The sequence below is a fragment of the Sorangiineae bacterium MSr11367 genome (genome assembly GCA_037157805.1).
GTDB classification, from domain to species: domain Bacteria; phylum Myxococcota_A; class Polyangia; order Polyangiales; family Polyangiaceae; genus Pendulispora; species Pendulispora rubella.
Genome location: CP089983.1, coordinates 7465515 through 8388260, shown reverse-complemented (window position 1 = coordinate 8388260; position 922746 = coordinate 7465515). Strand labels below are relative to the sequence as shown.

Here is a 922746-nt window from a genome sequence, read left to right as displayed (position 1 = left end):
CCCGGCGCGAGCGCGGATCACGTGGCCTACGTGATTTACACCTCGGGGTCGACGGGGCGCCCGAAGGGCGTGATGATCCATCATCGCAGCGCCGTTGCGTTTGCAACGTGGTCGAAACAGGTTTTCGGCCCCGAGGAGCTTTGCGGCGTCTTGGCGGCGACGTCCATCTGCTTCGACCTGTCGGTGTTCGAGCTGGTGGTTCCCTTGTGTTGGGGCGGGCGCGCGATTCTCGCGAACGATGCGCTGCATCTCCCGCAGCTTCCCCATGCGACGCAGGTGACCCTGATCAACACCGTGCCATCCGCCATGGCCGCGTTGCTCGAGATGGGGGGCGTCCCCGAGTCGGTGACCACGGTGAACCTCGCGGGCGAGCCGCTCTCGGAAGATCTGGCCGCCCGTGTTCTGGCGCGGCCGCACGTCGACCGGCTCTTGAACCTGTACGGCCCGAGCGAGAGCACGACCTACTCCACGTACGCCGCCGTGGCACCGCAGGGCAAGCCGAGCATCGGCGGGCCGGTGGGCAATACGCAGGTCTACGTGCTCGACGCCGAAGGCTCGACGGCCCCCATGGGCGTTCCCGGTGAGTTGTACATCGGCGGTGTGGGCCTTTCGCGTGGCTACCTGGCGCGACCGTCGCTCACCGCGGAGCGCTTCGTGCCCTTCGAGGGCGGTGCCCGCATGTACCGCACCGGTGACGTCGCGCGATGGCTCTCGGACGGGCAGTTGGACTTTCTCGGGCGCATCGACCATCAGGTGAAGATCCGAGGCTTCCGCATCGAGTTGGGCGAGATCGAGGCGGCGCTCCGCGAGCACGCGGACGTGCGGGCGTGCGTCGTCGTGGCGCGAGGTACCCAGGGCGAGCAGCGCATCGTGGCCTACGTGGTTCTGGACGAAGGTGCGACCCTTTCGTCGGGCACGCTCCGGGAGCATCTGGGCGCGACCTTGCCGGCGTACATGGTTCCGTCGACGTTCGTCCCGCTGGATGCGCTGCCGCTCACCGCGAACGGAAAGGTCGATCGCAAGGCCTTGCCGGCCCCGGATGCCGCGCACGGCGAGACGGATGCCGTCTACGAGGCGCCGCGAACGATGCTCGAGGAGCGCCTCGCGGAGATCTGGAGCACGGTGCTCCGGTTGCCTCGGGTGGGCATTCACGAGAACTTTTTCGAGATCGGCGGCGACTCCATTCTGACGATTCAAGTCGTCTCGCGGGCCCAGCAAATGGGCATTTCGCTGTCGCCGCGCCTGTTGTTCCAGCATCCGAGCATCGCCCAGCTCGCGGGGGTGGCGTCGACCCTTCGTGATGCGCGGACCTTGGCCGAGCAGGGAATGGTCACGGGCGAGGCGCCGTTGACGGCGATCCAGCGATGGTTCCTCGAGCAACGCCTCGCCGCGCCCCAGCATTGGAACCAATCGGTGCTTCTCGAGGTACCCGCAGGGTTCGATGCCGCGGGCTTCGAGAGCACCTTGAAGCGCGTGGCCCAGCATCACGACGCCCTCCGTCTGCGCTTCGTGCGCGAGGGCGAAGTCTGGACGCAGCGGCACGCCGAGTCGGGTGAACTCGTCGCGTGGGGGCGCGTCGATCTCGCCGGCCTCTCGGAAGCGGACCGCTGGCGTGCGATCGAAACCCGTGCGGCCGAGGAGCAAGCGGCGATGGACCTCGCCCATGGGCCGCTCCTGCGTGCGGTGTGGTTCGATGCGGACCGCGATGCGGGACGCCTGCTTCTCGTGGCGCACCACCTGGTCATCGACGGCGTCTCGTGGCGCATCTTGCTCGAGGACCTGACCCGCGAGTCCCCGCTGCCGCCGAAGACGACGTCGTTCAAGCAATGGTCCGAGCGGCTCGCCGCGTACGCCGGGACCTCCGAGCTTGCGGGCGAGATCGCCTACTGGACCGCGCGCCCGTGGCACGACGTCCGTCCCATTCCACGGGATCATGCGCGCGGAGAGAACCTCGCCGTCTCCGTGGAGACGGTGAGCGTGGGCTTGACCGACGACGAGACGAACGCGCTCCTCAAGCGTGTGCCGTCGGTCTACCGAACGCAGATCAACGATGCGCTCCTGACGGCACTGTCGCAGACCTTGGCCGAATGGACCGGCGCCGAGGCCGCGCTGGTCGATCTCGAAGGGCACGGACGTGAGGAGCTGCTCGAGGACGTCGACCTGTCGCGCACCCTGGGCTGGTTCACGGCGCTCTATCCGGTGGTGCTCGAGGTCGGGCGCGTGAAGGCTCCCGGCGCCGTGCTCAAATCCGTGAAGGAGCAGCTTCGCGCGATTCCACATCGCGGCGTGGGCTACGGCCTGCTGCGTTACGTGCGCGGGGGCGAAACGGCCGAGGCGCTGGCGCGTCTGCCGGCGGCCGAGGTGATCTTCAATTACCTGGGGCAGGTGGGGGCACCCTCCGCATTCCGTCCGGCGCCCGAGTCGCGTGGCCACGATCGCGATCCACGGGACGTGCGTGCGCACCTCCTCGAGATCAACGGCATCGTGACCGACGGGCGGCTGCACCTCGATTGGTCCTTCAGCGCCAACGTGCACCTGCGCGAGACCATCGCGCAGCTGGCGGGCCGCTTCCTGGCGCACGTGCGCGCGCTGATTGCCCATTGCGCGCTGCCGGCCGTCGGTGGTTTCACCCCGTCGGACTTCCCGCTGGCGAAGCTCACCCAGCCGGAACTCGACGCGCTCCTGGGCAACGGCCACCACGTCGAAGACGTCTATCGCCTCTCGCCGGTGCAGCACGGAATGCTGTTCCACACGCTGCGCGAGCCGCACTCGGGGGTGTACGTCGAGCAGCACCGCTTCGTGCTCGACGGTCATCTGGACGCGGCGGCCTTCGAAAAGGCGTGGCAGTGCGTCGTGGCACGGCACGCCATTCTGCGCTCTTCGTTCCATTCGGGGCTGGGGGAGCCGGTGCAGGTGGTGCATCGCCAGGTGACGGTGGTCGTGGTGAACGAGGACCTTCGCGCTCTGCCCGAGACCGAGCGGCGCGAACGGTGCGAGCACTACCTCGCCGAGGATCGTGCCCGAGGCTTCGAGTTGACGCGTCCCCCGCTGCTTCGCGTCCGGGTCGCACACCTGACGTCGGACCCGTCGTACGAGGTGGTCGTGAGCTTCCATCACCTCCTGGCCGATGGGTGGAGCTTGCCGCTGCTCGTGGGCGACGTGTTCGCGACGTACGAGGCGCTGCGTCTGGGGCATGAGCCAAACCGCGAGACGAGTCGTCCGTACCGCGACTACATCGCGTGGCTCGAGCGCCAGGACCTGGGCAAGGCGCGGGCCTTCTGGCGCGAGCACTTGCGCGGCTTCTCCGAGCCGACGTCGCTGCGTCTGGAAAGCCCGTCCGCCGAACGCGCTCCGGAGCCGGGACGCGAGATCGCAGTGCGTCTCTCCAAGGAGACGACGCGGGCCCTCAACGCCCTCGCGCGTGCGCGGCGCACCACCTTGAACACCTTGGTGCAAGGCGCATGGGCCATCCTCGTGAGCCGCTACAGCGGCGAGCGCGAGGTGGTGTTCGGCACCACGGTGTCCGGCCGCCCGGCGGAGATCGAGGGCATCGCATCGATGGTGGGCTTGTTCATCAACACGCTCCCCCTGCGCGTGAGCGTCCCCGCCGACGCGCGGCTGCCCGTGTGGCTGGAGCAGCTCCAGCAGCGGCTGGTCGAGATGCGTCAGTTCGAATACAGCCCGCTGGTCGAGGTGCACGGTTGGAGCGACGTGCCTCGCGGGCAATCGATGTTCGACACCATCGTCGTGTTCGAGAACTACCCCATCGACGGTGCTGCGGTTCCTGCAAGCGAGTTGCGTGTTCGCGATGTCCGCGGACTGGAGCAGACGAACTTCGGCCTCACGGCGGTGGCCGTGCCCGAACAGGAGCTCGGTCTGCGCATCGCCTACGATACGGCGCGCTACCAAAAGAGCTCCGTGGAAGGCCTCGCCCGCCACTGGTCCACGTTGCTGGAGCAGATGGCCGCGACCCCAGAGGCGCGCATCGGTGAGCTGTCGCTCCTGTCGGCCTCCGAGGAGCAAACGCTGGTGCAGGCATGGAACGAGACCGCCGCGCCGGAGCGTTCGCACGCGAGCTTCGCCGCGTCGTTCGACGAGCAGGCGGCAAGGACACCGAATGCCGTGGCGGTGCTCTTCGGGGCCGAGCACGTCAGCTACGCCGAGCTGAATCAGCGCGCCGGCGCGTTCGCGGGGCGGTTGCGCGCCGCGGGGCTCGGACCCGAGTCGGTGGTGGCCATTTCGATGGATCGCGGGGTGGAATTCCTCACGGCCATGCTGGGCGTGTGGAAGATCGGAGCGGCCTACCTGCCGCTGGATCCCGAGCATCCTTCCGAGCGGCGTTCGGACGTCGTCGCGCGAAGTCGTGCGCGCTGCGTGGTGACGGCGGGGCTGAACATCGAGCCCGCGGCCGGTGACGAAGGGCTCTCGTCGGGTGTCGCCGGGAATCGTCAGATGGCCTACGTCATCTACACGTCGGGTTCGACCGGTGTGCCGAAGGGCGCCATGGTCGAACAGAGAGGCATGCTGAACCACCTCGATGCCAAGGTGGGGGATCTCGCGCTCACCGCGTCCGACGTGGTGGCGCAAACCGCCTCGCAGTGCTTCGACATCTCGGTGTGGCAGTACCTGTCGGCGCTGCTCGTGGGTGGGAGCGTGCGTGTGCTTCCCAACGAGGTGGCGCACGATCCGCGAGCGCTGTTCGACGAGGTGGCGGTGTCCGGGGTGACCATCCTGGAGGTGGTTCCGTCGCTGCTCCGCGCCGTGTTGGACGGCATCGAAGCACGCGGGGAGGCGCCAAACCTTTCCGCGTTGCGGTGGCTCTTGGTGACGGGGGAGGCGCTGTCGCCCGAGTTGTGCCGCAAGTGGTTGCGCGTCTATCCGGAGATCCCGCTGATGAACGCGTACGGTCCGACGGAGTGCTCGGACGACGTGACGCATCGGGTGATCGCGGCGCCGCTGGAGGCGGACGTCGTGAACACGCCCATCGGGCGCCCGATTCGAAATACGCAGCTGTACGTGCTCGATGCGCACCATCAGCTGGCACCGGCGGGGGTGATGGGCGAGCTGTACGTTGGAGGCTCGGGCGTGGGGCGCGGGTACTTGAACGACGCCACGCGCACGGCGGAGAGCTTCGTCCCCGATCCCTTCGGCGGGGATCGTCTCTACAAGACGGGCGACCTCGCCCGTTGGCTCCCGAGCGGCGAGCTGGAGTTCCTCGGGCGCATCGACCACCAAGTGAAGGTGCGCGGCTACCGCATCGAGCTCGGCGAGATCGAGACGGCGCTGGAGCAGCACGAGGCCGTTCGCGACGTCGTCGTCGTGGCGCGCCAGCAGCGGCTCGTGGCGTACATCGTGCGTCACGAGTCCTCGCGCGAGTCGGCCGATCTCCGGGCGTACCTGGAGTCGAAGCTCCCGCCCTACATGGTTCCGTCGGCCTTCGTGGAGCTTCCGGCGCTGCCGCTCACCGCGAACGGCAAAGTCGATCGCAAGGCGCTCCCCGAGCCGGACGCGGCGACCGCCTCGGAGTCGGGCGATGCTCCGCGCAACGACGTCGAAGCGCTCGTGGCGGGCATCGTCTCGGACGTGCTGGGCATTCCGCAGATCGGCGTGCACGACGACTTCTTCGCGCTGGGCGGCCATTCGCTTCTCGCGACGCAGGTCGTTGCGCGGTTGGCCGCGACCTTCTCTGTGGAGGTCTCCCTCCGCGCCCTCTTCGAGGAGCCCACCGTCGCGGGCATGGCCTCGCGGATCCAGACCGCGCAACGCGCCGGCATGGCCATGAGCGTGCCCCCGATCGACGCCGTCGCGCGGGATGAGGAGCTCGCGCTGTCATTTGCCGAGCAGAGGCTCTGGTTCTTGGACCAACTCGAGCCGGGTGGAAGCGCCTACAACATCGCCGCGGCGTTGCGGCTCGAGGGCGCGCTCGACGAGAAGGCGCTGGCGCGCGCGTTCGGCGACGTCGTGCGCCGCCATGAAACGCTGCGCACGACGTTCGCCTCGGAGGATGGCCGCCCCCGACGGCAGATCGCGCCGGCGGCACCGTGGTGGATTCCGATGATCGAGCTCACCGGATCCGCGCCCGACGACGTCCACGAGCGCGCACGCGAAGAGGCCAACGCCCCCTTCGACCTCGAGAACGACCCGCTGTTGCGCACCACCTTGCTGCGCCTTGGTGCGCAGGAGCACGTGCTGCTCGTCACGATGCACCACATCGTGTCGGACGGGTGGTCGATGGGCGTGCTGGTCAAGGAAGTCGCCGCGCTCTATGCCGCGTTCACCGAGGGCAAGCCCTCTCCGTTGCCCGAGCTCGACGTCCAATACGCCGACTTCGCATCGTGGCAACGCCGGTGGCTTTCCGGCGACGTTCTCGAAGCCCAGCTCGCGTATTGGCGCGAGCGCCTCGCCGGCATGGCCGTGCTCGATTTGCCGACGGATCGCCCGCGCCCGCCCATTCAGTCCTACCGCGGGGCGACGGAGCAGGTGCTGCTGCCGAGGGAGCTCACGACCGCACTTCACCGTGTGAGCCGCGCCCACGGTGCGACTTTGTTCATGACCTTGGTGGCCGCCTTCCAGGTGCTCCTCGGGCGCTACAGCGGCGCGACCGACGTCGGCGTCGGAACGCCGGTGGCCAATCGCGGCCGCGCCGAGCTCGAGCCGCTCATCGGCTTCTTCGTGAACACGTTGGTCATGCGCAGCGATCTGTCGCAGAACCCGCGCTTCGTCGACCTCTTGAAGCAGGTTCGCGAGAACGCACTCGGCGCCTACGCGCACCAAGACGTGCCGTTCGAAAAGCTGGTCGAGGTCCTGGGCGTGGAGCGCGACGCGAGCCGCTCTCCGCTCTTCCAAGTGATGATCGCCCTGCAGAATGCACCGGTGTCGTCGCTCTCCCTGCCAGGGGTGCAGCTCTCGCCGCAGGCCACGCCCTCGGAGGTTGCCAAGTTCGACCTGACGCTCTGGCTCGGCGAATCCGATGGCGAGGTCCACGGCACCTTGGAATACAACCGCGATCTCTTCGACGCGGAGACCGCGGCGCGGATGGCCGCCAACTTCCGCGCGTTGCTCGAGGGCATCGCAGCCTCTCCGGATCGGCGCATCGCCGAGCTGCCGCTTCTCACCGAGGCGGAGCGCACGCGCGTGCTGGCCGAGTGGAACGATACCGCCGCCATTCAGCCCGATGCGCGCGTCCACGAGCTGTTCGAGGCCCAGGCCGCGCGAACACCGGATCGCATCGCGCTCGTCTTCGAGGATGCGCAGGTCACCTATGCCGAATTGGACCGTCGGTCCAACCAAATGGCGCACCGCCTCCGCGGGCTCGGGGTGGGGCCGGGATCCATCGTCGGGCTGCTCGTGGAGCGCTCAGTCGCGATGGTCGTGGGCCTCTTGGGCATCGCCAAGTCGGGCGCGGCCTATCTGCCCTTGGATCCGAGCCACCCGGCGGCGCGCACCGAATTCATGCTTCGCGACGCGCAGCTGTCCGTGCTCGTGGCGGAGCAAAGGCTGCTGGCGAATCTGCCGCACGCGCCGGAGACGGTCCTCTGCCTGGACGTGGACGCGGAGCTCGCGAGCATGCCCGGATCGTCGCCCCGGGTCCGAACCTCGGGCGAGGACCTCGCCTACGTCCTCTACACGTCCGGCTCGACGGGCCGGCCGAAGGGCGTCGAAGTTCCGCACCGCGCGCTGACCAATTTCCTGGGCGCCATGGCCAAGCGTCCCGGGCTCGAGGCTCGGGATCGCCTGCTCGCCGTGACCACGCTCTCGTTCGACATCGCCGGGCTCGAGCTTTGGTTGCCCTTGGTCACCGGGGCGTGCGTCGAGGTTCTCGCACGCGAGGTCGTCATGGACGGCGAGCTTCTCGCGAAGCGCATGCAGGAGACCGCGCCCACCGTGATGCAAGCGACGCCCGCGACCTGGCGGATGCTGCGCGATGCGGGGTGGAGTGGATCGCCGGGCCTCAAGGTTCTCTGCGGCGGCGAGGCCCTGCCCGCGGCGCTTGCGGGCGATCTGCTCGATCGCAGTGCATCGCTCTGGAACATGTACGGCCCCACGGAGACCACGATTTGGTCGGCGGTGGAGCACATCGAAACGCCGTCCGCGCTCGTTCCCATCGGGCGCGGCATCGACAACACGACGCTGTACGTTCTGGACTCGGAAAACGAGCCCGCGCCCATCGGCGTTGCCGGGGAGCTCTCGATCGGCGGCGCGGGCGTGGTGCGAGGCTACGGGGGTCGCCCGGAGCTGGCAGCGGAGAAGTTCGTCCCCGATCCGTTCGGCAGCCCCGGAGCGCGCTTGTATCGAACGGGCGACGTCGTGCGATGGCTCGGGCAGGGGAAGCTCGAGTTTCTCGACCGCGCGGATCACCAAGTCAAAATCCGTGGCTTCCGGATCGAGCTCGGCGAAATCGAAGCCGCCCTCGCGGTACACGATGCGGTGCGCGCATGCGTGGTGGTGGCATGGGAGGACGCGCCCGGGCAGAAGCGCCTCGTGGCCTACGTGGTGCTCCGTCCCTCGGCGACATCCTCGGCGGTGCTTCGACCGCACCTGGAGTCCAAGTTGCCGGCGTACATGGTGCCATCGGCCTTCGTCGAACTGGACGCGCTGCCGCTGAACACAAATGGCAAAGTCGATCGCAAGGCCTTGCCGGCACCCGACGCGAGCTCATGGCCCGCGAGCACCGATGGCGCGTACGAGGCGCCTCGGAATGCCGTCGAGGAGATCACCGCAGGCATCGTCGCCGGTGTGCTCGGGCGGAGCTCCGTGGGGATCCGCGACGACTTCTTCGCGCTGGGCGGGCATTCGTTGCTCGCGACGCAGGTGGTTTCACGCCTCCGTGCGGCATTCCAGATCGAGCTGCCTCTCGGGGCCCTCTTCGAGGAGCCGACGGTCGCCGCGCTGGCCCTGCGCATCGCGGGATCTCGCGTGGGCACGGCTGCACCGCCGATCGTGCTCGTGGCGCGGGAGCCCGGGATGCCGCTGTCGTTCGCCGAGCAGCGACTCTGGTTCTTGGACCAACTGGCGCCGGGCGAGAGCTCGTACAACGTGCCCGCGGGGCTTCGGCTGCGCGGTGCGCTCGATACGGGCGCGCTCGAGCGCGCCTTCGCGGAGCTCGTGCGACGGCATGAAACGCTGCGTACGACCTTCCCGTCGAAACATGGCGCGCCCTCGCGAACGATTCACCCTGCGCCTGCGCATTGGATCATTCCACGGGTGGATCTCTCCTCGCATGGGGACCGCGAGGCGGAGTGCCAGCATCGCGCGCGCCTCGAGGCGGGCATCCCCTTCGACTTGGCCAAGGGGCCGCTGCTGCGCACGACCCTGTTGCGGCTCGGGCCCGATGACCATGCGTTGCTCGTGACGATGCACCACATCGTGTCGGATGGCTGGTCGATGGGCGTGCTGGTTCGCGAGGTGGCTGCGCTCTACGAGGCCTTCGCGTCGGGCAACGCCTCGCCGCTTCCGGAGCTCGCGGTGCAATACGCCGACGTTGTCGCGTGGCAGCGCCAATGGCTCGTGGACGACGTGCTCGCGACGCAGCTCGACTATTGGCGTACGCGACTCGCCGGTGCGCAGCCGCTGCAGTTGCCCACGGATCGTCCCCGCCCGGCGGTTCAAACGTACCGCGGCGCGCGGCACGACGTGGTGCTCTCCGCGGAGCTCACGGAGTCGCTGCACCGGCTCGGGCGCGAGCATGGCGCGACCTTGTTCATGACCTTGCTCCTCGCCTTCGAGGTGCTCTTGGCGCGCTACAGCGGTGCGAGCGATATCAGCGTGGGAACCGCCGTGGCCAATCGGGGTCACGTGGAAATGGAGCCGCTCATCGGTTTCTTCGTGAACACGCTGGTGATGCGCAGTGATCTGTCGGGCAATCCGCGTTTCGTGGATGCACTGAAGCAGGTGCGGGAAAGCGTGCTGGGTGCGCATGCCCACCAGGACGTGCCCTTCGAGAAGCTCGTGGAGGCGCTCGTTTCGGAGCGCGATCCAAGCCGAACGCCGCTCTTTCAGGCGATGTTCGTGCTTCAAAATGCGCCCATCGCGGCCCTGGCGCTGCCCGGCCTGGAGCTCTCGCCGATGGACCCGGAGGCGGACGTCGCGAAGTTCGACCTGACCTTGTCGCTCGAAGAAGCGAACGGCGAGGTGCGCGGTGCCCTGGAGTACAACGCGGATCTCTTCGACGCGGCGACCATCGCGCGGATGACGGCGAACTTCGGCGTGCTGCTCCAGGGGATTGCCGCGGCGCCGCAGCAGCGTATCGAAGACCTGCCCGCGATGGGGGAGGCGGAGCGCCGGAACGTGCTCGGGGCGTGGAACGCGACCTCGACGGATTACGCGCGGCACGCGACCGTGCACGGACTCTTCGAAGCGCAGGCTGCGAGGACCCCGGACGCCGTCGCGGTCGTCTTTGGTGATGCGCAACTGACGTACGCGCAGCTGAATCGGAAAGCGAATCGACTGGCACACCACCTCCGGTCGAAGGGGGTGGGGCCGGAGACGCGGGTCGGCCTCTCGGTGGAGCGCTCGCCGGAGATGATCGCCGGGCTGCTGGGCATCTTGAAGGCGGGCGGCACCTACGTGCCTCTGGATCCGGAGTACCCGGCCGAGCGCATCCGCCTGATGCTGGACGAAGCACCGCTCGGTGCGATGGTGGACCCGAAGGCGGACCTCGCGGGGCAGCCAGAAACGAATCCGGCGATCGCGGTGGGGGCGGAGAACGCCGCGTACGTCATGTTCACCTCGGGCTCGACGGGCCGGCCGAAGGGCGTGACCATTCCGCATCGCGCGGTGGTTCGTCTGGCGCTCGCGCGCAACTACGTTCGCATCGAGCCCGGCGACGTCGTCCTGCAGTATGCCCCGGTGTCGTTCGATGCCTCGACCTTCGAGGTGTGGAGCGCCTTGCTGCAAGGGGCTCGGATCGCCGTGGCACCGCCGGGGGCACTGTCGCTCGAGGAGCTCGGTGCGACCTTGGCGGAGCACGGTGTGACGGTCGCCTGGATGACCGCGCCGCTGTTTCACCAAATGGTCGACGATGGCGTGCAGAGGCTGCGCGGCCTACGTGCCCTGCTCGCCGGCGGGGATGCCTTGTCGCCGGACCACGTGCGGCGGGCACGCGCGGCGCTGCCGGGCTGCCAGATCATCAATGGGTACGGCCCGACGGAGAACACGACGTTCACGTGCTGCGGGCCGGTGGACGAAGATCGCGCCGGCGCGTCCGTTCCCATCGGGCGACCGATCGACAACACGCGCGTGTACCTGTTGGACGCCAACCTCGAACCGGTGCCGGTGGGGGCCGTGGGCGAGGTTTACACGGGTGGCGACGGCCTGGCGCGCGGTTACCTTGGGCGCGCCTCCCTCACGGCGGAGCGCTTCATCGCGGACCCACACGGCGAGCCGGGGTCGCGCCTCTATCGCGTCGGCGATCTCGGACGGTACCTTGCCGACGGGCGCATCGAGTTCCTCGGACGCGTCGACCGGCAGGTGAAGCTGCGCGGCTTCCGCATCGAGCTCGCGGAGATTGAAGCGGTGCTCGGTGAGCACGCCTCGGTGTCGCAGGCCGTCGCGGTGGTCCGCGAAGACGGCGGCGTCAAGCGCCTCGTGGCCTACGTCGTCTCGACCGCGGAGGTGAGCGAACTCCGTGAGCACCTCGCGGGCAAGCTACCCGGCTACATGGTGCCCGCCGCGTTCGTGCATCTCGATGCGTTGCCGTTGAGCCCGAACGGCAAGGTGAATCGCGCCGCGTTGCCCGCACCGGAGGCGCGCGCGGCCAACGGCGGCGCGTACGAGCCACCGCGAACCGAAACCGAGCGACTCGTTGCCGCGATGATGGCGGAGGTGCTGAAGGTGCCACGCGTCGGGTTGCACGACGACTTCTTCGCCCTGGGCGGGCATTCGCTCCTGGCGACGCAGGTGATCTCACGGGTGCGCGAGACCTTCGGGGTCGACGTGCCGTTGCGGAGTCTCTTCGAGCGGCCGACCGTTGCCGGGTGCGCCGAAGCCATCGAAGGGCTCCTCGCCGCACGGACCCGCATCCGATACGCAGAGCTGGCCGACATCGACGATGTCGAGGAGGGCGATCTCTAATGGATCTCGATTTGATGCGCCGCCTCGAGGCGGCCGGTGTGGCCTTGTGGCTCGATGGGGATACCTTGCGCTACCGCGCCGCACGCGGGGCACTCGGGCCCGAGCTTCGCGACGAGCTGCGGGCACGCAAGGATGAGATCCTTCGGTTCCTCCGGGCGAACGCCGGAAGCGAGGGTGCCGCGGATGAAGCCAACACGCCCATCGTGCCGGTGCCGCGCGACGGTGAGCTGCCGCTCTCGTTTGCCGAGCAGCGACTTTGGTTCTTGGACCAGCTCGAGGGGCGCAGTGCGGTGTACAACGTTCCCATCGCCCTTCGCGTGCGCGGACGCCTGGACGTGCCCGCACTGGCGCAGGTCTTTGGCGAGGTGGTGCGCCGGCACGAGGTGCTGCGAACCGTGTTCACCCTGCGCGATGGCCAGGCGGTGCGAACGATTCGTCCCGCGCCCGAGGGCTACGCGATCCCGGTGATCGATCTCTCGCGGCTGCCCGAGCATCAGCGTGCCATCGAGGTGGAGCGCGTGGTGGCGGACGAGGGAAGCCTCCCATTCGATCTGGCCCAAGGCCCACTGCTCCGAACCTCGCTGCTGCGCCTCGGGGCCGAGGAGCATGTGCTGCTCGTGACCATGCACCACATCGTCTCGGACGGCTGGTCGATGGGCGTGCTCGTTCAGGAGGTGGGCGCACTCTACCCGGCCTTCGTCGAAGGAAAGCCGTCTCCGTTGCCGGCGCTGGGGATTCAATACGCGGACTTCGCGGCGTGGCAGCGGCAGAGGCTCTCGGGCGACGTGCTCGCCGCCGAGCTCGGGTACTGGAAGAAGCGGCTCACGGGCGTGCGCCCGCTCGAGCTCCCGACGGATCGGCCGCGCCCGGCCCTGCCGGGTCATCGCGGTGCGAGCTTGGAAATCGTGGTGCCCGAGTCGCTCACGGTGTCGCTGCGCAGCCTTGGTCGCCAGCACGGCGCCACGCTGTTCATGACGCTTCTCGCCGCCTTCCACGTGCTTCTCGCGCGCTACAGCGGCGCGTCCGACATTGCGGTGGGTACGCCACTGGCCAACCGGAATCGCGCGGAGGTCGAGCCGCTCATCGGGTTCTTCGTGAACACCCTGGTGATGCGCAGCGACCTCTCCGGGAATCCGCGGTTCGTGGACCTTCTCGCGCAGGTGCGGGAGGCGGCGCTGGGGGCGTACGCGCACCAAGACGTTCCCTTCGAGAAGCTGATCGACGCGCTGGACGTGGAGCGCGATGCGAGCCGCACGCCCCTGTTTCAGACGATGTTCGCCCTGCAAAACGCCCCCGTCGGCACCCTCTCGTTGCCCGGCGTGGAGCTCTCGCCCGTGGCCGCGGACGCGCCCGTCGCCAAGTTCGATCTGACACTGCTTTTGACCGAATCGAAGGACGGCGATCTGCGAGGGACCCTGGAGTACGACCGCGATCTCTTCGAGGCCGAGAGCATCGCCGGCATGATCGAGCACTTCGGCGTGCTACTGCGCGGGATCGCGGCCGCACCCGCGACCAGGGTCGGCGAGCTACCGCTGCTCGCGGAGGGGGAGCGGCAGCAGGTCGTGCGCGCGTGGAATGCGACCGACGCCGACTACCCGAACGATGCGTGCGCCCACCACCTCTTCGAGGCTCGCGTCGCGCAGGCTCCGGACGCGGTGGCCTTGGTCCTTGGTGACGAGCAGATCACCTACCGCGCGCTGAACGAGCGCGCCGGCCGCCTTGCTCGGCGTCTTGCCGCACGCGGTGTGGGGCCCGACGATTTCGTTGGCCTCTGCATGGACCGATCGCCCGAGATGGTGGTGGGGCTTTTGGGCATCCTCAAAGCTGGGGCGGCGTACGTGCCCCTCGACCCGACGTACCCCGAGGAGCGCCTCGCGTACATGTTGGAGGACGCAAGGCTGCGCGTTCTGTTGACGCGCGAGCACCTCGCCATGCGCCTTCCCCAGCACCGCGTGCCGACGTTGCGGATGGACGACGACGATGGCGCCCAGGCCGACGTGAGGCCCGCGCACCCGGACAACATCGCGTACGTGATTTACACCTCGGGCTCCACCGGCCGTCCCAAGGGTACGGCGTTGCCGCACCGCGGGTTGAGCAACTTGTACCGCGCCCAAGCCGCGCAATTCGCCGTCACCCCGCGGGACCGCGTTCTGCAGTTCGCGTCGATGAGTTTCGACGCCTCCGTCTTCGAAATGTGCATGGCGCTTCTCCAGGGCGCAACCTTGGTGCTCGCCGACGCGGCGACCGTGGGATCGCCCGTGGATCTCGCGGCGTCGATCCGCGAGCAGGCCATCACCTTGGTGACCTTGCCGCCCTCGATGCTGGCCGTGCTCGATGCGCACCTGCCCTCGCTCCGGCTGATCGTGACCGCGGGCGATCGATGCACCGAGTCCATCGTTCGCACGTGGTCCGAGGGACGATCGCTGGTCAATGCGTATGGCCCGACGGAGACGACCATCTGGGCATCGGCGCACCTGTGCCGCACGGACGACGCGGGCGCGCCCTCCATCGGGCGACCGATCCTCAACACGCGCACGTACGTGCTCGGTCCCGAGCTGGATCCGCTGCCGGTGGGTGTTCCCGGGGAGCTGTACATCGGCGGCATCACGGTGGGGCGCGGCTACGTCGGTCGCCCCGAGTTGACCGCGGAGCGTTTCCTCGCCGATCCTTTCGCGGCGGGTTCCGGTGCGCGCCTCTATCGCACGGGCGACGTAGCGCGCTGGCGTGGCGACGGCACCCTCGAGTTCTTGGGCCGCGCAGACCACCAGGTGAAGATCCGCGGTTTCCGCATCGAGCTCGGCGAAATCGAAGCCGCCTTGTCGGCGCACGCGAAGGTGACCGCGTGCGCGGTTCTCGCCTGCCAGGACGGGCCGGGCGAGCGAAGTCTGGTGGCGTACCTCGTGGGGGAAGAGCCGCTTTCGGTGCCCGAACTTCGCGAGTACCTGCAGGCGACGTTGCCCGCGTACATGGTGCCGGCCATCTTCGTGCAGCTTCCCGCGCTGCCGCTGAACCCTGCGGGCAAGGTCGACCGCAAGGCGTTGCCTGCGCCCGACGAGACGTCGCGCCTTTCCTCGGGCGCCGTGTACGAAGCTCCGCGAAACACCACGGAGGCTACGCTCGCCGATATTTGGGCCAAGGTTCTCCGTCAAGCGCGCGTGGGCATCCACGAGAATTTCTTCGAGGCGGGGGGCGATTCGATCCTGACGATCCAAGTCGTAGCCCGTGCCAACCGCGCGGGTTTGCCCATGACCCCGCGGCTGCTGTTCCAGCACCCCACCGTGGCCGAATTGGCCGGCGCCATCGCCTCTGGAGCCCGGTCCGCGCCGGAAGAGGAGGGCCCGATCGAAGGTGAGGCACCCCTTACACCCATCCAGCGGTGGTTTTTCGAACTTGGGTTGCAATCGCAGCACCATTTCAATCAATCCGTCATGTTCGAGGTGAACGCGCCCTTGGGCGGTTCACCGAAGGCTCTCCTCGCGCGCGCGCTTCGTGCCTTGTCCGTGCACCACGATGCACTGCGCTTTCGCTACGATTTCGCTTCGGGGGCGGTTCGCCAGCATCACGGCGAGGCCGAGGTTGCGCTCGCGGTCGTGGACCTCGGCGGCGTGCCGGAGCACGAGCAAGCGTCGGTCCTCGCCTCGCGGGCCGCCGAGGAGCAAGCGCGCATCGACCTTTCGCGTGGACCGTTGCTTCGCGCGGTGTGGTTCGAGCTTGGCGCGGGGCGTCCGGGACGCCTCCTTCTCGTGGCCCATCACCTGGTGATCGACGGCGTTTCGTGGCGCATTCTCCTTCACGATCTGCAGCTTGCGGTGGATGCCATGGCCGCGGGGGAGGAGCCGCGTTTGGGGCCCAAGGGCACCTCCTTCAAGCGATGGGCGGAGCGGCTCGCGGAGCACGCCCGGAGCCCCGAGCTCGCTCGAGAGTCCAGCTACTGGACCGAGGCCGCCGCCGGCGTGCCCTCCCTGCCGCGTGACCTCGCGGGCGGCGAGAACACGCGTGCGCACGCGGACAGCGTGCACGCATCGTTGACCGCCGAAGAGACCGAGTCACTGTTGAAACGCGTTCCCTCGGCGTACCACACGCAGATCAACGACGTGCTGCTCACGGCCCTGTCGCGCACCTTGCTCGAGTGGGCGGGTGGCGAGGTGGTTCGGCTCGACCTCGAAGGCCATGGACGCGAGGAGCTGTGGAACGGCATCGACCTATCGCGCACGGTGGGCTGGTTTACCACGCTCTTTCCCGTGAGCTTCGCCCTGCCCACGGACACGGGGCCCGGTGAGGCGCTCAAGTCCATCAAGGAGCAACTGCGCCGGATCCCGAATCACGGCATCGAATATGGGCTGCTTCGCTACCTCGGCGACGACCAGACGCAGGCGAAACTTCGCGCCATGCCCGCGGCGGAGGTGAGCTTCAACTATTTCGGGCAGGTCGACGAAGCCGTCGAAGCGCTATCGTCCTTTCGCCCCGCGCGCGAAGGACGAGGTCCCGAGCAGGCCCCGGAGGGAGCCCGCGCGCACGCGCTGGAGGTGAGCGTCATCGTCGACGGCGGACGCCTTCACACGGAGTGGACGTTTTGCACCGGCCTCCATGCGCGCAACACCGTCGCGGGTTTGGCGGAGCGCTTCGTGGGCCACCTGCGCGCGCTGATCGCCCACTGCCTGTCGCCCGAGGCGGGTGGCTACACGCCGTCGGACTTCCCCCTCGCTCGGATCGAGCAGGCCGCGCTCGATGGTTTGATCGGCCGCGGGCAAGGCATCGAGGACGTGTACCGGCTTTCGCCGATGCAGCAGGGTATGATCTTTCATACCCTGCGCGAGCCGGCGTCCGGGGCGTACTTCGAGCAGCTGCGATGCACGCTCGAGGGAACCCTCGACGCCGTCGCATTCGAACGGGCGTGGCAGCGCGCGGTCGAGCGCAACCCCGTATTGCGTACCTCGTTCCATTGGGGAAATCTCGAGGATCCCGTGCAGGTCGTGCACGCGCACGCCGCGCTGCCGTTCACGCACGAGGACCTTCGCGCGCTCCCCGAATCCGAGCGCCGCGGCTGGGTGCGCGCGTACCTCGAGCGCGATCGCGCGCGGGGCTTCGAGCTGACCGAGGCGCCGCTGATGCGCGTGCTCTTGGCGCGGACGGCCGACGACGCGTACGAGCTCGTCGTGAGCTCGCACCACGCGCTCCTGGATGGATGGAGTCTGCCGCTGCTCTTCGGGGACGTCTTCGAGGGCTACCAGGGCTCGTCGCGCCCGGCGGGGCGGCCGTACCGCGACTACATCGCGTGGCTCGAGCAGCAGGATCCGCGTGAAGCTCGCGCATTCTGGGCCGAACGGCTGCGCGGTTTTTCCGAGCCGACGTCATTGCGCCTTCCGAGTCCGCCCGCGGGGGAAGGGAGCCCGTACGAGGTCGAGGTGCGGCTGCCGGCGGAGACGGCGCGGGCGCTCCACACGGTGGCGCGTCAACGCCGGGTGACCTTGAACACGCTCGTGCAGGGCGCGTGGGCCATTCTTCTAAGCCGCTACGGTGGCACCAACGACGTCCTGTTCGGCGCGACGGTGGCAGGACGGCCCGCGGATCTCGACGGTGTCGAATCCATGGTGGGGTTGTTCATCAACACGCTGCCGGTGCGCGTTCGCGTCGAAGCCGATGACGCGCTCCTGCCGTGGCTGGAGGAGCTGCAGGCTCTGCAAGCGGAGATGCGGCAGTACGAGCATACGCCGCTCATCGAGGTGCAGGCCGCGAGCGAGGTGCGCGGGCAGGCTTTGTTCGACACTCTGGTGGTGTTCGAGAACTACCCCATCGATGCGGCAACCGGCGCGGAGGGCGCGTTGCGTGTCCGTGAGGTGGAGGGGCTCGAGCGCACGAATTATGGCGTGACGGCCGTCGTCGCGCCGGGGTCGAACGAGCTCGGGTTGAAGCTTTCGTACGATGGGCAGCGCTTCGACCGCCGCGCCATCGAGCGCGTTCTGCAACATTGGAGCACCTTGCTCGAGGGCATCGCCGCCGCGCCGGATCGGCGCATCGGAGATCTGCCCGCGATGCGGGACGCCGAGCGGCGGCGGGTGCTCGAGACGTGGAACGCGACGACGACGGAGTACGCGCGACATGCGACGGTGCATGGGCTGTTCGAGGCGCAAGCCGCGCGGACGCCGGACGCTGTGGCCGTGGTGTTCGAGGAGGAGCAGATCACGTTTGGGGAGTTGAATCGGCGGGCGAATCGCCTGGCGCACCACCTTCGCGCGCAGGGGGTTGGTCCGGAGACGTTGGTGGGGCTGTCGCTGGAGCGCTCGCCGGCGATGCTGGTGGGGCTGCTGGGGATTCTGAAGGCGGGAGGCGCGTACGTGCCGCTGGATCCGGAGTACCCGGCGGAGCGGATTCGGTTGATGCGGGAGGAAGCGCCGCTGGGTGCGATGGTGGACGCCCATATCGACCTGACGGGGCAGCCGGAGACGAACCTGCCGATGGCGGTGGGGGCGGAGAATGCGGCGTACGTGATGTTCACGTCCGGTTCGACGGGGCGTCCGAAGGGGGTGACGATTCCGCACCGCGCGGTGGTTCGCTTGGCGACGGCGCGCAATTACGTTCGGATCGCGCCCGGGGACGTGCTTCTGCAGTACGCGCCGGTGTCGTTCGATGCCTCGACGTTCGAGGTGTGGAGCGGGCTGCTGCAAGGCGCGCGTGTGGCGATGGCACCGCCGGGAGCGCTGTCGCTGGAGGAGCTGGGGGCGGTGGTGAACCGTCACGGCGTGACGGTGATGTGGCTGACGGCGCCGCTGTTTCATCAAATGGTGGACGACGGTGTTGAGCGGCTGCGGGGTGTGCGCGCGTTGTTGGCGGGTGGCGACGCCCTTTCGGTCACGCACGTGCGACGTGCCCGAGAGGCCTTGCCGGATTGCCAGATCATCAACGGGTACGGGCCGACCGAGAACACGACGTTCACGTGCTGCTGGCCCGTCGATGAGGAGGTTCTGGGTGCGACGGTTCCAATCGGGCGACCGATCGACAACACGAAGGTGTACTTGCTGGACGCGAACCTGGAGCCCGTGCCCGCGGGGGCCGTGGGGGAGGTGTACGCCGCGGGCGACGGCCTCGCGCGCGGTTATGTGGGGCGGCCGGAGCTGACGGCGGATCGATTCATCGCGAACCCGTACGGAGAAGGACGGCTGTACCGGGTAGGGGACCTGGCGCGGCACCTGGAGGACGGCCGGCTGGACTTCATCGGACGCGTGGACCACCAGGTGAAGATCCGAGGATTCCGCATCGAGCTGAGGGAGATCGAGTCCGCGTTGGAAAGTCACGGCGCAGTGCAATCGAGCGTGGTGCTGGCGCGCGAGGACGGAGGAGAGAAACGCCTGGTGGCCTATGTGATAGGCGAGCTGTCATCGGCGGCGCTGCAAGAATACCTGCGTGCGAAATTGCCCGGCTACATGGTCCCTGCTGCATTCGTGCAGCTCGATGCGTGGCCGCTCAACGCGAACGGCAAGGTCGATCGTAAAGCCCTCCCTGCCCCGGACCGCACGGCGGGGGCTGCCTACGAGGCGCCGCGCACCGACGTGGAGGCCCTGGTGGCGGGGATCGTCGCCGAGGTGCTCGGGCTCGAGCGGGCCGGCGTGCACGACGACTTTTTCGAGCTGGGCGGCCACTCGCTGACCGCCACCCGCGTCATGGCGCGGCTTCGCGCACTGTGTGGCGTGGACCTTCCGCTCCGCGACATTTTCGAGGCCCCCACTGTCGCGGCCCTCGCCGAGCGCGTCGAGTTCGCACGGCGCGCCGGGGATAGCCCGGCCGAGCTCCCGCTGCTTCCCATGCCGCGGAAGGCGGAGCTCCCGCTGTCCTTCGCGCAACAGCGACTCTGGTTCCTGGACCAATTGGAGCCCGGCGGCTCCTCGTACAACGTGCCCGCGGCCTTCCGCCTGCGCGGAGGACTCGACGCGGCGATCCTCGGCCGCGTCTTCGGCGAGGTGGTCCGAAGGCACGAAGCACTTCGCACGACCTTCGCCTCCAACGGTGGAACGGCCACGCAGGTCGTCCACCCCCCGCCGCCCGCGTGGGATCTGCCCATCGCGGACCTCACTGGCCTGCCCGATGCCGAGGCGGAGGTGCGACGTCGCGTGCACGACGAAGCGATGCGCCCGTTCGATCTGGCCAAGGGCCCGCTGCTTCGCACGACCCTGCTACGCCTCGCCCCCGAGGAGCATGTCTTGCTCCTCACGATGCACCACATCGTGTCCGATGGTTGGTCGACCGGGGTGCTCGTCCAGGAAATTGCCGCCCTTTACGGCGCCTTTCTCCAGGGGGCTCCATCGCCTTTGCCGGACCTCGCGCTTCAATATGCCGACTTTGCCGCGTGGCAGCGCCAGTGGCTATCGGGCTCCGTGATGCAAAAGCATCTCGACTACTGGAGCGCGCAGCTTGCGAATGCATCCACGTTGGAATTGCCAACGGATCGCCCCCGGCCCTCGGTCCAGACCTTCCGCGGCCGCACCCAACCCGTCCTTCTGCCGGCGCCGTTGACCGAGGCGCTCCTTCGTCTGAGCCGCGAGCGGGGCGTGACCCTCTTCATGACGCTCCTGGCGGCATTCCAAGTGCTCCTTTCACGCTACAGCGGCCAGACCGACATCAGCGTGGGCACGCCGGTGGCGAATCGGAATCGGCGAGAGGTCGAGCCCCTCATCGGCTTTTTCGTCAACACCCTGGTTCTTCGCGGTGACCTTTCCGGCCAGCCGCGCTTCGCGGACCTGCTCCGCGCCGTTCGGGAGCGTGCGTTGGAAGCGTACGCGCACCAGGACACGCCGTTCGAAAAAGTCGTGGAGGCCTTGGACGTCCCGCGCGATCTCGGCCGAACGCCGCTCTTTCAAGCCATGTTCGTCCTGCAGAACGCGCACTCGAGCGTCGGTGGGCGAGGGTTCTCGCTGCCGGGCGTCCAGCTCGAATCCCTCGACGTCGAGGCGGACATCGCCAAGTTCGATCTCACCCTCTCGCTCACCGAGGAAGACGGCGAGCTGCGCGGTGGCCTGGAGTACAACCGCGACCTCTTCGACGACGCGACCATCGCGCGCATGATGGCGAACTTCGGTGTGCTGCTGCGTGGCATCGTGGCCGCTCCCGAGGCGCGCATCGATGCACTCCCGCTCTTGACCGACGCGGAACGGCAGAAGGTCGCGGTGGCCTGGAACACTACGGAGGTGGCCTTTCCTCGCGATGTCTGCGTGCACCAGCTCGTCGAGGGGCACGCGGAGCGCACCCCCGACGCGGTGGCCGCCCATTTCGGCGATCAGCAAATCACGTTCGGCGCATTGAACCGGCGTGCCAACCGGCTGGCCCATCACCTGCGCGCGCGGGGCGTGGGGCCCGGCGTTGCGGTGTGCATCTGCGTCGAGCGGTCGCTCGAGATGCTCGTCGGCCTCCTGGGCATCTCCAAAGCGGGTGGCGCCTACGTGCCGCTCGACCCGAGGCACCCGGTGGGGCGGATGGCGCCCATCCTCGAAGAGGTGGGGGCGCCGGTGGTGCTCACGCAATCGCGCCTCGTCGACCGTTTGCCCGCATCCCGCGCGGGCATCGTCCTGCTCGATGCACCCCTCGACGCGGGCGCCGATGCGCGCGAGGACGATCCGGTCAGCGGCGTCGGGCCGGGGCACTTGGCGTACGTGATCTACACCTCCGGCTCCACCGGGGCCCCCAAGGGCGTCATGATCTCGCACGACGCGTTGGCGAACTACCTCGATTGGGCCGTACGCACATACCGGCCCGCCGAGGGGCGCGGTGCGCCCGTGCAATCGCCGCTCGGCTTCGACTTGACCATCAGCAGCCTCTTCGTCCCGCTCGTGGCAGGGCGTGCGGTCCACCTCCTGCCCGATGAGCAAGACGTCGAGGAGCTCGGGCGGTCGCTGCGCGGCGGTGCGGACTTCAGCTTGGTGAAGCTCACGCCGGCGCACCTCGAGATCCTCGCCGGGCAGCTCGCGCCGAACGAAATCGCCAGTCGAACCCGCTTGTTCGTCATCGGTGGCGAGGCCCTTTCGAGCGAGCAGATCGCCTTCTTCCGCGAGCACGCCCCCGACACACGTCTCGTGAACGAATACGGACCCACTGAGACTACGGTGGGGTGTTGCGTGTACGAGGTACCACCCGGCCCGATGCCGTCCGGGGCGGTGCCGATCGGCAAGCCTATCGCCAACACGCGCCTGTACGTCGTGGATGCCGGTGGGGAGCTCGTGCCACGGGGCGCCATCGGTGAGCTGTGCATCGGTGGTGCCGGCCTCGCGCGGGGCTACGCAAACCAGCCGGCGCGTACGGCGGAGAAGTTCATCCCCGATCCCTTCGGCACGACGCCCGGCCAACGCTTGTACCGCACGGGCGACCGCGTCCGCTGGCTGCCCTCGGAGGAGCTCGAGTACCTCGGCCGCGCGGACCATCAGGTGAAGATCCACGGGTATCGCATCGAGCTCGGCGAAATCGAATCGGCACTCGCCGAGCACCCCGAGGTGCGCGCATCGGTGGTGATCGCGCGCGATGCGCGGCTCGTGGCCTACGTGGTCGCCGCGCCGTCGCTCTCCGCCGCATCGTTGCGGGAACGCCTCCGGGCAAAATTGCCCGAATACATGATCCCGGCGGCATTCGTGCAGCTCGAGGCGCTGCCCCTCAGCACCAACGGAAAGGTGGACCGAAAGGCGCTGCCCGCCCCCGACGCCGCGCACATGGAGAGCGGCACGACCTACGAGGCACCTCGAACGGCCATCGAGGCCAACCTCGCGGCCATCTGGAGCGACGTGCTGCGTTTGCCGCGCGTGGGGGTGCACGAGAACTTCTTCGAAATCGGCGGCGACTCGATCCTGTCGATTCAGGTCGTCGCGCGCGCCAACCCGTTGGGATTGCGGCTATCGCCGAAGCTTTTGTTCCAGCATCCGACCATCGCGGAGCTCGCGATGGTCGCTCAGCCGGGACCCACGGCCTCCGCCGAGCAAGGCGAGATCACTGGTGATGTGCCGCTCACCGCCATTCAGCGGTGGTTCTTCGAGCGGTATGTGCCGGGGTTGCCGTCGCCGCATCACTACAATCAGTCGCTGATGTTCGAGGTCGCGCTCGACGCGGGTGTTGCCCAGCGCGCGCTCGATGCCATCGTGCGGCACCACGACGCTCTGCGCCTTCGTTACGTGCAGGATGCACATGGTGTGTCCCAGGGCCACGAAGCCGCGGGCTCCGCCGCGTTCGAGCGGATCGATCTCTCGGAGGTCCCCGATGCGGCGATGAGCCGCACCCTCGAAGCGCACGCCGCCCGACTGCAGGCGAGCCTCGACTTGGGCCGAGGTCCGGTCTTTCGCGCCGCATGGTTCGAGCTTGGGGCGGAGCGTCCCGGGCGGCTCCTGCTGGTGGCGCATCACCTGGTGATCGACGGTGTCTCGTGGCGGATCGTGCTGGAAGACCTCCATCGCGCCGTCACCCAAATCGCCGCCGGGGAGGACGTTTGTCTCCCGCCGAAGACCACCTCGTTCAAGCGTTGGTCCGAGCACCTTCGTGCGCATGCCGAATCGTCTGCGCTCGACACGGAGCTTCCCTATTGGACCGGCCGGCCATGGAGTCGGGTGCGCCCGCTTCCGCGGGATCTCGGCGGGGACAATACCCACGCGGCCGCGGGCACGGTGCACGTGGCGTTGCGCGCCGATGAGACCGAGGCGCTCTTGAAGCGCGTCCCTCAGGTTTACCGCACGCAGATCAACGACGTGCTGCTTACGGCCTTGTCCGAGGCACTCGGCGCGTGGACCGGTGGCGACGTCGTGCTCGTGGACCTCGAAGGCCACGGCCGTGAGGAGCTGTTCGACGATGCGAACGAGCGCATCGACCCATCGCGCACCGTCGGCTGGTTCACCTCGCTCTTTCCCGTCGTGCTGGAGACGTCCCGGCACGGCGCGCCGGGCGAGGCCCTCAAGTCGATGAAGGAGCAGCTGCGGCGGATCCCGAACCGCGGCATCGGATACGGCATGCTGCGCTACTTGCGCGGCGTGGGCGCCTCGCTCGAGGCATTGCCGGCCGCGGAGGTGAGCTTCAACTACCTCGGCCAGATGGATGGCTCGCTCGAGGACTCGTCGGCCTTCCGCGTCGCATCCGAGGGTCGCGGCCCGGAAATGGACCCGAAAGGTCGCCGCGCCTACCTCGTCGACGTCGTCGGCATGGTCACGGATGGGCGCTTGCGCCTCGATTGGGTCTACGGCACGGGCGTCCACGATCGCAGCACGATCGAGGCGGTGGCGGCGGCCTTCCTGGCACGCCTCCGCGCGCTCATCGCGCATTGCCTCTTGCCGGATGCCGGTGGCTACACGCCGTCGGACTTCCCCCTGGCCGCGCTCGATCAGGCGGCGCTCGACCGTCTCGTGGGCGATGGCCGCGACGTGGAGGACGTCTACCGCCTGTCGCCGATGCAGCAGGGCATGCTCTTTCATACGCTGCGCGATCCGCACTCCGGCGTCTACCTCGAGCAAGTTCGGTGCGTGCTGGACGGCGACCTGGACGTCGCGATGTTCGAGCGGGCGTGGCGCCGAGCCGTCGAGTGGCATCCGGCCTTGCGCGTGTCGCTTCATTGGGAGGGGCTCGAGGAGCCGGTGCAGATCGTTCGCCGCCGCGTCGACGTTCCTTTCGTGCACGAGGATCTCCGTGCCCTTTCGGAGTCGCAGCAACGCACATGGATTCTGTCGTACCTCGCGAACGAGCGCGCGCGCGGCTTCGACCTGACCCGCGCGCCGCTCATGAGCCTTCTCCTGGTGAGGCAGACCGATACCGCGCACGAGTTCGTGATCAGCTCCCACCACGTGCTCATGGACGGTTGGAGCCTGCCGCTGCTTTTCGGTGACGTGTTCACCCTCTACCAAGGGTTTCGCGCCGGCCAAGAGATCGCACGACGGGCGAGCCACCCGTATCGTGACTACATTGCGTGGCTGGGCCGTCAGGACCAGGGCAAGGCGCGGGCGTTTTGGTCCGAGCGGCTTCGGGGCTTCTCCGAGCCGACGTCCCTGCGCCTTCCCGAGCCTCGCCGTGTCGAGTCCCGCGACGACGTGCACGAAGTCCACGCGCAACTGCCCGCGCCCGCGATGCGCGCGCTGGAGGCCTTGGCCAAAAAGCATCGACTGACCTTGAACACGCTGGTGCAGGGGGCGTGGGCCATCCTTCTGAGCCGCTACAGCGGGGAGCGCGACGTGGTGTTCGGCGTGCTCACCTCGGGAAGGCCCGCCGAGCTCGCGGGGGTCGAATCGATGGTCGGCCTGTTCATCAATACGCTGCCCCTGCGGCTCTTCGTCGACGCCGAAAGCCAGCTTTTACCCTGGCTGGAGGACGTGCAGGCGCAGCTCCTCGAGATGCGGCAATACGAATACACGCGCCTGGTCGACGTGCAGGCCGTGAGCGAGGCACGCGGGCAGTCGTTGTTCGATACCGTGATCGTCTTCGAAAATTACCCCATCGACGCAGCCGTGGCCCCGGCGAGCGCGCTGAGCATCCGCGACGTGCAGGGCGTGGAGCAAACGAACTACGGAATCACCGCGTTCGTGTCGCCCGGCCACGAGCTCGGACTCCGGCTCGTCTACGATGCGACCCGCTTCGAACGCAGTGCGGCCGAAGGCTTGGCCCGTCATTGGGCGACCTTGCTCGAAGGGATCGCGGGTGGACCCGGACGGCGTGTCGGCGAGCTTTCGCTGCTGTCGGAAGCGGAGCGCCGGCGGGTCGTGGAAGAATGGAACGCGACGCACGCGGACGAGCGCCCGGAGGCGAGTTTCCCCGGGTTGTTCGACGCGCAGGTCGCCCGGGCACCCGACGCGACGGCGGTGGTCTGCGGAGAGCAGCAGCTCACGTACCGGCAACTCGGTGAACGGGCCGACGAGCTCGCGCATGCACTCGCCGCGCGCGCGTCGCTGGCGGAGGGCGTCGTGGCGCTGTCGATGGATCGCGGCGTGGAGTTCCTCATTGGCATGCTCGCGGCGTGGAAAGCGGGCGGTGCATACCTTCCGCTCGATCCCGAGCACCCTTGGGAGCGTCAGGCGGAAATCCTGGAACGCAGCGGCGCACGCTGGGTGGTCGCACCCCGCGCGAGGGCACCGCGGATCGCCGAAGCCCTGTCGCGTGGCCCGCTGTCGACGCGCGTGCAGGTCGTGGCCATCGAGGACGCCCTGGAGATGACCTTGCCCATTCCCGCGGTGCGCCCGACCAGCGCCCAGCACATGGCCTACGTCATCTACACATCGGGGTCGACCGGGGTGCCCAAGGGCGCCATGGTCGAGCATCGCGGGATGCTGAATCACTTGGACGCCAAGGTGGCCGACCTGCGGCTCACCCCCGGCGACGTCATTGCCCAGACCGCATCGCAGTGCTTCGACATCTCCGTGTGGCAATACTTGGCGGCGCTGGTGGTGGGCGGCCGCGTGCACGTCTTCTCCAACGAGATCGCGCAGGATCCGCGCCGTCTGTTCGAGGAGGTCGCAGCCCACGGGATCACCATCCTGGAGATCGTCCCCTCGCTCTTGCGTGCGACCTTGGACGATATGGAGGCGCGCGGCGACGCGCCGAAGCTTCGGAGCTTGCGCTGGCTCTTGGTGACGGGCGAAGCGCTGTCGCCCGAACTATGCCGCAAATGGCTGGCACTCTATCCGGACATCCCTCTGATGAACGCCTATGGCCCCACGGAGTGCTCGGACGACGTGACGCACCATCCGATCGACGAGCCCTTCGGCGTGGAGGTCGTTCATACGCCGATTGGGCGCCCCATCCAGAATACGCGGTTGTACGTGCTCGATGCCAACCACCAGCCCGCGCCGGTGGGCGTGAGCGGCGAATTGTACGTGGGCGGTGTCGGCGTCGGGCGCGGCTATCTGAACGACGCCACGCGGACGGCGGAGACCTTCCTCCCCGATCCTTTCACGGAGAACGGCCCCACGCGTCTGTACCGAACCGGCGACGTGGCGCGCTGGCGGCCGACCGGGGAGCTCGAGTTCCTCGGGCGGGTGGACCATCAGGTGAAAGTGCGCGGCTACCGCATCGAGCTCGGCGAGATCGAGACGGTGCTGGAGCAGCACGAGGCGGTTCGCGACGTGGTCGTCACCGCATCGCACGACAAGCGGCTCGTGGCCTACATCGTCGGCGAAGACGGCGCCGAGCTTTCCGTCGCCCACCTTCGCGAGCACCTGCACACCAAGTTGCCCGCGTACATGGTCCCGTCGGTTTTCGTCGAGCTTCCCGCGTTGCCCCTGACCTCCAACGGCAAGGTGGACCGAAAGGCGTTGCCCGCACCGGACACCGCACACGCCTACCAGCAGGCACCCTACGAAGCTCCGCGCACGGCCACCGAGCATCTTCTCGCCGAGACATGGCAACGGGTTCTGCGCGCACAGCGCGTGGGCATCCACGACGATTTTTTCGAGCGGGGTGGTGACTCCATCCTGGCCATTCAGGCGGTGTCGCGCGCCCATCAGGCGGGCGTCCCGCTCACATTGAAGCTCCTCTTCGAGTATCCGACCATCGCGAAGCTCACAGCCGCCGCGGATTCGGGGGCTCGTGCGACGGGGGCATCACCTCTACTTCCGTTCCGCACCCATGGCTCGAAGCCCCCGCTCTTCTGCGTGCATCCGCTGGGGGGCTCGGCGCTGGTCTACCGTGCCCTGGCCGAGCACCTCGGCGACGATCAGCCGGTCTACGGCCTCCACGCGCCCGCGGTCGACTCCGACGAAGCGCCGGCGGAGAGCCTCGAAGCGCTCGCGCGCCGTTACGTCGAGGCCATTCGCACGGTGGCGCCCAAAGGGCCGTACCATCTCGCGGGCTGGTCCTTCGGTGGGCTGGTGGCCTTCGAGATGGCGCAGCAGCTTCGCCGCGCGGGCGACGAGGTCGGCGCCGTATGCCTTCTCGATGCGACGACCCCGTCGTTCGCCGCGGCGCACGGGAGCGGTCCGCCGCAGAACGATCCCACGGACGTCCTCTTCGTCTTCGAGCACGATTTGCCGTTCCCGGTCGAGGAACTGGTGGGGCTCTCGCCCGACGAACGCATCGCCCTCGTCGTCGAGCGCGTCGTCTCGTCGGGGGCCATGCCCGCCGCCGTGGCGGAGTCGTACGTGCGGAGGCTCGTCCGCGTCGCATCGGCCCACCTGGCCATCCAGGACGGCTACGTGATGCAGCCGTATGAAGGGCCTCTCTCCCTCGTCCGTGTGCCGCACGCGGAGGTGGATGACGGCGACTCCTCCCTCGGGTGGCGCGAGGTCGCAGGCGGCGGAATCGACATCGAGATCATGCCCGGCGACCACCTGGGCATGGTCCAGGAGCCCCAGGTGGCCGCGCTGGCCGGGCGACTGCGGAAGATCGTGTCGCGAGGTCGCCCGTGAAGTGGTGGCTAAAGGCGATCGCCGGGATCGCCGCCGTCGGTGTTCTCTCCGCCTCGGGCGGCACCTGGTACGCGGCGCGATCGCTTCCGCAGGTGGACGGAGAGGTGACCCTCGCGGGCATGTCGGCGCCCATCGAGATCGTGCGCGATGCGAGCGCCGTTCCGCACATCTACGCGGCCACGGAGCGCGACGCCTATTTCGGACTCGGCTACGTGCATGCGCAGGACCGACTCTGGCAAATGGAGCTCGGTCGCCGCCTCGGTTCGGGAACATTGTCCGAGATCCTCGGGGCGGCGGCGCTCGAGCAAGATCGCGCCGTTCGGACCATGGGGCTGCGGCACGTGGCCGAGGAAAACCTGCGCGTGCTCGACCCCGACGCGCGTGCGATGTTGGACGCCTACGTCGCGGGGGTAAATGCTCTCCTCGATGAAAAGAGGCCGCTGCCCCCGGAGTTCGCGGTCCTGCGCACCGAGCCAAGCCCGTGGACGGCCATCGATTCGCTGGTCTGGCTCCGCGTGATGGCCACCACCCTCGCGGGCAATCTCGATCAAGAGATGCAACGCCTCGCGTTGCGCGCGAAGCTGTCGCCGAAACAGATCTCCGAGCTGTTTGCTCCGTACCCCGACGAGACGCTGCCGCCCTTGCCCGATTCGCGCGCGCTGTACGGCCAGATCGACACGGAGGCGCGCGAGGTTCTGGCCAAAATGCCTCGTAGAGCGGCCGGCTCCGTGGGATCGAACAATTGGGTCGTCGACGGTCGACGAACCGAGACAGGCAAACCGCTGCTGGCCAACGACCCGCACCTGCAGCTCACCGCACCCGCCGTTTGGTATTTCGCCCATCTGAGCGCGCCCGGTCTGAATGTGATCGGCGGCACGTTTCCCGGCGTTCCCGGGGTCGTCCTCGGGCGAAATGATCACGTGGCGTGGGCCTTCACCAACACCATCTCGGACACCCAGGACTTCTTCGTGGAGAAGCCGGCGCCCGACGATCCCGCATCGTACCTGACCCCCTCCGGGCGCGCGCCCTTCCAGGTCCGCGACGAGGTGATTCGCATCAAAGATGCACCGGACGAAACCCTGCGCGTCCGCTCCACCCGCCACGGGCCCATCGTCTCGGAACTCAAGGGAATGACCCGGACCGTACCCGACATGCCGCCGGGCTACCTCATGGCGCTTCGCTCCGTCGTCCTGGAGCACGACGACCGCAGCCTCGAATTTCCCCTTCGGGCGGCCCACGCCAAGAACGCCGACGAATTTCTCGCGGCCACGAAGAGCTTCCATTCGCCCCAACAGAACATCGTCTACGCCGATGGCGACGGTGCCATCGGGTTCATCGCCGCCGGCCGCGTTCCACTTCGCGGCGTGGAGGACGACGTCCAGGGGCGCATTCCCGTGCCTGGCTGGGTGGACCGCTACGATTGGACCGGCTTCATTCCTTGGGAAGACTTGCCCCAAGTTCGAAATCCCGAATCGGGAAAAATCGTCACGGCCAATCAAAAGATCACGCCACTGGGATATCCTCATTCGATTTCGTCGGATTGGGTGCGCCCGTATCGATCGGAACGCATTTCCACCTTGCTGGACGCGACGGCGAAGCACGCGACGGGGAGCTTCGAGAAGATTCAGCTCGATCTTCACAGCGGTTCGGCGGCGGTCTTGCTTCCACACCTGATCGCTCTCGGGGGCGCGGCCGCGCGCGACGGGGACGAGAAGGCCATTTTCCAGCGTTTGCGCGGCTGGAACGGCGACATGGTCGGCACGTCGCTGGAGCCCTTGGTCTTTGCCGCCTGGGTTCGAGAGCTCGACCGCGTGATGTACGAGGACGAGGTGGGCGATCTGTTCCCGATGGTCTGGGCCGAGCGCATCGATTTTCTCGACCACGTGCTTTCCAACGTCGATGGTCAGAATCGATGGTGCGACGACGTTCGCACCCCTTCGCCGGAGTCGTGCCAGGAGGCCGTCGAAACGGCGTATCGCAATACTATGGCTTATCTGAAGAAAGAATTCGGCACGCACTACGAGGATTGGACGTGGGGAGCCGCGCATCCTTCGCACTCCGCCCACATGGTGCTCGGGCAGGTGCCGCTGCTCGGCCGCTGGTTCAACGTCGACGTGCCCGGGGTGGGGGACAATGAAACGGTGAACGTCGGCGGCTACGCCGTGGATGCTCCCGAGCAGCCGTTCTGCAGCGGGGTGGGGCCCGGATTCCGTGCCGTCTACGATCTGGCCGACCTCGAGAAATCGGTGTTCGTGCTCAGCACCGGGCAGTCGGGCCATCCGCTGTCATCGCATTATCGAGATCTCAATGCCCTCTGGTCGCGCGGCGAGTACGTGCCCCTGCGCACCGGGCGCCCTTCGGCCGACGCGGGGCGCATCGGCCTTTTGCGTCTTCGTCCCCGCTGACCCACCAGGAGACCTTCCGTGAACCTGCTTCGTTCGATGTTTCGCCAAAGCCGCCGTACCATCGTGTTGGTTCTGGCGTTCAGCATCGCGAGCTCCGGGCTCAGCGTTCTGACCATCGCCTTCATCAACGGGCGGCTTCTGACCGCGCCGCCCGCCCTCGGGCCCGCGCTGGTGCACTATGCCGGCCTGCTGCTCGCGCTGTTCGCCTTCACCGTGGCCGCACACGCCACCATGGTCCGCCTCGCCCAGCGATCCATGTACGAGTTGCGCCGCACACTGGTGAAGCGCGTGCTCGACACCGACATCGAGCGCCTCGAGGCCCTGGGCTCGGCGCGCATTCTGGCCAGCTTGAGCAGCGACACCGGGCATATCACCACTGCGCTGATTGCATTTCCTGCGGCCGCGTACGGCGCCACGCTCAGCATTTGTGGTTTCGGCTATTTGGCATGGCTGTCCCCGCGGCTGTTTCTCGCCACCGCGGGGTGGATCGCCCTGGTGGCCGTGGTGAGCGTCGCCGTGCTGACCCGCACCTACCGCCACGCCCGCGCCATGCGCGAATCGGAGGACGGGCTCTATGCCGATTACCAAGCGGTCATCGAAGGCCGCAAGGAGCTCGCCTTGAACCGGGAGCGCGCCCGCTTCGTCTACGAGCGCGAGTTCGAGCCGAATGCCCTCCGCAATCGCGATCAGACCACGCGTGCGAGCATCCTCAATGGCTTCAACGATGCCTGGATCAATGCCATGGTGCTCGGCGCCATCGGCTTGTCCTTCTTCCTGGCGCACGGTTTCGGCTGGGCGAGCACGGGGGTTGCGGCCACGTATGCGCTCACCATCCTGTTCCTGCGCGGCCCCCTCACGGACGTCGCCCATACGATTCCCGTCCTGGTGAATGCAGGCGTCTCGCTGAACAAGGTGCACGCGCTGGAGCTCGCGGAGTACCAGCCGGCGTTCGAGCCTGCCGGCGCGTCGCTTCCGTCGGATTGGAGCACGTTGTCCCTGGAGGCGCTCACCTTCCGCTACCCGGGCGCCGGCGAAGGCTTTCACGTGGGCCCCATCGATTTGACCCTGCGGCGGGGCGAAGTCGTATTTCTCGTGGGTGGGAACGGGAGCGGCAAATCGACCATCGCGCGCCTGCTCACCGGGCTTTACCGGCCGCGCAGCGGGCGAATTCGCATGGATGCCGCGGTCATTGGCGATACGCAGATGCCTTCGTTTCGCCGGCTGTTCGCCAGCGTCTTTTCCGACTTTCATCTGTTTCGCCACGTGCTCGGACCGGGCGGCGCGAACGCGAACGAAGCCGAGATCCTCGAATGGCTCGAGACGTTGGACATGACCCACAAAGTGAGCCTCGAAGGCGGCGCCCTGTCGGATACACGATTTTCCTTCGGGCAGCGCAAACGCCTCGCGCTCTTGCTTGCCGTCATGGAAGATCGCCCCATCCTCGTCTTGGACGAGTGGGCCGCCGACCAAGACCCCGTTTTTCGGCGCATCTTCTACATGGAGCTGCTGCCGCTCTTCAAAGCCGTCGGTAAGACCGTATTTGCCATTACGCACGATGAGCACTATTTCCATTTGGCCGATAGGGTCCTCAAGGCCGACGGCGGGCAATTGTTCGAATACCGGCCCCGGCACGAATCGGCTTTGCGACCGAGAGAGGTGACCGTACGATGAATGCAGGTTCTTCCGCGTTGCCCGAGTGGCAAGGCGTGACGACACGCGCCGTGGACGCTAGGGAGAGGCCGTACGCCAGCGGCGAGACCCTCTTGCCGGTGGTCATCGAGGCCCATCGATTTCGCGACGTCCGAACCTTGCGCGAATTCCTGGTCACCCATTCGGCTGCGCTCAAGGACACGATGTACGAGCACGGCGCGATTCTGCTGCGCGGATTCGACGTCCAGCGCGATGAGGACTTCGAGGGCATCGTGACGAGCCTCGATGCCACACGGCCGATGTCGGGCTACTTCATGAGCGAGCCCGGCCGAGACAAGATCGCGGGTACCCGCGCGGTCTTCAATACGAATTCATTCTACAAGACGGGCGGCGGCCTCCATCTCGGTGGATTTCATAGTGAGAATTTCTATTCGACCGACGTCCCTGCGGTTCAGAGCTTTTGGTGCAAAGAGCCGCCCTCCCTCGGCGGAGAGACCGCGCTCGTGCAGAGTACACATATGTATGCCGATCTGCCGGATGCGCTGAAGCAAAAGTTCGAAGGGGAGAGGGTGCTCGCGGGAATCCTTCCGCTGTCGACCGTGGCCGCGCGCTATCGGCTGTCGGTGGACGCCGTGAAGGCGTTTTGCCTCGAGGCCGGGCTCGAGGTGAAGGGCGATTCGGTGCTCGTCCACAAGCCTGCGGTATACAAGCATTGGTGCACGGGGCGGCTCGCTCTCCAGATCAATTTTTCGTCCGAGATCAAAGGCCTCGACGCGGCACTTCGACGGTTGATCGCGCCGAGCTATCGCGGCCTTCGATGGGCCCTGCCGCGCCTCGGCTGGCGTTACCCCGCGGTGGCTGCGCTGCTGCCGGCGCTCGAGTCGTGGCGCCTCGCGCTCCAGGTCCTGGTCGGTGGCATGGCCGCGCTGGCGGGACGCGTGTTCGGCAAACATGCGGCAGCGAACGGCCCTGCGGCCTCCACGGGACGGATCGCCGAGCGGCTCACGCCGGAAGACGTCGAGACGCTCGCCGCGGCGATTTGGCGGCACACGTCGGTCTTTACCTGGAAGAGGGGCGACGTCCTCATCTTCGACAATTTGCAATTGTTGCACGCGGGCATGCCCGGGCGCGGCCGCCGTGAGATCCGCGTGATGATGTGCGACCCGATCCGGATGGACTTACCGCTTGCATCGGGGCTCTTCGAGGCGCCGAGGGCGAATCCTGCGTACGAATCGATGGGCACCCGCTTGGAGCGCCTCGCGGAGGCATCGCCCGCGCCATGACCTCGCGCTACAGCGGCACGCAACGGTAATACGCGATGCCGTCCGACATGAACGCATCCGAATGCGTCCACTCGGCGCCCGTCGCGGTGAAATCGACGCGCGCGGCGTGGTTCGACGCGAGGAAGCCAGCGGCCGTGGCATCCGTGGGAACGTCTTTGTAGTCGTCATAACGCAATAGCGCGTAACGGCGGCCCGGTGTGAGCCCGGATGCGGTCACCGTCGCATGGAGTTGGACCGGCGACTCCCCCGTGGAAACATTGGGCTCGTCCTTGCGATCCACGGACAATCGAACGGGCAACGTCGCCGCACGTTCGTCCACGATTCCGGTCACCGCCGTGCCGTAATCGACGTTCTTCGGGATGCAGCCGCCCGCGGACGAGTCGTAGGTACACTTCTTCCGCGTCGCGGAGAGCGTGCCCATGGTGCGGTGCAATCGATCTCCGAAGTTGGAATTGAACCAGAGCGTGTCCGCCGGATCGTACGTCGACGCGCGCGCGTACTCGATGCCCACCGCCGGCACGATGTGGTCGTAGTCGGGGTCGTCGGTGCCGTCCGTTAGGTACACCGCGAAGATGGCGGGGTGACCTTGACTCACATGCGACTTGAGCCAAACGGAGAATGCCTCGAACTGCGGCTTCGGTTTCTCGTAATCCCAGTTCGTGTACTCGAAATGGAGGCGGTCGAGCGTTTTCGATTCGTTGACCCCGAGCAGGACCTCGCCGCCCGCCACCTTGCGCACCACCTTTTGCGAGATCCACGAGCCATAATGCAGTGCGATGGACTGAATCGATGTCTCACCGCAATACCCGTGGCCGTTGGGCCATTGGGTGCGCGGCGGAATGTCGATTTGGTGGGCGGGTGACGCCAGGAGGTAGACCGCGAGGCACGAGGCAAAACGCATCGATAGGGCCATGGTCGAAACGGAAACGCACGCCGAGGTGTTCTGTCAAGCTACTTGCCTGCTCGCGCCGTGCGGCGTCGGTCGAGGCGGGCTTCGGCGATTCCCGTCGGCGGATCGCCCTCGGGCAGTGCGCGGTGCACGTGGAGGGCAGGGGCGACCGTCGCGTCGCGTCCGCGGGCAAAGCTCTGCTCGTGCACGATGACGCGATACGCCTTGTCCAGGCGCAGGGCGCGCGCGGAGCTCGGCAGGAGGAGCACGCTCACATCGGAGCTGGCGCGCGCGGCCATGGCGGGTTCGAGCTGGCCGTTGCCGTCGAAGAAGCGCGTGAGCACCTCGTCGTTGGCGCGAAGCTCGTCGCCGGCGCCGTTCCACTCCAGGTACGAGGTGTACTCGCCGCGGCCATCGGCACGGGTGGGCTCGTGGAGTCCTTCGAGACCGCGCTGCGTCGGATGGAACCAACCGCGCTGAAAGCTCGCGGCGGGAAGCTTGCGCCCGAACGAGATGACGCTGTCGTCGGTCACACCGATCCCCGAGTGGCAACCGATGCAGAAGGCGTGCTCCTCGACGGTCTGCGTGCGAAGCGCGCCGCCGGCATCCTCGATGAAGCCTTGCAGGCGCCACCCTGCGCCGCTGCCGATTCCGCCCTCGCCGTCGGCCACCATCGCGCGCGTCTTGTGCGGCGATTGCGTCTTTTCCGACGCCTCGGCGGCGGCTTGCTGCTCGAATTCGCCGTAGGTCATCCAGCGGCGCTTCACCATATAGCGGAGCTCTTTCATGCGCGGCGCCATGCGCACCCGGCCATTCTCGACATCGAGGTAGCGCAGCGAGTGCGCGAACTCCGTGCCCTCGGGAAACAGCCCCGCGGCGAGGTGCACGCTGCCCTCACCCTGCAACACCGCCGCACGCCCGACCCAGGCCATGCCTCCGCCGCCGGGCTTCCAGCGATACCGCACCACCCGCGCCTCCCCGAGGGTGCCGTCGCCGTCCAAGTCCTGCCCGAGCGCACCCTCGTCGCTCGGGGCAATGGGCACGTCGTGCCGCGCGATCAACGCTTCGAGAATCGCGAGATTCACGGTGTAGACACCTCGATCGAAGCGTCCGTCGCGATGTTCACGAAACGCCGCGGGCAACCGAATCAAGGCATCGCCAAAGGACCCATTGGTCGGCCAAAAACTACCCGGCAATGGGTAATAGGCATAGGCGCGCCACCCCGTGGGCTGACCATCGGCCGCGCGATCGAACCCATCGTCATCGAATTGAAAGGCGATATCGGGTCGCCAGCCCACCGCGGTCCCGCGCGCCACGGTGCGGTAGTTGTCCTGGCGCACGTAGTTCGTGATCCACTCGTCGGAAATCTCCGCCACGGCGGCCGTGCGATCGACGAAAAGATTGGTCCACGGATTCACACGCGACGGAGGCGCGAACTCGTAGGCGAGTTGCAACGAGCCATCGGCCACGTAATTCGGTGGTGCCGAATCCGCATGGCACGTGAAGCACGGATTGTGCACGCGCCCGGTTTCATCCTGCGTCTTCGTGTAGCACTGCGGCGGTATGTACGGCGTACCACTCGGCGCCGCCTCCACATGCTCCACGAGGTGCACGCGCCGAGACTCCCGGCACCCCCCAAGGGCGACGAGAGCCACGAGCCCCAGCGCGTAAACCTTGAGCGACATGCGATTACGGTTGCAGCGAGGGGAAGGGGCCGACGACGCCGATCCAGCTTGCCGTTCCCGTGGCCTCGGTGTCCTTGGCGCGGGCCGAGTCGCTTTCACCATAGGGGTGCTGGACGGAGGTAATGAGATATCCGTGATTGCCGAAGTTCGGCACCCAGTACGGCGACGTCACCTCCGAGCCGTACGGCGTGGTGAGCACGCGGGTCAGTTTGCCCGAGGGCACGTGGTACGCCCAGAGTGCGTCATTTTGATGGCGCCCGGTGTCCTCGCCGATGATGAGCACCTTGTAGCCCGGAAGGTACGTCACGTTGTCCGGACTGGCGAGCCCGCTCACCGCGCACGTATTGCCCGTGTACGCGCTGCTCACCGGATACGCCGTTTCCGAGCCGGCGATGAGCGGATACCAATTGAGTGCCGCATACTCGGTCACCTTGGAGCCATTGGCATCGACCCAGGGTCCCACGTCGAGCGCAAACACCCCGCCGCAACGGTTCGGCGCCACGTTGATATGGTCGTTGCCGCCTGACTGCGCGCCCATCGACGACGTGATGTCGCTCAATCCGATGTAGATGCGATTCGTATCGGGATCGTAGGTGAGCCCCTCTTCCTTGGTGAGCTCCGCGGTCGCACCCTTGATCACGGCGTATCGCCGCGTTTCGAGCCGCGAAGCGGCCAGCTCTTTGCCGGCTTTGAGCTTCAAGCACTCCAGGTTCTCGTTGTCCCCGTTGGCCCGCACGAGCGTGTAGCCGTCGGCGCAGGTATTGCCACTTTGCACGTCGGCCGTGTCGAAGATGTCTTGAAACTTGATGCGCGGCCCGCTCGCCGGGTGAATCAGCGCGCTGATCTCCGCGTCCGTCGCATGCCCCAGCGGAATCCATTCGATGTCCGCGTGGAAGGTGCCGCCCGCCGGCGACGTCTGGTACACGCGCATCGCATACAGGTTGCCCGCACCCAGATCGCCCGCGTTGTCGGCGACGAACATCAGCAAGGTGCCATTGGTGACGTCGTCGGTGAGAAACACCGTCTTCTTGTCGGGCATCACGTACGCCAGCTCCATTCCGAGCCGGCCCATCGCATAATGCTTCTTCACCGCCGGTGCGCCGTTCGCATCGAGGGCCACCTCGACGGCATACCCGTGGAAGTACGACGAATACGCCGATTGAAATGCGCTCACGTTCGCATCGGGCGCGCCGTCGCCATTGGCATCGGTGAAATCGAGGCCCAGGTAGCGCCCCATCAACTTGATTTCGCCCCAGCGCCCGGTCTTCCCCAGCGCCTCCCACGTCGTTGCCGCATCCACGGGCCGCGCATCGACCTGCGCCTCCTCGCCCGAAAGATGCGTTCCCCACGGGGTCATCGACCCGGCGCACGAGCGATAGAGCCCATCGATCGACGACAGATCGATCGCTTTGGTCGCCGTCGCGGTGAGCGCACCGGTATCCGCCTGCGTCAACTTGGTGACATACAGCGCGGCGGGGTACGACTCGAACGAGTGCACCAGGAACTTGTTTCCACCGACGTCCAGAAGCGACGAAAAGTCATTCTGGTTGCTGACCATCGGCTCCCCGCCATCGTCCTTCAGCAGGGTGCCATCTTTGGCGAGTTGCGCACCGGCGCACGTCGAGGGGCTCGCCACGAGGTCACACTTCTTGTCGGGCCGCGACGGATCCTGACCCGAACGCAGAATGGGCTGATACCCAATGGCGATTTCCTTCCCATCGACATTGGCCTTCCCCGATGCGCGCACACTGTGCTTTTCGAGGTTCGTACGTGGAAACTCCACATCGCCGAAGGAAAGCCAACGCGCGGCATTTGCAGGCGGAGGCTGGGGCGCATCACCCCCATTGGCTCCATTTTTCCCATCGTTGCCGGGTCCACCCGGCCCACCCGGCGCCCCGGTGGCACCGTCATCGCCCGAGCATCCAAATGAAAGTACGAGAAACGAACCGGTCAGCAGACCGGCCGTCGTTCGAAAGATTGGCATCATCAAAGAGCCTCCGGGCCGCGGACGGTGCAGAACTTCGGTGACAATCCTGCGACGAAAGCGAAAAGAGTGAACGAATCCTTGCGACCGTGTGCGTGAGGCTCGGGTAGAGTAAGTGCCGCGCCGCAGCGGCTTCCATAGTTCAGTAATTGATAATACCAGTCACTCCATTCGTTTCTGTCGAGCGCTTATTTTTCGTGAGCGCGACAGTACGGCATGCTAGTGCCAATCGAAGCGAATCCGGATGAGTGATCGTTGCGGCCGCCGCGGAGCGAGCTGCGAGTGTCCTTGCGGAGCGCACCCACACCGAATCACCCGCTCGAAAGCGAGGTACTCATGATCGAATATCGCGTCGTCGTTCGCGCCATGTCCCTCATTGGCACAGGGCTCTTTCTATTCGGCTGCAGTGGGGCGGATTTCACGGCCCCCGAAGAAGGCGCTGCGGAAAGCGTCCAATCGCCGATTATCCACGGATCGCCGGATACGCACGATGGCGTCGTGGGAACGTATACCGGCAGCAGCTTGTGCACGGGGACGATTGTCTCCACCAAAGGCAACACCGGTTACGTCCTGACTGCGGCGCACTGTTGTGAGTCGGACTCACCGCCCAAGCAGGTACGCATTGGCGCCGATTTCCGCGCGGCCAAGGTCTACACCGTCAAGAAATACCTCGCCCACGCGTCGTACACGGGAAGTGCCGGCAGCTCTTACGACTTTTGCATGGTCTCGTTCGACGACGGCGACGGGAACATGAAGGTGATTCCCGCGCTGCCGCCGGAGCTGGACAACGTCAAAGTCGGCGACACCCTCGATGCCGTCGGCTACGGCCGCACCGAGAGCGAGCCGCACGGCTCCAGCAATTTGGCACTCAAGCGTCTCCATGTGACGTACGATGTCAAAGCCTTCCGGTCGAGCGGACTCAAAGCCGATTTCGACGCGCGGGAGGGTGGCACGTGCGAAGGTGATAGTGGCGGACCGGACCTCGTGACCATCGACGGCAAAACGTACGTTCATGGCGTGCATTCCACGGTGGACACCTACGATTGCAACAACACGTCGACGAGCGGCGTCGTCTCCAAGGTGAACCCCTGGATTCAGGACTTCATCAGTCGTAACTGACGAAAGTACGCCCGCCAGTTCGATTGGGGCACGAAGGTGCCCCGCGGTGGACATGAGCAGGTCGACGGTCACCTTTCCCGATTAACCAACCGAGGAATCGAACCATGATTCAACGTCGACTTGCTCCTTTCGCCGCCGTGGCATCCCTCATCGCCCTCATCGCACCTGCCTGTGGCGGCAGCAACGATTCGGCTTTCCGTGGCGGTGGCGAAGAAGATGGCGGCAGCCATGGAGATCACGGAGATCACGGAGATCACGGAAACAGCGGTGGCGGTTTCGGGGACGCTGGCACCGGCTCGGGGGGTGGGTCTGGTGGTGGTGGCGGGGGTAATCCCGATCCCAGCTGCGCGGCCGCCGGCGCCGAGGGCAAGCTCACCGGCGTTAATCTCGTTTTCATGTTCGATCGGTCCGCAAGCATGGGCTGGTCGCAGGATGGGCAAGGCCAAGACCTCCATGCCGTGAAATGGAATCCGGTGGTCGCCGCCACCAAATCGTTTTTCGAGGATGCCGCGTCGAGCGGCATGAACGCATCGCTCACCTTCTTCTCCGACAAGGGCGCTAGCGACGGCACGTGCGGTACCCGGACGACGGAGTCTGGCGAGGTCATTTCCGCCGAGGATTGCTGCCGAGACGAGACGTACTCGAGCCCCCACGTTCCGTTGCGAAGACTTCCCAACGGCGCCGATTTTGCGCGCGTACTCGACCAGACTTCCCCCGGTGGCTCTACCCCCACACGCGCGGCCATGTCGGGTGCGCTGGCGCAAGCGCGCGCCATCGCGGCCGATACGCGTCACACGAAGGAAGCCACGGTCATCGTGCTCGTGAGCGACGGAAACCCCGCGGACGTCTGCAGCCCCGCGAGCACCGTCGAGAACACGGCGGCGGTTGCGCAAGAGGCCAAGGGCGGCGGTATCAAGACGTACGTCATCGGCGTGCAGAGCTCTGATGTTCCCACCCTCGACAGCCTCAACGAAATTGCCAAAAGCGGCGGCACCGGACAGGCCATCATGGTCGACGTCGACAATCCGGAAAATACGAAACGCTCGTTCGGCGAGGCCCTCGCGAGGATCCGCGGACAGGCCATTTCCTGCAGCGTCCCCATTCCACCGACTCCCGCAGGAAAGACGTTCGACCGCAAGGCCGTCAATGTCGTCATCACGTCGCGGGCAGGCAAGCAGCCGCTCACGTACGACAAAGACTGCTCGAGAGGCGAAGGGTGGCACTACGACGATGTGTCGAACCCCAAGACCATCGAACTATGCTCCTCCACCTGCGGTGCGCTCAAGCGCACCGGGGACGCGAAGATCGAGGTTCAATTCGGGTGCGCCACCAAGGGCGACGTCCATTGAACTTCAGCGCGGCGGAGCGGCCGACGGGGCAGGGGTCTCGTCTTCTGGCATGACCACGCCAATGTGCTGCGGCACCTTCGGAATGGGCTTGGGCGCCGCCTTGGGCACCGGGGCGGGCGGCGGAGCGGCGGCGGCCGTGGCTGCCAGGTATTGCTGGAGCACTTCGGGCCGGATGCCCGTGAGGTCCGGCTGGGTCATTTCGCTGTACAGCACCGCAATCGAAATGCCCGCGAGCACGCCGAGGGCTGCACACGCGCCGCGCGAACGCAGCACCGGATGCGAGAGCGCGTCGGTCAGGGCTCGCCCGATGCGCCCGAGCGTCGGTGCACCGGCGCGTGCCCCGAGGGGCTCACGGCGCACGGTCGCCATCGGCTGTCGGTAACGCGCCGGCGCGGTCATCGACTCGAGGTCGATCGGATGCACCACCGGCGGTGGCATCGGCATCGGCATGGACGACGGCGGCGGTGGCGGGGGCAGGTACGGATGCGGGACCGGTGTCGCGAAGCCGGCTTGCGCGGGCGGCGGCCGTCGCGCAGGCCTCGGCGGCCCCACCATGGTGATGCTCCCCCCGAACGAGGGCGGCCTCGGGCTCCCCGGTGCCGGCGGCGGGATGGGGGTGGCATCCCGGGCCATGTTCGGCGACGTCACGGGGAGTGCGGGCAGCGGCGGGAGCGGAGGCCACGAGGGGCGCGAGCCGAGTTGCTGCCGCACCGCCTCCATCGGCAGCGGGATGGTCGCATTCTCGTCGTCGCCGGGATCGATCAGGTCGTCGCTGGAGTCGTCGATGACCACCGAGGGCGCGAGCGCCGGCGGAGGAGAGGGCGGGGCTGGCGGCGCCGAAACCCGCGGAAGGGGCATGAGGCCTTTGCGCGGTGGCAGCGGCGGAGCGCTTTTGCCCTGCACGCGTATCTTGCCCGATGCACCGGGATCCTCGCGGGAGTCCGGCAACTCGCGCGAATCCGGCGCCGTCGGGGCGGCCGCGGGGATCGTGTTCGGTGCTTGCCTTGGCCGCGGTGGTCGCGCGATGGGAAGCGACTTTCCGCCCAACTCGAGAAAGGCCGGTGCGGTTGTCTGGGTGACCTCGAGAGGGTCTTCAGGGATCGCTGTCGGACTCACGCAAGCGTTTCAATGCAGCGATCGCGCCAGACCCTGGACGTCGATTCACCGGCTCACGTGTGGCGCCGTGTATGTGCCTGGCGCCGATCCCGCGCTTACCGAAATGCCCTTTCCGCCGCGTCCATTGCCTTGATCCATGGATCATCGAACCGGGTGTCCACAGCAGCGGCTATCCGACGAGCCGCTGCAGAACGCCCGAACAGCTCTACGGGCGTTGCCCGAGTGTCGTGACGAAATGAATGCGCACGGGGTACTTGGGCGGGCCGTCCAAATCCGGATCCTGGATCCCCGCAGCGACGATCCGGTCGAGCGTATCCATGCCGACGATGACGTGACCGAGCACGGTGTAATTTGGCGCGATGTTGGCGTGGGAGTGCACGATGAAGAATTCACTCCCGTTGGTGCCGGGCCCTTGGTTGCCCATGGCGACGGTACCGCGCGGGTACGTCTCCTTGCCGGTCACCTCGTCGGGAAATTTGTACCCGGGCCCGCCCTCTTCTTGTCGATAAATATCCCCACACTGCAGCACGCCGAGCCGCGGTGAATTGGTCAGCCGGAAGCACTGGGTGTCGTTGTAAAACCAGCTCCGCGTCAGGTGCACGAAGTTGTGCACGCCACACGGTGCATTCGCGCGATCCATACGAACGACGAACCATCCGTAGTTCGTCCAAAATCCGATATCGACCGTGCCTTTCGCCCGGGCCGACGAAGAGGGCACGGAAACGGGCTTGGCCGCCGGATTTTCCGGTGTTGGTGTGAATTCGCACTGCGCTGCGGCATCGGCGAGTGCGACCTCGTCGTCGGCATCCCCTTGTGCGGATTCGGCCGCCGCATTGCTGGCAAATGTGGCGGGGACGAGGAGTGCGGCGGCGGCGAGCAGCTTAAGGGATCGGAGCATGGGAAACACCCTACCAAATCCATTCCGTTTGACACGGAATGGTAACCGGTGTCATGCAATGATGATCGCCGTACTGCTTTCCGGAGGATTGTCCCATGCGCAACGTCACCCGCAGCATCTTCGTGGCCGCGGCCACGCTGGCATCGCTCGTAGCCTGTGATTCGGAATCGCCCTCACAGTCGGATTCGTCCGACCTTGGCGCGACCGAGGACGCGCTCCTCGCCGAGGATTCGGGAGAAGACGGCGCCTTGGAAGATCAGGCCGCCACTGCCCCGAGCGACAACCTCACGATCGGCGTTCATGTCGGTGGTGTGGACGCACGCGTGCGCGACCTGTTGGCGCGTATGACGCTAAAGGAAAAAATCGGCCAGATGACCCAAGCCGAGCGATTGGCCTTCGAGCCTTCGCGCGGTGGGGCGGTGACCGACATTCGCGACTATGGATTGGGCAGCATCTTCGCCGGCGGTTCGAGCACTCCTGCCAGCAACACGCCGCTCGGCTGGCGCACGATGATCGACGATTTCCAGAAGCTCGCCACGGGCACCCGCTTGGGCATCCCCATGGTCTTCGGCATCGACGCCGTGCACGGGCACAACAAGTTGTATGGTGCAACCGTTTTCCCGCACAACATCGGCCTCGGCGCCACGCGCAATCCGCTGCTGGCGCGTCTCATTGGGCGGGCCACCGCGGAAGAAGTGGCCGCCACCGGCGTGCACTGGACCTTCAGTCCCTGCGTCTGCGTGGTGCGCGACGAGCGCTGGGGGCGCACGTACGAAAGCTTCGGCGAGGAGCCGGAGATCGCCACGTCGCTTTCGTCCATCATCGACGGATATCAAACGATTCCAGGATGGCCCGGCAGCATTCTCGCCACGGCCAAGCATTACGTGGGCGACGGCGGCACCGCATTCGGCAGCAGCACGCACGGGAATTACCTCTTGGATCAAGGCGACGCGCGCATGACCGAGGCCGAATTGCGCGCCGTCCATTTGGAGCCGTTCAAGGCGGCCATTGCCCGCGGCGTCTCCACGGTGATGACCTCGTTCTCCAGCTGGAAGGGGGTCAAGCTGCACGGCCACCAATACTTGGTCACCGATGTCTTGAAGAAGGAACTCGGCTTCAAGGGATTCGTCATTTCCGACTATGCCGGCATCGACCAAATCTCGCCGGACTACCCCACGTCGGTCCGCACCGCGATCAACGCCGGCGTGGACATGGTCATGGTTCCCTTCGATTACAAACGATTCATCACGACATTGGAGGCCGAAGTCGCCGCGGGCAACGTGCCCGCGTCGCGCATCGACGATGCCGTCGCGCGCATCCTGCGTGAGAAATTCCGCTTCGGGCTTTTCGAGCACCCCTACTCCGACACACGCTTCGAGGGCAGCTTCGGCGGCAAAGCGCACCGCGCGCTGGCCCGCAGGGCCGTGCGCGAATCCCTGGTTCTCTTGAAGAATGCGCAGCACGTCTTGCCGCTCCACCACCGGGGGACGAAAATCCTCGTCGCCGGCAGCAACGCCGACGATCTGGGCAATCAAACCGGCGGATGGACGCTCACCTGGCAAGGAAGCAGCGGGCGCAAAACCGTCGGGACGACCATCCTGGAGGGCGTACGCGCCGCCGTGGACGCGGACAGCACCGTCGACTTCGCCGTGGCCCCCACGACCGAACAGGCCAGCGCAGGCTACGACGTCGGCATCGTCGTCGTCGGCGAAACCCCTTACGCCGAGGGCATCGGCGACCGCCGCGACCTTCCCCTGAGCGCCGCCGATCAAAGCGCCGTCGATACCGTCTGCGGCGCCACGAAGTGCGTCGTCGTCGTCGTTTCCGGCCGCCCCATGATCGTGACCGATCGCCTCCCGAAGATGACCGCGTTGGTCGCCGCCTGGCTCCCCGGCACCGAGGGCCAAGGCGTCACCGACGTCCTCTTCGGCCGCCGCAACTTCACCGGCAAGTTGCCCATCTCCTGGCCCAAATCCGCCGCCCAGCTGCCGAGCCATCGCGGCGACGCCAGCTACGATCCGTTGTTCCCGTATGGCTTCGGTCTGAAATACTGACGGAGTAAGCAAGAGTATACATCCCGGGACCTTCCGCATCGTCGCGAAAGTTCATTTCGGCCCGCCGCGGCCTAGGGGCTCGGCTTGAGGTACTGAGCCCTCGGCGCCAGACGCACGCGCAGGTAGTCGATGAAAAGCCGCACCTTGGCCGGCGCCCGCTGGCTCGGGTACACGGCGTAGACGCCGCCTGCGCGCAAGCGATGGTCGGGGGCGAACAGCACGACCAATCGCCCCGCGCGCACGTCGTCGGCGACGAGATACTCGGGGAGGGCGGAGATACCGGCGCGGTTCAAGACCAACTCACGAATGGCGCTGGCGCTGTTGGCCTGCGCCACCGGGCGCACGCGTACGATGGCGTGACTTCCGTCTTTGCCCAGGAACGTCAAACGTGATGGGGTCGGAAGCAGCGGCGCCGCAATCCAGTCGTGGGCCGTGAGATCGATCGGTGTCCGCGGCGTGCCACGCTCCGCGAGGTACTGCGGAGATGCGACGATCCATCGGCGACACTTGGCCAGGCGCATCGCATGCGCGCTCGAGTCACGCAACCATCCGACCCGAATGGACAGATCGAAACGCTCGGCCACCAAGTCACGGATCTCGTCGCCGAGCACCAAGTCGACGTGCAACTTTGGATATCGGCGTATGAACTCCGCCAAGGCCGGCGCAAGAACGGTTACGCCGTAATCCGTCGTACTCGTGAGCCGGAGCGTGCCCGCCGGAGTTTGACGATCGCGCGCGACCCGCTCGATGGCGGCTTCTGTCTCCGCGAGGATGCGCACGCAATCGGCGTGAAAGGTCGATCCAGCTTCGGTCAGAGCCATCCTGCGGCTGGTGCGGACCATCAAGGAGACCCCGAGCTCCTCTTCCAGGCGCGCCAGGTGTTGGCTGACCATCGCTTTGGTCAGCCCCACGTCGCGTCCTGCCGCCGTGAACGAACCGGCGCGCACGATGGCCGCAAATACCGCCAGGCGATTCATGTTCATCTCGCGACCGTTCGGTGCTTTCATCGTCAACTCTTACTTTACTCTGAGTTCTCGATGGGCGCGTTTCGCCTTGCCGGACGGCGCCCCATGATGCGCCTCGTCCTTCTCTCCATGCGAGGTTCAGCCATGCATAAGCCCGATTCGTCTTCGCTTTCCATCGTTCCCTACAACCCCGGTGACAAGGCCATGTTTCCCGTGAGTTCCGTCATCGTGCACGGCCGCCACGACGCGGTGCTCGTGGACGCGCAGTTTGCTCGAAAGGACGCGCTCGCGCTCGTCGGGGTCATCCAATCGTCGCAAAAAAGGCTCACGACCATTTACATCAGCCAACCCGATCCCGATTACTATTTTGGCCTCGACGTTCTGCAGGACGCCTTTCCAGCCGCCAAGATCGTCGCCACCCGGCCTACGGTCGAGCGCATTAGGGCCACGGAAAAGCACAAGTTCTCTCACTGGGGGCCAATCCTGAAAGAGGACGCCCCTACGCGCATCGTGGTCCCGGAGGTGCTCGAAGGAAATAGCATCTCATTGGAAGACCACGAGCTCCAGGTGCTCGGTCTCGATGGGCCTGCGCCGGACCGCACGTGCGTGTGGATTCCCTCGTTGAAGGCCGTGGTGGGCGGGGTGGTCGTCTTCAGCGGTGTCCACGTGTGGATGACGGACACGGAGGCTCCGGGGGCAAGGGCGAACTGGCTCGCTCTCCTGGACCGAATCGAGCAACTCGCCCCGAGCACCGTCGTCCCCGGACATTATCTGGAAGGCAGCAAATTCGATTTGAGCTCGGTGCGCTTCACGCGCGATTATGTCAAGGCATTCGACGAAGAAACCTCGAACGCGCGGAATTCCGAGGCGCTGATCGCCGCCATGGAAAAGCGCTACCCGCAGCTCGGACTCAAGATTTCGCTCGAGTTCAGCAGCAAGGTCGCGAAGCGCGAGATGACCTGGGATTGACCTCGCGAAGGCAAATTTTACCGGCCGGATCGCTCGGCCGTTCGACCGGTATACGCCGGGCGACGGCCTTGCTTTTTTGCGGCCCGGGCTTGCGCCGATCCCAGTTCAACCGCCACGACGTAAGACCCATCATCAAGTCATCGCAACGACATGACCCTGCCTCGTCGCCGAACGAGTGCCCGGTTCATGAATACGCTTTTTGATGACCGTAGAAAGGATGATGGATGCCGCCCTCCAAATTCGTACGGAGTCGCGCAGTGTTTCGCCTTGGCGCCGTGGCCTTGTTCACGGCATTGACTTCGCTTGCCCCGGCGGTCCACGCGCAGACCTTGAAGATGGCCAGCATTTCGTACGAGGCCTATCAGCCGTCGACCGTGGAGAACGCGACCCCCGGCGGCCCTGCGTCGGATCGAAGCATCCGCGTGGCGCGTGCCGAGCTTGCCTACCCGTTGTTCTTCAACGATGGGGCGACCATGCTCCTTCCGAGTCTGCGCTACCACTACATCGATATGGGCAGCCGCAACGCGACACCGGAAAACGCAACCAAGTTGCCATTCGACGGCTTGCACGCGGCGATGCTGAACGTCGCCGTGATGCAGCGGGTGACGAAGTGGTGGAGCCTCATCGGCTCCCCCGGAATCGGTTTCGCATCGGACACCTCGGGCGGACCAACCGGCGACGACCTGGTCCTCAGTGCATCGCTGATATCCCTCTTCGAGGTCACGCCCACGCTGACATTGGGCGCCGGTGCCGCCGTCAATTACCGCCCCGGCAACACGATGGTCTTCCCATTGCTGCCTTTCGATTGGCAGCCCACCACCAAGGTGGCCATCCAAGGCATGCTGCCCATGGCCATCTCGGCAAGGTACCGCCTCCTCGAACCGCTCACCGTCGCCCTGGAGGGCTCTCTCGAATACGAGCGCTACAACGTCGACCCCGAGAAATTCGGCGCGCATCGCGCACACATCCAGAGCACGGCACTCAAAGGTGGGCCCGCGCTGATCATCCACCTTTCGCGAATGATTCACCTGCACCCGTACGGTGGCCTGGCCACGGGAAGGAAGCTCGAGTACTTCCTCGACGGCGAGTCCGCCGAACACGTGACATTGCGCGGCGGATGGTACGGGGGACTCGAACTGTGGTTCGGAACGAGCGGCTATCGCGCGGACATGCAGTGACCGACACGCGAAGCGCGTCACGGCGTCGGCGATGAGGGCGGCGCCCGAGGGCAGCTCGACGTGTTACGTGTGGCCGTGCCCCGGGCAGGTGGTTCGTTTCATACCGATCACCTCCCGTCGATGACGCAGAAGCGGTTGCCCTCGGGATCCTCCATGATGATGTAGTCGGCGTCCGGTGGCCGCTTGCTCCACTCGACGCGCATCGCGCCGAGCCCCTCGAGGCGGGCGACCTCGGCTGCTTGGTCATCGGCGTAGAGGTCGAGATGGAGACGAGGTGGCAGCACGCGCTTGGAACGCATCTTGTCGAGGGAGATATTGGACCCGATGCCCGATGGTGGCTTGAGCAGCACGAAGTCGGGGTCGTGGGGCTCGCGAGCGACATAGCCGAGAGCCGCAGTCCAAAAGACTTTCTGGCGTTCCAGATCATCTACACGGATTACGATCGAGCCAACGGTAAGCATTTCCACCGTATAGTCGGCGTGGATGATCGGATGCCACCTTCAATGCCCCGAACTCCACCGGCGGTCAGCGGCTGACAGCCGTCTCCTGCGCCAGTCGCGAGAGCTTCTCGGGATTGCATACATAGTAGAGCCCGCTGACGAGGCCGTCTTCGATCCGGAAGGCCATGATGCCGTCGAGTTCTCCGTCTAGGCGGATGAGCAGAGCCGGCCTGCCATTGACCTCGACCAGTTCGGCCGACAAGGCCGGGCCAGCGTGCTTCAGGCCAGCGCCATACAGACGCGACACCTTGTCGGCACCCACGATCGGCCTGGGCAACGCCTGCTTAACGCCGCCGCCGTCGCTGAGCGCGACGACGTCCGGCGCGAGGACGTCGAGAAGGCTGTTCACGTCCCCGGTTACCACGGCGCGCTGGAAAGCCTCGACCACGGTCTGCGCCTCGACGGGGCCGACGTGGCGCGGACGACGGGCGGCGACATGCGACCGCGCCCGATGGCCGATCTGCCTCACTGCATCGTGACTCTTGCCGATAACATCGGCGATCTCGTCGTACCCGACATCGAACACCTCGCGGAGTACGAAGACGGCGCGCTCCGTCGGGCTGAGGGTCTCGAGGACTACCAACATGGCCATCGAGATGCTTTCAGCCAGCTCGATGTCGTCGGCCAACGTTGCTGAGGTCAGGAGTGGCTCGGGCAACCAAGGTCCGATGTACAACTCCCTACGGCGTGCGAGCGCCCGCAGGCGGGAGAGCGCCTGGCGGGTGGTGATCCGAATCAGGTATGCCCGCGGGTCACGCACCTCGTCGAGGTCGGCCTCCGCCCAGCGCAGCCACGTCTCCTGCAGGACGTCCTCGGCGTCGGCCGCCGAGCCGAGCATCTCGTAGGCGACCGTGAAGAGCAGATTGCGGTATCTGACGAACATCTCCGTAGCGAGGTCGGGGTGGCCTTCCTCCGTGACCATGCGTGCTCCTGTCTCGTCCACTCGACTGTGGCACCCATCAGACGCGCCGCGACGCCGATTTGTGACAGGTTCGACCGATTTGTCACAAAATCGGTCTGGCCGGCGTCTTTGGAGGGCGTCGGATGCCGCGCAGGCACTTCCGTCACGAGGAGTACCATGAATCTTGCACTGTGGATCGTCGCCGGCCTACTCGCGGCCGCCTACTTCATCGGTGGTGGGGTGAAAATGTTCATGTCGAAGGACAAATTCGCCAGCATGACTTCAAACAGCCAATGGGCCGAGGAATTCACATCCGGCGCTTTCAAGGCCCTTGGGGTCGTCGAGGCGCTGGGGGCGGTGGGGCTCGTCCTGCCCGCTGTCCTCGGCATCGCGCCGATCCTCGTGCCGATAGCTGCTTCGGCCCTGGCGCTGTACATGTCGGGCGCGATGGCGACGCGGCTACGTCGTGGCGAATACGCTGTGATGATGGGCGACTTCGTCTTCCTCGCCCTGTGCGCCTTCGTGGCGTGGGGTCGTTTTGGCCCCGAGCCGTTCACCCGATGAGGGATGCGGAAGCCCCGTCGGCCAGTGTCGTCGTACCTATGCGAGACGTCGAACCAGAGCTCTCCAGCGGATAAGAATCGCGCCTCGTGCAACGCGCGTCCACCTGCCACTCATAGGGACCTCGAAGCAACGGCAGCCGGGCGATCTCTCGAAGAATGGTCATTGATTCGGTGTCTATCGAGACGCCCTCGACTTGAAAAGTTAAACGCGCGATTGGCATGTGAGCCCGTCTACGTCGCGCCGTGGCGGAAGCGCGCGGCGAACCGGAAGCAGAGCTCGAGCGCGCCACAGTGGCCACGACGAAGCGTTCTTCGACCTACCTGCGGACGGAGGCTAGTGCGTCGGCAGATCTTGCGTGACGCCGGCGTCGCCTGCATCGGCGTCGTAGTCGCTCGCGGTCGTCTCGTCGATGCCTTCCGCCATCTTGAAGGAGCGAAAGAGCGGCGTCAGGATGACGGAGACCAGCACGTTGAGAACGAACGCCGTGAGTGCGATGTAGCCTGCCTCGCCGAGCAGCGGAATCTCGGCGATCTGACCACCGAAGTGGGTTCCTGGCTTGCCGGGCGCCGGAACGAAGTAGCTCGTGGCCGTGCCGTACACCATGCCCACGAGCCAACCGACGAAGAGTGCTCGGCGGTGGAACCACCGCGTATAGAGACCGAACACCAGCGCGGGGAATGTTTGCATGATCCAGATTCCGCCCAACAATTGGAATTGGATGGCAAACGACTTGTCGAGCGCCAGAACGAAGACGAGGGCGCCGAACTTCAACAGGAGGGAGGCAATTTTGCTGACCTGCGTCTCGGCCGCCGGTGTGGCGTTGGGGCTGATGAACTCACGGTAGACGTTGCGGGTAAAGAGGTTTGCGGCTGCGATCGACATGATGGCCGCCGGGACCAGCGCCCCGATCCCAATCGCCGCAAATGCGACACCGGTGAACCAGCTGGGGAAGTTCTGTTTGAAGAGCAGCGGTACCGCGAGGGAGTTGTTGCCGCCCGTCTTCACACCCGAAGACAAAGCCATCAGGCCGAGCAGGGCGATCATGCCGAGCAGGAACGTGTACATCGGCAGGAGCGCCGTGTTTCGCCGGATCACGTTCCGATTCTTCGTCGAGAGCACCGCCGTGACCGAGTGCGGGTAAATGAAGATCGCGAGCGCGGAGCCGAATGCGAGGGTGCAGTACGGCCATATCTGTTTATCGGAGAGCAACAACCCGCCGAGGGGCTTTCCCGTGTTGGGGTTCGTCTTGGCGAGGTTCTCCCCGGCCGCGGAGAAGATGTGCTCCCAGCCGCCGAGCTTGGCGGGCAGATAGACGATCGATACGCCGACCACCAAATAGATGAGGGTGTCCTTCACGAACGCGATCATCGCGGGCGCACGCAACCCCGCCGAGTACGTGTAGGCAGCAAGCAACGCGAAGGCCACGAACAGCGGCATTTCGCGCACGATCCACGACGTATCCGGGCCGCCACCCACGCCCATCACGTCGAGACAGACCTGGATGCCGACGAGCTGGAGTGCGATGTAGGGCATCGTTGCGAGGATGCCCGTGATGGCCACGGCCAACGTGAGGGCACGCGATCCGTGGCGCCCTCGTACGAAGTCTGCGGTCGTCACATATCCATGACGATGGGACACGGACCAGAGCCGGGGCAAAAAGAGAAAGATGATGGGCCAGACCATGATGGTGTAGGGCACGGCAAAGAAGCCGAGCGCCCCCACACCGAAGACCAGGCCGGGCACCGCGATGCAGGTGTACGCCGTGAACACGTCGCCGCCGAGGAGGAACCAAGCGATGAACGTGCCGAACGAGCGGCCGCCCAATCCCCATTCGTCGAGGTGCATAATGTCCGTGGGCCGGCGCCATCGGGAGGCGAGAAAGCCCATGACCGCAACCAGAAGAAACAGCGCCGTGAAAACGGCAAGCGCCACGCCCTCGAACTGCAGGTCCGATTGGGGCGCGTTCACACGTCACCGCTATTCTTACGTGCCTTCTGCGCGGGCACCACGAGAAAATACGCGCCGCTCATCGTGCACATGGTGAGTGCGACCCAGAGCAGTTGATACCAATAGAAGAACGGAAAACCGGCGATCGCAGGCTCCGCCCGATTGTACAACCCCGGCATGAGCAGCCCGATGATGGGAGCGGCCAGCAGCGGCGCTGCGAGCACGTAGCGGGTTCGGGCCGTCATCCCATCCTCACCCAAGCGGCAGCGTGGTGCATGATGGATGAACCTCTAGCACGAGGGGAAAACGCACTTGTGCGTCAAAAAAAGCAACTTGGGCACATTCTCATCATGCGTCCGCTTCGATCGAAGGTTGCGTTGCGAGCTGCGCTCCACATTTGGAGAAGCCCCCATCCTGACGTACGGTTTCACCTGGAGAAGGGGTAAGTCGATAAGCGAGAACAGCGGGTTGCGTGTTGCCGTCAATCGAGGCCTTATGGCGGCATGGGGCACGTTGGCTGGTCTCGTTGGACTTCGGTTATGCTCGCGGTTCAGCTCTTTTTCTGCTCGCTCACCACGGAGGCAGGCGCGGAGCCGAGCGTGCGCGGACCCGCCCACAAATTGCGGCTCGAGCTCGATTTGCCCATCGTTCTCGTGGCCGGGTCGATTGCGTCGAGCTTCTTTTTCTTGCCCGAAGCTCGGGGCGTCGCATGCGCGCCGAACTGTGACCGTTCGCGCATCAACCGTTTCGATCGGGCCGCGGCGGGGCTCTACGATCCGACGTGGTCCACCGTGGGGGACATCGCCACGGTCGCCACGCTCGCAGTTCCCCTTGTGGCCATCGTCGTCGACGAAGGCCTCGAGAACGGCCTCCGCGACGATCTCGTCGTGGCTGAAGCAATGTTGGTCACGAGTGCCCTGCAGGTCTCCGTGAGTTATGCCGTCGGGAGGCCTCGGCCGCGCGTTTATGGCGATGATGCGCCGCTCGATGAGCGTACGGATGCGAACGCGGCGCGGTCCTTCTTCAGCGGGCACGTCGCGGACACCGTGGCAACGTCGGTCGCCGGCTTGCGTACGTTTCAACGGCTCGGCAAGCCAACGCTGGGCTGGGTCCTGTTCGGCGTGGGCATCGCGGGCTCGAGCCTCGTGGGCCTTTCCCGGGTGGCTTCGGGGGCGCACTTCCCATCGGACGTCATTGCGGGCGCGGCGATTGGTACGGGAATGGGCCTCGTTCTCCCTGCCATCCACGAATCGGGGGTGCAAATGCTTCCTTTCGTCGGAGCGGACGGCGGTGGGCTCATGGTGGGCGGCCGCTTGCCGTGAGGCCTGTGCATCGCGTCGGCACGAGCATTGCGCTTGCAGCACGCCGATGGATTCGAAGACACCTCGCCCGCGATGCCGTTTTCGCCACGTCCTCGCAACGTTCGCCACCGCGACGGCGTCGATTCTGAGCCTCGCACCGCCGGCGCGCGCGTACTCGATCTCGAGCGCGGCCACGGACGGATGTCACGAGTCGATCACCAGCGATGCCCTGCGCAATGTGCGAAAGGCCCGTCCCCAAGCTGCACCCATCGCGCCCAACCGCAATGAGAGAGCGCTCATCGACGATGTGCAGTTTTCGCCCGATGACGACATGAAAGATCTGGGCGCCGTGGCACTTTTGCTCGGAGTCCGCGACAACGATCTCAAGGGGGAGGGGGCGCACGATTTGAGCTCGCTCGCACCCGTTCACGGGACACCCGAAAACCAAAAGGAGCATTGCCTCCGCGGACCCGACCGCAAGGAGCCCAACGGTACCTCGCAGGCGGTCGACGATTGCCATGGATTCATCATGCAGCGCGTGGGGGAGGCGCTCGACGGATTGGACGCGGCGGGGGCACCGGCGTCCGATCGGCGAACTTCGCTGACCATTCATCTTGCCATTCGTGGCCAGATCGATGCCGACCTCCCGACCTACTACGTGCGTATGGGCCAGGCCATTCACGCGGTCCAGGATAGCTTCACGCATACGTACCGCCGCGCCGACCAAATGCAGATTACGGTTACCCTCGATTGGCTGGATCCTGTCTCGCGCACCCACGATGAAGCTCAGGATGGGCCCCCGCATTCATCCGAGCTGGATGAATGCAACAATCTCGACGACCTTCGACAGAGGCGACGCGCGCTCGCCATCGAGGCTTCGAGCGCCATCCTCGATGCCACACTCGATCCGACCAAGAGCCGCGATCAAAAGCTGCAAGCCGTTCGCGGGCTCCTGGATCGGTATCTTGGGTATTCGGCGGGATGCACCTTCGAAAACGGTTGGTGCGACGCGCCGGAAAAACGGTACAAAACGGACGTGGGGTGCGGGTGTCGGAGTTCGTCCGATGGTGAGGGCGGCGGCACGCTCGCGGTCCTCGCGGCGACGGTAGCACTCGCGATGCTCTTGCGCCGTCGCCGCCGCAGAAGAGCGATGATCGGAGCCGGCTTCGCCTTCGCATCGCTGCTCGCCACGTCGACCGCGCGTGCCGAGTCCGAGCCGCTTCCGGTTGCCGAGCCGTTGCCACGGGAAGTGTCCAAAGTGGCCCTGGGCGTGAACGTGGGTGTCGCCGGCTCGTTCGACAAGACGGCCGTGGCCGGCAACGTCGGGGCGCGCCTCAGCGTCAGCAAGCGGTGGGTTTTCGGCCTCGACGTGGAATGGAATCCGTTCCTCTCGGCCTATGGATCTACTTTTCGCCCGGGCACGCTCAACGCCTACGCCTCGGCGATGCTGCGCTTTCCTCTCGCCTACGAGAGCATCAACCTGCGTACGACGTTGAGCGCGGGCAGCTCGACGCTGCTGTTCGACTTGTACGGCGCGCCGCGGGCAACCACGGGCATCTTCGCGCAGATCTATCCACTGGGAATCGAGTGGAAGGCGTCGCGGAAGTTTTACGTGATTTTCAATCCGCTCGGCCTGGCTTTGCCTGTCCCCCAGCTCGCGGGAGTTCCTTTCATGTATCCGCAATATCGCATTGCTTGCGGACTCGAGTTCTACCCATGACGAGCGACCTTTCAGCGCCAACGCAAGGCGGCATATGCTAGAGCTTTTCGTTCGTCATGATCGACATCGGCTCGAATCTCGCTAGCAAGGCATTTCGCGAAGATCTAGATACCGTTTTGCGTCATGCACGTCGGACGAATGTCACGGCGATCGTGGCCACCGGAACGAGCGAATCCGTCAGTCGTGCCGTGTTGGAGATCGCTCGAGAAAAGTCTTACGGCGACGGCCCCCGGATCTTCTCGACCGCGGGGATACATCCCCATCATGCGAAGGATTTCTCTCGAAGCTCGGCCGATGCGTTGCGCGCCATGGCATGCAATCCCGAGGTACGCGCCATCGGCGAATGCGGGCTCGATTTCGATCGGAATTTCTCCCCGCGCGACGCTCAGCTGCGTTGTTTCGATGCCCAACTCGAGTTGGCTGCCGATCTTGCCATGCCGGTTTTTCTGCACGAGCGAGCCGCGGAGGACGACTTCAGCGCCGTGCTCTCACGCTTTCGACCCCGTTTGACACGGGCCGTCGTTCATTGCTTCACGGGAACCGGCGAGACGCTCGCGCGATACCTCGACCTCGATCTCCACATTGGAATCACGGGTTGGATCTGCGATGAGCGGCGCGGCACCCATCTGGTCGAACTCGTTCGTCGCATTCCGTCGGATCGCATGATGATCGAGACCGATGCACCCTACATCCTTCCGCGCTCGATGCCTCGGGCGGAACGACCGAGGACTGGAAGAAACGAGCCGAGGTTCCTTCGCTGGGTTCTGAAGGCCGTGGCCGAAGCGCGGGGCGAAGCGGAAGCAGACCTCGAGCGCGCCACGGTGGCCACGACGAACGCGTTCTTCGACTTACCTGCGGACGCTTGATTTGAGATTACGTTCCCAGCTTGGAGAAGCCTCCCACGGTGAAATCCGGTTTCGTCTGGAGGAAAACACGGATGGCCGATGGAGCGGCGGCGGGGCGGGGGAGGCGGTTGGGGAAGGCGCGGAGTGAGGTGGTGGTGGCGAGGGTGTACGAGGCCCAATCGCCGCGGGAAAAGGCGTAGGGGGCGAAGGTGGCGAAGCGACCGGTGAAGGACAGCGTGCCGCGGGCGTCGTACTGCGGTAGGAGCTCGACGAGTTCGGCGTCGTCTTCGGCTTCGCCGTTCCACTCCTTGCGAAGTTCGTCGAACTGCTTCTCGGCCCGCGACCGAGCCTTGCGGAGCGCCGCGTCGGGGATGCTGCCCAGATCGGCCGGCTTGGCGTCGCTGGCCATGTCGAGAACCCCAGCGGCGCTGAACGCATTTCCGTGCGCACCGCAGCTGTCGACCCACGTGCTCTCGCGGACGAAGAGATACGAATCCACCGATCCCGTGAGGCTCACGTCGAAGCGGAAGTCCGTCGCGCCGACCAGCAGATCGCCCTCGGCCGCGTCGTCCAGATGGAGCTGCGACACCACCTTGCGCGCGCCGGAGGTCAAATCCACGAGCTCCGCCTGATCGACGGTGCGCGTCGGATGCCGCGCGATGTCCTCTTGCTCCGCCAGCCACGCTTCCTGCGACGCTTTCACCTGCTCGGTCGGCAGCCCGTCGCGGTCATCGAAGCGCACCCGGCACGCGTGGCGCCCAACCTCGACCCGACGAACTGCCCAGCGATGCAGTCGCCCATTCACCGCAAACACCGCGGCCGGAGCCTCGCCCACCACCGAGCCGTCCGCGCCGATCGCGTAGGTTCGCTCGGCACCGCGTGTGCGGCCCCAAACGAAGTAGATTCCGCGGGCAAGCCCCGCACGCGCCGGCGCGTCGATCGGATCGACGTCGTCGTTGTCCGAAACGGTGTCGGCCGGCGCCGGCTGCGCGGGCTTGGTCGCGTTCGCGTCCTCCGTGGTGCGGGGAAAGGACGACGGTTCGGGAACACCCTCCGTGGTGGAGCAACCCAGGAGACCCATCACGGAGAGCGAGGCGAGGGTGGCGAATGTCAGGCGCATGCAACGTGGTAGAGCAGCCCACATGCCGCACGCGATTCTGTGGAAAATCCGCCGTTTTGCCCGTGAGGGCGCGTCTCCGCATCCACGCCTGCGCGGCTCCTTGGACCCACTGCGTCATGACCCATCCGTATGCGCGTTATTGCCTGTTTCGGAACAAACGGGCTTGCGCTTTTCGCATCATGTTGCATGATGATGCGCGTCATGAACCAGATCGCTCTCAAACCAGGCTTAACCGAAGCTTCTCACGCTCAATCGCGCGCCCTTTCTCAACTCATGCGCTCGCTTCGCGCGATGCTCTCCCGTCTCGGCACCCGGAACTACCCGCCGGACCTGTACCAGTCGCTCGGGCCCATCGGCCGCCGCCGCCTCACGCACCTGCACTGATGCCGCTCGCGCGAAACACATCGCGGTGGCGGGCGAGCCACATGTCGAGGCTCTGAAGGGCGGGATTCAGTCCGCGTGTGGTCTCCACGTCGCGCGAGCGACGGAACTCGTCGTTGAACATCGCGCTGAACGCGAACGAATTCGCCAGATCCTCGCCGCCCGGAAAACCGGTTTTCGCCTCGAGCTCTGCCCAGAAGGGCCGCGCCTCCCGACGGTACACTTCGTCCGGAACGGCGTCGTAACGAACGGGTTCCCCAAGGCTTCGCGCGAGCGCCGCGGCCATCGCATGCCCCGACGCATGCTCGCCGGCCACGCCCACCGTCTTCCCGACGAGGGCCTCGCCCCGCGCGAAAACACCGAGCGCCGAGCGGCCGATGTCCTCGGTGGCAATCCCAGGCAGCACCTGCTCGCCCAGCGGAAGACGCAAGGACAGCCCGGCGGCATCGCGGCGCAGCGCCAGGCCCGGGCGCAAGAAGTTTTCCCAGTAGAACGACGTCAGCAGGAACGTCGTCGGCACACCGGCCTCGCGGAATGCCGCATCGGCTTCTCCCTTCGCGTCGGTGTGCGGGACCTTGTACTTCTTCATCAGCGTGGGCAGGCGCTCGTCGCCCGCTGGGATCCACCGTCGCACGTCCTCCAACGTCGACCAGATCACGTGCGCGAGCCCGGCGGTGCGCGCCGCGGAGGCCATGTTCGCACCCTGAGCTGCTTCGCGTTCCGGCGAGAAGTGCTCCCAGAAGTTCGTCACGCAGAACGCCCCGTGCGCGCCGGAAAATGCGCGCTCCAAGCTGGCGCGATCGTCGGTGTTGGCGGCTACCACCTCCGCGCCGCGCCGGGCCAGCTCCCGCGCCGGGGCCGACTCGGCATTGCGCGTGATCGCGCGCACCCGGAAGCGCCGCTCGGGATCGTCGAGAATTGCACGCGCGAGCCCTCCGCCTTGGCCGCCGGTAGCTCCAATGACAGCAATGAGTTTCGTGTTGGACATGCGCCGAAGGGTGGGGCGTATTCTTCGATTGCACTAGTCACCGTTGCGGCTAATTACTTTTGCTCCCCATGCAAAAGTCGACGTTTGCCGATTTGGACCTGAACGACGCGCACTTCTTCACGGAGGTGGTCCGGCGCGGAAGCTTCTCTGCCGTTGCTCGTGCGGCCAATCTCCCGGTGTCGACGGTCAGCCGGCACGTCGCCCGGCTCGAAGCGCGCCTTGGCGTCGTGCTCTTGGCCCGCACCACGCGCCGCGTTTCGCTCACCGACGCGGGGCGCATGTACCACGAGCACGCGGCCCGCGCGATCGACGAGCTCGAAACCGCGCAACGCCTGGTGCACGATCTCGGCAGCAGCCCGAAGGGCCGTGTGCGCATCACCGCACCGCTGGGCATCTTGCGCCGCGTGTGGCCGGCCGTGACGGAATTTCTCACGACCTACCCGGACATGACCGTCGATTTCGAGGCCAACGATCGCATGCTCGACTTGGTCGAGGCGGGCTTCGACTTGGCGATTCGCACCGGTCCTCTGGTCGACTCGTCCTTGGTCGCGCGCAAGCTGTTCGAGGGCACCAATGGCCTATTCGCCAGCCGCGCCTACCTCACACGCCGGGGCACCCCGCGCCGCGCGCAAGACCTCGTCGATCACGCGTGCATCGTCGTGCCCAAGCGGGGCAGCGAGCGTGTGACGTGGTCTTTGACCGAGGGCAAAAAGACCGTGCGCATCTCCGTGCGCGGACGGGTCAGTGCGAGCGAATTGAGCTTGGCCCACCTCGCCGCCCTCGACGGACACGGAATCGTGCAATTGCCCACGCACTTCGCCGCCACCGAGTCCTCCACCCGCCGCCAACTCGTTCGCGTGCTCCCGGCCGTCGACGCAGGCCGCGTACCCGTCTGGCTCGTTCATCCGGCAAGCCGCGCCCTCCCCGCGGGCGTTCGCGCCATGGTCGAGCACCTGGTGAAGAGCGCCCCCACGTTGTTCGCGGTCAAGCCGGATTAGGCCCCCGGTCGTTCGGGCACCCCGCCGACGATGCCACGAGGTGCTCGCAGAGAAGCCGTACACGTTGGGGCGTGTGCCGTGACGCCGGATACACGAGTTGCAACGCCTCGCCTGCCACCACGTAATCGGGAAGAACGCGCGTCAGATTTTGCATCGATGGATCCGTCCCGGCAAGGTGCACGGGCAAGAGCCCGAGACCCGCGTCATCGAGCATCGTGGCGAGGAGCAACGCCAGCGAGTCCACCCGAAGAGGGCCCGAAACCGTCACGCTCTGCGCCTCCTTGCCGCGCGAAAGCGCCCATTTGCCCTTTCGTGCCGTCGTTCGATACAGCACGCAATCGTGCTTTGCCAGGTCGGCCGGGGAGTGTGGCATGCCGCGCTTCTTCAAATAGCCCGCACTCGCGAAAATGCCCGAATCGCCCCGCCCTAGCGGCCGCACGATGAGCGAAGAATCGGCCAGCTTTCCCATGGTGAGCGCCAGATCGAACCCGTCGCGAATGGGATCGGCCTGGTGCGTCGTGGTGGTCACCTCGATCTCCACGGCGGGGTACTTGCGAACGAATCGCGCAATCATGGCGCCGAAGTGGTGCGTGCCGAAATTGGGCAGTGCCAGGCGAACCACCCCGCTGGGCGTGCGGTGTTGATCCAGAATGCCGTCTTTTGCTTCCTCCACCGCCGCGAGGCCCTTGGAGGCGGCCTCGAAGAACGAGCGCCCCGCGTCCGACAGGTTCAATTGCCGATGCCCGCGCACGAGCAGCGCCATGCCGAGTTCCTGCTCCAATTGCGTGAGGCTGCGGCTCACCGACGACTTCGGCAATTTCAGCTTGGCCGCGGCCGCCGTCACCCCACCGGCCTCGACGATTCGTACGAATATCGCCACGCGATTCAGATCCATGCGTTCCAGATTTGCGAACGTTTGGTTCGCTGGCAACCACCTTGTTCCAAAATGGGCACCGGCCCCACCCTCGCCCGCATGGCAATCGAGAAATGGAACATCGACGTCGCGCATTCGACGGTTGGCTTTTCGGTACGGCATTTGATGGTCAGCAAGGTCCACGGGTTTTTCACCCAATGGACCGGCTCGCTCGAATTCGACGAGCAGAATCCCGCTCAATCCAAGGTCGAAGTGAGCATCGATGCGGCAAGCGTCGACACGCGCGAGCCCCAGCGCGATGCCCACCTGCGCACGGGCGACTTCTTCGAGGTGGAGAAGCACCCGCGCATCGTCTTTACGAGCACGCACGTCGAGCCGTCGTCGAACGGCACCTACAAAGTCGCGGGTGACCTCACGCTTCGCGGCGTCACGCGCCCGGTGATCCTGGACGTGGAATTCGGGGGCCGCATCAACCATCCGCAGATGGGCGAGCGCATCGGATTTTCTGGCAAGACGATCATCAATCGAAAAGACTTCGGTGTGAGCTTCAACCAAGTGCTCGACACCGGAGGTTTGGGGCTGGGCGAGAAGGTCGAGATTGGCCTCGAAATCGAGGCCACCCGAGCGGCCTGACCTACTGCTGGACGACGGCGGTCTTCGCGTTGGAGTTCACCGTGATTTTTCCGCGGGCGAACGTGCGCGTCCACACCCCCGTGGACTGCTCCACCGCAGGGCCCGACGGTGCCCCGAGATCGAAGGTCCATGCCGCATGGTAGGGATCTTTGCCGGCCTCGGGGCCGCCGCCGGTCGAATAGGCGAAGCTGCCGCCCAGCGCGGGGTCGTGCCAGAGAAGAAACGATGCGCGCGTGTAGCGCATCTTGTCGGCGGCCTGCGATCCCCCGCCGTGCGGATATGCGAAAAAGGGGATTCCCGCGGCTTCGACGTCGCGATGGAGCGTGGACATCCATGCCCAATCGGCGCCGCCGAGGAGCTGGTCATCGCCTTGCCACGATTGGTAATGCTCGCGCCCGTAGCCTCCCGCGAGTTTGGCCCAGCGCACCTGCGTCGCCCGATCGGAGTTCCACGCCGAAGCCACGTTGGGAACGAAGCGTATCCCCTCGGCCTTCAACTTGGGCGAGACGTTCTGGAGGAACGACTCCACGGCCTGGGTCCACGCCGCGTCGGTCCCGTACTTCGACGGCACCGCCGACCACGAGGAGCGAAAGCTCTCGCCCACGTTGACGTCATCGCCGAAAATGCCGTGAAACCCGCCGCTTTTCGCGTAGTCGATGGCCCGCCGCGCCCACTCGTCCTGGTATTCGCGATTGCCCACGTCGTACAAATGAAGGTCGCCACCCCAAAAGGTGATATCGCGCCCGGAGCCGTCCTTGACGATCCAGTCGGGGTGATTGGCACGCACCCACTGGTACGGCATCCCCGAGGGCCATTTCGCATCCGTCGCCTCGGCGTAGGCGCCCGCCGTCTCCCAATACATGAACAGGCGCAAGTCGGGATTGTTCGTCTTGAGTTGCGCGATGTCTACGTGGTCGCGCATGTAACTTTGAACGACCTCCCACCCATACGCACCGGTGTGTTGCGTGATGAGCGAAACCTCGTTCCAATCGAGATAAAGTTGTCCAAGCGAATTGGCGCTCGCCTGCGCGCCCTCGCTCCCTTTGCCGGCATCGCCTCCCGAAGGAGGATTCGGCGACGCATCGTTTTTCGCATTCGCGTCGGTTCGTTCGGCCCCTTGTTCGGGCGTCGCCGATGTGCCGCACGCACCGAGAGTGCCCACCAGCGCGACGAACGCAACGCAGCGTGGAAATGTGAAACCATATAAAAAGGATTTCATTTCAACTAAGTAGCATTTAAGCCGGCACGCCTCAAACCTCGATAGCCGTATTATCGGTTTGGCGCGAATCGTACGATTTGGTATTCGCCGCTGTATGCCGCCGGCACGGCGATCCATGCCGAGCCGGCGGTTCTTCTTGCGATGTACCGCGTCAGCCGCCCGTGGGGGACAGTGTGCCGAGGACGTCGTCGGGGACCTTGCCGAGGCGTTCGCGTTGTGGGTAGAGGCCCACGGGGATGCGGGCCACCTCTTTTGCGGTGCGGTAGTCGACGACGGAGACGCTGTTCGCGTGGCTCAGTGGGATGAAGCAGAAATTGCCGTCCACGCTGGTGGTCGCCCAATAGGGAAGGGCGTCGGTGGCGTAGTGCACGAAGCCATCGGTGGTCAGCCCGGGAAGGCTGACGATGGCCGTGTAATCGTCGATGGTGCCGGCCATGCAAAGCTTGGTGCCGTCGCCGTTCATGGCCATTCCGTGGTGCGCCGAATTGCGCGGGTAATCGTCTTTTGCCAGGCCTGCGCCCTTGGTGCTGAACGGCATTTCGACGGTGCGGAGGATGGCGCCGTTCACCAAGTCGTATTCGACGAATCCATTGAGATACGACAATTGGGCATACATCTTCGTCTCGTCGGCCGTGATCACCGACGGACGAATGCCTTTGGAAAGGGTGTACGTCCGAATGACCTGCCACGTCGTGGCATCGAACACGGTGAGCTGCTTTTTGCCTTTCAGCCCATCGAGCCCATACGGCAAACTGATGTTTCCGATGCTCGAATTGTAGACGCGCTGGCCATTCGCCGAATAATCGTTCGAATGGGGATACGTCCCCGTCGGGACATTGGTCACCAGCTTACCGGTCTGCGTGTCGATCACGTGGGCGACGTCGGCGGTGGTGGCCGAGAGGATGAAGTGCTTTCCATCGGGAGAAAGCGCCGCATGGTCGGCTTTGAACCCGTCCGCCTTGAAGCGCCATAGCTGCTGCTTGGTGGCAATGTCGTAGGCCACCGCATCGCAGAGATTTCCACGCGAGATGTAAAGTTTCCGTCCATCGGGCGATACGAAAATATCGTCGACGAAGCGATCTCCGCCGGTTTGTCCTCGCACGACCTCATAGGCGATTTTCTCCACCGGCGTCATCGCGTCGAGGCGTTGCTGCAGATCGGGAATCACACTGAAGGAGCCGAGGTTCTGAAAGGTGTGGCCATCGAGAAAACTCACCGTGCCGGCCACGCTGTTTCCGATGAGCAACACGTCCCGAACCGCGTTGGTTTGGGACGCGCCCAGCGCTCCGGCCTTCGTCTCGCCAACATCCGGGGCATCCGAGCCCGTCGAACACCCTGCCGCAGACACGATAGCGCACACACAGGTCCATCGAATCAGTCGTTTTCCGCTGAGCATAAGCATTCCCCTTTGTTTTGTGGCTCGCGTCCGAGAGCGCGCGCGCTGCCCAGTCCACGTATAAAGTCGCGGGCATCGAGAGGGGAACCGATTAATGATGTCGTTCGTCATTTTATGTAACGTCAGCCATTCGCGAAGACGTTATCGACTGGGCTCGTCATAATTTTTTTCCAAGCGGTGGCATGGCCGAGCTGTCACGATGTCGCACACGATGACCACACAACGCACCAAGCTGCTCGAAGATCCGGAGTTGCGTCCCTTCTTGCCCTTGCTCTGGGTTGCCTGGTCCGATGGCGATCTCGAACAGGACGATCTGGTGGCCCTTCGATCGCGGGTCGAGGCGATGCCCTGGCTCCGCCCCGCGGCGCGGCACGCATTGGAGACGTGGCTCGCACCCGATGCTCCGCCGTCGCAGCGCGAGATGCGCACCTTGCTCGATACGATTCACAAGGTATCGGCGACGCTGTCGCCCGAACGCCGGCGCGACTTGGCGGGCCTGGGCGCCGAGCTGGCCGACGAAGGCACGCGCCGCGCCCTCGCGGAGTTGGAAGACGCGCTCGGGGGCGGCGCGGCCTCGGAGCTATTCGCGCATCTAGCGACCGCCGAAGCGTCCCGCACGCGCGAGGCGCCGCCAAAGCCCACCGCGCCCTTCGACGTGAGCGCCCTCGGTGCATGGCTCGATGGCGACGTGAAGATGGTTCGCGATCAGGCGAGAACCTTTTTGGCGGATCCGGAGCATCGGGCGTACGGCCTTCCGGTGCCCGAATACCGCGCAAAAGTCGCCCATTGGCTCGCCGATCTCGCCGCGCGTGGCTTTGGCCAGCGTGCGTACCCGGGCATCACCAGCGACGAGAAGGACCTGAATGCGTTCATCGCGACGTTCGAGACGCTGGCCATGGGAGATCTCTCGCTGGTCATTCGCTTCGGCGTGCAGTTCGGACTTTTCGGCGGGAGTATCTTCTTTCTCGGCACCGAGGCGCAGCGGCACAAGTGGCTGTCGCAGGTGGCCAGCTTGGACCTCCCCGGCTGTTTTGCCATGAGCGAGGTGGGCCACGGCTCGGACGTGCAGAGCCTCGAGACGCGGGCCACGTGGGACGTGGTGTCGCGCACCTTCGTGCTGCACACGCCGGCGGAATCGGCGCGCAAAGACTGGGTGGGCGGTGCCGCGCAACATGCTCGGATGGCCACCGTCTTTGCCCAATTGGAGGCGGATGGCGAGGGGCACGGGATTCACGCTTTTCTGGTCCCCATCCGCGATGCCCAGGGAAAGCTGCTCGAGGGCGTGCGCGCCGGCGATTCGGGACACAAAATGGGCCTCAACGGCGTCGACAACGGGCGACTCTGGTTCGACCACGTGCGCGTCCCGGAGCACGCCCTGCTCGGGCGATTTGCCTGGATGAACGCGGAGGGCCATTACGAAAGTGCCATTGCCAATCCGAAGAAGCGATTCTTCACCATGCTCGGTACCTTGGTGGGCGGGCGCATTTCCGTGGCCACCGCCTCGGTGGCCGCGGCCAAAGTGGGATTGGCCATTGCCGTTCGCTATGCTTCGGCGCGGCGTCAATTCGGGCCGGAGGACGGTGTCGAAATGCCGCTTCTCGATTACCCCGCGCACCAGCGGCGATTGCTTCCCCGCCTGGCGACGACCTACGTGCTCTCCTTGGCCGTCGCGCGCCTGCGCAGCAACTTTGGCCAGCGCATTCGCGACGACGAGGCCGGCGACACGCGGGAGCTGGAGGCGTCGGCAGCAGCCCTGAAGGCACTGGCCAGTTGGCACGCGGTGGAGACGCTGCGCGAGTGCCGCCAGGCTTGCGGCGGCCAGGGCTACCTTCTGGTGAACCGGCTTCCCGATTTGTGCGCCGACGTCGAGGTGTTCACCACGTTCGAAGGGGACAATACCGTGCTCTTGCAGCTGGTGGCCAAGAGCCTTTTGACGGGATTCAAGAAGCGCTTCGAAAGCACCGGCGTCGCGGGCATTGCACGGCATCTGCTGAGCAAAGCGCGCGTGGCGGTGACTGAGAAGAATCTCCTTGCCGTGCGCCGGACCGATCCGGAACATCTGCGCGATCGCGCCTTTCATTTGGCGGCCTTCAAGTACCGCGAGGAGCGGCTGCTCGAAACCGCGGCGGCTCGGCTGCGCAAGCGCCTCGAGGCCAATCGCGATGCGCACGCGGCCATGCTCGCGGTTCAAGAGCACTTGGTCGCGTTGGCGCGTGCCCACGCCGATCGCCTCGCCCTGCAATGGTTCGACGAGAGCATCGCCGATTGCTCCGACGCGCAACTGGTCCCCTGGCTCGACCGAATCGGGGCGTTGCACGCCCTCACGCGCTTGCGCGAGGAGGCTGCGTTTTTCCTGGCCGAAGGCTATTTCGATGCCCAAAAGGAGCACGCCCTGCGCAAGGAAACGACCGCGCTGCTGGGCGAACTTCGACAAGGCGCCGTCGCACTGGTCGACGCCTTCGGCATCCCCGACGCATGCCTGGCGGCGCCCATCGCGTTCATGGATCCCGCGCATCCGCGGTGGTGAGGACCATGTTGCTATCGAGAGCTCGAGATCGCGTGTCGGTGCCGTGGAAGAATGGGCGAGGGAGCACCGTCGATGTGGCCATTGGTCCGCCGGGGGCGTCGCTGACGGATTTCGATTGGCGCGTCAGCCTCGCCGGGATTCGTGGCGATGTGCCGTTTTCGCTCTTTCCCGGAATGGATCGCATTCTGACCGTCGTCGAAGGCCCGGGAATGACGTTGACGGCCACGTCGGGCGAGATGCTGCAGGCACATGCCGATAGGCCCATTTCCTTTCCAGGGGAGACCGCATTCGTTTGCCAGCTTCACCAAGGCCCGGTGACGGCGTTCAATGTCATGACGCGCCGGGGCTCTCCCGCGGGTTCCGTGGAGATCGTCTCCCTGCCCACCACCGTCGTTCATCGCGGCGCCGTCACCCTGGTCGTGGCCTTGCGCGATTCCATGACCGCGGCGGAGTATTCCCTGGCGGCGTGGGACGCGGTCCAGCTCGCCCCTGAGGATGGCGACGTGGAGCTCACGGGCGTAGGCGTTGCCGCCATCGTGCGGATAGGATGAGCCATCCATGCCCACGAACGTCATCGTCCCCACCATCGACACGGAACGCTTGCACCTGCGCGGTTATCGACTCGATGACTTCGAGGAATACGCCACCATGCTGTCCGATCCTCGATTCTTGCAGCATGTGGCCAGCCAGCCCATCTCACGCGAGGACGTGTGGGCCCGCATTCTGCGCTACATCGGACACTGGGCGGTATTCGGATATGGCGTTTGGGCCATCGAGGAAAAGGCCACTGGCCAATACGCGGGCGAGGTCGGCTTTTCCAATCTGGAGCGTGACATCTCACCGCCCTTCGGCGATGCCCCCGAAGCCGGCTGGGGGCTCGCGCCGCGGTTGCATGGCCAAGGCTTCGCCAAAGAGGCTACCGCGGGCATCCATCGATGGTTCGACGCGGAATTCGGCCCGAAGCGCACCGTCTGCATGATCCGCCCGGACAACACCGCCTCGATGCGCATCGCCGAAAAATGCGGCTACCACGAATTGCACCGCGTCCCATACCGGGGCGCCCCCATGGTCGTCCTCGCGCGGAACTAGCTTCGGCGCTTGCGTGGCTTTTCGAAGATGCCCGACGGCTCGCGCAGATCTTCGGCGGCGAGAAGGGACGCATCCGCGAGCAGCAGGGCCTGTCGGCACGGAAGCTCCAACCGTTGCGCCACGGTGGTGAGCTCGCCCGTGAGCGCCTGCGCCTCTTCGTCGGAGAGGGCGGGGGACGCAAAAACGGTGCGCCACACCCCGAAGGCGCGGTGAAGGTCGGCCAGCGCCGGCCCTGCGGGCAGGTACGTTTCGTCCGCGAACATGCGGGTCAAATAGCTCGACCCCAGCCGCCGTTCGAACTCGAGCACGAACGCCTCGAAGGCATCGCGCGATGCTTTCCGCAGCGGCAGCAGCTTCAGGTTCATGTAAAGTACATCCAATACCGGAGAACGCGCCCCTGCGGCCTTGCGGATGGCCGCGTCCAGGCGATCGACGGCATCGAGTGCGTCGTCTTGCAGCGCGCGCCCGCGTTCGCCCCGGAGCACCTCGAGCTCGGGCAGGCGCAGCACGCGCGTGAGCAGATCGCCCAGGTCGCCCCGCGCGGTTGCGATACGCCGCCGCGCATTCTCGAGCCACGCCGTCTCGTCTTTCAGATCGGCGCGCTTCGAGAGCTTGGCCGCGGCGGCGGCCAAGCGCTGCTCGAGTTGTTCCGAGTGAACGATGAGGTCGAAAGCTTCGAGGGCGGCCATCGTCATTTGGTGGGCTTTTTCCCGTCGTCGTCCATGTACGCGGAGATCGTATCCAAAAGATCGCGCTGCATGCCCTCGAACATCTGGCCGATCTCGAACGACGTGGGCATGGCCGGCGAGACGACCGGGACCCAGATGCCTTGGCTCTCCACCTCGGCGACGACGGCGTCGTACGTGCGCCCCTCGGGTTCGACGCTATCGGGAAAGAAGAGCAGCCCGCGCGGATCGGCGTGCACCTCGGGCAGCGCGATGCCGAATTGCCCGAGCCATTCGAGCGCGGCGTCTTCGTCCGAGGCGAAGGCTTCGTACGGTTGGAAGGTGAAGACCAAAAAGGAGCCGTCGTCGAGGGCCTCGGCGTACAGCCCCTCGCTCTCCTCGTCCTCGTCCTCGCTGTCGTCCTCGTCGAGGTCGAGGAACGGCCTCAGCTTCTCGATGGACTTCGGGCGGAAGATCGCAACGGCGTCGATTTCGGCTTCGGGCATGCTTGGACAGTACTTGCTCGCGTCCGCGAGGAAAAGGGCTACGCTGCCAGGCGATGCGTCCGTTCGCCGCCGTGGTCGTCGCCGCCGTTGCCCTGCAGTCCCTCGCGTGCAGCAAGCCTCAGCCTCCCGAGATCACGGTGAAGGACGCCAAGGTGACCGAGGTCAACGCGGGCGGGCTCACCGTGGCCGTCAATGCGGAGCTGTACAACCCGAACAAGTTTCCCATGACGCTCCAGAGCGTCACCGGGAACGTGAAGCTCGAGGGCAAGTACGATCTCGGCCAGGTCACGGTGTCGACACCCGTGAGCCTGCCCGCGGGTGCGCGCACGCCGGCCACCGTGCCGCTGGTCATGAAATGGCAGAACGCGGGCTCCATGGCTGCCCTCGTCACGGGCGGCGAGACGATTCCCTTCACGGTCGCCGGCACGGCCGCCGTCGGTGGTGAGAAGCTCTCCGTCGATGTGCCGTTCCAAGTCCAAGGCTCGGTGACCCGCGCGCAGATCGGCCAAGCTGTGATGCGTTCGTTCCCAGGCTTCCCGCCCGTCGTTCCAAGCAAGTAGTAAGCAAGCCGCGGCCCAACGAAGTAGCGGTCCCATCGGCCGACGAATCCTCTTTGCGCGAATCATCCCCGAAGAGGGAAGGAGCGACATCGATTCTTCGTACGACGTTTTCTTCGAAATGACGTAAATCGCGTCATGTGTATCAAATCGTATTTTCGTCTTCGAACGAGTTGAAATTAAAAGTCGAAGATGGCAATTGGTGGCCATTCACGAATACGTGGAATGCCAAGTATCTTCGCTTGGATTTTTACAACGAATAGGACAGACGGACATCATGAAAATCAAATACGCAATTCCCGCCCTCGCCATGCTCTCGTTCGCCACCATGATCGGTGCGAGCGCGTCGGCACAAGAGGCCGAGGAAATCGACGCCGCCGCCGCCGGCAAAGCGCACGTCACCGTGGGCACCAAGCAGTATGACTTCACGGCGAGCGTGTGCGACTTCACCGGCCGTGGCCCGCAGCTCAAGGCCACGCTGCGCGATGGCACCAAGCTCACCGTGAGCGGCCCGAGCAACTTCCTCTCCATCGAGGGTCGCTCGGTGAACCTCGACGGCTGGATCGAAGACTCGTCCGGCGACGCCCGCGCGTTCGAACTGAGTGGTACCGAAGAGGGCGGGAGCCACCGCCACTTCACGATCTCCGCGACCTGCGCGCGCTGATCCGACGAACGGGCCCCCGCGCACTTGCCGTGTCCCCTCGACCGGCCCTACCCCCTTCGAACCTTGCAAACGAGGATTCGAGAATTCCGTATTGCCGTTTCGCAGGCCGAGCTCGACGACCTTCGCGAGCGCCTCGCGCGCTCGCGTTGGCCCGCCGAGATCTCCGGAGCACTCGGCTGGAGTCGCGGGGTGCCCGTCCCCTATTTGAAGCGCATCGCCGAATATTGGCTTCGCACCTACGATTGGCGCACGTGGGAAGCGAAGCTCAACGCATTTCCTCAATTCGTCACCACCATCGACGGGCAGGACATTCACTTTCTGCACGTGCGCTCGCCCGAACCGGGGGCCATTCCGTTGGTGCTCACGCACGGCTGGCCTGGCTCGGTCGTCGAGTTCATGAACGTCCTGGGCCCGCTCACCGATCCGCGTGCGCACGGCGCCGATCCGGGCGACGCCTTTCACGTGATCGCGCCATCCGTCCCGGGTTTCGGCTTTTCCATGCCGCTTCAGGGCCCCGGGTGGAACCATCGCCGCATCGCCCGCGCGTGGGCAGAGTTGATGGCGCGGCTCGGGTACGCGCGGTATGGCGCGCAAGGCGGCGACACCGGCTCGGTGGTCTCCCCGGAATTGGGCCGGATCGACCCTGAGCACGTCCTCGGCGTGCACATCAACGGCGGATTGAGCTTTCCTTCGGGCGAGCCCTCGGACTTCGAAGATCTCACCCCCAGCGAGCGGGCGCGCTTGCTCGATGCGGAAAAGCTGCGAAACGACGGAACGGGTTACGCGGATATCCAATCGACACGACCGCAAACCCTTGCCTACGCGCTCACCGATTCGCCCCTCGGGCAGCTCGCCTGGATCCTCGAGAAATTCCAGGCATGGACCGATCCCGCCCAGGATTTGCCCGAGGACGCCGTCGATTTGGATCAGCTTCTCACCAACGTCACGCTGTATTGGCTCACCGGCACGGGCGCATCCTCCGCGCACCTCTATTACGAAAACCGGGTCGCGAAAGATCCCCCGCTCCGCTCCGAGGTGCCCACGGGCATCGCGGTCTTTCCGAGCGATCCCGCCATACGGCGCATCGCCGAACGAGAGCACCGCATCGTGCATTGGTCCGAGTTCTCGCGCGGTGGCCACTTTGCTGCCATGGAAGCGCCGGATCTCCTGATTGGCGACATTCGCGCGTTCTTCCGCGCGCTACGGTAAGGACAGCGCGCCGACCCACCAGGCGTCGCCTCCGGCCTGCGGGTACGTGCGCACGTAGGTCAGCTTTCCGTCGGACCCGATGCGAAAGACGGAAAGATTCGGCTCCGCGCCGTTCGGCCCTTTGGTCTGATTGGCCACGATGAGAACATGCCCGCTCGGGTCGAGGGTCATCGTGCGCGGCGAGATGCCGTGCGCGTCCATGCTCTGAACGAGCTTGGGCTCTCCCGTCGCCGCGTCGATGGCGAAAACCGCGACGCTGTTCTCACCGCCGTCGCCCGGCGAGGTATCCCGATTCGACACGTAAACCCATTGGCCGCTGGGGTGCACATGGATGGCGCCCGCGCCTTGCCCTGGGGAACCGCCGCCCGGGCTCGCGAGGGTCGTCGTATCGAATCGCTGTGTGAGCACCCCGTCGCGGTGCTCGTACGTGATCAACCGATTGCCATTCTCCATGGCGACGTAAACCCACGGCTTGGTCGGATGAAAATCCAAATGCCGCGGGCCCAGCCCGCTTGGATAATCGAGCACGCTGCGCTTTTGCAGCACACCGTCGTGAAAATCGAAAATGGCCATATGCCCGAGGCTCGTCTCGTTTCCGCGCACGGGAACGAAGGCCCATCGGTTCGACGGGTCGACCCGAACCTGGTGGGCCAAGAAGCCCAGGTGTTGCCGCTCCTCCGGCTGCTGCACCGGCGCGCCCAGACTGCCGTCGGCGTTCAGCCGCAGCACCGAGGCGCTCTCGGCGAAATTGTGCGCCATCAGCAAATAGTGCCCCGTTCGATCGACGGAAACGTGGACCGCCCGCGCGAGCGGCGAGGCATACGTCGGACCCAGCGAGGCCAGCGTCCCCGTCTTCCCGTCGATCGTGAACGCATGGATCGCATTGACGACAGGCCGATCCTTCGGCGGCGGGATCTCGCTGCACGACACATAAAGGTACTTTCTGCTCGGATGCACGGCGACGTAGTGAACGTCGTTCTCCAACTCCGGCAAGGTTTGCTTCAGGGTGAGCTCCGCGCGTGCGGCATCCAGCGCGTACACGCGCAAAAGCTTCCCCGAGCTGGCGTAGACCACCGTCGGCTTGGTGGCGGAGGCGCCGGAGCACGCGACAACGCCCATCGAGGCCAATAGCAGGCCGAACTGCAACGCAGGGTGGAGCATCCCATGCTGTTTAGAACGACTTCTTCTCCGTCGCTATGGTTTGGCGATCATGAGCATGCCCAGGCACATCTCGTTTTCGGTTCCCCAACCGGGTGATACGGGCTCGCGTTTTCCCGACGTGTCGAAGACACACGTGAGCTTGGCGATGGTGTCGGCCGTGAGCTTGGGCCGTGTTTTGTACCAGTAGAATCGCTGCCAGTGGAAGTTCCACTGGTCGATGTGCGCAATGCACTCGTCCTTGCCGGTGCCACCTGCCTGGTGCAGCGTCAGCTCGAACTTGCGCCCCAATTCGTGCATGTGCGGCATGATGCCGAGAATTTCCACCGCCGGCTGATCGTCGGTGAAATCCAAGTCCGAGCGCGCGAGTTCTCTCGAGTACGGGTGCTCGCGTTTGCCCGGCGGCAGGGTGTCGGGGCCTTGCGGTCGGAAGAGGCTGTCCAACAAGGGATCGGGCGACCGAAAGAGCACCTCACGATCGACGTGGTCCTGGTAGCGCAAACGGAGGTTCGTCGAATCGGGCGGGGGTGACTGTCCGCTCGCCGGCAGGTTGTAATGGATTTGAAGCACGAGAAGATCGTCCGGCCGAACCGGCGCTCCGAATCCATCGGGGTAGTCGACGACATTCTGGCCGGGCACCCAGACCGCGGGGCTGGATTCGAACCGCACGCCGTCGCCCGCCGCACCGAAACAGGGCCATCCATCGCGATCGGTGCCCGCATCGTCCAGTGCTTGCACGACTTGGCCATTCGTCTTGCCTGCCACGTACGACGCGCCGTTCGGGTCGACGACGTAGAGCGCTGCATGGTGGACGATGGCCGGGTTGCCCGGGATCGCGTGGTAGCCGGTGATGTAGCGCGTGCCCGTGCCGCCGGGGCGGAAGCCGAAGCAGCGGTACTCGTCGCGGCTGGCCAGGGGATTGGCCGGATCGGCCCGGGGCACGAAGTTCGGTGTGCGGTATTCGGTGGCATGGTCGAGGACGGGCGCGGGGGTGCGCGGGATCTCGACGGGCGTGCCCTCGTTCTTGTCGCTGCTTGCCCAGCGGTGAAGGGTCGCCAACTCGGCAGGCGTCAAAGCCTCGTCGCGCTCGATGTCGCCGCAACTTCCGTCGTGGGTCATCAAAAAGGGCGGCATGTGCCCGGCCTGCGTGGCCCCATCGATGCCGGCCGCCCGCGCTTTCACGGCGTCGTACGTGTCCAATGCAAAGGGGGCAATGCCGCCCTGCTGATGGCACCCGACGCATTTGGCATTCACGATGGGCGCGACATTCTGCCAATACGTGAGCGGCTCTTCGTTGGAATCGGAGTTCGAGGACGACGAGCAAGCCGCGGTGGCCATCATCGCGGACAAAATCGTCCCCATGACGTATCGATGGGTCATCATGACGCGTCCCTTCCCTAAGTTAGGCGGTCGTTTCAATCCTAAGATTTAAACGATCGTTTGACTCGGGTCAAGGCGCGGCGTAAGAATAGGATTAACCGCCAAGACGCCAAGGCCGCCAAGAGAAACGGGATTCTAGGATCCTCGAAACCTTGGCGTACTCGGCGTCTTGGCGGTTCAAATACGTCGTGGCGTCGCGATTACTGCTGAACGTCCACCACGAGGCGCGGCGGATTCTTCAATTCGAGAACGCGGAAGTTCTTCTTCGCGGAAACGCCGATGACGTACGACGTCTCGGCCTCGAAGCCGGGGCAGGACATCTTGAGGTGTTTCACCGAAGCGAGGTTCGGCTTGAAGTCCACGATGGTGGCCGGGGAGTACGTCGGCTTCTGCGTCTCGTCGTCGTAGGATTGGGCCGGCATCATCTGCACTTCGATGAAGGCATTGCCCTGGACCTCGAGTTCGCCCTCGCCCGCGCAGATCTGCGGAGTGGCCACGTAACGAACGCGGTAACCGGGAACGCCGTCGTTGGAGAAGTGGAATACGCTGCGATCGAAGCCGGTGTTCTTGGCAACCTTCAACGTCTTGAAATCCGTCGAGCCGATGTCGTCATGACGAATATTCACTTCCGCCGTGCTCCACTCGGGGCGCAGCTCGCTGGAGGTCTCCGCGACTTCCTCCGAACCGTTCACGCCTTCGGCCGCGCAACCTGCTGCGAACACGCCGACGACCGAGAGGATGACTGCGCCGCAGAACTGGTGCTTCAAGGACAGTTTCATAGAAATGAGATCCATGTCGTTTTGCCTCTCTCCCCGAGGGAGAGGGGTGGTTTTGATTTGAAAGGAGAAGGGATGATTGGATTTACTGCTGAACGTCCACCACGATGCGCGGCGGATTCTTCAATTCGGTAACGCGGAAGTTCTTCTTCGCGGAAACGCCGATGATGTACGACGTCTCGGCCTCGATGCCCGGGCAGGACATCTTGAGCTGCTTCACCGAGGCGAGATTCGGCTTCACGTCCACGATCGACGCCGGCGAGTAGGTCGGCTTCTGCGTCTCGTAGTCGTAGGCGTTCGCCTGCTGCATCTGTACTTGAATGTAGGCCGTGCCGGAGACGGTGATGGGATCGCCCGAAGCGCACTGCGACGGGTTGGTCACGTAACGGACGTCGTAACCCGGAATGCCGGTGTCGAATTGGAATACGCTGCGATCGAAACCGTTGTTCTTCGCGACCTTGAGGGTCTTGTAATCGGGCGCGGGGATGTCATGAGTGACCGTTACCGGTGTCGTGCTCCACTCGGCGCGCAGTTCGCTGGACGTTTCCGTCACGTTCTCTTCGCCGCCGTTCACGCCCTCGGCTGCGCAACCCGCAGCCAACACGCCAACGATCGAGAGGATGATTGCGCCGCACGTCTGGTGCTTCAACGACAGTTTCATAGAGTCAAGCTCCGTATTTCTTATTTGTGATGACCGAGGGTCTCGCTGCAGTGGGCAGCATCCCCTGGTACGAATCTCTTCGATTTTCCTTCCGCGAAATCTCGAAATCATTTTCGAGTTCGAATCGCGAATTGGATAGCCCGTGAGATAGTCCAAATATCGCCTCGGGCAATGAGAAAAATCGAGATTTCGTAATGCGAATTACGTCACGCAGTTACGCATGATCGAGTGATTCCCACGGTGAGATCCGACGCATCACAGTCGCACGAGCGATCGCATTTCCCCGGCGTGTAGACCGCTCGGTCGATCCGAAGGGTCCGATTTTCGGTCACAGCTTCTCGTTCGCGGCAGTCCAATACGGCGATGACCACGAGCGATACGTTTTCCGGGATTACGAGCGAGCTCATCGCCCTGGCCGTCGACGGCGATCGGCACGCCATCGAGAAGATCGTTCGCACGCTGCAGAAGCCGATTCACGGCGTGGCGCTGCGGATGCTCCTGCATCGGGTGGACGCGGAAGATGCCACCCAGGAGGCCCTCATCCGTATCATCACCCGCCTCGCGCAGTACCGTGGCGAGGCGAAATTTTCGACGTGGGCGTGGCGCATCGCCGTGCGGCGCATTCTCGACTTTCGCGAGGAGCGTGCCGCGGCCGCGCAGCGTTCCTTCGATGCGTTCGCCAACGATCTGGCCGAGGGCCGCGACGATCAGGCGGTCCCGCGCCCCGAGGACGAGCTGCTGCACCGGCAGCTCAAGGTCGCCTGCAGCCGCGCGATGCTCCAATGCCTCGACGGCGATCACCGCATCGCCTTCATCCTGGGCGAAATCCTCGGCTTTTCCTCGGACGAGGCCGCCGAGGTCCTGGAAATCGAGGCCGCGGCGTTCCGCAAGCGCCTCAGTCGGGCCCGCACCGCGCTCGTCGAATTCCTCTCGCGCACCTGCGGCGTGTTCGAGCCGAAGGCCCCGTGCGCGTGCCACCGCCGCATCGACCGGGCCATCAACCTCGGCCGGGTGAAGCGCAACGATCTGGAGGTCCGCGAGGAGGACGGGAATGTACCCGCCCTGCAGGCGCACCTTTCGACGCTGTCCGAAATGCACAGACTTACGGCCTATTACCGGAGCGATCCCGATCCGAAGAGCAAACGCGATTTCGTCGTGACGCTTCGAACGATGATTCACCAATACAAGGAGCCTCCCTCATGACCCATGAATCGATTTCGTCCGACTTTCCCTTTCAACATCGTTCTATCGACGTGCACGGCTCGCGCATGGCCTACGTCGACGAAGGGCAGGGGGATCCCATTCTGTTTCTCCACGGGAATCCCACGTCGTCGTATCTCTGGCGCAACATCATTCCGCACGTACGTGGCTTGGGCCGCGCCATCGCGCCCGATCTCATCGGCATGGGCCGCTCGGACAAGCCGGACATCGGCTACCGCTTCGCCGACCACGCACGCTACCTCGACGGGTTCATCTCGGCCTTGGGGCTCGAGCGCATCACCCTGGTGATCCACGATTGGGGCTCGGCGCTCGGTTTCGACTGGGCCATGCGCCACGAATCGCGCGTCCGCGGTATCGCCTTCATGGAGCCCATTTTGGCGCCGATCCCGAGCTGGGAACGATTCCCCGACGCCGTGCGCGATGTCTTTCAAAAGCTGCGCACGCCGGGCGTGGGCGAGGCCATGGTGCTCGACGAGAACTTCTTCATCGAGCACCTTCTTCCCGGCGCCATCGTTCGCAAACTCACCGACACGGAAATGGACCATTACCGTGCACCGTTTCCCGATCGCGCCTCGCGCAAACCCACTCTGGTTTGGCCGCGGCAGATCCCCGTCGCCGGCGAGCCCGCCGACGTCGTGGACATCGTGAGCCGCTCGCGCGACGCACTTTGCCGCTCTAAGTTGCCCAAGCTGCTTTTCACCGGGGAGCCCGGGGGGCTCATGCAGGCGCCGCTCGTGGCCTGGTGCAAGGACAACCTACCCAACTTGGAGGTGGTGCCCGTCGGCCAGGGGATCCATTACCTGCAAGAGGACAATCCACACCTGATTGGCAAGACCCTGGCCGAGTGGCTACGTCGCATTCCTTGATTGGCACTCGGACAAAGGCCGGGCCGAGCGCTGGGACATCACGGATTGAATCTCGGCGATCATGGCCAGCGCAATGTCTGCCGGCCCATGCGCTCCAAGATCGAGTCCGACGGGGGCACGCACGCGCTGGAGCTGGGCGGGGGACACGCTCACCCCAGCCCGGAGCACGTCCGAGAGCAGGCGATCGGTGCGCGTGCGCGGGCCGAGGATGCCGACGTAGGGTGCGGGCGACGGCAGAATCGATTTCAGGATCTCCAGGTCGGACTCGTAGTTGTGCGTCATGACCAACACCGCCGTGCGGCGTCCAATTCGGATGTCCGCGGGGGCTGCGACCACGAAGGCGTCTGCCCGTGCACAACGTTCGCGGGCTCCTTCGGACGCACGTCGGGCGACGACGGAGACATCCCAGCCGACGCATTTGGCCTGCTCGATGACCGGGACGACGTCGTAGTTGCTTCCGAAAACGACGAGTGGTCGCGGCGGTAGAACGACCTCCACGAAGACGTCGGCGGCATCCAGTGTAAGATACATGGAACGCTCCGATTCCAGCGCGGTGGCCGCCGCCCGCTCGATCTCGGCCTTCCACCGTTCATCGGCCATGTTGCAGGCCGTCCAGCCATGCGCATCGCGCAGCCACCGGTGACCCAAGCCCTCGTCACCACGAACGACCGTGGCCATCACCCCGGGCTCACCCGCCGCGAAGCAATGCTCGATGAAGCGCAGCGGATGCACGGGGTCGGTGGATAAAAGGTGCTCGAGCAACAACTCGAGCCGGCCGTCGCAACCCAGGCCGAAGCCCGCGCCCGCATCCTCCGCGTCGCCCATGGTGTCGTACTCGATGCGGCGGGCGCGCCCGCTCGATGTGTACCACCACGCTTTGCGAAGGAGGTCGTCTTCGAGGCATCCGCCGCTGATGCCGCCTGCCAGCCAGCGGCGTTGGCTCATGAGCATGCGCGCCCCCGGGCGCCGATAGCTCGAGCCTGCCGTGCGGATCAGTGTGGCGAGCAGCATCGGTTCGCCGCCGTCCTCGAGCGAGCGCCAGGTTCGAACGAGGTCCCGCGTTTCGTTCACAAGGCCACCTGCAGCCGCACGATGAGCACATTTTCGTCGGGGCGAACGGGGGCGTCGCCGGCACTTTCGAAGAACATGTGCCCAAATGAACTAAGTACCGCGATGCCGCTCACGGGATACCAATTGAAGCCGCCGCCATAGACCGTGGCCGTTCGCGATGCCGCGGCGGGATTGGCCGCGCCGGGTCGAAAGGCGTTCGCGCCGATCGCCAGCCGGCCCACGCCACCGACCAGCAAGAATGTTCCGAAGTGCCCGTTGGACGGATCGAACGGATGCTTCGGGACGATGTACGAAAGGGGCTCCGCGTCCTCGCCCGTCAGAACGGCGGATGCGACGACTCCATAGGCATCGTAGGAGATGGGGGCACCGCCGACATGATCGGCTGCATGCACCCAATCCGCATAGGCCGCAACCGGTCCCCAGGCCCATGTCAGATGCGGCACCACCCTCCACGAGCCACCGTCCGCGGCCGCACCGTCGTCGTACGCGAAAAAGGTCCTGCCACCGTACGTGCGCAAGACCGGCAGGTCCGGACTGGCCAATAGGCCGCTTCGATGCGCGTAGCTCGCACCCACGCCCATGCCCAGCTTGGCCAGTGGAGCAACGACGGATTCGGAAAAGGGGCGTGCGAAGATTCGGGCGGTCACGCCGTCGGTGAGCGCAACGTTGTACTTCAGAACGCCGGGGATGGCCTCTCCGTAGAGCTGAATACCCGTATTCCGGCTGGGCAGGAGCACGCTTGCGAGCGTGGTGCTCACGAACGGCAACCAAATGCCCGGGGTGAGGCGCTCTTCGCTGATGGGATAAAGGAATTTGCCAACCCGGAGCGTCATACGCTTCGCGAGATCCACCTCCGCCCACGCATCCAGCAGGGTCACGCGGCCTTGCGCAAAGTCCACGAACAGCTGCGCGCGAACGCCCCCCGCCATGACCGCGCTCATTTGCACCGCGGCAAAGTGCACGACGAACGAGCTCGATGCGTTCACCCCGGGCGGTCTGTCGATCAGAAAAGCCTGGAAGTCGGTTTGAAGCAGCCAACGCAGGTTCAGGCGATAGGCACCGTCGGCGGATTGGAGGCCGAACCCGGACGGCCCCGCCACGGCCACCGCTGTTCGATCATCGGCGGCCCCTGCGACGCCAGGCCTGAGGATCGCGACGAGCGCCGCGACGGAGCAGGCCCTCAGCGATCCCCGCACGGAGCGCCAGCTTCCTTCCACGCGCGCATCTTTGCCACGAAATCGCCGTACGCGAGCGGTGGCCGCTCGCGCCCCGAACCGGGTTCCCACGCCCACTTGACCAGCCCCGTATCCAGATGATCGATGACGTCCGGGAGCTGCCGATGCCCATTTCGCGCCGGATCTTTCAGCGATTCGCAAAGCTGCGACACCGTCAGCCCATGCCAGGACATTCGCATGTCGTCGGCGGGCATGTGCCAATCGTCGGCCCCGGGCGGGCTGTGGGGAAGTGGCGAATTGGTACTTTGATGACAGTTGGTGCAACGCATCGCCGGGGAGCCCCTTCCGTCCGCCGACCTTTTCACGTTCATGTCGTGGACGTGGTGGTCGTCGCCTTGCAGCGGCGCGTCGCCTTCCGCGTGGCAATGCAGGCAACGCGGATGCAACAAGACCGTGGATGCCGCGCGAAACGCCTCGAACCCGGTCGATGGGGACGCGTCAGCCGGCACGCTGTTCCCATGGGGCTTGCACGCGGAAAATGCGCAGAGGGCGAATATCCACATCGATCTCATCCATCGATCCTTTCGAGATCTGCTGCTAGCGGCGTTCTCATCCAAGATGGAGACCGTGACGGGCGAGCGGCAAGGAGCGAATGCGCCGGCCCGTTGCGGCGAAGATGGCATTCGTCACCGCGGGAATGACGGTAACCGGTCCTACTTCTCCGGTGCCGCCGAGAGGCCGTGCTCCGCTGTCGATGAAATGGGTCTCGCACGGGGGCATCTCGGGGAGACGCAAAATCTGGAAGCCGTCGAAGTTGCCTTCCACGGCCTTGCCCCGTGAAAAGGTCATTTCCGATTTGAAGGCGTTGGAGAGTCCCCAGGCGACACCGCCTTCGATGTTGTTCTCGGCAATGTTCGGGTTCAACACCGTGCCGCAATCGACCGCCGAAACGACGCGATGGATCGTCACACGTCCGTCCTGGACGCTCAGCTCGACGACCTGGCAAATCATGGTGTTGAACGCCTCGGCGAATGCGATGCCGCGATGAACGCCCGCGGGCGGCGCCTCACGCCAGCGAGCCTTGTCGGCGGCGAGGTCGAGGACGGCCAGCGCGCGCGGGTTTCCGCCGAGGAGATGGCGGCGATACGCGTACGGGTCCTTTTTCGCGCGATGGGCCGCTTCGTCGAGAAAGCTTTCCATCGCGAAGAGATTGGGGCCATACCCCGTCGTACGGGCGACGGAGGTCGGAACGGGGATGGAGAGCAGATGGAAATCGATGCGCACGTTCGGGATGCGGTAGTGCGTCTCCATCAGGCCTTCCAGGCAGCTCGGGTCGAGCTTGTCGGTCACCGCCGGTGGGAAAACGGACTTGAGGATGGTGGGCGACACCAGCCGGTGGGCGATGCCAATGGGGTATCCGTCTTTGTCGAATCCCGCCGCCATGCGATGGAGGACGGCGGGGCGATAGTGATCGTGCCGCATATCCTCTTCCCGCGACCAAATGGCTTTGACCGGCCGGCCCACGGCCTTGGCCAGGACGACGGCCTGCACCACGTAGTCGACGAGCAGCCGGCGGCCGAATCCACCGCCCAGAAAGGTGCGGTGGACCTGCACTTTCTCCTTGGGCAGCCCGAGAATCGTCGAGGCCACGACTTGAGCGAGCTCCTGCCCCTGCGTCGGGGCCCAGATTTCGCAACCCTCGCTGGTAACATGCGCGGTTGCATTCATGGGCTCCATGGTCGCGTGGGCGAGGAATTGACTCTCGTATTCGGCCGAGTGCGCCGTGGGGAATGTGCCGCCGACGGCCTTGACCGGTACCCAATCGTCGCCGGCCATGGCCTGGTGGTATTGGCCCATGAGGCTTTTGCTATCGACCCGTGCATGGGGCCCTTCGTCCCAAACGACGCGCAGGGCATCCAGCGCCTTGCGCGCTTGCCAATACGTCTTTGCGACCGTGGCGACGCCACCCGGTACTTCGATGACGTCGAGGAGGCCGTCCTCTCCCGCGACCGACGAGCGATCGATGGAGACCAGTTTTCCACCGAACACGGGGCAGTTGAGGATGGCCGCGTGAACCATTCCCGGCAGCATGAAATCGAGCCCGAAGATGGCGCTGCCGTCGACCTTGGCCGGATTGTCCACGCGCGGAAGCGGCTTTCCGAGCAGCTTCCACTCGCGTTCGGGCTTGAGCCGGGGCTCTTTGGGCGGCGCGATCTTGCTCGCAGCCGGCGCGAGCGCGCCGAAGCTTTCCCTGCGCTGCGAGGCCGAGTCGATGACGTATCCGTCCTCGACCTTGCAGCTGGCGGCAGGAATACCCCATTTGCGGGCGGCCGCCTCGACGAGCATGGCCCGTGCGCTGGCGCCCATCTTGCGCATCAAATCGAAGAACGACGAGATGCTTTCGCTGTTTCCGGTGAATTGCCACTGCAGCCGGGGATTGCGGTAGGCGACGGCCGCCGGCGACGTTTCGAACTGCACGCGCTCCCAGCGGGCCCCCAGCTCCTCGACGAGGACGGCCGGGAGCGTCGTCATGATGCCTTGCCCCATCTCCGCTTGCGAGACGACGACGGTGACCGTGTCATCCGCGGCAATCTTGATCCACGCATTGAGATCGATGGCGGGCGCGGGCGCGGCGAGCGCCTCGGCGCCGCTGAACATCGAATCGAGAAAGCAGCCCACGAGAACGATGCCGTTCGCGCCGAGGAAGCTCCGGCGGGACAAGGTGCTCATCGCGGTTTCCCGTCTTCGGTCGCCAGCTCGGCGGCGCGATGCACGGCCTTGCGGATGCGAGGATAGGTTCCGCAACGACAGAGATTTCCCGCGAGCGCATCATGAATCTGCTCGTCCGATGGCCGCGCGATTTTCGACAGCAACACGGAGGTCGCCATGATCTGTCCCGATTGACAATATCCGCATTGCGGGACCTGCTCCTCGAGCCAAGCCCGCTGGACGGGATGGCTTCGATCGGGCGAGAGGCCTTCGATGGTGGTGACATGACGATTGGCCGCCCGGGAAACGGGGGTGACGCAAGCCCGCACCGCGTCTCCGTCGAGGTTGACGGTGCACGCTCCGCATTGGGCGATGCCGCAACCATATTTCGTTCCAGTCAGCTGCAGGTGATCACGAAGAACCCATAGGAGCGGGGTCGAGGGATCGACGTCCACGCGAACGGCCTTGCCGTTGACGGTCATGGCGATGCTCGGCATCATTTCACCTCGGCGGGGCCGAACTGCACGACGAGGCTTTCCAGCATGGCCCAGCAGTTGTCCTTGAGGTAGCTCTCGCTTCCCGCCAAGCGCGGGCTCCACTTCGGGAACATCTCGGCGTAGCAGTCGTCGACGAGGGCGAGCTCGTAATCGTTGTGTCGTTCCCAGGAGGTTTTTATGCTGGGCGCTGATTTTAGATAATCGGGAAACGTGCGCCTGGCCATCGAAGCCCCCACGACCGACCGAAGCTCACCGACGAAGGCCAGCGAATTCTCCACGTCCTGTCGTGTGCCGAGGCGGTCGACGTGCCCTGCCACGAGGGTGTTGAAGTCGTACCCCAAGGCGATGCGATGGGCCTCCACGTACCCCGGAATATCGACGCCAATCCCGAGATTCTTGTACGGCATCCATCCGGGATAGACGACGTCGACGAGCATCAACACCTTCTGCTTGGGCGCATGGATGAAGAGGTTCCCCGCCTCGTGGTTCACGCCGTGGTAGTCGAGGACGAGCATCTGGTCGCCGAGTTCGAGTCGGTACGTCCCGTCGAAGATGATCGTGGGGACGGGACGCCTCGGGTCGCGCCGGCGCTCGAGCATGGCGGCGGTTTCACGCTGGGCCACGAACTTCGCCGTCGTGGGAAACAGGTTGGCCGCACCGATATGGTCGGCGTGCTCGTGGCTGTAAACGACATACACGATCGGTTTGTCGGTGACCTCCCGGATCGCGTTCAAATAATTCTTTCCCAACGTTGGCAACGGGTCGACGGCGATCACGCCCTCCGTCGACACGGCAAACATGGTGTTGTAAGCCCCATCCGTGACCCAATAGAGCCCATCTCCGAGCTCCTTCACGGCGTAGCCTTTGGCCGGCGCCTCCTGACCAGCGTGTATTCGTGGTGGAGTCGCACACGCGACCTGCACGAGCGCCGACGCTGCGATGGCCGCCGGCGCCGAGATATCCCAATGCCTCATGAACGATGACCTCGGCCTAGAAGCTAAGCCGTGGTCATGTATGGGTCGAATGGATAGTTTTCACACCATGCATCGATACGATTCATACATAGATCGCCTGGCGCTCCATCCTTGACGCCCTAGCGGCAGGTGCTCGGTGCGGCGAAGCCGGCGACTGCGGCCTGCAGATAGACGAAGGCACCGGGCACGCCGAGGGCGGCGTAGGCAAAATGGTCCGTCACGTGATTCAGTTGGTCGATGTTGAAGGTGACGGACACACCTTGCTTGCAATACCCATCGACGAGTCCCTCCACGTCCCGGTATGGAATCGCCTGGTCCCAGTAGCCGTGGTAAACGTAGAGCGGGCCCGCGGGCTTTCGGCCGCCCAAGCGGCTGTGGGCGGCGATGGCTTGCACGTCGGGCTCGCTGGCCATATCGGGCACGGTGGAGTAGTCCGATAGATCCTTGAAGGCATAGTTCATAATCAGATCGCCAATGCATTGGCGGCGCACGTCCGCGCGCAGCTTCCTGCCCGCGTCGTTGAGGAAGCGGTGCGCATTGTACTCGGGGTAGGCATCCGCCTGGCCCATGACGCCGCCGGCGGCGATGCCCGACATGTACGTGCCCCCGACGTAGCGGAGAATGCTCACCAGATCGACGGGCACACCACCGGCCGCGATGCCTTTGAAGCGCAGCTCGGGCGCGTACGAAGGGGCCAGCTCCGCGGCCCACATCGTCGCTTGCGCGCCACCCGAGTAGCCCCACATCGTCAGCGGCGCGTCACGGAGACGGGCCTCGGTGTAGCTTCGGGCGGCGCGAATGCCATCGAGCACCGCATGGCCGCTCATGGGGCCGACGGTGAAGTTCATGGCCAAGCCCTCGTGATCCGGTACCACGACGGCCCAGCCGGTTTTGAGCGCCAACACCACATTGGCCATCTCCAACGCGGTACCGAAATTGGCGGAGGTGGATGGCGTGACGACGCCGCCCTGCATCACATAGGAGGGATTGCAATCGATGGACAGCGAATCGATGGCCACGTTGTACGACAGGAGCGGGCGCGTGCCGAGGTAGGGCAAAATGGGAACGACCAATGTCGCGATGGCGACGACTGGACGGTCATGTTCATCGGTGGTGGCATATTTCAACTGCCACGCTTTGACGGCCAGCGGCAGCGCCAGGGTGACCGGCCGCGATGCGAGGATGGTCCCCGACGGTACCGACGGCATGGCGGCGGGGGCGGTGTAGAATGCGTCTTGGCTTGGGGGCGTGGCGGCAGCGGCAACGCCCTCCATCGAGAGAGAGGCGAGCAGCATGGTCATGACCGCAGTACAGTGTTGGAGCGTCTTCACGGTATTTCCCTCCATCGTGCGTGGCCGCGACGGCCACGATTCGATCTAAGGTTTTTCCGCCCCGAAGCGATTGTACGAGACCGCTCTTCTTTCATGAAAGCGTACGACCCGAATCCGCCGCTGCGTTTCATCGTGTACGTGGGCCCACAACGCTTCGTGCTGCTGGCCGAAAGCCTCGTTCTGGATCGCAGCCACGCGCCGTACCGGCGACCGGCGGCCACGTTGCTTCTGGCCTACAAGGCGCCCATGCTCCTCGAAGTGGGGGAGGGGGCCGCCCTTTCCACGCAGGCCGCATTGGTGGCGCCGAAGGTGGCGCGCAAACGGCTGGCGGCGGAGGGGCTGGTGGCCATCGATTTTCCCGTGCATTCGGGCGAGTACGCCGCCGTGCAGCCCGTGCTGGGGGGTGAGGACGTGGTGGCGCTCGACTTCGCGCGCTTCGAGCCGCTGGTTCCCTGCCTGACCCGCGCGTTTGCCGGAAACTTGAGCGGCGCCGAGGTGCACGCGCTCACCCGCGATCTGGTGGTGGCCATCGCCGGCAAGCCCCCCGACGACCGGGCGCTCGATCCGCGGGTCGAAAAGGCCATGCAGCTCATCAACGACTTACCGCGTGAGGAAGCAACCCCGGCCAGCCTCGCACGGAGGCTGCACTTGTCGACGTCGCGCCTGGGGCACCTCTTCAAAGAGCAAACAGGCAGCACGTTGAGCTATTTCATGCGGTGGGTGGCCTTATGGCGCGGGGTGGCGTTGTGGACACAAGGCCGCTCCCTCACCGAGGTGGCCCATGAAGTCGGCTATTACGACTTGGCCCATCTCGATCATGCCTTCACGGACTTCTTCGGTGTCAATCCGTCCACGGCGATCGATCCACGGCACGTGCGATTGATTCGGTTCTAAGCTTCCAGGTTGGTTTTATCGACCGCCGACGGACCGAGATTGCGTGGAAATTTGCGCTTTCCGGTGTTGCGATTTGGCACTATGCATCACGCATGCTTCGCTTCCCGCGTGCACTTTGGGTGGCCGCGTTCTTGGCGGTCGTATTGTCGCTTCCCGCGCTCTTTGCGGACTTCTATTGCGATGACCAAGTCATGGTGTTGCGTCTGGACGGTACCGCGCCCGCACCCGCGCCGGGGCCGTTTCACCTGTACACGTTTGCAACGGGGAATGCGGGGCAGCGGCAGCTGCTCGTCGACGATGGACCGCTGCCTTGGTGGACGCTCGATGAATTGCGGCTTTCGTTCTTTCGGCCGCTCAGCAGTGCGCTGTTTGCGCTCGATCATGCGATGGGGGGGCGGCATCCGCTTCCGTACCACCTTCATTCGATGGCCTGGTACGTGGCCGCGGTCTTTGCCGCCGGGATGCTGCTGCGCCGGCTTTTGCCGGAGCGGGAAGCGGCGTTGGCCGTGATCCTTTTTGCGATGGCCCCGGCGCACTGGATGCTGGCGGCGTGGCCGGCGGCGCGCCACGTGGCGATTTCCGGCGTGTTGGCCATCGCGGCCCTGGCGTTGCACCTTCGCGGGCGAAACGTGGTCCGCCATGGCGTGTGCGGCGCTCGGGCTGGCGGCGGGCGAAACGGCGTTGGGCGTGTTTGCGTACGTGGCGGCGTACGTGTTCATCGGCCGGCGCGCCTCCACCGGCGAGCGGCTTCGTGCGTTCGCCCCGTGGGGCGCGCTCTTCGTGGGTTATGCGGCGCTGTACAAGGGATTGGGCTTCGGCGCGTATGCGTCGGGTGCGTATGTCGATCCGATCGGCCACCCCGGGCAATACCTGGCGCACCTGCCGGCCAGGGTGGCCGTCTTCGCGGAGGCCGCGTTGGTGGGCGCCCCCTCGGAGATCACGGGCCTGGCGCCGCAGGCCATCCCCGTGTTGGCGGCCCTCGGCGTGGTGGCGGCGACGGCCCTCGGGCTGTTGCTTCGTCGTGCGGTGCGCGGGTTGGATCCCGAGGTGCGCCGCACGCTTGCATGGCTCCTTGCCGGCGCCGTTCTCGCGGTGCTGCCTGGGGCAGCGGGAATTCCTGGCGATCGCATTCTGTTTTTGCCAAACCTGGGAATCGTCTCTGCGCTCGCCATCGCGTTGCTTCATGCGGGAGCCGGGGTACCGGCGCGTGCGGGCGTGGCCGTGTTCGGGTTCTTGCACCTCATCGTCGCGCCGGCGCTCTTCGCCTTTGGCGCGCAGCAACTTACCAGTTCCTCCCACGCCGCGCGGGCTTTGGCCGCGCGCGCCGAGATCCCCGCACGGGAGGGGGTGAACATCGTGGGCATTGGCCTATCCGACCCTCTGGTGGGCATGTACCTCGCGTCGGACCTTGCCCTTGCGCGCCCAGAGCGGCTGCCGCGGGCCGTTCACCTGTTGAGCATGTCGCCGCACGAGCATCGGCTAAAGCGCGTCGACGCGCGGACGCTCGAAATTGCCCTCGTGCGCGGCACCTTGCTCGACAACGCCCTCGAGTTCGTGGTGCGCGCGCCGGACCATCCGCTGCACGCGGGCGATCTCGTGCCCCTCGGCCCATGGTCCGTGCGCGTCCTCGAGGCCACCGACGGTCGCCCCACGCGCTTTGCCGTGACCTTCGATCGGCCCCTCGACGACCCGTCCCTCGCCTTCATCGTATGGCGCGAAGGCGCACTGCGCGCATTGGCACTGCCGGCCGTGGGGCAGGATATCACGCTAAAGCACGAGCCCGGACCGATGGGGCTGTAATATCGCACGCAACACTCGGGGGCTGAATTCTCACGCACCCTTGGACGAGGCGCCCTTTCGTTTGGCCGGCTTTGCGCGATTGGCAAATGCCACCAGCGCGGTGGCCGTTGGCTCGTCGGTGATCAATCCCTTCAAATGCCCGGTTGCCAGAATCGATGCGATGGCGGCGATTTTCTGGGCGCCGCTCGCCATGGCTACGAGACCGCGGCTCAGCGTTTTCGGAGGCACGGCAATGACGCGCTTGGCGATGGGGCCGTCGATGGGGTGGCCTTCGGCATCGTAATAGTGGCCCAATATTTCGCCGACGGCGCCGGCCGCGCGCAGGGCGCGGGCGTCGTCTTCTTCGATGGCGTGTGCGGAGAGGAGTGAGGCCGTGCCGGTGACCTCGCCAATGCCCACGAGCGATAGGCTGCTCTCTGCGCCCAAACGCAATGTCTCGGCGATGCTGCGTTGCGCTGCGATGGTATGTGCCGCAGAGGACGTATCGGCAAAGAGCGGCACGGGCATGACCCAGGCTTCCGCGCCCGTCTTCCCCGCGAGGCGATAGATGACGTCGAACGTCGAAGCACGGCGTTGATGCGGTACACCGCCCAGCAGCGACACGATGGAGAGGCGGCTCCCCGGCGCGAGTTGTGGAAGCTGATCGATGGCACTCGCGATGGAGCGACCGTGCCCCAAGCCGATGATGGCATGCACCCCGCTCTCGATGGCTGTGGAGAGCATCTCCGCCGCCTCGGCACCGATCGCGCGGAACGGATCCCCGGGATCGGCGAGCTCCGGTACGACGCGGCAATCGGGCACGCCAGAGAGGCGCTTGATCTCCTCCTCCAGGGCCACACATTCCGTGATCGAGCCCTGCACGGTGATCTTCACGATCCCCGCCGTGGCGGCCCGTGCAATGAGACGGTGCACCCGCACGGAGCTTACCCCCAGCTTCTCCGCGACCTCTCCCTGCGTCAGGCCACCCTTGTAGTAGAGCCACGCCGCACGCGCTTCCAAGGCGAAATCGTCTTTGCTCAAAGCGGATCCCTCTCCGCGGGTAAGGTACTGTAAATATTTTCCTTCGATGAAAGAAATTATTTACGGCCTCTGAATGAAATTTCTTTCACTCGACAAAAAAAATTGCAAACTGCAGTCACGCCGTCGCCTTTTCGGGCGAACACTTCGGGCACCCAGGCCTGCGGGCCGTACTTGAAGGGACGCAGAAGCATGACGCAGTTCCAGACCGACAATGGTCCGATTTCGATTCGGGATGCGCAGGATTCGCCGTCCTGGCTCGATCGCATTGGCATCCCGCGGGTGCTCTTCGTCGGGTACATCGGGCTCCTCCTCTTCATGATCGGCGACGGTGTCGAGTCGGGGTACCTCTCCGCCTACCTCGTCGGCCGCGGGCGAAGCATGGAGTCCGTGGCCTACCTCTTCACCGTCTATGGCCTCACCGCCTCGGTGGCCGCATGGTTTTCCGGCGCGCTTTCCGATCTGATTGGGCCGCGCCGCGTCATCGCGTACGGGCTGGCCATTTGGGTCCTCGCGCAAATTGGATTTCTCGGGCTCGGCGTTCACCCCGACAACTACTCGTTCATGATGCTGTTCTACGGCATTCGCGGATTCGGTTATCCGCTCTTTGCCTATGGGTTTCTCGTTTGGGTCACCCGCGTGGCCCCGCGCGAGCGATTGAGCAGCGCCGCAGGCTGGTTCTGGTTCGCCTTTACCGGCGGCCTGCCGACCCTGGGCGCCATGGTCGCGAGCTTCGCCATCCCTGCGATGGGCCAATTGCCCACGCTCTGGCTCGCCCTAGCGATCGTCATCCTGGGCGGCATCATCGCCCTCGTGGGGTTGGCCCGCACGCCCGAGGGAGGTCCCGGCCCGCACGTGCACGAAGAAAGCCCCGTCACGACGTTGCTCACCAGCCTGACGCTCGCCCATTCGCACCCCAAAGTCGTCAATGCTGCCATCGTGCGGGCGATCAATACGGCATCGCAATGGGGCTTTCTCGTCTTCATGCCGGTCTTCTTCACCGAGACGCTTCACTTCGAATTGTCGGTCTGGCTGCGCATCGTCACGGTGATGTTCACCAGCAACATCTTTTGCAACCTCGCCTTCGGCCTCATCGGCGACCGATTCGGCTGGCGCAACACCGTGGCGTGGTTCGGCGGCGTGGGCACCGCCATCACCACCTTGCTGATGTACTACGCGCCGGTTCATGCCGGGCCCGCGCAAACTGGGCCGGTGATGCTCGTGGCCGGGCTCTACGGCGCCACCCTCGCGGGGTACGTTCCGCTCACGGCGCTCACGCCGTGGCTTGCGCCCGATCGACGCGGGGCTGCGATGTCCCTGCTCAACTTGGGAGCCGGCGTCAGCGTTTGGCTCGGCCCCGCCGTGGTGGCGCTGTTCATGGGGCCCTTTGGGGCCAAAGTGGTTATATGGGTTTTCGCGGCGTTGCATCTCCTCAGTGCCGCATTGACGATGACGTTGCGCACGGCCGAACCATGACGATACTCGGCATCGACATAGGCACCAGCGTCATCAAGGCCGTCGTGTTCGACGACGGCGGCACGGAACGGGCGATGTCGCGGGAATCCAGCGCGGTCCTGCGTCCGCGCCCGGGTCACTCGGAGCAGGACATGCGCGCACTCTGGAACGCCATCGCCCGGGCCGTCCGCAAGGCCTGTTCGGGAATGGCCGACTCCATCGAGGCCATCACCCTTACCGGGCAGGGCGATGGCGTGTGGCTCGTCGATGCGCAGGCCGCGCCCGTGGGCCATGCCATCCTCTGGAACGATGCGCGCGCCGCAAGCATCGTCGAGCGCTGGACGGCGGAGGGCCGCATCGCACGAGGGTTCGATCTCAACGGCAGCCGCACCTTCGCCGGGGCGCCGAATGCCATCCTTGCGTGGCTCGGCGCCCACGAGCCGGAGCGCCTCGAGCGGGCCCACGCCGCACTTTCCTGCACGGGATTCGCCTTTCTGCGCATGACCGGCCGCTTCGGCATGGACCGCTCCGACGCCTCGCTGCCCTTTCTCGACATTCGAACCGGTGCCGTGGCCGAGGACATGTTCGCGCTGTTCGGAATCGAATCGGCGCGCCGCCTGCGGCCGCCCATTTTGGCCGACACAGACCGTGTGGGAACGCTGCGCCAAGAGGCTGCGGAGCACCTCGAGCTTCGAGCCGGCATCCCCGTGGTGCTCGCGCCCTACGACATCGCCTGCATGGCGCTCGGCACCGGTGCTGTGGCGCACGGGCAGGCTTCGGCGATCCTCGGCACCACGGTGTGCTCGCAGATCATGCTCGATGGACCGGACGTGGCGCGGCAGGGCATCGGCATCAACATCGACGTCTTCGGCAAGACGCTGCGCGCGTTTCCGTCGCTCGTGGGATGCGAGGTCATGGACTGGATGAGCGGCATCATGGGCCTTGGTTCGGCCGCGGAGCTCGATAAGCTCGCGCTCGAAGCTCCGCCCGGTGCGAACGGGCTCGTGCTTCTTCCCTATATGTCGCCCGCGGGGGAGCGCGCACCGTTCTTCGACCCGCGGGCCCGCGGCGCCCTGTTCGGGCTGGGCTTTCGCCACGACCGCCGTGACCTGGCGCGCGCGACGCTCGAAGCGCTCGCGTTCGTCGTGCGCGATTGCTTCGAGGCGGCGCCATCCATGCCCACCGAGATACGGGTGTGCGGCGGCGGCGCACGCAGCGACGTTTGGTGCCAGATTGTCGCCGACGTGACCGGCGTCGGCGTGCTGCGTTCCCAGGCTCGCGAAATCGGCGCGCGCGGAGCCCTCGTCGCCGCGAACGTCGTTTTGCGCGGAAGGGCCCTTCGAGAAGAAGCTGCGCGATTGGGAACGATCGAAATGCGATTTTCACCCGACACGAGAAATACGACCTTGTACACGGACATCCTGCGGCACTTTCGTGAACTCCGCCGCGCGGCAGGTATCGAAGCATGAGCACCCTGGGGATCGATCTCGGCACGCAGAGCGTGCGGGCCATCATTTTGACCGACGAGGGCGTCCTCGCGGGCGAGGGCACGGCGCCGCTCGAAAGCGTGCGACGCAACGGGGAGCACGAGCAGGACCCCACGTCATGGTGGACCGCCGTGGTGGCCGCCGTCCACACCGCGAGGCAGGGCCTCGACGCTTCGCAGATCGAAGCGGTGGCCGTCGACGGCACATCGGGCACCATCCTCCTCGCGAACTCGGAGGGTGCGCCGATCACACCCGCGCTGATGTACGACGACGTTCGCGCGACCGCCGAGGCGGAAGTCGTCAATCGTGTGGGCGCCGAGGCCTGGCTCGCGAATGGCTATGCCCGGATGCAGCCGGCGTGGGCCCTGCCCAAATGGCTTTGGCTGCGCCGTCATTGGCTTGCGGAGGAATTCTCGAAGGCGCGATTGCTCCATCAGACCGACTTCATCAACGAGAGCCTCGTGGGAGGACGCGTGGCCACCGATTGCAGCACGGCGTTGAAGACCGGTTGCGATTTGCAGCAGGTTCGATGGCCGCTCCCGCTGCTCGATGCCTTGGAGCTACCGAGTCGCATGCTCCCACCGCTGGTGGAACCGGGAAAGCCTTTGGGGCGATTGGGCGCGCGCGTGGCCACGCTTCTTGGGCTGCGCGCCGGTGTGCGCGTGGTGGCCGGGATGACGGACAGCTGCGCGGCGCAGATGGGCGCCGGCGCGCTCACCCCGGGAAGTTGGAATTGTGTTCTCGGAACGACCCTCGCGCTCAAGGGCGTATCGGAGACGCTCCTGCGCGATCCGGACGGCGCCATGTACTCGCACCGCGGGCCCGGCGGATTGTGGTTGCCCGGCGGCGCCTCGAGCAGTGGGGCAGGGATCCTCTCGGCGCGGCTTCGCCATGCCGATTTGGCCGCCCTGGGCGTCGCGGCGGCGGCGCGTCCGGATCCGTCATTTTTCACGTATCCGCTGGCCGGAAGGGGCGAGCGCTTTCCGTTCGTCGCGCCCGACGCGGAATCGTTCTCGACGGGCGAACCGGCCGACGATGTGGAGGCCTATGCGGCGATGGCGCTGGGCCTCGCCTTCGTGGAGCGACTTTGCTTCGACCATCTCGATGGGCTCGGCGCCCGCATCGATGGGCGTATCAGCTTTACCGGCGGGGGCGCCCGCAGCGACCATTGGACGCAACTGCGCGCCGACGTGCTTGGCCGCCAAGTCCATCGGCCCCGTCACGCGGAGCCCGCGGTGGGCATGGCGCTGCTGGCGGCAGGGTCCACGTCCCGCACGGTGCGCGACGACGTCGTCACCGAGCCCGCGCCCGAGCGGCACCGCGCGTTGCTGCGCACCTATCGGACCTTTCTCGACGCCATCGAGCAACGCGGCTGGGCCAGCGCCGTACTGATCGCGCACGCACGCCGGAGGGCGGCATGAGTCGCCTCTATTTGGTGCGCCACGGGCAGACGATCTGGCACGCCGAAAACCGGTATGCCGGGAGCAGCGACATTCCGCTCGATGAAACGGGCCGCGCCCAGGCGGAGCGGCTGGCGGCCTGGGCGCGCACGGCCGGCCTTTCGGCCCTTCGTTGCTCGCCATTGAGCCGGGCCGTGGCCACGATGCAGCCCGTTGCTCGGGCAACAGGGCTGCCGGTCCTCACCGATTCGCGGCTCGTCGAATGCCAATTCGGCATCGCCGAGGGCCGCACCTTCGCCGAAATGGAAATCGAGCAACCGGAGGCCGCCGAAGCCTTCCGGCGCGACCCTTCCGCGCATCCGTGGCCGGATGGCGAGGAGCCGCAGGCGGTCGCGCACCGCATGGCCGCCGCACTGCGCGACATGGCTGCGGCGACGGAAGGGCCCACCTTGGTCGTGTCGCACAACACCGCGCTTCGCCTGGCGTTGTGCGAGCTGCTCGGATTGCCCCTACGCCACTACCGCCGGACATTCCCGGTGCTGCGCAACGCCGCCGTCAGCGAAGTCGACATTCGTGGCAATCCCCCCCCGGAGGGGGGGGAATCGGGAAAAATGAGCGAATGTGGCGGGGGGGAGCCTTACACCGCGCTGCTGAGTCTCAATCAAGCCATCTGAGGTACCATGACGACGATCCTCGCCGCAGGCGACCATTTCATCCTTCCGGAGATCTTCGAACAGGGCATTCGCGCGGCGGTGCCGAATACCGGTTCCGATGTTCTGCGTTTTCATCACTATCGGACGCCGTGGCCGGCGGTTCCGTTCGGGCCCGTCGCCGAGGTGTCCGAGGGATCGGGAAGCGAGGAAGCGCTGATTGCCGCGCTCGAAGGGGCGGACATCATGGTGGCCAATCATGCGCCGCTCACGGAGCGCGTCATCCGCGCCTCGTCGCTCAAATTCGCCGTCATTGCCCGCGGCGGCGTCACCAACGCGAACCTTGCGGCCGCCCGCAAGGCCGGTGTCGTCGTCAGCCATGCGCCCGGCCGCAACGCCGCCGCCACCGCGGAGCACGCCGTCGCGTTGATGATGGCGGTGATGCGCCGAATCCCCGAGGCCAATGCCGAATTGCACGGCGGCACCTGGCGGGGCGACCTCTACGAATTCGGAAAATGCGGGCGCGAGCTTGGTGCCGCCCACGTCGGCCTCATAGGCTATGGGCAGATTGGAAGCCGCGTCGCCGCCATCGTCGCGGGCTTCGGCGCTCGGGTCAGCGTGTTCGATCCTTACGTCGACCCGCGGACCCTTCCCGCGCACGTGGCGCCCGTCGGATTGGACGAACTGCTCTCGACCGCGAACGTCATCTCGCTGCATGCGCGCGCCAGCGCCGAAACGCACCACATCATCGATGCGCGCGCCATCGCGCGCATGCCGCGAGGGGCCATCGTCATCAACTGCGCGCGCGGCAGCCTCTTGAACCAGGCCGCGCTCTGCGACGCCTTGGAAAGCGGTCACCTCTTCGGCGCTGGGCTGGACGTGTTCGACCCGGAGCCGATCCCGCCGGGCGATCGACTGCTCTCGGCGCCCAACCTGGTGGTGACCCCGCACATCGCCGGTGCCAGTCGCGAGACGGCGCACACGGCGGCACGCATTGCCGGCGAGGAGGTCGCGCGATTCCTCGCCGGCGCGCCACTGCATCACGTCATGACGACGTGACGGAGTAGCTGTTCGAGCGAAAGTCCATGCCGCCGCTGGACGAGGTGATTTCGAAGCCAAATTGGACCTCGCCGACGGTGACGTCGCCGAACCAGCCCCGGCCTCGAATCCAATTCAGCACGGCGTCGATGTCCACCGTTCCCGAGTGGGTGTCGCCCTGCCGCAGGAACGAAAAAACCTCGTTGGAACCGTTCGATCCTCGGTAGACGTCCCATGTGTGACCGCCAACGCTCACCGTGGCTTGCTTGGAGCCAATGGGGCCGACGGCGCCGGTCCAATTCATCCAGAGCATGATCTCGTACGCGTTGTTGTTGGCCCAAATGTCATACGTGGACGCGTACGCCCCGCCGCCGGGCACCGTCACGTTGAAACTGCTATTCAACGAGGCGATCGCGCTGAGTCGTTTGTTAATGTTCTTGGCCGAATGCGGGTAGGCCTTCACGCCGCCGGTGTTGGGATGGTCCGCCCAAACGCCCCAATTGCTATACGAATTGGCCCAAATGGTCTGTGGCCCTGCACCGCTGCCCCAAACATCGTTGCGCACGGTGTAGCCGCCGTCGGACCAGGACCCCCATTTGTCCGACGAGGACCAATTGGCGGCGTGTGCCATGGTGACAATGGGTACTACCGCCGCCAGAATCGTACATTGAATGAACTTCATCATGGTTCCCTCCGTTGCCGATGGTTCAACTCGATGGGATGGCGCTGCAGGATCAATTCAATTGAAACGAATGCAGAAGGACCGGGCCGTCGAAGACCAGGTACACATCATGGGTGCCGCTGATTCCGTCGGCGAACGCGGCAGACACGTCCGTGTAGCGGTATTTGTCGCCCGTGCTGGGGACCGTGACGGTCGTCACGGTCCGGCCGTTTACCGGATCGTCGAGCCGCACCGTGATGTGCGCATCCCCGGCTGCGGGTTTGGCCACGGAGGCGGTAAATCCGTGCGCGAGCGGCGACAATCCGCTGCGTTGGTACGCGAGCCAACTTCCCGCGGAGGCGGAAACCGAGGTGCCGCTCGCCTTGCTCCAATCGACCAAGGTGACGGCCCGGTAGTCGTCGAAATGTTCGGCCAGGGTCGGTATGGCCAAATTGCGGGGTGGGATGGACTCGCCTTGGACGGCGATCGAGACCGTGGACTTGATGTCCGTCGCCGACGCACCCACGAGCAGATCGTAGTCCCCCGTCTCGACGACGGCCTTGCTCCGGCTCACGTCCCAGAAGGCAAGGTCGCGCACGGAAAGCGAGAACGTCACCGTCTTCGTCTCGCCGGGGGCGAGCTGCACGCGCTGGAAGGCGCGCAAACGCTGCAGCGGCTGCGCCACACCGGATGCGCGCGGACGTGAGTACAACTGAACGATGTCGACCCCGGGTCGTGCGCCCGTGTTGGTCACATCGATGGTCACGTGCACCTCGCCGTTCGCGGGGGCCGACGGGCGATCGACCCGCGCCCGGCCATAGCCGAAGCTCGTGTAACTACGCCCGTAGCCAAAGGCGTAGAGCGGTGCGCCCTTGTAATACTGGTACGTCATCCCCGTTTTCGAAATGTCGTAATCGAAAATGCTCGGTAGCTCCGCATCGGACGCGTACCACGTTTGCGTGAGGCGCCCGCTCGGATCCGTGTCGCCGAACAGCACGTCGGCGAGGGCGTGCCCGGTTTCCTGCCCCGCGTGCGTGGTCCAGAGAATGGCGGGGGCGCGCTGCGCATTCCACCCTGTCGTCGGGTAGCTGTTTTCCACCACCACGATGGTGTGCGGGTTGGCCGCATGCACCGCCTCGATCAACGCAGCCTGCGCCGGCGCCAGGGCCGTGCTCGTGCGATCGTTGTCCTCGCGCCCATTGATGAAGGGCATGCTGCCCACCACCACCACGGCCGTGTCGGCACCCGTGGCCGCGGCCACGGCCTCCTCCACGCCATGGCGAACGACTTCGCGCGCGAACTTGGTGGCGCCCTCCGGCGTCGGTGACGCGATGCTCAGCGTCCCATCGGCGCCGACCACGGCGTATTTGTTCGGCCCGAACCACGACTGCCGCGCATCGTTGCCGGCGTACTCGAGGATGTAATTGCCATCGGGTTGCGCCTGCAACTTGAATTGCTGTTGAACGAACCAGCCGCTCGGCTGCCGCGCATCGTTGATCAGCGTCTTGCCGTCGCCCAGCGACAGGTACTGACCATTGGCCACCGTGCGCAGGGTGCAGATGCCCGCACCCCAATCGAAGACGTCGAGCTCCTCGTTCGCACCCGCCACGGTGCCGCCCTCGCGCAGCTTGGCGCCCGCCGCATCCGTCGACGCCGTGAGGTACTTGCCGGTGACCGCGTTCTTCAGCGCAATCCGATCGACGCCCTCGCTGGAGACCACCGCGCCGTTCGCGCCCGCGGCGCCGAGCCGCTCGGTGATGCCCTGGAGTGGCGTGATTCCGTACGGCATCGTGCCGCCGTACCAATCTTGGTACAGAACGTTGGCCAGCGGTCCAACCACGGCGATCTTCCGGTTTTGCGCGGCGTTCAGGGGCAACGCGTTTCCTTCGTTGCGCAGCAGCACCACCTGTTCGTCGGCGGCCTTGCGCGCCAGCGCCCGATGCTCGGGCGAATCGATGACCGCCGGTGTGATGTTCCCGTACGGGCCACCCGAATCGAACTCACCCAGACGAAAGCGCAGCGAAAGCAAATGGCGCACAGCTTTGTCGACATCCGCCTCGCTCAGCAGCTTTTGCTCGAGCGCGGACTTGATCGCGCCCGTGACGATGGAACCGTCCGTGTCGTTGTCCGTGAAGCTATCGAGTCCGGCCTTGATGGCCGCCGCATACGCCTCTGGCCGCGTCGCGTAATACGCCTCGGAGGCCACCAGATTCGTCGGGGCACCGGCGTCACTGACGATGGCAATTTCCTCTTTCGACCACGTTCGAACGAGCTTTTCCAGTTCGGGGCTGACCGTGTTCGGCCTGCCGTTGATCAGGTTGTACGCGGGCATGACCGCGTTCGCGGCGCCCGCCCGAAGGGGAATTTCGAAGGCCTGCTGATCGTACTCATGCAGGATCTTCGGCCGCACCGAGGCATTGCTCGTCGTGCGGTCGACCTCGTTGTTGTAGGCAAGGTAGTGCTTCAACGTGGGGGCAGCTTGCAAATACGTGGGATCGTCACCCTGAATGCCGCGCCCGTACGCAATGGCCATCTGCCCGGTGAGGTAAGGATCCTCCGAATACCCCTCCTCGTTGCGGCCCCAACGCGGATCGCGCAGCAGGTTGACGACGGGTGCCCACAGGTTCAGGCCCCAAATGGACGGGTTCATCGCGTGGAACCCTCGCGCTTCGCGGCCAACGACCCGGCCGACTTGCTTCATCAAATCGAGGTCCCACGTGCTCGCGAGGCCGATGGCCTGGGGAAACACTGTGCCCTTTGCATAGACCACGGCACCCTTATTGGCATAATCGTTCGACCACGCGACGCCGTGCAGCGCCTCGGTGCCCGTCTTGAAGAGGGCGATGCCCAACCGTGGAATGGCCGGTTGGTATTGGTGCAGCAGCGAAATCTTCTCGTCCAACGTCAACCGTTCCATCAGGTCTTGAACCCGCGCATCCATGGGGACGCGCGGATCGCGGAACGGTTCGTCGGAACAGCCTTGTGCGATCGGCAGGAAGACTGCCGCGAGCAGGATCACACCGGAACACCGCGTGCCCAACTTTCGAAACATCGATTTCCTCCTGTCGAATCGTTTCGATTAATGAATTTGGGCATAGTGATGCGGGACTCGTTGGAGACGGTCAAGTAGAAGTTGGTTAACGACGCTGTGCGCCATAAAATAAGGTCGTACACGCTCTCTGAATGTTCTCTTCTTGTCTTCTCGCGAAGCGTCCCGTATCGTCATTTCAGTCGATGCGATTCGATAATCGAGATACACCGCCAGTAACGATCGTGGACGTGGCCAGGGCAGCCGGCGTTGCCCCCAGCACCGTCTCGTACGTGCTCAGTGGCAAGCGATCCATCTCGGAGGAGACGCGCCGGCAGGTCGAGCAGAGCGTTCGCAAGCTCGGCTACCATCCGCACGCGGGCGCCCGCGCCCTGGCCAGCAGCCGCACCAAGGTGCTCGCCTTGGTCGTGCCGCTCCGGGCAGACCTCAACATGGCCGTGATGATGCAGTTCGTGTCGTCCGTGGTAACCGCCGCGCGTGAACACGATCACGACCTGCTCTTACTCACGAAGGACGAGGGCCCTCAGGGGCTTCGACGGGTAACGTCGTCGGCCATCGCCGATGCGCTCATCGTCATGGACGTGGAGGCGGCCGATCCGAGGGTGCCCGTGTTGCGTTCCCTGGATCGCCCGGTGGTGCTCATCGGTGCGCCCGACCAAATCACGCCCATGGGGCTCACCTGCGTCGATTTGGACTTCACGGCGGCAGGCGCCTCCTGCGTCGGCCACCTGGCCGATCTCGGTCATCGATCCATCGCGTTGATCGGCCCATCGCCCGCGGTCTACAAGCGCGGCACCAGCTTCGCGGGGCGTTTCCTTCGCGGCTTCACCGACGCCGCGAAGGTCCGCGGCGTGCGGGCCACGTCACATCCGTGCGCGCCGGGGTACGAGGCCACGCGCGCCTGTTTGGACGAGCTTTTGGCCGAGGAGCCCAAGGTCACCGGGTTGATCGTGCACAACGAGGCCGTGCTTCCCGCCGTGCTCACGGAGCTGCAACGGCGCGGGCGCCGCATGCCGGAGGACCTATCGCTCATTGCGGTGTGCCCGGATGCCATGGCCGACAATCAACCCGTGTCCCTGACGACGGTGGCCATTCCCGCGACGGAGCTCGGTGAAATGGCCGTCGAGATGATCATCCGGCAGCTCGAACAGAAGGCCCCTTCCGCCCCGGAAACGCGCCTTCTGTCGCCGCGGCTGACCCAGCGCGCCAGCACGGCACCACGCAAGTCCTGAGAGAGGAGGCAATGGCCATGGTCGAATCGTATTGCGCCCGCGTGTCCCTCGTGGCCGCCACCCTTGCGTCGCTCGCATCCGGTGCGGGTTGTTCGCGCAGCAGCCCCGATGGAGGCTCGACCGCGATCGTCGAGCTCGATTATTACACCGACGCGCAGGGTAGCGCGGCCTGGCAGAAAATCCTGGATACCTGCGCGCAGCAAACCGGCGTGCGCATCCAGCGGCAAACGGTGCCGCCGCCCCAAATGCTGCCCAAAATTCTGCAAGGGGCGAGCTCGAAGAGCTTGCCGAATCTGCTTTTTACGGACAATCCAACGCTTCAGCAAATCGCCAGTACGGGCGCACTCGCTCCGCTCACCGATTACGGAATTTCCACCGACGGTTATTACCCGAGCATCGTCAGCGCGGGTACGTACCAGAACGTGGTCTACGGGCTTGCGCCCGGCGTCAACGGGCTCGCCTTGATTTACAACAAGGACATGCTTTCCGCTGCCGGCATTTCCGTTCCCTCGACGTGGGACGAGTTGAAGTCGGCGGCCATGAAATTGAGCAAGGACGGGAAATACGGCTTGGCCTTTTCGGCCATTCCCTCGGAGGAGGGAACATGGCAATTCCTACCGTTCTTTTGGAGCAACGGGGCCGATCTCGCCAAGGTGGACTCGCCCCAGGCCGTCGAGGCTTTGAAATACGTCACCGAGCTGGTGAACGGCGGCGGCGCATCGAAATCCGTGTTGAATTGGAGCCAAAATGACGTGGCCGATCAATTCGTAGCCGGAAACGCAGCCATGATGATCAACGGCTCGTGGAACCTGGCGCGGCTCGATGGTGAGAAATCGCTGCACTATGGTGTTGCGCCCATCCCATCGCCGCGGGCGGGGAGCAAGTCGGTCGTGGCTCTGGGCGGCGAGGTGGGCGCCATCCCGCTGAGCAACAAGGAAACGCAGCAGGCCGCCGCCAAAGTGCTGTCCTGCATCTTGTCCGAGCCCATCATGCTCGAGTGGAGCAAAGCGCACGCCTACGTTCCGGCCAAGGCCAACGTCGCCGCCAAGCTCGGGGAAGAGGTCCCCACCATGAAGGCCTTCATCGAGGAGGCGGCCAGTGCGAAATCGCGTTCCGCCGAGCTGGGAGCCAAGTACCCGAAGCTCGCCAAGGAAGTGGCGACGGCCGTGCAATCGGCCCTCACGGGGCAGCAGTCGGCCGAGCAGGCGCTCCAGCGTGCGCAGCAGGCCGGCGGCTCATGACGTCGCAGCGCGCGGCGGGATTGGCCTTCCTGTTTCCGGCGCTGCTCTACATCGTCGTCTTCTTCGGGTACCCTCTGTTCAACAACCTGGTCACGAGTGCCCAGGATTACACCGTGAAATCGTTTTACACGGGCGAGGCGCCCTTCGTCGGGGCGGCGAATTATGCTGCGGTCGTCCACAATCCGATGTTCGTCAAAGCCGTGGTGAATACCGTTTTGTTCACCGTGGGCTCCATCGCCTTTCAGTTCACCATCGGCCTGGCACTGGCCCTATTTTTCAATGACCGCTTCCCCGGGAGTGACACGTTGCGCTCGCTCTTGCTCCTGCCATGGCTTTTGCCGCTGGTGGTGAGCGGCGCCGTGTGGCGGTGGATGCTCGATCAAGATCACGGCATCGTGAACGCTGCCCTCCGTGCGCTGCATCTTGCGGGGGCTCCCGTACCCTGGCTGACCAGCACCACCTGGGCCATGCCCGCGGTCATCCTTACCAACATTTGGGTCGGTGTTCCGTTCAACCTCGTCATTTTGCACGGTGGTTTGCGCGCCATTCCGGAATCGCTGTACGAGGCCGCCGCGCTGGACGGCGCCAACGCGTGGCAGCGATTTTGGCACGTCACATGGCCGCTTTTGCGGCCGGTCACGGGCATCGTGCTGATGCTCGGCCTGGTGTACACCATCAAGGTATTCGACGTGATCATGGTGGTCACCGGCGGTGGCCCGGCCAATGCGACGCAGACGCTGACCACGTGGTCCTATGGTCTCTCGTTTCGCGACTTCGCCTTTGGCCAGGGGGCCGCGGTCGGCAATATCTTGATCCTCGCGGCCACGGGCTTCGGCGTGCTCTATGCGCGGCTTTCGCGGCAGGCCATGGATGCGGCATGAGAGCCTATGGACGCACTGCGCTCGGCATCCTCATCGTCGTCGTGCTGCTCTTTCCACTGTATTGGATGTTCAATGCCTCGTTGCAGCCCAGCGGCGCGCTGCTCAAACCGTCTCCCGATCTTTTCCCGGTGGCGGGCACGTTCGACGGCTACCGCACGGCGCTCGCCACCCAGCAGGGTCACCTTCTTGCGAGCGTGATCGTCTCCTTGGGCACGGTGGCGGTTTCGCTCGCCGTGGCCATGCCCGCGAGTTACGCGTTGGCGCAGCTCGAGGTGCGCGGGGGGCCGGTCGTTCTCTTCGCGATGCTCATCGTCCAGATGATTCCGGGCATCGTGATGGCCAACTCCCTCTACACGGTGTTCGGCCACCTCGGGCTCATCGACAGCTACCTCGCCCTCATTTTGGCCGATTCGACCGCCACGATCCCATTTGCCATTCTCCTTCTTCACTCTTTCATGATGGCCATTCCCAAGGAGCTGTCCGAAGCGGCCCTCGTCGATGGCGCCAGCCACTGGCGCACGTTCATCTCCATCATCGTGCCGGTCAGCCGCAACGCGATGGTGACGGCGGGGCTGTTCTCGTTCTTGTTTGCCTGGGCAGATTTCCTTTTTGCCATCACGCTCACCACCGGCCAGACGTTCGAACCCATCACCGTCGGCATCTACCGCTTTCTCGGCAATCAATCCGCCGACTGGAACGGCATCATGGCCACGGCCGTCATGGCCTCGATTCCCGCGGCGATCTTGCTGGTGATCGCCCAACGCTACGTCGTCGCTGGGATGACCAGCGGCGCCATCAAAGATTGACCCGACCTCTCCGGAGTTAACGACATGATTGCCATTAGTTCTGACGGCCTTGCCCTCGAGGCGATCGTCCGCCACGAGATCCTTCGAATCGAGCCCTGGGGGCCTGACAGCTTTCGCGTGCGCGTGGGCCGTCAAACCATCGTAGACGGCATTCCCGGTGCGCTGCTGCCCGCGAAGGTGAGCTCGGCCAAGTTTGCCATGGGCGATCAGGGAGGAAGCATCGTCAATGGCGCGCTGACGGCCATCGTCGAGCGGATCGCCACGGACACGGGCGGCGACGTGCGTGTGCGCTTCGTGCGCACGCGCGACGGCGAGGAGCTGCTGGCCGAGCAGCGCGCCCATTTTTGGTGGCCGGGAGCTCGGCTCTTCATGCCCGAGGGAAATGGCTATTACCGGTTGGAGCAGCGCTTCGCCGCCTACGCGGGGGAACGGATCTACGGCCTGGGGCAGCACACGCACGGCCGGCTCGATCAAAAGGGCCTCGTGCTCGACCTGGTGCAACGCAATGGCGAGGTGTCGATTCCATTTTTGCTCTCCAGCCGTGGCTACGGTTTTCTCTGGAACATGCCGGCCGTCGGCCGGATCGAGCTGGCCGAAAATGGTACGCGCTGGGTGGCCGACAGCGCGCGGCAGATCGACTACTGGATCACCGCCGCGGATACACCGGCCGAAATTCTCGCGCACTATGCCGATGCCACCGGCCACGCGCCGATGCTGCCGGAGTGGGCCAGTGGCTTCTGGCAGTCGAAGCTGCGCTACCGCTCGCAGGAAGAGCTGCTCACCGTGGCCCGCGAATACCAACGACGCGGCCTACCACTCTCGGTGATCGTCACCGATTTCTTCCATTGGACACACCTGGGCGATTGGCGATTCGATCCGAAGGAGTGGCCCGATCCGGCGGGGATGGTCGCCGAGCTGGCCCGCATGGGGGTCAAACTCATGGTTTCCATTTGGCCGTCAGTCAATCCATTGTCGGAGAATTACCGAACCATGCTCGATGCGGGGTTGCTCGTGGGCACCGAGCACGGTGTGCCGCACCACGCTCCCTGGCGAGACAAGGGACTTCGCGCGGAGATACCCGTGGCCTTCTACGATTCCACGAACCCACGGGCGCGCCAATTCATTTGGTCGAAGATCAAACGAAATTACTTCGACCAGGGCGCCCGCGTCTATTGGCTCGATGGGTGCGAGCCGGAGATCCAACCAGGTCACCCGCACAACCTGCGCTTTTTCGCAGGGCCCGGTGCGGAAGTCTTCAACATGTACCCGCTCACGCATGCGCGTGCGTTTCACGAGGGCATGAATGCCGCTGGCGACGGCGAGGTCGTGCTGCTGTGCCGCTCGGCGTGGGCCGGGAGCCAGCGCTACGGCGCCGCGCTCTGGTCCGGCGACATCGCCTCCACATGGGCGTCGCTGCAGGCGCAAGTTCGGGCGGGGCTGAACATCGCCATCTCGGGCATACCGTGGTGGACCACGGACATCGGCGGGTTCCATGGCGGTGATCCCGAATCCGCCGAGTACCGCGAGCTCATGGTCCGATGGTTCCAGTACGGCGTCTTTTGCCCCTTGTTCCGTTTGCACGGCTTCCGCAATCCGCGCGCGCCCTTCGGTCCAGAAATGACGGGCGGCCCCAACGAAGTGTGGTCGTTCGGCGAAGATGCGCTCGCCCACATCGAGGCATCGCTGCGCCTGCGCGAGCGCCTGCGCCCGTACATCATGAGGCAAATGCGCATGGCACACGAGCGTGGCATCCCGCCGATGCGGCCCGTGTTCATCGACTTTCCCGACGACGAGCGGGCCTGGAGCATCGACGACGCATTCTTGTTCGGCCCCGACGTGCTCGTCGCGCCCATCCTCCACGCCGGTGCGCGCAGCCGCTCCGTGTACCTTCCGGCGGGGGTCACCTGGGTGGATCCCTGGACGGGCACGAGGCATCCGGGCGGCACCGAGGTTCATCCGGATGCTCCGTTGGAGCGCATTCCCGTGTTCGTGCGCGAAGGGGCTGAAGTCCCTATCGTCCGTCAATGACCGATGCCCTTTCGGAGGGCTCTACGGCAGGCGCATGCGAGCTTGCTCGAGTGCCCGTCGGTTGACAGCGTTGCTCGTGAGAAACCGCGCTCGCGCGTCGGGATCGGCGATGGCGGCGGCACGGACCAAGATTTGCTCGATGGTGCGTTCGAGGAAGCGTATCGCCGAAGGATCGCCCGCCGCGTCGTGTGCCTCGAACGCCGCGAATCGAAGGCCCACCTCGGGGAAGCCTCCACCGCCGCGCTCGTCGAAGCGCGCTAGCGCTGCGTCGGCGAATGCGCAGGCCTCGGCGGCCTTGCCGGCGGCGAGCAAGATCTTCACCCGCACCGCCTCGGCGTAAGGGCAGAGCACGATGCGGTACGTGATCAGGCGAAGCGCGTGCAGGATGTGCTCCTCCGCTGCATCGAGCTCACCGCGATCGAGGAGAATTTGCGCAAGCGTCGCGTGCGCGAACCCGCGCAAATCTTGGTCGCCCGGATGCTCGTCGTCCACGATTCTCCGAACCATTTGCTCGGCTTCTTCCGTCGCTTCGGCGGTTTCTTTGTCGACCAGGGACATGGCCAACACCGTCGACGCGATGGCGCTCGTCCAGCGATCGTCTTCGAGCTGGGCATTCTTGAGGGCCGCCCGGAACTCTTCTTCTCGGGGATCCAGGCTCGCCAAATGGGCAAGCAAGGTACCTCGGTAGATCCGCGTCAGCATGAGCGTGCTCCGCGAGTTCGCGATGGCGAGAAACTCCTCGGCGCGCGCGCCTGCGACCGCTCCCGCCCAAGGATCGCGGGAAAGGTACAAGTGAAAGAGAAGGCACGAATACTCGCGCATCCCCCGGGCCACGACGCTGTCGGTGCTGCCGATGACCTCGTCCATTCGGGCCAAGTAGGCCTGGGCCCTCTCCCGTTGCCCGACCAACGTTACGATGGACGCCACGAGCCGCAACGACTCCATGTAGGGGCCGACGGCGTCGGGCTCGGGATCCATCGCGCGCAACGCGTCGCCCCAGTGGAGGATCTCGTCGTATCGGTTGATCGGCGCCCCCGCCGCCGCGATCATCGTCCCCACGGCGTAGCACCATTGGGCGCTGCCGCTGCGCAACAAGGTGAGTGCTTCGGAGACGCATGCATAGGCGTTGATGCGATCGCACTCCCACATGAGTGCCCGCGCCTTCGTTCCGAGGAGCACCCCCAAGAGCTCGCCTTGCGGATTGCACGCGATTCCGCGCTCCGCGAGCTGGACGCCCTCCCGGAGATTTACGTAGTCGACGGCCTTCCTGGCCGCGAGCGCATAGAGTTCCGCGGCTTTGGCCAGGTCATTGGCGAGCGCGTAGTGTTCGGCCAACACGTGCGGTTCGCGCTCTCCCATCGATTCGAGAAACGAAGCCGCGCCGCGATGCCCCACCTCACGGTCCTCGTTGGTCAGCATGCTGTGCGCCGCCTCGCGAACCAGGGCGTGGCGAAAGGCATACTCCGTATCGCCCAACAGGCGGCTCGCGGTGCTCTGCGTGATGAGCTCGCGCTGGAGCAGCTCCTCCAGCCATGCGTCGATCTTGCCCTCGGATCCCCGATCGCCCAGCAGAGCAAGAACACCGCCGCGCCAAAACGTCGTGCCGTAAACACTCGCGGCCCGGAGCACCCTTCGCAATTCGGGTGTCAGTCGTTGGAGTCGCGCCTGGAGCATCGCCAGCACGGTGTCCGGCATGACGTCGGATGGCTTTTCGGCGATGAATCGAATCAGCTCCTCGAGAAAGAGCGCATTGCCCGCCGCCTGTTCGACGATGCGCGCGAGCAGGTTCGGTGAAACGTCTGCCCCGAGGACTCGGGTGATGAGCTCCACGCTTGCTCGCTTGCTCAATCCGTCGAGGTAGATATCTTGCCGTTTGCGCTGACTCCAAAGTTTCGGATAGCGGTCCTGGACCTCCGGCCTCGCCAGCGCGAGAACCATGACCCGCTTGTCGCGGCAGTCGCGCAAGGCCGAATCGATGACCCGCACGGTGAGACCGTCCCCCCAGTGCAAGTCTTCGAGGACGATGATCACGGGATGGGCGCTGCTCTCCGCCCTTAGAAAGGTGATGAACGCGGCCGTCACCTGCGCGACCATGGTGCGCGGATCGCTTCGCGCGAGCTTGAGCGCCGCGCTCTGCTCCGACGGGAAGGGGATGCGACAGAGCTCGCCCAAAAATTCGGTCACGAAGGGCACGTCGTCGTCGTCCACGTGGCGCCGAACGCGCTCGCGCAGCTTGGTTTGCTGCACCGCCAGCTCTTCGCCCTCGTGCACGTCGATCAGGCGCCGCAGGGCATCGGCCAGCAGGCCATACGGTGTTCCCGCGCGCGTTGGATCGGTCCGTCCGAGCCAGATGCCATTGGCATAGACGGGGTGCCGTCGTGCGTGCCGGATGAACTCGTGACGAACGCGCGACTTGCCGACTCCGGGCGCGGCGATCACGATGGCGACGCCGGCCGTGGACTCTTCGCAACACTCCTCCAGAAGCAGCTGGAGCTGGGTGAGCTCGCGCGCGCGACCGACGCACGGCGTCGGCTTGCCGAGCAGAGGCCGCGCCTCGTCGGTGGTGACTTCCGAGTTCAACAGGAAGAACCCAGAGTCCGTGTGCTTCATCTCGAATCGCGCGTCGAGGAGGCGCGCCGTCATGTCGTCGAGGCGGATGTCGGGAAACCGTTCGCCCGACGTGCTTTGCTGAGGCGAGCGTTTGAGCATCGTGCTCGCGCAGTCGAGCAGCTCACCGCTCGGTACGTGTTCGCCCTCGAGCAGGCTTCGGCCCGTGGTGATGACGATGCTCAATCGGGTCGAGGACGCGCCGAGACGCTCGCGGAGAAAGAGCGCGCAGCGGGCCGCTTGGACGGCTTGATCGGTGGCGGTCATGTGCTCGGTTTGGGCGAGGGTCACGACCATGGACCCGTCGCCCAATACCTCGACGCGGGCGCCGAAAAGTCCTCGGACGGTGTCGCCGAGGCCCTGCCGGGGCGCATAAGGGACGGCCCCTTCGATCCACGGCAAAGGCTCCTCGCCGCTCCCGAGGTCGGCCTCCAGCTCTTCGACCACCAAGATGACGCTGACGAGCTGCAACTCATCGGAAAGAGGGATTCGATCCGGCTCTTGCCGCACCTCCCCCAACGGCGGCTCGTCCGCGAGGGAGCCCAGCGCGAGCAATTCCTGGAGCAGGGCCTGCGCATCCCTGGGCCGATGCGATGGCTCCTTGGAGAGCATGCGGTCGACCAAGAGCGCCAGCCTTGCCGGCACCGCCGGCCGGATCGCCCGCAGCCGTGGAAAATCGTTGAGAAGGATGCTTGCGAGGACGACCGTGGGATGGCCGTTGGCCACCGGGGTCCGTCCCGTCAAGCATTTGTACATGACGCATCCGAGCGCGAACACATCAACGCTGGGACCGACGTCCAGCTCTCCGCGAACTTGCTCGGGCGCCATGTAGAGCGGCGTGCCGACGGTGATGCCGGCGCCCGTCAGCTCGGAGGTCGCGAGCCGCGCCACACCGAAGTCGAGCAACATGGGCACGTCCGGGCGTCCATCGCGCAGGAAGATATTCTCGGGCTTCAGATCGCGATGGACGAATCCGCGGCGATGCGCCGCCGAAAGGGCGTCGGCCACCCGGCCGAAGAGCGTGACCGTTTCGCTCAAGGTGAGGGTGTGCTGCCGGAGGTACTGGGCAAGGTCCGTCCCCTCGAGCCACTCCATGACGAGGAAGGGCTGTCCCTCAGCTGTAATGCCGTGATCGATGTACGCGACGATGCCCGGATGGCGAAGCTCCCGGAGCATGTACGCTTCGCGGGCGAATCGCTCCTCGAAGTAGCGGCGCCCTTCGAAGGTGTGGAGCAGCTTGAGCGCGACCGTTGCATCGTTCCGCTGCCGATCGCGGGCGCGGTAAACCACGCCCATTCCCCCTTTGCCGGCAACCCCATCCAGCAGAAAGCGGCCGGAGAAGACCGTACTGGGAGCGAGCGCCTCACATCCTATGACCCGAGCCCTAGCCATCCCCCTGATTCAGCGTACGAACGCGCTCCGGCCGAAGCAACCGGGCTGATCGACTCACTCGTCGTGCGAGAGGATCTTTTGCCACTCGGCTTGGGTGGCGTTGAGCGCTTGACGTGGCGTCTCCTGATGCTCCAGCGCATGGACCAGATGGTCCGTCAGCGCAATCATGAGCGCGGGCGTTTGCGGAACCTTGGGCCAGGCGATCATCGGATTGGAGAAGGCGGTGCGCTCGATGGCGCTCACCTGCGGGGCGAAGCGCTCGAACTCCGGGGACCCGAGGATCGACGGGCGCGCCGGATCGAAACCGCCATTGACCCGGTTCAAGGTCAACATGGTGTCCCGCCGCGAGACGAAGCGGACGTAGGCCTTGGCAATCTCGGGCTCCTTGGTCGTCGACGAGATGGCCACCGCATAGCCGCCGTTCAGCGACGACGCGTGCCGGGCCTTGGGCCCTTTTCCTTTGGGCATGGGCACCACGCCCCAGTCTCCGCGGATGGTCGATTGCGTGGGATCCTCGGCCATCACACCGATGTCGGTCCATTGTTCGACCATGGCCACGCGCCCGGAGAGAAAGGCCAGACGCGACACATCGAAATCGGTCTCCAGCGGCGTGGGCAACGCGTACTTCGCGTGCTCGACCATCGCCTCCAACGCCGTCACCGCCTCGGGGCTGTTCACCTCGGGGTGGCGTTGCTCATCCATGAGCTCTCCGCCGTAAGCCGCCAGGCGGTTCATGAAACTCGAGACGATCATCATTGGAACGTCCCGGGCCATGATGGCGCTCCCGTAAATGCCATTGGCGCGTTCCCGCTCGGTGATGACCCGGGCGATGGTCGCGTAGTCGTCCCACGTATCCGGCGGACGCAATCCGTATTTCGCCAAAAGCGATTTGCGATAGAAGAGTACGTGAGTATCGGCATCGTTGGGCAGCGCCCATCGCTTGCCTTGGTACGACGTGTAATGATCGTACAGGCCGGGTATGAAGTCGTCGGGGCGGATGACGTCCGCGTTCTCTTCGATGTAGCGGGTGAGATCCATCACCGCGCCCTTGGCGACGAGCATTGCGAGATCGGCATAGTGCATCTCGAAGACGTCGATCTGCGGTGAGTTCGACGCGTGGTCCTTCAAGATGGTCTCGCCGACGGCCTCGTAATTGACCACCTTTACCTGGAATACCGCACCCGTCTCCTTTTCGAACAACTTGGCGGCCGTTTCCGCCGCACGCACGTGGGGCGTCAGGGTGAGCAGAACGAGCCGCTGGCCCGAGCCGGTCCGGGCGCCCATCGCGGAGGAGTCGGGTGCCACGACGCCGTCGGGGGCGCGCGATCCGAGAAGTGTCCCTCCGATTAGGGCGAGCAGCGCCACCACCGCAATGGCCAGGATGGTTCGTATGGAAACCCGCTTGCCCGTGTCGTTGGTCACGTCCCCCGCCTCGCGCTCTGTGACGAACGATACCGCGTTTCTTGGTCGTGCACGCACGAAGCTTCGTCATCGGAGTGCGAAGCTCTGCGATTGTATTTTTCCTACGATACGCGGCCGAGGCCGGATAGGAACTGCCGGGCTCCCGCATGTGCGCGGTGCGCGGTGACCACGTTTTCGAGCAGGGCCGCTCCACCCTCTTGGTTCCCCAATCCAAGCTGCGCCAGCGCCGAGAGGTAATCCGCCTCCCACGTATTGCGCATTTGCAAATCGTCGTCGAATACCAAGAGAAGCGGCAGCGACGTGGCAAAATAATCGATTTGCGCGCGCGTCGTTTTCTGACGCCGGGCAAATTCGTCCAATTCGAGAAAGACGGCGCGCGCCTCGTCGGTCCGTCCCAATGCGAGCAGCGACGCTCCTCGGTAGTAGGACAGCTCCGAATGCTCCGTCACGGCCATCTGCTGGAAGTCGCCGCGCTCGGAGGCGCTTCGCTCGAAGCAGGTGCGCGCCAGCTCGGCATCACCCTGCGCGCGGTGGGCGCGGCCGAGCCAATGATGAATATCCCCTTTGGACTGGAGGGGGTGGTACGTCTCGCCGAGGTTGGGCGGCGGGGTGAGTGCCTTTTCGAAGTGCGCCGAAGCATCGGCATAGCGACCCTCTTTCAGCGCTCCAATCCCCAGGGCGAGCCGGGCGGCTTTGTACTGCAGTACGACTTGGCCTTCGCCGCCCTCCCACGGATGGAATCGCCGTTGCTCGAGCAACGATAGCGCTTTGGCAGACTGCCCGGTGACGTTGTACAGCGCGGCGAGCTCGATGTTCAAGTCGTCGCGCTGGGCGCAAAGATCGGGATGCGACAGAAGCATCTCGAGGCGGTGCTCCGGGATGTCGTTCAGCTTTTTGCGCAGTTGGTCCCATTCGAAGAGGATGCGTGCGTCGGTGGAGTCGGCGGCGAAGGCCTTCTCGTACATCTCGCGGGCGCGGCGGCCGTCGCGCCATGTATTCCAATACGCGATTCCTAGGTTGCGGTACGCCGTGGCAAACGATCCGTCGGCCGCGCTCGCGCGCTCCCAGCAGCGAATGGCCTCTTCGTGCCGCTCCCAATGATAAAGAAGGTTGCCCAGGCCAAAGGCCGCGTTTCGCACCGAGCCAACCTGTTCCAGTGCCCAGGCGAGCACGATGGCCTCGTGGGGACGCGACGGGAAAAGGTACGACGGCGCCGCATCGCGCGCCTCGGCCAATGCCGCGCGTGCGCGCGTGGACTGGTTGGCCCGCTCGGCGATCCACGCCTCGACGAAGTGGGTCATGGCGGTGCGCGACAGCGGATTCGGCGTCGCACAGGCGGCGGTGGGCGCGCGGTGGTGCGCATCGAGCAGGACCAGCGCGTCCTCGTAGGCGCCTGCATCGGCGTAGTCGAAGGCCAGATCCAGGATGGTCTGCGCGTCGTTTCGGCACAGTTCGAGGAATGGCTCGTAGTGATCCGTGCTGCGTGCGAGCTCGAAGCGCGCCCAATGATCCAGCGGATCGCGTTCGAGCCACGACTGCAAACCGGCGCGCGCGGCTTCCGCCCGTCCAACCTTGCGCAGGACCATGGCCCGCAGTACCACGGCTTGCCCGTTGTCGCCGTTCGTCGCGAGGGCGCGATCGAGGTGCTCGAGCGCCACTTGCCACCGCCCCGCGCGGCAGTCGAGGCGCGCCAGCTCGTAAAAGGCGGGCGCGCGCCACGCATAGTCCCACGTCGCGCGGTAAAAGGCGTCGTACGCTTGCTCGAATTGGTCGAGAAAGCGCAGGGAAATGCCCAGGTAATAGTGCGCCTCCCCCGTGTGCGGATTGGGATGCCACTGGGTCAGACGGCGCGTGGCAATCTCGGCGTGCTCGCGGGCTTCCGCGAACCGGGCGCGGGCCAGGAGCCTCTGCGCGAGTGCCACGTGCGGCCGCGCGTCGAACGCATCGCGCGCAATGGCTTCGCGCCAATACGCCTCGGGGTTGCGCGTGGGGTGCCGGTACTGCTCGAGGTGTTCGCCCACCAGGAAAAGCTCGTCCGCGGAGGCCGCGGCACCCGGCGCCGGAGGCTCGACGGCGGACGCGGGAGCCTCCGCGTCCAGGGCGGCCGGCGGGCGGTACGAAAGAACCGGCTTTCCTCCGGCGTCGAGCAAACGCAGCTCGAGCTCCGCAGGGTCACCTTTGTGCACGAGTGCGCTCTGCTCGCGCCAGGAGCGCCCCGGCGCCACGCTCACCGTGCGCTGCAGGAGCAACGTCTCCCCGCGGCGCAGCTCGAGGCGCGCATCCAGGGCTTCGGGTGCGGCCACGCCCAGCTCCACGCGGCCATCGTCGGCGATGACCATCCGCAGCGCCGCGCGCTCGTTGGCATTTTGCACCGGGCCGATGTCCTGAATGGGCCACCAATAATGCGAGAACGTGCGCGTCTCGTACGGCGCCAAATACGAAAAATCGGGCTGATTGTCCGTATACACGCCGGTCATCAATTCGATGTACGGTGCCGCATCGTCGGCGAGCTCGCGGTCCCACGCGCGTCCGAACTCGTGATTGCCCCAGGTCCATTGCTTCTTTCCAGGAGCAATGCGACGGTCGGCCACGTGCACGAAGCCGGCTTGGCGGTCGTGGTCGTAGCCTCCGTAAAAGTCGTATTCGCTCCCGATGATCATGTAGCTCGTGGGCACGGGAATGTTCCGGTACCACGTGAGATCGTTCGCCCCCGGGCGTGCGCCGTAGTCGACTCCGTAGTAGACGTCCGTCGCGAGCGGGAAGGTGGAGATGGCCCGCCGCGCATGGTCGGCCACGTAGCGCACGTCCGGCGGGAAGAAGCTCTGGTAGCGATCGTGCACTTTGACCGCGGCGTTGGCCCACCAGAGAAACGTCTGCCGGAGCGGCGTGCGGTTGAACACCCGCGCGCGCAGCTCGATCAACGCCGAGCCGGGGCGCAGGCGAACGCCGTGCATGCCTTTGAGCCGGTTCAGCGGATCGTGCTCCGAGAACCAAATGGTACAGGCCCCCGAGTCCTCGCGCTCCACCCACGTATCCGTTGGCATGAAGGTGCCGGGTCGGTGGTGCTGCGGCCAGTTGAACTCGACGCCGCCCGAACACCATGGCCCTGCGAGCCCGACCAGCGCCGGCCGGATGCTGTCCTGCCGGTAGAAAATATCGTAATCGTTCTTCGTCTTGTCCTGGGCCGTGTGGATGCGTCCGCCGATTTCCGGCAAAAACTCCATGCGAACGAACTCGTTCTCCATGCGCGCGAACTTGAAGGCGTGCAGGCGCGACCGATCGGAGATTTTGTCGATGAAGGGCACGGGATACACCTTCCCCGACGACCCCTGGTAGACGCGCCGCTCGAAGAACATCGGGTTTCGCTCCGGTGCCCCCACCGGATACGTGGGCAGAAAGGCTTCGGTGATATCGGCTTGGACCACGGGACTCTCCTCCTATTCCAAGTGGTAGCGGAGCCACGGTGCCTTCGGAATGGAAGATCGACAGAACGATCTGGACTATCTTATGATTCGAGCATGCTTGCCGAAGGGCCGCGGATTCGCGAAGGATTTCCAGGCCAGCGTCTGGTGGTTTTGCCCCCGAGCATCGTCCAGAAGGCCGCGGAACTTCCCGTGTGCCGCTCGCTCTACGCGACGCGCATCGGTCGCTTCGACGCCGCGAAGCATCATTTCATCGTGCGAAGCCACGGCACACGCGATTACATCTTCATTGCGTGCCTCGGCGGCGCGGGCCGGTGTTGGATCCAAAAGCGCCCGTGGACCTTGGAAGAGGGGCACGCCATCGTGCTGCCGCCGGGCGTGCACCACCGCTACCAGGCCGACGAGGCCGATCCCTGGACCATCCTCTGGATCCACTTCAGCGGGCGCAGTGCGTCCGAGCATTGCCGCGCGCTGAACGTGACGCGGGAGCAGCCGCGCTTCTGGCTCGGGGACATGCCCCGCATCACCGCGGCCTTCGAGGAAGTGTACAGCTACGTGCTCGGTGGCTTCACCGACGCGGATCTGCTCGGGCTCTCGACGTCGCTGGCGCGGCTGTTCGGCTTGTGCCGCTACCACCAGCGCGTCCTCGGCGCCCGCGCGCGGGACACCGAAGATCGCGTGCTCAGCGCGATTCGCTACATGCACGAGAACGTGGGCCGTCCGCTTCTCCTGGAGGACTGCGCCCGGCGCACGGGCTGGTCGCCCTCGCACTTCAGCATGGCCTTCAAGCGGCAGGTGAACATCGCACCCATGGAGTTCTTCGCGCGCCTGAAGACGACGCGCGCGTGCGAGCTGTTGAAGACCACCAATTTGAGCATCGAGGAGGTGGCGGCCGCCTGCGGCTTCGAGGACTCGTTCTATTTTTCGCGCTTCTTCAAGAAGCACCACCATCTCTCGCCGAGTCGGTACCGGCAGAAATTCTCACTTCCGTAGCGCTTCGCGCACGTCGAAGGCCAGGGCGCACGAATCGAGAACGGATGCGTATTGCGCGCGGTTCGCCGCCGAGATCCACGCCGGATCCACGTGGCGCTTGGTGCGAAGGAGCACCTGCGAGGTGCGCAAATCCACCGCGGCGATGCGCACGTCGTGGGCGCGTGCGCCGTCGATCTCCGTCGGCCCCGAGCCGGTCTCCGCTTCGTCCAGGACCGCGATGAGCAACTCGGCGCGCATGGCCCGTTTCGCTTGGGCGATGGGCGCCTTCTCGAAGCGCGTGCGCAGCGCTGCGACCTGCGGAATGTCGACGGCCGCCTCGACGCTCCGGGCAAACGCCGGTTCGAAGAAGGGAAGGGCGGCCCGCGCGTCGTCCACGCGGCATGCGTTGGGCGTGGCTTCCTCCATCCGCGCACCGCCGCCGAGCCCGATGCGGCCTTTGGCGAGGAGCGCCTTCTCGGTGCGCGAGGCCGGAGGATCGAGCAAGCACGCGAGGAACGAATCTTTCACCGACTCGTGCGCCGCCGCGGCGACCCGCTCGCCCGGACCGATGGCCTCGCGCACGGTCCGCACGTACACCGCGGGCCGCTCGAACAGGGCACGCGTCGCGTCCGGAGAGACGAAATCCCCCTCGTACGGGCCGGCGAGGCGCACCAGCCACGCGTCGATGCGCACGGCGGCCTGCCGATCGTCGTCGGTGACCGAGGCAGCTTCGGCGCGCACGGTCTCGAGCAGTGCTCCGCGCGCGCGCTCGAAATCGTGCTGCTCGCGGCGTTTGGTCGCCACCACCGAGGTCACGCCCCACGCGAGCGCCAGCACCACCGCCGCGCGCACCACCGAGGTGACCAGCCGCCGTCGTGCGGGGCTGCTCTTGCGGCCGGTCACGCTGGCCTCGACCCGCGCGGCCAGCTCGGGCGACATCTTCGAGGTTACCAGGAACGTGGGCATCTCATCCTCCCGTGCGTCGAATGTTCTGTTCGATGAGTGCCGCCAGCTGCTCGCCGGTCACGCCCAGCCTCTTCGCCGCATGCGCCGCGAGCGACGTTTCGGCCACGCCGGCGGCGAACTGGTACGTCGGCTCGTGCGCGGCGCCGAGAACGACGCGCAGAAAGCGCAAATCGGGAATCGTCTTTTGCCGCTCCAGCCGTGCGGCGAAGGCCAAAAAGTGCGTGGTGATGAACGCGTACGGTTCGAGCCGCGTCAGCATGCGCACCACCAGCTCGAAAATCTCTTCACCTTCGGACGGATTCGTTCCCGAGCACAGCTCGTCCAAGAGCACCATGGCACCCGGCGGCAACCGCTCGAACAGCGCGCGAATGCGCACCAGCTCCATGCCGAGCCGGCCCTCCGCTTGATCCGCACGCGTCTCCTGAAGCAGCGATACGACGAGGCCGCGCGCCAGCGCCACGCTGCCCGAGCGCGCGGGGACGAAGACGCCCGACTGTGCCAAGAGCTGCACCAGCCCGATGGACTGCAAGAGCCGCGTTTTCCCGCCCGAGTTGGGGCCGGTCACCAGCACCGTGGTGGTGTGCCGATCCGTCGTCACATCGCATGGAACCGGCGTGGCCCCGTGCGCGAGCAGCAACGGATTGAAGAGCCCGTGCAACGTGCGCGGCTGGTCCGGCCGCACGAAGGTGGGCAGGCACACGGGAAGGTTCGAGGCGCGTGCGGCATCGTGAAAGCCGAGTGCGCCCAGGTAGAACTCGACGTCGCCGAGCAACTGCACGAAGTGAACGAGTTCGTCCTGCACGCCGTCGAACACCGCATCGATCAGCCGCGCCATCACCTCGCCCTCGCCGAAGTGGTAGCCGCGCAGGAACAGCTCGAACTTCGCCAGCCAACGCCGCCAGGCGGGGCTGCGGAATGGATTGGTGCGGTTTTCCTGGACGGACCGTATTTCGAAATCGCGAATTTTGCCGTCGGCCCCGACCCGCACCTCGAGGTTCACCGAGGCGAGCTTCTCATCGTATTCGAGCAAATCGGAGAGTGCCTTGTACGGCTCCCCCGCGCGCACGCGCTGGCCGAAGCTGCGGAGCCGGGAGAGCCCGGAGCCGGCGGAAAGAAAGCCATCGGCCATGGCATCGAAGATCGCTTTGATGGCCGTCAGCACATCGAGCTGGCGCCGGTTCGAATCCCACTTTCGCCCCGCCGTGGCCCCCTCGAGCAAGGTGCGAAATTGGCACAATGCCAAATACAATTGCTCCAAGGATCGGCGCAGCACTGGCGAGCCCGCGAGCTCGGCCACGATGGCGCGGCGATAATGGATCGTGTTCACGTCGTCCGGCGGCCGCGCGAGCACGTTGGCGAGGTGGCGCGTGGCCATGGTGGGCTCTTGCGCACCGATGCGAATCTTGAAGCAGAGCGAAACGAATTGCTCCAAAAAGAGGTCCCCCGCATACACCTCGGGTTCCCAACTCGACGGCGCAATCGTAGCCCGATCGAGCGCATCGCTGAAGAGCCCTCCCGAGACCCCGCTGGCAAACGCCAGCGCAATCGAGAGCTTCGTATGCTCGGTGTCAATCCGCACGAGCGGCGAAGCATGCAACAAATCCGGCACGAGCACCGGATACACCAGGGCTCCCTCCCCCTGCGGGGGAGGGCCGGGGTGGGGGAGCGCAGCGGCGTAGGGGCGGTCGTACGAGAGCATTGAGCCCATACCGACAGCGCCCCCGCGCCAAAGTTCCCGCGCGAACTACGGAATCGTCGCCACCCCGATTTCGGACGCCGACGCAAAGCCGTACGCCCCAGCTTTCGCCGTCAGGCGAATGTACCGCGCGGAAATCGGTACAATCTGTACCGATTTGAGAAGCGCATCCTGGGGCCACGCCCCGGCCGGTGCCGCCGCGGCGAAGGTCGTCCCATCGGAGCTCACCTCGACCTCGTACGACGTGACGGTCCCGTTGATGGTCCCGTCCACCCGCGGAAGGTACGTCAGGCCGCTGACCGTTCGAGGCGACTTCAGATCCAGGGTGAACGAAATAGGCAGCGGATCCTGCGCGGGGCTCCACCGCGAATGCCATATCGTATTGACGTTGCCGTCGATGGCATCGCTGGCGGGATTGCCATCGTTGGCGCTGGTGGCCGTCGCCGATGCACCGCCGAGCGACTCGTAGTGCGGCCAGGGCCCTGCGGGCACCGTCGGCTGCGGAGCGGCGCACGCGATCTGCAGGTTCGCCCAGTTCGCGCGGTCGTTGTAGCTATGGTCGCCGCCGTCGGTCACCACCAAGGAGAGAACCTTGGCCGAGCCCAAATCCACGGACAGGGGCTTGGTCGCCGTGCGCGTAACCAAACCGCTGTCGTACAGCTTGACGCCGTCGCCGAACACTTGGAAGACCGACGTTCCTCCCTGCGGATCGAATCGGACGGAGTCGTCGATGCCCACCACACCGGTGAGCTTCGTGCAGGCGCCGCCCACGTAGAAGTCGATCACCGACGGGCCATTGGTGCCGATGCCCTCGGCGTACCGCGTTCCGAGCATGACCAGCGGCCCGCCGCTCGCGACCTCGCGATCCACACGCGGGACCAGGTAGGCGCTCGTGCCGTCGAGCCACGGATGATGGCTCAACGCCGTCGTATTCGCCGGCGGCGTGGGAGGAACCTGCACGACGCTCGTGTCCGTGACGGTGCCACTCTCGCCATCGCAGTCGTCGCTGTCCCATTGGTACGCCGCCGCCGTCTTCACGTCGTTGGGCCCGGGCACCGTGCCGGCGGGAACGGTGATGTTCCACTTGCCATTCACCGTCTCACCGGTGCGCAGCCGGCTCGCACGCGGATTGCCCACCGGTGAAGCCTTCCAGCCCGTGGGAACGCTCAAGGTGAGCGTCGCCTCACGCACGGTCTGCCGCGCGTGGTTCGTGAACGACGTCGACACGGTGAACGTGCTGCCCGGCACCACCAACGGTAGCACCGCCTGCGACGGCGTCGTGATGGTCAGCGGCGACATCACCACCGACGGAGGATTCTCCCCCTTGGCCTTGGACACACGGAACAAGACCGCGCTATGCGCCCCGACGTTCGCCGCGATCTTCCCTGCCGTCTCCGTGGACGCGTGCTTCCACACATCGCGCAGCGCATAACCTCGCGCATTCGCCAAACCAACTTGCCGCGCCGTGGTGGAGATCACCTGCGCCTTCGGCCCGCGGTTGAACAAGGCCACCGCGTAGTCGCCGTTGGACAGCGGCTTGGTGTAAACCTGCGCATCGCCCACCGTGGAAATGGCCGTGCCCTGCACGCCCAGTGGATCCTGATCGATGGCAATGACCTCGCGGTTCTTCAGCATCTCCACCGAGGCGTCGGAGATGTTCCGCACGTCGCTGCCGATGATGAGCGGCGCCGCGACCACGGCCCACATGGAGAATTGGGCCTGGAACTCCGCCGGGGTCATCCCGATTTCGGGACAGAGGTAATCGGGATCGTTCCAATGCCCCGGACCGGCCGCCTCCGGGTGGGCGGCATTGTGATCGAAATTGCGGAGCAGATCGACGAACACCACATTTCGCGGAAAGCCGATATCCGTGTCCGTTCGCCACGAATTCCCCGTGGTGGGGCCGAACTTGTACGAGTCGTACGCGGCCCGTCCCGGCGACGCACCGGTCTCCGGCACGAAGGGGTTGCAAATGTTGAAGAGCATCGGCCGGTGGCTGCTGTTGTTCAAGATCGCATCACGGACCTGACCGAACGCCACCGGCGGATCCAGATCCATCAGCTTGCCACCGCAGAAGTCGACCTTGACCGCGTCGTATCCCCACGCGGCAAATTGATCGAAGTCCTGTTGGTAGTGCCCGTAGCTGCCCTGATTCTTGCCCCCACAGCCGTTGATGCCGACGTCCGTATAAATACCGGCCTTGAGCCCGAGCGAATGGATGTAATCCGCCACCGCCTTCATCCCATTGGGCCACTGGGTCGGACTGATGGCGATGTTGCCCGCCGTGTCGCGATCGCCATTCCACCAGCCACCATCGATCCATACGTACTCGTAGCCGACGTCCTTCAACCCACGCCGCACGATGGCATCCGCCGCTTCTTTGATGGTTTGCTCGGTGAAGGACGAGCTCAAACCAAAATACGTATTCCATCCTTGATAAGGCGTTTTGGCCAAATCATTGATGGCCTGCACCGTATTGGCCTGGGGCGGCTTCTTGGCTTCGCCCTGCAAAGGCAGGGAGCCGTCCTCCGGCCGTTCTCCACCGTCGACACTACAGGCCACCGCCAAGACGGCGGCCGACGCAGCCAGCAGGGCACCCGTTGCTCTCCGCTTCGATGAACTCCATTGCCTCGACATGACGATGTGGCCTCCTAACAGGTGCCCAGGGAATCTGGACTACGCGGATGATCATCATCATTGTCGTTTTAACGCCAGAAAGTCAATGGATGATCCGATGACTGGCCTGGACGATCCTACGATGCTCCGTCGCGAACACCCGTATGGTCGTTCGCCTACTTCGCCCGATGGCCGATGACCACGGGCGTCGGAACGCTCTGACGTGCGCGCTCGGCCTCCACCTTGCGCACGACCGTCGTCCATTCGTCATCGTTCTCCACCGCGACGAAGTCGTGGGGATTCCACACCGGGATGTCGTCGTACGGTTTCCGCTTGGAATCGGCCGGCGCGATCTCCACGGGCAGTGTCGACGTGCCGCTCCCCATGAGCGGTGCGATCTCGCCCAGATCCTTGCGATCCGGTTGCCATGCCGCAGGCAGGGACAGCACCACGTCGAAGCTCGCATTTTCCTCGGGCGTGAAGGTGGGGGCCAAGGCGCGCATCACCGTCCCGTAGCGTGCGCCGCCGTCGACGACGAGCGCGGTTCGCTCGCCAGTGGTGCGCTTGGAGCCCTCCATCCGAAGCTGGCCGTCGCGCGAGACGAAGTAGAATGCATGCGATTCGAGCGGATTCCAATTTTCGGACGTGGTCACGAGCGCGATGCCCGAGCCCGCGATGATCGGCGGGCGCCCGAACTTCGCGGCGCTTCGCGTGAAAGCCCGCGCGTAAATCATTCCAGGGGTCACCGCCAGAACGAGCAGTGGAATCCATGCGAGCTGCGAAATGCGGGGTGACAATCCGACGCGCGCAGCGCCGGAACATGCCACCGGCACGACGAGCAGCGCGATGAAGAGAATGCCCGCGTCGACGGCGGCCAAGATCGGATGATGGTGCAAACCTGCGGCGGCGGTGGTGAGGAGGCTAACCCGCTTGTCGAGCGGGACGTACAGCCTGCCCAGATCGTCCAATGCAAAATGTCGCGCGTAGGCCTCGCCCGCCACGCCGGTCAGCACCGCCGCGGTGGCCATGGCCACCCCCAAGACGACCATGGTGCGAACCATCTCGGCGGCCGCTTCCGGAGCGAGCGTCTTTGCGACGGGCGCACGCCACGCGGCGAGCAACGCGGCCGGCACGGCGAAGACCATCAGCCAAAGGCCATACGGCATCTGGAACCACGCCAGCTGGTGGCGCACCGCGATGGCCACCAGCCACCCCGCGACCGCCACCACACCGCCAAGGATCATGGCGTTTCGGCGCGCCGTCGGGCGCAATGCTCCGATGATGGGCCCACGGATCGAAAAAAGCCGAAGGAGCGCGGCCACCGCGACCAAACAGAGGGTCACGCACGAGAGGAGAACCCCGAAGGCCAGAACGCCCTCGACGAACACCAGGGCGATGCCAAAAGCTTTCAGGTCCGTCTCGCCCGCGGTGGCACGATGTCGCCAAAGCGCCACCGCCGCCCCTGCCCAAAACGGTAACGATGCGAGCCCGAAAAGCAGCGAACCTGGAACGCGCTTGCCTACGACGAACATCGTGCAGAGCACGCTCAGCGCCACGACCGCCATGTAATAGGCGGCAAGGCAGTACCCCACGTCCGTGGATCCGAGCAGGAGCCAGGTCTTCGTCGGCCCCAAAATGCCGCCAGCGCTGACGAAGTACAGTGGGGCGGAGAAGAGAAAGGGAAGCAGCGGAAGAAAAATGGAAAGCGGCAGTGCCCAAGGAATGAACGGACGCCAAGGGGACGGCGGCGGAGGGGGCGCAAAAGGGACGGAAGGGTCCAGCATGAGGTCTAACGAATAGACGCGGCCAGGTGCTCGATGTCGCGCGCACCCGTTCGGGGTGACAGATAAGGTTCAATTTTACGCGTTTACGGGATCGATTTCCCGTGTATTTTCGATGGTAAACGCCCTCATCTCTGGCCTAACCAGGATGCTGCAGAGCCTTCCAGGAGAGGGAAAGCCTCGTGAGCGATTCGCAGAAGAAGTCGTTTTGGATCCGAGCCCTCGTGGCGGTCGCGTTTGCGGCACTCTGTGTCGGTGTCGTCATGGCGTTCCGCGAGCCTCGGGACAAGGCCGGTCGCGATCCCGGAGGATCGACGGGCGCCGGTGCGGGCGCATCGCGCGAGGGCAGTGGGAAGCGTCTCGTGTTCCTCACCATCACGCCCCACGCCCGCTCCGCCGAGGCGGCGGTCAAAGCCTTCGAAAAGGAGACGGGGAACGTCTTCCAGGTCAAAGTCGTCAACTACGAGGAGGTTGGGGCGACCATTCAAAAGGACCACGCCTCGAACGCCCCGCAGATCGACGTATTCGCCCTCTTCTACAACGATCTCGTGCCGTTGGTGTCGCAGGGCGCCGCCATGGATCTGACCGACTTCATCGAGCAGAACAAGGCGATCATCAAGCCCGACGACTTCATCCCGGGCTTGTTCGATGTTTACAGCTCGTACAAAGGCCGGCGCTGGGCGTTGCCCATCGATGCCGACACGCACGTGCTCTTCTATCGGAAGTCGCTTCTGGCCAAGCATCGCCTCACGCCGCCGGACACGTGGGACGACTACCTGAATGTCGCCCGCACCATCACCGAGCGCGAAAGCTCGAAAGGCATTTACGGCGCGGCCATCATGGCCAGCCCTGCGCCCATCCTGATCGTCTCGAGCTTCATGAACCGCCTCGCGGCATTCGGTGGTGAGCTGCTCGATCGCGAGGGCCATCCTACGGTGAACAGCCCCGAGGCGGTCGCCGCCCTGGAGGCGATGATGGAGCACGCGCGCTATGCGCTGCCCACGCCGCTGGAAACGGATTTCGACGTCTCCCGCTCCGCCTTCCTCTCGGGCCGCGTGGCGATGGTCGAGCAATGGACCGACATCGGCGTCATGGCCGAGGACGGGAGCCAGTCCACGATTCAGGGGGACTGGGGCGTGGTGCCCATGCCCAAGGGCCGCGGTCCGAAGGCGCGCCGCGCCTCCGCGCTCAACGGTGGCTTCAGCGTCGCCGTCTCCAGTAAGAGCAAGGAGCCGGAGCTCGCGCGGGCGTTCGTGCGGTTCATCACGCGGCCGGACACGCTCCTGACCTTGAACCTGATGCAGGGCGGGCTCGACCCGGCGCGCTTGTCGGTGTTGCGTTCGCCCGAGTTCAAGAAGTTCGCCCCCGAGGTGAGCGCCATCGAGCAAATCTCGCTCACGCAGCCGATGGTCGCGTGGCCAAGCCTGCCGCAGACGCGCACTTTGATGGATGCCCTCAGCGAAAAGCTGGTCAAGGCCATGGAGCACCACATGACGGCGCGGCAAGCGCTCGATGCCGTGCAGGCGCAATGGACGCAGGCCCTCGCGGCCGCGGACGCCGCACCATGAGAGTACGCCTGTTGCTGCGGCACAAAATCCTCATCCTGGTGGCCGGTTCGATCATCGCGCTGACCGTCGGCACCATGCTGGCCACGTGGCGCACACTCGATCGCACCGCCTCGCAGGTCGAGGACGAGGGCAAAGTCATCCTCTCTCGGCTTACCGAGCAGTTTCTCGAATCGGTCGTCCGGCAAAACGTGCAGACCCTGGACGAACACCTCTCGCAGGTGAAGTCGACCGCCGGCTACGCGGGCTCTTTTTTGAGCGACCACATCGATCGCAGTTCGATGGACGCGCCCTTCGTCGAGGGCTTCCTTTTGACCCTGCAACGCGGCGTGGGGCGCGGAATCTCGATTTACGTCATCTCCAATAGCGGCGATATCTGGTTTCGGCTCGATCGCGACGACCGCATCGACAAAATGCGCGCCGTCGCCGTGGTGAGCGAGCAGCTCGGCGCGGTGTCGCTCTTCGACCAGCGCGCGGGTGAGACGGTATGGGGGCCCGTTCATGCGAGCCCGCTGTCGAGCAACTACGACCTCGCGGTGGATGCCATGTCGCCCATTTACAAGGGCGGCAAGCCGTGGGGTTTCGTCGGTGTGTCGGTGTCATTGACCTACTTGATTGCGCAGTTCAATCAGCATCCGCCGGTGCCGAGCAGTTACTCCTTCTTGATGGACGGCGAGCAGCATCTGCTGGCCGCACCGCCACACGGACGGGTCGATCTGGCTTCGCCCGCGGAATACAAGCCGCGCGGCATCATCGCCTTGAACCAAACGGGCGATCCCGAGCTGAACGCCGCGCTCCAGCACATGGCGCTGGGGGGCTCGTCGGTTCGTTCCGTGACGGTGAAAGGCGATCGGAAATACCTCGCTTACTATCCGCTCGACAGCATCGACTGGCGCATGGGCAGTGTGGTCAGTGTCTCCATGGTGACCGGCGCATCGGGGCAGCTCGCCTCGGCGGTCGAAGGGGCCTCGGCGCGCGCGCTGTTTCGCACCTTGATGACCACGGCGCTTCTCTTGGCGGTGGCCCTCGCCGTGGGGGCGTTGCTCACGGGCCGCCTGGTGAAGCCTCTGCGCGAGATGACTCTGGCCACGGAGCGCATCGTCGGCGGGCATTTCGATCAGCGGGTGAGTGTCACCTCCACCGACGAAATTGGTGCGTTGGGTACGGTGTTCAATTCGATGGCCACGCACATCAAGGAGCTGGTCGAGACCCTCGAGGAGCGCGTGGAAGAACGCACGTCCGAGCTTCGCGAGGCCCAGCGCCGGTTGATCGACGCGGCCCACAAGGCGGGCATGGCCGAGGTCGCGACCAGTGTGCTGCACAACGTGGGCAACGTGCTCACCAGCGTGACCGTGGCGGCGGCCACGGTGAGCGAGCAGGTGAAAACGTCGCGCCTCGCGGCGCTGAGCAAGCTGTCGGAGCTTTTGCGGTCGCACTCCGGGGACCTGGCCACGTTTTTCACGCAGGACGAGCGGGGCAAGCTGGTGCCTGCGTACATCGAGAAGCTCGCCGCGCAATTCGCCGTGGAGCAAGGCTCGATCCAGAGTGGGCTCGGGACCTTGGACAAGAACATCGACCATATTCGGCACATCATCGCGATGCAGCAGAATTACGCGCGCGGGACCAAGCTCGCCGAAGCGGTTTCGCTCGTCGAATTGATCGACGATGCGGTGCGCATCAATTCCGCGGGCCTCGAGCGCCACGAAGTGCGCCTGGTGCGCGAATTCGCCGACGTGCGCAAGGTGACCGTGGAGCGCCACAAGGTGCTGCAAATTCTGGTCAATTTGGTGAGCAATGCCAAATATGCACTATCGGAATCGACGGTCTTCCCCAAATTGGTGACCATTCGCCTCGACCAGCCCGATGGCGCGAGCGTGCGCATCGTGGTCGCCGACAATGGCGTCGGCATCTCCGAAGAGAACATGAGCCGCATCTTTCAATACGGGTTTACCACCCGCACCAGCGGCCACGGCTTCGGTCTCCACAGCAGCGCCATCGCTGCCCAAGAAATGGGCGGCAGCCTCGCCGTCCACAGCGACGGCCCCGACAAAGGCGCCACCTTCACGTTGGAAGTACCCGCTGCGCCCCCTGACTCTCAGAGAGATTGAACAGGAAGGGGGGAAGGCGGGAAGGGAAACGACGCGAATCCCACCGTGTGCCTAGGCTTTTTTGGGTTTTCATTTGGCCCATTGGGTCAAATGAAAACCAAAAAAACTTCCCGCCTTCCCGCCTTCCTGTTCAATTCTCTGGGAGGGCGCAGTGCCGGCTATGGGGTCATGGAGCGGCGGCGGATCCATTTGCCCGTGAGGGTCCAGGCGAGGTCGAGCACGTCTTTGCTCTCGAAGGGCTTCATCAGGAGGCGCAGCTCGGGGCGGCGGAGGCGGCGGATGGCGTCGTGCCACGAATAGTCGGAGTAGGCGCTGCAGATCACGATCTCGAGATCGGGATCTTCTTTCCACATGTGCGCCGCCGTTTCGACTCCGTCCCAGCCGGGGGGCATCCTCATATCGATGAACGCGAGCGCGTAGGGCTTGCCGAGGCGCCGTGCGCGAACGACCGCCTCGTACCCGTCGCGACCCTGGGAGACCGCATCGACCTGGAAGCGCGCCGCGGTTCTCAGGGACGGAGACGACGACGGAGACGAGGAGGGCGACGAGGATGGAGTCGGCGTCGAGCTAGCCGCGGCATCGCTGCGCTTGAAAAGCGTGGCCTCGAGTTCGTCGAGCTCGGGATTGGTCGGTTTTGGGCAAAGCAAGGTGCGGAAGACATCGTGAATGGCGACGTTGTCGTCCACGACCAGAATTCGCCGCTCACCCCCTCCGCTGGACCGCGGTTCGTCTTTCGGCTGCATCGTACATGCATAAGATAGTCGATAAGCCCGCGAATGACCGAGGAGAAACTCGCGATCCCTGTACGGAGTTGCGGTGGGCTAGAGTTGGCCGTTGCACATCGAGCAGGCTCATTTGGGAGTGCATATCAAAAAAAGGTGCTATGCTTGGAAACGCGTTGATGCACCTGCACGCGGACGGGCGGAAGGTGTAGTTCTTATCGCGACAGATGCCACCGCTTACCTCCGGTCTAGTTTGCCTCGTTTGCCTAGTCTGAGTGGTTTGCCCCTGACCGTGTTGTCAGGTGCGGCAGGCTAGCTGGGTTGGGGCGGGTCAAGGCCTCGTCGCCCAAAGGGGAAGTCGTGAACGTTCGACGAAATACCTCATACGCGCTTACATTGGTTTGGCTCGCGGTCGGCGGATGGAACTGCGATAGCTCGTCATATGACGACGAAGAGCAGGACTTCGCCGAAAGCAAAATAGATAGCGCAGCCGATGGAGAATGGCCGGCATACGGTCGCGATCCCGGTGGCGCGCGTCATTCGCCGCTGGCGCAGATTACGCGCCGCAATGTTTCACGACTCAAGCAAGCGTGGACGTTGCGGACCGGTGATTTGTCCGACGGAACGCAGCACGCGAGCAAAAGCACGTTTCAATCCACGCCGCTCCACGTCTTCAATACGATATACACGAGCACCGGATACAATCGCGTTTTCGCATTGGATCCAGAGAACGGCGAGGTCCGATGGACCTTCGATCCGAAGTTGAATCTCGATACCAAGTATTTCATCGGTCTGACATCCCGCGGCGTGGCGGCATGGGCGGATCCCGAGGCCGCGGAGGACAGGCCCTGCCAGCAACGCATTTTCCTGGCCACACTCGATGCCCGGCTCATTTCGATCGACGCGAAAAACGGGACACCGTGCACCGATTTCGGCCAGGGCGGTATGGTGAACCTCGCGGAGGGAATTTCCAACATTACGCCGGGCCACTACGGCGTAACCTCGCTTCCCTCGATTGTGAACGGGGTCGTCGTGGTGGGCTCGCTCGTGGCCGACGATTCGCGGGTCGACGTGCCGAGCGGCATTGTCCGCGCCTACGACGTGCGCACCGGTGAACGCCGGTGGGGATGGGATCCCATTCCGCGAAATGCATCCGATCCAGGTTATGACGCATGGTCTCCGGAGGACGCCGCGCGCACCCAGGCGGCCAACGTATGGAGCGTCATTGCGGTCGATACCGACCGCGATTTGGTGTTCTTGCCCACCAGCGCACCGGCACCCGATTATTACGGAGGCCTGCGCAAAGGTGCGAATCCCCACGCGAACTCGATGGTCGCGTTGCGAGCCTCGACCGGTAAGTTCGTCTGGGCATTTCAGACCAGCCACCACGATATTTTCGATTACGACATCGCCGCACCCCCCGCACTCACCGCGATTCGCCGTCATGGCCGGTCGATCGATGCGGTGGCCGTGGCCACGAAGCAGGCACACGTCTTCTTTTTGGACCGCGAGACGGGGGAGCCTCTTTTCCCGGTGGAGGAGCGGCCGGTGCCGCCCAGCGACATTCCTGGGGAGCAGGCGTATCCCACGCAGCCGTTCCCGGTGGCCACCCCGAACCTGGTGGGCGACACGCAGATCACGGTGGCGGATGCCTGGGGCCTCACCCCGCGGGATTATGCCTTTTGCGTCAAAGCCATCGCGGGCCTGCGCTCGGACGGCATCTTTACCCCGCCCAGCAAGCGGGGATCGATTCACTTCCCCAGCGCATTTGGCGGCACCAATTGGGGTGGCGTGGCCGTCGACGAGAACCGTGGAATCTTGGTTACGGCGGTCAATCGGTTCCCGCAGGTCGTTCGCCTGCTGCCGCACGATGAGCCGTACCAACCGTTCCCGGGGGAGGAGATCGGCGAGCAGCCGGGTACCCCCTACCGCATGGGGCGGCGCTTGCTCACCGGACCCGATATGGGCCTGCCTTGCACCAAGCCGCCGTGGGGCAAGTTGGTGGCGGTGGATCTGAAGACCGGCGGCATCCGCTGGGACGTGCCGCTGGGGCGGATGCCCGGTTTGGAGTCCATTCCTGGTTCGGCACGGTGGGGCTCACGCACCATGGGCGGTCCCATCGTGACCGACGGCGGCTTGGTGTTCGTGGGGGCGTCGTCGGACGATGCCGTTCGCGCATTCGACAGCAGCACGGGGCGTGAGCTGTGGCGCGCACCGCTTCCCGCGGGCGGACAGGCCACGCCCATGACGTACCGCTCACGGAGCGGAAAGCAGTTCGTGCTCATCGCGGCGGGGGGAAGCATCTTCCTCGACCGGCCGCCGGGCGACTACCTCGTCGCGTTTGCGCTGCCTTAATTGTGCGGCCACCAGCGAGGCGAGGACGATCACGCCGCCCAGCACTTGCGCCGCCGTGAGGCTCTGGCCCAGGGCCAGCCAGCCCACGGCGGTGGCGACCGTCGGGCTCAGCAACCCGAGAAAGGTGACTTGCGTCGGCGAGAGCGCACGGATGCCGCGGAACCAAAGGGCGTACGCGAGTGCGGCGCCGACGGTGGAGAGGTACACGTAACCCGCGACGTTGGCCGTACTCAACGCCGTTGACGGAAGCCCTTCGACGAGAAGCGCCACGGGGAGAAGCAGCAAGCCGCCCGCGATGAGTTGCCAGCCCGTGGTCGCGAGCAGCGGCGCCGGCGAGGTCCATCGCTTGCTGAGAACGACGCCGGTGCCCATGACGATGGTTCCGCCAAGGGCCGCGGCAAGGCCGATGGCATCGAGCCGTGCATTCGCCCGAAGGACGAGCAACGCCACGCCGACGACACCCGCGGCGGCGGCCCCCACTTTGCGGAGCGACATGCGCTCACCGAGCCACGCGGCCGAAAGCCCCATGACCACGAGCGGCTGCAGCGAGCCGAGGGTGGCGGCGACCCCGCCGGGCAGGCGATACGCCGCAACGAAAAGGAGCGCGAAGAACACGCCGATGTTGAGCGCGCCAAGCACGAGGGCCCGCCACCACCACGACCCCTGGGGCAGGCGGCGCGTGAGGGCCACGAGAAGGATGCCCGCGGGAAGGGCACGAAGCACGCCGGCCAAAAGCGGCCGACCCGGCGGCAAGAGCTGCGTGGTGACGAAATACGTGGTGCCCCAGATCATCGGGGCGAGCGCGGTGACCAGCACCGTTCCAAGGCGATTACTTAGCACTAAGATAATCTATCTCACCGCTAAGACATTTGCTAGGGGTGGTCCATGGCCGACCACGTCGATTTCATCGTGAAGCAATGGAAAAAGGAGCGCCCGGACCTGGACGTGTCCCCCATGGCCATCGTCGGCCGCCTCTCGAGGCTGGCGCTGCGGGTCGATACCGAACTGCGCCGCAACTTCGAAGCCCACGGGCTCGACCGTTCCTCCTTCGACGTGCTGGCGACCCTGCGCCGCAGCGGTCCGCCCTTTCGTCTGACGCCGGCCGAGTTGATGCGCGCCTCGATGGTGACCTCGGGGGCCGTGACCCAGCGACTCGACCGGCTCGAGGAACGCCGCCTGGTGAAGCGCACGCCCAACGAATCCGATGGCCGTGGCGTCTACGTGACCCTGACCGAGAAAGGCCGCATCCTCATCGACCAAACCTTGCCCCACCACATCGAGACCGAGAACCGTTTGCTCGTCGGCCTCACGAAGCCCCAGCGCACCGCGCTCGCCGATCTCCTCCGCAGCATGCTCGAATCCTTGGGCGACAAGACGGAGTAGTCACCGCGTGCACTCCGATTCGCGTGTGGCCTCTTGCACGGTGTAGGGCGGGCGCTCCGGGTGGAACATGGGCGCGTAGAGAAAGGTCCACGGTTCGCGCGCGACGCAGAGGGGCTGCCCGGGCGCGGCCCGATCCAGAAGGGCGCGGTCTACCTTGTCGTGCACGAGCGTGGCGAACGAGTCGCCCGATGGGTACACGTACCGCGCCGACGTGCCCCAGAGAACGACCGCGCACGCGCACGCCGCCACCAGCCCGGTCGCCCGCGGAAATTCCGGCGCCCACAATGCGAGGTTCATGCTGACGAGGAGCAGCATCCAGTAAAGGTAATAACGAAGTTCGTGCGACTGCGGCAGCATGCACGTCACAGCGGTGGCGCCGCCGACGAAGGCCACCGCCAGGAGTGCCGCACGCGAACGCTTCCACGCCGCATAGGCGAGCAACGCCGCGAGGTTCACCGCGACGTAGGCGCCAAAGAAGCCCCCCATGCGGTACCCCGGTTCGCTGGGCGGCGTGTATTGATCCACCGACCATCGCCGCTGGCTCTCGATGGGGGCGAGCCCCACCTCGAGCACCGACCATGCGAAGCGCTGCGGCCGCGATACCTTTTCGAGGTACACGGGACTCGAGGCATATGCCGTCTCGGCATATGGAAAATCGATGCCCAATGCATGCACCTCCACCGGCCAAACCGGATTGTGGTGCATCACCACATTCTTGATCGGCGTTGCCAACACGATGGGGACCGCCAGGACGAGCATCCATCGCCGTTGCGAGAAAAGGAACAGCACCCCCAGCGCCACCACCACGATGGGTAGCAATTGAAACTTCATATTCGCCGCCAGCGCCGCCAACACCAGCGCCTGCAGCGTGACCTGCTCCCGCCGGACCACACCCCGGTATACGGTCAATAGCAGCAACACCGCGCAAACATTGGACGGCAGGTCGATGTAACACCCGGTCGCGTGCGTCTGCACGAGCGGAATTCCCAAGAACGCCAACAGCGCCACCGCCGCCGGAACGCGGTGCACGCGGGTGAGGTAGCCCACCAGCGCGAACAGCGACGACAGCGCCACGAAGTTCGCTGACTCCGGCCTGCCCGTCAGCCGCCAAAACAGCCCTTGAAGTGCCTCCGCCACCAGCGGAAACCCCGCGAAACGCGCCGCGTTTTCCGCGCTGAAGGCGTAGGAGCCGGCATCGGCGATCCCGACCAGCCGAGCGGCAAAGGGCAGGTGATACGCCCAGACGTCCCATGCTTGCGACACATCGAGCGCCGCCCCCAGGCCGAGCCCGATGGCCAATGCAATGGCCAGCACCGTGAAGACGATTTTGAATGCCATGCCGTGCTATCTTCGCCCCGCCGTGAAGCGATTGGCCATCTTGATGCCCGCATTCAACGAAGGCGATCGGCTTGCGCGCACGCTTGCCGAAATTGCGGGAATGTCCAAATCGGGCAGCGTCTCCGTCAGCATCACCGTCATTTTGGTCGATGATGCGAGTGATACCCCGGTCGACTTCGAGCTCGCAGCGAAAACGTTGCACGAAGTCCATCTCGTGTTCGCACGCCACGTGCTCAACTTGGGGCAGGGGGCCGCCCTGGAAACGGCGCGGCGTCTTGCGCTTTCCATCGCCCCGCCGTTCGACGCCTTCGTCACCATGGATGCCGACGGCCAGCACGCCGCCACCGACGTGCTCGCGCTCGCCGATGCCATCTTTCAAGGGGCCGACATTGCCCTGGGCGACCGGTTCGGCGGCGCTTCGAACATGCCGGCCTCACGCCGGCTGCTGCTCCATCTTGCGCGCCACTTCGAGCGATGGACCACCGGTTTGCGCCTCTCCGATGCGCACAACGGCCTTCGAGGGTTCAGCCGGCGCGCCATGGAGCAGATGCGCCTGCGGCAAAATCGCATGGCCCACGCCACGGAAATCACCCATTGGATCGCGCGGCATCTGTCCAGCCGCGGCACGGCGCCGAAGCTCGGCGTCGTCGAGGTTCCCGTTTCGATCCGCTACACGGACGCGTCGCTCGCCAAAGGCCAGCGCGCGACGGGGGCCTTCGCCATCCTTGCCGATCTCGTTCGTGCATTCTTCTTTGGAGACCAGAGGGAGGCCCGATGAATGCCGAGATGACCCCTGCCGCCGTTGCGCTGCTTCTCTTTCTCGGCGCATTGCTCGTGCACGATGTCACGGCGCGGGGCAAAAACCGCCGCCTCCTCGCCGTGGAAGTCGCCGTCTTCGCCCTCGGTGGTGTCCTCATCGTGTTCCCCGAGATTGCGCGGCGCCTGGCGCACCTCGTGGGCATAGGACGCGGGGTCGACTTCGTCTTGTACCCGCTGGTCATCTGGCTCGTGCGCGAATCGCTCCTCTCCCGCCAGCGCCGCTACGAGGAGGACCGCCGCGTGACCGAGTTGGTTCGCGCCCTCGCGATTCAGAATGCGATGCAAGACCCGACCCGAGCGACCTTGCATTCCGTCGTCGAAGGCTCGCCAGCATCTCCGCGGTGATGGCCAACGCGATCTCCTCCGGTGTCTCCGCACCGAGGTCGAGCCCCACCGGCGCGTGAATGCGCGGATCCTCGAGCGTCCCGAGCCTCTCGGTGCGATGCCGCGGTCCCAAAATGCCAATGTATTCTGCACGCGAAGCCAGAGCCATGCGCAATGCGGCGCGGTCGTTCTCCACGTGATGGCCCATGATGACGACCATGGCGCGATCGCTCGCATCGATGTGCGCGCGCACCTTTTCCAAGTCCGTCTCCACATCGTCGAACCTCGCGCGGCTCGCGAACGACGGCGATGGGTCCCACACGGTGACGCCCCAGCCGAGCTGCCGCGCCGACGCAGCCACCGGCTCCGCGTCGAAGCCCGCGCCCAGGATGAAGAGTCGCGGCGGCGGCAGGATCGGCTCCACGAGCACTTCGATGGCCGCACCGTGCGCGGTCTGCAACCTGCGCGAGGATGCGTGCTCCGGAATGATTTCCGCCGTCCCCATGCTCCAGCGCGTCCCGACCGGAACACCGGGATCGTTGCTGCGAAATACGGTGGCGACGAGCGCACGCTGAGCGGATGCGACCGCACTCGTGACGAGGCCCAGCGGATCCTCCTCGTCCTTGCCGGTCCACGCCTCGAGCAAAATATCGACGACGCCGCCGCACCCGAGTGCTCCTTGCGTTCCCTCGGGGTCGGTCGAATCGTAGCGAATCACCACGGGACCCGAGCGCGTGCGCCAAAACCCGGTGCGGATCAAATCGCGCTCGAGGCAGCCGCCGCTGACGTTGCCGGCCACGCGACCTTCCTCCGTGACGAGCAACCGCGCACCGGGCCGCCGGTACGACGAGCCTTGCACGCTCACCACCGTCGCGACCAGGTACGGGATGCGACGCTCGCGCAAGCGCGCAGCCGCCGCCACGATGGCGTACGTTTCCCGCATCGCGCCTAACCGTCGCTGGGGCAGGGGGCCCCGGCCCGTGCCCACGTTTCCCAGGCCGCCAGAAATTGCTCGCGCGGTACCGGCACCGGCGCGCGTCCGAAGCCGGGCGACCAGCCCCACACCACCAGCGGATCGTCCAGGTGCGTGCGCAATGCCGCATGTCCTTGCCGCCGTTGCGCGCCGGGTCCTTGATCTGCTCGCACAAGGCCCGCGGCGGCACCCCGACGAACACCAGCTTCATGTCGGGCGCCGGCATGTGCCAACCTTTGGCGTTGCCCGGTGGAATGTGCGCGCCGTACGCGCTCGGCGGATTGGCCGGCCCATGGCACGTCGTGCACTCCGCGCCGACCGCGCCGCGTCCTTCCGGTCCGCGCTGCACGTTCTGCAGATGCACGTGGCTATCGTCGCCCTGAAGGGGCGCATCGCCCGACGGGTGACAATTCTGGCAGCGCGGATGCTGCAACACCGAGCGCACCGTTTCGAAGGCCACCAGGCCGGTGTCACGCTCCCCGCCCGACACGGGAGCTTTGCTCGAACCATTGCTGCAGGCACCGAGCGCGAACGTGGTCGCCACGAGGAAAAGTCGCTTCATCATGATTCGTCCTTAGGCAATGCGAAGCGGCAAGGTGCGCAGCCGCTGTTTGGTCAAGACGAAGACCGCGTTGGCCACGGCCGGCGCGAGGGGCGCGCACGCGGGCTCGCCGATACCGCCCATGGGGGCGCCGCTCGAAATGACGTGCACGGCGACCTGGGGCATCTCGAACATGCGGAGCGTCTTGTAATCGTGGAAGTTGCTCTCCTGGACCTGGCCGTCGACGAACGTCAGCTTTCCGTAAAGGATCGAGCTGAGCGCGTAGGCGACGCTTCCCTGAATCTGCGCCTCGAGCGCGAGCGGATTGACCGCCGTCCCGCAGTCCACCGCGCACGTCACGCGGTGCACGTGGATCGTGCGCCGCTCCACGGAGACCTCGACCAGCTGGGCCACGATGCTGCCGAAGGCCTCGTGCACGGCCATCCCGTGCGCGCGGCCCGGAGGCAACGGCGTTCCCCAGCCGCCCTTTTCCGCAGCCAGCTTGAGGGCCGTGGCGTGCCGCGGCTTCTTTTCGAGCAGGGCGAGCCGGTACGCCAGAGGATCCTTTCCCGCGGCATGGGCGAGCTCGTCCAGCATGCTCTCCATCGCAAACGCCGTATGCGTATGCCCTACCGCGCGAAACCAAGAGATGGGCACCGCGAGTTTGGGCGAGTGCAACGACACGCGCTTGGCCGGCACTGCCTCGAGGTACGGCGAATCCTGGACTCCCTCGACCGAGGATTCGTCGACGCCATTCTTCACCAGCTTCTCGAAGAGCGGCGTCTGGCTCAAAATCGATTGGCCCACGAGGACGTGATCCCACGCAATGGGCATCCCGCTTTTGTCGACGCCCACCTGCACGCGGTGCAAGAAGGCTGGCCGGTAATACCCGCCGCGGATATCGTCCTCGCGCGTCCAAACGACTTTGACCGGCACACCCGCCGCCTTGGCCACGAGGGCCGCCTCGGTGACGAAGTCCGACGTCTGCGTCCCGCGCCGGCCAAAGGCACCGCCCAGGAACGGCACGTGGATCTCCACGTTTTCCGGCGGGATTCCCAGAACGCGCGCCACGCTCATGCGATCGAGCGTCAAGCCTTGGGTGCCCGACCACACGTCGCACCGATTGCCCTCGATCTTGATGGTGCAATTGAGCGGCTCCATCGGCGCATGGGCGAGGTAGGGCACGTCGTACTGCACGTCGTAGCGCGCGGCCGCGGCGCCCATGGCCGCTTCCACCTTTCCCGTGTCGAGCGCGACGGCGCCCGGCTTTCGTGCCCGGGCCGCGAAGTCGGCGAGCAAGGTCGCGTCGGTGATGCCTCCGCCTTCCGGCTTGCTCCACGTGAGCGACAAGGCATCGCGCCCCAGCTTGGCCGCCCAAAAATGCTTCGCCACCACTGCCACACCATGGTCGGTGGGCACCACCTTCTCCACGCCGGGAATCGCCAATGCCGCAGCGGCGTCGTAGCGCACCAGTTTCGCCCCGAAGGCCGGCGGGCGGGCCACCACGGCGGTGCGCAATCCGGGAAAGGAAATATCCATTCCGAATACGGCTTTTCCGGTGATCTTTTCCGGCGTATCGAGCCGTTTCACGATGGTGCCGAGCAGCTTCCAGTCCTCGGGCGCCTTGAGCCTCACCGACGCGGGCGGTTTCAGCTTCATCGCGTCCTCGGCCACCTGGCCGAAGGTGAGCGTCTTCGCGCCGTGCGAGATGACGCCCTTCGAGACCGTGCAGCGTGCCGGCGACACCTTCCAGCGCGCGGCGGCGGCGCGCACGAGCATGTCCTTCGCGGTGGCGCCGACTGTGCGGTAACGCTCGAATTCGCTGTTGGTGCTCGACGAGCCGCCGGTGATCTGGAAGCCAAAGCGCGTGTGGTTGTACACGGGCGCCACCCCGGAATGCTCCGGCCGCACCTTCGACCAATCGCAATCGAGCTCCTCGGCGACGAGCATCGACATACCCGTCCAGATGCTTTGCCCCATCTCGACGTGCGATAGCACGATGCTCACCGTATCGTCGGTGGCGATGCGCAAGAACGCGTTCACCGGCGGCGGCCCCGATGCCGCGGCCGCGCGCGCAATCCGCGCGGGTGCGGCGTAGAAGGGAATGACGAGTCCCGCCGCGACGGAACCCGCAGCCTGCAGCAAACCTCGCCGCGAGACGTTCACCTTGCACCTCGCTTCAACCGAGAGGCCAAATGAATGGCCTCGCGCACACGGACGTAGGTTCCGCAGCGGCAGACGTTGCCGGACATGGCCGCGTCGATGTCCGCATCCGTCGGCTCGGGCTTTTTCTCGAGCAGCGCCACCGCGGTCATGATCTGGCCCGATTGGCAGTAGCCGCACTGGACCACGTCCGCCTCGGCCCACGCGCGTTGCACCGGGTGCAAACCGTCGCCCGATAGGCCCTCGATGGTCTTGATCTTCCGCGCACCCACCGCCGAGACGGGCGTCACGCACGCTCGCACGGGATGCCCATCCAGGTGCACGGTGCAAGCTCCGCACTGCGCCATGCCACAGCCGAACTTGGTGCCGGTAAGGCCTGCCAGGTCACGTAGCACCCAGAGCAACGGCATGTCCGGCGGTGCGTCGATCTCGCGAACGGCACCGTTGATGTCGAGCTTCATGCCGGAGCATCTAGAGGCTCCAGCCCTTGCCGGGAAATAACCGATCCTCCGGCTTCCTTGCCTAATCCTCCAAGTGGCCCAAATTAGAGTCCCCGGTGCCCATGCCCTTCGAGTTACTCCGAGATGCCATCCAGCGCTACACGGATACCCATACTGAAAATCTCGAGGGTGGATACGCGACGGACATCCCCTCGGTGATCTTTGCCCGTTATGCGGACGTGGCCCGGTCGCACCGTACCCTCTACGCGTCGGCGGGCGTGTGCTTCGTCGTGCAAGGCGGCAAGGAGGTCGTGCTCGGGTCCGACGTCATCAAGTACCGCGCGGGGAAGTTCGCGGTCATCGGGGTCGATTTGCCGGTGGCCGTCCACGTGACCGAAGCGTCGCACGAGGCGCCGTATCTTGCCGTGATCTTCGGCATCGATCTGGGAATCATGCGCGAGGTCGTCGAAGCCATCGAGGACGAGGGGGCGCCGTCCGAGCCCGAGGCCCTTGGCTACTTCGTGGGTGACATCCCGCCTGCGGCCGCGGAAGCAGCCGCACGCATCGTGCGGCTGCTCGACACCCCGAAGGCCATTCCGGTGCTCTACCCGGCGATGGCGCGCGAGCTGTATTACTGGTTGGTCACCAGCGCGCACGGTGCACCGTTTCGCCAGCTGGTGAGGCGCAATGGCTATGCAGCACGTATCTCGAGGGCGATTCGGATTATCCGCGAGGAGGTTCGGCAGCCCATTCGCATCGAGCGGCTCGCCGCGGTGGCCGGCATGAGCGAATCATCGTTTCATGTGCACTTCAAAGCGCTGACGTCGATGTCCCCGTTGCAGTATCAAAAGCACTTGAGGCTTTTGCTCGCGCGCCATCTGCTCGTGACGAGCGAGGCCAACGCATCCGAGGCGGCCTACCAGGTCGGATATGCGAGCGCCTCGCAATTCAGCCGAGAGTATTCACGGATGTTCGGCTATCCACCTAGCCGGGAGTCGGTCGCGTCACATTCGCCCGCAGAGCAAGCCGCTGCACGTCGCGCACCATGAGGCGCAGGGGGACGAGATGTGTTCCCCGCATCTTCTCCAGCCATGCCAGCGCCGGCTCCACGTCGCGGAAGATCTCTTTCTCGTAATTCGGATGCACACCCGCCCAGCGCAGGGCCACTTGCGCGCTGCGGAGTTCCTCCGTTTTGGCCACGCAGGCAATGTACGGGTTGTAGTGCGGATGATCCGACAATTCGGCGAGTTGCTTGCGGCGCAGCGCATTCGCCCGATCGTTATCCAGGTAAAGCAATACGGCGGGGCGGAAGGGCAGGGAAGGACTATGCACGCACAAATCCCGTCGGTGGACGAAGGTCTCTTCCCACTCCGCGTCGGTCTGGATCCCCTCGAACCACCAGACCGCAATACCGATCTGCCAGTCCCACCGTGCGATGTACATGAAGCCAATTCCTCGTCGAAGCCTACGCCCATATCTGCGGAAGGACAACTCCGAGCCGATTACCGTCCGACCACCCGCTCCCAAACTGCGAGTTGCAAAACCTCCGCCCAACCGCTGGGAGGGTTTTTCGCTTTGAGCGCCTCGCGTGTCGCGACTGGCGCATTCGACCGGCGCCACGCTGCGCCTGCACGGGCCGACGCAGCCACCGTGCGGCCCCTTCGTTCGACCTCGTAATCGACGGCTTGAACGGCTTCTTCCATGCGGGAAAACCGCTCCACGACCTTGCCGTCGACGCTCACTTCCCAACGTTTGCCGCGCTCGCCGCGTTTGAGGACTACGGCCTCGCTGGGCGTCCCCGGCTTCCTTTCGAAGTGCAACCCCACCCCATGCCGTCCCAAGGAGAACCACGCATTGGCGGAAATAGCCCGCACATCGTCATGAATGCGCATGGACAGTGGGTCGAACATCTTTGCGCGCTCTTGAATTTCCGGGAGGGTCACCGCACCGGCCTCCAATTCGAAACCCGGCCGGTCGAATTGAATCGCCGCCCAGATGCGGCGTGCCTCATTCACATCTTCGCCACGCAGATCCAAGTCCCGCGGAACGCCGAACAGCGAGGGTAGGGTGGTGAGGCTCAAATCCGAAAGATCGACGAAATCCAGAATGAGGCAGTCCTTTTTATCGGGATGCAGCCGCGTACCGCGCCCCACGCATTGCGCGTAGAGCCCATCGGACCGGGTGGGTCGGGCCATGGCAATGCACGATACGCCGGGATCGTCGAAACCTTCCGTGAGGACGCCAACATTGGTGAGCACCTGAGTCCGCCCCTCGCGAAATTCCGCCAATGCTTTGGCGCGTTCGTCTTTTCGCATGGCTCCATGGACGATTCCCGCCCGCACGCCGAGCACATTGAGCGATCGTGCCAAATTGATGGCGTGACCGACGGTGACACAGAAGGCAATCGTGCGACGGTCGCGGGCCAGTTCCTGGATGGATCGTGCCACGATGGCATTTCGCTCTTCGATGTCGACGGCCTCCGCGAGTTCCTCCTCGCGAAAATCGAGAGCGGTTCGCGACAGCTGGCGAAGGTCGGCACTGGTCGCGATGCGAAATCCGCGAAGAGGGCACAAGTACCCCTCTTCGATCATCTGCGGCAGCGTGCGCGAGTAGACGATTTGCTCGAACACCTCCTCGAGGCCTTTGCCATCGCCGCGTGCCGTGGTGGCCGTGAACCCGAGCAGCGTTCCCGTCCACATCGCATCGAAGACGCCGAGCTGGCGAAGCACGCGCAGGTTGTCCTCCGCCGCCGCATGGTGGCACTCGTCGTAGATGACGAGGCCCACGTCGCGCCCCCGGATGACGCGTGCAAGCCGCTCCTCGTGCAGCGACCGCACCGAGCACACGAGCACCTTCGCGTCCTCCGAGGCTCGTTCCGCCCCGCGTTCGATGGAGACGACGCCTTGCCCTTCCATGGCCCGCTCGATTTTCTCGCGCGCCTGGCCGAGTAGCTCTTCCCGATGCGCGAGCACGAGCACCTGGCGCTTCGCCAGGCGCGCCAGGTGCGAGAAAATCACCGTCTTTCCCGCCCCGGTGGGAAGGCTCACCAGCATGCGCCGCACGCCGCTCCGCCGCGCCGCGAGCACGGCGTCGATGGTCTCGCGTTGGTAGGGGCGAAGGACGGGGGTGGTCACGTGTACGCCCGAAGGTTCATGCGCGGCAACGTATCGAACACCCCGAGCATGCTACAAGCTCTCCCTCAGTTGCAGGTCCCTGTCCCGTTGTTGTCCCGAAGGATGACTTCGCCGGCGTAACCGAGATCGCGCAGCTTCCTGGCGAGCTTCTCCCCATGGCAGGCGGGTAGGGCATCGTTGTCGGTGATCTCCAGCTTCTCGTGCAGCTTCTTCAGTACGGTGAAGCCGGGGAGGCTCGTCAATTTGGGATTTCGGGAGATGCGGATCTCGCGCGCCTCCTCGATGACGTCCAAGAAGTCCCCCAAGTCTGCCAGCTCGGGGTTACCCGAGATGCTGATGCCCTTGTCGGACGAGACCCGCGTGAACCACCCGAGCCCGCGCAGGCTCTTGAGCTTCTTGTTGCCGCTGATGTCGACGGACCCCGCCGAGATGAGATGGTCCAGTCCCGTGAGCTCGACGGCACTCGACGTGCCTATGGACAGCATTTCGTCAACGTGCCTCAATTCCTCGAGCCCGCGGAAGTCGGTGAAACCGAAGTCGCCCCACAGGACCAAGTTCTTGACCTGGGCGAGTCTGCGAAATCCCTGCAGGGATGCAAGCGCGGGCAAATTCTGGAGGAAGACTTCGCCTGTCACATGGCCAAGGTACGGCAGTTCGACTTCCGCCAACTTCGGATTGTCCTGCAACTGCAGCGGACCTTCGATCCCGGTGGTGGACTTCCCCACGACGCGGGTGAGTTCTGGATTGGAATAGATGAACAAGCCATGGAGCTGTTGGGGAACTCCCAATACCGCTGTCAGCTTGTTGTTGAACCGCACCGACACCTCGCCGCCCATGGTTGTTACATTCGTCATCGCTTCGAATGTCGTCAGCTCGGGGCTCGTCTGCACCAGAACATTCTTCGCGATGGTCGCGAGTGCCGGGAAGGCGCCGACACGGCGCAAGTGCGCCTCGCCGAGGATTCTGAGGCTCCCCACCTGGGCCAATCGCGGGGGGCCGGACCATTCCGTCACTCCAGTGCCGAGGATCGTGAACTCGCCGCCCACGGTTCGCAGTGCGTCGAGCCCATCGAGTTGAAGCGAGGCGCCGGAGGTGCCGGTCATCTTCACGTCACCTCCAACGGAGGTTAGCGCTTCCAGTCCGTGCAACGACTTCAAGCCAGGGCCCGCGTTCACGATGAGGTTTTGGCCCACCCGCTGAAGGTGGCGAATCGCCGTCAGATCGGTGATGCCGCTCCCGATGGACAGATGCTCGGTGATCTCCTTGCAGTGGGCGATCTTTTGCAGGTCGCTTTGGTCTGCGATCCCGAAGGTTCCCTCGCAAGTCGAGTGTCCATAATGGGCATCCCAAACGCCGCTCGATTCGTAGTGATCCTTGCAAGTGACCGCCTGGACGTGGGTATCTCGCTCGAAGGGGGGAAGCGTGCCGCTCGTGATGACGACGTTCGGACTGCTGCACGAGGGCATGCTGCCGTCGATCGTGTAATGGATCTCGGCGCCTTCCGTACCTGTGGAGAGCTTGACCTGGACGGGATTCAATGGGTCGTACTTCTCGGGCGGTGGATCGAACGCCGGGGCGGTAGCTGAGAAGACGTATTGGGCAAGTGTGGGGTCGGCCGGCAGCATTCCGGACTTGCAAGCTTTTGCCCGTACCACGTCGGTTGTCTTCGGGATGGAAAGGGGAGACGTGTACGTGAGGCTACCCGGTGCACATTGCGCATCCACGGCGCACGCGGGGGCGGTGCCGTCGAGCGTATAGCAAATGGTAGCGCCGTCCGTTCCACTCGACAGGGCGACGTCGACATCGTTCGAGTATTTTCCCGCGCCGGGGCTGAATTGGACCTGCGCAACGTCTCCTTTCGGGGTCTCGATGACGTAGGCCTTCGATTGAACGGGTGAATCGTTCCAGCCATCTTTCCGTGCGACCGCCTTCAACGTGGTCGTTCTGGCAACGGTAATGGGAGACGCGTAAATGGGTGACGCCGCATCGGGCATGCTGCCATCCAATGTGTAGCGGATGGTGGCGCCGGCCGTATCCGTCCGAAGGGTAACGCTCTGTGCTGTGAAATATGTTCCCTCGGGTGGATCGAATTGAGGAGGGGCGGCGGTCTGCGAGGGATTCCCGTCCTGCCCCGCGTCGGCACCGATGTTCACTCCGCTTTCGCCGCCACATCCTACCGTGGCCGTCGCCGCCACCATCGCGAGGATTCCGAGGCCGCCTGCGAGGGATGTGATGGTTCGCTTCTTTTCACTAAGTGGGTACGAGGCCATTTTTTTAAAGGTTCCGATCGAAGTCGAATTTCATGAAGTCGAAGGTGCGGCGTACCTGCACCCTCATCTTGTTATTCGGACGGACTCGGAACTTCGGCCTTCGAATTCGACACGGTGGCATCGCAAAAAGACGGTCGCCTCAGTTGCACATCCCCGTCCCGGTATTGTCCCGGGCCTTTGGCGCACGCGGGCTTCGTGCCATCGATCGTGTAGCAAATCGTAGCGCCCGCGGTGCTGCTCGAAAGTGTGACGTGCACGTCGTTCGAATAGCGTCCCGTATTGGGTTCGAATTGGACAGGGGCCGCGTTGCCCTGGGGAACGTCGATGTCGTACGTGGCCGAGCGAACCTCGGAATCGCGAGAGCCGGGCCGGCGTGCGATGGCCTTGATGGTCGTCGTTCGGGCAATGGCGAGGGGCAGCGTGTAGATCGGCGACGTGGAGTCGGGCGTGCTGCCGTTCATCGTATAGTGAATCGTGGCACCGGGTGTGTCCGTCCGGATGGTCACGCGGGGGACGTTCGTGAAGGTGCCCTCCGGTGGATCGAACTCCGGTGTGGCCGCGATCTCGGGCGCCGGGCCCCAATCGGGTCCACCATCGGGTTGGCCGCGGCCCACGTTGCCGGCATTGTCGCCGCACCCCGTGAGCGATGCGACGGCCGTAAGCCCAATGATGAATGTGCGCCAGGTCATGTTGCCTCTCTGTCGGCCAATGGGTGGCATCCGTTGCCTAGAAAGATATTTCCAGTTGGGACGAATGGCCGGAGAACACTCGCCTTCATGGCAGCTGACCCGTATGCTCGGCATCTTTCGCCAACGCAGGAGACAACATCGATGACGCGTCGACGCTGGTTGTGGCCCTCACTTTTCGCCCAGATTTTGTTCGTTGTGAGCTGCAGCTCCGGCCAGGAGCCCGGTGATGAAAAGGCCGCGCCCGAGCAGGTACGACAAGGTGAGGCGTCGCTCTCGTTGGGCGATGCAAATGACGACGCGCCCATTCGCCTCGATATCGATGTACACGTGACAACACCGCGTGCGGCGCCGCGACCCCTGAAGATCCTTTTGTCGAACGACGATGGGTACAGCGATCCCGGACTCCAAGCGATGAAGCGTGGCCTGCGCGCCGCCGGGCACTCCGTGACGGTGGCGGCCCCCGCGCAAGATCGCAGCGGCAGCAGCGTTTCCGTGACCGGCCCCGCGCCGGTGAACGTGACCACGCAAGCGGACGGAGATCTCGCCGTCGAAGGCTCCCCGGCGACGTCCGTCCTCATTGGGCTCGCAGTGTTCGAAGCGCGCGGCGAAAAGCCGGATCTCGTCGTGTCCGGTCCGAACTTCGGATTCGATGGCGGCCCGTCCGCGCCCTACTCGGGCACCCTGGGCGCGGCCACGGCGGGGCTCATTCGCGGTGTGCCCTCCATTGCGGTGATGGCCGATCCCATCGTGCGCGACAAAACCGATCCGGCGTTCATCGCCCACGTCGAACGCGTGGCCGCCTTCACGGCGCGCCTCATCGAGCGGCTCGAGACGAAGAGCAAGGAAGGCGCGCTTTTGCCGCAAGGGGTGGGCCTCAAACTCGGATACCCTGCGTTGCCCACCGACAAGATCGCCGGCGTCACCCTGGCCACCCAAGGCAAGACGGGCCTCTTCCACCTCGCGTACAAAGAGACGTCACCCGGCGTCTTCTCCTCCGCCAAGTTGCCGTTCGAGCCCGTTACCGGCGACGAAAACGGCGAAGTCGTCAACTACCGCGCAGGCTACATCACCGTCGTCCCCTTCGAGAGCGACCTCACCGCCAACCCGCGCGCCCGCCACGAAGTCCGCCACCGCCTCGGCAACCTCAAGCCGTAATCACCGAATCAGCTCCTCGATGTTTTTCGCCCGTTGATTGGGCAGAAACTCGATGATGCGAAACTCGGCGAGTCCGTGCGCGCAAAACGGATCTTGCTGCATGATCGCTTCGAGCTCTGCCCGATCGTCGGCCACGGCGAGGATGATGCCCCCCGTGCGCGGCACTTGCCGCCCCGATACGAGAAAATGCCCTGAGGCGTAGTGCTTCCGGATGAAGACCATATGCTCCTTCATCACGGCATCGACCTTTTCCAGCGGCGCCTTGTAGATAAGCTCGATGACGAACATCCTCTCACGGTACACGGATCACGGAACCGGAGAGAAATACTGCTCGCGCACCAGCATGCCCAGGTCGCCGATGCGCGTCTCGGTCAAGGTGGCGGCGTAGTCGCCAAATTCGTACTCTTCCTGGAACGCCTGGAGCGGCCCTTTGCCGAAATGGACCGCGGTATTCTCACCCGCGCTCTTGGACGGCGTACCCAGCGCCTCGCGCAGCCGTCTCGAAACGTCGGCCACCATCGCGTTCGCCTCCGCCACCGGCAGCTTTCGGCGCAACACCGTCACCACCGCCAGCGTACCGCTCGCGCGAAATTCGAACGTCACTTCCTCGGCCGGTGCAAACGCCGCCGGCTCCCCGAGGGCCATCGCATCCACGTCTTTGCATGCGCGCAGCGTCTCGTTCCCGTGGAGCGCGTCGCACGAAATCCGGTGCCGCTTCGCCCACGCGGCCAGATCGGCCAACGTCGTCTTCTCGAGCTCGAAGCCCGCCGCAGGCCGTGCGGGCGCTCCCGGCTTTCCGAGGTACATCGCCGCCGGAATCGCCCGCGCCGCGTCGATCGCCCGCGGCGTCGCCTTCGTCACCGGACAGCCAACCCCGAGCTTCGCCAACAGCGGCCTCGCGAAGGGCATGTGCAATGCGCCAATCCCGAGCACCGCGAAGGCCACGAATGCCGCCACCGCCGCGACCCATTTCCACATGGCGGCTATCCCGGAAACGGCGCCGGACCCGGTGCCGCGTTGGGGTCCACGATGTCCGACTTCGTACCGGTCAACGCCGCGGCCAGCGCGTTGAACTCGGCTTGCGTGATCTGCCCGCTCTTCGGCGTCGTCCCATCCGCGACCACCAAGGGCATCAAATCGGTCGCCAGAATGGTGACGAACGCATCGAACGTCTTGTCACCGATTTTCAGCCCCACGTGCGACGAGGCCATATCGCGGCACGTGAAATTCGGCGTCTTCGTATTCGCCGCATCGCTCACCGCCGTGCCCGGATACGTCTCCGCCTGAAGCACGGAGGCCACCAGCCTCGTGAAGCATTCCTCGATTTGCCCGGCGCTGGGGTGTCCCGCGGGAATCGGATTGGCAACTTGATTGAAGAAATACGTCTTGAGGTTCGTATCCTTGAGGATCTTCTGCTCCACTTCGGTTTTCACCAAAGTGAAAAGCCCTTGGTGACGACCCAGGCGCTCGTACGCCGATGGCGTGGCGGGAACGAACGGTCCCGGCCCCGCTGGCGCGCCCGGTGTGGTCACCGCCGATTTGGTATCCGTCAGGGCCTTGGCCAGCACATTGTATTCGCTCTGGCTGATGTGTCCCGCCGTGAGCATCGTCCCATCGGCCACCACGAGGCCCATCAGATCGCCGGCCAGAACCCCCACGAACTTGTCGAACGTCTTGTCGCCGATGTTCAGCCCCACGTGCGACGACTTCATATCGCGGCAGGTGAAATCCGGCGTATTCGTATTGGCGGCATCGCGGACCGCCGCGCCGGGGTATTGTTCGGCTTGAACGACCGAGGCCACCAAGCGCGTGAAACACTCTTCGATCTGAGCCGCGCTCGGGTGGCCTGCTGGAATTGGATTTGCGACCTGATTGAAAAAGTAGGTCTTCAGATCCGAATCTTTGAGAACCTTGTTTTCGACTTCATTTTTGACGAACGCGAGGAGTCCCGCGTGCCCACCGAGCCGTTCGTAGGCCGAAGGAGCAGCTCCGCCAGACTTCGTATCGTCATCGCTGCATCCGCTCGCCAATGCTGCCATGGCGGCAACTGCGCCAAGCGCGAAGGTCTTCGTTTTCATCGGGACTTCTCGCCTCCCGAATCCAGTACGACCTCCCGGCGCGATCGGATCGTTCGAAAATTCTTTTTACGATTTCAGTGCTTCAGCGTGAGGCAAGACGCCTCGCCCGACTGCAGCTCGAGGCAGGTCGTGCCGACGGCGCACAGCATCGCCGCACAGGCCGACGTGGTGGGCTTGACGCAGGCCGCCTCGCCGGACGCGAGCTCGACGCACTTGGTCTGCGGCTGGCAGAAGACCGCCGCGCAAGCCGAGCGCTGGACCTGCGGTTGCTGTTGTTGTTGCTGCAGCGCTGCGGCGGTGAACAGGCTCGTCGTTTGGCCGGCGCGGGTGAGCGTGAGGACGCCGTTCTCGAAGTCAGCCTTGGTGTCGCGGACGTCGCCCTTCTTGGGCGTGAACTTGATGCCCATGCCGCCGGGGACCTTGCGTGCGAGCCACTTGCCCGACTCCGGCAAGGTGCAGGGGAAGGTGATGCAGCGGACGCCCGGGGCGACCAACGTGGCCTCGACTTGGGCCGTGTACGTGCCGTCCTTCTTGAGGGTCAGGGAGTAGAAGTCCGTGGCGTCCCCCGAGAACTCGGCGTTCCACTCGTACGTTCCGACCATCTCCGCGGCGATGCCGGAAAGCGAAAGGGCGTCCTGCGAGGTCGCGACGGTGTCGTCGGCGGACGTCTCGGCGGCGCAGCCAGTCAGCATCAGCGAGGCGGGAACGGCAAGAAGAGCAGCGGAAAGCGATAGCGCAATGAGTTTCATATCTCTCGAAATCTCCAATTTGCCTCCGGCTCCCACATGTGTGGTCCGGGGCGACGACGCGCTGTGTAAGCCCGAAAATTGGCGCAATCAAGAGATAAAAGTATGCGCATGTAGGAAATATACTACGCAGCTGTGCTCCATCTATGCGCGACCCTTGGCTATTCCGTGTTTTGGAGCCGGGACGCCTTCAGTAATAGGTAATTCCGCTCGGGGATGCTCGATGTCTTATTGGCAGCAGCGTGGTAGTGCGCACGCGCCATCGCAGCATCGCCCGCCATCTCGAAAAAGTGCCCGCGAACGGCATCGATCCGGTAGTGGCCCGCGATGCGCGCGTCCGCATCGAGCGGCTTCAAAAGGGCGAGTCCCGCGGCCGGACCCTGCACCATGGCCGACGCGATGGCGTGGTTCAACGCCACCATCGGGTTGTCGGTCATGCGCATCAAAAGCCCGTACAGCGCGAGGATCTGCGGCCAATCGGTGTCTTCGGCGCGCGCGGCCTCGTCGTGCACCGCCGCGATGGCGGCTTGGAGCTGGTAGGCGCCGATGGATCCCTGCGAGAGCGTCGCGCTGATCAGCGCCACGCCCTCGGCGATGGCGTCGCGATCCCAAAGGGCGCGATTCTGCTCGTCAAGTGGAATCAATTCGCCATTCGCGCCCGTGCGCGCGAGGCGCCGCGCATCGGTGAGCAGCATCAGCGCGAGAAGCCCGGCGACCTCTCCATCGCGCGGCAAGAGTCGATGCACCGCGCGCGTGAGGCGGATGGCCTCCGTCGCCAGATCGGCCCGCTGCAACGTGGTGCCCGTGCTCGTGGCGTAGCCTTCGTTGAACACGAGGTAGAGCACGTGCAGCACGGCGCCGAGTCGCTCGGCGCGCTCTTCGTCGTTGGGCATGCGAAACGGCACGCCCGATTTCTTGATGCTCTGTTTGGCCCGGCTGATTCGCTGCGCCATCGTGGCCTCGGGCACGAGGAACGCATTGGCGATCTGCTCGGTGGTGAGGCCACCCACGGCCCGCAACGTGAGCGCAATGGTCGAGGGGCGTGTCAGCGCGGGATGGCAGCACATGAAAAGCAGGAGGAGCGTATCGTCCTGTTCGGGCTCCTCGTGCTCGCGCGGCTCCTCGTATTCGACGGCTTCCTCGGCGACGAGCACGGTCTCCCGCCGCCGTCGCGCCAGCTCGGAGCGCAGATGGTCGGTCATGCGGCGGACGGCGACCTGCACCAGCCACGCGCGCGGATTGTCCGGCACCCCGTGCTCGGGCCATCGCATGGCCGCGGCGGCAAGCGCCTCTTGCACAGCGTCTTCCGCCGCCGCGAAGTCGCCAAAGCGCCGCGCCACCACGCCGAGCACTTGCGGCGCGAGATCGCGTAGCAGGTGCGTGTCGATCGAATCCACCGGTGCCTCCCTCACGTCTCAGGGGGGCGGCCCGCCCATCACCTCGCGCACTTCGATGGCCAGATTCAACGGCTTACCGCCGGGGCCCGGCGCAGCCGATGCGCGGCCCGCAATCGCATAAGCCTGCTCGGGGCTCGCCACGTCGACGATCCACCATCCGGCGAGAAACTCCTTCGACTCGGCAAAGGGACCATCCGTCACGTCCGGTGCTCCGCCTTTTCCTGCGCGAACGACGCGGGCTTGTCCCGGCGGCGCGAGCCCCTCCGCACTTACGAGCTCGCCGGATTTGCGAAGCTCCGCGTTGAAGTCTTTCATGAACTGAATGTGCGCCTTGAAGTCGTCCTGGCTCCATTGCACGACGCCGTAATCGCCCGTGCCCCGCGGTGCATGCATCATCAAAATGAATTTCATCGTCTGGATCCTTTCATGAGAGAAGTGAGCGCCCGGTGGTTCAGCCTTCGGGCGGGCCCGCCATCACCTGGCGCACTTCGATGGGCGTGTTGAGCACCTTGCCGCCGGGGCCGGGCGCAGCGGATGCGCGGCCCGCGATGGCGTAAGCCTGCTCGGCGTTCTCCACGTCGATGATCCACCATCCGGCGAGAAACTCCTTCGTCTCCGCGAAGGGGCCATCCGTCACCTCGGGGGTCCCGTCTTTTCCCGCGCGAACGATGCGGGCATGCTTGGGCGGCGCCAGTCCCTCCACGTTCACGTACTGGCCGTTCTTGCGGAGGTCCGCGTTGATCTCGTTCAGGAACTTCATGTGGGCCTGGATGTCTTCCTGGCTCCACTTGAAGATCTCGTAGTCGCCGGTGCCCCGCGGCACGTGCATCATCAGGATGAATTTCATGGTGTGTGACTCCTTTCATGGGTGAGTCGGAGCCCGAACGGAGTTCTCGACATGCCATGCGCTCTTTTTTTCAGAAAGAGCCTAACACCATGAAATCCCTGGGGTAACCTTCCTCAGGCCGGTCGCGGGCCCAGCAGATCCCAGCGGTTGCCGGCGATATCCAGGAACACGACGACGCTGCCGTAGGGCTCGTGGCGCGGTTCGCGGACGAACGTCACCCCGGCCGCGCGCAGGCGTGCGTACGCCCCCTCGAAGTCGTCCACCCGGAGGAACATGCCCACGCGCCCGGCGAACTGGTTGCCCACGCCCGCGCGCTGGTGCTCGCCATCGGCGCGTGCCAGCAAGATGCCGGTCCGTGCGCCGGGCGGCCGCACGACCACCCAGCGCTTCGCGTGTCCGTCGTGGGAGCTGACCGCGGGAGAGTCTTCGACCAATTCGAAGCCCAACACATGGACGAAGAAAGCAATGGCCGGATCGTACTCGTCGACGATGATGGCCGTCAGTTCGATATGCGACATGACGGCCAGCTTCTCACGCCTTCTTCACTTTTTTCCGAAGTCCGGCGGCAAAAGATCGCACGGTAGCGCGCTCGACGGCGGTTTCGCGGGATCCGTCGGGCGCTCGAGGCACGGCTTCATCGCGCCGGCATCGGGCGTGGGGGTCGAGGGCTCGTCATCCTTGCAGGCCACGAGGCCCGCGGCGACGAGCAGGATCGCGCCGCCGCGCAAGAAGAGCGGGAGCGTTGCCCGGTGCATCAGTACTTCACCCAGACGACATCGCCGGCGGCGAGGGAGGTGAGCTCGGTCACGTCCGCCGTGGACTTGATCTGGCCCAACGTGTTCGCCCCCGGGCTGTAGGCGGAATTGCCCTTCCACACGATGAGCGCATCGCCGAAGAACGGCTTGAGATCCGCGACGGCGGCGGGCACCGTGTACTTGTTCCAGCCCTTCTCACGCGGCGGGAGGATCACCAGCGCCGGTGCGGCTTTCGGGCCGTTCTCGTCGGGCGAATCGGTTTCCGCTACCCATTCGGCGGACTTTTCCGTCTTACCGTCCGCCGAGCGGCATACTTGGTGTGTCGGAAAGAGCAGCCGCGTGAAGGGCTGATTGGGCACTTTGATGCGCAATCCTAGTTTGTAATAGTTCGGGTCCCCGTCTTGGAGCTCCGCGTTGCTGAGCTTTTCCCATTTGATGCTCTTGACCACGTTCGCGGAGTCCCGGGTCGTGGTCACCTTGCCGAAGTCGCTGGGGATGGCCCGCACCGTCGTGACGGACGGAGGGATGTCCACCTGCACGGAGAAGGTATCCCACTTGTTGTCGCACCCGTGACCGACCCCGAAGGTGATCTCCTGCGTCGTGTCCGCGAAGGCCGGTGCGGCCCCCAACGAGATGTGCGCGGCGGCCAGCGCCGGCATGACAAGGGTGAACACTCCGACAACGACCGCGCTCGACGTTTTGGACATGGCTCCTCGTTTTTCTCCCGAGCATGCTCTGTATCGCTGGGAGCGGTCTCGAGCGATGCGACATTTCGTCGCAGTGCACGGCTCGACGACGATTCCCATGGTAGCGTTGCGGCTCGATGGCCTTTCGTACGATCGCGGGTTCCTTGGGGGGTGCCTTGCTGGTGGCGTCGTTGGTCGTGGCGGCGGCCTGCAGCAGCAACGATGCTTCACCGGGGGGGAAATCCGACGCCATCTCGGACGGTGCGCTTCCCGAGTCGTGCAAGGACCTCACGGCCCCCACCGCGTGTCCGAGCCCGGCACCCACGTTCGCCAGCGTGGAGCCCATCTTCGAACAGCGATGTACTTCTTGCCATGGCGGCGTGGCCGGGCTTTGGCCGCTGCGTGGCTACGAGCACATCGTCGATTGGGCTGACACCATCCGCGGCGAAGTCCTCGGGTGCTCGATGCCGCCGCTGGACGCGGGCTCGGGCATCACCAAGGAAGAGCGCCTCGCGATCCTGCAGTGGATCCGCTGCGGCACGCCGCAATAGACACAGGCTGTGTCCGCCTAAACGCGTCCCTCGGGAAAACGAGGCCGAAATGGCCCTGTCCTACACTGGCATACGCGCTGCAGTGATGGGTTGCACGAACGGTCGCCGCGGAGGCGATCGCCTTACAACCCGAGGTTCTTTCCATGAAGCTTTCGCAAGTCGTACTCGCCGCTGCCGTTGCTCTCGTTCCCTCCTTGGTGCCCGCCGTCGCCCACGCCGACGGCACCGTCTCCGTCGTGAGTGCGCAGTTTACCGATCGCGTGGAGGGCGGAAAGCCCGTGGGCGATGCCAAGGCCGTCGCCGGTGCGCGCAAGGTCGTCTATTGGATCGATGCCGCCAACACCGGAGACCCCGCCCAACTCACCCTCGTGTGGACGGTGGATGGCAAAGAGGTGCAGCGTCAATCGCTCGACGTGGGGCATTCCGCGCATTGGCATACCTGGGGCTCGCGTCCCGTGGCCGGCGCCAAATCGATTTCCGTTCGTGTGCTCGACGCCGCGGGCACGTCCTTGAAAGAGGATTCCGTCTCACTCGACGCGCCCAACGCGAGCTAATGGCTTATCCCGCGTAGGGGTGTAAACTCTTCGTTTACTTCGACCGGACGGGAAAAAGCGGTGAATGTTTCATGACGCCGCGGCGTCCTATGCTACGAGATTCAATATCGTCGCTAGGACGCAATTCCTTAGGAGGTAACGAAGTAATGAATTGGACGCGTGGAGTTTTCGCTTTGGGAGGGGTGGCCGCGGTGTTCGTCGTGGTCGCTTGTTCGTCGTCATCATCGTCCGAGGAGGAAACGGGGGCAGAGCAAGGCCCGGTCACCTCGGTGGACAAAGACAAACAGCTCAATCAACTTTCCGACCAGGAAGCGGAGACGTACTGCCTCGATACGAACAAGTGGGCACGCAAGTACTTCACGGCCGAAGTGAACAAAGGCTCGAATTGCAACGAGCAGGGCATTTACCAAGGCCAGCAAGAGTCCACCGTCGAGGCTGGGCGAACGAAGTGTTCCGAGGTGCGAAAAGCGTGCATCGCCAAGGCCCCGCCGGATGCCGGTGCCATCGATGCGGGCATCGATCCGGACGAGGCTGCACGCAAGGTGTGCAAGGTCTTCAAGACCCGCATTTCGAAGTGCAACAGCCTCACGATTAGCAATTCGAATGGCTGCTGGGGCGAGTTTCTCAAGTATTCGAGACAATTCTCGGCCAAGGACGCGTGCACGGACATGACCCTCGATACGCCGGGGGACGATCCGGTTGGGGACATGGTCTCCTCGGTGTGCGATCCGTGGAAAGCCTGCGTGCTCAGCGACAAGTAGCCGTCTAAACCGCTTTGCAGAGCGGGCAAGCCGCCGGGGCGTGGGGAGCGTCCCGGCGATGCAGATCCAGGACGGCGCGGGAGACGGTGGCGAGTTCGCGCCGCACCTCGCGCCGTTTGCCTTTCACGCGTGCGATCACCATGGAGTCGTAGGCCGTCGTCTGGTGACGCATCCACGCGATGACCGCGGATTCGGCGCGCTCGTCGATGGAGATGCGCTTGGTGCGCGCGACGGTGCCGCTTCCCACCGGGGTCGCGTGCGCGGTGACCTTGCGTGCGACGGAGCGCGCGAGCTCCTCCCAGCGCGGGGAGAACCGCAGAAAGCCGAGGACCTCTTCCTCGAAGGAGACGACGTACACGGCTTGCTCGTGCTCGCGGCGGGCGGTGGCGGCAGCGCGTTTTTTCGCGTAGCCCTCCGTAGCCCGCTCGGCATCCAGCGCGGAGCGCGCGGCCTCGATGTTTTCGCGCGGGGCCCACAGTCCCTTGGAGAAGGCTTTGCGACCGCGCTTCTCGATGACCGCCCACGACGGGCCCGCTTGCTTCACCCTTCGCGTGAGTCCTGCGTCGCCGGGCGGAAGGCACGCCCAGCCCGCGGGCGGCGTGCAGCGCGTGCCATCGGGCGAGACAAAAACGCGGGGATCGGCGGTCGGTGCGAGCGTGAGCGATTCGGGCATCGCGCGGACCTTACCATGCTACATCCGTCGCCCATGACCACGATGCGCGCCAAGCGCACCATCTCGGCCCCTGCGAAATCTCGCCACCCGACGGTACGGCACCCTCCCCCGAAGGGGGAGGGCAGGGGTGGGGGATCCGTCGAGCGGTCCCACGTCCTCGACGTCCCCTTCGCCATGCGCGGTGTGGCCACCGCCGGCGGCGCGCGATGGGACGCCGAGCGCAACGTCTTCCTCTTTCGCGGCGAATCCCTCCCGCCCTCGCTGGTGCCCTTCGCGCCCGCGCCCTACTCCTGGGAGGCCCGCGTCCAGCGTGAGCTCGACGCCGACGACGGCGTCGCACGCCGCCCCTCCAAGCCTGCCGCCGACATCCAACTGCGCCCGCATCAAACCGACGCCGTGCGCGCGATCCTCGCCTCGCACACCGCGCGCCGCCCCGGCTTTCTCCTCGCCGACGACGTCGGCCTCGGCAAGACCATCACCGCGTGGGAAGCCATCCGGCGCATGGAGTCCTCCCGCTCGGTCCTCGTCGTGTGCCCGCTCGCGGTCATCGCGCACTGGCGGCGCACCATCGAGGCCATGGGCGACGCCGGCAAGGACATCGTCCTCATGAATTACGAGCGCCTCGGCAAACTGTTCGAGCTCTCCACCGAGGCACGCAAAAAGGTGCGCTCCAAAAAGGGCCTCGCACGCTCGGGCAGCGCCCTCGATTTCGACGTCATCGTCTGGGACGAAAGCCATCGCTGCAAGAACCCGGCGGCCGCCCGCTCCAAGCTCGCCGCGAAGCTCGTGGCCAGCGCGGGATTTTGCCTCTGGCTCTCGGCCACCGCCGGCCAGAACCCCCTCGAGCTCTCGTACCTCGCGCCGCTTCTCGCGAGCGTCACCGGAAGCCGCGCGGCCGATCTGAAAGACTTCGAAGGCTGGTGCCAGGAGCAAGGCCTGGGCCTCTCGCGCGGTGCCTATGGCCGCTGGGAATGGCGCGGCGATGCTTCGGACTGCGCCAAAGTGCGCACGCTCCTCTTCGACGCCCGCAAAGGCGCGCCCTCCGCCGGCATCCGCCGCCGCCCCGAGGACATCGCCGGCTGGCCCGAGATCAACCGGATCCTCACGCCCATCGAGCTCGATGGCCAAGCGCGCGAGCTGTACACGCAGGCCTGGAGCGCCTTCCGGCGCGAGATGGAGCTTGCCCCGCGCGGACGCGATCCCAAGTCGGCCCTCGCCGCCACCTTGCGCCTGCGTCAAAAGAGCTCGCTCATTCGCGCACCCGGCACCGTCGAACTGGTGCGCGAGCTGCTTGATAACGGCCACCAAGTGGCCATCTCGGTCGCCTTCATGGAGAGCCTCACGGCCATCCGCGAGGCGCTCGAGTCGGAGAAAATCGTATGCGCCGCCATCCACGGCCGCATGCCCGCCGCCGAGCGCGAGGAAGACCGTCTACGCTTTCAGCGCGGCAAGGCCACCGTGGCGCTCTTCACGGTGGAAGAAGGTATTTCGCTCCACCAAGGCGAATACAATGACGTGGTTCGGTCCGAGGTCATCCACGATCTGCGATGGTCGGGCATCCAGATGGCGCAAATCGAAGGCCGCTGCCACCGCGACGGACGCTTCGCCCAGGTCTATTGGGCCTACGCCGACGGCACGATCGAAGATCGCATCGCCCGCATCGTGGCGCGCCGTCTTCAATCGATGAAGGAGATGGTCGGCGACGACGTGGAGACCCTGCGCGAGATCGAGCGACTGCTCGACACCGAAGCTTGAGCGACGGATTTACGCCCGGCTGCTCTGAAGCAGAGGAATGAGCTCGCTCGATGCGTGAAATGCCCAATTGTAGGCTCGGGGCGGGCCGTTCAAATCGAGCTGCACGCCCCGCGCGAAGAGCGCATCGAAGCGTTTGCGAAAGCGTGCACGCTGGGCGCGATCGCGCGTAAAGAAAATGCCCATAGCCATGCTGTGCGCAAGTTCCATATCGTGCATGGCCGTGCTGTCCGGAGGATCGCCCGGCAACGCCGGAATCGATTCGGAGCCAAAACAATCGACGATGTAATAAGGCACCGCGTCCGATACGAAACCTTTGCGATCCAAGAAATCGCACCAGCGGACAATCATCTCGGGAATGCGCGGATCGAACGTCACCCGGAACGCTTGTCCGAGCGCCGCCAGGAGGAGCGCCGTCATCCACGGTGACGTGGCGCCGGGCAGCAGCGTCTCGCTCGGATCGTAAAGCGCCCAGTTTTGGCGCCACGATCCATCGGCGGGGCGTCCGTCGGGCGGCGCCGCTTGGTGCGCGGCGAGTGCGTCGATGTGTCGGTCGATCGCGCGGAGATAGGTAACGTCTCCGGTCATCTCCCAACCGTGCACGATGCCGAGAAGGGAATAGGCCTCGTTGCGCGTCGTCCAGAAAAGGCGATCTTTCTCCGGGTCGGCATCCGGCGGCGGCTGCGTGTACAGCTCCGGCCGATACCGTGGATCCCACGTCGTAAGGCAGAAATGGGCCATTTTGTCGGCCGCCGCCCGCGCCCGCGTATCTCCGGAGAGCAGGAAATGTAGGTGCATCGCTTGCGGGTACACGTATTTGAGATCGCGCCCTTTGAGCTTGAAGGTGCCGGCGTCCGGCCCCTCGAGCTCCGTGTTCACCCGCACGAAATTGCCAGCTCGGTAGGCCGCGTCGAGAAACTTCGCCGCGCCGGTTCGCGTGTACTGCTTGTACCAAGTGCTCGTCCGGTCGAAGAGCCAATGGCTGAAGGTCGGACTGTTCACATAGCGGAGCGATCCCGGAAAATTGCGCTCCACCGCCGCATCGTAGGCGGCATAGTCGCCCGAGCGGTGTGCCGGCACCTGCGGCCCCGCCACCAGCGAATCGCAGAGCCAATCCGCGGGGAGGACCGCCAGCACCCGCGGACCTTGCAGGCCATCGGGGTCGAGCAACGTCTCCTCGATGGGCACCATGGGGCGCGTGAGGCCTTGGCGTTTCCCGACTTCGACGAAAAGGGTCGTGCTCGTCGCGGCCGAGAAATCCACCTCGGTCTGCACTTGAACGGCCCGTATCGATCCTCCCAGGGCGAAGGTCTCGATGACCCCCAGCGCCGAAGGGAGCTCGGCGCCCGAGCGATCGACCACGCGGATGTCCGCCGCGTCGTAAAGCCACTCCGGAGGAAGCGGCAAACCGAAGTTCACCACCTCCACGCCGCGCCCGTCGGCGCGGAGGCTCAGGTCGACCGGAATCGACGTGGGCTCCCGCCGACGGCATCCGCCGAATGCGCCGACGGCCACTGCGCCGCCGGCTGCCAGCAGGGCTCGTCGCGAAAGCCGCATGGATGGTTCATGGTGCGTCGCGCCGGCGGGCGCAAGACCCGCGCGCGCCTTACGGCTGCGCATTCGCTTGCGGCGCCGTGGGCTCGACGATCCATCGGCCATTGAGCATCACGCGGCGAACGTTGCGGGTGACACGAATGTCGGCCAGCGGATCGCCTTCGATGAAGACGAGGTCGGCCAGTTTGTCTCGTTCGATGGTGCCCAGTCGACCCGAGGTGCGAAAGAATTCGGCATTGCGCTTCGTGCCCGCGACGATGGCATCCATCGGGCGCAGGCCGCTCTCGACCAAGAGCTCGAGCTCGTGCTGGTATCCCCAACCGCGCTCGCTATGCGGGCCCTTGGCGTGCGAGCCCACGGCGATGCGGACCCCGCGCTCGTGCGCAAGGCCCACGAATTTGAGCATGTTCTGAAAGCCGCGGAGGTGCATCTCCGTCGTGTTCGGGTCCCCTTGCCGTCGTTCGAACGGCTCGAGGGCGGCAACGATGGTCGTCCCATGCGCGATGGCCAGATCGAGCACCTCGTTCACACGTGGCGACTGCAGGTCCACCGAGCTCCATACTTGATAGCGCCCCTCGGCGCGTGCACCGTTGTCGGCGATGACCGCTTGGCGGTATTTCTCGGCCTCGCGGGTCGGAACGAGCGAAGTCCCGAACGAGGTCGCAAAGTCGATGCCGTCGACACCCGCACGAATCGCATCGCGCGCGTCGACGATCTCGAGGTGCGCCGTGACCGGCACCCCGCGCGCGTGTGCCGCTTGCGTGACCGTGCGAACCAAGCCAAGGGGCAGCCGATAGTAGGCCTTGATCGCGGAGGCTCCTTGGTCGACGAACCGATTCACGCCCAGCTTCGCCTCGTCGTCGTCGCGCACCAGGTACGAATCCGTGGGGTAGGCGGGCGGTGGCGAGTCCAGCACGGGGCCGGTGAGAAAGAGCCTTGGAATGGGCACGCCCGAGTTGCGCGGCACGTCGTACGCCTCGATCCATTGCCCCGGATCTTTCACCGTGGTGATGCCGTGTCGAAGGAAGAGCGCGGGAAGATCGTTGTCTCCGTCGATGGTGAAGAATGCATCGACCCATCCGGGCAGCACGGTCAGTCCGTGTGCATCCACCGTCTCGGCACCGGCGGGCGCTTGCACGGCTTGCTTGGCCCCTGCGGCCACGATGCGGTTCCCGCGCACGACCACGACGGCGTCCGCCACGGGCTGGCCGCCGCGCCCGTCAATCAACGTGGCACCGGTGATGACGAGCGTCTTCGACGGATCGCCGGCGGGAACATCATTGATTTCGTGCAGGCCGGCCGACGTTTGCCCCGGGCCGTCGGTGGACTCCGTATCGGTGCACGCCGCGCTCATCGTGCCAAACGCGAGAATTGCCCACGCGGCGAAGTACCAAGTCTGCATCGAATGTCTTTACGATAACGGTGCGACGTCTACTTGGCGTGCGGCGGAGCGTGCAGACGATCTCTGCCGGTAAGGCGTAACGGCCCTATCGCTCGTACGTTCCCTCGATGCGACCGCGTGCAATGACCGCCCCCTCCATCTGACGAAGCACCTCCGCCCGCGAGGGGACGCCTTCGAAGGTGAGACGCTTGTCGATGGCGAAAAGCTGAAAGACGTACGTGTGCGGACCGTGCCCGGGCACCGGCCGCGGCCCGCCGTACGTCGTCTTGCCGAAGGTGTTCTTCCCCATCGCGAGCCCATCGGTGGGCGTTGCCGTGTCGGAGAGACGCCCCTCCGCAATGGTCGTCGCGGTGGGCTGGATGCCGGTGGCGATGGCGTGGACGAACGGGCGGGGGAGGGGCGCGTCGGGATCTTCGACGATGAGCACGAGCTCCGCGGTCTCGGGGGGCACACCCAACCAGGACAGCTCGGGGGATATATTTTCACCCTCACCGGGCCCGGCGTGCTTACGGGGAATCGACTTCCCGAATTCGAAGGAGGTGCTCGAGACCACCAGCGAGAGCGGCGCCTGCGCCGCCGCCGGATCGTTGTAGGCGAGATGTTTCTCGCCAGCTCGAACTCCACGAAGAAGGGTACCCACGAATCGCCGCATATCTGCCTCCGAACATCCTCTCTTGTGTTTGCACGCCGGGTCTAGCGGGCATTCGCGCCATGAAAAAATCGCCTCGGGCGGTTCAGCGTGGCATCCATTGCGACTGCGCTTGTGGCGCGAGGATGCAAGAAAAACTCGAGTACGACTGGATCGGGCAACTCTAGCAGCTCTGGCGGCTTGGGACGCGAATCCCGCGAGGGCGGCGGCCATGGTTCTGGTGGCGCGGCGGCGTAACTGCACTATCGAGAGCGACTCGAATGGAGCACGCGTCGGGCGCTCCATCCGCAACGTTCATTGAGCTCGTGGAGGCGCGCGTGACTCAATCCTTGACGATGACACCGCAGCCGGGGCGCGCGCCGGCGTTGCCGACGGGTTGGGAGACGCCGTCGTCCGTTTGCTGGTGAAAGACAATGGCGTGCCCCACCACGGACATGCCGCCTTCCTGCACGCGGAACTCTTTGCTCTTGTACGTGAGGGTTCCCGTGCCGTCGGCCTTGATCTCGATGTTGCCGAGGTCACCCACGTGATGCCCCGTGTTCGTGGGGTAGCCATGGGCCGAATCGGTCGGATTCCAATGCCCACCGGCCCCGCCACCCGGAACGGCGCCTGCGTCGCCCGTGGTCGACGCGCAGTTGTTGTTTTGGTGAATATGCAAACCGCGCATGCCCGCGGTGCCGGGCGGAAGGGCGCTCTGGATGTTCACCACCACCGTGGTTTCCCCGCTTTCTTCGGTGAACGTCGCCGTTCCTTGCAGCTGCGTCGCATCGCTCGTGGGGCGGATATCGGCGTGCGCTTTGTAACGCACGGGCGAATCGTCATCGGACGAACAGGCATTCAACACCAACGATGACACGCCCACGCATGCGAGTATGGAAGCCACCGCCGCCTTAATCCAATATCCGTACATGATGGACCTCGCCGTTAATGCGGTTTCGCGCAAATCAGGATTTCTCGATCTTACCGAAAACGCGAGGCCCGCCTAGTCCGGTGATCGCGCGATCGTCGATGCTTGTGCTTCGCCGGCGGGGCGGTGCTGCTTAGATGGCCTCCGCGAGGCCGCCCGCCTCTCGGGGCTGGATCGCACGTACCCGCGCAAGCTCCTGGCCAAGTTCGGCTTCATCGAATGAGGGTGCGCGACGCGCTACCTTTGGGCGTAGCTTTGCTTTAGACATGGTCAGGCATGAGCCTGCCCGTTCCCCGCCCCGACGATTTCGAAAAGCTCGGCATCTTCTACCTTGGCCGCGGCTACGATCTCGAGGCGCGCACCCCCACCGAGCCGCTGTTTCTGTACGAGTCGAAGCATCTGCTCACGCACGCCTTGTGCGTGGGGATGACCGGCAGCGGCAAGACGGGCCTGCTGATCGGCCTGCTCGAGGAGGCGGCCATCGATGGCATCCCGGCCATCGTGCTCGATCCCAAGGGCGATCTGGCCAACCTGCTCCTGACCTTCCCGTCGCTCGCACCCGAGTCATTTCGCCCGTTCATCGATGCCGACGAGGCCGCACAAAAGGGGAAAACTCCGGATGCCCTGGCCGCGGACGTCGCGACGTTCTGGCGCGACGGCCTTGCCGCGTCGGGGCAGGACGGGGCAAGGGTCCAGCGTCTGCGTGACGCGTGCGAGGTGACGGTCTACACGCCGGGCAGCAGCGCCGGGGTGGGGCTTTCCCTGCTGGGGTCGTTCGAGGCACCGGGAAGCGCCGTCATCGAGGACGCCGAGACCTTCGGCGGCATGATCGAGGGCGCCGTTTCGGGCTTGCTGGCGCTGGCCGGTGTCGATGCGGAGCCGCGTTCGCGCGAGCACGTGCTCTTGTCGCAGATCTTCGCCGCAGCGTGGAGCGAGGGGCGTGCGCTGGATTTGGCGGCCTTGGTGCAGGGTATTCAAAAGCCGGGCTTCGATCGCGTGGGGGCGCTCGATCTGGAGACATTCTTCCCGGCGAAAGATCGCGGGGGGCTGGCCCTGGCCGTCAATGCGCTGCTGGCGTCGCCGTCGGCCGCGGCGTGGGCACGGGGCGAAGCCCTCGACGTGGCGAAGCTGCTGCGCGCGCCAAATGGCAAGCCGCGGGTGGCCATTCTGTCGATTGCGCATTTGTCCGATGCGCAGCGCATGTTCTTCACGACGCGGCTCCTGGATGCGATGATCGCGTGGATGCGGCGTCAATCGGGCACGTCGAGCCTGCGGGCGCTGCTCATGATGGACGAGATCTTCGGGTATTTCCCGCCGACCGCCGCACCGCCGTCGAAGCGGCCGATGCTCACCTTGTTGAAGCAGGCGCGCGCGTTTGGATTGGGCATCGTGCTGGCGACGCAGAACCCGGTCGATCTCGATTACAAAGGATTGGCCAATTGCGGTACGTGGTTTCTCGGGCGGCTGCAGGCCGAGCGCGACAAAATGCGTGTGCTCGACGGGCTCGAAGGGGCCAATGTGGCGGCGGGGCACGGATTCGATCGGGCGACCATGGATAAATGGCTATCGGGCCTGGGGAATCGCGTTTTTCTTTGCAACGACGTGCACGCGGGCGGGCCGGTGTTGTTCCAATCGCGGCATACGCTATCATATTTGCGCGGGCCGATGACCCGGGAGCAGATTGCGGCGCTGGGGGCGCCTGCCGCTTCCGAGGCATCGGCCTCACGAGCCCCGAAAGCGGCATCGGCGTCGTCGTCGGACTCGAATGCGCGCCCCGCGGTGCACGGGGACATCGAGGAGGTGTTTTTCCCTGCGCGCGTGGAGGGGCCGGGCATCGTGTATCGGCCGGGCGTATTTGCGGTCGTGAAGTTGCATTACGTGCAGGTGAAAAAGCAGCTCGATCATTGGGAATCTCTGGCGCTGATGGCGCCGTTTTTGGCCGCGAGTGCGGACGTCGATTGGCCGAATGCCACGACGATGACCGCGGCGTTCGCAACGACGTGCCGGCGGGAGCCCGTCGCCGATGCGCGCTTCGAACTGCCGCCCGCGATCACGGTGGCCAAGGCGAAGACGTGGCAAAAGTCGCTGGTTGCGCACGCCTACCAGGCGCGCCCGCTGGTCCTTCTCGAGAGCGCCGAAGCGGCCGTCCTTTCGCGGCCCGGCGAGGCGCCGGCCGACTTCCACGCGCGGGTGGCCCACGGCATGCGCGAGCTACGGGACGAGCGCGTGGCCGCGCTGGAGAAGAAATACGGGCCCAAGCTGGTCGCCCTGGAGGACAAGATCCGCACCGCCGAGGGCAAAGTGCAAAAGGAGCAGGCCGACGTCGCCGCGCAAAAGACCGGCACCGCCGTCACCCTGGGCTCGAGCCTTTTCGGCGCCATCTTCGGCCATGGCATCTTGACCACCGCCAACGTGAACCGCGCCGGTGCCGTCGCCCGCCAGGCGCAGCGCACCTCCCGCGAGAAGAACGACGTCGCCCGCGCCGAAGAGTCGTTGCGCGTCCTCTACGAGAAGCGCACCGCCCTGCAAACGGAGGCCAACGGCGAACTGCAACGCGTCCAGCGCGAAGTCGAAGCCGCGGCGCGTGGCACCGCAGAACTCCGTATTACCCCGCGCAAAGCCGATATCAGCGTCGAGCGCATCGCTCTGGGCTGGGTACCCTTCCGCCCCGGCGCGAACGGCGCACTCGAAGCCGTGTGGTAGCCGGCAGCTTTTCTCGCAACTGCTCCACGTCGACGGTCGATCTAGAGACAAGTCATGGATCATCGCGCCCTTCTCTTCGTCGTTGCCGTGTCCACACTCGCCGGATGCCGCCGGTCGCCGTCTTCTTCTTCGGGGGGTGAGATGGACGCGGCGGCCGCACCGGTTGCGCACGAGACAGCCGTCGATGCAGGGCCCGTGTTGGTGCCGAGGGAGCCGACGACCGTCGCAGAGCGCATCGCTGCCAACGAAGCTTACGAAAAGAAGCATCGTGCGTGGGTCAACGAGACGCCCGCGGGCTTCGATTGGAAGAACATCGCCTTCGCGCCCTACGTGAGCAAACGCTGCGGCAGCGGCCCCGCCGGCTACGATCCCGCCGACGACACCTGCGGATTCGGCCTCGACGTTCCCACCTTCCTACGCAAGGAGGAGCCCCAGGCCGAAGGCGGCTACCGCACCTTTGGCGGCGCCGGTGTCGAGGTTTTCGTCTCGGTGCATTCTTATTTCGAACCGATTGAAAAGGGCTGGTGCAACAAGGCCCGCAACGTCACCGTCTACAAGCGATACGACACATGGTGCTGGCAATCGGGCCGAGACGGCGACCGCATCTTCTGGCGCAAGGAAAAGATGGGCGAAGACGGTAATCTCTACATCGTCGAAATCGAATATCCGGCCGCCCACAAGAAGGACATGGACGGCGTCGTCACGCGCATCAACGCTACCTGGCACCAGCCGCTGACCGACGCCGACAAGAGCACCCCGGTGGACGATTATGGCGGGAAGTAGATACCGCATTCATCCTTGGTATTTTGCGCCATAGGCGTACTTCTCCGCGAGCACGCCCACGGCGTCCTTCACGGCATCGATGGGGCGTTTTGCGGCTGAAAGCGCCTCTTGATCCTGGGCATCGCGGAACGCCGCCGTGTTTTCGCGCTCGACCCAATAGCTGCCTAGGCCGTCGTCTCGTGTCCTGGTCCAGAGCCGCAACGTTCCGGTGCGGGTGCGATCGCTGCACGTGAGTTCATACATATCGGGAATACGCCCGCCAAAACCGTGATACGTGATCACGCGTGAACCTACGGGCATCCGCTCGAGCACCGATTCCATTTGCCGAATATCGTCTTGAAAGCGTTCCGGTGTGAGCGCCACACTCGTATCGAGGTGTTCCTCCTCGGCAAAGACATTCTCGCCGAACGGATTGTAGAAATAGAGCGCATCGAACTCCTCGAACGGCACATCGGCCAGCGTTCCATGCCGAAACGTGGCCCGTTCCTCGACGCCGAAGCGATGCGCCAACTTGCGTGCAATGCGCACCAAGTTCAGTCGTTGCTCGAGCCCCACGAACGAGAGCTCGCTCACGATGGCCCCGACGACACAGACCTTTCCGCAGCCGGACCCCACATCGAGCACGCGCCTCGCCCCGGTTCGAACGAGCCATTGCGTTGCCAACGTGGCCACCGCCACCGGCGTCCAATATTGCCGCGACGCCAGGCGCGGTCCGGGGGGCAAGTACGCGTCGAAATCCTCGTCCTCGACGTCGCCGCCGCAACGCAGCGTTTGCAGGATTTGCTCGGTACTTCGGTCGGCGCGGATCATGCCCAGATGGTGGATTCATAGCATGGCCAGCTGGCGGTGAAAAACGGGTCATGTGTCGATTGGGCTTGACGCGATTGCGCAGACGACTGCGTGCGAATGCCCATCTGGCGTCCAACGTCGCCCGTGCCGGCGCGCTCACGATGCTGCAGTGGCCCATTGCGGCTCCGACCCGCGCCAACGCGTCCACGCATCCGATCGCGCGAGGGCGCGTCAATGGGAGGGGCGAAAATCGTCGTGGTAAAAACAGCCAATGAACCTCACAGATCTCTCCAATGAGGATGTCCTGTCGGGTCTCCATGCCTTGGTCGGCCGAGGGCGAGTCCTTCTCGCGCGGATACTCGCCTATCTTGCTGAAGTCGAGGAGCGGCGATTGGATTTGCATTCCGCCTGCTCCTCGCTCTTCGATTTTTGCATACGCAAACTGGGGATGAGCGAGGACGAAGCATGGCGTCGCGTCACAGCGTCGCGCCTCGTGCGGCGATTTCCTCGGATACTCGGCATGATCGAACACGGTCAGATCCATCTGACGGCCCTTCTTCTTTTGCGCGAGCATCTGACCGACGAGAAATCACGAAGAGCTATTGCGTGCGATATCGGGAAAGACCAAGGGGCAAGTGCAGCAGCTCCTTGCGACACACTTTCCAAGGGCAGACGCACCGTCTCGGATCCACCCGCTGTCCGAAGACCGGTACGAAGTGCAATTTACGGCGACCGCGGAACTACGAGAGAAAATCGAGCACGCCATCCGTCTGATGCGCCACACCAACCCCAGCGGCGATCTGGCGGTCGTCCTGGAACGTGGGCTCGATCTTCTCATTGCCCGCCTCGAGACGTCGCGCCTTGGTAAGACGAAACGCCCAGCCGCGAGTGCGCCCCACAAACCCACGCGACCGGGCTATGTCAGGCGCGCCGTGCGCCGCGAGGTCTTCGCGCGGGATGGTATGCAATGCACCTTCGTGGACGAAACGGGCCAGCGTTGCCCATCGCGGGCGTTCCTCGAGCTCGATCATCGGCACGCGCGCGCATTCGGAGGCGGCGACGAAGCGAGCAATCTTCAGACCCGATGCAGGGGCCACAACGCCCTCGCCGCCGAGCGCGACTTCGGCCGCGACTACATCGAGGGAAAGATCTCCGAGCGGAAGCGCCGAAGCGCGTCCCCACCGCGCCAGCGCGGGCACGAATCCGAGACCGCGCTCCGGGCGCTGAGCAGCATGGGATTCAAAGAGCCGCAAATCCGCCGTGCATTGGGGATCATCGAGCAGCGCCAACACGGTCTACCGCCGCCGCTCGTGACGGTCGTGCGCGAAGCGCTTTCGCTTTTGACATAGGAGGCGTCGTCTCAGGGAACGATACCGGGAAAGACATACGCTTGGGCAAACACCAAGCACCCGACGAGCACCGCCAAGGCGATGGAGTGGAAGAAAACGTAACGCAGGATGGCGCCTTCGCCGCCTTCCTGTCCGGTGGCCACGCCCGCAACGACGATGCTCTGCGCGTCAATCATCTTGCCCATGACGCCGCCGGAGCTGTTCGATGCCGCCGCCAGCAGTGGCGAGATGTTCAGCTGCTGGGCGGTGATCTGCTGCAGGTTCCCGAATAGCACGTTGGACGAGGTGTCGCTGCCGGTGAGTGCCACGCCCAGCCATCCAAGGATGGGGGAGAAGAACGGAAACAGGAAGCCGGTGCTCGCGAAGGCCAAGCCCATCGTGGCATCGAGCCCGCCGTAACGCGTGTTGAACCCGAGTGCCATCATCGCCGAAATGGTCAACAGCGACCAGCGCACGCGCCAGAGCGTGCCCAGGAAAATGCGTGCGAGTCGCTTCGGGCGAATGCCGAGCAAGAGCCCCGACGCAATGCCCGAAAGCAGCAACCCGGTGCCGGTCGCCGAGAGCCAGTTGAAGGCAAACATCGCCTCCTCGGCCTTGGGTTGCGGCACGACGGGCGGCGCGCGGAAGATCGATTTGTGAAGATAGGGCACGGCCACCTGAGGGTTCGAGACGTTGTTGAGCAACGTCTTGACCTGCGGCAGCCCCCAAAGGAAAACGAGCACCGAGAGAATGATCCACGGCATCCACGCGATCGCAGCCTCCCGCCGCGAAGGAGGGGTGCGCGTTGGCGCATCGCCCACCTCGGCGTCGTCGGCAAAGCGCCAAACCGTCGGGGGCTGCCAAAAACGAAGCAGCACCAGCACGGACAGAATCGAGGCAAGGGCCCCGGCAATGTCGACCACCCAGGGCCCGTGGTAGTTGCTCACAAGAAACTGCACGACGGCGAAGCTCACGCCCGAGACGAGGCAGGCTGGCCATACTTCGCGCATCCGTTTCCACCCGGCCATCGCCCACACGAGCCAGAACGGCACGATGACGGAAAAGAAGGGGAGCTGGCGCCCAATCATGGCGCTCAGTTTTTCCAGAGGCAGCCCCGTCACGCGCGCCAAGGCCAACACGGGCGTGCCCAGCGCGCCATAAGCGACCGGCGCCGTGTTCCCAATCAACGCGATGCCCGCGGCTTGGAGCGGCTTGAACCCCAATCCGATCAACATGGCCGCCGAGATGGCGACCGGTGTGCCGAATCCCGCAGCGCCTTCGATGAACGCGCCGAAACTGAAGGCAATGAGGAGCGCCTGAATGCGTCGATCGTCGGCCAGCCCGGCGATGGTCTCCTTGATGATCTCGAACTTACCCGTCTCGACCGTGATGTCGTAGACGAAGATGGCACACAGCACGATCCAACCGATGGGAAAGAGCCCATAGGCCGCGCCATTGGCCGCCGAGGCCAGTGCAAGGGAAGCCGGCATCCCGTAGACGAGAACGGCCACGGCCAGCGAGGTAAAGAGCCCCGCCAGCGCAGCGATGTGCGCTTTCACATGGAAAAACGCCAGCAAACCAAGCAGCACGACGACCGGCAGCGAGGCCACCAACGCCGAGAGCAGGAGGTTGTGGAGAGGTGTGTATACTTGCGTCCAGGTCACGGCACTTCTCCAATGAAGGGGGCCACACGGCCATTTTCGCCGCCTTGTCTTCCGGCCGGCAACCCTTTCACGGGTAACCTAGTTCGCGGGATGGCTCAAGATCCGTGTTCGGACCACGCCGTCCTGGCCGGCGCTGACCCCAAGTTGGACGGAGTGCGTTATCGGCGATTAGGGCTTTCGCGGTAGCTTGTATTCGACGCGCGCTCGCGCAGCTGTCGGGCTTCGTGTCGTCGTCTTTGATGCGCCCGCCCGCACGAGGAGACGGCAACCGTCGGCGACCTAGTCGCTTACGACTTCCTCGGCGTTGGAGGCGGTGACTGCGCGCTGTAGCCAGCGCTCGAGGACGGCCAAGTCGGTGCAGGCGAGGATCTTGGCGCGGACGTCGTCGCTCACGGGGAGCTTGCGCGTGGAAAGGACCGTCAGGACGGCACGGGCCTCGGCTTTGGCTTCGGCCTCCGCGATGTCTTCCGCGACCAATCGCTTGTAGGTCTCGCTCTTGAACTTGTAGCCCGACAGATTCATCTCGTTCTCCAATGTAGCACGTGGCTCGAGCCCGAGCGCCGAGAGGACCAGATCCAGGTAAAGCGTGCGCCGCTCATCGGGCAGGGCGCTCGAAACGATCGCGCGCGCAGCGGGACGCCCGACGGCGAGCCCGCGGCGATCTGACCATCGAGTTGCCTCGCTGGACTTCGACGATGATCCCCATGATGGGCTTGCCGCTGCTTGGCATCGTCATCACGAGATCGGCGCGAAACTCGACGGGAAACACCTGGGGGAAGTCCGCGACCTCGTGGAGGGGGGGCTGGAAAAGCTGGGTACGGAGGAGGGGGAGGTGCGGGGGAAAGGGCGGACGGCACGCCACCCAGCCGATTCTCTTGGCAACCGAATTTCGAGCTAGGTCGACAGCTAGGTCATGAGCAAGACGAACCCAAACGCTCGTCCTCGGGTCGCCGAGACAGGACGCACTCGTAGCACTCGACCGGCAATCGCGATTGCTCTTCTCGGTGTTGGTCCGAGTCTCGCGCTCTTTGCCTTCGCTTGCGGTGAGTCCAAAGCGATTTCAGATCCCTCGGATTCCGGAACGGGGCCGGATGCATGCATTATTTGCCCCCCTCCCGAACGTCAGGAGCCCGCGATTCGCATTTCCGCCGGCGGACTTAATACCTGCGCAACTCGAGGCGATCGTGTCGTCCGGTGTTGGGGCTCGAACGATGTGTCGGCTCTGGGAGGAGGCAAGGATGACTATGTGAGCCATCCGCCTCCCGGATCGGAGCTACCGGGACGCTGGGCGAGCCTGCCAAGCAGGTTCACCTCGTCCAACAGCACGGCGTGTAGCATCACTGCAGAAAACGAAGTTGCTTGTTGGGGGGACAACAGCTGGGGGCAAACGGGAACGGATCCCGACGCTAGTTCACAATGCGCGACGAATGGGCGATGCACGAAGACTCCGGCTACCGTCCCGGGGACTGAGGGATCGTCGTATGCTTCGGTTGGAGGCGAATTTAGCTGTGCGGCGTCCCCAAAGGGCGTCGCGTGTTGGGGAATAAACCGAAGCGGCAAGATCGGGCCAACGGATGCGGGCACGTTGACGTGGTCTCCCAACGGTGTTCCTGGGCTCGACGGCATTTCCGCGCTGGGGTCGGGGCGCGACTATTCATGCGCGCGCAAGGCGGCAGATGGAACGATATGGTGCTGGGGAGGAGCCCGATTTGGTGAGATCGGTCGTCCGGAACCGGCAGCCGACGCAGCGACGGTCATGTGGGACGATCAGGACCACCCGATTCCTTGGCAGGTCGCCGGACTGCGGGACACCCGGGCTCTCGCGGTAGGCGGCATACACGCTTGCGCCATCCTTGCCACCGGTGAGGTCGCGTGTTGGGGAGCCAATGGGGTTGGAGAATTAGGACACGACCCAGGCCTCGACGGGGCATGTTCTGGCAATGCGAAATGCAACGGGCAGCCGACCATTATCCCCGGGATGAAAGATGTGCGAGAGATAGCCGTGGGTCTCGCGTATTCCTGCGCGCTTCAAGAGGGCGGGGCGGTTCAGTGTTGGGGTAGCAACTCCGAGGGTCAACTTGGCCATGACCCCGCGCTGGACGGCGACGCCTACGCGAATCAGTGGTCATTCAGACCACAAACGGTCGCCGGACTATCGAATGTCGCTCACATCGTAGCGGGCGCCGCCCACACCTGCGTGGTGACCTGGGGCAGCGAAGTTTGGTGCTGGGGAGCCGATAGTTACGGGCAAATCGGCCTTCCGGATGGGGGCAGTTCGTTTAGGCCCGTGAAGACAGAGCGTTTATGAAATTGATCAGAATATATCGATTGCGAATACGTTGACGGAGACCGTGGAGAGGGCGGGCCATCGTTGCCCGGAGCCGTTCGCGCCGTGTATCCGCAGCGCCAACGGACGCCTCTCTGAAAACCGCAGCTCGCTTGAGCCCGCCCTTGGCCACAACGGGGTACATCGGCTGCGTCGTGGCCTTCGCACGCGGGGGGCGCCGCGACCCGATGTCCGGACGCCACTCCTGCGCAGGTTTTGCACGGGGTTTCAGCTTTTCGTGGGGGGCGGCCGGGGTGCCTCTTCCCATCGCCCGGGGCGGCGGAAATGCGCTAGTCTGCGGCGCACACGATAGGCTTTCCGGCCCGCACTCCTACCAACGTCTCACCCCCTGCTTAGCCCATGCAACGAATCAGGTACTCGCTCACCGCTGCCTCCCTGGCTTGTGCACTCCTTGGTTACGCTCCCAGCTCCCACGCTGCCGATCCGCGCGCCGATGCGCAGGTCCGGCAGGAAGAGGGCATCAAGCGCTACAACGCCGGCGATATGAACGGCGCCCTGAGCGCTTTTACGCAGGCGTATGCCATCTATCCGAGTCCGAAGATCCTCTGGAATCTCATTCTGACGGAGTTGGAATTGGGACGGAACCTCGAGGCGGCACGCAATATCCACGTGTACCTCGTATCCACCGACTCTGCGGCCACCCCGCAGAAGAAGGATGCAGCGCGGCAGAAGCTCGAGGACGCGCGAAAGAAGCTTGGCTCCGTGAAAATCGAGGCGCCCCAAGGCGCGCGCCTGTTCATCGACGGCAAGTCGTTCCCGACCGCCTATGCGGCGGACGACGTGGTCGAATTGGACGGAGGTGGCCACACCATCGCCATGGAAACCGCCGCCCAGCGCAAAGAGCGCGCGGTGAACGTCAAAGTCGGCGAGGTCACCCACGTCACCTTCGCGGAAAGCACCCCGGAGCCGGTCGGGCCACCGGTGCCGGTCGCTCCCCCCGTTGCACCGCCCCCGCCGGAGCCTCCCCCGGAAAGGTCGAGCGGCCTAGCCTGCCCGAAATCGGGCGCCTGCCTCGCGACCACCATCACGCTGGCCGCCATCGGCATTGCGGGTGGCGTGGGCGCCGTCGTCTTCAACTCGAGCGCCGACAGCGCGAAGAAGGACGCGGACGACCTTCACGGACCGAACGGCGCCTGCACGACGGGCGCGGGCGACTGCAATAGCCGATTGAGCACGTTGAAGGACGATCACTCGAGCCGGCTCACGCTATCGCGCATCTCACTCGGCGTTGGCGCGGCATCCCTGATTGGCGCGGGCATTGTCTTCTTCGCCTGGCCGTCCAAGTCCACCAAGGAGCCATCGGCTCGCGTCACCCCGCTTCTTTCGCCCAACACCGCGGGAATGGGCATCACCGGGCGCTTCTAGCAAGAACGGCCCGCAACCGGGCCTGGGCCGCCAATCGCGGGAATTCAAATTGCTTTTCGCTGCAAGAGGGTAGTCATGAGAGCTTGGTACGTTGCTTCATCGTTGATCGCACTCGCAGGCATCGCCGCCGCTTCCTTCATCGCGTGCGACTCCTCGGAAGATTGCACCTTCAGCGCCGATGGCTGCGGCCGCGTCACGAAGGACGCAGGGCCTGATGGCAACGGCCAGGTATGGCCCGTCGGCTGCGATCCCAACGCCGATCCCGGCGACAGCTTGCCCTGCGTCGACGGAAGCGTCGCCATCTTCGTCGCACCGAAGGACAAAGGCGGTAGCGATGGCGGCGCCGGCACCAAGGATAGCCCCGTCTCCTCGCTCAGGGTTGCGCTGGAGAAGGTGGGCGTTCGTCCTCGCATCTACGTGTGCGGTGGCAACTACGAAGAAGCCGTCACCATCAACCGCCGCGTGAGCATCTTCGGCGGATTCGATTGCAGCGGAAACAACTGGACCGTGCCCAAGGGCGCCCCCGTTGCGACGAACATCGTGCCGAAGGATCCGGGGGTCGCGCTCACCGTGCAAGCGGTGTCCGAGGCGATTGCGCTGATGGATCTGTCGTTCACGGCGAAGGATGCGGCGGCCGCGGGTGGGAATAGCGTGGCGGGGTGGGTGACGCAGTCGAAGGATGTGACGTTCAAACGGGTCGCGTTTACTGCCGGGGCGGGAAGCGATGGGACGCCGAAGGACGAGCCGAAGATTGATCCCTACAGCCCCGCAAGTGCGCCGAGCGGGATTGACTCGGATGGCGGTGCGCCCGGAGATGAGCAACGGAATACGTGCAACAACCTTGTAGCTCCGAACAACGTAAGTATTGGCGGCGCGGGGGGGGACAAGGGCGACACCCGTGGTGTCGATGGAGGCGCCGGCCGAGAGCCGATTGCGCGCGACGCATCGCCAGAGGACTATTTCAACGGTGCCGGAGGCCAAGGAATTATTACATCCGGTGTTTGCGGCGTGGCCAACGACACTGGGGCGCATCCGGGCGCATATGGCGCGGGCGGAGTTGCAAGTCCCGCGGCTGGCGTGCTTGGGGCCGTTTCGTCGACGGGCTATCAATCGCCCAACGGCCCGAAGGGAGGCGACGGGCAGACCGCTCAGGGGGGCGGAGGGGGCGGCGGCAAAGCCGGCACCGGAGGCCCGGGAGGAGGTGGTGGCGCCGGTGGTTGCGGCGGGCAAGGTGGTGTCGGCGGGCAAGCCGGCGGCTCCGCTATCTCGTTGCTCGTGTACCGGACCAAGGTCCACCTGCTTGACTCGACGTTGAAGGCAGGCGCTGCCGGCAAGGGCGGCCATGGTGGCAAAGGCCAGAAGGCCCAAGGTGCGCCGGTCCGGGCAGGAAGCGGCGCTAGCGGTGGCTGCTCTGGAGAAAGAGGCGGGCCGGGTGGCTCTGGAGCGGGAGGAAACGGTGGTGCGGGCGGGTCGTCCATTGGACTTGCCTATGCTGGTGATGCTCCAAACGCGCCCGACATTGGCGGAAAGGCCGTTACCCAGGACATCGACACCCAGGATAAATGGATCACGACCCCGCCCGGACAAAACCACGGACTCAAAGGTTCCGGGGGCGATGCCGTTGCTTCGGACAGCAAGGCCGGAGCGAGCGGTTTCGACGGCCCTGACGGCGTCGCAAAGGCCGCGGTGCTCCTGCAGGCGCAATAAAGCGCAATAGTGGCCCGCGCAGCCATCACCGCTGCGCGGGCGCGATACCCTTTCACGGACCGCGGCAGGCGAGGGGCAAACCATGGGCTGCGCGAATCGTTTTCGACGTGAAGACGCAGCACGTTTCGTCGGCGACCCGGTGGACGTCATCACCGGCGCCATCACCGATTCGACCTTCGACTTCCGCCTCGAAGCCCCATTCCCATTCGAATTCGTCCGCCACTACAGCAGCGCAAACCACGCTGAAAACCGCGGTCTCGGCTGGGGCCACCGCCACGATTTCGACCACGAACTCCGATTCACGTACAACAACACGGTTGGCTACGTCGCCGCCGACGGCCGCCGCATCTCCTTCCCGATGTTGGGCGCCGACGGCACCCGCGTCGCTCGCTACGGCTACCAACTCGAGCGCGTCCAATCGAACTGGTACCGCGTCCATCTTCCCGACGAAGAACAGGGCATTCTCGAATTCGAACTATGGCGCCCCGACTGGCCCGCCCGCCTCGCCGCCATTTCCCACGAAAAGGGCACGACCCGCCTCTTTTACGACGGCACCACCGGCCTCCTCACCTCCGTCGTCGACGCCCTAGGCCGCACCACCCGAATCGACTGGGTCACCATCCCCGACCCACGAACGGGCCGCCCCCGCCCCCACATCGCCCAATTCACATTACTGCCATCCCCCGCGTCCCCAACCGAGGAATTCCTCCTCTCCTACCACTACGACGCCCACGGCCATCTCCTCGGCGGAACCGACCGATACCGAAACACCTTCTCATTCGCCTACGACCAACACTCGCGGATGACCAAATTGGTCGACCGCCGCGGCTACTCCTTCTACTACTCCTACGACAGCAACGGCCGCTGCGTCCACTCCACCGCCGAAGACGGCGTCGAAGAAGTCAAACTCGAATACCTCCAAGGCGCCACCATCGTCACCCTCGCCGACGGCGGCCACTGGGTCTACGAGCACCACGACGGATACCTCTCCCGAATCATCGACCCCTACGGCGGCGAACACCGCCGCGAACTCGACGACGACGGCCAACTCTGCGCCGAAATCGACGAGGCAGGTCGCCAGTTCGAGATTGTTCGAGATGATACCGGGAAGGCCGTCGGCCGGCGCGATTCTACAGGCCATGTGTGGCCGATGGGCCAATCCCCGCGGGAACCGGAGCACTATGTAGCCTCCAACGCCCGCGAATGGGAATATGGAACCCTTCTTCCTGAGGACCACGGATTACCGATCCGCCGTTACCTCGAAGTCGACCGGCTGCCAGCGTTCGTTATCGACGCACTTACACCTCCGGCGACCGGCACGATGAGTGTCGATTTTGCCGACCGCTGGAATGAGACCGAGGTAAAAGACCTCCAAGGGGTCTCGCTTCGGACAGAACGGCACGATAATACACGTCGATCATGGTCTTACGACGTCTCGGCGAATCGGACTCGCTTTACTGATTTTGACGGTTCCACTTGGCGGTGGAGCATAACGTCTTGGAACCGGCCGCACCAAATCATCAATCCCGTCGGTGCCACCACAGAAGTCGTACACTCGCGGCGCCTCCTGCCTCTTCGTATCGTTGACGCGGGTGGGCTTACGACGGACTACGGTTACGACCTGAAGAATCGCCTCGCCGGTGTCATGCGCGACGGCGTTGTCCACGAGACGTACAGGTATGACGAACGCGACGAACTCGCAGAAAAGTTCGACGGACGCGGGAAGAACCTGCTCCGCTACGAGAGGGCCAACGACGGACGACAAGTAACCCTGCGACTCGCTAGCGGCGAGCGCCACCAGCTCGTTTATACTCATGCGCGTCGCCTCGCTGGAGCAGTCGTCGAGGCCGCCGATGGCACCAGGGATACTTACGGTTTCGAGTACGATATCTCGGGACGGACGACTCGCGAGGATCGCAACGGCGAGGGCGTACGACGTCGATTTGTCGAAGGCGAGCTCGATGAGATACGAGTGCTCAATAAGTTCGGCACCAAGTATGTGCGTGGGCACCGCAATACGGTTTATGTCATCGACCCAACAGGCGCGAAGCACGCCGTGCAAACGTGCCACGGCGGCGTCGTTCGCCGACGAATGTCGAATGGGATAACAGAGGTTGCCCAGTATCACCCAAAGGGCTACTGCCTAGCCAAGATTGCCTTTACCTCGAACGGGCACCGCTGGTCTCGTCTCTATGAGCGCTCGGGTGAGGGCGATGTCCGCGCCATACACGATAGCGCACGCGGCACGCACCACTTCGCCTACGATGCAGCCCATCGTCTCGTTGGCGAAACAGCGCCAAACGGTCAAACAAATACCTTCAAGTACACTCAGAGCAGCACGCTCGTCGAAGCGCCAGGGCTAAGCAGGGCCACGCTTGCCCGTCAGCGGCTACTCGAAGCGAACGGCAGTCGGTTCGAATACGACCATCGTGACAGCCTCAGTGCGCGCCATACCCCATCGGGCACATTCCGCCTGACACACGATTCGCTTGACCAACTCACACACGTAGATGGCCCATCTTTCGCTTGGTCTGCGCGATACGACGTGCTCGGGCGCCGAACCGAGACGACCTTTAACGGCGCCAAGACGACCTTCTATTGGGACGGAGATCGTCTCGCAGCCGAAGTTCTTCCGGACAAGCGACTTCGTGTCTACGTTTATGTCGACGAACTTGCGCTCATCCCCTTGATGTTCGTTGACTATGCGAGTACGGCCGCGGATCCAAGCAGCGGCGTTCGCTATTTCGTCTTCTCGAATCATCTCGGTGCCCCCGAGGTCGTCCAAAATGATGCCGGCGAAGTGGTCTGGCGCGGCCGCTATGCGGCTTACGGCACCGTTCACGTCGAAGTGGGACACGACTTCCACCAGCCGCTGCGATGGCCCGGACACTACTTCGATGTCGCAACAGGACTACATTACGTCCGGTTTCGCTATTACAGCCCGGAGCTTGGCCAATTCCTCGAATCTGATCCGCAAGGCATCCGCGGCGGGTTCAATCTGTACGGGTATGGCTCCGGCAATCCACTCCGGAACGTCGATGTCCGCGGACTGGCCGACCAACCCTGCCCGGCCACCCCACCGGCGGAACCTGAGAAAAAGGGCAAACCCGTCACACAGGACTCGCATCTACCAGATTCGCCGGATGCACCGGCGAAGAAGCGTCCTGCCTTTCCCAACCTCAAACGAGGTGGAGGCAAAACGGATGCACATGCCGACCGAGTTGCCCGGGCAATGGCGGAGGTTCAGCCCGCGATAAAGCGAAAACGTAGCGTAACCGTCATTGAGCATGCCGACGGTAGCGTATCGTTTGGCATGTCCGGTAAGGATCCCGAGCGAGCAAGTCAAGCTAAACAGGTTGAGCGTCATCTCAACGAGCAGGAAAAGGGCAAACCACCCGAGCAAAGGACCAAATTCCGTGCAGCATCAAATGACGTAGACGCTTCGCGCCTCAAAGACGGCCCGGATGACGCTCCCAAGAAGGGGCAGTGCTCCGAACCCGCGGCCGCCCAAGCGGCCGGTGAAAGCAATTCGCCGCCAGAGTCTTATCAGACGATCTGGGCCGGCCCCGAGAAGTCATTCCCGGAAGCGCACAAAAGGGATGAACCGTCGACTCCCGGAGGTTACAAGAAGATGGAACCGTGCGGAACGTGCCAGTGCAACGGCGGTGAGTACACAACGATTTCGAGCGCTGGTGGGGCCAAGTGACAGCCGTGTGCAGACCGAAATACCTTGGAGGATCATCAAGTGATTGCCACCGAACGAAGCGATGATATAAAAGATTTTATCGATTTCCTCGAGCGCATTGTTGGGCAGGAAGTCGCTCGTGATCGAGCCGGTGCGGACCCCAGAGAGATCGAGCGCCTCACTGCGTTGGCGCGGCTGCCTCTTCCTCCGCTATATTTAGAATATTTGCGCGAATTTGGTGCGAACGATGGCATCGTGAAGCTTTCTGATGATGCTAGTTCGAAACCCGAGGCCCTCATAGATTACTATTTGGAGCAGGCCGACAGTGAGGAGTCGGAGATACCACCAAATATGGTAATAGTTGGAGTCAACGGAAGTTCCGGTGAGCGCGCGCTGCTCTATTCCGACGAGGCACGGAAAGGCACCGAGGAGCCGAGCGTTGTGGTGAGTTGGTGGGGGGAGGTGGACTATACGCTGGCTCTCAGTTTTCGAAATTTTCTCTATCGGAAAGTGTTTGCCAATGCGCGGCTAAAGCGGGGAACTACCCTCCAGTTGCAAAAGAATGACGGAAATCTGGTGCCAAGCATACGACGCGCCACCTTGGAGCTAGGCTTTCAGCCATATTGGTTTAGTGACGATTGCCAAACCTGCTTAGAGCGCGAGGACGATTCAGCTCTGTTGGCCCGGACATGGGGCGAGTCCGTCTCGGTTTACGGAAGTTTTGCGGACTCCAAGATTCGTGATGAGGTCAAGTTGGCCTTAATGCAACGACTTGATCTAACGGAGTGAAGTGTTGTCGACGGTCTATCCGATGGTCGGAGTTGCTGAGCGGAACATGTTCGACGCGCTTGGGGGCAAACCTCGGAAGTGGCTCGAGGATTTGGAAGGTACGCACGGCGCACCCTTCGGCGAGGTGTTCTAGTAACGGTAGCGTCAAATGTCATATATATGGCTATAACGCGGATGCGGACTAAGTCCGATGTCTGGTGGCCCCGACGGACCAAACATGATTCCTACCCGGCCTAGTGACGACATTGATTGCTTCTGCCAACCCACCAGGCTCATGAGGAAGTTCCGTCGCACGGGCGGGGCGCTGCTTTGTTGGAGCGTGCGGAAAAGAGCCGTAGAAGATCGTTCGGCTAGTGCCTCGGGGGTGTGCTCCAGCGGAGCTGGCACCGCTCCTTGCATTCGCGCTCGGTGCGCTCCTCCTCCTCTGTATCCCAGTTGCATGTAATGCCGCCGGGATCGACGGTGCACTCATCATCGCAGCTTTCGGCAAAAGCGCGCCGATTGCCGAGAGAGAGGACGACTTGCGAAACCAGAAGCACTAGCGCCAGACGTCGAAGGAATTTCATGACGATAACGCTATGGCTGGCGATGGTCACCGGCAAATGACAGCACATGACACCGCGACGGCCGCCAGGTAGGATGCGCGAAGCCCATGAGCGCCGCCGCGTTCCGCAAGCGATTGAATAGTCCAAAGTGGCCAGTGCGATAATGAATTGCGGCGAATTTTCGAGCTCAAAGGAGAGTTGATGCCATCAAAGTCGCTGGACCCTGCCTTCGTTACCGTTCTCACGAGCTGGTTCAATCTTGACTCGGTTGATATGGGCGATAAGGAAGAGCTGATCGCCACGGCAAATGTTGCCGCGATCGATCTTGCGCGCCGATACCTTCGAAAGAATTCGTCTTTAGCGCCGCTGGTCTCCGAGATTGAGGAGTCTATATCGTCATGGCGTCCGGATTTTGTTGCTCAAATCATCAACGCTACAAGTGTGGACTGGCTGGCGGATGATGAATATGAGAATACGCTTAGGGAGATCGTGCAACGATGTTGCAGGGATTGAAGAGTATCTTGGCCGGGGGAGCCAAACCCTAGATTATGTGGCACGCGAGGGCGGCGACGGCCAAAGCGGGCAGCCCGAGCAAGATGGTGCCGTAAGCGAGGAGCGTTCGGAATATGCCCGAGGGGAAGGCCGCTTTGTCTCCCGGAATCGTCACTTTCGAGAATTGGTCGCCGATCCCGCATCGCTCACCCGCGTCTCGCCCACCGACCAACGACGGCGGCCACGAGCCAGCAAACCAGGCACACCCCCAACCCGTACAACGGAACCCTGCCGCCGTAGCGATCCGCGTCGGGTCCGGACATCGGGATCAACGCCGCGTACCCCATATACGCCGTCGCGATGCACGCGATGGGGCCTCCCGAGTAGCGAGCGAGCGTGGGCAGGCGTGGTGGCAGCGTTGCGAGTGGTGCCGTGATGAGCACGAGTAAGGCATAAAGCTTCGTCGCTTGGAGATCGTCGCCAAGGATGGACGGCAGACTCGTGAACGCGGCGCTGGCGAGCAGGAACATGCCGACGATGCGCGGCCACGTCGAGCGAGGGGAGTGCAATACGATGAGTGCGACGGGCAACGTGCACACCATGGCGCGTGCGCCGTGAACGAAGAGGTCGTCGTCGTTGATGTTCACGATGGGCAAAGCCCCTGCGGCAATGCAAAGGAGGCCGATCGTCATGGGCTGGCGCGGGGGGACGCTTCGGCGCAGGATGTGGCACGCGCAGGCGACGATGGCCAAAGCGAGCAGTCCGAGCAAGATGGTGCCGTGAGCGAGGAGCGTTCGGAACATGCCAGAGGGGAAGGCCACGCTTGTCTCCGTGAATCGTCACGACCTAGAAAGGATCAGGCGAATTCTGTCGAGCGCCCACTGATTGAAGGCTTCGTCCTTGTAGCATCCCGCATGCTCGAGCTTTGCAAATTGCTTTCGAGACTTCGCGTATGCGATGGGAATCCCCGGGCAACGCCCGCTGTCGGCAGGGACGGTGCCGTCGCCCGATGGTGTCTGGTGGAACGGCTCTAGCGAATCGCGCTCACGTTGCGTTGCCGTCCAGTCGACGCGTGCGTCCGTCTTGAGTTCGTCGCTATACAAGATGTGGGTATTGGGGTGCCATGCGTTCTCCAAAGCCTTGTGAAAATCCTCGACGAGACCGAGGCGGACGGAGAACGTCGATTGAAGGGCAAAGCGCTCCGTCGGTGTCGCGTCGTCATTGGCTACCATGGCTGCGACGAACTGGCCGACGAGTCCAGGGGCGGTGGAGCGCCGATAGAGGGCATGAATATTACCCAAGTCGAATTCGTCGCGTGTGGTTAGCCAGCGATCCTTGGCGTGAAGGTGGAACGTATGGTTCGGCAGGAGTTCGAGTGGCCCAGGGAGCCCTACTTGCAATATGGTGTAGTCGACGGGGTCGCTGCCAATAATCGTTTCGAGAGTGCGCTCGGGGATGGCACCGCCGTCCATCGACGAGATAGCGCCCGTGAAGAAGCGTCGGTAGGCTACGACCGCGCCGTTCGATGGCTGCGCGCCGTGCACGATGCCCAGAACCTTCGGCACGATCGCCGGATTTCGAGTCAGTGCGGCGCGTGCCACCAGCCCGCCCATGCTGTGCGTTACGAGAATGACCTGTTTGGCTCCAGGGTTCTCCTTGAGTACCTTTTCGATGAACTCGGCTAGCTTGTCTCCGGAAAGGAAGTTCGAGCGCCGGAAATCGTATCCAAACGCGTACACGGGATTCAAGATCGAGAGCGTCGATTGCCCGGACGCCATATTGAGGCTCGTTTCCAGCTGGGTAAGAACCGCACCATAGAACGACCATGCAACGGCGCCCCAGCCGCGAGCTTCATATAGTTTTACGGGGTCAGTGTGGAGAGCGGCCGCGATGTTCTTCAGCGATTTGTTCTTGCGAATGGGCTTTTCGCTCTGGAAGGAGCGAATGGGCTCGAGTTGTGGAGTCTTGTCGACCGACAGCACTCCTTGTTTTTGTCCAAGGGTGCTCAAGGCCCAACCAACCATTGCGAAATTGTCGTCCGGATCCCAATCCGCCTTTAGGAAGCCCGAGACTTTTAGACGCGAACCCATGACCCCTGGGATGAAGACGATGGGCACAGTGTCGATGTTGCACGTATCCCACCCCGCCGCGTTGCCCTCTGGGCGGCGTTGCGCGCAATAATGGTCGTCGCTCACGGTGCCTCTTTCCGAGTTCGGCGTGTGGACCGGGTGAGGAGGGGCCATCGTGCGGCCAGGCGAGGCCAATCGGTGCTCTTGCTTTGGGCGCGCGCCCGAAACTCGGAGACGCCCAGATCCATCGTGAACTGTGTGACGTAGTGCCGTTCGACGAGCGTGCCCTGGGCATCATGCTGGGCGAATACCCACCACCCTTCTCTGGCCTCGGCGTCGTCGACGTCAAGGAGGGAGGGGCCATGGCTCTCCTCGAGCGAGAGGTATCCGACGTCGAGGTAGAGGATGTCCTCACTGCTCGGGGCCAGCCAGGGCATGGCAGGTCCGACGGAACAAGTGATGACGATGCCTTCATCGGAGAATCGAAATTCCCGCGGGAAGGGGGGCGCGTAGATTTCGGGAACTTCGAGCGTCAGGCGGCCGGCGGCCATTCTCACATGACCTGCGGCCGCGTGCGTAGCCGCGGCTCCGGACAACGAGAGCGTTTCGAGCGCATGAAGAAAGAGGGCGCGAGATGGCTCGTGCCCGGTCCAATGAAAGAACGCATCGTTTGGGCCTTGCAACGCCGCGAGGTAAAGATACAACGGCTTTTCCAGGCGCAGTACTGCCGATGCCATATGGGTCACGCCGATGGGGGTAGGGACTTCTTCGATGGAGTCCACCTGAACATCGTTCGCGAATATGCGAGACAAGTTCGACACCTTCTTTGCAATCACGGAAGCTGGTGTCGCACCCGGAGGCATGCGTTCGAATGTGACGTTCATCGCGTCATTCGTCTCGGAATCCACGAAGCAGTGCGCGGTTTCGTCGCGAAATTCGTCGGGGACGTCGGCAACTACCGGCCCAAAATCGTAAAGCATACGGTCCTCTCTCCTTGGGGCATCAATGTGCATCACCGTAAGCGGCTCCCAGCTTGTCGAGCGTCGCCGCATCCGCCTCACCGCTGGGTGGAAGCTTGTGCGATGTCTGAAACCCTCGCAGCGCTGCGGCTGTCAGAGGGCCCATCTTTCCATCGACAGGGCCGCGGAGATAGCCGAGCTGGCGCAACCTCGCTTGAAGCCCCATCGTGGTATCGACGGGATCCAGTTGCCCGAGCATGAATGTTCGTGCAAAATTTCTTTTCGAGAAGGCGATGGTGACGGATTTTGCCATGGCGGGGACGCTGGTTTCGATATCTCCTGATTTCGTCGTGCTCCCGTCGATGACCGTTGCGGAGTCTTCGTCGATGTAAAGTCGGTACGGTTCGTTGGATAGGACGGTGTCGTTGAGATTGAAGCGTATTTTGATGCTCGTTCGAGTCTGTTTCGCCACGAGTCGATGACTCTTGCCCGTTTGAAGCGTGAACTCCTTTTGGTAGTGCTCCGGAATCGCCACCACGTCATCGGGGCAAAGTACGTTTGGTGACTTGCGTTGTTTCCGAAGCCCCTCGTTCTCGGAAAAGTCCCATACGGTCTTCCAGTAAAGACCGTGTTGCTCGGCGATGCTCGAGAGGCAATCGCCCTGTTTGACCCGGTGCGCGGAGCTACTGGCAGGCTCCTTGATTTGTCGTCCACCGTCGATGGCCTGATCGACCATCTTCAAACGGGCAGTGCCGGGTGCGATATCGTCGAATCGGAAGGTGCCATCGGATGCGAAACGCCCTTCACGCGTCGAACCATCGGGGAGGTCGAGACGATAGCGGCGGTTCGGCACCGGCTGGTCCGTCGCGTCCACGAGATGCATGGCGATGAACGTGTCCTCTGGGGCGGTGTGGGCCTGCGCCGGGGGCGCGTCTTCCTCACCAAGCTCGAAGAATGCCGTGAGCGGCTCGAGTTTCTCGAGGCGTAGCAAGCCTTGGCTTAGAGCGTCGGTAAGGTCGTCCCCAAGGGCCTCCAGGTATTCACCACGTCGTCGTTGCAGAACGAGTTCGCGCGCGGGCGGGTGATGTGCGATGGGATAGACGATCGCGTGGATGTCGAGCAGTGCTTGCACCACATCGACATCGAGTGCGAACACGGTATGGGGCGTAGCGAAGTGGACGATTTCGGAGAGGCATGAGGCCATCCAACGCGGATTCTCGATGGGGGCCTTGGGCGAAGGGCCGTCCAGCCCGCGCGCCGTGATGCGGTAGTCGCCCGACGGTGCGCCGTGCACGTCCCATGATGCACTGGGGCCGAATTCGCGGCGCCAGAAGGAGATCATCGACATGGTGTCTCCTTGTCGGCCGGCGCCGCGTGCTCGTTGCGGCAATTCGACGTCGCGGGCCGCACACCACGTCGGCGAAAGGAGAAAGCCGGAGGACTACGGCTTTCCGTAGAGCGCGACGGCGCCTTGGACGTCGAGCGCGGTAATACGGAGATCTCCCTTGTTGGTGCCGTTGCACCATGGGTAGTGCATGACCGAGTTCGAGTCGTAGATCGTCACGGCTTTCCACGCGCCCCTCTCCTCGCAATGGCTCTGTGCCGGGTGGGCCTCGGGGTGGATGTGCTCATGGCGGAATCCGAGAATGTGACCTAGCTCGTGGCGAAAGAGTCCGACGAGGGTCTCGGGGCCGTTGGGGTTGCGACCGTACGTTGCGGCGACGGCGCTGATGTTGAGGAAGCGGTGGGAGCGCGGGTAATGCGGAAAGAAGGCAAGGCCGGAGAAGCCTTGGCCACTCTGGCGCACGTTGAATAGAACTTGCTCGTTGTTCAAGGTGCAGTTGTCGTCCTGGGCGACGTGATGGAGGAAGCGAACAGAGGCCACCTGGGCCCACTCTGCCGCCGCGGCCCTGATGGCCTGGACGACTCGACCGTAGTTGGCTCCGAACGACACGCGGTCGACGCAGTACACGAGGTTGTGCGCGGTTTGCGGATGCCAGCGGTTGATCACGCCATTGTACATGTCGACGATGAGTGCCCCCTGCTGCACGTACGTCTCGAAGAAAGAGCGTAGCTCGGTAGCGCTCGCGATGGGGGTGTCGCCGTCGACGACCCATGTCCCGGTGTCCGGATCTTGGTACACCGTCTTCTGCCATTCTTCGAAGGACACGGCGGTGGTGCCGGTGACCTCCGTGTCGCTCTGGCCCGGTCCGCTCTTGGACGTGCAGCCCGCTAGGGCGACGGCCGTGGCAAACACCAGGACACTGGACAGGCGCGCGCCTGCACGAAACGGCAGAACAGGAAACAACTCGGTATTCATGTGGACCTCCCCCATCACGGGCAGGCACGCCCGCCCGTTTATCGACTGAATACGGCAAGAGCTCTCATGCGCTAATGCCACTACGTAAGATGCGTAACGCGTACTCGTGAATCGGAAATATCGACATTGCTAAATCGTAAATAACGGACGCGGCCACGTCGCCAACGCCCCGTATCCACATCCATTCTTGCGTTCTTGGCGCATCGCCCTTCCGGTTCACGCTCGCCGGCACGCCGAGACACACGTGGCGAAAGAGCACGCTTCGTGTGGCAAGTCGACGTTGCGCGGGCCGTTGACTTCCTCCGGCGAGCTGGCACGCTGCCCGAGCCCACGTTTCCCGGAGATATCGACCATGGCGACACGAATTCTCGATCTAGACCGCGACGCGCTGGCGCGTTTGCGGGGTAAGGCGTTGACGGCGGCGGTGGCGGCGGGGGAGGGCCGCACGATGGTGGCGGAGGTGTTCGCCGAGCGCTCGGTGCTGTCGTTTTCGCCCGAGGGGGCCGGCGTTCACAATATGGAGCTGATGGCGGCGTTCGGGGCCGACATTGTCATCCTCAATATGATTGATCGGGTTTGGGATGGTCTGCAATTTCGTTTTCCCGGGCTCGGGGCCTTTACCAGCTTGAGTGACGTTGCGTCGTGCATCGGGCGGCCCGTGGCGGTGAACTTGGAGCCGGGGGACGTGCCCGAGCGCCGCAGCGCGAAGCCCGAACACGCGAAGCGACTCCTCGACGCGGGGGCCGCGATGATTTGCCTGACCGCGAACCCCAGCACCGATGGCAGCTACGACGGGCTCGCGCGCGTTACCGCCGAGTTGCGCCGAAGCCTCGGGGACGATGCGGCGCTATGGGCGGGAAAGATGCATCATGCGGGGCGGCCCGAGCGGGTCACCACCGAGCGGCTCACGCGGCTGGTCGAGGCCGGGGCCGACGGTGTGATCCTTCCGCTGCCCGGGACATTGCCCGGCGTGACGAAGGAGCTGGCCGCGGAGGCGGTGGCGGCGGTGCAGGAAGCCGGCGCCATCGTGATGGGGGCCATTGGAACGAGCCAAGAGGGGGCGCATACCACGGTGGTTCCGCAGCTGGCGCTCAACGCGAAGGAGATTGGCGTCGATGCGCATCATATCGGCGACTGCTTCCTTCCGGGGATGGGCGATCCGGAGTTGCTCTATGCGTATTCCGTGGCCATCCGCGGCCGGCGGCACACGTGGAATCGAATGGCCCTGGGCAATCGCCGGGCGCGCTGACGAGCACCTGGTTAGGCGACGATCTCTGCCACACGCGCCAGATCGATGATCCTCTCCTCGCATAGGCTGCTTACCGACGGAATGAGTCGGTCCGGGTCGATGCGGTGGACGGTCACAGGTCCCGCGATATCACCGATCTCCGGAATGTCGCAAAGCCTGGGCATCATGCTGCGATTGAGCCGCATGATGTGGTCTGCATTCCACTCGTGAGGCGCGAGCCCGTGCATCACGATGCCCTGAAGGTGCATGGCGACGCTACTCAGGATAAGCGTCTCCTTTGTCGTCGTGTTGACCGAATCTCGACAATGCACGGGACACTCGACGTAGCGGATGTTGCGCCACCCACACTCGGGGGCGCCTGTAGCCCAGACCGCCTGCACCGTAGCATCGAGATAGCCTGATGCGAATGGTCTCGACAGGATGATTTCACCAGTGACGAGGTACAAGCCACAAGTCAGCCACTTATCTGGCGCGAGTGCCATGAACACGTCGTGGCCAAGCTGCTTCACGGCGGGTGGGACCCAGGGGAGGTCCAGGCAAGAAAAGAGTTGCTGCATGGCAAGAGCGACCATGGTCATCTCATTGTTCCGCCCGGGTTGCGCGAGCTTGGCGTGGCGAGTGCTTTTTTCCAGCGACCATGCCGAGAGGAGTCGTTCGATCGGCGCGAGCTCTTCGTAGTTCTGAACATCTGCATCGCCCTGGAAAACGAGGTCGTCGTCGCGCACCCCGAGCGCGTGGAGTGCAATGTGAGCTGCGAAAATGTTGAGTCCCTGGCCCGATCGACCCACCGGGCGACCGTGAAGGTTCAGAATCGGAAGGAGTCTTTCCCAATCTATCGCGTCGAAAATCTTATCCTGCTCGAGAACGATCGCACCCCCAGCGCGCGCTGCCGCGACATTCTCTGGACAAGAGCCGCCGTCAAGAAAAAACACACGCCCGCGTGGCAGCCGGCTGCTCAAATAGTGAGCAGCCCTCGTGACGGTATTCGCAAGTTCCGGCTGCTGCTCGGCCATGGGGACAATTGCCCAAAGTCGGTCCTGTCCGACCTGGGGCTCGGAGGTGGCCGCTGACCGCATTTGAGGTGAAAGAGTGACATAGCGAGCACGGAAGTGCTCATCGAAGGGTGATGGCCGAAGATCATAGGCGTCTCGCAGGTCGCCGGTGCGACTGAACGAACGACGATTAGAGCCAGAGTCCCCCATCTGGCCTCATCTTGCGTTGCTGTTTCACAATCAGGGCGGCTTCAACCAATCTTTCATAGCAAAGGGTCGTTTTACGAAAGGGCCAGCGCTCGTAGTTCATTGCAGCGAGATCCAGCAACTCGGGAAGTGTGTGCCCGCGAGTTCCCGGCTGGCCGTCGACGAGCTCACCTCGATCGACATAACTTTGGGCCACGGCCTGGCGATCACGCGTGATCATCAATAGCGTTGGCTTCTCTTTCAATTCATTGACCGTGGATATCCAATGAGGAAGCGTCTCGACGAAACGGGGATCCTTGAGTGCGAACGGCCGCTCCAGTGACCGGAAATAGGCTCGTTGTGCAGCTTCGATTTCCGAAGTGAAACCCGTTGCAATGATCTGGCTGTTGAGCTCTCTCATTTGGACGCTCTCGGCAAAAGGCTCATCGGCGTCGTTTCTCTTCCATCCGAGTGTGTGGAGCATCTTCGAGAGCAGCGAGGTTCCGCTGTGTCCAACACCAAATACAATGACGTCACCAAACAAGGGGAGACTCCTCAAGGTGTGCGCCACCCATTGGTATGCGCGAAGGCGAGTGAGAAGAGCACCGGTAACCCGCAAGGCGTCCGGCTGGCGAACGGCAAGAAATCTCTAACGTATGTGGTGTCGCTGCGCAACTCTGGTCACACGTGACCGCCGGGCGCGCTGACTCATTGCCTTGCCGCAACGTACGCCTCGATCGCCCGAATGTCGTTCTCGTCTTTGGCTCGTCCGGCGGCGTCGGCGCGGAGGTGCAACTGGGCTCGTTTCCACCCGAGCAAATCACGCAGTGCTGCGACGCGCACACCGCGAGAAAGAGGCGTCGCGCGTGCGTCCGCCTCGACCGCGGCGAACGTGACGCCGGGAAAGGTCGCGAAGATCTCCAAGAGATCGCTCCCGGCGATCGAAATCCTCGCAATACTGTGTTTCTCGCTGCGGTGAAAACCTTGCGACGGCCAGGTCTCGAGCGCCGATGCGGACACGAACAAATCGATATCCCCTGGGGCGCGGCCCAAGTCGACGCCATGAAGGGCGATGGCCGCACTGCCCATGACGATGACCTGTGGGAGGAGTTCCGCAGGAATGCGCTCGCAGACGAGAAGGACCAGATCGCTCAGGTTCGGCATGCTTCGTTCCGGTGGAGCCGATTCGTATCACGCGAGGAGCGGTCCGCGCAGCTGGATCCACGATATCGAAGCGCGGTAACCAAGGGACTCGTTGAGTCGCCGGATCGACTGATTGGCGACTTCGTTCGTCGTGCGCAGTTCCCTCAGGCCGGCCGCTTTGGCCGCCCGGATTTGGGCACACTTGACCGCGCGCGCAATGCCTTGCTGCCGCCATTCACGGCGAACGCCGGTGAGGCCATGGATACCACCACCGCCAGGCCGCGCGCTCAGATACCCAACGCCAACCACGTTTCCACGGGCAACCGCGGCAAAGGAGCATGCGCGCAGCAGATCGCCGCCGAACGTGCGGGCGCGCCACACCTCGAACGAGGGGGATACGATGGCCTCGACCGCGGGCAGATCGGCCTCGATCGCGACACTCGCTTCGTGGAGAGGCCGCTCGAGGCTTTCGTCGGTCAGCGGAACGAGGTCGACGCCCTGCGGCGATGCCACGACGACGTCGGCCATCGCGAGGTCGAGCACGAGCTCCGTCGCTTCGAAAATCGCCTCGTATCCGCGTTTGCCGAAATACTCGATCGCCTCATGCCGATCGCCCCGGAGTTCGACGATCAACCCCTGCCACCCTTGGTTGCACGCATGCGCCGAAAGCGCGCGCAAAATCCGAGTCCCCGTGCCCTGGCGTCGTTCCTCCTCCAAGACACCCACTTTGCCGAAGGCGTGCACGCTCGCCGGATCCTCCAAGTTCGGGCCAATGAATCCCATGCCCACGGCGACGCCACCGCGATATGCCACGACATCGAGGCGCTGCGGCCGCGTGCGCGACACCCGAAAATCAGCCTCGCCGACCGGATCCGCAGGCTCGACCCGATTGCGCACGCTCAGGTAGGCCGCAATGTCGGCATCCGTGAGGACCGTGCGAAGCTCCGGCTCCGTAACTATCGCCGGCCTCGTGTCCGAGCGTTGGTTTGCCGCGTGGCCCCGCCGGTTCGCGTGGAGGCATTCGAGCGATACTCGGTATCCGCCACGCGCGCCGGTAGACCGCGAACCGTGGTCCAATATTCGACCCTGGCATCGTCGTCGACGGAGACGACGCCACCATAGAGCCGGTCCGCCCCGTCTTTGCTCGGCCCCGAGACCCAGTACGCATCGCCGGTCGCCTCGTCGATGCAATTGTACTTGTACCCGCTGCCGGTCTTCGCCAATCGATGACCTTCGTAATAGAGCGTTCGCCCTGAGCGCGAAAACTCGACCCATCCAATGCGCCCTCGTCCCTCGAGGCCTTCCCCCTTGTTTTCGACGTACATGATGCGACGCATCGAGCAAGTATATCCGTTACGGGCCGAAATTTCAGACCGTCGTGGCGATCGGCGGCTCGGTGGGCGAGGGAAGGCGTGGCGGCAATCCAAGCCAGGCGGCATTGTCGACGGGAGGGGCGTCTTCGTCCCAGCGAAACTCGACGCCTTCCTCGGGGTACGGAATGTTCCCCAGGCGTCGCGCGAAGTCGACATGGGCCCACTCGTCGTGCGGCGCGTACTCATCGCCGGGAAACGGCGTCGGCTCGTCCTCCCCTTGATCGGCTTCCACGAGTGCGGCGTGGAGTGCGTCCTCGTAGCGACGGAATAGAGAGGTGTCGACGCCAAACAAAGACGCTGCGCGCTCGACATCCCCGTGGAGCACGGGTTCCGGGAGCGCGTAGACCTCCATCGCGGCCACTTCGTTCCCCGAATCGAAGATAGCGTAATTCCAAGTATCTTCGAATACGAAGAAGGATATCGCCACGCACCCAAGCTCCTGGGACACGGCCTGTGCCCACAGGGGCGCCGCGTGGAACTGCCAGCCGAGGAGCATGGTGCTGGTGAACACCGGCTCGGGCGATGTCTTCGTGAAGAGCGCCTTGAACGCCTCGAGCCCCGTCGGCTTCGCGGGCGCCTTGGGCGCGGCAATGCGAAATCCTTCGGGCATGTCGTCCTTTGCCGCGCGCTGGCGCAGCCGTTTCAGCACGGGAACGAGATCTTCATCGCTACGTACGGAGAACCAGCCAAGGTTTGTCGCCACGATCGCATTCGATATCACGCGCCAAGGCCAAGAGGCCACAGGACACGCGGTTTTCGCGATCTGGCGCAAGCGTTGGCGTAGGAGGCACTTGCCTGGTGAGCTGCGCCGTCGTGAGGTGGCGATGTCGAATGGCCACCCGCAACGCCACTCCCGGGAGTTGCCATTACGAACTTATTTGGTCGTTGAGCTCCAAATTAACACCGTTAAGTTTGATAACGGTGTACACCACGACGGTGGATCGACGCGAACGGGAGAAGGAGCGGCTCCGTCAGCAGATTTTGACGGCCGCGCGTGATTTGCTCATCGAGAATGGGCCCGAGAACGTCTCGATGCGCAAAATCGCCGAGAAGATCGAATACTCGCCCACCACCATTTATCTCTATTTCAAGGACAAGACCGAGCTGCTCTTCGCGTTGACGGAGGAGACGTTCGCCAAGTTGCTCTCCCAGCTGGAGCGCATCTCCGAGCGCGAGCGCGATCCGATGATCGCCGTGCGGGAAATGTGTGTGGCCTACATCCGTTTCGGTCTGGCGCACCCGAATGATTACTTGGTGGCCTTCATGGTGCCGCAGGCTGGGCCGGCGTGGGGCGAATACCGCTACGAAGGCACCAAGGCGCAGGCGGCGTTCGATCTTTTGCGCGGTGCCGTGGGCGAATGCATGGCGAAGAAGAAGTTTCGCCGGCGCGATATCGACGTCGTAAGCCAAAACGTATGGGCGTCCATCCACGGGCTCACGTCCTTGTTCATTGCACACGCCGGCTTCCCATGGAGAAAAAAGGAAGAGCTCATCGAGCATTTGCTCGAGACATTGATGACCGGATTGAAATCACGAAAGGACGGCAAATGACCACGACGGTACGTAGTTCCAGAAGGGTGTCTTTTGCGCGCGGTAGCGACTATTTCGCGGGGCGGCGCGTCGTCATCACCGGTGGTTCGAGTGGGATAGGCCTCTCCTTGGCGCATCATCTCGCCGCCGCCGGCGCGGACCTTTGCCTCGTTGCGCGGCGCCCGGGCCCATTGGAGATGGCGCGCGCGGCCATCGTGCAGGCTTTCCCATCGTGCCGCGTGTGCACGAGCGCTGTCGATGTCGCCGATGAAGCGGCGGTCACGCGGGGGCTCGCGCCCATTCTCGAAGACGGTGTCGACGTGCTGCTGAACGTGGCCGGCGTCACCCGGCCCGGCCGCTTCATCGAACTGCCACCCGACGAGTTTCGCAGCCAGATGGACGCGAATTACTTCGGTGTCGTTCACATGTGCCGCGCCGTCGTCCCTCATTTCATCGGGCGCCGCGCGGGGCACATCGTCAACGTCGGCTCGCTGGCGGGCATCATTGGCATTTACGGGTACTCGGCGTACTGCGCGTCGAAGTTCGCTCTCACCGGTTTTTCGCAATCCTTGCGCGCCGAACTCTGGCCATACGGCATCCGCGTGAGCATCGCCCAACCCCCCGACACCGACACCCCGATGCTCGTCAACGAGACGCCCCTCCGTCCACCGGAAACCGCGGCCATCGCCGGCACTGCCCCCGTTCGCAGCGCCGACGAGGTTGCACGCGCCATTTTGCGCGGCGCCGCACGCGGTGACTTCGAAATATGGGGCGACCGCACATCGCAGCTGCTCGCCTTCCTCCAAGGCGCCACCCCCTGGCTCGCGCGTTGGGTCTGCGACGCCGCGCAGCGCAAAGTCATGACCCGTAACCCATCGAGCAGCGTGCTCGAGGAAGGAACTTTGGAATAACAAGAAAGGAGTGCTAAGCTCTGCGCCGTCCTTCTCGGATTACGTGGCTTGCAGAGGCAGGTAACCTTTCGGGGCACCGATGAAATCGTCATGGCGGACGACGCCGTCGTCTCTCCGGCAAATCCTCGTTTCGATCTCGGCGGTCGCCGTATGGGCTTACGCCGGTGCAGCGGGCTGTTCGAGTGACAGCGAGGGCGAGAACGACGGCGATTGTGACACGCGGGACGGACCTCCGGCCTCGGGCGAGACGCTCTTTGCCCATGTTCATTACAAGGACGAGGCCGATTTGCAGCGCGTGGTCCAATCCTACGACGTGCTCGAGGACGCCGACGGCGAGGCGCGGTGGGTCTCGATGCTCATCGACGATCCTCTGAAATACGAGGCTCTCGTGGCAAGCGGCCACCGCGTGGACATCGTTCGGCGCGAAGCGCGACATGCCCGCTTGCACCTTCGGTCCAACACCGAGTCGGCGGGTATTGCCGGGTATCCATGCTACCGCACCGTGGAGGAGACGCACTCGGCACTATGGCAAATGGCCTCCGACTATCCGCACCTCGCCGAGGTCACGAGCATCGGTCCGAGTTGGAAGAAGAAGGTAGGTCGCGGGGGCTACGAGCTCCTGGTTCTCACGCTGACGAACCGTGCGATCTCGGCGGCGAAGCCCATACTCTTCGTGATGGGCGGTCTTCACCCCCGCGAGTACACGACCTCCGAAACCGCCGTGCGTTTTGCCGAGCAGATGGCACGGGGGTATGGCGTGGATCCCGACATCACGTGGCTGTTGGACCATCACGAGTTGCAGGTGCTGCCGCAGGCAAACCCGGATGGGCGGAAGATCGCGGAACAGGGATATTACCAGCGAAAGAATGCGAACGATGCCAATGGCGGTCGGTGTGCCGATCCGCCGGCCGACGACAACCATTACGGCGTCGACTTGAATCGCAATAGCTCCTTCAGGTTCAACGCCGGCGGCTCCAGTGCGGACCCGTGTGACGAATTCTACCGCGGTTCGGGTGCGGCTTCGGAGCCCGAGACGGACAGCCTCCAGAAATACCTCGCATCGATTTTCGCCGATCAACGGGGCCCGAAGATTGGCGATGCGGCCCCGAGCACGGCGAGTGGTGTGCTCATCACGCTCCATAGCTTTGGACGAAAGGTCCTTTATCCATGGGCATGGAGCGCGGCGGCGGCGCCTAACGCCGTTCAGCTCGCGACATTGGGGCGCAAGTTGGGATACCTGAATGGCTACACCGCCTGCCAGACGGGGGCGCGTGGCTGCCTGTACGTCGACAGTGGCAGCACGGACGATTGGTCGTACGGAGAGCTGGGGATCGCTTCTTATACCATCGAATTGGGAACCGACTTCTTCGAGAAATGCGCGGCGTACGAGCAGAATGTCGGCCCCGGTAACTTGAAAGCCCTCCTCTATGCGTTCAAGGCTGCGCGAAGGCCCTATCAGTCTCCCTCGGGGCCGGACGCCCTTCAGGTCATCGCTTCGCCCGGCTCGGTGGTTGCGGGGGCATCGGTGACGTTGACCGCCACGCTGGACGACACACGTTTCAATGGCCGCGAGCCAACGCAGAAGATTGCGGCCGCGCGTTACGCGGTGGACGGGCCATCGTGGTCCGGAGGGACGACGTTCGCGATGAGGGCCAGCGACGGCGCCTTCGATGCGACGCGCGAAAAGGTGACCGCGTCCATCGACACCACCGGATGGTCCAGCGGCCGGCACATCGTGCTCGTCGAAGGGCGCGATGTCCAAGGCAACTGGGGTGTCCCGAGCGCGGTGTTCGTCGACGTGCGCTGACCGCTGCGGCTACTGCATCCGCGAAGCACGGTATTGCCCGGGGGCGAGGCCCGTCCACCGGCGAAACGCGCGGGCGAACGGTCTCACTTCGGAGTAGCCCGTGAGGTAAGCGACTTCGCTGATGCTCAATTCGGGGTTCTGCAAATACTGGACGGCCAGGGCGTGGCGCACCCCGTCGACGAGCTCGTTGAAGGTCGTTCCCGCGTCGTCGAGGCGCCGCTGAAGCGTCCGCACGCTCGTGTGCATGATGGCGGCCGCGCGCTCCACCGACGGGGCACCATCGCGCAGCGCTTCATGCACGTAGCGACGGATGGGCGCGATGAGGTCTTCCTTGTTGCTCGTGGCGGGCGCATCCCGCTGAACGAAGGCGTCGAGAAGCGCCAAAAGGTCGTCGTCGACGGCATGAATGGGCATCTCCGAGACGTCAACCGGAAAGAAGAGGGTATTGGCGCTCTGGCCGAATTCGATTTCCTCCGTGCCGAAGAAACGTACCAGCTCCGACACATCGGAAGGCCTTGGATGCATGAAGAGTACGCGTTGGGCATGGATCGACGGGGAGCTGAATTCGCGCATCATGTTCAAAACGAGTGCAAGGGTAAACTCGTGCAGCTGGCGGCCAATGCCATGTCGATGGGCAACGATGAAATCCGTGGCCCCCAATTCGATGACGAACGGCCTCAAGTTGTTGACCAGGTGCTGGTACCGCGCAAATCGCAAAATGGCCGCCCCCACCGTGGGCGCACTGCGGGCCGCGAACTCGACGACCCACGCACAACGCGTTGGCGCCGAAGGCGGGCCATAGCTGCCTCGCTTGTGGGCCAGGGCCAGATGAAGGCCGAGAAAAGGGTCTCCGAGTGACTGCGCAGCCTCTTCGCTCACGTCCCGGATCAAACTGAATGGCGCGAGCATGCCTTCGTGCATCGGAAGGCTCGCGGGGATGCCGTACTTGCGTTCGAGAGATTCGGCGTCGCCACCCGACGCGCGCACATAAGCAATGACGGTGGGGATGAAAAACGACTGTATCTTTTCGTTGGAGCTGGCCTGTGTCTGCGCCATGGCACCCGACTATATCCAATTTGGAATAGACCTTCGTTCGGTGGCGGGGGCTTTGCGCAAAGAAACTCGAGCACGGGCGCGACGCTGGGAGCGACGGATAGTTGCCGAAATCCGCGGTGCATTATTCAGCTGCGATGTTCGTGAGACACTCTCCATCCAATGTAGTGGAGGGTAGTACAGTGGCCTCGAAGTCTGTGAATGCACCTGCGCTGCAAACAAGTGACACGTCCGATGTATCGTCGGGGAGGAAGCTGTCCGAGCCAACGGCACCATTATTCGGTATCCACATCTTGGTCGTAGATGACGATGCAGAGAACCGCGAAGCTCTGCAAATGCTGCTCGAGCACTGCGGTTCGCGGATCACCACGGCCGTTGACGTACCCGATGCGCTGGCCAAGTTCGAGGTGGAAGTACCGGATGTTCTGCTTTCGGACATCGGCATGCCAGGTGAAGACGGCTACGACCTGATCCGACGCGTGCGAGCTCGGTCGAAGGCTCACGGCGGAGAGGTTCCCGCCGCGGCGCTCACGGCCTATGCGGAAGCGGAAGCGCGGCAAAACGCCTTGCGCTCGGGCTTCATGATGCACATTCCGAAGCCCGTCAATGCCGACCAATTGGTGTTGCTCGTAAGTCAGCTCGCACGCATGACGTCGTGAGCCTCAATGGTGGGTGATCCCGGCGCCGAGACGGGAGCGTAAATCCTTCACGATAGGATCCAAACTCGAGGCCTTCCCAACGCCGTATAGAAACTTGTCCGGCCGAATCAGCAGGGTGGCGCCAGCTGGAATGTCACCCTTGTGGCACCAGCGAACCATGTTCCCCTCGAGATCTTCCACCTCGGACAACCCGGCCGGGGTCGAGTGTGCCACGCCACGGTGGCCTTGGGGCCGTTCGCCATATCCAAACAACGTAACGTACGACGCGCCCCATCCATCGAGGAAGTTGCGCGAGGACGCCGACAGCTCCGCGCGTGGATCGAGCCCGAGGCCGACGAGCGCGAAACCCTCGCCGAGCACCTCGTCGAGCAGCACGCGGCGGCCGTCCCGGCGACGCACTTCGGGTTGGGGTACGAGGCGCCCCTCCGGTCCGCCGCGGCGCGATCGCGCGATACCGAAGTAGCCCGGTTCATACGTGGGCGTGGGTTTGAACCCGCCCTGACGAACCCATTCGCGCAGGGGTGGCGTCTTCCGGATGATGGCGGCCACGGCATCGCGAACGGCGGCGCCCCACGGCGTGGAGGCCGACACCATTTGCTTCATGCGCACGGAAATATCGATCATCGCCTTGGCGTGGTGTCGCCGTTCGGCCTCGTACGTGTCCAAGAGCGCATTTCCCGCCTTGCCCCGCAGGGCGGCATCCAATTTCCACGCGAGGTTGTACGCATCGCGCAATCCAGAGCTCATTCCCTGGCCCATGAACTGCGGCGTCATGTGCGCAGCGTCTCCGGCCAGGAACACACGGCGCTCGCGCCAGCGGTTCGCCACCAGTGCGTTGAAGGTGTAGACCAGGCGCCGTTTGACCTCGAAGCGATCCGGATCGACGAATCGTGACAGATACCGCCGCACCGTTTCGGGCTTCTCCATGTCCTCCTTCGTCTGGCCCGGCCTGAGCATGAACTCGAAGCGATGGTGGCCGTCGGGCTGGGGACAGCTCACCGCGGGGCACTCTGGATCGCAATGAAAATTGAAATAGGGCAAATGCCGGAGTCCGTCCCCGGTGCCGGGGCCCTTCGATACGAGGTCGACCACCAGCCATGGCTCGGGAAAGTTCTTTCCCGTCATGGAAATACCGAGCAGCGTTCGCACGGTGCTGCGGCCGCCGTCGGCGCCAATCAAATAGCGCGCGCGGACCGTACTGGTGTCGCCGTTCGTCCCCTGGTGCGTGACGGTGACGCCGTCTTCGTCTTGCTCGAATCCGGTGAGCTCGCGTCCGCGATGCACGTGCACGTCCGGGTAGCGCGCCAAATGCTCGGCCAGCGACGTCTCGAGGTACGGCTGGTAAAAGAAGTTCACCACCGGCCACCCGAAGGGCCGTTTCGTCGGGAAATACTGCCCCATCACCTCGCCGTGCGGGCCCACCCACTGGCACGGCGTTTCGAGCAGCATCTTCGCTTGGAGCTCGGTGGCGAGGTTGGCCGATTGAAAGATGCGCATGCACTCGTCGTCCGTATAGACGGCGCGTGCATGGCCGTAGAACTCGGGTTCGCGCTCCAGCACGACCACACGATGCCCGCGCCGTCCGAGGAGGTGCGCGAGCGCGAGACCCGTCGGGCCGAGCCCGGAGATGACGACATCGACGCTCATGGCTTGCGCAATGGTGCGTACTCGGGATTCAGGAGCGAATGCAGCCCCCGGGCGAAATTGCCGGCGTTCTCCGCGAGCCGGTGGACGAGGCCCGCGCGCTCCGGCTTGTGCCCCCAGGAGCTGATCGCGTCGTACGAGGCCGTCCGCCACGAGGCCTCGTCGACCTTTCGCGCATTCCACCCGAGCTCGAACTCGAACCCGGAGGGGGTGATTACGTAAAACGATATCTGGTGATCGTTGGGGTGCTGCCCGATTTCATGCGCCATTTCGAAGCCGAGGTGCCGGCAGCGCTCGAACGCACGCTCGATATCGTCGATGGACGCGGCCTCGACGTTGACGTGCTGCACCTTGGTGCGGAGTGGATCGAGGCGCAGGCCGCGCGTGGCGGCGATGGCCATCGAGTGGTGCCGCTCGTTGAGGCGCAGGAAGGCAATGTCCAGCATGACGCCGGCGATGCGCTGGGCGACGCGATCGCTCAGTCGCGCGTCGAAGAGCTCCCCCCAGAATCGCTCCACGTCGTCGGGAAGCCGCGTGGTGAGGGCGATGTGGCCCATTCCGCCGTCGCCGGTGACGAAGCCGCTGGCCAGCATTTCGAGCGGTGTCTCCGCGCGGGTGGCCTCCGTGAAGAGCTCGATGGGCAGGCCTTTTGGGCCCTGGACGGTCACGAAGGACGCGACGCCGCGCTCCTTGGCCGCCTCCGCCGAGCCGGATGCGACGTCGATGCCCCGCGCCCGACAGCGCGCGACGACGGTGTCGAGCGCCGCGTCGTTCTCGAGCTGCCATCCGGTGGCGATGACGTCTTCCGCGGGGCCGCGGCGGACGATGATGCGGCGGGCATGCCCGTCCATGCGAAAGGCAAGTTGCTCTTCGTCCGCATGGGCGACCTGCAGCCCGATGCCTTCTTCGAGGAGTGTGCGCCACGGCGCGAGGTGCATCGATTCGACCAGCGCATACCCCATTTTGGTTTTTCCAAAGAGACTCATGCGGACCCCGCGGGCGTGTGCTCGAGAAAAAAGGCCGTGGTCATGGCGTTGAATTCGGCGGCGCGCTCCCATTGCACCCAATGGCCCGCGCGCGCGAAAAGATGGAGATCGCATCGCCGCATGCGCGATTGCAGGGCTTTGCCGCCGCTGGGGCGATTCACTTTGTCCTCCATTCCCCAAAGGACCAAGGTCGGTATGTCGCAGTCGCGAAGGCGCGGGTCGCGGGTGAAGTCGAGATGGCGGAAGCGAGGAATGCCATTGGGGCGCCGGAGGGGCGGCGACGCGAGGATCTCCGGATCGAGGCTCGCTCGAAATCGCTCCTCGATGAGCGAATCTGGCACTTGCGTGGCATCGAATACGAGGTACTCGTGGATGAAGTGGCGCACTTTTTCCAGGGTGGGCGGCCCACCGGCGTAAAAGTCGAGAAGGGCATTGAGTCCGCGCGTGGGGAGCGAGCGCGTGGTGTTGACGCCGCCGGGCCCCATGAGCACGAGCGAGGCGGCGCGGGAAGGATGCTCCAGCGCGATGCGCAACGCACAGGCGCCGCCCAGCGAATTGCCGACGAAGTGCGCCTTTCGAATCTCGAGTGCGTCCATCAATCCGAGCATGGCGTCGGCCTCGTCGCCAAAGGGATCCATGCGATCGACGCCTTTGCTGGAGCGCCCGTAGCCCTGCAGATCGGGCACGACGATGCGGAAGTGTCGCGCCAATGTTTCGATGTTGCGCACGTAGGTGGGCATGCCGGACGCACCGGGGCCGCCGCCGTGCAACAGCAGCACGGGAAAGCCGGCGCCAAGTTCGCTGACGTGGATTTTGCGCCGGCCGAAAGCAAGGGTGCGTGACGTCGGCGTGGGGAAAGTGCTCATCGCTTCTCCTGCGGGACGAGGTTGGGGAATTGCGCGAGGGCGTTGAGCCGCTCGACCCTGCGAAGCTCCTGCGCGTCGAAGGTTTCGGCCAGTTGCGGCGCCGGATTTCCGGAGGAGGGGAATAGCGCCGAGCTGAAAGGCCAATCGGTGGCGAACAAGATGTGCGAAACGTCGGTGACTTCACGCACGGATTTCATCGCCGATGGGGCGGGGGAGAGGGCGGTGTCGTAAAACAACTTGGAATAGTGGGTGTTGCCGGGCGACAGCAAACTGGTGCGGTACGCGAGAAATGGAATCGTTCCGCCGGCGTGGGCCACGAGCCAGCGAATATTCGGATAATCGTTGAAGACGTTCGCGTAAAGCATGCTCACCACGGAGCGGGTCGTATCGAAGGGGAACTCGTACAAAAACGTGAGCTTCGAGGTGGGGATGTCCGGTGCGGCCGGGGGCGTGACCGGGTGGATGAACACCATGGCCCCGAGATCGTTCAAGGCCTTCAGGAGCGGCCCAAAGCGAGGATCGCCCAAATAGACCCCATGGTAATTGCTATAGAGTCCCACGCCGTCCATCCCGAGTCGGGTGAGGGAGCGCTCCGCCTCGGCCGCGGCATGCTTCGTGTCCGAGGGGTTGCCGAGGTCTCCCAGCGGCAAGACGGCGAAGCCACCAAAGCGGCCCGCCAGTGTGGGGTTGGAACTTCGAACGAGTGTCTCGGTCGTGTAGTCGTTGATGCGGCGTGCGAGTGCGCATCGCTCGTCGGCCGTGCGCAAATAGTAGACACCGGGCTCCGAGATGGAGACGACCTGCACTTGGATGCTATAGTTGTCCATGAAGTGGACGGCGAGCTCCGGTGACCAGGCGGGGAACGGGATGCCGCCCGCGGTGAAGAGGCCGTGTTCCTCCAGGGATAGGCGATAGAAGTCGGGGATGTGATGGCAGTGCACGTCCACGCGGTACGGCGATCCGTCCTCGCCCTCGACCTTGTCGTTCATGGCCTCTCCTTCGTGTGACGCATTACTTATAGATCAATAAATAATTAACGCAAGGTGACCACCCGATGGTGCGGTGGTAGCCTTCTGCCCGTGTCGAAAGCGTCCTCTGCGCCGCCCGCCCGCCCTCGCGGGCGCCCGGGAAAAGCGCGGCCTGCCTTGCTGGAGGCGGCCGTTCGCGAATTCTCCGAGAAGGGGTACGAAGGTGCGACGACCGCGGGCATTGCGCGCCGCGCAAAGTCGACGCAGCCGTTGGTGCACCATCATTTCGGCAGCAAGGAGCAGCTCTTTCGCGCGGTTCTCGATTCGCTCTTCGGCGAGCTCCGTGTGGCCGTCCTGCCCGACGAGGCGCGCCTCGAGACGCCCAGCGCGCTGGTTCGCCGGTTCACGTTGTTCACGGCCAGGCGGCCCGAGCTGGCGCGCATCTGGCTCATCGAGAACGCCAAACGCGGGCGCCACGCGAGCTACATCATGGAGAAGCACATCGTCCCGCTCACGGAACGCCTGCGCCCGCTGCTGGAGACGGCGATGGCCGCCGGCGTGTTTCCCAAGGTCGACGTGCCGTTGCTCTTCTATGCCGTGCAAGGTCTCGCGAGCTATCCATTCCTGGTGCCCGAGCAGGTGCGACGGCTCTCGGGCTGCCCTGCGAGTAGCCCTGAGTTCGCAGAACAGTACACCCAGACGGTGCTCGCCATTCTCCGCTTCCCAGCGGACTAACTCCGCGGGCCTGCTATCCTCATGGCATGGCGGAAGAGACGAAAAAGGCAGCCTCCTTGGTGCGGTTGGTCCAACGCCTGGGCCTCGCGTCGGGCCCCGCCGGCAAAAGCGACGCGCTCACCAAGCCAGAGAGCCAGGCGCTGGACGCCCCCGCGGCCGGCAAGCGCCTTCGCCTTGGCTCCCTGATGTTCACGGTCGATGTCCAAGGTCGCTTCGAAAGCGACGAGGAAGTCGCCACGTACTCTGCGCGCGCGGAATGCCGCCGCGACGGCCCCGATGGCGTGCCGCACGTCGTGGTGAACGAGAATCGCCGTCAGTGGAAAAAGAAGGGCGAATAGCCTCGACTACGGCAGCACGACGAAATCCTCCGACGTGGCGTCTGCGCCGGTGGCATTGGTGACGCGGATGGTTCCGGTCACCGCGCCGCTTGGTACGATGGTGACAATCTCGGTTTTGCGATTGACGACTTGAAACATCGCGTCGACGCGGTTGGGGATGCCTGGGCCCTTGAAGGCAACGCGCGTGATCTGTTGGAACGTTGTGCCGTCCTTGGCGTAGAGATGAACCTCGGTGCCGAGGGGGCCGGACTTGGGCGAGAAGCCGTCGCGGTTCTTGATGGCCGGAGGCGGCGGTAACACGGTGAAACTGTCGCGCGTCTTGATGGACCCTCCCCGGGTCGTGATGGTAAGCGGGCCGGAGGCGGCATTGTCGGGCACCGTTACGCCAATCGTCACCTCGTCGCCGCCGGTGACGACGCCCTCCACGCCGTTGGCGAAGAGAACGCGAATGGGGCTGTCGGCGAAACCGGTGCCCTTGATGACGACTGTGGTGGTGAGCGGCGTGCCGCTCGCCGGGGTAAAGCCGCTCTCGGTGGGCAGGACGCGGAAGGGGGCGCCGATGCTCGTGGTGAGCTCCACGCCGATCGCTCCGGTCCTGGCCTTGCGCGGGACCGCCGCGGAGATGCGGGCGGGCACACCGCTGTAATCGATGTTGCCCGCCTGAACGCCGCCGAAGAAGACGCGGTCACCGACTTGGAAGTTGCGGCCGTTGATGGCAATCCATTGGCCGACGATGCCGGTGCTCGGGTTGAATCCGTCGACGTTTGGCGGCGGATCATTGGGTGTGCGCAACGGCTGGATGCGCAGTTCCTCGTCGTCGCTGCCCTCGGTAGTTGCCCTATTCTCCTCATCGGTGGGGGCACTCGCGCAAGCGCTGGCCAAAAGCAGACAAGCCGCGAGCACGCGGCCATGGAGTCGTCTCGTCGTCATCGTATGCACTCCTCGCAAAAAAAATGAATGATCGACGTGCGCCACGCGTTCGACCGTGGCGACGTCACCGCTCCAATACGTTCGACGCCGTGAAGCGGATCGAAACGCGAGGCGAACGCGAGCGCGTCCACGGAGCAAATAGGATCGTGCGACAAAAAGCCCAATGGACCTTTTGGATCCCGACGGCTATCAACGCCAACGAACTCTCGGCTATCGATGACTCTTCGTGGGCGAACGTATGCCGGCTTCGTGGTCGGCGGGCTTGTGACGGCCGGGGCTATTTCCCAGGCCTTTGCGCAATCTTCCACCCCGTCTTCCGGCCAGTCGCCCGCCGAGACTCCCGCGGACGTGCAAGTGGCGGGGAGGCGCAATCCATCCGTCGGTTCGCGCATGCGGGAGCCTCTTCGCGATGTCCCTGCCACAGTCAATGTGGTGACGAATCGTGAAATCGAGGAGCGCGGCACCACCGACGTCGTGGGGGCACTCTCGTGGGTCCCCGGGGTCCAGCCGCAGCTCGAATATGGCGGTTTCACATCCATGACCATCCGCGGATTCGGCGACTATACGACCCTCGTCGACGGCTTTCGTGATGCGCGCTTTCAACTCGTGGGTTCCGCTCCGACCGGTAATACGGCGGGCATCGATCGCATCGAAGTTCTGAAGGGGCCCGCGTCGGCGCTTTATGGCTATGGGGGTGTCGGTGGGGTGGTCAATTTCCTCCACAAACAGCCCTCGCGGCGTTTCGGTTACGAAGGATCGCTTTCGCTCGGCGGCCCCACGCTACTGCGCCGCGCGACCATGGGCGTGACCGGCCCGTTGGGCGACAGCCTCGCGTTTCGCGCCGATGCGGGCATCGTCGACGACGACAACTTTCGCCGAGCTCGTTCGTCCAATGCCAACGTCACCGCGGCCCTGGAATGGCGCCCCGCGGAACGGCACCGCGTCCTGCTCCGCGTCAGCTACCAGAAGATTCATTTCTCGACCGACACGGGCCTCCCGACCGAGCAGGGATCGGTGCCCGATGGTATCCCGCTCGATCGGCGTTTCAATACGCCCTGGGACTACCTCGACGGATCGTTCTACGACACGCAGCTCGAATATTCGTACGCGCCGGTCGACCACGCCAAATGGGTCGTGCGCCTCGGTTTTAGCCACAATCCGTACGAATACAAATCCGCCGAAACCCTATCGGTTGGCGTCGATCGAACGGTAAATCGGCAATGGTTCGCGCTCGGTCACGAGTGGAACCAGCTATCCCTCCAGCTCGAAGGCCATTGGCGTGGAAAGGTCATTGTGCCGCATCGGGCACTGGTCGGGTACGACTTCGGATATACCCTTTCGCACCATCCCCGCTTTGCGCTCGACCAAACCGATCTCGCGCCGCTCCCCTTTCGAGATGCCCTCGATCCGCAAGGCGATTATGCCACGAACAAAGTCGGGCGCCGCACGCAACATCAAATCACGCACGGCCTGTTCGCCTACGATACGATGCAGCTCGTCAACGGGGTGAAGCTCGCCGTGAGCGGCCGCCTCGATCGATGGGGCTACGATACGGAAACGAAGACGTACGCCACCCCCGAGCGCGCTGCCTCCGAAACCTCCGCGGACCGCGATGCCTTCGCGGCGACATTTCGGACCGGCCTCGTCCTCCAGCCGAGCACGTGGCTCACCTTTTACGGTGTTGCAGGCACCGCGTTCACCCCCGTGCGCACCGTTCCAACCGATGGCCGCACCCTGGATCCCGAGCGCGGTCGTCAATACGAATTGGGCGCCCGCGTGGATGCCTTCGACCGACGCGTGCACTTCGATTTTGCCGCGTACAATCTGAAAAAGACCCACGTGGTCGTCTCACGGCACGCGGGCGAGTACGATCAGGCCGGATCGCAGACCTCCCGCGGCATCGAAGCCAGCCTCACCGCGGAACCCATCGAGCCGCTCTCGCTGCGAATCGGGTACGCGTACACGCTCGCCCGTTACGATCGGTATGTTACGCCCGATGCCGATTTTGCCGGAAAGACGCCGGCGTATGTGCCCGACCATTCGCTGACCGCGTGGGGGACGTACCGCTTTCCGTGGGGGCTCGGGGCCGGGGCGGGCGTGCGCGTGGTCGGGGATCAATGGGCCAACGTCGAGAACACGGTGCCCATGCCGGCCTATGCGCTCGTGAGCGCCGCAGGGTATTACAAAGTTGGCCAATTCGAATTTGCCGTCAATGTCGACAATATCTTCGGTGCCGAGCGCTATTTCGTATCGGCCATCAATGGAACCCAGGTCACGCCGGGGGCTCCGCGCACGGTGCTTTTCACGCTGAGGATCAAATCGTGAGATGATCCGGCTGCTCGCCAGGGTGCATCGATGGCTCGGCGTTCCCATGGCGCTTTTGGTCTTCGTATGGTTCGTCTCGGGAATCGTCATGGCCCTGGGCGGAGGCTTCCCGGAGGTGACCGAGCGTGATCGCCTCGAGCGCGGCGGACCGCTGCCGTCGCTTCCCGAGGCCACCGCCGCGGAGGCGTTTCCTGCGGGCGTCGAAGCCACGGGCTCCGTTCGCATCGTGCCGCGCTTGGGAAAACCCATTTGGGAAATCGAATCCGCCCGCGGGATCGTGCAGTACGATGTCGCCTCCGGGGTGCGCCTGCTGCCAGGAACGCTCTCCGACACCGAGGCCCGCGCCCTGGCACGCCAGTGGCTCGGCACCGAGCCCGAAACGGCGGTCACCGTGCATGCGCCCGACACGTGGACCCCGCGTGCCGAAGCCCAGGGCTGGCTTCCCATGCTTCGTGCCACGGCCCACGATGGCGCGGAGGTCTACGTCTCGCTCGCGAAAGGTCGGATCGTTCAGCACAGCACGTCGCGTGCCCGCGTCATGGCCTGGTTCGGGGCCATTCCGCATTGGATTTACTTCGTGCAGGTGCGGCGTCACGCGGTATTCTGGAAATGGCTCGTCATCGCATTATCGACTTTGGGGGCGTGCGCGGCCTTCTCCGGAATCGCCGTGGGGATCGCACGCGCGTTTCGCCATTGGGCGCGCCATGGCCAATTCGGGCCTTTTCGCAAAACCGCATTTGCATGGCATCACGGTGCGGGCCTCACCGTGGGCGCCCTGGTTTTCACCTGGCTCGTCAGCGGCGCGTTGTCGCTCGATCCTTTTGCACTCGACGCCCATGGCACCGTGCGCGCGGAAGAGCGCGAGCGCGCACGCGGTGGCCGTTTCGAGCCCCGCGCGTTCACCCGCTCCGTGCGACAAGCCGCGGACGCCTGCGCTCCGCACCTCGTCGTTCGTAGCCTCGAGCTCGTGCAAATCGTCGGCGAGCCCTTTTACGTGTGCCGTGAGAGCCCGGTCCGAGCCATGGTCCTCTCGGCGTCGCACGAAGACGCACCGCTGGCGCGCCTCCCCGCCCCATGGCTCGATCGCGAGGTCTCGGCGCTCACGGGGGGTGAGCCCTCACGCGTGACGGAACTGGAAGCGCCGGACGCCTATTACTATCCGACGCATTTTTATCCGGATATGACATTTCCGGTGCTCAAAATCGAATCGGGCGCGGTCGTCCATTACGTCGACGAAACCACCGGCCGCATTCTGCGCCGGCACGATGGGACGAGCCGCACCTACCGGTGGCTCTATCACGGCTTTCACAGCTTCGACCTTCCGTCTCTGCTCGCGCACCCGCGCATTTGGTACGCGCTCATCCTCGTCCTGTCCCTCGTTGGCGCACTCGTCGCCGCGACGGCCACGTGGCTCGCCATGGCGCGGGTCCGCCGTTTTACCTCGCGACGGTAAGATCGTGGATGCGTTCGGGCGCCAACGAACGTAGCCACTGGTCGACGACGCCCGCCGTTTCCGGCTGTTGGATCATCGTAAAGTGGTTTCCCGGTACATCCACGGCATCGTGCGGATGTTCCCAATTCGAGCGCCAATCCGCCGCGTTCTTGCCGTCCTCCATCGTTTCGAAGGGGTCGGATGCACGGACGAGAAGGACCGGCGAGGCGAGTCGCCTCGGCCTCCAATCGGACAGCATTTCATGATACCAGCACATGGCGGTGATCTCCGTATCGGAAGCGCCATAGGTCGACATATGGTCGAGCCATCCTGCATTGAGGTGGAAATGCAGACGTTCGTTGCCGATGCTCTCTCGACCGTAGGCATCGAGAAGTACGACGCCGGCCGGTTTGCGGCCGAGTCGCTCCAGATAAGCCGCTACCATATGAGCGACATATCCGCCGGCGGAGACTCCTGCCAAGGCAAACGGAGTATTCCCCGCGCGCTTCAATACCGCTTTGGCATGTGCGGCGACGAAATCATCGAGGCTTGCGGGGAGTGCCTGTCCCGGTCGATATCCGGTATGGGGGAGCACGCAGACGTCGCGCCGGTTTTTGAAGTTCGAGGCAAATTTCAGAAACTGCAGAGGACCCGACGGTATCCCGAATGCGGGAAAGCAAAACAATCGGGGCTCGGTTTTTCCTTGTGCGAGTAGAACGGGGGGCTCGTTTGCGGTGGCCGACGAGCCTTCCACGAGCAAACGAAGTTGCGCGGCGGCGGAGATGACGTTCCAGCCTTTGTCGATGTTGCCGGCGGCAAAGGCTTGCTGGAGCATGCGCTCGAGAGGACCATGCTCCTTTGGCCCGCCAAGCGTCGACGCGAGGGATTCGCGCAAGAAGAGCGCAAGCGCGTGAGGGGTAGGATGGTCGAAAAAGAGGGTGGGTTGGAGGCGGAGCCCGCAGGCGGCGGCAAGTCGATTTCGGAGCTCGAGCGCCATGAGGGAGTCGAGTCCGAGCTCCTGGAGCGGTTGGTGGCGTTCGATCGCCTGGGGGGAGGCGAGGGCGAGAACGGAGGCGATTTCGGAGCGGACCAGGTCGAGCAGCGCGCTCTCGCGCTCTTGCAGGGACAAGGAGAGGAGGCGCTGCTGGAGCGAGGACGCCGTGGGGGCGGTGGCGGCGCGTGGTCGTGAGGCTTTGGGCCGGGTGAGGCCTTGGAGCATGGGCGGCAGTGCATCGACCCGGGCGGCGAGGGCGGCCCCGTCGAAGCGGGCCGGAACGAGCACGGGGTCGGCTCGCCGAAGCGCGGCGTCGAAGAGGGCGAGGGCTTCGTCGGTGGCGAGTGAGCGCATGCCCGCGCGGGCCATCCGGCGAAGATCGGCGTCGGCGAGGTGCGCGGTCATGGCGGAGGTGTCGGTCCAGGCTCCCCAGTCGAGGGCGAGGGCGGGCAGGCCGAGTGCTCGGCGATGGTGGGCGAGGGCATCGAGAAAGACGTTGGCGGCAGCGTAATTCGCTTGGCCTGGTCCACCGAGGACCCCGGAGAGCGAGGAGAAAAGGACGAAGGCGGCGAGGTCTTTGGTGAGCTCGTGGAGGTTCCAGGCGGCATCGACCTTGGCGCGCAAGACGGAGTGGAGACGCTCGTGGGTGAGCGAGCCGAGGATGCCATCGTCGAGGGTGCCGGCGGCATGCACGACGGCGGTGAGGGGATGCTCGACGGGGACGCACGCCAACAGCGCTTCGAGCGCACGACGGTCGGCGGCATCGCAAGCGGAAATCGTCACACGGGCGCCCGCGGCTTCGAGGTCGCGTTGCAGCGACTCGGCGCCGTCGGCCGTGGGGCCCTGACGGGACGCGAGGAGAAGATGCTTGATGCCATGGGTATGCACCAGATGCCGTGCGACCCGGGCCCCGAGCACGCCGGTCCCACCCGTGATGAGCACCGTACCTTCCAGGTCGAGCGATCGCACGGGCTGCGCGTCCTCCGCGCGAGCTCGGACGAGCCTTGGCGCGAGCGGCGTTCCATTGCGGAGTGCGAGCTGGTTGCAGGACGAAGCGAGGGCCGAGGGGAGTGCGAGGCGTGAAGGTTCGGAGTCGTCGAGGTCGAGGAGGAAAATGGGCCGGTCGGGGTTTTCGGATTGAGCGGAACGGGCGAGGCCCCAGAGCGGTGAGAGAGGAAGATGCGGGACGTCTTCGTCGGCGCGCGTGGCGATGGCGCGGTGGGTGAGCAGGACGAGTCGCGAGGACGCGAATCGGTCGTCGGCAAGCCAGGTTTGGAGGAGGGAAAGCGCGCGGGCGGTGGCATCGTGCGCGGCGGCGATGACGTGTGCGGTGTCGGGGGGCGCGGAGAAGTCCAGGATGACGAGCTCGGGGACCGGAGCGCCGTGTTGAACCGCCGCATGGAAGGCGTGGAAGTCGTCCGTGCCGACGAGCGCCCAATGGGCTGCGGAGGTGGCCTCGGGCGAGGGCAACGGGGTCCAATCGACGCGCAAGAGCGCATCGTGGTGAACGGCGAGGCCGCGTTGGAGCTGCTCGGCGGTGATGGGGCGGGAGGCGAGGGTCTCCACCGAGGCGACGGGCTCGCCGGTCGCATCGGCGATGGCGAGTGAAACGGAGCTTTCCCCTTCGATGCGTGTGAGACGTACGCGCACGGTGGAGGCACCGACGGTCCGCAAGGAGATCCCCATCCAGGAGAAAGGCAGCGGGACGTCGCCGCCACCGTCGGGCGCATGCGCCAGAATGTGCAAGGCGGCGTCGAGCAGCGCCGGGTGGAGGCCGAAGCGTGAGGCATCCTTGGCGCACGACGAGGGCAAGTGCACTTCGGCGAAAAGCTCGTTGCCGCGCGTCCAGGCCGCGTGCAGGCCCTGAAAGTCGGGACCGTAGGCGAGTCCGGCGTCGGCAAGTCGCTCATAGAGCCCCTCGGTCTCGAGGGCGATGGCACCTTCGGGCGGCCACACGCGCAGGTCGAAGGGCGCGGACTCCACCCGCGGGCCAAGCAGGCCGGTGGCGTGGAGCGTCCAGGCCGCGTCGGGAGGAGCATCCTCGAGGCGGGAGTGCAGGGCGAGCGATCTGCGCCCGGTTTCGTCGGGTGCCCCGACGGAGAGCTGCAGCACGACGGCGCCTGTCTTCGGGAGCACGAGCGGGGCCTGCAAGGTGAGCTCCTCGACGCGGTCGAGGCCTACGCGATGGGCGGCGACGAGTGCAAGGTCGACATAGGCGGTGCCGGGAAGAATGACGGTACCGAAGACGGCATGACCTGCGAGCCAGGGATGGTGGGGGAGGGACAATCGGCCGGTGAAGAGAAAGCCGTCGGAGTCGGCCAAGGGGACGGCGGCGACGAGCAAGGGGTGTTCGGCGGAGGCTTGCCCCGCGGAGGCGACGTCGGCGCGCGGCGACGAGGGCGCCTCGAGCCAGAATCGATGGCGCTGGAAGGCGTAGGTGGGGAGACTGACGCATTGGGGACGGAATGGGGCGAAGAAGGCGCGCCAATCGAGGTGGAGCCCCCGGGTGTGGAGTGCGCCGAGGGAGGAGCAGAGAGCCTCGACGTCGTCGCGGTCCTTGCGGAGTGCGGGAAGGAAGGCGGAGCGAGCTTGGGCCTCGTCGGAGAGTGCATCGTGTCCGAGTGCGGAGAGGACCCCGTGAGGGCCGAGCTCGAGGAAGGTGGTGGCGCCCTCGGCTTCGAGGGTGCGGACGCCGTCGAGAAAGCGGACGGCGTGGCGGACGTGACGTACCCAATACTCGGGGGAGCGAAGCTCGGTGTCGGAGGCGAGCCTGCCCGAAAGATTGGAGACGATGGGAATGCGTGCAGGGTGGAACGTGACGCTCCGGGCAACGCGCTCGAAGGCTTCGAGCATGCCGTCCATGTGATGCGAGTGAAACGCGTGGCTAACGCGCAAGCGCGAGGACTTGCGCCCCAGCGCCACGAAGTGCGCGGCGAGCGCGAGGACGGCGTCTTCATCGCCACTGACGACCGTCGAGGCTGGCCCATTGAGCGCCGCGATGGCCGCTCCGGCCGAGAGCCGGGGGAGGAGTTCGTCCTCGGAGGCTTGGAGGGCGACCATGGCGCCAACTTGAGGGAGGTCTTGCATGAGGCGAGCGCGCGCGGAGACGAGGGCGCAGGCGTCGTCGAGGGAGAGGACGCCCGCGACATGTGCGGCGGAGAGCTCACCGATGGAGTGACCGAGCAAGAGATCGGGAACGAGTCCCCAGGACTCGAAGAGGCGAAAGAGTGCGACCTCGAGAGCGAAGAGGGAGGTCTGTGCGAAGAGGGTCAGATGGAGTCGCTCGTCGTGGGAGAAGACGACGTGGCGTACCTGAGGGTCGAAGCGGCTGCAGATGGCGTCGAAGGCGTCGCGGAAGACGGGGAAGGCGTGATGGAGGGCGCGGCCCATGCCAAGGCGCTGGCTGCCTTGGCCGGTGAAGAGGACGGCGAGCTTTCCGCTCCCCCACCCCAACCCTCCCCCGGGGGGGGAGGGAGCCGTAACGGCTTTCGCCAGCGCGTCGAGCAAGGCGTCGCGATCCGTTACGACGAAGGCAGCGCGATGCTCGAAGTGAGAGCGCGTGGTGGCGAGCGAAAAGGCCACATTGACGGCAGTGAGCTCCGGATTCCGCACGAGATGCTCGCGCAGCCGCTCGATCTGGGCACGCAATGCCACGTCGCTCTTCGCGGACAGCAGCACCGGGACAGGAACCGCCGTAACGGCACCGGCCGTAACGGCACCCGCCGTAACGGCACCGGCCACGACGGGAACCGCCGTAACGGCACCCTCCCCCTCCGGGGGAGGGCTGGGGAGGGGGGGAGCCTCTTCCAACACGACATGCGCATTGGTCCCGGAAATCCCAAACGAGGACACCGCCGCCCGCCGCAAATGCCCGTTGGCATCCCAAACCACCGGCTCGCTCAACAGCCGCACGGTCCCTGGCGACCAATCGATGTGCGGCGACGGCCGCTCGGCATGCAGCGTCTTTGGCAAGAGCCCATGCTGGAGCGCGAGGACCATCTTGATGATCCCCCCGACGCCGGCCGCCGCTTGGGCATGCCCAAGGTTGGACTTGAGGCTCCCGAGCCAGAGCGGGTTATCCTTGGAATGCGCCTCCCCGTAGGTGGCCAAAAGAGCCTGGACCTCGATGGGATCGCCGAGCGTGGTCCCGGTGCCATGCGCTTCGACGGCGTCGATGTCGAGCGGCGAGAGGCTCGCGTCGGCGAGAGCCTGCCGAATGACGCGCTCCTGTGCGGGCCCATTGGGCGCAGTAAGCCCCTGGCTTTTGCCATCTTGGTTGACGGCGGAGCCGCGCAGAAGCGCCAAGATGGGATGGCCATTCCTCTGGGCATCGGAGAGCCGCTCCAAGAGGAGCATGCCCGCGCCTTCGGCCCATCCCGCGCCGTTGGCCTCGGCGGAAAACGACTTGCAGCGGCCGTCGGGCGATCCCGCGTGTTGCGGACCCAACTCGGCAAAGATGCCCGGCGTGGCCATGACGGTGACGCCGCCCGCGAGCGCGAGGGAGCACTCGCCCCGGCGCAGCGCCTGCGCGGCCAGGTGCACCGCCACCAGCGACGAACTGCACGCCGTGTCGACGCTCATGGCGGGCCCTTGCAAGCCCAAGGTGTAGGCGATGCGCCCGGAGGCGACGCTCGCCGAGCTCCCGAGGCCCAGATAGCTTTTCAGCTCGCCGAGGGATGCTATCGATGGTTCGAGTCGGGTGGCGTAGTCGTTGTAGATGACCCCGACGAAGACACCCGTCTGGGAGCCAAGGAGGGACGTGGGGTCGATCCCCGCCCGCTCGAAGGTCTCCCAGGTGGTCTCGAGCAGGAGGCGTTGTTGCGGATCGACGGCAAGCGCCTCGCGCGGGCTGATGCCGAAGAACGCCGGGTCGAAGAGGTCGGCGTCGTAGAGAAAACCGCCTTCGCGCGCCTGCATCGTCCCGACGGCACCGGGATCGTCGGTGGCCCACCCTCGGTTCTCGGGAAAGCCCGAAATGGCATCCCGACCCTCGCGCACGAGTTGCCAGAGGTCCTCGGGCGTTCGCACACCGCCCGGATAACGGCAACCCATGGCCACGATCGCGATCGCGTCGTCACCGAGCGACGTCGTGCCGGGCAACGCCTCCACGCGCCGCGCACCGTCGTGTCCCAAGATCTGGGCGGCGAGAAACGAGGCGAGCGCCTTTGGCGTGGGGTAATTGAAGAGAAGCGTGGGCTGGAGCCGCAAGCCCGTGGCGGCGACGAGTCGATTGCGAAGCTCGACGGCCATGAGGGAGTCGAGCCCTAGCTCTTGAAGCGGGCGAAGTGGCTCGAGGGTACCGGGAGAGGCGACGCCGAGGACGACGGCAATTTCACCGCGGACCACGTCGAGCAAGGTGCGCTCTTGCTCGGCGGCGGAAAGGGCGAGGAGTCGCTGCTGGAGCGAGGAGGCATTGACGGTGTTGGAGGCCGTGGGACGCGCCGAGCGGACACGAACGAGACCCCGGAGCATGCCCGGCAGTGCATTGGCATTCGCGCGCAGCGCATTGGCATCGAAGGCCGCCGTGACGAGCGCGGGCTCGCAGCGTGCGAGCGCGGCGTCGAAGAGCGCGAGCCCATCTTCGGAGGAGAGCGGACGGAGACCCGCACGCGCCATGCGGCGAAGATCGGAATCGGAGACGTGGGAGGTGAGCGCGGACCTTTCGAGCCAATAGCCCCAATCGAGGGAGAGGGCGTGAAGGCCGAGCGCGCGGCGGTGGTGTGCGAGCGCGTCGAGGAAGGTGTTGGCGGCGCAGTAGTTGGCTTGGCCCGGGCTGCCCAGGACTCCGGAGAGGGAGGAGAAGAGGACGAAGGCGTCGAGGTCGAGGTGTCGCGTGAGGGAATGGAGATGGAGTGCGGAGTCGACCTTGGAGCGCAGGACGGAGTGAAGGCGCTCCGGGGAGAGATCGGCGAGGATGCCGTCATCGATGGATCCCGCGGCGTGAACGACGGCCGTGAGAGGATGGTCCGAGGGAACGGAATCCAAGAGGCTTCGGAGGGCCGATTCGTCGGCCGCATCGCAGGCGACGATGGAAACGCGGGCGCCCTCGGCTTGGAGATCGCGCAGGAGGGACGCCGCGCCTGGGGCGGCGGGGCCTTGGCGTGAGGTGAGGAGGAGGTGTTTGACGTGGTGCGTGCGAACGAGATGGCGCGCGAGCAGAGCGCCGAGGGTTCCCGTGCCGCCGGTGACGAGGACCGTGCCTTCGGGATTCAGAGGCCGCGGCAGTGTGAAGACGTGCTTGCCGACATGGCGCGCCTGCGCGAGCGCGCGGAACGCATCGGGTGCGCGACGAATGTCCCAGGCGGTGATGGGCACGGGCTGCAGGGTGCCGCGCTCGAAGAGGGCGAGGAGCTCGCGGAGCATCTCCTGGATGCGATCGGGACCGGCCTCGCCCAGGTCGAAGGCTTGGTAGACGACACTGGGGTGGAGGGTGGCGACGACCCCCGGGTCGCGGATGTCGGTCTTGCCCATCTCGACGAAGTGACCGCCCCGCGGCAAAAGACGAAGCGAGGCGTCGACGAACTCGCGCGCGAGGGAATCGAGGACCACGTCCATTCCGAGGCCGCCCGACGCGCGGAGGAAGTGGCCCTCGAAGTCGAGCGTGCGCGAGGAGGCGAGGTGCTCGTCGTCGAACCCGAGCGCGCGAAGCGTTTCCCATTTGCCCGGGCTCGCGGTCGCGAAGACCTCCGCGCCGAAGTGCCGCGCGAGTTGCACGGCGGCCATGCCGACGCCACCTGCGGCCGCGTGAACGAGCAGGCGCTGCCCCGGCCGCAGGCGACCGAGGTCCAGCAGGCCGTAGAATGCCGTGAGAAACACGATGGGGATGCTAGCGGCTTGGACGAAGGACAAGCCGTCGGGAATGGGCACGAGGTAGCGATGGTCCGTGACGGCGACGGGCGCGAACGCGGCCCGGAGCAGCCCCATGACGCGATCGCCCGGAGCGAAGGCCGAGACGCCGGGACCGACTTCGAGCACGACCCCCGCGCCCTCGCCGCCGAGAGGCCCCGCATCGCCGGGATACATCCCCAAGGAGTCGAGGACATCGCGAAAATTGAGCCCCGCCGCGCGCACGGCCACGCGGACCTGCCCGTGAACGAGCGGCGCGGACGCCTCGGGAAACGGGAGCAACGCAAGGCCATCGAAGGAGCCCTTGGTGGGGATCCCGAGGTGCCAGCTGGAGCCGTCGGGCACCGCGAGCGAATCAAGCGGACGAACGCGCGCGAGACGAGGCGTGAGGACGTGACCTTGGCGGAGAGCGACTTGCGGATGGTCGCCGGCGGCGCGGACGGCGGAGCGGAGCACTTGCTGCGAAGAAAGAGAATCGTCGGTATCGAGGAGCGTGATGGCGCGGTGGGGGTGTTCGGCCTGGGCCGAGCGGAGCAAGCCCCAAAGAGGCGCGTGGGCAAGGTTCGGGACGTCTTCGTCGCGGTGGGTGGCGACGGCGCGCTGCGTGAGGACGACGAGGCGCGAGTCGGCGAAGCGCTCCTGGGCGAGCCAATCCTGGACGAGCGCGAGCGCGGAGGCGGTGGCCTCGTGCGCAGCGGCGACGCTGACGGGGAGGGTCGGGCAGGGGACGAGAAGGACGTCGGGGCAAGGCGCGCCTTGCTCGAGGGCGACGAGGAGTGCGTCGAGGTTGGCATGGTCGCGTCCGAGGACCACCCAGCGCTCGTCCGATTCCGACGATTCAGCCGCGAGCTCGGTCCACTCGACGTGCAAAAGCGCATCGGGGAGCGAGGCGATCGCCCCGCGGAGCTGCTCGGACGAGACGGGCCTCGTGGAGAGCGCTTCGATGGAGGCGACCGGATCGCCATTGGCATCGGCGAGGGCGATGGCTAGCGCATCACCCGCGCGTGACACGCGCACGCGCAGCGTGGAGGCTCCTACGGCATGCAGGGTGACGCCCGCCCACGAGAAGGGCAACGCGACGTCCTGGCCGTCCGCATCGAGAAGGAGCGCATGCAGCGCCGCATCGAGGAGCGCCGGATGCAGCGCAAATCGGGAAGCCTCCTTGGCGAGGGACTCCGGGAGCTGGACCTCCGCGAAGACCTCGTGGTCGAGCGCCCAGGCGGAGCGCAGCCCTTGAAAACCGGGGCCGTAGCCGTACCCCATCTCGGTCAGACGCGCGTAGAGGCCCTCGGTGGAGAGCGCGACGGCATGGGGAGGCGGCCAATCGCGCAGGTGAAACGAGTCCTGCGCCGCGACCGGAGCGAGCAGCCCGGAGACATGACGAATCCAAGGAGCGTCGTGCGAAGCGTCCTGGGAGCGCGAATGAATGCTAACGGGGCGCCTTCCGCCATCGTCGGGAGAACCGACGAGAATCTGCAAGACAACGCCGTCCCGAAGCGCGAGAGGCGTCTCGATCGTGAGCTCGTCGACACGTTCCAGGCCGAGTCGATGCGCGGCGAGCAGCGCCAACTCGACGAAGGCCGCACCGGGAAAAATGACGGAGCCAAAGACGGCATGGTCGGCGAGCCAAGGATGCTCCGAGAGCGTGAGGCGGCTCGTGAAGAGGTGGCCCTCGGAATCGGCCAGCGCGACGCTCGCGCCGAGCAAGGGATGCTCGGCGGACGACAAGCCCGCGGAGACGACATCGGCCTGGGCGGACTTGGGAGCCTCGAGCCAGAAACGCTCCCTCTGGAACGCGTACGTGGGCAGCGGGACGGAGCGGCCTTTGGGGAGGATGGCGCTCCAGTCCAAGCGCAGTCCCCGGGTGTGCAGCTCGCCCAGCGAGAGAAACACGCGCGGAAGCCCGCCGTCGTCGCGGCGAAGCGAGCCCACGACGACCGCCTCCTGCGCGCGGGGCGAACTCGCGAAGGTCGCGTGCAGCGCGAGGTTGAGCACCGGGTGGGGGCTGATCTCGACGAAGAAGCGATACCCATCGTCGAGGAGCTTGCCGGTGGTCTGCGAGAAGAGGACCGTTTGGCGGAGGTTTCGGTACCAATAGCCGGCATCGAGCCCGCATCCGTCGAGGGTCGCCCCGGTGACGGTCGAATAGATCGGCCGCTGGGAAGCCCGTGGCGTCAAGGCGCCCAGTTGGCGGAGCAGCTCGTCCCGAACGGGTTCGACTTGCGCGCAGTGCGAGGCGTAATCGACACGCACCTTTCGCGCGAACACCTGCTTGGCCGAGAGCTGGCCGAGCAGCGCATCGATGGCCTCGGGATCTCCGGAGACCAACGTGGACTGCGGGCTATTGACGGCCGCGATGGACAGTCGCTCCGCCCAGGGATCGAGGTATTCACGCAGAGCCTCGACCCCGAGCTCGACGGAGGCCATGGCCCCCGTTCCCGTCACGGTCGTGAGGGCACGACTTCTCAAGGCGACGATCTTGGCCGCATCCTCGAGGGAGAGGGCGCCCGCGACGAAGGCAGCCGCGACCTCGCCTTGGCTATGCCCGATGACGGCATCGGGCTCGAGCCCCATCGAGCGCCAGAGCGCGGCCAACGAGACCATGACCGAGAAGAGCGCGGGCTGCACGACATCGACGCGGTCGAGCCAATCGATGCCCGCATCGCCTCGAAGCACGGAGAGGAGCGACCAATCGACGTGCGGAGCAAGCGCGCGCTCGCACGCTTCGAGCTGCTCGCGGAAGACGGGCGAGGTATCGAGCAGGGCGAGCGCCATGCCCCCCCACTGCGAACCTTGTCCAGGAAAGACGAAGACGACCTTCCCCTTGCCCGTGGCGCGTCCGAGTACGGCCCCTGCCGTGGCGCGCCCCTGGGCGAGCGACGCGAGTCCCGCGAGCAGCTCGGGGCGGTCATGCGCGACGAGTGCGGCCCGGTGCTCGAAGTGCGAGCGGTTGCGGGCGAGCGAATGCGCGAGATCGGGCACGGCGAGCGTTTCGTCGGACAGCACGTGCTGGTGGAGCTTTTCCGCCTGCCCACGGAGTGCCGCCTCGCTCTTGGCGGACAGCAGCACGGGCCACGCGGGCAGCTGCGGCGTCTCGATCTCCGGCACGCTTTCCGGCGGAGCCTCCTCGAGGATGACGTGAGCGTTGGTGCCGGAAATGCCAAACGACGAAACGCCGGCGCGCCGCAGATGCCCATTGAGTTTCCAGGGGACCGCCTCGTTCAACAGGCGGACCGTGCCGGGAGACCAGTCGATGTGGGGCGAGGGATGTTTGGCATGCAGGGTCCTGGGCAAGACACCGTGCTGCATGGCGAGGACCATCTTGATGACGCCACCGACGCCGGCCGCCGCTTGGGTATGTCCAAGGTTGGACTTGAGGCTCCCGAGCCAGAGAGGGTTCTCGAGCGAGTGGGCCGTCCCGTAGGTCGCGAAAAGGGCATGGGCCTCGATGGGATCGCCGAGCGTGGTCCCGGTGCCATGCGCCTCGACGGCATCGACGTCTTGGGGCGCAAGGCGCGCATTGGCGAGCGCCTGCCGAATGACGCGCTCCTGGGCGGGCCCGTTGGGGGCGGTGAGTCCCTGACTCTTGCCGTCCTGATTGATGGCGGAGCCACGAAGGAGCGCCAAGGTAGGGTGGCCATGGCGCTGGGCGTCGGAGAGCCGCTCCAAGAGGAGCATGCCCGCGCCTTCGGACCATCCGGCGCCGTTGGCGTCGGCGGAAAACGACTTGCATCGCCCATCGGGCGCGCCAGCACTGTCGGCGTTCATCTCGGCGAAGATGCCTGGGGTGCACATGATGGAGACACCGCCGGCCAGCGCGAGGGAGCACTCCCCTTGGCGCAAGGACTGCATCGCGAGGTGGATGGCGACGAGCGACGAACTGCAGGCGGTGTCCACGCTGATCGCGGGACCTTGCAAGCCCAGGGTGTACGCGATTCGTCCGGAGGCGACGCTGGTCGTGTTGCCGGTGCCGACGTAGCCCCTCAGCTCCTCGAGCTCCGCCACGTCCTCGAGGCCCGCTGCCTGGCGTTGCGTAATGTAGCCGCTATCGAAGACACCGACGAAGACGCCGCAGGGGGCGCCTTGAAGGGACGCGGGGTCGATGCCCGCGTTCTCCAGGGTCTCCCACGAGGTCTCGAGCAGGAGGCGCTGCTGGGGGTCGATGGCCAGCGTCTCGCGCGGGCTGATGCCGAAGAACGCGGGATCGAATTGGTCGGCATCCTCGAGAAAGCCCCCCTCGTGGCGCTCGTCGAGCTTCCAACCGCGGTCCTCGGGGAACGCCGAGATGGCATCGCCCCCGTCGCGCACGAGTGTCCAGAGTTCCTCGGGCGTGCGGACCCCACCCGGGTAGCGGCAACTCATGGCCACGATCGCAATGGGCTCGTGCCCTTTGTCCTCCAGTTCCTTGACGCGCTGCTGGCTCCGCTGAAGATTGACGGTCAGCTTCTTGAGGTACTGACGCACATTCGAGTCAATCGCAGTCATCAGGCAACCTCATTGGTGACGTCGTCGATCAGTTCGAGGAGCTCCTCGTCCGTGGCGGAATCGATTCGATCCTCCAAGTCCGGCCCCGCCTCCGAAACGGCCCGAGGACGTGTCCATCGCGAGAGCAGTGTCTGGAGACGGGCGATGACGCTTTCACGCGTCGCCTCGTTCTCGTACATCGTGGAAAGAGCCGCCTCGACACCGTCCAGCCCCGAGTCGACGACGAGCGGCGAGTCCGCGTCCTTCTGGAGCTTCTCGAGGAGCAGGTTCGCGAGAGCGTGGGGCGTGGGGTGGTCGAAGAGGACGGTGGCCTGAAGTCGGAGTCCGGTGGCGGTTGCCAGTCGCGTGCGGAGCTCGACGGCCATGAGGGAATCGAGGCCGAGCTCTTGGAGCGGTCGGTGAGGCTCGAGGGAGGTGGACGAAGAGAGGGCGAGGACCGTGGCAATGTGCGAGCCGACGAGATCGAGCAGCATGGGATGACGCTCGGCGGGCGGCAAGGCGTGCAGCCGCTGCGTGAGCGTGGAGGCCGCCGCACCGTTGGCGGCGACGGGTCGAGCGGTGTTGGTTCGGACCAGGCCTTGGAGCAAGGGATGCAGCGAGCGTCCACGCAGTGCGGACAGGTCGAAGGCGGCGGAGACGAGGGAGGCGTCGGGCCGTGCGAGCGCGAGGTCGAAAAGGGCGAGGCCCTGCTCCGCGGAGAAGGGGCGGATACCACTGCGGGCGGCGCGCTGGAGGTCGGCGTCGGCGAGGCGGGCGGTCATGGAGGATGCGTCGGCCCAGAGTCCCCAGTCGAGGGAGAGTGCGGTCAGGCCGCGCGCTCTGCGGTGATGGGCGAGGGCATCGAGGAAGGCGTTGGCGGCGGCGTAGTTGGCCTGGCCCGGATTGCCGAACACGCCGGAGAGGGAGGAAAAGAGGACGAAGGCGGAGAGGTCGAGCGACTGCGTGAGCTCGTGCAGATGGAGGGCGGCATCGAGCTTGGCGCGCAGGACCGAATGGAGTCTCTCGGGCGTGAGGGAGGCGAGGACCCCGTCGTCGAGGATTCCGGCGGCATGGACGACGGCGGTGAGCGGGTGCTGGAGCGGGATGGCGGCCAAGAGCGCTTCGAGGGCACTGCGGTCGGCGGCATCGCATGCGGCGAGGGTCACCTGGGCGCCCGCCGCTTCGAGCTCGCGTTGGAGAGACGCGGCGCCGGTGGCATTGGGACCCTGCCGGGAGGCGAGAAGGAGATGCTTGACGCCGTGGTGCTGGACGAGATGGCGCGCAAGCAGTGCGCCGAGCGTGCCGGTACCGCCCGTGATGAGCACCGTGCCTTGCGGGGCGAGAGGTCGTGGAAGGGTGAGAACGAGCTTGCCGACGTGTCGGGCTTGGGCCAGCGTGCGGAAGGCTTGGGGCGCCCGGCGAATGTCCCAAGGCGTGATGGGAATCGGGTGGAGCGCACCGCGTTCGAAGAGCTCGAGAAGCTCGGAGAGCATCTGCTGGATGCGCTCGGGGCCCGCCTCGAGGAGATCGAAGGCCTGGTAGGCGACGCCGGGGTGGGTCGCGGCGACGGAGCCTGCGTCGCGGATATCGGTCTTTCCCATCTCGAGGAAGCGACCACCGCGGGGTAGCAGACGCAGGGAGGCGTCGACGAACTCGCGGGCGAGCGAGTCGAGCACCACGTCCATGCCGCGCGCCTGGGTGGAGTCGAGGAAGTGCGTTTCGAAGTCGAGGTTTCGCGAGGACGCGAGATGTTGGGCGTCGAAGCCAAGGTCGCGCAGGGTTGCCCACTTGGATGGGCTCGCGGTGGCAAAGACCTCGGCACCGAGATGGCGTGCAATCTGGATCGCGGCCATGCCGACACCGCCTGCGCCGGCGTGGACGAGCACACGCTCCCCGGGCTGCAGGTGACCGAGATCGACGAGCCCATAGTAGGCGGTGAGAAAGACGATGGGCGTGCCGGCGGCCTGCTGGAAGGACCAGCCGGGCGGCATGCGAATGAGCATGCGACGGTCGGAGACGGCGGAGGTGCCGAAGGCGGAGGAAAAGAGGCCCATGACGCGATCGCCCGGGGCCATGTTGGCCACGCCGGGTCCGACCTCGGTGACGATCCCGGCCCCCTCGGCGCCGAGCGGAACGGGCCCCCCCGGGTACATGCCGAGGGCACTGAGCACATCGCGGAAGTTGAGACCGGCGGCGTGAATGGCGACGCGAACGTGCCCATATGGGAGTGGCGCGGCCGTCTCAGGGCCGGGGACCAGCGCGAGGCTCTCGAGGGTTCCTTTGGAGGGAATGTCCATGCACCACGCGGGCGTGGGCGGTGGGACGAGGGCGTCCTGCGCGAGCGGCCGGGCGAGCCGAGGGACGAGAAGATGGCCGTCGCGGAGCGCGAGCTGGGGTTCGGAGGGGACGACTGCGCGATGGAGGGCGAGTCGGGAGGCGTCGGAGTCGTCGATGTCGACGAGAACGATGGATCGATCCGGATTCTCGGATTGCGCCGAGCGCACGAGGCCCCAGAGCGCCGCATGGACGAGATCGGAGGCGTCTTCGTCGGGCCGTGTGGCGATGGCGCGTTGGGTGAGCAGGACGAGGGAGCAGGAGGCGAGCCGCTCGTCGCGGAGCCAGGCTTGGAGCAAGGTGAGAGCGCGTTCGGTGGCTTGGTGCGCGAAGGAAACGAGGCTCGAGGACGGAGCTACGGCGACGAAGGGAGCCAGGACGACATCCGGCAAAGGCGCGCCCATTGCGACGGCATCGGACAGGGCGGCGAGGTCGGGATGGGCGTCGAGTCGAGGCGCGGTGGCTTGGAGGGCCCGCGCAAGCACGGAATCCGAACCGAGCAGCGCCCAGTGACCGGGCAGCGGCTGCGAGGAGCTCGCGAGCTCGGTCCAATCGACGCGGAAGAGCGCATCGTCGTGGGCGCGCAGAAGGCCCTGAAGCTGCCCAGCGGACGCGGTCCGCAGGGCGAGCGATTCGACCGAAGCCACGGGCTCGCCGGTCGCATCGGCGATCTGGAGCGAGATGGTTTGCTCGGCGTGACGCTCGAAGCGGACGCGGAGTGTGGAGGCACGGACGGAGTGCAGCGAGATGCCGGTCCAGGAGAAGGGCAAGGCGACGTCGATGACACCGTCGGTGCTCTGGAGAGCAAGGGCGTGGAGTGCGGCATCGAGCAGGGCCGGGTGGAGTTCGAACGGGTCGGCGTCCTTTGGATCCGGGAGGCAAACTTCGGCGAAGAGCTCGTCGCCACGCGTCCACGCCGCGCGCAATCCCTTGAAGTCCGGACCGTAGGCGAGTCCGGCGTGGGCCAGTTGGTCGTAGAGCCTCTCGGTCCCAAGGGCGACGGCGCCTTCGGGGGGCCAGACGTGCAAGTCGAAGGGCACGTGCGGGGCGCGTGGGCCAAGCAGACCGGCGGCGTGGAGCGTCCAGGCCGCGTCGGGAGGAGCATCCTCGAGGCGCGCGTGCAGGGCGAGCGAGCGGCGGCCGGCTTCGTCGGGTGCCCCGACGGAGAGTTGCAGCACCGCGGCCCCTGTCTTCGGGAGCACGAGCGGGGCCTGCAAGGTGAGCTCCTCGACGCGGTCGAGGCCTACGCGATGGGCGGCGACGAGCGCGAGCTCGACGTACGCGGTGCCGGGAAGAATGACGGTACCGAAGACGGCATGGCCGGCGAGCCAGGGATGGTGGGCGAGGGACAAGCGGCCAGTGAAGAGAAAGCCGTCGGAGTCGGCCAAGGGGAGGGCGGCGACGAGCAAGGGGTGTTCGGCGGCGGCTTGACCCGCAGAGGCAACGTCGGTGCGCCGCGACGTGGGCGCCTCGAGCCAGAATCGATGGCGCTGGAAGGCGTAGGTGGGGAGACTGACACGTTGGGGACGGAATGGGGCGAAGAAGGCACGCCAATCGAGGTGGAGTCCCCGGGCGTGGAGTGCGCCGAGGGAGGAGCAGAGCGCCTCGACGTCGTCGCGGTCCTTTCGGAGTGCGGAAAGGAAGGTCGCGCGGGGTTGAGCCACGTCGGATAGCGCGTCTGCAGCCAGGGCGGAGAGGACCCCGTGAGGGCCGAGCTCGAGAAAGGTGGTGGCGCCCTCGGCTTCGAGGGTGCGTACGCCGTCGAGAAAGCGGACGGCGTGTCGGACGTGGCGTACCCAATACTCGGGGGAGCGAAGCTCGTCGTCCGAAGCGCGCTTTCCGGTGACGTTGGAGACAATGGGAATGCGCGGCGACTGGAAGGTCAGGCCTTGGGCGACGCGGCGGAAGTCGTCGAGCATGCCGTCCATGAGGTGGGAGTGAAAAGCATGGCTTGTGCGCAAGCGGGAGGTCTTGCGTCCCAGCGCTTCGAAGTGCGCGGCGAGGGCGAGGACGGCGTCTTCGTCACCACTGACGACTGTGGAGGCTGGCCCATTGAGCGCCGCGATGGCCGCCCCGGCCGAGAGCCGGGGGAGGAGTTCGTCCTCGGAGGCTTGGAGGGCGACCATGGCGCCAACTTGAGGGAGGTCTTGCATGAGGCGAGCGCGCGCGGAGACGAGGGCGCAGGCGTCGTCGAGGGAAAGGACGCCCGCGACATGTGCGGCGGAGAGCTCACCGATGGAGTGACCGAGCAAGAGATCGGGAACGAGTCCCCAGGACTCGAAGAGGCGAAAGAGTGCGACCTCGAGAGCGAAGAGGGAGGTCTGCGCGAAGAGGGTCAGATGGAGTCGCTCGTCGTGGGAGAAGACGACGTCGCGGACCTGAGGGTCGAAGCGGCTGCAAATGGCGTCGAAGGCGTCGCGGAAGACGGGGAAGGCGTCATGGAGGGCGCGGCCCATGCCGTGGCGCTGGCTGCCTTGGCCGGTGAAGAGGACGGCAAGCTTTCCGCTCCCCCACCCCGACCCCTGCGTTGAAAGTCGGCCGCCGCAAGCGGCGGACCTCCGGCGTCCGGGGGAGGGAGCCGTAACGGCTTTCGCCAGTGCGTCGAGCAAGGCATCGCGATCTGCCGCGACGAACGCGGCGCGATGCTCGAAGTGAGATCGCGTGGTAGCGAGCGAAAAGGCCACATCGACAGCGCGCAACTCCGGATGCTGCACCAAGTGCGCGTGGAGTCGCTCCGCCTGGGCACGCAATGCCACGTCGCTCTTCGCGGACAGCAGCACCGGGACAGGAACCGCCGTAACGGCACCGGCCGTAACGGCACCGTCCCCCTCCGGGGGAGGGCCGGGGAGGGGGGGAGCCTCTTCCAACACGACATGCGCATTGGTCCCGGAAATCCCAAACGAGGACACCGCCGCCCGCCGCAAATGCCCATTGGCTTTCCAAACCACCGGCTCGCTCAACAGCCGCACGGTCCCTGGCGACCAATCGATGTGCGGCGACGGCCGCTCGGCATGCAGCGTCTTTGGCAAGAGCCCATGCTGGAGAGCCAGGACCATCTTGATGACCCCCCCGACGCCGGACGCCGCTTGGGCGTGACCCACGTTGGACTTGAGGCTGCCGAGCCAGAGCGGATTGTCGTTGGAATGGGCCTCCCCGTAGGTGGCGAAAAGAGCCTGCGCTTCGATGGGATCGCCGAGCGTGGTCCCGGTGCCGTGCGCCTCCACGGCATCGACGTCTTGGGGCGAAAGGCGCGCATTGGCGAGCGCCTGCCGAATGACCCGCTCCTGTGCGGGCCCATTGGGCGCGGTGAGCCCCTGGCTCTTGCCATCTTGATTGACGGCGGAACCCCGGAGAAGGGCAAGAATGGGATGGCCGTTCTTCTGGGCGTCGGAGAGCCGCTCCAACAGGAGCATGCCCGCACCCTCGGACCATCCGGCGCCGTTGGCATCGGCGGAAAACGACTTGCATCGCCCATCGGGCGCGCCGGCGCTATCGGCGCTCATCTCGGCAAAGATGCTCGGAGTGGCCATGACGGTCACACCGCCTGCGAGCGCGAGGGAGCACTCACCGAGGCGCAAAGCCTGAGAGGCCAGATGGATCGCGACGAGCGACGAGCTGCAGGCCGTGTCGACGCTCATGGCGGGTCCTTGCAAGCCCAAGGTGTAGGCGATGCGTCCCGACGCGACGCTGGTGGTATTGCCCGTGGCGATATAGCCCCTCAACTCCTCCAGGTCGCTCGAGTGGTCCCGTTGCGTGATGTAGCCATTGTCGAAAACGCCGACGAAGACGCCACAGGAGACCCCTTGGAGGGACGTGGGATCGATGCCCGCGTTTTCGAGGGTCTCCCACGAGGTCTCGAGCAGGAGGCGCTGTTGGGGATCGACGGCGAGCGTCTCGCGCGGGCTGATGCCGAAGAACGCAGGGTCGAACTGGTCGGCGTCGTGGAGAAAGCCTCCCTCCCGCACGCGCTCCGAATCGATTTTCCATCCGCGGTTGTCGGGAAAGACGGAAATGGCATCCTGCCCGTCGAGCAAGAGCTTCCAGAGGCCGTCGGGGGAGCGGACCCCGCCGGGGAAGCGGCAGGCCATGGCAACAATCGCGATGGCGTCCTCGTGGGAGACGGGGGACGGAAGAGGGCGCACGGGAGACGGGGCGCTGTCGCCGAGGAGCTTGGAGGAAAGAAAGGTGGCAAGCGCGTCGGGGGTGGGATGATCGAAAAGAAGGGTGGCCGAAAGACGGAGTCCCGTGGCGGAGGCGAGTCGATTTCGTAGTTCGACGGCCATGAGGGAATCGAGGCCGAGCTCTTTGAGAGGCCGATGGGGCGCAAGGGAGCCGGAAGAAGAGAGTGCGAGGACCGAGGCAATGTGGGAGCCGACGAGGTCGAGCAGCGCGGGATGGCGCTCGGCGGGCGACAGGGCGAGCAAGCGCTGGGTGAGCGAGGTGGCCGCGGCCGCGTTGGTGGCGACGGGTCGGGCGGCCTTGGGGCGGACGAGGCCTTGGAGCAAAGGATGGAGCGAGCGTCCGTGCGCGTGAAGTGCGGGCCAGTCGAAGGCGGCGGAGACGAGGGAGGCGTCGGGTCGTGCGAGTGCGCGGTCGAAGAGGGCGAGGCCCTGCTCGGAGGAGAGCGGACGGATGCCACCGCGTGCCAAGCGCTGGAGATCGGAGTCGGCGAGGCGGGCCGTCAACGAGGACGCGTCGGTCCAGAGTCCCCAGTCGAGGGAGAGTGCGGTCAGGCCGCGCGCTCTGCGGTGATGGGCGAGGGCATCGAGGAAGGCGTTGGCGGCGGCGTAGTTGGCCTGACCCGGAGTCCCGAACACGCCGGAGAGAGAGGAAAAGAGGACGAAGGCGGAGAGGTCGAGCGAGAGGGTGAGCTCGTGCAGATGGAGGGCGGCATCGAGCTTGGCGCGCAAAACGGAGCGAAGTCTCTCGGGGGAGAGCGAGCCCAGAACTCCGTCATCGAGTGTCCCGGCGGTATGAACGACGGCGGTGAGGGGGTGGTCGAGGGAGACAGAAGCGAGAAGACCCTGAAGGGAAGCGCGGTCGCTGGCATCGCACGCCGTGAGGGTCACCTGGGCGCCTGCGGCTTCGAGCTCGCATTGGAGAGACGCGGCGCCGGTGGCGTTGGGCCCCTGCCGAGAAACGAGAAGGAGATGTTTGACGCCGTGGGTACGCACCAAGTGCCGTGCGACGAGTGCGCCGAGCGTCCCGGTCCCTCCCGTGATGAGCACCGTACCGTGCGGGGCGAGAGGTCGCGGAAGGGTAAGAACGAGCTTGCCGACGTGCCGGGCTTGGGCGAGCGTGCGGAAGGCTTGGGGCGCTCGTCGAATGTCCCAAGGCGTGGTGGGAAGAGGGCGGAGCGCGCCGCGTTCGAAGAGCTCGAGAAGCTCGGAGAGCATCTGCTGGATGCGCTCGGGGCCGGCCTCGAGGAGGTCGATGGCTCGATAAGCGACGCCGGGATGGGTCGCCGCGACGGTGCTTGCGTCGCGGATGTCGGTCTTCCCCATTTCGAAGAAGCGACCACCGCGGGGTAGCAGACGCAGGGAGGCATCGACGAACTCGCGGGCGAGCGAGTTGAGCACCACGTCCACGCCGCGCGTTTGGGTGGAGTCGAGGAAGTGCGTTTCGAAGTCGAGGTTTCGCGAGGACGCGAGATGCTGGGCGTCGAAGCCAAGATCGCGCAGGACTGCCCATTTGGAGGGGCTCGCGGTGGCAAAGACCTCGGCACCGAGATAGCGCGCAATCTGGATCGCGGCCATGCCGACACCGCCTGCGCCAGCGTGGACGAGCACGCGCTCCCCGGGCCGCAGGTGACCGAGATCGACGAGCCCATAGTAGGCAGTGAGAAAAACAACGGGCGTGCCGGCAGCCTGCTGAAACGACCATCCCGCGGGCATCCGAACGAGCATCCGCGCATCGGCGACGGCAGTGGGCCCGAATGCGGCAGGAAAAATGCCCATCACGCGATCGCCCGGGGCCACGTTGGCGACCCCGGGGCCGACTTCGAGGACGATGCCCGCCCCCTCTCCGCCGAGGAGCCCGTGGTCGCTCGGGATCATGCCGAGGACTTCGAGGGCATTGCGGAAGTTGAGCCCCGCGGCGTGGACCGCGATGCGGACCTGTCCGTGCGCGAGTGGGGCGTTGGCCTCGGGGTGTTCGACGAAGGCTAGACTTTCGAGCGTGCCCTTGACGGGAATGTGCAGACGCCACGCGGAAGCATTGGGAGGAAGCCGCGTGTCTTCCGCGCGAGGTCGAGCGAGTCGAGGCGCGAGGAGCACGCCATCGCGGAGAGCGAGCTGGTTGTCGGCAGCGGCGAGAGCGGAGGGGAGAGCGCGCCGTGACGCGTCGGCATCATCGAGATCGAGAAGGACGAGGGCGCGGTCGGGATTCTCGGATTGGGCAGAGCGGACGAGTCCCCAAAGGGGAGCGTGGACGAGATCGGGGACGTCATCGTCGAAGCGCGCGGCGATGGCGCGCTGGGTAAGGAGGACGAGGCGTGTGGAGGCGAAGCGCTCATCGGCGAGCCAGGCTTGGAGCGAGGAGAGCGCGTGCGCGGTGGCTCGGTGGGCGGCGTCGACGGTGTCGGTGTCGTTGCGTGTTGCGAGAAAGGGGAGAAGTACGAGCTCGGGGATGGGAGCGCCGCGAGAAAGGGCGGCGAGAAAAGCGGCGACGTCTTCGTAGTGATCGAGGCGTTGCGCAGCCTCCTGCAGAATCGGAGCGAGGGAGGCGGCGCCCATGCCAACGAGCGCCCAGTGTGCGGCGGAAGGGGAGGTGGCATGGGGCAACTCGACCCAATCGACCCGCAAGAGCGCATCGTTGTGGGAGGCGAGTGTTCCGCGGAGCTGTTCCGCCGAGGTGGTGCGGGTGGCAAGGGCCTCGACGAACGCCACGGGGTCACCTGCGGCATCGGCGACGGAGAGCGAGACGGAGTCCTCGCCGTGGGCGCGGGCGAGCCGCACGCGCAAGGAGGAAGCGCCGACGGCGCGCAGGGAGATGCCGGACCACGAGAAGGGCAGCGAGACGTCACCACGTTGGGCTGCACGGAGAGCGAGCGTGTGCAGGGCGGCATCGAGCAGTGCGGGATGGAGGCCGAAGCGAGGCGCATCCTTGGCGCACGGGTCAGGCAGGAGGACCTCGGCGAAAAGGTCATCACCGCGCGTCCAAGCGGCGCGCAACCCTTGAAACTCGGGCCCGTAGCCGTAACCGGCTTCAGCGAGTCGTCCATAGAGATCTTGGGTGTCGAGCGCGACGGCGCCGTTGGGAGGCCAGACGCGCAAGTCGAACGGGTCGGGGTCGACGCGCGGTCCCAACAAGCCCGAGGCGTGGCACGTCCAGGGCGCGTCGGTGCGAGCGTCATCGGTTCGAGCATGCAGCGCGATGGACCTGCGACCGGTTTGGTCGGGAGCCCCCACGGAAAGCTGGAGCAGCACGGCGCCTGTCTCGGGAAGGGCCAGAGGCGCTTGGAGCGTGAGCTCCTCGACCCGCTCGAGCCCTACGCGGTGCGCGGCAAGAAGCGCGAGCTCGACGTACGCGGTGCCGGGCAGAATGACCGTACCGAAGACAGCATGCCCTGCGAGCCAAGGGTGCTCGGCAAGCGACAAACGCCCCGTGAAGAGGAAGCCGTCACTGTCGGCCAAGGCGACCACCGCGCCAAGGAGCGGATGCTCGGGGGACGCAAGCCCCGCGGAAGAAACATCGGCGCGAAGAGACATGGTCGTCTCGAGCCAAAAGCGCTGTCTCTGGAACGCGTAGGTGGGCAGTGCGACGCGTTTTGGTTGGAAGGGCGCGAAGAAAGCGCCCCAATCGAGGTGCAGTCCGCGTGTATGCAGCTCGACGAGGGAGAGGAGAAACCGCGCCCAGTCGCCTTCGTCACGACGAAGGGAGCCAACGACGGCGGCGGGAGTCTCGGAGCCCTCGAGCGTCTCGTGCAACGCCAAGGAGAGCACCGGATGGGGGCTGACCTCGACGAAGAAGCGGTAACCATCTGCGACGAGCCGCTGGGTGGCATCTTGGAACCGGACGGTGTCTCGCAGATTGCGGAACCAATAAGCTGCATCGAGCTCGTCGCCAGCCATCGCGGCGCCGGTGACGGCGGAGTAAATCGGTAGCGATCCTGCCCGGGGCGTGATCCCGGCGAGATCGCGCAGAAGCTCGTCCCGGAGCCCATCGACATGCGCGGAGTGGGAGGCATAGTCGACGCGAACCTTTCGCGCGAAGATGCTCTCGGAGTCGAGCTCGCAAAGCAGCGCATCGATGGCGCCCGGATCCCCGGAGACGAGGGAGGCGCGCGGGCTATTGACGGCGGCGACGCAGAGGCTGTTGCCAAAGCGCGCGAGGCGCTTTTGAAGCTCGAGAGGGTCGAGCTCGACGGCGAGCATGGCGCCGAGGCCCGCGAGCTTGGTCAACGCGCGACTGCGCAGAGCGACAATCTTGGCGGCGTCCTCGAGGGAGAGAGCCCCGGCGACGAAGGCCGCGGCAATCTCGCCCTGACTATGTCCGACGACGGCCGCGGGCACGACGCCGAGAGAGCGCCAAAGGGCGGCGAGGGAGACCAAGACGGCGAAAAGGACAGGCTGGACGACATCGACGCGGTCGATGGAGGGGGCGCCACGGTGTTGACGGAGGACGGCGAGCAAAGACCAATCGACATGAGGAGCGAGCGCGCGCTCGCAGGCCTCGAGCTGCGCACGGAAGGAGTCGGAGGACTCGAGGAGAGAAAGAGCCATCCCGTGCCACTGAGAGCCCTGCCCCGGGAAGACAAAGACGACTTTCCCCTCGAGGAGACTCTGTCCGAGGACGGAATTCGGAGCCGGCTGACCCTGGGCGAGCGCGAGAAGGGCGCGAAGGAGCGCGTCGCGATCGTGTGCGACGAGCGCGGCGCGGTGCTCGAAGTGAGCGCGCGAGGACGCGAGGGAGGAGGCAACGTCGAGGAGTGGGAGGTGTGGCTGCTCCACGAGATGCGCATGCAGTCGCTCGGCCTGAGCACGGAGAGCCTCTTCGCTCTTGGCCGACAAGAGGAACGGCAAGGCGGAGGGCAACGCCCGAGCCGGGGCGGACTCCGTTGTTTCGACCGACGGAGCCTCTTCGAGAATGAGATGAGCATTGGTCCCCGAGATGCCAAAGGAAGAAACGCCGGCGCGGCGCCGACGCCCGTTGGGCAGCCAGGAGACCGGCTCACTCAAAAGACGAACGGAGCCCGGAGCCCAGTCGACATGCGGAGACGGATTCTCGGCATGCAGGGTCTTTGGCAAGAGCCCATGCTGGAGAGCCAGGACCATCTTGATGATCCCCCCGACGCCGGCCGCGGCCTGGGCATGCCCGATGTTGGACTTGAGGCTCCCGAGCCAGAGCGGATTCTCTCTGGAACGCCCCTCCCCATACGTGGCCAAGAGAGCCTGGGCTTCGATGGGATCGCCGAGCGCGGTGCCCGTGCCGTGCGCCTCCACGGCATCGACGTCACCAGGTGACAGCCGTGCGCTCGCGAGCGCCTGCCGAATGACGCGCTCCTGTGCAGGGCCGTTTGGCGCGGTGAGACCCTGACTCTTGCCGTCTTGGTTGACGGCGGAGCCACGAAGGAGCGCCACGATGGGATGCCCGTTGCGCCGAGCATCGGAGAGCCGCTCCAAGAGGAGCATGCCCGCGCCCTCGGACCATCCGGCGCCATTGGCGTCGGCGGAAAACGACTTGCATCGCCCATCGGGCGCGCCGGCGCTATCGGCGCTCATCTCGGCAAAGATGCTTGGAACGGCCATGACGGTCACGCCACCGGCGAGCGCGAGGGAGCACTCGCCGAGGCGCAAAGCCTGAGAGGCCAGATGGATCGCGACGAGCGACGAGCTGCAGGCCGTGTCGACGCTCATCGTGGGCCCTTGCAAGCCCAAGGTGTAGGCGATGCGCCCCGACGCGACGCTGGCGGTATTGCCGGTGGCGATATAGCCCCTCAGCTCCTCGAGGTCGCTCGCGAGGCCCCATTGCGAGATGTAGCCGTTCTCGAAAACGCCCACGAAGACCCCGCAGGGAACGCCTTGGAGGGACGTGGGATCGATGCCCGCGTTTTCGAGGGTCTCCCACGAGGTCTCGAGCAGGAGGCGCTGTTGGGGATCGACGGCGAGCGTCTCGCGCGGGCTGATGCCGAAGAACGTGGGATCGAACTGGTCGGCGTCATGGAGAAAACCTCCCTCCCGCACGCGCTCCGAATCGGAATCGATTTTCCATCCACGGTTGTCAGGAAAGACGGAAATGGCATCCTGCCCGTCGAGCAAAAGCTTCCAGAGGCCGTCGGGGGAGCGGACCCCGCCGGGGAAGCGGCAGGCCATGGCGACAATCGCGATGGGATCATCGTGGGAGATGGGGGACGGAAGAGGGAGCGCGGGCGGCGGAGCGTTGTCGCCGAGGAGCTTGGAGGAAAGAAAGGTGGCAAGCGCGTCGGGGGTGGGATGATCGAAAAGAAGGGTGGCCGAAAGACGGAGTCCCGTGGCGCCCGCGAGTCGCGTGCGGAGCTCGACGGCCATGAGGGAATCGAGGCCGAGCTCTTTGAGGGGCCTGTGGGGCGCGAGGGAGCTGGCGGAAGAGAGTGCGAGGACCGAGGCAATGTGGGAGCCGACGAGGTCGAGCAGCGCGGGATGGCGCTCGGCGGGCGACAGGGCGAGCAAGCGCTGGGTGAGCGAGGTGGCCGCGGCCGCGTTGGTGGCGACGGGTCGGGCGGCCTTGGGGCGGACGAGGCCTTGAAGCAAAGGGAGCGAGCGTCCGTGGGCACGGAGTGCGGGCCAGTCGAAGGCGGCGGAGACGAGGGAGGCGTCGGGTCGTGCGAGTGCGCGGTCGAAGAGGGCGAGGCCCTGCTCGGAGGAGAAGGGACGGATGCCACCGCGTGCCAGGCGCTGGAGATCGGAGTCGGCGAGGCGTGCCGTCAACGAGGAGGTGTCGGCCCAGAGTCCCCAGTCGAGGGAGAGTGCGGTCAGACCGCGGGCTTTGCGGTGATGGGCGAGGGCGTCGAGGAAGGCGTTGGCGGCGGCATAGTTGGCTTGACCTGGAGTCCCGAACACGCCGGAGAGCGAGGAGAAAAGGACGAAGGCGGAGAGGTCGAGCGAGAGGGTGAGCTCGTGCAGATGGAGGGCCGCATCGAGCTTGGCGCGCAAAACGGAGCGAAGTCTCTCGGGGGAGAGTGAGGCCAGAACGCCGTCGTCGAGGGTTCCGGCAGCATGGACGACGGCGGTGAGCGGATGCTGGAGCGGGATGGCGGCCAAGAGCGCTTCGAGGGCGCTGCGGTCGGCGGCATCGCACGCCGTAAGGGTCACCTGGGCGCCTGCGGCTTCGAGCTCGCGTTGGAGAGACTCGGCACCCTTGGCGTTGGGCCCCTGCCGAGAGGCGAGAAGGAGATGTTTGACGCCGTGGGTACGCACCAAGTGCCGTGCGACGAGTGCGCCGAGCGTCCCGGTCCCGCCCGTGATGAGCACCGTGCCTTCCGGGGGCCAGGCGCACTCCGTCGTCGCCGCGATGGCGGTCACACGGGCGAGTCGAGGCGCGAGGAGCACGCCATCGCGGAGAGCGAGCTGGTTGTCGGCAGCGGCGAGAGCGGAGGGAAGAGCGCGCCGTGACGCGTCGGCATCATCGAGATCGAGAAGGACGAGGGCGCGGTCGGGATTCTCGGATTGGGCAGAGCGGACGAGTCCCCAAAGGGGAGCGTGGACGAGATCGGGGACGTCATCGTCGAAGCGCGCGGCGATGGCGCGCTGGGTAAGGAGGACGAGGCGTGTGGAGGCGAAGCGCTCCTCGGCGAGCCAGGCTTGAAGCGAGGAGAGCGCGTGAGCGGTGGCTCGGTGGGCGGCGTCGACGACGTCGGTGCCCTTGCGCGTTGCGAGAAAGGGGAGAAGTACGAGCTCGGGGATGGGAGCGCCGCGAGAAAGGGCGGCGAGAAAAGCGGCGACGTCTTCGTAGTGATCGAGGCGTTGCGCAGCCTCCTGCAGAATCGGAGCGAGGGAGGCTTCGCGTGTGCCGATGAGCGCCCAGTGGGCGGACGGAGATGGGGTATGGGGTAACTCGACCCAATCGACCCGCAAGAGCGCATCGTCATGGGAGGCGAGTGTTCCGCGGAGCTGTTCCGCCGAGGTGGTGCGGGTGGCAAGGGCCTCGACGAACGCCACGGGGTCACCTGCGGCATCGGCGACGGAGAGCGAGAAGGAGTCCTCGCCGTGGGCGCGGGCGAGCCGCACGCGCAAGGAGGAAGCGCCGACGGCGCGCAGGGAGATGCCGGACCACGAGAAGGGCAGCGAGACGTCACCACGTTGGGCTGCACGGAGAGCGAGCGTGTGCAGGGCGGCATCGAGCAGTGCGGGATGGAGGCCGAAGCGAGGCGCATCCTTGGCGCACGGACCGGGCAGGAGGACCTCGGCGAAAAGGTCGTCACCGCGCGTCCAAGCGGCGCGCAACCCTTGAAACTCGGGCCCGTAGCCGTAACCGGCTTCAGCGAGTCGCCCATAGAGATCTTGGGTGTCGAGCGCGACGGCGCCGGTGGGAGGCCAGACGCGCAAGTCGAACGGGTCGGGGTCGACGCGCGGTCCCAACAAGCCCGAGGCGTGGCACGTCCAGGGCGCGTCCGTGCGAGCGTCATCGGTTCGAGCATGCAGCGCGATGGACCTGCGACCGGTTTGGTCGGGAGCCCCCACGGAAAGCTGGAGCAGCACGGCGCCCGTTTCGGGAAGGGCCAGAGGCGCTTGGAGCGTGAGCTCCTCGACGCGGTCGAGCCCTACGCGGTGCGCGGCAAGAAGCGCGAGCTCGACGTACGCGGTGCCGGGCAGAATGACCGTACCGAAGACAGCATGCCCCGCGAGCCAAGGGTGCTCGGCAAGCGACAAACGCCCCGTGAAAAGAAAGCCATCACTGTCGGCCAAGGCGACCACCGCGCCAAGGAGCGGATGCTCGGGGGACGCAAGCCCCGCGGAAGAAACATCGGCGCGAGAAGACATGGTCGTCTCGAGCCAAAAGCGCTGTCTCTGGAACGCATAGGTGGGCAGTGCGACGCGTTTTGGTTGGAAGGGCGCGAAGAAAGCGCCCCAATCGAGGTGCAGTCCGCGTGTATGCAGCTCGACGAGGGAGAGGAGAAACCGCGCCCAGTCGCCTTCGTCACGACGAAGGGAGCCAACGACGGCGGCGGGAGTCTCGGAGCCCTCGAGCGTCTCGTGCAACGCCAAGGAGAGCACCGGATGGGGGCTGACCTCGACGAAGAAGCGGTAACCATCTGCGACGAGCCGCTGGGTGGCATCTTGGAACCGGACGGTGTCTCGCAGATTGCGGAACCAATAAGCTGCATCGAGCTCGTCGCCAGCCATCGCGGCGCCGGTGACGGCGGAGTAAATCGGTAGCGATCCTGCCCGGGGCGTGATCCCGGCGAGATCGCGCAGAAGCTCGTCCCGGAGCCCATCGACATGCGCCGAGTGGGAGGCATAATCGACGCGGACCTTTCGAGCGAAGATGCTCTCGGAGTCGAGCTCGCGAAGCAGCGCATCGATGGCGCCCGGATCCCCGGAGACGAGGGAGGCGCGCGGGCTATTGACGGCGGCGACGCAGAGGCTGTTGCCAAAGCGCGCGAGGCGCTTTTGAAGCTGGAGGGGGTCGAGCTCGACGGCGAGCATGGCGCCGAGGCCCGCGAGCTTGGTCAACGCGCGACTGCGCAGAGCGACAATCTTGGCGGCGTCCTCGAGGGAGAGAGCCCCGGCGACGAAGGCCGCGGCAATCTCGCCCTGACTATGTCCGACGACGGCCGCGGGCACGACGCCGAGAGAGCGCCAAAGGGCGGCGAGGGAGACCAAGACGGCGAAAAGGACAGGCTGGACGACATCGACGCGGTCGATGGAGGGGGCGCCATGGTGTTGACGGAGGACGGCGAGCAAAGACCAATCGACATGGGGAGCGAGCGCGCGCTCGCAGGCCTCGAGCTGCGCACGGAAGGAGTCGGAGGACTCGAGGAGAGAAAGAGCCATCCCCTGCCACTGAGAGCCCTGCCCCGGGAAGACAAAGACGACTTTCCCCTCGAGGAGACTCTGTCCGAGGACGGAATTCGGAGCCGGCTGACCCTGGGCGAGCGCGAGAAGGGCGCGAAGGAGCGCGTCGCGATCGTGTGCGACGAGCGCGGCGCGGTGCTCGAAGTGAGCGCGAGAGGAAGCGAGGGAAGATGCCACATCGAGGAGTGGGAGGTGTGGCTGCTCCACGAGATGCGCATGCAGTCGCTCGGCCTGAGCGCGGAGAGCCTCGTCGCTCTTGGCCGACAAGAGGAACGGCAAGGCGGGGGGCAACGCCCGAGCCGGGGCGGACTCCGTTGTTTCGACCGACGGAGCCTCTTCGAGAATGAGATGAGCATTGGTCCCCGAGATGCCAAAGGAAGAAACGCCTGCGCGGCGCCGATGCCCGTTGGGCAGCCAGGAGACCGGCTCCTTCAAAAGGCGAACGGAGCCCGGAGCCCAGTCGACATGCGGAGACGGATTCTCGGCATGCAGGGTCTTTGGCAAGAGCCCATGCTGGAGGGCGAGGACCATCTTGATGATCCCCCCGACGCCGGCCGCGGCCTGGGCATGCCCGATGTTGGACTTGAGGCTCCCGAGCCAGAGCGGATTCTCTCTGGAATGCCCCTCCCCATAGGTGGCCAAGAGAGCCTGGGCTTCGATGGGATCGCCCAGGGTCGTGCCGGTGCCATGCGCTTCGATCGCGTCGATGTCGAGGGGCGAGAGCTGGGCGTTGGCGAGCGCCTGCCGAATGACGCGCTCCTGGGCAGGCCCGTTGGGAGCAGTGAGCCCTTGGCTCTTACCGTCTTGGTTGACGGCAGAGCCGCGAAGGAGCGCTAAGATGGGATGGCCGTTCCTCTGGGCATCGGAGAGCCGCTCCAAAAGGAGCATGCCCGCGCCCTCGGACCATCCGGCCCCGTTGGCGTCGGCGGAAAAGGACCGGCACCGCCCGTCCGGAGAGCCGGCCTGCTGGGGACTCAACTCGGCAAAGATGCTCGGAGTCGCCATGACGGTGACCCCGCCCGCGAACGCGAGCGAGCACTCGCCCCGGCGCAGCGCCTGCGCGGCGAGGTGCACCGCCACCAGCGAGGAGCTGCAGGCGGTATCGATGCTGATGGCCGGCCCCTCGAGCCCGAGCGTGTACGCAATGCGACCGGAAGCCACACTGAGCGTGTTGCCCGTGAGGCTGTAGCTCTCGAGACTGTCGGCTGGACGTGACGACCGTGCCGCGTAATCGCTGTACATGATGCCGACGAAAACGCCGCCGGTGGTGCCTTGAAGCGACGCAGGGTCGATGCCCGCGCGCTCGATCGTCTCCCAGGTGGTCTCGAGCAGCAGCCGCTGCTGCGGATCCATGTCGAGCGTCTCGCGCGGGCTAATGCCGAAGAACGCCGCATCGAACCGATCGGCGTCGTCGAGAAAGCCTCCCTCCTGCGCGAGGTTCGGAACGTCGACCTCGTCGATTTTCCACCCGCGGTCGTCGGGGAACGAGGAAATAGCGTCTCGGCCATCGCGCAACAGCTGCCAGAGATCCTCCGGGGTGCGGACCCCGCCCGGGAAGCGGCAACTCATGGCCACGATCGCGACGGGCTCGCCCCCACCTTGCTCGACGACACGCAGCCGCTCACGCGTGTGACGCAGCTCGCCCATGGCCTGTTTGAGATACGTACGGAGCTTTTCCTCAGTACTGTTCATTGACCTGCCCTGTGAATTCCTCGTCGAAGGTCGCAAAGAGTTGTTCGTCGGTTGCGGACTCGAAATCGTTGCGGGGTGCCAGCTCGGTCCCGCCATTCGGGGCGCCGCCCCATCTCGACACGAGCGACCGCAGACGCGCCATCGCCAGCGCGCGCGCGCCATCGTTTTCGGCCATGGCGAGGAGCGCGCGTTCGAGCCCATCGAGTTGTGCAGCGATCGGCACCTCGGACCGAGGCTCGTCCTGCACGAGCTTCTCGAGCAAGAGTTTCACCAGCGCGTGCGCAGTGGGGTAATCGAAGAGAAGGGTCGCGGGGAGCCGCAGGTGGGACGCCGTTGCGAGCCGGTTGCGTAGCTCGACGGCCATGAGGGAATCGAGCCCGAGCTCCTTGAGAGGACGGTTGGGATCGATCGGGGTGGACGAAGGGAGACCGAGGATGACGCCAACCTCCGTGCGAAGGAGGTCGAGCAACGCGCGTTTGCGCTCATCGGCAGGCAGCGAGACGAGGCGCTGTTGGAGCGTCATGGCGGCCGCCGCGCGGTTGGCGACAGGCCGTGCGGCGTGGGTGCGGACCAAGCCTCGAAGCATCGGGGCGAGATCTTCGGTGCGGGCGCGAAGGGCGACGGTGTCGAAGGCCGCCGCGACGAGGGCGGCGTCGGAACGAGCAAGCGCGGCATCGAAGAGCGCGAGGCCCTGCTCGGAGGCGAGGGGCCGGATGCCCCCGCGCGCCATGCGCTGGAGATCCGCGTCGGCGAGGTGAGCGGTCATCGCGGACTTGTCGGCCCAGTACCCCCAGTCGAGGGAAAGGGCGGCGAGGCCTCGGGCCCTTCGATGATGGGCGAGGCCATCGAGGAAGGCGTTGGCGGCGGCGTAGTTGGCCTGGCCCGGAGTGCCGAGAAGGCCCGCGACGGACGAGAAGAGGACGAAGGCGGAGAGGTCGAGCGTGCACGTGAGCTCGTGCAAGTGGAGCGCAGCATCGAGCTTGGCGCGCAAGACGGCATGGAGGCGCTCGGGCGTGAGGGACGCGAGCACCCCATCCTCGAGGGTTCCAGCGGCATGGACGACCGCGGTGAGCGGGTGTTCGCTCGGGATGGACGCGAAGACCGCTTCGAGGGCGCTGCGGTCGGCGGCATCGCACGCGGCAAACGTGACGGAGGCGCCGGCCGATTGGAGCTCGCGCTGGAGGGAGTCGGTGCCCGGTGCGCGGGGGCCCTGACGCGACGTGAGCAGAAGATGTTTGACCCCGTGGTGCTGCACGAGATGGCGCGCCAGCAGGGAGCCGAGCATCCCGGTCCCTCCCGTGATGAGCACCGTGCCCTCCGGGTCGAGAGGTCGCGGAAGGGTGAGGACGAATTTCCCGACGTGCCGTGCTTGAGCGAGCGTGCGGAAGGCGTGCGGTGCCTTTCGAATGTCGCACGGTGTGATGGGCGGCGGCCGCAGGACCCCGCGCTCGAACAGCGCCAGGACCTCGGAGAGCATCTCCTGGATACGATCGGGCGCGACCTCGATGAGGTCGAAGGCCTGATAGGCCACGCCGGGGTGGCTGGCCGCGACGGTGCCTGCATCGCGGATATCGGTCTTTCCCATCTCGATGAAGCGGCCACCGCGAGGCAACAGACGCAGGGACGCGTCGACGAACTCCCGTGCGAGCGAGTCGAGGACGACATCGACACCGCGCCCATCGGTGGAACGATGGAAGTGGGCCTCGAAGTCGAGGTTTCGGGAGGACGCGATATGGGCGTCGTCCAAACCGAGGGCGCGCAAGGCGTCCCACTTGCTGGGGCTTGCGGTGGCAAAGACTTCCGCGCCCAGATGGCGAGCAAGCTGCAGCGCGGCGGTGCCGACACCGCCCGTGCCCGCGTGGACGAGCACGCGCTCGCCGGACTGAAGCCCTGCGAGGTCGACCAGCGCGTAGTAGGCGGTCAGGAAGATGATGGGAATGCTGGCGGCTTCCAGAAAGGACCAGCCGAGCGGCATGCGAATGAGCCGGCGATGATCGGCGACGGCGGTGGGGCCAAAGGCCGAGGAAAACAGGCCCATGACCCGATCACCGGGGGCCACATTGGAGACGCCGGGTCCGACCTCGGTGACGATCCCGGCACCCTCGGCGCCGAGCGAAACCGGCTCACCCGGGTACATGCCGAGGGCACTGAGCACATCGCGAAAATTGAGACCGGCGGCGTGGACGGCGACGCGGACGTGTCCATGAGGGAGCGGCGCGGTGGCCTCGGGGTAGGAGATCAGCGCGAGGCTCTCGAGCGTGCCCTTGGAGGGAATATCCAGACGCCACGCCGGCGCGGGCGGTGGGACGAGGGCATCCGGCCCTCGAGGGCGCGCGAGTCGAGGGACGAGAAGTTGACCGTCGCGGAGCGCAAGCTGAGGTTCGGAGGAAACGAGTGCGCCGAGGAGAGCGAGTCGGGAGGCGTCGGAGTCGTCGACGTCGACGAGAACGATGGATCGATCGGGGTTCTCGGATTGCGCCGAGCGCACGAGGCCCCAGAGCGGCGCATGGACGAGATCGGCGACGTCTTCGTCGAGCCTCGCGGCGATGGCGCGTTGGGTGAGCAGGACGAGGGAGCAGGAGGCGAGCCGCTCGTCGCGGAGCCAGGCTTGGAGCAGCGCGAGAGCCCGCTCGGTGGCTTGGTGCGCGGCCAACACGACGTCCGAGGACGGTGCTACGGCAACGAAGGGCGCCAGGACGACATGGGGCAAAGGTGCGCCCTTTGCGACGGCGTCGGACAGGAAAGCGAGGTCGGGATAGACATCGCGTGGCAGCGTGCCAGCTTGGAGGCCGCGTGTGAGCGGGGCGTCCGTACCGAGCACCGCCCAGTGACCGGGCAGCGGCTGCAAAGGCGTTGCGAGCTCGGTCCAATCGACGCGGAGGAGCGCATCGTCGTGCGCGCGGAGAAGGCCCTGCAGCTGTCCGGCGGTCGCGACCCGCAGGGTGAGCGATTCCACCGAAGCCACGGGCTCGCCGGTCGCATCGGCGACCTGGAGGGACACGGTATGCTCGGCGTGACGCTCGAAGCGCACCCGGAGTGTGGAAGCGTGGACGGAGTGAAGCGAGATGCCGGTCCACGCGAAGGGCAACGCGACGTCGATGACGCCGTCGGTGCTCTGGAGAGCAAGGGCGTGGAGCGTGGCATCGAGCAGGGCCGGGTGAAGTCCGAAGTGGTCGGCGTCCTTTGGATCGGGGAGGTGGACTTCGGCGAAGAGCTCCTCGCCGCGCGCCCAGGCCGCGCGCAGCCCCTGAAAATCGGCTCCGTAGGCGAGTCCCGCCTCGGCAAGTCGGTCGTAGAGGCCATCGATGGGGAGCGGCACGGCCCCCTCGGGAGGCCAGATGCTCAAGTCGAAGGGGACCTGGGCCGCGCGCGGAGCAAGGAGCCCGCTGGCGTGCCGCGTCCAAGGGGCATCCTGCGGAGCGTCCTCGGGACGCGCATGCAGGGTCAGCGCCCTTTGACCGCCCTCGTCCGGTGCGGCGAGGGACATCTGCACGACGACGGCGTCTTTGGCAGGAATGGCGAGGGGCGCTTCGAGGGTAAGCTCGACGACCCGGTCGAGCCCCAAGCGATGGGCGGCGAGAAGCGCGAGCTCGACATAGGCGGTGCCTGGCAGAATGACGTTGCCGAAGACCACGTGCCCCGCCAGCCAGGGATGCTCGGCGAGCGACAATCGCCCGGTGAAGAGAAAGCCCTCGGTGTCCGCCAACGGGACGGCGGCCACGAGCAAGGGATGCTCGGCGGAAGATTGGCCCGCCGACGTCACGTCCGTGCGTGGCGTCTTGGGAGACTCGAGCCAAAAGCGTTGGCGCTGAAAAGCGTAGCGGGGCAGATCGACACGTTTGGGACGGAAGGGCCCGAAGAAGGCGTCCCAATCGAGGTGGAGCCCGCGGCCGTGGAGCTCCGCGAGCGACAGAAGAACGCGCGCGAAGTCCCCCTCCTCACGACGAAGCGAGCCAACCACCGTCGCCGCGTCCGCGAGCCCGGACCTTTCGAATGTCTCGGGCAGCGCAAGGGAGAGGACGGGATGAGGGCTGACTTCGACGAAAAAGCGATGGCCGTCCGAGAGGAGGCTCTCGACGGCCTCGGAAAAGCGCACCGTTTGGCGGATATTTCGATACCAATAGGCGCCCTCCAGCTCGGTCCCTTCGAGCGTGGCGCCGGTGACGGCGGAGTAGAGCGGCACCGTGGAAGCCCGCGGCGTGAGACCGGTGAGCTGCTGCACGAGCTCCTCGGCGATGGACTCGATCTGGGCGCAGTGCGAAGCGTAGTCGACGCGCACCTTCCGCGCGAAAATCTGCGCCGAGCCCAGCTCGCCGAGAAGCGCGTCGACGGCTTCGGGGTCACCGGAGATCAGGGTGGTGCGCGGGCTATTGATGGCGGCAACGGAGAGCCGATGGCCGAAGCGCGCGAGGCGCGGTTGCAGCTCGGAGGCTCCCAGTTCGACGGTGGCCATCGCGCCCTGTCCCGAGAGGCGGGTGAGGATACGTGCGCGGAGCGCGACCACCTTCGCCGCGTCGTCGAGGGAGAGGGCACCAGCTACGAACGCGGCCGCGATCTCCCCCTGACTATGGCCGACGACGGCGTCGGGCACGATGCCCAAGGAGCGCCAGAGCGCGGCGAGCGAGACCATCACGGCGAAGAGGGCGGGCTGCACGACATCGACGCGGTCGAGCGAAGGAGCATCCTCTTGCCCGCGAAGCACGGCGAGGAGCGACCAATCCACGTGAGGCGACAGCGCGCGTTCGCACGCTTCGATTCGTTCACGAAAGACGGGGGAGGTATCGAGAAGCGCGCGGGCCATACCCGCCCACTGCGAGCCCTGCCCCGGAAAGACGAAGACGACCTTACCTCCCGCCGCGGCCTGACCGAGAACGGTGCCGGGAGCGGGGCTGCCTTTGGAAAGATTCTCGAGGGCCTCGAGCAACGTGACGCGATCGGAAGCGACGACGGCGGCGCGATGGTCGAAGAGGGAGCGGGTACGGGCGAGCGAGGAGGCGACATCGACGAGCGCGAGCTCGGGATGCTCCGTGAGGTGCGTGTGCAACCGCCCGGCCTGCGCGCGAAGCGCCTCGTTGCTCTTGGCCGACAGAAGGAAGGGAACGTACGGGCCTGGCCGAAGCGCATCGACCGGGGAGTCCTCCCCGAGCACCGCACCCCAGTTCGGCTCGAAGCCCATCTCGAAAAGCGCCCCGAGACTCTCGAGCATGCTCCCGCGCTCGTCTTCGCCCCGCCGGCACGAAGGCAGCACCCGAGCGTTTGCGTTCAGCGCCTGCGTCGTCTGGTCGACCGCCTTGAGCAAAACCGGGTGAGGACTCAGCTCCAAAAAGACACGGAACGAGGCAGATGGCTCCGAGGCAAGTGCGGCCACGGCCTGCCGAAAGCGCACGGGCTCCCGTAGATTGCGCGCCCAATAATCGGGGCCGCATTCGGGACCTCGAAGCCACGCATCGCGCGCCGTCGAACGCAGCCGGACCCGGGCCGGGCGGGGCGAGAGCGCCTGCAAGCTCGCCCTCAAGGGATCCAAGAGCGACTCCATGTGAGGGCTGTGGGACGCATAATCGATTTTGACCCGATCGAACTTCACGCCCCGAGGCCCGAGCTCGATTTCCGCGCGCTCGATGGCCGCCCGCGATCCCGAAAGCACGACGGACGTCGGGCTGTTGAACACCGCAAGGGCCAAACCTTCCAGGGAGGCCAGGAACCCTTCATCTGCGCCCGTGACGGCGAGCATCGAACCGCGGCCCGAGCCCGCGTCGCGCACCAGCCGCGCGCGCTCGGCGACGACGAGAATGGCGTCGTGGAGTGACAACACACCGGCCAGGTACGCCGAAACGGCCTCTCCGAAACTATGACCCACCAGCGCGTCGGGCTCGATCCCCCACGAGCGCCACAAGGCCCCGAGTGCGACCTCCACGCTAAAGAGCACCAATTGAACGACGTCGACGTCATTCAGGTGCGAGCGACTCTCTTCGGCGCAAAGCTCGTCGAGGATGGACCACCCACGGAGTTCATGAATGATGCGTTCGCACGCCTCGATCTCCGCTCGAAACACCGGCTCTTCGACGAGGAGCGAGCGCGCCATGCCCAGCCACTGTGGGCCGTGGCCCGGGCAGACGAACACCAGACGAGGCGGAGGCGCGACCGCCTGCCGAGCCAGGGCAGTGGATGACGCGTGCGCGTCGAGCCCCGACGCGAGCTCTTCGAGGGAGCGCGCCAGCACGGCCACGCGGAAGGCCCCGCCATGGCCCCAGCGACGGGCGACCGTCCGGCAAAAGGTCGCGGCCTCGTTCCAACCGCGCAGTTGCGCGGCGACGGGGACGAGCTCACGTATCCGTTCTTGCAATTCCTCCGGACTCTCCGCGGAGAGCGGAAGTAGCAGCGCGCGACTCTTGGGCGCGGCTTCGAGCACCACATGGCAATTGGTCCCACCGAAGCCGAACGAACTGATCCCCGCTCGACCTGGCCCGTCCGAAAGAGGCCAATTTTCGAGTTCGGTCTGCACCTTGAGGTGCCACCGTTCGAATGGAATATGCGGATTGGGGTGCTCGAAATTCAAACTAGCGGGCAGCATCCCGTGATGCAGCGACAGCGCCACCTTCATGAGCCCCGCGATCCCCGCGGCGGGCTCCAGGTGACCCAGGTTCGTCTTGACCGAGCCAATACGCAAAGGCCGCTCGGCGGAATGGCTCGGCCCCAACACCGCGCCGAGCGCACCCGCTTCGATCGGATCCCCGAGTATCGTTCCCGGACCGTGAGCCTCGACGTAGTCCACCGATCCCGGCTCGATCCCGGCGTTCGCATAGGCTTGCACGAGCATCGCCTCCTGCGCTTTCGGGTTGGGCGCGGTCAGCCCATTCGAGAAGCCGTCGTTGTTCGTCGCACTTCCTCGGATGACACAATAGATACGATCGCCATCCGCGATGGCGCGGCGGAGTGGCTTGAGAACGACGATGCCGCCGCCTTCTCCCCGCACGTACCCATTGGCCGCAGCATCGAAGGCTCGGCACTGTCCCGCCGGATTCATGGCCCCGAACTTGGTCATCCCCACGGTGCCGTGCGGTGACAGCATCAGATGCACGCCACCGGCGAGCGCCATCGCGCTGTCGCCCGATCGCAAGGACTGACACGCCAGGTGAATGGCCATGAGCGACGAAGAGCACGCCGTATTGATCGTCACGCTCGTGCCTATCAGGCCGAGCTGATAGCTCACACGTGCCGAGATGATGGACGTGTCCAGGCCCGGGGCCGTGTGCGAATCGATCAAGCGTGGATCCGCGTCCGTTAGCCGCAGGTAGTCGCTTCCCATGGCGCCGACGAAGACGCCCACGGCGCAGTCGCGCAGCCGAAGGGGATCGGTTCGCGCGTCCTCGATGGCCTCCCAGGCGAGTTCGAGCACGAGACGTTGCTGCGGATCGATCTGCTGCGCCTCGCGCGGTGAGATGCCGAAAAAGGCCGGTTCGAAGCCATCCGCGCCTTCGAGGAATCCTCCCCATCGCGTGGTCATCTTGCCCGGCGCGGCCATGTCATCGTCCAGAAATGCCTCGACGTCCCATCGCTCTGCGGGGACTTCTCGGATTCCGTGCCGACCTTCGCGCAGCAGCGCCCAAAAGGTCTCCGGCGAGTGAACACCGCCCGGCAGCCGGCAGCCCATGCCGACGACCGCGATGGGGTCGTCCGAACGCGCGCCCTTCGGGGCGTGCCGGGCCATCGCCGGCGCATCGCTCGCAGCATCCCCGGAAAGGTATTCCGCGAGGGCGAACGGCGTCGGGTATTCCCAAGGCAACGTGGGCGCGAGCGGGCGATCCACGTACTCGGACAAGCGTGCGACGAGTTCGGTCACCTGCGAGGACGCAAGACCGAGTTCCCGAAAGCGAACACGGAATTCGACGTCCGCCGGCGGGACCTCGAGGAGCTGGCCGAGCGTTTCGCGCAGCCAGCCATGAACCGATTCCTCATTCCCAGGGCCCCTCTTCGCCTCGGAACCATTGGCCTTGTTCGCCATGAAGCCTCAACTCCCGTCTCGATCGCAGAACCGCCAAGACGCCAAGAACGCCAAGGTTGTGAATCAGGGGATTCGCCCGCACTTCCTCACAATCAATCCAGCTTGGCGTCCTTGGCGCCATGGCGGTTTCTCTCTCTCTTCTGTTCGAGGATCGCGCTCGCCGATTAGGCCACACCGAGGCGGTGTAGGAAATCGTCGTCTGCCGATTTCATGAGCGGCGAAAACTTGATATCGCCCCACTTCATGCCCCGGCTCATGAAATGGCCGTAATAGGCGTCGCGGGCATCTTTGGCGACTTGCATGCGCAGAGGGCCGAGCTGGCCGAGCTTTCGCGCTTGCGAATACTGGTGCGCTTCACCGAGCTCGCGTTCGAGTTCGGCGGCCCAATCGCCCGCGCGATGTTCGCTAGTGATGCAATAGTAGAACGATGGCTCTCCCTCGCGCTGCATGGGGACGAGGAAGGAGAAACTGTCTTCGGCGCGTGCGCCGATGACTTTGTCGAGCGCGGCGTGGACGAACTGGGCATTGAGCTTTTCGCCCACCAAGTCCGAGACGTCGTTTGCCCGGCCGCAAAAGCGAAAACAAGGTGTCTGGCGATACTGCCCCACGACGGTCACACGATCGCCGATGCGGTAGCGGAGAAAGCCGCCCTTCTGCGAAAAAATGAGCTCGTACGTCTTGCCCGCGCGAAGCTCGTGGATGCGTCGGACGATGCCGTCTTCCCCTTCGAACTCGAAGAAGATCTCGTTCGTCAACGGCACGGGACCCGGCGCTCCGAACAGCGGTACCGTCATGGGCGCTTCGGTGGCGAGCAAACCTTTGCCCTGAATGGTCACCCCGGGGAATTCGCGATACAGCCTGCGCGCAAAGAACTCCGCCGAGCCATCGGTCCAGCACGAGAGCAGCTTCAATTCAGGCCATATCGCCGGCCAAGATGGTTCGCCCGACTCCAATTGCCGCGCCCGAGCTGCGGACAATGGGGCAAACTCGAACCGCCGCCCCTCGACCGTGACGCTCCCCGAGCGAAGATCGCGCACCAGCGTTTCTCGATTTTGAACGATGTAGTCCAGCAACGTCGTGAGGTAGGTCGGGTTCCAGATGGATATGATTTCGAGCTTCTCCTCCGCAAGCAACGCGCCGGCGAGCACGCGCTTGTACGCGAGGGGGTCCTTGATCTGCGAGATCCCCGGAGGAGCAATGAAACACGACCCTAGAAAGAATCGGGTCAGCGGGGAAAGGTAGTCGGTGTCATTTCCCATTCCGACCGGCGTCCCGTTTTTGGCGATTTCAGGGTCTTGGAATGGCTGTGAGATACTGAAAAATACCTTGCCCGTGGTGAGTTCGGGCCCGTTTGCCAGAAGATCGTGCAGCCAGACGAAGACCAACGTGTGAAACGAGCCGAGTAGTTCACGCGTATAGGGGATGTATTTCTTGCCGCCCGAGCTCCCCGATGTTTTCTCGTACAGAGCTACCTTTCCAGAGCTCAGTACTTTGTAGCCGGTGCTCTTTTGCCGCTCGATCCATGGCTCGAGCTGCTCGTACTTCACGATGGGAACTTTGCGCGAGAACTCGGTGTAACTCTCGTCCCCCTTCAATCCGAGCACACGGCCGTACTCGGTTTTCGCGCTCTGGCGAAGAAGTGTGGCGAGCAGCTCCCTCTGTGCTTCGTAGGGGCGGTCGAGTGCATGTTCGAGCTTTCGCGCCGAACGTCGAAGCAAACGAGCCCCGAGCTCTCGAATGAGTCGAGCCTTTTTCAACGCCGCCCTCGCACGGCCCTTTTTACGAGCTTCCAGGTGAAGGTTCGCAAGAACTTGAAATCCAGGGGGGCGACGATCACCAGCTCGTCGCCGGTCTCGAAGCCGGGGTTGGCCTTCATGAAGAATTGAATCTCCTCCATTGCGCGGACCTCGTCGGTGAACGGCGCCACGTGCCCTTTGAGCACGGCTTGTTTCTCGCCGAACGACACCACGCCGCGCTCGGGCTTCCACGCGTCACCGAATTTGCGGCGCGCAAGGGCATCGCGCAATCCGCGCTGGCGTTCGGGCAGCCCATGACGGAAGTGCGGCCAATGCTCCGGCAGGTTCCTGGCCATGAAGAGATAGGTGCGGCACCCCGAGCAAGGAAAAAGATAATAGAGCTGGCGCGTCGGGTTCTTGAGCTTCCACTCGAGCACCGTCCACATGAGCGACTTGTGCACTGCGGTTTGCCGCCCCCAATAGTCGGGGTGGAAGATCGAATCGCCCGTGAAAAGGACTCCGACTTTCTCGTTTTGGTACTCCTGCGAATAAACCATCGCCGTGGAGAAGCCCCTGACCACGGAAAAGGAGCGGTCTTTGGCGTCGAACCCGAGGTGGACGCACTCTTTTTCCGCGAGGTCGCTGCGGAACAAGTCGTACGTGACGTTGTCGTAGTACTCCTCGTAGAGCCGCCACATCTGCTCGATTTGCTCGGCCGAGAGCTGCGCGGTGGGGACTTTGCGGATGACGAGCTGCGAAGACGTCGTACGAGATTTAGAGCTTGTAGGAGATTTCTCGGACTTCTCCGGTGGCTTGAGGCTTTCCCTCGGTCTCCCGACGGAGGGTTCGCTGGATCCAGTTCGTAGGGAGGTCGGCGGTGACGGTGCGGAATCGACGGTTGCCGAAGCGGCGGATATTGTCGGCCTGTCCTTCGAGAACGACCTTGTCTTGGGCGACGATCTTCTCGACGAGGCGCTTGACGAACCAAGTAGCCGGGAAAAAAAAGAACCTTCCATATTTCACTCCCATGCGCGTGTAGACGCGAGTCGTCTGTTCGTCCTCGGGGGTACAAATGAGGATCGTGATGGCGCCAAACCCGTCCGAGGTAGCATATTCGACATACACCGTGTGCGGGATGATGAATTCGTCGTAGTGGGTGACCTTTTGATTGCGCGTGAAGAAGGAACGAAAGTCCTTCGTCCCGGATTTGGCTTGTTCGTCCGAGGTGTCGATGCGAACGCCGTGGCCCGTGTTCGTCAGCGTGGCGCGCACGAACTGCTGCGGCTTGGACCGAAAGAGCCCGGGGTGGACGAAGCCGGTGTGCCCGCAATCGACGCCGTTGTCGACGATGAGATCCAGCGGGACGTTCATGACGTTGTGAAGCTCGAACCAATCGAATTTGGGATCTCTCGGATACGAAGGAGGGCCCTCGGTCGAGTCGCTCGCCAGCGTGAGGTGCACCCAAATCCAATCGTCCTGCTCGACGACGCGCAGGTTCGAATGCGCGCCGTCCTCTTCACGTCCAAGCACGCGTCCGCGCGCGTCTCTGGAAAATACGTACGATTCACCCAAAATGCGGCGCTTCAAGGTCGTGCCCGCGCCCAATTGGTCCGAGCGCGCTGCGATGAACCAATTGCTCTTCGGTATGTGAAGGTTGTTGAAATCCATGTCGCTCCTTCCCGCCGGAGCCCGATTCATAGACGGTAGGTGATCTCGCGCGACTCGCCTTGCGACTCGAATTTGCCTTCGTTGAATTGGCGAATGGCGCGCTGTGCCCAGTTCATCGGAAGATCGGCGGTCACCGTGCGGAAGTTCCGCTGGCCAAAACGGCGAATGTTTTCCGCCTGCCCTTCGAGGATTTCCTTGTCCTCGGCGATGACCTTTTCCGCCAGGTGTTTGACGTACCAAGTCGCAAAGGTCGTGAGCCGGCCATAGTAGACGCTCATATGGCTGTAGACGCGGATCACGTCGCCGTCTTCGGGCGTGCAGAGATGTACGGTGATGAGCTGGAGGCCGTCGTCGGACGAGAAGGTTTGCCTTACGGTATGCGGCAGAATGACTTCGTCGTACGAAGTGATCTTTTTCTTGCCGAGAGGTGAATGAAATTTCTTGGTGCTGCCGTCGGTCTGCTCGTTGAGCGTATCGATGCGCACACCCGTGGAGGTGCGCCTGACCATGGCGCGTACGAGTTGCCGTGGAAAGTCGAATAGACCTTTGTGTACCGTCGACGTATGAACACAATCTATGCCGTTTTCGATGAAGAGATCGACGGGGGCATTGGTGATGTTCAGGAACTCGAGCCGCCCGAACTTGGGATCCCTCGGATAGCTGGGCGGACGCGCGGACGAACCCCTTGGTTCGGTGGGGTGCACCCATATGAAACCGTCCTGCTCGACGACGTGGAACGAGGGGATTTTGCACACGGGCAGCTTTTCGTTGGGCGCGTGGCAAGGAACGTCGGTGCAGGCGCCTTCGGCATTGAAGCGCCAGCCGTGGTAGCGGCATTGGACCTCGCTACCTACGACCTTTCCCATGGACAGCGGGAGGTTCTTGTGCGGACAACTGTCCTCCAGCCCCTGCACGTCGCCCCGCACATCGCGAAACAGCGCATAGGGCTTTCCGAGGATCAACCTTCGCAAGATCGCGCCGTGTTTCAACTCTTTCGAGCGAGCACCTACGAACCAGTTGTTCGGAGAAATGTTGAAATTGGTGGATTCCATGAACCGTCCTCTTCGTGTCAAGAGTCTGAAGTTTGCGAGTGGCTCCCGGGGAGCTTCAGTCGCTCTTTGGCTTGCGGACGGTGACCATCAACGCGTAGCCGCGATAGAGAGGTGTGAGCTCGACGTTCGACGTTGGTGCGAGCGCGCACAAGGCCTCGACGACCTCGGGGTGATAGTGCGCGCCGAATAGACCGAGCCAACGAGCGAACATCTTGCTCACGCGCGGAGGGAACCCCGACATCGGCCCGAAATCGACGTAATAGAGGACTCCCCCCGGAGCGAGATTGCGCCATGCGGACTCGATGGCTGGCACGATGGACTCTTTCGGGATCATCGCGAGGCAATAGGAAAAGTAGACCGCGTCGAACGGCGCATCGAGTCCGAATTCACGATAGTCGAGCTCTTCGGCCGCCGTGAGTCGCAACGCGATCTTGTCGGCGAGTCGTGTGCGCGCGAGGTTTCGTGCCGCTTCGCCGAGCATTTCGGCGCTCAGGTCGATTCCGTAATATCGGCCTTGCGGATTGCGCCTTGCGAGCAAAATGAGATTGCGCGCAGTTCCCACCCCGAGTTCGCAGACGTTCGAGCCTGGTGCGACATGGATCTTTTCGATCAATTGGTCGCGACCAAAGAGATAGTATTTCCGACTTATGTCGTAGACGCGTTTTTGACCGGCATACAGCCGGTCCATGGCCATCGCTTGCGCAGATGCCGGTGAATTCATCGTCCGTCCCTCGCTCGCTATTGCAGTGTGCTACTTGACTTGGTTTCGGAGATAGCTGGAGTTCGTTTGCTTTTCGAGAGGCGCCTTCACCGATGTGTGGTCGACGTCGGTCGCTGCGAATTGCGGTGAGGTTTATAAGGGCATCTAGAGCAGTGTGAAGCCATGTCGAGTCGCAAATGTTCCCGCACTCCCGCACTATCTTGAAGTCAATGCGCGGCTGCGCATTTCATCGTTCGTCGACACGAATCCTCGTCGACACGATCCTCATCGACACGATCCTCATCGACACGAAGCTATAGCATTCGCCATGCCTGCGCGCCGCAGAAGAGCCATTCTGTATTTGCATTTAGCGTAATCTGGCTATCGATTGGAAGGACGGATAAATCGGTTCGGTCGCAGTTGGTTTGGTGGCGAATTAAATAAGTTTGCTACCAAACTATCGCGTGATTGGCTGGCGCCGCGTGTTGAAAAGACATCGTTTGCGCCCGGCAAAAAATGGCAAAAATGGCCTTCGCGAGCGATGCATTGCCAATAACGGCGTCGGGTGTCGATGTGCGTGGTCATATCGGACTACGAAACGGAGTATTGCGAAAATGTACGTCGTTCTCGTGGGGGGCTTGGCCGCTATCAATTTCGGCGCCACGCGTGTTGCCCGCGCAACAATGCCCGGAGTGGACGGAAACGGCTCGGAGTGGACGGAAGCGTCCGCGGTGCCGGACGCTTTCGTCCCATGGCATGAACTGCACAATTTCTCGTGTTCACCTGGACGAGAGAAAGTTCATGGCGGACGGTCGGTCGTGACGGACGAGCGGCGCTTCATGTAGGCTTACCGTGGGAGGCTTTCATGAACCGATCGCAATCTTTTCCGTTACTGGTTGCCTTGGGGTTGTCGCTTGCCTCGATGGCATGCACGCCCGCGTCGACGTCCTCGTCCACGTCGACCTCCGCGGCGGTTTCACCGGCTCAGACGTCAGGTACATCGGTGCCGCTCGTCTGTCAGGCGAAGATCGCCCGGCAGTGGCGCGGCAAAACGACGAACGCCAAGGCCGATGAATACGCGGCGTACCTGGCCGATGCGATCAAGAAATTTCGCACCATCAAGGGAAACCTCGGATACCAAATGATGCGCGAGACCATCGGTGCCGAGACGCATTTCTCGGTCATCAGCTATTGGGAATCGCGCGAGGCCATCAAAGCCTACGCCGGGGAGGACATCAGCCGCACGCGCGTCGCCCCGCGCGATCCGGAGTTCATCATCGACCCCGAGATGACGGTGAAGAACTACGATCTCGCGGGGGCCGACATCGGCTGCAAATAGGCTTCGAACAAGGCGTCGACCGCCAGCGGAGGGGTGGTGCGGCCGGCGCGCACGTCGGCTTCGAGCTGCGGAAGGCGGCCTTTGACCTCGGGGTGGCCCAGGAAGGTTCGCTCGAGGCGCTCGACGATCAACGACCGCATCCACGCCCGCTGTTGGTCGGCGCGCAAGGCCGCAAGCTCGCCCGAGGCCTCCAAGGTGCGGCGGTGCTCCTCGACGACGCCCCAGAGCGCGTCGAGGCCTTCGCCCGTTTGCCCCGAAATCGCCAGCGCTTCGGGCTTCCACGTCGGGCGGCGGCGCGGCACGTAGCGGAGGGCCGCTTTGAGATCGCCCAATGCGGTGCGCGCGCGGGCCACGTTGTCGCCGTCGGCCTTGTTGACGGCGATGGCGTCGGCCAATTCCAATATGCCCTTTTTGATGCCCTGAAGCTCGTCGCCCGAGCCGGGCAACATGAGCACCAGGAAGAAGTCGACCATGTCCGAAACGGCGACCTCGCCCTGACCGACGCCCACCGTTTCCACGAGGATCACGTCGAAACCGGCCGCCTCGCACAGAAGCATCGTCTCGCGGGTGCGGCGGGCGATGCCGCCCGGGGAGAGCCCGCTCGGCGTGGGCCGAATGTAGGCGTCGCGCTCGAGTGAGAGGCGGCCCATGCGCGTCTTGTCGCCCAGAATGGAGCCGCCGGAGACGCTGCTCGAAGGGTCGACGGCCAGGACCGCGAGCGTCTTGCCCTGGCGGAGCAAGCGCATCCCGAGTTCGTCCACCAGGGTGCTCTTTCCCACGCCGGGCACGCCGGTGATGCCGATCCGGATGGCGCCTCCGACGTGCGGAAGGAGGCGGGTGAGAAGGTCTTGCGCCAGGGCGACGTCGGAGGCCTCGCGGCTCTCCACCAACGTGATGGCCCGAGCCAGCACCGCGCGGTCGCGAGCCCGGACGCCGCGCTCGTAGTCGTCGAGGGGCAGGCGCCGCCGGCGCGTCACGATGCTTCGTCCTCGGGCGGCTGCTCGAGCCGATCGAGCAAGGCGCTCGCCGCCTCCGCGATGACCGTGCCCGGGCCGAAGATCTCGGCGGCACCGGCTGCGCGCAGTGCAGGGTAGTCGTCCGGCGGAACGACGCCGCCCACGACGACGAGGATGTCCGGCCTTCCGAGCTTGGCCAGCGCCGCCCGCAACGCCGGCACCAAGGTCAAGTGCCCCGCGGCCAGCGAGCTCGCCCCGATGACGTGCACGTCGTTTTCGACGGCGGCCAGGGCGGTCTCCTCCGGCGTCTGAAAGAGCGGCCCGATGTCCACGTCGAAGCCGAGATCGGCGAACGCCGTCGCGATGACCTTTTGCCCGCGGTCGTGCCCATCTTGCCCCATCTTGGCGACGAGGATGCGCGGCCGGCGGCCTTCGCGCTCGAGGAAGCCCTGCGTGCGCGCTCGCACCGCGGTGACGGCGTCCGAGCTTTCTCCCACCTCTCCAGCATACACCCCGGCGATGGCTTTGATCTCGGCCTGGTGCCGGCCCCACGCCTTCTCGAGCGCCATGGACATCTCGCCCACGGTGGCGCGTGCCCGCGCGGCATTCACTGCGAGCTCGAGCAGATTGCCCCCGCGCCCCTCGGCGCACGCCAGCAGCGCATCGAGCGCGCGCTGGACCTCGGTGCCGTCGCGCTCGCGTCGCAGCTTCTCGAGCCGCTCGATCTGCGTGCGCCGCACGGCCGCGTTGTCGACCTTGAGCACCGGGACGGCCTCGGCCGTGGTGGGCCGGTACCGATTGACGCCGATGATGGCCTGCCGCCCCGAATCGATGCGCGCCTGCGCGCGGGCCGCCGCTTCCTCGATGCGTAGCTTGGGCACGCCGGCCTCGATGGCCTTGACCATGCCGCCGAGCCCTTCCACCTCGGCGATATGGGCCCGCGCCCTCTCGGCCAGGTCGTGCGTGAGGCGTTCGACGTAGTAGCTGCCGCCCCATGCATCGACGGGCCGGCACGTGCCGGACTCGAGTTGCAATTGCAACTGCGTATTGCGCGCAATGCGCGCGGAGAAGTCGGTGGGCAGGGCGAGCGCCTCGTCCAATGAGTTCGTGTGCAGGCTCTGCGTATGACCCTGCGTGGCCGCCATGGCTTCGATCACGGTGCGGACGACGTTGTTGTAGACGTCTTGCGCGGTGAGCGACCAACCCGAGGTCTGGCAGTGGGTGCGCAGGGCGAGGCTCTTGGGGCTCTTCGGCGAGAATTGCGACATGAGCTCGGCCCAGAGCAAACGCGCGGCGCGCAGCTTGGCGACCTCCATGAAGAAATTCATTCCGACAGCGAAAAAGAAGGACAGGCGCGGCGCGAAGGCGTCGACATTCATGCCGGCGGCGATGCCGGTGCGCACGTACTCGATGCCATCGGCGAGGGTGTACCCGAGCTCGAGATCGGCCGTGGCCCCCGCTTCCTGCATGTGGTAGCCGGAAATGGAAATCGAATTGAACTTGGGCATCTTCTGCGACGTAAACGCGAAGATGTCCGCGATGATCTTCATCGAGGGGGCGGGCGGATAGATGTACGTATTCCGCACCATGAACTCTTTGAGGATGTCGTTCTGGATGGTGCCGGAAAGCTTCGCCGGTGCAACGCCCTGCTCCTCGGCGGCGACGATGTAGAGCGCGAGAATCGGCAGGACGGCGCCGTTCATGGTCATCGACACGCTCATCTTGTCGAGCGGAATGCCGTCGAAGAGCAGGCGCATGTCGAGGATGGAGTCGATGGCCACGCCGGCCATGCCGACGTCGCCGGTGACACGCGGATGGTCGCTGTCGTAGCCGCGGTGCGTGGCCAAGTCGAAGGCGATCGAGAGGCCCATCTGGCCGGCCGCGAGGTTGCGGCGGTAAAAGGCGTTGGACTCCTCGGCGGTGGAGAAGCCGGCGTACTGGCGCACGGTCCAGGGCTTCTGCACGTACATCGTCGGGTAGGGGCCGCGCACGAATGGCGGGAAGCCGGGCAGGGTCCCCAAGTGGGCGACGCCGGCGAGATCCGCCTCGGTGTAGATGCGCCGGTGGGGAATACCCTCGGGGGTATCCCAGCCATCGCCCGCAGCAAGCGGGGAGGCGGGCACCTTCACGGTGTCGAAGTCGATGTCGGCGAAACGGGGAAGGCTCATGAGGATGCTCCGTCCAAGAGAGCGGAGAGAATGGCGACGGCATCGCAGCCGACGAAAATGAACCCATCGACGCCGGCGTCACGAAGGGACGCTTCGAGCGCACCAGGTCTTCCTGCGAGAAGAACGCGCGAGCACCCCGCGGCCTTGAGCTTTTTCGCGTGTGCCGCAGCTTCGGCGGCATACGCGTCGTCCGTGCCGCACAGGCAAACGATGGCCGCGCTCTCGTCCTGCGCGCTCTCCCGCGTCGCGATGCCCCCCGCCGCAAAGAACCCCGCAGCAAACCCGACACGCGGCCTCGACTCGGCAAACGTGCCCAAGGTCACGAGCACCGCCTCCGGCGGCGGAGAGAGCGCCTCCGCGCGCCCTCGCAGCTCCTCGAACACCGCAGCGTCACGAGACGTCCCGGCTCCCTCCCCCCCCGGGGGAGGGCTGGGGTGGGGGAGCCGCTCGCGCAGATTGGCAAACTCCGACACCCCAAGAATCGGCACCTTCCGCGTGGCAATGGCCTTGAGCTGCGCCTTCCACTTCGCCTCGAGCTGCACGGCGAGCCGCCCGCTTCGCTCGACCTCGACGATCCCGCCATCGCGTTCCAGCTCGCGGAATCGGCTCCACGCCTCGCGCGCAAGCGTGTCGGTCACCGTCTCGAAGTAATACGAGCCTCCAGCCGCATCGGCGACCTTTCCGAGAAAGCTCTCCTCACGCAGCACGAGCCCCGTATTGCGTGCGACCCTATGGCCCAGCGCCGTCGAGACCGCGCCGAAGGCCGCGTCGAACACCGCAGGCGTCACGAGATCGGCCCCGCCGAGCACGGCGGCAAAGACCTGGGTCGTCACCCGCAGCATGTTCACCCACGGATCGCGCACGGTGAGCGTGCGTGACGAGCACACGGCATGCACCAGCACCTGAGGCGGCATCTCGCGCCCGCCGGCGGCCGCGAGCAGCTTCTGCCAGCACGTGCGCAGCGCGCGCACTTTGCAAAGCTCCACGAACGTATCCCGCCCGACGGCGATCTGCACCGCCACCGGCTTCGTTCCCGACTCGAGGGCGCGCACCCCGAGCGACAGAGCGATGGCTATCTCGTCGGCCGCATCGGCCCCGGCCTCGTGGTAGCGCAGCGTGGAGATGACGTTTTCATCCAGGATGAAGACCGTATCCTTCAACTCCGCGCGCGCGCGGGCTCCCTCGGGGATCTTCCCTCCCGGGATCCAGAACGCATCGGCGCCTTGAGCGATGTCCGCGACCAACGTTGCGACATCGACATCCACAGCGTGTCGCATGCAAATGCGAAAAGCCCCCCCACCCCGACCCCTGCGTTGAAAGTCGGCCGCCGCAAGCGGCGGACCTCCGGCGTCCGGGGGAGGGAGCCCTTGATCCGATCGGCCGCCCTCCGGCCCTGGAGTCGGTCGCTCCGTATAGAGGGGCGCGATCGGCAGCCCTTCGAGTGCCTGGTGCACGAGCACTTTGTCGAACGGCTTGCCGGCGAGCTCCTTGTCGACGAGGGCTCGCCAGTCGGCGATGGTCACGGACGGAAAGGGCATGTCACGCGTTCCCATTACATGTTCCGGCGGTATTGGCCACCGACGCGGTACAAGGAACCCGAAAGCTGCCCCAAGGTGCAGACCTTGCAAGCCTCCATCAACGCGGCGAATACATTGCCGCCATCCAGTGCCGACCGTTCGATACCGGCCAATGCGGCCTGCGCCCTCTCGTCATTGCGCTTCCAAAAGGCATTGCGCGCATCGATGGCGTAATCCTTCTCGTCTTTGGTTGCGCGAATGACCTCCGGCGGCGTCACCGTGGGCGAGCCCTTTGGATCCAAGAACGTATTCACCCCGACGATGGGCAACGCCCCATTGTGCTTCAAGGTCTCGTAATACAGCGACTCCTCTTGAATCTTGGAGCGCTGGTACATCCTCTCCATCGCCCCGAGCACACCCCCGCGCTCGGAAATCGACCGAAATTCGGTCAGCACCGCGGCCTCGACCAGATCGGTCAATTCCTCGACGATGAACGAGCCTTGCGTCGGATTTTCGTTTTTCGCGAGCCCGAACTCCTTGGTGATGACCAACTGAATCGCCAGCGCCCGCCGCACGCTTTCTTCCGTCGGCGTGGTGATCGCCTCGTCGTACGCATTGGTATGCAGCGAATTGCAGTTGTCCATCAGCGCCAACAGCGCCTGCAAGGTCGTGCGGATATCGTTGAACGCAATCTCTTGCGCGTGGAGCGACCTTCCCGAAGTTTGAATATGGTACTTCAGCTTCTGCGAGCGCTCGTTGCCATCGTACTTGTCGCGGATGGTTCGCGACCAGATGCGCCGCGCCACGCGCCCGATGACCGTGTATTCGGGATCCATCCCGTTCGAGAAGAAGAAGGACAGATTGGGCGCGAAATCGTCGATGTGCATTCCGCGCGACAGGTAATACTCGACGAAGGTAAACCCATTGGCCAAGGTAAAGGCCAATTGCGAAATGGGGTTCGCTCCCGCTTCGGCGATGTGGTAGCCCGAAATCGACACCGAATAGAAATTCTGCACCCGGTTGTCGATGAAGTACTGCTGAATGTCCCCCATCATCCGCAGGGCGAACTCCGTCGAGAAGATGCAGGTATTCTGCGCCTGGTCCTCTTTCAGAATGTCGGCCTGCACCGTGCCGCGCACCTGCGACAGCGTCGCCGCGCGGATCTTCTCGTACACCTCGCGCGGCAGAACCTCGTCGCCGGAGACGCCGAGCAGCATCAGCCCGAGCCCGTCGTTCCCCTCCGGAAGCGACCCTTGGTAGCGCGGCCGCGGCAGCCCGCGCTCCGCGTACAGCGCGTCGATCTTCTTGTCGATCTCGGCCTCTTTGCCCTGGCTCTTGATCCACTTCTCGCAACCCTGGTCGATGGCCGCGTTCAAGAAGAATCCGAGCAGCATCGGCGCCGGCCCGTTGATGGTCATCGACACCGACGTGGCCGGATTGGCCAAATCGAAGCCGGAATACAGCTTCTTCGCATCGTCCACGTTGGCGATGGACACGCCCGAGTTGCCGACCTTGCCGTAGATGTCCGGCCGCGGATCGGGATCTTCGCCGTACAACGTCACCGAGTCGAACGCCGTCGAAAGCCGCTTCGCCGGCAGACCGCGCGAGACGTAATGGAAGCGCCGGTTGGTGCGCTCCGGGCCGCCCTCGCCGGCGAACATGCGCGCCGGATCTTCGCCCTCGCGCTTCAGCGGAAAGACGCCCGCGGTGAAAGGGAATTGCCCGGGCGGCGCTTCGCGCAGGAGCCACGTGAGGATGTCGCCCCAATCTTCGTATTTGGGCAGCGCCACCTTGGGGACGCGCAAATGCGACAGCGTCTCGGAAATGAGGTCGAGCTCGATGACCTTGTCGCGCACCTGGAATTGGTATTTCGCCGCCGCGTAGCGCCGCTTGGTTGCCGGCCACTCGTCGAGGAGCTTTTTGCACTCCGGCGCGAGGCGCGCTGCCAAATCCTGATAAAGCCTCTCGAGCTCCCCGAGGTACGACGGTTCTTCGGCCGTGCGTTCCGTGACCTGCACCACGTCGTCGACCCCCGTGGGCTCCACGATCTCGAGGCTCTTTTTGCCGATGTTGGCGCGCAACGTCTCGATGGCCCCGTGCAGCTGGTACATCCTCCGCGCGATGGCTGCCTGGCTGCGCACGAACGCGTCGTACGCCTCGCACGTCTCCACGATCTCGGCGAGGTAGCGCGTTCGCTCCGGCGGGATGATCCAGCGCTTTTCGCTCATGCCCCCGGTGAGCGAGCCATTCGCGGCGAGCGATGCGCCCGTCTTCTTCGCCAGCACGGAGATGATCGTCCGATACAGGCCGTTCATGCCCGGATCATTGAACTGCGAGGCAATGGTTCCGTAAACGGGAACGTCCTCGTCCGGAAGGGTGAAGGCATTGTGGTTGCGCCGCCACTGCTTCTTCACGTCGCGCAGCGCATCGAGCGAGCCGCGTTTGTCGAATTTGTTGATGGCGATGATGTCGGCGAAGTCGAGCATGTCGATCTTCTCGAGTTGCGTCGCCGCGCCGTATTCCGCGGTCATCAGATAGAGCGACACGTCGGCATGCTCGGTGATTTCCGTGTCCGACTGCCCGATGCCCGACGTCTCCACGATGACCAGGTCGAAGCCCGCCGCGCGGCACACCTCGATGGACTCGCCCACGTGCTTCGACAGCGCCAGATTCGACTGCCGCGTCGCCAGCGAGCGCATGTACACGCGCGGATCGTCGATGGCGTTCATGCGGATGCGGTCGCCCAAGAGCGCGCCGCCCGACTTGCGCTTCGACGGATCCACCGAGAGCACGGCCACCGTCTTGTCCGAGCTGTCCGCGAGGAAGCGCCGCACCAACTCGTCGACGAGGCTCGACTTGCCCGCGCCGCCCGTGCCAGTGATGCCCAGCACGGGGATCTTCCTATCGGGCTTGGGCAAGTTTGCCAGCGCCTCGCGCAGCCGGTCACCCGCCTCGGGAAAATTCTCCGCGATGGTGATGAGCGCCGCAATCGTCGCAGGCTCGCGCTGCGGAAGCCTCGCGAGCAGCGGCTCGAACTCGGGCGACCGTTTGACGAAGTCGCACCGCTGGAGCAGATCGTTGATCATGCCTTGCAGGCCCATGGCCCGCCCATCGTCCGGCGAGTAAATCCGGGATACGCCGTACGCGTGCAGCTCCTCGATCTCCGTCGGCAGGATGGTGCCCCCGCCGCCGCCGAACACCTCAATCTTTGCGCCGGCCTGGCGCAGCAGATCGATCATGTATTTGAAGTACTCGACGTGGCCGCCCTGGTACGACGTGATGGCGATGCCCTGCACATCCTCCTGGATGGCTGTGTGGACGATCTCGGCGACGGAGCGGTTGTGCCCGAGGTGAATGACCTCGGCCCCCGACGACTGCATGAGTCGGCGCATCACGTTGATGGCCGCATCGTGCCCATCGAAGAGCGATGCGGCGCTCACCAGCCGAACGTGATGTTGGGGCCTGTAAGGAGAAGGCGTCGAGGCGGACATAGAATGTCTCTAACCCGATCGGTTGAAGCGAATCCACTGCTCTCTAACCGAAGAGTTCGCCTGCCTTAGTCCCCGACGACCGCAACCGTCTCGGTCGAGGCGACGTTCCCGGAGTGATCCCGCACCAGCGCCTTGATCCGAAGGCGCGTACCCGCCGCCAATGATGACGTGTCGTAGAAGACACGGTACGGCGCGTTATCGTCCGTGCCGATCGGCGTCCATGCTTCCGCATCGCCCTTGCGCACGGCAAACGTGACCTCCGCGAACGCATCCTGGTCCAAGTCCACGCGGAATTCCTTGCGCCCGCGGATCTTCGCCTCTGCCGTCGGCGTAACGAAGGCGACCGCCGGCGCCGCCGCCCGCGCGGGCAACTTGGCCTCGGCGCGCAGCACGACGGCACCGAAGGCGGGCACCTTCACCGTCAACACCTTGTCCTTGCCCGAAACGGCACCCTCTTGCGGCATCGGTGGGACGCTGTAAATGCTGCGGAAACGGCCATTCGCCGTGAACACCGGGAAGCTCACGCTCTTGGCTTCCTTCGCATTGTTGAGCGCGACCACGTATTCGATTTGCTCCGTGCGATCGATGCGCGAAAAGGCATAAATCCCAGCCCCTGCGTTCGAGGCACGGTGAACCTGCGCGCCGCCATGAAGGGCAGGGTGCGCATTCCGAAGCGCCGCGAGCGCGTGGAATCCCTGGTAAAGCGGATGTGCGGGCACGTAATTGTCTTTGGCCGTCGTCGCCGTCGTGCCAATCAGCTTGTTGTCGTTGTACGACGCGACCTTGCTCGCGAACATCGTCTCGCGGGCATCCTTGTCGCCGCCGTCGCCGGTGAAGCCTTGCTCGTCGCCGTAATAGATGATGGGCATTCCCCGGACGAAGAACATGAGCGCATGCGCCAGCTTGTCGCGCTGCACGAGCTCGTCGTCCTTCGCCGCGGGGTTGTCCGTTCGCAGGAAATAGCCGAACCGTCCCATATCGTGGTTGCCCAGGAAGGTGGGCGCGGCATACGCATTCGAGTCCGCATCGATGTAATAGTCATCGCTGGCGAAGAACTCGCGCAAAGCGTCGCTGGTGCCGTTCGGATTCGAGGCAAATTCGCGCGCGACCTTCTGAAAGGCGAAGTCGAGCACGGCCTGGAACTTCGCCGCGCCGGTGAAGTGCGAAAGCGCCTCCGCCGTTTTCGGCTCGCTCACCTCGCCGAACATGAAGAAGTCCTTCTTGCCCTCGGCCCGCGCGTAATTCAGGACTTCCGGCAGGAACTGCTGCCAAAACTCGTCGTTCACGTGCCGCGCCGTATCGATGCGGAAGCCGTCGATGCCCGCTTCGTGAATCCACTTCTTGTGGATGTCGATCATGCCCCGCACCACCTCGGGGCGCTCGGTGAACAGATCGTCCAGGCCGAAGAAGTCGCCGTAGAGCGAATCCTCGCCGGTGAAGGAGGTATCGCCTCGGTTGTGGTACATCGTCGGGTCGTTGAGCCACGCGGGAACTTTGACCGTGGCATCCGCCGGTTTGGCGAAGACCGGCACGTAGGAAAAGCTCTTTTCCGCGGAGAGCTGCGGGAAGGTGCTTCCGCCCGCGTAGTCCCGATCGTCGAAGGCGCGGCCCTGCGCATCGCGGTACGGGTAGGCGGACTTGCTGCGGTACCCGTACGTGTTCTCGCGGTACGAGATGACGTCCGCGGTGTGGTTCACGATGATATCGAAGTAGACCTTGATGCCGCGTTCGCGGGCGCCTTGCACGAGGCGCTTCAAGTCCTCGTTGGTGCCGAAGTGCGGATCGACCTGCGTGTAGTCGATGGTCCAATATCCGTGGTAACCCGACGACGAGCCGGCGATGGTGCCGTTGCCTTGGACCGCCCGGTTCTTGAAGATGGGGCCCATCCAGATCGCGGTGGTGCCGAGCCCCTTGATGTAGTCGAGTTTCGAGATGACCCCGGCGAGATCTCCACCGTGGTAATAGCCCTTATCGGTAGGCAAATATCCATGGTCGAGCGCCTGACCAGGGATGCCGCCCGTATCGTTGGCCGTGCTGCCATTGGCAAATCGGTCCGGCAGGACGAAATAGAAGACATCGTGATTGCCGGTTCGAACGCTCGGCAACGGCGCGACGTTGCCACCCCCGCCGCCGCTGTTCGGGGTCGCGGCGGTCGTTTCACGCTGGTTGTGCACCACCGTGGCATCCGACGAGGGCGACGCGGGCGCACAGTCGAACGCACCAAACGAGGTGGCGAGAAGGCCGAGCGATAGGATTTGTCTCTTGGGCATCGCCGGCCATCCTAGCCGACTTAGCCGTCACGGAACGTCTTTCGATCTAAACGGAAATCTGCCCGGACCCCGCGGAGTTCACCTCGTGCAGCGACAGCTTCATTGCCGCTTTGCACAGGGTGGCCGTCAAAAGGGCGAGCAACAGCGCCATCGCCACCCAGAACATCCACGAAACATGATGGCCTCGTCCTGCGAGCACGTGCAGTGCCGTCGGCGGATCCACATCATCGTCGTCATCGTTCAGAACGAGCGTGGCCGCGGGCAGCCGCACGCGCACGCCATTCATCGGAGTGTCGGCCTTCCAACTCTCGACCACGGGGGCCGCTTTCGGCCAGACCACCGGGGTCGGCGCCGGCGCGGTCGGGAGGGGCGCGCGGGGTGGAGCGGCCGTGGCGGCTTGAGAGGCCGCCCGCTCCATGGCTTCCGCGCGGGCCATCACCTCGCGGACGGCGGATTCGGGGAAAATAGGGGTGATGAGCGAATCGAAGAGAAGCGGCGTGCGACGATCGCCGTCGTTCTCTCCGGGGAACATGTCGAGTGTCGATTCGGACCACTCGTCATGCGGATCATGCGGATCGTGTCGATCAATCGGCAACGGCCCGCTTTCCAAGGGTGGGCGCTGGGGGCGGCCAACCCGCATGGTGTGCGAGTCGTGTGAGGTGGGTGATGAAGGCGAATGGGAACGGCTATCGAGCGGGTATTTCTTGGCGATGCTCATGGAGTTTTCGAGTCGCGGCCGGGTGAAACGCACGCACACGAAGATCTCATTCTCTAATTCGAATTAACGACGCCTCCATGAGCTGTCAAATGCGACTAACTCTTTTTTGCGCCGGAGAATTTCCTAGCGGCACCGTGCGTTTTCGCACACCCACACCGGGCAGGCGCACGGGTCATGTGGCAGGCGCACGACGAAACGGAGGGACGCTTCACCGTGCCCGCGGGGTGGCAAGTCTACTGACCGCGCCAATGGGGTGTGCGTTTGACGAGGAACGAATCGACGCCTTCCTTGAAGTCGTCGCTCGTGTACGCCTCGATGACGTGCGCTTCGCCTTCCGGCGGTGCCGCCGAACGCAGCACGCGCCCAAGCTCGCTTTTGCAGGTGCGCAAGGTGATGGGCGCATGCTCGAGCAGCGTCGCGGCCATGGCCTCCGCACGCGCATGGAGTCCCTCGGCGGGGACGATCTCGCTCAGGAGTCCCGCCGCGCGCATCTCCTCGGCGTTCATCAGGCGCGCGAGAAAGAGCAGCTCCTTCGTTTTGGCCACGCCCAGAAGTGCCGCGAGGCGCGCGAGGTTGCGCGTGGAAAGCGTATTGCCGAGCGTGCGCGCAATGGGAAAACCGAAGCGCGCCGACGGGTCGCCGATGCGTAGATCGCAGGCGGCCGCAATCGCCGCACCCCCGCCGGTGCACGCTCCCTGCAGGACGGCGATGGTGGGGATGGGCAGCTCCTCGAGAACGTCGAGCACGCGGCTCATGCTCGCCTCGTAGGCAATGCCATCTTCCGCGTTCGAGAAGTTGCGAAACTCCGAAATATCGGTTCCCGCGACGAAGGCCTTGTCGCCCGCGCCGCGCAAGAGCAGAACGCGGACCGACGGATGGCGCGCAGCGCCCTTGCAGACCTCCTCGAGGCGAGCGTACATCCCGAGGGTCATCGCATTGCGCGCCGCGGGTCGGTTGAACGTGAGCCATGCGATGCCATCGCCGCGTACGTCGAAAAGGATCTCCTCGCCCATGGGCGCGAGGATAGTCCGACACGGGGGCCATCTCAGGTCGGGTTGGTGCCGGCAAAAATTGTGCCGTCTACTTCGGCCGGCACGGTGACGGAAAACGGCCGGTCCCCCCAATTGAACACAGGAACCGTAGAAAGGACGCCCTCCCATGTTCATGCGCAATCGGCCATCCGCGTTTATTTTGCGAGTTTGTGCCGCTGGTCTTCTTGCTGCCGGTTGCGGTCAGAGCGACGGGGCTTCCTCCGGGGCGGTGGACGAAAAGGACGGTGGCCCGTCGGTCGAGCCGAGACTGAGCGGCATCTGCAAGCAGGTCGTCCCCGATGGCAACGGCGACGTGCTCAATGTTGCCGACTTCGGGGCCAAACCCGACGGCAGCGACGCCTTTCCGGGGATTCAGTCGGCCATCGATGCCGCGTGCGCCAAATCCGTGGGGTCGGGATCGCCACCGGCTGTGTACCTGCCCGCCGGGCGGTACGCGATCAGCCGTCCGCTGACCGCCAAGTGCGATGGTTTCGAGTTGGTCGGCGCATGCCGCGATGGCGTGACACTTCAACCGAAGTTCGAGGGGCCTGCCGTGGTGCTCACCCCGGACTGGAAACCGATTCCCACCGAACCCGCCTTGGTGGGCTCGGGCCGCTCGGTGGTAACCGACGGCACCAATTGGCATTTGGATCTGCGCGAGATCCCCGCGGTCGAATTGAACGGGAAGAGCGCATTGACCGCGGAGGCGGTGATCAAGCTCACCGGCGACCTTCCCGGTTCGACGTACATCACACAAAGTTTTGGCTGCGTGTCGAATGCGGCTTTTCCGTGCAATACGAACGGCGGCGCGTACATCATGGGCGTGGTGTCGGTGGGCGGGGCGAGGCCTTATCTCTCCGCCTCGGTCACTGCGGGCGGTCGTTTGGTCTCCGTCGGCGGGCCGGCGGGCGCGTCGTCCAACAAGTGCCCGCGCGAGGGTGGCGCCGAGGCATGGTCGCTCTCGCCGAACGAAGCGCACCACGTGGCGGTGACGTACGACGGCGCGATGGTGAAGCTCTTTCTCGACGGCAAGAAGGTCGCCTGCCAAGTTGCGAGTGGCCCCATCGTTCAACAGGCCGACGAGACGGTGAGCGTGGGGCCGTTTTGGCATGGCTTCGACCTGCAACCGAGAGCACAGCCCATCAAAGGCAACATCGATTCGGTGCGCCTGTCCGACACGGTTCGCTACACCGAGGATTTCGATCGCCCCACGGCCAAATTCGAGGACGACGCGGCCACCATGGCCCTGGTGAACTTCGAGGAGCTGCCTGCGCCACCGCCTGCGCCCCCCGGCAGGCCCGCGCTGGTCAATTCGAAGAGCCTCACCTTGGCCCATTCGAGGGGCAAGCCGTTCTGGCTGCCGATTCGTAACGAGATCATGACCCCAGGCATCGGCCTGAACGCCATTCGCCTTCATGATTTTACCGTCGAAGGAGGCATGGGGATCTTCGGGTACGGGGTCATTGGCTCGCGCTTCTCGCATTTGAGGTGCCTCGGCTGCGACTACGGCGTCGCGATGATGGGTACCAATCGCCTATCATCGTACGAGGATATCGAAGCCACGGCGGGGGGAGGCCGCGGGCGGTTCGGACTGGTGTCGACCGTCGCGGGAGGGACGGAATTCCGCGATATCAAAGTCGAAGGACAGACGATTCCGTTTTTGAACGGCGGTGGCGCGCAGGTGATGTTGACCAATGTGACGGTGAAGCCGAACCCCACGTCGACGGTTTACGGCATGGTGCTCTACTACGACAGCGCGGTGCTGAACGGCGTGAACATCGACGCGAGCGGTACGAGCTCCGCTTGGCGCGGGGCCATTGCCTCCGTGATTCCTTGGGGCAATCTGCAAATACAGGGCGGCCATATTGGGAATATGACGAATCCCAACCAGCCAACGTCGCCCGTTCTTCTTCACCGATTGCTGAATTCGACCGGGGCGGCCGCGGCGGTGATTCAGGGAACCTCGTTCACCGGGACGGCTTCGGGACCTGCGGTGGTGCACGTGGTCGATTCGTCGGGGAATACCAAGTGGAAGCCCACGGTGGTTCTCGGCGGCACCAAGGATTCGGACGTGCCCTGGTCCGACGATTCCCGGCTGGTATCGCTCGCGGTGGATCCGACGGCGGTTCCCGATCCGGGCGGCATCCCTCGTTTTCCCTCGGCATCCGCCGTGGTCAAAGGCCAGGTGGCTCGGGGCACGGTGTTCGACGTGACGAAGTTCGGCGCCGTGGCCGATGGCGTGTCCGACTCGTACAACGGGATTCAGAGCGCCGTGGACGTGGCGTGCGCGGCGCAGCACCGCGGGAAGACGAGCACGGTGTTCTTCCCCGTGGGGGCAAAGCCGTACGTGGTGGACAAGCCCGTATTGGTATCTTGCAATGGCCTGAATCTGGAGGGCGCTCAACGCGCGGGGAGCGTGCTCGCAACGAGGTCCGGCGGCGGCCCGGCGTTGGTGCTCGAACCGGAGGGCTCGCGCGGGTTCGACGGTGCGGCATGGCTCGATTTGCGCGACGCTTCGCCCGCCGGGGACATCGATGGGCTCACGGCGTTCACGGCGGAGGCCATCGTCAAATTGCGTGAACCGTCGCAGGGGTACGGGGGAATTCTGCAGAGCAATGGCTGCCTCGGAAGCGGGGGCGCATTGCCCGGGTGCACGTCGGCGTTCACCTTGGGGGTCAACGGACGGGGGCTCACGGGATCGCTGACCGCAGGCGGCAAGACCTACGAGCTGCAAGGCCCCGCGCTCGCGATGGGGACTTCGTACCACGTGGCACTCGCATACGACGGCCACGACGTTCGTCTCTTCGCGAGCCGCGTGGGCGGCAATCCCGAGCCGGTGGCGTCGGCGCCCGCGACGGGGACGGTTTCGCAGGGGTTGCACGAAGACGTGACGGTGGGCGCGCGAACGTACGGCTTCGGCGCGAGGGTGCACGCCCCCGCGATCAAGGGCAGCATCGATGCGGTTCGCCTATCGAAGGCGGCCCTGTATGCGCCAGGCGCCTACGTCGCGCCGACGGCGTTGCCGCAGAACGGCGACGACACGTTGGTGGCGCTCGATCTCCACGACGACGTCAGTCGCGGTACGAACCGGGGTTACGCGGTTCGTGGTCACGTGGCTTCGTACCTTCAGCCCGTGTGGTTCCCCGTGCGGCGAAGCACGGAGACCGATGGCTGCACGGAGCCGCGGCTCGAGGGCGTGGCCGTGCGCGAGCTCTCGATCGATCTCGGTGCGGGCCTCTTCGCGTTGAACGCCGTCAAGGGGACGTACGCTTCCGTGGCGCTGCACGGAACGTCGTTCGGTGTGACCTTCGCCGGCGATAGTTCGGGCTCGACCTTCGACGAGGTCTCGCTGAACCGCGGCTCGGGGCGCACGGGCATCCTGGTCACCAACGGCGACGGCAACACCTACCACCATCTGTATTCGGGCCGCGTAAAGCTTCCTTTGGTCATCGCCGGCGGCTCGAACCAGCGCTTCAGCGACATCCTCGTCGATGCCCCCGGCGCCGTGTACGGCAGCATCTTCATCGACGCCGGCGTCACCGTCGAGGCGCTCTACAATCATATCGTCGCCGATCATGCCGAGTGGAAAGGCAGCTTGCTGGTCATCAACCCCACGCAGCCTTTCCAGCTCTTCAAGGGTGAAATCGACAATGGCTATGCCATTCCTGCCCGCAGCGATGGCACGCTGCCGCAGGCCATTCCGATCATCGTCGACGGCGGCGAGGGCATCCGCTTGGCGGGCACCTCATTCGGAGCCGGCGCAACGCACTGCGATCCAGGTCGCGGGAGCGCCTGCGCAAAGTACCCGCCCGAGCTGGTTCATATCAATTCGCGCACCCGCCGCCTCAACGTGGCCATCGGCGTAACCTGGGACGACACGCGCGTGCTCCTGACCAACGAGCGCGACGAGAGTCGCTTCCAGTCGATTGGTAACTGATCGGGACCTAGTGCGCCGACGCAACGCCACTCGCCGCCGAGCAAGCGCGAAACGCTTTCGCTCTTAACGTAGCCGCCCGCATCCTCTATCGTGCGCGCATGCACCGGCGCGGACTTAGGATATTCCTAGCGGTGGCCCTTGCCACGGCGCCACTTTCAGCATGCCGCTCCAAATCGACGGCCCCCGAATCCATCGCCGCCAGCAGCGCCGCCGCGAATGTCGATGCATCTCCCTCCGGCAGCTCGAGTGCCCCGGCTCCGTCGAAATTCCTCGGCATCACCAAGGGGACGTGTCCCAGTGACATGGTGTTCGTTCCCTCGGGGACCTTTACGATGGGCCCCGTCGCGCCGCCGCCCACGAATCCAAAGCACCTCCCGGCTCACTCGGTGACGTTGGGTGCATTTTGCATCGATCGCACGGAGGTCACCCGTGAAGCATTTCGTGAGCGTTGCAACTGTGGAGCTATTCCAAAAGAAGACTCGAATCAACAAGAGTGTGATTTTGGAACCGCAAAGAACCCTCCAGCCATCTGTGTGACCTGGACGCAAGCGGATCAGTTTTGTCGACGAACCGGAAAACGACTACCGACGGAAGAGGAATGGGAATACGCAGCGCGAGGAAGCGACGGACGCGTGTTCCCTTGGGGCGATCAAAATCTATCCTTAGAGAATGATCCGGAACATCCCAACCTGTGCGCCGGCCGGACCGGCCGGAATCGTCCGCGTCCGCCGGGCTTCCCGCCTCCGAGCTCGGATCCGTTGTTTCCGGATGGTCCGTGCAGTGTCGGGACCGCCAAGGACGACCGAAGTCCTTTCGGCGCTCTCGACATGCTTTTCAACGTACGAGAATGGACCGCATCGAATACGTGTAGTAGCGCGTCTCCGAGAACCAGTTGCAATGGCGAACGCATCGCACGCGGGAGCACGTTCGGAGACCCCTGGATGGGAAAAACCGGTTTGCTCAATTTTCGCGCTCAACTCGATATGGATGCTCCGGACGCCACTGTCGGTTTCCGGTGTGTGGGTGACCCTATCGTCGTTCCACAACGATAGCTAGGATTTGCCTTTCAGGGTCCAAATGGCCTCCATCGCGTAGAAATAAGCCTGTTCGCCAGCTCCCGCGTAATGGAAGACGTTGAAATACCATGAGCATGGAAATTCGATGCGGTGGGGTTCGAGCACGGCGTCCGGCGTGTCTTCGTCCAACGTAAGACCCGGAATGGAAAAGTCTCCGTCACTTAGATGTGCACGAAGCATTTCGACGTCCTTGATCTCATAACTCCAGCTTACGCCGTTGTCGTTCCGAATTCGGGCAAATTCCGTGGCGTCATCATCGAATACGATCGATGCACCCTTGCGAACGACCTTGTTCTTCTCGTCGCGAAGTGGTGTGACTTTGAAGTGCTTTGCGCAATCCTTGCAGTTGAACTTGTCTTTGAACGTGCAGTTGCGCTTCGCAAGTGATGCGTCCGACGATTGCACGAACAGCCTGACGCCGGCCCGCAGGTTCTCTTTTGCAGATCGAATGCTACTAGGGCTTGGCCGGTCGGGCTCTTTTTCTGCATTGTATGGAATTCCACCGTGAATGTTGTACGAGCGGTTCGAGCCGTCAGGTTGAGTATCTTCGAGCCTTTTCTCGAAGAGCGTCATTTGCGTCAACCCCCAGCCTCGACTCGTGGATAGTTTCACGGGATCGGTCGTGTGCTCGCTTGGACTAACGGGCCCTCCGCTCCAATCGATGCCCAGGATCACGAACGATGTTCCTTTGTAGTCTTTCGCATGAGCAGCACCGCTCTCATGACCCAAGATGAATCGGTAGACCGCGATCGGGAAATTGTCTCGTGTGAGTGTCAGTTTTCCGCCGGTGGAAACCGGAATCTGATGTCGCCAGTCGTCCACAATCTCCTTCACGGCTTCATCCAGATTCGCCACGCCCGATGTGTCGATTTCGTCGTTCATCGGACGGAGGAATACGGCTTTGCCGCGCAAGGTTCCCGTGAAGACCATTTCGCGAATGCAGCGCGCGGTTTCGCGGTCGACGCGGGCGAAGTCGCGGAGCTCGCGGCGGTAGTTTATCCAAAGGGCATTGCCGTCCAGATCCGGATCCGCGATACGCGCATGATACTCCTGCAAACGGCCATCGATTGCGATGGGTAACCTCGTGAAGTCGTCCCAGCCGGGGGGTTCGATGCTCTCCGGAGAGTGCAAGGAATCTACCTTCCATCGTGCGGCCACCTCCTCGACCGAGGCTTCGAGCCTCACCAACGACGAGCCCCGGGCGAACCATTGCGGCAACGTCTTCGCCATCGTCTTTTGCGCGTCCGCGGCATTGTAATCTTTGTAGTCGGGGAGCGGGCCTTGGTACGTGCTCGATTTTAGAGCACTTGCCTTCGTTCGCTCGATGCGATCGTCCAAATCCGCTTTGAGCGTCTTCAGCCGCTCGTGCATTTGGGCGAACGTCTCCCCGTTCGACTCCAGCGCCTTGCGCGCGGCGCGGGCCGTTTGCCGGAGTTGCGCAATTCGCTGCGTCACCTGGGCCAGCGCCGTTGGCAGCTTTTCCGGGGTCGCCGTGCCATCGATGCTCTTTCCAAGTCGCCACACGCTTCCGGCAAGGGCCTGGACCGCGGCATCGTGCTTGGCGCGCTCGTCGGCGGTCTTTGGCTTCTCACCCGCGAGAGCCTTTGCGCTCTTGCTGAATTCGACCAACGCATTGTCCGCTTCGTCGAAAGCGCCTTTGGAGTCGATCAGCCCTCGGATCCGGCGCACGCCCCAAACCTTCTGCCACGCGTCGAACGTCCGCAGCAGACCGTCGAACCAAGGGCCCCACTTTTCGACGTCTTTGCGCAGAAACAGCGCCGGGTTGCGCAGCGATCGAAAGTAAATCGGCCCGCCGGGCGCGGGAGGACCCGCGAGGGCGGGGCCGAGAAGCGTGGGATCGTCCGACCCCTTCACACCGAGAAAAAGCGTAAGATGCCTCTTCAGATCCAACACCGCGAACATCGTGGGCGTGCCGAATTGGCCCCAGGGATCGGCGCCGCGTTCGGGGGACAGAAAGCCTAGCCGCAAGAGATCGCGCTGCAGCTCGCATACGTAGCGTGCGCTCGTATGTTGCGGGGCGCTCTGGGACGCTTCTTCCCAGGTGCTCTTGTCGTCGTTGTCACCGAAGGTCAGGATCAAACCGCCATACGGTTCGCTCGGCGGAACCACGCCCACGCTGCTCGTGGTCAGCGCCGTCATGCTGTCCGTTTGAATCAGCGCGATCTTGCCCGTCTTGCACGTGGGGCACGTCGCATTTTCGGACAGATTCTTGGGGGCGTCCTTCAGCAGGAACATCGCATGGAACGAACATTTTTGATTCGTACAATAGAAATAGTCGTACGTTTCCTTCTTGGGCTTCGGCTTGGCCGGGGCTGGCTTTTTCTTCGGGGCCTTGGGGTCGTTGGGCGGCATAGGGGCCTCGCTGTTCTCGTTAGGTCTTCCCCGAGGACGAGAAGAGCGCCTCCAGGAGATCCTCCCCGTCGTACCGACTGTCCTCACTCCGAGGAGCCGGCGGGGACGACCCTTCGCGAAGGTTGCTCACCGGATCGTTCTCGTAATACGGATACGCCTCGTCGAATCGGACGAATTGGCCGGATGGCATCATCACCATGGGCGGGCCTTCGGGCATCACGGTGCTCACCAGACCTTCGCCATCGCTCACCGCGTCGCGGTAGCCAGATTCGACGATGACGAAGCAAGGTGCATATTCCAACTTGTATCCCATGTAGTCGACCAGCTTGAACGTCACGCGCTGCGTGCCGCCGAGCCGTTCGCACGGCGAGCGCATGGCCAGCCCGTGGTAGAAACGGCACGCGAAGGTGTTGCGATGCTTGGCGAACGTGCGGCGCTCGGTGCCCGGTTTGCGCCGCGTGTCCGCATCGGACCAAAAGCGCTTTTTGCACGCGGCGGCGTCCTCCTTCGCCGTTGGACACGGCCAGCGGTCGACCGCGATCACCGTGCCGGGGCGGAAAAAGTACACGACGATGCGCCGGCTCGGAGCGTGGGCGTTGTCGCGCTTTTGCTTGTTTTCGCCCTTCTTGAACTCGTTCTCTTCGTCGCTCGAGAAGACCACGGCGGGGTTGAAGTCGCTGCAGGCTTGGTAATCGCCCTTGCCGTCCGCGTTCGTGCCCTGGCCCAAGAACCGCGCAGCCTCCACCCGAAAGGGCGTCGCGCCCTCCACCTCGGTGCACAAAAGGTCCATGTAAGCTTCGAACAATGCCCCGCGCGTCTGCGGCCCCACCTCGCCATCGGCGGTGCAATCGTGCTCGGATTGAAAGCGCTTCACCTCGTCCACCGACGCCGCTTCGTAGCCGAGCGCCGTCAGCATCGCCCCCACCACGCGCTGCTTTCTCCAGTCGTCGCCGCCGTAGGGCGACTCGTGCAGCCTTTCCCAGATATCCGTTCGCCGCGTCAGGACCGCGTAGACGGCCTCCGCGCGACGGCTGCTCAAGTGCTTGTTGTAGTCGTCCGTGTTCGTCGAATCCGCGTGCCCGAAAATGGAAAGCGGGGCGCCTTCCAGCTCCGTGGCCAACGCCGCCAGCGCGACGAACTCCTCGCGGGCCTCGGCATGGATGAACGATGCATCGAAGCCGAAACGCACACTGTCCAGCCGCCAGCACGCCATGGGGCTCAGGGTTGCCCGCACACTGTTGAAGGTTTCGTCCACCTCGAACGACGGCGCGAGCTGAAGATGCACGCGCCGCTCCGGATGGCGCGCCGCGATGCCGCCGTCGGAGAGCCCTTCGATCTTCGACAGCGGTGTACCTTCCGAAGCAGCGTTTTCAGCAGCCATAGACCTTCTCCAAATCGTCCTTCACCGCATCCACCGTGCCCCGGATGGACAAACCGTGATCGCATTGGAACTCTTCGATGGCCCACGCGAGGGTCTCCTCGAAGTCCGATTCGCTGGGATCGCTCACCTCGTAGCCCAGGTTCACCAAGCGCGCGGCGATACCGCTCTTTTCGTCGTGCGGATCGAGCGTGCCAATCGACACGGCGAGCACCAGATCCCCCAGGGCAATCGTCCCCGCGCCCTGGAACGCGTCGATCGGCTCGTCGAGCTTCCCGTCGCCGTCGAGCGCCGACGTCTCCGAAATGCCGCCCACGTCCACCGCACATGCGGCCCCTGCCATCGGCGCGCAGATGCCATCGGTGATGCGCACGCGAAGGCGCAGGGCGTCGCGCTGCAGCACGAAGCGGTGTTCCGTATTGGTCGCACGCTGCGTGGGGCGGCTCTTCTTGTTCGGAATGAAAAGCTCGTCACCCGGCAACAGCGCATTCGGGCTCGCACGAAGCGATGCCAATTTCGCATTCTTAGGATGATTCCATATCGTCTTGTAGGTGCGAAATCCCGATTGCGCGGCGAGACCCGCCACGTGATCCCCTTGCTCGACGACATGCATCCGCCCCGCGGACGAGGGCGAAATCCCCGGCTGCCATTCGCTGGCATCGATCTCGGGAAAATCGATGTACGCCGTTCCGCCGCTGACGCCGCCGAATCGCGCCCGGCCGCCCTCACCGAGCGCGCGCTCCTGCGAGGCTCCGCCATCGGGGGTCACCTCGCAGCGTGCACCGGTGACCGGGCGCTCCTGGGCGTCCACCAAGAGCACGCCGATCCAATCTTCCTTGTCGCTCGGACCGATGGGCGGGCGCTCGGGCTGCTTTGGAAACGGCACCTCGATCAGCAAGGGCGTCGGAAGGCGAAAGACGAGCAGCTCCCGCGCATCGAGCGCGCGCAGCAACGCCGCCAGCACCTCCCCATCGACGTCCTCCCGCCATCCGTGCGCGGAAAGTCCCGTGAGCTCGCGGTAGATTTCCAGCAGCGTGCGTCGCGCCCAGCCATCGGCCAGCCAGCGTTGCAACTCGAACGCCGCGATCCGTTCGCGCGGCCATTTCACCGAGCGCGCATCGTCCGCGAAGGCGAGCAGCAGATCGCCCAGCAGATCGTGCAGAACCCACCCGGGCGCTCCTTCGAAGCGCCCGAATCGGTCGTGTTCCTTCACGGAGTCGTGGCGGCCCACCCGTCGAGCAAATCCTCGATGCGGGCGAAGACGTCCCTCAGCGTATCTTCGTGCGGGAGAATCGTGGTTCGGAAGTGGTCCGTGTAATCGACGTTGAAGCTCGAACCCGGAACGACGAGCACCTTCTTCTCCTCGAGCAGCGCCATGGCGAAGGCGTTGTCGTCGAACGTCGGCAGGCGCTCCCGATTCACACGAATGAACCCGTACATGGCCCCCGCCGGCGGAACCACCTGCAGGTATTTCGAGCGCTTCACGCCCTCCAGCACGGCGGCGCGCTGGCGGCCGAGTCGACCCTCCGGTGCCGTCAGTTCGTAAATGCTCTGATGGCCGCCGAGGGCGGTCTGCACGGCCCACTGGCCGGGCACGTTGCTGCAAAGGCGGAGCGAGGCGAGAAGTTCCATCGTCTGCAGGTAACTCGACGCGTGGGACTTACGCCCGCTGAAGGCCACCCAACCGACGCGGTAGCCGCACGCGCGGTACACCTTGGAAAGACCGCCGAACGTGGCGCACAGGGTGTCCTGGCAGAGTGTGGCCACCGGCGTGTGCTTCGCCCCGTCGTACAGGATGCGGTCGTAGATCTCGTCCGAGAACAAGACGATGCGGTGCTTCTCGGCGAGTCGCACCATCGCCTCCACCACGCGCGGCGGATACACGGCGCCGGTGGGGTTGTTCGGATTGATGAGCACCAGCGCCTTGGTCCGCGGTGTGATGAGGCGGGCTACTTCCTCGGGATCGGGACAAAACTCGTGCTCCGAGCGACACGGGTAGTGAACGGCCCGGGCGCCGGTGAGGGAGACCGCCGCCGTCCACAAAGGATAGTCGGGCGAGGGGAGCAGCACCTCGTCGCCCGGCTCGAGCAGCGCCTCGAGGCACATGAGGATCAACTCGGAGACGCCGTTGCCGAGGAAGACGTCGTCCACGGTGACGCCGTGAACGCCCTTCGACTGCGACTCGGCGACGATGGCCTCGCGCGCCGGGAAAATGCCCTTTTGGTGCACGTACTCTTCGGCGGCGCTCAAGTTGTCCACGATGGCGCGTCGCATGGCTTCCGGTGTGCGAAAGCCGAACGATGCCGGGTTGCCGATGTTCAGCTTGACGATCTCGAGCCCCTGCCGCTCCATCTCCCAAGCGCGTCGGGCGAGAGGGCCCCGAATCTCATAGCGAACCGAGTGAAGGTGACGTGGAACGGGGATGGAAGGGAGTGCGTTTCCGTCGGGCATCGTGGGCGGCGTGCAGCCTAGCAAGGGTTGGCGCACTGCGCTGCACCCTACTTCGGCCTGCCTGTCAAGAGCGGCGTCGACCGTGGGCGAGACGTCGGCAGAGCGACATCGGGAAAAAAATCGAATCGGCCTGGGCGATGCGCGCAACAGATGCTGCGGCCGGCCGAAAGACTAGGTATCCACTTCGCGGTACGGATCGCGTACCATTTGCAAAGTGACGGGAATTTTGCAGCCTGGCGACCTATTTCTCGACAAGTACCGGATCGAGCGCCTCGTCGGAAAAGGCGGCATGGGGGCTGTGTATGCCGCGGTTGACATGGACCTGTCCCGTCGGGTCGCGGTCAAGCTCCTGCTCCCACATGTCGCGGCTGTACCTCAAGCGGTGACCCGCTTCATCAACGAGGGTCGCGCGGCCGCCCGCATCGAGGGCGAGCACGTGGCGCGTGTTTTCGCCGCGGGGCGTACGCCGGATGGTCTCGCGTACATGGTGCTCGAGTTGCTCGAGGGCGTGGATCTCTCCTCGTTCCTCCGGCAGCACCCGCGCATGCCCGTGGGGCAAGCGGCGGACTACGTGCTGCAGGCCTTGGAGGCCGTGGCGGAAGCCCACCACCACGGCATCGTGCACCGGGATCTGAAGCCGGGAAACCTGTTCCTCGCGCGCCGGACCAACGGCACCGAGGTCGTGAAGGTGCTCGACTTCGGCATTTCCAAGGTGAACGATCCGCTCACGGAGCAAGACCACGCGCTCACCTCGACGCGGGCCATGCTCGGCTCTCCGCTGTACATGTCGCCGGAGCAATTGCGCAGCGCCAAGAGCGTCGACCGCCGCTCCGACATTTGGTCGATCGGCGTCATGCTGTACGAGATGCTCACCGGCGCCTTGCCCTTTCGCGGCGAGTCGATGGGCGAGCTCTTTGCGGCGATTCTCGAGCAAGATCCCATTCCCCTCGGGCAGCACCGACCCGACGTGCCGCACGAGTTGCAGGCCACCGTGGCAGCATGCCTCCAGCGCGATCCCCAGCGCCGCATCGCCAATGCGTACCAACTGGCGTGCGCCCTGGCTCCTTTTGCCGTGCGCTCGCGCGATTCGGTGGAGCACATTCGCGGCTTCTTCGACGTCCCCGCCGCGGCCACAGCGCCGCTTGCCGAAGGTCCCTCCATCCCGCCGCCGCCCCACGCTCCCCACGGGCAGACCGCGCAAGCGTGGGCCGACAGCCGCGCGAACGCGTCCGCGTCCACCATGGGGAACACGCAGCCTCGCCAAGGCCGCTCCTTGCTGGCTTACCTACTGATCATCCCCGTGGCCTTCGTGGTCGCGGGCAGCATCGTGGCCATCTTTCTCGCGTCGCGCACCAAGATACCGCCGGCAGCGCCCCCCGTGCTGGCGTCGCCCGTGTCTTCGCCCGCGCCGCCGCCTGAAACCGCGCATCCGGTTCTTACCGCCGAACCGGCGCGGCCGACCGAGGAAGCGGGACTTTCACCGTCCGCGTCGGCGGCCGCCATCGCGGACGCGGGAACGAAGCCGCCCCGCCGGCCTCACTCCGCAGCCAGCGCCTCCCCTAGTTCCACGGCCGCTCCCAGCGTCACGGGAGCCCCCGAGTTCGACCCTACGAAAGCCACCCGCTTCTGACCACGAGGAAATATGCGACTTGCGATAGCAGGCCTCACCACACTGGTGCTTACCGGCACCACGCTGACTTCGCTGCCGGCGAATGCCCAGAGCTCCGCGGCGGCCGCCGAATCCCTCTACCAAGAGGGGCAGCGTCTGATGGCCAGTGGAAATGTGCATGATGCATGCATCAAGTTCGGCCAAAGCCAGAAGCTCGAACCCGCGACGGGCACCTTGCTCAACCTGGCCAGCTGCCACGAGAAGGAAGGCAAAACCGCCAGCGCGTGGGCGGAATTCAACGAGGCCATCGCCGGCACCGTGCGCGCGGGCCAAAAGGATCGCGAAGCCTACGCACGTTCGCACGCGGTGGCGCTCGAAAAGCAACTTCGCCGGATGGTCGTCGAAGTCCCCCAGCCGCCCCCCGGCACCGAGGTGCAACTCGATGGCGAGTCGTTGGGCTCCGTGGCCTTGGGTGCCGCCATTCCCGTCGATCCGGGCGAGCACGAGATCACCGTCTCGGCCCCGAAGAAAAAGACGTGGTCGCAGAAGGTGAAGTTCGAGCCCGGCCCCGGCAACACCCGCGTTCCGGTGCCGCCGCTGGAAGACCCCAACGCCGCGACGCAGCCGGCCAACGTCTTTCCCAAGGGGGAAGAGTCCACTCCTTCGCCCGCGCAGTCGAACACGCGCAGCACGGTGGGCTACGTCGTCGGCGGCGCCGGCATTCTGGCCCTGGGCACGGGCATCTTCTTCGGGCTGCGGGCCAAGAGTTATGGTGACAAGGCCGACCGCGAGCAGAACAAGGCCCTCGACTACAACGCCGAGGGACGGCGCACCAACGCCGAGATTCAACACGATGCCGCGATGGACGATCACGACAAGGCGAAGACGAGCCAGACCATCGCCCTCGTGGCCGGGGCCACGGGCATGGTGGCCATTGGTGTGGGCGTCTACCTCGTGGTCACTGGAAAAGAGCGCAAGGAATCCACCGCGCGCGTGACGCCGCTCCTCTCGCCGAATACGGCCGGCGCGAGCGCGAGCTTCCAATTCTGAGAACGGAGCCAACATGAAGCGTGTTTTTGCACTTATTGCCGTTTCCACCGTCTCGCTCGGAAGTGCGATTCTCGCCGCATGCATCGGCGATGAACCTGGCCCGCTGCCGGCCATCCCGGAGAGGGACTCCGGTGAGCCGGATACGTTCGTGCCGCCCGACACCGGCGTCGATGCTGGTCCTGCGGTGCCGAAGACCGTAGAGGGCCTGGTCGTCTGGCTCGACGGCGCCGATTCGAACAGCGTGCAGCGGAAGAGTCCTGGCTTCGACGAAACCGTCGTCAAATGGCTCGACAAATCCGGATCCAACCCACCCTACGACTACGCCCCGACCGCACCCGTGCGTGCGCCGAAGTTTGCGTCCAACTCGATGAACGGAAACACTCTGGGGTCGGTGAATTTCAGTCAAAACTACAGCCAATATCTCGTGGGCCGCGCGTTGACGCTCTCCGCCTCGGAAGTCTTCGTCGTCGTCCAATCGGTGCGGAAAACGTTTGGTATCGAGCGGGATGCCTCGGCGGCGTACGGCTTTTGGCACTTCGGCAACGTGGCGAGCTTCCACCCGGACGACCACGGCTACGTGGTCGACACCTTCGGAAGCAACCAGAATGGCGTGTTTCTCGGCGCGGTCGCCCCGGGAGATAGCATTTGGGAGCCACACATCTTCGGCGTGGTTGCGACGAAGCCCAGTCCAAGCACTTACTATTACAATGGCGCTACGTTGGCGATGAACGCCCCCTCGGGGGGTTATTCGCAGGGCTTCAACGTAAACGGTTCCCTTCTTGGAGCCACGAGTCCCAATTCGGGTATCAATCCAGCCACCGAGTTCAACTACTTCAACGGCTACATCGCGGAAGTCGTCATTTACAACCGGGCGCTCCCGCCGTCCGATCATCAAAAGATCCAATCGTATCTCTCGGCCAAGTGGGGAATCGCGCTGAAGGACGGTGGCACATGACGAGGAGAACGCTCGTCGGAACCCGGCCATTGGCTTCGGGCGTCGGTGCGATGGTGGCGTTGTTGGCATTTCTACAACCCGCCAAGGCAGATTTGAATCCGGCGGCTTTGGTGTACAAAAAGCCGAACCAAATTGCGTGGAAGGACGAAGGCGGCGGTTTGAAAACCGCGGTGTTGCGCGGCGATCCCACGAAACCGGGGACGTACATCATGCTGGTGAAGTGGGCGCCTCATCATATGAGCCGTCCGCATTTTCATCCGAATGACCGATTCATCACGGTTCTCTCGGGAACGTGGTGGGTTGGCACCGGGAACAAGTACGAGCCGGAGAGCACCGTCGCCATGCCCGCGGGAAGTTTTGTCACGCACTTTGCCAAAGGCGTTCATTACGACGGCGCCAAAGACGAGGAGGCTACGTTGCAAATCGTGGGAGAAGGTCCCGCCACCATGATTCCTGCGGAGGCGAAATGAAACGCGTACTCTTGCTTCTCGCCGCTGCGGGGGCATCGCTGGCTGGCGTCATGTGTACGGGTGAGGAGCCGGCGGAGGTGCCGGAGACCCCGAATAGCGACGGAGGCAATCGGGACGGGCAGACTCCCGATCCCGATGCCGGCGGTGCGCAACCGTTTCCGAAAACGATCCCCGGTTTGACCCTCTGGTTGGACGGCGCCGATGGAAATTCGGTGAAGCGAAAGAACGCGGGATCGGACGAGACGGTGACGAACTGGCTGGATAAGTCGGGTGAGTCGCCGCCGAAAAACTTCGTACCCGTCGAGGGGCAGCCTGCGCCGACCTTCGACTATACCGCGATGAACGAAGGCAAGATGAGCGCGCTCGCGTTCTCGCAGCCGGTTGGGCAATACCTCAAAGGCCCTTCGTTGGCCGGTCTCCCAGCTGGGGAGGGCTTCATCGTCTTTCACTCCAAAGAGATCAATGCGCCCGACGGTGGGCCGCACCTGACCTATGGACTTTGGCAGTTCGGATCGTTTCATGGCGCACATCCGCACTTTGACAACAACGTCGTCGAGAGCTTCGGATCGGGCAATCAGCCGATTTACAGCGCGGGGGTGGATGGGGCCGAGGTCTGGAAGCCGCAGATCTTTTCCGTCATCGCGACGCTCGAGGGGTACTCGGCGTTTTCCAACGCCGTGCCGCTTACCGGGGGCGACCGTTACGGTCATGTACTGCTCTTCAATCCCTACGGATCACTGATCGGGGCCAACGCCGCGTACCAGCTGGATGCTGCAGCGCCGCCCCTCACGCCCACGAGTTATTTCAATGGTTTCATCGCCGAGGTTCTGATTTACGATCACCGCCTCCCGACAGCCCATCACGACGCGGTGCAGCAATACCTCAGCCAAAAATGGAATATCCCACTGAGGGGCGACGCCGGCCCGTGAATCGCTAACCGCGATAGGGCAGCCAGGCGCGCTGTTGGAGATCGTGGAATTGCTGCCTTGCTAGCAATTCCATGAGCTCGCGGGCGCTATTGCGTGAGGCGACGCGCATGTAGCGCGGCGGGGCGGACGCCTCTTCCACGTTCTCGAAGATCACGAGGCCACTTGGGAAGGCGCTCAGGCACCAACCCGAGGGCAAGCAGAGGGACACGCTGGTGAGTTCGTCGGTGGGCTCCTGCGCGTCGAGTTCCGACAGAAGGGCCTCGACGACGCTAGGATCCCTCGTGCGCTCGCTCGCGCCCCATCGGTGCAGGATGAAGAACACCATGGTGGCGCGCGATCAGTAGTCCGGGCAGAGAATCGGTTCGCCCATCAAGAGCCCCACCACCACGAAGCCCACGAGCAGCACGGACGTGGCGACGGGCCGCCTACAGGCCGCGAGGATGAAGCCCCAGGAAATCACGGAAAACGTAGTGAAAACGGTACGCAGCATGGAAAGAGCTCCCTGCGCAGGCCCCGTGGGTGGGGGCGCACATCGCAACGACTTCGTTGCGTTAGCTCTCTAGCACTCCGTGGGCGCATCGCAACGACTTCGTTGCAATGTGCCCCTGGAACCGCATACTGCCTCCATGCCCGCCCGTCGCGACAGACCGAAGCAAATCCGCGGAGAACAGCTCGTTTCGAAGATTTTCGATGCGACGTTGGCCGAGCTGGCGCGGGTCGATTTCGAGTCGCTCTCCATGGAAACGGTCGCGGAGCGAGCCGGGGTCAACAAGAGCACGCTTTACCGCCGGTGGCCGACGAAGCTCGACCTGGTGCGGGCCACCCTGGACGATGTCACCGATGTGCGCATCAGCGTGCCCGATCACGGCAGCCTGCGCGCAGATCTCCTGGGGTTCCTTCGCACCGTGCGCGATTTCTGCCTCTCACCGGAGATGCAAGGCATCATGCGGCTGATGTTCGGCGGGAAGGCCCACCCCGAGTTGGCCGCGGTCATCGAGGCGATTAGCGAGCGAAAGGATGCGGACTCGCGGAAGATCGTTGACCGCGCCATAGCCCGCGGCGAGCTGCCGCGCGGCGTCGATGGTGCGATGCTCCTCGACGCGATGGCCGGCGCCGTGATGAACGTCATCTTCTTCATGAACCAGTGCTTCGACGACGCGAAGCTCGAACGGCTCATCGAGATGCTGCTCGTCGGGGCACAAAACGGCGGCGGAAGCATCGCAAAACCGGTCACCCGCGCGAAGCGCCCTGCCGCCGCCCGCAAGTCCTAGAAGCTACGGAATCGCCTGGCCGCCGGTGGCTGCGTTGTCGTGGGTGAAAACCTTGGTGGCCAAGGTGACCTTCTTGGGTACCGTTTCGCCGGCGAGCACCTTGAGGGCCATGTCCACCGCTTCGGTGCCGCCGGTGGGGTACTGGAAGGTCACGCTGAGGATGCCGTCCTTCACGTATTGAACGCCCTCTTGCGGAAGGGCATCGATGCCCACGAACTTCATCTGCTTCTCGCGCCCCACCTGCTTGGCCGCGAGGTACGCGCCGTGGGCGCCCGGATCATTGTGCGCATAGACGACGTCGACCTTGGGCTGGCGCGCCAACGCCGACTCCATTTCCTTGCGCGCATTCGGCTCGAGCCATTGCATGTCGGCCTCGAAGACCACCTTGATGCCGGGGTGCGCCTTCACATCGAGGCCCTCGAGAAAGCCTCGGTGGCGATCTTGCCCGGGCACGGAAGTCATCAGCCCTTTGAGCTCCACGATGTTCCCTTTTCCGCCCAAGGTCTCCGCGACCCATTTGCCCGCTTCGCGCCCGATCTTCACATTGTCGGCGCCGATGAAGCTCGTGTACTCCTCCTTGAGGAGCGCGCGATCGAGCACGATGACCGGAATGCCGCCATGGAAGGCTTTGGCGACCGGCTCGGTGAGCGGGGCGGCCTCTTTGGGGCTGATGAGGATCACGTCCACACCCTGATTGACGAACTCCTCGAGCTGGGAGCGCTGCACCAGCGAGTCGTTCTGTGCATCCTTGAAGATGACCTTGATGTTCGGGTGCTTCTCGGCCGCCTTGCGGACATCGTCGTTCATCTGCGCGCGCCATGGCTCGCCCAGGTTGCACTGGCTCATGCCGACCACGTACGGATCCTCCGGCGTGCCTTTGTGCTTCTTGGCGCCCGTCGTCGTCGGGGCGGATGCCGAGGCGGCGGCCTTGGTATCGGGTGCGGGTGATTCGTTTTTGCTACAGCCCCCGGCCAAGGCCACCATCGCCAATCCAAACAGGTTGAGTCGGGTGTGCATCTTCATGTGGACCTCTCTTTTGTGGCTATTTGCGGCGCTGGAGGAGCACCGCGCAGACGATGATGGCGCCGGTGAGCATGAGCCGGCTGGCCTCGCCCACGGCGTTGATGCTGAGGATCTTTTGCAAATATCCAATGGTGAGGGCACCCACCAAGGTGAGGCCCATGCCACCACGGCCGCCGGCCAGGTTGGTGCCGCCGATGACCACGATGGCGATGGCCTGGAGCTCGTAGCCCATGCCCGTCTCGGGGTCGCCTTGCTGCTCTTGCGCGGCCTGGCACACGCCCGCGATGGCGGAAAAGAGGCCCGATAGCGCATAGGCGAGGATCAACGTGCGCGTGACCGGAACGCCAGATAGCCGCGCCGCTTCGGCATTGCCGCCGGTCGCGTAGAAGTAGCGGCCGAGACGCGAATGCCGCAGGAGAATGGCCGAAACGAGCACGCAGAAGAGAAAGATCAACGTGACGATGGCGATGTTGTCGCCGAGGACGCGCGCGTCGATCCGTTCGAAGATGGGCGGCAGCGTGACCGTTTTGTCCGCGTCGGCGATGTACGTCGAGATCTTTTGCCCGCCGGACAAATGTTTGGCCAATCCGCGGAGCAGCACCATCGCAGCGAGGGTGACGACGAAGGGCTGAATCTTGAAGCGCCCCACGAACACACCCGAGACCGCGCCCACGGCGGTGCCCCCGAGGAGCACCGCGACGATGGCCACCCACGGATTCATCTGCATGTGGATGGTCATCAGCGAGAAGCCGACGGCACAGGCGGCGAGCACGCTCGACACCGAAAGATCGATGCCGCTGGTGATGATGACCAAGGTCATCCCGCAGGCGAGCATTCCGTAGACGGAGAGCTGCCGCAGCATGTCGCGGTGGGTGGTCCAATGGAAAAAGGCACCGTCGGCGTTGAAGATCGCGCCGAGCACGAGCATCCCCACCAGCGCGAGCACCGCGCGCCCCACGGGCGACGAAAGAAGGGAGGAAACGAAACGAGGTAACTTCATGGCGGTGTACGGATTTCAGGCGCCGAAGGCGGCGTGGAGAACCTTCTCCTGCGTCGCTTCGGTGCGGGAAAACTCTGCGGTGCGTTGGCCGCGGTGCAGCACGACGATGCGGTCCGAGAGGCGCAGCAGCTCGGGCAATTCGGAGGTGACCAGGACGATGGCCATGCCCTGGCGCGCCCACTCCGCGAGCAAGCCGTAGATCTCGGCCTTGGCGCCGACGTCCACACCGCGCGTGGGCTCGTCGAGCAGAAGCACCTCGGGCTCCGTGAGAAGGCACTTCGCGAGGACGACCTTCTGCTGGTTGCCGCCCGAGAGCAGGCGCACCGGCGCGGCCGTCTGCCCGCGCACGCCGAGCTGGCCGAAGACGCGCCGGGTGGCCTCCGTTTCCAAGCGATCGCGCACGATGCCTTGCGGCGAATAACGGGGCAGGCTGGCCAGCGACGCGTTCTCCTTCGAGTCCATGTCGAGGACCAGGCCTTTGCCTTTGCGGTCGTTGGTCAGGAGCATGATGCGCCGGGCGATGGCCTCGGTGGGGGAGGGGAGCGCGCGCGCGATGTCGATGCGCGAGGTCGTTCCGTCGCGGGAGCGCAGATGCACGGTGCCCATGGCGCGGCCCGCGCGATCGCCGAAGAGCGCGTGCAGCACATCGCTCACGCCGGACCCGCGCAAGCCCGCGAGGCCGAGGATTTCGCCGGCGCGCACCTCGAAGGAGACGTCGTCGACCTCGGGCCTACCGGATGAGTTGGTATCGATACCATTTACGGTAAGGTGCTCGACCTTCAGCGCGACGTCGTGTCCTGCGGCGCTGGCGTGCGCGCCGGAGGGAAGATCGCGGCCGATCATCCACTCGACGAGCTTGTGCGCGGGAAGGTCGGCGGCGGGCTTGGTGCCCACCAACGCGCCGTCGCGCAGCACCGTGATGCGGTCGGCGAGGCGGTAGATCTCGTCCATCTTGTGCGAGACGTAGACGATGCCTTTGCCCTGCCGTTTCAGCGCTTCGATGCGCTCGAAGAGGCGCTCGGCCTCGGGCTCGCGCAGGGCGCTGGTGGGTTCGTCCAAAAGGAGCACATGGGCCTTGGCGGCGAGGGCCTTGGCGATTTCCACGAGCTGCTGCGTCGAGATGGGCAAGCGTTCGACGGGGTCGTCCTCGTTCAATTCGCCCAGGTCCAAATCGAGCTCGCGCAAAAGGGCACGCGCCTCGCGCGCTTGTCGCCGCGCATCGATGATGCCGAAGGCGTTGGTGTGCTCGCGGCCGAGGAACAGGTTGTCCGTCAGGCTGAGCGGCCCAATGAGCGAGAGCTCCTGATGCACCGTGGCTACGCCCGCGCGCACGGCATCTTTGGGGGCTTGGAATCTCTGGAGGACGCCGCCGACCCGGAGCTCGCCCTCGTACTGCGTGTGAATGCCGGAAAGGATGTTGAGCAGGGTGCTCTTGCCCGCGCCATTTTCGCCCGCGAGGATGTGCACCTCACCGGGAAGCACGTCGAACGAGACATCGCGCAGCACCGCATTGGGGCCGAACGACTTCGAGACGTGCTTGGCCTCGAGCAGCGGCGCCTGGCTCATGGGAAGATGCCTCCGGAGGCAGAGGCGCATCCACACGAGCGGCGCAGGCGAAGCTCCGTGTCGAGCACGAGCTCGCGCCCGTGGAGCGGCTCGTCTTTGGCGCCGCCTCCTTTGAGCTGGGCGTGGTGGGCGCCATGGCGTTGGATGCGTTCGAGGATGAAGCGCCCCGCTTCCTGCCCCATGGAGGCGGCCGCCTGCGCGGCCACGCTGATGAAGGGCCACACGTCGGCCACGTGCGGGATGTCCTCGAAGGTGACCAAGGCCAGGTCGTCGGGAATGCGCAGTCCGCGATCGCGCGCGGCCAGCATGGCACCGAGGGCGAGCTGGTTGTTCGTGGCGAAAATCGCCGTAGGCGCCGGCTTTTTGGCGAGCAGCTCCAAGGTGGTCTCGCGGCCGCTCTCTACGGAGAATTGCCCTTCGCGCTCGAGGCGCTTGTCCACCTTGAGGCCCGCGACGGTGAGCGCACGTCGGTAGCCGTTCAAGCGATCGACGGCGGTGGCCAGGGTGGGGGGGCCGTTGACGATGGCGATGCGCTTGTGGCCGTGCGAAATGAGGTGCTCGACGAGCTTTTCCGCGGCGAGAAGGCTTTCGCCGCGGACGACATCGATGCCGGCGGCATGGAAATCCAGGCCGGCGACGGGCCGGTCGACGAGGCACACCGGGCCGCTCTGGCGCGCCCAATCGAGCACCGGCTGCGGATCCGTCTGGGAGGGCGTGAGCACGAGGCCGTCGACGCGGCGGCGCGCGAGGATCTCGAGGTAGGCTTTCTCCTTCTTGGGATCGTCGTCGCTGTTGCAGAGGATGACGGAGTAGCCGGCGGCGGTGGCCGCATCCTCGAGGCCGCGCGCCAGCAAGGTGAAGAACGGGTTGGAGACGTCGCCGACGACGAGCCCGAGGGTGCGCGTGGAGCGGCCCTTGAGGCTTTGCGCCAGGGCGTTCGGCACGTAATTGAGTTCACGCATGGCCTCCTGGACCCTGCGCCGCGTCGGCTCGCTCACCGACGCGTGGTCGTTGAGAACGCGCGAGACGGTGATGCTGGCGACCCCCGCCCGCCGCGCAACCTCGTGAACCGTAGAACCTCTGTTCGGTGGTATCGATACCATGAGCCCATGACATCGATACCATCGGCTCCATACAGGGTCAACCGTGACGCATCGCGGTAAAGCTGAACGATAATCGAGACGAACCCAAAATATAGCAGAGCAGACGATTACGCCAGTCAGTGTCGCTGCTTGCCGCAAGTCTCTGACGCAGGGAGCGCCTGGAGAGGGATCACATGAAGGCGGGAAGGCGGGAAGGTTTTGAGATTTTTCAATCAGCCCAAGTGGGCAACTGAAAACCCAAAAAAACGCTCCGCGCCGCGTGTGCAGGTCCCGCCTTCCCGCCTTCCCGCCTTCATGTGAATTCTCTCTCTCTTGGCCGCGAGTGACCAAACGCTGCCCAGGTTTGGGTTGACCGATGGTCCAATTTGGTTGGACCATGAGTCAAATGAAACGAGGGTACAAGCAGACGGCGAGGGCGGAGTCGGCGGAGGAGACGCGGGAGCGCATTTTGCGGGTGGGGGCGGAGCAGTTTCTCACGCGGTCGTACGAGGATGTCACGTTGCAGACGCTGGCCGAGGCGGCGCAGGTCTCGCGGCAAACGCTGCTGAATCACTTTGGCTCCAAGGAGGGGCTGCTCGAGGCGGTGGCCCGGCGGGAGACGTCGGCGCGCGATCGGGTCGAGCCGGGCGATCTCGAGGGCGGCATCGAGGTGCTGCTCGAGAACTACGAACACGTGGGCGACGGCAACGTGCGCCTTTTGGCCCTCGAGAGCAGCCTGCCCGTGGCCAAGTCGTTGCTCGAGGAGGGAAGGGCCAACCACCGCCAATGGCTCGAGCGCCTCTGCGAAGAGTACCTTCCCCGGCGCGACGACGAGCGCTCCCGGGTGCTCGCCGCCTTGCATGCGGCCACGGACGTGTACGCGTGGAAGCTGCTCCGGCGCGATCTCGGCGTGTCGCGCGTCGAAACGGCGCGCATTTTCCGAACCTTCGTGCGCGCAGCCCTGTTCGGCGCCAAAAAGCGATGAAGTAGGCACACCATCGGAGCATATGGATCCCATGTCGAACAATTGGAAATCATGCGGTGAACTCGTGCCAAGCGACTTCGAGAGATATCCTGTTTGGAGCTTCGATCTTCAACGTGGAGAAACGGATCCGAAGGCCGATGAAACTTGGGTGCGGCCGCTAGGTTATCAGGGGTTCGATCGAACCGATGATGAACTGTTCGTGAAGGCAAAGGTCGCCGATTGCGACGGGAACGAGTTGCCGGATTGCATCCTCTGCGTCCGCCTTTATCCAGTGGGATATCGAAATCCTAGGGGGAAAAGCGAACCCGAAATCAGTGCCCTCATCCTGCTGCGCCCCAGGTACATGCCCCTTATGATTCGGAATGACCGGTTCGGTGAAGATCTACCTCCCACTCTGCAAAATCGACTGCCGCTGACCTATGAAATCGATGTGCCGTTGGGAGGCCGAAAGCGCCTGTCTTTGGCCGGCAGCATCGGATCTCGTTCAACTTCGTAGCGATCGCCTCGTCTCGCCTTTATTTGCCCAGCCCGATCTCTTCATGAACTCCTGGTGAACCCCGTCCTCGAAGTTGTCGCTCGAGTGATACAGGAGATCGAGAGAGTTGGGATGATTCGACGCGCGCGACACAAAGGTCGGCCCGAAAAACCTCCCGATCTCCCGATCTCCCTGTTCAAATCCCCAGGTCGGTCATGACGCGACCTTGCGTTGACGCTATCCGCCGGTGAGCGCGAGGGCGATGCGCAGTTTGCCCGGGAGCGAACGCTCCGCGGCGTAGCGCGCCAGATCGTCCACAGAGCACACGGGCTGCGGCAGATTGGCCATGACCAGGTTGGACAGATGCTCGGGATCCTCGATGCCGTCGAGGATGGCCACCGCGCGATCGCCGCCTGTCATCGTGCGCGCGAGGGCGCGTGCCCGCTCGCGCAGATCGCGCGCCAGCGCGGCGACTTCGCCGGCCTTGCCGTCGTCGTGCACGTCGGCGCGGGAAACGCGCGCGGTGGCATACGTGGCGTGCTCCCCTGCCGGTTCCAACGAGGTGAGCGAGACCCATCGCAGGCCGCGCAACACGACGAAGGTGCGCCCATCGGCATTTGCGTCGACGCGCACCACGAGGGCCTGGCAGCCCACCGGGTGAAGCGATTCGGCGCGCACGTCCTCGGTGGCGGCCTCGCGTTGCGCGAAGACCGCGAGGGTCGGCGGTGTGAGGCTCTGGGCCATGGCGATCGCCGCGACCGACGCGGGACGCCCGATGTGCAACGGCACGATGGCGCCGGGGACGACGAGCACGTTGCGTGCGGCGACGAGGGGCAGCTCCTCGGGCATCAACGCCGCGAGCACGTCGGCCACATCGCCCTTCGTCCACGCTTCGCGCATGGCATCGCTCACCGCCGAAGGCAGCGGAACGCCGGCATGCGCTTGAAAAGGGCCGGAAATGAGCGACTTCACGAGCTCCGGGGAGAGCCCGGTGCTTCTACGCCGCTCGACTTCGTCGCTCAGCTCTTTCCAGCTTTTGAACCCGTACTCGCGTGCGATGGCCGACTGCGCATCGTGCAGCGCGAGCGGTGCCTGCGCGGCCTCGCCCTCGCTCGAGGAAGCCAGAGAGGGCAGCGCCGTCTTGAGGCGGGCAATGGCTTCGCGATCGCCTCGTTTGTGGCCGTCGAGGAGATCTTTTGCCTGCTTCTTCAGATGATCGATATGGGGCTCGCTCGGGAGCTCGCGCGGGCTGGACATGGGCAACCTCTTGCCTTTCGGCCCGGCGGTCCGCAATTCGGGCAGCAAGAAGTCGATGGACGACCAGCGACTGAGGTGGGTTCGACCCTTCCCGCGGACCCGGCGGCGCCCTTGTGCGCACGTGGGAGAAGCCTGACAACGTCGCGGCGTCCCGTCAAGCGCTTCCCGCGTGCGACCATCTTCGTTTCGTTCAAGATGCCGCGGGGCTCGCCATCTACAGTGGTGTCGCATCCATGAACACTGCGACATCCATGCAATCACCCATCAAGAAAGGATTCGACCCTGGAGGGGCCGTGGGAGGGCTGGCGACGCTTCTCAGCGGAACGGCGGCGCTGATCGCGACGGCCGCCGGAACGCGGTTCGCCTGGCGCGGACTCGAATTGCCCGAGTGGCTCGTCTATGCCGCCGGTGCTCTTTTGTTGGTGACCGGCGCATTCTTACTCAAGAAAGCCTTCCAGGCGCTTCAATGCTCGGCGTGCGGAAAAGTCCTGGACGACGGCCACGTCATCTTCTCCGGCGACGAAGGCCGCGAGGTGCGCGTCCTCGAGGCCGTGCACAGCGGCGACGTGCAAAGCTGGTATCGGCTGCACCAGAATCGGTCGGACGATTTTAGTCTCAAATTGGAATTCCAATTTTGCGACAAGTGCCATTCCGTCGCGCGCATGACCCTTCTCAAGGACGACAGCCGAAAGCTCATCGACGGCGTCGTTCTCTCCGGGGAAGCCTCGCGCTCCGCGGTCACATTTTTGAAGGAAAAGGGCACCGTCGAGGACGACGACTAGCGAACCATCCAAGAGGAAAGCAGGGCCTGCGCCATACGAAGGTCACGGGTCCCGTGACCTTCCGCGAAGGTCGAGAGAATCGGAGCAAGAAGCCCCTTGGCTTCCGAAGTCTTCCCTTGGCTGGCAAGCAAACGACCATAGCTGCAAGCAAGTCGCAGCCCCCAACTCCTCGAATGCTGGGCGCGAGATCGTTCGAGTCCACGCTCGAAGAGCCGTGCCGCATGATGGGCATTCGAGGCGTCCATGGCGAGCAATATCTCCCCCTTCACTCGAAGGATTTCCGCATCGCAATAGCGTTCGCCCGTCCGTTCGGAGAGATCCATCGCTTTATCGACCGAAAGCATCGCCTCGTCGAGGGCGCCAATCTGCAGCTGCCCCTGGGCAAGCACGGAAACATAGCGCGTAAACGCGAGGGTCCCCCCCATCGATGCGCGACGCTCCAGGGCTGCTTTTAGCTCGTCGACCCCCTGGCGCTCACCGCACTCGACCTGCGTCCATGCTCGGAGGATACCGACCTGGGCACCGACGAAATGGAGGCCGTACTCGTCACATAGGCGGCTGATTTCATCGGCGAGAGTACGCGCCTCGGCGTACTCCCCGCGGTCATTGTGCAGATTGGAGAGGAGGATCAACCGTATCGTGAGGCTGGCCGGATGGTCGTACTTACGCGAGATTCGCACCCCCTCGTAGGAATGGCGAATCGCTTGATCCACGTCGCCCAAAAGCCAGAGCGTATAGCCAAGATACATGTGCAATATCGCGCCGACGTTGCCCCCCATGTGGACACGAATCGCGGCTTCCGCCTGCGCCTCATAGAGCTGTATCCCCGCCTCCGCAGCGTTGCGACTCTCCACGAGGTGGCCGCTCGAGAGCTCCGACGAAACCTTCGCCGTGTACGCGGCGAGCATCATGCCCTGATGCGCAGCTTTTTCAGCACGAACCATCAGTTTGGCGGCCAAGTCGAGACCGGTGCGATGGTCGGCCCGAACGTGGTTCAATTGTTGAAAGCTGAAGAGCGCCCAGAACGATTGTTCGTCGCCGTCGTACCTCGTGGTGAGCTCCCGAATCCGCGAAAGGATCTCCCGAATACGGTTCGACTCCAGACCATCTTCGGCCATGTACACGCCCGCCAGCTGCGACTTGAGCAAAAGCTCGCGTCGGTCGCGTTCCGGACTCGGTGGCAGCAGATCCAGTTGCGCCGTCGCACGCGCATAGTGGTTGAGGGCATCGACGTTCGCCGATCGTTGCATGGCCTGTTTCGCGGCCTTTTCGAAGTATACGCAAGCCTCCTCGGGGCGCTTCGCCTCCGCGAAGTGCCTGGCCGCGATTTCTGGGTTCTGCTCGGCAATTTGAGAAAATTGCGAGACCAGCACTTCGGCGGCTCGCTGGTGCAGCTCTTGGCGCTCTTGCTTGACGAGGGATTGGTACGCGGCTTCTTGCACGAGGGCGTGCTTGAACCTGCAGGTCGCGCGCGATATCGGCCCAATGGGGCGAAAGACCCCTATCTCGACGAGCTGGAGAAGCCCAATCCGGAGAGATTCCTCGGAGAGAGGGCACATGGCCCAGAGTAGATCGTAGTTCATCTCACGCCCCAGCACGGAGGCCACCCGCGCCAACTCCCTGCCGGGTTCGGGCAAGGTATCCAGGCGGGCGCGCAAGAGCGCCTCGAGGGTTGCGGGCACCGCACTGGCCCACGACGATGGGTCGTTGCCCCCCGTTTTGAGCGCGTCCACCACACTGTACGTGAGCTCCTCGATGAAGAGGGGGACTCCGTCGGCGCGCTGGACGACCTGCTCCACGATCGCCGCGGGCAGATGGCGCCCGCGACCGGCAAAGCCGACCATCGCGGCACTCTCGCTCGGCGAAAGCCGGCGTGGAGCGAGGTGATGCACGAGGGGGGAACGCGCCCAGAGCGGCTGAAACTCCGAGCGCGCGGTGACGAGCACCATGGCTCGCATCGACGCGAGACTCGATAGCCAGCGCTCGAGCAAATCGAGCGTAATGGAGTCCGCCCAGTGCGCATCCTCGAGAACGAGCAGCAAGGGCTCCTGGTCGGCCAGCTGCTGGAACAAGCCGACGAGTGCTTCCAACATCTGGAGCTTGAGCAAATTCGCATTTCTCGACATCGGCGGAGCCGCCGCCTCTTGGGTGGGAAGCCCCAGGAGGGCCGCTTTTTCGAGCGGAGAGGCATCGGGATCCAATCCCATCGAGTGCTCCAAGCCTTCGAGGATGGGCTGGAGTGCACTGCTCTGGGAGTGCGGCCAACATTGGCACCGTACCAACCGGTGTCCTTCCGTCGCCAAACCTTCGAGATGCTGCTCGAGCAGGCGCGACTTTCCGATTCCTGCCTCGCCCATGATGAACACGAATTGGCCTTTGCCGCTGCTCGCGTCGCCCCAAAGGTCACGCAGTTCATCGAGCTCGGACACACGTCCCACCAGCGGAGTGACGTTGCCCGCCGCAACGGGGTTGAAGCGGGTCCGATTCTCTTTCCGGCGCAACAATCGATACAAATGTCGCGGTGCGCTTCCATCTTCGGCCGCCGCATCCTCGAGCAGCTCGAGCTCGAAGGCGCCCTGCACGAGCATCTGTGTTGCCCGTTCGGTGAGAATCTCGTTCGCCTGGGCGTGGCGTTCGAGCGATTGAGCTACGTCCAGCACCTCACCTTGCATGTTCGGAAACGCGGCTTCCGGGTCCACTGCAAGAGGAATGCAAGGACCTGTGGCCACCCCCACACGGGCGCCGCGGGAGTGCTCCTTGTCGTCGGGCCGAAATGCATCGACGATCAGCGACGCCGCACGCAATGCGCGCTGGGCGCTGTCTTCGTGGGCTCGAGGATAGCCGAAGCACGCCATGACTTGTCGGCCCAGGGAGAACAGCATCGTGCCCTCCAACTGACGCACGATGGTGGCACACGCCTGGAAGAACTCGCCAACCGAGTCGTCGAGGGCCTCGGTCGATGACGCGTACGAAAGGGAGCAGGCCATGGCGGTAATCTGACGGCGCTCGGTATTCGCCGTGAGCCTGGGTATGCGTCGTCGCGGAAAGCTCAGGGTCGACGTCGCCACCGCCTCCGTGCCGCTGGATTGTCCGCGCAGGGCATGCACGAGCAGCACCTCCAAGGCCACCAATGCGTCCAGCAAGTCGTCTGCGCTGCCGAATCTCGCATCTTTCTCTTTCTCGAGTGCGCGCGTTGCAATTCGTTCCGCGTCCTCGGGCAGTTCGGGACGTAGCCCTCGCAGCGACGGCGATGGGTCCGACGAGAGCACGGCATTGCGCAATTCTGCGAGATGATTGCCGGTAAACGGAGAAGTTCCGGTGAGCAATTCGAAGAATATCACCCCCGCGGCCCAGATGTCCGTTCGGCCATCTTGAACCTGACCACTCCATTGTTCGGGTGACATGTACTGGGGTGTCCCAAGGAAATGTGCGCCGGCGACATCGCTCCCCGCGGTCATTTGCGCCACGCCGAAGTCGAGAATCTTTGCCGTCCCGTCTCTCGTGATGAAGACGTTGCTCGGCTTCAAATCGCGGTGCACGATTCCTGCCCTATGTGCGTGCGATAACCCCTTCGCGACGTCGATCATGAGTCGGACGGCGCGCCGGACGTCGATGACGGCTTCATTGGCCTCGCGTGCACGGCCCATGATGGCGTCGAGGGGATGGCCCTCCAGGTGCTCCATCACGAGAAAGGGGTGCCCGTCGTCTTGCCCGATGTCGAACATGCGCACGATGTTCTCGTGGTTCAAACGCGCGCACGCCTGAGCCTCGTGCTGAACACGATCCACGGCCTCCGTCGTGTTCAGGTCTTTGCGCGTGAGAAACTTGATCGCCACTTTTCGATCGAGAACGGTGTCCTGCGCGAGGAACACGACCCCCATACCTCCGGTGCCCAAGGGCTCGATGAGCTCGAATCGGGTTTGGGTCATTCCGCCAAGCCTTCTTCCGGGCTGCAGGCCCGTGCCCACCGTTTTCGCGGGGTCGACCATGTCGCTGCGGCGACGCTCCGACGCGCGACGAGCACCATCCGTCAGTGTCCCAACTGCGCTCTCCGGAGCGGCGGGTCTACCTAGGTTCTTTTTCGTCCTCATCGATGGCGCGTAGAATGCCACGTCGCATTCACGATGCCTTGCGCGGACGACATCAATTCGTCCCGGCGATGATGCTCGAGCAACATCGAATCCGTCGTGAGCGCGGTGTCAACTTCGGAACGATGTTCGCTTGCGCGAAGCTTTTTTCAATCCCGCGTCGTTTTCGTTACGGGACAGACGCCGGGAACCTTGGGCTCGAGCGAAGTCGTGGCCGGCGCGATTAGCGAACCATCCAAGAGGAAAGCAGGGCGTGCGCCATGCGAAGGTCACGGGTCCCGTGACCTTCCGTGAACGTCGCCAGAACGGGGGCCAGAAGCGCATTCGCTTCGGCCGTCTTCCCTTGGCTGGCAAGCAAGCGACCATAGCTGCAAGCAAGTCGTAGCTCCCAACTCCTGGCATGCTGGCCGCGCGCTCGTTCGAGGCCGCGCTCGAAGATGCGTGCTGCATGATCGGCATTCGATTCGTCCATGGCGAGCAGTATTTCCCCTTTCATTCGAAGAAGCTCCGCGTCGCAATAGTGTTCATCCGTCCGTTTCGAGATCTCCATCGCCTTATCGACCGAAAGCATCGCCTCCTCGAGTGCGCCCATCCCTAGCTGTCCCTGGGCAAGCACGGAAAGATAGCGCGTGAACGCGAGATTCGCGCCCATCGATGCTCGACGGGCCAAGGCTGCTTGGAGCTCGTCGACCCCCTGGAGCTCACCGCACTCGATTTGCGTGCACGCCCGAACGACACGGGCTGCTGTCGCGACGAAATGGAAGCCGTACTCCTCGCCCAGGCGCAATATTTCATCGACGATTGTACGCGCCTCGGAGTACTCCCCGCGTTCATTGTGCTGAATGGAGAGGAGGTGCAACCGTATCGTAAGATTGGCCGGATGATCGTACTTCCGCGCGATTCGTACCCCCTCTTGGCAATGGTGAATCGCTTGGTCAGGCTCGCCCAATAGCCACAATGCAAAACCAAGATGCTGGTGCAATATCGCGCCGACGTCGCCCCCCATCCGGACACGAATCGCTCCTCCCGCCTGCGACTCGTAGATCCGTATCCCCGCCTCCGCGTCGTTGCGAGACGCCGTGAGGTCGCCACCAAAGAGGTGCGTCGAAGTGGCCGCCGTGTAGGCGGCGAGGAGCATGCCCTGATGCGCAGCTTTTTTTGCCCGGACCATCAATTTGGCCGCCAAGTCGCGACCGGGGCGAAGTTCACCTCGAACGACGCTCAACCCCTGAAGGCTGAACAGCGCCGCGAACGATTGTTCCTCATCGTCATACCTCTCGGCAAGCTCACGAATCCGAAAAAGGGTTTCCCGAATACGGTTCGACTCGAGTCCATCCTCGGCGAAATACACACCCGCCAACTGGCCCTTTAGCAAAAGCTCGCGTCGATCGCGTGCCGAACTCGATGGCAGCAGATCCAGTTGTGTCATGGCACGAGCATAGTGGTTGAGAGCGTCGGCGTTCGCAGACCTCTGTCTGGCTTGTTTCGCCGCCTTCTCGAAGTACACGCAGGCCTCCTCGGGGCGCTTCGCTTCGGCGAAATGCCTCGCCGCGATTTCTGGGTTTTGCTCGGCAATGCGAGAGAATTGCGATACCAGCACTTCGGCGGCTCGCCGGTGCAGCTCCTGCCGCTCTTGGTTGACGAGGGATTGGTACGCGGCTTCTTGCACCAGGGCGTGCTTGAACCTGCAGGTCGCGCGCGATATGGGGCGAAAAATCCCTATCTCGACCAGCTGGAGAAGTCCGATGCGGAGTGATTCTTCGGATAGGGGCCACATGGCCCGAACCAGATCGTAGTTCATCTCGCGCCCCAGCACGGAGGCCACCCGCGCCAACTCCCTGCCGGGTTCGGGCAAGGTGTCCAGGCGTGCGCGCAAGAGCGCCTCGAGCGTCGCTGGCACCGCACTGGCCCATGATGAAGGCTCATTTCCGCCCTTTTCGAGCGCGTCCAACACACTGCACGTGAGTTCCTCGATGAAGAGTGGGACTCCGTCGGCGCGCTGTACGACTTGCTCCACGATCGCCGCGGGCAGATGGCGCCCCCGACCGGCAAAGCCGACCATGGCGGCGCTCTCGCTCGGCGAAAGCCGGCGTGGAGAGAGGTGATGCAGGAGCGAGGAACGCGCCCAGAGCGGCTGAAACTCCGGGCGCACGGTGACGAGCACCATGGCTCGCACGACCCCGAGACGTGCTAGCCCGCGCTCCAGCAACTCGAGCGTAATGGAGTCGGCCCAGTGCGCATCCTCGACGACGAGCAGCAAAGGTTCCTGCTCGGCCAGCCGCTCGAACGAGCCAATGAGTGCTTCCAGCATCTGGTGCTTGAGCAAATTGGCACTTCTCGACATTGGCGGAGCGTCCGCATCGTGCGGGGGAAGCCCCAGGAGGGCCGCTTTCTCCAGCGGAGAGGCACTCGGATCCAATCCCATCGAGTGCTCCAGTCCTTCGAGGATCGGTTGTAGTGGGCTGCTCTGGGAGTGCGGCCAACATTGGCAACGCACCAACCGGTGACCCTCCGTCGCCAAACCTTCGAGATGCTGCTCGAGCAGGCGTGACTTGCCGATTCCTGCCTCGCCGACGATGAATGCGAATTGGCCTTTGCCGTTACGGACCGAGTCCCAAAGGCGGCGCAGTTCATCGAGTTCCGACGCACGCCCTACCAGCGGAGTGACGTTGCCCGCTGAAATCGGGTTGAATCGGGTCCGATTCTCTTTCCGCCGCAACAATCGATACAAATGTCGTGGCGCCGTTCCATTCTCCGCGGCCACGTCGTCGAGCTGCGCGAGCTCGAAGGCGCCTTGCACGAGCATTTGCGTCGGCCCTTCCGTGAGAATCTCGTTCGGTTGGGCCTGGCGTTCGAGCGATTGCGCGACGTCCAGCGCCTCACCCTGCATCCTCGGAGGCGCAGCTTCCGGGGCCATTGGAAGCGGAATGCAAGGGCCTGTCGCTACCCCCACGCGGACGCCACGGGAGCGCTCTTCGTCATCGGGGCGAAATGCATCGACGATCAGCGACGCCGCCCGCAATGCGCGCTGGGCGCTGTCTTCGTGGGCTCGAGGATAGCCAAAGCACGCCATGACCTGTCTGCCCATGCAAAACAAGATCGTGCCCTCCAAGTCGTGCACAATCGTGGCACACGCTTCGAAAAATTCGCCCACCGAGTCGTCGACGGCCTCCGTCGAGGTTGCGTGCGAAAGGGAGCACGACATGGCGGTAATCTGACGGCGCTCGGCATTCGCCGAGAGCATGGGCATTCGTCGTCGCGGAAAGCTCGATGTCCCCACCGCCTCCGCGCTGCCGGATTGTCCGCGCAGGGCCTGCACGAGCAGCACCTCCAAGGCCACCAATGCGTCCAGCAAGTCGTCCGCGCTGCCGAATCTTGCCTCTTTCTCCTTCTCGAGCGCACGCGTTACGATGCGTTCGACCTCCTCGGGCAGCTCGGGCCGCGCCCCTCGAAGCGACGGCGAAGGATCCGACGAGAGCACCGTATTGCGCAATTCTGCGAGGTGATGGCCAGTGAACGGAGAAACGCCGGTGAGCAATTCGAAGAACATCACCCCTGCTGCCCAAATGTCCGTTCGGCCATCTTGAACCTGACCACTCCATTGTTCGGGCGACATGTACTGGGGTGTCCCAAGGAACTGCGCACCGGCGACATCGCTGCCCGCGGTCATTTGTGCCACGCCAAAGTCGAGCACCTTTGCCGTTCCGTCTCTCGTGATGAAGACGTTGCTCGGCTTCAAGTCGCGGTGCACGATTCCGGCCCGGTGTGCATGCGATAATCCCTTCGCGACGTCGATCATGATTCGGACCGCTCGCCGGACATCGACGACCGATTCATTCGTCTCGCGCGTACGGCCCATGATGGCATCGAGGGGATCCCCTTCCAGGTGCTCCATCACGAGAAAGGGGTGCCCGTCGTCCTGCCCGATGTCGAACATGCGCACGATGTTTTCGTGGTTCAAACGCGCGCACGCTTGCGCTTCGTGCTGAACACGCTCCACGGCCTCCGCCGTGTTCAGGTCTTTGCGCGTGAGAAACTTGATTGCCACTTTTCGATCGAGAACGGTGTCCTGCGCGAGAAACACGATCCCCATACCTCCCGTGCCCAAGGGCTCGATCAGCTCGAATCGGGTTTGGGTCATTCCGCCAAGCCTTTTTCCGGACTTCAGGCCGGTGCCAAGCGCTTTCGCGGGGTCGAGCGCGTCGCTACGCGGACGGTCCGATGCGCTACGAGCACGGTCCGTCAGCGTTCCCACGGCGCTCTCCGGCGCGGCGGGCCTACCTAGGTTCTTTTTCGTCCTCATCGGTGTGCGTAGAATGCCACGATGCATTCACGATGCCCGCGCGGACGACACCTATTCGTCCCGGCGACGATGCTCGCGGAACATCGTGAGCGAACACGCCTGTATGTCGCCTTCGATTCTCAGTTTGCGAGTGGTTCGAAGTAGTGGCCAGCGTCCAGGTCTTCGAGGAGCCCGGGGTGCGTAGGATTCCAGTCGAGGAGCTCGCGGGTCAACGCATTGGAGGCGGGGCTATCCATGCCGAGAAGCGGCGCGAACCAGCCGAAATGCTCGCCCGCGTTTTCGGGGCCGATGGGCGCAACCGGAAGATTCAAATGCCGGCCGATCACCTCGGCGATGGCGCGGACGCGGACACCCTCGTCCGCGGCGCCATGCAGGAAGGAGCCGGCCGGAGCCTTCTCCAGCCCCAGGCGAAAGAGGCGCCCCGCATCGAGCCGGTGCACACCTGGCCAGCGGGCGGTCCCTTCACCCACGTAGCCGGCGACGCCCTTCGTGCGCGCAATGTCGATCAGCATCGCCAGAAATCCGCGATCGTTTGGCCCGTGCACCGACGGCGCCAGGCGCACGATGGACGATCGCACGCCGCGCGAAGCGAAGGAGAGCGCCGCACGCACGCCGGCCTGCCGCGGGGACACGAAGGAGTCCGGGCCATGTTCGTCGCGCTCCGTGGCCACGCGCCCCGGCGCGATGCCGAGCAAGCCGCCGGCGACGACCAGCGGTTTACCTGATCCCTCGAGTGCACCGCCGAGGGCTTCGATTGCACGATGGTCGGTGCGCGCCGAAGCCTCGAACTGGGAGAAGTCATGGATGAACGCCAGATGGATGACCCCATCCGATGCGGCCGCGCCCGCACGCAGGCTATCGAGGTCCTCCAGATCGCCGCGAAGCACCTCCGCCCCGGCGGCGCGCAGGGCTGCGGCCGATGCCTCGGAGCGGGCGAGCCCCACCACATGATGACCCGCAGAAATGAGCTCGGGGACCACCGCCGAGCCGATGAAACCGGACGCACCGGTAACGAATACGCGCATGGAAATCCTCCTGGTTCACGACTTATGTCAGTGACTGCCATCACAGTTAGCACTGATGTCAGTGACTGCAATCGTGTACGATGGATTTCGTGAGCCGATGGGAACCCAATGCCCGCGAGCGGCTTCAGCAGGCCGCGATGGAGCTCTACTCCGAGCGTGGGTTCGACCAAACGACGGTTGCGGACATTGCCGCACGGGCGGGACTCACCGAGCGAACGTTCTTTCGCTACTTCCCCGACAAGCGCGAGGTCCTCTTCTGGGGCTCCGGCAAACTGGAAGAACTCCTCGTGGACGGCGTCACCCGCGCGCCCGATTCGACGGGGCCGATGGATGCGGTCACCGCGGCCCTCGAAGCCGTTGCGCCGATCTTCGAGGAGCGGCGTGACCTCGTGCGCCAGCGCCACACGCTCATCGTGGGCCACACCGAGCTCCAGGAGCGCGAGCTCATCAAGCTCGCGTCCCTCGGCTCGGCCATCACCAAGGCACTCCACCGTCGCGGTGTCCCGGAGCCGGTCGCAAGGCTAACCGCAGAGACGGGGGTCGCCGTCCTCAGGGTCGCGTTCGAAGGTTGGGTCCAGAACCCGAAGCCATCGGCGTTCGTTCAGCACGTGCGCGAGGCGCGCGAGTCACTCAGGGCCATCGCCGCGGGCCGGAAACCTACCCGCGACTAACGCAAAAGTCGATTGAACGTGGCAGATCGACAATTGCCTCGCAGTCGAGCAGCGGCAGCGGGACAACCCCGGCGGGGCCGGCGCCTTCGTCCGTCTTCAAGGAGAGGATCGCCAGGCGGAGTGGCGATCCTGGCGTTCAGCCCCGACACGTCGCGCCGGTTCCGCCGGTTTCCTCTCGCTGCCGCGGTCCCAGCACCAGGCAGGTTCGAGCCTGACACATTCAATCGACCGTTGCCTTAAAGATCGAAGCGCGACACCACGCGGCCGTTGCGCGGTTGGATCGGTCGGTTCGTATGGCCATGGAGGGCGCCGTAGAGGTTCTCCCATTGCGTGCGGCCAAAGAAGCGCGGGGACGTGAACACGAACCAGGTGATCCCCTCGGTGCACGCGGGCGTGGTGAGCGAGCCGCCGTAGGTCAGGTACGACTGGGCGTGCGGCGTGTGATCGCCGTTCACGATGCGCATCAGATCGATGGGCGCGGTGGGCGACGTCTCCTGGTTTGGATCGGTGGGCGGATGGTCGCAGAAGCTCGCCAGTGCGTCGTTGTTGTGCTCATGGATGGAAAAGAAGAAGGCCACCACGGCGCGTTCGCCCTGCTCATTCTGATGCACGAGGTGCATTTCGGCGTCGTAATGCCGGCCGTCCAGGGTGTGCTCGCTGGGAACGTGAAAATGGAACTGCACGAGTTTGTAATGCCCGTGCGGCGTCGTCAGCCCCTCGGCCAACGAGGTGGACCCGAGGACCGTGTGGCCATCGTTCACCAGATGGATGGGCGACGGCGGATCTTCGAATTGCAGTGCCGTCAGCCCCGGATGGGGGACGTGCTCGCGGTGAAAGAGCGCAATGGGCGACTGATGCGTGCCGCTTTTGCAGGCTCCAAATTCGGGGGCAAGATCGCCCCAATGGGCCGGGCCGGTGGCGCCGTCGTAGGACCAGGGGATCTCCGCCGTCGCAGACGTAAGCGACGCCGTGGAGGTGGTGGGCGCCGGTTCATTCTCGTGCGTGGCGGCTGTCTCGACACAGGCCGCGCTGGTAAGGGCGAGCGCGATGAGGGGAAGCTTCGAGAAGACGGAGGTCATATCCTCCGTAGATAGGTTTGAGCCTGCATCGAGGCCGCCCGTTCGATGTTTCCGAACGAGAGTTAAGGTTCACTTTGCGCTGCGCAAAACGTAGCGCTGCATGAAGAACGAAACCGCGAGTAGGGCAAACGCTAGCCCCACGAACGAAGCCACGCGGTAGAGCGAACCAAGCGCCCAAAGATCGTGCAATGTGACCTTGGCGGCCGTGAGGCTGGAAACGACCAGCGATCCAATGCGCAACGCCCGCGAGTCGCGCGCGATGCCCACGCCGAGCAGGCCGAGCGCAAAGAGTCCCCAACCGAGCGAATAGGTCATGTCTTGGCGGAAGCCGCCTTGCGAGAGGTGAAAGGACAGCTGCGTGCCGGTGGAGTAGAAATCCGCAATTTCCACATTGAGCAGGACGAAGAGAAGCGCGATGCCCGCGCCGGCGTACACCGTGGGGAGCTTCAGCGCGCGCGCCCTATCGGATGCGCGGAGCCATCGCGGCGCGAGCAGAATGGCCAAAGCCGGTAGGCCGAAGGTGTAAAGCTCCCAATTGAGAATTGGGGTCCCGCTGCGCGGGTGGTAATCCCAGACGAGCGGATTGGCGAGGAGCCGCACCACCACGGCGGTGGCCAAGAGCGCCGATGCCGCGAGCAGGCCCACGTGCCGCTGCCTCGTGTGCCACCAGGCGAGCGCGAGTGCTTCGAAGGCCCACGCCGCCGTGAGCCATTCATTGTCGAACCAAATGGGGATGGCTGCCGTCACGAAGAGCAACGCAATACCGCCGAGTCCGGATACGAGCGCGAGGACGGCACACGCGAGGGCCGCCGCGCCGAGCGGACCATCGCCCCATGCGCCGTGGAGAAGGCCGTAGAAAATGGGAAAGTGAAGAATGAGGGCGACGCCGGCGGAGAGCCTGGCCAGCCGGTCGCGCGGGGCCGTGCGGATCGCGAAGGGGAGTGCCCAACACGCCAGCATCGATACGACGATGAGGGGCCAGTGGCCGCGGGCGACCTCGCGCGACTCGACGCCAAAGAGCAGGAGCAACGTGCCGACGGCGAGCGCTTGCGCACCGAGCAAGCCCGCGCCCCAACCGAGGACCACGCCCATGGCCCCGAGCCCCGCGGCGTGCGCAAAGGAAAAAAGCGCGATTTCGGTGATGGGCGCGGGGCCTCCGGCGTGCATCTCGACGGAGAGCACGCGGACGACGATGAGCATGGATCCTGCGAGTGCGATGCAGGCCGAGAGCCGGAGGGAGGGGGCGTCGGCTTTGCTGCGCCGGAGGAACCACGCACCGGTCTTGAGCAGCGGAAGGAGCGCGAAGGCCGCCAGCACGGGCACGCGTTGGGACGGAAAAAGGTCGTCCGATGCGCGCACGGCGAGGATGAACGCCGTCAGGCCCGAGGCGATGGGAAGCAGCGGCGCGAACGAGGTGCGCGCCCCGGTGAACCACGCGCCGGCCTCGAGGATCGCGAGGTAGCCCACGAGCAAGAACGGCGACGCGCGCAGGACGTTCGTGCCGCTGAGGATGAGCACGAGGACGAATGGGATGCCCGAGGCAAGAACCGCGGTGGCGCGCACGAGGTTGCGCGACATGCCCTCTTCGGTATCGCGCCATCGCGGAAGGGCAAAGATGGAGGCCAGGATCGCCGCGGCCAGCAAGGCATACGGAACGCGCGCGGCATCGAGAAACTGGTACGCCCATGCGCCGTAAACGGCCGTGGTCGAGCCCAGTCCGAGCAAGGCGAGGCCAGGCCACTGCCGCCGCACGGCCACGGCCAGAATGCCTGCATCGAGCAGGGCCACGTACACGAACAGCGCGACGGGCCGATCGTCGCCGCTGGACAGGAGAAACGGCGTCATGAAGCCGCCGAGCAGGCCCAAAATGGCCAGCATGGGCGCATCTTTGCGAACGGCGATGAGCCCCGCCACCACGGTGACCAAGGCCATTCCGGCGAAGGTGATGCTCACCGGGAGCAAGTCATAAAGGGTGCGCGCGGCGTAGAGCGAGGCGTACGAGATGGCGACGCCGGAGCCCGAAATGGCCTGCCCGGCGCGGTCGGCCTTCGAGCGTAGGTAGTCGCCGCCGAAGAGGGCGAGGGCGCCCACGATCCCGCCGAGCGCCACGCGAAGCGGTGGCGCGATCAGGTTCTCCTGAATGGAATATCGAAGAAAGAAGGCGAGCCCGACGAAGAGGGCCATGCCACCGAGCCATGCGAAAAGGCGTACGCCGATGAGGCCTTCCCAATCGACGACCTTCTCCTTCTTCTCTTTCGTTTCCAGCGCGACGTCATCGCGCGCGGGCGGGGCGGCCGCGTTCGCCGCTTCCTCCAGCGGAAGCTCCACGCGGGGCGCGGTGAGCCGTTGAACGGTGGCTTCCAATCGATGCACCTGCGCGAGCGCGCGGGATGCGACCGACAGCGCCACGATGGCCACCGCGCCCACGACGAGCAGCCCGAAGCCCAAGAGTCCGACGAAGACGTCCATTTCGCACCCAGCGCGACCACTTCGAGTGTACGCCTGGGCGAAACCCTTTCCAGTGTGAAGCTTTTGCAACGCCGCGCCGTGGTATGACCAACGCGATGGATAGCCTCGATAGTCTTCTCATCGTACGCGTTTGGGCCGCCGCGGCATGGGCCGACGGTCATTTGGACCCTGCCGAAGCGGCCGCGATTCGCCGCCTGATCGAGGCCAGCACCGAGTTGAATGCCGCACGACGGCGCGAGGCCATGGCATGCCTTCGCGCTGCGCCCTCGTTGGATCTCACGGAGGTGAAACGCCTGCGCAGCGATTGGCGCGAGGGCATCTACCGTGCCGCCCGCACCATTTCGCGTCTCGATGGGAAGGTCACCGGCGACGAGGTGTCCTTCCTCGCACGCTTGCGCGCCGTGCTCGATCTGGACGAGGCCATCCTGAAGCGCATCGAATCGGAGTCGGCCTAGCCATTTCGATTGAACAAAGAGTCAACCGCCAAGACGCCAAGGTCGCCAAGATAGGTGGAATTGAGCTGCATGCTCATTTACGAATTCCAACCCTTGGCGTTCTCGGCGTCTTGGCGGTTCAAACTACAGGGAGCTCTTAGAAGCCCGCGGTGATGCGGGTGAAGTCCCAGTCGCCTTGCGCGATGCCGCTGCAGTTGGAGACGACGCCGCCACCGGCGCAACCGCGATCGCGGTTCACGGACCAGAAGGCGAGGCGACCCAGCGCGTGGCTCTTGGCCCAGTCGCGGATTTGGGTCCACGTTTGGACAGTGGTCATCTCCTGCTGATCGGAGAGCCCGTTCATGCCGGAGATGCCCATGTGCGCGTAGGCCGTCGCATCGGAATAGCCGAAGGTGGCCTTCAGCTTGTTCTTGAGGCCTTCCGAGGCGCCCACGGTGTCGTTGTAGATGTTCGAGCTGCCGAAGTCGAACGGCATGAGCGTGAAGATGTCGATGTTCGCTCCGCGCGCCGCGGCCTGCTCGATGAGGCGATTGCCGTAGTAGTTCGGACCCGTGGTGCTCGTGCCGAAGGTGACGATGGTCTGGATGCCCGGGTTGTTCTGTTTGACGATCTTGAGCGCGTCCAGAATGCGATCTTGCACCGTGGTGTTCTCGAACTCGTCGGTGTTCTCGATGTCGATGTCGATCGCCGTGAGGCCATAGGCATTGATCACCTGCTGGTAGGCACCGGCCAGTGCCTGCGCGGTCGAGCAATTCGGGCCAAGCTTGTTGCCGCTCCATCCGCCGAACGACGGAACGACGTTGCCGCCCGCGGCCTTGATCTGCGAGATGACGCTGGCGTCGACGCCGCCCGCGAGCGGACGCGTTCCATCCCATGCCGGGTTGCAGCCGCCCGACGAGAGCACGAACGCCATGGTGAACCACTTGACGCCGGTGGCATTCATCACCGTGCTCACGGCCGGCGGATCGCCCCAGCCGAGGTACAAGTACGGCGCGCCGCGGCCGCCGGTGGGGGTGGTGCAGCCGGTGGTCGTGCCCGTCGCCGAGCTGCTCTTGCTCGACTCGCCCAAGCTGTTGTACGCCGCCACCGTGTACGTGTGCGTTTCACAGGAGCCGAGGCCCGAAATCGTCGCGGACGTGCCGGTGACGGTGGCCTTCACGGTGCTGCCTTCGTACACGCGGTAGCCGGTCACGGTGCCGCTCGAAGCGCCCCATGAAAGGGCGATGGACGAATTCGTCGTGCTGCCCACGCTGGGCGCGCCCGGCGTTCCCGGGGCACCCGGCTGCGAGGGGCCGCCGTCGCACGTATCGCCATTGAGGCGGCAATTCGCCGGTGCCGTGTACCCGCCTGAATAGGCAACATTGAATCCGAAGCTGGCGGATCCGCCCACCCCGACGCTGCCGTTCCAGGTGTTCTTCACCGTAACGTGTTGCCCACTCGCCGTGTAAGAGCCATCCCACAGGGAGCTGATTCGGTGTCCAGCCGGAAGGTCGAACTCCACCGTCCACGCGCTGATGGCGGCGCTGCTGTTGTTGTTGATGGTGTACTTGCCCTCGTAGCCCGTCCCCCAGTCTTGGCCTTTGGTGAAGGTCGCCGTGAGCCCGGCCACCAGCATGCTCGATGTACTGGCAGGCGCACGGCTCCCGACCGCCAGCGTGGCGACGGCCACGATCAATGCGAAAAAGTGCAATCGGATCTTGGTCATGATCTCCCCTCACGGGCAAAGCAACGCCGATGGCGTCGTCGAAACGTCGCGCTTCACGCAAGGAGCATTCCGCGGTTTTTGTGCGCGAATCCGCGCTCCTTATCCCCATGAATGATCACCCCGATCATGGTGGACCTGATCGCGTGAGCATGATCGGCGCGATCACGGATCCACGTCGCCAAACCGCGGATGACGGACTAGGCTCGCGCGCCCATGACCAGCATGAGTCGATGGACGTCGCTCCTCATCGCAGTTCCTGGGCTGTTCTTCGCGTGGAGTCTTCCCGCGCACGCAGGCACGCCGCCCATTGGCTCCGCCGACACGGCGACGGCCGACCCGCCGGTGGCCCGGCCCCGCACCACGCCGTGCGTCGTGCCGCTTTTTGCCAATGTAACCTTTGCCAACTTCGACCCGAAGCCGTTTTCCTACGTGCCGCCCTCGGGCCAGCCGGGAGGGGGCCAGCCGGGAGGGGGCCAGCCGGGGTGCACCGGGCCGTGGGCCAAAATCGTTCTCGAATCGGATTGGCAAGTAACGGCGGGTCGACAATTCGATCGCACGGCCAATATGTGGATTGGCGGGGCCAATGTCTATTTCGGTACGACGTCCGAGCCTTCGCGCAACGTGAGCCGCACCTGGCATGTCGAGCGCGATCTCACGGATTACCGAGCGCTGCTCTCGTCTGCGCAATCCGGGCAAACGGTGCTGGGCAACGTGGTCAATGATACGTACACGGGAATCATCACCGGCAGCGCGCGGATTCTCTTTTATCCGGTGGAACCGCGCGAGCGTGCGCCGGAGACGCCCGATGTGGTCCTGCCGTTGTCGGACAGCGCCGTCGGCGGCGTGGTGAACCTCGCCAATGGAACGAGCCGGCTCGCGCGCACCTTCACCTTGCCGACCAACGTCGAGCGCGCGTACCTCGATGTGATTGCGCAGAGTCAATCGCACGATGAATTTTGGTACACATGCGTCCCCGACGACGTGACCGGTCCGTTGCAATCGTGCGGGGGAGGCGCCTTCCGCGAGACCCTCGTCACCATCGACGGCAAGCCTGCGGGGGTCGCGCCCGTCTATCCATGGCTTTACACGGGCGCCATCGACCCCTACCTATGGCGGCCCATCGTCGGCGTGGAGACCTTGAATTTCACGCCCTATCGCGTCGACCTCACGCCGTTTGCCGGTGTGTTGAGCGATGGCCGGCCCCACGAGGTATCCATCGGCGTCTTCGGGGCGAACGACTACTTTTCGACCACGGGCACCTTGTTCCTCCATTTGGATCACGGCGCGAAGCGCACCAAGGGGCAGGTCCTCGTCAACACGTTGGCCGCCGATCCCTCGCCGGTGACCACGAAGAACGTGCAGACGGCGTCCGACGGAACGGTCACCGGGACGGTCCACGTCGAGGCTTCGCGCCGCTTCACCCTCGCGGGGTGGGTGGACACGTCGCACGGGCGGGTGCACACCGAGATCGTGCAAACCGTGGATTTCTCGAATGCGCAGCGCTTCGAGATCTCCTCGTCGAAGTATGCGCAGAACATCGTGCAGAAGACGAAGATCACGGCGCTCACGAATACGCACGGGCGCGGCGGGGCGACGCAGACCTGGTCGGGCGCGGAGTGGCCGCTCGATCTCGACTATGTCTCGACGACCCACGCCGATGGAACGAGCGATCAGCGCACCACCGTCGATCAGCGATCGAGCCTTGGCGAGATGGTGACGGAAAATGGCGTGCTGCGCCGGCCGCACATGCGCACGAACGCCGTCTTTACGACCAACACGCTGCTGTTCGACGCGGCGGGCAAGGCCATCGGTCCGAAAGGGCAGAAGAGCTCGCAAAGCTACTTCGAGCGCGATTTGCTGGGCGCGTGCTACAGCCGCGCGCTCGAAAGCGCGGACGGGCTTCTCACCAAGGTCACCGATGGGCGAGGATGCCGGTGATGCAACCGACGATCACGGCCTCCGAGCTGGCGCGCGCGTTTCGAGCGGGGACGACGAACCCCGTGGAGGCGCTGGAGCATTACCTGGAGAAAGCGCAGGCCACGGAGCACGTGTTCGTTGCCCTGACGGCGGAGCGGGCGCGGGCGGAGGCGGCGGCGTCCGCGGAGCGATGGCGGAAGGGAACGCCCCGAAGCGCGCTCGATGGCGTGCCGGTGGCGTGGAAGGATCTGTTCGACGTTCGCGGGACGGTGACCACGGCGGGGGCGGCCGTGTTCACCGCGCACGCGCCGGCGGACCGCGATGCAAAGCTCGTGGAGCTGGCCGATCGCGCGGGGCTGGTCTGCCTCGGGAAAACGAACTTGGTCGAGTTTGCGTACTCGGGACTCGGGCTCAATCCGCACTTCGGCACACCGCGCAATCCGCACGATGCGAAGGTCGCGCGTGTGCCCGGCGGCTCGTCCTCGGGCTCGGCGGTGGCCGTCGCCGTGGGCGCGGCGCCCGTGGCCATCGGCACGGATACGGCAGGCTCGATCCGCGTGCCGGCGGCGTTCAACGGCCTGGTGGGGTTCAAGTCTTCGAGCCGGCGTTATGCGCAAGATGGCGTCTTTCCGCTTTCGCGCACGCTCGATTCCCTCGGCCCGCTGGCGCGCAGCGTGGAGGATTGCATCGCGCTGGATGCGATCTTTTCGGGCCGCACCGCTCCGGACCTCGCCTCCGTGGATCTCGCCCAGCAGCGTTTCGTCGTGGACGAAGGTGTGCTGCACGATGCGCGTGTCGAGCCTGCCGTGCGCGCGAACCTCGAGGCGGCGGTCTCCGATCTTCGAGCCCACGGCGTGCGGGTCGAGGCTCGGCGGGTGGAGGCGCTGCACGAGGTGCTCGGCCTCATCGAGCGCATCGGTTGGCTGGCAGCGCCCGAGGCGCTGGTCGTTCACGAGGCCTTGATGGCCTCGCCCGATGCCGAGCGGCTCGATCCGCGGGTTCGCAAAAGGTTGGAACTTGCACGCAATTTCCCCGCGTCGGACTACGTCAAGCTGCTCTGGGCGCGCGAACGGCTCGTCGAACGGGTGCGGCACGACCTCGATGGTGCGGTCGTCGTCTTGCCGACCGTGGCGCACGTCGCGCCGGAATTGGCTCCGTTGGAGCGCGACATGGACCTCTTCTTCAAAGCGAACTTCGCCACGTTGCGACTCACCATGGTGGGAAGTTTTCTCGACATGCCCGGCGTCGCCCTTCCCACGGGACTCGATGCCGCCGGGCTCCCGACGAGCTTTCTTCTCTCGGTTCCGAGCGGCGACGACGAGCGCATCCTCTCGACCGCGCTCGCGGTCGAGGCTTTGCGCAAGGGGTAGTCAGGCCGCGGTTCGAGGCGCAAGATACTCGGCGCGATGTTGGCCGTGGGCTCGCTCTTTCTTGGAAAATACCGTGTCGAAAGACTGATCGGTATGGGGGGCATGGGCGCGGTGTACGCCGCGAAGGACATCGATCTGTCCCGAAAGGTGGCGATCAAGGTGCTCCTCCCGGAAATCGCCAACGTGCCGCAGGCGGCGACGCGCTTCGTGAACGAAGGGCGCGCCGCCGCCCGTGTGGAGGGGGAGCACGTGGCGCGCGTCTATGCGGCGGGCCACACGCCGGAAGGGCTCCCCTACATGATCCTCGAGCTGCTCGAGGGGATGGATCTCGGTGAGCTGCTGCAACGTCGAGGGCGTCTTCCCGTCGGCGAGGCGGTGGACATCCTGCTGCAGGCACTCCAGGGCGTTGCCGAAGCGCACCGCCAAGGAATCGTGCACCGCGATCTCAAGCCGGCGAACCTCTTTTTGCATCGCCGGGCCGATGGCACGGAGATCGTCAAGGTGCTCGATTTCGGCGTGTCGAAGGCGCACGGCGTTCAGGGGCTCACCACCACGGAGATGATGATCGGTTCACCGGATTACATGTCGCCGGAACAAGTGACCCATGCGAAGAGTGTCGACTACCGCACGGACATTTGGTCGCTCGGCGTCATTCTCTACGAGATGCTCACGGGCGTTGCGCCGTTCGTCGACAACTCCCTGAGCGGCACGATCATGGCGGTGTTGCACCGGACACCGCAACCCGTGCGCCAATTGCGACCCGACGTTCCCGTGGGGCTGGAGGCGGTGCTCGCGCGGTGCCTCGAGCGCGATCTCTCACGCCGCGTCGGGGATGCCATCACCTTGGCGCAATGGCTTTCGTCCTTTTCGTCGTTCGCATCGGGCGCCATGCCCCCCACGGTCCGAGAGCCTGCGCCGTACTCGGCGGAGATGAAGACCGAAGTGTGGACTCCGCCGGATTTCGCACCGGCACCGGCTCCGGCACCCGCGCCGGCACCGGTACGGACTCCCGCAAAGCCGAAACTGGCTTTTCGCGCGCAGCTGCCGTTCGTGGTGATGATCCTGCTCTCGCTCATGGTGCTCGCCCTCGCGGGCTTTCGCTTCCTCCGGCACCATTTGAACTGAGGATCACTTCACGCTACGTGCGGCTTCTTCGATGATGTTCGCGACCGCCTCGGGCTGCGACACCGAGACCGCGTGCGACGCATTGACCTCGACGGTGTGCGCCTTGGCCCGCTCCGACATGAAGCGCTCGGAGGCGGCCGGAATGGCATTGTCTCCGCTCGCGACCAGCGACCACGAGGGCACGGTCTTCCACGCCGGAACGCCCGGGAACTTCGTGGTCAACGCTGCGATCTCGACCGGCCGCTGCGTTGCAGCCATCAACGCCGCCGTGCTCTCGGAGACGTCGGCCGCAAACACGTCGCGGAAGTGCTCGGCCCGGATGTACGTGTCGCTGCCTTCCTTGCCGTCCGCCATCGTGTACTTCACGGAGCGAAGCGTCGTCGGGCTGAACTTGGCGCCGGGGTACTTGTTGGCCAGGTCCACCGCGCTCTCGCCCGTGTCGGGCAAGAAGGCGGCGATGTACACCAGCGCCTTCACCGAGGCCTCGTCCCGCGCAGCCAGCGAGTTGACCGCGCCGCCGTAGGAGTGCCCGACCAGCACCACCGGCCCCGTCACATTCTTCAGCACGCTCTTGATCGAGGCCGCGTCCGACTCGAGACCGCGCAGCTGGTTGGCCGGCGCGAGAACCGGGTAACCGTGCTGCTGCAGCCGCGAAACCACGCCATTCCAACTCGACGAATCGGCGAACGCACCGTGCACCAGCACGATGGTCGGCTTCGACGGGTCGACCGTTCGTTGCGAGGTGGTCTCCGCCGGCGCGGCCTGAGGGGGCGTCGTCGTTGCACACGCGATCGCGGCAGCGCCCAACATGAGAACGGTAGCTATGGCGGAGACGGGTTTGAAGCTCATGATTCGATGTTCCTTTCGCAGCCCCGTTTGATGGGGCCTTTGGTTCAGGTCCGTATTGGACGTTCGTGCTGTCGAGAAATAATGTACAGACAGGTCTGTCTCTAGACAAGACCTGTCTGTCTATTTATTTTGACCCACATGTCGTCCGAACGAAGAGCGGTCCTCATCAACACGGCCCTACGCCTGTTCCTACGGGATGGTTTCCACGCCACGGGCATCGACAAGATCCTGGCGGAGTCGGGGGTGGCGAAGATGACGCTGTACAAGCACTTCGGCTCGAAAGACGAGCTCATTGCCGCGGTCATCGAGCACTGCGACGAGCAGCACCGCCCGTGGATCATCTCGGAGACCGAAAAGCGCGCCAAGTCGCCGCGCCGAAGGCTGCTCGCGCTGTTCGACGTCTACACCGAATGGCTCTCGAACGACTTCGCGGGCTGCATCTTCGTCAAAGCCGCCTCCGAGTATGGCTCGCTCGACTCCCCACTTCATCGCGCGGCCAAGCGCCACAAGGATGCGATCCGCGAGTACGCGCAGCGGCTCTGCGAGGAGGCCGGCGCGAAGCACCCGCAGGAGCTTGCGCGTCAGATTGCGATGCTGCTCGAGGGCTCGCTCGTCACCGCCATGATGAACGGCGAGCTCGATGCCGCAAAGGTCGCAAAAAAAGTGGCCGAGACGCTGCTTGCCTCCGAGCTATAGGGAGACAACCGGTCGATTGTTGCGATAACGTGTGTTCGTATCCGCAACTTTGACCGCGACAACGAGAGGGCGAGGAGCGCCATGAAATTCCTGGTGATGATCTACAACGACGACTCTCTGCTCGAGGCCCTGCCCGCGGGGGAGGCCGACACGATGATGCGCGGCTGTTTCAAGCATGCCGACGAGCTGCGCTCGAGCGGCAAGTTGCTCGATTCGCAGCAGCTCGAGGCGCCGACGGTCAGCAAGTCGCTGCGCGTCCGCAACAACAAGATGACCATCGTCGACGGCCCCTTCTCCGAGGCCAAAGAGTACCTGGGTGGCTTCAACCTCATCGAGGCCGAGAACATGGATGAGGCCGTCGAGATCGCCAAGCAGTTCCCTTGGTCGCGCACCGGCCGCGTCGAAGTGCGCCCGCTGAAGGATCTCGACGACGTCCGCCGCGCCGTCGGCGCCTAGAGGGGAACCGGAGGAGAGAATTCACATGAAGGCGGGAAGGCGGGAAGTTTTAGGGTTTCCAATTAGCCCCGTGGGCCAGCTGGAAACCCAAAGAAGCGTTCCGCGCCCTCTGTGACGTAAGTCCTTCCCGCCTTCCCGCCTTCATGTAAAAATTCTCTAGCCGTTCCCTTGTCGGCTCAAAAGCGCGGTCGTCATTTTCAGTGACGTTGTAGCGAAGATGCCTATGACGCGCCGGAGCGGTGCGTCAAAAGGCCGAAAAGTGCCCGATCGACGGGACCCGAAAAAAAGATCGGCGGCCGTGTCGATCCTGGGGCGGGTCGCACGACGAGTTCACAGAGGCAGGGATGGTGATTCGGCCGAGGCGGTCGGAGGTCCCTGTCGAAATGGAGCGCGTCATGAAAGCGACGACGTCGTGGCAACACGAATCGCCGGCCTCTGCCCTGGGGTCGGCCAACAGCAGCCGTAACCCCGGAGCGCGATCGCGCTCTGTCGAGATTCGGCAAGACGACTTGGACGAACTGCCGAACCGCTGGGCCTCCGGCGGAAGCACCGTCTACGAGATGCCCGCCCTTGGCTGGCGTTACGGGTGACCCGCGTCACCGCGAACATCCCTTTTCAACGACTCGAACCACCAACGGAGAATGATCATGAACACCACGCAATCGGTTACCAGCCACCTCAACGTCGTCGACACCACCGCCGCCACCAACGTGACGGCCACCAACGCCAAAGGCGATCGCGTTCGCCGCTACCTCGTTGCAGGAGGTCGCGTGTCGCTCGGCCTCGTGTTCTTCGTCTGCGGGCTGGACTTCTTCCTTCACTTCCTCCCGCAGCCCACGGAGCCGATGCCCGAAGGTGTCGCGGCCTTCGCGGGTGCACTCGCCGGCTCGGGCTACCTGTTCCAGCTCATCAAAGGAACGGAAGTGCTCGTGGGCGCGCTGCTCTTGGCCAATCGCTTCGTCCCGCTCGCGCTGGCGTTGATCGCGCCGGTCGTCGTGAACATCTTCGCCTTCCACGCATTCCTCGCGCCCTCGGGGCTTCCTTTCGCAGCGGTCCTGGTGGCGTTGGAGATCGCGTTGGCGTGGGCCTATCGCGCTGCCTACAAGCCGATGCTCGCCGCGCGCGCACGCTGAAGTGGATAACCGGATAGAATGGGCACATGGGCGGTGTGCTCGAGCGTCGCTACGGATTCCTCCTTGCCTTTGGTTCTCTTTGCTTCGCCCTCTTTTTTGGGGCACTCGTCGTGGCCATGCTCCGCGGTTCGGCGGGAAGCGTCGTGGGCGAAGTGCTCGAGTATGCGATGGCGCTGCTGTTTCTCGGCTTCGCCTTGGGCTTTTTCATCGCGGGGGGTTGCATGTTGTTTGCGCGGCCGGGGGCACGCAAGGTGCCCGCCGAGGCTCTGGAGCATTGCCTCGTGTGTGGAGAGCGCGCGCCCCGCGACGTGACGTGTCCATGTTGTGGAGAGCCGCTCGGCGATCGCGAGGCTCGTTTCTCCGTCGAACGTGACGGCAGCCTGGTGGCAGGGTTTCTTGGGTTCCTCGTGTCGGGCGGCGTCGCAGGATTGGGCGCCGGCATCGCGATGGGGCCGTATTTCGAGGGGGAGAGACGGGGCTGGGCCCTCGTTGCGTATGCTGCGTTGGGACTGCTCGTCTTCGCCGTGGGCGCCGTCGGCGCTGTGGGTGGGATCCAGTCGGTGTTCCATTGGTTTCGCGGCCGCACGCGCCTGTCGTTCGACGTGAAGCGAGCCAGCGTCCGTGCCGGAGGCCAAGGCTTGGCCGTACGGGGCAGGCTGCTCTCGTTGCAGGGCACGGCCCGCGTGATCGGGCTGCCGGCTGCTTCCGACATGGCGCCCAGCGGGTACCGCGAACCCTTTGGCGATTTGCCCTTTGCCGAGATGCTGGCCACCTTCGATGCGGCGGGCATCGTGACCATCGAGCCATCGATCTCGTACGAATGGCGTCTCACACCGTCGTTTCATCGGACGGAGACGCGCGACGCCGTCGTCTCGCTCGTGCAGGAATTCCGCGGTGGGCGCTACATCGAGCCCGAAGAGAATGACGTGGCCTTCGCCGTGCACCGCTTCGTCTCGTGCTGGGTCGATGGGGCGATGCCCCTCGGCGCGCTGCACGAAAAGCTGTCCGCGGATCGCGCGCACCGCACCCAGGCCGAGCTGCACGCCCAATCGCTGCGCGAGCGTGGAATCCCGGTTTCCAGCGCGCTCGTGGAGGCGGTGGTGGCGATGCTAAGAAAATAGCATCATGGTATTGCTAAATTTTTAGCACGTGGCTAAGTAGCGCTCATGTGCAAATTCCAATGGGCGCGGGGGCACGCGCCATTCACGGCTCTCGCGACCTTCGCGTTGGGTGCGCTTTCCACGGTTGCAGCTTGCGGGCGTTCGCCGGCGACGGACACGGCGCCGGCGGTTTCCGTCTCGTCCGCGCAGCGCCCGGCCGAAGACCCGCGCCTTCCCCTAGGCTTGCGCGGCCAGGTCGATGCGTACCTCGAGGCCTCGGGCATCGCCAAGGGGCCGCACGTCACCGAGCTCACGATCGACCCGACGATTTCCGCATGGGCGGACGAGGCGGTGTCGCACATGGCCGAGGATCCGCAGGTGCGCGAGGCCCTCATGGTCGTCGTCGACCCGCGGTCGGGCGAGATCCTGGCGCTCCGCGGACGTCGGCACGGGAAGCAAGACGATGCGTGGGATCTCGCCGTGCGGGGCGAATACTCGCCAGCGTCCGTGACCAAGACGTTCACCTTGGCGGCGGCACTCGACGCGGGCACCGTGCGCGCCGACCAGCGGTTTCAGGGGGACAACGGCAAAGCCCTCATCGACGGCAAAATCCTGACCGACGGATCCCCCCATGGGGAGATGTCCACGACCGACATGATGGTGTTCTCCTCGAACATCGTCGCCGGCAAAATGGCACTCGCCCTCGGCAAAGAGCGGCTTGGGGAGGCCTTCGGGCGGTTCCACTTCACCGAGGCCCCGCGCATCGAGCTCCAGGGCGCGCGCGCCGGCAACCTCAAGCCGTTCTCCTCGCTGACGCCGTACCAAACGGCGGCGTTGGGGGCCGGGCACGGCTTCGCCTTGAGCCCGTTGCAGGTGGTCATGGGGTTCGCGAGCGTGGTCAACGACGGCGTCTACAACCGCCCCACGCTCGTGCGGCGCGTGAAGGACGAAACGGGTCGCGTCGTCTACGAGAGCAAGTCGGAGCCGCAACGCATTCTTCGCCACGAGACGTCCGAGACCGAGATGCGCATCCTCGAAGCCGCCGTCGACCGCGAAGATGCCCACGCGAAGACGGCGCGCATTCCCGGGTGCCATGTGGCCGGAAAAACGGGAACGGGCGAGGACGCGGACGGCTGGAACTACGTGACCTTCGCCGGCACCTTCCCCGCCGAGAAGCCGCGTCTGGTCATCCTGGCCGGCGTAGTGGTGCGCGAAGACTCGGGCCACAGCGGGCCGAATACGGCCGCACCGTTCTTTCGTCGAGTCGCGCAGAAAATCGTGGCCGCGAACGGCTGCTAGCACTCGCACCTGCGCGAGCAACTGCACGTCGGCGTTCGGTCTGGTAGACTCTTTCTCATGGGCCGGGACGGCTTCGACGCGGACATCGACGAGCCGATCGCGCGCTTCGCGAACGAAGGCCGGGCTGCGTGGCCGGGGCTGCACGTCGACGTGGCGGAGTTCGTGCGGTTCGTCGCGAAGCGTCTGCCCCAGGGCGATGTCGAGGTGGCGCTCGCGTCGTTGAATCCTGGTGGTCTCTACCTCGCGTGTGCATGCTCCAGGGGCAATTCGGATGCGATTGCCGCGCTGGAGGCGGCTTACTTCGCCGATTGCGATGGCGCGCTCGCTCGGATGGCCAACGGTTCCGGGTTCGCCGACGAGGTGAAGCAACGGGTGCGCGAGAAGTTGTTCGTCGCCGAATCGGGCGACGAGCCCCGCATCGCGACGTACGGCGGGCGAGGGGATCTGCGAACCTTCGTGCGCGTGGTGATGATGCGCCAGGCGATCAGCTTGCGCCGGAGGAAGGACCGCGAGGTTCCCTTGGAGAGCGGCTCCTGGCCGTGGGCTTCGGCCGATCCGGAGCTGGTGCACTTGCGCGAGCAGTGCGGCGCGGAGTTCGAGCGCGCGTTTCGCGAAGCCGTGAAGGCGCTGAGCAGCGAGGAGCGCAACCTGCTTCGCTATCACTATTTGGACGGCCTTACGATTGACCATCTGGGGGCCATTTACGGTTTGCACCGCGCGAGCGCCGCACGGCGGCTCACCAAGGTGCGGGCCACCCTGGTCGAGGCCACGCGGCGGATGCTCGCGGAGCGCCTGAAGCTCCGCACCGGCGAATTGGAGAGCGTGCTGCGCCTCATCGAGGGCGAGGTGGACGTGAGCCTGCGCCGCGTGCTCGGCGACGCGCATTCTCGCGTCTAGGGCAACAGTCGATTGAATGTGTCAGGCTCGAAACTGCGTGGTGCTGGAACCGCGGCAGCGAGAAGAAACCGGCGGGACCGGCGCGACGTGTCGTGTCGAAACGCCAGGATCGCCACTCCGCCTGGCGATCCTCTCCTTGGATAGGGACCAAGGCGCCGGCCCCGCCGGGCTTGTCCCGCTGCCGCTGCTCGACTGCAAGGCATTCGTCGATCTGCCACGGTCAATCGACTTTTGCGTTAGGAGCAAGATTTCGACAGCGGCCGCCCTTCGCCGGGCCCACCGTAGCGTGCATGAACGTATTTCTGACGGGAGCCACGGGTTACGTGGGCGGGGCCATCGCCAAGGAGCTACGGGCCGCCGGTGTCGAGGTGCTGGCGTTGGTGCGCACGGAGGAGAAAGCGCGCGCGGTGCGCGAACGTGGCATGGTGCCCATCCTCGGCACGTTGGAGGCGCTGGAGCGGCATGCTGAAACGGCGGGGCGGGCGGACGCCATCGTGCACGCGGCCTTCGACGATGCCCACGAGGAGAGGGACGCGCACGCCACGCGCGCGCTTCTCGCCGCTGGCTCCCGCGCATTCGTCTATGCCTCGAGCGCCTACAACCGATCGGCATGGCGGTTCGCCTTGGAAGAGGAGGTGCTGGCCGCCGGCGGCGATCGCATGGCCACGTCCGTGGTGCGCCTTGGGATGGTCTACGGCGGGCTCGGAGGAACGATGCCCGACCTTTTCGCTGCCGCCGAGGCGCACGGTACCTCGTTTTACGTTGGCGAAGGACGCGCCCGCGTTTCGGCCATCCATCGCGCCGACGCCGCGCGCCTCTTCCACGCCATCGTGCGCCAAGGCGGTCGCGGCATCTTCGAGGGCGTCGACGGAGAGCCCGTCACCGCGCGCGCGTTGGCCGAAGCCGTGGCCCGCACCGTCGGATGCCGCCGCATCGAGAGCGTCTGCGCCGAGCAGGCCCCCGCCGAGTTTCGCGAGCACACCTGCGACGTTCTCGAGCGCGACGTCGCGGTCGCGCAAACGCACGGCGCCTCCGTCGGCTGGACCCCGCGATTCCCCAACGTGCCCGCAGGCCTCGCCCGCGCCTACGAGGAGTGGAAAGAGGAAGCCATTCGCGTAGGATGAGTCCGATGGGACTCGTGTGGAATGCGGAGCTCTACGATGCGAAGCACGCCTTCGTGGCGCAGTACGGTGCGGATCTCTTCGAGGTGCTGGCGGCCAAGCCGGGCGAGCGCGTGCTCGACGTGGGATGCGGCACCGGCGACCACGTCGCGCTTCTGAGCGCGCGTGGTGTGGCCGCGCTGGGGGTCGACGCCAGCCCGGAGATGATCGAGCGCGCGCGTGCGAAATACCCCGAGGCCGACCTTCGCGTGGCCGATGTGCGGTCGCTCGGTTTCGAGCGCGAGTTCGACGCCGTGGTGAGCAATGCGGTATTGCATTGGGTGCACGAGGCCGACGCCGCGGCGCATTCCATCGCCGCCGCGTTGAAGGCGGGCGGCCGCTTCGTCGCGGAGCTTGGCGGCGCAGGCAATGTGGCCATCCTGGTGGCCGGGGTTCAGGCTTCCCGCGCGCACTTCGGCCTGCCGCCGGCGCGTTCTCCTTGGTATTTTCCCACCGTGGCGCAGTACGCCGCGGTGCTCGAGCGCGCGGGGCTCGAGGTGCGCGAGGCCTTGCTTTTCGACCGGCCCACGAAGCTCGAGGGGGATGACGGGATCGCCACCTGGGTTCGCATGTTCGGGCACGGCTTGCTGGCGGACGTGGCCGATGCCGACGCCCTCCTCGCCGACGCAAGCCGGAGGCTCGCGCCGCAGCTTCATCGGGATGGCCACTGGTTCGCCGACTACCGCAGGCTGCGCATCGTCGCCGTCAAACCGCCGTCGCCGTAGCCTCCATGCGGCCCCTGCTGGACTTCCGAAAAGGAGACAGCAACACGGCGCTCCGGGCGTTCCTCACGTTGCTGGGCACCACCGCGGCGCACACGTTGCTCGAAACCGCGCGCGATGCGCTTTTTCTCGCGCGCCTTCCGGCCTCGCGCCTCGCGTGGATGATCCTCGCCATTGCCGCGTGCGGCCTCGTGCTCTCGCGCTTCGATCGCGGGCGCTCGCAGCACTTTTCGACGTGGCCGCTGCTTCTCGTGGCCGCAGGGACGGGCGCCTTCGGCCTTGCGCTCCACGCCACCGTGCATCCCGGCGTCGTGATGGCGCTCTACCTCTGGACCGGCGTGGCGGCGGCGTGGATCATGCTGCGATTTTGGCTCGCCCTCGGCGCGCGCTTCACCATCTCGGACGGAAAACGGCTCTTCGGGTTCATCGGCTTGGGGAGTGTCCTCGGTGCCGTCGTGGGCGCGGCGTGCGCGCGCGGCCTGGCCTTCGTCATCGATGCGCGCGGCTTGGTGTTGGCCGCGGGGGCGCTTTTCCTGGTCACGGCGCTGGGGCCTGCGCGTGCGTTGGCGCGCGGCGACGGTGCGATGCGGGCGAAGGCCGCGCCCGCACGGGCTCGCGCCGCGGGCTACGAGCTTCGCGCCGACCCGTATGCGATGCGCATTCTGGCGCTGGTTCTCCTGGGCACCGTGGCGCTGACCTTGGTCGATTACCTCTTCAAGGCCGCCGCCCAAGCTCGGTTTCACCAGGGAGAGCTCGTGGCGTTCTTCGCGACGGCGTCCTTCGTCATGAGCGCGCTCGCCCTGGTCGTGCAGGTCTTTGGCTCGGGGTGGCTGCTTCGCGTGATCGGCGTGCACCGCGCGCTGCTCGTGCTGCCGGTGCTCGTCGTGTTCGGTGCCTCGGCGTTTGCCGTCACCGGCACGGTCTTCGCGGCGCTGCTCATGAAGGGCGCCGACGGCAGCCTTCGGCATTCGCTCCACCGCACCAGCGTCGAGCTGCTCTTCCTGCCCATGGCCGACGAGCACCGCGCGCGGGTGAAACCCGTGGTCGATCTCGTGGGGCAGCGGGGCGGGCAAGCCGTCGCCTCGGCGGCGATCTTGCTCGTCGCGGCCCTCGGTGCGCCGCGCGCGATTCTGGTCGTGGTCGTGGTCGCCCTCGGAGCGGCCTGGGTCTTCGTGACCCTCGACGTGCGTCGGCACTATTTGGATATCTTTCGCGCCACGCTTCGCGAGAGCCACCTCGATCCGGAGGCCACCCGCGGGCTCGAATCGTCCGCGGCGGCGCCGGCCTTGGCCGACCTGATGCTCGATGCCCCGGAGGAAGTGGTCCGCCATCGCAGCTTGCGCGAGCTCGCGTATCGGCACGCCGAAGACCCATCGCAGCGCATTCCGGAGGTGGCGCTTTCGCTGGCCGCCGATCGGGCCTTGCGCGACGCGTTCGCGAGCCTCGAGGCGCGCGTGGTGCTCGCGCGCGAAGAGGCGCATGCGCAGCTCGTGGCGACCTTGCGCGAACGCGAGGCGGAGGCCACCTCGCATCTCTTTCGCGTGCTCGACCTCTGGCACCCGCACGAGAACTTCGACCGCGTGCACCGCGGCCTTCGAAGCGACGACCCGAGGACGCGCGCCAGCTCGCGCGAGCTCTGCGAGCACGTGGTCGCGCCGGCCATTCGCGGGGCCTTGCTCGCCCTCATCGACGATCTCTCCGACGAAGAGCGCCTCGAGCGCGCATCCTCGCATTTCCCACCCGCGCGCCTCGACGCCGCGGGGCAGCTTCGCGTTCTCGGCTTCCCATCGCCCGCCGCCCCCCTTCCCGTGTCGCCCTTCGTCGGCGTCGATCTTCGCGGCCACGATTTGTCCGACGCCGTGCTCGCCGGCGCGGACTTCACCGGTGCCGATCTTCGAGGCTGCCGCCTTCGCGGGGCCATGTTGAACGGGGCCACCTTGTTGGGAACGCGCCTCGCCGGCGCCGACTTGACTGGTGCGCACCTCGAAGATGCCAACTTGATGGGCGCCCAGCTCGAACGCGCCGTGCTCGAGGGCGCGCGCCTTTCACGCGGCAACTGGCTCGGGGCGAGCGCGAAGCGTGCGATCCTCTCGCGGTGCATCGGCGAAGAGGTGCGCCTCACGGCCGCCGTCTTCGAAGGCGCCGACTTCGGCTACGCGACCCTGCGCCGCTGCGACGTGCGCAGTTCGGATCTGCGCGCGACGCGTCTCGTGGGGGCAAACTTCGAGGGCAGCGACTTCACCTCGGCGAACCTCGCCCGCGCAAACTTGCGGGGTACGCTGCTTCCACGTTGACGTATTAGAATCGTTTGTCGAGGTAGTCCTTCGAATCCGAATTGGGATTCCCCTTCGCAGGACGCGCCTTGGCCGGGTGCGGTGCCGGCGCACCGGCATCGACGGCATCGCGCGTCGTGGTGGGGACCTCCACCAGCGGCGTCAGAGGTGGCGGCGGTTCGGCGACCACGCTCGGCTCCGCACGGCCCGAGGCCGACATCGCCGCCGGCGGGCGCGCGGCATCCGTCCTCGACGAGAGCCACGAGCGAACGGCGAGCGATGCGCCCACCAGCAAGAGCAACGTGAGCGCGGCTGCGGCCACGGCGATCGGTTTGGCGGACGACGACGTCTTTCGGTCGGCCACCGAGGTGACCAAGTTCGTATGCTGCACCGTGGGAAGTGGCGATGGCGAGAACGAGCGAGCCACGGCGGTCTCCATCGCCGCCGGGGGAGGTGCGATGCGTATCGACGTTTCCATCGCGCCCATGCGCGAGCCGGTGGCCTGGTGGTGCCGGAAGGCGCTGAGCACTTCGTCGTCCGTGGGGCGCTTCGACGGATCGCGTGCGAGCATGCGCGCGATCAGCGCCACCAACTCGGGCGCGAATCCCGCGAGCAACGCTTCGAGCGGCGCATGCTCACCCAGCGCGATCTTGCGGAAGATCTGGCCGAAGTTCTCGCCGTCGAACAGCATGCGCCCCGAGAGGCACTCCACCCAAACGACGCCGAGCGCCCACACGTCGACGGCGCGATCGAGCTTCTTCTCGCCGAACACCTGCTCGGGCGCCATGTAGTGCGGAGTCCCCGTCACCGCGCCGCTGCTCGTCACGTGCGGGCTCATCTCGGGATCCATCGGCCGCGCGAGGCCGAAGTCGAGGACCTTCACCACGGTGAGGCCGTCGTTTTCCTGCGCGAGGAAGATGTTGTCCGGCTTCAGATCGCGGTGCACGAACCCTTGTGCGTGGGCGCTCTTCAAGGCCGACGCCACCGCGTGGAGAATCTCCGCGGATGCCGCGACGCTGAGCACGCGTTCGCGATGAAGGCGCTCGGCCAGCGATTCACCGCGCAAGAGATCCATGACCATGAACAGCACGCCCGTGTTGGGAAGCTGCCAGAGGTCGAACACTTGAATGATGTTTCGATGTTGCAGCGATGCCGCCACACGCGCCTCGCGCAGAAGGCGTGCGGCGTCCTCGGGCCCATTGCGTTTGAGCACCTTGATGGCCACTGCGCGGCCCGTGATCAAGTGCGTCGCCGCCCACACGATGCCCATTCCGCCTTCACCCACGATGCGCTCGAGCCGATAACGTTCGGCAACGATGTCCCCCGGGGCGAAGCTTTCGACTTGCGCTGCACCCGCAGGGTCCGGTACTCGCGGATCCTGATGCATCTCTGCGCGAGGATGGATCAAAGCTGAACCAGCGTCCACTCCCGTCGGCGAATCCATCCACGCCAGGGGAGGGTTCCGCGCACCATCGCGTATACGGAGAAAATGTCACGGAGGTTGCTTATCTTCGCGCTTGCCGCGTGCACCATCGCATCGGGGGCATCCGTTGCACGTGCCGACGACACCACGGCGGAGGCCTTGTTCCGCGCGGGGAAGCAGGCATCGGAGCGTGGAGACTTCAAAACGGCCTGCGAGAAGTTCGAGCAGAGTCAGCAACTCGAGCCCGCACCGGGCACGCTCTTGAACCTCGCCGATTGCGAGGAGCACCTCGGGCGACTCGGACTGGCCGCGCAACATTTCCGCCTTGCAGTGACGCATTTTCGACCCAGCGATCCTCGGGTGCCCTATGCGAAGGAACGCGCAGCTACTGCCGAGAGCCACATGGCGCGCCTCTCCCTTCGCGTGACCGAGGGTGCGCCGCCGCAGACCCGCGTCTTTCGCGATGGCATCGAATTGGATCCGCAGGCCCTCGGCCAGCCCCTTCGCGTCGACCCCGGCGAGCACACCGTGATGGCGACCGCCCCCGGCAAGGGCGAGCGCACATACACGATTCGATTGTTGCAAGGCGAAACCAAAGAGCTCGCCGTCGTGCCCAGCGACGCTCCGCCCGTCGTTGCGCCGCTCCCCCCCAAGGAGGAGGAGCCCAAGAAAGAAGAGCAACGGGGCATATCCCTGCCGCGCAGTTCCCCCGTCACCCTCCGCGAGGCCGAGGAAGGCCCTAGCCGCACGCTCGGCTGGATCGCCCTCGGCGTGGGTGGTGCGGGGCTCGCCATCGGAAGCATCTTCGGCCTCCAGGCCATCTCGAAGAAGAGCACCATCGACTCGCATTGCAACGCCACGTGCGACCCCGAGGGCTACGACGCCGAGCGCTCCTTCGACCGAGCAAGCCTCTGGAGCACGGTGGGCTTCGGCGCGGCGCTCGTTGGAATCGGCGCCGGCACGTATTTTCTCGTCGCACGCCCCTTCGACCGGCGTGTTCTGGTGTCGACGCAACCCGCCCACGCAGGCCTTACGCTGCACCTGACGACGGAGTTTTGACATCGTGAGAGTCCTGCTCGTGCTGGCCGCGGCGGCCCTCGGTGGATGCAGCATGCTCCTCGGCGTCGACACCGATCGCCCGCTCGGCGAAGACCCGCCGCCCAACGGCGACGACGGCGGCGACGGCGGCCCCACGTTCGATGCCGGCCCCGATGCGCTCGACGGCGGCCCCACCCACGATGGCGACATCACGGACGCGCGCGACGAACGCGATGCCGATGCGCAGACGCCCGAGGACAAAGATCCTCCGCAGATCGTCGCGGGCGGCACCGCGCACAGCTGCCGCGTGAAGAGCGACGGAACCGCGGTGTGCTGGGGCGACAACAGCTACCGGCAATCGACACCAGTACCTGGAAGATACAAGCAAATATCGGCCTTCGGTTACCACACGTGCGCAGTCCAAATCGATGGAACCGCGGCCTGCTGGGGCTCCGATGGCAGCGGCCAATCGACCCCGCCCCAAGGCGTCGTGTTCAAACAAGTTTCCACGGGCGCGTTCCACTCGTGCGGCGTGCGCACGGACGGCTACGTGAAGTGCTGGGGCTCCGACGGCGCCCATCAATCGACGGCGCCGTACGAGCTTTTCAAGCAGGTCGCCGCGGGCGAGTACCACACCTGCGGGATCCGCGACACCGGCATCATCATGTGCTGGGGGCGCGACGACGTGAAGCAGGCGAGCCCGCCCGCGGGCACGTACCGGCAGATCTCCTCCGGGTACAACCACACGTGCGCGCTTCGCACCGACGGGAAAATCCTCTGCTGGGGCGACAAGGGTGGGGGCAAGGCAAGCCCGCCCGACGACACCTTCACGCGCGTCGGCGCCGGCAAGTCGCACACGTGCGGCGCGCTACCGCAAGGCATGCGCTGCTGGGGCGACAACGGCTCCGGCCAAACCAACGCGCGCAACGGCACCTACCGCGACATCGCAGGCGGCGATCTCCATGCCTGCGGCGTCCTCACCGACGGCCGCGCCTCCTGCTGGGGCGACAACAACTCCAGCCAAGCGCCGGAAACGGCGCCGTAGCGCGTTGGCGTAGGGGCTGTCCCGGGACAGGCCCGCCTCGTCCCGGACAGGGAGCCGTTACGCGGCGTGCCCCATTTTCCCTGCGATTGGGTTGGCACTCCGTTGGCAATGCGATCGGAGCAGATCGTTCGTGCGCGGTGCTCCGGATACCGCGCCCGTAAGGTCGCAGATTTGAGTGATGGGTTGCCACAAGGTTCGAGTGGGAGGCAACAGCCCTCCACGTGCCCGTTGACAGTTGGAGCCACCCCTACGGGGGGCCAGCCAGCGGGAACCACACGTAGAGCGGTGACGGGAAGCGCTGCGGTCGCGGACCGGTAGCCGAATTCCACGTTGGGGAAGCAGCGCAAAAACTGCTCGCATCTACCGGAACTTTTCTACCCTCATTCTTATCTGGCAGAGAGAAGGCCAGAAGAAGCACGTCTGAGATTGCGCGGAGCGCGCGATCGCGCACCCGTTTGTCCCCCGTCCGCCGGGGGACGCCTGTGCCCACGTGGTTCCGAGCTCCAGTTCGGTCTCTCTCCCCGAGAACGAGGGAACCAAGTCGTCGCCAACGGCGCGAGGGAAACGGCAACAAACCATATGAGGTTTATCGTTGGTCCCCCTGGCGAACCAGGCGACTCTCTCGGCGTCCTGGCGGTTTATTCTTCTCTTCGTGACGCTATCCGAGGATCGCGTTCCGTGATTAGCCAAGCCATTTCACGATGAGGGAGGCCAAGGTCGAGGAGGCGGTGGCCTCGGTGATGCGGTGGGAAAGCATTTCGCGGGACATGCCCTCGGCCGCCCCGACGATACCGATGCAACGAAGGTGCAGTTCGTCCTTCGGTAGCTGCGAAAAAGGCCCGAACGTCTCGAAATAGACGTTCGCATAGCGGTCGAACATTTCTTGCTGGAAGCCGTCCGTCTCGGCATCGCCCTTCAGCGCGGCCCAGATCGCGTGCCACTCGGGGCCCGAGGTCGTGTAGCAATGCATGTAGGCGGTGGCGGCCACGCGTGCCAGCTCCTTGAGCTTCTTGGGCGAGCGCTGGCACGCCTCCTGGAAGGTCACGAGTGCGCGGTCATCGATTTGTTTGGCCAGTGCCGTCAAGAGGCCCGCGCGTGTCTCGAAGTGGGTGTAGGCGATCGGCTTGCTGATGCCCGCGCGCTCCGCCAGGTAGCCCAAGGTCAAGGCATCGGTGCCTTGTTCGCGGACGATGGTCATCGCGGTCTCGAGGAGTTGCTCGCGGCGTTGCGCCTTCGGCAGTCGCTGTTGCATCGCGCTTGACAATAGCAGGGTGGGGTCACATTACTAAAGGTAACTTACTGATGGTAACAACGGTGACTCCCCCATGAAAAACCCCGTGCTCATCGTCGGAGGGACCGGCATCGTCGGCTCCCAGACCGCCAAGACCCTTCGCCGCCTCCACCCCGAGCTACCGATGGCCTTGGGCGGGCGCGATCTTCGAAAGGCCGATGCCCTCGCCAGAGAAATCGGCGGGCCTGCCTTTGGCGTTGCCGTCGACCTCCGGCGCCGCGATCTCGGCCTGCCCGGCGAGAAGGCGTTTTCGGCCGTGGCGATGTTCCTCAAGGACGAGACGTTCAACTCGCTCCGCTACGCCCAGGATCGAGGTGCGGCCTATCTCGGTATTTCGACGGGCATCTTCGAAATGGCACCGGAGATCGCGCTGTACGCGCAAAAGCCCGCACGCGCCCCCATCCTCATGGCCAGCCAATGGCTCGCGGGCGCTGCGGTGCTGCCGGCGCTCGTCTTTGCGCGCGCATTTCGAAAGCTCGAGACCATCGAGCTCGCCGCGCACCTCGACGAAGAGGACATGGGCGGCCCCGCCGCCTATGCCGATTTCGAGCGCCTCACCAAGGTAGGGCCGAATGCCCTGATTCTCGATCATGGCAAATGGGTATTTGCCCGCGGCGACGACGCCAAGCGGCGCTTTTTGGACGTCGACGGCGTGGAGCTGGAAGGCTCGGCGTATTCACCGTTCGACGTGTCGAGCCTCGCGGCAGCGACCGATGCGCACTCGATTCGGTTCGATCTCGCGGTGGGCAAGACGGCGAGCCGTCGCAGGGGCGAGCCATTCTCCACGGAGATCATCATCGAGATGCGCGGCGAGCTCGCCGATGGTACGCCGGGCCGCGTTCGTCACGAGCTGGTGCACCCGGCGGGGCAAGCGCCGGTCACCGCGCTGGCGGTGGCCGTGGGCGTGGAGCGCCTGCTCGGACTCGACGGTGGCGAGCGCGTTGCACCGGGCCTCTACCTGCCCGAGGTGCTCATCGAACCAGAATACATGGTTCGGCGATTGAAGGAATTTGGCGTGCAGTTCCGTAATTCGAAATAAAAGGAGCCATGGCATCATGAAAGATCCCGTATTGGTCATTGGAGGATCCGGCATCGTCGGTCGCTACTTCGCCAAGGCGTTGCGCAAGCTGCAGCCCGCACTGCCGATCGCCATCGGCGGGCGCGATCTCGCGAAGGCCAAGGCCGTGGCGGAAGAAGCCGGCCTGGCCGAGGCGGTGCGCGTCGACTTGGAACGGAGCGATCTGGGGCTCCCCGAGGGAAAGGCGTACAGCGCCGTCGTGGTTCTCTTGAAGGACGCGACGCTCAATACGATGAAGTATGCGCAGGCCAAGGGGCTTCCGTACGTGTCGTTCTCCGATTGGCTCTTCGACATCGGCCCCGAGGTCGCGCGCTACGTGCACGCCCCGTCGCGCGCGCCCGTGCTCTTTTTGGGGCATGCGCTGGGGGGCACGGTTACCTTGTCGACCTTGCACTTCGCCCGCGATTTTCGCACCATCGAATCGATCGATCTCGGCGTGGTCGTCGGGGAAGGCGACAGCGGCGGGCCCGCTGCGCAGGTCGATATGGATCGCCTTGGTGGCGCGGTCGCGCGGCCGCCCATCCTCAAGAATGGGCAATGGCTTTGGGCCGGCGAAGAAGATGCGCTCCGCCGGTTCACCGGGGCCGATGGACGCGAATGGCAGGGCCGCGCCCTTCCTCTGCTCGACGTGGCGAGCCTCGCCGCCGCGACCGACACGCAAGCGGTCCGCATCGACTTTGCGGTGCGTCCGGGCGATGGCCTCGCGCACGAGGTGCTCATCGAGATCACGGGCACGAAGACCGACGGCAGCTCGGGGCGCTTTCGGTACGCCCTCCTCGATGCGGCGAGCCACTCGGAGACGAGCGCACGCGGCGTTGCGTTGGCGGTGGAGCGCCTGCTCGGTCTTGCCGGCGGCGCGGCGGTGGCGCCGGGGCTGTACCACCCGGAGTCACTGCTCCACCCGGGCTATGTCGTGGAGCGCATGCAGGAGTTCGGTACGCGCATCGAGCGCGGGCACTGAGCTGCGGCTGCGCCAGTCGTGGTAGGCTTCGCCCGATCGATGTCGCACAACACGTTCGGGCACCTTTTCCGCGTTACCACGTTCGGCGAGAGCCACGGCCCCACCATCGGGTGCGTCGTCGATGGATGCCCCCCGCGCATCCCCATCACCGAGCCCGAGATTCAGCTTTATCTCGACAAGCGGCGCCCCGGCCAATCCCGCTTCACGACGCAGCGGCGCGAGCCCGATGCCGTGCGCATCGTCTCCGGCGTCATGGACGGCGTGACCACCGGGGCGCCCATCGGGCTGCTCATCGACAACGTCGACCAGCGCTCCAAAGACTACGGCGAGATCAAAGACCGCTACCGGCCCGGGCATGCGGACTTCACGTACGACGCGAAGTACGGCATCCGCGACTACCGCGGCGGCGGGCGCTCCTCCGCGCGCGAAACGGCCATGCGCGTGGCCGCCGGTGCGGTCGCCCGCAAAGTGATCCCCGGCGTCACCATTCGCGGTGCGCTGGTGCAGCTCGGGCCGAACGGCATCGATCGCGCGAACTGGAGCGACGCGGCCATCGACGAGAACCCGTTCTTCTGCCCCGATCCCAAGGCCGCCGAGGCCTGGGAAACGTACCTCGACGAGGTGCGCAAGCGCGGCTCGTCGTGCGGCGCCATCGTCGAGGTCATCGCCGACGGCGTGCCTGCGGGGTGGGGCGCGCCGCTGTACGGCAAGCTCGATGCGGAGCTGGCGAGCGCGTTCATGAGCATCAACGCCGTCAAAGGCGTGGAGATCGGCGAGGGCATGGCCGCCGCCGCGCTCGAGGGCGAAACCAACTCCGACGAAATGCGCACGGGCCAGGGCACGCCCGCGTTTCTCTCGAACCACGCCGGGGGCATCCTCGGCGGCATCTCCACGGGCCAGCGAATCGTCGCGCGCTTCGCCGTGAAGCCCACGTCATCCATTCTGACCTTGCAGCGCTCCGTCGATCGCCACGGCGACGAGGTCGACGTGCGCACCAAAGGTCGCCACGATCCGTGCGTCGGCATCCGTGCCGTGCCGGTGGGCGAGGCGATGATGGCCATCGTGCTCGCCGACGCATTCCTCCGCCACCGCGGCCAAGTCGGCGATGGTGTCGGGTGGCCGTTTCCGCGCAGCCCTTAGAGATTTTTCGAGATGGAGCCGTACGGCTCGTAGTGCTCGACTTTCTGGGCGCACTCGGTCACGAGCTTCACGAAGATGCTCGGGTGAGGGACCTGGTCGTGCCGGACGGTCCGCCAAGGAAACACCGTCTGACGGCGAAAGAGGTGGACCCGGCCGGGGGCGATTCGAACGAGACGCAGATCGCTCCACCGTGTGGCCCACGAGCGGGTGCGGATTCCCGTTCGATCGACTTCTACCTGACCAAATGTGAGCGTCTCCCCGCTTCGGAGGGCTTGCACGGCGTTGGCCATCAGCGGATCGGAGCACTGGCGTGTGATCCACTGGGCGATGGTCGCGCAATTTTGGACGGTGAGTGGGACCGGGTGCTTTGCACCCTGGTGATCCACCAAGACGATGGCCCGAATCAGAGGGACGGGCGTGCCGAGCGAATCCATGTCGTACCAAACTTCGTCGACGTCCTCGAACGCGATGACCTCTCTGCGCGTCGCGTCCGTGACGACGACGCCATTGGCGTGGAGGTCGACACGAAGCGCCCGCGCGCGAAGCGGCGACCAGCCGAGCACCAGGAATAGGAGTGCCGCGGACGGAAGAACGATGGCGAAGACGATGGCGCCGGCCGACGGCGCAAGAACGATCGCCACCAGAATGAGGATCACGACAACGGCGATCGCCGGAAGCAGGCCTCGCCAGAGCGGCAAGGCCGCGTGCGTCGACCGGAGCGCGCCGAGGACGGAGGCTTCGTCCTTGGGCTCTTGGGGAGGCTCCGGCTTTTCCGCCGGCGAACGATAAGGCGCGGGTTGCATCTTTACGTCTCGGGGCGGTTGCGCAGGAAGTCGGCCACCTCGCCGAAGCGGCGCGTGAGGTAGTCGCGCACCTCCGGGTCGATGCTGGGGTCAGCGAGGGCGGCGGTCATGCAGCGAAGCCACGCGTCGCGCAGTTGAAGGCCAATGGGCACGTGCATGTGCCGCATGCGAAGACGCGGGTGGCCGTGGACGGGGGAGTACATCGGCGGGCCGCCGAGCCATTCCACGAGGAAGGCGGTGAAGTGCTCGCGCACCACCGCGGCGACGCGGCCCGATTCGTCCCGACGATGCACCGCGACGAGCTCGGGCTCGTGCTCGTCCATGTGATCGTAAAAGCGCTTCGCCAGGGCGATGGCCGCCTCTTGCCCTCCGAGCACCTCGAACGGTGTGCGCTTGGCGTCGATCATGCCGGTCCCGCGCAAAGGGGGCAGGGGTTGCGCCGCTCCTCGAGGGCGCGGCAATCGAGGCACTCGACGCGGTACGCGTGGAAGCCCGCGTCCTCGGGCGCGACGTGCGTGCGCGCCTTGTTGGCGCGCTTGCCTTCGTAGACCACGGTGGCGGGGACGAAGGCCATGGCGCTGAGCCGCTCGCTACCGCATTGGCCGCAGCTCGCGGGGAGCGGGAACGCGTTCTCCTGCTCGAGCGCGCGCTCGACGCCCCCGCTGGCTTGGCAGCGCGGGCACGCGGTGGCCGAGAACAGCTCCTTCTTGCAGCCGGCGCAGGCAATGAGAAACGTGCCCCGCACCAAGTCTTCGCCTTTGTAACCCCACGACGGCGCGCCGTAGACCTCCCCGCCGAGCAGCGGAAGCTTCTGCGCCACCAGCGCTTCGATGGTCAGCTTTTTACTCGAGCACGCGTCGCACCCGCCTTCGACCACGGCGGAAAATGCTTCTTCGGAAAGGGCCATCGCCGTGAACATGCCACAGACGGCGAGCCTTGACGGTACGAAGTGTCGACATAATATTATGGTCATAATACGAGTGCACGAAAGGACCGCCATGAGCACGAGCTACGTCATCGATGCCGTTCGAACCCCGCGCGGGCGAGGCAAACTGGGCAAGGGAGCGCTTACGGGAATTCATCCGCAGGAGCTGCTCGCACAGGTCCTGAAGGAGCTCGAACGCCGCGGCGCCTTCGAGGCCCGCGACGTCGACGACGTCATCGCCGGGTGTGTCTCCCAAGTCGGCGAACAGGGCGCCAACATTGCGCGCAACGCCGTATTGGCCGCGGCCTGGCCGAACGAAGTGTCGGCGGTATCGCTCAATCGGTTTTGCGCGTCGGGGCTGCAGGCGATCCATTTCGGTGCCATGGCGGTCGCGTCCGGCGCGATGGATCTGGCCATCGCGGGCGGCGTGGAGAGCATGTCGCGCGTGCCCATGGGGGCCGACGGCGCCGGGCAGGACGGGAACAACACGCAGCTGCGCAAGCGCCTGTTCCAGGTTCCGCAGGGCATCAGCGCCGATTTGATCGCCACGCTCGAGGGCTTTTCGCGGGAGGAGGTCGACGCCGTGGCGCTGCGCTCGCAGAAGAACGCGGCGCAGGCCATCGAGGAAGCGCGCTTTGGCAAGTCGCTGTTCAAGGTGCGCGATCCCGCATCCGGTGCGGTGGTGCTCGAGCGCGACGAGTTCCCGCGGCCCGACACGACGGCCGAGGGGCTTGCGGCGCTGAAGCCGTCGTTCGTCGGCATGGGCGAGGCCGCCGTGGGGCCGAACGGCGAGACGTTGGACCAGATCGCGCTCGCGGCGTACCCGGCGGCGAAGGCGATCCATCATGTGCATACTGCAGGCAACTCGAGCGGCATCGTCGATGGCGCCGCCGCCGTCGCGCTCGCGTCGGAGCGGTACGTGCGCGAGCACGGCATCAAGCCGCGTGCCCGCATTCGGGCGATGGCCACCATCGGAAGCGAGCCCGTGTTGATGCTCACCGCGCCCGCCCCGGCGAGCGAGAAAGCTCTACGCCGCGCGGGCATGACCGCGCGCGACATCGACCTTTGGGAAATCAACGAGGCCTTCGCCGGCGTCGTGCTTCAGGTGACGCGGGCGCTCGGCATCGAGCAGGACCGTGTGAATGTCAACGGCGGAGCCATTGCACTAGGGCATCCTTTGGGCGCGACCGGCGCTATGCTCTTCGGCACGGCGCTCGACGAGCTCGAACGAAGTGGAAAGGCCACCGCGCTCATCACGATGTGCGTCGGCGGCGGTCAGGGCATCGCCACGATCCTCGAGCGCGTCTAAGCGACCGAACACGCGAACCAGAGGAGACCACCATGATTCGAAAGAGCACGGCAGTCTGGAAGGGCAACGGTCTACAAGGCGAGGGCGCACTCACGACGCAAAGCGGAGCATTCCGCGATCAGCCGTACTCGTTCAAAACGCGCTTCCAAAGCGAAGACGGCAAGGCGGGTACCAACCCCGAGGAGCTCATCGCCGCCGCCCACTCCGGCTGCTACGCCATGGCCCTCTCGTTCGCGCTGAGCGACGCCGGGCACGCCCCCAAAGAGCTCCGCGTCGTCGCCAACGTGGACTTGAACAAGGTGGGCGAAGGTTTCGCCATCACGAACATCGCGTTGGAGCTCGAGGCGAACATCCCTGGCATCGACCAGGCGAAGTTCCAACAGCTCGCGGAGGCCGCGAAGAAGAACTGCCCCATCTCCAAGGCACTCTCCGCGACGCCGATCACGTTGACCGCGAAATTGGTCAGCTGATTCGGAGGACGGCACGCGGGCGACGGTGAATCCGTCGCCCGCGTCGTCGTCATTCTGGATCTCGGAACGGCGTCACGGGGCGAGATCCTCAGCAGGTGTTCTTTCCCGTGCGCCGAACGATCAACCGCTTCGAAGCGAGCAATGACCCGTCGGACATTCGACTGATCGCCAGACGATAGCTCGCATCCATGGCGGTGCCGCCTTCTTGGCTGTTTCGTAGACCGCCGCGAGGGCCACGCGAATTGTACGGTGACAACTTCATGATCTCGTCGTTGAGCGCGTCGTCGAAGTAGAATTGGGTCGTCAGCGACTCTGTGGTTCCGATTCGCACGACGCCGTGAATGTGAATCGTCCGCAAACTGTACCACCCGGGGTAGCAGGTTTCGAACACGATGCGTCCCGTGGCGTCGCTGGTCTGCGTGCCGCGGAACCACGAGCTGCGCATCGCCTCGGCCACCCGGTCCGGGTTGCAAATGCTCAGATTCCATTGCCCTTCGTGACCGGGCGCCCCGCGGTTGCCCGAATAGAGCCCGTCGAACGACGTATGCCATATATCGATATCGGCGCCTTGAATGGGCTTGCAACTCTCGTCCATGACGAGAAAGGTGAGATGCACCGGCAGCCCCGGCTTCCCATCGCTCACATCCTTGATTCTGCGCGACGGTGCATAGCATGGCCCCAACTGGTCCCGGCACGAGAGGACGCACGGCGCATCGAGGCTATCTTCGAACGGGTCCGGGTAGGGACCTCGCATCGATGCCGTGCCGCCGGTTGCCCACCCGCCGGTCAGCATCTCGTCGCTCGCTTCCGTCGCGGCAGACAGGTCCGGCGCGTCTGGCGAATCGCATGCAAGCAAGATCTTTGCGAAGGGGGCCACCGCCAGGGTCGAACCGAGTTTGTGCATCATTTGCCGGCGTGAAAGCGCATATGTCGACGTGTTACGAATTGAATTTTTGGACATTGCACGTTGCTCCTGGTTATCAAACCAACACGGGAACGCGGCCGTTGACCTGTAACATTCGCCTCACGAGGCGATGATTCCAGGGGATGGGCCGTCACGAATTGTGGGCGTCGCAGGATTAGCACTCGCAGCCGGACTTGATTAGCCGCCTCGCCTCGACAAGACTGTTCGGCGAGAAGGCACAATCGATGTCCGCATCGCTCGATGACTTGGTGTCGATGGCCGTGTTTGCCTGCGTCGTCGATACGAAAACGTTTACGGCGGCGGCCCAAAAATTGGGCTTGTCCAAGTCGGTGGTGAGCGCACGGGTCTCCGGGCTCGAAGCGCGCATGGGGGTGCGCCTTCTGCACCGCACCACCCGCCGATTGTCGCTCACCTCGGAAGGTTCGCGATTGTACGCGCAGTGCGCGGGGATGATTTCGCACGCCGACGAGGCCATGCACGTGGCAGGGGCCTCCGAGCCGGTCGGCTCGATTCGTGTCACGGCTCCGGTGGGCTTTGGCACGTTCCAGCTCGGGGACATGATTCCCAAGTTCACGCGTCTCTATCCGGGGGTGCGGGTCGAGCTATCGTTGTCGGATCGCAATGTGGATATCCTGTCGGAGGGCTTCGATGTCGCCATTCGATTTGCGCGCAACCTTCGCGACTCGAGCCTGGTGTCCGTGCGCATTGCGACGGACCGGCTCGTCGTATGCGCTGCGCCTGCGTATGCCATGTCACGTGGAATAGCGTCCACGCCGTGGGAGCTCGCCGAGCACGATTGCCTTCTCTCGTTGACGCTGAAAGAGGGAGGCACGTGGCCATTCCTCGAGCCGTCCAACGTGCCCATTCGGGAGCCGGTGCGCCTGGTGACCGACAACGTTTTGGCCCTGCACCGTGTGCTTCTGGCGGGGATGGGGCTGGCCATGATGCCCTATTCCGTCGTCGCCGACGACATTGCCAATGGCCATCTCGTCACCATGCTGGACAATTACCCCACCGAAGACATCGGTGTTTACGTCATCTATGCGCACCGTCAGCAGGTGCCGGCGCGCGTGCGCGTTTTCCTGCAATGCATGAAAGAATGGGTCGGGACCCTCGCCTGGGCGCAGCGCGCCTAATTCGTTATGGGGCGGCGCTCGTCGTAAACTCGACGTCGGCTTCCACCACCACCGCATCGGCGAGCTTCAATGCTCCGAAGAATGCCGTGTAGGGCTTGATGCCGTATTCGGATTGCAGCACTGTGCCGGTGCCGCGGTAGCTCCCGTTCCCGCGCGAGGTGACGTCGAGGCGCAGCCGGCGCGCTCGACCGAGCAAGGTCAACGTCCCATCGATCACGGCGCCCGACGCGTTGAATACGATCTCGGTGGAGACGAAATGGAGCTCGGGGTGATTCCGCACGTCGAGCAATCGCTGCGCCGTGGCCTCGATCTCGCGCTTGTCGCGTTCGGACAGCGGCTTGAGTCCACCGACGCCCTCGAGAACGCGCAGCGACTCCGTTTCCACCGTGACCGACACGGAGCTCGCCGCCCGATCCTCGGCGAGGAGCACTTCGCCGCGCCAGCGGGTCACCTCGATCGTGAGGTCATGCCCCGCGTGTGCGGCAAGGCCTTGCCGCGATGTGCGCACGATCAGCCGGCCATGCTCGGGACCTATCCGGTGGCGCTGCCCAGGTTCGGCCATGGACGTAGGGTAACATTTCAGGCGGATTCCGCGCGAGTCCGCAGGACCGCCGGAGCGCGAGCGCGGATCCAGTCGACGAACGCGCGGAGCTGCGGGGGCATCAACGTGCGCTCCGCGTAGACGAGAAAGATGGCGCCTTCGACGCGGAGTTGCTCGGCGAGCACGATGACCAGATCGCCGCGCCGGATGTGCTCGTCGATGAGTCGGTCCGGCAGCAGCGCGATCCCGAGTCCGCGTACACAGAGTTGTGTGAGCAGGTGCGGATCGTCGGAATGGACCATTCCGCGCACGGTGACCTTGCGCTTTCCTGCAGGCCAGTGAGTCCGAGGCTTCATCCGCTCGTCGAGCCCGAGGAGGCAGTGATGCTCCTTCAGATCGCGCAGCGATGTCGGCGTGCCGTTGCGTGCGAGGTAGCTCGGTGCGGCCGCGGCAACGAGGCGCGCTGGCGTGAGGCGGCGAGCGACGAGTCCGGGGGCGATCTTCGCGCTTCCCCGGATGGCGACGTCGATGTCGTCGCGCTGGAGGTCGACGCTGCGATCGGACACGTGCACGAGGAGGCGCACGGCCGGGTGGGCAACATTGAAGTCTGCCAGCACGTTCGCGAGCGCGGTTGCGCTTGCACGGCTGATGGAGACGCGCACGTCGCCTCGAATGTCGTCTTCGCGGCGCCGGACGCTGGCCTCGGCCGCGATGGCGGCGTCGACGACGGCGTGGGCATGGCGCAGGAGCTCGCGGCCCGCGTCCGTGAGCGCCATGGACCGTGTGGTGCGCCGGAGGAGGCGGACACCGAGCTTCGCCTCCAGCCCGGAGAGGCGGCGGCTGACCGTGGCGCGCGGCAGCCGGAGTTCGAGCGCGGCGCGCGCAAGGGACTGCGTCGCCACGATCCGCGAGAAAACGAGCAGCTCTTCGGTGTCGAGCATTTGGATCAATTATGGATCACTGAGTCTCATTGTACAGCAATTGAGCGAAATGCAGCGCGACGCCATGTTGTGGCGTATGAAAACGATCCTTTGGGCCGCCCTCTCCGCCAACGGAAACTACGCTCGCTCCTCCCAGCGCCACCCTCCGAAGCCCGAAGCCACGGCCGACTTCGCCGCGCATGCACGGGAGCACGGTAACTTCATCGTCGGGAGGCAGACATTTCTCGAGTTCCAGGAAAACGCCTCGCGTCGGCCGCAGAGCGCGTCGATGGACGGTATCGACATCGTTGTCGTGTCGAGCACCTTGGCCTTGCCCCCCGGCGCTCCGGCGCAGACCGCCCCCGACGCACGCGCCGCACTCGCGCTCCTTCGTGGGCGCGGACACCAAACGGCCCTCGTCGTCGGCGGCGAGCGTACCCACAATGCGTTCCTCTCGGCCGGCCTCGTGGACGAGGTCATCGTCGTCGTCACCCCATCGTTCGAAGACGAAGGGCGCAAGATCACACTTTCGCGCGGCGAGCGCCGAGAAGCGACATTGATCGAGCACACGTCACTCGGCGGAGGCCTGATCCGACTTCGCTACGCGCTAGGCTCCGTGGACACCTGGTAGCGCGGGGCTTGCGGCGGAAAGCCGCAAGAGAGAGGAAAGCAAGCCCGGGGTGGGCAGCTTCCCTCTCTCTTTTCCTTCCTTCTTTGGGTGGAAACCGAATTAGCTCGGCTTCTTCTTTTGCGCGGGGGCGGCGGGCTTGGCGAAGCCGCGTTTGCGCATCAGCGGGGCGATGTCGGCGTCGTGGCCGCGGAAGGCGCGGTAGCCGTCGGCGGGGTCGATGGTGTCGCCCACCGAGAAGACGTTCTTGCGCAGGCGCTCGGCGACGGCGGGATCGTAGGGGCCTTTGCCTTCGGTGAAGGCTTCGTAGGCGTCGGCGGTGAGGGTGTCGGACCAGAGGTAGCTGTAGTAGCCGGCGGAGTAACCGTCGCCCGCGAAGACGTGGCTGAATTGCGGCGTGCGGTGGCGCATGACGATTTGCTCGGGCATGCCCATGGACTTGAGCGTCTCGCGCTCGAAGGCGTCGGGGTCGATGTCTTTGCTGCCGGCGAGGTGCAGCTTCATGTCGATGAGCGCGCTCGAGAGGTACTCGACGGTGTTGAAGCCGTTGTTGAACGTCGCCGCCTTCTGGATCTTGACGACCAGGTCGTGCGGAAGTGGCTGCCCCGTTTTGTAGTGCAGCGCGAACTTGTTGAGCACTTCGGGCGTTTCGACCCAGTGCTCGAGCAGCTGCGAGGGGAATTCGACGTAGTCGCGTGCCACGTTGGTGCCGGCGAGGGACGGGTAGGTGACGTTGGAGCTCAGTCCGTGCAGGGCATGGCCGAATTCGTGGAAGAGCGTGCGGGCGTCGGTCCAGCTGATGAGAATGGGCTCGCCGTCTTTGCCCTTCACGAAGTTGGCATTGTTGCTGACGATGGTGGTGACGTCGCCCTTGAAGCGCTCCTGCGGGCGGTATTCATTCATCCATGCGCCGGAGTGTTTGCCCGCGCGCGCGTACGGGTCGAAATACCAGAGGCCCACGCGCTTGCCGCTCTTCTTGTCCTTCACCTCCCAGACGCGGACGTCGGGGTGGTAGACCTCCACGTCGGTCACCTGGGTGAAGGAGAAGCCGAAAAGCTCGCCCGCGACCCAGAACATGCCCTCGCGGAGCTTCTCCAGTTGGAGGTACGGCTTCACCTCGTTCTCGTCGAGGTCGTACTTCGCCTTGCGGACCTTCTCGGCGTAGAAGCGGTAGTCCCAGGGGGCGATTTTGCGCTTCGGGCCCTTGGCCGTCTTGTCGGCGATGGCCTGCATGTCGGCGACTTCCTGCTTCACGCGGGCGACGGCCGGCGTCCACATGGCCTCCATGAGCGCAACGGCGCGCTCGGGGGTTTTGGCCATTTGGTCTTCCACGCGCCAATGGGCGTGGGTGGCATATCCGAGGAGCTTGGCGCGCTCGGCGCGCAGCTTGAGGATCTCGGAGATGATCTTGTTGTTGTCGTGCGCGTCGCCGTTGTCGCCGCGGTTGACGAAGTTCTTCCACACCTTCTCGCGCAAGTCGTCGCGCGTGGAATCCGTGAGGAACGGCTCCACCGAGGAGCGCGTGTTGGTGATGGCCCACTTGCCCTTTTGACCGCGCCCCTCGGCCGCCTTGGCGGCGACGGATTTGAATGAGTCGGGCAGGCCGGCGAGATCGGCTTCGCTCTCGAGGATGACCGCGTAGGTTTCCTCGTCGGAGAGCACGTTCTGGCTGAACGTGGTGTAGAGCGATGCCAGGCGCTGGTTGACCTCCGAGAGGCGCTTCTTCGAGGTGGCATCGAGCTTCGCGCCCTGACGCGCAAAGTTATTGTACGTGCGCCACACGAGGCGCTGCTGCTCGGGGGTGAGCTTGGCCTTGTCGGGCGAGTTGTAGACGGCCTCGATGCGCTTCCAGAGTTTCTCGTTCTGGGTGATCTCGTCGGTGAACGCGGCGAGCTTGGGGGCCATCTCGAGTTCGATCTTTTGGAACTCGGCGCCGTTCATGGTGGAGGACCACACGCCGAAGATCGACTGCACGCGGTTGAGGGCGCGGCCGGCATCTTCCATGGCGGCGATGGTGTTCTCGAAGCTCGCCGGCGCGGGGTCGTTGACGATAGCGGCGATCTCGCGGCGGTCTTCATCCATCGCGGCCTCGAGGGCGGGCTTGAACTGCTCGACCTTCACCTTGGCGAAGGGAGGCACGCCGCCGTAAGGGCCGGTCCACTTGGCCAGGAGCGGGTTGCTCGCATTGGCATCGGGCGGGGGCGCCGGCGGAGGGTTGGAGGGAGGCGGCGGCGCGTTCGACGCAGCGACATGCGTGTCCTGCGGTCCGGAAGCACACCCTGACACGAAGGTCGAAGCCGACATGACGAGAGGAACGGCAACCGCACCCGCACCGAGGAAGATGGCGTTTCGCATCGACGAAATACTCCTGGGGAAAATAATGGGAGCGTACTGTATCGCTAGCTTGCCGGGTCGGGAAGGGCGGACGGCGGGGCAGCGCTGAGGCGGCCGAGGAGCTGCGCGATGGTGCGGACGTGGGGATCGTCGATACCCAGCGCATGCAGCGCGTCGTGGAGGTTTCGCGCGTAGTCCGAATTGGGCCCGCTGGGGCCGCGGCTGCGCGCGATCCAGGCTGCAATGGCCGCTTCGTCGAGGGGGCCCAGAAAATGCGGATTCGCGGTGGACGCGACGTAGGTGAGCCCGTCTGCAAAGGGGCTCGTGGCGTTCGGGGAGTCCCACAGCGCGAGGCGGTGGCGCTCGAAGCCAGCTTGCTCGCGCGCATCGAGCATGGCGAGCACGGCTTCGCCCTGCGCCGGGTCGATGCGGAACGCGGCCCCTCCGCACCATGCGTGCTCGTCGGCGACGAGGGTGACGACGCGGCCCGGTGTTTCGGGTGTGCCGCGATGGTCCGGCGAGCCTTGCCAAAAGCGCCGCGTCCAGCCCGCAACGAAGGCGCGACGCTGTTCGAGGTAATCGAACGAGGGGCGAAAAATCAGCGATCCGTAAGCGAAAATCCACACGGGTTTAGGACACCGGTGCGGCAATATGGATCCCATGGCCAAGGAAGTCGAGCGCATCATCACCGGGCGCGTGCGGGACATCGGTGACTTCGACGTCCGCCGCATCCTGCCCTACGTGCAGCGCCGGCACATCGGGCCCTACGTCTTCGTGGACCATATGGGACCTGCCCAGTTCGAACCGGGGCGAGGGATGGACGTCCGCCCCCACCCGCACATCGGGCTCGCGACGATGACGTATTTGCTGGAGGGTCGCATTCGTCACCGCGACAGCCTCGGCTCGGACCAGGAGATTACCCCGGGGGCCATCAACTGGATGACCGCGGGCCGCGGGATCGTGCACTCCGAGCGCACCCCGGCTGCCATGCGAAACGGAGGGATGCGTCTCCATGGTTTGCAGGTGTGGATTGCCTTGCGAACCGAGGACGAGGAGTGCGCGCCGGACTTTCAGCATTACCCCGCGGAGGTGTTTGCCGACGTGAAGGAGGGAGGCGCGACCGTTCGCGTGCTCGTGGGCTCGTTCTACGGAGCCTCGTCGCCGGTGAAGACACGCTCGCGTCTCTTCTACGGCGACGCGCGTCTCGCCGCGGGGTCGTCGCTTCCGATGGACTTCGCGTACGAGGAAGCGGCCGCGTACATCGTTTCGGGCGCCGTCCGCGTGGGCGATGTTCGCGTGGGCCCCGAGTCGATGGTGGTCTTCTCCCCGGGTGAAAAGTCGGTGCTCCACGCCGAGGAAGAGAGCCGCGTCATGCTTCTCGGAGGCGACTGCGTCGACGGCCCTCGCCACATCGAATGGAACTTCGTATCGAGCTCCCGCGAGCGCATCGAGCAAGCCAAACGCGAATGGCGCGCCCGCTCGTTCCCCGTCGTCCCCGGCGACAGCGAAGAGTTCATCCCCCTGCCCGAGTGACCCCTGCTCACGCCCTTTTGGGGGCGGGGCGGCTTCGATTTAGCTGCTTTGGCCCATCGAGAGGCGGCCTTCGCGGAGGGCGTGGACGATGGCGAGGGCTTCGTCTTTCGTGGCGTAGAGGTTCGTCGGGACGTGGAGCTTCATGCCGCGGAGGCGGGAGCCGGTGCGCGTGAGGGGATCGCCGCCGAAGCGGACGATGGTGATGGCGCATTGGTCGATGACGCGCTTGACCTGGGTGACGTAGAAGTCGTTTTCGGACAGGTTCGACGTGTAGTTCGTATAGTCGACGACGTAGTAGACTTTGCGGTTGCGGCACTTGGCTTGCCAGAATTCGACGACCTGGTCGAACATGTCCATGATCTCGCGGCGGGTCGCCAGGTGGAAGCCGGGCGGGTAGCTCACGAAGACGATGGCGTCGCTGGCACTATAGTGCTGGGAAAAAACTGCGCGGTTCTTCGGCTGCACGTCGACGAATCCCCCCGTCCGGCTTAGCTGGATCGACGTTAGGGTCTCTCGCCGTGTGGCTGGCGTCAATGGGCGGGGAGGCGAATCACTCCATCAAAGGATGTATGAGCTCTGCGATGTCGCAATGTCGATTTCCCGAATGACGGATCCGTTTCCGAGCACGTCGATTTCACTCAACATTGTCCAGCGATTGGCCGAGCCGTGGGCGCGATGGCCTCAGGTACCGCGACGCGATGGAGCGGGCCGGCCCCCCACCGCCCAATGAACCGCAGGCCGCGGCCACGAGCGGGCGAGAGGGGCCGGGAACGCGCGTCTCATGGATAGAGCCGCTTGACCACGTCGATGTCGCCTGCGCCCAGCGTCTCGCGCTGGCCGCCCTCGCGCATGATGGACGTGTCGTCCTGGGATGAATGCCACAACCCGACGGCATGACCGATTTCATGAATCGTATTGGCCGTCGTACAGTGGCTGGACAAACTTACATATTGCACTCCGCCACTTCGACCTACGCTCGAATGGCAACCTTTCCCACTACGAAATACGACGTAATCGGGATATGTCGCCGCGTTGGCCGGTGTGCGGGCCACGAAGACCAGCGACGTTTTGGTCTCCCATTGCTCGATGGCGCGCGTGATCCGGGTGCGATCGCCCAGCCCGGGGTCGATGCTGTAGGGAATGATCTTGTCCGGCCAGCGGTACTTGGTCGCAGGTGCGGGTGGGGTGCGCACGATGTCGGCATCGAGCCAGCCCGCAATGCGCGGAGCAACTTGCGTTGCGGGAGTGCCCAACAGAATATCCCCTTCGTAAAGGGCGAGGCCGTCTTTGACGGAATATTCGATTTTCGTGGGCTCTCCCGTCTCGCCGATAGGGAAGTATCCGGACTCGCTGCTCGAATCGACTCCACAAGCCATCGCGCTGCATGCGCCTAGCGCAAAAAAGACGAACCACGCTGCAGGCCAGCGTGATCGGGCCAAAATAGTCATACTTCTGAACCTCCGTAGTCGGGGTCGTTGGGGTTTCCCCTAAAGAGGTATCAGATCGCTATTCCGCGCGACAATGGTGCGCTGCATGTTCACGCGCAGTTTGTGTGTACTGTGAAACTTTCTCCAACTAGGAGGAGAGTTCGCGTCGAAGTCGCAAGCCATCGCGCAACGCCCACCCGCCGCCGCCGATGAAGATCACGATGGCGATGCCGAACATGGGGGAGAACGCGCGCTCCTGCGTGTAGCCCACGAACGTGATGATCCCGCCACTGATGATGCCGAGCGTGCCAGTGATGATCCGCTTGTAGGCGACCATTTTGGCGAAGGAGCGATCGACGTAGCGCGGCATCATCATGGCTCTCCATGTAGCAGAACACGCGACCCGGTGCGGCGGAGACGGGCCGCATCTTTTTCCGCCGGGCGGGGGGAAGTTGTCGCGACACCGCGTAAAAACGGGGCGTCCATGGCAGCCAACGCGGACGAAGCAGCTCGGGCCGAACCGAGCCTGCCCAGCGGGTGGGCCGGCGAAGCGCGTGCTCGCGCTCGATTGGGGACCACGCTCAACGGCAAGTGGCACCTCGATGCGATGCTGGGGGTCGGTGGCATGGCGGTCGTGTATGCCGCGACGCATCGCAACGGAAAACGCGCGGCCATCAAGATGCTCCACGGCGAGCTTCGCGAGCGGCCCGCGCTGCTCACCCGCTTTCGACGCGAAGGCTATTTGGCCAACCGCGTCGGACATCCGGGCGCCCTCTCCGTTCTTGACGACGACGTGTCCGAGGACGGTGCGGTCTACATGGTGATGGACCTGCTCGATGGCACCTCGCTCGAAGATCTGCGATTGAGCCGCGGTGGGGTGCTGCCGCTCGACGAGGCCCTCGGGATCATCGACGCCATTCTGGACGTGCTCGTGGCGGCGCACGCCCAAGGCATCGTCCACCGCGATTTGAAGCCGGACAACGTCTTCATCCTTCGCGATGGGCAGGTGCGCGTGCTCGATTTTGGCATCGCCGGCCTTCGGGAGGAGGCGCAGACGCCCAAGGTGACGCTCACCGGCGCGTTCATGGGAACCCCGGGCTACATGGCGCCCGAGCAAGCCCGCGGCCTGTGGGATCTGGTCGATGCGCAGACGGATCTGTGGGCCGTGGGGGCGACGCTGTTCACGCTTTTGTCGGGCGAGTGCCTCCACAAGGGCCGAAGCTTGAACGAAGAGCTGCTCCTGGCGATGACGAAGCCCGTGCCCGGCGCGTGCACCCTGCTTCCGGCACTTCCGGGGGCTCTTGGCCGGTGGATGGATCGCGCCCTGGCCTTCGAAAAAGTCGACCGCTGGCCCGATGCGCGGGCCATGCAGCGCGAAGGGCGCGTCGCCCGCGAGTGCGCGTCGACCCCGGCGCCCGCCGCCCCAACGCCGCCGAAACGGCGATGGCTTCCTGCCGCGCTCGCCGGGGTGGCGGCCTTGGCGGCGTTGGTTGCCTTGGCAGCGTTCAGGCGCGCTCCCTCGCACATCGACGCGGCGCCGGCTGCCGCGGTGCACCAAGAACGCACCGAGGACGCCGGTGCCCCGCCCGCGAGTACCGCGTCGTCGTCGCTAGAACCACCGCCTGCCGGTGCGGAGCCAGCGCCTCCGGCGCCAAAAGCAAAACCGCGGGTCGTCACCGCGAAGCTTCCCGCCGCCTCGGGCCCTGCGATCCCGAGCGCGCCCTCGGTTCCCTTCGACCCATTGGGAAGTCGCAAGTAGCATAGGCCGAGGCAGAGGAAAGGAAGGGATCTCACATGCCGGTCACGTCGGGCGAAGTCGATGGACTGATTCTTCAGGCGATCACGGAGCGCCGCCTCATGCAGCTCAAATTGAACGGCCTGGTGCGCATCGTGGAGCCGCACGATTACGGGCTCAAAAAAGGCGAAGCGCAGCTTTTGGCGTACCAGATCGGTGGCCAGTCGTCTTCGGGAGGCTTGCCCGAGTGGCGCTGGCTCAAGGTCGACAAGATGTCCGATGTGTCGCTGCTCGAAGCGACGTTTCCTGGCGGGCGCGAGATCCCGTCCGGGATCCATCAAGGGTGGGACGTGCTCTTTCTGCGCGTGGCCGATTCGTCCAAGAAGGACGACTGAGGCTCTTGGACCTTTGCATCGTGCGCGCGGTACCAGGCCACCTCGTCGCGCAGCGTTTCCTCGAGCGGGCGCGCGCGGAATCCGAGCTCGCGTTCGGCCTTGCTCGAATCGACGGCCAAGCGCGCCTGCATCATGCGGACGCCTGCAAGCGTCACCAAGGTTTGCCCGCCGGTGAGCTTGGCCCACGTTTGCGACACGGCGGCGTAGGTCCACGCGACGGGGTAGGGGATGCGCATGCGCGGGCCGGGCGTTCCCGTGGTGCGCGACAAGGTTTCGAGGATGTCGGCCAAGCTCGCGAAGGCGCCGGCGAGGATGTAGCGCTCCCCTGAGCGTCCGCGTTCCGCCGCGCGGAGCATGCCGACGGCGACGTCGCGGGCGTCGACGACGCTGGTGCCGCCGGGAGGGATGGCCGGGAGCGTGCCGGCGAGAAAGTCGCGCACGAGTTGGCCGGCCCCGGTGGGGGCGGCATCCCATGGCCCGAACATCCACCCCGGGAGGACCTGCACGACGTCGAGGCCGGTGCTCGCGGCGAGCGGCACGAGCTTCTCCATCACGACGACTTTGCTCTTGAGATACAGATTGTCGCGTGCGAGCGGCGCGGGCGGTGTGCTTTCGTCGCCGGGGCTTCCGTCGGGCTTCAGTCCGATGGTGCCCGAGGAGCTCACGTCGATGAAGCGCCGCACGCCGTGCGTGCGCGCTGCCTGCGCGAGGGCCAAGGTGCCGTGCACGTTGATGGCCTCGAGCTTGGGCCAATGATCGCCCGCGCTGTAGTACTCGCGAAAGTACGCGGCCGTGTGAAACACCACGTCGCACCCCTCGAGGGCGTCTGCGAAGGCACCGACGTTTTCCATGTCGCCTTGAACGATCTCTGCGCCGGTGTCGCCCAGGTACGTTCGAGCCTTTTCCGCCGAGCGCACCAACGCCCGCACGTCATGGCCCTCGGCGCGAAGCGCGCGCACGAGGTTGTTTCCCAAGAGCCCCGTCGCTCCGGTCACGAATGCTTTCATCGTCATCTCCAGGGGAGTTTTCGCCCCCTCCCACGCCAGCGAGGCGAGAAAGAGGAATTGATCTGAATGATGTTCATTCGGGCCCTGAGGCCCTCATAGGCCTCATCTGCCATCGACTTCTCAGTCTGCGCTCGGTTCAGATAAGGTCCCTCCTAGGCAGTGTCAAGGAAGAATCCAAACGGTGTTCAGATGGTTATGCTAACCCCCGGAACCCATGGCCAAATCGAGCTACCACCACGGCGATTTGCGGCGCGCGCTGGTGGACGCGGCGCTCGCGCTGATCCAGGAAGGGGAGCTCGGGACGCTCTCGCTTCGCGAGGTGGCGCGGCGCGCAGGGGTGACGCCGGCGGCGCCGTACCATCATTTTCGCGACAAGGTGGAACTCCTGGCCGCGGTCGCCGAGGAAGGCTTCATCGCCCTCGGCGAGCGCATGGATCTCGCCGTCTCCGCGATGCCGCCACGAAAAGCGCGCGCGCGCGTGGCCGCACTCGCCCGCGCGTACCTCGAGTTTGCGCGCGAGCGCCAGGCGCACTACCGCGTGATGTTCCTACCCGAGGTCAAGGTCACCGATCCCGCGCTGGGCGTGCACGTGGCGGCCGATGCCGCCCTGGCCCGCCTCGTCGCCGCCGTTCATGCCGCCGCCCCGAAGGCCGATGCCGATACGGTTCACCGCCGTGCGGTCATCGCGTGGGGCGCGGGCCACGGCATCGTTTCGCTCTGGAATGACGGGGTGCTCGAGAAGAAGCTCTCCGTCGTGGACGACGACTTCGTCGAGATGGTCGTCGACCAAATGGTGTCCATCGCCACCGGCAAATCGTGATCTACACCCGCGCCGTTCCAATCAAGGCGTCGCGCGTGACCAGGGCCGCGAGCTCGGCCTCGCTCAAGGCCTCCGTGCCGGCGGGGCGGCGGGGAATGACGACGTAGCGGAGCTCCGCGGTGCTATCCCAAACGCGGATCTCGATGCCTGGATCCAAGGTCACCCCGAACTCGGCCAGGACGCTGCGCGGATCGCGGACGACGCGCGCACGGTAGGCTGCGCTCTTGTACCAGGCCGGCGAAGGCCCGAGCAGCGCGATGGGGTAGCACGAGCACAAGGTGCACACGATGACGTTGTGCACGCGCTCCGTGTTCTCGGCGGCGCGCAAGGTCACCCGTGCCCAATGCGACATGTCGATTCCCAGCTCGTCGAGCGCTGCGTTCGCGTCCTCGAGCAGCCGCGCCTTGAAGGCAGGGTCGACCCACGCGCGTGCCACCAGGGCCGCCCCGTTCGAGGGGCCCGCGTGCGCCAGAAACGCGTGGATCGTCTGCTCGATCTGCGCGTCGGTCACCAGGCCCTTCTTCTCGAGCCTCTCCACCAACCCGCGCACACGCTCCGCCATCGTGGCGCTCCCTTCGTGCGCGTGCCCATGATCATGGTGTTCGCTCACGATGACACCTCGAGGTATGCGTCCCACAGTTCCGCCGAGACGCAGAAGCCGGAGGCCTCTTCGCCCCAAATCTCCCCCGCTTCGAACACCACCGTGTAGAGCGCCTGCGGCGAGGCCCAGGCCCGACCCTCCGCGCGCTCGTCCGCCAGCGGGTAGATGCCGTGCACCCGTTCGACGATGCCGCGCCGCTCCGCCAAATAGCGTGGGAGGCGTGTGTGCCCGTTCGTGCGCACCGCCCGTGTTCTCACGGGTTGACCGACGGCAAAGCGCTGGACGCTCATGGCAGCACCTTCTTCTCGGCGAGCAGCCGCTCGATGGCCAAAAACCACCGCTCGTAATAGCCCGTCGACCGATATTGCTCGGGATCCATTCGTTCCACCGCGTAGCGGAACTCGTCCAAGTTGTAGACGCCCTGCATCAGGAGCAATCGGTTGAGCGCGAAAACGCGCGCCTCCCATTCATGATGAAACGGCGGTTCGCCCGCCTCGGCGTGCTCGAATGGTATGGCGCCAAGCCCTTCCTGCCCTCCAAGATCGTGCGGACGTTCCACACATCGAGCTTACGCTCCGGCCCCTCATTGCGAAAGGGAATGATATGGTGCTCAGCTGCCATGGCCCTGGACCAAGCTTCGAATCGGGATGCGCACGCTGAGCAAGACAACGTCATCGCACGGCTCGCCCAGCGCTTTACCGTCTGGACCGAACGCTACCTGCCGGATGCCTTTGGCTTCGTGCTGGTGGGCACGTTCGTCATCTTCGCCGCCGGCGTCGTCACGGGGGAGCCCATGACGCAAGTGCCGGAGAATGTTGCCACGGCCACGACCGGCTTCGGTCTGGTCGATGCCTGGGGCAAAGGCTTCTGGGCGCTGGTCACCTTCACCTTGCAGATGACCATGATCATCCTCGGCGGCTACGCCGTCGCGGTGTCGCCGCCGGTGGCGCGCTTGATTGCGAAGCTAGCCCTCGTGCCAAAGACGCCGCGTGGCGCCATTGCCTTCACCGCCGCGGTGGCCATGATCTCCGGCTACCTCAATTGGGCCTTCAGCCTCATCTTCACCGCCATCCTCGCCCGCGAAATCGCGCGCCTGGTGCGCGGAGTGGACTACCGGGCCCTCGGCGCCATGGCCTTTCTCGGGCTGGGAACCGTGTGGGCGCAAGGATTGTCCGGCTCGGCCGCCCTGCAGATGGCCAGTGCCGCCTCCACCCCCGACGCGCTGAAGAAGATCATTGCCTCGGCACGCGGGGGGACGGGGGTGGTTCCGCTCTCGGACACCATCTTCCTTTGGCAAGGTATGGCGTCCACCGCCATCATCTTCCTCGTCGGCGTGGGCATGGCCCTCCTTTTGTCGCCATCGCCGTCCCGCGCGAAAACCGCGGAGGACTTGGGCATCACCATCAAGCCGCTGCTCGAAGAAAGCGCGGATGCCAAGGTGGTGGGCACGCGCCCGGGCGATTGGCTCGAGCATAGCCCGCTGTTTGCCATTCTGCTCTCGCTGCTCGGCCTCTGGTATTTGGTGCGGCACTTCGGGCGTGCGACCGGCAGCGCGCTGAACGCGCTCGACTTCAACACCATCAACCTCATTCTTCTCATGCTCGCCCTCGCGCTCCACTGGCGGCCGCTGTCGCTGGTGGCGGCCATTCGCCAAGGTGCGTCGGCGGCGTCGGGCGTGCTTTTGCAATATCCGTTTTACGGCGGCATCTTCGGCATGATCGCGTACACCGGATTGTCCAAAACGATTGCCCACTGGCTGGTGTCGGCATCGAATCAGACCTTCTTCCCGCCGCTCATTGCCATTTACTCGTGCGTATTGGGCATTTTCGTTCCCAGCGGCGGCAGCAAATGGCTCATCGAGGCGCCTTACGTCATCGACGCGGCGAACCAGCTGCACGTGAACCAGGGCTGGATGGTGGTCGTCTACGACTTGGGCGAGGCCAGCGCCAACCTGCTCCAGCCTTTCTGGATGCTGCCGACCCTGGCCATCCTCGGTCTGCGTGCGCGCGACATCATGGGGTACACCTTTGCGATGTTCCTCGCGTGCTTCCCCGTCGTGCTCGTCCTGGTGACGGTCTTCGCGCGCACGCTCCCGTTCCCCTGAAGGGTCAGCGCGGCTGCACCAGGGCGAACCAGTTGCCCGAGTCGTCCTGGAGCACGGTTTCGATGCCGTAGGGGCGTTCTTGCGGTTCGCCTTTGAACTGGACGCCGCGCGCTTTCAGCTCCTCGTACGTCTTGCGGCAGTCGTCGGTGTGGAAGGCGCCAAAGCCGAAGGTGCCCTTCTTCACCAGCTCGCGCACGGCATCGGCCGTTTCCTTGCTCCACGCCATACCGGGTTCGATGGCCATCAACGTGATCGAGAGATCGGGCTGCCCTTTGGGGCCGACCTCAAGCCAGCGAAAGTTGCCCATTGTCACGTCGGTGCGAGCCTCGAAGCCGAGTTTCTCGGTGTAGAAAGCCTTCGCGCGCTCCTGGTCGAGGACGTACACCGACGCAATGCCCAATCGTTGAATCATGATGAACCCTCCGTGTTGACCAAGGAGGTACCACCGCCGCCGCCCCCGTCGCTTCTTCGAAATTGCTATTCGAGCGGACCGCCGAGCTGCGAAAAGAAGCAATACGGAATGTAGACGCGCGCCAAGCCCGCCGGTACCTGAACCAGCGGCGCGATCTCACGGTGGTACTGAAGGGGAGACCGCCCCGTGCGCTTCGAGAACAGCGCGCTGAACGAGCCCACGCTGGAAAAGCCGATCTCGAAGCAGGTATCGGTGACCGACGCACCCGAACGCGCCAGCATCTCCTTGGCGCGATCGATGCGCACCTGCGTGAGGTACTGCCGCGGGGTCATCCCGAAGGCCAGGTTGAACTCGCGCAAGAAGTGGTACGGGGAAAACCCGGCGCATTTGGCCATCTGCCCGAGGGTGAGCGTCTCGCCGTAGGCGTCCTGAATCAGCTCGCGCGCCCGGCACAAGGCGCGAAACGTATCCGTACGGACCAGGCGTCGCTCGGTGCCCATGCCTTCGTTCTAGCGGTTAGGGGGTGTCCGGGACAGGGCCCGTTTCGTCCCGGACAGGGGCAGCACACCCAAGGGGGCCACTTTTCCGTGCGATCGGGTTGGCACTCCGTTGGCAATGCGTCGGGTCAGATCGTTCGTGCGCGGGGCTCCGGACCCCGCGCCCGCAAGGTCGCGGATTTGAATGATGGGTTGCCACAAGGTTCGAGTGGGAGGCAACAGCCCTCCACGTGCCCGTTGACGCGCGGAGCCACCCCTACGGGGGTCCAGCCAGCGGGAACAACACGTAGAGCGGTGACGGGAGGCGCTGTGGGCGCGGACCGGTAGCCGACATCCACGTTGGGGAAGCAGCACAAAATCTGCTCGCATCTACCGGAACTTTCTTACCCCTCATTTTTATCTGGCAGAGAGAAAGGCCAGAAGAAGACCGTCTGAGATTGCGCGGAGCGCGTGATCACGCACCCGTTTGTACCCCGTCCGCCGGGGGGGACGCTCTGCGCCGTGGCACCGAGATCCATCTCGGTCTCTCTCCGAGAACCAGCAACTAACCGCAAACCTCGCCAAAGATACGCGCGAAGTTGCCCCCGAGCAGCTTCCGCACCCGCGCCTCGCCGTGACCGCGCGCCAAAAGCTTCTCTCCGAGGGTGTGAAAGCGCTCGGGCGTGTTCAAATCCGGGCACAAGTTGTAAACGTCGGCCGACTCGCCGGGGGCAGCAATGCCCTTCTTGATGCGCTCCTCGACGAACTTGCGGTGCTCGCGGATGTACGCCTCCGACGTGAGGTCGATCGGCGACATCGTTCCGTCGCTGCCGATGCCCACGTGGTCTTCGCCGGCCACGTTGATGGCATGCTCGAGGTGCGCGATGACATCGCTCGATGTGGACTGACCCTGCATCCGCAAAAACGGCATGAAATAGATGCCCACGAAGCCGCCTTTGTCGGCGCATCGCTTCATCTCTTCGTCGCGCTTGTTGCGCGGGCGATTGGCCAGGGCCGTGCAGCCGGTGTGCGTGATGGCCACGGGACCCTTCGACGCCTCGATGGCCTCGGCCGTGGTGCGCTGGCCGCAATGGCTCAAATCGACGAGCACCCGCGAGGCGTTCATGCGCTCGACGGCCTGGCGCCCCAAAAGGCTCAATCCGGCGTTGCCGGGCTCGAGGCAGCCATCGCCCAGGAGCGTCCGCACGTTGTACGTAAGTTGCATGATGCGCACGCCGCGCCCGCGGAACGTGTCGAAGTGTTCCAACTTGGCCCCGAGCACCGCGGAGCCCTGAAAGCCGAAGATGATCCCCATCCGTCGCGAGGCCTTGGCGGCGCGCAGCTCGGCGGCGTTGCGCACCACCGCGAGCACGTCGGGATGGGCCGCGATTTCGCGCTGGAACGTAGCGATGGTCTTCGTCGTGCCGTCGAAGACGTTCGCGTCCTCGGTGGGATCGTCCACCGTGACGTTGATGGCCGTGACCCCGGAGCGCGCGGCGTCGTTCAGATCCTGGGCAAGGAGCGGGTCTCCCTTGCTGGGCGACCACTCGTCGCGGCCGATCGTGCCCAGGGCATCGACGATGACGGCGTCGTCGAAGCGACCGCGGGGCTTTCGTGCGGTATTGGCCTGCGCATGGGCATTCGTGCTGGCGCAGCCGGTGAGGGCCAAGGCGGCGGTCAGGCGGGAGAAATCACGGCGTGTGAATCGGTCGGAGGACATGCGAAGGTTTCAGCAATCTAGAACAAAAAGCGACGTGCCCGAATTTCGAATCATTCGTTGGAGGCATCCATGTCCATTCGCTCGGTCATCGGTCTCGTCGCAGGTTTGACCCTCGTTGGATGCGCAGATAGCGCCAACCTGGCGGAGGACGCTCCCTCCGCGGAGGCCGCACTCGAAGGCGGTGTCGGTGGCGTGCGAGGCATCCATCGTTTCGCGGGCATCGATCCTTCGTTGCCCACGACGGATCTGCAGCGCCTGCGGGTCATCGTCGGGGCCACGCCGGTCGTCGGCCTCGGGGAGAGCGTGCACGCGTCCGGCGGGTACCACGCGCTCCAAGAACGCCTCGTGAAGTTCATGGTCCAGGAAATGGGCTTTCGCGTGCTGACCCTGGAGACCGCCCGGTGGCGCGCAGAGCCTCTGAGCGCGTATCTGGCCTCGTGCCAGGGAGATCCCACCGATGTTCTCGTCCGCAGCATCTACCCGGCGTTCACCAGCACGAGCATGCGCAACATCGTGACCTGGATGTGCCAATGGAACACCGAGCATCCGCAGGATCCCGTGCGTTTCACGGGGTTCGACATGAGGGAGCCTTGGGCGGACCACATCGCGGTGGAGGCATTTCTTCACGAGGGCATGCCCGCCGACGCGGAAGCTCTCTACGCCGGGCTCTCGACCTGTGACGCGATCAAGGCGGTATCGCGAAAGGACTACAACGATAACTATGCGAATCTCCCGTATCCGAAAGAATCGTTGGACTCGTGCCATCGCGGGCTCGATGCCATCGAAGCCTACTGGAACGAGAACGAATGCGACATCGTGAAGCGCACGTCGGAGCGCGCGCTGGGGCTTGCGCGCATCGCCCACATGGCGTTCCGTCAGTGGCAGTCTCGGAAATTCTACCGGCCGAGCAGCTTCGAATCGTACCAAGGGCGCGATACGTCCATGGCCTACACCATTGCCAACCAATGGAAGCTGGACGGCCGTCCGAAGACCATCGTGTGGGCGCACAATGGTCATCTGCAACACACCGTATACGGGCCCGAGGGGCATGATCCGCATGGCGCCGTTCCCATGGGGGCGCAGCTCAAAAAGGAGCTCGGTCGCGACTACATGGCCATCGCCATGGTGGGATACGAGGTTGGATTCCTCGGGGCGGGGCCCGATCCGGAATGGGACCCGCCGCCCGTGCCCGGATCCGTCGAGGCCAAACTGCACGCGTTTGGCGAGCCGTACTTGCTGGTGGATTTGAAGCGCGTCTCCCCACGCTTTCTCGAGCCCGGCAAAGAGTACGTGATGAGCACCTCCAAAGACGTTCCCGGCAACGCGTTCGGCGCGGCCTTTTACTTCGATCGCACCGAGGCGATGACGGACATCGGGCAATAAGGCATCTCGCCCCACCGGGGAGGAATGCACCGTAACCGTTGCGCTTCGTACCCCACGATTTCCCCTGACGGACGAGGAACGCCTCTTGCGAAGGCGTGCACGGCGCGTCGCAGCGCGTCGAAACGTCACCCTATGGAGGAATCATCATGAGCGACAACACGCTGAAGGCTGAAATCGAGAAGGGCATCTCACGCATGCAGACGCTTCGCGACGAAGTTCGCGTCCGCCTGCACCTCGCCGGCATGGAGGCGAAAGAGGAATGGGACAAGCTGGAGCCAAGCCTCGTCGACATCGAGCGCAAGGCCGAAGATTTGACCGATGCCACACGCAAGGCCGTGGAGGATGCACTGAAAAGGCTGTCCACGTTGCGCGCGAAGCTGAGTTAGTCGCCGCTCAAAGCGGCCACTGCATGGGTGCGCACAAAGCATGATCGATGAGCGTGCGCACCAGGGCATCTTGGCGCACGAGATCCTTGGTATCGTGCCCCTGATCCGTCGACACGGCGACCACGGCGCTGCGGTGCCCATCGGTGGTGACGGCGGTACGAACCATGTAGCCCAAGGTATCGCCCAGGCCGTTCCAATATCCGCCGCCGCAAGTCAGGGGATACCAAAATACGCCCAGCCCGTAGCGGATGCCGGGCATGAGGGCCGCGAAATCCTCCGCCACGACGGTTTTTTGCATCTCCGCCCACTCGGCGGGCGGCAAAAGGGTGCCATCCGCGAGTGCGCGGAAAAACCTATCGAGATCATCCGTCGTGGCGAGGAGCGAACCCGCGGCCCCCGCGGCGCTGGAGCTGCGGACACTCACGTCCACCCATTCCCCGGCGGCGTCGAACCTCTCGTAGCCCGCGAGATAAGGTGCAGGAAGCCGGGCGTCGTTTCCCGGCAGCTTGGCCCCGGAGAGGTGAAGGCGGTCGAAGATGCGCGTCTCGATTTCGCGTTGCCAATCCCGTCCCGTCACCTTCTCGATGATGCGTGAGAGCAAGAGATAATTGGTATTCGAATATTGCCAGCGCGGATGCTCCGGATCGGGAACGTAGTCCGGCGCATGCGCCATCGCTTTTTTGGTCAGCTCGGACGCCGTGTACGTGTCGAATCGGTGACGGAGGTAGCTCTCCTCCGTCTCGTCCGCGGGCAGGGCGCGGCGGTAGTCGTACAGGCCGCTGGTCTGTTGCAGCAGGTGGCGCAAGGTCACCTTGGAGCCATCGTTTCCGCTCTTGGGGACGAGGATCTCGGGGAGCCATTTTTTCAAGGTGTCGTCGAGGGCGAGCTTCTTTTCGGCCACCAACTGAAGCACGACCGTGGCGACGAAGGTCTTCGTCACGCTGGCCGCACGGAAGGTGGCATTCTCGGCGATGGCGGCATTCGTTTTGACATCCGCAACACCGCTTTGCGTGCGAACGATGTTTCCGTCGAGGTTGATCAACGCCAGCACGCCGGGTGCACCGGCCTCCCGCAGGACGTCCGCATCGCGCTGCGCGTGGGTTGATACGATGGGTTGGTCGGACGTTTCGGTGCTGCATCCCGCGCCAAGAAAGCCAATGACAAAGGCCAGCGCCACGCACCCTGCCATGCGTAATTCCTTCCGATGGATCATTCGAGTCTTGCGTCCCTTCGGTAGGTGAGTGCCCGCCTGGCGCATTTCGTTCACTCGTTCTTCGGGCTCGTGTAGCGTCGCGCGTCCGGAGGTTTCGGACATGAAACGACTCGTCACGATCGTCGTCCCCGCCGTCTTGGCGGCGTGTGCAGGAAATGGCGAAGTACCCCAGCAAGGCGAAACCTCGCGCACCGCGTCGGCGTCCGCCGTCGGACCTGCTGAGTCACACCGGCGCACGCTGAACTTCAATACGCAATGGCTCTTTGCCGGCGACGTGCCCGGCCAAAATGGGCAGGCCGTATCCCCGCAGGAATCGAGCGAAGCGTCGTTCGTGCCGGTGACATTGCCGTATTTTCGACTTCATCCCCACAAGGGATTCGGCAAAATCGATTTCGAAGTACCCGTCTCGTGGTACCGCCGGCACTTCACCTTGCCCAGCGACTATGCGGGTCGCCGCATCTCCGTCGAATTCCAGGGCGTCGCCAAGATTGCCGACGTGTACGTGAACGGGACGTGGGTCGGCCAGCACAAAGGGTCGTACACCTCGTTCACCTTCGACATCACCGATCTCGTGCACCTGGGCGGCGGCCAAGACAACGTCATCGCCGTCAAGGTTGATTCGACGGAGCATGGCGACATTCCGCCCGAGGGCGGGTCCGTCGACTACTACGTCTGGGGCGGCATCGTCCGGGACGTGAACCTCGTCGTCACCGATCCGCTCCACGCCGACACGCCGTTCGTGAGCACGACGTCCATCGCCAATGGTCGTGCAACGGTGCGCGCCCGAACCAATGTCCGCAACGACGGTGACACCGCCAAGACGGCCACGGTGAGCACCGCCCTGGTGGATGCCAGCGGGCAGGTCGTGGGCACCGGCTCGGCGACCTTGGCCGTGCAGCCGCATGCGGCCACGGAATTCAGCTACGATGTGTCCGTCGCGTCGCCCAAGCTTTGGCACACGGACAGTCCCTATTTGTATACTGCACGTACCCAGGTGAGCGACGGAGGGGCCCTGGTGGACGAACGCAACGTGCGCGTGGGCATCCGGTCCATCGAGTTTCGTCGAAGCGACGGCAAGTTCTACCTCAATGGCCAATGGCTCAAGCTGCGCGGTCTCGACCGGCACGAGCAATATCCGTACATCGGGCGTGCTGCGCCGAATCGGTTGCAGGCCAAGGATGCCGATATTCTCAAGTACGAATTGGGCACGAACATCGTTCGTACCTCGCACTACCCGCAAGATCCGGAATTTTTGGACCGCACGGACGAAATTGGCCTCCTCGTTCTGGAGGAGATCCCCGGATGGCAGCACATTGGGGATGCCAATTGGAAGAACATCGCCATTCACAACGTGGAGGAGATGGTCACCCGCGATCGGCACCACCCGTCCATCATCACATGGGGCGTGCGCATCAACGAATCGGGCGATGACCACGACTTTTACGTGGCCACCAATGCCAAGGCTCGCGCCCTCGATCCCTCGCGTCCCACCTGCGGCGTGCGCAACTTCCGGAGCAGCGAGTTCCTGGAGGATCTGTACACGTACAACGACTTCTCCGGCACCGCGCAAGATCCGGCGGTGCTCCCATGGCTCATCACGGAATCGGTCGGGCACACGAAGCCGCACCAGGCGTGGGATCCCGAGAGCACGCTGATCGGTACCATGCAGACGCACCTCAACGTGCAGAACACGGCCGCATCGAAGGCGAACATCTCCGGAGCCATGGGCTGGGCGGCGTTCGACTACAATACGACGTTCAACACGGGGGCTTCGTGCCACGATGCCACTTGCTACCATGGCGTGTCGGACATCTTCCGTTTGCCGAAATTCTCCGCGTCGGCATTCTCCTCGCAGCGCGATCCAGCGAAGTATGGCCCGTACGTGTCGATTGACAATTACTGGACATCGTCGTCCAGCAATTCGGTGTACGTGGCGGGCAATTGCGATCAGGTCGAGCTTTTCGCCAATGGGGTGTCCAAAGGGAGAATCAACCCCAACGCGTACACGTCGCTGCCGCACCCGTTCTTCCAATTCAACGGCGTGACCTTTGCGACAGGCAGTCTGCGTGCCGATTGCTGGATTGGCGGGGGCATCGCCAAGACGGCCACGCAATACACGCCCGGGGCCGCGACGAAGTTGGCGCTGACCCTCGACGATGCGGCGATTCAAGCCGATGGTGCGGACATGACGCGGGTGGTGGTGCGCGCGTTGGATGCGCACGATCAGGCCGTTCCGTATGACGCTTCCAAGGTGAGCTTCGCCGTGGCCGGGCCAGGAGCGCTCATCGGCGAGAGTCCGTTGACGTTGGAGGCGGGGCGCGGGGCGGTGTACCTCAAGTCGGCGCTCGGCCGAACGGGAAGCATCGCCCTGACGGCGAGCGCGCCCGGGCTTGCCACTGCGTCGGTCAGCGTGAGTGCGACGCCGTTCGTCGCCGACACCGTTCCCGCCGGCGCCAGCGCCTACGGATTCGGCTTCGTCAACGATGTGAACGACTCTGCACAGGGCACCGCCGCGAATCGGTTCAATTACGTGGGCTCGGGCTGGCGCCACGGCGGATGCTCGGGCGGCTGTTTCAGCGGCGACAACTCGTGGGACAACGTCGCGGGCGACACCGTGACCTTGGCCTTCCGTGGCCAGCGCGTGGTGCTGTACGGCGTCTACGATACGATCCACGGCACCGCCGCCGTGTCGATCGACGGCGGCGCCGAGACCGACGTCTCGCTGAAGGGACCGCGCCGCGGCAACGTCGCCGTGTGGACGAGCCCCACCTTGGCCGAGGGCAATCACACGCTCAACGTGCGGGTCAAAGGCGATGGCTACGTCGTCGTGGACCGCGCCATGGTCGTCTCGAGCGGTCCCACGCTGTTGGTGCCGTAGTCAGCGGAGAGGGCGATCACTCGAAGCACGCAGGGTAACGTGCACGCGCGGCGGTGATGAGCCGATCGCGCGTGACCGGCCCGCCGAAACGGACGCGGTCGTACGGTGCAAAGGGTCGCTCCAATTGGTCGAGCGCGTCGACGTCGGCGCGAAGGCGCGCTCGCCATGCCGGGTCGTTCGGGGCAGGGGAGGCGAGTTGCTCGGTCAATCGGCGCACGAGCCTCTCCTTGCGAAAGACGTTCTCCGGCGTCACCTCGCGCAGGCACACGGCATACATCCCGCCGAGGTAATTCGTCCATTCCTCCGCCGCGCTCTCCTCGCCCGCGGGCTCGCCCTCCTCGTTCGATGCCGCGATGAAGCGCCGCATGAACTCGGCGCGCGCATGGTCGATGCCGCCCGATTGATCCGCCAGGGCGAGCCAATCCCGCGGGAACATCTCGGTCCCATCGGGCAGCACGTACGCGGGCCCGGGCAGCCGCTTCGCCGCGACATGCGCACGCAGCTCCTCCTCGGTCTCCGAGCGCGTTGCCGCGAGCGCGGCCAGGCTGACGTAATTGGCACGAATGTAGATGAGGTCCTGCTCGATCATGCTCTCACCGTAGCCCAGGCGCGGTCGCATTCATTTCGATGGCCATCGAACGATGGTTACCTCGCAGGTAATCGACGGAGCGTCCTCGCGGTGAAAGGTTTCGAAGCATGACAACGCAAGCCTTCACCGTCGAAAACTTCGCACAATTTTGGGCCAAGCCGGACGCATCGCTCGTTGCGCACGCCGTGACGGAGGATGTCGTGGGGCACTGGCCGGGCACGGAAGAACCTGCGCGCGGCGTGGTGGCGTACGCGGCGCGTATTGCCCAAGTGTTGGCGCTCGTTCCCGATTTGAGCCTCGAGGTCCTCGAGCATGCCATCCACCACGATTTGCTCTTCATCCGATGGATGGCGCGAGGGACGGGGGCCAAAGGTCCGTTCACCTTGAATGGCATCGATCGGATTCGCCTGCGCGACGGGCGCGTGGCGGAAAATGTCATCGTGTTCGACACCCTGCGCTTTCGCGAGGTCGTGGGCGCGCCCGTTCCGTACGCGGGTCAGCTGCGGCCCGAGCCTCCCCAAGCGACGCTCGCGACCAGCTCCGTGTGACGGAGCACGCGGCGCAGCGAGGCGTCGGCCGATGCCGGAAGCGCCGGTGCCGCAGGCAGCGGTGTACGCCGTCCTTCGCGCACGAACGAACCGGTGGCTTCGAGCACCCCGTCCACGTAGGCCCGCAGAGGCCCGAGAATATTTGCCCGATCGGGCGAATCGGCCACTTTGTGCGCGGCCAGCTGCAGATCCAGCGCCGTCAGCGCGGCCGAAAAACGGCGCGCGTACGTCACGAGCTGCACGGCGTCGTCCACGCCCGAGTGGAAACTGCGCGGCTCGGCGAGCATCCGCTCGAGCGATGTCTCCGCCTCCCCGAGCGCCCGGCCTACGCTTCGCCGCGCCGCCGTCGTACGCGTCGCCGTCTCGCCACGGTCGCCCTTTTCGAGAATGTCGAACATCGTATCCGCGTAGCGCGCGAGCGACCCGACCACGCCGCCCAGCGCGTCCGCCAACCGCTTTTGCTCGCGTGAAGGAAAGAGCACCAGCGCGAAGACCAACGCAATCAGACCGCCGATGAGCGCATCGCCCGTGCGTGCGGCCGCCGTCCACCAACTCGACTCGAAATGGGCGGCCACCAGCACGAACACCGGCGTGAGAAAGAACGTGAAAAGCCGGTAGCTCCGCGGCTTCGTCACCACGGACGCCGCCGACAGCGGAAACATGATCAGCGCCAAGGCCAGCGGATCGTGGACGGCCACCATGATGGCCACCGCGACGACGCTTCCCAGTACCGTCCCCACCACGCGCTCGATGGCCCGTTGCACCACCGATCCCGGGTAGGGCTGCAGCACCGCGAGCGCGGTGATGGTCACCCACGGGATGTGCGTCGGCGACACCTCGCGCGCGATGACGTAGGCCACGGCCATCATGATCGTCACCCGCAGCGCGTGCCGAAAAACGGAGGACCCCAAGGAGAACGCATCGACGAAGCTTTCCCACTCGTCGCGCAGATCGCGCAGCATCGCGCGGTGCGCTTGCGGGGCATCCTGCTCGTCGTTGTTCACCGTGACCTGATCCGGCGCCCGCGCCACGGTGAGCGCCAGCCGGCTTCGCTCGAGCAGCCGATCGGCGAGCCGCGCGACGGGGCTGTTCGGCGTGAGCGCCGCGTCGGGCCGCGCATGCAGATCGACGGCGGGCACGTCGCGCATCTGCAGCCGAGCGCGGATCTCTTCGTAGCGCGCCGCGAGTGCATCCAACGTGCGCGCCGCCGCATCCCGGCCCGTCACGTTGGTCAGCGTTTCCAGCTCCTCGCCGAAGGCAATCAACGCGAAAAACTCGATTTCGGCGTTGCCGATGAGAAGCCGCAAATTGCTCCCGAGCAAGCTCTCGCCCGAACGCCGCGTGCGCGAGGCCACCGACACGGCACGTGCCTCCTCGATCGCCGCGCGGATGGCGCGCTGGTTCGTGCGCGCGAGCGTTCCCCAGTGATCCTCGTCGAGGTACGGCTTCGACGTTTCGACTTCGCGCAAGTTCGTAGCAAGCCCCGACGCGTACTGCGCGAGCGCTCCGAAAATCTCGGCGATGGCGCGGCGCACGGGCCGATGCGTCCACACCGGCCACACGATGGACGAGAGCAGCATGGCCCACGTTGCGCCGCAGAAGAAGAACAGACCGTCGCGCACCGGCGTGCCCGTGGTGCGCGCAACGGCGACGCACATGGTGATGAGCAGCATCATGCCGATGCTGCCGCCCCACCCGCCGACGGCACGAAGCATCGACGTCGCAAACCCCGACGCCGCCAGTACGAGGGTCACCGCCCAAGGCCACGGCGATACCGCTTGGGCGAGGCCCACCAGCAAACCGCCCACCGTGGCAAAGACGAAAATGCCGGCCGCCCGCGATCCACGCGCACCACCCGGATCGGCGAGCGAGCCGAGCCAGCCGCCGAGCGCCACCCACGTGAGCTCGGGCCGATCCAGCGCGCCTACGAGGTAAAAGGGCACCACCGTCGCCACGGCCGCACGCAGCCCCTTGGCGATATCCGGAACAATCGCGTCGAGCGTGGCGCGCATCGCTCTTCTTAGCGACGCTCCCAGTCGATGCCCGAAAGTCGCGCCAGCGCCAACTGCAACGCATGCGTACCCTTCTTGCCCCAACCCAGAGCCTGCACCGACAGATAAAGCTGCTCGGCCAGCGCGAGCCCGGGCAAACTCAGTCCGAGGCGCTTGGCTTCATCGAGGGCGATCCCCATATCCTTGATGAAGTGCTCGACGTAAAATCCGGGGTCGAAATTGCCGGCGAGGATGCGCGGTCCGTAATTGGAGAGAGACCAGCTCCCTGCCGCCCCCGGCGCCACGGATTGCAAGACGCGCTCGGCATCCAAGCCCGCGCGGTGCGCATAGAGGAGCGCCTCGCAGACGCCAATCATGCCGGTGGCGATCAAAATCTGATTCACCATTTTCGTGTGCTGCCCGGCGCCCGCATCGCCTTGCCGCACGAAGGTCTTTCCCATCGTTTCCCAGAGTGGCGTGAGCGACTCCACGATGGCGGCGTCGCCCCCGATCATGATCGACAGCCGCGCCTCGCGCGCGCCCACATCGCCGCCCGACACCGGTGCATCGACGGCGTGCGCGCCGCGCGCGCGGCAGGCCGCATCGATGTCGCGCGCCAAGCTGGGTTCGCTCGTGCTCATGTCGACGAAGATCTGCCCCGCGCGGGCCGTCGCGGCCAAGCCGCCCTCGCCCAGGGCGACGGTGCGCACTTCCTTGGGGAAGCCCAGCATGGTGAACACCACGTCGGACGCTTTCGATACGTCGGCCGGGGTGTCGGCCCAGCTTGCTCCTTTGGCAAGAAGCGATTCGGCCTTGCTCCGGGTGCGGCTCGTTACCGTGACGGCGTAGCCGCGCGACAGCAGGTGGCCCGCCATCGATGCGCCCATGACGCCTGTGCCAATCCACCCAATCCGCGTTTTGCCCGGAGCGATTTCGACGTTGGTCATGGGGGCCATGCTAAAGCAGTGCACGACCCACGGACCCACGGAAAAGGGGCTTTCCTTGCTTGTCTCTTCGCTGCACGTCTATCCCATCAAATCGGCGGGCGGGCTCAATCCGCCAGCCATCAAGGTCGAAAAGTGGGGGCCGTTCGGCGATCGCCGCTGGATGCTCGTCGATGGTGACGGCGTTCTCATCAGTGCCCGCCAGGCGCCGCGCCTGTTCGTGGTGACGGCGGAGCCCGAATCCGATTCGCTCGACGCCCCGGTGAACCCGAACGGCATCCTCATCGCCCGAGGTCCCCACGCCGAGCCACTCCGCCTCGTTCCGCCGTCCCCGCCCTACGAGCGCATTCCGGTGCGCCTGCACCGCGATTCCTTCGAAGCCACGCTGGCGGGGCCACACGCCGATGCATGGTTTGGCTCCTTGCTTGGCCGCAGCGACGTTCGCCTCGTCTGGATGGACGATCCGGCCACGCGCCGTCCCGTCGATCCGATGTACGGCGACCCTGGGGATCGGGTCGGTTTCGCCGATGGGTTTCCTCTCCTGATCACGACCCTCGCGTCGCTTCGTCAATTGAACGCGTGGATCGCCGAAGATGCGCGCGAGCGTGGCGAACCCCAGGCGCCGGTGACGATGCAGCGGTTTCGCCCAAATGTGGTCATCGCCGATCTCGAGGAGCCCTTCGCCGAGGACCATTGGAAGCGCATCCAGATTGGCGACGTCATGTTTCGCGTCGTCAAACCTTGCACGCGTTGCATCATGACGACCATCGAGCCCCGTACGCTGGCGAAGGGCAAAGAGCCGCTTCGTACCCTCGCGCGCCACCACAAGTGGAACGGGGGTGCCACCTTCGGCATGAACATCACGCCGGACCAGGAAGGCGTCATTTGGGTCGGCGACGTCATCCGCGTCTTGTAAGTCGCAGGGAGAGCGGTACGCTCCTCTCATGAAGACGCGCATCGGCTTTGCCATCTTTGCAATGGGGGCACTTCTTGGCGCGGGTGCGTGCGGATCGCCGGCGGGAAGCACGGGAAATACGGGCGAACCTGCCGCCTACCCCGCCGCGACGATGGGCTCCCTCGACATGAGCGCCGTGCACGAAGCCGAGGAGCGCGCCGCCGCGGAGCGACCGACGTCGCCCCCGATCAAGCGCGCCTTTTTGCGCGGTCACTTCGAGACGCGCAACACGGAATTCCCCGTCGAGGTGGAGCAGGCCATGGCCGGCGTGCGCACGGACCGCCCCGTCATCGTGTGGGCGGCCTCGGAGCCGAAGGCGCATTCCCGGTTGTCTCACTGAGGCGACGTCGGTACAGCGCCATTTGGGTGAGCATCTCGTTGGGGACCTGAGCTCCGTCGGGCAGCATGTGCACGGCCAGGGAGGCCGCTTGCAAGGCTTCGCGAACGCGACCCTTCGCGTCGAGCAGGATGGAGCCGTAGAAGAAGCACGCGTAGCAACTCGGATCGGCGGTGGTGGCGCGCTTTTCGTAGGTCAAGGCGGCATTCATATCGCCGTGAACGGCGCGGCCATGCGCGAGCAAATCGAACTCCGCCGCCGTGGAAGCGATGGGCGTCAGCTTTGCCACCACGGGATCGAGCGCGGAGGGCGGCAGCTCCTTCTTCGCGATGCGGCGGACCTGGACCCAGCCCAGGGCATTGAGCAATCGCGCATCGTTCGGCCGCGCGGCGAGGGCAGGCTCGAGCGCCTTGGCGGCGTTCTCGAGATCGTCTTGCCGCGTCGACCAATAGGCCCGGAGTGCCGCCAAATCGGGATGAAGCGGCTCACGCGCGGCCGCCTCCTTCATATCCGCCTCGGCCGCCGCGCGTCCTTCCGGCGTTTCCCAATTTCGAAGTCGCGCCCACATCACGTGGACATCGGCGTCCGACAGGGCTCGCACGCGCGGGGCGGGCGTGCGCGGTGGCGCATATTGGGTGCGCTGAATGGTCGTCTCGAAGCGCACCAGTGAAGCTTCGTAAGCTTTCTCCAGCGCCGGAAGGGGAACGTCGTCCATGGTTTCCTCCCACGAGATGTCGCTCGCGTCGCCCTCGAGCAAGCGACGTCGATACTTGTCGAACCTTCGTCGGTAATTGGGATCCACCATGAGAACGTGCACGAGGTTCCATGCGCTCGCGTAGTTCGTGGCCATGGCCTGAGATGCCTTTTGTCCGGCGGCGGTATTGGGGTCGGCATTGCTCATGCCTTCGAAGGCTTGAACATCCATTCCAAGGAGCGTCCCCACGGGGATGGCTTCGCTCATGGGGATGCTGGTGCGGATTTCGCCGTCGACGTTTTCGCTGTGCCACGGCCCTTTCCAGAAGCGCAGCATCTTGGGCGGTCGCCCCAGAACGGCGGACCCGTCGGTGAGTTCCAGCGTGGAGAAATACTCGGCCAACCCCTCGTCGAGCCAAATGGGGGCTTGCGGATAGTGGGCGTGCACGAAAAAATGGGTCAACTCGTGCTGCACGATCTCCCGGGTTCGCTGAACGAAGTCACCGTAGAAGAGTGCAAGGGGCGTCCTTTCGAAGTCGTGAAGCTCTCGACGGAATTCGCCCACGCTCAACTTGGGGGCCACGCGCCGGTATTCATCGCCGTTCCGGAAGTAGACGAGATCGATATGCGTTCGCATCTCCGTTGCAGGACCGAGCGCAGAATCGAAACCGAGCTCCAGGAGGGACGAAAAGATGGTTTCGAGCTGCGACGAAACGTCCTGCGCCGTCTTCGCGTCCAAGTCCGTCCGCAAGGTGAAGTGGGGGCTCGCGACCTCCGTCCAAGCTGACCCTTCTCGTTCCGGACCGGCGGCCGAGGGACCTGCCCCCGATCCGCCACATGCTGCAAGAGCAAAGCCGAGTGCCGCCATCCAAAGCAAAGTCTTTTTCATGAAGCGGAAAAACGATATCAGAATTTTCCGTTTGACGGGGGCAACCCAAGGAAACGAGGCCCATGGATCCAATAGCTTCCCATGACGGCGCGTGCTGGTGGCAGCGCGGCGTCGTCTATCAAATTTATCCGCGAAGTTTTCTCGATTCCAATGGCGACGGCGTGGGCGATCTGCGCGGAATCACCTCGCGTCTGCCGTACCTGGCATGGCTGGGGATCGATGTGGTGTGGATCTCCCCGTTCTATCCGTCGCCCATGGCCGACTTCGGTTACGACGTAAAAGACTATACCGACGTGGACCCCCTCTTTGGCGACTTGGCCGCCTTCGACGAGCTGGTCGCCGTGGCCACGTCGCATGGCATCCGCATCATCATGGACTTCGTGCCGAACCACACGTCGAAGGAACATCCATGGTTCATCGAATCGCGCTCGTCGCGCGATTCCGCCAAGCGCGAATTCTATGTGTGGGCCGATCCACGCCCCGACGGCAGTCCAGGAACGGCCCCGCAAGCGGGTCCTGGGACGCCCAACAATTGGCTGAGCATCTTCGGTGGGCGGGCCTGGGAGTGGGATGCCGCGAGCGGGCAATACTACTTGCACACCTTCTTGCCCGAGCAGCCGGATCTGAATTGGCGCAATCCATCGGTGGTCGCGGCGATGCACGAGGTGCTGCGCTTTTGGCTCGATCGTGGCATTAGCGGCTTCCGCATCGACGCGCCGTTGCCGATGATGAAGGACCCGCAAATGCGGGACAACCCCCCGAACAAGGGCAAGCCGACCTACCACCGCCCCTTCGGCGACTACGATACGTTGGTGCCGCTGTACAGTCAGGGGCATCCGGATATCCACGAGATCTTCCGAGGCTTCCGCCGCGTGCTCGACGCCTACCCGGACAAGGTGGCCATCGGCGAGATCCACGAGTTCCATTGGCCAACATGGGCCACGTACTACGGCGTCGATTTGGACGAGCTGCACATGCCGTTCAACTTCGGCCTGTTGAAGACCCCGTGGACCGCCCGCGCCGCCGCGCAACTGGTGGGCGAGATCGAGGGCAGTCTGCCAAAGGGCGCCTGGCCAAACTACGTGTTCGGCAACCACGACGAGCCGCGCATTGCCAGCCGCCTCGGCACCGAGGCCCGCGCGCGGGTGGCGATGATGATGCTCCTGACCTTGCGGGGCACCCCGACGATTTACTACGGCGAGGAATTGGGGATGCTCAATGGCGTCATCGCGCCGGAGCAGACGCGCGATCCGTGGGAGTTGCGGGTACCGGGCATCGGGGTGGGGCGGGATCCGGGGCGGACGCCGATGCACTGGGATGCGAGCGCCCATGCAGGGTTTTGCGCGGAGGGCGCGGAACCCTGGCTTCCCGTGGGGGCTGACTATCGCGAGCGCAACGTGGCGTCGCAGCGGGCGGATGCGCGAAGCATGTTGCACCTGACGCGTGCGCTGCTCGCGCTACGGGCGAAGACGCCTGCCCTGCAGGGTGGAAGCTATCGCACCGTGCACGATGGAGAGGGCGATTGCTTCGCGTACTTGCGTGAGGCGGACGATGGGCAGCGGTGCTTGATTGCGCTGAATTTCGCCGATACCGAGCGCAGTCTATCGCTGCCCACTGCGGATTTCGGCACAGTGCTCGTCTCGACGTATGCCGATACACAGGGCGAACGGCGTGATCTGAGCAGCCTTCGCTTGCGTGCCGACGAGGGGCTCGTCATCGCGCTGGGCTAAAAAATCACCGAGCCCTCGAACAGCGTCACATGGAGAAGAAGAAACCGCCAGGACCGCCAAAAGAGAGGCGCCTTGGCGGTTTCCTTCTTCTTATTGTTGCGGGGTGACGGACCAGCCGATGTCTTTCATCAGTGACGTCGTGAGATCCAACCCGTGGGTCAAATCGTTGTTGATGACCGGCTCCATCAGCAGATTCGGTGAGAGCGATTTATCCCAATGGGAGACGGACGAACCCGATTCGTAGCTCGCGGGGGTGTACATCAGCGGCGTGGGGGTGGAGGACGTGAGAACGCCGGAGGCGGCATCGTTCACGGCGGCGCCGTCCCAGCTCACGTTGCGGTTGTTCAAGGCCGAGGCTTTGCGCTCGTCGTTCGTGAGACCGGTCCACAGCTTGTTCTGCGTGCGGTCGCGCAAGAACGTCTCGAAGATGTCAGCGCGCCCGCTCATCTCCTCGCCGGTGCTGCCATTGACGAAGGTCAGAAACCCGAGACCGTGCCCGAACTCGTGCAGAATCACGGTGAGCAGGTCGATCCGGTTCCCGTGGTTGCCGTCGAATCCCATGTACCAACCACCGCGGCTGGAAAGGCAACCCGACTTGCCGAGTTCCGAATTGAAGCGCGCCTGGATATCTGCCTTGCTGGTATTGAGATCGCGACCCGCCAATTGATTGGCCAGGGCAATCGGATACCACACCGACGCATTGGGGAACGAGGCATCCCAATAGCTGGATATCGGCCCCGCCGATCCCAACGTGCCATACGTTTCGCTGCATTGCAGCGGCACGAAGGAGGCTTCCACCTTCACCTCGACGTCGCCGCCGAGCGAGGCGCCCCAAATCTCTGCCGCCTTCTTGAAGACGTTCAACGCTTGTTCGCCTGCCGTGGTGGCGGGGTTGCCGCCCACGGGTTGGACCGTGGTCGCGTCGTTGAGTCCGGCGCCGGTGGCGTCTTTGTTGATGATCGTGATGGTCACCGCCTGCGCGGTGCCCGCCATGGAAAGCAGCGCCAGGGCGCCGAGCATGGGAAGTGCGCGCATGGCTTACTCCTTCCTCTTCGACAAGGGGAGTTTGATGCCGATATGTGCGGAGAAGAAGGCCTCGGCCTGCGATGCGGACTCGACGCACTCTTGCGAGACGGTGCCGTCGGGATTGATGCGCGCGAGCATCGCACTCTGGAATCCACCGTTCATGTCGGCGCTCCCACCCGTGCCACCGGGTACGACTTGCACCGTCACCTTGGAGCGATCGAAGATCGGTGCGATCTGCTTGGTCGCATCCTTCACGTCTTCGGCGGTGGGAACTGCGGAACTGCCGGCGGGATTCTCCGATGAATCCGCGCTGCCCATATTACAGCCAGCGAGAAACGCTGCGAGCAACAGCGCACTTCGTGCCATTTTCATACATCCTCCCTTGTGAGTCTCCCGAGGAGACCCACGACGGCCGGTAGGCCGGAGTGTTACTGCGGGGGTGCGTAGTTTGGTTTGGTGACTTCGAGTCAAATCATACAGCCATACCGTGTTGGCATTGGCTTCAATTTCTGATCGCGACAATCGATTTGTCGTACAAATGGCGCAACAATCTACCTGGAAAAAACCACGCTCACGCGTTTCACGCCAGGATGGCGCTCGATGGTGTCGACCAGCTCCCCCATCGTCACGCAGAGCGGCAGCTTCACGTCGAAGGTGAGCGTGGTGTGCTTCTTCGTATCGAGACGCCGCGAATACTTCACGTCGCGCACCGTCGCGCCCAGCTCGGACACGACGTCCATGAAGCCGATGCCCGAGACCACCGACGTGGCAATGCGCGATGCGTCCACCTCGACGCCCTCGCCCTGGGCGAAGTGTTGGTAATATGCAAATTGCGAAGAGACGACCATGAAGGTTGCCGAGCCAACTTGAGGGCGGCTACCAAAAGGTGTGTGCGCAAACCTGCCCCGGACGTCCATGCCGATCGCGCTCGTAGCCAATCACCGCTCCGAGGACCGCACCGGAGACGATTCGCGCTATCATGGCTCCGTGCGACAGCATGGGACCGCAGTTAGGCCATTCTCGGCGACGGTGCACCTTATCTCGATGATGGGGAATTCTCGCTCGATCCTGCGCGCACGCGGGGCGTCGCCCGCCGCATGCGCACCCACCTCTTCCGCAGGGTACGCGCCTTACCGATTCGAAAGATTGTACTCGAGAATGCCTGACAACGTTGTCTTTCGTTGCGACGTCGCCTATTGCAATGGGCATGTCGAAACTCGCGACGAACCGGCCGACGATGAACGACGTGGCTGCGGCCGCCGGGGTCGCACTCAAGACGGTGTCGCGTGTCGTCAATGACGAGCCGGGGGTAAACCCTGCCACCGCGGACAAGGTGAAGGCCGCGATCGATGCACTCGGTTTTCGCCGCAACGACGGCGCGCGTACGCTTCGTCGAGGGCACACGGCCAGCATTGGCGTGGTGGTGCGCGATTTGGCCGACCCGTTTTATTCGACGCTGACGCGCGCCGTCGAAGAGGTGGCACTGACCCACGGCTTCCTCGTCTTCACCGGCTCCTCCGACGAGAGCCCCTCGCGGCAGCGTGAGTTGGCCCTCGCCTTCTGCGCACGCCGTGTGGACGGCGTGGTGATCGTACCCGTGGGCGAGGATCACCTTTATCTCCAGCCGGAGATTGCCGCGGGCGTGGCCGCTGTCTTCGTGGATCGGCCCGCGGCAAACCTCGATGCGGACGCCGTGCTCGTCGACAACGTGGGCGGCGTTCGAAAGGGCATCGAGCATCTGCTGGCGCACGGGCACCGGCGCATCGGGTTCCTGGGCGACGCGCCCGACATTTTCACCGCCGGGGAGCGCGTGCGCGGTTACCGCGAAGCGCTCACCTCCGCAGGCCACATCATCGACCCGTCGCTCATCTCGATGGCCTCGCCCACGCGCGCTGCCGTTCGCGCGGCGCTCGATCGCATGCTCGGTGGCCCGTCGCCGGCGACGGCGCTGTTCACCGGCAACAGCCGCGTCACCGTGGCCGTACTGCGCGAGCTCGCCGAGCCGCCGCCCGAGCACGTCAAACGCCGCCGGCCCGCCCTGGTCGGCTTCGACGATTTCGAGGTGGCCGATCTGCTGTCCCCGGCGGTGACGGTCATCGCGCAAGATCCCGCCCGCATCGGGCGCGCCGCGGCCGAGCTGCTCTTCCGCCGCATGGAGAACAAGAACCGCGAAGTCGTGCGGCGTGAGCTTCCAACCCGGCTCATCGTCCGCGGTTCGGGCGAAATGCCACCCTGAGGCCCGCGCTCGCGTCCCACGGGCGCTAAACTGCGGAGACCGATGGTGGCCCGCGCTCCCAAGCCGCATTTGCGTCCCTTCGTGCAAGTCCTCTGGGCTTCGGACGGCACCGCGGCGGAGGGCCATCCCGCGTCGGAGCGTGAATACATGCTTCCCACGGGGGCCATGCACCTCGTGTTCTGCCTCGGGCGGCCGCTGCGCCTGTACGACGATCTGCACGACCCGACGGGCCACACCGTCGGGCATGCGTTGGTCGGCGGCGCGCGCTCGACATTTTACGTGCGCGACGTGTCGCGTCCGTCGCGTTCCGTCGGGGCGCAGTTTCAGCCGGGCGCCGCCGAGCTCCTCCTCGGGGTGCCGGCCAGCGCGCTCTCCGGCCGCCACACGCGGCTCGAGGACCTATGGGGACGCGTGGCGCTGGACTACCGCGAGCAACTCCTCGAAGCACGTTCCCCGGAGGTGGCGCTCGATCGGTTCGAGTCGCTTCTCACGGCCCGCCTTGCGCAAGGGCGCGCGTTGCATCCGTGCGTGGCGGGCGCGCTCGAGCTCTTTGCCGACACCGCCGACGTGCGCGCCGTGGTCGACGCCAGCGGCTACAGCCATCGCCGGTTCATCGCGCTCTTCCGCGAGGCCGTGGGCCTCACGCCCAAGGTTTTCTGCCGCATCCAGCGCTTTCAGCGTGCCTTGGCTTGGGTCGCCTCGGCCCCCGACGCTTCGTGGGCCGATCTTGCCTTGCGCGCCGGCTACGCCGACCAAGCGCACTTCAATCGCGATTTTCGCGAATTCTCGGGCATCTCGCCCGGCATCTACCGCGAGCTCGCCCCCGTTTCGCGCCAGCACGTCCCGATTCCGCGAACCTCCTCGCGCTGAGGTCAATTTTCTTCAATACGCGAAGCGAGTGGCTCCGCAGACTATGGGCATCGTTACTGTCAAAGGAGAGCCGTCATGAGAGCCCACGAGTTGTTCCCGTACATCCGCGTGAAGAATGCCGCCAAGGCCATCGAGTTCTACAAGCGAGCCTTCGATGTGACGGAGAAGTTCCGGCTGACGGAGCCCAGCGGGCGCATTGGCCACGCCGAACTCGACTTTGGCTGTGCCACCCTGATGCTCTCGGACGAATACCCCGAGTGCGGCATCCAAGGACCGCAGACCATCGGAGGCACCAGCTTTGCGATTCATCTCCACGTCGAGAACGCCGACGCCTGGATCCAACGTGCCGTCGCCGCCGGTGCGACGATGGTGCGCGAGCCGAAGGACGAATTCTATGGAGAGCGCTCGGGCGTGGTCCGCGATCCCTTCGGGCACGAATGGAACATCGGCCACGAGATCGAAAAGGTGACCCCCGAGGAGATGCAAAGGCGTTACGACGAACTGCTGAAGAAGTAGGGGAGACGAATCGCCAAGACGCCAAGAGCGCCAAGATCAAGAGATGGTGAATCACCCAATAAAACTTGGCGTTCTTGGCGTCTTGGCGGTTCAATCTTCAGGCTACCTCGCCACCCACCAGCGCACTTTGTAAAATTGCGCCCCCGTACGCGTAAATACCGTCTTCGCGCCCGACGCCGTATACCGGTACACGAGAGGATCGCCGTACACCTTGTCGGAAAGGTCGTGATCGCGCGAGATGATCAGCTCCTTGGTGCGGGGATGGCGATCGATGCCTTTGATGTAATTCTTGGGATCGATCTTGGCCGTTTTGGAGAGTGAACGGTACGTGTGCGCCACGCGATCGAACGAATAGACGTCGTGGGTCGACGAAAACAAAAGCGTGTCTTTGCCGTCGGGCATGAGATCGTGCCCATTGCCGGGGATTTTCCACGCCTTGTCCAGCTTCAGTGTGCTGCCGTTCAGCGAATAGGAACCGAGCTGCGTTCCGCCGACGACCCATAGCCGCTTGCGTGCGCTGTCCCAAACGACGCCGTGTGCCTTGGCGAAGTTCGTGCGGTGGCACGTGCTCGACGCGCCCTTTTTGGTGCTGTACACGCAGAGAAAGCCCTCGCTCGAGGCGATGACCACGTGGCCTCCCGGCAGGGTCTCGATGGCGTGCGGATTTCCACCGGGGTACGCGACGAACGTCGCGCGGCGATCGCTCTTTCGGACGATGGCGATACCGCCGCCCGACGCGGCCACCAGCACGGTGCCGTTCTTCTTCAATTTGACGTCGCTCGGATTGTCGAAACGCCCCCTCTGGCCCTTTGGGATTTGCGGCGAATTGTTCGCGCCCCACGACCAATTCGGTTTTCGACCCGTCCACGTATGGTCGGACTCGGGAAATACCATGATGCGATTCGTCTTTTGCTCGACGACGGCCATGTACGATGCCCCCGTCGGTTTTCCGCCGAGATCCAGGGTCGTCAGTCCCGTCGTCTCCAGGTCGGCCTCTCCGTCGACGTCGTCCGTCTCGCTGCCATCGGCGGCGACCTCCGGATCGTCGATGCTTGCTTCGTCCGCGCCTTCGTTGTCGTCGACGTCGGCCCGCGGCTCGCTTTCGATTCCGTCTTCGCCTTCATCGGGCTCGGCATCGGTCTCCTCGATGGCCGTGAGCTCTTGGGCCTCCATGGCATCGTCGTCGGCCACGTCGTCCGAATCGCTCGCACAACCCAAGAAAAAGCTGCTGCAAAGCATTGCCGCGAACGCAAAGCGGTATCTCATGTTCGAGATACCGTAATTCATCATTGCGTTACGACAAGGATCGGCTGCGATCCAATCGGTGGACTACGTCAGGACCACCGCGCCGGTGCGGCCCGATGCCATCGCATGACGGACTGCGTTGCGGAAATCGGCAAAGGCAAATGTCGAATCGATGGCGGGGCGAATCCTTTCTCGAGCAATCTGCTCCAGAATATCGGCGGCGATTTGCCGATGCAGCGCAGGGCCGGCGGCCTCGATCCACGGCCGCAACCAGAAGCCGCGCACGACGAGTTGTTTGAACAGCACCGTCGCGATATCCAGCGGAATTTGCGCACCGCCGAGCGCCCCGAAGACGACCAACTGTCCGCCGGGCGCCAAGCACCCGAGGACCTTCGCCGCGGTCGTGCCGCCCACGGCATCGACCGCAAAGTGCAATCCGGCGGTGCCGACGATCCCGCGTACGCGCGCGACGAAGTCGTCGTCGGCCGTGCACACCACCGGGCCCGCATCGAGCGCCTCGAGCTCCTTCACCTGCTCCCGCCGGCGCACCACGTTCAGCAGGCGGAAGCCCCGCAGCCGCGAAAGTTCCATCATCGCGCGACCGAGTTGCGATCCCGCTGCCGTCTGCAACACCCACGCGCCGCGCGGTACCGCCAGAACATGGTCGGCGAGTGCCCATGCACTCAAGTAATTGACCCATACCGAACCCGCCTGGGCATCGGGCAGCGTCTCGGGGGTCTTCACGACCGCGGCGCCCGGAATGCAGACTTCCTCGCGCCATGTGCCTGCACCGCGCGTGGCGCCCAGCAGCAGAATGACGCGATCTCCAGGTTTCACATCGCGCACGTTCGCGCCCGCTTCGACGATCGTGCCCGCCGCATCGCTGCCCGGCACGCGTGGAAGCGTCGGCGGTTCGAGCCCGTATCGGCCGTGAATCGTCGCCAGATCGGACGGGTGAATCGCCCGCGACGTCAGCCGCACGCGCACGTCATCGGCACCGGGACGCGGTGTGTCCTCGTCCTCGAGGCGCAGAACCTCCGCCGGCGCGCCAAACCGGTCGAAGCGAAGAACCTTCATCTCCTGGTTTCCTTTCTATGGTTGCGCGGCACTCCGAAGATGCCTCGACACCCCATCGTTCACCATGCCGCCGTGCGTGATGGGGCCCATGTGACCTGCACCCTCGACCGGGCGCACCGTGGCGTTGGGAATCGCAGCCCCGAGCCGCTCCACCACGCGCCGCGCGGCGAAGGGCGAAAGCGTCCCATGGAGCAGCAGGGCCGGCGCCGTCACCGCGGAGTAGTCCGAGGCCGGCGTGCGATCGCGCATCAGCGTGGAGACCTCGCCGTAGACCTTTTTGCCGACCCGCAAGAACGCGTTCTGCGTGACGGAGGGGAGGGCATCCCAGCTCCCGGGGCCATTCCAAAATTCGACGAAGGCCTTCATCCACGCGGGGCCACCGCCGTCCGCGGGATCGTTCGACTCCGCGCTCGGCACCCCCGCCAGCGCCTCGGTATCCTCCGGATGGTAAAGAACGCCGAACGCCACCGGATCGTAGACCGTTAGCGAGCGAACCACCGCGGGGTTCCGCCGCGCGATGGTCAGCGCGACGAACCCTCCGTACGAGTGCCCCACGAGGTGCACCGGCCCGGCGAGATCCGCGATGATGCGCTCCACGGCTTCGACGTCCTTCAGAAAGTGAAACGGCTCTCCCTCTGGCCAGAGCGGGTTTTCCCCCGAGCCGAGAAAGTCGGGCGCCAGCACCCGAAACGAAGGCGAGAGTGCATCCGTCAGCCTTCGCCATTGGCGCGACGACATGCCGCCGCTGTGCAAAAGAAGCACGGGCTCCCCGGAGCCTGCCGTTGCCATATGAAGCGATGGACTCATGTTTCGTTGGTCTCCGGCTGAACGAGCGACAGCCCGACAGCGCGGGCCGCGGCGAGCACCTCGTCGGACAATTTGCTTCCACGAAGCACACGCGCCACCGACACGGCGCCCACCATGAGCGCGATGGCGCCGAGCGCACGCTGCCGCGCCGTCGGCGCGCCTTCGGGGCCTTCGCCGAGCCGCTTCTCGAACAGGCCCGCGTACTTCTCGACCTCGTCCTTGATGATCGGCTGCACGACCTCGTGCGCGTGCGGCAGCTCGCTGAGCATCGTCACCATTGGACAACCTTGGTCCGGATGGTCGCGGTGCGAGCGGCTGATGTAGCGGCGAAGCACCGCCTCCATCCACGCGCGCCGATCTTCGTCGGCGCAGTGAAGCCGCGCCTGCCCGTCGACGAAGGCCTTCTTCACCACCTCGCCAATCAGGTGCTGCTTCGACTTGAAGTGCGCATAAAATCCGCCCGCGGTGAGGCCCACCGCGGACATCACCGCATCGATGCCCGTGTTGGTGATGCCCCGCGACCGAAAGAGGCTCGCCGCCGCCTCGATGATCCGCTCCCGCGAATGCTCCCGATGCCCTGCTGGATACCGCACGCCGTCATTATATGACGGTCGTTCGCTATGTCAAACGCGCTCGGCTTAGGAAGAATTCACAGGGAGACGGGGAGGCGGGGAGGGAACCTGCACGAAGCCGCACAGAAGGCTTTTTTGGGTTTTCAGTTAGCCTACTGGGCCAACTGAAAACCTAAAACTCCCCGCCTCCCCGCCTCCCTGTTCAATTTCTTCGAGCCTAAAATCGTGCTTGGAGGCTCAACCCGGCGCCGAGGCGGTTCGGGCTCTGGAAGACGCGCAGCGATGCGGTGCCTTCCTGCGGATCGCGGACGACCAAGGTGCCGTTGTTGTCGCGCACGAACTGACCCCACACCATCGCGCTCAGGATTTTCGACAGGTCCCAGCGCAGGCTCACGCGCGCTTGGAAGATGGGCGTGCGATCCTTGTTGTACGGCAGAATGGACTCGTCGCCGTTTTGGCGGACGACGGTGGTGCGCGACGCGGGCACGCCGCCCTCGGTGAACTCGCTGCGGAACGTGGCGGGCATCTGGACGCCGCCGCCGAGGCCGGGGGTCAGGTGCAGCGATTGGATGAAGTAGTCGGCGGCGAACGCACCGAAAACCTCGGGCTCGGCCTTGGCGTTGCTGGGAAGCGTTTCGAACGGGATGAAGCCGGGCACGTTGCGCACGACGAAGTTCAGATTGCGCATGATGCCCGAGACGCTGAGGCGCAGATAACTCGCCTTCACCACGGCCTGCACCGCGGTGCCGTAGGCCAGCTGGTCCTTCACCGCCCCTGGCTTGTCGAAGTCCTTCAAGTGCTGCCCGAGCACGTCGGCCTCGGCGCTCACGCTCCAGGAGACCTCGCCGTCCTTGTATTTCTCCGGCGCGAACATGATTTGAGGGGACGACGGGTCATTCCGATAAAGCCGGAAGTCGACCGATTGCGGAACCGGCATGTTGTGGTGCACGACGATGCGCCCGGCGCCGCCGTACGTGTAAATCGACCGACCGCGCACGTCGTCCAAGTCGAACTTGCCCTGCTGGAAGTAACCGCCACCCGCATCGAAGCGCACGTTCTTGTGCGGATCCACGCCGAAGCCCATGAGCAGGCCGTAATTCGTCTCGCCGACACGCACCGTCTCGACGTCGTTGTCGCCGCCGGGGCTCAGCACCTGCTGCGGCTGTACGATGGTCGCTGTCTTGAATCCAACGAACGCGTACATCTTCTCGTGGTCGTACTGAAGCTTGAGACCCGGCGACGATCCCTGGATGCGCGGGAAGATCGATTCGCGGATACCCGCATTGGTGCCGCCCCAGCTAATGTCGTAAAGGTACCCGAGGCGGAAGCGGTCGGTGTCCAGCGGAAAGAACACCGCGCTCAGTCCTTCTTTTTCCTTTTTACCCGTCTGATAAAAGACGCGAAGGTACGAGCCGGCATCGGACAGCGCCGAATTCAAATTGCCGGTGTTGGCCGCCAGGGATGCGAGGTCGAAGCGCAGAACCACCGCCGCTTCGGTGGTCAGCCGCTCGATGAACCCCGGCATCTTCTTGTACATCACCAGGTGCGTGAGGTTCTCACGGCCCGAATAACGGGAATTCAGATTGTCGAAGAAGAGACGGTATTGCTGGCGATCTCCAATCGAGAAATTCGGCGAGAGGGGCAGAAGTTCCCCGGTCTTGTGGGTGAAGTCGTCGTCGCCGAACGTCCACGTCAGACGCGTATCCATGAAGTCACCGGGGTTGCTCCCCGGCGGAGCCATGCCCACCGCCCGCGCGCCCGCGGTTCCGAGCAAAAGATCCGTCCGCGAATCATCCTGGCGCGGCGCCTGGTTGTCGATGCCGCCCGGCGTGGGCGCCGACGCCGACGCCGGCGACGGCGGAGTCGGTCCCGGGGTGGGCTGCGTCGAAGGTACGGTAGCCGGCTGGGGCGGAGGCGCAGGTGCCTGCGTTGGAGAACTCGCCCCGCTGAGTGGCGGCAGCGGGGGCGTGCTGTCGGGTGTCCCTGTCGTTTGCGCGTGCAGGCTGGTGGTGACGAGCATGCACAGCGCGGCAGACGCGAAAGGAGCGATGAAGGTAATACGCATCGGACGTGTTCTCAGTTGCCGGGGTTTTCGGAAGTGGTTCGGGCACGGCATGCCTTGTCCGAGCCGAGAGCAGGCTTGTCGAGGTCGACCACGATGTCGTCGGGGCAGCGTGCCTCGATGGTGAATTGCGAGCCACCGGAGAAGTAGCGCAAGGTGCCGGTGAACGATTTGATCGGTTTTCCACGCAGGGCCGCGGCGTGGAATGCCGACACCGTCGAGGCATTCGCCTGCATCTGCGTATCGCGCGGCGTCCCCGTGGAGACGCGCGGGTCGTTGTCGTGCAGCACCAGGCGGAAATCTCCGCGTGCCGCGTACGTCGACCACTCCGAGCACTGCACGTCCTTCGCGCAGGCGTCGGCGCACGCCTTCTCGGGGTTGGTGCTGAAATCGACGCTGCCGTCGCCGTTCAAATCGCAATTGCTCGCATCGTCCTTCGGCGCATACGTCGGTGCTTTGGGGAAGCCCGACCCGAAGTGCGACGCCACGGAAAGCGAGTGCGCGTGCGTATTGGGCGCATCCTTCTCGTCGGGGGCGGGCACGTCGCCCGTCCACGCACGGACCAGCGCCGCGATCTGCTGCAGCTTGACGTTCGGATCCGCGGCCGTTTTCGCACCGAAGACGAAAGGCTCGGGCACCATGCAGGGACGCGAGCCCGGGAGCCCTTGCTTGTACGCTTCCTCGTCCCACGGCTCGACGCCCCACGTGGGAAATCCGAGCTCGGTGAAGCCGAAGAAGTCCGATGCCGTCCCGGCGAGCGCCGTCAGCCGATCGCACACGCCGAGCCGGGCAGGGGCGCTGAAATTGAAGGCAAAGAGGCTATGGAAGCCCCTGCCAAAATCCTTGGGGTCGAGGTCCGTGACGTAAAAGCCATCCTGTGCGATCCGCGTCACCACCAAGCTGAATTCGAAGCTGTTGTCCTCGGGACGATACCCGGTGTCGATCTGCACCTGCTCGTGCGGAAACGACGTGGCCGATCCCCCCTGTGAAATTCCACGTACATCGCGAATGCGCGGATACTTGAAATACAGAATGGGGCTCACCCCGGTGGCCAGCGTTCCGCCGTCTTCGGAATCGTCGTTGGCGAAGGCGCAGCCGGCATCGGCCGGAAAATCGATATCGCCATCGCCATCGTTGTCCTTGCCATCGGAACACTGCGGCGGCGGATTGACGTTCGGATCCACGGGAAAATAGCCCATGTCTTCGGCCCAGATCCGCGTATCGCCGTACGAGCCCACCACACCGAGCGTCACATCGCCGGCCACACCGTTGACCAACCGCACATTGCGGCCTACGACGTTGGGCCCCACGATGTCCCTGACCGTGCCCGGTTTGATGGACAGGCGAACATAGCCCGTAAAGTCCGTATTCAGACTTCCATCGGCGCGGTATGCCTCGACTTTCACGGTCAGGCGCGCGGGGTCCGCCAGCGCGATGTCCACGCGGGATATCTTGGTCCCGCGTTCGCCGCCGACCAGGGAAACGGTGAGCCGCTCGTTGGATTTCAGCTCGCCGAATCCATCGGTGCACCCCATGCCGAATACCAGCGGCACCAATGCCAAATACCACTTCGATTTCATCGGCCGATCATCTCCTGCCGGTCGTCCGAAAAATTGCCCGCCCGTGCGTCGACGCACGATAGAATTTTGCATTCCTCGCCCGCCAGCGAGCATGCATCGAGATCGATCTTGCAGTTGTCACGATCGGGTGAAGACGCGCACCGGCGGTTGTGGAAATCGGCCACCGAATTGCGGCAGCCACCGAGCACGCAGCGACCCACGGAGGGATTGCAGCTGCCGTTGCTCACGCAGGCCAAGTTTCCGCCCGACGTTTGCGCCTCGACTTGGCCGGGGCAGGCGCACACCGCGTCCGGGGCCACGTCGCGGCAATCGGAATCCGTGCCGCACGACTTGAGCCCATCGGGCGTGCCTGCGGCCTCCCCGATGTAGCCACACGGCTTTTGCTGGCGCAGATAGTCGATGAGCGCATCGCGCTGTTGAACTTTGGTATCGAACTGCGTCGTATTGCGCTGGAGGACGCGGAACCCGGAGCCGCCGCCTGCCAGGTAATTGCTCGTGGCGAGTTCGTACAGGTTCGTCGGCCGCACGAGCGAGAGGCACTGCTTGATGCGCGTGTCGCACGAGCCCGGGTGTGGCGTGCCATCGTCCTTGAGCGGGCAGTCGCGATCGGTCTCGCACGACGTGTTCGTGTGCCCGATGTAGACCTCCTCCGCGCAGCTGGTGAGGTGACAGCGCCCGATGTCTTCACCCGGGGCTTTTTCACACTTCTGCGTGGTGCCGACGGTGCATTCGTCGTCGACGACGCAACTCGGCCCCGCATCCGGGCGGGTGCAGACATCGCAATTGAGGCGAACGCGCGCCCCCGCGATCTGCACCTGCGACACGCAGCCGCGCGCGGTCGAACGGCGCGACACGAAGTCGAACAAGTCCTGCACCTCGAGCCCCGAAAGCTGCATTTTCGTGATCGAGTTGTCGAACGGGAAGATGTTGTACATCTGCTCGACGGTCACCGGCCCAGGGTTCAAATCCGTTCGAATTCCGCCGGAGTTGGTGAGCGAAAAATCCGTCTGGATGCCCAGACGCAACCACATGGCCGTTGCAACCAAGTTGCCAAGTGGAGAGTCTCCCCCGTTCGGCGCATTGCGCTTGGAGCCTTGGGGTGAATACCCAATCAAGAGATCGAGATCGGCCACGCGATCCAGCGTCCGCTGATAGGGCTGGAGCATGTCCACCAGCACCGGATCTTCGGGCACCGACGAGTTGATGGGGAACGCGGTGTACTTGCTGGAGATGATTTCGAACTTGTTGATCGGTTCGTAGTGTTCCGGATCTCCATCGGGGCTGGCCTCGATCCGGTCGTTGGACATGACCACGTCGAGCCTTCCGACGTACTTCGCGAAGGCACCCGAGTGCGCGATGATCACGTTTCGCGGCCTGCAGGCGCGCTTCATCATGTACGGGTGATATTTGGGGTCCGGATGCTTCTCGTCGTTCGGCGGGGGCTTGTCGGGGTCGATCTTCAGATCCGGGTCGACCGCCCAAATGAAGCCGGGGGAGCTCAAATCCGAGCTGCAATCCCGGATTTCCTGCGGTGGGTTGATGACCACGTGATTGTGCCCGCCGAGCACGATGTCGATGCCGGTGGTCTCGCGCACCATGCGTTGATCGGTTTCGAGCCCGAGGTGCGTGACCATGATCACGAGGTCGACGTACGGCCGCAGAAGGTCGATGTAGCCCTGTGCCGTCTCCACGGTGTTGAGCGGCGTGACGCCGAGCCGGTTCGGCTGATCGAACACGGAGGTGAGGCTCGACAGGTTGCCCATGCCGATGACCCCGATTTTGAGCCCTTCGCGGTTGATGACCGTGAACGGCTTGGCCACCGTGGAGAGCTTGGGGCTGTCCGGATTGTTCGGGTCGTCGAACTTGTAATTGGCGACGAGGGACGCGAACGTGCCCCAGCGCTGGAATTGCTGGGTGACGTTGAGCGCACCGCGGTCGAATTCGTGGTTGCCGATGACCGCCGCATCGAGGCCCATCGCGCTGAGGGAGCGCACTTCGGGCTCCCCCGCGTAAAAGTTGAAGACCGGCGCGCCCTGGAAGCAGTCGCCCGAGTCGAGGTGCACGACGCGTTCGGAGCGTGCGCGCTCGCGTTTGAGCACGTACGACATGCGGGCGACGCCGCCGACGTTGTGGATATCTCCGATGGTCCCGAGGCCCAAATCCGAATCGACTTGGGTGACGAGTTGGTCGTACGGATAGATCCGAGAGTGGATGTCCGAGGTGTGAAGGATCGTCAGGCGCGCTTGGCACGCCTGCCCCGGTGGACAAGGAGAATCCGAGGCCCCCTCCGTCTCGGAGCTACAGCCGGTGCCCCCGGCAAACACAGACAGCACCACCACCGCCGCAGATACGGAGGCAACGCAACGACGAAACAACGCGAAGCCCATGCGGCGCGGACCGTAGCATACTCGTCCACACCCACGTCAAAGCACTTCGCGCTTTATTCCCGACTTTTCAGTCCAGCTTCAGTCAATTTGAGGTTCACTCAGGCCATGAGGGCCTTCGTAGGCCTCATCTGCCATGGATTTCTCAGTCTAACGCCGGTTCTTCTGCGCTTCCCGCCAGCAAATCGAAGAAGCGCGGTGCGAAGACGCGGGCCACCAGGGACTCGACCGCTTCCGCCGAGTCGCAGGCGAGTGCTTCCTCGGCTGCATTTTTACATTCCGCGAGCTCCACGCGGCGGATCGCCTCTTTGATCTCGGGGATGGCGGCGGCCTCCATGCTCAGATCCCGTAGCCCCAGCCCGAGAAGAAGCGGGGCTGCGAGCACGTCGGAAGCCATCGCACCGCAGAGGGAAACGGGGACGCGGCGATCGGCTGCCACCCGGGCGACGCTGTAGATGAGTCGCAAAATCGAAGGATCGAAGGGCGAGGCGAGGCTCGCCAGGGTGCGGCTCGTTCGATCGATGGCCAGCGCATACTGAATCAAGTCGTTCGTGCCGATGCTGAAAAACTCGGCCTCGCGCGCGAACACGTCGGCCATGACCGCCGCCGAGGGCACCTCGATCATCATGCCCAGTGGAATGCGCGCCGCGTGGGGCAGGCCGCGCGACTTCACCTCGGCGATGGCGCGCATGAGCAGCTTTCGCACGTCGCGCATCTCGTGCACGCTCGCCACCATGGGCACCATGATGCGCACGTCGCCGTGCGCGCTGGCCCGCACCATCGCGCGAAGCTGCGTCATGAACACGTCGGGCCGGCTGAGCGCCAGCCGGACCGCGCGCAATCCCAACGCGGGATTCATCTCCGCGGGCAGCGCGAAGGTGCTCGCGAACTTGTCGCCGCCAATGTCGAACGTGCGCAAGGTCACCGGGTGCGGCGAAACGGCTTCCACCACCGCGCGGTAAAGCTCGTACTGCTCGTCCTCCGTGGGCAGGCTCGATCGATCGATGTACAGAAACTCCGTCCGATACAGGCCAATGCCCTGCGCGCCGTGATCCAGCGCCAAAATCGCCTCGGCGGGCAGTTCCACGTTGGCCTTGAGGGCCACGGCCTCACCCGAGGCGGTGACACACGGCTGGTTGCGCGCGGAGAGCAAACCCCGCGCGAATGCGAGGTGCCGCGCCGAACGCGCATGCGCATCGGCGACGAGCCGCTCGTCCGGGTGCACGGTGACTTCGCCGCGCAATCCGTCGACGATGATCGTGTCGCCCGTGCGGATCAAATTGAGCGCATCGGCCACGCCCACGACGGCGGGGATCTCCAGCGCGCGGGCCATGATGCTCGTATGGCTCGTGCGCGTTCCCACCTCGGTGACGAAGGCCAGCGCCGGCTCGCGCACCATGCCCGCCGTATCGGCCGGCGAAAGGTCGCGGGCGACCACGATCATCGGCGCATCCAGACGCGGGATGACGTGCCCGGGCTCGCCCATCAGCGCGCGCAAAATGCGGTCGCACACGAACTCGACGTCGTGCCGGCGCTCCTGGATGTACGCGTCCTTTTCGCCGGGGCCACCGTCGAACAGGCGCAGAATGTCTTCGCTGGCCGCGGCGACCGCCCACTCCGCGCACTTCTTCTCGCTGCGGACCTTGCGGTTGATCCTCTCGTGCAGCAGCGGATCGTCCAACATGAGCAGGTACGCATCCAAAATGGGCGCCTGCGTCTTCGCTTGGTCCGTGGGCAGCCGTTGGCTCACCTCGCGCAAGCTCGTCTTCGCCGCCTCCACGGCGTTGCGCACGCGCCCCAGCTCGGCGTCCATCGATGCGGTGTGGATGTGCCGACGCGTGTAAGCTGCACGCATCTCCCCGATGACCAGCGCCGTTCCGACGGCGACGCCCGGCGAGCCCGCGATGCCTTTGATCTGGTGCGTCTCGAGGGATGCATCGCCCGACGAGGGCGGCGGCGGATACGAAGGGGAAGGCGATGAACCTCGCGCGACGGGGATGCCTCCCGACGACGGCGTCCGCACGGACCGGATCCCCCCCGGGGGCGTTTGCCCTTTCTGTCGATCCTTCCGCGGCGGTGGTCGATCGCTCATCAGCTCGGCTCTCCGAATTTGTTCGCGATGAGTTCCCCGATGGCCTGCACGCACTCGTCCGCCTTGTCGCCGGCGGCGCGCACTTCCACCACCGTGCCGCGCGAGCCGCACAGGAGCAGAACGCCCATCACGCTTTTTCCGTTGGCCGCCTGATCGTCGCGTGCCACCTCGACCTCGCACGGAAATTTCGACGCGAGCTGCACGAGCTTCGTGGCTGCGCGCGCATGCAGGCCGAGCGTATTGACGATGGTGAATCGTCCTTTGGCGCGGTTACTCATCGTTACCTCGCGGGATGATGGCCGGGGAAACGACGCCTTTGAGCTCCGTGTTCGAGTGGCGCTGCGACTCCATGTCCTCGTCCGCGGCTGCATCGTCCGGGGCCGGTGGTGGATGCTTCGTCTCTCCCCGCGCTACGTCGCGGTGCACCACGGACAGGTGCCCGTCGCGGCGCAACATCTCCGACAGTGCTTCGGCAAGCACGACCGAACGATGCCGTCCCCCGGTACATCCGACCCCGATGGTCAAATAGCTTTTCCCTTCTCGCTCGTACTTCGGGAGCATGAACTTCAAAAGCTCCCCTGTCTTCTTTAGGAATTCCTGTGCTTCCGACAAGCCGAGGACGAAGCTGCGGACCCTTACATCGGTGCCTGGAAGGCGTTTGAGTTCCTTCACGAAGTAGGGGTTCTCGAGGAAGCGAACGTCGAGCACCAAGTCGGCGTCCGCCGGCGTTCCATATTTGAAGCCGAAGGACACGATGCGCGTGAGCATCCGCGGCGCGCCCGCGGCCGCCGGGCCGAAGTGAGCAATCACTGCACGCCGCAGATCATGGACGCTCAGGTGCGTGGTGTCGTACACGTGCGTGGCCTGCGCCCGCATGGGCGAAAGGCGCTCGCGTTCGAGCCTCACGCCATCGAGCACCGCGATGGCACCTTCCCGACCGGCCTCACGCGCGGCCTCGGTGGTGAGGGGGTGGGGCCTGCGCGATTCGCTGAAGCGATGCAGCAGCGACTCGTCCGATGCATCGAGAAAGATCACGTGCACGTCGCGCGCGCCGGCGCGAAGCTCGGAGAGAACCTCGCCCACCTTGGCGATGAAGCTCCGCACGCGCACGTCCATCCCGAGGGCGACGCGGGTCATGCCGCCTTCCTCGCACACGGTCACCGCGCGGGGGGCCAGCGCGGTCGGAAGGTTGTCGACGCAGAAGAATCCGAGATCTTCCAGCGTATGCAATGCCGTGGTTTTTCCCGCGCCGGACAGCCCGGTCACGATGACCACCGTCGTCGGCGAAGCCGCGCTCATTCGTCATCCCCCTTGCGGATCGGGCGGATCGGGATCCACGCCGAGCTTTCGTTCAACCCCGCGGCGCGTTCGGCCATCGCGGCCCAGGATGGGCGCTCGGCCGTATCCTCTTCGGTCTCCGGCGAGCTGGGGCTCGAGGCGTCGGGGACACTTTCCAGCGCCGCATCGGGCTCGTCGATCGCCGCGCGCGTGACGAGCTGTTGCTCCAGGCGATCTTTGAACTCGCGCGACGAGTTCGTCCCCGCGCGGCGCAGAAGCTCGTTGCGCGCGGCAATCTCCAGGATGCTGCCCATGTCGCGCCCTGGGCGGACGGGAACGCTCAGCTCCCGGATCGGGGCATTCAGGATCGTGTAGAACTTCTCTTCCAAGCCGAGCCGGTCGTATTCCGTCGTCTCGTCCCAGTCGGCGAGGCGAACGACCACGTCGATACGCTTGCGCTCGCGCACGGAGGTGACACCGAACAAGGCTTTCACGTTGAGCACGCCCAGGCCACGTACTTCGATGTGATGCCGCAAGAGGTCGGCCGGTGCGCCGAAGACCATGCCCGGAGGACGCCAATCGCAAAGCACCACGTCGTCGGCGACCAGGCGATGGCCCCGCAGGACGAGCTCGAGTGCGCACTCGCTCTTGCCGATGCCGCTCTTTCCCAAGAGCAGTAGGCCCACGCCAAACACGTCGACCAGCACACCGTGAAGCTTGGCCTGCGGCGCCAGTCGATCGTCCAACACGGCGTGCACGGCATTGATGGTGCGGCTCGAGCGGCTCGGCGATACGAACAGCGGCGTGCCCGTGGCCTCGGCGGCCGTGAGCAGGGCACGCGGCGGCGTGTGGTTGCTCGTCACGATGACGCACGACAATCCGAGCGAGAAGAACCCCCGCGCCGCCACCCCGCGCACGCCCGGATCGAGCGCATCGAGGTACGACAACTCGGTTTCCCCGAGGACCTGCACGCGCGTGGGCACCACGCCGTAGAAGTGCCCTGCCAGTGCCAGCCCCGACTTTTGCACCCGTGGATGGCGGATGGGCCTTTGGAGCCCGCTTTCGCCTGCAACCTGCCTCAACCGAATGGCGAGCCCCGGATCGGACACGAATGTCTCCACCGAGATTTCCCCCTGGGCCTGCACGCTGGGGGGCATGCCGGGCGGGAAACTATTGCCACTTTGGTCGGAGCTACCCATTCACGAAGTGCCTCCCTCCTCCGAAGCGATGAGCTCGAACGCCGCGCGTCCGTCGTCGGCCGAAAGGAGCCGTTCCCGGAAGCTGCGGTTGCGAAGCAAACGCGAGATACGGGCGAGCGTCTTCAGATGCTCACCCGTGGCTCGTTTCGGCGTGATGACCGAAAAGAGCAAATTCGCCTTTTCACCATCGATGGCATCGAAGTCGATGCCGTCCGGAACGATGAGCAGTGCGGCGCATTGCTTGTCGAGCTCCGCCACCGCACCGTGCGGAATCGCCACTCCATCGCCGATCCCCGTCGATTGCAATTTTTCGCGCTCCGTGAGGACGCTCTCGATGGTCGCACGCGGTATGGGGGGTTGGGATCCATCGGCGAGCAGATCTGCAAGCAGGGCCAATGCCTCTTTCTTGCTCGAAACCGTTTCGGTGCCCCGGCGGACGCAAACACGCTCCGCCGAGAGAAGATCCGTAAGTCGCATGGCGTCTTTTATCGGTTCGCTCCGGCGCGGACCGCACCACCCATTCTAGCCTGGCTAGTCCAGGTTGGGTTGGTGCGGGGCGCCGCCTTCGGGAGTTGGTAGACGTGCATCCAGATACGTAAACCCCCGCCCGTTGCACACTGTAAACCGGATTCGGCTTGCCCGTACACGTTCCAGTTCCCGTTCCCGTACACGCTCCCGAAGAGCCCCCAAGCGGACGCCCGGGGGGAACGGGAACGTCACGTGTACGGGCAGAGATGGAATGCCTAGTCCTCGCCGCCCGCCTCGGGGATCAAATGATCGGACGCGCGGTCTTGCCCCTTCTTGTGATCCTTACAACTACGAATCTGGGCCTCCAGTTTATCCGACACCTTGTCGATCGAGGCATACATGTCCTCGCTGGTCTCGGTGGCGTGGAAATGTTCGGCCCCGGCATGGAGGTCGACTTCGGCGACGTGAGCACGATGCTGCGTGCTCAAGACGACCTGTACTTTCAGCGGGTGTCTAAGGAACCTTTGCAGCTTGGCGATCTTCTCCTCCGCGTAGGCCTTGACTGCTTTGGTCGACTCCATGTGCCGGAAGGTGATGGCAATGTTCATGAGAGCTACGCACGCTCCTTCCCGAGAGGTTGACTCCTGCAACGAATAGGTAAACAGGATGTGACAATTCCCCAGCCTCTCCGTATACAAACGAGAATAGCTAGACCTTGCGCGAAAGGTTAGCGAAAGGGGCGAAAGTCTTTGGGATGGCGCGCGAGGGCGGACCCGCCGGCGCGATGCCGGCGCTCCCCATGCCGTTGCGCGAAGCTGTCGCTCTAAAACAGCTTTTTTCGTTTGCTCGAGGCGAGAATACCGAGCATCTCCCGGTACTTTGCCACGGTGCGTCGAGCAATTTGGATGCCATTTTGTGACGCGAGGATCTCGACAATGGCCTGATCCGAGAGCGGGTTCGACTTGTCCTCGCCCTCGATGATCTTCTTGATCGCCTGTTTGACGCTTTCCGAGGCGATGTCTTCCTCGGCCATGCGGCGGATGGACGAGTTGAAGAAATACTTGAGCTCGAACAAGCCTTGCGGCGTGTGAACGTACTTGTTCGTCGTCACGCGGCTGATGGTCGACTCGTGCATGCCGACCGCATCGGCCACGTCCCGCAGGATCATCGGCTTGAGGAACTGGACGCCGCGCTCGAAGAACTCGCGCTGCTTTTCCACGATGCACTCGGTCACGCGGATGATGGTCTTGCGGCGCTGCTCGATGGCGCGAATGAGCCACTGGGCGTTGCGCAACTTTTCCCCAATGAATTCCTTGGCGCCGGGGTCTTTCAGCAGCCGCTTCGTCAAGGTCTCATTGATGTAGAGACGTTGTACGCCGCGGTCGTTGTCGGTGACCACGAAGCGGTCGCTGTCCTTGATGACGTACACGTCGGGCGTGATGCCAATGGTGCGCTCGTCGGTCTCGCTGAAGTTGCGCGCGGGGCGGCTCTCCAGCTTTTGAATCTCTTTGACCGCCTCGTAAATCTCCTCGACCGGCACCTTCAGGTCGCGCGCGATGGCCTGGTAATTGTGTTTCTCCAGGTTATGAAGGTGCTTATCGATGATTTGGAGTTCCAGGTCCTCGTAGCCGAACACCTCGGCCTGGACCCGCAGGCACTCGCGTAGGTCGCGCGAGCAGGATCCGACCGGGTCCCACTCCTGCATCATGCGCAGGACCTCGGGGGCGTCCTCCGGGTCGAGCCCGGACTCGTCGGCCAGCTCTTCGATCGTGAGATCCGGCGTCTTTTCGCCGCCTTCGCGCTCGGTTCCCTTGAGATCGAGAAGGCCGTTGTCGTCGAGGTTTCCGAGCACGAGCTCGGCAAATCGCCGTTCGGCCTCGGTGAAGTCGCTCATCTGAAGCTGCCAGCGCAGATGATCGACCAGCGACTGCGGCTTCGTGAGGTTTTGCTCGATGGGCGGCAGGTCGTCGAAGCCACCGCGATTCGCGGGGAGGGCCTGCTGCAGGGTGCGATTCTCCAGGAGTTGCTCCCAGTCGATGTCCTGGGTTTTCTTCTCCGTCTGGAGTTGCTGCGGGTCGGTGTTCTTCAGCCGCTCGAGGCCTTCGAGGCGCTCGACCCGCTCGTCCGTTTGAAGCCCGCCGCTCGCGGGATCACTGCCGATCCCTTCCGCGCCACGTGCCCGAGGGTCGATGTCGTCGTCGGCCAGGACCGGATTGGCATCGAGCTCTTTTCGGATTTCGTCAATCAGCTCGAGGCGCGACAGTTGCAAGAGGCGAATCGCCTGCTGCAACTGCGGGGTCATCACGAGCTGCTGACTCAGTTTGAGCTGTTGCTTTATTTCCATGATGTGTCTGACCTGGTTGGCCCGACGCAGCAACCGGGGGCCAACGTATGGAGCTTATCACGTGGGGAGAGGCGCAAAAGCGACAACCATGCCAGCGGTGGGAAGAATTAGCGCCGAGATCGCCTTACATCGCCCTGCTTACAGAAGCGCTGTTCCCATGAACGCCGATTAATCGGCTAAGAACACGCCGGTGAAGTTCGTTCACGCGGCTGATCTGCACATTGACAGCCCACTCCGTGGTCTAACCCGCTACGAAGGCGCACCCGTCGAGCGAGCTCGGCGTGCAACGCGCGAGGCATTCGAGCGGGTCGTGGCGTTGTGCCTGACCGAGCAAGCCCAGTTCCTCGTGCTCGCGGGCGACGTGTTCGACGGCGATTGGAAGGACATTGGGACCGGCCTCTACTTCGTGAGCCAGCTCGCGCGCCTTCGCGAGACGGGGTGCCGCGTGCTGCTTCTTCGCGGGAACCACGACTTCGAGCTGACCAAGCAGCTCGCGTACGCCGAACACGTGTTCGAGTTCGGCGCCGCCGGCTCGAAGCGGGGAAAGTACACGTACCGCTTCGACGACGAGGGCGTGGCCTTCCACGGTGTGAGCTACGCCCAGAAGAAGGTGGACAAGAGCCTCCTTCCTCTTTACGCGCCACCGGTGGCGGGCCTCGTCAACGTGGGCGTGCTCCACACGAACGCCACCGGCAGCCGCGAACATGCGGCCTACGCCCCGTGCACCGTCGCGGAGCTGGTGGCGCACGGCTACGACTATTGGGCGCTGGGCCACGTGCACTCGCATGCTGTGCTCCACGAGGACCCATGGGTCGTGTACCCCGGCAACACGCAGGGGCGGAGTGTGCGTGAGGTCGGGCCGAAGGGATGTGTGCTGGTGGAGAGCTCGGGCGACCGTACCCTGGATGTGCGCTTCGTGCCGACGGACACGATGCGCTACTTCGTGGAGGAGGTGCTGCTCGCCCCGGAGGACGACACGGCGGACCTCTTCGAGAAGGTGCGCCACCGGCTCGATGATGTGGTGGCGCGGGCGGAGAACTCCCTGGCGGCGGTGCGGCTGGAGATCACGGGTAGCTGCCGGGCGCACGCGGCCATCGTGGCCGAGCGCGAGTCGATCCTCGGGCAGATCCGCGCCGACGCGATCGATCGCGGTGGCGATGTCTGGCTCGAGAAGGTGAAGCTTTCGACCTCGCCGGCAGCCTCGATCGAAGCGCTGCGCGCGGCGAAAGGGTTGGTCGCCGAGCTGCTGACGTGGACGGACCGGTTGCGCGGGGACGACGCCGACACCGAGCGGCTCGGGCTCTTGCGCACGCTCGAGCCGCTGAAGAAGAAACTGGCGCGCGAGCTCGAGGAGCTGGAGATCGTCGTGGAGGACGAGGCATGGTTCGCCGGCGTGCTCGATCGGGCCGAGGCGCTCTTGGCGGAGCGGCTCACGTCGGGTGCGAACGACTGATGCGCCTTCTGCGGCTCGAGCTCGAGCGGTTTCGGCACTTCCGCGAGAAGAAGCTCTCGCTGGCGGGCGAAGGTCCGCGCCATTTGACCGTGGTCTATGGGCCGAACGAGGCGGGCAAGACGACGGTGCTGTCGGCGATCCGCTGCTTTCTCTTCGGCTTTCGCGACAAGAGCCCCGAGCTGGTGCTCGACTTCGAGCAGAGCGAATTGCGGGTGGGCGCGCTGGTGGAGCTCGACAATGGCCGCCGCTACGAGGCGACACGCACCAAGGGGCGCAAGCAGACGCTCTTCGGGCGCAGCCTGGAGGGCGGCGAGGAGTTCGACGAGGAGTGGTTCCACCACCGGTTGGAGCGGCCGAGCCGCGCGGTGTTCGAGAACGTGTTCGGCTTCTCGCTGGACATGCTGGCCCGCGGCGCCGAGTCGCTCAAAGAGCACGAGGTGCGCAGCGCCATTTACGGGGCGGGCTTCGGCGGCCACGTCGACCTGGAGAAGGTGCTGGGCGATCTGCGCAAGGAGCGCGAGTCGCTGTTCAAGGAGAGCGGGCGCAATCCGCGGATCAATCAGCTGGCGCGTGTGCTCGACGATCGACGTCGGGCCATCCGCGCGGCCACGACACCGGGCGAGGAGCACCGGCGGGTGACCGATCAACTGCGCGAGCAGAAGGTGCTGGCGCAGAGCACCTACGCGGAGGAGTCGGCGCGGCGAACGGAGGTGGAGCGCACCCGCGCGGTGATGCTGGCCATCGAGCCTTACCGCGCACTGCGTGAGGCCGAGGCGGAGCTGGAGGCGCTGTCGTGCCCGAGCGGCTTTACGGCGGAGGGCGGGCGCGCGTACGAGAAGCTGGTCGGGGTGCGCGAGCAGGTGCGTGAGGAGCTGCGTTCGCTCGAGGAGCGGACCCGCGAAACGGGCGAGCGCCTGTCCGCGTGGCGGGACGATCCGATGGCGCTGAGGGCGGGTGATGCCATCGACGGGCTGGCCGGCGATCTGGGCGCGTACAAGAAGATGCTCACCGAGCGGCCGAAGAACGCGGAAAACGTGGAGCGTCTCGGGCGGCGCACGCAGGAGCGCCTTCGCGAGATGCACCCGACGTGGGACCTCGCGGCGCTGCGGGCGATGCGTTTCGATGAGATGACCAAGAGCGACTTCTTCGATGCGGCGGCCGATCATGAGCGGCTGCGCACCGAGCGGGAACGCTGGACGGAGCGCGAGCAGGAGCTGGAGGCGCTCGACCGGCAGCGCGAACAGCATCGGCGAAAGCTGGAGGCACCGCTGTCGACGTTCGCGTCCTTGGATCCTGCCGCGATGGCGGTGCCGCCGGTGGACGAGGTGTCGCGCTTCGAGACGCGCTTTGCGGCGTGCGATCGGGAGTTGACCACGCGGCGGGAGCGGCGCGCGGATCTGAAGGGGCAGCTGGCCACGCACGAGCAGGAGCTTTCGGCGATCGAGTCGGCGGGGCATGCACCCGCGGCGCGCGATCTGGAGTCGGCGCGCGCGCGGAGGGAAATCGGCTGGCGCATCGTGGAGCGGGCGCTGGGTGGCGAGCCGACGGATGAAGCCGTGGCGCGCTACGGGGAAGGGGAGCCTCTCGCGCGGGCCTACGAGCGCGCCGTGGTGGCGGCGGACGATGTGGCGGATCGTATGCGGCTGCACGCGGACGCCGTTCAAAAGCGCGCGCTTCACGAGGCCCTGGCCGTGCGCCTCGGCGAGCAGGTGCGCGAGCTGGAACGCGAGCTCACGAAGCTCGAGGAGACGGAGAAGGAGACACGGCGCGAGTGGCTCGCCCTGTGGGCGCGCTCGGGGATCGAGCCCATGAGTCCACCCTCGATGCGGCGGTGGCTCGAGGATCGGCTGGCCTACGTGGATCTGTGCACCTCGATCACCGAGGAGCGTGCAAAGTGGCAGCGCGACGGCGAGCGCCTCGAGCGCGACGAGCGCGCATGGCGCACGCGTTTCACGCAGCTCGCCTCGGGGATGGGGGTGTCGCCCGATCTGGGGGTGACGCGGGCGCGGAAAATCGTGGAGGATCTCGCGGAGCTGCGGCGGACGTTCCTGAGCGAGGAACAGCACCTGGAGGAAGCGGGGCAGCGCATCGGACGCGAGCTCGAGGGCTACGAGGAGCGCGTGCGCGTGCTGGGGAGCGTGCTCGAGGCGAGCATCTCGGACCCCGTCCGCAGCGTGGAACGATGGCAAGGGCGGCTTCTGGCCGCGCGCGAGGCCGTGCGCATGCGCGAAGAACTGGAGCGCGGGCGCAAGGGCGATGAGCACCGCGCCGCGCAGGCGAGGACGCGGCTCGAGGCGACGGAGACCGAGATTCGGCAGTACCGCGCGCTGGCCGGGCAGGGGGACGACGAGGGCGTGCGCCGTGTGGCGGAGGTGGCGTTGCGCATCGACGAGCTTTCGCGTGTGGCCGCGGAGCAGCGGCGGGTTCTTCGCCGTGCCGGTGTGCGCTGGGGGCAGGACGCCTTTCTCGCGGAGGTGGCCGACGCTGCGCCGGAGTTGCTCGAGCATCGCATCGCGGCGCTGGAGCAGGAGGCGGACGCGCTGCGCGAGCGTGCGCGCGCCATCGATCAAGAGGTGGGAAAGCTCACCGAGGGCCTCGCGCGGCTCGATGGCGGTTCGCGCGCCGCGGACGAGCAAGCGGCGGCGGAGGCCGACCGCGCGGCCCTGGCGGAGGACGTGGAACGCTACGCGGTGCTCACGTTCGCCGAGGAAATCCTGCAAGGGAGCATCCGTCGCTTCGAGCGGGAGCACCAGCCCGAGCTTTTGCTCCGCGCCTCGGGGGCCTTCGCGCGCATGACCCGAGGTCGCTACCCGCGCATCGAGCGGCGGCTCGATGGCTCGCTCCTCGTGGAGCGCGACGATGGCCGCACCGTGCACCCCGATGCGCTGTCCACTGGTACCCGCGAGCAGCTCTTCATCGCGCTGCGCCTGGCGTACGTGGAGAGCTACTCCAAGAGCGCCGAATCGCTGCCGATGGTGCTCGACGACGTGCTCGTCAATTTCGACGAGGAGCGCACCCGCGGTGCGCTGGAAGCGCTCTCCGCATTCGCCGAGCGCACGCAGGTGCTGCTATTTACATGTCACTCGCGCCTCGTCGACCTGGTGCGCGACGTCGTTCCCGATGCTCATCACGCCTCCATCCCAACTTAGCTACGACATGCGCCTCGGCGCCGACTTCTTCGCGCGCGACGCGCTGGTGGTCGCACGCGAGCTGCTCGGCACCGTGCTGGTGCACCAGCGCGATGGCGACGTGCGCGCCGTGCGCATCGTCGAAACGGAGGCCTACCGGGGCCCGACGGATCTCGCCTGCCACGCACGCGTCGGCCTCACCAAGCGAACGCGCACCTTGTACGGCCCTCCCGGGCACGCCTACGTCTATTTGATCTACGGCATGTACGACTGCTTCAACGTCGTCTGCTTCGGCGAGGGAAAGGGCCACGCCGTCCTGGTGCGCGCCGGCGAGCCCCTTTCGGGCATCCCCGACGCCTCCCGCACCGACGGTCCCGGGCGCATGACCCGCGCCCTCGGCATCACCCGCGCCCACGACGGTTTCAACCTGCGCGAGAGCTCCCTCTTCCTCGCCCCCCGCGCCACACGCCCCAAAATGACCACCACGCCGCGGGTCGGCGTCGCCTACTCGGGCACCTGGGCCGAGAAGCCCTGGCGCTTCTACGAAACGGGCAGCCGCCACGTCTCCCGCCCAAGCCCCCGGCAAATCGGCCTCGGGAGCTGACCCAAGTCACGCCCTTCTCGAGCCGCATTGACGTCGAGCGGCGCTCCCTGAGGATTGAACAGGAAGACGGGAAGGCGGGAAGTTTTTTTGTTTTCCGTTGGCCAACGGTGCCAGAGGAAAACTCTAGACCTTTCCATCTTCCCGTCTTCCCGCGAACTCTCTCGTCCGGGCCGCCGTGGAGTTTGCACTCGCGCGAGGCTGGGACCCACCCGGGTGGCGGGCTTCCGCGAACTCGCCGGATTCAGCGAGCCACGAGGCGCCTAATCCTTCGTCTCAGAGGAATGGAGACGAAGGACCTTGCCGAACCGCCAAGACGCCAAGAGCGCCAAGGTTCAGTGGGTTCGTGAACGAGAGTATTCCTTGGTGCTCCAGCACATCATCTTGGCGACTTGGCGGTTCGATCCGTCAGGATGAACTGGTCGACGACGATGGGTTTACGGGCAATCGCGAATCCATGGCTCTCCCCCTTCGGATCGGCGTTTTCCGCGTGACGCTGCGGAATGCCATGCGGCGGGGGGGCACGTGCGATGACGTCGAGCGGCTCTCCCTGATTGATTGAACATGAAGGCGGGAAGGCGGGAAGTTTTTTTGGTTTGGTTTTTTTTGCCAACGGTGCTGACAGAAAAACTCTCAGACCTTCCCGTCTCCTGTGAACTCTCTCGCTGAAACATCTATGGGACGACCTTAGGCACCTCTGCTCGGAGAACTGCGCCCGTATTTGCGATAAGATGCGTTTGGGCACATGGCGACGCATCGGCGAAATCTCCGTCAGATTGTCATTGATGGCGTCACGTACCATTGGCGCTCGCGCTACCTCTGGGTGCCCGATGCCACTCCGCTGCGCAATCGTGATGCGTTCGAGAGCGTTCTCGTCGTCTTCCGAGCGCTTCGCGGTGGTCGCGCGGGTTTTGTCGTTCGACTTGGCCCGGAGGACCGGCGCGCGATCTTCGACGGCATCGTTTTCGGCGTACCGTTCACACCGCGACTCGTCCGGGCCGCCGTGGAGTTTGCACTCGCGCGAGGCTGGGACCCGACCCGGGTGGCGGGCTTCCGCGAGCTCTCCGGGTTCAGCGAGCCACGAGGCGCCTAGTCCTTCGTCTCAGAGGAATGAAGACGAGGGATCTTGCCGAACCGCCAAGACGCCAAGAGCGCCAAGGTTCAGTGGGTTCGTGAACGAGAGTATTCCTTGGCGCTCCAGCACATCATCTTGGCGTCTTTCGATCAGTCAGTATGAGCTGGTCGACGATGATACGGGGCACGGGCATTCGCGATTCGCGATTCGCGAATTGCGAATCCATGGCTCACCCCTCCGGCCTCGTTCGCAGCGGCGTTTTCGGTGCGATGCCATATGGCCCGCCCTTGCGGGCGCGGAATGCCACGCGGCGGGGGGACGTGCGATGACGTCGAGCGGCTCTCCCTGATGGATGGAACGGGAAGACGGGAAGTCCTTTGGTTTTCCGTTGGCCAACGACGCCGAGAGGACCCCTAAACCCTTCCCGTCTTCCTGTGAATTCTCCCCCTCTGAGCGTAACTAGGCGAGCTTGCCGGCTGCCTGGAGGTGGTCGAAGATGATGCGATCCACCGGGGAGACGCGCGCGCGGTCGGCGTAGGTGAGCCACGCGACCTCGGCGATTTCGCTGCTCGCGGCGAGGGGGCCGTCGTAGTCGGCCGTGTAGCACGTCATGCGAACGAGCGTGCCCTCGGGGTGGCCGTGGGCTTGCGCCTCGAAGGTGCCCACGTGCTCGGCGCTTTCACGGACGATGTCGGCCGTGAGCTCCTCTTTGATCTCGCGCACCAGCGTGTCCTGGTCGCTTTCGCCCGGCTCGCGCTTGCCGCCCGGCAGGTAATACACGTCCTTGCCGTGCGAGCGCGTGCTCAAAATGCGGCCATTTTCCAAGCGAATCCACGCGACCTTGTCGATGATGCGACCCACGGTGCGAGCCTTCTAGCCGATGAATGAGCATCGGCCAACGGTTGCTAAATTTATAGCATCGGGTACATCTACCGTCGATGGCGAAGACCCCGGAGAAAAGCCTCACGCGCCGCGAGCGGGAGATCATGGACATCATCTACCGGCGCGGGCGGGCGACGGCGCAGGAGGTGCTCGACGAGCTTCCCGATCCGCCGAGTTACTCTGCGGTGCGTGCGCTGTTGCGTCTGCTCGAGGAGCGCGGGCACGTCAAGCATGCGCAGGAAGGGCAGAAATACGTCTACGCGCCCTCGGTGCCGCGGAGCGATGCCCGCAAGAGCGCGCTGGCGCACGTGGTGAAGACGTTCTTCGCCGGGTCGGTCGATCAAGCGGTGGCGACGCTGCTGGAGTCGGCGGAGTCGTCGCCGACGAAGCTTTCGCGCGCCGAGTTGGATCGCTTGTCCGAGATCATCGAGCGCGCCAAAAACGAGGGGCGATAAATGTCGTCCGGATTTTTCGCGGCGAACGTGCTTCGTGCGGCGGTGCTGCTCGGTCTCGCGCTCGGCGCGATGCCGCTTCTGCGCGGTGCGAGTGCGGCCACGCGCCGGCTGGTGCTCGCGCTGGCCCTGGGCGGCGTGTTGCTCGTTCCCGGTGTGTCCGCGATCACGCCGGTATGGCACGTGGAGACACCGGCCTCGGTGCTTCGCGGCGTCGTGATCGTGGACCCGGCGCCCGCCGACGATCCCGCGACGCCGGCGGAGGTCGCCAACGCGCACCCCGCCGCGGTTCGGCATGAGGCCGCATGGCTCGATCCGGCGCGCGCGCTCGGTGGTCTCTGGGCCCTCGGTGCGCTGGCCGTGCTCGCGCGTCTCGGTGTGGGGCTCGTGCGAACGCGGGCGATCGTGCGGCGTGCGGCGGCCTCCCCCGCGTGGTCGCGCACCATGGCGCGCGCGCAAGCCAGCATGGGCGTCCGCGCGGACGTGCGCGTGACGGAGGAACTCGATGCGCCGGCGGTCACCGGCGTGTTCGCGTCCGTGGTGCTCGTTCCGGGCGGCTCGGAGGCCTGGAGCGAGGAGCGCCGCCTTGCCGTGCTTTTGCACGAGCTCGCGCACGTGCGCCAGCGCGATTGCCTCGTACATGCGATGGCGCAGCTCGCGTGCGCGGTGCACTGGTTCGATCCGCTGGTCTGGATGGCCGTGCGACGCCTTCGGGTCGAACGCGAGCTCGCCGCCGACGATGCCGTGCTCGTCGCGGGCACGCGCGCCTCGGCCTACGCGGAGGATCTGCTCGCGATTGCCGGTGCAGGTGCCTCGCGCCATGCCCCATCGTTCGCGCTGGGGATGGCCGAGCGCTCGCAGCTCGTGGCCCGCGTGACGGCCATCGTGGCCGCGGCCCGTGCGCGGCGCCCGCCGTCGCGTTTCCGCGCGGGCATTCTCGCGGGCAGCGTGGCCGCGAGCGTCGTGGCGGTGGCCGCGGCAGCGCCTGCGCCTTCGAGCCTCGATCCCGCGCTGCAGGCCATCGCCGACGAGGAGCTCGAGCGCACCATGGCCGAATGGCACGCGCAAGGGGGCACCGTCCTGGTGCTCGACCCCGCGACCGGGGAAATCCTGGCCAATGCTGCGCGCTCGGAGCGAGGCAGCAACGTCCCCGGCTCCACCTTCAAGGCGATCACCTTGGCCGCCGCCCTCGACGAAGGCGTGCTCTCCGCCGACGAGCGCGTCGACTGCTCGCACCACGATGGCGGCATCTACGATGGAGACTCTCACGGCGTGCTGAGCGTGCCCGAGATGCTCGCCGTCTCCTCGAACATCGGCATGGCCAAGGTGTACGACCGCCTCGGCGCGGAGCACCTCGCCCGATGGATGCACACGTTCCACTTCGACGTGCCCGCGCCCAGTGAACGCGGTGCCGCCATGGCCGTCGGCGGTGCAGGTACCGCGACCCCGCTGCAACTGGCCGCCGCCTACGCGGCCCTCGCCAACGACGGCGTCTACATCCCGCCCACGTCCACGCGGCGCAAGGAACCGGCCCCGCGCGAAGCCATCGTCCGACCCGAGACGGCCCACACCGTGCTCTCCCTCCTCGAGCAGGCGGTGAGCCATCCGCGTGCTACCGGCAAGCTGGCGCGCATCGAAGGCGTTGCCGTAGCCGGAAAAACCGGGACCTCCGAGTGGACACGCCCCGACGGTACGCGGGTCACCTACGCCAGCTTCGTGGGCGTCGTCCCCGCCCATGCGCCCCGCGCCGTCATCCTCGCCGGCATCGAGCAACCGGGCGAGGGAGGGAGCGGCGGCAAAGTCGCGGCGCCCCTCTTCGCCCGCGTCGCCTCCCGCTGGCTGCGCACGGCACGCTAGCGCACCGAGCTCGCCATCTTCTCTTGAACGAGCCACGGTCTCGGCGGCCTGGGAGAGCCTCCGACCCTCGTGTAGGGCGTCAATCGAGCGCCGAACATCGTGCTGAAGAGAGGGATCCGTTCGGCCTCCTTGCTCTTCTGCCAATGCTCGTACATGTCCGGTGGCTCGTTGAACGTCCCGTCCATGTACCCCGACGTGAACGGAAAGAGCATCGTGCTGGGCTCCTCGCTCGAAAGCAAAATGCCATGTTCGTGCGCGTAAGCCGAAAGCCGGCGAACGAGGTCCAAGGCGACCCTCCACTCGTCACCGAAGTCATTGGGGCGGTGCAAATGGTTCGTGGCCCGACATGCTTCGGTCCCCCACTTCGGTGAGGTCGGGAACTCGTCGAACGCGATCACCTTGAAGCCGAGGTCGATCAGCTTCTTCATCTCTTCGAACCGAGAGCGTTGCCATTCTTCGGCCCCGAGACACATCTCCATGGCCTTGAAGACGTACTGCGAAAAATCATGGAGGCCGCCGGAGTACACTTTTGCGGCCGCTCGGACCTCGGGCGGTGGTGGCCGCTCGATTCCGAGGTTTGGAATCGCGTACTTGTACGTTCTCAAATTCAGCCATCGGAACTGGGCCACGGCTGGATTGGCGCGGACGAGGGCTTCGACTTCCGCCAAAGCCCCGTCGCTCCAGAAATAGTGCCCCTCGAGGTCGACTTCGTTCGGGTCCAGGCCAAACGCGAACGAGATGGTGCGCGCCCCCTCGTCGCGCATCCGTCGTTCGAGCGCGGACGCCGTCCAATCGGAGCGAAGCCAAGGCGCGGAATTGTTCGCCACCCATTGCCGAACGAAGTAGTGGAAGCGATCGTAGCGTGAGGCAAGCGTGGGGTTCGGGGCGACCAGGTGCCAGAACTCGGCCACCTTCGTCGCGAGGATGCTCCAAGGCCCACGCTCGGCGACCTCTTGGAACGTGCAGCTGCCGAAGCATTCCAGCCGGACTTCGAGTTCGTCTCCGGTCGTTCGGAGCAGCAGCCCTGCGGGGGTCTCCGTGGGCTTCGTGGGGACGACGGCCGTCCACGCGCCCTCACCGCACCGCCACGCGACCATGGGCATCGACAGCGGTCCCGGGTAGGCGAGCTCGAGGTGCTCGGATTTTGCGGCTCGGAGCGCTGCGGTGGCCGGCTTGAGGCGAAGTCCCTCGTAAAAGGGGAGTACGAGTTCCAGATCGGCAGCGTCGCAGCCGGTCGAAACCGTCCGAACCCACGCGCTGCGGGTTCCTCGAATCGGGGTCTGTACCGGAGCCGTCTGCACGGACGTTCGCGACGTCGAGCGTTCGCAATGCAGCCCGGCGAGCAACGACCCGAGGAGCGCGATCGATCGAACGCACGGGCCGGCCCTCATCCGCGATCCCGCACGTCCGCGTTAGCGCGACGTCCACGCGACGAAGCGGACCACGGCGTCGCCCTTCGAGGCGAATTGGACGCGCATCGCCTCCTGGCGGCGGATGCACACCGGACCGCGTTCGCCCAGCCTTCCATCGGTCGTGGCCGGCGTCTCCGAGAGCACGCGGCCCTTGTGGTCGAGGAGCTGCGCCACCACGGGTTCGCCCGCGCTGAAGGCGAGGCGCACGCACGCGTCGGCGTCGCCCGGTGCCAGCAATTCCTGCCCCACCTCGCGTTGCCCCGAGAGTTGTGCGCTCTTCAACGTGCGCATCCCCGCGGCCGCGGTCTTTCCGTCCTCCGCGAGCGCTTCGAGCGAGCGCTCCGGCGTGGAGGGCTTTTTGGGCTCCGCCGCCGCATCCGGTGCCGTCCACGTCGTCGCTTGAAGCGACGGCGTGACCACCGGCGCGGGCTTCGGGTTCTCCGAGCCCGCACATCCCGCAGCCACGACGGTGGCCAGCAGCAGCGCGCGCGGCATCACGCCCGTCACGCGGTTTGCTGGCTGGATCGCGGAGCCCCGGCGGGTTTCGCGGGGGCGGTGGCCGGCTTGCTGTCGACGGGATCCATGCGGCAGCTGCCCTGGAACTCGACGCCGCGGTCGATGAACACCGACGGGGAGTGAATGTTGCCAATCACCTTGCCCGGCGCATGAATCTCGATGGCGTGCTTCGCGCGGATGTTACCGTGCACCTGCCCGCCGCGGACGATGACCGTGGCGACGTCGACCTCGGCGTGGACTTCGGCCCCTTCTCCGATGACCAACGTATCCTCGCTCTTGATCTCCCCCTTGAAGACGCCGTCGATGCGCACGCGCCCCTCGAAGGCGAGCTTTCCTTCGAACTGGGTGCCGCGCCCAAGGAGTGCCGTAATTTCGGTGGCGGGTAGGGACGAATCCATGGTCGGGCAGTTAGCAGGCAAGCGGCATCCGGGCAACTCGAGATCGTGACTACATCGCCCGTGAAAGTATTACCGCTCGGCCGTGCGGCGTCGGCAGCGCTCGCAGCAGGGCTCGCGATGTTCGTCCTGCTCGCGCCTCGCGACGCCGCCGCCGACATCCCGCCGCTGGAGACGCACGCCGACGACGTGGTGCTCGACGCGCGCCTGCGCGAGCTCGAACTGCGCGGCAACGTCCGCCTCGAGTCGCCCCCCTTCCACCTGCGCAGCGACGCGTTGAAGTTGCGCCGCACCCCCCATGGCATCGAGGTGGAGGGCACGGGCCGTCTCGCGTTTTGCCAATGCCTCGGCACCCCGGTGGCCGTTGGCTTCGATGGGGCCATCGTCGCGCCGCCAGGTGATCTCGTCCTACGTCACCCGCGCCTCGAGGTGCTCGGGCTTCCCATTTTCTGGTTCCCCTATTTCTGGCTTCGTTCGCCGCAGCGCTTCGGTGTGCTCGCGCCAGATCTCGCGTACCGCGGTTCCGATGGCTTCTTCGTCGGCGGTGGCATCCACCTGCCCTGGGGGCCCGACGATCCGAGCGCCGCCCTCGACGTGCGCGCCGGGGCCTACGTGCGGGGCGGCAGCGCGTACGAGGTGTTCCTGCGCACGCCCGCGAGCCAGACGCGCGTGCGCTACGACCACTTCGACGGCGACGGCTTGATCGCCGACGCGCGCGGCAGCATCGCCGACAAGGTCGACGCGTCCCGGAATGGCCAAACCCTCGCCTGGGACATCGACGTGCTTCGCGGCGCACGCGGTCTGCGCGCCACCACGGAGCTGGAAGCCTCCGCACGCCGCTTCGATCGCGCACGCGCCGAGGGTCAGCTTCGCGAGGGCACCTTCACCTTTTCCGCAGGCCTGCGCTCCACCTCCGTGCGCGGCGGCGACGTGGGAAGCTTGGGCGCTTGGGGGCCTCTCTTCACCGCGCGGCGTGGCGATGCGATCGGCGGCATCGGTGCCTACGACATCGCGCTCACCGGCGGCGGTCTCCGCGCCGAGGGCTCGCCCGATCGCGAAATGGTCCCCTACGCCCGCGCCGAGGGCGGCACCCTGTTCGCGACCCGATTCGGCGCCGTGGGCGCCTCGCTGTCGTTGCGCGGCGCGAGCAATGTCGTCGGCGGCGAGCGCCGCGGGATCGATGTTGCGGGCAGTGCACGCGCCGAATTCACGGTGCCCTTCGTGCGCAGCTTCGAGGGAAGCGATCCTGCCGATCCATGGCGCCACCGCCTCGAGCCGCGCGCCAGCGTCGCGGTCCTGGGGCTTCGCGCCGACGACGCCCTGACGACGGACTTTGGCCGCGCGCGCGGGTTTGGCGGCGTATCGGGCGGTACGTGGGTCGCCGAAACGGGGCTCGCCAACGCCCTCGGCCGGTGGGGCCGCGGCGATGGGCTCGAGGCCTCCGCGTCGGCGGGCTTCACCGGCGACGACACGCGTGCCGATCCGGTGATGCGATGGCGCGCCGCCGCCACACAGACCTTCCTCGGGCTCGGCGCCGAGGGGGCGCACGTCCTGCGTGCCTTCCGCCCATCCAACTCGGGCAGCGATGGGGCCGAAGCTGGCCATGCGGTGGTCGCCCGCTCGCGCGTCGGCCGCATCGACGGTCTCCATCTTTCGGCCAACGTCGCCGTTCGCAAGGGCATCGACCCGGTGGTCGCGCGACTCCTCACGGATGCGCCGCTCGAACCCTCGGCCGGGTTCCTCTCCGCACCGGGGACCACCGGCGGACTCGCCGCATCCATTCCGTTTTCGCACGCCATCGTCACACGCAGCGGCGTCGATGCGGACCTCGACGAGCCCCGTTTGCTCGGCGCCCGCGGCTCCATCGAACTGCGCGATCGCTGCGAATGCATCGTTCTTCGCGTCACCGGTTCGCACCGCTTGGGTCGCGACGGCGTCGACGTTTGGATGACCATCGACCTCGCTCCGAAATCGAAGGCAAATTGAGCGTCGTTGGAGCTATCGAAAGTCGAGTTCACAGCGTGATCGGACGTCGAAGTTGCAAATGAAATTCGCGAACAATCTAAGTGAATTTATCGATGCGGTTCTCCTTGCGATGGGCGTCTAGAGATGGTCTTTGTTCGCTATGAGTCCGCGTTCGAGTGAAAACCATTTGCAGCAAGCCGGAGCCCGAAATGCTTCCGGAGTACGGAGGTCAGCATGAAAGGCGATTCGAAAATCATCGACCTCTTGAACGAGATCCTCACCGGCGAGCTGACGACGGTAAACCAGTATTTCTTGCACGCGCGCATGTGCGAGAACTGGGGTTACCAGCGGCTCAACGAGAAGATTTACAAAGAGTCGATCGACGAGATGAAGCACGCCGACAAACTGATCAAACGGATCTTGTTTCTCGAAGGGCTTCCCAACGTACAACGCCTCGGCAAGGTGAACATCGGTCAGACGCCGATCGAGATCTTGAAGAACGATCTCGCCGCGGAGATGCAAGCCATCCCGCTCCTCAATCGCATCATCCAAATCTGCCGCGACACCGGCGACAACGGCACCGAAGATCTGGTGAAGGACATCCTCGTGAGCGAGGAGGAACACGTCGACTGGCTCGAGTCCCAACTCGAGCTGGTGAAGCAACTCGGCGAAGCGCACTACCTCGCGCAGCAGATCAAGGAATAGAGAAAACGAGATTCGAAAGGCCGGGAAGGGGGAGCGCCCTATAGTCGTCGCATGCGCATCGCCGTGCTGGACGACTACCCGGGCGTCTTCCCCAAGACCGCTGCCTTTGCCCGCCTCGCCGGGCACGATGTGACCGTCTTCCGCGACACGGAGCGCGATCCCGACAGGCTTGCCGCGCGTTTGCGCGATGCCGATGCCGTCCTTCTCACGCAGCAGCGCTCCCGCTTTCCGCGCACGGTCATCGAGAAGCTGCCCAAGCTGCGCTTCATCGCGCAAACCGGCGCCCATACCGGCCACATCGACGTGGCCGCCTGCGCCGAGCGAGGGATTGCGGTTCTCGCGGCCGGGAAGGGCACCCCGAGTGCTACGGCCGAGCTCACGTGGGCGCTCATCCTTGCCAGCGTCCGCCATCTCCCCTTCGAGGTGCGCGCGCTGAAAGAGGGCGCCTGGCAGAGCACTGTCGGCACCGGTCTCCGCGGGAAGACGCTTGGCGTCTACGGGCTCGGGCGCATTGGCGCCGCCGTCGCGGACGTGGGGCGGGCATTCGGCATGAACGTCATTGCGTTGGGGCGACAAAACGCGGGTGAGCGTGCGGCTTTCTTCGCGAGCGCGGACGTCCTGACCCTGCACCTGCCCCTCAACGACGCCACCCGCGGTATCGTCACCGCCGCGGATCTCGCGCAGATGAAGCCGACGTCGCTCCTGGTCAACACGAGCCGCGCGCCGCTCATCGCGCCGGGGGCCCTTGCCGGCGCCTTGGAGAAGGGGCGTCCGGGCTTTGCCGCCGTCGACGTGTACGAAGACGAACCCGTGCTCGGGGGCGAGCACCCTCTTTTGCGCCTGCCCAACGCCTTGTGCACACCGCACCTTGGCTACGCGGAAATGGACACCTACGAAGCCTATTACGGCGCCGCCGTCGACGCGTTGCTTCGCGCTACCACGGCCGAGTAGAGTCCACGTCTGCGATATGAAGAACGCCACCACCGTCCGTCACCTCGAAATCCACGACTTGAACATCACCCTGCGCGAGCCCTTCGGCATTTCGGGCGGTACGCAGGACGCCGTGCGCAACCTGCTCGTCGTGGCGGAGCTTGCCGATGGCACGCGAGGCTATGGCGAGGCAGCGCCACTTCCGGCCTTCAACGGTGAGACGCAGGAGATCGCCCGTGCCGCCATCGAGTCGGTGCGCGCGCGCATCGAAGGGTGCGACGTGCGCGAGTGGCGTGCGGTCGCCGCCGTGCTCCGCGGCGCGATCCCCAAAGTGGGTTCCGCACGCTGTGCCATCGAGACGGCGTTGCTCGATGCGCTCACACGGCGCGCGGGCATGCCGCTCTGGGCCTTCTTTGGCGGCCGCGAGGCGGAGCTCGTGACGGATATGACCATCCCCACCGGCACCGTGGCCCGCGCCGGGGAAGCGACGCGCACCTGGGCAGCTCGCGGCTTTCGTACCTTCAAGGTGAAGATCGGCGGCGTGGCCCTCGGCGAAGACATCGACCGCATCGTGGCCGTGCACGAAGCCGCCCCGAATGCGACCTTGGTGGCCGACGCCAACGCCGGCCTGGACGCCGCCGTGGCCTTGGAGCTGCTCGATGCGCTCGAACGCCGCGGGGTGCGCCTGGCGCTGCTCGAGCAACCCGTCGCGGGAACGGATCTCGAGGGTCTCGCGCGCGTCACCGCCGCGGGCAAGGCGCCGGTGGCCGCCGACGAAAGCTGCGCCAGCGTCGAGGGCGCTTGGACCATCGCCTCCCGCGGAGCGGCCAACGTGCTCAACCTGAAGCTGAGCAAGTTTGGCGTGGCCGAGGCGCTCGACATCGCCGCCGTCGCCCGCGCCGCGGGGCTGGGGCTCATGATCGGCGGCATGGTCGAGTCCAAGCTCACCATGTCCATGTCCGCGTGCTTCGCCGCAGGGGTGGGCGGCTTCACCCACATCGACCTGGACACCCCACTCTTCATGGCGGAAGAGCCGCTCGACGGGGGGCTCGAGTACGACGGCGCCACGGTCAAGCTTCGCCACATCGCCGCCGGCCACGGCGTCATCCCGCGAAGGTAGGCCTCTTTTTCACGGGCCATCGGGGCGGGTTCGAAAGAATCCCGCCCTTTTTCTCGTTCGGCGTCGATGCTCGACAAAAATCGGCCCCGAATGAGCCGCTTTTTCTCGGTCGAAAACGACATGTCCAATTTGTTGAGGACGAAATCGGCCGGTTTTTCCCCGCGGACCGAAGGGTCGAAGATATCGGCTTGAAACTGAAAATAGCTTTCATTATCCTAAGAGAAGTCAAGGCGGCCGCTCAACTCGCCGAGACAACTCCCGAGCATGTTCGTCTGTATTTGCAACGCCGTCACCGAGTCCGAAGTCCGCGCTGCCATCCATGAGGGCGCCCGCTCCCGCGAGGAGGTAACCCAGGCCTGTCAGGCCGGCGGTGACTGCGGGTCCTGCCACCACATGATTGAGGACATGGTGGAGGAGCACGAAGAGCTTATCTCCGCCGCCTCTTTGGTGCGCGCCCCCTGCGCCGCCTAACGCGGACAGATCGACGAACGACTTGCCGTCCGTGGACCACGAGCTGCAAGGGCGTGGGCCGATGGTCGGAAGGACATAGTGCGTAGCCATCGTCCTCAAGCGAGGGTTCGTGGGTGTCCGGGACAGGGCGCCGATCGTCCGGGACAGGGACGGCGCGCGGATTCGCCTATCTTCGAGGGACGCGCGTTTGGCACTGCATTGGCAACGCGTCGGGGCAGACCTTGGTGCGTGGTGTTCCGGACTCCGCGCCCACAAGGTTGCAGATTAGGATGATGGGTTGCCATTGGTACGATTGGGAGGCAACAGCCCTCCGCGTGCCCGAGAAGGCAGGGAACCAACGCCCAAGGGCGTCCAGCTATCGGGAACAACACGTGGGGCGGTGACGGGAAGCGCAGCGGGCGCGGACCGGTGGCCGAATTCCTCGTTGGGTGAAGCTGCGCCGACAACTGATCGCTCCACCGGAACTTTTCCTACCCTCATTTTTATCTGGCAGAGAGAACGCCAGAAGAAGAACGTCTGAGATTGCGCGGAACGCGCGATCACGCCGCCGTTTGTCCCCCAAGCCCCTAGCAGTCCACCATCCCGGTGCGAGCCAGGACTCGATTCACCCGGAGGACCAGGGCACCCCCTAACCGCAGATCTTCTCCACCAAGAACGACGCCACGTCGCTCGGTTTGGTGCCCGGCCCGAAGCCCGCGTCGTAGCCCAATTCCAGGGCCAGCTTGTGATCGATGCGCGGCCCGCCGAGGAGCAGGACGATGTTGTCGCGCCAGCCTTGCTTCTTCGCCAAGTCGATGAACGCGCCCGCGTTCTCCTTGTGGCAATTGCGCTGCGTGATGACTTGGCTCACCAGAATGGCGTCCGCGCTCAGCGCGCGGGCGCGTTCGGCAAGCTGCTCGTTCTCCACCTGTGCGCCGAGGTTGTACGCCTCGAAGCCCTTGTAGCTCTCCAGGCCCTTGTCGCCCGCGTAGCCCTTGTAGTTCAACACGGCGTCGATGCCGACCGTGTGCGCGTCCGAGCCCGTGCAGGCGCCGACCACCACGATTTTGCGACCGAGCCGCGCCGTGATGCGATGCTCGATCTCCTCGCGCGAGAGCGCTTCGGTGCGCACCTCGGGCACCTCGATGGAGGCCACATCGACCGTGTGTTGCGAGTGCCCGTAGACCACGAAATACGAATAGCCCTGCGCGCACTCCTCCATCGTCGCCACGATGGGTTCGCGGATGCCGTGTGCCTCCGCCAGCTGCTTCGCCGCTTCGCGCGCACGCGCCGAAGGCGGAAGCTGCAACGTGAAGGAGAGTTGAACCATGCCATCGCCATCGCGATCGCCATACGGAGCGAGAGGCCGGCTGGGGAGCGGTGCATTTTGCAGCTTGTTGGGCATGGCGGGATCTCTTCTCGATTTATAGGGACGACTTGCCCTCGAGCACATCGAGGACGGGGTTGAAATAGTCGGGCGAACGCTCGGCCACGCCGCGGTAGCCTTTGCCGCCCGTCCGCGTGCGCTTCACGTCGGCAAATGCACCGGTGCCGATCGCATCCCAAATGCTATCGCGCTTCACCTCGGTGAGCAGCTCGTGCGCCTCGTTGAGCACCTGCCGCGCGCGCGACGCCACGATGCCATCTTTCTTGAACTCGATCTCGTCGCCCAGGTGCCGCGCCGCACCGAACACGTAACGCGTCGCCTTCAGCGACAGGTACCGATCCATCAGCATCGGGTTGTGGATCGCCTCGCTGAACATGCCGAGCAGCTCGATGGACTGATTCGTCGTGACGCCCACCAGGTTGAACATGGCGTCGTGCACGTGCGCGAAAAAGATGTCGCCCACCTTGTGCTTCGTCGGGGGCATCCACTTGATCGGATGGCGCGGGAAAATCTGCCGAATCAACTGCGCCTGCGCCATCTCCAGGAGGAAGCTGTCTTCCAGCCAGGGGTCGATCTCGTAGGCGTGCCCCAGCCCCATCTGCTCGTCGACGAGCCCCGCGCGCTTGGCGAAGGCCTCGTTGATGAACTGGCTCGCCAGCACCGTGTGCGCCTTCTCCACCGCGTCGGACGTGGTGAGGTAATTGTCCTCGCCCGTGTTGATGATGATGCCCGAGCGCGCGATGAACCTTCGTGACACGTATTGGTCGACGAAGTTTCGACACATGTTGATGTCGCGGAACAGGATGCCGTACATCGCATCGTTGAGCAGCATGTCCAGCCGCTCCACCGCGCCCATCCACGCGATTTCCGACATGCACAATCCCGACGAGTAATTCGTCTGGTGGATGTACCGGCCATATTCGTTGGTGGCCTCGTCGGTCGCGCGGCGGATGATGCGGAAGTTCTCCTGGGTGGCGAAGGTGCCGCCGTAGCCCTCGGTGGTTGCGCCGTGCGGCACGTAGTCGAGCAGCGATTGCGCCGTGGTGCGGATGACCGCCACGATGTCCGCGCCCGCGTACGCGGCTGCCTTGGCCTGCACCGCGTCGTCATAAATGTTCCCCGTTGCCACGATGACGTAACGCAACGGCGTTCCACCGGGGCGGACGCGCTCTTTCAGCCCATCGCGCTCGGTGCGAGCATGATCGATGCGGTCGATGGCCGCCTTCGTGTGCGGCGCCAGCGCCCCGCGCACCTCCTCGATCGACGGCCCGCCTTCGCCCGAGTCGACCTCGTGCCCGTAGGCGAGGCGCTCGGCGGCGTCTTGGATGGTGCTCGCGCCGTCGAGCAGGGCGCGCCCGAGGAAAAGCGGCATTCCGCGGCCCAAGAGCCCGGCCTTGTGGTAGCGGTCCACCGCGAGATTCACCAGCGGGGCGCCCTGATCGTCGACACCGTCGACACCGTAGGCTCGGAGAAACGTGCGTTCCGCACCCACCGTCGTGTGACGGTCGATATAACGCTGTACGTCATCGGCGATGTCGGACGCGAGCCCGCGGCATTCCGCGACTTTGTGCTCGTCCATGGGTACGGTCGGCATGATCGGCATTTGCCACGACCGCACCACCGTGCACAACCCCCGTCCCGATGCGATTCAGAGCATGCAGCCCAAAATGGCGAGCAGGGCTCCGGCTGCCACGAGCGCGGCCATCCATTTTGCCGGCCAGCGCTTCGGCCCGCCGGTCAAGAGGCCTGCGACGCCCACGTAAAACAGGATTCCGCCGGCCCCGAGTGCCACGTACGCCACGGCGCTCGGATGTTCGTCGCGGGCGAGGTCCTCGCGCAGGTGCTCTTCGAGCGCGGCGCCCGTCAGCGTTTCGCCCGTGGCCGCGGAAACATCGGATCTCGTGCGCGCGCCGATGCGTGCAAGCTGCACATTGGCCTCGAGCACTCGCGGGCGGCCATCGCCCGCCGTGACGCGCGTCGATAGTGCAGCACTCCGCACCGCACGCCAGGCGCGCGCACAATCGGCCCAATTGCCGCTTTGTTCGGCGCTATGGGCCAGCTCGGTCAACCGCTCGAAGCCGCGATCCGGGTAGGGGCTGAAGGGGGCGCGGGCCTCGGCGGCGGCGCGCGCTTCGTCGATGGCCGCCGGAGCATCGCCCCGCGACAGGGCGGCGTCGCTGGCCGACATCGAGCGCGCGCCGATGGAGTACTGGCGCGCGATGGCGACCGAGAGCAACACCACCACCGCGAGGGCGACGCGAATGAGCACGCCTTTCACGGAAAATCGCGCCGCTGGAACAAGAGAACCCCCATGGTGACGAGCAACACCGCGTATAAGAGCGCATTTTGCGCGGCGCCCGCAACGAAAGGCCAAAGCGGCGTTCCCGGGACCTCGCCGAGCAAGAGCGCCCGCGGCGGGGCGTAGAGGTTCAAGTTGGGAAAGACGAAGGCGAGGGCTCGTCCGGCCGCGCGCCCCGCCTCGGGGAACTGCCGCGCCGGAAGGTGAGCCAGCGCATCGGCATGCCGCCCCACGAGGAACACGCCGACGCTGAACACCGCCGTGAGCGAGGGCGACGAGAACGAGGCGAACACCGTGGTGAGCCCCACGACGATGGCCGACTCGCAAAGTGTGAGCACCGACGACGCGAGCACCAGCCGCATCTCCCGGCCGGCGTGCGCGATGTTCCCGCCCGCCTCCAGTGCCAACACCGCGAGGACCACCGCGCCCTGAACGGCCACGAACACCGCGATGGTCAGCAAGGTCCCTAGGTACTTGCCCACCAGGTACTCGTGCCGGCGCAGCGCGCGGGTCAGCATGGGGAAGATCGTCTTGTATTCGATTTCACGATGCAGCGTGGTCGACCCGACGATGATGGCCACGACCGCCGCGGAAAGGGAAATCGACGCCGCGCCGATGTCCGCGACCACGCGCAGCTCCTCGTGGATCGAGAGTGCGGCCACGAGCACCGCATAGCCGCACGTGGCCAGCGAGAGCGCGAGCAGCGCATGCAGCACGCGCGCGCGCACGGCCTCTCGGAAGGCGTTCATCGCCACCGCCACCACCCGAGCGATCATCGATGCAAGGTCCGCGAGACGTACCGCCGCAGCCGCTGCGGAAGCGACAGCATGGCGTTGCGAACCTTCTCCTCGTAGAGCGAGCGCAGGACGCCGTCACCGAGGTTCACCAACACGCCGTACGTGAGCAGCATGCGCGGTTCGCCCCTGCCGCCGGAGGGCAGGGGCAGGTAGCGAAAGAAGCCCCACGCATCTTCCACGTCGTGGGGGCGCGAGAGATCGACCCAAAAGCGGATGCGCGACTGCGAGGGCTCCTTCTTCAGGTGCATCGTGTACGCGGCATCGATGAAGGCATTGCCATGGTGCACCTCCATGTACCCGCCCTCGGGGCCGAATTGGAGGCGCTTCACGAACTTGGCGCGGGGCATGACCTCGGCGTACGCGGTCTCGCTGTCCACGAGCGCTAGGAGCTCTTCCGCACTGACCGGCACGATGGTGTACGTCACCCCGCCGACGTACCGCTGCCCATCGAGGTTCGACGTCTGCGGACGCACCACCGTCTCACCGTGCTCCATGCGCGCGAGCTCCGCCTCGGTCAGCGCATTTTCCTGGGCACGCGCCGCGCGCCCCACCGCCAGCGAGGCAAGGGCAAGGAGAAGCATTCGCCGCGTTGCGCCCGCCATGCGCCCCGCACTCTAGCCTGTATCGCTCGTATCGCCTACGAACCGACGACGATCTTCACGCGCGGACCGACCGTCATTTCGAGCTCGCCGCGCGTCTCGTGCAAATCGCCGTCGATCATGTAGCGCATGGTTCCGTCCGCGCTCTCGATGATCGCGCGGTGCGATGTGGCCTCCAGCGTCTTGCCCGCGCGCATCGGCTCCGCGCGCCAGATGCGTGGAAGCTCCCGCACGAAGCCCATGGGCGATGCGGTGATGCCGAGCATGTGGAACGACTGCGGGCGCTCGGCGTAGCGGTAGAAGGGCCGGAAGCCCAGGCCGATCTGATCGATGGTGCCCGCGGCGACCGCGAGGAAGTCTCGCTTCTCCCACTGCGAGCCGTCGGCAAAGAGCACCGAGCCACGGAAGGGCTGGGCCATGCGGCGGATCATCTCGCCGCGCACCAATGTGCTGCCCACGCCGCGCGCCAACGTCTTCGCGGCGACCAGCGGGGTGGGGTCGCCACCGCGGTAGTACTCGGCGAGGAAGCCGTGTACCACGCCGGTGCCGAAGAGGAATCCGTAGTGCTCGCCGATGCGCATGACGTGGCGCTCGACGTTGACCAGCGGGCGGGTGGCGCGCTCGGCGTAGTCGCGAATGAGCCGGCCCAAGAGCCCTTCCGGCTTGCCCCGGCGGATGCCCACCGAGTTCGCCACCGTGTTCATGGTGCCGCCCCGCAGAAAAGCGAGCTGGGGAAGCGCGCTTCCGCCGTACACGTTGATGAATCCGGTGATGGTGACGTGGTTGGTGCCGTCGCCGCCGCTGATGCCCAGAACGTCGATCTTCAGCCGCTGAAAGTCTTCCGCGATGCGGTAAAGTTCGTCGATCGAGCGCGCCTCGCGCAAAATGCCATTGTCGCCCAGAATGCGAGCTATGCGTTTTGCGGCGCGGGGGTCCCGCGAATTCCTCCGACTGCGCGGGTTGAGAACGACACCGATTCCGGACATGACCGCTTGGTATGACGATTGTGGGCTCAGCGGTCAAGCAGGGACTGCCGGGCGACCTTCGAGCCTATATCCGTGCTTATGATGCCGCGGATGCTTAGCCCCCTCTCCTCACAAATCGACCACGCCCGTCGCAGCGTCCTTTTGGTGCGCGCGAGCGAGCTCGAGGTCATCGTGGTTCGCGGAAGCGACCGCATTTCCTGGCTCAACGGTCTTCTAACGTGCAACCTCGCCGCCGCTGCGCCGGGACAGGCCATCTACGGCCTGGCGGTTCAGCAAAAGGGTCGCATCGTCTGCGACGTGACCGTCCTCGTCGAGGAGGACCGCGTTCTGCTGGTGGTGCCGGCGTCGATCCGCGCGGAGCTGGAGACGTCGTTCGATCACTACCTCGTCATGGAGGACGCGGAATTTTCCCACGTTCCGTACGCCGTGTGGCACGCCCACGGGCCCCGGGCTCGGGACCTGGTGGCGGCGGCGCGTGGGGCTTCGGGGGCCTCGGCCGCCGAGATCGACCCCACGGGCCTCGGCGGCGCCATCCTCGCAGCCCCGAGCGAAGACGAGGCCAAGGCGTTCGAGGCGCTTTCCACAGCCGTGCAGCAGGCGGGCGGCCTCGTGGGCGACGATGCCGGCTGGGAGGCCTTGCGCATCGAGCAGGGCGTTCCGCGTTTCAGCAGAGACTTCGACGGGACGACGTACCCGCAAGAGGCCACCTTGGAGCGGCGCGCGGTCTCGTTCGACAAGGGCTGCTACCTCGGTCAGGAGGTGGTGTGCATGCTCGAGATGCGCGGTCGGGTCAAACGCAAGCTGGCGCCACTCGTCCTCGCGAACGACGGTGCCCCCGAGCCCCCCGCCAAGGGCACGGAGGTGTTCGACGCCGCGGGCAACAAGGTGGGCGAGATCACCAGCAGCGCGCCCAGCCCCACACGCGATGCGCATGTGGCGTTTGCCATGCTCAAAGCGTCGGCCGTGGCGCCCGATGCGGCCGTGAAGGTCGCCGGCCGCGACGCGCGCATCTACTCTGGCTCTGCCGAAAAATAGTCGATCGCGCCGATCGCTCGTCCTACAGCTTTCGCTCGAGTCGGAAGCGCCGCTTGTCGCCTTCTTCCGGCAATTGCTGCACGCGCAGCATCTCCAGCGCAATCTCGCGAATGCGTCCATCCTTGCCCACGCGAAGGTGAAGGCGATCGCCGTCGCTCTTCAGGACCTCGCACCGACCGAAGGCAAAGTGGTCGACCAGGTCTCCGGCCTCGGGAAAGATCGTATCGAAGTCATCGTTCTGGCGCCGCACCGGGCGGGGCGGTGCCGGCACGTTGTTGCTCGCGGCGATGGCATCGGACCATGTGGTGGCTGGCGCTGCGGGCGGCGGCGGCTCGACGCGCGGCGGTTCCACACTCACCTCGTCACGAACCGCCGGGGGCTCGGCCGAATCCGTATGCACCGCGGCGGCGCCGTCGAGGGCCGTGGCCACGGCCTCGAAGGAGACGATGCGCGCAGCCACGATTTCACCCGCCAAGGTATCCATGCCGCGATCCGTCTCGCGGGCGAGAACGGCACGCAGCGAAAGCGGAGCATCGGGCAAGATCCCGAGGCTGCCTTCGAGAAGCAGGAGCTGCACGGGGCCTGCGATGCGGCGCAACACATCGGGCGAACCGGCGGTTTCTCCTAAGGTTCGAAGAACGACGTCGGAGATGACTCCGCCGCCGCGCAGCCACATGCGCGCCACGCCTTCCTCGCGAAATGCTGCGACGAGTGCGTCGGGCAATGCCTCGCCGCGGGTGCCTTGGAGAACGAGGTGACGGACTTTTTCGCTCGGTGTCGTTTTCATCTCTCAACGTGATGCGGCTACGGGTGGGCGACAGGTGGACTGGTGACGGGGGCCGAGTGCGTGCGGGGCGCATAGACGACGCCCAAGGTGAATCGGAAGCGCGGTGTGGTCATCGCGACGGGGTCGTTGAACGGAATCGCGCCTCCGCCGCTGACCTGGAAGGCCACGTCGGTCTTTTCGAAGGGCGCGCTGCGGACGCCGGCGGTCCATTCCGCCGGGACGAGGTGCTTGCCATTCGGTTCGCTTCGAAGAAAAGCTCCGTCCTGGACGAGGTCGTGCTGCTCGGGAAAAATAGGCAGCACGCGCGCCTCACCGGTGACGCTCAGAAGGTCGTTCCGGAGAATGTCGAAGCCGAAACCAAGGGCCGCATAGCCCTGCGTGCCCACGCGCCCGCCGACGAACTCCGACGTCTCGCGGATGCGCGCCCCGAGCTCCAGGCCCGCGAAGAACTTGCCACGGCGATAGTCCGCGGCCAGCGACGGTGCGAACACCGCGCTCTTGTCGCGTGCGAACTGATCGCTGTCCCCGGTGGGGGCCGACACCACGAGCCGCGCGGTCAGCGCGAAGGGTTGCTCCGGCTCCAAACGCGGCAGGATGGCGTACGCGAAGCCGAAACGCAGATCGCGCATGGCCGTGCTGTGCAGCCGATCGCCCGCGGTCAGCCCGCTGATGCCGCTGCCGCTCTGGATCAGCGTGAGCGGCAGCGCGAGATCGAGCTCGAGTTGTTTCGTGATGCCGTAGGCGAAGAGGAAGTTCGCGTTGATCTGGTTGTCGAGGGCATTCACGTCCGTGCCCGTGGGGGCGGGCGACGGCAAGTGGAGCACGATGGGACGCGACAGGTACGAGGCGAGCAGCCCGAAGCCAAGATGCGCCGGCGCCACCGTCTCGGTTCCACCGACGCCGACGAAGCGGGACGGACCCGGGTTGGGCCACAGAGTCTCGGCGTTGATGCACGTGTTGGTCTGCGGGTTGTCGCAGCTGCTCGGCGCGGCGGCTGCTTCGTACGAGGCCAACGCGACGGACGATGCGAGAAGCGAGGGAACGACCGAACGGAACACGTGAAAGGAAGGAGGCCGCGATCGGCGCATGCGCGGGCACGTTATCATGGTAGTAGAGCGCCGAAGTGTCGATCTCGCCGAATGACCCCGTGAAACGCATCATCCTGGGCAGTGGCTCGCCGCGACGGCGCGAAATCCTGGAAGCCCTGCGGATTCCGTTCATCGTGCGCATCCCGCAGGTGGACGAAAGCGTGCACGAGGGTGAGGCGCCCGAGGTTTACCTGGATCGCATCGTCCGGGCGAAGCTCGCGGCGATCCACGGGCTGCTCGATGCAGGCGAACGCCAACGCGCCATCGTCCTCGTGGCCGATACCAGCGTCATTCACCGGGATCAAATCCTGGGCAAGCCCTCGAGCGTGGAAGACGCCGAGGACATGGTGCGCGGCCTGGCAGGCGACACGCACGAGGTGAAGACGCGCTTTCTTCTCGCCTTTACGGGCGAGGACGCGGGCATCGTGCCATTTCACGCCGAGACGGTGACCACCCGCGTGACGTTCCGCGCCCTCTCCGAGGACGAGGTGCGCGATTACGCCGCCAGCGGCGAGGGCCTCGACAAGGCGGGCGCGTACGCGGTTCAGGGCTTCGGCGCCTCGTTGGTTTCACGCATCGAGGGCTCGTACTCCAACGTCGTCGGCCTGCCCGCGTGCGAGCTCGTCGTGGCGTTGCGCCGTCACGCACAGCCATGAGACGCCCCTGGCATGCGGCGCTGGCCGCATCCGCCGTGGCCCTCGTCGTGCGCCTCGCCGTCGTTGCCTGGGCGTATCCCTCGTTTCCGCCGAGCGCCGACGGCACCTTTTACCACAAGCTGGCCGTGCGTCTCGCCGAGGGCCACGGCTACACATGGCTATGGCCCGACGGTGCCGTCACGTATGCCGCGCACTACCCCGTGGGGTATCCGGCGTTGATGGCGCTCGGGTATGCGCTCTTCGGTGTGCATCCCGTCGTGGCCATGGTGCAGAACGCGCTGCTCGGCGCGGCGATGGCCTTTGCCACCCATGTTCTCGTCGAGCCTCTCGTTTCCCGTGGTGTGCACCCGCGCGCGCCGTTCTTGGCGGCCCTTGGCGTGGCGTTGCATCCCGCCTTGGTCCCCTACACGGCAGCCCTGATGACCGAGGGCACGACGACAGCACTGCTCGTGATCTCCGCCGCCATCGCCACCTCCCCCCCCGCAGGGGGGGGTTGGGGGGGGAGGGTCATGCTTCGTCTCCTCGGCGCAGGCATCACCATGGGCATCGCCACCTTGGTGCGCCCGCAGTCGCTCGTCCTCGCCCCCGTGTTGGGCGCGCTGGCATTGGCTCCGTCCTTCTCGTGGCGTGCGCGTGCCGCCGCCGGGGGCGCCGTGCTGGCCGTGACGCTCCTCTGCTGCGCACCGTGGACGTTGCGCAATTGCATGCGCATGCATCGATGTGCCCTGGTGAGCGTCAACGCCGGATGGAACCTGTTCATCGGCGAGGAGACGCGGAGCGGCGCATGGGAGGAAGCTCGCTTCCCCGAGGAGTGCAGCACCGTCTGGGACGAGGCCGAAAAGGACGTCTGCCTGGAGCGCGTCGCACACCGCCGCATCCGCGAGGCCCCCGCCGCGTGGCTGGCGAAAATGCCGCGCAAGCTCGCCGTCACCTTCGACTACTTCGGCGCGGCCCCCTGGTACCTCCACACCGCGAACCCGAGCGCTTTCACCGAGCGCGCCAAGCTCGCCCTCGGCACCGTCGAAACCGTCGCCTCGCGCCTTCTTCTCGTCGTGTCCCTCGTCGCGATGGGATGGCGTCCCGGCATCCGTCGCAACCTCCGCCGCCTCGCCGGCCTCGTTGGCGTTCTCGCTGCCTTCTCGCCATTCGGCTGGCTCGCATACCTCGTCCTCGCCCTTCTCGCTGCCGAAGCGGCCCTCGCCGAGCCCGCGGGCATGGTGCTCTTCGGATGGACCGCCGCCATCATCGCCGCCACCGCCGCGACCCACGCCGTCTTCTTCGGCGCCGGCCGCTACGGCCTCGTCGTCGTCCCCTTCGTCACCGCACTCGCCGCACTCGTAGTGCGCCGCCCCACGCCGGCCTAGTGTCTAGGCGCACCGAGAGGCTCGAATGCTGCCTCCGCGGCCGGCTCGCCGGGCTCCAATTTCTCGGGGACCGCCGCAACGGCGCGTGAGTTTGCCCGATGCCGGGGCGGGGCAGGGGCTTCCCGTCGCGCGCTGGCCACTTCGAGCGCCACCACCGGCGGTTCCGGTTTTTCCGACGCGGTCGTGACCGAAGGCGGTGATTCGGTACACGCGGGAGACGCAACGACGACGGGAGGCCCCGTCTTGGGACGCACGAAAAGAAAGAACACCACGATGCATCCGCCCACGATGAAGGCAACGGGGATGGCCAAAAGGAGCATCAGCCCTGAGCGGTTCGCGTGCCGCGCCGCCTTCCGTACGAGCGGCGGCTTCTCGGTCCGCGGCATGGACCGGGACGGAATGTCGGCGAATCGGCGTATCCGATCGAGCGACGTTCGTGAGCGCAGCGCGAAAGGCATCAACTCACGTGCCAAATCCCATGTATCGCCGAACCGATGCCGTGGATTCGGAGCGAGGCATCGATGAATCAGTACTTGAAGTTCGTCCGGCAGCTCGGGCCTCGTCCCCGACGAGAAAGGGCTTTCCCTCGAGGATGGCAGCCAAGAGCTCACCCAACGTCTCTCCCCGAAAGGGATGACGACCCGTGAGGGCTTCGTACAAGATCACGCCGAGCGACCAGATGTCGGCCCTGCCATCCACGTTCTTCGCGTTTCGCAGCTGCTCCGGCGCCATGTACAGCGGCGAGCCAAGAAGTGCCCTCGTCGATGTAAGTGCGTGCTCCGATTCGGAGGTCGTAAATGGATTGTGCGTTTTGGAGATCCCGAAATCGAGAACTTTGACGAACGCCGATCCATCGCTCCGGCGCGCGAGAAAGATGTTCTCGGGCTTGAGGTCGCGATGGACGATGCCATGATGGTGCGCTTCGGAGATCGCCTCCAACGTCTCAAGGAGAATGTCGACGGCCTCCTCGATCGCGAGGCGCCCGCACCGGCTCAACAGTTCCCGCAGGTCCGACCCTTCGAGCAACTCGAGCACCATATAGGCGGGCCCGGCGGGAGCGCGCCCCGCGGCGAACACGCGGGCTACGTGTTCACCTTCGATGCGTGCAGCCGCCCGCGCCTCGTGGATGAAGCGACTCTCCGCTTGAGGCGTATTCGCGGCCGCCGGAAGGAGCACCTTGATCGCCACTCGCCGAGCGAGATCGACATCCATGGCTGCGTAGACCGCCCCCATGGCGCCCTGTCCGACGAGCCGTTCGATACGGTATTTCTCCAGGAAGAAATCCCCTGGCTGGAGAGGTTCCGACACAATGCCGAAAGCGTAAGGCCGTTTGCCGGTCCCTCAAGTGTACCGGCGCTCAACCGCCGTCGGGCTTCGCGATGTTGATCTGCCACTTCGCGGACAGGTAACTCCGGATGTTGGCGAGGTCTGCGCCCAAGATCTCTTTCTCGTAAATGAGCACTTCGCCAAAGACGCCGGTGAAATAATACTGCGGAGTAAGTTTCGCGTCCGTGTTGGCCGAGGCGCCGAGCAGCGATCCCGCCGGTTCGAACGCCACTATGTTCGACGTCGTCGAGTAACCGACCTTCGGATCCCCGTTGAACGTGCCCTGCCAACGTTGGAACGTGGAGACCACCTCGTACAGATGGGGCACATCCGCGTTGGGCTGGGCGAGCCCACTCAGCTTTCGCAACGTCGATCCGAAACCGTCATAGAACGCGCCATCACTGAACGGGAAGAAAGTGTTGTCTCCGGTTCCGAACTTCCAGAGGCCGTTGTTCGTCTGTGCCGCGGCCTTCGTCTTGAAGATCAAGAAGGCGTGTGCTCCCTGGAGCTCCGAGAACGGCGGGCCGACGAGGTACTGCGACGAGGCAGCGTTGAAGGCAATGGCCGACTTGTCGGCAATGGCGCTGGTCGTGAAAAAGGGCCCCCTTTCCGGTGCCGTCGGTTTGAAATGCTTCCCTTTTGGCGACTTGTCGGTCCATTCGGTGACCTGGTTGTCCGCGTTTCGCTTGACGGAATCCGAGTCGGTACCGTCGAGCCAAAGGAACAAGCCGCCGACCTTGCTGGGGTTCCAGGGCGTGTTCTGATCTCCACCGCCGTCGGTCGAGGTCACGTCCTTGTCGTCCTGCCCGGAGTCTCTCTCGACGTAGACCGGCGTGACCGGTGCAGGCTCGTCTCCGACGCATGCGCCAAGGGCCGCGCCTCCCGCGGGGAAGAGTGCGAAAATGAGGGCCAACGAAAAACGTCGCTTCATGATGACGAAGGCTCCTAGAACGAAAAGCTGGCGCTCGCGCCGGCCGTGTTGGGGGACAGAAGCGGCATCACGCGCGCCGACGACGGGCGCGGCTCTTTGGACGTCGCAAGGAAATAGATTCCAATGCCGAGTGCCACGGCACCTGCCGCACCGGAGACGATGGCGATGGTCTGGCTTGTCTTGGCGCTGTTGTGATCGTCCGCCGCCGCCGAGTTCTGCACGTTGGTGTTGGCAATGTCGCCCTGCGCACCGTAGCGAACCGCATTGTCGTGCTCGCGGCCCGATTTGTCGTCGAACGCCTTCGCACGCAATCCGAAGAAGAGGCCCGCTCCGAGCGCCAACACGCCGGCACCGCCCACGACGTAACCGATGGTCTTCTTTTGGCGCGCGGACCGGACGGCCTCGGGGTCCACGTCATTCGACGCCGCGGCCTGCTCCTGCGTCGGCGGCATGGCCGTCGAGCCGTTCTCGCGGGGCATGTCCTCGAGCGTGGGCACGTCGAGCCGCGTGCTCCCAGGTCCCGGCTCCAACGTGACCCGCTGCGTCCACGTCTTCTTCTTCGGGGCCGACACGGTGATCTCGTGTTCCCCCGGGTCGACGGGCAACGGCGTTCCCATGGCACCGCTGCCGAAGGGAAGACCATCGAGCTTCACCTCGGTGCCCGCCGGCGCCGCCACTGCTGCGACCACCAAGGTTCGGAGCTTCTTCTCCAGCGTGTCGGCGTGCTCCTTCGCGTACTTCTCGCGATCCTTCTGCCCGGCGCGCCCCGCGGAGGTTGTGGCCTCGACGTATTCGGCCCACGCGCTGGCCGTCTTGCCTTCTTTCTCGTGGCACGCGGCCAGGTTGATGAGCGTCCCGCTCGCCGGCTCGAGCCGCTGGCTCTCGGCGAACTTGATGCATGCGTTATGCACATCGCCCGCGGCGATCAAGCGCTGTCCTTCGCGGTAGAGCGCTTCGGCGGGCGCGCTCGAACTCTGCGCGCTGGCAGGCATCGCTGCGGTGAGGCCGGCTAGCAGAAAGGCGGCCATGAAGGCCGAGCGCATCGGCGTCATCGAATGTCTCTTCATGAGTTCGTGATTCTCTTTGGCTATTTGCGCGTGGCCTTGGTCGGATCGAATGCTGAGTCGTCCGCCGTGGGGGCAGGCGATGCCGAGGCCGCGCCGCGAGGGCGGTGACGCTTCGAGGAATGCGATGTTTTCTCGCCCGCGTCTAGGGTCTCCGGGTCCTTGACCTTTTCGGCAATTGCTTCCTCGGTTGCCGGCGGCGGTGGAATCGCCGCGGCGGCGGTCTTCTCGACGGAGCTCACGACCGCACTCGGCGTTGGGGTCGGCGTCACGACGACAGCCGGCGGCGGTGCCTTGGTGCGCGTGAGCAGGAAGATCATCAAGATGCTTCCCGCCACCACGAACACCACGGGGATGCCGATGAACACCGCGAGCATCGATCGCTTCGGCGGCAGCCCGGCCGGTGACGTGATCGACGGCCCGGTGGCGCCGCCCGTGGTCGATGCCTTGGCGTTTGGATCCGTCCAGGCTTGCGGATTCGTCGGGTACGACGGGTACACCGCCGGCGCAGGTAGATTCGGCTGGCTGATCGCCGCATCCGAGAAACTGTGCACGCGCTCGACGGAGCCATGTGCGCGCCACGCGAAGGGCGCGAGCGCCTGCGCCAGGTGCGACACTTCGGGAAAACGCTGCTGCGGATCGCGCTGGAGGCACGCGTAAATCACCGATTGCAGCTCCTGCGGCACGTCGGGTCGGTAGTGCGCGATGGGCGTCGGATTTTGCTCCAGGATGGCCGCGAACAATTCACCCAGCGCTTCACCGCGGAAGGGCAGCGTGCCCGTGAGCATCTCGTACAGAATGACGCCGAGGGACCAGATGTCCGACCTGCGGTCCACGTTCTTCGCGCTGCGAAGCTGCTCGGGCGACATGTACAACGGCGAACCGAGGGTCGCCTTCGTCGACGTGAGCGCGTGGTCGCCTGCCTCGGCCAGCGGGTTCGTCGCCTTGGAGATGCCGAAGTCGAGCACCTTCACGATGGTCTGCCCGTTGCTCTTGCGCGCGAGGAACAGATTTCCCGGCTTGAGATCGCGGTGCACGATGCCGTGGCGGTGCGCTTCGGCGACAGCCTCCAGCGTCTCCAGCACGATGTCGACGGCCTCGCCCACGGGCATGCGCGGTCGCTCCCGCAGAACGGCCGCGAGGTCCATCCCATCGAGGTACTCGAGCACCATGTACGCGAGCCCGTTGGGCGTGTGGCCCGCCGCGAAGACGCGTGCCACGTGCTCACCCTCGATGCGCGCGGCCGCGCGCCCCTCGTTGATGAAGCGGGTGACCGCCTGCGGCATGTTGGCAATCCTCGCCAGGAGCACCTTGATGGCGACCCTGCGTGCCAAGTCCGTATCCACCGCGGCGTAAACGGCGCCCATCCCGCCTTTTCCGATGAGGCGCTCGATTCGGTATTTGTCGAGGAAGAGTTCCCCTTCCTGAAGAGTCTCACTCACGCCGTCGAGCGTACGCGACGGCGGCTCGGGCTCAAAGACCGAGATTCCCGCGACGTCGCGAAAATCCGGTGAGGCCCAAACCACCGGTCGTCTCGAGATCGTGGAGGAACTCCTTCAGCAGATCGTTCTCCTCTTTCCCACGTGCGGTCTTCAGCTCGCGCAAGGTGGGCACGGTGGCGTGACGTGCGAGCGCCTTGTACTGGAAAAACCGGATGAACGTATCCTTGTCGATGCCCGTATCGATGCCGCCGATCCACGGTTGATCGGGCGCGCTGGCCATGGCGATGGCGTTCCACGCTGCCGCACGCGCCACGCGATCGTTCACCGAGTCGTGCGCCACGTCGACGAATTTCGCGGCTGCTTCGGGATTCTGCGAGAGAGCCGCCGTGCCGGCCGGCCCATCGTCGATGCCGGCGAGTTGCCCTTCCGCGTCTTGATCGGCGAACACCCGCGCCGACGGTTTGCCCTCCAATTCGAGAACGCGCACGGCGAGATCGCTCGCGAGCTCGCGCGTCACGTCGCTCATCAGGCGATCGGCGAGGATCTGATGCATCACGTTCGCGTCCGAGAAGAACTGGCGCGCCCCGAGGGCGGCGCTGCGGCCCCGCAGCTCGCCGCGCCAGACGGGGGCAGCGTCGGCCTTGCGCTTGATGTCGCAGCTCAAATCGACGTACAGAACCGCGTAGCCGTAGCCCTTGTCCGAGTCGCGGCGCAGCGCAAAGCGATCCAGCCGCGACTTGACCACGTAGCCGCCAGCCTCCCCGCCGTGGAAGGCGCGCGCCTGGAGTTCGCTGCGGATGCCGCTGGCCAGCACGGCGGCAGGCCCCGGGGGCTCGACCCCACCGGGCACCAAGATGACGTCGGGGTTGGGCGATGCGCCGATGGGCTCGAAATCGATGGGCGTGACCGCTTCGCGCGCCGGATTGGGCGTCAGCGTGGGGACGTGCAATTCGAGCGGACCGGCCCCGCAACCGACGGCAAATACGGCGAGAAAGACGAGACCGCGACCAAGGTTGCGCATTGTGCGCGACTTAAATCACGCTTTCGTTGCGAAGCGGCGCGCAAAGTGCCAATTTGCGCGGGTCGACGCCGTACAGGCAATCGCCGGTTCCGGTTTCACGACTGACGAACGGGAGGAAAGTCCGAGCTCCAAAGAGTGCGATGCCGGGTAACGCCCGGTGGCGGAAACGCCCAGGAGAGTGCCACAGAAAACAAACCGCCACGTCACGGGCTAGCTTGCGCAAGCTTGCGAGCTCGGCACGGGGTAAGGGTGAAACGGTGGGGTAAGAGCCCACCGCGTCGGCGGTAACGTCGACGGCATGGCAAACCCCATTGGGAGCAAGGCCGCGTAGGCAGGCGTTCGAGGGCTACTCGCCCGAGCCTGCGGGTTGGCTGCTCGAGGCGTCCGGTAACGGCCGCCCTAGAGGAATGATTGCTGCCGCGCGAAGGGCGACCTTCACGCGGAACAAAACTCGGCTTACGGACGACGTCGACCACGCGCCCGCGGCTCCTTCGGGAACGCGGGCGTTGTGCTTTGCGCTATCGTCTCCGCGATGACCATCGTGCACGACGCACCCGCCCGCGTGCTGCAAATGGGCGAGCCCGGGCTACGCCGCATCTCCGCGCCGGTCGCGGACATCGCCGATCCCGCCTTCGTCGCCGATGGCCGCCGCCTCACGGCGACACTGCAGGCCTTTCGCGAAGCGCATGGCTTCGGTCGCGCGATCGCTGCCCCGCAGATCGGCGTCGCGCAGCGCTTCATCGCGGTGCACCTCGCGGGGGAGCCGTCGTTTCGCGGCCTCCTGATCAACCCCGTCATCCGCTGGCGCAGCGAGCAGACCTTCACGATGTGGGACGACTGCATGAGTTTCCCATCGATCCTCGTGCGACTGCGCCGCCACCATTCCATTTCGCTCTCGTTCCACGACGAGCAGGGCGAAGCGCGAACGTGGACGCAGCTCGATCGCGCCACGTCGGAACTGCTCCAGCACGAGATGGACCACCTCGACGGCATCCTCGCCGTCGACCACGCCATCGATCGCGATGCCATCGTGATGCGCGAAGCGTTCGAGGCCATGCCCGATCACTTCCGCCGCCAAGTCGACTACGTGATCGGCGGCTGACGCGTGAGTTAGGCGGCCTTGGTCGTGGTCCCGGGCTCGGTCTCGCTGACCGGTGGCGCGTCTTTGATCTCGAGCTCTTCGCCCAGGCGCCGGCGCAGCTTCATCTTGGCACGCGACTCGATCTGCCGCGCGCGCTCGCGTGAGACACCGAGGCGCCGCCCGATCTCGGCGAGGCTCAGTTCGTCCGGATCGTCGGCCATCACGCGCACGGTGACGATGTAGCGCTCGCGCGGATCGAGCTCGTCGAGGGCCTCGCGCACGCGGTGCTCGATTTCATGCGTCCGCTCGTAGCGGAGGAAGTTGTCCTCCTGGGAGGGGAGCGGCGAGGGGAGCGCATCGACGATCGACGAGGTCGTGTCGTCGTGCGCCTTCGTATCGAGCGAAAGGTCGCGCGCCTCCACCCGTTGAGCGAGTTGCGAGATCTTCTCCTTGGTCGTGCCGAAGCGCGACGCGAGTTGTTCGGCCACCTCGTCCGAGTCCGAGGTCAGCGCGGAGATCTTCGCCTTCTCCCGTCGTAGTCGGAAGAACACCTTCGAGCGCAACGGACCTGCGCCGACGCCCACGATGCTCCAGGCGCGAATCACGTAGTCGAGGATGTACGCGCGAATCCAGTGCGCAGCGTACGTCACGAAACGCGTTCCACGGTCGGGATCGAATTTCCGAAGTGCGGTCATGAGGCCGACGTTTCCTTCGGAAATCAAATCGGCAAGCCGCAGTCCGTAGCGCCGATACGTCAGCGCAATGGCAACGACATGTCGCAAGTTGGCCTCGACCAATGCGCTCACGGCCCGTGGATCAGCGTGGTCGCGCACGCGTAAGGCGAGGGCCACCTCGTCTTCCCGCGACAGCGTTGGTGCTCGTTGCACGCGCGCGATGTAGTTCGAGATGGAGGGGTTGGGGTCGAGGGAGCTCTTCATGTTGCGAAGCTCCGATCTTCACGACCCAGGCCGAATGAGGGGGCGATGGCGGCTCGGTCCACATCTCCGCACGATGCAGGATCAGTGCGAGGGTCCAGCCACGCTCTCGTCGTCAAGGACTTGACGCGGGTTCCGCAAAAAACGCGCACCTCAGCAAGTCGACGCGCCGCGCAATCGGAGGCCGTGCTCCGAGACGGACGTGGCAATCCTGCCGCCGCGTGGCAGCCCTGCCAGACCCAACCACAACAACCCTGGTTGAGCTTACCCCCTTTCGGAGGCTTCGATTACCCCTACTCTCGGGGGGTTTGGGGGCGGCGGAGCCCCCCCAAAACCTGACCACTCAAGCAGAAAAGCTCGATCCGCAGCCGCAGGTGCCTTTGACGTTCGGGTTGTTGAACTTGAAACCCGAACCGTGGACCCCTTCGACGTAGTCGATCTCCGTCTCCTCCAGGTACTGGTGGCTCAGCGGGTCGACGTAAAGTTTGACGCCATTGGACTCGTACTCCTCGTCCATCTCACCGATCGCGTCCTCGAAATACAGGTCGTAGCTGAACCCGGCGCACCCGCCGCCAACGACCCGCAGGCGCAAGCCTTGGCCCTCGAGGGCTTCGGCGGCAGCGATCTCTTTGACCTTGGAAGCGGCTTTCTCAGTGATGGTGATCATGTCTTCGGCGATTATACGGACGACGCCGGAATTGTGCCAGGGGTGGCCGTGGCACTATGGCGCGGTGCCGACGACCTCGACGAGGTTGCCCGCCTCGGAAACGACGACGAAACCTTCCCGGGTGGGGGCCATCCCGATGACGTTTCCACCGTGCGGTTTTCCCGCGGCTGTGATGCGGGTCGCCCAGGGCGTCTCCCCGAGCATGCGAACGCTGCCCGATGACGACACGCCGATGAACCCCTCCGGGGTGGCAAAGGCCACCGTTCCAGCGGCATCCACGAGCACCCCCGCGTGCGGCGGGGCCACCAGCGCGAGTGCGCCCCCGTCCGCCAAGGCCATGGGCGTGAACGTCGACACCTGCTGCCGCGAGAGCTCTTGGCCCGCCCCATCGACGCCGACGAGCATGGTGCGCCCCGGCGCCATCGAGAGGAGGTAGGCCGCGTCGCCCCGCACGGCGGGTGGGCCCAGGAAGATCGCGCCTTGCACCGACGAGCGCGTCATCACCGCGCCGTGCGCGAGATCCATCGCCGCGAGGCGCGTTCCGTCGACCACGGCCGCCAACGTGCTCGGACCGGCGAGCACCGCACCGCCATCGATGGCCGCGCCGAAGCTGCCAATCTTGTGCACCTCTTTGCCGGGCACCCACCCGTAAACCGTACCCGACGCCGCCACCGCGATGATCTTGCCGAGCGCGGCCAAGAGCGGCGTGGCCAGCATCTCCGGCACCGCCGCCCGCGCGCGCACGCCGCCTTCCGCGTCGAGTGCGGTAAGCTCGTTCGCCGTCGCCACGACCGCGCCGCCGTCGTCGAGCGACACCGGTGAAACATGCCCCCCGAGCGAGCGGTCACCGCCGAGCCGCGTTCGAAAGCGCACCGCGCCTTGCCGCACGCCCACCGCCTCGCCGGCGGAGTTCACCGCCACGATGGTGCCATCGGCCAGCGCCGTCGGCGGCCCCAAGGCGCTGCCACCCAGCGACGCGACGAACTTCGGCGTGGCATGCTCGAGGACCACGAGCTCGTTGTGGTTCACCACCACCACGATGCTCCCATCGTCGAGCACCAACGGCGCATGCTCGATGTTCTGGCCGAACGAGTGACGAAACGTCGCGCGCAGTCCGCCCGTCGGCAGGCTCGTTCGCGAGAAGCCACTGCGGCGCGCATCCACGCGATCCGTCGGTGAGAACGCGGGCGATGCACCGACGATGACCGTGCGAGCTCGCCCCGGTTCCACACGCTGCGCGAAGGCTCCCGTTGCCAGCATCGCCCCGAGGCCGACGGCGCACACGAGCCCGGCCACGCGCACGGGCTGCGTCCGTCTCATTTGATCTTCCCGCGGATCACGAAGTCGGCTTCCACCTCGGGAACCGGCTTGCCGCCCGCGCCGGCCTCCCCGGCCGAGAACGCGCGCGTGATCTTGCCGTACGCGCGCAGCTCCTGCCGCGGTTTGAGATCGAGATCGCTGCCGTACACCACGCGCACGAGGCACGGCTTCTTCGCGCAACCGCGGTGGCTGTCGACGACGGCCACCGTCTGATGGTTCACCGTGCGCGACTGACGCACTTCGCCATCGACCGCGAGCCCTTTGCCGACGTTGCCCTCGACGTTCGCTGCGACCGTGTCGTACCCGAGTGGGTTCGCCGCCTCGAAGGCTTTGGCCTCGGTGTCCAGATTGGCCACGCGCCGCACGGCATAGCGCGCGGTGCGCGGTGCCACGTTCGGCCCCGAAGCGCGGATCTCCACCGCGGTTTCCTTGTCCGCGGGAAGCTCGAAGGTGCCGAAGAAGATCCCCGTGCCCGCCTCGATGGACTTCCCGTTCACCATCACGCTGGCACCTTTTGCCGTGCGCCCGGCCACCACGAAACGATCGGCGTCCGTCACCATGTGCGCCGAGGGAGCGTCGATGTGCAGGGGCACGACACCGACCCGCACGTTGAGCGTTCCGCGCTCGGCGTCGCTGCCCTTGGGGGTCACCTCGTAGGGGATGGTCCGGTCGATGACCTTGCCCTCGTCGGACGCGCCCTCGGTCTCTGCGCGCACGTCGATGGGCTGCGTCCCTTTGCCCTCGCCGTCGAGCGCCACATCATGCCCGTCGACCTTCACCGTCGTTCCCGGCGTCGTCTCGACGCGCACCACGATGGGGTCGTTCGTGGCGGTGTTCGCGAGATCGACCTTTACGCGGTACGGCACCAAGATGGAGGCCTTCACCGTTTCATCGCGGCCCATGCTCGGTCGATCGAGGTGGATTTCCAGCGGATTGTCGCCGAGCTTGAGCGGCGTCGCGAGCTCCAGCGAGGCCTCTTTGTCCTTGAAGGTGGCGGTGTTTCCCGAGGCGGTGGCCTTCGTTCCGTCGGGGCAGGTGGGGCACGACAGGTGAAGCTGCTCATTGCCCTGCGGTCCGAGCCGCGGTTTCACCACCAACGGCGCGCCCGCCCTCCAGAAGAAATAGACGCCCACACCGGCGGCCGCGACCAAGAGCCCCACCACACCTGCAACCACCCCGAGCGGCAGGCCGCCCTTCTTCGCGAGGACCGGCGGGGGTGGGAGAGGCTCGTCCACCAGCGGCGCCGGGGCGGGCACGATGGCGGGCAGCGGCGCGGGAGCCAGCGGCGCGCGCGGCAGCGCGTTCGGCGGATCGCCTCGTGTCGGTGCGATGCCTGGCATGGCCACACCGAGCATGGTGCGCTGCTCCCCGCGAACCGGCGGCAGGGAGCCGCTGGCATCCGCGTTCGGTGCTGGCGGCAGAATGGGCGCGACGCCGGGCATGGCCACGCCAATCATCGTCCGAGCTCCCTCGGGTTGCGGCGGCAGAGAGCCCGGAACCTGCGCCATCGGCACGGTTTTTTGCTGCTGGGTCTGCACTTCCTCGGCGGAGATGCCCAGCATCGTGCGCGCAGGCGCGGTGCGGGCAGGGCCGGAGGTTGACGATGCAGAGGTGGAAGAGCCGGCGGACACCGTCGGCGCTACCCCTGGAGGGGACACAGTTCCGCAAACTCCGCAGAAGCCAGCGTTCTCAGGGATTTCGGATCCGCAGTGTCCGCACGTTCGAGTCGCCATAGCGGCGCCAGATACTAACCCGATCGCTGGGATGCGGGAGGCGCAGGTTCCGGGGCCGTACGCGGGGCCGCTGGAAAAGCTGGCTCCGATTGAAACCGGTGCCATCTTCGCTCGAGCGCTTTGCGGTCCATGCCGAGAACGCGTGCAGCCTCACTTTTGTTGTGGCCACAACTTCTCATGGTTTCGGCGATGGCCGCTCGCTCGATGGCTTCGAGCTTGCTGCCCAAGCTTCCAGGGAGGGAAAGCAGTTTTGCGGCGATGTCCTCGAGCTCAGTGGCATCTCCCGCTTGAGCCACGTCGTGAGGCATCCCCACCAGGGGGTAAGGGTCTTCGTTCGGAGCGCGCATGCGTAACAGGACGGCAAACGACAGCAGGTGGACGAAACGGCGAAAAGCAACAGAGCGTTACAAAACGTAACAGCCACTGAAGCTGGGACGTGGGCAAGGATGCCCTTGATATTCCTAACTCTTTTTCGCTCGAGACATCAAGTACATCCAGATGTCGGCGAAACAACATTTTTGAATTACCGCCCGCAAGCGGGACGGGGGGTCGAAGAATTAGAAAACGGTCAGGGTCGGCCAACGTTTGGCCCACCGTTTGGACGAAATCGGGCAGACAATGGGATTCGGTGCAGCGTTGTTGTCGCCCATTCCCAACACAGTAAACTGGCGCGCGGCCATCGCCAGGTTCCGCTCGCGGCCTTCACGAAAAAAAACCAAGCTACAGCTACCCCCTCTTCAAAAAGAGGCAAACGGCACGCCCCATGTCATCCGTTGAGCTCCATCGGGCACGTACGCTCGTGACCGATCCCCAGCAAGCCGCGGAGCGGCTTCTCGAGCAACTACCGTCTTCCGCCAAGCCCAAGCTCGTGACGGTTTTCGCGTCGCGATCGCTCGATCAGTTGGCCCTCAATCGCGCACTGCGTGAGAGGTTGCCCAAGGGTACGCGCATCGTCGGCACCACCAGCGGTGCGGAGCTGGACAACGAAGGCATCCACGAACGGTCGATCGTCCTCGGCGCCCTCTCGGGCGACTTCGACGTGGGCCTCGGCGTCGGTCGCGATCTTTCGCAAGACGCCATCGTCTCCGGGAATGTCGCCATCAACTCCGCTTGCGACGAGCTGGGGATCTTGCCGAACAACTTGGGCTCGCGGCACGTCGGCATGGTGATCGACGATGCGTTTCGCTACAAAAAGGAGGAGTTCCTCCTGGGCATGCTGGAGCCGAATCCTGCGCTGGTGCTGGTGGGCGGAGGCGCATCGGACACCGAGCTCGATCCTGCGAAGCAGAGCTCTCAGCTGCACATCGATGGCGAGGTGGTGACCGACGCCGTCGTCTGCGCACTCTTCAAGTCCGACGTGCGCTGGGCGGCCATGCGTTCGCACTGGTACGTGCCCACTGGTCGCACGTTGCGCATCACGCGTGTCGACGAGACGTGCACACGCGCGCTGGAGATCGACGGCAAGCCGGCGGCCAAACGCTACGCCGAGCTGCTTGGCGTCACGGTGTCGGATCTGGAGTTCGGCAAGCCGCACGGCTTCGCCACGCAGCCCACCGCGCTGCGCGTCGGACGCGAGTACTTCGTGCGCGCGCCGTGGAAGCCGCTCGACGACGGGTCGATTCTCTATGCCAACTTGATCGAGGAAGGGACCGAGCTCGAAATCATGCAATTGGGGGATATCGTGCGCGCAACGAATCACTTCTTCCGTGAGGAATTGCCACATCGCGTTGGGAATCCAACTGCGCTGATTCTATTTCAGTGCAGCGGTCGCCAATGGTTCGCCGACGCCGTCGGAAAGCGTGCGGAGCTTGCGCAAACGTTCACCACGGCCCCGCCGTCGGTGGGCTTCAATTGCCATTTCGAAATCTATTGTGGATTTCACATCAACACGACCCTCACCGTGCTCGCATTCGGATCGGGAACCTCCACGTGAAGCCGGCCGTCATTTCCCTTCGTAGGACGTCCCCTCCCGGCACGACGCCGCGCATTCTGCTTGCGCTTTCCGAAAGCGAAACGAACCTCGTGCTGGGCGAGTTGGAGCGCGCGGGCTTCTCCGCGGAGACCACCTCCGTCGACAGCCCCGCGCGCCTCGAGGAGCGCATCTCGGGAAGCTGGGACATCATTCTCGCCGGTACGGAGTTCTTCGGGCAATCGCGCGAGGCGATCGCAGGCTTCCTGGACAAGCTGCGCGAGGTCGGCAGCACGCTCGGCTACGACTTGCCGGCCGTGTTCGTGGCCCGGCAGGTCGACGACGCGCTGGAGCGAAGCGCACTTGCCCGCGGTGCCGCCGACGTGATCGAAACCTCGCGCCTCGGGCGCCTGGGCGCGGTGCTCACGCGCGAGGTCGAACGCGTGCGCCGGCAGAATGTCCGGGCCAGCCGCGCGGCCCTCATGGAAGCCATCATCGACGCGCTCCCGTTTCTCGTCTTCGTCAAAGAGGCGCGTGAGCTCCGGCAGATCCTGGCGAACCAGACCTTCGCCGACGCGTTTCACACCACCAAAGAGTGGCTCACGGGCAAGCTCGACGACGAGATCTTCCCGCCCGACCAGGTCGAGGGATTCAACGCCATCGATCGCGAGGTGCTCCGCACCCAGGTGATGAAGGTCTTCGAAGAGGTGGCCCGCACCGACGGCGTGAACCGCACCTACCTGACGCGCAAGCTGGCCATCGTCGACGAGGAGGGGAACTCGGCCTACCTGGTCGGCGTCACCGAAGACATCACCGAGCGCAAACGCACCGAGGAGGCCCTTCGCCGCACGCGCGAGCTTTCCGCGCGCACCTTGGCCGGCTACCAGCGGCGCGTGCTGCAGATGGAGATCATCCGCCAGCAGAACGAAGACCTCGAGCGCCTCTCCGCCGACCTGGTGAAGGCCAAGCGCATCGAAGAGGAGCGCGCCCGCGAGATCGAAGCGGCGGCCCGCCTCAAGAGCGAGTTTTTGGCGAACTTCTCCCACGAGATCCGCACGCCGCTCAACGGCATCCTCGGCTACTGCGACCTGCTCATGCGCGGCGAGGGCTCGCGCCTCACGCCGCATGGCCGGCGCGACCTCAACGTCATCAAGACCAACGCGAAGACGTTGCTCTCGCTCATCAACGACATCCTCGACCTGTCCAAGATCGAGGCGGGGCGCATCGAAATCGTGCGCGAGCGCGTCGACGTCACGGAACTCATCGAGGACTCGGCGGCGACCATCAAGGAGCTGATACGCAGCAAGGACGTCGAGCTGGTCACGCACGTGGCCGACGGCGCCGCGCAGGCGTTCACCGACTCGCTCAAGCTGCGGCAGATCGTCCTCAACCTGCTCTCCAACGCCGCGAAGTTCACCGACACCGGCGAGATCCACGTCTCGGCGAGCGCCGCCGGCGACGACTTGGTCGTCGAGGTGGAGGACACCGGCGTGGGCATCCCCCCCGAGGAACTGCGGAACATCTTCGAGAAATTCCGCCAGGTCGACGGCTCCAGCACCCGGCGCGCCGGCGGCACGGGCCTCGGCCTCGCCATCGTGCGCGAGCTGGCGCGCGTGCTCGGGGGCACCGCCTCCGTCACCAGCGCGGTCGGCCGGGGCTCCAAGTTCACCGTCATTCTCCCTGGCGCGATCGACGCGGGCCGCACCCCGTCGCTGCCGGAAAACAAGCTCGAACCCCGCTCCGTGCCCCTCGACGGGTGCACGGTTCTCGTGGTCGACGACGATCCGCTGGTGCAGACCTTGGTACGCGGTGAGCTCGAGACCGCGGGCTTCCAGGCCATCATCGTGGGCGACGGTGTGCAGGCCTTGCATCAGGCGCGCGCCCGAAGGCCGAACGTCATCCTGCTCGACCTCCACCTGCCCAAGCTCCACGGGTGGGACGTCCTAACGGAACTCAAGAGCGATCCCTCGCTCTCGAGCATCCCCGTGGTCATCGTCTCCGTCGAAGAGCAACGCGCACGCGGCTTCTCCATGGGCGCGTGCGAGTACTTAGTTAAGCCCGTCGAGACGGACCAACTGGTAGAAACGGTGCGTCGGGTCATGGCGCCGGGCGGGGGCGATGTGCTCATCGTCGACGACGACGCGGCCACGCGCGAGCTGGTCACCCGGGTTTTGCAGGGCCACGGCTTCCCCACCGCCGACGCACGCGATGGCTCCGAGGCGCTGGTCCGCATGAAGGTGAGCCCGCCGTCGTTGCTCATCTTGGACCTGGTCATGCCCAAGGTGGACGGCTTCGAGGTCCTTCGCCGCATGCGCAGCGAGGGAACCATCGTTCCGGTCGTGGTCCTCACGGGCAAAGACTTGAGCAAAGTCGAGGAGCAGGAACTTTCGGAGGCGTTTGCGCGAATTGTACGCAAAGGCGGTCTGGCCATGGCCGATTTGGTTGCCGAGGCACGGCGACTGGTCGTCGAGCAACGCGTGCAACAGAAAGAGCGCCTACCGCGCATTCTTTACGTGGAGGACTCTCCGCAAAACCGAGATATCGTGCGCCGTTACCTGGAGCCGGAGTTCAATGTGTTCGAAGCAGAGGATGGAGAGCACGGACTGGAACGCGCACAGCGCGATGCGCCGGATCTCGTTCTCATGGATCTATCCCTACCTCGCATCGACGGGTGGGAGGCGACCCGACGTATCAAGTCGGATCCTAGGCTTCGGCACCTTCCCGTTATTGCACTTACAGCCCGCGCGGGCACCGAGGATCGTGAACGTGCGGACAGCGCGGGGTGCGTGGATTACCTGACCAAACCAGTGGAGCGCGAAGCTTTGATTGCCGCGATTCGAAAACACCTTCGGGGGCAAGCCGGGAATGGATAGGCCGGGAGGATTGCCGAACCCCGACGTCCGCCGGCGGCCGCGCATTCTTGCGGTCGATGACGATCCTTTGCAACTGGACCTTTTGTTTAGGGGCCTTACTTTGGAGGGATTCGAAGTCGCCACGCACGAGGGGCCCATTGGGGTCACCAACATGGTTCGCGCGTTCCAACCGGATATCGTTCTTCTCGACTTGAACATTCCGAGCCTGCGGGGGGACCGGCTCATCGAGTTGATCCGCCGTACGGCTGGGCCGAACACGAAGTATTTCTTACTTTCGGCGAGCGACGAGTCCGAGCTTCGCCTACGCGCTGCAGAAACGAGCGCGCATGGTTGGCTTTCCAAGAGCCTCCCCATGAACGAGATTGCGCATCGCCTACGGTCGATGCTCTCCCCCTCGTCCACGGGGTCGTTTCTAGGCTTGAACGACGGGCCGCCGTCCCGTCGCATACGATAAGACAATCGTTCCCGTTGCCCGTCCGCGTCCACTCCAGAATGGTGGCGCGGCGGGTGCGGAAAGGGGGATGAGATGGAAGGTATTTCCTCCAGGGATTCAATGCGAAGTGTGCGTGCCAGAAACCTCCACCTCGCGCTCCAAGCACCGCTCGAGAACAAGTACATGGGGAAGCCCGTGGGCGCGGGCTTGCTCGACTACGAGGTGTATCTCCGGACCTCGGAGCTGCGATCGCTCCAATCGTCGCCGCATGCCCTCGTCATCCCCGACGAAATGTTGTTCCAAATCGCCCATCAAAGTCAGGAACTCTGGCTCAAGCTGGCTGCGTTCGAGACGATTGGGTTGGTCGAGGCCATCGACGGGGACGATTTGTGGGCTGCCGCCGAGACGCTGAAGCGCCAAGTCCTGGTGATGAAGACGCTGGAAAGCGAGTTGGCGGTCATCTCCACCCTGTCGCCCGAGGCATTTCTCGTCGTTCGTCGTTTCCTAGGCAACGGAAGTGGCCTTCAATCGCCGGGCTACTTCGAGCTGCTCCTCGCCGCCGAGACGGCCAATGACGCATTGGGCGAGCTTCTGAAGCGGCGCGATGTACGCATTCGTGACGTGTACGAGGAACGCGCCCGATATCGCGATTTGCACCACATTTGTGAGCTCTTCGTCGACGTGGATTCCGGCTTTCAAATGTGGCTGGCCGCCCACTTCACCCTGGTGCGGCGCACGTTGGGCATCGATCGATCGGTGAAGGCGCTCGACGGATTTCCGACCGTCGCCCTCGGGCCGCGCACCACGAAGCCGCTCTTTCCCGCCTTATGGGAGGTGCGCGTGGAAATGTCGCGCGGCTGGACCCGCGATGGCGGTGCGAGTCCGACCACGTTGCGCTCGCGCGATGCCTCGCCGAGCCATCCGAGCCTTTCCTCGCGGCCGTTGGTGGCGTGCGACGAAAGTGAGTCGGGGATCCGCACCGGTCTCGGAAACCGCAAATGACGTCCGGGCCGGATGGCGGGGCGCCTCTCGACGCGCCGCTCGACGTGTCCCGGCTTCGTGCGCAATTCCCCATTCTGGAGCGATGCCTTTATCTGAATAGCAATTCGACCGGGCTCACCCCGCGCGGTGTGCAGGAGGTCCTAAGCAACTATTGGGACTCCTTGGACGATTGGCGCGACGATACATGGGAAACGTGGTGGCGCGAGATCCACCATTATGCCGACGACGTGGCCGCCTTTCTCGGCGCGCCGGCGGGATCCGTCCTGTGTGACGTGAACGTGGCCACCTTGCTCGGCCGATTTGCGGCGGCGCTCGAATACGATTCGGGGCGAAATCGCATCGTGACGAGCGATTTGGAGTTCCCCACCGCCGAACTTCTCTTTCGAGGTTTGCACCGGCTCGGTGCGGATACCGTCGTGGTCGCGTCACGCGATGGGTATTCGATCGACGAGGAGGCGGTCGTTCGCGCCATCGACGAGCGGACGCGCCTGGTCTTTCTCTCGCTGGCCACGTCGAACACGGGGGCGCGGCTCGCGCTCGCGCCCATCGTCGAGCGGGCGCGAAGCGTCGGTGCGCTGGTGGCGCTGGATGCTTATGCCGCGCTCGGTGTCGTGCCGCTCGACGTGACGGAGCTGGGGGTCGATGCGCTCTTCGGTGGTGCGAGCAAGTGGCTTTGCGGGCCGTACCACGCGGCCTTCATGTACCTGCGCCCCGCGCTGGCCGCGAGCCTCGAGCCTCTCACGCCCGGATGGATGGCTTCACGCAATCCGCTGACGTTTCGCACGCAAACGGAGCTGGCCGAGGGCACGCGCCGCTTTGCCGGCGGCACCCCCTTGGTGCTGCCGTTGCTGATGGCGCGCGTCGGTTTCGAATTGATGCGCTCGTTCGGTATTTCACGGGTCCGCGAGATCTCGCTGGCGCATACACAGCGCATCATCGACCACGCGGACGCGGCGGGCCTCACCGTGACCACACCGCGTCCGCCCGAGCGGCGGGCCGGCATCGTTTCCTTGCGCTTCGAGGGCGACGAGGAGGTGGTGCGGGAGCTCGGGCATCTGCAAGGGGAGCGGCAAATGGTCTGCAGCTATCGATGTGGGGTGCGCATTGGCCCTCATGCGTTCAACACGGAAGGCGAAATCGATACCTTCATGAAGGCGCTCACCGAACGGGCGAAAAGGTAAGCCGAATGGGGGGCGAAGCGTTTTCCGCGCGGGCGCTATTGAGTCTTCTTTTCAACGCAAGCAAAGGGCTCGATGTCGTGAAAACGGCACTCGAGTTGGGGATCCTCGCCCGCCTCGATCGAGGCCCCGCAACCCTGGGCGAGCTGGCGCACGACACGGGTTCCGTTCCGCTGCGTCTGTACAAGCTGCTCGACGCGCTGGAAACATTGGGCTTCGTGGCGCGCGAGGACGCGCACGATGCGGACGCGGGGATCGAGTCGACGCGCTACACCGCACGCGAGCCTCTGGAAGCGGCAGCGCGCGCCGTGCTCGGAGAGACCTCCATCGAGCGCGATCGCGACACGTATCCATGGCGCGTCCTGGAAAACAAGCTGCCGGCGACTTTGCGCGGTGAGCACCACGTTCCGCGGGACGCCTTCGATTGGCCGCCTTCGACCCCCACGCAGCATGCGCAGTTCGAAGCAAGCATGGCGGCGGGCGTTCCCCCGATTGCCGAGGCCTTTCGCACCGCGCATGACGACATTTTCGTGACGGGATCGGAGCGCTGGCTCGACGTTGGGGGAGGGGATGGCGCGCTGGCAGCATCCGTCCTCACGCGGCATGCAACGCTGACGGCCGACGTGCTCAACTTGGCCATCACCGAGCCCTTGGTGCGCGGCCGCGCCGAAGGGTCGGGTGTCGGTGCGCGTCTCGGATTCGTGGCCGGCGACTTCCTGAACGAGGAATTTCCCCGGGGCTACGACGTCATCTCCTTCGTGCGCGTGCTGCACGACTGGCCCGCAGCGACCGCGCGGATGCTTCTCGACAAGGCCACGCGCGCCCTCGCACCGGGCGGGCGGCTCGTCGTGTGCGAGGAATTCCGCACGCCGGATCGCCTGGCGATTCAGTTCTTCTGGACCTATTTCCTGATTGGCGTCGACTCCTGCGTGAGCCGGTTGCGCGAAATCGACTTTTACGTTCGTGAACTCGAAGCGCGCGGCTATCGCGACATTCGCACACGCCGTGGACCCTTCGACGTTCTGGTCGCGATGTCCGCCAAGTGAGGGCCTGGGCCTAGCCTTGGTTTTACTTGGATGGCGCGCCCAGAATCGACCACCCACGCCACCTACAAATGGGGCGGAGTGGAAGAAAGTACCTTCAAATTTTTATATGGATAAACAATTCAAGTAGAAATCGCGGAGTCCGCACCGTATCTTCCGATTATCGGCTTGCTCCGCTCAGGCCAGGGTTCGCAGTCCCGACGCGAGGCCGAAAGGAGAGTCCGATAAAAGGGAGGCTCTATGGAGCGTTGCGGGAGGGTGAGTGGCTCTTTCTATTTTGCGTTTGCGGCAGTGGTCATGGGGTCAGCGCTTACTGGCGCGTGTGTCTCGGGCGACGGGGACGATGTTGCGGCTTCGCCGCAAGAAGCGGATGGCGCGCCCGTAACCGTCGAGACGATCCACACGCAGCAACCGACGACGCGGCAGACGCCCATCGGGCTCGCGCTCGATGTCGACAACGCCAAGGGCACGGCCATCAAGGTTCGTTCGGGACAAACGTTCTTCCTCAACCAGATCGATCTGCGCGCCTGGTTCGACACGGGCGTCGATGAGGACATCGACGGCCTGCGTCGTCGGGGCGACTTTGCGGATCTCTCCTGGCGCGGCCTCGAGCTTGCCGACGAATCGGCCTTGGACACGCCGGATGCGGTCAGCGGGCTCTATACGAACCGCCGCTTTTTCCGCAATGCGCGCTGGATGAACGAGCGCTCGTTCCTCATTTTGGAGCAGCTCGACGGTCGCGGACGGCCCACCTCGGCCCCGCTGATCTACGACGCGGGCATCGATCGCGATCGGCGCGACACGGACGACTTCTTCGTGCGCCGCACGCGCGGCATCCAGTGGACCTTCGACTGCAAGACCCGCACGGACTGCACCGGCGCGAAGAAATTTCGCGAGGAGGCCCTCGTCGAGCTGCGCAATGCGATGCATCCGGATCGCACGTTTTACATCTCGGCCGCGACGACGCAGTTTCGTCTGACCTGGTCCCTCCACCCGGGGAAGCGCTACACCATTCCTGTCACGCAGGATCCTTCGCCGGCGTTCGACTACGGATTCAACATCGACGTGAAGGCGCTCACGGCTCCACGGGAAGACGGGACGTATCCCCCTGGTGGGAAAATCAAATACCAAATTAGCCTTTTGGACGGCGCCGGACACCGCTTGCATCCGGAAGGGTCGCTGCCGACCTACAACGATGTAAGGTTCAAGCGCGACGATACGGGTATTAGCTATTATCAAGCGTTCTTCGACGCCACGACCACGTATTACCGGCGCAAGCATCGCGAGCGCATGCTCATGAGCACCCTGGAGGGGCCGGCGCAGGACATTCAGCCGAGCCGCACCATCGCGCCCGGGTCGATCTTCTTCGATCGGACACTCGACGTGCAGCCCACCGCCCTGCCCGAACGCGACGGCTTTTCGGCGCAGTTCCGCACCTTCCCAACGTCGCACGATCTCTTCGGCGGGGAGCCCTATTGGGACAACCCCGTGCCCGATACGTGGGAATACACGGTTCCCGCGAATGCCAAACCGGGTACGTATTACATCACCACCAAGGGACGGCGCGTCTACCGCGGCGAGGACATCCCCGCGTCGCACACCGTGAAGATTCAGGTTGGCTCGCCGGAGCCCACCACCACGCCGCTCGGCACCGGTCCGTGCAACACCTGCCATTCAGGCAATTCGTCGCTGGGGGTGCTCCTCCACGCGAACAACGACCGCGCCACGTGCACGGGGTGCCACGTTCCGCTGGAGTTCGAGCTCGAGGGCAACATCTACGCGCGCACGCACTTCATTCACTCGCGCTCGAACCGCATCGATGCGCGCGTCGATCAATGCGAAAAGTGCCACATCACGGCGGAGAGCATCCAGCGCACGAGCAAGTCGGCCTGCCTCTCCTGCCACAAGAGCTACCCCGAGTGGCACGTTCGCGACTTCGGACCGATCGACAACATGTACGTCGGCGCGACGTCGCAGCGTAGCTTCGACCAGTGCACCTCGGCCTGCCACGTGACGCACCCTGGGAGCAAATTGGGGCACTGAGTCTCTCTCCCCGTAAACGTGCCCGTGCCCCTGCCCGTCCCCCCAAGACGGGAGGAACAGACGGGCACGGGCAGGGGCACGTTTACGGGAACTGGTGTACAGTCCCCCAGGTGCGTGTTTGGATACTCGGGAGCGGCTCCAGCGGTAACGCGGCCATCGTCGAAGCGGACGGCTCCCGGGTGCTCCTCGACTGCGGCATGGGGCCGCGTGCCGTTGCGAATCGGCTGCGGGCGCGGGACGCCGGGCACGTGTACCCCGATGGCATCGATGCCATCGTCGTGACGCACGAGCACCACGACCACATTGCCCATCTGGAGGCGCACGCGCGGACGCTCGGCGTGCCCGTGTACCTGCACCCGGGCATCGCCGCGCGGCGGGTGCGCGAGCGCTACGAGGTGCGCACGTACGAAGCGCGCACGCAGTTTCACGTGGGCTCGCTCTGCATCGAGGCGCTGCCCGTGCCGCACGATGCGCCGCAGGCCGCGCTGCGCGTCTCCACGGCGCAGGCGGCCTTCGGGCTGGTGAGCGACATCGGGCACGTCCCGCCCGACTTGGCGCCCTTCCTCGGGGCGTGCGACGTCGCCGTCATCGAGGCCAACTACTGCCCGGAGCTGCTCTGGATAGGTCCCTACCCGCCGAGCCTCAAACGGCGCGTCTCGGGCGGGACAGGGCACTTGGCCAACCACGAGGCCGCGGAGCTGGCGTCGCAGCTCGTGGGCAGTCGCCTCTCGCGTCTCGTCCTGGGCCATATTTCCCGTACGAACAACATGCCCGAGCGTGCCCTTGAGGCAGTGCGTCAGAAGTCGGGGGCGCTCGACGTGCAGGCCATTTCACCGGGCGCGGTTGCCGTGCTGGACGTCACGTCCAGCCATCGGGGCGCAGTAAAATCGGGCGCTCGGCGCCGGCCAACGCAGCTGGCCTTCGCGTTCTAGGTGTCCCGAAGGGTCGGCGACGCGAGCCGCCGGGGCCAACGGCTCGGCTCGTGGCACATGGAACGGGGCTAGATCGCATGGTAGAAGCACAACGCCATGTCCGAACGTATTGTCCATTGCCGCCTGTTGAAGCAAGACCTCCCGGGGCTCGCCCGCCCGCCGTACAAGAACGAGCTCGGGCAAAAGATCTACAACGAAGTGTCCAAAGATGCCTGGGACAGATGGCTCAAGGACTCGGTCAAGTACATCAACACGTACCGCCTCGACCTGGCCTCTCCCGAGGGGCAGAAGTTCATGCTGAAGCAGGCTGCGGTCTACTTCGGCTTCGAGGAAGGTGAGCTCGCGCAGACGGCGTTCGTCCCGCGCGACGACGAATCCAAATAGGAGAACGGCATCGACGATGACTTCCCCCGACAAAGAAATCGCCGCAGCCGCTCCGCCCGAGCTCACGCTCGGAATTCCGGGATTCGCCTACGAGGATCTGTTCGATCCTGCGCGCCTGGCCGATCTCCACACCGCCTTCGAGGCGGACTTCGCCGCGCGCGCGCCCGAGGCGCACGCGCAGTTCGATGCGTATCGCCGCGTTCGTGGCGAGGGAATGACGCCGGAGCAGCGCAGCGAAGCGCTGCTGGCAGCTGCGCCGCATTTCAGCTCCTTCGTGGGGCGTTTGTTCGGGGTCGAGGCGGAGCTCGCGCGTCTGCGCGACGAGGTCGCGTCGCACGGCCCGCTGTGGAAGTTCAAGCACGAATTTGCCAAGAAGCGCGTGCTCGGCAACGCCGCGGGGAAGAATTGGAAAGCCCTGGGCCACGACGACGCGCGCGCGGCCCAGGTTTCCCGCGCGGCCATCGCCGCCGTGAAAACGGAGGAGGCCGACGAGGAGCTCGTGACCGCCCGTGCCGTCCTTGCCCTGCTCGAGGTGGACGACACCGCGCGCAAGGTGAAAAAGGGCGGCGGTGCCACGTGGACCGACGAGCTTCACGCCCGCGCGCACACGGTGGCGGAGGCTTTGCGCGCGGAGGGGGTCGCGGCGGATCTCGACGACGAGTCCGCGGTGGCCTTGGCGCTCGACGCCATCGAGGCCTCCCTCGCCGCGCGGCGTGCGAGCCATCACGACTCCGTGGCCAAATGGCCGTCGCTGCGGCAGCCGAAGACCCTCGATTACTCCAAGCTGGTGCAGCTCCGGCGGCCCGATCCGGCGGTGCCCGAGCTCTTCGTCGGCGAGGAGCACGAGCGCCGCGAGCGCAGCTTCACCCTGACGGATCGACGCTACAACGCGCGGCAGACCGAGCAGGAAATCGACTACTGCATCCTTTGCCACAACCGCGACAAGGACTCCTGCTCCAAGGGCCTGCTCGATCCGAAGCAGCACGTCATCAAGAAGAATCCACTCGGCGTCGGCTTGGACGGCTGCCCGCTCGAGGAGAAAATCAGCGAGATGCACACCCTGCGCGGGCAGGGCGATCCGCTCGGCGCGCTGGCGCTGGTGACCGTGGACAACCCGATGTGCCCCGGCACCGGTCATCGCATTTGCAATGATTGCATGAAGGCGTGCATCTTCCAGAAGCAGGAACCGGTCAACATTCCGCAGGTCGAGACGCGGGTCTTGACCGAGGTGCTCGAGCTGCCGTGGGGCCTCGAGATTTACGGGTTCCTCACGCGCTTCAATCCGCTGAACATCGCGCGCCCGCACATCAAGCCGTACAACGGCAAGAACGTGCTCGTCGTTGGGCTGGGCCCGGCGGGGTATACGCTCGCGCACCATCTCGCGTGCGAGGGATTCGGCGTGGTCGCGGTCGACGGCCTGAAGATCGAGCCGCTGCCGGCGACATTGACCGGACGCGATCGCGAGGCGCCCGATCCCGTGCACGACTTCAACAAGCTTTATGGGGAGTTGGACGAGCGCATCCTGCTCGGTTTCGGTGGCGTGAGCGAATATGGCATCACGGTTCGCTGGGACAAGAACTTCCTCACCGTGGTGTACCTGACCTTGTCGCGCCACAAGAATCTGCGCATCTACGGCGGCGTGCGTTTCGGTGGCACCTTGACGTTGGACGACGTCTGGGCGCTGGGCATCGATCACGTGGCCATTGCGGCGGGTGCGGGCAAGCCGACCATCATCGACATGAAGAACAACCTTGCGCGCGGCATCCGCAAGGCGTCGGACTTCTTGATGGCGTTGCAGCTCACCGGTGCCTACAAAAAGAGCTCGATTGCCAATTTGCAAATTGCGCTCCCCGCCGTGGTCATCGGTGGCGGGTTGACGGCCATCGACACGGCCACGGAGCTACTGGCCTATTACGTCATTCAAATCGAAAAAACGCGCGAACGCTTTCAGCAGCTGTTGAGCGACCGCACGGTGGATGACGTGAAGGGGATGTTCGACGCCGAGGAGTGGGAGTTGCTGCAGCAACATTTGGCCCACGCCGAGGAGCTCGCCGCCGAAAAGGCGCTGGCCCAGAAGGAAAACCGCGAGCCGAGGGTTCAGCAACTCTGCGACAAGTGGGGCGGCGTTTCGCTGGTGTACCGCAAGACGCTGCAAGACTCGCCAGCGTACCGTCTGAACCACGAAGAGGTCGAGAAGAGCCTCGAAGAGGGGGTGCGCTACATCGAGAACATGTCGCCGGTCGAGGCCGTGCTCGACGAGAAGGCGCACGTCCGGGCGATCAAGTTCAAGCGCAAGGACGGCAGCCTGATCGAGCTTCCGGCCCGCACGGTGTGCGTGGCCGCGGGCACGAACCCCAACGTGACCTACGAGCGCGAATACGAGGGCACCTTCCAGCTCGACGAGCGGCAATACTTCTTCAAGGCGCACCGTGCCGAGGTGGATGCTTCCGGCATCGTGACGTTGGTGCCGGTGAGCGGCTCGGAGAAGGGGTTCTTCACGAGCTACCAACAGGGCCGGCGCACGGTGACGTTTTACGGCGACAACCATCCGCGCTACGCGGGCAGCGTCGTCCGCGCGATGTCCAGCGCCAAAGATGGTTACCCCCACGTGGTGGCGCTGTTCCCGGAGATTCAGCAATTGGCGGTGTCGGACCAACCCGCGCGCGAGCGTGCGCTGCGGGAGACGTTCGCCAAGCTGGATCAGGAGCTCGTGGCCCAGGTGGTGGCCGTGAACCGTCTGACACAGACCATCGTCGAGGTGGTCGTGCGCGCCCCGCTGGCGGCGCGCAAGTTCAAGCCGGGGCAATTCTACCGGCTGCAGAACTTTGAGACGTTCGCGCCCATCGTGGACAACACGCGCCTCGCGATGGAGGGCCTCGCGTTGACCGGGGCGTGGGTCGACGAGGAAAAAGGCGAAATGGGCACCATCGTGCTCGAGATGGGCGGCAGCTCGCGCTTGTGCGCGGCGCTTCGGCCCGGCGAGCCCGTGATTCTGATGGGGCCGACGGGCACGCCCACCGAGATCGCGCACGGCGAGACGGTGTTGTTGTGTGGCGGCGGGCTCGGGAACGCGGTGTTGTTTTCCATCGCGCGGGCTTTCAAAGCGATGGGATCGCGCGTGCTCTACTTTGCGGGGTACAAGCGCGGAGAGGACCTGTTCAAACAGGACGACATCGAGCGGTACACCGACCAAGTCATTTGGTGCACCGACATGGGCAAGGAGATTGCCCCGCGGCGGCCGCAAGACCGCCAATTCCGCGGCAACATCGTGGAAGGCATGCGCGCCTACGCCGAGGGCGAATTGGGCAGCGTGGATATTCCGCTCAGCACGGTAAACCGCATCATCGCGATTGGCTCGGACCGCATGATGGCCGCCGTGAAGGAGGCGCGTCATGGGGTTTTGGCGCCGAAGTTGAACCCCGTGCACCGCGCCATCGCGAGCATCAACTCGCCGATGCAGTGCATGATGAAAGAGGTCTGCGCCCAGTGCCTGCAAAAGCACGTGGACCCCGTGACGAAGAAGGAGACCGTCGTGTTCTCCTGCTTCAATCAGGACCAAGAGATCGACTCGGTGGACTTCCAGCATTTGCGCGAGCGCCTGCGCATCAATTCGATGCAGGAGAAGCTCGCCGACGCGTGGTTGGTGCGGCTCTTGGCGAAGAAGCCGGACCTGCTGCGCGTGTAACTCCCTAGTGAATGCGACGACCACGTCGGCACTGGGCCGACGTGGTCGTTGGCTTTTGAGGGATTACGGACGAATCAGTGGACGCCGCCGGAGCCGCCGTCGGCGAGTTGGCCCTTGCAGTCGAAGGCAATGTTGATCTTGCCGCGCGGATCCCCTTGCACCGTCGTGCACGAGTTGGCACAAAGCGAGATCTTCTTCGGTGCGGCCTTGTTGTCGTAGTGCCACCCGTTGCCGCCGGTGCACGCTTCGCTATAGGGAATCGTGGAGGCCGCGTTGCTGCTGTTCGTGAAATTGACCCGCACGGCGTCGTAGTTGATCGTGCCGCCGCCCGGGGGATTGGGAATGGCGAAGTCGCAAGACATGTTCTGCGTGCGAATCTTGTTCAGTGCATCGATGAATGCCTGCTTCGTCGAGGCCGTGTCGTTGACTTTGACCAACATGGCTTTCGACGTTCCACCGGACTCCGCAACCGTGTCGAGCCTTTCGAGCTTGTCATGTCCAGGGTCGCTGGTGATTCCGATGACGTAAGTTCGAAAGCCGTCGTCCTTTGCCTCTTTGGCTTGCTTGGCAACGAGATCGACTTTGCATTTCGTCTCATTGGCCCTGCACTGTTGATCGATGACCGGCTGTCCCCCTTGGCCGTTGCAATTGGCGACGCAGCAGTCATGCGGGTCCGTGCAGCCATCCGCGCAGTTGTCTTCGGGGGTCCCGTCCGTTGCGAGCACGATGACCGTCACCTCCCCTTTGTGCAACGCCGCTACGTTCGTGGCTTGTTTGGCCGCGCCCCCCATGGCTGCGACCGAAGGGGTACCGCCGTCGGGCCTTACGCCCCCGAATGCCGCCGTGAAGTCTTTCGAATTGGGCAGATCGCGCAGCGACACTTGGGGAGTCGAAAACGAGTCGGTGTTGCACGACGAACCCGAGAAGAAGGTGAGGGATGCCCTCATGCGGGCAGATTGCGCGTCGGCATAAAACGACTCTGCGGCATCGACGATTGGCCCCCACTTCTTGCTGGTGATGTCCTCGCCCGTGCTCGTGTTCCTGATCATGCTGCGCGACTTGTCGAACATGAAGACCAGGTTGACCGGCTGCAACGTGGCCTGCGCCGTCTGGGACGCGCAATTCGTCACATCTCCGGTACTTCCTGGATTGGTGCCTGGCCCCGCGTCCCCAGCGCCATTGTTGAGCCCTCCGCCAATGCCGGGGTCTCCCGTTCCAGGGGGATCACCCGTTCCAGGTTTCCCATTGCCGTCCTCATTGTTGAAACCCGAGTCGCCGCTGCCTCCACACCCCGCCGCAGTAATTGTCGCGATGAACGCCGACACTACGGCGAGAGTGACGCTTCGATGTCGGATCATGGGAGGCCTCCTCATATCGGAATAATGTAGTAAAAACGGATACCCCTGTATCCATGGACCGATGGCCACCCGGCTTTCGATCCGTTGCGAGCGACACGAAGATTTGCGTATACGCACCTGCGGCAAAGCCCACACGCGCCACACGTGGAAAGGTGCACTCCCATAAGCAAAAGGCCCGCGTCGACTCTCGGTCGACACGGGCCCTGTTGCTGTTTAGTTGGAGGTCGCTGTCTCAGTGAACGCCGCCAGAGCCGCCGTCCGCCTGCGTACCCTTGCAGTCGAAGGCGATGTTGATCTTGCCGCCGGGGTCGTCTTGAATTGTCTTGCAGCTGTTCGTGCAAAGCACGATCTGCTTCGGGCTGGTCTTGTTGTCGTAGTGCCAGCCGTTGTTACCGGTGCACGCCTCGCTGTAGGGCACCGTCGAGGCAACGTTCTTGCTGCTCGTGAAGTTCACGCGAACCGCGTCGTAATTGATAGTCCCACCCTTCGGCGGCGGCGGAATCGCGAAAGAGCACGACAGGTTCGAGCTACGGATGTCCTGAAGCCGTTTAATGAGGTCGGCACTGGTCTGTCCGGCGTTACCCGTTTTGACGTGAATGGCCTGGTTCGTTCCTCCACTCTTCGCCACTTGGTTGAACGTACCGCCCTTTGCCGGATCGGTTTCGTCACCGACGCCGATCACGTAGACCGGAATCGAGGGGATTGAGTTTCTTGGATCTCCCTTATATGCACTCTCTGCTACTTCGCTTACGGACCCAACGTCGCTACTGCAACTGTTAGGTTCTCCGTCGGTCACCAGCAAAATAACGGTCTTCTCTTTCGCGTTCGCGCTTGCGACCTGCCTTGCATACTTGAGAGCCCCTTCCAGAGCGGGTTTCGTCGGGGTTCCACCATCCGGGTCTTTGATGTCAAGTGAGGTTGCAAATAGCTGATTGGGTAACGCCGTTCGAGGGACCGAGGGCGCCGCGTACCCATCAACGGAGCACGTATCGCTCAATGGGAAATATTGCAGAGAAGCGTTGAGACCCGCCGACTTTGGATCGGTGAAGAATGTCGTCATTGCCTTGGTGACGGGGTCCCAGCGCAGTGCTTGATTCGGGTGATAAACGTTATTGTTGTCCGTATAGTTCCCCATGCTGCCGGAACTGTCGAATATGGTGATGAGGTTCGCCTTACCCAGCGCGCTCGTAGCCGTTTGCGACGCGCAGTTCGCGACGTCGCCCACGTTGCCCGGATTGGCACCCGGACCGATGCCCGAGTCGCCGGCTCCATTGGTGACATCGCCACCCGGGCCAGAGGTGCCGTCGTTGTCCGGCTTTCCGTCGCCGTCCTTGTCAGGGAAGCCCGAGTCGCCGTTACTCCCACATCCAGCTGCGGTTACGGTCGCGATGAACGCCGACACCGCGGCGAGAGTGATAGTTCGAAGTCGGATCATGGGAGGCCTCCAGAATAGGAATAGTGGCAAAGAGAGATATACCCCTACTCCATGGACCCATGGCCGGCCGCATTCCGATCCGTCGTGTGGGACACGAAGATTTATGCGCACGTATCCGCATCAGCGCACATGTGCGCGGATCGTCGTTCCAGGTCTTAGGTAAGTACTTGCTTAGTTAACTTTGCCGTTGGTGGCGCACCCAAACGCAATAGCGATCTTTGCACCTTTGTCTTGCTTAACGCTGTCGCACGTCGATTCGCATAGTTCGATGGATCTCGGAGCAGATGGATCGTCGTAGTGCCATCCCGCTCCGCCTTGGCACTCCGAGCTGTAGCTCAATGTGGAGGCCTTCCCACCGGTCGGTGTAAGCACAACGTTCACCGCGTTGGTGTCGAGCTGCTTGCCTTCACCCGGGCTGGGGATGGCGAACGAGCATGACATGACCTCACCCCGGATCTTATTAAGCTGCGCGACCAGATCGCTGCTGGTTTTCCCAGGGTCACTATTTTCCGCCACGTAGGTGGCCTTGCCCGTACCGCCGTTGCGCGCGATCTCGTCGAGGTTGCCTGTGTCGGGACCCACACCGACGACGTAGGTCGAGATCGATGGCTTGCCGTTCAAGCCCGAGCGGGCCGTGTCGTAGACGCCCTGCAGTTGCCCACACGCCGTCGGCTGCCCGTCCGTCACGAGAACGACCACCGCTCGCTCATCGGGATTCGACGCGAGAGTGTTTTGCGCGATCGCGAACGCCCCCAGGAGCGCTCCGCGCGTTGGTGTATCGCCACTGGGGCCGGTGCTCGAAATGGCGTCACCGAATTCATTGCTCGGCAGGGGCGTTCGCTGCACCGCGGGGTTGCGATACGCCGACGCGTCACACTTGTTTCCACGGTCCGGAGGGAAGAACTGAAGGGTCGCATTGAGCCCGGCCGACTGAGGATCGGAGAAGAACGCTGCCATTCCTTGACTGACGGGCACCCACCGCTGCGCGGTGTTGTCGTACTCCACACCGTTGTTGTCTTGGTACTTGCCCATGCTGCCCGACCTGTCGAACATCACGATCAAATTGACGGGCTGCAGCGTCCCGCGCGCACTCGACGTGGCGCACGCTTCGAGATCCCCGAGTCCCCCGACTCCACCGAGGTCGCCGGAAAAGCCGCCTCCAGGGTCGCTCCCGCCATTGCCGCCGCCACTCGAGTCGTCGCTGCTACCGAATATCGAGCCGACGACGCCGCACCCGGAAGACGCCGTGACGACAATCATCGAGCCCACGGCCAAAGCCACTTTTCGAAGTTCCATGATGGGGCGCCTCCTGCGCGAGCGAGAACGTCAATTCCACCCATCGTGCCAAGAGCTACGCGTCGTCGTGCATGAGACGATTTGCGCAAATGGTCGGGGATGCGTGCGCCTGCTGTGGGGCTCTGGCCTCCCAAGTATGGATATCCCTCGTCCCTGGATCATCCGCGCCACTTGATCTCCGACTGCGCGGTAGGTGAGCGCTTACCGTTACGCTGGGGACGGCGCAAGCGTGGGCTGTCGCAAGGTGGACTGTGGTAGAAGCGAGGGGCCGATTTTCACCATGCCCAAACCTTTGGCAGCTCTAGCTCACGACGGTCTATTTTGGAGAAGGATTGCAGCCTGGGGCGCCCAACAGGGCCCCGAGTGGTGGGTAAAACATAGCCCCGCCTTCTTTGGGCTGGCCGGGGCCGTCTTCGTGCCCAGCGCGCGCCGCAAGGTGGTCTCCAACCTGCGGCGCATTCGAGGCGACGCCTCCCCGCTGCGCGAGGTCGTGGAAACGGGCCGCACGTTCACGAACTACGCGGGATGCCTCGCCGAGGTGCTGTCCAACGGCTCCAAGAATGGGCGGCTTCCGGAAGCCGAGCTGATCGGCCGCGAGCGCGTCCTGGAAGCGGCCGCCCATAACAAGGGGCTCGTGGTGGTGACGATCCACACGGGCGGCTGGGAAACGGTGGGGCCGTTCTTCTCCCGCATCGGGTTGAAGGTCATGATGGTCATGGAGCCCGAACGCGACGCCCGTGCCCGCGAGCTCCAGGACGAAGCGCGCCGCAAGTCGGGGCTTCTCGTGGCCCACGTCGGGATGGACCCCCTCGACTCGTTGCCGCTGCTTCGTCACCTACAATCGGGCGGCGTCGTGGCCCTACAGGTCGACCGTGTGCCGCCGGGGATTCGCACCGCGCCGGTTCGTCTCCTTGGCGCACCGGGCGAAATCCCGTTGGGCCCCCTGCGCCTTGCGCAAGTGTCGGGCGCGCCCCTCGTGCCCATCTTCTGCTCGCGCCTAGGATACCGCCGCTACCAACTCGAGGCCTTGCCGCCCATCTTCCTTCCGCGTCGCGCGTCCGGCGATGAGCTCACGGCGGCAGCGCAAAAGGTCGCCGATGCCGTGACGGCCTTTCTGCGCGTGCATCCGACGCAATGGTTTCACTTCGGCGAAGAAAGATAGTTGCTCAAAGCCAAACCCTCACCGGTGTGACGTGCGGAAGGCTATCGAGCGTGCCTTGGCCTAGGGTCCCCGACTGGTTTCTGCCCCAGCACATGACGGTTTGATTCGACAAAAGAGCGCATGTAAATCCCGCGCCGGCGGCGATACCGATCGCGGAACCAGGCAGGTCTTGAACCTGGAGCGGAAGGCTCGATGATCGAGGCTCGACTGAGGTGCCGTTGCTGTGACCGGCGCCCAGAGTTCCATAGAAGTTAGCTCCCCAACACCAGACCGTTCCATCGTTCAGCAACGCACAGGCATGTCCGAATCCCATCGCCAGCTGTTTTGCGGCGACCTTGTTCGTGGGGAGTGCGACGGGCGCCGCGACATTTGCCTGGGGCGCATCAAACGTGTCTCGTCCTAGTAGTCCGCTTACGTTGCTTCCGATGCACATGACGTCCCCCGAGCGCACGCGTGCGCACGCCGTCGCATTACCTGCAACAATCTCCAGTGCCTGCTCGAACATGGCATTCGGCGACGACGCAAGTTGACCGCTGGAGTTATCACCCCAGCCGTGGACGAATCCAGAATTGTCTAGCGCAGCGCCAAATCGCTCACCGAGGGCGATCTGCTTAATCGGATATCTGTAGTCGACTTTCGTCGGAATTGCGCCGCCGCCGCCCTCTGTCCAATTCTGGCTGCGCCCCCAGCACCAGGCCTTGCCGTCGCTTACTGCGCATGAAGTCATACCAGTGGTGACGATCTGTTGGGACGGTCCAAGATTCGATACGGGCAGGGCTTCAGGGTGCGGAATGTAGTCATCGCCAATCGACGAGGGCGGGCGTCCAAGTGCCCTATAGCGATTTTGGCCCCAGCATTGAGCCTGCGCGTCCGCCAAGATAGCGCACGTTGCTTTTGCAGGTTGGCCATCCTCATCGAATGCATCACCCATCGCAAGCTGCGTCGCGTTGGTGACCGATGCCAGAAGTGGGCTGGGAACGGGGCGCCCATCGAAAGAGATGGATCCGTCCGGCAACTCGGTAGTCTGTGGATTTCCCAATTGTCCGTATTTGTTCTCACCCCAGCAAAGCACGCGACCGTCATCCATGACGGCGCACGCATGGTCGCCGCCTGCCGCGATGGCCACTGGCACGGGGGCTGCGGGTGGCTTGAGGATCGGGTCTCGCTCTGCGCCCGCATCGTTGGTCGTGGACGGGGCCGTGCCGCCCTCGTGCGAATTGCTCCCGCATGCTGCGACGAGGCCGATGCCGAAAGACACGGTTACCACGCCGAGGGTCCACACGCGTCCCCGACTACGCAATACCGCTTTCACAGCGCCCCTTACCTGTCAATTCGTTCGCTGGCATGATGTGTAGTCCCTTCCGACTCGGTCCACCGACAATGTGCGTTTGCTTCTGGCTTTGGCGCGTACGGGTGCGACTTTACCGATTGGGGCGGAGTACTCCGAACTTGGAGGAGACCACCACGGGAACGTTGTCTGGATCCACTGCGAGCGGGCCTCCAAAGCCTTCGACGGGCCAATCGCTCTTCGTCCATCCAGCCGCTGTAATATCTGCCACTCGAAATGACTCGTCGTACGGGCCTTCATAGACGATCGCGAAAAGGTGCCCGTCGTGCCCCGCGACCAATGTATGTGCAGGAATTTGGTTTCCGAACGAGTCGCCCACGGGGACCCAGTCCGAACCGTTGAACATGAGGACGCGGACCGTGTCATCGGAGAAGCCGCCAAGGCCGAACAAACGTCCGCTATCGTCGAAAGCTATTTCCAACCACCGTAAATACGCGCCATTTATCCACGGATTCGCGTTCACTTCCACCCACCTAGAGCCCGTCCACTTTCGAATCTGTGGCAAAGGATCGGTGTACGTCACGTGCGGGACGCCCGTGTGATCCACAACAAGATAGGGATTGAGCCTATCCGTCGGTGAGTCGTTCACCGGTCCACCGAGGGGCGACCAGGTATCTTTGCCATCGAACGAGTAGACCATCACATTGAACGTGACGGTTTCTCCGTGGAGCCTCTGGGCGCAGGCGACAAAGGGCTTGCTGTTGGCATCGAGGGCGAGCACCGGACCTTCGCGATCGGGAATAAGGCTGCCGAGGGGAGCCCATCCCGTACCGGACCATCGTTGAACGAGAACGTCCATCTTGTATTCGTAATCGGGCAAACGTTGCGCAAGGGTTGAGGCGACCACGAGCCTGCCGCGCGGATCGAGCAACATGTGCGGACTCCAGGTCACCGGAGAGAGAGGGCCACCCAACTGCGTCCACGTTCCATGCAGCGTGTCGACCGTTGAGACGTATCCCGAGTCGTTCTTGCCCGTGTGCCACTCGTTGGCCGCGAAAGCGATCTGCCGTCCTGGTCCAGCGACAAGCGTAGAACCGGTTGGATTGAATCTCTCCTTCACGTCGGAACCTACGCGGAGCCACGCCGGTAGCTTCCAGCTCCAGTCCGGGATCGGAGACAGAGGCCGGCCATCGAGTGTCGAAACCTCGCCGAAGTGAGCAATCAGCTCCGCGGGAGCTTTTTGGGCAACGACAGGAGAAACGGTGATCGTGCGCCCATCGGCGGAGAGTACGATCTTCGTTGAAATGATTGTGCCATCCGACGTTGCCAGCGTAACGGCCGTCGGTCCAATTCGAACTGCTTCGGAGAACGTAACCTGAATGGGATCTTGCACCGATACATTGGTGTCGGCATTGGTCGGGCTTAGCGTGACGACGGTCAGTTTTTTCGGCTCCACCAGCGTATCGGTGCCCGTGTCTTGCGGAGATGCATCGGGAGGCTCGATTACGCCGGGCGGCGAGATAGGGGCGCCATCGCTCGCACTGCATGACCAGAACGCGCCGGTGGTAATGCAGGTAAGAATCCCGAGAGACCAAGAAAAGGAGGTGGAACGCATACGGTGTGCCCTCATTGCTACCACAAGGGGACCCTTACCGGTGTCAAGTGAGGGGCGGTGTCGAGCGTACCTTGTCCCAGATTGCCGTCTTCATTTCGGCCCCAGCACATCACGGTACGATCCGAAAGCAGCGCGCATGTGAATCCTAGGCCCACGGCGATCGACGTTGCTGGAAGCGGCAATCCCTCCACTCTGAGCGGTGTACCCGATTGCGGAGGATCGACGGTTGCCCCGTTGCTCTGGCCGGAGCCCAATCCACCCCAGAAATTCTTTCCCCAGCACCATACGCTGCCGTCCACGAGCAGTGCGCACGCGTGATTGATGGACATGACGATTTGCGTCGCCGCCGTCTTGTCCGTTGGAAGAAGGACGGCGGCGGCTTCTTTCGAGTTGGTGTCGTCGCTGGGACCACGTCCAAGGAGTCCGAATGCGTTGCGGCCAAGGCAGCGGACCTCTCCCGTGCGCATTCGCGCACAGGTTGTGAATCCGCCTGCAGCGACTTCGACGGCGCCGTAGAGCTCGTGAATGACCGAACGGGCGCCGTTTGGTCCAAGTTGACCATAACCGCTGTTTCCCCAGCCGGAAACGTATCCGCTCTCGTCAACTTCCACGCCGTGCATCAACCCGATTGCCATGTGTTTCGTTTTGGGGAAGTCCTCTCCGTCGAGCCGCGATGGTCGCGGGCCGCCGCCACCACCATCCGCCCAATACTGGCCTTGTCCCCAGCACCACACGTGACCATCGCTCAGTGCGCAAGCCGTCGTACCATTCGTGATGATCTGTTGTGCGGGGCCAAGGCCCATCACGGGCAACGAATCGGGATGCGGGTTGTAATCGTCAAAGGTGGTAGTCTTGCGACGGCCGAGTCCTTCATGCTTGTTCTCTCCCCAGCACTGGGCTTGGGCGTCCGCGAGGATTGCGCAGGTGTTCGCAACCTTGACGCCGTCCTCGTTTTCGGGGCCGCCTGGTGCGACTTGGCGGACATTGCCGACAGATGCCAGTTGAGGGAAGGGAACGGGCCGTTTGTCGAAAGCGGAACCGCCGTCGGGAAGGGCCGTGATCTGAGGATTACCGAGTTGCCCATACGTATTGGCGCCCCAGCAAAATAGGCGACCGTCGTCCATGATGGCGCACGCCTGGCTGCCGCCCGCCGCAATGCTGACCGGTACGTGTGGCGGGGGCGGCTTGATGATCGGCTCCCGATCCGCCCCCGCGTCATTCACGGTGACGATGCCGCTGTCATCCGAATTGCTTCCGCATGCGGCAACAACGCCCACCCCGAAAGACACGCTGAGAGCCCCCAAGGTCCAGGCACGTCCGCGATTGAGTAATAATGCTTTCACCAATGCTCCTTCTACCGATCCGTTCGCTGTCATGATGCGGTGGCCCGTTCACCGATGGAGGCGAAGCACGCCCGCCCTGGACGAGGCCACCACGGGAATGTTGTCGGGACCCACGGCGAGCGCACCCGCAACGCCCGGAATGGGCCAGTCGATCTTGGTCCATCCAGCCTGCGTAATGTCCACAACTCTGAAGGAGTCGCCGAAGTTACCCTCGTAGATAGCCCCGAAAAGGTGTCCGTCGCGGCCTGCGACCAACGATGCAGCTACCGTCCCGCCGAGCGCCTCGCCGACTGGGACCCAGTTGGAGCCGTTGAACATGATGACGCGGGTCGTCTCATCGGAGAAACCGCCGAGGGCGAACAGTCTTCCTCCGTCGTCGAAAGCAATGGCCAGCCACCGTGCGTACCCTCCCGTCGGAGCTAGATTGGAGCCCACGGGCACCCACGCCGCTCCCGTCCATTTTCGAACATTCGCCCAGGGATCGGTGTACGCGACGTACGGGACTCCTGCAGGATCCAGCGCAAGATACGGATCGAACGTTTGGCTCGTTCGTACGTCGTTCACCGTCCCGCCTACGGACGACCAGGTGCCATTCCCATCGAACGACCGGACGACCAAGTTGTAGGTGTCGGGTTCCCCATGGACCGTCTGCGATGCGCCTACGAAGAGTTTGCCTCTGGCATCGATCGCCATGAGGGTACGGACGATATCGTTGGCGTCGGGAATGGGCTCGCCGAGGAAGTTCCATCCCGTTCCCGACCATCGTTGAACGAAGATTTGCTTGTCATACAACGAGGCCACCACGATGTTGCCGCTCGGGTCGAGGACCACACGAGGACTCCACATTACCTTGGAGAGCGGACGGCCACCCAACCGCGTCCACGGTCCATGCGGCGTGCCGAACGAGTAGACGCTCCCCGTCCAGTTCCCACCCGGGGTCGACTCCCCCCCTGACGCGAGAATGGTTTCCCGTCCGGGTCCAATAACCATCGAACCATCGTGTACGGAGAAATCCGACTTCCTGGGGTCGGGACTCACGCGTAGCCACGGCGGTAGCTTCCAACTCCAATTCGGGGCCGAGGTCAAAGGCCTTCCATCGAGTGTCGAAACGGCGTTGAAGTGAGCGACCACCTCCGCGGGCGCTTTCTGCGGAGCCACCGGCGAAAGGGTGAGCGTTCGCTCATCGGCCGAGCGCTTGATGGTCGTTGGAATCGTCGTTCCGTCTGGAGTCGTGAGCGTAACGGCGGACGCACCAATCTGGACGGGCTCTGAAAACGTCACCTGAATGGGGTCTTCGACGAATACATTGGTATCGCCACTGGTCGGTGCCAGCGAGACGACGGTCAGTTCTTGCGGCTCCACGCTTGTATCGCTGCCCGCATCCGGTGGAGATGCGTCGGAAGGCTCTTGCGGGGATGCGTCGGCAGGCCCGAGTACGCCGCCCGTCGAGACTGGAGACCCATCGCTCGAACTACACGCCCAGAACGCGCCCGTGGCCATGCACGTGAGGACGGCCAGAAGCCAGGAGAACGAAGGGGAGCGCTTAGCTGCGATCAAAGGGGCACACTTACCGGCGTGAGGTGCGGGACATCGTCGAATGTGCCCTGTCCGAGAGTTCCCCAACTGTTATCGCCCCAGCAGAGCACCTTGCCGTCTGACAATAGAGCGCACGTAAACCCAGTGCCCGATGCAATGCTCGTCGGCGTGCCCGGCAAGTCTTTGACCTGCAACGGCATTGCGGATTCCTTGGGCTCCACCGAGACTCCATTGCTCTGTCCCGCGCCGAGGGTGCCCGAATAGTTATCTCCCCAGCACCAAACGGTGCCGTCGTTCAGAAGGGCACACGCATGATCCTTACTCACGACGACTTGGAGCGCCGCTGCTTTGTCGGTTGGAATGAGAACGGGGGCGGGCGTGAGCTGTTCAATCGGGCCGTTTGCGGGGCCTCTGCCGAGAAGGCTATCGAATCCATTCGAACCGAAGCATTGAACTCCCCCTGCCGTCATGAGTGCGCACGTCGTCTGACGTCCTGCCGCGATAGCCTGGACTCGGGCATTGTTTGCAAAAGGGACGCGCTCTATCCCTTGTTGATCCTTGTAGATCCCCCAGCAATCGACTCCACCGTACGTGGTGAGTATGCAGCCATGATGGTCTCCTAACGCGATCTGCCGAACGGTGCCGAGGATGCCTGGGACATTCCTGTCCTTGGCTATTCCGTATCCGGACTCACCTGCGTCGTTCCAGCGGCCGTTGTATCCCCAGCATTGAGCGCGTCCGCCGGTGACGGCGCACGAGGCTCCACCGCTCGTGACGATCTGCTCCACGGGGCCGAGATCCCGGACCGGCAAAGCCTCCGGGTGCGGGAAGCTGTCCGCCTTCCCTCGGCCGAGGCCATCGAATTGGTTACTCCCCCAACACTGCGCCTGCGCGTCCGGCAAGATCGCACATGTCGCTCGCACTTCGTAGCCTTCGTCGATGCGCGCACCCATCGTGGAGAGTTGACTCACATGGCTCACGGAAGCCAAGGACGGGTAGGGGATCGGGCGTCCATCGAAGTCGCGACCGCCGTCTTCCAGTGGCGTGCTCCGAGGATTGCCCAGTTGCCCAAAACCATTGGACCCCCAGCAGAATAGGCGGCCATCGCCCATCATCGCGCATGCCTGACTGCCGCCGGCGGCAATGGCTATTGGGACATGTGCAGGCGGTGGGGCGAGAATTGGGGCTCGATCAGGCCCCGCGTCATTCACTGTGACCGCGGTCCCTTCGTCCGAGTCGCTCCCGCACGCGGCGACGACACCCAGTCCCAACGACACGGCGAGTGCACCGAGGACGCACGCGCGGACTCGGTGGCGTGAGACGGTGGGCACCAAGGACCTGTCCATCGATTCGTTTGGCGGCATGACGCCCGATCCTTTTCTGGAAATTCGGTTCACGGGAGGACACTCGGCCAAGGGATGATGTTCATCGATTGAGGCGCAGTACACCGAACCGAGGCGCGACCACGATGGGAACGTTGTCCCGATCCACGGCGAGCGCGCTTACTTGATGCTCGATGGGCGATTCGAGCTTCCATCCGGCCTGCGTAATGTCCGCCACTCGGAAACCCTGGTTGGACCAATCGTCGTAGACGGCTGCAAAAACGTGTCCGTCGTGGCCTGCGACCAACGATGGTGCATTGGCCCGCTGAGTACTCAGCGCCTCGCCGACGAGGACCCAATCCGAACCGTCGAACCGGATGACGCGGGTGGTTCCATCCCAAAACATGCCAATGCCGAACAATCGCCCGCCATCATCGAACGCGATTCGCAACCACTGCAGATCCCCTCCGGTCGTCGGGAGATTGGAACCTACGGGCGTCCAAGCGGACCCTGTCCATTTTCGAACGTGCACCGACGGATCGGTATATGCGACGTACGGGACTCCCGTCGGATCCACGGCCATGTGAGGATTGAGCGGGTCGGCCATCGGCGAGTCGTTCACCGGTCCGCCGATGGGCGACCAGCTACCTTTGCCGTCGAAAGCGCGGACGATCAAATTGTACGTGGTCGTCCCCCCTGGGATTTTCTCCGAGCATGCCAGCAGGAGTTTTCCCTGTGCGCCGATGGCCAGAGGGGAGTCGCTCGCGTCTCGGACATTGGCAATCGGTTCGCCGAGCTTGTCCCATCCCGTTCCTGACCATCGTTGAACGACCTTGTCCCAAGTGTTGTCCGAGGACACGACGAGGTCGCCGTTCCGATCGAGCAACATGTGCGGGTCCCAGGTTATGAGCGGAAGAGGCCCGCCCAATTGCGTCCAGGTGCCATGCAGCGTGTCGAGTGTGGAGACGCTCCACCTTGGCTTCTCGTAGTCATCGTGCTCATGCGCCGCGAGAGCGATTCGCCGTCCTGGCCCGGTGACCAGCGAAGCGTCGCCTAGGTTGAATCGCTCTAGCAGGTCGGATCCCACGCGCACCCAGGCCGGCAGTTTCCAGCTCCACGCCGGCTTCGAGGGCAGGGGCTCTCCATCGAGTGTCGAGATGTCGCCGAAGTGAGCGGTCAGCTCCGAGGGAACGTTTTGTGGAGTTACGGGTGAAACGGTGATCGTGCGCTCATTGGCCGAGAGCTCGACCCTCGTCGAGATGAGCGTGCCGTCCGGCGTTTCGAGGGTAATGGATGACGGTCCGATCTTGACTGGCTCGGAAAACGTAACCTGAATGGGATCTTGCACCGATACATTGGTGTCACCGTTGGCCGGCGTCAGCGCGACGACCGTCAGCTTTTTCGGTTCGACACGCGCATCGGGGCCCGCGTCTTGCGGAGAGGCGTCGGGAGGTTCGAGGATGCCAGGTGGCGGGATGGGGGCGCCATCGCTCGAACTGCATGCCCAGAACGCGCCCGTAGCCATGCCGGTGAGGACTGCCAGCGACCAAGAAAACGAGCGGACGTGGATCAACATGGAACTCCGAGAACAGCGGGCACGACGGCCCGTCCTATCGATTCGTTTGCCGGCATGACACCTGGTCGCTTTCTTCTCTTCACGAATTCGGCCCACTGACGATGTCGGCCGCAGGGGCCTTCGAGTTGCGCGCGAAGTGTCGAAACCCGCGGCATTTAGCGCGTTTTTCATCCGTCGTGTATCGAAAATTGCACCATCACGGCAACTTGTTCCCACCGTCGAGAACGCTCCTCCGAGCCTATTTCCCGAGAAAAACCCGCGACCCTTGCCCGCAAGCCAGCTTGGTGCTGGTATGCGCCCCCCTCCATGAGCACGCGTTATCACATCGGCGCCAAAGGGCTTCGTGGAAGCATCGAGGCGTACGCGAAGCGCTTCGATCTTCTCGAGGTGCAAGCCGACGCCCATTCACCTTCGCCCACGGCGCTTCGGCGCTGGCGGAAGGCTGTGCCTCCGCATTTCGAGTTTTGTGTCGTCGCCGGGAAAAGCCTGGCGGCCGTCAAGGATTCGCCGGAGCTCGCGCGCGAGCTCGAGATGGCCGTCGAGACCATCACGGCGTTGCAGGCGCGCTGTTTTCTCTTGTCCACGCCCGTCGAGGTCACACCGAGCTCGGTGTGGCGTGAGCGCATGGCGCGGCTGCTCGAGAGGCTTCCGCGCGACGTGACCACCATCGTGTGGGAGCCGCGTGGCGTGTGGGAGCACGAGCAGGCGGCTGCCTCTGCCAAGAAATGGGGCGTCGTGCTCTCGGTCGATCCGGTGCGCGAGACCGTGCCCCCGGGGCCGGCGGCCTATATTCGGCTGCGTGCGCTCGGTGAGACGCATTCGTACGGCGAAAGCGCGCTCTCGCGCGTGATATCGGCCATCGGACCGCGCCGCGATGCCTACGTGGTCCTCGAGACCTCCTCCGCCCTCACGGAATGCAAGACGCTGCGGCGGCTTGCGGCCCGCGGCGATGGGGCGGAGCGGGGCGGTGGTGGACGTGTGGTGCGGCCGCGCGTGGCCACGATGAAGGTCCGCGACGACGAGCAGGAGTAGTTCCGTGCACTACGCTCTCGCGGCTTCGCAGCCGAAAATCGTCGATGCTGTTCTGTCGCTCGCGCCGCGTGGAAACGCGATCGACCTCGCCGTCGCGGCCGTGTTCGCCGGGGCGGCGCTTTCGCCGAGCACCTTGCTCGGGCCCGTGCAGCTCCTCGTGGGCGGCGGCGGTGCGGGGCTTCGCGCCTTCGACGGGCGCACGCGCCAGCCCGGCGCGGGGGCTCCGCGGCCGCGCGGCTTCTTGCCGAGGGACACCATTCCGGAGGCCGCGTACGTTGGCGTGCCGGTGCTGCCTGCGGCCCTCGCGGCGGTGCATGCGCTCGCGGGGGAGCTCTCGTTCTCACGCGTCGTGGCGCCGGCGGTGGCTCTCGCCAAAGATGAATCGGACGGGCGCCACGAGCTTCTTTCCCGCGTGGCGCGCCGCGGGGCGTTGGCGCTCGGTGAGGGGGACTTCGCGGACGACTTCGTCATGGCCGCGGGCCGCATTGGCGGTGGCCTTTTGACCAAGGAAGATTTCGCCACCGTCGGGCCGTCGGAGAGCGAGTGCCACGTCGAGCAGCGCACGGCGCGGGCCGTCGCCCGTGTGCCCTGGTACGACGCGCCGCTCAACGAATCCGTCGATCGCGATTCCACGGAGACGCACGTCGTGGCCGCCGCCGATGCGCGCGGGCGCATTGCCATTGCGACCTACGCGGTCAGCACCGTGGGGCTCGATCTTCCGACGTGGGGCGTCCTCGCGCCCCGCACGGCCGCACCCGTGCGCCGTGGAGAGCCGCGCACGCGCCCCGGCGAGGTCCGCAGCGCCGGGAGTCCCATCGTGCTCCTTTCGGCCGACGGCGTGTTCGGTGGGGCCATTGGATTCGGGGGCCGCAACCGTGAGAGCGCGCTCTCCGCGGCGGTGGAGTCGTTTCTCGGCGGCATGCCCATCGAGAGCATTGCCCCCGAGGCCTCGCGCCCGACGGGCGTCTTGCGAACGCCGTCGAGCGCGCGGACGCTCTAAGGCATCACTCGCCGGCGAGGTCGGACCAGAACTCGCACTGGTGCTCGGTGCCGATGTCGACCGGGTGAATCCCGCCGGCGCCGGTATCGAGCCCTTGCGTGTTGGGCTCGTCGTCCGAAGTGCAAACCGGCTCCCACTCGGGAGCGCCCCCGCCATTCGGATTACCGGTTTTGGCGAAGCGCGTCCAATATCCAATCATCTGATCGGATAATGCTTTTTGGTCCGGCGTGAAGTTCGGATTGAATCCGAGGAGATTCATCAAATACGGCACCTCCGACGAATGGAGCGCGCCGCGCTGGACGTCTGGCGGAAGCGGCAGCACCAGCGGTGCAGTGCGATCCGAGAACTCGTAGGCATACGTCCTGGTGGCGGCGCCGAGCCAGCGGTGGGCTCGAACGGAGGGGCATACGATGATTCGGTCCGTCATGAGCTGGGCCCAGGCCATGGCCGGGGTGGGGTAGGCGCTGGCGGGGTACTTTGCCTCCACGGCCGGGGCGTCCTCGCCGTACGAGAGCGTGACCCGCTCGTGGTATCGCTCGGCGCTCATTTGGGTGCCTTCGAAGAAGAAGGCGCTAAAGCCGCGGCCCTCGTCGAGGTTCGTGCCCGACAGCACCGGAACGTGGTGCACGAGGCCTTTCTTCATGGCCTCGGCCGGGTGGAGCGGCAAAAAGCGCGTCCCGTGGACGGGCTGCGCGTAGCGCCAGCCGGGGGCGGGCGCCATCAGGTCGTTCGCGCCGATGGCCCGCAGGCAATCGATGGCCGTGGCGGGATCCGTACAGCCTCGTTGCGTTGCCAGGGCAGTGCCAAGGCGCTCCGCCTCGGGGCGCGCGGCGAAGATGGTGCCGGCGGTGCGATCGGGAAAGAGTCCCGCGTTGGGCCAATCCCACGTGCCGGTGCCGCTCTCCAGGATCGCGCGATGGACCAGACCAACGGCCGACGGCGCGCTGAGCAGGGCGGCCACCGCATGGGCGCCGGACGACTGGCCCATCAAGGTGACGTTGCCCGGATCACCGCCGAAGGCACGCGCGTTGCGCCGTACCCAGCGCAGGGCCGCAAGTTGGTCCTCGAGGCCGAAGTTGCCGCCCTCCTGCAAGTTGGGGTGGGCCAAGTGGCCGAAGACGCCGAGTCGGAAATTGATGGTGATGACCACCGCATCGCCGCGGATGGCGAGGGGCGAGGTCTCGTAGACGCTCCCGCTCCCGCGCAGGAATGCGCCGCCGTGCAAGAACACGAGGACGGGCTTGGGCGGCGCGGCCTCCGTCGCGGAGGCGGCTTGCCAGGGCGTCGTTACATTCAGGTACAAGCAATCTTCGCTGCCGGAGGGCGGCGTGTGGGTGAGGCTCCCGTCTTGTGCACAGGAGTTTCCGAATTTCAGGGCTTCGCGCACCTCGGACCACGGCGTGACCGCCTGCGGGGATCGCCATCGGAGCGCGCCCACCGGCGGTGCGGCGTACGGAACGCCCAGAAACGTGCGGTAGCCTTCCTTCACCGCACCCAGGATGGGGCCAGAGTCGAGCTGCACGATGGTCCCCGGTGCTCCTGCCCCCTCGAGCGCGCTGCTCACGCTGGCGGGCGGTGCCCCATTCTCTCCCTCCCGTGCATCGGGCGCGGATGCTGCCGAGCAACCGCCGATGAACAAACTCATCGTGATGAGCAACGACGAGCAACCTTCGAATCGTGAAAAACGTCGACTATTGGGGATACAGGAATGGTAAGTGTTCATTCGTCCTCGCGTGTTCAACTATAGGGCGAGACGACTCTCTCGATAACCTCGAATGAGGAGACCATGAGCGATACCGCACTCTCGGTTTTCCGGGATGCCCGCAAGGCGCAGAAGGAAGGCAAACCAGGAATCGTGCAGCGCCAGCGCGCACGGCTCGCAGAGCAAATTGCCTACGTGCGAGCCCATTCGCGTTACTACGGTGAGCTCTATCGACATCTTCCCGACACGGTCGACGATGTGACACTTTTGCCGATCACCACGAAGCAAAAGCTCATGGACCGCTTCGACGAGTGGGTCACCGATCCGGAGCTCACTCTCGAGCGCGTTCGCGCACACGCCGACGATCCCTCCCTCGTGGGCGAGCTCCTTCTCGGTAAGTACACGGTTACTACCAGCTCGGGCACCACCGGGCGGCGCGCGTTTTTCGTCATGTCGGAAGATACGCGGAGAACGGCGTTCACCGTGGCGACGCGCGGCATGTCCAACGTGCTCACGCCGTGGACGGTGCTGAAGCTTCTCGCAGGGCGCTGGCGCACGGCGATGCTCGTGCCCACGGGCGGGCATTTCGCCAGCCATGTCGTTGCCGTTCAACAACGCGTCGCCAGCCGGGGTACCGACAAGCGCATCTTCGCCGTGACCACGCCGATGCCCCAGCTCGTCGAGCAGCTCAATGCGTTCAATCCGGCCTACATCGAGTGTTATCCCACCATCGGCGCGCTCCTGGCCACCGAACAAGAAGCGGGCCGGCTGCGCATCAAGCCAGCGCTCTTACGCCTCGGCGGCGAAGGTTTGACGGACGCCGAGTACGAGCGCATTCGCAAGGCCTTCGGAACCAAGATTCTCGATTTGTATGGCGCCAACGAATTTCCTGCGCTGATGGTGAAGTGCCCGCACGGCTGGTACCACACGCACGACGATTGGATGGTCTTCGAGCCCGTGAATGCCGATTATCAACCTACACCGCCGGGCGAAAAGTCGCACACCGTGCTGGTTTCCGTGCTGTATCGGCGCGAACAACCCATCATGCGCTACGACGTGGGTGACAGCGTGCTCGTGCGGCCCGATCCGTGCGAATGCGGCAGTCCGTTCAGCGCCATTCGCGTGCGTGGCCGCGTTCCTATTTTGATGAACTTCCATACGGCGGCGGGGCGCGAAGTCACGCTTTCGTCGTTTCCTCTGAGTTTACAAGTCGAATTGGCGCCGGGGGTCGAGCTTTTTCAAATCATCCAAACGGCGCCGAGCATCCTGCGGGTGCGCCTGCAACTGCGCCCTGGCAACGATCCCGACGCCGTTTGGCGCGAAGTGCACGAGAAGCTCTCGCTCATGCTCAAGGAGCACGAGCTCGATCACGTCGTCGTCGAGCGCGGCACCGAGCCGCCGGAGTTGTCGCCCGGCGGGAAGCTCCGCTCGGTCATTCCCCTGGGCTAAGCGGCCGTCACGCGGCCATCGTCGATGGCGCTGACCGCTTGCACGATGCGGCCGGCGCCGTCCTCGGTGCGGATGCGTTCCGACAAGGAGAGGGCTGCACGGCGGTGCGAGGGCTGAGTGACGGCTTGCCCGATGAAGAACGCCAGGCGCTCGGCGGTCAGCTTTTGAAAGCGGATCCACCCCGGCGCGACCCCGAGCTTCGCCAGGCGATCGGCCCAGAAAGGCTGATCGTTCATCGCCGGGATCGGGATGGCGGGAACGCCCGCGCGGAGCCCCGCCGCCGTGACGCCGGCTCCGGCTGCGTGCACCACCGCGGCCATCTTGGGAAAGAGCCAATCGTGCGGCACGCTCCCGATGGTCAGGATGTCGTCGCCGGTGACGGCCTCCAGATTGCCCCATCCCGCCTGCACGATTGCGCGCACCTTGGCCTGGCGCACCGCCTTGGTGACCAATTCGGAAAGCCGTCCCGCCTCGTCCGGGACCAAGCTCCCAAATCCGATGAACACCGGCGGCGGGCCTGCATCGAGAAAATCGACGATCTGCGCCGGAGGTTCCCATTGCCGTGGGCGCACCGGCCAGAAGTAGCCAATGATCTCCAATCCTTCGCGCCAGTCCGCGGGGCGGGGCACCACCGATGGACTGAACGCATGGAAGATCGGCCAACGTTCGCTATCCATGCTCTCGTAGAGAGCCGCGGGGGCGATGCGCGGCAATCCGAACTTCGTTTGGAAGTCTTCGAGCGATGCAATGTACTTCTTGGATTTGCCTGCGCTTGCACGCATCATTTGATACACCGCGCGATTGCCCCAATTTCCGAGTGACGTGGGGCCGAATCCCGCGGGCAAGAATTCCCCAGTTGGTGCAAGGCCACTGGGAAAAAGCTCCAATACCAAACAAGGAATCTTCATCGCATTGGCCACCATGTGGCCGTGCATCAATGCGATGCGATGAATGATGAGCAACTCCGCGCCCTCGGCGGCGGCGACGATGCCCTCGGCCAGCTCGGAGAGGATCTTTTCGGCGAGCCAGAGCGTCGCCGGAAAGGCCTTGAGCCACGAGCTGGCTTTGTGCAGCTTCTGCCCCATTTCCGAGGCGAGATCGGCCCGGATGTCTCCGGGCATTTTGCGGAACTCCAAGCCAGCATCACGAATCGGCCCTTCGAAGGACGCCTGCGCGGCAACGGCCACGTCGTGGCCTGCCGCGCGGAGCCTAGCGCCCAGTCCGATGAACGGTGCCGTATCACCGAGGGAGCCTACCGTGATGATGGCAATTTTCATCCCGTCATAATAACTATTTTTACTCTTTCGAGAACCACTCGTGGATGGCGAGGGCCGTCGTATTGGCGTTTTCGTTCACGATCGTGAAGTGGTCACCGGGTACTTCCAGGATCTCGTGGGGCATGTCCCAAGATCCGCGCCAGAAGTCGTCGGTGAGGCGATCGCCCTCCCACTCGGGAATGCACTCACGTGCGCGGACGACCACAATGGGGGTCTTGATGGGATTGGGCTTCCATCCGTCGAAGACGACCATGTACGCGGCCATGCCGGTGAGTTGATCGTCGGTGACCAACCCGAAGGCGCGCTCGTTGATGGCCATGTTGCGCAGCGGCGCGCGAACCTTGCCCCAGCGCTCGCCCTTGAGGGACAGCGAGTCGAGGAGGACGACGGCGCGCGGGTTGACGCCCATTTGCTCGAGGCGCTCGGCGACGCCGTGCGCGAACCACCCGCCGGAGGAGTAACCCACGAGCGCCACCGGCCGGTCGCCGAGGTTGCGCGCGATGGATTCGGCCAGCATGTCGATGATCAAGTCGCTGGAACCGGGGAGGGGATCGCCATCACCGAAGCCGGGCAGGGAGAAGGCACGCACGTCGAGCAGGCCCTCGAAGTGGAGCGCCAGTCGCGCGTAGTTGTGCGGGCCGCTCGGTGCGACGAAGGGCGGGAAGCAGACCAGGGTCGGCTTCGCCGGGCCCTCGGCGAGCTGGATTGGGTCGAGGATCTTGCCGAGCTGCGAAGGCTCGCGGAAGACCGGGCGGAGCTTGGCCGCGGCCTTGAGCAGGTCGAAGCCCTCGTCGAGCATTCCGCGGTCGGCCGCGTCGCGGTAGAGGAAGCGAATCGCGCCCATGCCGGGATCGCGCTGCGACGAAGGAGACCGCTGCGACATGGGCATAGAGGACGGTCCCACGCTCTCGGGCGCGGGCCCATCGCTTTGCTGCGCGAGTTCGTTCTTGAGACACGCGGTGAGGCTGGTCGCCGTCGGATGATCGAAGACGACGGTGGCCGGCAGGCGCAGGCCCGAGGCATTCGCGAGGCGCTTGCGGAGATCGACCGATGCGAGCGAGTCGAACCCGAGGTCGAGGAAGCGCGCGTCGGGATCCACGTCACCGGGCGAGCCGTAGCCGAGGATGGCGGCAGCGTGCGTGCGCACCAGTTCGAGGATGGCACTGTCTCGCTCGGCATCGGAAGGCAAGGTGCGGATGCGCTGCTGCCAGCTTGCGGAAGCTTGCTCCGATGCCGCCGCCGTTTCGGTGGGCTGCGATCCGGGCATGTCGTCGAACAGGCGGCTCTTGCGGCCGGCGCTGAAGGTCGGCACGAACCGGTCCCAATCGACGTTGACGACGGTGGTCGTCGCCTCGCCCCGCGCGACCGCCTGCCACAGCGCTTCGGTGGCGGGCTTGGCGCCCATCGGCACGAGACCGCAGCGCTCGAGGTGCTCTTTGATGGAGGCGTCGGCCGCCATGCCTTCTTCGGCCCAGGGACCCCACGCGACTGTGGAGCCGGCGAGGCCGCGTGAACGGCGATTCTCTGCGAGCGCGTCGAGGAACGCGTTGCCCGCGCTGTAGGCCGTCTGCCCGCCGCTTCCCCAGATGCCCGCGATGGAGGACATCATCACGAAGGCGTCGAGCGGGCGATCGCCGAGCAGTGCATCCAGGTGAATCGCACCGGCCACTTTGCCCGAGACGACGCTGGCAAACTCGTCGAGCGGGACCTCGTCGAGGTGCGCGAAGCGGCCGGCGACGCCTGCGGCGTGCACCACCGCGGTGAGCTGCGGCTCGTTTTCCAGCGATGCGAGGAGGCTCGCCACGCTGTTTCGATCGGCGACGTCGCACGCGGCGATGGTGACCCGCGTACCGAGTGCCGCGAGTTCCGCCATCAGCTCCGCCGCGCCCGGCGCTTCCACGCCACGGCGGCTCACGAGGAGCAGGTGCTCGGCGCCGTTCTTGGCCAACCACCGCGCGGCATGCGCGCCGATGGCGCCGGTGCCGCCCGTGATGAGCGTCGTGCCACGCGGCTTCCACGGCCGCAGGCCCGCGCTCGTGCCCTCCGCGGGGAGGAGGCGGCGAACGAAGACGCCGCCGCTGCGCACGGCGCATTGATCCTCGCCGTCGCGGCTGGACAGCGCGCCGCAGAGATCGCGCAGTGCGCGCTCGTCGAGCAGGGCGGGAAGGTCGATCAAACCGCCCCAGCGCTTCGGTTGTTCGAGGCCGAGCGCGCGGCCCATGCCCCAGATCATCGCCTGGCCCGGGCTGCGCACCGAATCCGTCTCACCCACCGCCACGGCGCCTTGCGTGAGGCACCAGAGCGGAGCGTCCACGCCCTTCGCCGCCCAGACTTGCGCCAGGGCCGCGGTGTGCGCGACGCCACGCGAGATGGCCCCGTGTTGGGCGTGCGGCGACTCATCGAGGCCGAAGAGCGAGAGGACGCCGCCCACGGTGATGTCGGACGTGAGCACCTTTTCGAGCTCCGCCTCGAGTCGCGCGCGGTCGACCTCTCCCTCGAGGGCGATGAGGCGAACGCGCCCGCCGCGTCCCGCGAGGCCGGAGGTCAGCCAGGCGAGAAGCCCGAAGTCTCCCTGCTCGTGCATCTGCGGTGCGAACACCAGCCAGGTGCCGGCGAGCGTGCGGATTGCGTCGGCCGTTTGCTTCCAGGCCACGCGGTAGCGCCATCCGTCGGCCGACGCGGTTTGCGAACGCGGGCCGTCGGCGCCCAAGTTCGGAGCGTCGAGCCAGTAGCGCTGCTGCTGGAAGGCGTAGGTCGGCAGGTCGACCCGACGGGCGTCGCGCCCGGTGAACGCGGCCCGCCAATTGACATCGACCCCGCGCACGTAAAGCTGGGCGACGGCGTTGGTGAGCGTGTCCACCTCCGAGCGTCGCGCCCGAAGCGCCGAAACGAACATGGCGCGCTCGGCGTGCTCCTCGGTGAGGCAACCCTGGCCCATCGCGGTGAGGACGGCGTCGGGTCCGAGCTCGAAGAACGTGGTGACGCCCTTCGTCTGAAGGCTGCGCATGCCGTCGAAGAAGCGCACGGCATGGCGAACGTGCCGCACCCAGTAGTCGGCCGAGCCGAGCTCCATCGCGGTACCGAGTTCCCCGGTGACGTTGGAGACGATGGGGATCGAAGGCGGTGCGAAGGTGGCGGCTTCCGCGACGCGGCGGAACTCGTCGAGCATCTCCTCCATGTGCGGGGAGTGGAACGCGTGGCTCACGCGAAGGCGCTTCACTTTGCGGCCTTGCGCCTGCCACTTCTCCGCAATCAGCATGGCGGCTTCTTCGTCGCCGGCGATGACCGTGGAGAGAGGGCCGTTGACGGTCGCGATGTCGACCTTGCCCTCGAGCCCTGCGAGCGAGGCCGCGACCTCGTCCTCGTTGCCCTGGATGGCGACCATGGCACCGCCGGGGCGGCATGCTTGCATCAGCCGACCACGCGCCGCGACCAGGGCGCACGCATCCTCCAGCGAGAGCACGCCCGCGACGTGGGCCGCGGTCAGCTCGCCGATCGAGTGCCCGATGAGGAAGTCCGGCGTGATGCCCCAGGCTTCCATCAAGCGGAACAGTCCCACTTCCACCGCGAAGAGCGCGGTCTGCGTGTACATCGTCTGGTCGAGCAGCGCGGCCTCTTCCGAGCCCTCGTCGGCGAAGATGATGTCGCGCAGCGAGCGACCCAGGTGCTCGCTCAGTTGGTAGCACGCCGCATCGAAGGCGATCGCGAAGGGCGGGAACACGTCGTAGAGGGCGCGGCCCATGCCCAGGCGCTGGCTGCCCTGACCGGTGAAGAGGAACGCGAGCTTGCCGCCCGGCTGCGCCGCGCCGTGAACGAGGTTCGCGGCCGTGCCTTCATTGGACAGCACCTCGAGGCCGCGCAGTGCCGACTCGCGATCGGCGGCAAAGAGTACCGCGCGGTGCTTGAAGTGCGAGCGCCCGGTGAGCGAGTAGCCCACGTCGGTGACGTCCCACTCGGGGTGCGCATCCCATGCGCCGCGGAGCTTCTCGGCCTGCGCACGCAGCGCCGGTGCGCTCTTGCCCGAGACGATGCAGGGGAGCATCGGCATCGCCCACGGCTCGCAATCCGCCACACCCGAAGCCGGCGGTATGGTCTCGATCTCGTGCTCGGCGGTGATCTCGTCGCCCTCGTCGTTCAGTGCGGGGGTGCGAACGTGTGCGCTCGGTGCTTCTTCCAGGATGACGTGACCGTTGGTGCCGCTCACGCCAAACGCCGAGATGCCGCACCGACGCGGATGCCCTTCACGGTGCCAAGGCCGCGCCTCGGTGAGCAAGGACACGGCGCCCGCCGACCAATCGATGTGCGGCGACGGCGCGGCGACGTTCAGCGTCTTCGGAAGCACACCGTGCTCCATCGCCATGACCATCTTGATGACGCTGCCCACGGCCGCCGCGGCCTGCGTGTGGCCGATGTTCGATTTGAACGAGCCCAGCATCAGCGGCTTGTCCGCAGGACGCTCTTGTCCGTACGTGGCCAGCAGCGCTTGCGCCTCGATGGGATCCCCCAAGGCGGTTCCCGTGCCATGGGCGTCCACGGCGTCGACTTCGGCGGACGTCAATCCCGCATTGGCCAGCGCCTGACGGATCACGCGCTTCTGCGCGGGACCGTTCGGCGCCGTGAGACCATTGCTCGCTCCGTCCTGGTTGAGCGCCGTGGCCCGCACGATGGCGAGTACGCGGTGCCCATTGCGGCGCGCATCGGACAGGCGCTCGAGCAGGAGCATGCCCGCGCCCTCGCCCCAACCCGTGCCGTCGGCGTCGGCGGAGAACGATTTGCATCGTCCACTCTTGGAGAGGCCTCGCTTTGCGCTGAACTCCAGAAACACGCCCGGCGTGGCCATGACCGTCGCACCACCCGTGAGCGCCAGTGAGCACTCACCACGACGAAGCGCGTGGCACGCCAAGTGGAGGGCAACCAACGATGACGAGCATGCCGTGTCGACGGTGAGCGCCGGTCCCTCGAGACCCAGTGTGTAGGCGATGCGGCCCGAGGCCGCGCTCGTCAGGCTGCCGAGCAACAGGTGGCCGTTGAAGTCCTTCGGCGGCTCGTGCCAGTTCGGCCCGTAATCTTGATAGGCGATGCCGACGAATACACCGGCGCGCGTGCCACGCAGTGACGCCGGATCAATCCCGGCTCGCTCGATCGCCTCCCACGAGGTGTCGAGCAGCACGCGCTGCTGCGGATCGAGCGCGGTGGCCTCGCGGGGGCTGATCCCGAAAAACGCCGGATCGAATTGATCGACATCGTGAAGAAATCCACCCTCGCGGGTATACGTCTTTCCGAGACGTCCGGGCTCGGGGTCATAAATGCCCTCGATGTCCCAGCCGCGATTTTCCGGGAGCTCGGAGATGGCGTCGCGCTCTTCGATGACGAGCTTCCAGAGATCCTCGGGCGAGCGAACGCCGCCAGGATAGCGGCAGCCCATGCCGACGATTGCGATCTGATCGTCGTCCAGAGCCGAGCGCTCGGGTGCCACGACATCGGCGGCCGCGCGCTTTCCGAGGAGTTCGGCCTCGAGGTACTCCACCAGGGAGGCCGGCGTCGGGTAGTCGAAGAACGACGTGGCCGGGAGCCGCAGGCCCATGGCCTCTGACAGTCGGTCGCGCAGTTCGTTTGCAAATTTTTGATAAATGCCCAATTGGCGCCATTGCGCTTGGGCATCGATCGTGTGGGAAGCACCGTGACCCACGACGGCGGCCGTGTGATGCGACACGAGCTCCAACAAGATGCTCGTCCGCTCCACTTCCGACACGCCCGCCAGGCGTCGGCGCAATCCACTGGGCCAGCCGCGTTCTCGCTCTGGACTGAAGGCTCGGGGCGCACGAAGCCCTGAAGCTGGCGCCGCCAAAGCGGCCGCGGGGCCGATGTCGTGATTGCCTGCAGAGTCGTTCCGCCTAGGGATAACGGACTCAGACGTGTTCGCCATGTCGGAAACTCCTTGCTCAGAAAAATATGCAGGAGACGGATCGTTGTTTCGAAATCATCGAGAAACGAAAAACTAATTCATAATTAAAACTTCAATAAAAAAGTCGGTGCCAGTAGTCGCTTCACGGCATCGAAATGGCTCAAGTCTCGATGTCGGTCGATGATTTGTCGCAACGTCAATAACTAAATTTGCCCCAACGCAAACACACCGCGGCAACGGATGTTTGCGACACATCGAACTCATCTGTAACCAAGTTCTCCCGCGCTCCCGGTTTCGGGGGGCCGCAACGACAACGAGGGAGTGTCGCGACCATCCGCGCGGTGCCCGCCGGGGAATCCGACCGACTTTCGCGCCGACCAACAGGGAAAACTTTCCCACCCATCCAGCCGAGGTTGGAACGATGGGAGACTCCTATCGCACGTAACACCCCAAGCGTGTGACGGCAAGCGTCATTTGCGAAAAGTATTTTACAGATCATTCGCTTAGCGATGAGAGAAGGCCCCACCGTCCGAGGGGTTGTCTGTCATTGTCCTACGTGTATCTGCAACCGCGTGAAAGCCGCGGTGTCGCGCAAAGTGGGAAAGGGGCGTTCACCCTAGATGAGCGCGCCAAGTTATTCCCGTTATTTCGAATATGGCGCGGATAGCGACCGCTTGGCGATTGTGTCGCGCGCTCCACGATTCTGTAGCCGATCCGACACCGCGAATGGACGATTCACTGATCGGGAATCGTCCAAAGACGACATTGGTTGCGTCGTCTTTTTGGCTCAATTGCGGATATGCGGAGAAAGGATACTTATGACATCAGCGGATGTTCACGCAGCATCGATAAATGAAGGGGATGCGTGAACGAGCTCACTGTGGGTCGGCGAACTGCGCGGACACGAATTGAAAGATGTCCGCGGCCTCGTCGATGGCTTGCTGCACCGAATCGGCCCCGCCGTGACCTGCGTTCTTCTCGATTCGGAGCCAGGCCGGTGCCTTCGACGTGTTGGCCCACTGCACTTGGGCAATGAACTTGCGCGCGTGGAGCGGGTCGACCCGGTCGTCGCTGTCGGACGAGAGCATCAGCAGGGCAGGGTAGTCGCGTCGCTCCACATGATGGTACGGGGAGTACGCGAGGATGGCCTTGAATTGCTGCTCGTCATCCACCGAGCCGTATTCAGGAATCCATGGGCGGCTCGCGCCGAACAGGTGATAGCGCGTCATGTCGAGGAGCGGCACCTCGCAGATCACGGCGTCGAAAAGCTCGGGGGCTTGGGTCATGGCTGCGCCGACGAGCAGGCCACCGTTCGAACCTCCGCGAATGGCAAGCTGACTGGAGTTCGTCCATTGGTTGTCGACGAGCCAATGTGCGGCGGCAACGAAGTCGTCGAAGACATTTTGCTTCTTCAGGAGCATTCCCGCTTGATGCCACGCTTCTCCATACTCGCCGCCGCCGCGGAGGTTGGGGAGTGCATACACACCTCCCGACTCGAGCCACGCCGCCGTGGAGGCCGAGAACCATGGTGTCATGTTGACGTTGAATCCACCGTAGCCATAGAGGATGGTCGGGTTCTTTCCATTGGGCGTGACGTCCTTGCGGTGGACGACGAACATCGTGACGGGCGTGCCGTCCTTGGATGAATACGTGACTTGGTCGGTGACGTAGGCCGAGGCGTCGAAGGGGGCTGTGTCCCGCGAATATTCCCGGACGGTGCCCTGGGAAATGGACACCTCGAATTGGACTTCGGGGGTGGTGAACGAATAGAAATTGAAATACGCCGTATCGTCGTCGGGCTCTCCGACGATGGTGTCCGACGAGCCACGGTCCGGCAAGGCCATGTTGCGAACGAACGTGCCATCGAGCTTGCGAATCGTGAGCTCGCTCGTGGCCTTGCGCATGGAACTGAGTACGAGGTGCCCCCCTAGAACATCGAGCGTGGAAATCGTTGCCTCGGCATCTTGCGGCACGATCTCCTTCCAGTTCGCCGGCTCGGGGTGTTTCGGGTCGACTTGCACGACCCGGAAGCGCGGCGCATCGAAGTTCGTCAACATGTACACCGTGTCGTTCCAGACACGCACGATGAACATGCCCCGCGCGGTCTTCGAATCCACGACGGGCGTCCACGCCGGTGTCGCGGCGGTGCGGTCCTGAATGGCGACATCGATGGCGTCGCCCGAGGAACCGTGGGTGATGGTCGCGACGAGCCAGCGGCCATCTCTGGACAGACTGGCCGAGAGAAACGCCTCGGAGTCATGCGTGGCCGGATGAACGATGGGATCCTTCGCGGGATCGGTGCCGAGGCGATGGAATCGCACTTCTGCGAAACCGGATCGCGTGGGCCCCGTGACGTCTCCGCCGATGGGGGGCGCCCAGACGTAGTAGAATCCCGTGTTGTCAGGAGTCCACGCTGCACCGTACCAATTGTACTTGGTACCAGGAATCACCTCGCCCGTTTCCTTGCCGCTGGCCAGGTCGAAGATGTGCAGCACGGCTTCGTCGCTGTTGTTCTCGTGAACGTCGTACGCCACGAACCGGCCGTTCCAGCTCGGCGTCCATACGCCCAGCCCCGTCGCGCCATCGGTGCTCCACGTATTGGGATCGAACAGCACCTTCTCCGCGCCGTCTTTTCCATCCTTCCAATGGACGATGTCCTTGTCCCGGTCGGCGCGATGCCGGCTCCAAAAGTAGCGGTCTTGCCGCCGGATGGGCGCTGCACTGGAGTCGCTCCGATAGAGGGGTTGCAGCCGTTCGACCCATGCCGCGCGATCCGGAATGGCCGCGAGTTTTTGGCGCGCGTAGCCATCTTGCACCGTCATCCACGATTGGACCTCCTGATTGGAGGCATCCTCGAGCCATCGATAGGGGTCTGCGACTTGAACGCCCCAGTGCGTGTCGACGACATTTTCACGCCGGGTCGCTGGATAGGGATCCGTCGTATCGTTCGAGCCCGCGGAAGGATGATCACTCTCGCTGCTGCACCCCACCGCACTGGCGAGGGCAACGAGGACGATGCACGATCCGCCGTGCGTCCATTTGTTCATAACCATGAGCGCAGATATAGGCTCGAGCGGCTCTCACGCGCTTGGGCGATCTTGCGTATATCGGTGACGATGTTGCAGCTGCACCCGTTGCACGTTGCAACGTGCAACATCGCGCCGCCAATATCGTCCCCAATTCATCGAAGATCGCGCATGGCGCGTGCCTTGCGACGCCAGCGGCATGGATCCGTTATCAGGACTCGGTATTTGGATATGGCAGCTCGCCGCCTGCGAGCACGGTAAAGTCCCGGACATCATCGCGAAGGCCAAACGCTGCGGTGTCTCGTGGGTCGCCGTGAAGGCGGGGGAGTCACGCAGCAATGGCCAGGTGACGCGCAAGCTCGTCGATGCGTTTCGCGCGGAGGGCATCGAGTGCGCGGCTTGGTGGTACTCGCTGCCGAGCACCGCACCCGCGCAGCTCGCGCTCGTGCGCGATCTGGTCGAGAACCAAGGCGTGCGTCATCTGATTTGCGACGCCGAAATCGAATGGGAAAGCCGGCACGACGATACCGGTCAGGTGGTGCCGCACGACTGGCGCGCGACCGCGCGGGACTTTGCCCGCCGGTTGCGTGAAGCCGTCGGCCCTGACACGTACCTCGCCGACGCTCCGTGGCCCATCGTTTCCGCCCACGCGGGCTGGCCGTGGAAAGAGTTCGGCGCCGTCCTCGATGCACGCATGGACCAGTGCTACTGGCAGCTCGCCAAGCAAGGGTTCGCACGCTTCGCCGCGCGCGCGGATTCGAACTGGTCCAAGCTGGCCGACGGCCCGCCGCGCTGCCCGATTGGCTGCATGGTGGACTACCAGGGCAAAGAGCACGCGCCCGTGGCCGAGCTCGACGAGTTCCTGGACCACTACGCGGCCGCGCCGGCGCGGTCCCTATGGTCTTGGCAGCACTTGTCCGCCCCGGAATGGGAGGTGCTCGAACGCCGCGCCGCCTGCCCGGAAGGCGAGGCCCCCGCTGCGGCGGCCGCAGTCTGAGCGCACCAAAGCAAACGGCCTTCGCACGAGGCGAAGGCCTGCTATTCGAGGCGTATGTTTTGGCTCCCGCCCCGCCTCGTGAAACCGAGGCGTGCTGCGTCAGGCGAGCTTGGCGCCGTGCTGCTTCGCGTACTCGGTGACGCCGATCTTGTCGATCGTGCGCAGGTCACGCGTGGTCACGTTCAGCGTCACGAACTTCTTCAGCTCGGGAACCCAGAGGCGGCGGGTCTGAATGTTGAGGTTCTGCCAGCGCTTCGTCTTGATGTTCGAGTGCGAGACGTTTTGCGCCTTGAGCTTGCGCTTGCCTGTAATATCACTTTTAGCCATGGCGAGGGGCGCAACCTGTCGGAAAGCCCGCCGCTTGTCAAGCCCAGACGGCGGAGGTGGCGATGAAAGCCGCGTTTACTCGGAGGTCATCGAGGTCAGCGGGGGCCGATCTTCGGCGCCGGGACCCACGATGCGGTGAACGTCGACCTTGCGGGCCTGACGGGCGAACGCCACGGCGAGCAGCTGGAAAATCGCGAAGGCGACCAGCACGCCTGCGGCAAAGACGCCGATGGCTCCGACGACGAAGCCCCAGTGGCCGTACAGTTCGCTACCCTTGCCCAGCGTATGAAGCCCCAGGCGGGCCGCCTGGGTGAAGATGACGAGCAAGGCCCAACCTCCGCAGCCGCCCGTCGTCTCCTCGCCCATGAAGCCGCAGAAGGCCGTCAGCGAGGCAAGGAGCGCGGCGCCGTTGGCGATGCGCAGAAGCAGCGGCGTGCCGGGATCCAGTGCACCCATGCCGATGCTGACCAGCGCCGGCACCGACAGCAGAATCGTGAGCGCCAGGATGATGCGTGCCACGCGGAAGGCCCGGTAGCGCGCACGGAAGAGCAGGGAGCCCGGGAGCAGCGTGATCAGCACGAGCCCCGCCGTGGCGCGAAGCCCTCCCTCGAAGCCCAGAGCGGCAAGGGGACCTTCGCCCATCGCACCCAGGCCCAACGGAACGACGCCCGCGACGATGGCCAGCGAGGCGCGGGCCGCGTACGGCGCGGGCAGAAACGTGGCCAGGAGCGCGACGACGGCGGTGGCCAGCGAGCCGGTGAGGACGTTGAGCGACGATGGGCCGAATCCCAACCGCGAGGCCACGCCCACGGCCGCAAACGCCGCCGCGAAACCGACGAGCCAAAGCCGCACGGCGCGCTGCGCCGGGGCCATCGGGGCGACTTCTTCGCGCAAAATGTCCGACGCCAGCACCGGCGGCTTGATGGGCGCGCGCGGTGCGATGGTGATGGGCCGCACCTCTGGTGGGAGCGAGGACGTCGACATGGGTGGCGGAGGCGTGAGCGGAGGCAACGAGTCCATCAGCCTAAACCCCTAGCGTAGCGCCGTTTGAACGAGCTTGGCCACCAAGCTTCGACACCACGAGCGCATCGCATCGAAGCCTCCGTTTCGCGCACAGGTTCGCTCATCCATGTAGAGCCGGCGCGCCAGCTCGACCTGCACGGCGTGAAGGCCACGGTGCGGTTGACCATAGTGCCGCGCGGAAAATCCGCCGCGATACGGATCATCGTGTCGTACGGTGTAGCCGAACGCGCGGGCGTGTGCATCCACGCATTCGATGAAGACGGGAGCAGAGGTGGTTCGACCCTGGGTGCCGGGGACGATGTCGGCGCGTGGCGCACCTGCTTCTCCGTTGAGTGTGCGCGCGTTGCTCGGCATCGAATGAGCCGCGAGCAAGACGGCGTAGCCGAACTTCTCGCGCTTTCGCTCGAGCACGGACCAGAGAGCACGATGGTAAGGGCGGTGAATGCGATCGACGCGCTCATCGAGCTCCGCCAACGTGAGCGGCCGCGCAAGTGCGGGCGCGCCATCGGTCGTGAGGCGCCAGATGAGACCTCGCGGCATGCGCGAAGGGCCCAAGGGCACAGCACTGCGCGCCGATGCCGGCGCGGAGACGGCCTCGCGATCCCAATCGTCCTCGCCGCGGTTCAAATCGAGCACGTAGCGCGAGGTATGCGCCACGAGCAGCGTGGCCCCCTCGAGCGGCGCGTCCGCGTAGAGTTCATCGACGTAGAGATCTGCATCCTGCGCGATGGACCGCGCGGGCGCGGTGAGGTTGGCGAGGTAGGTAGCCGGTACGTCCAAGCCGGCGTGGGGAACCTCCACGACGACGGCGCTCTCGCGACGCTCGGGCTCGATGAGTGAAAAGAGCCTCTTTCCGTTCTGCACGACAGCGTTCAACGCTAGCGTGAATTCGCGTCCGGTGCGAGCAGGCATCCGCCTTAAGCTCGCGGATGCGCACGGGTGTGCGCCCGGCGGACGTGGTCCTGTGCGACGCGCGTGTAGATTTCGGTCGTGCCGAGGTCAGCATGGCCTAGCATGGCCTGCACTGCGCGAAGGTCGGCGCCGCCATGCAGAAGGTGTGTCGCGAACGAGTGGCGAAGCTTGTGCGGCGAGAGCGTCATGGTGATGCCGGCGGCCGCGGCGTAGCGCTTGAGGAGCTTCCAGAAGCCCTGACGAGTGAGCGGTCCGCCGCGCGGGGAGACGAAGAGCACGCGCGTTTCAGGCCGCGCGTGCAGCCCGCGCACGTGCTCGAGGTAGATTTGCAAATGCTCGAGCGCGACCTCCCCGACGGGGACCATGCGCCGCTTTCCACCTTTGCCGTAGGCGCTGACGATGCCGCGTTGCATGTCGAGATCGGCCAGCTTGAGGGAGCAAAGCTCGCTCACGCGAAGGCCGGACGCGTACATCAGATGAATCATGGCCGCATCGCGCACGCCGCGCGGCTTCGTGCGATCGGGGGCGGCGAGCAGCCGTTCCACGTCCTCGAAGGAGAGGACGCGCGGCAGCTTGCGACCGAGCTTGGGCCGATCGATGAGCGTGGTGACGTCGGCGTCGATCGCGCGCTCGCGCACGAGGAATCGGAAGAATCCGCGCAGGGCGGAGAGCTGCCGCGCGCTGGAGCGGGCGCCGAAGCCGGTGCGGACATTGTCCGCGAGCAGCTCGGCGATGTCCGCGGCGGCGATGTCCTTCACGTCGTCGCTGCGCAGGTGCCCCGCGAGGCGGTTCAAATCGCGCGCGTAGGCCTCGAGCGAGTTTTTCGCCAACGCGCGCTCGACGCGCAGGTGATTCAAATAGACGTCGATCCAGCCGTGGAGGTCCACCGTTACTCGCGGGCCGCTGCCACGAACCGCGTGAGGAGATCCGTCGGATCATCCTGGCGCATCAGGATTTCACCGACCAGCGCGGCCTCGGCGCGCCCTTTGGAGAGGGCGCGGACGTCGTCCTCCGTCTTGAGGCCGGAGAGGTGGACGGCGACGCGATCGGCCGGGATGGCCGCGACGATCTTCGAGGCGCGCACGGGATCCATGCGCAGCGTGTCCAGGTCGCGCGCGTTCACGCCGATGAGGCGCGCGCCGCTGTTCAGCGCGATCGCGAGTTCTTCCTCGGTGGCCACTTCGACGAGCGGTTCGAGGCCGCATTCGCGCGAGGCCTTCACCAAGCGGGTCACCTCGTCTGGCTGCAAAATGCGCACGATGAGCAGCGCCGCATCGGCGCCCTTGGCGCGCGCGATCTGGAGCTGCACGGGGTCGAGGATGAACTCCTTGGCGAGGATCGGAACGGGGCGTCCCGCCCGATCGAGCACGGCGCGCGCCTCGACGACGTCGTCGTACGAGCCGCCGAAGAACGGACCATCGCAAAGGACGCTGACGAGGCTCGAACCGGCCTTCGCATAGGCTCCCACGCGCTCGGCCAAGGAGAGGGTGCGCGAGAGCTCACCGGCGCTCGGGCTCTTTCGTTTGAACTCGGTGAGGATGCGCAGCGGCTCCTTGGGGCCACGTTTCAAGAGTGCAGCCACATCGATGCGGGGACCCGCAGTCGTGGGCGGCGGCGCTTTCAACGTCGCAATTTCGGCGCGCTTCGAGGTGACGATCTTGTCCAGAATCATGCGGAACCTCTGCGTTGAACGTCAGCCGGAACCGGACCTCCGGCGAGTCGTAGCCCGTTGCCATGCAGCGAGGAGAGATACCGTTTTACCCGAAGCGATGGCCTCGCGCGCACGTTCCGCGGCCTCGCGCGGATCGGTTGCGGTCCCTGCGACCATGAGTGCGGCAGCGGCATTGAGGAGGACGGCATCCGTGGCTGGGTGCGGTTCGCCGCGCAGAATCGTGGAGATGGCGCGCGCGTTTTCTTCGGCCGTGGAGCCGGCGAAGGCCTCGCGCTTCTGGCGTTCGAAGCCGAAGTCCTCCGGAACGACGATGCGCTCGGTGATGGTGCCCTCGGGCGAGAGCTCCGTGACGTACGTCGAGGCCGACGGGCTGATCTCGTCGAGGCCGTCTTCGCTGCGCACCACCCACGCGGCGCGCACGCCGATGCGGGCGAGGGCCCGCGCCATGATCGGCCGCAGGGCGTCGTCGTACACGCCGACGAGTTGGTGCGTGGCGCGCGCCGGGTTGGCCAACGGACCAATGACGTTGAAGATGGTGCGCACCCCCAGCTCACGCCGTGCCTGGGCAGCGTGCTTGAGCGCGGGATGGTGCGCCGGCGCGAAGAGGAACGCGATGCCCACCTCCCGCAGCACCTCGACCTGGAGCTCGGGCGGCACGTCCGTGGGGACGCCCAACGCCTCCAGCACGTCCGCGCTGCCGCAGCGGCTCGAGACCGACCGGTTCCCATGTTTCGCCACCCGCAGTCCCGAGGCTGCGGCGACGATGGCGGCCGCCGTCGACAGATTCAGCGATTGCGCGCCGTCGCCGCCCGTGCCGCACGTGTCGACCACCGGCTCGTCATCCGCCACGTCGACCGCGGTCATGGTCGCGCGCAGCGCTTCGGTGGCGGCCACGATCATCTCGGAGGTTTCCCCCGCGAGGCGCAGGGCCACGGCGAAGGCGCCGACCTGCGTGGGCGTCCACGCACCTTGCAAAATGGCATCGAAGGCGGCTCGCACGAGCCGTGAATCGATGTCGCGCGCTGCGAGCCTCGGGAGTACGTCCGCGAAGCGAACCAGCCCAGCCAAACCAGCTAGCGAGGCGTCGCTCACGCTGCGCCCTGCATCGAGTTGGACGAACCGAGACGGGCGAGCCAGTTGGCCACGAGCTTCTTGCCTTCCTTGGTGAGGATGCTCTCCGGATGAAACTGCACGCCCTCGATGGCCAAGGTGCGGTGACGAAGCCCCATGATTTCCCCTTCGCGTGTCCACGCGGAAACTTCGAGCGTACTTGGAAGCGATGCACGCTCCACGATGAGTGAATGGTAGCGCGTGGCCTCGAACGGCGAGGGAAGGCCGGCGAAGACGCCGCGGCCATCGTGCTCGATGGGCGAGGTTTTGCCGTGCATGAGCCGCTCGGCCGAGACCACGCGCCCGCCGAAGGCCTGGCCGATGGTCTGGTGTCCGAGGCACACGCCGAGCAGCGGAATATTCGACTCAGGCTTCTGCGCGGTCTGCAGCTTGGCGACCACATCGAGGCAGATGCCCGCCTCGTTCGGCGTGCAGGGCCCTGGCGAGAGAAGCAGCCCGTCCGAGCCGGAGTGAAGTGCTTCATCCGCAGTGATTTCGTCGTTTTTCACCACGCGCGTTTCGGCCCCCAGCTCGCCCAGGTACTGCACCAGGTTGAAGGTGAAGGAGTCGTAGTTGTCGATCACGAGAACGCGCCGCGGCGTGGAAACCATCGGAGCACAAGGTGCACGCGTGGGCGCGTCGTGTAAAGTGTGCGCGCACCGAGAAACTGAGCACTTGCGTTGACATTCGAGGTGGAGGGCACGTACCTTCTCGCAAAGTCTCTGCCCGAATGCAGGAGCCCGATGGCCGAAGAAAGAAAGCCTAAGATTGATCTGAAGGCGCGACTTGGAAAGGCATCGGCGGGTGCAAACCCCTCAGCCGGCGCTGCGATCCCCGTTCCGGTCCCCGTTTCGCACGAACCCCCCCCGCCGGTAATGCCACCGCCACCGATGGCCGGCATGCACGTGGGGGCGTCGACGCCGTTTGCCGTCGATCCGTCGAACCCGCTTGCTGCCGTGGCTGCTCCGTACCGAGCGCCGCAACCCCCTCAGCCCACCCGTATCGAGGTGGACGAGGCGACGGTTCAGCAAGCGCGCACCGGTGCGCGCAAGCAAGGCCTGTTCATCGCCGGCGCCGCCGCCGTCGTGGCGCTGGTCATTGGCTACGGCGTCGGCAAGGTCGCGGCCAGCAGCGAAGGCCGCACCAAGAGCCGCGAAGATGCGACCCAGCTCGCGGCCGACGTGGGCGAGGCGAAGAACAAGCTTCAACAGATGGCCGAGAAGCTCGAGGCGGGTCGTTCCGCGCTCGTGAAAGATCGGCAGTTCCCCTCGACGCTCGCGAAGGAGCTCGGTGGCATCAACGTCGACTTCGATGGAGGCAAGCTGGCGGGTGTTCGCTTCAGCGCCTTCCCTCAAGATGTCACGGCGCAGCTGCTCGAGTTCGTGACCTCGGTGCAATCGCTCAAGGACCGCAAGCAGGCGCTCCTCGGGCTTTTGACGAAGCTCGAGAAGCCCCTCAACGAGCAATTCAAGGCCCCGCCGGGCCAGGTGGTGATCGACAAGGTCGTGGTCATCGACAAGGATCCGGCGAACAACAATTCGGCCATCCTCGCGCAGCTCACCGCGCCCATCACGCTGTCGCAAGGCAGCACGACGTTGCCGGGTGAGTTCAACTTCACCAACCCGCTGACCGACTCACCGAGCAAGCTCGGTAAGTACACGGGCGGCGATGTGTCGCGCAGTCCCGCCGCCATTTACGTGGTGCCCAAGTCGTTCGAGAAGGTGTGCCGCAGCGAGCTTTCGACGCAGGCCGCGCAGCTCGGCGCCCAGCTTCAGAACGCGATCCGCGACATCAAAGGCGACAAGAGCGGTCCGAGCGAAATCGTGATCGACTCCAAGCCGGGCCTCATCGAGCGCGCCGACCAACTCATGGCCGGCCTCACGACGAAGGTTCAGCGGTAGTCCGTCAAGACGGAGCAAACCCCCACACGAGATCGTGCGCGCTCGCCTCATCGCGGGCCGCGCCGATCCGTGTGTAGCCGCAGGCGAGAAGCGCGGAGGCGCGTGCCGCGCGCGGCACCGATTCGGTGCGCCGAAGGCTCTGAAGGAAGCGAGCGACGAGGCCTGCGGGGGCCGGAGCCTCGCCGAGGACGACGACGCATGCGCCCGCGGGCATCGACGTCGGTTCGGGCAATGTCCCCGCGATTTGCGATGTGAGATCGAGAAACGAGCTGCCGGCGAGCGGGCCAAGTTCGATGGCCAACACGGGCGCGCTCGGATCGTCGGACCACGCGGCAAGCCCAAAGGGAACGCGTGGCGGTGTGCCTGCGGCCGCGGCCGGCCGATGGAGCCGGATCGCGCGGGGGGCTTCACGAAAGGGAAGGCGATGTTGCATGCCGATGCGCGGGCAAGCTAGCGCGAGTCCGGTTCGTCAGGGGGACGTTCCGCTGGCTTTGTCGAAGACGCCGACCTTGTACCGGCCGCTCCCGCTCTCGACCTTGGCTTGGAAGCGGTACATGCCCGAGGCCGTGGGGCAGTGGCCCACCATGGCCGTGTTGCTGTCGGCGAAGGTCTGGGTGACGCGCTTGTCGCGGGAGTCCCACAAGTACATCGAAAGCTTCTTCACCTGGCCGGTCTCGCCGGCGCCGATGAACCAGTAGCAGTGGCCCGCCTCCAGGGCGGCAAACCAGTCCGTCCTGTCGGCGTTGGGGCTATTCTCGAAGTAACCGTGCGTGCGCACCGCGCCCGGGGCGGCCGACGAAGCTTGTTGCTCGATGAGCTTCTCGATGCTCGCCGGCGGCGGCGGTTTTTCCAGGCCGCCGGTGGCATAGATGGCCACCGCAAAGTGCCCATAGCCTTCACCGACCTTGCCCTGCACACGGTGGGGACCCGGGATTTTCGGGCAATATTCCATTACCGCCGTCGAGGTGCCGGAGCGCTCGCTGTTCTGACGCTTGCCGTGCGGGTCCCAGATGTAGAGCGCAAACTTCTGCACCGACGTCTCGCCGACGCCGCCGAACACGTAGCAGTGTTGGTCATCGAGGTTGACCGTCCACTCTTGGCGCCCATCGTCCTCGAGCGCGTGCCCGCGCAAGGTATCGCCTGCGCGCTGCCCGGCCTTCGACGAGGAGGCCGTGCGCGCGACCTCGTCGGCGCGTCCGTCCAGCCAGGACGGAGGGGTGGCCGACACGGGATGCTCGGCGTGGCCGCAGCCGGTGAGGGCGAGGGCGAGAAAGCACGAAGCAATGGAGGAAAGCGTTGCCTGTACGACGCGGGTGCTCATTTCGAGCAGGTCTTACGGCTGAGAACGTGTACTTCTTCCTTCGCCTTCCTCGCCGAGCCGCAGCAGTCCCGGAAGCCCATCGAGGCTCGTGGAATTTTTCTCCACCTTGTAACGGGCGATGCCCTCGGGGCCTTTTCGATCGGCCCAGTCGTCGAGCTGCGTGCGCTCGCCCTCGAATTGGTAGAGCGGGACCCCGAAACCGCACGAGTCGGAGATGCGCTCGACGTGGATGCGGATGATGGCGCGCGCGTTGGGCCGCTCGGGAAACGATGGCGCGAGGGTGTCGTATTCGCGGTCTCCCGGCTCGAAGGATTCGCCGCGGCCGTGGAGCCTCACGATCTTCGGCGGTCCCTCGAAGGCACAGAACAGAATGACGATGCGGCCGTTCTCGCGCAAATGCGCGATGGTCTCGACGCCGCTGCCGACGAGGTCCAGGTACGCCACCGTCTTGGGGCCGAGGATGCGAAAGCTGTCGAGCCCTTTGGGCGACAGGTTCAAAAGGCCGTCGCCTGCGAGAGGCGCCGTGGCCACGAAGTACATTTTCTGCGCCGCGATGAACTGCGACAGCCGCTCGTCGATACCCTCGTAAAGCTTTCCCATGACTCGATTGTAGTGTCGGCCTTGCCGCGTGCGAAGTTGCGGCGCCATTGGAACCTGACTTGGAACCTGGACCTAGGAGGGCGCGGCGGCGGCGGGGCGCGAAGCTCCGTCCATGGGGACGATTTCGACTTTCACGACCCGCGTTTTGTCGGCCTCGCGCACGATGAGCTTCAATCCGTCGACGGTGAGGGTGGCGCCCACCTCGGGCACACGGCCCGCGCGGTGGACGATGAGCCCTCCGAGCGACTCGAACTCGCCGTCGGCCGGAATGGCGCGGCCCAGACGCGCGGATAGATCCGCGAGCGGAACCGCGGCATCGGCGACGAGGCGACCTTCGCCCAGCTCCTGAATTTGCACTTCGGTGTCGTACTCGTCGTGAATCTCGCCCACGATTTCTTCGATGATGTCCTCGAGCGTGACCAGCCCCGAGGTGCCGCCGAATTCGTCGCTGACGATGGCCATGTGCAGCCGGCGCGCGCGCATCTCGCGCAGCATGCTCAGGATCGACTGCGTCTCCACCACGTAGAGCACCGGCGAGCGGCAGATGTCCGCGAGCCGGGTGGTGTGCACCTTCTTCTCTTTGACGACGGCGAAGAGATCTTTCGCGTAGAGAAGCCCCACCACGTTGTCGAGCGTCTCGCGGTAAACCGGATAGCGCGAGTGGCCGTCGGCGGCGACCAGCGCGACCACGCGCTCGAGCGAGATGGACGCTTCGATGGCCGAGATGCGCCGGCGCGGGACCATGATTTCGCGGGCGGTGAGGTCCTTGAACTCGAGCACGTTGCGGATCATCTCCGCCGGCTCGTTGGCGATGGCGCCCGTGCGCTCGCCTTCCATGACGACCCACTGCACCTCCGTCTCGGCGCGGCGGGCGTCCATTTCGGTGCGCTTCTCGAAGCGGCTGCCGACGAAGCGCCCGAAGGCGGCCAGCGGATCGGCCAGCGGGAAGACGAGCCACTCGAGCGGACGCAGAAAGCGAAGCGCCAGGGAACCGAGGATCTCCGGGCGGCGACGCGCAGCGTTGAGAAGGCCGGCGGCAAGGGTGCCATAGGTGAGCACCGCGCAGAGGACCGCGGCCAAGGTCTCGAGCGCCGGGGAGGCGCCGATGCTCGTGGCCATGAAAATGCCTTCGGCGACCCTGCTGTAGAGCACCGCCGCGATGCTGATGGCGATGATGCGCCCGACCAGCCATCGCGAAAGGATGCGATGTCGATCCAACGTGAAGCGACGGAAGGCGTCGCCCACGACGCCCTTTTGTTCCGTGAGCGACTGCAGGTGCGCGGCGGGAATCGTCACCAGCGCGCCATCGCCGGCGGCGAACAACGACCCCACGGCCGACGAGACGACCCCCGCAATGATCCAGGTCACGGATTGTCCTGGATTGATCATTCCAGAGCTATCCTACACGAAAACGGCCCCACCGTTTACCGACGTGCCCCATGCCCTCGGCAGGGCCTCTCCAGTTCGCTTCTGGTTTTGCGTTTGGCGCCGCATTTACGCATCGGCGAGGACACGCAGGACGTTCTGTCGCAGAATTTTCCCGATCACGCGCTCGGGAACTTTGGCCGCGAGCAGCGCTTCGGTCAGTCGAGGCAGGCCCGTCGGATCTTTGAGGGGGGATGTGGGGACGATGAAACCATCCCAGTCGCTCCCCAGCGCCGGCACGTCCTCGCCGACGACGTCGAGGATGTGCAGCAAGTGCTTGACCACCGGCCCGAGGCCATCGCCTCCGACGTAGCGCGGACAGAAGATGACACCGACGCAGCCGCCCTTGTCGGCCACGGCGCGGAGCTGGTCGTCGCCGATGTTGCGCCAGTGTTCGAAGGCCCCGAGCACGCCGGTGTGGCTGACGATGGGCGGGCGCGTGGCCATTTCGCAGACGTCGAGAAAGCCTTGCCGGTTGATGTGCGCCAGGTCGACGAGCACCGACGCGGCCTCGCAGCGTCCGACCAGCTCACGCCCCCACGCGGTGAGCCCGCGCGTGTCGCGGCGTCCGCGTCCGTAGGCGGGAAAGCCGGCCTCGTTGGCGCTGAAATGAAGCAGGCCGAGGTAGCGCACGCCCCGCCGGGCAAAGTGGTCGATTCGGTCCAGATCGCCTTCGAGCGCGTGCGCGCCCTCGATGCCGAGGAGCGCGGAGATGCGCCCTTCGCGGTCGCACGCGCGGATCTCGTCGGCGTGCTTCACCAGGCGGAGTGCGCCGGGGCGGCGATCGATGGCTTCGTGGAGCGCGTCGATCTGCTCGTCCACCGCGCGCCCGAGCCCGGCGCCCTTCTCGCGCAAGGGCAGCGAGACCAGGCCGAAAAACTGCGCGGACATGCCGCCTTCGCGCATGCGCGGGATGTCCACGTGACCCCCGAAAGCGGCCAGCGGCAACGGTGGCGTGTGACGGGCGTGAAGGTCGTAACCAAGCCAGCGCGTCCACATGAGGGTGTCGGCGTGAAGGTCCACCGCAGGGTAGGCGGAGTGGACCGCTTTCGCTTCATCAGAGACGGTCATGACTGGTTCGGTGCATGATACTCTGCCATACGCGATGTCCGTTATTGCGAACGACCTCCTTCAGCTCGTCGGGGACACCCCGCTGGTGCGTGTGCGCCGTTTGGACGGGAATTCCCCGCGTGCGGACGTCTGGGCCAAGATGGAGCAAGCGAACCCCGCCGGCTCGGTGAAGGACCGCATTTGCCTGGCCATGGTCGAGGCCGCCGAGGCCCAGGGGCTCTTGCGCCCGGGCGGCGTGGTGGTGGAGCCGACCAGCGGAAACACCGGCATCGGCCTCGCCTTGGTGTGCGCCGTCAAAGGCTACCGCTGCATCTTGACCATGCCGGAGAGCATGAGCCTGGAGCGCCGGCAACTGCTGCAAGCCTATGGCGCGCAAATCGTGCTGACGCCCGAGGATCAGCAAATGGAGGGCGCCATCGCCAAGGCGCGCGAGATCGCCGAGAGCACGGAGGGCGCGTTCTTGCCGCAGCAGTTCGACAATCCGGCCAACCCGGACGTGCACGCACGCACGACCGGGCGCGAGATCGTGGAGGCGATGGAGGGGCTGCGCATCGACGCGTTCGTGGCGGGGGTTGGCACGGGCGGGACGATCACCGGCGTGGGGCGGGTCCTGCGCGAGCGGTTTGGGACCCACGCGGAGGGCGGCCCGCTCATCGTGGCGGTGGAGCCGGAAGCGTGCGCGACCCTGTCGCGGGGCGAGCGCGGTCCGACGAAGATTCAGGGGCTGGCGCCGGGCTTCGTGCCGCGGAACTACGATGCGAGCGTGGTGGACCAGGTGCGGACGGTGACCGACGCGGACGCGTGGCGCACGAAGACCGACCTGGCCAAGCGCGAAGGTTTGCTCGTGGGCATCAGCTCGGGGGCGACGGTCTTCGCGGCACTGGATGTCGCGCGCGAGCTTGGGCCCCATAAGAACGTCGTGACCATGCTTTTCGATACAGGCGAACGCTACTTCAGCCTCGGGGAGTACTTCGCCGGGGAGTCGGCTCCGTGAATCGGAACGCAGCGCGCGTTCTGGTCGTGGGCATCGGCGGTCTCGGTGCACCTTTGTGCCTGGCGCTGGCCAAGGCCGGGGTGGGGACTTTGGGGCTCTTGGACGAGGACCGCGTGGAGCGGACGAATCTGCACCGGCAGATCCTCTTTCGCGATGCCGACGTGGGAAAGCCGAAGATTGCGGCCGCCGAGGCCATGCTGACGGAGCTCTTTCCGAAGGTGCGCATCGAGGCGCACGAGACGCGCCTTCTGCCGCACAACGCGGTGGACTTGGTGTCGCGCTACGACGTCGTGGTGGAAGGCAGCGACAATTTTCCCACCAAGTTTCTCACGGCCGACGCGTGCAAGCTCGCCGAGCGGCCCGTCGTTCACGGCGCTGCGGTGCGCTGGGTGGGAACCGCGCTCGCGGTGAGCGCGAAGGGCGGGCCCTGCTACCGCTGCCTGTTCGAGGACCTGCCGCGCGACAACGTCCCCAATTGCGCCGAGGCCGGCGTGATGGCCCCCGTGGTGGGCTTGGTGGGCGCGTTTCAGGCCGATCTGGCGCTCTCGCTCCTCGATGGGCGGGACATCGCCGGCGAGTTGGTCACCGTCGATGGGAAGGCGACTTCGGCGGAGCGAATGGTGCGCCGCCGCCGCATCGGGCGGCGCGCGGGGTGTTTGCTTTGCGGCAAAAACGAGATCCGTGAGATCGATCGCGGCCGCTACGTGGCGGACGTTTGCATGGAAGGATGAGAGACATGGCACAGGAGATCACGATTCGTATTCCGGCGTCGTTGCGTAACCTCACCGGGGGCAAAGAGGAAGTCATCGCCGTCGGAGAGACGATCGGACAGCTCTTCGACGACCTCGAAACGCGTCATCCCGGCGTCAAAGCCCGTCTGCTCGACGAAAAGGGCATTCGCCGGTTCATCAACGTGTACCTCGGCGAAGAAGACGTGCGCTTCCTCGAAGGCCTGAAAACCGTCGTGAAGGCCGGCGAAGCCGTCAGCATCGTTCCGGCCATCGCGGGCGGTTGACCGGTGGCCGCGCTTCGTTACACGAGGCAAGTGCGGCTTGCGGACGTGGGGCCGTCGGGGCAAGAGCGCCTCGGTGGCCTTCACGCGCACGTCATCGGCGACGACTTGGCCGCCCGTGTCGAGGCGCTCTATTTGGCGGGTGCCGGAGCCTCCGTGGAGGTGGAGCATGAGGCGATTGCGGCAGCGGCGCGTGCGTTGAATCCTGAAATTGACGTCACCGTCGGGGGCACGGAGACGGGCACGGGCATGGGCGTGGGCACGTTGGGGGAAGGGGCGCGGGACGTGGCGGCAGGGGCCATGCGGGCGCTTTTGAAATTGCGGGCGGCGTTGGAGGAAACTTGAGGCGGCGGATTGAATCGGTGGTGGACGCGGTGGGCAATACACCGCTTTTGCGTTTGCGAAACGTGGCGCCGCCCGGGGTGGAGGTCTACGCGAAGTTGGAATTCACCAACCCCGGCGGAAGCGTGAAAGACCGTCCCGCATTGCGCATGATCCGCGATGCGCTCGCGGATGGACGGCTCACCAAGGACAAGATTCTCATCGATTCCACGAGCGGGAATACGGGGGTGGCCTATTCCATTTTCGGCGCCGCCCTCGGCGTGCGCGTGCACTTGGTGATGCCGTCCAACGTGTCCAAGGCGCGCAAAGACATTGCGGAGGCCTTTGGAACGGAAATCATCTATTCCGATCCCCTGGAGGGCTCCGACGGGGCGATTCGGCTGGTGCGTGAGGTCGTCGAGCGCGAAAAGGACCGCTATTTCTACCCCGATCAATACGCGAACGCCTCGAATCCGCTGGCGCACTACCACGGGACGGGAAAAGAAATTTTGGAGGCGGTGGGCGACCGCATCACGCACTTCGTCGCCGGGCTGGGCACGACCGGGACGATGATGGGCACGACGCGCCGCCTCAAAGAACACACGAGGCCCATCCGCTGCATCGCGGTGGAACCGGACGACGCGCTGCATGGCCTCGAGGGGCTCAAGCATTTGGCCAGCAGCATCGTACCGCCCATCTTCGACGCCAAAATTCCCGACGAGACCCGCCCCTGCTCCACCGAGGCGGGCTGGGACATGTCCGATCGCCTGGCGCGCGAAGAGGGCCTTCACGTGGGGCATTCGTCCGGCGCCAACGTGCACGTGGCGGTGCAGGTCGCGGAGGAGCTCGCGGCCCAGGGCAAAACGGGCTGCGTCGTGGCCATCGTGGCCGATCGCGGCGACCGGTATTTCGCGCCCCTCAAGTGGGAAAAACGCTACATTTGGTAGAGCGGGAAAAAACGAGAAAGCGAGCAGCCGAGATGGCGGACGATACCCCGTGGATAAACGGCAATTTGGTCATCGATAAAGCGATATTGGACGACGTGTTCGCGCACGCCCGCGAGGCGTACGCGCGCGACGAGGAGAGCTGCGGCCTGCTCTTCGGCCCCGCCGCCGAGCCGCTCGCCGTCGGGCGCACGTTGCGCATGGAAAATCGAGCCAACAAGCTGCACAAGCTGGATCCCGAGACGTACCCGCGCACCGGGCGCATGTACTTCGATATCGACCCGATGAAGTTCGAGCGTGCGGTGCGCGAAGGCAAGACGCAGGGCGCGCCCGCGAAGGTGCTCTACCATTCGCACCTCGACGTCGGGGCCTACTTCTCCGAGACGGATGCGCAGGCGGCCACCATGGGCGGAGATAGCCCGACGTACGACTTGGCCTACCTGGTCACGAGTGTCCGAAACGGCGAGATCGACGACGCGAAGCTCTTCATCTGGGATCCGGCATCGAAGACGTTCGTGGCCTCCACGTACACGGTCAGGGGGTGAAGCCCCGGCGCGCTCCGTCCATCGTCGTTGCATCGGCCCTGCTGCTCGGCATGGGCGTGGGAACGACTACGGCGCGCGCGGATCTTCGCGAGGTCGCAACCCGTGCGCGCTTGGAGTGGCGCAACGCCGGTGCCGTTCTGGTGGACACGGCACCGCGGTTTCTCTTCGAGGGGGACACCGTCACCATCCGCATCCCGCCGACGCCGGGAACGGCGCGGTGCACCACCATTGGCTTCATCGGTGCGCGCGGCGTGAGCTTTCACGCGCAGATCGCCCAAGGCAAAGGTGACTCGGGCGATGACTTGATCGGGAAGTCGGCCAGCATGGCCGGCCTGCTCGAGCTGGTGCGCTGTTCGGGCGCGCCGGTCGAGCGGGTGGTCCTCACGGGCGATGCCGGGCGCGGGGCGGTGGAGGTCGTGGTCGCGCGGTCGAAGGCGCCGCTTCCGTCGTTGCGCACGGTGTTTCCGGAGCGCACGGGCGGCGTGCTTCCTCCGACGCAGGAGCCGGGCACCTTTCCGCCGCTTCCGCCGATTGGAAAGCGGGTCGACGTGGCCGAGGCTCGCGCCCGCGCCGACGGCGGCACGGTGCAAAAGCGCAGCGGGTGGGAATCCGCCGACGACGGCAGCGGCGTGGGCGAGGTGGAGCTCGAGGCCGGGTGCCACCGCATCGAGCTGTTCGCCGCCGAGCCTCCGCGCGCGTCGGGCGGGTCGGGCCCCGAGCGGCGCGGCGGGCGTCGCTTCCGCTTCGACCTCGACGCCGAGTTGCGCGACGGCGACGACGACCGACTCTTGGCGCGCGACCGCACGGACACCGCCGACGCGCGCCTCGACGCGTGCGTGGGCGGCCCCACCGCGGGCAACGTCGTTTTCGTGGGCGCGGGCCCGCGTGCGAGCATCGTGGGCATGCACGCGACGTGGCCCATCCCCGAGGGACTGCCGCGCATCTGGGGCCCCGACACGCGCGCACGCATGGCGGCCGCGCTGTTGGCGCGCCGGCTCTCGCCGAAGGATCGCGCGCCCGTGCTCGTGGTGCAGGGCGCGTCGGGCGTCACGCCGGTGCCGGTCCAGCTTGAGGCGGGCGCGTGCTACATCGCCGTGGCGGCGGTGGCCTTCGGCAATGCGCGCGGCGTCGGCCTGCGCGCGATCATCGGCGGCAACGAGTCGGCCGATGAACGGGGCCACAACGACAATTCGGGGGTCGTTGCATTCTGCACGCACGAGCGCACGCGCGGCCGGCTCGAGGTGGAGGCCCGCGGCATCCGCATGGCATGGGGCCTTGCACTTTACCGCGTGGAAAGCGGCGCATGGGAGCTACCGCGATGACCGTGCTGCGCGTCCTCTGTTTGCTTTGCGCATTCTGTCTTTTCGGCCTCTCGGCGTGTGCGCCGGGCCCGCAAGCGGCGGCGCCGAGGCGTGCCACGACCCCGCCGGGCGCACCGCGCATCGTGCTGGGGGAGCTCGATGCGCGCGTCATCCTGGGCGATCTCCCTGCCCGCGCGGTGCGGATGGGCGCCGGGCCGCTGGCCATGCTCAGCGCGGGCGAGCAAGTCGAGGGCGAGCGCATCGGCGGCTTCTTCGAGGCCCCGGAGAACGCGTGCCTGCTCGCATACGCGCGCGGCTCGACGACCATCGACGATCTGGACATCGTGGCCTTCGCCGAGGAGGGCAACCCCATTGCGGCGGATCAAGCGCCCGACGCGCACCCGACGATCATGGTCTGCCCGCCGCACCCCGAGCGGATGTACATCGCCGCGCACCTGGCCAATGGCGAAGGGCTCGTGGGCATCGCGGCGCACATCGTCCCCGTGGCCCGCGCCGGCGAAATCTCGCGCGCGTTCGCCGCGCGCGGGAGCCATGGTGACGGCACGCGTGCCGCGGAGGCGTGGCCGGGCCTCGACGATCGGCTGCGCGCCCACCGGGCGGCCATCGGTGGAACCTGGGAGGACTTTCGCCGCGTCGCCGTGCGCGTGGATGCACGCGCGCCGGCCAACGTCGCCTTTCCGATGGAGGCGAATCAGTGCATCGACGTCCTCGTGCTTCCCGACGAAGACGTGGCGCTCGTCGAGGTGGAGGCGCTCGACGATGCCGGTCGGGTGGTGGCCCGCGCCCACGAGGGCCTGAAAGAGCCAAGCTTCGTTTTGTGCTCGCCGATCGCGTTCGAAGGCGTGCTCACTTTGCGACCGCACGTGGGCACGGGGCTGGCGGCCATCGTGCTCGGGCGCACGCGGGGTGACGGCGGACGCGAGTTCGCGGGGCGCGCCTCCGCGGTGTGGACGGCGTCGCCGCTGCCGCTCGATGGTGCGCGCACCGCGCGCAATGCGGAATTGTCACGCGGAGGCTACGGCGCACCCACCTCCGTGAAGAATGGCCAATTGGTGCTCGGGCGGCGCGTGACCTTGCCGCTCGATCTGCCGGGCGGCGCTTCCGGGTGTGCGCGGGTGGACGTCGTCGGCGGTGCACCGCTCGCGTTGATCGATGCGAGCATCTGGGACGCGAATGGTCTGCTTCTCGCGAGCGGGGAAGGCACCGGCGGGGCGGCGCTCTTCGTGTGCGGCCGCGCGAAAGCCCAGATCGAGCTGGAAACGCGCGGCCGTCCGGGGCCGTTCAGCGTGATGGTGCGGCCCGAGCGCTGGCAACATCCGCTGTTCGCCACGCGGCCTTTGGCGGCGACGCGCATGCTCGCGCGCGCCGCGACGGGCGAGAATCTGATGCACGAGGGGCTCGCCACGTCGGTGAAGCAGATGACGCTCGACCCAGCGAAGCGGACCGTCTACGCGGTCACGGCTGGTGCGGGGCAATGCCTGCGCGTGGCCGTCGGCATCGAAGGCGAGGGCGCCGGTGTCGAGCTTCGCCTCTTCGACGGCTCGACCTCCGAGGAGCTCGATCGTTCCGCCGGCGAGAGAGGCGCCTCCGCACGGGCTTGCGCCAGCGCCGCCGCGCCGCGATCGCTTCGCGTGGAGATCCGCGGCACCGCGGGCAAACCCGAGGCGATCATCGGCGAGCGGCTGAAATAAAGGGGCTGAAAAAGGCCGGAGTGGCCGGCGCCGTCTTGACGGCCGCGCGTCATCGGACATAATGCATTCCGTCGTGTCGCGCTCCCATCACACCGGCCACCATCACCACCACCATCGGTGCCGTGGTGCGCGTCGGTTGGACGGGTCAGCGCACCCCGGTACGAGTCGCAAGCTCGGGTAAGGGCAAGCGAACCTCGAAAGACCTGTCGAAGCCGGCCACCGCAACGCGGGAGGCCCTCGCAATGGTCTCTCTGGAGGATTCGTGATGCTCAAGATTGCTCTGCCGAACAAAGGTCGTCTCGTCGAAGATATCCGCGATGTATTGCGCGATGCCGGGTTGAAGGTGCGCGCTGGCAACGAGCGCGCCCTGGTCGCCTCCATGGGCGACGAGTTTTCCGCGCTGTTCGTCCGCGCCTCGGACATCCCCGAGTTCGTCGCCGATGGTGCTGCCGACGCGGGCATCACCGGTTGGGACTGCGTCGGTGAATCCGGGCGCGAGCTCGACTCGTTGGTCGATCTCAAGATCGGGCGCTGCCGCCTCGTCGTGGCCTTGCACCCGCGTCCCGGTGGCCCCTCGACGCTCGACGAAATCCCCAACGGCGCGCGCGTGGCCACCTCGTTCCCGCGCCTCGCAGAGGGCTTCTTTCGCGAGAGGCAGCGCACCGTGCAATTGGTCCCCGTGAGCGGTGCGGCCGAGGTTGCACCGCACCTCGGCATCGCCGACGCCATCGTCGATCTCGTGTCGACGGGCAGCACCTTGCGGGTCAACGGCCTGGTCGAGGCGGGCACCGTGCTCGAATCGTCCGCGCGCCTGATTGCACGTCCGCGCGCGGAGTTGCCCGAGGACGTGGCCGCCGCCCTCGACGATCTCGCGCTGGCGCTCTCCAGTGTGGTCCGCGCGCGCGAGCAGCGTTACCTCATGGCCAACGTACCGCGTGACCGCCTCGACAGCGTGCGGGACGTGCTCCCGGGCATCTCGGGCCCCACCATCATCGAGGTGCGTGGCGGCAGCGACGACTTCGTCGCCGTGCACGCCGTCGTGCCGGAAAATCAAGTGTACCGTATCGTGTCGCGGCTGAAGGGGCTCGGCTGCCAAGGCATCCTCGTCACCCGCATCGAGAGGCTCGTACCATGAGCAATGCGCTTTCCGTTCGATTCACCGGTCCGTTGAGAGCCCTTCCAGCAACCGCGCGCCGCGAGATCGTCGAGCGTGCCCGCTCCCAGGAGGACGTGGCCGTCACCCGCGTGGTGGGCCAAATCTTGGCGCGCGTGAAACGCGAAGGCGACGCCGCGTTGGTGGCCCTCGCGCGCGAACTCGATCGGGCCGATTTGACCAAGCTCGAAGTGCCGCGCGAGGCCTTGGAGGAAGCGCGCAACGCGATCGATCCCGAGGTGCGGCGCGCGCTGGAGCGAACGCGGGCCAACCTCGAAACCGTGCATGGTGCATTCATTCCGCGGGTCATCGAGATCGAGAGCGAGCCCGGCATCCTCGTGGGCCGCCGTCCCGATCCGCTGGCGGCCGTCGGCGTGTACGCGCCGGGCGGACGCGCCGCGTACCCGAGCAGCGTGCTCATGGGCGTGGTTCCCGCGCGCGTGGCCGGCGTCCCGGAGATCGTCGTCTGCTCGCCGCCGGGCAAAAATGGGCTCCCGTCGCAGGTCGTGCTGGCCGCGGCCGCGATTGGCGGCGCGACCCGCGTGTTTGCCATCGGAGGCGCCCAGGCCATTGCCGCGCTGGCCTTCGGCACCGAGAGCGTGCCACGCGTCGACCGCATCGTGGGCCCGGGCAATGCGTACGTCGCCGAGGCAAAGCGGCAGATCGCGGGCAACGTCGGCATCGATGCGCCGGCGGGGCCGAGCGAGATCCTGGTCATCGGCGACGACACCGCGAACCCCGAGCATGTCGCCCGCGAGCTCGCGGCGCAGGCCGAGCACGATCCCGAGGCGAGCTGCGTGGCACTCGTCGTCGGTGACGCGCTCGCAGCGCAGGTGAGCGAGGCGCTGACCCGGGTCGTCGTCGATCGCGGCGAGGTGGTCTCCGCGTCCTTGAGTTCGCGCGGTGCGGTGCTCTCCATCGAGTCGCTCGAGGAGGCGTGGCCCTTCGCGGCGGATTACGCGGCCGAGCACTTGATGCTCTTGGTCCGTGAGCCCCAGGCCACGCTGCCCAAGATTCGCCACGCGGGCACCGTGTTTCTCGGCGACGGCTCGTCGGTGGCATTTGGCGACTACATGACGGGGGCCAACCACGTGCTTCCCACCGCGGGCGCCGGGCGCAGCTTCTCCGGCCTGTCCACCCTCGATTTCGTGCGCTTCACCACGTACCAAACCGTCACCCGCGAGGCGGCAGCCCGCATGGCCGGTGATGTGGCCGTCCTCGCCGAGGCCGAGGGCTTGCGCAACCACGCGGCCGCCGCCGCGGCCTTTTCACTCCCCGGAGCCGGAGGCTCGAGATGACGCGTTCTGCAGAAAATGTCGTGCGGCCGGGCATCGCCGCGATGAAGCTTTACTCGTCGAACCGTGAGCCCTGCGCGATCGACCTTTCCGACAACACCAACCAGCGCGGCGCCCCGCCGAGTGCGCGCACCCTGGTGCCGGAAGCGAACGTCGACCTTTTCGCGCGCTACCCGAATCACTATGCGGCGGATTTGAAGCGCGCCATCGCCGCGCACCTCGGCGTGGGCACGGACGAAATCGTCACCGGCTGCGGAAGCGACGACGTTCTCGATTCGGCCATCCGCGCCTTCGCCAAGCCGGGCGGTGCCATCGCGTACCAAGATCCCACCTTCGTCATGATTCCCTACTGCGGCCAGGTGAACGATCTCGCGCTGCGACCGGTGCCGTTGCTCGGCCCCGAGCGCGGTTGGGACGTGGACGCCGATGAGCTGCTCGCGCAACGCGCATGCATCACCTACGTATGCTCGCCAAACAACCCGACGGGCACGCGCGCATCGAACGAGGCCATCGAGCGCATCGTGGCCGAGGCCGAGGGCGTCGTGCTCCTCGACGAAGCATACATCGAATACTGCGGCGGCTCGTTCGTGCGGCGCGCCAAGGACGCCGGGCGCCTCTTGGTCGTTCGCACCTTCTCCAAGGCGTTCGGCCTCGCCGGTGCGCGCGTGGGTTACGCGGTCGGTGCGCCCGAGCTGGTGGCCGCCGTAGAGATCTCGCGCGGGCCCTACAAGGTCACGCAATTGGCGGAGCGGGTCACCGTCTCTGCGCTCGAAAACGACAGCGCGTGGGTCGAAGGCGGCATCCGCGAGGTGATCGACGCGCGCGCCCGCTTCGTGGCGTTTCTCGAGCGACTCGGCCTGAAGCCCATTCCGTCGGAGGCCAATTTCGTCTTGGTTCCGGTGAAGGACGCCGCGACCCAGACCAAGGCGCTGCGCGAGCGCGGCGTGGCCGTGCGTCCGTTCCCGAAGCTACCCGGCTTCGGCGACGCGGTTCGCATTTCCGTTGCACACTGGGAACTCATGGAGCGTGCGCTCCCGTCGTTCGAGGAGGTGCTGTCGTGCGTGTAACGCTGCTCGATTTGGGCATCGGCAATTTGCATTCGCTGGGCAAGGCACTCGCCCAGGTCGTTCCCGGGTCGACCGTCTCCGTCGAGACCGACGCCTCGCGCGCCCTCCAGACGGACCTTCTCGTCCTGCCCGGGGTCGGCGCCTTCTCCGCCGCCGCCTCGCGGCTCGCCACCGCGCGGGCGAGCGTGCGCGCGGCCATCGACGGCGGCCTCCCGTGCCTAGGCATCTGCATCGGCATGCAGCTCATGTTCGATGCGAGCGACGAAGGCCCCGGCGAAGGCCTCTCCGTCTTCGCAGGAAGGGTCACCCGCCTCACCACGGCGCGTGCGCCGCACATGGGATGGAGCCCCATCCGCCCCTCGGCCGACGCCCCCGCATGGGTCGCACGTGGCGCGCGCGGCGTGTACTACGCGCACTCGTTTGCATGCCGTCCCGTGGACGCGAGCGTCGTGCTGGCCAGCACGGACCTCGACGGCGACAGCTTCCCGGCCATCGTCAAAAAAGGGCGCGTGGGCGGTTGCCAGTTCCACCCGGAAAAAAGCTCGTCCGACGGCCTGGCCCTTCTCGGGGCCATCGCGCAGGAGCTCACGTCATGATGGCGCTGCCGGCCGTAGACCTGCGCGAAGGCAAATGCGTTCAACTCGTGGGCGGCGACTACGATCGCGAGCGCGTCCGCATCGACGACCCCTTGTCCCAGGCCCGCGCCTTCCGCGACATGGGATTCTCCTGGCTGCACGTGGTGGACCTCGACGCCGCCACCGGGCGGGGTGAAAACCTCGGCTGGATCGAGCGGCTCATTCGCGAATCGGGGCTGCGCGTCCAAGTCGGCGGCGGCGTGCGCACACTCGAACGCGCCGCGCATCTGTTCGACGTTGGCGCGGAGCGGGTCATCGTGGGCACGCGGGCCATCGAAGACACCGCGTTCCGCGAAGCGGTGGTGAACGCCTTTCCCGGCAAGGTGCTCATCGCCGCCGACGTGCGCGAGCGCGAGGTGGTGACCCGCGGCTGGGCGGCCCGCACCGGACTTCGCATCACAGATCTCGCCAAGGAGCTCGACCCCTTGCCCATCGGCGGCATCCTGGTGACGGCGGTGCATCTCGAGGGGGCCCTCGGCGGCGCCGACGCGGAGCTTTGCCGCGAGCTCGCGCAGGTCACTCGCGTGCCCATCTTCGCATCGGGCGGCGTCACCACGTTGGACGACCTCGCGCGCATCCGCGACGCCGGCGGCGCGGGCGCCGTCATCGGCATGGCCCTTTACACGGGCACCTTGGATGGGCACGCCGTGGCCCGGGAGTACGGTCAGTGAAACGCATCGTTCGTGAGAGCAAAGAAACGCAAATCGAGATCCGCATCGGCCTGGCCCGCGGAAAAGCGCTGAGCGGCGGCGTCTCGGTGTCGACCACCCTGCCGTTTTACGACCATATGCTGTCCACCCTCGCGCGCTACGCAGGCCTCGAGCTCACACTGCGCGCCAAGGGCGATCTGCGGCACCATATCATGGAGGACGTGGCGCTGGCACTGGGCCACGCCGTGCGCAGCGTGGCGCCCAAGAGCGCCACACGGTACGGGGAAAAGACCATCCCGATGGACGATGCGCTGGTCCAAGCGGTCATCGACGTCGGCGGGCGCGCCTTCTTCGTGGGCAAGCTGCCGAGTCGCTTGTACACGCACGTGCTGCGCTCCTTTTCCGATGCGCTGCAGGCCACGCTCCACGTGCGCGTGCTGCGGGGCAAGGACAAGCACCACATCATCGAGGCCGGCTTCAAGGCCACCGGGCTCGCGCTGCGTCAAGCGCTGAGCGAGACCGAGGGCGGGATCTTCAGCACCAAAGGGCAAGTCCTTCTGACCGAGGAAGACATCGCGGACGTCGCGGGAGGTGATTCGTGAGCGCAAAACTGAGACGCGTGGTCGTCTGCTTGGACGTCGATGCCGGAAGGGTCAAAAAAGGGGTGCGCTTCGAGAGCTTGCGCGACGTGGGATGCCCCGTCGAGCTGGCCGCGCGCTACGAGGCCGAGGGCGCCGATGAAATCGTGCTGCTCGACGTGTCGGCCACCGTCGAAGGGCGGGCCACGCTGTTCGACGTCGTTCGCCGCACGGCGGAGCGGCTCTTCATCCCGCTCACCATGGGCGGTGGCGTGCGCACGGTGGAAGACTTCGAGCGCGCGCTTCGTGCGGGCGCGGACAAGGTCGGCATCAATTCGGCGGCGGTGGCCGATCCCGAATTGATCACGCGCGCCTCGGAGCGATTCGGTGCGCAATGCGTGGTGCTCAGCATCGATGCGAGGAAAAATGATGCCTTTCCCTCGGGCTACAACGTCGTCACGCACGGCGGACGCAAGCCAACGGATCTCGACGCCATCGCCTGGGCCAAGCGCGGGGTGGAGCTCGGGGCAGGGGAGATCCTGCTGACATCGATCGATCGAGACGGCGTTCGCTCCGGCTACGATCTCGAGCTCACGCGCGCCGTGGTGCGTGCGGTGACCGTGCCCGTGGTGGCCTCGGGCGGCGCCGGAAACGCGGAGCACGTGGCGAGCGCGTTTGCCGACGCCGGGGCCGATGCGGCGCTCGTCGCGGGGATTTTGCACGATGGAGAGACCACCGTGGGGGCCATCAAGAGCGTCGTTCGCGGCGCGGGAATCGAGGTGCGCGCATGACGTTCGATCCGGAGAAGCTCGATTTCGAAAAGGGCGGCGGGCTGGTCACCGTGGTCGCGCAAGGTGCGAAGGATGGCGCCGTGCTCATGGTGGCCTTTGCCGATCGCGAGGCGGTCACGCGCACCTTGGAAACGGGGTATCTGCACTTCTTCTCGCGCAAGCGCGGCCTCTGGAAGAAGGGGGAGACCAGCGGCAACACGCTCCGCGTCGTGGAGCTGCTCTCGGACTGCGATGCCGACGCCATCGTCGCGCGCGTGGAGCCCGCCGGGCCGGCCTGCCATACGGGTTCGACCACGTGCTTCGGCGAGCCCGAAGCGGATGCGATTCGCACCTTGGAGCGCGTGATCGCACAGCGCGCTGCGGAGCCGGAAAAGACGGAGGGCAAGCCCTCGTACACGCGCCGGTTGCTGGGCGATCGCAATCTCCGTCTGAAGAAGCTCGGCGAGGAGACCAGCGAGCTCGTGGTGGCGTTGGCCGACGGCAACAAGGCCGCTGCGACCGAGGAAGCGGCCGACGTGGTCTATCACGTGATGGTGGCGCTCCACGCCGCCGGCGTCGACTGGAACGACGTCCTCGAGGTTCTGCGCCAGCGGGCGCGGTGATAGAGGCTATCTATCACTCTGTTTAGGAAGACGTCTTGGACGTAGCCGGATCGCATCCCCATCTTGAGCTTCGTGAGGCGCGAGGGAGCGCCCGAGGAGGCTCGAGATGGCGGACGAGACGAGGCTCGCCAAGGGTGCAGGCGCCTATGGCACCTTCACGGTGACGCGCGATATCACCAGGTACACGTCGGCCAAGCTGTTCGAGGTCGTGGGCAAGAAGACCGAGTTGCTCCTGCGCTTCTCCACGGTCGCCGGTGAACATGGTTCGGCCGACAGCGTGCGCGAGGTGCACGGTTTCGCCTTGAAGTTCTACACGGAGGAGGGCGATTTCGACCTGGTCGGCAACAACACGCCCGTATCGCACACGCGCGCCGGGGAGGCGAACGCGCACGCCGCGACGGTGCCATGGGACTTCTGGTCGCGCTCCCCCGAGGCGCTGCACCAGATTACGATTCTCTTTTCCGACCGCGGTATTCCCAAGAGCTACCGCCACATGCACGGCTTCGGCAGCCATACGTACGGCTTCGTCAATGCCAAGGGCGAGCGCTTTTGGGTCAAGTTTCACTTCAAGACGAGCCAGGGCATTCAGAACTTCACCCCGGAGGAGGCGGCACGCGTCGCACGCGAAGTGCCCGATCACACGAGGGCGGACCTCGTTTTGGCCATCGCCCGCGGCGACTGTCCGCGCTGGCGCGTATGCGTGCAAATCATGTCCGAGCGCGATGCCGAAACGTACGCGATCAACCCATTCGATGCGACCAAGGTGTGGCCGTACAAGGATTATCCGCTCATCGAAGTGGGTGAGCTCGAGTTGAACAAGAATCCGCGGAATTACTGCGTCGAGATCGAACAAGCGGCCTTTTCGCCGGCCAACGTGGTCCCCGGTATTTCGTATTCGCCGGACAAGATGCTCCAGGCCGACCGCCGGGCGGGCCACGACGACTACACGCAGGCCGGCAACCTGTACCGTCTCCTGTCGGGCGGAGAGAAAACGCGGCTCGTCGAAAACATCGCGGGCGCCCTGAAGACGGCGCCGCCGGCGATTCAACAGCGGCAGCTCGCGCACTTCGTCAAAGCCGATCGCGACTACGGCACGCGCATCGCCCAGCTGCTCGGCGTCGACGCGGTCGAGGCCTGAGCGGAGGCTTTACGACTTCGCGATGGCGGAGAGGGCCCCGTCGGCGGTTTCGATGTCGACGGAGCCCACGCACACGGCGGGGCCACGGCGCGGGATGAGGACGACGCGGCAGCGTCCTTGGGCGCCGGGGACCAGGCTCGAGAAGAGAAGGTCGAGCCCGATGCCTGCGGCGATGATGACCAGGCCCACGAGGAAGAGCGACGGTGAGGCCGCGCGCACGCCGTCGATCATCGTGGAGACGCCGATGTACGTGCCCACGGCCAACGCGAGCAGCCCGGCGTAAAAGCCCACGCGCGGGTAGCGCACGTCGCGCACGGCTCGAACGAGGCCCTCGCGGCCGATGACCGTGGACTTCTCGCGCAAGGTGCGCCCGAGCATCTCGACCCGCGAGTCGACCCGCACGCCCTCCGGCGAGAGCACGATCTCGGCGGGGCAGCGGTAGGCGAGGGCAAGGCGCGCCAGAAGGCGCGTGCCGTGGATGAGGAACAAGAGGCCCGACAGCGCCAGCGCGGTGGTGGCCACCACGCCATGCGGCGCGGGCACGAGCTCGCCCCGGAGCCGTGCGGGCGATCCGTCGGTCGGAACCAACGGCACGGTGTCGCTCGGCATGGGCGACAGCACGCGAAGGAGCGCCGGATCGTGCAGCTCGTGCCCGAGCGAGCCCACGAGGCGCGAGGCCGTCTCGGAGGAGGAAAAGGCGAGCGCCACGCAGCCCACGATGGCTTCGCCGCGGCCAAGCTCGGCGAGCCGGTAGGCATCGACGCGCCGCACGCGATCGGCGATGGCACTCCAGATGGTGCCCGCCACCTCTTCGCCGAGGGCGCGATCGAGCAGTGGGGTCGCGTCGAACGGCGTGTTCGTGGCAAGCCACAAAATATCGTCGGCGAGGCGGTTGTCCGATTCGACATCGCGCCCGCCACCCTGCAGCTCCTCCGCGATCGTGTGGGCGAACAGAGCGCATGCGAGGGCGCGCTCGTCGTCGTTCTCCGGGCCGCGCTGGAGCACATCGGAGGCGTTTCCAAAGGGCGTCTTGGCCGCGTTCGGGTCGAGCTCGGTCCTATCGGTCGCGGTGTCCGACTCGAAGACCGTGCGCCGGGCCGAGGCCATGCCGCGGGCAACCTTTTTCGTTCGCGCTACCAGCTCCTCGAGGTGGCCATGCTGGCCCAGCGCCTCGAAGGCCCGAAGGAGCGCGTCTGAATCACCTCGCATAGCCGTCGTGTAGCCTACTGCGCCCCGCAATTGAAGCGTGGAAATCCCTAGGGCAGGCTCGCTAGGCGGCCGCGGTGCGGTCGTCCGAGGAGGCTTCACCCGGGGCGGGGGCCACGTCGCTCACCGGCTGGCGAAAGATCATGGCCGGACCGGAAGCGCGCTCGCGCTCGGCGTTGACGATTTCGACCAGCTCGCTCCGCGTGGCGATGTCGCTCTCCTGGAGAGCACGCATGTAGCCATCGACGTATCCGTGCGCACGGGCGAGGCGAGAGTTGGTCTCGCCCGCCGCCTTCGCGGTGAAGATATCGCGAAGCATCGTACGGAGCTCACCCAGGATCTCGGTTTTGTTGCGCATGGAATGGGCTTACCGAGGCCAGTACGCACGGGCCAAGTTTATGGCGCAACCCACGCCACGTCGCCCACGATGCCGCGAACGTTAGGGTCGAGCTGCCGCCAGAAGTTGACGATGCCCTTTCCGGCGAAGCTCGGGAAGAAGCCGGCGAAGCGGCCCGGCTGTGCAACCGCGATCACCGTCCAGGTGTGTCCGCCGTTCTCCAGGGGTGTTCCGGTCGCCATGCGAAGGACACCCGCGGTCGCATCTTGGTAGGTCACTTGGATGCGCGTCCCGTCGATGCGAAGGAACGAATCGTCGCCCACGGCATGCCGGCCATCCACGAAACGCGGCGCGCCCACGCCGAGCCCGAAGCCGTCGTCGACGATCTCGGCGCTGGCGGCGTTTCCGCCCGGTGCGCGCAAATATCGAAGCGATTCGCGAAGCGCATCGGCGTAGCTCACGTGCCAGTCGCCGTCGGGCGTGATGAGCAGGGAGGCTCCGACCCCGGGGTTGCCTCCTTCGTCCAGCACCGATGTGGTCCACGAGCCGGAGGCTTTCGAAAGACCGATCAGCCGCGCGTGGATGCGATCGTAGGCGACGATGCCCAGGCCGTTCGGACCCGCGGCGATGCGCAGGTAATTGCCAATGGCATTCGGGTACGTGGCTGCGGGGGCCGCGGGGACGTCGTCCTCCACGGCGACATCCTCGAAGGTCCAATCGGCGGCGCTGCGCGGGCTTGCGGTGGTGGCCTTGGCCAGCACGATCCTCGAGTGCGCGCTCTCGTTGACCGGGAACACGACGGCGGGTTTGCCCTCCGCCAGGATCATCTTGGCGTAGCGGCCCACGTCGGCGCCGGGGATTGCGCGCAGGGTGTACGTGGCCCAGGTTGCGCCGTCCAGAAGAGCGAACTTGAGCGCGCGGTGGGTCACATCGTAGTACGCGACCATCGGGCGGTCGTTCGCGTCCAAGGCGAGGCTGGTCCACAGCCCGACGTTGTCCCCCGATTCGGTTTCGCCATTGCGCCATCCGCTTCGATCCGAAGGCGGGCACGAGCCATCCGTGCGCACCGGGATGCCGTCGACGGTGGCCCATGCGACGCGCTCTTTGGCGGCGTCGTAGCGGCCCACCACGAGATCGCCGTACACCTGATCGGCGCTCTCGCCGTAGATGCCGTCGTTGTAGCCGGCCACCCAAAGGGTCCCGTCCTTGGCCGTGGCCACCGAGGTGTACGAGCCCACCTGTCCCATCGGAAGCGCGGGCTCGCATGCGCTCTTGCAGTCTTGCCCGCAGCCCACGCTTTCCCGCGGGCCCTCGCCGCCGTCGTCGCCGCTGCCCCCGCACGAGCAGCCTTGATGCGTCATCGCGGCGACGGCTACCGCACCGAGCCCCCAACGACGGCGGTACCGAGCTGCCGCGACCATCGCAAGGGCGATCCCCAGCGCCCATAGCCCGGACGATGGGCCCTGCGTTTCGCCGGGCGTGGAACACGCGCAGCCGCCGCCACCACCCATGCCCGCGCCCGGCGCGATGGGCGCGGTGCGGCCGACATTGCCCTCTTCGTCCCGCACCTCCACCGTCGTGGCCGTCCGCAAATCGCGCGTGGCCAGCTCCGCGAGGGGCATCCACGCGCTGAACGTGCCGCGCGCTTCGTACCGTGCCATCAGCGCGTCGCGTTCGCTCACGAAGTCCCATGCCTCGACCCCGTTCCGCGCGAGCTCCACCCGCGGTGCCAGCGTATCGATGACGAAGGGCACGTGTGCGGGCGTCGGGTCCTCCGATTCGGGTTGCCCCACGTAGCGCGACCACACCTGCAGCGTGTGCTTCCCCTGAAAGACGAGATCGTCGGATTGCACCGCGACGTCCGTCGCCTGCGACCATGTGCTGCGGGTCCCGCGGTCGATGGCCCAACTGTACTCCACCGCCGACGTCGCACGGGGCGACGAGAGGGCGACGCGCAACGTGGGCCGCTTTTCCCGGCTCAGGGACGTGAGGTTCATCGCCTCCGGATGCACCGTTCGCTCGACCAGGCGGGCCTCCGTTTCGGCGATGGCGCTGCTCGCGCCGGGCACGGCAAGCTGCGCGAAGATGCCCACGAAGTCATCGCCCGACGTGGATAGCTTGCGGATCCCGCCCTCGGGCACGGTCACCGCGAGCCCGAACGAGCCCAGCATCGACGAAAGATCGATGGGCCCGATCGAACCCGCCAACTGACTCACGAACCCGCCGAGCACGGGCCCCAGCGACGCCGCGATGCCGGCCGGATCGTCGGTCAGCAAATCGGCATTCGTCACCTTGGCGTTCGCGAGGCGGACGTCGCCGAGCACCGGCAAGAGCCCGGTCTTCACGTCTTTGGCCATCTGCAGGTTGACCGGAATCGTCACGTCCGCCGTCAAGGTGAAGACGCGTACGAACCGGTCGAGGCTCCAGATGTACATGTCCACGTCCAGCTCGCGCAGCGCGATGGACACGAGTGGGTCGGTTTTGACGTCCGTTCCCCCACCGATTTTCACCGTCGGTGGGTGCCGCGGACGCGTGGACAGTGCCAGCGGCACGGACTTCTTCTCCACGGCGAGCCGTTGCAGCGAAGGCACGAGCAGGCTCAGAAGGCCGCTCTGGAGCTGCTGCACCTGCTCGGTGGAGACGCCCAGGCAGAGAAGCCCGCTGTTGTAGGCACCGCCAAAGGCGTATTCGAGAAACCGACCCGCGACGGCCATCTGCAGGTGATTCCCTGGGATGTCCTGCCGCAGTTCCTCCGGCGCCACGATGCCCGCAGGCACAGGGATATCCACTTTGGGGACGCAGGACGATGCCGGCGCGGCGATGGCGCCCCCGAGAAGCGGCAAGGTCAAACCATTGGGCGTATGCCCGGGATACGGATTGTCGTCCGCAGGGAAATTGGGCGTCGCATCCGCCGCGCCGCCCGCGGCAAACACGACATCGAGCCCGCCTTTGGTGCCCGGCGACATGCTGGCCAATGCCCCCGCGAGGTTCACGCGCAGCTCGGTGCCGAGCCAAGGCGGCGCCTGCGACGCCAGGGCCTGTTTGAGCTGATCCTTCACGCCGCCGATGAGCGAATCGAACGCCTGGTCTTTGACGTAATCGAACACCGCATTGCACAGCTCCGTGACTACGCCGCAATCCTTGCAAATGGCGACGTCGCCTTTGTTGATTCCGACGTCCACCAGGGCACGGTTCCAATCGAGCTTCGTGTACCCTGCGCGCGGCCCATTGCTTTCGGCCACCCAGGGAATGGCCAATTGAAATGGGAATTCTCGGTAATCGAAATTGGGGGTATCGCCGTTGCAGCCTCCCGCGCCCAATCCCACGCCGAAGGTGCCCAGGCTGGGGCCGTCGTTTTCGATGCGCACCGGCAAATGACGCAGCCTCACCGGGATGGTGCCGCTCGCACGCACCACGTCCGGCGCCACGGCGTCGAGATGCAACTTCGCTTGGCCGACGTTGACCTCGCCGAGGCACTCGGGCGGATCCGAATCGCGCCGCGGGCCATTGGGGCAAATGTGAATCGAGTAATCGATGTCCGGAAGCGGCCACGGAAGGTCGATCGAGCCGCTCGTGTCCGCCCGCGGGATCTCGATGGCAAAGACGCCATCTGTTGCGCCCAGGCCGAGGATGCTGCGAAGCATGGTCGGCGCACCGCCGGCGAGCACGTCGAGCCCGGGCCGCGTCAGCCGCACCGCCCCCGCGTTCAGAACCACCGACTCACGCGGGAAGCCGCCCGGAATCGGCTCCCCGCAGCCACCACAGCCTCCGCCCCCAGCGCACGAGGCAATGGTCAACGCCGACAAAATGCCAAAGGCACGCCGCCACCCCATGCGCGGCATTGTAGCAGCGGAGGGTTTAGGGGTTAGGGGTTAGGGTTTAGGGAGGAGAAGAAATCCAGGGACGAGCACGACCGTCTCTCTTCCCTAAACCCTAACCCCTCGACCCTAACCCCTTCTCAACTACGGATTGCACTCCACGACGCCGGCGCCGTCGTTGATGGTCACGGCGCTCGCCGCGAACGTGGCCGTCAGCCAGAAGCTGTCACGGCAGCCTCCGGGGCCCTTCGGGTTCGAGCAGTAGTCGCCCTTCTGGGCGTCGTTCAGGTTGAGTTTGTTGTCGGCGTCGCGCGGGCAACGCTTGATGCCTTTCGCGTCGCTGCCGCCGTCGGCCTTGGTCAACAAGACGCAGAGGCTCTGCGTGAGGTCGACGACGTCGACCTTGTCGGCTTCTTCCAAGGTGATGTAACCGCCGAGCGCCGCCGCGGTCTTCCACTTCGTGCAGACCGACGGGTCCTCGCCGCAGCTCTCGTCGAGGGCCTTGAGATCGAACCGGCCGACGCAATTGTTGTTCTCGGAAAGCGTCACGTTCTGAATGATCACGTCCGAGAGCGGCAGAATGATCACGTTCTTCACGTCGCCGCGGAGGAAGATCGGCACGTTCAACTTCTCGATCGCCCCGCTCGTGAACGTGTCGCCGGTGAACGTGACGTCGGCCTTGGCCGAGTTCACCTGAATGTCGCCGGCCTTGTGGTTGTAGAAACAGAAACCCTTGCCGCGCGGATCCGGGCTCGGGGGCGCGCCGCCGGTCTCCAGCTTGCCAGTGTCCGTGCCGGCGGTGCGCTCGACGCGGAACAGCCAGTTGAACGAGCCGGCTCCCTTTTCGGTGCACTGGGGTTCGTTCAAGTCGATGTTCGGATTGAGAACCGTCGAGCGAATGATGTTGTCCGCCAAGGGGGGCGGCGCAACGACGTTCAGCTTGCGAATGCGCAGGTCAATCGTCGACTTGCCCGTGTTGTTCGAAAGGGGCATGCACGTGGACGTCGAGCCGCACGTAGCCTCCGGGATCGTGGTACAGCCCGTCTGCTCGCACAGGTTGTCCGAATTGTCGCAATTCGGCGAAGGGAACCCGCCCGGGGTGGCGGCGCACTTGCCCGCCGCGACATCTTGGTCGGTCGTCGTCTGGGTGTTCTTGTCGGGCGGGTTGTAGCAAGCCGCCACCAGCACGCCGACGCTAACCGCGCCGATGCCGACCGTGCCGAACCAAGCCAAGCCTATTTTGGTCAACTGTTTACTCATCGACTCTCCTCCGCGGGAAGGGCCAAGCTACCGCCGTAATCGACGAGGCGCGCGAACGCCTGAATCCGTGCGTCGAGCTCCGAACGCGTCACCTTGCCGATGCGCGTCGTGCCGACGTCCTCCACGCAAAACGATGCGAGGGCCGAGCCAAAGAACATGGCGCGGCGAAGGGTGAGCGCGGACGTGTCGCCATGGCGCGCCACGTAACCGAGGAGGCCGCCCGCGAACGTGTCGCCCGCGCCCGTGGGGTCGCGCACTTCTTCGAGCGGGTAGCCCGGGCAGAAGAAGGTACCCGCCTCGTCGAAGAGGAGCGAGCCGAACTCACCGCGCTTGATGATGAGCCGCGACGGCCCGCGCTTCCGAATGTCAGCGGCCGCGCGCACGATGTTGTCGATGCCCGAAAGCTGCCGCGCCTCTTCGTCGTTGATGATGAGCAGGTCGGTGCGGCCGAGCAGCTTGTTCAACGTGGCCGACTCGCCGGAGATCCAGAAGTTCATCGTGTCGGCGGCGACCAACTTGGGCTTTTCCACCTGGTCGAGCACGTCGAGCTGGAGCTGCGGGTGGATGTTGCCGAGCAGCACGTACGGCGTGGAGCGATGCGATTCGGGAATCTTCGGCTGGAAATTGGCGAACACGTTGAGCTGCGTGTCCAAGGTCTCGCGGCTTGCGAGGTCGGCGGAGTAGCGGCCGCGCCAGAAAAAGCTCTTTCCGGGGACCTGCTCGACGCCCAAGGTGTCGATCTCGCGCTTGCGCAGAAAGTCCAGATAGTCCTGCGGGAAGTCTTCCCCGACGATGCCCACGATGCGCACGCCGTGCGTCAAGAGCGAGGCCGCAATCGACGAGAAGGTGGCCGCGCCACCGACGACGTATTCGAACGTACCGTAGGGCATTTCCAGCGTGTCGAACGCCATGGACCCAACGATGAGCAGCGACTGAGAACCTCTGTGGTTTTGCACGTATGACACCTATCCTCGTCTCGTATCTCGTCCAAATCTCGGTGAAGCGAGCCTAGCTCCTCAGGAGCGACTCCGCCACGTGCGCTTTGCGTTCGCGACGGGCCCGCTCGGCGAGCAAGATACCGCGCAAGGTCGCGAAGGCCGATTCGAAATCGTCGTTCACCAGCACGTAGTCGAAGAGCGCGTAGTGCTCGATTTCCCGGCGGGCGGCCTTGAACCGGCGCTGAACGACATCCTCCGTCTCGCTCGCGCGGCCGCGCAGGCGCCGTTCGAGTTCCGCCATCGATGGCGGAAGAATGAACACGCCGGTGACATCGGGCAGTTTGGCCCGGATTTGACGCGCGCCCTGGTAGTCGATGTCGAAAATCATGCCGGTGCAGCCGGCCGCCCGGGCGTTCTCGATCTCGTGCAGGCACGTCCCGTAAAGGTTCCCATGCACCTCGGCCCACTCGACGAACTTGTGGTCCGTCACCAGGCGCTCGAACTCGGTGCGGTCGACGAAGTGGTAATCCCGACCATCGACCTCGTTGGCCCTCGGCTTGCGGGTCGTATGGGAAATGCTGAATCGCAGATCGGGGAAGAGTTCGAGAAGCTTGCGGGCAAGCGTGGTTTTTCCTGCGCCGCTGGGCGACGACAAGATAAGGAGCAAAAATTCATCCGGTAACATGGGGTGTTCGTACCTTCACTCCACATTTTGGACCTGCTCGCGCATTCGCTCGAGCTCGGCCTTCATTTCGACAATGGCGTGGGCAATTTGGGCGTCGGGACTCTTGGCGCCCGCCGTATTCGCTTCCCGCACCATTTCCTGCAAGAGGAAATCGAGCCGGCGGCCGCACGATTTTTCGTCCAGCAGCGCGAGGAATTGCTCGCAGTGGCTCAAAAGGCGCGTGAGCTCCTCGGAAATGTCCACCCGCTCGGCGAACAGCACCACTTCCGCCTCGAGGCGGCCCGCGTCGATTTGCAGATCCATGGTGCCGCGCAGTCGATCCGTGCGTTCGCGCAGGCGCTTGCGGTGCTCTTCCAGCAAATCCGGCGCGCGAACGCCCACCGTGGAGGTGAGCTCCCGCACCGCGGCCAAACGCTTGGCCAAGTCGGCGCACAAAGCGCCGCCCTCGCGCTCGCGCATTTCATCCAGGGAAATGACGGCGCGGTCGAAGGCCAGGCGGGTGGCCTCTTTGGTCTTGTCGATCTCGCGCTCTACGGACGAGACGAAGAGATCCGGAATGGAGCCGAGGAGTGAAAGCGGAACCTCCGTCCCGGGCGCGATTTCATCGCGCAGCTCGCACAACGATCGGTAGGCGCTTTTGGCGCGCTCGCGGTCCAGGGTGGTGAGGCCCAGCCCGATGCCGTCGACGCGTACCGTCACCTCGAAGCGACCGCGCGTCATCCGCTCGCGGGCGAGCTGTTCCACGAATCCGGCGAGATCCCCCAGTTCGCGTGCCACGCGGACACGTACATCCAGGAAACGGTGATTCAGGGCGCGAATTTCCACCCCGAGCCGCCCGGCCCCCAGAGGGTGATCCCCTGCGCCGAAGCCGGTCATGCTTCGCATGGGGACGCCCCTCCCATGGTTACGAGACTCCCTTCTTTCGCTTCACCTGCTCCATGACCCGCGCATATTCGACTTCCCACGTGCGTGAGCCCTCACTGACGTGCCGCAATTGAGCGCGAACCTCGCTGTCGATTTCGGCATCGAGGGCCATGTGCTTTTTGAACACCGTCGCCATCTTGCGGCGCAGCTCTACGTCTTCAACGAAAATTTCTTCTACGTTTGCGGAGTGGTGAAATATTTGGACGACCTGGTCCAATACGTAATCGAGCATCTCATCGCCGACTTTGATACCTTTGGTCTCGGCGATTTGATTGCGGACGCGGCCAAAGTCGTTCATCGAACGCCCTGTGCGCTCGAGAAGCTCCTTGGTGCGGTCGTTTACGTCGCGCTCCGCCGCCAAGTAACTCCGAAGCACTGCCTCGACGTCGGCTTGTACCTCTTTCGGTGATTCGGTTTCGATGTCACCCGCCGCAATAAGAATGCGAACGACTTCGGCCGCGATGGGCGCCACCCGCCCGCTAAATAAACGCATCCTGGCACAGTACCCTTCTTTTACCCGGCGCGGAACGGGCGCCATACATCCTGCGAGGAAAAGATCGTGAGTGACACGGTGACCGGATTGCAGCCTCCGAGCATCCCGCCTGCCGCGGAACCGGCTCCGCAGGCACCGCCGCAACCCCCCACCTCCCCCGCCGCAGGTTTGGGGCAAGTGCGGACCGTCGAGTTGTCGCTGCTCGACTTGGAAGAAGGGTGGAACGTCGAAGAAGCGCGCTCCACGCTGTTGGAGGCTGCAAGCCAGGCACAGCAGGTCGCCAAGCCGCAGGCACCCCCGATCGAGTCCAAACGGCGTCCGCCGCCCGTGCCGCTGCGTGGAAAGTCGGCCGTCCCCGACGAGCCTCCGAGCGCACCCCGATCGGTCGACAAGCCGTCGCTCCCACCCCGTGCCCGACCGGCTCCGCCCCTACCGCGGGAGAGCCATTCCCCCCCGCCGCCTACCGGTGCCGCGCGGGCGGAAACGCCCAGTGTGCCGCCGCCGGAGGTGCGGGTGCGGGTCGAATCGCCGCTCGAGCAATTGACGGCGCAGCTGCAGGCGCGGGTGGCCGTGCTCGAAAAGGGCGACGATAAGCTGGCCCAGGCGCGTGCGCACCTGGAGCTCGCCGTGTTGGACGAGGCGACAGGGGATGGGGCGCGGGTGCTGGAGCATGCGGAGGCGGCCCTTCGCATCGAGCCGTCGCTGGTGATGGCCCACGCCCTAGTGCGCCGTGCGCGTCATGCTCGCGGGGCGGCACGTGTGCTGCTCGAGCCGCTGGAGCACGAGGTGGTGGCGGCCACGGGCGACGGCGAGCGGGCCGATCTGCTGGCCGAAAAAGCGCGCCTTTTGGAGGCGGCCGACGAGAAATCCGAGGCGGTCCGTGAGGCGTGGGAGGCGGCGCTCTCGGTGGCGGCGGGCCATCCGGCCTCGCTGAAAGGGCTGGAGGCCGCGCTGGTGCGCGACGCGGGACGGGATGCTCCACCGTCGGGCGTGTGTGAACGGCTTGCCGCCCACCTCGGGCGCATGGCCGATGCGTACGGCGCCGAACCGCGCCTCGCGGCGTGGCTTCACGTGGAGCGCGCGCGCATTTTGGATCGCAAGCTGAACGACGCGAAGGCTGCCTGGAGTGCGCTGCGTCAGGCACTGGCGCTGGATCCGGGCGTGGGCCCCGTGCGAAGCGCCTGTGTGCGGCACGCGGCCCGTCACAACGACGTGGCCGCGCTGTTCGAGTTGCTCGTCGAAGAATCGGGCGTGGAGACCGAGCCGGCACGCCGCGCGCGGCTCGAGCTGGATGCGGCGACGCTTGCGGCCACGCGGCTGGGCGATACGGACCGCGCGGTGACCTTGCTGGAGCGGGCCCACTCGCGGGCGCCCACGGCGGAGACGGTGGACCGCCGCGTGCTCGACCTTCTCGTGGTGCTTCACGAATCGGCCGGGCGGCTGCGCGATGCGATCCGCGTGCGCCGGGCGCGTGCGCATTACATCGAAGAGCCGCGCCGCCTCGCCTACGAGCTGCGCCTCATGGCCGCGCTGTCCGAGCGCGCGGGCGACACCGCCACGGCGTTGGGGGACGTGGAGCGGGCGCGCGCACTCGACCCGAAGGATCCCACGTTGCTCGAGACGGCGGATCGCCTTCTCGCGAGCGTGGGGCGCGAGGATCGGCGCGCGCAGCTCTGGGCCGACGTGGCCGCGCGCGAGGAGGATCCGCTGAAGCGCGCGCGCTTGCTGATGCGCGCCGCGAAGATTTCCGAGGCGATGGGTCGCCCTGCGGAGGCGATCCTCCACTTGCGGGCGGCGCTTGCGGCGGCCCCGGCGGATGTCGAGGTGGTGGAGGCGCTCACGCGTCTGCTCACGTTGCCACCCGTCGAGCAGGCGGAGGCGCGCGCCCGCATTGCGATTTACATGCACGCCGCCGAAGAGGTGAAGGACCCGGTGCGGCGGGTCGGCTACCTGGAGCGCGCAGCGTTGCTCTGGGAGGAGTCGCTGGGCGATGCGGCGCTGGCCACGCGTGCGTTCCAGCAGGTGCTCGACATCGAACCCGATCGGCGAAGCGCCATCGTGGGGCTGCAGCGAACGGCGGCCAGGGCAGGGGATGCGCGGGCACTAGGACGCGCGTTGCTCGACGAGGCGCGCATCACCTCGGCACCGGAGCGCCGCGACGAGGCGCTCGACCTGAGGACGCGCGCGGCGGCGGCGTTTTCCTTCGAGGACCCGGAGCGTGCGCATTCGCTCATCGACGATGTGCTGCGCGTGAACCCCGCCCACGAGGAAGCGCGGGCGCTCCAGGTGCGTCTGCACGAGGCGGCGGGGCGCTGGGAGCAGGCGGCGTCCGCGCTGGCCGAGCGCATCGAGGCGACGAAGGACGAAGAGTCGAAGATTTACCTCTGGCTCGCGCGCGCGGAGATCGTGCAGAGCCGGCTCGCACGCGTGCCCGATGCCATCGAGGCGCTGCGCGCCGTGCAGAAGCTCGACCCGGCGCACCCGGTGCCACCGGAGGCGATTCCGCGATTGCTCGAGGCCCTCGGCGAGTGGGCCGCGCTGCGCGATGAGCTCATTGCGCAGGCCAACCAGGCCGATACGCCGTTCGAGCGGGTGCGCCACCTGCTGCGTGCGGCGGAGATCGACGAGTACTCGCTCCGCAACGACGAGGGCGCCGCGGCGCTGTACGGGCGGGCGCTGAACGAGGCGCCGTCGCATCCGCTGCTTCTCGAGCGCCTCGTGCGCTTGGCCGCGCGGCTCGGGTCCGACGTGGCCGATCCTTCGGGCAAGCTGGAAGGCGGCGGCAGCCATGGCTCCTTCGAGCGGGCGATGCTCTTCGTGGAATCGGAGGCCGAGCCGCGGCGCGCCATCACGTTGCTCGAGGCGGTGAGCGCGCGCGACACGACCCACCTGCCGGCGCTGCGCACCTTGGAAACGTTGGCGCGCACCACCGACTCGCTGCCGCTTTTGGCCAACGCGCTCTCGCTGCAGGCGACCACGCTGCACGCGCCGATTGCGCGGCTCGGGGCGCTCTGGTCGATGGCGCATTTGGTGGAGTGGCGGCTTCCCGAGAGCGGCGACACCTCGGTGTACACGCGTATTTTGGAGCATGCGCCCGAGGATCGAAATGCGTTGGACGCGATTTTCCGGCGCACGGTGGCCCTCGCCCGGGCGGGCGATGGCGTGGCGCGCGCATCGGCGACGAGTGCCCTGCTCGTGTTGCTCGCGCTCAAGTCGGCCGGCACGCGTCCGAGCGACGATACGTCGCGCCTCATGATGCATTCGGAGCTCGCGCATTTGTACATGCCGTGGGGCGATGGCAATGGAGGCTTGGGTGCGCACCTGCCGGGCGATATCCCCAGCGTGGCCGCGCGCTCGGCGCTCGACCATTACCGCAAGGCCCTCGCCATGGACGCGCTCAGCGTCACCGCGGCGGTGGGCACGGCGCGCTTTGCCTCGCAGCTTCGCGATGGCGAGGCCGGGGTGGCCGCGTCGACGTCGCTCGCGGATTTGGCGCAGGATCCGAAGATCCGCGCGCGGCATCTGCTGGAGGCGGCCGATTTGCTCCTCGCCGCGCCCGAGGACGTGCGACTGGGCACGGCCGAGCACCGGCGCACGCGTGCCGTCGAATTGCTCGAGCGCGCGCTCGATGCCGATCCCGAGTCCATCCCGGTGGCGGGGCGGCTCGCGACGGTGCGGGCGGATCAGCACCGGCCCGATCGCCTGGTGGAGGTGTTCCGCAGCGCCATCCGCCGCGCGAATGCGCCCGACGCCATCGTGATGCTGGGCAGCGAAATCGCGCGCCTTGCACGCACGGAGCTCAAAGACCTCACCGTGGCCGTCGATGCGATGCGCCGCGTGCGCGAGGTGGCGCCGAAGCACATTCCGTCGCTGCTCACGTTGGCGGAGCTCTACATCGCGCAGCGTGCGTGGCCGGAGGCGGTCGACGCGCTCGAGGCGGTGGTCGAGCATGCGCGCGGCCCGGGCCTCACCGCCGATGGCCGCAACACCGTCTCGGCGGGCGATCCGCGCCTTACCGCCCTGTTTGCCCTGGGAAGCTTGTACGAGCGCGTGCTCTCCAAGCCGGACCAGGTGGATCGGGTGCTGCGCGCCGCGCTGGAGATCGATCCGATGAGTGCGCGTGCGCTGCGCGGCTTGGTGCGGCGGCTGGGAAGCTCGCCGCAGGCCAACGAGCGTCCCGTGCGCGAGGAGATCTCCTCGCTGCTCGAGCGCCTCGGCCGGGTGGAGACGGCGCCGGAGCAAAAAGGGGCGATTTACCTGGATCTGTCGCAGGTGCGGGCCACCTTGGAGGATCGCACCGGCTCCGAGCGCGCGCTCTGCGAGGCCATTGCGTGGCTCCCGGGGTTGCTCGATCGGCTCGTGGCCTGGCACACCACGCCGCAGGGCTTGGACCGCAAGGCGCACATGACGGCGCTGCGGGGCATCGTCAAGCGGGCGCAGGAGATTGGCCGGCCGGATGCGATTTGTCTGTCGACCCTGGGCCAACTGGAGGTCGAATTCGGCCAAATCGAGGAAGGCATCACGCACTTACGCGCGGCGCTGGCGCTCTCACCCGCGATGCACGAGACGCGTTTCCACCTCGGTGCGGCATTGAGCCTCGCCGGGCGGCCCGAGGAGGCGACCAAGACGCTGTTCGATTTGCTCATCCCCGACTCGCGGCCGTTTCTGGCCCTGCGCGCGCCCGCGGTCGGGCTGGAGCTCATGGAGCGCACCCTGGCCGCGGAGCGTCGCACCGAGGAGGCGCTGGTGGTGCGCGAGCTGCGCGCGCTGGCGGGGACGCTCGATGACGCGAGCCAGATGTGGCTGCGCGGGCGGCGTCTGGCCTTCGACGGGACGAGTACCGAACCGCTCGACCGCGCGAGCCTGGTCAACAACGTGGTGCCGCCCGAGGGCCGGCACGTGCTCCTCGATGTGGCGTATGCGCTCTCCGGAAGCGAGGGAAAGCTGTTCCGCTCGACGGCCCACGAGCTCGGCGTCACCTCGCGCGATCGCGTGGGGCCGCGGAGCGGGCATCCGCTGCGGCCGTTGTTCGAGCGCCTGATGTGGCTCTTGCGCCTGCCCGAGGTGGAGCTCTACGTCTCCGAGGCGGTGGGGTACACGCGCGTGGTCTCGCAGGACGTGCCGTGGATCGTCTTTCCGCAAAGCCACTTGGACCTGCCCGAGTCGCGGCAGCTCGCGGCGTTGGGGCGTGCGCTCACCCGCGTGGCGTTGGGCGTGCCGTGGATCGAGGATCTGCCGCCGCCGCACGTGCAAGCGCTGCTCACGGCGGCCGCGCGGCATGCGAACCCCCAGTATTCGTACGACGTGCGTGAACGTCACTTGGCGGAGTTGATTGCCGAGTACGAGCCGCGCGTGGCGCGGGCCATCGGGCGCAAGCAGCGCAAATTGCTCGCCGATCTGGCCTACCGCCTCGATGCGCCCGTGGGGCCGACGCCGTCGGAGATGGAAGCCTTGGTGCGATCCGTCGCCCACGCGGAGCTGCGCGTGGCCTTCCTCGTGACGGGCGATCTCCTCGCCACAGTCGACGAGCTGCGGGCGCTCGATCCGCACTTCGCGCGCGCCCTGGGCGGCATGAACGAGCACTCGGTGGCGACCATCTTCTCGCACGCGCTCGCAGGCGATTTGGCCCGTTTCGCATTGAGCAAAGAGGCCACCGCACTGCGCTGGCGCACCGGCACCATCTGGGGCGCGAACGGCGGCGGATCGCGCTGATCGGATCGACGCGACCCGACGCAACCGTGGTGGCAGGCACCATCGTTGCACCGGCTCCTCTCCGGACCGACGCGGCAAACGCGCTCGTCGGAGAGGAGCGAAAACCATGAGACCCTTCTTGCGTTCGCCGCACGCGGCGATGACGGTGACGACTGCCATTTTCACCCTTACGGCGACGGCGCAATCCTTCGCCCAGACGCCGCAAGCGCCGCAGTCTCCACAGGCGCCGCCCGCGGCCCAGGCTCCACAAGCCCCGCAGGCCCCACAAACTCCACAAGCTCCACAAGCTCCACAAGCTCCACAAACGCCGCAGGCTCCACAAACGCCCCAAACCCCGCAGTCCCCGCAGTCGCCCCAGCCTCCCGCGGCCTCGCCGGGCACCACGCACATCACCTCGGCACCGGTCGTCGTATCCCAGTCAGGACAGACGACGCCTGCGTCACAGGATACGACCTCGGACTCGTGGCGACCGAACCGCAAGCTGCTCTACAGCGGTGTCCTCACCCTCGGTCTTGCCTACGTCCCCGCCGCCGTCGTCGGCACCACCAGTGAACGCGACGGCGATCGCAACTTGCTCATTCCCGTCGTCGGCCCATGGCTCGACCTCGGGGATCGCGGGCCCTGCAACGGCCCGGGCGAGAGAAGCTGCAGCAGCGACACGGCCAACCGCGTACTCATCGCGGTCGACGGCGTTTTCCAGGCGGTGGGCGCGCTGCAACTGATCGGCGCCTTCATCTGGCCCGAGCCACGCCGCACGGTGGTCGTCGAAGGCCGCAACGCGCCGCCACGCCCGCAAAAGCTGCACATGCAGGTCAGCCCCGCGAACATCGGCCGCAGCGGCTACGGCGTGTCGGTGGTCGGCACCTTCTGAGCCTCGGGGCGGAGCCTCGAACAACGCGCCCGCAGCTTCGGACAAGACGCCCGCGCGCGTCCGGGCCAAGATGCACCGTATCCATGGCCCTTGCACTCGACCTCCGCGTTGGAACCATCGTCCGCGTCGAAGCCTTTCCCGAGGCTCGAAAACCAGCGTACAAGCTCTGGATCGACCTCGGAGACCTGGGCGAAAAAAGGTCCAGTGCCCAACTCACGCAGCTCTACACCCCCGAATCCCTCGTCGGCCGCCAAGTCGTCTGCGTCGTCTCCCTATCCCCCAAGCGCATCGGCCCCTTCACCTCCGAAGTCCTCGTCACCGGCGTCGACACGCCAGAGGGCGTCGTCTTGCTCGCCTTGGAGCGCCCGGTGCAAAACGGCCGTCAGGTCTTTTGAGATTTAACCGCCAGGACGCCAGGGTCGCCAGGGGTCGCCAATGGAAACGACACTTAGAAGAAGGGTTTTTGATTAAAAAAATATTTTGATCAAAAAACAAAATATTCTTATTTTGGTTTTTCCGTTGGACCCACTGGCGACCCTGGCGTCCTGGCGGTTTCCTTCTTCAGCGTTTTCGTCGACTTGGCGGACCGCTGCTGCCGGGCGGTAGTCGCATTTCACGCATGCCCAGTTGGAGGCGGCGCATGACGGCTTTCTTTTGGCGCTCTTTGTATTTGGCGTGGCTTGCTTCGCCGCGCTCGTTGTTCGCTTCGGTCTCGCGGTCGATGATTTGAAATTCGCAAATCACGAAGATGACAGGCCCCAGGCCCCAGGCGCTGGACGGGGCGCGTTCGAGGAGGCGGCGCGGAAGGCGGACGGGCATGTCCACGACGAAGTGGATGATCTTGTACGTATCGGCGGTGAAGCGATTGTCCGTCGGGGTGTAGTCCAGGTCTTTCCCTGCCTGCATCTCCGGGAGCATTGGCCGGAGATGGGCATTGTTCTTACAGTAGTCGCGAAACGGGAACATCGAATTGATGCTCTGGCCCGGAATGACGTAATTGAACGGGAAGAGTCGTTTCGACAGATATTGCATCACCGGGAAAATGTCGTCGTACGATCGCGTGACGATGCGAAAACGCAATTTGTCGTAAATCTGCGCGGCGACGGTATCTTGCTTGGAGAGCAATTTCGTATAGAGCGAATCTTTGTTCTTTCGCCCGCCCACGAACTCGGTAATCGGAAAACCGCCGGCCAGCATGCTGCCGATGACCCGGTAAACCTTCTCCTCGACGACGTGGAAAATCTCCTGGTCGGAGAGGGGCAGGAGGAAGAGCAGCTCGCGTCCCTCCAAGTGCTGGATGATGTGCATGCACTTCAAAATCGTGCAGGCACACGTCTGCCGGTGCCCGCGGGTCGATGCGAGCAGGAGCATCTCCTCGATGGTGGCGCGCTCGACCGGCTTGGGGATCGGGTACTCGAAGTGGCGGCGCAAATAGCTGATGGCCTCGTTTTTCAGCCACTCGATGCGCGTGCGGTCGGCCGGCTCGTCGGGGTGGAACTCTTGCGCCAGCAAGATCTCGCGCACCTCCTCCTCGTCCCGCAAGTTCAGGCGGTGCCAGTCAATGACCGAATCGCCGCGCAAAATCAGACGCACCGTCTCGAGATCCGCCAGCGTGAACTCCTCGAGCCGCTTCAATCGCTCCGGCTGCTTTTCCTCCGTCATCCCTTTCAGTCATAGTACGAGCGTGAAGGTCGGTGACGAGGAACTGCGCGCGGCGCTCGATGCGGTGCGTGCTCGGGCGGATCTGGCCGCGCGGCGGACGTCGGATCCCGTGGGCGTGGTGCACCGGTATGCGGACCCGCTCGATCGGGAGATCGTCGGGCTCGTGGCCGCATCGGTGGCCTTTGGAAATGTGAAGACCATTTTGGCCAAGCTCGGCGATCTGCTCGATCGCGTCGGGCCGAGCCCCTCGCGCGCGGCCGACGGCGATCCTGCCGCCCTCAAGGCGAGGCTGCGCGGGTGGAAGCACCGCGTCTTCATCGGCGATGACCTCGCGCGCCTCCTCCTCGGCGCCCGCGCCGTGCAGCGCACGCACGGAACACTTGGTCAGTATTTTGCCGTCCTCTTCCAGGAACACGGGGAAATCCGCCCCGCGCTGGCCGCGTTCTGCGACGCCATCCGCGACGCCGGAAAGCTCCGCTCACGCACCCGCCGGGGCCCGGCGCATCTGCTGCCCGATCCGCGCGGCTCCAGCGGCGTCAAACGGCTTCTCCTTTATTTGCGTTGGATGGTCCGCCCCGCCGACGGCATCGACCTCGGCCTCTGGCCCATCGAACCGTCGCACCTGCTCATGCCGGTCGACACGCACATTCATAAGCTCTCGCGCAACCTGGGCCTCACCCGCCAGGACCGACTCACTTGGCGCGCCACCGAGGAAATCACCGCATCCCTGGCGCGCCTCGACGCCGATGACCCGACGAAATACGACTTTTCGCTCTGCCACATGGGCATGCTCCAGCGCTGCCCATCCCGGCGCGACCCCTCCCGCTGTGAAGGGTGCGGTGTCATGCCTGTCTGTAGGCATTGGAGATAGGTCTCTCACGCTTCTTGCGGAAGAGACGAGAAACATGGCACGGTAAAAGCTTCCCGTATGGCCGAAAAGCGACAAGATTTTTCACTCGACGCCGTCCGCACCGATGGCTGGTTCGAGCGCATCGGCGAAGGGATCGGGAGCTTCCAAGCGCTCTGCGAAATCGTAGGCGAGCGCTTTTTCGCCTTTTCCATCATCGTCGGCGCACGCATCACCGCGCTGACCGTCGACCGTCGCAGTCCAGATCAAACACTGGTCGATTTCGTGGTGGGCGTAGGGGATGGCGACGGTGATCTCGAACCCCAGCGCCTTACCCTGGCGGATTTTCGCCGCCGTTTGGTCGGCGCGCTCCTCGTCGAAGAGGAACGCGATCCACCGTTGCCCTCGCGTGAGACCGACACCGAGGCGATCCAACTCTACATCGGCGTGCGCTACCTGCTTCTTGCGCCGCTCTATGGCTACTCGCTGCGCCGGCTGATTCTCACCAAGTCGCGCCAGCAGCTGCTCGTCTCGCATGACGGCAGCGACGAGGAGTACGAGCTCGAGAACTTCCGCACGCGCATCCGTTCGCACGTGCGCGACGAGCTCGATCGCATCGCGTCCGGCTCGCGCAGCGCCATCGATCTGTCCAAGGTCGCCGAGGCGGAGGCCGCGGCCCTTCGCCAAGAGTGGCCCAAGGTCGTCTCCCTGCTCGGGGCCTGGCCGGCGCCACTCGCCATCTTCCTGCGCACGCCCGAGGGGCAGATGCTCGCGCCCGACGCGCGGGGGCTCATCGCGCGCGGCCTGGGCTTGCTCGGCTCCGCGTGCGTGCACCTCGGGGAGGTCGACCAAGCGGAAGAGGTTTTCCGCATCGGCATCCAGTACGCGCAAGAGGGCGTGGCGGCGGCGGACCTATTCCGACGCCTCGGGGAGGCCCTGCTCATCAGCGACCGCGCCGGCGAGGCCATCGCCCCGCTGCGGCGCTCGCTCGCCTTCGGTGGGGGCAACGCGGAGGTGATGCCGCTTTTGGGGCGCGCTTTGCTGGGGCGGGGCAAACACGTTGCGGCCTACGGCTGCTTCCGGGCCGCGCTCGAGGCCGGTGTCGGCGAGCGGGAGCTGGCCGAGGAAATCCAAAAGATCGAGGTTGCCCTGGGGCCGGCGCTCACCGCCTGGAAGGCCATCGTCGTCGCAGGGTAGGGCGCTCGCGTTTCGTAGGAGAACGCGCAGGGGAACGGATGTCGGGTTTGGCCCAGGAAACGCTCCTGGGCCGGGGCTGAGGCACGGGGATTGACAGGGCCCTGGGATACCACTATTCCCCCACCCCAAAGTCGTTCCACTTGTCGAAATAGCGCGCTAATCAAGAAGGCAACGATGCTCCTCATCCAAAAGTACGCACCGATGTTCCTCATCATCGGGGTCGCCGGCGCAGTCGCCTCCCTCTTCTTCATCGGGGCCACGCTTCTCGGGCCCAAGAAGCCCACCCCGGAAAAGATGATGCCCTTCGAGTGCGGCTCGGAGAGCTCGGGCGGACGCCACGTCAAACTGAGCGTCAAATTCTACCTGACCGCCATCCTCTTCGTCGTCTTCGATATCGAGACGGTGTTCATCTATCCCTGGGCGGTCCAATTCAAATCCCTCGGCTGGTTCGGGTTGGCCGAGATGTTCGGCTTCCTCGTCGTCGTCGTCGTCGCCCTCATGTACGTCTGGCGAAAAGGCGCGCTGGAGTGGGAAAACTAGGAAAGAAAAGAAGATGACGACGAACACATTGACACTCGAGGGCAGCGAAAAAGGGTTCGCCACGACCCGGTTCGACGCGCTCCTCGGCTGGGCCCGCAAGTACTCGCTGTTTGCCTACCCCTTCGTCACCGCGTGCTGCGGGATGGAGTTCATGGCGCTCACCAGCCCCCGCTTCGACATCGCGCGCTTCGGTGCAGAAGCCCCGCGCTTCTCCCCGCGCCAGGCCGACTTGCTCTGGGTCGTCGGCACCATCAGCCAGCGCCAGGCCCCCGCGCTCCGGCGCATCTACGAGCAGATGATGGAGCCCAAGTACGTGCTCGCCTTCGGAACGTGCGCGAGCTGCGGCGGCTTCTACGACAACTACACGACGGTGCCGGGCATCGACAAAGTCATCCCGTGCGACGTGTACGTCCCCGGTTGCCCGCCCCGCCCCGAGGCGGTGCTCGACGGCCTGATGCTCTTGCAGGACAAAATCGCGCGCGGCGACCGCACGCCGGCCATCGTGAAGCCCCGCACCGACCCGGTGCCGGGCCTCGTGCAACTGCGCCGCGGCGACGACCAGCTGACGATCGACGAGCGCGAGGCGCGCATGAAGGCCGAGAAGGCCCTGCGCGACCTGGGCCGAGGGATCCGCCATGAGTAAGGCCGTCCTCGAAAAGCTGAAAACGAAGTTCGGCACCGCCGTGCTCGAGACGCACAGCGACCTGGGCGACGACACCGCGGTGGTCACCGCACAGAGCTGGAAGAGCGTCTGTGAGTACCTGCGCGAGGACGCCACGCTCGACTTCGACATGTTCATCGACTTGTGCGGCGTCGACTACCCGACCCGCCTGCCGCGCATGGAGGTGGTGCTCCACCTCTACTCGACGACGCGACGTCACCGCGTGCGCCTGAAGACGCGCGTGGGCGACGAAGACATGGACGGCGCCGAGGTCGACAGCGTCACGGGCATCTGGCCGGGCGCCAACTGGTTCGAGCGCGAAGTGTACGACTTGAGCGGCGTCACCTTCCGCGGCCACCCGGACCTGCGGCGCATCCTGATGTACCCGGAGTTCCAGGGCCATCCGCTGCGCAAAGACTACCCGGCGCAGAAGACCCAGCCTCTGGTCGAGTACCGCACCGAGGCCGAGGCCGGCGTGCCCCTCGAGAAACAGGCTCCGTTCCGCGCCGACGAAGGCATGTCCTTCGGCCGCGTAGACTGGCTGCACCGCAACGACGAAGAGAACCCCACGGCCCTGCCGAAGGGCGTCGTTCGCTCGGTCAAGCCCCACGAGGCCAACGGGAACGGCGCCGACCACGCGCTCAATGCAAATCTGCCGGCCGAGGCGTCGGTGGCGACCCCCCCGAACAAGAAAGACGTGAGCTGAATGGAGCCCATCGATCTCGAGCTGGAAGAGGGCGAGCTCGAGCTGCCCGCAGAGCCCATGCACCTGAACATGGGCCCGTCGCACCCGGCGATGCACGGCACCGTGCGCATCGTTCTCGAGCTGTCGGGGGAGACCATCGTCAAGGCCGACGTGCAGATCGGCTACCTGCATCGCGGCTTCGAGAAGATGTGCGAGCGCGGCACGTGGGCGCAGGTTTTCCCCTACGTCGACCGCCTCAATTACGTCTCGCCGATGCTCAACAACGTCGGCTACGCGCTGGCCGTCGAGAAGATGTGCGGCATCCAAGTGCCGGATCGCTGCCAGTGGTACCGCATGGCCCTTGGCGAGTTGGCGCGCATCAGCGACCACCTCACCTGCACGGGCGCCATGGCCATGGAGCTCGGCGCCTTCACGCCGTTCCTCTGGTTCGTCAAGGCGCGCGAGATGGTGTGGGACATCATGGAGGAGGAAACGGGCGCACGCCTGACGCACTCCTTCGGGCGCATCGGCGGCATGGCCGCTCCGCCCACGAAAGACTTCAAGGAGCTGTGCCACGGCGCGCTGAAGCAGATCATCCACATCGTCGAAGAGGGCGAGAAGATGCTGCTGAAGAACCGCATCTTCATCGACCGCCTCGAGAACGTCGGCATCATCAGCGGCAAAGACGCCGTCGCGCTCTCGTGGTCGGGCCCGTGCCTGCGCGCCTCCGGCGTCGCGTACGACGTGCGCAAGGCGCACCCGTACTTGAAGTACGACGAGGTCGACTTCGACGTGCCCGTCGGCAAGGTCGGCGACACGATGGACCGCTTCCTCGTGCGTCTCGAGGAGATCCGTCAGTCGAAGCGCATCATCGAGCAGGTGCTCGAGCGCATGCCCGACGACGGACCGGTCAACGTGAACGACCCGCGCGTCATCCTCCCGGAGAAGCGCGACGTGTACACGACCATCGAGGCGACGATTCAGCACTTCAAGCTGGTCATGGAGGGCGCCAAGGTCCCCAAGGGCGAGTGCTACTCGTACACCGAGGGCGGCAACGGCGAGCTCGGCTTCTACCTCGTCTCGGACGGCAGCGGCACGCCGTACCGCGTGCGCATTCGCCCGCCGTGCTTCCCCATCACGAGCGGCCTCTCGCGGCTCATCACCGGCCGAATGATCAGCGACATCGTGCCGACCTTCGGCTCGCTCAATATGATCGGCGGCGAGTGTGACCACTGATCGCACCCCGCTTTCTCTCTCCTTGACGCTGCAACCATAGGTTCCACGAGATGCCGACTTTCACCTACGACGGCAAGACGATCCCCTTCGAGCCCGGCGAGACCATCATCAAGGCGGCCTATCGCCAGGGCATCGAGATCCCGCATTACTGCTGGCACCCGGGTCTGAGCTCGCCGGCCAACTGCCGCATGTGCCTCGTGGAGATCGCGCCGCCGCCCGGACAGCGCGGCATGATGCTCGACGTGCTCGAGTGGGACGCCGCCATCGGCGACTACAAGCCGCGGCAGAAGCCGAAGCTCCAGCCTTCGTGCCAGATCCCCGCGGCCGAGGGCATGCAGGTGAAGGGCGACACGAGCGACAACGTCAAGGAAGCGCGCAAGGGCGTGCAGGAGTTTCTGCTCCTGAACCACCCGGTGGACTGCCCCATCTGCGACCAGTCCGGCGAGTGCAAGCTCCAGGACTACTGGGTCGAGCACGGCCAGTACCAAAAGCGCATGCGCGACGAGCCGATCCACAAGCCCAAGGCGGTGCGTTTCGGTCCCTCCATCGTGTACGACGCCGAGCGTTGCGTCATGTGCACGCGCTGCATCCGCTTCATGGACGAGGTCGCGAAAGATCCCGTCCTCGACATGCGCGAGCGCGGCAACTTGAACGAGATTTTCGTCGCCCCGGGCAAGGAGCTCACGGGCCACTACACCTTCATGACGGAGCACGTCTGCCCCGTTGGCGCGCTCACCACGGTGGACTTCCGCTTCAAGGCGCGCGTTTGGTTCCTCCGCACGGCCAAGTCGGTTTGCCAGGGCTGCGCGACGGGCTGCAACTCGCACCTCGACTACGACCCGCGCTACAACAAGGTGTACCGCTACCGCCCGCGCGACAACGAGCAGGTCAACGCGTACTGGATGTGCGACGAGGGCATGGTCAGCTACAAGCGCGCCCACGAAGGTCGCCTCATCGAGCCGCGCGTGAAGGGCTCGGTCGTCGCGGTGAAGAAGGCCCTCGCCGAGGCGAAGAGCTACTTCGAGGCAGTGCCCGGTGAGACGGTGGCCGTGGTCCTCTCGGCGCAGCATTCGCTCGAGGACAACTGGGCGCTGCGCGAGCTCGCGGGCGCATACCTCGGTACCCGCGCCATCTACGCGACGGGGCTGGCCGAGGGCTACCACGACGCGATCCTCATCCACGAGGACAAGAACCCCAACACGCGCGGCGTGCTCGAATTGGCCTCCGGCGTGCGGCCGTTCTCTTCGCTCCTCGACGACATCGAGGCGGGAAGGGTGACCCACGTGATCGCGCTCGGCGGTGAGACGCCGGCCGATGCGTCTGCGGAGCTGGGCGAGCGTGCGAAGCATGCGCTCGAGCGGCTGCAGGCGCTGGTCGTCATCGCGGCGCACGAGGGATTGCTCGCGCACGCGGCGCACGTGCTGCTTCCCGCGGCATCGTGGGCGGAAGCTTCCGGCACCTACGTCAACGCCAAGGGCATCCACCAAGTGACCGAAAAGGCCATCGAGCCGCAGGGCGCTTCCGAGCCTGCGTGGAAGCTCGTGGCCGACGTCGGCCAGGCCCTCGGGTACGACACCTCGTGGACCAAGTTGAAGCAGGTGCGCGCGCGATGGACGTCTGCGCCCACCGTCCCTGACGCAACGGCCGTCAGCCCGTCGCCTCAGGCCTCCCAGACCCCCTAGTTTCCTTAGCTCCAAGCAAGAGAACGACCCCGATGACCCCTGCGCAATGGATCTGGACGATCGTGAAGATCGCGATCATGATCGGCTTTCTGATCAACGTCGCCGCGCTCCTCACGTGGCTCGATCGCCGTCAGAGCTCGATGATGCAAGACCGCGTCGGTCCGAACCGCGCGGTGCTCAAGATCGGCAAGTTCGAGCTGCGCGCCGCGGGCCTGCTCCACACGGCGGCCGACGGTTTGAAGTTCTTCTTCAAGGAAGACTTCGTCCCGCCGAACGCGGACAAGCTGCTCTTCGGCCTCGCGCCCATCCTGTCGATGGTGCCGGTGCTCGCGCTGGTGGCGGTCATCCCGATGGGTGACACCGTGCTGCCGCAGTACCTGTTCCGCGCGGCGTCCGACGGCCACACGATCTTCCCGGCCATCTCGCGCCTCGGCGTCGAAACGGTGCGCGGCATGCGCCCCGTGGAGCTCGCGGTGGCGCCGCTCAACTCAGGGATCCTCTTCGTCTTCGCGCTGGCCGGGCAGGGCATCGTCGGCGCGGCCATCGCCGGTTGGTCCAGCGACAACAAATTCAGCTTGATGGGCGCCCTCCGCGCCGCAAGCCAGATGGTCAGCTACGAGGTCACGATGGGCCTTTCGCTCATCGGCGCCTTCATGATCTACGGCACCATCCGTCTCGACGACATGGTCCGCTGGCAGGGGGAGAACAGCTGGGGCATCTTCGTGCAGCCGCTGGCGTTCTTCCTCTTCTTCGCCGCCGCCGTCGCCGAGTCGAAGCGCATCCCGTTCGACCTTCCCGAGGCCGAGAGCGAGCTCGTTTCCGGTTACTTCACCGAGTACTCGGGCATGAAGTTCGGCATGTTCTACTTCGCCGAGTACATGGAGGTCGTCACGAGCAGCATGCTCCTGGTCACGATCTTCCTCGGTGGCTGGAACATCCCGTTCTTCCACCGCGACGGACTCACCATCGCCATCGGCGATCTCACCTTGGTGCACCAAGCCATTCCGCACATCTGGATGAGCATCCTCGGTGTGGTGGCGTTCTTCGGGAAGGTGCTCGCGGTCTGCGTGTTCCAGGCCTTCGTGCGCTGGAGCCTCCCGCGTTTCCGCTACGACCAGCTGATGAAGCTCGGCTGGCGCGTGCTCCTCCCGTTCTCGCTGGCGAACGTGTTCCTCACCGGCTGCATCTACCTCGCCCTCGACCAGCCGTCGGGGCAGGTTGGCACGGCGCTCAAGGTCGCGGCCGATCTGAGCCAGCTCGCCGTGGCGCTCGTCGTCACCTTCTTCGTCATCCGCGGCGTGGTGGGCTTCTTCGCCCCGGTGCGTCGTCAGTACTGGATCGTCGGAACCTCCGCCAACTTCGCCCAGGCGCGTGGCGGTACGGAAACGACGCCGATGCAGCTCTAAGGTTCATCCTTCGGAAGATAAAGACCATGGCTACCGCGACCTTCCCGAAAAAACCGCCGTCTCCGAACAACGCTTACGTCGTGGCGCACGTGGAGCCGACGCCGGCCACGCAGGTGTACCTGCCCGAGATCTTCAAAGGTCTCGCGGTGGCGATGCGGCACTTCTTCCGCAACACGAAGGAGATGGTCCGCAACGAGCGCCCCGATCCGGTGACCGAGAGCATCGCGCAGGGCATCACGACCATCTCGTATCCCGAGCAAAAGCGCCCCTATCCGGAGCGTTTCCGTGGCTTGCACCGCCTCACGCAGCGCGACGACGGAAGCCCGCGTTGCGTGGCGTGCCTCTGCTGCTCCACCGCGTGCCCCGCGCAGTGCATCTTCATCGAGGCCGGTGAGTACCCCGAGGGCGATCCGCGCCGCGGTTACGAACGCTACCCCGTGAAGTTCGTCATCGACGAGCTGCGCTGCATCTTCTGCGGCTACTGCGTCGAAGCGTGCCCCTGCGACGCGATCCGCATGGACACCGGCCTGCACGCCGTGCCCTACGACTCGCGCGAGCAGTTCATCTACCGCAAGGACTTGCTTCTCGCCCAAGCCTCCCGCGACGGCTCGCATTTGACGGCCAACCCGCGCCATGAACCGGGCGACGAAACGCACCCCGGTGTTACGCGCGAGCACATGACGCACTGAGCATCGCGATCCATCGTCCGCCTCGAGTGCCTCACTCGCTCGGGGCGTTCGGGGGGCTCGCGATGTCGCGCCGGAACCGTTCGATGCTGCGCACGGTCTCGTCGATCGGTTCGACGGGGATGTAGTTGGCCATCCAGGCGACCGCTTCGGAAACACTGGGGAAGCGACTGTATGGAACCTTGTTCGCCAGAATCAGCGATGCCCCCGAGGTAATGCGCTCCGCGACCTCGGTGCTCGATTCGATCTGGGTGACGAAGGCGAAGCATCGGAGAGAGTCGCCATGCGTGGCCAGTGATGCCACGGCGAGGCGGGTCAAGCGCTCCGTGAGCCGGACGGCGGGCCCGATGACGCAAAGCAGCCCGATGCCATCCGGCTCGTTCCGAATCGCTTCCTCGATTCCCGCATGCGGATGCGCAACGGCGTCGCCCGTGCCGCGCTCCCAGGCGTTGAGGTACAGGCGTCCGAGCACGCCAGTGGCAAAGCCTTCGACCGAGTGGAGCGTCCGCCCGCCGGGAAGCGAGATCGCCTTCGAGTAGGGGTTCGGCGTGTACGAGGGGATCAGTCGGCAGACCAGATCTTCCACACAGCGTGCGGCCTTCTCGGGCGGGTCGATGGTCATGTGCCGCGTCATCCAATGAAGCGCCGCGGGCACGGAGTGGAACGTCGCCGCGGGGAGGCGGCGTGAGAGGATGACGGCCATCCCAGAAATGGTGCTGCGGTTCATATCGGCGCGAACGCCGTCACCGAGGATGACGACCGAGGCGCAGAGGATCTGTTCCCCGTACGACTCGATCTCCGCCGACACCTGCCGCAGGGCTTCGTCCTCCAGTTTGACGTCTGGCCCAATGACGCAGAGCCATCCAATGCGACTTTTGCGATCGCGCAGAATCTCTCCGAGGAGGTTTCGCCCGAGGGTGAAGCTTCCCGGTGAAGACCCGCCGACCCAGACGGAGATGCACAACGCCTCGATCTGCGCGAACGCCATCCCGTCGCCGCAGTGAAGGATGCGCTCTTCATGGGCGCGCAGGCCCGACTGAACGTCCTCGTGGGCGCGCTGTCGCGGCATTTCGGCTTCACCCTCGTTCGGGTGGCTGCCCATGCTGGCGACGACATGGGCATGCACGCGCGCCCCGATGTCCGCCGCAAGTTCGCCCGAGACGCTTTCCAAGGCCGCGAGCAGGGCTTCACGCATCTCGTGGGCCGAGGCCCACCGATTCGCAGGATCGAACGCGAGGGCACGATCCACCACGCTCGCCACGGCGGGCGGTATGTCTTCGACGACCGAGGCAAGGGGCCGTGCATGCCGCGTCGCCGCGGCGACCAACAGCGAGCCCGTGCTCGGGGCCCGATGGACGGTCTCCCCCGAGAGCAGGAGAAAGAGGGTAGCCCCCGCGGCCCAGCAATCGCTGTGCGGGCCGCCGGTCTTCTCGCCAACGGCTTGCTCGGGCGGCATGAACGCGGGCGTTCCGACGATGCGCCCGGCCAAGGTGAACGTCGGGTTGGTGTCGCCGCGCCGCGCAATACCGAAATCCATGACGCGCACGACGCCTTCGCGCGTGAGAAAGAGGTTCTCCGGTTTGATGTCGCGGTGCACGATGCCTTTGGCGTGGGCACTCGCAAGCACATCGAGCGCGTCCGCCATGAGCACGCAGGCTTCGGCCAGGGGCATGCGGCCGCCAACCCGTTGCAATCGACTGCGCAGGGTCTCCCCTTCGAGGAGGGGCATGATCAAGAACGGAACCCCCTGCTCGTCCAAGTCGTCGTCCAGCACGGGAACGGTGCCCGGATGCCCAACACGATTGGCAACGTACGCCTCGCGGCGAAACAGCCGATAAGCATCCTCCTCGCCCACGAGGTGCGGCAGGAGAAACTTGATGGCCACCTCGTGCCCATTGCGATGCGCGGCCGCATACACCGCGGACGAACCACCTATCCCGAGCAGTCGGCGAACCCGATACTTGCCCTGGACCAAGTGTCCGATACGCGCGAGGGCCCGCTCTGGGGCCGATGGGGTGAAGGACACGAGTTGCGCTCCTACGCGGCTCCTAGGGTAACCCGTCCCGTATGGCTAGCCAAACCGTATCGGTGGCGCGCACCTCGTCGGCCGGCACCCGTGTTCGCAGGCCAGTTGACCTCGGTCTCGAACGCTCGGGCAAGTTCTTGACGCGCGCAGGGGGCCCCTCGGCCAGTGACACAAGCTTCGTGAGCCCCGCGTTTTCTGCGTACAGCGTTGCGAGATGACTTTGCCCTGGTCGAAAATCGACCGGTGCTTCGCGCAAGAGACTCTTTTGCTCGACCCGCGTGCTCTACCGATTGAGTCTGTGCACATTGATCCTGCTGCCGTCCGCGGCGATCTCACCGACGACAACGGTGCCGCGGGAGTCCGCGCTGCAGGCCTGCACACCGCGGGAATTGCCGGGTGGCAGATCGAGTGGGGTCCATCCGTCCTTCGTGGCCTCAAACGCGCGCGGCGAGGCGCCTTCGAGTTGCGTGAACGCGACCACGTGTCCGTCCGTGCCCGAGCTTAGACACGATGAGCCGCAGCTAAGATATGAGCACTCTCCCGTCGATAGAGGGGCCCCAACCGCTTGCCAGTTCGTTCCGTCGAATCGAAAGAGTCGAGACGAACTCCGCCTCGATTCGGCAGAAGTGATGAGAGCGAAGAGGGTCCCTGCGTCGTTGAAGGCGAGGTCGAACGACGTGCTCGTGTTCTTACCCGGGCTCGATCCAACGGGTTTCCATGAACTCCCGGACCATGTTCGAACATGTGCTTCAAGTGACGTGGCCGATCCGCTCCTGTACGCGACATACGGAATGCCGTTCTTATCCAGCGTCATCGAGGTGAGATAGCCGCCGTCCCCACCGTCTACTGTATCTCCCAGCAAGATCCATCCCCCTCCCTCGAAGGTGCGGACGGCAACGTGGGAATTGGAATTCGTGTCGGGTACCTGGTGCGCCGCAAAGAGCTTCCCGTTGGACCCGGCCGCCAATCCGAATCGAACCGAATCGGGAGCCGTCGGTCCGAACTCCGTCCCCATCGCGTCCCATTGAGCACCCGACCACCGTCGAATGAGTCCCAGCTTTTCCGTGGACTTTGGGCCGAATGCCATGACCGTCGTGCCGTCGCGGTCCACTGCTAGCTTCGGTGGTAGACGGTCATCAACGTCAAACGGATCGGCGAGGGCCGCCCACTTTCCGTTATTCCCCTCGATGGAATGCACGATGACTCGAGGCGGATCTGCATTGTTGTTGTAGAACGAGGCCGCGCTCACGCGGTCACCGGGACCTACGGCGATGGTGGTGCTTTGGTAACCGTTTCCTCGCACCGTGTCCCCCACGGCAAGCCACAACGGTGCGGTCCACGTCCAGAGTGCGTTCGACACCAGTCGATTTCCGCGGATGTCGGAAATGTCCTCGAGGGCGACCTTCACTTGCGCGGGGGTCACGATCGGCGAGTTGGGCGAGATGGTCATCGTGGTCGCATCCGCCGAAAGCGTAGCGGTCGTCGCCAGCTCCTGGTTTCCGATAACGAGGGTGACGGGCTTGGCTCCGAGTTTCACGGGCTCGGAGAACTTGACCTGGATCGGCGCGCGGACGGATACAGCATCGGCTCCATCATTGGGCGTTCGTGACACCACGGTGGGAGGAACGGTGTCGGGATCTGGAATGCTCCCAGGCGGGTCTCCATCCCCTGGCTTTCCGGACGAACTGTCGCTCGATCCGCAACCCGGCGCTGCGCCTGCAATCAGCATCGCCATGACACCCAGCGCGGACGCCCGACGGACCATTCGTTGTTCGGTTTTTTCGTTCATCACGAAGTCGTTCGGCGCGCGCGACCCCTTGGTTGCTTGAAAATTTTCGCAAATGCCCATGAGTCGCTAGGATCTGTCTCGATGCAGCTCCTTCGCGCCCCGATCCTCGTCTCGTGCGTGCTGGCCTGGACCCACTGTGGCGGCTCGTCGTCCCAAAGCACCGCGACGCCGGCGCCCAAGATGGACCAGGAGATCCTGAACCGGCCGCCCCCCACCAAGGACGTGGAGGTGAAGAACCTGTGCCAGACGGGCGTTCCCGTCTACCTCGGGGAAACGCCCAATGGCACGACCGGGGACCACATCGTGTTGCGCGGCGGCGGAACCTCGCACTTTCCACGGCGTCCGGACGGAACGTTCACCATCTGGATCGAGGACGAACGCGGTTATGGCCTCGCAAAGGTGCACGTCTCACGGCGAATGAGCCATGTGGAGATAGGTGCGAGCTGCAAAACGTTGCACGCGCAGTAAGCCGAGTTGCCATGGCGCGGGTTGGGGGGAAAGCCCGACATCGCTGTTCGATTTGCGACGACCGCGCGTCATGCTAAGCGATCCCAGGCACAGCTTGTAGTAGCCTGGCAACGTGTCGAGGTGAATTAGATGACCATGAGAGGTTCCCTTATCGCTTCCGTGGCGGCGGTACTCGCCGTGTCCATCGGTGGCTGTGACGATCTCGAGCCCGCCGTTCAAAACCCCAAGAACGGCGGCATCCCTATCGATGTTTCGAACGAGAACCAGACGATCGTCCAAGGCGAGGTCAAGGAGCTGTTCGGAAAGAAGGTCACGAACTGGGTCGTGCTCGACCCGACGACCAAAAAGGTAAAGGCCTTCAAGTGGACTTTGCCCGTGACCGCCGTGGAGAACGTTCCCGCCAACATTCAATCGGACGTCCGCTTCTGGATGAAGCTCCCGAAAGAATTTACGGACCAGACGCTCTTCACCGGAATGTCATACGACATTCTGCCGCACGGCCACGCGCCGGCCGGCATTTACAACGTACCCCACTGGGAAAATCACTTCATCACCTTCACCCAAGAAGAATCGGTGGCGATCGACTGTCGGAATGCCATCTTCCCGGCGGACAAGCTTCTTCCACCGGAGCCGGGGTGGTTCTACATCCCGCCGCCGGACAATTGCATCCCCGGCATGGGTTTCCACGCCGTATCCGCGCTCTTGCCCGAGTTCAACCAAGAGAAGTTCACCAGGAGCTTTCTCCCGGATTACTACAACGGGAAGTTGGCATCCCTCGAATCCAAGGCGTCCAGTGAATTCCTCAGCAAGCGCGAGTCGTTCGTCATTCCGGCACCCAACGTCCCGATGCCGAAAGCGACCATCATCCCCACGAAGGTCGTGGTGACGTGGGACCGGCCTTCCGACACACATATTTGGGCGATGACCGACTTCGTCGATGCAACCGTCCTCCCCCCCTGAATAGCGCCCGAGGCGACGTTTCTACGAGGATGATGTTGGCGCAAATTTATTCTTCACCATGGAGTCATCGATGAGCCTTCGGCGCTTTGGTTTTTATGCTTCGGGTGTGCTGGCACTCGCGGCGGGGTGCCTTTCCGTTTCGAACTGCAAGGACGACGACAATTCGAATGTGAGCGATTCGGGGGTCTCGCCTTTCGAGGACGTCGTGCTTCCGGATTCACAGGCACCGCCGACGAAGTTTCAGGCCACGGCCGTCATGGTCGAATTGAAGAATCAGCCCAAGACGGGTGTGCCGGACAAGATTTATCCCTACCCGGTGGTGCAGCTTCAATCGCGACCGCCTCGCCGCCTTCCAGACAAGGTCCAAAAGGGACTGCTCGATATCGAGGGCATGGGCTGTGCGGCCTACCACGCGCCGACCCATCCCGAGCTTGGCGATGACGACATGGGCACCATGACCGTGCAAGCCATCGGTGTGCCCAAGCAGCCATTCACCTGCGAGTGGAAGCGCACGGTTGAGCAGTTCAAAGACACCAAATATTATGTCTGCAACGGCTTGACGCCGAACCCGCAAACCGGGCTTGCACTTCGGTTTGCGCCGCTCGACGCAGGTAAGCGCTTCATCGAGAAAACCGATCAGCTCGTGGTGTCGACCACGGGCGGTGCTCAAGTGGCCGCGATCCCGAAGAACCAGCCGTTGCCGCAGGTTGCTATCGACAATCTGCAGGTGACGACCGATCTCTGGAACGTGACGCCCGATCAGCTCGACGGCACCAACGACTTCAACATTGATTACAATTGCGGCGGCGGAGATTGCTTCCAAGGCGCGGCCGTGCAGCTTGCCATCATCACCACGGACGGCGACGTGCCGAAGTCCGATTCCGGAAGTGCGGATCCTGTGAGCTTCCCATTCCCCAAGGGGGGCGATTGGGGCCTCATCCTCTGCCAAGAATCCATGCCCAAGGTTCCCCGGCGGATGCGCGTGGACAAAACCATCCAGTCCGTGCTGGGTAAATCATGGACGAGGGTTTACACGCAATTGGCCGTGCTCAACACGCGCGTCGACGCCACGGCGGCGAACGACAAGGTCGTTATCGGCGCGGGCGTCGGATTCTTCGGAATCGCCGATCACAAATAGCAAAAAGCGGCCGGGCACGCGTCATCCGAGGCGCGTGCCCGTTTTGCGTCAGTCCTTGTCGATGACGTTGACGTAGAGCTTGTGCCCGCCCAACATCTCGCGCGTCCACGCCTCCCAGTCGCTGGCCGTGGTCATCGAAGCCCAGTCGGGCGTTTCTTCCACTTGGGCGCGTCCGAGCCGGCGGCCGATTTCCACCAGGCGGTTGCCGGCGGCGCATCGCTCGCTGTCGTACGCGGCGAGGATGGTGTCCCACGTATCGTGCGTTCGACATGCGCGGTCGAAGGCCAGCGCATCCTCCAGCGCCTTCGCGCCGCCACTGGCCGTATGGGGGCGGGTGATCGTCGCGGCGTCGCCTGCGAGCACCACACGGCCCGATACGTACGACGTCATCGTTTGGTCGTAGATCGGTTGGAGAAATAGATACTGCGTCTCGGTGGTCAGCACGACCCGGGCGAAATACGGTGGAAAGTGCGTTTGCACGAGTTCCCGGTAGTGGGCAATCAACGCGTCGTTGACCAGCCCCGGTGGCACCGACGTCGGATCCTCGAAGCTCATGCCCTTCGGCGGCTTCGTATGAATCGTCCAGTTGATGATGCGATTCCCCGTGTCGGAGCGGCCCTTGAAGCTGGGCATCGTCGAAAACACCCCATGCCCACCGGGAAAGACCACGGTTTGAAGGGCATCGGTTCGGTACGTCGACTGCGGTGTCGGCAGCATTTCCTCGGGAAAATTCCCCCGAAAGAGGACATATCCGGCATACGTCGGCCGTGATTCGGCTTGGACGATGGGGCGCACCTTGGAACGGTACCCATCGGCGCCCACCACGAGATCGAAGCGTTCCCGTGTTCCCCCCTCGAGCACCACGACGGCGCCGTCACCATCGTTGATCACTTCGACGACGTTGGAGCCTTCGCGGTATCCATGGCCGGCGATTTTCTTTCGCAGCTCCCACCAGAGGACGCCCCAGTTGTTGACCACGAGGGGGAGCGGATGCTTCCAGGCCGTGCGACCTGCGTCCGTCTCCCCATCGCGAACGATCCACGTCCGTTCATGGAATGGGCAGACCGGCATGTCGGCGGCGATGAAGCCATTGGCCACCAATTCGTCGCGGAGCGCGATGGGAATGCCGACCGCGGCGCCGCGGTCCCGCAGCTCTCCCCGTGTTCGTTCGAAGATCGTCACGTCGCAGCCCGCGCGCTGCAACGCATGCGCGATGGCGCACCCGGCGAAGCTGCCACCTACGATTCCTACGCGGCTCGATGCGATGCTCATCGTTTTGCTCCCGTCAGGAAGAATGTCTCGATCGCCTCTTCTCGTATCATGAGCGATGTTGCTCCAAAACGGAGCGGATATCCTCGGGGATGTGAATGGGGCGGGTGGAAAGAAGATCGATGGTCGCCACCGTGCCTCGGAGTTCCGCCACCGGGAGGCCGTCCGATGCGCGCGTGACCGAGTAGCGGAGTGTGAACGATCGCGTACCAATGTGCTCGGTCTGAATGGCGATCCGCGCGGTGTCGCCAAAGCGTAGCGGCGACGTGAAGTCACCTGCGATGCGCACGGTGGGCAACCCAATTTTGCGCTGGAGCACTACCTCGGCATAGCCATCCCGGATCACCAGGAGCAGCAATTGTTCGAGTGCCTCGCTGCAATACGCGAAAAAGGTGGGAAAGAAGACAACGCCCGTGGCATCGACGTCGGCGAAACGGACGGGACGCTCGAAAACATGCATGGCAACCTTACTCAGACGGGGATGGGCACCCCTTCGATGACGCTGATGGAGCTTGCCGTCGGGACGATGCGCACCAGCCGAAAGCCTCCGGCGTTCAAGAGCGATGCGAACTCCGCTTCCGTACGCTCGCGACCGCCCGCCGAAATCAGCATCTGCAGATCGAGCAATTTGCTGGGGTGAGGCACGTTTCCCGGCGGAATCACCTGTTCGAACACCAAGAGTCGAGCGGATGCCGTCCCAATCGCCTGGCGGCACGTCCGGAGAATGTCCAGCGCTTGGTCGTCCTCCCAGTCGTGCATGATGTACTTGAACAGGTACGCATCACCGCCGCTGGGAACATTCTTGAACATGTCGCCGCTCTCGGCGCGGCAACGCTCTGCGAGTCCTTCCGCTTCGAATGCGGCGTTGGTTCGTTCGGTCACGAACGCCAAATCGAAAACCGTGCCGCGCAATTGCGGATGCGCCTTCGCCAAAGCCCGCACCAACGCACCGTGCCCTCCACCCACATCGATGACGTGCTCGAAGGTGGAAAAATCGTAAGCGTCGACAATGGCCGCCGATTGAGCATCCGATAAGGAGGTCATGGCGTCGTTGAAGACCTGCCCCGCTTCTGGATTTTTCTCGCGCCACTCCCAAACGTCCATCCCGTACACCTTCGAGAAGGCCGTCTTCCCAGTTTTCACGGAGTAGAGGAGCTCTCCCCAGGGCCCCCAGAACGATGGCTCGCTCGGCAAGAGCGCGAAGGCACGAAAGGAGCCGGGGACGTCGGACCGGAGCCGCTCGGCCATGGGGGTCAAGACGAAGGAGCCCGCTTCCATCTCCGCGAAAACCCCGACGCCGGCCAGCGCGCGAAGCAGACGGTGGAGCGCCCGCGGATTCGCACCGATCTTGGACGCAAGGTCCTGGACCGTCACAGGACCATTCGCCATGAGGTCGGCAAGGCCGAGCCTCGCGGCCACCGAGATGGCCTGGGAAATACCGAAGCCATTAACGAGACGCGCGAGCTCGTCAGCGGGGCTGGTAGCGCTATCACGAGGCATGACCATCGTCTTCGATGCAATCGCGCGAGAGCTCATTTGTCAACAAGGAGCCCTCCCAAGGCGCCACGCCCCTCGCAGGTACGTGGGCACGCGCCAGATCCTCTAGCTCGCTAGCGCGCTTTGCTTGTTCTCGAGATTGCAGCAACGAATCGTCCAAAACTCTTCGGGGGCTTGGGGAGGCGGAGCCCCCCAAAAACCTGAAGACGCGGCGGAGCCCCCCAAGACCTGACTGGACACCGCGCGTATCAGGTGACTCGTGTCACCTCGCGACGATTCGCGAAAGCGATCGCGCAGCGCAACGAGACGGTTCACTGCTCACGAATTTTGCACATTTAGAAACAATCCATATGCAGTTTGGCAACGTTCTTTATCAACTAGAATACATGTGGGTTCTCTTGATTTGAGATTGATGGGACGTCCTTCCCATGCAAATATTGCATTGAATGGCGCTCTCTAAACCACCGCTTCTTTCGCAAGCTGTGCACGAGAATCCGTTGCAGTACCCACAGAGGGGCGGGAAGTAGAGATGGGGGCCAGCCTCGCCGAGATCGTGCGATTCGTCGAAGACACGATGGACCGTCTGCACGGGCAATCGCGCGCCGCGGTCATCACGGTGCCTGCTCCGTTTGCACCGCCCATGGCGTTCTTGCGGCTGCATCCGCGCAACATGAGTTTCTTTTGGGATTCGCCCGGCGGAACGTCGTTCTCCGGCGCAGGAGCGGTGCGCACGCTCCGCGTTTCGGGCGAAGGACGCTACGAGCAACTTCGTGAGCAAGTCACCGCGCTTTGGAACGAACTCGGGGTCTACGTGCATCCCGAATCCACGCCGCCGCCGCCCCGCGTATTCGGCGGGCTCTCGTTTCATCCGGGCAATGTCTCGGCGCCGTGGGAGCAATTCGGCGATGGCTGCTTCACGTTGCCGCGATGGTGCTATGCACGGCGCAGCTCGCGCGCCTTCCTCGGTTTGGCCGTGCAGGGTGACGTCGACTGCGCAGGCCCGCGCAAGCGAGAGTTGCTCAATGAGCTGCATAGGAACCTGACGGTGCTCGCCAATGCGGAGGAGCAATCCGCCCTTTTGCAATATCCAGCACGCGAAGAACTGCGCGCCGTCTCGATGCAGCAGCTCGAATTGAGCCGATGGGTCGAGCACGTCGAGAAGATTCGCACGGCGATTGCGGCGGGGGAATTCCAGAAAGTCGTTGCGGCCCGCCGTTGCGACGTCGCACTGCCGCAAAGCGTGGACGAGTTGGAGGTGCTTTCGCGGTTGGTCGTACAACCCATGTGCACGCGATTCTTGTTCTCGCGGGAGACGCTGAGCTTTTTGGGCGCCTCGCCCGAAGTGCTCTTCGACAAGCGCGGCAACGTGCTGCGCACGGAGGCCCTCGCCGGCACCGCGTGTTGCCCCGCAGGTGCAGAGCCCGATGCCTATGCGAAGGAATTGCTGGAGAGCGAAAAGGATCGCTCCGAGCATGCCATCGTCGTCGACGAGATCGCGCGAACACTCGCTCCGTTTTGCGAGGAGCTCCGCGCGTCGAAGCAGCCGAAAGTGCATCGCATCCGCGAGATCATGCATCTGCACACGCCCTTCAAAGGCAAGTTGAAGCGCGAGGTGGACGCGGTTTCGCTTCTCGAGGCGTTGCATCCCACGCCGGCGGTGGGCGGCTTGCCCACGGTCAAAGCCGCGGATTGGATCGCGTCGCACGAGCAGGACGCGCGCGGTTGGTACACCGGCCCGGTGGGCTGGATCGATGCCATCGGAGATGCGCGGTTCGTGGTGGCCATTCGCTCCGGCCTGGTGGGCGAGGGGCAGGCGTACGTATTCACCGGCGCGGGCATCGTGAGCGCCTCGCATGCGCACGCCGAATATGCGGAGACCAGCTTGAAGCAACTTCCGCTGCTGCGAGCCCTCGGCATTTCCGAGCAGGCCAAGGCCGAGGAAGACGCTCTCGATCTGCCGGCGCCCGGCTCCCATCGCTCGCGTGCCCTGATGGAGATGCTCGGCGTCGCTGGGAACGCGTGAGTTCTCGCGCACCGCTCCTTCTTCTGCACGGTTTTGCCGGAGGACCTTTTGCCTGGGACCGGGTCGTCACATCGCTGCATCCGGATCGGCGCGTGTTGCGGCCCGCGCTTCTCGGCCATGACGTAGAGTCGACCGCGGCCCTCGGCGCGGCAGGTTTCGAAGGCGAGGTTGAACGCATGGCGGAGCTCGTCCGCCAAGCCGATTGGCAAGATGTCCACGTTTGCGGCTATTCGCTGGGTGGACGCGTGGCACTCGGTCTTTTGGTGCAGCATCCCGAGCTCTTTGCGCGTGCCACCGTGATTGGTGCGCACCCGGGGCTCGCGACCGAACGAGAGCGCAGCGAACGGCTCGCCTCGGATGCCCGATGGATTGCGTTGCTTCGGCAACGAGGATGCGAGGCGTTTCTCGAGGCGTGGGAGGCCCAACCGCTTTTCGCGTCGCAGCAGCGGCTGCCCGAGGAACTGCGCGATGCGCAGCGCGCAGCGCGTCGGCTGCACTCGGTGAACGGCCTCGCGAGCGCAATGGATCATTTGGGCCTGGCCCGAATGCCCAATTACGGGGAGCGTCTCGGCGAAATCCGCATCCCGGTCACCTTGATGGTCGGCGAAGAGGACACCAAGTTTCGCGCCGTGGCGGGTGATATGGCATCCCGCATGGCCGACGTTCGTCTCGAGATCGTGCCCGGTGCAGGGCACAACGTCGTTCTGGAGAATCCCGCCGCCGTGGCGCGGGTGCTGGAATGAACCTCGTCATCACCCGCGCAGACCGATATCCATTTTCGTTTTCGCACGATGGAGGCAACTCGCGCATTCACTGGAACCAGCGCGGCGGCATGGTCCTTCGCGTGTGCGAGCGCGACGGCGCCGTCGGGCTGGGGGAAGCCTCGCCACTTCCCGGCTACTCGCGGGATACCCTCGAAGCCTGTGAGCGCGATCTGGAGCGTTTCGCGGCCTCGTTGCCGACGGCCCTCGCGGATCCCATCGATGCGACCATCCCGCGGCTCCTCGACGCGTGCGGCGTCCATGCGCCCGCGGCCCGATTCGCCATCGAGACGGCCTTGCTCGATGTCGTGGCCCGCGTGCGTGGCCTTCCCGTGTGGGCCGTACTACGCGGCGCGGATGCGGCACGCCCGCTGAAGCTCTCCGCGGTGATCGATGATCCGGCCGATGCATCCCGTGCGGCGCGCTCGGCGATCGAGCGGGGCATTCGAACCTTGAAGGCGAAGGTGGGCCGCGCCGGACGATTCGATGAGGAACTCGCCGCGCTGCACGGCTTGCGGGGCCTCGGGCCTCTCGCCCTGCGCGCCGACGCCAACGGCGCATGGACGGGCGACGAGGCGGCGCAGCGGCTGGAGCGAATGCGGCCGCTCGGCCTCGAGTTCGTCGAGGAGCCATGCCCGATCGACGATTGGTCCGCGCTGGCGGGGTGTGGCGTGGCCATCGCGGCCGACGAATCGCTGCAGACGGACCACGGCCTGGATGCGGCGCTTCGTCTCGCGGGCGAGGGGATCTGCCGTGTCTTCGTGCTCAAGCCGACTGCGCTCGGGGGAGCGCTGCGGTGCCTGCACATCGCCGATCGCGTGCGGGCTGCAGGGGCCGAGGTCGTGGTGACCCACATGTTCGAGGGGCCGATTGCGCATGCGGCATCCGTCGAGCTCGCGTTGGCGTTGTCGCCCGGGCTCGCGTGTGGACTCGACGCCGCGCCGCACCAAGCTCGATGGCCTCGATGGCCTCGATGGCCGGGGGGGACGCTGGTCCGCCTCACCGATTCGGAAATCATCCCGAACATGGTCGTTGGACTCGGTGTCGACGTCCCCCTGGGTGCTAGCCTCGCAGAGGAGGATCCGTGAACGAAGCCACCGTGCTGACAGAATGGGCGAGGCTCTTGATGCGCAGCCTCGCCGATGCTGGGATCTCCGATGTGGTGCTGAGCCCCGGCTCGCGCTCCACGCCGTACCTGATTGCGGCACTGCGCGAGTCACGGTTCCGTTGCCACGATGCCATCGATGAGCGCGCCGCCGCCTTCTTCGCGCTCGGCCAAGCGCGGTGGACCTCACGCCCGAGTCTCGTATTGTGCACGTCCGGCACGGCGGCGGCGCATTACTATCCAGCCATCGTCGAGGCGAGCCTCGCGCGTGTGCCCCTCGTCGTCGTCACCGCCGATAGGCCCTTCGAACTGCAGGACTGTGCGGCGTCGCAGACCATCGATCAAACGAAGATGTATGGCCATTACGTGCGTCTCTTCCTCGAGACGGGAATGCCGGATTCTGCGCCCGAGGCGCTTCATGCGCTCCAGCGCATGGCCGCCCAATCCGTCTTTGCGGCCCACTGGCCCGACCCTGGCCCGGTGCATTTGAACGTGCGCGCGCGCAAGCCACTCGAGCCGCAGGCGCCTCGAACCGAATCCGAACGAGAGCTCGCGCGCGCCCTTCGAAGCATGCGGCCCGCGCCGGCGGTGTCGGTTCCGCGCGTGCGGCCCGAGGCCGCCGCCATCGGGGCGGCGGTGCAGCAATGTCGCGAAGCGAGGGCGGGACTCCTCGTCTGCGGCCCGCTACCTATCGACGCGAGCGGAGCGCGCGCGGCCTTGCTCGATCTGGCGGAGGCGACGCAGTTTCCGTTGCTCGCCGAGGTGACCAGCCAGCTGCGGCTGATGAATGCCGATGCCGCCCGTGCGCCCGCACTCTGCGATGCCTTCGATCGCGTGCTGGCGTCGAAGCCCTTTCGAGAGGCGCACGCACCCGATCTGATCGTCCAAATCGGCGGAACGCCCACCTCGGGCGCGTGGGAGCGCTATTCCAGCGCGCACCGTCGTACTCCGCGCATCGTCCTCGCCGAGCACGGCTGGACCGATGCATCCAATGCGGCATCCACGATGCTCTTTGGCGCGATCGCCGAGACCGCTGCGGCCATGGCCGACGGTTTGCGCGGCACCCCCCCCGCGGCGTCCGGTGCATGGACGAAGGATTTCGTGGACGCGAGCCGCGAGGCATGGATCGCCGTCGACGCGGAGATCCGCGAAGAGGTGCTCGGGCCCCTGACGGAACGAGGCGCCGTGCGAACCGTTCTCGAGCGCTTGCGGCCGGGCTCCGTCTTGATGCTCGCGAACAGCCTTCCAATCCGCCACGTGGAGTCGCTTGCGCGAACCGGGATGGCCGACGTCGCGGTGGCATGCCAGCGCGGTGCAAACGGCATCGATGGACAAATGGCAGGTGCCCTCGGAACTGCGATGGCCTCGAACCGTCCCACCACCTTGCTCGTGGGCGACATCGGGTTTCTCCATGATTTGAACTCGCTCATGCTCGCGATGCGCGCCACGGTGCCCGTCGTCCTGGTCGTCTTGAACAATGGGGGCGGGCGCATTTTCGAGCGACTCCCGATCGCCACCGAGGCCCACGTGCATGGCGTCACGCCCGAGGAGCTCGCCCACGTCACCACCCCGCATGCGCTCGAGTTCGGCCAAGCGGCCCGCATGTTCGGCCTGGCGTACCGCTGCGTCGAATCGGCGCGCGATCTCGACGACGCGCTGAGCAAGGCGTATGCGCACCCCGCGTGCACCGTCATCGAGTGCCGCACGCCACGACCGCGCAAGGACGGTTCGTGAGCCTCTCGATTCTCGACGCGGCCCGCGAGACGCCCGATCGCATCGGGCTCGTCATCGACGGTGCGTCGTACTCCTATGCGGCCCTCGCCGAGCGCACGCGTGCGGCCCTGGGCTGGCTTCACGCCAAGGGGATCTCGCGCGACGCGTCGTTGGCCCTCGTGGGGACGCTGCGGCTCGAGACCATCGTCCTTCTGTACGCGTTGCTGGAGCAGGGAACACCGGCCGTCTTGGTGCATCCCAGGCTCACCGGCCCCGAGCGCGCCTCGCTCCTCGAGGATGCGCGGGCGACCCTCTTCGTCGAAGACGCCGCCGCCGAAGCGTGGTCCGCCGCGGATCCTGTGCTCGCACGAGGAGCGGACGCGATCGAAGCGCACCGCACGCTCGCCATCCTCTACACGTCGGGAACGAGCGGCCGCGCCAAAGGCGCGATGTTGAGCCGCGGTGCCTTTCTGGCCGCCGCGCGGGCCAGCGAGCGAAACCTCGGCTGGCAGCCCGACGATCGCTGGCTCTTGTGCATGCCGCTGGCACACGTTGGAGGCTTGTCCATCGTCGTCCGCTCGCTCCTCGCGCGCAGCTGCGTCGTCGTCCAAGCCGGTTTCGAGCCCGAGGCCATCGCGCGCGTGATCGAACGCGATCGCGTGACGCTCGTCTCGTTCGTGCCGACCATGCTCAAGAAAATGCTGGATCGCGGGTGGCCGTGTCCGCCGCACCTTCGCGCGATCCTGCTCGGCGGTGCGCCGGCCTCGGAGAGCCTGCTCGAGGCAAGCAAGGCCCGAGGCCTCCCCGTGCTCACCACCTACGGCCTCACCGAGGCCTGCTCGCAGGTCACCACGCAGCAGCGCGGCACCGAGCCTTCCTTCGCATGCGGCGCGGGCGAGCCCCTCGAGGGCGCCGAGGTCCGCATCGACGGCGGCGAGATCCTCGTGCGCGGGCCCATGCTCATGTCGGGCTACTTCCCCAAGGACGCGCACCCCGATCCGTTCTTGCCGGGCGGCTGGTTCCGAACCGGCGATCTCGGAACCATGGACGCGCAAGGCCGTCTGCACGTTCTCGCGCGCCGGGGAGATCTCATCATCACGGGCGGAGAGAACGTCTACCCCGTCGAGGTAGAGTCCGCGTTGGAACGCATCGAGGGCATCCGCGAGGCGTGCGTCTTCTCCCTCCCCGACGAAACGTGGGGCGCCATCGTCGTGGCGGCGCTCGTGGCGGTGGATGCGCAGCTGACGGATGCCGAGCTATCCTCTCGGTTTCAAGAACGCCTCGCTCCGCACAAGCGCCCTCGTCGAATCGCCTGGCTTTCGGGCCTCGCCCGGGGCGCGCAGGACAAGTTGGACCGCAGCCGCACGGCCGCATTGGCAACGCCGCGGCTGCAACCGCTAAGAAAGGAATGAACACGATGTCTCAGGTCTCGGCGATTTTCGACCCGAAGCGATGGCGCCCGGTCGACGAGTTCAAATTCCAAGACATCACCTACCACCGCGCCGTGGACCAAGGCACGGTGCGCATTGCCTTCAACCGTCCCGAGGTGCGCAACGCCTTTCGTCCCCGCACGGTGGACGAATTGTATCGCGCGCTCGATCACGCCCGCACGTGGACGGACGTTGGGTGCGTGCTCATCACCGGCAATGGCCCCTCGCCGCGCGACGGCGGATGGGCATTCTGCTCGGGTGGCGATCAGCGCATCCGCGGCAAAGACGGTTACCAGTACGAGAAGGACGACGACGAGAACAAGGGCAGGCTAGGGCTCTTGCATATCCTCGAGGTGCAGCGGCTCATTCGCTTCATGCCCAAGGTGGTCATTGCCGTGGTCTCGGGTTGGGCCGCCGGCGGCGGACATAGCCTGCACGTCGTGTGCGATCTCACCATTGCCAGCAAGGAGCACGGCAAGTTCAAACAAACGGATCCCGACGTGGCGAGCTTCGACAGCGGCTACGGCTCCGCGCTCCTCGCGCGGCAAGTCGGCCAGAAGAAGGCGCGCGAGATCTTCTTCATCGGGCGTGCGTACTCGGCCGACGAGGCGGCCGCGATGGGCATGGCCAACGCTTCGGTGCCGCATGCCGAACTCGAGGACTTCGCGCTCGATTGGGGCAAGGAGATCAACTCGAAGAGCCCCACCGCGATGAAGATGCTCAAATACGGTTTCAACCTGCCCGACGATGGCCTGGTGGGCCAGCAACTCTTCGCCGGCGAGGCCACGCGCCTTGCGTACGGTACCGACGAAGCCCAGGAAGGGCGTGACTCCTTCCTGGAAAAACGCCCGCGCGATTTCTCGAAGTTTCCCTGGCGCTACTGACGTTTCTTCATCTGGCGAGCACCTCGACGGGGAAGTGCCTGATCCCCCGAAAGAGCAGGGTGCTCGCCCGCTCGACTGCACCGGCGCGTCGCACCGCGCGCACCTTTCGAAGTGCGACGCGCCCCAAGGTGTTGAGCTGTAAGCGCGCCAGCGGAGCGCCCAAGCAATAGTGTACACCTGCCCCGAACACGAGGTTCTCGTCGATGCGGCGCGTGACCAGGAATCGATCCGGATCCTCGTAGCGACGAGCATCGCGATTCGCGGCGCCGAAATGGATCATCACCTTGGCGTGGGCAGGAACCGCCACGCCCGAAATCTCCGTCGCCGTCCGCGTATTGCGAAAGAACGCCTGCACCGGGGTGTCATAGCGAAGGGCCTCCTCGATGGCCCCAGAGAGGAGGCTGGGATCGTGCACGACGAGCCGAGCTTGGTCGGGATGCTCCAGCATGGCGAGGGCCGTATTCGCAATGCCATTGACGGTCGGCTCGAATCCGGCCACCAGCAACAGCACACAGAACGCCGTTACTTCGGAATGGGTCAACGCCTCGTTTTGATTGGCGGCAACGAGCCTCGAGATAATGTCCACCGCGTTGGGATCGAGGTGACGGTGCCGATGCGCGGTGAGCTCTTTGAGGTACGTTACGAATTCGCGCCGCGATGCCTCGTCGCGGGCGGCTCCTTCCGCGTCCACGCCACCGGACAACTCGCTCATCACGCAGTCCGCCCATTTCCGGAAATTCGCACGATCGGCGTCGGGCACGCCCATGAGATCGGCGATGATCCCGAGCGACAGAGGCTCTGCCAGATCGGCCACGAGATCCGCGCGGCCCATTTCGACCATGCGTCCGAGCAGATCGTCGATCCTCTGCTCCAGGCGTTGCGCGAGGCCTGCCACGGCCTTGGGCGTGAAATAGCCGGATACGAGTCGCCGCAACCGCGTGTGCTCTGGCGGATCGTACATGGAAATCATGGGGCGTTGCTTCCATTCGAGCCCCACGCCACCGGTGGACGAGAAAACCGCGTGGTTCTTGGATACGGCGGTGAGATCTTGAAACCGAGTCACGAGCCAGAGATCGTGTTGGGCGACGTAATGGCACGGGGTGCGCTCGCGAATCTCGGCGTAAGCGGGATAGGGATTGTCGACGACTTCGGGCGCAAAGGGGTCGAAGGTTTTCATGTCACCCCTCGAGCAGCCCTTTACCTGCGTGCTCCAACACGTCATCGCCGAGCGAAATGTGATGAAGCAACGTCGACGCGTCGTTCGAAATGCGTGCCATGCGGTGCGACAGGAAAACGGCCGATGACCCAGCGCCATGAAAGGCCATCTGCACGATGCTTCGGGCCGTCGATGCCGCTTGGGCCGTCGCGAGCGCCGCGTCTCGCACCTCACGCTCGTCGAAGGTGGCACGCGCCGTGGCTTCTTCCACGTGTGGAATCTCCGAGTATGCATACGCCCGTGCGGCCCGCCACGCGGCCTCCGCCCGTGCGAACTCGGTCGCCGAGCGCTCTCGCCGATTTGCGTTCGATGCGAGCGACGCCTTCCACGCGTCGAGCGCCGCGCGGGCGAGCCCCAGCGCCGCAAACGCCGGCCACAGTACGAAGTACGGGCGATAGAGGGAAAAGGGATTCGTCCCGACCCACGACGAAGGTACCGCTACATCCTCGACGGCGATATCACGTGTGTCACTCTGGTTGAGCCCCATGGTCTCCGCCGCATCGAGGATGCGCACATCCTTTTTCGGTAGGATGGCCATGGCCGTTTTGGGCTTTCCCGAGGAGGACAATACCGGTTTCCCGTCTTCGTGAAGATTTACTCCCACGGCGATCCAGTCGGCGAACGAAGCCCCCGTGCAAAATCGCCATTTGCCGCGGATTCGATATTCGTTTGCCTCGCGATGGGCGGTAGCCGTACCTGCGCGAAATACGCCCGCGCCATATTCTCCCGTCGAAAAGGCATCAGGAAATGCGTCGGCCACCTGCAACGAGAAGGTCACGCCGATACCTGTGGCCAATATCCATCCGAGCGAACCGTCGAATCGCGCCCCGGCCTCCAACACTTCGGCCGCGGTCGTGAGCCGGGCAGGTGCGCGCGCGCCAGTGCCCGTCAACATGGAGAACACGTTTCGTTCGCGCAATTCGCCGAGAATTGCCCCCATATGCTCGCGCGTCCGCAATTCCGGGCGTTGTCCATCGAAGAGCCCGAGCACACGGGCCCTCCAATCCTCGCAATCGAATCGGTTCATGGAATGCCTCCCCGCCCCACTCGTATTCAGGGTCGCAGGTCGCAGTGGCGCCGTCGAGTGGCTTATCCCGCCAGTTCGCTGTCCAAACGCGCCCCGAGTGGTGGTTGAAAAATTAAATGATTACGTATTAAGCCGTGTCGCAATCATTGCGGTTTGGTACCCCAAACGATGCCCCACGGTTTTCCGAGCTTGCTCTGCACACCGGCAAAGCCGGCTTCTTCGAAGAGCGCGACCCACTCGTCGACACGCCGTGTCTCTCCGCGCGAGCCCATGAAAAAGAGTACCGCTGCCCAAATGGACAAATGAGGTACGTCATTGCGATTGGCATCGAGGACGTTCTCCTCGAACAAGATCAATTTCCCACCCGGGGGCAGCGCTTCGTATGCCTTCTTCATGAGATGAAGTAGCTCGGCGCGCGGCCGCGACACGTTCATCCGGATGAAGGTGATGACGTCGGCGCCCCGCGGCCATGCGTCGCGCATGAAGTCTCCGCCCTCTGCCTCCATCCGCGCCGCGAGGCCGCTGGTCGCGGCCCGTTCGCGGGTCACCTCGACGACGGCGGGGAGATCGAAGACGGTAGCGTGCATATGGGGGTGTCTCTCGAGGATGGTTCCAGCGAAGACTCCTACGTTCCCCCCGACATCCAAGAGATGCCGTGCGCCACTCAAATCGACAGCTTCCATGACCCGGTGGGCTACCAGGTGCGCGGAGCCTGCGAGGACGTCGGTGAACGCCTTGAGCTTGCGATGTTCCTGCGCATCGCTCTTGTCGCGTTCTGCCTCCGGATTCTCGATGTAGTGATCGAAGCCGTCCCAAACGATGCGGTCATGTTTGACCGCCTCACCGAGGCGGGTCAACGCGTCGAACTGCGTATTCGCCCAGTCCACGGTGGCGGCCAACGAGTCGGGCCCATTCGACGCGAAGTGGCGGCGTGCTTTCTCCGTGGCCGAGTAGACTCCCCCGTCCGTTGCCTTCGCGAGACCAAGGGCCGTTAGGCAGATGAGCAGCGTCCGCGCGCCTCGCTCCGAGATGGCGCAGGCACGCGCCAAGGCCGCAACCTCCCCGGGTTCGCGCAGCAGTGCCCGAAAAAGGCCACAGTCGAGGGCGACCGACAGCACCTTCAGGTCGTAGAAGCTCCAAATCGTACGGAGAAGGGCTTTTCGCTCCTCGCGAAAATCAGCTGAATCCCCGTGGTTTCCTGGCTCGTTCGTCGTCGCCGGTAGGTTGGTCATGGGCCCTCGCAACTTTCGAAACAAACGTCGCGTACGGTGGATGAGCCTGTCAACGTACCGCGCGCGCCAAGATGTGCGTCTGAAGACACGTGTGCCAATGTGCGGAGGAGGGCGAGGCCTTCGCTCCGAGAGCCCTTGGCGGAATAGTGCAATGACGGCGCGCGCTTCATGAACCGTCAGGGGGGGTAACATCGCGGCGACGATTCTTGCCCCCATGGGTAGGACATTCTAACCTTCTCGTAAGCTCGTGGTGGAATCGAACCAGGGAAAGTACCGCGACATCATCCCGCTTGGTCGCGGTGGCATGGGCGACGTTTCCCTCGCCGTTCTCCAAGGTCCATCCGGCTTCAACAAGCTCCAGGTCATCAAGCGACTTCGCATGGAGATCGCCGACAACCAAGAGTTCGTGGACATGTTCCTCCACGAGGCGCGACTCGCCGCACGCCTGTCGCACCCCAACATCGTTCAGACGAACGAAGTCGGACAGGACGGCGAGATTTTCTTCATCGCCATGGAGTACCTGGAGGGTCAGACGCTCCACGCGCTCTTCCGGCAGTCGCGCCGCAAGGAGAGCAGCCTCGATTCCTCGCTTCCTGGGTATCCGTCGATCAGCAGCGGCCACCATTTGAGCGAGCCCACGCCGCACTCGGGCAGCCTCGCGCCGGCGATCCCCACCCAAACGCCGCAGACGGATCGATCCCTTCCCGTGGCCGTCGGCTTGCGCATCGTGTCCGACGCCCTCGAGGGGCTCCACTACGCGCACGATCTGACGGACGAAAGCGGCAATCCGATGGAGCTCGTGCACCGCGATTTTTCGCCCGGTAACGTGTTCATCACGTACGACGGTGCGGTAAAGGTGCTCGATTTCGGCATCGCCAAGGCCGCCGACAGCCACGTTTACACGCGCACGGGGATCATCAAGGGCAAAGTTCCCTACATGGCGCCCGAGCAATTCCGCAGCCGCGCCATCAACCGGCGTTGCGACCTTTATGCGGTGGGCGCCGTGCTCTGGGAGATCGCGGCGGGCATCCGTCTCTGGCACGGCCTTTCGGACCTCGAGATCATCACGCGCCTCTCGAGCACCGGCGTGCCTTCGCCGCGGTCCGTCAATCCGCTGGTGCACCCGCGGCTCGAGGCCATCTGCATGAGGGCGCTGTCGCTCAACCCCGCGGAGCGTTACGCGACCGCCCAGGAAATCCAGACGGACATCGACGCGGTGCTGCGCGAGATCGGCGGGGCCACGACGCGCTCCGTCGGCAAGTACGTCAGTACGCTTTTCGCGCAGAAGAGGGCGCAGCAACAGGCGGTCATCGAGGCCAAGCTGCGCGAGCTGCGCCAGCAATCGGGGGCGAGCCTCACCAGCATGTCGCTGGAGATGAGCGCACCGTGGACGGTGTCGCGCCCCTCGGCGCATTCGGGCGCGTCGAGCCACTCGTCGTCGATGGCCTCGATGGTGAGCGGACCGCGATTCAGTCCTCTGCAGACGACGGGGGGCGTCACCACGCCGCCGCACCTTCCCGCGTCGACGTCGCGTTCGGTGGGGTGGGCCATTGCGGTGGGGGCTTTGGCCGTCATCGCCCTCGCCGTGGGGGGAGCCTATTGGGTGACGCGGCAGCCGTCTCAGGCTGCGGGGCCGCAACCGCCATCACAACCTTCGAGCACGGAGCCGGTGCCCGGTCCCAGTGCACCGCCGCCCGCCATTCCGCGCACGCGCCTGGTGGTGCAGGCCTCGCCGGCCGACGCGCAGCTTTTCCTCGACGATACGCCGTTGATGGTCAATCCGTATAGCGGCGACGTGCTGCGCGATGGCCAATCCCATCGCATCCGCGGCGAGGCAAAGGGCTTCGTCTCGCAGACGCAAGCGATCACGCTCGACAGCCCCACGGAGGTCGTGAATCTGCGGCTCGAACGGGGCTCGAACAAGCGCGACGCGGGCAAATGAAGTCACGTGAAGTGATTCGGACGGCGAGCAGGCCGACGGCGCTGCGCGCGACTTTCAGGTGAGCTCGCTCATCGATTGCCGAAACCCATCGCGTCCCTGCTACCGTTGGGGGCGTGACTGTACCGGCTGAGGACGCACCGCCCGCCAGCGAAGCACCGAGCTTCGTAGGCCAGATCATCTCGGGGCGGTACAAGGTGCTCGAGCTCCTCGGTGAGGGTGGCATGGGCGCGGTTTACCTCGCGGAGCACGTGCACATGCGCAAGCGCGTGGCCATCAAGGTGCTCCACCCGGACATGGTGGGCCGGGCCGAGGTCGTGGCGCGCTTCGAACGCGAAGCGATGGCCGCCGCCCACATCGAGCATCCCAATGTTGCCGCGGCAACGGACTTCGGCCGCACCGACGATGGCGCATTCTTCTTGGTGCTCGAGTACATCGAGGGCATCGATCTCCGCACCCTTTTGAAAGATCACGGCGCGTTGGAGGTCGGCAGGGCGCTGCACGTCGCGCGTCAAATCGCCTCGGCGCTGATGCGCGCGCACGAATTGGGCATCGTGCACCGCGACTTGAAGCCGGAAAACGTGATGCTCATCGACCGCGACGAGGGCGACTTCGTCAAGGTGCTCGACTTCGGCATCGCCAAGGTGCACGTCGAAGCGCTCGCCGCGGCCGATGGCAAAGGGGCAGGGACGGCGCCGGGTGCGATTTTGACGCGCGCAGGCGCGGTGTTCGGGACGCCCGAGTACATGGCGCCGGAGCAAGCCTTGGGCGAAACGGTGGATCACCGCGCCGATTTGTATGCGCTGGGGGTGATGCTCTTCGAGATGCTGAGCGGCCAGCTGCCGTTCGCGGGGCATGACACCCTGTCGTTGCTGGCGGCCCAGATTGCGACCAACGCGCCGTCGCTGCGGACCGTGGTGCCCGAGCGCAACATTCCGCCCGAGGTCGAGGCGGTGGTCACGCGCCTGCTCGAGAAGCAGCCGAACGCGCGCCACGCCAACGCGGAAGAACTGGTGAGCGCGATCGACCACCTGCAGCTTCCCGTTGCGCCGCCCGTCGACGCGGGCGACCCGAATCGGGGCACGGGGGGGCCTCGCATCATTTCGCCTTCGACCTCGTCGCGCGAGATCTTCTCCCCCGCCGACGCGATGGCTCGAACGAGTGCCGCGCTCCCATCGTCCTCGCTCCCCGCGGTGGCGCAGCGGCCTCCCACGATTCCAACCATGGGGTCGTCGCGCAGTCCGCGGCACATCTGGGTGGCCGTCGTCGTTGCCGTGTGCGGCGGGGCGCTCCTCGTGGGGGCTTTCACCTTGCTCACGTTGTTCCGCCACGTGAAGGAGAGCGTTCTCGGCAGCGGTGACGGCGGGATGCTCTCTGGCGTCATCGCACCGCCCCCCGAGAAAAAGGGCCTCGCACAAGAGGAGATCGACGCCGCCGCATCGAAGGGCGCCGAGCCACTCGAGAAGCTGGCCAGCGACAACCCCAAGGACGCGCGCATCTTCCGAGCGCTTTTCCGCACGTACTTCTTGCGAGGCGACACCCCCGAGGCGATGCGCGCCATCGGCCGGTTGGTGGCGGTGGAGCCCGCCGCCGCGAACGACGCGGACATGCTGACCGCCGTCACCGTGGCCGCCACCGATCCGAGCCCCGAGACCCGCGAAGCCGCCATCGACGTGCTCGAAGGTCCCCTCGGCACCAAGGGCGCGGACATCCTGTACGAACTGGCCAACCGCACCCCCGCCGCCCCCGGCAAAGCGCGCTTCGTCGCCTCCCTTTCGCGCCCCGAGGTGATGTCCCACGCCTCCCCCGCGCTCCTCGTCCTGATCGAGCTGCGCGCGGCGAAGAAGTGCGAAGACAAGCGCGATCTTTTGCCGCGCGTGCGCGACCACGGCGACGCCCGCATCCTGCCGCAGTTGAAAACGCTGCAGCGCACCCGAGGCTGCGGTTTTCTCGGGACACGCGACTGCTATGGGTGCTTGCGCAAGGACGGCGAGCTCCTGGACGCCGCCGTCTCCGCCGTGCAAGCGCGCCCTTGAGCTTTGCGCGCAACAAAGTGAGCGCGCGGTCGATGTAGAACAAGAGCAGCCGCCACGGCGTGGCGCATTACCGACCTAAACCGCAGGACCCCTGGAGGGTAGACATCATGCGCATGAGCCGAATCGCCAAGGCAGCCCCGACCCTTCTTCTCTCCGTCCTCGGTGTTGCTGCGACACTTGAATTGGGCGCATGTGGGGGGAGCGATAGCTCAGGCGATACCCGCGACGCGGGCGGCGACGCTCCGCCGATCTGGAACGCCCCGGGCGCCATCGTCTCGGTGTCGCCAGCCGAGAACGACGACAACGTGTTGGTTCATACGCCGATTCAGATTACGTACAACGAGCCGGTTACGGTCACGGCGACGTCGGTGACGTTGAGTGGGCCGAATTCGGCGGTCATCGCGACGACGTTGCAGGTGTCGGACGATGGGAAGACGGTCACCGTGACGCCGGTGTCGGGCGTTGTGCCGGCGCCGACGAAGTTGACGCTTGCGATCAACGATATTCGTACCAGGAGGGATAGCGCCCCTGCCCAGACGAAGTCATGGAGTTGGTCGGTGCCAGCTTGGTTGCGGGTTGGGGATGCACTGAAGAGCAACACTGGCGAAGGTTTCAGTACGCCGACCATCGCGGTAGGCCAGGGCGAGCAAATCTATTTGGCTGCCGGCGACAACAGTGGACAGATGGTTGTAAGAACCCTCGACAACTATCGCGGCAAATGGAATGTCCTTGCTCCACTCAACGGTGGTCGGAAGACCGTCCTGCCGGATCTACTAGTTGACCCGAACGGAACCATCTTCGGCTCCTTCGCTGATGGGGTGACCGCTCGCGTTGAACGCTGGACAGGAACCCAGTTTATCGGATCGACTGATCTGGGCCGGGTAGGCGAGGGCTTCGGTCCGTATTGGCGTTCTCCAACCCTGACTGTCGATGCTTCTGGGAAGCTCTATGCCGTGTACGGTTCGCAGACTGCAAACGACCAACCCATTCAGGTTGTGGTCAAGTCGTACGCCAATGGCGTTTGGTCTCAGGAGGGCGACGTCCTCTACCAAGGAGCCGACAGCGGCGAGTATGTCACGTATCCGAGAATCGCACTCTCCAAGGCTGGAGTTCCGTACGTTTCTTACACAGCTGGTCAGCAAGTGTTCGTAAAGGTTCTTTCTGGTGACAAGAAATGGACCGCTATCGGTGGTTCCGTGAACCCCTCGGGCGAATCTTCCACCACGAGCGTCGGCCTGGCCGTCGATGACACGGATAGACCGGTGCTGTTCGCGTGCTTCAACAGTGCCCAACTTCGCCGTTGGGATGGCGGAAGCTGGCAGACACTCGGCGGGACGATGACCGGGAAATGCGATGCCGTCTCAGCCCGCCTAGCGCGAATCTCGAACTCGCACCTGTTCGCCGTCTGGAAGACCGAAGACTCTAAGCTCCGCGCCGTCGACGTGAATGGGACGGCGTGGATGCCCGTTGACCTCCCGCGGGATCCCTCGACAGATATTGACGCCGCAGATCTCTCCGTCGATTCGACGGGACGGCCAAATGTCGAATGGCTCGATCGAAATGGCAATCTTCAGGTAGTCCGGATCAATCGTTAGCAAGTTGATCCGCAGAGAGGCTGGACCCGTCCGGCTGTCTTCAATGGCGTGCGGTTGGGGACAGCATGACGCGTCGTGCCAAGCCCTTGGCAAAATGGCGAGCTTGTTACCCCGCGTGACTCGGTCGCGCCACGAACGACCGGCGCGCATGAAGGGCGCGATTTCGATGGTCGAGGCGGTGCTTGAGACCGTAAGGTAGGCGTGCGCCTAATGTGGACCAACTCTTGCGAAAGAGGGCCAACCTGTGGGAATCACCACTCAAACCTGAGCACGCAAGAAATGACCGCCTTGGCCGACAGAGATCTCCCGTTGCCGCAGTATTTCGTGCTGCGAGCGGCGCCCAAACGACCTTTCCCCCAAGGGTGATCTCGATGAACGTGCGCCAAAGCGTGATGGCAGCCCCGTCAGTTTTGTTGGCCGCATGGCGTGCACCGCGACATTCGGATCCGGGATATGTGGCTCAAGATACAGCTCAAGCGATACCGGCAACGCCACGGAAGACCGCCCGATTCAGACCAGCTGGCGGCCGGTTGTCGCGCTCTCGCCGGCCAGGATCTCCAACGGTCGCTGGATGTTGCTCGACCTGCGCTCGACCCCTGCGGGGGCGGACACCGCGGGCGCTCTCATTATTGACCCTTAACGATTACCCGTTTGGGTTGAACACGATACCAATAATTACGCAGCACGGCTCAATCGCTGACTTTTGCGATTAATAACCACGAGGTATTAGCATGTCCTTTATTTCATTTAGAACATTGACGGCACTTGGTCTCCTGTCGGCTGGTCTTGGCGTCGCGTTCGTCGGATGTTCGTCCGATGACACCTCGAGCAACAATCCGCCACCGGATGGTGGCAAAGATACCGGTTCCGATACTTCGACTGGCGGAAGTCCGATCCAAAAAGGTCAGCTCGTCGAGCTTCTTCCCGGCAGTTCTGGCGACGGAGCGAGCGGGCTGACCGTCGATCTCGGTGGAAAAACGGCATCCTCAAGTACCACGGCTCCGAAGGGGAGTTATTCAATCTCTGTTGGCAATAGCAACCCGTTTTTCATGCGCGTCACAGGCCCGGGTCATGCAGGGCTGATTGAACAAGAATGGTTCCTCTCCGGCGACGCGGATCGCGGCAAGACCCCCGTTCCCTCCTCGACTCTGGTCCAGGGGCTTGCAGGCCTGTTGGATGGCATCGACGGCACGAAGGGCGCTCTCGGTGTTAGCGTCGTAAATCTTCCTCCGTGCGCGGACAATGGCGGGGCAACAGTGGAGCTGGACACCGGCACTTCTGGCGATGCTGGGACTGATGCTGGTGATTCCGGCAGCGACGCAGGCGGAACGGATGCGGGGACGTCAAATGTCATCGTCCGCTACTTCGGCACGAACGGCTTCCCGGATAAGAATCTCACTTCCGTGCAAAAAGGCGTGCTTTTGCCCTCTGCCATTATCTACAACCTTCCGCCCGGCGAGGTTACGATTAAGGTCAAGCATCCCAGTTGCACGCAAAACGCCACGTTCCCCTTCCCGGATCCCCTTGTCCCGAACATCAAGTACACGGGCAAGATGAAGGTTGAAGCGGCGGGTGACGTGAAGAACGGTAACGGTATCATTTCATTCGCGCGTATCTTCCTCAAGTGATCAACCGACCGAGAGCGTTGCTCCCGGTTGGCGCCATCTGCACGATGGCGCTCGTCGCGTGTGCACGCAAAGAAGACCCCAAACCCGCGCAAGGCTTACCATCGTCCTCGTCGGCGAGCGCCACATCACCGGCCGCCGCTGCGAGTACCGATAAACCCGCGACGCAGGGAAACCCGCAGGCCTCATCCAGCGCCGAGGCGGGGCGCAACGCTCTCAACGTCGTTCTCATCACCATCGATTGCCTCCGCGCGGACATGCCATGGGCCGGTTATCCGAAGCCCATCGCTCCGCGCCTCACCGAGTTCGCCTCGAAGGCCGTCGAGTACACGCACGCGTACTCGCTCTCGTCGTACACATCGATGAGCGTGGGAGGCTTCCTTTCGGGACGCCTCCCTGGCGAATTGAAGCGCGACGGCTATTTCTTCGGCACCTACGCCAAAGAGAACCTCTTCTTTCCCGAGCTCCTTCAGGACGCGAAAATCTACACGTCGGGCGCGCACGCCCACGGCTACTTCAAAAAGTCAGGCCTGGAGCAAGGCTTCGACTCATGGGAGCTCGTTCCCAATTTGAAGTGGAACAACACCACGGACGAAAACATCACCTCGCCCGAGCTCGAAGCCATCGCGGAGCGCCAGCTCTCGGATCCGCGCGCCGACTCGGGCCGCTTCTTCGCCTGGGTCCACTTCCTCGACCCTCACGACAAGTACATGACCCACGATGGCATCTCGTGGGGCAAAACGCAGCGCGACCGCTACGACGGTGAAATCACCTTCACGGATCGCTACGTCGGCAAGCTTCTCGACTTCATCGCCTCGCGCCCGTGGGCCTCGCGCACGGCCATCATCATCACCGCCGACCACGGCGAAGCCTTCGGCGAGCACAAACAGTACGTCCACGGCTTCGAACTCTGGGAAAACCTCGTCCGGGTCCCCCTCTTGGTCTCCCTCCCGGGCGCCACAGCGCGCAAAATCGACACGCCCCGCAGCGCCATCGACCTCGCCCCCACCATCGTCGACCTCTTCGGCCTCACCCCGCCCGACTCCTTCCTCGGCAAGAGCCTCGTCCCCGAAGTCCGCGGCACCGCCGCCGACCCGCGCGACATCCTCATCGACCTCCCCGCCACCAGCGACAACGACCGCAAGCGCGCCTTCATCCACGGCAACCTAAAGGTCATCGCCTCCGGCGAAGCCGACCTCCCCCAAGTCTTCGACATCAAAGAAGACCCCGGCGAATTGACGCCCATCCGTGGCACCGACGCCTCGAAAGAGATCGTTGCACTCTACAAAGAGCGCCAAAAGCCCTTGCAAGACGTCCCCCCGACGAAGTGCAAAGAGGGGTGCCTCAATGGTGGGTATCGGAAGAAGTAGCGCTTGTTCGGTTTCGATCCGTCTCGCAAGAGGTAGGCGCGAAGCCGCCCGTGAGTGTTGAAGATCATGACGAGTCCTTCGTGAAACCGAGCGCCATCCTTCCCAAGATGCGGCGAGCGGGGAAACTTAGAGACATCGTAAATCGGGCCGGTCACGAACTTCGTGGTGGCATCGCCAGGTAGGCTGGCCGCATCGGGACCAAGAAGGAGTTGCGCGATCTGGTTTGGCAGTTGAACCGCCTTGGTACCCCCGTCGGAGCTGCCTGCGTCGTCAACTCCATCCACGCGCGAGGTTCCAACTCGAGGAATACAAATAGAATGTAGTCCGTCGGGCCAATGAACGACTCGACGCCTCTGGGAACGACGACCCAACGCGCCGCGGGAACGCCGGCCGAAGGCAAATTGACCCGCTCACGAAGCTCGGCGAGATCGGTTCGTAGCATCGGGGGCAGACGACGAGCTGTTGCTCTTGCTGCGGGAGCACGCCACTTGCGTCACGGCGAACAAGGCCCCACCACGAGAAAGGCTCTCCACAGAGACGTCTCGATGGGTTCGAAGGGGAGGCAAAGCATCAGCGGTGCTTCGTGACTTTCTGGTTCCCGGGACTTGCTCTCTTGTCCGTGCTGAGCTCCGCGGCCACCGTGAACGTGACCATCCGATTCCCGACGAACCGGTTGTCCTCGTCCCAGCCGCGTTGAGTGCGTCGAGGGGCGAGGAGCCCATACCGTCGTATTCGCCCGTCTCTCTTGCAATCATCGGCCGCGGAGGACCACGCCTCATCGTCGCGCAGCTCGGCCAACTTTGGCTCCGCAGTCGTCAGATACCGTTGCGCGGCCTGGACATCGTCTCCGGCTCCGTATCTATCGATGAAGGCGCGCACCGCATCGCAGGAGTGCGATGTCGTGGGATTCATGCATGCCTCGGCACCCGCATTCCGCCACGAACTCTCTCGCTCACGCGTGCAGCTGAGTAGGTAGAGTCAGCGTCGGACGCCGCTGCGTGTATTCGCGGCCAGGATGGGGCCCAACGAGTAACCGTCGGCCGCGGAAAGTCGTCGCAAAAGTGCGAACCGGTCAACGCGTCGTAGATGGCAAGCAGATCGCTGGCCACCTCGTCTTCTCGGGCGCCCAGACTCGAGAAGGCCTGCGGAAGGACATGAAACAGCGGCTCACCGGCCATGTCCCACCGAGAGACATGGGTTGGTTTGCCCTTGGTCGAGGCAAGCCTCTCCTTACGGATCCGGATCCCGGATCTTCCGGACGTCGGATCGAACATCGAGCGCCATTTCGGCACTGACGGGGGAAGCTTCTGGGACAGTGTGTCGGCGTTCTTCACCTACGCGGGGTTCGCCGCCGCGATCGTGGCCGGCGTGGTGACCGCAGTGGCTCCCGTCCCGGGTTCTCAGGTCGTTTCGGCGGCGATCTGGATTTCGATCTTCTCGAGCTCAGCGGCAGCCACCATCAATATTGGGCAGCGGTACCAGGAAGGATTCAACAGCTGGCGAGCGGACGCATTCGATGCCCTTTCCATCGTGGGAAACCTATTCGGCGCCGCCGGTGTGCTCTGGAGCCGCGGCGCCACGGTGACCATGCAAGTCGGCGGGCGGATTGTTACCCGCGTCTTGATGGCTCAATTTGCAACCGATGGCTTGCAAGGCCTTCTCTTCACGGTCGAGTCCTATGAGGAGTATGCGCGAATCAAGGCCGACCCGGACCTCACTCCGAGTGAGAAGGTCGACAAGATTCTCGAGCTCGTGCGCGCTTGGGTGCTGGCCACGACGCTCACGGTCATCAACATCAAGGCAACGAAAACGGACATCGACAATCTGAAAAAGGCGCCCCAGCACATTCCCGGAAAAACGCCGGAGGAAAACCTGAAGCTCCTTGCAGATCCCCAGGCGAAAGTCGATCTCACGGCGCCCCCCAAAGTCGAAGGGCACACGGGCAACGGGAAACACAAGACGACGGTGCAGGTTGATCAGGAAGAGAATGCGCCCCACGCCGGAGGAAGGCCAAAAGCTGTCCCTCCACCGCGCACCAAGCAGCAGCGGTTCAAGGACGCGATGGGGAACTCGCATTACGAGGCTCACTTGAAGCACGTGCCGGAGCTGAGAGGAAAACACGCGTTCCTCTCGGGTCTGAGCGACGACGAGATCATTGCCATTCGCGGCTACGTGACGAACGATGGGAAGCCCGAGTTCGGGGGCATGCGAGACTACGAGCGGATCAACCGAGCGCTTCGCACCAAGGACACGGCGCAGCTGGAGATATTGGACGCATACATCGATCTCTTGAAGTCAGGCCTGGCGAAGATGCCGCCGTTCGAGGGGACGGTGCATCGAGTCATGAACGGCATTTACCCGCACGAGGTGAAGGCGATGTTCGAGGTCGGCGGGACGTGGTCCGACCGTGGCTTCTTGAGCACGTCGCACGGCAAGTCGTTGGATCATGCCCAGGTGACGATTAGCATCGAGAAGACGAGGTCCGGAAAAATGGTAGAATCAGTCAACCCCTATCCGGAAAGAGAGGTCATCTTCCCGCCCGACGCAAAGTTCAAAGTCATCACCTGCCACGAGTATATCCCGGGCCGTTTCTTGATCATGTTGAGGGAGATCTAGCCATGAAAGGACCGAAGGTCCCGACATTCAAGGAGATGCTGAAGAATTTCCAGATCTCCGAAGAGGATAAGAAAAAGCTCAGCCCGGAGGATTTGGCCGTTTTGGAAGAGGCCATCGCGAGAATGAAGAACGACGAGACGGAGCCTGTCGAAGTGCGAGATCTCGACCGCTACGACGCGAGGGGGATGCACCGGGTCGGTGACGAATATCCTCCCAACTGGGGCAAGAAAAAGTGACCGACTCGGCAGGGAACGTCGGCCCCTGGTACGCCAGCGCACGTGCTTCGCGGCTCCTGTTGCCGCACGAGTCGGCCGCTCTCGCCCCCGGCTTGCCCGCTCCCACCGTGCGCGAGGTCGTTACCAAGATCGAAGAAATGGTTGCGGCGTCGCCAGAAGACGCGTTCGCCTTCGACGCTGGTGGTACCGCCACTGTATCCGCACCCGGCCGTACCTATGCTGCGGGCCGTTTCGCTATCCCCGCGATTGCCGAGCTGCGCGCACGCCTGGAATCGCGCCAGCCTCGCGCGCCTGGCAAGTTGCGCCTCTCGGCGCTCACGGGGACGCATCCGCTGACGGACATCGGTACCCTGCAAGCGAGTGCGCCGGAAGGTGTGCTCTTTCAAGCCGCCTCGCAGTTCAACTGCCTCGAGGCGCCGGGCCCGCGCATCGTCCCCGTGCGGTACTACCTCAGCGACCCGACGCAGGGACCGCGAGCTTCGGTTTCCGCGTTCCCGGGCACGCTGCTTCGGCACTACCGCGCGCCCTCCAAAGACGGCTCTCTGTTCGTACAGACGGACGATCGAGGCATCAACCTTCTCGAGGACGTCTTCGACGACACCGTTGCCGAGATCTGGAGTGGATATCTTCAAGTCGCCAATGTCCACCAGCCCTCCGAGCTTGCGGAATCCCTCGAGGCGCGCTTCGAACGCATCCGTGTCGGCGTTCACGATGGCATCGAGGTCGTCTATGGCGGAAGCTGGGGTGGTCCGGTTCCGCGTGCGCCTGAGCACCGCATTGCACAGGTTTTCACGTCGACCGTAGCCCTCGGTGGATACGGCCCCGATCGCGGCTGGGCGGAAATCGCAGTGGCCCGTCGCCAACTTCTTCGCGCCGCGTACCTCGGAACGATTCTCGCCGCGCTCGATCTCGGCAAGCACACGATCGTGCTGACGCTCATTGGAGGGGGCGTTTTTGCCAACCCGCTGCGCGACATTTGGAGCGCCATCCACTGGGCCCTTTCGGAGGCGGATCGGTACGCGGACGGCGTCGTCGATGTCATCGTCAATACGCGGGGGAATCTCGATGCGCAGGACCGTGATGCCATTCGACAGCGTGAAGGGGGCATCCTTTCCTTGGGCAGCGACGGCGTCTCCGTGACGTAGAAGTCGTGCTTGATCGCCACCGACGGCGCGGGGGTGAAATACTCCTTCCTGAAATACCTCCCGCAGACGGATTCGGCTCCCCGGTGAGAGTTCTCGCGGTCCTGGCATTTCTCATCAGCTGCCGCAGCGGAGCCTCCGTCGCATCCGATGCGGGGGCAACGACGCACGCGCCCACTCCGTCGGTCCCGCTGGCCGCGGACGCCTCAAACGGCAACGAGGCTGCCGTCCCTCTCGCCGATCTCGTCGCGACGACGAGCTCCGCCCGCGCGGGGTATGGTCTGGATGCGACGGGTGAATTCATCTGCCAAGAGGACTCCTCGCGACGGCCAGAAGAGGAAAACGCAGGCTGCGACACCGCGGACGGGTATGAAGTGCACGCACGTGTGGAATATCGATTCGCGCCGGATCGTCCGCCTGAGACCTATGCCATCGAGCCTCTGCGCGCGTGGCGCCTCGCTCGTTGCGGTGCCGTTCGCACTCCCGTGACCATTTCCCCAGCGCTGCGTCGACGGGTCGCGCCCGGCCTCGCCACGCAGCCGTCGCATTTGGCAAACCTTGCGACAAGCCCCGATTTTGTGGCGGCTGCGTGCCGCGATCCTCGCCTCGCCGTTCGCTTCCGCGGCGTGCACCACACCTTCGTGCCGCCCACCGTGCATCGCTTCGAACTCGACGGCGCCGAGGGATCGATCACGTTGCGTGCCTCCGGCCACGAGGTGAGCGACGTTCGCCTCAAGCGCGAGGCGGTCAACGACGGCTGCAGTGACACGCCACAATCGTTGCCGCTGTCGTTGGACCTCGAGGTGATCTGCTCGGGCACATGGGCCGTCGTCACGACCCACCGTTGGAGAGTCGTGCCCATGCCCTCCTGTCTCCCGCGCGGTGGCGGAACGGGGCCACGCTCGCCGGCCCCGCCGCGCTGCACCCTATCGCCGAGGATCGGCAACGGTGGCTCGGCGGACCAATGGATCTCTACCGAGGCCTGGCGCGCTCTCGTCCACCTGGACACCGGAGCACGCCAACCCGTCGACTTTACACCAGTCGACCTCCGCCCTTAGTAGACGGCATCAAGTGATGCTTCATCGAGTTAGCCATCGCGTTCCGATTACCGCGACGTAGACTCCAAATCGGGGCCGAAGCGAGAAGGACCGTCACGAGCGCCAGTGACTTCGAAGAAAACCGGCAGTTGTGCTCTGCTGCACTCCCATCTACCTCTCGATACGGGTGCTCTCCCAGTGGCCGGACCGTGATGGAGAACGCCGTCAACGTAGTCACCGCTGGAGGCCGGGCGCCTCAGCAACTGCAAATGAAGGACTCCGCTCAGCCACCCCACGCGACTGGATAGCGGGCGCGTAGTTCGTCCGCCAAGAGTTGCGCCTCACGTAACGGCTCCTCGAACCGTTCGCGCGCATTGGCGTGTGCCACCTCTTCGTAGGTGAAGCCAAGGCGCGAATGATCGTGCGTCGGCGGCACGTAGAGTTTCGCTGCATGGCGCTTTGCGATGTCCCCCGCGCATCTCCTGAGGGCTTCGGCGATCGTGCTGGCGTTCGGGACGTCGACGAGAGCGGAAGTCAGCTCGCGCACGCACCACGGCTGATCGATTCCGGCGAGAAGCGCGGCGACCTCGGTCACGCAGAGGGGCGTGTCGCAGCGGAGTGCGCGCCTCACCAGATCCATCGCGCGCGAAGGCAGAAACCGGAGTGCAAGGATTGCGTATTGACCAAGGAACGGATTTCCTCGAAAGCCCTTCGCCTTCTCTACGGCTGCAAAGGTCCCAAAGCCGTCCACGACGTTTGCATTGGCGACTCCACGCTCCAGAAGATACGCGAACGCCTCATAAGCTGGGTACGGAGGATCGTCGGTTGGCGAGAGACGGTCAAGGAGTGCCGAGACGGCGTCGAGCTGCCCACTCGCATTCGTCTTTCGCAGCACGGAGAGCGCCTTACCCATGGCTGGCCCCGCGGGCCCCGCTATGTGGTGCAGGCAGACTTCGGCGAGCTCATTCGGCGTGAGAATTTCACGTGCGGCGTCGATAACTTTGAACGCCTGACTGCTGTTCATGGCGCATGAACGAACCCACGCGCGGTGGGCAAGCAAGACGTCGTCGGCGTCCCGGTCGTGGAAGGCTGCCAACCAGTTATCGCACGTCGCCTCGTCATCGAAGCGACATTCGGCGGCGAAGCGCACACGATCCTCGAGAGGCTTGGCGAGGAGAAATAGATGGTTGTCGTGGGGGTAGACGAGCGCTCCCATGGCCCGTAAGTCAGTGAGCGCCGCAACGATCATCGAGTCGCTCGGCATCCATCGCCAGAGCCGAATCTCGGGCATCGCGATGGAGCGCACGGTGCGAATTCGCCAGGCGAAGAAGTAGGGATCGATGACTCTCGCCTCCGCGTCGTGACGGTCGACGTCGATGGCCTCGCCATCCGGGCCGGTCAAGCAACAGCCGATGCCGTGAAAGTTGTACTTCCAACCTGGAAGTCCGGGTACGTCTCCGCTTTCTCCGGCCTGCTGCTCGTCGCGGAGGCGGGTCTCGAGAATGTAGCGGTGCCACGCTTGGCGAGCGCGTTGCCGGAGGAGGGCAACGGTCAGCCACGCAAGCCACGGCGGCGGTGATGTTCGCGGCGCACGTCCTTCGAGCCCTGCGTCGATCGCCTCGATGATGTCCGCGAACGCTTGATCAATCATGTTGGGCCGTATTGGGGGACAGTCGCCGAGGTCATCAGAATTCTACGGAGAGACTACGGCAATTTTCGATTGCGCTGAGCGATATTCAGGCTTTAGCCACACACTTCGGTGAACAGACGCGCGAAGTTGCCGCCGAGAATTTTCCTTACGCGCGACTCCGGGTGCTTGCGCGCGAGGAGCTTTTCACCGAGCACTTGAAATCTGCGCGGAGTGTTCAAGTCGGGCACGAACGGATAGATGTCCCGGTCTTCGCCCGGAGCCGCAATGCCGCTCTTCTTCCGCTCGTCCATTGTCTTGTGAAAATTGTCGATGTAGGCCTGCGTGACCTCGATCGCCGAGAGGGTGCCATCGGTACCGATGCCAACGTGGTCTTCTCCGCACACGTTGATGGCATGCTCGATGTGTGCGATAACGTCGCTGGCCATCGCTTGGGTCCCGCGGCGCAAAAAGAACGGCATGAGATAGATGCCAATCACGCCGCCCTTATCGGCGCACCGTTTGAGCTCATCGTCACGCTTGTTGCGCGGAACGTCCGTGAGCGCCGCGCAACCGGTGTGTGTGATCGCCACCGGCCGCTTCGAGTGCTCGATGGCCTCCGCGGTGGTGCGCTGGCCACAGTGGCTGAGGTCGATCACCACGCCGCGCGCGTTCATTCGTTCGATGGCCTGACGGCCGAGCGCGCTCAGTCCCGCATTTGCAGGTTCCGCGCAGCCATCACCGAGAAGGCTGCGCGGGTTGTACGTGAGCTGCATCACCCGAACCCCCAAATTGTGGAAGGTATCGAAATGCTCCAACTTGGACCCAAGTTCGTCTGGGACCTGAAAGCTGAGTATGAGTCCCACCTTCTTCAATTGCTTTGCGGCACGCAGATCGGCCGCATTGCGCACGAGAAATAGCGCTTCAGGGTGGGCGGCGATCTCACGATGAATCACCGCAATGGTGGCCAACGTGGTCTCGAATGGCCGTTGCGGATCGGACCCGGCATCGACCGTGATGTTGATGGCCGTCATTCCCGAGCTCAATACCTCTTCGATATCTTTGGCATTCAGCGGCTCACCCCGCTCGGGAGCCCAGTCGTCTCGGCCGATGGTCCCCGCAGCGTCGAAGAGAATGCCGCTGTCGAATACGCTTCGCTTGACGGGAACCGCGGGGGCCTGTCGAGGGGTTTCGGCATTCGCATCCCGCCCAGCGCATCCCGCAACGAGTGTGGCGGCCGCAAACGAAACCAAATCACGTCGCGAAAGTCGATTCGAGGTCATTCCGTTCTCCAAAGCAGCGATCGGCGCGGTGAGAAACGTTCGCATGCAAGTGCACTTCGTCGGGGCGCACGACCAATCGGACGCCGTGTTTGTGGAGGATGATCTGCACCGCATCCAGAATGGCTAGAGTCAGGCATTGGTTCATCCAAGCTCTAACGTCATGACAAGTCGCGACAAAATGCATGGAATGACCGTTCGCTAGGTGTGCTCGAAAAATGAGGTCCACGTCCAACGGGCCAATCGCTCGCGAAAAGCTGCTCGTTCTTGCGGTGGCCGAGCGTCACGGTGGATTCGGGCTGCAAGTCGGCGGCGATGGATCGAGCGGGCAGGTTGGCTTGACCTTCCGCTTACTGGAGGATGCAATGGAGCAATATCGATCACTTACGTGTCGACCAGTTATGAAACGCGTTCTAAGCGCGAAGCCGCCGATGCGATCACATCGTGTCGAAGACCATGAGAAGGCCCTCGTGAAACCGATTTTGATCACGACCGATCTGTGAGCGTCCACAGAAATCGCTCGTTTGGGCTCTTTCCGAAACCTCGGCTGTGCGATTTCAGCAGGCAGAGCCGCTAATTCTGCACCGGCGTGTAGATTAGAGACCAGTCTTGCGAGCTCTGAGCCAGCCACGAAACGAGAAGAAGATCAACAGACTGCCGAAGACTAGATTACTCAGTGACTCGAGAGTGCCCCAACAATGTGGAAGGTAGCTAAAGCTGGAATGGTCCGCAGGATCGACAGCTGGGAAGAGCATGGCCCGGTCGCCCCAGGCGAATATTGCAAAATAGGTTACGCCGACGATTGCGATTCCGCCGGCCAATACGGTTGTCGCGAACCACCTACGTGCACTGAGACAGCCTGAGGCCGCAGCGAGCATGAACCAGGAAATGGATAAAAGGGCGGGAAATGGGTGCCGAATATTGAACCCGTCGTGATACGCGAACCACATCCACTCGAGCGTCGTGGGTAAAGCGAGCAGCGTCGCAACGCGAACGGTGCGAAGGAATCGGCGTTGCGCGGTTTGCTCTTGATCCGCGGCGGTTCCGCCGCGATCAAGCCGGCGTATGGTCCACGAGTAATAATACAAAATTATCGGGCTACTGGCCAATGCAATCGGAAGCCAGAGGATGGCCATGATTACGTAGCCCGTGAAGGAAGACACTCCTTAAAGTTCCTTTAGCGCCTCGATGCTACCCACGGGCTTTACGCGCTCTTGCGGGCCGTCGATTGTTGCATGCCAGCGCAGGTTCCAATACCTGAGGGGGGAGTCGCTGCGACCCGCAACAACGGCGTCAAGCGCTGCGACCGTCCCGCCTGCCGCGATCGCAAGAGCATATGCGGACCCGTGATGCATGAACACTTGCCAAACGCCACTCTTTGCCGACAAGGCCTCCGCGCAATATCGAAAACTCGCCGGTGACTCGAGCACGATGTCGACGTTTTGGTTTAGGGGTACAAGTGGGCTCCCCACCTCTCGGTACGCTTCATTGCCCGGGCCAAATCCCGCGATGGTTTTTGGATCCGCCACGGGCGGCAGTAATGAACGCCAGCTTTGGCCCCATCGCCAATGGGTATGAAGGCAGTCGTGTTCACAGATCGGTGCCATGCGTATATCCGTAAGCTGCCACTTCGGATCGGCGTAAGCAGGGTCGCTAACCGAACCGGGGAAAGCCTTCATGCCGACGGCGAGGTGCAGGTTGTCAAATGCACCTTGATGCGGCATCTTCGTTATCGACTCGGTCTCGTAGTGCGAGAAGACCGGGGACGCGTTCTGTGCAGGATGGGAGGCAAGCGGATCTATCGGTGCCTTGGCAATGAGCGTAAGTGCCCCGATTGGGTCCTCGTTCGTCCGTTCCCGAAGGCGTTGGACTGCCTTTGTGGCGGTCCGTGTTTCGATACGCTTCGCATGGACAACGCGATTTCTGGAACCAGGCCTTGGATTTGCATCGTAGTAGTCGAATATCTCAGACCAGTAAGGCACCAGGCCGAGTCCAGATACCAACGGTCCAATCTTCGGGAGCTCGACGACGTTGTTGGTGTCGGTGAAGAAGCCAGCTCCAATGTTGTTGGTCATGTTTGGCGCCGGCATGGAGGTTACTGTCGGGCGCTTGTACCGGACTTCTACCGCAGCTCGTCGAAGTGCACGATTCGACAAGATCATTGCGTGAGGATAGATCCGACCGGCGACGAGTGCCCCAAACGGGTCGAAATCCGCACGCTCCTTACAGCAGGTGAGACTTAGACAAACCACGAATCGAGGCGGCGAGACTTTCACCTGGAGGGCTTCGCCGATTTGTGCTTCAAAGCTTGCCGTTCCGGATGGCATGAACGACTCGCCAAGCATGTCGCAAGTGGGCGCGTTGACGACCCGGATCCCGCTTGCGTGTTGCTCATACACAAAGACCATCAGCATGCTGACATCTGTGAGCGATTCCAGCTGCCACAAACCCGTGGAAGCTTTCTCAACGTGCCCCGACTTGAGGAAGAACTTGTGCACCATAAATTCAAGCGTGAGCGGCAGTTCGAGGGTAGTCGAGGCCCCCTCTGGCGTTACCTCCGCGATTGCACGGCCATTCACGCCCCATTCCAGGCTTTCGAGTACCAGCATCGGCATCTGGTAGTTCATCCCGCCGCCACGTGGCCAACAGCGAATGTTGGAGAAAACGGAGGGCCTCTTGGCATCGTGCCGCCAGTGCCAAATGGGATTCGCCTGATTCGCCTCATCGGAAGTGGAGAGGACTGGGTTGGGATCCGGAAATGAGATGTCTTTCGAAGGCTCGACTCGGATCGGATCGGTGAACTTTGGATCCAACCCAACGCCGCGTGCGGCAGTGAATAGCATCGTTCCCTTCAAGACTTCTTTCAGGCTTGGCAATTCATCTCCCTCGCTTCTCAACCAACGGCAGTCGTCGCCGAAGACTCCGAAATAGCGTATTCAAACGGTGCGTCATCTTCGCTCACGCTAAGCAAAGTGAAGCGCTCGCCCTGCCTGCCTCTCAGTTGAACCTTGCCGTCATTACCGGCCACCTCACGAACGACCGAGCCGTCCGGTTTGCGAATCATCATGATCGCTCCCGGGACCGGCGATCCATCGACGTCCCGCACAGCATGAAAAACAACAATGTCCGTCTCGACGCTTGGGGCGCCAGCTTCGGGCGTACGTTCCTCGGCCTTCTCTTCTACGTCCGAGAACGGCCACGGCACCTCGTAGCGCTCGAACTTGAGAACGCCAGCCTCCAAGGCGGCGTAGAGCACACGGCTCAGCTCCCGCTCGAATCCTCGGAGACGACGACGCCGGTCAACCGTCGGCCGCGGAAGGTCGTCACTCAAATGCGAGCCGGTCAATGCGTCGTAGATCGCGAGAAGGTCGCCCGCCGCCTCGTCCTCCCTGGCCCCCAGGCTCGAGAACGCCTGCGGAACGAGGTGGAACAGGGGCTCTCCGACCATGTCCCATCGCGAAACTCGGGCGTCTTGTGAGTGCTCCTCGATCGGCGCGATCCAGAAGCGCCACTCTCTACGAAAGGTATCCGTGATCAGCCACTGGTCGATGCCCCACCGCACGCGCGTGACGCTAGCGGGTTCGCCGGACGACGAGCAAGAAAACTCGTTGGTTTTTTGCACCGTGGTGGAAGGCGAGGATGCTGCGCGCCGTGGCCAAGGTTGTGCGCCGCGTTCGCGGAATCATCACCGACGTTTCGCCCGACAGGAATGGACCGCCGCAGCGACACTGTCGGCGAGCCCAGTGAACTCAGCGACATCACCCGCGGGCACATAAGGTCGGAATGTGGCTGCGAGATTGTATGTGGGAGGTTAGGTGCTACGCGAGATTGAAATGATCGGCCCAAAGCCTAACACGGAGTCGATGCTATCCCGAGGCCTCGACGCCAGAACGAAATCACAGCGCCGAGGTTCCCAGTTTCGGGGAAGGGAGCGCTCCGTGCTCAAGCCGTGACGTGTGCATCGGTTCTTAAATCGGCCGCTGTCCGACCTACGTTGCGCACTTTCGAGTCGCGGCGCCGAAGGCCTCATCACCCCCGTTCCACGCGCGCCGCGTAGCAGCCCGGTTTGGCGTAGTGGACATGCAGGTACGCTGCACGCTCGTCGGTGAACATCTTCCCGATCGCGCCTTCCAGCTCGCCGCCGGCCACGACGTCGCCATCGAGGAGCATGCCGCGGCCGTCGAAGGCGCGGACGGACAGCAAACGGGAACGCAGTTGCTCGGGCACGCGGTCGACGGCGTCGAATGTCGTTTCGCCCTCGCGAACGTAGATGGCATAGCTCGATCGAAAAGGGGAATCGACGGCGTGGTGCTCGTAGTGCGTCAGAATGACGTCTTGACCGGGTGCGGCGTCGGTCAAGCTGATTCGGCAGGGATAGCCGTTCCCTACTTCGGCGGTGACGCGCACGGCGCCCCGCGCGGCGAGCTCCTCCTGGGAGAGAGCGAACAGATGGGCAAACGGCTCGGACGGCAGGCCGACGATGCGAAATCTCATGTTAATGCCTCCACGCGGTGAAGATGGGCTCTCCCGTCCAGTCTCGCACTCCGTTCCTTGCGACCGAATTCCGACGCCGCCCGCTGACCTTGACGATCGGCGCTGCCGCGCCAGGTTTAACCTTGCCGCGGGGGGCACGGTCGCGCGGCTTTGCGCGCATGGTACGGACGGTTCGCTCACACGCTCGGAAGCGACAGAACGTCGCGGTGGTTCGCCTCGATGGGCCGGGGCCTGCGAGCACCAACTCCGACCCCGGCATCCGCTCGCGTGTGCTCGTGGTGACCGGTGCGGCTGCAGCGATGGGGCGCGCGTACTTGGACCACTTTGCCACGTTGCCCGGTTGGCACGGCGTGGGCGTAACGCGAAGACGGCCGCCGTCGGCGTCGCCGCATGCGTTTCTCGTCGGTGTCGATTTGCTCGACGCGGATGCGACGTCGCGGTCGCTCCAGAACCTCGCGCCCGCTGCGGCCGATGAATTGGTCCTCGTTCACGCCGTGGGCGCCTTTGCCTTCGAGGCCGACGGCGCCCCGAAGCACGATGCCGATTGCGATGGAATCGACGACACCGTCTATCACTCCAACGTGACCACCTTCGTCAACATCGCGACGGCGTTGCTCGAGCTTGCGCGAAGCTCGTGCTGCCGGCTCACGCTTTGCGCGTTCGGATCGGTGGCCGACAAGTACCGTGTGCGCCAATGGCAGTCGTACACCCGCTCGAAGGATCTTTTGCGCAACTTCATCCGCGGCATCATCGGACGCGAAGGCGGCAACGTCCGTGGCGTCATTGTCAATGTCAGCACGACCGACACGGGCAACGAGCGCACATTGCGCCCCTATGCCGACGCCCGGTATTGGCTCACCCCATCCGAGGTGGTCACCGCCTCCGCCCCGTACCTCATGCGCTGGCGCGATGGTTGGGTCGAGCTGGACGTCGTGAATACCGACCACGCCATCGCCCCCGAAGAACATTACGCCGAAGATCGCGTCCTCGCGCGCTGGTACCGTGAAATGGGCATTTCGCGCTGACCGACGAGTCATTCGGCGCATCACGCTACATCTACAAAGTACAATCGACTATTCGCGTGTCTCGCACATCGCGTTGCCAAATTGTAGTCGGCCTCGACGATGGCGCGGGCGGTTCGATGTAGTGATAGCCTCGACGAAAAGGAGTCGCACATGAACGAAAAGGCCGATCCGATTAAATTTCACTCGGTGGATACGGAGCGTCCCGAATCCTTCATTCAATTTCTCGATGCCCGCAGAGACATCGAGGACGAGCTCCTCGTCAAGAAACTAGTCATTGACCTTCTCGATCTCAAAAGTGGCCATCACGTGCTCGACGTCGGATGCGGCGCGGGGGTGGACACGTGCTCGATCGCGTCCTTGGTTGCGCCGCGCGGCAAGGCGACGGGGCTCGATCGCAGTGCGGCCATGATCGGGGAAGCGCGGCGGCGGGTCGAGGGCTCGGGCTTGCCCGTGGAGTTCATCGAAGGTGACGCACAATCGTTGCCATTCGAAGATAACTCGTTCGCGCGATGTCGCATCGAGCGCGTGCTCGTGCACACGCCCGATCCGCGTTTGGTCGTTCGCGAAATGGCGCGTGTGACGCAGCCCGGAGGTCTCGTGGTCGCCTCCGAAGTCGAGCTCGAGACGTGCTTTCTCAACAGCACCAACGAAGACTTGGCTCGCCGAATCCCGCAAGGGATCGCCGACGGGGTGCCCAGCGGCCGGGCGGCGCGGCGCGTCCAGCGCTACTTCATCGAAGCGGGTTTGCAGGACGTTCGACTGGTCCCGCGCGTCGTCATGAACAAGGTTGCCTTCTTGAAACTCGCACTCGGTGGGCGGGTTCAGCGCATGGTGGAAGCTGGCGAGACCACGGCCGACGAGGTCGAGGCCTTTTGGGAGGAGCTCGACGAGGCCGAGGGCAATGGGTGGCTATGCTCGGGGATCGTGTGTCTGACCGTCGCAGGACGTAAAGCGAATTAGACCCATTTCAAATGGCCACGGCTTCGATGACGTGGACCAATGAGTCGGTCGATATCGTGCGATTCAAGCGAAGGTCGGCCCTCGCGAGGAGTGCACGGAATTCATCCTCCGTGCGCTCCCGGCCACCGGTCGAGGTGACCAGCAGCATGAGATCGAGAAGCATGGTGGAGGCCGCGCCGCCCCGCTCGTCGGCCTCATTTGGAATAATGCGCTCGAGCAGTATCAATCTTTGGTTGTCCGAGAGCACGGAACGACAATTCTTCAAAATTCGCACGGCGCGTTCGTCGTCCCAGTCGTGGATGACCGAAGAAAGAAGGTAAAGGTCTCCTCCCGCGGGCACGGATTCGAAAAAGTTACCAGGTACGCAGGTGCATCGTTCTGCGAGTCCACTCGCGTGCATCTTTGGCGTCGCGGCCGCGATGGCATTGGGCAAATCATACAAGATGCCTCGCACGCGCGAATGGATCTGCAAGATCTCGCGCAAGATCGCCCCCTGTCCACCGCCGACGTCGACCACCGTTCGAAAGGGCGCTACGTCGTAGGCGGATAAAAACGCGCGCGCGAAGCGCCCGGCCATGGCGTTCATCGCGTCGGCGTGAATTTTCAGCGATTTGGGATTCTTTTCGAGGTAGTCGAAAAGGCTCATTCCATGCTTGTGCTCGAACGCCGATTCGCCCGTCTTGACGCTATGAACCATCTCCCTGCCACCTTGCGGCGGTAGCAGCACGAGGGCGCGCATCGAACCCGAAGTATCGGATTCGAGAAGTTTTCCAATCGACCCATTCGTAAAGGTGCGCGGCGCACTTTCCTCGAATACATGCGACGCTGTCAGTGCGCGCATCACCCGATAAAGTGCATCGGAATTGGCGCCGACCGTGCGAGCGATATCCTCGATATGCCGCGACCCGTTTCGGATGGCATCCGCGACACCGAGCGACGTGACGGCATAAAGGGCGGGGCCGAGCCAGACACCCGCAACCAACTCCAACAACGCCACATCGGGCTGCTCGACGGAATGTTGTGTCGACATGGTTTTTCTCCGAACGATCCCATTTCGAACGAAACGGGAATATACTCATTTGTAGAGCTGCGGGGCGTGAACGTCGTTCTCGACGAAGGGTGATGGATGGATCGGAAAGTTGCGTTGGTAACGGGCGGAAGCCGGGGTATCGGAGCTGCCATCGTGCGATCGCTGGGCGCGCGAGGATTCACGGTTGCCGTCAATTGCCTTCACAGTACGGACCTCGCCGAAAAGCTTTTGCGCCAATCGGGCATCGAGGGCGGTGTTTTCCAAGCCGATGCAACGAATCACTCCGAGGTCGCCGATATGGTGAAGGCCATCGAACGCCGGCTCGGCCCGGTGGATGCGGCCATTCACAATGCCAACGTGGGCCTCGGAGGTTCGCCGTTCGTCGGCCCGTTCTACCTCACGCCGTGGGAGGACGTGAAAGTCAAAGTGCTCGACGAAATGGCGGCCTTTCATGCGCTGTGCGCAGCCACCGTTCCGGGCATGGTCGACAGGAAGTGGGGCCGCATCGTGGGGGTCAGCTCCATCGTTTCGCGTTTTGCCAGCGTCGGCACCGGTGCCCACGCGGCGGGCAAGGCGGCCATGGACGCTTCGTGCCGCATTCTCTCGAAAGAGTTGGGGCCTCATGGAATCACGGTCAACGTTGCGTCGCCCGGCTTCATCGAGACGGAGGTCACTGCGCGCGAGCCCGAGGCGTTGAAGCAAAAGGTGGCGCGCATTACCCCATTGAAGCGCCTCGGAACCCCGGACGATATCGGTGGCGTCGTCGCCTTCTTGTGCTCGGACGAAGCCCGTTGGATCACGGGGCAGTACATCCCACTAAATGGTGGGGGAAGCACCCTGTAGCCATCGAGCGCATCGTCACGGCAAATCCGCGGAGCGCCCGCGTTTTTTCGCCCATCGCTCGCGCGCGGCGATGATCCACGCCGGTCCTGCGGTGCCGCGTGGGGGCGGCCCGTCGTGGTGTCCCAGCCCGATCTCGGGCACCACCCAGCCTGGCCGTTTCGGCGCCTCCTCGGCGAGGATTTCCAGGATGCGCCGCCGATTCTTCGATTGGACCCCATCGCGATCCTCGCGGTCTTCGGAAAAGGCGACGAAAATGGAGACCGCGGGGTCGAGCTCGTCGGCGAAATCCAGCGTCCGCCGCGTCTCATCGAGCGTTTCGTCCTCGGCCCCGAGGATGAAGGTGTGCGAGTCCATGAGGCCATACTCTTCGCACAGCGCACGCGTACGACGCACGTCGTTCAGGTTGAAGGGCTTTTTCAGCGCCTTCAAGATGCGGTCCGTGCCCGCGTCGGTTCCGATCTCGACCCCGTAACAGCGCGCGCGAACCATGGCCTCGACGAGCTCCGGCGAGAAGGCCGCGGGCGTTGCATAGCAAGTCCAGGGTAGGGGATTGTTCCGCTCGATGAGCTCGTTGCACAGCTCGAGTGCCGCCTTCGGCGGAACATTGAATACGCTGTCGACGAAGAAAACGAATTTGACCCCGGGCACCTGCGCACGGGCCATCACTTCGTCCGCCACCGTCTTCGGATTTCGCACGCGAACCTTGCGGCCTTCCAAGTCGGGGTAATCGCAATACGTGCACCCGAAGGCGCAACCGCGCTTGGTCTGGATGTTCTCCGTGCCTTCCCAATCGTAGTATCGCGGATCGACGAGATCGCGAGCGATGGGAGGTAACATATCGAGATCGCTTACGATTGTGGCGCTGCGGCGAAGCCGCTGCATCGGGAATACGTCGGAGTGAACGACATTTTCTCCGTGCACGATGGTTGGCGGCGTCTCCCCCCGCGCCAACGTGTCGGCGACCTGACGAAACGCGCGTTCCCCTTCGCCGACGATTCCATGATCGGCGCCAAGCCGCTCCATCAGGTGCTTCGGCCGCAGCGAAAACCCTGCGCCTCCTAGGACGAGCGGCGCTTGCGTCGAACGCCGAACGGCTGCGGCCATGTCCGCGTAAATTTGAATCAGGCCTTTCCGACCTCCGACGTCGTAAGCATTGGTGTGCAGATTGCGCAAACCGATTGCGACGAGTTCGGGCTGGAAGTCGGCAATGGCTCTCTCGATGGCACCCAAAAAGTCGACCTCGAAGCAGAGGTCGAGCACGCGGACGTCGTGGCTATCGCGGATTGCGCCCGCGAGGGCCAAGATGCCAATGGGGACCACGGGCGATGGGATGACATCCCGATTCGCGGAAATCATGAGGACCCGCATCGACCCCTCCTTCGGTTAGCGGCGTTGGTGCGCCGTCACTGATTGCACGTGAACGTGCCTCTTACCTGATCACCCTCGGTGTAATATCCCGTTGCTTTGAAATTGACGACTCGGCCGGTTTTCGTGTCGATCTCTGGGCACGAGATTTCGGCCTCGTAGTCGACGAAGCCCGTTGCCAAGTCGAAATTCAAGTTGCCCGAGAGGCCATCGAGATCGATTCCCTGCCCGGAGTTGAGGAGGCCGAAGGCCCTCGTGATGTCCGCCGTCCCGCTGCGAACCGTGGAACCCGGAGGATTGAATTGCGAGAGCGTAGCGGCGAGGTTCTCGCCCGTCAGGGGTTTGTTGCCATTCGCCACGATGGCATAGGCCGCCAGGAAGACGGCGTCATACCACTGATGCACGAGCGTTGCCGAGGGCGACGAGGATTGCGCGAGTTGCGGGAACTCCGTCGTGAAGTGCGTCACCCAGTCATCGATGCGCGGTCGCACCTCCGGTGCCAGGTGGTTCGTGATGGAGAAGAACCGGCTGCGCATCGGCACGATGGCCGTGAGAAGATCGAACAACGGCGCGAACGTGCCGAACACCGCGACCAGGTCGAGGTGATACGGCAGCCGCGTGCCTCTGGGCCACTGGGTCAAGAGCGGGAAGGTCTCGAGCGGAATCGAACCCGGGGCGACGGCGTGAAGAATGATGTTCGGCTTGAAATCGAGCACGGCGCGCACCGCCTGGGCGACCTTGAGCTCGGGCGCGGGGTTGCCCACGTGATCGATCACATTTCCGATGCTGACCGCGAGATAGTTCTTGTCGATGGCGTTCTGGGAGGCCGACTTTCCATTGTAGGAGAGCTTGCTCTCCATGAGCTGGCGGGCGTTCAACCCGAGGACGTTGTCCTCGTAGACGATGGCGACCTTAATCGGGCTGGTGACCCCTTCGTCGCGCAGGCGAGGCTCCAGCACCTTTTGAATGAGGAGCTGCGACGCCTGCGTCATCTTCTTGTCGTTGACGGCGAGTCCCCACGCCATGGGGGTGGGCTCGGGCTTGATGAGGCCCGAGCTCACGCTGAGGGGCACGATGGTGAGCACCTTGTTCGGGCGAAAAACCTGCTCGGTGGCCAGAAGGACGTTCTCCTGCGCGATCGGGCCGATGTTGACCGGCACCTCCAGGTCCTTCGCGAGATGGTTCGCCGCCACGACGAGGCCATCGAAGCCATTGTGGAAGAACTCGTCGCAGGACGCGATCACCAGCGGCCGAATGTCCGACGAGCCATCGACCGATGGCAGGCCTCGAACGACTTTCGTGATGTCGGCCTGCCCGAGCCGCAACGCGGCCTCGGTGAAGTCGGCGAGGGCGCTATGGCTGAATGGCGTGAGTGCGCCGATGACCACGGCCTTGTCGTTGAGAAGCTGGTCGGTGTTCCCCCAAACGCGCGGACACTCCGGCGAGGTCAGTTGGGCGCACTTCCGATCGCTCTTTCGGCAGATCGCTGGAACGCCCCCCGCCTTGTCGATGCACTCCTTGTTCGTCTTGCAGAGGTCTTGATCGGTGGGCACCTTGATGCAGCTGCGCGTCACCTTGTCGCACGTCGTTCCGGCGAACTCGGGGCCGAGGTTGAGGCACTCGGCTTCCGACGTGCACTGGATGGCGGTGGTGTTGGACGTGTACGTGCATCCAGGCGCCGCCACGGCGATACCCAGCGCCGCAGCCATCACCAATCCACCCCAGCGTCGCACGTTCGAACCCATGTCGTATCTCCTCATTGTTGGTACCTGCGGTGCGTGGGGTCCGAGTTCAGCATGGCCGAAATCTTCGCGTCGGCGTTGTCCACGATCGTGCGGTCCTGCGCGACAGGACGAGCGGTGCCCCGCATCGACCCATCCTTCGATTAGCGGCGATGGCGCGCCTTTACGGATTGCACCTGAACGTCCCTCTTACTTGATCACCCTCGGTGTAATATCCCGTTGCATTGAAATTGACGACTCGGCCGGTTTTCGTGTCGATCTCCGGGCACGTGATTTCGGCCTCGTAGTCGACGAAGCCCGTTGCTGGGTCGATATTCATGTTGCCCGAGAGGCCATCAAGATCGATTCCCTGCCCGGAGTTGAGGAGGCCGAAGGCCCTCGTGATGTCGGCCGTGCCGCTGCGAACGGTGGAGCCCGGAGGATTGAATTGCGTGAGCGTGGCGGCAAGGTTCTCGCCCGTTAGAGGTTTGTTGCCATTCGCCACGATGGCATAGGCCGCCAGGAAGACGGCGTCATACCACTGATGCACGAGCGTTGCCGAGGGCGACGAGGATTGCGCGAGTTGCGGGAACTCCGTCGTGAAGTGCGTCACCCAGTCATCGATGCGCGGTTGCACCTCCGGTGGCAGGTGGTTCGTCATGGAGAACAACCGGCTGCGCATCGGCACGATGGCCGTGAGAAGATCGAACAACGGCGCGAACGTGCCGAATACCGCGATCAGGTCGACGTGATACGGCAGCCGCGTGTCTCTGGGCCACTGGGTCAAGAGCGGGAAGGTCTCGAGCGGAATCGCTCCTGGGTGGACGGCGTGAAGAATGATGTTCGGCTTGAAATCGAGCACGGCGCGCACCGCCTGGGCGACCTTGAGCTCGGGCGCGGGATTGCCCACGTGATCGATCACATTTCCGATGCTGACCGCGAGATAGTTCTTGTCGATGGCGTTCTGGGAGGCCGACTTTCCATTGTAGGAGAGCTTGCTCTCCATGAGCTGGCGAGCATTCAACCCGAGGACGTTGTCCTCGTAGATGATGGCGACCTTGATCGGTTCGGTGACCCCTTCGTCGTGCAAGCGAGGCTCCAGCACCTTTTGAATGAGAAGCTGTGACGCCTGCGTCGTCTTCTTGTCGTTGACGGCGAGTCCCCATGCCATGGGGGTGGGTTCGGGCTTGATGAGGCCCGAGCTTATGCTGAGGGGCACGATGGTGAGCACCTTGTTCGGGCGAAAAACCTGCTCGGTGGCCAGAAGGACGTTCTCCGGGTCAATCGGGCCGATGTTGACCGGCACCTCCAGGTCCTTCACGAGATGGTCGGCCGCCACGACGAGACCATCGAAGCCATTGTGGAAAAATTCGTCGCAGGATGCGATCACCAGCGGCCGAATGTCCGACGAGCCATCGGCCGATGGCAGGCCTCGAACCACTTTCGTGATGTCGGCCTGCCCGAGTCGCAACGCCGCCTCGGTGAAGTCGGCCAGGGCGCTATGGCTGAATGGCGTGACTGCGCCGATGACCACGGCCTTGTCGTTGAGCAGCTGGTCGGTGTTTCCCCAGACGCGCGGACACTCCGGCGACGTCAGCTGGGCACACTTGCGATCGCTCTTACGGCAGATCGCCGGAACGCCCCCCGCCTTGTCGATGCATTCCTTGTTCGTCTTGCAGAGGTCTTGGTCGGCGGAGACCTTGATGCAGCTGCGCGTCGCCTTGTCGCACGTCGTTCCGGCGAATTCCGGGCCGAGGTTGAGGCACTCGACTTCCGACGTGCACTGGATGGCGGTGGTGTTGGACGTGTACGTGCATCCAGGCGCCGCCACGGCGATACCCAGCGCCGCAGCCATCACCAATCCACCCCAGCACCGCACGTTCGAACCCACGTCGTATCGCCTCATTGCTGGTACCTGCGGTGCGTGGGGTCCGAGTTCAGCATGGCCGAAATCTTCGTGTCGGCGTTGTCCACGATCGTGCGGCCCTGCGCGACGCAGGTGCGCACGAGATCTCCTTGCAGCCCGATGGTTACGAAATCTCCGTACGCGCGATTTTTGATGAACCCGCGTGCGGTGCGAAGCGATTCCACCTCGGAGAGGGCCTTGGCCAAGCGCGCACCGTGCTTCTTCCAGGCCTCGCGGAGCGCGGGATCGGAAACGGCATAGACCTCCATCACCCTCGGCTCGCTGCAGGAGGTGGCGAGCTCGCCGCGCGCTTGGCACGCGTTCTCGCACTCGGCATTTTGCCCGCAATTCAGCCTGCCTTGGCAGACGGCCGACGAGCGGGTGCCATTGCACGTGCCCACGCACACGCCATTGCATTGACTCTTGTTGGCCGTGCACGTTCCGCTGCACTTCGCCAGGGCGCCCGTTCCGAGTCCGGAGCGGCACGTCCCCGCGCACAACCCGGTGCCGCACTTTCCGCCTGCGAACGGAGCCGGGGAAGGCTCGGCGCTCGGGTTGAAGCTGGTGCACTTCGCGCCGGCGCAGTATCCGTTCGCGCCCTTGCTGCAAACGCCCACACAGGTGCCGGTGCAGTTGCCGTCGGCGTTGGCCGGCGGAGGCGAGCCGGGAGGTGCCGGTCCAGCGTCCGCACCCGCGTCCCCGGCGTTGACGTTGATGTCCGTTCCATCGCACGTGCCGGTGCATGTGCCTGCACAGCGACCCGTGAAACGCCCCGCGCATGCACCGGCGCATTCGCCGGACCATTCAAGGCCCGAGCACGTGCCAATGCATTCTCCCGTGCAGGTGGTGGGGCCTGCGGGGGGAACTTCGCCCACGCAGTCACCCGTACACGCGATGTCGTCACCCGTGGTCACGCAGCGCCCCGTGCATTCGCCATCGCACGCGCCGACCAACTTGTCGGGTTCACACTTGGTGACGTCGCACGCTTCGGCGCAGGTCGACATGCATTCGGCGACCGCGTTTTCTTGCACGGTGCAATTGGGCGCGAATCGAAGTTCGCCCCAAAACGGACTGCCCGGCGGCGGTATGGGGGCAATCGTCGACAACTTGTCGACGCGCGCGGCAATGGGTTTGCACGCCGCCACGAGGTCTTTACCCGTCGAGAGCCCCAGTTCGGAGCTGATGGCGTTGCACGCGTCCTTCATTTCCGTTTCGACGTCGGTCGCACGCTGAAGCAGCAAATCGCTCGATTCGAGATACGCACGCAAGGTCGCGTGTTTCGAACTCGGTTCGTTCGACAATTGAGTGCGATCGCAGCTATCGACGACGTGAACGGTGTCGCCCTCGCGAGGGTCTTTCAGGCAACTGGCGAGTACGCAGACGAATCCCCCCACGGCGAGGCCCGAGCCGCCGAAGACGAGCCACTTCTTCCACACCATTCGTCCCTCCAACCCGCGCACGACGGCGCATGGCCAAATACCAAGTACCAAGCGTTCTGGAGTGCACCATTCCGGACGTCCGTTGTCAAGCGCCTGACCTGCGTGCGATAGCGGTCTATTTTACCAGTGGGGCTGATGGTGGCGTTTCGAGCGAAACGAGCGGCCGTAAGAAGGATGCCAACCTATTGGCGGATAACCTGACGCGCCTATCTCATTGAAAGTCATGAGCTTAAAAATATGAAATGACTATGATGAACGCGTGAAAGCTATCGGCCGTATGGCGTTCGAGGCTGTCTCTTCGTGGCGCGTAACGCGTAATCCCGTAGAGTTCTCCGGGGAGCATTGAGGTGCGGCCGCTCGAAGGGATTCGGGTTTTGGACATGAGCCGTTTGGTGCCCGGGCCCTATGCCACGATGATCCTTGGAGATCTCGGCGCTGCGGTCGACAAAGTCGAAGAGATGGACGGCGATCCAATCCGCCAATGGCACCCGCGGCGGGGCGACGAATCGGCGCTCTTCCTTGCGCTCAATCGCAACAAGAGGAGCATCCGTCTGGATCTGAAGAAGAACGCGGGATGCTTGGCGTTTCGCGCACTCGCCCGCCGCGCAGACGTGCTTTTCGATCCATTCCGTCCCGGCGTCCTCGATCGCTTGGGCTTGGGGCACGCGCGGCTTCGGAAAGAGAATCCACGACTCATCGTATGTGCATTCAGCAGCTTCGGGCAGGATGGTCCGCTCGTTCATCGCACGGCGCACGAACTCGCGTACCTTGCGCGCGCGGGGCTTCTCGGGTCCTCCGGGGCGTCGGACCCCGTTCCGAAAATGCCATATTACAGTCCCGCGGGTATCGGTGGCGCCGTTTGGTGCGTCGTTGGCATCCTCGCGGCGCTCGCGGAGCGTGAACGCACCGGTGCGGGGCGTATCGTCGATATTTCCATCACCGAGGCCGCGATGGGGTTTGCGGTTCCGAGCCTTGGAGAGCTGCTCGCCGACGACGAATCAGGTGCCCCCGCCCTCGACGTTTCCACGGGAGCTTGCGCTCCTTATCAAATTTATACAACGAAGGATGGCCGTCACGTGGCCTTGAGCGCCCCAGAGAAAAGGTCGTGGGTGGCATTTTGCGAAAGTGTCGGTTTCGACGGCGACCTCTCGGCGCTCGTGCCAGGGCCACACCAAATAGCCCTTCGCCGTCGGTTGGCAGACGTTTTCGAACGTCGCACGTTCGAGGAGTGGCGTACATTTTGCGCAAATGTAGATTGCTGCCTGGAACCGATTTCGTTCCCACGCGAATTGCCTGACGACCCACAGCATCGCGCCCGAAACTTCTTCTTCGAACTTCCGTCCTCCTCGGGTCGAATTTTGCAATTTGCGACCCCGGTGACCGAACGTGACGCCCCACATCGCCATCGACCTCCACCCCGCGCGGGCGAGCATACGGATGTCATATTGCAGGAAGCGGGTTTCTCCCCGGACGAAATCCAGACCATGCGCGTCGAGGGTGCTGTCGCCTGAAATGCAACTCCAGCGCCGGCCAACGCCAACCTGGTATTGGGGCCCTTTTCGCAGTACGTTGAAGACATGCAAAGCGTCGCCCCCACGGGGCTCGACATCTCGGTTTTGCTCGTGTGCGCGGCCATGCTCGCGGCCTGCTCGAGCAACTCGGACTCGAAGACGAACAACGCGTGCGAGGGCATTTCCGTCAACGAGCTGAAAGAGCTCGTGGTGATCGACGAAGCCGTGCTGTCGGATGGTCGCGCCAAAAACGGCACCACCGGTGCGTGGAGTTTTCGCCATGCGGTGCAGAACATGACGCCGCAGGACATGGACGCCGGCGAATTCGTGCGGGATTGGCTGATTCATTGGGTGAGTGAGCGCGATTTCAACGGCTATCCGCTCGACCGCCCCAACGAAGACCGCGTGCTGGGGATGAATGTGCACCTGCTCTGCCCTTGGCTCAAGGGTTCCCCGGAGAATGCGTGTAACGAAGACTGCAGCACCTGTTCGGGGCAAAAGCTGGATCTCGCGCGCGCGCCGTTCCGGTTGATCGGGATCACGAATCGGATGGACGTGCGCGAACAGCGTCCCAACGTGGTGAACGGCGAGGGGCGCTTCGTGTATGCGCTCACCGATGGCCCGGCGGACGATCCGGCCTCCAAGCCGCAGCCCATGACCGTCATTTTCGAATATGCGCTGCCGGCTGTGCGCTCGGCCGGCGAGTGGGCAAAGGCTTGGCACGCGCTGGGGCAATTCGCGTCATTCGACGAGGGGTATCGCGCGGCGCTGCAAAGCGTCACCGATGCCTTTTCGCTGCGCGGGGCCCATCCGGAAGGGATGGCAGGTAGTGCACTCGGGCAAGTACGTACGAACGAGGCTATCCTCAATTGGATTTGGCAGCTGCGCGAGTTTGGTCTTTCCAGCGATGGTACGTTGCGACTGCGGCCGATTTGGAACACGCCCGCAGAGCGCCTCAATGGGAGTGCCTTGTTGCGCGATTTCGTCCTTTCCAATGCGGATGCAATCCGCGCGAACGCGTACGAGGTTCCCGTTTCGATGCGCGGTGGCTCGGCGGATTCCTTCCGCTTCGCATGGAATATCCCCGGTGTCGATGCAGCGACGAGTAAAGCGTTCACTGAAGGCACGTGCAACGGTTGCCATTCCACGAACCCTACGGTTGATACGGCGTTTCACATCAGCCCCTTCCGCGAGGGCCCGAGCCGCCTCTCGCGGCACCTGGTCGAAGATTTGAAACTACGCACCGCAAGCCTGCGTCGTGCACTCTGCACGGATTGAAACACGGTTATTTTCATCTGGCGCAAATGTGATTCCATGAAATCGCGGCGAGTCGCGACGATGTAACTCTGCTCTGGTTAATCCGGCGTTCATGGGCAGTTGTGCGATATTTGCGCTCTTGCGGAATCCGTTTGTCGTGGTTTTCTCTGTGTTAGAGTCTGTCAGTGCGACGACAAACCGTCGACGGTGAGGGGAGGGGACTCGCTTCGAAACGTCTCGTCCACGTCTTCGAAGTGAATCGGGAAGATCTCAATCGGCGACCGTCCAGTGGGCTTACCCGCGGCTCTGCACCAAATCGGGCGGCCGCGAGAGAAAGGTGCTCGGGATGCGGTATCATCGACTTTCCAATTTAATGCTCTTTGGCGCCGTCGTTGTTGGCTGCTCGGGAGCAGATCGAGCCGCAGAGGAGGACAATCCTCTCGAATTGGCACAGCAATCGGAGGATCCAAGCGAGCGCGCCGCCCGCCAACGCGGCGCCTTGACGTATCACCTCGACTCGGCGGGAATCTTCGCAAACTATTCGACCGCGGGCGATCTCGACGAAGACAACGACTTTTTCGAGAGCTTTGGGACCAACGGGCGATCGTGTGGAACGTGCCATCGCTTGGAAGATGGTCTGGGGCTCACCACGTGGACCATCCAAAAGCTGTTTTACAAATCCAAGGGGCGCGATCCGCTATTCGCGGTGGTGGATGCCGCGACGAGGCCCGATGCGGATGTCTCCACCGACGAAGCTCGGCAGAAAGCGTACAGCCTTCTGCTCAACCGTGGCGTCTTCCGCATTTCGCTCCCCATGCCACAAGAGGCGGAATTCACCCTCGAGAGCATCGACGATCCGTACGGCTTCTCGACCCCGCAGAACATGTCCCTGTATCGAAGGCCGCTCCCCGCTGCGAACACGAAGTTCGTCGCGGGCACGGCCATCATGTGGGACGGTCGCGAGCCGGATCTCGCGTCGCAGGCCAACAACGCCACGTTGGGCCACGCCGAAGCGAGCAAGCCGCTCACGGAAGTGCAGAAGAAGCGCATCGTCGATTTCGAGACGAACGTGTTCACCTCGCAAATCGTCGTCTGGGGCCTGGGAAGGGTGTCGCCCGCCGGCGGTGGGCCCATCAATCTTTCCCAGCAGCCGTTCGTGATCGGCGAAAACGCGCTTCCGCCACCGCGAAATCCGCGCAACACGAATGTCTTCGATCTGTTCGACGAGTGGACCGACTCGGCCGAACGCGCGAAGGCGGCCGTGCGTCGCGGCGAAGTTCTCTTCAATACGCGGCAGATGGGAACCAATCCTCTCGGACAACCCGCGTTCTGTTCGAGTTGCCACTCGTCCTTCAACCAGGGCGGGAACGACTTTGCATCGCCCGGTATGTTCGTCAACATCGGTTCTTCCGGTGGAGGCCCCGCGCTTCTGCCGGGTACACACGCCGAGCGCTTCCTCTCGACGGAGCTGCCGATTTACACGTTCAAGAACAAGGCAACGGGAGCCATTGCGCAGGTCAACGATCCCGGTCGAGCGCTCATCAGCGGCAAGTGGCTCGACGTCGGCCGTTTCAAAGTTCCCTCCGTTCGCAACCTCGGGTCGCACGCACCGTATTTCCACAACGGGAGCATGAAGACCTTGATGGACGTCGTCACCTTTTACGATCTCACCTTGGCGCAGCCCGCGAACGTACCCTTCACCGAGCAGGAGAAACACGACTTCGTCGCGTTCCTCGAATCGTTGTAGCGGACACGCGCGCTGAAATGAAAAACGCCGACACTCGATGGAGCGCCGGCGTTTTTCATTTGGCAATGGCTCGTTTTAGAACGAGCCGACGACGCCCAGGCCCGTGGGGCCGGCGGGAACGAGGCGGATTTCCGTGCGGGAGACGTCCTTCGGCTTTTCGGCCTCGCCGACCTCCGGCGTGTGGCTCAGCAAGCGTACGGTGAAATAGGTCGACACCCCCGCGAACACGATGGTCGTGATGCCGACGATGTCGGTTGCCGTCGCAAACGTCTGCGTCTTGTCGCGTGCGTTGTTGCGGTCGTCGGCGGTCGTACCCACCGATTCGAGCTTGTCCTCCTGATCGCGCTTCGCATTCAAGGTCAGCGCACCGAGGATGCCCGTGGCGATGCCGGCGGCCGCAGTCGCGCTCCATCCGACGACGGTGGGCACCGTCCACGGATTCGACTTTCGCTCGAGGATGGTGGACTTCGGCAGCTCGCTCAAGTCCAGCGAGATGCTCGTCGTCTCCGAGCTGCCGATGGTCACCATCTTCGTCGCAGGGAGATAACCCGGACGCGTGATCGAGATCTTGCGCCGACCGGGATTCACGGAGAGGGCCTCGGCGATCGGAAGCTCGCCCACCACGACATCGTCCACCGTCACCGTGCCGCGCGGCACGTTGGCCTTGATGTTCACGTGCGCGATGCGGCCTTTCAGGCCCGCGATTTCCTTTTCGACGTCGGCGCGCCGGTCGGCCGGAATTTCGCTGCCGCCTTCGTAGAGGTAGCGTTCGAGCGCAATCTGCGCTTGCACGTAGTCGTTGAGCTGCTTGTACGTAAGCCCGATGTTGTAGAGGATCTTGTAGCTCGGCGCCATTTGCAGCGCGCGTTCGAACTCGATGCGCGCGGCGTCGTAGTTGCCGTCTTGGTACAGATCCAAACCGAGTCGATAGCGCCGTCGCGCCTCGGCCATCTTGTCGACCGTCTGCTGCAAGGAGCCGGGGCGCTCGGCCGGAGGCTTCTGCGCCCATGCGGGGGCGACGGAGGTCAGCAGGGTTGCGGCGGCGAACACCGTCCGCATCGATTTGGCCCAACGGCGGGATCTTCCGGTCATATTTTCCTCCAACGGGGACCTCACGGGTGTGCCGTGGGCCAAGTCGCATTCGCGCATCGTTCGCGTCATCATGTGATCACTTTTCCCAGGGATCGCCGGGATCGAGAGGTTCGGCGCGGCCGCGCGGCTTGGACGAGGGCGCAGGCGCTTCGGCGGTGTTGGCGGGCGTGGGCGCCACCTGCCCGCCCGGCGCAGGGCCCGTGGGGCGCGGAGCCGGTACCGCCATGGGTGGCCGCGATTTCCCCACGACAGGACGCGCCATGGGGACCGGCGGCGTTGGGTTGGTGGATCGGCGTTCCCTCTCGAGGGAAATCTCGAGGTGAATCTTGGCAGTGTCGAACACCGCTTGTTCGATGCTGGTCAGGTAGCCATCGGCTTGGACGACGATCGTGTGCTGCCGCCCATCGCGCGCAAAGGTCCCACGAGCAGGTTTGCCGAACAGGCGAATCTCGTCGATGAAGACTTCCGCGTTGGGCGGGGCGATGTCGAGCAGCATCTCCGTCTCCGCTGCAACAAGCGGGGCACCGCTGGTTGGAGTCGGTACGGCCGACGCCGTCGCGGTCGTCGTCGGGGGTGGCGCGCTTTCCTGGCTCGGTGCGGCCGCCGTGGGCGAGGTTGGAAACACGTTTGGCCGCAGGACGAAGGCCGCTGCACCCGCCATGACTGCGAGGGCCAAGGTTGCTGCGACACCCCAACGCCGCCCTTTGACCTGCGGCGTGACCCCGGAGATCTCGATCCGGATCGAATCGGACGCAACGCTGTCACGCTCGGGCGATCCACTCAGCGTGTTCGCCGTTCCCACCATCGAACCGATGCGCGAGACGGAATGCGGCGCGGGGAGCGTAGGCAGACCGCTGACTTGGCTCGTCTCGGGCGTCGAGAGCCGCGATTCGATGGCCGAGGCGATCTCTTTGCGCCGCTCGACGAACAGATCCGTGATGACCCGCGACACGTCGGTGTACGAGCCGCCGGCTTGCGAGGCGAGCACGGACTCGATCGCCTCTTTCAGCTCGATGGCCGTCTGGTAGCGATCGGCGGGCTCGGGCTGGATGGCTTTCTTGCACACCGCGAGCAGCGCTTGCGGGATGCCGGGAAGGGCCACGGGCTCGGGAATCTTGTGGTTGGCCAGGCTCTGGAGGATTTCCACCTCCGTGGCGCCGGCCCACATCCGCTTTCCGGTGATGGTGCGCCACAAGATGGCGCCCACCGCGAAGATGTCCGCCCGACGATCCACGGGGGCCACGGCGAGCAGCTGCTCCGGTGCCATGTAGGCGATCTTGCCCTTGATGGTCCCGACCTGCGTGCGGATGTTCGAATCGGCCGCCTTGGCGATCCCGAAGTCGAGAAGCTTGGTGATGCCGTCGTACGTCACGAAGATGTTCTGCGGCGAGACGTCGCGGTGGATGACGTTGAGCGGCGTGCCATCGAAGTCCTTGAGCTCGTGCGCGAAGTGAAGGCCCGCGCACGCATCGGCCAGCGCCCGCAGCGTGACGGACAGCGGCATGGCGCCGTGCTTCGCTCGCGCGCGACGCGTCAGCTCGTCGAGGCTTTGCCCCTCGAGGTATTCCATGGCGATGAAGTAGCGCTCGCCGTCGAAGCCCACCTCGTTGGTCTGCGCGACGTTGGGATGATTGATGCGCGCCGAGAGCCGAGCCTCGTCGAGGAACATCGTGCAGAACTCAGCCTCTGCAGCAAGCTCGGGTCGTAGCAATTTCAGGACCTGCAGCTTGTTGAACCCGCCGGGCCCCTGCACGACTGCGAGCATCAGATCGGCCATGCCGCCGCGTCCCAACTCGAAGATGAGCCGATACTTCCCTGCCACCGTTGGGAGCCAGACCGAGTTCATGACGTTTGAAGACCGCGCCGTCGACATGGTGAGTTCAAGGACTTCCACACCCCCGCTTACGAGTACCGGGGTGAAGAGTACCATGGGGTTTCGAGTGCCCGAAAGCGGCCGCCAAGCTATCTCTGCTGCGGCCGACCGTTGGAGTTGCACTGTACGTTTACGTGGCGGCTGCCGCGGCAAATGGCGGCGCGGGCGGTGCTAGGCTACGCGCCCACGATGAAGATCACGTCGATCCCCTGCCTTTCGGACAACTACGCCTACCTCGTCGAGTGCGAAACGACGGGTGAGAAGGTGCTCGTCGATGCATCGGAGGCCGCGCCGATTCTCGCGGCCCTCGAATCACGTGGGGTCCGCAAGCTCGCGAGCATCTGGAGCACGCATCATCATTTCGATCACGTCGGCGCCAACGAAGCGGTGGCGAGCGCGCTCGGTGTCCGTGAGATCGCAGGGCATGCTTCCGACAAGGGACGCATCCCCGGGCAGACGCGCTTTCTCGAAGAAGGGGAGACGTTCTCCGTCGGCGATCTCCGCGTCGCGATTTTGCACATCCCCGGACACACGACGGGCGCCGTGGCCTATGTCGTGAGCGACGACGCAAAGGGCACGCGGGCCGTGTTCACCGGCGACACGCTCTTCCTCGGCGGGTGCGGGCGGCTCTTCGAAGGCACACCCGCCATGATGCACACGTCGCTCTCCAAGTTGGCCGCGCTACCTGGTGACACCGAGGTGTACTGCGGACACGAGTACACCAAGAGCAACCTGCGCTTCGCCGCCCACGTCGAGCCGAACAACGCCGCCATCCGCGCGCGCGCCGAACACACCGAAGCTCTCCGCACCGCCAACGAGCCAACCGTCCCCGGTAGGATGTCCGACGAGCTCGCGACCAACCCTTTCCTCCGCGTCCGCTCTGCCGAGATCCGCAGCACGCTCGGGATCGCCGCCGACGCCAGCGACGCGGACGCTCTTGGTGCGATCCGGGCCGCGAAGGACAAGTTCTGAGGCGCTGACAAGAACCGCTGAAGAGGGAAACCGCCAGGACGCCAGGGTCGCCAGGGGGTGAACGGCTGGTTTTTTGGTTTTCGGAAAACAAAACAAGAACGCCAGGGGCTCGGGGGATTTCATCCTGGCGACCCTGGCGTCCTGGCGGTGTTCCTTCTTCCGTGTCGTTACATCACTCTACATCACTCGCCGCCCGCAGGTTCGACTTCGGCGTCGGCGGGGGACCAGCTCGGGATTGCTCCCGAGGCAAGCGACGCGGATGCTCTTGGTGCGATCCGGTCCGCGAAGGACAAGTTTTGAACCGCTGAAGAGGGAAACCGCCAGGACGCAGTCAGGGTCGCCAGGGGGTGAACGGCTGGTTTTTTGGTTTTCGGAAAACAAAACAAGAACGCCAGAGGCTCAGGGGATTTCACCCTGGCGATCCTGGCGTCCTGGCGGTTCCTTCTTCCGTGTCGTTACATCACTCGCCGCCCGCAGGTTCGACTTCGGCGTCGGCGGGGGACCAGCTCGGGATTGCTCCCGAGGCAAGCGACGCGGATGCTCTTGGTGCGATCCGGTCCGCGAAGGACAAGTTTTGAACCGCTGAAGAGGGAAACCGCCAGGACGCCAGGGTCGCCAGGGGGTGAACGGCTGGTTTTTTGGTTTTCGGAAAACAAAACAAGAACGCCAGGGGCTCAGGGGATTTCACCCTGGCGATCCTGGCGTCCTGGCGGTTCCTTCTTCCGTGTCGTTACATCACTCGCCGCCCGCGGGCTCGACTTCGGCGTCGGCGGGGGACCAGCGGATGGTCTGTGTGCCGAGGCGGATGATGCCCAGTGCGGCGAAGATGCGGATGAAGAGGTACGTCGGGTCGATCTCGAACCAGCGGGCTGCGAAGTTCGCGCTCATGGAGAACTTGTGGTGGTTGTTCTGAAAGAGCTCGCCCGCCGTGAGGAAGTCGAAGATCAGCGTGTTCTTCGAGTCGTCGCCGTTCTGGAAGTTGCGGTAACCGTATTTGTGGCCGCACCAGTTGACGATCGCGCCGTGGATGGGGCCCATGATGAAGTGGGCCGGAAGGAAGAGGTACATCCACCACGCCGTGGCGAAGTGCACGTAGAAGGCGGTGTAGAGTCCGATCCACACGATGCGCATGACCCAGTTCTGGCCGAGGCGATCCAACGCGGGCCACTCCGGGTATCCGCCGAGGAAGCGTGCCTCCGGCTGAACGCGGTTGTACGCGTAGTCGTCGTAGGTCTTCTTCGTCTTCATCATCAACGTGAACACGTTGCTGTGGTTCGTCGGCGAGTGCGGATCCTTCGGCGTGTCGCTGAACGCGTGATGCATGCGGTGCAAAATCGCGTAGCCGCGCGGCGACAGGAAGCTCGAGCCCTGCGTCATGTACGTGCAAAGGTGGAAGAAGCGCTCCCAACCCTTGCTCATGGTGAACTGCTTGTGGGCGCCATACCGGTGCAAGAAGAAGGTCTGGAAAAAGACCGACGACTGCCAGTGGATGACGAACAAGGCGAGGATAGGGAGGAGTCCTTCTTTCACGATGGCAGCACCTTAAAGGCCCGCCCCCCGGGGCGCTACCACCTTTCCGTCAGCGATTGTCAGCGTACGGTCATGGACGAGCCCGACCGGTTCGATTTCAGTCGAAATTGAAGGTGTACGTGACGTTACCGTTGACCCCGCCCGCCGGCGCTGGAAATGTCCAGCCCTGGAAGGCGCTGATCAGGCATTGCTCGAGGCGGGTGCTGTTCGCCGTCGAATTGGCCACGCCGGCGTTGAGCACTTGTCCTTGCGGGTTGATCGTCGCGGAGACGACCACCTTGCCGTGCAGATCGTTTCGCTCCAAGTGGGCGCGGTCGTAGCACGCCTGCACTTCACCCCGGTGGGCAGCCACCGTGGCGCGGACACCCTTGTGATCGACCGTGCCGGGAGCCGGTGCGGATACGGGCGGTGGCGCCGGCGCCTGGGTAACGCTTGGCGGCGGCGGGTTGGAAGGCTGCGGAGCATGCGTCTGCGTGACGACCGGCGTCGGGGCCGGCTGCGGTTGCACGTTGGTCGGAGCCTGCGTCACCGAGGGCGTTGCCCCCGTCGAAGGCACCGAGCCGCCTCCGCCGGTGTGACGTGTACCGCCCCCGGTGTTGCGCGGCGGCGGCGCATGGCCTCCCGCCGTTGGCGGTGGCAGCGTGCCGTCGCGTTCGAGCTGGATGGTGAGCTGCTTTTCCGCCTCGTCGTAGACCACGAGTTGCACCTGACGTGAATAACCCGGTGCCTCGCCCAGAACGCGGTGCGCTTGCTTGTCGCGCGTGAAGCGTGCCTGCGCAGGGTTCGACGAGAGCGGCACGTCGTCGACGAAGACGCTGGCGCTGTGCGGAATGACCTCGACCTTGAGCACCGTGAACGTGTCCGCTGCGGCGCCGCCCACGAGCGGCTCGTTCGCACCTGCCGCACCCGCCACACCCGCCTGTTGCGCGGCCGCTCCAGATGCTGCCGACGTCACGGCCGGAGGTGTTGCCTCGGCAACTTGATGGCTCTTGCGCCAACCCAGAGCGCCGAGCACTCCGCCGCCCACGAGCACGACCGCACCACCCACGAGCACGAACGCCTTGAGCCGCGAGATGCCACCGCGGCCCACGTCGGCCGGCGAGATCTTCGACTCGGTCGTCGTGTGCGGCGCCGTCATCGGCGCCGCCCCGGCCACCGGTTGCGAGTTGCTGTCGTCGCGCACCGCATCGGGGTCGACGAAGATGGGAATCTCACCCGTGTTGGCGGGGTAGGTCTCGCTTCGCTTTCGCTCCGCTTCGATGGCCGCCTTCACCTTGGCGCGGTTCTCGGCGAAAAGATCGGTCACGTACCGACCGATTTCGCGCGTCGAGGGCACCTCCGGCAACGTGGCGAGGTAAGCCTCGATGGCCTCTCCGAGTTCTTGCGCGGTGCTGAATCGTTGATCGCGGTTCGGTGCCAGGGCGCGCTCGCAGATGGCGACGAGGCCCGTGGGCATCGAGGGATCGATGCTGAGAGGGGAGGGGATCTCACCTGTGGCCAGGCGGTGGAAGATCTCGATGTCCGTCAGGCCCTTCCACAGACGCGTGCGCGTGGCGGCCTGCCAGGTCATCACGCCGAGCGCGAAGATGTCCGCGCGCCGGTCGATGCCTTCTTGCCGGAATTGCTCCGGCGCCATGTACGCGCACTTCCCTTTGACGACCCCCGTGCGCGTGTGGTGCGACGAGTCGGCCGCCTTGGCAATACCGAAGTCCAGGACTTTGACTTGTCCAGCATACGTGACGAACACGTTGTGCGGCGACACGTCGCGGTGAACGATGTTGAGCGGCTTTCCGTCGATGTCCGTCAGCGCGTGCGCGTAATGAAGGCCGGAGCATGCGTCGGCGATGATGCGCAGGTGCATGGCCAGCGGCAGCGTGCCGCGCTTGGCCGCCGAGCGCACCACCGCGTCGAGGGTCTGCCCCTCGAGGTATTCCATGGCCATGAAGTGATGCTGACCATCGAAACCAATCTCGTTGATCTGAACGATGTTGGCGTGATTCAGCCGCGCAGAGAGACGCGCCTCCTCGAGGAACATCTCGAGAAATTCAGGGTCGGCCGCGAGCGTGGGCAGAAGGCGCTTGATGACCTGAAGCTTGTTAAAGTCGCCAGGCCCGCGTACCAAAGCCAGGTACACACGGCTCATTCCGCCCTGACCGATCTCGAGAATCGGTCGATACTTCGACTGCAGTTGGGCGAGCCCGTCCATGACTGGGCCAGATTGACCGCGCATTGCGCTCATAGAGGAGGCCATTGTATCGGGAACCTTGCCACAATCCAACACGGGGGCGTACTTTTTCAACTGTCTTTGACGGCCGATCGGTGTGAGAATACCTTTCTCACACCTTTCCGTTATCTACGTACGTCCGCCTCGATCGACTTGAAGAAAGACGCGCCTCCGACCCCCTAGCCGCCTACCCTCCCTATTTTGGCTGGCTACTTCGCTACTTCGCCGAGTCAGGTCAAATACCCATGGGGCAGCACCTGTTTTACGCTCGATGTCGGCATTGTGGGTATGCACACCCGCTCAACGAGACGGTGTGCAAGATTACGGGCGCGAAGCTCACGCCTTCGAAGGGTCTGAGCAGTCAACACCGCGCGGCCGCCAAGGTCAGCTCGTCCTCGATTCCCGGGTCTTCGGGCGCCTCGTCCGCAAGCCGCCTGGCACCGCTGCTGGGGCGGGTCGTCGGAGGAAAGTACCGTGTTATCCGGGAGATCGGTCACGGTGGGGCTTCCACGGTGTACGAGTGCCTGGACTGCAAAAGCGGTGACCACGTCGCGCTCAAAGTGCCCCTCGAGGAAATTGCCGCCAGCGAGACGAGTTTGCGGCGATTCTACCAAGAGGCGAAAGTCATCGGAGCTATTCGCCATCACAACGTGTGCGCGGTCATCGATACCGGGCAGCTGGAGAACGGAGTTCCCTACATCGTTCTCGAGCTTCTCCGTGGCGAGTCGCTCCAAGTCCGCATCGATCGCCGCGGCGCGCTCGATTTCGAGGAAACATGCGCGGTCGGTCTGCAGGTGCTCGAAGCTCTCGCCTTCACGCACGAGCTGAAGATCATTCACCGCGACATCAAGCCCGCCAACGTGTTTCTGTGCGACGACCACCAGATCAAGGTGCTCGATTTCGGTATTTCGCGCTGGTTGGCGCACGATGCTCCCGCGCTCACGCCGGCGGGCCGCATCATGGGGACGCCCGTCTATCTTGCGCCCGAGCAAATGAAGATGGAGCCCATCGATGGCCGCGTGGACATCTACGCACTCGGGGTGGTGCTGCAAGAATGCCTCTTCGGTCGCGCGCCCTTTGCCGCGCAGACGCTCGACGAATTGCTGCGCGAGATCCTCGAGGTGGGGCCGATCCACGTGCGCATCGGACGGCGCGATTGTCCCAGTGTGCTGGCCACGGTTCTCGAACGCGCCGTCCACCGCGATCGCGATCAACGATTTTCCACCGCCGCCGAGATGTACAATAGCCTACGTTTCGCCTGGTCAAGTCTGCCCGCCAGGAAGTACGAGCCACCGCCGCAACTGCGTCGCACACTACCGGCTAGTCCGCTTCGAAATCCTCCGAATTTCTCGCTTCGTGTGGTTTCGCCAACATCGTCGGGGCCTGGCGCGTTGCCGCAATCCCCGCAATCCTCGCAATCCCCACCGCCGCCTCCGCAACCGCAGCCCCCGTCGCAATACCGTCTAGGGGAGTCGACCGACGATCCGACGCCGCTTTCGAAGGTGTAGCGTTGCGGAGTTCTGCTAGCTTCACCGCGTGCGCGTTGCCTCGGTTATTTCGCTGTCCTGGTCTCCCTTGGCCTTGTTGGCCGCATCACTCTTTTGCGTGAATGCATGCGGCAGCTCGACACCCGTTCAGAACGGGGAGAGCCGCCTGCCATCCACCGAGCCGATTGACCCGATTGCGTACGATGCGTTGTTCGTGGTCAACGGCGGAGATAATTCGATTTCGGTCATCGACACCGAAAATCTCCGTGTGGCCGGCACCATCCGCATCAAGGAGGCCGACCATCCACATCACGTGTACCTGAATCGCGACGGCTCGAAGATGCTCGTTGCGGTGCCGGGGACGGATCTGAGCACCGGCCACGCCGGGCATGGAAATGGGGATACCAGCACGCCGGGCGCGGTTCTTCTGCTGGATACCAGCACCGGGGCCACGTTGGCCTCGCGCCGGCTTCCGGTGATGAACCACAACGCGATTTTCTCGCCCAACGAGGCGGAAATCTGGACGGCCCAGTACGACGGTTTCGTGCTGGTGCTCGATCCGCTGTCGCTCGCGACGCGCTCGTCGGTGCGCGTGGGCAACGGTCCGTCGGAGGTGACGTTTTCACTCGATGGCCGTTACGGCTTCGTGGCCAACACGCACTCCGCGAGCGTGAGCATCGTCGATCCCGAGACGAAGCAAGTCGCCAAGACGATTTCCGTGGGCGACTCCCCGGTGGGCGCGTGGCAGGGCCGCAACGGAATGGCCTATGTCGACAACGAGACCGACGGGACGCTGTCGGTCATCGACACACTCGAGTTGAAGGTCGTTCAAGTGCATCGCCTCGGGTTCACCCCGGGCATGGTGGGCCTTGGTCCCGACAACAACGTTTGGGTTGCCGACACGGACCACGCGAAGGTGGCCATCCGCCGCGCCGACGCCGACGAGCAACTTGCACTCGCCGTCGCCGGTCAGGGGGCCCATGGCATCGCCTTCAATGGCGACGGCAAGACGGCGTACGTGTCGAATCAAGCCGCAAACACGGTGACCGTCATCGACGTCGTGTCCAAAGCTCCCATCGCCACCATCCCCGTCGGGTCCAAACCCAACGGAATGGCCTGGCGAAAGAAGCGCTGAGAGCTGCAGCAGATTCTGAGTGTTTGAACCGCCAAGACGCCAAGAACACCAAGGGTTTGGGGGGAGTGAACTCATTCCCACCACCCATCTTGGCGTCTTGGCGGTTAAATCCTGGCTTTGTGCTCAGTGACGGCGAAGTCGGCGGCGTACGAAGAGTCCGAACCCGAGGAACAATGCGGCGAAGCCCGTTGCGGCCTTCGATGCGGCGCCCGGCCTCAATGTGCATCCCCCGCCGTCGTCCTGCACGGGATTGGACGTTCCCGCATCTCCCGTTGCGGCGGCGCACGCATCGAGCGCCCCCGGCGTGTTGAAGAGGCAGACCTGCCGTGACCAGTCGGCGAGGCACAAATTGTTGTACGGCGAACCATTCGGGCAACGCTTCAAGGTCGCATCGATGTCATTGACGCTGTTGAGCAACGGCTTCCACGTGCGCCCTTCGTCGTCCGAGTGACCTACGACGAAAACGCCCGGTTGCTGGTTGTATCCGCAGCCATAGAGCGTTTCGCTCGTCCACTTGAGGCATAGAACGGGGACGTCCGAGCGCTGCTCGAATTGGTAGCCGATGCCCGATGCGGGGCGCGAAGCGACGTACACGCCCTTGCCATTCGGGTCGTTGACCGCGCCCGCGCCGCCAATGGCCACCTTGGAGCCATCGGGCGAGATGGCGAATCCATACATCGCACCGGCGAAGGAGGCGACTTCCTGAAATGTCGCACCACCGTCGTTGGACACGAGGAGCCTATCCTGGGCGCGCGGATTGCTGACCCGAACGAATACGCGATTGGGATCGTTGGGATCGACGCCCGATACGTGGAGTTCCTTGACCCGATCCGCTTCGGTGACACCGCCCAGTGTCGTGCGTGGTCCCCAAGTCTTGCCGCGATCGTTGCTGCGCTGGACGAACCCGTGAACTCCGTCTTCACCGTAGAAGAACCCCCCCACGTAGACGCGTTGAGGGTCGGACGGCGCGACGTCCAAGGTCGTTGGAAGAAGGAACGAATCGAGGGCCGGACCCGGTGCCGTCCACGTCACCCCGTTGTCGCCAGTTTGATAAACTTGTACGTGCCTTTGGCTGCCGGTTGCCGTGGCCGTGACGACGACGGCACCGCTCGGATTCTTGTCATCGACGGCGATGTCCATGACATATTGCTTGTCCAGCCCACCCCCCACGAAAGGGAACGAACAAGCGTTGTCGCGGGTGATCGCTAATCCGTAGTAGCCGGCGACCGCGATGGATCCATCGCCGAATACCCCTACTCCCGGATCGAGACCGTTGGTAAATCCAATGAGCGGTTCACAGATCCAGCGGAAGATTCTGCCATGATCCTCCGAAAGCAGGATGCCGAACGTTGTCCGAACGTAGATGACGTCTGGATTGTGCGGGTCGACGACGAGTTGGTTGCCGTACGGGTAGCGACCGTTGGCCAGCGCCGTCGAAGGGACCACCACGGAGGTCAGAGAGAGAAGCGAGACCGCGGCAAGTGGAAGAACGAGTCGTTTGCGCATTCGATTTTGCAACGATAGGATGAGCCCGCACCTTTGCGGGTCGAGCACCGGAGCTGCAGTGAAGGGTTAGCACTGCCACGAGAGGAACTCTAATGAGGAAGATTGTAAAAGGCATTCTGGGTGTCGTGGGCGGCCTTCTTCTCGTCGGAATCGGAGGGGTCGTCGTCAAGTTCTACGCCTTGTCGCCCAAAGTGCGCCCTGCCGCCGAGATGCATGCGCCGACGGATCCCGCCTCCATCGAGCACGGCAAGTACCTCGCCCGTTACGTGATGCAATGCACGACCTGTCACAGCGAAATCGTACCGAATACGCCAGGTGACGTCCCCGTCGAGGCGAGCCTGGGCAAGGGACGCTTCATGGCCAACATCAAGGGCATGGGGAAGATCTGCGCGTCCAACATCACGCCCGACAAAGAAACGGGCGTCGGCAACATGACGGACGGCGAGCTGGTTCGGTCCATGCGTGAGGGCATCGGCAAGAACGGCAACGCGCTCAACCCGTTGATGCCTTACGCCTCGTGGAAGGAAACCCTCTCCGATTCGGATGCATTGGCCATCGTGGCGTACTTGAAGACCATCCCCGCCATCAAGAACGAGCCGTGCAAATCCGAGCTGGATTTCCCCCTCTCGCTGATCGTGCGCATCTTGCCGGCCCCTGTGGAAAAGGCGCCGCCTCCGGCACCTGTCGCGGGCATCGAGCGAGGAAAGTGGCTCTTGAAGGTGGCCCAGTGCGAGACGTGCCACAACACGTTCGACGATCATCACCAGCCGGTGCCCGGGCACTACCTGGCCGGGGCCATGCCTTTCGATCTCGAAAATGGAAGCAAGGTGTATGCGCCGAACCTGACGGCGGATCCGGCGACCGGTATCGGGCGTCATTCGGACGACGATTTGATGAAGGCGTTCGATAAGGGAGTGTCCAAGGACGGGCGTCCGCTCTACGAAATGCCGTGGGCGCAGATTCAAAAAATGACGGACGACGACAAGAAAGCCATCATCCTCGCCCTTCGTCAGGTACCCGCCGTGAACCATACCGTTCCGAAGAACGAGATGAAGTGACGAGAAATCGAACGTCGCGAAGACGTTCGATTGTCATCTAGTAATCTTTTTACGTATTGGACTAATAGACACATGCCGCAAACGCGTTCGTTCGTCTTCTTGGCTGTCCTAGGTGCACTCGGCATTCAATCGGCGACGGCGCTTGCGCAGTCGAACCCCCATCCCCCGGAGCACCCGACGGGCGGCAAGCCGGAGGACTCGGTCCCGGCCAATCCCCCGGGAACGACCCCGCCGGCGACGCCGGCCCCCACGACGCCGCAGGCGGGATCGGCGCCGTCCGCCAACGCAGCGCCGTCCGCCAACGCGGCGCCGGACGAGGGGGACGATCTGTCGATGACGTTCCACTCCTCGCGTACGGCGGACATGCAGCAGTTCGCCGAGGGGAGCTTGCAGGAGATCCACATCGGTACGGCCAAGCCGAGGTTCGCGTTGAACCTTTTCGGCGACATGTCGTTCGGCGTTGCAAACCGCTCCGAGGGCAACGTCAAGCCAGATGCCGCCTTTGCGGTCGGCGTCTTCGACATGCTCTTCAACGGTGAGCTCGACGGAAAGATCCTCGCCACCACCGAGGTGACCTTCCAATACGACCAGAACACGCCCCTCGCGGAGCTCGAGCGCCTTCACCTCCGATGGAAGCCGACGAAGGAGTTCTTCGTCGAGGCCGGGCGCTTCCACACGGACCTCGGTTACTGGAACGTGGCGTACCACCACGGCAAGTGGCTGCAGCTGTCCATCGAGCGTCCGCGCGTCATCCTGCTTCACGGCGGTCTCGTTCCCACACACTGGATCGGCGCCCAAGCGGGGGTCAGCGTTCCGGTGGGCAGGGCGAACCTCTCGCTCGTCGGCTCCGTGGGTAGCTCGCGCGATCCTCTTCCGGAGACGGGCGCCAGCCACAATGCGCACGGCACGGCGTTCAGTCCGGTCAACGCGGGGCACTTCAAACTGGAGGCGGCGGGCCTCGGCCTGAGCGATCTGCGGGTGGGCGTCTCCGGCGTCTACTCGCGCATCCAGGGCGAGCCTTCGACCTTGCGCCCCGGCCTTCCTGATACGCCGATGGACGAGTTCATCGGCAACGCCTACATCGCGTATCCGAGCTTGCCCTTCACGCTCATCACGGAAGGCTACGTCATCGAGCACCGCGTCTCGACGGGGGCCCTCTCGTCGAAGCTGGCGGGGGCCAAGTGGCGCACCTATGCGGCGTTCGCCATGATTGGTTATACGATCGGGCGCGTGACGCCGTACATCAAGGGTGAGTACACCTACTCGAAGAAGAACGTCGACCAGGACGACGCCTACTTCATCCCGGCACCGACGGCGCCGACGCCCCCCGCGGTCACCCTGGACGTGGTCGAAGGCACCGTGGGAACGCGCATCGACACGAGCACCTGGAGCGCGCTGAAGCTGGAGTACCGCGTCACCGGCGGCCGGGGCGCGCGTCTCGAATTCGATCAGGCCGGCAACAAGCTCAGCACACCCGTCATCCACACCGTGACGGCCAACTGGTCTTTCGGTATTTAGTATCTTCGTGCCCCGTTCTTCCTTCGTTCGTGCGCCTGTCGCGTTGGTCGTGTTGGCCGCATCGCTCGGTTTGGCGGTCGTCGTCGTAGCTTGTTCCGGCGGGAGCGATTCTCCCGCCGGGCCGTCGTGCGTGCAGGGCCTCAAGCTCGATTGCACGCCGCTCTACAATCCGCCGGACTACCCCACGTTGTTCGAGAAGACCTTCAAGAAGACGTGCGCCTCGGGCGTGGGCACGTGCCACACCTCCGATGCGGCCAAGGGAGGCCTCGTCTTCGAGGATGCCGACACGGCGTATGCGCATCTTTTGGGAACGGATGGCGGAAAGAAGCGGGTGATTCCGGGCGATCCGGCGTGCAGCCTGCTGGTGGAGAAGCTCGAAGCCTCCGAGCCCAGCGTCCGCATGCCGCCGGGTAGCGCGCCCCTGCCCGCCGCCGAGCGGTGTGCCATCGAACGATGGATTGCGAACGGAGCCGCCCGATGACGTACATCTCGCTGAAATGGGCCATGCTGGGCGTGTTCGTCGTGCCGCCCCTGGTGGCGAGTTGTTCGAGCAGCGGCGACGGCGGCGAGGATGCGAAGCCGTCGCTCGATCGCGCGGCCTTGCTCGATCCGGCTTCGTGCAAGCAGTGCCACGTCAATCACTACGACCAATGGTCGGGGAGCATGCACGCGTATGCCTCCGACGATCCGGTGTTTCGCGCGATGAATGCGCGCGGGCAGCGTGAGACCAATGGGCAGCTCGGCGACTTCTGCGTCAAGTGCCATGCGCCCATGGCCGTGCACGAGAACGCGACGAAAGACGGCCTCAATCTCGACACGCTTCCGCAGACGCTCAAAGGCGTAACGTGCTTTTTCTGTCATAGCGTCGACAAGATTCAGGGACTGCACAATGCGCAGTTGTCCCTGTCGGACGACATGGTGATGCGCGGCGCCTACGCGGACCCGGTGAAGAATTCGGCCCATCGTGCCGGCTATTCGGCGCTCCACGATGGCGATCGCATCGAGTCCGCCAACCTTTGCGGCTCGTGCCACGACATCGAGAACGGGCACGGGACGAAGATCGAGCGCACCTTCGAGGAGTGGCAAGCTTCGGTCTTTGCGCACGTGCCCAGCGGAAACACGTGCAACCAGTGCCACATGAGCCAGAGTATCGGTCTGGAGCCCATTGCGCAGAACTCGCCCGGCGTGTTCTCGCGGCACACGCACGAGCATACCCTGCCGGGGGTGGACCTCGCCTTGACGCCGTTCCCGCAGAAGGACGTGCAGCGCAAAAAGGTCCAAGAGTTCCTGGACTCGTCGATTCAGAGCGCTCTTTGCGCCGCCCCTATCGCCACGCAGGGCGGGGAGAAGACGCTGGTGCGTGTCATCCTCGACAACGTGCGCGCCGGGCACGGTTTTCCGAGTGGCTCCGTGCAGGATCGCCGCCTCTGGGCGGAGGTCGTCGGTTACTCGGGCGACAAGAAGATCTTCGAAAGCGGCGTCGTGCCCGATGGCGCGGCGGCGACGAAGAATCCCGATACCGATCCGTCCAACTATTGGCTGATTCGCGATTGCATGTTCGACGGCACGGATCCGGGTGCCAAAGAAGTGCACATGTTCTGGGAGGCGAAGTCCTACGAAGGAAACGCCATTCCCGCGAAGGTGACCAGCAACCCGCAAGATGAGCGCTTTTACAAGTCGCACATCATTCGCAACTACCCTTACGACAGCGGCAAGCTGCTTCCGGGCCCGGTGGATCGCATCACGCTGCGCATTCGCATGCGGGCCATGGATCGAGACGTGCTGGACTCCTTGGTGGAGTCACACGATCTCGATCCTGCGGTGCGCGACGCCATTCCGACCTTGGACGTCGGCACCACCCTTACCTGGACGCCCGCGACCGCGACGGGTCGCTTTTTCCAGAACGGCCAGGACTACAACTGCATCACCGAGACGAACTTGAACCTCAAGTCCCAGGTGACCCCCGCCCCCGAGCGAACGCGCTGCCGTCCTTAGCCCGGCAGGCAGACGGCGAAGACCGCGGCGTCCTCTGCGCCCGACTGCGTCACCTTGACGGTGACCGTCCACACCCCGGGCATGAAGAAATTGAGCTTCGTCACCTCGTAGGTGCCGTTGTCCTTCTTGGCGATGGCCACGTTGGTGGAAGGGCTGTGGCCGTGGTCGGGCATGTACGGCTCGATGAGGATGTCCGAGCCGGTGATGGGAGCACCGCTGGCGTCGGTCAGCTTCAAGATCCACGTGTTGGCGCTGGTGACGGCGGGGGGCGCTGGATCGGCCGAGACCAGCGTGGCCTTGAAGGACTTGCGCGTCGATTCGAGGGTGAGGTTCGGCTGGTAGGCCACGACCCGCGGATCGTTCTGGCAGGTGACGAGGCCTCCATCGTTCGGCGGCGGCGACGAGGAATCGGACGTGCACGCCGAAAGAGCTGGGACCAAGGCTGACACGAGGAAAGCTGAGACGGCGAAGTGAACGAGCTTCATGCGCGAATCGGTATAGCTCGGGCGAGCGGGATCGGCCATGAAGGTCATACGTCGGACTCTATATGATGTTTCACGGCGGCGCGTTCGCGGACCAGATGGGACGCGATGATGCGCCGCAGGCGGTCGTCCACCAGCCAGTGGACGGAGTGCGTCAAGGTCGGCTCGAAACCGCGGACGCGTTTGTGTTCACCCCCGGCACCCGGTTCGAAGACCTCCAGGCCCTCGTCGATGCACTGGCGGATGCCGTGGTAGTAGCAAACGTTGAAGTGCAAAAAGGGCAGCTCCGTCTTGGTGCCCCAGTAGCGGCCGTAGAGGCGTTTGCCCTTCTTGACGTTGAACGCGCCCGCGATGATTTCGCCGTTTGCATCCCGTGCGACCACCCATGACAAGTGGTGGCGAAAGTCGGCCACGAGCTTCTCGAAGAACTCCAAATTGAGGTACTGGCGGCCGTAATAAAACTTCTCCACGGTGGACAAATAGAGCTCGAACATCGCCCGGACCGTGTCGGGCGTGTAGGCCTCGGGCGCGAGCGTCTCGATGACGACGCCATCGCGTTCCGGCTGGCGCATCTCGCGGCGGAGCTGCGTTCTCTTCTTCGAGGGGAGATCGCGCAGGAAGTCCTCGATGGTGCCGTACCCGCGGTTGCGCCAGTGAAATTGCACGCCGTAGCGCTCGACGTAGCCGGCGGGGTCGAATTCCTGCGCTTGCTCCGGCGTGGGAAAGAGCACATGCACACTCGACGCGGAGACCTGGGGTGCGATCTCGCGCAAGGCTTGGCCGATGGCCGCCGTGAACGTGCTGCGCGGCCCATCGGGGCGCGTGAGCACGCGGGCGCCGGTGGCGGGGGTGAAGGGAACGGCGACGACGAGCTTCGGGTAGTACGGCTGGCCGATGCGCTCGGCGACGTCGGCCCACTGGTAGTCGAAGACGAACTCGCCCTCGCTGTTCGATTTGAGGTACGCCGGCGCGGCGGCGACCAGCACACCTGCCTCGTCGCGCAAGGCGACGTGGCAGGGCGCCCAGCCCGTGCCGGGGCCGACGCAGCGGGTGCTCTCGAGGGCCTCGAGCCACGTCCATTCGACGAACGGAGAGTCGTCGGGCCCGACGAGGGCGTCCCATTCTTCACGCGGAACTTCCGCGATGCGCGGGAGGAGGGAAAGCTCGTAGCCCATTCAGTTCGTCGTCGGATCTTCCCGGCAGAGTACGAACCACGCGTCGATGAATTTGCCGTTCTTCCTCGCGCGGCCGATGGATACGTGTTGCGAGACGCCGCGCATGACGTCGACCATGCCGCCGTAGACGAGGCGCCCGAGGCCATGGTCGTTGTCTTTGATCGGCGGCCACGCGGCGGGCTTGCTCGAGGGAACGCGAAGGTAGTCGATGTCGACCTCTCCCTCCGTCTCCGCGGGATGCACCACGAAGTACCCGGGGCCGGTGGCCCAGCTCATTTGCTGGTGGTTGTATCCGAGCAGTTCTTTCCCATCGCCCTCGGGTTTACAGAAGCGCTTCTGGAAATGGGAGAAGCTGGGCAGCGTGTTCTTGCCGTGGTGGATGACTTCGTGCAGCGGCTCCGTGGACGGCGGAACGAAGTCGTCCAACGTGACGGGTCGAAAGCCGCGTGCCGCCTCGTAAAGGAGCGCCTGCGTCTTTTTGTCCCATCCGCGGATGGTGTCGACCCGGCCGAGGTGTCCGAGCTCGTCGAGGATTTTCTGGAGTCGGGGAAGATCGACAGCGGGCTCGAGCAACACGTTCAAATTCATGAGGGCTCCGCTAGCTCCAGGCTAGAAACGCAAAAAGTTGGCCGCTGGATCTTTTCGCACAAAGATCGCGCCCATGACAGCTTGGAAAACGGTTGTGACTCTGGCGCTGCTCGGCGCAAGCTTCCTTGGATGCGCGGAGACGCCCAAAGCCGCAAAGATCCCGCCGACGGGCCTTACGTCGGCGTCGACGTTCAAGAGCCATTGGGAAAAGTCCGCGGACAAGAAGGGCCTGGCTGAGAAGGACTCCGCGATGGAGGCGGGGACCTCCGGCAGCGCGCTCGCCAAGCGCAATGGCGCGGCCGACGATGGATCGGTCCTCACCTCGGGACTTCGCGTTTCGGACGAAATTGCGAAGGCGTGCTCGCTTCCGCAAAATGAGTTTGCGCCGAAGTTCGATTTCGATTCGACCGCCGTCGCCCCGGACGATCGCGATGCGCTCGCCACCATCGCGCGCTGCCTGATCGACGGAGGCCTGCGCGGCCGTCATGTGACCTTGGTGGGGCGCGCCGATCGGCGGGGTGAGACCGAGTACAACATGTCGCTTGGCGAATCGCGTGCGGACGCGGTGCTGCGCTACATGCATAACCTGGGTGTAGGGCGCGATCGCGTGAAGGCGAGCTCACGCGGCGAGCTCGATGCCACCGGCAACGACGAAGCGACCTACGCGCAGGACCGCCGCGTCGACATCGAGCTGGTCAACTGAATTTTCACGACAGCGGATGCAAGGTGCCGAGGTAGCGGCCTCGGACGAGCGGGTGCTTCTCGAATTCACCTGGGACGGCGGTGACCGCGACCGCGCCATCGAGCAGTAAGATGGCGCGTGAGCAGACGCGCAGGGCCTCCTCCACGTGGTGATCGGCGAGAAGCACCGCCGTGCCGCGCCCGGCCAGATCGCGCAGGAGCTCGCCCAGGCGGGCCGCGCCCACTGGATCGATGCCGCTGAAGGGCTCGTCGCACACGAGCACGTGCGGCTCGCGGGTGATGGCGCGCGCGAACTCGAGGCGTCGCCGCTCCCCGGCGGAAAGCTCGCCGGCGCGCACGTCGAGCCGCTCGGCCAGGCCGACTTGGGCGGCGCGTTCTTCGGGCTTGCCGTCGCTCTGGTGCACCACGCGGTGGAAGGTGATCAAGTTCTGCCGCACGGTGAGGTCCCAGAGCACGCTGGGTGATTGCGGGATGTAGCCGATGCCCTGGCGCGCGCGCTTCCAGAGCGGCCAGTGCGTGACGTCTTCGCCGCCCAAGCGCACCGTGCCCGCGTCGGGCGGACTTTCGCCGACCAGGGCACGAAAGAGCGTCGATTTTCCCGCGCCGGACGGTCCGAGGATGCCGAGCACTTCGCCTTCACCCGCGACGATGTCCACATCGCGAAGGATGACCTTGCCCCCGCGCACGACCCGCAGGGCGCTTGCCTCGAGCCGCGCCTTCAAGGTCCTTTGGGCGAGACGGGGATGGAGCCTTTGACTTGGGTCAAGGTGACCTTGGCCGTCGCGATGTCGATGGTGGCTTTGTCGGCCTGAAGCCAGCCTTGCCCGCGCGTGAGCCGCACGCCGCCGCGAAGCTCGAGGAGCTGCTTCTTCAGGTCGAGCTCGACCTCGGGCGCTTCCGCGTGCACGCCTTTGACGTCCGCGAGCACGCCGCCCGATCCGCGCGCCCAGTTCACGTGCGGCGTTTGATCGAACTTCAAGTCGATGCGCGGGCAATTGACCTTGAGCCCACCCTTGGCGAGGGACACGTTGCCGGTGAGCAGCGCCACGCCCTCGCTCACGTCGACCTCCAGCTTGTCCGCCTGCACCTCGAGGGCGTCGCCGCCCACGCTGAGGATGGGCTGGGCGAGGGCGGGGGCCGCAGGGATGGACGCCAGGCCAAGAAGGGCGGCGAGAAAGACGGGGGCGAGACGCATGGTTTCCGTGTGTCCCCCTAGTCTATCGCGTTGCCCGGGATCACAGAAGAGCCTCGGCAAAGCTGTAAAGTTCCCGTTCGAGCCAGGTGGCCGTGGTCGCGGGCAGCTGCGGGGTGGCCCGCGCGAAGGCGTACTCGATGAGGGTGCTCACGGCGGCCCGCGCGAGCGCCTGGCTGCTCGTGGACCCGGCGAAGGCAAGCTGCCGCACCAGTGCCCGCGCGAGCGGCACCATGTCGGCCGGGCGGATCTCGACGAGCGTCGCATGGCCCAAGGCCAGGCTAGCGCGCTCCCGGCTCTTTTCCCGCGCCAAGGCCGAGAGGGCATCGCAGAGCGGCGGTACCGCCCGCGCGAGCCCGCGCTCCACGCGGTAGCGCATCAACACCGGATCGCTGGCCACGGCTTCGCGCTCGCGGCCGGTGACGACCACGGAGAGATCGCCCTGCCAGGCTTGCAGCGCCGGTTCCAGCGAGGTACTCAGCGCCTTCGCGATTTCCTCCGCATCGCGATCGAGCAGCGCCGAGAGGCGCGCCATGCTCTTCGCGTGCTGCACGGCGCTGTCGTGCGCGGTGCGCTCTTGATCCGCGAGGGTGACCGCCCGCTGGCGCAGATGCGCCACGATGCGTGCCGCGCGACGGCGCAGGGCGCGTTCTTTGAGCTCGGTGCTGCGGCCGACGAGCTGCTCGTCGAGAAGCGTCTGCACCGCCGTCCACCCGGAGGCCGCCAGGGCTTTCTCGTCGCCCAAACGCCCCGCGAGGGCCAGGCGCGCGGAGAGCGCGAGCGGCGTCGTCCACGAGGCGACACCCAGGTCCCCGAGCTCCTGCGCGACGCGGTCCATGACCTTGCCCAGATCGGCGGGCGAAAGTCGATCGGCCTTGTTCACCAGGATCTGCACCGGAATGCGCGCGGCCTTGGCCTCGTCCAGAACGAGCCGCTCGCTCTGTTTCAACGCTTGTCCGGCGTCGAAGAGCCACACGACGGCGTCGGCCTCGTCGAACGCCGCGCGCGCGGCCTCGCCGTGGCGCACGTCGGGCGCATTGAAGCCCGGCGTGTCGATGATCTCGACGCGGGTGAGCGAGGGCAGGGGAAGCTGGATCTCCACCCGGCGGATCGCGTCCGGCGAGATACCCTTCAACGTCGCACGCAGCTGGCCCACGGGCACGATGCGCTCGGGCCCGGCCTCGGAGAGGATCCGCGCAATCGGATCGGGCGCATACCGCAGGTGGTGCAGGGTGGCCGTCGTGGGAAGCACGCCGGTGGGGGCGACGTCGGCGCCCATCAGCGCGTTGATGAACGTGCTCTTTCCGGCGTTGAATTCGCCCACGATGGCCACGCGCACCGGGCGCGTGCGCTCGGCGGACAGCTCGGAGATGCGCGCGGTCGCCTCCAGATCGTGCAAGGTCTGCGCGTGCGCATCGAGCCGCTCGAGCAACGGGCCCCACGCGGCGGGTTCGCCCGACGGCGGGATCCACAAGAGCGCAATCTGCTTGCGCACGGCCTCGGCCCAGGGGCGCGCACGCTCCGAGGTGACGGTGGCCATGCGATCGAGCAAGGGCGCGAGCTCCTCGGAGTTTCCCAGCTTGGTGGGATCGGGCAGCTTTCGCGCATCGATCACCGTGGGATCGTGCTCGCCGCCGGGCACCGCGGCCAATGCGACCGCGAGGGCCGCAGGATCGCCGTCCTCCAGCGCGGCATCGAGAAGCGGAGGCGCGGCCGTGAGATCGCCGCCCTCGAGCGCATCGCGAAGGGCGGCGCGCGCTTCGTCCCGCCGGCCATCGGCACGGGCGAAGGCGGCACGCCAGCGGGCCAGCTTCGCCTCCTCGCGGTGCTCGACGACGAGGCGCACGCGTGCGCGAATTTCGTCGTCGCTGGGGCCCCATGCCAAGGTGGACGAGAGAAGCTCGCCCGCGCCGGGGACCTCGAGCACGTACGCGCGGATGAGCGACACGAACGCGGCTTTGTCGCCCGCGACGGCGAGGACGCGGCCGCGGATCAATTCGGCGCGCCCGTGCGTGGGATCGCTCGGCGCCTCCTCGATGGCCGCGCGTGCGCCGGTCACGTCGTTCTGGGCGAGGCGCGCTTCGGCGCGTCGAAGCGCCACTTCGGGCGAGCGCCGATCGGCGAGTCGCTCGAGCCAGAGTTCTGCGCGTGCGCCATCGCCTTGGGCCAGGTCCAGATCGGCCAGCTCCAAAAGCGCCTCGCGCCGCGCCTCGCTTCCCGGGCTGGCCACGGCGAGGCCGCGCACCAAGGTGTCGCGCACCTCCTCGACCGGGGCGAGCGTCTTTTGGCGCGCCCGCGCGAGGCGCACCCAAACGTCCGCATTCGAGCCGGCGAGGCTGGCGAGCTCCTCCAACGTGAGCGCCAGCTCCGCGTCGAGCCCCGCGGCCTCGCAGGCATCGGCCAAAAGCGCCAGCCCGAGGAGCGAGCCCGGAAGGCGCTTGAGCACCGAGTGCGCGAGCGCGCGCGCAATCATGGGATCGCCCGCGGCCAGCGCCTGCTCACCCGCGCGCAACTCGTCTTCGGCGCCCGCGAGGACGACCTCGACCCGGCCCATCCATCGGCTAATGACCTCGATCAGCCGCACGGCATCATCCTTCGTCCACCTCGGTCTCGAGCAGCGTTTTCAAAAGCGTCGGATCGATCCGCACGGCGATGACCTTCGCGCGATCGGCCATCACGAGCCCGGGCGGCGCCTTCCGTGGTTTTCGCACGTAGCGTCGCGGCGTGTACGTGACATCGACCACCGGCTCGCCCCGCGCATCCGAAAAGTGCGCCGTCAGGGTCGCCGCATCGACCAGCTCGCCTTCCGTGAGGGACTTCCCCTTTTCGTTCCATGCGATGACGTGCGCGCCCGGCTGATCCTTCACGTGCAGCCACAGATGATGAGGCCGTGACACCTGAAATGTAAGCTCGTCGTTCGACTCGGACCGCCGCCCCACGAGGATCCGCATCCCGCTCCGCGCAGTAAAGCTGCGAAACGGCGGCTTCTTCTCCTCCCTCCCCCTCCGGGGGAGGGCTGGGGTGGGGGAGCGAATGCCCCGTTGCACATCATGCGGCAACACGGCCACCGCCCGCTGCCGCAGCCCTTCGATGGCTTCGTCACTCGGCGGCGCCAACGCCGCGATTTCCGCAAGGAGCTCTCCTGCGGCGGTCACGGCATGGCGGGCTGCGCGCAACCGCTCCTCCGCCAACGGCTTGCCGCGACGCAACCTCCGCGCGCGCTGAAAGGCCGCCTCCACTTGCTCGCGCGCCGGCCGGCTTGGATCGAGCGGAAACGAGAACACCTGCTCCTCGCCCGAGGACCAGTCGCTCACCTCCAGCGATTTCGCCCCCCGCGGAGCCCGCGCCGCCGCCGCCACCAGCCACGAGGCGCGTGCAGCCCATGCTTGGGCCTCCTCGATGCGCTCGAGATCGCGCTCGACGGCCGCAATACGCTGCGAAAGGCGCCGCCGGGCGCGGGTGAGGGCAGAGGTGAGCGCGGCCGCCTCTTCCTGGGCTTTCGCCAATGCTTTCTGCACCTTGGCCAGGGTCCGCGCTTCCTGAGGGGAAGTCCCTTGGACACTTTTTTCCGGTGGCGTCGACATTGGCGATTCCTGGTGATCCTACCTTGCTGCGAGGGGCTATAGTTGGAAACAAGGGTTAAAGGGGATAGGAGAGGGCGTGAATCGAACGAGCTTCCCCGCAGGACAGGTGAGCACTTCGTTCGTGAAGGCGCTCTTGATGTACCTGGAGGTCGACAAGGGGCCGGCGGAGGCCGATGCCTGGCTCCATCGCTGCCACATCCAGCGCGACGATCTGGACGACGAAACGCGCCCCATGTCCCTGCTCGCGCTGCACGATGCGCTGCTCGCGTTCGTCGACGTCGCCTCGCGCGCCGCCATCATCAAGGCGTGGCGTTACCTCATTTTGCCGGACAACCTCGGCTTCTGGATGCGCGTGCTTCGCGGCACCAGCGGCCCGCTCGATGCGTTCTCCCGCCTCGATGCGAACGAAAGTGAATACGGCCGCACCACCCGATGGCAAACGTTGGTCTCGGGCAACGGCATGTGGCGTGGACGCGTGCACATTGCACATGATCCGCGCATCGAGGAAGACGGCCTGCTCGATGACATGCGTCTCGCCCAGCTCAGTGCCGTGCCCGCGCTTTTCGGCTACGGGCGCGGCCAGGTCACCTTGCTCGACAAGCGCAAGGGCGGCGTGAGCGAGCTCTCGTGTGACTTCGAGGTGCGTTGGTACCCGTCGCGCGTTGCGGTCTCCACCACCGTGGCCGGTGCCGCGGGCTCGGTTCTGGGCGGTGTGACGTTCTTCACGGAGCTGTCGCTGACCTCGCAGCTTCTCTGCGTCGCGGCGGCGGCCACGGGCGGTGCGCTCTTTGGAGTCGCGTGGGCGCGGGAGCACCGGCGCCGTGCGGAGATCTTCGCGCAGTCGATGCGGGTGAACGCGCTCGAGCGCAACTTGGCCCTCAAAGAGGCGCGCGAGCGCGTCGCCGCCGGCCGGCTCGAGGGCACGGTGGTGGCCGGGCAATACCGCATCAAGCAGCGCATGGGCTCCGGTGCGAGCGGCGTCATCTACGAAGCCGTGCGCGTCCGCGACGATCTGCCGGTGGCCATCAAGTTGCTGCGCGCGGCCGCCGCCCACGACGCCGTGGCCTCGGACCGTCTGCGGCGCGAAGCCGAGGCCCTTGGTCTCGCGTGGCATCCCAACGTCGTCGAGATGATCGACCACGGGCACCTGCCCGACGGCACCGCGTACCTCGTCATGGAGCTCTTGGACGGCGAGTCGCTGGCCGTGCGCCTTCGCAACAAAGGGCCCTACTCGCCCGAGGAATTGCTCTCCGTGGCGCTTCAGATCTGCGAGGCCATGATCGCGGTGCATGCCGCCGGCGTGGTGCATCGCGATCTCAAGCCGTCGAACATCTTCATGGAGCGGCAGCAACCCGACCCGCTCGTCCCCGCGCACGAACGGGTCAAGTTGATCGACTTCGGCATCGCCCGCGTGGAATGGGAAGAGACACGCATCACCAACATGGGCGCGCCGCTCGGTACCCCCGGGTACATGTCGCCCGAGCAGGAAACAGGCGGCGAAATCGACGCGCGCAGCGATCTGTTCGCGCTCGGTGCGGTGCTTTACGAGTGCCTCGTCGGCGAGCCGCCCCCGCCCACGCCCAGCGGTTTGTGGCTTTCGGGCCCCAGCCCCGTCGGCACGGGGCCGCGGGCGGCGCGCATCAAAATCGCGCTGCGAAATCTCCCGATCGGGTGGCAAACCGTCATCGAGCGCGCCCTTGCGCCGTCCCCGCGCGACCGCTTCCAAGATGCGCGCGCATTGGCGGCCGCCCTGCGCGAGCTGGGCGAAGCGGCCACCCCCGCGGCGAACGTCACGTAGACGCAAAAGATTGAGCGCGGTCTGACGACGATACAAGGTGACTGCGCGTTTTCGACCGGCCAGAATAGGCGCGCCCATGAAGCCGTCCTACGTCGCGTCCATGCTTCGCCGCGCAGTCGCCCCGCTCGCCCTTCTTCTTTTGGTCACCACCAGCAGCAGCGCGTGCCAATCCTCGGAGTCCTCGCCGCGCCCGCAGCAGTACCCGCCTCCGCAGTACGGCCCCGGGCCCTATGGACCGCAGGGGCCCTATGGCTACCCGCAGGGTCCAGGAACCGGCCCGCAAGCGGGACCTGGGGCATACCCCCAGCAACAGCCCTATCCTCCGCAGCAACAGCCGCCACCCTATTATCCCCCGCAACAACAGCCGTATCCCCCGCCGACGGCCCCCATGCCGGGTCAGGCCCCGCTTTTGGCACCCTTGGTCGGGCAGCTTGCGCAGCAAGCGGAGGTGCGGGGTGTGCTTGGCGAGCTGATTCAGCAACTCAACGCGAGCAATCAGCAGAAGGTTCGCGGCATCCCGCTCGTCTTCGACCAGGACCCCGATGTGAACGCTTATGCGGGTTGCGACGACAACGGAGCGCCGTTTTTGGCGGGCACCGCGGGCATCCTCGATGCGGTCGATGGCATGGCGCAAACGCGCGCGACCGACGAGATGTTCGGCACGCAGACGTACGAAGCGTACATGAATGCGGTTCTCCCGCGCCTGCTGCAGGCGAAGCCGGCGAGCCCAGCGCTCCCTCCGGGCATCATCCCCTCGCAATATTTGATGAATCCGCAGCGCCTCTCCCGCGCGCGCGAGATCTTCGACGATGTCATCGCCTTTACCTTCGGGCACGAGCTCGCCCATCACTATTTGGGACACACCGGCTGTGCGAACGGTCAGGCGATGAGCTCGGGGCCGAATCCCGCGGTGCTTGGCCACCTGGTGACGCGCATTTTGCCGGGGCTCAACCAGTTCAACGAGGCCGCCGCGGACAACTATGGCCTTATCGACGTGCTCGATACCGGTCGGGCGCGGCGTCCGCAATACCGTTGGTCGGAGAAGGGAGGCATTCTGCTCTTCGACTTCTTCTCCCGATTGGACCGAGCGTCAGGGATATCCGTGTTCAATCCGATTGGCTTTTTGCGCACGCATCCCAATCCGCAATTGCGCACTCCGCTCGTTCAGGCCACCGCGCGAACTTGGTATTCGCAGCATCCCGACGTGAGATAGGCTTTCCTGAATGGGGGCACCAGAAGACACCCGATCCAAATCCTCGCCGCGCCTGCCCACGGTGCTCATCGTGGACGACAATCCGGACATGCTCGTGCAAGTCGGGTCGTACCTGGCTGCGCGCGGCATCCGTGTCGTTCCGTCGAACGCAGCGCTCGGCGTGAGCTCGTTGGTCATACGCCACCGCCCGGAAATCGTGGTTCTCGACGTCATGATGCCCGCGCTCGACGGTGGTTCGCTGGCCAAGCTCCTTTTGGGCCTCAAATCGGTGCCGGACATGCGCATCGTCTTTTATTCGTCCATGGACGAGGAGAGGCTCTACGAGCTGGCGCGCACCACACCTCGGGCGTCGTACGTCCTCAAATCCGACGGACTCGCGGCGCTTTACGAAGCCATTTCCACGGCCCTGGGCGACTCGCGTGGCTGATTCGCGTTCGAACGCGGTCGGGCAAGCGGGGCCTCGGGGCTCCCAGCCTCCCGAGCTCCCGCCACCATCCACGCGCTATTTCGTCTTCGCGATGGTGCTCCTCGTGGTGGGCTTCGTCGTTCTGCAGGTCCACGCGGCGCGCCTGCAGGTGCAGCTTCACGAGTTTCATCATCAAGCGTCGATCGAGCGGATCCACATCGAGTTGGGCACGCAGATCCGGCGCGGCTGCCGTCTGCTCTACGTCGGCCTTCTCGAGCATTGGCATGGCCGCTCTTACGCGCATTGGCAGCAGCTCGAAGCGGAGGTCGCGGACAAGTCGAGGGCGCTGGCCAGCACCCCGGCGACCGATGACGAAGACGAGCAGGGGCGCGCGCAGCTTCTCCGGGCGGCCAACGAATGGGTGACACGCCTGCGCGACGTCATCGAGCGGGGCGAGGGGCCGCAGGTGCTCGAGGAAATGCGAGCTCGCCAGGCGCTGGTCGATCAATGGTCGGACAAAGTCATCGACGCCGACGTGCGCGCCGGCGCGCGCTTCGACGGTCTGCACCGCGCGGTGCAAGGTCAGTGGACGGCGGTCGAAGCCGTCGCCGCGATCCTACTCGTGCTCATTGCCATCGTTGCCATGTGGTGGCGCGCCCGCGTGCGGGCCCGAACGACGGACCTGGAGCAGCGGCGCCGCGAAGGCGAACGCGCCGCGCGGAGCGAGTTCTTCACCAACATGTCCCACGAGCTGCGCACACCACTCGTGTCCATCGGCGGTTTCGCCTCGATGGTCGAGGACAACCCGAGCACCAACGAGGACGTCCGTGGGTACGCGCGCAAGATTCTCCATGTGTCGCGCGAGCTTTTGGCCATCATCAACAACATTCTCGACGTGGCCAAGCTCGAGTCGGACCATATGAAGTTCTTCATCGAGCCGGTGGCCATCACCGAGGTGCTCGAGCGCTGCATTGCGCGCGCCGAGGGGCTCATCGGGCACAAGCCGCTGAAGCTGACGCTCGACGTGCAGCCCGACGTCCCGCGCGTCCGGGGCGATTTCGTGAAGCTGCAGCAGGTCTTCACGAACATCGTCGGCAATGCGGTGAAATTCACCGAGAAGGGCGAAGTCATCACCAGCGTGCGCCCGGCCGGAAAGAACGTCGTCATCGAGGTGCAGGACACGGGCATCGGCATCGAACCACAGTCGCTGCAGAGCATCTGGGAGCCATTCCGTCAGGTGGACCACAAAGTCTCGCGCAAGTTCGGCGGCTCGGGCCTGGGCCTCGCCATCGTGCACGCCGTGGTCACCCGCCTAGGCGGCACCGTCTCCGCCGAGTCCACAGTCGGCGTCGGCACCATGTTCCGTGTGACCCTCCCCGCAGACTTCTCGAAGGCCCCACCCACCCCCTCCTCGAAAAAGTCACTCTCGCAGTTCTAAGAGGAGAGGATTTACATGAAGGCGGGAAGGCGGGAAGGTCTGACGGCACGGACGTCGCAGAAGGCTTTTCTTGTGTTTTCAGTTCGCGCAGTTGGCCAATGGAAAACCCAAAAAAAAGCGTTCAGGGCTGCTGCGTGCCGGCAGTCCTTTCCGTCTTCCCGTCTTCCTGTGAACTCTCCTAGCTCTCCTAGCCGTTCACCACGCGGAGACTGCGCCCCGTGAGGACTTCGTTGTGGCTGCCGGTGCGGTAGCCTTGGAGGTCGAGGGTGACGTAGCGGAAGCCGGCGCGTTTGCCGGCGTCGACGATGGCGTCGCGTTGCTCGAAGGCCCCGAGGAGCTCGTTGGCGGCGACTTCGATGCGGGCGATGGCGCCGGGGGTGGTGTCTTTCGTGCTGCCCAAGGCGTGCCAGCGCACGCGCACTTGGTGGAGGCCGAGGCGGTGCAACTCGGCTTCGAGCGCGTCGATTTGGGCGAGGCGCTCGCGGGTCACTTCGGTGCCGTAGGGGATGCGGCTCGAGAGGCACGCCGAGGCTGGCTTGTTCCACACCGGCAGGCCGAGGAGCGCGGCGCCGCGGCGCACGTCCTCTTTGCGAAAACCGCACTCGACGAGGACGCTGCGCACGTCCGCATTCTTCGCCGCCTCGAGGCCGGGGCGGTAGTCACCGAGGTCGTCCAGGTTGGTGCCGTTGAGAACCCAGTCGAGGGACCAATCGACCTTCTTTTTCGAGCTGAGACGATACAGCTCCGATTTGCAGTGAAAACAGCGGTCGACGTCGTTCTTTCGGTACTTGTCGTCTTCGATTTCGCTCGATGCGACCAGCTCGTGCCGTGCGCCGATCTGCCGCGCAATGTCGATGGCCGCCTCGCGCTCGAACGAGGGGAGGCTCGGGCTCACGGCGGTCATCCCGATGGCCCGCGGGCCGAGGACGCGGTGCGCGGCAGCGAGCACGAAGGCGCTGTCGACGCCGCCCGAGTAGCACACGAGCACCGAGCCCATGTCGGACAGAAGCGAAAACAAGCGCTGAAGGTGCGGATCCCGTTCTTCCACGAGGCTGTGATCTAGCAAAATTACGTCCGGCTGGCCCGCCGAGCGCCCTTTGGGCTCGCTTCGGGCTTCGCCTCGGCCAGGATCCATTTGACGAAGGTCCGTATTTTCTCGGAGCGCTGGCGGAACTCCGGGTACGCCAGCCAATAGTCGAGCGGGTCGCGGATGACGGGCGGGAAAGGGTTCACCAGGCTGCCCGACTCCAGCTCCTTGGCGAAAAAGATCGGCGAGGCGATGGCCACGCCATGGCCGGCGATGGCCGATTTGACGTCGAATTCCTCGACGTAGAGCGCGAGCTCGACCCGCCCCGAGAGATCCACGTCGGTGGCGCCGGCGTGGGCGAGCCAGTTGATCCACCAATCCGTGCGGCCCAACAGTGGGAGCCTGGCGAGATCGCGGGGGGAGGGGCGGGGGCCCAAGGTTTTGAGCAGCTTCGGGCTGACCAGGGGCGTGTACAGATTGGGCAGCAAGAAGTGGGTGACCATGCCGGGCCAGTTGCCGGCGCCGCTGCGGATGCTCACGTCGAATTGGCCCGTCGTGAGATCGGCCAGGGCAATCGATGTATCGAGGCGGACGGCCAGCTTGGGGTTCTGCAATTGGAACGTGCCGAGACGGTGCACGAGCCACTTGGAGGCGAACGTCGGCAAGGTCGTGATGGAGAGCTCGCCCTCAGAGCGCTCCACGTTCTCGGCGAAGGCCGAACGAAGCGTGGAGAACGCCTCCGTGACCGGCGTTGCGAGGCGCTTGCCCATCGGGGTGAGGACGACCTTGCGCGGGAGGCGTTGAAAGAGCGCCAGGCCGAGTTCCTCCTCGAGCGACTTGATTTGGTAGCTGACCGCGGCCTGCGTCATGCCCAATTCTTCCGCGGCCCGGGTGAAGCTCTCATGGCGCGCCGCGGCCTCGAAGACGCGGATGGCGCTGAGCGAAGGCAGCTGCGGGCGGCTCGGCATTCGCTCCGAATGCTACGAGAGCCCGAGGTACGTATCGACGATGATTTTCGCGTGCGACGTCCAGGAAAAGCGCGCCGCCTGGGCGAGGCGCACGTCCGCCGAGGGGCCTTGGGAAGGATCGCGCAGAAGCTTCACGGCGTGCGTGCTCCACGCGCCGATGTCGGCCACGGGCAGCAAGGAGACGGCGTCGTTGCCCACCTCGCGCAGCGGCGGGATGTCGCTGGCGAGCACCGTGGCGCCACACGAGAGGGCTTCGATGACGGGAAGGCCGAAGCCTTCGAACTCGCTCGGCATGAGCACCAAGGTCGCGCGCCGGTAAATCTCGGCCAACTCGGTGCGGTCGATGCCGCGGAATTGCACCAGGGCGTCGCCGATGTGAAGCCGCTCGATGCGGGCGCGCTGCTCGTCGGTCCACGTGCCGCCGATTTGCACGAGGCGCAGATCGGGATGCTCGCGCCGCGCCTCGGCGAAGACGTCGAGCAGGACGTCGATGCGTTTGCGCGGGATGCAGCTTCCCACGTGGAGCAGGAACGGCTTTCCGCCGAGCGTGTGGATCGGCAAGTGCTCGAGGCTCACCGGGGCCTCCGGTGTCACGCGAAACTCGGGCGAGACGCCGTAGTAGGCCTGCACCAGCTTTCGCTCGTCGAGAAGGTCGTACTTGCGAATGGCATCGCGCACGGCGCCCGTCGAGAAGAAGACGATGCGCGCCTTCTCCATCCCGCGAAGGAGACGTTGCGCCATGGCGCGAAACCACAGCGGGCGCGGCTCGACCCGGGGCTCGAGCAGGCAGCGAAAGGCGTCGAGGTCGTGGCAGTAGACACCGACCCGCTCGGCCGGCAGCGCATGCACCGCGTGGGCGTAGCTATGGTCGCAGACATGAAAGACGTCGTTCAGACGACGCGCGCTGCGCGCTGCACGCGGCACATCCCAGATGCGATTGACGAGTCGGTCGGCGTTGAAGGCGAAGCGCTCGCGCCGCGCACCAAGCGGCAGCCGTGAGAGCCTTCGTGCGAAGGCGGGACGGATGCGCATGGTGCTGACGCGTTCGTCGCGCTGGGCGTGCGCGAGCAGCATCTCGGCGACGAGATCCATGCTCGGCCATTCCTCTTCGAGAAGATCGCAGACGAAGGCTATCCGCAGCGCACGGTTCATGTGCGGCATACGTTGCGCGAAGCTCCGCTGAGCTTCAAGCCCCGTTACTTGGGTGCCCCGTCACTTACGAGCCCCCTCACTTAGATGGATGAGCGCGGTTCCAGCTCTTCGAAAGATCACGCGAGATCTTGTCGAGCGTGACCGTCGAGAACGGATCCAGTTTCAACTCTTCGGCGATGGGGTTCAGAACGCAGAGCCAGGGGCTCGGAATGGCCCGTGGTTCGTCCTGGGGGCCGAGCACGATGGGGAACTGACCATGCGCACCGCCGGCAACCTCGAAGCCCGCTCCGGGGACGCGGACCAAGAAGAGCAGCGAGGGCCATGTCTTCTGAAGGACCGCCTCGCCATCGACGAATTGGCAGATGCTGCCGATGGTCCCGCCCTTCGTGCGAATCCAGAGCGGCTCGGAGCCAAGATGCCCAGCGATCGCTCGGTCGATACGGACGCGAGAATAGGTGACGATGCGCCCGTCTTCCCAACAGGCGCGATCTTCAAGCGCAGAAGCGATGACGATAACGTCGGCCACTTCGACGAGCGACGGTAAATCCCAAACCGGAGTTCCGACACGCATTTGACCAGAAGAAACCCGTCGAGGACGCGTGGGTCGCGCACGTTCTTGCGTCCACAGCTTCATTCGTACCCCCTTGGACCGCGCCTTATCGATTGTGCGTTGGTCCTTAGCACATGCTAGCGCTAGGCGGTCCCGTTCTTTTTGGCTTTTCTTGCCCACTACACACTTTTATTGGCTGCGATTTACGCTTCAGCCAGTCCCCCCCAATCATGAATTGCGTGATTGTCGTAATTAGCTCTGGCTGACAGCGCGCGCGACGGCAATGCCATCCGCGCTCGGCAGCTTGCCTGCAGGGCCCGATGGCCGCGTTTTTGAGGCGACCTCCTCTTCGGCATTTCCGCCAGGAGGTTCGCTCGACACCGTGGATCCGTTCGCGTCAGTGGTCACTGAGTTTGCCACTTCCGGCTCCGGCGCATCCGGAGAGCGCTTGTAGCCGCACTCTTTGTTGGCACAAGCGATCATCGGTTTGGCCTTCGTGCCGCCCATCACCAAGAACGCTGCACCGCAGTCGGGGCAGGGTGACTGAATTGGCTTTTGCCAGAGCTTGAAATCGCACTTCAGCGTCTCGTGATTGTAATTCGAGCAGCCGTAGAACGTCTTCCCGCCCTTCTTCTTCGGACGGACCTCGATGAGGTCTCCACCGCACTTGGGGCAAGGCACGCCCAGCGGCACGGGCTTCGCGTTCTTGCACCCGGGGTAACCCGTGCACGAGAGGAACTCGCCGTATCGGCCGCTGCGGATCACCATCGGCTTGGTGCACTTGTCGCAGATGACGTCCGTCTCGCGGACCTGCGTGCCTTTGCCGTCGGGCCCGAGGTCGCGCGTGTTCTTGCACTTGGGGTAGTTCGCGCAGCCGAGGAACCATCCGTTCTTCGACCAGCGCTTCATCATCTCGCCTTCGTTGCAGACGTCGCAGATCTCGCCCGTCGGCTCCGGCTCGGGATTCCAGCGCTTTTGCTTCTTCCCCTCGTCGAGCTGCTTTCGGAAGCGCTTGTAGAAGCGCGACAGCAGCACCACGCGGTCTTCGTTGCCTGCCTCGACCTCGTCGAGCTGCTCCTCCATGCTGGAGGTGAAGGCCGGGTCCATGAAATCGAGCTCGCTGCGCACGAGGCCATCGACCACGTACATGCCGAGCGTGGTGGGGCGGAAGCGGTTGTCGAGCTTCTCGACGTAGTCGCGCGCCTGCACCTTGCTGATGATCTCGGCGTACGTGCTCGGGCGGCCGATGCCGCGATCTTCCAACTCGCGCACGAGCGAGCCTTCGTTGTAGCGCGGCGGCGGCTGCGTGAACTTCTGCTCCGTGAGCACGCCCGGCGGGTCGACGATCTTGAGCTTCTCGCCCTCGGACAGCTCGGGCAGCGAGGCCTCGTCGTCCGATGCCGCTTCGGCATCCGGCTTGAGCGCTGCGGCCTTCGCCGCCTCGTCGGCTTCTTCTTCGCCGGCGAGCTCGCCCTTGCCTCCGCCCTCGCCGACCGCTGCAAGCCAGCCGGGGAACTTGAGCACGCGACCGCTCGCGCGCAGTCCGTACGTCGGACCGCCGCTCACCGCAGCCTCGATGTCGACGCCCGTCTGATCGTAGACGGCTTCCTTCATCTGGCAGGCGACGAAGCGATCCCAGATCAATTTGTAGAGCTTGAACTGCTCTTCCTTGAGGTGCTTTCGCACCGTCTCGGGCGAAAGCTCGAGGCTCGTCGGGCGGATGGCTTCGTGCGCATCTTGCGCGCCCTTCTTCGATTTGAAGACGGGCGGGTTCGCGGGCAGGTACTCCTTGCCGTAAACCTGCTCGATGCGATCACGGCACGCTCCCACCGCCTCCGGCGACAGGCGCGTGGAGTCGGTACGCATGTACGTGATGAGACCGACGGGACCGCCGTCCTTGCCGAGATCCACACCTTCGTACAAGCCCTGCGCGACCTGCATGGTGCGCTTGGCGCCGAAGCCGAGGCGGTTCACCGCGTCCTGTTGAAGCTTGCTCGTGGTGTACGGAGCGGGGGCCTTTCGCTTTCGCTCCGAACGCGTGATCTTCGCGATGGTGTACGCGGCCGACTTCAGGTGGCCACGCACGACGTCCGCGTTCTCCGCGTTCTCGACGGCGAACTTCTTCCCGTCGCGCGTCGTGAGGCGGGAGATGAACGGTGTCTTCGCACCCGCGGCCTTGGAGAGGCCGACGCTGGTGTTCCAATATTCGACGGGGACGAACGCTTCGATCTCGCGCTCGCGGTCGACGATGAGCCTCAGCGCCACGCTCTGCACGCGGCCCGCGCTCAGCCCGAACGCCAGCTTGGACCACACGAGCGCCGACACGTCGTAGCCCACGATCCGATCGAGGACGCGGCGTGCGCGTTGCGCATCGTAGAGCTGTTTGTTCAGCTCCCGCGGCGAGTCGACACCGCGTTGAACACCGGCCTTGGTGATCTCGTGGAACTCGACGCGCTTCGTGACTTTCTTGCTGCCGCCCAACTCCTCGGCCAAGTGCCACGCAATCGCTTCGCCTTCACGGTCGGGGTCGGTTGCGAGCAGGACTTCTTCGACGTTTTTGGCCGCGGTCTTCAGTTCGGCCAGGACCTTCTCCTTGCCGGCGATGACCTCGTACGTCTCTTCGAAACCGTTCTCGATATTGATGCCCAGCTTTTTGGGCAGATCCTTAACGTGGCCCTTCGATGCGACGACCTCGTAGTGAGCCCCCAGGTACTTCTTGATCGTCTTCGCCTTGGCGGGCGACTCGACGACTACGAGCGTCTTCGCCATCGTTCTCTGCGTCTTTCGGCAAAAAGTTCAATGATGACAGGTGTTTATACGCGTCAGCCCGGCGGAAGGACCCGCTCGGGCCCTCTACTAGTACGTTCTCCAAGGCAAGGGTCAAGAGCGCCGTGCTTACGGCCGCGGCCGGTAGCTGCGTCCGATTGATGAGCTCATCTATATGAAGTGGCATGGTTTCCGCCACACGAAAGAGCGCTTGAGCTTCAATGGTTGGCACAAAAGATTTGTGCGGAGGTGTGGGTGTGTTTGCTCCAGTTGAGGCACTTGTTGACTCCGGGTCGAAAAGCAGAGCCGACTGCTCCTCCTCTTTTGTACGTCGCCTCCGTCGTGTAGGTTTCGTGGGCTCCCGTGGTTGGATGTCAGACTGCCCAGAACGGCGGCGCGGGACGAGTCCCAAAGAGGCAAGGAGCTGTTTTCCCCGGGTGAGCGGTCGCGCTCCCCGCTCGAGCAGGTCGAGCGATCCGGCGTAACGCATATCCCATGCGGGCGGTGAGACGACCCAAAGCGGCCGCTCGAGCAGGCGCGCATGCTTGGCCGCGTTGAGCGCACCCGATGGGATGCCGGCTTGCACCACGACGACGGCATCGCTCAGCGCCACCAGCGCGCGATTTCTCGGGAAATACGTCGAAAGATGGGCCACCGCGCTGCTCGGAAAGGGCCAAACCAGCGCGCCGTCTTCGGCGACGATCTGCTCGTACAGCGGCGCGTGTTCCTCCGGTGCAACGTGATCGCACCCCGTGGGAAGCACCGCCCACGTGCATCCGCCCACCGAGAGTGCGCCGCGATGTGCCGCCGCATCGATCCCCAGTGCACCACCCGAGGCGACGATCACACCGTTCGACGCACAAAATGCCGCCAGATCGTGCGCGAAGGCCTCCGCCTCGGGCGTAGGTTCGCGGGTGCCCACGATGGCCACGACCCATCCTGGACCGAGTTGGCCCTGGATGGTGACCTCGGAAATGGGCGGATCGAGCGCCGCGAGGCGGGAAGGAAAGCGCGGATCGTCCGGGGTGTGCCGATGCGGGGTGTTCACGTTTGGGAGTCGACCTAAAACTCGGCGCGGTTTCGTTTCTTGAAATTTCGTCGTCGGGAATACGAAGGGGCTTCATGCAAAAAACAGAGATTTCGGCGGCCTGCGTCATCGCGCTCTCGGCGTGGGTGATGGGGGGCTGCCAGGCGCACGAAGGTTCGGCGTCGGCGACCGCTACGGCCGCCACTCCGCCGCAAACCACGGAGGCATCCGCGAAAGGCCGCGCATCGGCCGCGCCTTCTCCGCCGGCCCTGCGCCTGCCCGAGTCGATCCGGCCCGTGAACTACGACGCCGCCCTCACGGTGGTGCCGACCGAGGCGCGTTTCGATGGACACATCAGCATCGCGTTGGACGTGCAGACGCCGTCGAACGTGGTGTGGCTCAACGCCGCGAAGCTCGACGTGCGCACGGCCACCGTCAACGGCGCACCGGCCAAAGTGGTGCCCGGCGGAACGAACTTCATCGGCATCCAAACCGAGCAACCCCTTGCCGCGGGGCGTGCGACGTTGGTGATCGATTACTCGGGCGAGATCTCCAAACGCGATGGGGCGGGCCTCTTCGCCCAGAAAGAGGGCGAGGATTGGTACGCCTTCACGCAATTCGAATCGATCGACGCACGTCGCGTGTTTCCGAGCTTCGACGAGCCCTCGTTCAAGGTGCCGTGGAAGCTCCGTTTGAAGGTGAAACGCGATCAATTGGCGCTGAGCAACACGCCGGCCGTCTCGGAGAAGATCGAGGGCGACTACAAGGTTGTCCAATTCGGCGAAACCAAGCCGCTGCCGTCGTACCTCGTGGCGTTCGCGGTGGGGCCGTTCGATGTCGTGGACGCAGGGAAAGCCGGAAAAAATAGCACCCAGGTGCGCATCGTCGTTCCGCGCGGACGCAGCGCCGAAGCGCGCTACGCAAAGGCGGAATCGGGCGCGGTGTTGAACAAGCTCGAGGAGTATTTCGGCATTCCGTATCCCTACGAAAAGCTGGATTGCATCGACGTGCCGACCTTCGGCGGCGCCATGGAAAATCCCGGGCTCGTGACGTTCGACCAGCATCTCATTCTGTCGGTGCCCGAGAAGGAAACGATTCACTTCCGTCGCGCCTACACGGATGTGGCAGCGCACGAGTTCGCGCACCAGTGGTTCGGCGATCTGGTGACCACGCGCTGGTGGGACGATATTTGGCTGAACGAAGCTTTCGCCACGTGGACGACGAACCGCATCCTGGAAGACTGGAAGACGGATTGGCACAAAGAAACCGAGCGCGTGGCCGACACCATGCGCGCGATGCGCGACGATGCACTGGTGAGCGCGCGCCGCATCCGCCAGCCCATCGAGAGCAACGATGACATCGTGACGGCGTTCGATTCCATCACGTACCAAAAGGGCGCCGCGGTGATCGACATGTTCGAGCACGCCGTCGGTCGCGAAGCCTTCCGTGCGGGGGTGAAGCGTTACCTCACGAAGTACTCGCACAAGACGGCGACCGCGGACGACTTCCTCGCGGCGGTGTTCGAAGGAGAGAACGCGAAGGTGGCGGACGCCTTCAAGACGTTCTTGGACCAGCCCGGCGTTCCGCTGGTCAAGGCATCGCTGCAGTGCGACGCGGGCAAGGCGCCGAAATTGTCGCTTTCGCAGGAGCGGTATTTCCCCGTGGGATCCGACGGGAAAGGCTCGCAAAAATGGCAGATCCCCGTGTGTGCGCGCTATCCAGGTGCGAATGGCAAGACGGCGACGTCGTGCACGACGTTGAAGGAAGCCCAGGGCGAGCTGCCCCTCGGCGAGGCGAAATCGTGCCCCGCATGGGTGAACGCCAACGCCGACGCTCACGGATATTACCGTGTCGCCTACAAGGGCGAACTTCTGTCGAAGCTTCTCGCGGGCAAGGCGGGTGACACGAGGCTCACGCGCGCCGAGAAGGTGGCACTCCTCGGCGATATGGCCGCGCTGGTGCGTACGAACGAGCTCTCGTATGCCGATGCTCTGGCGGCCGCGGCGAAGCTCTCCAGCGATCCGGTCAAGGACGTGGCGATGGCGTCGATCGAGCTCGTGGGCGGCTTGCGCCGGGCCGATCTCGTGTCCGAAGGCCTGCGCCCCAAGTATGCGCGTTTCGTGCGCGATACCTTCGGTGCGAGGGCGAAGAAGCTTGGTTTCGCGCCCCACCCCGGTGAGGACGAGGATGCGCGCCTCACGCGTCCGGCGCTGCTCTCCCTCGTGGCCGACCAGGGCGAGGACGCCGCCCTTCGTGCGGAGGCGAAGACCCTCGCCCTGCGGTGGCTTTCGGAGCGGGAGAAGGCGAAGGTCGATCCGGAGGTCGTCGAGACGGTCCTATCCTTGGCGGCTCAGAATGGCGATCGCGCGATGTTCGATCGCATGCTCTCGGAGGCTCGCAAGAGCACGAGTCGGTTCGATCGAAATCTGATCCTTCGTGCGATGGGCCACTTCCGCGATTCCGAGCTGCTTCGCTCGGCGCTGGGCGCCCTTCTCATGGACGAATTCGACGTCCGCGACGCGGTCCGCATGCTTCGCGGCAGCCAGGCGACGCTGGCCACGCGGGAAGTGGTCTACACGTTCGTCAAGCAAAACTACGATGCCCTGGCGAAACGCTTGCCGGGTGAACCGGGCATGCCGAGCATTGCCGCCGGCCTGCCGTTCTGGGTGGGCGGGTCGTTCTGCGACGACGGGCACGCCGCCGACGTCCAGGCCTTCTTTGGCGACCGGTCGACGAAGTATACGGGCGGTCCGCGCGATCTCGCCCAAGCCGTGGAAGGTGTGAAGCTTTGCTCCGCCTACCGTTCGCTCCAAGAGCCGAACGTGTCCGCGTTTTTGCAGAAGCGCGCGCCCTAAAAGCGGGTTTCGCTTTTCGCGCAACGGATCTTTCCCGCGGGCCGATGAAACGCGGGAAAGGTCACGGGCTGCCGGATGGGCTCGTGGGGGAATCCGATGCGGCTCATTTCCGTAGGCGCGGCCTTGGTCGCGCTGCCTCTGCTTCAAGGTTGCATGTCCACGCCTTCGGGCACGCCGGTGATGACCGTGTTCGACTCGCGCTGGGGCGAGTCCAAACGCGCGCAACAGCGCAATGCCGCGGCCGCGGCGCCGGCCACCCTTCACTCCGCACCGGTCGAAACCGAGCGGCGGGGCGCGGTGCACGTGTACCGTGTGCGGTTCTATGCGACGCCGTCTTATAGCGCGCAGACGGTGGACTGGAAGCGGCGCGTCCAGGATCTGGTCGACGATGCGAATGCCGTGTTGGAGCCGTCGCTCCGCATGCGCCTCCAGGTGGAGAGCTGCCGGGAATCGGGTCTCGGGCAAGAGGACGATCTGCAAGACACCTTGGCATCGCTGCGGGGGCGCGATGCCGGTGGCGACGTCGATTGGGTCATGGGCATGGTGGGGGCACTCTCGCGCACCACGGTGTCGTTTCACCAGCTGGGGTTCGCGGAGGTGGGTGGAAAGTACCTGGTCGTCCGCGCCGCGGGGGAGCTCGAAGAGCACAAGGCCATCGAGCACAACTTCGACCAGCTGAAAGAGGAAGATCGCGCGCAGCTCGTACGCGCGCGCAAACGGCACCGCACGACGGCCGTTTTCCTACACGAGATGGGGCACATTCTGGGGGCGCCGCACGTGCGGGATGCCAAGAGCTTCATGGTGCCGGAATACGACGCGCGCATGGAGGCCTACGACGAGGCATCGATGCTGCGCATGCGTGCGTCCCTCGAGCATCGGGAGGACGTTCGGCCCACGCCGATGGCCGAGGCCAAGCTGCCCCAGCCATCCGAGCCACCGGCGGCGCCCGCACCCCAAGAGAAACCGGAGCCGGCCGAAAAGGCGCCGCCGGCGGACATCGCGTCGCTCTCCGAACGCGAACGCTCGGCATACACCAAGGCCATGCGCGCCTATGAAGAGGGCGACGCCGCGTCGGCCTACACGAGCGGTCGCGCGCTGTTCGAAGCGCGGAAGGATGTGTACGCGGTGCAGGACCTTCGCTGCAAGGTGGCCTTGGCCCGCGGCCTCGTATGGACCGACACGCGCACCGAGTGCGATGCGCTGATGAAGCTCTCGACCTCGAAGCAGAAATAACGAAGGGGCGATCGACGATGAAATGGATGGCAGCAGGGCTCCTCGCCATGGGGGCCGTGGGGTGTGCCGGTGCGGGGCAGACGTACGCCCCGTCGAAACCGGCGGCGGTGTTTCCGAGCCGTGCGGAACTCGAGGCCATTGCGCCGAAGGAGGTGACGGCGGAGTCGTTCGACCTGGGCAACGTGCAGGTCGAAACGTGGAACTACGGCGCCGCAGCGGGGCCAGATGGTCCTTACGAAGACACCTCTCCGTGGGCTCCGATCCTGGGCCAGATCATTCAGGCCGCGCCGCCCGGGCAGCTGCGTCTTTCGGGGGCACTTCGCTGCGCCGCCGAGGAGACGGCGCGCTTTCATTTGAAGCACGGCAGCCTTCCGTCGATGAGCTGGCGGCGCTTTACCGCAGCGCGCTGCGGAAGCCCGTCGCCGAACGTGATGATCTTGTCGAATACGTTCGACTTGCCGGAGGGCGTGACCGACGCGCAGGTCGTGGCCCGCATGCCGGCGAACTTCGCGTACGAGATGGCCAAGCCGCTCCACTCGACGAGTCGCCACGTGACGGCGGGCCTGGCCGCGGTGCGCGATGGTAAGCGGCTTGCCGTAGGGATCGTCTTCGCCCGCGACACCGTGCAGGTCGACGCCTCGTCGTACCGCGCCGATGCCCAGCGCCGTGTCACCGTACGCGGGACGCTGGTGGGCGAGCCCGCCGAGCAGATCTCGGGCCTCATCAACCTTGGACGATACGGCGTGGCCCCGTGCGAGGCCGATCGAGAGGTTGCGCCGCCGGCCTTCGAGCTCTCGTGCCAAATGGCCGAAGGCGACAAGTGGGCATGGATCGACCTCACCGCGCGCGCCAAGGATCGGGTGCTCTCGAACCAAGTCGGAAGCGTCATGGTTTTGGCTGCCGGGGAGGAACTTCCCATTCAATACGGAGCACCGCGCGGCGCGGGCGCACCGTCCGTGGTTCGTACACCCGCCGAATTTCGCAGCGCTCTCGCGAGCCGATTGAACGCGGTGCGGGGGGCTGCGCGTCTGTCACCCCTGCAGCTCTCGGCGGAACAGAGCACGATCAACGAACGGCTGGTGGGCGTGCTGCTCGACACGGAATCCAAGGATGCGGCCAAGGGCAACTGGTCCGACTTTGGCTCGACGGCGGATCGGGCGGCCATCGGGGTGATGGCCGGATGGGAGGTCCGCGGCTTGATCCGTGACGGAACCGTGTTCGTGGCGAGCGCGCCGGAAACACGCGACGCGACGGCCTGGCTCGACTTCGCGATCGAGCATCCGATGGGGCGCGCGACGCTTCTTGCCCCCGAGTCGCGTGTGGTGGCCATCGGGCCGGCCGTTCCCAAATCCGCGAATGCGCTGGGGGCGGTCGTGACGACGTATGCATTGTTCGAAGGCGACGATCACAGCGCGGAGGCCGAGCGCGTGTTCTCGGCGATCAGTTCAGCGCGGACGCAGCGCGGCCTTCCGGCGCCGGTGCGCCTGACCAACGTGCCCGGTCTGGCCGAGCAAACCGCGTTGGTTCGTGCCGGCAAGAAGGCGCCATCGGCGGCCTTTCACGAGACGCTGGAGTACATCGCGGAGCACCTGCCCGGTGAGCGCATCCAGGGCCTCAGCTTCGAAACATTGGACGTCAATCGTCTGATCTTCCCGAAGGAGCTCTTTCGGGCAGGGCCGATGCAGCTCGTCGTCGAGGTGACCCACCATCGGGCTCCAGGTGCTGCATGGGGACAGTACGTGGTGTACATGTTCCTGCGTTCGAGCGCGGGCAAGGCCGGCTACGATGCACGGGCGGATGGCCACCACGCGGCGTTCTAGCTAGAACGAGCCTTCCACGCCGATGCCGGGGATCGCGACGGGGCCGATCTTCTGCTCTTCGCAGGAGCGCGGCCCTCCAAATGACTTCGACTTGCACTCGATGTTGATGACCTCCTTGTTCAAGGTGACGTTGAGGCCCTCGAACACGAAGGCGATGCGCCCCGTGCGGCCGATTTTCCAGGCTTTCTCGAGGCGCAGATCGACGCGGTAATAGGGGGGGAACCGCGTGTCCGTCGGCAGGGTGCTCGGATTGCCGTCGTCGTCGAAGCGCGGGCGGGGCCGGCCGGAGTAGAGCATGAAGCGCAGGCCCGCACGCCAGTGATGGCCGAGATCGTACGCACCGATGACTTGAAAGACGTGGGTGCGGTCGAACTCGGCCGGGACGGTCTGCGGCACCTCGATCTGCGCGTGCGTGCTCGTACCCACCAGTAGCCCTTCGCGGGTGGAGCGCGACAGCGTGTACGAAAGCCATCCCGTGAGCTTCTTCGTGAGGGCCCGCCGCAGGAGGAACTCGAAGCCGTAGGCGCGCCCGCGGACCCGCCGCGTGAGGCACGGGTTGTCCCAGTCGCCGATCGGAATCTCGCCGCACGAGGCCGTGGCGTCGCTCAAATTGCGGTACTCGTGCAGGAACACGTTGGCCGTGGCGGTGAAATCGAGCGGGAGCGCGAGCTCGAGCCCCTGGCTCGCTTGAAAGGCCGTCTGCAGGTGATCGCGGCGCTCGGTGAAGCCGAGCCCCGCGATGGGAATCAATGTGCTCGGCGGTTGATGCGTGATGCCGAACGTGGCCAAGTACGTGAGCTTCGGCATGAGCAGCACGCGCGCCGAGATGCGCGGATCGACGGCCACCGTCGCCGTGGCCGGGGCACCGATGGGGTGCTGCCGATCCAGAATGTGAATCACCGGCTGATCGATGCGCCGCGACGTGAAGACGTCGGCACGCAGCCCTGCGGTGAGCTCGACCCGGCGCGAGATCCGCCACGCCGCGTCGGCGTATGCGCCGAGGGTCACGTCATTTCTCGGTGCATACAGGATGGAATACGGACTTTCCTCCGGCGAAAGTCGGTTGCCGTCCGGGTCGAGCAAATCGCTGTAGTCCCACACCACGTCGGCGCCCGCGCGCACGCGAAGGTTCGGCCCGAGCCGATCCTCGATTTCCGTGCGCAGGCCCACGCTGCGCAATCGCCCATTGCCGACTTTGCTGTCGCCCTGGATGTCCGCACCGGATTCGTCGGCCCCCAAGGTGAGGGCCAATCGAAGCTTCCCCGACTCGCCCAGCCGGTGGTCGTAGCGCAGATCGAGCCGGTGAAATCCTGTTTTGAAGAGCTGCTCTTCCGTCTTTTTCTTGGTTTGGTAATCTTCTTTGATGGATCCGAGGTAGTCGGAGCTTCCAAATGCAAATACGGTGAGCGTGTCTCGATTCGTGAGGGCATACGATGCGCGCGCCTGGTAATCCCAATAGGAGACCGTGACCTCCGGCGAGATGAGCGACGCGAGCAATCCCGGATAGCCATAGCGCCCGCCCACGAGCACGCTCCCGCGCCCGCCGGCAAAGGGGGCCTCGACCATGCCGCCGCTGTCGACGAGGCGCACGTTCCACTCGCCGTGCAGCTCGGTGGCGGGAGGACGCGTGTATCCTGCAAGGATGCCCCCGGAGAAGCGGCCATACTGCGCCGGCGGCGCGCCGGAGAAGAAGTCGACACGGTCGATCAACCCGGGATGGACCACCCCCGGCCCGAGCGCAAAGTGGTAAAGCAGCGGAATGCGGATGCCGTCGAGGTAATAACCGGTGTTGCCGGGCGGGGCGCCGCGCACGTAAAAGAAGGGCAGGCCGCTCACGATGGGGGTGACGCCCGGGAGGGCTTCCATCATGCGAAAGGCATCGCCAAAGGCACCGGGCATCTGCCGCACCTCGCCGCCGGTGAACGTGATTTTCCCGGGCTCTTGGCGTCCGCGGACGGAGACTTCCTCCTCGCGCTCGATGACCACCGCCGTCCGCCGCGTCGGCGGTGCTGATGCATGAGGGGCGCTCGGCACGGGCGGTGGCGGCGGGTGAAACTCGATGCGCATGCGGACGCGTGCGCGCACGTCGACGTCGCCCCGCCGTGCGGACACGAAGCGCCACGTCGGGGCTCGGGCGAGCACCGCGGTGGTGAACGGCTTCTCGCCGGAGACGATGATCGCCTGGGCGACGGCGCCGCCCGTATCGATGGTCAGCTCGACGACGACCACCGCCTCGCCCTGCGCACCCTCCGGGTACCCGATGGTCTCCTGCGTCAAAAGGCGCGGCGGAACGAGAGGCGGCGGGGCATTCTGAGCCCATGCCGATTCGGTCGCGCCGAGCCACGCGGCGAGAAGCAAAAATAGAAAGTAAAGTCTATTCAATTAAGTGAACTCAAAACGTAATGAGGACTTCTTGCTCCGGTATCGAACGATCTTTCGGCGTTAGCCGCATTTCGAGACGGCCGTGGGTCGGGCTGTCATAGAAGTAGTAATAAGAACTCGGGTACTGGTTATTTCGTTCCGCCATTCGCGCGCGCAATTGCTCTTCGGTGAGAATCTCACTGAAACCGATGCGGCCAATGCCCGTGGCCTCCCGTGCCGGATCGAGCGTCTGCGTCGAATACTCTGCCGAGCTGCCCGGGGGATCGGTGAACCAAATGCCGTTCGGCAGAACGATGCGCACGCTCTTCATCCGGGCGCGATCGTCGAAGTCGTTCCACACGTTTCGTTCGGGCAGGCCGCGAAGGCGCAAGGTCACGAAATCGGACTGGTACTCGCCCGATCCCGAGTAGCTTATGTTCACCTGGGTGCGCGGCTCCGGGGCCGCGTCGAAGCCCGCGTCCCATGGCGGCGTGTTACTCCACTGGATGCTCTCGTAGCACTCGAGCGTGTCGCGCTGCGTCCCCACGAATGCCATACCCGCGCACGAGCGCGTGTCCTTGGTCGGAGGGTCGTCTCCGCACGCGAGCGGCACGAGCGCGAGGAGGCCGGCGAAAAACGCCGCCAACGCCTTCGCGGGGACCCGTGGGTATCGGTTCATGGTTGCCTAAGACACCCGACACCCTGGCTTTCGATCAAAGAATCGTCACTTGGGTCGTGAAAATACCTGAACGCCAAATGGGCCACTGCCCTTTTGCGCATGAATGTCGAGTTTGTATTGCAGTGGAAATGGGGTGATGGGGCACGTCGGATTCGTGCCCTTGCCGATGACCGGCGTGCCGTCTGCCGTGTCGTCTCGCCCGACTTGTATGTTGTAAAAGGGTGGCGCCAGCAGGTGCAGATCCAAATTACGAATCTGCCCCGAGGGCGAAAACCCGACGATGGCGTAGCACTTCCCGCCGGTCAGCGTGACCAGCATGGCTTTATGCCCATTCTCCTGCAGCGTGTCCTTGGCCATCTGCCCTTCGGGCTGCATGTTCGGGGCGGAGCGGGTGGCCGAGGCCTTGATGCCCGCCTCGATGGGATCGTTGGCCACGCCGCCGGGCGTGAGGATGGCCATCGTGCCCGCGGACATCTGACCGAGCAGCGTCGGATCGACGGGGATACCGGGCAGGGGATTCGCCGGCGTCCCCGATGCGGTCGAGGAAGCCGAGGCGTTCGGCGCGGGGCCGGGCGGCGGACTCGCCGTGGGCACGAGCGGCTGCGCGCGAGGCAGGCCCTGTGCGGGCGCCGGGTCCTGCTGCGGTGGATAGCCTTCCTGTCCGTTGAAGGTCTGCGGCTGATCGACGGGCTTCTCGTTGCCCACGCAACCCGCCATGGCAACACAAAGGACGAAAGGCCAGCTCCTCATCCCTGGGAGCATACGACGCGGCCCATGGGGCGCGAAGATAGCCAAAGCTCAACCATAGAAGGCTCACTTTCAAAGCTCATGTGGGGAAGGTTCTTCGATCCACATGGGTTCAACGCCAGATACGGCACGATGAAACCGCTTGTGTCGTATTTTTACACCCGGTAGAAACGGCGGACGCCGCCTGAATGGGCGCAGGAGCCTTGCGTCAAACCGGGGTCACGCTATCGTCCGAAACGGAATTTCGGGGGGCGAACTCAACCTACGATGACCCGCGTGCTGTCTCTGGCCAAGCGCCTAGCATTCACCTCTTTGGGCTCCCTCCCATTCATCGGCGCCTTCATCAGCGTGCTCTTCATGCTGTGGGGGAGCGGACAACTCCATTCGCGTGGTCTCAACGCGCTGGGCGACTGGGCTATTGCATGCGCCAGCCATCCCATTGGCGCCATCGTGCTGGTCCAGGCGATCTACACGGGGCTTCAGAGCCTTTTGTGGATGCGCTACAGCGCCTTCGAGCGTCCCGCTGCCGCCGTTTGGCCCAAGGTTACGGTGGTGATCCCGGCCTTCAACGAGGGGCCGATGGTGGAACGCAGCATCCGTTCCGTCGCCCGCTGCAGCTACCCCAAGGACCTGCTCGAGATCATCGTCGTCGACGACGGTTCGCGGGACGACACGTTTTTCCACATGCAGCGGCTGCGCCGCGAGTTCCCCGACCTGGTCCGGCTGGTTCGCTTCATCCAGAACCGCGGAAAGCGTGCGGGGCTCGAAGCCGGCTTCCGTGCCGCCTCGGGCGAGATCGTCATCACGATTGATTCGGACAGCGAGATCGAGGCCACGACCATCCACGAGATGGTCGCGCCGTTCCTCTGTGACGAGAAGATCGGCGGCGTCGCCGGGCGCGTGGCGGTTCTCAACCGCGCCGAGTCCCTCATCAGCAGCATGCTCGAGGTGCAGTACGCGCTGGCGTTCGATTTCGCCCGCGCCGCGCAGTCCACCTACCGTTGTGTGGCGTGCTGCCCGGGTGCGCTCTCGGCGTTTCGCCGGGAGGCCATTCTGCCCTACCTGACGGAGTGGACGAATCAGAAGTTCCTCGGCCGTCCCGTGGGGCACGGCGAAGATCAGGCGCTCACCAACATCGTGCTCCGGCAAGGCTACGATACGGTCTACCAGCGAACCGCGGTGGTCCATACCTTGGCTCCGACCAAGTACAAGCAGCTCTCGCGCATGTTCGTGCGCTGGGATCGCAGCTACATCGTCGAGGGGTTTTCGTTCGCGAAGTTCATGTTCAGCCGCTACCGCGAGCGGAATCGGATCCTGCCGATCGTGCACTTCATCGTGTCGAACCTGCGCCTCGTGATTTTCGCGTGGGGCATCCTCGAGCTGCCGCTGGTCTTCACGGAGGACCTATCCACCTTGTTCCGCGGTGGCATTGCGCTGGCCATCACCGCTCTCTTCTCGGCCGCGTATTACCTCCGCATCGAGCGAAGCTTCCGCTTCATCTACGGCCTCGCCTACGCCCTCTTCAGCGTGTGCTTGCTCCAGTGGATCCTCCCCTGGGCGCTCATCACAGTGCGCGATGAGCGCTGGGGCACGCGCTAGTTAGGGGTAGGGTTCGCAGTTCCGGGAGGGATCCGTCGAGTAGTCGAGGTTCTCTCCCGACGAATATGCGCCGCACTCGGTGGTCACCGATCCGCCGCAGGTGCAGTAGTACGGGACGAATTTCGGGCAGATGCTGAAAGCTCGTACGACGCATCTTCCCGGCCCGCTGCAACCACTCCTTTTGCAGAAGCCCTCCTGGCAGCTTTCGCCGTCGTTGCAGGTCGGTGTGTCAGGACAGAAGCCAGAGGAGGCAATGTTGACCTCGCTGTCCTCGGCGTCGGCGTATGCCGTGTACGTCCGCCCATCGCAACCGCACACCGTACTCCCGTCCCAAGTGGCCTCGTAGTGCCGTTGAAATTTGCACGTTCCGGGGCCGTCGCAGGCGCCATCGGGCTTCTTGCACCATAACCCGTAGGCGCAGTCCGATTTGACGATGCAAGGATCGCCTTCCTCGCCTGGGCTGCGCGCGTCCTCGGCCGCGTCGGGTGCTCCGCCGCCATCGAAGGGGCCCGCGTCGGGTGAACCAGAGTCTTCGCAGGCGGCATCGGCCATTTCGTTTTGGTGTTGCTTGGCATCCAATTCGGAGCGCGGGCCGGAAGACTCTTTTTCAGAAGAGCATGCGCCAACGCCGGCCAGGGCCAGCGCAAAGGTGAGAATGAGGGGGCGTCGCATCGGGACCTCCTGCCGAGAATTGGTGCAGGAGGTCCCTTTCCGTCACAGCTCGACTACGGGGCCGGGGGAGCGACGGATTCGGGGCGGGGGGATTGGGAGGCGAGGCGGAGCACGCGGCGGATGCAGCCGTCGGGGAGCTCGTAGGCCTCGGGGGCGGTGAGGTCGCCGATGGGATCCACCAAGCCTGTCTCGCCGAGGAGCCGGACCATGACGCTTGCGGCTTCCTGGGCGCGCCGGCGCAGTTCTTCCTCGGGCAAGTGGCTCGTGAGCCCGCTCGAGGCAAACTGGGACATGACGTGGCGTTCGGCGATGCCTTGAAGTTGCGGCACGTCGATGGGGCCGCCGCTCGCGAGCTTGCGGAGCATGGCGCCCGCGGGGCCGAGCGATTCGGCAATTTCGGACTCGACCCACACCCGCAGCGGTGCGCCCTCGCGTTCCTCGCGGGTCACCGCCTCGCGCGCGCCCTCGATGCCGATTTGCACTGCCCCGAGGCCGCCTTGTCGCGCGTGATCGCTGTCGTACAGCTCGAGGACCGACGTACCGATGCGGCGAAGCAAGAGCGGAACGCCCTGCGCCTGGCGCACGATGAAATCGAGGGCCTCGTCGTTGAAGCGAATCCCTTGCCGGGCGCCCAGGCCGCGCATCATCTGCGCCGCCGCATCGGGTGAAAGGTGCGGCACGCAAACCGCGGGGAACGCGCCGATCATCGACTGCTTGCCCAAGGTGCGGAGCGGCGCCCAAAGCAACGGGTGCAGCGCCGAGCAGAGAAGAATGCCGACCGTCGAGCCCCCACCGGTGCGCGGGGCATCGCCCACGGCGTTGCGAAGGCGCCCGAGAAGAATGGCCAGCGCGTCGAGCACGTGGCCGAGCCGATCCGGGCCGACCGCGAGAACCTGCTCGATCTCGTCGAGGATGAGCAGAATGGGGGGCGAGCGTCCGTCCGCGTACGGCGAGCACTCTGCCGAGAGATCGCGGATCCACCGGGTGAGGGCCGCCGCGTCGATCTCGTCGGTGGGGGCCTCGGGGATGTTCGCCGCCGGATACAACGCGCGCGCAGAGTCGACCAAGCGGGCGCACAGGGAACGAAGCACCGCGTTCACCGCGTGCGCAGGATCGTCCTTGAAGGCAAACTCGTGGTGGAAGCCCGCCAGGTCCACGTACGCCGAAGGGCCGGTCAAGCGCCGCGCGACCTCGAGCGACAAGGACGACTTGCCGAAGCGCCGCAGGCCGGTGACCAGCGACCAGCGCCCGGCGCGCGTCTCCGCGAGAAGACCCGATACGAGGCGTTCGCGGTTCCAGAACTGACTCGACGACGTGATGCGGCCCCGCATGTCGAACGGATTTCCGCGGAGCGATGTCTCCTCCACCAATTCGAGCAGGTCGCTCGCACTGTGCGCCCACTGGAGGCGCGAGACGGCGAGAGGAAGCACGTGCATCGCCCGTCCGCCTTTGGCCGCCCAGTCGAGGATGGCGCGCACGGCGGCCAGATCGAGCGAAGCTGCGTCTTCATGCAGCAGGAACACCACGCGGGCGCCCACGCGATGGCTGACCGCCACGGCGTGGTTGACGTGGTCCCCCTGAATCTTCGCCGGCTCGTCGACGCGCACGAGGCACGCGAGCGTCCCCCACGGCTCCCACGCGGGCTCGCGCGGAAGATCGACCACCAGCACGTCGTGGTGCGAGGGAAGCAAGTAGCGCATCGGATCCGGCCGCGAGGGCAGGCCCAAGGCGCCGAGACGGTCGCCGGCCGCCACCGCCCAGGTCGCGAAGTCGCGTCGGGCGCGGGTGAAGCGGATGCCCCAAATGATCAGCGCCGCTCCGAGCACCAGCGCCACCAGCCAGCCGATGCTGGTTCGGGCGCGGTGGGTCCACGCTTCGTCGAGCTCCGCCTCGAGCCGGCAATCGTAAAACGACTCGCGCGGGAGCTCCTGGCACTGCTGGCACCGCGCATCCGGAAGGCCCAGCGCCTGGCACGGTGTCTGTCGCGAGAAAAAGTGTTTGAACCACGCACCGAGCCGCGTCGACTGAGAAAAGCGGACCTTCTCGATGGGCACGTTGGTGGCCGGATCGACGCGCCAGGGCGAGCCTGCCGGCGGTTCGCCGAAGCCAAGTGCGATTTGCGACAGTTGGTGAAGGCTTACCTCGACAGAGTCGCCCTCGCCGTGTCGGTCCTGGCACGCGCGCCGGAGCCGGGCGAACGCCGTTTCGGGGACGCGCACATCCACGATCACCATCTCGTCCGCCGACGGAGGCCGCTCGAACGAGCCCGGAAGGGTCGCCGCTCGGCCTTCCCACAGCAGCCGCGCGTACATCGAGCAAACCTGCAGCGAAACGTCGTCCCCGGTATCCCCCGTGTTCGAGGCGAGCTTCGACCACCGCTCGACGGGGGCGAGGATCTCGTTCGGCGGTGCGGTGCATGCCGAGGGCATGGCGTAATCCTGCATCGCTCGCACCGCACGGCCGCACGTGTCGGCCGGCGTGCCATCCCGCGCGCGTGACCGGATGTCGTCGATGCGCGCGAGGGTTCGCGCGGTCAGGCGCTTGGGGCTCGGCAGCTTCGCCTCGAGCCAGGTGCGGAACGATGCTTCCGCGCCCGCGTCCTCCAAGTAGCAGGTGAAGAGCTTCGTTTGGGCCGCCGCCGCCACCTCGGAGTAATCCGTGGTGCGCGCGGTGATGTGCGGCGTCGGAAAATCGGCAACCCAGGTGAGGACCCGGTCCGGGCCGGCGTCATGGCATTCGGTGGCCCAGATCTCCTCGATGCGGCGCCGCACGAGCAGGGGGCCCGTCGACTCGAAGAGCTGCTGCAGTTGTTTGGCGCGCGTGCATGCTGGCGTGGGCGCTTCGTCCGCGCAATGCGCGATGAACAGGTACGACTGCACCAAGCGAAGTGCCGCCGACACCGGCGGAGCACCTTGGCCGTTGGGCGTGGCGTGCGCGCGGTCGACTTCTTCGACGAGCTTCGGATCGAGCGGCGCCGTCGACGCAAACCAGGCATCGATGGTCGCCGGTCCGCCGCTTCGAATGCCTTGCCATGATTGCGGCGCCGCGAGGCGTACGGCCTCGGTGAGCAAACGCCGGTAGAACGCGGGCTCGCGCCGTCCCTTGCCGAGCAAGCGCTCGACCGCACGCTCGGGGGTGGTCGACCCGAAGAGCGTCGGGAGCGTGTCGCTTTCGCCGGCCCCGAAGGCCGCGATTTGATTGAGGGCGTTGGTGGAGTTTTCCCAGCCACGCAGCAGCGCGGCCAGCTGGCCTTGCTCCTTGCTTGGGACGCACGAACCTACGTTGGCCACGCGTCCGTCGAGCAGCTGACGCGCGAAACTGGCCGCCTCCGAGCACAGGCTGTCCTTCGACGTCCGGCAGGCTTTCTCGCTGGCCTGAACGTCATCCAGCTTGTTCGACGTCGAGGACAGCTCCTCCGTGCACGCGGCCTTGTCACTCTCCGAGGACTTCTGACGGCGCTCGCACGCCTCGAGCGTGCGCTGGGCTTCGCTCAAACGTTGCTCGACGGCGGCGCACGAAACGACACCCGCATCCGGAGCGGCAGGGGCCGCGACGGCAGTTAACGCGATGAACAGCAGAAACGTGACTGCTATCGAGGCGCTCAGAATCTTTCGTACGCCGAACATGACTCCCAACGGCAGGGAAACACCACGGCGAATTGGTCCGGGTGGGCCATGGCCCATCGACCCGTCGGCGTGTCGTTTCCTGCGACAAAAATGCGAACGTTCTCGCGTTGGAGAAAGTCCGGCACCTGGTCGTAGGTCAAATTGCGGGGAATCGCAACGCCCCGGTACCGGAGGTTGGTGTCCCACCCGAAATAAGGCAGTTCATCGGCGAGGTCGAACGCAAAGGTTTCGTCGTTGCGTATGCGCTTGCGCGCTTCGATGTACCGGAGCGGCGGACCATCCGGACCGACGGCACGCATTCGCTCGTCGTCGGTCATGTTGGCGTAAGCAAAAAGAGGTGGCCCCTCACCAATCAGGGCTGGCCACGCGGTGGTGAGCTGCCAGAGGCACATCAGGGTAACCGCGCTCAACACCACGGTGCGCGTGTGCGGTGCCCATCTCCATCCGCGCCGTTGCGCGTAGTCGCGCAGGCGCGCGATCTGCGGCGTCGCCAGGGCGAACACCATGGCGACGAAGCCAAGAACGAAACGGGCCCACGCCGGTTCGGGCGACAGGAGGGTCGCGAAGGTGGCGACGACCAGCGCGGCGTTCCGTCGCTGCACCAGCGTGATCACCGCAAGCGGCAAGCACAGGAGAAACACCGGACCGAGCCCTCCCATGCGCATGTCGAAGGCCATGGTGACACCCCAGAGGGTGCCCCACGAGTGCAGGGTCCGCAGGAGGAACGGGCCGTGTGCGCGTGGAAGCGCAGGCGCCGTGGCCAGCACTTGGTCGATGGTGATGAGTCCCGGGAAGTGCCACGGCCCGATCCCGATCTTCACCGGCCAGACCGGATTTCCGTGCAGGATCACGTTCTGAACGTACGACTCGGCGCCCAGCAGCAGGGTGACGATGCCCGCGACCACGACAGGTCCCACGAGGCGAGCCCGCAGACAACGCACACCGAGAATCAGCAAGAGCAGCACGGTCCCGGAGGGGGCGTTCGGCTTCGATCCGAGAAAGAGTCCGAGGGCGATCCCGGCCACGAGCACCGTGCGGACCGTCGGTGGCGTGAGCACGAAGTAGACGGCCGCAAGCAGAAACGCCGCGCTGCCGATGTCGACGTAGTTCGTGGGCAGCTGCATGAACGTGACGGGAACGAGGAGCCACGCGCAGCCCGCGGCGATGGCTTCCGGTCGCTCGGCGCCACATTGCCGTGCGATCGCGGCCGTGATCACGCTTCCCATGATGCCAAGCGGGATCTCTCCGAGATCCACGAGGCGATCGTCCGGCAGCATGGCCCGCAACGCGACGTAGAGCATCTCGGTGTTGTGCGGGTACGTCGACAGGTACGGAATGTCGGGCGGCACCCCGCGTTGCCCGTGTGCGCCGAGGAAGAAGTTGACGAAGGGCAGGTGGTAGCCCGCCGAGTCCCAATGCCAGATCGGCAGCCATCGCGCGGCGAGGACGGCCACGCCGAGGGCTCCGCCTGCGAGAAGAAGAAGGGGGAGCACGTCCCGGGTCACCGCCCCGTGAAGGGGGAAGGCGATCCGTCGCTCGCGCTGGACCAGCGCAGCCGCTGCAGCGGCAACCAAAAGGGCCAGGAGAAGCGTCGTGCTCGTCACCAGGCTGAAGGCCCCCAGGACGCGTACGCCGGCGACCATCGCTGCGACCGCCAGAACCATGCCGCCGACCGCGCGGTGGGTCGCGTTATCCGGAAAAACGAGGGTACCCAGGCGCATCGCCAGGAAGACGGCCGCAGGGATCGCCAGTGGCAGGAACCCCCAGGCGCCTGCGAATGCCATCATCCACGGCTCCTATTCGGAGCCTTTCGCAGGATTCGGCCGAGCTGAAGGATTTCAGGTTGCGGCATGGCGCACCAGGTACGGAGATACTCGACATCCCCGGATAAACCCAAACACTTCCGCCACGTTCTCGCTGGCCAGGGCGGTTCAGGTGTATGACACTGTGCAAGAACCTTCATGAAAATAACCATTCCGCGGCGCTGGATCCTGGCCGGGGCAGCTGGCGCCCTGCTCTTGGTGGGAGCGTACGTCGGCTTTCGTTCCAGGCTCGTATTCGCGTCACCGGCAACGGTCTCTACCCCGGGGCATCTCTCGCCCGTGGACATTCTGGTCTTTTCGCCGCATCCCGATGACGACGTTCTCGGCTGCGCGGGCGTGATTCAGCAAGCCGTCGCCGATGGCAAACAAGTGCGCGTGGTGTTCTCGACCCTCGGTGACGCGTACACGGAGGCGGCGTCGGCCATGCTTCGCAAAGAGCCGAACTCGTTGACCGAGACGGACTATTTCGAGCTCGCGAAGAGCCGTCAGCAGGAAGCGATCACCGCCGAGGGTCTGTTGGGCGTCCCTCCCGAGAACCTCGTGTTTCTCGGGTACCCGGACGGGGTGCTGGCGCGCGTGGCGACGGCCAAATCCAATGCGATGGTCACGTCACTCTTCACGCACCGCTCCTCGACGTACGGCCCGGTCGTCACCGATTACCACTCCTGGGCGCACGACCGCGCAGCCCCGTACTACCGCGATTCGGTGCTCGGCGATTTCGTCGAGGTGTTGCAGCAATCGGCGCCGGAGCGCGTGTACGTGGCCGACGGCGCCGATGCCCATCCGGATCATGCGGCGACGTTCGATCTGGTGAAAGCCGCCATGGCACAGACCGGCTACCAGGGGGAGTTCAGGACCTTCCTCGTGCATAGCCATGGCTCCGCCGATGAGTGGCCGTGGCCCCATGCCGCAACACCCACGCGCCGCTACGAGCAGCACACGGCGGGCGGAAAGTCGTTTCCCGCGGACGTTCCTTGGCCTCCGGACGAGCGGGTGGCGTTGACGCCGGAGCAAGCCGAGCTCAAACGCCAGGCGATCATGGCGCACGCCTCGCAGTGGAACCTGCCCGAGAACAAGATTCCGCTTGGCGCCTTCGTCAAAGCCGACGAGATCTTCTGGTCCAACCGATGATCGCGCCATCTTATTTCCGTTGAGTTGAACTCGGGAAAAACGAAGTCGCCGGGGCGAGAAGTCGTACGGAAGCGAGGGGCGTTGCTCTAGGGTGACGGGTCGATGAGCTCCTTGCACCTCGCCTCCACGGCCCACCGCGTTGCGACGTCGGCCACGCTCGAGATCAACGAACGCGTGCAGGCGTTGCGCGCCGAAGGGCGCGATGTCATTCATCTCGGCTTCGGCGAAGCGTCGTTTCCGCTGCTTCCCGCCTTGCGGGAGGCGCTGGCCAAGAGTGCCACGGCCACGTCGTATGGTCCGGTGCTCGGGATTGCGCCGCTCCGGCAGGCCATTGCCGATTACCTCGGCCGCGAGCGCGGGATTGCCACGACGGCCGATCGCATCGCGGTGGCGCCAGGGAGCAAGCCGCTCCTGTACGCGTTGGTGCAGCTTCTCGAGGGCGACGTGCTCGTTCCAGCGCCCTCGTGGGTCAGCTATGCGCCGCAGATCGTGCTGGCCGGACGGCGCGTGGTGCCCGTGGCGACGGACGAGCGCGATCACCATCGGGTCACGCCGGCCGCGCTCGATGTCGCGGTGGAAGGGGCCATCGCGGAGGGCGCGAATCCGCGCGTGCTCATCGTCAATTCGCCGAGCAACCCCACGGGCGGCATGTTCGCCGCCGCCGACGTGGAGGCCTTGGCCGGGTGGGCGCGGCGTCGCGGGGTCACCATCATCAGCGACGAGATTTACGCGGAGCTCGCGCACGGTATCGTGCCGCACGTGTCCCCGGCGCGGTTCTATGCCGAGGGCACCATCGTGACGGCGGGCTTGTCCAAGTCGTTCTCCGCCGGCGGATGGCGTCTGGGCTATGCCGTGTTTCCCGCAGGCGAGGCCGGTACGGCGCTCCTTTCGGCGCTGCGCGCGCTGGCCAGCGAAATTTGGAGCTCGGCGGCGATGCCGGTGCAGGTGGCCTCGGTGAACGCGTTCCTCCCGAGCGACGAGGTCTCCACCTACGTGAAGCGCTCGGCGCGCCTGCATGGGCACACCGCGGGGCGTCTCTTCAAGGCGCTGACGGAGCTCGGCATCGCGTGCGCGCGGCCCGCGGGCGCGTTTTACCTGTACCCGGACTTCGCCCCGTTCCGTGCGCAGCTCGCGCAGGTGGGGGTCCCCGGCGGCTTGGAGCTCGCGCGCTACTTGCTCGACAAGCACGGCATTGCGACCTTGCCCGGCGTCGCCTTCGGGGATGCGCCCGAGGCCCTGCGGCTTCGCCTGGCCGTGAGCGGCTTGTACGAAGCCGGTGAGGCGCTGCACTGGGATCTTTTGAAGCGCACCGACGCCTTTGCCTCGGCCGATCCTGCGGAGGCCGCGCCCTTGTCGCTTCCGTTGCTCGACCGCGCCGCTGCGGCCTTCGGCGAGGTGGTGCGCGCGCTTCGCTAGCGCGGGCTCATCGGGTCATGCGGCGGTGAATGTCTTCGGGCGTGGGAAGCGCCGAGGCGCCGAATCCCTCGAGGGAGCACGACGCTGCGGCGCAGGCCCAGCGTGCCGCATGGATCGGATCGTCGTGCTTGCGCAGCGCTGCGAAAAACGCTGCGGCGAAGACGTCGCCGGCGCCCGTGGGGTCGACCACGTCGGAAGGGTACGCGGCCACGTCCGTACCCTTGCCCGACAGGAACACCGTGGCCCCGCGTTCGGCGCGCGTGAGCACGACCTGGGGCAGCTTTTTCGCGAGCTCGCGCACCAGCGACTCGTCCTGCTGGACGTCTTCCTCGCTGAGCACGACGACCTCTCCACCGACCCACGGCAGGTCGAGCAAGGCGGCCGGATCGGTCGTCACGCATTTGGACGGCTGAATCGTGCGCAGCCAGCCCTGGGGCGTGGCGCCGACCAGCGCACCCTCGAACGAGTTGCCTCCGTCCTTCGGGACCTCTTGAATGATGGGCGCGAGATGAACGATGCCCGCCTTGCGCCACTCGGGCGGCAGCGCCGAGCCGTTCGGCCCGAGCTCGATGCTCTCCGCGCGCGCGTGCACCGTTTGGACGCGTCCCTCCGGCACGTACCGATTCTCGAAGATGGTCGTCACCGGAGACGTCTGCCGCAGCACGAGCAGGCCCTCCGGTAGAATCGATAGATCGAAGTCGTCGGCGCACGCGGTGACCACGGCGGTGCGCAAGCCCAGACGATGCGCGGTGAGCGACGCGAAGAGGCCCGTTCCCCCGAGACGGGTGGAGCCGTCGGGTTGCAGGTCCGAGCAGATGTGTCCGATGACCAGATAATCGATCATTGCTTCTTGCTTATCCTAAAATACTCAATTGGCGGCGATGAGACCGCGCAGGTGGCGGAACGACGGTTCGCCGAACGAGAGCAACCGGTCGTGGTAGGTGCGCTCGGTGAAGCCCGGCTGTTTCTCGGCGATAGCCCGGAGTTCCATCATCTTGGTGAATCCGAAGTAGTATGTGGTGAGCTGCGCGCTGCTGAGGCGTGCGCGCTTCCACTTGGCGACGGCCTCGCCCTCCTCCTGGAATCCCTCGTTCATCATCAGCGCCAGCGCGGCCTTCTCATCCATCGTGCCGGCGTGGATCTCGTGGTCGATGATGGCGTTGCAGGCGAGGCGCAGGACCATTTTCTGCCGCATCAGACGAACCTTCGCGCCGCCGAAGCCGTATTTGGCCATCAGCCATTCGCCGTACACGGCCCAGCCTTCGACGAAGGCGCCGTTCGCGAAGACCGCGCGCACGTTCGACTTGAAGCGGTTCGTGTGCATCGCCTCCAAGTAGTGCCCCGGCATCGCCTCGTGCACCGTGAGGTCGGCCAGCATGCTGCGGTTGTATTCGCGGTAGAACGACTCCGCGCGCTTCTTGGGCCAATTCGCCGGCGTGGGAGAGATCGCGTAGAACGTCTCCTGCTTCTTCTCGAGGGGGCCGGACGAATCGCAGTAGGCGATGGATACGCCGCGGCGGTACTCGGGCATCTCGATGAGGTGGCAGGGTTCGTCGGAGAGCCCGACCAGGTTTTTCTCGCGCACGAAGGCGGTGGCCTCGTCGAGGGTCTTCTGCGCATCGGCCACGATGGTGGCATTCGTGGAGCGCTCCGTACTGAGGTCGTCGAGGACCTTCTTGATCACGGCGCGGCGCTGCTGCGGCGTGGTGGCATCGAAGGCCGCGCGCACGCCGTACAGCGTGGGCCACAGCTCACGCACGGTGTCGAGCATCTCCTTCTGCGTGTCGGCGAGCAGCTGACGCGCGCCCTTCACGATGGCGTCGGGATCCACATCGTCGTCGAGCGTGAAGCGCAGCTTCTTCTCGAAGCGCGCCTTGCCGATGCGAAAGTCGCCCGTGGCGCGCGGCAAGAGGTCCTTCTCGAGGAACGTTTGAAACTCTTCGAGCGATGCCGTGGCCGTCTTGGCCGCTGCTTCGACGTCGCGGCGAAGGCTCGGGGAGACTTTGGCGAGTTGCTCCGAGAATCCCGATTTGCAGAGGGCGATGAGGCCTCGGTTCTGTTCGATGGCCGTCTCGGTGTGCACGCGCGAGGTGCCCGCGAGGCGCTTTTTCGCCGCGGCGACGACACTCGGAACACCCTGCAGCCGCCCGCGCAGGCTCTGCATGCGCTCCTCCACCGGGGCGAAGTCGCGGGTCAGCAGCGGGTCGAGCCCGTCGCCGAGCAGCGCCGTGTACGCCGCCGGGTTGACGATGGTCTCGCGCATCTCGTCGAAGGAGAACTGCTCGAAGTCGAGCTGGTTCTGCAAGATGCCCGCGTCGATGCGGTTTTGCACCGAGAGGCCTTCGCGGTGAATCTTGTCCAGGTCCGAGCGCGTCTGCGCCAGAAACTGCTTCCGTGCGGCTTCCCCGGCCTCGCTCCAATCCGTCCAGCGTGCGTCGTACCGATGCTCGCCCAAGCGCGTCGACTCGACGGGGGAGAGCTCGAGGTAGCGGGCGAGAAAGCGCTCGCCGAGGCGTTGGAAGGCTTGGTCCTCGGGGCTTCCCTGCGCGCCGGTCATGCTGGACATATTCGTTTGTCCCGATGGTGCGGAGGACTCCGGCGTTGCCATCGTGGGCGACGGCACGTCGGGCGGGGGCGGCTCACTCGAGCCGCACGCGATGGCACCAAGGATGAAAACGCCGAGAATACGATGATGATGCACGCCCGCTATCTAGCCCGTCGATCGTGCGATAGACAAGGTGCCCAAAGACCATGACCGCCCGATATCTCAATCCGCAGACGGGGGATACGTTTGCTCTTGACGTGCCGCGTTGGTGCGGGCCCGACCGCGCGCCGCTGCTCCTTACGCCCCAATCGGGCCTCACGCGCGCCGACGTGCATACGGCGACACGCAGCCTTTGGCGTTACCGCGCTGCGTTCGCTTTGCCCGTGAACGACCCGATTACGCTCGGGGAAGGCTGCACGCCGCTGGTTCCGCGCACGCTCTCCGGCGTGAAGGTGTACGCGAAGTGTGAGTGGTTCAATCCCACGAGCAGCTTCAAGGATCGCGGTGCCTCGGTGATGTTGTCGGCCCTGCGCGCACAAGGCATCGATGCGGTATTGGAGGACAGCTCCGGCAATGGCGGTGCGGCGATTTCCGCGTACGCGGCCGCGGGAGGCCTGCGCGCGACCATTCTCGCCCCCGCCTCGACCAGCCCCGCGAAGACGGTGCAAATGAAGGCGCACGGTGCCAGCGTGGAGCTCGTTCCGGGCACGCGGCAGGACACCGCGGACGCTGCGGTCGCCAAGTCGGAAACCGTATTTTACGCGAGCCACAATTGGCATCCGTTCTTCCTCGAGGGGACGAAGACGCTCGCGTACGAGCTTTGGGAGGACCTGGGGTTCCGCGCGCCGGACAACGTCATCATTCCGTGCGGCGCAGGGTCGAACGTCCTCGGTTGCGATATTGGCTTTTCAGAATTGCTGCGCGCCGGGCAAATCGAGCGGTTGCCGCGGCTGTTTGCCGCCCAACCGGTTCATTGTGCGCCCATCGCGGCGAGCCTGCTCGGGCAGGATTGGCCGATTCTGCCGACCATGGCCGAGGGAACGGCGATCGCGCAGCCGATTCGGCTTGCGGAGGTGCGCGCGGCGCTGGAGCGCAGTGGCGGGGGCGCGGTGACGTCGACCGAGGCGGAAATTGCGGCAGCCACGCTCGAGCTGGCTAGAATGGGGCTCTACGTGGAGCCGACGAGCGCGCAGGCGGCTTCGGCGTTCGTGAAATTGTTGGCTGCGGGCGCCATTCGTCCGGACGAGAGCACGGTGTTGGTGCTCACGGGGGCCGGTTTGAAGGCCACGGCGCGCATTTCTGACCTGGTTTGAACTTGTCGAATCGGTATCAACGCGACTAGGACCTCGACATGACGTTTCCATTGCGCGGCGCCCCGCTACTTCGCGATCCTCGGTTCAACAAAGGAACGGCTTTTACCGAGGAAGAGCGCGAGTCGCTGGGCTTGCTGGGGCTTTTGCCCGACGGTGTCGACACGCTCGAGACGCAGGTGCGCCGGGCGTTCACGCAGCTCGCCGAGAAGAATAGCAATCTCGGCAAGTACATCTATTTATCCAGCCTGCAGGACACCAACGAGACACTCTTCTACAGGGTTCTCCGTCAGGCGCCCGCGGAGCTTCTGCCCCTGGTGTACACGCCCACGGTGGGCGAGGCGTGCGAGCGCTACGGCCTCATCATGCGCCGGACCAAGGGGCTTTACGTCGGAATCAACCACAAGGGGCGTGTGCGGGAGATTCTGCGCAATTGGCCGGTGTCGGACGTGCGCTTCATCGTGGTCACCAACGGCAACCGCATCTTGGGCTTGGGCGATCTCGGGGCGAACGGCATGGCCATTCCCATCGGCAAGTTGGCGCTCTACACGGCGTGCGGAGGTGTGCCGCCGGAGTTCACCTTGCCGGTGCTCATCGACCTCGGGACCGACAATTCGAAGTTGCTGAACGATCCGCTGTACCTCGGGTTGCGTCGCCCGCGTCCTTCGGCCGCGGAGCTCGACGAGTTCGTGGAGGAGTTCGTGGAGGCGGTGCAGGAAGTCTTTCCGCGCTGCTGCATCCAATTCGAAGATTGGGCGGGCGTGGATGCGATGCGGCTGCTCGAGCGCTACCGCGATCGCGTGTGCTGCTTCAACGACGACATCCAGGGGACGGCGGCCGTGGCGCTGGCCGGTCTGATGGGTGCCACGCGCATCACAGGCAAGCCGCTTTCGCAGCAGCGTGTGCTCTTCCTCGGCGCCGGGTCGGCCGGGTTGGGCATTGCCGGATTGCTCACGCAGGCCATGGTGCTCGAGGGGCTGACGTTGGCGCAGGCGCGCTCGCAGATTGCGCTGTTCGACATCCACGGGCTCATCGAATCGACGCGCACGGATCTGCACGAGTTCCAGAAGCCGTACGCGCACGAGCTTCCGGCCATCAAGGATTTTGCCGATGCCATCGAGATGTTCAAGCCGACGGCCATCGTGGGCGTGAGTACGGTGGCGCGCGCGTTCGATCGTCGCGTGATCGAGGCGATGGCCCGGGTGAACGAGCGGCCGATCATCTTTCCGTATTCCAATCCGACGTCTCGCTCGGAATGCACCGCTGAAGAAGCGTACCAATGGTCGCAAGGCCGTGCGGTGTTCGCGAGCGGGAGTCCGTTCCCGCCCGTGCGCTACGGCGACAAGACGTTCGTGCCGGGCCAGGGGAACAACGTGTACATCTTCCCGGCCATCGGCATGGCCGTCTACGCAACGCAGGCCACGCGGGTCACCGACGAGATGTTCATCGCCGCCGCCCGCGGCGTGGCCGAGCAGGTGATGCAGTCGGACCTCGACGTGGGGTTGATTTACCCGCCGCAATCGGAGTTGCTACGGACGGAGCTGCTCGCCGCAACGCGCGTGGCCGAGGTGATTTACGCGCGGGGGCTGACGAAGATGCCGCGGCCCGATGACTTGGAGGGGCTCATTCGCGCCCACGCCTACATTCCCGAGTACCACAGTCTCGGCTAAGAGAAATTTTACAGGGAGGGGGGGAGGCGGGGAGGGAAACAACGCGAATCCCACCGAGTGCCAAGGCTTTTTTTTGTTTTCAGTTGGCTTCGTGAGCCAAACTGAAAACCCAAACCAGCTTCGGTGCGCGCTGGGATTTGTGCCATATCCCTCCCCGCCTCCCCCTCCCTGTTCATTCTCTTCTGGGAGGCGCGTTTACTTCGTGAGTAGGCCCGAGTTGTACCGAATCTCCTCGAGGTACAGCTTCTGCCCCAAGCTCGCCTTTTCATCTCCCGCGAGCCGCGCGAGGAGGTTCTTCGTCTCGTCGGTGCTCAAGGCATTGCCGCGATTGAGCCAGAGGGCCGTGAGTGCGATGCTGTTGATGGCCAGCTCGTAGTGCACGGCCCGGGTGTAGTTGCGCGTGTAGTCGGCCAGGTTGGTACCCGCGTAGTCCTGGATGCCGTAGATGGCCAGGTACGTCGACAAGGAGAAGTCGAGCGGCGGATTCGTTTGCGCGAGCACGCTCTGTAGGTTGTTCCGCGCGAGGCTGCTGGCCTCCGACGCGCTCGTTTGGAGCGACGCCGGTGCGTAGGTGAGCATGTCCAGGAAAAGCTGTCCGTTCATCGCCCGGAACGCGTCGAAGGTGCGCTGAAAGCGCGTAGTCCACGCGGCCTTCGTCTCGTCCTTGGGGCAGCTTTGGTAGTCGGCCGCGGGCGTCTCCGACGAGCAGGTGATCCAATCGAGCGCGTCGTAGCAAGGTTGCACGGCGGCGGCCAGATCGTCGGGCGAATCGAAATCGGTGCGGTCGAGCCCTTTGTCGCAGGCAGCGCCGAGCAACGAGAGCACGTCCTTCGGCGCGGACTGCGGCGGCGTGGCGGGGGGCTCGGTGATGACCTGCACCGTGGAAACGTGCCCATTGAGGTACACCGCCTGGTGCTCGACGATGTCGTCCGCCGTGGCCGCGGTGGTTAGCGAACGGGCGGCTGCCGGCAGCGGCGCATTCATGGCGGCCTCGATGGCCGCCGACGACGTGCCGATCGAGTACACGTTGATGCCGGTCTTCGTCACCAGATCTTGCGCGGTGGGGCCGCGGTGCAGCAGCCCGACGATGTTCCCCGCGTCATCGAGCAGCGGCGAGCCGCTGTTGCCGGGCAAAATGAACGCGGTGCTCTTGAACCAGGTGCCATTGGCCTGGGCAACGTCACCCGACGTCCATTTCTTGAGTTTTCCCTCGGGGTGCCCCACCACGTTCACGTGCGTGCCCACGAGCGAAGCGGAATCGCGCGGGACCCGGTTCAAGAACTGCGGCGTGGCGAGTCGCTGCGAGGTGCGCTTGCCGTTCGAGTCGACGGCGTATGCCTGCAAAACGGCCATGTCGAGCCCGACGTCGACGTGCTGCGGCTCCACGAAGATCGACTCCGACGAGCCCGGCGGATTCACCCCGAGCTGGTGCATGCGCGTGATGCGCGCGTAGCATCCCTCCTTCGCGCAGATGTCGACGCCGAGCACGTGGTTGTTCGTGAGCAAGAGGCCTTCGGCCGAGATGAACGAGCCGGTGGCGTAGGAGCCCGCGGTCTGGATGCGCACCACGGCTTGCGCCGCGGTCTGAATGGGAAGTGGCGCCTCGGTCAAATCCTTGAAGGCGTTGAACTGCGGGATGTCGGCCGGACCCGAAGGTCCGTCGTCATCCGACGAAGAGCAGCCGCCGGCGGCTGTGAGAAGGGCGGCAGCAAGAAGCACACGCATGGGCAAGCGGTAGGCGATCATCGAAAGAAGTCTCCCCTCGTGTCGGAAAAGCTCGTACCGACGAGTTAATCAGAGGTTCGACCTTCCCGCGGGAAAGTTTCTTACTAGTCTTCTTCTAGAAATGTCCGACGATACGACGCCCGCTGCGAAAAGCCGACGCAATCCATCGCATGTCTCGCATTTGACCCACCTGGAATGCACGGCGTGCAAGAAGCATCACGACGCGGATCGGGTGATGCGGCTCTGCCCCGATTGCGGCAAGGTTCTCTTTGCCCGCTACGATCTCGAGAAGGCGCGCCTCACCATGACGAAGGAAGCGCTGGCCCAGCGGCCGCGTGGCATGTGGCGTTGGCACGAGATCATGCCGGTGCGCGGACCGCATCACATCGTGTCGCTCGGGGAAGGGGACACACCGCTCCTTCCCACACCGAAGCTCGGCGAGAACATCTACATCAAGGAGGAGGGGCTCTGCCCCACGGGCTCGTTCAAGGCGCGCGGCATCTCGGCGGCGGTTTCGCGTGCTCACGAGCTCGGCGTCGAGGTGGTGGCCATTCCCTCGGCGGGCAATGCCGCGTCGGCGCTCGCGGCGTACGGTGCGCGCGCGGGGATGCGCGTGCATGCGTTCATGCCGGTGGATACACCGCTGCTCAATCAGAAAGAGTGCGTCGTGTACGGGGCGCACGTCACCTTGGTGCGGGGACTCATCAGCGATTGTGCAGGCATCGTGCGCAAGCGTGCCGACGCGGAAGGCTGGTTCGACGTGTCGACCCTCAAGGAGCCGTACCGGGCCGAGGGCAAGAAGACGATGGGGCTCGAGCTCGCCGAGCAATTCGGCTGGTCACTGCCCGACGTCGTCGTGTACCCGACCGGCGGCGGCACCGGCATCGTGGGCATGTGGAAGGCGTGGGACGAGCTCGAGGCCATGGGCCTGATCGGGTCGAAGCGCCCGCGCATGATCAGCGTGCAAGCCGAGGGCTGCGCGCCCATCGTGCGAGCCTTCGAACAGGGGCTCGATCACGCGCCCCCCGTGCAAAATGCCACCACGCGCGCCGCGGGCCTGCGCGTTCCCGGCGCCGTCGCGGACTACCTCATTCTCAAGGCCATCCGCGACTCGGGCGGCACCGCCGTCGCGGTGAGCGAAGACGAAATCTCCGCCGCGCTGCGCGAGATCGCCGCGCGCGAGGGCATCTTCGCCGCCCCCGAGGGCGCCGCCACGTGGGCGGCCGCGAAGAAGCTCTACGCGCGCGGTGTGCTTCGCTGGAGCGAAACCGTGGTCCTGTTCAACACGGGCACCGGCTTGAAGTACCCCGACTTCGTCGACGTCGATCTCGACGTGGTAGACCCTTAGAAGAGGGAGAATTCACAGGAAGACGGGAAGACGGGAAGGACTTACGGCGCTGACGGCGCGGAGCGCATTTTGGGGTTTTCAGTTCGGCCGTTGGCTGATTGAAAACTCAAAAAACTTCCCGTCTTCCCGTCTTCCTGTGAATTTCTCTCTCTATTCTGCGCCCGCGTCTTGGGCGAAGTGGGACTTGGCGTAGTCGACCGCCGCTTTGGCGTCGACGTACCCCGCGCCCGCTTCGAAGGTGGCATAGCCCGCGAGCGGGCGCGCGGTGTTGACGATGCTCTCGTAGGCCTGATCCGGCGTGATTTTGCCGCCGGTGGCTTCGACCAGCAGCGCCAGAATGCCCGCCACGTGGGGGGTGGCCATCGAGGTGCCCGAGGCGCACGTGTAGCCCAGGAGATCGCCCCTGGCGATGTTGCACTTCGAGAGATCGCTCTGGGCATCGAGCACGTTGAGCACCGTGCCGGTGAGGGCGCGGTCGGAGACGATGTCGACACCCGGGGCGGTCACGTCGGGGTGCAACAGGTCGCTGTCCGGCGTCCCGCGTGAGGAGAAGTCCGCGACCAGCTTGTCGCCCGCCCGAAGGCACGTCGGCGTATCGTTGTTCGGATCGAGCTTGCACCCGGCGGCCACGCCGAGGACCCACGGCGCGACGCTGTACGGGTTGATCGTATTCGCACCCGGCCCCGAGTTGCCTCCGGCGAAGACCACCGCGATGCCTGCATCATGCACCTTTTTCGTCGCCTGGTTGATCGGGTCGTTCTCGTCGTAGGTGCCCTCGCTCCCCCACGAATTCGACACGATGCGAATGTCGTACTGGTCCTTGTGCGCGAGGATCCAATCGAAGCCGGCCAGGGTCCAAAGGATGTTGATCCCGTCGCCGACGCCAAGGCCAATCAGGTTCGCGCCGGGGGCCACCCCTTTGTACTTGCCACCGGACTGCGTCCCCAGTCCGCCGATGATGCCGGCGCAGTGCGTGCCATGGCCCGTCGTCGTATCCGTGTCGGGAAGGTTCTCGAGCGCCAGCGCACCCACGGGCGTGGGCGGCGCGATGCCCGCGAGAATGTCGTTCACGTCCGCGACGATTTTCACGTTCTGAACGGTGTGCGATGGATACGCAAGATCCGGCCGCAGGGCGTCCACGCCCGAATCGAGCACCGCCACGCCGACCCCCGCACCGGTCACCCCGGTGGCGACGACTTGGTCCGCACGCGTGCCCGGCACACTTTGATTCAGCAGGTACTTCAGCGGCCGATTGAGGTACACCGAGCGCACGCCGGGTAGGGCGCGCACGCCTGCGATTTGCGCCGCCGTCGCGCGCAAGGCGACGGCATGCAAATGGGGAAACTGCAGAACGCCGAGACCGAGCCCCTCGAGGGCACCGGTCAGCGTGGAGAGTCCCGTGGCGGGGGCGTCGTAGCCCACCACCACGTCGAACTTCGTCGAGGGCAACGCGCCCGCGAGCGCGTTGGCCAGCCGCGGATCGAGCGATGCCGAATGGGCCAACGCCGCCGACGACGAGCGGGTGCCGTCATGGCGCTCGTTGCTGGAGCATGCCGCGAGGGCGAGCGAAACCAACGCGAGCGAAACGAATCCGCGGCGACGCAGTGAACCGTTCATGAGTACCTCCGAGAGCGCGGGTGGAAAGCGCGGGGCCTCTGTTTGTTTCTCCGGCGCCACTGGCCTCAACAGTGGAGCCAATCCCATCTGTGACATGGGTGAAAAATTGAATCAATCATGGACGGACACGGCGGAGTCCGTTCCACATCGATTTGTCCGAAGACCCCACACATGTGGTTCGCACCCGAAGCGGCTTCTACAAAGTCAAAGTGCCTCCTATAAAGGGATCATGACCTTTCCCGGCCTATCGGCATCTGCGCGGATGTTTGCCCATGTATGTGCGCTCGCGGTGTTGTCCGCAGGATGCGGTGCCCAACAGGGGCCGGTGTCCCCGATTCGGGGGAGCGGCGGGGACGACTTGGTCCAGCTCACGCAGGAGCTGCTCGATGCCATCGCGCCGGGCAAGAAAGAAGTGTGGGACCACTACCTGGCGCCCAAGGCCGTCTACACCGACGAGAATGGCAAGACGTTCACCCGGGAGGAGTTCCTCAACGAGTTGAAGCCGCTCCCGCCGTACGCGCATGGCACCTTGCGCATCAAGAAGTCCACCGTGCGCATGTCGAGCGATCACGCGGTCATCGTTCACGAGGACGAAGAGATGGAGGAGATTTTCGGCCAGAAGATCACCACCGGCTTCGTCATCACGGATACGTGGCGCCTTCGCCAGAATCGCTGGGAGCTCCTCGCGTCCAGCGTCGTCGGCGTTTCGGCGGATCCCGTGGTGGCGAAGTTGTCGCCGACGCGCCTCGATGCGTTCGTCGGTGACTATGCGGTGACCGGGGCCACCATCTCCATCAAGCGCGATGGCGACCATCTCTCGCTGCTCCGCGAGGGCAAGCCAGCGGTGCCCCTCTTTGCCGAGGGCGATGGCATCTTCTTCGTGCGCGGAAGCACGGATCGGTGGGTGTTCATGCCCGACGATGCAGGCGCTACTGCGGAGATGAGACAGCGCCGTCGGGGGACGGACGTGGTCTGGAAGAAGGCGAAGCGCTAGCTGCCTTTCTCAGATTTCCCACTTGCGCGAGGACGACGCCCATGAAGAGCGTCGCCGCGCCGGTGAGCTCGATGGCGCTCAGTTTTTCACCCAAGAGCAGCCAGGCGACGGTGGAGGCGACCACGATCTCGAAGGTGCTCATCACGCCCGCCACGGGCGAGGCGAGGTAACGCAACGCCGCGATGCCCGTGAGGTACGCGGCGACGGTCCCCACCAGGATGACGTACGCCATGGCCATCCACGCCGGCGCCGCCAAAGGTCCAAGCGGCGCCGTCTCGCCAAGGCGTGCCAGGGGCAAGGTCCAAGGCGGCGACAAGACGATGCACGCGAGCGCACCGACGGTGCTGCCCAACGCGGCCAAGGCGAGGGGCGAGCGCCCGCCGATGCCGCGCTCGCCCATGAGGAAATAGGCCGCCAAGCAAACGGCCGCGCCGAATCCCGCGATGGCGCCCACCACATCGAGCACGGGACCGCGCCACACCTGCTCGATGAGGGCGACGCCGACCACCGCGAGGGCGATGCCCATCCACGTCGTCGGCGCAAGGGTGCGTTTTTGGACGAAGCGCGCCCAGAGGGCAACGAGCACGACAGCCATGTACTCCAGCAAAAGCGCGACCCCCACCGGCAGGCGCGCCAGCGCAATAAAGTAGAGCAATTGGATGCCAAAGAATCCGAGCAGCCCGTACCCGAGCAAAAAGGGAATGCCTTTGCGGGTGATGCGCAGCGATTTGGGGTCACGCACCAATGCAATCAGCAGCAGCGTGACCGATGTGCCCATCAATCGAAGCTGTACGACCTGAAACGGCGACAATCCCACGCCAATCACCGCTTTGGCGGCCGGGCCGGTCGTGCCAAAGCAAACATTGGACAACAAAACGAGAAGTGCGCCTACCCAGGGAAGGGGAATGGAAGACATGGACTCGTCGGACTAGATAGGGCCTTGCGCACCCATTTCGGAGTTATTTTCTTGCTCGATTGGCCGGCGCAGGCAAATACGTGGGAATCTGGATGGATCCCCTTCGCGCTCTCTTATCCGACTCGGTCCTTTTTCTATCTCTCGAGGATGTCGTGGCCTGTGGCGGGGCGGACCTGCGAAAGGCCGCGGACGACGTCGAGGAGGGCTTCGAATTGCTCTTGGAGGGACGGGTGCAATTGCCCAAAAAGACCTCCTTGCAACCCTGTCCTGGGAGGCCGGAAAGCGAAACCGGCTTTTTCAATGTCATGCCGTCGCTGGTCCAACAAAGAGAACGCGATGTTCTCGGTTGCAAGATCATGGGCTCCATGCCCGGCAATGTGGAGCGGGGGTTGCCGCGGGCTTCGGGCTTCATTCTGCTCTTCGACCCAGAGACGAAACTGCCCATGTGCGTCATGGATGCACAGGCCATCAGCGCGACCCGGACGGGGGCAGTGTCGTTTCTGGCCGCGCGCCGGCTCGCGCGCCGCAACACGCGGGAGCTGGGGCTCGTGGGGGCGGGGATCAACATGCGCACGCAACTTCTCGGGCTCAGCGCCGCGCTGCCCGAGCTGAAACGCGTGCGCGTGCACGCCCGTGGTTCGTCGCGTCATCGCTTCGCCCAGGAGATGGGCGCGCGGACGGGATTGACCATCGAGGCCGTGGATTCGGCCGAGGAAGCGGTTCGCGGGGCAGACATGATCGTGACCTGCGTCTCCGTGGATCACGAGCCCATCGTGCGCGAGCGCTGGGTCGACCCGCGCGGGGTCACCGTCTTTTCCATCAGCGGATTCGAGGTCGATCTCGAGTTGGTCATCCGCATGGACCGCGTCGTGGCGGACCGATGGGAGGACGTGCGGAGTCGCGGTGTGCAGGCGCATGCCATCGCCGTGGAGCGCGGTCGGATGCCGGCCTCGCGCGTGGAAGATCTCGGGCCCATTCTGGCGGGCCTCACCCCGGGGCGGCGCTCGGACCAAGAGAGCATCTTCTTTTCCCCGGTGGGGCTTGCTTTCGAGGACGTCCTCGTCGCCCATCGCGTCTTTCGCACCGCCGTCGCGCGGGGCATCGGGCACCGCTTTCGCACCTGGCAGAACGCGCAATGGATTTGACCTGCGAGCTGCTGTTCGAGGCGGCGTGCCGCATGACACCCGACGCCCGTGCGCGGCTCGTCCGTGCATTCTACGAGCCGCCCCCGGCCGGTGAAGCGCGTCTGACCTTGGACCGTCCTTTCGTGCTCCCCATCGCCTTGGAGCCCGCGCAGGTGCGTGCCGCGTTGCGCGATGCGCAGGCCTTCGTGCGCGCATTGGTCGCGCTGGAGGTGTACGCGTACGGCCCCGACGGCTCCGACGTGCACGCGCGGTTGATGCGCTCGCTCGAGCCGGGCAGCGCACGCCTCGTCGAGCAATGCCTCTACGAATCCAGCGAATCCGTGCGGCGCCGGCTGCGGCGCATGGACGCCTTCCTCGATCCGAACCGCGGTGTTTTCTCGGCCATCGAGGTCAATCAGATCGCACCACTCTCGTTCTATTGGCATGACATCGATCAGCGCCTCGCGGCGCATGTCCTCGGTGAGCTCGGCTTTTCCTATGCGCCGCGCCGCCTTGCCCCGCGCGTATTCGATTGGCTCGCGGGCGAGCTGCACGCGCGCCATCCGGGCCGCGAGCTGCGGTGCGTGGCGCTCGTCTCCGAGCACGGCTACGAAGGGAAAAAGGAGCTCCCGTACCTCGCGCGCTCGTGCGAGGCCGCGGGGCGGGAACGCGGGCACGACGTCGCGATCCTGCACGCGTACCCCGACGAGGTTCGTTTGGCCGGCGGAAAACCCGTCGTGCGCGGGCGCGAGGTGGACCTCGTCTGGCGCCAGTCCGTCTACCTGGACGCGTATCCGCCCGCCGACGTGGCCGATTACGAAACGATATGCGCCCACCCGGAGGAGTTCCTCCTCGTGAATGCGGCGCGCTCGTTTCTCACGGCGAGCAAGGATACCTTTGCGCTCCTTTCGGATCCACGCATCGTGCAAAAGCTCGCGCTCGCACCCGAGGATGCACGCGCCCTCGGCCGGGTGCTGCCCGAAACGGTGAACCTCGCTCACGCCCCGGAGGAGCGCGTGCGCATCGTGGAGACCCGCCCCGAGTGGGTCTCCAAGCCGACTGATTCCTCCTTCGGCGAGGGCGTCGAGTTCGGCAGCTTGCACACGGCGGCAACGTGGGGGCGCCTCGTGGAGGCGCGGCAAGATGGGCGCTTCGTCTTTCAACGGCGCGTTCGATCGCCGGTGCTGCCATGGGTGGAAATCGCGCCCGACGGTGTGCCGCGGCGGCGAGACGTGGAGTTCGATTTTTGTCCGCACCACGTCGACGGCGACATGACCGGCACGGCCACGTTGCGCGTGCACCTTCACGAGCCCTCCGCGGGCGATCGCGCGATGAACGTCGCTACGGGCTCGTTTCTGACCCCGTTCGTGACGCCGTGACGCCGTTCGTCGTTTCTCCGGTTGCCTTGCCGCCGCGTCCGGGCGCGCCCTGTTGGGCACCCGTCACGTCGCCCATGGAGTCCGTGCGCGCGCTCGAAGGCGCGCTGGTGTCGCTTTATCGCGCGCACCTCGCGGTGCTCGCGGACCCGCCGGACGGTGAGCTGGGCGACGCCATCGCGGCGATGCAGCGTTTCTACGCCGATTGGCCGTACCTCGCCGACGAGCCGCGACGCCATCCTCCGGAGATGCATCTCTTTGGCCGTCCGGACATCGTCTTGTCGAACGATGGTCCCAAAGTGGTCGAGACGAACTTCGACACGGCCGTGTCTGGCTACGAGAAGCCCGATGCGGCGTGGTGCCTCGCGGCCGAGCGTTTCGACATGGATCCGGCCGCGTGGGGCGGGCGCCCGCTCGCGGGCTTACGCAATCATTTCGAGCATCTGGCGGGCCGAAAGCCCTGCTTCGTTCATTGGGTCCGAACCGTGGCGGCGGCGCCGGAGTGCGAGCCCATTCTGGCGTTTCTCAATGAGAACGGTTGCGGAATTCAGCATATCGCGCACTACGCGGGCGAACCTGCGCCGGCGTTTTCGAAGTTGGTTCCGAGCTACCTGCACCGCGCATGCACCCTGTACACGGTGAATCGCCACCGCGCGCGGTTCGAGCGCACGCTCCGGTCGTTGGTGCCATTTCTTCATGGTGCGACGGTGCCCCTGGGGCTGAGTGTGCTTCAATCGAAGCTTTTTCTCGCGTGTCTGAGCGATCCGCGCACGCGTCCTCCCGCCCTCACGCCGGATGAAATCCACGCCGTGGAAACGCTCATCCCGCCAACGCGCACGTTGCGGCAACTGTATGGTGCCGAATGGGAGCGCGTATGCCGTTCACGCGGCGATTTCGTCCTCAAGCGAAGCGACTCGCACGAGGGCCGCCACGTCGTCTTCGGTTGCAATCTGCCGCAGGAAGAGTGGGAAAATCTGCTGCGAAACCTTCCCGAATCGCGACCCGGACCCGACGGCGTCCCGCCCATCTGGCTGGTTCAGGAGCGCGTCCGCCCTCGAGAGTACAGTCTGCTCGAATACCGCGAGGCAAGGTGCGTCGAGCGGCGTAGTGGACTATCCTGCTCGCCGTACATGTTCGGCCCGCACCTTCGCGGGTTCGAAACATGGCGTCTCCCTTTCGTTCCGAACCACGAAATGCTCGAAGAACCGAACCACCTAGGACACCTGTTTCGATGAGCACCGCCGACCCCACCGAATCACGATTGATCGAGCTCGAGATCCGCTATTCGCATCTCGATCGGCTGGTCGAAGAATTGAATCGGGTGGTCTTCGAACAGGGCAAGGCCATCGACGGCCTCCGCGCGGAGCTTCTTCGGATGCGCAGTCGCCTGGACGACGCACCCGAAGGGGGTCGAGATCGCACGACCCTCTTGGTGGACGAGAAACCGCCGCATTATTAAACGACTCACCTCAGGAGCGGGACCGGCTCCCGACCATCAGCCGGTCCCGCTTCGCTTTTAACGTTTGCTGTCGCAAGCGCGTCGCCACGCAGAGAAAGCTCAAAGGACGGACGGCGCTTTGTCCAGCGCTGCCTTCAGGGCGTCCATGTCGGTGTCCAATTGGTTCTTCGTGCCGTCCCAATTGCCCATCGTCACCGTGTCGACTTTGGTCATGTCGCGGCGAATGGCATCGCGTTTGGCGTGGATGTCGGGCAACGCCGCGTCGAGTTCGGCCTTCTTTTTTCCGGTGGTGGTCTGCTGCTTCGTCTCGAGCTTCTGGATCGTCTTGTCGATGTCCTCGATCTTCGACGTGAGCTTGGTGCGGTAATCTTCCCGCGTCTTGACGAAGTTGGCATTCGCCTCGGCGGTCTTCTTGTCGACCTCGGCCTGGGCCGACGTGATCTTCGTGGTCGACTCCTGGACGGCCTCGTTGCTCTTCTTGTCTCCCTCCCGCTGGGCCGATGTCACCTTTTCTTGGTCTTCGCGTCCGGTGCGTTCGCACGCCACCGCGGCCGAAAGCGCGGTGAGTGCGGCTGCGAAGATCAAAGTGGTACGCGATAGGTTGGGCATAACGTTGTCTCCTCCATGACGGCCCCCCGGTCCTGGTTCGCTCCGTCATGTCAGCATCACGCATGCCACCGTTTCCTATAAGGCTATCGGCCAGCGGACTCGTGTGTCTTCGTGTGGCGTTGCGTCACATAGGTCATGTGCGTCACACGGGCGGCGGATTGCGCTCGAAGTGCCGCTGGTGCCAATACGGATACACCGGTGTCGTGGCGCTGGCCTCATCGAGCTTCGCGATTTGCTCGGGCGTGAGCTTCCAGCTGGCCGCGCCGAGGTTTTGCCGCAGCTGCTCCTCGTTGCGCGCGCCAAAGATGACGCTCGAGACCGTGGGCCGCGAGAGGAGCCAATTCAGGGAGATTTGCGCGATGTTTTTCCCGGTCTCTTTCGCGATGTCGTCGAGCGCATCGACGACTTTGTACACGTGTTCGTTCGGAACCGGCGGGCCGTCGTCGACGGTGACCTTCGTCTGGAGGCGACTCTCCGCCGGCAACGGTTGCCCGCGGCGGACCTTGCCGCCGAGCCTTCCCCACCCGAGCGGACTCCAAACGAGGGTGCCCACTTTTTCCTCCACGCCCAGCGGCATCAACTCCCACTCGAACTCGCGCCCGACGAGCGAGTAGTACGCTTGATGGGCCACGTAGCGTGTAAAACCATATTGGTCCGCGACGGCGAGGGACTTCATCAGATGCCAACCCGAGAAATTCGAGCAGCCGACGTAGCGGATTTTGCCTGCACGAACGAGATCGTCGAGCGTGCGCACCGCCTCGAAGATGGACGTTTGCGCGTCGAAGCCGTGGAGTTGATACACATCGATGTAATCGGTGCCGAGGCGCTTGAGCGAGGCGTCGACGGCCGACACGATGTGGTGGCGCGACGAGCCCACGTCGTTGGGCCCTTTTCCAAGGCGAAAGGAGCCCTTGGTGGAGATGAGCACCTTGTCGCGGCGGCCAGCGACGGCCTTCCCGAGGATCTCCTCCGAGAGCCCGTCCGAATAGACGTCGGCCGAGTCGAAGAAGTTGAGCCCCGCCTCGAGGCAGATGTCGACCAACCGTGTCGCCTCGTCGACGTCGCTTTTCCCCCAGCTGCCGAAGAATTCTCCCCGCCCGCCGAACGTCCCCGTGCCGAGGCAGAGGGCGGGAACCTTGAGTCCTGAACCGCCAAGCTGTCTGAATTCCATGGAGTACCTTTCGTCGTGTGCCTTTACGTGGTTTGAGGGCAAGATAGACCGAGTCCTCCGATGATCGACATCGCCCTCTTCATCCCCTGTTACGTCGACCAATTCTATCCCAAGGTCGGGCTCGCTACCTTGGAATTGCTCGAACGCTACGGCGCCCGCGTAGATTACCCACAAGCGCAAACCTGCTGCGGTCAGCCCGTGTTCAACTCGGGTTCGTTTGATGCTGCCAAGCCCATCGCAGACAAGTTCCTGGAGGTTTTCTCATCCTACCAATACATCGTGTGCCCATCTGGGAGCTGCACCTCGATGGTGCGCAACCACTACGCCGAGCTGGTGCCGGATCGCATCGCCGAGCTCCGCAGCAAGACCTTCGAGCTGTGCGAGTTTCTCCATGACGTGCTGGGGGCGAAGCCCGAGGGACGCTTTGCACATCGCGTGGGGCTGCACGCCAGCTGCCATGGATTGCGCGAACTGCGTTTGGCCAGTGGGAGCGAGCGACGCGTGCAGCCGTTCGACAAGGTGAGGTCACTTTTGTCCGGACTCGAAGGAATCGAATTTGCCGATCTCTCGCGCGGGGACGAGTGTTGCGGTTTTGGGGGCACGTTCGCGGTTGGGGAAGAGGCGGTTTCGGTGGCCATGGGCAATGGACGCATTGCGGATCACGAACGCGGGGGGGCCGAGATCATCACCGGAGGAGACATGAGTTGCCTGATGCACCTCGACGGTTTGCTGCGGCGGCAGAAAAAACCGATTCGCGTGATGCACGTGGCAGAGATTCTGGCGGAGGCGACGGGCGGACATGGACACACGTGAAGGGATGACCACCGAGCACCCCGAAAATGCCGCCGCGTTCGTGGCGAACGATGCGCGCTTGAAATGGCACGACGAGTCTCTATGGTTCGTGCGCCAGAAGCGCGATCGCGCGACCTCCGTGATTCCCGAATGGGAGACGTTGCGGGCGCTGGGGGCGGACATCAAAGCGCACACCTTGTCGCGCCTGGCCGACTACTTGGAGGAATTCGAGCAGAAGGCGACGGCGCTGGGGGCGCACGTGCACTTCGCGCGCGATGCGGAGGAGCACAATCGCATCGTGCACGGCCTTCTCGCGCGGGCGAACGTGACGCGCGTGGTGAAGAGCAAATCGATGCTCACCGAGCAGTGCGGGCTGAATCACTATTTGGAAGCGCACGGCATCGAGGTCATCGACACGGACTTGGGCGAGCGCATCGTGCAGCTCCGGCACGAGCCGCCGAGCCACATCGTGATGCCGGCGATCCATTTGAAGAAGGAGGAGATTGGCGATCTTTTCCACGACACGATGGGGGCGGCATCGGGCACGTCCGATCCCAAGGTGCTGACCGAGGTCGCGCGCGGCAGGCTTCGCGGGAACCTGTTGGCGGCGCAGGCCGGGATCACCGGGGTGAACTTCGCCATCGCGGAGACGGGCGGGGTGGTGGTGTGCACCAACGAGGGCAATGCGGATCTGGGCACATCGATTCCTCCGCTCCACATCGCGTGCATGGGCATCGAGAAGGTGATTCCGCGTGCGAAAGATTTGGGCGTATTTTTGCGGCTGCTCGCGCGCTCGGCGACCGGGCAGCCGGTGACGGCGTACTCCTCGCATTTCCACGGGCCGCGCCCCGGCGGAGAGCTGCACATCGTGATCGTCGACCACGGGCGCAGCGCGATCCTGGGCCGCGAGCACTACCGGCGCACCCTGCAGTGCATCCGCTGCGGGGCGTGCATGAACACGTGCCCGGTGTACCGGCGCAGCGGCGGCCACAGTTATGGTGTGACGGTGCCGGGGCCGTTGGGGGCGGTGCTGGCGCCGCACATCGATCCGAAGAAGCACCGCAGTTTGCCCTTTGCCTCGACGCTGTGCGGTTCGTGCAGCGATGTGTGCCCCGTGCAGATCGACCTGCACCAGCAGCTCCTCTTGTGGCGGGGCGAGTTGGGGCACGCCGAGCTGATTCCGCTGCGCAAGCGAGCGGCATCGCAGCTGGCGGGCTGGGTGCTGGCGCGCACGTGGGCGTACGAATTTTTGGGGCGAATCGCGCGGTGGATTTTGCCGAAGTTGCCAAAGGCACTGCTTCGCGCGAACGATTGGGGGCGCCAGCGCGAGCTCCCTCCCGCACCCAAGGAGAGTTTCCGCGAGCTCTATCGGAGGCGCCGTGGCCAATAGCCGAAACGATATTTTGCGAGCCCTGCGCGCGGCGCACGTTCCACCGAAGCCGCTGCCGGATCTACCGACATCGGGCGTGCAATACCCCGACGTGCACGCGCAATTTGCCAAGAGCCTCACCGACGTGGGCGGGCGTTGCATCTTCGCGGGCAGCGACGATATCGAAAATGCGCTTTCACGACTGCCCGAATACGAGACGGCCGCGCGCGTCCTTTCTCTGGTGCCCGGCGTGAACAAGGCCAACGTGAACCTCGACGCGATCATCGTTCCCACGGAGCTCGAGGACATCGATGTATGCGTGCTGCCGGGCCAATTGGGCGTGGCCGAAAACGGTGCGGTTTGGGTCGTCGAAGACGGATTCCCCTTCCGCGCCGGCTGGTACCTGGCCCAGCACATGGTGCTGGTCCTACGCGCCGACACCATCGTGCACAACATGCACGAGGCCTACGAGCGCATCCACGTCGGCACCCGAGGCTTCTCGACCTTCATCTCGGGCCCCTCGAAAACCGCCGACATCGAGCAGTCGCTCGTCATCGGCGCCCAAGGCCCCCGCTCTTGCACGGCATTGGTCGTATAAGAGGAGAGGGAGAGAATTCACAGGAAGACGGGAAGACGGGAAGGGTTTTTTTATATAAATCCCCTCTTAAACCTTCCCGCCTTCCCGTCTTCCCGTCTTCCTGTGAATTCTCCTTCTTTTGATCAGTCGTGCTTTTTTGCGTCTTCCTTCACGCTTGCTAGAATCTTGTCCAGTTCTGCGCGGTCGTAGAGGGTGCCGCGAGAGATGACGGCGTGGATTTTGCGGATGTTTTCGATGTCCGCGAGCGGGTTTTCGTCGAGGACCACGAGGTCACCGACTTTGCCCTCGGCGACTTCGCCCAATTCATTTTCGCGGCCGAGGAAGCGCGCGGGGTTCGTGGTCGCGGCGCGCAGGGCGTCGGCGGGGGTGAGTCCCGCTTTGACGAGCCATGCGAGTTCGTCGTGGAGACCGGAGCCGGCGAAGCAATAAGGGTTCATCTCGTCGCTGCCCGCGAGAAGGGAGACGCCGGCGGCGTGCATTGCACCGACCATGGCCACCTTCTTGTCGAATGCGCGCCGGAAAAGGGCGTGGTCTGCCTTCGTGAAACCTTTGCTGCCCGGCGCTTGGCGCGGGGTCCACATCTCTTTGACGAAGCCCGACACGTATTCGAGCCGCGGATCCTTCGCCCGTGACGTGTCGTCTTGGGACGCGTGGCCGTATTCTTCGATCAGCGTGGGGCACTGCCAAGTACCGTTGGTTACGAATTTGGCAAAGAGCGATTTGGCCTTTTCCGCATCGTAGGTATCGACGGCCTCGCCGAGCTGCGCAAGAAACAATTTGTAGCGCTCGGCGGCGGAGCGTTTTTCGTATTGCGCCGCCTTCTTCCGCATGGCCGCTTCGTGCGACGAGGTGCTGCTGAGCATCCCCGTCAAATGCTCGATGCTCTTTTGTCCGGCATCGCTGGCCTCGCCGGCGGTCACCAACATGGGCACGTGGCCCGCGAACGGGATATTCTCTTTCTTGCTTTCCTCCGCAATGGCGAAATACACGTCGCGCGGAAGCTCCGAATACACTTTGATGAAGTCGGCGCCGTTCTTCTTTTCCTCATCGACGACGCGACGACCCTGCTCCGGCGTCGAAACCGCCGTCGAACCAGGCCAAAACGGCTTCGGGCCATCGAGGATCTGGCTCGCGACGACCATGCGCGGGCCGAGACTCTCTTTCTTGTCGAACGCGTCGCGCATGTCGAAGTGGCGGCGATTCTTTTGGCCCCCGAAATCGGGATTTCCCCACATCACGCGAACGGCGGTTACGCCATTGGCCACGAAGAGCCGCGGGGCCACCGGATCGTTCATATGGACATGCATGTCCCAGAGCCCCGGAATGACGAACTTGCCGCGCGCCTCGACGGTGCGCACCCCCGCCGGCGCTTCGTCCGTGACGGCGGCGATGCGATCGCCGTCCACCACCACCGTGCGCTCCGGCAGCGCGGTGCCGTGGGCAACATCGACCACCGTCGCATGAACCAGGGCGAAGCTCGCCGGTGAGAACGTGGGGCCCGAAGGGGCAGGGGGCGCGGAGGCGGCGGGGGTCGGAGCTTTGGAGCCACAGGCGGTCAACGAAAGCAAAAGCACGAGAGCAAGATGGCGCATGCTCCCGTACTACTTCGGCCGAATCAGGGGCGCCAGACGGCGATGCAGGCCACCGCAAACGCGGCGAGCATGAGGAAGAAGAAGGAAATCTGCAGCACCAGCGACGGCGGTGTCTTGGGCTCCCACACCTCCGTCTTCACCAGGGAAGAGGACGGCGTCATCGACGACGGGGGCGGCATCAACGACGACGGCGAGGACTCGACGATGGTGGCGGCGGCTGCCTCGGCCATGGCCCGCACGGGTTCGACGAGGGTGTGCGCCGGCTCGGTGAGGCTCGGCGGCGGTTCGGTGTCGGCGTCGCCAAGACCGCTCGCGGCGAAGTCCTCCAGCTGCTCGGCCAGTGCAGCCGCGGTGGCCGTGCGCTGGTCGCGATCGCGGGTGAGGCAGCCGTCGAGGATGCGTTCCAGTTCCGGTGCGATGTCCGGACGCAGCTCACGGAGGGGCGGCGGCGTCTTGTGCAGAATGGCGACGACCAGATCGCTCAGCGATTTTTCCTCGAAGGGTGCGACACCGGCGAGCATCTCGTAAAAGATCACGCCGAGCGACCAGATGTCCGTGCGGACGTCGACGCGCTTCGAGTCGTACAGCTGCTCGGGCGACATGTACGCCGGCGACCCAAGCAGCGCCTTGGTGACGGTGAGCTCGGGCTCGTCCTGATCGTCCGATGGGGCGATGGTGGAGGGACGGTTCGCTTTGGAGACACCGAAGTCGAGCACCTTGACCACGTATGCGCCGTCGCCTCGACGGTGCAGGAACAGGTTGGCCGGCTTCAGATCGCGGTGCACGATCCCGTGCCGATGCGCTTCTGCGACGCCCTTCAGCGCCTGAAGAAGGATATCGACCGCCTCCCAAACGGCGAGCCTTCCGCGTTTGCGCAAAAGCCCTTCCAGGTCGACGCCCTCGAGAAACTCCATGACCATGTAGGGCACGCCCTTCGGCGTGCGGCCGGCGGCAAACACACGTGCCACGTGGTCGCCCTCGACGCGAGCGGCGGCGCGGCCCTCATTAATGAATCGTGTCGCGGCCAAAGACGAGGCCGCGATTTCGGGAAGAAGTACCTTGATGGCAACCCGCCTGTCCAGGTCGATATCCACCGCCGAATAGACGGCTCCCATGCCGCCGCAGCCGATCTGCCGCTCGATACGGTACTTCTCCAGAAAGACCTCTCCCTCCATCAACATGGATACCCCCGCATGGCCGCGTCAGAGCTCCTCGACGTTGTGCATTCAGCAACCGTCGTTCCAGGCCTCGAGCGCGCGACTATCTCATAAAAATCGCCGAAACTATCGCTCCGTCGTACGCGGTTCCGGTGTTGCACCCTGTTGCACCCTTGTTGCACCGCGGTTGCACCCTGCTGTTGCGCACCTAGTCAACGTGAACACGAATCCGGCTGCCGACAATTGCAGCGACGCGCATTCGCGTCCGATTGTCATCCGCTCGCCGCGGCCCACACCGTCGCCGCCGTGGTCGAGGCAACCTTTCGTGGCAGCGCGCACGTGCATCGACGAGTCGCCATGGCTCTTCCGGCTTGTCGGAAGGGACTCACGGGGGAACGCATCGGGCTCGTGCTTCGTTTGGGGGACACGTTGGTGACGACCGCTTGGCGTATGCTCGCCCCCCAACGGAGGAGGGATGCGATGAAATGCGAGCTCGGGATGATCGTCGTGGGGATGGCTCTCGCCGGATGTTCCAACCCGTCGCCGTCGGCGGGAAGCGGCACGACGCCCGTGGCGGCGGAGGCCGAGGGGACGCGCGAGATCGAAGTCGATGCGCAGATGGTCGACTGCACCGGGGTGGGACCGCAGAAGTGCTTGCGCATTCGCAAGAACCCGCAGGCCGAGTGGGAGCTCTGGTACTCGGGCATCGAGGGGTTCACCCACAAGGCTGGCGTGAAGGCGCGCCTGCGCATCCGCGAGGAAAAGGTCCCGAACCCGCCGGCGGATGGCTCGAGCCTGCGCTTAATCTTGGTCGAGGTGCTGGAACAAACCCCTGCGAAGCCCTAGAGGCGGACCCATGAGCCGAAATCTCGACCATCTTCGAACGATCGCCGAGCAGACCCGCTTCGAGAAGACGGGGCGCTACGACGAGGTGCTGCGTCTTGGGCGCGCGTATGCCGAAACCTGGCCCGATGCCGTGCGCTGTTTCGAGTTCGGGCGCACCCCCGAAGAGCGTCCCATGATCGCGCTGATCGCGACCCGCACGGGCGCTTTGACGGCGAAGGAGATCGCCGAGCGAAAGATCCCGGTGCTCTTTCTACAAGGCGGGATTCACCCCGGCGAGAGCGATGGCAAGGACGCCGGCTTCATGGCCCTGCGCGAGATGCTCGAGGGGCGATCCGCGGCGCTGGACAAGATGGCCATCTTGTTCGTGCCGGTCTTCAACGTGGACGGGCACGAGCGCTTCGGAAAATGGAATCGTCCGAACCAAGTCGGGCCCGAGGAAATGGGCTGGCGCAGCACGTCGCAGAATCTCAACTTGAATCGCGATTACGCCAAGGTGGATTCCCCGGAAATGCAAGCGATGATGCGCTTGCTCCTGGAGTGGAATCCGCTGGTCTATGCCGATCTGCACGTCACCAACGGGGCCGATTTCGAACACGACGTCTCCGTGCAGGTGGAACCGATCCACACGGGTGATCCCTCGCTTCGCGCGACGGGGCTCGATTTGCGTGAGCACGTGATCGCCAAGCTTGCGGCCGAAGGGTCGCTGCCTTTGCCGTTTTATCCGAGCTTGGCACGGCAGGACGACCCCGAATCGGGCTTCGAGCATTACGTGTACAGTCCACGCTTTTCCACGGGCTATTGGAACCTGCGCAATCGCTTCACGCTGCTCTTGGAGACGCATTCGTGGAAGAGTTACGAGACGCGCGTTCGCATTACCCTGAATACCATCGCAGGGCTCACGGATTGGACGGTTACCAAAGGCGCCGCGGCGCTGGCCGTGGTCGAGAAAGCCGATGCCGCCGGGGCCACGCTGGGCGGGCAGTCCGTCGAAATCGACTATGGCCTCCGCGACGACGTGACCGAAATCGAGTTTCGCGGATATGCCTATACCCGTGAGCCTTCGCCGATTTCGGGCCAGCTGGCCACACGCTACGATTCGTCGAAGCCGCAGATCTGGCGGGTGCCCTTGCGGACCGGGGTCGTGGTGAAGCGCAGCGAGCCCGCGCCGAGGGGTGGCTACATCGTGCCGGCGGCGTATGCGCAGGACATCGGTGCGCGGCTCGCGTTGCACGGCATCTCGTCGCGCCGGTTGAGTGCGCCGGTGGCTGAGGCACCGGTGACCGCCTTCCGCGCGTCGAAGGTGACGTTCCAGCCTGCGCCCTTCGAAGGGCGCACCATGGTGTCGCTCGAGGGGGCGTGGCATTCGGAGACGCGCGAGGTTCCCTCGGGGTCGCTCTTCGTCCCCATCGCGCAGCCCTTCGCGCGGCTTGCCATGGCGCTGCTCGAGCCGCAGGCGCCCGATTCGTTCGGCGCATGGGGCTTCTTCAACGCCGTCTACGAGCGCAAAGAGTACATGGATGCCTACGTGGCCGAGCAGGTTGCGCAGGAAATGTTGGCGGCGGATCCTGCGCTCGCCGCTGAGTTCGCGCAAAAACTGGGACGCGAGCCGGAGTTCGCGCGCAATCCCGCGGCGCGGCTCGACTTTTTCTACCGGCGCCATCCCTCGTTCGACGAGCGCCTCGACCTGTACCCGGTCTACCGAACCGACTCCGACGCGTTTCGTTGATCGAATAGAAGCTTGCGCGATGCCTCGGGGCAGACTAGATACGCTGCCCCCCTGCGTGGCACGTCGTGTACTCGCCACGACGTCTTCAAAATAAGGAGGCGTAAATGCGCAGAGCTTTGGGACTCGATCTCGGGACGACGAACAGTGCGCTCGCTCTGGCGGGAGCCGGGCGGGACGTCACCCTCGCGCAATTCGAACATCGCGGCGGCGTCACGGACACATTTCGGTCCATCTTGTACTTTCACCCCGATGCGCGTGACGCCCGTCGGGGCATCACCTCGGTAGCGGGCCCCACGGCCATCGACGAATATTTGGAAGCCGACGGCAGCGGACGGCTGATTCAATCGCTCAAAACGTACTTGTCCGATCCGGGCTTCGAGGCCACCAGCGTCTTCGGACGCAACTACACGCTGACGGATCTTCTCTCGTTTCTCGTGCGCGCCCTGTGCGGCTTGGCCGAGAAGCAGATGGGCTCCCTGGGACCGCGCATCGTCGTCGGCAGGCCGGTCCACTTCTCCGGTGGCAAGGGCGACGACGACGACGCGTTTGCCGAAGGCCGTCTGCGAAAAGCGATTGCCGCCGCCGGATTCGAGGACATCGTCTTCGAATACGAACCGGTGGCCGCGGCGTACTATTACGAATCACGCCTCGATCACGACGAGCTCGTGCTCATTGCCGACTTCGGTGGCGGTACGAGTGACTTTTCCCTCATTCGCGTGGGCCCTGGGGCACGCAAGGCGTCGCAGGCCGAGCGCATCCTGGGCAACGACGGTGTGGGCCTCGCCGGCGACGCGCTCGACGCGAAGATCCTGCACAACGTGGTCTCTCCGTACCTCGGGCTGGGATCCTCGTACCGGTCCATGCTGGGCAAGGAGCTGCCGGTGCCCGTGTGGATCTACGGGAAACTCCGTCGCTGGCACCACCTCTCGTTCCTCAAGTCGAAGCGAACGACGGAGCTTCTGCGCGAGATTCAGGATCAATCGATGGAGCCGGCGAAGATCCGCGGGCTGGTGCATATCATCGATCAGGACCTCGGCTATCACTTGTACCGGTCCATTGAAAAGACCAAGGTCGCGCTCTCCAAGAGCGATCGCACGACCTTCCTCTTCGAGGACGAATCGCTGCGCATCGAGCACGAGCTCACCCGCGGCGATTTCGAATCGTGGATCGACGAGGAGACCGCGGCCATGTCCGAATGCGTCGATCGCCTGTTGGCCCGCGTCGGCGTGAGCCCGAACGAAGTGGATCGCGTATTCATGACCGGCGGCACGTCGTTCGTGCCCGCCGTGCGCCGCATTTTCGACACGCGCTTCGGCGCGGAGAAAATCGAGGCCGGCGGCGAGATGATCTCCGTCGCCAGCGGCCTCGCCCTGCGCGCGCACGATCTGGCCTAGCGCTCGCTGTCCAGGTGGGCCATTTGCACGGCGCTGTATCGATCGCCGCGGAATGAGCCCACCGGGACGATGGCCTCCAGTGCGTGCACGTCTTCGACGGAGAGTGGCTTGTCGAGTACCCCGAAGGCGTCGTCGAGCTGCGCCAGCGTTCTCGCGCCAACCAGCGGAACGAAGGCGGGTTGCTTGGCGGCGACCCACGCGATGGCAAGCTGCGAGGGCGTGCGGCCGCTGGCCTCGGCGAAGGCGCGGAGACGTGCGACGATCTGCTCGTTGTGGGCGCCGTCGTCGCCGCTGAAACGCGGAAGGTGCGAACGGAAATCGCTCGCGTCCTTGGGCTTTCGTCCGCTGAGCAGACCGCGCGAGAGGATGCCGTACAGCGTGGCGCTGATCCCTAGCTCCCGCAGCACGGGGAAGATCTTTTCTTCGGGACCGCGGCTGGCCAGCGAATACTCGATTTGAAGATCGGTGACGGGATGCACCGCATGGGCGCGGCGAATCGTTTCTGCTCCCACCTCGGAGAGGCCGACGTGGCGAACGTAGCCCTGCTTGATCAGATCCGCGATGGCGCCGACGGTCTCCTCGATGGGCACGTTGGGATCGAGCCGCGAGGGGCGGTAGATGTCGATCACCTCGACCCCGAGGCGTTTCAGGCTGTAGGCCGCGAAGTTTTTCACCGCGACGGGGCGCATGTCGACGGCGAGAAAGGCGCCGTCGGGGGCTCGCAAGCCGCCGAACTTCACCGAGATCTGCAGGTTGTCGCGTTGGTAGCCTTGGCCTTCCAGGGCGCGCCGGATGAGCATCTCGTTGTGGCCCATGCCGTAGAAGTCGCCCGTGTCGAGCAAGGTCACGCCGCGTTCGATGGCCGCGCGAATGGTGGCGATGCCTTCGTCCTCACTGGTGGCGCCGTACATGCCGGAAAAGGCCATGCAGCCGAGTCCCAGGGAAAAAACTTTGGGCCCGGTCTTGCCGAGCTGGATCGTGCGGGGGGCTTTTTCTTGGCTCATCGTTCTCTCTCCTCGTTGGTTGCCCTCATTCGTACGGCTCCATGTCTCATTAGACCAACGAATAAGATATATATGAGACATGAACGAGGATTATGGAAGGAACCTGGATCTGAACCTTCTGCGCGTCTTCGTCGCGGTGGCCGACTGCGAGAGTGTGACAGCGGCGGCCGGCCGGCTTTATCTCACGCAACCCGCCATCAGCGCGGCGTTGCGCAGGCTCACGGAGACCGTGGGCGCACCCCTCTTCACCCGGCGCGGGCGCGGGATTGCGCTCACCCATCGCGGGGAGGACCTCTTGGCCATGGTGCGGCCCCATCTCTCCGCGCTGCTCGATGCGGCGCTCGCGCCCCAGCCTTTCGATCCGCGCAGCAGCGACCACACCTTCCGCATCGGCTTTTCGGACGTCATCGAGACGTGGCTGCTCCCGCCGCTGCTCCGCGCGTTGGAGAAGGAGGCCCCGCGCATGCGGATCATCGCGCTGCCCGTGCAGTTTCGCACGGTGGGGTTGGCGCTTGCATCACGGCAAATCGATGTCGCGGTGACCGTGGCCGACGATCTTCCCGCGGGGTTCAAGCGACGTCCTCTCTACGAAACCGGGTTCGTCTGCATGTACGATCCGCGGTATGCGCATTTCAAATTGCCGCTGCGCGAACGTGAATACTTCGCCCACGAGCACGTCATCGTCTCGTACAATGGCGATCTGCGCGGCATCGTCGAAGATCTGCTGCGCAAGACGCGCATCGTTCGTTGTTCGGTATCCAGCTTCCACAATGTGGGGGCCATCATCGAGGGCTCGGCGCTGCTCGCCACCATTCCGGAGACCGTGGCACGTTCCATTTGTGCGGAGCGCCCGCGATTGCGTATGACGGAATTGCCCTTTGCGCTTTCGGGGACGCCCATGGAGCTTCTATGGTCGGCGGCCGACGACGACAATCCGGCGGGTCGCTTCATTCGCGAGAAAATAGCGAACCTCGCCGAGAGGGAGTTTACCAAGCATCCACGATCCGGCGCTTCTCCACGTGCGAACGCGAAGGGGCGGACTTCAAACCGCGAACGAGCCACGCGCGCGTCTCGGCCGGATCGATGACCGCGTCGATCTCCAGAAAAGAGGCCATGTTGATGGCCTTTCCTCGGCGGTAGGCCTCGGCGACCATGGCTTGAAATATCTGCTCGCGTTCCGTGGGATCGGCGACCGATTCGAGTTCGCGGCGCATGGCCAAGCGGACGGCGCCCTCCAGGTTCATCGGCCCGAACTCGCCCGTGGGCCAGGCCACGTTGAAGAAGGGAGCGTGGAAGTGCCCGCCCGCCATGGCCTGCGCGCCGAGGCCGTAGCCTTTGCGCAGCACCACGGTGAAGAAGGGAACGGAGAGGCTCCCCGCGGCGATGAACATGCGCGAAACGTGTCGCACCAGCGCGGTCTTCTCGGCCTGAGGGCCGACCATGAATCCGGGCGTGTCGCAAAGCGAGACGATGGGCAGGCCGAAGGCATCGCACAATTGAAAGAAGCGCGAGGCCTTGTCGGCGGCATCGGCATCGAGCGCACCTCCCAGGTGGAACGGGTCGTTGGCGATCAGGCCGACGGACCGGCCCTCGAGGCGGATCAGCGCGGTGACCAGGCTGCGCCCGAAATCGCGCCGCAACTCGAGCACCGAGCCGGCGTCGGCCAAGGTCTCGATGATGGGCCGAACCTTGTACGCGCGCCGGCGGCGCTCGGGGAGTGCGTTGCGCAAGGTGCTCTGATCGGGGCTCGTCCACTCGGGCGACGGGCCCTGGAAGTACGCGAGGTACTTTTTCGCGACGGCCACGGCTTCCGCCTCGTCGCGCACGCGAAGGTCGACGACGCCGTTCTTGGTCTGCACGTCGATGGGGCCGATTTCCTCGGGGGCGAACGTGCCCAGGCCGCCGCCTTCGATCATCGCGGGACCGCCCATGCCGATGTTGCTGTCCTCCGTCGCGATGATCACGTCCGCGCAACCGAGGAGCGCCGCGTTGCCGGCGAAACAGCGGCCCGACACGATGCCCACGCGCGGTGCAACGCCGGAGAGTGCGGCAAAGGCCAGGAAGCTCGTGGTGTCGAGGCCCGCCACCAAGGGCATGTCCGTGTCGCTCGGGCGCCCGCCGCCTCCCTCGGCGAAGAGCACGATGGGGACGCGCCAATCGGCTGCGAGCCCGAGCATGCGATCGAGCTTCTTGTGCCCGATGCCGCCTTGGGTGCCCGCAAAAACGGTGTAGTCGTAGGCCAGCACCATGGTGCGTGCGCGCTCCTCGCCCACGAGCGCGCGATTGACCGTGCCTACGCCGCAGACGATTCCGTCGGCCGGGCTCCTGCGGACGAGCTCTTCGATCGAGAGGCGCTGCCTCTGGGCGGCCAGGGCCAGTGCTCCGTATTCGACGAACGAGCCTTCGTCGACGAGATCGGCGATGTTTTCGCGTGCAGTGCGCTGGCCCGTCTTTCGCCTTTTGGCGATGGCCTCGGGTCGGGCAAGGTCGGTCGTAGCATGGAGACGTGTGCGCAGCTCTGCGAGCTCGGGACGAATTTCTTCGGTGTCGTCTATATCGTCTTTAGGGGTCGTCATGCTAACATCGATATTACTAATTTGAAATGATCATACTTTGTTAGCGGCACCGCTTCGATTGAAGTGCCATCGTAGAGGGCACCCTGGTACTTGAACAGGGGGGAGGTGATGATGGTCGGTTTCACCACGGCGGAACGGCTATTCGCACTACGTCTTACATTTGGGGCCATGACGCCTCTCGTTCTTCTCGTGGCGGGAGGCTGTTCGCCGGCGCACGAAGACGTCTCCGAGGAAATCGCGGAGCAGGCATCCTCGCTCGAGGAAGGCGGGCCCACGGTCCAGGCGGACTTTCACACGCGAAAAACCCCGCCCCGCGCCAAGGGCGAGTTCGATGTGATCTCCCTGTCCTCGCTGCCGGATGCGGTGACCGGTGGCGATGTGCTCATCGGTTTGCGCGGGCTTTCCGCAGCGGATCAATACACCGTCCAGCGCAACGGCATCGACGTTACGGCCGCGTTCAAGCGTGGTTCGGACGGCGAGGTGCGGGGTCTGGTGACCGGGTTGATCGTAGGCAACAATCGCATCGAAGCGCTGGCGACCGGGCCCAATGGAAAACGGCGCGCCGCGCTCGGCGTGGTCAATTATCCAATTACTGGGCCAGTGATATCCGGGCCACATCAGTCTCCATTTCTATGCCAAACACGCGAATCCGGTTTGGGCGATCCACTGGATTCCGATTGTTCGGTCGAAACGCGCTATGAATGGTTTTATCGCACCAGCGGGTCATCTTCGACCTCACCTGAATTTAAGCCTCTTGCCAATCCGTACGAGGCTTATCCGGCGGATGTAGAGCGCATTCGAACGAAGGACGGGCGTGACGTGCCGTTCGTGGTGCGTGTGGAGTCGTCGACGATCAACCGTGGCATCGCGCGCATCGCGGTGCTCGACGATCCGCATGCGCGCGGTCCCCAGGCGCCTTTCGATGCGGCGGGCTGGGATCACCGCGTCTATTACTTCTTCGGAGCGCTGTGCGGCGTCGGGTATCACCAGGGGATCAATACGCCGGGCACGGTGCTCGGGGTGGCCTCGCCCGGGGAGCCGTTCGACTTCGGCGCCCTTCTCGGGGTGGAGGATCGGCTTCGCCAAGGAGATGCCATCGTGCACTCGACGTTGAGCACCTTCGGCGTTCAGTGCAATGCGCTCATGGGCATCGAGAGCGCAATGATGGTGCTCGAGCACATCACCGAGAAGTACGGAATCATCGCGGCCACGGTGGGGTCCGGCGGGTCGGGCGCGGCCATTCAGCAATACAATGCGATCAACAATGCGCCCGGTCTCCTCAGCGGCGCGTTGCCGGTGGCGACGTTCGTGGACGTGTGGACCACGTACACGACCGTCGCGGACTGTGGCTTGCTCACGCACTATTACCAGACGTACGCACCGTCGTGGGACGAGGCCAAAAAGGGGGCGGTGGAAGGGCACGATCCTCCGCGGTCCGAGCCGCGTACGGGCATTTGCCAAAGCTGGAGCATCCCGCCGCTGCAGAGCATCCTCGATCCCAAGAATGGGTGCGACCCCTCGGTGCCGTACGCCCTTCGCTACGATCCGGTGACGAATCCCCACGGTGCACGCTGCACCTTGCAGGACGCCAACGTGAACGTGGTGGGGCGCGATCCCGTGACGGGCTTTGCGCGCCGGCCGATCGACAACACCGGTGTGCAGTACGGGCTGGACGCCTTCAACCGCCGTCGCCTCAGCGCGGCGGAGTTCATCGACCTCAATCGCCGCATCGGCGGGTTCGACATCGACGGCCACTTCGCCCCGGAGCGCATGGTCATGCACCCGGACACCGAGTCGATGATTTACCGCACCGGCCAGATCATCGGCCGGGGGGCACTGGACGAGACGCCGGTCATGGATATGGGCCTTTATCTGGACCTCATTCCGCTGGCGAACATCCACGATTCCGTGCGGCCCTTTTCGGTGCGCGCGCGCTTGCGGCGGTATTCGGGGCTCGACGCCGGCCAGAGCATCTGGCGAGGCGCGAGCGTGACGCCGCCCGATGCGTACCAGGCGCTCGCGCGATGGCTCGACGTGCTCGATCTCATGCCGTACGGCATAGGTCCTCTGGATCGCGCCCGCGCCGTCGCGTATTCGAAGCCGTTCGCCGCCGGCGATCGCTGCTTGATCGACACGCCGCACGGCCGCGTGCAGGTCCCCGAGAATTTCGACTCCGCCATCGGGCCCTGCTCCGTGTTCTTCCCCGTCTCACGCACCCCGCGCATCGCCGCCGGAATGCCGCTCACCGACGATGTGCTTCGCTGCCAGCGCAAGCCGCTCGACCGCCGCGACTACCTCGCACCGCTCACCGATGCCGAGTTCGCGGAGCTGCGATCCATCTTCCCCGACGGCGTGTGCGACTACACGAAACGCGCCGCTCGCGACGTGGACCACAGCATCCTCTGGCCCACAATCGGCGGTGAAACCCCGCACCCGCCCATTGGACTCACGTACCGCGTCGCCCGCTCTGTAGCCGTTCCTTAGTCCAAATAGCGGCTGTCCTGGTTTCGCCAGTGCAGACTCTGGAAGACCTCGGGGACCGTTCCCTCGTGGGTGAAGGCGGCGCGGGCGATGGGATCTCCGTAGAGGCGATAGCGCATCCAGGCGACCAGGTATCCGAAATAGGGGATGGGCCCCACGCTGCAGGCGGTGCTGCACGCATCTTGAATATCGTTGTGGTCGGCGCCGAGCAGCGTGGCCTTGGCCTTGGCGACGCCGTCGGGCACGGTATCGTAGAAGGCCGCGATCGATTGCTCGCCCTTTTCGTCCGGTGACTGGAAGGAAGGGGAGGCGATCACGTCGCGGCTGCCGTTGACGAAGAAGACGGAGCCGCTGCGGATGTCACCGCCGGAGAACCATCGCGGCTCCTTGCACCCGAGATCGAGGCTGCCGAAGCAGATCCACTTTTGGGCTGGCAGCTCGATGGGCACCACGGTGGTGACGAACCGATGGGTGGAGCCGGGTGCATTCGCGGCCGCGAGCGTACGAATGCTGCCGCCGGCGCCCTGGGAATGCCCGAACACACCGATTTTCGTGGGATCGAGCGCGTGGTGAAAGAGGCTCGACGGGTCGTCGTTCGCGGCGGTGAGCCAATCGAGCGACGCGAGCATTTCCTCGCCGGTGCCCGTGGTCACGCTCGTCGTGGCGATGACGACGAAGCCCCATGAGGCCATCTGCGTCAGCAGCCGGCTGTATTGCCCCACCGTGGCGGACGTGCCGTTGCCCCAGACGAGCAATGGATAGCGAAGTCCCGGCAACCCCACGGTGGCAGGGTAGAAGAGTTCGTACTGGGGTAGCCCAAAGGCATTGTTGACCGTGCTCCGTGTGACGAGAAACGGGCCGGGCACGGCGTACGTTTTCTCGATCGGGAGCGGTTCACATTGCGCGGAGGGGGCCAAGCTGATGGCGAAAAGCAAAACGAGAAGATAACGACGCACGTCCTCTTTGATGGCGCCCGTAATGAGGAATCTCGAACGCGACCGAGGATAGCGTGCGGTCTCGTCTCGCCCGCTTCTCGTACGACATGCAACTTTTTGGTTGCGCGTCCTTCTGACGGTGGTAATGCAACCATTAGGTTGCTCTTTGCGGAGGATGACATGACAACGACGACGGATCGCATCGAAAAAAAGGTTCTGCTGCGCGCACCCCGCTCCCGGGTGTGGAACGCGCTCACGACGGCCGAGGAGTTTGGCACCTGGTTCGAGGTCGAGTTGACCGAGAAGGGGAAATTCGTTGTGGGTGCACGTATCGAAGGGCGCTTCTCCAAGAACGAACCGATTGCGCCCATGATGACCATCGAGCGGCTCGAGCCCGAGCAGCTTTTCTCGTATCGGTGGGTACCGTATTCCATGGAGGCGACCATGAACTACGACTCCGAATCGAAGACGCTCGTCGAGTTTCGCCTCGAGGAACAGGAAGGGGGCGTCCTGCTCACCGTCGTGGAATCCGGCTTCGACTCCATTCCGGCGGCGCGGCGCGCCAAGGCCTATCAGATGAACGAAGGCGGATGGACCCAGCAGATGGACAACATCGAACGCTATGTCGCCGCTCGAACGCGCTAGTCGCTCGGGGGAACAAAAGCTCGAAGCGTCGGCCGCCGTCTTCGCGGCCCTGGGCGATCCCATGCGCATGCGGCTGGTGGGCCGTCTGAGCTCGGACGGTCCCATGTCCATTGCGCGTTTGACCGCCGGTTCCGGCGTGACGCGTCAAGCCGTGACGAAGCACCTCCAGGTCCTCGAGGATTCAGGCCTCGTTCGCGGCACCCGCGATGGCCGCGAGCGGATCTGGGAGCTTCAGCCCGAAGGTCTCGAACAAGCGAAGCAAGATCTCGAGCGCATCTCGCGACGCTGGGACGAGGCACTTGGCCGCCTGAAGGCTTTCGTCGAAAGGTAACGGATGCACCGGACTGTTGCGATCACTGGATCGCGGGACGACCATGATCGAATGATGCATATCATCTAATTTAATTTCGATCATTTGACGAATTTGGAGTTGGTATTCTCATTGCTCGGCAGGGCGCCCATCCGGAGGGCGCTCATGACCATACAAGGCAATGTCGTCAAATTGGCTCTTCTCATTGGTGCACCGATTTTCGCAGCAACGATTGTCGCAGCGGACGCCTATGCGCACGGTTCGATGGAGGCACCGCTCAGCCGCGTTTACGGGTGCCGCCTCGAGAACCCCGAAAGCCCGAAATCGGCCGCCTGCAAGGCCGCCATTGCATTGGGTGGAACGCAGGCGGCCTACGATTGGAACGAAGTGAATATCCCCAACGCGGCCGGCAACCACCGAGGTCTAATCCCCGACGGGAAATTGTGCAGCGCCGGGCGGGACAAGTACAAGGGCTTCGATCTCGCGCGCTCCGATTGGCCGGCGACCAACCTGCCTTCCAACGCGTCGTATACATTCCGCTACAAGGCCACGGCGCCGCACCGCGGCGCGTTCGAATTGTACGTGACCCGAAATGGCTACAATCCGTCGCAGCCACTGCGCTGGGCCGATTTGGAGCGTTTTCACACGGTCACCGACCCCGCGCTCTCGAACGGCGCTTACCAGATCCCTGCGCGGACGCCCTCGGGCAAGAGTGGGCGGCACATCATCTACGCGATCTGGCAGCGCTCGGACAGCCCCGAGGCCTTCTACAGCTGCTCGGACGTCATTTTCTGAAAGAGAGAATCACAGGAAGACGGGAAGACGGGAAGGATTTGATTGTAAACAGCGCGGATCTGAAACCTCGAACCTTCCCGGCCTTCCCGCCTTTCTCGTAAAATCCAATCCGTACAATCGCGTCAGGGGCAGGTCCCGCCCCCATTGTCGCGGAGTGTGACCTGGCCTTGGTAGCCTCGTGCTCGAAGCTCGGTCACGAGACGTTCCGGCTGGCACGGTGGCAAGGTGGCATTGTTGGTCACCTCCAAATTGCCACCGAGTGAGAGGAGTCCCTTCAACGCGTCGAGCCGGGCGAGGGCGCGGTTGTTGTTGATGTGCAGCTCACCGCCAATCGCCTGCAGTGCGTGGAAGCCATCCAAATGCAGGAGGGACGGCTCCGAATCAATCTTCAACTCACCGTCGATGCGGGTGAGCTTCTCGAGCTCGTCGACGGACGAGAGCGCGTTGCCTTCGACCCGGACGAAACCCGCGATGTGTTCGAGCGAATCGAGGCCATCGAGCTGGGTGAGCGCGGGATTTCCCCAGACGTTCAGGACGTCCGCCGCTCGAATGCCGTGCAGCCCATGGAGGCGTGTCAGCTTGGGATTGTCGACGATATCGATCCGTCCTCCTGCGTCGACGAGCCGGTCCAGGCCTCCAATCTCCGTGAGAGCTAGGTTCCCGTCGATATGAATCCCGTCGTACCCCGACCGGGTATTCTCCCGAAACGATTCGAGGTCGCGCAGGCTCTCGAGGTCTTTGTTCTGGATGATATGAAGTCCGCCCGCCTGGCGCAGGTTACGGAGCCCCGTGAGCCGCTGCAGATTGCCGTATTGGATGGTAAAAAACCTCTCGACCGAGGTGATTCCCTCCAGTCCGTGCAAATCGCGGACTCCAAGATCGCCCCAGAGGGACAAGTCCTCTCCGATCGACGTCACGTTCCGCAACCAGTCGAGGGACGTCAGCTCGGGTAGGTAGAGAAGCGACAGGCTGCCCTCGATCGACTCGAGGTGGGGCAGCCCCACGGTGGCGAGATGGGGGCAGTGACCGAAAAACAAGTCGCGGACCTCGGTCACCTGAGAGAACGCCGAAACGTTGGTCAGCGCCTTGTTGAGGCTGAATCCGAGCGAGCCCACCTCGCGCACGCCGTCGAAGCCCGACAGGGTCTCGAGCGCGTCGTTCTGGTCGAAGTTCACCGCGTCGACCGTGGTGAGGTTCGGCATGTCATCGAACGCGGTGAGCTGGGCGTGAGACGTGACGGTGAGGGTCTCGAGCTCGCGAAGCGACGAGAATCCGCCGATGTGGCGAAGGATCGATGATCCGTAAATGGTCAGGGCGTCGGCACGGGTCAACGTGCTGGGCCCGATCCATTCGGTCGCCGATATCTGATAAAAGGAGAACTCCCCGCCGACGGTTTCGAGGGCGGAAGGGCCCTCGAGGCGCCCGCCCGTGCCAATGTCCCTGAAGCTCAGATCGCCGCCGACGGCCTTCAATGCCGTGAGGCCGCGAAACGACTCCGCGTGCGTGGCCATGAAATCGCCCCCGATGCGCCGCAAATGCTCCAGAGGGCCGAAATCGACGATGTTGGCCTCCGCCTGAATCTCCAGGCTTCCCGTGATTTCCTCGCATCGAGACAACGCGGTGAGCTCTGCGAGGGAATGCACGGTGAAGTCACCACTGCACACACCCGCAACGTTCGGAGTGAGCGCCTGAACGGCAACGCTGCCCGCGCTCGGTCGATCCGTTGAATCGTTCCCGCATGCGATGACGCCCGTCGTCGCGGCCAACCACACGACCGCGAGACGTCCCTTCAAGTGCGGATTCCTACTTCGCGCGCAACCCGGCCTAGTCATGTTTTTCTTTCTCCCCTTGGACGAAGGATGTTTCCCCTCCTACTGGATCGAGGAGGCCATTCGCTCAGGAAAAAGATACTCAACATGAAAATGTTACTTCATGGCGCGCCCTGCGGTATCAGGGCTCGAACGCTACGTTCGCGCGATGTTCATCCGGCACGAATTGCCATCTTAGTCGTTATTGGCAGATTCGCGACAAGCGCCGTGCGACTCGGACGTCCCTTCCGATTAGAAGAATTACAGGGAGGCGGGGAGGGAACCGGCGGGGTGCAGCGCAGAAGGCTATTGTGGGGTTTTAGTTGGCCCAATGGGGCAAACTGGAAACCCTCAAAAACTCCCCGCCTCCCTGTTCAATTCTCTTTCTGTTCAATCCCTTAGGGGCAGCTTTGCGTCGAACCGGTCGTGTTGACGCGAAGGGCACCACCTTTGGTGTTTTGGCTATTGGTCACACAATAGCCGGCGACGCTTTGAAATCCGACGTCGTAGGGGCTATTCGTTCCGCGCTCGTCGATGAGTTTGTCGAAGCGCAGGAAGCTGCCATTGTTGGCGAGGACGCCCGGCCGGCCGTCGTTGTTCTTGAAGTGAACTTCGCTGTCGAGCCACGTAATGTGGTGGGCATTGTGCACGTACCAGCCGTACGACGGGCGCGTTCCAATGCTGTTCGGATTGTAATTCTTGGGATCGTTGCTCGGCACGCCGGTGCCCATGGTACCGTTGCCGCCGGGGACCTCCAGGTTCACGTTGGTGAAGGTCACGTCGCTGATCTGATTTCCGTCCGCCTCACCCCAGATGGTGGGACTGAAGGCCCCGGTGCCGGCGTAGCTTCCCGTGATGTTTTCGTAGGTGATGCCGCTGATGTGGCCCACCCCCGGATTGTTGCCGCAGCGCTTTCGCGTGCCCACCTTCTGCATGATGTGCGACTTGGTGCCGGTCATGGTGATGTCGCGGTAGTGCACATCGGTGATGTTGGCGCCATCCATGGACACCATGCCCAGGCCGGACTTGCCCGCGCCGGTGATGGTGATGCGCTCGAACTTGTAGTCGGTGAAGTCACCGCACGTTTCGGAGCCGAACATGATGGCATTGCAACACCCCGCGGAGAACGCCGAGTCGGTCACCGTGACGTGCCCGTTGGGTAGCTTCGCACCCAATGCGTAATCGCTCTTGAACGCGAGGGCGTCGTCGTTGGCCGCGAAGTTGGCGTTGGTGATGGTCACGTTCTGCGCGCTGATGATGTTCCAACCGTCGCGATCGCTGGCCGTGTCGATGATCAAATGGTCCGACGTGATGTTGTTGCAATTGTTCGTGAGGATGGCGAAGTGCCCGCCGCGCCGGAATCGCAACGTGTTCACGGTCAGGCCATCGCAGCGGGTCAGCGAAAGGATCTTGTCCGCCTCGCCCGATTTGGGGTTGCCCGTGATGAGATTTCCGCCGCCGTCGATGGTGCCGGTGCCCGTAAAGGCGATGTTTTTCAGTTTGTCGCCATAGAACATGGCATTGTGAAAGTGGCTGTGTCCGTAATCCTGGTACTCGTCGTACTCGTTGGCTTCCGGCGGATCGTACGTATCCGCGCTCGACCCGAGGATGGTGGCCCCCGCCTCGACGTGCACCGTAATGTTGCTCTTCAAGTGGATCGTATTGCTCGATTTGTACGTGCCTGACGGAAAGAGCACGATGCCGCCGCCGGCACGACTCGCCGCGTCGATCGTCTTGTTGATCGCCGCCGAGTCGTTCGCTGATCCATTGCCCATGGCGCCGTAATCGCGAACGCTGAACGTGGCTACGGGCGCCGAGGCACTTTCTCGGGGCATGGCGTCGACCCCCAGCAACACGACGATTGCCATTACCGACTTCGTGAGCCATTGTTTGCTCATCGTCAGACCTCCTCCCTATGCACCGCGCGCGCGCGTGCCAAAAAGAGTCATTTCGACATCGATTGTGTTATGAAGATATGCGATGCACTTGCTCGGTGTCAGCCTTACAATCGGACGGATGACACCGGTGTCTTTACTTCGTGGAGTGGTAAGGTGGCCTGACCACTTGGCTTGAGAGCATGGAATTGGTGGGTTGTATTGTCAAGAAACATTCTTGAACGGCTCTGGTGTGTGCGTGCGATGAGCTCTCATGTCCGGGGCAGAAACGTGAGTCGATCTCCATGGGTTCAATGACGAGAGCAGCTGTCTTAGTTGGTATTTCCCTCGTGGCGCTGGTGCCCGTCCCGTCCCATGCGGCGGGACAATCCATCCCCGACACCATTCGGCCGTTCGGGGAGCGCGAGATCGACAAGGCGTTCGACGATGCGGAGAGGCAATTGGCCAATACCGTGGCGACCACGCCCGTCGGGGCCTTTCCCGTGTTCACCGACAATCGAAAGACGGAACCGACGTTCGGCAAATGGCTGACGCGGACATTGCCGAAACCGCGCTTCCCCGATTGGCGCGTGGGCTTCTTTCCCGGCACCCTTTGGCTCACCTACGAGTACACGCGCGATCCGTATTGGCGCGAGCAGGCGGATAAGTGGACCAACGAGCTGGAATACGTGCAAAACAACAATGCCGACCACGATATCGGCTTCGAAATGATGCCGAGCTTCGGCAATGCGCTGCGCCTCGCGCCCGATCCGCGCTACGAGCCCATTTTGCGGCGAAGCGCGGACTCCCTGGCCTCGCGCTTCAATCCGGTGGTGGGCTCGACGCAGTCGTGGAGTTGGGCCATTCCGCAGAATTGGACCTTTCCGGTCATCGTCGACAACATGATGAACCTAGAGCTCCTCTTCTGGTCGGCCTCCCACGGAGGCAATCCGAAGCACTACGACATGGCGGTGAGCCACGCGTTGCGCACGCGCCAGGATCACGTCCGCCCCGACGGTGGCACGTACCACGTGGTGGATTACGATCCGGCTACCGGCAACGTCATCAAGCGCATCACCTTTCAGGGCTACGAAAACGAGAGCACGTGGGCACGCGGTGAAGCCTGGGCCATCTACGGCTTTACCATGACGTATCGTTTCACCAAGGATGGGCGCTTCCTGGAAACGGCGGAAAAGGTGGCCGACTATTTCATCGACCACGTGAAGAAAGATTGGGTTCCCAACTGGGACTTCCAGGCCCCCGCCCAATACACGCAAAAGGACTCGTCCGCCGCCGCCATCGCCGCAGCGGGCCTCATCGAATTGGCGCAGTTCGAACGCACCCAGCGCGGCGGATTCGCGCGCTACTTGGCCTATCGCGTTGCCGCGGAGCGCATCTTGAACGCGCTCTACCGCTCATACCGCTCGGACGGCACGAACCAAGGTTTGCTCGTCCACGGTACGGGCAACTACCCAGCCCTGTGGCGGGCAAATAACCCAGCCGAGATCGATATCGCGCTGATCTATGGCGATTACTACTTCTTGGAAGCGCTGCTTCGGTATCAGCAGATGCTACGTGAGTGCCACTAAGCGCGTGTAACAACCACGTTCGCGTCGAAGAGGATTTGAACAGGAAGACGGGAAGACGGGAAGGAAAGAGAAGCAGTTTTTTTGGGTTGCCATTGGCGCCATGGGCCGATTGACCCCCCAAAAATCTTCCCGCCTTCCCGTCTTCCTGTGAATTCCCTCTATTCTCTCAATCGAGTCGAAACTCAGCCGCGGTGGGCCTTCTGCAGGGTGGCGATGTCGAGTTTGATCATTTTGAGCATGGCGTCGGAGACGCGCTTGGAGCGGACCTTGTCCGTGTCGGCCATGAGCTCGTCCATGACGGCGGGAACGATTTGCCAGCGGACGCCGAATCGGTCGGTGATCCAGCCACAGGCCTGCTCCTTGCCGCCACCTTCGAGCAGGGCCGTCCAATAGCGGTCGAGCTCCGCCTGGTCGTCGCACAGCACGACCATCGAGATGGCGTCGTTGAACTCGTGGTGCGGGCCGGCGGTCATGGCTTGAAAGCGCTGGCCGAAAAGCGTGAAGTCCACGACCTTGACCGAGCCCGGCGGGCCGCTGGGCGAGTCGCTCTGCATGGCGTAGACGCGATCGACACGCGAATTGGGGAAGATGGACGCATAGTACTTGGCTGCCTCTTCCGCTTCTTTGGCGTACCATAGAAATGGAAAGATTTTTGCGGACTGTTTCGCTGCCATGGGTGACCTCCTCGTTTGGAAGTACGTCGTACGAGGTGGGGCCGCCTCGACATGCTCCGCGAATTTTTTTTAGCGCCCTCAGGTTCCACGCGCCGCGACGATGTCGTGGCGGGCAGCCCAGGCGTTCAGGTCCGAGCGGGCGATGGCGGCGGCCATCAAGTCGGGGAAGAGATCCGGGGTGCATGCGAACGTCGGGATTCCGAGCTTCGCGAAGTGGGCGGCGTGGTTTGGCTCGTAGGCGGGGGTGCCCTTGTCGGTCAAGGCGAGGAGGCAAATGACGTTGACGCCGCCTTGCACCAGGGACGCGGCGCGGTTCATCATTTCTTCCGCGTTGCCGCCCTCGAACAGATCCGTAATCAACACGAGAATCGTGTCGGCGGGGCGCGTGATGATGCGCTGGCAATAGGTGAGGGCCTGGTGGATGTCCGTGCCCCCGCCGAGCTGCGTGCCGAAGAGCAAATCCACGGGATCGTCGAGCTGCTCGCTTAGATCGGCGACGGCGGTGTCGAAGACGACCATGCGGGTCGTGACGGCACGGAGCGACGCCAGAACGGCGCCAAAAATGCTCGCGTACACCACGGAGGCGGCCATCGAGCCGCTTTGATCGACGCAGAGAACGATGTCGCGCAGGCTGGAGCGCTTGCGCCCGTGCCCGACGAGGTGCTCGGGAACCAACGTGCGCCGCTCGGGGAGGTACGTGCCCAGGTTCTTGCGGATGGTGCGGTCCCAATCGATTTCCGACACGCGCGGCCGGCGCGCGCGGGTCGCTTTGTTCAGACTACCGCGCACGGCCTGGAGCATCGGCTCGCGCAGTTTGCGCTCCAGATCCGCCACGACCTTGGCCACCACGCCGCGGGCCGTGTCCTTGGTCTTCGCCGGGATGACCCGGCTCAGCGAAAGCAACGTGGCCACCAGGTGCACGTCGGCGTCCACCGCCTCCAAGGTTTCTGGCTCCAGGAGCATCTGCGTCAGATGCAGCCGCGAAAGGGCGTCGCCTTGCATCACGCGCACGACGGAGGACGGAAAATAGGTGCGGATATCCCCGAGCCAGCGAGCCACATTGGGCGACGAGCTGCCGAGCCCTCCCCGGCGATCGCTGTCGTACAAAGCCTGGAGCACGCGGTCCATGCCCAGGTCCTCGTTGTTCAAGGGGCCGAGCGTCTCGTTCGTCTCGGCGCCGAGCGCCAGTCGCCAGCGCCGCAATCGGTCGTCGTCGCTCATGGGATCTCCACGCCGAGGATCTGCGAAAGAACCGGATAAACTTGCGCGGCGCGTCCAATGTCGAGGGCCGGTTCCGTGCTCGCCGCCATGCGGGCCTGGGGACCGCGTCCGACGTTTTTCACGCGCTCGCCGATGCGGCGCCGCTCGGCCGCGCCGAAGTTCGAAAAGCCGCGCCGCACCAACGGAAGCATCTCCACGAAGGCCTCCTCGGAGAGCGAGGCGATCCACGCATCGAGCGCGTCCCAAAGGCCGTCGTGAGAGAGAAGCAAAAGTGCGCTGCCCCGCAGAAGCCCCTCGACCCACGACGCTGCCGCGGCAGGTGGGACGACCGGCGAAAGCGCCAGGCGCGCCAATCGCTCGAGCTCGGGCGCTTCGATGGTTCGCTGCTCGAGCAACAATCTGCACGCGCTGCCGCGCACCAGCCCATGGATCTCGCCGCGGCCGAGCAGCGCCTGCAGCACCACCGTCCACTCGCCGGCCAGATCGGCCCGATCGAGCAGGGCCACGCTCTCGTGAACGCGCCCGATGGCCTCGCGCGCCCGCCCGGCGGCGTCATCGTCCAGCGACGCGCACCCGGGCAGAAGGCCCACCGCGATGCGCTCGAAAAGGCCATTCGCGATGGAATCGAGATGCTCCGTGCGCGTCTGCCGCACGTTGCCATAACGGATGGCCCGGGCCAGCGGCGGAAACGCGTCCATCAGCGAAAAGACGTCCGCTGAAAGCGCCGCGCGCTCCTGCAGCCGCTCGAGCACGCGATCCGTGGCCTCGGGGAGCTCGCTCAGGATGGTCGCATCGAGCAGCGCGGTGAGCTGGGCCAGGTTGGCGCTGCGCGCATCCTCGGCCGACTTCGACGTTGCCGCCGATTCGATGGTGTTCCCGTGGATGTTCGCCTCGATGAGCGCGAGGGTGAGCTCCGGATCCCAGGCCAGGGTCCAATGCTCGTGAAACGTACCCGTCTTGCCCGCACCCACCTCTTGCAGACGCCCCCAGGGAATACCCAACAGGTTCAATCGATGCAAAAGGCGGCTTTTGGCGCGGTCGTGCTCATTGCGCAAGTCGAGTTCGAGCGGCTTGGGATCGGCAATGGGCTTGAGGCGCAATCGCTTTTGCGCCGCCGCGAGATCGCGCTGAAGCGGTACGGCGGCCGATTCCTCGGGCACCTCGCCCATGGATTCGCCGATTTCCAACTTGGTGCGAATCAGGTTCATCGGCGCGGCATCGCCGTGGCAGAGCACCGAGAGCGTCGCATCGGTGAGCTCGGCCAATCCCGGCATGGATAGCACGCGCAGCGACGCGAGGGCATCGGCCAGGCGCACCGTCTCGATGACGCTCGCCGACGGCGCATCGATGCCTGCATCGCGAAGCAGCCGCGCAATCTGCGCGACCCAAGTGAACGAGGCCTGCCCGGGGTGTCCGCCCGATTGCCAGAGATGCCCGTACCACCCGGGCGAGGCGATGCCCGCGCCATAGCCGCTGCGGTACGACAGCCGCGAATAGGTCCACGGGATCCAGGTGGCCTCGGTTTTCGTCTTGGACAATCCCTTGAGGATCGCGTCGTCGGATTTCGCGCTCGAGGGTGCCACCAGCGCCGGCCCGTGCCAGGCGCCGCACACGACGGCGATGCGCTGAAATCCCTCTTTCGTCGCCGCCCGCAGCGTCTTTCGCATGTACGCTTCGCGCTGCGCCTCGCGCGTGTGCGGCGCTGGAAACAGTGCGTGCGCCCGGATCGCGGTCATCGCCTCCAGGATGGCCTCGAACATGCCGCGCGCATCGCTTCGCTGTTCGATTTGGTGCTCCCACCAGAGCTCGCGATCGGTGTACCCCGCGGCGCGTGCCAAGGTCCCCAGCGGGTCCTCGTGGAGCTCTTTTTCTTCGTTTTCCTCTTTGTCTTCCGTCTTCAATTGGTGCGAGAGCGGAAGATCCATGAACCGCGCGGGGATGCCCCGCTCGAGCGCAAAAGACAGCGCTTGCCACTCCGGCGAGAACGTGGCGAAGGGATAAAACACCGCCTGACTCGGTGAGTCGCTCGCATAGACGAGCAGCGCCACCGGCGGCTTCATTGCCGCGTGCGTGATCATCGGCAATTGCGATTGCGCGTCGGGCGGGCCCTCGACGAGAACGATGTCCGGCGCGAGCTCCTCCAGCGCACGCCGCACACTGCGCGCGCTGCCCGGGCCATGGTGCCGAATGCCGAAGACGTGGATGCTCACACGATGCTCATGCAAGCGCGGTAAAGGTCTTTCCAGCCCTCGCGTTCCTTGACGACGGTCTTCAAGTACTCGAGCCACACCAGCCGGTCCTGCACCGGATCGCGCACGATGGCGCCGGTGAGGCCCGCCGCGAGATCGCCGCCGCGCATGACGCCGTCGCCGTAATATCCGGCCATGGCCAGGCCGCCGTTGACCACGGAAATGGCCTCCGCCGTCGACAAGGTGCCCGAGGGTGATTTCACCTTGGTGGCACCGTCGCTGGTCACGCCCTCGCGCAGCTCGCGAAAAATCGTGACGACGCGACGAATCTCGTCGATGGCCGGTTTCTCCGCGGGAAGCTCCAGGGCGCGGCCCAATTCGGCGACGCGCTTTTGGACGATCTCGACCTCTTGCTCCAGGGTGTCCGGCACGGGGAGCACGACAGTGTTGAAGCGCCGCGTAAGGGCGCTGGAGAGCTCGTTGATGCCTTTGTCGCGGTTGTTCGACGTGGCAATCACGTTGAATCCTTTGCGCGCCTGCACCTCGCTCGACAACTCGTGAATCGGCAATGTCTTTTCCGATAGAATGGTAATCAAGGTGTCTTGCACGTCGTTGGGGATGCGGGTCAGCTCCTCCACGCGCGCGATTTTTCCGTCCTTCATGGCGCGCAGCATGGGGCTCACCACCAGCGCCCCCTCCGAGGGACCCTCGGCCAAAAGCCGCGCGTAGTTCCATCCGTATCGGAGGGCGCCTTCGTCGGTGCCCGCGGTTCCTTGGACGAGCAAGGTGGAGTCGCCCGCAATGGCCGCGGCCAGATGCTCGCTCACCCATGATTTCGCGGTGCCCGGGACGCCGTACAAGAGCAGCGCGCGATCCGTGGCCAAGGTGGCGACGGCGATTTCGATGAGGCGCACGTTGCCAATGTACTTTGCGCTGATCTGAAATCCGTTCGGGAGGGTGCCTCCGCAGAGGTACGTGCGCACCGCCCAAGGCGAGAGCTTCCAGTTGGGCGGCCGTTGCATGCCGTCGGCCTTGGAGAGCTCCGCGAGCTCCTCGGAGAATTGCTGTTCGGCGTGATGACGGAGTACGGCGGGTGAGCTCACGGGTGAATCTCCTGGACGAGTTCGTGGCGGACGCGAAGGACTTCCATGAACGAAATGAGCTGCGGTGTCAGCGGGGCGCCCTCGAGCACTTGGAGTGCGCGAGGCAGCACGGCGTGGGGGAGGGCCAGGGCGGCATCCCGCAGGGAGGCCATCATGGCCTGGGTGCGCAGCGACGTGGTGTGGATCTCGCGTTCGAGCGCGGTGATGTAACGAAGGCCGATGGACTCGGGCCAGGGCGCGGCCAAGGCGCAGAGGGCCATGCTCAAGTGGATGCGCGTGGGGCCGTCGCCGAAGAGCGGCTCGACCCGCAACGCGGCCTCCGCGGGCGGGAGACGCTGCAGGATCTGGACGAGCATGGCATTGGCAATCGGTGCGATGGCAACCTTTTCGTCGCAACGTTGCCAAAATTCCCAGAGGGCGGCGAGCCACTCGGGATCTTCGCGCAGGAGCGCGGCCTTCGTCCACCCTTCGCAGAGGGCGCCGGCCCAATCGGTCTTTTCGGCGGCGTGCACCAAGGTGGCGGCGTCGGTCTCGAAACGGGTGCGCCAGTGCGACGGCGGAATTGCAGAGAGTGCGCGCGAGAGCCAAAAGGAAAGGGCACCCACGCCCTGCGGCGGGCGCGCCGAGAGGCCATCCCGTGCGGCGTCCGGGTCGGTGTTCTCGGGCGAACGCACGGACAGCGTCCCACCGGTGAAATGAAGGACCGCGTCGGTGCGCGCGATCATGCGTGCCACGAAGGCACTGCGAACGAGGCGCGGGAGCAAGGCCTGCGCGGCGTCCCGCACCGCGGAGGCACGGTCGCGCAATTGGGCCGAGACGAAGGCCTCGTCGTCGTCGGAGATGCCCGTGGCGAGGACGGTGAGGAACGCGGCGCGTTCGTCGGCCTTTTCCGAGGACCACGAGGCCTCGAGCCACGCGCGTGCGCGGGCGGGATCGACGGCGCGGGCCCGCGCGAGGGCATCGCGGCGGCCGGGCGAGGCCCCTTCGAGCCACGCGCGCTCGAGGACCGCCATGTCCGGTGCATCCGCGGGCGCCGTGGCCCATTCCCACGCGGGGTTCATGCGGGCCAACCACGGGCCCCGTTCCCCGAGCACGCGCCGCGCGGCCGTGCGAAGCACCTCACCGCGGGCCCCCAGCGCCCCCGGAAGCACCGCGTGCGGAAGGCGCAGGCCCGCGCGATCGAGCAGCGCCAGGGCCTCGAGAAGCAGCTCTTTTTGCCCTTCGCGCAGGATGTCCTCGAGCAGCCGCGTTGCCTTGGCCGAGCACGCGGGTCGCGTTTCGGCCGGCGCGGGCGGGAAGGGATCCGCGGTGTTCGTGGCGGGCGCACCCGCGATGGTGGCCACGGCGCGCGTACCTGCGGCGAGCAGGATGCGCTGCGGGGCAGGGGCATCGCCGAGCTTGGCCAACACGCCCGCGGCCAGTGCATCGAGCGGCTCGGCGGTTTCGTCGAGCCGTTCTTGCCGCGAGGTGCCGATCACGGCCCAGCGGGTGAGCGGATCCATGTGCACTTACGCGTCCTCCTCGTCTTCGGCGCCGGCGGGAATGACATGGTATTCGCCCGCGCTCACCACCGCGACGGGGGTGAGCGCCTCGCCGTTCCACTCGGCCGCCAGATCGATGGGCTCCCCGCCCGACAGCGCAAACAAGGTCCACGCATCGGCGCGCGCGAGCGGCAGGGACCCGCCCTCCGCGTCGCGGACGATGCAGGCGGTGCCGGTGCGAATGGGGGTCACGCCGCGCAAGCACGCAAAGGTTCGCTCGAGCCAGGGCTGCAGGGCCAGCGCCTCGGCGTACCAAATGCGAAAGCTCTCGGTGCGATCGAAGCCGGGCAGCCGCTCCGACCAGGCGCGCGGCGTCCTCGCCTTGGCGGGATCCGTACGGAGGAGCGCCCGCTGCGGAAAGGCGCTGGGTCGATAGACCAACTCCGCATCGAACACGGTGCCGGGCATCATGTTCTCCGGGAAGGCCGCGGTGCCTGCGGCAAATTGCAGAAACAGCGCCACCCTTCCGGTGTGCGTGCCCACCAGCCAATTGCGCTGCACGCGAAAGCGCTCTTCGTCGAACAGCGATTGCCCGGCGACGAGCCACGCGTCCTGAACCGCCTCGCCCGACGCCAGCACCTCTTCATGCGGAAGCGACCATCCGATGAGCTGCCGCACATCGGCCTGCAGAGGGGGCGGCAGCTGGTCGATCCGCCGGAACGCGTGCGTCAAAAGGGCGATGCGCCCCAATTCACCGAGCAATCGCGCAGGCCACTGCGGATGGTTGCCCACATAACGACCGAGCCGGCGCACCTTCGACGCGAGCCCCGGCGCCTGCGCGTCGACGAGCCGTGCGGCCTGTGCCTCCCAGAACGCCGCGGGCCGGTCCTCCACCTGCGCGAGACCTTGCCGGATCAAATCCCCCATCCACAGCTCGAGCCCTTCGATACCTTTCACGACGCGTTGACGCCGCCGTTCGGCGCGTTTGGCTTGCTCGGCGGGATCCGGTGCCTTCGCGGGCTCGGCTTCTTTCTCCTTTTTCCGCTCCGCGGTCGCCGCCCGTCGTTCCACCCATTCGAGCACCCACGCCGGCGGCGCCGTCCCCGTTGCAAACGCGCCCAGTGAACTCGCCGCCAGAAGCATCAGCCCCAGCGCATGCTTGCAGGGAAATTTCCGACTCGGGCACGAGCACGTGGACGCCATCGTGTCGGGGTCCACACAGACCCGGTAAAGCGCACTTCCTTGGCATTCGCCCCACAAGGCGCGCTCCGTGCGTGCGAGGCCCTTCCACGACGCCGCAACGCCGAGCTTCCGCCCCGCCGAAGCGGCATTGGAGTCCGGGGCCAACGCCAGCACTTGTTCGATGTTCAAATTCATCGCGAACGGTGGAGGTAGGAGACTAGATCAGGTTGCAGAAAAGCGTCGGTATACGTGCAGTATGCACGCATTCGGTTCGAATTTGCTTGCAGAAACCTCGATGAAAAGAAGGGGCGCCCGGGGCGAGAGCGACCGGTCCACTGTTCGGCTTCGATGTCGAAATGTCGAACAATCAGGTTGAGTCTCGCTTATGGTGCGCCCGAGTTCGAACCTCAACGACGAGGGGACCATGCGACTTCGATCTTTTGCTCCTTCCATTGCTTCCATCGCTGCCTTGTCGGCCTCCATTGCCTATGTGGCGCCTGCGCGCGCGCAGCAAGGTGCGGCGGTCCTCACCGGCCGCGTCGTCGATGCCGCGACGAAAAAAGGCGTAGCCGATACCGTTGTTACGGTGACATCCAGTGCGCTCCAGGGCGAAGAAGTCGTCACGACGGACAAATCCGGTACCTATCGAATTCCGTCATTGCCGCCGGGCGTCTATACGCTCCACTTGGACAAAGAAGGATACCGGGCCTACCAAAAGGACCAGATCCAACTCCGTGCCGATGCGACCATTCGGCTCGATGCTGACCTTCTGCCCGAGGGCCTCAAGGCCGAAGAGGTAGTCATCGTCGCGCATTCGCCCACGGTCGACGTGGGGTCGAGCACCACCGGCGCGAGCATCAACAATGAATTCACCTCGCGCATCCCGATCACCAATCCGGGCGCGCGTGGCGGTGCACAACGAACCTTCGAATCGGTGGCCGAGGCCACGCCCGGTGCCTCCACGGACCAATACGGTACGTCCATCAGCGGGTCCACGTCGCCCGAAAATACGTACGTCATCGACGGACTGCGCACGAGCAGCGCGCGGTTCGGCGTCAATGGATCGCCCCTCTCCATCGAATTCGTCAAAGAGGTGAACGTGCTTTCCGGTGGGTACATGCCCGAATACGGGCGCTCCACCGGCGGCATTCTCAACGTCGTCACCAAATCGGGCTCCAATGATTACCATGGCAACGTTTGGGCGAATTGGACGCCCGGGGCGCTCGAGGGATCGCGCAAATACCCGTACTTCTCGGGAAGTGCGGTTCAAACGCGCCGGACGCTCGGCAACGTGTACGACGTTGGTTTCGACCAGAGCGGTCCGATCGTCAAAGATCGACTCTGGTACTACGTGGGATTCGGCGTCTCCCGTGCGATTTACAACTTGGACCGCACCATTCACCGGGACATCATCAACCTGGAGGACGGCTCCGTGCGGGGGACCGAGGAAGTGCCGGGCAGCACGCAACGCTTCCAGGCGAGTCAGACCTCGTACCAGATTTTCGCCAAACTCGATTTTCGTCTCAATCAGAACAACAAGTTTGCATTGACCTTCGCCGCCACCCCCACCTATGCAGGTGGCAATGGCGATTATGGCGTCAACCCGCAATCGGGCTTGATCGAGAATGCCACCACCGAATTGAATCTGGCGGGCCAATACAGCGCGCTCGCGCACAGTTACCGTTCGGGCGCGTACGATACGGTGCTCAAGTGGACGTCCGAGTTCGACAACAAGTCGAAGATCATCGAGACGTCGGTGGGCTGGCATCACGAGGTGGGCGGTCGCCTCGGGGCCGATGGATTCAACGTCGGTTCGGGGCTCGGATTGTCCGATCTGTCGCAGGTGGCCTACCGGCGGAGCGATCCGACATTGCACGGCCTCAGCGACTTCGAACGGGCGCCCGGGTGCAATCCGGTGACGCTTCGCAACGGTAGCTCGGTCTCGCCCTGTCCCATGCTCACGTACCTGGGTGGCGGGCCGGGGCAGCTCGATCAGCTGGTGCTCGATACGTATGCGGCCAAGAGCATCCTCACCGTGCTGGCGCAAGGCCTCGGGCACCACGTCATCAAGACGGGCGTCGAGGTGGAGCTCTCCACGTCGTGGTACAGCCGCGGTTATTCCGGCACGGTCCAATGGCGGGAGGACTCGGATGGGCAGTCGTACACCGCGGGGCACACGTATGGCCAACTGACCCGGCCCGACCAGGCTATTTTGCTCGACCGGCTCGTATCGCGTTCGCACAGCCTGAACATCGGCGGCTTCGTCCAGGATAGCTGGCAAATCATGGACAAGGTGACGCTCAACGCGGGCCTTCGTTACGACAATCAGATCATGTTCGGCACCGACGGCAAGATGCTCATTGCCCTGCCGAATCAGATTTCCCCGCGCGTGGGTCTGATTTTCGACCCGACGCAAAAGGGGCAGTCGAAGATTTTTTTCAACTATGCGCGCTTCTACCAGAGCGTTCCGCTCGACCTCATGGATCGCCAGACCGGCGAGACGGAGTTGCGCATGGTGGTCCCCGCCTCGACGTGCAACCCGGGCGATACGGGGCAGGCAGCAGGCGTCTGTCGCACCGAGGCGGCGCGCAGGCAGTTTCCCGCGCGGGGTGGGTACAATGCCAGCGGCGTTCCCGATCGGAAGTACTTGCCATTCGGCGCGGGCAAGGCGGTCATCGATCCGGATTTGAGCCCGCAATCGTCGAGCGAGATCGTGGGCGGTGCCGAGTACGAGATCGTCAAGAATGGCCGCTTCGGCGTTTCGTACACGCGGCGTTGGATGAACAACGTCATCGAGGACATGAGCAACAACGAGAGCGCCAGCTTCTTCATCGGCAACCCCGGCAAGGGTATTGCGAAGAACTTCCCCGAGGCGACGCGCAATTACGACGCCGGCACGGTCTACTTCATGAAGACGTTCGCCGACGGCTGGCTCGCGCAGGTGAGCTACACGCTGTCGTGGCTACGCGGAAACCAGGCGGGGCTCTACGATCCGACCACCGGGCAGCTCGACCCCAACATGAACTCGACGTTCGACTTGATTTCGCTGTTGCCGAATCAGCAGGGCGATTTGCCGAACGACCATCGGCACAACATCAAGGTGTTTGCCGCCAAAGACGTGAAGGTGACGCGTCAGTCGACTCTGCACGTCGGCGGCTCGGTTGCCGCGCGCTCCGGAGGACCGACGAACTACCTGGGCGCCCACAATCTGTACGGGCAGGACTTCATTTACATCTTGCCGCGCGGCAGCGGCGAGCGGCTCCCGTGGAACGGCAGCGTGAATACGCAACTGGGATACGAGTGGAAGTTCGACGGCGGGATGACCGTCGGGGTGACCATGGATATCTTCAACCTGCTGAATCTGCAGGGGCCCCTGGCCGTCGACCAGAAATATACGACCTCGGACGTGCTGCCCATCGTCAACGGTTCGAAGTCGGACGTGCCGGGCAACATCAAAACGCCGACCGGCGGGGCCTTCGACGCCAAGAGCATCAATCCCAACTTCGGGAATGCCAATTACTACCAGGAGCCGCGGCAATTCCGTTTCGGGATCCGCGGTAGCTTCTAGTACGAAGGATTTTCAAACCGCCAAGACGCCAAGAACGCCAAGTTTTTTTGATTCAAAACTTATGGTGTCCTTGGCGGTTTCCCTCCTCTTCGGGAATCTAAAGGGCGAGGGGGGCGGCGGTCGCGCATGTGTCGGGGCGGGTGCGGTCGGTGCATTCGGTGACGTGCAATTTGGCGCCGGGGTCGACGTCGACCTCGATGTGTTCGCCGTCGGGGTGGGCGGCGTAGACGTTGACGTGCAACGCATCGAGGGCGAACACGGGGTAGAGGAAGCGAAGCAGGCGGCGGTCCGTTTCGAGGGAAAAACGCGGCAGGATCATGGCTGGGGAGCCGCCGGCGGCGACGAGGCGCCCCGGGCTCGACGCGCGCAGTTCGATGCGGGCGCCGCCCCGTGTTGGTTGGAGACGCAGGGCGATGCGCGTGCGTCCGTCCACGACGGTGCGTGACTCGATGGTGGCGATGGGGGGCTTCTCGTGGGAGGCCGTTGGCGCGGCGGTCCATGGGACACCGAAGCTCGGATCGTGCGGGATGGGGCGTGCGCGAAGGGGAATGGCCACGAGGGCGATGCCCAAGGCCAAGGTGGCGGCGACGATGGGCCAGGCCACGGGCTTCGCGAGGAACCTTCCGACGATGGGCGCGATGGCGAAGACGCTGAAGACGAGCGACAGCGCCGGTGCCATCGGTCCCATGACGACGGCGATGAGCGCGGCCATGTGGCCGAAGACGTAGAGCGGTACGGCAGCGAGCAGCCACCAGGCGAGCCGGCGCTCCCCCTCGAAAAAGTGCGACTGCAGTGCCATCGCCAGCGCCGGGAGCGCGAAGACGAAGGTCGCTTGCGGTGCCAGGATGCCGAGCAACGCGCTCGCCAGGGCGAAGAGCCACGCCATGCCCTCTGTCCACACGCGGGCCCATGGCCGCTTCCCATCGCGGCTCGTCAGGGCGACGACGAGGCTGCCGCACGCGATGACGATGCCCAGCGTCGACGACGCACCGTGCCCGACGATGCTCTCGGGCGAGGCGCCATGCCGCATCAGGATGCTCAGAACGACCGCGCCGAGGATGCCGCCGGCGACGACGGCGAGCGCCCAAGCCACGAGACGAAAGGGCGACGGACGACGCGCCATGGTGCCGATGACGGCGGCAACGGCGCCGAGTGCAAGGAGGCGTGCGAGCCAGGCAGGGTAGGCGACACCCCAGCGACCGAGCACATCGAAGTGCGCCGGGCTGGCCTCCGACGAAGGCGTCGCGAGGTCGGCACCTCGAAGGGCGTGCGCCAGCGCCAGGGCCTGCACGCCGTGGTGCGCAAGGCTTCCCGGGGCCATGCTCGCGAAGGAATCGCGCTCCGTGTGGTAATTCTCCAGGCCGTCCGCGTACGCAAACGAGAGGCCCGGCAAGCCGGCACGCTCGTACACCATCGAGTCTGCCCCGTTGGGCAGGCCGCTCGCGAGCAACGCGACGAACGAATCGGAGGCCGGCCGCGGGGCCGATGCGGCAAAGGCTCGAAGGAGCGGTGCGCTGCCGGGCGTGCTCGCGTACATCGCCGAGGCGCCGTGCGTGCCGCGCGCCTCGAAATTGGCGAACGCGCGCACCCGTTTGGCAAGCGGATCGTCGCGGACGAAGGCGGCCGCGCCGAGCAGCCCGTCCTCCTCGGCGTCCGTGAAAAGAACGACGAGGTCGTTGCGCGCGGGTGGCTCTTTCGCGAAGCGCCTGGCCACCGCGAGCAACGCGGCCGATCCCGCCCCGTCGTCGCTCGCGCCGTACGAGGTCGGCACCGAATCGTAATGCGCCGAGAACAGCACGACGTCGCCGCCGCCGGTGCCGGGAATCCGGCCCACCACGTTCTGGACGCGGCCGCAGTTCTCGGCGAAGGCAATGATGGTGCAGGAGAGCGCTTCCTGCACGCGGACCTCGACCCCGGCACGTTGGAGCTCCGCCACCAAGTACTCGCGAACGGCGTCGTGCTCCGCCGACCCCAAGGGGTGCCGATGCTGGGCCATGGCACCTACATCGGCCATGGCCCGAGCCAGGTCGAAATCCGGTGCCTGGGCAACGAGATCGTCGGCGCTGCGGCCCACGACGCTGCGGATCGCGAGCAGTGCGACCAGGATGCCGAACAGGAGGCCGACCATGTCGGATAGTCTCAACCGGCGATGTTCGAGTGGCTCGTTGGGGCGCGGGAGGCGTGCGTACATTGCGAAGGCGCGGGCGCAATGATACGCGGGCAGACATGGTGCGTCATCTTGCGGCCGTCTCTCTCTTCATCGTCACATCGTGTTTCGTGGTTGCGTGCAGTGGCTCCGATTCGTCCGGTGGCGATGCCAACGGAGGCGGAAAGGATGGCGGAGGGGGAGGGGGCGGAGGCAACGCGACCAGCACCGGGCCCGAGCGCGACACGTTCTGCACCCTCGCCGTGTCGAAGTGCCATCCATACCAGGACAAAGTGGGCAACTGCACGGTGGACCACACCAACGTGGCGAGTTGTTACGTCACCTTCATGACGGAGTGCGTGAAGAAGATTTCGTCGTCGCCCTGCGACATCGACGATTTCGACGGCTGCATGAAGGAGGGCGCCCTGCACTGCGACGGCAGCGCGAGTCCGAAGTACTGGAAAGACTGCATGGACAAGGACAAGGCCTGCAAGAGCAAGGGCGAGGTCGACGAAGGCGCCTATATTGCCATCGAGGACACGTGCAACCTGCTTCGCGCCCTCGACGCCAACGGCCGCGCCGATGGCGCCGAATGCGTCGCCGGCCCCTGCGACAGACTCGAAGATTGCCTCGCTCGAATCACTCCGTGACGATGTAGGTTCAAATGGGGCATGCTGGGAGTGATGCCTTCTTCATTCCTCCGGCGCGTGCGCCCCTTCTTCTTGATCACGGACATCGGCTTCCTTGCGTACTGGGCCATCACGGCTTTGCACGCGTTGCCCCCGTCGTGGCTTTTCAAAGATTACGATCAGTCATTGGCCGTGGCCTGGAATTGGTCGTTCCTGCCACTCGACCTTTTCGTCTCCGCCACGGGACTCGGGAGTTTGGCGCTCGCGCGCAAACGGCCCCAGGTGGCGGTGCGGCTGGCGGTGCTTTCGCTCGTACTGACGTCGTGCTCGGGTTTGCAGGCGATTGCCTTTTGGGCCGCGCGATGCGACCTCGATATCGGGTGGTGGCTGCCGAATCTCTACCTGCTTCTGTATCCGCTGCCCTTTCTGGCGATGTTCGTCCGCACGGAGACACCGGCGCTCGCGGTACGCTCGACGCGCTAGGTTCGAGCGAGCTCTCGCGGACGAGCATGCCGCTGCGCGGCATATTCTCCGTCGTCCCTTTCGCGTGAGTCAATTGCACGGACGCAATCCGCTTCCAGGATATGGTCCGCAACGATTGCACTCGGATTGACGAAGACACGCCCCGCCGCGCAAAATGCTCCTACTCGTGCAGGAGGTCGATTGATGAGCGAAGCCATTCCGGATGTCGCGCCGGCCATTGCCGCCTTCAAGCGGCGCTTGGCCGAGGAAGCCGGCACACTTCGCCGCGCCTTCGAGCAGGCGCGCGATCATGTCCGCCGCGAGGTCGATGCGATTCAGGCCGCGGCCGCCGCCGGGCGCCCGGTGATTCCCGAAGTCGACTACCGAAGCATCCAGGACGAGGGGGTTCCGGCCTCGTTCGAGGCGGCCGTTCGCCGCCGGGGCTGCGCCATCGTGCGCGGCATCTTCCCGCGCGAGCGCGCGGGCGAGTGGTTCGCCGAATTGGGCGCCTACCTCGACGCGAACCGGTACGAGGAACGCGAGAAGCAAAAGCGCGGGCTCGATCGCTATTTCGCCACCTTGCCATCGGGCAGGCCGCAAATCTTTGGCATCTATTGGTCCAAACCCCAGGTGCATGCCCGGCAGGACGAGCGCCTCACGCGGACGCGCGCCTTTCTCGACCGGCTCTGGCGAAACGACGGCGTGTTCGACGCCGCGCGCCAATGCACCTACGCCGATCGCGTACGCCGCCGCGAGCCGGGGGACAAGAGCCTCGGGCTTTCGCCGCACATCGATGGCGGTTCCGTCGAGCGCTGGATCGACCCCGGGTTTCAACAGGTTTACCGCAGCGTCTTTTCCGGCGATTTCGACGCGTACGACCCATTCGATGCCACGCACCGCCTGACAACGAAGGAGATCCCGTCGCCCGCCGTCTGCAGCGTCTTTCGCACGTACCAAGGGTGGACGGCATTGACGCGGCAGGGGCCGCGTGATGGCACCTTGCGCTTGATCCCCATCGCCAATGGCATGGCCTATGTGCTTTTGCGCGCCTTGCAGAACGACATCGCCGAGGACGATCTCTGCGGAGCCCAGCCCTGCCGCGCCCTCGGCGTGAGCGCGGCCTGGCATCCGGATCTCATGGCGGGATTGGTCTCCATTCCCGAGGTGCAACCCGGTGATGCCGTATTTTGGCACACGGATGTGGCGCATGCGGTGGGGGACGAGCACGGCGGAAACGAATACGCGAGCGTGATTTACATTGGCTCGGCGCCCGATTGTGCAAAAAACCGCGCCTATCTCGTGCGGCAAAAGGATGCGTTTCTCTCGGGGCGGTCGGCGCCAGATTTCGCCGCCGAGGATTACGAAGTCGACTTCGCGGGGCGAGCAACGATAAAAGATTTGACGGATCTCGGACGCTCGCAAATGGGGCTTTGAAGACAATGGGTATCCGTCACGCTCTCTTGCCATTCATCGTGGCCGCTTCGCTGGGGTGTGCCGCACGGCCGGCAGCGCCGCCGCGCGATGCAGCCAAAAAGGTGAATCCGCTCGCGGCAAAGGTCGATCCCGTGTTCGCACGGTTCACGTCCGCGACGCCCGGCTGCGCGGTGGGCATCTACCGCGCCGGGCAAGTCGTCTTTTCGCGCGGCTATGGCATGGCCGACCTCGAGCGCGGCGTGCCCATTCGGCCCAATACGGTGTTCGATATCGCGTCCGTATCGAAGCAATTCACCGCGACGGCCATCGTGCTCTTGGTGCAAGAGGGAAAGCTTTCGCTCGACGACAGTGTTCGCAAGTTTGTCCCGGAGCTGCCGGAGTATACGGCGCCCATCACCGTGCGGCACCTGCTGCAGCATACGAGTGGGCTGCGCGACTATCCGGACCTTTTGCTGCTCGAGGGCTTCGACATCCAGGACGTGACCACGGATTACGACGCGCTCTGGGCCATCATTCATCAGCGCGCGTTGAACTTCGCCCCGGGCAGCGCGTGGGCGTATTCCAACTCGGGCTATTTCCTCGCCTCGATCATCGTCAAACGGGTTACGGGCGAAACATTGGCCGCGTTCAGCAAGCGGCGCATCTTCGGGCCGCTCGGTATGGCGCATACGCATTTCCACGACGATCCGGCCGCGCTCGTGCCGAATCGGGCGCTGGGCTACACGCCGCTCGAGGCGGAGAAATACGGTGTCGTGTGGAGCGGATTTTCGCAGACGGGTGACGGTGCGGTGATGACCACCGTCGAAGATCTGGCCAAGTGGGATGCGAACTTTTACGAGCCGAAGCTCGGCGGGCCGAAGTGGCTCGAGGTTCTGCGTACTTCGGGCAAGCTGACGAACGGCCGCCTTACGAACTATGGCATGGGGCTGCAGTTCGACTCCGTTCGAGGCATTGCGCACGAGTCGCATTCGGGGGGATGGGTCGGTTACAAAGCGCATCTCGAGCGGCTGCCGTCGGAGCGGTGGTCAGTGGCGGTTCTCTGCAACGGCGACAACCTGCCGGCCAGCGAGTTGGCCGAGGGCGTCTTCGCGGCCATCGATCCGAAGTTCCGATCGGACGGCGTCGAAGAGGCCGGCGCGAGTGCGCCGCCACCGCCGCTGGAGCCGTTCGCGGGGGACTACGTCGATCCGGTGTCGCTCGACGCCCGCAGATTTTCCGTGGAGAACGGCGCCCTGGTGTTTCGCCGCGGCTGGTCCGGCGGCAAGGCGCAGCCGTTGGTCCCTCTCGGGCCGCGCATGTTTCGCGCGAAGGGTGGCATCGCGCGCTACGAGTTCGTGGGCGACGCGCAGGGCAAGCCTTCGCGCGTGCAGCGCTTCGTCGAAGGCGAGGAGCCGACGACGTACGAGCGCACCGCCGCGCGCTTCACGCCCAACGCGAAGGACCTCGAGGGCTACGCCGGCCGCTACGCGAGTGACGAGATGCGCCACGATGCGACGATTCAAATCATCGACGACAACTTGTACTTCGGTCCCTGGGGCCGCAGGCCCACCATCCGATTGACCGCGGTGCGTCCCGATGGCTTCCACGCGGGCGCCACCGGCTTTTTCTTCGAGCGCGATCGCGCGGGGAAAATCACCGGAATGCGCCTCTGGGACGAGCGCTCGCGCAACATCCGATTCAAATGGAAGTCGCGCGAATGACCGTCACGTCCATTTGACGTTCTCCACGACGTAATCCAAAAAGACGCGCACGCGCGCGGGAAGATGCCCGCCCTGGCGCACGAACACGGCGTGCACGGGCTCGGTGTCGCCGGGGTTGAGCGCTTCCAGCACGGGAACGAGACGCCCCGCTTCGACGTCGGGACCGATGTGAGAGGCCGAGAGGCGCGCCAGACCGGCGCCCGCGAGCGCCAGTTGGCGCATCGCTTCGCCGTCGCTGACGAGCACATTGCCGACGGGCGGAACGACGGTGATGCCTCCGGCCCCATCGCGAAAGGGCCAGCCCGACGCCGTGCGTGCGAAGCAAAAGGCCAATCGATTGTGCTTCGCCAGATCCGCCGGGTTGCGCGGTGTGCCGTGCTCCTTCAGGTACGCGGGGGCGCCGACGACGACCATGCGGCTCTCTCCGAGCTTGCGCGCGACCAGGCGCGACTCGCGCAGCGCTCCCGTGCGAATGGCCACGTCGGCGCGCTGCTCGAAGAGGTCGACCACCGCATCGGTGAGTGCGACGTCGACCTGGATCTCGGGGTGCTTCGCCAGAAAACCGGGCAGCGCGGGGAGCAGCCGGTGCAGTCCGAAGGGCACGTTCACGTTGACCCGCAGGCGCCCGCGCGGTGCACTGCCCACGCTCGCCTCGCGCTCGGCGGTGTCCATGTCCGCCAAGATGCGGAGCCCGTGCTCGAAAAAGGCCGTGCCCTCCGCGGTGAGCTGGAGCTTTCGCGTCGAGCGGTTCACCAGCCGCGCGCCCAGCCGCTTCTCGAGGCGCGCCACCAGCTTGCTCACCGCCGACGGTGTCATGCGAAACGCGCGGGCGGCGGCCGAGAATCCGCCGAGCTCCACGACCCGCACGAAGACTTCCATCTCGCCGGAGCGATTGACGTCCATACGAGCCATGGCGATTCGCTTCTTAGAACACCTTGCCGGGGTTCATGATCCCCAGCGGATCGAAGGCGGCCTTGAGCCGGCCATGCAGAGCAATCGAGGCCTCACCCAGCTGGCGGTGCAAGAACGCCTTCTTCAAGGTCCCCACGCCATGCTCGCCGGTGATGGTCCCGCCGATGGCGATGGCCTCGTCCATGATGGCCTCGAACGCCGCGATGGCGCGCCGCTCACTCTCCGCATCGCGCCCGTCGTAAATCACCAGCGGGTGCAGGTTCCCATCCCCGGCATGGCCCACGGTCACCACGTGCGTCTCCGTGCGCTTGGCGATGTCTTCCACGCGGCCGATCATCTCCGTCAATCGCGTGATGGGCACCGCCACGTCGTCGACCAACACCGAGCCCAGTTTTTCCAGGGCGGGGAAGGCGAGTCGCCTCGCCTGGAGGAACATCTCGCCCTCCCATTCGTCTTCCGTCGCGTAGATGCTCGTGGCGCGGGCGACCTCGCACGCCTGCCGCAGCCGATCCGGCTCGTCGCTGGCGCCTCCGCGCGTTTCCGAGCGGGTGAACAGCATGGCCGCCGCGGTCGTGTCCAGGTCCATCGGCTGGTGTGCCTCGACGGCGCGGATGGATGCGCCGTCCATGATCTCGAGCAGCGATGGGTCACACGTCTTCACGATGTTCGCCACGGCTTCACCCGCCGCACGCAGCGAGTCGAACGTGGCCACCATGGTGGTGCCGGCCGGCGCGAGGCGGCGCAGGCGCACGGTGATCTCCGTGACCACGCCGAGCGTGCCCTCCGAGCCGACGAAGAGCCGCGTCAGATCGTAGCCCGCGACATTTTTCCGCGTGCGGCCGCCGGTGCGAAGCCGTGTCCCGTCGGCCATCACCACCTCGAGCCCCATCACGTAATCGACGGTCACGCCGTACTTCACGCAACAGAGGCCGCCCGCGTTGGTGGCGACGTTGCCGCCCATGGTCGAGAAGGTGAAACTCGCCGGATCCGGCGGGTACCAGAGGCCGAACTCTTTGCACGCAGCCTTCAAGTCTCCATTGATGACGCCCGGCTCGACGACCGCGAACATGGCATCGCGATCGATGGTCACGATGCGCTTCATGCGCTCGAGCGAGAGCACGATGCCGTCGTCGATGGCCGCCGCGCCGCCCGAGAGCCCCGAGCCCGCCCCGCGCGGAACGATGGGTACGCGGTGCCGTGCTGCCCATCGCACGATGGTCTCCACTTCGTCGGCCGAGGCGGGGCGTGCCACGCAGAGCGGTACGCCCGCCGTTTGCCAGCGCGCTTGATCGAAGCGGTAGCTCTCGATGATGTCGGCGTCGGTGAGGACCGTTCCCTGCGGAAGGAGGTTCGCGAGCTCGCGGGGGTCGACCTGGCTCGTGGGCGAAGGCGTCATGCTCATCGAGGTTACCTTAGCGCTGCGCGCAGCGATTTCTCCAGCGCGGCGAAGTCCGTTGCCCCGGGAAAACGGCCTTCCGCGCGCTCCTTGTTGCCGCCCCCGCGTCCGCCGTGCACCTTGGTGGCCTCTTTGAACCATGCGCCGCAGTCGAACCCCGGCTCTTGGCCGCGCTGGAGGATCGCGAGGTGGTCACCGCTGTCGCGATCGATGGCCGTGCAAAAGGCGACGACGTCGGCGCGCGCGGTGAGCTTCCCCGAGAGCGTGCGCAGCATGTTGACATCGTCGCGCTCGCGCACGAGGACGATCAGCGCGGGCGCTCCCGGCGTGGCCGGGTGGGCGGCGAGCGCTTTCTCCGCGAGGAACGTGACGAGCTCCGAGCGTGTGGCCGTCAAGGTCTCGTTCTTGGCCTTCAACTCCGCGCGCAGTTTGGCCACGGCCACCCCGACATCGGTGGGCCCGCAGGTGAGCTCCCGGGCGAGCGCCGAAAGCGCCACCTCTTTCGCGCGCACGTCGGTGAGCGCGCGTTGGGCGGCGTGGAAGGCGAGGCGAATTTTGCCCTTGTACCTTTCGGTGCCCACGATGCGCGCGGCGCCAATCTGTCCCGTGCGCGTGACGTGCGTCCCACCGCACGGCGTGAGATCGAACCCGTCGACTTCGATCAAGCGGATGCCGCTCGCGACCTTGGGCGCACGGCGCAGCGGCAACGTGGCAAGCTCCGCCTCCGTGGGAAAAAGCTGGCGCACCACCACGTCCGCGCGAATGGCGGCGTTGACCAAGTCTTCCACCCGATGCAAATCCGCGTCTTTGACGCCGGCCACGTCCACGTCGATCGTGCACGACGTCGCCCCGAGGCGCGCCGAAACGGTGGCGGCCTTCGCGACGTCCAGCAAGGCGCGCGAGAGCATGTGCTGCGCGCTGTGCTGCGCCATGTGATCGCGGCGCCGATCGGCATCGATTTCCCCGCGCGCCCGCTGCACCGCCATGGCGGTCAGCGCCGTCTCGTGGGCCGGCTCGGTCAAATGGTGGATCGTACCGGCGTCGTCGACTTGCACGTCGACGATGGGGAGCTCCGCGTCATTCCCTTCGAGAACGAGCTTTCCCGCATCAGGATTTTGACCGCCGCCCTCCGGATAAAACAGGGTTCGATCGAGCACGATGGATGGACGACCCTGCCACTGCCCGAGCGAGGCCTCGGCCTCGAACGAGGTGGCGAAAGGATCGTCCCAATAGAGTTTCTTTGTGGCAACGTCACCCATGGCGAGCGAGAATCTAGCATCGATGAAGCTTGCCTCGGTACCCACGGCCTTGGCCGAAGGCGATCCGGAGCTCCCGACCTGGCCGCCGCTCCTCGCCACGCGCGGTTTCGGCTCCAAGAGCGCGACGCACATGCACCACGCGATGCACATCGTGCTGGCGCTCGAGGGCACGCTCACCGTCTTCTCGGGAAAGACGAAGGACAGCGCTCCCATCCGCGCCGCCGGCGTGCTCACCGCACCCGACGAGCCGCACGCCATCGAGGCCGAGGGCGTGGAGGTCCTTCTCGTCTTTCTCGAGCCCGAGAGCGACGTCGGCGCAGCACTGCGCACGGTGCTTTCCGGTCCTGTGCGCATCGTCTCCGCCGAGGAGCGCGATCAACTCGTGGCGGACACGGACCCCATGTCCATCATGCAATCGGGCGGCGTCGCCTGGACCGACCGCGCAGCGAGCGTGCTCGGCGGCGCCCCCGCCCGCGAGGCGCCGCGCCCCATGCATCCGCGCGTGCGCAAAGTGCTCAAGCTTCTTCGCACGATGCCTTCCGACTCGGACACCTCGCTCGAGGCCCTGGCCGAAGCCGTATCCCTCTCCCCGAGCCGCCTGATGCACGCCTTCTCCGAATCGATCGGCGTGCCACTGCGGCCCTACCTCGCCTGGCTCAAGTTGCAACGCGCCGCCGCCGCCATCGTCACCGGCATGCCCCTCGCCCAAGCCGCCCACGCCGCAGGCTTCGCCGACGCCGCCCACATGACCCGCACCTTCCGCCGCATGTTCGGCATGTCGCCGTCAGCGTTGGTGCGCGGCGGGGCGACGGCGGAGTGAGCCCGCCCATAAGCGGGTGGCGCTTGTTTTCGCAACCGCGATACGACCATCGTGAAGGACCTTGCTCCCAGACCGGCGTCGAAGATCGGAATCGCTTCGCCACCTGGACGGAGCCCCACACGCCTGCGTCGCCTATGACCGGTCCTCGTGCGATCGTGGTCGCATCGCCGCCTGCGAAGGGCGCGGTCGGATATGTGGAAAGACTGCCACTATCAATGAGATAGGCCAGAAACACGGTACCTCCGCTCACATAAAGACCTGCGCTGTTCGGGGAGATGCTTTTAGCGCTCTGACCATCTTCGACGACGCGCCCAATCTACAACGGGCTCGCTCCCCGCTGCGCGCACGAACTTCACCACCAGCACGGGCTTTCCTGCATCCCCACTGATCACGGCGAGGTAATAGATACCCTCGGCGTCGCTCGCGACGGCCAAAGCGGCATCTGCATAGAGCGCCTCGTCGCGGACGACGATCTCGGGCTTGCACATTCCTGCTTCGCAGGTAGCGCCCATGCAATCGTGATCGCATGTTCCGCATGCGTGCGGTAACCCCGGCGCTCGTCCAAGGGGCGATGAAGTGTAGTTGCCAATTGGCGAAAACAGCTTGATTTATAGTCCAAAAATTATAGCCTTATTCAAGATGAAGCGCGCAATGAAGCCATTGCAGCTCGAGCTGTCGGCCCGCCCTTCATGGGGCGGGCGGCGGAGGGGAGCGGGTAGAAAGCGCAATCCGAACACCGGGGTCCCCCATCGCGCACGCCCCCTTCACAAGGCCGCTCATCCCGTTCATGTCACATTGCGAACCAGAGAAGGCGTGTGCGGCTTGCGAACGCCCCGTGTGTCCGCTTTGCTCATGGGAAGTATTGAAAAGGCGTCCCAGGCGGAATTCCAGATCGTACATTTCTCGGTCCAGCACGACCATATTCATTTCATCGTGGAAGCTCGCGACAAGGCGAACCTTTCACGAGGAATGCGCGGACTCTCGATTCGGTTGGCGCGAGCCATCAATCGCGGCCTTGCGCGTCGCGGACCCGTCTGGAGGGAGCGTTATCACGCTCACGCGCTTACGCGACCGCGAGAGGTTCGCCATGCACTGCTTTACGTGCTCATGAATCACCGAAAGCACGGAGCGTCTCCCGCTTGGCTCGACCGCTGTTCATCGGCCGCATGGTTCGATGGATGGCGCAAAGACGTCCTTTTCGAATACGCGCTGCGCGATCTCGGTGGATTCTCCGGTCTCGCACCACCCGTCCAACCCGCGCGAACGTGGCTCGCTCGAGAAGGCTGGCGTCGCCACCGCTTACTCGGCGTGGACGAAGGTCCCCGGCCTCGGGGGTTCTCCGCATGAGGTAGGAAGAGTTTCCCGCGTTGGCGTGTCGTCGTTTGGACAGCTGCCTGTTGCCATAGACGCCGAGCACGATCACCGGCACCATTTCTGATTTCGGAAACACAATGCCAGCCCCACCCCTTGGCTCTACAGCGACTGAACGCGCGTTGGCGCGCCTTGGGACCGTTATTCAGCAAAAGTATCGCATAACACGCCTCATCGGAGTCGGTGGAATGGCCGCCGTGTACGAAGCGACCCATCGCAATGGCCACCGCGTCGCGGTCAAGTATCTGCTCGAACGCTATGTCGATGAACCATCCGTGCGAATGCTCTTTAGCCGGGAGGCCTACATCGCCAACGAGGTCCAACATCAGGGGGTGGTGCCAATCATCGACGACGACATCGATGAAGACGGCTGTGCATTCTTGATCATGCCGCTCCTCGAGGGCGAAACGCTGCGCGCGCGTTGGGAGCGGATGAACAAGCGCCTCCCGCTGTTGGAGGTCGGCCTGTTCACCTCGGACCTACTCGAGGCGCTGGCGTGCGCGCACGCAAAGGGCATTGTGCACCGCGATATCAAGCCCGATAATCTATTTGTCATCGACACAGGATATCTGCGAGTGCTCGACTTTGGCATCGCGCGGCGCAGCGACGGTGCAGGGAGTGTGACGCTTACGGGGCCGGTCATGGGTACTCCGGTGTTCATGCCGCCTGAACAAGCTCTTGGACGGCGTGAGGCCATAGCGCCCCATAGCGACTGCTGGGCCGTGGGGGCTACGATGTTTACGCTGCTTTCGGGTGAGTTCGTTCACGTTTGTGACAACGCGGGTGCGCAGCTCGTGGCAGCAGCCACGCGGCAGGCTCGTTCGTTGAACGTTGCTGTCCCAGACCTCTCGCCATCGATCGTGCATTTCGTCGACAAGGCACTTTCCTTCGACCCAACGGATCGATGGTCGTCCGCTACTGAAATGTACATAGCCCTGAAGGATACCTTCGAACGCGTCTTTGGCGCCCCCTTCTCGGAGATCGCTGTGCAAGCACGAGCGGCTCTCGCCGCAGGTTTTGCGTCGCGAGACCCGCAGCAGCATATCGATACATGCAAACCCGTGCGCGATGGACAAGTCGGCCGCCTGAATGAGCGCTCCTCGCGCGAGCGGACGACGGTCACCCCCGTAGCGAATCACCCGGGGCACCGCACGAAGGAAGAATTGACGAACGATCCCGTGCCATTGTTGCTCAGCGTGTTGCATGCGCAGGTCGGGGATCAGGGCCGGATCGTGCAGATCGGTGAGCCGATGAAATTCTTTCCTACCCAAGACGGGCGCGTTGTCCTCTTTTTACGAGCTCGCCCTCCGGATACGTCCCTCTCCCTCTGGGAAGCAGACCTCCTGACGGGAGAAACGCGTGAGTTACTAAGCCCAGCCAGACTGTGGCCCGGACCCGAGGATATCTCTGCGGACGAGCTTGCGCGACGACAACGTCGAGGGATCTTGGCGACAGGATTTACGTCCTTTCGATCGACGGATGACGGAAGCAAGGTCGTTGTGACATTTGCGGGGCGTCTTTATCTCCTCCTACGGGCCTCTGGCGAAACACGAGAGCTGCGCACAGCGGACGCTGTCGTTTGGGACGCCCAGCTATCTCCGGATGGTACTCGTGTTGCGTATGTGCGCAATCACGATATCTACATGATGGCTTTGGACGGGGGCCCAGAGATCCGCATAACGCAAGGAGGTACGGAAGTTTGCCTCAAGGGCACTGCCGAATCTGCGGCGGGCAATTTTCGTCGTTGGCGCGGTTTTTGGTGGTCACCGGACGGCCAAGAAATCTTGTACGAGGAGGCAGACCTTTCCCCGGTACAACAATTGACGATTGTAGATCCCACACAGCCGGACAAACCTCCCACCCGACAAAGGTATGCACGTGCGGGTACACCCAACGCACTCGTTGGCTTGGCGATAGTCCCTGTTCCCATTGGACGTGAACCGGGACCACCTCGCAGGGTGCGTTGGGACGTCGGTCAATATCCCTATCTGGCGACGGTCAAATGGACCGAAAATGCGCCACTGACGATTTTCGTTCTCGATCGCCTCCAACGTAGCGGGGCTCTCCTGACGGTCGACCCTGCGACGGGAACCAGCCATACGTTGCTAGCCGAGCACGACGAAGCCTGGCTCAATGTGGATAGCTCCGTCCCACGCTGGCTGCCTGATGGCCGAGCGTTCCTTTGGTCTACCGAGCGTCGTGGTGCATGGGAGCTCGAATTGCGCGGTCCAGGCGGCGAGCTTTTATCGACCATTGCCTCGGCCAATATGGGCTATCGAAGTCTCCTTGCTGTCGACGCCGAAAGACGCGTCGCCTACATTAGCGCGTGCAGCGACCCGACCCGAGCCGAGGTATGGGCAGTGCCACTCAAGGATGAAAGCCCGCCTTACGTTTTTTCGCGCCGCGCGGACGGCGTGATGCACGCGTTCTTTGGCCCCGGCGCACGCGCTTGTGCCTTCTTGGAGGCGGCGGGGCAGGGCGAGCGACGGTTCAGTGCTCGCACCGTCGATGGCACATTTAGTATGGTCATTCCTTCTTTGGCCAAAATGCCGTTCAAACCAGAGATTCAATACATCACCGTCGGAGACGAAGCATTTCACGCGGCTATCGTTCGCCCTCGCTCGTTCGATCCAAGACGACGGTATCCGTTGCTCGATTATGCCTGGGGACAGCCCGGTTACAACAGTGTGACGATGGACTCCGCATTCTACTTGCGCACGCAATGGATCGCCGACTCCGTGGACGCGATCGTCGTGGTTGTCGATGTCCACGGGTCGATGTGGCGCGGGCGCAGGTGGGAGCGCAGAGTCCGTGACCGCCTCGCCGACGTTCTACTCGAGGGACACGTCGCCGCGATCGAATCGGTTACGCGAGCCTACCCAGAGATCGACGAGTCCCGCGTTGGCATCTACGGTTCCTCCATTGGCGGCTACCTCTCGGTGCTGGCCATTCTTCGCCGTCCTGACCTATTCAAAGTGGCCGTAGCTGTTCGGCCCCTCGTGGACTGGGCGGACCATGACGGGACCTTCGTGGAGCGATACCTTGGCCTCCCGCCGAATGCTGCTTACGAGAACGCATCTCTCTTCACTTGGCTCGCACGTGCGCCCTCCGTGGGAGCGGCTGCCCGCCCGTTCTTGCTCATGCACGGGACGGATGACAGCGACACTCATTTTACGAGTTCCTTGAAGCTCGCGAATGCAATGAGCAAGGCCGGCAGATCCCTGGAATTCGTCCCAGTGGTGGGCAATACGTTCATAACGAGCGAACTCGGGACGAGAACCCACATGTGGACACGTATCGCAACGTTTCTGCGCGATCACTCCTAATCGACCTACCGCGAACCCCTCTGGGGAATCCTCTATTTCTGCGATTGATACGCAGTGACTAGCTTATCCAGAAAGACGAAGAGCGTCTCGTTCATGGTCCCATAGTGACCCGCTCGAAGCTCGTCGGGTCGCTGCACGAAGCGAAAGCCAGACGACTCGGCCAGCTCGTCCTCGGAATGCGCGATGAGGAGCTCGATCACGTCTTTGGTGAACTCCATGTGGCATTGGAATCCGTAGACCAAGTTGCCATATTCGATGATCTGCCGGGGGCATGCCTCGCTGTAGGCGAGGACCTTGGCGTCCTTCGTCAGTCCGGGCATGTCGTCGTGCCAGTGGCCCACGTCGAGGGAGTGGGGGAAGTGGGCGAACTTGTCGCTCGCCTTGCCCTCGGCGGTAAGGGTGATTGGAAATGTGCCGATCTCCTTCTGGGGGCTACGTTCGTGCTTGGCGCCGAGCGCCTCGCCGAGGAGCTGGGAACCGAGGCACACGCCGAGGACGGCTTTCTTGGCCGAGATGCATTTCACGATCAGCGCGCGTTCGGCCCCGGCGTCGAAATGTGGGCATTCCTCTTTGGTCGTGGAGGCAGATTGCGGTCCACCGAGCACCACCAGAAGGTCAATGCCCTCCACGGACTGCGGTAATGGTTCGTGAGTATGGACTCTCGAATAGCTTGCCGTGTAATCCCGGTTGCGTATCCAAGTTTCGAATGCGCCGGGCCCCTCGAAGGATTCATGGATGACGAAGTGAATGTGCATGGGGATGCCTCCCGTTTAGCAGGCCAACCGCCATCGAGTCATTTCTTCCTCAGATATTTCAAGAGGTTTCGGAATGCGGGTACGTCGTAGTCGGTCCGCCACACTAGGCTGGTATGGGCATGCCCGGCGGCCAAGGTCTTGAGTTCGGACGGCACTTTGGCCAGATCGAGGACGCTTCGCGGCAGCACGGTGACGCAGGCACCAGCGGCCACGCAGGCGATCATGGCGTGGTAGGAGCCCATCTCCTGGATTCTCCATTCCGCGCTGTCGGCGATGCCGAGTCGCTCCTCTGCGATGGAACGGTAGGTGCAGCCCTGGGCGAACGCGGCCAGGGAACGGGTGCGTACGTCCGTCGTGCTGCGCGCGGCCGATTCGCTTGCTGGCAACAAGAGGAGCAGCTCCTCCCGCCAAATGGCCTTGGCGGATAGCCCCATGTCTTCCAAAGCTGCGGCATCGAAGGCACGGGGCAATGCGAGGAACGCACAGTCCAACTGCCCGCCATGCACCTGCTGCAGCAGCGAGCGCGAAGGGCCGGTTTTCACCTCTAGGCGCGTCGTCGGATGGTGGGCATGGTACGCGGCCAGAAGCATCGGCAGGCGGCTGGCGGCCGTGCTTTCCATCGAACCCATGCGCAGCACCCCGCCGTCGTCGCCACCGGTTACGACGTGCCGGGCCTCCTCCTCCAGCGCGAGCAATCGCTGCGCGTAGCCAAGGAAGCGTTCTCCGGCGGTCGACAGGCTCATGCGCTTACCCGTGCGCACGAACAGCTCTGCGCCCACGTCCGCTTCCAGCTGCTGAATGCGCGTGGTCACGTTGGAAGGGACCCGCCCGAGCCGAGCCGCAGCCTGCGTGATGCTCAACTCCGTCGCGACGACGCGAAAAATCCTGAGCGACTCGGAATCCATCCTGTTCTCTATTTAGAAACGATACTATATTTTCGTTCTCTAATAGAGAATCCGTCCAGAACAGGAGACGCCATGCGATCGTTCAGCCATCTCGCGGCACGGCTCGGTATCCGCTACCCGATCATCCAGGCGCCCATGGCTGGAGTGTCCACTCCGCAGCTGGCCGCCGCCGTCTCGAATGCTGGCGGCCTGGGTTCTCTCGGCGTGGGCGCGAGCACCGTCCCCCAAGCCCGCAAGGCCATCGAGGAAACCCGCGCCCTCACGAGCCAGCCTTTCAACGTGAATGTCTTCTGCCATGAGCCGGCCCGCCGAGACGCCGCCGCCGAAGCTGCTTGGCTGCGGCATCTCGCGCCGCTCTTCCACGAGTTCGGCGCGGAGGCGCCTGCCTCGCTCGACGAGATCTACACATCGTTCGTCGAGGACGACGAGATGTTCGAGTTGCTGCTCGAACAGCGTCCGGCGGTGGTGAGCTTTCACTTCGGTGTGCTACCCGCCGCCAAGATCGACTCCCTGCGGAAGGCGGGCATCTACACGTTGGCGACCGCCACCGATCTGCACGAGGCCACGCAGATCGAGGACGCGGGCATCGACGCCATCGTGGCACAAGGCATCGAGGCCGGTGGCCACCGTGGCACCTTCGACCCGGAGGCCGTCGATGAGCGCCTGCCCACCTGGGTGCTCGTCCGACTCTTGGCACGACGGACCAAGCTCCCAATCATCGCCGCCGGCGGCATCATGGATGGCCAGGGAGTCAAGGCCGCGCTGGATCTCGGCGCCGCGGCGGCGCAGCTCGGGACCGCCTTCATCTCGTGCCCGGAGTCCGCTGCGAACGAGAACTACCGCGCAAACCTGCGGGGCGACGGCGCCGCCGTCACGCGGCTGACGTCCGCGCTATCGGGCCGACCCGCGCGTGGCATGGTCAATCGGCTCTTCACCTACGGCGACGCGGCGGGCGCCCCTGCTCCGCCCGCGTATCCCGTGGCCTACGACGCCGCCAAGCGTCTCCATGCGGCCGCCGCGAAACTCGGCCGCCACGATTTCGCGGTGCAGTGGGCAGGCCAGGGAGCTCCACTCAGTCGCGAATTACCCGCGGCGGTGCTGGTCGAGCGATTCGTCGAGGAGTGGCAGCGCGCCGAAGGGTGACGTTACGGCGCCCGCTCTGGCAAGTCGGGCCCGACGAGGCATGGCCGGGGCAAGTCGTCCTTCCAGCCGCCGTGGCGGCACAGTTTCTCTCGAGACCCATCCATGAATGGGAATTGTCGTTCGACCGCAGGATCCTTCACGCCGCGAGCGGCTTCTTCTCGCGCGGCTCGAGGATGACGTCGATCAGGCCGTACTCTTTGGCGGTGGCCGCGCTCATGTAATTGTCGCGGTCCATGTCGAGATTCAGCTGCTCCGGCGATTTGCCCGTGGCCTTGGCGAAGATGCGCGTGGTCGCATCTTTCAGGTGTCGCACCTCGCGTGCCTGAATCTCGATGTCCGAGGCTTGGCCGCGGGCCCCGCCGTGCGGCTGATGGATCAGAATGCGCGAATTGGGCAGTGCCGACCGGTGGCCTTTGTGGCCCGCGGAAAGGAGCATCGCCGCGGCGGATGCGGCCATGCCGACGCACATCGTGGAGACGGGCGCGCGGACATGCTGCATCGTATCGTGGATGGCCAGCCCGCTGTAGACAACGCCCCCGGGCGAATTGATGTAGAGCATGATCTCCTTGTCGGGATCTTCGCTCTCCAGGAAGAGAAACTGCGCGATGACGACGTTGGCCACCATGTCGTCGATCTCGTTGCCGAGAAAGACGATGCGGTCCTTCAAAAGCCGATCGAAAATACTCCAGTGACGCTCGCCCTTGTGCGTCGTTTCCACCACCGTGGGCACCATCACGCCACTGGCGTGGGCCCGCTCCAGAACATTCATGGCTTGCGCCCGCGTTTCGGGACGTTTCATCGTTTGCCTCATGCCGCGCATTTGAAGGATGTGACGTTGTCGTTCGCGGGCGCCTCCTGCGAGACGACTTCCGTGGTGAGCACCAGCAGGCAACCCTCGGGGGTGGGGGAGAGCTCCCAGCGAAGATTCTCGTCGCCCAACGTGAGGGCGAGAACGCGCGGCGGGTCCCACTCGGTGATCTTTCGCGCACCTTCCGGAAACCACTGCGCGAGCTCGCGCGGCTCCGTGAGGGCGCGCCACACTTTTTCCGGCTTGTGGGGGAGGCGTCGTTCGAAGCGTTTCATCGGCGCCCCTTTCGCATCGGAAGCGCGTCGTCCGGCATCGATGCGAGGTGGCGTTCGAGCGCGTCCAGGTGCTTCTCCCAGTGTGGCCGGTACGGTGCCACCCAATCGTCGAGCTCCCGAAGCGGCTCGGCGCGCAGCCGGTACAGCCGCCGCTGCGCGTCCACCGCTGCGGTGACCAGCCCCGCCTCCCTCAGGATGCGCAGGTGCTTCGACACGGCCGGCTGGGCCAGTCCAACCTCGGACACCAGCTCGCCCACGGCCCGGTCGTCCGCACGAAGAAGGTCCAAAATGAGCCGGCGACTCGGCTCGGCAATGATCTCGAAGGTCGACAGCATGGACCTAAACATGTCTCGCGAGGCATATGTCCGTCAAGGCACATTTGATTGTAAGACATCGCTACACAATACAATTCGGAAAATACGGATTTTCATCCGTTGTTATTCGGACGACAATGGTGGCTTTCAACGGACGTCAATCCAGGAGTGACGATGGGGGAGATCTGCAGTCGGTCGATGGCAATCCGTGAACTCGACCGATTCATCGTGGTGGTGACGATTCGAACACCCAGCGATGCGGAATGGGATCGCTACCTGCAGCTCTACGAGTTCCCCGAGGCGCGGGCGAAGCGCGTGCTGGTCTTTGCCTCGGCGTCCCCGAGCGCGTCCCAGCGCATGCGCCTTCGCGCGGCCGAAGGCGAATACCCGCCGCGCAAAGCCGTTCTGGCCTGTACCAAAGAGGCCCGCGTCGCCGGGGTCGCGGCCAGCTGGTTCAACTCCCAGCTGCGCCTCTTTTCCGCCACCGATATCGAGCCCGCCCTCGACTACATCGGGGCGAGCAGCTCGGAGCGCAGCCAGCTTCGGCGTACGCTCGACGATCTCCGTCGCGAACTCTCCATGCCCCGTTCGACCCGGGCGATTTAGAAGATCAGAACCTCTTCGTCCGGCCCGGCCGAGAAGGCGGCGGGCGCCGGCTTGGCGTCGATCACGCGGTGGTTCGGGTCGATGACCGTGCCGGTGATGTCGCCCTCCAGGGTGGCGTGGGCCGTGGCGGTGTTCGAGGAGGCGTCGAGGCCGAAGGTCACGGGCACCAGGACCTTGCCGGTGGCCGAGGCGACTTCCACCTCCACCACGCAGGGGTGAACCTTGGCCGCCTGCTGTGTCACCGTGACGGTCACGTCACGCCCCGATTGCGAGGTGGTCGCCGTGAAGGTGGGCCACTCGGGCTTTCCGCTGCCGAAGACCCAGGCGTCGAAGTACTTTGCCAGGTCCACGTGCGCAGAGCGCTCGAGGGCGCGGCGCAGATCCTCCACCGAACGCGCGGCGGGGCGCGCGAGGAACGATTGAATCCCGCGCACCACGGCCTCCCGGCCGATCAGCGATTCGAGCTGCAGGTAAAGGACCATGGGGCCGGGGCCGTACACGTCGCCGTAGAACGTTTGCACGGGCGGCGTCGGATTCTCCAGCGGGCGCGGATGGAACTTCGCGTTCAGCGAAATGCGGTCCCAATACGCGCGCGTTGCAGGCCCTTCGGCGGCGTCTCGGTGCTCGTCTTCGAAGACGTACGCCAGGTACTCCGCCGTCGACTCCTTCCAGACGAAGTCGCCCACGGCGGCCAAGGTCGCGCGATCGCCCGCCCATTGGTGCGCGATCTCGTGCATCAACACGTGCATCACCGTGTTGGCGAAGGGGCCCGTCCGCGTGGGGAGCTTCTCCGACAGAATGATGTTCGCCGGGTGCTCGAACCCGCTCCACACCGTCGGTGCCGCCGCAACGCGAAGCTCGTCGCCGTACGGAAAAGGCCCGAGCAGGTCGGTGATCCACTCGAAAAACTCGGTCACGCTGCCCTTGTCGAGTACCGGCGCGATGTTGCCCCCGGGCAGATTGGGCACCTCGTAGAACACGAAGTCGACGCCCGCCGCCTTCAAGAACGGCGTGCGCTTCCACAACGGATCCGACGCCACCGCGACCGACGAATACGTCGGGGCCAGCGAACCGGTGCTCCACGGCGAAAGCTCGCAGCGCGTGCGCTGTTCCCCCTGCACGATCTTGCCGGGGCAAAGCACCACGTCGCCCGGCGCATGCTCGACGTCGAAATGAAACGACGCGAGCCGCGAAGGATCCGCATCGCAGGGCCCGAAGTGGCTGCACCCACCGACCCAGCTCAAAAGGTAGGTGAACGTCCCGCCCGCGAGATCTTTCTTCCGCGAGAAGCCGACGTCGAGCCCGAGGAACCTTTCCTCGGGGACCACGCTGCTCGAGGCCACGTGCAAGGTCTGCCACGGAAGCGCGCGCGATCGCCCGCACACCCGCAAGGTGCCGTCCGACTGCGAACTGCTCTGCGCCGGCGCCCCTTGCCATGTGACGTCGGTGGCGGGCACGTCGCACGATGCCGAAAAGCAGCTGCCGCCCGGCGGATCCGCCCGCACCGTGAGTCGATCGCGCACGTTGCCCGTCGCGAGATCCACGGCGTAGTCGTAGCGCGTGACCGTGCCGGTGATCGGGCGGGTGAACGCGTCCTCCTCGAGCTGCTCGTTCTGCACCCGGCTCGGAGCATCGTCGCTGGACGATGACGAACACGCACTCAGAACGACGGCGACGACGGCATATCCAAAAGCAGCGCCGGCAGGCGACTGCGCTCTCGAAAATTGGTGGCCCATGGCGGTTGGGCCGGGACTTTAATTCTTTTTCGTCGGCGCGTCTTCCACCGCCACGTGGTGTTCACGCAGCCAGGTCACGACCTCTTCGCGTTGACGCTTCGCATCGGCCGACAAGATGTTCGAAGGTGTCATGGTGAGGTAACGCTGGAACGTCAGGTTTTGCCGGTTTTTTGCCAGCGGATCGGCCCCCGCCTTGAGCAAGTCCAACACGCGTTGGTTCTCGTTGATCTTCGCCGCCACGTGCAGGGGCGAGTTGCCCGCCCGGTCGGTCACGTTGGGGTTGGCACCGGCCTGAAGCAATTTGTGGAACTGGACTTCGCGTTCCGCCATCAAGGCGCCCATCAGCGGCGTCGCTCCACTCACCGGGTTGGGCACGTTCACATCCACGCGGTGCGCGATCAGAACGTCGAGGTACGCCGCATCGTTCGCCTTGGCCGCGTAGTGCATCACCGTGTCGCCCTGCTCGTCGGTGTGCGTGGGATCCGCGCCCGCGTTCAGCAGCGTTTCGAACGAAGCCTTGTTCTTGGTGAGCATGGCCCACTCGAGCAAGCTCGTTCCCTTGTCGCCGACGGCATTCGGATTCGCGCCCGCCTTGATCAGCTGCTCGATCCGCGCGGTGTCCCCCTTGGCGGCAGCCTCGGCCACTTGCGCGGCCTGCGGATCGGTGAACACCTGCGTCGCGTCGACCGAGTTCTCCACCGATGCGGTTTCCTTCTTACCCTCGGCGCCTTTCCCACACGCGCTGCACGACAGCACGGCAAGGGACAGCAACACCGACGGCCAAACCAAATGGAACTGCGAGATACGAATCACCATGGCGGGTACTTGCGGATGGAGTCTTGGACCGGTCCAATCAAGTGTAAATCTATACCATGCTTGGTGCGGGCGCCCGGAATCCACTTCTGGATGCCCGAGAGCGGCTTGGGATCTGGCAGGGTGATCTTGTGACCGAGGGCATCCGGCATCACGCCCCTGGTAGCGATGTTCTTTTCCTGCAGGTTCGTCAGAATTTCCCCGTCGACGGCGTAGCGACGGATCTGTCCGTTTTCGGCTTGCTGGCGGACGGCGTCCGGATCGAGATCGAGCCGTTGAATCGTCTTGTCGTTGACGCCCGAGGCATTGAAGGTGACCGCGGGCGACCCCGTGGCAATCGCACCGGTGGCCGCCAAACCTCCGCCGAGCGAATGGCCCGTGATGACCAGATCGTCACCGAAGGCCGCCTTCGCATCTTTGGCGAGTGAGATGGCTTGGTTGTACTGCGCGTCGTTGAATCCGAGCCCCTGCGTGAAGTTCGTCTTCCAGTCCTTCAAGTCGTTGCTGCCCGAGTAGGCGAGCACGGTGTTGCCGTTGGCGTCGCGGTAGATGCCCGCTTGAAAGCCGCTGGAGGGATCGCGCAGCGAGGAGGGGTCGATCCCTGCTGCCTGCAATTGCTCGTCGGTCAACCGGGTGAAGCCGTCGATGGACCCGGTGCCGGGCGTGCCTCGCGACACGTCCGCCGCGATGTCGGCGAAGGTGCCGTCGATGGGCTTCGGAGCTTGACCACTCACTTGCTCGCCGAACGATCCACCGCCCGGTGTGTCCGCGGCCGTGAACGCGAGGGCCTGCGGCGGCCCGCCCGCAGGTCCTGTTGCCGCCGAGGACTCCGAGTTCCCACCCGAGCCTCCGGAGCCGTTTGCACCGCCCCCACTGCCGCTTCCGCAGCCCTCCATGTTGGCCGCACACTCGACCTGCGACTTGACGCTCTTGCCAAGAAGCTTCCAGCCACCCGCGGCCAACACACAGATGGCCACGAGGAGAAGTGCGTATTCGACGAGGCTTACACCCCGTGTGTCGCTAAGGAGGCTCTGTCGCCTCGGTCCTGTTTGGATGGTTCGCGGTGCCATTCGCGTGGATGGCAGCCAAAGCAAGATTCGCACGCAGGCCGGCCCGTCGTTTGCATCGCGAACGGTCGCGAATCCGAAGCGTTTCGAGGTTGTTTTCGCGAGAAAATGATGGCAACCGACGCGACCACGAGGGGTCGCAGATCCACCAGCTGGCTCGCAGGGTGTTCATAGGGTTAGGGATTTTGACGCTCTTCGTCATTTCTAAACCCTAAACCCTAAACCCTCTCTCAATCCCATGTAGGCCAAAGTACGGACTTGGGAAACGCTTGCGACAAAAGTGTTTCCAAGCGGGTGGCCTCGGCTTGCGAAAAACCGGAGAGCATGCGTGCGTCGAGATCGAGCACCGCTTGAACCCGGCCGTCGCCGTCGCGCACGGGCAGCACCAGTTCGGACAAGGTGGCGTCGTCGCAGGCGATATGGTCCGGAAAGACCCGGACGTCGGGCACGAGCTGCGTCTCGTTGTTTCGGGCGCAAGCACCGCACACGCCGCGACGGAAGTCGATGCGCAGGCACCCCATCGGCCCCTGATAGGGACCCACCGCCAGGGTCTGCGCAGCCACACGTCGGTAAAATCCGACCCAGCTGGTTTGGGGTAGCGTTTCCCATAACAGTGCCGATAATGTTGCCTGGATCACAATTGGGTCCGTCTCGCCGTCGACGGCGGCGAGAATCTGGGGGAGGGCAACGTCGAGTCGCTCCAATCGGTTCGACTCGGGCAGGAGTTCGCCGCGGCGTATGTCCAAAGAGGTCAAAGAGGGCAGCGCAATGCCTTCGCTCATGGCTGTGAGAATGGCATAGGCGGCGCGCAAGAGGCGGTCTATTCTTCGCCGGTTTAAGGAAAGCACGAGGGGGGGAAGCATGGCGGTTTCGTCGTACGAATTGGTGGAAGACGTCGACCTCGGCACGCTCGTCCGACTGCCCGAGAACGAAGTGCGAACCATGCTCGCCGGCATCGAGCCCGCGCGAAAGAGGCTCGGACGCCGCTGGTACCGGTGGGCGGACATTCACCCGTACCTGACGCGCACGCAGATTGCGCGGGCGCGGCGGCTCTTTCGTGAACACGGGATGAAGGTGCGCACGTCGAAGCAATGGGTCGCCGGTTATCCGCGGCTCATGGCCGAGTGGCACCCCACGAAAAACGGAGACATCGTTCCGTGGAAGGTGAGCTACGGCTCGCAGAAGCGCATTTGGTGGAAGTGCCCCAAAGGCCCCGACCACGAGTGGCACGCGATGCCCAAGTCGCGCACCGGCAAGCTCCCCGCGGGGTGCCCATTCTGCACCGGCAAGAAAGTTTCGGTGACGAACCGCCTGTCCATCCACGCGCCGGAAATCGCGGCGCAGTGGCACCCGAAGAAGAACGGCAAGCACTCGCCGGACGACTTCGTGGTGGGCTCCAAGTTCAAGGCGTGGTGGAAGTGCCCCAAGGCCCCCGCGCACGAATGGCAGTCGTTCATCGTCGACCGCACGACGGTCTCACCGAACTGCCCCTTTTGCGTGAACCGGCGCATCTCCATCGATCGATCCATCGCGGTCCTGGCGCCCGATCTCGCACGCCAGTGGCATCCGACGAAGAACGGGAAGCTCTCGGCCAAGGACGTCGGGCCCTGGTCGAACGATCCCGTGTGGTGGCGTTGTGAGCGGGATGCCACCCATGTCTGGGAGGCCCCGCCGAACCAGCGGTTCCGTGCCAAGAACCGCTGCCCGTTCTGCATCAACCGGCGAACGGCGGCGAACAATGCGCTTCTCACCTTGGCGCCGCACCTGGCCGCCGAGTGGCATCCGACGAAGAACGTCGGCCGTGCGCTGTCCGACGTGCGCGCCACCGCCGTGTACAAGGTGTGGTGGAAGTGCCCGAACGGTCCCGACCATCAATGGCGCGCGACCGTGCTCGATCGCTACAAGAAGGGCTCCAAGTGCCCGTTCTGCCGGGAGTGGCGTCTTTCGGTGACCAATTCGCTCGCGGTGAAGCATCCGCAGCTCGCGGTGGAATGGCATCCGCGCCTCAATCGCAGCTCGCTGCCGTCGCTGGTCACGGGCAAGTCGCGCAAGAAGGTGTGGTGGCAATGCCGGCGCAACAAGGCTCACGTTTGGTACGTGTCCCCGTACCGCCGGCTCGAAGGCGAATCGGGCTGCCCGCATTGCGTGTGGAGCCTGCCGCCCGGGCCGCTGCGATCCATCCAGCGAGCGGCCCCGCAAGCCGGAGCCCCGCACGTGAGAGCCCCGCAAGCGAGAAGTGGGACCCAAAGGCCGACGCCGCCTCCGCGAAAGCGTCCGCAGCCGGAGGCGAGCTTCTGATGTGATAAAGATGCGGGAGCCATGCTGCTCCCGCATCTTTCCGTGCGCTGCTACCCGCACCAGAGTGCGCGGCACCAGCACGCGTGGCACCAGCTCATCGTCCCCATCGAGGGGGCGCTGGGCATCGCCGTTGGGCATCGGGAAGATCGCTTGGACCGGTTCCGCGGGGCGCTCATCGCGCCGGGAGAGTGGCACGCGTTTCAGGGCATCGGCGACAACCGCTTCCTCGTGCTCGACGTGGGCGAGGACAGCATGCGCGAGATGCCCGCGGTGGCGCGCTGGCTCGGGCGCGGTGCGGCCGCGCACTATTTTGCCGTCGAGGCGACGGTGCAGCACCTTGCGCGCGGACTGCTTCCTCTTCTGGAGCGCACCGCCCGCGAGCGGCCCGCGGATCGCCTGCAGCAGCACGGCGCAGGGTTGCTCTTGTTGGCGCTGTCCGAGCTTCACGACGGGAGCGCACAGCGGATGCCCGAGCGCCTTCGCCGCGCGGTCGATTTCATCCATCGCCACTACGCCGGTCCCATTCGGGTGGCGGACATCGCCGCGGCGGCATCGCTGGGCGCGAGCCAGATGCACGCGCTCTTTCGGTCCGTCTACGGCATGACGCCCATGGATTACGTGGCCGAGCGGCGCCTCGATGGCGCCGAACGGCTCCTGGCCGAGCGCGCCCTCCCCATCGCTGAAATCGCTCTGCGGTGCGGATACGCGGACCAAGCGAGCCTCACGCGTGCGATGCGTGCGCGCCGTGGCACCACGCCCGGTGCGTTTCGGCAGTCTGGAACAAAGACGCCGTAGCCTCCGGCAAGACACGCTGTGGCGAATCCCTACGATGCGCGGTCATGAAGACGCGCGCGACGCGATGGGGATGCGTGGCCATCGGCCTTTGGGCCACCTTGGCGTGGCTCAGCACGTCGGCGCGCCGCCTGCCGCCGTTTCAGCTTTTGGCGATGACCTTCGCCGTGGCGACCGCGCTCGGTTTCGCGCGCATGGCGCTCTTCGGCGGCGCGAACGCATGGACGAGCGCCTTTCGCCAGCCGCGGCGCGTGTGGCTCGTGGGCGTGGGCGGCCTCTTCGGCTTTCACGCCTTCTACTTCGTCGCCCTGGCCAAGGCGCCCGCGGTGCACGTGAGCCTCATCGCCTACCTCTGGCCGCTGCTCATCGTCGTCCTGTCCGGCGCGCGAAGTGCGCGCGCGCTCACCGGTGCGGCCATGGGACTCTGTGGCGTGGTCCTTCTCGTCGCGGCCCGCGGCGGCCTTCACGCCGGCGTCCGCCCCGAGCATGCCGCAGGCTACCTCGCCGCACTCGCCTGCGCCTTCACCTGGGCAGGCTACTCCGTCTCGAACCGCCGCTTCGTCACCGTGCCGGTCGACACGGTGACGGGCTTCTGCCTGGTGACCGCCCTTCTCGGCGGCGCCGTTCATGCGGCCACGGAGACGACCCTCGTTCCGACACCGCACGAGATCGCGTCGGCGGTGGCCTTGGGCCTCGGCCCCGTGGGCGCCGCCTTTTTTCTATGGGATCACGGCACGAAGCATGGCGACCTGCCGCTGCTCGGCGTTCTCTCTTATGCGACGCCGCTCCTGTCCACGCTTCTCTTGATCGCCACCGGCGCGGCGCGTGTTTCGTGGAGCATCGCCCTGGCGTGCCTCTTCATTGCGGGCGGTGCGTGGTTGGCCTCCTCTAAGGATGCGCGGCCGCGTTCAGCACCTCGATCCGCTGGGCAAGCCACGCCCGATGCCGCCGCTCGTCCGTGAGGTTTCGCTCGAGGATGGCCCGCAGATGCTGCGGAAGATCGGTCCGGTCCACCGCACGCTCGTAGGCGGTGTTCGTATCGTTCTCGTTGGTCCTCATCGCGATGAGGATCAATCGATCGCCGATGAGCGCGCTCAAGACGACCTTGCCCTTGGTGAGCACCTGCTTCATGTCGGGCCCATTGGAGGGGCGTGCGCCCATGGCCACGATCTCATCGCCGAGTTCGCGGATATGGCGCTCGTGATCGTGCATGTACGATGCGAGCTGTGCCCTGTCCGCGGTGTCCTTCAAGCGCGCGATGGCGGCCTTGTACGCTTCGATTGCATCGTAGTCGAGCTCGAGAAGTTGGTTAAGCAAGGACACCAGGTCCTTCTGAGTTCCCACCATCGTTGCCATGGCGTTCTCCTTTTTTGCGCAAACGTGATCAATCGCGTTGCACAAGGGGGGAGAGCGAGGCCCGTGCCAACCGCGCCTCTTCGGCACGCCTATTTGCCGTGTCGCGCAGCCTCACAGCGCGTGCGCAACGGACCACACGCGTGGCACTCTTGCGGTCATGGGTATGCTGATCGATGGGACGTGGCACTTCGACGGTGGGGTCATCCCCGTCGGGCCTGGCGGTAGTTTCGTCCGACCGGAGACGAGCTTCCGCCATTGGATCACGCGCGACGGCGTGGCGGGGCCTTCGGGCGAGGCAGGTTTCCCCGCCGAGGCGGGGAGGTACCATCTCTATGTGTCGCTGGCCTGTCCCTGGGCAAGTCGCACCCTGATCTACCGCTCGCTGAAGGGCCTCACACGGATGATCGGTCTCTCGATCACGCACTGGCTCTGGGCCGAGCAGGGGTGGACCTTCTCGCCGGGGGAGGGCGTGGTGCCCGATTCGCGGAACGGCGCGTCGTTCCTGCACCAGCTTTATACGCGCGCCCATGCGACCTACAGCGGTCGCGCGAGCGTGCCCGTTCTATGGGACACCCACCGGAACACGATCGTCAGCAACGAATCGGCGGACATCATCCGCATGTTCAACAGCGCCTTCGACGGCGTTGGCGCGGCGGCGGGCGACTACTACCCCGAGCCCTTGCGTGCGGAGATCGACGCCATCAACGACCGCGTGTACGCCACGCTGAACAACGGCGTGTACAAGGCGGGCTTCGCCGTCACGCAGCACGCCTACGAAGCGGCTGTCGCGCCGTTGTTCGAGACACTCGACTGGCTCGACGCGCGCCTTCGAAACCGCCGCTTTCTCGTGGCCGATACCCCCATGGAGTGCGATTGGCGACTCTTCACCACCTTGATCCGATTCGATGCGGTGTACTACGGCCATTTCAAGTGCAACCTGCGCCGTCTTTCCGACTACCTGCATCTGTCCGCTTACACCCGCGACCTTTTCCAGTGGCCCGGTGTGGCTGAGACCGTCGATATGAATCACATCAAACGGCACTATTATATGAGTCACAAAAAAGTGAACCCCACCGGGATCGTCCCCGTGGGACCGCTGTACGATTTTGGCGCGCCGCACGGCCGCTCTGATCTAGCCCTATAGGATACCCAGGACGAGGAACATGACCGCGAACGACACGTCAGGATTGACCCTTTATGAGTTGGCCGGAGCCGATCCCGAGCTGAGGTTCAGTCCGTACTGCTGGCGGGTGCGCATGGCGCTGGCCCACAAGGGCGTAGAGGTCGAGCACGTCCCCGTCCGCTTCACCGAGAAGGAGAAGATCGCCTTCTCGGGCCAGCGGCTGGTCCCCGTTCTTCGTGACGGCGATCGGATCGTGACGGACTCCTGGCGCATCGCGCTCCATCTCGAGGAGCGCTTTCCGGAGCCCTCGTTGTTCGGCGACCCCGCGACGATCCCGCTCACGCAATTCGTGAGCGCGTGGGCCGACACCACCGCGATGTACCTTTTGAAGGTCATCTTGCTCGACATCTACAACGCCCTCGACGAGTCCGATCGCGAGTACTTTCGCTCGTCGCGCGAGAAGCGCTTTGGTGTGCGTCTGGAGGCCTTCGTGGCCGACAAAGAGATGCACCTCGCGGGGTTCCAAAAGGCGCTTCAACCCCTGCGGGCGATCCTCACGGACCGCGACTTCGTGGCCGGCGACACCCCCACCTACGCCGATTACTGCGCCTTCGGCATGTTCATGTGGGCGCGCGGCGTCAGCAACACGTTGCTGATCCCGCCCGACGATCCGCTCTTCGCCTGGCACGAGCACCTCCTCGATGCCTTCGACGGCCTCGCCCGCAAGGCCCCGCGCCATCGCTAGACGGCGCTCGAGTTAGCGGCGCGAGCCGGCGGCGTACACTCGTTGGGTCACCGAGGTGATCTTCGCCGCCGCGTCGTCCCATGGCGTGGTTCGCGGATAGAGGGCGAGGACGATGAGGATTTTCTGATCGCCATCCACCATGCCCGTGGTGTGGAGAAGACGACTCTTGAGGTCGAGGTCCGCCGGCGGCGCCGTGCGCGGGCTCGGCGACGCGGCGGCCGATGTCGATGCGGCGGGCGTGCCTACCCCGGGGCGTTCGGCGTGGGGGGCGGCGGGCTGGCATTCGCCTCCGGCGGGAACGTCGCCGAAGGCCGACCAGCCTTGTTTGACGCGAAAGGGTGGATGCACCGCCCGCGGAATTCCAAAATACTGATCGCGCCCGTCGGTCGCGCACGAAGTCGACTTTCCAATATTGTCCAATACGAACCGCCGAAAATCGTCGTTTGGAGCATCCGCGAGGTATCGGTAAATTCGTAAAATATCCCACGCGGTAAACGCGGTATGTCCCCAAAAATCGGGATTGGCCGGCCGTCGGGTGTCCTGCAATTCGAGCTTGAGGACCATGCGATCGATCACGGCGATTTGGCCCCCGCGGTCCCAAAAGTCATTGGCGGCGTCATCGTCGCTCGAACGCAACATCGATTGAAGTGCCGCGAAGTCTTTTGGCGGAATACCACTCAGAGACCCTCTGGAATACAAATAGTCCAATGCGATCAGTATCTTGACTACCGATGCCGAGCGATACGCCTTGTCCGGATTTCGCTGCGCGAGTACGCGGTCTTTGGCGCGATCGTACAGGAGATAGCTCGTATCCATATCCGGGGGGACGGTGACGCTGTCGCTGTGATTTTCCGGAGGACTCGGTGCAATCGCGCTGGTTCCGCTCGCGGAGCATGCTCCCACGAGCGTCGAGAGAAGCACGCAATGCACGCATCGCACCCATTTTCCCCGTCGCATCCAATGCCTCCATGCCGACGTCGTTCCGCTCGTATGGCGCATGTGCGTCACCATAAGCGCCGGAGGGCGCTTTCGGCACCTTTTCGAGGGGCCAGACGGGGGCTGAATAAATATTCATGAACGGGACTTTGCTGCAGAAAAATAGCCCTTTCGTCGATGCTCGCCTGCGCTTGGGCGGGGTCGTCCCCAACAGAACCGCTAGACGCCGCGCCGCCAAACACGTAAACCCTAGCGCCCGTGAAGTCTCGTCAATCTTCGCTCGCCGCCACGGTGGAGCAGCTCCAGACGGAGCTCGTAAACGCCGTTTTCGACGCCCTACGCCAAAGTGCGGTCGCTGCGCTTGGCACTGCGCTCACGCCCACCGGACGCCTTTTCAACTTCTCCGAGGCGGATATAGCGCGGGTTCGCCCTGCGGCGCGGCAACGCGCCACGCCAACGCCCGCGCGTGGTCGCCGCGCCTCCAGCACGCGCAAATCGTCGGTTTCGAGTTCGCAGCTCGCATTGCCGCTGCGCGATTCGTCTCCGCCGCCGGCGCAGGACACGCCGTTCACCATCACGGACCCGTCCGTGCTTTTGGCATCGGTGCAAGCCGAAACGGCTCACCCACTGCCACCGGTGCAAAAGATTCCGAGCCGGCGCGGTCGCAAACCGCGTGAGCCGCGGGTGCTTCAAGCGCCACAGGAAGTTGCACCTGTCGAGCCCGAGGTGGCCGCGCCGCCTGCGCTGCGTGACGGCGAGGAAGTGGCAAAAGCCGTTCTGGGCGGAGGCGTCGTCCTTCGTCGCCGCCGCACGTGACGTGAGTTGACAACGCATCGGCTCGGGCCCTAAAGCTCGTAGTCATGCGCTATTCGCACGCATTGGTCGTGGCGGTGTGGGCTTCGGCTTCCATGTTCATGGGGGGCTGTCGCGAGAAGAAGACGGAAGATGCCAAGTCGAGCACCAGTACCGAGACGACGGCCACCACGCCGTCTCGCGATACGATTTTGCTCGGCCACGTCGGGGCTACTTCCGGGGGCGAGGCAACGTACGGCTTGTCGTCGGACAATGCGTTCAAGCTTGCCGTCGAAGAGCAAAACAAGAAGAACGGCATCAAGGGCAAGAAGATCGAGCTGAAGACGCTCGACGATCAGGGCAAGCCGGAAGAGGCGGCGATCACCGCGACGCGCCTCATTACGCAGGACAAGGTCACGCTGATTCTGGGACCGGAGACGTCGGGCCGCTCGCTCGCCGTCGCGCCGATTGTCGACCAGAATCACATTCCGATGATCACGCAGTCGGCGACCAGCGCCAAGGTCACGCAAGACGGCGACAAGACGCGCCCTTACGTCTTTCGCACCTGTTTCATCGATCCGTTCCAGGGAACGGTGATGGCGAAGTTCGCGCGGGAAAACCTGAAGGTCAACAAGGTGGCCATCCTGCGTGACGTGGGGAGCGATTACTCCGTGGGGCTGGCCAACTCGTTCACGGCGAAATTCACCGCCATGGGCGGGCAGATCGTCGGGGACGTGAGCTTCAAGTCGGGCGAGCCGGATTTCAAGGCGCAGCTCACCGCCGTGCGCGGCAAGGCGCCGGACGCGATCTACGTGCCGGCGTACTACACCGAGGTGGCGCTCATTGGCCGCCAAGCCCGCGAGTTGGGAATGAAGCAGCCGCTCATGGGTGGCGACGGCTGGGACTCGCCGAAGCTGTTCGAGGTTGCCAAGGGCGCGTTGGATGGTTCGTACTACTCGAACCACTACAGCCCGGACGACCCTTCGCCGGTGGTGCAGGAGTTCATCGGCAAGTACAAAAAAGCCTACAACGCGACCCCCGATGCCTTCGCGGTTCTCGCCTACGACGCCGTCAATTTGGGCTTCGCCGCCATGGAGCGCGCGAAAGATCTCAGCGGTCCTTCGATCCGCGAGGAGCTGGAGAACACGAAGAGCTTCAAAGGCGTCAGCGGCACGGTGAACATCGACGAGAAGCACAACGCCATCAAATCGGCCGTCGTCATCAGCATCGAGAAGAACGCGCCGAAGTTCAACGCGAAGGTCGAGCCGTAATAGGGACGCCGTCGCCGGCCAGCAGCTCGCGGTGGCGCCCCGGCCGCATGAGGCGCGCCGCGAGCAGATCGAGCACGGCACGAACGCGTGCCGTGCGGCGCAGATCCGGGTGGGTGAGGAGCCAGAGGGTCGAGGCCATCTCCTCGATGGGCGGCAGGACGCGCGCGAGGCGCGGATCGGTATCGCCCATGTAACAAGGGAGTGCCGCGACGCCGACCCCTGCGCGCGCGGCCGCATGCAACGCAGGAAGTGAGCTTGCGCGGAAGACGATGCGATCGGGCGCCACATGCGCGTCGATCCATCGCGCCGAGCCGAGGTGCGCGAGGTGGTCGTCCGGCGCGAGCCAATCGTGCTCGTCCATCGGGCGCGCGCGCCGCTCGAGGTACTTGTGCGAGGCGTACACCGCCGTGGCGATGGTGGCGAGCTTGCGCGCGGCGAGATGCTCGGGCGCGTTCACCGCAGGGCGCAGCGCGATGTCGGCATCGCGGCTCAAGGTGAAGAAGGCGTCGGCGGTCACCACCTCGAGCACGATGCCCGGGTGCTTCGCCCGAAGCTTCACGATGGCCGGCGCGAGAAGGCGGAGCAACGTCTCCGTCGTGGTGAGCCGCACGATGCCGGTGGGACGCACGTCCCGCCCCATGAGCCGGCGCTCGAGCTCGTCGAGCTCCCCGATGGCGCGCCGTGCCGACGCCACCGCCTCCTCGCCCGCCGGGGTGGGCACGTAGGCATGCCGCCCGCGATCGAAGAGGCGCACGCCCAGACGCCCTTCGAGGGCTCCCAGCCTGCGCCACGCGCTCGCGTGGTGCACGTCGAGCCGCCGCGCGGCCTCGGCCAGCGATCCCGTCTCGGCGAGCACGGTGAGCAGACGCAGATCGTCCATGGCGAACGATGTTTGCGGCGAACGCAAAGCCATCTTGCGATCGTGCCATATTTTCTTGCAGCCATGTAGACACCACCTTGGAGGCATGAAACTCCACTACGCCGCCGGCACCTGCTCGCTTTCGCCCCACATCGTCGCCTCCGAGGCTGGGATCCCGCTGGAACTCCAGCGCGTCCAACTCGGCAACGATCCCGAGTACGTCGCCCTCAATCCCAAGGGCTACGTCCCCGCCCTGGGCCTCGACGATGGTTCGCTTCTCACCGAGGGTGTGGCCATCGTGCAATACCTTGCCGATCGCGCACCCGAATCGGGCCTCGCCCCGCCCGCCGGCACGGCGGCGCGTTACGAGTTGCAGTCGTGGCTCACCTTCATCTCGTCGGAGCTGCACAAGATGTACAGCCCCTGGCTCTTTCACCCCGAGTACGGCGAAGTGGCGCAGCAGGTCGCGCGAGAAAAGATCGCCACGCGCCTCGCCCTCGTCGAGCGTCACCTCGCCAAGGGTGCTCCCTTCCTTCTGGGCACGACCTTCACCGTCGCCGACGCCTACCTCTTCACCATCGTCGGGTGGTCACCCTTCGCGAAGATCGATCTCGCACCGTACCCGCACCTGCGCAACTACATGAACCGCGTTTCCGAACGCCCCAAGGTCCGCGAGGCCATTTTCGCGCACGGGATGAAGATCGCTTCGTATTAGCTTCGCGCGGGGCGGCGGCTGCGTCCTTCTTTCAGAAGGTGGCCCCAGAAGAGCAGCTCGGTCATCACGTCGCCGGCGCGTTCGCGCGCGCGCTCGTCATCGGGGAAGCCGCGGTGGTCGGTGCGGAAGGCGCCGAGGCGCAGGTTGACTTCGTCGCGAATGGGCATCATGCGAAGCTCGCTGGTGACTTGGCGGAGTTGCTCGATGGCGCGTGCTCCCGAGGCGGAGAAGCCGTAGCTCACGAAGGCCACGGGCTTGTCGTTCCAGGGCCCGTACAGCGCATCGAGCGCGTTCTTCAGCGTTCCCGGGTAGCCATGGTTGTACTCGGGCGTGACGATGACGAAAGCGTCGTGCGCCGTGATGCGCTCGGGCCAGCGCTGCCCGAAGGAAGGGTCGAAGTCGCGAAGATCGAGCAGCTCCGGCGCCACATCGCTGCGCGTCCCGAGCAGATCCATCACCCACCGCGCGATGGGTTCGCCTTTGCGCCCCTCGCGCACGCTGCCGAGGATGACGCCGATCGAAAGGGTCGAGTCGTTCATGCCCAGGACGATAGAACCTCGACATTACTTGAGGTCAATGCGAAATCCGCTATGGTCTCGCGTATGTCGGAGCTCACCGTCGGCGAGCTGGCCGCGCGCAGCGGTGTTGCCGTGTCCGCGTTGCACTTCTACGAATCCAAGGGTCTGCTTCGCAGCCGCCGCACCAAGGGAAACCAGCGGCGCTATGCGCGCGATGCGCTTCGCCGTGTCGCCTTCATCCGCGCCGGCCAGCGCGTGGGCATCCCCCTCACCATGATCCGCGAGGCGCTGGCGCTCCTGCCCGAGCAGCGCACGCCCACGCCGGAAGACTGGGCACGCCTCTCCGCGCAATGGCGCGAAGAGCTCGACATCCGCCTCGCGCAACTGCGCCTCCTGCGCGATGGACTCACCGATTGCATCGGGTGCGGTTGCCTGTCGCTCGAGCGCTGCGTGCTGGTCAATCCGTACGACAAACTGGGGCGCGAAGGGCCCGGGGCGCGCCGGTGGCCGCTCGACACGGAGAGCTCGGGGCACAAATCCTGTGACGTGCCCGCGTCTACAAAGGGGACGAAGCGCAAACTACCTTTGCTCCAACCAAGGAGAACGTCATGAAGAATGTCTTGCTGGCCGGGGCGCACGGAGTCCTCGGACGCGCCGTCGCCGAGCATTTTGCCTCGCTTCCCGGGTGGGCACTCACCACCGTCGCGCGTCGTGGTGCGCTGACGGGACTTGTAGGGCTCGATGGCCATGCACCGCCGCGGCACCTCTCGGTGGACTTGCTCGATGCGCGCGCATCGCAGGAGCGCCTCGCCGAGGCCCGCACGACCACGCATCTGGTGTTCACCGCGTACCTCGAGCGGCCGACCATGACCGAGAGCGTCGCCCCCAACGTGGCCATGCTGGCGAACACGCTCGATGCGCTCGCCGCGGCGAAGGCGCCGCTCGAGCATGTGATCTTGGCGGGCGGCGGCAAGTCGTACGGCGAGCACCTCGGGCCGTACAAGACGCCGGCCAAGGAGAGCGATCCGCGCTTCTTGGGCCCGATTTTTTACAATGACCAAGAGGATCTCTTGGCCGAGCGCGCGAAGAAGTACGGCTTTACCTGGACCGTGCTCCGCCCCGATGCGGTGATCGGGTTGAGCCTGCAATCGCCGATGAACCTGCTGATGGGGCTCGCCGTGTATGCCTCACTCTGCAAAGACGCGGGCGTGCCTCTGCGGTTCCCCGGCAAGCCGGGCGCGTGGACCGCACTGCATCAGGTCACCGCGGCGGATTTGTTCGCGCAGGCGGCGGAGTGGGCCACGACGACGAAGGCGGCGGCGGGGCAGATTTTCAATGTGACCAACGGTGACTCTTTCCGATGGCAGCATCTTTGGCCGGACATCGCGGCCTTCTTCGACATGCCGCACGCGGCGCCGCAGCCGATGAACCTCGTCGAACAGATGCGCGACAAGGAGCCGCAGTGGAACCGTCTCGTGGAGCGGCACGGGCTGCGCCCCACGCCATGGTCAGAGGTGGTCTCCTGGGGCTTCACCGATGCCGTGCTCGGCACGGATTACGACATGGTGCAGAGCACCATCAAGATTCGCCAAGCCGGCTTCAACGGCTGCGAAGACTCGCACGCGAGCTTTTTGCGCCACCTCGGCCGGCTTCGACGCGAGAAGTACATTCCCTGATGAAACCAGGAGGGCGCCCGCGGCGTAGATGAATCATGTTTCGCATGATCAAGACGATTAAGGGCATCCTCGGTGTCATGACGGTGGTGGCGTGCGGTTGCCACGGAACTTCCAACGAGGCCGCGGCGGCGGAGACCAGCTCGGCGCAGACGGCGCGCGGTACCGTCGTGAAGACGTCGGTGGGTACCAAGCCTGGGCAGGCCGGGCAGGGGACGCCTCTTGTGGTCGAAAATGGCCACGCCCTCGCGGCCTTCGCCGAAGGTTGCTTCTGGGGTTCGGAGAATACGTTCCGCCACGTTCCCGGTGTCGTGGCCACCGCCGTCGGCTACACCGGCGGCAAGACGACGTCGCCGACGTACGAAGACGTGAGCTCTCACACCTCGGGTCACGCCGAAACGGTTCTCGTGGAGTTCGATCCTGCCAAGGTGACGTACGCGCAGTTGCTCGGCGTGTTCTTCCGCTCGCACGATCCCACGACGAAAAATCGCCAGGGCCCGGACATCGGCGACCAGTACCGCAGCGCGATCTTCACGTTCTCGGCGGAGCAAGAATCCGCCGCGCGGGCCGCGGCCGCCGAGGCCCAGACCAAGGTGAAGAAGCCCATCGTGACGCAGATTTCGCCGATTGGGCGCTTCTGGATCGCGGAGAACTACCACCAGCAATACGACGAGAAAACCGGCCGCGAATCGTGCCCGCTGCCGAGTGTGCTCGGCAATACTCAATAATCCGAAGGAAACCGCACCACCTCGCGCCGAATCGCCGTCAGCGCAGGTCGCCGTCCCCGTGGGGCACATGTCGGGCATCCCGATCCATGCGTCGTCCGGTTCGTCACGAAGGCGCGCCACTCGTGGCCGAGGACGCAGCGCCACCAGAAGCGGCGCCCTGTGCCAGGAAGTATATCCTTCGGCGTCACGGGGCGATTCTTCGTGGGGTGCCATTCGGAGGCGACGCGGGGATACTTCGCGTGAAGCGAATTGGTCACCGATAGCTTGCGCCCGCCGCAGAAGGGGCACCCGTTCTTGGCGCGCACGCGGCTGGCGACGGCGCAGAGCCACTCGTGGTCGGGCCCTTTGGGGCACTTCCACCACACCTTGTGGCGGCTCACCGACGAGACGTCGCTCGGCCGGAGTTTCCCGTTTTTCGTGGGGTGCCAATAGCGCGCAAATTGCGGCGCGTCGGCCTTCAACGTGGTGCTCTCCGAGAGAAACCTCCGCGAGCACATCGGGCAGCCCGTTTGGTGGCTCACCCGGTGCCCGATGGGCGCTTGCCACACGTGGTCGCGGCCCTTGGGGCATTTCCACCAGCGCTTGGACCACGATTGCGCGGACACGCGGTCGGGGGTGATCTTCCCGTTTTTCGTGGGGTGCCACTCGCGCGCAATCTTCGGGGCCACGATGGCGAAGCAATTGGTCACCGACACCCGCCGGCCGCGGCAATAGGGGCAGCCATTCTCACGGCGCGTGCGATCTTCCACCTTGGTTTGCCATTCGTGATCCGGCCCGTTCGGGCACTTCCACCACACGCGCCGGCAGGACGTACCCACCACCTCGTTCGGCGTCAGCGGCAAGTTCTTCGTGGGGTGCCACTGCTTGGCCACTTTGGGAAACTGCTTCGCCAGCGAGTTGGTGGCCGACACCTTCTTGCCCGCGCAGTATGGGCAACCCTGTTCGCCATACGCGCGCTTCCATGGCGTGGCCTGCCAAACGTGATCGCGCCCGTTCGGGCACCTCCACCAGATGTACTTGTCCGACCCGGCGCCGACCTGCGCCGGGGTCAAGTGGTGGTTCCGCGTTTTGTGCCACTCGGCGACGAGCCGTGGAAAGTCCGCGACGACCCTCGTACTCACAATGCCTCAATAGCACGAGCCCGAGGGCAATGGATACCGCCCAATGGGCGCGTCGCAACGACACCGAGCAACGTCGGTACCGTGAAGAATCGTTGCTCTAGATGGTGCGAACCAACCCGCCATCGGCGCGCTGAGCCGCGCCGTTGATGGCCGCCGAAAGCGGTGACGCGAGGAACGCGATGACATCCGCAATTTCCTCGGCGGTGGCGAAGCGTTGCAGCAACGATGCGCCGTTCATCTCGGCGCCGAAGAACGTGTTTTTCACCTCCTCGAGGCTCTTGCCTACGCCGGCACCGATCTTCTCGAGGAAGGCATCCACACCTTCGGTTTGCGTCGGTCCCACGATGACGCTGTTCACGGTGACCTGCGTGCCCTTGGTCAGCTCGGCCAGGCCGCGGGCGAGCGACACTTGCGCCGTCTTGGTCACCGAATAGTGAATCATCTCCGGATATGGCTTGAGCGCCACTTCGCTGGAGACGAAAATGACCCGTCCCGAATTGCGCTCGAGCATGCCCGGGAGAATGGCCCGTGCCAGCCGAATACCGCTCATGACATTGAGCTCCCACATGGAGATCCAATCGGCATCGGTCACTTCGGGAAAAGGTTTGAATTCGAAATAGCCAACGTTGTTTACCAGGATATCGATCTTCGGCCCGTCTTCCAGGATGCGAAGTGCAGCTTGGGCGCCCTCCGCCGAGCCCAAGTCGGCGGCGATCCCGCGCACGTCATGCGCCTCCCGTTTCGGATCGATCGCGCGAAGCTCGGCCACCGTGCGCTCTACGCTCGCCTGCGAGCGGCCCGTCACGACGACCTTGGCGCCCTCTCGAAACAGACGCGCCGCCAGCGCCTTGCCGATGCCCAGCGTCGATCCCGTGATGAGTGCCGTTTTTCCTTCGATGTGCAAGTCCATGTCGAATCTTCCTTCTTTCGCTTTTCGACGCCGAAGTTAGGTCGCCCGGCATGTTAGAACCACGTAAACGCAGTTAACGATCTGTTAAGCAGGGCAAAACGATGCCGTCTTCCTTCGATCCCAAAGCCGTTCATCTCGAACTGTTGCGCACGTTGCTCGCGGCGGCCACGGCACGCACCTTCGGAGAGGCGGCGAAGCAGCGAGGGATCAGCACTCCGGCCATCAGCCAACAGATCAAATCCCTGGAGACGCAGCTCGGCGTGCCCTTGTTCGAGCGGGTCGGACGCAATGCGCGGCTCACCGCCAGCGGCGCGGAGCTGGTGGCCGTCGTGCGGCATCAGCTCGCGCTTCTCGACGACGCCGTCGCCGCGTTCGTCGAGGACGGCGAGTCCGTGCGCGGGCGCGTTCGCATCGGCGGGCCGGGGCCGTTCAGCGCCATGTGGCTGCGTCCCCGGCTGGTGAAGCTCTTGAAGGCGCACCCCACCTTGCGCCTCGACGTGCGGTATGGCGTTCCCTCGGTGCTCACCAAGCAACTGCTCGCCGGGGAGCTCGATTTTGCCATCATCGTGCAGGATCCGACGGAGGCCTCGTTCGAGTCGCGGGTCATCCACGTGGAAGAGTTCGCGCCCGTGGCATCGCCGGCGTACGTGCGCAAACACGGCATGCCGGAGAGTGCGGCGGAGTTTCGGCAGCGGCCCATGATCGTGTTCGACGACGACATGGCCATGCTCGCGCCCTGGTGGCGTGCTGCGTTTGGCCGGCGAGAGCCCATGCCGCCCAGTGTCCTTTGCAGCGTGACCAGCCTGGAGGATATGCGGCAGCTCGTGCTCCAGGGGTTGGGCATCGCCGTGCTGCCCGACTATTTCACCGCGCGCGACGTCGCGGCGGGCCACTTGGTACGCGTTTGCAAACACGTGCAACCGGGGCGCCGCAAGCGCGAGGCGCACAATCCCGTGTATCTCTGCTGGCGAAAAGGCGTGGTCATGACCGCGCGCCTGCGCGCCGTGCACGCGGAGCTAACGGCGTGACTCCGTGGAAACGAGCGTGCTCGTCATGACGCGGATACCGCCTTTGTCGGTGGCGTACATCACCGGCGGCCCTGGCAGCGATTTCGCGAAGGCAAATCGCTTCACTTGGTCGCCATCACCCTGAACGACGTACATCTTCACGGCGAAGGTACCCGCCGGTGTGGCCACCGTCTCGTCGGTGATGGTCGTCCGCGCGCGGGGAAACGCCGCGTGCTGCCGCAGCTTTTCCCAGGGCACGCGCTCGCGTTTCGTGGGTTCCGCCTCGAGGCCGGATTCGTCGGTCACCGCAATTTCGATTTCCGCTTCTTCCGGTGTGGCGGCCACGAATCGAATGATGTTGCGCAATACCGGTTGACCGACCTCCTCGATGCGAAAGATGCGCGTGCTGCCCGGCGGGCAGGCATCGCGAATTTGCTCGGCCGTGTAAGGAATGGGCGCCGCGTCTCCGGGGATGGCGGGCGGCGGTTTGGCGCCACCACATCCGCTCAGGGCCAACAGCAACGAAGGAACATAACGCGCACTCCCCATGGTCGGAGCGTACTATAGAGATGGCCATGCCCACCGATTGGAATTTGCCCGACGTTGCGCAAAGCTACGAAGACTACGAGCCCATTCGCGAGCGGGCGCTGGCCTATCCCTTGATGTTCGAGGCGCTCGGCCTGGGCTCGCCGAATTGCCGCACCGTGCTCGATTACGGCTGTGGCACCGGCAAGGTCGCCGAGCGCATCGTGCGCGCTTACGACGGCGTGTCGGTGACGGCGGCCGATCCATCCGCGGGCATGCTGGGCATCGCGCGCAACAAACGTCCCCATCCGAAGATTACCTACCAGCAGATTGGCGAAGACCAACGGCTCGACGTCGCGTCGAATTCCGTCGACGGCGCGCTGAGCTGTTTCATCTTCGTGTGCATCTCCGAGGCCGAGCGCATTCGCCGCATCGTCGGCGAGGTGTACCGCGCGCTGCGCCCGGGTGGGACGTACGCGATGCTCGAGCTCGATCCGGCGTCCATTGGCATTCCGTTCTCCATCGTGCAAATGGGCGAGAAGGGCCGCACCTACGGCGCGGGCGATCCGGTGGAGGTCCGTCTTGCCGTGCCCGGGGCCGAGCCCATGGTCGTCGTCGATTACTACTGGCCCAAGGACGTGCACGTCGGTTTCCTCGAGGACGCGGGCTTCGGCGCGATCCGTGCGCATACACCGACGTTGCCCGTTGGCTACGACGGACCAGGGGCGGATCGGATGGCGGTCGAGCGCTCGCACCCACCGTACGTGATCTACACGGCTCGGAAGTGACGGCGCGTGACCGGCCGGACGCACTACGCTTCATCATTTGGTACAAGTTCGTGCGCGGTGGCGGCGCACTCGTGCTCGCTGCGATCGTGCTCGTTCTCGCCGTGGGGCACTTCGGTACGGCCTTGGCCGACGCCGTGTCGGGCGCCCTGCATCATCTGACGCACCCGTGGGCACACCGGGCAGGGGACGCCCTCGTGCGTGGACTGCAGGGCGGGTATCTCTACGTCGCGGCGTTTGCTCTCGGGGTCGATGGCTCGTTCACCTTGCTCGAGGGGGCCGCACTCGCGCGCGGTGCGTGGTGGGGACCGTGGCTGGTGGTGATCTCCACGTCGATGTTGCTCCCGCCGGAGGTCGTCGCGCTGTTTCGTCATGCGAGCGCGGTGCGGGCGGTCATCCTCGTTCTCAACGTGACCATTGTCGCATACCTGGTGAAGCACGCGCGTGCGCGCTAAGCCGAACGCATGCGCGCTCTCATCTTCGATCTCGATGGCACTTTGGTCGACACCGTGTACGCCCACGTATTCGCCTGGCAGCAGGCTCTGGCAGAAGCCGGAATGCCGATCGATGGCTGGCGCATCCACCGCCGCATCGGCATGAGCGGGGGCCTCTTCACGCGCGCACTGGCCCGCGAGATCGGGTCCAACATCTCGCCGGAGGAGGCGAAGGCCCTTCAAGATCGCCATGGGGCCATCTTCCGCCAGCTGCTTCCCGAGAGGCGGCCTCTTCCCGGCGCGGTGGCGCTGTTGCAACGCCTGCGTGAGCTCGGCATTCCCCACGGAATTGCCACCTCGGGCCGGCGTCCTGAAATCAATCAGTCCTTGGTGGCGCTGGAAATCCCGAGCAGCACCGTGGTCATCGAACGCGGCGACGTGGCCCGCGCCAAGCCCGAGCCCGACTTGTTCCTCGCCTGCCAATCGCGTCTGTCCGTCGCCGTCGAGGACTGTTACGTCGTGGGCGACGCCGTGTGGGACCTCCTCGCGGCGCGCCGCGCCCGCATGCTGAGCGTGGGCCTGCTCACCGGCGGCTACGGCGAAGACGAACTATCCCGCTCCGGCGCGTACCGCGTTTACCGCGACGCCGCCGACCTCGACGCCTCCCTGGACGAGCTCGGCGTCTTGCCCTGAAACGAGTCGGTCGACTTTTTTGCCTCCCGCCCCTTGATCCTCACGTTGCGTGAGGTCGTACGGTCTTCGTGTGAGGACCAAACCGTTGCAACTCAAAGTGGGGGAGCTGGCCGCGCGCGGGGGCGTCTCCGTGCGTGCGCTGCACCATTACGACGAGATCGGGCTGCTCCGCCCGGCCTACACGTCGTCGGGGCATCGCATTTACGACGACGCCAGCGTCGAGCGCCTCTTGCAGATCAAAGCCTTGCGCCAGCTCGGCTTTTCGCTCGAGGACATTGCCCAGACCCTCCACGACCGAGATTTCTCGCTTCGCAAGGCCCTCACCCTTCGCCTCGAGCGACTGCGCGAGGAGATGGTCTCGCGCCGCATTCTATTGCACCGGCTCGAAACCCTCGTTCGGCACATCGACGCCGACGAGACCTTATCCACCGAGAGCATTTTCGAAACCATGGAGGCCATGATGAACGTCGAGTCGTATTTCACGCCCGAACAACTCGAAGAACTGCGCCAGCGCCGCGAGGCCTTGGGCGAGGAGGGACTCAAGAAGGCCCAGGAGGATTGGCGTCTACTCATCGAGGAGGTGCGCGACGAAGCCGCCAAAGGCACCGATCCCGCCTCGCCACGGGCCCAGGAGCTCGGCGCGCGGTGGGCAGGGATGGTGCAGGCGTTTACCGGCGGCAACCCGGGGATCGCGGCCGCCGTTCGCAAAATGTGGTTCACCGAATCCCACGACAAGCCGCGGATGAATGGCGTCGAGGTGGACGCCGTGCGCGAGGCGGGCGACTACATGGCCAAGGTGAATGCGGCGAAGAAGGGGCCGTGAATCAGGCGAGAACGCCGTAACGCAGTCCCAATCGACGTAGCCACTTGCGGTAAGCAATCGAGATACGATCGGACCGAAGGTGCAGTTCCTCGGCCAAATCGAGCGCAATGAGCTCGGGCCGCTGCGACGAAACCACCGGGACGTCCTGAAGCGTAATCATATCCTGAAACGAGCGAATCTCGTCGTCGGTGAGCGTGCTGTAGTCCATGGCAATGTACGCCCACACGGACGAAGTGCGCTCGGTCCGCGGTGTGACCGTGAAATACATGGCGAAGCGTGCGCCCGCGGACGACTTGACGAACGTCGCCGTGAGCGGCCTTAGTACCTTGTACGTGTAGGCGATGCGCCGGCCTTCTCCCGTTCCATCCGGATCGGGCTGAAAGACGGAGATATCGCGCGCGATCACTCCGTACTCACCCGACGCGTCATCGGGGGCGATCTCGGCCTCGTATTCGTCGATTTCCGGGTAGGTCGGATCCCCCAGAAACCCTTCGTGCACGAAGGGGAAGTGCGCCACATCGAGGAAATTCTCGATGATGCGGGGCCCGCTCGCTGGAAACGAGTAGGGCCCCACGTGCACTTTGCGAAACGAATCATCTTCCCATTCCGAGAAGACGGGCACGTCCCGCGCGGGGTTCCCCAGGGAAAGCCAGATCCAGCCGTACTTCTCCTTCACCTGGTACGTGCTGGCCTTGGCCTTCTTCGGTGGCACCATGTTGGGCTGCGCCGGAATGTGCGTGCACTGCCCTTGCTGATCGTAGTGCCAACCGTGGTACGGGCACACCAGCGTGCAATCGCGCACCTTGCCCAGCGACAGACGGGCGCCGCGATGGATGCACACATCGCGAAACGCGGCGACGCCGTCCTTCCCCCGCCAGAGGACCACGTCGTCCCCGAGCAGGCTCACACCCAGTGGCTTGTCGGCCTCCAATTGCTCGCTGCGTGCGACGACATGCCAATCGTCGAAGAGAACCGGATCCGAGGGGACGTGTGCCATGAAGGGGAAGTTTATTGGCTCTTGCCGGTGATCCCCTCCAACAATTGAGGCATGTACCAAATCTTCTGCGGGGTGGCCACTTCGCCCGCCTTCAGGAACTCGCTTCCGTCCTGAAACTTCAGCGGCCCGGAGTGAAGGACGACACTCTTGTCGCCCAGCGTGCGAATGAACTCTTCGAGCGTGGCCTTCTTGTCGCCCAGTGCGCGGCCGAAATCGAACCCGATGGACGATTCTTCTCCATTGATGTCGCGGTAATCGGGCCCGGGCCAAGCGAACTCGCCGGTGAACTTGCCCTCGCGCACACTTCGGACGACGTCGCGGTAGGCGGGCATCCAATTGTAGTAGCTGACGCCAAGACAGGTATCGGGCGAGAGATCGCACCCCGCTTTGAAATCGTGGTGCGTGAATCGCACACGTTTGCCGGCCTCGGCCGCTTTCTTGGATTGTACGGCCGCTTCCGGCGTATCGAGTCCGCTCATCACCACATCGAAACCGCCACTGAAGTAGTCGTCGACCACCTTGGTGGGATCCAGAGTCACACCTGGAATGTTGAACCAGAATCCGATCCAGGTGACCTTGAAGGTCAGATCCTTGGCCGGCTTCTTTCGGTATTTCTCCCAACAGTGTTTGGCGCCCAAGTACGCCGACGACACGAGGCGCCGCGTCTCGTCATTGGCCAGCGCCCCGAGATATCCGATCTTTCCGGACTCCGTGGCGAGTGCCGCAGAGCACCCCGCGATCATCTTTGCAGGTTCGGCCGCGCCGTCGATGTTTCCCAGATTCTTCTGATTCTTGTAATTCCGGCCTTCTTTCCACGCATGATCGCCGGAAACATGGATGATGGACACGTTGGGGTGCTTGCGGGCAGTCTCCAGGGCGTCATCCTTGAAATCGTCCGAGCTGAAGACCACCAACCGACTTCCGCGTGCAATCAGATCATCGGCAACCTGCGCACTTTTCGAATTTGGGCGATCGGAAGGATTGACTTTGTCGATATAGTCGAACTTCACGTCGGGGAACTTGGCAATCGCCTTCTTGATGCCTTCGAAGTGCGACTCGTTCCATCCATGGTCGTTCTTCGGGCCCACGAGGATCATCCCCACGGTCAGCGACGTCGCGGAGGCTGCCGAACCGGCAGAATTGGCGGGATTCGCCGGATCCGAGATCGAAGACTTCTCTTGCTTTTCCGTCGAGCCTTTGCACGCGCCGAGCGATGACGCGATGGTGACGAATGCACATACCGACCGTAAAGCAGTGATGATCTTCTTCGGGTTTGATTTCATATCCAGCCTGTCGGGTCCGAGCTGTAAATCGCAAATGGGGTTTCGCGCAACACGATTTTGCGCTAGTCCTCCACGACATCGATTTACTTGCGACGGCAACCGTCGTTGGAGGTCTCTTTGTTCATCAAACGCCACCCTTGGGTCGTGGGACTCGCCACATTGGCGGCTTTGGGCTGCACGTTCGTCACCGAGAGCGACATCAAAGGCAGCGGCCTCGGTACGGTCTGCACCTCCAACGATCAATGCCACGCCGGCGTCTGCGACAATGGCATCTGCGTGGCCTCGTGTTCGGTCGACGGCGAATGCCCCTCACCGACCAAGTGTTTTGGCAACAAATGCCAGACGCCACTCAAGGTTGCCGGCTTGTGGATCGGTCCCGTCACCGCAGGGGAGGGATGGAACACGACGCACCAAGAAGGGATGGAGGAGGCTGCAAAGCAACTTCCCTATCTCAGTTGGTACAAGCGTGAGAACGTCCTACCTTTCACCGGCGATGTCGACAAAGCCATCGACGAAGCGGTGGTGAAGGAGAAGGTCGACGTCGTCGTCCTCAACTCGTTCAGCCAGCGCGAAGAGATGATGAAGAAGGCGGAGCAATACAAGGACGTCAAGTTCCTCAATTGCTCAGGCGACAACTTCAACGGTCACAATGCCATCTCTTACGATGGCCACATCGAGCAATCGTGGTGGGTCGCCGGGCGGGTCGCGGGTTCCAAGGCCAAGAAACGTCTCGGATTCGTGGCGTCGTTCATCACACCGGAGGTCGTGCGCTACATCTCGGCCTTCTACCTCGGGGCGCGCAGCATCAACAAAGACATCAAGCTCGAGGTTCAGTGGCTCGGATTCTGGGTCGACTACAAGACCCCCGAAAGCTACGCCTACCGAGGCCCGCTTTCGAACAACGAGGAAGTGAAGCTCTATCGCGAGGATCTTCTCACCTATCGTCTCATCGACGGAGGTGCGGAAGTCATCGCACACTCGACGGACAGCCAACGGCCGGTCCGCGCCATCGAGCGGCTGACGAAGGCTCAGAAGATTCACGACATTTACTCCATCAGCAACGACAACAAGGCCGGCTGTGTCGACCTTACGACGAAGCAGCCCATGCAGTCCTGCCTGGGGAGCCCGCACTGGAATTGGACTCCGCTGTACATCCAGATGTTCGATGACATTCATCGGGGAATTTGGAAGGCTGACCGGAATCGCAACGAGGTCATGACCATCGACGCCGTGCAGAGTGTTCCCGGGTTCGAATTGAACCCGGCCAGCGGAATCGACAGCAACGCCGTGCGCTCGTACGTGACCGAAATCTCCGGTCGCGGATGGGAGTACGCATTCGCCGGCCCGTACGAGACTACGGGTCAGCGCGACCGCGATTTGGACGGCCTGCCGGATCCCGTGCAAGCTTTTGGCGCCGATGAAAAGATGCTCGAGGCCGAGTACAACACGATGTGTTGGTTCCCGAAGGGCGTCATCGAGAAGTTCGATGTGACCGACCCCAAGTCGCCCGACGTCGACGGACGGGTCCCCGACGAAGATCGCGTCCGCGATGCCAAGTTCGTCAACGATCTGGAGGGCCCGCCGGGGGTGCCACCCGGCGTGGGCATCGTGTGCAAGAAAAATTTGTAAGTGCCCGTCGAGGGGGGGCCCTCAAAACTCGTAGCCAAGCTCCAGGGAAGGCGTGTAGGCCACGCGGCTTCGCTCCGGTGAACTGCGGTCGGGCGCGAAATAGGTGAAGCTCGCCGGCAGGATGCCGATGGAGACGTTCCCGCCCGGCTTCACGCGCAGGCCGGCGCTGGGAATGATGCGGAAGCCATCGCCGAAGCCGAATTGCGTGCCGATGTACATCGAGAGCGCGGGCAGGCGTGGAAACGTGCCGTTGAGGCCCGCGCCCACCGTACCGAGCACGGTGTCCGTCTTTCCCTGCTCCCAGCGCACGCCGCCGGAGATATCGAGAAAGTCGAGGAACGTCGCTCCGACCCGCGCCGAGCCCGTGAGGCAGTAGTCGCTGAACGCGCACGCTCCACCATCGAGCCGCAGCGTCGGACGAACGATGGCACGCCGCTCGGCGCGACCCGAAAAGAGGGGAACGGAGTCTTGCCCCGTCGAAGGCAGCGAGGCCGGTACGGTTCTCGGCGGGCCTTGATCCTCGCGGGAAGACTCCTCGGACGCGTTCGACGTGCTCGTCGCGCTGCCAAAGCCGAACGCGAAGTATGCGGGATGGTGGTGGTGATAATGGTAATAAGCCGGCGCCGCCGAGCTCGAGCTCTTGCTCTTGCCACCGGACTTGCCGTTGGTGGCGGCCAACGCCACCATGATGAGGGCCACGGCCGCAGCCCCCACGGTGACGACCGTGGCCGTGCTGCCGCCATCGAACTGCTCCACCTTGACCGACTCGATGTCGTCCCACGCGGCGACCCGCGCCGCTTGGCTGCAGTCTTGGTCCTCGTCCCTGAGGAAGATGCCGCTTTCGTTGCGGCAGAATCGCTTGGCCTCCGCGGTGACGTTTCCCTCGACGGTCGTGATGGTGAGCGTGTCGCCGGGCCGTACATGCACGGGCGCGCCGTCATTGGCGGTCATCCGAATGGTGCCGTAGTTCGTCTCCACCGCGCGCAGCGCCTGCGAGGACCAATCGCCTCGCACCACCGATTCGCTGGTGCATCCCGTCGTCCAAACCGCGAGAAAGAGAGCTAAGAAAGACCTGTTGCGGCGCCACCACACAAGCCCCCCGTGCGGCGGGGCAACCTGTGAACGGTTGCAAACAGGAGGGGGGGAGCCAACAAGGAAACGAAGAGATTTCATGGTACGCCGGGCACATAGAGCAGCCGGCGTACCAAGGACGTTCGCGCTACCTCGGGACGAAAGACGCCACGCTCGGGCTCTTGTACTCGAGCGCCCAGCGGATGGTCAGCGGCTTGTCCAGCACCGCCGCGCCGCTTTCGCACGCCACGTTGCTCTTCAACCCGCCCGTCGGCGTTTGATACCCGGTGTCCGTCGCCACCGACTTGACCGCGCACGTCTCCAAGCCCTGCACCTCGAAGGCCGTCACGTCGCCGCTCTGGTACGCGAACCGAAGCCCATTGGCCGTCGCACCATCGGAGAACGAACCGAACTCCATGGAAATCTTGTCGAGCGGCACGGCCGCACCGGAAGGCGTGTACGTCGCCGTGCGGGTGATCTTGCCCGGCTCGAACACGTACGTCGTCTCCGCGGTGATGCTCGCGTTCGGCGCCGGAGATCCCGTGGCCACGTCGTCCAACTCCGTTTGCCGGAAGCGCACGGTCAACGTCTTTCCGTGTTCCTCGGTGGTGACGTTCTTGATGTACGCCGCAGGAATGAGCTGCTTGCCTCCCGCGAGCGTGAACTTCGGCTGAAGGTGCGGATAGTCGGCGTCGGCCACGCCGGAGAGCAGGTTGTACGAATACGGCACGGCGAAATACTGATTGTGCCGGTGGTACGTATTGCCGCCGTTCACCAAGGGCAGGCTGAAGACGCGAAGCCCATCGCGGTACGTCACCAGGGCGCGATCGTAATCGCCGCGCGCGAACCAGGTGAGCGCCGTGCGCGGCAGCCCGCGGAGGTAATCGGTGAAGTCATCCGTGTCCATGGGCGTCTTGTCTTTGTACCCATCGGCGTTCCACAGATTCGTCGTGTAGAGCAGCTGGTGCGAAAGACTCAGGTTCTCCCCGAGGATGCGGTGCTTGCCCCGGTAGGTATCCGTGCGGCGTCCCTTCTCCCAGAGGTTCACCGACTTCATGTCCGCGTCGTACCAAAACTGCACGAACTTGGCGGTTGCGCGGGTGGCGAAGGCGTAAGCGATCTCCTTCTCCTTGGCCGTGAGCACGTTCAAGTGCGCCGCGGCGGAGAGCACCTCCACGAACGCCGTGTCGGCGTAGGGTCCCAGGCTTCGCCCGTAGTCGAAGCCGTTGCCGGCGACGTTCAAGCGGAGAAGAATCAGATCGACCGATTTGCGCAACCAGCCTTTCAACTGGGGCGTCACCTCGAGCCCCGTTTCGATCAGCCGCTGACAGATCTCGCCGATGAGCAGCACGCTGTAGCGATCGAAGCGTCCCTGGCCATCCGTCTCGTCCGAGAATCCGTATTCCGAATACGTCTCGTAATGCTTAATCATCTTGGCCATCAAGTTTTGCTGGCCCGTGCCGTCTTCCCAGCCAAGCAGCTCGCGCAGTCGCGCAATGCTGAATGCCACGCCGTAATAGTTCGTGGGCAGGTTGATCAGCGTGTAATCAACCGGGTTGACGAAGGTGCGCCAGTCGAGCTTCGTCCGCAGCTTGGCCAGCGTTTCCGCGCTGACCGCTCGTTCGAGCAACCCCGCATTCTTCAGCTTGTTCAACGCGGACATGTAGTAAAAAATGCCCCACGTTTTGTTCGTATCGTCGATCGTCAGATCGGCGATTTCTCGGTACTTGCCCAGGTAGTCGGCAAACTTGGGATCCGACTCGGGCGTGCCGATGAGCAGGTACGAAAAGCCGATGGCAATCTTGCCGGGCAAGAACTCGTCGCGGCCATTGAAAGCCTTGGTCCCATCGAGCGCAAAGTCCTTCTTCTCGACGGCGAGCTTATTGAACAAGAAATCGAGGTGCGGCAGCAATTTGGATGTCACGATGGTGTTGGCCGGCGTGCCGGACAACTCGGGCTCAGCCTCCGCCACATCGTCGTCCGAATCTCGACAGGCCGTGAGCGCCAAGGCGACCACCAACGATGTACCAAGTACACGACGGGCAAAGGTATTCATCATGCCTCCCAGAAATTTTGCATAAAGTACGGGTCGAGAATCGAGGAATGAGGACATGGTAACCGGTGTCATTGCCCGGTCTAGCCAAATTCGAGGAGGGGCCGATGGATTTGAAAAATGAAACGTTCCAAATTCGAAGAATGCGCGCGGATGAGACGGACCTCATTCGCGAGTGGGCAGCCGGGGAGGGGTGGAACCCTGGGCTCCATGACGCAAATTGCTTCTACGCGACGGACCCACAGGGCTTCTTCCTGGGCGAGGTCGATGGCCAACCGGTCGCCATGATCTCCTGCGTTGCCTACGATTCATCCTACGGCTTCCTCGGTCTGTACATCGTCAAGGCGGCCTACCGGGGGCATGGCTACGGTTTGCGCACATGGCAGGAGGGCATGAAATACCTCGGCACGCGCACCGTCGGCCTCGACGGCGTTCTCGCGCAACAGCAAAATTACGAGCGTTCGGGCTTTCGCTTTTCGCATCACCACGTGCGCTACGAACGAGTGTCCGGAGGTACGCCGCTCCCGGCGTCCGACTTTCAACGCAGGGCACCGCGGCTCGAGGCGGACCGCGCGCGCCATATCGTTCCATTGTCGACGATTCCAGAGGCCGATCTCGTTGCCTACGACACGGCGCGTGCCCCGGCGCCGCGCCCCCATTTCCTGCAACGTTGGTTGCATCTTCGCGATTCGTACGGCTTTGCATCCATCCAAGATGGAAAACTACGTGGCTTTGGCCTGGTGCGGCCCTGCGTCGTGGGGTTCAAGATCGGACCTCTCTTGGCCGATGACGCAGTGGTCGCGGAGGATCTCCTTCGCGGTTTGCTCGCCGCGGCGCCCTCCGGGCCCGTTTTCCTCGACGTTCCGGACACCACGCCTGTGCCTCGAAACCTCGCCTTACATTTCGGAATGCACGAGGTGTTTCGCACCGCGCGGATGTACACTCGACCAACGTCGAGTCACGAACATGTGTTCGGGATCGCATCGATGGAGCTTGGGTGACGCCGCGGGGGGCAAAGGACGAAGGCATGGGCGGTGGGGTGGACAGCTTCAACCATGACGGGCTGCGCATCGAAGTCGTCGATGCGCAAACCCAGGTGAGCGTCATCTGGCGCGGGGTGAGCGAGGCGAGGGATCCGGATCTGGTGCTCGTGCCATTTCTGAACTTGCTCGCCGAGCGCCTTCGCGCGAGCAAAGTGCGCACGATCACCGTGGATTTTCGGCATTTCGAGTACATGAACTCGGCGACGGTCGTCCCGATCCTCCAGTTCGTGAAGCGCCTCGACGCCATCGGTGCGCAGACCCGCGTGCTCTACGATCAGAGCGTCAGCTGGCAGCGCATCAACTTTCGTTGCATGCGTACCATCGCGCGAACCCTTTCCCACGTGGAGGTTCGCGGCGACAGCGAGAAGGCCGATCCTCGATGAGGGGTTGGTGGCCGACCAGCCTCCGGCGCTCGCTTACGGGGCAGACGCTTCTCCAGATGGCCCTGCGGGTCAGCCTGGTCATTCTGATTGCCACCGTCATCGGTTACTACCACCTGGTCTCCAGCCTTCGCGCCGCCACCTTGGCCCAATTGACGAAGTACGTCGTCGAGCGCGGTCACCGCGAACGCGCCATTTTCAGCCTGGCGGAGGATAATCAAGCCGTTCTGCGCGATGCGTTGGCCAAAGGGTTCAAAGAGGCGGCCGGTCGAGACTTCAGCAAAGAGTTCGAGGCGACGACCGAACGGCGTGACGACGGTTGCCTGCGCAGCCGCGACCAACCCCGGGAGGGCAACGTCATTAGCCTCTACGTCGGTCGCAAGACGCCGGTCACCGACGACTTGAAGCGCAAAATGATGGTTTCGCGCGACCTGGTGCTCCAGTACGGGCCGGCGTGGCACAATCGATTCTTCAACACGTACGTCAGCTTTCCCGAGAACGCCATCATCCTCTACACGCCCGATTTCCCGCACATGGAGCAGGGATTTCCGCCGGATTACGACATCCCGAGCTTGGAGTTCCACTACATCACCGACGCCGTGCACGATCCGTCGCGCGACCCGGCGTGGACGGGCCTCTACTTCGACGAGATCATCAAAGAGTGGATGGTGACCTGCGCCACGCCCGTGTACTTGGGTGACCGCCTGGTGGCCTCGGCCGAGACGGACGTTCTTCTGAGCGAATTGTTCAAGCGCTCGATCAACGATCACGCGCCCGGTACGTACAATCTGATTTTTCGCGGTGACGGGCGCCTGGTGGTGCACCCGGACAAGGTCGCCGAGATTCAGGCCAAGAATGGCAATTACCTGATTGCCGAGTCGGGGGACGAGCACCTGAAACGGGTGTTCGGCTTGGTGATGAACAGCGTGATGGGCAGTGCGCCCAACACGGCGGTGGCGGACAACTCCGTCGATTCGGAATACGTCTTTTTCGCCAAGCTGGACGAGCCCGATTGGTACTTCGTGACGATTTTCCCGAAGTCGACGTTGAGCAAGCAGGCGTTCGACACGGCCCGCGTGTACCTCTTTTTGAGCGTGGCCTCGCTGCTGGTGGAAATCATCGTCATGTATTTCGTGCTGCGCAAGCAGGTGGCCGCCCCGCTCATGGACATGATGGCCGCGACCAGCCGCGTGGCCTTGGGCGATTTGAACGTGCTTCTGCATTCGGCGCGCCGGGAGGACGAGCTGGGCCAGCTTTCCTCGCAGTTCAATGCGATGGCCGGCGCGGTGTCCACCCGCGAGCAATCGCTCAAGAATACGCTGGTGGAATTGGAGGATTCACGCCGTCAGCTCGCGGCGAAGGAGGCTCTCGAGCGCGAGCTGGAGATTGCCCGCACCATCCAGGTTTCGCTGGTGCCGCAGACGCTGCACTTGAAGGGGCTCGACGCTGCAGGGAAAATGCTCCCCGCGGAGGAAGTCGGGGGAGACTATTACGACGCGTTCGAGGCCGAGGGCACCGATTGGCTCTTGATCGGAGACGTATCGGGCCACGGCGTGACCGCGGGCCTCATCATGATGATGGTGCAGACCGCCGTGCGGACTGCGGTACTCAATGCGCCGAAAGATCCCGAGGATCCATCGCCATTGTCACCGTCGCACGTGCTCAATATGGTCAATACGTCCATATTTGGGAATCTGCAGCGGATCGACAAGAACCAATACATGACGCTTACCGCCTTCCGCATCGAGGGCAACACCTTCACGTACGCGGGGCGCCATCAAGACGTCATCATCTACCGCGCGGCTACGCGGAAGATCGAATGCCTCGAAACGGACGGCATGTGGCTCGGCATCATGGATGACATTTCGCAGATGGTGGAGGACCGCACGTTCCTCGTCGACGAAGGCGACATCGTGCTCCTCTACACGGACGGCCTACCCGAGGCGAAGCGACTCGGTCGCTTTTTGGGCATCGAAGGCCTGGTCGAGGTCTTCCGGCATGCCGTGGAGACGGGGCGTCAGAGCAGCCAGGAAATCCTGGAGAGCGTTCTGGAGCAGACCAAAGACCACGAGTTCAAGGACGACGTTTCGCTTCTCGTGGTACGGGCGATGTGCAAGACAGCGCCCAAGAGCGACTCAGGGACTAAGACGGAGGACGTCGCGAAGGCGTAGGCGTGTCGTCGTTTTGGCTTTTGACTTCGACGTGGGTCAAGGTCCGAGCGATCGTTCGCATGCACTGGCAGTTGACCCGTTGCCAGTCCAGGTCCGTGTCGTAGAGCACGGTGGTGGCGATGTGCTGTGTGTCGAACCTCTTGATCAAGTTGAGGAGGGGACCCACCGTTGCCGAGTTGATGTATTGAAGCCCGCGCAAATCCACGGTGACGCTGGTCACGCGCAGCCCGGTGAAGATCTTTTGCAGCAGCGGTTCGAGGAAGGTGCTGGGGTTGCGTGCGTCGCTCACTCCTTCCCATGCGATGGTGGCGGATGCGTGGCGGCCTCGGGTGACGCGTATGATCAATCGATCGAATTCAAACGTTTCCGTGCTCATGCACCCCCCTCACGGCGGTCACCGTAACGATTGAATCGGTGAACGTGCAGGTCAAGTCGAAGCCACCCTCGAAGCCGATCCGGTAAAGGCCAAGCCCGCCTTTTTCGGCGGGGTTCTCCAGTAGGGTGCGGATGCGGTTCATGTAGAGCTCTTCGCGGTTCGTGCTGGCTGCGATTTCGTCGAGGCGCTCCTCGAGTTGGTGCACGCGCTCGCGGGTGAGCGCGCCGTTCGCGACCTCGATGGTGATGCGGTCCGTATCCGCCTGCAGGCGCAGGTGGATCGTGAGGAGGCCTGGTACCTCCTCGCCGTACTTCATGGCGTTCTCGATCAATTCGGACGCTGTCATGACGGTGGCCGCGCGCACGGACGGTGTGAAGGTCGTGAGCGCGCGCTCCACTTCGGCGCGGGCATGGCTCACGAACTTCCACAGATGCGGGATCTCGAGCGCGACCGCCCTCACCACTCAAGAACTAGCACGTCTCTCTTTCTATCCAAGCTAACGAGATTAGCGAAAACGGCTTGCGCGTCCGCATCCCAGGCCGTAGAGTCACCTCACTATGATCATTTCGGCTCGGTTGCGCTAACTGCGGCAAGCAAACGGTCATCCAACGTCTCGGCCATCTCTTCTTGGAGGATGGCGCTGGTGACGGTGGTGCTGTTGCTTCCGCATCTTTCGTGCCCCTCCAGGTTGTAGAGCCGCTCCAGGTTTAGGAGCCGTTCGCCTGGATCTCCCGCAAATTCGAGCGGTGAGGAAAGGGTGGCGCGAAGCGCACGTCCCGTGATCCATCGATCCATCGCGAACGACTTCGCGATGCCCGGCCTTCACGCAAACCGCGTGAGGCTGGCGAGACCGCGCTTTCGCGCGCCGTTTCTTCATCGCTCCTTCACCCGTTCGCACCCGACGCACGGCCGTGCGCGAGCTCGTTCGAGCTGCGCACTCCGTGGTCGGACGAACAACAGGAGGAGTTTGTCCATGCCCCGACGAAGCGATAATTTGATTTCCGCTGATACGATATCCGCTGTCCTTCTCGCGCAGGCGCCCGAGTCGACCGAAAACGTCCTATCGAGCGACGAGCGTCCGAGCGAGCCACGCCGCCCGACGTTCTCGACGCGGCAGACCCACGTGGGTTCGCGGTCGGTTCCCAACCGATTCTCGAACCAGACCGTGTGGCGCAAAGCGTCGCGGCCTTCCGTGCGCGGCAAGTAAGCGATGCAACGCCGTCGTCCGCGCGCATCGGTGCTCACGCCGGTGCGCGCGGACGAGAACGTGGCTTCCAATCCATGATAGATGGTGTCTGTCGTGACGCCGTCCATCGAACCATCCATTCGCACGGAGCTACGCGAGCTTCTCGTGCTGGCAGCACCCATTGCCGTTGCGCAGGTGCTTCTCATCGGCATCTCGCTGATGGACACGTCCGTGCTCGGCCACGTTTCCGTCGACAGCCTCGCGGGCGCGTCCATCGGGCGCTCGATTGGCTTTGCGTCGATGTGCATCGGCATGGGTATCGCCATGGGGCTCGAGCCCGTGGCTTCGCAGGCTCTTGGCGCCGGCGAAACCGATCGTGCGTGGCGCGCCTACGTCGTCAATCTGCGCGCGGGGCTCTTCGTGTGGCTGCCGTCGCTGCTTTTGGCCCTGGCGGTCACGCTGGTGTTGCCGCCGCTCGGTCTCGAGTCGGCCGTGGTCGACCGCGCACGTCTTTTCATCCTCGGTACGGCGCCAGGGATGGCCCTCACCGTCGCATTTTTGACGACGAAGACGTTCTTGCAAGCCAACGGTGTGACGGCACCGGCCTTCGCGGCGGCGTGCATCGCCAACGTGACGAACGTCATCGTGTGCAATCTGCTGGTCCGCGGAGACGATGCGCTCCGCGCCGTGCACTTGCCGCCCATCGGCTTGCCGCGTCTCGATGCATTCGGTGGCGGTTTGGCCTTCAGCCTCGCCGAATGCGTGCTCTTCGCCGTGGCGGCGCGGTTTGCGCGCAAGCTGCGGCCCGATTCCGCCGTTGCGGATCCTTCCGTGACGGTGCGCGCGGCTTGGCGACTGGGCATTCCCATCGGGTTGCAGATGCTGGCCGAGGTGGGGCTCTTTACGACGGCATCGCTGCTGACCGGGCGCTTCGGCGCGCGGGTGGTGGCCGCGCACCAGATTGCATTGGGGCTCGCGACCTTCACGTACATGGGCGCGCTCGGCATCAGCGGCGCGACGGCGGTACGCGTGGGGCTTGCCGTCGGTGCCGGCCGTCCCGCACGCCGAGCGGGGCTGATCGGGATTGCGCTGGGCGCGGGCATCATGATGGTGCCCGCCCTCGCATTCTGGACGATCCCCGAGGTCCTGGTGGGCCTCTTCACGAACGATCCGGAGGTCATCACCTTGGGCGTGCAACTCCTCCACATCGCCGCCCTGTTCCAACTCTTCGACGGCGTCCAAGCCGTCGCCACCGGCGCATTGCGCGGAGCCGGCGACGTGCGTTTCCCTTTCATCGCCAACGTGCTCGCCCACTGGTTCTTCGGCCTACCCTCCGCGCTTCTCTTCGGGTTCGTGTTGGGAGGCCAGGCCCGCGGCATCTGGTGGGGCCTCACCGGCGGCCTCGTCGCCATTTCGATCGCGCTGTTCTCACGATTCTTCTACATCTCCCGCGGCGTAATCGCGCGCGTGTGAGCCCCACAGAAGAAGGTAGCCGCCAGGACGCCAAAAAAGAGCGCCGGGATCGCCAGGTGAACCACCAATAAACCCTCATTTTGGTTTGTGGCCGTTGCCGTTGGCGATCCTGGCGGCGTTGGCGTCTTGGCGGTCACCTTCTTCTGCGGGTGTGAGATCCAATTCAGCGGGGATCTGGGTCTTTCGTATTCTTGGCTGAGTAGGGAAGGGAGAGGTCCGATGTGGCGTAGAAGGCTGCACCCTCGAAATCGGCGCATCGCTCGCCGTAGAAGGAACGGACATTTCCCATGCGCGTGCTCTCCCTGTTCACTCTCGCTCTTTTGGCATGTGGTCCCAGCGTTTCCGAGGTCCGGATGATGGCGGCACCGCCGCGGGAGGCCAATTGCGAGCTCGAGTTCCTCCAATTGAAGGTTCAAGACGTCGCGGCAGGAGGCAAGTACGAGATTCTCGGTCATGTCGTGCTCGGGCAGGAAGGCGTTCAGGATCCGCTCGATCCCAAATACCGCGAGCAGGTCCGACCGCGGGCATGCCGCATGGGCGGCGAAGGCGTAGCCGTCATGATGACCGCCGTCGCCGAAGGGGGACTGGGGCAACACGGGACGAGCATCGACTACGTCGTCGTGCGCAAGCACCAAGAGCCGACGGCGAGCACGAAGCCGACGAAATTTTGAGAGCTCCGTCCATCACGGGCCCGTGACGATTCGGGAAAATGCCCCCGAGTCATCGACGGCGAGGCCGATGCACCACACCTCGCGCGGGCGCGTGCTGCCGAGCATCTGTTCGAGATTCACGGGGCTGCGAAGCCGCAGGAGCAACTCAGGGGGACCGAACGCCGTGCACCGCACGTACCCCGTGCGACGGTCGGGTTCTCCCGCGGCGGGCAACGGTTCGATTCGCTCGACGTTCTCCAACGGAATGCGCGCCTCTCGTCGGAGCCCGACGCGCACGCACAACGTTCCGTCGCCGACGACGATGGGGCGCAGGCGCAAGGCCTGGAAATCGCCGAGGACCCAAACGATCCCGTAGGCGCTGAGAACGAGAAGGACCTTGGCCCACGTGGCGCTCGTGTTGCGGAGGAGCAGATGGACGATGCTCATTTCGATCAAGGCGAGCGCGATGAGCGTGCCAAGAACGAGTCCGTAGCCACGACGATGAGAAAAGGCGTGGCGCCCGGAAGCCGGGGCATCCGGTGCCATGCGCCAGAAGAAGAGCGCGTAGGCAAGGAGCGCCAATTCGCGCGCAATGGCGTCCGCCGCGGCGGGTTTTCTCAGCACGCCGCGTAAGCGACGGCGGAGGTCATCGTAGAAATCAAGCGGTCGATCTCGAGACGGGGAAGCCATGGCGTGAACGATTCCTACCCTAGAGAAGTCGTCCGCATCCGGAAGGTGTTGTGCGGCTTCTCCCCCCATTGGGCAGTATTAATTCACAGGTGCGTCCATGCGACCATGGAGCTAGCCAATGCGCCGATGTCTTCAGATTGGTTTTGCATCCAGCTCGCTCCGAGCATTCGCTCGCTCTACACCGTATACGTCAAGCTTGACGAGCCCTGCGGTGACCTCGCGAAGTTGGGACCCGAATGGGTATCTCGAACGTGTACGGATCCGATTCGAAAAGTGCTCCTGGAAGAGTTGAGCGGAGACCAGCTGGTGAGCTGATTTCGGAGGAGAGAACCGCCAGGACGCCGAAAGAGAGGCGCCAGGATCGCCGGGTTCTTTCGCCGTTACAAAACGCCAGCGGTTCTCCCGTGATACCATCCGTCATGCCAACGGAACGACGAGAGACGGTACCTCTCGAGATCATCGAGAAGCTTCCCAAAACCGATTTGCACGTGCACCTCGATGGGTCGGCGCGGCTGTCGACCATTTTGGAGCTGGGGGAGCGGTACAAGGTGGATTTGCCTGCGCATGATCTCGAAGGACTGCGCAAAGCCATGCACCTTGGGGAGAACGTGGGGTCGCTGGTCGAGTACCTCAAAGCATTCGACGTCACCTTGCGGGTCATGCAAACGGCGGAGGGGTTGCGGCGTATTGCCTACGAGCTGGCCGAGGATGCGGCGCACGAGAACGTTCGCTATATGGAAGTGCGCTATTCGCCCATGCTCCATACGCGGCGCGGATTGAAGCTCACCAACATCGTCGAGGCGGTCCTCGAAGGACTGCGTGCCGCGCAGGATTCGTTCGGCATCGAGTCCAATGTCATCCTTTGCGGCATCCGCAACGTTTCACCCGAGAGCTCGCTCGAGATGGCGCAGCTCGCGGTGGCTTACAAAGGCCGCGGCGTCGTCGGGTTCGACCTGGCGGGCGCGGAGTATGACCATCCTGCGAAGCACCACAAGGCCGCATTTCAGCTCGTGCGGGACAACAACATCAACGTGACCATTCACGCGGGCGAAGCCTATGGGCCCGAATCCATTGCCCAGGCCATTCACGTGTGCGGTGCCCATCGCATTGGGCATGGGTGCCGGCTCCGTGAAAACGGAGACATGCTTCACTATGTGAACGACCACCGCATTCCGCTCGAGTGCTGCCCGTCGTCGAACCTGCAGACCAACGCCGTCCGCGATCTCGCGAGCCACCCGCTCAAGCTCTACAAGGACCTGGGACTGCGTGTGACCGTGAACACGGACAACCGGCTGGTGACCGATACCACGGTCTCCAAAGAGCTCTGGCTATGTCACACGCAGCTCGGGCTTACCTTCGCCGATTTGAAACAGATTATCGTTTCCGGTTTCAAGAGCGCGTTTCTGCCATTCCACGTGAAGCAGCAATATTTGCGCAAAGTGAGTGACGAACTCGCGGCGTTCCCCGACGACGTCGCGGAACTGCTCTCGGCGTACCCAACGATGAAGAAGGTGGACGCCGCGCTTTCGTAGCAAAACAGTGGTAATGAAACGTTACAACGCGGGCCGCTACAAGCGGATGTATGCCGCCGCTCGCTGTGAGAATGCACCAAAGGAGGCGCGGAAGGCATAGCGACGTCCCTCGAACGTCGTTTCGAGAAGTACGCCTTTTTCGTTTTCTTTTTCCGGAGGTGGAATGAGGGTGGCCTGCGCGAGTGTTGGTGCGTGGGCTGCCGCCTCGGCGGTGAGAACTCCTTCGCCCGTCCATTCGACCAGACGCAACGTGTAGGGCTCGCCCGACGACCGCGCTTCCAGCCAACCGAAGATACGGGGCTGTGCCTCCCGCGGGTCGAGTGCGAAGCCGACGTTCCCAGACGTCCCGACATCGAGCCGGTAGGCGGCCGGGCCGAGCACGTCGATGCACAGCTCGGGATCGTCCATCAGCTCGCGAAGGGCGTCGTCCTCGTACGACTGAGAACGGATGCGCGCGAAGACGGAGACGCGCTCGTCATCGAGCAGCGCATCGATGCGCATCGTTGGGTCGCCCGCATAGATGGCCTTGCGTGCGAGGACCCAGCAAGCGGGGTCAAAATAGTTGTCCTTTCCGGGCGGGAGCTGGACGATTTCGACGATGTACGGGTCGAGCGAGATGGGCGTGCGCTCGCGAACCCGGGCAGCGACCCGAGGCGGATCGTGCGCCCCCAAGAAGATGCCCCAACCGCCGACCGTTCCGCCCGTTCGGCCGCCGATGCGACCTGGAGTGACGGAAAGTTGCAACGCGAGATCCATCGAGTCTTCGTCGAAGACCTCTTCGTCAGCGTCGGCCGATTCATCCACCGGTTGCTCGTAAAAGTGAAGGGCGTTGCCCCAGAAACGAGCGCGTGAGAGGTCGTCATGCGGTGTGTTCATGCTTGGCCCTGGTGACTCCCGAAGAAAGAGGATGTCGGTTGGAACGCCATCCAGGCGTTCGCGCTACCTGCGCGCCGCGTACAACGTTTCCATAGGTTCCATACGAAAACACAGAACCAAATTCTGTCTTTGCTAAGTCGATTTTCTTTTAGCACGTAGCGGTGTTTGGCGTGCAACGTCACCCGTTCATCGGATGACGGATTGGCGGAAGCGTGATGATTGATCCGATGATGTCTCATCCAGTCCGTCGGATGAGATTTGAAACGTTCGATGACATCGATGTCATTTGTAGCGCATCGCGCTAAAATCATCGGATATGTGGCGCCAGGAATGGCGGCCCGGATACCCAGACGATTGTTCGGTCTTGCGTTGGCCACGGCAATCCTCAGCCGTCACGTAACGAAAACAGCAATTCAAACTAGGGATCTTCGCGCGCAGGGCGAAACTCATGATCGGTCGGTCAAATGGGCCGGGTGTGCAAGTGATCCCATGGTTCGCACAGGAGCCACCCTCCGGATTTGCTGCGTGCTGAACGGCAACGGTATCAGGGCAATATGCGTCGTCGCCAATCGACCCATCGGCCATTCCGCACCCGTGTGCGGCATCGTGCACGCGGGATAGGCGGAAGATGCACGGAATTGGCGGAGTTGGCAGAGGATGGCGCGCGTGCGTACTTAATAGCGATTACATAAATCATATATCGGATTACATCGCCCCAAACGAATCGCGCAGTCATTGCGTCTACCGACCCCATCGGCAATATTTTCTCGTCGTTACGGGGATCTGGGGCTGCTTTACTAACGATCGTGAACCAACCGAGCATTCAAGAGCGCCTCTTTCCGAACATGACGTGTTTTGGCTGTGGACCGGCCAATCCGAAGGGCTTCCATCTGCGGAGCTTCAGCGCCGAAGAAGGAGAGGACGGCGTGGTGATCGCATCCTTCACACCCCGGCCCGAGCACGACAATGGCGTCGGCTTTCTCAACGGTGGGGTCATCGCCACCGTTCTCGATTGCCATACTGCCGCACTGGTGGTTCAAGCGGCGAGCGAGCGCGGGTGGAATCCGCCTCCGGGCGTGGCCCTCGCCTTCGTCACGGCGGGGCTCGACGTGCGTTTTCTCCGCCCGACGCCGCTCGGACCCCCGGTCGATCTCTGGGCGAAGGCCGAGGCGTTGAGCGAGACCGAGTGCATCGTTCTGGGCGAGCTGCGCTACGACGGCAAAGTGCGCGCGAGCGTCCGCGCCACGTGGAAGCGCTTTCGCGCGCGCTGAGGGAGATCGCCATGTCGCCCGAGAAAACGAAAGAATGGCTCGACCTCGTCTCGTCGGCTCTCTGCGCGCGAAAGTCGACGAACATCCTGGAGGAGATTGCCTGGAGCCGAAAGGTCGAAAAGGAGTTCTTCGACCACGAAGGCACGCGCCTTCCCGAGGTGACCTATACGGTCGATCGCGACGCACTGGAGTCGGAAAACGCCGACCTGGCGCGGGTCGAGGCCCGCATCGAGGGGGATGGCCCCATCCCGATATGGCTTCGGGCGGTGGTTCATTCGGTCATCGACAAGAATCGGCTGCTGCTCGCCGCAGGTACCAAGGAGTTCGGACGAATCTCCCTCGAGATCTACGGTGGCGCGCAGACGACGTTTTTCGGTCTTCCCGTGAAGAACATCGATCTGGCCGAACACCTGCTCGAAAGATTGCGGGTACACGGATGGGACGAAGCCGAGGAACGCGCCGAGACTCCGATGGATGCGCAAAGCTTTGCCGAGGAGCTGGCGCGACGGATTGCCAAACATCGACCGGTCATCAAGTGCGATGTCCTACTGGACGATAAGTGCACGTCCAAGGCCATCGCGGGCATGACCAAGGTGCGAGTGCGGCCCGATGCGCTGTTCTATCGATGGGAGGCGGACGGCCTTTTCTGCCACGAAGTGGAGACACACTCCTACAGTGCGCACAACGGAGCGGCTCAGGAGCATGCCCCGTTTCTCAAGAGCGGTGGTCCGCGTTCGACGCCCACGCAGGAAGGACTCGCGGTGTTCGCGGAGTTGTACAATGGCAACTTGGCAACGCCGCGCCTCGAGCGCCTGGCCACGCGCGTGAAGCTCGTCGCCATGGCCGAGGATGGCGCCAGCTTTTTGGATCTGTACCGCTTCTTGGTGGATCGCGGGCACGGGACACGGGATGCATTCCTCGATGCGGCGCGGGTGTCGCGCGGGGGCATTCCCGCGGGTGGTTCCTATTTCACCAAGGATGCGTGTTACTTGGCCGGGCTCCTCCACGTTTACGCTTTTTTGGCGGTCTTCGTACGCGGTGGTTTTCGAGATGAGACGGAGCTCCTATTTACGGGACGCATTGCACTGGAGGACATCTCCGCGCTGGCATCGTTGCGCGCGATGGGACTCATTTCGCGTCCTTTGCATCGTCCGAGATGGCTCGCGCGCTGGAATACGCTGCTGCCCTATTTCGCCTTCAATTCTTTCATGGAGGAAATCAAACTAACATCGGTCGAGGCGCACTACCGTGAGCTCATCGCCAAAGCCGAACGGGCGGTGGCTCCGCACGATGAATCGACGCCGCACGGTCGCACGTGACGGAGCAGAAGCGTTTGACGTGATGACGAAATGAAGATGCATATTGGGTGGCACCAGGGCGTCGTTCTGGTGATATCTTCATTCCACTTCCAATGACGCGACCTCTTCAAAAAATGGCGAACTACCCCCGGCTCGCGCAGCGAGGCGCGGACGTGCGGGTTGCCGGCGCCCGCACGGTCGCGCCCGCAGCCAATGCACCGCGCTGTGTCGCCTGTAGGCAGCCTTTCACCGGGCGTCTTTTCGACCCCGAGGTGCAACTGTTGATCGAGGGCTGGCGGCGCTGTGGCCCTGCGTGGCTCTGTCGCGACTGTTCGTGACGTGATGCCTCACTACGCGCGCATCGGATAGCTGGCTTGCATGGCTGCATGCCATTTGGCCACGTGGGCGGGGCCAATGCGTAGCGATTCGCGTTCGGGGGCGAGGACCAGCCCGCGACGCTCGTAATAGGCTTTGACGATAAGGGATTCGAAGGACATCGGCACGACGCGCTCTCCGGGCCCGAAGAGCGACGCGCCACCGAAGCTCGGCCAAAAGGCATACGCCGACGAGCCCCCGGGATAGCGCAGCGTGCGATCGACGGACACGACGCGCGTGCGCTTGGCCCGCTCGAGCAGATCGAGCGTGGGATTGCCCGCGGCGGCCACGGCCTCGCGCACGAAGGCCGCCGGCTCCTCGTAGCGCTCCGCCCCAGGGTAACTGCCGTGCGCGAGCAGCATGACGCCTTCGCGGGCGATGGGCTGGTCGCCCGGCGAAGATCCCATGTTCAAGACGAGCCACGCGTCATGAATCACCAGCGCCAGCACGGCCGCTTCGCGCGCCGAGCAAACGATGTGGGGCACGAGCCGGCCGGCCCAGTACACCATGGCCGCTTCATCGATGAAAATAGGAACCGCGGTCTCGCTCTGCGGACCGGGGACGCTCATGACCCCGTTCTCGAAAGGAAGATAGAGCGGTGTGCGAAGGAGCAATTCGTAGAAGGCGTCGGCCGCCTCCTGGTGAAAGGCACCCTGCACACGCGCGAGGGCGATGCGGAGTGCCGTCGCGCATTTGACGTTGTCCTGCGAAGGTAAGGCGTCCACGTTGGCGTACAGAAGCAAAAGGCACGCCATGGCGCTCCGACGTCGAGATCACGTCAAATCAAGGCGATCGCAAACATCCGAGGTGTTCCGCGCTGTACCAAAGCGCGCCGGGTGTACGCGGTTCTCGGTACATCCCTTGGTACAGCGCGTACCGTCGTCGTGCGCCTATTGATTGTCGACGCGCGCTTCGATGACGTCCTGGATATTCTGCGGAACATCCGAGAGGAAGTTCAAGTTCGTCGCATTCTCGATGCTGCGGGCCGAGACGCGGAACGACTTCCAATCGTCACCCATATTGATTTTGCTGTCATCGTTGGGCATGAGCACCGCAATGATGCGCGTGCTCGTGGTCACGTCTGCCGCGCCGGCGCCGACGTGATCGAGAACGGCGACCACCTTGAAGGTGCTATCCGGTACGACCACGCCAGAGCCGATGGTGCTCGAGCTGGAGGTGACGACGCCGCCGGCGATGACGAAGAGCTCCTTGCCGGAGTTGGCGAGGGTGCGGCTGTAGGACTCGAGCTTTTCCCATGGGCCACGGTTGTTGTTCGCGGCCTGGGGGACCATGTTCGAGAGGAAGAACGTGATGCCGTTGGCCGTCGCCGACTTCGTGCGGTCGCCCGAGGGGCAGATATGGCCGCGGTCGTAGCCGCTGCCGCTGTAGTCCGCGAGGGACGCTTGCGCCATGCCGGAGGGCAGGGTGTCGTCCGGCCGGTAATTGTTCGAGCGATCGGCGCTTCCGAGGTAGCCCGTGTTGAGCTCCCAGCTCACCCAATTGGGGATCTTGCGGCTGCTGTTGTACGAGTGCACGTACTCCGATTTGACCGCGAGGTAATCGTTCGGGTCATTGGTGTTGGCATCCGACGGAATGCCCAAGGTGGTGTGCACGCTGAGGCTTGCCCCGCCACCGCTCGATCCACCGTCGCCACCGCCGCCGCCCGAATCCGTCCCGCCATCGCTGCCGCCGCCCGTGTAGTCCTGGATGGACACGTCGTCGACGTCGATGCGGTTGCTGCCGCCATCGAGCTTGCGCACCTGCAAACGCACGTTGCCCGATTGGTTCACCGCGAAGGTAGCCGTGGACAGCGTGTTCGGGGCCGTGGTGACCGCCGAACCAATTTGTGTCCAGGTGGAGCCCTGGTTGCGCGAATAGAAGAGGCCCCACGAGCCGTTTGCATCCGAGCCGTAGGTGGCGCTCTTGATGGTGACCGTGCCGGCATTGGCGCGGTCGAACCCCATGGTGACCTTGCCCGCGTTGCGAACGCGCGTGGCGCGGCCGCCATTCTTCACGTCGCCATCGAGTGTGCCGACCAAGGCGTCGTCCAGGTTCCACGTGCCCGAGGCAAACGTCACATTTGCCGCGGCGTACGCCGTTTTGGTACCGGACTCGAAATCTTCCACGGTCGCTGCTGCGACGGCGCTCGGGGGAGCGACGGGGGCGAGCTTGTCGCCCGTGACCGTTTCTTCGTACGAGTCGGCGGCGCCGGCACATGCCGGGAGGGCAGCCATGCTGCCGACGGTGAGAACTCCGAGGATCCAAAGGCGATTTTGTCGCATAGGCGCTCCGCTGATTCCCAAGCTCGCCCAAGCGAATACGAATGTCAATTTGATTGGGGCTTACATGAGCCACAATTCACGGAGCGATCACACGAATGTCACTATTTGTGTAATTCGCTCTCCGTCGATTAATCCTGTCACGAGGATTTCAAGCCGTGGCGCGCCATCTTGTTGAGAAGGCCCTGGCGCGAGAGCCCCAGCCGCGCCGCTGCATGGCTGCGATTGCCGTTGGATCGCGCGAGCGCCTGGACGATTTCGCGTCGTTCGAGTGCGCCGACCTTCTCCTCGAGGGGCGCCGATTCATCGGCGGTTTCGAGAGCAGAAACCGACGCTTCATTCGTGTTTCGCAGGGAGGGCGAGAGGTCGGCCTCGAGGATTTCGTCGCGCCCTGCGGCCATGACGAGCGCGCGTTGCATTTCATGGCGCAGCTCGCGGAGGTTGCCGGGCCAATCGTAGGCCTCCATTCGTCGGAGCGCTTCCGGCGAAAGCCGTGCCATGGCGGCGTGTGGCACGAGCGCGCGTGCCTGGTTGATGAAATGTTGCGCAAGCAACGCTAAATCCCCCGCCCGATCGGCGAGGCGCGGCAATGCGATTTCGATGCCGCGTACGCGCCAATAGAGATCATCGCGAAATGTTTTCCCGGCAACCATCGCCTCGAGCGGACGGTGGGTGGCCGAAAGCAGCCGCACGTCGACGGTGAGCGGGCGTGCGGCACCGACAGGGAGGACCTCGCCGCTTTCCAAGGCACGGAGCAGCTTCACCTGCAGGCCGACCTCCAAATCGCCGATTTCGTCGAGGAACAACGTGCCGCCGTCGGCCTCGGCGAAGAGGCCTCGCGCGTCGGCGACCGCACCGGTGAAGGCGCCGCGCTTGTGCCCGAAGAGCGTGGACTCGAGCAGGGCAGGGGCGAGTGCGCCGCAGTTGATGGCGACGAACGGCTTTTTGGCGCGGGGGCTGCGGGCGTGGAGGTAGCGAGCGAAGACTTCTTTTCCGGTGCCGGATTCGCCGGTGAGGAGGACCGGGACGTGCGCAGGGGCCGCCCGCTCGGCGAGGGTGCGCGCGTCGAGAAAGGCCGGCGAGGTGCCAAGGAGGCCGATTTGCTCGCGTGCGGCGGTGGCGAGCTCCGTTTCGAGCTCGGTCACGCGATCCTCGAGCTCGAGGCGTGCGGCGGCGCGCGCGCAGACGGCGAGCAAGACGTCGGGATCGACGGGCTTGGCGAGAAAGTCGTACGCGCCGCGCCGCACCAAGGAGAGGGCGAACGAGCTATCGCCGGACCCGGACACGACGACGACTTTGGTGGCGGGGCGCTCGGAGAGGATGCGTTCCATGAGCGCGGCGCCCGCTTCGGGCTGGCCCGAGGGAGGTAGCATCAGGTCGAGCACGACCATGCGCGGCGCGGCGCGTGTGAACGCGGCGAGGGCTTGTTCGGGGGTGCCAGCGGAGGTGACCGCGAAGCCCTCGCCCTCGAGCAATTCCGTGTAGACCGCACGAAACGCGGCGTCGTCATCGACCAGGAGAATGCCTTCTTTGCGCCGGCTGGCCATGCCGGCAGCATAGTGCCTTACCGCGGGCTGGGCGGCCAGGTGACGACGAAACACGCGCCACCGTCAGCCGGGCGCTGATGAACGAGCGTGCCTCCGTGGCGTTCGACCCAGCGTGCGGCGATGGCCAGGCCGAGGCCCGTACCAGGATGCCGCTCGTCGCGCCCCCGGCCCGTGACGAAGGGCTGAAAGAGGCGCTCTTCCAGAGATTGCGGGACGCCGGGGCCATTGTCGCGGACGACGATGCGAACGACATCGGGCTCGCGTTCGAGGCTTACCGTGACTTTGCCACCGTCTCGACCGGAGACCGCAATGGCGGCGTTTTGGACGAGTGCCGTGACGACGTCCATGAACGCATGGCGGTCCGCCTCGAGCGACGCCGCGGCGTCAGCTGCGTGCACGTCGATGGGCGGAGGGGCCTCGGGAAAGGCCTGGCGCACATGGGAGATGGCGAGATGCAGTGCGGCACGTGCATCGAAGTCGCGCACCTCGAGCGGGCGCGGCTTTCCGTAGCGGAGGAGATCGTCGAGGAAGCGCTTGGCGCGATCGACCTGCGCGCGCACGCTGGCCACCAGGGCCGGCGATGCGCCGCCGCGCTCGAGCAGTTTGGCCTGCGCGGCGATGACGCCGAGTGGATTGCGGATCTCGTGGGCCACGGCGCTGGTGAGGCGGCCGATCTCGGCGAGGCGCTCGGCGTGCTCCGCGCGCGTTTCGCTCGTTTCCACTTGCTCTGCGAGCTCGGGGATGTTGATGGGGCGACGGAACAATCTTCGGCCAATGGCCTCTACGATCAAATTTCGGAGAGGCTCGAGGGGCAGTGCAGCGAAGAAGACGACGAAAATGAGCCAGATGACCGAATGGCTTCGTTCCGGCGCCAAGTGCGGGAGTGCGAGGTAAAACACGGTCAATCCCAAGGCCGATAGCGCCGCGGTGACGACGGCGTAGACGGCGCCTTGCACGACGAGCTCGCGCGCGCGACCGTGTTCGCCGCGCAGAACGGCATAGGCAGCCAGTGCGACGGAGACGAGGAGCAAGGGGGCGGCCGCATCGACGTCGCCCAGGGAAAGGACGCGAAGTCCGATGACCCCGCCACCGCCGAGCGTACCGGTGGCGCAGCCCAGGACCAGCGCGATGGGCCGCGTGCGCGGGGCTGGGGCTTTGGCGGCGAGGTGCGCGAGCCAGGCGATGTTGGCCGTGGCTCCGGCCGCGGAAACCGCGGCGAGGGGAAGAAAGAGGACTCCGGGGCCATGCGCGCCCGGCCCATAGAGAAGGCGTGGCCAGAGGACGCCGAGGAGCACGACGGCGATGCCGTAGCCGTAGGCCACGGCGAGAATGCGCGGTGCACGAATGCCGGCGACGTCGGCGCCGGCGTGGAGGTAGGTGCCGGCGAGCAACATCCCGAAGGGAAGCACGCGTTCGGCGACCATTTCCATTTGGGGCGTCTTCAAGAGAATCAGGCCGGTGACCCAGAACGCGAGCGACAAGCAAAGCGCCACGAGGCCGCGCCCCTCACTGCGCCCGAGGCGAAGTGCGACCAGGCCCACTGCGAGTGCGACGGCCCAGAGCGGGTAGAGCGCGATCGCAGCAAACGGACTCACGCGCTCTCCGGAAAATGACGTGCGGCGAGCCGCTGAAAGCTCCGCTCTGTCTCCCGCTGGAAGAACGGCCGAACGACGAGCCGATCGACGAGGCGGCCGAAGAGCCCCCAGCGCACGTCGTACGTGTACGCGGTGGAAAACTCGAGAAGCCCGCCCGGCCGCGGCCGATAGAGCCAGAGGCCCACGCCGTGTCGGATGAGGGAACGGACGTCGTTGGAGCCGAATTCGAAGGTCGATTGCTTCACCGGCCGGTGCAGCTTGTAACGGCCCCACCCGCGGATGGTGATGCCGCATATCGTCTTTTCGTAAATCATGTCCGTTCCGGTACGAATGGTATCCGATAACATGATGATGCGGCTAAAACGATGATCCCAATTGGGATGCTCCACGTGGTCTTGGGTGATGTCCCAAACGGTCTGCGCGGAGGCGCGCAGTTTCACCGAGACATGAATGGGGCGTGGTTTGGGCAGGCTCGCTTCGACGAGCCCGAGGAGCCCCACCACGGCCACGATGAGAGAGGCTGCGGCCATGACGCCCAGCACGATGCGCAGTGCCGCGGGCGCATGTGGCTCGAGGACGATGGCCGTGGGCAGGGTGTGCCAGCCGGCGGACGCGGAGAAGACGGCATGGAGCAGGACACCGGCGAGGACGCTGAGAAAGACGTGTGCGGCGTATTCGCCGGCGGGGAGACCTCCCTGCGAACGGCGCGAGGCCGGTTCGATGGCCACGTCGAGGGCGGCGACGGCGACGTCCAGGACGAAAAGGCCGACGAGTGCGAAGTAGTACGTGCCGCCGAGTCGAACATTGGGAACGAGGGCGAACTGCGCGGCGTACACGAAGCTGCGCACCACGTGCACCCATGCCTCGATACGTGACTCGGGGCGTTTGCCGAGTTGTGCTTTGTACGTATGAAAATAGGCCATGTCGAAGGCACCGACGGCGCCCATGATCGCGAGAACGATGCATGCGGTGAGCATGCCGAGGGCTTTGCAGCGCGCGTGCCGTGCAATGAAAAGCTAGAAGATTTACAGGAGGCGGGGAGTTTTGGTGTCCACGTCGCGGACGCACTGTCCACGTCGTGGACAGCAGGATCCTCGGGAATATGGGCCTTTTTGGCGATGCCGCGACGGCACGCGGGTCGCAAGGACGGGGGCATGAAGCCCATCGAACGTCGCGATATCGCTCTTCACATCTTCCGTATTGCGGTGGCCATGGTCGCTCTCGGGGGCGCCTCGAGGTCGCTGGGGATGGCGCTCGTTGGATCGCTGGCGCTCTTCTTTGCCGCCTTTTCCCTCACGCACGATCTGGCGCACGGCGCGCTGGGCTTGCCCCGTCGGGTCAATGAGGTTGCCCTTTGCGTGTCGGGGTTGCTCATGCTCATGAGCGGTCATGCGATGCGCATCATGCATTTGCGCCATCACGCCCGCCGGGCGGACGACATCGAGGGCACCGGCGCGCACCTTACCGCGTGGCGCGCGTTGTTCGTGGGCCCTCGCAATGCGCTCGCTCTGCGCCGTGGTGCGTTTCGCATCGCGCACGGCTTGCCGCTGCGATGGCAGATCGGCGAGACCTCGATGAACGTGGCCGCTGTGGTTCTGGCCATGGGCACGGGGTCACGCGTGCTTCTGGTGCACGTCGCGGTGGCGACCGTGCTTCAGTGCACGCTCAGCTTCTGGGGCGCGTATCTACCGCACAACGTTCCCTCGTGGCTCGTGGCGTTGGCGCGCCCGTTTGCCTTTACGCATTCGCCGACCATCTTGAATCTCATTTGCCACGACGTGCACCACGAGTATCCCAAGATCCCGTGCCAGCAGCTCGTTAGTCGGTAATGCGCTTGCGCCGCACGTACACCACCAGCGCAAATGCCAACAAGGCAGCGACGCCTGCGGAGGTGGCGAGCATGTGCACCACGGGGACGTAGCCGCTTTGCTTGATAATCATGCCGGCGACCCATGGCGAGAGCGAGGCGCCGGTGAAGGTCATGAGCAGGAGGAAGCCTTGCGCGGTGCCGCGTTCGTGTGCGGGAACGCTGTCGATGATCGTGCCGTACAGATTGGGCTCCGCCCAGCCTCGGCCGAATTGAGTCAATCCGTAGCAGGCGAGGGCGACGAACACGGCGTCGATGTGCACGATGGCGAAGGCCGCGGGCATGACGCCGAAATAGGCGAAGCCCACGAGCAGCGGGCGGGCGCCGCGGAGGCGGCCTGCGAGTGCGTCGGAGACGGTGCCGCCGGCGAGCTGCCCGAACAAGGTGCAGGCGAAGAACGCGCCCGTGAGGACACCCGCGGACGATACCGAGACGTGCCGCGCTTCGACCAAGTACAGCGGAAGAAACGTGTTGAGCCCATTCATCGAATACATGGCCGCGCACGCGGCCAGCGCAATGAGCAGCACCGGCGGCGAGGTGACGATGCGCCAATAGGCGCGTGGCTTTTCCCGTGATTCGGATTTCGATGGCCCGGTCGTGCCTCGCACGGGTTCTCGGAAATAACGTGCGAGCACGCCGGCGAGGACGACGCCGGGGAGGACGGAGAGGAAGAACGGCATTCGCCAGCCGAAATGCTCGCCCAAAAAGCCGCCCATGGCATACCCGGCGGAGCCGCCCAAGGTCGTGCAGACCCCGTGGAGCGCGATGGCCTTGCCGCGCTGATTGGGCCCGAACAGGTCCCCGATGAGGGAGACCGCCGTGGGAAAATAGCCGCCCTCGCCCAGGCCGGTGAGTGCACGCCAGACCAGCAACGAGGCGAAGCCGGTGGCGGTGCCGCTCATCATGGTGACCACGCTCCACCCGAGCAAGGCCGTCAGCAGAATCGTCTTGCGCGAAAACCTGTCCGACAGCGCACCGATGAGCGGCGCCGACGCCGCGTACACGATGGTGAAGCCCGTGGTCAGCGCGCCCAGCTTTCCCGTGTCGATGTGGAACTCTTTCCCGATGAGCCCTTGCAGTGGGAACACCAGGTGCCGGTCCATGTAATTCAAAAAGGCCAGCGCCATGAGAAGGCCCAGGGCCCCCCACCGATTCATCGCTTTCGTGTTTCGCGTCGCGCGGGCGTGGACGGCAGCTTCCATGATGGTACCTCTAGACCATTCATCCCGAGAGGACGACATGGATCGATTGACCCTCAAGCTTGCCGCCGAAGCGCTTCTCCGTGCCAACGATCGCCAAGGGTGCACCGTGCCGGCGCCTGCGCTGTATCCGCATCAGTGGAATTGGGATAGTGCATTTTGCGCCATTGGATGGGCCTACATCGATCCTCGCCGGGCAGCGCGCGAGCTGGAGATGCTTTTGCGTGGCCAGTGGGAAAACGGGATGATCCCGCACATTCTCTTCAACCCGGAAGCCACCCATTACGAACCGAATCCCAAGGTGTGGCAGATCGACCAGGCGCCGGGGCGTCCCCAAGCCATCGCCACATCGTCCATTACGCAGCCTCCGGTCTTGGCCACCGCCGCGCGTTTCGTGCTGGAGCGCTCGGGCGGAGATCGCACGGTGGAAGAGATTTTACGGCGCGTCGTCGTGGCCGCGGACGCGTGGCATGCATGGTTTCTGCGCGAGCGCGATCCGCTGCAGCAGGGCCTGCCGGCCATCGTGCATCCGTGGGAGAGCGGGCTCGATAATGCTCCGCGCTGGGATGCCGCGCTCGCGCGCATCGATCCCGGTGAGGTCACGTACACGCGCAAAGACAATGCCGTGGTGAGCTCGGAGCAACGGCCCACGCGCTTCGATTACGATCGGTACTTCTTCTTGGTGGCCGAACGCGCCAAGCTATCGTTTGCCCCGCCAACGCCGTCGCGTGTGAGCTTTCTCGTGCAGGACTTGGCCATCGCCTCCATCCTCTGCCGCGCGGAGGAGGATTTGCATGCCCTCGCGCGCGCGCTCGGTCTCGAGGTGCCGCATGCCCTGGAGCGGCGGGCCAAGCTCGCCGCGGGGATAGCCAGTCTCTACGATACGACGCGCGGGTACTACCACGACCACGATCTCGTGGGCGATGCCCCCATCACCGTCGAGCACGCATCCGGTTTTCTTCCGCTCTTCGCCGGCGTCGTCCCGCTGGAGACGGTGCCGCGTTTGGTGGCGCGCCTCAAAGACCCCAACAAGTTCGGCACGGCGTGGCCCGTTCCGAGCGCACCGGCGGACGATCCGCAATTCGATCCGCGTCGGTATTGGCGTGGTCCGAGTTGGATCAACGTGAACTGGATGATCATCGAGGGCCTTCGTCGGGCCTCCTGGCGGGACGACGCGGCGAAACTGACCGACCGCACACTCGACCTCGTGTCCCGTTCTGGTTTTCGCGAGTACTTCGAGCCCAATACGGGCGAGGGTTTGGGCGCGGAGAACTTCTCGTGGACCGCGGCATTGGTGCTCGATCTTCTGGCCAAGTCCTGACAGCATCCCCTGCGAAATAACAAGGAGGCATTCTCATGTCGGTCCGAACGCAACTCGTCGTCATCGCGACTGCATTGCCATGTGTGCTCGGTGTGGTCGACGTCGCCGTCAGCAGCGACGCCGCCGCGGCACCGCGCGCGGAAAATGGATTGGCGCGAACCCCGCAAATGGGCTTCAACAATTGGAATGCCACGCACTGTCGCGCGGACTTCAACGAAGCCATGGTCAAGGGCATTGCCGATTTGTTCGTCTCCGAAGGGCTGAAGGACGCCGGTTATCAATACGTGAATCTGGACGACTGTTGGGCACTTCCCAACCGAGATGCCACCGGTAACCTCGTGCCCGATCCGGTGCGGTTTCCCAACGGCATCAAGGCCGTGGCCGACTACGTACACGGGAAGGGACTCAAATTCGGTATTTACTCCAGCGCAGGCAGCAAGACATGCGACCGCAACGGCTTTCCCGGCGGCCTCGGTCACGAGCAGCAGGATGCCAATCTGTGGGCCTCGTGGGGTGTCGACTATTTGAAATACGACAATTGCAACAACCAGGGCGTGGATGCCGTGCAGCGGTACACGACCATGGGCAATGCCTTGAAGGCCACCGGCCGGCCGATTCTCTATAGCCTCTGCGAGTGGGGCGAGAACAAACCGTGGACCTGGGCGAAGGACATCGGCAATTCCTGGCGCACCACCGGGGACATTACCGATCGGTATTCGAGTATGCTGTCCCTGTTCAAGAAGAACGTGGTGCTCGATGCCTACGCGGGGCCGGGGCATTGGAACGATCCGGACATGCTCGAGGTGGGCAATGGCGGAATGACTGATACGGAGTACCGCAGCCATTTCGCCCTTTGGGCCATCATGGCGGCGCCGTTGCTCGTGGGCTCGGATCTGCGCACGGCCACGCCGGCTACCTTAGAGATTCTGACCAACAAGGACATCATCGAGGTGGATCAAGATGCGCTGGGTGTCCAGGGCAAGGAGATCCGGCAGGCTGGCGGATTTCACGTCATCGTGAAGCCGCTGTCCAATGGGGATCGCGCGGTGGCCTTGTTCAACGAGACCGATGCGCCGGCAACGATTTCGACCAGCGCCGCGGAGATCGGGCTCGCCCACGAGGTGGCGTACAAGATTCGCGATTTGTGGTCGCACTCCACGAAGGAAACAGCCGGGGCCATCACGGCCAGCGTTGCGGCGCACGGGACGGCCATATTTCGCATCGGACGCGATCCGCACTGGGCGCAGTATCCACCGGCGGTGGACTTGGGCATCGCAGCTCCCGCGACATCGCCAGGGCTTCCGCTCTTGGTCGCGCCGGGGAGCCGGGCCACGGTGACGACCACCGCCACCAACGACGGATTCGTGCCCGCGGTGCTGCCCCAGGTGACGCTCTCCGCGCCCGCGGGGTGGCGTGTGCAGGCCCAATCGTCGAGTCGTGATCGTGTGATTTCGAGCAACGAGGCATTGGCCACCACGTGGTCCGTGGCGGTGCCTTCGAATGCGGCGCCGGGCAATTATCCTTTGGATGCGACGGTCAGCTATTTCCCAGGGCAGGGAAGGGCGACGGTGGTCAAGAGCCACATCGACGTGACGGTGCCGGAGCTGCTTCCGCGCGGGACGAGCTACCTGGGCGACGATCCATGGCTTCGTGCCGACAATGGGTGGGGGCCGGTGGAGCGCAACACCAGCGTGGGGGAGGACCACGCGGGCGATGGGCATCCCCTCGTCGTCAACGGCGTTACCTATGCCAAAGGGCTCGGCGTGCACGCGCAGAGCTCCGTGGTCTATTACGTGGGCGGCACGTGCTCGAAGGTGCGGGCGCTCGTGGGGCTCGACGATGAAAAGACGGGCGCCGGATCCGTCGCCTTCGAAATCTGGGCGGACGGCACGAAGGTGGCCGACAGTGGCCTCATCGTGCGCGGCACGCCGACGAAGACGCTGGAGGCCGACGTTTCGCGCGCGACCGTGCTGCGGCTGGTCGTGACCGACGGCGGCGATGGCATCACCAACGATCACGCCGATTGGGCGGATGCGCAGGTGGTCTGCCCGTAATACGCTGCGGGGGATGGCGCTGCAGAACCGTGTCGATCCCTTTGGCCAAATCTTCGCCCACCCCGCGCGCGGACTCTGGCTCGGCAACCGGGGCTGGCTTCATTCTCCGTCGCGCACCATCTTGCGTCCCTGGCAGGTGCGCCGTTGGATCATCTGCCAGCTCGAGTTCCGCGGCCGCCACCGCGAGGTGATGAGTCCGCGCCGGACGTGGACGGAGTTGTTCTTCCTCGACGAGGCCACCGCATTCGCCGCAGGGCACCGGCCCTGCGGCGAGTGCCGCAACCCGGAATTTCGGCGCTTCCGCGACGCTTGGCGCGCGATCCACCCCGGAGATCCCTTCGGGGTCGACCCGATGGACCGCCGCCTCCACGACGAGCGCGCGCTCGGTCATGGGAGAAAAGGCGAAAAGCGCACCGTCCGCGCCGAGCTCGCGGGCCTCCCCGACGGCGCCTTCATCACCGACCTGGGGCGCGCATGGCTCGTGCTCGATGGCGAGCTCCTCGCCTGGTCCCCCGAAGGCTACACCGAGCGCCGTCCGCGCCCCACGCGTGCCACGGTGGACGTGCTCACCCCGCCGAGCATCCTGGATGTGGTTCGTGCCGGCTATCGCCCCCACGTGCATCCGACGGCCTAGCACGGCTCTTGGTGCCGGATCGGGCTCGGAGCGCCGCTTTTATGTGCGGCGGTGCCGTGGCCGCAATGGGCCTCCAGAGCGATCGTGCAGCCTTGCGCTGGCGGGAGGTGGTATCGCGATGGTCTTTCGGGCCGCCACGGCGTCGGGGTGTCCGGGACAGGCGGACGGCTGTCCGTGACAGGGGCGCCGGTGCGTCGCAGGGCCCTTTTCGGCGAGGATATGGATTGGCACCACATTGGCAATGCGCCGGTCAGACCTCGCGGGTGCGGAGATCCGGACACCGGGCTCGCAAGGTCGCAGATCAAGATGATGGGTTGCCGTAAGGTACAAGCGGGAGGCAACAGCCCTCCACATGCCCGTTGACAGTTGGAGTCACCCCTACGGGGGTCCAGCCAGCGGGAACCACATGAGGAGCGGTGACGGGAAGCGCAGCGGGCGCGGACCGGTGGCCGAAGACCTCGTTGGGGAAGCTGCGCAGACAACTGCTTGCATCCACCGGAACTTTTCTACCCCTCATTTTATCTGGCAAAGAGAAAGGCCAGAAGAAGAAGGTCTGAGATTGCGCGGAGCGCGCGATCACGCACCCGTTTGTACCTTGCTCCCCGTGGTGCTGCGAGTTCCACCTTCACTGCACACCGAGAGCGATAGCCCTTTCCTCGAGCTAGAGTGTCACCGAGACTTCGACATCGCCGTCTTTGCGAAGGACGTTGACGCCCACGTCGCGGGCGTGGCGTTGAAGATCGATGTCGACGGTCGCGTTCCCGACGCGCAGACGGCGGATCTCTACCCGGTTGAGAAATGCCGGTAGCCGCGGATGGTCGAAATACAATCGAGGGCGATCGGGATTGGGCGTCGGCCGGAAGGACAGTCCGAGGCACGCTTGGAGCAGATAAAAGACGCTGGCGCTCGCCCAGGCTTGCGGCGAGCACGCCACGGGGTAGAGCGTCGGGCCCTCGTTGGGGCGGCGTGCGAAGCCGCAAAAGAGCTCGGGCAGGCGGTGCAGATCCATGAACATGCTGGCGTCGAACAGGGCGCCGAGGAGCCGTTGCGTTTTGTCCTTGAATCCATAGCGAGCGAGACCCATGGCGATGAGCGCGTTGTCGTGCGGCCAAATGGACCCATTGTGGTACGACATGGGGTTGTAGCGCGCTTCGCCTTTGGCGAGCGTGCGCACGCCCCACCCGGAGAATGAGGCCGGTTCCAACAACGTTTTCCCCGCGCGTTCGGCGTGCTCTGGGTGGGCGATGCCGCTCCAAAGCACCTGCCCTGCGTTCGACGTTCGAACACGGCAGGGACGCTTCGCCCCGTCCAACGCGAGCGCGAACGTGCCCAGATCCTCACACCAGAATGCGTGATCGAATTGCGTGCGCAGCTGCAGGGCTTCCGAGCGCAGCGCCACGGCGCGCGCGGTGTGCCCAAGGGCGTGTGCCAGATCGGCGGCGCGCACCTTTGCCTTGTAGACGTAGCCTTGCACCTCCGCGAGCGCGATGGGGCCTTCCGCCGCGCTGCCGTCTTGATGAAAGACGGAGTCCTCCGAGTCCTTCCAACCTTGCTGGGCAAGGCCCTTGGCGCTCTTTCGTTGGTACTCGACGAACCCGTCGCCGTCGAGGTCACCGTATTCCTCGATCCAGGCCAGCGCCCGCTCCACGTTTGGCCAGAGGCCCCGTAGAAACTCCAGATCGCCCGTTCGCCGATGGTAGGCACCGGCGAGCACCACGAAGAGCGGCGTGGCGTCCACCGTGCCGTAATAGCGCCCAAATGGGATCTCGCCCAATGCCGCGAGCTCGCCCTTTCGCGTCTCGTGCAGAACCTTTCCCGGCTCGGCATCCTGCTCTGGGGCTTCCTCGCGCGCTTGCGTCGAGGCCAGGTAGGAAAGCACGCCCCTCGCCATGGACGGATCTACCCAGAGGTATTCGAGCGCGGTGAGGATGCCGTCGCGTCCGAACGGCGTGCTGTACCAGGGCACCCCGGCATAGGGATACGCCGTTTCGGGATTCCCCGCGGTGAGCATCACCAAATCTGCGCTTGCCCGCTGGAGGCAATCGTTGAATTGCGCATTCGACGTCTCCACCGCACAGCCGCGTGCGCGCGCCTCTTGAACTGCCTTCTCTGCGCTCTCCCGCACCGTTGCGAAGTGCACGTGCGCCGAGGGCGCGCGCGGCGGGCGCACGTTGGGTTCGCAAGCGATGCTTGCATTGAGCTCGACGGTCTCGTGCGGTTCCAGCTGCAGCGCGTATTCGATCCGATCGGCGGTCAAATGCGTCGGCGCCGGCGAACACGCGATTTCCGTACTGCGCGTGATGCCGTCGAGGCCGCGGTAGGCCAGAACCATGCGGTCCTCCGTGTGCATGGGGCTCAAGTCGTCACCACGGCGTGCGCGCCTCACTCCGCGCACTTCGAAAATGTCAGCGTAGTCGGCCGCAAAAAGCAGCGTCACCTGCAGCGCGATGCGCCGTTGGCAGTAGTTGACGATGCGCAGCCTTTGATGGCACGCCGACTCGCTGAGCAACGCGGCTCGGAACACGTGCACCGTGCCCTTGAGCACCTCGAGCTGCTCCGCCACATACAGATCGGGCGTGGTGACGTCGACGGTGAGCAGGCTGTTGTCCTGCTTGACGCTGGAGCCCAGAAGCATGGGCCTCTGCCCGTTCAACCGCAGCTCGAGCTGGGAGAGAAACCGCGTGCCCTGATGGTAGAGCCCCTGTTCTCCTGTTCCGATCGGCTGAATGTCGCCGAACCGATCGAACACGGCGAAGGTCTCACCGTTCTTCAACACCCATGTGCGGTCGTCGGTGCGTGACGAGGTTGCCAGCACGTACCACCGGTCTTCGATTCGTATGGTTTCCATCGCTCTCCGGACGAATCATCTCCGCATGCGGGGAATCATGCCACGCGAAGTCGCTCATCCGACCCTGCCTGGCGGGCATACACGTCCACGTAATTGCGAGCCATCCGTTCCACGGTGTAGCGTTGCTCGAAGACGTCGCGGCAGCGGCGCCGGTCGAGCTCGTGAACACGCGCCACGGCCTCCACGGCCTCGTCCTCGCTTTGCACCACGTAGCCGGTCTCACCGTCGACCATGATCTCGGGCACCGAGCCACATCGCCACGCGATGACCGGCGTTCCACATGCCATGGCCTCGATCATCACGAGGCCGAACGGCTCCGGCCAATCGATGGGAAACAGGACCGCTCGGGCATTGCCGATGAAGTCGCGTTTTGCGACATCATCGATCTCACCAATGAATTCCACGTCGGCTCCGGTGATCAAAGGCCGAATCTGGGCTTCGAAATACTCCCTATCGACGGCATCGACCTTTGCGGCAATCTTGAGTGGCATTTTTGCACGACGCGCGATGGCAATCGCCCGATCGGGACGTTTCTCCGGCGAGATGCGCCCGATGAACGCGAGGTACGAGCCGCCATCGGGTTGGAAGAGGTAGAGATCGCGCGGCAGGCCATGATGGATAGTGGCGACCCAATGGTTGTGGGGAATGGGGGCGCGCTGGGCATCGGAAATGGAGACGAGCGGCACGTCGTGAAAGTACGAATAGGTGTGAACGAATTCGGGCAAGTCGAGCCGCCCGTGCATGGTGGTGACGCTGGGAAGGCCGAGCCGGCGCACCAATGGAAAATGGCAATAGTCGAGATGGAAATGGAGAATGTCGAACTCGGACGCCGCCTCGACGATCCGATCTACCATGACGACGTGGTGCGAATTGGGGTTGTGGCACGATCGATCGAGGCGAAGACTTCGCTCCACCATCGGCCGTAGCTGTGCACGTGTGATGGAATCGCCCGAGGCGAAGAGGGTGACGTCGTGCCCTTGTCGAACCAGTTCTTCACAAAGGTACGAGACGACCCGTTCGGTTCCTCCGTATAATTTTGGTGGCACGCTTTCGATGAGTGGAGAGACGATGGCAACTTTCAATGGATCACCCTGATTTGGTCAGGGTGCGACGTGCAATCCGTGTGCGCGCGATTTTCGCGTGTTTAGGCCGTTAGACACGAGACGCAGCAGCGCAACGGCACCAATGCCGAGCCAGATCACGTTCAAAATGGCGGAGGGCCACGCACCATTGTGCGCCGAATTCGTCGCCAGGGCGGCGCTGCCTACGACGTTCATCCATTGGAACGTGGCGCCGCTGGCCTCGAGCTTGCGCGCCGAAGCGAGCGCGTAGGAGGCGAGAAGCAGCGCGGCGCCGGTCCAGCCGGCGAGGGAAATCAGCAGTGGGTAGTCGGACATGGCCGCGAGTGTGGCAGACGCCACCTTCAAGAAAAGCTAGATTATGTGGAGCATCATGTAAGCTCGGCTTACATGGACGTCGATCCGCGAAGGTTACGGGTTCTTTTGGCCGTCGTGCGCGCGGAGGGCGTTACCGGAGCCTCGCGCGTGCTGCACCTCACGCCGCAGGCCATTTCCCAGCAGATTGGGAGTCTGGAGGAGGAGCTCGGGGTGGAGCTCTTCGATCGCACGCACCGGCGGCTTTCACCCACGGCCATTGGTTTGACCTTGGCGGGCCATGCGGAGCGGCTCGAGGCCGAGCTCGTTGCGGCGGGAAGGGCTGTTGCGGCCGCGACAGGTCGCGTCTCCGGTGTGGTGCGCATGGCAGCTTTTCAATCGGCCATCCGCTGGCTGGTCATCGAGGCGTTGCCGATCCTGCGCGCCGAGCAGCCGGGCGTGATCCCCATGGTCATCGAGCTGTACGGCCTCGGCGTGGAGAAGTCGCTCCGCACGGGCGAAATCGATCTCATGCTCGACGAACGCGACGACGACCAGGACGATCCCAGTGCCCCGGGCATCGAGGTCCGCCAGCTCCTGCGTGATCCCTATTACGTCGTGGCTTCGGCGTCGCTCGCGCGCGAACTGCGCACGCCAAAAGCGCTCGCGGCGCAGCGATGGATCGCCGCGCCGGAGGGCACCAGCTTGGATCTCGCGCTTCAGCGGCTCGCCAAGCGCGGCAAATTCGAGCCCACCGTGGCGCACGTGTGCAAGGAGTTTCCCTCGGTGCTCGCGCTCGTGGCGGCCGGTGAGGGCGTGGCCATCGTGCCGGAGCTGGCGCTGGGGGATGCCCGCGGCGTCGAGCCCTGTCCACTCACAGGGCTCGGCGCACGCAAGCTGCTCGCCATTCAGCGCGTGTCCAAACGCGGTACGGAGCCGGCCGTCGATGCCGTCGTCCGCGCCCTCACCCGCAAGAAGGGGTGACGGATGGGCGCATCAACCGCCGTAGCCGGCGAAGATGCGCGTGAAGTCCCACGGCTGCTGCGACACCCCGGAGCACGAATCCGCAGGGCCTCCGGTGCACGGGCGGTCGCGGTTGACCGACCAGAACGTGAGCCGCGCCAGGTGGTGCTGGTTGGCGTAGTTCAATATGGCTCGGAAGTCATCCAGCGTAACCACCTCGTTTTGATCGGTGTTGCCGTTCATCGAGGAGATGCCGCTGTGCCGATAGGCCTGGTCGTCGGTGTAGCCGTAGGCATTCTTGACCGCGTTTTTCAGGCCTTCGGCGGCCCGCTGGGTCAAGGTGCCCATGTTCTGACCTGCGCCGCCGAAGTCGAACGGCATGATGGTCCACCCATCCACGGTGAGCCCGGAGGCCGCGCCGCGGTTGATCATGTCCGGATCGGGGCCATTCGTGCCGGTGCCGAAGGTCACGTAGACGCTAATGCCCGGGTTGTTCTGCTTGATGATCTTCAGCGCGTCGACGGTGCGTTGTTTCACCGTGGCGCTCGCGTAGGCATCGGCCTCGATGTCGATGTCGATGGCCTTGAGGCCCAAGGCGTTGATGACGGTTTGATAGGCATTCGCGAGGGAGCTGGCGCTGCCGCACGATTGCTCGAGCTTGTTGCCGCTCCAACCGCCGAACGACACGATGACGTCGCCGCCGTTGTTGCGAATCGTGTTGATGGCACTTTGGTCCGCACCGCCGGTGAGCCCGCGCTGGCCATCCCATTGTGGATTGCACGTGCCGTTGCTCAAAATGAAGGCCATGGTGAACCACTTCACGCCGGTGGCGCTCATCACCGTGGCCGGGTTGGGCGGGGCGCCCCACCCTTGATAGAGGTACGGCGCCACCGCTTTGGCGCCCACCGGAGGCTGCGTGGGGCCGCCGGTCGGTGCGTTCCATTTCTGGTTGGCGCCGCCCGAGCAGTCCCAAATCTGCAATCGCGTTCCATTTGCAGAATTGTTGCCCGAGACGTCGAGGCACTTGTTCGCCGCCGGGTTGACGATGTCCTTGGCCGCGGTCACAGTCCACTGCTGGGCCGCCGTCCCATTGCAGTCGTAAAGCTGGATCTGCGTGCCGTTGGCCGTTCCGGCACCGGCGACGTCCATGCATTTGCCCAGGGCGCGAATGGTCCCATCGGTTCCAACGTTCCACTGTTGGGCGGTGGTGCCATTGCAATCGTAAAGCTGGACGGCCGTGCCGTTGGCGCTGTTGGCGCCCGCCACGTCGACACACTTGCCCGCGAGGCCGCTGATCTGACCCGTGGCCGCGGAAGCCTGGGGTACGTCGCCGATGGTGGCGAGGAGAAATGCACCGAAAAAGAAAGCCGTTCGCTTGATCATGGAGTCGTCCATTTCTGGTTGGCACCGCCCGAGCAATCCCAAAGTTGCAACCGTGTTCCGTTTGCAGAGTTGTTGCCGCTGACATCGAGGCACCGGTTGGCTGCCGTGTTGACGATGTCGCGCGCGGAGCTCACCGTCCATCGCTGAGCGCCGCTGCCATTGCAGTCGTAAAGCTGGATCTGCGTGCCATTGGCCGTGCCGCCGCCGGTGGCGTCCATGCACTTGCCCAAACCGCGGATGGTCCCATCCGTTCCAATGGTCCATTGTTGCGCGCCGGTGCCGTTGCAATCATAGAGCTGCACGGCGGTGCCGTTGGCGCTATTGGCCCCCGCGATGTCCGCACACTTGCCCGCGAGCCCGCTGATCGGGCCGGTGCGGCCGCCGGGGGCGGTGTCGCTGGTGGTGACGTGCACGTAATCGACGACGAGCTGCGCGGGGAAGGGCGTGCTCGAGTTGGGATCGCCCGGCCAGTAGCCGCCGACCGCGAGATTCAAAATGATGTAGAACGGATGGTCGAACACCCAGCGATTGCCGCCAATGTCCGAGGGCGTTTTCGTCGAGTAGAGATTACCGTCGACGTACCAGCGAATGACATTGGGGGCCCACTCGATGGCGAACGTGTGAAAGCCATCGGCGAAGGCCTGACCATTGGGAAGCGAGTATCCTGCACCGACGCCGCCCGATCCGGAATAGCCGGGGCCGTGGAGGGTGCCGTGCACCGTGCCGGGCTCGAAACCGACGTTCTCCATGATGTCGATTTCGCCGCTGCCGGGCCAGCCGGCGGTGCCAATGTCGTTGCCGAGCATCCAGAATGCGGGCCACATGCCCTGGCCGCGCGGGACCTTGAGACGCGTCTCGAAGCGCCCATAGCGCTGCGTGAAGGTCTGCGCCGTCGACAGGCGCGCCGACGTGTACTCACAACGGCCATACCAACATTGGTAATTGCCCGGATTCTCACGGCGCGCGGTGATGACCAAGTTGCCTTGGCCGTCCATCGACGCGTTGCTGGTGCTGGACGTGTAGTACTGCCGCTCGTGGTTGTTGACGTTATCCCCGGTTTCGAAACGCCATTTGCTTTGGTCGATCGCACTCCCTGCCGGACCATTGAAATCGTCGGTGAAGGTCGGCGCCGCGGCCGCAGGCGTGGGGCTCACGGAGAGCGCAACGCCAAGAGCGGCCGTGGCGAGCATCGTCGCTTGTACATTCGTGCTCATGGGGCCGGCGCAGCTGCACCATGCATGCCGGCAATGATTATGCGTATCATCGATGAAATGAGGGATCGGAGGGGTGATCGAACCGATCATCTGACCTGATCCGGACGATCATCACGCTGCGCGCCAATCCGCGAACGGAACAGTCGGTTGGCTGTTCCTGATTTGCAACTTGATGGCAGCCGAGCAGCGGCAGCGGAACAATCCCGGCGGGGCCGGTGCCCTTGTCCATTGCTCGAGAAAGGATCGCCGGAGGTCGTGGCGTCCCTTCCTTTCTGAACCACACATTGCGCCGGTCCCGCCGGTTCGGTTTCGCTGCCGCGCTTCAAGCAGGACGATGATTCGAAATGGGAACGTTTCGCCGAAAGACACCTTCGCCAAGATGCCAAGACCCACATCGTCATCCAAACCGGGGTGGCGGCGACGAAGATCAAAGAGTTCGAGGACCGGCTTCGCGAAACGCTTGCCGACGGGCGGCTCTCCCGTGGGGAGCGCAAGATGCTCGACGAAACGCTGCGCGAGTCGGAGTTCTGCTGCAGCGAGCTCGCGCTTCTGCGCGGGCGCGCCTTCACCATTGCCAAGTCGCAGCTGAGCGATCCGCATGCGCGGCGCATGGTGGAATGGCTGGAAGAGGTGATGGGCCTTTTGGCCGACGACACGTTCCGCGCCCAGGCACGACGCCACAAGCAGTTGAGCGACGCGTTTTTCAGCCCCGGCAACCAATGCCTGGGCGCCGTTCTCTCGGGGTTCAAGAATGCGCGCGCCAAGGTCGATGTGTGCGTATTCACCATCACCGACGATCGCATTGCCGAGACGATTCTCTCGGCCCACCGCCGCGGGACACTGATCCGCATCGTGACGGACAACGACAAGGCGTGCGACGAAGGTTCCGACGTGGCGAGGCTCCAGCAGGCAGGCATCCCGGTGCGTGTCGACCGGACCGAGTTCCACATGCACCACAAGTTCGCGCTGTTCGACGACGAATCGCTACTCAACGGCAGCTACAACTGGACGCGCACCGCGTCGTCGAAGAACGACGAGAACCTGGTCATGACGCGCGATTCCTACCTCGTGCAAAAATTCTCGGCGCACTTCGAGAAGCTCTGGTCCAAGTTGGCCTGAGCCGGACGATAGCCATTAGATATATTTGCTCGCCTCGCGGAGCGTGAGGCCCGACATGCGCTCGCGGTGCTTCGCCACGAAGGCGCGCACCAGGTCCGGGCTCTTTTTCGAGGTCTCGCGCAAGACCCAGCCGATGGCCTTGCGGATGAAGAACTCCGTCTCGTCGAGCAGCGGGGTGGCCATCTCTTCGAAGAGTCCAAAGTCGCCACCGCCTGCGCGAAGGGCGTCGTGTTGGGCGAGAAGTGCGGTGCGGCGCACCCAGAAGTCTTCGTCGCGCGACCATGTGCGAAGGAGGCGGGGCATCGTCCGTTGGTTCTGGACGGTGGGGCCAATCACCTTGATCGCGAGCCAATCGACATGGGCCCAGCCTGGAGATTTCCGCACCAGCTCGAGAAGCCACGGTACGTCGCCCAAGGCGAGGAGTTCGCGTCGCCGCTCCAACACCGCGATGCCCGCCGAGCGCAGATCGTGAAAGTTCGTATCGAAGAGCGCTTCGGTAACCGACCGCAAGGACGCGGCGTCGAGCTCGTGGGCCCGCACGAACTCGGCGGCGGCTTTGCGCACGAAAGGAAGGTTCACGCCATGAAAATCGAGCGCGCTCTTCAAATATTTCTTCTCGTAGTGTGCTCGCTCGATGTCGCCCGCCGACCGAAAACGCGAGCGAAAGAAACGCACCGCGACGGACCCGTCCATGGTGCGCACAATAGTCCGAAGCCGTGCAGAACCGTGTACATTCTCTCCGTGCAATGAACGCGCGTGTCGCATCGCTTCTCCCTTCTGCCACCGAGATTGTCTGCGCCGTCGGCGCACGCGATGAGCTCGTGGGCATTTCGCACGAGTGCGATTTCCCGTCCGGCCTCGAAGGCCTGCCCATTCTCACGCGCGCCCGTCTCCGGGCTAGCCAAGGTTTGGGCCGGTCGAGCCGCGACATCGATGCGGAGGTTCGCTCGATCCTGGAGAATGCGCTCTCGGTCTATGAAATCGAGCTCGATCGTCTGGAGGCGGCCCAGCCCGACGTCATCGTCACGCAAGACCTTTGCGAGGTGTGCGCCGTTTCGCTGGACGACGTGAAGGCGGCGGTGGCGCGGCTCGCGAAAAAGGACGTGCGCATCGTCAACCTGCACCCGACCCACCTCGACGACATCTGGTCGGACATTCTCCGCGTGGCCGATGCCCTCGGCCGGGCCGAGCAAGGTGTTCGCGCCATCTTCGCGCTGCGGGGCCGCACCAACGAGATCGAGCAGCGGAGCGCCCGGGCCGCGCTCGCGGAGCGCCCGCGCGTGCTGTCGGTGGAGTGGATGGATCCGGTGATGATCGGGGGCATGTGGATGCCCGAGCTCATCGCCATGGCCGGTGCAAATCCGTTGGCGACCAAGCCCGGCGATCATGCACCCACGCTGACGCGCGAAGCCCTCGCCGCGCTGTCGCCCGACGTGGTCCTGGTGAAGCCGTGCGGCTTTTCCCTGGAGCGAACCCTCGAGGAGTTGGACGTGCTGCGGGCGGCGCTGCCGTGGGACACGTGGAGGGCCGTTCGCGAGGGGCGCGTGTTCATCGCGGATGGCAATGCGTATTTCAATCGACCCGGCCCGCGCATCGTCGAGTCGCTCGAGATTCTCGCGGCGTGCGCCCACCCGGACGAGTTCCCGGATTTTCGCCACCGTCACCGCGAGACCGTGGTGCGGCTCGACGCGGCTCTCGCGCGGCACGCGTTCGATGCCGATCTTTCAGCGTGAATTGGCCATCGACTCGAACGGCCATGGCTCGCGGCCCGGCGCCTCGAGCCAGTGGTTGGCGATGCTCTGGGCGATGCGCCACGGCTCACCGCCGGCGCGGTTGGTCAGCACGATCACCGTGAGGCGCTGCGCCGGGTAGCGCACGATTGCGTTGGTGAAGCCGCATGTTTCCCCGTGGTGCGTGAGGCGAGGTCGCCCGGCGTCCTGGTCGACGAACCAGCCGAACCCGTAGTGTGCGGATGCGCCACCGGGCAACGGCGCCGAGGCAAAGGCTTCGCGCTGGCCCGCCTCGCCGAGCAGGGTGTGCTTCTCGAGGGCCCGATCCCATGCGGCCAAATCGACCACCGATGAATACACGCCGCCGTCGCCCAACACCGCGCTCGTAGGACTCTGATCGCGCGGGCGCAGGCGACCCGCCTCGGGGGCGTACCCGTAGGCGCGCCGTGGAACCGTGGAAATGCCCGCCTCGTAGGCCACCGTGCCGCGCATGCCCGCGGGCTCGAAAATGCGCTCCCGCAGGAACACCGCGAACGACTTTCCGCTCACCTGCTCGACCACGCGGGCGAGCACCGCGTATCCAGAATTGCTGTACCGCACCTGGGTGCCTGGCTCGAAGCGCATGCGGCCGGCCTGCGCCACCAAACGGACCACGTCCGCGTCTTTGACTTGAACGGTGGAATTCTCGGGAACGAAGTCCTCGTAATCCCATATGCCCGAGGTGTGATTCAGCAAATGCCGAATTCGCACTTGCCGTGCATCATCGGGAAACCCCGGTAGGACGTCGACCACGCGGTCGTCGTAACGAAGCTTTCCATCGGCGACCAGGAGCATGACGGCCATGGCGGTGAACTGCTTGGTCAGCGAGGCCAGTCGGTAATTCGTCTCCACCGTCGCGGCGGTGTGCGTTTGGACTTCGGCGAGCCCGTAGGCGCGGGAAAACGCGATTCGGCCATCGTGGATCACGACCACGCTGGCGCCTGGTCCGTCGGGTTTCGCGTAGTCGGCCATGAGGCCATCCACCGTGGGCGCGGGGTCGGGCGTCTTCGCCGGCCGGGCACAACCGGCGCACGCAAGCCACGTCATCAGCACGACCAACCAACGGGACGCCATGCCCGCATCTATAGACCATCATGTCCGAGAAAAGCGTATCCTCGAGGTATGCGGGGGAACGCCGCCGAGATCTTCGTCGGCCTCGACGTGCCGAGGCATCGCATCACGCCGACGACCCGATTCCGGAGCACGTGGCTCGTGGCCTCGCAAAATGCACTGCGCGATTGCGGCTTTTTCGACCGCTATTCCGAGCTTCTGCCCCCCGCGCATCGCGAGGCGCTTCTAACCTCCGTCGTGGGCATGTGGCTGCCCAGCGACGTGGTCGTCGCGCACTATACGGCGTGCGATCGACTCGCTCTCACTTCGGCCGAGCGCGATGCCATCGCCCGCGCGTTGGTGCGCCCCGGCACCAGCACCTTGTTCTCCGTCACTGGCCATTTGGCGAGGCAGGTGGGCGTCACACCCTGGACGCCACTGGCTCATTTGCGTCGCCTCTGGGACCGGCTGTGCGACGGCGGCGCGGTGGTCGTCTACAAAGAGGGACCGAAGGAGGTGCGCGTGGAGCTCCTCGGCCTCACGATCGCGCATATTCCATATTTCCGCTCGACCTTGCGCGAGCTCGCCCTATCCGTGGGCAAGTTGTTTTGCTCGACCCTTTACGTCAAAGAGATCTACGACGAAGCTCAGCCGACAACCTTGGTGTTTCGCGGTTCTTGGGTGTGACAACGCGTGTGATCACGCCATTTCGAAGAAGCGCGAGTGAATGGCCACGGCGGCGAGCAATCCGACCTCCCGATCGATATCGTCTTTTGTGACCACGCTGAAGCGATCGCGCATGCTGCGTACTTTGAAGATCTCGAGGACGGTACTCCCCGAGGCGTCTTTGCACTGAAATACACCGCGGAACATCCCGGCGTTGGCGGTGTACTCCGTCTCGCCGATGAACAGCGAGAGGGTCTTCTCCACCGCTACCGCTGGAAAATGCAGGCTCGCCAGCACGTTGCCATTCGCCGCGCGGATGCGGAACCGCGTCTTGGTGAAGTTTCCTCGGAGCGTGGCGAGCGATGTGCCGGTCTCCTCGACGAGCGAGAACGAAGGGAACACCCTCATGAGGGCGCCCTTCACGGTCATGAGCACCTCACTCGATCCTGGTTGGGTGATGTCGTAGTTCGTGGCGAGCGCCATGAAGCGCTGGGTGACGACAAATTGACACATCGAGTTCTCCCCGGAGATGAACGTCGAAGCGAGTCCATCCTGGCTTCATTCTTCGTGCCAGGCTGCTCGATCCCGATTGGTAAGAGTCCTAACGAAATAATGACGCGCATTTGCCGATGTGCGTCATTGTGGTTGCCGTTCCGGCCGCCCGCGAGCCCAGGACTCCTGCGCGTTCATGGGAGATCTGGCTCGATCCAGTCGACGTAGGGATACCTCTCGGACAAGAAGTTACAACGAGCGACAGGTGTGAGGTGGGGCGCCCGGTATGCCTCGAGAGGTCATGCCGACAGCGTCCAAACGAGGGGCCGCGTGGCCCATTCTGGCGGGGGTGATCATCGCGATCATCACGTGGGCAAAATGCACGCTGATTCGGAGCGGCCCCGATCTCGAGCCCGACGCCTACGGCCACGCCCTGGCGGCCCGGCGGATGTGGCTCGATCCGTTCGACATGGGCGTGCACTGGGTGTGGCTTCCGCTCGGTCATGTGATGCATACGCTCTCGTTCGCACTTGGTTACGGGATGAACGGTATTCGGTATGCGAATGCCATCTTCACGTCGTGCCTTTGCGCGTTGCTTGCGGCGTGCCTAACGGGTATTTCGCGCGGCCAGGGACTCACGCGCCGCGCGCTGCCTTTTCTCGCGGCGGGCATTTTGGCCTTGAGTCCCATCGCGCTGGTCATCGGCGAGGCGGGCGCGCTGGAGCCTCTTTTCGCGTGCCTCGTGCTCGCGACCCTCCTCGCATGGCGACGCGGCGGCGCTTTCGGCGCGCTGCTCGCGGGGGGCTTTGCCGCGGCGGCGGCGTTGCTTCGGTACGAAGGTTGGGTCCTGCCTATCGTCTTGTTCGCGTCATGGTGGCATCGCGGGCGAACCATTTCGCGGGCGGTGGCGTGGGGGCTTCCCGGTCTCGCCATCGGCGGGTACCTGTACGCGCGTGCCTCGCTGGCCTTCGTGCACGAGAATCTCGTGTTCGCGCGCGGCTTCTTCGAGTCCGCGGAGCAGCGATGGCCAGTGCGTCCGCACCCACTGTGGATGTCACTCTGGTATGCGCTCGTCGTTCCGGCCATCGATCTCGGGCCGCTCGTCCTCTTTGCCATGGCGGGGGCGCGCTGGACCTTGCGAAGGCCGCCCATCGTCTGGCGGGCTGCCCTTCTGGCCATATTGGCCTTTCTCACGGTCGGATTCGTCGCACGCCAACACCTCGGTCTGTTGCGGCATGCGCTGTCCTTTGCACCGTTGTATGCGACGGCGGCCGCCGCGGGCATCCTCCGCGTGGCGGTGTACCTCCGGCGGCGCCATTTCGTGCGCCGTGTTTCGCTCGAGCACGTGGCCTTCGGGCTTGCGGGGGCGGCGCTTTTTCTTCTCGCCGCCACCCGCACCCTTCCGACCTTCGTCGGGCAGCTCGACAAGCACGCCACGGGGTACCAAGGCGCGTACCGGACGGCGATGGCGCTTCGAGAGCGTTTCACCGCTTCGACCGTCGTTCACTGCGACGAGACGGCGGTCGAGACCTTGTCGGAGCTACCGCCGGCGGCGTTCGTGCGATGGCAAATGCCCGATACGCAATTTTATAATCTGTCCGTGGAGCTTCAATCGGGAAAGCGACCCCTCGTCGTCACCACGGCCGAACGGGCACGTCACCTGCGCGATCGATGTCGAACGCTCTACGAAGACGGCAACCTCGTGATCCTCGAATACGAGGGCGTGGCGCTCGACACGACGGCCCGCGGCCGGTAAATCCATGCGAAGCACCGGATGAAATTCACCAAGTACCAGCGCTTCGTCGTCGCCATCTTGGCGTTCCTGCAGTTCACGGTCGTACTCGACTTCGCCATCCTTTCGCCGCTCGGCGCGCTGCTGTTGCAGGAACTTCGTATTTCTACGGTGCAATTCGGTCTGGTCGTCTCGATGTATGCGTTTGCCGCCGGCGGTTCCGGCTTTCTTGCGGCCGGGTTCGCCGACAAGTTCGATCGCAAAAAGATTCTGCTGTTTTTTTACGCTGGCTTCATCGTAGGTACGCTCTTGTGCGGCATTGCCACCGGCTACCGCTCCCTGCTGATCGCGCGGACGGTGACCGGCTTGTTCGGCGGCGTCCTCGGTTCGATAAGTTCGGCCATCGTTGCGGACTTGTTTCCGTTCGAGATGCGCGGCCGGGTCATGGGCTCCGTGCAGATGGCCCTCGCCGCGGCCCAGGTGTTGGGCATTCCCCTGGGGCTTTACCTCTCGAACCGGTTCGGTTGGCATTCGCCGTTCTTGATGATCGTGCTGGTGAGCATTCCCATTTGGGTGATGATGCTGCTCCGCCTGAAGCCCATCGACGATCATATCGTGCTTCAGAAGGTGGCCCCCTCGGAGGTGAGTCCGCTGAAACACGTTTTGGGGACGTTTTCCAAACCGCATTACCTCTGGGCGTTCGGCAGCACCATGTTGCTGACGACGGGCGGCTACATGCTCATGCCGTTCGCCAGTGCGTTCAGCGTGCACAATCTGGGTATTACGTTGAAGCAGCTTCCGCTCGTGTACGTGGTGACGGGCTTTGCCTCGATCATCACGGGCCCGATCATCGGGAAGATGAGCGACCGGGCGGAGAAGTACGCAGTGTTCGTCCTTGGTTCGATTCTGACGATGCCCCTCGTGGCTTGGTATTGCAACTTGGGGATCACGCCGCTCTGGCAGGTCATCGCGCTCAATGTCGTGTTGTTCACCACGGTGCTGCTGCGCATGATTGCGGCGCAGACTCTCTTGTCGGCCGTGCCGGACGTGAACGATCGCGGGGCGTTCATGTCGGTGAATTCTTCGCTGCAACAGCTTGCGGGCGGCGTGGCCTCGTCGGTGGCCGGGCTCGTGGTGGTGCAAACGCCCGAGGGCAAGTTGACGGGCTACGAGGGCCTCGGCTTCGCGGTGACGTTCATCGTCACCTTGACCATCGTGTCGATGTACAAAGTGAATGCGCAATTGGCGAGCAACGGAGTCCTCGCCAGCGCACGCCCTCTGCGCGCCTGACGAGCGGACGTCGCGCGCCGCTGGTGGGCGGGCGATCCTGTCTGGGGGAGGCGCCAACCAGGGTGGGCGTGCAATTTCGCACGCAAGAGAGGGGCGGCGGTCGTGGCATTCGGGTTGCTCGGACTCGGAGCGTGGTACTCCTTCGCGGACTCGCGGTTGCCTCGATGGCGCTCAACCTGGTCGCCTGTTCATCCTCGTCGGATCGGAGTGAGCCGGGGCCGTCGTTCAAGGAGACGGTGCACCCGATTCTGGCGCAGAGCTGTTCGCTCACGGCGTGCCATGGGTCGAAGGAGTCGAATCTGGGGATTTACATTCCGTCGAGTCCCAACGATGTCCACGCGGCACTCCTGACCGCGAGCCCCACCGCGCGTGGTGCGCAATTCGTCGTGCCGGGCAATCCCGATGCGAGCTACCTGATGATGAAGATCGACGGGACGCAGGCGCAATTGGCGGCCACGTGCAGCGGCACCTGCGGTGCGCAGATGCCGCTCGACTTGCCCGCGCTCTCGGACACCGAGCGCGCGTCCATTCGCGCCTGGATCTTGGCCGGCGCCAAAAACGATTGAACGCGCGCCCGTCTCCCGGGGCTGCGGGCAGGCTCGCGCTTATTGCGCCACGATGCGGAAGGGAAACTTGTATTCTACACTGACAGGCCGACCCTGGTACATGATGGGTGTGTACTTGCGCGCCTGAAGGTTCGAGAGGATGACGTCATCCATGTAGGGCAATCCCTTGAGGATGCGGCAGTGGGTGACGCTGCCGGTGGCCGTGATGGTGCACGAGGCGAGCACCAGTCCTTCGACCTTGGCCGTGATGGCCTCGCGGGGTGGCGTAGGCACTTCGTCGCCCGAGAGAAGCGTGGGGCGCACCATGCCGGGGATGAATGGCAGTACGGTCTCGCCGCCCTCGGGCGCGCACGGCTGACCGGGACCTCCGCACGGCGGCGCCGTACCGCACGGGGGTTGCCCAAGGCCGCCGCAGGTGGAGGGGCCCGTTCCGGTTCCTCCAGGCGCACCGGTGGCGTCGCCGGTGCTGGGGCCGGGCTCCGCGTTCGAGCTGCTCGGCTGGCTGGGCGGTGGATCCCTTTCCACGGGCGGCGTTTCGCTTTCCAGGATGGCCGGCGACTTTTTCTGCGCAGGTTTGGGATGGACGCTCGGGTCCTGCACGGAGGGCAGCTTCGGTGGAGGTGGTGCTTGCAGGCGTGGCGGCTGCAGAAGCACGATTGGCGCAATTGGCTTCTCCAGCGCCTTGGGCTTGTGCACCGAAAGGTAAACACCGAGCCCCAAGACCGCCACGTGCACGGTCACCGAGACAATCGCCCCGCGGAAAAAGCCGCGGGAAGTAGGCTGGGCCCCACGGCCCAAAACCGAATCGAACATCGCGCACCTCGTGTGTCTGCGAAGTGAAGAGTGGAAATGAAACGAGCGAGACGAGCCAGCCTGGATGCATGACACGTCAGCGGTCAGACGCAACTCGTGATTACGTTCTTCAATCCATTTCGATCTCGGTCTTTTTAGCGTGCGCAGGGTGTTAGAAAATCGACGCTAATCGAAATTGGAGTCCGTTAAGCACGGCCGCGGCTCGTGCCGGTGACGATGCCGCCGGCGATCAGGTGGGCGAGGCGAAGTGGTTCGGGGATGTTTCCGTGGAGCGTGGTGGTGGCCACGATCTTTCGAGCCTCTTCGAGGGAAACGCCGGCGCGTTGCATCCACACCTTGGGGACTTTGGCGGCCGCCGCTCCCATTTTGGTCGCGCGTTGCAGGGCGCGGTGGGAAGGGCCCAGGGGCTCGAGGACGCCCGCGCGCTCGATGAGCTCCCACTTGCGCGCGGCACCCGGAACGCGCGGGCGCTCGTGCGGGCTGTCGCTGAAGAGGGCGCGACGCACGGCGTCCAAATCGGGGTGGCGGCGCACCACCACCACGACCGGGATGCCCAGCTCCTCGCGGAGGCTGTGGATATCGACCACGTTGAAGCCGCCTACGGCAATACCTTGCAAAAGAACGGCTTGCAGGTGCTCCTCGAATTGGCTCGCACGGACGAGGCGCACCATCTCGCGCGTCGAATCCGTGCCGTCGCGGCGGATGCGGCCACGCACCACCCCATCGAGCCGGGTGCCCGAGCAGACGGCGCCCACGAGGAGCACATCCCCTCGATGCTCCCGCGGAAAGGGGCCGTCGTCGAAGCCGATCACATTCATGTCGCCGCCTATTCATGTCACACTGCCGGTAACGGCCATGCAAGAGAAACAATCGAGTACGACGGCTTTGGGGGCCGCGGTGTTGCGTGCCTTGCATCAGGTTCTCGACCGCCCGCTGGTCTTCGACGATCCGCTGGCCACACGCATCACGGGCGAGGAGGAGCGCGCGGCGTTCTTGGCGCGGGGACTTACCCCGGACTCGCCCGCGGTCACCAACATGCGCGGCTTTTTGGCGGCGCGCAGCCGTTACGTCGAGGATGCCTTGGCCGTCGCTGCCTCGCGCGCGGTTCATCAGTACGTGGTGCTTGGCGCCGGGTTCGACACCTTCGGGTACCGCAATCCGCACGAGGGGCTGCGCATTTTCGAAGTCGACTATCCCGCAACGCAGGTTCGCAAGCGCGAGCTGCTCGCCAAAGCCGGTATCGCCATCCCGCCTTCGCTCGTGTACGTCCCGCTCGATTTCGAGACGGTGACGCTCGACGAGGGCCTCGCGCGGGCGGGCCTGGTTCGCTCCGAGCCGGTGTTCCTCTCGTGGCTCGGCGTCACGGCCTACCTCACCCGCGAGGCGGTGATGGGCACCGTGCAATTCATGAGCAAAATGGCGCCCGGCTCCGAAGTGGTTCTCGACTACATGGTGGACCCGCGGCGCTTCGACAAAGACTCCCGCGCGCTCTTCGACGACGCGGCGCCGCGCCTGCGCGCCGGCGGCGAAGCGTTCCTCAGCTTCTTCGATCCGGCGGAATTTCCGGCGGAAGTGAAGGCCCTCGGTTTTTCCCACGTCGAGTCCATCGAGCCCGACACGCTGCGCGAGAAGTATTTTCGCAATCGCACCGACGGCCTCGGCGTCTCGAACTTCGGGTGCCTCTTGCACGCCCGCGTCTAGGACACGCGGAGCGCAATCTCGAACGGGAAAGAAAGAGAAACCGCCAGGACGCCAGGGGGGCCGAGGGAAACGGCAATAAACCAAATGAGGGTTTATTGTTGGTTTACCTGGCGATCCTGGCGACTCTCTTTTGGCGATCCTGGCGATTTCTTCTTCTGTTGGTGACGCGAGCGATTGGCGGCCTATTTCGGCTCTCGCGCGGGGGGGCCGTAGTGGTGGACGTCGGCTTCGACGGAACGCGCGAGCGCGGCCGGTGGGCGTATTCCGTGGGCGCGAAAGGCCTTGGCCACGCGAAGGTGCACGTCGGTGGCGAAGGCCGATTCGTATTTGCAGTCGAAGACGTAGGGGCGCGCTTTCAGGTGCATGGCCACGTAGTCGTTCAGGATGACTTGCTTGGCCACGACCGGTACCGGCCTTTCGAGGTAGACATAAGGGCTGGTCAGGCACGCCTCGCGAATGAGTTCGGCCGCGAGCTCCGCGTCTTGGTCGACGCCGACGTAAAAGTCGAAGGGCGTCTGCATTTCCAAGGCCCCCCAGTTGCTGCTCGACGTGACGTCGGTGAGGACCTTGTTGTTCGGAATGGTAATCACGTTGTGATCGAGCGTATTCATGCGCACACTGCGAAGTCCTATCTTGAGGATTTCGCCGTATTGCCCCGCGAATTCCACCCGATCTCCCACTTGGAACGGGCGATCGAACATGATGGTGATGCCCGCGATGAAGGCGGCCACCAGATCGCGCATGGCAAAGCCGACGGCAAACGCGATGGTGCCGCCGATGACCGTGAGGGTCGCCGAGTCGAGCTTGACGCTCAGGGTGAGGCAGATGGCCAATGTCGCGATGTACGTGCTGAAGCGCGCGACCGATTCGTATTTCTGAATCGTGGGCCGGTGGTTGGCGAACCTCGTCCCGAGCCGATCGGATAATCGGGTGATGACGCGAAGTACGATGGCCGCGCCGACGATGGCAATGAGCGAAAAGAACAAGCCGCCCCAGCGCAGAAAGCTCGCGAGCTTCGTCACATCGGGGGCATCCTGCGCATGGGCCGCCACGGAGAACGTGGACCCGAGAGCAAAAGCGAAAAACGCGTGGGCCGTTCGTTTCATCGGGGGGCGACCAGAAGGTGACGGCGTTGGAGAAAGGTGGTGACCGCGCGGAACCAGGTCCACGTCATCGTGTAGCGGCCGCCGTGTTCCTCGACGTAGCCGCGTGCCAGCGCATAACGCAGCGTATCGGCCACGTCGGCGGCATCGAGCAAGGTGGCCTGCATGATGTCCGCGGGTCTGGCCGGCGCGAGCTGCAACACGGCGCGAAGGACGAAGACCGCGGAATCGGGCAAGCGCTGCAGGTCCGAGATGTCCAGCGTTTGAAAAAAGCGCACGTGCGCATTGCCATCCTCGTCCATGCCGAGCGATCGCCTCCACATGTGCAGCGCCACACCGGGGTTTCCTCCGGCGTAGTCCCAGAGCAATCGGTAGTAGCGGCCCGCGCGCTCGGCGAGGGCCTCTTGTTTGTCGATTTCGTCGGCGTTGGGCGGCAGCTTGTCGAGCAGGTGCTCGAACGAGGGTCCGAGTCCGGAGCTCTCCGTGCGGGCGCGAAGCAGCTCGACGATGGGCTCCTCGGGCCACGGCGACAGGCGAACGACGTCGTCGAAGAGCGGCCGCCGGCCGCGCGATCGCTGCAGGAAAAGCCAGAGTACTTCGTCCAGGGCGAGGACCCAGGTCGTGCTCGCACAATGCCGAATGGCCATCGCGAGCAACTCGTCGAACGGTGCCAGGCCGCCCATCACCGGTTTGACGAGGTGCTGAATGTCGTCCAAAAGAAGCGCCTTGGGGGCGGATTCGAGCGCCGCGTTCAGCGAGGAGGTACCGTCGGTGGGCACGGCGACGAGCACGGTCTCGGGGATCTGCTCGTGGATGCGCCGGAGCAGGGTGCTCTTGCCCATCCCGCGCTCGCCGACGATGAGAACGATGCCACCTTTTCCTTGGCGAATGCGCGCGAAGACTTGCTCGATGCGCTCGTCCAGGTCGGTGGCGATGAAGGTGCTCGAGCCGGCATCGGGCCCGAGGGCCTCGAACGTGGCGTCCGGGATGGGCGACGTGGGGAGCTCCGCGCGCTCGGCGCCCAGCTTGTCGAGCTCACGCCGGAACAGGTACGCGAGCACGCGCCGGGTGAGGTAGAAGCGCGCAATCCACGTGCGAACGAAGCGCACGGCGCCTTGTGCGAAGACGTGCACGCCGCCGGCGGTTGCCGCGAAGAAGCTTTTCCAGCCGGTTCGATTCTGCAGAACCCACTGCTCGAAGGCGGACTTCTTCCGCGTGCGCGAGGCGCGTTCGAAGACGACGTCGCGCCACCAGCGCACGAGGACGAGAAAGACCGGAATGGACGCGAGCCAGCACGTGGAAAGGACCCATTCGTAGATCGTGCCTTCGCCGACGAGCCTGGAGGTCAAGACGAGGGCCAGGCCGAAGGCGACGACCACGCGCCCCACGAGGCGGAGGGATCGCAGGCGGAGTGCTGCGGAGTCGTCCCGTTTGGCGGTGCCATCGTCGGATGCGAGCGCGTTGACGATGTTGACCGCGAGGGCGCCGCCCAAGATCCATTGGAGGCTCACCGCGGCGAGTTGGACCTCGAGGATCCCCACGGCTGCCGCGGGCAAGAGCCACGAAAGGACGATGGCCAGGGCGAGCCATTCGACGGGGCGATGGATCTGCCGCACGAACGCGATGGCGCGCGTGGCGACGGAAGGAACGGGGAGGCGCTCGATGCGATCGCGGGAGACAGCGCGCTCGTGCATCGAGGCGAGGATCTGCGGGGTGCGGCGGCGCACCGACGAGAAGGCGACGATGGCGAGGAGCCATTCGACGATGAGGAGGGCGCTCTTGCCGGGGCTTTGTCCGAGGGCCCGTGCGGGCTCGCGCAGGGCGAGGAGCCATTCGCCGATCGCGTGGCGGTGGTAGCGGAGGACCAGGACGAGGTGGCGCCATTCCGAGGCGGCTTGCTCGGCGCCGACTTCGCCGAAGCCGGTGATGGCATCGCGCTTGGCGGGCGAGAGGCTCGCGAGCAGGGCGAGGCGTTCGCGGTTGAGTGTGTCGACTTCGTCGAGGAGCTGCGAGGCGCGGGCATCGCGCAGTCGGTCTTCCTCCGCCGTGAGGCGCCGCGCTTCGGCCTCCACGCGGCTGCGTGCTTCGCGCGCGCTGGCGGCTTCGTCGACGGTGGACTCGATGTCGGCGAGGGGGTCGGGGCCCGCCGAGGGAACGTCGCTATGGCGCGAGGAGAGTGCGGTGAGGGCACCATCGAGCTGTCCTCGTGCGACGCGCAAGGTACCGCGCAGGTCGTCATAGGTGCGATCGGCCGTCTGCGCCGGCGCACCCGGTGCACGTGCTTCGCGGGCACGGCGTTGCCAGGTGAGCGTTTCCTCGTGGCCCTGGGTGATGGTGGCCTTACGTGCGGCGAGCTCTTTGTCGAAGAGGGTCTGGGCGCGCTGCACTTCGAGAAGGCGTGCGTACTCCTCGGAGACGAGCCGTTCGACCTCGGTGCGAGCGTCGCGCGCGGCCTGCAGTGCCTTTTGCCGCTCTTGCTCGGCATCGTGCTCGCGGCGGTCGGCATCGCTCGGCGGTGGTGGTGCGAGGGCCTTTTGCCGCTCGGTGTGTTCGGCGAGGAGGGATTCGCGGGCCGGCTTCGGCAAGCTGTAGAACGCGAGCCGTGCCCGATCGAGCTCGATGCGTGCGGTCCATAGGGGCGGGCCGGCGTCGATGGCCGCTTTGGGCTTGCGGGCAGCGGCATCGACGTCGCGCAACATGGCCGCGAGGCGTTTGCCTTCGAGGTCGACGGCGGCATCGTCGTCGATGCGCACGTCGAAGAGGGGGCTCGGGCTCGTTCGCGCATCGAGCTTGCCGGCGACGAGATCGCGTACCTGCTGCGCGGTCTGGCGTAGCGCCGCGGCGGCCGGGTCGATGGCCTCGGCGGCGTCCGCACCGGCGTCGCCGACCGAGGCGTCGGACCCCCCGTCAGGGGCGGCGTTGGCGCGGTGCGGGCAGGATAAGGCGGCCGTGAGGGCCGCCAGGAAGAGAACCGCTCGACATCGATCCAGCATGACGCTGCGACGCATGCCGGAGCAGTCGTATCACGGTCGTTGTTCTATTGGCAGAAACCGCCGACGCAGCCTTGACCTGGGCCGCAATCCGCATCGGATGAGCACGCGGTCGGGCCGGCATCCACGCCGCCATCGGGGTCGACGCCGCCATCGGGATCGACGCCACCGTCGGGGTCAACGCCACCATCGGGATCGACGCCACCATCGGGGTCGACGCAGACGCCTTCGACGCAGACCTGTCCCGGGCCACACGGTTCGGTCGAGGAGCAAACGGGGACGCCGCCATCGGTGTCCTCACTCGAAACGAGCGATGCGCTCGTCGAGGTTTGTCGATCATCGGTCGGGGCGCCTGCCACACCTGTCACGCAGTTGGCCAAACACGGAACCGCGAGAAGCGTGGCGACGAAATAGGCGAATTTCGAATGATTCATCGAAGCTCGGCGTTATCAAGTTTGGTGCCAACGTGAGGCAGGCGCGGGCATTGTGCGGCACTCGCAAGAATTTCCCAAGTTACGAGCCCGCGCCCGCTTCAATTGAGGCCGAAGGCGCCATCCTTCGCACCGAAGCCGCCTTTCCTGACTGGCCATGCTCGCGGCCACGGACGTGCTCATGCCCACCTCACCGAATGCGTGCGAGGACCGCCTTCGCGGTGCTGGAGAGCCCTCCAGGATCGAGATGCGCTTCGAGCGCGCGCAGTTCGGTGGTGCGTTGAAAAGCCTCGCGTCGATCGGCTTCGTCGAGGTCGTACCAGGCTGGGTGAAATTGCAACGTGCCATCGCGATCGCGCGCGCGGTGGGCTGCGGTCACGGCCTCGATGAGCAACTCGATCTCGGGGGTGCTCATGCCAACTCCGCCAGGCGAACGCCACGCCGCTCGAGGCATTGGGCCAAGAGCTTTCGAGCGCGCGTGAAGTTTTGGAGAAAGGTGTTCTTCTGCATCGACAGACGCCGCGCCAGCGCATCATCGCCTTCCGTGCCGCCGTGTTCGAGGCGTGCACGCAATGCGAGGGCGGGCTTTTCCGGAAGGTCGCGATGGCAATCCTCGATGAGGCGCCGCAGCATCGGATCGTGCGTGGCCGGCGTGGGCGCGGGGACATCGTCGATGTGCGCGTCGTGATCCCCGCGAAGGCGCCGCCGCTCGCTGATGGCGAGGTTGCGTGCGATGCGAACGGCCAGCCGAAGCAGGCCATTGGGCATCCCGTCGGGCTCGAACCGCGGGGCGACCTGCCAAACGCGCAAGAAGGCTTCCTGGACGATGGCCTCCGTATCCAGATGCGCCGCGAACGAGCGAAGGCTTTCGCGCACCGGCCGCTCGGCGCCGGCGAGCCAATGTCCGAAGGCATCGGAATTGCCCGCTCGAATGGCCGATGCATGGATATCGAGATCGTTCATGTGGATTCGAGCGTGATGCCCACGTTCTGGTTGTTCATGCGAAGCGCGATCCGCACGGGGCTCCGTGTTTCCGCGGTGTCGATGGCGATGGCTACGCGAAACGATACGCCGGGCTGTAGAAGTGCGGCTGTGGTCGTGAATCGAGGGTCGCATTTCGCGTGTGCGGGCTCACCGGAGTTGCGCGGGAAGAACAGCACGACCTCTTTCGGAAGCTCCCACTCGAGGGCATCGCCTTCGACGAGGACTTCGACCACGAGAAGATCCTTCACGCGCGTGACCCGTGTACCCCGCAGGGTACGCTCCCGCACGGATGCCGGGGTCTTGCGCCCGAAGAGTCGATCGAACCAGGAGACTGGCCTCGGTGCGGAGCGACTCGCCGGCCCCGCTGGGTCCTCCAAGCGGCCCCGGCGCTGCACCACGGGGCCGGCCGCGAGGAACCTCGCCGCCATCGCAGGGGCGCGCAATCCGAGGCCCTCCACGGACATGCCGTACGGCACGTGGTGCGGAATACGTTCGCGGCGCATCGGTGCCCGGGGATCGACGGTCTTCTCTTCGGAGATGGCGACCCACGAGGTCATGCGCGTCGCAATTCCAAATTGAAGGCCCGTCCGCTCGATGGCATCGTTGGACGATTCCGCATCGACGGCCGCCGCGGCCGCGCGCATTTCCAGATCTTCGACCAGCTCGCGACCGAAGAGCGCGACGATGGCCGGGTTGTCCGGCGCATGGGCAGGCGGAACCTCCAGGTGCTTCTCCCAGATGCCCGCGGTGGTGCGGCCACACACGCGAAGGCTGCCTCCTTCGGCGGACAAACGCAGGCTGGACAGCACGGGGGAGCTCGCAAGCAAGTCCGGAATTTTCTCGGTGGCGCACTGCACGAGTGCGGTCCCGGCGACTTCGACGTCGACCACGATGGGCATCGCCGTGCGGGCCACGAGGCGTTGGGCCGCGCGCTCGGGGTCTTCATCGAGACCGAGGATCAGTTCGGCCCCGCGCCCAGCGCGCGCTGCGGGCCCGGTGAGCGACCGATTGACCGCGGAGCCGACGCCGACCGTGTGCACGCGCGCCCCGCCGGGAAGGCACGCGAGAATCTCTCGCACGATCTCGGTCTCGAACCCGATCAGGCCATCGGTGACGAGGACGACCTGCCGTTGGCTCTCCGAGCGAAGCGGCCGCAGGGCCTCGCGAATGCCCGCGTGCATCTCCGTTCCTCCCGATGCGCGGAGGCGCGAGATCCATTCCAGGGCGCCGCGCCGCGCATCGCTCGTGACCGCGACGGCGCCTTCCTGCCATCGGCGCGGCTCTTGGGAAAACTCGATCATCTCCAGCCGATCGCGCTCCGAGAGCGTCTGCACCAACGCCGCCGTCATGCGCTTCGCCTGTTCCAACGGCGCACCCGACATCGAACCGCTGGTGTCGAGCAACACGATGAGATCGCGTGGAAGCTCGCGGTGCCCCGGTACCTTCGGCGGCACCAAGGTCAGCAGCCCGAATGCGTTTTCGTGCCCAGGCGCCCGAGTGATGTCCAGCGTGCACCCCACGTCGGGCGCGGCGACCGGCCATCGAACGACCACGTCTCGATCGAGCGACGCGTGGGCGAGTGTGACGTGGCCGTCGTCGTCGCGTTGAATGGGATGCGAAGGCGATTCCGGCTTTCTATCGTCGAGCGCATCGCGGATGCGCAGCGACAGCGCCGCGCCGACCGGTTGCGATTCGGTCATCGCTTGCACGATCGCCGAGGCATCGGCCACGCGCCCTTCGGCGCCGAGGTAGCGTGGCGCCACCGCCAAGGGAAATCGCCATTCCCACGCGCCCTCGTCGTTCCACACGAGGCGCTGATCGATGGTCAGCTCGGCGATGACCTCGGCGCCCGGCGGGATGTTCCCAAGGTGCTGCGTGAAAAGACTCGAGCGTTCCTCGTCGATGCGCGCGGCCGTTTTTCCCTCGAGGATGGCCGCCTCGAACCGCTCGCGCGCGGCGCTGCGGCGATCGATTTCGCCGATGATGCGGCGCTCTCCGATGCGAAAAGCAAAGGCCGACACCGCCGCGTCCCAGGGTAGGGGGAACGAATACGTCACCGACAGCGGCTCGCTGTGGGGATTGCAAAAGTGCTGCTCCAGCTTCACGCGGGCCAAACCGCCGCATGCATCCGCTTCCACGCGAATTCCCGTGAGCGTCAGGCTGCTACCGGCTGTCGACATGACCATGGGACGACCTCTCTTTCACCGGACCAACGCAGGGGCCCTCCCTTTAGTGACAGTCGACGACCGAAAAGATCGCCGCGGCCCACTTTACGCAAAAGTCGCTGGACCGTGGCGGACTCGCGCCTCGTTTGCATGCGAGCCGTCGCAGCGGGACCATCCCGGCGATGCCGGCGCCCTAGGCCGTCCCCGACGGCCGTTCCCTAGGGCCCCCCCTGGTTTTCGCGGTGAAGCGCGACCGGAGTTCCCACGCGCAGGACGGCGGAGGACGGACAAACGGGGGCGTGATCGCGCGTTCCGCGCAACCTCACACGTGCTTCTTCTGGCTTTCTCTCTGCCAGATAAAAATGAGGGTAGGAAAAAGTCCGGTGGATGCGAGCAGTTGTTGCAGCTTCCCCAACTAGGAATTCCGCCACCGGTCGGCGCCCGCTGCACCTCCCGTCACCGCCCACGTGTTGTTCCCCCTAGCTGGACGCCGTTGGGCGTTGGTTCCCTGCCTTCGGGGGCACGCGGAGGGCTGTTGCCTCCCACTCAAACCTTGTGGCAACCCATCATCCTGATCTGCGACCTTGCGAGCGAGCTGTCCGGAGCAGCACGCGCCCAAGGCCTGACCGGGGCATTGCCAATCCGAGGCCAACCCTCTGCCATCGAAAAAATACGCCAATTCGAGCCGCGTCCTCCTGTCCCGGACAACCTTGTGCCTGTCCGAGACACCCACTGCTCGTTCTGTCGCGCCCGGCGGAACGAAAAGGGGAAGCCCGGTTCGCAGGATAGCCGCTAGTTCGGTGGCGCGTAATGATGAACGATGTCCCAGGCCGTCTCGACGCCGAGGCCGAAGCGTTGGTGCACGGAAAGGGGGTGCTCGGTCGGCTCGATCACGATCCGCGGCCGCAATCCCTTGCCGCGAAAGTGCGCCATCGTTTTCAAGTGCAGCGTGCCGCCGGGGTAATAGGCAATGCTCGTGCACAGCCATCCGAAGAACGGGCCGATTTCATCCGAATCGAAGTTCTGTAAATACTTTTCGAAGTTTTCCCTCTTCTGCGAGACCCACACGCCGAATCCGAAGCGTCCCGGCTCATGGTGAAGCGGAATTTCAATGACGCCGCGTATGAAGAAGTGCTCGTTGTCGATGATGCAGGTGTCGGACGTCAATTGTACCCGGCGCTCACGTTGCTCTTCGGGAACGTCCCACCAGGAGTCGGGCTTTTCGGCTCCAATGTCGGGCAGTTCGGCGTGAATGGAGCGGCACACGGCGCATTGATAGCCCATCGACTCAAGCTATCCCGAAAACTGCTCCTTGCGTACGCGCAGCAGCCACGAGCGAATCTCTTCCGTATTGGAGGGCTCCTCCGGAAGTGGGCTGGTGTCGCGCACGGTATCCAGCTTCTGGAACAAGGTGTCGATGCGCGGTTGCCACGCATCGAGCAGCGCCATGTCGACGCCGACGCGCTCGCCGGAACGTTTGTGCTCGACCAAGGCCTGAGCCTCGGAAAGATCGTAGCGAGCCATCAGCCGCGTGAGGTCCGCATCGAGCTCGCCGGTGGCGAGGAGATGAATGCCCGTGAGCGTCGTGCGAAGGACGTAGAGCAGCTTCTTCGTCGTCGGCTCCTTTTCCAGAAAGCGCCTTTGGTTGAGCGCGAATCCGCGGTAATGGCGGTGCACGCGGCGACTCAGTGCGCCGCGCACGATGGGGCGCAATTGGGCCAACAAAGGCGACTCGTGCGCAATCATCCGGCCGAGCACGCGTTCGATGAAGTTGCCATTGCCGGCGAGAATCCCGAACAAGGCATGCGCCAGCTCGTTCGACGTGTAATCGATTTCCACACCGTCGATGAATTCGGCGCGATCGACCGTCGGCGGCGGTGCCTCCAGTCCGAGAAGATCCTCGGTGCGGGCGACGTGAATGGCCTTCAAATCGAGATCGCTGTCGGGCGAGGGGAAGCCATAGGCGTGGGCTCCGCTCAAAAGGACGACCACGTGCTCGCGCCGCGACTCCTCTTCGGCGAGCACGTTCGTCATCACGCGCCGTTGCGCTTCATCGAGAGCTGCAAGCACGTCTTGGGAAACCGCTATTCGTTCCATACGACCTCCGGTGCCGTCGGCGCGTGGCGGCCGAACGGCCCATCCTGTTGGTGCACCCATCGGCGCGCGAGCTCCTCGCCGATGCGGCGTAAGACCGAATCTGCCCGAGCAATGTCCGGGCGCTTCGGCAATTTCGACTCTCGTTTGGCCAATTCCAAATCAGGGGTCATCGCATCGGCCTCGGCGAGTACCTCTTGGAGCGGGACGAGTCCTCGCTTGATCGCCAATAGCCGCTCCCGAAGTGCGCCCTCCATTTCGAAAACGGGTTGTCCTTCACGCAGCCAGCGCGTTGCCGTCGCCAGCAAACGTAGCAGATTGTACGCGTTCTTCGGACGCAATTCGCGCGGCAAATCCAGGTGGATCGATTCCTCCCGCGCGAATCGGACCAGGCTCGTAAACTCGTTGGCCTCGAGCAGCCCTTGATCGAACAGCGACCGATAAAGCTGTTTGACGTACTCCTTGGCCTGGTGAATTCGATCGGCCTCCGTGGGCGCCGCCCGCGTCGAGATGGCCGCGAGCTTCGCCGCCACGGCGTCCAAGGTCAGCTCGGGATCGGCGCGCAGCCAATCGAGAACGGCACCGCGATGCTCGGCCAGGCGCAAACCTTGTTCGAGCCTGCGCAGTTGACCGAGCGCGTAGCGGCCGAAGGTCCCGTAAATCTCCACCGACACGAAGGCTTCGCGCGCCTCGAGCAGCCATTCGCCGATGGGATCGACGGCACGCGCGTTGGGCAAGAAGAGCATTTCCAGCGTGTTCGGATCGGCTCGGAGCGCTTGCCGGAGCGCTTTGCCCGCGGCCCAGTACGTCGCACTTCCGTCGGCGCTCACCAGGTCTTCCGGCGGGGCGACCAGACCGAGCGTCCACGAAAACGGCAGCGCGAAGACGCCGCGATGGTCCTCGTCCGAGGTCTCGTCCGCGAGGCCCCAAGCCCGCGATCCCACCGTCGCATCGAGCACGATGCACGGCTCGAGGGCCTCCCAGGCGTGCGCCCGCCGCTGGGCAAACAGCGCCTGCCCCACGCGTCGCGGCGAAAGCTCCGAGCGCGCGTAGCGCACCACGCCGATGCCCACGATGGTCACGTCGACGTCGTCGCCGCTCGTGTGTGAGACGCGGCCGATGGTGCCTTGCGGAATGCGCCGCTCGGTGGTGGGCACCACGCGATCGACGCGTGTCACCACCTCCGTGCCATGCGGCAAGGTGATGGCGCGCGCGTCCAGGTGATCGAGGGAGCGGATCCGTAGGTCCATTGCCCGCCGCAGCATACGACAAGCTGGGGTCGATCGGCTTGCAGCGGCTGCGCGGCGGGCGTATGGCCAACGTATGGGAACGAGGGAGCAGAAAGAACTGGAAGATCTCTTCGACGAGCTCGACCAGCTTCTCAAGAACCGCGACGTGCAGGTCGACCTCGCTGAGCGGGGCATCAACGCGAGCTTGGCCATCGTGGCCGCCGAGGGCCTGCGCGCCTACCTGCGCGGTGAAAAGGAGCGGGCGGCGGAGGACTTTTCCACGGTCAGCGAAGAAATCGCCCACCGCGCCCGCACGTCGAAGGCCCACCAGCCTTCGTGACGCTTACTCCGTGTAGCCCGTGTAGACGCGACGCTCGCCTTCCACACCGAGAAAGGCGACGGTTCCCGCCCCGAAGTTCGCGCTCTCGATCGGGCGGCGATCGGCATCCGCGTCGGCCCGGCGAATGGCTTCGTATTCCGGGATGGTGTAACGGCGGCGGCCTTCGAGCGGTTCGGCGAGTCGTAGTGCGCGGGAGAATGCCCCGGCACCGGAGGCCACGCGCCCCGCGAAAAATTCGGCCGTGCAGCCCGAGCCGTAGCTGAAAAGTGCAACGCGCTTTCCCTCGATGCGGGATGCCTCCGCCTCGAGCAGCGATGCGAGTGCCAAGTAAAGCGAGCCCGTGTAAACGTTGCCGATCTGCGCGGGCAATCGGAGCGACGTCCCCACCTCCTCGACGTAGGATGCGTCGGCCTCCGCCTCGCCCTTGCCCTCGAGCGCCATGACGTGGCGATGCGCCTTTTTGGCCATCTTGCCGTAGGGCACATGGTAGCAGCGGCGCGCGATGGGCTCGCTGTAGTCCGTGCCGCATGCATGGCGCCACGCCTCGTAGGCGCCGGTCAGCGCATCGAGGTAGCACTGCACGGAATAGTGCCCGTCGACGACCGCCTCTTTCGAATGGAGCGGCCGCCAGAAGTCGTGGACGTCCCGCGCGTACGAGCCGGTCACACCGACTTCGAGCTCCACGAGACGCGGGTTCTCCGAGACGAGCAAGGCCACGGCGCCCGCACCTTGGGTGGGCTCGCCGGCGCTGCCGATGGCGTAGCGTGCGACGTCGGTGCAGACGACCAGCGCTTGCCGGCCGCGCGCCGAGCCGGAGGCAATCCAATCCACCGCGTTCAGCAGGCCCGCCGTCCCGCCGAAGCACGCATGTTTGGCCTCGAACACGCGGCATGCCGTGGGGAGGGCCAACAGGCCATGCAGGTAGGCCGCGATGGGCTTCGAATGATCGACGGCGGTTTCGGTGCCCACCACGCAAAGCCCGATGCGCGACGTATCGGCCCCCGACATGGCGAAAAGGCGGCGCGCGGCATTGGCGCCAAGGGCGACCGGATCTTCGTGTGCGCGGGCCACCGCCATGCGCTCCACACCGAGCCCGTCGACGAACTTGCCCGGGCTAACGCTGCGCGCATGCGCGAGATCGGCAAGCTCCACGTAGCCTTCCGGAACGGCGAGCGCGATGGCATCGATTCCAATGCGTTTCATAGTGTTCTCTCCGAGGATTGGACCGCCCATACTCGGACGGGCGAAGATAACTTGGCAAGGTTCGAGGGCAATACCTTGCGATCCACCGGCTCCGCGGAAGCGAAGCCAGCTCGTGCGAAAAAGCTGCGCACGTCGTCGATGCGGGGAAAGTCGGCGCGCGTTCCGCGTCCGCGGGTCGCAAGGCGAATCACGCCTCGAAGGACGTTCACCGCCAAGGCCATGTTCCCAGCTTCTTCCACCGTGCGCATGTCGCAAAGAAACGCTCCGCCGCCCGAAGCGGCAAGCCCTTTTCGAACCGAGGCCACGATGCGAGCGCGCTCGGCCATATCGAAATAGACGAGCACCCCTTCGGCGACGACGACGGGGCGCCGTGCCCCCTCGAGCTGCGCGGCGAGCCAGTCGCCAAAGCGCGCATCGAGAATGTCGAACGAGAGAAGGGACCATCGCCCGTCGAGCCGATCTCGCAGCGCGCGGGGAGCCGCGGCGAGCCGCGCATGTTTGGCTTTGACGATATTTGGCAAATCGACTTCGATGTAGCGAATCCCCTTTTCGGGGGCCCACGTGATTCCCCGCCGGGATAGCCCTGCACCGATTTCCACCACCCGATCCGGTGCCATGCGCTCCAGCTCGTGCTCGATGGCGAGGTGCCGCATGGCCAGGTATTGCACCGTCGAAGGCACGCGCGAAGAAAGAAGCGAGAGCCACTCGCCGGCCAGGCGAAACCCCCAGAAAAGCGCGGCCCCGCGGGCCGTTGCAAAGAGCTTCGCGTGCGGCATGCCGAGTCGGTGCCATACGTACGCCGTGTAATACGCCGTCGGTGCAATGCGCGCGTCGCCCTCGGAACGTATCGACCGATGGGCACGCCACGCGGAAAACGCGATATCGGGTCGAAGGAGCGAAATCGGATCTTCGAGCAAGTGACCGACCCGCACCAGTTGCGCGTGAACGTTCTCTCGTTTCGCGGCGGCGAACAGAATTCGATCCATCCACGCGTGGGCGGCTTTCGTCCACACCGCACGTGGTGGGCCCTTCGTACCGGGGTAGCGGTAGTCTTCGGCCGTGGCCATCGTCCACGGAATGCGGTTGGCGCGTGCGAGCCTTCTTTGAAACCGAGTGCTCGATGGCGCCGCGGCGAGGCATCGATCGAGAAGCTGCGCACCCATCGCCGCGAGGGTCATGCCCTGGCCATAGACCGGATTCAACGCGCAAACGGCATCTCCGAGCACGACGAACCGCGATGGCATTCGTCCCAGGCGTTCGTAATGGCGGACCCGGCTTTCATTTCGTTGGTAGCCGTAAATGCGGGACACCGCCCTGGCTTGCCGGAGAACATCGTAAAGCAGAGGGTCGGCGAGCGAGCGCGCGAATGCCAGAAAGCCTTCCTCCGACGTAGGCGGGTAGTCGTGCGCCGCGCCGGCGAGGGTGACCATCCACCGGTTTTTCTCGAGCGGCTGAAGGGCGCCGGCGCGCGGGAGATCGGGAGGGCGACTTCCGATGACCAGCGATTTCCAATTCCGCGGGACGCTGGGTGCCTCGTAACAACGGCTCGCGTAGCCGGCAAACGAGTCGACCGTGGTCTCCTCGACGCGCGCATAGCCGAGCTCTTCGAGCCATGCGGGCGTCTGGGATTGCCGGCCGGTGGCGTCGACCACCCAGTCCGCGAACACATCGCGCTCTCCGCGCCGACGATTGCGCACGCCGCAGACGTGCCCCGTGCGCGGATGCACGAGGAGCCCCGAAGCGTCGAAGCCCTCGACCACGCGCACGCGCGCATCGCGGAGTACCTGCCGGCGGATGCCCCATTCGAGAAGATCGCGACTGCACGCCACGGTGCGGTAGTTCGAGGGGGCGCGCGGGCACCAGCCGCCGGGGCCCAGACGGAGAATGTCATTCATCACGTCGATGGTGTGCGCACCCGCCCGGGTAAGCTCCCCGGCGAGATCGGGAAAGAGCCATTCCAGAATACGAAAGCCGCGCACGAGCAAACCGTGGATATGCCGCGCTTGCGGCACCCCGCGCCGGGAGCAGGCGCCTTCGGGGAGGTCATCCCGTTCGAGGATCGTGACGCGTTCGAAATGCCGCGCCAATACCCGTGCCGCCAAAAGCCCGGCGAGACCGCCGCCCAGCACCACCGCATGGTCCTTTGCCATGGCCACGTTCATGCCACCGCGGGGGCTCTTGCGGGCTTCTTCGTCAGCCCGAGCTCCTCACGGATGGCTTCCAATGGCGTGCTCCAATAATCTTCCCACGGCAGCGCCATCCCGAACCGTGCGGCCTTTCCACGGGCGTAGGCTGCTGTCCATCGGTTGTAGACCTCCCGCATGCCCAATCGCGCCGGCGCGCCCGCCACCGGCGGATCGAACGGCCGGCGAGCGCCGACGAACACCACGTACGGCACGCCGAGGACGCTGGCCATCAAATGCCCCAAAAGGGGGTGCTGGCCCAAGAGGAAGCCCTGCAATTCGAGCTCCCCGATGAGATCCATGCGGTAATCGGCCACGACATGCCAGATGTCGTGGGTTTGAAGCATGCGTTGCGCAACGAATTCGACCTTCGTCCGAACCTGTTTCGGCATCATGAAGGTTTTCAGATTTTGCGACCTGAAGACATGGGCGAGCTGGTGCCCCAGTGTCCCCTCGGGCAAGGCGGCGAGGGCATCGAAATCCATGGTCGTCCCGTCGAGCACGGGCCGCTCACGAAGCAATCGCCGGCCACCTTCGCTCTCTTCGAAGCGCCGGGACAAATCGCTGTATCCGTTGGCGTTGACGCACATCGAAAAGAGCTGCACGGAATTCGAATCATGCGGATCGTCCGCGATCACGCGGAGCGTGCGCACGCCCAGCACGAACCGCTTCCACAAAGGATACGTCTCTACCATCTCCTGGACGCTGTCGTAGCCGTCCGATTGAATCGTCGTCATCGCCATGATTGCTTCCTCTCACGTTTCGCCATGACTCACCCCAGCCCGATGTCTCGTGCGTTCGGGTCCGAGCGAAGCCCAAATTGATAAAGCCGGTCCCTCCAGGTGAATCGCCGCACGCCCAACCCCGATACGTTGTAGGCAACGATGTATTGGAGCCTTCGATTCTCGCGGTTCGAGCGGGCGATGTATTGGACGGCCCTCCGCAAAATCGAGGATTGCGACGTGCAATACACGGACATGTAGTGGCAGAGTCTCGCCGTATGCATGAACCGAGGCCGCCGGATGGTGTCGTACGCTTCGAGCGCGCGATCCACGGCGTCGCGGGATGGCATGGTTCCCGCGGCGTACCGGGCGAGTGCCCGGGACAGCTCGAACGCATCGGCGATGGCCGTGTTCATACCTTGACCCGCAATGGGATGAACGCAATGGGCGGCGTCGCCAAGCAACGCGAGGCCGGGTACGACCCACGTCGGTGCGCAGAAACGCCATGCGCCGAGGACTTGAGCGTGCTTCAAATCGCGCGGAAAATGATCCCCCACGATGCGCAATCCCGGCGCCACCCCGAGGAGCCGATCCTTCCAGCGCGCCATGCCCATTTCTCGAATCGATTTGAACTCCCCCTGGCGGATCTGAACGTAGAGGCGCGCGCGATTCCCTGGCATGGGGTACAGAACGCGGACTCCGTCGTCGGTCACGAAACCGAGATTGCGCGGTTCGAGCGAGGTGACGTTTTCCAGATCGAGGGCCATCAACTGGTGGCCATAGGCGATGGGCGTCCCGGCCATTCCCGCGGCCTCTCGGATCCGGGATGCCATTCCGTCGGCCGCCACCACCAGGCGCGCGCGGACCGTGTGCTCTGATCCATCGATCGCGATACGAACCCCGGTGGTGCGGCCGCAGCCATCGCGCAGAAGCTCGGTCGCTTGGGCACCCAGTCGAATGTCCGTCGCTCGCTTTGCGGTGTCGAATAGAACCCGTTTGATCTCGTGATAGTCGTGCACGAGCCCATGGTTGAAGGGGGGCGGAAGAAGCTCGTAATTCAACGTACCGAGCCATGTTCCGTTCGCGTCCAGATTGTCCATGCCGCGGATGGGGAGGGCGCCGCGCTCCATGAGAAGCGGCAGCGTGTCCCACTCGTGAAAAATCTGGATCGTATGCGGCTGTAAGAACTCGCCCCGGTGCACGCGCGTTTCGGTTCGCCGCCGCTCGAGCACGATAACGCGGTAGCCGAGGCGTCCCAGCGCGACGGCCAGGGCAAGCCCGCCCACGCCGCCGCCGCAGATCACCACGTCGCAGTCTTCGTCGTTCGCGCTCATGCTCCCGTCTGCGCGCCCCCGTTTCGGACCCATTGGATCAATTCATGTTCGGTGAGACTCCGTCCTTCGTCGCCCAGGCGTTTCACCGCCAGCACCACCTTGTCCAGATCCGACTCGGCGAGGGTGTGGTTTGCCCCGGCGAGCACGTGGGAAATGGCGGCCCGACCCGAGTGCTTGCCAAATACGAAGCGCCGGTTCATTCCGACGAGCAGGGGATCGAAGGGCTCGTACGTCGACGGATCGCGGACGATGCCCCCGGTATGAAGTCCACTCTCGTGGGTGAACGCGTTCAGCCCCACGATGGTCTTGTTGGGCGCCATCGCGAAGGGCAGGAAGGCTTGAAGAAGATTGGCCGCCGGTTTCAGCTCCGTGAGCTTCAGCCCCGTCGGGCGGCCGAGTTGCAACTCGAGGGCGCAGGCCACCTCCTCGAGGGGCGCGTTCCCGGCGCGCTCGCCAATTCCTCCCAAAGAGCATTGAACGGCCGATGCGCCGCCCTCCACCGCCGCCAGGGAATTGGCGGTGGCGAGGCCGAAATCATCGTGGCAATGCACGGCGATCGGAACGGACAATACCGCGGCGAGCTCCTCGACGAGCTTGCGCATGTTCGCCGGGGTCATGATGCCGACGGTATCGGGAATGCCAATGACCTCCGCGCCTGCACCGATGGCAATCTGACAAATCTTCTGGAGAAATTCTCGATCGGTGCGCGTTGCGTCTTCTGGCGCGAATGCGACCTGCACATTGTAACGCTTGGCATGGCGCACGCCCGTTTCGACCATTCTGCAAAGCTCGTCACGCGACATCCGGAGCTTTGCACGAAGGTGAACGTCCGACGTGCCCACGAACAGGGCGATGGAATCCGCGCCGCATGCACCCGCGAGGTCGATCTCGCGGGCGATGGGCCGGCTGATGACCTGGATGGACGCGCTCCTCCGCGCGTCGACGATGCGGCGAATTGCTTCGCGCTCTGCCTCGGACACGGCGGGGTATCCGACCTCGAGCAGGGGCACGCCGACGCGCTCGAGCATTTCTGCAAGTTGGACTTTTTGCTCCGGGGAGAAGCTCACGCCGGGCATCTGCTCGCCGTCCCGGAGCGTGGTATCGGCCACGACGATCGGGCGCTTGGCGTCGGGTAGGGCGTCGACCGATTTTGCGGGCGCGACGGCGGTGACCGGGGCGTGTGCTTCGGTGATGGCCAGGATCAAGTTGAACAGCCGACTCAGTCGCAACATGTCGAGCGGCGAGCACGCCAGTTGAACGAGACCCCGGCTGTACGCGCCCACCATCGACAGGGTGCGCTGGACGAACACTTGTTCGAACACGGCGGCGGTCGCTCGGATCCCGATGGGGGTCAAAGAGCTCGCGTGGAACCCGTCGGGATCCAAACGCCGGATTGCGCCGCCGCGTGCTTCAAAATGCGTGCGAAATTCCCGATCGCTCAAGACGATCTCGCAGCGGCGATCCCAACGCCGCACCATGTCCGGGGTGCGCGGATCGGTGGCGAGGCGGGCGAGGGCGGTCTCGATGAAGCCCTCGACATCGACCTGGGAGGTCGCTGGGGCGACGGCCGTGTCGCCGGCTCCAAATTCGTGGCGCGCGCGGAGCTTCACTTGTGCCCAGTGCGCGATCCCCACCAGCGGCACGGTGAGCATGGCGGCGGCGGGGGCACCGGCACCCCCCGCAACCAGCGCGCCCGAGAGCACCATCCGCTCCAGCACGAAGCACTCGTGGGCCCGAAGCGCACTCCGGCGATCGTCGGGATGGCGCGTCACCGTCGCGATGCCGGCGATGGCGAGCAGCAGCGCGGGTACGTAGAGTACGTAGTAATCGAGCCGCATCGGCGCCCAGAGCGGCAAGGTCGCGGCGAAGAGCTGCCAGCCGAGGAGCAGCCCGATGCTGATGCGCACCGCGGCGTTGGTCCCGTAACGGACTGGCACGGTGATGCAGCCGCCCTCGCGGTCTCCGTGCACGTCGCGGATGGCGCCGACCAGGTTCGTCGTCATGTCGTGGAGGAAAAACACGAGCACCACGATCCCTGCGCGGCCTAGGCCATCGACGGCTGCAAAGCCGAAGAGCACGGTGAAGGCTGCGGGAATGCCGCGCATGATGTTGCCCGCGATGGCGCGCCCTTTTGCGATCAGCGCATAGGCCACGGACGCGGCCATGCATCCGCCGGAGAGAACGACGTTCGCGAAACCGAGGTACGCGGCCCCGAGGAGGCCGAGGTACATGCAGCCCATCATGCACGCGAAGGCTTCCTTCGGAGAGATTCTCCCCGACGGAATGGGCCGGTGTGCCTTTTGAATGGCATCGAGCTCTCGGTCGAAATAATCGCAGCCATAAAGGCCGGCGAGCCATCCGAGTGTGGGCACGATGAAGATCAACGCGGCTTTCCCGGGCGCCGGCAAACCGCGATGCACCAGGGTGGCGCTCGCGAGTGCCAGGAGCCCCGAGTAGAACGACGTGTAGGGTCGCCACGTTTCGACGTGGGCCATCAGCTTGCGCCCGAGCATCACGTTTCACCCCTCCCGCGATGGAAGCGCCCGAGGGCCTCGAGCGCAAATCCATTCGCAATATGGTCGCTGCTGTAACTAAGGTGCGAATAGTAATGACAGATGACGCTCGGTTCCCAGGTGCCTTCCGCGTTTTGGTGCTCGACGAGCCATCGAGCCGCCGCTTCGAGGCGCGTGTGGCTCGAGGGAACGCCGCCCGCGGCCAGTGCGGTGAGGGCCCACGCGGTCTCCTCGACGGTGCTCGCGGTACCGCGCAGACTTCCCCATCCTCCGTCCGAGTTTTGATGGCGCAGAAGCCACGCACGGCAGCGCACCGCCACGGGATCGTACGGGAGGCCGAGCGCGGCATACGCGTTGAGCACCCATGCCGTGCCGCACGTGAAATGGCGGAACCAGAGCGTGGGAACGGCGCCGTCGGGGCGTTGGACGCGCGAGAAATAGCGAAGGGCGTTCCGAATGCATTTGTCGCGCGGGCCGAATCCGCCCGCCTCGCGCAGCGCCAGGACGGCGTGCGAGGTCAATGCCGCGCAAGGTTGGTCCATCGACAGGCGACCGTTGCGCAGAAAGCCTCCCCACGAGCCGTCGCTATTTTGCATGGCCAGGAGCCAGTCGCACCCGCGAACGACGGCCCCTCGATGTTCGGGCCGGCCGAGGCGCTCGAGCGCGAGCGTCGCGCAGGCCGTGTCGTCGGCATCGGGCCACCCCGAAGGTCGCGCCCACGCCCAACCCCCGGCGGGAGCCCCCGTCGCCTCCCACGGTCGATCGTGCTGGCCGGATGCGATCCAATCGGCGGTGCGCGCGAGTCGAGGATCGCGGATTTTGCCCGCCGCATGCAGGCCGCGAAGAATGTACGTGGTGACCGAAAGCTCGAGATCGCGGTCGATGGGCCAAGAACCGTCCGCCCGCCGCGTCTCGACCAGGTACTCGAGGCAGCGATCGGCCACCGCGTGCCCGACATCGGCCTTGCGAAGGCCGATGTAGACGCATGCCGTGAGGATCGCCGACTCCTCGTACCCGCCATTGGAGCCTTGTGTTTGCTCGAGGAACCGGATCGCCTTCGGCTCGGCGATGCGTTGGAGCCATTGGACCCGCCGCGACGAGCGAGATTGCCGCGACTGCATCATGCCCCAGGAATAGACGCAGGGCGCACTGACCGCGAACCAGCGGCGGAACCTCTGGGGAACGAGAATGAGCTCGGAGGGCATGCGGTGGACGCGGTCGGCGTCATAGAGGCCCGCCATGGCCATGAACTGCAGACACAATGGGAAGATCGAGCACCGCTCGAGGTCGCGAAGGGCCTCCTCACCGCCTTGGAGCTCGATGAACGCGAGGCCGCGTGAAATGGCATCCACCGAGCGTTCGCGCTCGAGGATCGCGAGGATGGGAACCGTGATCGCGGTGGCGTTCAGCGTGCCCGAGTCCACGACGGCATCCCCCCAGCTTCCGTCGGCGTGCTGCGTGGCACGAAGCCACGCGCATCCTTCGGCGATGGCCTTCGCGTGGCGCACGGGATCGGCCAAGTGCAGCGAGAGAAGCGCGGGCGCCGTCGCCACCGCGGAAGAGGACAGATGGTCCACCCACGAACCATCCTTGCGCTGGGCGCGGAAGAGTGCGTCGGTCGCGCGTCGTATCGCCGTTTCGACCGCGTCGACATCGCTGTCTCCGTCGATCGTTGCCCCGGTCATGGCGAGCATGCTCAGCGACTCCGATGCGTGGCCATATGAGCGATCATCTGCAGGCAGGTTCGCCCCTCGCTTTGCGGCAATGTACCGATGCGGAGCAGCGCCTGATCCAACAGATCGAGCGCCACGCTCTTCGCACGGGTGATCGCACCCGTCCTCTCGAGGACCTCACGAACCTTGCCGTAGTTGGCCGCGAGCGTCTCGGCATCCGCGTTGTATTCTTCGAAGGCACTCCGAAGAATGTCCTGCTGCCGCGTCGACCCCATTTCGAGCGCATAGACCACGGGCAGTGTGATCCGGCGATTCTTGATGTCGCTTTTCGCCGGCTTGAGCAAAACGGCGTCGTCTCCGCAGTACGACAGAAGGTCGTCGATGATCTGATAGGCGATTCCGAGCCACTCCGCGTAGTCGCGCACCGCGGCCACCTGTTCGTCCGTGCCGCCCCCGAGGATCGCTCCGCTCTCGGCCGCCACGCGAAAAAGGCTCCCCGTCTTGCCCCGCACCATGTGCATGTATTCTTCACGCGATACCGAGCACACGCCCGCAAGCTGCGCCTCGTGCGCCTGGCCGCGACACAACTCCACGCATGCTTGCGAGAGCACCTCGAGAACCCGCACCACGCGCTCGGCCCCCACGGTCTTCCGGCACTGCGCCAGCGAGTGGTACGCGTAGAAGATGAACAGATCGCCCACGAGGATCGCGTTGTCGACACCGTACTTGCGCCAGATGGCGGTACGGCCGCGCCGCGTCTCGTCGCGATCGATGACGTCGTCGTGGATCAAGCTGGCCAGGTGTCCGAACTCGGTTCCCGCTGCCGCCGGCAGGACCTTCTGCGGATCTCCTCCCACGGCCCTGCACGATTCCACGAGCATCAGCCCGCGCAGCATCTTCCCGGGCGCACCCACGGCGTATTGCACCATGCGGTCCAGCGGATTCTCGTAACGCGGATCGACGTGGCGATGGACCTCGTCGCGTACCGCACCACCAATGGAGGTGAGTGTCTCGGCCTTCTCGGCCCATTTGGGGAAATGCTTCACGATGGCGCCAAGGTGGCTCGAAGCCTGGCTCGATGCCTGGTCGAGCCCCGTCGGTGCGGCGCTGTCCGACAAAGGCAACTCGGCTAAATTCGTCGTCATTCTCAATACCCCGTCATGCCCGGATTGACGAAATGGACCCATCCCCCCGCTCGAGACGGATACGAGTCGCGTCCAGTGGACTCCAACTTGACCACCGGTATCACCCCGCGTTTCAATTGGTGATATAGCCCGCAGTCCGATTGGGTCAACGAAATAAATGAATGTCACCCATCTGACACACGACGCTAAATTCGATTTAAGGACTGTTTGCGCAAATTTCGATGGCATACGCATTCGTGGATTTCTGCGCACGATAGCTTCCACTCGATCGGTCGATATAAGGCGATTATCGTCCGCGCTGTCGGTGCCTCCTGCCGGTGTCGATATTTGCGCAAAATGCATGTTTTTCGAAGAACGTGGCGTCGATCGGACACGCGATAATGAGGTCGTTCGACATCGAAGACATGCGTCGCCTTACGTTCGGTAAAAATAGTTTGGTGCCGAACTAACTCGAGTTAGTTCGTTGACTGTCTGCTCCGTCGGGCTATACAACCGAAATTGCCAATTGATGGGAGCGGGTTCCACAATGGCCGTCCCTCAGAGGAGCAACATGAGGCCCAGATACTACGTTGGTTTATCCGCGACCTTTCACGACCCGTCGGTCGCCATCGTGAGCCCGAAGGGAGAGGTCTTGTTCGCAGAAGCGATCGAGCGACCGCTGCAAGACAAACGAGCGCTCAATTGTCCACCCGATGGCCTCCTGCGCATGCCGGACCTCATTGCAAAATACTGCGATCCCGACGCGGAATTGGTCGCTGGAATCACCTTCAGCGACCGGCACTCGAAGGTGCAGGAGGCCGCGGCGCTCATCGGAGTAGGGCTACGGGCCGTTGCCGGAAGTGAAATGGCCTCCCGTCTGGAAGATGGGTACCTGCCCGACACCTGGCCCTATCCCAAGATGAATGCCGTCTTGACCTACATGCGCAACAGCGTCAGCGCGGCGGGCTTGGGCCTGCTCGGCAGCCGCATGATACGCAATTCGGTTCGAATCCGGCGCTATGAACATCACCTCACGCATGCAGCGTATGGCTGCTATTCGAGCCCCTTCGAACACGCCGCATGTGCGGTGATCGACGGGTGGGGCGAGACGGGATCCGTCGGGCTCTATGCTTACAAAAACGGCGCCCTCGAGGAGCTCGGCCCCTCGTCGAAAATCGCAGGAAGGAGCAGCCTTGGGTACTTCTATGCCATCGTGACCGCCCTCTGCGGCTTCGATCCGATGCAGGGCGAGGAATGGAAGGTGATGGGCCTTGCGCCGTATGGGCACGTCGATAAAGAGGTGTACGGTCTGCTCAAGCGCTTTTGCAAGGTCGACGGAATCCGTCTCAAACCGAGCGCGTCGGCGCGGGAACGCAGGCAGATTCGGGAGGCTCTGCTTCGCCGGCAACGCAAACCGGGTACGAAGCCCATCGAGGCTGCGAACCTGGCTCGGACCGGGCAGCAGGTGTTTTCCGAGATCATGCGGGAGCTGCTCCAGAATCTTCACGGACAGGGTATTTCGCACAATCTGGTGCTCACCGGCGGGTGCGCGCTCAATTCTTCGTACAATGGTCGCATTCTCGAGGAGACCTCGTTCGAGAGGCTGCACGTGCCGTCGGCCCCGGGGGACGATGGAAACAGTGTCGGGGCGGCGCTCCTGGCCTATTATGAAGATCATCCGCCGCAAAAGGCGCCCAAGAAGGTCTTGTCGCCATACCTCGGTACGGATATTTCGACCGAGACACGGGAGCACTTAATACGATTCAATTCGTCCCAGCGTCTCACCCATACGTCGGGCGATGAGGTCATTCGGCGGACGGCGAAGTTGCTGGCGCAAGGAAAAATCGTTGGCTGGATGCAGGGCAGGGCCGAGTTCGGGCCGCGCGCGCTCGGCAATCGATCCATCCTGGCCGATCCGCGCTCGCCCACCATGAAGGACGAAATCAATGGCCGCGTGAAGTTCCGTGAAGAATTTCGGCCCTTTGCACCGTCGATCTTGCACGAGTTCGGCCCCGAGTATTTCGAGGACTACCAGATGACCCCGTACATGGAGCGCACCTTGGTCTTCCGCAACGAGGTGCGCGCGAAGATTCCTGCCGTCGTTCACGAGGACGGTACGGGGCGCCTGCAGTCGGTGACCGAGGAGCTCGCGCCCATGTATTACCGGCTCATTCGCGCCTTCTACGAGTTGACCGGTATTCCCATCGTGCTGAATACGAGTTTCAACATCATGGGGAAACCGATTATCCACTCGGTCCAAGATGCGGTGGGGATGTTCTACACCACGGGGCTGGACGCTCTGGTGATCGACGACGTCGTCATCTTGAAAGACGAGGTGCGTACCGGGCGCGGGGTCGCGGACGCGCTGCAGGCTTCCGCGGTGGGAGGATGACCATGAACCACGCCGCGAGTTGGTATGCATTGGCTCGGTCGTCCGACATCGGAACGAAGCCAACACGGTTGCTTCGCTTCGGGGAGCGCTGGGTGGCTTGGCGCGATCGCGAGGGAAAGGCCGCCGTCATGGGCGAATCGTGCCCTCACTTCGGTGCGAGCCTCGCGGGAGGCCATGTGGACCGCGAAGGCTGCTTGGTGTGCCCCTTTCACCGGTGGCGTTTCGATGCGTCGGGCGCGTGCGTGGGGATTCCAGGTTCGGACGTGATTCCCGCCACGGCGCGCCGCAGGCCACTGGTGACGGTGGAACGCTACGGCATTCTGTGGGGCTGGTGGGGAAGCGGAGAGCCGCAGTTCTCGCTCCCCAATGTTCCCGAATACGACGAGCCGCGTGGCCGGAGCGTGCTCGACTTCTCCATCAACACGACGCTTCCGCTGGTCTTGGCCAATAGCTACGACGCGCGGCACCTGGTCGAAACGCACCGCTCCGCCGCCGTGCCGCGGTCGCGGACGCATGCAGAGGCGGAGTTCACACCCGAGGGCATCGCACCGGAAGCCTGGTGCGCCGCCGAACTGGAACTCGAGCTTTCACGGCAGACGTTGCGGGAGGCGGTCGCGCTGATTTCCGCCGAGCGGTCGTGGTACGGATTCACGACGACCCTGAGTGGCTTTTTGGGCACGTGGGTCATGACGCGTTTTGCCGGAATGCGATCCATTCGGGCACGGGTGAACGGCTGGCCGACAGGGCACCACGTCCGCGGGTACGTGGACGGAAAGCCCCAGTATAGCCTGCTCACCTCGGGCTGCCCGATCGACGAAACGCGCTGCCTGGTGCTGAGCGTCACCCTCCTGACGAAGCGCTCCGGGCCCGTCCGCGACTTCATGGGCACCCTCTTTTCGAACATGCAATTGCGCCAGGCCGCGGCGACCGATGCCGTCATTTTCGATACGCTCGATCTTCGCGCGCGCGGCGTCCACGTGCGGGAGGACCGCCCGATCCTGGAGTATTTGAAGCTTCACGAACGTTACGTGGGCCGGGTGGATCCCGCGTGGCTCGGGGAGCGGGCGCCGCGGCGCCGCAGCTCGCACGAGGGTCGTCGGGTGCACCTCGTGTCCAGCGGCGAGGGCGCGTGATGCCCAGCGTCGAGTACCATCGGCGTCGCTCCGGCATCGAGAGCGTCGCCGACACGGCGTTGTGGATTGCCGGCTACCGCGCCATGGAGACCGAGCGCCGTGACGCCCTCTTTCGTGACCCGCTGGCGGCCGTCTTGGCAGGTACGCGGGGTCGCGACATCGCGCGCTCGATGCCCAATGCGCGGGCCACCGCGTGGGGGATCGCCCTGCGCACCCGCGCCATCGACGAATTCGTTCTGAGTGCGGTGCACGACCGCGGCGTCGATACGGTTCTCAATTTGGGTGCCGGTCTCGATACCCGCCCGTATCGCCTCGATCTTCCTGCGAGGCTGCGTTGGGTCGAGGCCGACTTCCCCGACATGATCGCCTTCAAGGAGGAGCGCCTCCGTGCGCGCGTGCCGCGATGCCGCCTCGAGCGGCGCGCCTGCGATCTGTCCGGCGCGGCCGATCGCGATTCGCTCTTCGAGAGCGTCGCGGAAGGCTCGCGGTGCGTGCTGGTCATCACGGAGGGGGTCATCGCCTATTTGACCGAGGAGCAGGCCGCGGAGCTCTCCCGCGCCCTTCTCGGGCAGCCGCGCTTTCGGTATTGGGTGCAGGACGTTTCGACGTCTTCCGTGATGCGAAGGGTTCGCAAACGGTGGGCAAAGCAGCTCGAGCACCATGCGCCGTTTCGGTTTTTTCCGAGCAGCGACCGTTGGCGGCGGGATCCCAACAAGAACGAGTGGGTGGCGTTCTTCGAGGGGCAGGGGTGGAAGACCACCAAGATTCGCTATTCGACGGAGGAAGGGGAGCGCTTGCAGAGGGCGATGCCGCTGTCGTGGCTCCTGCGGCTCGCCGGCCCGGTCCTCGGCGCCTCGAAGAGGAATCGGATTCGGACCATGTCCGGCTACGTGATGCTGCAGCGAAAGAACGACGAGGAGCGATCATGAGCTTTGCCGCAAGCTGGTACGCATTGGCCCGATCGTCGGAGATCGGTACGAAACCGAAGCGCCTGACGCGTTTTGGAAAAAATCTGGTCGCGTGGCGCGATCGCCAAGGCAAGCCGTCGGTAATGGGGGAGTCGTGCCCGCACTTCGGGGCGAGCCTCGCGGCCGGGCACGTCGATCGTGACGGCTGCTTGGTGTGCCCTTTTCACCGATGGCGTTTCGATGCGGGTGGTGCGTGCGTGGGCATTCCTGGCTCCAACGTGATCCCGCCCACGGCCCATCGCAGTCCGATGGTGACGGCCGAGCGCTACGGCCTCGTGTGGGCATGGTGGGGTAGCGCGGAGCCTCGGTTCGCGCTCCCAGATTTTCCCCAGTACGATGACGCGAAAGCGCGGTCGGTTCACGAGTTCGCGATTCGAACACCGGTACCGGTCATCGTGGCCAATTCGTACGACGCGCGTCACTTCGTCGAGTTCCATCGTACGCCGGCCGCGGCGATTCGGTTTCGCGCGGAGACCGAATCAGGCAAGGCCCTCGAGCCGGTGGGCATCGACACGGACGCGTGGTGCGGGTCGAACGCGGTGGTCGAGTTGCCGGATATGAGCTTTGGCGAAGCGCTCGATTCCGCCCTTGCGGAGCGCTCGCGCGGACAATTCATGACCACGCTTTCCACCGTGATGGGCACGTGGCTGATGATGCGTACGGCGAACATGCGCACCATTCGGACCGAGATGCATGGATGGCCCACCGGCCACTCCACGACGACATTCATCGACGAAAAACCTAAATACGCATTGCTGGCGGCGGCTTGTCCCGTGGATGAATCACAGAGCATGCTGTTCGGGGTGATGACCCAGTCGCACAAGCGCGGGCCCATCCGCGATGGCCTCGCGTCGCTCGTTTCCGGAGCGCAATTCGCGCAACACGTCGGCGCCGACGTTGCGATCATGGAAACGCTGAATTTCGACGCGCGCGGTGTGCACGTGCGCGAGGACCGCGCCACGCTCGAATACTTGAAGCTTTACGACAAGTTCGTGGGCCGTGTCGATCCCGCGTGGCTCGAAGGCTGGCCCTACGAGGGCCGCCACCTGTCCCTCGCACGCAAGGGACGCAACGGCGTGCAACGAGCGAGCAGCGGTCTCTGACATGCTTCCCCCTGGTCCTTCGTCACACCCGGCGGTGCAAGCCTTTCGCTATTTGCGTGAGCCGTTTGCATTCCTCGACGATTGCGCGAAGCGGTTCGGCGACAAGTTCACCGTTCGCGTTCCACGCCGTCCTCCCCTCGTTTTCATCAACGAGCCGGACGCGATCAAAGAGATCTTCGCCGCGCCGACCGACGTGGTGCTCACCGGGGAGGCCAACGCGTCCGTCGGCTTCACGTTTGGCCGCCACTCGCTGATCCTGCTCGATGGCAAGCGGCACGAGCGCGAGCGCCGCTTGCTCATGCCTCCCTTTCACGGCGAGCGCATGGCCACCTACCTCGAGCAGATCGTGCACATCACCGAGCGCGCGATGGGCCCGATTCGTCCGGGGGATACGTTCTCCATTCGTGCCACGATGGAGACGATCACGTTGGACGTCATCCTCGAGTGTGTCTTCGGCATCGGGCCCGGCCCCCGGCAAGAGCGATTCCGGGACCTGCTTCGCACGTTCATCAAAGAAGGAAAAACCACGCCAGCGTACATGCATGTCCTGGGCATGCTCTTTCGCGATCGCGCTGCGTTTCGCGAATTCCTCGCGACCAAGGTCGCGCCCATGACCGATGTCTTGCCCAGCGTTCTACGCTTCCTCCCGACGGCCAGCGTCGCGCGGTGCATCCGCGATCTCGACCGCCTCCTCTTCGACGACATTGCCGTGCGCCGTGCCAAAGTTACCAAGGGCGGTGTCGACGTCATGTCGATGCTGCTCGCCGCCCGCTACGAAGACGGCCGTGGCCTCGGCGACGAGGAGCTTCGCGACGAAATGATGACGATGCTTATTGCCGGTCACGATACGACGGCCACGACCTTGGCGTTTGCCGTGAGCAAGCTTCTCGAGAGCCCGCACGTGCTCGAGCAGGTGCGCGACGAGCTCGCGCGCGTCGTCGGCGCACGCGCGCTCACGCCCGAGCTCCTGCGCGAGCTGAAATACCTCGATGCCACCGTCAAGGAGGTGCTTCGCCTCTACGATCCTGCACCGGGTTTTGCTCGCGTGCTGGCCAAGCCGCTGCGCGTCGGCGGGTACGACTTGCCCGCCGGGGTGATGGTTACCACCTCGACGTACCTGCTCCACCGGGATCCGCGCTTTTGGACGAATCCTCACGGCTTCGATCCGTCGCGCTTTCTCGACCGGAGGGTGCGCCCCACGCAATACGTTCCCTTCGGTGGCGGCTCGCGCACGTGCCTTGGCATGGCCTTCGCGCTCTACGAGACGAAGGTCGTCCTCGCCCATTTGATCCATCGGACGAGGCTGCGCGCCATCCCGGGACCGCCGCTCAATCTGGCCATTGCCGGCTTGATCTACGGCCCATCGCACGACGTGCCCGTCATCCTCGAGCGACGCGCAGCCTAAGGTAAAAGTCGAAGGCAGAGATTTAACCGCCAGGACGCCAAGGACGCCAAGATGGATGGGGTGGGTGAGGAACGCTTCCTTCACAAATCCCAAGCCCTTGGCGTTCTTGGCGTCTTGGCGGTTCAAATCTCCTAGTGGATAGGCTCTACGTGCAATTACGGTGTGTCGATGGCCACTGCGCTGTACGGCGTGGTTGGCGTCGGCGGGGTGGTGAACCGCGCGTTGGGCAAATACAATCGATGGCCGAAGGCGGCCACCGTGGCCGGCACGTCGAAGGCGGGATCGGTCACCCGCGTGAGGACTTTGCCCGACGAGCCCGCGAAGTCGAGCCGGACCTTCGCCACTTGGTTCAAGCGATTTTGCACCACGTATAGATTGCGGCCCTGACGGAGCAATCCATCGCCGTTGGGCAGCGATTCCTCGCCGAGATCCACGAGCTTCGTCGCGCCCGTATCCGGATCGACTTGAAACAGCTTTCCCGTGTTCGATTGAACGAGGACGAGCGAACGCTGATCCGGTGAGGTGACGATGCCATTGGCATTGATGCCGGTGCCATAGACGATGTCGCCCGTGAGGGGCACCCGCACGACCTCGCTGGGATCCGGCAGGGTGCGCCGCCAGCCAGAGAGCGGAAGTTTGTAAAGGACCGGCACTCGGGAATCGGTGAACCAGGCGGCATCGCGCGTGAGCACGACGTCGTTCACGAAGGTATCGCCGGTGGCGAAGGTGTAGCTGGCCAGCACCTCGCCGGTGTAGGTATCCACCACTCGGGCATTGCCGCCCGCACCACCGGCGACGAAAAGGCGATTTCGGTCGTCGACCTTTAGGCCGAGCGACGGCGTTCCAGGTCCCGCGCTGAAGACGGCGCCCTGGCCGGTGCGCAGATCGACCCGGTAGATGGCCCCGTTCACTCGGGAGCCAAAATAGGCCTTGGCCCCGGGCCCGGTGGCGATGCCCTCGGGCTGAAAGCCGTCGGGAAGCGAAAAACTCGTCGGCCATGCGGCCCCGTCCGTCTCGTCCGTCCTGGTGCCCTCGTCCGCATGTGCGGGCACGAACGGCCCCGCCGATGCCACGGAAAGCAGCGCGAGTGCTGCAATGGCAAGAAATCTACGACGCATGTTCAATCTCCGAAGTTCGAAGGGTCCCCGGTGGATGACTGCTGTTGCCCAGGGGAGATGACACCTCCGGCGCAAGCTCGCAAGCCGCCGAGGCGTAGTTTTCGTGCCGGCGCGCGTGCAAGGCGGTACACGTCATAGGACGCGTGGCGATGGATCCGAGCGACATCGAGGAGAAACTGAGGCGTGCCTTCCCGGGCGCCGTGTTGATCGATCCTCGGCTGCTGCGGCGGGTGATCAAGGCGCACAAGAACCTCGACGGGCTGTCGTTCTCCATTCCGCACGAGCGGTGCTACGCGCTTCGACGGGACGCGCTGCTCTCCCTGGCCGGGGCGGAGCTCGGTTCGGCGGCCTTGCTCGACAAGGTCGTCCTCGTGGCGCGCCCTGCACCGCGGGAGATGGCCAAAAAGCCGCCGCACGAGCTCATGACCCAGCTTTTGCGCGCGGCGTTTCACGGCCAGGTGCACCTTCGCATCGAGCAGCGCATCGAGGACGGTGCCCTGACCGACGCGGCCATCCGCGCGTGCATCGATCGCATCGGCCAGACGGAGTTCGACGAGATCCGTGCGACGTTGCGCCACGACGATCTGTTGCTGCCGCCCTATGGCGATCGCGAGGTGTATGCGGAGTTTGCCGCATTGTACCTCGAGCTCCGGCATTTCGCCCCGGGCCTTTTGCCCATGACCTTCCCGGGCCTTCTCCATTGGGATCGGGTGGACGAGGTGCTCGCACGCGACGTGGACGTGCGTCCGCCCGAGGGGCTGTTGACCGAATCGCAAGTACAGGCCGCGGCGGCACCGCGCGCGGAGTCCCGCCCGCGCCGTCCGCCGGCGCACCTTCACGCCAAATGGCTTCTCTACGCGTCCTCGCGGGCGCGCGAGCGGGGCCAGGTCACGCGGGCTGTGCTCCATGCCGCGCGCGCGGTGTCGGCGCAGGATCCCGACATGGCCATCAAGGCGCGCGACGCCGTGCAGGCCGATCTCGGTGCCCTTGCCGACAGGCTGGGGGCGGCGTTGCGGCCGGCCGGACCTGGCGGGGAACAGCCGCCTTCGCGTGACGAGTGGGTGGCCGCGCTCACCGAGGTGGCGACGAGCGCCGTGTCGGAGCGAAGTGCCCGCCGGCCCTCGGCGCGGCTCATCGAGGAGCTGGAACGGGCCGCGCGCGAAAGTGAGGAGGAACCGCGCGCGGTCGATCTGGTGACGTGGGCGCTGTCGCGCGGAAAGACACCGCTGGTGCGCGGGCTGCCGGCGACGCGGGAAATCCGCATCGCGCGGCGCGTGCGCTCGGCCATGCGATGGCTCTGGCAGGTGCCGGCGTTTGGCGAGCGAAAGCTCCTGGTCAATCTGTTGCGCTGGGCGCAAGACCGCGCCGACGCGAACGTCTCCGCCGTGCTTCGCCCGCGCATCCTCGACGTGCTCGCGGCGGTGGGGCTCCAGCCGGGCAATCTTCCCGAGCGCATTGCCCAATACAAATTGATCGAGGAGCTTCTCGACCAAGGCGTCGAGCGAGGCTTCATCCAATTTGCGCACTTGCGCGATGCGATTGCGCGAAACCAACTCAAGCTCGAAGATCTGGCCCGGCCGCACGACCTCGTCTCCGGCGACCCCTTGCTGCGGGCCGACGCCATGCTCGCTTCGCGACTCGACGGTGTGTACCGGCGCGGTGAAGTCTATTTGCGATTTCTCCAGAAGGTCAGCTCCGTGGCCTTTGGCACGCGGGTCGGGCGGTTTCTCAGTTTGTACGCGATTTTGCCATTGGGCGGCTCGTTCGTGATTCTCGAGGGGGTCGGTCACTTGATTGCGCCGATCGCCCGCGCGCTCGGGGTGGTTGGCTCCGCGCCGGTCATCTTGACGCCGGTGTCGTTCCTCGTCACGGCGGCACTCGTCTTCGCGCTGGTGCACAGCGAAATCGCGCGCAGGGTGGCCCGCGGCCTCTTTCGCATCGTGGCGCGCGTGCTCGGCGCCGTATTTTTGCGCATTCCGCGGTGGGTGCTCACGCGACCGAGCGTGCGCGCGTTCCTTCGAAGTCGCCCCGTTCGTTTTGCGCTTCGCCGCATCGTGTTCCCCGCAATGCTCACGGCGCTGGTGGTGCTGGTCACGCCGCTCTCGGCACTTCCCCTTTGGGGCACCTTGCCTTCCGCGCTCGCACTCTTCGCGCTCTCCAGCTGGGCCTTCGACTCGCGTGCCGCGCGCCTCGTCGAGGACGTCGCCCTCGATTGGCTCGGCCCCACGTGGCGCACGCTCCGCGGGCAGCTCCTGCCCGGCCTTTTTCGGCTGATTGCGGGACTTTTCCGCTTCCTGATGGACACCCTCGAGCGGGCCATCCACCGCGTGGACGAATGGTTCCGCGTCGGCCAGCAGCCTTGGCGCGCGACCATCGCGTTCAAAGCGGGGCTGGGCCTGGTGTGGTTCGTCGTTGCCTATGTCGTGCGGCTCTACACGACATTGCTCGTCGAGCCGGAGCTGAATCCCATCAAGCATTTTCCGGTGGTGACCGTCGCACACAAATTGCTTTTGCCATTCTCGCCGGAAATGCTCGCTGCCTTGAACGCGCCGCTGTCCGTGTTGGGGCCCGTCGTCGGTGGAGCGGTGGCCGCGACCACGGTGTTTCTCCTGCCCAGCGTATTTGGCTTTTTGGTTTGGGAATTCCAAGAGAATCGCAATCTGTACCGCGCGAGCCGAACGAAATCGCTGCACCCCGTCCGGGTTGGCCACCACGGGGAAACCATGGGTCGATTGATGGTCCCCGGGTTCCACTCGGGCACGTTGCCCAAGCTCTACGATCGGCTGCGGCGTGCCGTGCAGCGCGCGGAGGACGAGGAAGATGCCCTTTTGCGTTTTCGCGAGGGCATTTCCAGCGTGTCCGAGGCCATCGAGCGGTTCGTCACCCGAGAGTGGCTCGCGTTGCTCTACTCGCCGGCGAACGAAACGCCGCGTTGGACCCACGGTCCACTCGAAGTCGAGCGCATCCTTCTCGGCTCGAACCGCGTGCGCATCCGCATCGTGTGCCCGGCGCTGGGCGACGACGCGTGCGAAATCGCCTTCGACGAGCAATCCGGGTTGCTCGTGGCCAGCGTGAGCGAATCCGGCTTTCTGGGCCGGCTGCGCGCGGAGGACGACCGCGTGCTCTTCGAGAATGCACTCGCCGGCTTTTACCACTTGGCGGGCGTCGACCTCGTGCGGGAGGAAATCCAGGCCATGCTTGGCGCCACCGTGCACTACGACATTTCGGACGAGGGCCTGGTGATTTGGCCGGACCCTACCTACCGCACCGAGGTGATCTATCCGCTGCGCGGCGTCAAATTGGGCGCAACCATCGAGCCGCAGGTGCGCGGTGCATGGCCGGTCGAGCGACCACCCGTCATTGACGAGCGACGATTTTTCTTTCGCCACAGGCCCATCCCTTGGGCCGATTGGCAAAGAGCGTGGGACGCAGCCGCCCGCCGCGAAGGCCCCATTCCGCGCCTCATGTCCGGGAGCTGGTTGATCCCTTCGGAGCTCTAAGATCGATGGCTTGTCCCAGTCTGCCGAGTGCGCGCCCGTCGAGCAGCGGCAGCGCGACAATCCCGGCGAGGCCGGCGCCTTTGTCCGTCACACGCGCGAGGATCGCCCGGACGTTATGGCGATTCTTGCTTTCTAGACGACACATCGCGCCGGTCCCGCCGGTTTTGTCCCGCTGCCGCCGTTCTCGCACAGCGGAGACGCGAGAACTTTCACCTACCTTCGACAGTTGCCTCGCGTTGTCCTTTTGCAAGCAACGGATGCGCTAAATCCGTGTGACGATTTCGAATCGTCGATATTGCGCCCGATACCTATTTATGGATTTCATCTAGCTTGTCGCGCGGGGGCGCAACCCGCCGGGAGGCAGACGGTGAGCACCGATTCCAAAGATATTACGCGACGCGACTTTCTTGCGGGCCTCGCCGGCGCCGCCGCCCTTACCGCCTGCGGCTCCGAAGGGGACGAAACCCCGCCGCCCGGCGGCTCCCCGGATGCGGCCACGGGAAACCCGGACGGGCCATCGGCCGATGGGTCACCCACGAATCCGCGCAGCGGATCGATCGCCGACATCGAACATGTCATCATTTTGATGCAGGAGAATCGCTCGTTCGACCATTACTTCGGCGCCATGCGGGGCGTTCGCGGGTTTGCCGACCGGGCGGCTGTTCCCCTGCGCACGGGGCGAAACGTCCTGTATCAACCGGACAAGTGGCGAATCTTCGATGGGCAATACCTGCTTCCATTCCACGTGGATACGAAGACGACGAACGGCCAACAACTGGCCGACCTCGCCCACGGGTGGAGCGACCAGCACAACGCCGTGGCCGACGGTGCGAACGACGGGTGGGTCAACGCCAAGGGCGAGCTGACCATGGCCTATTTCACCCAGGCCGATGTGCCCTTCCACCAGGCCCTGGCCGACGCTTTCACCATTTGCGATCACAATTTCTGCTCCGTATTGGGCCCCACCACGCCGAATCGCCTGCACCTCTTCACCGGCACCATCGACGCCGACGGCAAATATGGGTCGCCCACCACGGGCAACCCCTCCGACTACAAGCCCGTCCTCTCATGGACCACCTATCCGGAGCGCCTCCAAGAAAAGGGCATTACCTGGAAGGTGTATTCGAACCACGAAGTGGGCGATGATCCGTTCGGCCATCCCTTCGTGGGCGATTACGGCGACAACCCGCTCTGGCTCTTCCACGCCTACCACGATGCGCTGAAGGACCCGGCCAAGAAGGACCTGGCCGATCGCGCCGGCGTCCGTGAAGAATGGGAGGCGGACTCCGGCAAGGGCAAGGACGTGAACCACGTCTTGGCCGACTTCATCAACGACTGCAACGCGAACGCGCTGCCCAAGGTGTCGTGGATTGTCGCCCCGTACGGGTACACGGAACACCCGACGGCGCGCCCGGTGGATGGTGCCGCGTACATTCAAGGCGTTCTCAACGCGTTGTGGGCCCATCCCGAGATTTGGGCCAAGACGGCGGTCATCATCAACTACGACGAGAACGATGGCTTCTTCGACCACGTGCCGCCGCCCATGGCGCCGCCGAACACGCCGGGCGAGTGGGTCGAGGGCAAGCCCGTGGGCTTTGGTCCTCGGGTGCCAATGCTCATCATCTCGCCGTGGTCGCGGGGCGGGTGGGTCAATTCGCAGGTCTGCGATCACACCTCGGTCATTCGGTTCTTGGAAAAGTGGACCGGCGTGGCCGAGCCCAACATTTCCAATTGGCGTCGTACGATGAGCGGCGATTTGACCAGCTGCTTCGATTTCAGCACCAAGGATACGTCGATTCCCGAATTGCCCGACACCGCCGTGTTGCGCAAGCAGGCCGACGACGCCCAGGGCAGCCTTCCTCCTCCGTTGCCGCCGTTGCCCGGGAAGCAGAAGCTGCCCATTCAGGAGCCGGGCACGCGCAAGGCGCGGCCGCTTCCGTACCAACCCGTGGCGAAGGCCACCGTGGACGTGCAGAACGCCAAGATCTCGCTCAGCGTGGACAACCAGGGCGATGCGGCGCTGCAGGTGTTCGCCTACGACGCGCTCAACCTTCCGACGCCGGGGCGTTACGACGTAGGGCCGAAGGGAAATGCGACCGCGTCCATCTCCGTCACCGATGGCGCTCGAAAATACGCGTTGACCGTGCTCGGGCCGAATCGGTTCCTCGCGCAGTTCGCCGGCGCCCTCGATGCGCCAAGCGCGGGGGTCGAGGTGGTTCCGTCCCTCGGGGGCGATCCCGCCTCGCCCAAGCTGACCCTGACGTTCACCAACGCTTCGGCGACCGCCGTCACGGTGACCGTCAAGGCCCTGTACTACCGCGAGGATGGCCCGTGGACCTACGTGCTCGAGCCGGGGCAATCCGCCTCGAACACGTGGGACCCACTTGGGGATTCGCAGGGCTGGTACGACCTCGAAGCCAGCATCGAGGACGAGCCCTCGTTCTACCGCCGCTTCTCGGGCCGCCTGGAAAACGGTCGCGAAGGCGTTACCGGCTAAAAGAGGAGAGGGATTTACAGGAAGACGGGAAGACGGGAAGATTTTTTAGGATTTTCAATTGGCCCATTGAGGCAATGGAAAACCCAAAAATTTCCCTCTTTCCTTCCCGTCTTCCCGTCTTCCTGTTCAAATCTCTACGGCCGATCGAGTTACCGGGATTCGCCCGAGGCGAGCAACGCGTGGGTGCGTTGGATTTCGGCGAAGGATGGTGGATCGGCCTGCGATGCGAAGGCATCGACGGTGGAGGCGCCGGGCGGGCTCGAGGGGCGGCCTTTCTTGAAGAGCCAGGTGTCGAACACGGTCTTCAGGGAACGGCCCGCGAGGCGCTCGGAGAGGGCAATGAACTGCTCGATGGTGCCGGTGCTCTTTTTGCGCTCCGATTGCCACGTCTTCAAAATGTTGAAGAACGTGGTGTCGCCCACGGCCACGCGAACCGCGTGAACGGCGAGTGCGCCGCGGTCGTAGATGGCCGAGTTGAACTCGTTGCCCGCGCCCGGCTCGGCGACCACCACCTGCCAGAACGAGCTGCCCGACGAGTGCGAGTTGTACGTGGAGTTCGCGAGCTCCTGCGCCGTGCCATTCCCAGTGTGCTCGGACCAGAGCCACTCGGCGTAGGAGGCGAATCCCTCGTTCAGCCAAATGTTGCGCCAGGTGTCGACCGACACGCTGTCGCCCCACCACTGATGGGCATTCTCGTGGGCGACCACGCTGGTGCTGGTCCCGAAGGAGAAGAAGCTCGCGCTGTAGACCGGGCGCGTCTGTGTTTCCAGCGCAAAGCTGATGCCCTTCACCACCACGCCGCCGATGGCCTCGAAGGGGTAGGGGCCGAAGACGGTGCTCAGATAGTCGATGATTTCCGGCGTCCGATTGAGGCTAGTTTTGGCGTTGGTCAGGTTCGAGCCCGTAACGTCGGACGCATAGCCGGTCACGAAGGGGCGCCCGCCGGCCGTCGTGGAGGTCTGCGCAATCTTCCCGATGGTGACGAAGGTCAAATACGTGGCACCGGGTGTGTCGCTATGCCAATTCCACCGTTTGAGGCCGCCCGGTTCGATGGCGGTGCCTTGAAGCACACCGTTGGAGACCACGGTGGTGCCATCGTCGGGGACGGCGATCGAAACGTCGTACGTGGCTTTGTCGCGCGGGTGGTCGCTGCTGGGGAACCAGTAACGCGCAATGTGCGGCTCGTTCACGGCCATGGCCACGGTGGAGGTTTTGCGCCACGTGGTGCCGGAAACCGAGGATGGCGTATCGGAATACGTCACCTCGACGGTGAATGCGCTGCTGCCCGGCAGGGGTGAGGCCGGGGTCACCGTGTATTCGTTCCCGCTGCGCGAGAACGTGGCATTCGCGCCATTGACTTTGACCGCACTCACGGCCAGCGCAAAATCGAGGTTGAAGGCCGAGAGCTCTTGCACCGCCGTGGCCTTGATGGACGTCGTTCCCGAGAGCACGCCGGTGCTCGGGCGATAGGTCAAATGAAGGTCGTAATGATCGACGTCGTAACCGCCATTGCCGTCGGTCGGATAGTACGGATCGCCCAAACCGGAAGAACCCGGACTTGCCGCAATGGCGGTGCCGCCCAATAGAATCAACGCTGCGCTGATGGCGAATGGAGAAATGCTTCGAAAACGAGAGCGCATGACCGATACCTCCTCGAGAGGAACAACGGGTCGAAAGCAGCGTGGGCGCACCTGATATAGTGGGATTCGGCGATTGCATTAACGTCTTCTTGCCGCCCAGCTCCAATCAGCTCCGACACGTACGGACACGAGGACACGTGACGGGGCGTCATCGCGATGTCGTTTTGATCCGTTCGTCCGGGGTTCGAGATGGCGAAAAGCCGGCGTCGAATGGAATGGGTCCCATTTCTCAGCTGAGCCGTCGATGGCACGCTTGTGGTTGTCAATGGTACATCTTCGTTGCTACGAAGAACGTGGCGTCCTCGACGGCGTGAATGGAAACCGGACACTCCGGCAATAGGGCTGTACGAAGTTCCCAATTGAGAATCGTGTATTCGAAGCCAAGCCGGCTGTGATCGGCGTGCAAAAGGGCACTCGATAGAACCGAGGAATTCTGATGTCATCGAGGTCGATGAGCCCCTCGGACCACCGTGTTCCTGCATCTCGAAAGGATCCGCGAGAACCGAGCAAAAGCGCTCCTCCGCCGTCGATGCGTGCGGGGGTTCTTCAAGAGTCGTTCGACTGGATCGACGAGCTCCAACCACACATGGCCGCGGCCATTCGCGAGAACTGCGACCCGAAGCAAACCGCGGTCATCGGGCAGGCCACGCGCCTCGTGTGGGTACCGCTCGAGTATGGCATTGGGCTGAGCACCGCCGTTCACTCCGTCCTCGGCGACGCGGGGCTTCTCGATTTGGGGCGCGAGGCGATCCTTCGCTCGGGCAATCGCACCTGGCTGCGCCCCTTCCGCGACGCGGCCGTGAGCATCTTTGGCTACGATCCGCGCGGCATTTTCCGCTTCACCCCGCGGGGCTGGAACATGATCTTCGGCGGTTGCGGCGAGCTGACCTTCGCGTCGCCCGTCCCAGGGACGGGGACCCTGATTCTGGGAGGTTTTCCCCCGCTGGTCTCCGACCCAATGTTCCTAAAGACCATCCAGGGTGCTTTTTGGGCGACCTTGGACTTCTGCAAGGTTCAGGGCGAGGTGTTCCTCCGCCCCCTCGAGCCGGGTGGCCGCACGTGCACGTTCGATATCGCCTGGACACCGCGCGAGCCCTGACCGCGGTCTGCGCACCTTTCGTGCGCTGCGCAAGCCGGGTAGAAGGAGCTCGACCCAGTCGAACGAGAGGTCAAGAAAACGAAGTAAAGCAGAGGGGGAATGAATTCCCAATGAAACTCGAAATATCAGATTAGCCGACCAGGCGCGTCTTCGCGGGGAAGACGCGCCGTGCACGTTGGGTGGCGGTCAGCCGATGCCGTAGGCGACTTCCGGCTTGCTGGTCTCGGCCGGCGGAACGAAGGAGCGGCGAGACATGGCGGCGATGAGCGTCGTCGGGCGCATATCGGTCCAGTGCGTGTTGACGTAATCGAGGCACGATTGCCGGCTGGCTTGACCGTGCACCTTGATCCATCCGGCGGGTACTTCGGCGAAGGCCGGCCAGAGCGAGTGTTGACCCTCGTCGTTCACGAGGACGTAATAAGAGGCTTCGGTGTCTTCGAAGGGATTCGTTGCCATGGGGGGAGGGTTACCTTTCCTGGACGTGCCGGAGTTTGTCGGTGATGGTTCGGCCGATGAGGGCAATGGGATCGGGGTGAGTCATCTCATGATGGCCGCAGTCGACGACAAGTGTGTCGATGCGGCCGTGTACGTGTGGTTTCCATGCAGACGTCAGTGCGGAGGGGTCATCGTGCTGTCGCCCGGCGACGAAGAGCAGCACGTCGCCCTGGTACGGGCTGAACAGCCCGGGCTCGATGGATGGGACGACGTGGCGGAGCGTGTTCTCCGTGACACGGCTGAGAGCGGCAATCTGGCGCTCTGGGAGGCTTTGCAGCGCGCTGCTGCCGCCGGCGAGCTCGCGCAAGGCTTCCACCGTCTCCTGCTCGCCCCACGTGGCGTCGGGGCGCACGCCCGGAGGCTGTGGCGCGGCATCGAGAAGTGCGAGGAGCGCAACGTCCTCACCGGATGCTTGCAACCGTGTTGCAACCAAATGTGCGACCGTGCCACCCAGCGACCACCCGAGCAAGCAGTACGGACCGCGCGGTTGCACGGCGCGAATGCGTGCGAGGTAATCCTCGGCCATCGCCTCGACGGACTGCGGTAGCTGCTCGTCGCGGGCGAGCCCGCGCGCCTGCAGGCCGTAGACCGGGTGCTCGGGCGGGAGATGCCGCAGAAGACCCGAGTACCCCCAGCCGATGCCCATCATGGGCGGAAAGCAAAACAGGGGGGCCTGGGCTCCGGCCTTTCTCAGCGGCAAAAGGACGTCGAAGGGATCGTGCTCGTCCGCGGTCCCCAACGCGGCGGCCAAGCCCGCGGCCGTCGGATTCTCGAACAGCGTGCGCACGTTCATGGGGAGACCCAAGGTGGCCTGCACCTGACCCGCGAGCCGCGCGGCGAGCAGCGAGTGGCCTCCGCGCTCGAAGAAGTCGTCGTCGGCGCCCACCTCGGGAACTCCGAGCACGTCGGCGAAGAGCCCGCAAAGGATCTCCTCGTGCGGTGCACTCGGACGGCGGTGCGTCGACGGGGGCGGCAGATCCGGAGCGGGAAGCGCCTTGCGATCGACCTTGCCGCTGGGCGAAAGCGGCAGCGCCTCCAGCGGGACGAAGGCCGACGGGATCATGTGCTCGGGTAGACGATCGGCGAGGTGTGCCCGCAGATCGGCGTCGCCGTAGCCGACGGTGTAGGCCACGAGGCGCTTGTCCCCGGGGCGGTCTTCGCGCAAGAGCACGACGGCTTGCGAGATGGCCGGATGCTCGAGGAGCGCGGTTTCGATTTCGCCCACCTCGATGCGGAAGCCGCGCAGCTTGATCTGATCGTCGGCGCGGCCCACGAACTCCAACTCGCCGGCATCGTTCCAACGCGCGAGATCGCCCGTGCGGTACATGCGCCCGCCGTGGGGCTCGAACGGATTCGCCACGAAGCGCTCGGCGGTGAGTGCCGCGCGATCCTTGTAGCCTCGCGCCAAACCCGCGCCCGCGATGTACAGCTCCCCGGTGACGCCGGGCGGCACGGGCCGCAGCGCCGCATCGAGTACGTACACGCGCGTGTTGTCGATCGGCCGGCCGATCGACGGCGTCGCGGAGCCCGACAGAGGCTCGCTCGTCGTCGCGACCACCGTGGATTCGGTGGGGCCGTAGGCGTTGACCATGCGCCGCCCCTTCGACCAGCGGGCCACGAGCTCTCCGGAGCACGCTTCGCCGCCGACGATCAGGGTTTGCAGCGCCGGCAGCTCCGCCGACTCGGGCAGGGTTGCCAGCGCCGCCGGCGGGATGAGCGCGTGCGTGATGGCATGATCCGCGAGCACCGAGGCCAGGGTTTCGCCGGCCAGGATACCCGGGGGGGGTATCACCAGGGTGGCTCCGGCGGAGAGGGCCATGCCCAGCTCGAGGACCGAAGCATCGAAGCTCGGCGACGAGAACGCAAGCACGCGGCTCGCGGGCGTGACGGCGAAGCGCTCGCTTTCGGCGGCTGCGAAGCTGGCCAAGCCGACGTGGGTGACCACGACGCCCTTCGGATGCCCCGTGGAGCCCGAGGTGTAGATGACGTACGCCGGGCAGTGCGGGTGAAGCTTCACCGCGGGCGGCGTGGCATTGCGCGCGGCCATGTGGTCGATCTCGAGCACGGGGCACGAGATGTCGCCGGCCTCCCGAAGCGCGGGCACGAGGTCGCTGCGCGTGATCAACGCGGCGGGGGCCGCATCGGCCAGCATGAAGCGAACGCGCTCGGCCGGGTAATCCGTGTCGACGGGCAGGTATGCACCGCCGGCCTTGAGCACCGCGAGCGCGGCGATGACCATTTCCGCCGACCGCGGCAACGCCAGGGCGACGATGCGCTCCGGCCCGACCCCGTGCTCCGTCAGCGCGTGCGCCAAGCGATTCGTGCGGGCATCGAGCTCGGCGTACGTCTGCGACGTGCCCTGCGCGACGAGTGCGATCGCGTGGGGGGCGCGCGCCACCTGTGCGGCCCAGAGCTGGGGCCACGTGGTGGTCGAGTGCTCGCGCGCCGTTTGGTTGAATTCGAGCAGCACGCGCTGGCGCTCCTCGGGCCGGAGCAGCTCGATTCGACCCACGAGGGACTCGGGATCCGAGGCAAACGCGGTCAGCACGGCGGCGAGGTGATCGCGCAGTGCTTCCACGGTGGCCGACTCGAAGACGTCGGGCCGGTATTTCAGATCGAGCCGGAGGCGCTCACCCGGAATGGCCACGACGGTCAGCGGGTAGTGCGTCGCATCGCGCACGGTGATGCCCGTGAGCTCGAGATCGCCGCTCGCGGCGCGGAGGGCGCCCGGATCCACGGGGTAGCTCTCCAGCACGACCAGCGTGTCGAAGAGCGCACCGCGGCCCGCCGCCGCCTGAATATCGGTGAGGCCGGTGTGATGGTGCGGCGAGAGCTCCGCCTGGCGGTCCTGCACCTCCTTGGCGACGTCCCGCAGGCGCCGCGCCGGATCGAGGCGCACGCGCACCGGCACGGTGTTGATGAACAGCCCGATCATCGACGCCGCCCCCGCGATTTCCGGCGGTCGCCCCGCGACCGTGGTGCCGAACACCACGTCGTCGTGTCCGATCCACCGGCCGAGCACGATGGCCCACGCCACCTGCAGCGCCGTCGCCAGGGTCAGGCCATGGATGCGGGTCTGCTCGCGCAGCCGCACCGTGAGGTCCGCCGGAAGATCGAGCAGCACTTGCTCGGGCAGCACGGGGTGGTGCACCACCGAGGCCGGGGCCAAGCACGTCGGCTCGTCCAGGCCTGCGAGGGCCTCACGCCACGCGGCCGCCGAAGCCTCCGCATCGCGCGCGGCGAGCCACGCGAGGTAGTCCTGGTACGGTGCCGGCCGCGGAAGACCGGCGTCGTCCCCATGCTGCCGATACAGGACGAGGAGCTCCTGCAAGAGCAAGGGGAGGGACCATCCATCGAACAGGATGTGATGGTTCGTGAGCACCAGCCGATACCGATCGCGCTCGACCCGGATCAGGGTGAAACGCATCAGCGGCGGCTCGCCCATGTCGAACGGGCGTGCGCGATCCTCTTCGAGGAGGCGCGTCAGTTCAGTGGGGCGCATGGCCGGGTGCAACGTGGAGAGATCGTGCTCCGTCCAGGCGAAGGTAGGCTTCGCCGAGAAGATCTGCACCGGCTCCTCGAGGCCCGCGGTCCAGAAGCCCGCCCCCAGGTTGGGGTGGCGGCGAAGCAGCGCTTGCGCGGCCCGCTGGAGCCGAGCGCCATCGAGGCTGCCCGCGAGTTCCAGGGAGAACTGCACCGCGTACACGTCGGGGGCTTCCCCGTCGTAGAGCGCGTGGAAGAGGAACCCCTTTTGCAGCGGCGAAAGCGGCAGCACGGAGGTGAGATCCGGTCGCGCGTTCTCCAGCTGGTCGATCTGTTGCTGCGACAACGAAACGAGCGCGAAGTCCGACGGGGTGAAGCCACCCGCATCGGGCTGCGCCGTGTGGGCCACCAGGGCATCGAGCGCCTTGAACCACCCTTCGGCGAGCTCGCGGACGTCCACCTCGGAGAGCAGCCCCTCGGGGTACGACCAGTGCGCCGTGAGGTGTGGGCCGTTCTCGTGATCGAGGGTGACCGCGTTGACCTCCAGCGCGTGCCCGGCCGGCATGCCGGCATCGGATCCACCGCTCAATCCACCCGCCTCGGGCGCCGGAAGCCAATCGGCGCGCCGCGCCACCGCAGGGAATCGACCCAGGTAGTTGAACCCAATTTGCGGAGAGGCTGCACCCGCCATCCGGCTCGCCGCGTCCGGATTCAAATACCGAAGGATGCCGTAGCCGATGCCGCGATCCGCGATGGCGCGCATCTGCTCCTTCACGCGCTTGAGCGCGCCGCCCATGTCGCGCAGCGGCTGCGCGATCGTGCCCGGATCGAGGCGAACGGGGAACGCGCTGGTGAACCAGCCCACCGTTTGCGAAAGATCCGCATGGGGGACGATGTCCTCGCGGCCGTGGCCTTCCAGCTCGAGCAAGACGTCCGTGCGATCGGTGATGCCCCGGCGGCGTCGCCACTCGGCGACGGCCACCGCGAGCCCCGTGAGGAGCACATCGTTGATCCCCGCGTGGAACGCGGAGGCCACCTTGGTGAGAAGAGGTGCCGTGCGCTCCGGCGTCATGGTCAAGCTGAGCGCGCGCGACGAGCCCACCGTGTGCCGCGAGGGATCGAGCGGCTCGCGTGTGAGGCGCGGATCCGGCGGCTCGAGGATCGCGGCCCAAGCATCGAGCTCGCGCACGCGCGCCGGGCTGGTGGCGAGCTCGCGAAGCCGCAGCGCCCATCTCCGGAACGACGTGCCCACGGCCGGTAGCTCGGGCTCTTGCCCCTGCGTGATCGCGGCCCACGCGCGTGCCAAGTCCGCGACGAGGATGCGCCAGGACACGCCGTCGACGACCAGGTGGTGCAGCACCAGGAGCAGCCGCCCCGCCTGTGAGGCGCCGGTATCGAACCACACCGCTTGCAGCATGGCGCCGTCCTCCGGCGCGAGCCGCGCTTGGGCGGCCTTGGTCTGCGCGGTGATTTCCGCTTCGTCGATGGCGCTCGTGCGGACCACGGCCAGGGAGACGGGCACCTCGCCGCGGCCGGCGATGTGGAGGCTCCACGCGTTCTCGCTTCGCGTGAGGCGCATGCGCAAGGCGTCGTGGTGATCGACGATGGCCTGCAAGGTCGCCGTGAGTGCTTCGGCGTTGGCTCCGGGCGGAACCTGCAAGAGCATCGCTTGGAAGAACCCGTCGATCGGCCCGCCGCGTTCGCGGATCCAGTGCATGATCGGCGTCAGCGGCAGGTCGCCGATGCCATCGTCCGGCGGCACGAAGCGATCGAGTGCCTCCACCGAGAGCGTGGCCCCGGCGAACTCCGCGAGGGCGGCGACGGTGCGCTGCTGGAAGACGTCGCGCGACGTGAAGACGAGCCCCGAGGCACGGGCGCGGCTGACGAGCTGGATCGAGAGGATGCTATCGCCCCCCAGCTCGAAGAATCCGTCGTCGAGTCCGACGTTGGCGACGTGGAGAATCTCCGAGAACAAGTGGCAAAGGATGCGCTCGGGCGCCGTGCGCGGGGTGCGGCGCGAGGTGCGCGCGCCGAGGCTCGGTGCGGGCAGGGCCTTGCGATCGACCTTGCCGCTCGGCGAAACGGGGAGGGCCTCCAACGCGACGAAGGCCGTGGGGATCATGTAGTCGGGCAGCGACTCCGCCAGGTGTGCGTGCAGCTCGTCGACGGCGCCGGGATCGCGCAGAACGACGTAGGCGACGAGGCGCTTGATGCCCGGGGTGTCTTCGCGTGCGACGACGGTGGCCTGGCGCACCTGCGCGTGGCGCGTGAGGACCGCCTCGATTTCGCCGACCTCGATGCGGAAGCCGCGGACCTTGACCTGGCCGTCGGCGCGTCCCACGAAGTAGAGCTCGCCGTCTTCGGTCCAGCGCGCGAGATCCCCCGTGCGGTACATGCGCGTGCCCGGTGTGCCGAACGGATCGGCCACGAAGCGCTCCGCGGTGAGCGAAGGCCGCGCGAGGTAGCCGCGCGCAAGGCCTTGGCCCGCGATGTAAAGCTCGCCGGGAACGCCGACGGGCGCAGGTCGCAGGGCCGCGTCGAGCACGTACACGCGCGTGCCGAAGATGGGGCGGCCGATGGCCGGCGCACCGCTCGACGGCACGAGCTGGCTGCTCGTGGTGGCCACCACCGTGGACTCCGTGGGGCCGTACGCGTTGACCATGCGGCGGCCCTTGGACCATCGGTCCACGAGCTCGGCGGAGCAGGCGTCACCACCGACGATGAGCGTCTCGAACTCCGTCAACTCCGCGGCCGCGGACTCGGGAACGCTGGCCAGTGCCGCCGGCGGAATGAGCGCGTGCGAAATGCGTTGCTCGCGCAGCATCGAGGCCAGCGCCTCGCCGGCCAGTGGGCCCGCCGGGGGAACGACCAAGGTCGCGCCGCGTGCCCAGGCCATGCAAAGCTCGAGAACCGATGCATCGAAGCTGGGCGACGAGAAGCAGAGAATCCGGCTGCGGGGTGTCACGGCGAATCGCTGCACCTCGGCGGCGGCAAAGCTGCCGAGGCCCGCGTGGGTGACGGCTACGCCCTTGGGCCGGCCGGTGGAGCCGGAGGTGTAGATGACGTACGCCAGGCTCCCCGCATGGAGGTTCAGCGGAGGCGCCGCATCGGACGTGCCCACCGAGGTCAACCCGGCTGCGTTGAAAGTCGGGCGCGGCAAGCCGCGCACCTCCGGGAAGTCGGCGCCCGTGATGGAGAGCACCGGCTTCGCGTCGGCGAGCATGAAGTGAATGCGCTCGGCCGGGTAATCCGGGTCGACCGGGACGTACGCGGCCCCTGCCTTGAGCACCGCCAGCTGCGCAATGATCATCTCGGGCGAACGTGGCAAGAGCACCGCCACGAGCCGCTCGGGGCCGACGTTGCGGGCGATGAGCTGCTGCGCCAAATGATTCGCCCGCCCATCGAGCTCGCGGTACGTCAGCTTCCCGCCGGGGAACTCCACCGCGATGGCGTCCGGCGTTTGCTGAACGTGTTCGCTGAACATGGTCAGCAGATTCGGGAACTCCTGCGGCGCGCGCGTCTCGTTGAATTCCACGAGGATGCGGCGCAACTCGGTAGGATTCAACGCATCGATCCGTCCGAGTTTCCGCGACGGTTCGTCCACCAGAAGGGCGAACACCTGGTGAAGCTTCTCGGCCAGCGCCTCGACGACGGGCCGCTCCAAGCGATCCTCGCGGTAATTCAGATGCACTTGCATCCGCGTTCCGGGAACGCCCACGACGCTCAGCGGATAGTGCGAGGCGTCCTGCGCATCGATGGCCGTGAGCTCCAGCGCCTCCTCTTGGAAGGGCATCGCGCCCTTGTCGAGGGGGAAGTTCTCCATGACCACCAGGGTGTCGAACAGCGCGCCCTGAATCTCGGACAGGCCGACGTGATGGTGCGGCATCAGTGCGGACTGGTCGTCCTGCACGCGCGCCACCAATTCGCCCAACGACTGCTCGGCCGCGAGCCGTACCCGCACCGGCAGCGTGTTGATGAACAGGCCCACGATCGACTCGACGCCGGGAACCTCCACCGGCCGGCCCGACACGATGGTGCCGAACACGACGTCGTCCCGACCCGTCCACATGCCCAGCACGATGGCCCACGCCGCCTGCAGCATCGTCGCCAGGGTGACGCGATGCTCGCGTGCGCGGTCGCGTAGGCCCGTGGAGAGCTCCTCCGACAGCTGCGTGACCACGCGCACGGGCATGAGCGAGCCCTTGAGCGGGGCATCCCCCGTGAGCCGCGTGGGCCCGTCGAGATCGGCCAACGCCGTGGCCCAGGCGCGCTTCGCGGTCTCGCGATCGCGGGTCGAGAGCCAGGTGAGATAATCGCGGTACGGTGTGGTCGCCGGCAGCTCGCGATCGTCGGCGCGGCGCTCGTAGAGGGTGAAGATCTCGCGCAAAAGCAGCGGCATCGACCATCCATCGAGCAAGATGTGATGGTTGGTGACCAAGAAGCGGTAATGGTCCGCTGACAGCCGGATCAGCGTGAAACGCAGCAGCGGCGGCGAGGCCATGTCGAAGCGTCGCGCGGCATCTTCGTCGACGATGCGCGCGAGCTCGCGGGCATGCTCCTCCGGTTCGAGGTGCGTCAGATCGTGCTCCTCCCAGGGCAGGGACGTCTGCCCGGGGACGAACTGCAGCGGTTGCTCGAGCCCTTCCACCCAGAAGCCTGCGCGCAGGTTCGGGTGGCGATCGAGAAACACGCGGGCCGACGCGGCAAGGCGTGCCGCATCCAACTGACCTTGAAGGTCGAGCCGGAACTGCACGGTGTACACGTCGCGCCCGTCGTCGCCGCCGTCGTACAGCGCGTGGAACAAGAGTCCCTGCTGCAGCGGCGAGAGCGGCAACACGTCGACCGCGTCGGGCTTCGCCTCGCGCACGATGCGCGCTTGCTCGCTGGTGACCCAGCGCGCGGGGCCGGTGGGCGCGGTCTCTTGCACCGCGCCCGCGATGGCCGCCAGGGCCTCCACGGTGCGGTGTTGAAAGACGTCGCGCGGCGTGATCATCAGGCCTGCGGCACGGGCTCGCGCGGCGAGCTGGATGGACACGATGCTGTCGCCGCCGCGATCGAAGAAGCTGTCGTCGATGCCCACGTCGGGCACGTTGAGCAGGTTGGCGAACAGCTCGCACAGGATCTCCTCACGCCGCGTGCGCGGACGGCGCCGCGAGGCCGCCGCCGCTGCGAAATCGGGTGCGGGCAGCGCTTTGCGATCCAGCTTGCCGCTCGGCGTGAGGGGAAACGCCTCCAGCACGACGAACGCCGACGGCACCATGTACTCCGGCAGCCCCTTGGCCACGAAGGCGCGCAAGGCGTCCGTCTCGATCGGCTCGGCGCCGCTCGCCGCAACGACGTAGCCGACCAAAAGCTTGTTGCCCGGTCGATCTTCGCGAACGACGGCGCAAGCCTGGACTACCGACGGATACCGGCCGATGGCCGCTTCGATTTCGCCCAGCTCGATGCGGAAGCCGCGGATCTTCACCTGGTCATCGGAGCGCCCGAGGTATTCGATCTCGCCCGTGGCGCTCCAGCGCACGACGTCGCCGGTGCGGTACATACGTGAACCCGGTCCTTCGAACGGGTTCGCGACGAAGCGCTCCGAGGTCCGATCCGGGTGGTGCAAATACCCGCGCGCGAGGCCGCGTCCGCCGATGTACAGCTCTCCTTTGACGCCCGGGGGCACCGGCTGCAGGTTGCCGTCGAGCACGTACACGCGCGTGTTCGTGATCGGGCCACCGATGGGTGGCGGTTGCTCCTGCGCCGTCTCTTCTTCAGCGGCGTCGGGTTGCGCATACCACGCGGTCGCGTACACCGTGGCCTCGGTGGGGCCGTAAATGTTCGCAATGCGGCTCGCTGGCATCGCCTTGCGGATCGCGCGCACCGTTTTGGCCGAAAGCGCCTCGCCCGCGAGGACCACCGTGCCCGCGCGAACCGCCAGCGAATCCTGCGCGAGCAGCTGCGAAAACACGGAGGGCACGCCGCTGACCAAGCTCGCGTTCCAAGGCTCGTTCCGAGCTTCGCCGAGCGCGAGCAGGTCGCGCACCACCTCGATGCTGCCGCCGATCAGCAGCGGGCAGAACATCTCGAACACCGAGACGTCGAAGTTGAGCGACGTCGACGCCACCACGTGCGACAGATCCGACGCGCCGAACTGCATCCGCGCCCACGTCGCCAGCGCGACGACGTTGTCATGGGCCACGACGACGCCCTTTGGCCGCCCCGTCGATCCGGACGTGTAAATCACGTACGCCGGATGCTCGACCCGCAAGGTCTGCACGCGCTCGGCATCGCTCACGTTCGACGAAGAGTGCGCCGCCAGCGCGGCCACCGTATGCAGATCGTCGAGAAGCAGGTGCGCGGCGTGCGCCGGCGGAAGGCGCTCGGAGACTTCGCGCGTGGTGAGCACCACCTCGGGCTTGGCGTCGTCGAGCAAGTACGCCAGGCGATCGGCGGGGTAATTCGGATCGAGCGGCAGGTACGCCGCCCCCGCCTTCCACACCGCCAGCGCCGCGACGATCAAGTCCACGGAGCGCGGCAACGCCAGGGCGACGAACCGCTCCGGCCCCGCACCCCGCGCAATGAGCAGCCGCGCAAGCCGGTTGGCCCGCGCGTTCAGCTCCGCGTACGACACATCGGGGCGCACGGCCACCGTCTCCGGGGTCTTCGCCACCTGCGACTCGAAGAGCCGCGGCAAGGTGAGCTGCGGCACCGGGCAATCCGTGTCGTTCCACTCGACGAGCACGCGCTGCCGCTCGGCCGGCGTCAGCGCCGCGCTCTGCCCGACGCGGCCCACGGGCTGCGAAGGATCGGCCACCACGTCGGTGAGCACGCGAACCATGCGCTCGGCGATGCCCTCCACCACGTTCGGCTGGAGCACGTCGGGGCGGTAGCCGAATCGGAATTCGAGCCGCGGCCCCGGCAAGGTGACCATGGTGAGCGGGTAGTGCGTGGCGTCGCCGCCATCGAAGTCGGTGATCCTCGGATCGCCGTAGACGCCGCTCTTGGTCTTCTCGTCGATGGGATAATTCTCGAAGACGGCGAGGGTGTCGAACAGTTCGGCCCCGCCGGCGAGGCGCTGGATCTCGGTGAGGCCCAGGTGCTCGTGGGCCATCAACTCCGATTGCTGATCCTGCAGCCGCGCCAGCATGCTCGAAAGCGGCTCCGCCGGATCGAGCCGCACGCGCACGGGCACCGTGTTGATGAACAAGCCGACCATCGACTCGACGCCGGGGATCTCCGGGGGCCTGCCCGCCACCGTGGTGCCGAACACCACGTCCGAGCGCCCCGTGAGCCGGCCGAGGACGATGCCCCACGCGCCCTGCACGACCGTGTTCAAGGTCAGGCCGCGCCCGCGCGACTCGCGCTGGAGTTCGGCGGTCAGCTCCTCGGGCAGCGCAATGCGCACCTGCCCGGGCATGATGGGCTTGCGCTTCGCATCCGCGGGCACGAGCAAGGTCGGCTCGTCCACCCCCGCGAGCGTCTGGCTCCACGCGGCCTCGGCGGACGCGCGATCGCGCGTGGAGATCCACGTGAGGTACTCGCGGTACGGCGTCGGCTTGGGCAGCCGCGCATCTTCACCGGCGGCCGTGCGGTACAGCGCGAAGAGCTCTTGCAGCAGCACCGCGGTCGACCAACCATCGAGCACGATGTGATGGTTCGTGAGCATCAGTTGATGCAGCCCCGCCTGCCCTCCCTGCATGCGAAACAGCGTGAAGCGAAGGAGCGGCGGCTTGGCCATGTCGAAGCGACGCGCGTGATCTTCCGCGCAGATCCGGGTCAATTCGGCCTTGCGCGCCTCGGGTTCGAGCGCCGAGAGATCGTGCATCGTCCAGGGAAGGTGCACCTTGCCCGGGATGAACTGCGCGGGTTGCTCCAGGCCATCGACGAGGAAGCCAGCCTTCAGGTTCGGGTGCCGGTCCACGAGGGCGCGGGCCGCCGCCTCCATGCGCACGACGTCGAGCTGGCCGGTCAGCTCGAGGCGGAGCTGCACCGAGTACACGTCGGGGCCGCTGTCGTTGTACAGGGCGTGGAACAGGAGCCCCTTTTGGAGCGGGGAGAGCGGCAGCACGTCGACCACGTCGGGGCGCGCGGCGCGGATCACGTGCATCTGATCGCCGGAGGCGAAGGCGAGGGGATCGCCCGACGCGCCGTCCGACGCTTGGACGACGCCCGCGATCGCCGCGAGGGCCTCCACCGTGCGGTGCTGAAAGACGTCGCGGGCGGTGATGACCAGGCCTGCGGTGCGCGCACGCCCGACCATCTGCAGCGAGCCGATGCTGTCGCCGCCCAAGTCGAAGAAGCTGTCGTCGATGCCGACGGAGGGCAGGTGCAGCAGCTCGGCGAAGAGCCGGCAGAAGACCTCTTCCTGCGGGGTTCGCGGGCCGCGTTGCGAGCTTCCGGCGGCGAGATCCGGCGCGGGCAGGGCCTTGCGATCGAGTTTGCCGTTGGGGGAAACCGGCAGCGCCCCGAGCGCGACGAAGGCCGAGGGCACCATGTAATCAGGCAGCGATTCGGCGAGGTGGGCGCGAAGCGCGTCGGCGCCGGCCCAGTCTTTCATCGCCGGCGTCGCAGGCACGACGTACGCGACGATGCGCTTGAGGCCCGGCGCGTCCTCGCGGACGATGACCGCAACCTGGGTGACGTCGGCATGGCGTGCGAGAACGGCTTCGATCTCGCCCAGCTCGATGCGGAAGCCGCGGACCTTCACCTGGTGGTCGGCGCGCCCGGCGAATTCGAGCTCGCCGGACGCCGTCCAGCGTGCGAGATCGCCCGTGCGGTACATGCGTGCGCCGGGCGCCCCGAAGGGGTCGGCCACGAAGCGATCGGCCGTCAGCGCCGGGCGCGCGAGGTAGCCGCGCGCAAGCCCTTGCCCTGCGATGTACAGCTCGCCCGCGATCCCGATGGGGGCCGGCCGGAGCGAACCGTCGAGGACATAGACGCGTGTGTTGCAAATGGGCCGGCCGATGGGCGGGCTGCTCGCGCCGCTCAGCGGCTCGCTGGTGGTTGCGACCACCGTGGATTCGGTGGGCCCATAGGCGTTCACCATGCGCCGGCCTTTGGACCAGCGGGCCACGAGCTCGCCGGAGCAGGCATCGCCGCCCACGATCAAGGTCTCGAGCGCGGGCAAGGTCTCCGCCAACGCGTCGGGGATGCTCGCCAGCGCGGCCGGCGGAATGAGCGTATGCGAGATGCGCCCATCGCGCAGCACGTTGGCCAAGTGCTCGGCGGCCAGCGGGCCCGGCGGCGGCACGATCAAGGTGGCACCCTGCGGCCACGCCATGCAGAGCTCGAGGACCGACGCATCGAAGCTCGGCGACGAGAAGCACAGGATCCGGCTCTCCGCCGTGACCGCGAAGCGCTCGACCTCCGACGCGGCGAAGCTGGCCAGCCCCGCGTGGCTCACCGCCACGCCCTTCGGCCTCCCGGTGGAACCGGAGGTGTAGATGACGTACGCCAGATTCCCCGGCACGATGGCGATACCCGGGGGGGTATCGGACTCGCCCAGCTCGCCCAACGGCCCTGCGAAGTCGGCGCCCTCGACGCTCAGCACCGGCTTCGCGTCGTCGAGCATGAAGCGAATGCGCTCGGCCGGGTAATCGGGATCGATCGGCAAATAGGCCGCCCCAGCTTTGAGCACGGCCAACTGCGCCACCAACATGTCGCGCGAGCGAGGCAACACCAACGCCACCACGCGTTCCGGCCCCACGCCGCGCTCGACCATCCATGCGGCGAGGCCGTTCGCGCGCGCATCGAGCTCGCGGTACGTGAGCGTCCCCTCGGGCGACTCGATGGCAACACGGTTCGGGCTCGTACGTACGTGCGCACCGAACATCTCCGTCAGCGTTGCGGGCGCGATGGCCTGTGCGGTGTCGTTGAAGACGGTGAGTACGCGCTCCCTTTCCCCGTCGTCCGTGAGATCGAGTTTCCCAATGGGTGAACGTCCGCGCGCATCCGAATCGGTCGCCAGAAGCCGCACGAAGCGGGCCTGGTGCGCTTCGAGATCCTCGGCCCGGTAGTGGGCAGGGTTCGCCTGAAAGTCGAAGACCAGTCGCCCCTCACCGTCTTCGTAGACGTGAATCGACAGATCTTCGACCGGGCCAAAGGCCATCTTGCGGACAGCCAGCGGCTGCCCGTCGAGGCGCACGTCGTAGGCGGACGGAAAAATGTTCACCATGGTGCCGACGAGCGATACGTCCTCGGTCACCAGGTCGAGATCGCGCCGGAGGTCCTCGTAGCGGTAGCGTTGATGCCGCAGCGCCAAGCGCATCTCCTCGGCGGTGTGCTCCAGCAGATCCCGCAAGGTCATGCTCGGGCGCGGGGCCAAGCGCAATGGCACCACGCTCGACACCATGCCGGGCACCGAGCGGGCGATCTTCGTGCGCCGCGTGGTCACCGGAAGCCCGAGAACCACGTCGTCCGTACCGGTCATCCGATGTATGTAAAGTGCAACCGTCGCCACCACCGCGACGGACCAGGGCACGCCCGCTTGGCGCGCCGTCGTCCGCAACCGATCGAGAACCGGCGCCTCGACGTGGCACGTGCGCGAGAGCACTCCGCGTGCGGTCTTCGGTGGACGGCCCGAGAGCGTCACGGCCGCGGGGCGATCCGAAAAGCGCTTCACGAAGTGCGCGCGATCGCGCTCGAATTCGCTGGAAAGGCGATACCGATCTTCGTCCTCGAGCAATTCCTGCAAGCCCGGCAGACCCGGCAGTTCGGGCAACTCCGCAGCGCCCTCGCGAAGCGATGCGTACGCTTCGATGACCCGCTTCACCAGCAATCCGAATCCGAATCCGTCGAGAGCGATATGGTGACAACGGAGAAACCAGAAAAAGCGATCAGGCGCGATTCGCAGTAGCGAAAACGCGAAAAGCGGGCCGGCCGTCAGGTCGAAAAACGAGCCGAGATCGGCCTTCATCCACGCTTCGGCTTCGATAACAGGGTTGTCAGACCCGCTAAAATCGATTACCCGAAATGACCAATTCACATCGTCATTGATGACTTGACATGGCCCCGACTCGGCGCGAACCACTTGGATTCGCAGCGCCTCCACGTCGGCAACCGCGCGCCGTAGTGCGGCTTCGAACCGCTCCACGTCCACGCTTTCGCGAATGTCCAAGTATTCGCCGATGTTGTAATGCCGATTTTCCGGATCGAGCTGCTGGGCAAACCATATACCGGACTGAGCAAACGTTAACGGCAAGCGTCTGCGACCGAATTCCGACATCGCTTCGAAAATTCCATTCTGTTTTACGCAGCCAGGTCCCTCCCCAACTGCGAAACGGTTCATTGATGTATGGCCTGCGCGCGACAGAACCGTCGACAAATCGCGTCATCGATGTGACGTTTCCCGTAAGCGCGGATCGTTTCAAGCTTGCTACTTCGGATCTTGCGCGGCGTGGCGTGTGGCTCCTAATTATTCCATGCCTCTCGCCCGTGCTCGTCGTTCGCTCGAAAGCCTCCGCAACGTCGCTCAAGGTTCACTTCGTCTAACGGCTCCATCACTCCGCTTGCCTCACGAGTTGGCGCGCAATCTTTTCGAGGCCCAACTCAACTGCCGTCTCGTGGACATCGAGGCCCACGAGCTGCGCGCGCGCAACGAGGGTTACTACACGATCGCGAGTGCAGGACACGAGGGAAACGTTGCGCTGGGAGCGCTGACACGAAAGACCGATCCGGCGCTGCTTCATTATCGAAGCGGTGCTTTCTTTCTCGCCCGTGCGCGTGCCGGCGAAGGCACTGCGCCCGGCGTCTTCGAATTGCTGCTCTCCCTCGCCGCATCATCCGATGATCCGATCGCCGAAGGCCGTCACAAAGTCTTCGGGAGCATCCCGTGGGGTATTCCTCCGCAAACCAGCACGATTGCATCGCATTTGCCAAAGGCTGTTGGCATGGCGGTGTCCATCGATCGCGCGTCAAAGTTGGGAGCCCTCGGACGACTGCACGAGGGCACGGTGCCCACGACGAAGGACTCCATCGTGGTGTGTTCGTTCGGCGATGCGTCGTTGAATCATTCCACCGCACAGGGCGCCATCAACGCCGCATCGTGGGCCGCCTACCAGCGCGTTCCCGTCCCCGTTCTCTTCCTGTGCGAGGACAACGGCCTCGGCGTTTCGGTGCGGACACCGCAGGGTTGGGTCGAGGCCCGCATGCGCGGCACACCGGGAATGACCTACATCGCGGCCGATGGAGGGGATCTTTCGGCGGCTTACGAAGCATCCGAGCGCGCGGTCGTGACATGCCGCAAGACGCGTGCCCCCGTGTTCCTTCATTTGCGCTGCGAGCGCGTATGGGGCCACGCCGGGAGCGATGCCGATCGCGAATACCGCGCGGCCGCGGAGATTGCGACGGCGGAGCAACGTGATCCGGTCCTTCTCACGGCACAATCACTTCTCGATGCGGGCGTGATGTCGTCGCGTGAGCTTCTCGATGCGATCGATGGCGCCGCGGAGACGGTGCGTGCGCTGTCGAACGAGGCGGTGAAGCGCCCCAAGTTGCGCACGCGCGATGGCGTCATGGCGTCAATCGCTCCATCGCGAAAAAATGCGGTGGCCGAGGAAGCGCGCCGCACCGACTATGCGTCGGCCGCCAACGATGGCGGGCCCAAGACGCTGGCCCATGCGATCCGCGCGGGCCTCTCCGATTTGATGCGCAAATACTCCGAGCTCGTCGTGTTCGGCGAGGACGTCGCGGAGAAGGGCGGCGTCTACGGCGTGACCGTGGGACTGTGGAAATCGTTCGGTGCGGGGCGCGTCTTCAATACCTTGCTCGACGAGCAATCCATTTTGGGAATGGCCATCGGTGCCGGCCAAATTGGCCTTTTGCCGGTGCCCGAGATTCAATTTTTGGCCTACGTGCACAATGCCGAGGACCAGCTCCGTGGCGAGGCGGCAACGCTGTCGTTCTTCTCCGGCGGACACCTCAAGAACCCGATGGTGGTGCGCATCGCCGGGCTTGGCTACCAAAAGGGCTTTGGTGGGCATTTCCACAATGACGATAGCCTTGCCGTGCTGCGCGATCTTCCCGGTGTGATCGTCGCCGTCCCATCGCGCGGCGACGACGCCGTTCGGATGTTGCGCACCTTGATGGCATCCGCGCGCATCGACGGGCGGGTCTGTGTCTTCGTCGAGCCGATTGCCCTTTACCACACGCGCGATCTCTTTCCCGGTGACGGCGCATGGAGCTTTCCCGTCCCCGAGCCGGGGCGCGCCATCGACGTGGGCGAGGTTGGCGTCTATGAGCCGGACGCGCGGGATCTGGTGATGCTCACCTACGGCAACGGCGTTCCCATGTGCCTGCGCGTGGCCCGTTCCCTCGAGGGCAAGGGCATCCGCGCACGGGTGGTGGACCTGCGCTGGATCGCGCCGCTGCCCGAGGAGGCCATCGCGCAGCACGTGCGCGAGTCGAAGGCCGTGCTCGTGGTGGACGAGTGCCGCCACTCGGGCAATGTGTCCGAGGGCATCGTCACCTTTCTCGCCACCCATGCCGATCTGAGTGCGAAGCCGCTCGCGCGGGTCGCCTCGGCGGACTCGTTCATTCCGCTGGCCGATGCGGCCAATTTGGTCCTTCTACAAGAGAGCGAAATCTTGCACGCCGCCTTGGAGCTCGTGCGCAGCGGTGAATCAAGGGAGGTCGCGTCGGGTCAGGTCGATGCCAAGATCGTTGCGAATGTAGATCTCCAGGTAGCCCGGTAGCCAAGGATCACGGGCAATCTGCGCGAAGGGCTCCGTCCACTTCGCGTCGCGCGCATCCGTGAGGAGCACGATCTCCCAGCGGTTGTGCGGGCGGTCTTCCTCACCGCCCACGCCATGCACCACGTGGAAGATGGGTTGGCCGGTTCCTGCGTGCAGGAGCTGGCCGTTCCGATCCGGGTACGACGCCGCGCCGATGAAGGTGACCGTCTGCGTGGCGTGATTGAGGCGCGTTTGCTCGAGGATCAACTCGTAGACGTCGGGCTGCCGCCACAGTCGCTGCATCGATTTTCGGACGAACGTGGGCGCGCCATCCGCAGCCGGTCGATCGTCCCAGGCCTCGGCGCTCCCCGCGGCGACGACGTACGGAATGTACCGATCCGGGCGGCGCGACTTTTTCGTCTCCATGTCCCACAACATCGTTCGGGTGAGCCGGAGCGGCTCGTTGGTGCGGTAACGCTCCTCCAGAACGCGATTGACGTCGAGCGGGGGGATCTCGTACCGCGTATACCGCGGGTCGTTCCAAGCTTGGGCAAAGATGCCTTCGTGATCCAGTGCGTTCATACCTAGGACGATAAGAAGGCCTCTCCGGAACGAGAATGCCCCGCCCGCGAACGCATCGTTCGCCCGGTGGAACGATGAGGCGGCGCCACGGAAACGTCAGAGACGTCGTAACCGAACCGGAGAATGGACAGGGAGAGCGGCAGATCGGGAGGATTCAAGATGGCAAGACATACTGAAAAACGCCCGATCTCCTCTGTTCGATCCAACCCGGCTGACAACGGTCCATGCTCGATGGACGTCTCGCGATGATCCTTGCGCGCTCGGTGACGAGAGGCTCTCGTCTCCGAACGATGTGGTCCATGGAACCGACCGCAAGGAGATGGCGTCGCCATCGTCATTCCTCGAGCGAGGGCTCGTGGGGTGTCCGGGACAAGGCGCAGATCGTCCGGGACAGGGGGCGGCACTCGGATTCGCGCGTATTCAGGTGGGATGCGGATTGGCACTACATTGGCAATGCGCTGGGGCAGACCTTCGTGCGAGGTGTTCCGGAACACCTCGCCCGCAAGGGCGCAGATCAGGATGATGGGTTGCCGCAAGGTTTGAGTGGGAGGCAACAGCCCTCCGCGTGCCCGAGAAGGCAGGGAACCAACGCCCAAGGGCGTCCAGCTATCGGGAACAACACGTGGGCGGTGATGGGAAGCGCAGCGGGCGCGGACCGGTGGCCGAATTCCTCGTTAGGTGAAGCTGCGCAAACAACTGCTCGCATCCACCGGAACTTTTCCTACCCTCATTTTTATCTGGCAGAGAGAAGGCCAGAAGAAGCATGTGTGAGATTGCGCGGAGCGCGCGATCACGCACCCGTTTGTCCTCCTCCCGCCCTAGAGAGCCCTCCCATCTCCTTGCGGGCCCCAGACTCGATTCACCGTATGGACCCGGGACAGAGCCCTAGCGCAAAAGATGCACGTTGGCCCCATCCATGGCGTAGCGCGCATAGCGAAAGTCGCGAATGCCGACGACCTTGTCGCCCTCCCATTCCAACAAAACGAAGTAGAGCGGCCCCGCCGACGGATTGTCCGCATCGAGAACCAAAATGGCGGCCTGGCCATCGACGAGGCCTGCGGCCAAGCGCCAATCCTTCTGGCTCGCGTAGTTCGTAAAGTAGGGCGCGGCGCCCGTTTTCCGAACTCGGGTGACCACCTCGAGGCGTGCATCGTCCGCGCACATGTTGCGAACGGCATCGAAGTCGCGCGCGTTGAAGCGATCCACGTAAAGGGCGAGGCGGGTTCGCTCGTGCTCGGACAGCCCGGGGAGGGGAAGCTCGTCCGGCTCGTCCGCGATTTCGCGAAGGCGCGTCCGTCCCCGGTGCAGGGAAGCCTTCACCGCAGGAAGGCTCGCGCCCATCACGGTGCCGATCTCCTCGAGGGAATAGCCGAGCACATCCATCAGGATGACCGTGCTGCGCTGGGCGGCCGGAAGGCGCATGAAGGTGCGCAAGTGCTGGGCGGCGATCGGGCGGGTGTCCGCGGCGGCGTTGGGGTCGATGCTCATGTCCGGATCCTCGTCGGCAAAGGCGGCGTTTTGGCGCGCGCGACGGCGCAAGAAATCCAACGCGGTGTTGTGGGCGATGCGAAAGACCCACCCTTCGACGTGATCGACCAGATCCATCTTTGGGAAGCTCTCGACCGCCTTGAGGAGCGCCTCCTGCACCACGTCCTCCCCCGAGACGACGGAGCCGGTCATGCGTGCGCAGTAACGATGCAGCTTGGGCCGTAGCTCATCGAGGAGTTGCTCGAACGATTCGAAAGGGGTGGTCATTTCCGTACCTATTCCCAGGACGTTCGTCGGGGGCCAAAGGATGCGGGCGGCGCGAAATATTTTCTTCCGCGAATCCTTTCGAGGCCTGGCGTCGTCTCGTCCTCAGGAGGATTCATCATGGCAACGAACACGCACCCGCGGGTCGTCTCCCGCGAAGAGTGGGTTTTGGCCCGCAAGAAGCTGCTCGTCAAGGAGAAGGAGCTGACCCGGCAACGCGATGCGCTGGCCGAGGAGCGCCGCGAACTGCCTTGGGTCAGAGTCGAAAGGCCGTACACATTCACCAGCCGCCAGGGCGAAAAGTCCTTGTCCGATCTGTTCGGCGGGCGCAGGCAGCTTCTGGTGTACCACTTCATGTTCGGCCCGGAATGGGAGGAGGGCTGCCCGACGTGCTCCATGGCCGCCGATCACTTCGATGGATCGATCGTGCACTTGGCCAATCGCGATGTGAGCTTCGTGGTCGCATCCCGTGCACCGATCGAGCGCCTGGAAGCGTTTCGGAAGCGCATGGGGTGGAAATTCGAGTGGGTTTCGTCGAACGGGAATCGTTTCAATTTCGATTACCATGTCTCGTTCACCAAAGAGGAATTTGCCTCCGGTAGTGCATATTACAACTATGCCGACAAGGGATTCCCCGCCGACGAGGCGCCCGGGCTCACCGCGTTCATCAAGAACGACGCAGGCGAGGTCTTTCACACGTACTCGACGTTCGGTCGCGGGCCGGAGCACGTGCTCGTGCCCTATTCGTACCTGGATTTGGTGCCCAAAGGTCGCGACGAGGCCGGGCTGCCGCGCCCCATGGCGTGGATTCGCCATCACGACCGCTACGGCCTGACCCCATGAGCCTCCGGCGCATTGCGGCCTGCATCGTCCCGGGCGGGGTGTTGGCCCTCATGCCGAAATGCCCGCTTTGCCTGGCGGCCTATGCTGCCATGGCAACGGGGGTCGGGCTATCGGTGTTCGCGGCGACCATCCTGCGCTACGCGATCCTCGCCGTGGCGGTCGTTGGTCTGGTCTATTCTCTGACCAGAATAAAGAACCGCTTCAGGAGAAGCGGATATTCATGTGGCGAATCAATGGCCCAAGAGCGCCGTCACGGCTGCCATCCCGCACGCGGCGAGCGCCTCGCCGGCGACGAGGCCTGACGCCACCGCGGCGCCGCGCGTGGACGTGGATCGCGGTGCAAACCGCGCCGCGATCCACGCCGCGGCACTGCCGGCGAGCACGCCGGAGGCAAGGCCCCATGGCACGAGGATGCCGATGCCCAAGGCCGGCGCCGAGGGCATCACCCGGCCAAAGCGCCGCTCGAGCAAGGCGAGCACCACGCCCGCGGCCCCCGCCGCGGTCATGGCCACCACCACCGCGTGCGGCATCGACGACGGACCGCGTGCGAGCGCTTCCGCCGACGTGGCCCACGCCTCGCTCAACGGTGAGACGATGCCGCTACCCGGGTGTGCGGCCGCCAGAAGCGGGTACGTCACGCTGAGCGCCAGCGCGCCAATCACCACCCCGATGAGTTGCGCCACGGCCGTGGTGCGCGTCGAGGCTCCGACGATGGAGGCGGCGCGAAAGCTCTGCATCATGTGCTGCCCGCCATTGGGAATGGCCCCACACAGCGCGCCGCCCACCATGGTGCCGGCCAAGTTCCCCGGGTCGATGGATGCGAGCACCGCCTGCGCGAGCGTGGCCAGCGAAACCACGGGGGCCCAATTGGTTTCGCCCAGGACGCGCGTGCCCACGAGGAGCAGCGGCGCGGCCAGCACCACGCTGGCCAGGGTCATGGGAACCGACAGATGAAGCGCGAAGCCATCGATCGCGCAGAGCACCACCAAGGCGGCGCCGGCGGCCACGATGGCGGGGCGATACCGCCCGACGTCCGCCGCCGTGCGCGTCGAGGCGATTCCACTGAGCATCGCGGGCACCCGCATGAGCGCACTGGTCAGCCCGCCCGCTACGACCAGCGCCGCGCCCATCCATGGCAACAGGTGCGCCGGAAACGCGTGCGCGAGGGCGCCGCCCAGGGCCATCGACAACGCCACGCGCAGCCCGATGAGCATGCCCGAGCCGATTCCGAGGGGGCTCACCGCCAGCGCGGCAGGCCGAAGAAACGTAAACCCCGAGGCGCACACGAACGATACCGCCAGCGCCGCAATGTCCCTCCGGCCATGCTGCGCGCCATCGCGCCGGTCGAGGGCCAGCATCGTCTCGGCGGCGCACGCACCACCGGCGAAAGTCAGCTTCTCGCGCTCGATGAAGTGGCGCCGCAGCGGCAGGGCCGCGAGCACGCCGAGCGCGCCCGCCGATCCGATCCACGCGAAGACCACCGGCGCCGACGGATGCAGCGTGAAACGACCTGGATCGCGCGTCCGCAGGATCTCGAACGCCGCGAGCGCGACCCCCATGAATGCCGTCTGACCGGCCGCCACCCCCGCGGTACAGGCCACGTGGAGCGACGTTCGCCCGGAGCTGCCCGTCGCGCGCAAGACGACGAATCCGAGCAGCGTCGAAACGATCGACACGTTCGGTCCGAAGCCGAGACGCAGGGTCGCGTATGGAAACACGACCCCCACGACGGCAGCGACGATGGCGGCGGCCGCGAACTCGCGCGGCCGCATCGTCATGGTTTGGTGAAGCGCAACGTCATGCGATCGCTCTCACCGATGGCGGCGAACTTCTCGCGATCGACGTCTTTGCCCGCGAACGAGGGCGGCAGCGACCAGACGCCGTTCGGGTGGTCCGTCGTATCCTTCGGATTGGCGTTCACCTCGGAGCGTGCCGCAAAGCGGAACCCCGCGCGCTCGACGAGCTGCCGCACGTAGTCCTCGGGCACGTAGCCGGTCTTGTTCATCGCCTCGACGCTCATCCCGGGCTTACCGCGGTGCTCCTCGATGCCCAGCACGCCGCCCGGCTTGAGCACGCGGAACGCCTCCGCGAAGACCTTGTCGGCGAAGCCATCCTCGATCCAATTGTGGATGTTGCGGAACGTGAGCACGAAGTCGTAGCTCGCCGCCTGCCCGAGGTTCACGTTGGGCGTGGCGACCTGCTGCCGGCCCACTTTGCCGAACACCTCGGGGTTCTTGTCGAGCCGCGCGAACAACTCGAGTGTACTCTTGGTGCCGTACGCTTTCGGGTCGCCGTTCGGATCGAAGTGCGTCACGGTGAGCTTTCCGCGCTCGGCCAGCGTCGGCGCCAGAATGGACGTGTAATAACCGCCGCCCGGCCACAACTCGAGCACGGACGCGTCCTCGCGCACGCCGAAGAAGGAAAGCGTCTCGGCCGGGTGCCGTGCGCCATCGCGGGCGCGTTCTTTGTCCGTGCGCACGGTGCCGGTCAGCGCCCCGCGAATCTTGGCCTCGGACGCAACCGGCGTCGCGGTGGCCGTCGTGCCCGTCGTGGTCGTTGCCGGCGCGCCTGCACGCGGCTCGGACGCGCAGGCGGTACAGCCCGCAAGGACGGAAACCAGGGCTGCTGCTGCATCGAATCGGAATTTCATTGAAAGGCCTCCCATCAGGGCACACTTTGAGCGCGGGAAAGGCCGTGGGGCCATGTGCCGAAAGTCATGATCCGGCCGGGGCCCTCGCGATCATGACTTTTGGCACATGTCCAGCGGTTCACACTGGACTACACTGCTCTTTATGGGCATTGCGCGCACTTTGCGCATCGTGGGGTACTTGCTCCTGATCGTCGTGGCCATTCCCACGCTGATCGATCGCCACACCGAGTGGGACGGCGAGCTATTGGCTTGGGCCGCGGCATACATCGTCTTCGTCTTTGCGTTTCATGTTGCGTCCGCGGCGCCGGAAGGCGATCGGCGCCGGCGAATGGGCGGCCTGCTGCTCATGACGCCGGCGATGCTGGCCATGGCCTGGCTGCAGCCATGTCACTTCGCGTCGCTCTCCTTGGTCATCGTGGCCGCGCAGGCGGCGCTGGTGCTGCGCCCCGTCGGGACGGTCGCGCTCATCCTCTTTCAGAGCATTTTGCTCATGTTCGTGATCGTGTGCACGCACGGCAAAGGTCTCGATCTTCGCGAGAGCCTCTCGACGGTCATCGCCTTTGGCGCGGGCGAGGCGTTTGCCGCCGTCGCCGTGTACGCGGCCCGGCGCGAGGCCGAGGCGCGCAACGATCTGGCGCGCACCAACGCCGAGCTGCGGGCCACGCGCTCGCTGCTGGAGGAAACGAGCCGCGTGAACGAGCGCACGCGCATCGCGCGCGAGCTGCACGACGTGCTGGGCCACGACTTGACCGCGCTCGGGCTGCAACTCGAGGTGGCGACCCACGTTTCCACGGAGCGGGCGGCCACGCACGTGGCGAAGGCGAAGGACGTGAGCGCACGCCTGCTGCACAACGTGCGCGACGTGGTGAGCGCGATGCGCGCATCGCCGGGGCCGGATCTGCGGACCGCGTTGCATGCCCTGGTGGAAGACGTCCCGGGGCTTCAGGTGCATCTGGCCATGCCCGACGCGCTGTGCATCGACGATGGTGCGCGCGGGCACTGCATCTTGCGCTGCGTCCAGGAAATCGTGACCAACACGATGCGCCACGCGGGCGCGCGAAATCTATGGGTCCGCATCACCCAGGGCGACGATGGGGACATCACCGTCGACGCCCGCGACGATGGCACGTGCCCGGGCGGAGTGGTGCGGGCGGGGTGCGGCCTGTCGGGCATGCGGGCCCGCCTTGAGGAGCTCGGTGGATGGCTTCGCGTGGCCGCCGAGCCTTCGCGCGAGGTGGTGGTGAGCGCATGGCTCCCGGCGCTCTCGGGGCTGAAGGAGAATGCGTCGTGATTCGCGTGGTCCTGGCCGACGATCACACTTTGGTGCGGGAGGGGATCCGCACGTTGCTCGCGCTGGTGGACGACATCGTGCTGGTGGGCGAGGCGGGCGACGGCGAGCAGACGTTGCGCGTCGTCGACGAGGTCCGGCCCGACGTGCTCCTCTTGGACATGCGCATGCCGAAGGGCGACGGCTGCTTCGTGGTGACCGAGCTGGCCCAGCGCGGAATTCTGCCGGCGACGTTGATCCTGACGACCTTCGACGACGACGACGCGGCGCTCGCCGTGGTTCGTGCGGGGGCGCGCGGTTTCTTGCTCAAGGACGTGACCTTGGAGCGTTTGGTGGCCGCCGTGCGCGAGCTGGCCGCGGGGGGCACCATGATTCATCCGGCGCTGACCGCACGGGCCGAGCGCGAGTTGGCCAAGCCCGCCGCCGAAGGCCCCGCGGACGCCGCCGAGCTGACCACGCGCGAGCGCGAGGTCCTGCGTCTTCTCGCTGCAGGTTACTCGAACCGCGAGATCGCCAAGGCGCTCTTCGTGGCGGAGGGCACGGTGAAGAACCACGTATCCAACATTCTGACGAAAATGGGCGTCCGCGACCGCACGCGGGCGGTCCTCAAGGCTGCTGAGTGGGGCGTGCTCTGAGGATGATGCCGCTCGACGCGGAATCGCTCGCGCGCATCACGGCGGAAGGCTGGCCGGCCCTCGAGACCGAGCCCCTTGGCCGCTGGGTCCTGCGCGCCTCCGCGGGTTTCACCCGCAGGGCCAACTCCGTTCTCGCCGTCGGCGATCCCGGGATGCCGGTGGACGACGCCCTCGCGCGCGTTCGCAGCTGGTACGCCGCGCGCTCGCTCCCCGCGTACCTGCAGGTATTTCCCGGGAGCGCCCTCGACGACGCGCTCGTGCACCGGGGCTGGACCCTCGAAGCCCCCGTCGCGGTCCAGATAGCCACGATTGCCAGCGTCCTTGACGTCACCGCTCCCGGGGGCGCGGGGTGGGGGGGCGTGCGGGTGACCGACTCCCCCGATGCCGCGTGGATCGCCCGCTACCACAAGGCCAGCGCCCTCGCCGAACCGGCCCTGCGCGTGTTGCGCGGAGGCCCGCGCGTTCTCTTCGCCGCCATCGCCGGCGACGATCCGATGCGCGCCCGCGCCATCGGCCGTTGCGTGCTCGTGGGCTCGTGGGCGGGCTTCTCGGCCATCGAGGTCGACCCCGCCCATCGCCGTCGCGGCCTCGCCCAGGCCATCATGCGTGCCCTCCTCGAGGCTGCCGCTGCGCAGGGGGCGGAGAACGCGTACCTCCAAGTCGAGACCGACAACACCGCGGCCCTCGCGCTTTACGAGCGCCTGCACTTCGTCACGCACCACCACTACCACTACAGGCGGATGCCGAGCTCCTAGGGTGATCGCTACGCGGATTCCTCGTCCGGCACACCGCCGGCGCGGGCCAGGTCCTCCTGCTTCACCTTGTCGACGTTGAAGCGCGAGGCACGCTCCTTCATCGTGGCGAGTACGCTCTCGGCCGAGGGCAACTCGCCCTTGATCCAGCGCAGCGGATTGATGCGCGCGACCACGAAGGAGCGCAGGTACGGGCTCGTGAGCCCCTTTTCTTTGAGGCGTGCCACGGCGGCGGCGACCTTCTCCTCGACGGCCAGCGTTTCGGTGGCCAAATGCTCGTGCACCGAGACGGCTTCGTCCAGCGAGCCGTCGGAAAAGCGCTCCAAGCGCCGCAGAATCGGGTGGTACGCGCCGCCGGCGAAACGGGGCTCGCGCTCGTAGCAGACGCCGATGGTCACCAATGCGGGATCCTCCAAGTAGAAGGAGAAGCTCGATTCGGCGCGCGCGCCATCTTCGTCCAGCAGGCCGCGGTAAATGCGGATGACCTCCGAGGCGCGCTCTTTCAGGTTGTGCGCCTTCTCGGTGTTGAGCGCGAGGATCTGCCAGGCGATCTCGCGATCGGCCACGACCAACGCCGTGATCGCCTTCGCTCCCAGGCGGCGCATCGCCTCCAAGCGATGGCGGCCATTGGGCGTCCAAAAGCCCCCCGCGGCGTCTGGCGCCGTCACGGCGATCACCGGATCGAGAAAGCGTCCGGTCTTGACCAGCACCTCGGCCAGCCGCTTGTGATGCGTGTCCGACAGATCGCGCTGGAACGGCGTGGGCTCGATCTTTCCGATGGGCAGCACCGCCAACGCCAGCGCGCGCCCGCCCAACGGATCGCGGTACGCCGCCAGCACCGAGCCGCCTTCGTCCTCGATGCGTGCGCGGATGGGCGCGAGCTCCTTCGGCTCGACGTCGAACAGGCAATCGTGCGGCTGGAGCCCCGTCGATTCCGCCGGAGCCTTGCGCGGCGTTTTCCGCCGCGCCGGAGCGCGCGCGGAGGTCGTCGCCTTCTTCTTCGCGGTCGTCTTCTTGGCGGCCATGCCGCCGATCCTACATCGCCCGCCGTTGTCTCGGAGGGGATTCCTGCGGAAGGGGACTTCTCCGCACCGCGATGCAGGCCGCCGTTGCCTGCTCGATCGCGCTATCTTCACCGGCGCTGAGGTCGTATCCGGGCTCTCGCCACCACTCGTCACGTGCGAGGGCAGTGTCTATCTCCGGCCGTAGCCGTGACACGATGGCTCGGGGGGAGGGGGCACGGGGCATTCGCGATTCGCGAATCGCGAATCGCGAATCCATGGCACCCCCCTCCGGTCTCGCCGTTGGCATCGGCGTTTTCAGTGCGACCATGCGGCCCGCCCCTGTGGGCGCGGAATGCCATGCGGAGGGAGGGGCGTGCGATGACGCGAGGAAGCATGGCATGAGCACCCGCTTTGGGGCGGGCAGCAGCGCGAAATGAGGACATGGAGAGCACCGGAGAGCGCTGCCGGGTGGGGCAGCTTCTCTTCTTCTTCCTCCTCGACTTCGGTTCGCTTCGACGGCGCGGCGGCCGATCCCGTGCGCTTACACGGCGAGCAGGCGGCGCACCTGATCGGGGGAGGTGAACACTTCCGCTTGCATGCCGGTTTCGCGGGCTGCGCGCACGTTGTTCTCGTTGTCGTCGATGAAGATGCAGTCGCGTGGCTCCACGCCAAGGCGGGAGGCGGCGATGCGGTACGCCTCGAGATCCGGCTTGGCCACGCCGATTTGGCATGAGTACGTGCGCGCCTGGAACCGCGAGAGCCAGCCCCCGTGCTTCGCTTCGAAGACGGGGACCAGGTCCTCGATGATGTTCGAGAGCAGTCCCAGTGTGCGTCCGGCTGTCGAAAGCTCGCCGAGCAAGTCCACCATGCGGGGATCCACGCCCGTCCAGCTGGCGAGATCCGCATCGATCAACGCCTTCACCGTGGCCGCGTCGAAGGTCACGCCGAGGCGCGCGCCCATCGTCGACCAGTAGTCCACACTGGTCTGGCCCGCGTCGTACGGCTTGCGCAGCGCCCAATAGGCCTCCCAGAACGCCGGCGGTGCCACGCCGGCGAGCCCTTCCAGTCGCTGCTTGTCTTCCACGGATTGGTGCAATGCAATGACGCCGAACAGATCGAACACGATGGCCTGGGGCATGTTCCGGGCTCTAATCGGTCCGTTCGCGCGGCGCAACTGCACGGATTCTTCGTCGTCACGGAAGAATGGCCGCCGCGGAACCGTGGCGGGCGGACGGGGCCGTGCCGACGTTGCGTTTGCTCCAGGTGGTTCCGTCCCATTCCCAAAGGTCATTGAAATAGGTCAGGGAGCTCTCCCCAACGTCGCTGCCGGCGAAGAGAAGGACTTTGCCTTCCAGCGTGCCCATGCCGTGGAGTTCGCGCGCCTTCGGGGCCACGGCGGGGGAACGTTGGGTCCACGTGGTTCCGTCCCACTCCCAGGTATCGTCGAGCCGGGTGGTGCTGCCGGTGGCATTCACGCCGTAGCCGCCGAAGAGAATGACCTTGTTGCCAAAGGTCGCCATCGCGTGACCGTCGCGCGGTTTGGGGCCGGTCACATTGAGCTGGGTCCAGCAGGTCCCATTCCACTCCCACGTGTCGTCGAAGACGCGTTCGCCGCGGCCGCCGAAGAGAACGACCTTGTTGCCGAGGGTCGCCATGGCATGCCCGGAACGCGCGAGGGGGGCACCGGCAACGTTGCGCTCGGTCCACGTGGTTCCGTTCCATTCCCATGTATCGTGCAACGTCGCATTGCCGTTTTCGCCGCCGAAGAGGACGACGTTGACGTCGAGTGTCGCCATGGCACCGTGCATGCGCTTTGGCGGTTCCGTGGCCGCGAGACGCCTGCCCCAGCTATGCCCGTCCCATTCCCATGTTTCCCCGAGCGCGCTGTCCGAGGTGCCACCGAAGAGCACGACCTTGTTTCCGAGCGTGGCCGCTGTGCTCATGCGCGCCGACGGTCCTGCGGTATTGCGCTGGAACCACGTATTTCCATCCCATTCCCAGGTGCTGTCCAGATAGCCGTCGTCGTCATTTCTGCCACCAAAGACAACGAATTTGTCCTGACGTTCGCACGTGCCTCCGTCGCAGGTGCAGGCGCCGTTCACGGCGTGCAAGCACCCTTTGGCGTCAGAGCTGCCATCCCGTTGGGAAATGCCGCCATCGTATCCGGGATAAAATACGGGGGGCGATGGGGACCATCGACCGGGATCGTAGTCGCTCGGCGACGCGCAGCTCGCGATGAGCGCGACGGCGACGAAGCCCACGATCGAAAAGGGCCACCTTCGGTCCAGGTGCGACTGGATATCATTCATGGGAGCCACCTCGATAAGGTATGCGTTGCGTGGAACTTAATGCGTATACGTTACGTATACGTTGTTCCCGCCATCCTCCAAATGACACCAAATGACAGGCGCGCGATGACGAGCGCAGCCGTACTCGATTTTTTGTAACCAATGGCTTCGTCGCGACCTATGGGATCATGTCCTACGCCATGTCGCTCGACCCCATGACCCATGCCTCCGGCTCCACGAGCTTTCTCTCCTGGGTCACCTCGCTAGTGCACGAGCATCGCGGGCAGCTGCTGGCGTATGCGCGTCGGCGCGGCCTCGATGCGGAAGATGCGCTCGATGCCGTGCAAGACAGCTTCACGTCGTTTCTGACCTTGCCCGAGGCGCGTGCGCTGGCCCGCGAGCGCGAGGACGCCATCAAGATGCTCACGGTCATTTTGCGCCACCACGTGATGAACCGCCGGAGCAAGCAGGTGCGCCACGGACGCGCTCGGATTTTGCTCGAGGCCCAGGCCTCCCAGGCCAAGGGTGAAGACCACGACGCGCTCGTCGCCCACGCCGAGGAGCTCGCCCGGGTCCAGGGGTGCATCGTGCGCATGGCCAAGCTGCAACGCAATGTCGTCATGCTGAGCCTTCTCGACGAGCAGCCGCACGAGGAGGTGGCGAAAATCCTGGGCATCTCGCCCGGCTACGTGCGCGTTCTGGTCCACCGTGCGCGCGAGCACATTCGCCTGTGTTCGTACATCGACGAAACGCTGTAACGAAGTACGGGCTGCCGACCTAGGTCGGTATGCACGATACGAATGGGAAAGTGGCCCTGGTCACGGGCGCCTCCAGTGGAATTGGACTCGGTATTGCCAAAGCGCTTTTGGACCGTGGCTACGACGTCGTGGCCACGTCGCGCCACGCTTCGCGTGCTGGCACGCTCGTCGCGTCCGAGAAGCTCGCCCTGGTCGATGGCGACGTCGGTGAGGCCAGCACGGCATCGCGCGCGGTCGATACGGCATTGTCGCGTTTCGGCAAGCTCGATTTGCTGGTCAACAATGCGGGCATTTTCATCGGGCGCCCCTTTACCGATTACACCGACGACGACTACGCGCGGCTCCTGTCGACGAACCTGACGGGCTTCTACCACATGACGCGCGCGGCACTGCGGCACATGGTCCCACGTCAATCGGGGCACATCGTCAACATGGGCGCGTCGTTGGCGAGCCAGCCCATGGCCGGCATACCGAGCGCGTTGCCCATGCTCATCAAAGGCGGCATCGAAGCGGCCACGCGATCGCTGGCCATCGAATACGCGGCGCGCGGCATCCGCGTGAACGTCATCGCCCCAGGCGTCATCGACACGCCGATGGTTCCCAAGGACAAACACGCACAATTCGCGGCCTTGAGCCCTGCGAACCGCATCGGAACCGTCGAGGAGATCGCCGACGCCGTGCTCTATCTCGATGGCGCTTCGTTCGTCTCGGGTGAGATCCTCCACCTTGACGGAGGCGCCCACGCGGGCAGGTGGTCCTAGGCGCGGACATGCGCGAAACGCTGGTCGCGATTTGACATTGTCCGTCGATGCGATTCACTCCGCGCCATGGGGACCGTGTTGAAACCGCCGCCGAACCCGGTGCGTCGTCTGGGAATTGGGGCATTCGTCGGGGGCGGGCTCGCCATGGCGGTGGGACTATTTCCAGTTCTCGTCGCGGGCGAGACGGGCGCATGGCCCGTGGCGGCCTTTGGCGTGGTGGCCATCGGTTATGGGGCGTGGATCTTGCGCATGACCCATGCCGTCCAGCTCGTGAACACCGCGTTGGACCGCGTGACGCGTGGGCACTTGGACGAGGCGGCGTCGATCCTCGACAGCGTCTCGACACGGAGCCGGCCCCTATTGCGCGTCATGGCGAGCCAGCGCGCGCTCATTGCCCTCTACCGGGGCGATGCGCATGGGGCCATCGAACACGCCGGTCGCGCCATCGATGGTCGCTACGCGTGGTTGGAGCGCCTCAACGAGATTGTTCAAGAGCTTCACGCTCGAGGCATCCGCGCCGTGGCCGCGGCGGGCTGCAACGATGCCGTGCGGGTCCGCGAAGACGTCCAGGCCATCCAAGCTGCGCCGCTCGCGAGCACCGAAACACGCGCGCGGGCGGTGTTGGCCGAGGCGATTCTGCTGTTTCGAGAAGGCCGCTTCGACGAAGCCCGCGCGATCCTCGACGCAAAGCGACGGCTCCTCCTCGATTTCGGGGATTCCCGGCAGCGTGCCATCGTGCGGGCCATGCAGCGCTCGATCGCGGCGCGCACCACCTCCATTTACCGCGAGGCGGCCCGACGTGAAGGCCCCCGAGGCGACGCACCTTTGCTGGCGAGTTGGATCGCGGCGGTCGTGCCAGGTGCAGACGCGTTTGCACCCGCGGTTGGCCCGACCGCGTCGGCGGCGGAGGCTGTGGGCGTCGAAGCGCTTCGCACCGAGGAAGGCCTTGCCCATGCCGCCGCGGCGGAGCTGGCCGTAAAGCACCCCTTTGCAGGAGCGTGGAAGCGGTGGGGGCTTCTTTGGGGGCTCCTGGTTGCCATGATGCTCCTCATACTGGCCGTGCTCCCGGCCGGTGTGCCATCGAATACGTCGAATGAATCGCCGCAAGCCGTCGAGGAGTCCTCCCATCCGCTGGAAGGGCTCGGCGTGCCGGTGCTGATGAGTGGAGCTATCGTCGTGCTCGTATTGGGCTACCGGAGGAGCCAAACGCGCAAGCTATCCCGCATCGAACGTCTTTGGGCGGACGGTGACGAAATCGCTGCGGCGACGGCATTTCGAGGCATGGCGAAGAACATCCTCCCCGGTTTCGCGGCAACTGCTCGGCTCCGTCTCGCGCAAATGGCCTTACGCCGCGCCGATTTCGCGGGTGCGCTCGGAGAATGCGATATGGGGCTCCGCAAAGTCATGAACGATGCCATCGCACGGCAATTCCTGGTGCCGCAGCTCTTGAGTGAGCGGGCAACGGCCCTCGCCGCCGTGGGCCGCCACGACGAGGCCACCGCCGTCGTCGGGAGCATCTCCAAAGTAAATGGCGCCTATCCTTTCCTCGGCGCCGCACAGCTCCGTGTCCGTCTGCTCCAGGCCCTCCGTCACGATGCGCTCTCCTCGGCGCGTGAGCTCGCCCGTCAGCGCACTCCGGATCTCCCGCTGCCGCTCCCCGTTGAAACGCTTGCCGATGCCCTGGTCGCCACGGACGATGACCAACTGCAAGGCGGGAAAGAAGCGCAACGCATCCTGCACGAGCTTGCGACGGACGCGGACCTTCGCCACTGGTTCGACGCCGTCTGGCCCGCCGGAGAAGCATTGCTCGGCCGCGCTGCCCGGCGCGCGGAATTGCCTTCGTGAGGGAGGAGCCTCTCGCCTTTCGCGACGTCGCGAAAAACGAGCCCCGTCAAAGGCAATTCGGCTTGAAGAGCTTTCGCGTTCCCTCGTAATAAAACGGAGGATCGCACGGGTCCGATGATGCCTCCGCTCCGGTCGATGTCGCCGAGGTCGGCGATGCCGAGGGCGCAGGATCCGCCAACCCGGATGCCGCTGCACCATGCCGTCGCTTCCCGCGCCGCGCCGGAATGGGAATGGGCGTCGCCGATGCCGCCGGCGTGGGCGCTGCGATGTCGGAGGCGACACCGGTTACCGCTTCCGTGGGCACCGACTCCGGTGCGGGTGTAGCTGCAGGCGCCGATCCCACCGGCGCGACCGCCGGAGCCCGCGCCACCGCCGGTGCTGGCTTCTGCGGCCACGCACGAGGCACGAACACGACCAACGCCCCCGCGAGCAGCGCCACCACCATCCATGGCAGTGCCGCGCGGAAGGACCGATTCGGCGCCTCCGATGCCACGACGACGACCCGGCTGGACGAGGGGAAGCCCATCATCTCTTGGATCGCCGTCTTCGACACTTCGTACGATCCCGAGCGCGCCCGGACGCTGCTCTCCACCGACAAGAGAAGCTGCTGCCGGTTCACCAAGTACTCCGACGCCACGGCCTTTACCCATTCGGCGACTTCGAACGTCGTCGCCGCGGGGCATGCTTCGAGCAGCGCTCGGCCCATTGCCGCGGCGGTTTCGAACCGCGCTTCCGGCTTTCGCGCCAGCGCCCGATCGAGCACCCGCTCGAGCGCAACGATCGTGTTGCCGTGCGCCACGGTCCACGCGGCCGGTGTGAGGGCGAGGGCATCGCGGAGCGACGGAGTCTCTCCCTCCAGCACCGCGGCGAGCATGGCCACCTGATCGCGCGGCGTGCGCATATGGCGGTGGGCCAAGAGCTCCCAGAGAAGGATGCCCGCCGCATAGATGTCCACTTGGCGCGTCGCCGGCTCGCTGCGCAGCTGCTCGGGCGCCATGTAGGCGACCTTGCCCTTGAGGACCCCCGCACGGGTGATATGCCCGCTGGAGCGCGCCTTCGCGATGCCGAAGTCGAGCAAGCGTGCGACTCCGTCCGCGCTCACCAGCACGTTCTGCGGCGAGACATCGCGATGCACGATGTGCAGCGGCTCGCCCATGCCGTCCTTCGTTTCATGCGCAGCTTCCAGCCCCGAGAGCACGCCCGCCACGATGGCGACGGCCACCTTGAGCGGAATGGGCGCTCCGGCGTTGCCGCCCTCGTTGCGAAAGGCTTTGCTGCAAAGATGACTCAGCGGAACGCCGTGCACGTACTCCTGCACGAGCACGAGCTCCCCGCGCGTGGCCACCACGTCGAGCACCGGCACCACGTTGGGGTGATGAATCCGCGAGGCGATGCGCGCTTCGTCGTGGAACATCGAGACGAAGTCGGGATTCTCGGCAAACTGGGGATGCAGCCGCTTCGCCGTGACCAGCCGCTGGAAGCCTTGCGCGCCAAGGAGATGCGCCAGGTGGATGGTCGCCATGCCACCGCGGGCGATGGGCGCATGAAGGACGTAGCGTCCCCCTACCATCTCGGGATGCTCTGAACGCGCTCCGTTCTTGACGGGGCCCCACTCCGCAAGGTCCTGATCGCTGGCCATCTTTCTTCAGAGCATGTCGAACATAGAACGGGAAGCTTTGCGCTTAGACTATAGCAAGCTCGGCGTACCCGCACGAAAAACGTGTGCTGGCGCTGTCGATGGTGTCGATCCATCGACGTGACGTTCGACGTCCGAATGAATACGCCACGGAACACGTACACGGGTCGAAGGAGAACGAACATGCGATTCATGGTCATCGTCAAGGCGAACAAGGATTCGGAAGCCGGGATTCTGCCGAGCGCGGAACTGCTCACCGCCATGGGCAAGTACAATGAAGAGCTGGTGAAGGCTGGCGTGATGCTTTCAGGTGAAGGACTGCACCCGAGCGCGAAGGGCGCGCGCATCCGCTTTGGCGCCAAGGAGCCCACCGTCATCGATGGTCCCTTCAGCGAGGCGAAGGAGCTGGTCGCGGGCTTCTGGCTCTTTCAAGTGAAATCGCGCGACGAGGCCATCGACTGGATCAAGCGCGCGCCATTCGGCGAAGGTGCGGAGCTCGAGCTACGTCAGGTGTTCGACGCGGAGGACTTCGCCCCGGTCGATCCCACCGGCGAGTTGCGCGACAACGAGGCCAAGCTCCGTGCGCAGCTCGAATCCGGTGCCGCCAAGAAGTGACGTTCACGCTTTCTCGCGAAGGCTAGAAATGCGATTCTAGCCCGCTGTGATAGCGTCGGACACCCATCGCACGATCAACGCGGTCTGGAGAATCGAGTCACCCAGGCTCATCGCCGGACTCGCGCGGATCGTGCGCGATGTCGGCCTCGCGGAGGAGCTGGCGCAAGATGCGCTCGTCGCCGCCCTCGAGCAGTGGCCCACGTCGGGCATCCCGGACAATCCGGGCGCGTGGTTGATGGGAACGGCCAAGCACCGTGCGATCGATTCCTTGCGCCGCAACAAGCGCATCGAACGCAAGCACGAGGAGATCGGCCATCAAATCGAGGCCGAGCGCGAGCTCACGGTGCCGGACATCGAGGCCGCGATCGACGACGACGTGGGCGACGATCTGCTTCGCCTCGTCTTCACGTCGTGCCACCCCGTGCTGTCGACCGAGGCGCGCGTCGCGCTCACCTTGCGCCTCTTGGGCGGGCTCACCACCGAGGAGATCGCACGCGCATTTCTCGTGCCCGAGCCGACTGTGGCGCAACGGATCGTTCGCGCCAAGCGCACGCTCGCGGAGGCCAAGGTGCCCTTCGAGGTGCCGCGCGGGCCCGAGCTGGCTGAGCGCGTGTCGTCCGTGCTGGCGGTGATTTACCTCATCTTCAACGAGGGCTACTCCGCGACGGCGGGCGACGATTGGATGCGGCCGGGCCTCTGCGAAGATGCCTTGCGCCTCGGGCGTATCCTGGTCGGGCTCATGCCGGATCAACCCGAGGTGCACGGCCTGGTGTCGCTGATGGAGATTCAAGCGTCGCGTCTGGGCGCGCGGGTCGGGCCATCGGGAGAGCCCATTCGGCTTCTGGATCAGAATCGCGCGCGGTGGAATCATATGCTGATTCGCCGCGGCCTCGGGGCGCTCGCGCGGGCCGAGGAGCTGGGCGGTGCGAACGGCGCCTATGCGCTGCAAGCGGCGATTGCGGCGGTGCATGCGCGTGCGAAGACGGCGGAGGAAACGGATTGGGCGCGCATGGCGGGGCTCTATGCGCAGTTGGCGCAGGTCACGCCTTCGCCCGTCGTCGAATTGAATCGCGCCGTGGCCGTGTCCATGGCCTTCGGCCCCGCCGAGGGCCTCGTCATCGTGGACGAATTGATGCAAGAAGCGTCGCTCGAGCGCTACCACCTGTTGCCGAGCGTGCGGGGCGACTTCCTCGAAAAATTGGGCCGCCTCGACGAGGCCCGTGTCGAGTTCGAACGTGCCGCCGCGCTCACGCGCAATGCCCGCGAGCGCGATCTTTTGCTCGAGCGTGCGGCGGCGACAAACCGGTCGAAGTAAAGTCACCGTTTACACGTGACGGGCGCGCATGGGTATTCTGCGCGAAAAGGTGCCTTTGACGCGATTGGCGTGATTTCTGCCAATGTCCGTGTCGATGAACAAATCTTACCTACTCCCATTTCTTCTGGCTTGCGTTGCACCCGGTTGCTCGGAGGGCAGCGACGGTCGTCCAAATGAGGCCGAGAGCCGCTCGAATACGGCGTCGATCATCAACGGGACGGATTCGACGGCCGAGCAAGACGCGGTGGTCTTGATCGCCGATTACAATCCATCGACGCAAAAGAGCGGACGGTGCACCGGGACATTGTTGGCACCAAACCTGGTGCTGACCGCGCGCCATTGCGTTGCGGTGAGAACCGATGGGGCGGACCCATGCGCCTCGAACGCCGTCTCGGGTAGCCAGGATCCGTCGATCTTCTACATCTTCACGGGGGCGAAGCTGCCTGGCGATCCGTCGAATGCGGACGTTCGCGCGAAAGCGGCGGCCCGTGGAAAGAAAGTGATCACCGAGGAGGGCAATACCCTTCAGTGCGGTCACGATTTGGCCTTGCTCCTTTTGGACAAGGACATCCCCAATGCGAAGATCCTCCCGGTCCGTCTGGACATGCCCACGCTCCCAGGAAACGTCATGACCGCCGTGGGGTGGGGCATGACCGCGGCGGGCACCGTCCCGTCGACGCGCCAGCAGAAAAAGGGCCTCAACGTGTACCAAACGGGGCCCGCCGAAGGGAGTGACGTCCATCCCGCTCTTGCCGAAGGAGAGTTCGTCATCATCGGCGAGGCCGCATGCGTCGGCGACAGCGGCGGTCCTGTCATCACGAGCTTGCGCGGCGTGGCCGGGGTCGTATCGCTCGTCGGCGGTGGCCCGGGAGAGAATCCGCCGGACTATTGCTCGGGGTCGAAAGCGGGCGCCATTTACACGAAGACGGACTTCCACAAAGATCTCATTTTGAGTGCCTACGCCGAAGCTGGGCACGAGCCGTGGATCGAGGGCGAACCCGCACCGGGCACCAAGCCTCCCTCGTTGGATGGCGGCGGTGGCGGTGGTGGCGGCGGCGGCGGCGACAAGGACGGCGGCACGGGCGATCCCGGTGCACAAGATGGGGGTAGCTCGAAGAGCGGTTGCGCGATCTCTCCCGGCGTGTCGTCTTTTGGCGGAACGGGACTGTTCGCGCTGATCGGGTTGGCGGCCTTCGCGCGGCGTCGCCGTCGCGCGCACGATTGACGCGGACTGTGCCACCCGCGACATGAGCGCCTCGAGCTGGGCCCGCACCGACCGTGAATCCTCGCGGCGGTGCGGGCTTTGCTCTCCGACATGATCGGAAATGAGAGGTGCTCTCATGCGAGAACGTATCCCTTCGACGATTCCTTCCAGTGCCCGAGCAACCGTTCTTTCGCTCGCGTTGGTGGCGCTCGGCGCCGTCGCCTGCAGCTCCCGTGTGGACTCCCCGGCTGCGGTGGGCGCGCGCGAGGATGGCCTCGCGGTGGCCCAAGGCCAGGCTGACGCGCTGCCGGAAACCTGTCCCGAGATCGAAGATGCGATGAAGACGTGGGTCGCATCGCATCGGAGCTGCAACGAAGATTCGGCGTGTGCCTACATTCCCGATTTGGATTCGGTGAACCTTTGCGAAATCGTCTCGCCCGGCAACGACCGCCCCGAGCTGGATGCGCTGCTCGCGGCGTGGAGAGACAAGGGCTGTTCGGCCGGCGGCATGTGCGGCCATGCTCCCGGCAAGGCCGTTTGCGAAAATGGAACGTGCCAATGGAAAATCGACAATAGCTGCCAGGAGTGCCCGGACAATCTGGACCCGGTGTGCACGACGCACGGCCAAAATGCCATCAACGAGTGCTACGCGAAGCACTGTCTGCACGATCCCGAAATTGCACACACGGGTTTTTGCGAGGACTCGGCGGAGTGCAAAGCGGCGCGGGGCACGTGCAACGAGTGGCTCTCGGTGGAAGATCCGCTATGCCCCGACGGGACGCGCTGGGAAGGCTCCTTCTGGGCGCCCGAGGCGACGAAGGGGTGCGCGGGTGGCAACTTTCAGAATACCTGCTGCACGAAATGGTACCAGCCCTGCAGCTACATCGGCGGCACGATGACCTTGAGCGTCGATCCGTTCACGTGCCAGCCGCCGCCGCGGGAGCAGGGCGCTCCGTGGACATGCCTGCACACCGAGCAGAAGACGTGCGTCATGCAGGCGAGCCTCTCGCAACCGTTCAACCCCGGCGGCGATTACAATGCGCACATTTCGATCGTGGCCCGATATGGCAACAAGGTCACCGTGCGCGGTTTTCACTACGAGACGGGCCGGCGTTTCCGCTGCACGGGCAAAGTGTCGTACGACATTTCCCACGCCAGCGAGTGGTCCTGCGAGGCCTGCGATGGAAACGACTGCACGCAGTGCACGGCGGAGCAGACGTATCTCTGTAAACTTTAACCTTGGCCCCGCTCGAAGCATCGGGTGAGGAAAGGGTCGACATGCGCTAAAAACTCCGCGGCGCGATCCTCGTGGCAGTAGAGGCTCGCGCCTTGGATTGCGCGCAATTCGGCGCCGCCCCCGAATTGGGAAACCATGTTGCGGGCTTTGTCGATGGGGAAGAAGGGGTCTTCGGTGCCCCACACGAGAAGGGTCGGCGCGAGGATGCGCCGGTGCACGTGGACGAGTCCTTCGACGACCCCGAAGTCGAGGTATTTCGCCAGCAGCATTTGGCCCGCGGTGGCCTCGTGCGAGTCAATCAATGGGCGCACGAAAAGGTCGTAGAATTCGCCTTCGATGCTGCTTCGGTGCGTGAAGCACCCGCCGAAGGCGAGCCGGGAATGCCGAAAGGAGCGAAGACGCATGAGAAGGCGCAGAATGTGATTCGTTCCGGGCATCTGCGCGGAGATGCGGTACGCCTCCAAGATCGGCGGCACATGGCCCGGGATTTCCGTGTCACCCAGCGCCAGCCCGACGACGCGCGGATCGTCTTTGGCGGCGATCCGTGCGGCCACGGCACCGCTGTCGTGGGCCACGTACGCAAAGCGCGTGAGGTCCAGCGCGTCGACCACCCGGCGCAAGCTCGCCGCGTGTTCGCTCAATCCGGTGGGCGCGTCCTGCTTCGATTGGGTGTGGCCAATGTGAGGCAGATCGATCAAATGGCATGTGAATCGCTCGGCCAGCGGCGGCACGAAATCGCGAAAGGTGGCCGCGTGCAACGGCCAGCCATGGACGAACAGGAGATCTGGACCTCGACCAAATCGCCAATGGGCTATTTGGCTATGGCCAATGTCGAGAAAATCGTGCGGCTCGTTGCGCAGTTCGGTGCGAACCTGGTCGGCGGTGTACATGGTTCGGTGACGATGCTCCGGCACCCGGCCTTTGGCCATTACCTGCCAGGTAACGCCTCCCGCTTGACGGACTGCATCGCGCGGTGATTCCCTCGCAGCCATGGCTCCATTGGGTGCAATCGCCGGTAGCGCTTATGAAATCGTCGGGCCGCTCGTCGGCCGGGCCTTGCGTGCTTTCTTGACGACCTTGCTCGGCATGGCCGCGTTGACGGTGGTCATGGCCGGCGCCGCGTTTTTCACCTCTCGCGGTGCAGCCGGTGCCGACGCTCCGTGGCTTCGCTGGGCGGTCCCGGTGCTGGTCGCCCTCGTGGCGGGGGCGGTCCTGGCGGTGCTGTTGGCGTCGAAGCGCGCCATCGCCATGGCCCTCGTCGAAGGATTGGGTCGGTTTCGTCTGGCCGAGCGCCTCGTGCGCAGCGTGTTTGCCAAGCTCGGAGATGGGCAGCTTGCACGTGGCCTCGAGAGGTTGCCTTTGGCCGACGCCGAGCACCGTCTCCGCAGTGCCGTCCAAGCGATGCTTGGCCAGCGGGCTGAAAAGGGCGGATTTTTTGCCACGCGCATCCACGATGCGGCCCTTCGCCAGGTCGAGCGCCTCACCTTGGCGAAGTTTCGCGAGGCCAACGCGCGCACCGGCGGCGTCGATCTCGCGCTCGTGCGTGACGAGCTTGCGCAGCGTGGCGACGAGCTTCTCCGCGACGCCATCCTGGATCGGGCGACGAAGCTGACGTACATGGTGGCTGCCGCTTACGTTGCAGGCGTGCTCGTCGTTGCATACACCGTTCGCGAGTTCTTTTGAGAAGGCTTGTCGATCGGGGCGCCCGCCATTCGACGCGTGGTGAAGAGGAGACACCCCCATGCGACTCATGAAAAGAATGTGGTTGGCCTTGACGTTGGCGCTGCTGGGAACCGTTGCGGGGTGTGGCTCGAGCGAGGACGATTCGCCGCCGAGCTCGAACCCTGCCGGCAAATACACCCCCGTGAACGGTATGCAGATGTACTACGAGGAGAGCGGCCAGGGCGAACCGCTGGTGGTGCTCAACGGCGGTCTCTGCACCATCGCATCGTGCGTGGGGCCGCTCCTGCCCTCGTGGGCGAAAACGCGGCGGGTCATCGCCGTCGAGCAGCAAGCGCACGGGCACACGAACGACATCGATCGGCCCATGACCTACGACCACATGGCGGAAGACGTGGTCGTCTTGCTCGAGCGGCTCGGGATCGCGAAGGCCGATTTCTTCGGCTACAGCGACGGCGGCATCGTGGCCCTGCGGCTCGGCATTCGCCATCCCAACGTGATCCGCCGGATGGTGACCCTTTCCGCCTACCACGATAACCGCGCCTTGCAGCCGGGGTTGCTCGAGCAGATGGAGCAGCTCACCCCGGAGGCGCTGCCGCCGTCGATGCGGGACGAATACGCGAAGGTGGCGCCGGATCCGAGCAAGTGGCCCGTCCTCGTCGAGAAGGTGAAGAGGCTCGGCCTCGACTTTCAAGGCTTTCCCGATTCGGAGATGCGCACCATCCCGGTGCCCGTGCTCATCGTGATGGGCGATCACGACATCATGACCGCCCCCTACGGTGAGGAGTTGTCGCGTCTTCTACCGAACGCGCAACTCGCGGTGCTGCCCGGCGCCGACCATTTCAGCATTGCCACCCACGCGGAGACCATTCTTTCGAAGAGCACGGCCTTTCTCGATGCGCCATGAGAGGTAGCTCAGGGCCAAAGCACTTGCGCCGATGAGAACCACCGCGTACGTCGAACCGTGTGCGCCGGCGCAAATCATCGCCAGGGTGACGCCGGCCATCCAGACCGAGGTGACGCCACCCACGGCGAGGGCTCGGACGCCCGCGCGCAGCAGACCGCGCAGCTCGAGGTGCAAACCGATGGACGCCGACACGGAGACCATCGCCACGTCGACGAGGACGCGGTTCACATCGAGCACCGCCGCCCACGCCGTGTTTCCAACGAGCACGCGATCGCCCAGCGCCCGCGCCGCCGCGAGCGCGAGGTAGCCGAGGAGAAAACCCGGAAGATGCGCGGCCACCCGCTTTCGAAGGTCGACGCGTGCACCGCCCGCGGCATGTCCGCGCAGGAGCGCAAAGGCCACCAACGTCGGCGCGAGAAGCAGCACCCGCGCCGACTTGGAGGCGGCCGCCATGACCCCGCCCGCATCACCGGCGCCGCCCATTTGCTGGCCGACGGCGATGGCGCTGGAGAGATCGTTGACCGAGAGACCGGCCCACAACCCGGCATAGCTCGGGTCAACGTCCAGATAGAGTGCAATCGGGCGAAACGCCAAGAGCGCCGTCACGCTGAAGACGAAGACCGTGGCAATGGCAATGCCCTGATCGTCGCGCTCGCCGCCTGCCACCGGTGCAATGGCTTGAACGGCGGACGCGCCGCAGATCATCGTGCCGCCCGCGACCAGATCGACCAGCGGCCGCCGCAGACCGAGCCACGCTCCCATGGCATGCGCCACGAAGAACGCGCTCGGAATGGACGCCGCGGCCACGCCCAGAATGAGCGCGACCTCTCCCGCCCCAAGGAACTTCGTCTGCACCTTGAGGCCCATGAGAACGATGGCCGCACGCAGCACCCACTTGCCAGTGAATCCGAGCCCCTTCGCGTAGGCGTGCGTTTCGGCATGCTCACTGGGCCGCGGAAGCCGCAACATCCGCCCGAGCGGCGTATTGAGGATCAGCGCACCCAGTGCAATGGCCACGAGGACGTCGGAGACGTACGGCGAAGGGGGCAGCGCGTGCCGGATGCCCAGCGCGGCCAGCCCCACGCCGAACGCCAGCGCGAGGCCGGGGATCAAAGCGATGCCATGATGGGCGCCGACTGGCCGAGGATCATGCCGGCACCCACGGTGTTGTTGGTGACCTCGTCGATCAGAATGAAGGCACCGGTGGTGCGGTTCACGTCGTAGGTGTCGAAGGCAATCGGCCCTTGCAGTTTGAAACGCACCTGGCCGATGTCGTTCATCTTCAACTCCGCGGCGGGCTCGCGCGCCAGGGTGTTCACGTCCAGGCGATGATCGATGCCCGAGACCAGCGCCTTGACCGTGCGCGTGGTGTGCTTCACCAGGTACTTGCGCCGCGGATCGAGCGGTGCGTCGCCCATCCAGCAGACATTCGCACGAACCTCGCGCGTCACCTGCGCCTCGTGCGCATGTTCGTTCGACTTGACGAACATGTCGCCGCGCGAAATATCGATTTCGTCCTCGAGCAAGAGGGTGACCGACTGCGGCGCGAACGCTTCTTGGAGCGGTCCGTCGTAGGTGGCAATCTCTTTGATGCGCGAGGTACGGCCCGACGGCAGGATGGTGATGTCGTCGCCCACGCGCACGCTCCCCGCCTCGATGCGCCCCATGTAGCCGCGGAAATCGTGGTGTTCCTGCGTCTGCGGCCGGCTCACGAACTGCACCGGAAAGCGGAAGGCGCGCTGGTCGACGTCGTCGTCCACGGGCAAATTCTCCAGCAGCCCGAGAAGGGTTGGGCCGCTGTACCAGCAAAGGTTGTCCCCGCGCTCGACGACCATGTCGCCGTGCAATGCGGACATGGGCACGTAGTGCACGTCCGGCAGGTGCAGCGCCTTGGCGAAGGCCGCAAATTGCGACTTGATGGTCTCGAACGTGTCCATCGAATAGCCGACCAAGTCCATCTTGTTGACGGCCACCACGATATGCCGAATACCGAGCAACGCGGCGACGGCGGCGTGCCGGCGGCTCTGCACCGACACGCCTTTGCGTGCATCGACCAGGATGATCGTGAGGTTCGCCGTGGAGGCTCCGGTCACCATGTTGCGCGTGTACTGCTCGTGCCCCGGTGTGTCGGCGATGATGAACTTGCGCCGCGGTGTGGCGAAATAACGATACGCCACGTCGATGGTGATGCCTTGTTCACGCTCGGCGATGAGGCCGTCGGTGAGCAGGGCCAGATCGGCCACGCTGCCACCGCGGCGGGCGGTGGTGCGCTCGATGGCGGCATATTGATCTTCGAAGATCGATTTCGAATCGTACAAAAGACGCCCGATGAGCGTGCTTTTGCCATCGTCGACGCTGCCCGCAGTGGAGAAGCGCAAAAGGTCGATCGCGTGATCAGCGGGGTGGGAAATCCGAATTTCGGCGGCCGACATGTTAGAAATACCCTTCCTTCTTGCGCAGCTCCATGGCCGCCTCGGCGACTTGATCGTCCATGCGGGTCGCGCCGCGTTCGGTGATGCGTGTGGCGGCCGTCTCGCGAATGATGGCTTCGACGGTGTCGGCGCTCGATTCGACGGCGCAGGTACAGGGCATGTCGCCCACCGTGCGGAATCGCACCATGCGGTTTTCCGGCACTTCGTCCGACTTGGGCTTTACCAGCTCGTTGATCGCGAGAAATCCGTTCCCACGCGCAACCACGTCGCGGCGGTGCGCAAAGTAAATCGACGGAATCTCCAATCGCTCCTGCCCGATGTACTGCCAAATATCGAGCTCGGTCCAATTGCTGATCGGGAAGACGCGCATGTGTTCACCCTTGTGGACGCGCGTGTTGTAGAGGTCCCACAGCTCGGGGCGCTGGTTCTTCGGGTCCCACTGGCCGAAGTCGTCGCGGAAGGAGAAAATGCGCTCTTTGGCGCGCGCTTTTTCCTCGTCGCGGCGCGCGCCGCCGAAACAGGCGTCGAAGCCGAATTCACCGATGGCATCGAGCAAGGTGACCGATTGCATGCGGTTGCGGCTCTCGTCCGGCGTCTTGGGCACGATGCGCCCGCGGTCGATGCTGTCCTGCACCGAGCGCACGATGAGTCGTTCCCCGAGCTCCGCGGCGCGGCGATTGCGGTAGTCGATGACCTCGGGGAAATTGTGCTCGGTGTCGATGTGCAAAAGCGGGAAGGGGAATTTGCCCGGCCGGAAAGCCTTCTCCGCGAGGCGCAGCATCACGATGGAGTCTTTGCCGCCGGAGAAGAGCAGCACGGGGTTCGCGCACTCGGCGGCGACCTCGCGCATGATGTGAATGGACTCGGATTCGAGCGCCGAAAGATGGCTGAGACGGCGTCGGCGGGTGGAGGAGGGGGCCTTCGGGCTGGGGTCTTCCCAGCCCTCTGGGAGCTTGAGCGCGTTCATGTTCGATTAATTCCTTCGGTGGAGACCGCATTCCTTTTGATCGGGGCGCTCCCACCACCAGCGGCCCGCGCGAATGTCTTCGCCTTCGGTGATGGCGCGTGTGCAGGGTGCGCAGCCGATGCTCGGATAGGAGCGATCGTGGAGTCGGTTGTAGGGGACGTTGTTCGAGCGGATGTAATTCCACACGTCCGCCTCGGACCAATCGAGGAGCGGATTGAATTTGACCAAGCCGTTTTCGACGTCGTCCTGCTGCTCGGCGAGGGCGGTGCGCGTGGGGGCCTGGTCGCGCCGCAGGCCCGTGATCCAGGCTTTTTTCCCGGCGAGGGCGCGCTTCAGCGGCAGCACCTTGCGCACGTGGCAACAGGCCTTGCGCGCTTCGACGCTGTCGTAGAATCCGTTGAAACCGTGGGCGGCGAGATCTTCTTCGACGTCGCGGCTGTCGGGGAAGTAGACGCGGATGCGCAGCGGATAGCGCTCGGAGAGCTTGCGCATCAATTTGTGTGTCTCCTCCGGCAGCCGCCCCGTGTCCAAGCTGAATAATTCGATCTTCGGGGCGGCCTTGGAGATGAGATCGGTGAGCACCATGTCTTCCGCGCCCAGGCTGTTGGCAAATGCCGCGGGCGTGAAATCCGCTTCGATGCGCTTCAGAAGTGCAAGGGTGGTGTCGATTTTCGTGTCACTCATGAAGATCCCGTCCGTCAGAACACGAGGCGGCCGCCGATGATGGCCAGCATGGACGCCAGAATGGGGCGCAGCACTTTGTCGGGCACGTGCGTGCTCACGCGGCTGCCTAGGTAAATGCCAGGGAGGGAGCCAAGCAGCAGGCTGCCCAGGAGCGAAACGTTGACGCTGCCCATGAAGGCATGGCCGAGGCCCGCGATCGCGGTGAGCGGCACGGCATGCGCGATGTCCGTTCCCACGTTCTGAACGGTGGGCTTTTCCGGATAGAGAAAGCAAAGCGCCACCATGCCCAGGGCGCCCGCACCGACGGACGATATGGAGACGAGAACGCCGAGGACGACGCCGGTGGTGATGGTCGCCGGAACGAGCCAGCGTTCGCGCCACTCGCCTTTGCCGGTGGTGAGTTTGCGCAATTTCTCTTTGAAGAGCACCGCGACGGCGGTAAAGAGAAGCGCGATGCCGAGCGTGTACGTGACGACAGACGAGAAATGCTTGCTGTCGACGCCGAGCTTCCTGAGCAAGAGGATGCACGCGAATGCGGCAGGAAGGCTGCCCGCGGAGAGCCAGCCGACGACCTTCCAGTCGACACTGCCGCGGCGCCCGTGAACCAGGGTGCCGCCCGCTTTCGTAATCGATGCATAAAGCAAATCGGTTCCCACCGCGACCGCGGGTGAGATGCCGAATGCAAGAACCAGAATGGGCGTCATCAACGAGCCGCCGCCCACTCCAGTGAGTCCAACCGTGAAGCCGACCAACAGGCCGGCAGCCGTGTAGATCCACTGCATGATTTGTATTTCGGTGAGGGGATGCTGCTGCGCTTCTAGCGTTTGACGCTTCGTGCACGAGCGCGTGCGCGTGCACGAACACGTAGACGATCACGGGACACGAGCACGATCACGAGCTCGTGTTCGTGACCGTTCACGTGTTCGTGATCGTTCACGCGCACGCGCTCGTGCACGAAGCGCAGCAACGTCCCCCCGAGACCGACTCTTAGTGGCCGAACTTCGTTTCGCCGACGGTCGACGACACGTTGTCCAGAATGCCCTTCATGAACGTTACGCGGCGCGGAATGTCCTTGTCCTTGAGGAAGGCGCTCACGCTCTCGGTGCCCGCGAGGGGATCCGTCGAGGGCCGCGTGGTCTGGTGGAAGGGGGAAATGTGAAGGAAGCCAAGCTGACCGCCCTCCGGAAACTGCGGGGCGGGGAAGCTCGCCTGTTCGGCATTGTGGCACCCGTTGCAAGTGCCCTTGGCGAAGGCGGAGCGGACGTCTTCCGGGTACGTTGTGCTATTGACGGAGGGGAATTCCCAACGCGTCCGCGCAAAGTCCTCCGAGGCGGTGTAACCGGCGAACTCGCCCAGATTGACCTTGCCTGCCAGCACCGCATCACGGTTGTCGAGCAGGAATTGTCCAAACGTGGCGTCTTTGACCCAAACGTCGCTCGCGGTGGCCTGCACCGGCGCAATGGTCAGCTTCCCGCCGACGATCTTGTACTCGCGCAGCTCCCAGATCTGGTTCGTGTCGTAGGGACCAGGCTCCCCACGGATCAAACCGGGGCCGCCGAGCGCGATTTCGTTCGTGCGCAGCTGATTGAGCGAATCCGGCCCATAGGTGGTCACGAACGCGTCCGTGATGAGCTGCAGCTCGTGGTTGTAGCCTTCGCCGAAGGGCAGGCTACCCAGCGCGTGCCACTTCTTGGCATTTTTCTGCCGCTGGGCATTGTCCTTCTCTGGCGTGGTGGGCTTGCCGGGGAGATGGAACTCGAAGATCACCGTCATCGAGAGTGGCGTGGCCGTCTGCGCATTGGCCGGATCGCCCAACTTGTCCGGATCGACCAGGCCGAAGACGAAGCGACCTTCGCCCATGTCGCCCAGGGTGGTGCCCTTGTCGATGCGGTTCGTGATGGCAATCAGCTTGAAAGGCGAATACCGCAGATCGAGCCGGCCGCTCCCATCGCGCTTCCACTTGGAAAGCAGCTCGTCCACACCCTTGCGATCGCGCAGGGGCAGGTTTTTCCCGGGAACGGCGGTGTCGTGGAATTGCTTCAACCAATGTTCGACGAACACGCCAGGGGCCATGCCGCTGTTGGAGGCCAGACGCTCCATGATCCAGCGAAAACCCCAGTGGCCGCCGGTCATGTTGTTCGTGCGGGACGGATCGTTCACCACGCTGGGGTGCACGATCATCAGCTCTTTGTACGGATCGATGGCGATGGCTGCGGCCTGTTCACTGAGCTCCTGGTCCGACCCGGGCGAAGATTGGTCGGGAGAGCTGCTACAGCCTGCTGCAATGGCGAGCGACAACGAAAGCAACAAGAGACGCTTCATCGGGATGGTTCTCCTCGGATGGGTGACGTGCCGCAAAAAAGTAGGAAGAAAGGCGGCGACGTAAGAAGGTCGGGAAAGAAATGGGCAGACAGGAGGGGCGGGAGCCGCCGCGAGCAGCTCCTGTCTAATTAGGATTTACGCGCAGGCAAGGAACATCCTTCCCTGTAATGCAAAATAGAAATTTAAATCGTATTTGGGCGCATTGTTGTGGGTAAGACACTGCGGCGTTTGCGCAATGTCATCCAATCCCGCCAGGGTATTCATCGGATGGCAAAGGAAGGAAGCTTCGGCGGACAGATGCCGGGCCGTAGGTAAATGTTCAACCCGGTGGCCGGCGATCACAGGATCGTACGGCTGAGGATCACTTTTTCGTCGGAAGGTTGTCGATCCGCGCCATCTTCGTTCGTCGTTACGGGAAAGACGAGGTTTCCCATGCTCTACGCCATTCTCTGCTACGACTCCGAAGAGGTCGTCGGTTCCTGGAGCCCGGACCAGGAGACGGCCACCATGGCGCGGCTCGCTGCTGTGCAGCAGACCCTGGCCGAAAAAGGAAAGCTCGGGCCCGTAGCCCGGCTGCTTCCGACCACCGCGGCGACCACCGTGCGCAAAGGCGCCAAGCCACTCGTCCTGGACGGACCGTTTGCGGAGACGAAGGAGCAGCTTCTCGGCTTTTACGTCGTGGATTGCGCCTCCCTGGAGGAGGCCATCGGGGTGGCTCGTGACCTGGGAAAAGCCAGCAGCAGCGAGGGCGCCTACGAAATCCGCCCGATAGCCGTCTTCAATCCAGGGAGCCGCCTCGCATGACCGACATCGCCTGGATCGATGCGGCGCTCACCTCCGCCCGCCCCCAGGCGATTGGCGCGCTGCTTCGGTATTTTCACGACCTCGACGCGGCCGAGGAGGCCTACCAGGAAGCGTGCCTGCGCGCCCTGAAGAACTGGCCGCGAAACGGTCCACCACGCGATGTCGTGGCCTGGCTCATTTTCGTCGGCCGCAACGTGGCCATCGACGCCGTGAGGCGCCGCGGCAGGCAGCAGCACCTGAAAGAGCTGTCCGACGAGGACGCGCTTTCGGATGTGGGCGACGTCGAGGAGGATCTGGCCGAGCGCCTCGACGGCGCGGATTACCGCGACGACATTTTGCGCCTGCTCTTCGTGTGCTGCCATCCGGAGCTGCCTGCCACGCAGCAAATTGCCTTGGCCTTGCGCGTCGTGTGCGGGCTCTCGGTCCTGCAGATCTCCCGCGCCTTTTTGGTGACCGAATCGGCCATGGAACAGCGCATCACGCGGGCAAAGGCTCGCATTGCCGCCGCGAACGTGCCCTTCGAGGCACCCGGCGCGCGCGAGCGCGAGGAGCGCCTCGAGGCGGTGGCCGCGGTGATTTACCTCATGTTCAACGAGGGCTACTCGGCCACCGGCGAGCACGTGGCGGCACGGGCGCCACTTTGCGACGAGGCGGTGCGCCTCGCGCGGCTGCTTTTGCGTCTCTTCCCGGGCGAGCCCGAGGTGCTCGGCCTCACGGCGCTCCTTCTCGTGCAGCACGCGCGTGCCGCGGCGCGGGTGGCGCCGGATGGCAGCATCGTGCTCCTCGAGGAGCAGGATCGCACCCAGTGGAACCGCACGTTGATCCTCGAGGGCCTCGCCCTGATCGAGAAGGCTTTGCGCCACCAGCGCCCCGGTCCGTACCAGATGCAGGCCGCCATCGCCTCGATGCACGCGCGCGCCGCGCGCATCGAGGACACCGATTGGGCGGAGATCGATCGCCTCTATTCCGTGCTGGAGAATCTGCAGCCTTCCCCGGTGGTCACCCTCAATCGGGCCGTGGCCGCGTCCAAAGTGCATGGCGCGGAGGCGGCACTCGCCATGGTCGAGCCGCTGGCACCACATCTTTCCAGTTATTTCTATTTCTTCGGGGTCAAGGGGTCGCTCCTCATGCAGCTCGGGCGCGACGCCGAAGCGCGCACGGCCTTTCGTCGCGCCATTGCGCTCGCCGCGACCGTACAAGAGGCGGCCCATATCCGGATGCACCTGGACCGGCTGCTGAAAGACGGCACAACGGGAGACATTCAGGGTTCCAAATAGCCCGAGGGACGTGCGAGAAAAAAATCGTCCGCGGGGGGACACATCGCTGTCGATCCGGCGACCCTTCGTTCGACGTCTAGACGTGAATGACGAGGCCCCGAAAGGTCGGGGCATTTCCAACTGGAGGAAGCCATGGCGATCAAGCAAATTACCCCGTACCTGTTCTTCAGCGGCACGGCGGACAAGGCTATCAAGCACTACGAGAAGGCCCTGGGGGCCAAGATCGAGGGCGGCGCGGTCATGCGGTTCGGTGACGTTCCGCCCGGTGGCGGCATGCCCCCGTGTCCGGCTGCGGACAAGGACCGCGTCATGCACGCGCTCCTTCACATCGGCGGTGGCCAAGTCATGATCAGCGACGTGCCCTCGGACAAGAAAGCCTCCACGGTGAGCAACGTCGAGGTCGTGCTCGACTTCGACGACGTGGCGGAGACCACCGCGAAGTTCGACGCCCTGGCCGCCGGTGGCGAGATCACGTCTCCGCTGCAGGACACCTTTTGGGGCGCCAAGTTCGGCACCCTGACGGACGCCTACGGCATCCGCTGGATGTTCAACTGCACGCTGAAAAAGTAGTGACATCCGTCTCGTTCATACTAACATGCGTATGAACGAAAATGACAGATCTCACCACGTTCATCGCAGGGCTACCGAAGGCCGAGCTGCACGTGCACCACGTCGGCTCGGCATCGCCGCAAATCGTCGCCAAACTGGCCGCGCGCCACCCGGATTCGCGGGTGCCGAAGGATCCGGAAGCGCTGGCGAAGTACTTCGTGTTTCGCGACTTTGCCCATTTCGTCGAGATTTACCTCTCGGTGGTGGACCTCATTCGCGATCCGGAGGACGTGCGCATCCTCACGTACGAAATCGCGCGTGAGATGGCGCGGCAAAACATCCGCTACGCGGAGCTGACCATCACGCCGTACAGCTCCGTCACCCGTGGCATCCCTGCGAAGCCCTTCGTCGAAGCCATCGACGATGCACGCCGGTCCGCGCGCACGGAACTGGGTGTTGCGCTCAATTGGTGTTTCGACATTCCGGGTGAGGCAGGCATCCCCGCCGCGGAAGAGACGTTGCGCATCGCCTTGAATTGCAAGTCCGATGGCCTGGTGTCCTTCGGCTTGGGCGGCCCGGAGATTGGCGTGCCGCGCCAGCAGTTCAAACCGTATTTCGAGCAAGCCATCGCCGCCGGACTGCACAGCGTGCCCCATGCCGGCGAGAGCACCGGCCCGCAAACGATTTGGGATTCCCTCGTCGATTTGCGGGCCGAGCGCATCGGTCACGGCATCAGCGCGACGCAGGACCCGCGCTTACTGCGGCACCTCGTCGAGCACCGCATCCCGCTCGAGGTATGCCCCACCTCGAACATCGCCACCCGCTCGGCGCCGAGCTTGGAGGCGCATCCCATCAAAGACTTGGTGGCCGCCGGTGTGTGGGTCACCATCAACAGCGACGACCCGCCCATGTTCGGTACGGATCTGAATACCGAATACGCCATCGCCGCGCGCCTTCTGAACCTGGACGAATCCGGCATTGCCAAGCTGGCCAAGAACGCCGTCGATGCGTCCTTCATGGACGCCGCAGCGAAAGCGGCGATCCATGCGGAGATTGATGCGTATGTGACGCGAGGATGCGACCATCCAAGGTGATCAGGCCCGTGGGGGGGCCACAGATGGATCGCCGATCCATGCTGGCGCTCCACGCTTTACGGCATGGCGCTCAGCGGTAGTCCAAAGAGGGCGCGGCCGCCGGGGCCCGTGGGTTCGGTGCGGGACCATTCGGTGACGGACCACACGATGCCCGTTTCGGGCCAATAGGTGAGGGCCTCGGGGTGCAGGGACCAGCATGCGTTGCTCGACCCGCAGGGCAGCACCGTGCCGCGGGTGCCGTCGGGGGTAAAGCGCCAGAGTTGGCCGTGGCTGGTCGCGGAGCTGTGGGCAAGGTAGAAGCGGCCGCCGTAGGAGAGGATACCTTGCTGGTTGCCCACGGCGCTTGCGTACACCTTGCCTGCGGTGGGGGTGGCGGTGTTGGGCAATCGATAATCGGTCCCGAAGGAATAGCGAATCAGTCGTCCCCGCTTGGTTTGGTCGCTGAAGTACTCGGCGGCGACCAAGCTGTCGGGGCTCGTGCTGCGGTCGAGGGATATCGACGAGAAGCACGGAATGTCCCGATCGCTGTCCATGCTGCAGTTGGCCTCATACGCGTACTCGCCAATCTGCGGCATGACGTATTGGTAACCATAGGCTGCCCAGCCATCGCTCACCTTGCCGATGTCCGCCGCCGCCGACGTCGTTTGCAAAATGTGGTTCATGCTGAAGACGCGCAGAGCGACTTTGCCATTGCCCACGGCGTTGACGATCAATTTGTCGCCGTACCAAATCATGCCGCCGATATGCGTTTTCGCGGCGGAGAAATCCGAGCCGGAGGCATTGGGCAGCACCAGGTACACCCAGCGATACGCCGGCGCGGCTGGATTCGTGTAGTCGATGAAGGCCACGCGCGCGTCGTTGGAACGGGCCGGCGCGCTATCGTGGTTGAAGTGCCACCCCGATAGGATGGCGCGTTTGGCTCCCCAGGAGCCGTCGTCGTCGGCGTCCCCGGAGGTGGTGATGCCCTGCGGATGCCAGGCGAGCGTGGTGGCGTCGCCCTCGTCGAAACACCACTTCACCGTGGCGGCAGGCGTGATGGGCAGTGCGGCCAGTTCTTCGGCATTGCATGCGGTCATCGCGTGGTTTGCACTATCGAGCACCGTGGCCACGCCCACGTTGGGCAACGCCTTGTCCAGCGCCTCGATGGCCGCGGCGGGTGTAGCTTTCCACGTGAGCGACATCCTCGCGGCGCTCACCTGGACCAGGGGATCGGCATACGCGGCGTGTGCTGGCGTGGTTGGCGTCATTGCGCACGCCATGGCAACTGCAACAACGAAGGTGCTTCGTCTGCCCATGTCCCTGTCCTCCATGTCCCCGAACAAAGAGAGTCCGAAAAAGCGTCCAAGAGTGAGAACGTAAGCTTCCCACGCAGCCGATTGGCGCAGGGGGCGTTCTTCCGTTCACGAGAGAGTTAGCCGCGGCATGCTTGCAGTGCCAAAGAAAAGTGCACTCGGCAAAACGATAAATGCATCCCAATGTCGAAATCGCTGGCACGTGGCTCGTACTGGCGGTTCTCTATGCCGCTTATGAGACTACGATCCTGCGTCGCTTGCTTTCTCGGTGTCCTGGTCACAGCATCGGCGGCGGGTGCTGCGCCATCCGTCTCCCCGGCCGCCAAAGAAACGCAATGCACGACGAATCCGGCCACGCCCAAGCGCCAAATGCGCGCGGCGTGGATCGCCAGCGTCGTGAACATCGATTGGCCGAGCCGCAAAGGCCTCCCTGCCGCGGAGCAGCAAGCCGAATACCGCAAGCTGCTGGACGATCTCAAAGCGAAAAATTTCAATGCGGTCATCGTCCAGATTCGGCCAACGGCGGATGCGTTCTGGCCATCGCCCTACGAGCCGTGGTCCGAATGGCTCACCGGTGAGCAAGGCCGCGATCCTGGTTACGATCCGCTGGCCTTCGCGATCGAGGAAGCCCACGCGCGCAACCTGGAGTTCCACGCCTGGTTCAATCCCTACCGGGTGAGCATGCAGAACGACCCCGCGAAGCTGGTGCCCAGCCACCCCGCGCGCCAGCATCCGGATTGGACCTTCGCCTACGGCCCCAAGTTGTATTACGACCCCGGCCACCCCGCGGCGCGCACGTTCGTGGAGAACGCCATCATGCACGCCGTTGACCATTACGACATCGACGGCGTGCACTTCGACGACTACTTCTACCCGTACCCCATCACCGGCAAGGCCGTGCCCGACGATGCGACATATGCCCAATACGGGGCGGCCTATCCGAACGTCCACGATTGGCGGCGCGCCAACATCAATCGCCTCATCGAGGACATGGACGCGCAGATTCACTTTGCCAAGCCGTGGGTCAAATTTGGAATTAGTCCTTTCGGGATCTGGCAGAACAAATCGTCCGATCCGCGCGGCTCCGAGACGGGCGGCTTCGAATCGTACAGCGGCATTTATGCCGACTCGTTCAAGTGGGTCAAAGAGGGCTGGGTCGATTACATCAACCCGCAGATCTATTGGAACATTGGCCTTCCCGTGGCCGACTATTCCAAGCTCGTGCCCTGGTGGGCACAGGTCGTGGGGGGCACCGGGGTCCATTTGTACGTGGGGCAGTCCACGTACAAGATTGGCACCTCGGGTGCCTGGCTCGATCCGGAGGAGATGAGCCGGCACCTCACGTTCAACCGCGCCTATGCCGACGTTCAGGGCGATGTGCACTTCAGCGCCAAAGACGTCCTCGCGGATCGGCTCGGTGCCGTTTCGAAGGTGGTGCAGGCGCACCACTCCCGTCCAGCACTGTTGCCGCTCAAAGCCGACCTTGGAGGAAGCGCGCCGCGTATGCCGATCATCGTGCAGGCGAAGCGGGGCACCGGCGGCGTGGAATTGACGGTTCGCCCGGTGGACCTGGGCGGCTCGGCCGCGACCACGTCGGTGGCGATCTACCGATTCGACGGCATCGATCTGCCAGGCGCTTGCGGCTTTGCCGACGCGTCGCACCTGCTCGGAACCGCCCGCACCAAGGCGGGCGAGAATGCAGCGGCCCATTTCGTCGATGCCACCGCGCAGCCGGGAACGATGTACACGTATTACGCCACGGCGTTGGATCGTCTCCAACACGAGGGCCCGGCCAGCCCTCCGCGCATCGTGCGCTAGTGCGCCTAGGAATGGAGCGCTAGGAATGGAGCGCCGGCATCTTGCCGGCGGTCCGCCGGCCTCTGGCCGGCTGTATGCACTCGTGCCTAGCCGCCTGGAAGGCGGCGCACCGCCGGCTGGAAGGCGGCGCTCCATGTACGATCGGCCTCCCCTCTGCGTCCGGGGGCATTCGCGATTCGCGATTCGCGATTCGCGAATTGCGAATCCATAGCGACCCTCCCCGCCGGCTCGGGGGGCTCCGTGCGGCCCGCCCCTGCGGGCGCGGAATGCCATGCGGAGGGGGCGCGTGCGAGGACGCGGGGAAGCATGGCATGAGCACCCGCTTTGGGGCGGGCAGCAGCGCGAAATGAGGACATGGAGAGCACCGGAGAGCGCTGCCGGGTGGGGCAGCATCTCTTCTTCTCATCCGTGCGCGCAATTAGCTCCAGATGCCGGTCGCGGCGGCTTTGCGGGCGAAGTCTGCGAAGTCGCGCGGCTTGCGTCCGAGGGCGCGTTCGACGCCGTCGCTCAGGTGCGCGTTGTGGCCGTCGAGGACGAAGAGGAAAAGGTCGGTGAGGAAGGTCACCTGGTCGGGCGGGAAGAACTCGGCGAGCACCTTGGCGTACTCCTCGCCGGACACCGGGACGTATTGAATCGGGCGGCCCGCGGCGCGAGACATCTCCGCTGCGGCCTCGGCGAAGGTGAGCAAGCGCGGTCCGGTGAGCTCGTACAGCTTGCCCGAATGGGCATCGTCGGTGAGGGCGGCGACGGCCACGTCGGCGATGTCGTCCACATCGATGAAGGGCTCCGCGCAGTTGCCGGCAGGAAAGGCGATTTCGCCGCTGCGCACGGCGTCGAGCAGTTGCCCCTCGCTGAAGTTTTGATTGAACCAAGAGCACCGCAGAATGGTGAACTTGGCCCCCGATTCGCGAACCGCTTTTTCGCTCGGCCAGCATTGCGGCTCGCCGCGGCCGGACAAGAGGACGATGCGGGTGACCCCGCACTCGACGGCCTTCTTGCTGAAGGCTCGGATGTGTTGGGGCGCCCGCGGATCGCAGAGATCCGGGAAGTACGTCAGGTACACGGCGTCGATGCCGCGCAGCGCCGGTGCCCAGGTGCTCTCGTCCTCCCAATCGAACTTCGTCGCGCCCGCGCCCGACGAGCGTGAGGCAATGCGAACGGGAATGCCTTTCGCCTCCAGGCCTTGTGCCACGCGGCGCCCCGTTTTGCCGGTGCCTCCGACGATCAAGGTCGTCGGCGACGTCGTTTGAGCCGCAGCGGAAGGAGCGGAAGAAGCAGAACCAGTCGTCTCGTGGATTGTATTCATGGTGATCTCTCTTTCGTAATTGGCGTCGGTGTTTCGTTTCGACACCGGAGAGAATGCATCGTGCGCGTATGCATCGCCACGCCCAATATTTCATGGTATCGATGCATATATGCAACGAACGCCGCCACCGCGCGAAACGCTCCACTGGGACGACGTAAAGCTCTTCCTCGCGCTCTGCCGCGCGCGGACGGTGGGGCAAGCGGCCGAGGCCCTCGGTGTGGATGCCTCCACGGTTTCGCGGCGTCTGGCCACCTTGGAGGAGGCCCTTTCGGCGACGCTCTTCGATCGCGGGCGTGATGGCATCGCCGCGACGGAGGCGGCCGAATCGCTCATGCCCGTCGCGGAGGAAATGGAGGCGGTGATGGCCCGCTTTGCCAGCGCAGCGGAGGGCCTCGAGCGCGAAGTGGCCGGTCTCGTCCGCATCACGTGCCCGCCCGACGTGGCCGACGTCGTCGTGGCGCCGATCCTCGGTGAGCTTACCGCCCGCCATCCCGGCTTGCGCATCGCCTTGGATCCCGGCGAGGCCGTGGTCGACCTCACGCGGCGCGAGGCCGATCTCGCGCTGCGCACCGTCCGGCCTGCACGCGGCGATCTCGTGGTGACGAAAGTGACGACCGCCCGCTGGCTCGCCGTGGCCGCCCCCAAGGTGGCGCGCTCCCTCGGCACCTTGCGCGCGTGGGCCGACGCACCCTGGATCAGTTGGGGCGAACGCCTTGCCAACATGGCTGCCGCCCGCTGGCTGGCCAAGTACGCGCGCGGTGTCGATCCCGTGGTTCGTTCCGACAGCCTCACCGTCCAACTCTCCGTCGTCGGCGCCGGCGTGGGCGTGGCCCTTTTGCCCGAGCCCAGCATCGCGCACTACGGCCTGGTCCCGGTGAAGCTCGCGCCCGAACTGCAAGAGGACGCGGCCGCATGGCCGGCCGACGACTTGTACCTCGTCACCCACCGCGCCCTCCGCGATGTCCCGCGTGTGCGCGCGGTGTGGGACCTTTTGCTCGAACGCGGACGCACCCTGTAGGCAGCACGGCTGGCGGCGTTGGACGGCTTTATTGGCGTGCTTTGACTGGTGGTTCGCGCGCCAACCCCGTAGTCCTTGCGGCCTCATGAACCGCCGCCCCACGTTCGCCACCTGGCTGCTCGCCCTCGCTCTGAGTGCTTGCAGCGCTCGAGCCCCCGCCCCGGATCCCTCCCAGGAAAACGTCGCACGCGTCGGCACGACGCCGCGCGAGCGCCTGCTCACGTGGATCCGATCGCTGTCCAGCCGGACCGAGAACCGCGTCCTCATCGGCCAAGAGATCTCCTCGTGGAGCGCAGACACCTACGACGAATTCGTCGTGGGCCTGGAGCGCAAAACCGGGGAGCGGCCCGCCATCGTGGGATTCAGCCTTCTCGAGCCGGGCGACTACGATGCGCGCGGCATCGATTGCCTGATCGACCATCACCAGCGCGGTGGCCTCGTGACGGTGAGCACGCATTGGACGCACCCGTGGAACGATTACCCGGAGAGCGGCAAGTACTACGTCAAGGATGCCAATGCGCGGAAACCCAACTTGCGTGCACTCCTCAACAATGCACCCGACAGCGCGCCCAAGAGCAAATATTGGGCGCAGGTGCACGACCTGGAAGCGGTCCTTCAGCGCCTGAAGGATGCAGGGGCCGTCGTCCTGTTTCGACCCTTTCACGAGATGAATGGAACGTGGTTCTGGTGGGGGCACGACGTGAACACGGAGAAGACCGCGTTGGTGGAGCTCTGGCAAGATCTCCACACGTACCTCGCGCGGTTCGACAATTTGCTTTGGGTCTATTCGCCCGCGACCAGCTGGAATGCTGCGATTCGCCATTATTATCCCGGGGTGGACTATGTCGATATCGCCGGCTTCGACCTGTATGCCGATGACTTGGTTCCCTATCAGCCCGGTCATCGGCCCGACGACGACGACTGGGCCGAGACACGGAAGCTCGCCCACCCAGGCGGCCTCGCAGAGTTCGGACCCGGCGGCGATCGATTTCCGAACGGAGCGCACACGCTGATCGATCGGCTCAACGATACGTACAAAACGGCCGTGTTCGCGCACTCGTGGACGAGCTGGGCCGAGGGCCAGCAGCGTGCCCTCGTGGAGCAGCCGGACATCGATTGGGCCCTCGATCAGCCGCCGATTCTGACCCTGCGGGAAGTGGCCTGGTAGCTCTCCGGTACCGACCCAAGGTGCCTTGACAAAAATATTTGTCAAGGCATCCTAGGGCCATGGTCGACGTCGAAGTCATTCACGATCCGGCGGTGGCAGCCGTGGCGTTGGAGCCGATGCGCAGCCGGCTTCTGGCGGAGCTTTCGGAGCCCGCGTCGGCGGCCGCGCTCTCGACGCGGGTCGGGCTTGCGCGCCAAAAGGTGAACTACCATCTGCGCGCGCTCGAAGCGCACGGCTTGGTGCGCGTGGCGGAGAAGCGGCAGTGGGGCGGGCTTACCGAGCGGCTCTTGGTGGCGACGGCGTCGTCGTACGTCGTCTCGCCGAAGGCCATGGGGCCCGCCGCGGTCGATCCCGAGCGCGCGACCACCGATCGCCTTTCGGCCAGCTACCTCATTGCCCTCGCCGCCCGCGTCGTGCGCGAGGTGGGGGACATGGTCGTGCGCGCGCGGGAGGCCGGTAAGCGCATGCCGTCCCTCTCCATCGACACGCAGATCCGATTTCGGTCGGCGGCGGAGCGCGCGAGCTTCACCAGCGAACTGACGCGGGCGGTGACCACGCTCGCTGCCCGTTACCACGATGAAACCGCGCCGGGAGGGAGGCCATACCGATTCGTCGTCATGGCGCACCCGACGCCCCACGCCGAAAAGCCCCACGCCGAAAAGGAGGAAGCATGCCCGTAAAGAAAGATCCGTCCGGTCGCCGCTACGTCGAGGCCGAGGCCGAAGTTCCTGGTACCCCCGAACAAGTCTGGGACGCCATTGCCACGGGGCCGGGCATTTCCTCGTGGTTCGTGCCCACGCAGGTCGAGGAGCGCGAGGGCGGCACCGTCACCTCGCAATTCGGCGTCGGCGATTCGGTGGCCAACGTCACCGAATGGAACCCTCCGCATCGGTTCGTCGCCACCAGCCCAGACCTCGGCGAACATGCTGCCACGGTCGCCACCGAATGGGTCGTCGAAGCGCGCGACGGCGGCACCTGCGTCGTGCGCGTGGTGCACAGTTGGTTCGCCGACACCGACCAATGGGACAAGGATTTCGAGGGCCACGAGCACGGCTGGCGCGAGTTCTTCCGCATCCTGCGCCTGTACCTCACGCACTTCCGCGGCCACTACGGGGCGATTCTTCAAGTGCTTCCCGTGCTGCCCGAACCCAAGGACACCGCGTGGGCGGCCTTGATGTCGCGTCTCGGCTTGCCCCGCGCGCCCGAGGTGGGGCAGCGCATCGCCTCCTCGAACGGTGCGCCCGCATTCGCCGGCGTCGTGGAACATGTCGGCGAGGGCGCTTACCCGGAGTCCTTGTTCGTTCGCCTCGATGCACCGGCCCCGGGGCTGGCGCACCTCTTTGCCATGGCCATGGGCGGGCAGGTCTTCCTGATTGTCCGGCTCTACCTTTTCGGCGACAAACCGGCCGCGTTGGTGGCGCGGGAAGAGCCTGCATGGAAGGCTCACCTCGCTTCCATGGCGGAGGCCGTCAAGGACGGAAAAGTGCAAAAATAGGCCAATTTGCGCCCGACCGGTGGCGCTCACGGATGTCGCGATGTATCTAACCATCCGGTCGGAATGGTAAACTCTAGGTTTACAACTGCTCACTCCGTGGACATGACCGACATGGATGGGCCCGTCGTGCTGGGGCTCTTTGCCAACCGCTTCCAAATGGAGCGGGAGGCGGGGCTCGGGGGCATGGGGGTCGTCTATCGCGCGATCGATTGCCAAGGCGGTCGCGCGGTCGCCCTCAAGGTGCTGCGCAAGTCGGATCCCACCGCCATCCGGCGCTTCGAGCGTGAGGCGGAGGCGCTGGGCCAGCTCCATCATCCGGGCATCGTGCGCTACTTCGCCCACGGGCACTCGGAGGAGGGCGAACCGTACCTCGCCATGGAGTGGATCGAGGGCGAGAGCCTCAGCGTTCGCATCGCGCGCGCCCTCGTCGCGGGAAGGCCGCTCGGTGTGCGCGAGGTCGTTGCGCTCGGGCATGCGTTGGCCGACGCCCTCGCCGCCGCGCACGCACGGGGCATCGTTCATCGCGATGTGAAGCCGAGCAACATTCTCCTGGTGGACGGCCGCCTCGAGGAGCCGAAGCTCGCCGATTTCGGCATCGTGCGCGCCGATTCCGCCGGCTCGATGACCACGTCGGGCGTGGTCATCGGCACCGTGGGTTACATGGCCCCGGAGCAAGCGCGCGGCGCGGACGATCTCGATGGGCGCGCCGATCTGTTCTCGCTCGGGTGCGTGCTCTATCGATGCCTCACCAACGCGGAGGTCTTCGAGGGCACCGGCGCCGTCATGGTGCTGGCGAAGCTGCTCCTCCACGATGCGCCCCGCGTGTCGGACCATCGCGCCGACGTGCCCTCTGCCCTGGATGACGTGATCGCGTGCCTCCTGGCGAAAAATCCCGACGACAGGCCGCCCACCGCCACGGCGGTGAAAGAGGAGCTCGCGCGCATCGCCCTGTCGCTCGACGGCGGAAGTCCCCACGATGGACTCTCCGTCACCCGGCGGGAGAAGCTCCGGCGTGGGTGGCGTTTTCGCCCGGTCGCGTGGCTGGGGCTCGCGGCGACCGTTCTCTCGGCAGGTCTTCTCTCGCGCGGTACGACGTCGCGCCGCACCGCCGAGGCCAATTCGCCGGTGCAGGTTGCGGGGACGCCGGTGACCGCACTGCCGATCTCTCCATCGTGCACGCCCGTGGCCGCCGCTCTGTACCGTCGCGGCTTGCAGGCGATACGCCAGACGGACTGGCCGCAGGCCGATCGCCTCTTCGAGGAGGCGAGCCACGCCGATCCATCCTGTCCCCAGGTTTATCTTCAGCGCCTCATCGTCTCCGAGGGGGCTCTCTCGAGAAAGCAGCAGCGCGAGCTTCTCGCGCGTGCGGTCGGCTACCGCGATGCGCTGAGCGAACGCGATCGGCTTCTTCTCGACGTGTCGACCGCCGTCGTCGGGCCGGATGCAGCCCGTGAGAAAGAGGCTTACCAACTTCTCGATCAGGCGGCCCGGCGGTTTCCAGGCGACGCGCAGATCCTCATGCTGGCGTCCATGCGCGCGCCGAACATCGGGCCGGGGCGCGCGGAGTTGGAGCTGGCCCTCGAGCGCGCAGCGGCGGCCATCGCGATCGACCCTGCTTACGCGGACGCCGTCCAATCGCGCGCCCGCATCTTGGCGCGGCTTGGTCGCTCCGACGAGGAGCTTGCGGCGCTCGATCAATGCCTGGAGATCGCCCCGGGTGCGGTCGGTTGCATGGGCACCCGGCTTGCGGCCCTCAAGCGTCGCGGGCAGTGCGCCGACGCCGTCGAGCAGGCACGGAACTGGACGTCGTGGGCCCCGGACGACACGCAGGCGTATCGCCAGCTCGCCATGAGTTTGGCGGCCGTGCGAAGCCCGCGCGAGACCGTGCTGGAAGCTCTGCGCCTGCGTTGGGAACGACTTCCCGCCGAGCGAAGGCCATCCTGGGAGCTGTTCGAGCGCGCCCGGTTGGCGGTGTGGCAGGGCGATTTCGACGAGGGGGCGCGTCTCGCCAACGAGCTCGAACGCCACGTTGCGTCCTCGCCGTCGAGCGAGTCGCATTTTCGCGCCGCGATGATCAACATCTCCATCGCGCAGGAAGTCGGCGACGATGCGCGTGCGGGGCGGCTCGCGGAGCAGGCCATGAACAAGATGGCCATCTGGGTCGGCTCCGAGCCCAACAACGGCGCGACGTTCCGACAGGAGCCGCTTCTGTTTGCGGCCGCACTGCGCGGCAATCGCCTCTCGGGGCCGCAGTGGCAGGAGACCGGGGACGCGTGGGAAGGAAAGAGCCAATCGCGCTTGGATCCCTTCGAACGGTGGCTTCTGCGATGGGGGCCCGCCGTGGGCGCGGGCATGGGTGCGCAGGAGGCCATGGAGCGCATGCCGCCGACCGACGTTCAATCGAGCGTGCGCTCGATGTTCGAGAACCTGGGGGTGCTCGAGTCCCACGAGGGGTGGATCCGCCTCGAGGCGGGCGATGCCCCCGCGGCCGTCCCCCTTTTGGAGAACGCGGCGCGAGCCTGTCAGAGTCTCGATTATCCGTTCGTCAACGTGCGCGCCCATCTCGGGTTGGCGCGAGCCAAAGAGAAGATGGGCGACAAGACGGGGGCCTGCGCCGCGTACCGCGTGGTGATCGATCAATGGGGGGCCTCGAAGCCGCCCTCGGTGACCGCCCGCGAGGCGAAGCAGCGCAGCATGGCGCTGGGCTGTGGGCGCTAGCGCTTCTTGATGTACTCCATGAGGCGGGCCAAGTCGTCCGTGCCATGGCCATCGGCGACGGCGCGATCGAGGAGGCCCTTGATGTACTTGACCGGCACGGGATCGACCCCGCGCGCCTCGTGGGCTTCGATGAAGTGCGTCAGTCCCGTGGCCTGCATTTCCAGCGTGGCCTCGGCGCCGCGGTAATCGCGTTCATCGGCCTGGCGGCCCATTTCCGGTAAAAAGTTGGCCATGGCGCCGAGCCACTTGGTCACGTACGGCGTGAACGTCTTCGCCGTGACCCCGTCCGCACCGACCAGGGCGAGCGAATTGAAGTAGCCCGCGATGGTCGCGTACATGATGCCGAGCAGACCGATGTCGTAGAGGAGCGCGCTCCCCGGATCCTCCGCGACGAGGACGCTGCCGCCGCCCATGACCGCGAGGGTCGCGCGGTGCTTGTCGAAGAGGGCGCGAGCTCCCGCATAGAGGAGCAGCGTTTCCGCCTGGCCGATGCCCGGGGGCGTCGACATGATCGCGCCGTCGAGGTAATCGATGCCGCGCTCGGCGGCCCATTTGGCCATGGCACGCGCCTGCTCGGGCTGGCCCGACGTGAGGTTCACGAGCAGCTTGCCCGCGAGCGCCCCGGCCAACGGTTCGACGACGGCGCGCGTCGTGGCGTAGTCGAGCACACAGATGATGGCGATGTTGCTCGCCGCCACCGCCTCGGCGGGCGTTTCGGCACGGCGTGCGCCCTCGGCGACGAGGTCGTCGCCTTTGCGGGCCGTCCGATTCCAGATGGTGGTCGGGTGGCCCTTCGCGAGGTAGGCGCCGGCGAGGGCGGTGCCCATGAGGCCCAAGCCGAGGATGGTGACCGCTGCGTTCGATGATTTGCTCAAGGGATCCTCCAATCGAGGAGGTGTTTACGGTCCCGCGCCCGCCCTGGCGCGCACGGAAGGACGGCCCGAGAACACGATCGGACGCGGATTATTTGTCGAACGACAAAGAATGGCCTTGAAGGGTGGGGTGCCTGGGCCTAGTAATTGTTGGTCGATTGACAAACAATTGGAGGCGGTATGAAAGGTCGATGGTTGGTTGCCGGCTGCGGGCTCGCGTTGGCGCTGCAGTTGGGATGCGGATCGCGGGTGGAGAGCCCCGTGCAAAAGCTAGGGGGTGGTTTCGAGGAAGGCGTGAGCGACGTGGAGGGCATCCGCGTGCACCACGTGCAGGGCGGCAAGGGGCCGACGGTGCTCTTGATTCCGGGGTACTTTCAGACCTGGTACGCGTGGCGTGACGTGATGCCAGCCCTGGTGCGCGCAGGCTTTCACGTGGTGGCGGTGGATCCCCGCGGCATGGGCGAATCGAGCCGGCCGGCAAACGGCTACGACACCGGGCGCGTGGCGGCCGATCTTCATGGGCTGATGCGCCAGCTGGGGCACGAGCGCTACGCCGTGGTGGGGCACGACGTCGGCTCTTGGATTGCCTACGCGCTGGCGGGGGATCACCCGGAGGTGGTGGAGCGGCTGGCGCTGATCGAGGGCATTTTGCCGGGCCTGCTCGGGCCGAGCGACGTGTTCATGCCGGACAAGGAGAGTGTGGCCTTCTGGCACTTCATGTTCAACCGGCAGCCGGAGCTGCCCGAGCTTCTCATCGCGGGGCGCGAGCGCACGTACCTGGGGTGGCTTTTCGACCATTGGTCCTACAAGCGCGACGCGATTGCGTTGGACGTCTACGCGAAGACGTACGCCGAGCCTGGGGCCGTCTCGGCGCAGCTTGCGTACTACCGGGCCTTTCCCGAGACGATGGCGCAGAATCAGAAGCGTGCGACGCAGAAGCTCGGGATGCCGGTGCTGGCGCTCGGGGGCGACCACGCCAAGGGCAACAAACAGCTGGCGATGGTGCAGCCGCTCGGGACCGACGTCCGGGGCGGGGTGCTTCCGGATTGCGGCCACTTTGCGCCGGAGGAGTGCTCCGGGGCGCTGACCGAGCAGGTGTTGTCTTTTTTAAGGCAATGAAATCGCGTAGTTAGCGGGTTTTTGAAAAAAATGCGTTCGCCGTGTCGATCCGGCGGGGGCTCGTTCGTCGCTTGGACAGAGGACACGACGATGCGAACCATCATTCAGCTCGGCAGCAGCAACGGAAACGACGAAACGGGGAACGTTCCGGTGTCTGGCTGCAAGACCAGCAAGATGGCGTACGACGCGATGGTGGAGCGGCTGGACAGGCTCGCCGTCGTGGTCGAGTGCCTCGAGTCGGTGGAGCGCAGCGGCGACAAGGCGAACGGCGGGTGGCCGTTCTTTCAGGTGCCCTGCAGCGCCCCCGCCCCGTCGACGCCGCGCAGAGGGAGCGCGTCGCGAGCCTCTCACATGGCGAGCCCCCGGCGGCGCCGGCGCGAGAGCGAAGAGACGCGCGCCGCGGTGCAGAATGCGACGGCGGGGTTCGTCGGCGCCTTCATGTGAGAAATTCGTCCGGGGCGCTCATTCGGCGCCGTGGCGGTTCGCGTAGATGTCCGCGGAGGCCACGAAATGAAGCTCCCCATGAAATGCATCTTGTTCGCCGGTATCGCTCTGTGTGCACTACCCCTTCAGGCCAAAGAGGAGGAAGGGCGGCCCAAGTGCTTCAACGTGCGCGGGCATCTCGAAGAGCATCGCCAAACCGAGGGGTGCAAACCGCCCCACAAATCGTGTTTCCGCGGGGTGCTCGAAGGCGACCACGGATTCCATGCGACCACGTACTTCAAGGCCGATAGCGGTGTGCCCGGACCGGAGACCTCACCCGGTTCGACCGCATACAGCGGGGCCTTCGAGTACACGACGGCACGCGGCACCATCGAGGCGCGCGAGACCGGTGTGAATGCTCCCGCCGATCCCGAGCAACTCGCCGTCACGGCGTACCAGAAGATCACGACGGGGACCGGTGTCTTCGCCGGTGCCACGGGGCACTTCTTCGTCAGCGGCTTCGTCACCGACGCGGGCGTGGTCACGGAGGTGACGGGGCGGGTGTGTTGGTGAGAGGGTTTAGGGTTTAGGGTTTAGGGTTTAGGGGGGAGAGCAGAGAGGGGGGGTTAGGGGAAGAGGTTGGGGATTTGAGAGATGCGGGGGGGAGGGCGTGTAGTCTCTCTCCTACTAAACCCTAAACCCTAAACCCTTTCTCCAACCATGACCGTACCCGAAGCACGTCTCGTCGAGTTGCTGCGCGAGCCCGCTGCGCGGGAGGTGGTCGGCGATCGGTTTCGCCTCGAGTGCGAGGCGGGCATCGGTGGCATGGGCATCGTGTACCGGGCGGTGGACGAAACTTCGGGGGCGGTGGTGGCGCTCAAGGTGCTGCGCAAGACGGATGCAGCCTCGCGGCGGCGGTTTGGCAACGAGGTGGAGGCGCTCGAGCGCCTTTCGCATCCGGCGATCGTGCGCTACGTGGCCCACGGGATCGTCGACGACGATCAGCCGTATTTGGCCATGGAGTGGGTCGAGGGGCAAACGCTGAGCGGGCGGCTCGAGGCGGGGCCGCTCGCGGTGGCGGAGGTGATGGCGCTCGGGGTGCGGGTGGCGTCGGCGCTTGGTGCGGCGCACGCGATGGGGATTGTCCATCGCGACATCAAGCCGGGCAACGTGCTCCTGCCGGAGGGCGATCTGGAGCGGGCCAAGGTGGCGGACTTCGGGCTGTCGCGGTTTCTCGGAGCGCCCCATGCAACGACGTCGGGGGCGGGCTTCGGCACGCCGGGCTATGCGGCGCCCGAGCAGGTGCGCGGGGGCGATGTGGACGGTCGGGCCGACCTGTTTTCGCTCGGGTGCCTGCTGTTCCGCTGCCTGACCAATGCCGAAGCCTTCACCGGAGCCGAGGTGCTCACGGTGATCGCAAAACTGGTGCTCGAAGACGCGCCGCGTGCCAGGTCGCTTCGCGCGGACGTGCCCGAGGCGCTGGACGATCTGATCGCGAGGCTGCTTTCGAAAGACGCAAGGGATCGACCGGCGTCGGCGGACGAGGTGATCGAGGCTCTTCGAGAAGGCGCTCTTCGAAGGAGAGAGCCACGAAAGAGCGAGCCTCGGACGAGAAATTTCCTCTGGGGATCGATGGCCGCCGCCATGGCGCTCGCGGCGGGATTGGTTCTGAGCGGGCAGCGCCCGGCGCCTGCACCGGAAAAGCCGAAGGCGACGCGGGTGACCGATCTCGTTGCCTCGGCAACGTGCCGGCCGGATGCCGTATTGGACTTTCGCGAGGGCCTGCAAGCGCTGCGCGAAGCAACGCCGGAGCGCGCGTACAAGGCGTTCGAGCACGCCATGGCCAAGGACCCGGCGTGCCCGGAGGTCCTCCTTCGCGTCCTGCAGACCGGGCGATGGATGCGGCCCATCGCCGAGCAGCGCGAACACCTGCACCGCGTGCTCGTGCACCGTGATGCGCTGGCCGAGCGCGATCGCGTGCTGCTCGATTCCCTTGCGGCGACCATGGCATCGGATCCCGCGGACTTCGAGGCCGCCTCGCGCATCTTGAACGACGGCGCCGCGCGCTTTCCCGAGGACGTCGAACTCGTCCACCTCGCGGTCAACGCCAAGGTCCTCCTCGTCAAGACCGTGCAGCAGATCCAACCGGTGCTCGCCTCCGCACGGCGCGCCGTCGAACTCGACCCGGACTACGCCGATGCGTGGATGGTCCTCGGGTGGACGTACGAGCGCACCGGCCAAGTCGGTGAAGAGGCCAACGCCTACGCGCACTGCGCCCAAACCTCACCCACGTCCGTCGAATGCCTCGCCAGCCGCGTCGTTCTGTTGCGCCGTCGCGGCCTCTGCCAGGAGGCGGAATCCCTCACGCGGCAATGGATTGCGCGCGACCCCCATTCGGATCGCTCGTTGCGCGAGCTGGCTGCGCTCGTGGCCGCCGGCGGCGCCCCGCGCGAGTCCATCGAGGAAACGATGCGCATGCGCTGGGCGCACCTTCCCGAAGAGCGGCGCGAGGTGGTCCGCTTGCACGACCGCGCCAAGCTCGCCGCCTGGACGGGTGACTTTCGCGAAGCCATCGCCCTGGGCGAAGAGCTGGAACGCCACATCGCCGACGATGCGCACATCGAAGCCCACCTGCGGGCCCTGCGCATTCGCCTCGATGCGCTGCTCGAAACCGGCAAGGCCGACGAAGCCGCGCGGCTCGCCGAAGGCTTCCTCCGCCGCAAAGTCGCCTGGACCAACAGCCCCTTGAGCAGCGATCGCACCGAGACGGGCGCGTCGTACTACGAGCCCAATCTGCTGGGCATCGCCGTGGCGAACGGCCTCCTGCCGCCCGACGAATGGCGCACGGCGGCGGGCGCGTGGGAGCATCGAGCGCAGACCACGAGCTCCTTGATGAAGATGAACCCGTTCGAAACATGGACCTTGCGCTGGGGAAGCGCCCTCGGCGGAACGCACATCGATGCCGCGGAGGCGATGAAGAGCATGCCCGTGCTGCCGGCCGACGACCCCATCTTGCCGACGCTCATCGCCTTTCACGCGGGGCTTCTCCAAGCCTACGAAGGACGTCTCCGCCTCGCATCGGGCGATACCTCGCGCGCGGCATCGCTCCTCGACGATGCGGCGCGAAGTTGCCAAGGCACCGATCAACCTTTTCTCAACACACGGGCGCACCTCTGGCTGGGGCAAGCCCACGAGAAACTGGGCCGCGCGCGCGCCGCGTGCGAAGCCTACGGTGTGGTGATGCGGCGGTGGGGGGCATCGACGCCGGGCTCGGTCTCCGCGGCCGAGGCTGCGAAACGAAGCCGCGCCCTGGGATGTGTGCCACTATAGAACGATGGGTGGGTTTCCCACGACACGCGCCTCGGCCATCCTTGGCCTGCACAGCCCCGATCCCAACGTACGTTCGCGCTCCCTCGGTCAATTGACCCGGCTGTACTGGCGGCCGGTCTACAAGCACGTGCGCCTTCGCTGGCGAAAGACACCCGACGAAGCGCAGGAAGTCGCGCAGGAGTTTTTCCTCCATTCCATCGATGCGGGCACGTTTCAGGCCTACGAACCCGGCCGCGCGCTCTTCCGTACCTTCTTGCGCGTGTGCCTCGATCGCTTCGTGGTCGATCTCGCCCGGCGCAGGCTCTCCAAGAAACGCGGGCAGGGGATCGCGCCCGTGTCGCTGGATGTCGAAACGCTCGAAAACGAAATTCGCCGCGATGGTCCCGACGCCTCGGACCCCGAGCGCCTCTTCGAGGAAGAGTGGGTCAAAAGCTTGGTGGCCATTGCCGTGGAGTCGCTTCGCGTGGCCTGCAACGAGAAAGGCAAGGAAGAGCATTTTCGCGTGTTCGAGCGCTGGTATTTGGGCAGCCGCAGCGATACCACGTATGCCACGATTGCCGCCGAGCTGCACCTCTCCGCCAGCACGGTGATGAATCGCCTCGCCTACGCGCGTCGCGAGTTTCGCGCCATCGTGCTCGAAGTGCTGCGCGACCTCACCAGCAGCGAACAGGAGCTGCGCGCCGAGGCCCAGACGGTCCTGGGCATCGAGCTTTAGATTACTTCGGTACGCTCCACGTAATCAGATATGTGCAGCTGTCCGCCCCTTTTTTGCGGCATGGCGCCAAGTCGTCATGGGCCACGGTGACCTTGGGCTCGAAGCGGCGAGCCATGGCGGCCAAAATGCCATGGTCGAAATCGCAAGGGTACGGATTCTCGCACACGGAGATGATCTTCTTCTCACCCGGGACAGGCCGGTAACCGTAGTGACCGATGCCGTTGTCGATCAGACGGGTTTTGGGATCGAACATGACCTTGCCCGCTTTGCGGTGGTTCATGTGGTACGCGATGTCGATGGACTCCACGCCCGTGTAGATGTCGTGGATGGAGGGCGGGAACTTGGCCACCTCGGGGATGCAAAGACCGATGCGGTAAAGGCTGTGCGTGCCGACGTCGCGCCCGATGGCTTCGAAGGTGGCAAGCCAGTTTTCCTGCGGAAACCACGCGTTGCGATCGATGATGTCCGGCCAGGGCTGCTTGCCCTCGGCCGGTAGCGGGCCTTTGACGAAGCCGTAGCGGGAGAGATATTTCAACGCGACGGACGGAAACAGCTGAAAACCTTGGAGGGTGGCGGCGACCGCGTGGCCGCTGATTTCGATACCGCGCTCGAAGGCCTTGTATTGCATGCGTGCCCCTTCATTATACCGACTTGGCGAGGCCGGTGGGCGACGACCTCGCCCCTTCGTCAAGCGGAGCCGGCAAACGGGCTCAGTCTAAGTGACCCGCGCGATGAGCATGTGCCGGTAGACCGTTCCCAGGTTCTTGGTGACCGCCGCGCGAATCTGCTTGTCGCTCATTCCCGCGGCGATGGCCTGCTGCCACTCGGTGCTGCACTCCTTGAGGAGGTCGGCGATGACCTCGGGCACCAGGACGCGCATGTCCGCCATGTCGTTCTCCACGGCCACCCCGCGGTCGCGCAGGCGCCCCAGAGCGTTGTGGACTCGCCCTTCGACGACGAACATCTCGGCGAAGGCCTGCGCGGGACCTACATCGACCTTGTTGCCGGGAGCCCGTTTCACGACCTCCGCGAACTTGTCGGATTTGTGCTTGATGATGAGCCATTGTCCAAAGACGTCGCGAAGCAATGGATTGGATCGCACGACGACACCTTCCGAGACATTGCCCTCGGCGATGACCCCATTGCGTTTCGCCTCGGCGGAGTCCTGCTCGAGCAAGGCATCGAATGCCGCGAGGCTCGGCTCGCCCCGCCAGATCTCGGGGACGCGGGGAAGCGCGATCTCGTCGCACAAGGCGCTGAAGAGATCGTACGTGACGAAGTTCTCGGCCACCATGATATCGAATGCGCGAAAAAGGACTTCGTCTCCCGGCACGTAGCGCACGCCCTTTTGAATGCCCGCGCCGAAGGCTTCGCCGAACACGGTGACGTCGCTGAATCCGTGCGAGGTGAACACGTCGAACATGCGCTGACGCTCTCGCGGATTGGACAATCCAGCGACTCGTGGATTAGGGAAGAACGAATCGTCCCAATTGCGCGCGCAACCACCATGCGAATTGTCCGCGGCGGCTAAATCGGGGCAATTGACGCCAGGTGCGACGTGCTTCATCGAGGGCCTCGCGGGCACCCTTCTCGTCGTGGAGGCGATGGCGCACCCGCGCGAGGCGGACGAGTGCCTCCAGCGAGGACATGTTGCAGCGCGCGGCGGCGGAGAGAACCTCCGCCATTTGCTCCCATCGTTCGAGCCGCTCGAGGGCCTCGGCGGCGGCAAGGTAGGCATCGCCATCCCGCATCGATGCATTGGCGGCGCCTTGATGGCTCGCGGCCGAACGGAATTCTCCAGTCTCGGGGTCGATGCCCAGCGAGATGCCTAGCGCCGCGAGCGCTTCCTCGGGCCGGCCGGCGCGCAAGAGCGCTTTGCCGCGAAGGTACGCGACGTCGCGGTTTTTCGGATCGATGACCGCGGCCTGATCGAGGTACTTCAGCGCGGTTCTCGGCATGCGCAGCTCGAGGTACGAGCGCCCGAGATCGCGGCGCGCCACGGCGTTGGCCGCATTGAGCTCGGCCTGTGCGCGCAATCGACCAATGCGCCCGAGGTTGCGCGCAATGGCGACCGGGTCCGGCAAGAAACGACGCAGTGCGAAGAAGAGAACGACGACCAGGCAGACCCACGGGTTCTCCGCCGCATAGGCCGCAAACATGATCACGAGGTAGTAAGTCCAATAGTAGCCCACGGGCTCACACTATCAGCGTACGCTTTAGGCAGAAAGACGGCAGGCCGATGGCGCGATGGGCTAATGATGATGCTCACGCAAAGGAGGAACATCGAATGGCCAACCTTCGACCCGGGTGGGAACAATCCGACCACACCTGGCTCCATGCATCGCCGCCCGCCGGGGCCAGCCGCACGCGGTACGCCATTCTCGGCCTCGCGTTCCTCGGCCTGTCGTTGAATTACCTCGATCGGGCCAATCTCAGTGTGGCCTTGCCCTACATCCAGGACGATCTGCACCTGAAATTGACCAATGCCCAAAAGGGATTGCTCTTCGGTGCATTCTTTTGGGCGTACGACGGCTTCATGCTGCTCGCCGGTTGGTTCGCCGACAGGGTGGGACCGCGCAAGGCTTATTCGTTCGCGGCCATTTGGTGGTCGCTTTTCACCATCCTCACCTCGTTTGCAGGCGGCTTTTGGTCGCTGTTCGCCTTTCGCTTCGCGCTCGGCGCGGGGGAGAGCCCGGCCTATCCGGCTGCGACGAAGGCCAACTCGCGCTGGTTCCCCAAGCACGAGCGGGGTTTCGCCACCGCGGTGGTGGACTCGGGCTCCCGCGTGGGCACCGTGCTCGCGCTCCCGGTGGTGTCGGCGCTCATTGGATTCGTAAGTTGGCATTTCTCGTTCATCGTGCTCGGGGCCCTGGGAGTCGTTTGGGCCGCCGCTTGGTACCGCTTTTACCGCGACCCGGCGGAGCACCCGCGCGCCAATGATCTGGAGCGCGAATACCTGCGTGCGAACGGCGCGCGCATCGAGGAGACCGACGATCGCGCTGCCGCGAAGATCGCTTGGACGACGCTGTTTCGGTATCGCACCGTGCGCGGAATGATGCTCGGCTTTTTCTGTTTGAACTTCGTCATCTATTTCTTTTTGACGTGGTTTCCCACGTACCTGAAAACCGCGCGCGGTTTCGATTTGCAGGCGCTCGGGACGCTGGGCATGATTCCCGGCATCACCGCGGTCCTTCTGGCATGGCTGGCCGGCAAGTTGGCCGACCGGGCCATCGCGCGCGGTGCGAACGTGACGCGCGTGCGAAAAACGGTGATGGTGGGCGGCCTGCTCGGGGGCTCGGTCATCGTGTTTGCGGCCATGGTTTCATCGGTGTACGCAGCGTTGGCCTTGCTTGCCGTGTGCTATGCGAGCCTCGCCGTGGCGGCGACCGGCATCTGGTCTTTGCCCAGCGACGTGGCGCCGAGCTCACGCCATGTGGCCTCGATTGGCGGCATTCAGAACTTTGCCTCGAACATCGCGGGGATCATCAGCCCGTACATCATGGGCTCGCTCTTGGACATCTACCACGGTGACTACACGCCGTCGTTCGCGCTGGCGGGGGCCGTGGCATTGGTGGGGGCATTCACGTACGCGTTCATCGTCGGAAAAGCGGAGCCGCTGCCCATTTTGCCGGAGCGGTGAGGGGAGATCGCGGCGGCGCGGGGCGTATGCCCTCGTGCGTACGCCATGAATCGAGCCAGGAGTGTACTTTTTCTCATTGCAGCCGCCGCGGTGGCCTCGGGCTGTGGGCTCTTCGTCGGGGTGGACTGGGACCGGGTCAGCGCGAAGGATGGCACGGAGGATGGCGGTGGCCATCCAGGGCCGGGCGGGAACGGAGAGGGAAACGAAGGCGGAACGAAGCGCCCTCTTTGCGTTCCGCCGAAGGTGGCGTGCATCGCAGGCTGCTGCGACGACAATGGCGACAAGGGCTTGCCGGCGAGCGTGGCCGCCGGCGGCGGAATGACCTGCGCGACGAGCAGCACGGGCAAGGTATTTTGCTGGGGCCATAACCTCGGTGGGGAGCTCGGTCGCGGCAAGGGACCGGACAGCTACGTGCCCGTGATGGCGTACAACATTCCCTCAGGCGCAACGCAAGTTGCGGTGAGCGGAATCCATGGATGCGCGGTGGTGGATCGGCTCGTGGGGTGCTGGGGAGCCAATGCCAGCGGGCAATTGGGATTCGAGTGGACGGAGGCGGGGCGGACTGCCGGCTACGAGGAGCCGGGCCGCGTGCAAAACATCGAGGGTACGAAGCTCTCGGTCACCGTGGGCGACCAGCACGGCTGCGCGCTCGTCGACGGCACGGCGTACTGTTGGGGCTCCAATGGCGAAAAGCAACTCGCCATCGACGATATTTATATGTACATATCGTACAAGCCTCTTACGATTTCGCAGATAGGCTCGCAGCTTCGCGCCATCAGTGCGGGCGGGGAGCACAGCACGGAAACGTGCGCGATCGTGAGCAACGGCGGCGTGATGTGTTGGGGGCGAAACAACCTTCCCGCGACCATCCAGCGCGTGGCGAATGCCTCGATGCTGGCGGTGGGCGGCAACGGCTCCTGCGCCGTCGAGAATGGTCAGGCGAAGTGCTGGAGCGGTCCCAATGGCGAGGGGCTCGCAACGCCGGAAGGGCTCCCCTCCGGCGTGACGTCCATTTCCGCGGGCCGTGATCACTGGTGCGCCGTGATCAACGGCGAAGCCTGGTGCTGGGGCGGCAACATCGCCGGCCAACTCGGGCGCGGCACGACGAGCCATGGCGAGCTTGCCGCAAAGGTGCCCAATTTGTCCGGCGTGGAGTCCATTTCCGCCGGCAACTGGCACACCTGCGCCTTGCTAACGAACAAGACGCTCCGGTGCTGGGGCTACAACGCCTGGGGCCAGCTCGGCAACGGCACGAAAGACGATAGCCCGAGCCCCGTCCCCGTGAAGTGGCCTTAAGGCCCGAGCCCACCGTGCGACTAAGGCAGGCCCCACGAGCCCGCGTCGCCATTGGCGGGGACGTCGCGCGGGGCTATGTCGGGCATTTGCCCGCGCGGATAAATGACAGCGGTGTCATTTTTTCGCAACTCGATGGCAATGGCGTCCGCTCCCTCTTGGCGCCAGCGAAGGCGCCGCCCGCACTCGCTGCGCACGTCGATGTCACCGGCGATGCCGTGGCGCAGGACCAACGGCGCGCCGGCCTCACTGTGAACGCGGACCCATTCCGTTCCGCCATTGCGACGAGAGGCGTCCACGAGGAAGGCGCCCTGGGTGCGCAATTGCGAAACCGAGGCGTCGGCCCAGGAGCTCGGCACGGCGGGGAAGATCTCGATGGTGTTGCTGCCATGCACCACCATGTCCAACAAGGATTGCGCGGCGGCGAGGGGACTCTCGATAGCCAAGTTGGTGCCCTCTCGGTACATCGTATTGGGCGTCACTTGGGAATCGCGGAAGATGTTGCCGTCGAGGAAGAAGCGCAAGAGCGAGAGCGCATCCTCGGACCTGCCCATGCGCGATGCCATGGTCGACGCGGCGGCAAAGCTGTAGCCCGCCCACTGGTCGCGCGCGCTCACCCAATGCTCGAACGTCGTGCGGATGATCTCCCGATCACCGGGCCGATCCCAGCTCATCTCCTCCAGGGGGTAGAACCAGAGCATATGCGAAAAGTGTCGATGCGAGCCCGGAAGGGCAACGCCGCGGCCGACCAGGATGCCACGCTCGTCCCGATGGTACGGCACCAACCGCGCAAGGACGTCGCGCCATCGAGGAAGACGGGGGTCGTCGATGCGGAGCAGTTGCGCGGAATCGACGAGTGTCGTGCACGCCCAGCGGATCAACGAGAGATCGTAAGTACAATCCTCGGCGTCCGCGGATTCGGGGGAGCGGGTGAGTGGGAGGTGCAGGGCACCGTCGTTGCCCTCGGTCAGGAATTTCAAATAGAAGTTCAGCGCCTTTCCCAAAATGGGATAAAGGACGTCGCGAAGTATGGCCTTGTCCATGCTATGGCGGTACGCGAGCCATACGTTGTGCAGACCCCAAATGAGATTTCCCGTTTGGTCGGTCTTGCTGCCCGTGCCGGGAATGCCCACCGAGCGTGTGCCGCCGGGGCGCAAGGTCCAATCGCCGGGGTGCGAGAGTGCGTAGGTGTCATTGTCCCGGTATTCCGGCGGGACGGATTGGGGGAGGTTTTTCTCGAAGCGACGGAAGGCGGAGGTGACGGCGTCCAGTTCCGGGTGGTTCGCGATTTGGACCAATGGATAGGAGATCTGGACGTTGAGGTTCCACCAGACGGCCGTCCAGCTATTGCCGACTTCGGGAAACCAGGGGCCCCACTCGGACAGCACGGGTGCATCGGCGCGGGTGGCCGAGGCCATTTTGTAGAGTTGGATCCAATAGAAGCGCTGCACCCATTTGTCGGGAACGGAGACGAAGCTGCGCTTGAAATAACGATTCCACCAATGCCGATGTTGCGCCACGACGACATCGGGCGGAATGGCCAGCGCCTGGCGCACGGCGACCATGGCCTCGCCGAGGCCCGTCGAGTTGGGGTAGCCGTAGGTCACGTTGGCGGCCATGAGGCGTCGGGTGCCTTCGCGCTTCTCCTGCCAGGCGGTGGTGTATCCGCCGCCGGCGAGCAAGGTTTGCTCCGCATAATGCGTTTCGCCCGACGTGCCGATGTTTGCCGGAGGGTTTCCCTGGTAACCGCCGGGCGGCGGGAAGCGAACCTTTCGCGTCGTATGGGACGCCAGGGGCACGAAGGCCCAGGCTGCCGACGACTCGCCTGCGCTCGGGACCATGGAGACGAGCAGCACGCTCTGTTGCTGAAGCACCAATGCGGAAAACTCGATATGGCCCTGGGTGGTCGTGATGGCGCCGGTCAGCTCGGCGTTCCACAGATCGAGCTCCCATTCGATGGCGGTGATCGAGCCCGCCATGGTGAGCGTGAGGTAGCCAATGGGCAGGCGTGAAAGCCCGATGGCCGCCTCCCATTGCGGGCGCTGGTCCTGCACCTCGCTGTGGCTGAGCATGAACTTCAACACGCTGCCCGTGGCCGCGGTGTCGCGGTAGACCTGCACGCCCAATCGCGCGTTCCCCAGGAACGGAGCGGTCTGCCAACTCTCGGGCAGCTGCCGCCACACCATCCGCGCGTCCTTGAGGATCGACTCGTGCGCGCCTTCGGTGGAGGCGTCCAAGGTCGAAGCCTGCTGCCAACCCGTTCCGGACTGCGCGGTACAGCCTGTCGCTATAGATCCGATGACTACTGCGCCGCCTCGCAGAAAGGCTCTTCGGTCAATTTCGTCCATGCGCTAATAATGGCTCAGCACTATCAACCCAGGAAAGATTTAAGAGGGCCATTCCACTTAAAGGTGGGATGATTCACTGCCTGGAGACGGGGACCTCGGGGTACTGCGCCACGACCGCTTGCACGTCTTGAGGGAAATCCGCGAGGTCTTGGACCTGACGCACCTCGATGACGCACGAGGTTGACGCGGGGCAGCGTGACGCCCAGGCGATGGCCTCCTCGCGCGACTTCACCTGAATCATCCAGTAGCCGCCGACCACCTCCTTGGCCTCGGAGAACGGACCGTCGAGCACCTTCGCTTTCCCGCCGGGAAACTCGATGCGTGCGCCCATCGACGGCGGGTGAAGCCCATCGAGCGCAAGCAGCACGCCCGCCCGCTGCAGCGACTCGTTGTACCGCATCATCGCCGCCACCGAATCGGCGTCCGGCGCCGTTCCGGGCGCCGCATTCTCGTACCCCTTGGGGATGATCAGCATCATGAATCGCATCGGTTTCGTCTCCTCGGGATCCCGTCGAACGGCGATCCTCGGAATCGACACCGGCGAAACACTTTTTCGAAGCCCGCGCGAAGAATCGGCTATCGCGCCATCTGCCGAGGGGTGCGCACGCCCACGTCATCGAGCGCGACCGTGGCGGCCACCGACGGGTCGAACACGAACCGCACGGCCTCCACCTCGCTTCCGTTCACGGGCACCTCGAAGCTCTGAAAGACCAACTCCGACTTCGGTACACGCGCCGCGAACGACGCCTTGTACACATTCGTCACGATCGGCGGTGCCAATCGCAGGGGCACCGTCCTCTGCACCTCACCACCCCGGTTCACCAGTTCCACCGTGAAGGTCGCCGGCGTCTCGCCCATGTTGCCCATGGCGAAGACCAGCACGTCGTCCTTCTTCGGCGCCGCGGCTGCGGGCACACTCAACGTGTAGCTCGGTGTCTCCTTCTTCGCATTCCACCCCAGCACCACCGCGCTCGTATCCAAGTCTCCCCAAGTCAGCTTGAGCCATTGCTCACCCCAGGCATCCAGATTCTCGCCCCGTGCCGACCCGCCTGCGGCGGTCGTCGTCGTCAGATCGATGTCCTCTTCGTACGTGGCCAAGAATCGGTGCGTCGAATCCTCGAACTTGTTCCGGTAGTCCGTCGGCGGCAGCCAATTTCGCCCCGTCCGCGTATCCCGAAACAGCGCCAGGTATTCCGATCGACCGTGCAACGTCGCCTCCAAAAAGGCCGAAATCGTCGTCTTGGCCACCTGCCTCTGCGCTTCCGCCGGCATGATGCCGCGCAGATTCAAAAGGTGTCCTCCGAACCCCGACAGATCGGAGCGCCCCCACACCGTATTGAACTGCCCATGGTTCGCACCGCGAATGTACAAAGACGTTTTGCACCAATCGCGCTCGTCGGTGAATTTGATGCGCTCCAATTGACGCGAGCCATGAAACGACAACATATCGCCGTCCTCCGTGCCCTGCAGCACGAAGTAATTCACATTGCGTGGCTCGGTCTGGCGTCCCGCAGGGTGAATTTGCCCATCGACCGGCGCAATGGCAATCACGGTGCGAATGTCGAATCCGTAGTCGAAGCGAAGGTTCGCATCGTCGGGATTGTACGGCAATCGATTGAACGCCGCGGCCACGGAGACTGCCTCGCCTCCGCGTGAATGTCCGATCAACGCAATTTGGTGCATGTCCACGCGCCCGAAAAAGGGATGTCCCTCGCGGGCATTCCACGCCTTCCACGTACGCAGGTGCTCCAGCAGAATCCACGCGCGCGCGTCCGTTTCCTTCTGCAGGAAAATCTCCGGAATCCCGAGCGTATTGGACGCCACGGAACCATTGATGAAATTCTCGTCCACCGACGCCACGATGAAACCGCGGCTGGCCATGAGCTCGCCCAAGTACGCATATCCAGGATCCGAATATTCCTCCATGTCGTGGTTCCCGTGGACCACGAGCACCAACGGAAACGGGCCCGCGCCGTCGGGGTACCACACGCGCGCTTGCAGCGGCATGTGCTTCGCGTCGAATCCCCAATAGCGCGTACGCGCCCAGCCCGCGGCACCCGTCCACTGTTCGACGAGCTTCGAGCCGTCGACCGATGCCGTGCGAAAAGCCTCGGCCACCTGCGTCCCAAATTCGGGACGGCGCTGATCCGATCCGCTGCCGTACGTGAGCGTCTTCACCGCGAAACCACCCGGTTTCGAGGGATCCTCCGCATCCAGCGCCTTCGCATCGCCCGCCCACTCCGGCGATGCGACGTACGCGTCGTTGCCATCGACGAGAAACCATCGCAGCCCGAAAAGCAGCCCCAGTGCCGCGGCGGCGAACACCGCCACGGAGATGCGCCTCCGACGCCAGAACCAGGACCCGAGCGCGCCTCCCGCCACGGAGCCCAAGACGACCGCGCCGGACACGAAGATCGCGAGCGACCCCGCGGTGGTGCCCGCGTAATACGTGAGCGTCACCGCCAACGCGAGGGCCGTTCCCACGATCCATCGGTGTCGCGGTGGCAACGCTCCGAGCCATCGAAGGAGCAGCCCCGCAAAGAACCCCGCCAGCACGAGGCCCGCCGTCACGAGGGCGAGCACCAGCCACACCGCGGCATTTCCAGCACCGACCGCGATCATGGGAACGGCCTCGACCAGCCAAAGCGCGAAGACACCGAACAACGCGCCCCACGTGGCCCCTCTCCAGGTTACGCGCGCAAGGGACAGTTTTCGTCCGAGCATACCCGGCTTTTAGCCCGCATCGCTCGAACGGCCCACCCTCATTTCGTATGCGGACTCACAAATCGGTGCCGACTTCGCGCTGGCAGAACATGCCGGAGACATGGTTGCCGTTTTGGGCGAGGTTGGCGATGCATCCTTCGGCGCGGTAGTCGATGGGCGGCGCGTGGACGGTGCCCGTCACCGTGACCGTGTCGCTTTTCATCAGCAGCGCGGTGGTGGCCGACGGCTGCACGGCGATGGTGCCCTGCTGCGAAAAGGCTCCCGTCAAGGTAAGCGCGTAATTCTCCCGCGCCTCTTCGTCGCGTTCCAAATGTACGCATTGCTCGAAGACGTACGTGAGCGACACCTCGGTCGCGCCCTGCACCGCGTTCGACGTGGCGGTGCCGAAGATGTGCGCCGTTCCACCGAGGGGACACGAGACGGTGGCATCTTGCTGGCCGACGGGTTTGCCCTGCAGGGTCAAATTGAAGACCAACTTGAGCATCTCGCGCATGCCGCGCAGGGCGATGGAGTCCTGGCAAATGCTGTCGCAGGGTGGGGGAGGCGGAAGGCTGCCGTTTTCGCATCCTGCGAGCAGGACCAGCAGGAGCAGTGCCGCGAGCAACGCCCTTCGGATCATGGGTCAAAACCCTCCTTCTACGCCGAGGCTCGGAATGGTAATCGGCCCCACCGTTTGCACGGCGCACCCCCGCAAGGTGCAATCGGTGGAAATAGCCTCTTTGTTCAAGGTGACATTCATCCATTCGGCCACCACCGATAGCCAACTCGTCTTGCCGATCTGCCAGCGCTTTTCCAGGCGAAGATCGATGCGAAAGAACGATGGCAGCCGCTCCGTCGAGGTGACCGCGGGATTGTCGGCGCGGGGCACGCCGGTGTAAAAGACCACGCGCCCGCCGGCGCGCCAGCGCCGTCCCAAATCAAGGGCCACCGCGGCATTGGCCACGTGCGTGCGGTCGAACGAGGCGACGAATTTCTCGCCCCGCGCATACCGCGTCGAGCGCGAGAGCGTGTACGAGAGAAAGCCCCCCAGTCGGGACGTGAGCTTTCGCTTCAGGAACAACTCGAGCCCGTAGGCCGTGCCGCGGCTGCGCACTTCGAAGACCTCGACGGTGCGCTCCTCGCCGCGGCTGCTGGCGCCCTGGCCGCTGCCGCCGCTGCGATCGGGTCCGACGGTGCCGGGCGGAAAGCGTGCCCCGCAATACGGAGTCCACCCCGGTGTGAAGCCGGCGCTGTCGCCGCCGAGCGAATCGGCGGGGAAGGCTCCGGGAGCGCAACCGCCGGGATCTTGCGGAAGGGAGCCCAAGGGATCGCTCATATCGAAGAACGTATTGTGAAATGCCGACACCGTGAACGTGGTTCCGGCGCCCAGAACCAGCTCGAGCCCGAGGCTCTCCTGGATGGACCGCTGAAGCCCGCCGCGCAATCCTCCGGGCTGAAATCCGGGCACCGGCACGACGAACGCCGGCGGTTGGTGCGCCAGACCGAGGGCCGTGAGCACGCGCAGACGCTCCCCCACGTTGGTGCGGGTCATCAGGCGCGGATCGATGCCCACGGCCGTGGATCCCTGCGAGGCGAAGAAATCGACGCGGGCGCCCGTGGTGATCTCGAAACCGGGCGTCGCCTCGTACACGACGTCGGCGCGCGCGCCCATGGTCAGATCGGTCCGCGATGGGAAATAGCTGGAGACACGCGATGCGGACGGAGAAAGCTCGTCTTGGTTGGCGATGACGGCATAGCTGTCCATTTGCACGTCCGTGCCCACCCGCACCATGGTTCGCGGCGAAATGCGATGAACGATTTCGCTGCGGCCGCCCACCATGCGATCTTGGAGCTGCCGGCCCTCGGAGAGACGCGTGCGGTCCAGCCCCAAGGTGAACGCCGTGCGCATGGTGCTGTTTTCGCCCAGGCGCCGATCGTAGCGCAGGTCGACACGGTGGAATTCCGCGGCGAAGAGCGGCAGCGTCTCCGTGGGCGTTTTTTGCCCGAGGAAGTCGTACGAGCCAAATGCGAATACCCCGATGCGGTCGTCGGGCGTCAAATCGTACGTGGCGCGAAATTGGTAATCCCAATAATCGAGGACCGTGTCGGAGGCGAGGCGCGAAAGCAGCGCCGCCGTGTACGAATAGCGCCCGCCGAGCGAGATGGTCCCGCGGCCGTTGCCGAAGCCGGTCTCCGCCCAGGCCCCCGCGTCGAATGCCCGCAGGTTGTATTCGCCGTGCGTCTCCGGGCGCGGTGCCACCATCTCCCCGGAGACGATGCCGCCGGCGTAGCGGCCGAACCGCGCTGGATACCCCCCAGGGTATAAATCCACCCGCTCCACCAAGGCCGGATGAATGACCGACGGTCCGGCGCCCACGTGAAAGAGCAAGGGCACGCGCACCCCGTCGAGGAAGTAGCCCACGTTGCCGGGGGGCGCGCCGCGCACGAAGAAAAAAGGCAATCCGGATACGATGGGGGTCACCCCGGGCATCATCTCGATGGCGCGAAACGGGTCGCCGAAGGTGCCGGGGATCTCACGCACCTCGGCACGCGACAAGGTCGCCGTGCGCGATGGCTCCACGCGCTCACCACCAACGCGCACCTCTTGCACCTGTTGCATCGGCGCGGGCGCGTGGCGCCGGGGTGGCTCCGGCGCGGGAAGGGGCGCGGGCTCCGGTTCGGGCTCCGGCGGCGGCGCGCGAAACGCGAGCTCCATGCGGACCTTGGCCGCGACCGCCGTGCCGTTGCGCGTGGCGGGCTGGAAGCGAAAGGTCATCGCCGCCTCGGAGGCGGCGGATGCAAATGGCTCCTGTGCCGTCTCCGGAACGACCGAGCGCACGGTGCCGTCGGCATTCACCGTGAGCACCAGCACGATCACCGCATCGCCGTGGGCGCCTTGCGGATACGGAACTTCCGGTGCCGACGTGAGCGTGGGAGGAACCGTGTCGGCCGCTTGGGCTTTCGCCGGCTGCGCGCAAACGAGGCACATGGCCAAGGTTGCAAGGGTCGCCGCCAGGGTCTGCCATCGCATGCTCCAGCAAACAGAGTGACTTGGGGCACACCTTGAGGTGCACCCATTTGCGGCTCGGTTCGTGCAAGTATTCGTGCAAGTAGGCGACGCGACGCCACGCCACCCAAAGAACCGAGGGTACCTCCATGGCGACCTATTCGTTGCGTGACCTGGTCAGGACACCGAATCTGATCAGCCTTGCGAGGCTTCCGCTTGCGGTCGCATTTCCGTGGGTCGTGCGCCAGCGTCGCTGGCCCATCCCTTGGCTCACCTTGGCGGCGGCCACGGACGTGCTCGACGGCTGGTACGCGCGCACGTTCCACGAGGAAACCGCCACCGGCGCCGCGTTGGATGCCGTCATGGACAAGGCCTTCGTGCTCACGGTGGTCGCGACCTTGGTGCGCGAACGCATGCTGACCCTTTTCGATGCCGTCCTCCTGGAAACGCGCGATCTGGGGGAAATCCCTCTGCTCCTTCGGGCGGCGTCGGGTCACGATGGACCATCCGCGCCGCGCTCGTCGAACGTTGCAGGCAAGGCCGTGACCGTCTTGCAGTTCGCCACGCTCGTGGCAACGCTGTCGCGCATGTCGCGCCGGCGCGGGTGGGTGCTGGCCACGAGTGCCTGTGGCATCTTCGCGGCCGCCACATATTGGATCCGCGAAGCCCGCGCGGCTCGGTAACCTGGCAGTAACCACCTTTCCGTGTGGGGAGCGGGGCCTACACATACCGCGCTCCTTACCATCCCTCGGAGGTTACGAATGAAAGCTGCGGTGTATTACAAGAACGGCGGTCCGGAAGTTCTACAATACGAAGATCGTCCCGATCCCGTTTGTCCGCCGGACGGCGTACTCATCGACATCGAGGTGATCAGCGTCGAAGGCGGCGACACCATCCACCGCAGCATGGTGCCGCTTCCGCGTGTGCCGCACATCGTCGGCTACCAAGCCGCCGGTACGGTGCGCGAGGTGGGGGCCAACGTGAAGGACCGCCGCGTCGGTCAGCGCGTGGTGGCGGTCCTCGAGAATGGTTCGCACGCGGAGCGGGTCGTGGCCCGGCCGGAGTTCACCTGGGTCGTTCCCGATGGTGCCGATTTGACGCCTCTGGCGTGCGTGCCGGTCGCTTTCGGGACGGCGCACGAGGCGCTGTTCGATTTGGGCCAGCTCACGAAAGGACAGAAGGTGCTCGTGCACGCTGGCGGCAGCGGCGTGGGCCTCGCCGCGATTCAACTGGCCAAGGCCGCAGGGGCCGAGGTGCTCACCACTGCATCGACGGACGACAAGCTCGCGCGGCTGCGCGAGCTCGGTGCGGACCATGTCATCAACTACAAAACGACGTCCTTCACGGACGCGGTGACGAAGGCCGTGGGCACGGTCGATCTGGTGCTCGATCCCATCGGTGGAAAGACGCTGCAGGACAGCGTGGAGGTCCTCGCGTACAAGGGCCGCATCATCAGCTTCGGGCGTGCCGGTCGCGATCCGAGCGGCTTCGATCCATTCCCGCTTTGGCAGCGCAACGGCACCCTGCACGGGCTCTATCTTTTCGCGTCGCTGCTGAAAGAGCACGGGCGCATCCACGGCGCCATCGCCGAGTGCATCGCGCGTGTGGCGCGCGGGGAGTTGCGCGTCGTCATCGACCAGAAATTCGCCCTGGCCGAGGCCGCGAAGGCGCACGCCCACATCGAGCAGCGCGCGGCGTTCGGGCGCGTGGTGATGCTTCCCTAGATAGCCTGTTACGTTCGCTCCTCGGAGGCGGCGCGGATCAGCGGCAACAGCGCAGCGAGCGCGGGGTTGTCGTTGCTGCGCCGCCACGCGGCGACGAGTTCCACGGGACGCGGTACGGTGCCCGCGATGGGGCGCAGGATCACGCCGTCGAAGCGCAACGCGGAGGCGGCCGCCGGCACGAGTGCGACGCCGAGCCCCGCGCGCACGAGCGCGAGGATGGTGTGCACCTGGCTGATGTACTGCCGGTACACGGGCCACACATTCGCCGCGTGGAAAATGCTGACCAGGAGCTCGTAGAAATACCGCGCCTCGGATGGCGAATACATGATGAAGGGCTCGCGGTCGAAGTCGCCCACGTGCGGGCCCCGTTTGCGCCGCGCCAGGCGATGCCGCGCCGGCAATGCGGCGAGGAGCGGCTCGCGAAACAAGGGTGCCGTGGCGATGTCCGCCCCGGTGGCCGGTGGCCGCACCATGGCCAAATCGAGCGAGCCCGCGAGCAGGGCCTGCATCTGCGCCGTGCTCACCATTTCGCGCAGCACGAGCTCGACCTGCGGGAGACGCTGCGCGCTCGCCGCGAGCACCGGCTCGAGAAACGAGTACGCCGTGGCCGCGGTGAATCCGAGGGTGACCACGCCCGCATGACCCCGCGGCGTCCGCCGCGCCGAGAGGGCGGCCTCGTGCGAGAGCTGCAAAAGCTTGCGCGCATCCGCCAGGAACACGCGCCCGGCGGGCGTGAGCTTCACCGCGCGCTGCGAGCGATCGAAGAGCTCCACGCCGAGCTCGCGCTCGAGGAGCTGGATGCGCCGGCTCAACGGCGGCTGCGTCATCGACAGCCGGGCCGCCGCACGCCCGTAGTGCAGCTCCTCGGCCACGGCCACGAAGCTCTCGATCTGGTTCAGCGAAAACATTGATTCAATTCTAGCATTGAACCATGCCAAAGAAGTGTTGGACCGGTATCGATCGGCGTCCTACGGTTTTTCGACGATGGACAGCTCCCTCGATACGGCGGTGTCGAAGATCTTTCGCCGCACCGTGCCATTGTTCATCGTGATGCTGATTTGCAATCAGCTCAATCGCTCGAACATTGGCTATGCGCAGACGCACCTCGAGGCGTCCGTGGGCATTGGTGCGGCCGCGTACGGCTTCGGGGCCGGGCTCTTCTTCGTGGCGTACGCATTGTTCGAGCTGCCCAGCAACATGATGATGGAGCGCTTCGGCCCGAAGATTTGGCTGACGCGCATCATGGTGACGTGGGGCCTCGTTTCCGCCGCCATGATCTTCGTGCGCGGCCCCATCCTCTTCTACACGCTGCGCTTTCTCCTGGGAGCCGCCGAGGCCGGGTTCTTTCCCGCGATCATCTACTACTTCGCGCGCTGGCTTCCGGGCTCGCACCGCAGCCGCGCCACGGCGATGTTCGTCGCCGGTTCCTCGATTGCGGCGGCCATCTCCGGGCCGCTCTCCGGGCCCTTGCTGTCGTTGCACGGTGCCTCGGGCCTCGCCGGCTGGCAATGGCTCTTCGGCATCGAGGGAATGCTCTCCGTCGTGGTGGGCCTCATCGCCTACCGCCTGCTCGATGCACGCATCGACGAGGCCCGGTGGCTTCGCCCCGAGGAAAAAGCCGCATTGCTCGAGCGCATCGCCGCCGAGGACCGCGCCCGCCCACAAAAGGCCGACGACGGCTCGCGCTGGAGGCGGCTGCTCTCGCCGCAGGTGCTTCTCTTCTGCACGATTTATTTCGTCATTCAGTTATCCATTTACGCAAACACGTTTTGGCTCCCCACCATCGTTCGGCGCATTCACGGTACGACGGACATCACCGTGGGGCTCTTGTCGTCGCTCCCGTGGCTTTGCGCCATCGTGGCCATGTATTTCGCAGGGTGGGCGGCGGATCGCTGGGGGCGCAGCAAACCGCTTCTCGCGGTGTCCCTGATGGTGGCCTGTATTGGAACGTACCTCGCGGCGGTGGTTTCGCCCGCCCCGGCGCTGGTCATGTTGTGCATTGCCGCCATGGGCTTCAAAAGTGCGAGTCCCTTGTTCTGGACCATACCGCAATCCACCTTGCACCCTGCGGTGCTGGCGCCGGCGGTGGCGGTCATCAATTCGCTGGGCAACCTCGGTGGCTTCGTGGCCCCCTTTGGATTCGGCCTGGTGAAGGCACGAACCGGGGAGGTGACCTACGGGCTCTATGCGCTCGCGTTCACCACGTTGCTCGGCGCCATCATTGTCGTTTTCATTCGAAATGACCGGCCCCAACCAGGGCCAGGAGACCTTCGTTCATGACGTCCTACAGCCCTTCGGAACTAGGAAAAAAACTCGGATCCGGCCTGCTCTCGTTTCCGGTGACGCATTTTCGAGGCGACGATCGTTCCTTCGACGAAGCGCCGTACCGCGAGCACGTGGCGCGCCTGGGGACATATCCCATCGCCGGCATTTTCGCCGCGGGTGGCACGGGCGAGTTCTTCTCGCTGACCCCGTCCGAGGTCGGTGCCGTGGTCGAGGCGGCCGTGCAAAGCGCACCGCGTGGCATGCCCGTCGTGGCGCCCGTGGGGTATGGAACGCGCACCGCCGTGGAATTGGCCGTGGCCGCGGAGAAGGCCGGCGCCGATGGGCTTCTGCTCTTTCCGCCCTATTTGACCGAGGCCGATCCCGATGGACTTGCGGTCCACGTGGAGGCTGCCTGCCGTGCGACCTCGCTCGGTGTCATCCTGTACAGCCGCGGCAACGCCGTCTATTCGGCGGAGACCGTTGCCCGCCTCGCGGGCACATGCCCGAACCTCGTGGGCTACAAGGACGGCGTCGGCAATCTCGATGCGATGACCCGCGTGGTGGCGAAGTTGGGTGACCGCCTCGTGTACATTGGCGGTCTGCCCACGGCGGAGACGTTCGCGTTGCCGTACCTGGAATTGGGGGTCACCACGTATTCGTCGGCGATCTTCAACTTCTTACCCGAGTTTGCCCTCGAATTTTACGACGCCGTTCGAGCCAAGGATCGTGCCCTCGTTTTCAAGTGGCTCGACCAATTCGTGCTCCCTTACACGGAAATCCGCAACCGCCGGCAAGGCTATGCGGTGAGCATCGTGAAGGCCGGGATGAAGGTCGTCGGTCGCCCCGCCGGGCCCGTGCGCTCGCCGCTGGTCGATCTCGATGCGGCGGAGGTGGAGGCGCTGTCGGCGCTCGTGTCCCGTCTGCCGTACCGACACGGAGCCGATCGTGCCTAGTCCCATCGTCACCGCGATGCGCGTGATCCCCGTCGCGGGGCACGACAGCATGTTGCTCAATTTGAGCGGCGCGCATGCGCCGTTTTTCACGCGCAACGTCGTCGTGTTGGAAGACTCCGCCGGAAATTCCGGGCTGGGCGAGGTGCCGGGTGGGGAGGGGATCCGGCGCACCCTCGAGGACGCGCGTTCGCTGGTCGTCGGGCAGCCGATTGCCGCGTACCATCGTGTGCTCGACGCGGTGCGCGCGCGCTTTGGGGACCGCGATGCCGAGGGGCGCGGTGCGCAGACCTTCGACCAGCGAATCACCATCCACGCCGTCACGGCGATCGAGTCGTCGATGCTCGATCTTGTGGGCAAGCACCTCGGCGTTCCGGTCTGCGCTCTTCTCGGCGACGGCCAGCAGCGGCCCCGTGTGGCGGTGCTCGGTTACTTGTTCTACATCGGAGATCGGCGGCGGACGGACTTGCCCTACCGCGATGGCGCGCAGGCCACGGACGATTGGACGCGCCTGCGCGACGAGGAGGCCCTCGGCCCGGAGGCCATCGTGCGGCTCGCCGAGGCTGCGGAGCGCCGGTATGGCTTTCGCGACTTCAAGCTCAAAGGCGGCGTGCTTCGTCCGGACGAGGAGGCCGAGGCGGTGCGCGCGCTTTCCTCGCGCTTTCCAGGGGCGCGCATCACCCTCGATCCCAATGGTGCGTGGTCCCTTCGCGAGGCCATTCGCATCGGGCGCGAGCTCGCCGGGGTGCTCGCCTACGCGGAGGATCCGTGCGGTGCCGAGAACGGCTTCTCCGGCCGCGAGACCATGGCCGAGTTCGCGCGAGCCACGGGGCTGCGGACGGCGAGCAACATGATCGCCACCGATTGGCGCCAACTCGGGCACGCGATCCGAGCGGGGGCGGTGCAGATCCCCTTGGCCGATCCGCATTTCTGGACGATGTCCGGCTCCGTGCGCGTCGCTCAGCTTTGTGCGAGCTTCGAAAGCTGGAATTTGACCTGGGGCTCGCACTCGAACAACCATTTCGACATTTCGCTGGCCATGTTCACCCACGTCGCCGCCGCGGCACCGGGCGACGTCACGGCCATCGATACGCATTGGATCTGGCAAGACGGCCAGCGCCTGACCCGCGCCCCGCTGCGCATCGACGACGGTCACATCGCCGTGCCGGAGGCGCCCGGCCTGGGCATCGAGCTCGATGCCGAGCAGCTCCAGCTGGCCCACGAGCTTTACCAGCGCCACGCCCTCGGTGGGCGCGACGACGGCGCCGCGATGCGCTACCTCGTCTCCGGCTGGAGCTTCGATCCGAAGCGCCCCGCGTTGGTGCGTTAGCCTTAGTTGTCGATCCGGAATTCCTGACCGTACACGTGCCAAACGAGTGGCGTGTGGAGGTCCAGGTTTCCTTCGTTGAGGAAGCGCCGCTGCTCGGTGTCGACGCGATCGGTCTCGCTGTGTTCGGGTTCCGCCTTCATGGCCGCAACCCGAGCATCGAGGAAAGCGTGAAGGTAGGCCACTTCGTCACCGCCTTGGGCGGGGGTGGGCCGGTTGTTCATGGCATTGCGGCGGATGGATCCGAAGCTCAGCGGATCGCCGCCGTTTCCATGCATGACGATGGCATCGTAATAGGCAAATTGCCCGAGCGCGCCGAGGCCATCTTGTTTGGCCTGCGAGACGGACGGATTGAAATAGACGCGATCGCGCTCGTGGTCTTGCGCGCCTTGGAAATCCGGATCTTGCGCGGCGCTGCGCCAATCGTCCTGGTAGTTCGGATCCAGGCCTTCGTGGGACGCGCTGCCGTTCACGTTGCGTAGGGCAGGGAGGTACCGTTCGAGGACGTTGCCGGGCTTGACGCGCTGATAGTGCTCCACGAGCTCCAGCATGTCGCCCGTTCCCGAGCAAAAGCCGATGATGCCCGCGGTGTATCCGCGCCCGTCGTTGATGTCCTCGATGTATTGGTATTGCGCCCGCCAATCGAGCGAGGAGTTCTCCGCGCTGGATACGAGCTGCATCGCGATATCTTTCTTGTGCGGCTCCTCGAGGTCTCCGGCGGCCAGTGCCGCGCTGGATACGCTTTGCTCCGGCGCGGGGTCCGCCGTACAGCCGATGGCGGCCATCGAGAGCATGGCCAAGACAGAAACGGATGCCGATGCCGCCATCGAGAACTTGAATCGCGTTTGCATGGGGGATGCTCCTCCCTGATGTTCGTAAATGTTCTTAACGAATACCAGTCGAGGGCAACATGTCAATGCTCAATTGTCGATACGGTACGTGTCGCCGTACACCTTCCAGACGAGCGGTGTGTGAAGATCGAGATTGCCATTCTTGAGGAACACACGTTGCTCCGTGTCCACGCGGTCGGTCTCGCCGTGCTCGGGCTCCGCTTTCATGGCTTTGACGCGCGCGTCGAGGAAGGCGTGCAGGTATGCAACTTCGTCACCTCCTTGCGCGGGGGACTTCTTCACCTTGAGCGCGTTCTTGCGGATGGATGGAAAACTCAGCGGATCGCCGCCGTTGCCATGCATGACAATTGCGTCGTAGTAGATGAATTGGCCGAGCGCCCCGAGGCCGTCTTGCTTGGCCCGCGACACCGCCGGATTGAAATACACGCGATCGCGTTCGTCATTCTGTGCGCGCTGGAACGCGGAATCCTTTGCTGCCTTTTTCCAATCACTCTCGAAATTCGGCTTCAAACCCTCGAGGGATGACGTCCCATTCACCTTTCGCAAGGCGGGGAGGTATTTTTCGAGGATGTTTCCGGGCTTGATCTTCTTGTAGTACTCGACCAGATCCAGCATATCGCCGGTGCCCGAGCAAAATCCGATGATGCCGGCGGTGTAACCCCGCCAATCGTACGGTTCGATGTACCCGTACCATTTCTTCCAGTCGAGCGAGGAGTTCTCCGCGCTGGAGACGATCTCCATCGCAATCTCTTTCTTGCGCGGATCGTTCAAATCCCCGCCCGCGGCGACCTCCTGGGACACTTCTTGAGACGACGTTTCGTCTTCCGGTTCGGCCTGGGCGCAGCCCACGACCATCGCGCTTGCCGCGAGTACTGCGGAAAGCATCGTGCACGGGCGCGCCCAGTCGAGGAGGGACCTTCGTCGAGATGCCTGCTGCACCAATCGGATCTGCATGAGCTTCTCCTCTATTGGTTAGGAAAGTTTCCTAACTAATACCCAGTGACGTGACCGTGTCAATCGAGTTCCCAATCGAATTGGATGCCGCAATGCGCCATTTGCCAAACGGGCAAATTCACGCAAATGAAAGCTTATCCAGGCAACGATACGAAGGTGGGATACTAGATCACGGCGACGCCACGCGGCCAACGGAGAATCTCGGTACGAGGCGGCTGCGGGACGCGGGGCAACAGGGGCGCTGCTGCAGGCGCAGGTCGGATACGAGCTGCATCGCGATGGTTTGGACGATGGCGGCGCTGACCAACGTACGTGGCCATGGTCGCCGCCATCGGGAACATCAAGCGCGGTTGTTGGGCGAGGCCCTCTAACCTATCCGCGCTCAATCGATGTGATAGGAGTCTCCGTACACCTTCCAATCGAGCGGCGTGTGAAGATCGAGATTGCCGTTCTTGAGGAACACGCGTTGGGCGGTATCCACACGACTCGTGTCCTCGTGTTCGGGCTCCGCCTTCATGGCTTTGACGCGTGCGTCGAGGAAGGCGTTGAGGTAGGCGACTTCGCCGCCGCCTTGGGCGGGCGTCTTCGCCTTCTTCAGTGCATTCTTGCGGATGGAACTAAAGCTCAGCGAATCGCCACCGTCGCCGTGCATGACAATCGCGTCATAATAGGCAAATTGGCCCAGCGCCCCGAGGCCGTCTTGCTTGGCCCGTGATACGGCCGGATTGAAGTAGACGCGATCGCGTTCATCGTTCTGCGCGCGCTGAAAGACGGAGTCCTTGGCGGCGGTCTTCCAGTCCTTCGTGTAGTTCGGATCCAACCCCGCATGGGAATCGGTCCCGTCCACCTTGCGCAGCGCAGGGAGGTACTTCTCGAGAATGTTTCCAGATTTCAGGGATTTGTAATGCTCGACCAGGTCGAGCATGTCGCCGGTCCCCGAGCAAAAGCCAATGATGCCCGCAGTGTACCCGCGGCCATCGCCGATATCCTCGATGTATTTGTATTGCGACTTCCAGTCGAGCGAGGAATTCTCCGCACTGGACACGATTTGCATCGCAATATCCTTCTTACGCGGGTCATTGAGGTCACCGTCCGCGGCGATCACCGGGCTGGATACCTCTTGGGACGACGTTTCGTCCTCTGGTTCGGCCTGGGCGCAGCCCGCCGCCATCGCGCTTGCCGCAATTGCCAATGCGGTAGCAAGCACCGTGCACGGGCGCGTCCAACCGAGCAGGGAACTTCGTCGGGATGCATGCTGCACCAATCGGATCTGCATGAGCTTATCCTCCCAATTCATTAGGAAAGTTTCCTAACGAATACCAGGCAAAGAATCCCTGTCAATGTAGTTCCAAAATCCATTTGAATGCTGCGATGCGCCAATTTGGCGCAATGGCCAAATTAAAGCAATTGAAAGCTTATCCAGGCAACAAACGGAATGTGGGATATCAGATCACGGCGACGCCGGGAGCGTATTGTTATAGTGCGCCCGCGTCCATTCATCGGCTTCACGCCGGAAGTGCGTGGGAGTGGCCGCTTTTGGGCGCTCTCCCGGCTTTTGCCAATGGACGTGTCGTGCGATTCGAAACAAGCACGCACATCCAGGTTTCAATCCGGCGATACCATCCAGGAGGAAAGGAGGTCGCGTGCCGTACGAAGATCGCGTGTACCGTGACCTTCCGTGAAGGATGACAGGATCGGAGCCAGAAGTCCCTTTGCTTCCGCCGTGTTCCCTTGGCGGGCCAGCAATCGACCATAGCTGCAAGCAAGTCGCAGCTCCCAACTCCTGGCACGCTGGCGGCGCGCTCGTTCGAGGCCGCGTTCGAAGATCCGTGCCGCACGATGGGCATTCGATTCGTCCATGGCGAGCAGTGTTTCACCCTTCAATCGAAGGAGCTCCGCGTCGCAATAACGTTCTCCTGTCCGTTCCGCAATCGCCATCGCGCGATGGACCGAGAGCATCGCCTCATCGCATGCGCCCATTTGCAGCTGGCCTTGGGCAAGTACGGAAAAGAAGCGCGTAAAAGCGAGAGTCCCACCCATCGATGCTCGACGGGTCAGGGCCGCGTGGAGCGCGTCGACCCCCTGACGATCGCCACACTCGATTTGCGTCCACGCATGGACGACACGGGCTTGGGCACCGACGAAATGGAGGCCGTATTCCTCACACGAATGGGCTATTTCATCGACGAGGGTGCGCGCCTCGGAATACTCACCACGCTCGGTGTGCTGAAGGGCGAGGAGGAGCAGCCGTCTCGTGAAGCTGGCCGGATGGTCGTACTTACGCGCGATTCCGACCCCCTCGAACGAATGGCGAATCGCTTGGTCGATCTCGCCCAATAGCCAGAACGTATAACCAAGATACATATGCAATATCCCGCCGACGTCGGCCCCCATATGGACACGGAGCGCTCCTCGAGCCTGCGCCTCGTAGAGCCGTATCCCCGCCTCCGCTTCGTTGCGACTCTCCGTGAGGTCACCGCACGAGAGGGCCGACGAAACCGTCGCCGTGTACGCGGCGAGGATCATGCTCTGATTGTCGGCTTTTTTGGCACGAACCATGAGTTTGGTGGCCAAATGGCGACCGGTGCGATGCTCACCCCGAACATGGTTCAATTGGTGAAAACTGAACAGCGCCCAGAACGATTGTTCGTCGCCGTCATACCTCTCGGCGAGCTCACGAATCCGTGAAAGGGTCTCCCTCGTACGATTGGATTCGAGTCCCTCCTCGGCCAGATACAACCCCGCCAGCTGGGCTTTTAGCAATAGCTCCCGTCGGTCGCGCACCAAACTCGATGGCAGCAGATCCAATTGTGCCATTGCACGCGCATAATGGGTGAGCGCGTCGGCGTTCGCCGACCTTTGCAGGGCCTGTTTCGCCGCCTTCTCGAAGTACACGCAGGCCTCCTCGGGGCGCTTCGCCTGGGCGAAATGCCTGGCCGCGATTTCTGGAGTTTGCTCGGCCATGTGAGAAAATTGCGAAACCAGCACTTCGGCGGCTCGTCGGTGCAGCTCCTGCCGCTCTTGGTTGACGAGGGATTGGTACGCCGCTTCTTGCACGAGGGCGTGCTTGAACCTGCAGGTCGCGCGCGATGCGGGCCCTATGGGGCGAAAAATCCCTGTCTCGACGAGCTGGAGAAGACCTATGCGGAGTGATTCCTCGGAGAGAGGACTCATGGCCCGTAGGAGCTCGTAGTTCATCTCGCGCCCCAGCACGGACGCAACCCGCGCCAATTCCCTGCCCGGTTCGGGCAAGGTGTCCAGGCGCGCGCGCAAGAGCGCTTCGAGCGTCGCTGGCACCACGCCGACCCAGGACGATGGCTCATTTCCGCCCCTTTCGCGCGCGTCCAACACACTGCACGTGAGCTCCTCGATGAAGAGTGGAACTCCGTCGGCGCGCTGTACGACTTGCTCGACGATCGCCGCGGGTAGATGGCGGCCGCGGCCGGCAAAGCCGACCATCGCGGCGCTCTCGCTCGGCGAAAGCCGGCGTGGCGCCAGGCGATGCAAGAGCGAGGAACTCGCCCAGAGCGGCTGAAACTCCGGGCGCGCCGTCACCAGCACCATGGCTCGCACGGCCGCGAGCCCCGATAGTCGGCGCTCCAGCAACTCGAGGGTAATGGAGTCCGCCCAATGCGCATCCTCCACGACGAGCAGCAAGGGCTCCTGCTCCGCCAGCCGCTCGAACGAGCCGACGAGGGCTTCGAGCATCTGGTGCTTGAGCAAATTCGCACTTCGCGACATGGCCAGAGCGGCCGCATCTTGCGTGGGAAGCCCCAGGAGGGCCGCTTTCTCGAGCGGAGAGGCATTCGGATCCAATCCCATCGCGTGCTCCAGGCCCTCGAGGATGGGCTGGAGTGGACTGCCCTGCGAATGCGGCCAACATTGGCACCGCACCAACCTGTGTCCCTCCGTCGCCAGACCTTCGAGATGCTGCTCGACCAAGCGCGACTTGCCGATTCCCGCCTCGCCGATGACCAACACGAATTGGCCTTTGCCACTGCTTGCGTCACCCCAAAGGCGCTGCAGTTCATCGAGCTCGGACGTACGCCCCACCAGCGGTGTGACGTTGCCCGCCGCCATCGGGTTGAAGCGGATTCTCGTCTCCTTCCGCCGCACCAATCGATACGAATGGCGCGGCGGCTTTCCATCCTCGGCCGCCGCATCATCGAGTTGCGCAAGCTCGAACGCGCCTTGCACGAGCATCTGGGTGGCTCGTTCCGTGAGAATCTCGTTTGGCCAGGCGCGGCGTTCGAGCGATTGTGCGACGTCCAGCACTTCCCCCTGCATCCTGGGGAGCGCGGCTTCCGGCGCCACGGCAAGCGGAATGCACGGACCTGTCGCTATCCCTACGCGCGCGCCGCGGGAATGCTCATGGTCATCGGGCCGAAATGCATCGACGATCAGCAACGCCGCACGCAGTGCGCGCTGGGCGCTGTCTTCGTGGGCGCTCGGATAGCCAAAGCACGCCACGACTTGTCTGCCCAAGGAGAATAAAATCGTGCCCTCCAACTGGCGGACGATCGTGGCACACGCCTCGAAGAATTCGCCCACCGAGTCGTCGATGGCCTCCGTCGATGTCGTCGAAAGGGAGCAGGCCATGGCGGTAATCTGACGCCGCTCGGCATTGGCGGTGAGCGTTCGCCGTCGCGGAAAGCTTGGGTGCGACGTCGCCACGGCCTCGGTGCTGCTGGATTGTCCGCGCAAGGCATGCACGAGCAGCACGTCCAACGCGACCAATGCATCCAGCAAGTCGTCTGCGCTGCCGAATCGTGTATCCTTCTCTTTCGCGAGCGCACGCTTGACGATTCGTTCCGCCTCCTCGGGCAGCTCGGGGCGCGCCCCGCGCAGCAACGGCGCGGGATCCGGCGAGAGTACGATATCGCGCAGTTCCGAGATGTGCTTGGCCGCGAAGGGAGAAACCCGCGTGAGCAATTCGAAGAACATCACCCCCGCAGCCCAGATGTCCGTCCGGCCATCTTGGATCTGACCACTCCATTGTTCGGGCGACATGTACTGGGGCGTCCCAAGGAAATGCTTGCCGGCGACATCGCTGCCCGCAGTCATTTGTGCCACACCGAAGTCGAGAATCTTTGCCGTTCCGTCTCTCGTGACGAAGACGTTGCTCGGCTTCAAGTCGCGGTGCACGATTCCGGCGCGATGTGCGTGCGATAATCCCTTTGCGATGTCGATCATGAGTCGGACCCCTCGCCGGACATCGACACCCGCTTCGTTCGTCTCGCGTGTGCGGGACAGGATGGCGTCGAGGGGATCCCCCTCCAGGTATTCCATCACGAGAAAGGGGTGCCCGCCGTCTTGCCCGATGTCGAACATCCGCACGATGTTCTCGTGGTTCAAACGCGCGCATGCCTGCGCCTCGTGCTGAACACGCTCGAAGGCCTCCGCCGTGTTCAGGTCTTTGCGCGTGAGAAACTTGATCGCCACCTTTCGATCGAGAACGGTGTCCCGCGCCAGAAAGACGACACCCATACCTCCGGTGCCCAGGGGCTCGAGCAGCTCGAATCGGGTTTGGGTCATTCCACCAAGCCTTCTTCCGGGCTGAAGGCCGGTGCTCGCGGTGGGCCCACCTAGGTTCTTTTTCGTCCTCGTCCCCATCGGTGGCGCCTAGAATGCCACGTCGCATTCCCGATGCCTTCGCGGACGACACCATTCGTCCCGGCGACGATGCTCGACCCACATCGAATCACTTGGACGCGCGAAGGCTACCGCAAGCGATCCGTCCACGGATTCGTCTAGAAAGGTTCGAAGCAGTCGTAGTTGCGTTGGCGGAAGATCTGACCGTCGCGAAATTCGATGAAGACGGCGAAGCTTGCGCGAAGGACGTCACCGGGGGCGCGCGAGCCGACGGCGACGGCGAGGGTGCCGGACCATGCGACTTCGAGCGCCATCGTGTCGCCTTGGGCGACCATGTTCTTGATTTCGTACTTTTGGCTGAAGAGCACCTTGGTCCCACGCCGGAACGCTTCAATCATGCCCGCGAGATCGTATTCGACGCCGTTCGGGTTGAGACGGTTGGGCAGTTCCTGCTGGACGACACCCGGGTGCAGCATCGAAAGAAGCCGCGCTTCGTCCCCCTGCTCGATGCAGTCGAAGTAGTCCTGAATCAGCGCTTTCGGATCGATCATGCGGCGCACTCTAGGCGAGGCGACGGTCGTTTTTCACGGCGTCTTGGAGATAAAATTTATCCTTTCGTATCGATCCAGGCGGGCGCGTGCGGGAATAAAACTGCGGGCATCCGCGAGAAGCCGGGACTGGCTCGGCGGTTGCTATGACGTTGCGAGAACCAGCTGCGAGACGAGGCCGCGCTTTCCATGCTCCTTACCATCTCCACGAACGATCCCGGGCTCCGTCCTGCGACGGATCTCGGCTATCTCCTGGGCAAAAATCCCGAGCGCGTGCAGTCGTTCGAGCTCGGCTTTGGGCAGGCACACGTGTTCTATCCGGTGGCGTGTGCCGAGCAGTGCACCGTGGCGCTGCTGCTCGATGTCGATCCCGTACGCCTGGCGCGCAGGCCCGCGGAGCGCGATGGCTACGTGCCCCTCGAGCCCTACGTGAACGATCGGCCTTACGTTGCATCGTCGTTTCTGAGCGTGGCCATGGCCCAGGTCTTTGGCTCGGCATTGGGCGGCCGGAGCCGGGAGCGGCCGGAGCGGGCCGTGCAGGCATTGGCGTTCGAGGCCCGCCTCGAATCGCTCCCGTGCCGCGGTGGCCGCATGCTCGTCGAGAAGCTCTTCGCCCCGCTCGGTTACGCGGTCGAGGTCGAACGCCTGCCGCTCGATTCACGGTTTCCCGCCTGGGGAGACGGCCCGTATCACCGCGTGCGCCTCCGAGGCGCCGTTCGACTCGGAGAATTGCTGTCGCACCTGTACGTGCTCATTCCCGTGCTCGACGACGAAAAGCACTATTGGGTCGGTGACGACGAAGTGGAAAAGCTCGTGCGCAAAGGCGAGGGGTGGCTCGCCACGCACCCCGAACGCGACCTCATCGCCTATCGCTATTTGCGGCATCAACGCGTCCTCGTTCGAAATGCGTTGGAGCGCCTGTCCATCGACGAAGGCGCACCCCCCGATGCGGCGGATGCGGAAGCCGCCGCGGCCGAAGAAGCCGTGGAGAAGAGGTTGCGGCTGGACCAAGTACGCATCGAAGCCGTGGTCGCCGAATTGCGCGCACTCGGCGCGCATTCCGTGATCGATCTCGGGTGCGGGGAGGGGAAGCTTTTGCGGGCGCTGTTTCGCGAAAAGGCGTTTGCGCGGCTTGCGGGGGTGGACGTCTCGTTGCGCGCGCTGGAGATCGCACGGCAGCGGCTCGAGCGCGACCGGAACGACCGCATCGTCCTGATGCAAGGCGCGCTCACCTACCGCGACGAGCGATTTCGCGGCTTCGACGCCGCGGCGCTCGTGGAGGTCATCGAGCACGTTGATCCGTCGCGCCTCGGGGCACTCGAGGGGGTCGTCTTTGGCGATGCGCGCCCCGGCAGCGTCATCGTGACCACACCCAATGTAGAATACAATGTTCTCTTCGAGTCGCTTCCGGCGGGACGACACCGCCATGCCGACCATCGCTTCGAATGGACCCGCGACGAATTTGCTGCGTGGGTTTCGCGCACGGCGGCGGTTCACGGCTATGCCGCGTCCATCCGGGGGATCGGTGGGGAGCATCCAATGCACGGTGCGCCAACGCAGATGGCCGTCTTTCGGCGCGCAGGAGGAGAAGGCGCATGACCCGCCTCGTGATTCCCGAGTTGTCACTGGTGGTGCTCGTCGGGTGCTCCGGTGCGGGCAAGTCGACCTTTGCTCGCACGCACTTCAAGGCGACGGAGATTCTCTCGTCGGACGTTTTCCGCGGGCTGGTCTCCGATGACGAAAATGCTCAATCGGCCACGCCGGACGCGTTCGAGGCGCTTCATTTCGTGGCCGGCAAGCGGCTCGCGGCCGCACGCCTCACCGTGATCGACGCCACCAACGTGCAGCCCGAGTCGCGCAAACCCCTGGTGGCGCTGGCGCGGAAGTACCACGTCCTGCCGGTGGCGGTGGTCCTCGACGTCCCCGAGAAGGTGTGCCGCGAGCGCAATCGCGCCCGGCCCGATCGCGATTTCGGCGACCACGTCGTTCGGCAGCAAGCGTCGCAGCTTCATCGCTCGATGCGGCGTCTGAAGGACGAGGGCTTTCGCCACGTGTACGTGCTCTCCACGGCGGAGGAAATGGCGGCCTGCACGATGGTGCGGCAGCCTCTGTGGAACAATCGAAAAGACGACCACGGCCCGTTCGATATCGTGGGGGACGTGCACGGCTGCTACGACGAATTGGTCGAGTTGCTGGCGAAGCTCGGTTACGCCATCAGCGGGACGCCGGAGCAACCATGCATCACGCCGCCCGAGGGCCGCAAAGCCGTATTCCTCGGGGACCTGGTGGACCGCGGTCCCGGTGTCGTTCCGGTGCTCCGCCTGGTCATGGCGATGGTCAAGGCGGGGACGGCGCGGATGGTTCCTGGCAATCACGAGGTGAAGTTGCTGCGGAAGCTGCGCGGCAAGGACGTGAAGCTCACCCACGGGCTCGAGCAAACGATGCGGCAGCTTGGCCCGACGGACGACGGATTCAAGGCCGAGTTGGCCGAGTTCATCGACGGGCTGGTGAGCCATTACGTGCTCGATGGAGGCAACCTGGTGGTCGCACACGCGGGGCTGAAGGAAGCACTTCAGGGTCGCGCGAGCGGGGCGGTGCGCGAATTCTGCCTTTATGGCGAGAGCACCGGTGAAACGGACGAATACGGATTACCGGTGCGCTACGATTGGGCTACCGATTATCGGGGTCGCGCCGCGGTCGTCTACGGGCACACGCCGGTGCCGTCGGCCGAGTGGAACAATCGGACTTTGTGCATCGACACGGGGTGCGTTTTCGGTGGTGCGCTCACGGCGCTTCGATGGCCCGAACGGGAGCTGGTGTCCATCGAGGCCAAGCGCGTCTACTACGAGCCGGCGCGGCCGCTCGCGCCACGGGACGATTCCAAGATGGCGCCGCGCCCGCTCGACTACAAGGACGTGGCGGGCAAGCGCATCGTGCACACGCGCTATGCGCACGCGGTGACCATTCGCGAGTCGAACGCCGCGCCGGCACTCGAGGTGATGAGCCGCTTCGCGGTCGATCCGCGGTGGCTCGTGTACCTGCCGCCGACGATGTCGCCGTCGGAGACCGCGGGCGCTGGGCAGGCCTGGCTCGAGCGCCCCGAGGAGGCGTTCGCGTACTTCGCGGCGCAGGGCGTCCGGCACGTCGTCTGCGAAGAGAAACACATGGGATCGCGTGCCGTGCTCGTCGTCTGCAAAGACGAGTCGGTGGCCGCCGCACGATTCGACGTGGACGACGGCCGCGCCGGCGTCGTGTACACGCGCACCGGGCGCCCCTTCTTCGGGGATGCGTCGCTGGAGCGCGCCCTCGTGGCCCGCGTGCGTGCGGCGATGGCCCCTCTCTGGGGTGAGCTCGAGACCGATTGGGTCGTGCTCGACGCGGAGATTCTGCCCTGGTCGGCGAAGGCGCTGGAGCTCCTGCGGACGCAGTATGCCGCGGTCGCCAGCGCGGGCATCGCTTCGCTCGATGCCGTGGCCGACCTCCTCGCGGCGCGCGGCGACATCCCCGGCATGGCCGATCTCGCGACCAAGTACCGCGCGCGACGCGACGCCCTCGGTGCCTTCCGCGAGGCGTACCGTCGCTATTGCTGGGACGTACGCGGGCTGGACGACTACCGCATTGCGCCCTTCCACGTGCTCGCGGCCGAGGGCCGCACCTTCGTGGACCGCTCCCACGTCTGGCATATGGAGACGTTGGCCCGGCTCGCCGAAGCCGACCCTGCGTTGCTCATGGCCACGCGCTACCGCGCCGTCGATCTCGAGCAACCCGAGGACGTCGCCGCGGCCACCGCGTGGTGGGAGGCCCTCACGGATGCCGGGGGCGAGGGCATGGTCGTGAAGCCGCGCGAATGGATCCAGCGCGGGCCGAAGGGACTCGTGCAGCCGGCGCTGAAGTGCCGCGGGCGCGAGTACCTGCGCATCATCTACGGCCCCGAGTACACCATGCCCGAGCACCTCGAGCGCCTTCGCGCCCGCCAAGTGCGCCTCAAGAGAACCCTCGCCGTGAAAGAGTTCTCCCTGGGCATGGAGGCATTGCACCGCTTCGTGGCGCGCGAGCCGCTGTTTCGCGTGCACGAGTGCGTCTTCGCCGTCCTTGCCCTGGAGAGCGAGCCCGTCGACCCGCGGCTCTAGGTCATGGTCATGACCATGCGGAAGCGGGCCTTGTTATTCATCATGTGCGCATACGCCTCGGCGGCCTTCTCGAGAGGGACGGTCTCGATCATCGCGCGCACGTTCGCGTGCACGCTGAAGGCGAGGGTATCCTCCGCATCGACGGCCGATCCGGTGAGGGCCCCTTCGACGGATCGGCCGCCGAAAATGAGTTGCGAAGCCAAGACCGGGACGGGCTCGCCCGAGCCGCCGACGATGATCATGCGGCCGCGCGCCGTGAGCCCGCCGACCAGCGGTCCCATGGATTTGCTGTCCGCGGCGGTCGCGAGGATGACGCGGGCGCCGCCCAGCTCCTGCAGCGCCTTCGTCGGGTCCTTCTCGACGCTGTCGATGTAGTGCGTCGCGCCCAAGCGCGTGGCGAGGGCCGCCTTTTCGGCGCCACGGGCAATGGCTGCGACGCGAAAGCCCATATGCTTGGCATATTGAATCGCCAGATGCCCCAGGCCTCCAATGCCTTGAATGGCCACGAGATCGCCCCCGCGCGCCGGTGAATTCCGCAATGCATTGTACGTGGTGACGCCGGCGCAGAGCAGCGGGGCGGCTTCGCGTGCATCGAGCCCGTCGGGCAAGGCCACCAGACCTTGCACGTGGGCCACGACCATTTCCGCATAGCCGCCATCGTGCGTGATGCCCGAAATCCGCTGATTGGTACAATCCACGAAGTGCCCGCGCCGGCACGCTCCACAGTGCCCGCAATGCCCGCCGAGAAATCCCACCCCCACGCGCTGCCCAACCTGCCACCCGGACACGCCAGGGCCTAGTGCATCGATGCGCCCCGCAATCTCGTGCCCCGGCACACGCGGATACGTGAGCCCTCGCGACTTGTTCTCGATCGTCAACGCATCCGTGTGACAAACGCCACAGGCCTCGACCCGAACGCGCACCTCGCCGGGCCCGGGCTCCGGTATGGGACGCTGCACGATCTCCAACGTGCCTGCCTGGCGAACTTGGACTGCACGATACGTTTGCATGCCCCCATGCTAACGACTTCGCGCGAACCCCGAGAGCCGGAAAGCACCGTGAGCTTGCAGAGTTCGACGTAAAGCTCTTCTTGACGGACCAGTTGCTCCGCGAACGCTTCACATACGAACTGTCGGATGGTCGCTCAATCCCTTCAAGCACGGTCCAAATTCAAACTTTCGACCTCCGACAGGGCCGCGTCGAGGGCCTCGAACCCGAGGTCGAGCTCCTGCCGCGAGATGTTCAACGGCGGCGCGATCAATGGGATGTTGTAACGTCCGTACGCATAGACCCCACGCGCGAGAAGGGCCCGGTAGAACGCCTGCATGGCTGCCGGCGGCGTGGGGTGGTGCCAC

General features: G+C 65.0%; 705 protein-coding genes, 1 other RNA gene and 10 pseudogenes (2 of these 716 running past the window's edge). 332 read left to right on the top strand and 384 right to left on the bottom strand.

The window, feature by feature from the left end; all coding sequences use genetic code 11:
• The 5 genes in view from LVJ94_32470 to LVJ94_32450 are tightly spaced (at most 18 nt apart) and all read left to right on the top strand, a layout consistent with a single transcriptional unit that may run on beyond the window.
• Positions 1 to 12072, top strand: the final stretch of a protein-coding gene (locus tag LVJ94_32470; GenBank protein WXB01623.1) for a non-ribosomal peptide synthase/polyketide synthase. Its footprint begins 25296 nt before the window's first position; the window shows 12072 of its 37368 coding nt (coding positions 25297-37368); the start codon falls outside the window, past its left edge; the stop codon is at positions 12070 to 12072.
• Positions 12072 to 28415: a non-ribosomal peptide synthase/polyketide synthase gene (locus tag LVJ94_32465; protein ID WXB01622.1), complete on the top strand. Its 16344-nt coding sequence runs from the start codon at positions 12072 to 12074 to the stop codon at positions 28413 to 28415. Before LVJ94_32470 ends, LVJ94_32465 begins: the two co-directional genes overlap by 1 nt.
• The gene (locus LVJ94_32460) at positions 28412 to 30820 is read left to right on the top strand and encodes a penicillin acylase family protein (protein WXB01621.1); all 2409 of its coding nucleotides are present in this window, start codon (positions 28412 to 28414) and stop codon (positions 30818 to 30820) included. Before LVJ94_32465 ends, LVJ94_32460 begins: the two co-directional genes overlap by 4 nt.
• 18 nt (positions 30821 to 30838) lie before the next feature.
• A complete protein-coding gene (locus tag LVJ94_32455; protein ID WXB01620.1) occupies positions 30839 to 32491 on the top strand; it encodes a multidrug ABC transporter permease/ATP-binding protein in 1653 nt (550 codons plus the stop codon).
• Positions 32488 to 33753 (top strand): TauD/TfdA family dioxygenase, encoded by a 1266-nt coding sequence (locus LVJ94_32450; protein ID WXB01619.1) that lies wholly within the window; start codon positions 32488 to 32490, stop codon positions 33751 to 33753. Before LVJ94_32455 ends, LVJ94_32450 begins: the two co-directional genes overlap by 4 nt.
• 7 nt (positions 33754 to 33760) lie before the next feature.
• On the opposite strand, the gene LVJ94_32445 is transcribed toward LVJ94_32450, so the two are convergent.
• Genes LVJ94_32445 through LVJ94_32435 form a run of 3 tightly spaced genes read right to left on the bottom strand, consistent with a single transcriptional unit; the run spans position 33761 to position 38314 of the window.
• Positions 33761 to 34666 carry a hypothetical protein gene (locus tag LVJ94_32445; protein WXB01618.1) on the bottom strand — a complete coding sequence of 302 codons (906 nt, stop codon included), beginning with the start codon at positions 34664 to 34666 and terminating at the stop codon, positions 33761 to 33763.
• Positions 34667 to 34704: 38 nt separating this feature from the next.
• Positions 34705 to 36327, bottom strand: coding sequence for a hypothetical protein (locus tag LVJ94_32440; GenBank protein ID WXB01617.1), 1623 nt, complete (start codon positions 36325 to 36327; stop codon positions 34705 to 34707).
• Between the two features lie 4 nt (positions 36328 to 36331).
• On the bottom strand, positions 36332 to 38314 hold the full coding sequence (locus tag LVJ94_32435; protein WXB01616.1) for a DUF839 domain-containing protein: 1983 nt from the start codon (positions 38312 to 38314) through the stop codon (positions 36332 to 36334).
• A gap of 333 nt (positions 38315 to 38647) precedes the next feature.
• Between LVJ94_32435 and LVJ94_32430 the strand changes: the two genes are divergently transcribed.
• Positions 38648 to 39430: a trypsin-like serine protease gene (locus LVJ94_32430; GenBank protein WXB01615.1), complete on the top strand. Its 783-nt coding sequence runs from the start codon at positions 38648 to 38650 to the stop codon at positions 39428 to 39430.
• 104 nt (positions 39431 to 39534) lie between these two features.
• A complete protein-coding gene (locus LVJ94_32425; protein WXB01614.1) occupies positions 39535 to 40779 on the top strand; it encodes a VWA domain-containing protein in 1245 nt (414 codons plus the stop codon).
• Positions 40780 to 40782: 3 nt separating this feature from the next.
• Here LVJ94_32425 and LVJ94_32420 read toward each other — a convergent pair whose 3' ends face one another.
• Both LVJ94_32420 and LVJ94_32415 read right to left on the bottom strand, forming a co-directional pair.
• Positions 40783 to 41895, bottom strand: a complete 1113-nt coding sequence (locus LVJ94_32420; protein WXB01613.1) for a hypothetical protein — start codon at positions 41893 to 41895, stop codon at positions 40783 to 40785.
• A gap of 205 nt (positions 41896 to 42100) precedes the next feature.
• Complete coding sequence (locus LVJ94_32415; protein WXB01612.1) at positions 42101 to 42793, bottom strand: peptidylprolyl isomerase; 693 nt, start codon at positions 42791 to 42793, stop codon at positions 42101 to 42103.
• 95 nt (positions 42794 to 42888) lie between these two features.
• Here LVJ94_32415 and LVJ94_32410 point away from each other — a divergent pair, with 95 nt between their 5' ends.
• Positions 42889 to 44847 (top strand): glycoside hydrolase family 3 protein, encoded by a 1959-nt coding sequence (locus LVJ94_32410; protein ID WXB01611.1) that lies wholly within the window; start codon positions 42889 to 42891, stop codon positions 44845 to 44847.
• 71 nt (positions 44848 to 44918) lie between these two features.
• Here LVJ94_32410 and LVJ94_32405 read toward each other — a convergent pair whose 3' ends face one another.
• On the bottom strand, positions 44919 to 45854 hold the full coding sequence (locus tag LVJ94_32405) for a LysR family transcriptional regulator (protein ID WXB01610.1): 936 nt from the start codon (positions 45852 to 45854) through the stop codon (positions 44919 to 44921).
• Between the two features lie 102 nt (positions 45855 to 45956).
• Here LVJ94_32405 and LVJ94_32400 point away from each other — a divergent pair, with 102 nt between their 5' ends.
• Positions 45957 to 46781, top strand: a complete 825-nt coding sequence (locus LVJ94_32400) for an MBL fold metallo-hydrolase (GenBank protein ID WXB01609.1) — start codon at positions 45957 to 45959, stop codon at positions 46779 to 46781.
• A gap of 257 nt (positions 46782 to 47038) precedes the next feature.
• Complete coding sequence (locus LVJ94_32395; GenBank protein WXB01608.1) at positions 47039 to 47959, top strand: DUF6268 family outer membrane beta-barrel protein; 921 nt, start codon at positions 47039 to 47041, stop codon at positions 47957 to 47959.
• A gap of 107 nt (positions 47960 to 48066) precedes the next feature.
• Here the strand turns inward: LVJ94_32395 and LVJ94_32390 are convergent, their stop codons facing one another.
• Both LVJ94_32390 and LVJ94_32385 read right to left on the bottom strand, forming a co-directional pair.
• A complete protein-coding gene (locus tag LVJ94_32390; protein ID WXB01607.1) occupies positions 48067 to 48420 on the bottom strand; it encodes a hypothetical protein in 354 nt (117 codons plus the stop codon).
• Between the two features lie 64 nt (positions 48421 to 48484).
• Positions 48485 to 49381 carry an RNA polymerase sigma-70 factor gene (locus tag LVJ94_32385; GenBank protein ID WXB01606.1) on the bottom strand — a complete coding sequence of 299 codons (897 nt, stop codon included), beginning with the start codon at positions 49379 to 49381 and terminating at the stop codon, positions 48485 to 48487.
• 156 nt (positions 49382 to 49537) lie between these two features.
• Between LVJ94_32385 and LVJ94_32380 the strand changes: the two genes are divergently transcribed.
• On the top strand, positions 49538 to 49924 hold the full coding sequence (locus LVJ94_32380) for a DoxX family protein (protein ID WXB01605.1): 387 nt from the start codon (positions 49538 to 49540) through the stop codon (positions 49922 to 49924).
• Positions 49925 to 50257: 333 nt separating this feature from the next.
• Here LVJ94_32380 and LVJ94_32375 read toward each other — a convergent pair whose 3' ends face one another.
• Positions 50258 to 51892, bottom strand: coding sequence for a sodium:solute symporter (locus LVJ94_32375; protein ID WXB01604.1), 1635 nt, complete (start codon positions 51890 to 51892; stop codon positions 50258 to 50260).
• Positions 51889 to 52116: a DUF3311 domain-containing protein gene (locus LVJ94_32370; protein WXB01603.1), complete on the bottom strand. Its 228-nt coding sequence runs from the start codon at positions 52114 to 52116 to the stop codon at positions 51889 to 51891. The genes LVJ94_32375 and LVJ94_32370 overlap by 4 nt, the downstream gene beginning before the upstream one ends.
• Before the next feature lie 294 nt (positions 52117 to 52410).
• On the opposite strand from LVJ94_32370, the gene LVJ94_32365 reads away from it, so the two are divergent.
• Genes LVJ94_32365 through LVJ94_32355 form a run of 3 tightly spaced genes read left to right on the top strand, consistent with a single transcriptional unit; the run spans position 52411 to position 55758 of the window.
• On the top strand, positions 52411 to 53193 hold the full coding sequence (locus LVJ94_32365; protein ID WXB01602.1) for a phosphatase PAP2 family protein: 783 nt from the start codon (positions 52411 to 52413) through the stop codon (positions 53191 to 53193).
• 46 nt (positions 53194 to 53239) lie between these two features.
• Positions 53240 to 54892 carry an MYXO-CTERM sorting domain-containing protein gene (locus LVJ94_32360; GenBank protein ID WXB01601.1) on the top strand — a complete coding sequence of 551 codons (1653 nt, stop codon included), beginning with the start codon at positions 53240 to 53242 and terminating at the stop codon, positions 54890 to 54892.
• 56 nt (positions 54893 to 54948) lie between these two features.
• Positions 54949 to 55758: a TatD family hydrolase gene (locus tag LVJ94_32355; GenBank protein WXB01600.1), complete on the top strand. Its 810-nt coding sequence runs from the start codon at positions 54949 to 54951 to the stop codon at positions 55756 to 55758.
• Between the two features lie 7 nt (positions 55759 to 55765).
• On the opposite strand, the gene LVJ94_32350 is transcribed toward LVJ94_32355, so the two are convergent.
• Positions 55766 to 56857, bottom strand: a complete 1092-nt coding sequence (locus LVJ94_32350; protein ID WXB01599.1) for a hypothetical protein — start codon at positions 56855 to 56857, stop codon at positions 55766 to 55768.
• A 367-nt stretch (positions 56858 to 57224) separates the two neighbouring features.
• Positions 57225 to 58226, bottom strand: coding sequence for an NmrA/HSCARG family protein (locus LVJ94_32345; GenBank protein ID WXB01598.1), 1002 nt, complete (start codon positions 58224 to 58226; stop codon positions 57225 to 57227).
• Positions 58227 to 58294: 68 nt separating this feature from the next.
• On the opposite strand from LVJ94_32345, the gene LVJ94_32340 reads away from it, so the two are divergent.
• Positions 58295 to 59224 (top strand): LysR family transcriptional regulator, encoded by a 930-nt coding sequence (locus tag LVJ94_32340; GenBank protein WXB01597.1) that lies wholly within the window; start codon positions 58295 to 58297, stop codon positions 59222 to 59224.
• Here LVJ94_32340 and LVJ94_32335 read toward each other — a convergent pair.
• Positions 59211 to 60119: a LysR family transcriptional regulator gene (locus LVJ94_32335; protein WXB01596.1), complete on the bottom strand. Its 909-nt coding sequence runs from the start codon at positions 60117 to 60119 to the stop codon at positions 59211 to 59213. The genes LVJ94_32340 and LVJ94_32335 overlap by 14 nt on opposite strands.
• A gap of 78 nt (positions 60120 to 60197) precedes the next feature.
• Here LVJ94_32335 and LVJ94_32330 point away from each other — a divergent pair, with 78 nt between their 5' ends.
• The gene (locus LVJ94_32330; protein ID WXB01595.1) at positions 60198 to 60731 is read left to right on the top strand and encodes a YceI family protein; all 534 of its coding nucleotides are present in this window, start codon (positions 60198 to 60200) and stop codon (positions 60729 to 60731) included.
• A gap of 1 nt (position 60732) precedes the next feature.
• Here LVJ94_32330 and LVJ94_32325 read toward each other — a convergent pair whose 3' ends face one another.
• Together LVJ94_32325 and LVJ94_32320 are read right to left on the bottom strand one after the other, a co-directional pair.
• Positions 60733 to 61950: a putative glycoside hydrolase family 15 protein gene (locus LVJ94_32325; GenBank protein WXB01594.1), complete on the bottom strand. Its 1218-nt coding sequence runs from the start codon at positions 61948 to 61950 to the stop codon at positions 60733 to 60735.
• 151 nt (positions 61951 to 62101) lie between these two features.
• Positions 62102 to 63199 carry a serine/threonine protein kinase gene (locus LVJ94_32320; GenBank protein WXB01593.1) on the bottom strand — a complete coding sequence of 366 codons (1098 nt, stop codon included), beginning with the start codon at positions 63197 to 63199 and terminating at the stop codon, positions 62102 to 62104.
• Between the two features lie 358 nt (positions 63200 to 63557).
• Here LVJ94_32320 and LVJ94_32315 point away from each other — a divergent pair, with 358 nt between their 5' ends.
• The 3 genes from LVJ94_32315 to LVJ94_32305 are packed head-to-tail and all read left to right on the top strand — an operon-like array spanning position 63558 to position 66962.
• Positions 63558 to 65873, top strand: a complete 2316-nt coding sequence (locus LVJ94_32315) for an acyl-CoA dehydrogenase family protein (GenBank protein WXB01592.1) — start codon at positions 63558 to 63560, stop codon at positions 65871 to 65873.
• 5 nt (positions 65874 to 65878) lie between these two features.
• Positions 65879 to 66424, top strand: a complete 546-nt coding sequence (locus LVJ94_32310; protein ID WXB01591.1) for a HutD family protein — start codon at positions 65879 to 65881, stop codon at positions 66422 to 66424.
• Between the two features lie 7 nt (positions 66425 to 66431).
• Positions 66432 to 66962, top strand: a complete 531-nt coding sequence (locus LVJ94_32305) for a GNAT family N-acetyltransferase (GenBank protein WXB01590.1) — start codon at positions 66432 to 66434, stop codon at positions 66960 to 66962.
• Here LVJ94_32305 and LVJ94_32300 read toward each other — a convergent pair.
• Complete coding sequence (locus tag LVJ94_32300) at positions 66959 to 67657, bottom strand: hypothetical protein (protein ID WXB01589.1); 699 nt, start codon at positions 67655 to 67657, stop codon at positions 66959 to 66961. The two genes, LVJ94_32305 and LVJ94_32300, sit on opposite strands and share 4 nt — an antisense overlap.
• Positions 67654 to 68133, bottom strand: coding sequence for a hypothetical protein (locus tag LVJ94_32295; GenBank protein WXB01588.1), 480 nt, complete (start codon positions 68131 to 68133; stop codon positions 67654 to 67656). The genes LVJ94_32300 and LVJ94_32295 overlap by 4 nt, the downstream gene beginning before the upstream one ends.
• 53 nt (positions 68134 to 68186) lie before the next feature.
• On the opposite strand from LVJ94_32295, the gene LVJ94_32290 reads away from it, so the two are divergent.
• The 3 genes from LVJ94_32290 (at position 68187) to LVJ94_32280 (ending at position 70563) form a co-directional block, all read left to right on the top strand.
• Positions 68187 to 68693: an LEA type 2 family protein gene (locus tag LVJ94_32290; protein ID WXB01587.1), complete on the top strand. Its 507-nt coding sequence runs from the start codon at positions 68187 to 68189 to the stop codon at positions 68691 to 68693.
• 274 nt (positions 68694 to 68967) lie between these two features.
• Positions 68968 to 69354 carry a hypothetical protein gene (locus tag LVJ94_32285; protein ID WXB01586.1) on the top strand — a complete coding sequence of 129 codons (387 nt, stop codon included), beginning with the start codon at positions 68968 to 68970 and terminating at the stop codon, positions 69352 to 69354.
• A gap of 63 nt (positions 69355 to 69417) precedes the next feature.
• On the top strand, positions 69418 to 70563 hold the full coding sequence (locus tag LVJ94_32280) for an epoxide hydrolase (protein ID WXB01585.1): 1146 nt from the start codon (positions 69418 to 69420) through the stop codon (positions 70561 to 70563).
• Here the strand turns inward: LVJ94_32280 and LVJ94_32275 are convergent.
• The 4 genes from LVJ94_32275 to LVJ94_32260 all read right to left on the bottom strand — a co-directional run bounded on the left by LVJ94_32275 (position 70555) and on the right by LVJ94_32260 (position 74538).
• Positions 70555 to 71724 carry a lactonase family protein gene (locus LVJ94_32275; protein ID WXB01584.1) on the bottom strand — a complete coding sequence of 390 codons (1170 nt, stop codon included), beginning with the start codon at positions 71722 to 71724 and terminating at the stop codon, positions 70555 to 70557. The two genes, LVJ94_32280 and LVJ94_32275, sit on opposite strands and share 9 nt — an antisense overlap.
• A gap of 33 nt (positions 71725 to 71757) precedes the next feature.
• A complete protein-coding gene (locus LVJ94_32270; GenBank protein WXB01583.1) occupies positions 71758 to 73104 on the bottom strand; it encodes a hypothetical protein in 1347 nt (448 codons plus the stop codon).
• Positions 73105 to 73301: 197 nt separating this feature from the next.
• Entirely contained in the window at positions 73302 to 73895 is a 594-nt protein-coding gene (locus LVJ94_32265) for a hypothetical protein (protein WXB01582.1), read from the bottom strand.
• 67 nt (positions 73896 to 73962) lie between these two features.
• A complete protein-coding gene (locus LVJ94_32260) occupies positions 73963 to 74538 on the bottom strand; it encodes a hypothetical protein (protein WXB01581.1) in 576 nt (191 codons plus the stop codon).
• Positions 74539 to 74901: 363 nt separating this feature from the next.
• On the opposite strand from LVJ94_32260, the gene LVJ94_32255 reads away from it, so the two are divergent.
• Positions 74902 to 75741, top strand: a complete 840-nt coding sequence (locus LVJ94_32255; GenBank protein ID WXB01580.1) for an RNA polymerase sigma factor — start codon at positions 74902 to 74904, stop codon at positions 75739 to 75741.
• Positions 75738 to 76625 (top strand): haloalkane dehalogenase, encoded by an 888-nt coding sequence (locus LVJ94_32250; protein ID WXB01579.1) that lies wholly within the window; start codon positions 75738 to 75740, stop codon positions 76623 to 76625. Before LVJ94_32255 ends, LVJ94_32250 begins: the two co-directional genes overlap by 4 nt.
• On the opposite strand, the gene LVJ94_32245 is transcribed toward LVJ94_32250, so the two are convergent.
• From LVJ94_32245 to LVJ94_32215, 7 genes are all read right to left on the bottom strand, one after another.
• A complete protein-coding gene (locus tag LVJ94_32245; GenBank protein WXB01578.1) occupies positions 76608 to 77696 on the bottom strand; it encodes an XdhC family protein in 1089 nt (362 codons plus the stop codon). The genes LVJ94_32250 and LVJ94_32245 overlap by 18 nt on opposite strands.
• The gene (locus LVJ94_32240; GenBank protein ID WXB01577.1) at positions 77693 to 78892 is read right to left on the bottom strand and encodes a hypothetical protein; all 1200 of its coding nucleotides are present in this window, start codon (positions 78890 to 78892) and stop codon (positions 77693 to 77695) included. Before LVJ94_32240 ends, LVJ94_32245 begins: the two co-directional genes overlap by 4 nt.
• Positions 78877 to 79125, bottom strand: coding sequence for a hypothetical protein (locus tag LVJ94_32235; GenBank protein ID WXB01576.1), 249 nt, complete (start codon positions 79123 to 79125; stop codon positions 78877 to 78879). Before LVJ94_32235 ends, LVJ94_32240 begins: the two co-directional genes overlap by 16 nt.
• A 355-nt stretch (positions 79126 to 79480) precedes the next feature.
• Positions 79481 to 81601 (bottom strand): molybdopterin-dependent oxidoreductase, encoded by a 2121-nt coding sequence (locus LVJ94_32230; GenBank protein WXB01575.1) that lies wholly within the window; start codon positions 81599 to 81601, stop codon positions 79481 to 79483.
• Positions 81598 to 82077 carry a (2Fe-2S)-binding protein gene (locus LVJ94_32225; GenBank protein ID WXB10765.1) on the bottom strand — a complete coding sequence of 160 codons (480 nt, stop codon included), beginning with the start codon at positions 82075 to 82077 and terminating at the stop codon, positions 81598 to 81600. Before LVJ94_32225 ends, LVJ94_32230 begins: the two co-directional genes overlap by 4 nt.
• Positions 82077 to 83051 (bottom strand): MBL fold metallo-hydrolase, encoded by a 975-nt coding sequence (locus LVJ94_32220; GenBank protein ID WXB01574.1) that lies wholly within the window; start codon positions 83049 to 83051, stop codon positions 82077 to 82079. Before LVJ94_32220 ends, LVJ94_32225 begins: the two co-directional genes overlap by 1 nt.
• Before the next feature lie 119 nt (positions 83052 to 83170).
• Positions 83171 to 84382 (bottom strand): lipase family protein, encoded by a 1212-nt coding sequence (locus LVJ94_32215; protein ID WXB01573.1) that lies wholly within the window; start codon positions 84380 to 84382, stop codon positions 83171 to 83173.
• Positions 84383 to 84475: 93 nt separating this feature from the next.
• On the opposite strand from LVJ94_32215, the gene LVJ94_32210 reads away from it, so the two are divergent.
• Entirely contained in the window at positions 84476 to 85276 is an 801-nt protein-coding gene (locus LVJ94_32210; protein ID WXB01572.1) for an AraC family transcriptional regulator, read from the top strand.
• Positions 85277 to 85694: 418 nt separating this feature from the next.
• Here LVJ94_32210 and LVJ94_32205 read toward each other — a convergent pair whose 3' ends face one another.
• The gene (locus LVJ94_32205; protein WXB01571.1) at positions 85695 to 85871 is read right to left on the bottom strand and encodes a hypothetical protein; all 177 of its coding nucleotides are present in this window, start codon (positions 85869 to 85871) and stop codon (positions 85695 to 85697) included.
• Positions 85872 to 85915: 44 nt separating this feature from the next.
• On the opposite strand from LVJ94_32205, the gene LVJ94_32200 reads away from it, so the two are divergent.
• Positions 85916 to 87076 (top strand): hypothetical protein, encoded by a 1161-nt coding sequence (locus LVJ94_32200; GenBank protein ID WXB01570.1) that lies wholly within the window; start codon positions 85916 to 85918, stop codon positions 87074 to 87076.
• A 30-nt stretch (positions 87077 to 87106) separates the two neighbouring features.
• Here the strand turns inward: LVJ94_32200 and LVJ94_32195 are convergent, their stop codons facing one another.
• Complete coding sequence (locus LVJ94_32195) at positions 87107 to 88096, bottom strand: hypothetical protein (GenBank protein ID WXB01569.1); 990 nt, start codon at positions 88094 to 88096, stop codon at positions 87107 to 87109.
• A gap of 189 nt (positions 88097 to 88285) precedes the next feature.
• Between LVJ94_32195 and LVJ94_32190 the strand changes: the two genes are divergently transcribed.
• From LVJ94_32190 to LVJ94_32170, 5 genes are read left to right on the top strand one after another with little or no spacing between them, the layout of a single operon-like run.
• The gene (locus tag LVJ94_32190; protein ID WXB01568.1) at positions 88286 to 89569 is read left to right on the top strand and encodes an MFS transporter; all 1284 of its coding nucleotides are present in this window, start codon (positions 88286 to 88288) and stop codon (positions 89567 to 89569) included.
• A complete protein-coding gene (locus LVJ94_32185) occupies positions 89566 to 91017 on the top strand; it encodes a carbohydrate kinase (protein ID WXB01567.1) in 1452 nt (483 codons plus the stop codon). The genes LVJ94_32190 and LVJ94_32185 overlap by 4 nt, the downstream gene beginning before the upstream one ends.
• Positions 91014 to 92456 carry a hypothetical protein gene (locus LVJ94_32180; protein WXB01566.1) on the top strand — a complete coding sequence of 481 codons (1443 nt, stop codon included), beginning with the start codon at positions 91014 to 91016 and terminating at the stop codon, positions 92454 to 92456. Before LVJ94_32185 ends, LVJ94_32180 begins: the two co-directional genes overlap by 4 nt.
• Entirely contained in the window at positions 92453 to 93109 is a 657-nt protein-coding gene (locus tag LVJ94_32175) for a histidine phosphatase family protein (GenBank protein ID WXB01565.1), read from the top strand. Before LVJ94_32180 ends, LVJ94_32175 begins: the two co-directional genes overlap by 4 nt.
• A gap of 6 nt (positions 93110 to 93115) precedes the next feature.
• Positions 93116 to 94144 (top strand): hypothetical protein, encoded by a 1029-nt coding sequence (locus tag LVJ94_32170; GenBank protein WXB01564.1) that lies wholly within the window; start codon positions 93116 to 93118, stop codon positions 94142 to 94144.
• On the opposite strand, the gene LVJ94_32165 is transcribed toward LVJ94_32170, so the two are convergent.
• Positions 94131 to 94808 (bottom strand): hypothetical protein, encoded by a 678-nt coding sequence (locus LVJ94_32165; GenBank protein WXB01563.1) that lies wholly within the window; start codon positions 94806 to 94808, stop codon positions 94131 to 94133. The two genes, LVJ94_32170 and LVJ94_32165, sit on opposite strands and share 14 nt — an antisense overlap.
• A 49-nt stretch (positions 94809 to 94857) precedes the next feature.
• Positions 94858 to 97836, bottom strand: a complete 2979-nt coding sequence (locus LVJ94_32160; protein ID WXB01562.1) for a glycoside hydrolase family 3 C-terminal domain-containing protein — start codon at positions 97834 to 97836, stop codon at positions 94858 to 94860.
• A 227-nt stretch (positions 97837 to 98063) separates the two neighbouring features.
• Between LVJ94_32160 and LVJ94_32155 the strand changes: the two genes are divergently transcribed.
• Genes LVJ94_32155 through LVJ94_32135 form a run of 5 tightly spaced genes read left to right on the top strand, consistent with a single transcriptional unit; the run spans position 98064 to position 104021 of the window.
• The gene (locus LVJ94_32155; protein WXB01561.1) at positions 98064 to 99065 is read left to right on the top strand and encodes a LacI family transcriptional regulator; all 1002 of its coding nucleotides are present in this window, start codon (positions 98064 to 98066) and stop codon (positions 99063 to 99065) included.
• A gap of 17 nt (positions 99066 to 99082) precedes the next feature.
• On the top strand, positions 99083 to 100306 hold the full coding sequence (locus LVJ94_32150) for an extracellular solute-binding protein (GenBank protein ID WXB01560.1): 1224 nt from the start codon (positions 99083 to 99085) through the stop codon (positions 100304 to 100306).
• Entirely contained in the window at positions 100303 to 101187 is an 885-nt protein-coding gene (locus tag LVJ94_32145) for a sugar ABC transporter permease (GenBank protein ID WXB01559.1), read from the top strand. Before LVJ94_32150 ends, LVJ94_32145 begins: the two co-directional genes overlap by 4 nt.
• Positions 101184 to 101993 carry a carbohydrate ABC transporter permease gene (locus tag LVJ94_32140; protein WXB01558.1) on the top strand — a complete coding sequence of 270 codons (810 nt, stop codon included), beginning with the start codon at positions 101184 to 101186 and terminating at the stop codon, positions 101991 to 101993. Before LVJ94_32145 ends, LVJ94_32140 begins: the two co-directional genes overlap by 4 nt.
• Positions 101994 to 102017: 24 nt before the next feature.
• Entirely contained in the window at positions 102018 to 104021 is a 2004-nt protein-coding gene (locus LVJ94_32135) for a hypothetical protein (GenBank protein WXB01557.1), read from the top strand.
• Between the two features lie 21 nt (positions 104022 to 104042).
• Here the strand turns inward: LVJ94_32135 and LVJ94_32130 are convergent, their stop codons facing one another.
• The 3 genes from LVJ94_32130 to LVJ94_32120 form a co-directional block, all read right to left on the bottom strand.
• A complete protein-coding gene (locus tag LVJ94_32130) occupies positions 104043 to 107918 on the bottom strand; it encodes a protein kinase (GenBank protein WXB01556.1) in 3876 nt (1291 codons plus the stop codon).
• Between the two features lie 156 nt (positions 107919 to 108074).
• Positions 108075 to 109442, bottom strand: a complete 1368-nt coding sequence (locus LVJ94_32125) for a sugar ABC transporter substrate-binding protein (protein ID WXB01555.1) — start codon at positions 109440 to 109442, stop codon at positions 108075 to 108077.
• Between the two features lie 101 nt (positions 109443 to 109543).
• Positions 109544 to 112867: a DUF5107 domain-containing protein gene (locus LVJ94_32120; protein WXB01554.1), complete on the bottom strand. Its 3324-nt coding sequence runs from the start codon at positions 112865 to 112867 to the stop codon at positions 109544 to 109546.
• A gap of 93 nt (positions 112868 to 112960) precedes the next feature.
• On the opposite strand from LVJ94_32120, the gene LVJ94_32115 reads away from it, so the two are divergent.
• Positions 112961 to 113857, top strand: coding sequence for an AraC family transcriptional regulator (locus tag LVJ94_32115; GenBank protein ID WXB01553.1), 897 nt, complete (start codon positions 112961 to 112963; stop codon positions 113855 to 113857).
• On the opposite strand, the gene LVJ94_32110 is transcribed toward LVJ94_32115, so the two are convergent.
• From LVJ94_32110 to LVJ94_32095, 4 genes are all read right to left on the bottom strand, one after another.
• On the bottom strand, positions 113846 to 114802 hold the full coding sequence (locus tag LVJ94_32110; GenBank protein ID WXB01552.1) for a hypothetical protein: 957 nt from the start codon (positions 114800 to 114802) through the stop codon (positions 113846 to 113848). The two genes, LVJ94_32115 and LVJ94_32110, sit on opposite strands and share 12 nt — an antisense overlap.
• 1 nt (position 114803) lies before the next feature.
• Entirely contained in the window at positions 114804 to 116501 is a 1698-nt protein-coding gene (locus LVJ94_32105; GenBank protein WXB01551.1) for a DNA mismatch repair protein, read from the bottom strand.
• Positions 116502 to 116546: 45 nt separating this feature from the next.
• Positions 116547 to 119135 carry an NPCBM/NEW2 domain-containing protein gene (locus LVJ94_32100; protein ID WXB01550.1) on the bottom strand — a complete coding sequence of 863 codons (2589 nt, stop codon included), beginning with the start codon at positions 119133 to 119135 and terminating at the stop codon, positions 116547 to 116549.
• Between the two features lie 155 nt (positions 119136 to 119290).
• On the bottom strand, positions 119291 to 120898 hold the full coding sequence (locus LVJ94_32095) for a hypothetical protein (GenBank protein ID WXB01549.1): 1608 nt from the start codon (positions 120896 to 120898) through the stop codon (positions 119291 to 119293).
• Between the two features lie 179 nt (positions 120899 to 121077).
• Between LVJ94_32095 and LVJ94_32090 the strand changes: the two genes are divergently transcribed.
• Together LVJ94_32090 and LVJ94_32085 are read left to right on the top strand one after the other, a co-directional pair.
• The gene (locus LVJ94_32090; protein WXB01548.1) at positions 121078 to 122463 is read left to right on the top strand and encodes a sugar ABC transporter substrate-binding protein; all 1386 of its coding nucleotides are present in this window, start codon (positions 121078 to 121080) and stop codon (positions 122461 to 122463) included.
• Positions 122460 to 124568 (top strand): ATP-binding protein, encoded by a 2109-nt coding sequence (locus LVJ94_32085; protein WXB01547.1) that lies wholly within the window; start codon positions 122460 to 122462, stop codon positions 124566 to 124568. The genes LVJ94_32090 and LVJ94_32085 overlap by 4 nt, the downstream gene beginning before the upstream one ends.
• 158 nt (positions 124569 to 124726) lie before the next feature.
• Here LVJ94_32085 and LVJ94_32080 read toward each other — a convergent pair whose 3' ends face one another.
• Positions 124727 to 125311 carry a hypothetical protein gene (locus LVJ94_32080; protein ID WXB01546.1) on the bottom strand — a complete coding sequence of 195 codons (585 nt, stop codon included), beginning with the start codon at positions 125309 to 125311 and terminating at the stop codon, positions 124727 to 124729.
• A gap of 339 nt (positions 125312 to 125650) precedes the next feature.
• On the opposite strand from LVJ94_32080, the gene LVJ94_32075 reads away from it, so the two are divergent.
• Positions 125651 to 127645: a pyrroloquinoline quinone-dependent dehydrogenase gene (locus LVJ94_32075; protein ID WXB01545.1), complete on the top strand. Its 1995-nt coding sequence runs from the start codon at positions 125651 to 125653 to the stop codon at positions 127643 to 127645.
• Here the strand turns inward: LVJ94_32075 and LVJ94_32070 are convergent.
• Positions 127547 to 128485, bottom strand: a complete 939-nt coding sequence (locus tag LVJ94_32070) for an EamA family transporter (protein ID WXB01544.1) — start codon at positions 128483 to 128485, stop codon at positions 127547 to 127549. The two genes, LVJ94_32075 and LVJ94_32070, sit on opposite strands and share 99 nt — an antisense overlap.
• Positions 128486 to 128530: 45 nt before the next feature.
• On the opposite strand from LVJ94_32070, the gene LVJ94_32065 reads away from it, so the two are divergent.
• Positions 128531 to 129028 (top strand): MarR family transcriptional regulator, encoded by a 498-nt coding sequence (locus LVJ94_32065; protein ID WXB01543.1) that lies wholly within the window; start codon positions 128531 to 128533, stop codon positions 129026 to 129028.
• Here the strand turns inward: LVJ94_32065 and LVJ94_32060 are convergent, their stop codons facing one another.
• A complete protein-coding gene (locus LVJ94_32060) occupies positions 129029 to 130366 on the bottom strand; it encodes a hypothetical protein (GenBank protein ID WXB01542.1) in 1338 nt (445 codons plus the stop codon).
• Positions 130367 to 130388: 22 nt separating this feature from the next.
• On the opposite strand from LVJ94_32060, the gene LVJ94_32055 reads away from it, so the two are divergent.
• On the top strand, positions 130389 to 131144 hold the full coding sequence (locus tag LVJ94_32055; GenBank protein WXB01541.1) for a glycosyltransferase family 2 protein: 756 nt from the start codon (positions 130389 to 130391) through the stop codon (positions 131142 to 131144).
• 219 nt (positions 131145 to 131363) lie between these two features.
• On the opposite strand, the gene LVJ94_32050 is transcribed toward LVJ94_32055, so the two are convergent.
• From LVJ94_32050 to LVJ94_32035, 4 genes are all read right to left on the bottom strand, one after another.
• Positions 131364 to 132452, bottom strand: a complete 1089-nt coding sequence (locus LVJ94_32050; protein ID WXB01540.1) for an XdhC family protein — start codon at positions 132450 to 132452, stop codon at positions 131364 to 131366.
• Between the two features lie 5 nt (positions 132453 to 132457).
• Positions 132458 to 132604 (bottom strand): hypothetical protein, encoded by a 147-nt coding sequence (locus LVJ94_32045; GenBank protein ID WXB01539.1) that lies wholly within the window; start codon positions 132602 to 132604, stop codon positions 132458 to 132460.
• A 452-nt stretch (positions 132605 to 133056) separates the two neighbouring features.
• On the bottom strand, positions 133057 to 135189 hold the full coding sequence (locus LVJ94_32040) for a xanthine dehydrogenase family protein molybdopterin-binding subunit (protein WXB01538.1): 2133 nt from the start codon (positions 135187 to 135189) through the stop codon (positions 133057 to 133059).
• On the bottom strand, positions 135186 to 135647 hold the full coding sequence (locus LVJ94_32035; protein ID WXB01537.1) for a (2Fe-2S)-binding protein: 462 nt from the start codon (positions 135645 to 135647) through the stop codon (positions 135186 to 135188). Before LVJ94_32035 ends, LVJ94_32040 begins: the two co-directional genes overlap by 4 nt.
• Positions 135648 to 135748: 101 nt before the next feature.
• Here LVJ94_32035 and LVJ94_32030 point away from each other — a divergent pair, with 101 nt between their 5' ends.
• Positions 135749 to 136675 carry an AraC family transcriptional regulator gene (locus tag LVJ94_32030; protein WXB01536.1) on the top strand — a complete coding sequence of 309 codons (927 nt, stop codon included), beginning with the start codon at positions 135749 to 135751 and terminating at the stop codon, positions 136673 to 136675.
• Here the strand turns inward: LVJ94_32030 and LVJ94_32025 are convergent.
• The 5 genes from LVJ94_32025 to LVJ94_32005 form a co-directional block, all read right to left on the bottom strand.
• Positions 136611 to 137069, bottom strand: a complete 459-nt coding sequence (locus LVJ94_32025; GenBank protein WXB01535.1) for a hypothetical protein — start codon at positions 137067 to 137069, stop codon at positions 136611 to 136613. The two genes, LVJ94_32030 and LVJ94_32025, sit on opposite strands and share 65 nt — an antisense overlap.
• 59 nt (positions 137070 to 137128) lie before the next feature.
• On the bottom strand, positions 137129 to 138760 hold the full coding sequence (locus tag LVJ94_32020; GenBank protein ID WXB01534.1) for a DEAD/DEAH box helicase: 1632 nt from the start codon (positions 138758 to 138760) through the stop codon (positions 137129 to 137131).
• A 65-nt stretch (positions 138761 to 138825) separates the two neighbouring features.
• Entirely contained in the window at positions 138826 to 141030 is a 2205-nt protein-coding gene (locus tag LVJ94_32015; GenBank protein WXB01533.1) for a chitobiase/beta-hexosaminidase C-terminal domain-containing protein, read from the bottom strand.
• A 71-nt stretch (positions 141031 to 141101) separates the two neighbouring features.
• Positions 141102 to 141719, bottom strand: coding sequence for a chitobiase/beta-hexosaminidase C-terminal domain-containing protein (locus LVJ94_32010; GenBank protein ID WXB01532.1), 618 nt, complete (start codon positions 141717 to 141719; stop codon positions 141102 to 141104).
• 168 nt (positions 141720 to 141887) lie between these two features.
• Positions 141888 to 142046: a hypothetical protein gene (locus LVJ94_32005; protein WXB01531.1), complete on the bottom strand. Its 159-nt coding sequence runs from the start codon at positions 142044 to 142046 to the stop codon at positions 141888 to 141890.
• Here LVJ94_32005 and LVJ94_32000 point away from each other — a divergent pair, their 5' ends adjacent.
• Positions 142047 to 142874: a 5'/3'-nucleotidase SurE gene (locus LVJ94_32000; GenBank protein WXB01530.1), complete on the top strand. Its 828-nt coding sequence runs from the start codon at positions 142047 to 142049 to the stop codon at positions 142872 to 142874.
• Here LVJ94_32000 and LVJ94_31995 read toward each other — a convergent pair whose 3' ends face one another.
• The 10 genes from LVJ94_31995 to LVJ94_31950 all read right to left on the bottom strand — a co-directional run bounded on the left by LVJ94_31995 (position 142875) and on the right by LVJ94_31950 (position 149404).
• Positions 142875 to 143162, bottom strand: a complete 288-nt coding sequence (locus LVJ94_31995; protein ID WXB01529.1) for a YciI family protein — start codon at positions 143160 to 143162, stop codon at positions 142875 to 142877. It lies immediately after the preceding gene.
• An 18-nt stretch (positions 143163 to 143180) separates the two neighbouring features.
• Positions 143181 to 143852 carry a hypothetical protein gene (locus LVJ94_31990; protein WXB01528.1) on the bottom strand — a complete coding sequence of 224 codons (672 nt, stop codon included), beginning with the start codon at positions 143850 to 143852 and terminating at the stop codon, positions 143181 to 143183.
• A 5-nt stretch (positions 143853 to 143857) separates the two neighbouring features.
• The gene (locus LVJ94_31985; protein ID WXB01527.1) at positions 143858 to 144952 is read right to left on the bottom strand and encodes a hypothetical protein; all 1095 of its coding nucleotides are present in this window, start codon (positions 144950 to 144952) and stop codon (positions 143858 to 143860) included.
• 74 nt (positions 144953 to 145026) lie between these two features.
• Positions 145027 to 145701 carry a hypothetical protein gene (locus tag LVJ94_31980; protein ID WXB01526.1) on the bottom strand — a complete coding sequence of 225 codons (675 nt, stop codon included), beginning with the start codon at positions 145699 to 145701 and terminating at the stop codon, positions 145027 to 145029.
• Between the two features lie 158 nt (positions 145702 to 145859).
• Complete coding sequence (locus LVJ94_31975; GenBank protein ID WXB01525.1) at positions 145860 to 147095, bottom strand: sigma-70 family RNA polymerase sigma factor; 1236 nt, start codon at positions 147093 to 147095, stop codon at positions 145860 to 145862.
• An 18-nt stretch (positions 147096 to 147113) separates the two neighbouring features.
• Complete coding sequence (locus LVJ94_31970; GenBank protein WXB01524.1) at positions 147114 to 147506, bottom strand: YciI family protein; 393 nt, start codon at positions 147504 to 147506, stop codon at positions 147114 to 147116.
• Between the two features lie 40 nt (positions 147507 to 147546).
• A complete protein-coding gene (locus LVJ94_31965) occupies positions 147547 to 147942 on the bottom strand; it encodes a YciI family protein (protein ID WXB01523.1) in 396 nt (131 codons plus the stop codon).
• Positions 147943 to 148055: 113 nt separating this feature from the next.
• Positions 148056 to 148460, bottom strand: a complete 405-nt coding sequence (locus LVJ94_31960) for a VOC family protein (GenBank protein ID WXB01522.1) — start codon at positions 148458 to 148460, stop codon at positions 148056 to 148058.
• Between the two features lie 24 nt (positions 148461 to 148484).
• Entirely contained in the window at positions 148485 to 148697 is a 213-nt protein-coding gene (locus LVJ94_31955) for a hypothetical protein (protein ID WXB01521.1), read from the bottom strand.
• Positions 148697 to 149404 carry a DUF1775 domain-containing protein gene (locus LVJ94_31950; GenBank protein ID WXB01520.1) on the bottom strand — a complete coding sequence of 236 codons (708 nt, stop codon included), beginning with the start codon at positions 149402 to 149404 and terminating at the stop codon, positions 148697 to 148699. The genes LVJ94_31955 and LVJ94_31950 overlap by 1 nt, the downstream gene beginning before the upstream one ends.
• Positions 149405 to 149520: 116 nt before the next feature.
• Between LVJ94_31950 and LVJ94_31945 the strand changes: the two genes are divergently transcribed.
• The 3 genes from LVJ94_31945 to LVJ94_31935 all read left to right on the top strand — a co-directional run bounded on the left by LVJ94_31945 (position 149521) and on the right by LVJ94_31935 (position 151249).
• Positions 149521 to 149934, top strand: a complete 414-nt coding sequence (locus tag LVJ94_31945; protein WXB01519.1) for a cytochrome c — start codon at positions 149521 to 149523, stop codon at positions 149932 to 149934.
• Positions 149935 to 150077: 143 nt separating this feature from the next.
• Positions 150078 to 150488 (top strand): hypothetical protein, encoded by a 411-nt coding sequence (locus tag LVJ94_31940; protein WXB01518.1) that lies wholly within the window; start codon positions 150078 to 150080, stop codon positions 150486 to 150488.
• A 146-nt stretch (positions 150489 to 150634) separates the two neighbouring features.
• Positions 150635 to 151249: a hypothetical protein gene (locus tag LVJ94_31935; protein ID WXB01517.1), complete on the top strand. Its 615-nt coding sequence runs from the start codon at positions 150635 to 150637 to the stop codon at positions 151247 to 151249.
• A 4-nt stretch (positions 151250 to 151253) separates the two neighbouring features.
• On the opposite strand, the gene LVJ94_31930 is transcribed toward LVJ94_31935, so the two are convergent.
• Complete coding sequence (locus LVJ94_31930) at positions 151254 to 151922, bottom strand: DUF2293 domain-containing protein (protein ID WXB01516.1); 669 nt, start codon at positions 151920 to 151922, stop codon at positions 151254 to 151256.
• Between the two features lie 33 nt (positions 151923 to 151955).
• Here LVJ94_31930 and LVJ94_31925 point away from each other — a divergent pair, with 33 nt between their 5' ends.
• Positions 151956 to 153677 (top strand): DEAD/DEAH box helicase, encoded by a 1722-nt coding sequence (locus LVJ94_31925; protein WXB01515.1) that lies wholly within the window; start codon positions 151956 to 151958, stop codon positions 153675 to 153677.
• Positions 153678 to 153686: 9 nt separating this feature from the next.
• Here LVJ94_31925 and LVJ94_31920 read toward each other — a convergent pair whose 3' ends face one another.
• The 4 genes from LVJ94_31920 to LVJ94_31905 all read right to left on the bottom strand — a co-directional run bounded on the left by LVJ94_31920 (position 153687) and on the right by LVJ94_31905 (position 158162).
• Complete coding sequence (locus tag LVJ94_31920; GenBank protein WXB01514.1) at positions 153687 to 155231, bottom strand: hypothetical protein; 1545 nt, start codon at positions 155229 to 155231, stop codon at positions 153687 to 153689.
• 49 nt (positions 155232 to 155280) lie between these two features.
• Positions 155281 to 156630 carry an amidohydrolase family protein gene (locus LVJ94_31915; protein ID WXB01513.1) on the bottom strand — a complete coding sequence of 450 codons (1350 nt, stop codon included), beginning with the start codon at positions 156628 to 156630 and terminating at the stop codon, positions 155281 to 155283.
• Between the two features lie 85 nt (positions 156631 to 156715).
• Positions 156716 to 157282, bottom strand: a complete 567-nt coding sequence (locus tag LVJ94_31910; protein WXB01512.1) for a YbhB/YbcL family Raf kinase inhibitor-like protein — start codon at positions 157280 to 157282, stop codon at positions 156716 to 156718.
• Positions 157283 to 157601: 319 nt separating this feature from the next.
• Positions 157602 to 158162 (bottom strand): superoxide dismutase family protein, encoded by a 561-nt coding sequence (locus tag LVJ94_31905; GenBank protein WXB01511.1) that lies wholly within the window; start codon positions 158160 to 158162, stop codon positions 157602 to 157604.
• A 300-nt stretch (positions 158163 to 158462) separates the two neighbouring features.
• Between LVJ94_31905 and LVJ94_31900 the strand changes: the two genes are divergently transcribed.
• Positions 158463 to 160889 carry a hypothetical protein gene (locus LVJ94_31900; protein WXB01510.1) on the top strand — a complete coding sequence of 809 codons (2427 nt, stop codon included), beginning with the start codon at positions 158463 to 158465 and terminating at the stop codon, positions 160887 to 160889.
• Positions 160890 to 160943: 54 nt separating this feature from the next.
• Complete coding sequence (locus LVJ94_31895) at positions 160944 to 161672, top strand: hypothetical protein (protein ID WXB01509.1); 729 nt, start codon at positions 160944 to 160946, stop codon at positions 161670 to 161672.
• Positions 161673 to 161681: 9 nt separating this feature from the next.
• Here the strand turns inward: LVJ94_31895 and LVJ94_31890 are convergent, their stop codons facing one another.
• From LVJ94_31890 to LVJ94_31875, 4 genes are all read right to left on the bottom strand, one after another.
• Positions 161682 to 162482, bottom strand: a complete 801-nt coding sequence (locus LVJ94_31890) for a class I SAM-dependent methyltransferase (protein ID WXB01508.1) — start codon at positions 162480 to 162482, stop codon at positions 161682 to 161684.
• Positions 162483 to 163201: 719 nt separating this feature from the next.
• A complete protein-coding gene (locus tag LVJ94_31885) occupies positions 163202 to 163753 on the bottom strand; it encodes a hypothetical protein (GenBank protein WXB01507.1) in 552 nt (183 codons plus the stop codon).
• A 68-nt stretch (positions 163754 to 163821) separates the two neighbouring features.
• A complete protein-coding gene (locus LVJ94_31880; GenBank protein WXB01506.1) occupies positions 163822 to 165453 on the bottom strand; it encodes an L-lactate permease in 1632 nt (543 codons plus the stop codon).
• Positions 165454 to 165732: 279 nt separating this feature from the next.
• A complete protein-coding gene (locus tag LVJ94_31875) occupies positions 165733 to 165975 on the bottom strand; it encodes a hypothetical protein (protein ID WXB01505.1) in 243 nt (80 codons plus the stop codon).
• A 2164-nt stretch (positions 165976 to 168139) separates the two neighbouring features.
• Between LVJ94_31875 and LVJ94_31870 the strand changes: the two genes are divergently transcribed.
• Positions 168140 to 169165, top strand: coding sequence for a hypothetical protein (locus tag LVJ94_31870; GenBank protein ID WXB01504.1), 1026 nt, complete (start codon positions 168140 to 168142; stop codon positions 169163 to 169165).
• A gap of 44 nt (positions 169166 to 169209) precedes the next feature.
• On the opposite strand, the gene LVJ94_31865 is transcribed toward LVJ94_31870, so the two are convergent.
• The 3 genes and pseudogenes from LVJ94_31865 to LVJ94_31855 form a co-directional block, all read right to left on the bottom strand.
• Entirely contained in the window at positions 169210 to 169578 is a 369-nt protein-coding gene (locus LVJ94_31865) for a hypothetical protein (protein ID WXB01503.1), read from the bottom strand.
• A gap of 18 nt (positions 169579 to 169596) precedes the next feature.
• Complete coding sequence (locus LVJ94_31860; protein WXB01502.1) at positions 169597 to 169857, bottom strand: hypothetical protein; 261 nt, start codon at positions 169855 to 169857, stop codon at positions 169597 to 169599.
• 459 nt (positions 169858 to 170316) lie between these two features.
• Positions 170317 to 170391 (bottom strand): annotated as a pseudogene (locus LVJ94_31855) (energy transducer TonB).
• Between the two features lie 563 nt (positions 170392 to 170954).
• Between LVJ94_31855 and LVJ94_31850 the strand changes: the two are divergent.
• The 3 genes from LVJ94_31850 to LVJ94_31840 all read left to right on the top strand — a co-directional run bounded on the left by LVJ94_31850 (position 170955) and on the right by LVJ94_31840 (position 176404).
• A complete protein-coding gene (locus LVJ94_31850; GenBank protein WXB01501.1) occupies positions 170955 to 174578 on the top strand; it encodes a DUF6531 domain-containing protein in 3624 nt (1207 codons plus the stop codon).
• A gap of 39 nt (positions 174579 to 174617) precedes the next feature.
• A complete protein-coding gene (locus LVJ94_31845) occupies positions 174618 to 175346 on the top strand; it encodes a hypothetical protein (GenBank protein WXB01500.1) in 729 nt (242 codons plus the stop codon).
• 746 nt (positions 175347 to 176092) lie between these two features.
• Positions 176093 to 176404: a hypothetical protein gene (locus LVJ94_31840; GenBank protein ID WXB01499.1), complete on the top strand. Its 312-nt coding sequence runs from the start codon at positions 176093 to 176095 to the stop codon at positions 176402 to 176404.
• Positions 176405 to 176589: 185 nt separating this feature from the next.
• Here the strand turns inward: LVJ94_31840 and LVJ94_31835 are convergent, their stop codons facing one another.
• The 5 genes from LVJ94_31835 to LVJ94_31815 form a co-directional block, all read right to left on the bottom strand.
• Positions 176590 to 177204 (bottom strand): hypothetical protein, encoded by a 615-nt coding sequence (locus LVJ94_31835; protein WXB01498.1) that lies wholly within the window; start codon positions 177202 to 177204, stop codon positions 176590 to 176592.
• An 18-nt stretch (positions 177205 to 177222) separates the two neighbouring features.
• Positions 177223 to 178578 (bottom strand): hypothetical protein, encoded by a 1356-nt coding sequence (locus tag LVJ94_31830; GenBank protein ID WXB01497.1) that lies wholly within the window; start codon positions 178576 to 178578, stop codon positions 177223 to 177225.
• Positions 178575 to 179264, bottom strand: coding sequence for a hypothetical protein (locus LVJ94_31825; protein WXB01496.1), 690 nt, complete (start codon positions 179262 to 179264; stop codon positions 178575 to 178577). The genes LVJ94_31830 and LVJ94_31825 overlap by 4 nt, the downstream gene beginning before the upstream one ends.
• Positions 179265 to 179454: 190 nt before the next feature.
• Complete coding sequence (locus LVJ94_31820; GenBank protein ID WXB01495.1) at positions 179455 to 180759, bottom strand: peptidoglycan-binding protein; 1305 nt, start codon at positions 180757 to 180759, stop codon at positions 179455 to 179457.
• Positions 180760 to 180852: 93 nt separating this feature from the next.
• Entirely contained in the window at positions 180853 to 181731 is an 879-nt protein-coding gene (locus LVJ94_31815; GenBank protein WXB01494.1) for a M57 family metalloprotease, read from the bottom strand.
• A 352-nt stretch (positions 181732 to 182083) separates the two neighbouring features.
• Here LVJ94_31815 and LVJ94_31810 point away from each other — a divergent pair, with 352 nt between their 5' ends.
• The gene (locus LVJ94_31810; GenBank protein WXB01493.1) at positions 182084 to 182980 is read left to right on the top strand and encodes a hypothetical protein; all 897 of its coding nucleotides are present in this window, start codon (positions 182084 to 182086) and stop codon (positions 182978 to 182980) included.
• Positions 182981 to 182991: 11 nt separating this feature from the next.
• Here LVJ94_31810 and LVJ94_31805 read toward each other — a convergent pair whose 3' ends face one another.
• From LVJ94_31805 to LVJ94_31780, 6 genes are all read right to left on the bottom strand, one after another.
• A complete protein-coding gene (locus LVJ94_31805) occupies positions 182992 to 183993 on the bottom strand; it encodes a hypothetical protein (GenBank protein WXB01492.1) in 1002 nt (333 codons plus the stop codon).
• Positions 183994 to 184162: 169 nt separating this feature from the next.
• A complete protein-coding gene (locus LVJ94_31800) occupies positions 184163 to 184702 on the bottom strand; it encodes a hypothetical protein (GenBank protein WXB01491.1) in 540 nt (179 codons plus the stop codon).
• A gap of 164 nt (positions 184703 to 184866) precedes the next feature.
• Complete coding sequence (locus tag LVJ94_31795) at positions 184867 to 185322, bottom strand: hypothetical protein (protein ID WXB01490.1); 456 nt, start codon at positions 185320 to 185322, stop codon at positions 184867 to 184869.
• Positions 185323 to 185349: 27 nt separating this feature from the next.
• On the bottom strand, positions 185350 to 186198 hold the full coding sequence (locus tag LVJ94_31790) for a GNAT family N-acetyltransferase (protein ID WXB01489.1): 849 nt from the start codon (positions 186196 to 186198) through the stop codon (positions 185350 to 185352).
• A gap of 59 nt (positions 186199 to 186257) precedes the next feature.
• On the bottom strand, positions 186258 to 186638 hold the full coding sequence (locus LVJ94_31785; protein ID WXB01488.1) for a hypothetical protein: 381 nt from the start codon (positions 186636 to 186638) through the stop codon (positions 186258 to 186260).
• Between the two features lie 31 nt (positions 186639 to 186669).
• Complete coding sequence (locus LVJ94_31780) at positions 186670 to 187377, bottom strand: hypothetical protein (GenBank protein ID WXB01487.1); 708 nt, start codon at positions 187375 to 187377, stop codon at positions 186670 to 186672.
• A gap of 233 nt (positions 187378 to 187610) precedes the next feature.
• Between LVJ94_31780 and LVJ94_31775 the strand changes: the two genes are divergently transcribed.
• The 3 genes from LVJ94_31775 to LVJ94_31765 all read left to right on the top strand — a co-directional run bounded on the left by LVJ94_31775 (position 187611) and on the right by LVJ94_31765 (position 190922).
• Positions 187611 to 188225: a TetR/AcrR family transcriptional regulator gene (locus tag LVJ94_31775; protein ID WXB01486.1), complete on the top strand. Its 615-nt coding sequence runs from the start codon at positions 187611 to 187613 to the stop codon at positions 188223 to 188225.
• Positions 188226 to 188251: 26 nt separating this feature from the next.
• Complete coding sequence (locus tag LVJ94_31770; GenBank protein ID WXB01485.1) at positions 188252 to 189115, top strand: SDR family oxidoreductase; 864 nt, start codon at positions 188252 to 188254, stop codon at positions 189113 to 189115.
• 79 nt (positions 189116 to 189194) lie between these two features.
• Entirely contained in the window at positions 189195 to 190922 is a 1728-nt protein-coding gene (locus LVJ94_31765; protein WXB01484.1) for a peptidase M14, read from the top strand.
• Between the two features lie 9 nt (positions 190923 to 190931).
• Here LVJ94_31765 and LVJ94_31760 read toward each other — a convergent pair whose 3' ends face one another.
• Positions 190932 to 191978: an AraC family transcriptional regulator gene (locus LVJ94_31760; GenBank protein ID WXB01483.1), complete on the bottom strand. Its 1047-nt coding sequence runs from the start codon at positions 191976 to 191978 to the stop codon at positions 190932 to 190934.
• Positions 191979 to 192268: 290 nt separating this feature from the next.
• Between LVJ94_31760 and LVJ94_31755 the strand changes: the two genes are divergently transcribed.
• Complete coding sequence (locus tag LVJ94_31755) at positions 192269 to 192634, top strand: response regulator (protein ID WXB01482.1); 366 nt, start codon at positions 192269 to 192271, stop codon at positions 192632 to 192634.
• 3 nt (positions 192635 to 192637) lie between these two features.
• Here LVJ94_31755 and LVJ94_31750 read toward each other — a convergent pair whose 3' ends face one another.
• From LVJ94_31750 to LVJ94_31735, 4 genes are read right to left on the bottom strand one after another with little or no spacing between them, the layout of a single operon-like run.
• Complete coding sequence (locus tag LVJ94_31750; protein ID WXB01481.1) at positions 192638 to 194281, bottom strand: bifunctional 3-(3-hydroxy-phenyl)propionate/3-hydroxycinnamic acid hydroxylase; 1644 nt, start codon at positions 194279 to 194281, stop codon at positions 192638 to 192640.
• Positions 194278 to 195264 carry a VOC family protein gene (locus LVJ94_31745; protein ID WXB01480.1) on the bottom strand — a complete coding sequence of 329 codons (987 nt, stop codon included), beginning with the start codon at positions 195262 to 195264 and terminating at the stop codon, positions 194278 to 194280. Before LVJ94_31745 ends, LVJ94_31750 begins: the two co-directional genes overlap by 4 nt.
• Positions 195261 to 196130: an alpha/beta fold hydrolase gene (locus LVJ94_31740; protein ID WXB01479.1), complete on the bottom strand. Its 870-nt coding sequence runs from the start codon at positions 196128 to 196130 to the stop codon at positions 195261 to 195263. Before LVJ94_31740 ends, LVJ94_31745 begins: the two co-directional genes overlap by 4 nt.
• Positions 196127 to 197119, bottom strand: coding sequence for an amidohydrolase (locus LVJ94_31735; protein ID WXB01478.1), 993 nt, complete (start codon positions 197117 to 197119; stop codon positions 196127 to 196129). Before LVJ94_31735 ends, LVJ94_31740 begins: the two co-directional genes overlap by 4 nt.
• A gap of 90 nt (positions 197120 to 197209) precedes the next feature.
• Here LVJ94_31735 and LVJ94_31730 point away from each other — a divergent pair, with 90 nt between their 5' ends.
• Both LVJ94_31730 and LVJ94_31725 read left to right on the top strand, forming a co-directional pair.
• Complete coding sequence (locus LVJ94_31730; GenBank protein WXB01477.1) at positions 197210 to 197833, top strand: TetR family transcriptional regulator; 624 nt, start codon at positions 197210 to 197212, stop codon at positions 197831 to 197833.
• Positions 197834 to 197859: 26 nt separating this feature from the next.
• Positions 197860 to 198171, top strand: a complete 312-nt coding sequence (locus tag LVJ94_31725) for a hypothetical protein (protein WXB01476.1) — start codon at positions 197860 to 197862, stop codon at positions 198169 to 198171.
• A gap of 6 nt (positions 198172 to 198177) precedes the next feature.
• Here LVJ94_31725 and LVJ94_31720 read toward each other — a convergent pair whose 3' ends face one another.
• Positions 198178 to 199101: a hypothetical protein gene (locus tag LVJ94_31720; protein ID WXB01475.1), complete on the bottom strand. Its 924-nt coding sequence runs from the start codon at positions 199099 to 199101 to the stop codon at positions 198178 to 198180.
• Between the two features lie 432 nt (positions 199102 to 199533).
• Between LVJ94_31720 and LVJ94_31715 the strand changes: the two genes are divergently transcribed.
• Both LVJ94_31715 and LVJ94_31710 read left to right on the top strand, forming a co-directional pair.
• Positions 199534 to 201426, top strand: a complete 1893-nt coding sequence (locus LVJ94_31715; GenBank protein ID WXB01474.1) for a TonB-dependent receptor — start codon at positions 199534 to 199536, stop codon at positions 201424 to 201426.
• 1 nt (position 201427) lies between these two features.
• Positions 201428 to 202879: a hypothetical protein gene (locus LVJ94_31710; protein WXB01473.1), complete on the top strand. Its 1452-nt coding sequence runs from the start codon at positions 201428 to 201430 to the stop codon at positions 202877 to 202879.
• Here LVJ94_31710 and LVJ94_31705 read toward each other — a convergent pair.
• From LVJ94_31705 to LVJ94_31670, 8 genes are all read right to left on the bottom strand, one after another.
• Positions 202863 to 215183: an SDR family NAD(P)-dependent oxidoreductase gene (locus LVJ94_31705; protein WXB01472.1), complete on the bottom strand. Its 12321-nt coding sequence runs from the start codon at positions 215181 to 215183 to the stop codon at positions 202863 to 202865. The two genes, LVJ94_31710 and LVJ94_31705, sit on opposite strands and share 17 nt — an antisense overlap.
• A complete protein-coding gene (locus LVJ94_31700; GenBank protein ID WXB01471.1) occupies positions 215183 to 233182 on the bottom strand; it encodes an SDR family NAD(P)-dependent oxidoreductase in 18000 nt (5999 codons plus the stop codon). The genes LVJ94_31705 and LVJ94_31700 overlap by 1 nt, the downstream gene beginning before the upstream one ends.
• Complete coding sequence (locus tag LVJ94_31695) at positions 233169 to 241184, bottom strand: SDR family NAD(P)-dependent oxidoreductase (protein WXB01470.1); 8016 nt, start codon at positions 241182 to 241184, stop codon at positions 233169 to 233171. The genes LVJ94_31700 and LVJ94_31695 overlap by 14 nt, the downstream gene beginning before the upstream one ends.
• Positions 241185 to 241348: 164 nt before the next feature.
• On the bottom strand, positions 241349 to 242902 hold the full coding sequence (locus tag LVJ94_31690) for a GH3 auxin-responsive promoter family protein (protein WXB01469.1): 1554 nt from the start codon (positions 242900 to 242902) through the stop codon (positions 241349 to 241351).
• A gap of 35 nt (positions 242903 to 242937) precedes the next feature.
• A complete protein-coding gene (locus tag LVJ94_31685) occupies positions 242938 to 243618 on the bottom strand; it encodes a hypothetical protein (GenBank protein WXB01468.1) in 681 nt (226 codons plus the stop codon).
• Positions 243619 to 243694: 76 nt separating this feature from the next.
• Complete coding sequence (locus LVJ94_31680) at positions 243695 to 244588, bottom strand: aromatic ring-hydroxylating dioxygenase subunit alpha (GenBank protein WXB01467.1); 894 nt, start codon at positions 244586 to 244588, stop codon at positions 243695 to 243697.
• Positions 244589 to 244614: 26 nt separating this feature from the next.
• Positions 244615 to 245640 (bottom strand): aromatic ring-hydroxylating dioxygenase subunit alpha, encoded by a 1026-nt coding sequence (locus LVJ94_31675; GenBank protein WXB01466.1) that lies wholly within the window; start codon positions 245638 to 245640, stop codon positions 244615 to 244617.
• Between the two features lie 55 nt (positions 245641 to 245695).
• On the bottom strand, positions 245696 to 246361 hold the full coding sequence (locus tag LVJ94_31670) for a class I SAM-dependent methyltransferase (protein WXB01465.1): 666 nt from the start codon (positions 246359 to 246361) through the stop codon (positions 245696 to 245698).
• 844 nt (positions 246362 to 247205) lie between these two features.
• Here LVJ94_31670 and LVJ94_31665 point away from each other — a divergent pair.
• Positions 247206 to 247679, top strand: coding sequence for an antibiotic biosynthesis monooxygenase (locus tag LVJ94_31665; protein ID WXB01464.1), 474 nt, complete (start codon positions 247206 to 247208; stop codon positions 247677 to 247679).
• Here LVJ94_31665 and meaB read toward each other — a convergent pair.
• The 7 genes from meaB to LVJ94_31630 all read right to left on the bottom strand — a co-directional run bounded on the left by meaB (position 247643) and on the right by LVJ94_31630 (position 259812).
• Positions 247643 to 248656, bottom strand: a complete 1014-nt coding sequence (meaB, locus tag LVJ94_31660; protein ID WXB01463.1) for a methylmalonyl Co-A mutase-associated GTPase MeaB — start codon at positions 248654 to 248656, stop codon at positions 247643 to 247645. The two genes, LVJ94_31665 and meaB, sit on opposite strands and share 37 nt — an antisense overlap.
• Positions 248653 to 250803, bottom strand: a complete 2151-nt coding sequence (gene scpA, locus LVJ94_31655) for a methylmalonyl-CoA mutase (GenBank protein WXB01462.1) — start codon at positions 250801 to 250803, stop codon at positions 248653 to 248655. The genes meaB and scpA overlap by 4 nt, the downstream gene beginning before the upstream one ends.
• Positions 250800 to 252341, bottom strand: a complete 1542-nt coding sequence (locus LVJ94_31650) for a methylmalonyl-CoA mutase family protein (protein ID WXB01461.1) — start codon at positions 252339 to 252341, stop codon at positions 250800 to 250802. Before LVJ94_31650 ends, scpA begins: the two co-directional genes overlap by 4 nt.
• Positions 252342 to 252355: 14 nt before the next feature.
• Positions 252356 to 255811, bottom strand: coding sequence for a methylmalonyl-CoA mutase family protein (locus LVJ94_31645; protein ID WXB01460.1), 3456 nt, complete (start codon positions 255809 to 255811; stop codon positions 252356 to 252358).
• 65 nt (positions 255812 to 255876) lie between these two features.
• Positions 255877 to 258081: a hypothetical protein gene (locus tag LVJ94_31640; GenBank protein ID WXB01459.1), complete on the bottom strand. Its 2205-nt coding sequence runs from the start codon at positions 258079 to 258081 to the stop codon at positions 255877 to 255879.
• A 46-nt stretch (positions 258082 to 258127) separates the two neighbouring features.
• On the bottom strand, positions 258128 to 258613 hold the full coding sequence (locus LVJ94_31635) for a hypothetical protein (protein WXB01458.1): 486 nt from the start codon (positions 258611 to 258613) through the stop codon (positions 258128 to 258130).
• Positions 258614 to 259032: 419 nt separating this feature from the next.
• Complete coding sequence (locus tag LVJ94_31630) at positions 259033 to 259812, bottom strand: enoyl-CoA hydratase (GenBank protein WXB01457.1); 780 nt, start codon at positions 259810 to 259812, stop codon at positions 259033 to 259035.
• A 247-nt stretch (positions 259813 to 260059) separates the two neighbouring features.
• Here LVJ94_31630 and LVJ94_31625 point away from each other — a divergent pair, with 247 nt between their 5' ends.
• Positions 260060 to 263767 (top strand): hypothetical protein, encoded by a 3708-nt coding sequence (locus LVJ94_31625; GenBank protein WXB01456.1) that lies wholly within the window; start codon positions 260060 to 260062, stop codon positions 263765 to 263767.
• Positions 263768 to 264819: 1052 nt separating this feature from the next.
• Here LVJ94_31625 and LVJ94_31620 read toward each other — a convergent pair.
• The 4 genes from LVJ94_31620 to LVJ94_31605 are packed head-to-tail and all read right to left on the bottom strand — an operon-like array spanning position 264820 to position 271045.
• Complete coding sequence (locus LVJ94_31620) at positions 264820 to 267216, bottom strand: hypothetical protein (protein ID WXB01455.1); 2397 nt, start codon at positions 267214 to 267216, stop codon at positions 264820 to 264822.
• A gap of 19 nt (positions 267217 to 267235) precedes the next feature.
• Positions 267236 to 268597, bottom strand: a complete 1362-nt coding sequence (locus LVJ94_31615) for an OmpA family protein (protein WXB01454.1) — start codon at positions 268595 to 268597, stop codon at positions 267236 to 267238.
• A complete protein-coding gene (locus tag LVJ94_31610; GenBank protein WXB01453.1) occupies positions 268587 to 269807 on the bottom strand; it encodes a hypothetical protein in 1221 nt (406 codons plus the stop codon). Before LVJ94_31610 ends, LVJ94_31615 begins: the two co-directional genes overlap by 11 nt.
• Positions 269804 to 271045 carry a pyridoxal phosphate-dependent aminotransferase gene (locus LVJ94_31605; protein WXB01452.1) on the bottom strand — a complete coding sequence of 414 codons (1242 nt, stop codon included), beginning with the start codon at positions 271043 to 271045 and terminating at the stop codon, positions 269804 to 269806. The genes LVJ94_31610 and LVJ94_31605 overlap by 4 nt, the downstream gene beginning before the upstream one ends.
• Before the next feature lie 214 nt (positions 271046 to 271259).
• Here LVJ94_31605 and LVJ94_31600 point away from each other — a divergent pair, with 214 nt between their 5' ends.
• From LVJ94_31600 to LVJ94_31580, 5 genes are read left to right on the top strand one after another with little or no spacing between them, the layout of a single operon-like run.
• Positions 271260 to 272675 (top strand): serine/threonine protein kinase, encoded by a 1416-nt coding sequence (locus LVJ94_31600; protein WXB01451.1) that lies wholly within the window; start codon positions 271260 to 271262, stop codon positions 272673 to 272675.
• A gap of 12 nt (positions 272676 to 272687) precedes the next feature.
• Positions 272688 to 273704: a PEGA domain-containing protein gene (locus LVJ94_31595; GenBank protein ID WXB01450.1), complete on the top strand. Its 1017-nt coding sequence runs from the start codon at positions 272688 to 272690 to the stop codon at positions 273702 to 273704.
• A 13-nt stretch (positions 273705 to 273717) separates the two neighbouring features.
• The gene (locus tag LVJ94_31590) at positions 273718 to 274659 is read left to right on the top strand and encodes a hypothetical protein (protein ID WXB01449.1); all 942 of its coding nucleotides are present in this window, start codon (positions 273718 to 273720) and stop codon (positions 274657 to 274659) included.
• Positions 274656 to 275129, top strand: coding sequence for a cupin domain-containing protein (locus LVJ94_31585; GenBank protein ID WXB01448.1), 474 nt, complete (start codon positions 274656 to 274658; stop codon positions 275127 to 275129). Before LVJ94_31590 ends, LVJ94_31585 begins: the two co-directional genes overlap by 4 nt.
• Positions 275126 to 276058, top strand: a complete 933-nt coding sequence (locus tag LVJ94_31580; protein ID WXB01447.1) for a hypothetical protein — start codon at positions 275126 to 275128, stop codon at positions 276056 to 276058. The genes LVJ94_31585 and LVJ94_31580 overlap by 4 nt, the downstream gene beginning before the upstream one ends.
• A 4-nt stretch (positions 276059 to 276062) precedes the next feature.
• Here LVJ94_31580 and LVJ94_31575 read toward each other — a convergent pair whose 3' ends face one another.
• Both LVJ94_31575 and LVJ94_31570 read right to left on the bottom strand, forming a co-directional pair.
• On the bottom strand, positions 276063 to 276383 hold the full coding sequence (locus LVJ94_31575) for a hypothetical protein (GenBank protein ID WXB01446.1): 321 nt from the start codon (positions 276381 to 276383) through the stop codon (positions 276063 to 276065).
• Positions 276384 to 276395: 12 nt separating this feature from the next.
• The gene (locus LVJ94_31570) at positions 276396 to 276548 is read right to left on the bottom strand and encodes a hypothetical protein (GenBank protein WXB01445.1); all 153 of its coding nucleotides are present in this window, start codon (positions 276546 to 276548) and stop codon (positions 276396 to 276398) included.
• A 136-nt stretch (positions 276549 to 276684) separates the two neighbouring features.
• Between LVJ94_31570 and LVJ94_31565 the strand changes: the two genes are divergently transcribed.
• Entirely contained in the window at positions 276685 to 277329 is a 645-nt protein-coding gene (locus LVJ94_31565) for a TetR/AcrR family transcriptional regulator (GenBank protein ID WXB01444.1), read from the top strand.
• Positions 277330 to 277332: 3 nt separating this feature from the next.
• On the opposite strand, the gene LVJ94_31560 is transcribed toward LVJ94_31565, so the two are convergent.
• The 4 genes from LVJ94_31560 to LVJ94_31545 are packed head-to-tail and all read right to left on the bottom strand — an operon-like array spanning position 277333 to position 281880.
• Positions 277333 to 278352, bottom strand: coding sequence for a substrate-binding domain-containing protein (locus tag LVJ94_31560; GenBank protein WXB01443.1), 1020 nt, complete (start codon positions 278350 to 278352; stop codon positions 277333 to 277335).
• Positions 278353 to 278371: 19 nt separating this feature from the next.
• The gene (locus LVJ94_31555) at positions 278372 to 279352 is read right to left on the bottom strand and encodes an ABC transporter permease (GenBank protein ID WXB01442.1); all 981 of its coding nucleotides are present in this window, start codon (positions 279350 to 279352) and stop codon (positions 278372 to 278374) included.
• Positions 279353 to 279367: 15 nt separating this feature from the next.
• Complete coding sequence (locus tag LVJ94_31550) at positions 279368 to 280918, bottom strand: sugar ABC transporter ATP-binding protein (GenBank protein ID WXB01441.1); 1551 nt, start codon at positions 280916 to 280918, stop codon at positions 279368 to 279370.
• Positions 280915 to 281880, bottom strand: a complete 966-nt coding sequence (locus LVJ94_31545; GenBank protein ID WXB01440.1) for a substrate-binding domain-containing protein — start codon at positions 281878 to 281880, stop codon at positions 280915 to 280917. The genes LVJ94_31550 and LVJ94_31545 overlap by 4 nt, the downstream gene beginning before the upstream one ends.
• Positions 281881 to 282397: 517 nt before the next feature.
• On the opposite strand from LVJ94_31545, the gene LVJ94_31540 reads away from it, so the two are divergent.
• Positions 282398 to 282985 (top strand): TetR/AcrR family transcriptional regulator, encoded by a 588-nt coding sequence (locus tag LVJ94_31540; GenBank protein WXB01439.1) that lies wholly within the window; start codon positions 282398 to 282400, stop codon positions 282983 to 282985.
• A 31-nt stretch (positions 282986 to 283016) separates the two neighbouring features.
• Positions 283017 to 283481 (top strand): hypothetical protein, encoded by a 465-nt coding sequence (locus LVJ94_31535; GenBank protein ID WXB01438.1) that lies wholly within the window; start codon positions 283017 to 283019, stop codon positions 283479 to 283481.
• A gap of 216 nt (positions 283482 to 283697) precedes the next feature.
• Here LVJ94_31535 and LVJ94_31530 read toward each other — a convergent pair whose 3' ends face one another.
• On the bottom strand, positions 283698 to 284717 hold the full coding sequence (locus tag LVJ94_31530; GenBank protein ID WXB01437.1) for an LON peptidase substrate-binding domain-containing protein: 1020 nt from the start codon (positions 284715 to 284717) through the stop codon (positions 283698 to 283700).
• A gap of 251 nt (positions 284718 to 284968) precedes the next feature.
• On the opposite strand from LVJ94_31530, the gene LVJ94_31525 reads away from it, so the two are divergent.
• Positions 284969 to 285499: a hypothetical protein gene (locus LVJ94_31525; GenBank protein ID WXB01436.1), complete on the top strand. Its 531-nt coding sequence runs from the start codon at positions 284969 to 284971 to the stop codon at positions 285497 to 285499.
• Here the strand turns inward: LVJ94_31525 and LVJ94_31520 are convergent.
• The 3 genes from LVJ94_31520 to LVJ94_31510 form a co-directional block, all read right to left on the bottom strand.
• Positions 285496 to 289428, bottom strand: coding sequence for a protein kinase (locus LVJ94_31520; protein ID WXB01435.1), 3933 nt, complete (start codon positions 289426 to 289428; stop codon positions 285496 to 285498). The two genes, LVJ94_31525 and LVJ94_31520, sit on opposite strands and share 4 nt — an antisense overlap.
• 382 nt (positions 289429 to 289810) lie before the next feature.
• Positions 289811 to 293728, bottom strand: coding sequence for a protein kinase (locus tag LVJ94_31515; protein ID WXB01434.1), 3918 nt, complete (start codon positions 293726 to 293728; stop codon positions 289811 to 289813).
• Between the two features lie 281 nt (positions 293729 to 294009).
• A complete protein-coding gene (locus LVJ94_31510; GenBank protein ID WXB01433.1) occupies positions 294010 to 294915 on the bottom strand; it encodes an SDR family oxidoreductase in 906 nt (301 codons plus the stop codon).
• An 80-nt stretch (positions 294916 to 294995) separates the two neighbouring features.
• Here LVJ94_31510 and LVJ94_31505 point away from each other — a divergent pair, with 80 nt between their 5' ends.
• Positions 294996 to 295586 carry a TetR family transcriptional regulator gene (locus tag LVJ94_31505; GenBank protein ID WXB01432.1) on the top strand — a complete coding sequence of 197 codons (591 nt, stop codon included), beginning with the start codon at positions 294996 to 294998 and terminating at the stop codon, positions 295584 to 295586.
• A 236-nt stretch (positions 295587 to 295822) separates the two neighbouring features.
• On the opposite strand, the gene LVJ94_31500 is transcribed toward LVJ94_31505, so the two are convergent.
• Both LVJ94_31500 and LVJ94_31495 read right to left on the bottom strand, forming a co-directional pair.
• Positions 295823 to 296665: a carbonic anhydrase family protein gene (locus tag LVJ94_31500; GenBank protein WXB01431.1), complete on the bottom strand. Its 843-nt coding sequence runs from the start codon at positions 296663 to 296665 to the stop codon at positions 295823 to 295825.
• Positions 296666 to 296734: 69 nt separating this feature from the next.
• Complete coding sequence (locus tag LVJ94_31495) at positions 296735 to 299134, bottom strand: DUF2339 domain-containing protein (protein WXB01430.1); 2400 nt, start codon at positions 299132 to 299134, stop codon at positions 296735 to 296737.
• A 95-nt stretch (positions 299135 to 299229) separates the two neighbouring features.
• Here LVJ94_31495 and LVJ94_31490 point away from each other — a divergent pair, with 95 nt between their 5' ends.
• The gene (locus tag LVJ94_31490; GenBank protein ID WXB01429.1) at positions 299230 to 299589 is read left to right on the top strand and encodes a hypothetical protein; all 360 of its coding nucleotides are present in this window, start codon (positions 299230 to 299232) and stop codon (positions 299587 to 299589) included.
• A 136-nt stretch (positions 299590 to 299725) separates the two neighbouring features.
• Here the strand turns inward: LVJ94_31490 and LVJ94_31485 are convergent, their stop codons facing one another.
• The gene (locus tag LVJ94_31485; protein ID WXB01428.1) at positions 299726 to 301294 is read right to left on the bottom strand and encodes a cellulose binding domain-containing protein; all 1569 of its coding nucleotides are present in this window, start codon (positions 301292 to 301294) and stop codon (positions 299726 to 299728) included.
• A 222-nt stretch (positions 301295 to 301516) separates the two neighbouring features.
• Between LVJ94_31485 and LVJ94_31480 the strand changes: the two genes are divergently transcribed.
• Genes LVJ94_31480 through LVJ94_31470 form a run of 3 tightly spaced genes read left to right on the top strand, consistent with a single transcriptional unit; the run spans position 301517 to position 305706 of the window.
• Positions 301517 to 303232 carry a hypothetical protein gene (locus tag LVJ94_31480; GenBank protein ID WXB01427.1) on the top strand — a complete coding sequence of 572 codons (1716 nt, stop codon included), beginning with the start codon at positions 301517 to 301519 and terminating at the stop codon, positions 303230 to 303232.
• A complete protein-coding gene (locus LVJ94_31475) occupies positions 303232 to 304581 on the top strand; it encodes an amidase (GenBank protein ID WXB01426.1) in 1350 nt (449 codons plus the stop codon). Before LVJ94_31480 ends, LVJ94_31475 begins: the two co-directional genes overlap by 1 nt.
• A gap of 36 nt (positions 304582 to 304617) precedes the next feature.
• Complete coding sequence (locus LVJ94_31470) at positions 304618 to 305706, top strand: serine/threonine protein kinase (GenBank protein WXB01425.1); 1089 nt, start codon at positions 304618 to 304620, stop codon at positions 305704 to 305706.
• A gap of 3 nt (positions 305707 to 305709) precedes the next feature.
• On the opposite strand, the gene LVJ94_31465 is transcribed toward LVJ94_31470, so the two are convergent.
• On the bottom strand, positions 305710 to 306555 hold the full coding sequence (locus LVJ94_31465; protein WXB01424.1) for an alpha/beta hydrolase: 846 nt from the start codon (positions 306553 to 306555) through the stop codon (positions 305710 to 305712).
• 138 nt (positions 306556 to 306693) lie between these two features.
• Between LVJ94_31465 and LVJ94_31460 the strand changes: the two genes are divergently transcribed.
• From LVJ94_31460 to LVJ94_31415, 10 genes are all read left to right on the top strand, one after another.
• The gene (locus LVJ94_31460; protein ID WXB01423.1) at positions 306694 to 307251 is read left to right on the top strand and encodes a TetR/AcrR family transcriptional regulator; all 558 of its coding nucleotides are present in this window, start codon (positions 306694 to 306696) and stop codon (positions 307249 to 307251) included.
• An 81-nt stretch (positions 307252 to 307332) separates the two neighbouring features.
• Positions 307333 to 307707, top strand: a complete 375-nt coding sequence (locus LVJ94_31455) for a YciI family protein (protein ID WXB01422.1) — start codon at positions 307333 to 307335, stop codon at positions 307705 to 307707.
• 395 nt (positions 307708 to 308102) lie between these two features.
• Positions 308103 to 308297, top strand: coding sequence for a hypothetical protein (locus LVJ94_31450; protein WXB01421.1), 195 nt, complete (start codon positions 308103 to 308105; stop codon positions 308295 to 308297).
• Positions 308298 to 308354: 57 nt separating this feature from the next.
• A complete protein-coding gene (locus LVJ94_31445) occupies positions 308355 to 308840 on the top strand; it encodes a DoxX family protein (GenBank protein WXB01420.1) in 486 nt (161 codons plus the stop codon).
• Positions 308841 to 308866: 26 nt separating this feature from the next.
• On the top strand, positions 308867 to 309961 hold the full coding sequence (locus tag LVJ94_31440) for a hypothetical protein (protein ID WXB01419.1): 1095 nt from the start codon (positions 308867 to 308869) through the stop codon (positions 309959 to 309961).
• A gap of 45 nt (positions 309962 to 310006) precedes the next feature.
• Positions 310007 to 311239, top strand: coding sequence for a hypothetical protein (locus tag LVJ94_31435; GenBank protein ID WXB01418.1), 1233 nt, complete (start codon positions 310007 to 310009; stop codon positions 311237 to 311239).
• 57 nt (positions 311240 to 311296) lie between these two features.
• Positions 311297 to 312136, top strand: a complete 840-nt coding sequence (locus LVJ94_31430; protein WXB01417.1) for a sigma-70 family RNA polymerase sigma factor — start codon at positions 311297 to 311299, stop codon at positions 312134 to 312136.
• A 290-nt stretch (positions 312137 to 312426) separates the two neighbouring features.
• Positions 312427 to 313260: an NAD(P)H-binding protein gene (locus tag LVJ94_31425; protein WXB01416.1), complete on the top strand. Its 834-nt coding sequence runs from the start codon at positions 312427 to 312429 to the stop codon at positions 313258 to 313260.
• A 5-nt stretch (positions 313261 to 313265) separates the two neighbouring features.
• Positions 313266 to 314021 carry a methyltransferase domain-containing protein gene (locus tag LVJ94_31420; protein ID WXB01415.1) on the top strand — a complete coding sequence of 252 codons (756 nt, stop codon included), beginning with the start codon at positions 313266 to 313268 and terminating at the stop codon, positions 314019 to 314021.
• A gap of 5 nt (positions 314022 to 314026) precedes the next feature.
• Positions 314027 to 316312: a pentapeptide repeat-containing protein gene (locus LVJ94_31415; GenBank protein ID WXB01414.1), complete on the top strand. Its 2286-nt coding sequence runs from the start codon at positions 314027 to 314029 to the stop codon at positions 316310 to 316312.
• A gap of 4 nt (positions 316313 to 316316) precedes the next feature.
• Here LVJ94_31415 and LVJ94_31410 read toward each other — a convergent pair whose 3' ends face one another.
• Entirely contained in the window at positions 316317 to 317678 is a 1362-nt protein-coding gene (locus LVJ94_31410) for a serine/threonine protein kinase (GenBank protein ID WXB01413.1), read from the bottom strand.
• Positions 317679 to 317780: 102 nt separating this feature from the next.
• On the opposite strand from LVJ94_31410, the gene LVJ94_31405 reads away from it, so the two are divergent.
• Together LVJ94_31405 and LVJ94_31400 are read left to right on the top strand one after the other, a co-directional pair.
• Positions 317781 to 318773: a hypothetical protein gene (locus LVJ94_31405; protein ID WXB01412.1), complete on the top strand. Its 993-nt coding sequence runs from the start codon at positions 317781 to 317783 to the stop codon at positions 318771 to 318773.
• Positions 318774 to 318777: 4 nt separating this feature from the next.
• Positions 318778 to 319797, top strand: coding sequence for a hypothetical protein (locus tag LVJ94_31400; protein WXB01411.1), 1020 nt, complete (start codon positions 318778 to 318780; stop codon positions 319795 to 319797).
• 682 nt (positions 319798 to 320479) lie between these two features.
• Here LVJ94_31400 and LVJ94_31395 read toward each other — a convergent pair.
• The gene (locus tag LVJ94_31395) at positions 320480 to 321049 is read right to left on the bottom strand and encodes a TetR/AcrR family transcriptional regulator (GenBank protein WXB01410.1); all 570 of its coding nucleotides are present in this window, start codon (positions 321047 to 321049) and stop codon (positions 320480 to 320482) included.
• Between the two features lie 73 nt (positions 321050 to 321122).
• On the opposite strand from LVJ94_31395, the gene LVJ94_31390 reads away from it, so the two are divergent.
• The 3 genes from LVJ94_31390 to aroC are packed head-to-tail and all read left to right on the top strand — an operon-like array spanning position 321123 to position 324267.
• On the top strand, positions 321123 to 322127 hold the full coding sequence (locus LVJ94_31390) for an NAD(P)-dependent oxidoreductase (protein WXB01409.1): 1005 nt from the start codon (positions 321123 to 321125) through the stop codon (positions 322125 to 322127).
• 16 nt (positions 322128 to 322143) lie between these two features.
• On the top strand, positions 322144 to 323127 hold the full coding sequence (locus tag LVJ94_31385; GenBank protein WXB01408.1) for an NAD(P)-dependent oxidoreductase: 984 nt from the start codon (positions 322144 to 322146) through the stop codon (positions 323125 to 323127).
• A gap of 39 nt (positions 323128 to 323166) precedes the next feature.
• Positions 323167 to 324267 carry a chorismate synthase gene (gene aroC / locus LVJ94_31380; GenBank protein ID WXB01407.1) on the top strand — a complete coding sequence of 367 codons (1101 nt, stop codon included), beginning with the start codon at positions 323167 to 323169 and terminating at the stop codon, positions 324265 to 324267.
• On the opposite strand, the gene LVJ94_31375 is transcribed toward aroC, so the two are convergent.
• From LVJ94_31375 to LVJ94_31365, 3 genes are read right to left on the bottom strand one after another with little or no spacing between them, the layout of a single operon-like run.
• A complete protein-coding gene (locus tag LVJ94_31375) occupies positions 324264 to 325070 on the bottom strand; it encodes a hypothetical protein (GenBank protein ID WXB01406.1) in 807 nt (268 codons plus the stop codon). The genes aroC and LVJ94_31375 overlap by 4 nt on opposite strands.
• A gap of 2 nt (positions 325071 to 325072) precedes the next feature.
• On the bottom strand, positions 325073 to 325477 hold the full coding sequence (locus tag LVJ94_31370; GenBank protein WXB01405.1) for a cyanoglobin: 405 nt from the start codon (positions 325475 to 325477) through the stop codon (positions 325073 to 325075).
• The gene (locus LVJ94_31365; protein ID WXB01404.1) at positions 325474 to 325977 is read right to left on the bottom strand and encodes a hypothetical protein; all 504 of its coding nucleotides are present in this window, start codon (positions 325975 to 325977) and stop codon (positions 325474 to 325476) included. Before LVJ94_31365 ends, LVJ94_31370 begins: the two co-directional genes overlap by 4 nt.
• A gap of 91 nt (positions 325978 to 326068) precedes the next feature.
• On the opposite strand from LVJ94_31365, the gene LVJ94_31360 reads away from it, so the two are divergent.
• The gene (locus tag LVJ94_31360) at positions 326069 to 327304 is read left to right on the top strand and encodes an acetyl-CoA C-acetyltransferase (GenBank protein WXB01403.1); all 1236 of its coding nucleotides are present in this window, start codon (positions 326069 to 326071) and stop codon (positions 327302 to 327304) included.
• A gap of 32 nt (positions 327305 to 327336) precedes the next feature.
• Positions 327337 to 327774, top strand: a complete 438-nt coding sequence (locus LVJ94_31355; GenBank protein WXB01402.1) for an OsmC family protein — start codon at positions 327337 to 327339, stop codon at positions 327772 to 327774.
• An 88-nt stretch (positions 327775 to 327862) separates the two neighbouring features.
• Here LVJ94_31355 and LVJ94_31350 read toward each other — a convergent pair whose 3' ends face one another.
• Positions 327863 to 328681: a protocatechuate 3,4-dioxygenase gene (locus LVJ94_31350; GenBank protein ID WXB01401.1), complete on the bottom strand. Its 819-nt coding sequence runs from the start codon at positions 328679 to 328681 to the stop codon at positions 327863 to 327865.
• A gap of 242 nt (positions 328682 to 328923) precedes the next feature.
• On the opposite strand from LVJ94_31350, the gene LVJ94_31345 reads away from it, so the two are divergent.
• Positions 328924 to 329835 (top strand): LysR family transcriptional regulator, encoded by a 912-nt coding sequence (locus tag LVJ94_31345; protein ID WXB01400.1) that lies wholly within the window; start codon positions 328924 to 328926, stop codon positions 329833 to 329835.
• 4 nt (positions 329836 to 329839) lie between these two features.
• Here the strand turns inward: LVJ94_31345 and LVJ94_31340 are convergent, their stop codons facing one another.
• Both LVJ94_31340 and LVJ94_31335 read right to left on the bottom strand, forming a co-directional pair.
• Positions 329840 to 330397 (bottom strand): YceI family protein, encoded by a 558-nt coding sequence (locus tag LVJ94_31340; protein WXB01399.1) that lies wholly within the window; start codon positions 330395 to 330397, stop codon positions 329840 to 329842.
• A 17-nt stretch (positions 330398 to 330414) separates the two neighbouring features.
• Positions 330415 to 331317, bottom strand: a complete 903-nt coding sequence (locus LVJ94_31335; protein ID WXB01398.1) for a LysR family transcriptional regulator — start codon at positions 331315 to 331317, stop codon at positions 330415 to 330417.
• Positions 331318 to 331393: 76 nt separating this feature from the next.
• Between LVJ94_31335 and LVJ94_31330 the strand changes: the two genes are divergently transcribed.
• Positions 331394 to 331927, top strand: coding sequence for a dihydrofolate reductase family protein (locus tag LVJ94_31330; GenBank protein ID WXB01397.1), 534 nt, complete (start codon positions 331394 to 331396; stop codon positions 331925 to 331927).
• Positions 331928 to 332026: 99 nt separating this feature from the next.
• On the opposite strand, the gene LVJ94_31325 is transcribed toward LVJ94_31330, so the two are convergent.
• Both LVJ94_31325 and LVJ94_31320 read right to left on the bottom strand, forming a co-directional pair.
• Complete coding sequence (locus LVJ94_31325; GenBank protein ID WXB01396.1) at positions 332027 to 334279, bottom strand: M3 family metallopeptidase; 2253 nt, start codon at positions 334277 to 334279, stop codon at positions 332027 to 332029.
• A 44-nt stretch (positions 334280 to 334323) separates the two neighbouring features.
• Positions 334324 to 334884, bottom strand: coding sequence for a gamma-glutamylcyclotransferase (locus LVJ94_31320; protein ID WXB01395.1), 561 nt, complete (start codon positions 334882 to 334884; stop codon positions 334324 to 334326).
• 34 nt (positions 334885 to 334918) lie between these two features.
• On the opposite strand from LVJ94_31320, the gene LVJ94_31315 reads away from it, so the two are divergent.
• On the top strand, positions 334919 to 335791 hold the full coding sequence (locus tag LVJ94_31315; GenBank protein ID WXB01394.1) for a pirin family protein: 873 nt from the start codon (positions 334919 to 334921) through the stop codon (positions 335789 to 335791).
• Between the two features lie 39 nt (positions 335792 to 335830).
• Here the strand turns inward: LVJ94_31315 and LVJ94_31310 are convergent, their stop codons facing one another.
• The 3 genes from LVJ94_31310 to LVJ94_31300 form a co-directional block, all read right to left on the bottom strand.
• Complete coding sequence (locus LVJ94_31310; GenBank protein WXB01393.1) at positions 335831 to 336256, bottom strand: hypothetical protein; 426 nt, start codon at positions 336254 to 336256, stop codon at positions 335831 to 335833.
• Positions 336257 to 336570: 314 nt separating this feature from the next.
• Positions 336571 to 337239, bottom strand: a complete 669-nt coding sequence (locus tag LVJ94_31305) for a M12 family metallopeptidase (protein ID WXB01392.1) — start codon at positions 337237 to 337239, stop codon at positions 336571 to 336573.
• 127 nt (positions 337240 to 337366) lie between these two features.
• On the bottom strand, positions 337367 to 337594 hold the full coding sequence (locus LVJ94_31300; protein ID WXB01391.1) for a hypothetical protein: 228 nt from the start codon (positions 337592 to 337594) through the stop codon (positions 337367 to 337369).
• A gap of 108 nt (positions 337595 to 337702) precedes the next feature.
• Between LVJ94_31300 and LVJ94_31295 the strand changes: the two genes are divergently transcribed.
• Entirely contained in the window at positions 337703 to 338977 is a 1275-nt protein-coding gene (locus tag LVJ94_31295; protein WXB01390.1) for a serine/threonine protein kinase, read from the top strand.
• Positions 338978 to 339012: 35 nt separating this feature from the next.
• Positions 339013 to 339348, top strand: a complete 336-nt coding sequence (locus LVJ94_31290; GenBank protein WXB01389.1) for a hypothetical protein — start codon at positions 339013 to 339015, stop codon at positions 339346 to 339348.
• Here the strand turns inward: LVJ94_31290 and LVJ94_31285 are convergent.
• Complete coding sequence (locus tag LVJ94_31285) at positions 339291 to 340355, bottom strand: SDR family oxidoreductase (protein WXB01388.1); 1065 nt, start codon at positions 340353 to 340355, stop codon at positions 339291 to 339293. The two genes, LVJ94_31290 and LVJ94_31285, sit on opposite strands and share 58 nt — an antisense overlap.
• Before the next feature lie 316 nt (positions 340356 to 340671).
• Here LVJ94_31285 and LVJ94_31280 point away from each other — a divergent pair.
• Positions 340672 to 341175: pseudogene (locus LVJ94_31280) on the top strand (TetR/AcrR family transcriptional regulator).
• 1 nt (position 341176) lies between these two features.
• On the opposite strand, the gene nthA reads toward LVJ94_31280, so the two are convergent.
• Both nthA and LVJ94_31270 read right to left on the bottom strand, forming a co-directional pair.
• Entirely contained in the window at positions 341177 to 341785 is a 609-nt protein-coding gene (gene nthA / locus LVJ94_31275; GenBank protein WXB01387.1) for a nitrile hydratase subunit alpha, read from the bottom strand.
• Positions 341782 to 342335 (bottom strand): annotated as a pseudogene (locus LVJ94_31270) (nitrile hydratase subunit beta). Before LVJ94_31270 ends, nthA begins: the two are co-directional and overlap by 4 nt.
• A 60-nt stretch (positions 342336 to 342395) precedes the next feature.
• On the opposite strand from LVJ94_31270, the gene LVJ94_31265 reads away from it, so the two are divergent.
• Positions 342396 to 343880 carry a TIGR00366 family protein gene (locus LVJ94_31265; GenBank protein ID WXB01386.1) on the top strand — a complete coding sequence of 495 codons (1485 nt, stop codon included), beginning with the start codon at positions 342396 to 342398 and terminating at the stop codon, positions 343878 to 343880.
• Between the two features lie 4 nt (positions 343881 to 343884).
• Here LVJ94_31265 and LVJ94_31260 read toward each other — a convergent pair whose 3' ends face one another.
• The 3 genes from LVJ94_31260 to LVJ94_31250 all read right to left on the bottom strand — a co-directional run bounded on the left by LVJ94_31260 (position 343885) and on the right by LVJ94_31250 (position 346488).
• Positions 343885 to 344292, bottom strand: coding sequence for a VOC family protein (locus LVJ94_31260; protein WXB01385.1), 408 nt, complete (start codon positions 344290 to 344292; stop codon positions 343885 to 343887).
• A gap of 65 nt (positions 344293 to 344357) precedes the next feature.
• Positions 344358 to 344792, bottom strand: a complete 435-nt coding sequence (locus LVJ94_31255) for an AraC family transcriptional regulator (GenBank protein WXB01384.1) — start codon at positions 344790 to 344792, stop codon at positions 344358 to 344360.
• A gap of 541 nt (positions 344793 to 345333) precedes the next feature.
• Positions 345334 to 346488: a dipeptidase gene (locus LVJ94_31250; GenBank protein ID WXB01383.1), complete on the bottom strand. Its 1155-nt coding sequence runs from the start codon at positions 346486 to 346488 to the stop codon at positions 345334 to 345336.
• Positions 346489 to 346557: 69 nt separating this feature from the next.
• Here LVJ94_31250 and LVJ94_31245 point away from each other — a divergent pair, with 69 nt between their 5' ends.
• Both LVJ94_31245 and LVJ94_31240 read left to right on the top strand, forming a co-directional pair.
• Positions 346558 to 347871 (top strand): erythromycin esterase family protein, encoded by a 1314-nt coding sequence (locus LVJ94_31245; protein WXB01382.1) that lies wholly within the window; start codon positions 346558 to 346560, stop codon positions 347869 to 347871.
• Between the two features lie 146 nt (positions 347872 to 348017).
• Complete coding sequence (locus tag LVJ94_31240) at positions 348018 to 348257, top strand: hypothetical protein (GenBank protein WXB01381.1); 240 nt, start codon at positions 348018 to 348020, stop codon at positions 348255 to 348257.
• 7 nt (positions 348258 to 348264) lie between these two features.
• Here the strand turns inward: LVJ94_31240 and LVJ94_31235 are convergent, their stop codons facing one another.
• Positions 348265 to 349446 (bottom strand): beta-lactamase family protein, encoded by a 1182-nt coding sequence (locus LVJ94_31235; protein WXB01380.1) that lies wholly within the window; start codon positions 349444 to 349446, stop codon positions 348265 to 348267.
• A 124-nt stretch (positions 349447 to 349570) separates the two neighbouring features.
• Here LVJ94_31235 and LVJ94_31230 point away from each other — a divergent pair, with 124 nt between their 5' ends.
• The gene (locus tag LVJ94_31230) at positions 349571 to 352348 is read left to right on the top strand and encodes a DUF4982 domain-containing protein (protein ID WXB01379.1); all 2778 of its coding nucleotides are present in this window, start codon (positions 349571 to 349573) and stop codon (positions 352346 to 352348) included.
• 16 nt (positions 352349 to 352364) lie between these two features.
• On the opposite strand, the gene LVJ94_31225 is transcribed toward LVJ94_31230, so the two are convergent.
• The gene (locus tag LVJ94_31225; protein ID WXB01378.1) at positions 352365 to 352937 is read right to left on the bottom strand and encodes a DUF6058 family natural product biosynthesis protein; all 573 of its coding nucleotides are present in this window, start codon (positions 352935 to 352937) and stop codon (positions 352365 to 352367) included.
• A gap of 107 nt (positions 352938 to 353044) precedes the next feature.
• On the opposite strand from LVJ94_31225, the gene LVJ94_31220 reads away from it, so the two are divergent.
• Entirely contained in the window at positions 353045 to 353485 is a 441-nt protein-coding gene (locus LVJ94_31220; GenBank protein WXB01377.1) for an ester cyclase, read from the top strand.
• Here LVJ94_31220 and LVJ94_31215 read toward each other — a convergent pair.
• Positions 353434 to 355497, bottom strand: a complete 2064-nt coding sequence (locus tag LVJ94_31215; GenBank protein ID WXB01376.1) for an FUSC family protein — start codon at positions 355495 to 355497, stop codon at positions 353434 to 353436. The genes LVJ94_31220 and LVJ94_31215 overlap by 52 nt on opposite strands.
• Before the next feature lie 8 nt (positions 355498 to 355505).
• The gene (locus tag LVJ94_31210) at positions 355506 to 356423 is read right to left on the bottom strand and encodes an NAD(P)-dependent oxidoreductase (protein ID WXB01375.1); all 918 of its coding nucleotides are present in this window, start codon (positions 356421 to 356423) and stop codon (positions 355506 to 355508) included.
• A gap of 55 nt (positions 356424 to 356478) precedes the next feature.
• Between LVJ94_31210 and LVJ94_31205 the strand changes: the two genes are divergently transcribed.
• Both LVJ94_31205 and LVJ94_31200 read left to right on the top strand, forming a co-directional pair.
• A complete protein-coding gene (locus LVJ94_31205; GenBank protein WXB01374.1) occupies positions 356479 to 357336 on the top strand; it encodes an MOSC domain-containing protein in 858 nt (285 codons plus the stop codon).
• Positions 357337 to 357364: 28 nt separating this feature from the next.
• Positions 357365 to 357715 (top strand): hypothetical protein, encoded by a 351-nt coding sequence (locus tag LVJ94_31200; GenBank protein ID WXB01373.1) that lies wholly within the window; start codon positions 357365 to 357367, stop codon positions 357713 to 357715.
• Here the strand turns inward: LVJ94_31200 and LVJ94_31195 are convergent.
• Positions 357663 to 359294, bottom strand: coding sequence for a hypothetical protein (locus tag LVJ94_31195; protein WXB01372.1), 1632 nt, complete (start codon positions 359292 to 359294; stop codon positions 357663 to 357665). The two genes, LVJ94_31200 and LVJ94_31195, sit on opposite strands and share 53 nt — an antisense overlap.
• A 62-nt stretch (positions 359295 to 359356) precedes the next feature.
• Between LVJ94_31195 and LVJ94_31190 the strand changes: the two genes are divergently transcribed.
• Positions 359357 to 361024: a DUF3459 domain-containing protein gene (locus tag LVJ94_31190; GenBank protein ID WXB01371.1), complete on the top strand. Its 1668-nt coding sequence runs from the start codon at positions 359357 to 359359 to the stop codon at positions 361022 to 361024.
• Positions 361025 to 361114: 90 nt separating this feature from the next.
• On the opposite strand, the gene LVJ94_31185 is transcribed toward LVJ94_31190, so the two are convergent.
• The 3 genes from LVJ94_31185 to LVJ94_31175 form a co-directional block, all read right to left on the bottom strand.
• Positions 361115 to 362059, bottom strand: a complete 945-nt coding sequence (locus tag LVJ94_31185; GenBank protein WXB01370.1) for a hypothetical protein — start codon at positions 362057 to 362059, stop codon at positions 361115 to 361117.
• A gap of 3 nt (positions 362060 to 362062) precedes the next feature.
• Positions 362063 to 362422 (bottom strand): hypothetical protein, encoded by a 360-nt coding sequence (locus LVJ94_31180; protein ID WXB01369.1) that lies wholly within the window; start codon positions 362420 to 362422, stop codon positions 362063 to 362065.
• Between the two features lie 179 nt (positions 362423 to 362601).
• Positions 362602 to 362898, bottom strand: a complete 297-nt coding sequence (locus LVJ94_31175; protein ID WXB01368.1) for a hypothetical protein — start codon at positions 362896 to 362898, stop codon at positions 362602 to 362604.
• 359 nt (positions 362899 to 363257) lie between these two features.
• On the opposite strand from LVJ94_31175, the gene LVJ94_31170 reads away from it, so the two are divergent.
• The 3 genes from LVJ94_31170 to LVJ94_31160 all read left to right on the top strand — a co-directional run bounded on the left by LVJ94_31170 (position 363258) and on the right by LVJ94_31160 (position 365672).
• On the top strand, positions 363258 to 364286 hold the full coding sequence (locus tag LVJ94_31170; GenBank protein ID WXB01367.1) for a LacI family transcriptional regulator: 1029 nt from the start codon (positions 363258 to 363260) through the stop codon (positions 364284 to 364286).
• A 42-nt stretch (positions 364287 to 364328) separates the two neighbouring features.
• Positions 364329 to 365156 (top strand): helix-turn-helix domain-containing protein, encoded by an 828-nt coding sequence (locus tag LVJ94_31165; GenBank protein WXB01366.1) that lies wholly within the window; start codon positions 364329 to 364331, stop codon positions 365154 to 365156.
• A gap of 75 nt (positions 365157 to 365231) precedes the next feature.
• A complete protein-coding gene (locus LVJ94_31160) occupies positions 365232 to 365672 on the top strand; it encodes a VOC family protein (protein WXB01365.1) in 441 nt (146 codons plus the stop codon).
• 102 nt (positions 365673 to 365774) lie between these two features.
• On the opposite strand, the gene LVJ94_31155 is transcribed toward LVJ94_31160, so the two are convergent.
• From LVJ94_31155 to rpoN, 14 genes are all read right to left on the bottom strand, one after another.
• Complete coding sequence (locus tag LVJ94_31155; protein WXB01364.1) at positions 365775 to 366938, bottom strand: MSCRAMM family adhesin SdrC; 1164 nt, start codon at positions 366936 to 366938, stop codon at positions 365775 to 365777.
• A 63-nt stretch (positions 366939 to 367001) separates the two neighbouring features.
• Positions 367002 to 367994, bottom strand: coding sequence for a zinc-dependent alcohol dehydrogenase family protein (locus LVJ94_31150; GenBank protein ID WXB01363.1), 993 nt, complete (start codon positions 367992 to 367994; stop codon positions 367002 to 367004).
• 15 nt (positions 367995 to 368009) lie between these two features.
• Positions 368010 to 368801, bottom strand: coding sequence for an alpha/beta hydrolase (locus LVJ94_31145; protein WXB01362.1), 792 nt, complete (start codon positions 368799 to 368801; stop codon positions 368010 to 368012).
• The gene (locus LVJ94_31140; GenBank protein WXB01361.1) at positions 368798 to 369394 is read right to left on the bottom strand and encodes a TetR/AcrR family transcriptional regulator; all 597 of its coding nucleotides are present in this window, start codon (positions 369392 to 369394) and stop codon (positions 368798 to 368800) included. The genes LVJ94_31145 and LVJ94_31140 overlap by 4 nt, the downstream gene beginning before the upstream one ends.
• Before the next feature lie 196 nt (positions 369395 to 369590).
• Complete coding sequence (locus LVJ94_31135) at positions 369591 to 371438, bottom strand: hypothetical protein (protein ID WXB10837.1); 1848 nt, start codon at positions 371436 to 371438, stop codon at positions 369591 to 369593.
• A gap of 11 nt (positions 371439 to 371449) precedes the next feature.
• A complete protein-coding gene (locus tag LVJ94_31130) occupies positions 371450 to 373015 on the bottom strand; it encodes a hypothetical protein (protein WXB01360.1) in 1566 nt (521 codons plus the stop codon).
• Entirely contained in the window at positions 373012 to 375402 is a 2391-nt protein-coding gene (locus LVJ94_31125; GenBank protein ID WXB01359.1) for a 5'-nucleotidase C-terminal domain-containing protein, read from the bottom strand. Before LVJ94_31125 ends, LVJ94_31130 begins: the two co-directional genes overlap by 4 nt.
• Before the next feature lie 142 nt (positions 375403 to 375544).
• Positions 375545 to 377422, bottom strand: coding sequence for a phosphoenolpyruvate--protein phosphotransferase (gene ptsP / locus LVJ94_31120; protein ID WXB01358.1), 1878 nt, complete (start codon positions 377420 to 377422; stop codon positions 375545 to 375547).
• Positions 377423 to 377490: 68 nt separating this feature from the next.
• Positions 377491 to 377769 carry an HPr family phosphocarrier protein gene (locus LVJ94_31115; protein ID WXB01357.1) on the bottom strand — a complete coding sequence of 93 codons (279 nt, stop codon included), beginning with the start codon at positions 377767 to 377769 and terminating at the stop codon, positions 377491 to 377493.
• Complete coding sequence (gene rapZ / locus LVJ94_31110) at positions 377762 to 378790, bottom strand: RNase adapter RapZ (protein ID WXB01356.1); 1029 nt, start codon at positions 378788 to 378790, stop codon at positions 377762 to 377764. The genes LVJ94_31115 and rapZ overlap by 8 nt, the downstream gene beginning before the upstream one ends.
• Entirely contained in the window at positions 378787 to 379968 is a 1182-nt protein-coding gene (hprK, locus tag LVJ94_31105) for an HPr(Ser) kinase/phosphatase (GenBank protein ID WXB01355.1), read from the bottom strand. Before hprK ends, rapZ begins: the two co-directional genes overlap by 4 nt.
• Positions 379969 to 380445, bottom strand: a complete 477-nt coding sequence (locus LVJ94_31100; protein ID WXB01354.1) for a PTS sugar transporter subunit IIA — start codon at positions 380443 to 380445, stop codon at positions 379969 to 379971.
• 266 nt (positions 380446 to 380711) lie between these two features.
• Complete coding sequence (gene raiA / locus LVJ94_31095; protein ID WXB01353.1) at positions 380712 to 381044, bottom strand: ribosome-associated translation inhibitor RaiA; 333 nt, start codon at positions 381042 to 381044, stop codon at positions 380712 to 380714.
• A 215-nt stretch (positions 381045 to 381259) separates the two neighbouring features.
• Positions 381260 to 382780, bottom strand: a complete 1521-nt coding sequence (rpoN, locus tag LVJ94_31090) for an RNA polymerase factor sigma-54 (GenBank protein WXB01352.1) — start codon at positions 382778 to 382780, stop codon at positions 381260 to 381262.
• A 190-nt stretch (positions 382781 to 382970) separates the two neighbouring features.
• Here rpoN and LVJ94_31085 point away from each other — a divergent pair, with 190 nt between their 5' ends.
• The 4 genes from LVJ94_31085 to LVJ94_31070 all read left to right on the top strand — a co-directional run bounded on the left by LVJ94_31085 (position 382971) and on the right by LVJ94_31070 (position 389055).
• Entirely contained in the window at positions 382971 to 384233 is a 1263-nt protein-coding gene (locus LVJ94_31085; GenBank protein ID WXB01351.1) for a DNA repair exonuclease, read from the top strand.
• Entirely contained in the window at positions 384233 to 387382 is a 3150-nt protein-coding gene (locus LVJ94_31080) for an AAA family ATPase (GenBank protein ID WXB01350.1), read from the top strand. Before LVJ94_31085 ends, LVJ94_31080 begins: the two co-directional genes overlap by 1 nt.
• Positions 387354 to 387965 carry a DNA-3-methyladenine glycosylase gene (locus tag LVJ94_31075; protein WXB01349.1) on the top strand — a complete coding sequence of 204 codons (612 nt, stop codon included), beginning with the start codon at positions 387354 to 387356 and terminating at the stop codon, positions 387963 to 387965. Before LVJ94_31080 ends, LVJ94_31075 begins: the two co-directional genes overlap by 29 nt.
• Before the next feature lie 742 nt (positions 387966 to 388707).
• Positions 388708 to 389055 carry a hypothetical protein gene (locus LVJ94_31070; GenBank protein ID WXB01348.1) on the top strand — a complete coding sequence of 116 codons (348 nt, stop codon included), beginning with the start codon at positions 388708 to 388710 and terminating at the stop codon, positions 389053 to 389055.
• A gap of 441 nt (positions 389056 to 389496) precedes the next feature.
• Here LVJ94_31070 and LVJ94_31065 read toward each other — a convergent pair whose 3' ends face one another.
• The gene (locus LVJ94_31065) at positions 389497 to 389898 is read right to left on the bottom strand and encodes an NUDIX domain-containing protein (protein ID WXB01347.1); all 402 of its coding nucleotides are present in this window, start codon (positions 389896 to 389898) and stop codon (positions 389497 to 389499) included.
• Positions 389899 to 389975: 77 nt separating this feature from the next.
• Between LVJ94_31065 and LVJ94_31060 the strand changes: the two genes are divergently transcribed.
• Both LVJ94_31060 and LVJ94_31055 read left to right on the top strand, forming a co-directional pair.
• A complete protein-coding gene (locus LVJ94_31060) occupies positions 389976 to 390374 on the top strand; it encodes a BlaI/MecI/CopY family transcriptional regulator (protein ID WXB01346.1) in 399 nt (132 codons plus the stop codon).
• Positions 390375 to 392228: a serine hydrolase gene (locus LVJ94_31055; GenBank protein ID WXB01345.1), complete on the top strand. Its 1854-nt coding sequence runs from the start codon at positions 390375 to 390377 to the stop codon at positions 392226 to 392228.
• Here the strand turns inward: LVJ94_31055 and LVJ94_31050 are convergent.
• The 3 genes from LVJ94_31050 to LVJ94_31040 form a co-directional block, all read right to left on the bottom strand.
• Positions 392225 to 393529 (bottom strand): hypothetical protein, encoded by a 1305-nt coding sequence (locus LVJ94_31050; GenBank protein WXB01344.1) that lies wholly within the window; start codon positions 393527 to 393529, stop codon positions 392225 to 392227. The genes LVJ94_31055 and LVJ94_31050 overlap by 4 nt on opposite strands.
• Before the next feature lie 111 nt (positions 393530 to 393640).
• On the bottom strand, positions 393641 to 394147 hold the full coding sequence (locus LVJ94_31045; GenBank protein ID WXB01343.1) for a hypothetical protein: 507 nt from the start codon (positions 394145 to 394147) through the stop codon (positions 393641 to 393643).
• On the bottom strand, positions 394144 to 394554 hold the full coding sequence (locus LVJ94_31040; GenBank protein ID WXB01342.1) for a polymer-forming cytoskeletal protein: 411 nt from the start codon (positions 394552 to 394554) through the stop codon (positions 394144 to 394146). The genes LVJ94_31045 and LVJ94_31040 overlap by 4 nt, the downstream gene beginning before the upstream one ends.
• 60 nt (positions 394555 to 394614) lie before the next feature.
• Between LVJ94_31040 and LVJ94_31035 the strand changes: the two genes are divergently transcribed.
• From LVJ94_31035 to LVJ94_31020, 4 genes are all read left to right on the top strand, one after another.
• Positions 394615 to 396537, top strand: a complete 1923-nt coding sequence (locus tag LVJ94_31035; protein WXB01341.1) for a hypothetical protein — start codon at positions 394615 to 394617, stop codon at positions 396535 to 396537.
• Between the two features lie 213 nt (positions 396538 to 396750).
• Positions 396751 to 397221, top strand: coding sequence for a bacterioferritin (gene bfr, locus LVJ94_31030; protein WXB01340.1), 471 nt, complete (start codon positions 396751 to 396753; stop codon positions 397219 to 397221).
• A gap of 51 nt (positions 397222 to 397272) precedes the next feature.
• Complete coding sequence (locus LVJ94_31025) at positions 397273 to 398172, top strand: D-2-hydroxyacid dehydrogenase family protein (protein ID WXB01339.1); 900 nt, start codon at positions 397273 to 397275, stop codon at positions 398170 to 398172.
• Positions 398173 to 398188: 16 nt separating this feature from the next.
• Positions 398189 to 399271 (top strand): dipeptide epimerase, encoded by a 1083-nt coding sequence (locus LVJ94_31020; GenBank protein WXB01338.1) that lies wholly within the window; start codon positions 398189 to 398191, stop codon positions 399269 to 399271.
• A 1099-nt stretch (positions 399272 to 400370) separates the two neighbouring features.
• On the opposite strand, the gene LVJ94_31015 is transcribed toward LVJ94_31020, so the two are convergent.
• The 6 genes from LVJ94_31015 to LVJ94_30990 are packed head-to-tail and all read right to left on the bottom strand — an operon-like array spanning position 400371 to position 405789.
• Complete coding sequence (locus LVJ94_31015) at positions 400371 to 401126, bottom strand: cobalamin-dependent protein (protein ID WXB01337.1); 756 nt, start codon at positions 401124 to 401126, stop codon at positions 400371 to 400373.
• A 19-nt stretch (positions 401127 to 401145) separates the two neighbouring features.
• Positions 401146 to 402702 (bottom strand): lysine 5,6-aminomutase subunit alpha, encoded by a 1557-nt coding sequence (locus LVJ94_31010; GenBank protein ID WXB01336.1) that lies wholly within the window; start codon positions 402700 to 402702, stop codon positions 401146 to 401148.
• A 54-nt stretch (positions 402703 to 402756) separates the two neighbouring features.
• Complete coding sequence (locus LVJ94_31005) at positions 402757 to 403377, bottom strand: hypothetical protein (protein WXB01335.1); 621 nt, start codon at positions 403375 to 403377, stop codon at positions 402757 to 402759.
• Positions 403378 to 403382: 5 nt separating this feature from the next.
• Positions 403383 to 404183, bottom strand: coding sequence for an ABC transporter permease (locus LVJ94_31000; protein ID WXB01334.1), 801 nt, complete (start codon positions 404181 to 404183; stop codon positions 403383 to 403385).
• The gene (locus tag LVJ94_30995; protein ID WXB01333.1) at positions 404180 to 404806 is read right to left on the bottom strand and encodes a hypothetical protein; all 627 of its coding nucleotides are present in this window, start codon (positions 404804 to 404806) and stop codon (positions 404180 to 404182) included. The genes LVJ94_31000 and LVJ94_30995 overlap by 4 nt, the downstream gene beginning before the upstream one ends.
• Positions 404807 to 404841: 35 nt before the next feature.
• Positions 404842 to 405789 (bottom strand): sphingosine kinase, encoded by a 948-nt coding sequence (locus LVJ94_30990; GenBank protein ID WXB01332.1) that lies wholly within the window; start codon positions 405787 to 405789, stop codon positions 404842 to 404844.
• 90 nt (positions 405790 to 405879) lie between these two features.
• On the opposite strand from LVJ94_30990, the gene LVJ94_30985 reads away from it, so the two are divergent.
• Positions 405880 to 406824 (top strand): folate-binding protein YgfZ, encoded by a 945-nt coding sequence (locus tag LVJ94_30985; GenBank protein ID WXB01331.1) that lies wholly within the window; start codon positions 405880 to 405882, stop codon positions 406822 to 406824.
• A gap of 22 nt (positions 406825 to 406846) precedes the next feature.
• On the opposite strand, the gene LVJ94_30980 is transcribed toward LVJ94_30985, so the two are convergent.
• Positions 406847 to 407611 (bottom strand): hypothetical protein, encoded by a 765-nt coding sequence (locus LVJ94_30980; GenBank protein ID WXB01330.1) that lies wholly within the window; start codon positions 407609 to 407611, stop codon positions 406847 to 406849.
• 17 nt (positions 407612 to 407628) lie between these two features.
• Positions 407629 to 408699: a hypothetical protein gene (locus tag LVJ94_30975; protein WXB01329.1), complete on the bottom strand. Its 1071-nt coding sequence runs from the start codon at positions 408697 to 408699 to the stop codon at positions 407629 to 407631.
• A 59-nt stretch (positions 408700 to 408758) separates the two neighbouring features.
• Between LVJ94_30975 and LVJ94_30970 the strand changes: the two genes are divergently transcribed.
• Together LVJ94_30970 and LVJ94_30965 are read left to right on the top strand one after the other, a co-directional pair.
• Positions 408759 to 409355, top strand: coding sequence for a Maf family protein (locus LVJ94_30970; GenBank protein ID WXB01328.1), 597 nt, complete (start codon positions 408759 to 408761; stop codon positions 409353 to 409355).
• A complete protein-coding gene (locus LVJ94_30965; GenBank protein ID WXB01327.1) occupies positions 409352 to 410719 on the top strand; it encodes a hypothetical protein in 1368 nt (455 codons plus the stop codon). Before LVJ94_30970 ends, LVJ94_30965 begins: the two co-directional genes overlap by 4 nt.
• On the opposite strand, the gene LVJ94_30960 is transcribed toward LVJ94_30965, so the two are convergent.
• The 6 genes from LVJ94_30960 to LVJ94_30935 form a co-directional block, all read right to left on the bottom strand.
• Positions 410716 to 411105: a hypothetical protein gene (locus LVJ94_30960; protein ID WXB01326.1), complete on the bottom strand. Its 390-nt coding sequence runs from the start codon at positions 411103 to 411105 to the stop codon at positions 410716 to 410718. The two genes, LVJ94_30965 and LVJ94_30960, sit on opposite strands and share 4 nt — an antisense overlap.
• A gap of 76 nt (positions 411106 to 411181) precedes the next feature.
• The gene (locus LVJ94_30955) at positions 411182 to 412027 is read right to left on the bottom strand and encodes a serine/threonine protein kinase (GenBank protein ID WXB01325.1); all 846 of its coding nucleotides are present in this window, start codon (positions 412025 to 412027) and stop codon (positions 411182 to 411184) included.
• A gap of 49 nt (positions 412028 to 412076) precedes the next feature.
• Positions 412077 to 412976, bottom strand: coding sequence for a hypothetical protein (locus LVJ94_30950; protein WXB01324.1), 900 nt, complete (start codon positions 412974 to 412976; stop codon positions 412077 to 412079).
• A gap of 14 nt (positions 412977 to 412990) precedes the next feature.
• Positions 412991 to 414043, bottom strand: a complete 1053-nt coding sequence (locus LVJ94_30945; protein WXB01323.1) for a hypothetical protein — start codon at positions 414041 to 414043, stop codon at positions 412991 to 412993.
• A gap of 20 nt (positions 414044 to 414063) precedes the next feature.
• Positions 414064 to 415482: a serine/threonine protein kinase gene (locus LVJ94_30940; protein ID WXB01322.1), complete on the bottom strand. Its 1419-nt coding sequence runs from the start codon at positions 415480 to 415482 to the stop codon at positions 414064 to 414066.
• Positions 415483 to 415513: 31 nt separating this feature from the next.
• Positions 415514 to 416503: a hypothetical protein gene (locus LVJ94_30935; protein ID WXB01321.1), complete on the bottom strand. Its 990-nt coding sequence runs from the start codon at positions 416501 to 416503 to the stop codon at positions 415514 to 415516.
• Positions 416504 to 416566: 63 nt separating this feature from the next.
• Between LVJ94_30935 and rnpB the strand changes: the two genes are divergently transcribed.
• Positions 416567 to 416978: RNase P RNA component class A (gene rnpB / locus LVJ94_30930), an RNA gene on the top strand.
• Positions 416979 to 417035: 57 nt separating this feature from the next.
• Positions 417036 to 417605: a peptide deformylase gene (locus tag LVJ94_30925; protein WXB01320.1), complete on the top strand. Its 570-nt coding sequence runs from the start codon at positions 417036 to 417038 to the stop codon at positions 417603 to 417605.
• Positions 417606 to 417613: 8 nt separating this feature from the next.
• Here LVJ94_30925 and LVJ94_30920 read toward each other — a convergent pair whose 3' ends face one another.
• The 4 genes from LVJ94_30920 to LVJ94_30905 form a co-directional block, all read right to left on the bottom strand.
• A complete protein-coding gene (locus LVJ94_30920; protein ID WXB01319.1) occupies positions 417614 to 418522 on the bottom strand; it encodes an RNA polymerase factor sigma-32 in 909 nt (302 codons plus the stop codon).
• Between the two features lie 340 nt (positions 418523 to 418862).
• Positions 418863 to 419186 carry an iron-sulfur cluster insertion protein ErpA gene (erpA, locus tag LVJ94_30915; GenBank protein WXB01318.1) on the bottom strand — a complete coding sequence of 108 codons (324 nt, stop codon included), beginning with the start codon at positions 419184 to 419186 and terminating at the stop codon, positions 418863 to 418865.
• Positions 419187 to 419240: 54 nt separating this feature from the next.
• Positions 419241 to 420506, bottom strand: a complete 1266-nt coding sequence (locus tag LVJ94_30910; GenBank protein WXB01317.1) for a hypothetical protein — start codon at positions 420504 to 420506, stop codon at positions 419241 to 419243.
• On the bottom strand, positions 420503 to 422068 hold the full coding sequence (locus LVJ94_30905) for a hypothetical protein (protein ID WXB01316.1): 1566 nt from the start codon (positions 422066 to 422068) through the stop codon (positions 420503 to 420505). The genes LVJ94_30910 and LVJ94_30905 overlap by 4 nt, the downstream gene beginning before the upstream one ends.
• Positions 422069 to 423002: 934 nt before the next feature.
• Between LVJ94_30905 and LVJ94_30900 the strand changes: the two genes are divergently transcribed.
• The 10 genes from LVJ94_30900 (at position 423003) to LVJ94_30855 (ending at position 437721) form a co-directional block, all read left to right on the top strand.
• The gene (locus LVJ94_30900) at positions 423003 to 424172 is read left to right on the top strand and encodes an FIST C-terminal domain-containing protein (GenBank protein WXB01315.1); all 1170 of its coding nucleotides are present in this window, start codon (positions 423003 to 423005) and stop codon (positions 424170 to 424172) included.
• Positions 424169 to 427021: a response regulator gene (locus tag LVJ94_30895; protein ID WXB01314.1), complete on the top strand. Its 2853-nt coding sequence runs from the start codon at positions 424169 to 424171 to the stop codon at positions 427019 to 427021. The genes LVJ94_30900 and LVJ94_30895 overlap by 4 nt, the downstream gene beginning before the upstream one ends.
• A complete protein-coding gene (locus LVJ94_30890; GenBank protein ID WXB01313.1) occupies positions 427014 to 427475 on the top strand; it encodes a response regulator in 462 nt (153 codons plus the stop codon). Before LVJ94_30895 ends, LVJ94_30890 begins: the two co-directional genes overlap by 8 nt.
• Positions 427476 to 427583: 108 nt before the next feature.
• Positions 427584 to 428456 carry a tryptophan 2,3-dioxygenase family protein gene (locus LVJ94_30885; protein ID WXB01312.1) on the top strand — a complete coding sequence of 291 codons (873 nt, stop codon included), beginning with the start codon at positions 427584 to 427586 and terminating at the stop codon, positions 428454 to 428456.
• On the top strand, positions 428453 to 429637 hold the full coding sequence (locus LVJ94_30880; GenBank protein ID WXB01311.1) for an aminotransferase class V-fold PLP-dependent enzyme: 1185 nt from the start codon (positions 428453 to 428455) through the stop codon (positions 429635 to 429637). Before LVJ94_30885 ends, LVJ94_30880 begins: the two co-directional genes overlap by 4 nt.
• Before the next feature lie 5 nt (positions 429638 to 429642).
• Entirely contained in the window at positions 429643 to 430680 is a 1038-nt protein-coding gene (locus tag LVJ94_30875; protein WXB01310.1) for a methyltransferase domain-containing protein, read from the top strand.
• A 294-nt stretch (positions 430681 to 430974) separates the two neighbouring features.
• Positions 430975 to 432720, top strand: a complete 1746-nt coding sequence (locus tag LVJ94_30870; protein WXB01309.1) for a cytochrome c3 family protein — start codon at positions 430975 to 430977, stop codon at positions 432718 to 432720.
• Between the two features lie 110 nt (positions 432721 to 432830).
• A complete protein-coding gene (locus tag LVJ94_30865; protein ID WXB01308.1) occupies positions 432831 to 433652 on the top strand; it encodes an MBL fold metallo-hydrolase in 822 nt (273 codons plus the stop codon).
• 96 nt (positions 433653 to 433748) lie between these two features.
• Positions 433749 to 434036 (top strand): oxidative damage protection protein, encoded by a 288-nt coding sequence (locus LVJ94_30860; GenBank protein ID WXB01307.1) that lies wholly within the window; start codon positions 433749 to 433751, stop codon positions 434034 to 434036.
• 16 nt (positions 434037 to 434052) lie between these two features.
• Entirely contained in the window at positions 434053 to 437721 is a 3669-nt protein-coding gene (locus tag LVJ94_30855) for an FAD-dependent oxidoreductase (protein WXB01306.1), read from the top strand.
• 74 nt (positions 437722 to 437795) lie between these two features.
• On the opposite strand, the gene LVJ94_30850 is transcribed toward LVJ94_30855, so the two are convergent.
• The 3 genes from LVJ94_30850 to LVJ94_30840 form a co-directional block, all read right to left on the bottom strand.
• Complete coding sequence (locus LVJ94_30850) at positions 437796 to 439079, bottom strand: VWA domain-containing protein (protein WXB01305.1); 1284 nt, start codon at positions 439077 to 439079, stop codon at positions 437796 to 437798.
• Between the two features lie 232 nt (positions 439080 to 439311).
• Complete coding sequence (locus LVJ94_30845; GenBank protein WXB01304.1) at positions 439312 to 440514, bottom strand: hypothetical protein; 1203 nt, start codon at positions 440512 to 440514, stop codon at positions 439312 to 439314.
• Between the two features lie 171 nt (positions 440515 to 440685).
• Complete coding sequence (locus LVJ94_30840) at positions 440686 to 441810, bottom strand: VWA domain-containing protein (protein ID WXB01303.1); 1125 nt, start codon at positions 441808 to 441810, stop codon at positions 440686 to 440688.
• A 280-nt stretch (positions 441811 to 442090) separates the two neighbouring features.
• Here LVJ94_30840 and LVJ94_30835 point away from each other — a divergent pair, with 280 nt between their 5' ends.
• A complete protein-coding gene (locus LVJ94_30835; GenBank protein WXB01302.1) occupies positions 442091 to 442972 on the top strand; it encodes a lysophospholipid acyltransferase family protein in 882 nt (293 codons plus the stop codon).
• A gap of 4 nt (positions 442973 to 442976) precedes the next feature.
• Here the strand turns inward: LVJ94_30835 and LVJ94_30830 are convergent, their stop codons facing one another.
• The 6 genes from LVJ94_30830 to LVJ94_30805 all read right to left on the bottom strand — a co-directional run bounded on the left by LVJ94_30830 (position 442977) and on the right by LVJ94_30805 (position 451652).
• Positions 442977 to 444059, bottom strand: coding sequence for a hypothetical protein (locus LVJ94_30830; protein WXB01301.1), 1083 nt, complete (start codon positions 444057 to 444059; stop codon positions 442977 to 442979).
• Positions 444060 to 444393: 334 nt separating this feature from the next.
• Positions 444394 to 445194: a hypothetical protein gene (locus LVJ94_30825; GenBank protein WXB01300.1), complete on the bottom strand. Its 801-nt coding sequence runs from the start codon at positions 445192 to 445194 to the stop codon at positions 444394 to 444396.
• Positions 445195 to 445892: 698 nt separating this feature from the next.
• Positions 445893 to 447251, bottom strand: coding sequence for a hypothetical protein (locus LVJ94_30820; protein ID WXB01299.1), 1359 nt, complete (start codon positions 447249 to 447251; stop codon positions 445893 to 445895).
• Between the two features lie 15 nt (positions 447252 to 447266).
• On the bottom strand, positions 447267 to 448775 hold the full coding sequence (locus tag LVJ94_30815) for an Ig-like domain-containing protein (GenBank protein WXB01298.1): 1509 nt from the start codon (positions 448773 to 448775) through the stop codon (positions 447267 to 447269).
• Positions 448772 to 449707, bottom strand: coding sequence for a hypothetical protein (locus LVJ94_30810; GenBank protein ID WXB01297.1), 936 nt, complete (start codon positions 449705 to 449707; stop codon positions 448772 to 448774). Before LVJ94_30810 ends, LVJ94_30815 begins: the two co-directional genes overlap by 4 nt.
• A 472-nt stretch (positions 449708 to 450179) precedes the next feature.
• Complete coding sequence (locus LVJ94_30805; GenBank protein WXB01296.1) at positions 450180 to 451652, bottom strand: Ig-like domain-containing protein; 1473 nt, start codon at positions 451650 to 451652, stop codon at positions 450180 to 450182.
• A gap of 306 nt (positions 451653 to 451958) precedes the next feature.
• Here LVJ94_30805 and LVJ94_30800 point away from each other — a divergent pair, with 306 nt between their 5' ends.
• Both LVJ94_30800 and LVJ94_30795 read left to right on the top strand, forming a co-directional pair.
• Positions 451959 to 452684, top strand: a complete 726-nt coding sequence (locus LVJ94_30800; GenBank protein WXB01295.1) for a DUF72 domain-containing protein — start codon at positions 451959 to 451961, stop codon at positions 452682 to 452684.
• A 4-nt stretch (positions 452685 to 452688) separates the two neighbouring features.
• Positions 452689 to 453684, top strand: coding sequence for a hypothetical protein (locus tag LVJ94_30795; protein ID WXB01294.1), 996 nt, complete (start codon positions 452689 to 452691; stop codon positions 453682 to 453684).
• Positions 453685 to 453688: 4 nt separating this feature from the next.
• Here the strand turns inward: LVJ94_30795 and LVJ94_30790 are convergent, their stop codons facing one another.
• A complete protein-coding gene (locus tag LVJ94_30790) occupies positions 453689 to 455329 on the bottom strand; it encodes a carboxylesterase family protein (GenBank protein ID WXB01293.1) in 1641 nt (546 codons plus the stop codon).
• 141 nt (positions 455330 to 455470) lie between these two features.
• On the opposite strand from LVJ94_30790, the gene LVJ94_30785 reads away from it, so the two are divergent.
• Positions 455471 to 456835: a hypothetical protein gene (locus LVJ94_30785; GenBank protein WXB01292.1), complete on the top strand. Its 1365-nt coding sequence runs from the start codon at positions 455471 to 455473 to the stop codon at positions 456833 to 456835.
• On the opposite strand, the gene LVJ94_30780 is transcribed toward LVJ94_30785, so the two are convergent.
• The 3 genes from LVJ94_30780 to LVJ94_30770 form a co-directional block, all read right to left on the bottom strand.
• The gene (locus LVJ94_30780; GenBank protein WXB01291.1) at positions 456832 to 458112 is read right to left on the bottom strand and encodes a glycosyltransferase; all 1281 of its coding nucleotides are present in this window, start codon (positions 458110 to 458112) and stop codon (positions 456832 to 456834) included. The two genes, LVJ94_30785 and LVJ94_30780, sit on opposite strands and share 4 nt — an antisense overlap.
• Before the next feature lie 19 nt (positions 458113 to 458131).
• Entirely contained in the window at positions 458132 to 463885 is a 5754-nt protein-coding gene (locus LVJ94_30775; protein WXB01290.1) for a type I polyketide synthase, read from the bottom strand.
• A gap of 1007 nt (positions 463886 to 464892) precedes the next feature.
• On the bottom strand, positions 464893 to 467070 hold the full coding sequence (locus tag LVJ94_30770) for a prolyl oligopeptidase family serine peptidase (GenBank protein WXB01289.1): 2178 nt from the start codon (positions 467068 to 467070) through the stop codon (positions 464893 to 464895).
• A gap of 172 nt (positions 467071 to 467242) precedes the next feature.
• On the opposite strand from LVJ94_30770, the gene LVJ94_30765 reads away from it, so the two are divergent.
• Positions 467243 to 468040: a hypothetical protein gene (locus tag LVJ94_30765; protein WXB01288.1), complete on the top strand. Its 798-nt coding sequence runs from the start codon at positions 467243 to 467245 to the stop codon at positions 468038 to 468040.
• A 99-nt stretch (positions 468041 to 468139) separates the two neighbouring features.
• On the opposite strand, the gene rpmB is transcribed toward LVJ94_30765, so the two are convergent.
• From rpmB to LVJ94_30730, 7 genes are all read right to left on the bottom strand, one after another.
• Positions 468140 to 468367 (bottom strand): 50S ribosomal protein L28, encoded by a 228-nt coding sequence (rpmB, locus tag LVJ94_30760; protein WXB01287.1) that lies wholly within the window; start codon positions 468365 to 468367, stop codon positions 468140 to 468142.
• A gap of 75 nt (positions 468368 to 468442) precedes the next feature.
• Positions 468443 to 469387, bottom strand: a complete 945-nt coding sequence (locus tag LVJ94_30755; GenBank protein WXB01286.1) for a hypothetical protein — start codon at positions 469385 to 469387, stop codon at positions 468443 to 468445.
• A gap of 12 nt (positions 469388 to 469399) precedes the next feature.
• Positions 469400 to 470254, bottom strand: coding sequence for an N-formylglutamate amidohydrolase (locus LVJ94_30750; protein ID WXB01285.1), 855 nt, complete (start codon positions 470252 to 470254; stop codon positions 469400 to 469402).
• Positions 470255 to 470307: 53 nt separating this feature from the next.
• Complete coding sequence (gene xerD, locus LVJ94_30745; protein ID WXB01284.1) at positions 470308 to 471189, bottom strand: site-specific tyrosine recombinase XerD; 882 nt, start codon at positions 471187 to 471189, stop codon at positions 470308 to 470310.
• Between the two features lie 2 nt (positions 471190 to 471191).
• A complete protein-coding gene (locus LVJ94_30740; protein ID WXB01283.1) occupies positions 471192 to 471974 on the bottom strand; it encodes an indole-3-glycerol phosphate synthase TrpC in 783 nt (260 codons plus the stop codon).
• Positions 471975 to 471995: 21 nt separating this feature from the next.
• On the bottom strand, positions 471996 to 473066 hold the full coding sequence (gene trpD, locus LVJ94_30735) for an anthranilate phosphoribosyltransferase (GenBank protein ID WXB01282.1): 1071 nt from the start codon (positions 473064 to 473066) through the stop codon (positions 471996 to 471998).
• Positions 473063 to 473695 carry an aminodeoxychorismate/anthranilate synthase component II gene (locus tag LVJ94_30730; protein WXB01281.1) on the bottom strand — a complete coding sequence of 211 codons (633 nt, stop codon included), beginning with the start codon at positions 473693 to 473695 and terminating at the stop codon, positions 473063 to 473065. Before LVJ94_30730 ends, trpD begins: the two co-directional genes overlap by 4 nt.
• Positions 473696 to 473974: 279 nt before the next feature.
• Between LVJ94_30730 and LVJ94_30725 the strand changes: the two genes are divergently transcribed.
• Positions 473975 to 474985, top strand: a complete 1011-nt coding sequence (locus LVJ94_30725; GenBank protein ID WXB01280.1) for a hypothetical protein — start codon at positions 473975 to 473977, stop codon at positions 474983 to 474985.
• Between the two features lie 4 nt (positions 474986 to 474989).
• Here the strand turns inward: LVJ94_30725 and LVJ94_30720 are convergent, their stop codons facing one another.
• From LVJ94_30720 to LVJ94_30700, 5 genes are all read right to left on the bottom strand, one after another.
• Positions 474990 to 475418: a hypothetical protein gene (locus LVJ94_30720; protein ID WXB01279.1), complete on the bottom strand. Its 429-nt coding sequence runs from the start codon at positions 475416 to 475418 to the stop codon at positions 474990 to 474992.
• A 36-nt stretch (positions 475419 to 475454) separates the two neighbouring features.
• Positions 475455 to 476306 (bottom strand): hypothetical protein, encoded by an 852-nt coding sequence (locus tag LVJ94_30715; protein ID WXB01278.1) that lies wholly within the window; start codon positions 476304 to 476306, stop codon positions 475455 to 475457.
• Positions 476307 to 476318: 12 nt separating this feature from the next.
• The gene (locus LVJ94_30710) at positions 476319 to 476906 is read right to left on the bottom strand and encodes a pyridoxamine 5'-phosphate oxidase family protein (GenBank protein ID WXB01277.1); all 588 of its coding nucleotides are present in this window, start codon (positions 476904 to 476906) and stop codon (positions 476319 to 476321) included.
• A gap of 72 nt (positions 476907 to 476978) precedes the next feature.
• Complete coding sequence (locus LVJ94_30705) at positions 476979 to 478295, bottom strand: hemolysin family protein (protein ID WXB01276.1); 1317 nt, start codon at positions 478293 to 478295, stop codon at positions 476979 to 476981.
• 105 nt (positions 478296 to 478400) lie between these two features.
• Positions 478401 to 479402: a dipeptidase gene (locus LVJ94_30700; protein WXB01275.1), complete on the bottom strand. Its 1002-nt coding sequence runs from the start codon at positions 479400 to 479402 to the stop codon at positions 478401 to 478403.
• Between the two features lie 34 nt (positions 479403 to 479436).
• Here LVJ94_30700 and cysK point away from each other — a divergent pair, with 34 nt between their 5' ends.
• The 18 genes and pseudogenes from cysK (at position 479437) to LVJ94_30610 (ending at position 494140) form a co-directional block, all read left to right on the top strand.
• Positions 479437 to 480396, top strand: a complete 960-nt coding sequence (cysK, locus tag LVJ94_30695) for a cysteine synthase A (GenBank protein WXB01274.1) — start codon at positions 479437 to 479439, stop codon at positions 480394 to 480396.
• Positions 480393 to 481127 carry a HesA/MoeB/ThiF family protein gene (locus LVJ94_30690; GenBank protein ID WXB01273.1) on the top strand — a complete coding sequence of 245 codons (735 nt, stop codon included), beginning with the start codon at positions 480393 to 480395 and terminating at the stop codon, positions 481125 to 481127. The genes cysK and LVJ94_30690 overlap by 4 nt, the downstream gene beginning before the upstream one ends.
• Before the next feature lie 5 nt (positions 481128 to 481132).
• Complete coding sequence (locus LVJ94_30685) at positions 481133 to 481411, top strand: MoaD/ThiS family protein (protein ID WXB01272.1); 279 nt, start codon at positions 481133 to 481135, stop codon at positions 481409 to 481411.
• Positions 481412 to 481414: 3 nt separating this feature from the next.
• Positions 481415 to 481753 (top strand): hypothetical protein, encoded by a 339-nt coding sequence (locus tag LVJ94_30680; protein WXB01271.1) that lies wholly within the window; start codon positions 481415 to 481417, stop codon positions 481751 to 481753.
• Positions 481750 to 482676 (top strand): cysteine synthase family protein, encoded by a 927-nt coding sequence (locus LVJ94_30675; GenBank protein WXB01270.1) that lies wholly within the window; start codon positions 481750 to 481752, stop codon positions 482674 to 482676. The genes LVJ94_30680 and LVJ94_30675 overlap by 4 nt, the downstream gene beginning before the upstream one ends.
• Positions 482677 to 482708: 32 nt before the next feature.
• The gene (locus LVJ94_30670) at positions 482709 to 483218 is read left to right on the top strand and encodes a Mov34/MPN/PAD-1 family protein (GenBank protein ID WXB01269.1); all 510 of its coding nucleotides are present in this window, start codon (positions 482709 to 482711) and stop codon (positions 483216 to 483218) included.
• Positions 483215 to 484540, top strand: coding sequence for a hypothetical protein (locus tag LVJ94_30665; GenBank protein WXB01268.1), 1326 nt, complete (start codon positions 483215 to 483217; stop codon positions 484538 to 484540). Before LVJ94_30670 ends, LVJ94_30665 begins: the two co-directional genes overlap by 4 nt.
• Positions 484522 to 486231, top strand: coding sequence for a hypothetical protein (locus tag LVJ94_30660; GenBank protein WXB01267.1), 1710 nt, complete (start codon positions 484522 to 484524; stop codon positions 486229 to 486231). Before LVJ94_30665 ends, LVJ94_30660 begins: the two co-directional genes overlap by 19 nt.
• 265 nt (positions 486232 to 486496) lie before the next feature.
• Positions 486497 to 487366, top strand: coding sequence for an ATP phosphoribosyltransferase (gene hisG / locus LVJ94_30655; GenBank protein ID WXB01266.1), 870 nt, complete (start codon positions 486497 to 486499; stop codon positions 487364 to 487366).
• Entirely contained in the window at positions 487363 to 488682 is a 1320-nt protein-coding gene (gene hisD, locus LVJ94_30650; protein WXB01265.1) for a histidinol dehydrogenase, read from the top strand. Before hisG ends, hisD begins: the two co-directional genes overlap by 4 nt.
• On the top strand, positions 488679 to 489746 hold the full coding sequence (locus tag LVJ94_30645) for a histidinol-phosphate aminotransferase family protein (GenBank protein ID WXB01264.1): 1068 nt from the start codon (positions 488679 to 488681) through the stop codon (positions 489744 to 489746). Before hisD ends, LVJ94_30645 begins: the two co-directional genes overlap by 4 nt.
• Positions 489737 to 490342, top strand: coding sequence for an imidazole glycerol phosphate synthase subunit HisH (hisH, locus tag LVJ94_30640; GenBank protein ID WXB01263.1), 606 nt, complete (start codon positions 489737 to 489739; stop codon positions 490340 to 490342). The genes LVJ94_30645 and hisH overlap by 10 nt, the downstream gene beginning before the upstream one ends.
• Positions 490339 to 491052 (top strand): 1-(5-phosphoribosyl)-5-[(5-phosphoribosylamino)methylideneamino]imidazole-4-carboxamide isomerase, encoded by a 714-nt coding sequence (gene hisA / locus LVJ94_30635; protein ID WXB01262.1) that lies wholly within the window; start codon positions 490339 to 490341, stop codon positions 491050 to 491052. The genes hisH and hisA overlap by 4 nt, the downstream gene beginning before the upstream one ends.
• Positions 491049 to 491633, top strand: coding sequence for an imidazoleglycerol-phosphate dehydratase (locus LVJ94_30630; protein WXB01261.1), 585 nt, complete (start codon positions 491049 to 491051; stop codon positions 491631 to 491633). Before hisA ends, LVJ94_30630 begins: the two co-directional genes overlap by 4 nt.
• Positions 491630 to 492400: an imidazole glycerol phosphate synthase subunit HisF gene (gene hisF, locus LVJ94_30625; protein WXB01260.1), complete on the top strand. Its 771-nt coding sequence runs from the start codon at positions 491630 to 491632 to the stop codon at positions 492398 to 492400. Before LVJ94_30630 ends, hisF begins: the two co-directional genes overlap by 4 nt.
• Positions 492397 to 493002 (top strand): bifunctional phosphoribosyl-AMP cyclohydrolase/phosphoribosyl-ATP diphosphatase HisIE, encoded by a 606-nt coding sequence (hisIE, locus tag LVJ94_30620; protein ID WXB01259.1) that lies wholly within the window; start codon positions 492397 to 492399, stop codon positions 493000 to 493002. The genes hisF and hisIE overlap by 4 nt, the downstream gene beginning before the upstream one ends.
• Before the next feature lie 103 nt (positions 493003 to 493105).
• Positions 493106 to 493921: pseudogene (locus LVJ94_30615) on the top strand (catalase).
• On the top strand, positions 493910 to 494140 hold the full coding sequence (locus LVJ94_30610; protein ID WXB10764.1) for a hypothetical protein: 231 nt from the start codon (positions 493910 to 493912) through the stop codon (positions 494138 to 494140). The pseudogene LVJ94_30615 and the gene LVJ94_30610 overlap by 12 nt, the downstream one beginning before the upstream one ends.
• Positions 494141 to 494149: 9 nt before the next feature.
• On the opposite strand, the gene LVJ94_30605 is transcribed toward LVJ94_30610, so the two are convergent.
• The 8 genes from LVJ94_30605 to LVJ94_30570 all read right to left on the bottom strand — a co-directional run bounded on the left by LVJ94_30605 (position 494150) and on the right by LVJ94_30570 (position 503846).
• Complete coding sequence (locus LVJ94_30605; protein ID WXB01258.1) at positions 494150 to 495349, bottom strand: hypothetical protein; 1200 nt, start codon at positions 495347 to 495349, stop codon at positions 494150 to 494152.
• A gap of 61 nt (positions 495350 to 495410) precedes the next feature.
• Complete coding sequence (locus LVJ94_30600; GenBank protein ID WXB01257.1) at positions 495411 to 495704, bottom strand: hypothetical protein; 294 nt, start codon at positions 495702 to 495704, stop codon at positions 495411 to 495413.
• A gap of 38 nt (positions 495705 to 495742) precedes the next feature.
• The gene (locus LVJ94_30595; GenBank protein WXB01256.1) at positions 495743 to 499516 is read right to left on the bottom strand and encodes a hypothetical protein; all 3774 of its coding nucleotides are present in this window, start codon (positions 499514 to 499516) and stop codon (positions 495743 to 495745) included.
• Between the two features lie 129 nt (positions 499517 to 499645).
• Positions 499646 to 500761, bottom strand: a complete 1116-nt coding sequence (locus tag LVJ94_30590) for a hypothetical protein (protein ID WXB01255.1) — start codon at positions 500759 to 500761, stop codon at positions 499646 to 499648.
• Positions 500758 to 501672 carry a PfkB family carbohydrate kinase gene (locus tag LVJ94_30585; protein ID WXB10763.1) on the bottom strand — a complete coding sequence of 305 codons (915 nt, stop codon included), beginning with the start codon at positions 501670 to 501672 and terminating at the stop codon, positions 500758 to 500760. The genes LVJ94_30590 and LVJ94_30585 overlap by 4 nt, the downstream gene beginning before the upstream one ends.
• Positions 501673 to 501769: 97 nt before the next feature.
• A complete protein-coding gene (gene gmk, locus LVJ94_30580) occupies positions 501770 to 502384 on the bottom strand; it encodes a guanylate kinase (protein WXB01254.1) in 615 nt (204 codons plus the stop codon).
• Between the two features lie 15 nt (positions 502385 to 502399).
• A complete protein-coding gene (locus LVJ94_30575; protein WXB01253.1) occupies positions 502400 to 503269 on the bottom strand; it encodes a YicC family protein in 870 nt (289 codons plus the stop codon).
• Positions 503270 to 503288: 19 nt separating this feature from the next.
• Positions 503289 to 503846: a DUF507 family protein gene (locus LVJ94_30570; GenBank protein ID WXB01252.1), complete on the bottom strand. Its 558-nt coding sequence runs from the start codon at positions 503844 to 503846 to the stop codon at positions 503289 to 503291.
• Positions 503847 to 503867: 21 nt separating this feature from the next.
• Here LVJ94_30570 and LVJ94_30565 point away from each other — a divergent pair, with 21 nt between their 5' ends.
• From LVJ94_30565 to LVJ94_30555, 3 genes are all read left to right on the top strand, one after another.
• Positions 503868 to 509513, top strand: a complete 5646-nt coding sequence (locus tag LVJ94_30565; GenBank protein WXB01251.1) for a hypothetical protein — start codon at positions 503868 to 503870, stop codon at positions 509511 to 509513.
• A 106-nt stretch (positions 509514 to 509619) separates the two neighbouring features.
• Positions 509620 to 510384 (top strand): hypothetical protein, encoded by a 765-nt coding sequence (locus LVJ94_30560; GenBank protein ID WXB01250.1) that lies wholly within the window; start codon positions 509620 to 509622, stop codon positions 510382 to 510384.
• Between the two features lie 83 nt (positions 510385 to 510467).
• Positions 510468 to 510779, top strand: coding sequence for a tRNA-binding protein (locus LVJ94_30555; protein ID WXB01249.1), 312 nt, complete (start codon positions 510468 to 510470; stop codon positions 510777 to 510779).
• 166 nt (positions 510780 to 510945) lie between these two features.
• Here the strand turns inward: LVJ94_30555 and LVJ94_30550 are convergent, their stop codons facing one another.
• Positions 510946 to 512046, bottom strand: coding sequence for a TIGR04552 family protein (locus LVJ94_30550; GenBank protein ID WXB01248.1), 1101 nt, complete (start codon positions 512044 to 512046; stop codon positions 510946 to 510948).
• A gap of 22 nt (positions 512047 to 512068) precedes the next feature.
• Between LVJ94_30550 and LVJ94_30545 the strand changes: the two genes are divergently transcribed.
• The 9 genes and pseudogenes from LVJ94_30545 (at position 512069) to LVJ94_30505 (ending at position 520989) form a co-directional block, all read left to right on the top strand.
• Complete coding sequence (locus tag LVJ94_30545) at positions 512069 to 512917, top strand: TIGR02757 family protein (GenBank protein WXB01247.1); 849 nt, start codon at positions 512069 to 512071, stop codon at positions 512915 to 512917.
• A 57-nt stretch (positions 512918 to 512974) separates the two neighbouring features.
• A complete protein-coding gene (locus LVJ94_30540; GenBank protein ID WXB01246.1) occupies positions 512975 to 514090 on the top strand; it encodes a hypothetical protein in 1116 nt (371 codons plus the stop codon).
• 174 nt (positions 514091 to 514264) lie between these two features.
• A complete protein-coding gene (ndhC, locus tag LVJ94_30535; GenBank protein WXB01245.1) occupies positions 514265 to 514630 on the top strand; it encodes an NADH-quinone oxidoreductase subunit A in 366 nt (121 codons plus the stop codon).
• Positions 514631 to 514643: 13 nt separating this feature from the next.
• Positions 514644 to 515105 (top strand): annotated as a pseudogene (gene nuoB / locus LVJ94_30530) (NADH-quinone oxidoreductase subunit NuoB).
• 160 nt (positions 515106 to 515265) lie between these two features.
• The gene (locus LVJ94_30525) at positions 515266 to 515997 is read left to right on the top strand and encodes an NADH-quinone oxidoreductase subunit C (GenBank protein ID WXB01244.1); all 732 of its coding nucleotides are present in this window, start codon (positions 515266 to 515268) and stop codon (positions 515995 to 515997) included.
• On the top strand, positions 515998 to 517212 hold the full coding sequence (locus LVJ94_30520; protein ID WXB01243.1) for an NADH-quinone oxidoreductase subunit D: 1215 nt from the start codon (positions 515998 to 516000) through the stop codon (positions 517210 to 517212).
• Positions 517213 to 517262: 50 nt separating this feature from the next.
• Positions 517263 to 518894, top strand: coding sequence for a 2Fe-2S iron-sulfur cluster-binding protein (locus LVJ94_30515; protein WXB01242.1), 1632 nt, complete (start codon positions 517263 to 517265; stop codon positions 518892 to 518894).
• 32 nt (positions 518895 to 518926) lie between these two features.
• Positions 518927 to 520300 carry an NADH-quinone oxidoreductase subunit H gene (locus tag LVJ94_30510; GenBank protein WXB01241.1) on the top strand — a complete coding sequence of 458 codons (1374 nt, stop codon included), beginning with the start codon at positions 518927 to 518929 and terminating at the stop codon, positions 520298 to 520300.
• 26 nt (positions 520301 to 520326) lie between these two features.
• A complete protein-coding gene (locus LVJ94_30505; protein WXB01240.1) occupies positions 520327 to 520989 on the top strand; it encodes an NADH-quinone oxidoreductase subunit I in 663 nt (220 codons plus the stop codon).
• Positions 520990 to 521020: 31 nt separating this feature from the next.
• Here LVJ94_30505 and LVJ94_30500 read toward each other — a convergent pair whose 3' ends face one another.
• The gene (locus LVJ94_30500; protein ID WXB01239.1) at positions 521021 to 523012 is read right to left on the bottom strand and encodes a serine/threonine protein kinase; all 1992 of its coding nucleotides are present in this window, start codon (positions 523010 to 523012) and stop codon (positions 521021 to 521023) included.
• Between the two features lie 283 nt (positions 523013 to 523295).
• Entirely contained in the window at positions 523296 to 524801 is a 1506-nt protein-coding gene (locus LVJ94_30495; GenBank protein WXB01238.1) for an Ig-like domain-containing protein, read from the bottom strand.
• 81 nt (positions 524802 to 524882) lie between these two features.
• On the opposite strand from LVJ94_30495, the gene LVJ94_30490 reads away from it, so the two are divergent.
• The 3 genes from LVJ94_30490 to LVJ94_30480 all read left to right on the top strand — a co-directional run bounded on the left by LVJ94_30490 (position 524883) and on the right by LVJ94_30480 (position 527367).
• The gene (locus LVJ94_30490; GenBank protein ID WXB01237.1) at positions 524883 to 525269 is read left to right on the top strand and encodes a hypothetical protein; all 387 of its coding nucleotides are present in this window, start codon (positions 524883 to 524885) and stop codon (positions 525267 to 525269) included.
• Positions 525270 to 525404: 135 nt separating this feature from the next.
• Entirely contained in the window at positions 525405 to 526229 is an 825-nt protein-coding gene (locus LVJ94_30485) for a hypothetical protein (GenBank protein ID WXB01236.1), read from the top strand.
• A 70-nt stretch (positions 526230 to 526299) separates the two neighbouring features.
• Positions 526300 to 527367, top strand: a complete 1068-nt coding sequence (locus tag LVJ94_30480; protein WXB01235.1) for a hypothetical protein — start codon at positions 526300 to 526302, stop codon at positions 527365 to 527367.
• A 48-nt stretch (positions 527368 to 527415) separates the two neighbouring features.
• On the opposite strand, the gene LVJ94_30475 is transcribed toward LVJ94_30480, so the two are convergent.
• The 3 genes from LVJ94_30475 to LVJ94_30465 are packed head-to-tail and all read right to left on the bottom strand — an operon-like array spanning position 527416 to position 530136.
• A complete protein-coding gene (locus tag LVJ94_30475; protein WXB01234.1) occupies positions 527416 to 528639 on the bottom strand; it encodes an FAD-dependent monooxygenase in 1224 nt (407 codons plus the stop codon).
• A gap of 46 nt (positions 528640 to 528685) precedes the next feature.
• Complete coding sequence (locus tag LVJ94_30470; protein ID WXB01233.1) at positions 528686 to 529096, bottom strand: acyl-CoA thioesterase; 411 nt, start codon at positions 529094 to 529096, stop codon at positions 528686 to 528688.
• Between the two features lie 11 nt (positions 529097 to 529107).
• Positions 529108 to 530136, bottom strand: coding sequence for an acetylserotonin O-methyltransferase (locus LVJ94_30465; GenBank protein WXB01232.1), 1029 nt, complete (start codon positions 530134 to 530136; stop codon positions 529108 to 529110).
• 526 nt (positions 530137 to 530662) lie between these two features.
• Here LVJ94_30465 and LVJ94_30460 point away from each other — a divergent pair.
• Genes LVJ94_30460 through LVJ94_30435 form a run of 6 tightly spaced genes read left to right on the top strand, consistent with a single transcriptional unit; the run spans position 530663 to position 538049 of the window.
• Positions 530663 to 532156 carry an isochorismate synthase gene (locus LVJ94_30460; protein ID WXB01231.1) on the top strand — a complete coding sequence of 498 codons (1494 nt, stop codon included), beginning with the start codon at positions 530663 to 530665 and terminating at the stop codon, positions 532154 to 532156.
• The gene (menH, locus tag LVJ94_30455) at positions 532153 to 532899 is read left to right on the top strand and encodes a 2-succinyl-6-hydroxy-2,4-cyclohexadiene-1-carboxylate synthase (GenBank protein WXB01230.1); all 747 of its coding nucleotides are present in this window, start codon (positions 532153 to 532155) and stop codon (positions 532897 to 532899) included. The genes LVJ94_30460 and menH overlap by 4 nt, the downstream gene beginning before the upstream one ends.
• A complete protein-coding gene (locus LVJ94_30450; GenBank protein WXB01229.1) occupies positions 532896 to 534005 on the top strand; it encodes an O-succinylbenzoate synthase in 1110 nt (369 codons plus the stop codon). Before menH ends, LVJ94_30450 begins: the two co-directional genes overlap by 4 nt.
• Positions 534002 to 535756: a 2-succinyl-5-enolpyruvyl-6-hydroxy-3-cyclohexene-1-carboxylic-acid synthase gene (menD, locus tag LVJ94_30445; GenBank protein WXB01228.1), complete on the top strand. Its 1755-nt coding sequence runs from the start codon at positions 534002 to 534004 to the stop codon at positions 535754 to 535756. The genes LVJ94_30450 and menD overlap by 4 nt, the downstream gene beginning before the upstream one ends.
• Entirely contained in the window at positions 535753 to 537147 is a 1395-nt protein-coding gene (locus tag LVJ94_30440; protein WXB01227.1) for an AMP-binding protein, read from the top strand. Before menD ends, LVJ94_30440 begins: the two co-directional genes overlap by 4 nt.
• A 5-nt stretch (positions 537148 to 537152) precedes the next feature.
• A complete protein-coding gene (locus LVJ94_30435) occupies positions 537153 to 538049 on the top strand; it encodes a 1,4-dihydroxy-2-naphthoyl-CoA synthase (protein WXB01226.1) in 897 nt (298 codons plus the stop codon).
• Between the two features lie 7 nt (positions 538050 to 538056).
• Here the strand turns inward: LVJ94_30435 and LVJ94_30430 are convergent, their stop codons facing one another.
• From LVJ94_30430 to LVJ94_30420, 3 genes are all read right to left on the bottom strand, one after another.
• Complete coding sequence (locus tag LVJ94_30430) at positions 538057 to 539226, bottom strand: cytochrome P450 (protein ID WXB01225.1); 1170 nt, start codon at positions 539224 to 539226, stop codon at positions 538057 to 538059.
• A gap of 1 nt (position 539227) precedes the next feature.
• Entirely contained in the window at positions 539228 to 540292 is a 1065-nt protein-coding gene (locus tag LVJ94_30425; protein ID WXB01224.1) for a hypothetical protein, read from the bottom strand.
• Positions 540293 to 540435: 143 nt separating this feature from the next.
• Positions 540436 to 541524 carry a hypothetical protein gene (locus LVJ94_30420; GenBank protein ID WXB01223.1) on the bottom strand — a complete coding sequence of 363 codons (1089 nt, stop codon included), beginning with the start codon at positions 541522 to 541524 and terminating at the stop codon, positions 540436 to 540438.
• Between the two features lie 247 nt (positions 541525 to 541771).
• Here LVJ94_30420 and LVJ94_30415 point away from each other — a divergent pair, with 247 nt between their 5' ends.
• The 5 genes from LVJ94_30415 to LVJ94_30395 all read left to right on the top strand — a co-directional run bounded on the left by LVJ94_30415 (position 541772) and on the right by LVJ94_30395 (position 550089).
• Positions 541772 to 543466, top strand: coding sequence for a serine/threonine protein kinase (locus LVJ94_30415; protein ID WXB01222.1), 1695 nt, complete (start codon positions 541772 to 541774; stop codon positions 543464 to 543466).
• A 113-nt stretch (positions 543467 to 543579) separates the two neighbouring features.
• Complete coding sequence (locus tag LVJ94_30410) at positions 543580 to 545499, top strand: serine/threonine protein kinase (protein WXB01221.1); 1920 nt, start codon at positions 543580 to 543582, stop codon at positions 545497 to 545499.
• 107 nt (positions 545500 to 545606) lie between these two features.
• Positions 545607 to 547094, top strand: a complete 1488-nt coding sequence (locus LVJ94_30405; protein ID WXB01220.1) for an Ig-like domain-containing protein — start codon at positions 545607 to 545609, stop codon at positions 547092 to 547094.
• A gap of 731 nt (positions 547095 to 547825) precedes the next feature.
• The gene (locus LVJ94_30400; GenBank protein ID WXB01219.1) at positions 547826 to 548722 is read left to right on the top strand and encodes a hypothetical protein; all 897 of its coding nucleotides are present in this window, start codon (positions 547826 to 547828) and stop codon (positions 548720 to 548722) included.
• On the top strand, positions 548719 to 550089 hold the full coding sequence (locus LVJ94_30395; GenBank protein ID WXB01218.1) for a sulfatase: 1371 nt from the start codon (positions 548719 to 548721) through the stop codon (positions 550087 to 550089). The genes LVJ94_30400 and LVJ94_30395 overlap by 4 nt, the downstream gene beginning before the upstream one ends.
• Before the next feature lie 570 nt (positions 550090 to 550659).
• On the opposite strand, the gene LVJ94_30390 is transcribed toward LVJ94_30395, so the two are convergent.
• Positions 550660 to 551001: a hypothetical protein gene (locus LVJ94_30390; GenBank protein WXB01217.1), complete on the bottom strand. Its 342-nt coding sequence runs from the start codon at positions 550999 to 551001 to the stop codon at positions 550660 to 550662.
• Positions 551002 to 551265: 264 nt separating this feature from the next.
• Between LVJ94_30390 and LVJ94_30385 the strand changes: the two genes are divergently transcribed.
• The 4 genes from LVJ94_30385 to LVJ94_30370 all read left to right on the top strand — a co-directional run bounded on the left by LVJ94_30385 (position 551266) and on the right by LVJ94_30370 (position 555141).
• Positions 551266 to 552705 carry an ADP-ribosyltransferase domain-containing protein gene (locus LVJ94_30385; protein ID WXB01216.1) on the top strand — a complete coding sequence of 480 codons (1440 nt, stop codon included), beginning with the start codon at positions 551266 to 551268 and terminating at the stop codon, positions 552703 to 552705.
• Between the two features lie 2 nt (positions 552706 to 552707).
• Positions 552708 to 552941 carry a hypothetical protein gene (locus tag LVJ94_30380; GenBank protein WXB01215.1) on the top strand — a complete coding sequence of 78 codons (234 nt, stop codon included), beginning with the start codon at positions 552708 to 552710 and terminating at the stop codon, positions 552939 to 552941.
• The gene (locus LVJ94_30375; protein WXB01214.1) at positions 552938 to 554086 is read left to right on the top strand and encodes a hypothetical protein; all 1149 of its coding nucleotides are present in this window, start codon (positions 552938 to 552940) and stop codon (positions 554084 to 554086) included. Before LVJ94_30380 ends, LVJ94_30375 begins: the two co-directional genes overlap by 4 nt.
• Positions 554087 to 554169: 83 nt before the next feature.
• A complete protein-coding gene (locus tag LVJ94_30370; GenBank protein WXB01213.1) occupies positions 554170 to 555141 on the top strand; it encodes a hypothetical protein in 972 nt (323 codons plus the stop codon).
• Positions 555142 to 555403: 262 nt separating this feature from the next.
• Here the strand turns inward: LVJ94_30370 and LVJ94_30365 are convergent, their stop codons facing one another.
• From LVJ94_30365 to LVJ94_30345, 5 genes are all read right to left on the bottom strand, one after another.
• Positions 555404 to 556771: a hypothetical protein gene (locus LVJ94_30365; GenBank protein ID WXB01212.1), complete on the bottom strand. Its 1368-nt coding sequence runs from the start codon at positions 556769 to 556771 to the stop codon at positions 555404 to 555406.
• Between the two features lie 92 nt (positions 556772 to 556863).
• Positions 556864 to 558030: a dipeptidase gene (locus LVJ94_30360; GenBank protein WXB01211.1), complete on the bottom strand. Its 1167-nt coding sequence runs from the start codon at positions 558028 to 558030 to the stop codon at positions 556864 to 556866.
• A gap of 1163 nt (positions 558031 to 559193) precedes the next feature.
• Positions 559194 to 560903 (bottom strand): hypothetical protein, encoded by a 1710-nt coding sequence (locus LVJ94_30355; protein ID WXB01210.1) that lies wholly within the window; start codon positions 560901 to 560903, stop codon positions 559194 to 559196.
• 17 nt (positions 560904 to 560920) lie between these two features.
• Positions 560921 to 561649 (bottom strand): hypothetical protein, encoded by a 729-nt coding sequence (locus LVJ94_30350; GenBank protein ID WXB01209.1) that lies wholly within the window; start codon positions 561647 to 561649, stop codon positions 560921 to 560923.
• Between the two features lie 407 nt (positions 561650 to 562056).
• Entirely contained in the window at positions 562057 to 562521 is a 465-nt protein-coding gene (locus tag LVJ94_30345; protein ID WXB01208.1) for a DUF1203 domain-containing protein, read from the bottom strand.
• Positions 562522 to 562727: 206 nt separating this feature from the next.
• On the opposite strand from LVJ94_30345, the gene LVJ94_30340 reads away from it, so the two are divergent.
• Positions 562728 to 563546, top strand: coding sequence for a hypothetical protein (locus tag LVJ94_30340; protein WXB01207.1), 819 nt, complete (start codon positions 562728 to 562730; stop codon positions 563544 to 563546).
• 150 nt (positions 563547 to 563696) lie between these two features.
• Positions 563697 to 564506 carry a methyltransferase domain-containing protein gene (locus LVJ94_30335; GenBank protein WXB01206.1) on the top strand — a complete coding sequence of 270 codons (810 nt, stop codon included), beginning with the start codon at positions 563697 to 563699 and terminating at the stop codon, positions 564504 to 564506.
• Between the two features lie 7 nt (positions 564507 to 564513).
• Here the strand turns inward: LVJ94_30335 and LVJ94_30330 are convergent, their stop codons facing one another.
• Positions 564514 to 565536, bottom strand: coding sequence for a hypothetical protein (locus LVJ94_30330; protein WXB01205.1), 1023 nt, complete (start codon positions 565534 to 565536; stop codon positions 564514 to 564516).
• A 153-nt stretch (positions 565537 to 565689) separates the two neighbouring features.
• Between LVJ94_30330 and LVJ94_30325 the strand changes: the two genes are divergently transcribed.
• Complete coding sequence (locus LVJ94_30325; protein WXB01204.1) at positions 565690 to 566379, top strand: SDR family oxidoreductase; 690 nt, start codon at positions 565690 to 565692, stop codon at positions 566377 to 566379.
• A 15-nt stretch (positions 566380 to 566394) separates the two neighbouring features.
• Here LVJ94_30325 and LVJ94_30320 read toward each other — a convergent pair whose 3' ends face one another.
• From LVJ94_30320 to LVJ94_30305, 4 genes are all read right to left on the bottom strand, one after another.
• Complete coding sequence (locus LVJ94_30320) at positions 566395 to 567747, bottom strand: cobalamin-dependent protein (GenBank protein WXB01203.1); 1353 nt, start codon at positions 567745 to 567747, stop codon at positions 566395 to 566397.
• Between the two features lie 35 nt (positions 567748 to 567782).
• On the bottom strand, positions 567783 to 569489 hold the full coding sequence (locus LVJ94_30315; GenBank protein WXB01202.1) for a hypothetical protein: 1707 nt from the start codon (positions 569487 to 569489) through the stop codon (positions 567783 to 567785).
• A gap of 160 nt (positions 569490 to 569649) precedes the next feature.
• Positions 569650 to 571371, bottom strand: coding sequence for a hypothetical protein (locus LVJ94_30310; protein WXB01201.1), 1722 nt, complete (start codon positions 571369 to 571371; stop codon positions 569650 to 569652).
• Positions 571368 to 572810, bottom strand: a complete 1443-nt coding sequence (locus LVJ94_30305) for a hypothetical protein (protein ID WXB01200.1) — start codon at positions 572808 to 572810, stop codon at positions 571368 to 571370. Before LVJ94_30305 ends, LVJ94_30310 begins: the two co-directional genes overlap by 4 nt.
• 380 nt (positions 572811 to 573190) lie before the next feature.
• Here LVJ94_30305 and LVJ94_30300 point away from each other — a divergent pair, with 380 nt between their 5' ends.
• The 3 genes from LVJ94_30300 (at position 573191) to LVJ94_30290 (ending at position 577325) form a co-directional block, all read left to right on the top strand.
• Entirely contained in the window at positions 573191 to 574321 is a 1131-nt protein-coding gene (locus LVJ94_30300) for a CoA transferase (protein ID WXB01199.1), read from the top strand.
• Positions 574322 to 574387: 66 nt separating this feature from the next.
• A complete protein-coding gene (locus tag LVJ94_30295) occupies positions 574388 to 575599 on the top strand; it encodes a hypothetical protein (protein ID WXB01198.1) in 1212 nt (403 codons plus the stop codon).
• A gap of 424 nt (positions 575600 to 576023) precedes the next feature.
• A complete protein-coding gene (locus tag LVJ94_30290; GenBank protein WXB01197.1) occupies positions 576024 to 577325 on the top strand; it encodes a hypothetical protein in 1302 nt (433 codons plus the stop codon).
• Positions 577326 to 577400: 75 nt separating this feature from the next.
• Here the strand turns inward: LVJ94_30290 and LVJ94_30285 are convergent, their stop codons facing one another.
• Both LVJ94_30285 and LVJ94_30280 read right to left on the bottom strand, forming a co-directional pair.
• Positions 577401 to 578417, bottom strand: a complete 1017-nt coding sequence (locus LVJ94_30285) for a tetratricopeptide repeat protein (protein ID WXB01196.1) — start codon at positions 578415 to 578417, stop codon at positions 577401 to 577403.
• Positions 578418 to 578493: 76 nt separating this feature from the next.
• Positions 578494 to 580263 (bottom strand): protein kinase, encoded by a 1770-nt coding sequence (locus LVJ94_30280; protein ID WXB01195.1) that lies wholly within the window; start codon positions 580261 to 580263, stop codon positions 578494 to 578496.
• A 216-nt stretch (positions 580264 to 580479) separates the two neighbouring features.
• Here LVJ94_30280 and gloB point away from each other — a divergent pair, with 216 nt between their 5' ends.
• On the top strand, positions 580480 to 581262 hold the full coding sequence (gloB, locus tag LVJ94_30275; GenBank protein WXB01194.1) for a hydroxyacylglutathione hydrolase: 783 nt from the start codon (positions 580480 to 580482) through the stop codon (positions 581260 to 581262).
• Between the two features lie 735 nt (positions 581263 to 581997).
• Here the strand turns inward: gloB and LVJ94_30270 are convergent.
• Both LVJ94_30270 and LVJ94_30265 read right to left on the bottom strand, forming a co-directional pair.
• On the bottom strand, positions 581998 to 582792 hold the full coding sequence (locus LVJ94_30270) for an acyl-CoA desaturase (protein ID WXB01193.1): 795 nt from the start codon (positions 582790 to 582792) through the stop codon (positions 581998 to 582000).
• A gap of 97 nt (positions 582793 to 582889) precedes the next feature.
• Positions 582890 to 584998, bottom strand: a complete 2109-nt coding sequence (locus LVJ94_30265) for a TonB family protein (GenBank protein ID WXB01192.1) — start codon at positions 584996 to 584998, stop codon at positions 582890 to 582892.
• Positions 584999 to 585261: 263 nt separating this feature from the next.
• Between LVJ94_30265 and LVJ94_30260 the strand changes: the two genes are divergently transcribed.
• Positions 585262 to 586524 carry a serine/threonine protein kinase gene (locus LVJ94_30260; GenBank protein WXB01191.1) on the top strand — a complete coding sequence of 421 codons (1263 nt, stop codon included), beginning with the start codon at positions 585262 to 585264 and terminating at the stop codon, positions 586522 to 586524.
• Between the two features lie 28 nt (positions 586525 to 586552).
• Positions 586553 to 587638 (top strand): YncE family protein, encoded by a 1086-nt coding sequence (locus LVJ94_30255; GenBank protein ID WXB01190.1) that lies wholly within the window; start codon positions 586553 to 586555, stop codon positions 587636 to 587638.
• Between the two features lie 123 nt (positions 587639 to 587761).
• On the opposite strand, the gene LVJ94_30250 is transcribed toward LVJ94_30255, so the two are convergent.
• Positions 587762 to 589144: a hypothetical protein gene (locus LVJ94_30250; GenBank protein ID WXB01189.1), complete on the bottom strand. Its 1383-nt coding sequence runs from the start codon at positions 589142 to 589144 to the stop codon at positions 587762 to 587764.
• Between the two features lie 92 nt (positions 589145 to 589236).
• On the opposite strand from LVJ94_30250, the gene LVJ94_30245 reads away from it, so the two are divergent.
• From LVJ94_30245 to LVJ94_30230, 4 genes are all read left to right on the top strand, one after another.
• Positions 589237 to 590202 (top strand): hypothetical protein, encoded by a 966-nt coding sequence (locus LVJ94_30245; GenBank protein ID WXB01188.1) that lies wholly within the window; start codon positions 589237 to 589239, stop codon positions 590200 to 590202.
• Positions 590203 to 590274: 72 nt separating this feature from the next.
• Complete coding sequence (locus LVJ94_30240; protein WXB01187.1) at positions 590275 to 591720, top strand: hypothetical protein; 1446 nt, start codon at positions 590275 to 590277, stop codon at positions 591718 to 591720.
• A 7-nt stretch (positions 591721 to 591727) separates the two neighbouring features.
• On the top strand, positions 591728 to 592201 hold the full coding sequence (locus tag LVJ94_30235; protein WXB01186.1) for a hypothetical protein: 474 nt from the start codon (positions 591728 to 591730) through the stop codon (positions 592199 to 592201).
• Complete coding sequence (locus LVJ94_30230; GenBank protein WXB01185.1) at positions 592198 to 593715, top strand: cytochrome c family protein; 1518 nt, start codon at positions 592198 to 592200, stop codon at positions 593713 to 593715. The genes LVJ94_30235 and LVJ94_30230 overlap by 4 nt, the downstream gene beginning before the upstream one ends.
• Here the strand turns inward: LVJ94_30230 and LVJ94_30225 are convergent.
• From LVJ94_30225 to LVJ94_30215, 3 genes are read right to left on the bottom strand one after another with little or no spacing between them, the layout of a single operon-like run.
• Positions 593712 to 594248 (bottom strand): FixH family protein, encoded by a 537-nt coding sequence (locus LVJ94_30225; GenBank protein WXB01184.1) that lies wholly within the window; start codon positions 594246 to 594248, stop codon positions 593712 to 593714. The genes LVJ94_30230 and LVJ94_30225 overlap by 4 nt on opposite strands.
• On the bottom strand, positions 594245 to 595372 hold the full coding sequence (locus LVJ94_30220; GenBank protein ID WXB01183.1) for a GNAT family N-acetyltransferase: 1128 nt from the start codon (positions 595370 to 595372) through the stop codon (positions 594245 to 594247). Before LVJ94_30220 ends, LVJ94_30225 begins: the two co-directional genes overlap by 4 nt.
• Positions 595373 to 595960: a hypothetical protein gene (locus LVJ94_30215; protein ID WXB01182.1), complete on the bottom strand. Its 588-nt coding sequence runs from the start codon at positions 595958 to 595960 to the stop codon at positions 595373 to 595375.
• Between the two features lie 73 nt (positions 595961 to 596033).
• On the opposite strand from LVJ94_30215, the gene LVJ94_30210 reads away from it, so the two are divergent.
• The gene (locus tag LVJ94_30210; protein ID WXB01181.1) at positions 596034 to 596663 is read left to right on the top strand and encodes an OmpA family protein; all 630 of its coding nucleotides are present in this window, start codon (positions 596034 to 596036) and stop codon (positions 596661 to 596663) included.
• Between the two features lie 4 nt (positions 596664 to 596667).
• Here the strand turns inward: LVJ94_30210 and LVJ94_30205 are convergent, their stop codons facing one another.
• The 4 genes from LVJ94_30205 to LVJ94_30190 are packed head-to-tail and all read right to left on the bottom strand — an operon-like array spanning position 596668 to position 601438.
• Entirely contained in the window at positions 596668 to 597384 is a 717-nt protein-coding gene (locus tag LVJ94_30205) for an ATP-binding cassette domain-containing protein (protein ID WXB01180.1), read from the bottom strand.
• A complete protein-coding gene (locus tag LVJ94_30200) occupies positions 597381 to 597857 on the bottom strand; it encodes a hypothetical protein (protein WXB01179.1) in 477 nt (158 codons plus the stop codon). The genes LVJ94_30205 and LVJ94_30200 overlap by 4 nt, the downstream gene beginning before the upstream one ends.
• Positions 597858 to 597897: 40 nt before the next feature.
• Complete coding sequence (locus LVJ94_30195; GenBank protein WXB01178.1) at positions 597898 to 600438, bottom strand: dynamin family protein; 2541 nt, start codon at positions 600436 to 600438, stop codon at positions 597898 to 597900.
• Positions 600439 to 600442: 4 nt separating this feature from the next.
• Positions 600443 to 601438, bottom strand: coding sequence for an NFACT RNA binding domain-containing protein (locus LVJ94_30190; GenBank protein ID WXB01177.1), 996 nt, complete (start codon positions 601436 to 601438; stop codon positions 600443 to 600445).
• A gap of 76 nt (positions 601439 to 601514) precedes the next feature.
• On the opposite strand from LVJ94_30190, the gene LVJ94_30185 reads away from it, so the two are divergent.
• The 4 genes from LVJ94_30185 (at position 601515) to LVJ94_30170 (ending at position 606293) form a co-directional block, all read left to right on the top strand.
• Positions 601515 to 603236 (top strand): serine/threonine protein kinase, encoded by a 1722-nt coding sequence (locus LVJ94_30185; protein WXB01176.1) that lies wholly within the window; start codon positions 601515 to 601517, stop codon positions 603234 to 603236.
• 76 nt (positions 603237 to 603312) lie between these two features.
• Positions 603313 to 604449, top strand: coding sequence for a hypothetical protein (locus tag LVJ94_30180; protein ID WXB01175.1), 1137 nt, complete (start codon positions 603313 to 603315; stop codon positions 604447 to 604449).
• A 10-nt stretch (positions 604450 to 604459) separates the two neighbouring features.
• Positions 604460 to 604876 carry a response regulator gene (locus tag LVJ94_30175; GenBank protein WXB01174.1) on the top strand — a complete coding sequence of 139 codons (417 nt, stop codon included), beginning with the start codon at positions 604460 to 604462 and terminating at the stop codon, positions 604874 to 604876.
• Positions 604869 to 606293, top strand: coding sequence for a HAMP domain-containing histidine kinase (locus tag LVJ94_30170; GenBank protein WXB01173.1), 1425 nt, complete (start codon positions 604869 to 604871; stop codon positions 606291 to 606293). Before LVJ94_30175 ends, LVJ94_30170 begins: the two co-directional genes overlap by 8 nt.
• 187 nt (positions 606294 to 606480) lie before the next feature.
• Here LVJ94_30170 and larE read toward each other — a convergent pair whose 3' ends face one another.
• The 6 genes from larE to LVJ94_30140 all read right to left on the bottom strand — a co-directional run bounded on the left by larE (position 606481) and on the right by LVJ94_30140 (position 613804).
• On the bottom strand, positions 606481 to 607341 hold the full coding sequence (gene larE, locus LVJ94_30165) for an ATP-dependent sacrificial sulfur transferase LarE (protein WXB01172.1): 861 nt from the start codon (positions 607339 to 607341) through the stop codon (positions 606481 to 606483).
• Positions 607342 to 607361: 20 nt separating this feature from the next.
• Positions 607362 to 608288 carry a LysR substrate-binding domain-containing protein gene (locus LVJ94_30160; protein ID WXB01171.1) on the bottom strand — a complete coding sequence of 309 codons (927 nt, stop codon included), beginning with the start codon at positions 608286 to 608288 and terminating at the stop codon, positions 607362 to 607364.
• Positions 608289 to 608300: 12 nt separating this feature from the next.
• On the bottom strand, positions 608301 to 609440 hold the full coding sequence (locus LVJ94_30155) for a glycosyltransferase family 4 protein (GenBank protein ID WXB01170.1): 1140 nt from the start codon (positions 609438 to 609440) through the stop codon (positions 608301 to 608303).
• A 76-nt stretch (positions 609441 to 609516) separates the two neighbouring features.
• Complete coding sequence (locus LVJ94_30150) at positions 609517 to 610074, bottom strand: hypothetical protein (GenBank protein ID WXB01169.1); 558 nt, start codon at positions 610072 to 610074, stop codon at positions 609517 to 609519.
• 168 nt (positions 610075 to 610242) lie between these two features.
• A complete protein-coding gene (gene topA, locus LVJ94_30145; GenBank protein ID WXB01168.1) occupies positions 610243 to 612759 on the bottom strand; it encodes a type I DNA topoisomerase in 2517 nt (838 codons plus the stop codon).
• Entirely contained in the window at positions 612656 to 613804 is a 1149-nt protein-coding gene (locus LVJ94_30140) for a DNA-protecting protein DprA (GenBank protein ID WXB01167.1), read from the bottom strand. Before LVJ94_30140 ends, topA begins: the two co-directional genes overlap by 104 nt.
• Before the next feature lie 74 nt (positions 613805 to 613878).
• Between LVJ94_30140 and LVJ94_30135 the strand changes: the two genes are divergently transcribed.
• The 3 genes from LVJ94_30135 (at position 613879) to LVJ94_30125 (ending at position 619691) form a co-directional block, all read left to right on the top strand.
• The gene (locus LVJ94_30135; GenBank protein WXB01166.1) at positions 613879 to 616638 is read left to right on the top strand and encodes a M1 family metallopeptidase; all 2760 of its coding nucleotides are present in this window, start codon (positions 613879 to 613881) and stop codon (positions 616636 to 616638) included.
• Between the two features lie 153 nt (positions 616639 to 616791).
• Positions 616792 to 617871 (top strand): matrixin family metalloprotease, encoded by a 1080-nt coding sequence (locus tag LVJ94_30130; GenBank protein WXB01165.1) that lies wholly within the window; start codon positions 616792 to 616794, stop codon positions 617869 to 617871.
• A gap of 17 nt (positions 617872 to 617888) precedes the next feature.
• Positions 617889 to 619691 carry a hypothetical protein gene (locus LVJ94_30125; protein ID WXB01164.1) on the top strand — a complete coding sequence of 601 codons (1803 nt, stop codon included), beginning with the start codon at positions 617889 to 617891 and terminating at the stop codon, positions 619689 to 619691.
• Here LVJ94_30125 and LVJ94_30120 read toward each other — a convergent pair whose 3' ends face one another.
• From LVJ94_30120 to LVJ94_30110, 3 genes are read right to left on the bottom strand one after another with little or no spacing between them, the layout of a single operon-like run.
• Positions 619692 to 622073 carry a TonB-dependent receptor gene (locus LVJ94_30120; protein ID WXB01163.1) on the bottom strand — a complete coding sequence of 794 codons (2382 nt, stop codon included), beginning with the start codon at positions 622071 to 622073 and terminating at the stop codon, positions 619692 to 619694. It lies immediately after the preceding gene.
• A 10-nt stretch (positions 622074 to 622083) separates the two neighbouring features.
• Positions 622084 to 622731 carry a hypothetical protein gene (locus LVJ94_30115; GenBank protein WXB01162.1) on the bottom strand — a complete coding sequence of 216 codons (648 nt, stop codon included), beginning with the start codon at positions 622729 to 622731 and terminating at the stop codon, positions 622084 to 622086.
• Positions 622732 to 622776: 45 nt separating this feature from the next.
• Positions 622777 to 623481 (bottom strand): hypothetical protein, encoded by a 705-nt coding sequence (locus LVJ94_30110; GenBank protein WXB01161.1) that lies wholly within the window; start codon positions 623479 to 623481, stop codon positions 622777 to 622779.
• Positions 623482 to 623745: 264 nt separating this feature from the next.
• On the opposite strand from LVJ94_30110, the gene LVJ94_30105 reads away from it, so the two are divergent.
• Positions 623746 to 625077 (top strand): glycosyltransferase, encoded by a 1332-nt coding sequence (locus tag LVJ94_30105; protein ID WXB01160.1) that lies wholly within the window; start codon positions 623746 to 623748, stop codon positions 625075 to 625077.
• On the opposite strand, the gene LVJ94_30100 is transcribed toward LVJ94_30105, so the two are convergent.
• From LVJ94_30100 to LVJ94_30090, 3 genes are read right to left on the bottom strand one after another with little or no spacing between them, the layout of a single operon-like run.
• The gene (locus LVJ94_30100) at positions 625078 to 625749 is read right to left on the bottom strand and encodes a hypothetical protein (GenBank protein ID WXB01159.1); all 672 of its coding nucleotides are present in this window, start codon (positions 625747 to 625749) and stop codon (positions 625078 to 625080) included.
• Positions 625750 to 625802: 53 nt separating this feature from the next.
• A complete protein-coding gene (locus LVJ94_30095) occupies positions 625803 to 629375 on the bottom strand; it encodes an ATP-binding protein (protein WXB01158.1) in 3573 nt (1190 codons plus the stop codon).
• Complete coding sequence (locus tag LVJ94_30090) at positions 629351 to 631162, bottom strand: hypothetical protein (protein WXB01157.1); 1812 nt, start codon at positions 631160 to 631162, stop codon at positions 629351 to 629353. Before LVJ94_30090 ends, LVJ94_30095 begins: the two co-directional genes overlap by 25 nt.
• A gap of 174 nt (positions 631163 to 631336) precedes the next feature.
• Here LVJ94_30090 and LVJ94_30085 point away from each other — a divergent pair, with 174 nt between their 5' ends.
• Together LVJ94_30085 and LVJ94_30080 are read left to right on the top strand one after the other, a co-directional pair.
• A complete protein-coding gene (locus LVJ94_30085; protein WXB01156.1) occupies positions 631337 to 632329 on the top strand; it encodes a PIG-L family deacetylase in 993 nt (330 codons plus the stop codon).
• Between the two features lie 102 nt (positions 632330 to 632431).
• The gene (locus LVJ94_30080) at positions 632432 to 633745 is read left to right on the top strand and encodes an aminotransferase class I/II-fold pyridoxal phosphate-dependent enzyme (GenBank protein WXB01155.1); all 1314 of its coding nucleotides are present in this window, start codon (positions 632432 to 632434) and stop codon (positions 633743 to 633745) included.
• Positions 633746 to 633752: 7 nt separating this feature from the next.
• Here LVJ94_30080 and LVJ94_30075 read toward each other — a convergent pair whose 3' ends face one another.
• Together LVJ94_30075 and LVJ94_30070 are read right to left on the bottom strand one after the other, a co-directional pair.
• Positions 633753 to 634589, bottom strand: a complete 837-nt coding sequence (locus LVJ94_30075; GenBank protein WXB01154.1) for a PfkB family carbohydrate kinase — start codon at positions 634587 to 634589, stop codon at positions 633753 to 633755.
• 24 nt (positions 634590 to 634613) lie between these two features.
• Positions 634614 to 636446: a DUF885 domain-containing protein gene (locus LVJ94_30070; GenBank protein ID WXB01153.1), complete on the bottom strand. Its 1833-nt coding sequence runs from the start codon at positions 636444 to 636446 to the stop codon at positions 634614 to 634616.
• Between the two features lie 50 nt (positions 636447 to 636496).
• Between LVJ94_30070 and LVJ94_30065 the strand changes: the two genes are divergently transcribed.
• Together LVJ94_30065 and LVJ94_30060 are read left to right on the top strand one after the other, a co-directional pair.
• A complete protein-coding gene (locus LVJ94_30065) occupies positions 636497 to 637603 on the top strand; it encodes a pyridoxal-phosphate dependent enzyme (protein WXB01152.1) in 1107 nt (368 codons plus the stop codon).
• Between the two features lie 38 nt (positions 637604 to 637641).
• Complete coding sequence (locus LVJ94_30060) at positions 637642 to 639270, top strand: NAD-dependent malic enzyme (GenBank protein WXB01151.1); 1629 nt, start codon at positions 637642 to 637644, stop codon at positions 639268 to 639270.
• Positions 639271 to 639465: 195 nt separating this feature from the next.
• On the opposite strand, the gene LVJ94_30055 is transcribed toward LVJ94_30060, so the two are convergent.
• Positions 639466 to 641016 (bottom strand): serine protease, encoded by a 1551-nt coding sequence (locus LVJ94_30055; protein WXB01150.1) that lies wholly within the window; start codon positions 641014 to 641016, stop codon positions 639466 to 639468.
• A 100-nt stretch (positions 641017 to 641116) separates the two neighbouring features.
• Here LVJ94_30055 and LVJ94_30050 point away from each other — a divergent pair, with 100 nt between their 5' ends.
• Entirely contained in the window at positions 641117 to 642343 is a 1227-nt protein-coding gene (locus LVJ94_30050; protein ID WXB01149.1) for a threonine synthase, read from the top strand.
• Between the two features lie 150 nt (positions 642344 to 642493).
• On the opposite strand, the gene LVJ94_30045 is transcribed toward LVJ94_30050, so the two are convergent.
• Positions 642494 to 643960 carry a S8 family serine peptidase gene (locus tag LVJ94_30045; GenBank protein WXB01148.1) on the bottom strand — a complete coding sequence of 489 codons (1467 nt, stop codon included), beginning with the start codon at positions 643958 to 643960 and terminating at the stop codon, positions 642494 to 642496.
• A gap of 229 nt (positions 643961 to 644189) precedes the next feature.
• Here LVJ94_30045 and LVJ94_30040 point away from each other — a divergent pair, with 229 nt between their 5' ends.
• Positions 644190 to 644954, top strand: a complete 765-nt coding sequence (locus tag LVJ94_30040) for a nuclear transport factor 2 family protein (GenBank protein ID WXB01147.1) — start codon at positions 644190 to 644192, stop codon at positions 644952 to 644954.
• On the opposite strand, the gene LVJ94_30035 is transcribed toward LVJ94_30040, so the two are convergent.
• The gene (locus LVJ94_30035) at positions 644890 to 645870 is read right to left on the bottom strand and encodes a DMT family transporter (GenBank protein ID WXB01146.1); all 981 of its coding nucleotides are present in this window, start codon (positions 645868 to 645870) and stop codon (positions 644890 to 644892) included. The two genes, LVJ94_30040 and LVJ94_30035, sit on opposite strands and share 65 nt — an antisense overlap.
• Positions 645871 to 645962: 92 nt before the next feature.
• Between LVJ94_30035 and LVJ94_30030 the strand changes: the two genes are divergently transcribed.
• The 4 genes from LVJ94_30030 to LVJ94_30015 are packed head-to-tail and all read left to right on the top strand — an operon-like array spanning position 645963 to position 649829.
• Entirely contained in the window at positions 645963 to 647015 is a 1053-nt protein-coding gene (locus LVJ94_30030) for an ornithine cyclodeaminase family protein (protein ID WXB01145.1), read from the top strand.
• Positions 647006 to 648373 carry a hypothetical protein gene (locus LVJ94_30025; protein WXB01144.1) on the top strand — a complete coding sequence of 456 codons (1368 nt, stop codon included), beginning with the start codon at positions 647006 to 647008 and terminating at the stop codon, positions 648371 to 648373. The genes LVJ94_30030 and LVJ94_30025 overlap by 10 nt, the downstream gene beginning before the upstream one ends.
• Complete coding sequence (locus LVJ94_30020; GenBank protein ID WXB01143.1) at positions 648370 to 649605, top strand: hypothetical protein; 1236 nt, start codon at positions 648370 to 648372, stop codon at positions 649603 to 649605. The genes LVJ94_30025 and LVJ94_30020 overlap by 4 nt, the downstream gene beginning before the upstream one ends.
• A complete protein-coding gene (locus LVJ94_30015) occupies positions 649602 to 649829 on the top strand; it encodes a SlyX family protein (protein WXB01142.1) in 228 nt (75 codons plus the stop codon). The genes LVJ94_30020 and LVJ94_30015 overlap by 4 nt, the downstream gene beginning before the upstream one ends.
• Before the next feature lie 99 nt (positions 649830 to 649928).
• Here the strand turns inward: LVJ94_30015 and LVJ94_30010 are convergent, their stop codons facing one another.
• On the bottom strand, positions 649929 to 650414 hold the full coding sequence (locus LVJ94_30010; GenBank protein WXB01141.1) for a hypothetical protein: 486 nt from the start codon (positions 650412 to 650414) through the stop codon (positions 649929 to 649931).
• 166 nt (positions 650415 to 650580) lie between these two features.
• Entirely contained in the window at positions 650581 to 651609 is a 1029-nt protein-coding gene (locus tag LVJ94_30005; GenBank protein ID WXB01140.1) for an aldo/keto reductase, read from the bottom strand.
• Between the two features lie 60 nt (positions 651610 to 651669).
• On the opposite strand from LVJ94_30005, the gene LVJ94_30000 reads away from it, so the two are divergent.
• Genes LVJ94_30000 through LVJ94_29990 form a run of 3 tightly spaced genes read left to right on the top strand, consistent with a single transcriptional unit; the run spans position 651670 to position 654368 of the window.
• Complete coding sequence (locus LVJ94_30000) at positions 651670 to 652422, top strand: (Fe-S)-binding protein (protein WXB01139.1); 753 nt, start codon at positions 651670 to 651672, stop codon at positions 652420 to 652422.
• Entirely contained in the window at positions 652409 to 653791 is a 1383-nt protein-coding gene (locus LVJ94_29995; protein ID WXB01138.1) for a lactate utilization protein, read from the top strand. Before LVJ94_30000 ends, LVJ94_29995 begins: the two co-directional genes overlap by 14 nt.
• Positions 653781 to 654368, top strand: coding sequence for an LUD domain-containing protein (locus LVJ94_29990; GenBank protein WXB01137.1), 588 nt, complete (start codon positions 653781 to 653783; stop codon positions 654366 to 654368). Before LVJ94_29995 ends, LVJ94_29990 begins: the two co-directional genes overlap by 11 nt.
• A 122-nt stretch (positions 654369 to 654490) precedes the next feature.
• Here LVJ94_29990 and LVJ94_29985 read toward each other — a convergent pair whose 3' ends face one another.
• On the bottom strand, positions 654491 to 655960 hold the full coding sequence (locus LVJ94_29985; protein ID WXB01136.1) for an amidohydrolase family protein: 1470 nt from the start codon (positions 655958 to 655960) through the stop codon (positions 654491 to 654493).
• 23 nt (positions 655961 to 655983) lie between these two features.
• Positions 655984 to 657141, bottom strand: coding sequence for a serine/threonine protein kinase (locus LVJ94_29980; protein WXB01135.1), 1158 nt, complete (start codon positions 657139 to 657141; stop codon positions 655984 to 655986).
• A gap of 456 nt (positions 657142 to 657597) precedes the next feature.
• On the opposite strand from LVJ94_29980, the gene LVJ94_29975 reads away from it, so the two are divergent.
• The 3 genes from LVJ94_29975 (at position 657598) to LVJ94_29965 (ending at position 661083) form a co-directional block, all read left to right on the top strand.
• The gene (locus LVJ94_29975; protein WXB01134.1) at positions 657598 to 657963 is read left to right on the top strand and encodes a DUF4377 domain-containing protein; all 366 of its coding nucleotides are present in this window, start codon (positions 657598 to 657600) and stop codon (positions 657961 to 657963) included.
• Between the two features lie 10 nt (positions 657964 to 657973).
• Positions 657974 to 659689 (top strand): M14 family metallopeptidase, encoded by a 1716-nt coding sequence (locus LVJ94_29970; GenBank protein WXB01133.1) that lies wholly within the window; start codon positions 657974 to 657976, stop codon positions 659687 to 659689.
• 104 nt (positions 659690 to 659793) lie between these two features.
• Positions 659794 to 661083 carry an Hsp70 family protein gene (locus LVJ94_29965; protein WXB01132.1) on the top strand — a complete coding sequence of 430 codons (1290 nt, stop codon included), beginning with the start codon at positions 659794 to 659796 and terminating at the stop codon, positions 661081 to 661083.
• Here the strand turns inward: LVJ94_29965 and LVJ94_29960 are convergent.
• The gene (locus LVJ94_29960; protein ID WXB01131.1) at positions 661080 to 662087 is read right to left on the bottom strand and encodes an aldo/keto reductase; all 1008 of its coding nucleotides are present in this window, start codon (positions 662085 to 662087) and stop codon (positions 661080 to 661082) included. The two genes, LVJ94_29965 and LVJ94_29960, sit on opposite strands and share 4 nt — an antisense overlap.
• Positions 662088 to 662166: 79 nt before the next feature.
• Here LVJ94_29960 and LVJ94_29955 point away from each other — a divergent pair, with 79 nt between their 5' ends.
• The gene (locus LVJ94_29955) at positions 662167 to 663174 is read left to right on the top strand and encodes a LysR family transcriptional regulator (protein WXB01130.1); all 1008 of its coding nucleotides are present in this window, start codon (positions 662167 to 662169) and stop codon (positions 663172 to 663174) included.
• On the opposite strand, the gene LVJ94_29950 is transcribed toward LVJ94_29955, so the two are convergent.
• Positions 663074 to 664663, bottom strand: a complete 1590-nt coding sequence (locus tag LVJ94_29950; GenBank protein WXB01129.1) for a hypothetical protein — start codon at positions 664661 to 664663, stop codon at positions 663074 to 663076. The genes LVJ94_29955 and LVJ94_29950 overlap by 101 nt on opposite strands.
• A gap of 168 nt (positions 664664 to 664831) precedes the next feature.
• On the opposite strand from LVJ94_29950, the gene LVJ94_29945 reads away from it, so the two are divergent.
• On the top strand, positions 664832 to 667147 hold the full coding sequence (locus tag LVJ94_29945) for a DUF6351 family protein (protein WXB01128.1): 2316 nt from the start codon (positions 664832 to 664834) through the stop codon (positions 667145 to 667147).
• Here the strand turns inward: LVJ94_29945 and LVJ94_29940 are convergent.
• Positions 667144 to 668100 carry a hypothetical protein gene (locus tag LVJ94_29940; GenBank protein WXB01127.1) on the bottom strand — a complete coding sequence of 319 codons (957 nt, stop codon included), beginning with the start codon at positions 668098 to 668100 and terminating at the stop codon, positions 667144 to 667146. The genes LVJ94_29945 and LVJ94_29940 overlap by 4 nt on opposite strands.
• Before the next feature lie 159 nt (positions 668101 to 668259).
• On the opposite strand from LVJ94_29940, the gene LVJ94_29935 reads away from it, so the two are divergent.
• The 3 genes and pseudogenes from LVJ94_29935 (at position 668260) to LVJ94_29925 (ending at position 669826) form a co-directional block, all read left to right on the top strand.
• Positions 668260 to 668724 carry an SRPBCC family protein gene (locus tag LVJ94_29935; protein ID WXB01126.1) on the top strand — a complete coding sequence of 155 codons (465 nt, stop codon included), beginning with the start codon at positions 668260 to 668262 and terminating at the stop codon, positions 668722 to 668724.
• Complete coding sequence (locus LVJ94_29930) at positions 668702 to 669055, top strand: metalloregulator ArsR/SmtB family transcription factor (protein ID WXB01125.1); 354 nt, start codon at positions 668702 to 668704, stop codon at positions 669053 to 669055. Before LVJ94_29935 ends, LVJ94_29930 begins: the two co-directional genes overlap by 23 nt.
• Positions 669056 to 669226: 171 nt before the next feature.
• Positions 669227 to 669826: pseudogene (locus LVJ94_29925) on the top strand (lytic polysaccharide monooxygenase).
• Between the two features lie 125 nt (positions 669827 to 669951).
• Here the strand turns inward: LVJ94_29925 and LVJ94_29920 are convergent.
• Together LVJ94_29920 and LVJ94_29915 are read right to left on the bottom strand one after the other, a co-directional pair.
• Positions 669952 to 671622 (bottom strand): hypothetical protein, encoded by a 1671-nt coding sequence (locus tag LVJ94_29920; protein ID WXB01124.1) that lies wholly within the window; start codon positions 671620 to 671622, stop codon positions 669952 to 669954.
• Between the two features lie 413 nt (positions 671623 to 672035).
• Positions 672036 to 673535, bottom strand: a complete 1500-nt coding sequence (locus LVJ94_29915; protein WXB01123.1) for a glycosyl hydrolase family 28 protein — start codon at positions 673533 to 673535, stop codon at positions 672036 to 672038.
• Between the two features lie 290 nt (positions 673536 to 673825).
• Here LVJ94_29915 and LVJ94_29910 point away from each other — a divergent pair, with 290 nt between their 5' ends.
• Positions 673826 to 675100: a glycoside hydrolase family 88 protein gene (locus tag LVJ94_29910; GenBank protein WXB01122.1), complete on the top strand. Its 1275-nt coding sequence runs from the start codon at positions 673826 to 673828 to the stop codon at positions 675098 to 675100.
• Between the two features lie 182 nt (positions 675101 to 675282).
• On the opposite strand, the gene LVJ94_29905 is transcribed toward LVJ94_29910, so the two are convergent.
• The 6 genes from LVJ94_29905 to LVJ94_29880 all read right to left on the bottom strand — a co-directional run bounded on the left by LVJ94_29905 (position 675283) and on the right by LVJ94_29880 (position 683145).
• The gene (locus LVJ94_29905) at positions 675283 to 675774 is read right to left on the bottom strand and encodes a VOC family protein (GenBank protein ID WXB01121.1); all 492 of its coding nucleotides are present in this window, start codon (positions 675772 to 675774) and stop codon (positions 675283 to 675285) included.
• Between the two features lie 78 nt (positions 675775 to 675852).
• The gene (locus LVJ94_29900; protein ID WXB01120.1) at positions 675853 to 676995 is read right to left on the bottom strand and encodes a VWA domain-containing protein; all 1143 of its coding nucleotides are present in this window, start codon (positions 676993 to 676995) and stop codon (positions 675853 to 675855) included.
• Positions 676992 to 679205, bottom strand: coding sequence for a DUF5682 family protein (locus tag LVJ94_29895; protein ID WXB01119.1), 2214 nt, complete (start codon positions 679203 to 679205; stop codon positions 676992 to 676994). The genes LVJ94_29900 and LVJ94_29895 overlap by 4 nt, the downstream gene beginning before the upstream one ends.
• Positions 679202 to 680287, bottom strand: a complete 1086-nt coding sequence (locus LVJ94_29890) for an AAA family ATPase (GenBank protein ID WXB01118.1) — start codon at positions 680285 to 680287, stop codon at positions 679202 to 679204. Before LVJ94_29890 ends, LVJ94_29895 begins: the two co-directional genes overlap by 4 nt.
• Positions 680284 to 681789 carry a DUF5691 domain-containing protein gene (locus LVJ94_29885; GenBank protein ID WXB01117.1) on the bottom strand — a complete coding sequence of 502 codons (1506 nt, stop codon included), beginning with the start codon at positions 681787 to 681789 and terminating at the stop codon, positions 680284 to 680286. The genes LVJ94_29890 and LVJ94_29885 overlap by 4 nt, the downstream gene beginning before the upstream one ends.
• A 6-nt stretch (positions 681790 to 681795) precedes the next feature.
• Complete coding sequence (locus LVJ94_29880; protein ID WXB01116.1) at positions 681796 to 683145, bottom strand: SWIM zinc finger domain-containing protein; 1350 nt, start codon at positions 683143 to 683145, stop codon at positions 681796 to 681798.
• Positions 683146 to 683374: 229 nt separating this feature from the next.
• Between LVJ94_29880 and LVJ94_29875 the strand changes: the two genes are divergently transcribed.
• On the top strand, positions 683375 to 686518 hold the full coding sequence (locus LVJ94_29875) for a TonB-dependent receptor (GenBank protein WXB01115.1): 3144 nt from the start codon (positions 683375 to 683377) through the stop codon (positions 686516 to 686518).
• A gap of 97 nt (positions 686519 to 686615) precedes the next feature.
• Here the strand turns inward: LVJ94_29875 and LVJ94_29870 are convergent, their stop codons facing one another.
• Positions 686616 to 688646, bottom strand: a complete 2031-nt coding sequence (locus LVJ94_29870) for a M20/M25/M40 family metallo-hydrolase (GenBank protein WXB01114.1) — start codon at positions 688644 to 688646, stop codon at positions 686616 to 686618.
• 98 nt (positions 688647 to 688744) lie between these two features.
• On the opposite strand from LVJ94_29870, the gene LVJ94_29865 reads away from it, so the two are divergent.
• The 4 genes from LVJ94_29865 to LVJ94_29850 all read left to right on the top strand — a co-directional run bounded on the left by LVJ94_29865 (position 688745) and on the right by LVJ94_29850 (position 692889).
• Positions 688745 to 689314: a hypothetical protein gene (locus tag LVJ94_29865; GenBank protein ID WXB01113.1), complete on the top strand. Its 570-nt coding sequence runs from the start codon at positions 688745 to 688747 to the stop codon at positions 689312 to 689314.
• A gap of 33 nt (positions 689315 to 689347) precedes the next feature.
• Positions 689348 to 689776, top strand: a complete 429-nt coding sequence (locus LVJ94_29860; GenBank protein ID WXB01112.1) for a YvaD family protein — start codon at positions 689348 to 689350, stop codon at positions 689774 to 689776.
• Between the two features lie 183 nt (positions 689777 to 689959).
• Positions 689960 to 691189 carry a DUF1479 domain-containing protein gene (locus tag LVJ94_29855; protein WXB01111.1) on the top strand — a complete coding sequence of 410 codons (1230 nt, stop codon included), beginning with the start codon at positions 689960 to 689962 and terminating at the stop codon, positions 691187 to 691189.
• A 5-nt stretch (positions 691190 to 691194) separates the two neighbouring features.
• Positions 691195 to 692889 (top strand): serine hydrolase, encoded by a 1695-nt coding sequence (locus tag LVJ94_29850; protein ID WXB01110.1) that lies wholly within the window; start codon positions 691195 to 691197, stop codon positions 692887 to 692889.
• 3 nt (positions 692890 to 692892) lie between these two features.
• Here the strand turns inward: LVJ94_29850 and LVJ94_29845 are convergent, their stop codons facing one another.
• From LVJ94_29845 to LVJ94_29835, 3 genes are read right to left on the bottom strand one after another with little or no spacing between them, the layout of a single operon-like run.
• Entirely contained in the window at positions 692893 to 693801 is a 909-nt protein-coding gene (locus LVJ94_29845; GenBank protein WXB01109.1) for a LysR family transcriptional regulator, read from the bottom strand.
• A 13-nt stretch (positions 693802 to 693814) separates the two neighbouring features.
• Positions 693815 to 695197 (bottom strand): FAD-binding protein, encoded by a 1383-nt coding sequence (locus LVJ94_29840; GenBank protein WXB10762.1) that lies wholly within the window; start codon positions 695195 to 695197, stop codon positions 693815 to 693817.
• 11 nt (positions 695198 to 695208) lie between these two features.
• Complete coding sequence (locus LVJ94_29835; protein WXB01108.1) at positions 695209 to 696456, bottom strand: alanine--tRNA ligase-related protein; 1248 nt, start codon at positions 696454 to 696456, stop codon at positions 695209 to 695211.
• Between the two features lie 22 nt (positions 696457 to 696478).
• On the opposite strand from LVJ94_29835, the gene LVJ94_29830 reads away from it, so the two are divergent.
• Positions 696479 to 697276 (top strand): AraC family transcriptional regulator, encoded by a 798-nt coding sequence (locus tag LVJ94_29830; protein ID WXB01107.1) that lies wholly within the window; start codon positions 696479 to 696481, stop codon positions 697274 to 697276.
• Between the two features lie 281 nt (positions 697277 to 697557).
• On the opposite strand, the gene LVJ94_29825 is transcribed toward LVJ94_29830, so the two are convergent.
• Positions 697558 to 697764 carry a hypothetical protein gene (locus LVJ94_29825; protein ID WXB01106.1) on the bottom strand — a complete coding sequence of 69 codons (207 nt, stop codon included), beginning with the start codon at positions 697762 to 697764 and terminating at the stop codon, positions 697558 to 697560.
• Positions 697765 to 698128: 364 nt separating this feature from the next.
• On the opposite strand from LVJ94_29825, the gene LVJ94_29820 reads away from it, so the two are divergent.
• Positions 698129 to 698623 (top strand): transposase, encoded by a 495-nt coding sequence (locus LVJ94_29820; GenBank protein ID WXB01105.1) that lies wholly within the window; start codon positions 698129 to 698131, stop codon positions 698621 to 698623.
• A 212-nt stretch (positions 698624 to 698835) separates the two neighbouring features.
• Positions 698836 to 701973, top strand: a complete 3138-nt coding sequence (locus LVJ94_29815) for a DPP IV N-terminal domain-containing protein (GenBank protein ID WXB01104.1) — start codon at positions 698836 to 698838, stop codon at positions 701971 to 701973.
• A gap of 32 nt (positions 701974 to 702005) precedes the next feature.
• On the opposite strand, the gene LVJ94_29810 is transcribed toward LVJ94_29815, so the two are convergent.
• Positions 702006 to 702728 (bottom strand): hypothetical protein, encoded by a 723-nt coding sequence (locus LVJ94_29810; protein ID WXB01103.1) that lies wholly within the window; start codon positions 702726 to 702728, stop codon positions 702006 to 702008.
• A gap of 38 nt (positions 702729 to 702766) precedes the next feature.
• The gene (locus LVJ94_29805; GenBank protein WXB01102.1) at positions 702767 to 703633 is read right to left on the bottom strand and encodes a LysR substrate-binding domain-containing protein; all 867 of its coding nucleotides are present in this window, start codon (positions 703631 to 703633) and stop codon (positions 702767 to 702769) included.
• Positions 703634 to 703705: 72 nt separating this feature from the next.
• Between LVJ94_29805 and LVJ94_29800 the strand changes: the two genes are divergently transcribed.
• Positions 703706 to 704776, top strand: a complete 1071-nt coding sequence (locus tag LVJ94_29800) for a nitronate monooxygenase (protein WXB01101.1) — start codon at positions 703706 to 703708, stop codon at positions 704774 to 704776.
• A gap of 136 nt (positions 704777 to 704912) precedes the next feature.
• Here the strand turns inward: LVJ94_29800 and LVJ94_29795 are convergent, their stop codons facing one another.
• From LVJ94_29795 to LVJ94_29785, 3 genes are read right to left on the bottom strand one after another with little or no spacing between them, the layout of a single operon-like run.
• The gene (locus LVJ94_29795; GenBank protein WXB10761.1) at positions 704913 to 705545 is read right to left on the bottom strand and encodes an ATP-dependent Clp protease proteolytic subunit; all 633 of its coding nucleotides are present in this window, start codon (positions 705543 to 705545) and stop codon (positions 704913 to 704915) included.
• 38 nt (positions 705546 to 705583) lie between these two features.
• Positions 705584 to 705859, bottom strand: a complete 276-nt coding sequence (locus LVJ94_29790; GenBank protein WXB01100.1) for a hypothetical protein — start codon at positions 705857 to 705859, stop codon at positions 705584 to 705586.
• Positions 705856 to 706206, bottom strand: a complete 351-nt coding sequence (locus LVJ94_29785; protein ID WXB01099.1) for a metalloregulator ArsR/SmtB family transcription factor — start codon at positions 706204 to 706206, stop codon at positions 705856 to 705858. Before LVJ94_29785 ends, LVJ94_29790 begins: the two co-directional genes overlap by 4 nt.
• Positions 706207 to 706371: 165 nt before the next feature.
• Between LVJ94_29785 and LVJ94_29780 the strand changes: the two genes are divergently transcribed.
• Positions 706372 to 706779, top strand: coding sequence for a hypothetical protein (locus tag LVJ94_29780; protein WXB01098.1), 408 nt, complete (start codon positions 706372 to 706374; stop codon positions 706777 to 706779).
• Here LVJ94_29780 and LVJ94_29775 read toward each other — a convergent pair.
• The 4 genes from LVJ94_29775 to LVJ94_29760 form a co-directional block, all read right to left on the bottom strand.
• Positions 706776 to 708515, bottom strand: coding sequence for a hypothetical protein (locus LVJ94_29775; GenBank protein ID WXB01097.1), 1740 nt, complete (start codon positions 708513 to 708515; stop codon positions 706776 to 706778). The genes LVJ94_29780 and LVJ94_29775 overlap by 4 nt on opposite strands.
• 18 nt (positions 708516 to 708533) lie before the next feature.
• On the bottom strand, positions 708534 to 709331 hold the full coding sequence (locus LVJ94_29770) for an ankyrin repeat domain-containing protein (protein WXB01096.1): 798 nt from the start codon (positions 709329 to 709331) through the stop codon (positions 708534 to 708536).
• Positions 709325 to 710305 carry a DUF2974 domain-containing protein gene (locus LVJ94_29765; GenBank protein ID WXB01095.1) on the bottom strand — a complete coding sequence of 327 codons (981 nt, stop codon included), beginning with the start codon at positions 710303 to 710305 and terminating at the stop codon, positions 709325 to 709327. The genes LVJ94_29770 and LVJ94_29765 overlap by 7 nt, the downstream gene beginning before the upstream one ends.
• Positions 710306 to 710625: 320 nt before the next feature.
• A complete protein-coding gene (locus tag LVJ94_29760) occupies positions 710626 to 711258 on the bottom strand; it encodes a GAF domain-containing protein (GenBank protein ID WXB01094.1) in 633 nt (210 codons plus the stop codon).
• On the opposite strand from LVJ94_29760, the gene LVJ94_29755 reads away from it, so the two are divergent.
• From LVJ94_29755 to LVJ94_29745, 3 genes are read left to right on the top strand one after another with little or no spacing between them, the layout of a single operon-like run.
• A complete protein-coding gene (locus LVJ94_29755) occupies positions 711257 to 712693 on the top strand; it encodes a zinc-ribbon domain-containing protein (GenBank protein WXB01093.1) in 1437 nt (478 codons plus the stop codon). The genes LVJ94_29760 and LVJ94_29755 overlap by 2 nt on opposite strands.
• A gap of 21 nt (positions 712694 to 712714) precedes the next feature.
• Positions 712715 to 713488: an AraC family transcriptional regulator gene (locus LVJ94_29750; protein ID WXB01092.1), complete on the top strand. Its 774-nt coding sequence runs from the start codon at positions 712715 to 712717 to the stop codon at positions 713486 to 713488.
• 44 nt (positions 713489 to 713532) lie between these two features.
• The gene (locus LVJ94_29745) at positions 713533 to 714447 is read left to right on the top strand and encodes an EamA family transporter (protein WXB01091.1); all 915 of its coding nucleotides are present in this window, start codon (positions 713533 to 713535) and stop codon (positions 714445 to 714447) included.
• On the opposite strand, the gene LVJ94_29740 is transcribed toward LVJ94_29745, so the two are convergent.
• A complete protein-coding gene (locus LVJ94_29740) occupies positions 714374 to 714841 on the bottom strand; it encodes a ferritin-like domain-containing protein (GenBank protein ID WXB01090.1) in 468 nt (155 codons plus the stop codon). The genes LVJ94_29745 and LVJ94_29740 overlap by 74 nt on opposite strands.
• A 157-nt stretch (positions 714842 to 714998) precedes the next feature.
• Between LVJ94_29740 and LVJ94_29735 the strand changes: the two genes are divergently transcribed.
• Both LVJ94_29735 and LVJ94_29730 read left to right on the top strand, forming a co-directional pair.
• A complete protein-coding gene (locus tag LVJ94_29735) occupies positions 714999 to 715985 on the top strand; it encodes a glutathione S-transferase family protein (protein WXB01089.1) in 987 nt (328 codons plus the stop codon).
• Between the two features lie 19 nt (positions 715986 to 716004).
• Positions 716005 to 716709 (top strand): glutathione S-transferase family protein, encoded by a 705-nt coding sequence (locus LVJ94_29730; protein ID WXB01088.1) that lies wholly within the window; start codon positions 716005 to 716007, stop codon positions 716707 to 716709.
• 12 nt (positions 716710 to 716721) lie between these two features.
• On the opposite strand, the gene LVJ94_29725 is transcribed toward LVJ94_29730, so the two are convergent.
• Positions 716722 to 717348 carry a hypothetical protein gene (locus tag LVJ94_29725; protein WXB01087.1) on the bottom strand — a complete coding sequence of 209 codons (627 nt, stop codon included), beginning with the start codon at positions 717346 to 717348 and terminating at the stop codon, positions 716722 to 716724.
• A gap of 555 nt (positions 717349 to 717903) precedes the next feature.
• On the opposite strand from LVJ94_29725, the gene LVJ94_29720 reads away from it, so the two are divergent.
• Positions 717904 to 718461, top strand: a complete 558-nt coding sequence (locus tag LVJ94_29720) for a hypothetical protein (GenBank protein ID WXB01086.1) — start codon at positions 717904 to 717906, stop codon at positions 718459 to 718461.
• Positions 718462 to 718505: 44 nt separating this feature from the next.
• A complete protein-coding gene (locus tag LVJ94_29715; GenBank protein WXB01085.1) occupies positions 718506 to 719708 on the top strand; it encodes an ABC transporter substrate-binding protein in 1203 nt (400 codons plus the stop codon).
• Here the strand turns inward: LVJ94_29715 and LVJ94_29710 are convergent.
• Positions 719686 to 720588 (bottom strand): LysR family transcriptional regulator, encoded by a 903-nt coding sequence (locus LVJ94_29710; GenBank protein WXB01084.1) that lies wholly within the window; start codon positions 720586 to 720588, stop codon positions 719686 to 719688. The two genes, LVJ94_29715 and LVJ94_29710, sit on opposite strands and share 23 nt — an antisense overlap.
• A gap of 85 nt (positions 720589 to 720673) precedes the next feature.
• On the opposite strand from LVJ94_29710, the gene gstA reads away from it, so the two are divergent.
• The gene (gene gstA / locus LVJ94_29705; GenBank protein WXB01083.1) at positions 720674 to 721282 is read left to right on the top strand and encodes a glutathione transferase GstA; all 609 of its coding nucleotides are present in this window, start codon (positions 720674 to 720676) and stop codon (positions 721280 to 721282) included.
• Here the strand turns inward: gstA and LVJ94_29700 are convergent.
• The gene (locus LVJ94_29700) at positions 721279 to 721821 is read right to left on the bottom strand and encodes an NAD(P)H-dependent oxidoreductase (GenBank protein ID WXB01082.1); all 543 of its coding nucleotides are present in this window, start codon (positions 721819 to 721821) and stop codon (positions 721279 to 721281) included. The two genes, gstA and LVJ94_29700, sit on opposite strands and share 4 nt — an antisense overlap.
• A 51-nt stretch (positions 721822 to 721872) precedes the next feature.
• On the opposite strand from LVJ94_29700, the pseudogene soxR reads away from it, so the two are divergent.
• The 3 genes and pseudogenes from soxR (at position 721873) to msrA (ending at position 724201) form a co-directional block, all read left to right on the top strand.
• A pseudogene (gene soxR, locus LVJ94_29695) lies at positions 721873 to 722301 on the top strand (redox-sensitive transcriptional activator SoxR).
• Between the two features lie 107 nt (positions 722302 to 722408).
• Positions 722409 to 723476 (top strand): SDR family oxidoreductase, encoded by a 1068-nt coding sequence (locus LVJ94_29690; protein ID WXB01081.1) that lies wholly within the window; start codon positions 722409 to 722411, stop codon positions 723474 to 723476.
• A 44-nt stretch (positions 723477 to 723520) separates the two neighbouring features.
• Positions 723521 to 724201: a peptide-methionine (S)-S-oxide reductase MsrA gene (gene msrA / locus LVJ94_29685; GenBank protein ID WXB01080.1), complete on the top strand. Its 681-nt coding sequence runs from the start codon at positions 723521 to 723523 to the stop codon at positions 724199 to 724201.
• On the opposite strand, the gene LVJ94_29680 is transcribed toward msrA, so the two are convergent.
• Together LVJ94_29680 and LVJ94_29675 are read right to left on the bottom strand one after the other, a co-directional pair.
• Positions 724195 to 725322 (bottom strand): zinc-ribbon domain-containing protein, encoded by a 1128-nt coding sequence (locus LVJ94_29680; GenBank protein ID WXB01079.1) that lies wholly within the window; start codon positions 725320 to 725322, stop codon positions 724195 to 724197. The two genes, msrA and LVJ94_29680, sit on opposite strands and share 7 nt — an antisense overlap.
• Positions 725323 to 725419: 97 nt before the next feature.
• On the bottom strand, positions 725420 to 726232 hold the full coding sequence (locus LVJ94_29675) for an SDR family oxidoreductase (GenBank protein WXB01078.1): 813 nt from the start codon (positions 726230 to 726232) through the stop codon (positions 725420 to 725422).
• Positions 726233 to 726333: 101 nt separating this feature from the next.
• Between LVJ94_29675 and LVJ94_29670 the strand changes: the two genes are divergently transcribed.
• Positions 726334 to 727260 (top strand): LysR family transcriptional regulator, encoded by a 927-nt coding sequence (locus LVJ94_29670; protein WXB01077.1) that lies wholly within the window; start codon positions 726334 to 726336, stop codon positions 727258 to 727260.
• Here the strand turns inward: LVJ94_29670 and LVJ94_29665 are convergent.
• On the bottom strand, positions 727249 to 727788 hold the full coding sequence (locus tag LVJ94_29665) for a hypothetical protein (GenBank protein WXB01076.1): 540 nt from the start codon (positions 727786 to 727788) through the stop codon (positions 727249 to 727251). The two genes, LVJ94_29670 and LVJ94_29665, sit on opposite strands and share 12 nt — an antisense overlap.
• 26 nt (positions 727789 to 727814) lie before the next feature.
• Between LVJ94_29665 and LVJ94_29660 the strand changes: the two genes are divergently transcribed.
• The 4 genes from LVJ94_29660 (at position 727815) to LVJ94_29645 (ending at position 730499) form a co-directional block, all read left to right on the top strand.
• On the top strand, positions 727815 to 728552 hold the full coding sequence (locus LVJ94_29660; GenBank protein ID WXB01075.1) for a class I SAM-dependent methyltransferase: 738 nt from the start codon (positions 727815 to 727817) through the stop codon (positions 728550 to 728552).
• Complete coding sequence (locus LVJ94_29655) at positions 728549 to 729004, top strand: DUF2127 domain-containing protein (GenBank protein WXB01074.1); 456 nt, start codon at positions 728549 to 728551, stop codon at positions 729002 to 729004. Before LVJ94_29660 ends, LVJ94_29655 begins: the two co-directional genes overlap by 4 nt.
• A 9-nt stretch (positions 729005 to 729013) precedes the next feature.
• Complete coding sequence (locus LVJ94_29650) at positions 729014 to 729676, top strand: HAD family hydrolase (protein ID WXB01073.1); 663 nt, start codon at positions 729014 to 729016, stop codon at positions 729674 to 729676.
• 70 nt (positions 729677 to 729746) lie between these two features.
• Entirely contained in the window at positions 729747 to 730499 is a 753-nt protein-coding gene (locus LVJ94_29645) for a MerR family transcriptional regulator (GenBank protein WXB01072.1), read from the top strand.
• Between the two features lies 1 nt (position 730500).
• Here the strand turns inward: LVJ94_29645 and LVJ94_29640 are convergent, their stop codons facing one another.
• Entirely contained in the window at positions 730501 to 731496 is a 996-nt protein-coding gene (locus LVJ94_29640) for an aromatic ring-hydroxylating dioxygenase subunit alpha (protein ID WXB01071.1), read from the bottom strand.
• Between the two features lie 11 nt (positions 731497 to 731507).
• A complete protein-coding gene (locus tag LVJ94_29635; protein ID WXB01070.1) occupies positions 731508 to 732779 on the bottom strand; it encodes a BMP family ABC transporter substrate-binding protein in 1272 nt (423 codons plus the stop codon).
• Between the two features lie 144 nt (positions 732780 to 732923).
• Between LVJ94_29635 and LVJ94_29630 the strand changes: the two genes are divergently transcribed.
• On the top strand, positions 732924 to 734408 hold the full coding sequence (locus LVJ94_29630; protein ID WXB01069.1) for a BMP family ABC transporter substrate-binding protein: 1485 nt from the start codon (positions 732924 to 732926) through the stop codon (positions 734406 to 734408).
• A 21-nt stretch (positions 734409 to 734429) separates the two neighbouring features.
• Here the strand turns inward: LVJ94_29630 and LVJ94_29625 are convergent, their stop codons facing one another.
• The gene (locus LVJ94_29625) at positions 734430 to 735425 is read right to left on the bottom strand and encodes a hypothetical protein (protein ID WXB01068.1); all 996 of its coding nucleotides are present in this window, start codon (positions 735423 to 735425) and stop codon (positions 734430 to 734432) included.
• 202 nt (positions 735426 to 735627) lie between these two features.
• Positions 735628 to 737538 (bottom strand): hypothetical protein, encoded by a 1911-nt coding sequence (locus tag LVJ94_29620; GenBank protein WXB01067.1) that lies wholly within the window; start codon positions 737536 to 737538, stop codon positions 735628 to 735630.
• A gap of 101 nt (positions 737539 to 737639) precedes the next feature.
• Here LVJ94_29620 and LVJ94_29615 point away from each other — a divergent pair, with 101 nt between their 5' ends.
• From LVJ94_29615 to LVJ94_29605, 3 genes are read left to right on the top strand one after another with little or no spacing between them, the layout of a single operon-like run.
• Positions 737640 to 738533: a GNAT family N-acetyltransferase gene (locus LVJ94_29615; GenBank protein WXB01066.1), complete on the top strand. Its 894-nt coding sequence runs from the start codon at positions 737640 to 737642 to the stop codon at positions 738531 to 738533.
• Positions 738530 to 738958, top strand: coding sequence for a hypothetical protein (locus LVJ94_29610; protein ID WXB01065.1), 429 nt, complete (start codon positions 738530 to 738532; stop codon positions 738956 to 738958). The genes LVJ94_29615 and LVJ94_29610 overlap by 4 nt, the downstream gene beginning before the upstream one ends.
• Entirely contained in the window at positions 738955 to 741126 is a 2172-nt protein-coding gene (locus LVJ94_29605) for a SpoIIE family protein phosphatase (protein ID WXB01064.1), read from the top strand. The genes LVJ94_29610 and LVJ94_29605 overlap by 4 nt, the downstream gene beginning before the upstream one ends.
• Here the strand turns inward: LVJ94_29605 and LVJ94_29600 are convergent.
• From LVJ94_29600 to LVJ94_29590, 3 genes are all read right to left on the bottom strand, one after another.
• On the bottom strand, positions 741098 to 741415 hold the full coding sequence (locus LVJ94_29600; protein WXB01063.1) for a hypothetical protein: 318 nt from the start codon (positions 741413 to 741415) through the stop codon (positions 741098 to 741100). The two genes, LVJ94_29605 and LVJ94_29600, sit on opposite strands and share 29 nt — an antisense overlap.
• A gap of 67 nt (positions 741416 to 741482) precedes the next feature.
• Positions 741483 to 741962, bottom strand: a complete 480-nt coding sequence (locus tag LVJ94_29595) for a hypothetical protein (GenBank protein WXB01062.1) — start codon at positions 741960 to 741962, stop codon at positions 741483 to 741485.
• 101 nt (positions 741963 to 742063) lie between these two features.
• On the bottom strand, positions 742064 to 742297 hold the full coding sequence (locus LVJ94_29590) for a hypothetical protein (protein ID WXB01061.1): 234 nt from the start codon (positions 742295 to 742297) through the stop codon (positions 742064 to 742066).
• Between the two features lie 178 nt (positions 742298 to 742475).
• Between LVJ94_29590 and LVJ94_29585 the strand changes: the two genes are divergently transcribed.
• The 3 genes from LVJ94_29585 to LVJ94_29575 all read left to right on the top strand — a co-directional run bounded on the left by LVJ94_29585 (position 742476) and on the right by LVJ94_29575 (position 744832).
• Complete coding sequence (locus LVJ94_29585) at positions 742476 to 742709, top strand: hypothetical protein (GenBank protein ID WXB01060.1); 234 nt, start codon at positions 742476 to 742478, stop codon at positions 742707 to 742709.
• Between the two features lie 93 nt (positions 742710 to 742802).
• On the top strand, positions 742803 to 744161 hold the full coding sequence (locus tag LVJ94_29580; GenBank protein WXB01059.1) for an MATE family efflux transporter: 1359 nt from the start codon (positions 742803 to 742805) through the stop codon (positions 744159 to 744161).
• Positions 744162 to 744448: 287 nt separating this feature from the next.
• Entirely contained in the window at positions 744449 to 744832 is a 384-nt protein-coding gene (locus tag LVJ94_29575; GenBank protein ID WXB01058.1) for a hypothetical protein, read from the top strand.
• A gap of 12 nt (positions 744833 to 744844) precedes the next feature.
• Here LVJ94_29575 and LVJ94_29570 read toward each other — a convergent pair whose 3' ends face one another.
• Positions 744845 to 745435 (bottom strand): hypothetical protein, encoded by a 591-nt coding sequence (locus LVJ94_29570; protein WXB01057.1) that lies wholly within the window; start codon positions 745433 to 745435, stop codon positions 744845 to 744847.
• A 485-nt stretch (positions 745436 to 745920) separates the two neighbouring features.
• Here LVJ94_29570 and add point away from each other — a divergent pair, with 485 nt between their 5' ends.
• Positions 745921 to 747033 (top strand): adenosine deaminase, encoded by a 1113-nt coding sequence (gene add, locus LVJ94_29565; protein ID WXB01056.1) that lies wholly within the window; start codon positions 745921 to 745923, stop codon positions 747031 to 747033.
• A gap of 36 nt (positions 747034 to 747069) precedes the next feature.
• Here add and LVJ94_29560 read toward each other — a convergent pair whose 3' ends face one another.
• Positions 747070 to 747909 (bottom strand): hypothetical protein, encoded by an 840-nt coding sequence (locus LVJ94_29560; GenBank protein WXB01055.1) that lies wholly within the window; start codon positions 747907 to 747909, stop codon positions 747070 to 747072.
• Between the two features lie 806 nt (positions 747910 to 748715).
• On the opposite strand from LVJ94_29560, the gene LVJ94_29555 reads away from it, so the two are divergent.
• The 3 genes from LVJ94_29555 to LVJ94_29545 all read left to right on the top strand — a co-directional run bounded on the left by LVJ94_29555 (position 748716) and on the right by LVJ94_29545 (position 750816).
• Positions 748716 to 749180 (top strand): PaaI family thioesterase, encoded by a 465-nt coding sequence (locus LVJ94_29555; GenBank protein WXB01054.1) that lies wholly within the window; start codon positions 748716 to 748718, stop codon positions 749178 to 749180.
• 11 nt (positions 749181 to 749191) lie between these two features.
• Positions 749192 to 750499 carry a flavohemoglobin expression-modulating QEGLA motif protein gene (locus LVJ94_29550; GenBank protein WXB01053.1) on the top strand — a complete coding sequence of 436 codons (1308 nt, stop codon included), beginning with the start codon at positions 749192 to 749194 and terminating at the stop codon, positions 750497 to 750499.
• Positions 750500 to 750612: 113 nt separating this feature from the next.
• A complete protein-coding gene (locus tag LVJ94_29545; protein WXB01052.1) occupies positions 750613 to 750816 on the top strand; it encodes a hypothetical protein in 204 nt (67 codons plus the stop codon).
• Positions 750817 to 750828: 12 nt separating this feature from the next.
• On the opposite strand, the gene LVJ94_29540 is transcribed toward LVJ94_29545, so the two are convergent.
• From LVJ94_29540 to LVJ94_29520, 5 genes are all read right to left on the bottom strand, one after another.
• Positions 750829 to 751608, bottom strand: a complete 780-nt coding sequence (locus LVJ94_29540; GenBank protein ID WXB01051.1) for a hypothetical protein — start codon at positions 751606 to 751608, stop codon at positions 750829 to 750831.
• 135 nt (positions 751609 to 751743) lie between these two features.
• Positions 751744 to 753135, bottom strand: a complete 1392-nt coding sequence (locus LVJ94_29535) for a DNA/RNA non-specific endonuclease (GenBank protein ID WXB01050.1) — start codon at positions 753133 to 753135, stop codon at positions 751744 to 751746.
• 137 nt (positions 753136 to 753272) lie between these two features.
• Positions 753273 to 754679 (bottom strand): sigma-54 dependent transcriptional regulator, encoded by a 1407-nt coding sequence (locus LVJ94_29530; GenBank protein ID WXB01049.1) that lies wholly within the window; start codon positions 754677 to 754679, stop codon positions 753273 to 753275.
• A 17-nt stretch (positions 754680 to 754696) separates the two neighbouring features.
• The gene (locus tag LVJ94_29525) at positions 754697 to 756274 is read right to left on the bottom strand and encodes a HAMP domain-containing histidine kinase (GenBank protein WXB01048.1); all 1578 of its coding nucleotides are present in this window, start codon (positions 756272 to 756274) and stop codon (positions 754697 to 754699) included.
• Complete coding sequence (locus LVJ94_29520) at positions 756271 to 757251, bottom strand: SRPBCC family protein (protein ID WXB01047.1); 981 nt, start codon at positions 757249 to 757251, stop codon at positions 756271 to 756273. Before LVJ94_29520 ends, LVJ94_29525 begins: the two co-directional genes overlap by 4 nt.
• 177 nt (positions 757252 to 757428) lie before the next feature.
• Here LVJ94_29520 and LVJ94_29515 point away from each other — a divergent pair, with 177 nt between their 5' ends.
• A complete protein-coding gene (locus LVJ94_29515; GenBank protein ID WXB01046.1) occupies positions 757429 to 758103 on the top strand; it encodes a fatty acid desaturase in 675 nt (224 codons plus the stop codon).
• On the opposite strand, the gene LVJ94_29510 is transcribed toward LVJ94_29515, so the two are convergent.
• Positions 758093 to 759343: an MFS transporter gene (locus LVJ94_29510; GenBank protein ID WXB01045.1), complete on the bottom strand. Its 1251-nt coding sequence runs from the start codon at positions 759341 to 759343 to the stop codon at positions 758093 to 758095. The two genes, LVJ94_29515 and LVJ94_29510, sit on opposite strands and share 11 nt — an antisense overlap.
• Before the next feature lie 37 nt (positions 759344 to 759380).
• Here LVJ94_29510 and LVJ94_29505 point away from each other — a divergent pair, with 37 nt between their 5' ends.
• From LVJ94_29505 to LVJ94_29495, 3 genes are read left to right on the top strand one after another with little or no spacing between them, the layout of a single operon-like run.
• Positions 759381 to 760661 carry a hypothetical protein gene (locus LVJ94_29505; GenBank protein ID WXB01044.1) on the top strand — a complete coding sequence of 427 codons (1281 nt, stop codon included), beginning with the start codon at positions 759381 to 759383 and terminating at the stop codon, positions 760659 to 760661.
• A gap of 35 nt (positions 760662 to 760696) precedes the next feature.
• Positions 760697 to 762715 carry an NPCBM/NEW2 domain-containing protein gene (locus LVJ94_29500; protein ID WXB01043.1) on the top strand — a complete coding sequence of 673 codons (2019 nt, stop codon included), beginning with the start codon at positions 760697 to 760699 and terminating at the stop codon, positions 762713 to 762715.
• Between the two features lie 13 nt (positions 762716 to 762728).
• Complete coding sequence (locus tag LVJ94_29495; GenBank protein ID WXB01042.1) at positions 762729 to 763349, top strand: hypothetical protein; 621 nt, start codon at positions 762729 to 762731, stop codon at positions 763347 to 763349.
• 661 nt (positions 763350 to 764010) lie between these two features.
• Here the strand turns inward: LVJ94_29495 and LVJ94_29490 are convergent.
• From LVJ94_29490 to LVJ94_29480, 3 genes are read right to left on the bottom strand one after another with little or no spacing between them, the layout of a single operon-like run.
• Positions 764011 to 766197, bottom strand: coding sequence for an amylo-alpha-1,6-glucosidase (locus LVJ94_29490; protein ID WXB01041.1), 2187 nt, complete (start codon positions 766195 to 766197; stop codon positions 764011 to 764013).
• A gap of 35 nt (positions 766198 to 766232) precedes the next feature.
• Positions 766233 to 767279, bottom strand: coding sequence for a glycosyltransferase family 4 protein (locus LVJ94_29485; protein ID WXB01040.1), 1047 nt, complete (start codon positions 767277 to 767279; stop codon positions 766233 to 766235).
• 18 nt (positions 767280 to 767297) lie between these two features.
• Positions 767298 to 767618, bottom strand: coding sequence for a hypothetical protein (locus tag LVJ94_29480; protein ID WXB01039.1), 321 nt, complete (start codon positions 767616 to 767618; stop codon positions 767298 to 767300).
• Positions 767619 to 767666: 48 nt separating this feature from the next.
• Between LVJ94_29480 and LVJ94_29475 the strand changes: the two genes are divergently transcribed.
• Positions 767667 to 768554 (top strand): LysR family transcriptional regulator, encoded by an 888-nt coding sequence (locus LVJ94_29475; GenBank protein ID WXB01038.1) that lies wholly within the window; start codon positions 767667 to 767669, stop codon positions 768552 to 768554.
• Between the two features lie 12 nt (positions 768555 to 768566).
• On the opposite strand, the gene LVJ94_29470 is transcribed toward LVJ94_29475, so the two are convergent.
• From LVJ94_29470 to LVJ94_29460, 3 genes are read right to left on the bottom strand one after another with little or no spacing between them, the layout of a single operon-like run.
• Positions 768567 to 769916, bottom strand: coding sequence for a ricin-type beta-trefoil lectin domain protein (locus LVJ94_29470; protein WXB01037.1), 1350 nt, complete (start codon positions 769914 to 769916; stop codon positions 768567 to 768569).
• Positions 769913 to 771130: a family 16 glycosylhydrolase gene (locus tag LVJ94_29465; protein ID WXB01036.1), complete on the bottom strand. Its 1218-nt coding sequence runs from the start codon at positions 771128 to 771130 to the stop codon at positions 769913 to 769915. Before LVJ94_29465 ends, LVJ94_29470 begins: the two co-directional genes overlap by 4 nt.
• 46 nt (positions 771131 to 771176) lie before the next feature.
• On the bottom strand, positions 771177 to 771359 hold the full coding sequence (locus LVJ94_29460; protein WXB01035.1) for a hypothetical protein: 183 nt from the start codon (positions 771357 to 771359) through the stop codon (positions 771177 to 771179).
• A 182-nt stretch (positions 771360 to 771541) separates the two neighbouring features.
• Between LVJ94_29460 and LVJ94_29455 the strand changes: the two genes are divergently transcribed.
• Positions 771542 to 772249 (top strand): phospholipase D-like domain-containing protein, encoded by a 708-nt coding sequence (locus LVJ94_29455; GenBank protein ID WXB01034.1) that lies wholly within the window; start codon positions 771542 to 771544, stop codon positions 772247 to 772249.
• Positions 772250 to 772264: 15 nt separating this feature from the next.
• Here the strand turns inward: LVJ94_29455 and LVJ94_29450 are convergent, their stop codons facing one another.
• Positions 772265 to 772942: a DNA alkylation repair protein gene (locus tag LVJ94_29450; GenBank protein ID WXB01033.1), complete on the bottom strand. Its 678-nt coding sequence runs from the start codon at positions 772940 to 772942 to the stop codon at positions 772265 to 772267.
• A 53-nt stretch (positions 772943 to 772995) separates the two neighbouring features.
• Between LVJ94_29450 and LVJ94_29445 the strand changes: the two genes are divergently transcribed.
• Entirely contained in the window at positions 772996 to 773982 is a 987-nt protein-coding gene (locus LVJ94_29445; GenBank protein WXB01032.1) for an ABC transporter substrate-binding protein, read from the top strand.
• On the opposite strand, the gene LVJ94_29440 is transcribed toward LVJ94_29445, so the two are convergent.
• Positions 773974 to 775092 (bottom strand): beta-lactamase family protein, encoded by a 1119-nt coding sequence (locus tag LVJ94_29440; protein ID WXB01031.1) that lies wholly within the window; start codon positions 775090 to 775092, stop codon positions 773974 to 773976. The two genes, LVJ94_29445 and LVJ94_29440, sit on opposite strands and share 9 nt — an antisense overlap.
• Positions 775093 to 775140: 48 nt before the next feature.
• On the opposite strand from LVJ94_29440, the gene LVJ94_29435 reads away from it, so the two are divergent.
• Positions 775141 to 775755: a hypothetical protein gene (locus LVJ94_29435; protein ID WXB01030.1), complete on the top strand. Its 615-nt coding sequence runs from the start codon at positions 775141 to 775143 to the stop codon at positions 775753 to 775755.
• A 12-nt stretch (positions 775756 to 775767) separates the two neighbouring features.
• Here the strand turns inward: LVJ94_29435 and LVJ94_29430 are convergent, their stop codons facing one another.
• Entirely contained in the window at positions 775768 to 776247 is a 480-nt protein-coding gene (locus LVJ94_29430) for a hypothetical protein (GenBank protein ID WXB01029.1), read from the bottom strand.
• A 280-nt stretch (positions 776248 to 776527) separates the two neighbouring features.
• Here LVJ94_29430 and LVJ94_29425 point away from each other — a divergent pair, with 280 nt between their 5' ends.
• The 3 genes from LVJ94_29425 to LVJ94_29415 all read left to right on the top strand — a co-directional run bounded on the left by LVJ94_29425 (position 776528) and on the right by LVJ94_29415 (position 779814).
• Complete coding sequence (locus LVJ94_29425) at positions 776528 to 777982, top strand: hypothetical protein (GenBank protein ID WXB01028.1); 1455 nt, start codon at positions 776528 to 776530, stop codon at positions 777980 to 777982.
• An 18-nt stretch (positions 777983 to 778000) separates the two neighbouring features.
• Positions 778001 to 779248, top strand: a complete 1248-nt coding sequence (locus tag LVJ94_29420; protein ID WXB01027.1) for an MFS transporter — start codon at positions 778001 to 778003, stop codon at positions 779246 to 779248.
• Positions 779249 to 779379: 131 nt separating this feature from the next.
• A complete protein-coding gene (locus LVJ94_29415; protein WXB01026.1) occupies positions 779380 to 779814 on the top strand; it encodes a hypothetical protein in 435 nt (144 codons plus the stop codon).
• 39 nt (positions 779815 to 779853) lie between these two features.
• Here LVJ94_29415 and LVJ94_29410 read toward each other — a convergent pair whose 3' ends face one another.
• Both LVJ94_29410 and LVJ94_29405 read right to left on the bottom strand, forming a co-directional pair.
• Positions 779854 to 780627 (bottom strand): energy transducer TonB, encoded by a 774-nt coding sequence (locus tag LVJ94_29410; GenBank protein WXB01025.1) that lies wholly within the window; start codon positions 780625 to 780627, stop codon positions 779854 to 779856.
• A 185-nt stretch (positions 780628 to 780812) separates the two neighbouring features.
• Positions 780813 to 781445 (bottom strand): DUF99 family protein, encoded by a 633-nt coding sequence (locus LVJ94_29405; protein ID WXB01024.1) that lies wholly within the window; start codon positions 781443 to 781445, stop codon positions 780813 to 780815.
• Positions 781446 to 781482: 37 nt separating this feature from the next.
• Here LVJ94_29405 and LVJ94_29400 point away from each other — a divergent pair, with 37 nt between their 5' ends.
• Positions 781483 to 782328 carry a class I SAM-dependent methyltransferase gene (locus LVJ94_29400; GenBank protein ID WXB01023.1) on the top strand — a complete coding sequence of 282 codons (846 nt, stop codon included), beginning with the start codon at positions 781483 to 781485 and terminating at the stop codon, positions 782326 to 782328.
• A 182-nt stretch (positions 782329 to 782510) separates the two neighbouring features.
• Here LVJ94_29400 and LVJ94_29395 read toward each other — a convergent pair whose 3' ends face one another.
• The 9 genes from LVJ94_29395 to LVJ94_29355 all read right to left on the bottom strand — a co-directional run bounded on the left by LVJ94_29395 (position 782511) and on the right by LVJ94_29355 (position 793345).
• A complete protein-coding gene (locus LVJ94_29395; GenBank protein WXB01022.1) occupies positions 782511 to 783434 on the bottom strand; it encodes a mechanosensitive ion channel family protein in 924 nt (307 codons plus the stop codon).
• Positions 783431 to 786439 (bottom strand): AAA family ATPase, encoded by a 3009-nt coding sequence (locus tag LVJ94_29390; GenBank protein WXB01021.1) that lies wholly within the window; start codon positions 786437 to 786439, stop codon positions 783431 to 783433. Before LVJ94_29390 ends, LVJ94_29395 begins: the two co-directional genes overlap by 4 nt.
• 29 nt (positions 786440 to 786468) lie before the next feature.
• Complete coding sequence (locus tag LVJ94_29385) at positions 786469 to 786855, bottom strand: hypothetical protein (GenBank protein ID WXB01020.1); 387 nt, start codon at positions 786853 to 786855, stop codon at positions 786469 to 786471.
• A gap of 187 nt (positions 786856 to 787042) precedes the next feature.
• Positions 787043 to 787267 (bottom strand): hypothetical protein, encoded by a 225-nt coding sequence (locus LVJ94_29380; GenBank protein ID WXB01019.1) that lies wholly within the window; start codon positions 787265 to 787267, stop codon positions 787043 to 787045.
• Complete coding sequence (locus LVJ94_29375) at positions 787264 to 787815, bottom strand: sigma-70 family RNA polymerase sigma factor (protein WXB01018.1); 552 nt, start codon at positions 787813 to 787815, stop codon at positions 787264 to 787266. Before LVJ94_29375 ends, LVJ94_29380 begins: the two co-directional genes overlap by 4 nt.
• Entirely contained in the window at positions 787812 to 790022 is a 2211-nt protein-coding gene (locus tag LVJ94_29370) for a VWA domain-containing protein (protein ID WXB01017.1), read from the bottom strand. Before LVJ94_29370 ends, LVJ94_29375 begins: the two co-directional genes overlap by 4 nt.
• A gap of 771 nt (positions 790023 to 790793) precedes the next feature.
• On the bottom strand, positions 790794 to 791285 hold the full coding sequence (locus LVJ94_29365; GenBank protein WXB01016.1) for a DUF2199 domain-containing protein: 492 nt from the start codon (positions 791283 to 791285) through the stop codon (positions 790794 to 790796).
• A gap of 9 nt (positions 791286 to 791294) precedes the next feature.
• Entirely contained in the window at positions 791295 to 792098 is an 804-nt protein-coding gene (locus LVJ94_29360) for a nucleotidyltransferase domain-containing protein (GenBank protein WXB01015.1), read from the bottom strand.
• On the bottom strand, positions 792086 to 793345 hold the full coding sequence (locus LVJ94_29355; GenBank protein WXB01014.1) for a nucleotidyltransferase domain-containing protein: 1260 nt from the start codon (positions 793343 to 793345) through the stop codon (positions 792086 to 792088). Before LVJ94_29355 ends, LVJ94_29360 begins: the two co-directional genes overlap by 13 nt.
• A gap of 73 nt (positions 793346 to 793418) precedes the next feature.
• On the opposite strand from LVJ94_29355, the gene LVJ94_29350 reads away from it, so the two are divergent.
• The gene (locus LVJ94_29350; GenBank protein WXB01013.1) at positions 793419 to 793664 is read left to right on the top strand and encodes a hypothetical protein; all 246 of its coding nucleotides are present in this window, start codon (positions 793419 to 793421) and stop codon (positions 793662 to 793664) included.
• 3 nt (positions 793665 to 793667) lie between these two features.
• Here LVJ94_29350 and LVJ94_29345 read toward each other — a convergent pair whose 3' ends face one another.
• From LVJ94_29345 to LVJ94_29315, 7 genes are read right to left on the bottom strand one after another with little or no spacing between them, the layout of a single operon-like run.
• On the bottom strand, positions 793668 to 794867 hold the full coding sequence (locus tag LVJ94_29345) for a hydroxymethylglutaryl-CoA synthase (protein ID WXB01012.1): 1200 nt from the start codon (positions 794865 to 794867) through the stop codon (positions 793668 to 793670).
• Positions 794864 to 797017 carry an FAD-dependent oxidoreductase gene (locus LVJ94_29340; protein WXB01011.1) on the bottom strand — a complete coding sequence of 718 codons (2154 nt, stop codon included), beginning with the start codon at positions 797015 to 797017 and terminating at the stop codon, positions 794864 to 794866. Before LVJ94_29340 ends, LVJ94_29345 begins: the two co-directional genes overlap by 4 nt.
• Before the next feature lie 8 nt (positions 797018 to 797025).
• Positions 797026 to 797793 (bottom strand): ubiquinone biosynthesis protein COQ4, encoded by a 768-nt coding sequence (locus LVJ94_29335; protein ID WXB01010.1) that lies wholly within the window; start codon positions 797791 to 797793, stop codon positions 797026 to 797028.
• A 29-nt stretch (positions 797794 to 797822) separates the two neighbouring features.
• On the bottom strand, positions 797823 to 799106 hold the full coding sequence (locus tag LVJ94_29330; GenBank protein WXB01009.1) for an FAD-dependent monooxygenase: 1284 nt from the start codon (positions 799104 to 799106) through the stop codon (positions 797823 to 797825).
• Positions 799103 to 801619 carry a UbiA family prenyltransferase gene (locus tag LVJ94_29325; GenBank protein ID WXB10760.1) on the bottom strand — a complete coding sequence of 839 codons (2517 nt, stop codon included), beginning with the start codon at positions 801617 to 801619 and terminating at the stop codon, positions 799103 to 799105. The genes LVJ94_29330 and LVJ94_29325 overlap by 4 nt, the downstream gene beginning before the upstream one ends.
• A complete protein-coding gene (locus tag LVJ94_29320; protein WXB01008.1) occupies positions 801619 to 803304 on the bottom strand; it encodes a hypothetical protein in 1686 nt (561 codons plus the stop codon). The genes LVJ94_29325 and LVJ94_29320 overlap by 1 nt, the downstream gene beginning before the upstream one ends.
• 11 nt (positions 803305 to 803315) lie before the next feature.
• On the bottom strand, positions 803316 to 804437 hold the full coding sequence (locus LVJ94_29315) for a polyprenyl synthetase family protein (GenBank protein ID WXB01007.1): 1122 nt from the start codon (positions 804435 to 804437) through the stop codon (positions 803316 to 803318).
• A 610-nt stretch (positions 804438 to 805047) separates the two neighbouring features.
• Here LVJ94_29315 and LVJ94_29310 point away from each other — a divergent pair.
• Genes LVJ94_29310 through LVJ94_29290 form a run of 5 tightly spaced genes read left to right on the top strand, consistent with a single transcriptional unit; the run spans position 805048 to position 811417 of the window.
• Entirely contained in the window at positions 805048 to 806808 is a 1761-nt protein-coding gene (locus LVJ94_29310; GenBank protein WXB01006.1) for a hypothetical protein, read from the top strand.
• A gap of 2 nt (positions 806809 to 806810) precedes the next feature.
• Entirely contained in the window at positions 806811 to 807941 is a 1131-nt protein-coding gene (locus LVJ94_29305; protein WXB01005.1) for a Rieske 2Fe-2S domain-containing protein, read from the top strand.
• Positions 807941 to 808870, top strand: coding sequence for a class I SAM-dependent methyltransferase (locus tag LVJ94_29300; protein ID WXB01004.1), 930 nt, complete (start codon positions 807941 to 807943; stop codon positions 808868 to 808870). The genes LVJ94_29305 and LVJ94_29300 overlap by 1 nt, the downstream gene beginning before the upstream one ends.
• The gene (locus LVJ94_29295) at positions 808867 to 810012 is read left to right on the top strand and encodes a Rieske 2Fe-2S domain-containing protein (GenBank protein WXB01003.1); all 1146 of its coding nucleotides are present in this window, start codon (positions 808867 to 808869) and stop codon (positions 810010 to 810012) included. The genes LVJ94_29300 and LVJ94_29295 overlap by 4 nt, the downstream gene beginning before the upstream one ends.
• Before the next feature lies 1 nt (position 810013).
• Positions 810014 to 811417, top strand: coding sequence for a cytochrome P450 (locus tag LVJ94_29290; GenBank protein WXB01002.1), 1404 nt, complete (start codon positions 810014 to 810016; stop codon positions 811415 to 811417).
• Positions 811418 to 811572: 155 nt separating this feature from the next.
• Here LVJ94_29290 and LVJ94_29285 read toward each other — a convergent pair whose 3' ends face one another.
• The gene (locus LVJ94_29285; GenBank protein ID WXB01001.1) at positions 811573 to 812535 is read right to left on the bottom strand and encodes an SMP-30/gluconolactonase/LRE family protein; all 963 of its coding nucleotides are present in this window, start codon (positions 812533 to 812535) and stop codon (positions 811573 to 811575) included.
• Positions 812536 to 812684: 149 nt separating this feature from the next.
• Here LVJ94_29285 and LVJ94_29280 point away from each other — a divergent pair, with 149 nt between their 5' ends.
• Together LVJ94_29280 and LVJ94_29275 are read left to right on the top strand one after the other, a co-directional pair.
• Positions 812685 to 816035, top strand: a complete 3351-nt coding sequence (locus LVJ94_29280; GenBank protein ID WXB01000.1) for a hypothetical protein — start codon at positions 812685 to 812687, stop codon at positions 816033 to 816035.
• A gap of 367 nt (positions 816036 to 816402) precedes the next feature.
• The gene (locus LVJ94_29275; protein WXB00999.1) at positions 816403 to 818532 is read left to right on the top strand and encodes a phospholipase C, phosphocholine-specific; all 2130 of its coding nucleotides are present in this window, start codon (positions 816403 to 816405) and stop codon (positions 818530 to 818532) included.
• A 149-nt stretch (positions 818533 to 818681) separates the two neighbouring features.
• Here the strand turns inward: LVJ94_29275 and LVJ94_29270 are convergent, their stop codons facing one another.
• Positions 818682 to 820172, bottom strand: a complete 1491-nt coding sequence (locus LVJ94_29270; protein ID WXB00998.1) for a M1 family metallopeptidase — start codon at positions 820170 to 820172, stop codon at positions 818682 to 818684.
• A 529-nt stretch (positions 820173 to 820701) separates the two neighbouring features.
• Between LVJ94_29270 and LVJ94_29265 the strand changes: the two genes are divergently transcribed.
• The gene (locus LVJ94_29265) at positions 820702 to 821271 is read left to right on the top strand and encodes a hypothetical protein (protein WXB00997.1); all 570 of its coding nucleotides are present in this window, start codon (positions 820702 to 820704) and stop codon (positions 821269 to 821271) included.
• Between the two features lie 186 nt (positions 821272 to 821457).
• Here LVJ94_29265 and LVJ94_29260 read toward each other — a convergent pair whose 3' ends face one another.
• A complete protein-coding gene (locus LVJ94_29260; protein ID WXB00996.1) occupies positions 821458 to 821727 on the bottom strand; it encodes an MbtH family protein in 270 nt (89 codons plus the stop codon).
• Between the two features lie 10 nt (positions 821728 to 821737).
• Complete coding sequence (locus LVJ94_29255) at positions 821738 to 836434, bottom strand: amino acid adenylation domain-containing protein (GenBank protein ID WXB00995.1); 14697 nt, start codon at positions 836432 to 836434, stop codon at positions 821738 to 821740.
• Positions 836435 to 836741: 307 nt separating this feature from the next.
• On the opposite strand from LVJ94_29255, the gene LVJ94_29250 reads away from it, so the two are divergent.
• A complete protein-coding gene (locus LVJ94_29250) occupies positions 836742 to 838925 on the top strand; it encodes a hypothetical protein (protein WXB00994.1) in 2184 nt (727 codons plus the stop codon).
• Here LVJ94_29250 and LVJ94_29245 read toward each other — a convergent pair.
• Positions 838854 to 839486 carry a hypothetical protein gene (locus tag LVJ94_29245; GenBank protein ID WXB00993.1) on the bottom strand — a complete coding sequence of 211 codons (633 nt, stop codon included), beginning with the start codon at positions 839484 to 839486 and terminating at the stop codon, positions 838854 to 838856. The genes LVJ94_29250 and LVJ94_29245 overlap by 72 nt on opposite strands.
• 885 nt (positions 839487 to 840371) lie before the next feature.
• Positions 840372 to 841241, bottom strand: coding sequence for an RNA polymerase sigma factor (locus LVJ94_29240; GenBank protein WXB00992.1), 870 nt, complete (start codon positions 841239 to 841241; stop codon positions 840372 to 840374).
• A gap of 117 nt (positions 841242 to 841358) precedes the next feature.
• Between LVJ94_29240 and LVJ94_29235 the strand changes: the two genes are divergently transcribed.
• The gene (locus LVJ94_29235) at positions 841359 to 842081 is read left to right on the top strand and encodes a thioredoxin family protein (protein ID WXB00991.1); all 723 of its coding nucleotides are present in this window, start codon (positions 841359 to 841361) and stop codon (positions 842079 to 842081) included.
• A gap of 230 nt (positions 842082 to 842311) precedes the next feature.
• Here LVJ94_29235 and LVJ94_29230 read toward each other — a convergent pair whose 3' ends face one another.
• The gene (locus LVJ94_29230; GenBank protein WXB00990.1) at positions 842312 to 843859 is read right to left on the bottom strand and encodes an OPT/YSL family transporter; all 1548 of its coding nucleotides are present in this window, start codon (positions 843857 to 843859) and stop codon (positions 842312 to 842314) included.
• A complete protein-coding gene (locus LVJ94_29225) occupies positions 843856 to 844731 on the bottom strand; it encodes a methyltransferase domain-containing protein (protein WXB00989.1) in 876 nt (291 codons plus the stop codon). The genes LVJ94_29230 and LVJ94_29225 overlap by 4 nt, the downstream gene beginning before the upstream one ends.
• 142 nt (positions 844732 to 844873) lie before the next feature.
• On the opposite strand from LVJ94_29225, the gene LVJ94_29220 reads away from it, so the two are divergent.
• The 3 genes from LVJ94_29220 to LVJ94_29210 are packed head-to-tail and all read left to right on the top strand — an operon-like array spanning position 844874 to position 847409.
• On the top strand, positions 844874 to 846022 hold the full coding sequence (locus tag LVJ94_29220; GenBank protein WXB00988.1) for a histidine kinase: 1149 nt from the start codon (positions 844874 to 844876) through the stop codon (positions 846020 to 846022).
• Positions 846019 to 846654: a response regulator transcription factor gene (locus tag LVJ94_29215; protein ID WXB00987.1), complete on the top strand. Its 636-nt coding sequence runs from the start codon at positions 846019 to 846021 to the stop codon at positions 846652 to 846654. Before LVJ94_29220 ends, LVJ94_29215 begins: the two co-directional genes overlap by 4 nt.
• A 2-nt stretch (positions 846655 to 846656) precedes the next feature.
• Complete coding sequence (locus LVJ94_29210) at positions 846657 to 847409, top strand: GNAT family N-acetyltransferase (protein ID WXB00986.1); 753 nt, start codon at positions 846657 to 846659, stop codon at positions 847407 to 847409.
• 8 nt (positions 847410 to 847417) lie between these two features.
• Here LVJ94_29210 and LVJ94_29205 read toward each other — a convergent pair whose 3' ends face one another.
• The 3 genes from LVJ94_29205 to LVJ94_29195 all read right to left on the bottom strand — a co-directional run bounded on the left by LVJ94_29205 (position 847418) and on the right by LVJ94_29195 (position 850719).
• The gene (locus tag LVJ94_29205) at positions 847418 to 848431 is read right to left on the bottom strand and encodes a ParB/RepB/Spo0J family partition protein (protein WXB00985.1); all 1014 of its coding nucleotides are present in this window, start codon (positions 848429 to 848431) and stop codon (positions 847418 to 847420) included.
• Positions 848432 to 848951: 520 nt separating this feature from the next.
• Positions 848952 to 849548 carry an HAD family phosphatase gene (locus LVJ94_29200; protein ID WXB00984.1) on the bottom strand — a complete coding sequence of 199 codons (597 nt, stop codon included), beginning with the start codon at positions 849546 to 849548 and terminating at the stop codon, positions 848952 to 848954.
• A gap of 55 nt (positions 849549 to 849603) precedes the next feature.
• Entirely contained in the window at positions 849604 to 850719 is a 1116-nt protein-coding gene (locus LVJ94_29195) for a hypothetical protein (protein ID WXB00983.1), read from the bottom strand.
• Between the two features lie 167 nt (positions 850720 to 850886).
• On the opposite strand from LVJ94_29195, the gene LVJ94_29190 reads away from it, so the two are divergent.
• The 3 genes from LVJ94_29190 (at position 850887) to LVJ94_29180 (ending at position 854062) form a co-directional block, all read left to right on the top strand.
• On the top strand, positions 850887 to 851456 hold the full coding sequence (locus LVJ94_29190; protein ID WXB00982.1) for a sigma-70 family RNA polymerase sigma factor: 570 nt from the start codon (positions 850887 to 850889) through the stop codon (positions 851454 to 851456).
• 29 nt (positions 851457 to 851485) lie between these two features.
• A complete protein-coding gene (locus LVJ94_29185; GenBank protein WXB00981.1) occupies positions 851486 to 852217 on the top strand; it encodes an SDR family oxidoreductase in 732 nt (243 codons plus the stop codon).
• Positions 852218 to 852283: 66 nt separating this feature from the next.
• Positions 852284 to 854062 (top strand): hypothetical protein, encoded by a 1779-nt coding sequence (locus LVJ94_29180; GenBank protein WXB00980.1) that lies wholly within the window; start codon positions 852284 to 852286, stop codon positions 854060 to 854062.
• A gap of 46 nt (positions 854063 to 854108) precedes the next feature.
• Here LVJ94_29180 and LVJ94_29175 read toward each other — a convergent pair whose 3' ends face one another.
• Positions 854109 to 855701: a serine/threonine protein kinase gene (locus tag LVJ94_29175; GenBank protein WXB00979.1), complete on the bottom strand. Its 1593-nt coding sequence runs from the start codon at positions 855699 to 855701 to the stop codon at positions 854109 to 854111.
• 180 nt (positions 855702 to 855881) lie between these two features.
• Between LVJ94_29175 and LVJ94_29170 the strand changes: the two genes are divergently transcribed.
• The 4 genes from LVJ94_29170 (at position 855882) to LVJ94_29155 (ending at position 860069) form a co-directional block, all read left to right on the top strand.
• Positions 855882 to 856313, top strand: coding sequence for a YciI family protein (locus tag LVJ94_29170; protein ID WXB00978.1), 432 nt, complete (start codon positions 855882 to 855884; stop codon positions 856311 to 856313).
• A gap of 46 nt (positions 856314 to 856359) precedes the next feature.
• Entirely contained in the window at positions 856360 to 857628 is a 1269-nt protein-coding gene (locus LVJ94_29165) for an RNA polymerase sigma factor (protein ID WXB00977.1), read from the top strand.
• A 94-nt stretch (positions 857629 to 857722) separates the two neighbouring features.
• The gene (locus LVJ94_29160) at positions 857723 to 858853 is read left to right on the top strand and encodes a S1 family peptidase (GenBank protein WXB00976.1); all 1131 of its coding nucleotides are present in this window, start codon (positions 857723 to 857725) and stop codon (positions 858851 to 858853) included.
• Between the two features lie 115 nt (positions 858854 to 858968).
• Complete coding sequence (locus tag LVJ94_29155) at positions 858969 to 860069, top strand: hypothetical protein (protein WXB00975.1); 1101 nt, start codon at positions 858969 to 858971, stop codon at positions 860067 to 860069.
• Here LVJ94_29155 and LVJ94_29150 read toward each other — a convergent pair.
• Positions 860066 to 860959 (bottom strand): alpha/beta hydrolase, encoded by an 894-nt coding sequence (locus tag LVJ94_29150; protein ID WXB00974.1) that lies wholly within the window; start codon positions 860957 to 860959, stop codon positions 860066 to 860068. The genes LVJ94_29155 and LVJ94_29150 overlap by 4 nt on opposite strands.
• A gap of 100 nt (positions 860960 to 861059) precedes the next feature.
• Between LVJ94_29150 and LVJ94_29145 the strand changes: the two genes are divergently transcribed.
• Complete coding sequence (locus LVJ94_29145) at positions 861060 to 861752, top strand: hypothetical protein (GenBank protein WXB00973.1); 693 nt, start codon at positions 861060 to 861062, stop codon at positions 861750 to 861752.
• Between the two features lie 58 nt (positions 861753 to 861810).
• Positions 861811 to 862656: an alpha/beta hydrolase gene (locus tag LVJ94_29140; GenBank protein WXB00972.1), complete on the top strand. Its 846-nt coding sequence runs from the start codon at positions 861811 to 861813 to the stop codon at positions 862654 to 862656.
• Here the strand turns inward: LVJ94_29140 and LVJ94_29135 are convergent.
• The 6 genes from LVJ94_29135 to LVJ94_29110 all read right to left on the bottom strand — a co-directional run bounded on the left by LVJ94_29135 (position 862549) and on the right by LVJ94_29110 (position 869061).
• Complete coding sequence (locus tag LVJ94_29135) at positions 862549 to 863769, bottom strand: putative sulfate exporter family transporter (protein WXB00971.1); 1221 nt, start codon at positions 863767 to 863769, stop codon at positions 862549 to 862551. The two genes, LVJ94_29140 and LVJ94_29135, sit on opposite strands and share 108 nt — an antisense overlap.
• Entirely contained in the window at positions 863766 to 865088 is a 1323-nt protein-coding gene (gene cysN / locus LVJ94_29130; protein ID WXB00970.1) for a sulfate adenylyltransferase subunit CysN, read from the bottom strand. The genes LVJ94_29135 and cysN overlap by 4 nt, the downstream gene beginning before the upstream one ends.
• 1 nt (position 865089) lies before the next feature.
• The gene (cysD, locus tag LVJ94_29125; GenBank protein WXB00969.1) at positions 865090 to 866055 is read right to left on the bottom strand and encodes a sulfate adenylyltransferase subunit CysD; all 966 of its coding nucleotides are present in this window, start codon (positions 866053 to 866055) and stop codon (positions 865090 to 865092) included.
• A gap of 6 nt (positions 866056 to 866061) precedes the next feature.
• Positions 866062 to 866739 (bottom strand): phosphoadenylyl-sulfate reductase, encoded by a 678-nt coding sequence (locus tag LVJ94_29120; protein WXB00968.1) that lies wholly within the window; start codon positions 866737 to 866739, stop codon positions 866062 to 866064.
• A 14-nt stretch (positions 866740 to 866753) separates the two neighbouring features.
• On the bottom strand, positions 866754 to 867521 hold the full coding sequence (locus LVJ94_29115) for a sulfite exporter TauE/SafE family protein (GenBank protein WXB00967.1): 768 nt from the start codon (positions 867519 to 867521) through the stop codon (positions 866754 to 866756).
• Between the two features lie 205 nt (positions 867522 to 867726).
• Positions 867727 to 869061, bottom strand: a complete 1335-nt coding sequence (locus LVJ94_29110) for a hypothetical protein (protein WXB00966.1) — start codon at positions 869059 to 869061, stop codon at positions 867727 to 867729.
• A gap of 432 nt (positions 869062 to 869493) precedes the next feature.
• Here LVJ94_29110 and LVJ94_29105 point away from each other — a divergent pair, with 432 nt between their 5' ends.
• From LVJ94_29105 to LVJ94_29090, 4 genes are all read left to right on the top strand, one after another.
• The gene (locus LVJ94_29105; GenBank protein ID WXB00965.1) at positions 869494 to 869865 is read left to right on the top strand and encodes a YciI family protein; all 372 of its coding nucleotides are present in this window, start codon (positions 869494 to 869496) and stop codon (positions 869863 to 869865) included.
• Complete coding sequence (locus LVJ94_29100; GenBank protein WXB00964.1) at positions 869862 to 871142, top strand: RNA polymerase sigma factor; 1281 nt, start codon at positions 869862 to 869864, stop codon at positions 871140 to 871142. Before LVJ94_29105 ends, LVJ94_29100 begins: the two co-directional genes overlap by 4 nt.
• Before the next feature lie 132 nt (positions 871143 to 871274).
• The gene (locus LVJ94_29095) at positions 871275 to 871712 is read left to right on the top strand and encodes a VOC family protein (GenBank protein WXB00963.1); all 438 of its coding nucleotides are present in this window, start codon (positions 871275 to 871277) and stop codon (positions 871710 to 871712) included.
• A 41-nt stretch (positions 871713 to 871753) separates the two neighbouring features.
• Positions 871754 to 872785: an adenosine deaminase gene (locus LVJ94_29090; GenBank protein WXB00962.1), complete on the top strand. Its 1032-nt coding sequence runs from the start codon at positions 871754 to 871756 to the stop codon at positions 872783 to 872785.
• A gap of 56 nt (positions 872786 to 872841) precedes the next feature.
• Here the strand turns inward: LVJ94_29090 and LVJ94_29085 are convergent, their stop codons facing one another.
• Positions 872842 to 874032, bottom strand: coding sequence for a hypothetical protein (locus LVJ94_29085; GenBank protein ID WXB00961.1), 1191 nt, complete (start codon positions 874030 to 874032; stop codon positions 872842 to 872844).
• A gap of 279 nt (positions 874033 to 874311) precedes the next feature.
• Between LVJ94_29085 and LVJ94_29080 the strand changes: the two genes are divergently transcribed.
• Positions 874312 to 875895 carry a family 10 glycosylhydrolase gene (locus tag LVJ94_29080; protein ID WXB00960.1) on the top strand — a complete coding sequence of 528 codons (1584 nt, stop codon included), beginning with the start codon at positions 874312 to 874314 and terminating at the stop codon, positions 875893 to 875895.
• A 418-nt stretch (positions 875896 to 876313) separates the two neighbouring features.
• Here the strand turns inward: LVJ94_29080 and LVJ94_29075 are convergent, their stop codons facing one another.
• A complete protein-coding gene (locus tag LVJ94_29075; GenBank protein WXB00959.1) occupies positions 876314 to 877201 on the bottom strand; it encodes an NAD(P)H-binding protein in 888 nt (295 codons plus the stop codon).
• 109 nt (positions 877202 to 877310) lie between these two features.
• On the opposite strand from LVJ94_29075, the gene LVJ94_29070 reads away from it, so the two are divergent.
• From LVJ94_29070 to LVJ94_29050, 5 genes are all read left to right on the top strand, one after another.
• Positions 877311 to 878219 carry a LysR family transcriptional regulator gene (locus LVJ94_29070; protein WXB00958.1) on the top strand — a complete coding sequence of 303 codons (909 nt, stop codon included), beginning with the start codon at positions 877311 to 877313 and terminating at the stop codon, positions 878217 to 878219.
• A gap of 85 nt (positions 878220 to 878304) precedes the next feature.
• Positions 878305 to 879387 (top strand): glycoside hydrolase family 26 protein, encoded by a 1083-nt coding sequence (locus LVJ94_29065; GenBank protein ID WXB00957.1) that lies wholly within the window; start codon positions 878305 to 878307, stop codon positions 879385 to 879387.
• A 59-nt stretch (positions 879388 to 879446) separates the two neighbouring features.
• Positions 879447 to 880067 carry a helix-turn-helix domain-containing protein gene (locus tag LVJ94_29060; GenBank protein WXB00956.1) on the top strand — a complete coding sequence of 207 codons (621 nt, stop codon included), beginning with the start codon at positions 879447 to 879449 and terminating at the stop codon, positions 880065 to 880067.
• Positions 880058 to 880882: an SRPBCC domain-containing protein gene (locus tag LVJ94_29055; protein ID WXB00955.1), complete on the top strand. Its 825-nt coding sequence runs from the start codon at positions 880058 to 880060 to the stop codon at positions 880880 to 880882. The genes LVJ94_29060 and LVJ94_29055 overlap by 10 nt, the downstream gene beginning before the upstream one ends.
• A 102-nt stretch (positions 880883 to 880984) precedes the next feature.
• A complete protein-coding gene (locus LVJ94_29050) occupies positions 880985 to 883600 on the top strand; it encodes a serine/threonine protein kinase (protein WXB00954.1) in 2616 nt (871 codons plus the stop codon).
• On the opposite strand, the gene LVJ94_29045 is transcribed toward LVJ94_29050, so the two are convergent.
• A complete protein-coding gene (locus LVJ94_29045) occupies positions 883597 to 884475 on the bottom strand; it encodes an NAD(P)-binding domain-containing protein (protein WXB00953.1) in 879 nt (292 codons plus the stop codon). The two genes, LVJ94_29050 and LVJ94_29045, sit on opposite strands and share 4 nt — an antisense overlap.
• A gap of 177 nt (positions 884476 to 884652) precedes the next feature.
• Between LVJ94_29045 and LVJ94_29040 the strand changes: the two genes are divergently transcribed.
• The 5 genes from LVJ94_29040 (at position 884653) to LVJ94_29020 (ending at position 890059) form a co-directional block, all read left to right on the top strand.
• Positions 884653 to 885591 (top strand): alpha/beta hydrolase, encoded by a 939-nt coding sequence (locus LVJ94_29040; protein WXB00952.1) that lies wholly within the window; start codon positions 884653 to 884655, stop codon positions 885589 to 885591.
• Positions 885592 to 885681: 90 nt separating this feature from the next.
• A complete protein-coding gene (locus tag LVJ94_29035; protein ID WXB00951.1) occupies positions 885682 to 886035 on the top strand; it encodes a hypothetical protein in 354 nt (117 codons plus the stop codon).
• A gap of 78 nt (positions 886036 to 886113) precedes the next feature.
• Positions 886114 to 886587 carry a hypothetical protein gene (locus tag LVJ94_29030; GenBank protein ID WXB00950.1) on the top strand — a complete coding sequence of 158 codons (474 nt, stop codon included), beginning with the start codon at positions 886114 to 886116 and terminating at the stop codon, positions 886585 to 886587.
• Between the two features lie 147 nt (positions 886588 to 886734).
• Complete coding sequence (locus tag LVJ94_29025) at positions 886735 to 889344, top strand: protein kinase (protein WXB00949.1); 2610 nt, start codon at positions 886735 to 886737, stop codon at positions 889342 to 889344.
• Between the two features lie 4 nt (positions 889345 to 889348).
• Entirely contained in the window at positions 889349 to 890059 is a 711-nt protein-coding gene (locus tag LVJ94_29020; GenBank protein ID WXB00948.1) for a hypothetical protein, read from the top strand.
• 1 nt (position 890060) lies between these two features.
• On the opposite strand, the gene LVJ94_29015 is transcribed toward LVJ94_29020, so the two are convergent.
• From LVJ94_29015 to LVJ94_29005, 3 genes are all read right to left on the bottom strand, one after another.
• Positions 890061 to 890687, bottom strand: a complete 627-nt coding sequence (locus tag LVJ94_29015; GenBank protein WXB00947.1) for a hypothetical protein — start codon at positions 890685 to 890687, stop codon at positions 890061 to 890063.
• A gap of 87 nt (positions 890688 to 890774) precedes the next feature.
• On the bottom strand, positions 890775 to 891509 hold the full coding sequence (locus tag LVJ94_29010; protein ID WXB00946.1) for an RNA ligase family protein: 735 nt from the start codon (positions 891507 to 891509) through the stop codon (positions 890775 to 890777).
• A 16-nt stretch (positions 891510 to 891525) separates the two neighbouring features.
• Positions 891526 to 892251, bottom strand: coding sequence for a tetratricopeptide repeat protein (locus tag LVJ94_29005; GenBank protein WXB00945.1), 726 nt, complete (start codon positions 892249 to 892251; stop codon positions 891526 to 891528).
• 95 nt (positions 892252 to 892346) lie between these two features.
• On the opposite strand from LVJ94_29005, the gene LVJ94_29000 reads away from it, so the two are divergent.
• Positions 892347 to 893699: an MFS transporter gene (locus LVJ94_29000; protein ID WXB00944.1), complete on the top strand. Its 1353-nt coding sequence runs from the start codon at positions 892347 to 892349 to the stop codon at positions 893697 to 893699.
• 45 nt (positions 893700 to 893744) lie between these two features.
• On the top strand, positions 893745 to 894995 hold the full coding sequence (locus tag LVJ94_28995; GenBank protein WXB00943.1) for a hypothetical protein: 1251 nt from the start codon (positions 893745 to 893747) through the stop codon (positions 894993 to 894995).
• Positions 894996 to 895015: 20 nt separating this feature from the next.
• Here the strand turns inward: LVJ94_28995 and LVJ94_28990 are convergent, their stop codons facing one another.
• From LVJ94_28990 to LVJ94_28970, 5 genes are all read right to left on the bottom strand, one after another.
• Positions 895016 to 897229 carry a hypothetical protein gene (locus tag LVJ94_28990; GenBank protein WXB00942.1) on the bottom strand — a complete coding sequence of 738 codons (2214 nt, stop codon included), beginning with the start codon at positions 897227 to 897229 and terminating at the stop codon, positions 895016 to 895018.
• Positions 897230 to 897413: 184 nt separating this feature from the next.
• Positions 897414 to 897827 (bottom strand): YciI family protein, encoded by a 414-nt coding sequence (locus tag LVJ94_28985; protein WXB00941.1) that lies wholly within the window; start codon positions 897825 to 897827, stop codon positions 897414 to 897416.
• 89 nt (positions 897828 to 897916) lie between these two features.
• On the bottom strand, positions 897917 to 900064 hold the full coding sequence (locus tag LVJ94_28980; GenBank protein ID WXB00940.1) for a hypothetical protein: 2148 nt from the start codon (positions 900062 to 900064) through the stop codon (positions 897917 to 897919).
• Positions 900065 to 900119: 55 nt separating this feature from the next.
• On the bottom strand, positions 900120 to 900683 hold the full coding sequence (locus tag LVJ94_28975) for a hypothetical protein (protein ID WXB00939.1): 564 nt from the start codon (positions 900681 to 900683) through the stop codon (positions 900120 to 900122).
• A 3-nt stretch (positions 900684 to 900686) separates the two neighbouring features.
• On the bottom strand, positions 900687 to 903074 hold the full coding sequence (locus LVJ94_28970; GenBank protein ID WXB00938.1) for a TonB-dependent receptor plug domain-containing protein: 2388 nt from the start codon (positions 903072 to 903074) through the stop codon (positions 900687 to 900689).
• Positions 903075 to 903199: 125 nt separating this feature from the next.
• Here LVJ94_28970 and LVJ94_28965 point away from each other — a divergent pair, with 125 nt between their 5' ends.
• Positions 903200 to 903733: a CDP-alcohol phosphatidyltransferase family protein gene (locus tag LVJ94_28965; GenBank protein ID WXB00937.1), complete on the top strand. Its 534-nt coding sequence runs from the start codon at positions 903200 to 903202 to the stop codon at positions 903731 to 903733.
• 78 nt (positions 903734 to 903811) lie between these two features.
• Positions 903812 to 904774 carry a zinc-binding alcohol dehydrogenase family protein gene (locus LVJ94_28960; protein WXB00936.1) on the top strand — a complete coding sequence of 321 codons (963 nt, stop codon included), beginning with the start codon at positions 903812 to 903814 and terminating at the stop codon, positions 904772 to 904774.
• A gap of 8 nt (positions 904775 to 904782) precedes the next feature.
• Here LVJ94_28960 and LVJ94_28955 read toward each other — a convergent pair whose 3' ends face one another.
• Positions 904783 to 905682: a LysR substrate-binding domain-containing protein gene (locus LVJ94_28955; GenBank protein WXB00935.1), complete on the bottom strand. Its 900-nt coding sequence runs from the start codon at positions 905680 to 905682 to the stop codon at positions 904783 to 904785.
• 76 nt (positions 905683 to 905758) lie between these two features.
• Between LVJ94_28955 and LVJ94_28950 the strand changes: the two genes are divergently transcribed.
• The 3 genes from LVJ94_28950 to gudD are packed head-to-tail and all read left to right on the top strand — an operon-like array spanning position 905759 to position 909319.
• On the top strand, positions 905759 to 907054 hold the full coding sequence (locus LVJ94_28950; GenBank protein ID WXB00934.1) for an MFS transporter: 1296 nt from the start codon (positions 905759 to 905761) through the stop codon (positions 907052 to 907054).
• Positions 907051 to 907992 carry a 5-dehydro-4-deoxyglucarate dehydratase gene (gene kdgD, locus LVJ94_28945; protein WXB00933.1) on the top strand — a complete coding sequence of 314 codons (942 nt, stop codon included), beginning with the start codon at positions 907051 to 907053 and terminating at the stop codon, positions 907990 to 907992. Before LVJ94_28950 ends, kdgD begins: the two co-directional genes overlap by 4 nt.
• 16 nt (positions 907993 to 908008) lie before the next feature.
• Positions 908009 to 909319, top strand: coding sequence for a glucarate dehydratase (gene gudD, locus LVJ94_28940; protein WXB10759.1), 1311 nt, complete (start codon positions 908009 to 908011; stop codon positions 909317 to 909319).
• Between the two features lie 2 nt (positions 909320 to 909321).
• Here gudD and LVJ94_28935 read toward each other — a convergent pair.
• The 5 genes and pseudogenes from LVJ94_28935 to LVJ94_28915 all read right to left on the bottom strand — a co-directional run bounded on the left by LVJ94_28935 (position 909322) and on the right by LVJ94_28915 (position 917264).
• Positions 909322 to 910053 (bottom strand): annotated as a pseudogene (locus tag LVJ94_28935) (chitosanase).
• Positions 910054 to 910236: 183 nt separating this feature from the next.
• Positions 910237 to 910938, bottom strand: a pseudogene (locus tag LVJ94_28930) (chitosanase).
• Between the two features lie 565 nt (positions 910939 to 911503).
• A pseudogene (locus tag LVJ94_28925) lies at positions 911504 to 912205 on the bottom strand (chitosanase).
• 521 nt (positions 912206 to 912726) lie between these two features.
• Positions 912727 to 916656, bottom strand: a complete 3930-nt coding sequence (locus LVJ94_28920) for a protein kinase (GenBank protein WXB00932.1) — start codon at positions 916654 to 916656, stop codon at positions 912727 to 912729.
• 215 nt (positions 916657 to 916871) lie between these two features.
• A complete protein-coding gene (locus LVJ94_28915) occupies positions 916872 to 917264 on the bottom strand; it encodes a nuclear transport factor 2 family protein (GenBank protein WXB00931.1) in 393 nt (130 codons plus the stop codon).
• Between the two features lie 186 nt (positions 917265 to 917450).
• On the opposite strand from LVJ94_28915, the gene LVJ94_28910 reads away from it, so the two are divergent.
• Both LVJ94_28910 and LVJ94_28905 read left to right on the top strand, forming a co-directional pair.
• Complete coding sequence (locus tag LVJ94_28910; protein WXB00930.1) at positions 917451 to 918860, top strand: 3' terminal RNA ribose 2'-O-methyltransferase Hen1; 1410 nt, start codon at positions 917451 to 917453, stop codon at positions 918858 to 918860.
• Positions 918857 to 921391, top strand: coding sequence for a polynucleotide kinase-phosphatase (locus tag LVJ94_28905; GenBank protein ID WXB00929.1), 2535 nt, complete (start codon positions 918857 to 918859; stop codon positions 921389 to 921391). The genes LVJ94_28910 and LVJ94_28905 overlap by 4 nt, the downstream gene beginning before the upstream one ends.
• On the opposite strand, the gene LVJ94_28900 is transcribed toward LVJ94_28905, so the two are convergent.
• Positions 921388 to 922401 carry an alcohol dehydrogenase gene (locus LVJ94_28900; GenBank protein ID WXB00928.1) on the bottom strand — a complete coding sequence of 338 codons (1014 nt, stop codon included), beginning with the start codon at positions 922399 to 922401 and terminating at the stop codon, positions 921388 to 921390. The genes LVJ94_28905 and LVJ94_28900 overlap by 4 nt on opposite strands.
• 143 nt (positions 922402 to 922544) lie before the next feature.
• Positions 922545 to 922746, bottom strand: partial view of an aminotransferase class III-fold pyridoxal phosphate-dependent enzyme gene (locus tag LVJ94_28895; protein WXB00927.1) — the end only. 1136 nt of this gene lie beyond the right edge of the window; only the last 202 of its 1338 coding nucleotides appear in the window; its start codon lies off the right edge, out of view; it ends in the stop codon at positions 922545 to 922547.

Coding starts and splice junctions, on each gene's coding strand:
- LVJ94_32170 (WXB01564.1), top strand. CDS start 93,116: ATGACGACGATCCTCGCCGCAGGCGACCATTTCATCCTTCCGGAGATC.
- LVJ94_32295 (WXB01588.1), bottom strand. CDS start 68,133: ATGCCCGAAGCCGAAATCGACGCCGTTGCGATCTTCCGCCCGAAGTCC.
- LVJ94_32340 (WXB01597.1), top strand. CDS start 58,295: ATGCAAAAGTCGACGTTTGCCGATTTGGACCTGAACGACGCGCACTTC.
- LVJ94_30645 (WXB01264.1), top strand. CDS start 488,679: ATGACGCGTTCTGCAGAAAATGTCGTGCGGCCGGGCATCGCCGCGATG.
- LVJ94_30015 (WXB01142.1), top strand. CDS start 649,602: ATGAGCACCGCCGACCCCACCGAATCACGATTGATCGAGCTCGAGATC.
- LVJ94_29930 (WXB01125.1), top strand. CDS start 668,702: ATGTCGCCGCTCGAACGCGCTAGTCGCTCGGGGGAACAAAAGCTCGAA.
- LVJ94_29080 (WXB00960.1), top strand. CDS start 874,312: ATGAGACTACGATCCTGCGTCGCTTGCTTTCTCGGTGTCCTGGTCACA.
- LVJ94_29585 (WXB01060.1), top strand. CDS start 742,476: ATGCCCCGACGAAGCGATAATTTGATTTCCGCTGATACGATATCCGCT.
- LVJ94_31700 (WXB01471.1), bottom strand. CDS start 233,182: ATGAACAGTACTGAGGAAAAGCTCCGTACGTATCTCAAACAGGCCATG.
- LVJ94_30315 (WXB01202.1), bottom strand. CDS start 569,489: ATGGGTTCGAACGTGCGACGCTGGGGTGGATTGGTGATGGCTGCGGCG.
- LVJ94_29780 (WXB01098.1), top strand. CDS start 706,372: ATGGCAATCCGTGAACTCGACCGATTCATCGTGGTGGTGACGATTCGA.
- LVJ94_30040 (WXB01147.1), top strand. CDS start 644,190: ATGACCTTTCCCGGCCTATCGGCATCTGCGCGGATGTTTGCCCATGTA.
- LVJ94_31240 (WXB01381.1), top strand. CDS start 348,018: ATGAGCGACAACACGCTGAAGGCTGAAATCGAGAAGGGCATCTCACGC.
- LVJ94_31475 (WXB01426.1), top strand. CDS start 303,232: ATGCAACCGACGATCACGGCCTCCGAGCTGGCGCGCGCGTTTCGAGCG.
- LVJ94_31330 (WXB01397.1), top strand. CDS start 331,394: ATGAAAACGATCCTTTGGGCCGCCCTCTCCGCCAACGGAAACTACGCT.
- LVJ94_30715 (WXB01278.1), bottom strand. CDS start 476,306: ATGAGCACCCGCGTCGTACAGGCAACGCTTTCCTCCATTGCTTCGTGC.
- LVJ94_29200 (WXB00984.1), bottom strand. CDS start 849,548: ATGCCCCAGGCCATCGTGTTCGATCTGTTCGGCGTCATTGCATTGCAC.
- LVJ94_30310 (WXB01201.1), bottom strand. CDS start 571,371: ATGAGGCGATACGACGTGGGTTCGAACGTGCGGTGCTGGGGTGGATTG.
- LVJ94_31745 (WXB01480.1), bottom strand. CDS start 195,264: ATGAGTCTCTTTGGAAAAACCAAAATGGGGTATGCGCTGGTCGAATCG.
- LVJ94_30790 (WXB01293.1), bottom strand. CDS start 455,329: ATGAGTTTGTTCATCGGCGGTTGCTCGGCAGCATCCGCGCCCGATGCA.
- LVJ94_30470 (WXB01233.1), bottom strand. CDS start 529,096: ATGCATGTTTTCGAGCGTCCCGTCCGTTTCGCCGACGTCGATGCCACG.
- LVJ94_30710 (WXB01277.1), bottom strand. CDS start 476,906: ATGGGAAAGCTTTACGAGGGTATCGACGAGCGGCTGTCGCAGTTCATC.
- LVJ94_30215 (WXB01182.1), bottom strand. CDS start 595,960: ATGAATTTGAACGTGTTGCTCGAGCCCGCTGTCGATCTTCCCCGACTC.
- LVJ94_31550 (WXB01441.1), bottom strand. CDS start 280,918: ATGAGCCAGGCGCCGCTGCTCGAGGCCAAGCACGTCTCGAAGTCGTTC.
- LVJ94_31940 (WXB01518.1), top strand. CDS start 150,078: ATGAAGCTTTCGCAAGTCGTACTCGCCGCTGCCGTTGCTCTCGTTCCC.
- LVJ94_31630 (WXB01457.1), bottom strand. CDS start 259,812: ATGGGCGAGGAGATCCTTTTCGACGTACGCGGCGATGGCATCGCATGG.
- LVJ94_31335 (WXB01398.1), bottom strand. CDS start 331,317: ATGCTCGACACCGAAGAGCTGCTCGTTTTCTCGCGGATCGTGGCGACG.
- LVJ94_31925 (WXB01515.1), top strand. CDS start 151,956: ATGACCACGATGCGCGCCAAGCGCACCATCTCGGCCCCTGCGAAATCT.
- LVJ94_30175 (WXB01174.1), top strand. CDS start 604,460: ATGGGGGCACCAGAAGACACCCGATCCAAATCCTCGCCGCGCCTGCCC.
- LVJ94_31125 (WXB01359.1), bottom strand. CDS start 375,402: ATGGGCTTCGCGTTGTTTCGTCGTTGCGTTGCCTCCGTATCTGCGGCG.
- LVJ94_29085 (WXB00961.1), bottom strand. CDS start 874,032: ATGACGCCAACCACGCCAGCACACGCCGCGTATGCCGATCCCCTGGTC.
- LVJ94_31995 (WXB01529.1), bottom strand. CDS start 143,162: ATGTTCGTCATCGAGCTTATCTACAAGGCGCCGCTGGAAAAGGTCGAT.
- LVJ94_29760 (WXB01094.1), bottom strand. CDS start 711,258: ATGCTTCCCCCCCTCGTGCTTTCCTTAAACCGGCGAAGAATAGACCGC.
- LVJ94_32335 (WXB01596.1), bottom strand. CDS start 60,119: ATGGATCTGAATCGCGTGGCGATATTCGTACGAATCGTCGAGGCCGGT.
- LVJ94_29535 (WXB01050.1), bottom strand. CDS start 753,135: ATGCGACAAAATCGCCTTTGGATCCTCGGAGTTCTCACCGTCGGCAGC.
- LVJ94_31015 (WXB01337.1), bottom strand. CDS start 401,126: ATGCCCAACAAGCTGCAAAATGCACCGCTCCCCAGCCGGCCTCTCGCT.
- LVJ94_30510 (WXB01241.1), top strand. CDS start 518,927: ATGACCCCTGCGCAATGGATCTGGACGATCGTGAAGATCGCGATCATG.
- LVJ94_30770 (WXB01289.1), bottom strand. CDS start 467,070: ATGGTTATGAACAAATGGACGCACGGCGGATCGTGCATCGTCCTCGTT.
- LVJ94_29305 (WXB01005.1), top strand. CDS start 806,811: ATGAACCACGCCGCGAGTTGGTATGCATTGGCTCGGTCGTCCGACATC.
- LVJ94_32010 (WXB01532.1), bottom strand. CDS start 141,719: ATGACCTGGCGCACATTCATCATTGGGCTTACGGCCGTCGCATCGCTC.
- gmk (WXB01254.1), bottom strand. CDS start 502,384: ATGTTACCGGATGAATTTTTGCTCCTTATCTTGTCGTCGCCCAGCGGC.
- LVJ94_29000 (WXB00944.1), top strand. CDS start 892,347: ATGGCCAACCTTCGACCCGGGTGGGAACAATCCGACCACACCTGGCTC.
- LVJ94_28900 (WXB00928.1), bottom strand. CDS start 922,401: ATGCAAACGTATCGTGCAGTCCAAGTTCGCCAGGCAGGCACGTTGGAG.
- LVJ94_30320 (WXB01203.1), bottom strand. CDS start 567,747: ATGCGGGTCCTCATGATTTCCGCGAATCGGGATGTCATCCCATCGCCC.
- cysK (WXB01274.1), top strand. CDS start 479,437: ATGTCCGTTATTGCGAACGACCTCCTTCAGCTCGTCGGGGACACCCCG.
- LVJ94_32305 (WXB01590.1), top strand. CDS start 66,432: ATGCCCACGAACGTCATCGTCCCCACCATCGACACGGAACGCTTGCAC.
- LVJ94_31365 (WXB01404.1), bottom strand. CDS start 325,977: ATGGCCCTTTCCGAAGAAGCATTTTCCGCCGTGGTCGAAGGCGGGTGC.
- LVJ94_31435 (WXB01418.1), top strand. CDS start 310,007: ATGTGCAAATTCCAATGGGCGCGGGGGCACGCGCCATTCACGGCTCTC.
- LVJ94_29790 (WXB01100.1), bottom strand. CDS start 705,859: ATGAAACGCTTCGAACGACGCCTCCCCCACAAGCCGGAAAAAGTGTGG.
- LVJ94_30430 (WXB01225.1), bottom strand. CDS start 539,226: ATGAAAACCTTCGACCCCTTTGCGCCCGAAGTCGTCGACAATCCCTAT.
- LVJ94_29180 (WXB00980.1), top strand. CDS start 852,284: ATGGGGACCGTGTTGAAACCGCCGCCGAACCCGGTGCGTCGTCTGGGA.
- LVJ94_32450 (WXB01619.1), top strand. CDS start 32,488: ATGAATGCAGGTTCTTCCGCGTTGCCCGAGTGGCAAGGCGTGACGACA.
- LVJ94_32285 (WXB01586.1), top strand. CDS start 68,968: ATGAAAATCAAATACGCAATTCCCGCCCTCGCCATGCTCTCGTTCGCC.
- LVJ94_31595 (WXB01450.1), top strand. CDS start 272,688: ATGCGACTTGCGATAGCAGGCCTCACCACACTGGTGCTTACCGGCACC.
- LVJ94_29675 (WXB01078.1), bottom strand. CDS start 726,232: ATGGACTTGCACATCGAAGGAAAAACGGCACTCATCACGGGATCGACG.
- LVJ94_30025 (WXB01144.1), top strand. CDS start 647,006: ATGGATTTGACCTGCGAGCTGCTGTTCGAGGCGGCGTGCCGCATGACA.
- LVJ94_30225 (WXB01184.1), bottom strand. CDS start 594,248: ATGACCTTCATGGCCGATCCCGCTCGCCCGAGCTATACCGATTCGCGC.
- LVJ94_31495 (WXB01430.1), bottom strand. CDS start 299,134: ATGGACGTCTTCGTCGGACTCTTGGGCTTCGGGCTGCTCGTCGTGGGC.
- LVJ94_32345 (WXB01598.1), bottom strand. CDS start 58,226: ATGTCCAACACGAAACTCATTGCTGTCATTGGAGCTACCGGCGGCCAA.
- LVJ94_31060 (WXB01346.1), top strand. CDS start 389,976: ATGGCGAAGACCCCGGAGAAAAGCCTCACGCGCCGCGAGCGGGAGATC.
- LVJ94_29385 (WXB01020.1), bottom strand. CDS start 786,855: ATGAATCATTCGAAATTCGCCTATTTCGTCGCCACGCTTCTCGCGGTT.
- LVJ94_29015 (WXB00947.1), bottom strand. CDS start 890,687: ATGCAATACAAGGCCTTCGAGCGCGGTATCGAAATCAGCGGCCACGCG.
- LVJ94_31965 (WXB01523.1), bottom strand. CDS start 147,942: ATGAAATTCATCCTGATGATGCACGTGCCGCGGGGCACCGGCGACTAC.
- LVJ94_29170 (WXB00978.1), top strand. CDS start 855,882: ATGCGATTCATGGTCATCGTCAAGGCGAACAAGGATTCGGAAGCCGGG.
- LVJ94_32150 (WXB01560.1), top strand. CDS start 99,083: ATGGTCGAATCGTATTGCGCCCGCGTGTCCCTCGTGGCCGCCACCCTT.
- LVJ94_31355 (WXB01402.1), top strand. CDS start 327,337: ATGATTCGAAAGAGCACGGCAGTCTGGAAGGGCAACGGTCTACAAGGC.
- LVJ94_30180 (WXB01175.1), top strand. CDS start 603,313: ATGAAGCCGTCCTACGTCGCGTCCATGCTTCGCCGCGCAGTCGCCCCG.
- LVJ94_31025 (WXB01339.1), top strand. CDS start 397,273: ATGCGCATCGCCGTGCTGGACGACTACCCGGGCGTCTTCCCCAAGACC.
- LVJ94_30490 (WXB01237.1), top strand. CDS start 524,883: ATGCAGCTCCTTCGCGCCCCGATCCTCGTCTCGTGCGTGCTGGCCTGG.
- LVJ94_31305 (WXB01392.1), bottom strand. CDS start 337,239: ATGACTATTTTGGCCCGATCACGCTGGCCTGCAGCGTGGTTCGTCTTT.
- LVJ94_30850 (WXB01305.1), bottom strand. CDS start 439,079: ATGATCCGACATCGAAGCGTCACTCTCGCCGTAGTGTCGGCGTTCATC.
- LVJ94_29425 (WXB01028.1), top strand. CDS start 776,528: ATGCCGACAGCGTCCAAACGAGGGGCCGCGTGGCCCATTCTGGCGGGG.
- LVJ94_30265 (WXB01192.1), bottom strand. CDS start 584,998: ATGGACGGGCTCGCCCAACTGCAGTCGAAGTATCGACCGATTCTCGAG.
- LVJ94_31230 (WXB01379.1), top strand. CDS start 349,571: ATGAAACGACTCGTCACGATCGTCGTCCCCGCCGTCTTGGCGGCGTGT.
- LVJ94_29235 (WXB00991.1), top strand. CDS start 841,359: ATGGCAACGAACACGCACCCGCGGGTCGTCTCCCGCGAAGAGTGGGTT.
- LVJ94_30660 (WXB01267.1), top strand. CDS start 484,522: ATGGGAGCTACCGCGATGACCGTGCTGCGCGTCCTCTGTTTGCTTTGC.
- hisD (WXB01265.1), top strand. CDS start 487,363: ATGAGCAATGCGCTTTCCGTTCGATTCACCGGTCCGTTGAGAGCCCTT.
- LVJ94_29855 (WXB01111.1), top strand. CDS start 689,960: ATGAGCGAAGCCATTCCGGATGTCGCGCCGGCCATTGCCGCCTTCAAG.
- LVJ94_29435 (WXB01030.1), top strand. CDS start 775,141: ATGCGGGGGAACGCCGCCGAGATCTTCGTCGGCCTCGACGTGCCGAGG.
- LVJ94_31875 (WXB01505.1), bottom strand. CDS start 165,975: ATGAATCTGTCGGGCTACAAGTTCAAGAGCGAGACCTACAAGCGATTG.
- LVJ94_31440 (WXB01419.1), top strand. CDS start 308,867: ATGGGCGGTGTGCTCGAGCGTCGCTACGGATTCCTCCTTGCCTTTGGT.
- LVJ94_31765 (WXB01484.1), top strand. CDS start 189,195: ATGAAATCGTCATGGCGGACGACGCCGTCGTCTCTCCGGCAAATCCTC.
- LVJ94_29075 (WXB00959.1), bottom strand. CDS start 877,201: ATGAATACAATCCACGAGACGACTGGTTCTGCTTCTTCCGCTCCTTCC.
- LVJ94_29330 (WXB01009.1), bottom strand. CDS start 799,106: ATGAGCGCGAACGACGAAGACTGCGACGTGGTGATCTGCGGCGGCGGC.
- LVJ94_29880 (WXB01116.1), bottom strand. CDS start 683,145: ATGAATTTGAACATCGAACAAGTGCTGGCGTTGGCCCCGGACTCCAAT.
- hisG (WXB01266.1), top strand. CDS start 486,497: ATGCTCAAGATTGCTCTGCCGAACAAAGGTCGTCTCGTCGAAGATATC.
- LVJ94_30575 (WXB01253.1), bottom strand. CDS start 503,269: ATGCGAAGCATGACCGGCTTCGGCGCAGGGGATCACCCTCTGGGGGCC.
- LVJ94_29945 (WXB01128.1), top strand. CDS start 664,832: ATGACGCCTCTCGTTCTTCTCGTGGCGGGAGGCTGTTCGCCGGCGCAC.
- LVJ94_29495 (WXB01042.1), top strand. CDS start 762,729: ATGGCGCTGCAGAACCGTGTCGATCCCTTTGGCCAAATCTTCGCCCAC.
- LVJ94_32310 (WXB01591.1), top strand. CDS start 65,879: ATGTTGCTATCGAGAGCTCGAGATCGCGTGTCGGTGCCGTGGAAGAAT.
- LVJ94_29745 (WXB01091.1), top strand. CDS start 713,533: ATGAAGACGCGCGCGACGCGATGGGGATGCGTGGCCATCGGCCTTTGG.
- LVJ94_31850 (WXB01501.1), top strand. CDS start 170,955: ATGGGCTGCGCGAATCGTTTTCGACGTGAAGACGCAGCACGTTTCGTC.
- LVJ94_29830 (WXB01107.1), top strand. CDS start 696,479: ATGAAGCTTGCCTCGGTACCCACGGCCTTGGCCGAAGGCGATCCGGAG.
- LVJ94_30125 (WXB01164.1), top strand. CDS start 617,889: ATGAAATGGATGGCAGCAGGGCTCCTCGCCATGGGGGCCGTGGGGTGT.
- LVJ94_31430 (WXB01417.1), top strand. CDS start 311,297: ATGGGCCGGGACGGCTTCGACGCGGACATCGACGAGCCGATCGCGCGC.
- LVJ94_30475 (WXB01234.1), bottom strand. CDS start 528,639: ATGAGCATCGCATCGAGCCGCGTAGGAATCGTAGGTGGCAGCTTCGCC.
- LVJ94_31420 (WXB01415.1), top strand. CDS start 313,266: ATGGGACTCGTGTGGAATGCGGAGCTCTACGATGCGAAGCACGCCTTC.
- LVJ94_31360 (WXB01403.1), top strand. CDS start 326,069: ATGAGCACGAGCTACGTCATCGATGCCGTTCGAACCCCGCGCGGGCGA.
- LVJ94_29885 (WXB01117.1), bottom strand. CDS start 681,789: ATGGATCCGCTCACCCGCTGGGCCGTGATCGGCACCTCGCGGCAAGAA.
- LVJ94_31490 (WXB01429.1), top strand. CDS start 299,230: ATGGATAGCCTCGATAGTCTTCTCATCGTACGCGTTTGGGCCGCCGCG.
- LVJ94_29120 (WXB00968.1), bottom strand. CDS start 866,739: ATGAGTGACACGAAAATCGACACCACCCTTGCACTTCTGAAGCGCATC.
- rpmB (WXB01287.1), bottom strand. CDS start 468,367: ATGGCTAAAAGTGATATTACAGGCAAGCGCAAGCTCAAGGCGCAAAAC.
- LVJ94_32270 (WXB01583.1), bottom strand. CDS start 73,104: ATGATGACCCATCGATACGTCATGGGGACGATTTTGTCCGCGATGATG.
- LVJ94_30925 (WXB01320.1), top strand. CDS start 417,036: ATGACCATCGTGCACGACGCACCCGCCCGCGTGCTGCAAATGGGCGAG.
- LVJ94_30570 (WXB01252.1), bottom strand. CDS start 503,846: ATGGCGCCCGTTCCGCGCCGGGTAAAAGAAGGGTACTGTGCCAGGATG.
- LVJ94_31680 (WXB01467.1), bottom strand. CDS start 244,588: ATGGATTTCAACAACCTTCACATACCGAAGAGCAATTGGTTCATCGCA.
- LVJ94_31135 (WXB10837.1), bottom strand. CDS start 371,438: ATGCGTATTACCTTCATCGCTCCTTTCGCGTCTGCCGCGCTGTGCATG.
- LVJ94_32100 (WXB01550.1), bottom strand. CDS start 119,135: ATGTCGAGGCAATGGAGTTCATCGAAGCGGAGAGCAACGGGTGCCCTG.
- LVJ94_31195 (WXB01372.1), bottom strand. CDS start 359,294: ATGAAAAAGACTTTGCTTTGGATGGCGGCACTCGGCTTTGCTCTTGCA.
- LVJ94_30820 (WXB01299.1), bottom strand. CDS start 447,251: ATGACAGCGAACGGATCGGTAGAAGGAGCATTGGTGAAAGCATTATTA.
- LVJ94_31890 (WXB01508.1), bottom strand. CDS start 162,482: ATGATCCGCGCCGACCGAAGTACCGAGCAAATCCTGCAAACGCTGCGT.
- LVJ94_30030 (WXB01145.1), top strand. CDS start 645,963: ATGGATCCCCTTCGCGCTCTCTTATCCGACTCGGTCCTTTTTCTATCT.
- LVJ94_29365 (WXB01016.1), bottom strand. CDS start 791,285: ATGGGCTATCAATGCGCCGTGTGCCGCTCCATTCACGCCGAACTGCCC.
- LVJ94_29225 (WXB00989.1), bottom strand. CDS start 844,731: ATGAAATTCCGATTCGATGCAGCAGCAGCCCTGGTTTCCGTCCTTGCG.
- LVJ94_28985 (WXB00941.1), bottom strand. CDS start 897,827: ATGCGATTCATGATGCTGATCATCCCCAAGGGGTACGAGAATGCGGCG.
- LVJ94_31760 (WXB01483.1), bottom strand. CDS start 191,978: ATGGCGCAGACACAGGCCAGCTCCAACGAAAAGATACAGTCGTTTTTC.
- LVJ94_29910 (WXB01122.1), top strand. CDS start 673,826: ATGACGAGAGCAGCTGTCTTAGTTGGTATTTCCCTCGTGGCGCTGGTG.
- LVJ94_30590 (WXB01255.1), bottom strand. CDS start 500,761: ATGAGTAAACAGTTGACCAAAATAGGCTTGGCTTGGTTCGGCACGGTC.
- LVJ94_30450 (WXB01229.1), top strand. CDS start 532,896: ATGAACCTCGTCATCACCCGCGCAGACCGATATCCATTTTCGTTTTCG.
- LVJ94_31650 (WXB01461.1), bottom strand. CDS start 252,341: ATGCCCTTTCCGTCCGTGACCATCGCCGACTGGCGAGCCCTCGTCGAC.
- LVJ94_29980 (WXB01135.1), bottom strand. CDS start 657,141: ATGTTGATGGAGGGAGAGGTCTTTCTGGAGAAGTACCGTATCGAGCGG.
- LVJ94_30605 (WXB01258.1), bottom strand. CDS start 495,349: ATGCGAGGTGATTCAGACGCGCTCCTTCGGGCCTTCGAGGCGCTGGGC.
- LVJ94_30095 (WXB01158.1), bottom strand. CDS start 629,375: ATGTTCGGCGTACGAAAGATTCTGAGCGCCTCGATAGCAGTCACGTTT.
- LVJ94_28910 (WXB00930.1), top strand. CDS start 917,451: ATGCTCCTTACCATCTCCACGAACGATCCCGGGCTCCGTCCTGCGACG.
- LVJ94_32210 (WXB01572.1), top strand. CDS start 84,476: ATGAAAGCGTACGACCCGAATCCGCCGCTGCGTTTCATCGTGTACGTG.
- LVJ94_31920 (WXB01514.1), bottom strand. CDS start 155,231: ATGCGGCTTTCGCGACGAGCCCTGCTGGCAGCCGGCGGCGCAGTGGCC.
- LVJ94_31405 (WXB01412.1), top strand. CDS start 317,781: ATGTCACGGAGGTTGCTTATCTTCGCGCTTGCCGCGTGCACCATCGCA.
- LVJ94_30860 (WXB01307.1), top strand. CDS start 433,749: ATGTCCGAACGTATTGTCCATTGCCGCCTGTTGAAGCAAGACCTCCCG.
- LVJ94_30425 (WXB01224.1), bottom strand. CDS start 540,292: ATGAACCGATTCGATTGCGAGGATTGGAGGGCCCGTGTGCTCGGGCTC.
- LVJ94_31175 (WXB01368.1), bottom strand. CDS start 362,898: ATGGTCGTCTCTTCGCAATTTGCATATTACCAACACTTCGCCCAGGGC.
- LVJ94_31795 (WXB01490.1), bottom strand. CDS start 185,322: ATGCCGAACCTGAGCGATCTGGTCCTTCTCGTCTGCGAGCGCATTCCT.
- LVJ94_32085 (WXB01547.1), top strand. CDS start 122,460: ATGAGAGTACGCCTGTTGCTGCGGCACAAAATCCTCATCCTGGTGGCC.
- LVJ94_30485 (WXB01236.1), top strand. CDS start 525,405: ATGAGAGGTTCCCTTATCGCTTCCGTGGCGGCGGTACTCGCCGTGTCC.
- LVJ94_30905 (WXB01316.1), bottom strand. CDS start 422,068: ATGCTGGGCATCTCCGCCGAGGAAGTGCAGACCCAGCAGCAAAAAACC.
- LVJ94_31325 (WXB01396.1), bottom strand. CDS start 334,279: ATGCGAAACGCCATCTTCCTCGGTGCGGGTGCGGTTGCCGTTCCTCTC.
- LVJ94_32095 (WXB01549.1), bottom strand. CDS start 120,898: ATGCTGGACCCTTCCGTCCCTTTTGCGCCCCCTCCGCCGCCGTCCCCT.
- LVJ94_32235 (WXB01576.1), bottom strand. CDS start 79,125: ATGCCCGCCGACGACATGCGAATGTCCTGGCATGGGCTGACGGTGTCG.
- LVJ94_29540 (WXB01051.1), bottom strand. CDS start 751,608: ATGGCGTGCCTTTTGCTTCTGTACGCCAACGTGGACGCCTTACCTTCG.
- LVJ94_31070 (WXB01348.1), top strand. CDS start 388,708: ATGGCGACGCATCGGCGAAATCTCCGTCAGATTGTCATTGATGGCGTC.
- LVJ94_30540 (WXB01246.1), top strand. CDS start 512,975: ATGGCCGAAAAGCGACAAGATTTTTCACTCGACGCCGTCCGCACCGAT.
- LVJ94_30800 (WXB01295.1), top strand. CDS start 451,959: ATGAGCACGCGTTATCACATCGGCGCCAAAGGGCTTCGTGGAAGCATC.
- LVJ94_32360 (WXB01601.1), top strand. CDS start 53,240: ATGGATTCGAAGACACCTCGCCCGCGATGCCGTTTTCGCCACGTCCTC.
- LVJ94_31190 (WXB01371.1), top strand. CDS start 359,357: ATGGATCCAATAGCTTCCCATGACGGCGCGTGCTGGTGGCAGCGCGGC.
- LVJ94_29420 (WXB01027.1), top strand. CDS start 778,001: ATGAAATTCACCAAGTACCAGCGCTTCGTCGTCGCCATCTTGGCGTTC.
- LVJ94_29835 (WXB01108.1), bottom strand. CDS start 696,456: ATGGGTGACGTTGCCACAAAGAAACTCTATTGGGACGATCCTTTCGCC.
- LVJ94_29140 (WXB00972.1), top strand. CDS start 861,811: ATGCGACTCATGAAAAGAATGTGGTTGGCCTTGACGTTGGCGCTGCTG.
- LVJ94_31235 (WXB01380.1), bottom strand. CDS start 349,446: ATGGCAGGGTGCGTGGCGCTGGCCTTTGTCATTGGCTTTCTTGGCGCG.
- LVJ94_31500 (WXB01431.1), bottom strand. CDS start 296,665: ATGACCTCCGTCTTCTCGAAGCTTCCCCTCATCGCGCTCGCCCTTACC.
- LVJ94_29370 (WXB01017.1), bottom strand. CDS start 790,022: ATGGTCATGTCGACAGCCGGTAGCAGCCTGACGCTCACGGGAATTCGC.
- LVJ94_31395 (WXB01410.1), bottom strand. CDS start 321,049: ATGCAACAGCGACTGCCGAAGGCGCAACGCCGCGAGCAACTCCTCGAG.
- LVJ94_29640 (WXB01071.1), bottom strand. CDS start 731,496: ATGGCACACGTCCCCTCGGATCCGGTTCTCTTCGACGATTGGCATGTC.
- LVJ94_29110 (WXB00966.1), bottom strand. CDS start 869,061: ATGAAGCGTCTCTTGTTGCTTTCGTTGTCGCTCGCCATTGCAGCAGGC.
- kdgD (WXB00933.1), top strand. CDS start 907,051: ATGACGTCCTACAGCCCTTCGGAACTAGGAAAAAAACTCGGATCCGGC.
- LVJ94_29465 (WXB01036.1), bottom strand. CDS start 771,130: ATGAGCACGAATGTACAAGCGACGATGCTCGCCACGGCCGCTCTTGGC.
- LVJ94_31580 (WXB01447.1), top strand. CDS start 275,126: ATGAAACGCGTACTCTTGCTTCTCGCCGCTGCGGGGGCATCGCTGGCT.
- LVJ94_32390 (WXB01607.1), bottom strand. CDS start 48,420: ATGCTTACCGTTGGCTCGATCGTAATCCGTGTAGATGATCTGGAACGC.
- erpA (WXB01318.1), bottom strand. CDS start 419,186: ATGATCACCATCACTGAGAAAGCCGCTTCCAAGGTCAAAGAGATCGCT.
- LVJ94_29065 (WXB00957.1), top strand. CDS start 878,305: ATGAACCGCCGCCCCACGTTCGCCACCTGGCTGCTCGCCCTCGCTCTG.
- LVJ94_31750 (WXB01481.1), bottom strand. CDS start 194,281: ATGAGCGTCGATGTCGTCATCTCCGGGCTCGGCCCGACGGGTCTCGCG.
- gloB (WXB01194.1), top strand. CDS start 580,480: ATGAAGATCACGTCGATCCCCTGCCTTTCGGACAACTACGCCTACCTC.
- LVJ94_31575 (WXB01446.1), bottom strand. CDS start 276,383: ATGGTGTTCTTCATCCTGCACCGATGGGGCGCGAGCGAGCGCACGAGG.
- LVJ94_31725 (WXB01476.1), top strand. CDS start 197,860: ATGGCGGAAGAGACGAAAAAGGCAGCCTCCTTGGTGCGGTTGGTCCAA.
- LVJ94_31735 (WXB01478.1), bottom strand. CDS start 197,119: ATGAACGACAAGGTCGAGGGCGAGGACGGATCGCCGTACCGCGTGGAC.
- LVJ94_31255 (WXB01384.1), bottom strand. CDS start 344,792: ATGGGCACCGAGCGACGCCTGGTCCGTACGGATACGTTTCGCGCCTTG.
- LVJ94_31540 (WXB01439.1), top strand. CDS start 282,398: ATGAGTCAAATGAAACGAGGGTACAAGCAGACGGCGAGGGCGGAGTCG.
- LVJ94_30000 (WXB01139.1), top strand. CDS start 651,670: ATGATCGACATCGCCCTCTTCATCCCCTGTTACGTCGACCAATTCTAT.
- LVJ94_32315 (WXB01592.1), top strand. CDS start 63,558: ATGACCACACAACGCACCAAGCTGCTCGAAGATCCGGAGTTGCGTCCC.
- LVJ94_32350 (WXB01599.1), bottom strand. CDS start 56,857: ATGCGCCTGACATTCGCCACCCTCGCCTCGCTCTCCGTGATGGGTCTC.
- LVJ94_31675 (WXB01466.1), bottom strand. CDS start 245,640: ATGGAATCCACCAATTTCAACATTTCTCCGAACAACTGGTTCGTAGGT.
- LVJ94_29295 (WXB01003.1), top strand. CDS start 808,867: ATGAGCTTTGCCGCAAGCTGGTACGCATTGGCCCGATCGTCGGAGATC.
- LVJ94_29155 (WXB00975.1), top strand. CDS start 858,969: ATGCGAGAACGTATCCCTTCGACGATTCCTTCCAGTGCCCGAGCAACC.
- LVJ94_30980 (WXB01330.1), bottom strand. CDS start 407,611: ATGAAAACGACACCGAGCGAAAAAGTCCGTCACCTCGTTCTCCAAGGC.
- LVJ94_32030 (WXB01536.1), top strand. CDS start 135,749: ATGCCCTTCGAGTTACTCCGAGATGCCATCCAGCGCTACACGGATACC.
- LVJ94_29470 (WXB01037.1), bottom strand. CDS start 769,916: ATGATCAAGCGAACGGCTTTCTTTTTCGGTGCATTTCTCCTCGCCACC.
- LVJ94_31445 (WXB01420.1), top strand. CDS start 308,355: ATGAACACCACGCAATCGGTTACCAGCCACCTCAACGTCGTCGACACC.
- LVJ94_31960 (WXB01522.1), bottom strand. CDS start 148,460: ATGTCGCATATCGAACTGACGGCCATCATCGTCGACGAGTACGATCCG.
- LVJ94_30380 (WXB01215.1), top strand. CDS start 552,708: ATGAAAGGACCGAAGGTCCCGACATTCAAGGAGATGCTGAAGAATTTC.
- LVJ94_30495 (WXB01238.1), bottom strand. CDS start 524,801: ATGAACGAAAAAACCGAACAACGAATGGTCCGTCGGGCGTCCGCGCTG.
- LVJ94_31635 (WXB01458.1), bottom strand. CDS start 258,613: ATGTTCCCCGGAGAGAACGACGGCGATCGTCGCACGCCGCTTCTCTTC.
- LVJ94_30065 (WXB01152.1), top strand. CDS start 636,497: ATGACCGCCCGATATCTCAATCCGCAGACGGGGGATACGTTTGCTCTT.
- LVJ94_30550 (WXB01248.1), bottom strand. CDS start 512,046: ATGACGGAGGAAAAGCAGCCGGAGCGATTGAAGCGGCTCGAGGAGTTC.
- LVJ94_29070 (WXB00958.1), top strand. CDS start 877,311: ATGCAACGAACGCCGCCACCGCGCGAAACGCTCCACTGGGACGACGTA.
- LVJ94_29770 (WXB01096.1), bottom strand. CDS start 709,331: ATGGTGATTCGTATCTCGCAGTTCCATTTGGTTTGGCCGTCGGTGTTG.
- LVJ94_32465 (WXB01622.1), top strand. CDS start 12,072: ATGGATCTCGATTTGATGCGCCGCCTCGAGGCGGCCGGTGTGGCCTTG.
- LVJ94_32355 (WXB01600.1), top strand. CDS start 54,949: ATGATCGACATCGGCTCGAATCTCGCTAGCAAGGCATTTCGCGAAGAT.
- LVJ94_32060 (WXB01542.1), bottom strand. CDS start 130,366: ATGGCATTCAAAATCGTCTTCACGGTGCTGGCCATTGCATTGGCCATC.
- LVJ94_29815 (WXB01104.1), top strand. CDS start 698,836: ATGGCCGCCGTGTACGAAGCGACCCATCGCAATGGCCACCGCGTCGCG.
- LVJ94_30480 (WXB01235.1), top strand. CDS start 526,300: ATGAGCCTTCGGCGCTTTGGTTTTTATGCTTCGGGTGTGCTGGCACTC.
- gstA (WXB01083.1), top strand. CDS start 720,674: ATGAAACTCCACTACGCCGCCGGCACCTGCTCGCTTTCGCCCCACATC.
- LVJ94_29315 (WXB01007.1), bottom strand. CDS start 804,437: ATGACGACGAATTTAGCCGAGTTGCCTTTGTCGGACAGCGCCGCACCG.
- LVJ94_29530 (WXB01049.1), bottom strand. CDS start 754,679: ATGGCCAGCCGGCGCAAAGAAGGCATTCTCCTGGTCGATGACGACGCC.
- LVJ94_29520 (WXB01047.1), bottom strand. CDS start 757,251: ATGCTCACCGCATGCATCGTTCTCGCGATCATGGGCGCCGTCGGTGCC.
- LVJ94_29955 (WXB01130.1), top strand. CDS start 662,167: ATGAACGAGGATTATGGAAGGAACCTGGATCTGAACCTTCTGCGCGTC.
- LVJ94_29285 (WXB01001.1), bottom strand. CDS start 812,535: ATGCGTCGTAGATTTCTTGCCATTGCAGCACTCGCGCTGCTTTCCGTG.
- LVJ94_32165 (WXB01563.1), bottom strand. CDS start 94,808: ATGATGAAGTTCATTCAATGTACGATTCTGGCGGCGGTAGTACCCATT.
- LVJ94_30785 (WXB01292.1), top strand. CDS start 455,471: ATGAGCGATACCGCACTCTCGGTTTTCCGGGATGCCCGCAAGGCGCAG.
- LVJ94_29875 (WXB01115.1), top strand. CDS start 683,375: ATGCGACTTCGATCTTTTGCTCCTTCCATTGCTTCCATCGCTGCCTTG.
- LVJ94_32430 (WXB01615.1), top strand. CDS start 38,648: ATGATCGAATATCGCGTCGTCGTTCGCGCCATGTCCCTCATTGGCACA.
- LVJ94_30950 (WXB01324.1), bottom strand. CDS start 412,976: ATGAAGCGACGTTTTTCGTTGGCCCTCATTTTCGCACTCTTCCCCGCG.
- LVJ94_29505 (WXB01044.1), top strand. CDS start 759,381: ATGGATCGATTGACCCTCAAGCTTGCCGCCGAAGCGCTTCTCCGTGCC.
- LVJ94_29700 (WXB01082.1), bottom strand. CDS start 721,821: ATGAACGACTCGACCCTTTCGATCGGCGTCATCCTCGGCAGCGTGCGC.
- LVJ94_32275 (WXB01584.1), bottom strand. CDS start 71,724: ATGCTCCACCCTGCGTTGCAGTTCGGCCTGCTATTGGCCTCGATGGGC.
- msrA (WXB01080.1), top strand. CDS start 723,521: ATGATCAAGACGATTAAGGGCATCCTCGGTGTCATGACGGTGGTGGCG.
- LVJ94_31945 (WXB01519.1), top strand. CDS start 149,521: ATGGCCTTTCGTACGATCGCGGGTTCCTTGGGGGGTGCCTTGCTGGTG.
- LVJ94_29785 (WXB01099.1), bottom strand. CDS start 706,206: ATGTTTAGGTCCATGCTGTCGACCTTCGAGATCATTGCCGAGCCGAGT.
- LVJ94_31710 (WXB01473.1), top strand. CDS start 201,428: ATGATCCGGCTGCTCGCCAGGGTGCATCGATGGCTCGGCGTTCCCATG.
- rapZ (WXB01356.1), bottom strand. CDS start 378,790: ATGAGCGCGGCTTCGCCGACGACGGTGGTCATCGTGACCGGGCTGTCC.
- LVJ94_30420 (WXB01223.1), bottom strand. CDS start 541,524: ATGACCAACCTACCGGCGACGACGAACGAGCCAGGAAACCACGGGGAT.
- LVJ94_31990 (WXB01528.1), bottom strand. CDS start 143,852: ATGTGGAAATGGGTCGCGGCGGTGGCGGCATTCGTGGCCTTCGCGGTG.
- LVJ94_32380 (WXB01605.1), top strand. CDS start 49,538: ATGAATCTTGCACTGTGGATCGTCGCCGGCCTACTCGCGGCCGCCTAC.
- LVJ94_29650 (WXB01073.1), top strand. CDS start 729,014: ATGCGCGCTCTCATCTTCGATCTCGATGGCACTTTGGTCGACACCGTG.
- LVJ94_29755 (WXB01093.1), top strand. CDS start 711,257: ATGGCGGTTTCGTCGTACGAATTGGTGGAAGACGTCGACCTCGGCACG.
- LVJ94_31300 (WXB01391.1), bottom strand. CDS start 337,594: ATGATGATGCCGCGCTACGTCGATCGCTCCTTCGCCAAAATGGTCGCC.
- LVJ94_29805 (WXB01102.1), bottom strand. CDS start 703,633: ATGGATTCCGAGTCGCTCAGGATTTTTCGCGTCGTCGCGACGGAGTTG.
- LVJ94_30840 (WXB01303.1), bottom strand. CDS start 441,810: ATGGAACTTCGAAAAGTGGCTTTGGCCGTGGGCTCGATGATTGTCGTC.
- LVJ94_29300 (WXB01004.1), top strand. CDS start 807,941: ATGCCCAGCGTCGAGTACCATCGGCGTCGCTCCGGCATCGAGAGCGTC.
- LVJ94_31560 (WXB01443.1), bottom strand. CDS start 278,352: ATGAAGATGCACACCCGACTCAACCTGTTTGGATTGGCGATGGTGGCC.
- hisA (WXB01262.1), top strand. CDS start 490,339: ATGATGGCGCTGCCGGCCGTAGACCTGCGCGAAGGCAAATGCGTTCAA.
- LVJ94_29735 (WXB01089.1), top strand. CDS start 714,999: ATGGGTATGCTGATCGATGGGACGTGGCACTTCGACGGTGGGGTCATC.
- LVJ94_29325 (WXB10760.1), bottom strand. CDS start 801,619: ATGCTCGGGCGCAAGCTGATGGCCCACGTCGAAACGTGGCGACCCTAC.
- LVJ94_29665 (WXB01076.1), bottom strand. CDS start 727,788: ATGGGGAGTGCGCGTTATGTTCCTTCGTTGCTGTTGGCCCTGAGCGGA.
- LVJ94_30435 (WXB01226.1), top strand. CDS start 537,153: ATGTCTCAGGTCTCGGCGATTTTCGACCCGAAGCGATGGCGCCCGGTC.
- topA (WXB01168.1), bottom strand. CDS start 612,759: ATGGCGAAGACGCTCGTAGTCGTCGAGTCGCCCGCCAAGGCGAAGACG.
- LVJ94_31165 (WXB01366.1), top strand. CDS start 364,329: ATGGTGGCCCGCGCTCCCAAGCCGCATTTGCGTCCCTTCGTGCAAGTC.
- LVJ94_30855 (WXB01306.1), top strand. CDS start 434,053: ATGACTTCCCCCGACAAAGAAATCGCCGCAGCCGCTCCGCCCGAGCTC.
- LVJ94_32330 (WXB01595.1), top strand. CDS start 60,198: ATGGCAATCGAGAAATGGAACATCGACGTCGCGCATTCGACGGTTGGC.
- LVJ94_31865 (WXB01503.1), bottom strand. CDS start 169,578: ATGCGAGGACGAACGCCCACCTTCTCCAGCGCAACCCTGAGCGAGGAG.
- LVJ94_32105 (WXB01551.1), bottom strand. CDS start 116,501: ATGCTCTCGTACGACCGCCCCTACGCCGCTGCGCTCCCCCACCCCGGC.
- LVJ94_32255 (WXB01580.1), top strand. CDS start 74,902: ATGACCACGAGCGATACGTTTTCCGGGATTACGAGCGAGCTCATCGCC.
- LVJ94_32135 (WXB01557.1), top strand. CDS start 102,018: ATGATTGCCATTAGTTCTGACGGCCTTGCCCTCGAGGCGATCGTCCGC.
- LVJ94_30300 (WXB01199.1), top strand. CDS start 573,191: ATGAGCCGTTTGGTGCCCGGGCCCTATGCCACGATGATCCTTGGAGAT.
- LVJ94_28905 (WXB00929.1), top strand. CDS start 918,857: ATGACCCGCCTCGTGATTCCCGAGTTGTCACTGGTGGTGCTCGTCGGG.
- LVJ94_31040 (WXB01342.1), bottom strand. CDS start 394,554: ATGGATTCGTCCCTACCCGCCACCGAAATTACGGCACTCCTTGGGCGC.
- LVJ94_30090 (WXB01157.1), bottom strand. CDS start 631,162: ATGATGGCATTCGCAGGCGCCTGGGGGTTCCTGCCACTGGCGATCCCT.
- LVJ94_29950 (WXB01129.1), bottom strand. CDS start 664,663: ATGACGACCCCTAAAGACGATATAGACGACACCGAAGAAATTCGTCCC.
- LVJ94_30515 (WXB01242.1), top strand. CDS start 517,263: ATGCCGACTTTCACCTACGACGGCAAGACGATCCCCTTCGAGCCCGGC.
- LVJ94_30045 (WXB01148.1), bottom strand. CDS start 643,960: ATGAACGGTTCACTGCGTCGCCGCGGATTCGTTTCGCTCGCGTTGGTT.
- LVJ94_32200 (WXB01570.1), top strand. CDS start 85,916: ATGGCGTGTGCGGCGCTCGGGCTGGCGGCGGGCGAAACGGCGTTGGGC.
- LVJ94_31640 (WXB01459.1), bottom strand. CDS start 258,081: ATGCCCAAGAGACAAATCCTATCGCTCGGCCTTCTCGCCACCTCGTTT.
- LVJ94_28920 (WXB00932.1), bottom strand. CDS start 916,656: ATGACCCAAACCCGATTCGAGCTGCTCGAGCCCCTGGGCACCGGAGGT.
- LVJ94_30560 (WXB01250.1), top strand. CDS start 509,620: ATGAGACCCTTCTTGCGTTCGCCGCACGCGGCGATGACGGTGACGACT.
- LVJ94_30085 (WXB01156.1), top strand. CDS start 631,337: ATGAAAATAACCATTCCGCGGCGCTGGATCCTGGCCGGGGCAGCTGGC.
- LVJ94_30965 (WXB01327.1), top strand. CDS start 409,352: ATGAGACGCCCCTGGCATGCGGCGCTGGCCGCATCCGCCGTGGCCCTC.
- LVJ94_31315 (WXB01394.1), top strand. CDS start 334,919: ATGGCCAAGGAAGTCGAGCGCATCATCACCGGGCGCGTGCGGGACATC.
- LVJ94_32425 (WXB01614.1), top strand. CDS start 39,535: ATGATTCAACGTCGACTTGCTCCTTTCGCCGCCGTGGCATCCCTCATC.
- LVJ94_29775 (WXB01097.1), bottom strand. CDS start 708,515: ATGGGCCACCAATTTTCGAGAGCGCAGTCGCCTGCCGGCGCTGCTTTT.
- LVJ94_30990 (WXB01332.1), bottom strand. CDS start 405,789: ATGTCCGGAATCGGTGTCGTTCTCAACCCGCGCAGTCGGAGGAATTCG.
- LVJ94_32220 (WXB01574.1), bottom strand. CDS start 83,051: ATGAGGCATTGGGATATCTCGGCGCCGGCGGCCATCGCAGCGTCGGCG.
- bfr (WXB01340.1), top strand. CDS start 396,751: ATGAAAGGCGATTCGAAAATCATCGACCTCTTGAACGAGATCCTCACC.
- LVJ94_31295 (WXB01390.1), top strand. CDS start 337,703: ATGGCAGCCAACGCGGACGAAGCAGCTCGGGCCGAACCGAGCCTGCCC.
- LVJ94_32205 (WXB01571.1), bottom strand. CDS start 85,871: ATGGCCAACACGCCGGAAATCGCCACGTGGCGCGCCGCCGGCCACGCC.
- LVJ94_30250 (WXB01189.1), bottom strand. CDS start 589,144: ATGCGCAAACGACTCGTTCTTCCACTTGCCGCGGTCTCGCTTCTCTCT.
- LVJ94_30285 (WXB01196.1), bottom strand. CDS start 578,417: ATGACCGGAAGATCCCGCCGTTGGGCCAAATCGATGCGGACGGTGTTC.
- LVJ94_32400 (WXB01609.1), top strand. CDS start 45,957: ATGCATAAGCCCGATTCGTCTTCGCTTTCCATCGTTCCCTACAACCCC.
- LVJ94_30765 (WXB01288.1), top strand. CDS start 467,243: ATGGATCCGTTATCAGGACTCGGTATTTGGATATGGCAGCTCGCCGCC.
- raiA (WXB01353.1), bottom strand. CDS start 381,044: ATGAACATTGCCATCACCTTCCGGCACATGGAGTCGACCAAAGCAGTC.
- LVJ94_30465 (WXB01232.1), bottom strand. CDS start 530,136: ATGCCTCGTGATAGCGCTACCAGCCCCGCTGACGAGCTCGCGCGTCTC.
- LVJ94_29915 (WXB01123.1), bottom strand. CDS start 673,535: ATGAGCAAACAATGGCTCACGAAGTCGGTAATGGCAATCGTCGTGTTG.
- hisIE (WXB01259.1), top strand. CDS start 492,397: ATGACGTTCGATCCGGAGAAGCTCGATTTCGAAAAGGGCGGCGGGCTG.
- LVJ94_30685 (WXB01272.1), top strand. CDS start 481,133: ATGGCACAGGAGATCACGATTCGTATTCCGGCGTCGTTGCGTAACCTC.
- LVJ94_30155 (WXB01170.1), bottom strand. CDS start 609,440: ATGAACCGTGCGCTGCGGATAGCCTTCGTCTGCGATCTTCTCGAAGAG.
- LVJ94_30210 (WXB01181.1), top strand. CDS start 596,034: ATGACAGCTTGGAAAACGGTTGTGACTCTGGCGCTGCTCGGCGCAAGC.
- LVJ94_31450 (WXB01421.1), top strand. CDS start 308,103: ATGAAAGCGACGACGTCGTGGCAACACGAATCGCCGGCCTCTGCCCTG.
- LVJ94_29975 (WXB01134.1), top strand. CDS start 657,598: ATGAAATGCGAGCTCGGGATGATCGTCGTGGGGATGGCTCTCGCCGGA.
- LVJ94_29730 (WXB01088.1), top strand. CDS start 716,005: ATGACCGCGAACGACACGTCAGGATTGACCCTTTATGAGTTGGCCGGA.
- LVJ94_30985 (WXB01331.1), top strand. CDS start 405,880: ATGCTTAGCCCCCTCTCCTCACAAATCGACCACGCCCGTCGCAGCGTC.
- LVJ94_30720 (WXB01279.1), bottom strand. CDS start 475,418: ATGCAACATCGCCTTCCCTTTCGTGAAGCCCCCCGCGCGATCCGGCTC.
- LVJ94_30825 (WXB01300.1), bottom strand. CDS start 445,194: ATGTTGCTCGATCCGCGCGGCAGGCTCGTGGTCGCCTCAACCCTTGCG.
- LVJ94_30755 (WXB01286.1), bottom strand. CDS start 469,387: ATGGACTCGTTGCCTCCGCTCACGCCTCCGCCACCCATGTCGACGTCC.
- LVJ94_32145 (WXB01559.1), top strand. CDS start 100,303: ATGACGTCGCAGCGCGCGGCGGGATTGGCCTTCCTGTTTCCGGCGCTG.
- LVJ94_31820 (WXB01495.1), bottom strand. CDS start 180,759: ATGTCGATGATCTCCTTCTGGCGCCGCGAATTCGGCCCCAGTGCATCA.
- LVJ94_29850 (WXB01110.1), top strand. CDS start 691,195: ATGGGTATCCGTCACGCTCTCTTGCCATTCATCGTGGCCGCTTCGCTG.
- gudD (WXB10759.1), top strand. CDS start 908,009: ATGCGCGTGATCCCCGTCGCGGGGCACGACAGCATGTTGCTCAATTTG.
- LVJ94_30075 (WXB01154.1), bottom strand. CDS start 634,589: ATGATCGATTATCTGGTCATCGGACACATCTGCTCGGACCTGCAACCC.
- LVJ94_29605 (WXB01064.1), top strand. CDS start 738,955: ATGAGGGGTTGGTGGCCGACCAGCCTCCGGCGCTCGCTTACGGGGCAG.
- LVJ94_29870 (WXB01114.1), bottom strand. CDS start 688,646: ATGGTCGGCCTCCTGTTCGGCATCCTGGTCGCACTGCTCGCGATCCGC.
- LVJ94_30060 (WXB01151.1), top strand. CDS start 637,642: ATGACGTTTCCATTGCGCGGCGCCCCGCTACTTCGCGATCCTCGGTTC.
- LVJ94_29410 (WXB01025.1), bottom strand. CDS start 780,627: ATGTTCGATTCGGTTTTGGGCCGTGGGGCCCAGCCTACTTCCCGCGGC.
- LVJ94_31225 (WXB01378.1), bottom strand. CDS start 352,937: ATGATCGAGCAGGACCTCATCTACATTCGTGCCAATTACGTCAGCCTG.
- LVJ94_30295 (WXB01198.1), top strand. CDS start 574,388: ATGCAAAGCGTCGCCCCCACGGGGCTCGACATCTCGGTTTTGCTCGTG.
- LVJ94_29440 (WXB01031.1), bottom strand. CDS start 775,092: ATGGCGTCCCGTTGGTTGGTCGTGCTGATGACGTGGCTTGCGTGCGCC.
- LVJ94_29905 (WXB01121.1), bottom strand. CDS start 675,774: ATGGCAGCGAAACAGTCCGCAAAAATCTTTCCATTTCTATGGTACGCC.
- LVJ94_30035 (WXB01146.1), bottom strand. CDS start 645,870: ATGTCTTCCATTCCCCTTCCCTGGGTAGGCGCACTTCTCGTTTTGTTG.
- LVJ94_32140 (WXB01558.1), top strand. CDS start 101,184: ATGAGAGCCTATGGACGCACTGCGCTCGGCATCCTCATCGTCGTCGTG.
- LVJ94_29145 (WXB00973.1), top strand. CDS start 861,060: ATGGCTCCATTGGGTGCAATCGCCGGTAGCGCTTATGAAATCGTCGGG.
- LVJ94_30920 (WXB01319.1), bottom strand. CDS start 418,522: ATGAAGAGCTCCCTCGACCCCAACCCCTCCATCTCGAACTACATCGCG.
- LVJ94_30730 (WXB01281.1), bottom strand. CDS start 473,695: ATGGTTTCCACGCCGCGGCGCGTTCTCGTGATCGACAACTACGACTCC.
- LVJ94_29845 (WXB01109.1), bottom strand. CDS start 693,801: ATGGCTCGTATGGACGTCAATCGCTCCGGCGAGATGGAAGTCTTCGTG.
- LVJ94_30610 (WXB10764.1), top strand. CDS start 493,910: ATGCTCCAGGCCGACCGCCGGGCGGGCCACGACGACTACACGCAGGCC.
- LVJ94_31705 (WXB01472.1), bottom strand. CDS start 215,183: ATGACTGCGATTGACTCGAATGTGCGTCAGTACCTCAAGAAGCTGACC.
- LVJ94_29375 (WXB01018.1), bottom strand. CDS start 787,815: ATGAACGATCTCGATATCCATGCATCGGCCATTCGAGCGGGCAATTCC.
- LVJ94_31930 (WXB01516.1), bottom strand. CDS start 151,922: ATGCCCGAATCGCTCACGCTCGCACCGACCGCCGATCCCCGCGTTTTT.
- LVJ94_31530 (WXB01437.1), bottom strand. CDS start 284,717: ATGTCCAGCCCGCGCGAGCTCCCGAGCGAGCCCCATATCGATCATCTG.
- LVJ94_31210 (WXB01375.1), bottom strand. CDS start 356,423: ATGACCAACGTCGAAATCGCTCCGGGCAAAACGCGGATTGGGTGGATT.
- LVJ94_29965 (WXB01132.1), top strand. CDS start 659,794: ATGCGCAGAGCTTTGGGACTCGATCTCGGGACGACGAACAGTGCGCTC.
- LVJ94_31815 (WXB01494.1), bottom strand. CDS start 181,731: ATGAATACCGAGTTGTTTCCTGTTCTGCCGTTTCGTGCAGGCGCGCGC.
- LVJ94_29545 (WXB01052.1), top strand. CDS start 750,613: ATGGCGAACTACCCCCGGCTCGCGCAGCGAGGCGCGGACGTGCGGGTT.
- LVJ94_29660 (WXB01075.1), top strand. CDS start 727,815: ATGCCCACCGATTGGAATTTGCCCGACGTTGCGCAAAGCTACGAAGAC.
- scpA (WXB01462.1), bottom strand. CDS start 250,803: ATGAGCCTTCCCCGTTTCGCCGACATCGACTTCGACACCGTGAAGGTG.
- LVJ94_29865 (WXB01113.1), top strand. CDS start 688,745: ATGGTGCGTCATCTTGCGGCCGTCTCTCTCTTCATCGTCACATCGTGT.
- LVJ94_31895 (WXB01509.1), top strand. CDS start 160,944: ATGGATCATCGCGCCCTTCTCTTCGTCGTTGCCGTGTCCACACTCGCC.
- LVJ94_29405 (WXB01024.1), bottom strand. CDS start 781,445: ATGAATGTGATCGGCTTCGACGACGGCCCCTTTCCGCGGGAGCATCGA.
- LVJ94_30700 (WXB01275.1), bottom strand. CDS start 479,402: ATGACCGTCTCTGATGAAGCGAAAGCGGTCCACTCCGCCTACCCTGCG.
- LVJ94_31215 (WXB01376.1), bottom strand. CDS start 355,497: ATGCGCGCCACGCTCGACGCGATTGTTCCGGATATCGCCAAGGGGCTG.
- LVJ94_32435 (WXB01616.1), bottom strand. CDS start 38,314: ATGATGCCAATCTTTCGAACGACGGCCGGTCTGCTGACCGGTTCGTTT.
- LVJ94_30245 (WXB01188.1), top strand. CDS start 589,237: ATGAGGAAGATTGTAAAAGGCATTCTGGGTGTCGTGGGCGGCCTTCTT.
- LVJ94_31290 (WXB01389.1), top strand. CDS start 339,013: ATGCCGGTCACGTCGGGCGAAGTCGATGGACTGATTCTTCAGGCGATC.
- LVJ94_30520 (WXB01243.1), top strand. CDS start 515,998: ATGGAGCCCATCGATCTCGAGCTGGAAGAGGGCGAGCTCGAGCTGCCC.
- LVJ94_31870 (WXB01504.1), top strand. CDS start 168,140: ATGCAACGAATCAGGTACTCGCTCACCGCTGCCTCCCTGGCTTGTGCA.
- LVJ94_29340 (WXB01011.1), bottom strand. CDS start 797,017: ATGGCAAAGGACCATGCGGTGGTGCTGGGCGGCGGTCTCGCCGGGCTT.
- LVJ94_30725 (WXB01280.1), top strand. CDS start 473,975: ATGGCCGGCATGCACGTGGGGGCGTCGACGCCGTTTGCCGTCGATCCG.
- LVJ94_31455 (WXB01422.1), top strand. CDS start 307,333: ATGAAATTCCTGGTGATGATCTACAACGACGACTCTCTGCTCGAGGCC.
- LVJ94_29460 (WXB01035.1), bottom strand. CDS start 771,359: ATGGACAAGGGCACCGGCCCCGCCGGGATTGTTCCGCTGCCGCTGCTC.
- LVJ94_32025 (WXB01535.1), bottom strand. CDS start 137,069: ATGTACATCGCACGGTGGGACTGGCAGATCGGTATTGCGGTCTGGTGG.
- LVJ94_29240 (WXB00992.1), bottom strand. CDS start 841,241: ATGACCACCCCTTTCGAATCGTTCGAGCAACTCCTCGATGAGCTACGG.
- LVJ94_29860 (WXB01112.1), top strand. CDS start 689,348: ATGCCTTCTTCATTCCTCCGGCGCGTGCGCCCCTTCTTCTTGATCACG.
- LVJ94_31915 (WXB01513.1), bottom strand. CDS start 156,630: ATGCAGACTTGGTACTTCGCCGCGTGGGCAATTCTCGCGTTTGGCACG.
- LVJ94_29560 (WXB01055.1), bottom strand. CDS start 747,909: ATGAACACACCGCATGACGACCTCTCACGCGCTCGTTTCTGGGGCAAC.
- LVJ94_31565 (WXB01444.1), top strand. CDS start 276,685: ATGCCCGCCCGTCGCGACAGACCGAAGCAAATCCGCGGAGAACAGCTC.
- LVJ94_29900 (WXB01120.1), bottom strand. CDS start 676,995: ATGAGCGACGACGACCGATTGCGGCGCTGGCGACTGGCGCTCGGCGCC.
- LVJ94_29500 (WXB01043.1), top strand. CDS start 760,697: ATGTCGGTCCGAACGCAACTCGTCGTCATCGCGACTGCATTGCCATGT.
- LVJ94_31075 (WXB01349.1), top strand. CDS start 387,354: ATGCTCATCACGCCTCCATCCCAACTTAGCTACGACATGCGCCTCGGC.
- LVJ94_28995 (WXB00943.1), top strand. CDS start 893,745: ATGAATCGAGCCAGGAGTGTACTTTTTCTCATTGCAGCCGCCGCGGTG.
- LVJ94_29290 (WXB01002.1), top strand. CDS start 810,014: ATGCTTCCCCCTGGTCCTTCGTCACACCCGGCGGTGCAAGCCTTTCGC.
- LVJ94_29280 (WXB01000.1), top strand. CDS start 812,685: ATGGATCCGAGCGACATCGAGGAGAAACTGAGGCGTGCCTTCCCGGGC.
- LVJ94_32370 (WXB01603.1), bottom strand. CDS start 52,116: ATGACGGCCCGAACCCGCTACGTGCTCGCAGCGCCGCTGCTGGCCGCT.
- LVJ94_31985 (WXB01527.1), bottom strand. CDS start 144,952: ATGAAAACGAAGACCTTCGCGCTTGGCGCAGTTGCCGCCATGGCAGCA.
- LVJ94_30055 (WXB01150.1), bottom strand. CDS start 641,016: ATGATCGCCTACCGCTTGCCCATGCGTGTGCTTCTTGCTGCCGCCCTT.
- LVJ94_29430 (WXB01029.1), bottom strand. CDS start 776,247: ATGTGTCAATTTGTCGTCACCCAGCGCTTCATGGCGCTCGCCACGAAC.
- LVJ94_28950 (WXB00934.1), top strand. CDS start 905,759: ATGGACAGCTCCCTCGATACGGCGGTGTCGAAGATCTTTCGCCGCACC.
- LVJ94_31480 (WXB01427.1), top strand. CDS start 301,517: ATGAGTCGATGGACGTCGCTCCTCATCGCAGTTCCTGGGCTGTTCTTC.
- LVJ94_29360 (WXB01015.1), bottom strand. CDS start 792,098: ATGGAACGAATAGCGGTTTCCCAAGACGTGCTTGCAGCTCTCGATGAA.
- LVJ94_31000 (WXB01334.1), bottom strand. CDS start 404,183: ATGATCGCTCGGGTGGTGGCGGTGGCGATGAACGCCTTCCGAGAGGCC.
- add (WXB01056.1), top strand. CDS start 745,921: ATGCCAACGGAACGACGAGAGACGGTACCTCTCGAGATCATCGAGAAG.
- LVJ94_30005 (WXB01140.1), bottom strand. CDS start 651,609: ATGGAATTCAGACAGCTTGGCGGTTCAGGACTCAAGGTTCCCGCCCTC.
- LVJ94_29055 (WXB00955.1), top strand. CDS start 880,058: ATGCCCGTAAAGAAAGATCCGTCCGGTCGCCGCTACGTCGAGGCCGAG.
- LVJ94_29740 (WXB01090.1), bottom strand. CDS start 714,841: ATGGCAACGATGGTGGGAACTCAGAAGGACCTGGTGTCCTTGCTTAAC.
- LVJ94_29335 (WXB01010.1), bottom strand. CDS start 797,793: ATGGCGATGACGACGATTCAATCGGACGGCTACGACAGCGTCCAGGAG.
- LVJ94_32265 (WXB01582.1), bottom strand. CDS start 73,895: ATGGATCTCATTTCTATGAAACTGTCCTTGAAGCACCAGTTCTGCGGC.
- LVJ94_29270 (WXB00998.1), bottom strand. CDS start 820,172: ATGCGCTCTCGTTTTCGAAGCATTTCTCCATTCGCCATCAGCGCAGCG.
- LVJ94_29035 (WXB00951.1), top strand. CDS start 885,682: ATGCGAACCATCATTCAGCTCGGCAGCAGCAACGGAAACGACGAAACG.
- LVJ94_32110 (WXB01552.1), bottom strand. CDS start 114,802: ATGCCCACGTTCCTGGTAACCTCGAAGATGTCGCCCGAGCTGGCCGCG.
- LVJ94_30130 (WXB01165.1), top strand. CDS start 616,792: ATGTCCACGCCTTCGGGCACGCCGGTGATGACCGTGTTCGACTCGCGC.
- LVJ94_30080 (WXB01155.1), top strand. CDS start 632,432: ATGAGCTCCTTGCACCTCGCCTCCACGGCCCACCGCGTTGCGACGTCG.
- LVJ94_32440 (WXB01617.1), bottom strand. CDS start 36,327: ATGTCGCTCAAGGTTTACGCGCTGGGGCTCGTGGCTCTCGTCGCCCTT.
- LVJ94_30945 (WXB01323.1), bottom strand. CDS start 414,043: ATGAAGAGACATTCGATGACGCCGATGCGCTCGGCCTTCATGGCCGCC.
- LVJ94_31155 (WXB01364.1), bottom strand. CDS start 366,938: ATGAGATACCGCTTTGCGTTCGCGGCAATGCTTTGCAGCAGCTTTTTC.
- LVJ94_32190 (WXB01568.1), top strand. CDS start 88,286: ATGACGCAGTTCCAGACCGACAATGGTCCGATTTCGATTCGGGATGCG.
- LVJ94_29795 (WXB10761.1), bottom strand. CDS start 705,545: ATGAATGTTCTGGAGCGGGCCCACGCCAGTGGCGTGATGGTGCCCACG.
- LVJ94_31375 (WXB01406.1), bottom strand. CDS start 325,070: ATGCAACCCGCGCCTTATCGTTCGCCGGCGGAAAAGCCGGAGCCTCCC.
- LVJ94_29090 (WXB00962.1), top strand. CDS start 871,754: ATGACAGATCTCACCACGTTCATCGCAGGGCTACCGAAGGCCGAGCTG.
- LVJ94_31785 (WXB01488.1), bottom strand. CDS start 186,638: ATGCGTCGCATCATGTACGTCGAAAACAAGGGGGAAGGCCTCGAGGGA.
- LVJ94_29590 (WXB01061.1), bottom strand. CDS start 742,297: ATGGATCGATGGATCACGGGACGTGCGCTTCGCGCCACCCTTTCCTCA.
- LVJ94_29395 (WXB01022.1), bottom strand. CDS start 783,434: ATGAAACGAACGGCCCACGCGTTTTTCGCTTTTGCTCTCGGGTCCACG.
- LVJ94_30995 (WXB01333.1), bottom strand. CDS start 404,806: ATGGCGGGCGCAACGCGGCGAATGCTTCTCCTTGCCCTTGCCTCGCTG.
- LVJ94_32225 (WXB10765.1), bottom strand. CDS start 82,077: ATGCCGAGCATCGCCATGACCGTCAACGGCAAGGCCGTTCGCGTGGAC.
- rpoN (WXB01352.1), bottom strand. CDS start 382,780: ATGGAAATAAAGCAACAGCTCAAACTGAGTCAGCAGCTCGTGATGACC.
- LVJ94_31285 (WXB01388.1), bottom strand. CDS start 340,355: ATGAAAGCATTCGTGACCGGAGCGACGGGGCTCTTGGGAAACAACCTC.
- LVJ94_29635 (WXB01070.1), bottom strand. CDS start 732,779: ATGAAATCAAACCCGAAGAAGATCATCACTGCTTTACGGTCGGTATGT.
- LVJ94_29150 (WXB00974.1), bottom strand. CDS start 860,959: ATGTACACCGCCGACCAGGTTCGCACCGAACTGCGCAACGAGCCGCAC.
- LVJ94_29510 (WXB01045.1), bottom strand. CDS start 759,343: ATGGAAGCTGCCGTCCACGCCCGCGCGACGCGAAACACGAAAGCGATG.
- LVJ94_31345 (WXB01400.1), top strand. CDS start 328,924: ATGTCCGCATCGCTCGATGACTTGGTGTCGATGGCCGTGTTTGCCTGC.
- LVJ94_30595 (WXB01256.1), bottom strand. CDS start 499,516: ATGGGGTGGCGGCGTGCCTTTGGCATTTTGTCGGCGTTGACCATTGCC.
- LVJ94_32415 (WXB01612.1), bottom strand. CDS start 42,793: ATGCTCCGATCCCTTAAGCTGCTCGCCGCCGCCGCACTCCTCGTCCCC.
- LVJ94_31370 (WXB01405.1), bottom strand. CDS start 325,477: ATGATCGACGCCAAGCGCACACCGTTCGAGGTGCTCGGAGGGCAAGAG.
- LVJ94_32175 (WXB01565.1), top strand. CDS start 92,453: ATGAGTCGCCTCTATTTGGTGCGCCACGGGCAGACGATCTGGCACGCC.
- LVJ94_31055 (WXB01345.1), top strand. CDS start 390,375: ATGTCGTCCGGATTTTTCGCGGCGAACGTGCTTCGTGCGGCGGTGCTG.
- ndhC (WXB01245.1), top strand. CDS start 514,265: ATGCTCCTCATCCAAAAGTACGCACCGATGTTCCTCATCATCGGGGTC.
- LVJ94_31950 (WXB01520.1), bottom strand. CDS start 149,404: ATGTCCAAAACGTCGAGCGCGGTCGTTGTCGGAGTGTTCACCCTTGTC.
- LVJ94_31685 (WXB01468.1), bottom strand. CDS start 243,618: ATGTGGCGGCTCTACGAGGAGTACTACGACAACGTCACGTACGACTTG.
- LVJ94_30900 (WXB01315.1), top strand. CDS start 423,003: ATGTCATCCGTTGAGCTCCATCGGGCACGTACGCTCGTGACCGATCCC.
- LVJ94_32260 (WXB01581.1), bottom strand. CDS start 74,538: ATGAAACTGTCGTTGAAGCACCAGACGTGCGGCGCAATCATCCTCTCG.
- LVJ94_31465 (WXB01424.1), bottom strand. CDS start 306,555: ATGAGCTTCAAACCCGTCTCCGCCATAGCTACCGTTCTCATGTTGGGC.
- LVJ94_29490 (WXB01041.1), bottom strand. CDS start 766,197: ATGGAAACCATACGAATCGAAGACCGGTGGTACGTGCTGGCAACCTCG.
- LVJ94_31505 (WXB01432.1), top strand. CDS start 294,996: ATGGATTTCGTGAGCCGATGGGAACCCAATGCCCGCGAGCGGCTTCAG.
- LVJ94_30875 (WXB01310.1), top strand. CDS start 429,643: ATGGGGGGCGAAGCGTTTTCCGCGCGGGCGCTATTGAGTCTTCTTTTC.
- LVJ94_30830 (WXB01301.1), bottom strand. CDS start 444,059: ATGGATGACGGTCGCGTGCTTTGCTGGGGTGAGAACAAATACGGACAA.
- LVJ94_30390 (WXB01217.1), bottom strand. CDS start 551,001: ATGAATCCCACGACATCGCACTCCTGCGATGCGGTGCGCGCCTTCATC.
- LVJ94_31620 (WXB01455.1), bottom strand. CDS start 267,216: ATGCCGCCCAACGACCCCAAGGCCCCGAAGAAAAAGCCAGCCCCGGCC.
- LVJ94_29265 (WXB00997.1), top strand. CDS start 820,702: ATGCGTGCGGGGGTTCTTCAAGAGTCGTTCGACTGGATCGACGAGCTC.
- LVJ94_31665 (WXB01464.1), top strand. CDS start 247,206: ATGAACCGATCGCAATCTTTTCCGTTACTGGTTGCCTTGGGGTTGTCG.
- LVJ94_30345 (WXB01208.1), bottom strand. CDS start 562,521: ATGAGATTTCGCATCGTCGGCCTGCCGTCCGAGCCGTTTGCCCATCTG.
- LVJ94_31350 (WXB01401.1), bottom strand. CDS start 328,681: ATGATGCACAAACTCGGTTCGACCCTGGCGGTGGCCCCCTTCGCAAAG.
- LVJ94_31590 (WXB01449.1), top strand. CDS start 273,718: ATGAAGCGTGTTTTTGCACTTATTGCCGTTTCCACCGTCTCGCTCGGA.
- hprK (WXB01355.1), bottom strand. CDS start 379,968: ATGGGTAGCTCCGACCAAAGTGGCAATAGTTTCCCGCCCGGCATGCCC.
- LVJ94_29205 (WXB00985.1), bottom strand. CDS start 848,431: ATGGCCGCCAAGAAGACGACCGCGAAGAAGAAGGCGACGACCTCCGCG.
- LVJ94_30400 (WXB01219.1), top strand. CDS start 547,826: ATGTCCTTTATTTCATTTAGAACATTGACGGCACTTGGTCTCCTGTCG.
- LVJ94_29515 (WXB01046.1), top strand. CDS start 757,429: ATGAAGCCCATCGAACGTCGCGATATCGCTCTTCACATCTTCCGTATT.
- LVJ94_30960 (WXB01326.1), bottom strand. CDS start 411,105: ATGCCGCGGACCGAGAAGCCGCCGCTCGTACGGAAGGCGGCGCGGCAC.
- LVJ94_31525 (WXB01436.1), top strand. CDS start 284,969: ATGCAATCACCCATCAAGAAAGGATTCGACCCTGGAGGGGCCGTGGGA.
- LVJ94_32405 (WXB01610.1), bottom strand. CDS start 45,854: ATGAAAGCACCGAACGGTCGCGAGATGAACATGAATCGCCTGGCGGTA.
- LVJ94_32065 (WXB01543.1), top strand. CDS start 128,531: ATGGCCGACCACGTCGATTTCATCGTGAAGCAATGGAAAAAGGAGCGC.
- LVJ94_30365 (WXB01212.1), bottom strand. CDS start 556,771: ATGATTGATCAAGCGTTCGCGGACATCATCGAGGCGATCGACGCAGGG.
- LVJ94_30870 (WXB01309.1), top strand. CDS start 430,975: ATGGGGTCAGCGCTTACTGGCGCGTGTGTCTCGGGCGACGGGGACGAT.
- LVJ94_31160 (WXB01365.1), top strand. CDS start 365,232: ATGAGAGCCCACGAGTTGTTCCCGTACATCCGCGTGAAGAATGCCGCC.
- LVJ94_29020 (WXB00948.1), top strand. CDS start 889,349: ATGGGTGGGTTTCCCACGACACGCGCCTCGGCCATCCTTGGCCTGCAC.
- LVJ94_30360 (WXB01211.1), bottom strand. CDS start 558,030: ATGACCTCGAATCGACTTTCGCGACGTGATTTGGTTTCGTTTGCGGCC.
- LVJ94_29575 (WXB01058.1), top strand. CDS start 744,449: ATGCGCGTGCTCTCCCTGTTCACTCTCGCTCTTTTGGCATGTGGTCCC.
- LVJ94_32250 (WXB01579.1), top strand. CDS start 75,738: ATGACCCATGAATCGATTTCGTCCGACTTTCCCTTTCAACATCGTTCT.
- LVJ94_30910 (WXB01317.1), bottom strand. CDS start 420,506: ATGAGACGGACGCAGCCCGTGCGCGTGGCCGGGCTCGTGTGCGCCGTC.
- LVJ94_30385 (WXB01216.1), top strand. CDS start 551,266: ATGTCCCACCGAGAGACATGGGTTGGTTTGCCCTTGGTCGAGGCAAGC.
- LVJ94_30460 (WXB01231.1), top strand. CDS start 530,663: ATGGGGGCCAGCCTCGCCGAGATCGTGCGATTCGTCGAAGACACGATG.
- LVJ94_29105 (WXB00965.1), top strand. CDS start 869,494: ATGCTCTACGCCATTCTCTGCTACGACTCCGAAGAGGTCGTCGGTTCC.
- LVJ94_29030 (WXB00950.1), top strand. CDS start 886,114: ATGAAATGCATCTTGTTCGCCGGTATCGCTCTGTGTGCACTACCCCTT.
- LVJ94_31695 (WXB01470.1), bottom strand. CDS start 241,184: ATGGCGAACAAGGCCAATGGTTCCGAGGCGAAGAGGGGCCCTGGGAAT.
- LVJ94_30190 (WXB01177.1), bottom strand. CDS start 601,438: ATGTCGACGCCACCGGAAAAAAGTGTCCAAGGGACTTCCCCTCAGGAA.
- LVJ94_30240 (WXB01187.1), top strand. CDS start 590,275: ATGCCGCAAACGCGTTCGTTCGTCTTCTTGGCTGTCCTAGGTGCACTC.
- LVJ94_30670 (WXB01269.1), top strand. CDS start 482,709: ATGGCGGACGATACCCCGTGGATAAACGGCAATTTGGTCATCGATAAA.
- LVJ94_30110 (WXB01161.1), bottom strand. CDS start 623,481: ATGAGGAGCTGGCCTTTCGTCCTTTGTGTTGCCATGGCGGGTTGCGTG.
- LVJ94_29550 (WXB01053.1), top strand. CDS start 749,192: ATGTCGCCCGAGAAAACGAAAGAATGGCTCGACCTCGTCTCGTCGGCT.
- LVJ94_28970 (WXB00938.1), bottom strand. CDS start 903,074: ATGCGATGGCAGACCCTGGCGGCGACCCTTGCAACCTTGGCCATGTGC.
- LVJ94_29320 (WXB01008.1), bottom strand. CDS start 803,304: ATGACCGGGGCAACGATCGACGGAGACAGCGATGTCGACGCGGTCGAA.
- LVJ94_31145 (WXB01362.1), bottom strand. CDS start 368,801: ATGAGTCCATCGCTTCATATGGCAACGGCAGGCTCCGGGGAGCCCGTG.
- LVJ94_30200 (WXB01179.1), bottom strand. CDS start 597,857: ATGCGTCTCGCCCCCGTCTTTCTCGCCGCCCTTCTTGGCCTGGCGTCC.
- LVJ94_31810 (WXB01493.1), top strand. CDS start 182,084: ATGGCGACACGAATTCTCGATCTAGACCGCGACGCGCTGGCGCGTTTG.
- LVJ94_29615 (WXB01066.1), top strand. CDS start 737,640: ATGGATTTGAAAAATGAAACGTTCCAAATTCGAAGAATGCGCGCGGAT.
- LVJ94_29345 (WXB01012.1), bottom strand. CDS start 794,867: ATGAAACGCATTGGAATCGATGCCATCGCGCTCGCCGTTCCGGAAGGC.
- LVJ94_28915 (WXB00931.1), bottom strand. CDS start 917,264: ATGATCGATCCGAAAGCGCTGATTCAGGACTACTTCGACTGCATCGAG.
- LVJ94_29220 (WXB00988.1), top strand. CDS start 844,874: ATGGGCATTGCGCGCACTTTGCGCATCGTGGGGTACTTGCTCCTGATC.
- LVJ94_30555 (WXB01249.1), top strand. CDS start 510,468: ATGGCCCTTGCACTCGACCTCCGCGTTGGAACCATCGTCCGCGTCGAA.
- LVJ94_31720 (WXB01475.1), bottom strand. CDS start 199,101: ATGACGACGAGACGACTCCATGGCCGCGTGCTCGCGGCTTGTCTGCTT.
- LVJ94_31670 (WXB01465.1), bottom strand. CDS start 246,361: ATGAATTCACCGGCATCTGCGCAAGCGATGGCCATGGACCGGCTGTAT.
- LVJ94_29810 (WXB01103.1), bottom strand. CDS start 702,728: ATGCACATTCACTTCGTCATCCATGAATCCTTCGAGGGGCCCGGCGCA.
- LVJ94_31100 (WXB01354.1), bottom strand. CDS start 380,445: ATGCGACTTACGGATCTTCTCTCGGCGGAGCGTGTTTGCGTCCGCCGG.
- LVJ94_29185 (WXB00981.1), top strand. CDS start 851,486: ATGCACGATACGAATGGGAAAGTGGCCCTGGTCACGGGCGCCTCCAGT.
- LVJ94_29350 (WXB01013.1), top strand. CDS start 793,419: ATGGGAACGAGGGAGCAGAAAGAACTGGAAGATCTCTTCGACGAGCTC.
- LVJ94_31415 (WXB01414.1), top strand. CDS start 314,027: ATGCGGCCCCTGCTGGACTTCCGAAAAGGAGACAGCAACACGGCGCTC.
- LVJ94_31410 (WXB01413.1), bottom strand. CDS start 317,678: ATGCATCAGGATCCGCGAGTACCGGACCCTGCGGGTGCAGCGCAAGTC.
- LVJ94_31130 (WXB01360.1), bottom strand. CDS start 373,015: ATGAAATCGAAGTGGTATTTGGCATTGGTGCCGCTGGTATTCGGCATG.
- LVJ94_29175 (WXB00979.1), bottom strand. CDS start 855,701: ATGGCCAGCGATCAGGACCTTGCGGAGTGGGGCCCCGTCAAGAACGGA.
- LVJ94_30280 (WXB01195.1), bottom strand. CDS start 580,263: ATGAACTCGGTCTGGCTCCCAACGGTGGCAGGGAAGTATCGGCTCATC.
- LVJ94_29970 (WXB01133.1), top strand. CDS start 657,974: ATGAGCCGAAATCTCGACCATCTTCGAACGATCGCCGAGCAGACCCGC.
- LVJ94_31340 (WXB01399.1), bottom strand. CDS start 330,397: ATGGCCGAACCTGGGCAGCGCCACCGGATAGGTCCCGAGCATGGCCGG.
- LVJ94_29100 (WXB00964.1), top strand. CDS start 869,862: ATGACCGACATCGCCTGGATCGATGCGGCGCTCACCTCCGCCCGCCCC.
- LVJ94_31545 (WXB01440.1), bottom strand. CDS start 281,880: ATGCGTGAACTCAATTACGTGCCGAACGCCCTGGCGCAAAGCCTCAAG.
- LVJ94_29750 (WXB01092.1), top strand. CDS start 712,715: ATGCTGCTCCCGCATCTTTCCGTGCGCTGCTACCCGCACCAGAGTGCG.
- LVJ94_29390 (WXB01021.1), bottom strand. CDS start 786,439: ATGCGTCGCAGCGTCATGCTGGATCGATGTCGAGCGGTTCTCTTCCTG.
- LVJ94_32325 (WXB01594.1), bottom strand. CDS start 61,950: ATGAAATCCTTTTTATATGGTTTCACATTTCCACGCTGCGTTGCGTTC.
- LVJ94_29710 (WXB01084.1), bottom strand. CDS start 720,588: ATGGACGATCTGCGTCTGCTCACCGTGCTCGCCGAGACGGGATCGCTG.
- LVJ94_30525 (WXB01244.1), top strand. CDS start 515,266: ATGAGTAAGGCCGTCCTCGAAAAGCTGAAAACGAAGTTCGGCACCGCC.
- LVJ94_29210 (WXB00986.1), top strand. CDS start 846,657: ATGATGCCGCTCGACGCGGAATCGCTCGCGCGCATCACGGCGGAAGGC.
- LVJ94_30505 (WXB01240.1), top strand. CDS start 520,327: ATGGCTACCGCGACCTTCCCGAAAAAACCGCCGTCTCCGAACAACGCT.
- LVJ94_30115 (WXB01162.1), bottom strand. CDS start 622,731: ATGAACCGATACCCACGGGTCCCCGCGAAGGCGTTGGCGGCGTTTTTC.
- LVJ94_31150 (WXB01363.1), bottom strand. CDS start 367,994: ATGAAGGTTCTTCGCTTCGACCGGTTTGGCGCGCCGGCGGAGGTTCTG.
- LVJ94_30150 (WXB01169.1), bottom strand. CDS start 610,074: ATGAAGCTGTGGACGCAAGAACGTGCGCGACCCACGCGTCCTCGACGG.
- LVJ94_30880 (WXB01311.1), top strand. CDS start 428,453: ATGACGTCCGGGCCGGATGGCGGGGCGCCTCTCGACGCGCCGCTCGAC.
- LVJ94_29060 (WXB00956.1), top strand. CDS start 879,447: ATGGTCGACGTCGAAGTCATTCACGATCCGGCGGTGGCAGCCGTGGCG.
- LVJ94_29825 (WXB01106.1), bottom strand. CDS start 697,764: ATGTGCAAGCCCGAGATCGTCGTCCGCGACGAGGCGCTCTATGCAGAT.
- LVJ94_28965 (WXB00937.1), top strand. CDS start 903,200: ATGGCGACCTATTCGTTGCGTGACCTGGTCAGGACACCGAATCTGATC.
- LVJ94_32230 (WXB01575.1), bottom strand. CDS start 81,601: ATGAGCACCTTGTCCCGCCGGAGCTTCCTCGGCGCGAACGGCATCGTT.
- LVJ94_32180 (WXB01566.1), top strand. CDS start 91,014: ATGAGCACCCTGGGGATCGATCTCGGCACGCAGAGCGTGCGGGCCATC.
- LVJ94_29985 (WXB01136.1), bottom strand. CDS start 655,960: ATGCGCCATCTTGCTCTCGTGCTTTTGCTTTCGTTGACCGCCTGTGGC.
- LVJ94_32300 (WXB01589.1), bottom strand. CDS start 67,657: ATGACGATGGCCGCCCTCGAAGCTTTCGACCTCATCGTTCACTCGGAA.
- LVJ94_31080 (WXB01350.1), top strand. CDS start 384,233: ATGCGCCTTCTGCGGCTCGAGCTCGAGCGGTTTCGGCACTTCCGCGAG.
- LVJ94_29820 (WXB01105.1), top strand. CDS start 698,129: ATGGGAAGTATTGAAAAGGCGTCCCAGGCGGAATTCCAGATCGTACAT.
- LVJ94_30405 (WXB01220.1), top strand. CDS start 545,607: ATGCGCATGAGCCGAATCGCCAAGGCAGCCCCGACCCTTCTTCTCTCC.
- LVJ94_31385 (WXB01408.1), top strand. CDS start 322,144: ATGAAAGATCCCGTATTGGTCATTGGAGGATCCGGCATCGTCGGTCGC.
- LVJ94_30160 (WXB01171.1), bottom strand. CDS start 608,288: ATGCCGAGCCGCCCGCAGCTGCCTTCGCTCAGCGCCATCCGCGTCTTC.
- LVJ94_31535 (WXB01438.1), top strand. CDS start 283,017: ATGTCGAACAATTGGAAATCATGCGGTGAACTCGTGCCAAGCGACTTC.
- LVJ94_31980 (WXB01526.1), bottom strand. CDS start 145,701: ATGAAACTCATTGCGCTATCGCTTTCCGCTGCTCTTCTTGCCGTTCCC.
- LVJ94_30585 (WXB10763.1), bottom strand. CDS start 501,672: ATGGCGTTCGACACGCTGGAAATGCCCTACGGTACGTTCGAATACGTC.
- LVJ94_29355 (WXB01014.1), bottom strand. CDS start 793,345: ATGGACCTACGGATCCGCTCCCTCGATCACCTGGACGCGCGCGCCATC.
- LVJ94_31910 (WXB01512.1), bottom strand. CDS start 157,282: ATGCGGCGATTCGTGGGTACCCTTCTTCGTGGAGTTCGAGCTGGCGAG.
- LVJ94_29690 (WXB01081.1), top strand. CDS start 722,409: ATGAAGAATGTCTTGCTGGCCGGGGCGCACGGAGTCCTCGGACGCGCC.
- LVJ94_31485 (WXB01428.1), bottom strand. CDS start 301,294: ATGACCAAGATCCGATTGCACTTTTTCGCATTGATCGTGGCCGTCGCC.
- cysD (WXB00969.1), bottom strand. CDS start 866,055: ATGAACGCGCTCAAGCTCCCAGAGGGCTGGGAAGACCCCAGCCCGAAG.
- LVJ94_29095 (WXB00963.1), top strand. CDS start 871,275: ATGGCGATCAAGCAAATTACCCCGTACCTGTTCTTCAGCGGCACGGCG.
- LVJ94_31245 (WXB01382.1), top strand. CDS start 346,558: ATGTCCATTCGCTCGGTCATCGGTCTCGTCGCAGGTTTGACCCTCGTT.
- LVJ94_29670 (WXB01077.1), top strand. CDS start 726,334: ATGCCGTCTTCCTTCGATCCCAAAGCCGTTCATCTCGAACTGTTGCGC.
- LVJ94_30975 (WXB01329.1), bottom strand. CDS start 408,699: ATGCGCCGATCGCGGCCTCCTTCCTTTCACGTGTTCCGTTCGGTCGTT.
- LVJ94_31570 (WXB01445.1), bottom strand. CDS start 276,548: ATGCTGCGTACCGTTTTCACTACGTTTTCCGTGATTTCCTGGGGCTTC.
- LVJ94_29725 (WXB01087.1), bottom strand. CDS start 717,348: ATGTTGCGTTCGAGCGACGATGACGCCGCCAATGACTTTTGGGACCGC.
- LVJ94_29445 (WXB01032.1), top strand. CDS start 772,996: ATGAACGCGCGTGTCGCATCGCTTCTCCCTTCTGCCACCGAGATTGTC.
- LVJ94_31470 (WXB01425.1), top strand. CDS start 304,618: ATGTTGGCCGTGGGCTCGCTCTTTCTTGGAAAATACCGTGTCGAAAGA.
- LVJ94_29025 (WXB00949.1), top strand. CDS start 886,735: ATGACCGTACCCGAAGCACGTCTCGTCGAGTTGCTGCGCGAGCCCGCT.
- LVJ94_32080 (WXB01546.1), bottom strand. CDS start 125,311: ATGCAGCCGAAAGACGAACCGCGGTCCAGCGGAGGGGGTGAGCGGCGA.
- LVJ94_31585 (WXB01448.1), top strand. CDS start 274,656: ATGACGAGGAGAACGCTCGTCGGAACCCGGCCATTGGCTTCGGGCGTC.
- LVJ94_32385 (WXB01606.1), bottom strand. CDS start 49,381: ATGGTCACGGAGGAAGGCCACCCCGACCTCGCTACGGAGATGTTCGTC.
- LVJ94_30050 (WXB01149.1), top strand. CDS start 641,117: ATGTCCGACGATACGACGCCCGCTGCGAAAAGCCGACGCAATCCATCG.
- LVJ94_29190 (WXB00982.1), top strand. CDS start 850,887: ATGTCCTACGCCATGTCGCTCGACCCCATGACCCATGCCTCCGGCTCC.
- LVJ94_31805 (WXB01492.1), bottom strand. CDS start 183,993: ATGGCCGAGCAGCAGCCGGAACTTGCGAATACCGTCACGAGGGCTGCT.
- LVJ94_29800 (WXB01101.1), top strand. CDS start 703,706: ATGCGATCGTTCAGCCATCTCGCGGCACGGCTCGGTATCCGCTACCCG.
- cysN (WXB00970.1), bottom strand. CDS start 865,088: ATGTCGGCCGCCGAAATTCGGATTTCCCACCCCGCTGATCACGCGATC.
- LVJ94_30330 (WXB01205.1), bottom strand. CDS start 565,536: ATGTCGACACAACATTCCGTCGAGCAGCCCGATGTGGCGTTGTTGGAG.
- LVJ94_29380 (WXB01019.1), bottom strand. CDS start 787,267: ATGAGCACCCCCGAGATCGAGTTGCTCATCGAGGCCGTGACCGCAGCC.
- LVJ94_30220 (WXB01183.1), bottom strand. CDS start 595,372: ATGGGCTACGAGCTTTCCCTCCTCCCGCGCATCGCGGAAGTTCCGCGT.
- LVJ94_29715 (WXB01085.1), top strand. CDS start 718,506: ATGCGCTATTCGCACGCATTGGTCGTGGCGGTGTGGGCTTCGGCTTCC.
- LVJ94_32050 (WXB01540.1), bottom strand. CDS start 132,452: ATGCGGGAAACGTACGCCATCGTGGCGGCGGCTGCGCGCTTGCGCGAG.
- LVJ94_30810 (WXB01297.1), bottom strand. CDS start 449,707: ATGGGTGCGCGCATCGACGAAGGCTACGAAGTGCGAGCGACATGTGCG.
- LVJ94_28960 (WXB00936.1), top strand. CDS start 903,812: ATGAAAGCTGCGGTGTATTACAAGAACGGCGGTCCGGAAGTTCTACAA.
- LVJ94_29960 (WXB01131.1), bottom strand. CDS start 662,087: ATGAGCCAAGAAAAAGCCCCCCGCACGATCCAGCTCGGCAAGACCGGG.
- LVJ94_29230 (WXB00990.1), bottom strand. CDS start 843,859: ATGACGATGCGGCCGCGCGAGTTCGCGGCCGCCGCCATCGTCGCTGCC.
- LVJ94_31180 (WXB01369.1), bottom strand. CDS start 362,422: ATGAAAATGGCACGAAGTGCGCTGTTGCTCGCAGCGTTTCTCGCTGGC.
- LVJ94_32015 (WXB01533.1), bottom strand. CDS start 141,030: ATGGCCTCGTACCCACTTAGTGAAAAGAAGCGAACCATCACATCCCTC.
- LVJ94_31020 (WXB01338.1), top strand. CDS start 398,189: ATGAAGAACGCCACCACCGTCCGTCACCTCGAAATCCACGACTTGAAC.
- LVJ94_31605 (WXB01452.1), bottom strand. CDS start 271,045: ATGCCCGACGGAAACGCACTCCCTTCCATCCCCGTTCCACGTCACCTT.
- LVJ94_32115 (WXB01553.1), top strand. CDS start 112,961: ATGCTTGCCGAAGGGCCGCGGATTCGCGAAGGATTTCCAGGCCAGCGT.
- LVJ94_31510 (WXB01433.1), bottom strand. CDS start 294,915: ATGCGCGTATTCGTTACCGGTGCGTCCGGTTTCATCGGCTCGGCGGTG.
- LVJ94_31265 (WXB01386.1), top strand. CDS start 342,396: ATGGCCCTGGACCAAGCTTCGAATCGGGATGCGCACGCTGAGCAAGAC.
- LVJ94_30260 (WXB01191.1), top strand. CDS start 585,262: ATGGGGCAGCACCTGTTTTACGCTCGATGTCGGCATTGTGGGTATGCA.
- LVJ94_31200 (WXB01373.1), top strand. CDS start 357,365: ATGAAGACGCGCATCGGCTTTGCCATCTTTGCAATGGGGGCACTTCTT.
- LVJ94_30935 (WXB01321.1), bottom strand. CDS start 416,503: ATGCGCAACCTTGGTCGCGGTCTCGTCTTTCTCGCCGTATTTGCCGTC.
- LVJ94_30805 (WXB01296.1), bottom strand. CDS start 451,652: ATGTTGATCCACGTCCGCTCGTTTTCTTGGTCGCTGGCAGTCCTCACC.
- LVJ94_31390 (WXB01409.1), top strand. CDS start 321,123: ATGAAAAACCCCGTGCTCATCGTCGGAGGGACCGGCATCGTCGGCTCC.
- LVJ94_31900 (WXB01510.1), top strand. CDS start 158,463: ATGAGCCTGCCCGTTCCCCGCCCCGACGATTTCGAAAAGCTCGGCATC.
- LVJ94_29040 (WXB00952.1), top strand. CDS start 884,653: ATGAAAGGTCGATGGTTGGTTGCCGGCTGCGGGCTCGCGTTGGCGCTG.
- LVJ94_28980 (WXB00940.1), bottom strand. CDS start 900,064: ATGCTCGGACGAAAACTGTCCCTTGCGCGCGTAACCTGGAGAGGGGCC.
- LVJ94_32365 (WXB01602.1), top strand. CDS start 52,411: ATGCTCGCGGTTCAGCTCTTTTTCTGCTCGCTCACCACGGAGGCAGGC.
- aroC (WXB01407.1), top strand. CDS start 323,167: ATGTCGCACAACACGTTCGGGCACCTTTTCCGCGTTACCACGTTCGGC.
- LVJ94_29475 (WXB01038.1), top strand. CDS start 767,667: ATGGACGTCGATCCGCGAAGGTTACGGGTTCTTTTGGCCGTCGTGCGC.
- LVJ94_31460 (WXB01423.1), top strand. CDS start 306,694: ATGTCGTCCGAACGAAGAGCGGTCCTCATCAACACGGCCCTACGCCTG.
- LVJ94_29935 (WXB01126.1), top strand. CDS start 668,260: ATGACAACGACGACGGATCGCATCGAAAAAAAGGTTCTGCTGCGCGCA.
- LVJ94_31010 (WXB01336.1), bottom strand. CDS start 402,702: ATGCCGACCGTACCCATGGACGAGCACAAAGTCGCGGAATGCCGCGGG.
- LVJ94_30135 (WXB01166.1), top strand. CDS start 613,879: ATGCAAAAAACAGAGATTTCGGCGGCCTGCGTCATCGCGCTCTCGGCG.
- LVJ94_31250 (WXB01383.1), bottom strand. CDS start 346,488: ATGTCCTCCGACCGATTCACACGCCGTGATTTCTCCCGCCTGACCGCC.
- LVJ94_30835 (WXB01302.1), top strand. CDS start 442,091: ATGCCCAAACCTTTGGCAGCTCTAGCTCACGACGGTCTATTTTGGAGA.
- LVJ94_31615 (WXB01454.1), bottom strand. CDS start 268,597: ATGGCTGCTGAAAACGCTGCTTCGGAAGGTACACCGCTGTCGAAGATC.
- LVJ94_30600 (WXB01257.1), bottom strand. CDS start 495,704: ATGCGCAACAAAACCGAGATCCTGGGTGAGCTCCGTACGATGCTTCGC.
- LVJ94_30780 (WXB01291.1), bottom strand. CDS start 458,112: ATGAAAATTGCCATCATCACGGTAGGCTCCCTCGGTGATACGGCACCG.
- LVJ94_29260 (WXB00996.1), bottom strand. CDS start 821,727: ATGGCAACGAATCCCTTCGAAGACACCGAAGCCTCTTATTACGTCCTC.
- LVJ94_31260 (WXB01385.1), bottom strand. CDS start 344,292: ATGATTCAACGATTGGGCATTGCGTCGGTGTACGTCCTCGACCAGGAG.
- LVJ94_30100 (WXB01159.1), bottom strand. CDS start 625,749: ATGCGACGCCCCCTCATTCTCACCTTTGCGCTGGCCCTGGCCGGCGTT.
- LVJ94_29620 (WXB01067.1), bottom strand. CDS start 737,538: ATGATGAATACCTTTGCCCGTCGTGTACTTGGTACATCGTTGGTGGTC.
- LVJ94_30305 (WXB01200.1), bottom strand. CDS start 572,810: ATGGTGTGGAAGAAGTGGCTCGTCTTCGGCGGCTCGGGCCTCGCCGTG.
- LVJ94_29160 (WXB00976.1), top strand. CDS start 857,723: ATGAACAAATCTTACCTACTCCCATTTCTTCTGGCTTGCGTTGCACCC.
- LVJ94_32185 (WXB01567.1), top strand. CDS start 89,566: ATGACGATACTCGGCATCGACATAGGCACCAGCGTCATCAAGGCCGTC.
- LVJ94_31555 (WXB01442.1), bottom strand. CDS start 279,352: ATGAAGTTACCTCGTTTCGTTTCCTCCCTTCTTTCGTCGCCCGTGGGG.
- LVJ94_31520 (WXB01435.1), bottom strand. CDS start 289,428: ATGACCCAAACCCGATTCGAGCTCATCGAGCCCTTGGGCACCGGAGGT.
- LVJ94_29995 (WXB01138.1), top strand. CDS start 652,409: ATGGACACACGTGAAGGGATGACCACCGAGCACCCCGAAAATGCCGCC.
- LVJ94_31935 (WXB01517.1), top strand. CDS start 150,635: ATGAATTGGACGCGTGGAGTTTTCGCTTTGGGAGGGGTGGCCGCGGTG.
- LVJ94_31840 (WXB01499.1), top strand. CDS start 176,093: ATGCCATCAAAGTCGCTGGACCCTGCCTTCGTTACCGTTCTCACGAGC.
- LVJ94_31170 (WXB01367.1), top strand. CDS start 363,258: ATGTCGAAACTCGCGACGAACCGGCCGACGATGAACGACGTGGCTGCG.
- LVJ94_31645 (WXB01460.1), bottom strand. CDS start 255,811: ATGTCCGCCTCGACGCCTTCTCCTTACAGGCCCCAACATCACGTTCGG.
- LVJ94_32410 (WXB01611.1), top strand. CDS start 42,889: ATGCGCAACGTCACCCGCAGCATCTTCGTGGCCGCGGCCACGCTGGCA.
- LVJ94_30335 (WXB01206.1), top strand. CDS start 563,697: ATGAACGAAAAGGCCGATCCGATTAAATTTCACTCGGTGGATACGGAG.
- LVJ94_31955 (WXB01521.1), bottom strand. CDS start 148,697: ATGCACCGGGCAACGCTCCCGCTCTTCTTGCGCGGCGGCGCGATCCTG.
- LVJ94_31970 (WXB01524.1), bottom strand. CDS start 147,506: ATGAAATTCATTTTGATGATGCATGCACCGCGGGGCACGGGCGATTAC.
- LVJ94_30705 (WXB01276.1), bottom strand. CDS start 478,295: ATGATCAATCCAGGACAATCCGTGACCTGGATCATTGCGGGGGTCGTC.
- LVJ94_29195 (WXB00983.1), bottom strand. CDS start 850,719: ATGAATGATATCCAGTCGCACCTGGACCGAAGGTGGCCCTTTTCGATC.
- LVJ94_30845 (WXB01304.1), bottom strand. CDS start 440,514: ATGATCCGACTTCGAACTATCACTCTCGCCGCGGTGTCGGCGTTCATC.
- LVJ94_32035 (WXB01537.1), bottom strand. CDS start 135,647: ATGAAGCTCGACATCAACGGTGCCGTTCGCGAGATCGACGCACCGCCG.
- LVJ94_32290 (WXB01587.1), top strand. CDS start 68,187: ATGCGTCCGTTCGCCGCCGTGGTCGTCGCCGCCGTTGCCCTGCAGTCC.
- LVJ94_32160 (WXB01562.1), bottom strand. CDS start 97,836: ATGTTTCGAAAGTTGGGCACGCGGTGTTCCGGTGTGATCCTGCTCGCG.
- LVJ94_29050 (WXB00954.1), top strand. CDS start 880,985: ATGACCGACATGGATGGGCCCGTCGTGCTGGGGCTCTTTGCCAACCGC.
- LVJ94_29840 (WXB10762.1), bottom strand. CDS start 695,197: ATGACGCCTTCGCCCACGAGCCAGGTCGACCCCCGCGAGCTCGCGAAC.
- LVJ94_31185 (WXB01370.1), bottom strand. CDS start 362,059: ATGCGCGCACTTCCCATGCTCGGCGCCCTGGCGCTGCTTTCCATGGCG.
- LVJ94_29245 (WXB00993.1), bottom strand. CDS start 839,486: ATGAACGCACTGGATCACGAAGGCATCTTTGCCCAAGCTTGGAACGAC.
- LVJ94_30740 (WXB01283.1), bottom strand. CDS start 471,974: ATGATTCTGGACAAGATCGTCACCTCGAAGCGCGCCGAAATTGCGACG.
- LVJ94_30105 (WXB01160.1), top strand. CDS start 623,746: ATGACCCGCGTGCTGTCTCTGGCCAAGCGCCTAGCATTCACCTCTTTG.
- LVJ94_32445 (WXB01618.1), bottom strand. CDS start 34,666: ATGGCCCTATCGATGCGTTTTGCCTCGTGCCTCGCGGTCTACCTCCTG.
- LVJ94_31515 (WXB01434.1), bottom strand. CDS start 293,728: ATGACCCAAACCCGATTCGAGCTGATCGAGCCCTTGGGCACGGGAGGT.
- LVJ94_30890 (WXB01313.1), top strand. CDS start 427,014: ATGGATAGGCCGGGAGGATTGCCGAACCCCGACGTCCGCCGGCGGCCG.
- LVJ94_31740 (WXB01479.1), bottom strand. CDS start 196,130: ATGAGCACTTTCCCCACGCCGACGTCACGCACCCTTGCTTTCGGCCGG.
- LVJ94_28955 (WXB00935.1), bottom strand. CDS start 905,682: ATGTTTTCGCTGAACCAGATCGAGAGCTTCGTGGCCGTGGCCGAGGAG.
- LVJ94_31220 (WXB01377.1), top strand. CDS start 353,045: ATGACAACGCAAGCCTTCACCGTCGAAAACTTCGCACAATTTTGGGCC.
- LVJ94_29400 (WXB01023.1), top strand. CDS start 781,483: ATGCAAGAGAAACAATCGAGTACGACGGCTTTGGGGGCCGCGGTGTTG.
- LVJ94_29450 (WXB01033.1), bottom strand. CDS start 772,942: ATGGACGGGTCCGTCGCGGTGCGTTTCTTTCGCTCGCGTTTTCGGTCG.
- LVJ94_28975 (WXB00939.1), bottom strand. CDS start 900,683: ATGATCCGAAGGGCGTTGCTCGCGGCACTGCTCCTGCTGGTCCTGCTC.
- LVJ94_30230 (WXB01185.1), top strand. CDS start 592,198: ATGACGTACATCTCGCTGAAATGGGCCATGCTGGGCGTGTTCGTCGTG.
- LVJ94_31425 (WXB01416.1), top strand. CDS start 312,427: ATGAACGTATTTCTGACGGGAGCCACGGGTTACGTGGGCGGGGCCATC.
- LVJ94_31115 (WXB01357.1), bottom strand. CDS start 377,769: ATGAGTAACCGCGCCAAAGGACGATTCACCATCGTCAATACGCTCGGC.
- LVJ94_29115 (WXB00967.1), bottom strand. CDS start 867,521: ATGCAGTGGATCTACACGGCTGCCGGCCTGTTGGTCGGCTTCACGGTT.